Below are 922,746 nucleotides of genomic sequence, written 5' to 3'. Positions count from 1 at the left end.
TTTCCTACAGCGCGGCGATCTACCTGATGCCGGAGCTGGTGATCCGCCTGTTCCATGAGCGCTTCCAGGCTTACAATCTCGACTATTCCCGAGGCCTGCAAACCTTGATGGTCAAGCAGTTCCGCGCCGTGCCCAGTGAGCAATGGCCGGCGCTGGCGGCGCAGATGGACAAGGAATTCGCGCCGCTGCACATCGAGCTGGCGGCGACCGAGGATGCGGGTTTCACCGCCACCGAGCAGGCGCGTCTCAAGCGCGGTGACAACGTTGTGCGCATCGGCGATTGGGGCTGGCGAACCCTGGCGGCTGCGCCGCTGGATGAGCGCACGGCGGTGAAGATGATCGTGCCTCCGGACCCGGCGGATGTCAGCTGGTTGTACTGGAGCATCAACGTGCTGATCGGCGCAACGATGCTGGCCTGCCTGCTGCTCTGGCTGCGGCCCCACTGGCGCGATCTGGAACGGCTCAAGCGCACCGCCGAGCGTTTCGGCAAGGGCCACTTGAGCGAGCGTACACAGATCACACCGAGTTCCAACATCGGCAGCCTGGCCCATGTGTTCGACACCATGGCCGGCGACATCGAGGGTCTGCTCAATCAGCAACGGGACCTGCTAAACGCTGTGTCCCACGAGTTGCGAACGCCGCTGACCCGGCTGGATTTCGGCCTGGCGCTGGCCTTGTCCGAAGACCTGCCGCCCGCCAGTCGCGAGCGTTTGCAAGGGTTGGTGGCGCACATTCGCGAGTTGGATGAATTGGTGCTGGAACTGCTGTCCTACAGCCGTTTGCAGAACCCCGAGCGCCTGCCGGAGCAGGTCGAAGTGCCGCTGGACGAATTCATCGACAGCATCCTCGGCAGCCTCGACGAAGACCTGGCGGCACCGGAGGTGGTGATCGACGTGTTGCTGCACGGAGCGCTGGAGCGATTCGTGCTGGACCCACGCCTCACCGCACGGGCGTTGCAGAACCTGTTGCGCAATGCCATGCGTTATTGCGAGAAGCGTATCCAGGTCGGTGTGCTGGTCGGCGAGCAAGGCTGTGAAATCTGGGTCGACGATGATGGCATCGGCATTCCCGACAGCGAGCGCGAGCGGGTGTTCGAGCCGTTCTACCGCCTGGACCGCAGCCGCGACCGCGCCACCGGCGGCTTCGGCCTCGGCCTGGCGATCAGCCGCCGCGCCCTGCAAGCCCAGGGCGGCACACTGACCGTCGAGGCCTCGCCACTGGGCGGGGCACGATTCCGGCTGTGGCTGCCCACACCTCCTGAAGCTGTTAACTGAACCCGTGGCGAGGGAGCTTGCTCCCGCTGGGCCACGAAGTGGCCCCATACCGTCACCCAAACAACCCCGCCGCAATATTGATCGAAAACCCCAGGATCGCCGTATTGAACACAAACCCAATCAATGACTGCGCCAACACAATCTTGCGCAACTGCCGCGTCGCAACACCCACGTCCGACGTCTGCACCGCCACGCCGATGGTGAAAGAGAAATACAGGAAATCCCAATAGTTGGGCGTGGTCAGCCCTTCGGCAAAGCGCAGCGCCGGTTCCTTGCCTTCCCAGGTGTAATACAACCGCGCGTAGTGGACGCTGAAAATCACCCCGATCAGCAGCCATGAACCGATCACGGTCAACGCGGTGACACCGTAATGCAGCAGTTTTGCGGCGGTTTGCAGGTCACGGCTGCCCGCCAGTTCGAAGGTGATGGTCGCCAGGCTCGCCAGCGCCGCGATGCAGACCATCAGCAGGACCAGCCCCGCGTTCTCGTCTTCGCGTTCGGCGATGCGCTGGACGTCCGGTGCCTTGGCCCGCACGGTCAACCAGAACATCAGCACCAGGTATGTCCAGACCCCGACATTCCAGCCGATCAGTATTTGGCTGATGATCGAGTCCGCGGGAATCAGCAGGCCCGCCGTCAGGCCGATAAGCGTGGCGCAGGACAGACGCGGGTGGGTGCGGGCGAGGCGCGGCATGGGAGCTCACTGTCAGGCGGGAATGCGCGGAGTATGAATCATCACGCCAAAGCGGGATCGGCAATGTCGCTCGATTGGATCAATTTCACGCCAGCCTCTTGCATGCGGCGGATGGCCGTATCCATTGATCCGTCGATATCAATGCCTCGGCAAGCGTCCAGCAAGACGATTGCATTGAAACCGGCCATACGTGCATCCAGCGCCGAATACATCACGCAGAAATCCAGGGCCAGCCCGACCATGTACACCGTGTCGATGCCGCGTTCCTTGAGGTAACCCGTTAGCCCGGTAGGTGTCTGGCGATCGGCTTCCATGAAGGCCGAATAACTGTCGATGGCCGGGTTGCAGCCTTTGCGGATGATCAATTGCGCGTGGGGCAGGTTCAGGTCCGGGTGCAGCGCGGCGCCCGGTGTGCCTTCGACGCAATGGTCGGGCCAGAGCTTCTGTTCGCCGTAGGGCAGTTGGATGATGTCGAAAGGTTGTTTGCCTGCGTGGCTGGAGGCAAACGAGGCATGTCCGGCGGGGTGCCAGTCCTGGGCGCACACGACGTGTCGGAACGTACGGGCCAGTTGGTTGACCAGCGGTACGATTTCGTCGCCGCCCGGCACCGCTAATTGGCCGCCGGGAATGAAGTCGTTCTGGATGTCGATCACCAGTAGTGCGGTGTGTGTAGACTTGCTATCCGTGGTAGGCATGCAGACTGCTCCTTGAGATTGACCTACTGAGCTTAGGCTCGGAATGTCTTTCGTCGCAAATATCCCAACGATGATGGCTTTTTGATGTTCGGTCCGTGCACGGCCGTACCAATTGTGTACAATCGCCGACTTTCAACCGGGCATGGAGGCACTTCGGCTTTCTGTCACGAGAAAAACCCATGCTTATCGGCAGTTATTCCCCCGCCCTTGTTTCTATCTCTTTGTTTGTTGCGATCCTGGCGTCTTATACCGCGCTGGACCTGACGGGGCGTATCGCTACCGCTCAGGGCCGTGCCGTTCATTTGTGGATGGCGGGTGGTTCGCTGGCGATGGGGGTGGGCATCTGGTCCATGCACTTCATCGGCATGCTCGCGTTCACGTTGCCGGTGGAGCTTGGCTACGATGTGGCGATCACCGCGCTGTCCCTGCTGATCGCGATTCTTTCCAGCGGCTTTGCCCTGTGGCTGGTTAATCAGCCGAAACTTCGGGCCTGGCAGTTGGCGTTTGGCGCGCTGGTCATGGGCATCGGCATCAGCGCCATGCATTACACCGGCATGGCGGCGTTACGGATGCAGCCGGGCATTGATTATGCCCCGACGTTGTTTGGCGCCTCGCTGCTGATTGCCGTCGTGGCGTGCGCGGCGGCGTTATGGATTGCCGTGCGCCTGCGCCAGAATTCCCCTCATGTACGAATCGCCCGCGCTGGCGCCGCCGTGGTGATGGGCATCGCCATTGTCGGCATGCACTACACCGGCATGGCCGCGGCGCAGTTCAGCGACGGCAGTTTCTGCGGAGCCCTCGATGGCTTGAGCGGCAAGGGCCTGGACAATCTGGTGCTGATCACCACGTTGGCGGTGTTGGCGATCGCCTTGCTGACGTCGATTCTGGACGCGCGTCTGGAAGCCCGTACCGCGGAACTCGCCAAGTCGCTGACCCAGGCCAATCGGGAACTGACTCAACTGGCCCTGCACGATCCCCTGACCGGGTTGCCCAATCGCGTATTGCTGGCGGATCGCATCGGCCAGGCCATGCACCGGGTGCAAGAGCAGGGCGGCTGTTTTGCGTTGATGTTCATCGACCTCGACGGTTTCAAACCGGTCAACGACGCGTTCGGGCACCACATGGGCGATCTGTTGTTGCGGGACGTGGCCTTGCGTCTGCGCGAGGACTTGCGCAACCAGGACACCCTCGCGCGGATCGGTGGCGATGAGTTCGTCCTGCTCGTGCAACTGGCCGATCCCGACGACGCCTTGCGCCTGGCTGCGCGCCAGGTCGCGCTGATCGCGCGCACGTTCCGGGTCGCCGACCATGACCTGCAGATATCCGCCAGTGTCGGCATCGCGCTTTTTCCCGGCAACGGCGAAAGCGCCGAAGAGCTGCTGATGAATGCCGACGCCGCGATGTACCACGCCAAGGGCGCCGGCAAGAATGGCTACAGTTTTTTCGACGCGTCGATGAACAGCAACGCCCGCAAGCAGTTGCAGCTGCTGCAAGACTTGCGCATCGCCGTCGAGCAGCGGCAGTTCAGCCTGCATTACCAACCCAAGTTCGACGCGGCGAATGGCCGTCCGGTCGGCGCTGAAGCGCTGCTGCGCTGGACCCATCCGACCCAGGGCATGATGATGCCCGACACCTTTATCGACTTGGCAGAAAAGACCGGGTTGATCATTCCCATCGGCGAGTGGGTGCTGAACGAAGCCTGCCGGCAGATGCGCGAATGGTACGTGCTGGGCTACACCGATTGGCGCATCGCGGTGAACCTTTCGGCGTTGCAGTTCTGCCATACAGGCTTGGTGCAGAGTGTCGCCAAGGCGCTGGAGACCCACCATTTGCCTGCCAACAGCCTGACCCTGGAAATCACCGAAACCACGGCCATGAGCGACGCGGACGCGAGCATGACCGTGCTGCAGCAACTGTCGGACATGGGCGTGGACCTGTCCATCGACGACTTCGGCACCGGTTACTCGAGCTTGATGTACCTCAAGCGCCTGCCGGCCAACGAGCTGAAGATCGATCGTGGCTTCGTGCGTGACCTGGAGCACGACAGCGATGACGCGGCCATCGTCTCGGCCATCGTCGCCCTTGGCCAGGCCCTGGGCCTGCGGATCGTCGCCGAAGGCGTGGAAACCGACGTACAACAAGACTTCCTGACCCAGTTGGGCTGCGATTCGCTGCAAGGCTATCTGTTGGGTCATCCGCTGCCGGCCGAGCGCTTCTTGCACGACATCCGCCAGGCGCAACGCGTGGCGATGGCCTGAGGCATTCGCTCAGGGAAGGATTTCGAATGCGGCGCTGCCCAGTCGCTCGCCATTGACCAGCAAATGCACCGCATGCCGGCCCGCGTAGTGCCGGCGGGTGGTCAGTTCGCGGATGTGTTGGGAGCGCCTGAGGCTGGCAGAAGCAAGGGCGGGCAGGTCGAAGGTCTTGAGCTTGAACACCTTGGCCGACGTGCCACCTGACGCTTTCACGTAGTCGATGGCGTAATCGATCACCAGGCGTTGGTCCTGTTCAGAGGTTGATTTCACCTTGAAGGACAGGGTTACCTGTTCTCCGAGGCGAATCACCGGCGGCGTCACCTGCAAATCCGAAATCTCAACCTGCGCCTTGCCGCCTGCGCCGATCACGGCCAGCGCCCGAAGATTGCCATGCTTGATCAGGCTGCGCAGCGCGTGACGGGCGATCCAGGCTGTGTGGCGGTCCTGCAACGGCCACCCTTCGATCCGCTCCAGTACCCAGTCGGGATGCTGTTTGGTCACGTCGTTGAGATGATTGGCGACGGATTTGCGCACGTAGAGGCTGTCGTCAGCCTTGAGGGCATCGAGGATCGCGGCGGTGAGTTCCGGGTTGGCCTGGATTGGTTCCAGATGAAACGACCACGGCAAGCGCGGCCGACTGCCCTCGCTGGCGAGGCGTCGTACGTGCTCGTTGGCGTCCAGTGACCAGTCGTGCATGACCTTGAGGGTGTGCGCCAAGTCGTCGCGCAGGAAATGCCGGACGGCGAACTCCGCAGAGCCGAACCGGGTGAAATATTTGAGTGCATCCATCGACAGGTCAAAACTATGCCGACCATAAGACGCCACGTAGTGGGGCAGGAACATGCTCACGAACATGCTGTTCAGCCGAGGGGCCAAGGCCCGCAGAACGTCGAGCGAGGCTTCATAACTCAGCGGCATTACCTCATGCAGGCACTCGCTGACCCGCGCCATGCGCTGCATCACCGACAATTGGGCCAGTCCGTCGGTGGCCATGTGCAGGAACGCCTTGGCATCGAAGGCTGGGTACACCGCGCGCGTTTCGGTGGCGATGTGCTGCAGGCGCTCGGCGTTGAAGATTTCCTTCAGGGCGGGGGATGAAGAGGTCATGGCGAGGTCCGTGGTCCAGGAGCCGCCACTATGCCATGCCAGGCGCAACCCGTGGCGAGGGAGCTTGCTCCCGCTCGGCTGCGCAGCAGTCGTAAACCCGGTGAATGGGGTATCACTGAATGAACGCGTTGCCTGGATTGGGGTCGCTGCGCAACCCAGCGGGAGCAAGCTCCCTCGCCACAAGGGCATGGGCGCCTTCAGAAGCACCAGTAAAATGAATGATTCGCCGTCGATGAAGTCCCAGATTCAGTACCTTGGATAACCTGGAGTTTTTTATGCGTAAACCAACCCTGATCGCCAGCCTGGTCCTGATCGCCAGCCTTGGAGCCCTTGGCCCCGTTGCGCAAGCGGTCGAGAAAACCGGAGACGCCTTGGAGCACTCGCCGAGCAATGGCCGCAGGCTGGTGGAGAATGACCGGGTACCCGCCGACTATCAGCGTTCGGACCGGGCCATTAAAGATTGGAAGCAGAAGAAACTCGAGCAACCTACAGAAGAGCAACAATGGGTGCAGATCGATGACAAATATTTGCTGGTCGAAACCGTGTCCGGCGCGATCGTCAAGATCGTCCCGGCCACACGTTAATCAGAGCACCTCGCCCTTGTCCCACAAATGAACCAGTTCGCCAGGTGCCTGGTCCTCGGGCACCTGCAACACCATCTCATCGTCCTGGTCGTTGGCGCGGAAACGCACCTCGATCTGGAAGTAACGCTGGTCGCCCCGGCCCGGCGTAGAAGAGGTGAGCGGCAGGCACCCCTCCAACACTGAGCAGATGCGCGTGCGCTGATCGAGGTCGCACTGGGCGAACTCGATTTCCCGGGGGCGGGTCAGGGCGTGGATGGCCGCCACGCCGCCTTGGCGTGACAGCTTGACGACGGCTTTATCGTCCAGGTCTGGAAGGGTTTTCATCCGTTCTCCTCGTTCAGGTCGACGCCCACCTGGGCCCAGCCATCCTGCACCGCTTGCACTTCCCGTTCGCCGAAGCGTTGGCGGGCGTGCGCGACGGTCAGGCGGGCGAAGGCGCTGAAGGAGGCGTCATTGGCCAGTTGTCGGTCGCACAAAGTGTCATACCAGATCCGCCCGGCCTTTTCCCAGGCAAATCCGCCGAGTGCCGTCGCTACCAGATAAAAGGCCCGGTTGGGAATGCCAGAGTTGATGTGCACGCCGCCGTTGTCTTCACGGGTGATGACGAACTCGCGCATGTGCGCCGGTTGCGGGTCCTTGCCCAGCAATGGGTCATCGTAAGCGGTGCCGGGGTTGGACATGCTGCGCAGGCCGTCACCATTGATCTTGTCGGTGAGCAGGTCGGCGCCGATCAGCCAGTCGGCCTGGTCGGCGGTCTGGCCCAGGACGAACTGCTTGACCAGCACCCCAAACACATCGGAAATCGACTCGTTCAGCGCGCCGGACTGGTTGGCGTAGATCAAGCCGGCTTCGCTTTCGGTGACGCCGTGGGCCAGCTCGTGGGCCACTACATCGAGGGAGCGGGTGAAGCGTTGGAAGATTTCGCCATCGCCGTCGCCAAACACCATCTGCGCGCCATTCCAGAATGCGTTTTCATAGTCTTGGCCGTAATGCACGGTGCCGACCAGGGCAAAGCCTTTGTTGTCGATGGAGTCGCGCCCCAGCACTTTCCAGAAAAACTCATAGGTGGCGCCGAGTGCGTCGTACGCTTCGTCCACCGCCGGGTCGCCGCTGGCCGCTTGGCCTTCCAGGCGCACTGGCTGGCCCGGCAGTTCCATGTTGTTCTGGGCGTCATGAATGCTGCGCTGCGGATGGCCGGCCTGGCCAGGCTTGGGCAGTTTGGCCGCAGCGGGCGCATTGCTCGGCGGGCCGGGATTGTGACGCAGGTTCTTAACGTGGGTCAGCGTGCCGAGGGCGCTGGAGCGTTGCTGTTCCGAGCCATGGGCGATGATGCGATTGAGGATATAAGGCGGGATAAAACTATGGAGCGGGCGAGAGTCGATCATCAGAAAGTCCTTATCTGAAATGCAGGGTCGATACCCATGTGAACCGCAGTGGCCGTTGCGGTTCCCTTGCGCGGCAAAAGGTTGCCAGTCGCATCGAATTCTGCGAAAACCCCGCGGCTTACGGTGAGCGGTCCATGGGGGGGCACATCAAGCTCAACAACAATCTCATATTTGAAATCGAGCTGCTGGAAGTGCTGACGCGGCACGATTGAGGACTCGTGTCCATCATTGGTCGCTGAACAGCGGGATCCGTCCATTGACGGAAGGGCGGTAGCACCAAGCCAACTGTTCCAGTCGTGGTTGGTCCCCGAGAATCGCACCCAGCGTGGCGCGGGCAATATCCATCGCCAGGCTCTGGCCGGGACATTCATGGCGCCCGCTGCCGAAGCTGAAACTTCGCCGGTTCGGGCGGTCCAGCAGCAGGACGTCCGGTTGCGGATTGAGCTGCGGGTCGCGATTCGCCGAGGCCAGCAGCACCAGCACCGCATCCGTGGGTTGCAGCGCCGTGCCGAGGATTTCGCAGGGCAGGGCGACGAAGCGCCGGGTGTTTTGTACCGCAGGGTCGAAACGCTGGACTTCGGCCAGCAATGGGCCGACCTGTTCAGGATTATCGCGGAGCAAGACGCGCAAGGCGGGATCACGGATCAGCGCCAGCAGCGCGTTGCCGATGAGGCCAGCCGTGGCCTCATAGGTTTGCGAGAGCAGGCCGATCAGGTTGGCGACGAGGCTGTCGGTGTCTTGGAAACCCCGGCAGATGCGCGTCAACACAGGATTGTCTTGCGCCGCGATGCGCTCGTGGAAAGCGCCGGTCAGTCGCTCACTGGCCCGGTGCGCCGCCTCCCGTTGCGCTGCCTGGCTCAAGGGCGACAGGCAGGCGACGAAATCTCCCGTCCATTCGCTGATCAGGCGGCTCTGCGCCGGGTCGAAACCCAGCAACGCCGCCACCACGCTGGCCGGTCCGATAAACTGGGCCTGATGCAGGCCCTCGGCGCCATCCCTGAGAAAGCGCCTCTTGACCAACGCTTCGACTTGCCAGGGATCGATGTCCCGCAACGCGGGCGCAATCGCCGCCTTCGGGCACCGCTGCCGTTCCCCGTCGTTCATCCGCATCAGGCGCCCGAAGACCCGGCCGGCAGGCCCACCGGCAATGGCGCTCGGCACCGGCTCATCGGCCGGACGCACATGGCAATCGGCATGATGCAATACGGCGCAGACCGCTTCGGCGCTGCTGGCGATCCAGAGCTTCAATTGAGGATCGAAGGTCAACCCGCCATTGGCCCGCAGGCTCGCGTAGTAAGGGTAAGGATCGGCGTGAGTCGCGGCGATGATCGGGTCCATGAAGCGCTGCCTCGTTCGTGATGAAGAAAGTGTTGCTACTATCTCCAGTCGATGCATGGCTTGATTCGGCGGGGAGCGAAATATGGATGCAGGACAACATGACGTGGGCGTATCCCAGGTGGCGGCGGCCATTGCCGAACCGGCCCGCACCCGCATGCTCTGCGCGTTGATGGACGGTCATGCCCGCACCAGCACGGAGCTGGCGAGTATCGCCGAAGTCAGTGCCTCCACCGCCAGTGCACATCTGGCGAAGCTCAGGGAGCAGGCCCTGGTGCGCTTGCATGTCCAGGGTCGCCATCGTTACTACAGCCTCGCTGACCCACGTGTGGCCCAGGCCCTCGAAGCCTTGATGGTGATCGGCCAGAGCGCCAGCCCGACCTTCACCTCGCGCACTCCGGATCGCCTGCAATTCGCTCGCACGTGCTACGACCACATGGCCGGTACGTTGGCGGTGAGGTTGCATGACCGTCTGCTGGAAGCCGGATGGCTCGTGGGCGTGGAGGGCGAGGGCTACCAGCTGAGTGAGTCCGGCGAGGCGCTGTTCAACGGGTTGGGCGTTGACGTTCCGGCGCTGATGCTCCAGCGACGCCGATTCGCCTGCCCGTGCCTGGACTGGAGCATGCGCCGGCCGCATCTGGGAGGTGCCTTGGGCAAGGCATTGCTGCAAGTGGCGATCAAGCGCAAGTGGGTGATCCAGGACCTGGACAGCCGTGCCTTGGGGCTGACGGCTGCAGGACAGCGGGAGATGGCGGCGCGGTTTGGCATCAGCGCTGAAACTCAGACCCAACCCGCGGCCGCTATCGTGAGCAGGCGCGTCTCGCCTGCGGACCTGCGCTAATCAAGCCATATGCCTGCGTCGGTATTCATCCGGCGTGGTGCCCATCATTTTGCGGAACATGCTGATGAACGCCGAAGCGCTGCTGTAGCCCAGGTCCAGGCCGATGGTTTCCACGCTCTGGCCACGTTCGAGCAGGGCCAGGGCTTCGATGACTTTCAGGCGCTGGCGCCATTCCACCAGTGACATGCCCAGGTCCCGCTGGGCCCGACGCATCAGCGTGCGCTCGGTGGTGTTGGCGGCGCGGGCCAGTTGCGGCAAGGAACGCGGGTCGCTGGGATTCTCCTCCAAGGCCCGCAGCACGGGGCCCAACAGCGGATCATCCGAAGACGGCAAATAACTGCCGACATGGGGCGCCTGGACCAGCTTGTCCAGCAGCACCTGCAACAAGCGCTGCTGCTCGGACGTCTGTGGCTGGCTCGGCGGGTCGCTGCGCAGCTCTTCCAACAGAGCGCGGATCAGCGGGCTCAAGGTCAGCGCGCAGGGCACGGCGGGCAGCGCACCGCACAGTTCGGCCGCCAGATATAACGAACAATGGCAGGCCTCATGCCGATTGAACCCAACGTGTTCCATGTCCGGCGGTAGCCAGATGCCGTATTGCGGTGGCGCCAGGTAATGGTGCTGGGCGATCTCGATCTCCATCACGCCGCTGTAGGAGTAGACGAACTCTCCCCAGGCGTGCCGGTGCCGAGGGTAAGTGGCATGGGCCGGCATGCAGGCGCTGCGAAAGAAAATCGGCGAGGGCAGGGCCGCTTCGAACGGAGGAATCTTCAGATGCTGGGCTGGAGGCTGCATATCGATCGCAATGGCGGATTACCGGGATGGCTTGTCGGGTAATCACTATATCCAGCAAAGGTGTCAGGCAGACAATCCTTTCATCTATTTTCTGCCCAAGGAGTTTTCCCATGACTACCCGCCGCGCCCTGGATGGCCAGGTCGGCGCCCTGATGACCGGCCTCTGTGCGATCTGGGGATTCCAGCAAGTCGCGATCAAGGCCAGCGCGGTCGACATGGCGCCAATGCTGCAACTGGGGGTGCGCTCGGCCATCGCAGCGGCACTGGTCTGGCTGTTGGTATTGGCGCGCGGCGAACGTTTGTCCCTGGCCGATGGAAGTTGGCGTCCGGGCCTGTTGGTGGGGTTGTTGTTCGCCTTGGAATTCGTGCTGGTGGGCGAAGGCCTGCGCCACACGACGGCTTCGCACATGGTGATTTTTCTCTACACCGCACCGATGTTCGCCGCCCTCGGCCTGCACTGGAGACTGCCGAGCGAACGTCTCAAGCCGGCGCAATGGCTGGGCATCGCGGTGGCATTCGGTGGGATCGTGGTGGCCTTCAGTGGCGGCTCGGGCGCGGCGAGCGGCAGCTCGTTGCTGGGTGACGGGATGGGCTTGCTGGCCGGCGTGCTGTGGGGCGCAACCACGGTGACGGTGCGCTGTTCGCGACTGACCGACGTGCCGGCCAGCCAGACGCTGCTTTACCAGCTGGTCGGCGCCGGGATACTGCTGATCGGCGTGTCGGCGGCGCTCGGGGAAACGACGATCAACCCGACGCCGCAGCTCTTTGCGAGCATGGCGTTCCAGGTGTTGCTGGTGTCTTTCGCCAGTTTCCTGATCTGGTTCTCCCTGCTGCGTCGCTACCTGGCGTCGCAATTGGGGGTGCTGTCGTTCATGACGCCGTTGTTCGGCATCGGTTTTGGTGTCTGGTTGCTGGATGAGCCGCTGGAGCCGAACTTCATCGTTGGGGCGGTCTTGGTATTGAGTGGGATTGTGCTGGTCAGCGGCTACGGCTGGTTTCGCCAGCGATGGCGACGAGGGTCGGTTTTACGACGAGGGTAGAGCTGGCGCGGCTCCATGTGGCGAGGGAGCTTGCTCCCGCTGGGCTGCGCAGCAGCCCCAAAGCCAAGCAACGCGGTCATTCAGGTAGACCGCGTTTAGCGGGTTGCGACTGCTGCGCAGTCGAGCGGGAGCAAGCTCCCTCGCCACAAAAGCCCCCCAGTGCTACCGGGGGACTTAGATCAGACCTTGACGATCCAGCCCGCCGGCGCTTCCACGTCGCCGGTCTGCACGCCGGTCAGCTCTTTGTAGAGTTTCTGGGTGATCGGGCCGACTTCGGTTTCGCTGTGGAACACATGCAGCTTGTCCTTGTAGCTGATGCCGCCAATCGGCGTGATCACTGCGGCGGTACCGCAGGCCCCGGCTTCCTTGAAATCCGCCAGCTTGTCGATGAACACATCACCTTCGATCACTTCCAGGCCCAGGCGCGATTTCGCCAGTTCGATCAGCGACAGGCGGGTGATGCCTGGCAGGACCGACGGGGAGTTGGGGGTGATGAATTTGTTGTCGTGGGTGATGCCGAAGAAGTTGGCCGAGCCGACTTCCTCGATTTTCGAATGGGTCATCGGGTCCAGGTAGATGCAGTCGGCGAAACTGGCCTTCTTGGCCTGGGAGCCGGGCATCAGGCTGGCGGCGTAGTTGCCACCGACCTTGGCCGCGCCGGTGCCTTGTGGGGCAGCGCGGTCGAAGCTGGAGATCAGGAAATTGTGTGGGGTCAGGCCGCCCTTGAAGTACGCGCCGACCGGGATGCAGAAGATCGAGAAGATGAACTCGGGGGCGGTGCGCACGCCGATGTTGTCACCCACGCCGATCACGAACGGGCGCAGGTACAGCGCGCCGCCGGTGCCGTACGGCGGGATGAAGCGCTCGTTGGCACGGACCACTTGCTTGCAGGCTTCGACGAACTGCTCGGTGTCGACGTGCGGCATCAGCAGGCGGGCGCAGCTGCGTTGCATGCGGGCGGCGTTCTGGTCCGGGCGGAACAGGTTGATCGAACCGTCCCTGCAACGATAGGCCTTCAGGCCTTCGAAGCATTGCTGGCCGTAGTGCAGGGCGGTGGAACCCTCGCTGATGTGCAGCACGTTGTCTTCGGTCAGGGTGCCTGTGTCCCAGGCGCCATCGCGCCAGTGCGACAGGTAGCGCTTGTCGGTCTTGATGTAGTCAAAGCCCAGTTTGTCCCAATTGATGCTCTCGTTACCCATGACACCCTCTATTTCCTGACAACCGTCGAAACGGTTCAAGGCTTCTGACGTTTTTTAATGGGGACAACAATACTTCATTCCGGGGGTGTTTCGCAGCCCGCTCGATAAGGGGCAGGCATATTTTCCCGGCGTTTCACATCTGTGGCGAGGGAGCTTGCTCCCGCTCGACTGCGCAGCAGTCGCAAAAACGGGGCCGCTTCGCAGCCCAGCGGGAGCAAGCTCCCTCGCCACAGGTGAAACTCATGCCTACAGATGCGCTACACGTCTAGAGATGCAACGCATGCCCCAATGCCCGCAACGCCGCTTCCTGCACGGCCTCGCCCAGCGTCGGGTGGGCGTGGATGGTGCCGGCGATGTCTTCCAGGCGCGCACCCATTTCCAGGGATTGGCCGAACGCCGTGGACAACTCCGACACACCCACGCCCACCGCTTGCCAACCGACGATCAGGTGATTGTCCCGGCGCGCCACGACCCGGACGAAACCGCTTTTCGATTCCAACGTCATGGCCCGGCCGTTGGCCGCGAACGGGAAGCTCGACATAATGCAATCAAGCCCGGCGGCCTTGGCCTCGTCTGGCGTCTTGCCGACCACGACCACTTCTGGATCGGTGAAGCACACCGCCGCGATGGCCGTCGGGTTGAACTCCCGGTGCTGGCCGGCGATCAGCTCGGCAACCATTTCGCCCTGGGCCATGGCCCGGTGGGCGAGCATCGGTTCGCCGCTCAGGTCACCGATGGCCCAGACATTGCGCATGCTGGTCTGGCACCGGTTGTCGATTTTCAGCGCCGAGCCGTTCATCGCCAGGTCCAGCGCTTCGAGGTTCCAACCCTGGGTGTTGGGTTTACGTCCGACTGCTACCAGCACCCGGTCGGTGTCGAGGTTCAGCGTGTCGCCGTTGGGATCACGCACTTGCAAGGTGCTGGCCCGGGCATCGAAACCTTCGACGCTGTGCTTGAGGTACAGCTTCACGCCCAACTGCTTGAGCGCTTCGTGCACCGGTTGGGTCAGCTCGGCGTCGTAGGCCGGCAGGATCCGCTCCTGGGCCTCGACCACGCTGACCTCGGCGCCGAGCTTGCGATAGGCAATGCCCAATTCCAGACCGATATAACCGCCGCCGACCACCACCAGGTGCTTGGGCACCGCGGTGGGGGCGAGGGCTTCGGTGGACGAGATGATCGGCCCGCCAATAGGTAGCATCGGCAGCTCGACACTTTTCGAGCCGGTGGCCAGCAACAGGTGTTCGCACTGGATACGGCTGTCGCCGACTTCCACAGTCTTGCCGTCGATGACCTTGGCCCAGCCGTGAATGACTTGGACCTTGTGCTTTTTCAGCAACGCGGCGACGCCGGTGGTCAGGCGATCGACGATGCCGTCCTTCCATTCCACGCTCTTGCCGATGTCCAGGCTCGGCGCCGCCACGGTAATGCCCAAGGCCGAGCCTTGGCTGTGGTGCCGGGTCTGGTGGAACTGCTCGGCCACATGGATCAACGCCTTGGACGGAATGCAGCCGATGTTCAGGCAAGTCCCGCCCAGTGCCTGCCCTTCCACCAGGATGGTTTCGATGCCCAGTTGGCCGGCACGGATCGCCGCCACATAACCGCCAGGGCCGCCGCCGATGATCAGCAGCTTGGTGTTCAAAGTTTGCATGCCTGCTCCACTGATGATTAGTCCACGAACAACGTGGCGGGTTGTTCGAGCAGGCCACGCAGGGCCTGGATGAATTGCGCCGCGTCCATGCCATCGACCACCCGGTGATCGAAGGAGCTGGAGAGATTCATCATCTTGCGAATCACGATCTGGCCCTTGATCACCATCGGGCGTTCGACGATTTTGTTCACGCCGACAATCGCCACTTCCGGCAGGTTCAGCACCGGCGTGCTGACGATGCCACCGAGCGCGCCGAGGCTGGTCAGGGTGATGGTCGAGCCGGACAGTTCGTCGCGACTGGCCTTGCCGTTGCGGGCCGCGGTGGCCAGGCGCGAGATTTCCGTCGCGCTGTCCCACAGGCTGCGAGCTTCGGCGTGGCGCACCACCGGCACCATCAGGCCGACGTCGCTCTGGGTCGCCACGCCGACATGCACGGCGCCTGAACGGTGGATGACCTGGGCTTCGTCGTCGTAGCGCGCATTCATCTGCGGAAAGTCGCGCAGGGCCACGACCAACGCGCGGACCAGGAATGGCAACAAAGTGAGCTTGCCGCGACTGGCGCCGTGTTTTTCGTTCAGGTGAACCCGCAGTTCTTCCAGCGCCGTGACGTCGATTTCCTCGACGTAGCTGAAGTGGGCGGCGCGTTGGGTGGCTTCCTGCATGCGCTGGGCGATCTTGCGGCGCATGCCGATCACCGGGATCTGCTGCTCGTCGTGACGTTCGGCGTAGCCCGAGCCGCCCTTGGTCTGGGTCGACGGACCTTGGGCCAGGTAGGCTTCGAGGTCTTCATGAAGGACGCGTCCGGCGGGGCCGCTGCCTTGGACCAGGCGCAATTGAATGCCCAGGTCCAGCGCGTGTTTGCGCACGGCCGGCGAGGCCAGCGGACGCTCGTCGGGGTCGCGGGCCACGGGGGCCTGGGCCGCTTGTACCGGGCGAGGTGCGACGGTGGGTTTTTCCGCCACGGGTTCTGGTTTCGATGCCTGTTCAGGCTTCGCGACAGGCTCAGGCTTGGCCACCGGTGCCGCCGATTCCTTCAGGTTGCCGGCACCTTCCACTTCAATGCGGATCAGCTCGCTGCCCACCGCCATGACCTCACCGGGTTCGCCACCCAAGGCGATGACCCGGCCGTGCACCGGCGAAGGAATATCGACCATCGCCTTGTCGGTCATCACGTCGGCCAGCACTTGGTCTTCAACCACCATGTCGCCAACCTTGACGTGCCACACCGACAGTTCAACTTCCGCGATGCCTTCGCCGATGTCCGGCATCTTGATAACGTGCGTGCCCATTCAGACCTCCATGACCCGTTTCAACGCCGCGCCCACACGGGACGGCCCTGGGAAATACGCCCACTCCTGTGCGTGCGGGTAGGGGGTGTCCCAACCGGTGACGCGCTCGATGGGCGCTTCCAGGTGATGGAAGCAATGTTCTTGCACCAGCGACACCAGCTCGGCGCCGAAACCGCAGGTGCGCGTGGCCTCATGGACCACGACGCAGCGGCCGGTCTTCTTCACGGATTTGACGATGGTGTCCAGGTCCAGCGGCCAGAGGCTGCGCAGGTCGATGACTTCAGCGTCGATGCCGGTCTCTTCGGCGGCTACTTGAGAGACGTAGACCGTGGTGCCGTAAGTCAGGACGGTCACGTCCTTGCCCGGACGGGTGATGGCGGCGACGTCCAGCGGCACCGTGTAGTAGCCGTCCGGCACTTGCGCCTGCGGGTGCTTGGACCACGGCGTTACCGGACGGTCGTGGTGACCGTCGAACGGGCCGTTATACAGGCGCTTGGGTTCGAGGAAAATCACCGGGTCATCGTTTTCGATGGAAGCGATCAGCAAGCCCTTGGCGTCGTAGGGGTTGGACGGCATGACGGTGCGCAGCCCGCAGACCTGGGTGAACATCGCCTCGATGCTCTGGCTGTGGGTCTGGCCGCCATAGATACCACCGCCGCAGGGCATGCGCAGGGTCATCGGCGCGGTGAACTCGCCGGCCGAGCGATAGCGCAGGCGCGCGGCTTCGGAAATGATCTGGTCCGAGGCGGGGTAGACGTAGTCGGCGAACTGTATCTCGGCCACTGGCCGCAGCCCGTAGGCGCCCATGCCCACCGCCACGCCGACGATGCCGCTTTCGGAAATCGGCGCGTCGAACACCCGCGAGGTGCCGTACTTGTTCTGCAGGCCTTCGGTGCAGCGGAACACGCCGCCGAAGTAACCGACGTCCTGGCCGAACACCACGACGTTGTCGTCGCGCTCGAGCATCACGTCCATGGCCGAGCGCAGGGCCTGGATCATGGTCATGGTGGTAGTCGTCATGGCGGTGTCCAACGCAATAGTGTTGTTGTGATCGTTCATGTCAGATCCCCAACTGCTGACGCTGGCGCTTCAAGTGCTCCGGCATCTCTTTGTAGACGTCTTCGAACATGGTCGCGGCGCTTGGAATCTGTCCGCCGGCAAGGGTGCCGTACTGCTCGGCTTCCTTCTGCGCGGCGATTACCTGGGCTTCAAGTTCGGCGCTGACGGCGGCGTGTTCCTCTTCGGACCACTGGCCGATCTTCACCAGGTGTTGTTTGAGGCGCGCAATCGGATCGCCCAGCGGGAAGTGGCTCCAGTCATCGGCGGGGCGGTATTTCGACGGGTCGTCGGACGTGGAGTGAGGACCGGCGCGGTAGGTGACCCATTCGATCAGCGCCGGGCCGAGGTTGCGGCGGGCGCGTTCGGCGGCCCAACGCGAAGCGGCGTAGACGGCGATGAAATCGTTGCCATCGACTCGCAGCGAGGCGATGCCACAGCCGACGCCGCGTCCGGCGAACGTGGTGGCTTCACCGCCGGCAATGGCCTGGAAGGTAGAAATCGCCCATTGGTTGTTGACCACATTGAGGATCACTGGCGCCCGGTAGACGTGGGCGAAGGTGAGGGCGGTGTGGAAGTCCGATTCGGCGGTGGCGCCGTCGCCGATCCAGGCCGAGGCGATCTTGGTGTCGCCCTTGATCGCCGAGGCCATGCCCCAGCCCACGCCTTGGATGAACTGGGTGGCGAGGTTGCCGGAAATGGTGAAGAAACCGGCGTCCTTGACCGAATACATGATCGGCAATTGCCGGCCCTTGAGCGGGTCGCGCTCGTTGGACAGCAGTTGGCAGATCAAGTCCACCAGCGGCACTTCGCGGGCCATCAGGATGCTTTGCTGGCGGTAGGTGGGGAAGCACATGTCGTCGATGTTCAACGCCAGGGCCTGGGCGCTGCCGATGGCTTCCTCGCCAAGGCTTTGCATGTAGAACGACATCTTTTTCTGGCGCTGTGCGACGACCATGCGGTTGTCGTAGATGCGCGTCTTGAGCATGGCGCGCATGCCTTTGCGCAGGATCTCGACGGGGATGTCCGCGGCCCATTCGCCCATGGCATTGCCTTGGTCATCGAGCACGCGGATTAGGCTTCGCGCCAGATCGGCGGTGTCGGCGGGTTCGACATCGATTGGAGGTTTGCGCACCGTGCCGGCATCGGTCAGATGCAGGTAGGAGAAGTCAGTCTTGCAGCCGGGACGGCCCGAGGGTTCTGGGACGTGCAGGCGTAGCGGTTCGTACGCTGGGTTCATGGCTTTCTACGCTCGATCTTGTGAATTTCTTGTAGTGGGCGCGCTAGCTGACGAATTTCCCCGGGTAGGGGAAATTGTCCTACAACAATCATAGGCTCGACGTAGAAGAATATTTTTCTCTGTTGGCTTGCCGTTTAGATGATTTGCAGATAAAAAATCTGCACAACGATAAGAAACGGGAAATTTTGTCTCATGCGCAAATTGGATCGTACCGACATTGGCATCTTGAACAGCCTTCAGGAAAACGCCCGCATCACCAATGCTGATCTCGCCCGTTCGGTCAACCTGTCGCCGACGCCGTGCTTCAATCGGGTCCGGGCCATGGAGGAACTGGGGGTGATTCGCGAGCAGGTCACCTTGCTGGATGCCGACCTGCTGGGCCTGCATGTCAACGTGTTTATCCATGTCAGCCTGGAGAAACAGGTGGAGGAGGCGCTGCAGCATTTCGAAGAGGCGATCTCCGACCGGCCCGAGGTGATGGAATGCTATTTGATGGCGGGCGACCCGGACTACCTGATCCGCGTATTGGTGCCGACCATCCAATCGCTGGAGCGCTTCATGATGGATTTTTTGACCAAGGTGCCGGGTGTGGCGAATATCCGCTCAAGCTTTGCCCTCAAGCAGGTGCGCTACAAGACCGCGCTGCCGCTGCCGGCGAATGGGTTGACGTTGGGTACGTGAAAGCTGCTAAAGCTGATTGATTGGAATCTTCAGATAAGTCACGCCATTGCCCTCGGCCGGCGGCAGGTGTCCGGCCCGCACATTCACCTGGATCGCTGGCAACAGCAGTGTCGGCATGCCCAGGGTCTGGTCACGCTGGGTGCGCATCGCAACGAACGAGGCCTCGTCGATGCCATCGCGAACATGGATGTTGTGCTGGCGCTGCTCACCCACGGTACTCACGCAGTGAGGCTCGCGTTCCTCCGGTGGATAGTCATGGCACACATAAAGCCGCACGCCGGCGGGTAAGGCCAGCAGTTTGCGGATCGAAGCGTAGAGCTGATGGGCATTGCCGCCCGGGAAGTCGCAGCGGGCGGTGCCGACGTCGGGCATGAACAGCGTGTCACCCACCAGGATCACATCCCCATCGATCAGGTAGGCCATGTCCGCCGGGGTGTGGCCGGGCACGTGCAAGGCGGTGGCCTTGAGGTTGCCGATGAGAAAAGATTCGTCGGCCGCGAACAGGTGATCGAACTGTGAGCCATCCACCGCAAATTGCGCTTCGAGGTTGAACAGCGCCTTGAAGACACTCTGAACCTGATGGATCGATTCGCCGATAGCGATCTTGCCCCCCAGTTTGCCTCGCAAGTAAGGCGCGGCGGACAAGTGATCGGCATGAGCGTGGGTTTCCAGCAGCCATTGCACCGTCAGTTGATGTTCGGTCACGAAAGCGATCACCCGGTCGGCCTGTTCGGTGCCGCTGCGGCCCGAAGCCGGATCGTAGTCGAGCACCGGGTCGACCACGGCGCATTGCCCACCGTTGTGTTCATACACCACGTAGGTATAGGTCTTGGAAGAGGGGTCGAGAAAGCTCTGGATCTGCGCGGGCATGACAACGGACCTGTGCGGGAAGAAGCGGTTGCTACGCTTGAGGTTTACAACATAAGGTCCGCAGCTTAAGTGAGGGCCACCGCGTCCTGCAAATGCGATCACGCCTGACAACAGGGGTGCGCGGCTTGAGAGAACCTGAATGTTATTGGCAAGTCTTTTCGGTGTGGTCATGGGCCTGGTCCTTGGCCTGACGGGCGCGGGCGGCGGTATTCTGGCCGTGCCGGCCTTGGTGTTGGGCCTGGGTTGGAGCATGACCCAGGCCGCGCCAGTGGCGTTGTTCGCGGTGGGCAGCGCGGCGGCGGTGGGCGCCATCGATGGGTTGCGTCATGGCCTGGTGCGATACCGGGCGGCCCTGTTGATTGCGCTGCTGGGCGCGGTGTTTTCGCCGCTGGGCATCTACCTCGCCCACCAGCTTTCGGAAAAAATCCTGATGATCCTGTTCAGCCTGTTGATGGTGTTGGTGGCGGCGCGCATGTTGCGCCGGGAAACGGCACAAGCGGGGCCCAGCGATCATGGCGCGGCCAGTTGGGGCCAGAAGAATTGCCTGCTTGATCAGCAGACCGGTCGCCTGGCCTGGACCGCGCGGTGCACCGCCACATTGTCGGCATTGGGCGCCGTGACGGGCATTGTCTCGGGATTGTTGGGCGTTGGTGGCGGCTTCTTGATCGTGCCGGCGTTCAAGCAACTGACCGACGTGCAGATGCGCGGCATTGTCGCCACGTCGCTGATGGTCATCAGCTTGATTTCACTGATTGGCGTGGCGGGGGCGTTTCATGCTGGGGTCAGCATCGACCGGGTAGGCGGCGTATTCATTGCGGCGAGCATTGTCGGGATGGTGCTCGGGCGACGGTTTTCGGCGAAGGTTCCAGCGCGGGCGTTGCAGGTGGGATTTGCCGGGGTATGCCTGGCGGTGGCGGTGTTCATGTTGCTGCGGGCGTAGCTGCGACGAATCAGGATTGCACATTGCCTTTGTGGCGAGGGAGCTTGCTCCCGCTCGGCTGCGCAGCAGACGCCTTGGGTCAAGACTGTATGGGCCTGCTGCGCAGGCCAGCGGGAGCAAGCTCCCTCGCCACGGGGTGGTGTGTCTACAGCAACCGGCACTGCATCGAAAACCCCAACGCCACCGACTGCCCTTGCTCGAGCAAACGCAACCCCGGCCGTCCTGGCAGATGGTGGGCATTGACCGGATGGCTGACCGGTTCGATGCAGAAAAAGTCCAGCCCGACTGGGCAGTACAGCAGGAAGTATTTGCTGCCGCTGGCGCGGCATTCCAACTCATAGCCCAAGTCCGGTTGCTGGATCAGGCATTGACCGTCCCAGCCGCCGAAACCATTGTCGACGAGGGTATCGGGCAGGGCGCGAATCTCTTGGAAATCCCACTCGGCAGGCACTTCGCTCAGCTCGGTCGGCAACTTCGAGGCGTCGCATTTCCAGACTTCGCTCGCCCGGGTTTGCAGGCGCGTACCGGCGGTGCGCGGAAAGTACGGATGCAGACCCAGCCCATGCCACGCGGGCTGTTTGGCCGTGTGGGTGACAAGCATCGCGATCTGCAACTGCCCGCCGCTGAGGCGGATCCGCAAGCTGGCGCAGTAGGCGAACGGTTGCAGGCTGTCGAGTTGCAGTAACGCTTCCTGACCGCTTTGTTCGATGACTTGCCAGGGTTGTTGCCAGGCGCTGCCGTGGATCGGAAACGGGTCGTTGGGGCTGTTGGCTTCCAGTGCCAGCCAGCCACCGGGGCAGTCGAAACCGCCCTGGGCGATCCGGTTCGACCAGGGGATCAAGGGGAAACAACCCAGCTTGCCCGGCAGGCCATTGTCCAGCGCTTGCGGGGCGGGCGGACGCAGCAGCGGGGCGTCGGTGCTGCGCAATGTCCATTCAACGAGACTGGCGCCCAGGTGCGGGGCCAGGGTCAGGCGGGTGAGTTCGTCTTCGAGATGGAGAAGGGGCTGCGTCATGGTGGTCGCGTCTATTAGGAAGGGCAGATATAGGAAGGGCAGATAGCTTTTTTGGGAAGGGCAGATAGCTTTTGTGGCGAGGGAGCTTGCTCCCGCTCGGCTGCGCAGCAGTCGCCCGAGTTCAAACCGGGTGGGCCTGCTGCGCAGTCCAGCGGGAGCAAGCTCCCTCGCCACAAGGGGGCTTGCTCGCTTACAGGGTTACAACACCAGATTCGGCAACCACAGCGAAATGGCGGGGACGTAAGTCACCAGCAGCAGGACCAGGAACAGCATGGCGTAGAACGGCAGCAGCGCCTTGACGGTGCTTTCGATGCTGACCTTGCCGATGGCGGAACCGACGAACAACACCGCGCCCACCGGTGGCGTGATCAGCCCTATACCCAGGTTCACCAGCATGATCATGCCGAACTGCACCGGGTCCACGCCGATGCCGACGATGACTGGCATCAGAATCGGCGTCAGGATCAGGATCAGCGGCGCCATGTCCATCACGGTGCCCAACAGCAGCAACATCACGTTGATGCACATCAGGATCACGTAGCGGTTGTCTGACAGTGTCAGGAACGCGGTGGTGATTTTCGCCGGGATTTCCATCAGCGTCATGATGTAGCCGAAGCTGGCGGCGAAGCCGATCAGGATCATCACGATGGAGATGGTGCGTACCGTACGGTGCATCAGTTTAGGCAACTCGCTCCACTTGTAGTCGCGATAGATGCACATGGTCACGAAGAATGCCCACACCACGGCAATGGCGGCCGATTCGGTGGCGGTGAAAACACCAGAGAGAATGCCGCCAAGGATGATGAACAGGGTCATCATGCCCCACATGGCTTCCCGGCAGATCTTCAACGCTTGCTTGAGGGGAATCACTTCGCCCTTGGGGTAGTTGCGCTTTTTCGCGAAGACCAGGCACAGCGCCATCAGGCAGAGGTTCATCATGATGCCGGGCACGATACCGGCCATGAACAGCGAACCGATGGAGACAGTACCGCCAGCGGCGAGGGAGTACAGCACCGCGTTGTGGCTGGGCGGTGTCAGCAGCGCTTGCACCGAACCACTGACGGTGACGGCGGTGGCGTACTCACGCGGATAGCCCTGGCGTGTCATTTCCGGGATCAGCACCGAGCCGACCGAGGCGGTATCGGCCACCGAGGAGCCGGAGATCGCGCCAAAAAAACTCGAGGCCACGAGGTTGACCAAAGACAGGCCACCGCGCACGAAGCCCACCAGCACACTGGCGAACGCCACCAGTCGGCGGGACATGCCGCCCTCGGCCATGATCGCACCGGCCAGCACGAAGAACGGAATGGCCAGCAACGAGAATTTGTTCACCCCGCCCGTTACCTGGATCATCATGGCCTGGAACGGAATATCGATCCACCACGCCCCGATCAGGGCGGCAGCGCCCAGCGCATAGGCGACCGGCATGCCGATCAGGATCAACAACAAAAAACTGCCCAGCAGAATCAGCGCGTCCATTAAGCGGCACCTTCGTTTTCTTCAACCAGGTCGAACTGCACGACCCGACGCTTGCTTTGGTCACCCAGCAAGAGTTTTTCCAGGACAAAAATCAGGGTCAGGAAACCACCGATCGGGATCGGCATGTAGGTGATGCCGACGCGCAGGGTGGGGATGGCGCTCATGAACTGATTCCAGGTGGTCATGCACAGCTTGGTGCCCCAGACGGTCATGAAAATGCACACCGCCGCCATCAATAGCTGCGTGAAAACCGAAGCCAGGGTTTGCCAGTGCGGGGGCATGCGGCTGGTAACCATGTCCACGGCCATGTGCGAGCCGGAGCGGTAGCTGGCAGCAGCACCAATGAAGGTAAATACGATCATCAGCAAGATGGCGGTGGGCTCCGGCCAGCTTGAGCCGGTACCGAGTACGTAGCGGGCGAACACCCCCCACGGAATCATCAGCGCAACGGCGAGGACAGAAAGGCCGGCCACCCAGATGCAAGTCATGTAAATCGTGTCGTTGATACGCAGCAGCAAATTCTTCATCGGGTTCCACCGTAACCGGGCGCGCCTTCACCTGCGGCGCGCCCAGCCTTTTCATGAGTACAGATTCAGAGGTGTTACTTGACGGCTTCGATACGCTTGATCAGGTCGGCATACGGAGCACCGTATTTGGCCCGGATCGGCGCGGTGGCGTCATAGAAGGGTTTTTTGTCGACGGTGATGAACTCGACGCCAGCGGCCTTGAGTTTTTCTTCACTGGCGGCGGATTTCTTGTCCCACAGATCGCGCTCTTCAGCCTGGGCAGCCTTGGCGGCTTTCTTGACCATGACCTGTTGTTCTGGGGTGAGCTTGTTCCAGGTGATTTTCGACATCACGATTGGCTCAGGCAGGATCAGGTGGCCGGTCAGGCTGTAGAACTTGGCGTTCTGGTAGTGGTTGTGCTCGAGCATGGTCGGTGGGTTGTTTTCCGCGCCGTCGATCACGCCGGTCTGCAGGGCGCTGAAGATCTCGCCGGTGTCCATGGCGATACCGTTGGCGCCCATGGCGTTGAAGGTTTCGATGAACATTGGGTTGCCTTGGACACGGATCTTCATGCCCTTGAGGTCTTCAAGCTTGCGCACCGGTTTCTTGGTGTAGAGGTTGCGGGTACCGCCGTCCATCCAGGCCAGGGCCACCAGGCCGAACTCGGAGTTGGTGATCCGGTCGAGGATCGCATCGCCCACGTCACCGTCGATGACGGCGCGCATGTGCGCCTGGTCGCGGAAGATGAACGGCATGTTGAAGACGTTCACGTCCGGCACCACAGGGCCGACAATGCCCAGGCTGACGCGGGACATCTGGATCGCGCCGGCTTGCATTTGCTCGATGACTTCTTTTTCGGAACCCAGTACGCCACCCGGGAAGTACTTGAACTTCAATTCGCCGTTGCTTTCTTTTTCCAGGGTTTTACCCATGGACTCCTCAGCGACTACGGTCGGGTAGCCCTTGGGGTGGATGTCGGCGATTTTCAGGGTGAGTTCAGCGTGTGCCGCCTGCGCCAGGAAGGCCAGGGGCAGGGCCGCGATCAGAAGCGTGCGTTTAAAATTCATGGTCAATCTCCAGTGTTGTTGTTTTTATGTCTATCGATGTGAAGCGGTAAAGCAGATCAGGTCGCGGAGGGCTTCAGTCCTCCGAAAGCAGGTTCGGCGAGGCCCTTGACGCCGGGATCGAGGGCGAACACGCCACCGGCCAAGGACTGTGGATTGTTGTCGTCGCCCGGACGGATCGAGGTCACATACAGGGTGTCCAACCGGCTGCCGCCGAAGGCGCACATGGTCGGTTTCTTCACCGGCACTTCCAGCGAGCGGTCGAGGCGTCCATCCGGGGTGAAGCGGTGAATCAGCCCAGCGTCGTTGGCGCAAATCCAATAGCAACCGTCGGCATCCACCGCCGCGCCGTCCGGGCGTCCGGCCAACGGCATCATGTCGACGAACAGCCGTCGGTTGGACGGGGTGCCGCTGTCGATGTCGTAGTCGAAGGCCCAGATCTGCTGGATCAACGGGTGCGAATCGGAGAGGTACATGGTGCGCCCGTCCGGGCTGAAACCCAGGCCATTGGGCACGATGAAACCGCTCAATTGTGCCTCGACCGGGCTGCGCTGTCCGGCATCGAAGCGGTACATCCGGCCTTCGTCGGCATTGGCGCCCATGTTCAGCACCATGCTGCCGGCCCAGAAACGGCCTTGGCGATCGCAACGGCCATCGTTGAGGCGCATGTCAGTGCGACTGTGTTCGACGCTCGCGCACAGCTCGCTATCGAGGCTGCCGTCCTCATGGGGGTACAGGCGGAAGAAACCGCTTTCCATGCCCGCAACCCAGCCACCGTCCTGGTGACGGGCGATGCAAGCGAGCATCTCCGGTGCTTCCCAACCCTGGATTTTTCCGCTGCTGGCGTTCCAGCGTTGCAGGCCGCCGCTGGGAATATCTACCCAATACAGGGCGTTTTCCTCGGGGACCCATACCGGGCTTTCCCCGACGGCGTTGCGTGCATCGACAATCAATTCGGCTTGCATGGCGATTCCTTGGTTCGTTCGTATCCCATGAAAAACAGGCGAATCAGTCGTCGAACGGGCCGGTCGCTACAAAAGCGCCGCCCTGGTAGACCATGGCCGGGTCATCGGCGGCCGGCATCGGCTGCGCTTCGACTTTGGCGCGGAAGATTTCCGAGGTGTCCTTGGGCTGGTAGCCCAGGTGCGCGGCGTGGCTGTTGTCCCACCAGACGTCGCGGTTGGCGGAGACGCCGTAGACCACGGTATGGCCGACTTCAGGGGTGTAGAGCGAGCATTCGATCAGTTGGGTGAGGTCGTCGAAGCTCAGCCAGGTGCTCATCATCCGGCGGTTCTGCGGCTCCGGGAACGACGAGCCGATGCGGATGCTCACGGTCTCGATGCCGTAGCGATCGAAATAGAAACTGGCCATGTCTTCGCCGTAGGACTTGGACAGGCCGTAGTAGCCATCCGGACGGCGAAGGCAATGGGCGTCGAGGGCCTCGTCCTGCTTGTAGAAGCCGATGACATGGTTGGAGCTGGCGAAAATCACGCGCTTGACGCCGTGCTTGCGCGCCGCTTCATAAATGTGGAACACGCCACTGATGTTGGCGCCAAGGATCTCTTCGAACGGACGCTCTACCGAAACACCACCGAAATGCAGGATGGCATCAACGCCTTCCACCAGTTGGTGCACGGCCTGTTTATCCGACAGGTCGCATGGCACCACTTCCTCGCTTTCATCGATGGCAGGTGCCATGTTGGCGATGTCCGACAGGCGAATCTGGCGGGCGTAAGGCTTGAGGCGTTCGCGCAAGACTTTGCCCAGGCCGCCGGCGGCGCCGGTCAACAGCAGGCGATTGAAGGGTTGGCGAATCTGTGTCGTGGTCATGGCATTACCTGAGCAAACAATGAGAGGTACAGTTGTTATAAGTTGTCGTACGACCGAGATGGAATATCCTTATCCTTCCGCTACCTTGTCAACGTTTGATCGACGAACCGCTCTAGGTCGGCGTCCTTGCCGGGGCTTGCCATGGCGCTGGCAGGCGCACATGGCAAGGGTTCCTCGGTGTTACAGGAGCGAAAGTGGATAGTTGAAGATGATTCGGTTTTCGTCGAATTCGTTGGTGCTGAAGTCACGACGAAGCGACGAGTTACGCCATTTCACGTTGAGGCTCTTCAGTACACCGCTCTGTACGGTATAAGCCAGCTCACTTTCACGGCCCCATTCCTTGCCATCGTCGACGGTGGCGGTGTGCACGTTGTCGCCGCTGATGTAGCGGTTCATCAGGGTCAGGCCCGGCACGCCGACAGCGGCGAAGTTGTAGTCATGGCGCACTTGCCAGGATTTTTCCTTGGCGTTGTCGTAGCTGGAGTTATAGCTGTCGTTCGCCAGCGTGCCGCCGCTGGTGCCGTTGACGCGCATCCAGGCATCATCGCCGCCGACTTTCTGCAGGCCGACGTAGAAGGTGTTGCCGCCGTATTTGGCCGAGAGCATGGCGAACGCGGTTTTGTTGTCCAGGTCGCCGGCCAAGGCACTGCCGTTTTCCTTGCCGATGAAGTAGCCAAGGTTGGCGCCCAGGGTCCAGTCGCCCATCGGTTGGCTGTGGGTCAGGTTGAAATATTGCTGCTGGTAGATGTCGGACAGTTCCGCGTACCAGACGCCCACCTGGGTGCGTTTTTCGTTGAAGGCGTATTCGCCGCCACCGAAGTTGAAGCGGTCGGAGGTGAACGCGCCGCGGCCGTTCATCGACATGTCTTCCATGCTCGCGTCGTTGCGCGGGCTGTTGCCGCGGAACTGGCCGCCGTAAAGGCTCAGGCCGTTGATTTCGGTCGAAGTAACCTGGCCGCCACGGAAGGTTTGCGGCAGGGAACGACCGTCGTCGGAACGCAGGATCGGCAGCACCGGCATCCATTCGCCGACTTTCAATTCGGTCTTCGACACTTTGGCCTTGAGGGCTACACCCAGGCGACCGTAGTCATCGGCGGGGCGGCCATCGTCATGAATCGGCAACAGGGACGTGTTCGCCGTGCCACGGCCACCGTCGAGCTTGACCGCGTACATGCCCAGGATGTCCAGGCCGAAACCGACCGTGCCTTGGGTGAAACCGGACTTGGCATCGAGGATGAAACTCTGGGTCCACTCTTCGGCTTTGCCCTGGGCATTGTCCGGGTTGGTGAAGTTGCGGTTGATGTAGAAGTTGCGAAGGTTCAGCGTGGCTTTGCCATCATCGACAAAGCCTGCGGCGCTGGCGCTCATTGGCATAAACGCGGCAAGGCTGCTGCAACCGAGCAGGACCAGGGCGGGGCTGGTATTGAGAAGAGTACGGCGGTTTGGACTGCGATCGGACGAAAAACGGACACGTGTGCTCACTATGGCGCTCCCTACTTTTTTGTTGTTTTTATTTGTCATACGTCGTCGTACAACATGACGGGGATTATTTGGCGCCGCTCCGTCATTGTCAACTGGCCATTACTGCGATTTTTTCTTGCTGATAGGCCTTGGCCTGAGGCATTCAGAATGCTTGCCGCTTAGGAAAACTCGGGCCGAGAGGGCTCTGGTTTGGGCAAAACTCGCCTCAGGATAGCTTTCAACGGGCGCAGTTATGCGATGACTGGCCTAAGACATTAGTCGAATGTTGGGGGGCGGAGGGGCTTAGAAGCTCTAGTGGCGAGGGAGCAAGCTCCCTCGCCACTAGAGCGACTGCGTCAATCTGTTTGCATGCAATAGGGCCAAACGTGGAGCCATGTAGCTATGACGACGCAGGCCTATCTCACCACATAAATCTTGCGCACATAGACGCTGCTTTTCCAGGCACAGGGCGCGTCCAACGGCACGAACACCGTATCGCCGGTTTTGACCACCAGCTCGGTTCCGTCGGCTGCCTGCAAGGTGACGCTGCCTTCGAGCAGGTGCATCAGTTCATGCAGCTTGTGCGGCCGGGACTTGCGGGTGTAGGGCGTCGAGTCCCAGATGCCGATGCGCAAGTCGGTCGCTTCCTCGACAAACAGGTTGTGCGAGCGGCACTGCGGTGTTGGGCCCAGCAGGATCGCTTCATCGGGTGCCGCTGAAGGCGATAGCAAGGTAGACGGGGGCAGGGCGGTGAGTCCGGGTTGCTTGGTCGCGACAGACTGCGTGTCGGCACAGAATGCCCAGAGGGAAGCGGGCTGCGCCTCAATCTCAAGGGCCGTGCCCCGGGCGATCACCGCGCTTTCCCCCGGCTGCAGGTGCAGCGTCTGCGCCGGGCTGCGCAGCGTGACGGCCCCGGCATGCACGACGACGGTTTCGCTGAAAGGGTATGCATCGCTGCCGTACCGGCCGCTGGCCTGGACCACACCGGCCGTCATGCCGTCGGCTCCGGCATGGGCGACGAGCCGGTCGAACGGGTCGTTGGCGCCCAGCGAACCTGGACGAAAAAGCGTGGCGGTGGGGCTGCCGTCGGCGCGTGCCAACAGCATTGCAGTGGGCTCAAGCATCAATTTTTTCTCCAGAGAAGTGCTGCGGATAGGGCGTCAGCCGATGGCCTGGGTCACCGGCGCGAATTGGCGCACGCCGCCGGTGGCCTGGGGCGGGGCGCCGCGAGCCATTTGGGTGACGGTGTCCACGCGCTTGAGCCCGATGTCTTCCAGCCAGGGGGCCAGGCCGCAGTCAGCGGGAATATCAATGCGCACGAACGCCTCCGGCACCTGGGCCACCAGCACTGCGATCACATGCCGGGCCTGTGTAGCGTCTTGGGCGATGACCGGGCCGATGCAGCGCCCACGGCCGAAGGGGCGCATCAGGGCGAAGGCGCATAGGCGGCCGTCCCGCTCGATGCCGACGCCTTGTTCAACATCGGCGAACACATCGTTCAGCACCGCCGCCCTGTCCAGACCGCTGCCGGCATTGGCCAGCCTGATCAGCTCGGCGTGATCGGCCGATGCCAGTGGTCGACAGCGTTGCCCACTGGCCAGCTCCGGCGCGGCAGACGCCAATGCTTGCCCCTGGTGTTGCTGGATATACCCGAACTCAACGAAGCCCTGGCTGGCGTACAACGGTGCGCCGGCCAGCGTCGCGTTGAGAACGGCGGTCCGCGATCCGCACGCCTCGATAGCCAACTCCATCAACTTGCGGCCGATCCCCTGGCCCTGGTACTCGTCACTGACGATGACCAGGCCGATGGTGGCGTAGTCGCCTTGGCCACAGGTAAACGCGGTACCGATCAGCCGCTCCTGGTCCAGCACGACATACCCCTGGGCGACGCGCTGCAGCATCGCCCAGTCTTCCAGGCGATGGGGCCATTTCAACTGCACGGACAAGGCGTGGGCCGCCGGGACATCGGCCGCGGTCATGGCGCGATAAAGATAAGCAGGGCGTTGCGAAATGGACATGGCGGGTCCCCATGAAATTGATGTCGAGCCGGACGCAATCGTCCGTGGTGGTTGTCTGTATCTCACCTGCCACCGGGGCTGACAAGGGCCGAAAACCAATTCGGCAGGTTCGCTAAGCAGCGGTGGCGCGGGCCGAATTTCTTGCCCAAACGAGACGTCCGCCCAGCAGGAAATACCGAGCCGATTTGCCAGCGACAATGAACAGTCAGTAGCGGCGCTCGCGATCAACCCGTCCCAGCATCGATTCGCCCCGTTGATGCCGACGGATGTTTTCCAGCAAGACGCCAAAGGCTGTTTCCGGTTGGGTCATCGCCGCGATGTGGGGTGTCAGCAGGATTTGCGGGTGCTGCCAGAACGGATGCTCCGGCGCGGCCGGTTCCTGCGCCAACACGTCGAGCACCGCCGCGCTGAGCTGGCCGCTGGCGAGTGCGTCGAGCAGATCCGCCTCGACCAGATGACCGCCCCGGCCCATGTTGATCAAGGCTGCGCCCTTGGGCAGTTGTTCGAAGAGCCGACGGTTGAGAATGCCTTCGGTCTGCTCGGTCAGCGGCAGCACGCACAGCACGATATCGCACTGGCCGAGAAAGGCCGGCAGTTGCTCGGATCCGGCATGACAGGCCACGCCGTCGATCTGATGTTCGCTGCGGGCCCAGCCGGACAAGGCGAAGCCAAAGGGCTCCAACGTCGCCAGTATCTGCCGCGCCTGCAAACCCAAGCCCATGACGCCGACCCGACGCTGCCAGGCAGGCACCAGGGGATGCGCCTGCCAGCAACGTCCGGCTTGTTGCTGGCGATAGCGCAACATGTCCCGGTGCACGCTGAGCACGGCGAAACTGGCGTATTCGCACATGCCTTGGGTGATGCCCGGATCAAGTAGGCGAACCACCGGCAGCGACGGCGGCAACCGACCGAGGTCGAGCTGATCGACGCCTGCCGACAAGGCGAACAGCACTTGCAGATTCGGCAGCAGCGTTTCGATGTCGTCCGGTGCCTGCCAGGCCGCGAGGTACTGGATATCCCTTGGATCGCCGATGTCCGGCCAGGCCCGCCATTCGATGTCTGGCGCCTGTTCGGCGAACAAGCGTCGCCAGTGTTCGCCGCGTACCGGATCAGCTTTATAAAGCAGCGCCATGGGTCGGTTCTCATCTCAAGTTCGGGAGTCTCAAGCATGCCTCAACGGCGGAGCAGGATCTTTCGAAAGCAGGGCGCAGGGGCGCATGGCGCGGGTTGTAAAGCGTTCCCGGCGGCAGAATCGTTGGGGTGCGAGGCCCATGGAGGAATCTGCTGTTTGCCGGGGGGTAAACAGTCGATCCGGATTTCTCGACGACCAAGTTCGGCTTAGACAATCGTGCCGAACGCTTAACCTGTGGTGACACCGCAGCCGCTTCCTGGTTGCGCGGCTCACGATGGGAAATGCCAATGAACAGTAAAGTCGAAGAAACCCCGAGTCTGCTCCGTCAGCGTGATCAATACGTGCCCCGTGGGCTGGTGACGGCGCACCCGCTGGTGATCGATCGAGCCCAAGGTTCCGAATTATGGGACGTGGACGGCAAGCGCTACCTGGACTTCGTCGGCGGCATCGGCGTGCTGAATATCGGCCATAACCACCCCAAGGTTGTCGCGGCGGTGCAGGCCCAGTTGCAGAAGGTTTCCCATGCCTGCTTCCAGGTCGTGGCCTATAAACCCTACTTGGACCTGGCCCGGCGCCTGTGCGAGATGATCGGCGGCCAACACGCCTATAAAGCTGCGTTTTTCACCTCCGGCGCCGAAGCCGTGGAAAACGCCGTGAAGATTGCTCGCGCCCACACCAACCGCTCGGCAGTGATCGCCTTTCGCGGTGGGTTTCACGGCCGGACCCTGCTCGGCACCACCCTGACCGGGATGAGCCAGCCGTATAAGCAGAACTTCGGGCCGTTCGCGCCGGAAGTCTTCCACACGCCTTATCCGAACGCCTATCGCGGCGTCACCAGTGAAATGGCCCTGCGAGCGCTGGACGAACTGTTGGCGACCCAGGTAGCGCCAGAGCGGGTCGCGGCAATCATCATCGAACCGGTGCAAGGCGATGGCGGTTTCCTTTGCGCGCCCGTCGAGTTCCTCCAGGGCCTGCGCGCCTTGACCGAGAAACATGGCATTGTGTTGATTCTCGATGAAATCCAGACCGGTTTCGGCCGTACCGGCAAGTGGTTCGGTTTCCAGCATGCCGACATCCAGCCGGACCTGGTCACCGTCGCCAAGAGCCTCGCCGGTGGCTTGCCGTTGTCGGGTGTGGTCGGCAAGGCCGAGATCATGGACGCGCCGTTGCCCGGCGGACTCGGTGGCACGTACGGCGGCAATGCGCTTTCGTGCGCGGCGGCGCTGGCGGTGATCGATGCCTTCGAGCAAGAACAATTGCTGGCCCGTGGCGAAGCCTTGGGTGAACGGCTGCGCCAAGGCCTGCTGGGTTTGCAGGCGCGTTATCCGTTCATTGGCGACGTGCGCGGCAGTGGTTTCATGCTGGCAATCGAGCTGATCAAAACGGACGATGCGCGGACCCCGGATGCTGAGCTGAACCAACGGCTGATCGACGAAGCCCGCGCCGGCGGGCTGCTGGTGATCAAGTGCGGGGTGTACCGCAACGTCCTGCGTTTCCTCGCGCCGCTGGTGACCAGCGAAGCACAGATCGACGAAGCGTTGCAGATTCTCGAGGGCGCCTTGGCACGCGTCAGCGTCGGTTAATGGAGCGTTGATCAATGGACATCATCGGAGGCGGTACAGATGAGGCTGACTGAATATCGGGCGTTGTTGATCGACTGCGATGAAGTCCTGGTGGATCGCGACGCTGGCGTCTGGACGGCGTTGCAGCCGCTGCTGGAGAGCCATGCCGGGCCGTTGGACAAGACCGCCGTGCTCGCTGAGTTCGACCAGGTTCTGCAAGCCTTGTACCCGCGCTTTGGCGAACTGGGCTTCAGTGGCTTGCTGTGTTTTGCCCATCGTCAGCTGGCCGAGCGTTGGCAGCTCAAGGCCAGTTGGGAGGAGGGCATGAGCTTTGCCCGATCAGCCGCGGGCTGGACGCTGTTCGAGGATGCGCCGGGGGCGATGCTGTACCTGCGCAAGTTCTATCGCTTGTTGGTGCTCGGTGATCGCGACGCCGAGGACCGTGGCGTGTTGTGCGAGCGCCTGGGCATCGAACCGGAGGATTTCATTTCGTTGGCGAGCGACCCGTTGCACGATGAAGATTGGCTGGCCGCCAATGATCTCGACGCCGAGGCGATCCTCCAAGTGACCCGTCCCGGCGCCCGGCCACGAGCCGTTGGGGCTATGTGCTTGATCTGCCGTGAACTGCACAGCTCCCCAGCACCCTGCGCGGCGGACTATTGCATCAACAGCATGGCGGATCTGGTGGCTCAGCATCAGCTGTCTTTACGGCGCTGATTTTGTTAGAAGATGGTCTTACAAACACCCGGCACGAGGTAGGCGATGGAAGGTGTAGCGAAACTGGACCGGATCGACATCAGCATATTGGTCGAGCTTCAAAAAGACGGTCGCATGACCAACGTCAGCCTGGCCGACGCCGTGGGCCTGTCCGCCAGCCCCTGCCTGCAACGGGTCAAGCGGCTGGAGTCGGCGGGGTATATTTCCAGCTACAAGGCCCATCTCAATCTCGCCAAGATCACCGATTCGGTGACGGTTTTCACCGAGGTCACCTTGAGCGACCACAAGCGTGAAGACTTCGCCAAGTTCGAATCCAATATCCGCCTGGTGGACGAAGTGCTCGAATGCCACCTGATCAGCGGCGGCTACGATTACCTCGTGCGTTTCATGACCCGCAGCATCCAGGATTACCAGGAGGTAATGGAAGGCCTGCTGGACAAGAACATCGGCATCTCCAAGTATTTCAGCTATATCGTCATCAAGTCGCCGGTGCGCAAGGATGAAGTTCCATTGCGCAAGCTGTTGCGGCATTGATGAGCGTTGGCGCAAAAGCCCTTCCGAAGAAGGGCCTCAGCACCTGAGAACCTGTGTGGGAGCTTACTCGCAATAGCGGTGGCTCCAGCTTCATTTCAAACTGACCCAACACCGTAGCCCTGCATTCAAATCCTGTTACGCCATAGCCTGACTTTTTGTTATCCTCACCGCCTTCTTTCATGGACGAATACCGGGACAAGCTATGGCTAACGACACGCCGTCACGCATAGGGACGATACTGCTGGGCCTGCTTTTTGCGCTGATTGGCGTTGGCTTGTTGGGCATTGCCGTCAACCTCACCCTCGAGCGCCGCGACTTCCTTTCCCGCGCACAGACCGCCGACGGCATTGTCAGTCACTTGAATGCCGGTGGTTCGCATCCTGAAATCGCCTTCACCACCGTCAGCGGTGAAAAAATCTCCTATCCCCAGGGGGGGTTTATCTTCGGCTTCCAGAAAGACCAACCGGTGCGGGTACATTACCTGCCCGAGCAGCCGGCTGGCAGCGCCATCGTCGATGCCCCGGCCGCACTGTGGGGTACCCCCGGGGTGCTCGGGTTCATCGGTCTGGTGTTCGCCCTTGTCGGCCTGCTAAAAGCTTTCCGTCAACGCGGCCGCGGTGCGGCTCATTCACATAAAGGACTTTGAACGTATGAGCTACAGCATCCCTCTCCCGGTCAATGAAAGTCGCTGGCAGTACCAGACCGCCAGCGGCGGCGGTCTGACCGTGGTCATGGTGGCGGGCAGCGGCGGCTCGATTATCCTGCGTTCGCCCCAGGGCGAGGACGTCAGCTACCGCTATGGCGGTGTCGGCGTGGGTGTCGGGTTTGGCGCAAGGCTGCCGCGCTTCGGCAAGATCAATATCCAGATCAAGGGCAAGGGTGTGGCTGCGGCCGGTGCGGCGGAGGCATTTCCCAGCACCGGCAAGGTGTTTGTCAGCGACGCCTTGGCCAATCGCGACCTGACCAGCGACGACATCACGGGTCCTTGCATGTATACCGAAGTGGGCGTAGGCCTGGTGGTTGGCGGTTCGGCCACAGCCTTGCTGTTTGGGCTTGACCCCAAGTTGCTGGCGTTGTCGGTGGCGCTGAGTTCCAATCCGGCGACTTCGCTCATTGCTTCAACCACGGTCAACCGGCAACTGGCGCGCTCGGCCAAGGGGGCGGTGGTCATGGCGGGTGTGAACGCCGGTTTGCAGGCTGGTGGTGGTGCGGCGATCTATATGGGCTATTTATTCTAGTTCAGGGTGGGAGCGAGCTGGCTCCCTCGCCACAAAGGCATCGGCGTAGCGATCAACCTAAAGAAGGCATCGGCCCCAACGTCTTCAGGACCCAAATGATCCCTGCCACAGCGACGAGCACCGCGACCAGCAAACCGATAAGCACCCATTTCAGGATTTTTAGCCCCCTCGACGGCCCGCTCGGCGCGGGGGCTTCGGCCATAAGGCGCATTGCTTCGGAGCAACGTTTGCACGCACCGTTGTCGGCGAGGATAAGGGCCCCGCAATATTCACAGTTCTTCATGTTGTATCCGAGCTCAAGGACACTTATTCAGCGGCGTAAAATCGCCGCACCAGGGGCTTAGTATTTATAGACGATGCCCAGCCTGCCGAGGATCTCCAACGCATTGGCCAAACCCAGGCCGTTCATCGGCAGGCAGGCAAACGCCTGGTACTCATCGAAGTGCGTGCCGATGGCCAGCAGCTTCAAATCGTGGGTTTCCAATCGTGCGTTGAAATACTGGAGCAACGCGCGTTCCCAATCGTTGGCGCGGTTGATCGCGTCCACGGTTTTGCTGTCAGGCACAGGAATTTCAATGCCCAGCTCCTGCAGCGGGGCCAGGGCGTTGATGGCGTAGACGCCGGACAACGACCATTCCTTCCATTCGAACCCAGCCAATTGCCGGGACCCGGCAAGCGCCGATTGCACTTGCGTCCAGGCCCAGTCCCATTGGCCGGTAGGGGCTGGCATATTCTCGATCAGCGCCTGCGCGTGCGCCTCGTCGAACAGGCAGTCGAACAGGTCCGCCAGGGTATCAACCGGATCCGGGCCCGGTCCTTGCCCTTGAGTGTCCAGGTCGCGGCTCAAGCGTTGCCAAAGGCTGGCCAACTCCACCCAATCGTCATCGTCCATGTCATCGTCGATCACCTGGGCCTTGTGGTCTCGGTGGTAATTGTCCAGGCGCGTCTTGCGCACACGGACCACGCCCTCGGCGACATCCACTTCATAACTGCTGTGGTCCAGGTAATGGGTCTGGAACATGATGCGGTCGGGAAAAATGTCATGAACGAGGCTTTCCTCCGCATCGAAATAGCTCGCGCCCTCGGGTTTGCCGTGAGCCGTGACGATGCGTTGAAGCGACAGCGGATCGATGGGGGTCAAAGGGTCAGCTCTCAGGGGAAACGATCACATCTGGATTGCCTTCAGCCGCCAGTTTCAATCGGTCGGCTTTGCTGATGTATTTATCCTTGCTCTTGGGCGCCAACTTGGCGCTGGCCTTCTTGGCGTTGGCCTTGAGCAGCTGGTTGATTTTTTTACGGCGATTCATGTTGTCTACTCGGGCTCGCAGGCGCTGGGAATGAGGGATTTAACCCTCGGTTGCAGGCATTTTCAAGAAACGCTTTGCATGGTCGGCATTGGGTAGCAGGCACGTGTCGTATTTGCCGAAGAGCCGATAGCGGTTCAGCGCGATGCGATCGTAGACCCAATCCCGAAGCGGGCGCGGGAAAAGGCGCAGCCATTTCACCGGATGCCAGCGGGCGGGCAACTGCGAGACGATTTCGAAAAAGGCCTCCGAACGCTCCCAATATTGCCGGTCGCGGATCACCGCCATGGTGTCGAACTGATCCATTGGCAAGCCTGCCCAGGCAAGCAGGGCCTGGCCCTCGGGCGACTGCACCGCCGCCAGCCGCACCCGCCGTTGTTGATCATGGCGTATCAGAAACCTCGCCCAGCCGTTGCAGAGCTTGCACACGCCGTCGAATAGAACCACCGTTTCGCCGGGTTCGAGCAGTGGCGCGGTTGTAGGTCGCACGTGTGAGGCCGGCATAGGCGTGGTTCCTCGAAAGTCATGTATGGCGGATCATAGCGCCTGTTGCCGCCTCAACGCACCCGGCTGCGACTCTGTACCGACAGGTCCAGGGCCTTTTGCATGTCCAGCCGCGCCGAGCGGCCGACGTCCTTATCGTTAAGTTGGTGGTTGCGCTCCGACGGCAAGATGGGCGCGGTGAGGTCTTCGCCATCCATTTGCTCGAAGTCGTGATTGTCGCCGATGGTCATGGCGCTGCGGCGTAGGAGCATGCGCAGTTGCTCGGGATGAAGTTGCGGATTGATCGACAGCATCGCGGCCAACAGGCCCGTGATCATCGGCGTGGCGTAGGATGTGCCGCAATGCACCGCGCCGTCCTGGCCGGCGTTGACCGTCGAGGCGTGGGTGCACGCGGCGGCGGTGATGTCGACGCGCATGTCGGTGTTCGAAGAGTTGCGCTTGACTGCATAGCCCGGATCGTCGACCGCCACCCCGGCGCGTTCGCTGCGCTGGTGCCCGCCGACCACCAGCAGTTGCTCGGTGATGAACGAGGAGGGCAGGCGGTATTCGTCTGTGCCGGAGAATGATGAGCCGTTGCCGGCGGAATTCACTACCACGACGTCGGGATGTTCCTTGCGCAGCCACAGGAAAAATTCCTCCAACAACTCTTCGTAGCCGCCCATGGCGATGCCCGAACGCAACAGCGAATCCACGTCATCGCCCTTGACGTCCTTGGCGCCAACGCGGTGAATGCCCCAGCTCCAATTAAGCACACGCACGCCGTCCTCGACGAGGTTGACCGAGGCCGCGATGTTGGCGGTGATACCGGCGTCGGAATTTCGCTCGACGATCACTTCGAAACCACCGCTGGCCTTCTCCAGGCCACGGAGGAAACCAGTATTGCCGCCGTCGTCCCAGCGTGCGGCGAGAATGCCGGCGACGGTCGTACCATGGTTGTCCGGCTTGTCCGCGTCGCGGGCATAGACGCAGGTGCGCGGTACCGAACAGGCACCGAGGTAATCGGCGAAATCCGCCGTGTCGAAATCCACGTCGCGCTCGATCAAGCCGATGCGCACCGGCTGCGGTTGGATTGGCGCCTGCTGCCCCGGGACGCGCCGCTGGTAATAATGCACGGCGTCGAGGAAGCGGTTTGCGGACCATTCATCAGAGTCCTGATCCGGTTTTTTCGGTTCCTCAGGCTGGGCGGGCGCTTGCTCGGCCTCTTCGGCTGCGGACTCCTCGATCACCACCGCATCGACACTGGTCTCGCCACCCAGGCGCAGCACCAACGCATCACGCTGCACCAGATCTTTGGCCGGCAGGCGCAGCTGATAGACGTTCAGCGGCGCGATACTACCGACCACCGTCGCCCCGTACTTGCCCGCCAGACGCTCAGCTTCCTGGCGGCCATCGTGGCTTTCTTCGATCAGCACGCTGACCAGATCCACATACGTGGTCAGCCCGTCCATGTTCTTCGCCACTTCATTCGGCCCGGCGGCCAGCACGTGGCTGTTGCGCAGCGTCAACCAGACGGCATTGCTGGCGCGCGGACCCTCTTCTAGCCAGAGTGGGCCGCTCTGGTAATCGGCGCTGTCCAAGCGCACGCGCAGGTTCTGTCCTTCACGTTGGATACTCTCGGCGGGGATCGTTTTTTCACCCAGTTTCAGTTGCGGCGTTGCGTCACCCAGCCCGCGCGCGGTGAGGCACCATTCCTGGTGCTGGCTTTCGAGCAGGTCGCCGCAGCGCTTCAGGCTTTCCAGGCGCAACGGTTCTTGCGCCAGTGCAATCGTGCTGGCGGACAAGGTGAGCAACGTAACGAGGGCGGCGGATCGTAAGCGCATGAGTGAGGTTTCTTTGCCGGGGATTGCTGTTCCGACCGTTGTGTCGCGGGCTTCGTTCAGCCCTGGGATGCGATCCATGGCGGTCGTCATCGAAATGGAACAACCGAACCCGCGCCACAATCGGATACATAAACGTCTGAGACCTAAAAGGTCAGGGAGTCCCATGTCTCGTCCACCCATGATCGGTGTCATCGCCTGTTCAGGCAAAATCGGTCCGCACACCGTCCAGCTCAGCAACGACAAATACGCCGAGGCCGTCGCCACCGCAGCCGAAGGGCTGCCCGTCATCCTGCCGGTGTTCCCCGCGTTGCTTGACCCGGCCCAGATCATCGCCAGCCTGGATGGGCTGCTGTTCACCGGATCGCCTTCCAATATCGAGCCCCATCAATACGGCGGCCCGCCCAGCCCGCCGGGCACCGAGCACGACCCGGCCCGCGATAACCTGGCGCTGCCGCTCTGGCGCGCCGCCGTGGAAGCCGGCCTGCCGGTACTCGGCATCTGCCGGGGCTTCCAGGAAATGAACGTCGCCTTCGGCGGCACCCTCCATCAGCAACTCGACGGCCCAGGCGCTGAACACGAACCGCCGAGCAACGAACCCGTCCAAGAGCAGTACGCCCGCACACATGCCCTGACGGTGCGGCCAGGTGGCGTGCTGACGCGGCTGGGCCTCAAGGACGTAATTGAAGTCAACTCCGTCCACGGCCAAGGCATCGCGCGGGTGGGGCAGGGCTTGCGCATCGAGGCCGTGGCGGAAGACGGATTGGTCGAGGGGCTTTCGGTAGAAGGCAGTCGAGCGTTTGCCTTGGGCGTGCAATGGCATCCGGAATGGGAGGTGATGGACAACGCCGATTATCGGGCGATTTTTCGCGCGTTTGGGCAGGCGTGTCGGGCGCGGGCGGAACAGGACGCTTGACGCAGTTATCTGGTTACCACCGGCGAGCAGGTGTTTGCCGATGCGTGCGCGGTGCATCTGATTTACTCCTGGTCGTGACAACAGACGCAAAGCTTGTTCCCTTCAGGGTCTCGAAAGGGTCGTGCTCGTGAGGGGGTTCAACAGCAGGTCGTATCGCTTATAACGGAATTTTTGGCGCAGTCGCCGGGCGTAGAACAGGGCGCTCGGTAAGTGCGCTCGTCATCAAGGATTGGCTTTCGTCCGCCCCTGGATCGCCACGCGCAGGCAACCCCAGGCGATGACGCCAATAACCAGCAACTCGGCTATGCCGATCAGCACGTGGAATGAGAAGGCCATCGGTTGCTCGGTCCAATAGAAGGTCGTCGGGCGGGAGATGCCGATGCGCAGTCGCCCGGTAAACAGTGCGCGCAGCAATGCGATTATCCGGATCAGCTCGAACACTGCGAGGAAGGTGCCAAGCAAGGCGAGGAGGGCGCGTGCGGGGATGCCCAGTCGATCACTCGTATCAGCGCAAGGCATGGGTGCCTTTGCTTTGCGCTGCCTGGCGATCTTCGCGGGGGGTGGAACAGGCCTATAGGGAGCCGGCGCACCGGTCGTCGAACCCATGACCACTTCGGTGGGGACTGCCACCTTCAAATAGTCGGCCAGTTCATTCAGCCACACGTCGGTGCGTTTGCGTCCCGGCGTTACCGGAACGTTGTCGGTCGTCAGGCGATGCTCGGTGCCATCGCGCAGCACCAGCCATACCTGGGTGCGGGCTGGCTCGGCCTCGGGGCGGCGGCGAAGTTCGAGGGATTTGGCGGCGTCGATCCTGAACACCGAATGCACTCGCTCGCGGCGTCCGAAAACGTTTCGGGTGCGGCGTTTGCCTTCACCGTCCAGGCGCGATAACAGCAAGGTCTCGCGGGTGCCGGAGTAAACCAGTAGGAGCAGGCCAGCGGCAGGAATCAATAGCAGCCCGAGCACGGTCAGAAGTGAGGACAGCGGGTCCACACTCGCCAGTGGCGAATCTGCCGTGGCAATCGCCAGGACGGCCGCCACCGGAAAGATAAAGGCCATCGCGCATGCCAGCAGCACGAATCCGCTCTGCAGCCGGTTGAGCGAGTGAATGTGCAGGTCGTCCCGCGCGGTGCGCTCGAATCGATGTCCTATCAACATGCAGACCTCCCGGAGCAACCTTCAGGGCTGCTTGTAGGGCCGTGAACAGCATTTGCATGCGCAGGCCGCGATGGTGTTTTACGCAGCGCAGGATACCTCATGCCGAGCATGGGGCGTGTGGGACAGGCCGTGTTTTCTCCGGCGAGCCTTGAGCGCTGATTTCCAGCCCTACGACGCTTGATGAAAACGGAGCTAGCAGTAAAGGAAACCTCCTACATCGCCGATTTCATTGCCTGCGTTAGCGTCCGTCCTGGATTTTCAGGATGAGATTCGCGACTCGTGACCACACGCCCAAAAGATCTGCCCAGGATCCGTAACCCACGTTCCGGCGAAGGGCACACCGCCTCCTATCGAGACATGACCTCCAGCGAAGTGGCCGAGTACGAAGCGCTCCAACGCGGTCATGAAGCCATGCTCGCCCGCCAGGCCGCCTATGAAAAAGAGCGCTGGGCCAAGGTGGATAAAAAGCCCCTCGTCACCATCGGGTCCGTATTCGCCAAAAGCTGCGCGTTACCCAACGGCATCATTGATTACAGCAACCCCAACCGGCATCGTTGCCTTGCTCTGGCCGTCCAGCCTGGGCGACAGCGCCCTGTACAGCGAAGAACAACTACGCAACCTCACTCAGGCCCGCAGCCGCATGCGCCTGACCATCGAACAACAGGCCGACGGCAGCCTCAAGGGGTACGGGTTCTACACCGGGCAGAACCGCGACTGGGAAATGGTCGACGTCGTTCACATCACGCCTCGCGCCGACCAATACGTCGCTGACCTTGGCGACGGCATCGAACTGATCTGGACCCCGGCCATCGACCCCTCCGACACCCTCGGCATCCCCACCCTGGAGGCCGCGCCTCAGGCCCCGCATATCTGGATCTACCCGCCAACGCCGGTGGCAGACAGCATCATCGTCAATCCGATCTATCCGCCGGAATACAAGGATTTCATTCTGGTGTTTCCAGCGGATTCCGGGGTTCGGCCGGTTTATGTGGTTTTGAGTGTTCCGGGGGATCATAAGTATTACGAACCCCCGAAATCGCTACCGGCCTTTCCTGATGCGATCAGGGTAAAGTCAAAGTCCTCGGTACAGGGCGGCGGCCATAAAAGAAGACGCTGGGTCGATAGGAAGGGACGCATTTATGAATGGGACTACAAAAGTAATGCTGTAGAGAAATTTGACAAACTAGGAAGCCATTTAGGCGAATACGACCCTTTAACGGGTCGTCAAACCAAACCTGCCAAGCCAGGCAGAAAAACCGCAAGACAATAGGAGTGGAATGCTGTGCCGTACTTCTCAATAACAGGTTTTTATCCGGATGACCAGAATGACGACTCGTTGCAGTTTGAGGTCGACATAAAAGTAGCTGAACAAAATGAAGCGCTCGCGCAGATAGTTGAGAAAAAAACTTTCAGTGAGGTGAGTCCTGGCGAGCTGGAGATAACAGCGGAGCAGCTAAAGAGAATCGAGGAGCTTTTGGATATTGAATTTCCTGTTGGATTGGAATATTACATTGGCGTAAGTGCTGACTAGGCTCAGTCTGTCTATCGATTGTTATCTGAACGCAGTCAAGCTGCGGCTTTCAGATGAAAATAGCATTGTTAAAAGTTTTCTGAGGTTCCATGGGGGTAACTTGGATCATCTGATTGACCCGGAACGGTTTGATTGCCAAATCTCTTTCCGTCACCGAATCGCTTGGTAACCGGAAGCTACCAGACATGCTTTTGACGCATATAGTAAAGGGGGTGAATGATGGGGACGATTTCGCGTCATATGAAAAAACGCTCTGCATCAATAGTCAGGATCTGGCAAAGATATGGGCTGGGTGAAAAAGGAGGATTATCTATACGATTACGAATTGTCTGCCCTTCAAGTAGATGCGTTGCAGGAGGCTTGCTCGATAGAGCTGCCAAGAAACCTATTGCTGTATCTGACTAACCGCAGCGAACAGGCCTAGGAAAAAATTATTAGGGCATCGATGTCTTTAAATAGCCTTCGATTACCGGGACAGCTGGTAACTGTAGTATGGATAGGCCTTAATGCAGCGGAGGAATCCCCTCCATAATCCGCGGACGTGGCAATCGCCGAGTAGTAACGGCGGTCAAAGATATTGTTGGCATTGACCTGCAAATCCAGGTTCACGCTGACCCTGTACCCGGCCATCAAGTCCGCGCAGGATTTGTCTGAAGGATAAAGCTTGAAACGCTCTGGGAGTGTTGATGCAGAGGAGTGGAGCTTATCTAGATCGGTGCGGCGGGGATGACGGGGCTGTTTAGCGAATCGCAGCTGCAACAGGCGAAAGGGAGCGATTCCTAAAGTTGGATCCATTGCCGTCGATAACCCTTCTGAATCCCCCCAATCATGGACCGATGAAAATGGTACTTTCCGTCAGCTCCGCTTATATCGCACCTGCCAACACCCACCTTACAAGCTCCGAGCAACCGCTCGTGACCCAGGCGCCGACAGACGCTGCAAAACTAGCCCTGTCCAACGCCAGCCCAGCGGCCATCTTCCATCCCAGCGAAGAAGCCCAGGCGACGATGCCAATGCCTGAGGCGATCGAGACCTGGATCGGTCGGTCGCAATCACCGGACTTTCCTCGATACGCCGAGATCCTGAAAGGGGCGACCAGTACGCTGAAGTCCTCGTTCGAGGACTTTCAATCCGCGCTCTCAGCGACCCATTCGGACTTGGCCGGCAAGAAATACGGCTTCACCGTCGACGCCGACGGCAGCCTGAAAGTCCTCAACCGCGCCGGCCAGCTCAGCAGCTCCGATATCCAGCGGCTGACCGATTTGCTCAACGACTCGAAGGACCTGAAAGCCGCCGCCATCGCGGTCCGCGACGCCTCCATCGACCTGGTCGACGCCGACTCGCCTTGGTCCGGCAGCTACCTGGGCTTCTACAGCCTGACCAAGGAAAACTTCGCCAACACGATCGATCTGGCCCCATTGCTGAAAGACCGTGGATCGGTGTCCATACAGGAATATTCGGACGGGTTGTTTTTCAATCAGCTGGCGTACAAGGGCGAGCGGGCGACGCGGGAGACGGAACAGGCGATGTTTGAGAGGCGGGCAGCGGAGCGGATTTCGGTGCGGGCTTGAGTCTTAACTGCATTGGGATTATCGGGAGTGGATTTCCTATCAACGGACATTCAACTCCCTTATTTTTGTCGCAAGGCCTTGGACTTAGTACCTTGGGAACGCTATAGGTTTGCGCGTCGTATAAAAAGCCTAGTCATTATTTGAAGGATTAATGCCATGGAAGATTTCGCTGCAAGCAATCCTGACTTTGATAAGCACGTACAAGGCGCTGTACTCAGTATGCCGGCGGCAAAGCTATTGGGGTTTCATTACAATTATTTAAAGCCGGGTCATTGTGAAATCGAACAGCCAGCGCGCAAAGAACTCACTCAGCATAATGGCTATTTTCAAGGTGGCATCGTCGGAGCCTTGGCCGATTTTGCGGGGGGCTCGGCCGCTGGGACCCTGCTGCCGCCGGGCTGGATAAATATGACTACGGATTTCACCGTCAAATTAATTGCCCCGGCTGACGGCGAGAAGCTCCTGGCCAGGGGGAGGGTAATCAACGCATCGAACAGCAGCACGGTTGCGGCCGCCGATTTGTTTGCCGTAAAGCAGGGTAAGGAAACCCTTTGTGCCACTGCCTTGGTCACTATGCGCAATATTCCCTTGAAAGCTTGAAATCCCTATTCGAGAAAAGGGGACGCCCAAGGGGGGAATGCCGTTCACTTAAGGCAATCGACAAACCCGTGGCGAGGGAGCTTGCTCCCGCTGGGCCGCGAAGCGGCCCTAAAACCTGCCAAATGCGGAACATCAGACACACCGCATCCGCCGGTTTACGACTGCTTCGCAGCCGAGCGGGAGCAAGCTCCCTCGCCACGCGTCGTCATTTTTCTTAATTGAACCGCATTGCGCCCAAGAGGGACGGATTTATTTGCCAAATAGCCCCGTCCCTTTCACTTTTAGAACTCCAGCGAAGCGCCGTCTTCCGGAATGTCTACACGACCCTCGATCCCTTGCTTCTTGACGTAGGCGCGCAACTCTTCACGCGTCAGGGACATATGGTTGATCGCGTCCATGTGCACGGCGACTATCTGCGCGTTTTTCGCGGCTTTTGAGGCGCGAAGCACATCTTCTTCGCCCATGATGATCGAACCGTCGACCCCCGCCATTTTTGCCTTCCCGGCATTGAGCACGATAACTTCCGGGTGGTATTGGTTGATGGCTTGGTCGACCTCTTTGCGCCAGATCGTGTCACCTGCAAGGTAGAGAGTCTTATAGCCCGGTGCCTGGAAAACCACGCCCATGGCTTCGCCTAGCGGTTTTGCGAGCGCTGGCACGGCATACATTTCGTCAGTGCCATGCTGGCCGCCGGTCTTGGTGATCTTCACGCCGCCGAATTCGGCTTCATCCGTCAGCACGCGCACGTTCTTGAAACCCTGGGAGCGAATCAGCTGCGCATCTTCTTCATGCTGGGCGAACAACGGAATGTCTTTAGGCAGCGCTTTTTGCGCGGCATCGTCCCAGTGGTCCAAGTGCGTATGGGTGACGATGACGGCGTCGACGCCGGCGATAACTTTCTCCGGTGATTCCGTCAGATCAACCAGGGGGTTGCGCAGGTTGCTTCGATAGGTGTTTTCAAACCCCGGATAAGCGCCTTTTTTAGCAAGCATCGGGTCGATCAGGAACGTGGTGTCACCGTAGGTGATTTTCACCGTCGCGTTACGAACCTGCTGCAGACCCAACTTATGAGAGGTATCAGGCGCCTTGGGCGCGTTTGAACTGGCGAAAGACGGAGTAGCAGCGAAGGCACAAGCAACGCTGAGGGCAAGCGATAAAGTTCTGAGTTTCATAAGAATCAATCCTGTTGTTTACATCGAGGAGCCCATTCTTGTCGAATGTCTCGGGGGTCAACAGTGGCCCGAATGACATATTTCGCTATAATTGGGCCAACTGCTCGACGTTGTTCGATTTGAGCCCTGCGGGGCGAATTGAGGCCCCCTCATGCTCCCCATACGCGTTGCTGTCCTAGCGTTCGAAGGCGTCAGCCTTTTCCATCTGTCCGTGCCTGGAATGGTCTTGGGAACCGCGCAACCCGTGCCCGATGAGCCTCGGTATGAAATCAATTACTGCGCAGAAGTGCCCGGCATGGTCAGTACCGACCAAGGCATCGGCCTGTCGGTAAGCCTCGGCCTGGAACTCATGAAAACTTCCGACGTCATCATCATCCCCGCATGGGGCGATCAATCCCTCGTTGCGTCGCCCCAGCTCGTGGAAGCGCTGCAGCTCGCCAATGCGCAAGGCAAACTCATCGTGGGATTGTGTTTGGGAGCGTTCGTCCTCGGCGATGCCGGGCTGCTCGATGGGAAGGAAGCAACCACCCACTGGGCCGTCCGTGACCAGTTTGCGCAACGTTTTCCCAAGGTTCGATTCAAGCCCGAGGTGCTCTACGTCAGCGCCGATAACATCGTGACGTCCGCCGGAACGGTCGCGGCCATCGATTGTTGCCTGCACCTGATACGCGAGCGACTCGGCGCAGATGTAGCGAATCGCACCGCGAAAATGCTCGTGACGCCACCCCACAGGCCCGGAGGCCAGGCGCAGTATGTTGAGCACCCGGTGCCGCAATTATCTGGGGAAACTCACCTGTCCGACGTCCTGACGTGGGCCCGAATGAACCTGTCCAACGACCTGTCCCTCGACGTTCTGGCAGACATGGCGAAAATGAGCAGGCGCACTTTTACCCGTCGGTTCAAGGAAGCGACCGGCACAACCGTGTCGAAATGGTTGACCGCTGAACGAGTGGCTAGGGCGCAGGCGTTACTGGAAACGACAGAGCTGCCTATTGAATGTATCGCGGGGGAGGTGGGGTTTGGGACGTCATTGTCGTTGAGGCAGCATTTCGGCGCGCATCTGGGGACGTCGCCCTCCGATTATCGGAAGATGTTTTGTCTTGGGGTGGGGCGGAAGATTTGAGGGGGATTGGAAGGCGCCACTCAACTCCGGCAGCCTCGCGCTGAAGGAGCCAACCTTCGATCAATCCCGCAGAGCCTGGCCAGTCGAATTTCCAACACTCGCCAGAAAAACTCTGGTATCCCGGTTAGACCGCAGACAGACCACGCGGCAAGTTGAGGGGGCAGTCGCCACGAGTTGGATCATCTTTGCCCGGGCTGATTTTCTCGTCCGCCACATGAACTTCAGAAACTCCGGCAGATTCGCCAGCAATTCGGGGCAATTGTCCGGCAAGTCGGGACGGTGCTGACCCCGGTGGAGCAGCGTTCTGAGCAATACACGCCAGAATCATTCGGCGGCGGTTAATACTGAAAAAAAGCCGCCTGTGTTGTTTTCATGGTTGACCCGCTTTCCCAATAAAGTTTTGATTGGCTGCGGCTGCATTCGGCTGCACTGGACTTAACCGATATCTCGCTCCACTCGAGGCTATTTAAACGAGATGGTTTTCTTCACCGTCATACAGGGACTGGCATGGGCATTTTAGATCGGCTTTTTGGTGGACGCTTTACCATGCCTCCGCCCGAGGAAACCAACCTTAGCGCATCAGCAATCATGAAGGAACTGCGCTCCGAGCGAAGCGATCCCGGTCAAAAAAAAGCACTGGAGGCGTTCGCCCAGGCACTGGTTGCGTTCATTCCGGAAAAAGAAGGCGCCAGACTTGTTAGACGTGTCATGCGTAGATACGCAATGGGGGACGACGCACCCAGTGCCCTCACGGAGGGATTCCTGAATGACTCAAAGGGACAAAAGCTTGAACACCTCGTTCTCCTTAGCCTGGATTGGAAGGGTTACGACGTATTTGAGTATCAGGCGCCCTATCTGGTCAGCGCCAGTGGTTTGAAAGAACCCTACGCGTATGTGCGCGAAGGCGCTTCCTCAATGCCAGAGGTGCTCCACTACTTTGATCAGTGGCTGGCTCGGTTTGGTAAACGGTATCTTCACCTGGACTCCGGAGGTGAGAATTACGAAGGTGTCATTATTGACGCTGATCGGCTGGGAGCGATTACTGAGTTGGCTGGACGAGCTGGAATCCAGGTGAGTCTTGAGAGCTTCTAGCGATGGAGACTGGCTGAGGCAGTCGCTGCCCTTGAATCAGTGCAGCAACGACCGCTGTTGGCCGGGAGCCGGCTGTCGCCTCCGTAATCAATGAGCGACTCTTCGTCGGTCAGGGCTGAGGCCTTGAATTTAACGATAGAACCCCTTCCAGCCAGACGAGTCTGTTCCTGTATTACTTTCAGGAAAGCAGCCAATGTCAGCGCACCATAGCCTTATCATCCTTGCACGTGGAGGGTACGCCGCTCGAGGAGTGATTTACCTAATCATCGGTATCTTCGCATTGCTTGCGGCACAAGATTCGACAAAGCCGAAAGACAGCCATAAAAGCCTGGAAGCCTTATTTGGCCAGCCGTTTGGCTATTTTTTAGTGGGGGTAGTCGTGGCAGGTCTGCTCGCATTTGCGGCATGGCGTGTTCTGCAAGCCATGCGTGATGTCGACCATCACGGCAAAAATCTCAAGGGTCTGATAATTCGCACCGGTCTGTTTGCGGGAGGTTTGGTCAATGCTGCTATGGCATTTTTTGCGCTAGGCCTACTTGTAAGCGGAACTAGTAGCTCGGGCAACCCAGGAGAACACACCACAGATTGGCTGGCGCATCTATTGTCCTGGCAGCATTCCAACTTATTGGTGTATCTGATTGCTCTTATTCCGCTTGGCGTTGGAATCGCTCACCTTATCAAGGGATGGAAGGCATCGTTTGAGAAGTATTTCGAGGCGGACGAAGACGTCATGCGGTACGTCCGCCCAGTGTCTCGGTTTGGCCTGATAGCACGTGGCGTCGTCTTTATAGAGATTGCATTGCTGTTGGCGGTTAGCGGCTCTGCCTATCAAGCCGTGGATCCACCCGGTATGAAGGAAGCCCTTGAGGCGCTCCAGAATTTACCAGCTGGGTGGTTGGTTTTGATGGTAATGGCGTTCGGATTGATCGCTTTCTCGACTTACAGCTTCGCTGAAGCCTTCTGGCGGAAGATAAATATGGAAGTGCCCGGATTGTCGAGAACGTAGTGCAAAGCAGGACTGAGGGGCTACTTGCAGCCTCAACGCTCGATCGAAGCCCCTGGTTTTGAGTGGAAAGGGGACGAGTGGAAAGGACTGGAAAGGGGACAGATTTATTTGCGGTAAATAAATCTGTCCCCTATTGCTGCTATTGCTGGTCCTATTGCTGTCATCACAACTCAACCCCAACGCGTCCCCAACACAATCCCCTGCGCCTTGAACCCCTCAAGCGCCGCCACCCCCATCGGCATCAACTCCCGCACCGACACTCCAGCGACCTCAGCCAACGCCACCAGATGCTCCCGCCCACTGCGCCGATGCTCCATCAGCGAAACCAACAACGCATAAGCCATCGGAGCCAGCCGCGAAAACGTCACTCGCCCGGCGTGCCGCTGTAACAACACCAAGGTCGGAGCCGCAGGCTTTTCGGTGGGCTGGTAATCCGGCCCGATGTCGCACACCGGCCATTCATACGCCTGTATCCACGCCAGTCCGGACACCACGGGCGCGCCTTCGATCAGATCACCGTGGGGATTGTGCGACGGTTCCACCGCATCGCTCAGCAGCAGGGCGCTTTCAGTCCATTCGTGTTGGGCGAGTTCGGGCAGCCACGGAGGAAAGTCTTGCAGATCCGGGTGTTGTTCCAGGTAGGCGACGAACTCGCCGGCGAGCTGTGTGAACAGTGGCGTCTGGCAGCGGTAGTTGGCGTAGAAGTCGTGGACCAGTCGTTGCCAGTCGGCGCGCGGCAGGGTTTGGTGGATGACCGGGAAGCTGGCGGCGAGCAGTGATTGGATGTTGCCGATGAACAGTTGGCGGTAGATGGCCAGGCGTCGGGCTTCCAGCCCGGGTGGGGGCGGGTTGTGCGGGTTGCGGACGTAGTTGGCCATGCAGTCGAGTTGGTCGAGCAGTTGTTCAGGCATGGCGGGCCTCCGGTGTGGCCGGGCAGGCGAGTTGTTGCAGCTGTTTGATCTGGTCGATTTCGGCGAGCAGTTCCGATAACGGCGGGAAGTTGAAGTCGCGTTCGAGCAGTGTCGGCACGGGTCCGAATCGTTGGTAGGCCTGGTACAGAAGGTTCCAGACGTCTTGCTTGACAGCCGCGCCGTGGGTGTCGATTTTCAGGTCGTCGGCTTCGTCGTAATGGCCGGCAACGTGCAGGTAGCTGACGCGTTGCGCGGGCAGGGCGGCGAGGAATTTGTGGGCGTCGTAGCGGTGATTGATGGCGTTGACGTAGAGGTTGTTCACGTCGAGCAGCAGGTCGCAGTCGGCTTCTTCGAGGACTGCGGTGATGAAGTCGATTTCGCTCATGGCCTGGAAGGGCGCGGCGTAATAGGAGATGTTTTCCACGGCGATGCGCTGGCCCAGTAGGTCCTGGGTCAGGCGTATGCGCGCGGCGACGTGGTGGACGGCTTCTTCGGTGAAGGGGATCGGCAAGAGGTCGTAGAGGTGGCCGCTGGCGGAGCAGTAGCTCAGGTGCTCGCTGTAGATCGCCACGGCGTAGCGATCGAGAAAACGCCGGGTGCCGCGCAGCAGGTCGAGGTCGAGCGGTTGTGGGCCGCCGAGGGATAGGGACAGGCCGTGGCAGGTGATGGGGTGCTTTGCGGCCAGTTGGTCCAATTGTTCGGCGTAGACGCCGCCGACGCCGATCCAGTTGTCCGGGGCGCATTCGAGGAAGTCCACGGCCCCCGGGGCCATTTCCAGCAGATTGCCAAGCATGGCCCGGCGTAGACCGAGCCCGGCGCCGTTGGGTGGGGTGAAAGTGCTCATCGCAGTTCTCCAGGGATGACCAAAGCCTCCCGGTGTGATCCACCGGGAGGGCGGGAGCGAAGGATTTACTCCTTGGCTTTGCTCATGTGGATGAACAGCTCGGTGGGCACTTTCTTGCCGTTGGCGGTGTATTGGCCAGTCCGATATTTGTAGGTTTCCGCCTCGGACAGGTAGCCGTCATGGTTGGTGTCCATCTTCTCGAACTCGGCTTGCTGGGTCGGCGCGACGGTGAGGAATTCTTTCAGCGACACGCGCGCATCGTCGTCGGTGTCGGTACGGGCAAAGGACGCGTCGCCGCATTTGCCTTCACCGCACTTGCCTTCCGCCGCGGTGACTTTTTTGCCGGATTCGTCGGCGCCGCATTTGCCTTCGCCGCACTTGCCTTCCGCGTCGGTGACTTTTTTGCCCGATTCGGCAGCACCGCATTTACCTTCACCGCATTTGCCTTCGGAGGTTTTTTCCGCCGAAGCCAGCTGATAGCCCTGGGGCAGGGCGTCCACCGCGAAGGCGGATTGGGCCAGGCTCAAGCCGCCGGACAGGGCGAGTGCGGCGAGGGCGAAGCGAGCGGCGTTCGAGTTTTTTGTACGGGTCATGACAGTTCTCCAGATAAGAAGGGGTGTGCCCCAAGGCAACGTTGCGCGGGGCGTGCCGTGGCGGTTGTCACGCTGCTTGCGACCCGGCGATGCGTTGAGCGCGTCGGGACGAAGCAAGCGGGACAGGCCTGTTCGGACGGGGCCATTTGGCCCTTGCCGTGTATCTGGGATATGTCATTTAGCGGGGTGTTTGTATTGCTCTGTGTCGTGGATACAGAGGGTTCAAGGGGGGCCGCTGCGCAGCCCAGCGGGAGCAAGCTCCCTCGCCACGGGTTTGGTGTGTTTCCTACAGAAGATGGATGCTTATGGAGTGAATGAACGAAATCTCTGACGACTTTTTAGGGTTGGCCTTCGGAAATACTGCCCCTAGGATCTGGTGCTATCTGTTGTGCATGCAATACAGCAAGCGCAGCCCCGTTTTATCGGATGAGGATTGATTGATGCCGGGAAGCCAGGAAGCCGGGCCTGATAAATTCAATTGTTGCCCTGACGACATTTGGCGCTATGCTTACGTCAAATGTCGTAAGGAGGCTAGCATGATGGCCGTTGCAGCTAAGCAGGCAGAGGGGGGCACCGTCAGACCTACCGGGAAAACGGCGGCGATGCACCGCGAGAAGACCGTTGAAAAGCCGACCCAGGTGTTGTTGCAAGGGCGCAAAGGAGATGAACGCCTGCTGATTATTCGTTACACCCAGGAAGGTTTTTATTTGAGCGATGTCAGGGAGATGCTCTCCGGATCAAAGCTGTACATGGAGCATGGTCTCCTTGAGCGCATCACAGGCAAGTCTGTCAGGACCGTACAGCGCTTGGCGAAAGAGGCGCAACCGGTACGGCTGAACCGCCAACAAAGTACCGTTGCGTTTCAATATGCCCAAGCCTTGGAACATGCCACTGAGGTATTTGGCAGCCAAACATTGGCTGAGGACTGGCTGGAGAAGCCCTGCAGATATCTGGATGGCCATGTACCCCTGGAGTTGATCGACAACTCGCTGGGCTTTCAGGTCGTGGAGGATTACCTGAGCCGTATCGAGCATGGGGTTTATCAATGAGTCCTTTGCCCTGGGAGGGCAAGTGGCATGCATGGCGTCTTGATCGCGAGGTCTACAAGGAGACATGGGACAGTGGCGTCGGTGCGCAACGATCCGGCGGGCGTTGGAATCCTCCCGGCCGTCGGGTGATCTACGCCTCGGCCGATCCTTCCACCGCTATTTTGGAGGTCGCGGCGCATCTGGGGTTCGACGCGCTGGACAAGGTGCCCCATCTGCTGACCTGCTTTGAGGTGCTGGATCCGGCACTGATCAAGGTGGTTCATGCCGAAGACGTGCCAAACCCTAATTGGCTCGCCCCGACTCAACCTTCGCCGAACCAGCAACTGTTTGCCGACGAGTTGCTGGCGAACTTTCCCTTCGTGCTGATTCCTTCGGCGGTAACCCGTCATTCCTGGAATTTGCTGGTGAGCTGCGATTTGGCGATGGACCAATTCAAGCTGATTTCCCAAGCGCGGTTTGGCTTGGATACTCGATTGGTCAGGTAAAGACTAGGCATGTTCTGACGGGGTAACGAGCCCTGCTACGGACTACTTTTTCACCGAATAATCCTTCCCCCAAACACGCACGGCACTGATCGCCTCGTTCATGCCTTCAAACACGAACTTCTGTCGCACGGCGGTCTTCGGTGGGACGGTGACTTCGTCAGGGTTGTCCAGCCCGGTGAGTCGGTTGGCGTAACCGGCTTGGTCGATGGCCAGCAGCGCACCGGTTTGCCCGAGGTTGATCAGGCGCAGTTGGGTGTCGGTGCTGTTCTTGAAACCGAGGGTGATGGTGACGTTTTCATCGCTGGGCTCCAGCTTCAGCACTTCAACGTTGATGCGATCTTTCATCTGCTCGTCGGAGGAGATGATCGCTGCGCCGTCGGTGCCCTGGACTGATTCGCGACCATCGAGCACGCCTTCGCTGACGCCGCCCAAGAGGTTCTTGCCGGCGGTGATGAATGACGAGACCGCGGATTTGGTCGAGTCCTTGATAACGCTTTCTGCCGGCTCGCCTTCGGCCAGGCATACGGAACTGAGCAAAATACCGGAGAAGAAGAGGGTGGCGCGTGACGGCAGAAGGGTCATACCTGAGTCCTTTAGGGTGGCTTGCAACACGCCCCTCGGATGGGCGTGCGGCATGATAGCGGGGATCATGGCGTACTTGTCCATTCCTGGTTTCTCGGGTCATTGGGTTTATGCGCTGATCCGCATTTTTTGGCGGCAGGTGCATCTGTAACGGTATCAGTTCCCGCTCCACAATTCGGTCACGGCGCAATGACTCTATTGGGAGAAAGCTCATGGCGAAGATGGCGATTTTTTTGGGTGGTTTCCTGGCGTTGACGTTGCTGATCGGTGTGCTGGCGACGATTTCGCCAGTGTAGAAAGCTTTTTTGGCGAGGGAGCAAGCTCCCTCGCCACGGGTCAGGCGTCGATCAGCGATGCAATATCACCTGCGCAATCTCCTGCAACCCCATCACCCGTTGCGCGGCGTTGAGCTTGATGGCTTCCTTGGGCATGCCGAACACCACGCAGCTGGCTTCGTCCTGGGCCACGGTAGCGCTGCCGGCGTCGAGCATTTCCTTGAGGCCGCGGGCGCCGTCGTCGCCCATGCCGGTCATGATGATGCCGGTGGCGTTGCGGCCGGCGAACTTGGCCACCGAACGAAACAGCACGTCCACCGAAGGGCGATGGCGGTTGACCAGCGGGCCGTCCACCACTTGCACGTGGTAGAACGCGCCGCTGCGGGTCACCATCATGTGCTTGCCGCCGGGGGCGATGAGGGCTAGACCGGGGTGGATGCGGTCGTTGTTTTTCGCTTCGCGCACTTCGATCTGGCAGAGGCTGTTGAGCCGCGCGGCGAACGACGCGGTGAATTTTTCCGGCATGTGCTGGACAATGACGATGCCAGGGCACACACGGGGCAAGGCGGTCAGCACCGCTTCCAGCGCCTGGGTGCCGCCCGTGGAGGTGCCCATGGCGACGATGCGTTCGGTGGTCTGGGCCATGGCGTGGCCATTGGCGGCGGGCAGCATGGCGTCCGCGGTGAGTTTGGTCGCCGGTGTCAGCGGGGCCGGAGCAGGGCGCTTGCCCAGGTTACGGACGTTGACTTGGGCGGCGGCGCGGATGGCGGAGACCAATTCGGGAGCCGATTCCAGCAAGAAGTTCTTTAGGCCGCTGGTGGGCTTGGTGATGATTTCCACCGCGCCCGCAGCCATGGCTTGCAACGTGGTTTCCGCGCCCTTGGGCGTCAGTGAGGAGCAGATTACCACTGGGGTTGGGCGCTCGCTCATGATTTTCTTCAGGAAGGTGATGCCGTCCATGCGCGGCATTTCCACGTCCAGCACAATCACGTCGGGCCATTCCTTCGCCAGTTTATCCATGGCGAAGATCGGGTCGGAGGCCGCGCCGATGACGTTGATGTCCGGCGTGTCGCTGAGGATCGCCAGCAACACCTGGCGGACCACGGCGGAATCATCCACCAGCAATACATTTATCTTTTTGCCTGACATGATTAATGCAGGGTCCTTATCGGTTGGTGCCTGACCCAGACGTCGCCCGTGCAAAGGTCGAAAATGATGCTGCGATGACCGGTGCTGCCCATGTCCTGGGCGATCAGGTCGAGGCGATACAGCGCGGCCATTTCCAGCGCCGCGTTGACGTTCGACCGGGCCACGTCGCCGAATGCCACATGGCGTTGCAGCTCAGGGAACATCTCGCCGCCGCCGAACAGCTTGAGCTGATATTCCTCGGGCTTGGTGTGATGGGCCCGTGCCTGGCGAATGAACAATTCGATGGCTTCGTCGGCGTACATCCCGTTCAGCGCTGTGGAGCAACGCACCCGGCTGGGCAACATGAAATGGCACATGCCGCCAATCTTGCGCTGTGGATGCCAGAGCGTGATTGCCACGCATGAACCGAGAATCGTCCGCAGCCTTGTCGGGCAGGTCGCGAAGCGAAACTCCCCCGGTCCCAGATAGACCTCGGCCACCTCCATTGCGGCGCTCATGGCTTGCGATAAATCGAAGGGGCGACCAGCTTCAACGCATCGGACACGCCGTTGAGGCTTTCCGAATGGCTGACGATGAAATACCCGCCGGACTTGAGCCGGGGAATCAGCCGGGCGACCACTTTGCTTTTGGTCGGCTGGTCGAAGTAGATCATCACGTTGCGCAGGAAAATCACGTCGAACTCCCCCAGCTCCGGCAAGGCCTCGTTGAGGTTGACTTGGATGAAGTTGACCCGGTTGCGCAGCGCCCGGTCGATGAGCATCGTGCCTTGCTGGCGGCCGGTGCCCTTGAGGCAGTATTTGACCAGCAACTGATGGGGCAGGTTGCGGGCGCGCTCCATCGGATAGTGCCCGGAGCGCGCCTTGGCCAGCACCTGGCTGCTGATGTCCGAACCGATGACTTCCCAGGGCGTGGTGCCCAGCCCTTCGGCCAGGGTCATGGCCAGGCTGTAGGGTTCCTCGCCAGAGGAACTGGCCGCACTCCACAGGCGAAAGGTCTTGCCAGGCGTCGCATGGGGCAGCACTTGGTCGCGGAGGAAATCGAAGTGCTTGGGTTCGCGGAAAAAATAGGTTTCGTTGGTGGTGAGCAGGTCCAGCGCCACCTGCAGTTCATCGGCGCGCTGGCCGTTCATGATCAGCGTGAAGTACTCGCCGTAGCTGTCGAGCTCATAGTGCTTGAGGCGCTTGAACAGCCGCCCGGCCACTAGGGCTTTCTTGGCCGGCGACAGGTTGATACCGGCGGCCTGGTACAGCCAGGATTGGAATTGGCCGAACTCCCGGTCGCTGAGCGCCATTGAATTCACCGTGCGTTCCTTGCAAGTGGCTGTGCTCATGAGTCAGGCGCTTCCAATGCGGTGGGGCTGGCTTGGGCGAGTTCGGACATCTCGTCGATGGACAACACCCGGTCCACCTCCAGCACGATGACGAACTTGCCGTCGACCTTGGCCATGCCGCTGATGAAGTCGGCGCGGATCTTCGCGCCGAAACTCGGTGGCGGCTCGATCTGCGAAGCCGGGATCTCCAGCACCGCCGACACTGTGTCGACCAACAGGCCGATGTCCTGGGCCTGCCCGTCGGCGCTGGCGGCCTCGATGATCACCACGCAACTGCGCCGGCTGATGGCGGAATTCGGTCGGCCGAAACGAGCCGACAAGTCCACCACCGGCACGACCGCGCCGCGCAGGTTGATCACTCCGCGCACGAAGGCCGGCATCATCGGCACCACGGTGAGGTTGCCGTACTCGATGATTTCCTTGATGCACAGGATGCCGATGGCGAACATCTCAGTGCCGAGCATGAACGTCAGGTACTGCGCTTCTTCCTCGACCGCGCTGACGGTTTGACGTGTGGTCGCGATGGCGCCCATTGCCTTTTCTCCTTTAAGCAAGCCTGTGGGACCGGGCCATCAGAACCGGGTGAATTCCGATTCGTCCGGCGCGCTGGCCATGTTGTAGGCAAACGCCTTGGGCATCACCGGTGCCGGTGCCCGCGCCGGTTTACGGCTGGACGGCCCTGGGGTGTTATCGACCCTGGCGCTCTGCATGGCCGACTTGGCCGGCGTGTCCAAGGTGAAGAAGCTCATGGCCTGTTGCAGCTGCTCGGCCTGGCTGCTCATCTCTTCGGCGGTGGCGGCCAGTTCTTCGCTGCTGGAAGCGTTCTGCTGGGTGACCTGGTTGAGCTGGGTCATGGCGGTGTTGATCTGCGCCACGCCAGCGGCCTGCTCTTCGGAGGCGGCGCTGATTTCCTGCACCAGGTCCGAGGTCTTGTTGATGGATGGCACCATTTCGTTGAGCAGGTTCCCGGCCTTCTCGGCCATTTCGACGCTGCTGGACGACAGCTCGCCGATTTCCTGGGCGGCGACTTGGCTGCGTTCGGCCAGTTTGCGCACTTCGGCGGCGACCACCGCGAAACCTTTGCCATGTTCGCCGGCGCGAGCAGCTTCGATGGCGGCGTTGAGCGCCAGCAGGTTGGTCTGGTAGGCGATGTCGTCGATGATGCTGATGCGCTGGGCGATTTTCTTCATCGCCACCACGGTCTGCTGCACCGATTCGCCGCCGTCGGTGGCTTCCTTGGCGGCCTTGCTGGCCATGCCGTCGGTCACCTTGGCGTTCTCGGTGTTCTGGTTGATGCTGGCGCTCATCTGCTCGATGGACGCACTGGTTTCCTCGACGCTGGCCGCCTGTTCGCTGGTGGCCTGGCTCATCGATTGTGCGGTGGCGCTGACTTCTTCGGAGGCGCTGGCAAGGTTGTCCGCTGCGTTGCGCACTTCTCCGATGATGTGCGACAGCTTGCCGACCATGTTCTGCATCGCGCTGAGCACCATGCCGGTTTCGTCCTTGGAGCCGGCTTCGATTTTCGCGTTCAGGTTGCCTTCGGCCAGTTGTTCGGCGACGGCGGCCGCCTGCTTCAATGGGCGGGAGATGATCCGCGAGATGAACAGCGCCAAGCCTAGGCCCACCAGCAGGGCGGCAACCAGTACGGCGATGATGGACAGGCGCGCATCTTCATACAGTTCAGTGCCATGTGCACTGGCTACGTCTGCGCCGGCGGCGTTGAGCTCAACGAGCTTCTGCAGATCGGCCGTCACCAGATCGAACTGGCGCTTGGACTCGCCCTTGAGCAGGGCCATGGCTTGCTCGGTCTGGTTTTGCCGGGACAGCGCGAACAGGTCCTTGCTGACCGTCAGATAAGCGACCCAGTCATTGCGAGTGGTTTCGAACAGTTGGCGGTCTTCGGCGGTGGACAGCAGTTTTTCATACGTGCCAAGGCGGGTTTCGAAGCCCTTCTTGGCGTCTTCGGCTTCCTGTTCCAGGGTGACCCGTTCCTGCTCGGAGTCGGCCGTGATATGGCGGTTTTCCTTCAGGCGAAAGCTCGCTGCGTAGAAGCGCATCCCCGATGCGGCGCGCATGGAGGGCATCCAGTTCTCGCGGATCTCGGCGGTGGTGCCGTTCACCTGGCCCAGCTGAATGATCGAAAACACGCCCATGACGGCGGTCAGCGCCAACACCACAAGGAACGAGGTGATCAGTTTGGTGGCGATTCTAAGGTTGTAGAACCATTTCATTGGGGAATACCTCTCCATGGAGTGTTGAAGCGTCAGCGAGCGTTGGCTTGTTGTAGTTGGGTAGCGTTGTAGCGGTTTTCTATTTGTACGATTTGAGTGAGCAGGGCGGGTACGTCGAGGATCAACGCCACGGCGCCGCTGCCCAGGATGGTCGAGCCGCTGATGCCGCGCAGGGCGCCGAACAGCTTGCCCAGGGGCTTGATCACGGTCTGGAATTCGCCCAGCAGGTCATCCACCACCAGCCCGGCCTTGAGTTCGGCGTAGCGCACCACCACCACGTTCTGCCGGCGCGAGGCCGGGCCTTCATGGTGGAAGTGATCGCGCAGGTACACCAACGGCAGCACTTCGCCGCGCAGGTCGAGGTAGCCTTGTTCGCGACTGGCGACGCCATCGTCTTCGCTCAGCTCGATGCATTCCTGGACCATGTCCAGCGGAATCACATAGGTGGACTGGCCGATGCCGACCAGAAATCCATTGATGATTGCCAGGGTCAGCGGCAAGCGGATGCGCACCACGGTACCCTTGCCCGGTTGACTGTCGAGGTCGACGGTGCCGCGCAGCAGGGTGATGTTGCGCTTGACCACGTCCATGCCCACGCCGCGTCCGGACAGGTTGGTCACGGCCTGGGCGGTGGAGAAGCCGGGCTCGAAAATCAGGTTGTAGATTTCCTGGTCGGTCAGGTTCGCGCCCGGCGCAATCAGTCCGCGCTCATGGGCTTTTTCCAGGATGCGGTCGCGGTTCAGGCCAGCGCCGTCGTCGGCGATTTCCAGCACGATGCTACCGGAGTCGTGATAGGCGTTGAGGTGCAGATGCCCCTTGGCCGGTTTGCCGACCGCCCGCCGCGCCTCGGCGGTTTCGATGCCGTGGTCCATGGCGTTGCGCAGCAAGTGCATGAGCGGGTCGCCGATCTTTTCCACGACGGTCTTGTCCAGCTCGGTTTCCGCGCCGCTGATGATCAGGTCGATGTCCTTGCCCAGTTCCTGGCTGACATCGCGCACCACCCGGCGAAAGCGGTTGAAGGTTTCACCGATGGGGATCATGCGCAGGCGCAGGGCGCCGTCGAGAATTTCCTCCACCAGCCCGGACACCGACAAGGCGGCTTCCTGCAGCGGGTCGTTCTGGCAGGTGCGGGCCAGCAGGCTGGCGCCGGCGCTGGCAATGACCAGCTCGCCAACCAGATTGATCAGTTCGTCGAGTTTGTCGGCGTTGACTCTTACATAAGTCCCATCTTTGCCTTTGCTGTCGCTGGTGACGGCTTGTTTGTCAGGCGAGACCTGGGCTGGCATGCGTGGGGTCTTGCGTTGGTCGGGCATCAGCTCGCCCGTGGTGACCATCGCGGTGCTTTCGTCGACCTGCGCCTGGGCGTTGGCGACCAGGCCCGTGTTGGCTTCGCGCTCGATGTCTTGCGCGGCCACGATGTCGATCTGGCAATCTTCCCGCACGAAATCGAAGACTTCGTTGATCGCGGCATGACCGGCGGCGGAGCGAAACTCGATATCAAACCCCAGGTAGCACGACTCGGCATCCCAGGCTTCGACCGTCGGCATCGCGTCGGTCAGCGTAGTGATGTGGACGATGTCGCCGAGGGTCTGCAGATAGCGCAGGAACGACAACGGGTCCATGCCATTGCGAAACACCTCCTGGCCGAAGCGCAGGGAGATGTGCCAGAGGCTCGCTTCGCCGGGCTCGGTCGTTTCGGTTTGCGGCGTCGGCGTCGGTTCGGTGGCGAGCGTGGGCGCCTGGTATTCCTGCAGCATCTGGCACAGCTCCATTTCCCGGGCCAGGGCAGGGGGCTGCAACGTCGAGCCTTGGTTGGCGACCACGTCGATCAGCTCGAGCATATGGTCGCCGGATTTGAGCAGCACCGCGATCAGGCCCGGGTCCACTGTGACGCTGCCTTCGCGCAGGCGATCGAGTACGTCTTCGACGATGTGCGTGAAGCTGACGATCGGCTCCAGGCCGAACAGCCCTGCCGAACCCTTGATCGTATGGGCCGCCCGGAAGATCGCGCCGATGGCGTCATCGTCGCCGGGGTCGTTCTCCAGTTGCAGCAGCGACTCTTCCATCGCCTGCAATTGTTCCCGGGCCTCGACGATGAAGGTTTGTTGTGCCTGATCGAGATTGATGCTCACGCTCATATCCTTTGTCGTGTCCGACGTGTTGCGGCGGCTCTAGGCAACCAGGTTGCACAGGGCGAGTGTTTGCGTGACAGCTTTGCTTTGGCCGGTCACCGTCAGTTCGGTGCCGGCCTTGGGGGCTTCGCGCTGAACCATCAGCAGTAGCTGCAAGCCGGCACCGTCCATCTCGGTGACCTGCGACAGGTCCACCGCCATTCGTGGCGTTGCCCCCAATCGAGGCAGCCATTGCGCGGCGAGGTCGGCGGCGGTGTAGATCGTCAGTTCGCCGTCGATCTGCACCTGCGCAGTGTCATCGTCTATTTCGTACAGCAGCGGCATTGAAGCCTCCGACCATCAAGGAAGAATCAGCTTGGATACCGCCGCCAGCATCTGCGCCGGTTGGAACGGCTTGACCACCCAGGCCTTGGCGCCTGCGGCCTGACCCTCTTGCTTCTTCGATTCCTGGGATTCGGTGGTCAGCATGATGATCGGCGTGAACTTGTAGCTGGCCAGCTTCTTGACCTCCTTGACGAAGGTGATGCCGTCCATGTTCGGCATGTTCACGTCGCTGATGATCAGGTGCACTTTCTGGCCATTGAGCTTGCCCAGCGCATCCTTGCCATCGCTCGCCTCGATGACGTCGTAGCCGGCACTTTTCAACGCGATGCCGACCACCTGCCGGACGCTCGCGGAGTCGTCGACAACCAATACACTTTTAGCCATGAGGGGCTCCTAGAAGAAGGTGATTTCCTGTGAAGACTGTTGCGCAGCCGAGCCGCCGTGGTGATTACGGCGTTGCTCGTCAGTGGCGTAAGTGGTTTCCATGCGCGCCAGCCATTGCCGGGCGTCGATGGAGACGACCTGTTCGGGCGACTGGCTGGCCTGCTGAATGTGCACGTGCAGGTCCTCGATGTTGTCGCGCACGTGGCTGAGGATCTGGCTGACCCGATCCTGGAATTGCAGGTTGACCAGCACTTCGGTGAGCTCGTCACGAATGCCGAAGCTTTCGCGCTGCAGCATGTCGGCCGAATCGGCGAGGCGCCCGGTCACGCTTTTGAAGCGCTCGAGCACCCGTTGGATGCTGCCTTCGGACACGACCACGGACTGGCTGTCCTGGTCCGCGCCGCTGGAAGCGGCCTGCACCAGTTGGGTGATGGCGGTATTGATCACGTCGACCTTGGCCGACATCTGTTGGCCGGTCTCGCTGGATTTGCTCGACAGGGCGCGTACAGCATCGGCCACCACGGCAAAACCGCGCCCGGCTTCGCCTGCCCGGGCGGCTTCGATGGCGGCGTTGAGGGCCAGCAGGTTGGTCTGGGCGGCAATCGCCGCGACATCGGCGGCCATGGTCCGCAGCTCGCCGGTGTAGGCGGTCAGGTTGCGCACTTGGGCCAGGGTTTCATCGCGGCTGGCCTGGGTCGTTTTCAACGAGTCGATAACCTTGACCAGTTCGCCTTCGCTTTGCGCCAGGACTTGTACGGCACCACCGCTGCTGTTGCCGGTCAACTCGCCGGCGGCCAGTTCAGAGGCTTGTACGGTCTCTTCCAGACGCGAAGAAATCCCAATGAAGCGGCTGGTCAGCGAGACGATCGCGGTTTCGGTTTGCTGGCGCGAACTTTCAACTTGCTTGGCCCAGATCGGCATCGCGCCGAGGATCACTTCGTTGAGTTGTGCGGTGGCTTTATCGGCACCCTGGTGGGCGGCCTCCTGCTCGCGACGGGCGATGGCGGCGGCGACTGCCTCGTCAAGCTGAAGCCGTTGCGACCGCGCGGCCAAGACACCGACAGCCACGCCAAGGACCAGTAGCACGACGCTCAAACCGATGTTCTGCACACTCGTGCCGTTGACTGCCAGCACGCCGACGCTGGCGGCAACGGCCACGATAACGGCGTGCCAGACGATGCGCGGCGGGGTTTGGGCGAGGGAGTGGTCGTGGGAATACGACGTCATGGTTCGGTCCTTGAACAGTGTTGCCAAGAGGATATTTGCGAATAACTGGTTATCTGCAATGCCGACTTGGTCTTGAGTACCAGTCGTCCGGTTCCGGAAAAAATAATGGCACATTGCTATCTGAGAATAGACGAAATCGGAGAAATGTCGAGAAGGCCAGGTCTACGCAAACCTTGTGGTGAGGGAGCTTGCTCCCTCGCCACAAAAGCGGACATTCATTGAAACGAGATCCGGGGATTGAGCTAAATTACTTCGCATAGGATTCTGAACCTGCCAACGAGCCCTCATGCCCACCCAGCCTCTCTGGAAAACCTACCTGCTGTTCCTGGCCCCCATGGTCCTGTCCAATTTCCTCCAGTCGATGTCCGGCACGCTCAACAGCATCTACATCGGCCAGATGCTTGGCACGCAGGCGCTGGCCTCGGTGTCGGGCATGTTTCCCATCGTGTTTTTCTTCATCGCCCTGGTGATCGGTCTGGGCGCCGGCGCGGGGGTATTGATCGGCCAGGCCTACGGCGCTGGCGAGACCGGCACGGTGAAAGCGATTGCCGGTTCGACGCTGTTGCTGGGGGCGATCATCGGATTGGTGGCGGCAGTCCTTGGCAGTGTCTTCGCCCGTGAGGCCTTGCAAGGACTGGGGACGCCGGACGATGTGCTCGAAGATGCCATTTCCTATGCGCGCGTAATGATGTGGATCCTACCGATGTTGCTGGTATTCGTGCTCTTCACCCAGCTGCTGCGCGGTGTGAGCGACACCCTGTCGCCGCTGCTGGCGCTGCTGGTGTCCACCAGCGTCGGACTGATGCTGACGCCGGCGCTGATTCGCGGCTGGCTGGGATTGCCGCAGATGGGCATCCAGAGCGCGGCGTGGGCCGGGTTGGTGGGCACCGCGACGGCCATGGGCATGCTCGTGTGGCGCCTGAACCGCCGCAAGCATGCCTTGGCGCCGGACCGTGCGTTGTTCGCCGCGATGCGCCTGGACCGGGTAATTCTTGGCAAAGTGCTGCGCATCGGTTTGCCGACGGGGCTGCAGATGGTGGTGATTTCGCTGTCGGAGCTGGTGATCCTGGCGTTGGTCAACTCCCACGGCTCCCAGGCCACGGCCGCCTACGGCGCGGTGACGCAGATCGTCAATTACGTGCAGTTCCCGGCGCTGTCGATTGCCATCACCGCCTCGATCCTTGGCGCCCAGGCCATCGGCGCCGGGCGTCTGGAGCGGCTGGGGCCGATCCTGCGCACCGGGTTGTTGATCAATGTCTGGCTGACGGGTGGGCTGGTGCTGCTCGGGTACCTGATGTCCCATTGGCTGCTGGGGCTGTTCATCACCGATCCGGCGGCGCGGGTCCAGGCTGAACACTTGTTGCATATCATGCTCTGGAGCCTGTTGGTGTTCGGCTTCCAGGCAATCATCGGCGGCATCATGCGCGCCAGCGGCACGGTGCTGGTACCGGTGGCGATCTCGATTTTTTGCATCCTCGGCGTGCAAGTGCCAGCGGCCTACTTGCTGGACGCGCACTTCGGCCTGCAAGGGGTGTGGATGGCATTTCCAGTGGCGTACCTGAGCATGCTGTTGTTGCAGACGCTGTATTACAAACGGGTCTGGCAGCATCAGCGGATCGAGCGTTTGGTCTAGATACCTTGAGCGGGTTTAGCGGGTGTTACAGTGCCCGCCGTTGATCTTGTCATTCATGGGGATTTCGATGTCTGTAGAACTTCCATCCGCCAGCTACCGCGCCTTCCTCTTCGACATGGACGGCACGCTGCTCAATTCCATCGCCGCCACCGAGCGGATCTGGACGCGCTGGGCCCTGCGCCATGGCTTGGACGTGGCGAAATTCCTGCCGACGATCCATGGCGTGCGCGCTGTCGATACCGTGGCCCGCCAGCGTCTGCCAGGCGTGGACGCCCAGGCCGAGGCCGAGCACCTCACCCGGGAAGAAATCGAGGACGTGGATGGGGTGGTCGAAGTGCCCGGTGCACTGGCCTTCCTCAAGCGCCTGCCGCCGACGCAATGGGCGATTGTCACTTCTGCGCCCATGGCATTGGCCTTGCGCCGCATGGAAGCGGCCGGGATTGCACGGCCCGACGTGATGGTGACCGCTGAAGACGTGAGCGTCGGCAAGCCGAATCCCAGCTGTTATTTATTGGCGGCGCAGCGCTTGCAGGTGACCGCGCAGCAATGCCTGGTGTTCGAGGATGCCGAAGCCGGCATCAAGGCCGGCGAGGCGGCGGGGGCGGACGTGATGGTGGTCACCGCCACGCATACGCACCCGGTGGTGACGCTGCATTCGCAGATCGCGGATTACCAAGGCATTGGCGTCGAAGTGGATGACGACGGATCGATGCGTCTTTCAACACACCGCTAGAGCCTGTGGGAGTTTGCTCCCACAGGCTTGCTTCGTGACTCAGGTCAGGTCACCACGCGATAGCACGGCACATATTCCGCGCCACCCGGCAGTTTCATCCGGTGCTGGGCGACGAACGCCTGGAGCAGGCGATCGAGGGGCTCCATGATCGCCGGGTCGCCGTTGATCTCGTACGGACCATGCTCTTCGATCAGGCGGATACCCTTGTCCTTGACGTTGCCGGCGACGATCCCGGAAAACGCCCGGCGCAGGTTGGCGGCCAGTTCGTGGGGCGGCAGGTCGCGGCTCAGGCCCAGGCTGGCCATGTTGGCGTGAGTCGGGTCGAACGGGCGCTGGAAGCCTTCGTCGATCTTCAGCAGCCAGTTGAAGTGGAAGGCATCGTTGCGCTCGCGGCGGAACTGCTTCACTTCCTTGAGGCCTTGGGTCATCTGCCGCGCCACTTCGGCCGGGTCGTCGATGATGATCTGGTAATGCTTCTGCGCGGCCTCGCCCAAGGTTGCACCCACGAACGCATGCAGTTGGTCCAAGTACGGCGCGGCGCTTTTCGGCCCGGTGAGCACGACCGGGAAGGGCAGGTCCTGGTTGGCCGGGTGCATGAGGATGCCCAACAGGTACAGGAACTCTTCGGCGGTGCCGGCGCCGCCCGGGAAGATGATGATGCCGTGGCCGACGCGCACGAAGGCTTCGAGGCGCTTCTCGATGTCCGGCAGGATCACCAGCTCGTTGACGATCGGGTTTGGCGCTTCGGCGGCAATGATGCCCGGCTCCGTCAGGCCCAGGTAGCGGCCGCCCTGGATCCGCTGCTTGGCGTGGGCAATGGTCGCGCCTTTCATCGGGCCTTTCATCACGCCCGGGCCGCAGCCGGTGCAGATGTCCAGGCTGCGCAGGCCCAGTTCATGGCCGACCTTCTTGGTGTACTTGTATTCTTCGGTATTGATCGAGTGACCGCCCCAGCACACGACGATTTTCGGCTCGACGCCTGGGCGCAGGGTGCGGGCATTGCGCAGCAGGTGGAAGACGTAGTCGCTGATGCCCTGGGACGTACTCAGGTCGATGCGCTGGCTGTCCAGTTCGTTCTCGGTGTAGACGATGTCGCGCAGGGCGCTGAAGAGCATTTCGCGGGTGCTGGCGATCATCTCGCCGTCGACGAACGCGTCGGCCGGCGCGTTCAGCAGCTCCAGGCGCACGCCCCGGTCCTGCTGGTGAATACGGATCTCGAAGTCCTTGTAGGCTTCCAGGATGGTCTTGGCGTTATCGACATGGGCGCCGGTGTTGAGAATGGCCAGGGCGCACTGGCGGAAAAGATCATAGATGCTGCCGGAACCGGCTTCACTCAGTTGCTGGACTTCGCGCTGGGACAAGGTCTCCAGGCTGCCCTTGGGACTTACCGAGGCGTTGATTACATGTCTTTGAGTCATTCAGCTTTCCTTGAAAACGATGCCGTACACACGACGAGCGGCATCTTGAAAAAAACGTCCACGCAGAACGATCGCACGATCCTCGCGGTATCGCCATGGACTTTGATCCGGGTCCTTCGGGTTGGTTGCCTCACAAAATGAGCCCCAGCATAGCTAAATCGACCGGGCAGGCGATAATGCGCGGGTCTTTTCACGCCACACAAGGAAATTGCGACGCGATGTTCGAGATCAAACCGTGGGACGCGGCGGCTTACCGGCAGCAGACGCGGCGCAGCACCCTCATTATTGCAGTGGTGTTCCTGGCGCTGGCGATGCTTCTGTCCACTTTCGCCGTGATGCTGTTCGGAACACCTGGGGGCGATAATTTTCGCTTCAACGTGGGTGGCGTATTCGTTGCGGTGCTGGTGATGGCTGGCCTGATGCGCATGTATTTCTGGTCCCAGCCATGGATGGCGGCGGCGGTCTACGGCTGGCAGCTCAAGCGCAGCCTGATGAGCATCACCAATGTGATGCACCAGGTCAAAGCCGGCGTGCAAGCGCAAGACCCGGCGGCGATGAAGCTGTTGCGGTTCTATCATCTGGGCCTGACCCAAATGCACCTGCTGGACGCCAATTCCAGTGAACAGGCCTCCCTGAATCGCGAAGCCGACGAACATCAGCAAAACATGCAGGCGCTGGGCCTGGACCCGGAGCAATTGCGCCTGGAGCCCTCTTGGATCGAAACGGTGAAACAGGCCTATAGCGCGCGCGAATAACCGCCGCTCGTCGCTTGCCCAAAGGGAAAAATCAAACCTCGAACCTTGGCCGCTTTTCTGATGGACAATCATGGAAAGGAGAGTCGAGATGTCAGGCAAGATCGTTCATGGAACCTGGGCCATGCTGTGCGCGGCGACGGTGGGACTGGCGGGCTGCGCGGGTGGCAATAGCGATTCAGCCGTGGACGCCCCGGGCGCCGCGAAGAGTCCGACCACCGCGACGCTGGAGGCGGGGGCGGGGATCATGCAGAACAAGCCTCCGTTGCAGGCGTTGGATACCTACCTGGATGGCTTTCATTTTTACAACGGGCGGATGTCCGGGCAAATGGAAGCGCACCACTATTGCACGGCGCTGAACGAAGAGGTGTTCCAATGCGCGATCTTCGATGCCAATAGCGCCAATGCCAAGTTGATGGGCGTGGAATACATCATCAGCAAGCGGCTGTTCGAAGGCCTGCCGGCCAGCGAAAAGCAGCTGTGGCACAGCCATGTGCATGAGGTGAAGTCGGGGCAATTGGTTGCGCCGGGCATACCCGAAGTGGCAGAAACCCGCTTGATGAAAAACCTCGTCAGCACCTACGGCAAGACCTGGCACACCTGGCATACCGAACAGGGCAATGCGCTGCCTTACGGCGTCCCGCAGTTGATGATGGGCTTCACCGCCGATGGCCAGATCGACCCCCAGCTGGTCCGTGAGCGCGACCGCCGGATGGGCATCGACAGCGAAGCGAAGAAACGCGCCCGCGCGGGCATCGACGCGCCGGCGATTGATCCGGGCGCGGATGCCTGGCAAAAGGGGCAGGTGTGGCAGATCAAGGATCCGACGGGGCATGCTCACTGAAAGCGAATCTGCTGAACATTGCTTTTGTGGTGAGGGAGCAAGCTCCCTGGCCACGGGGGCAGGGAGTTAGTGTAAGGGGGAGTTAAATAAATTAAGGCTGTTTGAAGTGCCCCGGAACATCATGTTCCGTTTCGTTTGGCTTGGTTCTTTTCTGAACTTGAACGTCAGTTATATTGACGCTCTTTAGTTCAGTAAACGTAACCCTCAGAAGCGCCTCGGCTTCTTCGGGACTGAGGGTCTCGGTATCGGCCGCCAGCACCCGGTTGTCCGGTTGGCCATCGGCGATGAAACTGACGATGAATCGATCCTGGCTCATGCATGACCTCGACAGGGTTAAGCGCCAGGGCGCGGTCAGGCCGCGCCCCAACGGTTCTCCGGGTTACGATTTCCTGCCACCGCCATGGCTGCGTTCGCCACCTTTTTTGCCGGCTTCAGAGGCTTTTTCCCGGTCGTTTGCAAAGTTGCCACCAGAAGCATGTCCGCCTTTCTTGCCAGCTTCGGATGCTTTCTCGCGGTCGTTTGCGAAGTTACCTGGGTTTTTGTTTCCGCTATTAGCCATTTCGAGATTCCTCATTTTGGTTAAGCGAGTAAATCGTGCCTCGCAGTACTGTGAAAGAAAATTGCCCAGGGAAGTTTAAAAAAAACGTTTCGCTGGCGACGAACGGCATCGACTTGAACATACCGCAACGTAAACTTGGACAGCCGTTTCGCTTGAACTTGTACAGCATCGATTTTGTTAATAAGCCTGGCGGCGGCAAATGGTATTTGTTCATCGTTCGCGGGTTGTTTTAGTCCTCGCCGCCGCTGACTTTCCAATGCTTGGCCTCGGGTGGAAACACCACTTGTTCCACGCGGTGGGCTATGCCGAAGGCCAAGGAGTTTTCTGCCGGGATCACGCGTTCCTCCGCGCAGAGGCATTTGAAAATATCCAATTGCGTGGCGGCGCCGGCAGTTTCCTTCACATAGATTTCCACATAGCGCGCCACGTCGTTGTCCAGGCTGGACAGGTATTCGCGCAGGCGCGAATGGTCCACCGATTTCTGGCCGAAATACCAATTCATCGGGTGGATCAGGAAGCGTGAGTGCGGTGTGGTGGTGCGGTCGCTGGCGGCGAGGTACATGACGATGCCCATCGACTCGATGTTGCCGGCATTCACCGCGCGTACTGGCACCGGGAGGGACTTGATGAAGGTGTAGAGAGTAAACCCGAAATTGGTGCTGCCGCCGACCGTAGACAGGTTGAGCATCAGCGAGTCGGCGCCTTTTTCAATGGCTTCCAGGCAGTTGTCCCGGAAGCGTTCGGTGGTTCCCTGGTCGATCTGGCAATGGAAATGGACAATGTGTTCGGACATCTGAAACTCCTCTCGGCTTGACGCGGTGACGAGTCTGCGGATCAGCGGCTCTGTACAGTTGGGAGTTCGCCTGCTGTCGGATGTTCCAATGCGTCGCGGGCAAATCGAGAGCGGTCACTCATCCAGCGCTTCGCTCAACAGGCTTCGACCGCTTGGGTCATGCGTTGCAGGAACATCGTCAGCGCGGCTTCCTGCGCACTCAGGCCTTTACGCACCCGAGGTTTAGGCAGGTCGCGCAGAACACCGCCCATGAATCCTTCCAACACGGCGGGGTGGATGTAGCATTTTCGACAGACGGCGGGCGTGTTGCCCAACTGCCGTGCGACTTGCCTGACCATCCCGGCGACGTGGCGCTTGGCTTCGGTTTCGGTCTCCCATTGCAACGTCCGCAGCCCGTCCAGCGCCGCGGCGCTACCGGCCCAGGTGCGATAATCCTTGGCGGTGAAGTCGGCGCCAGTGAGCGTCTTGAGGTAGGCGTTGATGTCCGAAGAGGTGATGGCGTGACGCTCGCCGTCCTCATCCAGGTATTGAAAGAGGTTTTGCCCGGGAATTTCCTGGCATCGCTTGACGATTCTCGCCAGGCGCCGGTCTTTCACGGTGATCTGGTGTTCGACCCCACTCTTGCCGCGGAACTGGAACGCGATGGCGCTGCCGTTGACCTCGACGTGCTTGTTGCGCAGGGTGGTCAAGCCATAGGAGCGGTTGTCCCGGGCGTATTGCGTGTTGCCGACGCGGATCAGCGTCACGTCGAGCAAGGTAATGACCGTTGCCATGACTTTATCGCGGCTGAAACCGGGCGTGGCGAGGATTTCCTCCAGGCGTTTGCGCAAGCGGGGCAGGGTGCGTCCGAATTCCAGCATGCGTGAATACTTGTCGGCATCGCGCACTTCGCGCCAGCGCGAATGATAGCGGTACTGCTTGCGTCCCCGAGCGTCGCGCCCGGTGGCCTGGATATGGCCGCGCGGGTCGGTGCAGATCCACACATCGGTGTAGGCTGGCGGAACGGCAAGGGCATTGATGCGCTGGATTTCGGCAGGGTCGGTCAGGCGCTGGCCCGACGGGTCGAAATAGCAGAACTTGCCCCGCAGTTTCTTGCGGGTGATGCCCGGGGCGGTGTCATCGACGTAGTGGAGGTCGGCCGGGAGTGCATCGGGCAGCAGCGTGTCGGGCATGATTGATCCTTGGCAACGAATTCAGTGGCCTGTGAATTCATTGACCGCTGCCCGTTGCGGTCGTGCCGAGATTCTGCTGTCGCCCCAATCCTCAGTGCTACGCCAACACCGCCACCGCCTTGATCTGCGCCCAAAGCACCTGGCCGGGTTGAAGCTCTAACTGGTCCCGGGAGTAACGGGTGATGCGCGCCAGCAGCGGCGTGCCGGCGGCTTCCAGTCGGATCAGGACATGGGCGGCGTTGTCGCCAGCCAGTTCGCTGACCACGGTGACCGGCAAGCGATTGAGAATGCTGGTCTGCGCGTCGTTCGCCAGGCTCAGGCTGACGTCCCGGGCCTGGACCTTGAAGCGCAGCGGCTGGCCGACAGCCATTGGCTGATGGGCGACACGCACTTGGAGCTGGCTGTCGGGCAGTGTCAGGGTGAGCAATTGGTACGCGGGGTCATAGCCGCTGACGCTGCCCTGGATTACCACGCCCGCGTCATCGCCTTGAGCCAGAGGCAGGTCGAGTCGGGCCAGGGTTTCGCCAATCGGGCCGCTGGCCAAGGCACGGCCGGCGTCGAGCAGGACGATGTGATCGGCCAGGCGCGCCACTTCGTCCTGGGAATGGCTGACGTAGAGGATCGGTATGTCCAGCTCATCATGCAGCCGTTGCAGGTACGGCAGGATTTCATTCTTGCGCCGCGTATCGAGAGCCGCCAGTGGCTCATCCATCAGCAACAAGCGTGGGCTGGTGAGCAGGGCGCGGGCGATGCCCACGCGCTGGCGTTCGCCGCCGGACAGGTTGTGCGGTCGCCGGTCGAGCAAATGCCCGATGCCCAGCAGTTGCGTCGCGTGGTCCATGTCCACGCGTCGCTGCGCCGGTGCCACCCGCTTGAGACCGAATGACAGGTTGTCGCTTACCGACAGGTGCTCGAACAGGCTTGCCTCCTGGAAGACGTACCCCAGCGCGCGATGATGGGGCGGCACGAATATGCCGCGCTCGCTGTCCTGCCACACCTGGCCATTGACCTCGACGAAACCCCGCGCCGGCCGCTCCAAGCCGGCGATGCAGCGCAGGCACGTGGTCTTGCCGGAGCCGGACTCGCCATACAGCGCCGTCACGCCATTGCCAGGCAGCTGCACGTCCAGGTCCAGGGAAAAATCTCCACGGCTGAGTTGAAATCTCGCCTGGATCATCGATCAGCTCCAACCCGCGCGTGCCCGGCGGCTGGAGTACAACGCCAGCAGCACCAGGAAGGAAAACACCAACATCGCCGCTGCCAGCCAGTGGGCTTGGGCGTATTCGAGGGCTTCGACATGGTCGTAGATCTGCACCGACACCACCCGCGTCTTTTCCGGGATGTTGCCGCCGATCATCAGTACCACGCCGAATTCGCCGACGGTGTGGGCGAAACCGAGAATCGCCGCAGTGATGAAACCGGGCCGGGCCAGGGGCACGACCACGCTGAAAAACGTGTCCCAAGGGCCGGCGCGCAGGGTGGCGGCGACTTCCAGCGGACGGCTGCCGATGGCGGAAAAAGCGTTCTGCAACGGCTGCACCACAAAGGGCAAGGAGTAAATTACCGAGCCAATCACCAGTCCAGTAAAGCTGAAGGTGAGGGTGCCCAAACCGAGCGACTGGGTAAACTGGCCGATCCAGCCATTGGGCCCCAACGCCAGCAGCAGATAGAAGCCGATAACAGTGGGCGGCAGCACCAGCGGAAGGGCGACTACCGCGCCCACAGGCCCGCGCAGCCACGACTGGGTGCGCGATAGCCACAGCGCAATGGGCGTGCCGATGAGCAGCAGGATGACCGTGGTCAGCGACGCCAGTTTCAGGGTCAGCCAGATGGCGGCGTAGTCGGCACTGGTCAGCGGCATTTAGCGTTGATAACCGTAGGCTTGGATGATCGCGGCGGCTTTTGGGCCCTTGAGATATTCCAACAGTGCGAGCGCGGCGGGGTTGTCCCGGCCTTTGCCGAGAATCACCGCGTCCTGCTTGATCGGATCATGCAGTTCGGGCGGGACGATCCACGCTGAACCGCTCGCCAGCTTGCCGTCCTTGTACACCTGGGAGAGGGCCACGAAGCCCAGCTCGGCATTGCCCGTGGAGACAAATTGATAGGCCTGGGTAATGTTCTGGCCTTCGACGATTTTGTTTTTGACGTGCGCGGTCAACCCAAGTTTTTCCAGTACCTGAGTGGCGGCCAGGCCGTAGGGCGCGGCTTTCGGGTTGGCGATGGACAGATGCTGGAATGCGTTCTCCCGCAGGACTTGGCCCTCGCTGTCGACATAACCGGCCTTGGCCGACCATAACGCCAGCGTGCCAATGGCGTAGGTGAAGCGCGAGCCCTTGAGCGTATCGCCTTCGCTTTCCAGCCTGGCCGGCGTCGTGTCGTCGGCGGCGAGGAAGACCTCGAACGGCGCGCCGTTCTTGATCTGGGTGTAGAACTGCCCGGTCGCGCCAAAGGCGGCTGTCAGTTTGTGGCCGGTGTCTTGTTCAAAATCGGCGGCGATAGCTTGCATCGGCGCGGTGAAATTGGACGCAACGGCAACCTGCACTTCCTCGGCTTGGGCAGTGCCATTGGCCAGCAGCGGGATCAGCAGCAATGGCGCAAAGCGGATGAGGCGCATGAAAGAGGCTCCGGGGGACGGTTTCGCTATATAGCGGAATATATAGCGAATACACGACAAACGGAACGCTGCATTTTTGGGAGCGGCCTTGCTCGCGTAGACGTCGCTGTCCAGTCAGCCCTTGAACCGGGCCAGCGCTTCTTCGGCCAAGCGCCGGGTCAGCTCGCCGCTCGGCAGCTCGCGACCCATGGGAAAAGCCTGGCCAGCCCAGAGATTGGCGAAGTCCGCGTCATCCTTGGCACGCAGGGGCATCAGTGCGCCGCCCGCCAGGGGGAACGCCGGCGCGAGCGGGCTCATCGGGCCGACTTCACGCATCACCCGGTTGACGATGCCCCGGGCGGGGCGACCGGTGAACAGGTTGGTGACGGCGGTCTGGCTTTCCTTGGCCGTGCGCAGCGCCTGGCGATGGGAGTCGCTGATCTTGGCTTCTGGGGTGAACAGATAGGCGCTGCCCAGTTGCACCGCCGACGCGCCGAGGGCGAACGCCGCGACGATCCCCCGCGCATCGCCAATACCGCCGGTGGCGATAACCGGAACTTTCACCGCGTCCACCACCTGCGGCAGCAAGGCGAACAGGCCCACTTGGGTGTTGAGGTCGTCGCTCAGGAACATCCCGCGATGGCCGCCGGCTTCATAGCCCATGGCGATGATCGCGTCGCAGCCATGTTGTTCAAGCCAGATGGCTTCCTCGACGGTGGTGGCCGAAGAAAGGATTTTCGCGCCGGTGGCCTTGACGCGATCCAGCAACGATTTTTCCGGAAGGCCAAAATGAAAGCTCACCACCTTGGGTCGCATTTCTTCCAGCACCCGACAGGCCGCATCGTCGAACGGAGTGCGATTGGACACGGGCGTCGGCGCCTCGAAATCGGCGCCCAGCTCTTGGTAATAAGGCTTGAGGTGTTGCTTCCAAGCCGCGGCCCGCTGCTCGTCGAACGCCGGTGGCTGGTGGCAGAAAAAATTCACGTTGAAGGGGTTGTCGGTCTGTTCGCTGATCGTCGTCAGCGCCTGGCGCAGTTGCTCCACATCCAGCATTGCCGCCGGCATCGAGCCCAGCCCGCCGGCATTGCAGGTGGCGACCACCATGGCCGGACCGGTCACCCCGGCCAACGGCCCCTGGATGATGGGAAGCTCGATCCCGAGCTGGTCAAGAATGCGCGTGTCTGGCCACTGGCTCATGTACGGGTCTCCGACGGCAGAAGGAAACAACGTTTTTAGCAGGAGTGACCCGGCCGAGGCCAGTCGAGTTTTTCAATCGGTACGCGGGTTTGTTCCTGGCGATGGGATGGGTACCATGCGGCTTCAATCATCAAGGAGCCTGACCCATGGACGTGAAACTCAAGACAGTCGAACCGTTCACCGTTGCCGGCCTGCAGGTGCGCACCCGCAACTCCGAGGAGCAACAGGGCGACGCGGCGAGGATCGGCCCGATGTGGCAGCAATTCTTCACCAAAGGACTGTTCGAAAAAGTCCCGGCCAGGCAGTCGGAATCGTTCGTCTATGGGGTGTATTCCGACTATGAGTCCGACGCGACCGGCTACTTCAACGTAACTGCTGGTGTAGAGGTCGATGCCACCAGCGCAGGCTACCCCGCCGTTAACGTCGAGGGCGGGGATTACCTGGTGTTCTCGGCCAAGGGGCCGATGCCTGACTGCGTGATAGAGGCGTGGGGCTTGATCTGGGCGTATTTCGCCGACAACCCGCAGACCCTGCGTCGTTTCACCACCGATTTCGAGGTGTACAGCGCCCCCGACTCGGTCGCGATCTACATCGGCGTTCAGTCTTCGGACGAGCGTTCAAGCGCCAGCAACTGACGCTTGCGCTCCACGCCCCAGCGATAGCCCGACAGGTTGCCGTCGCTGCGCACCACCCGGTGACAGGGGATGGCTACCGCGAGGCTGTTGGCGCCGCAGGCCTGGGCCACGGCGCGCACCGCCTTGGGCAAGCCGATGCGCATGGCAATTTCGGCGTAGCTGGCGGTGCTGCCTGGCGGGATCTCCCGCAGGGCTTGCCAGACCCGCTCCTGAAATGCCGTGCCGCGTAGATCCAGTGGCAGGTCCAAGCCCAGCGCCGGCGCTTCGATGAAGCCCACCACCTGGGCTATCAACTGCTCGAATTCCCGGTCGGCACCGATCAGGTTTGCCCTGCGGAACTTGTCTTGCAGGTCGCGCACCAGGACATCCGGATCGTCCCCCAGCAAGATCGCGCACACACCACGCTCGCTTTGCGCCACCAGGATCGCCCCGAGGGAGCACTGGCCGACGGCGAAGCGAATGTCGGTGTTCTGCCCGGCGGCACGGTAGTCGGCGGGTTTCATGCCGAGGACTTTATCGGCGGCTTCATAAAACCGGCTGTTGGAATTGAACCCTGCGTCGTACAGCGCTTCGGTGACTGTCCCGGCATCGGCCAGGCGTTCGCGCACTTTGCTTGAACGGTGGGCGGCGGCATAGGCTTTGGGCGTCAGGCCGGTAACGGCCTTGAAGACCCGATGAAAATGGAACGGGCTCAGGCCCGCGGCTTCGGCCAGTTCACTGAGCCCAGGAAGGTTTTCAGCTGCCTCGATCTGCCGGCAAGCGGCCGCGACCCGCGCCGCTTGCTGCGCGGCGATCTGCGTCTGATCCCTGGCCACCCGTTTGCTGGGACGATACCCGGCTGCCTGGGCCTGTTCCGGTGTGTCGAAGAATTCGATGTTGCGCGGGTTGGGCAGGCGCGACAGGCTGCTGGGGTGGCAATAGATGCCGGTGGTTTTCACGCCATAGACGAATTGCCCATCGGCGCGCGGGTCCCGAGCGAGCACGGCGGCCCAGCGCGGGTCGAGTTCAGGGGCGAGGGTGTTTGAAGTGTTGTTCATGGTTGTTCTGTCCATTGGCCCGTTTTGCCTACGATAGCGAGCCCGCATGGCGGCAACACTCCGGGTCTTGCGGTTGAATTCTGCACCTTCACCCGGCGGTGCGAAACGTCAGGTTGATCCGCTGGGCGCCCAGTTGCGGATGCTCTCCTTGCTTGAGTGGCAGCACGCCGTGATAACGCAACCGATCCACGCCGCCCCAGACCACGATGTCGCCGTGAAACAGCGGGACCCGCAAGCTTTTGTCGCTGCGCTCGAAGCCGCCGAATTGGAACACCGCCGGCAGGCCCAGGGACATCGAGACGATAGGAGCACTGAGGGAGCGTTCGTTCTTGTCCTGGTGCAGCGACATCCGCGCGCCGGGCACGTAGCGGTTGATCAGGCAGGCATCGGGTTCAAAATGCTCGAACTGTGCCTGCCGGGCAGCGGCGCGCGCCAGCTCCCGGAACACCGCCGGCATGTCCGGCCAGGGTTGGCCTGTCTGCGGATCATGGGCCGTGTAACGGTAGCCGCTGCGGTCAGTGGTCCAGCCGAGCACGCCGCAGCTGCTCAAGGCGACCGACATGGTAAAGCCGCCGGGCGTGACCATTTGCCGGAACGGTGCGGCCTGCAAGACCGCATCCAGCGCCGGCAGCAACCGATCGAGCCAGGGCAAGGCAAACCCGCGCAGCACGAAGGACTGCTCGCCGATCTGTTCGGTCTGGCCAGGCGTGGTGGGCGCCTGGTCGGCGAACAGGTCCAGGGTGATGGGCGTATCGTCATTGCGCATCATGAAAAATGATCCCGAGTGTATGCCGGCGGCCGCTGAGCACGCGGCTGACGCCGTGGCGCAAGTTCACCCGATAATAACCGCGAACGCCTTTGACGGGTCGCTGGTGCACGGCAAACACCACGGCGTCGCCCTGTTTCAGATCGATGACCTGGGGACGCGACTGCATGCGCGGACGTTGCTCGGTCAAGACAAACTCGCCACCGGTAAATTCCTGGTCCGGTTCCGACAGCAGGATCGCCACCTGCAAAGGGAACACGTGCTCACCGTACAGATCCTGATGCAGGCAGTTGTAATCCTGCGGGCCGTATTGCAACAGCAAGGGCGTGGGCCGTTGTTGCCCGGCAGCGTGACAGCGCTGGACGAAATCGGCGTGCTGGTCGGGATATCGCACCGGTAAACCCATGCATTCATTCCAGCGGTTAGCCAGCGGCACCAGCAGCGGATACAGCGATTGACGCAGTTGTTGGACGGCCTCAGGCAGCGGGTAACGAAAATACTGGTACTCGCCACGGCCGAATCCATGACGCGCCATGATCACCCGGGAACGAAACAGCCCCGGGTCGCTGTACAAGCCGCGCAGCTCCAGGCACAGCGCTGCCGGCAGCAGCTGGCGAACGATCGCGCAGCCGTCCTGGTCGAGGCTTTGTTCCAGGGCGGGCCAGTCAAGGTCATTAATGCGTTGGATCAGCGATGACGTAGAGGACATGAGTGCAATCCTTATGGACGGACTGATCAGTCTGTGGAGCGCTGCGTTGCCGGGCACTCCGATTCTTGCGGTATTGAAAAGCTTTCTGTGGCGAGGGAGCTTGCTCCCGCTGGGTGGCGAAGCCGCCCCAATCAGGCAGCAGGAGCCATTAGATGTACCGCGTTGACGCATTTTACGACTGCTGCGCAGCCGAGCGGGAGCAAGCTCCCTCGCCACAAAGGCATCTTGTCCCGCCGGGTGCCACGCTCAGAGTGACTTGCTGACCTTGAGGTCGCTGATCACATCGCTTTCGCCATGCAGCTTCTCCAGCTCTGCCAAGGCTTCTTCCTCGGTGCCATTTTTCAGTTGCGCGAACTCGAAGCGGCGTTCGCCGTTGAGTTTGTACTTGATCACGTATTTGGTTGTCTGGGCCACGGTCTGTCCTGTCTTTGGCACGGGGCGGCTCAGCTCAGTTTCGAGCTGGAGCGCCGGATGATCTTGATTTTGTGGGTCAGGGTCGGCTTGCGTGTGACGCTGATGGCGCGATGGCTGACGGTGTCGATGGTGATGTTCCAGAAACCGGTGCTAGGCGCGGTAATCTTGGCCGGGAACGTGTCGAATGCGCCGCCATGGTAAGTGTGCCGGCCGCCGTTCTTGAAGCTACGGAAATTGGCGTCGTTCATCAAACGGATGTTGCACATTTGGGAGCATTCGATAACGACGATATCGTCCTCGTTGAGGTGCTCGCGCTGGTGGATGAATTTCATAAGCGCCTCCAGAAGGGCATTTCTTGCAAGTCAAGACGGTAAGGTGGAGCAATAATTATGGCGCGCAGTTTATCAGCACCGCGGGTTAATATCCGTCCCCCGTTCCAGGTGCCGTCCATTTACTGCGCGCGGGCGGATAAAAAACGCAGAGCGCCGGAGAAAAACGGCATTTGTATTGTCGGAGGGTCTTTACCGGAGGAATCATATGAAGCGAAGCGTGTGGGTATTGGCCTTGGCCTTGGGTGGATGTGCATCGGTATCGGACATCAACCAGTCGCCTCCCACCATGAGCGTCATCTCCGGGAAGAAACCCCATGAATACGCCAAGTGCGTGGCCGATAAGTTGCTGAAGACTCGTGGCCCGCTGCAGATGGAGCCGCACAAGAACGGTGTCCGGATGATCGTCCCAGGCAAGCTGTCGGCGTTGCCGGCCGCGGTATTCGACATTGACGAGCGTTCCAGCGGCAGCAGCATCAAGTTGCACGAAAGCCTGTCCAACGTGCCGGTGCGCCCGGGTGATGTGCAGGACGCGGCCAACGCTTGCATCTCCGGCTGAGCACGGCTCGGCCTGACTAGCAGGCGGGCATCGGTTAAGCTGCGCCCTCGACAAAAATAATGCCGCCACGGTGAACGTTGGCGGCATTGTCATTTATGGAGTTGAGTCGATGAAACGCGAGCAGGTGCGCGAGCGCCACGCAGAAGGATTGATCCACGCCACCCATGTGATCCAGAACCCTGGAAGCCCGGGCGAGTGGATCGTATTTTTCAAGAAAAGCGCCGGGCGCAGTTATTTCCTGGTGGATGACCAGGACGAAGTCGAATCTTTCAGCCGGCTCGACGACCTGATCGAGACCCTGAGGGGCTTGGGCATCAAGTTCGCCGAGATCCACATCTAGATTATTTACATACCACTAGCACGCTACGGCTGGTGAAGTTGCCGATGTCGACGCCAAGGGTTTTCTCGCTTTCCTTGGCCTGTGCCGTGCCGTCGGTGCCGACGATGCGGTAGCCCGTACCGGCACAGGACGCATCGGCTTTCTCGTAACAAGTCGCCCAGGAGTTGGCCTCGCCCGAGCAATCGATGGTCAGGCCCTGTTCGCCGTTATCCAGATAGGTCTTTTGTGCCGAGGCACAGCCTGCCAAGGCCAGGACTGCGAACAGCGCCAGGATTTTTTTCATGGGATCGTCATCGAGAAGGGGAGGAATGGCGCGAGATTATAGCGAATGGCCATTCCGGTACAGCTAAACCACGTTCCCCATCAAGACAACCTGGCCTCGATGGGGATCGATCGATTACTTCTTGCGGCGATTATTGCGCGCGGGCGCCTGTTCACGCTCCCGAGGGGCCGGGGCAGAGCGTTCGTCCTGGAAAACCGCGGCCACTTCAACCGCCATGGCCTTGCTGGGCAGGGGGCCGGCGACTTGCTCGCCATGGTAGTTGGTAATCCACCATTGGCCGTCCTTGTCCTGGGTGACCGAATAACCGTTTGCGTTCTGTGTTGCCGACATCTAGCTGCCTCGTTGGCGTGATCAAGGCCGCCATGATACGCCAAATGCTCGCAAACAGCGCTCAGGGGCGTACAGTGGGACCGCTGGAACCATCGGAACGAAAGGGGATTGAACTATCCGACGGTTTATTTCTCTATGATGGCATCGGTTGGCCAGTGCAGGCATTGTAAGGCGCCTGCTGGCTGATTAGACTGCGCCGAAACTCGTACATACCGCCTTTTCAAGGACTTATATGATCAAGAAATGCTTGTTCCCAGCAGCCGGTTACGGTACTCGCTTCCTGCCAGCGACTAAAGCCATGCCCAAAGAAATGCTGCCGGTGGTGAACAAGCCACTGATCCAGTACGGCGTCGAAGAAGCCCTTGACGCAGGCCTGACGGAAATCTCCATCGTCACCGGCCGTGGCAAGCGCGCCCTGGAAGACCATTTCGACATCAGCTACGAGTTGGAAAACCAGATCAAGGGCACCGACAAGGAGAAATACCTGGTCGGCATTCGCAAACTGCTGGACGAGTGCTCGTTCTCCTACACCCGCCAGACTGAAATGAAAGGCCTGGGCCACGCGATCCTGACCGGCCGCCCGCTGATCGGTGACGAACCGTTCGCCGTAGTGCTGGCGGATGACTTGTGCGTCAACCTGGAAGGCGACGGCGTACTCACCCAGATGGTCAAGCTGTACAAGCAGTTCCGCTGCTCCATCGTGGCGATCCAGGAAGTCGATCCGCAGGAAACCAACAAGTACGGCGTGATCGCCGGTGAAATGATCCGCGACGATATCTACCGCGTTCACAGCATGGTTGAAAAGCCGAAGCCGGAAGATGCACCGTCGAACCTGGCGATCATTGGTCGTTACATCCTGACCCCGGACATCTTCGACCTGATCGAACAGACCGAGCCAGGCAAGGGTGGTGAAATCCAGATCACCGACGCGTTGATGAAACAAGCCCAGAATGGCTGCGTGATGGCGTACAAGTTCAAGGGCAAGCGTTTCGACTGCGGTGGCGCCGAAGGCTACATCGACGCGACCAACTTCTGCTTCGAAAACTTCTACAAGACCGGCAAGGCTTACTGATAGCCTGCGCCACGCCTTGAAAAAAAACGCCCCGACTGGTTCGGGGCGTTTTTTTTTGTCTGGCTGCTCCCATGCAGGAACAGCAGGTATGCTGACGGCCTGCCGAAGGAGATAGAAGATGGTCTACGATTTTGATCTGTATGTGATTGGCGCCGGTTCCGGCGGTGTTCGAGCCGCACGGTTTGCCGCCGGTTTTGGCGCGAAGGTAGCCGTGGCGGAAAGCCGTTACCTGGGCGGTACGTGCGTGAACGTGGGCTGCGTGCCGAAAAAGCTGCTGGTCTACGGCGCGCACTACGCCGAGGACTTCGAACAAGCGTCGGCCTATGGTTGGACAGCAGGCGAGGCGAGTTTCGACTGGGCCACCCTGATCGCCAACAAGGATCGCGAGATCAATCGCCTCAACGGCATCTACCGTAACCTGCTGGTCAACAGCGGCGTCACGCTGCATGAAGGTCACGCGAAGATTACCGGCCCTCACGAGGTGGAAATCAACGGCGAGCGCCATACCGCGCAGCACATCATGATCGCCACGGGCGGCTGGCCGGTGATCCCGGACATTCCGGGGCGCGAGCACGCGATCAGCTCCAACGAGGCGTTTTTCCTCAAGTCGCTGCCCAAGCGCATGCTGGTAGTGGGTGGCGGTTATATCGCGGTGGAGTTCGCCGGGATTTTCCATGGCATGGGCGCGCAGACTTCCTTGCTGTACCGCGGCGACTTGTTCCTGCGCGGCTTCGACGGCGCGGTGCGCAAACACCTGGCCGAGGAGCTGCAACGCCGTGGCCTCGATTTGCAATTCAAGGCCGACATCCAGCGTATCGACAAGGAGACCGACGGCAGCCTGAAGGTGACGCTCAAGGACGGTCGCTCGCTGGCCACCGATTGCGTGTTCTATGCCACTGGCCGCCGCCCGATGCTCGACAACCTTGGCCTGGAGAACACCGGGGTCACGCTGGACGACAAGGGTTTCGTACAGGTCAACGAAAAATACGAGACCGCCGAGCCGTCGATCCTGGCCATTGGCGACGTGATCGGTCGCGTGCAGCTCACGCCGGTCGCGCTGGCCGAAGGCATGGCGGTGGCGCGACGCCTGTTCAAGCCCGAGCAATATCGCCTGGTGGATTACCGGATGATCCCCACGGCCGTGTTCAGCTTGCCGAATATCGGCACCGTTGGCTTGACCGAGGAGCAAGCCCGCGAAGAGGGCCACGAAGTGCAAATTTTCGAAAGCCGTTTCCGGCCGATGAAACTGACCCTCACCGAATGTCAGGAACGCACGCTGATGAAGCTGGTGGTCGATGCCAGGACCGACAAGGTGTTGGGTTGCCACATGGTCGGGCCGGATGCTGGGGAAATCGTCCAAGGACTGGCGATTGCCCTGAAGGCGGGCGCCACCAAGCGCAACTTCGACGAAACCGTCGGCGTTCATCCAACCGCCGCCGAAGAATTCGTCACCATGCGTACACCCACCGCCTGACCAACGCCCCTCAAGACACAAGGCTGCGATCCATCGGTCCAGCCTTGTGAACTGTTTGTCGGTTGCCACGATCAACAGATCGCCGCCTTCGGCAGCTTCTACAGATTTCTTCTATCTATATAGATTCCTGATAGCCAAAACCAATCATTCGCATGAGGTTTGCCAATGAGCCATCGGAGGAATGAGTGGCTAAGATTCACCTCATCAACTTTTCAACCCCTGACGGAGAGTCAACGATGCCTATCATCAACAGCCAAGTTAAACCGTTCAAAGCGACCGCTTTCAAAAACGGCGCTTTCGTCGAAGTCTCGGACGCCGACCTGAAAGGCAAGTGGTCTGTCGTATTCTTCTACCCAGCTGACTTCACCTTCGTTTGCCCAACCGAGCTGGAAGACCTGGCCGACAACTACGCCGAATTCCAGAAGCTGGGCGTCGAGATCTACAGCGTGTCGACCGACACTCACTTTGCCCACGCTGCCTGGCACAACACCTCGCCAGCCATCGGCAAGATCCAGTACACCATGATCGGCGACCCAACCCTGACCATCTCTCGCAATTTCGACGTGCTGATCGAAGAAGCCGGCCTGGCGGATCGGGGTACTTTCGTGATCAACCCTGAAGGCCAGATCAAGATCGTTGAAATCAACGACGGTGGTGTAGGCCGTGACGCTTCCGAGCTGCTGCGCAAGATCAAGGCCGCTCAGTACGTAGCTGCTCACCCAGGCGAAGTCTGCCCAGCCAAGTGGAAAGAAGGCGAGGCCACCTTGGCTCCGTCCCTGGACCTGGTCGGCAAGATCTAAGTCTGTGAGTCATCCGAGGGCGATCCGCTCTTAATCAAGTAAGCCGCTTCGCCCCAAAAAACGCCCGGGCGAGATTCGCTCGGGCGTTGTTTTTTCTGAAATTCAAACATGGAAATCGCCCGTATGTTGGACGCCAATCTTAAAGCTCAGTTGAAGTCATACCTGGAACGGGTCACCCAGCCGATCGAGATCGTCGCTTCCCTCGACGACGGTGCGAAATCCCAGGAAATGCTCGCATTACTCCAAGACGTTGCCAGTCTTTCCAACCAGATTACCTTGCTCGACAACGGCACCGATGCGCGCAAGCCATCGTTTTCGTTGAATCGCCCGGGAGCCGATATCAGCCTGCGTTTCGCCGGCATCCCCATGGGCCACGAATTCACTTCGCTGGTGTTGGCCTTGCTGCAAGTCGGCGGCCACCCTTCGAAGGCCAGTGTCGAAGTGATCGAACAGATCCGCTCGCTCAAGGGCGAGTTCAACTTCGAGACGTATTTCTCGTTGTCGTGCCAGAACTGCCCGGACGTGGTCCAGGCGCTGAACCTGATGGCGGTTCTGAACCCGAACATCCGTCACGTCGCTATCGACGGCGCGCTGTTCCAGGCCGAGGTCGACGAGCGTCAGATCATGGCCGTGCCAAGCGTTTACTTGAACGGTGTGAACTTCGGCCAGGGCCGCATGGGCCTGGAAGAGATTCTGGCCAAGATCGACACCAGCGGCATCGAGCGCCAGGCCGAGAAGATCAGCGCCAAGGATGCCTTTGATGTGCTGGTGGTCGGCGGTGGCCCGGCCGGTGCTTCGGCGGCGATCTACGCGGCCCGTAAAGGCATCCGCACCGGCGTTGCGGCCGAGCGTTTTGGCGGCCAGGTGCTCGACACCATGGCCATCGAGAACTTCATCTCGGTCCAGGAAACCGAAGGCCCGAAACTGGCCGTCGCCCTGGAAGAACACGTCAAGCAGTACGACGTCGACATCATGAACCTGCAGCGTGCCGACGGCTTGGTGCCAGGCAAGGATGGCGGGCTGCATGAAATCAAGTTCGCCAGCGGCGCGAGCCTCAAGGCCAAGACGGTGATTTTGGCGACCGGTGCCCGCTGGCGCGAAATGAACGTGCCGGGTGAGCAGCAATACCGCAACAAGGGCGTGGCTTACTGCCCGCACTGTGACGGCCCGCTGTTCAAGGGCAAGCGCGTGGCGGTGATCGGCGGCGGCAACTCCGGCGTCGAAGCGGCGATCGACCTGGCCGGTATCGTGGCTCATGTCACCTTACTGGAATTTGACACTCAACTGCGCGCCGACGCGGTGTTGCAGCGCAAGCTGCACAGCCTGCCAAACGTGACGGTGATCACCAACGCCCAGACCACCGAAGTGACCGGTGACGGGCAGAAGGTCAACGGCCTGCGCTACAAGGACCGTCCAAGCGGTGAAGTGCGCGACGTCGTGCTGGAAGGCATCTTCGTGCAAATCGGCCTGTTGCCTAACACCGATTGGCTCAAGGGTACCGTCGAGCTGTCACCGCGTGGCGAGATCATCGTCGATGCCCGGGGTGAAACCTCGATTGCGGGTGTGTTCGCCGCCGGTGACGTGACCACCGTGCCGTACAAGCAGATCGTCATCGCCGTGGGCGAGGGCGCGAAGGCTTCGCTGAGTGCTTTCGATCACCTGATCCGCACCTCCGCGCCGGCCTGACGCCAGCCGCTGGAAAAACCAAACCCCATGAGTTTCGGCCCATGGGGTTTTTTTCGGCGAGGCGTCTACAGCGGTGCGGGCTGGATGATTTCGACCCAGTAGCCGTCCGGATCCTTGATGAACGCCAGGCTTTTCATGCGGCCATCGCTCAGGCGCTTCTGGAAGTCGCAGCCCAACGCTTCGAAGCGCTCGCAGGCGGCGACGACGTCCGGCACCGAGATGCAGATGTGGCCGAAGCCGCGTGGGTCGGCGTTGCCGTTGTGGTAGGCAAATGCCGGGTCGTTCTCGGTGCCATGGTTGTGGGTCAGTTCGAGGATGCCGGGGATCGATTTCATCCACTCGGTACGCGCCGCAGCGTCCGCCGGGATCTGGTTCTTGTCGACCAGCGCAAGGAAATACAGGCTGAATTCGGCTTCTGGGAAATCGCGTTTCTCCACCAGGGAAAAACCCAGCACGCGGGTGTAGAAATCGAGGGACTTGGTGATGTCCTTGACCCGCAGCATGGTGTGGTTGAAGACGAACTTGGCCGTTGCGGCGTCGGGCTGGGCGGTGACGCCAGGGAAAGTGTTGAGTTCGTGCAGGCTCATGGGCCCTCCGGAAAATAAGTGGGGCAAACGGCGTCGCACGCTTGGCGCGACGGTCCTGGGCTTGCGTCAGACGGCTTCCTTGCAGGTGTGTCCATGATACGCAAGGGGCGCGACATCGCCAAACCTGGCTATTGCCTGGCGGTGCGGCGCGCTTCAAACTTGACGATTGGTCCGTGAGTGCAACGCAATGTTTCGACCGTTCCTTTCGCTGGTTGTCCCGCTGTTTGTCATCGCTGCGAGTCTTGGGGCCAGTGCGGCCGAACCGCAGGTTACCTGGCCCCAGGGCTGGCTCATCGAGTCGCTCCCTGCCGACGCGTCAGCTCCCGTGACACCACCGGGCACCACCCGGCAGCGTGCGACCAAGAACGACCCTTCAGGCAACGCGGTAATGGTCATGGAGCTGACCACCACTCCCGTGGAAGCAGGTCACCAAGTCAACTTGCAAGGCGTGTTGCTGGAAATGCGCAAGTCCATTCAAAAGGATTTTTTCCAAGGCGGATATCAAAGTGTATGCACTAAGATTCACGCTTCCATGTTGGGCGCCGTCAACGCTTTGGAAACCACTTGCACAATCACGCAGAACGGCCGTCATGTATTGTCGCAGACGCTGGTTGCAGCATTAAGCGAGGGGAGCGCCTACGTGTTGTCCTACGCCGGACAGGCGCAGGTATTTGTTGAAAGCCAGGATGAAATACAGTCAGTACGAAATAGCCTGAAACTATAAGACCTTCGGCGTAATGCGCTCGAAGCAAGCCAGAAGTTCAGCCCATAAAAAAGCCCTGAGTCTACGTCAGGGCTTTTGCATTGTAGTGGTTCTCAGCTGCGCAACCAGGAATCAACGGTGCTCGCACCGTACTCCTCTTTCCAGGACTTCAAGCCGCGATGGTTGCCGCCCTTGGTTTCGATCAATTCGCCAGTATGCGGGTTCTGGTACACCTTGACGACCCGAGCACGCCGGGTCTTCGGCGTCTTGGCAGACGACAGGCCTGACTTGGATGGATTCGGATCGAGAATCGCGATGATGTCGCGCAGGCCCTTGCCATAAGTCTTCATCAGCCCCTGGAGCTTCTCTTCGAATTCGATTTCCTTCTTGAGCCCGGCGTCGTTCTTCAAGGCTTCCAGCTGCGCGAGCTGCTCTTGAAGGGCCTTTTCGGCTTTGCGAAATTCAGCGAGTCTGGACAATATCATCACTCCAATCAAAATATATGGCTGATACCAACCGCAAACAAAGCTATAAGCCCAGTGCCTTGTAGCGACTCGGTGATTAATGACTCTCCTGCTGTCTGGTACAGGCAGAAAAAATTGTAGTAGTTAAATCAAAAAGTGTAAATCGTAACTTTTTCGTTATGTAACAACAGTAGCGATTCACCTCAGGCACGCCGCCCACGTCAAGACGTTGGCGGCGGAATCTGGCTATTAGATACACGCCGATAAGGTGATCGAAAGTTATGATCTTTTCGCCATCGATTTATTTATAACTCAAGCATGTCCGCCAGTGAGCAAGCTTCGCCGCGGCGGGCAAGCGCCACGCTAGACCGGGTGTTGTGTCCTGGCCAGCTCGATAAACGCCAGCGTCGCTGGCGAGGACTGACGGCGGTCGAGCACGGCCAGGCCGATCTGCCTTGGAATCGGAGGCGATAGCGGCCGAAGAACGAACCCTGGATTCTCGATCGAAGGCAACGAGCCTTCAGACACCACACTCACCGCGTCCCCGCGGCTGACAATATCCAGCGTACTGAGCAGTTGCGAGCAGCGATAGCGTACGTTCGGAGTAAGTCGGGCGGTATTGAAGAGGCGCCAGACCAGTTCCGACGAGCCCGCCTCGGTGAGTATGAAGGGGTCGTTGCACAGCTCCCTGAGCTCAAGGCTGGCTCGGGCGGCGAGGGGGTGGGTGGCGGGCAACAGGGCGACCATCTGGTCCTCCGTCAAGGCGAACGTATCGAGGCGTTCTTCGGGTAGCACCACGAAACCAACGTCGATACGCCGTTCATCCAGCCATTGCAGCACCTGGCGGTCCGGCCCTTCGTCGACATGCACCTCGATTCCCGGGTGCAAGGCGCGGTAGCGCCGCAGGATGGTCGGGAGCAATTTCATCGAGGAAGTCGGGCCGAACGAGCCTATGCGCAAGGTCCCGCGTCGCATGCCCCGGGCGTCGGCGGCTTCCTGACGCAAGGTATTGGCGAGTCCGAGCATCGCTCGGGCCCGCAACAACAGTTGCTGGCCGATATCGCTGGGCTCCACAAGGGATTGATGGCGTCGGAACAATTCGACGCCCAATTCCTGTTCCAGGGATTTGATGGCGTGCGACACCGCGGACTGACCGATCCCCAACCGTATGGCCGCCGGAGTGAAGCCGCGCAGTTCGGCGACCAGCGAAAAGATTTCCAGTTGGGTCAGGGTCATGAGTAAAAGCTCATTTTACGATGATGAAGCATGAGGCCGACCATACATCATCCCGGTGATACGGGACTCGAATAAATCTCAAATTTGGTGAAGCGATGATCTCTCGCGAACATGCCGTTCCAACACCTTCCGATCTGCCGGTCTACCTGAAACTCGCCATGGTCACCATGATTTGGGGCGGGACCTTCGTCGCCGGCAGGATCCTCTCCGATGCGTTGCCGCCCCTGTTTGCCGCCAGCCTGCGCTTTCTGCTGGCGAGTATCGCGTTGCTGATGTTTCTCGGCCTGGCCCGCATCCCCCTGGTCAAGCCCAGCCTGAAGCAGGGCCTTCGGTTGGCGATGCTGGGTTTTTTCGGCATTTTTTTCTACAACCTGTGCTTCTTTTACGGCTTGCAGCACATCAATGCGTCACGGGCTTCGCTGATTGTGGCGTTGAACCCGGCGGTGATCGGGGTGGCGTCCTGGTGCCTGTTCAAGGAGCGGCTGGGTCGCTTGAAAGTCGCTGGCATCCTGTTGTGCATCGGCGGGGCGGGGTTGGTGATCGTCAACCGTGATCCGTCCGTGCTGCTGACCACGGGAGAGGGTTGGGTGGGCGACGTGCTGATTTTCGGCTGCGTGCTGGGCTGGGGAATCTATTCGCTGTTTTCCAAGGGCCTGAGTGAAAGTCTGGGCCCTTTGCAGACTGTCACCTGGTCGATCCTGCTGGGCACCTTGATGTTGTGGGTGGCCTGCGCGGCCAGTGGTGGTATCCACTTCGATGCTTTGTCAACGCTGGATATCAGGCAATGGTTGAGCCTGCTGTATCTCGGCGTGCTGGGCTCGGCGCTGGCCTATATCGCCTGGTATGACGGTATCCGCAAAATCGGCGCGACCCGTTCCGGGGTGTTCATCGCGCTTAATCCGTTGACGGCGGTAGTGCTGGGTGCGTTGCTACTCGACGAACGGCTTACGGCGATGATGTGCGTAGGCGGGGGGCTGATCCTGACGGGAATTTTCCTGTGCAACAAACCGCTTGCGCGTTCGACCGCAAAGGCGATTTGATACCCAAGGCGGACAAACATGGTTACGCTGTGTAGAATCCGGTTACGCATATAAGAATAACGTCTTCTGGCAGCAGAAGCCTCGCCCGCAAGAGCCTTGGGTCGACAATGAAGATACTTGGGTTTCAACTGATCTACGGCGACTACCTCGCCCGCAGCGTTCGTGGTATTTCCTGCGCGCCACCGCGTGCCCTCAGCATCACTGGCAACTAACGTTTCTTGTTAATTGATTGAGCATGATGAGGCGCCGACATGGCAGATCTATACGAAAACCCGATGGGCCTGATGGGCTTTGAATTCATCGAATTCGCGTCCCCAACACCCAACACCCTGGAGCCGATCTTCGAGATCATGGGCTTCACCAAAGTCGCCACGCACCGTTCCAAGGACGTGCACCTGTATCGCCAGGGCGCGATCAACCTGATCCTCAACAACGAACCCAATAGCGTGGCGTCCTACTTCGCCGCCGAGCATGGCCCGTCGGTGTGCGGCATGGCGTTCCGTGTCAAGGACTCGCAAAAAGCCTACCAGCGCGCCCTGGAACTCGGCGCCCAGCCGATCCATATCGAAACCGGTCCGATGGAGCTGAATCTGCCGGCGATCAAAGGCATCGGCGGCGCGCCGTTGTACCTGATCGACCGTTTTGGCGAAGGCAGCTCTATCTATGACATCGACTTTGTGTTCCTCGAAGGTGTCGACCGCAATCCCGTCGGCGCGGGCCTGAAAATCATCGACCACCTGACGCACAACGTCTATCGCGGACGCATGGCCTATTGGGCGAACTTCTACGAGAAGCTGTTCAATTTCCGCGAAATCCGCTACTTCGACATCAAGGGTGAATACACCGGCCTGACGTCCAAGGCCATGACCGCCCCGGATGGCATGATCCGCATCCCGTTGAACGAAGAGTCGTCCAAGGGCGCCGGGCAGATCGAGGAGTTCCTGATGCAGTTCAACGGAGAAGGCATCCAGCACGTGGCCTTCCTGACCGACGATCTGATCAAAACCTGGGATGCGCTGAAGAAGATCGGCATGCGCTTCATGACCGCGCCGCCGGACACCTACTACGAAATGCTCGAAGGCCGCCTGCCGAACCACGGCGAACCGGTAGATGAACTGCAATCGCGCGGCATTCTGCTGGACGGCGCTTCCGAGCAGGGTGACAGGCGCTTGTTGCTGCAGATCTTCTCGGAAACCCTGATGGGCCCGGTGTTCTTCGAATTCATCCAGCGCAAGGGTGACGATGGCTTCGGCGAAGGCAACTTCAAGGCGCTGTTCGAGTCGATTGAGCGTGACCAGGTGCGTCGTGGCGTGCTTGCCACCGAGTGATGCCTGACTCATGAAAAAACCCGCCTGGCTGTGATGCCTGGCGGGTTTTTTATTTTCCGGTGGGTGCTTGGCCTTCAGGCTCTGCGCCGCTGTCGCACCAGATGCTTGAACCCTTCGAACACCAGCACCGCCACCGCCATCCAGATGGGAATGTAGGTCAGCCATTCTTGCGCCTCAATGCTTTCCCCCAACAGCAGCGCGACGCCCAGCAACAGCACCGGCTCGACATAGCTCAACAGTCCGAACAGGCTGAACGGCAGCAGCCGGCTGGCAACGATGTAGGCCACCAGCGCCGAGGCACTGATGACGCCCAGTACCGGGATGAGCAGCGACAGCCACGGGTATTGATCGAAGACGCCGAAACCCTGTTCACCGCTCTGCACGAACCACAATGCCAACGGCAGCATCAGCGTCATGTCCAACCAGAGCCCGCCCAGGTTGTCGGTGCGCAGGCGTTTGCGCAAGATGAAGTAGATCGGGTAACCCACCACCACCAGCAACGTCGCCCAGGAAAGCCCGCCGACCTGGTAGAGCTCGTTGAGCACTCCGAGGGTGGCGAAGAACACGGCGATTTTCTGAAAGCGCGAGAGGCGTTCGCCATAGGCAATACGGCCGGTCAGCACCATCGACAGCGGCAACAGGAAGTACCCCAGCGACACGTCCAGGCTGTAGCCGTTGAGCGGTGCCCACATGAACAGCCACAGCTGCGCACCCATCAATGCCGAAGAGGCCATCGCCCCGAGCAGCAGTTGCGGTGTCGCGACCAGGCGCTGGACAAGATCCGAGACCAATTTCCACTCCCGCGAGACCAGCATGAAGGCCGTCATGCACGGCATCGTCAGCAGCATGCGCCAGCCGAAGATCTCCAGGCCGGTCAGGGGTGTGAGCAGCGAGGTGTAGTAGTACATGACGGCGAACAGGGCGGAGGCCGAGACCGATAGAGCGATGCCTTTGGACACGGGTGCCTCTTGTTATTGGGACTACAAATATAGAGCCGTTTTACCTGTGGCGAGGGAGCAAGCTCCCGCTGGGCCGCGTAGCGGCCCCAAAAGAGCGACTGCTGCGCAGCCGAGCGGGAGCAAGCTCCCTCGCCACGGTGATCTCTGTGTAAGTTACGACGTACGCGGCACGCGCCCCGGCACGAAATGGCTCATGTCATTGAAGCCCGGTGTCGAAGCATGCCCCGGTGTCACCAGCGAATCGATGAAGGCTTCGTCGTCCGCCGTGATCTGCACCGCCTGTGCCTTGGTATACGCGTCCCACTGCTCCTCGGTGCGCGGCCCGACGATGGCCGACGTGACGGCGCGGTTGTTCAGCACCCAGGCGATGGCGAACTCGACGATACCCACGCCGCGCTCCTGGGTGTATTGCTGGATCTGCTGGGCAATGCGCAAGGACTCGACCCGCCATTCGGTCTCCAGGATGCGCTTGTCCTGGCGGCCGGCGCGGCTGTTGGCGTCCGGCGCCACGTCCGGCGCATATTTGCCGCTGAGCACGCCACGGGCGAGGGGGCTGTAGGGCACCACGCCGAGGCCGTAGTTCTGCGCAGCGGCGATCTGTTCGGTTTCCGCCTGGCGATTGACGATGTTGTACAACGGCTGGCTGATCACCGGCCGGTCGACGCCTAGGTCGTCGGCGATGCGAATCACCTCGGCAATGCGCCAGGCGCGGTAGTTCGACAGGCCCCAGTAACGGATCTTACCCTGGCGAATCAGATCGCCAATGGCCGACACCGTGACCTGCAACGGCGTGTTGTGGTCTTCGCGGTGCAAGTAATAAATGTCCAGGTAATCGGTGCCCAGCCGCGTCAGGCTGGCCTCGATGCCATTGAACAGATGTTTGCGGCTCAGGCCGCTGCGGTTGGGCATGCCGTCCGGCGGGCCGAAACCGACCTTGGTGGCGAGCACCCATTCATGGCGATGATTGGCGATCGCCTCGCCGACGATTTCCTCGGACCGGCCGTTGGTGTAGACGTCGGCCGTGTCGATGAAGTTGATGCCCTGGTCCCAGGCCTTGCCGATGATCCGCAGTGAATCCTCGGTGCTGGTCTGTTCGCCGAACATCATGGTGCCCAGGGTCAGCGTTGAGACTTGCAACCCGGAATGACCCAGCGTGCGGTAGCTCATGGACAAGATCCTTTTTATCGATGGGAAAGGTCCAATCAAATACCAGAACCGCCGCGTGGATCCAACCGCTTTGTGAAATTGGCTGATAATGCTTCAGGAATATTGTGCGCTGGACCAGCGTCAGCCCCTGGGTCATCGGGCAGCATGCCGTGCATCGGAACCGGAGAACAAAAAAATGAAAGACGCCTTTTGGCGTGGCCCGCATCGCCCGGCTCTGGCGCGTGGCGGCCCGTTGATCTCGCCGCGGCGCCTCGGCCGCCGGGAGATTGCCTTCCAGAGATTGACCCGCCTGCACACCCTGCGTAGCCTTGCGCCTTCGAGGTTCTTTGGCGTGCGCCGAAGCTAAGAAGGGAACGCGGTCCAAGCCGCGGCTGCCCCCGCAACTGTGAACGGTGACGTTCCTGCCAGGCCACTGTGCAAGTCCTTTGTAAAAAAGGCGCACGGGAAGGCGCAGGAAACGCCAGTGCAAGGCTTTGCAAGACAAGCCCGGACTGGCCCGCCGAAAGCCAGGAGACCTGCCTCGACAACAGATTCTCACTACAACCGGGCGGGGTGATCCGGTGGCGAAATCTTCCGCGCGTGCCTGCCTGCGGTTGTCGTCCCGTTTGCCCGCCACCTTGCCAAAGGGCATCCGATGAAAACACTGGCCAAACTCCCCGTCACCATCGTCACCGGTTTCCTCGGCTCGGGTAAGACCACCTTGCTCCGGCACATGCTCGACAATGCTCAGGGCCGGCGCATTGCAGTCATCGTCAACGAATTCGGCGAGCTGGGCATCGACGGCGAAATCCTCAAGCAGTGCTCCATCGGTTGCACCGAAGAAGAAGCCAACGGCCGCGTCTATGAACTGGCCAACGGTTGCCTGTGCTGCACGGTGCAGGAAGAATTCTTCCCGGTGATGCGCGAGCTGGTCGCCCGGCGCGGCGACCTTGATCACATCCTCATCGAAACCTCCGGCCTGGCATTGCCCAAGCCCTTGGTCCAGGCGTTCCAGTGGCCGGAAATCCGCAGCGCCTGCACCGTCGATGCGGTGATCACCGTGGTCGACAGCCCAGCCGTGGCCGCCGGCACGTTTGCCGCGTTCCCCGACCAGGTCGATGCCCAGCGCAAGCTGGACCCGAACCTGGACCACGAATCGCCACTGCACGAGCTGTTCGCCGATCAGCTGGCGAGCGCCGACTTGGTGATCCTCAATAAAGCCGACCTGATCAGCCCCGAAGACCTGGCCCGAGTCCGCCTGGAAGTCGCCGAAGAACTGCCGCCAGCGGTCAAGGTCATCGAAGCCAGCAGCGGTCGCCTGCCGCTGGACGTGCTGATCGGCCTGGGCGCCGGCTCCGAAGAACACATCGACGGGCGTCACAGTCATCACGATCACCACCATGACGGCGATGAAGACGACCACGATCACGATGCCTTCGATTCGATTTCCATCGAGTTGCCCCAGGCCGATGAAAGCCTGCTGCTGGACGCGCTGACGCAACTGGTGGTCCAGCATGGCGTACTGCGGGTCAAGGGTTTTGCGGCAATCCCGAACAAGCCGATGCGCCTGTTGATCCAGGGCGTCGGCACCCGTTTCGACAAACACTTCGACCGCCAGTGGGGCGCCGATGAAGCGCGGGTTACGCGCCTGGTACTGATCGGTCAGGCGCTGGATGCCGGCCTGCTCGAAGCGCAGTTGCGCGCTGCCCTCAGCGCCTAAGCCATGCACCTGCTCAGGACCCAGCCCGGCGGATTTGTGTCGGATGACAACATCGCCGACCTCGGGCAAACCCCCGCCGAGCTGGTGATCCTGTGCAGCGGCGACTCCAGCCTGGCGCTGCTGGCCGAAGCGGCGCGGCAGTTGCCGGATGACTACCCGCAGTTTCGCCTCGCCAACCCGATGCAGGTGCAGAACCACGCCTCCGTGGATCTGTACATCGACGACGTGCTGCGTCATGCCAAGGTCATCCTGTTGTCGCTGCATGGCGGCATCGGCTATTGGCGCTACGGCATCGAGCGGCTGATGGAACTCGCCGGGCGCGGCGTGAAGCTGATCCTGGTGCCGGGGGATGATCGCCCCGATCCGGAGCTCAGCGAACTGAGCAATGTGCCCTTCGAGGATCGCGACCGACTCTGGCAGTTTTTGCGCCAGGGTGGATTGGGGAACGCCCTGAACTTGTTTCATCACCTCGGCAGCCAATGGTTTGGTCGCGATTACCCGTGGGCCGAACCGCAGCCGCTGCCGCGCACGGCGATCTACCATCCTGGAAAAACCAACGCGACCCTGAACGATTGGCAAACCGACTGGCAGGCCGATCAACCGGTCGCGGCGGTGCTGTTCTACCGTTCTCACCTGCAAGCGGCGAACACGGCCTTCATCGACGTGTTCTGCCAGCGCCTGCAAGCGGTAGGGCTGAATCCGCTACCGATTGCCGTGGCCAGCCTCAAGGAACCCGGCTGCCTGGCACGGGTGGAAGATTGGCTGGAAGAGATAGAGGCGGGCATGATTCTCAACACCACCGGCTTCGCTCAATCGAGCCCTGAAGCACCGCACCTGCGACCGTTTCGCCGCAACATCCCGGTGATCCAGGCGATCTGCGCCCAGGACAATGAACCCGGCTGGCGCGCCAGCGAGCAGGGCCTGGGGCCGCGCGACCTGGCGATGCACATTGCCTTGCCCGAGCTGGATGGCCGGATCATCAGCCGTCCCATCAGCTTCAAAGACCTGGCCTGGCGCAGCGAGCGCAGCCAGAGCGACGTGGTCTGCTACCGGGCGGTGCCCGAGCGCATGGACTTCGTCGCCGAACTGGCCCGGCGCTGGACCCGCCTGGCGCGCCTGCCCAACGTAGAAAAGCGCGTGGCGCTGATTCTCGCCAACTACCCGACCCGGGACGGGCGCATCGGCAACGGTGTCGGCCTGGACACCCCAGCGGCGGCGCTGAATATCCTGCGCGCCATGCAGGCCGAAGGTTATCCGCTGGCGGCCGAATTGCCGGACAGCGGCACTGCGTTGATCCAGCGGTTGCTCGGCGGCGTCAGTAACGATCTGGACAGCCTAGACCTGCGGCCCTGCCATCAAAGCCTGGCGCTGGTGGCTTATCACAGCCTGTTCGACGCACTGCCCGAGGCCAATCGCCTGGCGGTGCTGGAGCGCTGGGGCGTGCCCGAGCAGGACCCGATGTTCCGCGACGGCCGACTGATGATCGCCGGCTTGCGCATGGGCCTCACATTCATCGGTATCCAGCCGGCGCGGGGTTATCAGGTCGACCCGAGCGCGGTGTACCACGACCCGGACCTGGTGCCACCCCACGGCTACCTGGCGTTTTATTTCTGGCTGCGCCACACCTACGGCGCCCACGCGGTGATTCATGTCGGCAAGCACGGCAACCTCGAATGGCTACCGGGCAAGGGCGTCGGGCTGTCGGAGAACTGCTGGCCGGATGCGTTGCTCGGGCCGCTGCCGAACATCTACCCGTTCATCGTCAACGACCCGGGCGAGGGTGCCCAAGCCAAGCGTCGGACCCAGGCAGTGATTATCGACCACCTGATGCCGCCGCTGACCCGGGCCGAAACCTATGGGCCGCTGCGTAACCTGGAGCTGCTGGCCGACGAATATTACGAGGCGCAACTGCTCGACCCGCGCCGCGCCCGAGAGCTGCAACGGGACATCTTGAACCTGGTGCGCGAGACCCACATCGACCGCGAACTGCAACTTGATGCCGCGCTCGACAGCGACGTCGACGCCGCGGTCTGGCTGCCGCGCCTGGACACTTACCTCTGCGATTTGAAGGAGTCGCAGATCCGCGATGGGCTGCACATCTTCGGCGAGTCGCCCGCCGGGCGGCTGCGCATCGACACTTTGCTGGCGTTGCTGCGCATCCCCCGAGGCGATGGCAAGGGCGCTCAATCGAGCTTGCTGCGGGCGTTGGCGAAGGCGTTCGGGTTGGGTTTCGACCCACTCGATTGTGCCCTGGCCGAACCCTGGGAAGCGGACCGCCCCGAGGTGTTGCGCGAGGTCAGCGACGAGCCATGGCGCACCGTCGGCGACACTCGGGAGCGCCTGGAGCTGTTCGCCGCCGGGTTGATCGAACAAGCCCTGGCAGGCGAACTCGCGTGGCTCGACGCGCCGGGCTGGGAAGCTGTCGCGGACATCATCGAGCACCTGCGCTCGGTCGTCGCGCCGCGCCTGGACGCTTGCGGCCCAGCGGAAATGCGCGGCTTGCTCGACGCCTTGGCCGGCCGCTTTGTCCCGGCCGGCCCCAGTGGCGCGCCGAGTCGCGGGCGCCTGGACGTGCTGCCCACCGGCCGCAACTTCTTTTCCGTCGATGTGCGCAACCTGCCCACCACCACCGCGTGGCGCATCGGCTTCCAGTCGGCGAACCTGATCCTCGAACGGCATTTGCAAGACCACGGCGACCACTTGCGCCAACTCGGCCTGTCGGTGTGGGGCACCGCCACCATGCGCACCGGCGGCGACGACATCGCCCAAGCCATGGCGTTGATGGGCGTGCGCCCGGTGTGGGCCACGGGCAGCCAGCGGGTCGACGATTTCGAGATCTTGCCGTTGAGCCTGCTGGACCGGCCGCGGGTCGATGTCACGCTGCGGGTGTCCGGGTTCTTCCGGGATGCCTTCGCCAACCTGATCCGCTTGTTCGATGCGGCGGTGCAAGCCGTTGCGGCCCTTGATGAACCTGACGACATGAACCCGTTGGCGGCGAAAGTCCGTGGCGAGCGCGAAACCTTGCTGCATTCGGGCGTGTCGTTGGAGGACGCCGCGCGCCAGGCTGGCTGGCGGATCTTCGGCGCCAAGCCCGGTGCCTATGGCGCGGGTGTGCAGGGCGCCATTGACGGTCGTCTCTGGCAGAGCCGAGAAGACTTGGCGCAGGTGTACCTCAATTGGGGCGGCTACGCTTATGGCTCAGGCGATGAAGGCACGGCGGCGCGGGATCAATTCTCCCGGCGCCTGAGCCAGGTGCAAGCGGTGTTGCAGAACCAGGACAACCGCGAGCACGACCTGCTCGATTCCAACGATTACTACCAGTTCCAAGGTGGCATGCTCGCGGCGGTCGAAACCCTGAGCGGTCAGCCGACAGCCAGTTACCACGGCGATCACAGCCAGCCTGACCTGCCCAGGATGCGCACCCTGAAGGAAGAACTGAACCGGGTCATCCGCTCCCGTGCGGTCAATCCGAAATGGATCGCCGGGGTCAAGCGCCACGGCTACAAAGGCGCGTTCGAACTGGCTGCGACCGTGGATAATCTGTTCGCCTTCGACGCCACCACGCAGTTGATCGACGACCACCAATACGCCTTGCTGGCCGACGCTTACCTGCTCGACCCGGACACCCGCGACTTCGTCCGCCAGCACAACCCCGACGCGTTGCGAGACATGACCGAACGCATGCTCGAGGCGCAGCAGCGGGGGATGTGGCAGGATCCCGGCGAATACCGCCAGGCGCTGGAGCACCTGTTGTTGGACATTGAAGAAGATGGCTGACTTATTGATGATCGACGCGGGCCTTTGTGGCCACAGGGTTTATCGAATATCCATGAGACATTCAACATGACCGACACCCCCCATTTCCCGCTCTCCGCCGTGGTCGGCGCCGATGACTTGAAGCTGGCGCTGTGCCTGGCCGCCATCGACCCGAAAATCGGCGGTGTGCTGATCGAAGGCCCGCGAGGGATGGCCAAGTCCACCCTGGCCCGGGGTCTGGCAGACCTGCTGGCCAGCGGTCAGTTCGTCACCTTGCCCCTGGGTGCCACTGAAGAGCGGCTCGTGGGCACCCTCGATTTGGACGCGGCATTGGCGCAGGGGCGCGCGCAGTTTTCCCCCGGCGTGTTGGCCAAGGCCGACGGGGGTGTGCTGTATGTCGATGAAGTGAACCTGCTGCCCGATCACTTGGTGGACTTGCTGCTCGATGTCGCGGCCAGCGGTACCAACCTGATCGAGCGCGACGGCATTTCCCATCGGCATTCGGCGCGCTTTGTATTGATCGGCACCATGAATCCTGAAGAGGGTGAATTGCGTCCGCAACTACTCGACCGCTTCGGCTTGAACGTGGTACTGGACGGCCACACCGCACCTTCCGAGCGCGGGCAGATCATTCGCCGGCGGCTGGATTTCGACAGTGACCCCGCGTCGTTTTGCACCGAGTGGGAGCCGGCCCAGCAGCAACTGCGCAAACGTTGCCAGCAGGCGCGGGCGCGGTTGGCGCAAATCCCGCTGGACGACGCGGCGCTGGGGCAGATTACTGAGCGTTGCTTTGCGGCTGGAGTCGATGGTTTGCGCGCAGACCTCGTCTGGTTGCGCGCCGCCCGCGCGCATGCGGCCTGGCGTGGCGCGGATGCCATTGCCGACGAGGACATCGATGCCGTCGCCGAATTTGCCCTGCGCCATCGCCGCCGCGGCCACACCGCGCGCGCACCGGAGCCGTCCCAGGCCCCGCAGTCGAGTCCGAACGAGGCGAGCAGGCCCAGCGAAGGCCAGGGCCAATGGGGCGACTTACCGGCCCGGGCGTTACCCACCGGCGCCCGGCGTGATGTGCCGAGCTGGCCAAAAAAGCCCTAGGCATTCGCCCCCATTCGCCGGCGGGGGCGAATGCCAGACCCCGTCCGGGACGGTTGGATCACGGCCGTCAAGGCCGAAGCAAAACGGCAACCGGCGGCGTGGTGGACTGGCCGGGCACCTTGCTCAACGGCCGTCCACGCCTGCCTGCGGACCTGCGCTTGAAATGGCGCCAGCGTTCCGCCCATGAGTTGTGGTTGGTGATCGTCGACGCCTCGGCTTCGACCCGTCGCCATCGGGCCTTGAGCGATGGCAAGGGGCTGCTGGCGCAGCTGTTCGACGATGCCTACCGACAACGCGTCCGATTGGCGCTGCTGACGGCCAGCGGTGGCGTTCCGGCCTGGCATGTGCAAGGTCTCAAGGCCGCCATTGGCCTGCGTGACTGGCTCGACACATTGGGCGCCGGTGGCGGCACGCCGTTGCTGGCGGCGGTGAACGAGGCCGGGCGCTGGCTCGCGGCCCGGCGCAAGCGCTTCCCGGCGGAGCAACAACGGGTGCTGCTGATGACCGACGGGCGCGTGAAAGCAGGCACGTCGCTGCCATTGCTCGAATGCCCCAGCCTGTTGATCGACATCGAGCGCGGGCCGATTCGCCTGGGCCGGGCGAAGCAGTTGGCGGGCCAGTTGGGGGCTGAGTATCGCCATCTTGATGAGAGCTGATGGGTTCGCGCATGACTGCTCTATGCTCAGGCAACCCTTCCAGGAGTGAACCATGCGCATACTCGTCACCAATCCCCAGGACGATTTCCGGGTCAAGGCCTACGCCGGCACCAACGGCGTGTTGCTCGCCATGGACCTGGCCGAATCCCGGCGCAAGGGCCTGTTGGGCTTTGCCATCGAGAAGCAGCAGGGCGACAAGCCCTGGCTGTTCCTGTTCAATAGCCTGACCTTCCCCGACAAGGCCCACACCTTTCCCCAGTTCCACGCCACGCCCAGCGACAAGGCGCCGCTACAGAAATTTCGCTGGGCCGACTACGCCGTGAATCCCGGCATGACGATCCACTACCGTGTCCACTTGGCCTATGGCACTCCCGAGGCGCCGCAACTGGGCGAATCCCTGGCAGTGACCGTCACCAGCGATGACGGCCAGCCGGCCAACCAGCAGGTCATCTTCAACCGGGCGGTGGCCGCCAGCCAGGCGTTCCAGCGCAAGTTTCCCGAACTGGATGCGCTGATCAGTGCCAACCGCAACCTGTCCATCGACGACTGGCCCGACGCGCCGCGTCGCTGGCTGGAAAACGGCTTGCTGGGGCGGCTGATCGGTTTCGTCGACCGCGCCCTGGATGCGAACTGGGCGCTGGACGTCGCCATCTACGAATACGAGCTGCCGGTGATCGTCGATGCGGTGAACGCCGCCCATGCGCGCGGTGCGCGGGTGAGGGTGCTCTACCATGCCGAACCGGATGACGATACTACGCTGCGCAACGAGGCCAGCCTGGAAAAGCTGCCGGCGGCGAACAAGCGGGGGCGGCTCACCCACACTATTTTCCACAACAAGTTCATCGTCCTCAGCAAGGTCGACGAGGCCGGCGTGCCGCACCCCGAAGCGGTGCTGTGCGGCAGCACCAATTTCACCGCCAACGGCGTCTATCGTCAGGCCAACGTCGTCCATGTGCTGGACGAGCCACGGATCAGCGCCACCTATCTTGAGGTGTTCGAGCAAATCTGGGCCGCGCCCGACGACGTCGGGGCCACCCGCGAGTGGCTGACCCGCAACAATCCCATGGCGAGGGACGAGAAGCTGTTCGCCGGGTTCTCGCCTCGCAGCGGGCAGGGCGACCTCGATCGCTTCGTCGAAGTCATCGATGCCGCTCGAAAGGACCTGCTGTTCGTCACCGCGTTTGCCTTGCCCGAGCGGATCCTCGATGCCTTGCTCGGCCAGCCCAACGACGACGTCCTGCGTTACGGCCTGCAGAACACCACCAGCCGAATCACCGGTTTCCACGCCGACCGCACCGCTGAATTCTCCGCCACCGCATTGCTCAATACCGGCCTGGAAGGTTGGCTCAGGGAAAACATGAAAGGCCAGAAGGGCAACCTGCTGGTCCACACCAAGGCCGTGGTCACCGATTTCACCAGCGACACGCCGACGATCATCAGCGGTAGCCATAACCTGAGCGCCGCCGCCAGCAGCAGCAACGACGAGAACTACCTCATCATCCAAGGCGACACCGACCTGGCCGACCGCTACGGTCTGGAGCTGCTGCGTTTCTACGAGCATTACCGGTTCCGCTATTTCGCCAAGAAACTCGCCCTCAAGCAGGTCAAGCCCCTGGCCCCGGACGACAGCTGGAGCGACGACTACTACCGCGAAGGGGATTTGCGGATGTTGTCCCGGGTGAGGTTCTGCGGGCGCTGAGAAGGCTGTCCCCCGACGGAGGTCGCGCGCGCACGGGCCCTCGCGCGGTGGCGCAGAATCTGCCGTAAAAGCTGCCCTGATGAGACATTTTACGCACCATAAATGCCCTCGAACCCACAGGAACACGGGTGCAACGCCCGTGTCTGGAGCATCCCGCAAAGTCTGCTGAGCGGGCCCTGCAAAACGGTGGTTTGTACCAAGCGGCCACTCTTTTTAACGGTTTTTCCACGGTCTCATGGTGTTGTAATGAAAACGTGATGCAGCGTTGCACCGATGCTTCACGAACGGCGTCAATGTTTGCCTCGTCATGCCTTCAACAACAAACCAGGACCGCACACATGAGCTTTCTTCGACCCAAGTACATCACCTTCGACTGCTACGGCACGTTGACCAATTTCCAGATGGGCAGCATGACGCGCGAGCTGTTCGCCGACCGCGTCGACGCCGGGCAGATGGACCAGTTCGTCAAGGATTTCGCCGCTTATCGCCTTGACCAGGTGATGGGTGACTGGCGGCCGTATGATGAAATCATCAAGACCTCCCTCATGCGGGTCTGCAAGCGTTGGGGCGTCGAATACCGGAGCGAAGGCCAGCTCTATTACGACGCCGTACCAACCTGGGGCCCCCACGCCGATGTGCCGGCGGGCCTGTCGAAAATCGCCGACAAGATCCCTCTGGTGATTTTTTCCAACGCGATGGACGACCAGATCATGTCCAACGTCGACAAGCTCGGCGCGCCTTTTCACAAAGTCTTCACGGCCCAGCAGGCCCAGGCCTACAAGCCGCGTCTGGCGGCGTTCGAATTCATGCTTGATAACCTCGGCTGCGGGCCGGAGGACGTCTTGCATGTGTCGTCGAGCTTTCGCTACGACCTGATGCCGGCCCACGACATGAAGATCAAGAACAAGGCCTTCGTCGCCCGTGGTCACGAGCAACCTGGCAATGCGGTCTATGGCTACCACCAGATTCCGGACATCGGCGGGTTGCCCGGTCTGGTCGGGCTCTGAGTTGAGCGCACTCTTCAAGGTAAGGGGTTAGACATGGGCAGTGAGTCCTATTGGCTCGATACCGCACCGGCCTTCACCGGTGCCCAGCTCGGCGGGTTGCCCGGGCAGGTCGATGTCGCCATCGTTGGCGGCGGTTTCACCGGCCTGGCCGCGGCCCGTGCCCTGGCCTTGAAGGGCGCCAGCGTGGCGGTGCTGGAAGCTGGAAGGGTGATCGGCGAGGCGTCGGGGCGAAACGGCGGGCAGTGCAACACCGGTGTCGCCCAGGATTACGCCTCGCTCACCGCCAGCCTCGGCGCCGAGAAAGCCCGGGCGTATTACCAGGCCTACGAAAGCGCCGTGCACAGCGTGGTCTCGCTGGTGGAGCAGGAGGGAATTGCCTGCGACCTGACGCGCAACGGCAAGCTCAAATTGGCCGCCAAGCCGATGCACTATGAAGGGTTGGCGCGCACCTGTGAATTGATCCGCAAGGAGGTGGACGCCGAGGTGCAGTTGTTGTCCGCGCAGGAGGTTCGCGTCGAGGTCAATTCGGCCCAGTTCCACGGTGGCCTGCTGCAGCGCAACGGTGTGCAGATGCACGTTGGGCGCTTTGGTGTCGGCCTGGCCGAGGCGGCGGCGCGGCACGGCGCGTTGATCTTCCAGGGCGTGGAAGTGAAGGATTGGAAAGCCAGCGGCAGCGGCTATCAGGTCAATACCAGCAAAGGCGTGCTGCACGCGTCCCAGGTGCTGCTGGCTACTGGCGCCTGCCAGCAAGGCGGGCTCGGTTGGTACCGACGGCGCATCGTACCGGTGGGCAGTTTCGTGGTCGCCACCGAGGTATTGTCCCAGTCGCTGATCGACAGCTTGCTGCCGGCACGCCGCTCCTACGTTACCAGCCGCATGATCGGCAATTACTTTCGCCTGACCCCCGACAGCCGTCTGCTGTTTGGCGGTCGTGCGCGGTTTGCCATGTCCGACAGTGTTTCCGATGCCAAGAGCGGCAAGGTGCTGCAGGCGGCGATGGTGCAGATGTTCCCGCAACTGGCCGACGTGAAGATCGACTATTGCTGGGGCGGGCTGGTGGACATGACGTCTGACCGCCTGCCCAGGGCCGGCCAGCACGGCGGGGTCTATCACTCCATGGGCTACAGCGGCCACGGCGTGCAGATGTCGGTGCACATGGGCCAGGTCATGGCGGATGTCATGGCCGGGAAAGTCGAGGCAAACCCTTGGCGAGAACTCGACTGGCCGGCGATTCCCGGGCACTTCGGCAAGCCCTGGTTCCTGCCGCTGGTAGGCGCGTATTACCGCCTGCAGGACTACCTGCACTGATTTCAAGGCAGCGCTTTACGTTTCAACAGCCGTTTCAACATTCCGTTGCGTCGACCGTGCGCAACCGAGCCCTATCACTTGCGGAAGGTAGAACTGACATGACTGACAATAAGAACAGCACCGACGGCCAGTTGATTACCGGCACAGAAAGTCTGCGTGTTTTCGAAGGGCTCAACCGCGGCATGTCACGTCGCCACGCATTGCAGATGCTGGGGTTGGCCGGGGTCGCCGCAGCAGGTGCCGGCAGCTTGTTTGGCGCGGCCGGCAAGCTGTTGGCCGATGACGCCGCGAGCCTCGGCAATGGCAAGCCCGGCGGACGTATCCGCGTAGCCGGCATCACCAGTTCCACCGCCGACACCCTGGACCCGGCCAAAGGCTCGTCGTCCACCGATTATGTGCGCCATTACATGTTCTACAACGGCCTGACCCGTTTCGACAGCCACATGGTGCCGCAACTGGAACTGGCTGAACGCATCGACACCACCGACGCCACGCTCTGGGTGATCACCCTGCGCAAGGAAGTCACGTTCCACAACGGTAAAGGGCTGACGGCAGCGGACGTAGTGTTTTCGCTGATGCGGCACAAGGATCCGATCACCGGATCCAAGGTCTTGCCACTGGCGTCGCAGTTCGAAGAGGTCAAGACCAACGGCACCCACGAAGTACAGATCCGCCTCAGCGGTCCGAATGCCGAGCTGCCGTCGATCCTCGCCGTTTCCCATATGTTGATCGTGCCCGAGGGCACCAGTGATTTCAGCCAGGGCATCGGCACCGGTCCGTTCAAGGTCAAGGAATTCAAGCCCGGTGTGCGCTCCATCGGCGCGCGCAATGCCAACTACTGGAAACCCGGCTTGCCCTACCTGGACGAGATCGAATTCATTGGTATCGCGGATGAGCCGTCACGGGTCAACGCGCTGCTGTCCGGCGACGTGCAGATCATCAACGAAGTCAACCCACGTTCGACCGCACGCATCAAGGACAGCGCCGGCCACCGGGTCGTCGATTCACCGTCGGGCAACTACACCGACCTGATCATTCGCCAGGACCAGATGCCAGGCCAGAGCCCGGAATTCACCGAGGCGATGAAGTTGCTGCTCGATCGCGAGCAGGTCAAGTCGGCGATCTTCCGGGGCTTCGCCAGGGTCGGCAATGATCACCCGATCGCCCCCGGCGCGCGCTTCTTCAATGCCGACCTGCCACAACGCACCTACGACCCCGAGAAGGCGCGCTTCCTGCTGAAAAAAGCCGGCATGGAAAGCATCAGCATGCCGGTCATGTGCTCGCCGGCCGCCACCGGTTCGGTGGACGTCGCCGTGCTGCTGCAGCAATCGGCCAAGGAAGCCGGGCTCAAGCTCAACGTCAACCGGCTGCCGAGCGACGGCTACTGGTCCAACCACTGGGCCAAGCACCCGCTGAGCTTCGGCAACATCAACCCGCGGCCGAATGCCGACATGCTGTTCTCGCAGTTTTTCCAGTCCTCGGCGCCGTGGAACGAGTCCGGCTGGAAAAACCCGCAGTTCGATCAATTGCTGGTGCAGGCGAGGGGCGAAACCGACGAGGCCAAGCGCGGCAAGATGTACGCCGACATGCAGACGCTGGTGCATGACCACAGTGGCATCGGCATCCCCGTGTTCATCAGCAACATCGACGGCGTCGACCAGCGCATCAAGGGTTATGGCACCAACCCGTTGGGCGGGTTCATGGGCTACATGTTCTCCGAGCAAGTCTGGCTGGATGCTTGATGAGCGTTATCTGGCTCCGCGACCTGGCAAGAGGATCGGATGATGAATAGCAACACATTGTGGTTGATCGGCCGGCGCCTCGGCGCCGCGATCGTAACCCTGCTGATCGTCTCGATGGTGGTGTTCGCCATCACGGCGGTATTGCCGGGAGACGCGGCGCAACAGTCCCTCGGACAGTTCGCCACGCCTGAGCAAGTGGCGGCCCTGCGGGTGAAAATGGGCCTCGATCAGCCGGGGGTGTTGCGTTACCTGCACTGGCTGACCAGCCTGCTCAGCGGTGACATGGGCGTGTCGATTTCCAACGCCGTGCCGGTCAGCGAGCTGATGGCCGGACGCGTGCCCAACACCCTGATGCTCGCCGCTGCCACGGCGCTGGTGTCGGTGCCGGTGGCGCTGATCCTGGGCATCGGCTCGGCGATGGGCCGGGGCGGGCGCATCGACAGCGTGCTGAGCTTCTTCACCCTGACGATGGTGGCGGTGCCGGAGTTTCTGGTTGCCACGCTGGCGGTGCTGATCTTCGCCGTCAACCTCGGCTGGTTGTCGGCGTTGTCCTATTCAAGCGAGGTCACGTCGCCGCTGCAATTCATGCGCACCTACGCCTTGCCGGTCATGACGCTGTGTTGCGTGATCGTCGCGCAAATGGCCCGCATGACCCGGGCGGCGGTGATCGACCAGCTCGACAGTCCCTATGTGGAAATGGCCCGCCTCAAAGGCGTCAGCCCGATGCGGGTGGTCTTGCGCCACGCCTTGCCTAACGCCATCGGTCCCATCGCCAATGCCATCGCCTTGAGCCTCTCCTACCTGCTGGGCGGGGTGGTGATCGTCGAGACGATTTTCAATTATCCCGGCATCGCCAGCCTCATGGTCGACGCGGTGACGAACCGCGACATGGCCTTGGTCCAGGCCTGCACCATGCTGTTCTGCACGGCTTACTTGATGCTGGTGCTGATTGCCGACCTGTGCGCGATCCTGTCCAATCCGAGGCTGAGAAACCAATGAACAATCTCATTGTGAAAGCCCCGCCTGCCGCGCCTGAACTGGCTTATGGCAAGGTTTCCCATAGCACCTCCTGGCTCGGCCTGCTCGGTGCCGCGATGTGTCTGATCTGGTTGTTGGTGGCGATCTTCGGCCCCTGGCTGGCGCCACATCCCGTGGGCGAAGTGGTCTCCGACAACGTCTTCGACGGCCTCAGCGCTGCTTACCCGCTGGGCACCGATTATTTGGGCCGTGACATGCTCAGCCGGATCCTGGTGGGCGCGCGGTTTACCGTCGGCCTGGCTTTGGTGGCGGCAGTGTTGGCGAGCGGTTTGGGCACCAGTTGCGCGCTGCTCTCGGTGGTGTCGCCGAAGTGGTTGGACGAACTGATCAGCCGCCTGATGGACGCCTTCATTTCGATTCCGAGCAAGATGCTCGCGCTGATCATGGTCTCGGCCTTTGGCTCCTCGGTGACGCTGTTGATTTGCACGGCGGTGCTGAGTTTCACCCCGGGCGCGTTCCGCATCGCTCGCAGCATGGCGGTGAACATCGAGGCCCTCGAGTACGTGCAAGTGGCCCGCACCCGTGGCGAGCGTCGGCTATACATCGCCTGCGTGGAGATCCTGCCGAACATGCTCAACCCGGTGCTGGCTGACCTGGGCCTGCGCTTCGGATTCATCGTGCTGTTGCTCAGCGGCATGAGTTTTCTCGGCCTCGGCGTGCAACCGCCGGACGCCGACCTGGGTTCGCTGGTGCGGGAAAATATCGGCGGCCTCAACCAGGGCGCGCCGGCGATCGTGATTCCGGCCTTGGCCATCGGCACCCTGACGATTGGCGTCAACCTGTTTATCGACCGCCTGTCCTCGCGGCGCAATCGACGTTCGGGAGGTCATTGAGATGAGCGAATTGATTCGAGTCGAAAACCTGCGAGTGGTCGCCTGCGGCGAACGCAGTGAAGTGGAGATCGTCAAGGGCGTCAGCTTCTCCCTGGAGAAAGGCGAGGTGCTGGCGTTGATTGGCGAGTCCGGCTCCGGCAAGACCACCATCGCCCTGGCGCTGCTTGGCTATGCCCGGCGTGGCTGTCGGCTGGCCGGCGGCGTGGTGCGGATCGGCGAGCATGACATGCTGGCGCTGAGCGAAGGCGAGCTGCAACGGCTGCGCGGCAATCGCGTCTCCTATATTGCCCAAAGCGCCGCGGCGGCGTTCAATCCGGCGAAAAAACTCATTGATCAAGTGGTGGAGGGCGCCTTGATCCACGGCCTGGGCAGCCGGGCGGTGCTCGAAGCCAAGGCCATCGAACTGTTCCGCGACCTGGCGCTGCCCGACCCCGAGCGCATCGGCCAGCGCTACCCCCACCAAGTCTCCGGCGGGCAACTGCAGCGGGTGATGGCGGCCATGGCGCTGATCAGCGATCCGCTGCTGGTGGTGCTCGACGAACCGACCACGGCCCTCGACGTCACGACTCAGATCGACGTATTGCGCGCCTTCAAGCGCGTGGTGCGCGAGCGTGGCGCGACGGCGGTCTACGTTTCCCATGACCTGGCGGTCGTGGCGCAGATGGCCGATCAGATCGTGGTGCTCAACGGCGGACAGATCTTCGAACAGAGCGCCACCACGCCGCTGCTCAAGGGCCCGGTCCATGCCTACACCCGCAGCCTGCTGGCGGCGGCGCGGCCGGACACGACGATCCGGCCGCCCTGCGGCGTGGCCGAGGATGCGCCGCTGCTGACCATCCAAGGCCTGACCGCCGGCTACGGCAACAAGAACGCGCAGGGCATGCCGGCGATCCGCGTCCTCGAAGGCATTGACCTGACCGTGCGTCGAGGCCAGGCCATTGGGGTGATCGGCGAATCCGGCTCGGGCAAATCGACCCTGGCCCGGGTGGTGGCGGGGCTACTGCCTCCGGCCCTCGGCGGGCTGACATTTGATGGCGCGCCGCTGGGCGGCAGCTTGTCCGAACGGACCGCCGACCAGTTCCGGCGCATCCAGATGGTGTTCCAGAACGCCGACACCGCGCTTAATCCGATGCACAGCGTCAGCGCGATCTTGAGCCGGCCATTGAAGATGTATTTTGGCCTCAAGGGCGGAGCTCTGCGTGAGCGCATCGGCGAGTTGCTGGACCTTGTCCGTTTGCCACGGGACTTGGCCGAGCGTCGCCCGAGCGAGTTGTCCGGAGGGCAGAAACAGCGGGTCAATTTGGCCCGGGCGCTGGCGGCCAAGCCGGACCTGATCCTCTGCGATGAAGTGACCTCGGCGCTCGACACCGTGGTCGGCGCCGCGATCCTCGAATTGTTGCGCGACCTGCGCCAGCAACTGGGCGTTTCGTACCTGTTCATCAGCCACGACATCTCCACCGTCCGCGCCTTGTGCGACGACATTGTGGTGATGTACAGCGGCCACAAGGTCCAGGCGGGTACCCGACAATCGTTCGCCCAGGCGCCGTTTCATCCTTACACCGATTTGCTCATTCATTCGGTCCCGGAGCTGCGCCAGGGCTGGCTGGAAACCTGCGGCGCCACCACCTGCGGCACGCTTCCACCGTTGGGGCCAAAGGCTAACGAACCAGAACTGTGCACCTTTCTCAACCGCTGCCCGGTGCGGGTCGATGGCCTGTGCAACCACACCGCGCCACCTCGACAGGTGATCGACGGCGGCAGCGAAGTGCTCTGTCATCACGACAGCGTCGAGCTGCTCAAGAGCCAACAGGATTCAAACAGCATGATCGTGGGAGCCTACGCATGAACGCGCGTTTTGTGAGGTTGGCCGAGCAGGGTCGACCCGTCGTCAACTTGCAGGTGGATGGGGTGCTCATCGAAGCGTTGCAGGGCGACACGCTGATGGTTGCCTTGCTGACCCGTGGCCCGGCGCTGCGCCAGTCGGAGTTCGATCCGGGCAGCCGTGCCGGTTTTTGCCTGATGGGCGCGTGCCAGGATTGCTGGGTCTGGACCCGCAGCGGCGAACGCTTGCGCGCCTGCTCCCAAGAAGTCCGCGAAGGGCTGGATATCATCACTCAACAACCGGAGGCAGTATGGCCACTGCGCGGATAGTCATTGTCGGCGCCGGGCCGGCCGGCATTCGTTGTGCCCAGACCTTGGTCGCGGCGGGTTTCAAACCGGTCCTGGTCGACGAGAGCCGGCGTGACGGCGGGCAGATCTACCGTCGCCAGCCTGAAGGGTTCACCCGCGACTACGCAACGCTCTACGGCACCGAAGCCGACAAGGCCCGCGACCTGCACGAGAGCTTCGATCGCCTGCGCCCACAGATCGATTACCGACCCGACACCCTGGTCTGGAACTTGACACCGGGGCAATTGTGCTGCGTCAGCCAAGGCCAGCATTCAACGCTGGAGTACGACGCGCTGATCCTCTGCACCGGCGCCACCGACCGCTTGATGCCCATCGAAGGTTGGCAATTGGGCGGCACCTACAGCCTCGGCGGCGCTCAGATCGCCTTGAAGGCCCAGGCGGTGTCCATCGGTCACCGGGTGGTGTTCATGGGCAGCGGGCCGTTGCTGTACCTGGTGGCGAGCCAGTATGTGAAAGCCGGGGCCCAGGTTGCGGCGGTGCTGGACACTTCGCCGCTGGGCAAGCGCATCCAGGCCTTGCCCAAACTCATGGCGCGTCCGGGATTGCTGTTTACCGGCATGAAACTGCTGGCGCAGTTGTATCGGGCGAAGATCGCGGTGCATCTCGGGGTTTCGCCGTTGCAGGTGCTCGGTGAGCCGGCCACAGGCGTGAGTGGCGTTCGCGTGCGCACCGCGAACGGCGAGACGCTGACGGTGGATTGCGACGCGGTGGCGCTCGGTTATCACCTGCGCCCGGAAACCCAACTGGCCGATCTGGCCGGCTGTCGACTGCGCTTCGACGAGGCGTCTGGGCAATGGCTGCTGGAAACCGATGATGAGGGCCGGACCACGGTCAGCGGCGTCTATGCGGCGGGGGATGGCTCGCGGATCCGTGGCGCGGACGCCGCCGAGCACGCCGGGCGCCTGGTCGCCATGGCCTTGCTCAGCGACCTGCAACAACCGGTGGACGCGGCACGGATGGCCGAGGCACGGCGTGCCTTGGGTGTGATGGAAGCATTTCGCCTCGGCCTGGCCCAGGCGTTCCCCTGGCCGGCGACACAGGCCAAGGCGTTGCCGGACGAAGCCATCGTCTGCCGGTGCGAAATGATCACCGCCGGCGAGCTACGCCGCACCGTCAGCGAAAAGGGCGCTTGTGAAGTCAACCGGGCCAAGGCGTTCAGCCGCGTCGGCATGGGCCGCTGCCAGGGGCGCTATTGCTCCCAGGCCGGGGCCGAAGTGATCGCCGCCGCCGCCGGGGTGCCGGTGCAAGAGGTCGGGCGTCAGCGTGGTCAGGCACCGGTCAAACCGCTTTCGATGTCGACCCGGGAGGTGACGCCATGACCGTTGATAAGGCCGATGTGATTATTGTCGGTGGTGGGGTGATGGGCTCGGCGTCGGCATTTTTCCTGCGCCAACGGGGCCAGTCGGTGATCTTGCTGGAGCGCGACCAGATCGGTCAGTACGCCAGCGGTGTGAACTTCGGCAACGTGCGGCGCCAAGGGCGATTTCTTGGCCAGCTTGAATTGGCGAACCGTTCCTTTGCGCTGTGGCAACGATTGCCGGAGTTGATCGACGACGACTTGGAGTTCATCCCCAGCGGGCATCTGCGCGTGTGTTATCGCGAGGATGAAATCGCTGAGCTGCAAGCCTACGCCGGCGCGCCCGAAGCCCGGCAGCTGGATTTGCAGATCTATCAAGGCAGCGAACTGCATACGCGTTTCCCGTTCCTCGGCAAAGACGTCAAGGGCGGTTCCTACGCGCCCCACGACGGTCACGCCAACCCACGCCTGGCGGCACCGGCGTTCGCCCGGGCGGCCCGACGACTTGGGGCGCGGATCGAGGAACGCACGGAAGTCGCCGAGGTACAAAAGGCCAACGGTGAATTCGGCGTCACCACCACCGATGGCCGCCGATTCAGCGCCGCGCAGCTGTTGATCACGGCGGGCGCCTGGGGGCAAAAACTCTCGGAACAATTCGGCGAGCCGGTGCCGCTGGCGCCGAACGGCCCGCAAATGGCCGTCACCGAACCGGTGCCTTACGCCTTGCCGACGGTGATCGGGGTGTTCACCAAGATCCCTGAAGAAGTGATCTATTTTCGCCAGATTCCACGGGGCAACATCATCATCGGCGGCGGCTATCGCCGCGTGCCGGACATGCTCAACCGCCGCGCCTACGTCGAGCCGCGCAGCATTCTCAACCAACTGGAGCAGATGCGGCGCCTGCTGCCGGGCGTCGGCAACCTCAACATCATCCGCGTGTGGAGCGGCATCGAAGGCTACCTGCCCGACAACCTGCCGATCATGGGCGCCAGCGGCAACGTCGACGGCTTGTACTACGCCTTCGGCTTCAGCGGCCATGGCTTCCAACTTGGCCCGGGCGTCGGTGACGTCATGGCCGAACTGATCAGCACCGGCAGCACCAGCACGTCAATCGAACCGTTCTCCATCCGCCGGTTCGCCCCATCCGTCGAACAACGGAGCAAGGCCTCATGAAACCCCGTGTGCAAGCCATCTTCGAACGGCTGCTGGCGTTTGAAACGGTCTCTTCGGAGTCGAACATGGCGCTGATCGAATACGTGCGCGATGTGCTGCTGGGCAAGGGCATCGAGTCGCTGATCGTCAAGGACGAAAGCGGCAAGAAGGCCAACCTGTTCGCCAGCACCGGTCCACGGGAACTACCCGGTATCCTGTTGTCCGGACACACCGACGTCGTACCGGCGGCGGGGCAGGCCTGGACCGTCCCGGCGTTCCAGGCGACGTTCCGTGATGGCCGGGTGTATGGGCGTGGCAGCTGTGACATGAAGGGCTTCATCGCCCTGGCTATCGACGCCATGCTCGACGCCGCCGACCATTCGTTGACCCGGCCGCTGCAACTGGCGCTTTCCCACGATGAAGAAATCGGCTGCGTGGGCGTCCGACGCCTGCTCGACGTGCTGCACTTGGCGCCGGTGCGGCCGTTCCTCTGCGTGATCGGCGAGCCGACCAACATGCAGTTCGTGCTGGGCCACAAGGGCAAGGGCTCCTACCGCACCTACTGCCGTGGCCTGGAGGCCCATTCATCCCTGGCACCACGCTCGGTCAATGCCATCCACGTGGCGTGCGATTTCATCGCGGCGTTGCGCCGCAGCCAGCAGCAATTACAGGAGCAAGGCGCCCAGGATGCGGATTACGACGTGCCCTACAGCACCGTGCATGTTGGGCAGATCGTCGGCGGCAAGGCACTGAACATCGTGCCGAACCTGTGCACGCTGGATTTCGAAGTGCGCAATCTGCCGGCCGATGATCTGGATCAATTTTTGGAGCACCTGCGCGAGCAGGCCGAGGTGATCGTTCGCGAGGCGAAGAAGCTTTCGAGCGTGGCGGACATCGAGATCCAGACGTTGAATGTCTATCCGGGGCTCGATACGCATCCGAGTGTTGAGGCGGTGCGTTTTCTAAGCGGCTTCGCTGCGCCGGGTACGGGGACGGCGAAGGTGTCCTTTGGGACTGAGGGTGGGTTGTTCAAGCAGCGGTTGGATGTGCCTGTGGTGGTCTGTGGGCCTGGTTCGATCGAGCAGGCGCATAAGCCTGATGAGTTTATCGAGGTGAGTCAGATGCAGGCGGGGGAGCGGTTTTTGGCGGGGTTGTTGGGTTCTTTGAGGCTTTAGGCTGTTTTTTGGCTGATGGATTTGTGTGTATATCCGTTTTTTTTGTTGTGGCTGCTGACGGTTTCGCTTTTACAGCGAGTCACTTTCGAAAGGCGCGAAAGTAACCAAAGCGCCTTTGCCCCACCACTTGGTGCCTCGCCTAGGCTCGGCATCCATGCCGAGGTGCCCCCTCCACAATACCTTCGTTCAGCCAGCGTGGTTAACGGGGCGCCGAGATCAACGTCCGCCGCGAGGCGGCCTTAGGGCCGACCTGGTTTGGTTGGGATCGAGTTTCTTCTGTGGGAGCCTGCTCGCGATGGCAGTTGGCAGTTGCAGTTGGCGGGATGACGAAAGTGCCCTGATCTTCACTGGCACAAGCAAACGCCGCTTTCGAGAGCAAACGATAAACCTGTGGCGAGGGAGCTTGCTCCCGCTGGGCTGCGCAGCAGACCCAAAACCATTCAGCAAGGTGTATCTGGATAATCGCAGGGTTGCATTTTACGGCCGCTGCGCAGCCGAGCGGGAGCAAGCTCCCTCGCCACGGGGGCATCGTTTTCTTTGAGTTCCGTAGCAAGCAGGCTCGCACAGGAAAAACGCAATCCCACCCAAACCAGGTCGGCTCTAAGGCCGCCTCGCAGCGGACGTTGATCTCGGCGCCCCGTTAACCACGCTGGCCGAACGCAGGTATTGCGCAGTGGGCATCCCGGCATGGATGCCGGGATAGCCGCGCTGGCCCATGGATGGGCCTTCGCGGCGGGCCCACGGAGCAATGCCGGAGCGAGGGCACACCGAGCCGAGGCGAGGTGCCGAGTGGTGGGGCAAAAGCGCGTTGCTTACTTTCGCGCTCTTCGAAAGTGAGTCGCTGTAAAAGCGAAACCATAATCAGCCATCACCCAAAAAACGGATATACACCCACACCCAGCCACAAAGCAAAGCAACCACAGCCCCTCGGTATAGCCTGCCGTCCCACCCCAAAACTTCAGCATCCAACACCGCCCAAACCCCACTTTCAGCATCCTGCGCCGCAGCGTCTCCCTAGACTGGAACTACCTCGGAACAGGACACGACCATGCTCACACAACACCTGAAAGACCCCAGCCTGCTGGCGGAACTGGCCTATATCGATGGACAGTGGATCGCCGCCGACGATGGCGCCACCCTCGACGTCATCAACCCTGCCACCGGCCAAGTGCTCGCCCGCGTCCCTGCGATGCAAGGCAGCGAGACCCGGCGCGCCATCGAGGCCGCCGAGCGGGCCTGGCCGGCGTGGCGGGCGCGTCCGGCGGCGGAGCGGGCGGGGCTGTTGGAGCGCTGGTATCAAGCCATGATGGACAACTTCGACGACCTCGCGCTGATCATGACCTATGAGCAGGGCAAGCCGCTGAGCGAAGCCAAGGGCGAGATTCGCTATGGTGCCGGCTTCGTCAAATGGTTCGCCGAAGAAGCCCGCCGGATCTATGGCGAAACCATACCGGCCCCCAGCGGCGACCGTCGCCTGCTCACGCTCAAGCAACCGGTGGGTGTCTGCGCCGCCATCACGCCGTGGAATTTCCCCAATGCGATGATCACCCGCAAATGCGCGCCGGCCTTGGCGGCGGGGTGCCCGGTCATCGTCAAGCCTTCAGACCTGACGCCCTTGTCGGCGCTGGCATTGGCGGTGCTGGCCGAGCGGGTCGGGATTCCGGCCGGGGTTTTCAACGTCGTGACCGGTTTGCCCGCCGGTATTGGCGAGGAGCTGACCGGCAACCCCACGGTACGGAAGATTTCCTTCACCGGCTCCACGGCGGTCGGCCGGCTGCTGATGCGCCAGAGCGCCGAGCACATCAAGCGGCTGAGCCTGGAGCTGGGGGGCAACGCGCCGTTCATTGTGTTTGACGACGCGGACCTGGAGCAGGCCGTGGCCGGCATCATGCAAAGCAAGTTTCGCAACGCCGGCCAGACCTGTGTCTGCGCCAACCGTATCCTGGTGCAGGACGGTATCTACGAATGCTTCGCCGAGCGCCTGGTGCAAGAGGTGCGCAAGCTCAAGGTCGGCAATGGCCTTGAGGCCGATGTCATGATCGGCCCGTTGATCAACCCGGCGGCGGTGAGCAAGGTCGCCCGGCATATCGATGATGCGCTGAGCCAGGGCGCGCGATTGTTGTGTGGTGCGATTCCCCGGGGCGACAGCCAGTTTGTCGAGCCGACGGTGCTGGGCGACGCCCATGCCGGGATGCTGCTGGCCAACGAAGAAACCTTCGGCCCCGTTGCCCCGCTGATGCGTTTTACCACCGAAGATGAGGCATTGGCTCTGGCCAATGCCACGCCCTATGGCCTGGGCGCTTATTACTTCACCCAGGACCTGCGCCGTTCATGGCGGTTCGGTGAGGCGCTGGAGTTCGGCATGATCGGCCTCAATACCGGGATCATTTCCATGGAAGTTGCGCCCTTCGGCGGTATCAAACAGTCGGGACTGGGCCGCGAAGGCAGCAAGTACGGCCTGGATGAATACCTTGAAGTCAAAGCCTTCCACATCGGTGGGTTGTGATGCGGCCATCGTTTGAACGGACCCTTGGGAGTCATGATTGATGAGCAAACCCTTTCGAATCGCTGCGATTGCCGGTGATGGTATTGGCAGAGAAGTGCTGCCCGAAGGCCTGCGCGTGTTGGAGCAGGCCGCGAAGAAGTGGCAGTTGGACTTGAGCATTGAAGTGCTCGATTGGGCCCACTGTGATTATTACTTGGAGCACGGGCAGATGATGCCCACCGACTGGTTCGAGCAACTCAGGGGTTTCGACGCGATCTACTTCGGCGCCGTGGGTTGGCCGGACAAGGTCCCGGACCATATTTCCCTGTGGGGCTCGCTGCTCAAGTTCCGCCGCGATTTCGACCAGTACGTGAACATTCGCCCGGTGCGCCTGTTTCCAGGTGTGCCGTGCCCGCTGGCCGGACGAGAGGCGGGGGATATCGATTTCGTGGTAATCCGTGAAAACACCGAGGGTGAATATTCATCGGTCGGCGGCAAGATGTTCGAGGGCACCGAGCATGAGTTCGTCTTGCAGGAGTCGGTGTTCACCCGCCGAGGCGTCGACCGGATCCTCAAGTTTGCTTTCGATTTGGCCCAGGCTCGACCGCGCAAGCGCCTGACGGCGGCGACCAAGTCCAACGGGATCTCCATCAGCATGCCGTACTGGGATGAACGCACTGCGTTGATGGCCGAGCACTACCCCGAGGTGACCTGGGACAAGCAACACATCGACATCCTCTGCGCGCGTTTTGTCTTGCAGCCGGACCGTTTCGACGTGGTAGTTGCCTCGAACCTGTTCGGCGATATTCTCTCCGACCTGGGCCCGGCCTGCGCCGGAACCATCGGTATTGCGCCGTCGGCCAATCTCGACCCGGAGCGACGCTTTCCATCACTGTTCGAACCGGTGCACGGCTCGGCGCCAGACATCTACGGGCAGAACATCGCGAACCCGATCGCGATGATCTGGTCCGGCGCGCTGATGCTCGATTTCCTCGGCAATGGCGATGAGCGTTATCGCGCGGCCCATGACGGGATTCTCCAGGCTATCGAGCAGGTGATTGCCCAAGGGCCGATCACCCCGGACCTGGGCGGGCAGGGCTCGACCCAGGACGTCGGCAAGGCTATCGCTTCGGCGCTTTGAGGCCCTGGCGCACGATCGCCAGCCCATGTGGTCGTAACCTTCAGCGCATCCGTGCTTGAACGTTATGACACATGGAGACCCAATGAATCAGGGCGTCCCGAACACCGATACCAATCGTCGCCAATTGCTGCAGATCATCGCCGGGCTGTCTGACGGCGTGATCCTGGTGGAGGTCGACCAGACCATCGCCTGGGCCAACGAAGCCGCCTTGACCATGCACGGCGTCAAGGCACTTGAAGAGCTGGGTCGCAATGCCAAGGCGTACGCCAAACGCTTCAACCTGCGCTACCGCAACAATCATTCGCTGTCCGAGGAAAACTACCCGATCGCCCGCGTGGCGCGCGGCGATGAATTCAGTGACGTGCTGGTGGAAGTCACACCGGCGGCGGATCCGGATCGCACCTGGGTGCACCGCATCCGCGGCATGGTGCTGACCGACCGCAACGACGAACCGGAATACCTGGTGCTTATTCTCAGCGACGCCACCGAATGGGCCAGCGCTGAACAGCGTTTCGAGAAGACCTTCGGCGCCAACCCGGCGCCAGCGGTGATCTGCCGTCTGAGCGACCTGCGCTACATCAAGGTCAACGCGGGTTTCCTGGAAATGACCGGCTACAGTCGCGAGCAGGTGATCGGGCGTTCGGTGTACGAGTTGGATGTACTCGAGGCGGCCGAGAAGCGCGCCCTGGCCATCGAGCGGCTGGGGCAGGGCGCGACCATTCCGCAGATGCAGGCCGAGCTGCGATTGCCTGACGGCACCAACAAGCAGGTGGTTGTCGCGGGTCAGCCGCTGGACCTGCACGATGAAGATTGCATGTTGTTTTCCTTCATGGACATGGAACCACGACGCAAGGCGGAAACCGCACTGCGCCAGAGCGAGGAGCGTTTTGCCAAATCGTTCCGCCTGTCGCCGGTGCCGACCTTGATCTGCAGCGGTGAGCAGCAACTGCTGGAAATCAACGAGGCTTTTCTTCAGGCCAGCGGATACGCCAGCGAGGAACTGTTGGGCAAGACCGTGGAGGAAATCGGCTTTCTCGACAAGGACGCCGGGGCGGCGCTTTTTGCCCGACTGGAAAAGGCTGCCGCGGTGTCCAGCGTCGACGTCAAGGTGCATAAGAAAGGCGGGGAGCAGATCGATTGCGAAGTAGCCGCCGATACCGTACTCATCCAGGACAAACCGTGCTACTTGCTGGTGCTGATGAACATCACCGAGCGCAAGCGCTCGGAGCTGGAATTGGTGGCCGCCATCGAGGAAGTGATGAAGGACGCGTCATGGTTCAGCCGGACCCTGATCGAAAAACTGGCCAATGTGAAAAGCATCAACGCGCAGTCGCCGGCGACGTCTTTCACCGAACTGACGGCCCGGGAGCGTGATGTGCTGGGGCTGATTTGCGAGGGACTGGCGGATAAGGAAATTGCCGCGCGTTTGAAGTTGGCCCCCAATACCGTGCGCAATCATGTGGCGACTCTCTATTCGAAACTCGACGTCCACAGCCGCAGCGAGGCGATTGTGTGGGCGCGGGAACGCGGCTTGTTCGCCAACGAATGGCGGATGAAGGCACCATGATAGCCAGTGCAAATGCACCTGGCGTACTGGTGCAAATACGGGTTTTGCTCGGGCTGTAACGTCCTTAGGCTGAAGGGTGCAGCGTTCCAGTTGATGCCGCGTCCCCACGAAACAGTCAAGGAATACGCCACGATGTGCACTGAACCCTTCAAGATCGAGAACGACAGGACGTCTGCCCGAGCCATCAGGCCGGGATCGTCCACGGGTCATTTGCGCTTTCGAAGCTGAGGTGCACGCCATGACTCATCTGGCTCCCCTGCGCGCCCAACTCGAAAAAAGCTTTGCGCCACTGGCTTGCGAATGCAGCCTCAATGGCGATGGCACGCTCACCATCCGCCTGTATCACGAAGAAAGCGGCGAGGTTGACCTGGTGGTCAGCGGCATGAGCGTGGAAAGCATCCGATCTGAAGAAAGCCTGGCCAAGCTGATCGATGAACTGCGCTATGAGCTGTACAACACGCCGTTGCATCGCAGCGATCCGGCCTGAGTTATAGAGCGCATGATCAGAGCAGCGTCGCCCGACAATCGAGCACCAGGCGCGCGCCTCCCGACTCGCTGCGATCCACCTCCAGCGTGAACCCGTGCAAGCTGGCTATTGCGGCGACGATCGACAGGCCCAGGCCGAATCCGCCGTGCTGGCTGCTGCCCTCGGCGCGATAGAAACGCCGGAACACCGCCTTGCGTTCTGTCTCGGGGATACCGGGGCCGGAGTCGAGTACTTCGATGCGCGTGCTGTCGCCCTGATCGACGCCTCGCAGGATCACCTTGCCGCCCGGCGGGGTGAACTTGATCGAGTTGCTCAACAGGTTTGACACCGCTTCGAACAGCAAGGCGCGATCGCCGTTGAGCAAGGGCAGGCTGTCGGGTAATTCCAGGATGAAGACCAGTTCGCCTTCTTCAGCCAGTGGCAGGTAGAAGTCGTGCAATTCCTGCAACAGCGGCAACGGGTCGAGGCGCACGAAGCCAGAGCGGCGCTGTTGGTCCTCCAGCTCGGAAATTCGCAGCAAGCCGCGAAATCGCGCCATGAGCGTGTCGGTCTCGGCGATCACCTGGTCCATTTGCAGCGCTTCGGCAGAGCCGTCCGCCGCCTCTTGCTGGATGCGATAAAGCTGGGCGCGCAGGCGTGTCAGCGGTGTTCGCAGGTCGTGGGCGATGTTGTCGCACACGCCTTTGACTTCATTCATCAATCGTTCGATGCGGTCGAGCATCGCATTGACGATGGCGGCCAGCATGTCCAACTCATCGCGACGACTCGACAGCGGCAGGCGATGCTTCAGGTCGCCGGCGACGATTGCTTCGGCACTCGCCTGCAAGGCGCGAATGCGCCGCAGCGGACGGCGGCGCAGCAGATGCCAGCCGGCAACGCCTGGCAGGATGGTCAGCGACACGCCCCAGAACAAGGCGTGCAGGATGATCCGCGTCACCGCGAACAGCGAGCCGTTGTCCCGTGCCAGTACCAGCCAGCGACCGTCCTGGGTCCGGGTCGCTACCGCATCGCAGCTGTCGGACGGCACGCCTGGATCGTCGGAATCGACGCAGCCACCGAGCATATGAATCTTGCCATCCAGGGGCAGGTCGGCGGGGATGCGCAGGATCGGCCCGCTCAAATGGCGCAGTTGCGGGTCGAACAGGCCGTAGGCGTCGACGCCGCGCTCATCCAGGGTCAGGCTGGCCATCAGCGCGTCTTCCAATTGATCGCCGTGGATGCGGGCAAACAGGTGCTGGCGTTGCATCAGCGAATGCTTGGCGAGGCTGTCGAGGTAGCCGAATACCTCGTAATACATCACCCCCATCAGGATCGCGCTCCAGATCACGAACAGCGCACTGTAGAGCGCCAGCAGGCGGCTGCTGGAGGAGCGCCAGCCCTTAGCGGGGTTCAGCAATGACATAACCGGAACCTCGTACCGTGCGGATCAGCGGTTCCAGGCCCGGCGGGTCGATTTTCTTGCGCAGACGACCGATGTGGACATCGATCAGGTTGGTGCCCGGGTCGAAGTGATAACCCCAGACTTCCTCGAAAATCATCATGCGCGAGAGGATCTGGCCGCTGTTGCGCATGAGAAATTCCAGCAGCTTGTACTCGGTGGGCAGCAGGCTCAGCAATTGGCTGTTACGGCTGGCTTCGCGGCTGATCAGGTTCAGCTCCAGGTCCGCCACCCGCAGCACGGTTTCCGGTTCGCGGGCGCCATTGTTGCGCCGCAGCAGCACTTCGACGCGGGCGGCCATCTCGTCAGTGGCAAACGGCTTGGTCAGGTAATCGTCGCCGCCAGCGCGCAGGCCGCGCACGCGTTCGTCGACATCGGAAAGGGCGCTGATCATCAGGATCGGCGTGGCCACGCCCATGGTCCGCAACGTGGTGACGATCACCAGACCGTCGAGCTCGGGCAGCATGCGGTCCAGGGTGATCAGGTCGTAGTCCCCGCTGACGGCCCGTTCCAGGCCTTCGCGGCCATTGTCGACCCAATCGACGTCCAGGCCGTTGCGGGTCAGTTCGGCGACGATCTCACGGGCGGTCACGGCGTCGTCTTCGATGGTCAGGATGCGGTTCATGGGCAGTTCCGGATGAGGAAATTGGAGCGACTGCGCAGCATTCTGCCAAATAATACCTGTCGGCTTTCTGAAAAAAACTTCATGGGAGACGACATAGGGATTTACTGGCCTGGATCAACACTTCGTCACAAATATTCCCTAACGTTGTTCCGGCACGCACCAGCATGCTGCGTCCGCCGCCCCGTTTTGGCGCGCAGTCGCTGGCGGGGCAATGACGCCGGGTAGTAATGGCTTTCCGCAAGGAGCCGAGGCCTACTGAACTATCAAGGAAGTGCAGCACGATGCAACCTCAAGAACTCATACACCGACACTACGATATCCAGCCGTTGAAACAGGCCGACATGACCGTGCGCCTGGACGGGCAGACGGTCAATGCCGCTCAAGGCGAAACCGTGCTGACCGTGATCCAGGCCGTGGGGCGGCGCCAGGTGGCGCGCAACGACCATGGCCAGATCAGCGGGGCCTACTGCGGCATGGGCGTCTGCCAATGCTGCCTTGTCAAGATCGACGGCCGTCACAAGCGTCGCGCTTGCCAGACCCTGGTGCGACCCGGCATGCAGATCGAAACCCGGGCCAACCGCATTGCCGAGACGGAGGCGCCATGAACCTCGATCCAGTGATCGTCGGCGGCGGGCCGGCGGGCATGGCGGCAGCCATCGAGCTGGCCTCCCACGGGGTTCGCTGCACGTTGCTCGAGGAAGCACCGCGCCTGGGGGGGGTGGTGTATCGCGGGCCGCTGCGCGATGGTGTGCGCCTGGACTACCTGGGGCCTCGTTACAGCCAAGCGCTGGAGAAACTCCATGGGCAATTCCAGCGTCACGCCGACTTGATCGACGTGCGATTGGGCAGCCGTGTCATCGGCGCCGAAGGTTTCCGGGCTCTGATGCTGCTGGACGCCGACGAGCGGCTGCGTGAGGTTGCCTATTCGCAATTGATCCTGGCGGCCGGTTGTCATGAGCGCAGCGTGCCGTTCCCGGGCTGGACGCTGCCGGGCGTGATGATGCTCGGCGGCCTGCAGTTGCAGATCAAGAGCGGGGTGGTAAAACCGCCAAGCCCGGTCGTCATTGCGGGGACCGGACCGCTGCTGCCGCTGGTGGCTTGTCAGCTGCACGCGTCGGGCGTCGCCGTGGCGGGTGTCTACGAGGCCTGTGCCTTTGGCAAGATTGCCAGGCAGAGCTTGGCTTTGTTGAACAAGCCGCAGCTGTTTCTCGATGGATTGGGCATGCTGGCCTATCTCAAGCGGCATCGCATTCCCGTGCGTTACGGTTGGGGCGTGGTGCGGGCCCAGGGCGAAGGGGAGTTGAGCAATGTAACCGTAGCGCCCTATTCCGGTGATTGGGCGCCGGACCTCGCGCGCGCCGAACAGGTGCCGGCCCAGACACTGGCGGTCGGGTATGGGTTTATCCCGCGCACCCAATTGAGCCAGCAGATGGGGCTTGAGCATGGCTTCAGCGAGGACGGCTACCTGCGAGCCGTGTCCGATGCCTGGCAGCGCGGCAGCGAGGCCCATGTTCATCTGGCGGGCGACATGGGCGGGATTCGCGGCGGTGAAGCCGCCATGCTGAGCGGGCGCATCGCGGCGCTGTCGGCTTTGGTGCAACGCGAGGTCCTGGATGCGCCCGCGGCTCTGAAGCAGCGCGAGCGTTACCAAGCGCAACTGGATCGGATTATCCGCTTTCGCGCCGCTGTCGATCGCTACACCCGACGCGGGGCCGGGCAAACGACGCTGCCGAGCGCCGATACGGTGATCTGTCGCTGCGAACATGCCACGCGCGCCGACATTGATCGCGCCTTGGAGCAGGGCGTGCAAGACATGGCCAGCCTGAAAATGCGAACCCGCGTGAGCATGGGCGATTGCCAGGGGCGCATGTGTGTCGGCTATTGCTCCGACCGGTTGCGCGAAGCCACCGGGCGCGCCGATGTGGGCTGGCTGCGGCCGCGTTTCCCCATCGATCCGATTCCTTTTTCAGCGTTCCAGAACGTCGCCATGGAGGCCGTTTCCGATGACTAGACACTATGACGTAGTGATTGCGGGTGGAGGTGTGATCGGCGCTTCCTGTGCCTATCAGCTGTCCAAACGCAGGCACCTGAAGATCGCCCTGATCGATGCCAAGCGCCCCGGCAACGCCACCCGCGCATCGGCCGGTGGCCTGTGGGCCATCGGCGAATCGGTGGGCCTGGGTTGCGGGGTGATTTTCTTTCGCATGATGTCGGCCAATCGCAAGCGCCAGGCCCAGGGCGCCGCCGTGGCGGTGGATGCCAGCACACCGCACATTTTACCCGCCTCGTTTTTCGATTTCGCCTTGCAGTCCAATGCGCTGTACCCGCAGTTGCACCGCGAGTTGATCGACCGCCATGGCATGGATTTCAAGTTCGAAGAGACCGGGCTCAAGTTTGTGATCTATGACGATGAGGACCGCTTGTACGCCGAGCACATCGTTGCTTGCATTCCTCATCTGGCCGATCAGGTGCGTTGGCTCGACCAGGCCGCCTTGCGCGAGGCCGAGCCGAATGTCAGCCATGAGGCCCGCGGCGCGCTGGAGTTCCTGTGCGACCACCAGGTCAGCCCGTTCCGCCTGGCCGATGCCTACACCGAGGGCGCACGGCAGAACGGCGTCGATATGTTCTTCAACACTAACGTGACTGAAGTCTTGCGTAGCGGGACTCGGGTGACGGGCGTGAAGACCGCCGAGGCCGGGACGTTCAGTTGCCAGACCCTGATCAACGCCGCCGGGGCCTGGGCCGCGGATCTGAGCGAGCAGGCCACGGGCGTGCGGATTCCAGTCAAGCCGGTCAAGGGCCAGATCCTGCTGACCGAGCGCATGCCAAAGATCCTCAAGGGCTGCCTGACCACCAGCGATTGTTATGTGGCGCAGAAAGACAACGGCGAAATCCTGATCGGCAGCACCACGGAGGACAAAGGCTTCGACGTGACCACCACCTACCCCGAGATCGAAGGCTTGGTGCAAGGTGCGGTGCGTTGTATCCCGCAGCTGGCCGACATCAACTTGAAACGCACCTGGGCCGGCCTGCGTCCCGGCTCACCCGATGAGCTGCCGATCCTGGGGCCGATGCGCGGCGCGCAGGGTTACCTCAACGCTTGCGGACATTTCCGCACCGGCATCCTCACCTCGGCCATTACCGGCGTGCTGTTGGATAAACTGGTGAACGACGAACCGTTGCCGCTGGACATCACACCGTTCCTGGCGGATCGGTTCGAGATGACTGCCGAGAAGAAGGCAATGGCGTTGGCCTGAAAATGCCGATGGGAGCGCAATGCGGTTCATTTAAGAAGAATGATAGGCCTGCGCAGCAGTCGTAAATCCGGCTGGCAGAGTTCACCTGTTGCACCGCGGTGCCTGGTTTTAGGGTGACTGCGTCACCCAGCGGGAGCAAGCTCCCTCGCCACGGGATTGCGTTCGGTCTTTAAGTTCGTGGCATGGCAATCCCTTGTGGCGAGGGAGTGCTATTCCGATTGGTGGGAGTGTGTCAGCGACATGTTTCCCCAGAGGGTACACAGGGTTTGGGACGCACAGGCTTCTGTGGCGAGGGAGCTTGCTCCCGCTCGGCTGCGCAGCAGTCGTAAATCCGGCTGGCAGAGTTTACCTGTTGCACCGCGGTGCCTGGTTTTAGGGTGACTGCGTCACCCAGCGGGAGCAAGCTCCCTCGCCACGGATTTGTCGATCGCCCTAAGTGAACAGCATTACGATGGGAGCGGGCTTGCTCGCTCCCATCGGTTATTCCATCGGCGTGCTGACAAACGCCTCCAGCCCTTCGGCATAGACGGTAAACGCGCTGATCTGCGGGAACGCCTTGCCTTGCACCTGATCAGCGACCAGCAGATTGGTGAAGCTCCACGCCACCGCGACGGTAATACCGGCCTGATCGAGCGAGCCATCGGTGGGCAGCGGCTGTTTCTCCAGGGCCTGTTCCAGCGCCTCGTAGGCTGCGAGCAGCTGGCCCGATACCCGCTCGACCCACGGCGCGTGCTGGATTTCCGTCGGTCGCAGCGTGCGTTCGTAATAGATCTGCACCGACTTCTCGCACGCCGCCAACGCCAAGCCGATCAGCTGAAGCGATCGCAACCGTTGCCCTGGCTCGGTCGGCATCAGGCTGTTTCCGGGGCCGGCCAAGGTCTCCAGATAGTCGATGATCAAGGTGGAATCCATCAGCACCAAGCCATCGTCGAGCAGCAGGGTCGGTGCCTTGACCACCGGATTGATGCTCTGGAAGTGCTGGAAGTGCCTGAACACCGAGACCGATTCATGTTCGAGGACAATTCCCAGGCGTTTGGCGGAAATGGCGACGCGTCGCACATAGGGCGAGTCCAGCATGCCGATCAGTTTCATGGATCCTCCTTCAGCGGTTTGTCAGGTCAGGATCAATCCTCGAACCCGACCTGTTCATGGATTTCATCGACCTTGAGTTCCAGCCGGTACGCCACGGCAATGAACAATGCCTGGCACAGGCACAACGTGGCACTCAAGGAACGGAACGCGAACGAGCTGCCTTCATTCACCAGCAAGACCGCGTTGGCCCGCTTGGCCAGGGGCGACAGGTTGCTGTCCGTGATGATCAGCGTCTTGGCCTGGTGATGCTGGGCGATGCGCAGGCAATGCTGGGTTTCCTTGCCGTAGGGCGTAAAGCTGATGGCGATGACCAGGTCGTTGGCCCGCACGCTGCGCATCTGCTCGCGATAACTGCCGCCCAGGCCGGAGACCAGATGAATGCGCTTGTTGGTGTGTTGCAGGTTGTAGACCAGGTAATCGGCCACCGCGAATGAGCGGCGTACACCGACGACGTAGATGTTATCGGCGTTGACCACCAGATCGACGGCCTTTTCGAACGCTACGTCGTCCAGCTCCAGCCCCAGGCGCTCGATGCCCGACAGCGTGGCATTGACGCATTCGCGTGCCAGGTCGCCGGCGCTGGCCTTCTGCGATTTGTTGGCGATCATGCTGCGAATACGTTGCTGGTAGTTCTGTACCGGCGTGGTCTTGTGGGTGTACGCCTCGCGAAACAGCGCCTGCATTTCGCTGAAGCCGCTGAAGCCGAAGCGTTGCGAAAACCGGACGATGGCCGACGGGTGTACTTCGCACTCCCGGGCGATGTCGCTGATGCGGTCGACCATGATCCGGTCGCTTTGCTGGCTCATGTAGCTGGCGATGCGTTTGAGCTGGCGCGGCAGGCTTTCGTATTCCTCGGTAATCAGTTGCAACAGCCGCTCGGCGTTGACCGGTGGGCTGGGGAGGGCGGCTTCGGACGCGCTCTCGGACGGCGCCGGCAGATCGGGGCGGGTCATAGAAAATCCTTCTGGCTTGTTCTTATAGGGCACCCCGGAAAACGGGTAGGCCCTCGACAATAGGTTGGCTGGTGGCAGTCTACAGCGTAGGCGCTGGGAAAATCAGCGGCAGACGAGGTTGTAACACCTGCTGAAACGATGCACTGCGTCTGGCCCGGTTGACCAATAGCGTATTGGAAAAAATATTCCACATAAAAAATTTATGGAATAAATATTGATTATTGCCGCTCGCTCGTTTTAGTCTGCTTCCAACAAAGCGTTGGCGTCGGTTCCGGCGCCAAGCGCAGGCTGATAAAAATAACAGGAGCCAGCATGGGCCAGACTCGTTTTGCCAGTGGGCGTCAATTGGATGTGATCTGCCTGGGACGTTTGGGCGTCGATCTCTACGCGCAGCAAATCGGCGCGCGCCTGGAAGATGTCAGCAGTTTTGCCAAATACCTCGGCGGCTCATCTGCCAACATCGCCTTCGGCACGGCCCGCCTGGGACTCAAGTCGGCGATGCTCAGCCGGGTAGGCGATGATCACATGGGGCGCTTCCTGGTCCAGTCCCTGGCGCGCGAAGGGTGTGATGTCAGCGGCATAAAAGTCGATCCTGAACGCCTGACGGCCATGGTCCTTTTGGGGATTAAGGACCGGGAAACCTTCCCCCTGGTGTTCTACCGGGAAAACTGCGCGGACATGGCGCTACGGGCCGCAGACATCGACGAAGCCTTCATTGCGTCCAGCAAGGCGCTGCTGATCACCGGCACGCATTTCTCCACCGAAGGCGTCTACGACGCCAGCATCCAGGCGCTGGACTTTGCCGAGAAACATCAGGTCAAGCGCGTCCTCGACATCGATTACCGCCCGGTGCTCTGGGGCTTGGCGAGCAAGGCCGATGGGGAAACCCGTTTTGTCGCCGACCGCAAAGTCAGCCAACACGTCCAAGGCATCCTGCCGCGTTTCGACCTGATCGTCGGCACCGAAGAAGAGTTTTTGATTGCCGGCGGCAGTGAAAACTTGCTGACCGCGCTGCGCACCGTACGCTCGCTGACGGCGGCCACCCTGGTGGTCAAGCTCGGCCCGCAGGGTTGCACGGTGATCCACGGCGAGGTTGCGAACCGACTGGAAGACGGCGCCCTTTACCCCGGCGTGCGGGTCGAGGTGTTGAACGTACTCGGCGCGGGTGACGCGTTCATGTCGGGCTTTTTGGCCGGTTGGCTGGAAGACGCCAGCGACGAGCGCTGCTGCCAATTGGCTAACGCCTGTGGCGGATTAGTGGTGTCGCGCCACGCCTGTGCCCCGGCCATGCCGACCCGGGCCGAACTCGAGTATCTGTTCGACAGCCCGGTGCCAATCACCCGTCCAGACCAGGACGCCGTATTGCAACGGCTGCATCAGGTCAGCGTGCCGCGTAAGACCTGGAAACAACTGTTCGTTTTTGCCTTCGACCATCGTTGGCAGTTGGTGGAATTGGCCCAGAAGAGCGGGCGCGACCTCGACAGCATCGGCCAGCTCAAGCAACTGTTCATCCAGGCCGTGGAGCGGGTCGAGGCCGACCTGCAACGCCAAGGCATCGACGCCGACGTCGGCCTGCTGGCCGACCAGCGTTTTGGCCAGGACTCGCTGAACGCCGCCACCGGACGCGGCTGGTGGGTAGCGCGTCCGGTGGAAGTCCAAGGCTCGCGGCCGCTGGCGTTCGAGCATGGACGGTCGATCGGCAGCAACCTGATCGCTTGGCCGCAGGAACAAATCATCAAGTGCCTGGTGCAATTCCACCCCGATGACGAGCCGCTGCTGCGACTGGAACAAGAGGCGCAACTGATGGGCTTGTACAAAGCCTCCCAGGTCAGCGGCCATGAATTGCTGCTGGAAGTCATTCCGCCCAAGGACCACCCCTCGGCCCATCCGGATGTGCTCTATCGCGCGCTCCAGCGCCTCTACAACCTGGGGATCTTTCCCGCGTGGTGGAAAATCGAAGGCCAGACTGCCGAAGAGTGGAAGCAACTCGACGAACTGATCCAGGCGCGTGACCCGTATTGCCGGGGTGTGGTGCTGCTGGGCCTCAATGCGCCCGCCGCCGCGCTGGCCGAAGGTTTTCGGCAAGCCAGCCAAAGCACCACGTGCCGGGGTTTTGCCGTGGGCCGGACGATTTTCCAGGAGCCGAGCCGGGCCTGGTTGGCCGGGGAAATCGATGATGAAACGCTGATTCGGGACGTGCAGGGCAGGTTTGTGGAATTGATCGAGGCCTGGCGCAGCGCCCGTGCTTGATGACTGCGCAGGTTTTTGTGGCGAGGGAGCAAGCTCCCTCGCCATAGGTGATCGGTTGAACATTAGAGAAAACAACAAAAAAGGTGCAGCCATGCCCGCTATTCGAATTGGCATCAACCCGATTTCCTGGAGCAACGACGACTTGCCGTCCCTGGGTGGCGAGACGCCGTTGAGCACGGCGCTGAGCGAAGGCAAGGAAATCGGTTACGAAGGTTTCGAGCTCAACGGCAAATTTCCCAAGGATGCCAAGGGCGTCGGTGACGTGTTGCGTCCGTATGATCTGGCGTTGGTCTCCGGCTGGTACTCCAGCCGCCTTGCGCGACGTTCGGCGGCCGAGGAAATCGACGCGATTGCCAGCCATGTCGAGCTATTGGCGCAGAACGGCGCGACGGTGCTGGTCTACGGCGAAGTGGCGGACTCCATCCAGGGCCAGCGCATCCCGTTGATCGAACGGCCGCGCTTTCATACCGATCAGGCCTGGCAAACCTACGCCGACAAGTTGACCGAACTGGCGCGCTTCACCCTGTCCCAAGGCGTGCGCCTGGCGTATCACCACCATATGGGTGCCTACGTCGAATCACCTTCGGACATCGACAAACTCATGGCCTTGACCGGCAGCGAGGTCGGTCTTTTGTTCGACTCGGGCCATTGCTACATGGGCGGCGGCGAACCGTTGCAGGTCCTGCGCAAACACATCGAACGCATCTGCCATGTGCACTTTAAGGACGTGCGCAAACCTGTCGTGCAACTGGCGCGCAATAATCTCTGGAGCTTTCCCGACTGCATCATCAACGGCACCTTCACCGTGCCGGGGGATGGCGACATCGATTTCGCCGCGCTGCTGGACGTCCTGCTGGCCGCCGATTACCAAGGCTGGCTGGTGGTGGAAGCCGAGCAGGACCCGGCGGTTGCGCCGAGTTATGTCTATGCGAAAAAGGGCTACGACACCCTGCGTGCCCTGTTGCAAGAGAGGACTGCGCCATGAGCCTGCTGATCAAGAGCAATCCCAGTGATCGAACCATGGTCGAACTGCCGCGCGATGCATTGGAATACGTCGGTTTCGCCGCCTACCGCTTAAGCCTTGGCGAGACCCTGCCGGTGGCTGCCGGTGACCAGGAACTGTGCGTGGTGTTGCTCAGCGGCCGCATGAACCTCAAGGGTGAAGCGCCGGGGCAGGGCGCCTTCGATTGGGACAACCTCGGCGATCGCCAATCGGTGTTCGAGGACAAGTCGCCCTACGCCGCTTACCTGCCGCCCGGCAGCCAAGCCCAGGTCACCGCGTTGAGCGATGTGCAGGTGGCGGTGTGCGCAGCGAAGGGTGCGGCCTCGAATGAATACGGCCCACGGTTGATCCGGCCCGAGAGCATGAAGCGCAGCGTCCGTGGCAAGGGCGCCAATACCCGTTACGTCTGCGACATCCTGCCCGACAGTGAACCGGCCCATTCGCTGCTGGTGGTGGAAGTGCGCACACCGTCGGGGCACTCGTCCAGCTATCCGCCGCACAAGCACGACACCGACGATTTGCCGCACCAGAGCTTTCTCGAAGAAACCTATTACCACCAAGTCAACCCGTCCCAGGGCTTCGTGTTCCAGCGGGTCTACACCGACGACCGCAGCATCGACCAGGCCATGGCCGTGGAGAACAGCGACCTGGTGGTGGTGCCCAAGGGCTACCACCCGGTCAGCGTGCCTTATGGATACGAGTCCTATTACCTGAACGTCATGGCCGGTCCGAAGCGGGTCTGGCAGTTCCATAACGATCCGCAGCACAGCTGGCTGCTCGACCTCTGACCCACAGAATCCGCACGGAGAACACGCACCATGAGCGACACCCCGGTAATAGGCCATTACATCAACGGCCGCGTGCAGGACAACGACGCCGCCCGGTTCAGCAATGTCTTCAACCCCGCCACCGGCGCGGTGCAGGCTCGGGTGGCGCTGGCCGAACCGGGAACCGTCGAGGCGGCGGTGGCATCGGCGCTGGCCGCGTTCCCGGGCTGGTCCGAGCAGTCGTCGTTGCGCCGCTCGCGCGTCATGTTCAAGTTCAAGGAGCTGCTGGACCGTCATCATGACGAACTGGCGCAGATCATCAGCCGCGAACACGGCAAGGTGCTGTCCGACGCCCACGGCGAAGTCACCCGCGGCATCGAGATCGTCGAGTACGCCTGCGGTGCGCCGAGCCTGCTCAAGACCGATTTCAGCGACAACATCGGCGGCGGCATCGACAACTGGAACCTGCGCCAGCCCCTGGGCGTGTGCGCCGGCGTAACGCCATTCAATTTTCCGGTGATGGTGCCGTTGTGGATGATTCCCCTGGCGCTGGTCGCCGGCAACTGTTTCATCCTCAAGCCTTCGGAGCGCGACCCGTCCGCAAGCCTGCTAATGGCCCGCTTGCTGACCGAAGCAGGCCTGCCGGACGGGGTGTTCAACGTCGTCCAGGGCGATAAGGCGGCGGTGGACGCGCTATTGCAGCACCCGGACATCGAGGCGATTTCCTTTGTCGGTTCCACGCCCATCGCCGAATACATCCACCAGCAAGGCACCGCGAACGGCAAGCGCGTACAGGCCTTGGGCGGGGCGAAAAATCACATGATTGTCATGCCCGACGCTGACCTCGACCAGGCGGCGGATGCGCTGATCGGCGCGGCCTACGGTTCGGCCGGCGAGCGCTGCATGGCGATTTCCATTGCCGTGGCGGTGGGCGAGGTCGGCGATGAACTGATCGCTCGCCTGCTGCCGCGTATCGACCAGTTGAAGGTCGGCAACGGCCAGCAACCTGGCACCGACATGGGCCCGCTGGTGACGGCCGAGCATAAGGCCAAAGTCGAAGGTTTCATCGACGCTGGCGTGGCCGAAGGCGCTCGCCTGATTGTCGATGGTCGCGGCTTCAAAGTACCGGGGGCCGAGCAGGGATTTTTTGTCGGGGCGACGCTGTTCGACCAGGTCACTGCCGAGATGAGCATCTACCAGCAAGAGATTTTCGGCCCGGTGCTGGGGATCGTTCGTGTGCCGGATTTCGCCACGGCGGTGGCGTTGATCAATGCCCATGAATTCGGCAACGGCGTGTCGTGTTTCACCCGCGACGGCGGCATCGCCCGGGCGTTTGCCCGCAGCATCAAGGTCGGCATGGTGGGCATCAACGTGCCGATTCCGGTGCCCATGGCCTGGCATTCCTTTGGCGGCTGGAAGCGTTCGTTGTTTGGCGATCACCACGCCTACGGCGAGGAAGGCCTGCGCTTCTACAGTCGCTACAAGAGCGTGATGCAACGCTGGCCCGACAGTATCGCCAGGGGGCCTGAATTCAGCATGCCCACTGCCCAATAACCCATCTAATGAATGCCGGAGGGAGAACAACAATGAACAAGCCCCTGCGTTTTGCCTTGAACCGAATGGTTGCCCCGCGCCTGTCACTCCCGGCGTTCATCGACCTGGCCCTGGCGCTGAAAACCGACGCCATCGAGATTCGCAATGACCTGAAGGGCGTCGAGATCGAAGACGGCATGCCACCGGCCCGGGTCCGTGAGTTGTGCGAGGCACGCGGCATCAAGGTGTTGTCGATCAACGCCCTGTACCCCTTCGATGTGTGGAACGAGGAGCGCCGCACCCAGGCCGTGCGATTGGCTGACTACGCCCGCGAATGCGGCGCCGAGGGACTGGTGATGTGCCCGCTCAACGACCGCACCGACCCGCGCAGCGAGTCCGAGCGCGCGGCGGGGCTACGCACCTCGCTCAGTGAGCTGGCGCCGATCCTGCGCGCCTTTGGTATCTACGGCTTCATCGAGCCGCTGGGTTTCGAAGAGTGTTCGTTGCGGCACAAGCGCACGGCGGTGGAAGCGATCAAGGCCAGCGGCGGGCTGGATGTGTTCCGCCTGGTGCATGACACCTTTCATCATCACTTGGCAGGCGAAGAGGAATTTTTCCCTGACCTGACCGGGCTGGTGCACATTTCCGGCGTCGAGGATGCCCAGGCACCGTTGGCGACCATTCGCGACGGCCATCGGGTGCTGGTCGGCGAGGCCGACATTCTCGGCAACGCTGGGCAGATCGAAGCGCTGCGGGCCGCAGGTTATGAAGGCTATTTGTCCTTCGAGCCGTTTGCCGAAAGCGTCCATGAGCTGGCCGATATCCGCCAGGCGTTAGGGGCGAGCATGAACCACCTGAAAAGCTCCCAGGCCTGACGCGACTGCCAATCTGGCCGGGCTTTGCAGCGGGAACCGAAACCGAGCGCCGCCAGTTGCATTCCAGACCTGCAATCCAGAATAAGGTGCAAGCATGACCACAACACGACTGACCATGGCCCAGGCCCTGGTGAAATTCCTCGATAACCAGTACATCGAGGTCGATGGCGTACAGAGCAAGTTCGTCGCCGGGGTGTTTACCATTTTTGGCCACGGCAATGTGCTGGGCCTGGGCCAGGCGCTTGAACAGGACAGTGGCGACCTGGTGGTCCATCAGGGCCGCAACGAACAGGGCATGGCCCATGCCGCCATCGGGTTTGCCAAGCAGCACCTGCGGCGCAAGATCTACGCCTGCAGCTCATCGGTTGGCCCCGGCGCGGCGAACATGCTGACCGCCGCCGCAACCGCGACAGCCAACCGTATTCCGTTGCTGCTATTACCCGGTGACGTCTATGCCAGCCGCCAGCCGGACCCGGTGCTACAGCAGATCGAACAATTCCACGACCTGAGCATCAGCACCAACGATGCGTTCAAGGCCGTGAGCAAATACTGGGACCGGATCAATCGCCCTGAGCAACTGATGACCGCCGCGATCCAGGCAATGCGCGTGCTCACCGATCCGGCCGAGACCGGCGCGGTGACCCTGGCGCTGCCTCAGGATGTGCAGGCCGAGGCCTACGACTATCCGGATTACTTCCTGCAAAAACGCGTGCACCGCATCGACCGCCGCCCGGCCACCGAAGCGATGCTCGGCGATGCCCTGGCGCTGCTCAAGGGCAAGCGCAAGCCGTTGATCATCTGTGGTGGCGGCGTGCGCTATTCCGGCGCCAACGCCGCGCTCCAGGCCTTCGCCGAGCGCTTCGAGATTCCGTTTGCCGAGACCCAGGCCGGTAAAAGTGCCGTGGTCTCCAGCCACCCACTGAACGTCGGCGGCGTCGGCGAAACCGGCTGCCTGGCGGCGAACCTGCTGGCTAAGGAAGCGGACCTGATCATCGGCATCGGCACCCGCTACAGCGACTTCACCACCGCGTCGAAATGGCTGTTCCAGCACCCCGACGTGCAGTTCCTCAACCTCAACATCAGCCCGTGCGATGCCTTGAAGCTCGATGGCGTGCAACTGCTGGCCGACGCCCGTTCGGGCCTGGAGGCGTTGTCGGCCGGGATGGGCGACTATCGCGCCGAATGGGGCGGGCAGATCTTCGACGCCAAGGCTCAGTTGGATGCCGAGGTGGACCGGATCTATCAGGCAGACTTCAAGACCGAGGACTTCGTCCCGGAAATCAACGACCACATGGACCCAGCGGTGTTTCGCGAGTTCATCGAACTCACCGGCTCCTGCCTGACCCAGAGCCGCGTGCTGGGCACTCTCAACGAAACGCTCGGGGACGACGCGATCATCGTTGCCGCCGCCGGCAGCTTGCCCGGCGATTTGCAGCGCAGCTGGCGCAGCCTGGGCGTGAACACCTACCACGTCGAATATGGTTATTCGTGCATGGGCTATGAGGTGAACGCTGCCCTGGGGGTGAAACTCGCCGAGCCGGACAAAGAGGTCTATGCCTTGGTGGGTGACGGTTCCTACATGATGCTGCATTCGGAACTCGCCACTTCGATCCAGGAGCGCCGCAAGATCAACGTCGTGCTGCTCGACAACATGACGTTCGGTTGCATCAACAACCTGCAAATGGAACACGGCATGGACAGCTTCGGCACCGAGTTCCGCTTCCGCAACCCGGACACCGGCAAGCTCGACGGCGGTTTTGTGCCGGTGGACTTCGCCATGAGCGCGGCGGCCTACGGCTGCAAGACCTATAAGGTCAAGACCCTCGACGAGCTGCACGCAGCCTTGGCCGATGCCCGGCGCCAGACAGTCTCGACGCTGATCGATATCAAGGTCCTGCCCAAGACCATGATCCACAAATACCTGTCCTGGTGGCGGGTCGGCGTGGCGCAGGTCTCCACCAGCGCCCGCACCGACGCGGTCGCCAAGACCCTCAATGAACGACTGGCCAAGGCCCGTCAATACTGATTGCCCCAACACCTACATTAAGGAGTTCCACATGTCTTTGAAGCTGGGCGTCATCGGCACCGGGGCCATCGGCCAGGACCATATCCGTCGTTGCAGCCAGGCCTTGCTCAACAGCCAGGTCGTGGCGGTGACCGACATCAACCTCGCCCAGGCGGCGAAGGTGGTGGCCGACTTGAAGCTGACCGCCGAGGTCTACCCCGACGGCCACGCATTGATCAAGGCGCCGGACGTCGAGGCGATCCTGGTCACCTCCTGGGGGCCGAGCCACGAAGAATTCGTCCTGGCGGCCATTGCGGCGGGCAAGCCGGTGTTCTGTGAAAAACCCTTGGCTGTCACCGCCGAAGGCTGCCGCCGGATCGTCGACGCCGAAGTGGCCCACGGCAAGCGCCTGGTGCAGGTGGGTTTCATGCGCCCCTACGATGAAGGCTATCGAGCGCTCAAAGCGGTGATCGACAGCGGCCAGATCGGCGAGCCGCTGATGCTGCACTGCGCCCACCGCAACCCGAGCGTGGGTGAGAACTACAAGACCGACATGGCAATCACCGACACCTTGATCCACGAGCTGGATGTGTTGCGCTGGCTGTTGGCCGATGACTACGTGTCGGTGCAGGTGGTGTTCCCGCGCAAGACCAGCAAGGCCTTGGCGCACTTGCGGGACCCGCAGGTCGTCTTGCTGGAAACCGCCAAGGGCACGCGCATCGACGTCGAAGTGTTCGTCAATTGCCAGTACGGCTATGACATCCAGTGCGAAGTGGTGGGGGAGACCGGCATCGCCAAGCTGCCGGAACCGTCCCAGGTTCAGCTGCGCAGCGGCGCCAAGCTGTCCAATGCGATCCTGATGGACTGGAAAGACCGCTTCATCGCGGCCTATGACGTTGAGCTGCAAGCGTTCATCGACGGCGTACGCGCCGGGCTAGTGGGCGGGCCTTCGGCCTGGGACGGCTTCGCCGCGGCAGTAGCGGCGGATGCGTGTATCCAAGCGCAGCAGAGTGGCCAGATTGTGAAGGTCGAGTTGCCGCAGCGTCCTCGTTTCTACGGCTGATACATTCCTTCAGAACTTGCATAAGGGATTTTCATGCGAATCGGATTAGTAGGCTACGGCAAGGGCGGGCGCTTTTTCCACGCGCCGCTGATCAGCAGTCTGTCCGGGGCGACGTTCGTCGGCGTGGTGACCCGGTCCGCCGAGCGGCGCCAGCAATTGGCGGCCGACCATCCACGGGTACCGGCCTTCGACAGCTTGGCACAGTTGGTAGCGGCCGGCGTCGACGCGGTGGTGGTGTCCACGCCGCTGGAGGCGCGGCCGGCCGTGGTGCTGGAAGCCATCGAGCTCGGCGTGGCGGTGGTCAGCGACAAGCCATTCGCCCCCGACGCAACCCAGGCCGAAGCGATGGTGCTGGCCGCCGAACGGCGCGGCGTGCCGTTGAGCGTGTATCAGAACCGTCGCTGGGATTCGGATTTCCTCACCGTTCGCAAGTTGCTCGCCTCCGGCGCCCTGGGACAGGTCATTCGCTTTGAATCCAGCGTGGAGCGTTATTCGCCGTCCTCTGTGGGCAAGGGCAGCGGTGGCGGGTTTCTTCGCGACCTGGGTAGTCACTTGGTGGACCAGGCGCTGCAATTGTTCGGGCCGGTGCTCCGGGTCTACGCCGAGCTGGATTATCGACAGCCCGGCCAGGCCTACGACAATGGCTTTTTCCTCTCGCTGAGCCATGCCAACGGCGTGGTCTCGCACTTGAGTGGCAGTTGCTTGCAGAACGCGCCGCGGCCACGCTTTCGCGTCAGCGGCACGCAGGGCTGCTATACCGTCGAGGGCCTCGACGGGCAGGAAGCCCAGGCTTTGGCGGGATTGAGCCCGGCCACCGAGGGCGAGCGCTGGGGCGCCGAGGAACATCGGCGTTGGGGCTGGTTCGAACACGGCACCGAGCGCGAGCGCGTGTCCTCGGAGCGCGGTTGCTGGCTGGCGTTCTACCAGGGTTTTCAAGCCGCGTTGCAAGGCGCCGGGCCGCTGCCGGTGGAAGCCCGCGATGCCTTGGCGACCACCCAGCTTTTGGACGCTGCAAGGCAGAGCGCGGAGCAGGGTGAAGTGGTGATTTTATCTATGCCTGTCGGCCATGGAACAAAAAACTAATAAAATTCTAAAATTAGTTGATATGGAAAATATTTTCCAATAAAGTCGAATCCAGGTTACCGACAACCCTGTTCGCGTTTATCCAGGCCCGCCTTGAACGAACGACGAACTAAACAAAAACAAAAAACACAGCCAGGTACCGTCGATGAAAACCTTCAACCGCTCTGCGTTTCACCTGCCACTGCCCTTGCGCCTGTCCGCAATCCTTCCTTTGTTCGAATCCCTGTGCATCCAGCGCAAGGGCGCCGTGGTGTGTTGCATGCCCGGCGCGCCGATCGTGCGTTTACCGCGTTCCTGAATCCGTCACGCCTTATCCATAAAACCAACAAGAATGTGGAGACAGACCGTTCATGAAGACCAAGACCCGTTTTGCCTCGCTGGCCCTGTCGCTGATGCTTGCCAGCGGCGCTGCCCTGGCGGACCTGAAGATCGGTGTCAGCATGTCCCAGTTCGATGACACCTGGCTGACCTACCTGCGCGAATCCATGGACAAGAAAGCCAAGGCCCTGCCGGACGGCGTCACCTTGCAGTTCGAGGACGCGCGCAGCGACGTGGTCAAGCAACTGAGCCAGGTCGAAAGCTTCATCAGCCAGAAGGTCGATGCGCTCATCGTCAACCCCGTTGACACCGCCGCGACCCAGCGCATTACCAAGGCCGCCGTGGCGGCCGGCATCCCGCTGGTGTACGTCAACCGCCGCCCGGACGATCCGAAGTTGCCGGAAGGGGTGGTCACCGTGGCCTCCGATGACCTGGAAGCCGGGCGCATGCAGATGCAATACCTGGCCGACAAGATGGGCGGCAAGGGCGATATCGTGATCCTGCTGGGCGATCTGGCGAACAACTCCACCACCAACCGCACCAAGGGCGTCAAGGAAGTGCTGGCCAAGTACCCGGGCATCAAGATCGAACAGGAACAGACCGGCACCTGGTCGCGGGACAAAGGCATGACCCTGGTCAACGATTGGCTGACCCAGGGCCGCGACTTCCAGGCCGTGGTGTCCAACAACGACGAGATGGCCATCGGCGCGGCAATGGCGCTCAAGGGCGCTGGCAAAGAGAAGGGCAGCGTCCTGATTGCCGGGGTCGATGGCACGCCGGACGGCTTGAACGCCATCAAGAAAGGCGAGATGGCGGTATCGGTGTTCCAGGACGCCAAGGGCCAGGCTGATGGCTCCATCGACACGGCGGTCAAAATGGCCAAGGGCGAGAAAACGGAATCCGTCGTGGTGCCGTATCGCCTGATCACGCCGGAGAACGTCGATCAGTTCAAGTGACGCCCCACCCGTTCCATCACAACAATAAACGGGCAAGGTCGCCGCGCCGACCTTGCCAAGGGAGTACCTGACCATGTTCGCTTCAGCGACCGCTTCGAGCGCCCCGGCAACAACGTTCCAACCGGGCGCGATACCTGACGAACCGTACCTGTTGGAAGTCATTAACGTCAGCAAGGGATTTCCCGGCGTGGTGGCTCTGTCCGACGTGCAATTGCGGGTACGCCCCGGCTCGGTGCTGGCCCTGATGGGTGAAAACGGCGCAGGCAAATCCACCTTGATGAAGATTATCGCCGGCATCTACCAGCCGGACGCCGGTGAACTGCGCCTGCGCGGCAAGCCGATCACCTTCGACACGCCCCTGGCGGCCTTGCAGGCCGGGATCGCGATGATCCATCAGGAACTGAACCTGATGCCCCACATGAGCATCGCCGAGAACATCTGGATCGGTCGCGAACAGCTCAACGGCCTGCACATGGTCGACCACGGCGAAATGCACCGCTGCACCGCGCGGTTGCTGGAGCGCCTGCGGATCAAGCTCGACCCCGAAGAGCAGGTGGGCAACCTGAGCATCGCCGAGCGGCAGATGGTCGAGATCGCCAAGGCTGTTTCCTACGATTCCGACATCCTGATCATGGACGAACCCACCTCGGCCATCACCGAGACGGAAGTCGCCCACTTGTTCTCGATCATTGCCGACCTCAAGTCCCAAGGTAAGGGCATCATCTATATCACCCACAAAATGAATGAAGTGTTCGCCATCGCCGATGAAGTAGCGGTGTTTCGCGACGGCGCCTACATCGGCCTGCAACGGGCCGACAGCATGGACGGCGACAGCTTGATTTCGATGATGGTGGGGCGTGAACTGAGCCAGCTGTTCCCGGTGCGCGACAAACCCATCGGTGATCTGGTGATGTCGGTACGCGACCTGAGCCTGGACGGCATTTTCAAAGGGGTATCGTTCGACCTGCACGCCGGGGAGATCCTCGGTATCGCCGGTCTTATGGGCTCGGGCCGGACCAACGTCGCCGAGGCGATCTTTGGCGTGACGCCGAGCACCGGTGGCGAAATCCTCCTGGACGGCCAACCGGTGCGCATCACGGACCCGCACATGGCGATCGAGAAGGGCTTCGCGCTGTTGACCGAGGACCGCAAGCTCAGCGGGCTGTTTCCGTGCCTGTCGGTGCTGGAAAACATGGAAATGGCTGTGCTGCCCCATTACGTCGGCAACGGCTTCATCCAGCAGAAGGCCCTGCGTGCGTTGTGTGAAGACATGTGCAAGAAATTGCGGGTCAAGACCCCGTCCCTTGAGCAGTGCATTGATACCTTGTCTGGCGGGAATCAGCAGAAGGCCTTGCTGGCCCGATGGCTGATGACCAACCCGCGGATCCTGATTCTCGACGAGCCGACACGCGGCATCGACGTCGGCGCCAAGGCCGAGATCTACCGGCTCATTTCCTACCTCGCCAGTGAAGGCATGGCGGTCATCATGATTTCTTCGGAACTGCCCGAAGTGCTGGGCATGAGCGACCGGGTCATGGTGATGCACGAAGGCGACCTGATGGGCACCCTCGAGCGCAGCGAAGCGACCCAGGAACGAGTGATGCAACTGGCCTCGGGTTTGTCCTGATGCCCGTCAGTCCGAATAAAAAAGGTGAGTGGCTATGAACGCAATATTGGAAAACAAACCTGCGGCCACACCGGCCCGGACGCGTCGGCGGCTGCCGACGGAACTGAGCATCTTCCTGGTGCTGATCGGCATCGGCCTGGTGTTCGAGATGTTCGGTTGGATCATGCGTGACCAGAGTTTCCTGATGAACTCCCAGCGCCTGGTACTGATGATCCTGCAAGTGTCGATCATTGGCCTGCTGGCCATCGGCGTGACCCAGGTGATCATCACCACCGGCATCGACCTGTCATCCGGCTCGGTGCTGGCGTTGTCGGCGATGATCGCCGCCAGCCTGGCCCAGACTTCGGATTTCGCCCGGGCGGTGTTTCCTTCCTTGACGGACTTGCCGGTGTGGATCCCAGTGATCGCCGGACTGGGCGTTGGCTTGCTGGCCGGGGCGATCAACGGCAGCATCATCGCCATCACCGGTATCCCGCCCTTTATTGCCACCCTCGGCATGATGGTCTCGGCCCGAGGCCTGGCGCGTTATTACACCGAAGGCCAGCCGGTGAGCATGTTGTCCGATTCCTACACCGCCATCGGCCACGGCGCCATGCCGGTGATCATCTTCCTGGTGGTGGCGGTGATCTTCCACATCGCCTTGCGCTACACCAAGTACGGCAAATATACCTACGCCATCGGCGGCAACATGCAGGCGGCGCGCACCTCGGGCATCAACGTCAAGCGTCACTTGGTGATTGTCTACAGCATCGCCGGGTTGCTGGCGGGCCTGGCCGGGGTGGTGGCATCGGCGCGGGCGGCAACCGGACAGGCCGGCATGGGCATGTCTTATGAGCTTGATGCGATTGCCGCAGCGGTGATCGGCGGCACCAGCCTGGCGGGCGGGGTGGGGCGCATCACCGGGACCGTGATCGGTGCGCTGATCCTCGGGGTGATGGCCAGCGGATTCACCTTCGTCGGCGTCGATGCCTATATCCAGGACATCATCAAAGGGCTGATCATTGTCGTCGCGGTGGTTATCGACCAGTACCGCAACAAACGCAAACTCAAGCGCTAGACTCCCGCAGATGCGACAGCGCGCCACGCCTGACCCGCGTGGCGTTGCCATTTGTCTTCTTAATACAGCCATCGCACTGAATTTCTTGTTATAAACGCACTCCGATGACCGCCTTGAGTCTGTCAGACGGCTTTTAAAGGGGTTGTCGGACATTTTCCCTATGTTTTCAGTTGCTGAGCCCACAACTCGGCCTTAGACTGCCGCCCCTCGTAAATTGAGTGCCGGGTGGCGCTTGGAATAGACGGCGCCTTCCCGATGAGCGTGGCAGCTTCGGGTTTCTACGAGAAGTCGCGCAGGCACTGTTTGTACACAGCCTCGTGCGGAACGCTTCATAATTTGCCTTAATGCACGTTTTTTTATAGAGAAATCAATGACAAAGGAAAAGTTGCTGGCCATGCCGGCGGATGACTACATGAATGCCGAGCAGCTGGCTTACTTCACCAAGCTGTTGCAGAACATGAAAGTCGAAACCCACGAGCGCATCGAACAGAACCGAATCGCCATTGAGAGCCTGGACACCCCGGCCGACCCGGCGGACGCCGCTTCCGTGGAAGAAGAGCGCACCTGGTTGGTCAACGCCATCGATCGTGACCAGCGCATGCTTCCGCAACTGGAGCAGGCCCTGGACCGCATCAACGACCAAAGCTTCGGCTGGTGCGACGACAGCGGCGAGCCGATCGGCCTCAAGCGCCTGCTGATCAGCCCGACCACCAAGTACTGCATCGAAGCCCAGGAACGTCACGAACAGATCGACAAGCACCAGCGTCAGGCCTGATCCGCGTTTCGCAAAAAGATCGCAGCCTCCCGTCAGGAGGCTGCGATCTTTTGTTTTCGCGTGTCTGACTGTTTTCGTGGAGCTGACGCAACAACACGACTAATGGACCATGGATAATGGCCCCGTAGTGGCGTTTAATGCGTGCATAACAACGAGAACTATGGGTGGCGAAAATGGCGACAGACGGATCTCTGGCGGGGACGGTGCCGGCCCCGGTATCCGCGGCGCATGGCACGGCGCGCTGGCTTGCGCCGACGTTGCAAAGCGTCGCGCTGGCCTTGCTGCTGTGCGGCATGAGCCTGGGCGGTTGGCCGTTGTACGTGGGCCTGCCCCTGGCGATGCTGGTCGTCTGGCTGCCACGCCTGCGTTCGCGGCTGGCCAGCGCGCCGGTATCGCCGGCGAGTGACAGCCTCGCCGAACTGACCCGCGATCTTTCCTACACCACCAGCCATAACGCGCTGTCTGCCGCAGGCGTTGCCTATTCCGTCAAGCAATTGGCCGGCAAGGTCCAGTCGCAACTCGGCGCTGCGGCGCAGATCGTCAGCAACGCCGAAGCGATGATCGCAACCGAGCAGGCTACCTCGCAGCTCAGCCAGCAGGCCTTGGGCGCGGCCAGCGAGGCCCATCGCAGCAGTGTCGCCGGGCGCAGCGAGCTGGTGGAGTCCATCAGCCGCATGCATCAGCTCAGCCAGCGCGCCAATGACAGCCGCGAGTTGATCGAAGCGCTGAGCGTGCGCAGCGACGAAATCCAGCGCGTGAGCCTGGTGATTCAATCGATCGCCAGCCAGACCAACTTGCTGGCCCTCAATGCCGCCATCGAAGCGGCACGGGCCGGTGAGCATGGCCGCGGTTTCGCGGTGGTGGCCGACGAGGTTCGCGGCCTGGCCGGACGCACGGCTGCGGCAACCGGCGAGGTCGGGGTCATGGTGGCGGACATCCAGCAGCGCACCGCGCAAGTGGTCGAACAGATCCGCCAACTGGCCGGCGACCTGGACAGCGGCGTGCAGCAGGTCGAGCACACTGGCCAGCACCTGGAAAACATTGCCCGGCTCGCCGCCGGTGTCGAAACCCAGGTCAGCGCCATCGCCCAAGGCACGGACACCAACCGTGGGCAACTCGACAGCCTGTTCCATGCCATTGAGCAAATGCGCAGCGACCTGGCGATCAGTGACCAACAGACCCAGCGCCTGGCCGAGGCCGCCATCCAGATGGAAGGCCAGGCCGAAACCATCAGCGAGCGCCTGGCCGAAGTGGGCCTGGACGATTATCACCAGCGGGTCTACGATCTGGCGCGCGAAGGGGCGAGCCGGATTGCTGCGCAGTTCGAAGCGGACATCGACCAGGGTCGCATCAGTCTGGACGACCTGTTCGACCGGAGCTACCAGCCCATCCCCAAGACCCATCCGGCCAAGTTCCAGACGCGTTTCGACCGCTACACCGATCAGGTACTGCCGGCCATCCAGGAACCGCTACTTGCCCGGCATGAAGGCCTGGTGTTTGCAATCGCCTGTACCCAGCAAGGCTACGTGCCGACCCACAACAACGCCTTCTGCCAGCCATTGACTGGCGATCCTCAGGTAGACACCCTGAACAACCGCACCAAGCGCAAGTTTTCCGATCGTACCGGGATTCGCTGCGGCAGCCACCAGCAGCCGGTGCTGCTGCAAACCTACACGCGCGACACCGGGGAGCTGATGCATGACCTTTCGGTGCCGATCATGCTCAAGGGTCGTCACTGGGGTGGGTTGCGGTTGGGCTACAAGCCCGAGAAGGCGCGCTGAGTCTCAACGCAACCTGTGCGCCGAGCTCTTGTGGCGAGGGAGCTTGCTCCCGCTGGCCTGCGAAGCGGGCCCAATAAGGCCGGCGACTGCTGCGCAGCCGAGTGGGAGCAAGCTCCCTCGCCACAAGAGCGGTCTGGCGATACTCTTGGGTTACTTGCCGTCGTGCAAGCGTACATTCAGTTGATCCACCAGCACCGCTTCCTCACCGTCGGCGAGCAGCCATTCCCTGAGAAGATCCTTTTGCTGATCCGACCAGAAATCGGCTTCGACCAGCTTGGTGTCCGGGTCCAACGGGTGTGCCACGATGAACTCGTCGATGTCCTTGCCTTCCGAAGGAAGGCCCAATTGATCAAACAGGGTTTTGAGATCGTGTGATGGTTGTTCCATTTTTGCAGGACTCCTTTGGACTGCCGCCGTCATGGCGCTTCGGTTGCTTCCCTTATCTGAGGGCAAGCGGTCGTCAGGAGTTCGATCGATTTCAAGCTTTCAGTGCACCTTCATCCACCGCAAGCTTCAATGCCTTTGCCGCTTCCCTGGCGGCCTCGGCGGCAATTTCCGTGGTCTTGAACCAGCGATCCTTCTCCACCTGGTGGTAAGTGACAGCGTTGGAGGGTGATTTGGCGCGCATCACAATGACGGCCTGGAACTCGCCTTCGACCTCTCTCGCTTCGCCCCGGATGAAAAAGTCGCCAATATCAAGTTCCGTCACGTCGCGTCTTCCGTTCAAGTCATATTATTGTGCGAAGACCGCCGATAGGCGGCGGTCTTCGCTGGGCCGCCAGTATGGCAGCAGTTGCAGGTTGGCGGCTCAGTTAAGTCATGGACAGGGCGCAGATGAGACAGCAGGGTTCTGTTCCAGGCTTCTGGCCAGATGGCAGGCTTCGTTATGATCGGCTCGGAAACCTCTTACACGTCCAGTCGACGTCTCTTCGATGTGAAAAAAACACTTACCGGCCAGAACGACCCTATATTGCGGCTGGATCAAGGGATTTGCACTGCCTTCGCAGCCATCAGTGGAGGCATGTGCTTGCATAATACGCGAGGTAACGGGGCGGATCAGGGTTGTGAAAGTACCCATGTGAATTCCTTTTCTATGGTTTACCGACGAATTGTAGGTTGTTTCGAGTAGTCTCCACGCCACTGGCTGCTCTAGAATCAGCAGCACCCTGTGGATGTGCTGCCTATCTAAAGCAATTTTTTTTGGTCTCGATGTCAGAAAAATGCTTTTCTAAGTGAGAAATTTCCCTAAAGTTAGTAGTCCCACCTTTTCCGATAATCAGTGTGGTGTTTTCCTTCAGCCCCTGACGATCTCTGGGAAAGACAGCGAGCGTGGCGATCCTTTAGTCTTCTCTCGCCCTGGGTCAGGGTGCGCCGTTCAATTTTGAGTTCAATGACAGGTCCCTTGCGACCGTGCGGGTTCTCTTGGTCCACGCCTGGAGCGTGGCCGTTTAAAAAGATGGGGATGTTTCCTTGGCAGTAAGTAATCTCGACATGCATGCGTTATTTGTTCTGGGTGACCTGCGGGCAAAACTGGTCAAGCAATTCCAGTCACGATTTGTCTACGTTACCGAGCAGACCGCCGAAGGTATTTACATTGCCGAAATCGATACCGAATCGGCGCTGGTGGTGGATGACAAGCCCAGGCTCGAGCTCAAGGTTGGCGACCATTTTCGCGCGGCGGTGTTGCCAAGTCGCGAGGGTGGGAAGTTTGAAATCAAGTTTCGTGAGATCAAGTTGACAGTCTATGGCCTGGGTGACTACGCGTTCGTCACGACAGCAGACGGTCATGCGATCCTGTTCAAGGAAGGCCACAGCGTGGTGACGGTGTTCGCGGCCAACGAACAGCTGCAGGAAGGCTTGACCAAGACTCTGAAAGCGGTCACTGCGAAGGCCGCCAAATGGCGCAAGGGTGAACTCGTGACATTCAAGGCCAGCGAATAGAAAGTGCACCGCAGCTAAGTAAACGGACGCATCGGTTTGAGTCGCTCTCGGACTTTGCGCGTTGATAACAGTTTTTACACGGCGCGTACTGGAACCTTGGCTACAGTCAATTGACTGAACTATTCACAGGCTTGCGCTTGGTTCGCAACGCCGTTCGGTCACTGCTGTATCTGGCATGAGGTATCAAGCATGAAACGCGTTCGACAGTGGCTGGCTGCCTGGGCCACCCTCGCTGCATTGGTTTCGCCACTCCCGTCATCAGCCGCATCGGCGCCGATCCATTTCGCCGACCTGAACTGGGAAAGCGGCAGCCTGATCACCGACATCCTTCGGGTCATCGTCGAAAAGGGCTATGGGCTGCCGACCGATACGTTACCCGGCACTACCATTACCTTGGAAACCGCCCTGGCCAATAACGACATCCAAGTGATCGGCGAGGAGTGGGCGGGACGCAGCCCGGTGTGGGTCAAGGCCGAGGCTGAGGGCAAGGTGGTCGCCCTGGGCGATACCGTCAAGGGTGCGACCGAAGGTTGGTGGGTGCCGGAATACGTCATCAAGGGTGACCCGGCCAAGGGCATCAAGGCGTTGGCGCCGGACCTGCGCAGCGTCGAGGACTTGGCGCGCTACAAGCATGTGTTCGAGGACCCGGAGAGCCCCGACAAGGGACGTTTCCTCAACAGCCCCATCGGCTGGACGTCCGAAGTGGTCAATAAACAGAAGCTCAAGGCTTACGGTCTTTCCGACAGCTATGTCAATTTTCGCAGCGGCTCCGGAGCAGCGCTCGATGCGGAAATCACTTCCTCGATCCGTCGTGGCAAGCCCGTCCTGTTTTATTACTGGTCGCCGACGCCGTTGCTCGGACGTTTCAAGCTGGTGCAACTGCAAGAGCCGCCGTTCGATGCTGAGGCCTGGAAAACCCTGACCGACGCCGACAACCCCAATCCGAAGCCAACCCGGTCCTTGGCGTCGAAACTGTCGATTGGCGTGTCCGTGCCGTTCCAGAAACAACATCCCGACATCGCCGAGTTCTTCAGCAAGGTCGACTTGCCCATCGAGCCACTGAACAAGGCCCTCGCCGACATGAGCGAGAAACGCACCCCTTCACGTGAAGCGGCCGAAGCGTTCCTCAAGGCTCACCCTCAGGTCTGGCAGGCATGGTTGCCCAAGGACGTAGCCGACAAGGTTTCCGCCGCCCTGTAGCGCGCTCGATGCCAGCCAGTAGAACAGTTGATCCTGGGCAAGGCGTCATTCGCTGGAAACTGGCAACCTGCGCCCGTCCAGCGAAATGCCGAATTCCAGCTAGGATGATTGTTCAACCTTATTCAGGAGGCTGGCGAATGACGCTTTTAGTGGCTCGGTCGCTGGTCGCAGTGTTTGCGACCATCAGCTTGATTCATATGTATTGGGCCCTCGGTGGCCGATGGGCGGCTTCGGCGGTGGTGCCGCAGGTTCCGGTGAAGCAGGGCGGCACACTGCGGCCGGCATTCAACCCATCGGGATGGCTGACGTTGTTGGTGGCCATCGCGCTGCTGATGATTGCGCTGCTGGTGTGCCTGCGGGTCGGCTTGCTCGCGCCGCCCGTCACCCACCGGGCTCTGCAGTGGCTGATCAGCGCGATTGCCTTGGTGATGTTCGCCCGCGCCATCGGCGAGTCGAACCTGATGGGCTTCTTCAAGGAGGTCAAGGGCTCGACGTTCGCCCGGCTCGACACCTGGGTCTACTCGCCGTTGTGTGTCGTGTTAGGGGCGGGGTTGTTGACGGTGGCGTGGGCTTGAACCACGAATGCCGTTGTGGCGAGGGAGCTTGCTCCCGCTGGAGGGCGCAGCCCTCCCAGAAAAATTGAACACAATCAGCCTGACACACCAAGGTGGCAGGCCTTGGGGCTGCTGCGCAGCCCAGCGGGAGCAAGCTCCCTCGCCACAAAAGCTGTACCAGCTCGAAATGTCTGTCAGTCGGTCCGGCGACTGCTTACCTCCGCCGGCACGTCGTCCCCCGCCATGCGCTTGCGGAACAAGGCCGCCCGGGCCAGCAGCAACGTGGTCACCGGCACCGTGATGGACAGCAGGATCGGGATCAACCAGGCATGCAGCACTGGCCCGGACTTGAGGGCCGAAAAATAGATGATCGAGGCCAGCGCCACGCACCAGGCACCCAGCGTCGAAGCCAGGGCAGGCGGGTGCATGCGCTGGAAGTAATCTTTCAAGCGCACCAGCCCGATTGCCCCGACCAGGGCGAACAGGCTGCTCGACACCAACAGGATCGCCACGGCGATTTCCACCCACATCGGCAATTGGCCCATCATTCGATCACCTCGCCACGCAACAGGAACTTGGCCAGGGCAAACGAGCCGACAAAGCCGAACAGGGCGATCAGTAGCGCTGCCTCGAAATAGGTGTCGCTGGCATATCGAATGCCCAGCACCAGCATCATCAGCATCGCAACGATGTACAGATAGTCGAGGGCCAGGACCCGGTCCTGTGCCGAGGGGCCCTTGAACAGGCGCACCAGAGTCAGGACCATGGTCAGCGAGAACAGGAACAGGCTCAACAGGATCGCATTGGATAGCAGCGGGCTCATTCGAAAATCTCCATCAAGGGACGCTCGTAGGTGGCCTTGAAGTGCGCAATGAATGCCGCTTCGTCCTCCAGATCAAACACGTGCATCAACAGGATGCTGCGGTCCAGCGCCAGCTCCGACCAGACCGTCCCGGGAATCACCGTGGTGATCATCGACAGCACCGCCAGGCCGTTGGCATCGTGCAGATCCAGCGGCACCTTGAGGAACCGCGAGCGAGGTGGACGGCGCCCGGCGTTCAGGACACCCCAGGCGACGGCCACGTTGGACACCAGTACGTCGCGCCCCACCAACAAGAACAGCCGCAGCATCACCCACGGTCGCCGGATGCGGATCGGGCGTGGTCGCAGCGGGCGCATCATCAACGGCGCCAGGAAGCCCAGCGCGGCGCCAAGCAGCACATGACCGGCGCTGAGGGATAGATTCAACGCCAGCCAGAGCAGCCACAGCGCGAGGGACAGCCACGGCGCGGGAAACAGACGCTTCATGGTTGCACCTCGCGCAACCCAGCGCGGGTTTCAGGGTTGGGCACGGCGCGAGTGGCAAGTACCGACATCACGTAATGTTCCGGGTGGTTCAGCACATCGGCGGCGGACTGGGTGTAGCGCAGCAACGGCTCGGCCTTGAAGGTCAAGGCGATCCCCAGGCCCAGCAACAAGATGATCGGCATACATTCGAACGGTCGCAGCAGTGGGGAGGGCCGCTCTTGCGGCGTCCAGAATCGTTGGATGCCCAGGCGTGAAAAAGCAATCAGCGAAGCCAGCCCCGACAGGACCAGCAACGCCAGCAAGCCCCACGCCGCGGGCGACACGGGCACGTCGGCACTCGCGCCGAGCCCCTGTGGATTGAGCAACGCATGGAGCAGACCCAACTTTGCGATGAAGCCTGAAAGCGGCGGCATGCCGATAATCAACAACGCACAGAAGATGAAACTCAAGCCGAGGAAGGCCATCGTCCAGGGAATCACTTGGCCGACCACGGCCTTCTGCTCGTCGTCTAGGTTGATGCCCTTGGGCGGCTGCAGGGATTCCAGTGGGCGCGGAAGGCTGTCGAGGTCATCGTCCAATGGCGTTTCATTGGCCGAGCGTGATCGTTCGATCAACTCGGCCAGCAAGAACAGCGCGCAGAGCGCCAGGGTGGAACTCACCAGATAAAACAGCGCCGCCCCCACGAGGTTGGGCTGGGCAAAGCCGATGGACGACAGCAGGATCCCCGCCGATACCAGGATACTCAGGCTGGCCATGCGCTCCAGGCGCTGGGCCGCGAGAATGGCGATGGCCGCGCAGACGATCGTCGCCATGCCGCCATAGATCAGCCAGTCGGCCCCAAAATACGCCGACGCGCCGGCCTGCCCGGAAAACAGCAAGGTCCACAAGCGCAGGATCGTATAGACGCCCACCTTGGTCATGATCGCAAACAGTGCCGCCACCGGGGCGCTGGCCGCGCTGTAGGCCGGCACCAGCCAGAAGTTCAGCGGCCACATGCCGGCCTTGGCCAGGAACGCCACCGCGAGGATCCCCGCGCCAGCGTGCAGCAGGCCGCGGTCGGCTTCCGGCACCAGGGGCACTTTCAAGGCCAGGTCGGCCATGTTCAATGTCCCGGTGACACCGTAGATCAGGGCCGCGCCAATCAGGAACAGCGACGAAGCCAACAGATTGATGGAGATGTAATGCAGCCCCGACGACACCCGCGCGCGGCCCGAGCCATGCAGCATCAAACCGTAGGAGGCCGCCAGCAAGACTTCGAAAAACACGAACAGGTTGAACAGGTCCGCCGTCAGGAACGCGCCGTAGAGGCCCATGAGCTGGATCTGGAACAAGGCATGGAAACTCGCCCCGGCACGGTCCCATCGGGCCATGGCGAACAGCAGGGCGCACACACCGATGATGCCGGTCAGTACCAGCATCAGGGCTGACAGGCGATCGACCACCAGCACAATGCCGAACGGTGCCTGCCAATTGCCCGGCAGGTACACGCCAATGGACGCGGGCAGTGCCTGGTCCTGGGTCCAGCGCAACAACAGCACGGCGATGCCCAGGCCCAGCAGGCTGGAAAACAGGTTGATCCGCGCCTTGAGCGGACGGTGCTTTTCGCCGAGCATCAGCATCAACGCGGCAGTCAGCAGCGGCAACAGGATGGGCGCGGCGATCAGGTGAGACGTCAGCATCATTCCTTGGGCTCCCGACCGTCCACATGGTCGGTGCCGGTCAGCCCCCGGGACGCGAGCAATACCACGAGGAACAAGGCGGTCATGGCGAAGCTGATCACGATGGCGGTCAGCACCAAGGCCTGGGGCAGTGGGTCGGTGTAATGCAACAGGTCCTGGGGCACGCCGTTCTTGATGATCGGCTCTTTGCCGATGAACAGGCTGCCCATGCTGAAGATGAACAGGTTGACGCCATACGACAGCAGGCACAGGCCCATGACCACTTGGAAGGTCCGCGGTCGCAGCACCAGCCAGACCCCCGAGGCGGCCAGCACGCCGATTGCAATTGCGATGACTTCTTCCATCAGGCGGCTCCTACCGGTTGTGCGACGGGTTTGGGATGCAGGCCCGGTTTGTGCGCGCGCACCGACTGGTGGGCGAGGGCGGTGAGGATCAACAGCGTCGAGCCGACTACCACGGCGTACACGCCAATGTCGAAAAACAGCGCGCTGGCCAGATGAATGTCGCCCAGCAGCGGCAATGTGAGATGCCAGGTGTGGGTGGTGAGGAACGGATAGCCCACCGCCATCGCACCCAGGCCGGTGACGGTGGCGAACAGCAGCCCGGTGCCCATCCAGCGCAGCGGCCGCAGGCTCATTTGCGCCTCGACCCACTGGGTGCCGGCGACCATGTATTGGAGGATGAACGCCACCGACATCACCAGCCCAGCGACAAAGCCGCCACCCGGTTGATTGTGTCCACGCATGAACAAATAGAAAGACACCACCAGCGCGATGGGCAACAACAGGCGCACCAGCACCGAGGGCACCATCATGAAGCCCAGAGCGGTATCGCTGGCGTGGCGCGGGTTGACCAGGTCGGTGACCACGTCCGGGGCCAGCAGGCGTTGTTGCGCCGGCAATTGCATGCTCTCCCTGGGCGGCCGGAACCGCCGCAACAGGGCGAACACCGCGAGGGCCACCGCCGCCAGCACGGTAATTTCCCCCAGGGTATCGAAGCCGCGGAAATCCACCAGCATCACATTCACAACATTGGTGCCACCGCCCTCGGGCAGGGCCCGGCTGAGGTAGAACGAAGAAATGTCATTGGGCGTCTGGCGCGTCAGCATCGCATAGGACAGCAGCGCCATGCCGGCGCCGACGGTGACGGACAGCAGCAAGTCTCGCAGGCGACGGATACGTGCGCGCCGTTCGCTGTTGGGCCGAGGTAGCGCGTCTTCGATCCGTCGGGGCAGCCAGCGCAGCCCCAGCAAGATCAGCACGGTGGTGACCACTTCAACCACCAGTTGCGTCAAGGCCAAGTCCGGAGCCGAGAACCAGACGAAGGTCACACACGTCATCAGGCCACAGACACTGACCATCGTCAGCGCCGCGAGACGGTGATACTTGGCCTGCCAGGCCGCGCCCAAGGCACAGGCGATGGCCAGCAGCCACAGGGTGACAAACACGACGGAGCCGGGGATCTTCGGCCGGTCGCCCCAGACCAGCGTGCTGTGCAGCATCGGAATCAGCCCGGCCAACACCGCCGCCAGTACCAGGAAAAACAGTTGGGCTTGCAGGCGCCGGGTGCTGATCCTGCGCTCCAAGCGTCGGCCTTGGCGCATCATCAGCACCAGGCAGCGTTCGAACAGCCGCTTGCCGCTGAGACGGCCGATCAGCGGCGGGTGCTTGATGTGGCCTCGCTTGAACTGATTGCGCAGCAGCAAGTACAAGACGATGCCCCCCGACATCGCCACCAGGCTCATGATCATCGGCGCGTTCAGGCCGTGCCAGATTGCCAGGCTGTACTCGGGCAGCGGGCCGCCCACCACCGGCAGCGCGGCGGCCGCAAGCAACGAACCGACCACCTGGGCCGGAAAGATCCCCACCAACAGGCAAGTAAATACCAGCAACTCCACCGGCGCGCGCATCCAGCGCGGTGGCTCATGAGGCGTGTGGGGCAGGTCGGTGGCGGTGGGGCCGAAGAATACATCCACAGTAAAACGCAGGGAGTAGGCGACGCTGAACGTCCCGGCGATGGTGGCGATGATGGGCAGCGCCAGCTCGACCCAGGCCGTGGCGGAGATAAACACCGTCTCGGCGAAGAACATTTCCTTGGACAGGAAGCCATTGAGCAGCGGCACCCCGGCCATGGCCGCGCTGGCGACCATGGCCAGGGTCGCGGTGAACGGAATCAGCCGCACCAGGCCGCTGAGCTTGCGAATGTCCCGGGTGCCGCTTTCGTGGTCGATGATCCCGGCGGCCATGAACAGCGACGCCTTGAACGTGGCGTGGTTGAGGATATGGAACACCGCCGCCACGGCCGCCAGCGGACTGTTCAGGCCCAGCAGCAGGGTAATCAGCCCGAGGTGGCTGATGGTGGAATAGGCGAGCAGGCCCTTGAGGTCGTTCTGGAACATCGCGCAGTAGGCGCCCAGCAGCAACGTACAGGCCCCCGCGCCGCCGACAATGTAGAACCATTCTTCGCTGCCCGACAGCGACGGCCACAACCGCGCCAGCAGGAACACCCCGGCCTTGACCATGGTCGCCGAGTGCAGGTACGCCGACACCGGCGTGGGCGCGGCCATGGCGTGGGGAAGCCAGAAGTGAAAAGGAAATTGGGCGCTTTTGCTCAAGGCGCCAATCAGGATCAGCGGCAACAGGATCGGGTAGAGGGCATGTGCACGGATCAGGTCGCCGGCGGCCAGGACCTTGTCCAGTTCATAGCTGCCCACCACATGGCCGAGCAGCATCACCCCGGCCAACAGGCAAAGCCCACCGGCACCGGTGACCATCAACGCCATATAGGCGCCGCGTCGAGCGTCGGCGCGGTGGTGCCAATAGCCGATCAGCAGGAATGAGAACAGGCTGGTCAGTTCCCAGAAAAACACTATCTGGATCAGGTTGCCGGAGATCACCAGCCCGAGCATGGCGCCCATGAACGCCAGGAAAAACGCGAAGAAACGCGGCACCGGATCGTCCGGCGACATGTAGTAGCGGGCGTACAGCGACACCAGCGTGCCGATGCCCAGCACCAGCAAGGAAAACAGCCAGGCAAAGCCGTCCAGGCGCAGCACGAAATCCAGCCCCAGGCTGGGCAACCACTCATAGTGCTCGCGGATCACGCCACCGTCGGCGATCTGCGGGTACAGCAAGGCCACCTGAACGGTGCCGGCCAGGGCCACGAGGCCGGCCAGCAGCGATTCGGCGTTACGGGCGTTATGCGGCAGCAGCGCCGCGACACAGCTGCCGAGGAAAGGCAAAAGCAATAGAACTATCAGTGACATAGGCTTCTATTCGGCGGAAGGTTGTGAGGGATCATACGTGGCGTATTGCGGATCACCAACCGCGAGGGTGTCGCAGAATCCTACAAGGTAGGTGGATTTTTCCGACTTTGCGTCGTTTGGTCAGTGGACACAGTTTGGGCTCAGCACGCGTATTGGAGCACTGGTCTCACTGCTCGCGCTCAAGCCCTTCATCCACCTCGACAACGCCTTTGCTCCGAGTCTTCAACTCACTGACAATCACCGCCGCCACGATCAGCGCCGCGCCGAACAACGCAATCGCCGGCAACCGCTCGCCCGCCAGGCGCCCGGCGATGCCGGCCCATACCGGCTCGCCGGCATAGATCAGCGTGGCGCGGGTCGGCGAGACGCTTTTCTGTGCCCAGTTCATCGCCACCTGGATCGCTGCGCTGGCGGCGCCCAGGCCGACGGCGCTGATCAACAGCAGCCAGGAAAAGTCAGGAATCACTTCCTGGGTCGGCACCACCATCAGGAACGCCAGCACGGCAGTGCTTGCCAGTTGCACCACGGTCACCCGGCGCACATCGACCTGGCCGGCATACGCGCTGATCAGGATGATCTCTGCCGCAATGGCAATGGCGCTGATCAGCGTGGCTATTTCGCCCGGACTGAAGTTCAACGACGCCCCGGCCGGACCGGACACCAGCATCAACCCGGTGAACGCCAGCATGATGCCGATGCTCGGCATCAAGCCCGGTCGACGGCCCAGAACCAGCCATTGCAGCAAGGGTACGAACGGCACGTAAAGCGCGGTGATGAACGCCGATTGGCTGCTACGGATGGTTTGCAGGCCGACGGTCTGCAAGCCATAACCGAGCATGATCGCCACGCCGATGAAACACCCAGCCTTGAGTTCGAACAGCGTCAGGTCCCGCAGATGCCGCCAGGAGAACAGCGCAACGAACGCCGCCGCGGCAGCGAAGCGCAGGCCGACGAAAAACATCGGGCCGCTGACCGTCATGGCGTGCTGCACCAGCAGGAAAGTCCCGCCCCAGATCATGGTGATCAGCACCAGGACGCATTCGGCCTTGCTGAACCTTGAGAAACGGGAGGAAGCTTGCGGGGAGTTCATAGATGCCATGACCTTGCGCGCCACTTGAGGCGGACGCACAATGCGCCCGAACGAATAAGTTGGGCAGTATAATGCGCAACCCCGGCAGATGAGCAATATAGTGCACAAAGAAAGCGGCCAGCGGGCCTCCGTCCTGCAACACGTCAGCCAGAACGTCCGTCGCCTGCGGCACGCCGCGCAGCTCAGCCAGACGGCTTTGGCGCAATTGTCTGGGGTCAGCCGGCGGATGCTGGTCGCCATCGAAGCCGGTGAGAAGAATGTCAGCCTGACCACCCTCGACCGCGTCGCAGAAGCCTTGGACGTGGCCTTCAGCGATCTGATCCAGGCCCCCGACGCCCGCGATCCGAGCCGTATCAACGAGCTGGCCTGGGCCGGCGTGATCCCTGGCAGCAAGGCTGTGTTGCTCGCCAAGGCCACCGCCAGCCGTGAGGTGGAACTCTGGGAATGGCGGCTGGAGCCGGGCGAGCATTACCCTTCAGAGCCCGACGCCGACGGTTGGAGCGAACAACTTTATGTATTCGAAGGCTGCCTGACGCTGCTGTTGGGCAGCGAAGAGCGCCGGATTGGCACCGGTGAGTTTTTCATGTTCGCCAGCAACCAGCCCCATGCCTATCGCAACGATGGTTTGGTGGCGGCGCGGTTTGTGCGCAACGTGGTGATCTGAGTCCGTCACTCGGTTACACACCTGTAAACTCTGACAGTAGACGCGTGTGGGTGGGAGTTCTATTGTCGTGTTGTGGCTGATGAAGTGGTCGGTCGACGGCAAGAAAACTCCATTACACAGAGGTCCCTGAAATGAACGCTAAAGGCGCAATAAGATTTATTCCAGAGTCGGAGTTGTTTCCAAAACCAATAATCAAACAAGCATCCAATGGGACGCTGACCTCCCAATTTCTTGATGACTGTTCGGTTGTTGCTTCCCTCCCTTCAAAAACAAAACTTGAGGGGAAAATCATATGCGCGATGTCTTATGTCGGAGGAATGATGGTTGGGTCAACGGACATCACTGATGAGATGTTGAAAGTTGGATATGCGTTTTGGGAAACGGGGACGGTTGGCCGGCCAGTGCCTTCCGGTACGGAGGTGAGGTTGATCACCAGCATAAGTCAAAAGCATGGAACGACACTCTATTCCGAAATGCAGACGTACAAGGTTACCTAGTTTGAAAGTGAGCTGGCGACTGGGCCGGGTCTCGTCGTGTGGAAGTACGTTATCCGGCCTTGCGTAGAGTCGGCCATGGTCAGTTGTTCATACACGCCAGCAATCGGCCAGATACTTTGCAATGGCGATGTGGCGGCTTAGGTGGCAGGGCAAAGCCAAAAACAGCTATCGCTCTTTTTGGGACTAAAGAAGGCTTTCGAATCATCAGGCAATGGCAGTAAGGTAGCGATTGGTCGTTCTGTTGCATTGGCGCTCCCTTCCGGATTCGTCGGGACAACGATCAACGATCGACCTGCGTTGCCCTGTTTCCATGACGGAAGTTTTCGATGACTGAAGCTCCCACCTCGAGTCCCCGTTCCACCGACGTCCTCATCATCGGCGGAGGCTTGAGCGGCGCCATGCTGGCCGTGCAGTTGCTGCGCCTGCCGGGCCGGCGCGAGGTGCTGATCGTCGAGCCGCGCAGCGAACTAGGCCGGGGCGAGGCCTACAGCGCCGTGGAACTGGGCCACACCTTGAACGGCAACGCGGCGCGCATGAGTGTCGATCCGGACAACGCCGATGATTTGACCCAGTGGCTCACGGCGTTCATCGAAGCCGGCGGTTGGCCCGAGTCAGACAAACAGCACGTGCCCATCAGCGAGTTGTTCCCACCCCGAGGGATGTTTGGTCTCTATGTGCAGCAACGCCTGGCCGAGGCTCGCGAGGTGGGCGCACAAAACGGTTCGACCGCCGAGCACGTGCGCGGGGAGGCCGCGGACCTGCAGCTTGCTGGCGACGCCGTGGTGGTCACGCTGAACGACGGCCAAGTCCTGCGTAGCCGTTTCGCGGTGTTGGCCACCGGCATGTTCCCGGCGGCGCGCACCCCGCAAACCGAATCCAGCGGCTTGAATGCCGCGGCTCTGGATCCTTGGGATGTGGCTGCGATGCGTCAGCTCGACCCGCAGTCCACGGTGCTGATCATCGGCTCGGGGCTGACCATGGTCGATGCCGTCGTTTCCCTGGAACAGGCCGGGCACCGCGGGCCAATCGAAGTGTTTTCCCGCCACGGCCTGCTGCCCCATGTGCGCCGCCAGCCGCCGGCCTGGGTGGATTTCCTTGCCGAAGATCACGACCTGCGTTCGCCCCGCCAGTTGATGCGCGCCCTGCGCGAGCAATGCCGCCAGGCCCAAGCCCAAGGGATCGATTGGCAAGCGCCGCTGGACACCGTGCGCGCGCACATCGGGCGCTTGTGGAACCAGGCCAGCGATGTGCAGCGCCGGCAGTTCGTGCGGCATGTGCGGCCGTGGTGGGAGAGTCATCACCATCGTTCGCCTCCGTTGAGCGCGGAGCTGGTGGCGCGTCTGCATGGGGAAGGGCGGCTGCGGATCCAGGCGGCGTCGTTCAAGGGCGTGGCCGCGTCCGAACCGGGCACGCTGAGTATCAGTATCCGCCGACGGGGCGAGACCGGATTGGCGGAGGTGCGGGGCGCCGCGTTGATCAATTCCAGCGGCATCGAATATGACTGGCGACGCGTTGCACGACCGTTACCGCAACAGTTGCTGGCCCGAGGGCTGATCCAGCCGGGACCGCTGGCCTTGGGCATCGCCGCGCGTGCCGACGGCGCGGTGCTGGATGCCAAAGGCGAGCCAGCCGACCGCCTGTTCGCCATGGGCCCGCCACTGCGGGGAATGTGGTGGGAAAGTACTGCCGTGACTGATGTGGCGAGCCAGGCCAAGGCGTTGGCGGGGCGGTTGGTTGAGTTGCAAACCCAACGTTGAACATTGTGGCGAGGGAGCTTGCTCCCGCTGGGCTACGAAGTAGACCCAAAACCATTCAACCCGGGTGTATCAGCTTGAATGCATTCGGCTTCTTTGGGATTGCTGCGCAACCCAGCGGGAGCAAGCTCCCTCGCCACAAGAGCGGTCTTTATTGCGCATGCACTGTCACCCAACGCTCCTCCCGCGCTGCCACGCGAATCGCCGCCGCCAGCCGCTCTACTTCCCAGGCTTCCTCGAAATCCGTGCCGTTGCCGCCTTCGCCAGCGAGGGTCATGATCAGTTCCTGCACTTCCAGCGTCTTCAGTTCGTTGTACCCCAACTGGTGCCCGGCGGCCGGGCTGAATGCGGCATAGCCGGGCAGGTCCGGCCCGGCCAGCAATCGCTGGAAGCCCGGCTGGCCAGCGTGACAGACGCGCAGTTCGTTCAGCCGTTCCTGATCAAATGCCAGGGTGCCCAGGGTGCCGCTGATCTCAAAACCCAGGTGGTTCTTGTAGCCGTGCTTGAGCCAACTGCTGCTCACTGTGCCCCGGGCGCCATTGGCGAAACGCAGCAGTGCGTGGACCTGGTCATCCACGGCGATGGCACGTTGTTCGGCATTGCCGGCGTTGGCAGGGCGTTGATGGTGCACGGTCTGGCTGTCGGCGCACACGGCCTCGACATCGCCCAACAAGTGCCGGGCCATCGCCAGCAAGTGGCTACCCAGGTCCGCCAGCGCGCCGCCGGCGTGGGTCGCTTCGCAACGCCATGACCACGGCGAGGCCGGATCGGCCATGAAGTCTTCGCTGAATTCGCCTTGGAAACTGACGATCCGCCCCAGGTCCCCGCGCTGGATCATCTCCCGCGCCAACTGGATGATCGGGTTGTGCTGATAGTTGTAGCCGACCCGCGTCACCACGCCGGCGGCCTTGGCGGCCTGTCGCATGCGGTCGGCCTGTTCCAGGGAAACTGCCAGCGGTTTTTCACAGTAGACAGGTTTGCCCGCGGCCAGCGCGGCCATGGCCATCGGATAATGCAGATGGTTGGGCGTGGTGATGGCGATCAGGTGCACGTTGGGATTGTCGATCAGTTGCTGCCAGTCGCCGTGGGACGTCTCGAAGCCCCAGCTTTGGGCGCATTGGCGCGCGCGCTGCGGATCGGCGTCAGCCAAGGCGGCCAGTTTCAGGTCCAGGGGAAGGTCGAACACCGCTTTGGCATTGTGGAACGCCAAGGCATGGGCACGGCCCATGAATCCGGTGCCAATCAGACCGATGCCGAGTTCACGCATGAGAAGAGCCCTTTGAATTTTTATTTTCAGAAGGGCTCTTTATGGAATAATTATTCCCTAATTGCAATCATTGGAATAAATATTCATTTCTCGAAAATAAATCTCAGGACAGGAAACCCCCGTCCACATTCAGCGCCACACCTGTGGTGTAGCTCGACGCATCACTGGCCAAGTACAACACTGCGCCGGCCATTTCGCTTGGATCGGCCACACGCTTGAGGGGGATCTGCGCCAGGGCGGTTTTCAGGATGGCGTCGTTCTTGACCAGCGCCGAGGCGAACTTGGTGTCGGTCAGCCCCGGCAGCAGGGCGTTGCAGCGGATGCCGAACTGCGCGCATTCCTTGGCGAAGACCTTGGTCATGTTGATCACCGCGGCCTTGGTCACCGAGTAGATGCCTTGGAAAATACCCGGCGAAATACCATTGATCGACGCGACGTTGATGATGCTGCCGCCGCCGTTCTCACGCATCAGCTTGCCGGCTTCTACCGACATGAAGAAGTAGCCGCGGATGTTCACATCGACGGTTTTCTGGAACGCGCCCAGGTCGGTGTCCAGCACGTTGCAGAATTGCGGGTTGGTGGCTGCGTTGTTAACCAGGATGTCCAGACGCCCGAACTGCTCGCGAATCCCGGCGAACACTCGGCTGATCTGTTCCATTTCACCAATGTGGCAGGCAATGGCGGTGGCCTTGCCGCCGGCGGCGATGATTGCGTCTGCCACGTGCTGGCAACCGTCGAGCTTGCGGCTCGAAACGATCACATGAGCGCCTTGCTGGGCGAGCAACTTGGCGATGGCCTCGCCAATGCCGCGGCTGGCGCCGGAAACGAAGGCGATCTTGCCGTCGAGGTCGAACAACTGAGTCTTGGACATGCTGTTTCCTTGTTATAGGTGCGCTCAGAACGTGGATTTGTGGATGACTTGCAGGCTCATCTGTTCCAGCAGCTGGTTCATCTGAACGAACTGCGCGAAGCGTTTGTCCTGGGTCTGGCCATGAAAGAAGCGGTAGTAGATCTGCTGGACAATACCCGCCAGGCGGAACAGCCCATAGGTGTAATAGAAGTCGAAGTTATCGACGCGGATGCCGGCGCGCTCGGCGTAATAATCAACGAATTCCCGACGGGTCAGCATGCCCGGCGCATGGCTGGGCTGGCGGCGCAGCAATTGCACCGGCGCCGGATCGCCGGCCTCGATCCAGTAGGCGAGGCTGTTACCCAGATCCATCAGCGGGTCGCCGAGGGTGGTCAGTTCCCAGTCCAGCACGCCGATGATCTGCATCGGGTTTTCGGGATCAAGGATCACGTTGTCGAAGCGATAGTCGTTGTGGACGATGCTTGAGGTTGGGTGATCGGCGGGCATCTTGGCGTTGAGCCAGGCCTTCACCACTTCCCATTTCGGCGCGTCGGGGGTCAGTGCTTTTTCGTAGCGGTCGCTCCAGCCACGAATCTGCCGGGCCACGTAGCCTTCAGGCTTGCCCAGGTCGGCCAGGCCGCACGCCTGGTAATCGACCCGGTGAAGTTCGACGAGACGGTCGATGAAACTTTTGCACAGCGCTTCGGTACGGGCTGCGTCGAAGCCCAGTTCCGGCGGCAACTCGGCGCGCAGGATGATGCCTTTGACCCGTTCCATCACGTAGAACTCGGCGCCCATCACCGACTCATCGGTGCAATGCACGTAGCCTTTCGGGCAATACGGGAAACCGTCGCGCAACTGATTGAGGATACGAAACTCGCGGCCCATGTCATGGGCGGATTTCGCTTTGTGGCCGAACGGCGGACGGCGCAGCACGAATTCCTGTTCGGGATATTCCAGCAGGTAGGTCAGGTTCGACGCGCCGCCAGGAAACTGGCTGATCACCGGTGTTCCGGTCAGGCCGGGAATATGGGCCTTGAGGTACGGGTCGATCAGGCTGGCATCGAGTTCTTCACCGTCGCGCACCCGGGTGGACTGATCAGTAACTGCCATGCTTATCCCTTCTGCTTATTTTGGAGGCCATCGATCATTGGCTAATCTAATGGGGTGGCGCAGGCGCCACAAGCACGCCCGGGTCTTATAGGTTAGCGTGTTGCAGAGTAATCAGCGGGCCTGATGGCCTGCGGGCTTGCCGGTCTGTCCCAAGGATGAAGGTGGAGTTGAGCCAGTGCTCGGCTCAAAACCGCCCCTCGGGCAATGGCACTGGGGTCAGCACTGGTTTACCGGAAAAGAACGCGGTCAGGTTCTGGCCCACCAGCTCCACCGTCCCGCGGGTCGCTTCCGGCGACAGGCCTGCGACGTGGGGCGTTAGCACCACGTTTGGCAGTTTTTTCAACGCATCGGGTACGTCGGGTTCGTGATCGAACACATCCAGGGCCGCTCCGGCAATTCGCCGTTGTTCAAGGGCGCTGAGCAGATCACCAGTCGCGACGACGCTGGCCCGGGCGATGTTGACCAAAAAGCCGTTGGGGCCCAAGGCATCGAGGACTTGTTTGTTGATCAGCTGGCGGGTGTCCAGGCCACCTGGCGTGGCAATGATCAGGAACTCGGAGGCGCGAGCCAGTTCCATGGGCGTGGCGCAGAAGGTATAGGAGACATCATTGCGCACCCGTCGGTTGTGGTAGCTGACGCTCATGTCGAAACCGAGGGCCGCCCGCTTGGCAATGGCCATGCCCACGGCGCCCAGGCCGAGCACACCCAGGCGTTTGCCGGCCAGGGAAGGACGCATGACTTTCGCCCATTCACCCCGGCGCACGCTGGCATCGGCGCGAGGAATGTCACGCACCAGCGCCAGCAGCAGGGCCATGGCATGGTCGGCCACCGAGGAAGCGTTGACCCCGGCGCCGTTGGTGACGACGATGCCACGGTCGCGTGCCGCTTGCAGGTCCACTTGTTCATAACCTGCGCCGATCACGCAGATGATTTTCAGGTTGGGCAGGGCGGCCATTTCCTCGGCGGTCAAGCCCAAGGGACCGCGGGTCAACACCGCGCTGAAGCGATCGCCGTGTTCGTATATCGCCGTCCTGCGTTCGGCAGGGGTTGGCGCCAATTCCAGGTGATAGCCCTGGCGTTCCAGGATCGGCAGGTATTCGTTGACAGTTTCCACCAGTACCAGAACGGTTGCGGTCATGCTGTGCTCCTGTGGGCAGTTTGTTGATCATCGGTAATGAGCTTGATTGTAGGGGGGCGAAGGGCGGGAGGCGGGGCTTTTTAGATGTTCATTTCGGATCCACTCGCGGTCATGGATTATCGACTCGCGTTTCGAACTCGGACCCTCTGCTCCGCATAACCACTCTTCAGCTAAGCCTTTGCTTCTGCTCACGAATCCAGGACAATCGCGCCCCTGTTTCGGCCAGGGCGCTGCCTGTCGGGTTTTTCCGACTCGTCCCGGCCGGGTGCATGTGACCGGAATGCGGAGATCCGACCGGATGAATGATCAGGCCAATAGCGTCCAAGAGCGCGTTGAAACGACAGCCCCTGCCACCCTCAGCCAATGGAGTCGCCACGATACGACTTGGATGCTGGGCCTGTTTGGGACCGCCATTGGTGCCGGCACGCTGTTCTTGCCGATCAATGCCGGCCTCGGCGGTTTCTGGCCGCTAGTGATCCTCGCCTTGCTGGCGTTTCCCATGACCTTTTACGCGCACCGTGGCCTGACCCGCTTCGTGTTGTCCGGCCGTGAAGGCGCGGACATCACCGAGGTGGTGGAGGAGCATTTCGGCATCAAGGCCGGTGCGCTGATCACCTTGCTCTATTTTTTTGCGATTTTTCCGATCCTGCTGATCTACAGCGTGGCGCTGACCAATACGGTGGGCAGCTTCCTGGAGCATCAACTGCACGTGCAGCCGCCACCTCGCGCCGTGCTATCGCTGATGCTGATCCTGGGCCTGCTGGCGGTGGTGCGCTGCGGCGAGCAGGCGATCGTCAAGGCCATGAGCCTGATGGTCTATCCCTTCATCGTGGCGCTGCTGTTCCTGGCGGTGTTCCTGGTTCCGCATTGGAACGGCGGCATCCTGACCACGGCCTCCACGTTGCCGCAGCCTTCGGCGCTGCTGCATACCCTGTGGCTGGCGATTCCGGTGATGGTGTTCTCATTCAACCACTCGCCCATCATCTCGGCGTTTGCGGTGGATCAGAAGCGTCGCTACGGTCCCCGCGCTGAAGAGCGCAGCGCGCAGATCCTGTCCCGTGCCCATCTGTTGATGGTGGTGATGGTGCTGTTCTTCGTGTTCAGTTGCGTGTTGACCCTGTCCCCGGCGCAGTTGGCCGAGGCCAAGGCGCAGAACCTGTCGATCCTGTCGTACCTGGCCAACCATTTTAGCAATCCGACCATTGCGTTCGCAGCGCCATTGATTGCGTTCGTGGCGATCTCCAAGTCATTCCTCGGCCATTACATCGGCGCCAGCGAAGGCCTCAAGGGCCTGATCGTCAAGAGCGGACGCCGTCCAGCCGCCAAGACCCTCGATCGCCTGACTGCGGCCTTCATGCTGCTGGTGTGCTGGATCGTCGCCACGCTCAACCCGAGCATCCTCGGCATGATCGAGACTCTGGGCGGTCCGGTCATTGCGGCGATCCTGTTCCTGATGCCGATGTACGCCATCCGCAAAGTCCCGGCCATGGCCCGCTATCGCGGCCAGGCGTCGAATGTCTTTGTGATGCTGGTGGGGTTGGTGGCGATTACTGCGCTGGTCTATTCGCTGACGGCCTGACCAGTCGCTCTGTGGACAGGCATAAAAAAACGCCGCCCCTCGCGAGAAGGGCGGCGTTTTTTGTCGGGCGTCTAAGCGTTAGGCTTGAACGACCGGGATGTTGGCATTGGCAGCCGCTTCACGGAACTCGGCGATCTGGTCGAAGCTCAGGTAGCGGTACACGTCCGCTGCCATGCTGTCGATCTTGCCGGCGTATTCCATGTACTCCTCGACGGTCGGCAGGCGACCCAGGATGGACGCCACCGATGCCAGCTCGGCCGAAGCCAGGTAGACATTCGCGCCGTCGCCCAGACGGTTCGGGAAGTTACGGGTCGACGTCGATACCACGGTGGAGTTCGGTTCAACGCGCGCCTGGTTACCCATGCACAGCGAGCAGCCTGGCATTTCCATGCGTGCGCCGGCCTTGCCGTAGATGCCGTAGTAGCCTTCTTCGGTGAGCTGGTGAGCGTCCATCTTGGTCGGCGGCGACAGCCACAGACGGGTTGGCAGCTGACCCTTGACCTGCTCCAGCAGTTTACCGGCCGCGCGGAAGTGACCGATGTTGGTCATGCACGAACCGATGAACACCTCGTCGATCTTCTCGCCAGCAACGCTGGACAGCAGACGGGCGTCGTCCGGATCGTTCGGCGCGCAGAGCACAGGCTCCTTGACGTCGGCCAGGTCGATCTCGATGATCTCGGCGTATTCGGCGTCCTTGTCGGCTTCCAGCAGCTCGGGGTTGGCCAGCCAGGCTTCCATCGCCTGGGCACGACGTTCCAGGGTGCGAGGATCGCCGTAGCCTTCGCCGATCATCCAGCGCAGCAGGGTGATGTTCGACTGCAGGTACTCGGCAATCGATTCCTTGGACAGCTTGATGGTGCAACCGGCGGCCGAACGCTCTGCCGAGGCGTCGGACAGCTCGAAGGCTTGTTCGACGGTCAGGGTCTCCAGGCCTTCGATTTCCAGGATGCGGCCGGAGAAGGCGTTTTTCTTGCCTTTCTTCTCGACGGTCAGCAGGCCTTTCTGGATGGCGTAGTAAGGGATGGCATGGACCAGGTCACGCAGGGTTACGCCCGGTTGCAGCTTGCCCTTGAAACGAACCAGGATCGACTCGGGCATGTCCAGCGGCATGACGCCGGTGGCGGCGGCGAAGGCCACCAGGCCGGAACCGGCCGGGAACGAAATGCCAATCGGGAAACGGGTGTGGGAGTCGCCACCGGTGCCGACGGTGTCCGGCAGCAGCATGCGGTTCAGCCAGCTGTGGATGATGCCGTCGCCAGGACGCAGGGACACGCCGCCGCGGGTCATGATGAAGTCAGGCAGGGTGTGGTGGGTGGTCACGTCGATCGGCTTCGGATAAGCCGCGGTGTGGCAGAAGGACTGCATCACCAGATCGGTCGAGAAGCCCAGGCACGCCAGGTCCTTGAGTTCGTCACGGGTCATCGGGCCAGTGGTGTCCTGGGAACCGACGGTGGTCATCTTCGGTTCGCAGTAGGTGCCCGGGCGAACACCGGTCACGCCGCAAGCCTTGCCGACCATCTTCTGCGCCAGGGTGAAGCCCTTGGTGCTTTCGGCCGGTGCTTCAGGCTTCTTGAACAGGTCCGACGGTGGCAGGCCCAGCTCGGTGCGTGCTTTTTCGGTCAGGCCACGGCCAATGATCAGCGGGATACGGCCGCCAGCGCGGACTTCGTCCAACAGGACCGGGGTCTTCATTTCGAAGGTGGTCAGGACTTCATCGGTACCGTGCTTGCAGACTTTGCCAGCATGCGGGTACAGGTCGATCACGTCGCCCATGTGCATGTTGGACACATCGAATTCGATCGGCAGGGCGCCGGCGTCTTCCATGGTGTTGTAGAAAATCGGCGCGATCTTGCTGCCGAAGCAGAAACCGCCGGCACGCTTGTTCGGGACGTACGGAACGTCATCGCCGAAGAACCAGAGCACCGAGTTGGTCGCCGATTTACGCGACGAACCGGTACCGACCACGTCACCGACGTAGGCAATCGGGAAGCCTTGGCCACGCATCTCTTCGATCTGCTTCATCGGGCCGGTCTTGCCTTGCTCGTCCGGGACGATGCCGTCACGGGCCATTTTCAGCATGGCCAGGGCGTGCAGCGGGATGTCCGGGCGGGACCAGGCATCCGGGGCAGGGGACAGGTCGTCGGTGTTGGTTTCGCCAGTCACCTTGAACACGCGCAGGCTGATCTTGTCGGCCAGCACCGGGCGATTCTTGAACCACTCGCCATCGGCCCAGGATTGCAGCACGGCCTTGGCGTGAACGTTGCCGTTCTTGGCTTTTTCCGCGACGTCGTGGAACGCATCGAACATCAGCAGGGTGTGCTTGAGCTCCTTGGCAGCGACCGGCGCCAGCTCGGCGTTGTCCAGCAGCTCGACCAGGGTGACGATGTTGTAGCCGCCCTGCATGGTGCCGAGCAGTTCGACCGCGCGCTTCTTGTCAATCAGAGGGGACTGGGCTTCGCCCTTGGCCAGTGCGGAGAGGAAACCGGCCTTGACGTAGGCGGCTTCGTCAACGCCAGGCGGAACGCGATTGGTGATCAGGTCAACGAGGAAAGCTTCTTCGCCAGCCGGGGGATTCTTCAGCAGCTCGACCAGGCCTGCGGTTTGTTCGGCGTTAAGCGGCTGGGGAACAATACCCAGTGCTGCGCGCTCTTCGATATGTTTGCGGTAGGCTTCAAGCACAGTTATTACCCTCATCAGTGGTCCCAAATGGGTGTCCGGGACGCTCATCCAGAAACTCACGGCACTCATGCGCGTCAGGGGGCCTTTTGGGCCTCCACGCCAGAGTTGCCGGAGTTCCTCACAGAAGCTGCTTTCAAAGTTTTACGCCTGCAGAACGGGAGCTGATGAGGGTTGGCGTTGGGCTTTCCCCGCTGGAAAGACCCTTCGCCAACACCGCTCTGAAGGAATGACTGTGCTCGTGACGCTTTGAAAACAGCTTCTAACGGACATTGGCGCCTTAAAAGGCTGGCTGATTCTACGTGAAAAAAATAGTAAAGGTAAGTTGGCCATGAAGTTTGAAGGGGTGATCAATCTTAGACAAAGGGCTAACATGCCGGCCTGTCCTGTTTTTTTGCGTGTGCGTTACCTATGCCCAACCAGCTCATCAAGACCCCCTGCGTCGGCCTCTGTTCCACTGTCTACGGTGACTTGGTCTGCCGTGGTTGCAAGCGGTTCCACCACGAAGTGATTCACTGGAACGGCTACAACGAGGAGCAAAAGCGCGCGGTGTGGATGCGGCTGGAGCAGCTGTTGGTGCAGGTGATGGTGGCCAAGCTGGAGGTGTTCGACCCGGGCCTGCTGCGCCAGCAACTGGAATCGCGCAAGATCCGCTTCGTGCCCCACCAGTCGGAATATTGCTGGGCCTATCAGTTGATCGCCCGGGGCGCGCGGGTGATCAACAACCTGGAGGCGTACGGCATGGTGCTGATGCCGGAATTTCGCGATTGGGAGCTGCCGGACCTGCGCGATGCCATTGATCGGGAATTTTTCCTGCTGTCCGAAGCCCATTACCAGCGCTATATCGCGCCGGGGTTCCTGAAGGATGCGATCGGCGGCTGACAGGCCTTCATATGTGGCAAGTTACTTTTAGTTTTTGGACCAGGTAGCTCTTGTGGCGAGGGAGCTTGCTCCCGCTGGGTTGCGAAGCGACCCTCGCTCTTGATCCTGATAATTGCTAAACCTGGAAAATCCAGGCGTCTGCTGCGCAGCCGAGCGGGAGCAAGCTCCCTCGCCACAACAGCCTTATCGTCCTCGCCTCATTCCTTGACCGCCAGCTCCACCAGGTGATCCTCGACTTCCTGCGGCTTGAGCACCAGCACATCGCTTTCCAGGGTATCGAGCACGGCTTCGGCGGTGTTGCCGATCAGCACCCCTGACAAACCCGAGCGGGCCACGGTGCCGATCACCGTGACCGCCGCCTGGAGCTTGTGGGCCATGAAGGGGATCAGCACGTCCGCCGGGCCTTCCATGATATGCAGGTGTTGGTCATCGATATCGAATTCGGCCTGGAACGCCCGGCATTGCTCACGGTAGCGGGCCGCGATGGTTTGCTTGAGCTGGAAGGTCGGGTCGGCAGACGAGAGCATCGGCGACGGGTGGGCGCTGATGACATGCAGGTGCGCCTTGGCGAGGAGGGCGACGTCATAGCCATGGTCGATGATCGTCGAGTGCAGGTGGCGATGCTCGCCATCGGCATTGCCCACGTCGACGGCGGCCAGGATGACCCTGTCCTTCCAGGAGCCCGTAGTCTTGACCAGCAGCACCGGGGTTGGGCAATGGCGCAGCAGTTTCCAGTCGGCCGGGGTCAGCAGGGCTTTTTTCAAGGGGCTGTCAGGGAAATGCTGCTTGATGACCAAGCCACAGCCTTCGGCCTGCTGCACATCGATGATGGTTTCGTAGAGACTCTCGTTCCAGGCCTGCTCGGTGGTCACGCTGTAGCCGTCCGCCACCAAGGCCGCCTTCAACACGCCGAGCATGCCGGCGTGATCGTGCCGTTTGTCGCACACCAGCAGGTGCAGGTGCGCCTGGGTCACACCGGCGATCAGTTTGGCGCGCTTAAGTGCCAGGCTTTCCGAATGTTCAGGTTCGATGACCACCAGGATGCTGCGAATGGCTTGCATGATCGGCGTCTCCAGCAATGAAAAGGCACTGCGTCGCTCAACTATAGTTGCTATGGACGGCCCGTCGACTTGATGCATATCAACAGCGGTGGCTGGTGGTCTGGGGGCAGGCCGGTATAATCGGCGCCCTTCGCTCGACTACCTTCTTGCCGTGAGCCCCATGATCCTTCCTGAAATCCACGAATTCCTCGGCTGCCGCACCCCCGATGCCTGGGTCCAGGCCGCGCTGGCCGACCAGGAAACGTTGCTGATCGACCACAAGAACTGCGAGTTCAAGGCCGCCAGCACCGCCCTGAGCCTGATTGCCAAGTACCATTCCCATGTCGACCTGATCAACATGATGTCGCGCCTGGCCCGGGAAGAACTGGTGCATCACGAGCAAGTCATGCGCCTGATGAAAAAGCGCAAGGTCGCGCTGCGCCAGCTCTCCGCCGGACGCTATGCCTCGGGTTTGCGCAAGGTGGTGCGCAGCCACGAGCCGGTGAAACTGGTGGACACGCTGGTGGTCGGCGCCTTCATCGAAGCCCGCAGTTGCGAGCGTTTCGAGGCCTTGGTGCCGCATCTGGATGAGGAACTCGGCAAGTTCTATTTCGGACTGCTGAAAAGCGAAGCCAGGCACTTCCAGGGTTACTTGAAACTGGCCTACCAATACGGTGACGCCAAGGACATTGCCCAGGTCATCGACCGAGTCCGTGCCGCCGAGCGCGAGTTGATCGAGTCGGCGGACGTGGAGTTTCGGTTCCACAGCGGCGTGCCAGCCTAACGGGTCAAACCCAGGCGCTCATGCCATTGGGCGATCGATTCCTCTGGATACACCTCCAATTGCTGGTCGCCCGGGCGCGCCTCGACTTCTACCCACGGCGCCTTGGAACCGAGCATCAGATGGGTGTGTTCCGGCGGCACAGGCAGCGGTGTATCGATGGCCGAGGCAAAAGGATGGATCAACTCCGGCCATTGCGGGCTGAATAGCCACAATCCCGAGCCGCACAGCGAGCAGAAATGCCGCTCGGCGCTGCTGCGGTGGGACCGTTTGGCGCCTTCGTCCTTGAGGCGCGCATGGTAGATCGTTATGTGCTTGCGACCTTGCACCTTCAGGCTTTTCGCGTCGCCTCCCAGGTTGATCGCATAACCGCCGCCGCCCTGGGTCTTGCGGCAAATCGAGCAGTAGCAGCGCTGGTAGGGGTAGGGGTGAACGCAGTCCAGGCTGAACGTTACGGCGCCGCAGTGGCAGGATCCTTCGAGCTGCATGGTAGCCTCCGGTACGAATTGCAAATGTCCCGGGACAGCTTAGACGGTCAGCGGGTTGGCACCCGCCACAAGTACCACGCCGCGACCGTTCGATACGGGCTCCAGGCCTGGCTAATGTCGATCATCTGCCTGCGATTCGGTTGAGCGTCCAAACCCTTGAGCCGCCGGTAACCGTCGCGAACTCCAAAGTCATCCGCCGGCAGGATATCGGGCCGCTCCAGGCTGTAGATCAGCAGCATCTCCACGGTCCAGCGGCCGACACCGCGCAAGGTGACCAGGCGTTCGATCAGCGCTTCATCGTCCATGGCCAGGGCAGTGGCGTAATCCGGCACGATCCCGTCCAGCGTCGCCTGGGCGATGCCTTGGATGGTCGCGATCTTATTGGCGGAAAAGCCGCAGCTGCGCATCTGCGTCACGTCGGTTGCCAGTATTTGTTCGGGGCGGGGAAATCTCCCTTGGGGAAATAGCGCCAAAAGCCGACCAAGGATCGCGTCCCCGGCTTTGGCGTGCAGCTGCTGATAGGCAATCGCCCGCACCAGCGCCTCATACGGGTCGCGCGCCGGCTTGGATTGCAGCAGGCAGGGGCCGGTCGCCTCGACATGGCGTCGCCAGTCTTCGTCGAGGCTTGCCAGGAATGCCGTCGCTTGGTGATAGGGCACAGTCATCAGATCTCTGTCCGGGGCATCGATCAAAACGCCAGCGGCAGCGAAACCTGCACCGCGGCTTTCTCCAGCCGCAACAAAAACGCCTTGCGCGGCTGACCTCCACCGTAGCCGGTCAACGAGCCATCCGCACCGATCACCCGGTGGCAGGGGATGATGATCGCCAGTCGGTTCTGCCCATTGGCTAAACCCACGGCGCGGCTGGCCCCAGGGCTGCCGAGGGCGGCGGCGATGGCACCGTAGCTGCGGGTTTCGCCGTAGGGGATTTTCTGCAACTCGGCCCAAACCCGCGCCGCGAAAGCGCTGCCGGGCATGTGCAGCGGGACGGTGAAGCAGGTGAGCTTCCCGGCGAAATAGTCGGCCAGTTCGCGGTCGATCTGGTGCAGATGTGCGTTGTGCCCCGGCGCGACCGTATAGCCGTAGCGATGCCGCAATTCTTCCAGCTCCTTGGTCAAGGCCGGGCGGTCGAGGAACTCCAACAACACCAGGCCACGACGCTCGGCCATGGCCAGCATGGGCCCCAGCGGCGTGGTCAGGCGGGTGAACAGCAAGGGCTCGCTGAGGCCGGCGCGGCCCGGCGTGATGTGGAAGGACTTGACGAAAGCGTCACGAAAGCCGCTCAGCGATTCGTAGCCGGAATCGAACGCCGCGTTGTCAATCGAGGCACCCTCCTTGATACCGCCCAGGGCGATGCCCAAGCGCCGGGTGCGCAGGTAGGCGTGGAAGGTCATGCCGAAATGCTGCTTGAACCAGCGGCGCAGTTTCAGCGGTTCGATGCCTCGTTCCTGTAGCAGGGCATCGGTCCAGCGCAGGTCGGGCTGGGCATCCACGGCCTGGAGCAGCGCCTGGACCCAGTCGGGGGCGATCGCGGCGGCGTCCAACGGCTTGCAGCGCAGGCAGGCGCGGTAACCGGCGGACATGGCTTCGTCGGCATGGGCGAAGAATTCCACGTTCTCCGGTTTCGGCTTGCGGGCCGTGCAACTGGGGCGGCAGAAAATACCGGTGGTCTTGACCGCCGTGAAAAACACCCCTTCGTAGGCGGTGTCTCGTTCGAGCATGGCGCGGACCATTTCGGCGTGCGGCGGGAGCAGGGGGCTATGTGCGTTCATGGGCTCAAGCATAGGATTGTGACGGCGCAGCCTCCACCGGAAAATCGACAGTGAATTTTTATTACGTCACGTTGGTCGGGCGGTAGCGAACAAAAATGGAACCTTCGAGTCTTAAAGGTTCAAGCGCTGTTTTTGTCTTTCGGAGACATCATGTCCAAACATAAGAAAACCCTCATTGCCGTTGCTGTGTGTGCCCTGGCGTTCGGTGCCTCGGCCCTGCTGCCCGCCGACCTGTCGCCCATCGGTTCGAGCTATGCCGCCGGCGGTGGCAATGGTGGGGGTGGCGGCAACGGTGGCGGTAACGGCGGTGGCAATGCCGGTGGCCACGGTGGTGGTGTCGGCGGTGGCATCGGCGGTGGACAAGCCAATGGCAAGTCCAGTGACTCCAGCGGTCACGGCAAGGGACTGGCGAGTGATCACAGCGGTACTCGCACTCGCGATCATGGCTTGAGCGGCAAGCACACCGGTACCACTCGAACGGACCGAACCAGCAAGGCTTCCGCGACCTCGTCCATTGCTAAGGATCGCGATACCCGAGGCTTGAGCAAAGCGTCGGCGATTTCCACGGCTACCCCCGGCACCCACAACACCAAGGGCCTGACCAACGCGACCCGTTCGTCGATCAAGAACGATCGCTGATCGCTAAAAAATCAGCCGCGATACCTGTTTCAAGGTCTCGCGGCTTTTTTCGCCTGCCAAACATGTCTTGTCGAAGCGTCAATATTTCCAGAACACCGGCGTGAACAATACCGACACCGTCAGGATCTCCAATCGCCCCAGCAGCATGCCGATGGTCAGCAGCCATTTTGCCGCGTCCGGCAACGTCGAAAAATTGCCCGCCGGGCCAATGATGTTGCCCAAGCCGGGGCCAACGTTGCACACAGCGGTGGCAGCGCCGGTCAAGGCTGTCGTCCAGTCCAGGCCGATCAGCGCCAGGCCCAGGGCGATGGCCCCGATCGTGATGGTAAAGAAGAACGAGAACGTCAGCAGGGAGCGAACGATTTCCTCGTCGATGGGATGATTGTTGTATTTTTTTCGGATCACCGCCCGGGGGTGGATCAGCTGTTTCAAACTGGCCATCAGCAAGGCCCCAGCGACTTGAAAGCGAAAGATCTTCAGTCCTCCGGCAGTGGAACCCGAACAGCCTCCGACGAACGTCAAGTAAAAGAACAGCAACAGGGCGAAGCTGCCCCACAGGGTGTAATCGCCCAGCGCCACGCCGGTGGTCGTGACGACGGAGGTGACGTTGACCGCCACGATGCGGACCGCGTCCCACCAGCCATGCTCACTGTTCAGGCTCAGCCACGTGCCGACCACGAGCCAGGTAATGACCAGGAATCCGACGAACCCCCTGACTTGCTGATCCTTGAGCAACGCGTTCGTGTTGCCCCGCAGCGTCGCGACATACAGCGTAAAGGGCAGCGATCCTGCCATCATCACGACGACTGATACCCAATGAATGGAGGGTTGAGGCCAATGTGCCAGGGAGGCATCGGATGTGGAGAAACCGCCGGTGGAAATCAGCGACATTGCATGGTTTATCGCCTCGAACGGGGTCATGCCGGCAAGCCACAGCGCGAGTGTCGCGAGGGCCGTCAACCCGACATAAATCCACAAGATGTAGTGGGCCGCGACGTGAGAGCGCGGCGTGACCTTTTCCGACCAGTCCGATGATTCGGTCTGGAACAGTCGCATGCCGCCGACCCGCAGCAGCGGCAGGATCGCCACCGCCATGCCGATGAAGCCGATCCCGCCGAGCCAGTGCAGCATCGAGCGCCAGATCAGCAGGCCGGGGGATGCCGTGTCCAGGCCAGTCAGGATGGTCGAGCCGGTGGTCGTGATGCCCGACATCGTTTCGAAAAACGCATCGGTGTAGCTGATGTGCTGGATGAACACCATTGGCAATGCGGCGAAGGCGCAAACCACGACCCAGCTGGCGGTGGTCAGCAGGTACATTTCCCTGGGGCGCATCTGGGCCTGTTCCGGTCTGCCTCGGGCAACCAACGCAACCCCAGAGACGAATGTAATCAGGCTCGACCAGAGGAACGCCGACAGGTCATCGTTGCGGTCGTAGTAGATCAGCGTCAACAGCGGGATCACCATGCTGACCGCCAGGGTAATCAAGAAAATACCGAGGATGAAACCGACGAGACGCAGTACCGCAATGGACATGGGAAACGCCTGATTCGAAGAGTGGCACAGTATCGATTTGGTCCCTCGTTCGCCGCGTAAAATTTGCGTAAAAAAACAGCGATGAGGTTCGAAGACAAGGCAGTTTTCTTCAATACCCGTCCGGCACCGTACTTTAGCCTGGCAGCCTTCCCACTCAAATGAAGTAGGTATGCGATGAGCCTTGTTTTTTCCATGGCCGCCTTTGCCCTGGTCGCCTCCATCACGCCCGGCCCCGTCAACATTGTCGCCCTCAGCTCCGGGGCGCGATATGGCTTTCGGGCCACGTTGCGCCATGTGGCCGGCGCTACCCTCGGGTTTGTCCTGTTGTTGGTCCTGATGGGCCTCGGGTTGCACGAGGTGTTACAGCGCTGGCCGGGCCTGACCCGGGTGGTGCAACTGGCCGGCGTAGCGTTCCTGTTGTTCATGGCCTGGAAACTGGCGATCGACAATGGTGAGCTGGGCGAGCGGGACGAGGGCCGCGCGCCGACGATGTTCTACGGCGCGCTGATGCAATGGCTCAATCCTAAGGCCTGGTTGGCCTGTGTGGCAGGAATGGGGGCGTTCGTGGCTGACGGCGAGGCGCTTCTGGTTTGGCAGTTCGCGGCTATCTACCTGGTGATCTGCTACGTCTCGGTGGGTTGCTGGGCCTATGCCGGGAGTTTCTTGCGTACCTGGTTGGGCAATCCGGCGACCATGCGCCTGTTCAACCGGGCGATGGCGGCATTGCTGGTCGCCAGTGCGGTGTATCTGCTATTGCCGTGAGCTTGCATCCACGCTCTGGTGGCGGGAATGCTGTGGTGGCGAGGGAGCTTGCTCCCGCTGGGCTACGTAGTAGCCCTCGATTCCAGGCGACTGCTGCGCAGTCGAGCGGGAGCAAGCTCCCTCGCCACGGGAATGGAGAGCATCAGCCGCGGTATTGGCCGGGCGTGGCCGCCAGGTGTTGCTTGAAGGCCCGCTGGAAATGCGCCTGGTCGGCGAACCCGCTGTCCAGCGCCACGTCGGCGATCAACTTGCCTTCGCGCAATTGACGGCGGGCGAACTGGATTCGGCGGTTGATCAGGAAGGCGTGGGGCGTCATGCCATAGTGACGCTTGAAAGCCCGGCTCAGATAGGACGGCGAAAGCTGGGCGAAGGCGCAGATGTCCTCGAGCTTGAGCGCTTCGGTGCAGTGATCATGGATAAATTGCGCTGCCCGCATCAGCGCCGGATGGCTGCCCCGGTCCGGGCGCCCGGCCGGGTTGAGACGATGCTGCAGGTCGGTGAAAAACGCTTCGGCGGCGGCTTGCTTGTCGCGGGTATCGGACTGTTCATCCACCAACCGCTCATAAAGGCTGCACAGCCCCGAGAAAAGCGCGGCATCACGGCTGTGGGTGGTGTCGAACGCCTGGAAATCCAGCGAGGGGTCGAAGCCAATGCGACGTTGCAAATCCCGCAGCCAATGGGTGTCGACATACAACATCAGGTAGGACCAAGGCTGATCGTCGATCGGATTGCAGGCGTGAACGTCGCCTGGGTTCATCAGCACCACCGTCCCGCTGCGCACCTGGAACCGCGATTGCTCGTGCAAGTAGGTGCTGCGTCCGGCCGTGATCGCGCCGATGGAGAAATGATCATGGGAGTGACGCGAATAGCAGACCTTGCGCCCATCGGCGATGGCCCGCGCCTCGATGAAGGGCAGGGCCGCGTCGCGCCAGAAACGGGGGGCGGCGTCATGTTGGGCAGGCTTCATCGTCCGTGTCCTGTGTGATGGGCTGTGCCTGATTGTATTAGCCTGCGCCGCAAAATGCTGTTCGAGTTCGCTACGGCAGTGGACTAGACTGCAGTGAGTCTCGTCAATGGAGCTCACGATGTTCGGACCACGCAAACCGGACAATGAAGCCGTCCGCCTCAAGCAGGTCACGGACAGGCCCGGTACTCTCTACTATGCCGGGCATCCATTGGGGCTGGAGGATGGGAGCAAGTGCCTGCTGGACACCAAGCCGCGAAAGCTCAACGACGACGAACGCGAAATGCTGCGCGACCTGGCAAGCATGGCCGAGCAGGAAATGATTGCCGTGCAGATGGCGAGCATGGATGAAATGACGCTGTTGTCCAACCGGCGAGGCTTCAAGACGCTGGCCCAGCATGCGCTGAGTGTGTGTGATCGGCTGTCGCGTCCGGCCACCTTGCTGTTCTTCGATCTCATTGACTTCAAGCCGATCAACGACCGCTTCGGCCATGCCGAGGGTGACAGCGCCCTGAAAACCTTTGCCGACGTGCTGCGTATCGCCTTTCGCGAAAGCGATGTCATCGGTCGCCTGGGCGGCGATGAGTTCGTCGCCTTGCTCACCGGCGCTTCCCATGTCGAGACCGCGGCGATCATGGCACGGCTCGGGGAGATCCTGGATGAGCGCAACGCGACCTTGCAGCGCGGCTATGACATTCGCTTCAGCGTCGGCCAGATCGAATACGACCCCAAGCGGCACGCATCGATCGACAGTCTGTTGGCGGATGCGGATGCGGCGATGTATGCGCAGAAGCAGGGACGGCACTGAGAAGAAATTTACGGAAGAAAAAAACGCCGCTTGACCTTTCCAGGGCAAGCGGCGTTTTTTTATGCGTTTCGAAAGCTGCTCGAATGCTACCCCTGGTGACGTTGCCGAAGGGTTATGAGGGGTTGAGTTCGAAGGCGCGGTTATGAACAGCGCGATATTTTAACCGGCGCAACGCGATACATATGTACCGCACGAGGGGTGCGGCAAGCACGCAGAATGAGTTTTACACGGCGTAATGCTGACTTGTAACCGCAGCGTTATCGATCATTCGACTTGACTGGTACCCCTATGAACAATGAATTACCCATCACATTTGTTTATCCCGATGAGTTCGGCACGTCGCGCGGAAGCGGGAGAGGACTTCCATCGCCTGCCCCAATGGCGATGATTGGAAAAATGATCGAAGAACGCAACGTGGCGTACGCACGGGGTCATTGGCCTCAAATGCTGGGGCGCCATCTTGTAGCCATGCGTAATAACTCACCTGTCCGTTATGGACTGGACGGTATCATCATTGGTGAATTGAAGGTCGCACACGGCGCTGATTTATTGATGCTGAAAAACTCCAAGCTTGACACCGCCAGTGCCTGGAGGCTCGGGACAAAGGAGGGGGCGAAGATCAAAAAAATAGAACAATTGGCTATCGAGCAGGAGTTTTCTGGAGGCGTCTTCACTCCCTTCAAAGCTATAAGCCATTGGCTACTCGGGAAAGGTAAACCTGCCAGCGTTCGACTCGACCGAACGGGAATCAGCCCAGCGCCGAATAAAATTCCCGATTTGATGGCGGTTATCAACACCGCCGGAATAGGAGTAACCACCGTAGACCTGAAGGTTCCTTACTCCACAGCTCAGGATTCGAATATCGCAAGGATATATCTTGGAAACATCACGCTTCAAATCACCGGTAAGGTGATCCGCAATACATCAGGTAGCCTTAAGTTTACCGGTACTGCCAAAGCTTTCTCGGATCGATATGACGCGAATGCAAGCAATCATCGTCCGGTATTTGATGAAAAGGTGACGACTGCGCTGCGCCAAGTGGGGCGAGTTGCCCGAGCGCAGGATTATGAAATACGAATTACTGGCGAGCTTCCCATTAATTTTTCGAGGTGACCCACGATGATGCGCGAAGAGAAAAGGCTGGGGGGCGCTATCATTTGCATAATGGCAGCGTGCGCAATGCTGTTTTTTTTTCCAGCGGACACTGTGATGGAGAACCCTGGGAAACCCAACGATACTCAAGGAATTCCCGCAGTTGCGATGTACTTGGTCATATTGATCATGCTGACTGCGACGTCTGTGACCCTGACGGGATTAGGCAGTTTCGCCCAGCAGTTTCTCAGGCATCGATCTTTCACACTGCGTATTGGCGTGTATGTATTTGCCAATGCTCCGCTATTTTTTACGTCACTCTTGGGTGGGGTAGTCTCCTTGGCCTACTCGTACGACACCGTATCCGGGGTGCTGGCGGCGTTGATGTTTCTGTTTTCCTTCGCCTCGCTGCTGCTGGCCATTCCACAAAGATCGAATTAAAAACGCCGCTTGACCTTTCCAGGGCAAGCGGCGTTTTTGTTGCAACGTGAAGATTACTCTTCGAGGTTGCCCATGGCGGTGGTGTTGAAGCCGCCGTCCACGTACATGATTTCACCGCTGATGCCCGACGCCAGGTCCGAGCACAGGAAGGCGCCGGCGTTGCCGACTTCGTCGATGGTGACGTTGCGACGCAGCGGGGTTTGCGCTTCGTTGGCGGCCAGCATCTTGCGGAAGTTCTTGATGCCGGACGCGGCGAGGGTGCGGATCGGGCCAGCCGATACGCAGTTGACGCGGGTGCCGTCCGGGCCCAGGGAACCGGCCAGGTAGCGTACGCCGGCTTCCAGGGAAGCCTTGGCCATGCCCATGACGTTGTAGTTCGGCATGGTGCGCTCGGCGCCCAGGTACGACAGGGTCAGCAGGCTGCCGTTGCGGCCTTTCATCATCTCGCGACCGGCCTTGGCCAGGGCGACGAAGCTGTAGGCGCTGATGTCGTGGGCAATACGGAAGCCTTCACGGGTGGTGGCTTCGGTGAAGTCGCCGTCGAGCTGGTCGCCCGGGGCGAAGCCCACGGAGTGCACGATGCAGTCCAGGCCGTCCCACTTCTTGCTCAGGGCTTCGAAGACCTTGGCGATTTCTTCATCGCTGGCCACGTCGCACGGGAAGCACAGCTCAGGGCTCGAACCCCAGCCTTGCGCGAACTCTTCGACACGACCCTTGAGTTTGTCGTTCTGATAAGTGAAGGCAAGCTCAGCGCCCTCGCGATGCATGGCGGCGGCGATGCCGGATGCGATGGACAGCTTGCTGGCGACACCGACGATCAGTACGCGCTTACCGGCGAGAAAACCCATGTGTTGCTCCTCTTTCAGGTTATTCGGCAGTTGTTGGGGCCAGGAAAGCGGCCTCCAGCAACTGCTGTGTATAGGGGTGCTGCGGCGCGGCGAATATGCTGCGGGCATCACCTTGTTCGACCACTTGGCCATGCTTGACCACCATCAGCTGGTGGCTCAGCGCTTTGACGACAGCCAGATCATGGCTGATAAACAGGTACGTCAGGTTGTACTTGGTTTGCAACGACCGCAACAGCTCCACCACTTGGCGTTGCACGGTGCGGTCCAGGGCCGACGTTGGTTCGTCCAGCAAAATCAACGCCGGCTTGAGCACCAGGGCCCGGGCGATGGCGATACGCTGCCGTTGCCCTCCGGAAAATTCATGGGGGTAGCGGTTCCGGGTTTCCGGGTCCAGGCCTACCTCCTTCAATGCCGCGATTATCGCTTGTTCCTGTTCGGCTTCGGTGCCGATCTTGTGGATCCGCAAGCCTTCGCCGACGATCTGGCTCACACACATCCGCGGGCTCAGGCTGCCGAACGGGTCCTGAAACACCACTTGCATCTCCCGGCGCAACGGCCGGACCTGTTGTTGCGTCAGGCTGTCGAGCTGCTTGCCTTCGAAGCGAATCCCGCCCTGGCTGCCGATCAACCGCAAGATCGCCAGCCCCAGCGTGGATTTACCCGAACCACTCTCGCCGACGATGCCCAGGGTCTGGCCCTGGGGCAGGCTGAAGCGGATCCCGTCCACGGCCTTGATGTAATCCACCGTGCGCTTGAACAGGCCTTTCTTGATCGGAAACCAGACTTTCAGGTCCTCGACCTGTAACAACGGCGGGCCGACGACGTTGGTCGCCGGTTCGCCGCTGGGCTCGGCAGCCAGCAGTTCCCGAGTGTACGGATGTTGCGGCGCGCGGAACAACTGCGCGCACGATGCCTGTTCGACGATGCAACCGCGCTGCATGACACATACGCGATGCGCAATTCTTCGCACCAGGTTCAAATCGTGGCTGATCAGCAGCAACGACATGCCCAAGCGCGCCTGCAACTCCTTGAGCAGTTCGAGGATTTTCAGCTGGACGGTGACATCCAGCGCGGTGGTCGGTTCGTCGGCGATCAGCAGCTCCGGCTCATTGGCCAAGGCCATGGCGATCATCACCCGCTGGCGCTGGCCGCCCGACAGCTCATGGGGCAGGGCCTTGAGGCGCTTGTGCGGTTCAGGGATGCCGACCAGTTCCAGCAGTTCGAGGCTACGACGGGTCGCGACCTTGCCGGTCAGGCCCTTGTGGATGCCGAGCACCTCGTTGATCTGTTTTTCAATGCAGTGCAAGGGATTGAGCGAGGTCATCGGCTCCTGGAAGATCATCGCGATCCGGTTGCCGCGGATATGGCGAATGGTTTTTTCCTTCAGGCCCAGCAGATTCTGGCCGGCGTACTGGATGGTCCCGGTCGGGTGGTGGGCCAGCGGGTAGGGCAGCAAGCGCAGGATCGAATGCGCCGTCACGGATTTGCCCGAGCCACTTTCGCCTACCAGGGCGAGGGTTTCGCCACGCTTGATGTCGAAGCTGACGCCCTCCACCACGCGCTGGCGGCGCTCACCGACGATGAACTCCACTGCGAGGTCGCGCACTTCGATCAGATTGTCCTGGTTCATTTCACTTCCTCGGATCGAAGGCATCGCGAGCGGACTCGCCGATGAACACCAACAGGCTCAGCATGATCGCCAGTACGGCGAAAGCGCTGATACCCAGCCACGGCGCCTGCAGGTTTGACTTGCCCTGGGCCACCAGCTCGCCCAGGGACGGCGCACCGGCCGGCAGACCGAAACCGAGGAAGTCCAGGGCGGTCAGGGTGCCGATAGCGCCGGTGAGGATGAACGGCATGAAGGTCATGGTCGAGACCATGGCATTGGGCAGGATGTGGCGGAACATGATCGCGCCGTTCTGCATGCCCAGCGCCCGCGCCGCGCGCACGTATTCGAGGTTGCGCCCGCGCAGGAACTCGGCGCGCACGACGTCCACCAGGCTCATCCAGGAAAACAGCAACATGATGCCCAGCAACCACCAGAAGTTCGGCTGGACGAAACTGGCGAGGATGATCAGTAGGTACAGCACCGGCAGCCCGGACCAGATTTCCAGGAAGCGCTGGCCGGCCAGGTCCACCCAGCCGCCATAGAAGCCCTGCAGGGCGCCGGCGATCACGCCGATGATCGAGCTGAGCACCGTCAGCGTCAGCGCGAACAACACCGAAATGCGAAAGCCATAGATCACCCGCGCCATGACATCGCGGCCCTGGTCATCGGTGCCGAGCCAATTCACCGAGGAGGGCGGCGCGGGGGCCGGGACCTTCAGATCGTAATTGATGCTCTGGTAGCTGAACGGAATAGGCGCCCACAGCACCCAGGCGTTTTTGGCCGCGAGCAGTTCGCGGATGTACGGGCTCTTATAGTTGGCTTCCAGGGGGAATTCGCCACCGAAGGTAGTTTCCGGGTAGCGCTTGAGGGCCGGGAAATACCAGCCGTCGTCGTAATGCACCACCAGCGGCTTGTCGTTGGCGATCAGTTCGGCGCCCAGGCTCAGCCCGAACAGGATCAGGAACAGCCACAGCGACCACCAGCCACGCTTGTTGGCCTTGAACAGTTCGAAGCGCCGGCGATTGAGAGGGGACAGGTTCATCTCAATGCCCCCGGCTTTCGAAGTCGATGCGCGGATCGACGAAGGTGTAGGTCAAGTCACCGATCAGTTTCACCACCAGACCCAGCAAGGTGAAGATGAAAAGGGTGCCGAACACCACCGGATAATCGCGGTTGATGGCGGCTTCGAAGCTCATGAGCCCGAGGCCGTCGAGGGAAAAGATCACCTCCACCAGCAACGAACCGGTGAAGAAGATCCCGATAAACGCCGACGGGAAACCGGCGATCACCAGCAGCATGGCGTTGCGAAATACATGGCCATACAGCACGCGGTTGCGCGTCAGGCCCTTGGCTTTCGCGGTGACCACGTACTGCTTGTTGATTTCATCGAGGAAGCTGTTCTTGGTCAATAAGGTCATGGTGGCGAAGTTGCCGATCACCAGCGCTGTTACGGGCAAGGCCAGGTGCCAGAAATAGTCGAGGATCTTGCCGCCCATGCTCAATTCGTCGAAGTTGTTGGAGGTCAGCCCGCGTAACGGAAACCAGTCGAAATAACTGCCGCCGGCGAACACCACGATCAACAGGATGGCGAAGAGGAACGAGGGAATCGCGTAGCCGACGATGATTGCCGAACTGGTCCATACATCGAAATGACTGCCGTGCCGCGTCGCCTTGGCGATCCCCAGCGGGATCGACACCAGGTACATGATCAGCGTGCTCCATAACCCGAGGGAGATGGACACCGGCATCTTTTCCTTGATCAGGTCGATAACCTTGGCGTCGCGGAAGAAACTGTCGCCGAAATCCAGGCGGGCGTAGTTCTTGATCATGATCCACAGGCGTTCGGGGGGCGACTTGTCGAAGCCGTACATGCGCTCGATTTCCTTGACCAGCGCGGGGTCCAGGCCTTGGGCGCCACGGTAGGCGGAGCCGGCCACCGATACTTCGGCACCGCCACCGGCGATGCGGCTGGTGGCGCCTTCGAAGCCTTCGAGCTTGGCGATCATCTGCTCCACCGGGCCCCCGGGCGCCGCCTGGATAATCACGAAATTGATCAGCAAGATGCCGAACAGGGTCGGGATGATGAGCAACAGTCGCCGAAAAATATAAGCCAGCATGTTGTTACTCCACACTCGCGGGGGCGGCGATTTGTTGCTCGATCACTTGTTTCTCCACTTCATCGGCCGGCTTGATGTCCGGTTTGACCCACCAGGTGGTGGTGCCGATGTCATAAGTTGGCGGGACTTTTGGATGGCCGATGTGGTTCCAGTAGGCGACGCGCCAGGTCTTGATGTGCCAGTTGGGTATCACGTAGTAGCCCCACTGCAACACCCGGTCGAGCGCGCGGGCATGAGTGACCAGGCTCTTGCGCGAGTCGGCGTTGATCAACTGTTCCACCAGCTGGTCGACGGCGGGATTCTTCAGGCCCATGGTGTTGCGGCTGCCAGGTTTGTCCGCAGCGGCCGACATCCAGAATTCGCGCTGTTCGTTCCCCGGTGAGCTGGACTGCGGGAAGCTGCCCACCACCAGGTCGAAATCCCGTGAACGCACGCGGTTGATGTACTGGGACACGTCGACGCGGCGGATCACCAGTTCTATGCCCAGGTCACTCAGGTTGCGCTTGAATGGCAGCAAGACCCGCTCGAACTCGGTCTGGGCCAGCAGGAATTCCAGGACCACGGGCTTGCCTTGGGTATCGACCATCTTGTCGTCGACGATGCGCCAGCCCGCTTCTTGTAGCAACTGATAGGCCTTGCGCTGCTGGTCGCGGATCATGCCGCTGCCGTCGCACATCGATGGCTGGAAAGCTTCGGTGAAGACCTGCTCGGGGATTTTGTCCCGCAGTGGTTCGAGGATCTTCAGCTCGTCTTCGCCGGGCAGGCCAGTGGCGGCCATCTCCGAATTCTCGAAATAACTGCGTGTGCGGGCGTAGGCGCCGCTGAACAGTTGCTTGTTGGTCCACTCGAAGTCCAACAACAGGCTCAAGGCCTTGCGTACTCGCACATCCTGGAACACCGGCCGGCGCAGGTTGTAGACAAATCCTTGCATGCCGGTGGGGTTGCCGTTGGGGATCTGTTCCTTCACCAGCCGGCCTTCGGTGACGGCCGGGATGTTGTAGGCGTTGGCCCAGTTCTTGGCGCTCATCTCCAGCCAGAAATCGAACTGTCCGGCTTTCAGGGCTTCCACGGCCACGGTGTTGTCGCGGTAATAGTCGGTGGTCAATACGTCGAAATTATAGAAGCCGCGATTGACCGGCAGGTCCTTGCCCCAATAATCCTTCACGCGCTCATAGCGTATCGAGCGACCGGCCTTCACTTCATTGACTTTGTAGGGGCCGCTGCCCAGGGGGAACTCCAGGTTGCCCTTGTTGAAGTCGCGGTCGGCCCACCAGTGTTTCGGCAATACCGGCAGTTGGCCGAGGATCAGTGGCAGTTCGCGGTTGTGGGTGTGCTTGAATTTGAACAGGACCTTGAGCGGGTCTTCGGCGATGACTTCGGCGACATCGTTGTAATAACCGCGAAACATCGGGGCGCCGTCCCTGGTCAAGGTTTGGAAGCTGAAGACCACGTCGTCCGCGCGCACCGGATGGCCGTCATGGAAACGGGCTTCGGGGCGCAGGTAGAACCGCACCCAGCCGTTGTCCGGGGCTTTCTCGATTTTCTCGGCGATCAGGCCGTATTCGGTAAACGGTTCATCCAGGCTTTGCTTGGCCAGGGTGTCGTAGATCAGGCCGATGTCCTCGGCCGGTACGCCTTTGTTGATGAACGGGTTGAGGCTGTCGAAGCTGCCAAACCCGCCCTGGCGAAATATCCCGCCCTTGGGCGCGTCGGGGTTTACGTAGTCGAAATGCTTGAAATTGGCCGGGTATTTCGGCGGCTCGTTGTACAAGGTCAAGGCGTGCTGCGGCGCGGCACAAGCCAGCCCGGAAAATAACAGGCAGCTGGCCTGCAGGAGCAGGGCGCGTAGAGGCTTCATTGATCTTTCTCCGAAGATTTCAGCCACCATGCGCTCAGGCCCAGGGTGTAGGGCGGCGTAGTGACAAAGGCGAACCGGTTGCGGTACGCCAGGCGATGATAATTGAGATACCAGTTGGGAATGCAGTAATGCTGCCACAGCAGCACACGATCCAGCGCCTTGCCGGCGGCCACCTGTTCATCGCGGGTCTGGGCGGCGAGCAGCTTTTCCAATAGATGGTCGACCACCGGGTTGGCGATCCCCGCATAATTCTTGCTGCCCTTGATCCCGACCTGGCTGGAGTGGAAATACTGCCATTGTTCAAGGCCGGGGCTGAGGGTCTGGCCCAGGGTCAGCAGGATCATGTCGAAGTCGAACTGGTCCAGGCGCTGCTTGTACTGGGCGCGGTCCACCGTGCGCAGGCGGGCCTGGATGCCGATGCTGGCAAGGTTCTCGACGTAGGGCTGGAGGATGCGCTCCAGGTTCGGATTCACCAACAGGATCTCGAAGCGCAAGGGTTGGCGTTCAGCGTTCAGCAGGCGCTGGCCGTTGAGGGTCCATCCGGCTTCCTTCAGCAGGGCCAGGGCCCTGCGCAAGGTTTCCCGGGGAATGCCGCGCCCGTCGGTCTTGGGCAAGCTGAAGGGTTCGGTCAGCAACTGAGCGGGCAGTTGCTCGCGGTACGGCTTGAGCAACAGCCATTCGTGGCCTACCGGAAGGCCCGTCGCCGAGAATTCGCTGTTGGGGTAGTAACTGAGGGTGCGTTTGTAGGCGCCGCTGAACAGCGTGCGGTTGGTCCATTCGAAATCGAACATCAATCCCAGGGCTTCCCGTACCTTGACCTCGGCGAAGGTGCCGCGCCGAGTGTTCATGAACAGGCCTTGGGTCTGGGTCGGAATCTGGTGGGGGATCTGCGCCTTGATCACATCGCCACGGTTGACCGCGGGGAAGTTGTAACCGTTGGCCCAGTTCTTGGCCTGGTGTTCGATGTAGATATCGAACTCGCCGGCCTTGAACCCTTCGAAGGCGACTTCGCTGTCGCGGTAGAACTCCACTTCCATCCGGTTGAAATTGTATTTGCCGCGATTGACCGGCAGGTCCTTGCCCCAGTAATCCTTGACCCGCTCGAAGATCAATTGACGGCCGGGCTGGACTTTGGTGATTCGGTAAGGGCCGCTGCCCAGGGGCGGCTCGAAGGTGGTCGCCTTGAAATCGCGGTTTTTCCAGTAATGTTGTGGCAGCACCGGTAACTCACCCAGGCGCAGGATCAGCAGCGGATTGCCCGAGCGCTTGAAGACGAAGCGGATTTTCAGCGGGCTGAGGATATCGACCCGCAGCACTTCCTGAAGGTTGGTCCGGTATAGCGGATGGCCGTCCTTGAGGAGCGTCCGATAGGAAAACGCTACGTCGTAGGCGGTGATCGGTACGCCATCGTGGAAGCGCGCTTCGGGTCGCAGGTTGAACACCACCCAACTGCGGTCCTCGCTGTATTCCACGGACTGGGCGATCAAGCCGTAACTCGACGTCGGCTCATCCCCGGACGGCGCGTACTGGCCGGTGCCGACCATCAACGGCTCGTTCAACTCGTTGATGCCGTACTGCAGGAAATTCGCCGTGGAGACCGGGCTGCTACCCTTGAATGTGTAGGGGTTGAGCGTATCGAAGGTGCCAAACGCCATGATCCGTAAGGTGCCGCCCTTGGGCGCTTGCGGATTGACCCAGTCGAAGTGGGCGAATCGGGCCGGGTACTTGAGCGTGCCAAATTGCGCATAGCCATGGCTTTCGCTGATGGTAGCGCCGGCGGAGGAGCTCAGGGCCAGGCTGATCAGGAGCAGGAGGAGGGGACGTATCAAGTCTGGGATCCGATACAGGCGGCTTGGGCTTTTATGGGCTGTACAGTAACAGCTTGTATCGGCAGGAAAAAGGCGGAGGCTTGTGGCGAGGGGATTTATCCCCGCTGGGCTGCGAAGCGGCCCCCTGGATCTGTCTGATACACCGAGTTGTCAGGTTCTAGGGCCGCTTTGCGCCCCAGCGGGGATAAATCCCCTCGCCACAACAAGCTCCTCGCCGGAGCCCCGGTGTCAGTGCGGGGAGTAAACCGTCAGCATCTGCCCAGGCTTGAGCGCCTTGCCCATTCGTGGGTTCCAGCGCTTGAGGTGTTGCATCTCGACATTGAAGCGTTTGGCGACGACATACAGCGAGTCGCCTTGCTTGACCTTGTATTGGGTCTGCTTCTTTTGTTCCTTGCCCTTGGCGGCCACGACCGTATTGATGCGCTTGCCGTTAGCCTTCGCAGCCCTAACGTCCTGCATCACCAGGGTCTGGCCGACCTTGAGCTTGTTGCCGCTGAGCTTGTTCCAGCGTTGCAGGTCTTTGGTCTGGACGTTGTTGGCCTTGGCGATCTGCGCCAGGTTATCGCCGCGCTTGACCCGGTAGGTGCGCTTTGCGCCTTCCACGTCGCTGTCTTCGGCGGTTTCGAAAACCGGTTTGAGCGAACGCGGGCTGATCAGTTCTTCCGGGCGCATCGTCGACAGGCTGGCGGTCAGCAACTGCGCCTTGGACGTCGGCACGAGCAAATGCTGCGGGCCGTCGATGGTGGTGCGCTGCTTGAAGGCCGGGTTGAGCTGGAACAGCTCGTCTTCGTCGATGTTCGCGACCGCGGCGACCTTGGACAGGTCCATGCGCTGGTTGATCTCGACAACCTGGAAGTAGGGTTCGTTGGCGATCGGGTTGAGGTTCACGCCATAGGCATCGGGGGACAGCACCACCTGGGACAATGCCAGCAGCTTTGGCACATAGGCCTGGGTCTCGCTGGGCAGCGGCAGGTTCCAGTAGTCGGTGGGCAGGCCCAGTTTTTCGTTGCGCTCGATGGCCCGGCTGACCGTGCCCTCACCCGCATTGTACGCCGCCAGCGCCAGCAGCCAGTCGCCGTTGAACATGTCGTGCAGGCGCGTCAGGTAGTCCATGGCGGCCGTGGTGGAAGCGGTGATATCGCGACGCCCGTCGTAGAAGCGGGTCTGGCGCAGGTTGAAATAACGCCCGGTGGACGGAATGAACTGCCACAGCCCCACTGCGTTGGCCCGGGAGTAGGCCATGGGGTTGTAGGCGCTCTCGATCACCGGCAGCAGCGCCAGCTCCAGCGGCATGTTGCGTTCTTCAAGTCGCTCGACAATGTAATGGATGTACAGGCTGCCACGCTCGCCGGCGTTCTCCAGAAACGACGGGTTGCTGGCAAACCACAGGCGCTGTTGTTCGATGCGCGGGTTGACGCCGGCGGTCTCCTGGAGCTGGAAACCCTGGCGCATGCGTTCCCACACGTCCTGGGGCACCTGGGGGGTGGGCTTCTCGGTGAGCCAAACCGGCTTCTGCTTGGCCCGCGCAGCGATTTTCGGCGTATGCGCGACATCGGCCTGCGGCACCTGGCCGCTGCTCTGACAGCCCGCCAGCGTGGCGGACACAGCCACCGCGATGGCTTGAGCCAAGCGGGTCAATGTGTCTGACTGGACGGACCTACGGATAGATGACGACATTGGCTGGAAGTAAGTTCCGGGCAAAAATGTCGGCCGATTCTAGGAAGCGCACCCCAACAGGTCAACCATTCAGAATTTTTGTATCAATCGATAGCAGCCTTAGAACTTATCTTTCCACGCCCTCAAGGCCGCAAAAACCTCACTCGGCGTCTGGTTACGCTGGCCGTTCCGTTCGTCTGCTTTTTGTTTAACGGATGTTTCAGCGGTGCGCAAAAAAGGATTGGTGAGTTTTTCCAGGGCCAGGGTCGAGGGCAGTGTGATGACGCCTTGGTCGCGTTGCTGGATGACTTTTTCCAGGCGGGCGGCAACGTCCGGGTTCGCTGGCTCGACCGCTGCAGCGAACTTCAGGTTGCTCAGGGTATATTCATGGGTGCAATAGACCAGGGTATCTTCAGGCAGCGCGGCAAGTCGGCCCAGGGAGTGATGCATCTGTTGCGGCGTACCCTCGAAAAGCCTGCCGCAGCCAGCGGCGAACAGCGTGTCGCCACAGAACAGCAGGCCGTGGTGGTAATAGGCAATATGCCCCAACGTGTGTCCAGGTACGGCGTAGACGTCGAAATCCAGGCCGAGCACCTTGACCTTGGCGTTGTCCTCCAGGGCCACGTCTCGCGCCGGGATTTGCTCGTTGGCCGGGCCGTACACGGTGGCGTTGGTCGCGTTTTTCAGCGCCTGGACACCGCCGACGTGGTCATGATGATGGTGGGTGACCAGGATGTCGCTCAAGACCCAGCCGGGATGCGCGTCGAGCCAGGCCTGCACGGGGGCGGCGTCGCCCGGGTCGACCACGGCGCAGTGCCGGGTCGAGTGATCCTGTAACAACCAAATGTAGTTATCGGTAAACGCGGGCAGGGCAGTGATCTGTATCATCGTGGAATTCGCCAAGCTCAAAACAAAGGCGCATCTTAGAACTTCCTGGCGCGTTGGAGAATGCAATGACCGATGAAGCGTTCGCTCAGGCCGATCCTGAATGGCTGGCACTGATCAGCTCCGCCCGTGAATGGCTATCCGGCCCGGTCGGGCAATTCTTGCTGGAAGAAGAACGACGTATGCTCGAAGACGAGCTGGGCCGGTTCTTTGGCGGTTATCTAGTGCATTACGGTCCCTCGGCGCAGACACCGCCTTCGGCGCCGCAGGTCCAGCGCAACGTTCGCCTGGGCGCGCCGTTGCCCGGCGTGGAGATTGTCTGTGAAGAGCAAGCCTGGCCGTTGAGCGAGCATGCCGCCGACGTGGTGGTGATGCAGCACGGCCTGGATTTCTGCTTGTCTCCCCATGGTTTGTTGCGAGAAGCCGCCAGCAGCGTACGTCCCGGCGGGCACTTGGTGATCATTGGCATCAATCCCTGGAGCAGTTGGGGGCTGCGGCATGTCTTTGCCAGCGACGCGTTGCGCCAGGCCCGGTGCATTTCGGCCTCGCGGGTAGGCGACTGGCTGAACCTGCTGGGCTTCGCGCTGGAGAAACGCCGCTTCGGGTGCTATCGTCCGCCGCTTGCGTCGCCCAAGTGGCAGGGCCGTCTGGCCGGCTGGGAGCGCAAGGCCGGTGACTGGCAACTGTCCGGTGGCGGCTTCTATTTATTGGTCGCGCGCAAGATCGCAGTCGGCTTGCGCCCGGTGCGCCAGGCGCGACGCGAACCGATGGGCAAGCTGATTCCCTTGCCGATGGCCAAGGTCAATCGCCGTCACATCGAGCCGTAACCCTTTTCTGATGGTTCTTGCCGGCATTCGGCTTCGGGCGTCGCTCGCTCCCGACCGGCAGGCCTTTGCAATTTTTTGGATAGATTGGCATGAGCGATAGCGTAGAACTTTTCACTGATGGCGCCTGCAAGGGCAATCCCGGCCCGGGTGGCTGGGGTGCGTTGCTGGTGTGCAAGGGCGTGGAAAAGGAGCTCTGGGGCGGCGAAGCCAACACCACCAACAACCGCATGGAGCTGATGGGCGCCATCCGCGGCCTGGAAGAACTCAAGCGCTCATGCGACGTGCTGTTGGTGACCGACTCGCAGTACGTGATGAAAGGCATCAACGAGTGGATGGCGAACTGGAAGAAGCGCGGCTGGAAGACGGCGGCGAAGGAGCCGGTCAAAAACGCTGACCTTTGGAAACTCCTGGATGAGCAAGTCAACCGTCACAACGTCACCTGGAAATGGGTGCGCGGTCATATCGGTCATCACGGCAACGAGCGGGCCGACCAGTTGGCCAACCGTGGGGTGGATGAGGTACGGGGTTACAAGCAGACTTGATAAGGCCACAAAAGCACTGCGCTTCGTCAGCGTGTTAACATCCGCGCTTTTGCAAGACTGTCCGTTGAGAGCTGAACACTAGATGGCCAACAGATCTGTAGTACTGGATACCGAAACCACTGGCATGCCGGTGACTGACGGTCACCGGATTATCGAAATCGGCTGTGTCGAGCTGATGGGTCGGCGCCTGACCGGCCGTCACTTCCACGTTTACCTGCAACCGGACCGCGAAAGCGACGAAGGCGCCATCGGCGTGCACGGCATCACCAACGAGTTCCTGGTGGGCAAGCCGCGTTTCGCCGAGGTGGCCGATGAGTTCTTCGAATTCATCCAGGGCGCGCAACTGATCATTCATAACGCGGCGTTCGACGTCGGGTTCATCAACAATGAATTCGCCCTGATGGGCCAGCATGACCGGGCGGATATCACCCGGCATTGCACCATTCTCGACACCTTGATGATGGCTCGGGAGCGGCACCCCGGACAGCGCAACAGCCTCGATGCCCTGTGCAAGCGCTACGGCGTCGACAACTCCGGTCGTGAACTGCACGGCGCCTTGCTCGACTCCGAGATTCTCGCTGACGTCTACCTGACCATGACCGGCGGCCAGACCAGCCTGTCCCTGGCCGGCAACGCTTCGGACGGCAACGGCACCGGTGAAGGTTCGGGTAACCAGGCGACCGAAATTCGTCGTCTGCCTGCGGACCGTAAGCCAGCCCGGATCATCCGTGCCAGCGAAAGCGACCTGGCTGAACATGTCGCACGTCTGGAAGCCATCGCCAAGTCGGCCGGTGCCCCGGCATTGTGGACACAATTGGCCGAGGCGCAGGCTGCGGCCAATTGATGAACCGCCTATGGGATCGTTCATATCAATCTCGCAACAATCGCCAGTCTCTTCTAACCTGAAGTGAAGGCAGGCCATGGATACCCGCGTTGATGTATGAAGTTTCGAGAGGCAAGGGCAATGGATGGCACGACGCCGTTGGTTGTCTCAAGGAATGAGGACGTTCCCCAGCATGCAACCGGTCATGAACCCCAAGTACCCCGGCCTGTCGGTGCGCGTCGTCGATGATGGCTTCGCGGCCTACATCTGGGGCAGCGACTTCAGTTTCGAGGTCAGTGTCTACGGCACGGCGCAGATCGGTCGGCCGGTGGATCAATGGCCCGTGACGCCCATCGTTCCGTATCGCAAGTGCTACGGCATCGATCCGGAAGAGTTCAGCAGCTTTCGCGACGCGCCGGACAGCGAAATCTTCATGGCTTATCTGGATGACCAGCCGGTGGGACATCTGGTCGTCAGTACCAACTGGAACGGTTACGCCCACATCGACGAATTGGCGGTGCATGCCCCGGCTCGCCGGCATGGCGTAGCCAAGGCCCTGCTCGATGTCGCTCAGTTCTGGAGTCGCAAGAAAAAACTGCCGGGCATCATGCTGGAAACCCAGAACAACAATCTGGGCGCCTGCCGGCTCTACGAGCGTTGCGGCTATGTGCTGGGAGGAATCGACCACCTGCGCTATCGCGGCATCGATCGGCACACCGCCGAAGTGGCGTTGTTCTGGTATCGGTTGTTCGACGATCCGCTGGGCATGACCGTCAGTGGTTCAGCAACGCCTCGGCTTGTTCCGTAACCCGCTCCAGCAACGATTGCACCGTCGGTGAAGGCGACGCGCCGTTCAGGCTCAGCGCATAAAGACAGATGGGAACGGCCGGCGACACCGGGCAAATGTCCAGCCCGCTGCCCTTGGCCCCGGAGGCGGTGAACGGGTCGACAATGGCCAGGCCTTCCCCAGCCTCGACCATCGCACGCATCATCTGGTGGGTCTGCACGCGAATCTGCACCAGCGGTGCCGGCCGTAGCGCCGCCAGCTTATGGTCGAATACCGGGCTCAGCGGGTCGTGGCCCTCGAGCCCGACCAGCGACTGCCCCGCCAGATCCTGAAGCGAAATGTATTTCTGCCGCGGTTGCAGCCAGCCGTGGGGCGCGAGCAATTGCAGTTTGCCTTGGGCGATCATCTGGCAGTGGATGTCGGGATGTTCGGGATCGTGCAGGCTCAGGCCCAAGTCGCTTTCACGCAGCAGCAGGCTCTTGACGATGTCGCGTGTCGGTTGGCTGAGCAGATTGCAAGGCGCATCTGGATGGCGTCGGCGCAGGGCGGCGATGCTCAGGGGCAGCAGCTGTTGGGCCAGCGGAGGGGTGCAAATGATGCGCAGGGGCGGCGCCTGATAATGTTTCAGGCTGCTGGCCAGCCGCTGTATCGGTTCGAGGGTGTCGTACAGCCGCGTGATGCCTTCGCGTAACTCCAGGGTTTCTCGAGTGGCCTGTAACCGTCCGCGTACGCTGGCGAACAGCATGAAACCGAGCTGGGCCTCCGCATCGCGCAGGATCGACTCGACTTCGGCCACCGGCAACTGCAGCCATTCGGCCGCGGTGCCCAGGTGGCCAGTCTGCAGCAGCGCCTGGATCACTTCGATGTGGCGTAAACGCATGCAAGAGGTCCGTATTAGGCAGGTAAGCCATTGAGTGGCTGAATCCTAACCCAATTACGGGTGCGACTTCTGCTCATGCAAAGAGTTATAGAGCGATCTGCGTTTCGACTTGCGCCGGACGCTGCTGCGGCGTTTCAGGTTCGCGGATCAGCTGGGTGCCGGATTGCACCAGGACAAACGTGCCCTCGTCGAGCTTGTTGACCCGATCGCCAATGGCCAGCTTATAAGTGATGACATCCTTGCCAATACCGTCTGGCGACGGGTCTGATTCTTGGAATTCATGCACTGAATAGACGCGACCTTCGGCGTCCCGTGCGTGAAATTGTCCGACAAGTACTGCTGCCATTGCTTGGAACCTCTGGGAATAAATCACTCGATTTGCGGTTCTGTAGACCTTGGTCAAGTGCGGTAAGTTTTCCTACAGTAAAAAAATAGTCCGATTGGCAGGTTTTAGCTGTTCCATTGGTCCAATTGTGGTGCCGATCATCTATAACTACAGGCTCCCTTTGAGCCGATAGTCGAGAAGCCTCTCATGAGTAATGTCTACACAGTGGCCGTTTTGGTGGGCAGCCTGCGCAAGGCATCGATCAACCGAAAGGTTGCGCTGGCCCTGGCCGACATGGCCCCGTCCAACCTGAAACTGGAAATCGTCGAAATTGGCGAGCTGCCGCTCTACAACGAAGACATCGACGTCTCGCCGCCAGCGGCCTACACCGCATTTCGCCAGAAGGTCGGCGCTGCCGATGCGCTGTTGTTCGTCACGCCCGAGTACAACCGCTCGGTGCCCGCTCCGCTGAAAAACGCCATCGACGTCGGCTCGCGCCCCTATGGCCAAAGCTGCCTGAGTGGCAAGCCTGGCGCGGTCTTCAGCGCATCGCCCGGCGCCATCGGCGGTTTCGGTGCCAACCACCATTTGCGCCAGTCCCTGGTGTTTCTCGATGTGCCTTGCATGCAGCAACCTGAAGCTTACCTGAGTGGCGCGGGTACTGCCTTCGACGAAGCCGGTAACCTGTCGGAATCTGTGCGACCGTTCCTGCAGAAATTCATCGATGCCTATGGCAAGTGGGTCGAGCAACACAAGAAAGCTTGATCTTGGCAGCACCGAACATCCTGTGGTGAGGGGGCAAGCTCCTCGCCACGGGATATATTGCAATGCCGCTTTACTGCATATTCGGAATTCCATATATTCACCGTTCGCTTATCCAGATATTCTCCCGCCATGCCCGATTCCCCTAACCCCGTCGATATCTTCAAGGCCTTGGCCGACGACACCCGCACGCGTATTGCGCTGCTGGTCACCCGTGAAGGCGAGTTGTGTGTCTGTGAACTCACCGCTGCGCTGGATCTGAGCCAGCCGAAGATCTCCCGGCACCTGGCTCAGTTGCGTCACGCCGGCTTGCTCAGCGACCGGCGCCAGGGGCAATGGGTCTACTACCGTTTACACGCCCAATTGCCATCCTGGGTCCATACGTTGCTCCAGCAAGCGCTGGCGGCTCATGCGCCTTGGTTGGCGGCGGATGTCGAGCGCTTGCGCGTCATGGCGGATCGTCCGGTGGCGCGCTGCTGCTGACGCTTTTTTTAACCGTTTCCTCCCAAGGTTGTTGCGCATGCTGCTCGCGTCGTTGATTTTCCTGCTGACCATAACGTTGGTGATCTGGCAGCCCAAAGGGCTGGGTGTCGGCTGGAGCGCCACGCTCGGCGCGCTGTTGGCGTTGCTGAGCGGGGTGGTGCAGGTCGGTGATATCACCTTGGTGTGGCACATCATCTGGAACGCCACCGGCACGTTTGTCGCGCTGATCATTATCAGCCTGTTGCTGGACGAGGCCGGTTTTTTTGCCTGGGCCGCCCTGCATGTGGCCCGATGGGGGCGAGGCAGCGGACGCAAGCTGTTCGCATTCATGGTGCTGCTCGGGGCACTGGTGTCGGCGTTGTTCGCCAACGACGGCGCAGCGCTGATCCTGACGCCCATCGTGATTTCGATGTTGCTGGCGTTGCGGTTCTCCCCGGCGGCGACCCTCGCGTTCGTCATGGGGGCCGGTTTCATCGCCGATACGGCGAGCCTGCCGTTGGTGGTGTCGAACCTGGTGAACATCGTCTCGGCGGACTTCTTCGGCGTTGGCTTCAACCGCTACGCGGCGGTCATGGTGCCGGTGAACCTGGTCAGCGTGGCGGCGAGCCTGGCGATCTTGTTGTGGTTCTTTCGCCACGACATCCCACGCGACTATGACCCTGGCCAGCTGGACGATCCAGCGACGGCGATCCACGACAAGGCCACGTTTTATGCCGGTTGGGCGGTGCTGGTGATCCTGCTGCTGGGCTGTTTCGCCCTGGAGCCGCTGGGGATTCCCATCAGCGCGATCTCGGCGGTCTGCGCTGCGTTGTTGTTGGCTGTCGCGGCTCGCGGTCACAAGATCTCCACTCGCAAGGCGATGAAAGAAGCGCCGTGGCAGATCGTGATCTTCTCCCTGGGCATGTACCTGGTGGTCTATGGCCTGCGCAACGCCGGGCTGACCGACTATCTGGCCCAGTGGCTCGACGCCTTCGCCGGCTACGGTGTGTGGGGCGCGGCCATGGGTACCGGCTTGTTGACGGCGTTGCTCTCATCGGTGATGAACAACCTGCCGACGGTCCTGATTGGTGCCTTGTCCATCGACGCCAGCCAGGCCACCGGGGTGGTGAAGGAGGCGATGATCTATGCCAACGTCATCGGCAGCGACCTGGGGCCGAAAATCACGCCGATTGGCAGCCTGGCGACGTTGCTGTGGCTGCATGTGCTGGCGCGCAAGAACATCCAGATCGGTTGGGGTTATTACTTCAAGGTCGGGATCGTTCTGACGGTGCCGGTGTTGCTGGTGACGTTGGCGGCGCTGGCGGTGCGGCTGTCCCTCTAGATCACGTCGGATACATTGCACGAGCAGGCATTCAACAGGGCGGGCGGTTAACCATTGCCCGGCACATCCGGCCAAAGATCCGCTACCAGGAATGCCCGTTCGGCTTCCTCCCACTCGCCCTGGGCATTTTCCGTCAGGCGCACCATCAGTTGCGCTGGCGCCGTGGGGTCGAGGGCCGCTCGCCAAGCGTCCAGTTGCGCGGCGGTCCAGGTCTGGTCCGCAGGGTAATGCGCCGGGGCCAGCCAGGCCGCGCGGGGCAGGGGTTGCCAGCGGCCTGGTGGGCGCTGGGCGACGAATCCGAGCCAATCTCGTTGGTGCAGCCATCGGCCGCGCAGGTGCCTGGGATGGGCACCGCTCGGTGGTTCGGCCTCGCCTGGCCAGGGGTAAAGCAAGTAACCGCCGAGCCACAGGTGCGAGCGAAATGACTCGATGCCCGAGTGTTCGATGCCCAGCGCCGCCAGGGCCTCGCGGCTCTCCGGGCGCGCCGAGATCGGCAGTTGGTGCTCGCGCAGATGCGCCAGCTTGCGGTCGAGCCGGTCATGGCAGCCCGGGCCCAGCCATTGCGCGGCGTCCAGCCCGTTACCGTGCTGCGGCCCGAGGTACAGCTTGATCGCCAGTTCCAAGTGATGAACCCCATCGCCATCGCGCAACAACAGGTCCAGCTCGCCCAGCGTATGACCTTCGCGGCGGATCGGCAGGTTCGCCGCGATCAACTCGATCCCCGGTGCGTGCTGCACGGCAAACTGCCACAGCCTTTCGTAATACAGGCCCAGGCGCCGCGTCCGCCCTTGGGACAGGCAATGAAGGAGTGGATAGCTGTCGCGGTCCAGTTGTCGCAGCCAATCTTCCAGCCGATGGGGCTGTTGTACCCAGTCACTGCCGGCCAACGGATGGCGCTGGGGCCAAGGCGGGTCGATGAGCATCGGCGGGGCGACGATCACCCACGCCAGGTCGCGCACTTCGGGATGGTGCAGGCGACGGGGCAGGTCCAGCAATTCAGGGAACAGGATCATCTTGCGAGCATAGCCGTTGCGCTGGAGGCTTAAAGAATTTTGTCTATGGAGCGCTTTCGCCCATAATCGTGTTTTTCGCCCGCCGCAGACCTTCGCAGGAGCCTCATGGAGCAATTTCGCAATATCGGCATCATCGGTCGCCTGGGCAGTTCGCAGGTGCTGGACACCGTTCGCCGTCTCAAGCGCTTCCTCCTGGAGCGGCACCTGCACGTGATCCTCGAAGATACCATCGCCGAAGTGCTGCCGGGCCACGGCCTGCAGACTTCGTCGCGCAAGATGCTCGGCGAAGTCTGTGACATGGTCATCGTGGTCGGTGGCGACGGCAGCTTGCTGGGCGCCGCCCGGGCCCTGGCCCGGCACAATATCCCGGTGCTCGGGATCAATCGCGGCAGCCTGGGTTTCTTGACCGATATCCGCCCTGACGAGCTGGAAATCAAGGTCGCCGAGGTGCTGGACGGCCACTACCTGGTGGAAAACCGCTTCCTGCTGCAAGCCGAGGTGCGCCGTCACGCCGAGGCCATCGGCCAGGGCGACGCGCTCAACGACGTGGTGCTGCACCCCGGCAAATCCACGCGCATGATCGAGTTCGAGCTGTATATCGACGGCCAGTTCGTCTGCAGCCAGAAGGCCGACGGCCTGATCGTCGCCACGCCGACCGGTTCCACTGCGTATGCACTGTCTGCCGGGGGGCCGATCATGCACCCCAAGCTCGACGCTATTGTGATTGTGCCGATGTACCCCCATACCTTGTCTGGGCGACCCATCGTGGTCGATGGCAACAGTGAGCTGAAAATCGTCGTGTCCAAGGATATGCAGATCTACCCGCAAGTGTCCTGTGACGGCCAGAACCATTTCACCTGCGCGCCAGGTGACACCATCACCGTCAGCAAGAAAGCGCAGAAGCTGCGCCTGATCCACCCGCTGGATCACAATTACTACGAAGTCTGCCGGACCAAGCTCGGCTGGGGCAGTCGGTTGGGGGGTGGAGGCGACTGATGCTCGATCCCGCGCGCAGTTACGATCTGATCGGCGACGTGCACGGATGCGCCTTGACCCTGGAACACCTGCTGGACCGACTCGGTTACCACAAGCAGGGCGGGGTCTGGCGGCATCCGTCGCGCATGGCCGTGTTCCTTGGCGACATCATCGACCGGGGGCCGCGGATTCGCGAGGCGCTGCACATCGTCCACGACATGGTCCAGGCCGGCCAGGCGCTGTGCATCATGGGCAACCATGAGTTCAACGCCCTGGGCTGGAGCACACCGGCGTTGCCGGGCAGCGGCCAGCGCTACGTGCGCGAACACACGCCGCGCCATGCGCGCCTGCTCAACGAAACCCTGAGTCAATTCGAGCAACATCCGGGCGACTGGCAGGATTTCCTCAAGTGGTTCTACGAGCTACCGCTGTTTATCGACGCCGGGCGCTTCCGGGTTGTGCACGCCTGCTGGGACGCCGGCCTGATCGAGCCGTTGCGGGGTTTGTTCCCCGATGGCTGCGTCGACGAGCATTTTCTCCAGGCGTCGGCCGAATCAGGCAGTTTCGCCTGTACCGTGTTTGACCGTTTGCTGCGCGGTACCGACATGCGCTTGCCCCATGGCCTGACCCTGACCGGCGGCGATGGCCTGACCCGCTCGTTTTTTCGCACCAAATTCTGGGAAGACAATCCGCAGACCTACGGCGACATCGTGTTCCAACCCGATGCGTTGCCCGAACCGGTGGCCCGCACACCGTTGTCCCCGGATGAAAAGAACAATCTGCTGCGCTATGGCGTCGACGAGCCGTTGCTGTTCGTCGGGCATTACTGGCGCAGAGGCAAACCCGCGCCGCTGCGTCCGAACCTCGCCTGCCTGGATTACAGCGCCGTGCTCTATGGCAAGCTGGTCGCCTATCGACTCGACCAGGAAACCCGCCTGGATCCGCACAAGTTCGTCTGGGTCAATGTCGAACGGCCGGAGGTGATGCGATGAGTGTCGTCGCGGTTTTGCGCCTGCCCCTGGCAGTCGACCTGAGCGGCTTCGTCAAGCTGCTGCAACGCATGCAAGTGCCCCATCGCGTCAGCGAAGAGGCGGGCGAGCAAGTGCTTTGGGTGCCGGATGAAATCAGCGAAGACGTGCGCTCGCTCTACGCCCGTTTTCCCGCTGGCGATCCGGACCAGCAGTTGGAGCTTCCAGCCTCCGGCCGCACCTCGACTCGCCCTGGGTTCGTCCAGCAACTTAAGGCCAGTCCGATCACCGCGCTGGTGTTGTTGTTGAGCCTGATCGTCGCGGCCGTGACCCTGCTGGGTGAAAACCTCGAGACGTTGCGCTGGCTGACCTTCCTTGAATTTCGCGTGGTCGGTGACTACATCCAGTTCACCCCGCTGGGCGACAGCCTGGCGGCGGGACAGTGGTGGCGCCTGGTAACACCGATGCTGGTTCACTTCGGTTTCCTGCACATCGCCATGAATGGCATGTGGTACTGGGAGCTGGGGCGCAGGATCGAAGCGCGCCAGGGTGGTATCAACCTGTTGGGGCTGACGCTGCTGTTCAGCCTCGTGTCGAATTTCGCCCAGTACGTGTTCAGTGGCGCGACACTGTTCGGCGGGCTGTCCGGGGTGCTATACGGCCTGCTGGGGCATTGCTGGATTTACCAACTGCTCGCACCGAACCCGGCCTATCACTTGCCCCGTGGGGTGCTGGTGATGATGCTGGTGTGGTTGCTGTTGTGCCTGTCCGGGCTGGTCTCGCTGATCGGTTTCGGTGAAATCGCCAATGCGGCCCACGTCGGCGGGCTGCTCGTCGGCTGCTTCACGGGTTTGTTGGGCGGGCTGTTCGCTCGCCGTAAAATTGCCCTTTGATCGGCGCCTGTGCCTTTTGACAATGCGCGTTTGCGCGGAGAACCCATGTCTTCCTTTAACGAAATGATCAAGAACATCACCCCCGATATCTACCGGAGCCTGAAGCTGGCCGTGGAAATCGGTAAATGGGCCGATGGCAACAAGCTCACCGCCGAGCAACGCGAACTGTCGCTGCAAGCAATGATCGCCTGGGAAATCCAGAACCTGCCCGAGGAAGAGCGCACCGGCTACATGGGCCCGCAGGAATGCCAGTCGAACGCGACCATCGTTCCGAATATCCTGTTCAAGTCGGACGCCATCCATTGATCGAGATTGGCCGCGGTGCAATCAGCAAGATGTCGGCCCGCCTTGACGGGCCGAACGTTCAATACGCCTTTCGCCTGGGCGACGTCGAGGTGCCGGTCAATCCATTGATCGGCAGCACGATCCGCCTGGAATACCTCGGTGCGATCCACTGCACCCATTGCGGACGCCGGACCAAGACCAGTTTCAGCCAGGGTTATTGCTATCCCTGCATGACCAAGCTGGCCCAGTGCGACCTGTGCATCATGAGCCCGGAGCGTTGCCATTTCGAGGCGGGCACTTGCCGGGATCCGGCCTGGGGCGAGCAGTTCTGCATGACCGATCATGTGGTCTACCTGGCCAACTCGTCGGGCGTGAAAGTCGGCATTACCCGCGCCACGCAATTGCCGACCCGCTGGTTGGATCAAGGCGCGAGCCAGGCGTTGCCGATCCTGCGTGTGGCGACCCGGCAGCAGTCGGGCTTTGTCGAAGACCTGTTTCGCAGCCAAGTGGCGGACAAGACCAATTGGCGGGCCTTGCTCAAGGGCGATGCCGTCGCGGTGGATTTACCGCAGATCCGTGATTCACTGTTTGAAAGCTGCGCCCAAGGGCTGCAGGGTTTGCAGGAACGATTCGGCCTGCAGGCGATCCAGACCATAGCGGACGTCGAACCGGTCGAGATCCGCTACCCGGTGGAGCAATACCCGGCCAAGATCGTCAGCTTCAACCTGGACAAGAACCCGATCGCCGAAGGCACGCTGCTGGGAATCAAGGGCCAGTATCTGATTTTCGACACCGGCGTGATCAACATCCGTAAATACACGGCTTACCAGCTCGCCGTGCATCAGTAGAAGGATTCGACCCATGCGCACCGAACAACCGAAGATGATTTACCTGAAGGACTATCAGGCGCCCGAATACCTGATCGACGAGACGCACCTGACCTTCGAGCTGTTCGAGGACCACAGCCTGGTCCATGCGCAACTGGTGATGCGCCGCAATCCCGAGCGCGATGCCGGGCTGCCGCCGCTGGTGCTCGACGGCCAGCAGCTGGAGCTGTTGTCGATCAAGCTCGACGACGCCGACCTGGGGCAGGGCGACTATCAACTCGACGATAGCCATCTGACGTTGCAGCCCAAGGCCCAGGCGTTCACGCTCGACACCACCGTGCGCATCCATCCGGAAACCAACACCGCCCTGGAAGGCCTGTACAAATCCGGCAGCATGTTCTGCACCCAGTGCGAGGCCGAAGGTTTCCGCAAGATCACCTATTACCTCGACCGTCCGGACGTGATGAGCAAGTTCACCACCACCGTGGTGGCTGAACAGCACAGCTATCCGGTGCTGCTGTCCAACGGCAACCCGATTGCCAGCGGCCCCGGCGAAGAGGGCCGGCATTGGGCGACCTGGGAAGATCCATTCAAGAAACCGGCCTATCTGTTCGCCCTGGTCGCCGGTGACCTGTGGTGCGTCGAAGACACCTTCACCACGATGACCGAGCGCACCGTGGCGCTGCGCATCTACGTCGAGCCGGAAAACATCGACAAGTGCCAGCACGCCATGACCAGCCTGAAGAAATCGATGCGCTGGGACGAGGAGGTGTACGGACGCGAATACGACCTGGACATCTTCATGATCGTTGCCGTCAACGACTTCAACATGGGCGCCATGGAGAACAAGGGCCTCAATATATTCAACTCCAGCGCCGTGCTGGCCCGGGCCGAAACCGCCACCGACGCCGCGCACCAGCGGGTCGAGGCGATCGTCGCCCACGAATATTTCCATAACTGGTCGGGCAACCGCGTGACCTGCCGCGACTGGTTCCAATTGTCGCTCAAGGAAGGTTTCACGGTGTTCCGCGACGCCGGCTTCTCGGCGGACATGAACTCCGCGACCGTCAAGCGCATCCAGGACGTGGCTTACCTGCGTACCCACCAGTTCGCCGAGGACGCCGGGCCCATGGCCCACCCGGTGCGCCCGGACAGCTTCATCGAGATTTCCAACTTCTACACCCTGACCGTGTACGAAAAGGGCTCGGAAGTGGTCGGCATGATCCATACCCTGTTGGGGGCCGAAGGCTTCCGCAAGGGCAGCGACCTGTACTTCGAACGCCACGACGGCCAGGCCGTGACATGCGACGACTTCATCAAGGCCATGGAAGATGCCAACGGTGTCGACCTGACGCAGTTCAAGCGCTGGTACAGCCAGGCCGGCACGCCACGGCTGGCGGTGAGCGAGTCCTACGACGCCGCGGCCAAGGCCTACAGCCTGACCTTGCGCCAGAGCTGCCCGCCGACGCCGGACAAAATGGAAAAGCTGCCGTTCGTGATTCCCGTCGAACTGGGACTGCTGGACAGCAAGGGCGCCGAGATCCCGTTGCGACTGGCCGATGAAGCGGCTGCGAACGGCACGTCCCGGGTGATCTCGGTGACCGAGGCCGAGCAGACGTTCACGTTCGTAGACGTTGCCGAGAAACCTTTGCCGTCGCTGCTGCGCGGTTTCTCGGCGCCGGTGAAGCTGAGCTTCCCGTACAACCGCGACCAGTTGATGTTCCTGATGCAACACGACAGCGATGGCTTCAACCGCTGGGACGCCGGCCAGCAGTTGTCGGTGCAGGTGTTGCAGGAATTGATTGGCCAGCATCAGAAGGGCCAGAGCCTGGTGCTGGACCCTCGGTTGATCAGCGCGTTGCGCACCGTCCTGTCGGACGAATCCCTGGACCAGGCGATGGTCGCGGAAATGCTCTCGCTGCCAAGCGAAGCCTACCTGACTGAAATCAGCGAAGTGGCGGACGTCGAGGCGATCCACGCCGCCCGCGAATTCGCCCGCCGGCAATTGGCCGAGAATCTGTTCGAAGCGTTGTGGCTGCGCTATGAAGCCAACCGCGACCTGTCCAAGCGCACGCCATACGTGGCCGAGGCCGAGCACTTCGCTCGTCGCGCGCTGCAAAACATCGCCCTGTCGTACCTGATGCTGACCGACAAGCCTGAGGTGCTGAGTGCGACCCTGGAACAGTTCGAGACAGCCGACAACATGACCGAGCGCCTGACCGCGCTGGCGGTGCTGGTGAATTCGCCATACGAAGCCGAAAAATCCAAGGCGCTGGAAGTGTTCGCGGAAAACTTCAAGGGCAACCCGCTGGTCATGGACCAGTGGTTCAGCGTCCAGGCTGGCAGCCCGCTGCCGGGTGGGCTGGCGCGGGTCAAGGCATTGATGGGGCATCCGGCCTTCAATATCAAGAATCCGAACAAGGTACGGGCGCTGGTGGGCGCGTTTGCCGGGCAGAACCTGATCAACTTCCATGCAGCCGACGGTTCGGGTTATCGCTTCCTGGCGGACCTGGTGATCGAGCTCAACGGCTTCAACCCGCAGATCGCCTCGCGGCAACTGGCGCCGCTGACTCGCTGGCGCAAATACGACAGCGCCCGCCAGGCGCTGATGAAGGCCGAGCTGGAGCGCATCCTGGCGTCCGGCGGGTTGTCCGCCGATGTGTTCGAGGTGGTGAGCAAGAGCCTGGCATAAACAGACTCTGCGTTGCCTTTTTGTGGCGAGGGAGCTTGCTCCCGCTGGAGGCCGAAGGACTCCCTTTTCTTGGTTTACGTGCCTTCACTGGCGAAACGAATCAAGATCAGGCCTGCTTCGCAGGCCAGCGGGAGCAAGCTCCCTCGCCACAGTTATCATTTTCACGAATGTCTTCTGATTCACCCTTGGCCGATATCCCCCCGGTTAACAAAAGATAACGTGGCGTCGATTGTCAGACCTTTCGAAAGCCCGATACGATAGGTCAGCTTGCGAAGTGGCTCTAGATTGCAGGTTTCAGGGCTATGCTCCAAGACTGGCAACGTACTACGCCATAACAATAATAATGGGGGAAAGGTCTATGAATGAGCCTGTCATGGCTGTGGGCCGCTGCCGGCCGCCGTTGCTGCGCCGAGTGGCGTTGCTGGCCTCGGTACTCTCGCTGCTGGGCTCTGCCGTCTTGTCGGCACCGGTGCTGGCGGTCGCGGCATCGACGTCCGATGTTATCTACTCCGTCGATTCGGCCAAGGCCAGCAAAACCCTGATGCTCGATGTGGTTCATGCCGGGCCGCGCCTGGTGGCAGTCGGCGACCGTGGGCATATCGTTTATTCCGATGACCAGGGCAAGACCTGGTCCCAGGCCAAGGTGCCGACTCGCCAACTGCTTACCGCGGTGTTTTTCGTCGACGACAAACACGGCTGGGCCGTCGGGCATGACGCGCAGATCCTCGCCAGCGAGGACGGCGGCGCCACCTGGGCCAAACAATTCGAAGACCTCACCCGCGAAGCGCCGTTGCTGGACGTCTGGTTCAAGGACGCCAGCCATGGTCTTGCGGTGGGCGCCTACGGTGCGTTGTACGAAACCACCGATGGCGGCAAGCACTGGGCCGACGCCAGCGACCGCCTCGATAACGAAGACCAATTCCACCTCAACGCCTTGACCGCCGTGAAAGACGCCGGGCTGTTCATCGTCGGCGAAGCCGGCAGCATGTTCCGATCTCCCGACTGGGGGCAGACCTGGGAAAAGCTCGAAGGCCCGTATGAGGGCTCGCTGTTTGGCGTGATTGGCACCGCCCAGCCTTCGACACTGTTGGCCTATGGCCTGCGCGGCAACCTCTACCGTTCTACCGATTTCGGCGATACCTGGGAGCAGGTCGAACTCAAGGCCGCCCGTGGCGCGTTGGAGTTCGGTTTGTCGGGAAGCACGCTTCTGGCGGACGGCTCGATCGTGATCGTCGGCAACGGCGGCAGCGTGGTGCGCAGCACCGATGACGGCGTGACCTTCAGCGTGTTCAACCGCCCTGACCGTATTTCGGTGGCGGCGGTCACGGCGGCGGGCAACGGCAACCTGATCCTGGCGGGACAGGGCGGCGTTCGCACCACCACGCCCTCGGGCGCCGAATTGAGCAAATGAGCCGGGCCTGTCAGACGGGCACAATAACAAGAAGGCGGACCCCATGAGCAGTCATCACCAAGACAAGGCGACGTTCCTCGAACGCCTTATTTTCAACAACCGCCCGGCAGTGATCATCATTTGCCTGCTGGTCAGCATTTTCCTGTTCTGGCAGGCCACGCTGATCCGGCCGTCCACCAGTTTCGAAAAAATGATCCCCCTCCAGCACCCCTTCATCGAGAAGATGCTCGAGCACCGCAATGACCTGGCGAACCTGGGCAACACGGTGCGGATTTCCGTGGAGGCCACCGACGGCGATATCTTTTCCAAGGACTACATGGAGACGCTGCGCCAGATCCACGACGAAGTGTTCTACATCTCGGGCGTCGATCGCTCCGGCCTGAAGTCACTGTGGAGCCCCAGCGTGCGCTGGACCGAAGTGACGGAAGAGGGCTTCGCCGGTGGCGAGGTGATTCCGCAGAGTTATAACGGCTCGGCCGAAAGCCTCGATCTTCTGCGCAACAACGTGCTCAAGTCCGGCCAGGTGGGGCGTCTTGTCGCCAACGATTTCAAGTCGAGCATCATCGATATCCCGCTGCTGGAGTCCTACCCGGACCCGCAGGACCAGGGCAAATTGCTCGCCTTGGACTACCGCAAGTTTTCCCACGAGCTTGAAGACAAGATCCGCAACAAGTTCGAAGCCCAGAATCCGAATGTGCAGATTCACATCGTCGGCTTCGCGAAAAAGGTCGGCGACCTGATCGACGGCCTGGTCATGGTGGTGCTGTTCTTCGGCGTCGCCTTCGTCATTACCCTGATCCTGCTGTACTGGTTCACCCACTGCATGCGCAGCACCGTCGCGGTGTTGAGCACAACGCTGGTGGCCGTGGTCTGGCAGTTGGGGTTGATGCACGCGGCCGGTTTCGGCCTGGATCCGTATTCGATGCTGGTGCCGTTCCTGATCTTCGCCATCGGCATTTCCCACGGCGTGCAGAAAATCAACGGCATCGCCTTGCAATCCAGCGAGGCGGACAACGCCCTGACCGCCGCACGGCGCACCTTCCGCCAATTGTTCCTGCCGGGGATGATCGCGATCCTGGCCGATGCCGTCGGCTTCATTACCCTGTTGATCATCGACATCGGCGTGATCCGCGAACTGGCCATCGGCGCGTCCATCGGCGTGGCGGTGATCGTGTTCACCAACCTGATCCTGCTGCCGGTGGCGATTTCCTACGTCGGCATCAGCAAGCGTGCCGTTGAGCGCAGCAAGAAAGACGCGACCCGGGAGCATCCGTTCTGGCGCCTGCTGTCGAACTTCGCCAGCGCCAAAGTTGCGCCGGTGTCGATTGCCCTGGCCGTGCTCGCCTTCGGCGGCGGCCTCTGGTACAGCCAAAACCTGAAGATCGGCGACCTTGACCAGGGCGCGCCGGAACTGCGTCCGGATTCGCGTTACAACCAGGACAACAATTTCATCATCAGCAACTATTCCACCAGTTCCGATGTGCTGGTGGTGATGGTCAAGACCAAGGCCGAGGGCTGCTCGCGCTACGAGGCCATGGCGCCTATCGACGAGCTGATGTGGAAGATGCAGAACACCGAGGGCGTGCAGTCGGCCATTTCCCTGGTCACTGTGTCCAAGCAAATGATCAAGGGCATGAACGAGGGTAGCCTGAAATGGGAAACCCTGTCGCGCAACCCGGACGTGCTGAACAACTCCATTGCCCGGGCCGATGGCTTGTACAACAACAGCTGCTCCCTGGCACCGGTGCTGGTGTTCCTTAATGACCACAAGGCCGAGACCCTGGACCGCGCCGTGAAGGCGGTGCAGGACTTTGCCAAGGACAACAACCGCGATGGGCTGGAGTTCATCCTTGCCGCCGGTAACGCCGGCATTGAGGCGGCCACCAACGAAGTGATCAAGGAGTCAGAACTGACCATCCTGATCCTGGTGTACATCTGTGTGGCGACCATGTGCATGATCACCTTCCGTTCCTGGGCGGCGACGCTGTGCATTGTGCTGCCGCTGGTGCTGACCTCGGTGCTGGGCAATGCGCTGATGGCGTTCATGGGCATTGGCGTGAAGGTCGCGACCTTGCCGGTGGTGGCGCTCGGCGTGGGGATTGGCGTGGACTACGGCATCTACATCTACAGCCGTTTGGAAAGTTTCCTGCGGGCCGGCTTGCCGTTGCAGGAGGCCTACTACCAGACGCTGAAGTCCACGGGCAAAGCCGTATTGTTCACCGGGCTGTGCCTGGCGATCGGCGTGTGCACCTGGATTTTCTCGGCCATCAAGTTCCAGGCCGACATGGGCTTGATGCTGACGTTCATGCTGCTGTGGAACATGTTCGGCGCGCTGTGGCTGTTGCCGGCGCTGGCGCGGTTCCTGATCAAGCCTGAGAAGCTGGCGGGGCAGAAGGGTAATTCGTTGTTTGCCCATTGAGTGACGGCGGGGAATGTTCGGCACATTTTTCAAGTGATCGGCACAAGCCGCAGCCCAGGGCTGCGGCTTGTTGTTTTGACCCGATCAGTCGGCTAAGGGCAAGAACTTGCTCTGCGCCAAGGGCTTGCCTAATCGTCCGCGATGCACGTCCACGACCGCATAAGGGTTGTCGGCCTTGGCCAGCAGCGAGTAATAGTGCTCCTTGCGTTGTTCCTTGGTCTTCAAGTGCGCGACGCTGTAGTCGGCTTTCGGCTTCTCGGCCGCGTCATAGTGAAAATGTGCGTACCAGATGGGAAATCCTTTGCGGTCGTTGATGGCGTACTCCTGGAGAAAGTCCTTGCGCGTACCTGTCAGCGCCTTGCGTTCGCCAAGCCGCGCGACCTGTATCAGGTTCTTGTCGAACAGGTATTGCAGGTTGCCGTCGGTGGGCGGCAGTTGCAGGCTCAGCTCGGTACGCAGCTCTATGCCCTTGGCGGTCAGGCGGGTCACGGCATCCGTCAGTTGGCTGGATAGCCTGAGTTCTGCCGCGGTTGCCGGAGTTTGAGAGGCGGCGAAGGCGCGATCGAGCTCTTCGGACAGTTGGCGAAAGCGAGCGGCCTCATTGCTCATGATCTCCTCGATTTCCTGAGGATGACGGCAACGCTTCTTGTAATCTTCGGCTTTGCGCAGGCGTTCCGGCAGTCGATCGAGCGCTGTGCGTGCCTCGCTCTTGATCGCCCGGAGCGACCTTGTCCTGGGCGCGGGGGCAGGGCGCTGTTCTTCCACGACATCCCACGCGTCTTCATGCTGCGAATAGGTGGCGAGCAATTCGTTGTCGACTTCGGAACGCAGCTCGACCACGTCTATTGGCGAGGCGGTGCCCGCCGGCTTCAGGTCGCCAATCAGGACACCACTGTGGCGCGTCTTGATTACTTTTTTTAGCGGGCGTCCCGCTGATGCCTTCGGGCGTTTCGGGGGGCGTTTTCGCGGTTTCGGCTCAGGTTTTATTTGGTCTGCCAGGCGACTGGATGCGTCCAGGTAAAGGCCTTCGACCAGCTTGAACAACCTGTCGAAATAGGCTTCGTGAACGTCAGTGGAGTTGAGGGCTTTAAGACCTTGCAAGCCATCGAGCGCTTTGCCGTACTGCTCGGTCAGGGTCTCAAGCACTTCCAGGTGCTCCGACGCGGCCAGGTCGTACAGGCGCAGGTCGGAATGCGAACGAACCTGTTTTATCAAGGGTTCGATGATGTTGGTCAGGCTTGCGGACAAGCCGTGATCGTTGAGTTTCAGAGCCAACGATGTGAGGGTTGGCAATTGCAGGGCTTTGGTCGCCAGTGCGCTCCTTTCATTGGGCAACCGGCCGTGGGTCAAGCGTCTGAATGCCTGTTCACCCGTGGCATCCAGGTTCAACAGCTTTTCCAGGTATCTGTCCGTGAGCTCCAGAGATTGGATTGCACGATCGTTGATGTCGCTCAAGGCGATGAGGTATCGCTCGTAACCTTGAATATTGGTGAGCGCGGCTTCCACCAGTTCAAACCCTGGCCGGGTAAATTCTGGATAGGTGGCAAGCAGGGCTTGCAGGTCCATTTCAATGACTACGTAAGCCTTGCGGGCATCGTTGACCACGTTTTCCATCAAGGCGGGGTAGGTTCCCGGAGGCGGCTCTATATTGAGCCGGGCATAGTCAGGGCCGTTATCCAGTATCTTTTCGCAGAGATCGATCTGCTCGTTAAGCAGGTCGTAGAGCACCTTGCGTCTTGCCGCGCGCTGCTCAGCGGTATAAGTCGCACCTTCCTGCACCCTTTCCATCACCGCTTGAGCGGTGTCCACGGCTTGTTGCCGAATGGCTTGTTGCCCGGTGAACTCTCTCAACTCACGAATCAGTCGAGCTTTTTTTTCGGCATTGAGGCGACGCTGTTCCATTACCCGATTGCCGGGCATGCCTCCTCGCAGGCGCAAGCCCAGATCCATGGCCCATTGGCCTTCACGATTCAATCTGAGCACCGGGCCACTTCGAGACTGATCCATTGGGTCGATAATCGTCGCGCTGCCGTCCGATTCCGGGCTGACTCGATACAGCCTGTTCTCGACCAGGGCATGCCACTGGTGATCAATCACATACAGGCCCGCGTGTGGCCCGCTCCTGACCGGCTCGGGTAGTAACGCCGGGTGCGGTGCCTGCAAGCGCAGCAACTCGGCGCGTTGTGCCAATGTCAGACCACGACGGGCACTGGCGAAGCTGAAGTCCAGGGTGGTGTTGTCGGCGTGGGTCAGTTCCGGCAGGGCCACGTAGCCTTCCTGAAGGCTGGGCGCGGTTGGCGCGGGCCATTGTTCAGGGATGGCGCGCGGGGCGGGAGCATCCATTGCCTGTTGCTTCAGCGCTTGAGGTACGACAGTGCGGGCCGGGGCACTGATGGACGGAAATTGACTCGCCAGCATGACCAGATTGAGCAGCAAATCAACGGCGGCGAGCTCTCGCGCCATCGGATCCTCGCCACTCAGGGCCGGGATATCCTGACTGGCGCTGGCCATCAGGTTCCACAGCCAGGCGACGGCCATGACCGGCCCACGCAGAAAGGGCACCAGCACTGCGTTGAACAACAAATTGCCGCCTTCGAGCAGTACTGCCCAGCGGCTTTCACTGTTGGACACCGACTGCCGGTCGGCCTGGGCGATCAGAGCCCGGGCGTTGCAACCGTAGAGGTATTGCGTCAGCTTGCCGTTATGCAGCAATTGCCGCAGCTCCTCGCTGCCCTCGTCTACAGCGATCGTCGCCGGGGCCGGCTTCTCGGGGACGCTGAACTCGTCGCCCTGGAAAAAACGCACGATGTGCGGTTCCTGGAAACCTCCGTTGGCGTACACCGTCCGCGCAGCGTCAGACATCCAAGTCAGCACGCTGTCTTGCAGGTCTCCAGGTTCGACGACGGCTTGCAGCAACGCCGCCCGTGTCGGGAATTGCTGTAAGGAAGGCGAGTAAAAAGGCCGATACAGCAGGTGCGGGCCAGTGTGCACGGCCTCGGCCTCGATAATGAACATGTTGGCAACGATGTCGGGTTTCGCCTGGGCCTTGCGCAAGAACGCCAAGTGGCGGACGACTACGCGCTGCCCATTGATTTGTTGATTCTGCGCGTCGAGGTGCAAGAGTGCTTCGACCAGGCCCAAGCCTGGTCGCGTCATGCCGTTCTCGCTGTTCAACACCTGCTTCAATGCTTCGAGCACCAGCTGCGCGGGGATCTGTTCGGCAAACAGCCCCTGGCGACGCTGCGCCTGGGGCAGATCGTCGAAAAGTTTTTGTTGCAGGTAACGCGGATACGTCGTGCCGATATCAACCTGCTCGACCAACCCATCCTTGCGGGTAATGAAATCCGCTGTCAGCCACGACGGCAGGGTGAGCCCCTGGCGATGGCTGAGCTTCAAGTTGCCGCTGGGCCGGGCGACGAGGTTTTTGATGGCCAACTCCGTCAGGCTCATTTGCCTCTTTTCGCTGATGCCTACGGTGCCCGGATATCCTGCCGACACGGTGAAGTCGAGCACCACATCGTCGGGGTTGTAACGGCTGGACTGGGCCTTGTCAGAATGGCTGTCGTTCATTTGCCCCATCTGGTCGAGCAGGGCGCTGGCGGTGAAACGCTTGATGTCCTGGATGTCGCTGAGATAGGTCTGGCCGTCGTTGCGTCTTTTGGCCCCAGCCAGCGCCAGGGCGTGATGCTGGAATTTCGTTTGGTCGACAACCGAGGCCTTTTTTAGCCAGTCAGGCAACAGTGGCTCAAGTCGCTCCGACGTTTCTGGCAGCAGGCGCGGAGTATCGCGCAGATCCCGGGCGGGATCGGTCAACTCGTTGTAGAGATCATTCAACGGCTGGAGACCGATCCGGGACGGCAGTCGGACCGCGCTGACGGCGGCCAGTTGCTGCTCCAGCATCAATCCGGCCTGGGTATCAAAAGCATTGCCGCCGATCTCGTAGCGCTGGAGGGTGACCGTGTCGACGACATATTGGCTAGCGATCCGTTCGCGCCAATGCTGGTTGAAGGCCTCCATCGAATCGAAGGATTGGACGGTACTCCCCGGGCTGCAAAGCAAAATGACGAGCCCATACTGAGTGTAATGAAGCAGCAGCAGGTCAGTGCTGGGCAATACCGTGTTGCGGGTGCCTTGGGTGAGGGTACTTTCCAGGCTGTAGGCATAGACGGGCGGGACGTTGTGTCGGAAACGCTGATCGCGGTCGGGCCAGCGGACGATCTGCTCCAGGGCATCGCGCGCCGGTTCAGTGAGGCGGGGCTGTTGCAGCCCGCGCAGGTGCAGAAGATTGCGCAGTGTATCGCCGAGCCACTGCCATCGGCTGGTCCCAGCGTTCAGTCCCGTTGGCGTGGTGGTTTCGATGTCGGTGTTCCAGTAATGCGTCAGGGCTTGTTCGAATCCGGCTGCGACGATCCAGGGCAGCTCGAGCACGCATTTCTCGATGACCTTGATGTCCAGGTTATGCCCAGCCTCTGGCCGAAGACGTTTGGGGAATGTATCGGAGAGATAGGCGTCGAGGCCTGCGCGCGACGAAAAATCCACGGGCGTACCGAGGGCGAGGTAATCGAGCACCAGGGCCATGAACGGCCGGGCGACCCAGCTTTTGCCAGCTTCATTCGGTGTTGCCAGCTGGGTCTTGGAGAGGTCAATGGCCAGGGTGGGGTAGTTTTCCTTGACGGCTTGCACAAGCATGCGTTGGACGACCTGTTCGAAGGTCGGGCGGCCGGCGAACTGCAGGCTGACCCTTTGCGCCAATGCGGCGGCGGTATCGGCCGTGGGGAGGGCGGTCATGAGAAGTCCTTTTCCTAAATTCCGTGGCCGTCGGAATGACGGCGGGAAAAGTATCGACTTCTCTGTTCCGTGCGGGTGGTACATACATACCACCCGGTCAAGTGCGGCGTGTGGCAGGTGGCGTTGGAGCCAGGGACGTGTCAGGCCGGGTCGTTGCCGAGCACCACATTCAGCGCGCTGCGGGCATCGTCCAGCTGCACCAGCGTGGCATGGCGAGCGCCGAGTGCGTCGCGGTTCTCGATGGCGGTGAGAATCGCCTTGTGTCGTGGCATCGCCAGCTCATGCAGGTTGGGCCGCTGGTTGGAATGCTTGAGCGCTTCGGCGATGGCCACCGACAGCATGTTGCACAAGTTGGCGAGCAGGTCGTTGTGGGTGGCGTCGGCGATGCGACTGTGGAAATCCAGGTCTGGTTGCAGCAGCGCCTCGGGAGTCGGGGCCGCGTCCATGCGCTGGTAGGCTTCGTGGATGGCAGCGATGTCTTCATCGGTGGCGAACTGGGCGGCGAGGGCGGCGGCGGCCGGCTCGATGATGCTGCGCACGCTGGTCAGCAGGTTGAAAAACTCATTTTGCGGGCTGCTTTGCATCAGCCAATGCAGCACATCGGGATCGAGCATGTGCCACTCCCGACGCGGCTTGACCACCGTGCCCACGCGCGGTCGCGAATACACCAGGCCCTTGGCGACCAGCACTCGCGTGGCTTCGCGCAGCACCGGGCGACTGACCGCATACTCTTCGCACAGCAAGGCTTCGGCCGGCAGTTTGTCGTCGGGCTTGAAGCGCCCGGAGACGATCTGCATGCCCAGTTCCTGGACGATGCGCGCATGCATGCTTTTGCGGTCGGAGGGTTTGCGGTAATCCATGGGACGCGGCGCGATCCTGTACGAGGGGGTGCCGCGCATGATAGCAGGCGCGGCGGGTATTCATCAGGCTAAACCCTTGGGCTTGAGTGACTTGTGGCGAGTGGATCAGTGAGAGTGGCGTGGCACCTCGGCCCCACGACAGCCCACCAGGAAGTCGAAGTCACAGCCCTGGTCCGCTTGCAGGACGTGGTCGATGTACAGCTGGCGATAACCGCCCAGTAACAGGTTCTGCCGCGGTGGCAGGTCGGCCAGGCGCGCGGCGAGTTCGGCGTCCGGGATGTCCAGGTGCAGGCGGCCGCTGGCGCAATCGAGTTCGATCCAGTCGCCTTCTTTCACGGCGGCCAAAGGTCCGCCGGCCGCCGCTTCCGGTGCCACATGCAGCACGACGGTGCCGTAGGCGGTGCCGCTCATGCGCGCATCGGAAATCCGCACCATGTCCGTCACGCCTTGGGCCAGCAGCTTGGCCGGCAAGCCCATGTTGCCGACTTCGGCCATGCCCGGATAACCCTTCGGCCCGCAGTTCTTCATGACCAGGATCGAGTCGGCGTCGACGTCCAGTTCCGGATCGTTGATCCGCGCCTTGTATTCGTCGAAGTTCTCGAACACCACCGCACGACCGCGATGCTGCATCAGTTCGGCGGTGGCGGCGGACGGCTTGAGCACTGCGCCCAGTGGCGCCAGGTTACCGCGCAGTACGCAAATCCCGCCGTCGGCGCGGATCGGATTGTCCAGGGTTCGGATGACTTCGTCCTGGCCGTAGATTGGCGCGTCCTTGGTGTTTTCCCCCAGGCTCTTGCCGTTGACGGTCAAGGCGTTCGGGTGCGGAATCAGGTTGGCTTCACCGAGGCGGCGCAACACGGCAGGCAAACCGCCGGCGTAGTAGAACTCTTCCATCAGGAAGCGCCCGGACGGTTGCAGGTCGACGATGGTCGGCATGCCACGACCGATGCGAGTCCAGTCGTCCAGGTCCAGCTGTACGCCGATGCGTCCGGCAATGGCCTTGAGATGGATCACCGCGTTGGTCGAACCGCCAATCGCGGCGTTGACGCGGATGGCGTTTTCGAAAGCTTCCTTGGTCAGGATCTTCGACAGCTTGAGGTCTTCACGGACCATTTCCACGGCGCGCATGCCGGACATGTGGGCGAGCACGTAACGGCGCGCGTCCACTGCTGGAATGGCGGCGTTGTGGGGCAGGGACGTGCCGAGGGCTTCGGCCATGCAGGCCATGGTCGAGGCCGTGCCCATGGTGTTGCAAGTGCCGGCCGAGCGGGACATGCCGCCCTCGGCCGCAAGAAAGTCGTCGATGGTGATGGTGCCGGCCTTGACCTGTTCGCTCAGTTGCCAGACCACGGTGCCCGAGCCGATGTCCTGGCCCTTGTGCTTGCCGTTGAGCATCGGTCCGCCGGTGACGACGATGGCAGGCACGTCGCAGCTGGCGGCGCCCATCAACAGCGCGGGGGTGGTTTTGTCGCAACCGGTGAGCAGCACCACGCCGTCAATCGGGTTGCCGCGAATGGCCTCTTCCACGTCCATGCTCGCCAGGTTGCGGGTCAGCATGGCGGTGGGGCGCAGGTTCGATTCGCCATTGGAAAACACCGGGAATTCCACCGGGAAGCCTCCGGCTTCGATCACGCCGCGCTTGACGTGTTCGGCGATCTGCCGGAAATGCGCGTTGCACGGTGTCAGCTCCGACCAGGTGTTGCAGATACCGATGATCGGCTTGCCGTGAAACTGATGGTCGGCGATGCCCTGATTTTTCATCCAGCTGCGGTACATGAAGCCGTTCTTGTCGGCGGTGCCAAACCATTGGGCCGAGCGCAGGGAGGGTTTCTTATCAGACATGATCGATTCTCTTATTGTATGACTATATTGTTCTAGCTGAAGCGTAACATAAGCGCAATTTGCGCGGTTTGGAAGTGTTGTTGCTCAAATAGTATTACTATATAGTCCGGTTCAACGGAGGGGTTGTCCTGGCGGTCATTCGCCAGAGAAATCCCCCGAGCTTCTATAACAACAACAATCGGAGACCGGTCCCATGAGCCAGGAATTGCGGCTTATTCGTCGCATCACGCTGAAACTGATTCCCTTCCTGATCCTGCTGTACCTGATTGCCTACGTGGACCGCTCCGCCGTGGGCTTCGCCAAGCTGCACATGGGCGCCGACATCGGTATTGGCGACGCCGCCTACGGCCTGGGTGCAGGGCTGTTTTTCATCGGTTACTTCCTGCTGGAGATTCCTAGCAACCTGATGCTGGAGCGCTTCGGTGCCCGGCGCTGGTTCGCCCGGATCATGCTCACCTGGGGCGCCATCACCATCGGCATGGCCTTTGTGCAGGGTCCCCACAGCTTCTATGTGATGCGCTTTTTGCTGGGTGCGGCCGAGGCCGGGTTCTTCCCGGGCGTGCTGTATTACATCACCCAATGGTTCCCAGTGCGCCATCGCGGCAAGATCCTTGGCCTGTTCATTCTTTCCCAACCCATCGCGATGATGATCACCGGCCCCGTGTCCGGTGGCTTGCTGGGCATGGACGGCATCCTCGGCCTGCATGGCTGGCAGTGGCTGTTCATTGTCATCGGCCTGCCGGCGGTGCTGTTGACCTGGCCGGTGCTGCGTTACCTGCCGGACGGACCGCACCAGGTCAAATGGATGGATCAGAGCGAGAAGGATTGGCTGACCGGTGAGCTGAAAAAGGACCTGGAGGAATACGGCCAGACCCGCCATGGCAATCCGCTGCATGCGCTCAAAGACAAGCGTGTCTTGCTGCTGGCGCTGTTCTATCTGCCGGTGACCCTGAGCATCTACGGCCTGGGCCTGTGGCTGCCGACGCTGATCAAACAGTTCGGTGGTACGGACCTGGTGACCGGATTCGTGTCCTCGGTGCCGTACATCTTCGGCATCATCGGGCTGTTGATCATTCCCCGCAGTTCCGACCGCTTGAACGACCGCTACGGCCATTTGGCGGTGCTGTATGTGCTGGGCGCCATCGGCCTGTTCCTCAGTGCCTGGCTGACGGTGCCGGTGCTGCAATTGGCGGCGTTGTGCCTGGTGGCGTTTGCGCTGTTCTCCTGCACGGCGGTGTTCTGGACTTTGCCCGGGCGTTTCTTTGCCGGCGCCAGCGCGGCGGCGGGCATTGCGCTGATCAACTCGGTGGGCAACCTGGGCGGTTACATCGGACCGTTCGTGATCGGTGCGCTGAAGGAGTACACCGGCAATCTGGCGTCTGGGCTGTATTTCCTCTCGTGTGTGATGGTCTTTGGCCTGGTGTTGACCGGCGTGGTGTACCGCCTGCTGGAGCGCAAGCACGTGTTGCCGGCCGATCAGTTCGCCGCCAGTGCCCGTGGGGCGACGCGTAGCTGAGGTCACTGCGATCAATTATGGAAGAGCTTTTGTGGCGAGGGAGCTTGCTCCCGCTCGACTGCGCAGCAGTCGCAATATGGGCGATGTGTTTCGTCTGAATGAACTCGGCGCCTGGAGGTGGGGGGCTTTGCCCCCAGCGGGAGCAAGCTCCCTCGCCACAAAAAGCCTGCAAAGTAAGTCGGCGTTCATATTCATGTTTTTGTTTACAGGGAGAAAGCCCATGCGTTTAGTTCAGTTCGAATTGAGTAACGGCGAGCGCCGCGTCGGTGTCGTCGATGGCGATCAGGTGCGTGAAGTGCAGGGCGCCGGTACTGTGCGGGAGCTGGCGCTGGCCGCCATCGAAGCGGGCGTGAAGCTTGAGCAGCAGGTCAGTGGCCTGGGCCTGGGGGCGACTCATGACTATGCGCAGTTGCTCGGTGAATTGCGCATCCTGCCACCGCTGGATCATCCAGACCCGGCGCACTTGCTGGTCAGCGGGACCGGTCTGACTCACCTGGGCAGCGCTTCGGCCCGGGACAAGATGCACCAGCAGGCCGGTGACGAAAGTGCGATGACCGACACCATGCGCATCTTCAAATGGGGCGTGGAGGGCGGCAAACCGGCGGCCGGGCAGGCCGGCGTGCAACCGGAATGGTTCTACAAGGGCGACGGCAGTATCGTCGTCCGTCCGGGCCATCCGTTCCCGTTGCCGCCGTTCGCCGAAGACGCCGGCGAAGAGCCGGAAATCAGCGGCCTGTACGTCATCGGCCACGACGGCAAGCCGTATCGCCTGGGCTTTGCCGTGGGCAACGAGTTTTCCGACCATGTGATGGAACGCAAGAATTACCTGTACCTGGCTCACTCGAAATTGCGCAGTTGCAGCTACGGCCCGGAACTTCGCGTGGGAGAACTGCCTCAACATCTGTCCGGGACCAGTCGTATCCTGCGCAACGGCGAAGTGTTGTGGCAGAACGAATTCCTCAGCGGCGAGGCGAACATGTGTCACAGCCTCGAAAACCTGGAGTTCCATCACTTCAAGTACAGTCAGTTCCTACGCCCGGGGGACGTGCACGTTCACTTCTTCGGCACCGCGACCCTGTCGTTCGCCGACGGCATCCGCACCCAGCCGGGGGATGTGTTCGAAATCAGCCAGGCCGAATTCGGCGCACCGCTGATCAACGGCATTACTCCGGTAGACGCGGTGTTCAACCCAGGTACTATCGGCACACTTTAAAAGGAGACTTGCGATGAACCAGATCCTTGGCCACAACTACATCGGCGGGACGCGCAGCGCGGCCGGCCAGACTCGCGTGCAAAGCTTCGACGCCAATACCGGCGAGGCCTTGCCCCATGAATTCTTCCAGGCCACGGCAGAAGAAGTCGACGCTGCCGCCAAGGCCGCGGCAGCGGCTTATCCTGCTTATCGCAGCCTGAGCGCGGCGCGTCGGGCCGAGTTTCTCGACGCGATTGCCGATGAGCTGGACGCCCTGGGCGATGAGTTCGTCGCCGTGGTCTGTCGTGAAACTGCCTTGCCAGCCGCACGGATCCAGGGCGAACGCGGGCGCACCAGCGGGCAGATGCGCCTGTTTGCCAAAGTTTTGCGCCGTGGCGATTTCTACGGCGCGCGCATTGACCGCGCGTTGCCTGAGCGTACGCCGCTGCCGCGTCCGGACCTGCGCCAGTACCGCATCGGCCTCGGCCCGGTGGCGGTGTTTGGCGCCAGCAACTTCCCGCTGGCATTCTCCACCGCTGGCGGTGACACCGCCGCCGCGCTGGCCGCCGGTTGCCCGGTGGTGTTCAAGGCCCACAGCGGTCACATGGCCACGGCCGAACACGTGGCCGATGCGATCATCCGCGCCGCTGAGAAAACCTCAATGCCTGCCGGTGTGTTCAACATGATCTACGGCGGTGGCGTCGGCGAATGGCTGGTCAAGCATCCGGCGATCCAGGCCGTCGGCTTCACCGGTTCCCTCAAGGGCGGGCGCGCCCTGTGCGACATGGCGGCCGCGCGGCCCCAACCGATCCCGGTGTTCGCCGAGATGTCGAGCATCAACCCGGTGATCGTCTTGCCAAAAGCGCTGGAGGCCCGCGCCGAAAGCATCGCTCGCGACCTGACCGCCTCGGTGGTGCAAGGCTGCGGCCAGTTCTGCACCAATCCTGGTCTGGTGATCGGCATTCGGTCGCCACAGTTCACCGCCTTCACCCAGCAAGTGGCTGCGCTGATCAACGACCAGGCACCGCAAACCATGCTCAATGCCGGCACGCTGCAAAGCTACGGCAAAGGCTTGCAGAAGCTGTTGGCTCATTCCGGCATCGAACATCTGGCGGGTGGCGAACAGCAAGGCAACCAGGCCCAGCCGCAGTTGTTCAAGGCTGACGCCAGCCTGCTGATCAACGGCGACGAGGCATTGCAGGAAGAAGTCTTCGGCCCGACCACGGTGTTTGTCGAGGTGGCGGACCAGGCGCAACTGACCGCTGCGCTGAACGGCCTGCACGGACAATTGACCGCCACGATAATCGGCGAGCCGGCGGACTTCGAACAGTTCGGCGAACTGACGCCGCTGCTGGAACAGAAGGTCGGTCGCATCCTGCTCAACGGTTATCCAACCGGCGTCGAGGTCTGCGACTCGATGGTTCACGGCGGGCCTTACCCGGCGACATCCGATGCCCGTGGCACGTCGGTCGGCACCTTGGCGATCGATCGTTTCCTGCGGCCGGTATGCTTCCAGAATTACCCCGACAACCTCTTGCCGGAGCCGCTGAAAAACGCCAACCCGCTGGGCATTCAGCGGCTGGTGGATGGCGTACCGGGGCGCGAGGCGCTCTGAGGATTAGGCAGTCCATTGAGCTTTGATAGGGCTGTCGCGTATCCAGGCAGGCCCGCTCCCACCATTCGGATGCTTTCGGATTGTGGGGCGGGCCTGTTTGCGTTGGCGATTGTGCCGGTGGCAGGGTTTTCGAACCTTATGGGCCCAGGCCCGGTCCGACATTGGGTTATCATGCCGCCTTTCCAATGACTGACTGATCGCTATGACTGCCCCGACCGACACCCTGCTGCACGCCCTCGAAAATTGCGACATGCTGATCATCGACGGGCTGCACGCGTTCGATTTTTCCCTCGACGAGCAAGACCAGTTGCACGTTGAGTGCATGAATGGCCGCACCCTTGAGCACTGGCGTTTTACACCTGCGCAGATGCAGGCCGCGACCTTCGACAAAGCCCTGAAGCATTGGATCATCACCAGCGACTCGGGCGACCATCACCTGGAATGCGTGGAAGCCACCAGCGGCCACGACGACGAGGACCAAGAAGATGAAAATGCGTAGTTTCTGGCCATTGTTGATGGCCGGCAGCGTGGGCGCCATGGGCGTCCAGGCAGACACCGCCGAACATTATCAATTGCTGGTCGGCTCCTACACGGCGGACCAGAGCCAGGGCATCTACCGCATGCAGTTCGACAGCCGCACCGGACAGCTCGACGCCAAGCCGCTGCAAGTGATCAAGACGGACAACCCGTCCTGGCTGACCCTTTCCAAGGACATGACCCGGTTGTTCGTGGTCAACGAAAACGGCCCGGGTCAGAAGGATCCGGTGGGCAAGGTCAGCAGCTACGCCATTGACCCCAAGACCCATGAGCTGAGCCTGCTCAATCAGGTACAAAGCCTGGGCAACGAGCCAACCCATTCCAGTCTGAGCCTCGATGGCCAGCATTTGCTGGTCAGCAATTATTCCGTGCTGGAAAACCCGGGCGGCACCTTGGTCGTGCTGCCAGTGGGGCAAGACGGCAAGCTGGCTCCGGTGGTGCAGTCGGGCAGTCATCAGCCAAGTCGGGTCAACCCTGAGCGGCAGAAGTCCGGCCATGTGCATTCGGCGGTGCCTTCGCCAGACGGCAAGTACGTGTTCGCCAATGACCTGGGGGCGGACAAGGTGTTCGTCTACCGCTACGACCCCAAGGCCAATCCCGAGCTGCCACTGACACCCGCCGACCCGGCATTCGTGCAGTTGCCGCCGGGCAGCGGGCCGCGTCACCTGTTGTTCAGCAGTGACGAGAAACATGCTTGGCTGACCATGGAGATGACCGCCCAGGTCGCCGTTTTCGACTACGCGGATGGCCGCCTGAGCCAGCGCCAGCTTGTCGACCTGGCGGCGGATAAACCCCAGCCGGGCAGGGCAGTGGCGGCGCTGCATGCCTCCAAAGATGGCAAGTTCCTGTACGTCAGCAATCGGGGCACCACCAACGAACTGCTGGTGTTCGCCATCGACCCGGCGGCTGGCACGCTGAAGGAGCTACAGCGGCGTTCAGTCGAGGGCGACCATCCTCGGGAATTCAGCCTCGACCCGACTGGAAAATTTGTCCTGGTGGCCAATCAGAAGAGCAACCAGATCGTCGTCATCGAGCGAGATCCGAACACCGGTCTGCTGGGTAGAACCGTGCAGAAGCTGGCAATGGATGCGCCAAGCGATCTGAAGTTCATGGTTCGTCAATAACCCGAAGGCCCCGTTCTATGGGGCCTTCGCCGCTGTATCAACGAGACTGATAGTCGCTAGTATTACAAAGCATTTCAAGACGAGACGCCTCGGCGCGTAAGTTTGCTTCACGGCCCCAACGGGCAAATCAGCTAACTGAATCCGAGGACTACCGCCATGAATCTGAATCTTTTCTCCGTGATCGCCGCTTCCGCTATTTCCGCCACCGTGGCCTTGCCGGCCAGTGCCAGCATTGAGATCAGCGACAAGAAAAACCGTACCCAAAGCTACACCGAAAAATACCTGCAACAGAGCGCCAATTTCTACGCGGCGCTGGACCACAAGATCCAGCACTGAATCTCGCTGCAACTGAAGCCTGCGATCTTTTCATCTCCTACGGCGTGCTAAAGAGAGAAAAGATCGCAGGCTTCGTGCGTCTGGGTAAAAACCCTATTGTGATATCACTTGGCCATGTGGTTAAATTTGACGCTAGTTAATTGACTCCTTACCAATAAGGATCGACACCATGGCGATGCGTCTTGCAGTGATGTTGCTGTTTCTCTATTCCACGCCGATTGTCTCGGCAGCCCAGCCGGTTCCAGGTGAGCTGGAAGTGGCTCGTGAGCGGTTGTTGAGTTTGCTGAGCGACTGAGCGGCCAGGCAACAAGGGCTGTGTGCAAGCAGCTACTTGGCCATGATCGCCACGAACAGCTCGGAATCCAGGAATCTCTGCAACCAGTCCTGTAGCCGCGGATAGGGCGCCTGGGCAAACCAGTCGCGATCAACATGAGCGAACTGGCGTATGAACGGCATCACGGCCACGTCGGCCAGGCTCTGATGCGCCGCCGCCAGGAACGGACGGGTTTCAAGCAGTCCTTCCAGTTTACGCAGGAAAATTTCCCCTTCGCTGCGGTAATGTTCCTTCGGGTATTCGGGATGCCGCTCCGGGTATTTGTAGCGGTTCAAGTGGAGCTTGAATACCTGGTCGTTTTCCTCGATCAACGCCGCCGTCAACGCCTGGCCCTGGGGATCGTCCCGTAGACGCCAGTCTTGCGGATCGTGCTGGACCAAGGCCCATTGCATGATTTCCAGGCTTTCATCGATTACCTGGTCGTCGACTGCCAGCACCGGCACCGTGCCTTTGCTGGACAGCGCCAGCATCTCGGGCGGCTTGGCCTTGAGGCTGACTTCGATCAGGTCCAGCGCGACATTGCTGTAGCGCAATGCGATGCGAGCTCGCATGGCATAGGGGCAACGGCGGAAGGAATACAGCGTGGCGCGGCTCATTTCACTTCCACCGTGCTCAGCCCGTTGCCCTGGCGTCGGACCTGGATCTGCACCGGGATCCGTTCATGCATTTCCTGCACGTGGGAAATGACCGCGACTTTGCGCCCTTGGGCCTGCAAGCCGTCGAGGGCGTCCATGGCCAGTTGCAGCGATTCGGGGTCGAGGCTGCCGAAACCTTCGTCGATGAACAGCGATTCGATTCTCAGGGTGCTGGACGCCATCGAGGCCAGGCCCAGTGCCAGCGCCAGGGAAACCAGGAAGGTTTCGCCACCGGACAAAGAATGCACCGAGCGCAGCTCGTCGCCCATCTCCGTGTCCATCACCAGTAGCCCGAGCATGCTGCCGCCACGCTTGAGCCGGTAGCGCCGGACCAATTGCCGCAACTGGGTATTGGCGTGATGCACCAGCAGGTCGAGGTTGTAAGCCTGGGCCAGTTTGCGGAAACGGTCGCCGGTGGCCGAACCGATCAACGCGTCCAGGCGTGCCCAGCGCTGGTACTCGGCGTAGGCCTGTTCGATCTGCTGGGCCAGGGCCTGGTTGGCGTTTTGTCGACGTTGGTCCTCGGCCTGCTCGGCCCGCAACTCGGCGCAGCGTTGCTCGCTGGCGGCGGATTGGTCCTGCAGTTCGGCCAAGGCTTGGGTCAGTTGCTCAGGCGCCAGATTGCCGTTGTGTTGGGCCTGATGATTTTGCAAGCGCTGTTCGCGTTCGGTAAGCAGCACGCGGGCTTGCTCGATGGCTTTGTCGCTGTTGAGCAGCCGTTGCCGCAGTTGACCGACCTGCTGCTCGTCGAGGCCGAGCAGGGCGTCAAGCGCTGCGTTGTCCAATTCTGGATGGGAGGCGCGCCATTGCGCGATGCGGGTATTCAACGCCTGCTGTTCGGCCTCCACCGATTGCGCCTGTTCATGCCGGGCCTGGAGCTCGGCAGCCAGCTGCACAAGGCTGTTGCGCAGATCTTGCAATTGTTGATTGGCCGTGGCCTCGGCATTGCGGGCCTGTTCCAGGGCCTGGTCGAGTTGCTGCTGCCATTGTTCGGCGCTGGTGTGTTCACCCAGCAACTGGACGAGTTTTTGTTGGCAGGCCTGTTGCTGTCCGGCCAGGGCATTGAACTGCTGTTGCGCCGATTCCACCTGCTGCAGGCGAACCTGCTGGCGGTCCTGCTCTTTTTCCAGGGACTGCTGGCGCTGAAGCTGTTCGGCGAGTTCTTCGCGTTGCTGGTCCAACTGCGCCAGGCGCTGGCTGATCTGCTGGTCGAGCTGCATAAAGGTCGCGGCGGGCTCGGTGCGCAGTGCCTGCAAGGTGTCCGCCGGCAGCAAGGCGCTGAAATGACCCAGTTCATCCTCAAGGCGCTGGCGATCCCGGGCCAGCTCCTGTTGCTGATTGTTCAGGTGCAGTGACGCCTGCTGGCTTGCCGTCTCGGCATCGCGCAACTGCTGGGCCAGGCGTGTGGCGTCCTGTTGCAGGGTGAGCAGGGCGCCCTGGCGTTGTTCGTCCTGGCTGATACGCAGGTTCAATTGACTGTTTTGCTGGTCCAGCCAGGCGTCGCGCTTATCCGCGTCCTGGGCCAGCAGTTGCGCCGACAACGGGTGGGCTTCGACGCTTGGCGCGAGGCTCTGTTGCTGGTCCGCCAGTTGCTCCTGCTGCTGCTTGAACTCCTTGAGCTGGGCGATGACGCCGCTGTACCGCGCCCGCAGGTCAATGACTTTTTCATTGAGCAGGTCGACAGCCTTCTGGGCGTTGGCCTGTTCGCTTGCGTCGAATCGCCCGAGACTTTCCAGCAGCGCTTCGGGCTGATGATAAGGGTGTTCGACGCTACCACAGACCGGGCAAGGTTGATCGTCCTGTAGTTGCTCGCGCAGTTGCTCGACGCTTTCGCTGCGGGCCAGGCGTTGGCGTTCCAGCAGGTCGCGGGTGACGGCGAGCGTCTGTGTGGCGAGGGTCAGTTCGGCCTTGGCTTCTCCACCTTCACGCACCAGCCGGTCACGCTCCTGCAACGCCTGTCGCTGGCGCTGTTCAAGGTCGGCCGTGCGCTTGTCCAGCGCCTGCTGACTGGCCCACAGACGGGTCAATTCTTCGAATGCGCGCAGTTGCTTGCGGTTGTCTTGGAGCAGGGTGCCGAGCAGTTGGATCTGTTCGGCCACGGCGTCCGGCTCGGCGTCGGCCTCCTTGTAGAGCACTTCGAGATCCTGTCGGCGGGTCGCCAGGTTCTCGGTGGCGCGAGCGGCGCTGTGTTCCAGGAGCGCAAGCTCCTCTTGACCTTTGTTCAGTCGATTTCCGATCAGCATCAGCTGTTGCAGGCGATCGCGGTAGGCGCCCCAGGCATCGCCCAGCGGTGCAAGATCGGTGCTTTGTTCGAGCTCGCCAGCGATCCGTTGCAGGCGCTCGGCAACCTGCCGTTGCTGCGCCAGCAAGGACTCAATCGTGCGCTGGCCGTCGGCGCTAGCCTGTTGGGCCTGTTGCAAGTGCTCGGCGCGTTGGCCGGCGTCCGTGGCCAGTCGTTCGAGGCTGCTTTGCTCATCGAAGGCCTGGCGCAGCAGCGGCGCGTTATCGGTGCTCTGCTGGCGGGCAGCGACCAGGGCCAATTGCGCGACGCCGAGGCGCTTCTCCAGTTCGGCCTGTTGCTCGTGCAGCTCCACTTGTTGCTGGGTCAGTTGTTGGATCCTGACGGCTAGCGGCTCAAGTTGGCGCGTGAGCTCCGCTTGACGGAGGAACTGATGCCGCTGCGGCGCCAGTTGGTCCAGGCGTGTCAATTTCAGGCGTTCGTCCGCCAGCCCATCCCAATCGACCTGGGCCTGTTGCAGTTGTTCGGCGGCGCTGGCCTGTTCGTCCTGCAGCTGGCGCAAGTCCTTGAGCCAGGTGTGCTGCTGCTCCAGTTGCTTGAGTTGCGTCTGTTGGGTCTTGAGCAGCAGCTGGGCTTCGTTGAAACGCTGGTCCAGCTCAGCCCGGGTTTCGGGGGGCAGCGGTGTGACGCCGGTCGCCTGGTCCTGGAGCTGCTTGTGGGTTTCCTTGGCCTGCTTGGCCTTGTCGAACGCGCGGCGGCCGAGGCGGGTATACAGGGCGGTGTCGGTGAGCTTTTCCAGCAGTTCGCTGCGGTCGTTGTCGTCAGCCTTGAGAAAGGCGCTGAACTCGCTCTGGGCCAGCAGCACGGCACGGGTGAACTGTTCGAAGTTCAGGCCCAGGGCGGCTTCGAGTTGGGTTTTGTATTCACCTTTCTGGCTTGCCAGCAATTGATCGTTGTCCAGGTCCCGCAGGCTCTGGCGGCTTGCCTGCAACTTGCCGCCGGCCTTTTCCCGGGCGCGATTGGCCTCCCATCGGGCCCGGTAGCGGCGGCCGTCGATGCCGCGAAAATCCACTTCGGCGTAACCGTCACCGGTGCCACGGCGCAACAGCGTGCGTGGGTCGCCCGTGGCGATTTCGCCATCGGCGTCTGGCACCTTGGCATCGCGCCCGGTGTTGCTCAGGCGCGGCACGGCGCCGAACAACGCCAGGCACAAGGCATCGAGCAGCGTGCTCTTGCCCGCGCCGGTGGGGCCGGTGATGGCAAACAGGCCGGCGCTGGCCAATGGCTCTGCGGTGAAGTCGATTTCAAAAGGCCCTGCCAGCGAGGCGAGGTTCTTCAGGCGGATCGCGAGAATTTTCATGGCTGCTCACTCTCCGTCTGCACGTCTTGCAGCAACACAGCAAAATCCTTGAGGGTCTGTTCGTCGACTTCGTTGCCGTAGGTGTCCAGCCAGGCGCGGCTGAACAATTGCTGCGGGCTGAGCTGGTCAAGGTCGACCAGCGCGGCATTGTCCCCGGCGGCGCCAGCCGCGCCGCTGCCGGCGTACTCGGCGGCGATACGCACCAACCGTACGGCTTTGCCTTGCAGGGCGGTTTCCACTTGATGGCGCAGATCCGGTTGCGGCTCGTCGAGGCGCACCCGTACTTCCAACCAGGGCTGGCGCTGGGTGTCGGCCAACAAGTCGATGTCCGGCAATTCCTTGAGCTGCACAACAATATCGGCCAGGGTTGCAGGGCCCAGGCGTTGCAGGTTGACGGCGCGGGGAATCAGCCGCGGTTCGACGTTCACCAGGGTTTCGCCATCCAGCGTGACGTCGAGGATCTGGTGCCGGTAGCCAATCTCGGAAAACGACAACGGGATTGGCGAGCCGCTGTAGCGGATGCGTTCTTCGCCGTTGACCTTCTGTGGCTTGTGCAAGTGACCGAGGGCGACGTAGCTGATGCTTGGGCCGAAAAGACTGGCGGGCAGGGCCTCGGCGTTGCCGATGATCAGGCTGCGCTCGGAGTCTTCCGAGACCGAGCCCCCCGCCATGTGCGCATGGCTGACGGCGATCAACGCCTGGCCCTTCTTGCGTTTGGCGTTGGCGGCGGCGATCAGCCACTCATGGACCTGGCCGATGCCGCGCAAGTAATCGTCGCCCAGTTGCGCGCCGGTCACTTCCGCTGGGCGCAGGAATGGCAGGGCGAGGCACCAGGCCTTGACCTTGCCCTTGGCGTCGGGCAACGGCAGCAGCAGGCGCTCGACGTCCAGCTGCCCATCGTCCAGCCACAGCACCCGGCCCAGGGCATGGGTGCGCAAGCGCCGCATCAACGGCGCCGGCAGTTCGATACGCGAGCCGGAGTCGTGGTTGCCGGCGATCATGACGATGGTCAGGCTGGGGTGTTGTTCGTGGGCACTGACGATGAAATCGTACAGCCGCTCCTGGGCTTTGACCGGCGGGTTGACGGTGTCGAAGATATCGCCGGCGATCAGCAGTACGTCAGGTTTTTCGCTGGCCAGTTGGCGCAGCAGCCAATCGAGGAAACAGGCGTGTTCGAAGTCGCGTTCCTGGCCGTGGAGGTTTTGTCCAAGGTGCCAATCGGAGGTGTGAAACAGACGCAAGGCAGACTCCAGAAAACAGAGGATGGCCGCGGGAAGAGAGGCGGCGCAAAAATGCAGAGTTTACTGGGAAATGGCATTGGGGACTTGGTCAACTTCCCTGGATCGTCTAACGCCTGCTTTTGTGGCGAGGGAGCTTGCTCCCGCTGGGCTGCGCAGCGGCCCTAACTAGCCAGTCGCAACCTTTCCGATACACCGAGGCGCCTGGCTTTGGGCGTGCTGCGCGCGCCAGCGGGAGCAAGCTCCCTCGCCACAAAAGCTCGGCGCCGTTCGCGAGGGTTATTTGGGGTACAGCGGCGGCAGGCTCGAATCGCTGGTTGAATCCTGTGCGCCCTCAAGGGGCGGGATGGTGCGAATCGCACGCCACAGGTCTTCGCCTTGCCAGTGCTGGCCGGTTTCGCTGTAGAGGGCGCCGTTCAAGCCGTCCAGGGCGTCGGACAGCGGCACGAAACGCGCCGCCATGTCGGCCAGCGTCTCCGGTTGCTGGCGGGCCCAGGCGTCCAGCGCCTGGCGGGTGGCGTGGGGATCGTTGGCCAGGCAGGCACGCTTGAGGTCGTCCAGCAGGGTGCGTGGGCTCGGTCCGGCCTGGGTCGCGCGCAGGATCGCCGGTTGCCAGCGGGCTCGCCACCACAGGCCGAAACCGAGCAGTGTGGTACAGGTAAGGATGAGCGTGCTCAGTTGCCAATACCACAGCGTCTCGCTGTCCACGGTCGTGACGATTTGAGCGGGGCCCGCCGGTGTGTCGACCATCAGGCTCGGATTGTTCGCCACTTGCAGGGTTCGCGCGGGCAGGCTGGTGCGGTCCAGGTGATCTTCCAGGGTGTTCCACCAGACCACTTCCACCGGTGGCAGCTCGATGGTGCCGCTGCGGTTGGGCACCAGCGCCTCGCGATCTTCACGACTGCCCACAAGGCCGCGTTCGCTGCTGCGACTGCTCAGCACCGGCTGGTCGGGATAACGCCGCAGGCCGTTGATCTCGGTCGCGGGCAACGGAGGCAGCTGGGCGCTGGTCAAGCCTTCGGCCTCCAGCGTCAGGCTGCGGGTCAGTGAGTCGCCGACCTGGCTGTGGGTCGGTTCCGGGCTCCAACTTTCGCTCAAGGACAGGCTGCGGGCCGGCAGCCATGGCAGGTCGGCCGGGTAGCTGGCGGGCTTGGGCATGACGGTCAATGGCAATGGCGTGGAGCTGACTCGCATCAACTGGCCAGGTTTGGCGCCCGGCGTTGCCGTGCCCTGGGCGGTTGGCTCGACCAGCGTGGCGCTGAAGGTCTGGACCGGGATCGTCAGTTCGCCGCTGCGCTGCGGATAAATGCCGTAACGCAGTTCGATCACGCCGTGGCGAACGTCGTTGATGACCTTCTCGTAGGTACGTGATTCGCCCAGTTGCTCGGTGCGTGCGTCAGGAATGTGCAACGGTGTCAGGCTGCTGTCGTCGTACAGCGACACCGAATGGTAGATGCGCAGCGTAAGGATCGCCTGGGCCTGCACATACACCTGGGCCTGGTCGAGGTTGGCCTCGATAAAGACGGGCGCGAGGGTGCCGGAGGCGTTACGGGTTTCGCTTTCGATCACCTGCAACGTGATCGGCTGGCTGGTTGTTTCGCCCAATTGCAGGGCCGGTATCACCACGGTGCCGCTCTGGCGCGGGAGCAGGGTCACGATCCAGCGGGTGGTGGCGCGATTCTCGCCGTCGAGGGTGGTCAACTGGTTGACCTGGCGCGTGCCCCGCACATCGAATAGCGCCTGCAGAGCGCTCAGGTCAGGTTTGCCGAACAGCGTGGCGTCGTTGGACTCCAGCGTCAGCTCAACGGTCTCCCCGGAATTCAGGCGGCTGCGGTCCACGCTGGCGGTGAGCTGTGCGGCTTGGGAGCCGACAGCCCAAAGCAGCAATAGAAGCAGATAGACGATGCAGCGGCTCATTGGTGTTTTTCCTGGGCCTGGTGGCTTTGCTGTTCATACCAGAATTTTCGCCTGAGCAGTTCGCCCGGGTTATCCGGGATCTGGCGCAGCCACTGTTCAAGTGCCTGGCGCTGTTCTTCTTCATTGCGCTGGCCCGCGGCCGGACGCAGTGGCGGGGTGGTGGTCTGCTCGTCGGGCAACTCGCTGCCGGGCACATCCTGGGCGCCGGGCGGCGGTGCCTGGGATGCCGGGGATTCGTCGGGCGCCGCGCTGGCGTCGGAGGACGGCTGCCCCGGCTCTGAAGACTGCGCCGAAGCATCGGTATCCGGCGGTTGCTCGGCGGGGTTAGGTTCCTCGCGTTCGGCAGGCTTGGGCGCATCCGGTGGCGGTGCCTGCTCTTTCAGCAAACTTTCCACCAGGGCTTTGTTGGTCTGCGCCGGGCGCAGGTCCGGTTGCAGCTCCAAGGCTTGTTCATAGGCATCGATGGCGGCTTCCAGCTCGCCGCTCCTGGCCAAGGCGTTGCCGCGATTGTAATGAGCCCGGGCATCGTTGCCTTCGGCAAACCGTCGGGCGGCTTCGCTGTACGCACCGGCTTCGTACAAGGCAACCCCCTGCCATTGGCTGTCCTCGAAATGGGCGGCCGCCTCGGCGGGGCGTTTTTGCTTGAGCAAGTGCTGTCCTTGTTGATCGGCGCGCAACCACAAGTCCTGGAATTCGAAAGCATGGCCGGTTTGCGGAAAGGCGAACAGCAGCGGCAGGCAGAACAGCCAACCACGCCGCCCGGCGCACGCGGCCAGCAATAACAGCGGCAGAAGCAGCCAGTAGCCTTGGTCCGCCCAGGTATCCAGGCGCAGTTTCTGACCATCGCTGCGCAGACGGCGTGGGCCGTCCAACAGCCCCAGGCCGCGCAGGTCACCGTCATCCAGGCGTGCCGGCCGGTAGCGGCCGTCCAGTTCATTGATGAAGGATTTGAGGCTCGGGCTGTCCAGGCGCGGGACCAGGATGGCGCCCTGTGGGTCCTTGAGGTAACTGCCATCCTCCTGGGCCACTGGCGCGCCTTCACGGGTACCGATGCCGAGCATCAGCAAGCGCGTCGCGGAACCGTCCAAAACCTGCCGGATGCCTAGGCGTTCCTGCTCGTTCAGCGACGACCCTATCAGCAGGATCCGGCCATGACCAAGCCCGGCCTGATCGAGCAAGGCCATGGCTTTGGTGACCGCCAAGTCGGCGCGGTGGCCGTTTTGCGGCATGATCGACGGCGCCAGGGCCTCGAGCAGGTTGGCGCTGGTGGCCAGGTCGTCGGACAGCGGCACCAGGGTGTGGGCGCTGCCGGCGTAAACGATGATCGCGGTCTGTGAATCACTGCGATTTTGCAGCACGTCCAGCACTTTGCGCCGGGCCTGTTCCAGGCGCGTGGGCGGGACGTCGGTGGCGAGCATTTCCGGGCCCAGTTCCAAGATCACAACCAGCGGATCGGCGGGTTTCTGGCTGGTCTGTTCGACGCGCGTCCAACTGGGGCCGAGCAAGGCCAGCACCATCAGCAGCCAGCCCAGGCCCAGGGCAATCCAGGGCAGTCGACTTTCACGGCCGCTGCCACCGCTGAGCAGCACCGCATGGAACGCCGGGGGCAGGATCATCTGCCAGCGGCCCACGCGTTTTTGCCGGTGCCACAGTTGCCAGAGCAGCCAACCCAACAGAGGCAGCAGCAGGATGAAACCAGGGCGCAGCCAATGCGGCCAGAGCGCGATCATCGGCGCCTCCGCAGTCGCAGGCGCTTGAGCCGTTTACGCCATTCAGAGGATTGCGATGGCTGAAACAGCGGCTGGGTAAAGAGCCGCTGCAACGGGTTGTCCGGCCAGCGTTCCCTGGCCACCAGCAACATGCTCAACAACAGCGCAACGGCCAGCGGCCACTGATAGAGCGCCAGGGACGGGCGTGCCTGGGTCGGTTGCTGCGCCACCGGTTCGAGTTGGTCGAGGGTGGTCTTGATCGCCAGCAATTGCTCTCCATCCTGGGCTCGAAAATATTGACCGCCGGTGACTTGGGCGATGTCCCTGAGTGTCGCTTCGTCGAGATCCAGGCTCGGGTTGACGCCCAGGAAGCCGGCCGTGCCCGTTTGCTCTGGATCGGCGCCCACGCCGATGGTGTAGATTTTCACGCTTTCATCGGCGGCCAGTTGGGCGGCGGTCAGCGGATCGATTTCGCCACCGTTGTTGGCGCCATCGGTGACCAGGATCAGCACGCGGCTGTGGGCCGGACGTTGGCGCAGGCGTTTGAGTGCCAGGCCAATGGCATCGCCGATGGCGGTGTTCTTGCCGGCGATGCCTACGCGCGCCTCGTCGAGCCAGAGGCGCACGGTGTGACGGTCAAAGGTCAACGGCGCTTGCAGATAAGCCTGGCTGCCGAACAGGATCAGGCCGACCCGGTCGCCTTCGCGGCTTTCGAGAAAGTCCCCGAGCGTGTGCTGGACCAGCGCCAGGCGACTGACTTCCTCGTCCTTCCACTGCATGTCGGGAAAATCCATCGACCCTGATACGTCCACCGCCACCAAGAGGTCGCGGCCGCTGGCGGCAATCGGCAGCGGTTCGCCCAGCCATTGCGGGCGGGCGGCGGCGATCAGCAGCAGGAGCCACAGCAGGATGAAGGGCGCCTGCTGGCGCCAGGTCGGCAGGTTGGCCCGGGCCCGGCGCCCAACCAAGCCTTCGAGGTCTTCCAGGAAACTGACCTTGAGGGCCGGCTCACCGCTGTCCGCCGCCGGCAGAACCAGGCGCATCAGCCAGGGCAATGGCAACAGGGCGAAGATCCACGGCCAGGCGAATTCAAACATGCTTGCGAATCCAGATCTCGACCGCCTGGGTCAGGCCGGCAATGGCTTTGTCATCGAGCTTGCATTCAGGCTTGTAGGCGCCTTCCACCAGGATCATCCAGCGGGTCAGGCCGGCGGCCGGGCAGCGGTTATCGAGGAAGGCCAGCCATTTGCGTCCATTGAGGGTGTGGCTCTGGCTGTAGGGATAGTGGTTGCGACACAGGCGCTTGAGCAGCCCGTTGAGTTGCTGCAGCCAGGCCCCGGCGGGTGCGCCGTCGTAGGGTTTGGGCAGCAGGGCGAGTTCGGCCAGCGCCGCGAGGCGTACCGGGTCCAGCGGTTGTTCGGTGCGCGAATCGGTACGCCTGGCGGGAATGAACCGGCGCAACTGCCACAGGCCCAGGCCCAGCAGTGGCATCAGCACCAGCAGCAACCACCAGCCTGGCGCGGGCGGCCAGAAGCCAATCGGGGGCGGGGCCATGAGCGGCTGCAGTTGATCAAGGCTGCTCATCGGGTTTTCCCTGGCCGCTTGGGGTTCAGGTACTCGCGCAGTTGTTCGACCATGTCGCCCTGCGTGCTCAACGGCAGCATCAGGATTCGCAGCTTCTGCGCGAGCATTTCCCAGCGCTCCAGCCGTGCCTCGGCCTGGGCGCGATAGGTCTGGCGCAGTTCGAAGTTCAGCGTATCGATCTCCAGCTGCTCGCCCCGTTGGGCAAACCGAAGCAGCCCGGCGGCGGGCAGGGCGTGGTCCAGCGGGTCGGACAACGGCAGCAGCAACAGATCGCAATGGCGCGATAGCAGGCTCAATTGCTGCTCGGCACCGTCGGACAGGGCGCGCTCGTCGCAAATCACGATGGCCAGGCTGCCGGGACGCAGCACCTCCCGGGCGCGGCGCAAGGCGACGCCGAACGAGTCGTGGTCCGACTCACCTTCGGTGTGCAGCGATTGATTGACGCGCACCAGGCGATTGAGCAATTGCAGCAGGCTCTGCTTGCTGCGCCGGGGCTTGACTTCGTAATGGGTGTTATTGCCGAACACCAGCCCGCCCACCCGGTCGTTGTGCCCCAGCGCGGCCCAGCCGATCAGGCTGGCGGCCTGGGCGGCCAGCACCGATTTGAAAACCTGCCCGGAGCCGAAGAACAGGCGATGGCTTTGCTCGATCATGATGAAGATCGGCCGCTCCCGTTCTTCGTGGAACAGCTTGGTGTGGGGCTCCTGGGTCCGCGCGGTGACGCGCCAGTCGATGGTCCGCACATCGTCGCCGGCCTGATAGACCCGCACCTGGTCGAAATCCACACCGCGTCCACGCAGCTTGGAGTGGTGCAGGCCAATCAACGGGCTACGCTGGCCGGGGGTGGAGAACAATTGCACCTCGCGCACACGGTGGCGCATCTCGATCAGCTCCGAAAGGCTGACGCGGATGCCCGGGACGGGCGCCAGTGGGTCATTCATTGCCAATGCTCAAGCGACTGCGACGACGTCGAGAATCCGCTGCACGACCCGGTCCTGGTCAATGCCGGCGGCTTCGGCTTCGAACGAAAGGATGATGCGATGGCGCAGCACGTCGAACAGCACGGCCTGGATGTCTTCCGGGCTGACGAAGTCGCGTCCGGCCAGCCAGGCATGGGCGCGGGCGCAACGGTCCAGGGCAATCGAACCCCGCGGGCTGGCGCCGTAGGCGATCCACTCGGCCATTTCCGGGTCGAACTTGGCCGGGTTGCGGGTCGCCATGATCAGCTGCACCAGGTATTCCTCCACAGCGTCGGCCATGTACAAGCCGAGGATTTCCTTGCGTGCGGAAAAAATCGCCTGTTGGCTCACGCGCCGCTCAGGCTTGGTTTCGCCATTCAGTGCTTCGCCCCGGGCCTGTTGCAGGATACGGCGCTCAACCGCGGCATCCGGAAAACCGATCTTGACGTGCATCAGGAATCGGTCGAGCTGGGCTTCGGGCAACGGATAGGTGCCTTCCTGCTCGATCGGGTTCTGCGTGGCCATCACCAGGAACAGCGGCGACAGTTCATAGGTGCTGCGCCCGACGCTGACCTGCCGCTCGGCCATTGCTTCGAGCAAGGCCGACTGGACCTTGGCCGGGGCCCGGTTGATTTCGTCGGCCAATACCAAATTGTGAAAGATCGGCCCTTGCTGGAACACGAAACTGCCGGTTTCCGGGCGATAGATCTCGGTGCCTGTGATGTCCGCAGGCAGCAGGTCGGGGGTAAATTGGATGCGATGAAACTGCGCTTCGATACCCTCGGCCAGCTCCTTGATCGCCTTGGTCTTGGCCAGACCAGGCGCACCTTCCACCAGCATATGGCCGTCGGCGAGCAGGGCGATGAGCAGGCGCTCGATGAGTTTTTCCTGGCCGAGAATCTGCGTTGAAAGAAAGGTTCGCAGCGCCAGTAGCGCTTCACGATGTTCCATCGGTGACTGTTCCTGGAAAGGGTGGCCCAGGCGTCTGGATAACGCCGGGGCTGGGGGCGTTACTTTAATGCATGGTGGGGGGTGGCGACTAACGGGATTTTGATGGATGTGCGGATTTGTGATCGGCATTGGATTCGATGCACGGCGCTGGCTCGCGACGGCGGCGGGGGCTAGTGCTGTGTCCGGATGTCATTTAGCAATGATTTGATTGCCGGTCTTTCGACCAGCGCCTGCCAGCCTCCGTCGCCAGCAATCGCGCCGTTATGCAGTACGATGACTCGATCAAAACGAAACAGATGATCGAAATCGTGCGTGACGCAGATTAATCCGCGTTCCGCGAAAGTATCGAACAGTAGGTCCCATACGGAACCGGTCATCCCAGGCTCGATTGAAGCACTCGGTTCGTCGAACAAATTGAATCGTCCAGGCCTGTTGATCAGCCGCAGCAGAGACAGGCGCTTGGCTTCTCCGCCAGAGATATTTGATGCCTGTTCAGAAAGGGTCCGTTGGGAAACGATTTCCTCAAGCTGCAATCGTCGTATTGTCTGGCTGAGACAAGGCGACATTTCTGCTCCGAACAGTACGGACTGTTCAAAGGGACCTTCCAAAAAACGGGGCTGTTGGGGGCAATACCTCAACGCACTCAAGTGGAAACGAGGGTTCATTTGCGAAACGGGGGTTGCGTTGATGCTCAACTGACTTCGCGTTTTTTGATCGAGACCGGCGAGAATTTCCAGCAACGTAGACTTTCCAGCACCGCTCTGACCGATGATCGCCACTGATTGGTTTTGAATGAATGACAGCTTTTGTGTAATCGTCAGGCGAACTTGGTTGTTTTCGGTCAGTACGCACGGATCGAGAGTCAGTGTCGATGGCCCCTTGAAAACGGTGGTCGATTGCCGATCGCCATGATCAAAATTTGGAAGCGAAAGCAGGCTTAGAAGTCGACGCTGGTCGGCAAAAAACTGGTCCAGCACGCGGTATCCCTCCGTTAACGCAGCGATATTGAGTAAGTAGCTGCCCGCGATGGAAAAAATCGCCACCAGTTGTCCGACACTGATACTGGGCTGGCTCGACAGTTGATCAAGGACTCCCCAGCCCAATAATCCGCCCGTGGAAAGGCTGACGAACAGGATCTTGGCGGCGTTCAGAAAACCACCAGAGGTCGCCGCGCACACCGCGGCATCGGCGTAGCCCTTGAAGGCATCGTTTAGCGGTTGTGTTGCGGTAGATTCGGCATTTTCCAGCTTTATCGCTTTGCCAGCCGCAAGCGTGTTGTACAGATGAGCGCTCAGTTCATCTTCCTGCTCGTTGACCGCATCAATGTGTTTCCTGCGCCATCTGATAATTTTGTGGGTGACTATCAGATAGAGAACTCCTAAAACGGTCGTGCTCACGAAAACCTCGATACCGCCCATGTAAAAGAACGCACCGCCGACGATTAAAAATTCCAGGCACAACGGCAGTCCAACAGTGACAAAAAACGTCAGCAACTGTTCGTGAGCGGTGATGCCGCGCTCAACCGATTTTATGAAGTGCCCGATTCGCCACGAGCTGAATTGGGCAAACTCTTTGCGCATTAGATTGGTCAGCCACTCAATAGACGCGGCCATCATGATCTGCTGGACCAGCTTGGATAAGAAATGGATCTGAAGTGGGCTGATGATCGCTTGGGCGCATCCGGCGACAACAAGGCCTACCGTAAGCATGAGTAACGTTCTGGCTGTTGTCTGTTTTACGCCATATAGGGTGTCGACAATGGTCCCCAAGAGCAAGGGCGGGGCCAGTGCGATAAGTTTGAGTATTATGATTGTTGCAATGGTTAACGTCAGAAGTGTCGTATGTTTTTTGCAGGCAGTTCTGATGAAGGTTTGCATAGAGTGCATACGACCGTCTGGGAGTGTTTGTGGATAAATTGTTTCAGCCGCTACGTAACATCTGCAGAGCGCAACAAATCAATGACCGCTCTATTGATTATTCTGTGTGTCGCTCGGCGTTCACCTAACTTGCGTGTTTTGGTGCAAGTGCATAATTAATAACAGCAGGCGTTTGGATGGGCTAGGGCGCAACTTCCGATGATGGCGTAGGGCGGTTCTTGGCGACCGGTAGGGCGCGCCTGTAGGAAGAAGAGTTATTGTGGGGTTCTGGCTTTTTCACTATCTATTTCAACGGTTTGAAAGGTTTGCTCATTTTGGATGGATAAGATTCGAGCATGATTCAACAAGGTTCAAGGGTTGGTTTTTTCGGTCAGCTAGCAATATCCAGTACCGGCAGCCCTTAGTGGCGAGGGATAAATCCCTCGCCACATACAACTTCTGGAGCCAGCCTCCTGGCCAAACGATTCAGCCCTTCCAAACCCCCGGATTCACCAGATCCATCGGCCGTTCACCCGCCAATGCCGCCAGCAGATTGTCCACCGCACAACGTGCCATCGCTTCCCGTGTTTCATGGGTCGCCGAGCCGATGTGTGGCGTCGCGACCACGTTGTCCATCTGCAACAGGGGCGAGTCGGCGCTCAAGGGTTCGCGGTCGAACACGTCCAGTCCGGCGCCACGGATCTGCCCGCTGCGCAGGGCTTCGATCATCGCCGTTTCGTCCACCACCTTGCCCCGGGAGATATTGATAAAAATGCTCTCGGGACGCATCTGTGCGAACGCCCGTGCGTCGATGAGCCCTTGGGTCTCAGTGGTCAGCGGCAACGTCAGGCAAATGAAATCAGCTTCTTGCAGCAGCGTATCGAGGCCGCAGTAGCGGGCGTTGAAACGTTGCTCCACCGCCGACTTGGGTGAGTGGCTGTGATAGAGCACCGGCATGCCGAAACCAAAATGGCCGCGTTGGGCCAACGCTTCGCCGATGCGTCCCATGCCGACGATGCCAAGGGTCTTGCCGTGGACATCGCTGCCGAAATGCTTGGCGCCGATGCTCTGCTGCCATTGGCCGACGCGGACCAGGTTGGCCAGCTCCACCACGCGGCGGGCGGTGGCGAGGATCAAGGCGAACCCGGTGTCGGCGGTGGTCTCGGTCAGCACATCCGGCGTATTGGTGAGCACGATGCGCCGTTCGGTCAGGTAATCGATGTCGTAGTTGTCGACCCCAACCGAAACGCTGGCGATCGCCTCCAGCTGGGGTGCCAGGTCCAGTAGCGACGCATCGAGCCTGAGGCTTGCGCCCAGCAGGCCATGGGCGCTGGGCAGGGCTTCGCGCAGTTGGGCCAGGCCCCGGTCATCGAGGCGTTCAATCAGGGTGACCTGGGCCTGTGCTTGCAGGCGTTCCATCAATTGCGTTGAAAGTGCTTTGTACACCACGACGTGTTTTTTCATGAGGATTCTCGATTCAGGGACGGGCGGGCGCCGGCTGTGGCGTCGCAGGTTTGGACACGACCCGGTCGCTGGCGCCGGGCTTGAGGGCCAGGGTCAGTACCACCGACAGCAGCAACGCGCCGCTCATCAGCAAGAAGGACATGCCGGTGGAGCCGGTGGAGCCGTTGAGGTAGCCCACCAGGTACGAGCCGCCGAACGAACCCAGTGCGCCCATGCTGTTGATCAATGCCATGGCGCCGCCGGCGACGTTGGCCGGGAGGATTTCCGGGACGATGGCGAAGAACGGACCGTAAGGCGCATACATGCAGGCGCCGGCGATCACCAGCAAGGTGTAGGACCACCAGAAATGCTCCGCCCCTAGCAGGTAGGAAGCGTAGAAGGCGATGGAGGCGACCAGCAACGGCGGCCAGACAAAGCGCTTGCGCTTCTGCACTTTATCCGACGCCCAGGAGATGATCAGCATCGCGATCACCGCCGCCAGATAAGGCAGCGATGACAGCCACCCGGCCTCGACCATGTTCATCTTCAGGCCGGCCTTGAGGATCGATGGCAACCACAGCACGAAACCATAGACACCGATGCTCCAGCAGAAAAACTGCAGGGCCAGGATGATTACCTTGGGTGAGCGGAAGGCCTCGGCATAGTTCTTCACCGCCTTGATGCCGACCTGCTCGGCGGCCAGCGCGCTTTCCAGGTCCTGTTTTTCCTGGTCGCTGAGCCACTTGGCCTGGGCCGGGCGATCATCGGCCAGGCGCCACCAGACAAAGGCCCAGAGCACTGCCGGCAGGCCTTCGATGATGAACATCCAGCGCCAATCGAATTGCTCCACCAGATAACCCGAGACCACGGACATCCACAACATGGTCACCGGGTTGCCGAGGATCAGGAAGGTGTTGGCGCGCGAGCGTTCGGCGCGGGTGAACCAGTGGCACAGGTAGACCAGCATCGCCGGCATCACCGCGGCTTCGACCACGCCTAGCATGAAGCGGATCACGATCAGCCAATACGCGTTGGAGACCACACCCGTCAGGGTCGCCAGCGAGCCCCAGAGGATCAGGCTGACGAATATCAGTTTTTTCACGCTGTGTTTTTGCGCGTAGATCGCCCCGGGTATCTGGAAGAAAAAGTAACCGAGGAAAAACAGCGCGCCCAGCAGCGACGACAACCCGGGCGTTATCATCAGGTCCTCGGCCATCCCCGAGGCGGCGGCGAAACCGTAGTTGGCCCGGTCGAGGTACGCCAGGCTGTAGGTGATGAACACAATGGGCATGATGTACCACCAGCGGCGGGCGGCGAGATTGAGCGTTTGCATGTCATGACTCCTGAGCTTGTTGTTTTTGTTCAGCAGGTGCGTTTGTGAAACTTTTTCGGTTTCTATTGGCAGCAGGCGACCTCGAATTCAGCCGATAACTCCAGGCGCGTCGGTAGACCTTCCATGTCCCCGCGACTCTGCACCGCGCGGCTGCCGATCCAATTGGCGCGTCGTACCGCTTCGGTGACGTCGCGGCCTTCAAGCAGCGCGCTGATCAGGCCCACGGCGAAGCCATCACCGGCGCCCACGGTGTCCACCACCCGGGGAACCGGCACAGCGCCAATAAAGCCCTGGTCCAGTGCGGTGCGGTAATAGGCCCCGTCGGCGCCGAGCTTGATCACCACGACTTCGGCGCCCTGGTCGAGGTAGAACGCGGCGATGTCGGCCGGATCTTCACGGCCGGTCAGCAAGCGACCTTCGCCAAGCCCCGGCAAGACCCAATGGGCCAGGGCCGCGTGACGATTGATCTCGCGGATCATCATCGCTTCGCAGGGCCACAGGCTCGGGCGCAGGTTGGGGTCGAACGACAGGCTGCGACCGGCCTCGCGCATTCGGGTCATCAATTCAAAGGACATTTCACCGGCCGTGGCCGACAGCGCCGGCACGATGCCGGTGGCATGCAGGTGACGAGCGCCCAGCAACGGCGCGGCGATGGATTCGATCGATAAATGACTGGCCGCCGAACCGCGACGGAAATACTCGACTTGCGGGTCGCTGCCATCGTCGGAGCGGGACTTCAGTTGGAATCCAGTGGGATGCGCCGGATCCACCGCCACGTGGCGACAATCCAGGCCTTCTTCCTCCAGCGTCCGCGTCACGAAGCGTCCGAGGGAGTCGGCGCCGACCCGGCTGAGCCAGGCGACATTGAAGCCCAGTCGCGACAAACCGATAGCCACGTTGCTGTCGGCCCCGGCGATGCGTTTGTGAAATTGACTGACGCCGGCCAGGTCGCCGGTCTGGTCGGCCACCAGCATCGCCATGGTTTCGCCGAACGACAACACATCGAATTCAGTCATGGGCAGGCTCCCGGCGCGATTGCCCGAGGCGCGACAAAATGGTGACATGTTCGGCGGTCAAGGCCAGCAGGTCATCGCCTTGCAGCGGGTATTCGGCGGCACGCATCACGCCGACGGGCATGTGTTTGAACAGTTGCTCCCACAGATGCAGGTCTGCCAGGGCCGGGGGCACGGCGATCAGTTTGCCGTCGGCACGCCGGGCCACCGCCTTGCAGTGCACATACGCCACATGCCGTCCGAGTTGTCGGGCCGCCCCCGTGGCCGATTGGTCCTGCCATTGCCAGTTGCCAATGTCGAAGGTCATGCCGACAGGCAACCCGCATTGTTCAATGGCGGCGAAGAAACGTTGCAAGGGTTCGATCCGCCCACCTTGCAAGGTCTGGTCGTTTTCCACCAACAGTTGCGCGGGACTTGCCGCGAGCCTGTCGGCGAGGGCCGACAGGTCGTGGGAGTCGGTGAAGTGCCCGAGGGAAACTTTAAGCCACGTCGAGCCGAACGCCTCGCAGCGTTGCAGGGCGACGGTCAATTCGGGATTGGGCTTGGACTGGCCGGGCAGCCAGAGCTCAAGGGGCGACGAATAGACACTCTTCAGTCCCTGGGCTCGCGCGTCGACGGCCAGCTCGGTGGGTTGTTCAGTGGTGAGCAATTCTTCGCGCCATTCGATTCGCGAGGCACCGGCGGCGGCCAGAAGCGCGATGAAGCTGCCTTGGCCGTGCTGGCGCACCAGGTCGGCACCGTAGCTGGAGAGGCTGATGGAAACGGGTGGGCTATGCATTGTTCTTGTACCTCTGAAACCGGTTTCAGTTTTGTTCAAAAAAAAGGCTGAGCCTTGGATTTCAGCAGCAGCCAGTGCAGTCATTGAAGGACCTCGCGCGTCGATCCACGCTCAATCAGCTGCGCCGCAAAATCCAGGGTCCGTACCGGCCCGTTGTCGCCACGCAAGCGCTTGAGCAAACACTCGAACGCGCTGGCGCCGATCTCAGCCGTCGGCTGTGCCAGGGCGGTGATACCGCTGCCCACCAAGGGATACCAATCGAGGTCGTCGAGGGCGATCAGCCCAACATCGTCGAACAAGTGGCAGCCCAATTGGCGCAATACTTGGGTGGCGGCCAGCGCGGCGATGCCGTTGGCGCAAAAGAGTGCCTTGGGGCCGAGGCCTGGCTGGGCAAGGAAGTCTTTGATGCGCCCGGCCAGTTGATCGCAGGTTTCCACCACGGCGCCAGCCAAGGCAGGGCGGCGCTCGATGCCGGCCTTGAAACTCTCGACTCGCTCGATGCGCGAGCTGGTGCCGTCGAACGGCTCGGTTACCAGTAGCAGATCGCGGTAACCCCGCTGTTCGAGGTGGTCGAGGGCCATTTCGACGGCCGCCGGGTTGTCCAGACCCACCAAGTCGCTGTCGAGCCGATCGACCTTGCGATCCACCAGCACCATGGGCATTTCGCTGCGCAGTTCGAACAGTTCATCACGGTGATGGCCCAGCGTGTTCACGATCAGCCCTTCGATGTTGTAGGCGCGCAACAGCGCCAGATGCTGGCGCTCCTGCTCATCATCGCGGTCGGTGTTGCACACCACAAGGCTGTAGCCGTGGCGACGGCAGGCGGTTTCTACGCCATGCATCACGGCAATTGAATAGGGGTTGCGGATATCGGCCACGAGCATGCCGATCAGGCGTGTGCGCCCGCGTTTCAGGCCGCGGGCCATCTGGTTCGGCCGGTAACCCAGCTCGCTGATCGCCTGCTCTATGCGCCGGGCGATGGCTTCGGAAAGCAGCGCGCGGTCCTCGCCAATGAAGCGCGAGACGCTGGCCTTGGAGACCCCGGCGCGTTCGGCGACATCTAACATGGTTACGCGGCTGCGCTGGGCGGCGGAGAAAGAATTCACGGATTGAAACCTGCTTATTGGATTTTTAGCGGCTCTGAAACCGGTTTCAGGAAACACTAGAAGCTGATCCGGCGTCAAGGGCGATGCATCACAGGTGCGACCGACGGTGGTTCACCTCGGTCCGACAGCGGCGACGGTGCGGGCAGACATTTATCAGAACCGGGCCTTTCAAGGGATTTGCAGCCCGCCAGGCCATGTGTTTAGCTGCCTGCCTTCCCAGCCCCTGGACGACCGAAGCCGCCATGAACGTTACCCAGCCTCGTTTGAGATTGCTGTCGATTTTGACGGCGACCCTGTTGGTGGTGGGCTTTGCGTCCTACACCCTTTTGCACCACAGCGGGGCGCCAACAGACGAAGGTTTCGTCGCCGAGGACTTGAACGAAGGCGGCCTGGACGACATCGGCACGTTGGCGCTGCCCGACGTGGAGAAGCGCCTCAATTACTTGATCCAGGACACCGGCGAAACCCTCAGGTCCCTGGAACGGTTCAGTGACGCGCAGTTGAGCTTGAATATCGAGACGACCGAGCCAGCCGAGGAGCAATCGTTGCAGTACGAGACGCTTTTCGTCCCGTTCACCAGCGCGCAACTGAAAGCTGAGCTGGCGTCGATCCAGGGCCTGCGTTTTGCCCAGCGGCTGTTTGCCGACGGTTCCGAAGTGAGACTGGATACCAACAGCCTTGATCCGCTCTGGAAGCGCGCGGCCATGCCGAATGAACCGACTGCCGAGCAGTACCTGCCGCAGCGCCTGCGTTTTCGCGATGGCAGCGAAAAAAGCTTTGCCGACCTGAAGGCGCCGCCGCAGGACGAGCCCGACGACATGATCTTGTCCCATGAGGCCTTCGTGCTTTCGGTCAACAAACCCTTGGCCAGTCTCGGCCTGACGGTTGCGTACCGCAGCTATCCGGCGTTCCGCAAAGTGGTGCTGGACAAGGATCACCCCAGCGTGACCCTGGACGACGGCCAGTCCTTCCAGCTCATGGCATTGGGTGACGCAAGCGCTTCAGTGCGCCTGAGTACGCCGAAGATGTCGACTTTCGTTTTGCAAGGGCTGACCGAGGAGGGCAAGGCGCTCTACAGCAACGGTAACAATTCCCGTGCCTTCCCGTCTGAGCGCGATATTGCCGCATTGGGTGCTTATTACGACGCGCTGCTGCAAACCAAGGATGATCTTGCTCAGTTCAAGACCGGCCAGGCAGTACAACAACAGCTGGAGCGCGTCACCCAAGAGTTGGTCGCTCAGGCCGGACCGTTGAAAAATACCGAGGTCGACTACCGCTTCGAGGCCACCCCGCAGCGTATCGTCATTCATGTACTCGATCCGCTGGAAGACAACACCGTCGAATTCGCCGCGGTCGACAACGTCCTGGCGGAACAAGCGCGCTACATCGCCCTGGACCGCGAGGCCGAGCGCTACGGTTTCGTCGATCCGGCCGGACAGTGGCTGATCAAGCCCCGTTGGGTGCAGGTGCAAGACAGTCTGATGGCCGATGCCTACACCTTGTTCACCGCGCAAAAATCCAGCGACCCCGAGTCGGACGGGCAGGCGCTACGCAGCCAGTTCGCCTATTTCCCCGCCGGGAGCAACAAGCTTGTCGACCTGCCGTTCGAGCACATCACCGAAAAGTTGCGTGATGGCCTGCTGCTGGTGGAGCGTGAAACCAACGGGCCTTATGGACTCTACGATGCCAAGGGGCACCGTTTCATATTGCCGATGAAATTCGTCAACCCCACCGTGACCGACAATCTGTTCATTGCCCGTCTCGGCACGCGTACCTATGCGACGGAGGGGCTTTACGGCGCTTACACCCTGGACGGCAAGGAAGTCCTGCCCGCGCGGTTTTCAAGCATCGAGCACAGCGACGGCCACCTTTACACCAGCTCCTCTGACGGCAGTCGCCAGGACGTTTTCAACCTTCAAGGCAAGCGGATCAATCTTGAGGGCTATACCGTCAAAGGTCGTTTTGTCGGGCAACAACCGCTGCTGCTGCAGGACACGAAGAACGGGACGTTCGTCTTCATCAATCGCCAGGGTGCGCGGTTGCCGATCAAACTGCCGTATGACGAGGTGGAACCGTTTTCCAACGGCATGGCGGTGGTCGGGCGTGACAGCCTCTACGGTGCCATCGACCTGACTGGCAAGTTGCAGGTTCCGCTGGATTACAGCCAGATCAACGCGTTCCAGACCCGCTACGCCGCTGCTATCCGGGCTGGCGATGGTTCAGGGTTGGTCTTGATCAGTCAAGACAACCAGTTGATCAAGGAACTCGGCTCCTACACCAGTATGAAGGTGCCGGATAACGGCAACGGCGCCCGTTATTATGTAAGGGACCCGAGTAACAGTGATGAATACCTGGTGTATGACGCCGATGGCAATCAGGTGCGGCAATCCGAGTGACACCCCGACCCCCGTGGCGAGGCAGCTTGCTCCCGCTCGGCTGCGCAGCAGTCGCAAGTCGGCCGACGCGGTTTAGCTGCCATATTCGTGGTGCCTGGTTTGGGGTTGCTGCGCAACCCAGCGGGAGCAAGCTCCCTCGCCACAGGAGCGTATTCGCCTTTGGTTTCAGAGCTGGCTGATATAGGTGCCGGTCCCCCTGAGGATGTTCTGCAACGTCAGTTCCACTTCCGCCAGGTCTGCCGCATCGCTGCTGTGAGTGATTTCCAGCACGTCATCGCCATTGAGCGCGTCGGCATCCGCCGCGGCGATTTCGATTTTCAGCAGGGTTGGGCTGAGCGTGACCTTCGCGCCATCCAGCGTCGAGGGTTCGCCGTCGAGGGTGATTTCCAGCTCGTCTTCGTCGGGGTAGCGGGTCATCAGGAACATGTCGCCCTGGCTGCTGTGGCAACACAGCATAGCCATGTTGTCCTCTTCGTCGTCGCACGGGTTGGCGATCAGCAGGGCAGTGGTCATTTTCATCGGGTGGCTCCTGGCTCGATGAGCCGTCAAACGCGAAAAACCGAATTCTGCCAGCCTGGACGATTTTCTGCTGGATTACCCGCGCAGGGTGCCGTTTGGGCGTTAGGCTGCTAGGGTTGTTCGATGCACACCGGCTGTAGCGCTAGCCGATGACCGAATATGTCGCAGCGCTGCAAGCAGGCACATTGTCGCACTCGTTAAGCTGCGCAACGGATGTGCACCTGCAAAAGGCATCGCGGAGTGCTTTTTGCAGGTGTCCATGACATGGAAATTACATGGAAAAGGATGTGACCTGCGGGTCTCGTCCAGCTTCACCCACCTGTCATCCTGTTTCCTCTGCCCGAGAATCAGGAACAGGATGGCCGACGGCCCCGGAAGGGGTTGCACGCGACGCTACCATCAATAACAAGCCCAAGCGGAGTACCACAGATGGCGTTCTTCACCGCAGCCAGCAAAGCCGACTTCCAGCACCAACTGCAAGCGGCACTGGCGCAGCACATCAGTGAACAGGCACTGCCACAAGTGGCGCTGTTCGCTGAACAATTCTTCGGCATCATTTCCCTCGATGAACTTACCCAGCGCCGGTTGTCCGACCTCGCCGGCTGCACCCTGTCTGCCTGGCGCCTGCTTGAGCGCTTCGAGCACGCGCAACCGCAGGTGCGCGTCTACAACCCCGATTACGAACGTCACGGCTGGCAGTCGACCCACACCGCCGTCGAAGTGCTGCACCATGACTTGCCGTTCCTGGTGGATTCGGTCCGCACCGAGCTGAACCGTCGCGGCTACAGCATCCACACCCTGCAAACCACCGTCCTGAGCGTGCGTCGCGGCAGCAAGGGCGAGTTGCTGGAAATCCTGCCCAAAGGCACCCAGGGCGACGACGTGCTGCAAGAGTCGTTGATGTACCTGGAAATCGACCGCTGCGCCAACGCCGCCGAACTCAATGTCCTGAGCAAGGAACTTGAGCAAGTGCTGGGCGAAGTGCGCGTGGCCGTGGCCGATTTCGAGCCGATGAAAGCCAAGGTCCGGGAAATCCTGGCGAGCCTGGACAACAGCGCCTACGCCACCGATGCCGATGAAAAAGCCGAAATCAAGAGCTTCCTGGAATGGCTGGTGGGCAACCACTTCACCTTCCTCGGCTACGAAGAGTTCGTGGTTCGCGATGAAGCCGACGGCGGCCACATCGAGTACAACCCTGACTCGTTCCTCGGCCTGACCAAATTGCTGCGCGCCGGCCTCACCGCCGAGGACCTGCGTATCGAAGACTACGCGGTCAATTACCTGCGCGAACCGACCCTGCTGTCGTTCGCCAAGGCCGCGCACCCGAGCCGGGTGCACCGTCCGGCTTATCCGGACTACGTGTCGATCCGTGAAATCGACGCCGACGGCAAGGTCATCAAGGAATGCCGCTTCATGGGCCTGTACACCTCCTCGGTGTATGGCGAGAGCGTGCGGGTCATCCCGTACATCCGCCGCAAGGTCGAGGAAATCGAGCGCCGTTCGGGCTTCCAGGCCAAGGCGCACCTGGGCAAGGAACTGGCCCAGGTGGTCGAAGTGCTGCCCCGCGACGACCTGTTCCAGACGCCGGTGGACGAGCTGTTCAGCACCGTCATGTCCATCGTGCAGATCCAGGAACGCAACAAGATCCGCGTGTTCCTGCGCAAAGACCCGTACGGGCGCTTCTGCTACTGCCTGGCCTATGTGCCGCGCGACATCTATTCCACCGAAGTGCGCCAGAAAATCCAGCAAGTGCTGATGGACCGCCTGAAAGCTTCGGACTGCGAATTCTGGACCTTCTTCTCCGAATCCGTGCTGGCCCGCGTGCAGTTGATCCTGCGGGTGGACCCGAAAAACCGTCTCGACATCGACCCGGTCCTGCTGGAAAAAGAAGTCGTGCAGGCCTGCCGCAGCTGGAAGGATGACTACGCCAGCCTGGTGATCGAGAGCTTCGGCGAAGCCCAGGGCACCAATGTGCTATCGGACTTTCCGAAAGGTTTCCCGGCCGGCTACCGCGAGCGTTTTGCCGCGCACTCCGCCGTGGTGGACATGCAACACCTGCTGAGCCTGAACGAAACCAACCCGCTGGTGATGAGCTTCTACCAGCCGTTGGGCCAGGTGTCCGGCCAGCGTGAGCTGCACTGCAAGCTGTATCACGCCGACACCCCGCTGGCGCTGTCCGACGTGCTGCCGATCCTGGAAAACCTGGGTCTGCGCGTGCTGGGCGAGTTCCCGTATCGCCTGCGCCATACCAATGGCCGCGAGTTCTGGATCCATGATTTTGCGTTCACCGCCGCCGAAGGCCTGGACCTCGATATCCAGCAGCTCAACGACACCTTGCAGGACGCCTTCGTCCACATTGTCCGTGGCGATGCCGAGAACGATGCGTTCAACCGCCTGGTGCTCACCGCCGGCCTGCCATGGCGCGACGTGGCGCTGCTGCGTGCCTACGCCCGTTACCTGAAGCAGATCCGCCTGGGCTTCGACCTTGGCTACATCGCCAGCACCCTGAACAACCACACCGACATCGCTCGTGAGCTGACCCGGTTGTTCAAGACCCGCTTCTACCTGGCGCGCAAGCTCAGCGGCGATGACCTGGAAGACAAACAGCTGCGTCTGGAACAGGCGATCCTCTCGGCCTTGGACGACGTTCAGGTGCTCAACGAAGACCGGATCCTGCGTCGCTACCTGGACCTGATCAAGGCAACCCTGCGGACCAACTTCTACCAGACCGACGCCAACGGCCAGAACAAGTCCTACTTCAGCTTCAAGTTCAACCCACACCTGATCCCGGAACTGCCCAAGCCAGTGCCGAAGTTCGAAATCTTCGTCTACTCGCCACGGGTCGAAGGCGTGCACCTGCGTTTCGGCAACGTCGCCCGTGGCGGCTTGCGCTGGTCTGACCGTGAAGAAGACTACCGCACCGAAGTGCTTGGCCTGGTAAAAGCCCAGCAAGTGAAGAACTCGGTGATCGTGCCGGTGGGCGCCAAAGGTGGTTTCCTGCCGCGTCGCCTGCCATTGGGCGGCAGCCGGGACGAGATCGCGGCCGAGGGCATCGCTTGCTACCGCATCTTCATTTCGGGGCTGCTGGACATCACCGACAACCTGAAGGACGGCGCCCTGGTGCCGCCGGCCAACGTCGTGCGGCATGACGATGATGACCCGTACCTGGTGGTGGCGGCGGACAAAGGCACCGCGACCTTCTCCGACATCGCCAACGGCATCGCCATCGACTACGGCTTCTGGCTCGGCGATGCGTTTGCCTCCGGCGGTTCGGCCGGTTACGACCACAAGAAAATGGGTATCACCGCCAAGGGCGCGTGGGTCGGCGTTCAGCGCCACTTCCGCGAGCGCGGCATCAATGTCCAGGAAGATAGCATCACCGTAGTGGGTGTCGGCGACATGGCCGGCGACGTGTTCGGCAACGGCTTGTTGATGTCCGACAAGCTGCAACTGGTCGCGGCTTTCAACCATCTGCACATCTTCATCGACCCGAACCCGGAGCCTGCCAGCAGCTTTGCCGAGCGCAAGCGTCTGTTCGAACTGCCGCGTTCGGCCTGGACCGACTACGACACCAGCATCATGTCCGAAGGCGGCGGTATCTTCTCGCGCAGTGCCAAGAGCATCGCGATCTCGCCGCAGATGAAAGAACGCTTCGACATCAAGGCCGACAAGCTGACCCCGACCGAACTGCTGAACGCCTTGCTCAAGGCGCCGGTGGACCTGTTGTGGAACGGCGGTATCGGCACCTACGTCAAGGCCAGCACCGAAAGCCACGCCGACGTCGGCGACAAGGCCAACGATGCGCTGCGCGTGAACGGCAACGAGCTGCGCTGCAAGGTGGTAGGCGAGGGCGGCAACCTGGGGATGACCCAACTGGGTCGTGTCGAGTTCGGTCTCAATGGCGGCGGTTCCAACACCGACTTCATCGACAACGCCGGTGGCGTGGACTGCTCCGACCACGAAGTGAACATCAAGATCCTGCTCAACGAAGTGGTGCAGGCCGGCGACATGACCGACAAGCAACGCAACCAGTTGCTGGCGAGCATGACCGACGAAGTCGGCGGCCTGGTGTTGGGCAATAACTACAAGCAGACCCAGGCCCTGTCCCTGGCGGCACGCCGCGCCTTCGTGCGGATTGCCGAATACAAGCGCCTGATGAACGACCTGGAAGTGCGTGGCAAGCTGGACCGCGCTATCGAGTTCCTGCCGACCGAAGAGCAACTGGCCGAACGCGTCGCGGCGGGCCATGGCCTGACCCGTGCCGAACTGTCGGTGTTGATCTCCTACAGCAAGATCGACCTCAAGGAAGCGCTGCTCAACTCCCAGGTACCGGATGACGATTACCTGACCCGTGACATGGAGACTGCGTTCCCACCGATGCTGGTGAGCAAGTTCTCCGAGGCCATGCGTCGCCATCGCCTGAAACGCGAGATCGTCAGCACCCAGATCGCCAACGACCTCGTCAACCACATGGGCATCACCTTCGTCCAACGGTTGAAAGAGTCCACCGGCATGAGCCCGGCGAACGTGGCCGGCGCCTATGTGATCGTGCGGGATATCTTCCATCTCCCACACTGGTTCCGCCAGATCGAAGCCCTGGACCACCAGGTCTCGGCCGACGTGCAACTGGAACTGATGGACGAGCTGATGCGCCTGGGCCGTCGCGCCACCCGCTGGTTCTTGCGCAGCCGCCGCAACGAGCAGAACGCTGCCCGCGACGTCGCTCACTTCGGTCCGCACCTGGCGGCGTTGGGTCTCAAGCTCGACGAGTTGCTGGAAGGCCCGACCCGTGAAGGCTGGCAGACCCGCTACCAGGCCTACGTGGCCGCCGGCGTGCCGGAGTTGCTCGCGCGCATGGTTGCCGGCACCACGCACCTGTACACCTTGCTGCCGATCATCGAGGCGTCCGACGTGACTGGCCAGAACGCCGCCGATGTAGCCAAGGCGTACTTCGCCGTGGGCAGCGCGCTGGACATCACCTGGTACCTGCAACAGATCAGCGCCTTGCCGGTGGACAACAACTGGCAGGCCCTGGCCCGCGAAGCGTTCCGCGATGACATCGACTGGCAGCAACGGGCGATTACCATCTCGGTCTTGCAAGAGGGCGACGGCACCCAGGACGTGGAAACACGCCTGGCGCTGTGGCTGGAGCAGCACCGCGAGATGGTTGAGCGCTGGCGCGCCATGCTGGTGGACATCCGCGCCGCCAGCGGCACCGACTACGCCATGTACGCGGTGGCCAACCGCGAGCTGCTCGACCTTGCGTTGAGCGGTCAGGCGGTCGTCACGGCCAACTGATACAGCGCTGAATGAACAAGCCCCGCCTCGAAAGACGCGGGGCTTTTTCTTGGCTGTTCAAACGCTTGCTCCCTCGCCACAACAGCGCCTTCAGACCGCGCTGCGTTCGCGAAGCTCCTGCAACCGATCGGCCCCGCCTTCGGCAACGCGATTCTGAATCAGGCGATCAGAACCGCCTTCAGCCACGCGATTCTGAATCAGGCGATCGGAACCACCTTCGGCCAGTTGTTGGGCAGACGGGCTGTCGGCCTGCGCACTCGCCGAGGCAACATTCGACAAGCCAACACCGCCAACCAGTGGAAGAGCGCATGTATAAAATCGCGAAAATCCAGGTTGAACAAAGTTCATTTAATCAGGGCAACTAACCGAAAATTTAAGTTGCCATTAAGGTGCCGTTTCAAGAGGCATGCGTGGCACGAAGTCGCCACCCAGCCCTAGCCGATAATCGCACGTTTTTTCAGGCGACCTCGCCTGGCGTATTGACCGAACTAACCGGTTGGTACATTTTAGTCGCAACACGTCTCGCCAGCTGGCCGTGACCATAATAAAAAAGAGGAACATCCGATGCGTACCCGTCCACCCGCGCCACGCGCGTTTCCATCAAGCCGTTGCTCGTGTCCCGAAGCAACGTCCAGCACCTCTCAAGCGACCCGCTAGCGACCCGCGCTAATAGCTGCACTGGCGAGCCGGCTGAATGTCGGCACCTAAAGTCCGAGAGGTCTCGAAGATGACAAAAGTCGTCGATTTGTATTTCAAGCTGCTGAAGCTGCTGATCGTCTTGTGCATGGTCGCGATGATCGTGCTGGTGTTCGGTAACGTCGTGTTGCGCTATGCCTTCAACTCCGGCATCAGCGTGTCGGAAGAACTGTCGCGGTGGTTCTTCGTCTGGATGATTTTCCTGGGCGCCCTGGTGGCGCTCAAGGATCGCGCCCACCTGGGCATGAACAGCCTGGTCAAGCGCTTGCCGCCAGCGGGCCAGCGTGCTTGCCTGATCATCAGCCATCTGTTGATGCTGTACATCTGCTGGCTGATAGTCAGTGGAAGTTGGCAGCAGGCGGTCATCAACCTGGACGTGGTCGCGCCGGCTTCCGGCCTGTCGATGGCGTTGTTCTACGCCGCAGGACTGGTGTTCGGTGCCAGCGCCAGCGCCATCCTGGTGTACGAGCTGTACTTGGCGCTGTCCGGCAAACTCAGGGACGAGGAGCTGGTGATGGTCGAGCAAAGCGACACCCCGGCAATCAATCCTGACACCATCGCTGAAACCATCAAGAGTACCCGCCCATGACCTTGGCCATCTTCCTGGGATCGTTGATGGGCAGCATGGCGCTGGGAATGCCGATTGCCTTTGCCTTGCTGGTGGTCAGCGTGTCGCTGATGTTTTACCTGGACCTGTTCGACGCCCAGATCATCGCGCAGAACCTGCTCAATGGTGCCGACAGCTTCCCGCTGATGGCGGTGCCGTTCTTCATGCTGGCCGGCGAAGTCATGAACGTCGGCGGGCTCTCCAAGCGCATCGTCAACATTGCCATGGCGCTGGTGGGGCACAAGCGCGGGGGCCTGGGTTACGTGGCGATTATTGCCTCCTGCCTGTTGGCGTCGCTGTCTGGCTCGGCCGTCGCCGATGCGGCGGCGCTGGCGGCGTTGCTGGTGCCGATGATGGTGCTGGCCGGGCACAACCGGGGGCGCTCGGCCGGGTTGATCGCTGCTGGTAGCACTATTGCGCCGGTCATTCCGCCGAGCATTGGTTTCATCGTCTTTGGCGTGGCGTCCGGCGTGTCGATCTCCAAGTTGTTCCTGGCCGGGATCGTGCCAGGGCTGATGCTTGGCGCCGGGCTGGCCGTCGCCTGGTGGTTCATCTCCCGTCGCGAAATCGTCGAGACGCCACCCAAGCGCTCCCGTGCCGAAGTGCTGCGCACATTGCTCGATGGCAGCTGGGCGATGGGCCTGCCGCTGATCATCATCCTCGGTCTGAAATTCGGCATTTTCACGCCCACGGAAGCGGCGGTGGTCGCGGCGGTGTACTCGTTGTTCGTGTCGTTGGTGATCTACCGGGAAATGAAGATCAGCCAGCTGTACGAAGTGATCCTGTCCTCGGCCAGGACCACCTCGGTGGTGATGCTGTTGGTGGCGGCGGCCATGGTTTCATCGTGGCTGGTGACCATCGCCGACTTGCCCGGTCAACTGGCGGAACTGCTGGCGCCGTTCATGGACAACCAGACCCTTCTGCTACTGGTGATGATGGCGTTGATCATCTTGGTCGGCACGGTGATGGACATGACCCCGACCATTCTCATCCTCACGCCGGTGCTGATGCCGGCCGTGATCCAGGCGGGCATCGATCCGGTGTACTTCGGCGTGCTGTTTCTGATCAACACGGCGATTGGCCTGATCACACCGCCAGTGGGCACGGTGCTGAACGTGGTGTGCGGCGTGGCGAAGCTCGACTTTGAAGAGATCGTGCGCGGCGTATGGCCGTTCATGCTGGCGCAGTTTGCCGTGCTGTTTTTGCTGGTGCTGTTCCCCCAGCTGGTCCTGGGACCGCTGAAATTCTTCACTGGTTGACGCCAGTGACAACCCTGACCGCTCTACGCTAACAACAATAATGATCGGAGACTCAAATGCAAAAACTGATGAAAACCTTGCTGGCCGGGGCGTGCGCGACGGGCTTGCTATTGGGCAGTGTCGCCGCCCACGCGGACGAGATCCGCGAGCGCACCTTGCGTTTCGCCTTCCAGAACGTCAAGGAGCACCCGCAAGGGCAGGGCGCGCAAAAGTTCGCCGACCTGCTCAGCGACAAGAGCGGCGGCAAGATCAAGGTTCGTCTGTTTCCTGGCGGAACCCTGGGCGGCGACGTGCAGACCGTCTCGGCGCTGCAAGGCGGCACGCTGGATATCACCGTGCTCAACTCCGGCATCCTGGCCGCCCAGGCCGCGGATTTCGCCATGCTCGACTTCCCGTTCCTGTTCAATAACGCCGAGGAAGCCCATGCAGTGATTGACGGGCCAGTCGGCCAGAAACTCGCGGCGCAACTGGACAGCAAGGGCCTGGTCGGCCTGGGCTATTGGGACCTGGGTTTCCGCAACCTGACCAATAGCAAGCATCCAGTGGCGAAACTGGAGGACATGCAAGGCCTGAAGATCCGGGTCATCCAATCGCCGATCTACCTGGAGACCTTCACGGCCCTGGGCGCGAACCCGGTGCCGATGGCATTCCCCGAGGTCTACACCGGCCTGGAACAACACACCATCGACGGGCAGGAAAACCCGTTTACGGTGATCGAAGGCAACAAGTTCTACGAGGTACAGAAATACCTTTCGGTGACCGGCCACATCTTCAATCCGCAGTCGCTGATCATCAGCCAGAAAACCTGGAATCGCCTGAACGATGATGAAAAGGCTCTGGTTCGCGCGGCGGCAGCCGAGGCGCAGACCTTCCAGCGCGAGGTCACGGCAGCGAGCATGGACAAGGCGAAAGCGACGCTGGCGGGCGCAATGACCGTCAACGAAATCACTCCGGCCGAGAAAGATCGCTTCCGCGAGCGCGTGCAACCGGTGATCGACAAATTCGCCAAGTCCCTGGACGGTGACCTGGTGAAGATGATGTATGCCGAAATCGCCAAGGTGCGTGCTGGGCAGTGAGGATGATGTCCTGATTGGATCAGACCGGTGGAGGCGGCCAAGCGCGCTTCCACCGGTTTTTTATGCCTTCAACGGATCATTGTGCACCGGGAACCGCCAGCCACTGCCCAATCACTTTCTGATAACTGCCGTTGGCCTTGCTCAGGTGCAGCCATTGGTCGACATACATTTTCCAGCTGTTGTCGTCACGAGGCAGCAGGTAGGCCTTCTCGCCGTATTGCAGGTATTGGCTCGGGTTGACCGCGCAGAGGCCCGGCTTGAGCTTCTGTTGGTAGAGCGCTTCCGAGGCATCGGTGATCATCACGTCGGCGCGTTTGTCCAGCAGCTCCTGGAAGATCGTCACGTTGTCATGAAAAGCGAGTTGGCCCTTGGGCAGGAACGCTCGCACGAACGCTTCGTTGGTGCCGCCGGCCGGTTCGACGAGACGCACCGAAGGCTGGTTCATCTGCTCGATGGTCTGGTAGCGCGACTGGTCCTCGCAACGCACCAGCGGGATCTTGCCGTCGACGTCCAGGGTGCTGCTGAAATAAGCCTTCTTCTGCCGCTCCAGGGTCACCGAAATCCCGCCCATGCCGATGTCGCATTTGCCGGCGATCATATCCGGCATCAAGGTTTTCCAAGAGGTCTGCACCCATTGCACCTTGACGCCCAGGCTCGCCGCCAGGGAGCGGGCCATGTCGATATCGATGCCTTCGTAATCGCCCGATTCAGCCTTGTAGGTGTAGGGCTTGTAGTCGCCCGTTGTGCACACCCGCAGTTCACCTTTTTGCAGCACCTGGTCCAGGTGCGAAGGGGTTGGCTCGGCCAAGGCGCTGGCGCAGAGCGCGAGCAGGCCGCAGAACGTCATCGTGCTTGTTATGGTTTTCATATTGATAGGACGTCTCGCAAGGGGAGGGACTAGGCCGTCGAGTGTAGTAAAAGTGTCGGCGGGCTGTCACTGAAGGGCGAAGCCGAGCCGTCATTCCTCTGGGGCGGTGGGTGGCTTAGCGGGAAATGAGCCCATGGTCGATTGCGTATTTCACCAAGGCGGCGGGTTTATCGATGTTGAGCTTGCGGCGGATGCTCAGGCGATGGGTTTCGACGGTGCGGACGCTGATGTCCAGTTCCCGGGCCATTTCCTTGTTGTTTAGCCCTTGGGCCATTTTCGCCAGGACCTGGCTTTCGCGCGGTGTCAGTTCGCTGTCGGTGTTCGGGTCGGTGGCGAGGCGCTGGGCGATCTCGGCGCTGTAGAAAGTGCCGCCGCTGATGATGGCTTCTATGGCGGCGACGATTTCCTTGGACGGTGAATTCTTCAGGACATAGCCGCTAGCACCGGCGCGCACCGATTCGCTGATGTATTCATGATTGTCGTACATGCTCAAGATCAGGATCTTGAGGCTGGGGTACTGCTTGCCCAGCAGCCGGGTAAGCTCCAGGCCGTTCATGTCCTTGAGACCGATGTCCATCAGCAGCAGGTCCGGCTGGCAGCGCTCCACCATTTCGATCGCCTGCACGCCATTCTCCGCTTCGCCGACCACGTCTAGTTGGGGCATGACGGACAGCAGCGCACGGATGCCGTCGCGGACCAGGGAATGATCGTCGACCAACGCGACGCGTATAACCGCAGGCAGGTTCATGGGCAGGTGCTCTTGTTGAAATGAATGCGCATCAGCTTTCCGTGGCGGGCATGGTCATGGGCAGCAAGATATCTAGCTCGCTTCGTCCCGGTACCGATGTCAGTTCCAGCCGTCCGCCGAAATGCTCGACCCGTTCGCGGATATTACGCAGGCCGATCCCCGTATGGCCACGTTCGACCTGCGGGACGTTGAAGCCCATCCCATCGTCGACCACGGTCAGGCGCAAGGATTGGCCCGAGCCGAACAGGGTGATGGCGACACGTTTCGCCCCGGCGTGTCGCTCGATGTTGGTCAGCGCTTCCTGGGCGATGCGGAACAGCGAGACGGGGGCGCCGTTTTCCAGGCGACAATCGAATTCGTTGCTCCGGTAGGCGACCTCCAGGCCGCTGCGCTGCTCGAATTCTGCCGCGAGCTGGCCGATGGCGGCGGGCAGGCCCAAGGTGTCGAGCAATGAAGAGCGCAAGTCGTGGGAGATGCTGCGGATTTCACCGATGGCTTCACCCAGGCGATCCGTGGCGTTTTTCAGGATACCCAGGCCGTTTTCCTGGCCATTTTCGAGTACATGGCTGGCCAGTTCGAACTGGAATTTGATCGACACCAATAATTGGCTGATACCGTCGTGAAGCTCGCGAGACACCCGCGAGCGTTCTTCTTCCTGCAAGCTGACGATGCGCTGGTTCAGGCGCTGGAGTTTCTTGTCGGCCAGGCGGTGTTCGCTGACATTGAGGGTGATGCCGCCGGCGAACACCAACAACACCGCCACCAGTGCGATGGCGGCGATGGCCTGCATGGTGGTGTGGATGCCTTGGGCCACTTCGTCGCGTGCCTGCTGGGTGGCGCGTTCGACGTCCTCCAGGTAGATCCCGGTGCCGAGCATCCAGCCCCAGCGATCCAACATCACGACGTAGGCGAGCTTGTCGGTCACTTGGCCGGAGGAGGGCTTGTTCCAGGCATAACGCTGGAAGCCCTCGCCTGATTCGGCGCTCTTGAGCAACGCCTGGATCACGGGCAGGCCTTGAGGGTCCTTCATGTCCCAGAGGTATTGCCCCACCAGCTCCGATTGGCGGGCGTGCATCAGGTTGCGACCCTGGCGGTCGTAGACGAAGAAATAACCGTTGATGCCAAAGCTGAGCTTGCGCAGTTCTTCCAGCACCTGCTGCTGCGCCCGCGCGTCGCCCTTGCCATCGTCGTACAGCGGGGCGATCAGGCTCTGGGCCATTTCTACGTAGTTCTTCAACTCGGCGCGTTTGCTGGCCAGGATACTGTCTTCGATCAGTTGCGCCTGTTGATCGCCCAGCTGGCGGTTGAGCGAGATGACCAAGGCACCAATAACGGCAATCGCCAGGACCAGCGGCAAAATCCCGAGGGCGACGATCTTGTGTTTGAGCAGCATCTTTACTCCTGTCCGGACTCGGCGGGGAGGCGAATGGCGGCATCATATGCCAAACCCATGGGGCAGGCATAAAACCTATGGCAGCGGGCATCTACGTAGTACTACGTAGGTACCCCGTACGTAGTACTGCGGATTTATTTATTGACGGCTTGCAGGGATATTGGGTCGGCTCCGAATAGCCGGGGCACACTATAAAAACAATCGCCGCAATCCATTGGATATCGGCAGGAGACACGCAATGACAACCCGTCTGGTTAAACACCTCGCCTGGTTTGCCGTGGCTGTTCTGGGAGCTTGTGCGCTGAGTGTCGTGGCCTTGCGCCGCGGAGAGCCGATCAACGCCCTCTGGATCGTCGTCGCGGCCGTGGCCATTTACCTGGTCGCCTACCGCTACTACAGCCTCTTCATCGCCAACAACGTGATGCAACTCGATGCGCGCCGGGCCACGCCCGCCGTGCTCAACAACGATGGCCTGGACTATGTCCCGACCAACAAACACATCCTCTTCGGCCATCACTTCGCGGCCATTGCCGGCGCGGGGCCGTTGGTCGGGCCGGTGCTGGCGGCGCAGATGGGCTACCTGCCCGGCACGCTCTGGCTGATCGCCGGCGTGGTGCTGGCCGGTGCGGTGCAGGACTTCATGGTCCTGTTCCTGTCGACCCGCCGCAACGGTCGCTCCCTGGGCGACATGGTGCGCGAGGAAATGGGCCGCATCCCCGGCACCATCGCGCTGTTCGGCTGCTTCCTGATCATGATCATCATCCTCGCGGTGCTGGCGCTGATCGTGGTCAAGGCCCTGGCCGAGAGCCCATGGGGCATCTTCACGGTGATGGCGACCATCCCGATCGCGATGTTCATGGGCATCTACATGCGCTACATCCGCCCGGGCCGCATTGGTGAAATCTCGCTCATCGGCGTGCTGTTGCTGCTGGGTTCGATCTGGCTGGGCGGGCAGATTGCCGCCGATCCGGTCTGGGCCAAGGCCTTCACCTTTACCGGGATCCAGATCACCTGGATGCTGATCGGCTACGGTTTTGTCGCCGCGGTGCTGCCGGTGTGGCTGATCCTGGCGCCACGGGACTACCTGTCGACCTTCCTCAAGATCGGCACGATCATCGCCCTGGCGATCGGCATCCTGGTCACCATGCCCGAGCTGAAAATGCCGGCGCTGACCCAGTTCACCGACGGCACGGGACCGGTGTGGAAGGGCGGTCTGTTCCCGTTCCTGTTCATCACCATCGCCTGCGGCGCGGTCTCGGGCTTCCATGCGCTGATCTCCTCGGGCACCACGCCCAAGCTGCTGGATAACGAAACCAACGCGCGCTACATCGGCTACGGCGGCATGCTGATGGAGTCCTTCGTGGCGATCATGGCGATGGTCGCCGCCTCGGTGATCGAGCCGGGCGTGTACTTCGCCATGAACAGTCCGGCGGCGATCGTCGGCGGTGACGTGGTGACCGTGGCGCAAACCATCAGCGGCTGGGGTTTTGCAATCACCCCCGAGGCGTTGCAAGCGGTGGCCAAGGACATCGGCGAGACCACCATCCTGGCTCGCGCCGGCGGTGCGCCGACCCTGGCGGTGGGTATCGCGCAGATCTTGCACTCGGTGTTGCCGGGTGAGAACACCATGGCGTTCTGGTACCACTTCGCGATCCTGTTCGAAGCGCTGTTCATTCTGACGGCAGTGGACGCCGGCACCCGTGCCGGACGGTTCATGCTGCAGGATCTGCTCGGCTCGTTCGTGCCGGCCCTCAAGCGCACCGAATCGTGGACCGCCAACCTGATCGCCACCGCCGGCTGCGTCGCGCTGTGGGGTTACTTGCTGTACCAGGGCGTGATCGATCCGCTGGGCGGCATCAACACCTTGTGGCCGCTGTTCGGCATCTCCAACCAGATGCTGGCCGGTATCGCGCTGATGCTCGCCACCGTGGTGCTGATCAAGATGAAGCGCCAGCGCTACGTCTGGGTCACGCTGTTGCCGGCGAGCTGGCTGTTGATCTGCACCACCACCGCAGGCCTGATCAAGCTGTTCGACGCCAACCCGGCGATCGGCTTCCTGGCCCTGGCGCGCAAATACAACGATGCCCTGGCCGCCGGCCAGATCCTGGCCCCGGCCAAGAGCATCGAGCAGATGCAGCACGTGGTGTTCAACGCCTACACCAACGCAACGCTGACGGTGTTGTTCCTGTTCGTGGTCTTCAGCATCCTGTTCTACGCGCTCAAGGTCGGCATCGCCGCCTGGGGCACGAAAGAACGCACGGACAAAGAAGCGCCATTCCAGGCCCTGCCGGACGCTTGATCGAGGATTGCAACGATGTTCAATGACTTGAGTCGCCTCGGTAAATACCTCGGTCAGGCCGCGCGCCTGATGGTCGGCATGCCCGACTACGACAACTACGTCGAGCACATGCAAACCAAGCACCCGGATAAACCGCTGATGGACTACGAGGCGTTCTTCCGCGAACGCCAGGAGGCCCGTTACGGTGGCAAGGGTGGGCCCAAGTGTTGTTGAGTTGAGGTAAATCCTGTGGGAGCTAGCAAGCTCCCACAGTTGTTTCTGGGGTTCTCAAGGTTTGCATACGCCACAAATCCCCTGTGGCGAGGGAGCTTGCTCCCGCTGGCGTGCGAAGCAGGCCCCAGCGTTTCTTCAGGCCGACCGCATCGGCCGGTTTTGCGACTGCTGCGCAGCCGAGCGGGAGCAAGCTCCCTCGCCACGGGGCAGTTGTCTGGCTTGATTGCTTTATGAATCAGTCCGCCAACAACACCGCCGCATCGAAGCCCACCCGCAAGTTACCCCAGTGGCGGCCGCCGAAGAAGAAGGGTACGTCGATCTCGGTCATGATTTCCCCAGTGTCGCGCAGGTAGGTCTGGAGCAGGAAGCGCTGGACGTTGCCCGCCGCGCGCAGGCCGATCGGGTCGTTGAAGATCCGCTTGTTGCGGCACACCGGCAAGTCCACCGTGCGGTCGCCGGTCGGGGGCTTGGAAACCCAGCTGTTGTTGACCGGGCAATAGCCCTTCGTATCGACAATGAACGAGACCTTGCCGCCCGGCGTGCTGCGGGTGAGCTTGTCGCATTCCTCTTGGCAGGCCCGGGCAAAGCGCTCGGTGTAGCTGGTCAGGTATTGCTTGGGATCGGTGCCCGGAACCAGTTTGTAACTCTGATCGAACAGGTTGAGGCCCTCGTCTTGCAACGCCTGCAGACGCACCTGAAGCGTGTCGCGGCATTGGCTGGCGCGGGTGATGGCGGCGTCCAGCTTGCCATGGCCGAGCACGAAGCGACCCAACAAGGTCTGGACCTTTTCAGCAACGCCGGACAGGTCGCGAGTAGCCGTCGCCGATTGCTGCATACGCTGGTCGATGGACTGGCTATCGGCGTGGATTTGGGTGACCCGTTCGTTGATGCCGGTGTTGGTGTCGGCAAACTGCTGGATGTGGTCGGCGATGTCGGCGAGCTTGCCGTTGGTGGATTCGAAGTCGACGATCATGCTTTCGAAATGACCAGACGCGCGCTCCACGACTTTCTGGGTTTCCCGGGCGCTGTGGCTGATCTGGGTGGTCTGCTGGTGGGTCGAGCTGACTTCCTGGAGCATCGCGTCGATGTTGCGCGAAATGTCGTCGGTGGCGCGGCTGACGTTCTGCGCCAAGGTGCGCACTTCATCGGCCACCACGGCGAAACCACGGCCGCTTTCCCCGGCTCGCGCCGCTTCAATGGCGGCGTTGAGGGCCAACAGGTTGGTCTGGGCGGAGATCTGCTGGATCAGGCCGACAATCGACTTGATGCTCGAGGAGCGCTGGTTCAAGGCGTCCACCAGCGTAGCGAATTCGCCGAGGCTGGTGGAAATCTCGCTGATGTTGCCGGTCACTTCCAGCAGCTCGGCGTAGGAATCACGGGCCATGCTCAGGTTCTGCGCGGTGGTCCCTGAAATACCCTGGGTCTGGCGCGAGACCTCTTCGATACGGCCCACGGCGGTGTTGCTCTGGTCCATCACTTCCTTGGCGAAGCGTGCCTGGTGGGTAGCGCTGTCGCTGGAGTCGCTGATGTTCTTAAGCGAGCGGGCCGACTCGACGGCGATGTGCACAGTCAATGCCTGGACGTTACTGATGATCTCGCGCTGCTTGGCCAGGAAGCGGTTGCAAGTCGCGGCCAGGGTGCGGATCTCGTCGTGGGTCACCAGCGGCAGGTCCTTGGACAAATCGCCCTCGCCATTGGCGATCTCTTCCAGGGCCTTGGTCATGGTGATAACCGGACGAACGATGAGGTGGCGGAAGTACCAGACCATGAAACTGATCATGCCCAGCGTCAGGAACGCGCCGAAGAGCAGGGCATGGGTGAGGCTGTCGAGCCGATCTTCGATTTGTCCCAGCAAAGCGCCATCCAGTTGAGCGGTGCGCAACTGCAGGACAATGTCGGCGCGTGCACTGAGGGCCACCCAATACAGCAGACCACTGACCAGCACCAGCAGGAAAAGGCTTGAAAGCTTTTTCGTGAGGGTATCGAAAAACTGCATTTCGATAGACTCGTACAAGGCCTTTAACGTCTGCATCACTGCTCCAGGGAAAAAAAAGATTCGATGGCATACATTCGACCGATAGCGCCAAAGCTTTAGTACATTTGGGCTATTTGATATCACTTCGGTAATTCTGCTGTTCATGGGCTTTGCAGGCGATGGGACAGGGATGTCAATACCAGTAGCAGTGGATTAGACGAAAGTCGTACTAGCGCCTTGCCCAGCGACTGCTACGGTTTGAAAGGGAAAACAATAAAAACAAAACGGGAGGCCCCTCCATGTCCACTGAAAAGCAACAGGCTGCGCGTGCCTACTGGACGGAAAACCTACGCTGGATGCTGGTGCTGCTAGCCATCTGGTTCTTGGTGTCGTTCGGCTTCGGCATTTTGCTGGTTGATGTACTCAATACCATCAGCTTCTTTGGTACGCCCTTGGGGTTCTGGTTTGCCCAGCAAGGGTCCATTTATGTCTTTGTGGTCGAGATTTTCTTCTATGTCTGGAAGATGAATCAGCTCGATCGCAAATATGACGTTCACGAAGACTGAGGCCGATGAGCATGGATACCCAAACCCTGATCTACCTGTTCGTCGGCGCCTCATTTGCCCTCTACATTGGCATTGCAATCTGGACGCGGGCCGGCTCCACCAGTGAATACTACATTGCCAGTAAAGGCGTACATCCCGTACTCAACGGCATGGCCACGGGCGCCGACTGGATGTCGGCCGCCTCGTTCATTTCCATGGCGGGGATCATCGCTTTTGCCGGCTATGACGGTTCGGTCTACCTGATGGGATGGACGGGCGGCTACGTGCTGCTTGCGATGTGCCTGGCGCCGTACCTGCGCAAATTCGGCAAGTTCACCGTGCCCGAGTTCGTCGGTGCGCGTTATTACTCGCAGACGGCGCGGGTGGTGGCGGTGATCTGCGTGATTTTCATTTCCTTTACTTACGTGGCGGGGCAGATGCGCGGTGTGGGCATTGTCTTTTCCCGTTACCTGGAAGTGGATATCAACACCGGCGTGATGATCGGCATGGCCATCGTGTTCTTTTATTCGGTGTTGGGCGGCATGAAAGGCATCACCTATACCCAGGTGGCGCAGTATTGCGTGATGATCTTTGCCTACATGGTGCCGGCCATTTATATCTCGATAATGATCACCGGTAATCCGATACCGCAGTTGGGCTTCATCAGCGAAGTGACCGGCTCGGGGCAGAGCGTGATCGAACGGCTGAATGGCCTGGGCGCCGAGTTGGGATTCACCGCCTATACCGACGGCACCAAATCGACCACCGACGTGTTTTTCATCACCATGGCGCTGATGGTCGGGACTGCGGGCTTGCCCCATGTGATCGTGCGTTTCTTTACCACGCCCACCGTACGGGATGCGCGCAAGTCGGCGGGCTACGCATTGCTGTTCATTGCCATTCTCTACACCACCGCACCGGCCGTCGCGGCCTTTGCTCGCACCAATCTGCTGACGTCCATCCCCAATATCAGTTACTCCACCGCGCCGAGCTGGTTCAAGGCCTGGGAAAATTCCGGACTGATTGCGTGGGCGGACAAGAACAACGACGGCATCATCCAATACGGCCCGGGGGCGGCTTTGGTTGGCGCGCCGAGTTTTACCGGCGAGCGCGGCGCACATGAGCAGCGATTGCTCAAGAACCAGGTCTCGCCGGTGGCCAACGAACTGTATGTCGACAACGACATCATGGTCTTGGCCAACCCTGAGATTGCCGGTCTGCCGGGGTGGGTGATCGCATTGATCGCCGCCGGTGGCCTGGCGGCGGCGCTTTCGACGGCAGCGGGGCTGTTGCTGGTGATCTCCACCTCGATTTCCCATGACCTGCTCAAAAGCAACATCATGCCCAGGATCAACGAAAAGCAAGAGTTGCTCGCGGCACGTATTGCCGCCGGCGTGGCGGTGTTGATTGCCGGATTATTCGGCATCTATCCCCCGGCATTCGTTGCACAGGTGGTTGCGTTCGCCTTCGGGTTGGCGGCGTCTTCCTTCTTCCCGGTCATTGTCATGGGGATCTTCTCCAAACGTATGAACCGCGAAGGCGCCATCGCCGGGATGATCGTCGGGCTGACCTTCACATTTACCTACATCGTCTACTTCAAGTTCATCAACCCGACGATGAACACCGCTGAGCATTGGTGGCTGGGTGTTTCCCCTGAAGGCATCGGCACCTTGGGGATGCTCCTCAACTTCCTGGCTGCGGTGGTGGTGTCACGCTTCACCGCGCCGCCACCGGAGCACATCCAGCACCTGGTCGAGGACATCCGCGTACCGAGAGGGGCCGGTGCCGCCATCGACCACTGACCGGTCGCAAGCCCGCCACTGAATGGGGGACCAACAAACAAGGGCGCCGGAGTGATCCGGCGCCCTTGTTTGTATGGGGTGACCTTGAGGCGAAAGTGTTTACTGGGAATAATTCTCAAAGTATATTCGCTCTCATTCACATTCCCTCCCTCCAGAGTGCAGCGTCTTGAATCGTTCCACCCCTCTCGCTTACCGCAATGCCCTCGTCAAATGTGTTTTACCCGCGCTGTCCTGCTGTTTCATGGCCAGCCCCTTGAGGGCGCAGGACGCTCTCGAACTGCCCACTACGGATGTGCAAGGCAGTCGGATCATTCAGGACGAAGGCTACACGGCATCGCAAGCCAGCACGGCGAGCAAGAGCGATGTACCGATCAAGGAGGAGGCGCAGTCAATCAACGTGGTGACCCAGCAAACGCTGGCCGATTACCAGGTACGCTCGCTGGATGAGGCAATGAAGTTCGTCAGCGGCGTCAGCCAGGGCAACACCCTGGGCAACTCCCGGGACTCGCTGGTCAAGCGTGGGTTCGGCACCAATGACGACGGCTCGATTTTGCGCGACGGTGTGCGCTCGAACCTGGGCCACAACTTCAGCGCCACCACCGAGCGGGTCGAAGTGCTCAAGGGCCCGGCGTCGATGCTCTACGGCGCGCTGGAGCCCGGCGGGTTGATCAACGTCATCAGCAAGAAGCCCGAATACGTTCAGAGCACAACATTGAGCGGTTCCGCCTACAGCGAAGGCGGCGGCACCATGGCCCTGGACACCACCGGGCCGCTGGGCGACACGGGCTTGGCCTATCGCCTGGTCGCCGAGCGCGGCCATGAGGATTACTGGCGCAACTACGGGGTCAACGAAAGCACCCTGGTGGCACCGTCTTTGGCCTGGACCGGCGAGCGAGCTTCGTTGAATTTGAGTTATGAGTACAACGAATATTCCAATCCGTTTGACCGCGGGACGATATTCACCGATGGGCATCCGGCCGACATCGACTATGACAAGCGCCTGGATGAGCCTTGGGCCAAGAGCGTGGGGATTCGCGAAACGGCCACGGCGCGGTTCGAATATGAGCTGAGCGATGCCTGGAAAACCCGCGTGACTTATGGCTGGAACAATGACCGATACAGTCTTTCGCTTGCGCAGCCGCGTATGTCCGGCAATGTCCTTCAGCGTGCCGCCAATGGCGCGCATTATGACGATGAAACCCGCTACGCCAGTTGGGATTTCATTGGCAAACAGGAACTGTTCGGCCAGCGTCATGACCTGTTGATCGGCGTTGATAACCAGGTCTCCGATCAGTTTCGTGGCAAGACCTATCGTGGAGCTTTCCAAGCAGGCTTTGACCCCGCGGCACCGGTGTACGGTGGATTGGGAGAGCCGAGCAGAGTCAATGCTGTGCAAAGCAACTTGAGCAACAAACTGACCTCCAGTTCGGTGTATCTGAAGGACAACTGGCACTTGGATGATCGTTGGATTTTAGTGCTTGGAGGGCGCTATCAGCATTACGATCAGTTCAGCAAACAGGGGTCGATTAAGCCTGTAACAGTTCGCGACGACAACGGCGATGCGTTTGTGCCGTTCCTGGGCCTCGTTTATAAAGCTACCGAGGAGCTATCGTTCTATGGCAACTACAGCCGCTCGTTCAAGCCGAACGATACCGTCGATAAAAACCTTGCAACCTTCAAACCGGAAGAAGGTCGCAGCTACGAGATCGGCGCAAAATACGATCCGCTGCCGGGCTTGAACATCAATCTTGCCTTGTTCGATATCGTCAAAAAGAACGTCGTGACCACCGTTGACGATGTCTCCGAGGCCGCCGGCAAAGTCGGCTCCCAGGGCCTGGAACTCGACATCACCGGTCGCCTCGCCGACCGTTGGGACCTGATCGGCACCTACGCCTATACCCACACCGAGATTCTGGATGACCCAAGGAACGAAGGTCACCGCCTGCCCGACGCCCCCAAACACACCGCCAGCCTGTACCTGTCCCATCACCTGAACGTGCCCGCCGAATTTGGCGCCTGGCATGCCGGTGCCGGCGCGCGTTACGTCGGCGAGCGGGCCGCCAATGCCGCCAACGATTTCTGGCTCAGCAGCTACACCGTTGCCGACGCCTTCCTGCGCTGGGAATCGCCGGTGTTCGGCCACAAGACCTCGTTGCAGCTGAACGTCGACAACCTGTTCGACAAGCAGTACTACCCGTCGTCCACCGGCAGCCAGTTGATGGTCAACGTCGGCGAGCCGCGTACCGCCAGGTTGAGCGCCAGCGTGACGTTTTAATCGTGACGTTCTGATCAGAAGGTACCAACGAAAATGCCCGGACTTCAAAGGCCGGGCATTTTTTTCGCGGGTCACTTTCTTTAGTTCGCTGTCACGAGCAGCGCCGGTTTATCCCACCGAAATGCCAGCACCGCCTGCTGGTTAAACAGCTCCAGGGATTTCTTCTTCTCGCCACAGATAAAACTTGCCTACAGTGAATGGGTATAAATTTCCCCTTTTCAGGGCATTTAATGTTGCCGTCCCGTCTCGTTGCACCGATTCGACCCGTTTGTCGCCAAGTCGCGGCAATTCGAAAAAAAGGTCTCAGGCCTCAAACGCGCTTGCGTCGCGAAATTGAAAAGAAATTTCGCTTTTTCATCGTCCTGCGACGTTTTTTCCAGCATTGTTTCAATCCATGGGACTTAGGCACAGCCTTTGCTTCGGCTCCGGTAGAACGAACCAACGAGGTCTTCGAGACGTAAATACAAGGGGGCGCACGTCATCCAGACGCAAAGGCCTGAATCAGAGACCCATGCCTAACGAGGTGTTCAGAGAAACAGGGCTCATAAAAACAAGGCAAGGCCAGACTTGGTGGAATGACGACGTAATAAGAAATGCCGTGTACGACACGGCTGGGAGTTGGCTATGCCCCACGCTTTTTTCAACGAAATGTATGACGCAAAGGGTGATTGCCGCCCGCATTACCAAGCTTTCTCGCGCTGGCTGGCGGACACGCCGCTGGAGCTGTTGGAGCAACGCCGGCGCGAAGCCGACCTGCTGTTCCATCGGGCGGGCATTACGTTCACGCTCTATGGCGACGAGCAGGGCACCGAGCGCCTGATCCCGTTCGACATCATTCCCCGCAGCATCAAGGCCAGCGAATGGCAAATGGTCGAGCGCGGCTGCATCCAGCGTGTCCAGGCCCTGAACATGTTCCTGGCCGATATCTACCACGGGCAACGCATTCTCAAGGAAGGCATCATTCCGGCCGAGCAAGTGCTGGCCAACGAGGGTTACCAGATCGCGATGCAAGGCCTGGACCTGCACCGTGGCATCTACGCCCATATCGCCGGCGTCGACCTGGTTCGCGATGGCGATGGCAGCTATTACGTGCTGGAGGACAACTTGCGTACGCCCAGTGGCGTGAGCTACATGCTCGAGGATCGCAAGATGATGATGCGCTTGTTCCCCGAGTTGTTCGCAGCCCAGCGCGTGGCGCCCATCGACCATTATCCGAATTTGCTGCTCGATACCCTCAAAAGCTCAAGCCCCTTGGAAAATCCGACCGCCGTGGTGCTCACCCCGGGGCGTTTCAACAGTGCCTATTTCGAACATGCCTTCCTGGCCCGGGAGATGGGCGTCGAACTGGTGGAAGGTGCGGACCTGTTCGTGCGCGATGACCACGTCTACATGCGCACCACCGCCGGTCCCCGGCAGGTCGATGTGATCTACCGTCGCCTCGACGATGCCTATCTCGATCCGCTGTCGTTCAATCCTGACTCCATGCTGGGTGTGCCCGGGCTGGTCGCAGTCTATCGCTCCGGCAACGTGGTATTGGCGAACGCGATCGGCACTGGCGTGGCGGATGACAAGTCGATCTATCCCTATGTCGACGAGATGATCCGTTTCTACCTCACCGAAGAGCCGATCCTGAAGAATGTGCCCACCTGGCAGTGCCGCAAACCGCAGGATCTGTCCCATGTGTTGGCCAACCTGCCCGATCTGGTGGTCAAGGAAACCCAGGGCTCCGGTGGCTACGGCATGCTCGTGGGGCCTGCCGCCACCGCAGCGGAAATCGAAGATTTCCGCGCCCGCCTCAAGGCCAGGCCCGAAGCCTACATCGCCCAACCGACCTTGAGCCTGTCGACGTGCCCGACCTTTGTCGAAAGCGGCATCGCCCCGCGCCACATCGATTTGCGTCCGTTCGTGCTATCGGGCAAGGAAACCCGCCTGGTACCCGGCGGCCTGACCCGTGTGGCCCTTCGCGAGGGCTCGCTGGTGGTGAATTCGTCCCAGGGCGGCGGCACCAAAGACACTTGGGTAGTGGAGGATTAAGACATGCTTTCAAGAACCGCTTCTGACCTCTATTGGATGTCCCGCTACCTGGAGCGCGCCGAGAACCTGGCGCGCATGCTCGAAGTCAGTTATTCACTGTCGCTGATGCCCCAGGCCGGGCGCAGCGACGGGCACGCCGAGCTGGCGATGTCGCTTTTGGCGGCCGGTACCCTGGACGACTACAACGCCCGTTATGACGCGCTCAACAGCGAGCGCATGCTGCATTTTTTTGCGCTGGACGAAACCAACCCCGGCAGTATCTACAGCTGCCTGCGTGCCGCGCGAACCAATGCCCATGCCGTGCGCGGGCGTATCACCGCCGACATGTGGGAGAACATCAACGCCACCTGGCTGGAGATGCGCAACATCGCCAGCAACGGCCTGGGCCGCTACGGCATCAGCCATTTCTGCGAATGGGTCAAGGAGCGTTCGCACCTGTTCCGTGGCGCGACGTCGGGCACGATCATGCGCAACGACGCCTATTGCTTCATTCGCCTGGGCACCTTCATCGAGCGGGCCGACAACACCTTGCGCCTGCTGGACGCGCGCTACGAAATGTTCGGCGAGGAGTCGGAGGAGGTCAGCGACAATTCGGCCCGTGGCTACTATCAATGGAGTGCCTTGTTGCGCGCGCTGTCTTCGTTCGAGGCGTTCAACGAGATCTATCGCAACGCGCCGAATGCCGAGCAGGTGTCCGAGATGTTGCTGCTGCGAGCCGACGTCCCGCGCTCGCTGCACGCCTGCATCGAAGAACTGGACCATATCCTCTCCAGCCTGCCGGGCAACAATGGCCGTCCGGCCCAGCGCCTGGCCGCCGAGCTGAATGCGCGGCTGCGCTATTCGGGGATCGATGAAATCCTCGCCTCGGGCCTGCATCAGTGGCTGACCGAGCTCATCGGCCAGATCCGTCATCTGGGCCAGACTGTTCACGAGTCCTATCTGGAGGTGGTATGAAACTGTCCATACGCCATGACACGACTTACAGCTACACCGATGAAGTCTGCACCAGCATCCAGTTCCTTCGCCTTACGCCCAAGGACAGCCAGCGCCAGCGAATTTTGCAATGGCACCTGGAATTGCCGCGCCTGGTGCGCAGCCAGCTCGACCCTTACGGGAATATTCTGCATGTGATGACCATGGACGAGCCCCACGGCGCCCTGGTGCTGACTGCTTACGGTGAGGTGCAAATCCACCAGGCGGTGGAAATGGAACCCGATAGCCAATCGCCGCTGCCGTTCCTGCGCACCAGCCACCTGACGCAGATTGATGACAACCTCAGCGCTTTTGCCGTTGCCCAATGCGGAGCACGGCGTGATCGTTCGGCGCTGTCCGACTTGATGAACGGCCTCGCCGAGCGCATGCCCTACAGCCCCGGTACAACCGCCGTCAGCAGCACCGCCGCCGAAGCGTTTGCCGGTGGCGCGGGCGTCTGCCAGGACCATACCCATGCATTCGTGTCCTGCGCCCGCAGCCTGGGCGTACCGGCGCGCTATGTGTCCGGCTACCTGTGCACCGAAGATGAAAACCATCTGGCCAGCCACGCCTGGGCGGAAGCCTGGCTGGGCGACGGCTGGTACAGCTTCGACGTGACCAACCGCCTGATCCGCCCCGACCGACACCTGAAACTGGCGGTCGGCCTGGACTACCTCGACGCCTGCCCGGTGCGCGGCATGCGCCGCGGCGGCGGGGCGGAGCAGATGCACGCGCGGGTGCAGGTGAGTTCGATGGTGCAGGTGCAGCATCAGTAATTCAATGGTTGAAGCCTGAGGTTTCATCGCGAGCAAACCACCTCCCATGGAGCCACGTACTGCGTAGCCCCAAACCGTGGCGAGGGAGCTTGCTCCCGCTGGGCTGCGCAGCAGCCCTGAAACCAGGCGCTTCGGTCCATCAGGCAGAACACATTCAACGGCTTGGGGTCGCTTCGCAACCCAGCGGGAGCAAGCTCCCTCGCCACAAAAGCTGCGAACCTGTCATCATCGCGCTTCGCAACACGCCCTTAATCGAGGAACAGCGCCATGGACGATGTACAGCAATTGGGCGAAATGCTCCGCCACTACGCCGACAGCGAAGCGCACAAGAAGCAACTACACCAGGCCCAGTCCGCGGTCTGGGCTGAGCAGATCGAGGCGTTGTACGGGCAAATCGAGCAGTGGTTGGCGCCGGTCATGGCGCCAAACCTTCTGGAATTGCGTCGTGAGGCGTATGTCGCTCATGGGCCGAGTGTTCCTGCCGAAACGGCCGGTTTCAAGACCCAGAAGCTGACGTTATCCATCACCGGCAAGCCGGTTGAGTTCGTGCCGGATGTGATGGGCGCGGGTGGGTTGATTTCCTTGTCGATCATTGGCCTGACCGCCACCCGCCACGGCAGCATTTCCCTGGTTTGCCAACCGCCATCGACACAGTGGCAATGGCGTCGGACCAACGGGTTGAAGGATCCGGATACGTTCGTTTTCGATGCGGGTTTTCTCGCCCAGCAGTTACAGAGCCTGATACCGCGCGAGCGAGGCTGAACACTTCTTCTGTCCGGCGCAGGCAAAAACCTGATCATTGGCTATACCTGTAGTTCCCGCCCCGTCCGGTGTGGCTTACAGGAGTGACAGCATGAAGTTTGCGTCTATGATCGGCACCGTCTGCATTGCCTCGCTCGCCTTGGCGGGTTGCTCCAGCAAGGTCACCCAGCCGGATGAATATTCCGGTTTCCTGGGTGACTACAGTCGGCTCAAGGAAGAAAAATCGCCGTCGGGAGCCGAGGTGATGCGTTGGGTCGCTTCCGATATCGATCTGGCCAAGTACTCCAGCATTTATATCGAACCGACACAGTTCTACCCCAAGCCGCAACCGACGGTGAAGATTCCGTCGGCCACATTGGCCGGTATCACCAGTTACTACGACCAGGCGCTCAAGCGTGAAGCCGGCAAGTCCCTGCCGCTGGCGACCAGCCCCGGCCCGGGTGTCCTGGTGGTGCGGGCCGCGATCACCGCGGTCAGCAGCAAGACCGAGGGGCTGAAACCTTATGAAGTGATTCCGATCGCCCTGGTGGCCGCCGCGGTCAGCACGGCCAGCGGCATTCGCGACCAGGAGACCACGCTGGGCACCGAAGCGGTGTTTCTCGACGGTGGCAATAACGCGGTGGTCGCCCAGGTGGTGCGCAAGGGCACGGGTAAACCGTTGTCGAACGAGGCCCAGGTCATGAAGCCCGATGATGTCAAAGGGGTCATCGATGGCTGGGCGGCGGATCTGCATCAGTCATATTTGCAGCTCAAGGCTAAATAGCAGGCACCGTGACTCGTGACTTTTTGTGTGCAGGCATAGGTCGGAGCACCATTTCATGGTTAACTCCGGCCTCACCATTTTCAAACCTGTCAGAAGGAATCCGTTCATGGCTCAAGTCACCCTCAAAGGCAACCCTGTCCAAGTCAACGGCCAATTGCCACAAGCCGGTTCCAAGGCGCCAGCCTTTTCCCTGGTTGCCGGCAATCTGTCGGACGTTTCCCTGAAGGATTTCGCCGGCAAGCGCAAGGTGCTGAACATTTTCCCAAGCGTTGACACCCCAACCTGCGCCACCTCCGTGCGCAAGTTCAACGCCCAGGCCAACGATCTGGAAAACACCGTGGTGCTGTGCATCTCCGCCGACCTGCCATTCGCCCAAGCGCGTTTCTGCGGTGCCGAAGGCCTGGAAAACGTGCAGAACCTGTCGACCCTGCGCGGTGCCGAGTTCATCGAGAACTACGGCGTTGCCATCGCCGACGGCCCGCTGGCCGGCCTGACTGCTCGTGCCGTGGTCGTGCTGGACGAAAACGACACCGTGCTGCACAGCGAGCTGGTCAAGGAAATCGCTGAAGAGCCGAACTACGACGCCGCGCTTGCTGCTCTGAAATAAGTCTTCAGAAATAAAGTATTTATTACAATTGTTAACGGCCTGGCCTGTCCAGGCCGTTTTCATTTGTGTTTCAAGGCTTTAGCCGACCAAGCGAAACGTAAGCCAAAGGTAAATTGCCGGTAAAGGCGCTTTGCTAAAACCTCGCCAGTGCTTATCGTTCAGCCTCCCGTAAAAGAAGCCCACGCGCCCCATGGTTGACCATTCAATGCAATCCTCTGTTTCCCGCAACTCCCGTCGCTGGTTATTCGGCCTGTTCGTCGTCTTGGTCGTCGCGCTGCTGGCCTGGAAGTTCTGGCCCGCCGGCACCGATCAGAAAGCCGGAGCCGAGCAGAAAGCAACCGCTGGTCAAACGGGACGAGCGGGCGGTATGCGGCCCGGATTTGGTGGGGCGACCGGACCGATTCCGGTACGGGTGGCGCCAGCGGCCACGGGGGATTTTCCGCTGTACTACAAGGCGCTGGGCACGGTGACGGCGCTCAACACCATCAATGTGCGCAGCCGGGTGGGCGGGGAATTGGTCAAGATCGCCTTTGAAGAAGGGCAAATGGTCAAGGCCGGGGATCTACTGGCTGAAATCGACCCCCGTCCGTACCAGAACGCCTTGCTCCAGGCCGAAGGCACGCTGCTGCAGAACCAGGCTCAATTGAAGAACGCCCAGGTCGACCTGGAGCGCTATCGCGGCCTGTACGCCGAAGACAGCATCGCCAAGCAGACCCTCGACACCGCCGCTGCGTTGGTGGGTCAGTACCAAGGCACGGTCAAGACCAACCAGGCGGCGGTCAACGACGCCAAGCTCAACCTGGAATTCACCAAGATCCGCGCGCCGATCACCGGTCGCGTAGGCTTGCGTCAGTTGGACGTCGGCAACCTGGTGGCGGCCAACGACACCACGGCGCTGGCGGTCATCACCCAGACCCAGCCGATCAGCGTGGTGTTCACCCTCCCGGAAAATAACCTCGAAACCGTGCTCGCCCGCTACCGCAGCGGGGCGAAGTTGCCGGTCGAGGCGTGGGACCGGGGCGACGTCAAGCTCCAGGCCAGCGGGGTGCTGCAAAGCCTGGACAACCAGATCGATGTGACCACCGGCACCTTGAAGTTCAAGGCCCGCTACGAAAACCGCGATCAATCGTTGTTTCCCAACCAGTTCGTCAACGTGCGCTTGCTGGCCGACACGCTCAAAGGCGTGGTCCTGGCGCCGACCGCTGCCATTCAGTTCGGCACCAATGGCACCTTCGTCTATGCCCTGGACGGCGACAAGAAGGTCACCATCAGGAAGCTCAAGGTCGGCGCCAGCGATGGCGAGCACACGGTCGTTACCGAAGGACTGGCAGCCGGCGACCGGGTGGTGCTCGAAGGCACCGACCGCTTGAAGGAAGGCAGCGAAGTGGAGGTGGTCAACGACAGCCAGGACGTGCCGACCACGCCGACCGAGCACCTGCAAGGCAAGAGCGCCGCGGCCCCGACTGAACCGGCCGCGGCCGATAAGGCGAAAAAGGGCGGCGCATGAATTTCTCGCGGCTGTTCATTCTCCGTCCGGTCGCCACGACCCTGAGTATGCTGGCCATTGTCCTGGCCGGCCTGATCGCCTATCGGCTGCTGCCGGTGTCGGCGTTGCCCCAGGTCGATTACCCGACCATCCGCGTGATGACCCTGTACCCGGGCGCCAGCCCCGATGTCATGACCAGCGCCGTGACCGCGCCCCTGGAACGGCAGTTCGGGCAGATGCCGGGGCTGACGCAAATGGCGTCCACCAGTTCCGGCGGCGCCTCGGTGATTACCCTGCGCTTCAGTCTCGACGTCAACATGGACGTCGCCGAACAGCAGGTGCAGGCCGCGATCAACGCCGCCACCAACCTGTTGCCCAACGACCTGCCGGCGCCGCCGGTGTACAACAAGGTCAACCCGGCGGACACCCCGGTGCTGACCCTGGCAATCACCTCCAAGACCATGCTGTTGCCCAAGCTCAACGACTTGGTGGATACGCGCATGGCGCAGAAGATCGCCCAGATCAGTGGCGTCGGCATGGTCACCATTGCCGGTGGCCAGCGCCAGGCCGTGCGCATCAAAGTCAATCCCGAAGCCCTGGCGGCCGCCGGCCTGAACCTGGCGGACGTGCGCACCCTGATCGGCGCTTCCAACGTCAACCAACCCAAGGGCAATTTCGATGGCCCGACCCGGGTCTCGATGCTCGACGCCAACGACCAGTTGACGTCGCCCAAGGACTACGCCGAACTGATCCTGGCCTACGCCAACGGCGCACCGTTGCGGCTCAAGGACGTGGCGCAGATCGTCGATGGCGCGGAAAACGAACGCCTTGCGGCTTGGGCCAACGAAAACCAGGCCGTGCTGCTGAACATCCAGCGCCAGCCCGGGGCCAACGTCATCGAAGTGGTCGACCGGATCAAGGCCCTGTTGCCGAGCATCACCGACAACTTGCCGGCCGGCCTCGACGTGACCGTGCTCACCGACCGCACCCAGACCATCCGTGCCTCGGTCACCGATGTGCAACACGAGCTGCTGATCGCGATCGCCCTGGTGGTGATGGTGACGTTCCTGTTCCTGCGACGAGTCAGCGCCACCATCATTCCTTCCGTGGCCGTGCCGCTGTCGCTGATCGGTACGTTCGGCGTGATGTACCTGGCCGGTTTCTCCATCAACAACCTGACGCTGATGGCGCTGACCATCGCCACCGGTTTCGTGGTGGACGACGCTATCGTCATGCTGGAGAACATCGCCCGTTACATCGAGGAGGGCGACAGCCCGATGCAGGCGGCGCTCAAGGGTGCGAAGCAGATCGGCTTCACGTTGATTTCCCTGACGCTGTCGCTGATCGCGGTGTTGATACCGCTGCTGTTCATGGCGGACGTGGTCGGGCGCTTGTTCCGTGAGTTCGCCATCACCCTGGCGGTGGCCATCCTGATCTCGCTGGTGGTATCGCTGACCCTGACGCCGATGATGTGCGCCCGATTGCTCAAGCGCGAGCCCAAGGAAGAAGAGCAGGGCCGCTTCTACCGCGCCAGCGGTGCCTGGATCGACTGGCTGATCGCAGCCTACGGGCGCAAATTGCAATGGGTGCTCAAGCACCAGCCGCTGACCCTTTTGGTGGCGGTGGGCAGCCTGGTGCTGACGGTGGTGTTGTACCTGGCCGTGCCCAAGGGCTTTTTCCCGGTGCAGGACACCGGCGTGATCCAGGGCATTTCCGAAGCGCCACAATCAATATCCTTTGCCGCCATGAGCGAGCGCCAGCAGCAATTGGCCAAGGTCATCCTCACCGACCCGGCGGTGGAAAGCCTGTCGTCGTACATCGGCGTGGATGGCGACAATGCCACGCTCAACAGCGGGCGCCTGTTGATCAACCTCAAGCCCCACAGCGAACGGGACGACAGCGCTACCGAGATCATTGCCCGCTTGCAGCCGCAGCTGGACCGTTTGGTGGGCATCCGCCTGTTCATGCAACCGGTGCAGGACCTGACCATCGAGGACCGGGTCAGCCGCACCCAGTATCAATTCAGCCTGTCGTCACCGGACGCCGAGTTGCTCAGCCTGTGGAGCGGCCGTCTGGTCGAGGCCTTGGCCCAGCAGCCGGAACTGACCGATGTCGCGAGCGACTTGCAGGACAAGGGCTTGCAGGTTTACCTGGTGATCGACCGCGACGCCGCTTCGCGCCTGGGCGTGTCGGTGTCGAACATCACCGATGCGCTGTACGACGCTTTCGGCCAGCGGCAGATCTCCACCATCTACACCCAGGCCAGCCAGTACCGGGTGGTGCTGCAAGCCCAGGCCGGCGAGAGAATCGGTCCGCAGGCGCTGGACCAGATACACGTCAAGACCACCGATGGCGGGCAAGTGCGGTTGTCGAGCCTGGCCCGGGTGGAAGAGCGCCAGGCGCAACTGGCGATTGCCCACATCGGCCAGTTCCCGGCGGTGATGATGTCCTTCAACCTGGCGCCGGGCGTTGCCCTCGGGCACGCCGTCGATGTGATCGAAAAGGTCCAGCAGGACATTGGCATGCCGGTAGGCGTGCAGACTGAGTTCCAAGGCGCTGCCGAGGCATTCCAGGCGTCGCTGTCGAGCACGTTGCTGCTGATCCTGGCAGCGGTGGTGACCATGTATATCGTGCTGGGGGTTTTGTACGAGAGCTATATCCATCCGATCACGATTCTCTCCACGTTGCCGTCGGCGGCCATCGGCGCCTTGCTGGCGTTGATCCTCAGCGGTAATGACCTGGGCATGATCGCGATCATCGGCATCATCTTGCTGATCGGCATCGTCAAGAAAAACGCGATCATGATGATCGACTTTGCCCTGGACGCCGAACGCAACCAGGGCCTGGACCCGGAGACGGCCATCTATCAGGCCGCGTTGTTGCGCTTTCGGCCGATCCTGATGACCACCCTGGCGGCACTGTTCGGCGCGGTACCGCTGATGCTCGCCACCGGCTCAGGCGCCGAACTGCGCCAGCCGTTGGGGTTGGTGATGGTGGGCGGCCTGCTGGTCAGCCAGGTGCTGACGCTGTTCACCACGCCGGTGATCTACCTGTACTTCGATCGATTAGGGCGGCGCTTTGCCCGGCCTGAGGGGAAGGAGGTGCAGGTATGACGGTGGCGAGCGTAGCTTCAAGCGGCAAGCTACAAGCTGCAAGGGAAGAGCAGGTACAGCGCGCGCCTTTAGCTTGCAGCTTGCGGCTTGTAACTCGGAGCTGTCGCCGATGAACCTCTCCGGCCCCTTCATCCGTCGCCCGGTAGCAACCATGCTCCTGAGCTTCGCGATCATGCTGCTCGGCGGCGTGTGCTTTGGCCTGCTGCCGGTTTCGCCGTTGCCGCAGATGGACTTTCCGGTGATCGTGGTCCAAGCCAATCTGCCCGGAGCCAGCCCCGAGGTGATGGCCTCCACGGTGGCGACGCCGCTGGAACGCTCCTTCGGCGCCATCGCCGGCGTCAATACCATGAGCAGCCGCTCCAGCCAGGGCTCCACGCGGGTGATCCTGCAATTTGACCTGGACCGCGACATCAACGGCGCCGCACGCGAGGTGCAGGCCGCCATCAACGCCTCGCGCAACTTGCTGCCCAGCGGTATGCGTAGCATGCCGACCTACAAGAAGGTCAACCCGTCCCAGGCGCCGATCATGGTGTTGTCGCTGACCTCGGATGTGTTGGAGAAAGGCCAGCTCTACGACCTGGCTTCGACGATCCTGTCCCAGAGCTTGTCCCAGGTCTCAGGCGTTGGTGAAGTGCAGATCGGCGGCAGTTCCCTGCCAGCGGTGCGTATCGAACTGGAGCCGCAGTTGCTCAACCAGTACGGCGTGGCACTGGACGACGTACGCACGGCCATCGCCGACAGCAATGTGCGCCGGCCCAAGGGTTCGGTCGAGGACGACAAGCGGATGTGGCAAGTCCAGGCCAATGACCAACTGGAAAAGGCCAAGGACTACGAAACACTGATCATCCGCTACCAGGACGGCTCGGTGCTGCGGCTCAAGGACGTCGCCAAGGTCACCGACAGCGTCGAGGATCGCTATAACAGCGGTTTCTTCAACAACGACGCCGCCGTGCTGCTGGTGATCAATCGCCAGGCCGGCGCCAACATCATCGAGACCGTCAACGAGATCAAGAACCAGCTGCCAGCATTGCAAGCGGTGCTGCCGGCCAGTGTCAAGTTGAACCTGGCCATGGACCGCTCGCCGGTCATCAAGGCCACCCTGCACGAAGCGGAAATGACCCTGCTGATCGCCGTGGCCCTGGTGGTGCTGGTGGTGTTCCTGTTCCTCGGCAACTTCCGCGCCTCGCTGATCCCGACGCTGGCGGTGCCGGTGTCGCTGGTGGGCACGTTCGCGGTGATGTACCTGTACGGTTTCTCCCTGAACAACCTGTCGCTGATGGCGCTGATCCTCGCCACCGGACTGGTGGTGGACGACGCCATCGTGGTGCTGGAGAACATTTCCCGGCACATCGACAAAGGCGTACCGCCGATGAAGGCCGCTTATCTCGGCGCCGAAGAGGTGGGTTTCACCCTGTTGTCGATGAACGCTTCGCTGGTGGCGGTGTTCCTTTCGATCCTGTTCATGGGCGGGATCGTCGAGAGCCTGTTTCGCGAGTTCTCCATCACCCTGGCGGCCGCCATTGTCGTCTCGCTGGTGGTGTCCCTGACACTTACGCCGATGCTCTGCGCCCGCTGGCTCAAGCCTCACGTGCCCGGACAGGAAAACCGCTTGCAGCGCTGGAGCCAGGGCCTCAACGAACGGATGGTCCGTGGCTACGCACGGACGTTGGACTGGGTGCTGCGCCATCGGCGCCTGACCTTGCTCAGCCTGTTGCTGACCATCGGCGTGAACATCGCGTTGTACGTGGTAGTGCCGAAAACGTTCATGCCGCAGCAGGACACGGGCCAGTTGATTGGCTTCGTGCGCGGCGACGACGGGCTGTCGTTCAACGTGATGCAGCCGAAGATGGAGATCTTCCGACGCGCCGTGCTCAAGGACGAAGCGGTGCAGAGCGTGGCGGGCTTTATCGGTGGCAACAACGGCACCAATAATGCCTTCATGCTGGTGCGCCTCAAGCCGATCAAGGAGCGGGGCATTTCCGCGCAGAAAGTTATCGAACGGCTGCGCAAGGAAATGCCCAAGGTACCCGGCGGTCAGTTGATGCTGATGGCCGACCAGGACTTGCAGTTCGGTGGCGGTCGCGAGCAGACCACCTCGCAATATTCCTACATCCTGCAGAGCGCCGACCTGGCGTCGCTGCGCGCGTGGTACCCCAAGGTCGTCGCCGCTTTTCGTGCCTTGCCGGAACTGACCGCCATCGATGCCCGTGACGGTGGCGGGGCGCAGCAGGTGACGCTGGTGGTGGACCGCGACCAGGCCAAGCGCCTGGGTATCGACATGGACATGGTCACGTCGGTGCTGAACAACGCCTACAGCCAGCGGCAGATTTCCACCATCTACGACAGCCTCAATCAGTATCAGGTGGTGATGGAGGTCAACCCCAAGTACGCCCAGGATCCCAAGACACTCGAGCAGGTCCAGGTCATCACTGCCGACGGGGCGCGGGTCCCGCTGTCGACGATTGCTTATTATGAAAACAGCCTGGAAGACGACCGGGTCAGCCATGAAGGGCAGTTTGCTTCCGAGGGCATTTCCTTCGATATGACAGAAGGCGTCACGGTGGAGCAGGGCACGGCCGCCATTGAGCGGGCCATTGCCAAGCTTGGGATGCCGGAGGATGTCATCGCGAAGATGGCCGGCACTGCCGACGCCTTTGCCGCCACCCAGAAAAGCCAGCCGTTCATGATCCTCGGGGCGTTGCTGGCGGTGTACCTGGTTCTGGGCGTGTTGTATGAAAGCTACATTCATCCGCTGACCATCCTGTCCACCTTGCCCTCGGCGGGGGTGGGCGCGCTGCTGTCGATCTACGCGCTGGGCAGTGAATTCAGCCTGATCTCGTTGCTGGGCCTGTTTCTGTTGATTGGCGTGGTGAAGAAGAACGCGATCCTGATGATCGATCTTGCGCTGCAGCTGGAGCGCGCCGGCCAGACGCCGCTGGAGTCGATCCGCAGTGCGTGCCTGTTGCGGCTGCGGCCGATCCTGATGACCACGCTGGCGGCCATCCTTGGCGCCTTGCCGCTGCTGCTCGGCGGTGCCGAAGGGTCGGAAATGCGCCAGCCACTGGGCCTGACGATCATCGGCGGGCTGGTGTTCAGCCAGGTCCTGACGCTTTACACCACCCCGGTGGTTTACCTTTATCTCGATAACCTGCGCCATCGCTTCAACCGCTGGCGTGGGGTGCGCACTGATGCTGCCCTGGAAACTCCGTTATGACCGACCGTTCGTTTTCCAACTTCGCCGCACCGCTGGCGACTGCCCGTGGCTCGCGGGTACTGAGCCTGGCGCTGTGCGTGGCGATGCTGAGTGCTTGCGCGATCGGCCCGGATTACCAGCGTCCGGCTGCCGCCGCACCTGTGCAATACAAAGAGGCCCAGGGCTGGCGCCAGGCCAACCCCAGCGACGCCCTGGCCCGTGGTGCCTGGTGGGAGCTGTACGCGGATACCCGACTCAATGAACTGGTGGAAAAGCTCAACGCTTCCAACCAGACCGTGGCCCAGGCCGAAGCCCAGTACCGTCAGGCCCAGGCGCTGGCGCGCAGTGCCCGTGGGGCGTTTTTCCCGACGGTGGACCTGACCGTTGGAAAGAACCGCTCCAGCCAGGGCACCGGCAGCAGCAGTTCGAGCCTGAGCAGTTCCTCCAGCGGCATCCGCGACACCTACAGCGCCCAGGCGGGCGTGAGCTGGGAGGCGGACGTCTGGGGCAAATTGCGCCGCACCTTGGAGGCCGACGAGGCTAGCGCCCAAGCCAGTTTTGCCGATCTGGCGGCGATGCGCCTGAGCCAGCAATCGGAACTGGTGCAAAACTATTTGCAGCTGCGCGTGATCGACGAGCAGAAGCGCTTGTTGCAGACCACCGTCGACAACTACCAGCGCTCGCTGAAAATGACCGAAAACCAGTACCGCGCCGGGGTGTCCGGCAAGGACGCGGTGGCCCAGGCGCAAAACCAGCTCAAGACCACCCAGGGCGACCTGATCGACCTGATCTGGCAGCGGGCCCAATTTGAAAATGCCATCGCCGTACTGATCGGCCTGCCTCCGGCCGAATTCAGCCTGGCCGAAACCCAAGACCTTCCGACACTGCCGCAGGTCCCGGTGGCGCTGCCTTCGCAGTTGCTCGAGCGCCGTCCGGACATCGCTTCGGCGGAGCGCTCGGTCATGGCCGCCAACGCCAATATCGGCGTGGCAAAGGCGGCCTATTATCCGGACCTGACCTTGAGCCTGAGCGGTGGCTACAGCAGCTCCACCTATGATAATTGGGTGAGTGTGCCGAACCGCTTCTGGTCGGTGGGACCGCAATTGGCGATGACGCTGTTCGACGGCGGCCAGCGCTCGGCCGAAGTCGACCGCAGTGTCGCGGCCTACGACCAGACCGTCGCGACCTATCGCCAGACCGTGCTCGACGGGTTCCGTGAAGTCGAGAACTATATGATCCAGCTCAAGGTGCTCGAAGACGAGGCCCGCGTACGCCAGGAAGCCCTGGACGCCGCCCGCGAGTCCCTGCGCCTGACCCAGAACCAATACCGGGCGGGGTTGATCGGCTACCTCGACGTCGTGACCGTGCAAGCCACCGCGCTGAGCAGCGAGCGTAGCGTGTTGAACCTGCAACAGAGCCGCTTGATCGCCAGCGTGCAGTTGATCGCCGCGTTGGGCGGGGGTTGGGATGGGCAGTTGCAGGCGAGCGAGAAGCCATAATCGCGCCGCTGATGAAATATGGGGCTGCTCCGCAGCCCAGCGGGAGCAAGCTCCCTCGCCACAGGCCAGCAGTCCCGCTTTTGGCCGATGCACTGCCTACGTCCTGTGGTGATGGCTTGCTATAGTTCAAGCCTCTTTTCTGCCGGTTAAGGATCACTGCCATGTCGCAATATCAAGCGTTCAACGTCGAACTTGCGGATAAAATCGCCCATGTGCAGATCAATCGCCCGGACAAGATCAACGCGATGAACGCTGCGTTCTGGACTGAGATCATCGATATCTTCCAGTGGGTCGACGATACCGACGAAGTGCGAGTGGTGGTCCTGAGCGGTGCCGGCAAGCACTTTTCGTCCGGCATCGACCTGATGATGCTGGCCGGAGTGGCGAATGAACTGGGCAAGGATGTCGGCCGCAACGCCCGTGTGCTGCGGCGCAAGATCCTGGAACTGCAAGCCTCGTTCAACGCCGTGGACAATTGCCGTAAACCGGTTCTCGCGGCGATCCAGGGTTATTGCCTGGGCGGTGCCATCGACCTGATTTCCGCCTGCGACATGCGCTACGCCGCCCAGGACGCGCAGTTCTCCATCAAGGAAATCGACATCGGCATGGCCGCCGATGTTGGCACATTGCAACGCTTGCCCCGGATCATCGGGGACGGCATGCTGCGTGAACTCGCTTATACGGGGCGCACCTTTGGTGCCGACGAAGCGCGCAGCATTGGCCTGGTCAATCGTGTCTACAGCGATGCCGCCAGCCTGCTCGACGGGGTGATGGGCATTGCCCGGGAAATTGCCGCCAAGTCGCCGATCGCTATCGCCGGCACCAAGGAAATGATCAGCTACATGCGCGATCATCGCATCGACGACGGGCTGGAATACGTCGCCACCTGGAACGCCGCCATGTTGCAATCCAACGACCTGCGCGTGGCCATGGCCGCCCATATGAGCAAACAGAAACCCGAATTTCTGGATTGATCGATCATGATTTCATGTTGGACCACCGCAGTACTCGACACCGACCTCCCCGGCGGCTGGGCCGTCGCTCGCAGCCCGGAAGGTTTTTTGTACGATGACAACGGCGCGTTGTTTCCCCGCGACTGGCTCAAGCGCCAGGACCTGTCGATCCTCGCCGAACATGGCATCGGTCACCTGGATGGCGAACCGGTGTACCTGCTGGAATTGCGCAGCTCTCTGGAGATTCCCGGCTGCAACTGGAAAGGCCTGCGGGCGTTCATGCTCGAGGACGACCACACGCTGTTCAAGGTACTGGGCTATGCGGCGCAGGTCGGCACCTGGGCCCGGGAGCATCGCTTCTGTGGCAGTTGCGGCCAGCGCATGAGCCAGGTTCCGCGGGAGCGGGCGATGTATTGTCAGGCGTGCGACCTGCGGCATTACCCGCGCATCTCACCCAGCATGATCGTATTGATCACCCGTGGCGATGAAGTCCTGCTGGCCCGTTCGCCCCGGTTCGTCAGCGGTGTCTACAGCACCTTGGCGGGGTTTGCCGAGCCGGGTGAGTCGGCGGAGGATTGCCTGGTCCGGGAGGTGCGCGAGGAAGTCAGCATCGAAGTGAAGAACATCCAGTACGTGGGCAGCCAGTGCTGGCCGTTCCCCCATTCGATGATGCTGGGTTTCCATGCCGAGTACGCCGGGGGCGACATCGTGCCCCAGGAAGATGAAATCGAGGACGCCCAGTGGTTCAACGTTCACGACCTGCCGCCGTTGCCGGCCTCGCGTTCCATCGCTCGCTACCTGATCGACCTCTATGTCGCCCGGCGTCTAGGCCACGCTGAACCAGTGCTGCCAGGCTAGCCGCACGGTCAGGCCCAGCACCACGGTGATGAACACCGGGCGGATGAACTTCGCGCCGCCGCTGATGGCGGTGCGCGCGCCAAAGAAGGCGCCGACCATCACCGACAGGCCCATGCTCAGGCCGATGATCCAATCCACCTGGCCCGAGAAGATGAACACCGACAGCGCCGCGATGTTGCTGACGAAGTTCATGCTGCGAGCCACGCCGCTGGCCTTGACCAGGTCGATAGGGTAGAGCAGCAGGCTGCTGACGGTCCAGAACGCGCCGGTTCCCGGGCCGGCCACGCCGTCATAGAAACCCAGGGTGAAGCCTTGGGGCGCCTGCCAGGCCTTCTTGATCGGCGCGTCACTGTCCAGCGGCGCCTTGGGTGTGCCGCCGAACAGCAGGTACAAGCCGCAGGCAAAGACAATCACCGGCAGCATCTTGTTTAGCCATTCGGCGGGCAGGTAATGGGCGACGATGGCGCCGGCCAGTGCACCGACCAGCGTGCCGACAATCGCGTGAGTCCACTGCCGTGGATGAAACAACTTGCGCCTGTAGAAGGTAAAGCTGGCCGTGGCCGAGCCAAAGGTCGAACTCAGCTTATTGGTGCCCAGGACCAGGTGCGGCGGCAGGCCGGCGGTCAACAGGGCAGGTGTGGTGAGCAGGCCGCCACCGCCGGCAATGGCGTCGATGAAACCGGCAATGAACGCGACAACGGCCAGGATAGCGAGGGTGGAGAGGTCTACGCTGAGTTCAAAAGGCATGGAATGGGCTTATTGGGCAGGTCGCAGAAAGGCTGCGGGAAGGCCGTTATGTTACCCATAACGGCGCCGGCCCGCGACTGCCTCAAATCGCCCGTGGCGAGGAAGCTTGCTCCTTCCTCGTCACGGTGATGCGTTGTGTTTGCCAGCGTGGATCAACTCTGGCGTACGGGTGCATGATCGCCACGAATAACCTCACTCCGGCCGAAACACCGCTCGCAAGCAATTTTCGCGCTTGTCCTTGAACATTCCATAGCCCTCCACCGACTGCTCCAGCCCCATGGGATGGGTCAGCAGATAGGAGGGGTCCAGCTCACCTTTCTGGATGTGCTCGAACAACCGCCTCACGTAGCGCTGTCCCGGTTGCTGGCCCGAACGCAGGGTCAGGGATTTGTTGACGATCGCCCCCATGGGGAATTTGTCCAGCAAGCCGCCGTACACCCCGACCACCGACACCGTTCCGCCTTTGCGACAGGCGCGGATCGACTGGCGCAGGACGGTTCCGCGCTCAGTGTGCAGGCGCAGCATCTGCTTGGTCTTGTCGTAGAAATAATCGACCTCGGTGCCGTGAGCCTCCATGCCGACGCAATCGATGCAGCGATCCGGTCCGCGGCCGCCGGTCAGCTCCAGCAAGGCGGCGTGCACATCGGTGGTCTCGTAATTAAGGGCCATGGCGCCAGCCTTTTCTTCGGCCAGGCGTAAGCGATCGGGAAAGCGGTCGATGGCGATCACTCGTTCGGCGCCCAGCAAATAGGCGCTGGAGATTGCCATCAGCCCAACGCCGCCGCAGCCCCACACCGCCACTGTATCGCCGCGCTGGATGTCGGCATTGTCGGCGGCGAAATAGCCGGTGGGCACTGCGTCAGAGACGAACACCGCCTGTTCGTCGCTGACGCCATCGGGGATGGTGAACAGGTTCACGTCGGCGAAAGGCACGCGGATGTAAGTCGCGTGGCTGCCGGCGTAACCGCCAAAGGCATGGCTGTAGCCAATGATGCCGCAAGCCGGCTGGCCGTAGGCAATGTCCGTAGCGGTGGGGTTTGGATTGGAGTTGTCGCAGCAGGAAAAGTCCGAGCGCTGGCAGTGCTCGCATTCGCCGCAGCCGACAATCGACACCGTTACGACCCGGTCGCCCTTCTTGAATTGGGTGACAGCCGAGCCGGTTTCCACTACTTCGCCCATGAATTCATGGCCAATGATATCGCCGGCCTGCATGGTCGGTACGTAACCGCCAAGCAGGTGCAAATCCGAGCCGCAGACTGATGACAGGATGACTCGCACGATGGCATCGCGAGGGTTGAGGATGGACGGGTCGTCGACGGTCTCGACTTGTAATGAGTTGGGGCCTTGCCAAGTCAGTGCGCGCATCAGACGGTACCTCCGTTGAGTCCGGATTTGTCAGTGGGAGAATCATTGGCCGGTGCTTGAGTCGCTTTGCTGGCCGGGTGCACGAAGAGAAAATCCCTGGTTTGCTCGCGCATTTTGTTGGTACTCACTTCCCCAGTCTCCAGCTGTTGCTTGATGCTGCGCAGCACGTTCAGCAAGGCTTTGTCCGAAAACCGTGAAATGGCCGCGGCCAGGGCGTAGCCAGCCGCGCCGAGGGGCGTCTGGCAGGCGACGATGACTTTGATTTGCGTACCGCGGCCGGCCGGTGCATCGCTGAAGTGCATTTGGATGTCATGCTTGAATCGTTTATCCGGCCCGGCGACCCAGTGCAGTTTGCGGCCTTCCTTGGGCTCGCACTCTTCGAGGTCCCAGTGCAGCGTCTTGTCCATCGGCCCATGGGCGACCCAGCGATAGGTGCGCTCGCCGGTCTGCTCGATGGCATCGACCCAAGGCATCAACGACCCGAGATTGGCCGGGTTGCGGCAGAACGCAAAGACCTCTTCCCTGGGCTTGCCCACCGTGATGCTGCGGGAGATCACCTTGCTGCCGTCCCAGTCTCGATCCTGTTCGAAAGTTTGCTCGAACGGGCTGTGGGTCAATGCGCGCTTGACCCTGCATGTGCCGCTGTAGCCACGCCAGGCCGCGCATGCACCCAGCAGCACTTGTGGCCAGCCTTTCAGACCCCCTTGGCGCAAGCCGTTGGCGATCAGCAGTGAACCTGCAACCAGCGACACCAAACGCTCCGGCGTGCCGAGATTAGGGTGCGAAGGCGTGGGAACCGGGGCCCGGCTCGCCACCAGTTTTGGACGTTCGGTCATGATGATTCTCCTTATTAATCCAGGGACGACATAAGGAATGAACCGAGGGCGTACGGGGTTGTTCCGTTGGCTTTGGCGGTTTCCGATGAGCCGGACGCGGGGCGGGTTTCGCCCCCTTGTCTTGCCGGGTCAAAAGAGCCGGAAGGCCGGCCAGCAGCTAAAATTTTTTTGAAATCAAGGGGTTGTCAGTCCAGGCAAATGAGTACATAATTGCGCCCATCGAACGCATTGGGTTGTTAAAAAACTTAATGTTTTCAAGGAGATAGCTCGCTAATGGCGGCTATCGTCCTGATCAGTTTGTATGCGGTTGATGTGGTTGCATTGCATCAAGCGTCTTGAGGCCGAATAGCAAAATGGTTATGCAGTGGATTGCAAATCCACCTACGCCGGTTCGATTCCGACTTCGGCCTCCACTTTTAAAAAGCTCTGTAGATCCATGATCTACAGAGCTTTTTTTATTCACCAAGCAGTGAAAGGTTTTGTCTTTAAAAGGGCAAGGGCATCCTTGCTTCACCGGGGAGGGATGTATATATTTCCCCCTCTGTTGCACCAGGCTCGATCCTGGCAGATGCATACATCTGCCAGTTTCACACGGCTTGGCCGCGCTACCGCCCGAATGGCGAAACTGGTAGACGCATGGGACTTAAAATCCCCCGCTCGTAAGGGCGTGCCGGTTCGATTCCGGCTTCGGGCACCATACAAAACAAAGGGTTGCATGATACCTCATGCAACCCTTTTTGTTTGCTCCGCTGAAAGTCTCCAGCCACCGATCACAACCTGCGCCGAAACGCCTCCAGTATCTCCCGCGTGCCCTTTTTCATCTGCAACTGGGCAATGGCATCCAGCGGATGCCAGAGGCAGTCGCAGATTTCGTTCTGTGGCCGGGCTGCCTTCGAGTCGTTGATTGAAGCTTCGAACACGTGATGCTCGGTGCCGCCTTCGTTGAGCCGCATCAAGTAGAGAAGGTTCTCGGCGCTCAGCCCGGTTTCCTCCGCCAGCTCTCTCAGGGCTGCGTCGGCATGGCTTTCGCCGCGCTCGACAGTGCCACCCGGCAGGGCCCAGCGGCTCTTGGGTTTGCGCACCAGCAGGATATGGCGGTCTTCTTCGCAGATGACGGTCGCTCGAATTTTCATAGCCTTGCCCACTCACCGACTGTCATTAAATTGCAATATAACTGCAATATTTGAGCCTTGCGCGCTCGGTGTGTTCAAAATTTATTTTGCTGATACCTGTGGGACCGCGAGCCCACGGCAAAGACTGCATCCATTTCGCCAGCGGTACGCTTGAGCGACCGGTCATCGCCAAAAATGAATCAGCTTGGAAAAAACGCATCAATGTTGGGTGGACGAACCGGTCCCGGTGAATGGGGGAACGAGCAGAATGACCACCGTTGAAGATTTCAAGATCAAATCCCACGAGCTTTTAGTTGAGCTCGATACCGCCACATCAGAAATGATGACGCTGATCTGTATCCATCAAATGTCCGGGAATGCCTGGGACGAGGCAGTCCGGCGTCAACATGAGGCCTATGAGCAATGGGTCGCCTATCTGAACGAACGCGAGTAGCTGCACGGCTGTCACGCCACCGGTTAAGCAGATTCTTTGAACGGACCCTCGGTGGCCATGCCTAATCCATAGACTGACAAGAGGATTAGGCCATGTCTGAATTAGCCAGTTATTTCTGGATCGCCGTTGCGGTGCTGCTGTTGCTCGTGGATTTGTGGGCGATTGTCAGCGTCTTCCGGAGCGATAAATCGGCCGGTACCAAGGCAGGCTGGGCGCTGCTGTTGATCATCCTGCCTGTGCTGGGCTTGATTGTCTGGGGCGTGGCGGGGCCGCGAGGCATGAAGAACCCGCCTTCATCGCCCGAGCACAGCAAGGGCTGACGCAGCCTATGCGAGCCACCCGGTCAGCGGTTTTTCCACTGGCCGCCGGTGGTTTCGCAGTCCTTTTGCGCTTGCTGAAGCTGATGCGCGCCATAGTAGTACCGGATGACTTGCGCATTGTCCGGAAGGTTGGCCGACCCACCGCTGCGATCCTTGCTGGTTGAATGGGGATTGGCCAAGGCTTCCTGGGTAAGCCTGGCCTTGCAGGTCGCCACATAGCCTTCGGCGCAGCGCTCGACCGGTTTCTTTTCGGTGCTCAGGGTTCCCTTGCTTTCGTTGCTGCAGGACCAGCCGATGGCCTCGGCGGGCACGCCTTGATATTCATAACAACTGCGGGTTTCGACTTGCGCTACCGCTTGGCTCTGGGACCGGGTAGTGACGTCACATCCTTGGGCCATGACCGTGGAGGGGACTGCGCAGGCGATCAGCAGCAGGACTTTGGCATTCATGATGATTCTCCCTTTCGACGTTTCTTTGCAGCCATACCTATCAATATCGAGGCGCAAAGAACGGTCCTTGTTCCATCGGTTTTTCAACCGGTAGACCGTAGGGGGGAATCTGTCAGGCAACAGTCATCAACGCAGCCTGGCGTTAATGAAGCCTGGCGCTACCGAAATTTGGGTAGCGGTGGCTCCGAGGGCTTCAACGATGACAATGCGCTCTGGATCGAAGGGGCGTCTTTCTCGATGTCATTGAGGCGATCGCGGATACGGACCGCGGCGGGGTGGCCACCCTGGTGGTCGACCCAGTCGGCGATTTCTTTGCAGGCTGCGGTCAGCCGAGCCTGGCGCGATTCCAGCAAAGTGAGCAGGGTGGTGATGGACTCTTTTTCGGACATGTCACACCTCCATTCAAGGTTGAGGATCAGGCAGCACAAAACCCATCGGTAGTGACGGGTAATGCTGCAATAAAGCGTAGTTGAGTTATTACTGGTCTGTGGGACATCCGGCGCGCGACTGGACAGTCGGCGCGCCAGAGTCTGTCATATCCGTTTCAGCCGGACTCCTTTATCCAAGAGGGCGCGACGGAGACACGCCAGCGCACATCGGTAATACCGTATTTTTCCGCCATGGGTTTTGATACCCGCTTGACCTTTTCCCTGCCGAATTTGGGTATGCGCCCAACACCCGCGTCGCAACTGGCCCAATGCCAAGCTTCGGAGTTATTCATCAAGTCTGCGCGAATGATGAAAGACTTGGGCTCGCCATGGAGCATGTAGTCGATGATGTAAAGCGATGGACCGCCCATAAATCCTCCCTAATTGATCCTATACGGATGGATACGGAGGCGTTCGGAAAATTCCATCGGATTTCCAGACGGTCGAATAAGCACCGCGCAGGCCTTTGGCCAGCTTACGCCGCATGGCCTGGAACGACAGTGCTCACGGTGTGGAACCAAACCCGGTTAACCTCCTCCAAGATGAGCTTAAAAACAAGGTGCCAGGGATCGAAGGCGACGCATTGCGGCACTGAATAAAGGCAAAACATGAAGAATATCGTCGGGGCGCTGGTCATGATGTTCATTGCCAGTGGTTTGTCGGGATGCATTGGATCACCGGTCGAACTGACTCCGAACACCGAGCAACGCTTGCGCGCTCAACCTCCGATCCGTTTCCTGTTGACCTTTGACGACGGTCCCAGCGCATCGTCATTCTGGAATCCTAGCCTGGATGTGTTGGAGGCCCTTGCACATAACCCGGTGCAGCCAGGGATCAAGGCTGTATTTTTTGTCCAGACGCGTGCGCCGCGAGCCGGAGGCAGCGACATCGGCCGTTCGGTCATGCATCGTGAGCAGAGGGAAGGGCACCTGCTGGGCTTACATACGGCAACCCATTGGCACACCAATCATCGATTCCTGAATCCTGACGAACTGGAGCAGTCGCTCGTCAACGGCGCAAACGATATTGCCGCAGTGACCGGCGCGCCGCCCAGCCTGGTGAGGCCACCGTTCTGGAGCTATGACAGGCGCACCTTCGCGGCCTATCAGCGGCACGGCATGCACGTATTGCTGACGGACTTGAGTGCCAACGATGGAAAAGTCTGGGGCATCACCCTGAGTCCGCGGCGACGGATGAGCCTGACACGCCAGCTCTCCGAAGTGCGTGAGCGTATCGCTGCCGGGCAACTACCGGCCGTGGACGGGGTGATACCGGTCGTGGTGACCTTCCATGACCTCAATCGCTATACCGCTCGCCACGCCCGCGAGTACCTGCAGATTCTGCTCGACAGCGCCCGCGAAACCGGCCTGAAGACGGCCGCCAAGCCTTTTTATGACGACAGCCAGGCCCTTGAGCGCGCTGCGATGGCGCGCACGGTCCAGAATACCTCCCAGCCCGTGCATCTACCCGGTTTGTGGGACTGGCTATGGGATTCGGACGCCCATTGATGGTTTTTCCTGGTTGGACACGGCGCGACGTTCGGTAGGCACCGGGCCGAAAACCGGGAGTAATGTAGACGCCGTAACCTGTTTTTCCAGGAGGTGAGGATCATGAGTACTGCGATGCTGACGAAAATGCACATCAATGGTTATGACGTACTCAGCGTAAACAGCGGCCCGTGGCGGGTTTGTACCCAGGCCGACCGGTTGGGCTCCTTCGCTTCGCGCGAGGAAGCGCTGGCCTATGCCGCCGCGTTGCCGGCCAGGAGGCGCCGTAGCGTCCAGCCAGGCAACACTCGGTAGTCGAAGCGCGGCGGGCAGTCAAACCCGCCGCGCTGCCTATCGGATCAGGAAACCGCCAGTTCCAGCGGGATTTCCAAGGTGAACACCGCGCCTTGCCCAGGCCCGTCACTGTGGACATGAAGGCGGCCGTTCATCTCGACCGCCGCTAAAGCGCAACTGTGCAAGCCGAATCCGTGGCCGTTCTTGCGGGTCGTGAACCCGTGATTGAAGATCCTGGCCAGGTGCTCAGGCGCGATGCCTTCGCCACGATCCTTGACGGTCAAACATAAGGTTGCCGGCTCGACGATACGAATGCCCAAGACCATTTCCCTAGGCGGTTCGATATGGGACATGGCGAACTTGGCATTGCTGATCAAATTGATCAGGATCAGCAGCAACCGGTGCTTGTCGCCCAGCATCACCGGTGTGTCCTGATAATCCTTGATGACGGTGACATGGTGCCTGCTCAGCGCGCCCGAATTCATGCGCAATGCATCTTCGAACAGCTCGGCGATATTCAGCGGCTCGATCAGCCTGGCGGCCCCGGCGTAGGTTTGCTGGGTCGTGACGATTTCCTTGATGTGATCAATGCTTCTGGTCAGTTGCGCCAGCTCTTCAATGAGCAGCGCCTGTTCGGCGGCAACGGAGTCGGCCAGTTCATTAAAGTAGCGGGGCAACAGCTTGCCTTTTTCGTCCTCGGTGATGAACTGGCCCAGATCCTGGGTATGTTCGTTCATCATCCTGACAGCTCGCCCCAATCCCTGCGTCTTGCTGTTCTTCAACTTGCGGGTCACCAGCTCCGCTGAAATATTCACGCTGTTGAGCACGTTGCCGACGTTGTGCAAGACGTTCGTCGCGATCTCGGCCATGCCCGCCATGCGCGCGGCATCCACCAACTCGCGCTCGGCCTCTTTCAGCTCCTGCGTACGCGCTTGCACGCGCTCTTCGAGGTTGTCGTTGGAAGCCTGCAGCTCATGGTTGATCTGATTGATCACCGAATAGCTGCGCACCAGCCGCACGGCGAGGTAAATCATCAACAGCGCCATCAGGCTGGCGCAGATGGCCAGGTACATATGGTACTGGCGGTCTGTGGCGGCCGTCCGGCGTTGCGTTTCGTTCAATAGCTCATTGATGCTGTCCAGTTCCTGGGCCACGGGTATGACGCTGATGCGATCCAGCAGGTCGTTGACCAACGGCTGCTCTTGAATGATGGTCTTGACGTGCTGTATCAGGGCGATAAAGGTCGGGCGAGAGGCGGCGGGCAACGAATCAATGTGTTGTTCGAGTTCATTTAACCGGTCTTGTACTTCCGCCGCTTTGTCCGACGTGACGTAGAGGGCGTATTCCAAAGTCGTCAACGCCAGGTCGAGGACATTGGAGGCGGCCGTCAAACGGGCAATGTCCCCGTCGGCTTTCATCTCCTGCAGCAAGGTTTGTATTTGATCCTCAACCGTCGGTAGTGCGTCCAACGACGTACGCAAGTTGGCATTGTGTTGCTCGAATTGCGCCACCAACAGGCTCTTGTTCTTGACCGCATCCACATAGCCCTGGCGCCTTGAGGCCCACAGCGTTGCCAGCGGACCGGAGTGGTTCAGTCGCTCCAATTGCTCCCATCGGCTTTGCGCTTCGGGCGGCGGGGTGAGCGAAAGGTTGTTGTTGACGCCTATTTTTTTCCGAAGGATTTTTACGTTCCAGTTCGCGTCGGCTTGTTTGAGTTGGCGAATGAAGTCGCGCGACTCGAAGTAAGTCGATGTGTCGTAGGTGTAGGACTTTATTAAAAAGAAAATCAACGCCGAGAAAACAATCAGCGCTACGGCCAACAAGGCGGGCCATTTGTATTTTCTGAAGAGAATGGTCACGCGTTTCTCCTGTTCACGATGGAGACCGAAGCACGTGGTCGATTCTGCAACGTGGAAATGATCAGGGCGAAAGGCTGCGCGGGGGTATAGGAGAGGGGTAGCGTCGATCTGCTTTTGCCTGGGTACACGTTGAATTCCCTGCCAACGACGAACATTGGGTTCCTCATTGAACGAAGTGTAGCGTCAACGAGGCGGGGCGGCGCTTTGTTCGGCAGTTGTCGTGCGGGGGAGGCGCGGCCAGGACGGACCGCGCCGATGGACCTATTTGTTGAGATCGATGAAAGGCAGGGCGGTGTTGGGCAACATGGTGGTGGGCAACTCGCCGTTCCAGCGCTCGGCCTTGGTCAGTTCCACCAGGTTCTGGTTACTGGCCAGCGCCTGGGCGCGAGCCTTGATCGCTTCGGCCTCGGCCCTGCCGCGCAATTCAGTGGCGAGGGCATCTGCCTTGGCCTGGGCAACCTGCGAATCGGCTTCCGCCTGGGCCTGGGTCACGCGGATCTGCGCCTGGACCTGCTCGGTGGCGAGCTGTTGCTCACGGGTCTTGACCTGGACTTCCGCCGCCATGCGCGCTTCGATGGCTTTTTCGTAGGCATCGCTGAAATCGATGTTCTCGACCTGGACGCTGTCGATGATCACCGGTCCGGTAATCGTCGCCTTGATTGCCGCCGAAATATCGTTGACCAACTGAACGCGGTTCTGCACTGCCGCGACAGCGTTGAACTTGCCAAACACGTTCTCGACCTGGGTCGGCACCTGTCGGCTGATCATCCGGTCCCGAATGCCTTCGAGGTCCTTGAACTGGGTATAGACCTTGGCCACATCGGAAGGCGCGATGTGCCAGGACACCGACACCTTGAGCTCGGCGGATTGCTGGTCCTTGCTGTACGCCTGCAAGTCATTGTAGGCGGTGACCTGGCTTTGCGTGCTGATCAAGCGGACCGACTCGATAAACGGCATCTTGAACGACAAACCCGGCTCAACCACGCCGACCAGGGCTCCGTTGCGCAAGAGCACGCCGCGCTCGGTCTCATCAACGGTGTACCAACTGCCATAGAACACGCATAACAGGACCACGCCGAGAATTGCAGCGGCGATCGAACCGATGGTTTTGCTGTTCACTTTACTTTCCTTGAGTGGGGTTGGAGGTGGCATGCACTGTTTCCTTTGTGAAGACCGTCACTGTTTTTTCAAACGCCAGACACGAAAAAGCCCTGAAAATTCAGGGCTCTAACGTTAGAAGATGGCGGAGGCGATGGGATTCGAACTCATGGACCTGTTACAGTCGACGGTTTTCAAGACCGTTGCCTTAAACCACTCGGCCACACCTCCGTATTGCGTTGCGGGCGCCATAATACCCGAATGAAACACACTGTCAAACTCTCTACGTAGCTTGTTACAGAGCGTCTGTTATGATCCATGCCACTGAATGTTTCAAAACCGGAGGAGTGTCGCCATGCGCGAACAGGATTACGCAGTGAACAACAGCGTGCAGGCTGAGCAGCTAGAGGTTAGCCGCGTCCTGCGCAACACTTATGGCCTGCTGGCACTCACGCTCGCTTTCAGCGGTGTGATGGCCTTCGTCGCACAACAGATGCGTGTCGGTTACCCGAACATCTTCGTCGTGCTGATCGGTTTCTACGGCCTATTCTTCCTTACCAACAAGCTCCGCGACTCGGCCTGGGGCCTGGTTTCGGCGTTTGCCCTGACCGGTTTCATGGGCTTCTTGCTCGGCCCGATCCTCAACCGTTACCTGGGCATGCAAGGCGGCGCTGAAGTAGTCAGCTCGGCTTTCGCGATGACAGCCCTGGTATTCGGCGGCCTGTCGGCCTACGTGCTGATCTCCCGCAAGGACATGAGTTTCCTGAGCGGTTTCATCACCGCCGGTTTCTTCGTGTTGCTGGGCGCGGTGGTGGCTAGCTTCTTCTTCCAGATCAGCGGCCTCCAACTGGCAATCAGCGCCGGCTTCGTGCTGTTCTCGTCGGTCTGCATCCTGTACCAGACCAGCGCCATCATCCATGGCGGCGAGCGCAACTACATCATGGCGACCGTCAGCCTGTATGTGTCGATCTACAACCTGTTTGTCAGCTTGTTGCAGCTGTTTGGCCTGATGGGTCGCGATGACTGATATTGCTGGAGCGTCTGCTTCGGTGTGAGCTGTTGACGTGAGAAACGGCGCCTCTCCTGAAAGGGAGGGCGCCGTTTTTTTCGCCTTTTTTTCGGGTTATTGCGGGACCGGCAAGAGAACCATCACAACCAGGGGTTTTGCGCCAAGTGCTGACTCTCAAAGCGGCGAATCTGTTGCGCGCGTTGAAGTGTGGCACCAATGGCATCCAACCCGAGCAGCAGCGATTGCTTGCGCAGTCCGTCGATCTCGAACGCAACGACAGTACCGTCCGCTAGTTCAATGCACTGGCCAGGCAAATTGACGTTGATGTGCGCCGTTTCGGCCTGGCTGATAACGTCCGCGACTTTCTTCCACCGGGTCTCGGGAAGCTCAATCAGCAGTACCCCGTTTCGCTGGCAATTGTCGTAGAAGATCCCCGCGAAGCTCGTACCGATCAGCGCCCGAATGCCCATCTGCTGCAACCCCCACACAGCGTGCTCCCGGCTCGAGCCGCAGCCAAAATTGTCGCCCACCACCAGGAACGTTGCCCCACGCCAGCCGGGTCTATTGAGGACGAACTCAGGATTGGGAACGCCAGGCTCCAGCCATCTCAGGTCGAAAAACAGGCCACGGTCCAGCCCTTGGCGGTCGATGCCCTTGAGAAACTGCTTGGGCATGATCACGTCAGTGTCGATGTTGGCAGGCAGCAGTGGGGCGGCGATGCCAGCGACGGTGTCAAAAGGTTGCATGCTTCAAGCCTCCGCGAGCAGTGAACGAACGTCAGTCAAATGGCCGGTTATCGCCGCGGCAGCGACCATGGCCGGGCTCATCAGGTGGGTACGCGCGCCTGCGCCCTGGCGTCCTTCGAAGTTGCGATTGGTGCTGGACGCGCAGCGATCCCCGGGGGCGAGTACGTCATCGTTCATCGCCAGGCACATCGAGCAACCCGACTGGCGCCATTCGAAACCGGCGTCGCGGAAGATCCCGGCCAGTCCCTCTTCTTCGGCCTGGTCACGCACGGCCGTGGAGCCGGGCACGATCATCGCGCGCACATGGGCCGCCACGCGCTTGCCGCGTACGACACGTGCCGCATCGCGCAAATCTTCGATACGCGCATTGGTGCAGGAGCCGATGAACGCATGGCTGATGACGACCTCATTGAGCAGCATCCCTGGTGTCAAGCCCATGTAGTCCAGCGCCCTTTGCATGCCCTGGCGCAGGATGGGGTCCGGCTGCGTCGATGGGTCCGGCACGCGCGCGCCTACCGGCAACGCCTGGTCGGGGCTGGTGCCCCAAGTCACCATGGGTTCCAGCGCATTGACATCGAGTGTTACTTCCCGATCGAACAGCGCGCCTTCATCGCTGTGCAATGCTCGCCACTTGGCCACGGCCCGTTCCCACAATTCGCCCTGGGGAGCCCGGGGCTTGGCTTGCAGGTAGGCGAAGACTTTGTCATCCGGGGCCATGAAGGCGCCTCGGGCTCCGGCTTCAACGGCCATGTTGCAAATGGTCATCCTGGCTTCGACGCTCAGGGCAGTGATGGCCGGGCCCGCGAATTCGATGGCATATCCGGTGGCACCGGAGGCGCCGATCTGTTCAATCAGGGCCATGATGATGTCCTTGGCGGTGACTCCCGCCCCGAGCTCGCCATTCACTAGGACGCGCAGGGTTTTCAAGCGCTTGTAGACCAGTGTCTGCGTTGCCAGCAAGTGTTCTATTTCAGAGGTGCCGATGCCAAAACCGAACGCGCCCAATGCGCCATAGGTGGTGGTATGGCTATCGCCGGCGGCGACGACCATGCCCGGCAGGATAAAGCCTTGCTCGGGGGCCACGACGTGCTCGATGCCTTGGCGTTTGTCGAGTACATCGAACAGCTCAATGCCGAAGTCGCGACAGTTTTCGGCGAAGTACGACACCTGCCGGGCACCGCCGGCATCCGGCATGGTCGCGATGCGCTGGGGCGTCGTCGGGTTGACGTGGTCGACCACCGCAAGGGTTGCGCTCGGCCGCCAGACGCTGCGGCGGGTTTCGCGCAGGCCGCTGAAGGCTTGCGGGCTGGTGTACTCGTTCGCGACTTGGCGGTCGATGTAGAGCAGCACATGACCCTGGTCATCCAGCGGGCAGACGGTATGGCTGTCGATGTGTTTCTGATAGAGGGTTCTCGGGCTGTTCATACGAGCGCTTCTTGTCTTGGCGGGGCTTGCCTGCGAACAGCATATTCACCATCAAGGCGGCATCAAGAGCGCTAAAGTGAAGGCGTTGCACACGAGTCGTGATCAATCATCCGGCAGGGGCGGCGGGCAGGCCGCCCCGAGGTGAAGTGATCAGCGCCTGCCGGTGCGGGTGCTGACGTCCACCCACACGGCCAAGACCAAGATGCTGCCTTTGACGATCATCTGCCAGTAGCTGTCGACGTCGAGCATCGACATGCCGTTGTCCAGGCTGGTGATGACCAATGCGCCGAGGAGTGCTCCGTAGACCGTACCGGAGCCGCCGCGCATGGAAGTGCCGCCGATGAAGCAGGCGGCGATGGCGTCCAGTTCGCCCATGTTGCCGGCCGACGGTGAGCCGGCGGCCAGGCGCGCCGTGTTGACCATGCCGGCGAGGGCGCACATCACGCCCATGATGCCGAAGATCCACAGTTTCACCGCCTGCACGTTGATGCCCGACAGGCGCGTGGCCTCCATGTTGCTGCCCACCGAATAGACGCGCCGGCCGAAGACGGTCTGGCTGGTCACGTAGCTGAACACGCCGAGCAGGATCAGCAGCAGCAACACCGGAACCGGAATCCCGTCATAGCTGTTGAGCGTGTAGACGAACCCGGCCAGCACCGCGCCAATCAACACCACCCGCACCACGTCCCGCGCCAGAGAATGCGCCGCGAGGCCGTGAAGGGCACGATTGCGCCGCTGCTTCCAGGTCAGAAACAGCGTCAGGGCGAACAACAGCACGCCAAGTCCCGTGCCGACCGCGTGGGGCAAGTAACCCTGGCCGACATAAACCAGCTCCGGCGACACCGGGGCGATGGTGGTGCCACCGGTGATGCCCAGCAGAATGCCGCGAAACGCCAGCATGCCGCCCAGACCCACGATGAAGGAGGGGATGCGCAGGTAGGCGGTCATGTAGCCGTTGGCCAGGCCAATGACCAGTCCGCACAGGGCGACCACGCTGAGGTTCGCCAGCAGCGGAATGTGGTAGACCACGTCGAGAATCGCTGCCAGCCCGCCCAACAGGCCCAGCAACGAGCCCACCGAAAGATCGATCTCGCCGCTGATGATCACCAGCACCATGCCGCAGGCCAGGATGCCGGTGATGGACATCTGCCGCAGCAGGTTCGAGAGGTTGCGCGGGGTCAGGAAACCACCGTCGGTTTGCCAACTGAAGAATAGCCAGATAATCGCCACGGCAATCACCAGGGCAAGCATTTTGTAGCGGGTGAACAGTTGTTTGACCTGGTTCATCTACGCGGACTTCCGATCATTGTTGTGAGGGTCTTCGGGATGGCTGAGCGCGGCAGCGAGCACCTGTTCCTGGGTCAATTGCTGATTGATGAAATCGCCGCGCAGCTGGCCTTCGCCGATCACCAGCACGCGATCGGAAATCCCCAGCACTTCGGCCAGCTCCGAGGACACCATGATGATTGACACACCGTCGGCCGCCAGCGCGCCCATCAGCTTGTAGATTTCGTACTTGGCACCGACATCCACGCCGCGGGTTGGCTCGTCGAGAATCAACACCCTGGGCTTGGTCAGGAGCATCTTCGCCAGCACGGCTTTCTGCTGGTTGCCCCCGGAAAGGCTGGTGATCGGTAAAAACGGGGTCGCGGTCTTCAGGTGCATGCGCGAGATTTCCCGGTCGATGCTGCCCAGCTCGGCCTCGGCGTCGATACGGGTCAGTTTCGAGTAGTTGTCCAGCACGGCCAGGGTGATGTTCTGGCCGACGCCCAGGTCCGGAATGATGCCTTGGCGCTTGCGGTCTTCGGGGACCATGCACAGGCCGGCGCGGATGGACTTGAGTGGCGTGCCGGTGTCGATGGGTTGGCCGTCCAGCCAGACTTCGCCTTCATGACGACCCGGGTAGGCGCCGAACAGCGCCGACACCAGTTCCGTGCGGCCGGCGCCTACCAGCCCGGCGATGCCGAGGATCTCCCCGCGCTTGAGCTCGAACGAAATATCGTCGACGCGTTTGCGCCTGGGATTGTCGACGTCGTAGCAGGTGATGTGGCGCGCTTCGAAAATCACCTCGCCCACCTCATGGGGTTCGGTGGGGTAGAGGTTGCTCATTTCCCGCCCGACCATTTGGGTAATGATCTTCGGGATGTCCATGTCAGCCATGGCCGTGGTTGCGATGTGTTTGCCGTCGCGAATCACTGAAATGGTGTCGCACACGGCGGCCACTTCATCGAGCTTGTGGGAAATATAGACGCAGGCAACTCCCTTGGCCTTGAGGTCGCGGATGATGTCCAGCAGCACGTCGATTTCCGAGCGGGTCAAAGCCGAGGAGGGCTCGTCGAGAATCAACAGGCGCGCCTGTTTGTTCAACGCCTTGGCGATTTCCACCAGTTGCTGGTAGCCACCGCCGTACTGCGAAACCGGCAGCGAGACATTCATGTCCGGCACTTTGAGTTCGCGCATCAGGGCTTCGGCGCGATGGATCATCGCCGGGTAATTCATGCGCCCGCCGGGCAGCGTCAACTCGTGGCCCATGAAGATGTTTTCGGCCACCGACAGGTCGGGAACCAAGGTCAGTTCCTGATGGATGATGACGATCCCGGCGGCTTCGGTGTCGCTGATCGATTGGGCTTTGAGCGGCTGGCCGTCCCAGAGGATCTCACCTTGCCAGGTGCCGTAGGGATAGACCGCCGACAGGACTTTCATCAGGGTGGATTTGCCCGCGCCGTTCTCGCCGCAGAGGCCGACGCATTCACCTGGCTTGACCTTGATGTCGATGCCATTGAGGGCTTTGACACCGTCGAAAGTCTTGACGATGCCGTTCATTTGCAACAGGTATTCGGACATGGCGAGGGCTCGTAGAAAAGGGCTCACACATCAACGACAACCCCGCGGGACGAATATGGGTCCCGCGGGGAGGGCGCTCAGGTCATTGTCCGGCGATCTGTGCCTTGGTATAGAACCCGTCCTTTTCGAGCAGGTCGATGTTGTCCTTGGTCAGCGCGGTGGGAGTGAGCAGGATGGTGTCGACTTTTTTGTTGCCATTATCGTACTGCGAGCTGTAGGTGGGTTTTTCGTTGCGCGCCAGTTGAACCGAGAGCTTGGCCGCTTCGGAGGCGATCAATTTCAGCGGTTTGTAGACAGTCATGGTCTGCGTGCCATCGATGACGCGCTTGACCGCCGCCAGGTCGGCGTCCTGGCCCGAGATCGGCACCTTGCCGGCCAATTTTTGCGCGGCCAAGGCCTGGATGGCGCCGCCGGCGGTGGCGTCATTGGAGGCGACGATGCCATCGATCTTGTTGTTGTTCCGGGTCAGGGCGTTTTCAACGATGCTCAGGGCTTCGGTGGGGTTCCATTCCTTCACCCATTGCTGGCCGACAATCTTGATGTCGCCCTTGTCGATGGCCGGCTGCAGGACCTTCATCTGGCCCTCGCGGAGAATCTTGGCATTGTTGTCCGTGGGCGCGCCGCCCAGCAGGAAATAGTTGCCCTTGGGCGCTGCCTTCAGCACACCGCTGGCCTGCATCTCGCCAACCTTTTCGTTATCGAAGGAAATGTAGGCGTCGATATCGGCGTTGAGGATCAGCCGATCATAGGACACCACTTTGATCCCGGCCTTCTTGGCTTCGGCGACGGCGTTGGTCAGCACGGTGGCGTTGAACGGCACGATGACGATCACGTCGACGCCACGGGAAATCAGGTTTTCGATCTGGGAGATCTGCTTTTGCTCGTTGGCGTCCGCCGATTGCACGAAGACTTTGGCGTCGAGTTTTTCCGCCGCCGCGACGAAGTAGTCACGGTCCCGGGACCACCGCTCCAGGCGCAGGTCGTCGATGGAGAAACCGATTTTCGGGTGGGTGGCGTCGGCCATGACCGGGAGCGATAGCAGGGCCAATGCGCCGGCGAGCAGGGTACGTTTGAAGCTTTTCATGGTGGTGCGTCCTTTTATTGTTTTTTGAAAGACACTGCCTGACGATGAACGTGATGCCGGTAGAACTGTAGAGCGTTGCTTGGCGTTGCGGGCACAGATTTGTCGCGCGAATGTAACAAGCTCGCTGCGCCCGCGAACCGGATTCACTGTCAGGGGTAGATGAACCGGTTGACGACGTTTTCGAGCATCTCTTGCCGACCGCTGACGGCTTGCGGATCCAGGTCGTTGGTAAAGGCGTGCTCGGCCAGCGATTCGAGGCTGTAATCACCCGCCAATACCGCTTTGCCGAATGACTGCTGCCAGCCGGCGTAGCGCTGGTCCTTGAAGGCTTGCAACTGATCGTTCTGCACCATGGCCGCCGCGCGCTCCAGGGAGAGAGCCAGCACATCCATCGCCGCGACATGACCGTGGAACAGGTCGATGTCGTCCAGGCTCTGGCGGCGGACCTTGGAATCGAAGTTGAATCCACCATTGCCGAAGCCCCCAGCCTTGAGGATTTCATAGGTGGCCAGGGTCATTTCCTCGACGCTGTTGGGGAACTGGTCGGTGTCCCAGCCGTTCTGCGGATCGCCACGGTTGGCGTCGATGCTGCCGAAGATCCCCAGCGAGACCGCCGTGGCGATTTCATGATGGAAACTGTGCCCGGCGAGCGTGGCGTGGTTGGCCTCGATGTTGACCTTGATCTCGTTTTCCAGGCCGAATTGTTGCAGGAAGCCGAACACCGTTGCGCTGTCGTAATCGTATTGATGCTTGGTCGGTTCCTGGGGCTTGGGCTCGATCAGCAGGTCGCCCTTGAAGCCGATCTTGTGCTTGTGGTCGACCACCATGCGCATGAAACGACCCAGCTGTTCACGCTCGCGTTTCAAATCGGTATTGAGCAGGGTTTCGTAACCTTCACGGCCGCCCCACAGCACGTAGTTCGAGCCTTTGAGGCGCTGGGTGGCGTTCATGGCGCTGAACACCTGGGCGGCGGCGCAGGCAAATACTTCCGGGTTCGGATTGCTGGCGGCGCCTGCGGCGAAGCGGGGGTTGCTGAAGCAATTGGCGGTGCCCCAGAGCAGCTTGATCCCGGTCTGTTCCTGATGGCGCTCCAAGTGGTCGACCATCTGCGCGAAGTGGTTGCGGTATTCCTTCAGCGATTGTCCTTCCGGCGCGACGTCTGTGTCGTGGAAGCAGTAGTAGTCGATGCCCAGCTTGGAGAAAAATTCGAAGGCCGCTTCGGCCTTGCCGATCGCCAGCTCCAGCGGGTCCCCGGCATGCTGCCACGGGCGCTTGAACGTCCCGGCACCGAACACGTCGGACCCTGGCCAGACAAAAGTGTGCCAGTAGCAGACGGCCATGCGCAGGTGCTCGCGCATGGGTTTGCCGAGTACCAGCTTGTTGGCGTCGTAATGGCGGAAGGCAAGCGGCGAGTCGCTGCCTGGGCCCTCATAGCGAATCGTCTCGACATCGGGGAAGTACGGCATGGGACGGTTTCCTTTTTATTCTTGGCGGTGTCCCGATACTAACGCCGCCCCTGCCGGTGCAGATTATGAAAATCACCAACAGACAGTTCGATTTTGAGTATTGAGAATCAACGCCTGCGCGCCTAGTCTGTGTCGATCGGCATAGGGAACACACCATGAAAACCGTCCCGCCCGTTCACCGCATTGCCCTGCTGTTCAATGGCAGCAAGATCTACGATCGCGGCATTATCAGCGGCATCGGCAACTACCTGAGCAGTACGCGCGCGTCCTGGGACCTGTTTCTCGAGGAAGATTTCCTGTGTCGCTTGAAAGGGATCGAACGCTGGCAGGGCGACGGGATCATTGCAGACTTCGACGACCCGCTGATTGGCGAGGCGCTGGCCGGGATCAAATTGCCGGTGGTGGCGGTGGGGGGCTCGTACCAGGACGAACGCGCCTACCCCAAGGGCATTCCGTATGTCGCCACGGATAACCACGCCTTGATCAAGCTGGCCTATGAGCACCTGATCGAGGCTGGGTTGACGCGTTTCGCCTGCTTCAGCCTGCCCGAAGCCCAAGCCAATCGCTGGGCCCAGGAGCGGGAAAAGGCGTTTCGCCAATTGGTCCAGCGTGATGGCTTGCCGGCCGAGGTCTATCGCGGCATGGGCACCAGCGCACCGCTCTGGGACAGCGCCGTCGAACAGCAGATCGCCTGGCTGCAAAGCCTGCCCAAGCCCATCGGTATTATCGCCGTCAGCGACGCCCGGGCCCGACAGTTGCTGCAAGCCTGCCTGACCGCCGGGATCGCCGTGCCGGAAGAAGTCGCCCTGATCGGCATCGACAACGACCCGTTGACCCGCAGCCTGACGCGGGTACCCCTGAGTTCGGTGGTGCAGGGCACCGAAACCATGGGCCGAACCGCCGCACGTCTGCTCCACCAAATGCTGCACGGCATGCCCTCCACCGGCACGCAGATCCTGGTCCCGCCGGATGCGATCAATGTGCAGGTATCGAGCCTGCATCAACCGCTGGGCAACCCTAATGTCATGCAGGCACTGCTGTTCATTCGCCAGTACGCCTGCCAGGGCATCAAGACCGCCCAAGTGGCGGCTTATGTAGGCATATCGCGCTCATCGCTGGAGTCGCATTTTCGCAAGGAGCGGGGCTGCAGCGTCCACGACGAAATCCTCCGTTTCAAACTGGCCGCCGCCGCCAACGGACTGGAAAACAGCGATTCGCCGATTGCCGACATTGCCCAGAACTGTGGTTTCAAATCGGCGCAGTACCTGCACACCGTGTTCCGTCGCGAATTCGGCTGCACGCCTCGGGAGTACCAGGTGCGTCAGGCTGATTGAGGAAATGACACAGGGCTGCAGACGGCTCTGGTCATCCTTATCCGGCTTACAACTATTGCTGGGAGTAATAGTGACCATTACCAAATGCAAGTTCTGCTTTGCCGGCATTCAATGGAAAATCAGCGCCATCGAACACGCCACCGCGTACTTTTATTTTCAGGATCCGACCCATGCGCCCTTTGTCTTTGCTTGCCCTGGCGTTCTCCCCGTTGTTGCTGGCGGGCTGTGCCTCGGCGCCGAACGACCCGACGCTGACCTTGCAGACGAGCAAGACGCCGGCCCAATACGCCGAGTGCGTCGTACCGAAGCTGCAAGGCAGCGCGTTGAGCCCTTTGGTCTCGCAGACCCAGCGCAGCTACCGCATCGTCGTGCCGAGCAAAGTGTTGGCGGACAACGTGCTGGAAGCCTACAAGGCCGGCAGCGGCGGCAAGGTGTTCATCTATGAGCGCCACCTGCTGGCCTCCAATCTCTTGCCGTCGAGTTTCGAGCGCGCCGCACAGGAATGCATCTGACCGGTTCGTAAACGCTTTTTACCGTGCTCCTTTGGTTGGCCGCAACCAACCAATCCCCTTGCCCCGCACCGCATTCGGTCGCGGGGCTTTTTTTGTAGACGGGAACCGTACGTGCCGGTTGTGAGAGGATGGCGAACGCAAAGTCGCCGCACCTGACAAGGACCGATATGAAAATGCTCCCAGCGCGCACCATTCCATTCGTCTTGACGCTTGCGGCCCTTTGCGCGCCGGTGCAGGCCTCGACGTGGCAGATCTGCGATCTCGAGCTGAAAGTCACCGAAGTGGTGAAACGGCCCACGCCAGAGCTCCAGGTCCAGGTATTGAAAGCGCGTCCGGCCTCGCCCGGCGTGGAATGTCCGGAGGAGGGCGCGGTGCTCGGTTTCGTCCCGGAAACCACAGACTACCAAGCCACGCTGCCGCGCCGGCAATGGCCCGCAAAAGGCCAGACGGTCCGGATCAAATACCGCTACCTGGATGGGATCTGCAAAGGCGATGGCAACGACTATCCCTGTCGTATCGAGCATTATCCGTTTGGGTCTCGATAAACTCGTCACTGGTTGACGAGCGCTTCCGCCTCCATCGCGGCTCGAACACTGGGTCGCGTCTCGATCCGGGCCATGTAAGAAGCCAGGATTGGCCAGCCCCTGATGTCGATATCGAAGAACGGCAGCCATTTGAGTACCGTGAACAGGTAAGCATCGGCGAGGCCGAAACTGCGCATCAGATAAGCTTGCTGCCCAAGCGTGTCGGTCAGATAGTCGAGACGCTTGAACAGTTTCTGCTTGAAGATCGCCTTGATCGTTTCCGGGATATCACCGTTGAACAGCGGGGCACAGCCGCTGTGGATTTCTGAGGTAATGAAATTCAGCCACTCTTGCAGGCGAACCCGTTCCCAAGTGCCACTGGCCGGCGCCAAGGGGTTGCCGGGAACCAGATCGGCCAGGTACTGGACAATGGCGGGTCCCTCGGTCAGTACCTCGCCGTTGTCCAACACCAGCGCAGCCACGTAGCCCTTGGGGTTGATGTAGAGGAAGTCCTCCCCGTCGGCGGTTCGCTTGGTCTTGTTGTCGACCCGGATCAGCTCAAACGCGAGGTTCAGTTCCCGCAACACAATGTGGGGGGACAATGAGCAGGTCATGGGAGCGAAGTACAGTTTCATGGTGGCCCTCGGCGACGCTTTATGCCGGAGAGCATCGGTGAGCGCTGGAACATTTTCAAAGGACTTTTTGAATGTTAGCGTATGACAAAATCTCATGAGCGCCGCGAAACCCCATGGTTGTCAAAGTTCCATCCCTAAACGGTCTTAAGGCCTTCGAATCGGCCGCGCGGCACATGAGCTTTACCCAGGCTGCGCAGGAACTGAACGTCACTCAGACGGCCATCAGTCATCAGGTCCGGCGGCTTGAAGATGAATTGGGCGTGCGGTTGTTCCTGCGGCTCAAGGACGGCCTGGCGTTGACGGAGGAGGGGCGCGCCTATTTCCCGGGCGTGCGCTCGGCCTTTCGGGAGTTGCGTGATAGCACGCAGGCATTGCTGGACGATGTGCGCAACAGCGCATTGACGATCAGCACCCTGGTGTCCTTCGCGTCCAAATGGTTGCTGCCTCGATTGGCGTCTTTCCAGCAAGCGCATCCCGATATTGATGTGCGCGTTACCGCGTCCACTGAATTGGTGGACTTTCGCAAAGGTGGAATCGATGCGGCCATTCGTTACGGGACCGGCGAATGGAAGGGCGTGCACGCCGACTGGTTGATGTCCGATGACATTTTTCCGGTGTGCAGCCCCCGGTTGCTTGAGGGCCCCAAGGCCTTGAAGACGCCCGCCGATCTAGCCCAACACGCTCTGTTGCAGGTCAGTGGCATGACCCGCGACGATTGGAGCCTCTGGCTGGATGCCGCAGGCCAACCGAGCACCCTCGCCGAAGGCTCACGGCTGACTTTCGACCTGGCAATGATGGCGGCCCAGGCTGCCAACGACGGCCTGGGCGTTTGCATTGGTCGCTCGACGTACGTCGATGACGATCTGAAGGCTGGACGACTGGTCGCGCCGTTTGACCTGAGGTTGAAATCCGATCTCGGTTTTTATCTGGTGGCCCCAATCGACACAGCTCATTCGAAAAAGGTCGAGGCGTTCAGGCGCTGGTTGATCGATTCGATAAGGGAGACAAACACACCGGCCACCCTGAAGCTAGATTGAAAGGCCGTACCAATCGTCAATCCCTGTCTCGTCCCGGCTGGAATGCTCCAGCAGGAAACCACAACGTTGAAGCACTTTCACCGAGCCAATATTGGCCGCGTATACGTTGGCCTGCAATCGACCGAGGCGCCAGTGCGACTGGGCCTGCTGGATCAAGTGCTTCACCGCCAGTGTCGCCAATCCCCGTCCACAGGCGTCCTGGGCGATCCGATAGCCGATTTGCGCTGACCGCCCGCCAGTGTCGATGTCTTTCAGGTTCGCTCGTCCGATAATCCTTCCGCTTGCGTCTTCAATCACAAACGGGTGCCAGGTCGCAGCGGCTAAGCGAGACAGGTGATCGGCGATGTGCTCGCTGACACCCTGGATCGAATAGAACGCCGAGTCGCGCGCATCGATGTGGCGTTCGAACCATTCGCGGTTCTGCACTTCAAACGCCAGCAATGCCTCGGTGTCGCCGAGTTGCAGGGTACGAATCCTGATGTTTTCCTTGTCCATGTATCACGTCCTGTTTTCTACCAAATACATTCATGGTGCCAGTGCCGCTACTGCCGCGTAATGCTCTTCATTTAAGACGTTCAACAATCCTGTGGCGAGGGAGCTTGCTCCCGCTGGGCTGTGAAGCAGCCCCAAATGGGCAATGCGGTATTCCAGACGGATCGCGTTGGCAGGTTTTGCGACTGCTGCGCAGCCAAGCGGGAGCAAGCTCCCTCGCCACGGTTCAACTGAACAGCATTACGCTACTGCGGCGGGCGTTGTGGCAAGGCGGAGTTGCCAAAGGTGTTTCCCATGCGAATTCGCGTAGCGGACTGGTTGTACAGGCCCAGCTTGTTCGGCGCGCGCTGGTCGATCGGCACGTTCATCGCTTCCTGGTTCTTGCGAGCTGCCGCCGTGCCCTTCGGGTTGGCCATCTGCTCGCTCAGGCATTCATAGGACAGTGCCTTGTAGCCGTTCACCTCGACATTGATGCATCCCTCATTCACTGGCTCGGCGGCTTGCACCCACAAGGGAAGGATAAGAAACAGTGGCGTGAATACGCGACAGTCCATGACGAGGTTCCTTTTCGCGGCGGCAGAAGAATCCAATCTACCTCGGAATCGCGCAGTGTATGGCGATGTTTTTTTTGCAGCGACCGTCACACAAACGACATGTACAGCTCTCATGATGCGCCAACGCAGGGCGTCGACACGCCGTTCGGGCCGGAAGCCGTCTATGTCAAGAGAAGCGCTGAGCAGGTGCTGCCTCGCGCCCACGGTACTGTTTTTTTTGCTCCATGCGCTGATGCCGCAAAGGGATGCGTGGTCAGCCACGCCTGCGCCTCGTGAGGCTGACCACCGAGCGGATCGCTTTGTCGAATTTGCAATTCCCGCTCAGGAGCTGAGTGCTGCCCTGGACCTTTACAGCAGAACCAGCGCAATGGCGATTCTGGTTGATCGCCAGCTGACGCATGGACGACGGTCGACGGCTGTGAATGGGCGCTTGCATGCGCGCCAGGCGCTGGAGCAGTTATTGGCCGGAACTGGCCTGATGGCGCTGTACACTGGCGCGGATGCATTTACCGTCAAACGGGCCGAGGTCGCCAGCCGGGCAGATACGTCGCCACGCCACGGCAACCCCAGGCTGCGCGAGAACAGTTTTGCCAACGCCTTGCAGTCTGCGCTGGAGCAGGCGCTATGTCGTTCCGTGGTGACTCGCCCGGGCCGTTATCGCGCAGCGTTGCAGGTGTGGGTGGGCGCGTTGGGCGAGGTGCAGCACAGTCGCTTGCTGGCTTCCACCGGTAATGACCAGCGTGATGCGGCGATTATCGAGGCGCTGGGCCGATTGAATATCGGCCAGATACCGCCGACGTCGTTGCCGCAGCCGGTGACTGTGCTGGTGGTGCCGGACGCCGCTGCCGCAGGCATGGAATGCAACCCATAGGAAGGAGCGGTAAAGCCATGACGGAAAAGGAGCAGAGCGCCATGCTCAAGGTGTTCCTGGCTTCCTATGATGTGTTTCGCGCGCGCCTGCGTCGGCGTCTGGGCTCCGATGACCTGGCCAACGACGTATTGCATGAAACCTATCTGCGGGTAGACCGCATGGAACAGCCGGTGGATGTGCAGAAACCCGGCGCCTACCTGTTTCGCATGGCCCTCAATATCGCCGCTGACCGTCGTGCACAGGACGCGCGACTGCTCACCGGTATCGAAATCGAAGAGCTGATGCAAACGGTCGACGAGCATCAGGACCCGGCGGTGATCGTGGGCGGTCAGATTGAAATTCGCGCGCTGATGCAGGCGCTGACCGAACTTTCCTCCAGGCGTCGGCAGATATTGATGGCATCGCGGATGGAGCAAACGCCGCATCAGGAAATCGCCCAGCGTTTCGGCATTTCCACCCGGATGGTCGAGAAGGAACTCAAGGCTGCGCTGGAATATTGTGCCGATCGCCTGGAAAGAAAAGTGATCCAGCGGTTCGGTCCCGGTGCGGGAAAACAGTCTTAGGTCATGAAGCGCGTGTCGCGCGTACTTTCTCGAGTCATTTCACGTTTGAAAAACATGTCCATTAGCGCATCTGAATCGGTCACCGCCACGGCTGGCCAGCTCCGGGAGGAAGCCTTCCACTGGCTGGTGCGCCTGACTTCCGGGCACGCCACCCAAGCTGATGCCGAGGCCTTTCGCCGCTGGAGCGCCCAGAGCGCCGAACATGCCCGGGCGTTTGTCCAGGCCCGGCAGTTGTGGCAAGCCATGGCGCCTGCCGAGCAAATGCTCCAAGGCGTACAGGCGGCGAAGGTCATCGATCATCCCCGACGTTTCGGCCGGCGAGCGTTCCTCGGCGGGGCGATTGCCGCGTCGGTGGCGGTGCTGGTCGCGCGTCCGGCGCTGTTGGATGGCGGGTCCATGGGGGCTGATTTTCATACCGGCGTGGGTGAGCAACGGCGTGTCGACCTGGTCCAGGGCATAGTGCTTGAACTCAATACCCAGACGCGTATCAGTCAGCGCATCGTGGCCGCTGGCGATGCCGCCATCGAAGTGTTGAGCGGCGAAGTGGAAGTCCAGGCCCGTACGCCTTTGCGCGTATTGGCCGGGAATGCCGAGCTGCTGGCCGATGGCGCGCGGTTCAATGTGCGGGCCATCGATGGCAGCGTGTGCGTAACGTGCCTGGAAGGCAGTGTGCAGGTCCAGCACCAGGGACGTCGCGTGAGCCTGGTGCAAGGCTTGCAGTTGACCTATACCGCGCAGCGCCAAGGCCAACCCAGCGCCTTCGACACCCAGCAAGTGATGGCTTGGCGGGAGCAGATGCTGGTGTTCAACGACGCACCGCTGGCGAGCGTGATCGACGAAATCAACCGCTACCGCCCTGGGATGATTGTGTTGATGAACGCGCAGCTGGGCCAGCGCAAGGTGCAGGCGCGCTTTAGCCTTGCGCAATTGGCGAATGTCGCCGTGCTGATTCGCGATGCCTATGGCGCCTCGATCACCGAGCTACCGGGCGGCATCGTGCTGGTCAGCTAAAACCGCCCATGGAATATCATTCAAGCGGCGCCAATACCTGGCGGTACTGCTCGGTGCCTTGCGCCGTGCGGCGGTTGAAGCTGATCTCCAGGCCGGCCGGATTTTCCTCCTTGCTGCCGGTCAGATGGCTCCAGCCGCGATCCGCGCGCCATACCCGCACATCGACGCGCTCCAGTTCACTGAGCACCGCCACACCTTCCTTGGGCGCAGGCAACGGGTAGCGCGACCGGGCGGCACCGGCGGCGCGAAACAACGTGCCGTTGTCGACCCACCACTTCACGCGCTGCACGCTGCCGTCCTGCGCCGCCGTGGCGCGTATCAGTTCCAATTGCAACGGGTCGCTGTCGCTGCTGCGAATGCTGATCGCCGCAGGCGCCGGGCGGCGGGTGACAGACGGGTCGTCAGGGGCTTTTGGCTCGGCCAACTCAGTGGTGGCGCGCAGGGCGAAGTCTCGCTGCAACTGGTTGAGCGCACGCATCAGTTGCGCGTGTTGCTCGACGCTGTCCTGCAAGTGAGCGTCGGCGCGGGTCACGCCGTCGAGCCCGCGCCAGGCGATCAGGCTGACGATCGTCATCAGCATAATGGCGACCATCACCTCAATCAGCGTGAAGCCTTTTTGCCGGTCCATCAACGCACCTCGATGCGGCCAGTCGCGGTGCGCGTCACCGATACGCTGGCCTGGTTGCTGGACAAGGTGACTTGCAGAGGGGGGCCAATCCATTCGGCATCCAACACCAGGGTTTTGCCCTGACGTATCCGCACCTCCACCGGCGCCGAATCCCAGCGTCTTGGCCGTAGTTGCGGATCGTTGATGAACTCCCGATCCCGCGCGTCGACGACATCCAGCCGCACGAAACGGTAGCCCTGGCTGTCGGCGACCCAGGCGATGCGCCGGCCATCGCTGCGTGCTTCGGCCTGGGCGGTCTCCAGCAGCAAGGCCAGGCGCTTGGCGTCTTCACGCAGGCCGCGCGCCGGGTCGGCGTGGATGTTCAAGCTGATGGCGGCGCTGGCAATGCCGATGATCACCAACACCACCATCAGTTCGATCAGCGTGAAGCCTTGTTGCCGGTGTCGCCAATTATTCATGAGGCGCTGCGCCTGTAGCTGGGGTGGATTTGCAATAAAAACGTGAGGAAGCACGGGTAGCCTGATTCACTGGAATTCACGGAGGATCCGCTCATGCGCCATTTCCATCGGCTGAACCCAGCCACCCTGGTACAAGCTGCCGCCGTGCTTGCCAGCGTGGCGGGGCTGGTCACATGGGGTTTTTTGCTCAACGATTCGGCGCCCGTGCAAGCCCAGGCCAGCAGCGAAGCCTTGCCACCGCCGGCCGCCACCGGCCAGGAGGCGGCCCAGTGGTTTGCCAGTTCGGCGCATACCCTGGAGATCAAGCTCAGCGGCCTGTTGGCCGGCCCGAATGGCGCGGTAGCGGTCCTCAGTATCGATGACGGGCCGCCCCGGGCGTTCCTGGCGGGGGAGCAACTGGGGGAGGGCGTGCGCTTGCGTGGTATCGAAGGCGACGCCGTGGTCATCGACCGCGCCGGCACTGAATCGCGTTTGCCGATAGCCCGCCTGCCGGCGCCGGTGGCGCTGCCGTCGCTGCGTTGATTCATGGTTTGGCGATGGGACGGCTGAACAACGTTTCCAAGCGCGCCAGCGGTGGCCCGTCTTGTTCGCGATCATGCACCACGACCTGCACCCTCAGCAGATCGCCGCTGCGGGTCACCCGCTGTTCACAACTGAGTTTCAAGCGTCCTTGATCACAGCGCTGCATGGCGCTGTCCTTGTTCTTCACCCCGCGCAGACGCAGTTCGGCCAGGCTGTTCTGCGCCGCCAACAGCGCCACCGAGCGCTCGCGCAGTAGCGCGTTGCTCTGGCTCATTTGTCCACTGGCGCGTACCGCCGCCGACATCGCCACCGCCACGATCAGCAGCGCCACCAACACTTCGATCAGGGTAAAACCGCGTTGCCGGGGCACCTGTCTGGTCATGGTGATGAGCGTCGTCGGGGGAAATGGACTTCAGCCTAATGCCCGCACTTGACGGATTGCTGACCAAAGCTCCTGAGGATTTTTTATACCAGTGACATATGCGACTGGAACAATCCGCAGCGAATGGAAACCTCAACCCGCGCCGAACCAGGCGCCAGCCAAGGAGTGTCGAGATGGGTGTCGCGTCGTCTAACCGTCCCACACAAGGCCCTCGCCGGCAGCGAGGTTTTACCCTGATCGAAATCATGGTCGTGGTGGTCATCCTCGGAATTCTCGCCGCCATGGTCGTGCCCAAAGTCCTCGACCGGCCGGACCAGGCCAGGGCCACCGCGGCTCGCCAGGACGTCGCCGGGCTGATGCAGGCGCTCAAGCTGTTTCGCCTTGATCAAGGGCGCTACCCGACCATGAACGAAGGCCTCGCGGCCTTGGCGCAAAAGCCCGCCAACGCCACCAGCGCCAATTGGCGCGCTTACCTGGAGCGATTGCCCAAGGACCCTTGGGGCCGTGCCTACAATTACCTCAATCCAGGCACCAACGGCGAGGTTGATGTGTTTTCCCTCGGCGCCGATGGCCAGCCCGATGGCGAAGGCGTCAACGCTGATATCGGCTCCTGGCAGCTCTAGCCGTGGGGCATTCAGCGCAGCGCGGCATGGCGGTGATCAGCGCCTTGCTGGTGGCAACCGTGGTGGCGGTGATCGCCGCCGGCATGATCGCCCGGCAGACGCAGGTGACCCGCGGCGTGGAAAGCGAAAGCCAGCGGGTGCGCGGCGCCTGGCTGTCCAACGGGGTGCTGGAGTTGACCCGGCAAGCGCTGTGGCAGCAACGGCTGCGCGAACCCATGACGCGTTTGGACCAGGACTGGGCGCAGCCCATGCGCGGCGTGCGCCTGGGCTCTGAGAGCGGCGTGTTCGATGGCCGCATCAGCGATGAGCAAAGCAAATTCAACCTGCGCAACCTGGTCCTGGACGGGCAGCTCGACACGCTGGAATCCGCTGTGTTCGAACGCCTTTGCGCCGAACTGGGCGTGCCGCTTGCACAGGCCAATCGCATCGTTCAGCGCGTGATCGAGGCCTACCCCAGGCGCTTGCAACCTGCTTCGCAAAGCACCGGCGCGGGAACGGAATTCGATAGCGGCCGCCTGACGTCACCCGACGCCGACAGCCGTCCGCTGCCCGCTACCCGGCCTATGTTGCGCCACTTCGATGACTTGGCCGGCTTGCCGGGTATCGACCCCGCCGCCCTTGAGCGCTTGCGCCCCTTTGTCACGGTGCTGCCAGCGATCACCTGGGTGAACGGCAACACCACCACCGCCCAAGTCCTGGCCGCGCGGGTGCCCGGCATGAGCGTGGCCCAGGCGCAAGCGCTGATCGCCGAGCGCGACCGTGGCCAGTGGTTCATTAACAGCGGGGATTACCTCAACCGCTTGCGTGTACCGCAGATGAGCACTGAGCAACTGCGCCTGGGCATCACCAGCGAGTGGTTTCTATTGCGCGGGCAATCCACCGTCGAGCAGCGCCAGTTCAGCGTCCAGGCGCTGTTTTATCGCGGTGAGCTGAACCGGCCCCGAGTGATCTGGTCGCGGGTGGGCGCATGATTGCCTTGCTGCGGGTGGCCCTGGCGCCGTTGGCGCAGTTGAGCGCCGACAGCCTGTTGGATTGCGCCTGGCTCGACCGCAAGGGCGCGCTGGTCAAGCAGGGTCGACAGTCTTTGCGCGAGCTGAGCAGCGCGGCCCAAGGCCAGGCGTTGGAGCTCTGTTTGCATCCCCAGGACAGCTTGCTGGCCTGCGTCGAACTGCCCCCGCTGCCACCTGCGCGCCTGGGCGATGCGGTGCGTTGCGCGGCAGATAATCTGCTGCTGGGCAGCGACGACACCGTTCACTTGGTACACGGGCCTCGCGACATGGGCGGCCAGGTGCAATTGGCTTGGTTTGACCGGGCGGCCCTGCTGGGTCTTTCGCAGTTGTTGCAAACGCTCAAGTTGCAGCCGCGCGGCCTGTACGCGGCGCCGTGCTTTTTATCGTTGGCCGAGGCCGGCGAGTGCACGGCAACTCGGATGGAAGATCATTTGCTGGTCCGCGAGGACCTTCAGCGCGCCTGGGTTCATCCCTTGATGGAAGAAGGGCTCGAGCAATTGCGCGAAAGGACGGTGCGTTGGGTCGGCGCGGGGCCAGAAAGCTTGGCAGGCGTCGATCCATTGCCGGCAGAACAGCGCTGGATCGGTCCGGTGCCCGCGTGGAGTTTGCTCAGCGGCATCGAGCAAAACCCACGGGGCAATCAGCGCTGGGGCCGCGCCGTCGCCTGTTGCGCGGTGGCGGCGTTGATTTGGAGCTTGGGCCTCAATCTGTACGCCATGCGGCTGGCCGATGAGGGCCAAGCCATCAAGAGACAGATGGTCAGTCGGGTGCAGCAGGTTTTCCCCGAGTTGCCGGTGGTTCTCAATCCCTTGCAACAGGCGCGTCAGCAACGCGATGCGCGACGCGACGGGGCGCTGGCCGAAGGACCGGTCAGCTTCGCGGTCCTGGTGCAGCAGGCGGCTGGGCAATTGCCATTCATGGCGGGCGCCGTCGACACGCTCGACTTCGATGGCACGGAGTTGCACCTGACCCCGCGCGCGCCGGCCCGCAAACCCCCTGCCGAGAGCAGTTGGCAAGCCAGCCTGGCGCAAGCCGGCATACAAGCGGACCTGGCCAACGGGCAGTGGACCCTTAAGCGTCTGCCAGCGGACGCCAAGACGACGTCCGTCGCGGAGGCCGCGGATGAATAGCCTTGCCCGCTATCGCGCTCGCTGGCAGGCGCAGCGCGCCAGCGCACAACAGTTCTGGCAACGCAGCAGCGCCCGGGATAAACGCATCTTGCGCGTCGCCGCCGTGGTGTTGCCGGTGATGGTGCTGTGGTACGGCCTGATCCAGCCACCGCTGCAACGCATCGATCATTGGCAGGCCGAACTGCCGCGCCTGCGTTCCCAGGCGGCAGCGCTGGAATCGGTGCTGGGCGAGGTGCAAGGCGCCGGCGTGCCGCCCGGCGCGATCACCCCGCAGGTTTTGCATGAGCGTTTGGATGGCATCGGCCTCGCGGGCGCCTACCGCCTGGAGAACAACGCCGAGGGTGAGGTCATGACATGGCGGCTGACACTCGATAACGCGCCGGCCGACGCCGTGTTGAACTGGTTATTGGACGACGCACCCAGGCTCGGCCTGCGGGTGCGCGACGCTCATTTGCAACGTGCAACAACGCAAAGTACTGAGACGGCCGCGCGGATTTCCGGGGTCGTCGGCATGGAACAGGCGCCAGGCGCTAAGGACTCTTCATGAAGCGGTTTGGTACGTACGCGTCAACATTTCCCTTGGCGCTGCTGCTCAGTGCCTGTAGCCAATGGGGCGGCGAGCAACCACAGCCCATTGCCGCGCAAAGCGAACTCGGCCAGCCCCTGGCGCAGACCGGCAGCGGCGATGCACTGGTGGAGCGCCAGCGAGCCCAGGCCCAGGTGCAAGAGCAGCGGCAGCGGCAGGTCAACAAGGCACCGTTGCGCTCGAGCCCACGTTCTTCCGCCGACGCTGCGGCGGTGGCCGGCAACGGCTTGGGCAAGCAGCCGGTGCAGTTGAATTTTGTCGAGGCCGACATTCCCGCCGTGGTGCGAGCTTTATCCCGGGCAACCGGTCGCCAGTTCCTGGTGGACCCGCGCGTAAAAGGCCAACTGACCCTGGTGTCCGAAGGCGAAGTGCCGGCCCATACCGCCTACGACATGCTGCTGGCGGCCCTGCGCATGCAAGGCTTTGCCGTGGTCGAAGTGGAGGGCGTCAGCCAGGTGGTGCCTGAGGCCGATGCCAAGTTGTTGGGCGGCCCGGTGGGGGACGCCGATCGGCCGGCGGGCAATGGCATGATCACGCGGACCTATCGCCTTCAATACGAAAACGCGGTCAACCTGATTCCGGTGCTGCGGCCTATCGTGTCGGCCAACAACCCCATCAATGCCTACCCTGGCAACAACACGGTGGTGGTCACCGACTACGCGGAAAACCTCAGGCGCGTGGCGCAGATCATCGCCAACATCGACATTCCCGGGGCCATCGACACCGATGTGGTGCCGGTGCAGAACGGGATTGCGGTCGACATCGCGACGATGGTCTCCGAGTTGCTGGACGTGCAGGGTGCCGATGCCACGCAAAAGGTCTCGGTGATTGGCGACCCACGGTCCAACAGCATCATCCTGCGCACCGGCAGCCCCGAGCGAACCGAATTGGCCCGCCAGCTGATCTACAAGCTCGACAACGCGCAGAACAACCCGAGCAATCTTCACGTGGTGTACCTGCGCAACGCCCAGGCCAACAAGTTGGCGCAGGCGTTGCGCGGCCTGCTCACCGGTGAAGGGGAAATGGCCGGTGCGTCCACTGACGGCGCACGAGCCCTGTTAAGTGGCGGTGGCCTGGGTGGCCAATCGGGTAACAGTAGCGCTGGCAACGGCAACAGTTCCTCGAGCAGCGGCGCCAGCTCGCAAAACAGCAACGGCCAGGGCGCCGGTCTGCAAATGCCGAGTGGTCAAAGCGGCCAGAGCGGCCATCAGTCCGGCGAAAGCGCGGTGGCGTTTTCCGCCAATGGCGTCACCGTGCAGGCCGATACCACCACCAACACTTTGCTGATTTCCGCCCCCGACCCGTTGTATCGCAACCTGCGGGAGGTCATCGACCTGCTCGACCAGCGCCGAGCCCAGGTGGTGATCGAAAGCCTGATCGTCGAAGTCAGTGAAGACGATGCCAGCGCATTCGGCATCCAATGGCAGGCCGGCGACCTTGCCGGCAATGGCTGGATCGGCGGCGCCAACCTGGGCGGCGCCGGCATCAATACATCAGCTAAGAACAGTATCGATGCGCTGCCCGGTGGCCTGAGCATCGGCAAGGTCTCGGGCACCGTGAATATTCCGGGCATCGGCCAAGTGTTGGATCTGAAAGTGCTGGCCCGCGCGCTGAAGAGCAAGGGCGGTACCAACGTGCTGTCCACCCCCAATCTGCTGACGCTGGACAACGAAGCGGCGAGCATTTTCGTCGGCCAGACCATCCCGTTCGTCACGGGCAACTATGTGACCAATGGCGGCGGCAACAGCAACAACCCGTTCCAGACCATCGAACGCGAGGAAGTAGGCCTGCGCCTGAACGTGCGTCCGCAGATCTCCGAAGGCGGCACGGTCAAGCTGGACATCTACCAGGAAGTCAGCAGCGTGGACCCGCGCGCGTCCAGCGACGCCGGCACGGTGACCAACAAGCGCGCCATCGACACCAGCATCCTGCTGGACGATGGGCAGATCATGGTACTGGGCGGCTTGCTCCAGGATGGTTTCACCGAGAGCTCCGATGCCATTCCGGGGCTGGGCAGTATCCCCGGTATCGGCGCGCTGTTTCGCAGCGACAGCCGTTCGCGGACCAAGACCAACCTGATGGTATTCCTGCGCCCGTACATCATCCGCGACAACAATGTCGGACGCAGTATTACCCTCAATCGCTATGACTTTATCCGTCGCGCCCAAGGCAATCTGCAGCCAACCCACAAATGGCCGCTTACCGATATGCAGGCGCCGCAGTTGCCGCCCGCCGAGCAGGCGATGCCGCTCAACGTGCCGTCACGCAATCCAGCGCCGCTCAATCAGGTGCCCCGCGCAGCCATCCGCGCCGTGCCGCTGGAAACAGGCAGGCAGCCATGAACCCTGCGCAACCAACCCGCCAGGGCGCGTTGCCCTACGCCTGGGCCAAGGCCCAACGGCTGTTGCTCAAGGCTGGCGAGGAGGGCGATGTGCTGCTGGTCAGCGCCGCAACGCCCGGCTGGGCCATCAACGAAGTCCGTCGCCGTTATGGCTTCACCGCCTTGCAACGCATACGCGACGATGAGTTGGAAGCGCTGCTGACCAGCGCCTACGCCGATACCGGCAGCGCCGCCGCGATCGTCGGCGCGGCGGAAAATGAAGTCGACCTGGACCGGCTGATGCAGGACATCCCGGAAGTCGCCGACCTGCTGGACAGCGAAGGTGGCGCCCCGGTGATCCGCATGATCAACGCGTTGCTGACCCAGGCGGCGCGGGATGAAGCCAGCGACATTCATATCGAGCCGTTCGAAACTCATTCCGTGGTGCGCTACCGCGTCGATGGCGCCTTGCGCGATGTAGTCGCCCCGCGCAAGGCCCTGCATGCGGCGCTGGTGTCGCGGATCAAGATCATGGCGCAGTTGGATATCGCCGAGAAACGCTTGCCCCAAGACGGCCGCATCGCCCTGCGTGTCGCCGGGCGGCCGATTGACGTGCGGGTGTCCACCGTGCCCACCGGCCACGGCGAGCGCGTGGTGATGCGTCTGCTGGACAAACAGGCCGGGCGGTTACAGCTGGAAACCTTGGGCATGGCGCCCGCCGTGCTCACTCAACTGGACCAACTGATCCGCCAACCCCACGGCATCGTGCTCGTCACCGGCCCCACCGGCAGCGGCAAGACCACCACGCTCTATGCCGCCCTGGCCCGTCTGGATGCCAGTACCAGCAACATTCTCACTGTCGAAGACCCGGTGGAATACGATTTGCCGGGCATCAGCCAGATCCAGGTCAACAGCCGGATCGACATGAGCTTCGGCCTGGCCCTGCGCGCCATCCTGCGCCAGGACCCGGACGTGATCATGATCGGCGAAATCCGCGATCAGGAAACCGCCCAGATTGCAGTCCAGGCCTCGTTGACCGGGCACTTGGTCTTGGCGACTTTGCACACCAACGACGCCGTGTCGGCGGTGACCCGGCTGACCGATATCGGCGTGGAACCCTTCCTGTTGGCGTCGTCACTGCTCGGCGTCCTCGCGCAACGCCTGGTGCGGCGCTTGTGTCCGGAATGCAAGCAGCCTGACGAGGCGATGCCGGGGCAATGGCGTCCCCACGGCTGCCCGCGCTGCAATCACACCGGCTACAGCGGTCGTACCGGCATCCACGAGTTGTTCGTGGTGGACGACGAGGTGCGCCGGCTGATCCACCAGGGTGAAGGCGAACAGGCGTTGCGCATTTGTGCGCGGCAGGCCGGCATGTCGAGCATGCGCGAGGACGGCGAGCGGTGGGTGACGAGTGGCTCCACCGCCCGCGAAGAAATCCTGCGCGTGACCCGGGACGCCTGATGAATCGCTACCGTTTCGAGGCGGCCGATGCCTCCGGGAAAATCCAACAAGGCGTGCTGGAAGCCGACAGCCAGCGCAGTGCGATGGGTGAACTGCGTGGCCGTGGGTTAACGCCGTTGCGCATCGATGAACAGCAAGCAATCAACAGCGCCAGTGCGCCCGGTATGTTCAGCCCCAAGCTGTCCGACGGCGATCTAGCCTGGGCCACCCGCCAATTGGCGAGCCTGCTGGGCGCCAGCTTGCCGTTGGAAGCGGCCCTGTCGGCAACCGTTGACCAGGCCGAGAAGCGCCACATCGCCGAGACCCTGGGCGCGGTGCGTGGCGACGTGCGCAATGGCATGCGCCTGGCCGATGCGCTCGCCGCACGACCACGGGATTTTCCCGAGATTTACCGGGCGATGATTGCCGCTGGCGAAGAATCCGGCGACCTTGCCCAGGTGATGGAACGCCTGGCCGACTACATCGAAGAACGCAATAACCTGCGAGGCAAGATCCTCACGGCGTTCATCTACCCGGCGGTGGTGGGCGTGGTCTCCATCGTCATCGTGATTTTCCTGCTGGGTTTCGTGGTGCCGCAGGTGGTCAGCGCCTTTTCCCAGGCGCGCCAGGACCTGCCAACCCTGACCCGAGTGATGCTGCAGGCCAGCGATTTCCTGCGCGCGTGGGGCTGGGCCTGCTTCGCCGGACTCGCCGGCTGCTGGTGGGGGTGGCGTCGCTATTTGCGTAACGCCGAGGCACGCCTGGCCTGGCATAGCCGGGTGTTGCGGCTTCCGCTGATTGGCCGCTTCGTGCTCGGGGTGAACACGGCGCGTTTCGCCTCGACCCTGGCGATTCTCGGCAGCGCCGGCGTGCCGCTGTTGCGCGCCCTGGACGCCGCCGGGCAGACGCTGGCCAACGATCGCCTGGGTCATTGCGTGGCCGATGCGACGCTGCGGGTACGCGAAGGCGTGGGCCTTGCCAACGCGCTGCGAGTCGGCAAGGTGTTCCCGCCCATCCTGATCCACCTGATCGCCAGCGGCGAAAAAACCGGTAACTTGCCGCCCATGCTCGAGCGCGCCGCGCAAACCCTGTCCCGCGACATCGAACGGCGGGCCATGGGCATGACGGCGCTGTTGGAGCCGCTGATGATCGTGATCATGGGTGGCGTCGTGCTGACTATCGTCATGGCTGTCCTGCTGCCGATCATCGAGATCAATCAGCTGGTGCAATGAAACCTGCGTAACCCACACCAGAGCGCCACTCGGGTTCATCCGTCCGACATGTACGGCGCGCCAAGCTACGGCCCACGGGGGAGGGCATGCCATGGCGTTTCGCTCCTGCCGCGAAAGCTGGGCGAAATGTCAGGAAGGTGTCGGTAACTCCCGAGAATATTTAGGAAAAACAGCACCGAACACCCGAGATTTTTTCCTTTCTCTGTCACCGGAAGTTGAGAGCTTCTACGCCGTGGCCACCCCTTTTAAAGAGCGCTGGAAATCTGCTCGGGGCAGCGGTCGCGATGAGAAGCACAAGCGAACTACCAACGTCCAGACACGATGAAAGGAGATTCTTCATGTTCAAGCGCAACGTTCTTGCTGTTTCCATGGCCGTCGCCGGCCTTTGCTCCGCCCAGGCCATGGCCGCTGTCGTCGGTGGCGGTGCCACTCTGCCGCAGAACCTGTACGGCGTGCCTCCAACCGGTGGCGTCGCGGCTCCCGTCGGCATCCTCAACGGCCCTGCGCCACAACCGGCCTTCGCCAACTACGTGGGCGTGGGCAGCGGCGGCGGCAAGTCCGCTTTCCTGACCAACAACTCCGACGTGCTGGTCTGGAACCTGGACGGCAACTCGGCCACCGCCCTGGAAAAGGTCTACGTTCCGGCCGTGAGCGTTGACTACGCCGGTAGCGACTCGATCCTGTCCAGCGCTGAACTGACCACCTATCGCGCCGCTCACCAGTCGCCCGCCGTGCCGACCGGCAACGCCGCCAACTGGGGTCCGATCATCCAGATTCCTGCCGAAGCCACTTCGGTCACCGTTCCATACAAACTCACGTTGGCCAACGGCACCGCCGTCAACAACCTGAACCTGACCAGCGCCCAGTTGTGCAACATTTTCTCGGGTACTGTCACCACTTGGAACCAGGTCAACAGCGCTTATCCAACCACCCCGATCAAGGTCTACTACCGCGCCGGCAGCAGCGGCACCAGCGAGATCTTCACCCGTCACTTGAACAGCCAGTGCCCGACCAGGTTCACCACCAACGGCACCTTCACCACAGCCGTCGGCACCGTTCCGGCAAACGCCACTGCCGTGTCCGGCAGCACTGCGATGGCCAGCACCGTGCTTTCCACCGAAGGCGCCATCGGCTACGTCGGTCCGGAAGACGTCAACGCCAGCAGCAACGCCGTGGTCGCTCGCGTCAACGGCAACCTGCCCACCGTCGGCAACGTGACGACCGCCCTGAGCACCATCGCTCCGCCAGCCGCTGCTGATCGCGGCCTGCCGGAAAACTGGGCCAAGGTCCTGCCTAACCCGACGACGGGCTACAGCATCGTTGGCTACACCTTCATGGTGTTCAACCAGTGCTACAAAGACAGCACCGACACCTCAGCCGTACGTGACTTCATCGGTCGCCACTACACCCTGTCCGATGCCAACAACAACGACGATGAAATCATCGCCGCCAAGCTGATTCCAATCACCGACACTTGGAAAACGGCCATTCGCAGCACCTTCTGGACCGCCACCAACTCGCTGTCGGTGGGTAACACCACTGCTTGCAACGGCATTGGTCGTCCGCAATAAGCCCTGATCAGGGTCCGCTTCATGAACCGGCAACAGCCTCGCGCTGTTGCCGGTTTTTCGTTTCAGACAACCGCCCGGCAGATGAACATTGCATGACAAAAGTTCGGTCGCGATGGCGTCAACCTGCCTTGGGATTAGTCATTTGCGCGCCTCGTCCAGAGGGCGCTACCGAATTCGCCCTGCGTAAAAAGGATCCGTAGTGATGCGTCGCCGCCCACAGAAAGCCACTCGCCGTAATGCTGAATCCACCGCTGTGCTGTGCCTCAAGCCCTTGGCCCAGGCCATTGCCTTGTTACTGCTGGCCAACCCCGCGTACGCAGCGACCAGTTTCAGTTCGGCCTGGTTCGCGGCCAAGGGCGCGGCTCCGGCGGGCCCGGCCAGCCCCAGCGCGCCGCGCCCTGGAACGCCTCCACCGCTGGCGCAGCAGCAACGGGTGCAGCAGCAGTTGGGCCGTTCGCTGGCGAACATGAACAGCACGGTGGCGGCGATTGCGGCCAGCCAGGCTGCCCAGGCGGCTGGGCGTGCGGCGACCTTTGGCGCACCGCAAACCATCCATAACGGTTTGGGTGGCAATGGCCTGAACGCGGTGATTGGTCCGGACGGCAAGCCGCTGTTCGTCAACGCCAATGGCCCGGTACAGACCGATGCCAATGGCAAGGTCGTGGTGACCGTCAAGCAGACCGCCGACAAGGCAATCCTCAACTGGGACACGTTCAATATCGGCCGTGACACCACCCTGGCGTTTCAACAGGACGCCAGTTGGGCGGCGTTGAATAAAGTCAACAACAGCACCGCGCCGAGCCAGATCCAGGGCCAGATCAAGGCCGACGGCACGGTGATGATCCTCAACAGCAACGGTGTAGTGTTCAGCGGCAGCAGCCAGGTCAACGTGCGTAACCTGGTGGCGGCCGCCACGGATTTCAGCGACGAGCAATTCAAGACCGGTGGCCTCTACAACGCCAGCGCCGCAAGTTTCACCAACGCCCAAGGCGCGATTCGGGTGGAAAAGGGCGCGCAGATTTCCACGGCCGCCCCAAGCAAATCGACCGCCGGTGGCGGCTATGTGTTGTTGCTGGGCAAGACCGTCGACAATGCCGGCACCATCAGTACCCAGCGCGGACAAACCGTGCTGGCGGCCGGTGACAGCTTCACGATCAAAAAGGGCTTCGCCAGCGACGGCAACTCGACTTCAACCACCCGCGGCAATGAGGTCATCGCCCATCAACTAGGCGGCACGGGCGCCGGGCAGGTGAGCAACACGGGGCTGCTAATGGCGGCCAGCGGCGACGTGACCCTGACCGGCAACCAGGTGCGGCAAAACGGCGTGGCCGTCGCCAGCACCTCGGCGGACACCCGTGGCACGCTGCATCTGACCGCGCGCGGTAGCGAGGCCAACGTGACCCTGGGCGAAGGCAGCACCACGGCGATCCTGTTGGATGCCAGCGCCACGGCCCTGGACAGTCAGCGCGACAGCTTGTTGAAACCAGTCGTCAGCCAGGACGGCAAGGTGATCCCCGCCGACACCTACCGCCGCGACCTGTCGCTGGTGCGGATCGACAGCGCCGGCAGCGTCGACTTCCAGAAAGGCTCGATCACCCTCGCCACCGGCGGCCAGGTCGCGGTGAATGCCGGCACCCGCAGCCTGGTGCGCGACGGCGCGGTGATCGATGTGTCCGGCGCCACCGGGGTCAAGGTGGCGATGGAAGCGAACAGCATCAAGGTCAACATCCAGGGCAACGAGCAGCGTGATGCCGCCGGCAACCGTGATGAAGGTGCGTTGAATAACAACGATGTGTGGGTGGATACCCGCGAGCTGGTGTTCGTGCCGGCCGGCACCAACGGCTACGCCACCGATCGCTGGTACACCGCCGGTGGCTTGCTGGAAGTCAGCGGCTACCTCGGCACCCAGGGCCATAGCGCCGCCGAATGGATGGCCCAGGGCGGTACCGTGAGTTTTACCGGTAATGACTTGGTCACTCAGGCTGGCTCGCAGATCAATATGTCCGGCGGCACGCTGGACGTGCAAAGCGGCACGATCAAGCAAACCTGGCTCAGAGGCGCCGATGGCCGCTTGTATGAACTCAACAGTGCGCCCGGCGACAGGCTCTATACCGGCCTCTACAAAGGCTACGAAGACCATACCCAGCGCTGGGGGCAAACGAACTATTACTACAATCCCCTGATCGCCCCGCGCTCGCGCCAAGAAGCGGGCTACACCATTGGCCGCGACGCCGGCACGCTGGTGATTGGTACACGAAATGCGGTGCTCGAAGGCACACTCGCCAGCGACACCTTCCAGGGTGATCGCCAGACCCGCGCCGCCCAGGCCGGCCTGGATGGCTACCAGCAGTCGCAAAAAGCCGTGGCCCGGGGTGGGCAACTGGTGGTCGGCGCGTACGTGCCGTTCTACGTGAAGGAAAGCGGCACCGTGGAATATGCCCTTGGCGCCACGGCCGATACGCTAAAAAACGTCGTCATCGGCAAAGGCGCCGCAGGCGTTGCCAATGGCATCGACCTCGGCAGTGCCTTGCCGACGGATCGCCAGGGGAGGTTGTACCTGGACAGCAACCAGCTCAGCGGCTTCAAGCTGGGTGCGATCAAAGTAGCCGCCAGCGAAGGCATCAATGTCGAGGGGGCGTTGCAGGTAGCCCCGGCCGGCACCATCAGTCTGTTTGGCCCGAAAGTGGCCGTGAATGCTGACATCACCGCCCACGGCGGCGTCATTCAGGTGGGCAGGGATTTCGTTCAGGTCGATGGCTCGATGCCGGTGGCCGGCGCTTCCTCGATCACCGTGGGCAAAGGGGTGCGCCTGGACGCCAGTGGACTGTGGAGCAATCTGCAACTGGACCCTGCCGACATCAGCGCCTTGCCCTACCAGAACGGTGGCAGCATTGCCCTGAAGACCGGCGGCGCCCTCGTGCTGGGCGCCGGCAGTGTGCTGGATGTTTCTTCCGGCGCGGCCTTGCTCAATTCGGGCAAGTTGCAGGGCGGCAAGGGCGGCGATGTCAGCCTGAGCACCGTCACTGGGGAATTGAGCCTGGGCGGTGAGTTGCGTGGCCAGGGTGTAAAGGGCGGCGGCACCTTGCAATTTCATGCCGGTAAAGTGCTGATCAGCGACACCGCGACCTCGGCGGCGGGCACTTTGTTGCTCGATGGCGGTTTCTTCAAGAAAGGCTTTTCCGCCTACGACATCATTGGCAACGATGGCCTGGAGGTTGCCGAGGGCACCCGAGTCGACGTCACGTTGCCGGTGTATCGCCAAGGCCCGGCCGCCGCTGGGCTCGCCACCGGTGGTGCGCCTGGCAGCGCGCTGGAAACCTGGACGCCGCCGCTGTACCTCGAAGATGCCGCCAAGGGCGTGCTGACCCAACGCCAGGGCGCCGGCCTGTCGCTGCAAGCCGGCAGCCAGAATACCCGCCCAGGGAACGTTGCCACCGCGGACCTGCTGGTGGGCAAGTCGGCCGTGCTGAACGTCGATCCCGGGCAGGCGATCCGCTTGAGTGGGATCGGCCAAATCACCGTGGACGGCACATTGAATGCCTGGGGCGGTTCGATCACGGTCGGCTCCGCGCCTGGGCCGCAAGCGGCGGTCATACCGCCCAGTGACAACTTCAAGTCGATCTGGATCGGCGAGAACGCGGTCCTGGACGTAGCCGCTCGCGCCGCCACCGCCACGGGTGCCAGGGGCAACCCATACGGTTTCGTGCGTAACGGCGGAAGTATCGTCATCGGTGGTGAGATTGACCATGCGACGGGCGACGGTGGCGGTATCGGTAAATTCATCGTGGTGCGCGAAGGCGCGTTGCTCGACGCTTCGGGTGCCCAGGCGGTGCTGGATGACGCGGGGCAACGCCTTGTGGTTGCCAGCCATGGCGGCGACATCAGTTTTGGCTCGACCAGTGGGCTTTACCTGGACGGTCAGTTCAAGGCCGCCGCCGGCGGCGCCGGCGCGGCGGGCGGAAGCTTGTCGGTCGGGCTAGGGGCGACGGTTTATTTGAACAGCTCGGAATTGCCGGACAACCAGCGCAAGACCCGCGAACTGGTGATCGAGCAACACCGTTCCGCGACGGGCATGGCCGTCGGTAGCGCTCCCGAACAGGGCGCCGCCCTGTTGGAACACGGCTATGCACGGCTTGCGGTGGATCAGGTCGAGGCCGGCGGATTTGATACGTTGTCCCTCTTCAGTACCGGTCTGCTGACCTTCGATGGCAATGTCAACCTGACGATGGCCAATGCGCTTCAGCTCTACGCGGGTGCGTACGGCATGGCGGAGACAGCGGCGGCGGACTCGGTGGTCAAACTGCGCGGCCACTATGTGCGCTTGGCCGGCGCGCAAGATAGTACGACCGCCGGGGCGGACAACAGCAGCACCGGCATAGGGCTGGCGCCTTCGGCACAACCTGCTGCGGGAAAATTGCAGCTGACAGCGACCGGGCTCCTTGATATTCGCGACGCGGTGAGAATCGGTGGCAGCGGAACCCTGACGATGTCCCAAGGTGAAATTCGACAGGTCGACCGTCGCGGCTTTGCAGATCTGCAGCTCAACAGTCAGGGTGACATTCGGATGGCAAGCAGCCAGACCGATCATAAAATGTTACTCCGAACCCCTGGCGTCCTGGGCCTCACCGCCGCGCAGATCTACCCCGGCACCGGTGTGCAAGGGACACTGACTGCCAAGCGAATAGACATAGGCCGCAATGGCTCGGCGATCCCTTCGGTGCCTTACTCCGCGTTCGGCGAGTTGCGACTCGAAGCGGATGTCATCAATCAGGGCGGCATTCTGCGGGCGCCCTTGGGCAACCTGATCATCGGCCAGACGGTGCTGGAAACGGCGTCGCGTCCCGGCAGTGACGTGAACCTTTTGCCAGGCAGCCTGACCTCCGTCAGCGGCGCGGGGCTCGTCATGCCCTATGGCGGAACAGCGGATGGCAAATCCTACGTGTTCGATGGCGTGACGCTCGACAAGAGCCTGCTGCGGCCAGCCCTGAATGGCGTGCCAGGCAAGATCGATCTGGTGGGCGAGACCATGGACGTCGCGGCGGGAGCCGTGGTTGATGTGTCCGGCGGCGGTGAATTGACCGGCGCCGGTTTCATCTCGGGGCGTGGCGGCTCCACTGACGCGCGCTTCAACCCCTTGGTGCAGTTCGGCCCGGACGGTTTCCTGTTACCGGCACTGAGCAGCAACCCGGTCTACGCCATCGTTCCTGGCGTACAGACCGGCTATGCGCCCGTGGGCGGTGAAGCCGGCGCCGTCGCCCCCTTGGCCGGCCAACAGATTACCCTCGGTGCCGGCGTCCCCGGCTTGCCGGCCGGCACCTATACCTTGCTGCCCTCGACCTACGCGCTGCTGCCGGGTGCGTTTCGCATCGAGGTCAACGGCCTGGCCGGGCAGGGCGGGGTGGTGCCGACCCAGGCCATGCGTAACGGCTCCTGGGCAACGGCCGGTACCCTCGGCATTGCCGGCACCGGCGTACGCGACAGTCTGGCGAGCCAGGTGATCGTCACCGCGGCCGATACGCTGCGCCGCTATTCGCAGTACAACGAGACCAGCTTCAGTCAGTTCGCCCTGGCGGATGCCGCGCGCCTGGGCGTGCCCGCCGTCCTGCTGCCCCGGGATGCCAAGGCGTTCAACGTCACGTTCGAGCGCAACCAGAGTGACCAACCGAGCTTCAGTTTTGCCGGCAAACTGCTGAGCAAAGCAGCCAAAGAGGGTCGCGGCAGCACCACCTCACTCACGTTGGTCAGGGCCGGGGACCTGGAAATCATCAAGGCTGGACAGGTAGCCAACGCCGGATTGAACGGTGTAACCCTGACCGACGATGCGGTGAATGCCATCGGCGCCAGCAGCCTGTTCATCGGCGGTTATGCCTTGGCCCGCTATGGCCAGGGCGGTAACTTCCTTGAGTTCGGAAATGGCAATGGCTCCGTCGCCAAGACCCAAAACATCACCTTGCGCAGCGGCGCGACCTTGCGGGCGCCTGAAGTATTCCTGGTGACGTCGAGTCCGAAGGGCGGGATCACCGTGGAGCAAGGCGCGTCGATCAATACCCTGGGCATGGGCGCCGTGGCCCGTGACTCGCACGATGGCTATATCTATAGCCCCGGTCGCAACAGCGTGCTGGCCGTGTCCAATGGCTACCTGAACATGCTGGCGCCTTCAGCGCCTAACCCGCAGGAGCCAGATAGTGCCCCCGGCAGTATCCGCATCGGTGTATGCGATGGCGTCTGCACGGGCACCACCCGCCTGTATTCCGAGGGCACCATCGCCTCAGCCACGGACAATCGCTTCGAGCTGACGGATGCCGTGCGCTTTGGCACCCGTAACCTGACACTGGCGGTCGGCGGCATCAACGTCGGCAATGCCGACACCCTGGCTGACCTGGCGTCGCGCAATCTGTTGCCCAATGGCCTGACGCTCAACCAGCAGGTGCTTGACCGCCTGTTGCTCGGCGATACCAGCGCCGGCGCGCCGGCGCTCGAAACCCTGGTGCTGGGCGCTCGCGATTCGCTGAATTTCTATGGCAACGCCAGCCTCGATACCTTTGACGCGGCGACCGGCAAATCACGGCTCAAGGAGTTGGTGCTCACCACGCCCGCCATCTACGGCAAGGGCGAGGCGGGTGAAACCGCACGAATCCGCACCCGCGAGCTGATCTGGAACGGTGCGCAAAACGAGGCCGCCAGCATCGTGCGCGACAGTGCCGGTACCGGCGCGGGCAACCTGCAAATCGACGCCGAACGCATCGGTTTTGGCTATGCCCCGACCACCGAGCCCAAGGTGGTCAAGGCCTATGACCGACTGGCACTGGGATTTGCCAACGTCGATCTCAACGCCAGCGAACGCATCACCGCCAACCATAAGGGTGGCCTGCTGGTTTATCAGCGTCAGGGTGAATACATCACGGGCAAGGGCTTCCAGTACAGCGGCGGCAACTTGAACATCCTCACGCCGTTGATGACCGGCGAGGCCGGGTCGGTCAACCGGATCACCGCGGGCGGCAATATCCGTGTCAGCGCTCCGGCGGGCAGTCGCCTGCCGGTGGCCGGCGCCGATAGCTTGGGCGCCGAGCTGGCGTTGAACGGCAAGAATGTGCGGGTCGAAGGCACCGTGGTGCTACCCAGCGGCAAGCTGACCCTCAGCGCCGAGGATGAATTGACCCTCACCGATGCCGCGCGCCTCGACCTGGCCGGACGCAAAATCACCTTCAACGATGTCAGCAAGTATAGTTGGGGCGGTGACCTGATCCTCGAAAGCCGCAACGGCAATATCCGCCAGGCCGCCGGCTCGGTGATCGATCTCTCCGCCGTGAACAACCAGGCCGGCACCCTCAAGGCCACCGCACTGGCGGCGGCCGCCGGCAAGGTCGACCTGGCGGGCAGCGTGCTGGGCAGCAGCAGCGGTTACTACGATGCGGGCGGCACCGCCGTGCCCTACAAGGCCGGCAACGTGGACATTCGCGCCCAACGCCTGGGCGATGGCAGCCTGAGCGATGAGTTTGCCGCCCTCAACCAGCGCCTGAACCAGGGCCAGGTATTCGGCGGGCGCAGCTTCCAGCTCAAGCAGGGTGACCTGGTGATCGGCGATGGCCTCAAGGCCGGCGTGGTCAACGTGTCGGTGGACGGCGGCAAACTCACCGTCAATGGCACCGTGGACGCCAGCGGCGAGCGCGTGGGTTCCATCCGCCTGGCCGGCAAGCAAGGCTTGACCCTTGGCGGCAACGCCGTGCTCGATGCCCATGGCCGCGTGCTGCGGGTCGACAGCTACGGCCAGATCATCGATTCGCCGAACCGCGCCATGGTTGAGCTCAGTTCCGGAGATGGCCTGCTGACGCTGGCCGGTGGCGCGCGCATCGATTTGCGCCATGGCACCGCCGCTACGGTCGGCCACGACGGCAAGGCCCGTGGCACCCTGGAGCTGAATGCGCCACGCCTGGGCGGCGCCACGGCCGGCGACATCGCCATCGACGCCAGCGGCAACCTGAACATCCAGGGCGCCAAGCTGATCGCGCTCAATGGCGTGCAACGCTACGACGATGCCGCCTACGGCACCGACCCGGCGGCCAGTGGCCGGCCGTACCAAGTCATCAATCAGGATTACCTCAACGGTATCCATGACGACAACCGCGACTTTATCGACAATGTCTTGAACAACAATGCCTTACGCTACGGCAAGCTGGCGGGCCTCAACAATGCCGCCTATCGCAACGCTTTCCATCTGCGCCCCGGCGTCGAAATCGTCAGTGCCACCGCCGACGGCGATCTGGTGGTGCAGGGCGACCTGGACCTCTCCGGTTACCGCTACGCCAGCCTCAACCCACTGACGCCAAAGACTGGCGTGTACGGTTCCGGCGAAGTCGGCAGCCTGGTGCTGCGCGCTGGTGGCGACCTTAGCGTATATGGCAGCATCAACGACGGTTTTGCGCCTCCGCCGGCAACGCCGGATGACGATGGCTGGGTGCTGACGCCCGGCAAGGTGATGTTCAACGGTGATTTGATCGTGCCGCGAGCGGGCATTGAATTGCAGGACGGCACCACGTTCCTGTCCGGCGCGACCCTCAACTACGACCTGCCGCTGCAAGCCGTTACCCTGGCTGCGGGTACCCGCCTGCCCGTGGACGGCGAGTTGGCCGAAGCGATTTCACTGCCTGCCGGCACGGTGTTGGCGGCAGATATCCGTTATAGCGATGGCCGTGTGGCCTATGCCGCCGGTACACGCCTGACGGCCGATCTGACCGTGGCTCAAGGGATGGTCCTTGGAGGTGGTTCGGTGTTGATCGGCGATACCACTTTGACCGGGTTGGTCTGGCCAAAAGGTGTGGCCCTGCCCAGCCGTCCGGCAAGTTCGGTGACAGTGAACAGCCCTAGCACCGTGGTTCAGGCGGGCGCACTGCTCTTGCCTTTGGGCGCGCTGATACCCGCGGGTACCGACGTGAAGCTGGCCGCAGGCGTGGAAAAAATCAATCTGCGCGGCGGCGATGGCAAGGGCCGTAACTGGGCGGTAGCCCCGATGTTGGCCGAGGGCTCGCAGTCCTGGTCGTTGCGTGCCGTGGCTGGCGCCGATTTGCAGGCCGCTGATACCCGCCTGGCCAATCCTTATGCCGAGCATGGACGCTTCACGGTGGCCGACACTCACTATGGGATGCTGGCGAAGGCGGGTGGCTTGGTGTTGACCGATCAAGCCTCGCTCGACTATTACGGTGACTTGAGCTACTCCGGGCGGCCTGTCGCCGAGTTGGCTGACCTCTACGGCATAAGCGTCGACGAGTTCTGCGGGCAGGGGGCAGGGCTCTGTGTCGCTGCGGGGCGGACGCTGACCGAGCAAGCCTCGCTCGACTATTTCGGTGACCTGACTTATGTCGGGCGGCCGGTGGCGGAACTGGCGGACCTGTATGGCATGTCCGAGGACGAATTCTGTTCGCAAGCGCCCGGGTTATGCATCGGTGGGAGCGTTTACACCTACGTGGTGGGCACCAGCAGCTTCAGTGTTCTTCGTACCGGTACCGGCGATCTGGACCTGATCAGCGCGGGTGATTTCAGCATGCAATCGCTGTTTGGCATTTATACCGCGGGCACGTCGTCCTTGAGTCTGGCTGACTCGGCGGGCTACAACCTTGCGCGAGGCGTCTCGCTGAATAAAACCGGCCTGCCGACTGACTCGATTCTGGGGAACGGTGACAGCCCTTATGAGCGCTTGGTGGATGGCGGCGCAGACAGCCGATATCGCGCATGGTATCCAGACCATGGCGGTAACCTGCTGCTGTCGGTGGGCGGCGATTTGGCCGGTGACATCGTCGGCAGAAAACAAAGTACGCTCGTGACAGAAGATGCACCGCAGATGGAGAGCTCGGGGGTTGGGAATTGGTTGTGGCGCCAGGGCGATGGTGACGGTACGCCTACCGCCTGGTGGATTAACTTCGGCACTTATGTGCCCCATGGCACCGATCCGGTATTGAACGGTTTTACCGGTATCGGCACCTTGGGTGGCGGCAACGTGGATGTGCGAGTCGCAGGCGACGCGGGTATGTTGGCCCCCCGTGGAGAGCGAGGTGAGCAGAGCGCCAGTCGCAGCCAGGGGATCGTCTTGGCGGTCGGCTCGACCGGGCGCATGGTAGACGGTCAATTGAAGTTGACCGGTGGAGGTGACCTATTGCTGGCTATCGGCGGGGCCCTCAACCCTTCATTGGAGGCAAGGGCGTTTCTCGACTATGCTGGCCAGCCGGTAGATTCGCGCCATGACCTGAATGGCAGCTTTACGAACCTGCGAGGTTCGCTAAGGGCCAGTGCCGGTTCGTTTGGCGGCATGGAACTGATCAGCGGTCCGAATAAGAGTTCGCAGGATCCCCGAGAGATACGTGCCTACAACCCGTATGACGCAACGATGGCTAGCGCGACCGGTGGAGTGCTGCTGGTACCCGGTGACGCCACCGCCAGTCTGAATACCCGAGGCAATCTCGTGCTAGGCGCCGCGGTGGACCCGGGCCGTGCGCCTACACGAGCCGCCCAATCGGTGGATCTTGGCGGTGGGATCAAAGGCCCCGGATATTCCTGGTTCAGCCTGTGGACCGACCATACCGCTATCGATCTGTTTGCCGCCGGAGGGCACCTTACGCCTTCGACCCAAGGCGCAGAGCTTTCGGCTGGCGTCAATACCGCCACGCCTCGTAGCGGCATGGACTATTCGCAAACCGACGGGCGTTTCGTCTATCCGTCGATTTTGCGGGTAGCCGCGCCCTCAGGCAGCCTGTATTACGGGCCCTCATCACGTGGGGTAGGGGGCTTTGTGACCCCCTATTCCTTGATCCTGGCGCCTGGAAACCAGGCGCAGCTGGAGTTTCTCGCTGGGGATTCGATTTATGCGGGAGGCTACGCAATATCACCCACCCGTGCTCCGGCAAGCAGCCTGACGACCCCAGACAATCCTGCGTTCTATTACAAGGACAAATCGGGCGGGCTGCATGGCGATCTGGAAGGGGCGAGTGCAAGGAGTATCGGAATGGGCTTGTTCGCGTTTGGCGGTACCGGTGCAGACGGAAATTATCGAGGAGCCAATCAGCCAGTGCGCTTCTATGCGGTCACTGGCGATATCGTGGGTTTGCGCACGGGCGAAATGATTGCCTTCAGTTCCGGCCCAAGGGCTGGCGAGACGTGGTACGAGGGCGCCAGTCCCGCATGGATTATGGCGGGGCGGGATATCGTTAACAGTGGTGACATTGCGGGCACTTCACTGACGCAGTTTGAAAGCTCGCCCACCAGCACCGGCAACCTGTTCGTCCACGACGACCCCACCGACATCTCCGTTGTCTCCGCCGGCCGGGACATTCTCTACAGCACTTTCAATGTCGCCGGCCCCGGTACGCTGGAGATCAACGCCGGACGCAATATCCTGATGGAAGACCAGGCCGCGGTGACCAGCCTCGGTCCGGTGAAGTCCGGTGACAACCGCCCCGGCGCAAGCATCGTGATGCAAGCCGGCGTGGGCGCTGCCGGGCCGGATTACTTGGGCTTCGTGCGCCAATACCTGGATCCGGCCAACCTGGCGGACACTGGTGTCGGCCTGGCTCAACAGCCGGGCAAGGTGGCGAAAACCTATGAGGTCGAGTTGGCGGCCTGGCTGGCGTCGCGGTATGGCTTCAGCGGTGAGGCCGATCAGGCGCAGGCTTATTTCGCCGCGTTGCCGGCCGAGCAGCAGCGGGTGTTTGCTCGCGAGGTGTACTTCGCCGAACTGCGTGCCGGTGGTCGCGAGTACAACAACGCCAGCAGTCCTCGTTCCGGTAGCTACCTGCGCGGTCGCAACGCCATCGCCGCGCTGTTCCCGACCCACGACGTGGCCGGCAACCCGCTGGCTTACCAGGGCGATATCACGATGTTCGGCGGCGCCGGGGTGCACACCAACTTTGGTGGCGATATCCAGATGCTGACGCCTGGCGGGCAGCAGGTTTTTGGTATCGAAGGCGAAGCGCCACCGTCCAGTGCCGGGGTCATCACCCAAGGGGTTGGCGACATCCAGTTGTTCAGCAACGGCAGCGTGTTGCTGGGACAAAGCCGGATCATGACCACCTTTGGCGGCGACATCCTCGCCTGGTCCGCGACAGGGGATATCAACGCCGGTCGCGGTTCGAAAACCACCCTGGTGTACACACCGCCCAAGCGTGTCTACGACAATTGGGGCAACGTCACCCTGTCGCCGTCGGTGCCGAGCACTGGCGCCGGTATCGCCACGCTCAACCCTATTGCGGAGGTCGCACCGGGCGATATCGACCTGCTCGCGCCGCTCGGCACCATCGACGCGGGAGAGGCGGGTATCCGGGTCTCGGGCAATATCAACATCGCCGCCTTGCACGTGGTGAACGCGGCCAACATCCAGGTGCAAGGCAAGTCCAACGGCGTGCCGGTCAGCGCAGTGGTCAACACCGGCGCGCTGACCAACGCCAGTTCCGCCGCGGCGTCGGCCAGTGACGCGGCGGAAGGCGTGGCTCGCGAGCAACAGGCCGCCTCGCGCAACCGCATGCCGTCGGTGTTCAGCGTGCAGGTCCTGGGTTTTGGCAACGAGCGCCTGGCACCGTCACAGGAAGGCGCCAGCCGGGCACCGGATCATGAACCGAACAACAGCGTGCGGGTATTGGGCGCCGGACGGTTGGACGACCAGGCGCGTAATCAGTTGACCCCGGAGGAACAACGCAACCTGACGCTCTAACAACCGTCAACAAAGCTTGAGGGCGACAGGCAACTGTCGCCCTTTTTCATGGGTGCTCGGTCGCTGTCGGTAACCGTTCATGAAGATTCGATGACAAAAGTTCGGTAGTGGCAGGTGGCCGGGGTCAAGGTTGTGTGAAACGGCAACGGCGCAGGATCGCTGTGGACGAAAAGGCCTTTTGCAGGGAAGCCGGACAACTTTTTCTGGCGCTATTTCGCGCTGGATGCCAGGTGTGACAGGGGCGTTGGGGTCTATGGAAAGTTACTCGAAAGTGGGCATGCAGGAGCTGGACCAGCGCCTGTCGAAAATTGTTGAAGCCGCACGCAAAAAACCGGTCTCGGTGTACCGCTACGGCGCGCCTTGGGTGTGGATCGTGTCCCAGGACGATTGGCAGAGTGCCTTGAAGGAACTGTCCAGCTACGTACCGCCAGGTCATTCACTGGTGATGTTGCGCCCACAAATCGAAGAGCTGCTGGAGGTTGCGTCCGAGCCCTTGCAGCAATGGGCGCGGGACCACCACATCCAGGTGCCGGTACCGGCCTTGATGCTCGCGTTGCTGTTGCAACTGCTGTACTCGCTGCCCAGTGAAAAACAGTTGTACGAGCAGCTCAATTACAACCTGTTGTTCCGCTGGTTTGTGGGCCTTGAGTTGAACCAGCGGGTCTGGGCGTTCTCGGTCTTCGTGCGCGATATCGGCGAGCTGCTGGACAGCCCGCACGCGGCGAAATTGCTCGAGCGCATCGTCAGTGAAGTGTTCTGCGGCGACCTGATGCACATGCCGGAGTTTTCGCTGAACTTCGCCTTGTTGCACACCTGGCTTTCCAGGCACGCAGGCCATACCAAACGCAAATAAACCGTCAGGCAACAACACGATGCCAAGGCAGCGCGTCATGCGGCGCGCGGCTTTGCAGCAGGCGCTGCGCGCGTGGCGCAATTGAATCGAGGGGGATGTGTGGATCATTGGGACTTCAACATCGGCAGGTGCAGGCCATACCTGCCCATGGCGCTTGCGCTGATGCTCGTCGCCGAGGCGCCAGCGTTGTGGGCCGAGGAAGCCGATACAGCGGTCGCGGCCGAGGCCGGAGCGCCAGCGCGCCTGGTGGACGTGAATGAGTACGTCGTGCGCGGCAACACCGTGCTCGATGCCCGGGAAATCGAAGAGGCGGTGTATGCGTTCCTGGGGCCGCAACGCAAGCTCACCGATATCGAAGGCGCCCGCGACGCCCTGCAACAGCGCTACCAGGCCAAGGGTTACCAGTCGGTGTTCGTCGAACTGCCGGAGCAGCAGGTGGAAGGCGGCGTGGTGTACCTGCAAGTCAGCGAAACCAAGATCGGCCGGGTACGCGTGGTCGGCACCGAGCACTATTCGCCGGTCAATGTCCGCGAAGAAGTACCGGCACTGGAAGAAGGCAAAGTGGCCGATTTCGCCGCGGTGCAAAGCCAGTTGGCCGTGGCCAACCGCAACCCTGGGCGCCAGGTGGTGCCGGTGGTGCGCGAAGGGCAGCGTCCGGGAACCATGGATGTCGACTTGCAAGTCGAAGACAAGAACCCCTGGCAAGCCAGTGTCGGGCTGAACAATGACTATAGCGCCGACACCGAAAAACTGCGTTCGGTGGTCACGCTGGGCCACAACAACCTCTGGCAACGCGGCCACTCGGCCTCGCTGACTTATTTCACCGCCCCCGAAGACCGGGACAACGCGCAAGTCTGGTCGGGTTCCTATAACGCGCCCCTGAGCGAGCGTTGGAACGTGCAGTTGTCCGGCTACCAGTCCGACAGCAACGTCGCGACCATCGGCGGCAGCAACGTATTGGGCAAGGGGCATTCCTATGGCGCGTCGCTGATCTACAACGTGCCGCCCCAGGGCGTTTGGGCCAACTCGCTGTCGGTGGGCGTGGACTTCAAGGATTTCGAGGAAGCCCTGCAGTTTGGCGGCTCCAATGACGAGGTGCCGATCAAGTACGCGCCGATCACCCTGGCCTACAACGGCTTTCGCTACACCGAAACCTCACAGTTCGGCCTGGGCCTGAGCATCGTTGCCGGCACCCGCAGCTTTTTCGGCTATGGCAGCGACGCCGATGAATTTCGCGCCAAGCGCTACGAGGCCAATCCCAGCTTCGCCGTGTTCAAGGGCGACAGCACCTTCACCCAGAATTTTTCCGGGGACTGGCAAGCGGCAAGCAAGCTGAGCTTCCAATTGGCCTCCGGGCCGCTGGTCTCCAACGAACAGTTTTCCGCCGGTGGCGCCACCAGTGTGCGCGGTTATCTCGCAGCGGAACGCACGGGCGATGACGGCGTGCTGTTTTCCCAGGAACTGCGCACACCGTCGTTGAGCAAGCACCTGGGCAAAGGCCTCGGCAGCTACGTCGACAACTGGCGTTTATACGTCTTTGCCGAAGGCGCGCAAATGGCCCTGCAAGACGCGCTGCCCGACCAGGAGGCCGACTACAGCCTGGCGAGTATCGGCTTCGGCACCCGCGCCACGTTGCGCGAATGGTTGTCGGGCAGCCTCGACTGGGGCCTGCCGCTCAAGGACGGCCCGAACACCCGCAAACACGATTCACGCGTGCACTTCAATGTGCAGGCGACCTTTTGACCGGTAGGCACAGACCTTGGAGCACCCCGTTATGCATCGCTTGATTTTGATTCTTCTCGCTTGCCTGGGCCTTGTGCTGCCGGCAACGGCCAGCGCCTGGTGGCAGGACGATTGGCACTACCGCAAACAGATCAGCATCGACACCACGCCCCAGGGCGCGGCGATCAGCCAGGCGGTGGGGCGCACCTCGCTGCTGGTGCGTTTGCACACCGGCAATTTCACCTTCGATGGCGTTAACGAAAACGGATCGGACATCCGTTTTGTCGCCACCGATGATCACACCGTACTCAACCACCAGATCGAGAGTTTCGACCCGCTGATGGGCATGGCGCTGATCTGGGTGGACGTGCCTCTGGTGGAGGGCGGCAAGCGCCAGGATGTCTGGATGTACTACGGCAACCCGAAAGCGCCGGCCACGAGCAACGCTCAGTCAGCCTTCGATGCCGACTACAGCCTGGTCTATCACTTTGATGGTGCCGTTGGCGCACCGCCACGGGATGCCAGCGCCTTTGGCAACCACGCGCAGAACGCCCCGGCAAACATCATCGACGGTGTCATCGGGCGCTCGGCACAGCTCAACGGTCAGCCGCTGTTGCTGCCGGCCAGTCCATCCCTGGGCGTGAGCGCGGGTGGTGCGTTGACCTTCAGCACCTGGTTGCGGATGGAGCAGGGCGCAGGCGAGCAACTGCTGCTGGCCCGTCGTGATGCCGGCAATGCGCTGCTGGTGGGCGTGAACCAAGGCGTGCCCTTTGTGGAAGTGAACGGCCAGCGCGCCGTGGCCAACCAGGCCGTGGCACTTGGGCAATGGCAACACCTGGCGTTGACGGCTGACGCCAGCGGCTTGCGTTTGTATGTGAACGGCAGGGCGGCGGCGAACCTGGCGCAGCCGTTGCCAGCCTTGCAAAGTGCGATTGCCATCGGCGCCGACTCACCGGTTGCCGTCGATGCCGGCGCGGTGGCACCGACCGCTACGTATCAAGCCTTCACCGGCGCCCTCGATGAACTGCGCTTGTCCCGCGTCGCCCGCTCGCCGGAGCAGATCCTGGCCGATGCCACCGCCCAGGGCGCCGAGTCGCGCCTGGTGGTCTATGGGGTGGACGAAGAACAGTCCGGCTTTGGTTTCGGCAGCCTGGGCTTCCTGCTCAATGCGGTGCCGCTGGACGCCTGGGTGATCATCGCCGTCCTGGTGCTGATGATGCTGCAGTCGTGGGTGATCATGGTGCGCAAGAGCCGCAATGTCAGCCGTGTCAGCCGTGCCAACGAAGTCTTCCGCAGTCATTTCGCCAAGGTCGGGACACGGCTGGAACTGCTCGCCGATGACCGCGACCTGGCCCAGCGCCTGGGCGATTCGTCGCTGTGGCGCCTGTATGGGGTAGCGGTTGCCGAGATCCGCACGCGCCGCGACCAGGGCGCCGACACCTCGTCGATCTCCGCCGCCACCATCGAAGCCATCCGCTGTTCCATGGACGGTGTACGGACCCGGGAAAACCAACAGCTCAGTTCCAAGTTGTCGACGTTGTCCAACGCCATCGCCGGCGGCCCTTACATCGGCCTGCTGGGGACGGTGCTGGGGATCATGGTGGTGTTCCTCGGCACCGCCATGGCCGGTGATGTAAACATCAACGCCATCGCCCCCGGCATGGCAGCCGCGTTGCTGGCCACCGCCATGGGGTTGTTCGTCGCGATCCCGGCGCTGTTTGGCTACAACCGCCTGACCACGCGCAACAAGGAAGTCAGCGCCGACATGCGGGTATTCGTCGACGAGTTCATCACCCGCCTGGCCGAAGTCCACGGCGAAAGCCAGTCCAGTGAAGCGGCGCATCGACGGGGCAACCACGTCGCCAGCCCATCGTTGACGGTGTAGGGGAGCGACCATGGCCAACCTCAATAGCGCCTCGGACGACGACGAAGATGCCGCCGTCGACACCATCAACATCACGCCGCTGGTGGACGTGCTCATGGTGGTGTTGGTGATGTTTATTCTCACCGCCACCGCCCAGGTCTCCGGGATCCAGATCAACCTGCCGAAGGCCAGTTCGACCATCTCGCTTTCGCAGCCCAAGACCAAGGCGATTTCCATCAATGATGGCGGCCAGGTGTTCCTCGATGCCTACCCGGTCACCCTCAACGAACTGGAAGATCGCTTGCGTATCGAGAAAGCCCAGAGCCCGGATTTTCCGATCATCGTGCGCGGGGACTCGGCCGTGCAGTACCAGAAAGTCATTGAAGTGCTGGACCTGCTGCGTCGCCTGGAATTGTCCCAGGTGGGCCTGGTCACCGGCAAACCGAGCCAGGGCTGAGTCATGACGTCTTTTCCTGAACAGCCGCAAAACGGTCATCTGGAGCGACAGCGGGACGCCACCGGCAGGGTGCGTCGCGTGTTGCAGTGGACCGTCGGTTTGCTGGTGGGCGCGGGCTTGGCCTGGCTGCTGTGGACATGGGCCAACGACATGAGCGGCATCCGTCGCGAGGCGCCGAAGATCCCCGCGATCATTCCGCTGCCGCCACCGCCGCCGCCCCCGGAAAAACCGCCGGAGCCGGAAAAACCGGTGGAAGAAAAAATCGTCGAGCCCGAACCCACGCCCGAACCAGAAGAAGTCAAGCCGGAGGAAGAAGCACCGCCTTCGCCCGCCGAAGACCTGGCTGACCCGATGCAAATGGACAGCGACGCCCAGGCTGGCTCCGACGCTTTCAATATCGGCGCGGGCAAGGGCGGCGGGATGGCTGGCGCCGGTGGCGGACGCCTGGGCAACGGCACCTACAGCCAGTTCCTGGCCTACAGCTTCCAGCGCTTGCTGCGCGAGTCGCCCGAGCTGCGCAACCTGGCTTTTCGCCTGGAGGCCGACGTCTGGCTGGACCAGGCCGGCCGGGTGATCCGGGTGGAACTGGGGCGCACCAGCGGCGATGCCGAACTTGACGCCAAGGTGCTGGCCACGTTGCGCGCCTCACCCAATCTGGAACGCCCACCCGCCTCGTTGCAGGTGCCGGTGCGTATCCGCCTACAAGGACGCCGGCCGGGCTAGGCCGGGTCGCCAAGAGACCATTAGGAGTTGTGTTCATGATCTGCAAAGTTAATCGATTGGCGCTGGGCGTCGGCCTGGTGATCGCCAGCCTGGCGGGTAGCGCGTTGGCGCAGACACCCTCGCAGAACGCGACGGTCAATCTGATTCGCCTGTTGGTGCAACAAGGCGTGCTCAAGCAGGACCAGGCCCAAGCGCTGATCGACCAGGCCGAAGCCGAGGCCACGCAAGCCCGGCAGACGGCCGCCAACACCGCAGCGGTGCCAGCGCCAGGCGCGCCGGGCGAGGTCCGGGTGCAGTATGTGCCGGCCATCGTTCGGGAACAGATTCGCGACCAGGTCAAAGCCGAAGTGATCGCCCAAGCCAAACAGGAAAACTGGGCGCAGCCCAACACCTTCCCCGACTGGGTCTCACGCGTCACCTTTGAAGGCGACGTGCGCCTGCGCAACGAGTCGCGTTTCTACTCGGGCAGCAACAGTAACGAGATCGTTGATTTTGCCGAGCTCAATAACAGCGGGCCCTATGACGTCAACCCCAACAGCGGCTCACAACTTCCACCGCTGCTCAATACCCGCGAAGACCGCGAGAACATGCTGCGCCTGCGCGCTCGCATGGGTATGCGGGCCGCGCTTTCCCCGCAATGGACAGCCGCTATCCGCCTGGGCACGGGCTCGGACAGCAGTCCAGTCTCCACCACCCAGACCTTGGGCGGCGGCTTTGACAAAAAGGACCTGTGGCTCGACCAGGGCTACCTCAACTATCGCCCGACCAAGGAACTGAGCTTCACCGGTGGACGCATGCCCAACCCGTTCATGTCCACCGATCTGCTGTATTCCAACGATCTTAATTTCGACGGCTTGGCCGGCTCGTTCAATCACTCGTTGAACCGCGACCTGGCGCTATTCGGCACCCTCGGTGCGTTCCCGGTGGAGTACAGCTCCGACAGCGCGTCGAGCGATGGTTTCAACAAGGAAGACAGCGAGAACAAGTGGCTCTACGGCGCCCAGCTTGGCGCGAACTGGGCATTTGCCCCGGACAACAACATCAAGGGCGCGTTGGCTTATTACCAGTTCGATGACATCGAAGGGCGGCGCTCCAACCCCTGTGCCATCTATGACGGCGCCCCCGCCTGTGACAGCGACGAAACGCGCCCGGCCTTCATGCAAAAGGGCAACACGTTGATGGAACTACGCGACCTGGTGCCGGACCCTTCCGCGCCGACCACCTCGCCGCAGCCGCAGTTCGTAGGCCTGGCCTCGGAGTTCAACCTGCTCGATCTCAACCTGGTGTGGGACACCTTGCTGTTCGACGACCTGAAGCTGCGCAGCCAGGGCAACTACCTGGTCAACCTCGGCTACGACGAAGGCAAGATGCGCAAGCGCTCGGCCGGTGCGCTGGCCAACAACCTGGATGAGAACGGCAACATCGAAAGCGGTGACAGTGCCTGGATGCTGCAGTTCACCTTGGGCAGTGCCCTGGACCTGAAAAAGCGCGGCGACTGGAACCTGTTCGCCGGCTACAAGTACATCGAGCCGGATGCCTTGCCGGATGGCTTCAACGATTCTTCGTTCCACCTCGGGGGCACCAACGCCAAGGGTTATTTCCTCGGCGGCAACTATGGAATCGAAGACAACGTATTGGCCACCGCGCGCTGGCTGAGCAGCGAAGAAGTGTATGGCGCGCCGTTCGCGATCGACGTTCTGCAACTTGAGCTCAATACGCGCTTCTAGCGCCGGGAGGGACACTATGATCAGGCCATTTCATCCCGTCATCCACGCTGTGGTGCTGTTGCTGGGCCTCGGCGCAGCCTTGGGCGCTTCGGCGCAAACCTTGGAGGAACGCCTGCGTGCCCAGTTGCGCAGCACCACACAGCAGTTGCAAGCCTTGCAGAGCGAACAGGCGCAAGGCACCGCCGCTCGCCAGGCAGCGGAGAGCCAACTGAGCGCCGCGCAAGGGCAAATCAAGCAACTGACCGCCGAACTGGCCAAGGCCCGCAGCCAGAACGAACAACTCGGCGCCCAGCAGGATGCCGTGCGCAGCAGCGCCCAGGCGCAGGTGGCGGCCAGCGGCGAGCAGGTCGGCAAATTCAAGCAAGCCTACGAAGAACTGCTGGGCCGGGCTCGCGGTATCGAAGCGGCGCGCGCCACCCTGCAAGCCAGCCTGACCAGTCGCGAGAGCGAAGTGCAGCAATGTGTGGTGAAGAACCAGCAGATGTATGGCGTCGCCAAAGAGATCCTCGGCGCCTACGAAAACATCGAGGTCAGTGATGTGCTGAAGATTCGCCAGCCCTTTGCCAGCGGCGCGCGGGTGAAGTTCGAGGAATTGGCGCAGCGCTATGGCGATGCGCTGTACCAGACCCAGTTCGACGCCACCACGACCACCGCGGGCAAATAATTACCGCCCACTTTTACCCAACAGGAACGTTCTGCCATGACCACACAAGCACTGATCCAGAGCATCACCCCCGAGCAACTCGGCGAGTTGCTGCAAGCCGCTGGCTACCGCGTCAATCGCACCGAACAAGGCGCGGTAGTGCAGTTGTTGAGCGCCAGCCAGGGCATCGGTTTTGCCGTGCGCTTCGGCAACCCGGCCGCCGCCGAGGGTAGCTTCCTCGACTTCACGTTCAGCTGCGCGTTGCGCATCGAGGGCAAGTTGCCGGAAGGCTTGGTGGAAGTCTGGAACGCCAGCCGCCGTTTTGCCCGCCTCAGCCTTCAGGGCGAATTCCTGGTGATGGAGATGGATGCCATCGTCGCCGCGGGCGTCAGTGAGGATCACTTGCGGGGCGTGCTGGAGCTCTGGGACCGCTTGCTGCAAGAGTTCGTGGTGTACCTGCGCGAATACAGCCAGCAGGCCCGCCAGCAACAGGCGGTGGACGCTGCGCCAGTACCAGAAGTCGCGGTTGAAGAGGCTTGATCGTGATGAGCAGGTTCAGCAAACGGGTGGGCGTCAGTCTTGTCATTCTGGTGGCGGGAGGCATCGCCTTGGTGGTGGCCCTCGACCCTGGCGATTCACCCCATGCCTCGGTACCGCCGACACAACCGGTAGCGGCCCGAGGCCAAGGCGAGACCGCGCCGGCCGTTGCCAGTCTGGGTGATCTGCGATTGAGCAGCGCCGAACTCAACGGTGTGCTGGGCTCGTTGGCACCGCCGGTACGCGAGCAACTGCGTGCCAATCGTGGCGCCCTGGAGGGCTGGATTCGAGCGCGCCTGGCGGAGAAAGCCTTGTTGCAGCAGGCCGACGCGCAAGGTTGGCAGGAACGCCCGGAAATTCAACAGATGACCCGAGCCGCCACCGAACAGATCCTGTTGCGAACTTATCTGCAATCCGTCAGCCAAGTGCCTGCCGATTACCCGGATGAGCAGGCGCTGCAACAAGCCTATGACGCAGCGAAGGGCCAGCTGCAAAGCCCGGCGTTGTATCGCGTCAGTCAGATTTTCATCGCGCTGGAGCCGGGAGCCAACGAAGAGTCGGTGCGCAAGAAAGCCACCGAACTGGCTCGCCGCGCCCAGGCTTCCAATGCTGATTTCGCCGCGTTGGCCCGGGAGTTCTCCGACGACCAGGCCACGGCGCAGCGGGGTGGCGACAGCGGCCTGCAACCGTTGCAGCAATATGTGCCGCAAATGCGCGAAATGCTGGCGCGGCAGCGGGTTGGAAGTGTTTCCGACGCTTTGCGCAGCGACGTGGGTTTTCACGTTCTCAAGCTCACCGATATGCAACCGGCACGTCCCGCCAGCCTGGATGAGGTGCGTGGGCAGTTGCGCGAGGCGCTGCGCAATCAGCGCCAGGAGCAGGTGGCCAGGGCATATCTGGACGGTTTGGTCAGCAAGGCGACGTTGAGCATCGATGGCGCGCAACTGAACGAGGCATTGGAGTCTGTTCGTTAAGCGGCGCAGCCGCCGTGGAGCTACCTTAGGGAGGAGGGCGTATGGCGCTGGAGGAGATTGGCAAGGTTCAGGATTACGTGCGGCTGGGTGCTTTGGTGACGACCGATGATCAGGCGTTGAAGGGCTTCAAGGATCCGCAAGCGCTGGAGTTTTTCCTGGTGGCGGCACGCTGTAGCTGTTTCATGCAGGCCGCGCGCAGCCTGAATGTCAAAGCCTCGTTGTTGCGCAAAAAACTTTCGCGGTTATCCAGCCATTACGGCCGGCCCTTGTTCGAACACCGGGGCAATGCGCTGATGCTCAGCCAGGATGGCCGTGACCTGCGCAGCCAATTACTGGCCCACCGTGCGTTGCTGGCGTTGCCTGATGTCTTCGACACCGATCAGGCCCTGGTGCGGGTGGCCGTGGCCGAGCCGTTGCTGCACGACGTCCTCAACCGCGCGCTGCTTGGCTTCTTGCGCCAACACGCCAACGTGCGCCTGGACCTGGTGCGCCTCGACGGTCAACCCGGCCAGGAGTCGATTGAGGCGGATGTCATCGTCTGGCTCACCGACCCACGGGCGACGGCGCCGCAGCTATCTTTCCCGGTGGCCGAACTCAGTTGCCTGGCCGAACTGGAATACATCCCGCACATAGCCAAGCGCTACTCCCGGGAAGCCAGTCGCCCACGCAGCCTTCCCGAGCTTCAGGACTACATGCTGGTCAGCCTGCACAGCTACGCAAAAATGCCTTCGCTGGCGCCGTGGAACCGCGCCGTCAGCGAGCGCCGCTCAGGCGTCACGCAGGTCAACTCCTATGAGTTGATGCGCCAGATGATTCAATGGAGTGCCTGTATCGGCCTCCTGCCGCACTACGTCTGCTCGCTCGACAAAACCCTGCAGCCGTTGCCCGAATTGTTCCCTGGCGACATGCAGATGCAGGTCTGGATGGCCGTGCACGGCGATGAAGCGCACAGGCAGGAAGTCGTGCGATTGGTGGCGATGGTCCGCGCGGCGTTTGAAGAGCACAAGGAGTGGTTCTAGTCTGTGCCGGTAGCTGAGCCGTTGTTTGAAGGCTCAGCTATTAGACGGCAGCCTGGACGCCATTCACAACGCAATGTCCGGGTCGGAATCGCTGTTTTTCTGCCCCACCGGATCGCTGTTGGTGGGCGCGTTCGACTCGGCGTTGCCGCGTATATCCGGTGGCGGCGCCAGTTGCAGCAGTTCGCTGGTGTATTTCCATTCCTCGTAGACTCGCGCCGGGTTATCGTTGAGCCGGGTTCCATAACTCGGCACGATCTGGTGCAGCTTTTCCTGCCAAGCCGGGGAGGCGACCTTGTCCTTGAAGACCCGCTGCATGACTTCAAGCATGATAGGCGCCGCTGTCGAGGCGCCGGGGGATGCTCCGAGCAATCCGGCGATGCTGCCATCCTGCGAGGCGACCACCTCGGTACCGAGTTTGAGCACGCCGCCTTTCTCTTCATCGCGCTTGATCACCTGGACCCGCTGGCCGGCTTGCCAGAGGCGCCAGTCTTCCTGCCTGGCCTGGGGAAAGTATTCCTGCAAGGCCTTGAACCGGTCGTCGTCGGAAAGCATCAGCTGGCCGGCCAGATATTCCACCAGCGGGTACTGCTCGACGCCGACTCTGGTCATGGGCCAGATGTTGTGCGGCGTCATGCTGGTAAACAGGTCGAAGTACGAGCCTTCCTTGAGGAATTTGGTGGAGAAGGTCGCGAAAGGACCGAACAGGATGACGCGCTTGCCGTCCAGTACTCGGGTGTCCAAGTGCGGCACGGACATCGGTGGCGCGCCGGTGGAGGCTATCCCGTATGCCTTGGCCATATGTCGCTCGGCGATGGTGGGATTCTCGGCAACCAGGAACGAGCCGCCGACCGGAAACCCTGCGTATTCCTTCGCTTCCTCGATGCCCGACTTCTGCAACAGATGCAACGCGCCACCTCCCGCGCCGATGAAAACGAACTTGGCGTCGGTGGCTGTCGTCTCACCGTCCTTGAGGTTCTTGTACTCCACGTGCCAGGAGCCATCGTCATTGCGGGTGATATCGCGGACTTCGCTGGAAAGCTTCAGGCTGAAATTGGCTTTGCTTTGCAAATATCCGACGTACTGACGAGTGATTTCGCCAAAATTCACATCGGTGCCGATCGGCGTCCAGGTCGCCGCAAGTTTCTGGTTCGGGTCGCGGCCCTCCATCATCAGCGGCACCCATTTCTTGATCTGCTCCGGATCCTCCGAATATTGCATGGGCCGGAACAGCGGACTCGCTTGCAGCGCCTCATAGCGTTTCCTGAGGAACCTGATGTTGTCGTCCCCCCACACGAAACTCATGTGCGGCGTGGAATTGATGAATGACGGAGGGTTTTTCAGGACGTTGTTCTTGACCTGCCAAGCCAGGAACTGCCGGGTGATCTGGAAGGCTTCGTTGATCTCGATGGCTTTGGAAATATTGACGTTGCCTTGCTCGTCCATCGGTGTGTAGTTGAGTTCTGCCAACGCTGAGTGGCCGGTGCCGGCGTTGTTCCAGCCGTTGGAGCTTTCTTCGGCCACCGCGTCCAGGCGCTCGACCATCTCCATCGACCAGCCTGGCTCCAGCTCGTTGAGCCAGATGCCCAGCGTGGAACTCATGATTCCTCCGCCCACCAGCAGCACATCGACCTTTTTCGTTTCTGCGGCCTGGGCACCGGTGGCGCCCGATAGGACGACGGCGCTCACCAGGGCCGCGATAATCGTAGTGTTCATAGTTCGACCCTCGGCGACCGGGTGAGTCGCTCATTTACGAAATGACGCTCTGACCTTGGGTTGACCCGCCTCGGGAAAAAACTGTTCACGACCCGGCGCGAGAGAGTGACGAAAGGCAATTCGGCCTGGTTTGACGATCCTCGGGGGACGCGGCATAGTGTGCTCGTTTGTGTTTGTTGTCGCTCGTTTATGCAGGTTGCCAATGTCATGAGTTCCTTTAACGAAGCGTTTCCCGGCGAACGCCAGCGATTGATCAGCGAACGCCTCGCCCTGTATGGCCGGGTCATTGCGGCTGACTTGGCCGTCGAGTTCAACGTTTCGGAACACTCGATACGGCGCGATTTGGGCGCGCTGGCAGCGGCGGGCTTGTGCAAGCGCGTCTATGGCGGCGCGATTCGCCTGCCAGCGGCCGAGGCGCCTATTGATGTGCGGATTCACCAGGATTCGGCACGCAAGGGCACGCTTGGCCAGACGGCAGCCTCGCTGCTCATCGCCGGGCAGCACGTGTTCCTCGATGCCGGGTCGACCAACCTGGCCATCGCCCGCGCCATCGATCCGGAGCTGCGGTTGACCCTCTCCACCAACTCACCCTTGATCGCGGTGGAGCTGATGAAGCTGCCCCGCGCCGAAGTCATTCTGCTGGGCGGTCGCCTGAATCCTGTCGCAGGCGGAGCCATCGGGCTGGCGGCCGTCCAGCAATTGCGCCAGTTCAATTTCGACCTGTGCTTTGTCGGTGCCTGCGCCATCGACCCGGACAATGGGGTCACGGCGTTTGGCCTGGATGATGCGGAATTCAAACGCGCGGCGGTGGCGGCGAGCGGTCAAGTGGTGGTAGCGGTGACCAATGAAAAACTTTCCAGCGTTGCCCACTATCAGGTGGCCTCTTGCGAGGAAGTCACTGCGTTGGTGGTCGAGCACGACGCACCGCGGGAGCGACTCGAACCCTTTCTCAGCCGGATTTCCAAGGTCGTGACCGCCCCGATGCAGCGCTGACGCCGGGCAATGGGATACGAACCCATTGTCCGCCAGGCGATTAACGTCTAGTTTGCTGCCCAATCATAAGTACAAAAGTCAGGAGTCATCAATGCAACCGATTCGTCTCGGTCTGGTGGGCTACGGCAAGATCGCCCAGGATCAACACGTCCCCGCTATTCGCGCCAACCCCGCGTTCGAACTGGTGGCGGTCGCCACGCAAGGGCAGCCTTGCCCAGGGGCGGAGAATTTCCACTCCTTGGGCGAGCTGCTGGAAAACGGCCCGCACGTCGATGCAATCGCATTCTGCACGCCGCCACAAGGTCGGTTCGGGCTGGTCCGGCAAGCCTTGGCTGCCGGCAAGCACGTGCTGGTGGAAAAGCCGCCATGCGCGACATTGGGCGAAGCGATGGCCCTTGTCGACCTGGCGCGCGAGCAAGGCGTCAGCGGCCTCTACGCCTGGCATTCGCGCTATGCGCCCGGCATCGCAGCGGCTCGCGACTGGCTGGCCAGCCGTACGCTGCAAAGCGTCCGGATCGATTGGAAGGAAGACGTGCGCAAATGGCACCCGGGCCAGGCATGGATCTGGCAACCCGGTGGCCTGGGCGTCTTTGATCCCGGCATCAATGCCCTGTCGATTGCTACCCATCTGCTGCCGCTGTCGCTGTTCGTCGAGTCGGCCGAACTGCGCGTCCCCGACAACTGCCAGTCACCGATTGCCGCGAGCATCAAGATGGCGGACGCGCGCCAGCTCGATATCCGTGCCGAGTTTGACTTCGACCATGGTCATGACGAACTTTGGAGCATTGAGATTCGCTGCGCCGAAGGCGTCCTGCGGCTCGACAATGGCGGCGCGCTGCTAAGTATCGACGGCGTCCGCCAGACGGTGTCGGAGGAGGGCGAGTACGCGGCGGTGTACCGGCATTTCCAACAGCTGATCAAGGACAAGGCCAGCGACATGGATTTGCAACCGCTACGCCTGGTCGCGGACAGCTTCTTCGTGGGCAGCCGGACCCTGGTCGAACCGTTTTACGATTGATAGAACATGTGGCGAGGAAGCTTGCTACCTCGCCACAGGGTTTCGCGTAGGCGCGCCTAGCCCAAATCCTGCGCCCGATGTCGCTCCGGCACCTGGCTCGTTTCATCGCCCCAGGTCCGGTTGACCCGCTGGCCGCGCATCACCGCAGGCCGGTTGGCGATTTCCTCGGCCCAGCGCTGCACATGGATGTATTCGTGGGCCGAGAGGAACTGCGCGGCTGAATACACGTTGTTGCGCACTAGTTGCCCGTACCAGGGCCAGACCGCGATGTCGGCGATGGTGTACTGGTCGCCCGCCAGGTATTGGTTTTCGGCCAGGCGACGGTCCAGCACATCCAGTTGGCGCTTGGCTTCCATGGTGAAGCGATTGATCGGGTACTCGAGTTTTTCCGGCGCGTAAGCGTAGAAATGCCCGAAACCGCCGCCCAGGTACGGCGCCGAACCCATCTGCCAGAACAGCCAGTTCAAGGTTTCGGTGCGGCCGGCCGGGTCGGAGGGCAGCAGCGCGCCAAATTTTTCCGCCAGGTAAAGCAGGATCGACCCGGACTCGAAGACGCGGATCGCTGGCTCGACGCTGCGATCCAGCAGGGCCGGAATCTTCGAGTTTGGATTGACCTCGACAAAACCGCTGGAAAACTGGTCGCCTTCGCCGATGCGAATCAGCCAGGCGTCGTATTCCGCGCCGGTGTGCCCGAGCGCCAGCAACTCTTCGAGCAGGATCGTGACTTTGACGCCGTTGGGCGTCGCCAGTGAATAGAGCTGCAACGGGTGCTCGCCGACCGGCAAGGTTTTTTCGTGGGTCGGCCCGGCGACCGGGCGGTTGATGCTGGCAAACTGGCCGCCCGAGGGGGCCTCGTGCTTCCAGATTTTTGGAGGAACGTAAGACGCTTTGCTCATGAGACGTACCTTATCGTTTGAATGCACTGATCCTGGGACGAAGCCTTGGCACATTTGCACAATGGCTCGCGTCGAGAAATGGACTCTAATCCAAGGGCGATTTGTCAGGCGAACAACGGCGGTTGATTGTCTGTATCTCCTTCAGTAATAGATAAGCCGGACAAGGGCTTCTTGGCGCCAAAAATTAAACGCTCTTTGATTGCGCCAGGACCCAGGCGTCGAGGTCATTCCATTTCCTGAAACAGTGGATTTCAATCCATGCGTATTCCTGCGCCGTGGCTTTGGGCAGAAGATGGCTTCACCCACCGCATGCCCTGTCCTAAGGCGTGACGGACCCTCCCTGACCACAGCGCACTGACCCAGCTGCAAAGCCGGGGCGCAAGGAGTAGCCGATGAACGAAGCCTCGAAAGCACAACCTTCGCCCTGGCACGAAGGCGAGTTGACCTTGCAGCGCTCCGTTGGCGCGGTGGACATGATGGCCGGTGTCGGCCAGCGGCAACTGGCACGCACCTGGATGCCCGATCAGCACCGTGAGTTCTACGCCCAATTGCCCTTCGTGGTGCTGGGCGCGGTGGATCGTCAAGGCGATGTCTGGGCGACGCTGCGCACCGGGCAGCCCGGCTTCATGAGTTCACCGGATCCGCAAACGCTGCACATCAATATCGAGCCGCAGCCGAGCGATCCAGCCCAGGAAGGCATGGGCGAGGGCGATGCCATCGGCATGCTGGGTATCGAGTTGCACACCCGTCGACGTAACCGCATGAACGGTGTCGTGCGCCGCGAGCTTGACCAGGGCCTGGAGATCTCGGTGAGCCAGGCCTATGGCAACTGCCCGCGCTACATCAACCTGCGCCAATACAGCTTTGTCGGTGAGCAACCTGCCGTCTCGCGTGAACTGGAGGTGGATGATGCCTTGGTTCGTCGGCTGGTCACGGCGGCCGATTCGTTCTACATCGCCACCTACGTGATCCGAGACGGCGAACGGCAGGTCGATGCTTCACACCGTGGCGGCAAGTCCGGTTTTGTGCACATGGACGAGGACGGGACGCTGACCATCCCGGATTTTTCCGGGAATCTGTTTTTCAACACGTTGGGCAATATCCTGCTGAATCCGCGTGCAGGGCTGGTGTTCGTCGACTTTGAAACCGGCGACCTGTTGCAACTGAGCGGTTGCGCCGAGGTGTTGCTGGATGACCCGCAGATCGCCGCGTTCCAGGGCGCCGAGCGGTTGTTGCGTGTTACTCCGCAACGCGTGGTCTACCGGCCCGCAGCGATACCGTTGCGCTGGAAGGACCAGGACGAAGGTGACTCGCCCAATTCGCTGATGACCGGCAGTTGGGAGCAAACCGCGGAGCGCTTGCAGGCCGAAGCCCTGCGAACCCAATGGCGTGCGCTGCAGGTCACTCGGACGGTGGATGAAAGCCCCGGCATCCGCTCCCTTTATCTGCAAACCACCGACGGGGCCGGTTTGCCACGGTTCGAAGCCGGACAGCATTTGCCAGTGCGAGTATTGCTGGATGGGCAGAAAATTCCGTCGATCCGCACCTATAGCGTGTCCAGCGCGCCGTCGGATGATTTCCTGCGCATTAGCGTCAAGCGCGATGGCGTGGTGTCTTCGCACTTGCATGAACAGGTTCAGGCGGCCCATGAAATTGAGGCGCGGGCGCCCCAAGGCCACTTCACCGTCGACCCCATCGAGCGCCGCCCGTTGGTACTACTGGCAGCGGGCGTTGGCATCACGCCGTTGCTGTCGATGTTGCGCGAGGTGGTCTACCAAGGGAAACGCATCAGCCGCATGCGTTCGGTCTGGCTGGTACAAAGCGCCCGTCACGTGGCCGATCTGGCCTTTCGCAAAGAGATCGACGAGCTGGCGGCCCGTGCCGGTGACAAGTTGCGGGTGTTGCGCGTGGTCAGCCAACCGCCCACCGACGGCAGCGCCGGGCAAGGTTACGACGTGTCCGGCAGAATCGATGTGGCGCTGCTCAAGCAATGGCTGCCGCTGGACGACTACGACTTCTATTTGTGCGGGCCGGGCGGCTTTACCCAGGCGCTGTATGACGGCCTGCGCAAGCTGCGCATTTCCGATGATCGCATCCATGCGGAAACCTTTGGCCCCTCCACGCTGGTGCGCGATATCGAGGTTCGAATGCCCGTGGCCGAGCAGGTGCCCGCGGCGAGTGAAACGGTGAAAGTGCTGTTCGCCAGCTCGGCCAAGGAAGCGCGCTGGGAGCCGGGTAGCGGGACGCTGCTGGAGTTGGCCGAGGCCCGGGGCCTGAACCCGGAATTCAGTTGCCGCGGCGGTTCCTGTGGCACCTGTAGAACCCGCATGACCCAAGGCCAGGTGCATTACCTGACCCAGCCCGCCGAGCCGGTCGCCGACGGCGAAGTGCTGATTTGTTGCGCGGTACCGGCCGAGGGCAGTGAGCCTTTGGTGCTGGAGGTTTAACGCGCGGCGGTGGCGCTGCGTCGACCGCGGGCTTCATCACGCATCACCATCCAGATGCCGACGGCAGACACCGCCATCCCCAGCGCCATGAGCCACGACAACGGCTCGTCGAACATTGCCCAGGCCCACAGCATCGTAATGGGCGGGCTCAGGTAGAGAACGCTGGCGACACGGGTGGCTGTCGCCCGGCGCAGGCACAACCAATAGAGCCCGTATCCGCCCATCGTCGACAACCCCGCCGTCCATACGACGCTCAGCACAAAGCCAGTACTGGGTATCGGCGCGAGGCTGCCCTGTACGCCCTCGATAAGCGCGAACGCCAGGCCGCTGACGCAACATTGCAGCCAGAGATTGGGCAGCAGGCCAATCGATTGCGAGGCCGGAAGCTGCTTTTGCCACAAGGTCGCAGCAGCGAGCGAGAGCATGCCGAGCAACGGCAACCCATAAGCCCACAAAGGCGCGTCGCCCCAGGCCAACGCGCCTTGGGTGCCGAGGGCAACACCGCTCAGGCCGATGGCCAAGCCCGCCCAGACTGCCGGCGCCAAACGCTGTCCCAGCACGCCGGCAGCCAACAGTGCCAGGCCTATCGGCAGCAAGTCGGCAAACAGCGCGGCCAGGCCTGCCGGAACACCCAGGGCGATGCCTTGGGTGATACCGGCCAGATAACCCGCCATCGCTAGCAGGCCGATACCGGCGTTCTTCAAGAATGCGGCGAAGGGGATTCGTCGCAGCTGGCCGACGACGAAGGGAAACAGGATCAGCGTGACCAGGACGCAGCGCCAGAACACCACGAGCAACGGCGGCGCGTAATCGATGGAGAAGCGCGCGCCGACGAAGCCTGAGCTCCAGGCCAGGACCAGCGCCGCTTCCAGCAAGGGCAACGGAATCAGCCAATACAAGCTGGGCGTGGCAGGGCAAGTGATCGATTTAGGCGAGTTCATGGTCACAGGCTACGAAAGCCGGCTAATCTAATAAATCAAAATATCTTGCAGTAGTCGTTCACGAAGGATGAATCATGGCAGCCATACTGGATATCGAGCTGATACGAACCTTTCATGCGGTCGCGCGAATAGGCAAATTCAGCGCTGCCGCGCAGCAACTTCACAAGAGCCCGGCGGCGGTCAGCGTGCACATCCAGCGACTGGAAGCGGTCGCCGGTGGCCGGCTGCTGGACCGTGACAATCAAGCGGTCTCCCTGACCGCGTTGGGCAAGCGCCTGCTCGTTTCCACGACGGAACTGCTCACGACCCATGACCGGGTGTTGGCCGACTTGCACGGCACGCGGCTGGCGGGACGGATCACCTTGGGGGTGCCCGACGAATACGCCGGCCATGTCATCCGCGACATCGTCCCAACGTTCACCGCAGCCTGGCCGAACGTCATTCTGGAGCTCAAGACCGCCCCCAGCTATGCCCTGCGTGAGCAGGTCCAGCGCGGCAAGCTCCAGGCCGCCGTGCTCACCCAGCCGAAGGACCCGCGCAACGCTGAGGTTGAGTTCCTCGTCACCACGACACCGGTCTGGGTCGCGGCGCTTCACGCGACGGCGAATTTGACCGAGCCGCTGGCGCTGGCCGTGCACGCGGCGCAATGCCCTTACCGACAGGTCATGCTGCAAGCGCTCCGGCAAAGCGGGCGCAAGGTGCGAATCGTCCTCGAAAGCCCTTCCAACCAGGCCGTCAAGGCCTGCGTGGAGGCCGGGTTGGCGATCAGCCTGATCGACCGCGGTCGGGTGACGGAAAACATGCGGATCCTTGATGAGCTGCCGGTGATCCCGGACCACGACGTGGTGTTCATGCGATCCCAGGCGTCCCGCGACGATGAAGCGGTGGACTTGCTTGGCCAGGCCATCCAGCAGCGCTTTCGGCTGTAGGGCAGCACGCTATCACGTGGCGTTGGCTTTGGATGTCGAGGTCTATCCAGACTGCGCCGACAGCGGGACATCGAACACCCGATCGAATCCCCATTGAAAAACCAGCGAGTAAAAGAAGAAAAACACAAACAATCCCAGATTGGTTACCAGCGCCAGCCACAGGCTGATGCCTAGCCACGCGGCAATCACCGGAGTAAGGATCAGCGTCAAACCGCCTTCGAACCCCAAGGAGTGCAACAACCGCCGTTGCCAGTTGCGCTGACGGTTGTGCTGGCGGCGCTCCCACCATTCGAACGCGCTGTTGAATAGCATGTTCCAGCCCAGCGCGACGGCAGATATCACCAAGGACAGCAAGGTGGAATAACCCATGCCTTGCTGGTAGATCAGCGTCAGCGCCGGTGCCACGAACAGGACACCGCCCGCTTCGTAGAGTATGGCCTGGAGGATTTTGCGAGGTGCGCCTTGCATCGGTAGTCTCCGGATCTTGGGGGCAGGAGCACAGCCTCGCGAGTTGAGCGTGCGCGCACAATTGAGCTAAATTGAGCCTCGCTCAACGTGAGTAACGCTTGCGCCCATGTTTGCCAAATTGCCCCTTACCGCCTTGCGCGGCTTCGAGTCTGCCGCACGGCTAGGCAGTTTCAAGGCTGCCGCCCAAGAGCTGAACATCAGCGCCGCGGCGATCTCCCATCAGATCAAGAATCTCGAAATTTTACTGGGCGTGCGCCTGTTCGAACGCTCCAGCCAAAGCGTTCGCCTGAGCGCCGATGGTGAGCGCCTGCACACCTACGTCCACCGGGCGTTGCTCGATATCCAGCAGGGCCTGCAAGTGTTGTCCCCGTCCTGCGTGGCGCAATCGCTGGTGGTGAGCACCACGCCGGCCTTCGCCAGCCTGTGGTTGATCCCACGGCTCGCAGGGTTTTATCGCTTGCACCCGGACATCAGCGTCCGGCTGCACAGCAGTAACGAGGTGGTGGACCTGCGGCGTGACGCGAGCATCGACCTGGCGATTCGCGCCCTGTTCAAACCTGATCCGCAACTGGTCGAGCAGCCACTGCTGGATGAGTATTTCGGCGTGTATTGTCGTCCCGACTGGCAACCGCCTGCTACGGGGGCGCCCGTTGAATTGATCGATGTGCCGTGGTTGAGCAGCTCCGCCGTCACGGTCGATTGGCCGGCCTGGTGCGCCAAGGCCGGCATTGGCGATTGGTTGGAGAGCGCCCGTCTGCGGCGTTATGACGAGGAACAGCATGCCCTGCAGGCAGCCATCGTCGGACACGGATTGGTGTTGGCCAGCCAGGTACTGGTTGCCGAAGCTGTCGCGCGCGGCCAGTTGATCGCCTATCGCCCGGAGATTCGCCTCGCGGGCGCGCGTTACACCTTGGTGTGTGTGCCCGGGCGAGAGCGGCAGCCGGCGGTGCGGGCGTTCAGTGAATGGTTGCTTGCGCAGGGCGCGCTTGGCAGCTGAATGTTCGTCGCGCCAATCGCCTTTATTCCTCGGACGGTCTCATGTGAAAAATGGTGTAGGGCAGGATCAGCGTATCGGCGACGAAACTCAAGGGCAGGTCGATGGCCGCGAACGGCGCGAATGCACTGGCGAACGTTGAGTTATCCTCTGTCACCGCCTCCTTGAGCACCTGGTAATCGAAATACACGCCGCAATAAGGGCTGACACCGCAAAGGCCGCCGGTGCCAAAGGTTTCGTTGGCGGTCGCGCATCCCGTCAGCAGTGCGATGATTAGAGCCGTTCCGATGATGCGCATGGCGTTCCCTCGTTGTTGGTGCGCGACTGTAGCATCGCCGAGGGGCGGCCCGACATATGAATCGAAATACCCCACAAAGCCAACGCCAGCGCACTGATCGACCCTCCTAGCAGACTGACCGCCGTCCAGCCCCAAAGCGCATACACCTGAGTGGCGGCGGCAGCCCCGAGCGCGCTGCCGATCGAGTAGAACCACATGTAGGCGCCGACCATGCGACTTTGTGCGTCGGGGCGGGCGGCGAAAATAAGGCTTTGGTTGGTGACGTGCACGGCTTGCACGGCGAAGTCGAGCAAGATCACCCCGCAGACCAAGGCCACCAGCGAGCTTTCGGCAAAGGCGATAGGCAGCCAGGACAGCACCAAGAGCCCCAGCGACAGGCCGGTTACACGTCGTCCGAAACCTCGGTCGGCCCAGCGACCGGCTCTCCTGGCCGCCAGGGCACCGGCGACACCGGCCAGGCCAAACAGGCCGATAGCGGTGTGGGAAAGTGACAGCGGCGGGGCGCTCAACGGTAGGACCATGGCGGTCCACAACACGGAAAAGGCGGCGAAGATCAGCAAGGCGAACAGACCCCTGATTCGCAAGGCCGGTTCGGTCAAGAACAGCTTGAACATCGACCCGATCAGCGCAGGGTAGGATTGTCGGTGGCGGGGCGACGTTGTGGCAGGAATCACTTTGCAGAACACCGCGGCGATGAGCAGCATCAGCCCCGAGGACACGAAATAAACCGCACGCCAGCCTGCCAGGTCGGCAATCAATCCTGAGGTAAACCGTGCCAGAAGAATGCCCAGCACAATCGCGCTGGTAATAGTGCCCACCGCCTGCCCGCGTTGCGATGGCGCCGACAGCGTGGCGGCGTACGCGACCAGCACCTGGACGACCACTGCCAATAGCCCCGTCACGATCATGGCGCCCAGCAGGACCCACCAATGGCGTGATGCGCCGACCGCCGCCAACGCAACCACAGACAGCGCAACGAGCGTCAAAATCAGTTTCCGGGGATTGACCTTGTCCCCCAGCGGTACGATGAACAGCAGTCCGATCGCGTATCCGATCTGAGTCGCCGTTACCACCATACCGATCAACCCGGGGGCGACGTCCAGGCTTTGCGCTATCGAGGCGAGCAAGGGTTGCGCGAAGTAGACGTTGGCGACAGCGAGGGCGCACGTGACTGAAAACAGTAAAGTGAGCGTTGCTGACAAGCCTCGGTTCACGTCGGTGTATGCGGTCATGCGCGCCTCCATGGTGTAATCTGGTTGCAATTGAATACCTGAATGGATTTTTGCTCGTTCAGGTTTTAAATTGCAACTACTTTGACCAAGTGCAGGCCAGACATGATGTTGAAAGATGCTCCATCACATAACAGCGAGTGCCCGGTCTCCCGGACCTTGGAGGTCATTGGCGATCGCTGGTCGCTGATGATCATTCGCGATGCCTTCGATGGCATCCGCCGATTCAGTGAGTTCCAGAAGAACCTTGGCGTGGCCAAGAACATCTTGGCGTCGCGCCTGAAAGCCTTGGTCGAGGTCGGCGTGTTCGCCGTGCGACCTGCCTCGGATGGAAGCGCCTACAAGGAGTATGTCCTGACGGAAAAAGGACAGGAGATCTTCCCGGTCGTGGTCAGCTTGAGGCAGTGGGGCGAGCGGTTCCTGTTCGCGCCGCAAGAGACGCGTTCGGAGCTGTTGGACAACGCATCCGGACAGCCGCTGATGCCGATCGAGGTTCGCTCCTCGAGCGGCCAGAAGGTCCAATCCTGGGATTGTCACCGGGTAAGACGGATAGGCGACGAGCCTTGAGGCCAGGCCTGTTTTCTACTGTTGGGTCGGTTGTTCATAGCGCCGCTGGATGCGCGCCAGTTCACCGGACTGGCGCAGTTGCTCCAACGCGCGGGTCCATGCGGCGATCAGTTCGTCGTCACTGCCAGTGTTGAAAGCGATGTACAGCGAGGAGCGATAAAGCTCGATGGGGATTTTGCGCAGGGTGCCGGGGGCGATGCTCAACTGCCGACTGTAGTAAGCCACTCCCGCAGCGGTGTCGCCGACAATGATGTTGGTTCGCCCGGCCAGCAGCATGCGGTAGAGCAGTTTGCTTTCGGTTGCGCTTTTGTCCAGGTTATTGAAACCCAGTGATTGCAGCATCTGGGGCACCAGGCCGGCATGCCGCGTGGTGACCTGCGGGGCCCGCAGTAACTGCTCCAGGGAGTTGATCGGCGGCGAACTGGACAGTTGATAGGCGTGGATGGATTCTTCGACGAGTGGCCCGACCCACTTGTACAACGGTTCGCGCTCCGGTGTACGGAACAACGAATACATGATGGTCTTGGGCCGGTTCTTCAATATCTGCGTGGCGCGCATGCTCGGTTGCAACGATATTTCGAAGTCGTCTCCGGTCAGCGTCATGATGGCCCGGACAATTTCCGTGGTCATGCCGGTGAGCTGATTGTTTTCCATGTAGTTGTAGGGAGCCCATTCCTCGGTCACGACTTGATAGGGCTCGGCTGCGTTCGCTGAGCCGAGCAATAGACAAAGCAGCGCTGCGGCAGGCATCGAATACTTCACATGTTCTCCCGATGGGTGGTCCGCTGTTCTTATGCGAACCCAATACAAGCATAGACCCAATCAAATGGCTGACGTCGGCTGTGGCGCCGTTATGAGAACGGTCCCTCAGTTGCCTGGGGAGAATCAGCCAGATGCATTCACTGTGGGACGTCGTAAATCAGGCTCTGGCACAATTGGCTAGCCGGGGAGTCCTCGCGTCTATTTTGCTGCCGTTGAAAAGGTTGGAAGTGTGAACGAACAAACGTTGTCCATGCGCCTGGAGCGCGTGGCGAGGCATGTGCCGGCAGGGGCACGCCTGGCCGACATCGGCTCGGACCATGGTTACCTGCCGGTAGCATTGATCAACCGTGGCGTAATCACGGCGGCGCTGGCTGGCGAGGTGGCAGTGACGCCGTTCCGCTCGGCCGAACGCGCGGTGCGCGAAAGCGGACTGGACGCGAAAATCAGCGTGCGCCTGGCCAACGGCCTGGCGGCCATCGAGCCTGGGGACGGCATCACGGCGATCAGTCTGTGCGGCATGGGCGGCGAGACGATTCGCGACATTCTCGACGCTGGTAAGGGCCGCTTGAGTGGCCGGGAACGTTTGATCCTGCAACCCAACGGCGGCGAGCAGCCACTGCGTCAATGGTTGATGGACAACGATTACCGCATCGTGAGCGAGGAAGTGCTGCGAGAGAAGCGCTTCTACTACGAAATCATCGTCGCCGAGCGCGACGGGCCGGTGGCATACACCGCCGAAGAGCTGTACTTCGGCCCGTTGCAACTACAGGCCCGAAGCCCGGTTTTCCTGGCCAAGTGGCAGCGCCTGCTACGGCTGAAGCAAAAGACCTTGGTCAGTTTTGCCCAGGCGCAGCAGGCCGTGGCCGAGGAAAAGGTTCAGGATATGGCTCTTCAGGTCCGCTGGATCAGCGAGCTGTTGGCGTGAACCGGCGACTTCCGTTCTTGCTCAACGTAGCGGCGCGCCGCGCTCCACCATGGCTCGCCACTGCTGGACACTGGGTCGTTCTTGCATCCTGGCATGCCATTCAAGCAAGGCAACGCATTCATCGGGCACCGGCAGTTTGACCAGCGAAGCGAAGATCATCCCGCCCAGTACCGCGATGTCCGCCATCGAAAAACTCTCGCCAGCGATATAGGGTCGCTGTTGCAGGAGCTCATCGAAATAACGCATCCCCCTGATTGCTTTGTCTCGCATCCGGTTGCCCCATTCGGGGTTTTGGTACAGCTCGACGTCCGGGCCCAGGCCTGGTGTCGCGTGGTGAAAGTACACGCTGACAGCATCGAGAAATTCGATTTCAGCGCGCTTGGTCATCATATGGATAAGGCCTTTCTCCAAAGGAGTTTCGCCCGTCAGGGAAGGGCTGCCCACCAAGGCGTCCACATACTGGGTAATTGCTGTGCACTCGGCGATCAACGTCCCGTCGTCCAACTCCAGGACCGGTAATGTTCCTGAATAGTTGATGGTCAGGAATTCCGGCTTCTTGTGCTCGCCGGTCCATAGATTGACCGAAACGAACTCGGTCTTGGAGAGCAGGCCTTTTTCTGCCAGGGCGATGCGCACGCGCGCTGGATAAGGGCCGTCGAACCAGTCGTGGATTTTCATCATGGGTAGCGCCTGGGTGTCGAGGTGAGGATGGGTAGCGGTCATGAGCTGAGCACCTGCCTGTCAATTGGTAGGTAAAAGATTGGCCGACGAATTCCTGCGTGTCAATCCCTACCTGTCACTTGGCAGGTAAAATTCTGACGGGTAGAATTGGCTCCATTACGCAACCAGAGCGAGGAGTCACGAGGTGAGCGAAAATGCTCGGGAAGCCATCTTGTCAGCGGCCAAAAGCGCTGCGCAGACACACGGATACAGCGGCATCAACTTTCGAAGCATTGCCGAGGCGGTGGGGATCAAGAACGCAAGTATCTACTACCACTTCCCAAGCAAGGCCGAGCTTGGCGCCGCAGTGGCTGAACGATACTGGCAGGACGCAGCGGCAGCCCTGAAGGCGATTCGTGACGCAAACCCCGACGCGAATCGTTGCCTGCAGCTGTATCCATCGATTTTTCGCACGTCGCTGGAGAATGGCAACCGGCTTTGCCTGTCGAGCTTCATGGCGGCCGAACATGAAAGCCTGCCGGAGCAGGTGAAGCGTGAGGTCAAGGCGTTCGCAGACGCTAACGCGGCATGGCTGGCCGAAGTGTTGGCAGACGCCGGAACAGGCAGCGCGGAGAAGTGTGGACGACGCGCCCTGGCCATTTATACCGCCGTCGCCGGTGCCCAGCTGATTGCCAGGACGCGTTTGGATATCCGTCTGTTCGACGACCTGATCCTGAGTTACCAAGAGGCAGGGCTGATCCCCGCCTGAGCCATTGGTTCAGCCAATCGATCACTGGCCGGCCGCGTCCTGTTTCAGTACCAGCAGCTGATAGACGCCTGACTCGTTCTCAATCCCATGGGTGTCATGGGTGAAGCCGGGGAATGAGCGGTCAAAGTTTTCCAACGCCTTGAGGTAGGTCAGTATCGGCCCGTCCGCAGGTCCTGCGTTTTCCCCTGGCATCAGCAGGGGAATTCCCGGCGGGTACGGGACGATTCCCGTTGCCGCGATCCGGCCGGCGGCTTCGTCCAAGGTCACTGTTTCGATCTCGTTCCTGACCAGTTTTTCATACGCCTCCACCGGGCTGAACTGCGCCTTGGGCAGCATGCCGAAGGCCTGGGCCATGGCGGCGGTGGTCCTGGTTTTTTTCATGGCGGCGAAGATCTCTTCAGCCAGGTCCTTGAGACCCATGCCTGCGTAGCGTTGCTGGTTGGCACTCAGCAAGTCGGGCAGGCACATCTCCAGTTCCAGGTTCTCATCGTAGTCGCGCTTGAAGTCGAGCAGGGCGTTGACCAAGGTGCCCCATTTGCCTTTGGTGATGCCGATGGAAAACAGGAACAGGATGGTGAAGTCGGTGGTTTTCTCGACCACGATACCCTGGGTGCCCAAGTAGGCGCTGAGCACACACGCCGGAATGCCGAAGTCCAGCAGGTTGCCGTCATCGCCCATTCCGGGGCTGAGGACCGAGACCTTGATCGGATCGAGCATGCAGTAGCCGTCTTCAATGTCACCGAAGCCGTGCCAGACCTCATTGGGGTGAAGGACCCAGCAACTCGGATCAGCCTTGAGCCTGGCCGGATCGACCTCGTGAAACGGTATCGCCCGTCCATCCACCTGCACCGATGGCGTTTGCCAGCAGGAGAAGAACCAGTCGTCATGGCTGAACATCTCGCTTTGCATATGCGAGATGACCTGGCGGAAGGCGACGGCTTCCTCGATCGCTTCGCTGGTCAGGATCTGCCCGCTGGGCGCCTCCATCATCGCCGAGCTGACATCGCACGAGGCCATGATCGCGTAATTGGGCGAGGTGGAAGCATGCATCATGTACGACTCGTTGAAGCGCCCATGAGGAATCGGGTTACGCCCGTTGCGCACGTGGATCATCGAGGCCTGGGACAGCGCCGCGAGCAATTTATGCGTGGACTGGGTGGCGAACACGGTCGGTTTCGACGGGTCGTGATCGTCCGGACTGCCGTGCATGGCAAAGCGGTCCTTGTACAACGGATTGAACCGCGCATAGCCGTACCAGGCTTCGTCGAAATGCAGCCTGTCGACACTTTGCCCCAGCAGTTCCTCGACGCGGGTGACGTTATAGGTCAGGCCATCGTAAGTGGAGTTGGTGATGATGGCGTGCACCGGCGTCGGGTCGATGTGGCTCTTGACCAGTGGATTGCTGGCGATGGCGGCCTTCACGCCTTCGGCGCTGAGGGTCTGTGGCAGGATCGGGCCGATGATACCGAAGCGGTTGCGGGTCGGCACCAGGTAAGTCGGAATTGCCCCGGACAGGGTCATCGCGTGCTCGGCGGATTTATGGCAGTTGCGATCACACAGCGCGATCTGGTCGCGTGTCACGCTGGCCATGAGGATGACCCGGTTGGACATCGACGAGCCATTGGTGACGTAGTAGGTGCGATGCGCGCCGAACACCTTGGCGGCGTAGCGCTCGCCCTGGCCGATAGGGCCGCTGTGGTCGAGCAGCGAACCCAGTTCGCCGACGGAAATCGACAGGTCCGAGCGCAGCAGGTTTTCACCGAAGAACTCGTAGAACGCCCGGCCCGCCGTGCTTTTCAGAAAAGCCGTACCACCGGCATGCCCCGGTGTATGCCAGGAATACTCGTAGCTGCGGGCGAATTTCAGCAGGGCGCCGAACATCGGCGGCAGTACCGCCTGGCGATAGCGCTCGATGGCGGCCAGGATCCGTCCGCTGAGGAAGCGGCTGGTGTCTTCCGGCAGCCAGATGAAGTCGTCGGCATGTTGCATGACGATCAGCGGTACGTTGGAGGCGGTGCTGCGATCGCTGATCAGGAAGACCGGCACCCGGGTGTTGCGTTCGCGCAGCGCGGTGAGCAAGTCGATGCATTCGCGGTGGTCTTCGCTGGTGTCTATTTCCCAACTGAGCAGCACACACTGGATCGCCGGGTCGGAGCTCAGGATCGACTTGGCATCGCTCAGGTTTTCGGAGGTCAGCACACTGACGGCGCGGTCTTCCACATCGCTGATCAACTGGATCAGCGCTCGACCGAACACGCTGCGCTTGTCTGGCGCGTTGGACACCAGCAAGGCCAGCATCCCCAATAGATTTCGCTGTTCCGTCATGGCAAGGCCTCCAGGTTGGCCGTCTTCAGGTGGTTGACGGGAATGGGCTCGCCAACGATGTGCTGCGCCGCGACGGTCTGGGTCGGCACGCTATTGTTCAACGCTTCAAGACGGATCAGGCGGGTATTGACGTAACCGAACAGCGTATAGCCGACGATGACCGCCACGCCGCCCAGCATCAACGCCTGTTCCCCCGAGCTGTAGAGCGCCAGGTAGCTGTAGGCCGCGGCAATGCCCGCGACAATGTTCGTGAGCAAAGCCTTGTTGGCCGGGACATTCGATATTTTCTGCAGGGTGACCAGCGTCGCCATGGAGAGGATGTAGGGCACCAGGTTGGTGACCACGGCGAGGTTCACCAGCGTATCGAATTGCTTGGCGAGGTCGGGACTGATGGTCAGCAATGCCAACGCTGTCTGCATCGCCAGCAAGATCAGCATGCTGATGATCGGCACGCCGTGCTTGTTGGCCTTGGCGAAGATCGGCAGGAAGTACCCGGTGTCCGCCGAACTCTTGAAGACCTGGGCAACGGTGAACTGCCAGCCGAGCAGCGAGCCGACACACGCCATGACCATCAGGCCCATGACGATATTCCCCACCAGCGGCGTGAACATCTTGGCGAAGACCAGGCCGAACGGCGCCGTGGAGGAGACCAGCTCGGCGTTGTCGACGATGCCGGCAATGACGTTGGTTGAAACGATGTAGATCACCGCAGCGCCCAGCGTCCCACCGAGGACCGCGATCGGCACGTTTTTCTCGGGGTTCTCCACCGCGTCGCCGTTGGCGCACGCCGACTCCAACCCCAGGAACGCCCAGAGGGTGATCGCCACGGAAGCGCCGGCCGCTTCGTACCAGCTCATGTCGTGAGGGTTCCAACCGGCTGCGTAGATGCTGCTGTCGAACCAGAACCAACCGACCGTCGAAACCAGCACCACCGGGGCTATCACGCCCCAGACTGTCACGGCGCCAATCTTGCCGGTAATGCGTGCCCCGCCGAAATTGGCAAAGGTGGTCAGCCACAATAATGCGATGGTTGCCAGGCCGACCTGCAGCGAGTCGAGCTGGATACTGAAGAGCGTCTGGATATAGCCGACGGCGGTGATGCTGATCGCCACGTTGGCAATCAGCAGCGAAAGGCCGTAGGTGTAGTTGGTGATGTAGTTGCCGGACTTGCCGAAGGTGTATTCAGCGTATCCGCCCATTCCGCCGGTCTTGCGGCTGAGCATGCCGCAGCGGGCAAAGGCGTAGGCCAATGCGAGCGAGCCCGTGGCTGTGATCAGCCAGGAAAGGATCGAAATACCGCCCACTTCGGCGAGCTTGGTCGGCAGCAGCACGATGCCGGACCCTAGCATATTGACGGCAGTCAGCATGGTCAGCTGCCCCACGCTCATTTTCTTGGCAGCTGACATTCCCTTGCCTCGCATTAGAAAGTGAAGGGTTTAAGCTATAGCAGAGGTTTTTTGTTAAGCAAGGAAAGGCCGGGCCGTTACCTTCACCCCCTCAACCGTGTTGCTGTTCAGCCGTCGAGCAAGGTCATCACCTGAGCGTCGTATCGCTCGCCCGCCACGGCTCCTTGGGCGGCGAAAATTTCGTCCAGATGAGTCAATTCATCGGTGCTCAGGGAAACCCCGATCGCGGCTACGTTGCTCTCCAAGTACTTGCGCTGTTTCGTTCCTGGGATCGGGATCACGTTGCTCCCTTGGGCCAGTACCCAGGCCAGGGCCAATTGCGAGGCGCTGATGTCTTTCTGCGCAGCCAACGCCTTGACTCGCTCGACCAGCGCGAGGTTGCGATAGAAATTGTCGGCCTCGAAGCGTGGATTGAAGCGGCGATAGTCATCGGCGGCAAAATCCTCCGGGGCCTTCAGTTCGCCCGTCAGGAAACCGCGACCCAATGGGCTATAGGCGACGAAGGCAATCCCCAGGCGCCGGCAGGTTTCCAGCACGCCGTTGTGCTCGGGCTCCCTGGACCACAGCGAGTATTCGCTTTGCACGGCCGCCAAAGGATGCACCGCATGCGCCCGCTGGATCGTCTCGGCGCTGGCTTCCGAGAGGCCGATGTGGCGCACCTTGCCGGCCTTGACCAGTTCTGCCATGGCGCCAACCGTTTCTTCGACCGGCACCTGCGGGTCAATGCGGTGTTGGTAATAGAGGTCCAGGTAATCGGTATCGAGGCGCTCGAGACTGCCGTCGACGGACTGTCGGACGTAATCGGGGTGACCGTTGACGCCCCGGGCGTGGGGGTCTTCGCTGCGCACCAGGCCGAACTTGCTCGCCAGGTAGATCCCTTCACGCTTGCCACGCAAGGCTTGCCCGAGCAGTGTCTCGTTGGTGTAAGGCCCATACATGTCGGCGGTATCGAACAGCGTCACGCCCAGCTCCACGGCGCGGTGGAGCGTAGCAATGGCTTCTTGCGGGTCGATCCCGGTGGTGTAGAAGTCCGACATGCCCATGCAGCCCAGGCCGATGGCGCTGACGTGTGGGCCGTTTTGGCCGAGTTGGCGAGTGATCATGCGGTTGACTCCGAAGAAATGAATGACAGGGCCAGTGTCCCGTACATGAATTTCTGGATAAACCCGGCAGTTCTGGTTTAACTATTCGTGATTTCTGAACAGTGAGTGTCGTTATGGACCGATTACACGCCATGCAGGTGTTCCGGCGCATTGTTGAATTGGGCGGTTTTGGCAAGGCGGCCGATGATCTTGGCTTGCCACGAGCCACGGTCAGCCTGTTGATTCAACAACTCGAAGGTCATCTGGGCGTGCAACTGCTGCAGCGCACGACGCGGCAAGTGCGCGCCACGCTCGATGGCCAAGCCTATTACCAGCGCTGCGGCCAATTGCTGGACGAATTGGACGATCTCGAAGGCTCTCTGTCTGCGCAACGCAGCCAGCCTCGCGGCACCTTGCGGGTGGACATGCCCATCGCCTTCGGCTGCACCTGGATCGTGCCGAACCTGCCGGACTTTTATCGGCGCTATCCGCAGTTGCAACTGGACATCGGTTTTCATGACCGCCAAGTACACTTGCAGCGCGAGGGCGTGGACTGCGCAATCCGCGCCGGCAACATCACTGACCAGGCATTGGTGGCGCGGCCAGTCGTGCGCTTGTCCCAGCTCACCTGCGCCAGCCCCGGTTACCTGGCTCGCGCCGGAACGCCGCTGCGACCGGAGGATTTGACTGCGCACCAGGCCATCGGCTTTGCATCCGGCGGCGGACGATTTTTTCCATTTGAATTCGAAGTCGCAGGGCAGGTGCGCGAGTTGCAACTACCGGGCGAACTGACCGTCAACAATGCCGACGCCTACGTCACGGCCTGTGAAGCCGGGTTCGGTTTGGTCCAGGTGCCGCGCTATCACGTCCAACGGCAGCTGGCCGAGGGCCGGCTGATAGAGGTGCTGAAAGACCATCCGGTGCCGTTATGGCCGATTTCAATGGTCTACCCACCGCATCGACAACTGTCGCCCCGGGTACGGGTGTTTATCGATTGGGTGATCGAGTTGCTGCATGGCGTGGCGGATGCGCAGGGGGAACTGATGGTGAAGATATAGCCGAAGATCCTGGGCCAACGAAAATATCGGAACTAACGCCTTGGCAGCGCGATCATTTTCCTAGCGTCATCAACGCAACCCTGATCGCCTTCTCACCGGATAACGATCAGGGCCGCTGAACGAAAAGGAGTTGCCAATGACCGTTACCGCTCATCCCCTCTACCGAAGCACGCCAGGACCGCTCCACGCGGTCTTGCTGGCCGGCACCGTTCCCCTGTTTCTCGGTGCGCTATTGAGCGACATCGCTTACTTCAAGACCTACCAGATCCAATGGAGCAATTTCGCCTCCTGGCTGATTGCCGGTGGGCTGGTGTTTTGTGGACTGGCGCTGGTGTTCGCCCTGGTCAATCTGCTCCGGGCCGAACGCAAGGCCGGGCGTCCGCTGGCGTACTTCCTGCTGTTGCTGGTCACTTGGGTCCTCGGGTTGGTCAACGCATTCGAACACGCCAAGGACGCCTGGGCCATCATGCCCCAAGGCCTCGTGCTGTCTGTCATCGCGACGCTGCTGGCCTGCGTGGCAGCGTGGATCGGCCTTACCAACCTGCGTTCGGGAGGTGAGCAATGAAACCGCGCATCGCATTGACTGCCTTGAGCATGGCGCTGCTGCTGAGCGCTTGCGGAGGAGAAGGGGACGCGACCCAGGCACTGGGTCCCGACCCTAAATTGCCCGAGCCCCAGCGTGGCCTGTTGCCCAGCATGAAAATCGCCGAGCCGGTGGCGTGGGGAGACCAGAAGCCGACGGTGCCCCAAGGCTACGACATCACTGCCATTGCGACCGATCTGAAGATTCCGCGTCAAACGTTGGTCTTGCCAAACGGCGACATTATTGTCGCCGAGGGCCGTGGCGGAAACGCCGCGAAGCTCAAGCCCAAGGACGTGATTGCCAGCGTCATCAAGGCCAAGGGCAACACCCAGGTCAAGGGCGGCAATCGCCTCACGTTGTTGCGCGATGCCGACGGCGACGGCACTTACGAACTCAAGACGGTCTTCGCCGAAAACCTCAATGCGCCGTATGGCCTGGCGTTTGCCAACGGCAAGCTGTACGTGGCGAACCAGGATGCGCTGGTTCGCTTTGATTACGCAGACGGCCAGACCAAGGCCAGCGGTCCGCCCGTCAAGGTCACCGACCTGCCGTCGGCGATCAACCACCACTGGACCAAGGCCTTGACCGCCAGCCCCGACGGCCGCTCGCTGTACGTCGGCATAGGCTCGAACAGCAACGTCACCGAGCGCGGCATGGAAGTTGAGATCGACCGGGCCATGGTCTGGCAGATCGACGCCGAGACGGGCGCCCACAAACCCTACGCGACCGGTCTGCGTAATCCGACGGCGCTCAAGGTCGAGCCTGGCTCCGGGCAGTTGTGGACGGTGGTCAACGAACGCGACGAGTTGGGCCCCGACCTGGTGCCGGATTACCTGACCTCGGTGCGCGAAGGCGCGTTCTATGGCTGGCCCTATAGCTATTGGGGGCAGAACGTCGACCCGCGCGCGCAACCGCAGGATCCGCAAAAAGTCGCCGCTGCGGTCAAGCCCGACTACAGCCTCGGGTCCCACGTCGCCGCGCTCGGTGTCGATTTCTCGATTCCCGCCATGGGCGAACAGTTCGCCGAAGGCGCATTCGTCGGCGAGCACGGCAGCTGGAACCGTGATCAGCCGGTGGGCTACAAAGTGATCTTCGTGCCGTTCCGCGACGGTCGCCCTGCGGGTGAGGCGGTGGACTTCGCCACGGGCTTCCGCGGTTCCGATGGCAAGACCCGTGGGCGTCCCGTCGGTGTGACGGTCGATCCTCGAGGTGCGTTGATCATTGCTGATGACCTGGCGAACACCGTGTGGAGGGTCACGCGCAAGCCATAGTGCATGAGGCCCGGGGCGCACCGTCGCCCCGGCCTATCCCGCTGGTTTTGCAAGTTCGCGCAAAACCCCGACAGTCCCCGCAACATCACCAAAGCCCGTTAACCCTCGTTGCGCGACAGTGAAGCCGTCAATCACGACAGCGCGCCGGCGAATACCTCGTCGGCTGTAAACGAGGAGAACGACCATGAGCGATTTCAAACACAACATCCCTAACGAAGTGGAAGGCAAAGCCGCGCTGGTGACCGGCGCCGCCAGCGGTATTGGCAAGGCTATCGCCCTGATGCTGCATACCCGTGGCGCCAAGGTGATTGCCGAGGACATCAACCCCGCCGTCAACGAGCTGGCCCGTCCGGGGCTGGTGCCGCTGGTGGCCGACATCGCCGAGGACGGCGCCGCCGAGCGCGCGGTGGGCCTGGCGGTCGAGCAGTTCGGCCGGCTGGACATCCTGGTCAATAACGCCGGGATCATTATCAACAAGTTGGTCGTCGACATGACGCGCCAGGACTGGGAACGCATCCAGGCCGTCAACGCCACCGCGGCGTTCCTGCATTCACGCGAGGCGGTCAAGGTGATGATGCCCAACAAGTCGGGGGCCATCGTCAACATTGCCTCCTACGCCTCCTATTTTGCTTTCCCGACCATTGCCGCCTACACCGCGTCCAAGGGAGCACTGGCGCAGCTGACTCGCACGTTGGCGCTGGAAGTCATCGAGCATGGCATTCGCGTCAATGCGGTCGGTGTCGGCGATGTGGTCACCAATATTCTCAATGACGTGGTGGAAGATGGCGCGGCGTTCCTCGCCCAGCACGGTGAAGCAGCCCCTATCGGCCGCGCCGCGCAGCCGGAAGAAATCGCCGAGGTGGTCGCCTTCCTGGCGTCCGACCGCGCCAGTTTCATGGTCGGTTCGGTGGTCATGGCCGATGGCGGCATGACCGTCACCGCTGGCTGATCTTGCGTAGCCCGACCGACCGCCCACGATGCGGGGCGCCGGTCGGCCCGCTCAAAGCAGGATATCCTCAGGCCCCCGAATCGCCGCTTCAATCCGTGTTCCCGTCAGGCGTTCCTCGTTGGAAAAACCATCGTAGTCAGCCAGGCCACCGAAGCGAATACCCGTGAGTGATTCAATCTGGTCGACGCTGTGCCGGTAGGTTTTAAGCGCGCCGAATGCGAGTTGAAGTTTCCCGAGCTCCCGCTGCTGGTCAATCATGTAGGCGCTGGCGGATGGCTTGCCGTCGTCGCTGAGAAATGCCACGACTTTCCAGAATGCGGTGGGAATTTGTACGTCTCTGTAGGTGGGATCATCCTCACGGAACAGCGGCCCGGTGAACACCGTCGCTCTGCCTTTCCACCGGCGGGTGTTGTCGAGAATGTAGTCCTCAAGCTCCAACCAGGTTTTCTGATTGAAGGCCGCCATTTGCGGCGAGCAGTTGGTGAAGTGGAACGTGTCGCCATTGGCCGTGTGTGCCTCTTGTCCCCAGTTCGGATCCTGGCGCCTGACGAGGTGGCCGCGATCCAACAGGTTGTCGGCGTAGAGTGCTTCGCCGATCTGTGCGTCGCTGGGCAGCCGACCGTCATAGGCCCAGGCATCGCGCTTGCGGTCGATTTCGACACTGCTGGCGCCGTCGATGTTGACCCCCGCAACGAGCGCCAACCGTCGATGCCGCGACATCGTGATAGAGAAATGGGTGTAATCCAGGCGGTTACCGGTGTTGCCTGTTGAATAGGCGTCCTTTGCCTGCTCGGCATCAAGGGCAGGCCAGGGCACCATGAACTCGCCGAGGAAATCGCTGCGGTATCCCTCTCGGTTTTCCAACTGCGTTGCCGGGGTGACCCTGGGGTCCGTCGGCGGGCGCAGCTCATTGGCGACGGGTTGCACGGGCTGAACGAGCGGCTTGAGGTCCGCCAGTCGTGGTCGATGGGACACATTTATCGGTGATGCTGATGACGGCACGGGCGCTTCCTCGCTGGGCTGATAAACGTTGCTACGAGCGGGCTCGGTAGCGACCATCATGCCGTAGGCACCGTGAAGCTTTGATGATGTGTTCCTTCCAAATGGCCCTAGCATTGCCAGCTTGAGCGGTTATTGGATAACGATGTAGAGCCTGTCGATGTCGTCGCCCGCCTGGGCGTCTTTGGCACGGTGGGTGACATGGGACAGCTGCAGCGACAGGTCCTTGGCCGGGCCCGACAGAACTTCAGAAAGCGGGGCCCGTGCCGACTCAAGGGTATCGCCTATAGTTTGTGCAACAACAGCGACCCCGTTTTCCGCGACCGGAACACTGATCATGAGCCAATCTTCCTCTCATCCAACGTTCAAATCCCTTGGTTGCGCCGAATGTCGCAACCATGAGGCGCTGGGGTTTGATTTCACCATGGCCTTCCAGCCCATCTTCAATGTCCGCACGCGCACGGCGTTTGCCTATGAGGCGCTGGTCAGGGGGCTGAATGGCGAATCGGCAGCCCATATCCTCGGGCTTGTAAATGACAGCAACCGCTATCGGTTCGACCAGGCCTGCCGAGTGAAGGCGATCGAAGAATCTGCGAGGCTGGGGATCCTCGACATCCCCGATTGCTTGCTCAGCATCAACTTCCTACCCAACGCCGTGTACCGGGCCGAGACCTGTATACGGGCGACATTGGAGGCCGCGCGCCAATCGGATTTTCCATCGAACAGGCTCATGTTCGAAGTGACCGAAGGCGAGCGGGTGGACGATCCTGACCATCTGAAGTCGATTTTCCTGGAATACGAACGCCAGGGTTTCACCACCGCCATTGACGATTTCGGTTCAGGCTATTCGGGCCTCAACCTGTTGGCGCTTTTCCAGCCCCAGGTATTGAAAATCGACATGGCGTTGACCCGTGACATCGACCAGGACCCCGTCAAGCGCGCCATCGTCGAGGGCATTATCCTGGTCGCCAGTCGCCTGGGCATCATCGTCATCGCCGAGGGCATCGAGACGCGGGAAGAAAGCGCAACGTTGCTGGCAATGGGAATCGAGCTGATGCAGGGGTATCTCTATGCCCGGCCCGAGATAGGTCGGCTGGCGGTTGGCTGCTTCGATTAGTCGGTAGTCCTGGTATTGGCGGCGCAGGCATCACCGCAACGCAGCGGTGGGCCTGCTTTCGCCAGATAGGCTTGAATCGCCGTCAGGCCTGTTGGTCATCACTCGACAATGGCGGCGTGCGCGGCGGGATCATTCGTTTCGAGCCCATCGACTCGAACGCCGAGGCCAGCTGCAACAGCTTTGAATCGTCATAGGCTCGGCCGGCGAATGTCAGCCCTACAGGCATGCCGATGTCCGCCATCACGCCCATCGGCACGGTGACGGTGGGCACACCCAGGTGGCGGATGGCGAGGTTGCCGTTGGCGACCCAAACCCCGTTGCTCCAGGCGATGTCGGCAGATACCGGATTGACGTCCGCGTCCGCTGGGCCGACGTCGGCCACGGTGGGGAAGATCACCGCATCCAGGCCGAGCCGCTGCATCCAGTCTTCGAGATCGATCCGGCGTGTCTCTTCGAGTCCACGCAAACCGTCAGGCAAGGTGGGAATCTGGTCCCACGGCGTGATGCCGCGCTGGGCCATCTTCACGTATTCGTCCATGCCGGCGGCCAGGTCATCCTCGCGGTTGGGCAGGGTGCCGGGATCGTGAGGAAAAATCAGCGGTCCGTCGACGTCAGCCAGGCGATTGAGTTTCGGATCGCCATTGGCCCGCAGGAAATCATCGAATGCCCAGGCCGACAGATCCCATAATTCATGGTGGAGGAATTCCTTTGACACCAGGCCGCGAGTGAAGACGGTCGGTGCGCCAGGGCGATCGCCCTCGCAGTTGGACACCAACGGGAAATCCACTTCGATCACTTCCGCGCCTTGGGCCTCCAACGCCTTGCGGGCCTCTTCCCAGAGGGCAATCACCGACGCACGAGTGATGATTCGTTGACCGGTCGGGCCGCCGATTCCCGGCTTTTGCGCGGTGCCCGCTTGCGGGTCGGCGTTGATGTACATGCGCGGGACGCCGAAACGGATGCCGGCCAGCGTATCCGGTTGGGCGGCGAGGCTTTGGTACGAGGCGGGACGAATCGAGTCCACGGGCGGAATCGGTACCCAAGGCTGCAGGCGCCAAAGGTCTCCGCGAGTATCGGGATCATTCGCCACCACCACGTCCAATACTTCGAGCAGGTCGGCCATGGTCCTGGCGTAGGGCACGACGACGTCCATGGTTGGCGTCAACGGCCAGTTGCCCCGCACCGATATCACCCCGCGCGAAGGGGTGTAGGCACACAAGCCATTGTTCGAGGCCGGGCCGCGTCCGCTCGACCAGGTTTCTTCAGCCAGGCCGAAAGCGGCGAAACTGGCGGCAGTGGCGGTGCCCGCACCGTTTGAAGAGCCCGAGGCGAACGGCGCGGTGAGGTAATTGCCGTTGTACGGGCTTTCAGCGCGGCCATACACGCCGCGCTGCATCCCGCCGTTCGCCATCGGCGGCATGTTGGTCTTGCCTAGGCAGATGGCCCCGGCGCCACGCAGTCGTTCAATGGTAAAGGCGTCGCGATAGGCAACCAGATCCTTGAACGCCGGGCTTCCGGAGGCGGCGGTCAGCCCCTTTACCAGGTAGCTGTCCTTGGCGGTGTAGGGAATGCCGTCGAGCGGGCCCAACGTCTGGCCCTTGGCCCGACGGGCATCGGACGCCCGCGCTTCGTCCAGCGCATCGGGGTTGCGAACCACCACCGCATTCAGGGCGGTGGAGGTGTCCGGGCCGTCGTAGGCGGCGATCCGGGCAAGGTACGCCTGGACCAGCTCAACCGCCGTGGCCTGGCCGGATTCGAGCGCAGCCCGGAGCTGGGCAATCGAGATTTCGGTGATTTCAATCATGTTGTTATCGCTGCGGCTGGGCGAATGACGTGATGCGAGTCGTTCGAACGATAGGTCCGGTGCTCACGTCTTTCGAAATGGGTTCTGACATCGGGTGGAGACTCTACTACGAGAGCGCGATTGGAGGGCACTAGCGTTCACCAGAATAATGATGACCTGTGGCAAGGGCGCCTGTGGGATATCAGCATTGACTGGCAGTGACTGGCCGCACACACAACATGAAAGCCGCGTCGGTTTCGATACCGTGATGCAACAGTTGCATGCACTGGAGGCTTCGGCGCACCTTATGCGTGCGCTCATGGTGGAAACACCGCGCCATTTGTTCAGGTTCTGACCTTAATTCACGCGGTGTCGAGTTTCCCTGAACTCGCAGGATGAACAGAGGGTCTAGTGTCCATTGCGAAGTTGCAGGACCGCAGCGATGGCAAGGCCAGGCGGATTGAGGATGAACCATGTCGAATATTGAAGCGTTTCCCACAGAGGCGCATACGCCGCCGAGCGAGTACGAAAGTCTCGTGGCGATTGGAACGAACGCGCTCGATGCCATTCCTGGCGCGGTGTACGTCTGCGACCACGCAGGCTGGCTGGTCCGGTACAACAGCGAGGCGGCGGCAATGTGGGGACGAGTGCCGAAGCTGGGGGAGGGTGGGGACCGCTTCTGCGGTTCTTATCGCCTTTTCCTGCCCGACGGTACCCCGCTTGCGTTGGAAGACTGCCCAATGGCGACGTCCCTGGAAACGGGTCTGCCGACGCGCAACCAGGAAGTAATCATCGAACGTCCGGATGGGGCGCGGTTCGTGGCACTGGTGAATATCCGGGCCCTGAAGGATTCGCAAGGAGTCATCCAGGGCGCTATCAACTGCTTCCAGGATGTCTCGGCCCACCATGCCGTGGCCGAAGAGCTTCGGTGCAAGAACGCCGACCTCGAAGATTTTTTCGAAAACAGCGCGGTGGGCCTGCACATCGTCAGTGGCGAGGGCATCATCCTGCGCGCCAACAAGGCCGAGCTGACCCTGCTGGGCTATCCGACGAAGGAATATATCGGCCGCAACATCACCGAGTTTCATGTCGACGAGCCCGTCATCTGCGACATTCTGAGCAAGTTGAGCAGCGGCGAATGCCTGGAAAACTATCCGGCGCGCTTGAGGGCCAAGGACGGCTCGATCAAGCATGTCTCGATCACTTCCAACGGGCGGTTCGAACAGGGCAAGCTCTTCAATACGCGCTGCTTCACGGTGGACATGACCTGTGTCCATACGGCCGAAGCCGCACGCAAGGAGAGCGACGACAGGCTGGCGGCGACGTACGAAGCGGCGACGATCGGCATCGCCGAGGCCGGCGCGGACGGACGCCTGCTGCGGGTGAACGACGCCCTCTGCAACATGCTCGGTCGGTCGCGCGAAGAACTGTTGCAAATGACTTTCCTGGACTACACCCACCCCGACAGCACCGACGAGGATGCTGCCTTATATGCGCGTCAAGTGGCCGGCGAGCTGGACAACTACGAGCTGCGCAAGCGCGCTTTCAAGCCTGACGGCGAGACCGTGTACCTGGACATCCACAGCTCATCGGTCAGGAACGCCGACGGGGTGTTTTGCTATGGCGTGCGGGTGCTCCAGGATGTCACCTTGGCGCGACGGATGGAGAATCAGATTCGCGAAAGCGAGCGGCACATGCGCAATCTGCTCGAAGCGCTGCCCGCAGCGGTCTACACCACCGACGCCGACGGCCGTATCAACTTCTTCAACCGGGCGGCGGTCGAACTATCAGGTCGCACGCCTCGGTTGGGCGAGCTCTGGTGCGTGACCTGGAAACTGTTCACCACCGACGGAAACCCGCTGCCCCACGACCAGTGTCCGATGGCGATCGCCTTGAAGGAAAACCGACCGATACGCGGTGTCGAAGCGATAGCAGAACGGCCGGATGGCTCGCGCGTACCGTTCGCCCCCTATCCCACGCCCCTGCACGATGCCGAAGGCAACTTGGTGGGCGCCATCAACATGCTCGTGGATATTACCGAGCGCAAGCAGGCGGAAGACCGGCAGAAGACACTGATCGACGAACTCAATCACCGGGTCAAGAACACCCTCGCCACCGTGCAATCGCTGGCAGCCCAAACGGCGCGCAACGCCCAGGACGCCAAGGACGGCTACACCCGGTTCGAGGCTCGTCTTCTCGCCTTGTCCCGAGCCCACGACCTGCTGACGAGGCGGCATTGGGGCCATACACCCCTCGCTTCCCTGGCGCAGGAAGTGCTCACCCCGATATTCGGAGCCGAGCCCGGTCGAATCACCATCGAGGGCGATGCCATCGATGTCGATACGCGAATCGCCCTCGGCCTGACAATGACCCTCAATGAGCTGGCGATCAACGCCCTCAAGTACGGCGCAATGTCCGTCGAGACCGGCAGGCTTTCGGTGAATTGGAACGTCCAGCCACAACCGAACGGAACCTTGCTGACGGTGGATTGGCGCGAGCAGGGCGGACCGCCGGTGCTCCAACCGGAGCGCGAGGGGCTAGGTTCACGTTTGATGAAGCGTTGCATCGAGCGTGACCTTGGCGGAATATTCGTGCTCACCTTCGCTCCTGAGGGCGTTCTCTGTCGCTTCTCGTTTATGGTCGCTGAGAACCACGCATGACCCTGTTTGTGGGTATCAGAGTGCTCCTTGTCGAAGACGAAGGCACTGTCGCCATGTTGATCGAGGAAATGCTCGAAGAGCTGGGGTGCACCGTGGTGGCGTCCGTTCCCCGGCTCGCCGTGGCCCGGGAAATGGCAGGCGCGGCGCAGATTGACTTGGCGATCCTGGACGTCAACCTGGCCGGTGAACGCGTTTTTCCCGTTGCAGAAATACTGCGTAGTCGCGATATTCCTTTCCTGTTCAGTACCGGCTACGGTGCTAGCGGTGTGCCTGGCGAATTTGCCGGATACCCGGTTTTGCATAAACCATTTTCAGAAAGCGAATTGCAGCAGAAGATAGCGCTGACGCTGAAAAGTTAAAGTACCTTCCAAGGAGCAACCATGAGCTTGCACGGCCAATACGATCCGCAGAATATTTTTGCGCTTATCCTTCGCGGCGAAGCCCCTTGCTACAAGATCTACGAAGACGCGGATGTGTTGGCTTTCCTCGACCTCTTCCCGCAGTCGCGCGGTCACGTACTGGTCATTCCCAAGGCGGCCCAGGCGCGCAATATCCTGGAGGTCGACCCAGCGGTGCTGGGTAAGCTGATGACGGCAGTGCAGCGCCTCACCCGCGTCATCGTCGACGAGTTGCAGCCGGACGGCGTGCAGATCGCCCAATTCAATGGCGCGCCAGCGGGGCAGACGGTCTACCACCTCCATGTGCACATCGTTCCACGCTGGGAGGGCCAAGCGCCTGGCGCCCATGGGCAGGGGAAGGCTGATCCACAGGAGCTTGAGCAATTGCAGGCGCGGTTGGTGGCGCGTATTCGTTCTGAGGGGTGACTGGCTCCTGATCGGCGCCGGACGCTCCCATGCGCCGGGCTGCGGGCATGCCGAAGGGCAGAGGGGCTTGTACCGCTACCGCAGCGGCACATACACATCAGTCTGCCATTGATCCTGCGGTGTCTCGGGATAGACGCTCAGGTAGTGGAAAACCAATGGCTGGTCCCGTAGTTCTTCGCCGCTCCCGGGAAGCCAGTCGCGGTAGATCGGATAGATCGTTTCGCCGATGTGATCGGGAGACCCCGTGTGGCGCACCACGGCATAGCGACCGCCGGGAATGACCAGCGGGTGTACGTCGAACTCATTCGGCTTCACGTCTTCGAAAATCTCACCGCAGATCGCGAATCGGAAGGCGTGTGGAGGTGTCGTGTCGGGGTTGCCGTAGGGAATGCCGAACGTGCGGCTCGACGCCACCGGCGACTGCCCGCTACCTATGCGCCATGCGATGAACTGGCTCACGCTCTCGTTGACGAGCCCAGGCGGTCCGCGGTGCTCAAGCGCCGCTACCTTGATTTCGGGGAGTTCGATGATTCGTACGTGCATGAGTACTTTCCTGGAAAAATGAGGGACGGCGAATACCGTGTTCCAGACCTGCCAATGCGCGTTCTTCCTGAACACGCTTGGCGCACTGCCGAACGCTCGGCCGAACGCCCGGCAAAATGCCTCGGGGCTTTTGAAGCCTGCATCCAGCGCGGCCTCCAGTACCGTATAGGCACCCTGGGCGACCAGGCGATGTGCCGCGCGTCGTAGCCGCATAAGCTGCACATAACGCGAAACCGGCACGCCCACGAATGCCGTAAATTGGCGATGGAAGTGAAACACCGAGAAGTTCGCCACGTGACTCAACGTCTGCACCGAAAGATCACCTTCAAGATTGGCCTCGATATAGGCCAGTACGGCGTCGAAGCGTTTGGTGTAAGCGCAGTCGTTAGGTAGCTCAGGCACGGATACGGCTCTTGGAGGTGTGGTCGACATAAGCATCGACTATACGCGGCGAGCTTGCCTAGCCGCGTTTGCTCAAACAGCGTTAGGTCTTCGATTCCAGGGAATGCGCATCCGCGCCGGCAATGAACAGCATTGGATGAGGCGAAATGGTCTCGATGTCATTGAGCGGATAGAAGTTCATGAACTTGATGTTGCTGGTCAGCGTCGGGTGCGTGGTCAGGTCTCTGGAGGAGCTGGCGGGTGTGAATTCGCCGCGGGGCGTGCGGTAGAAATCAAAGAACTCACGTTGGATAGGATGGGTGTTTTTATCCAGTTGATGCACGGTGCCGCTGGTGTAGAGCGTTTCGCCGCCGGCGAACTCGACATTACGCTGCTGGGTGGCTTGGGCGATGATGGCCCGGCGTTGATCAAGCGTTTGTGAATGCTTCAATCCGTTGCGATTGACGCCCCCCATGTCGTACATGCATTGCGTAACATCAACTGACACTGGCGGTTGCTCGGGACCGTCAGAGAGTCGTTGCATCGTCTATCTTGTCAGGGAAGGTTTTTCGAAAAGCAAGCTAACCAATCGTCGCTTTCAGAACACGTTTCGTCGTCCACGTGCAATTGCCAACCCCCGGGAGTGGCAAGCTGTGAAGATGCCCCGGACCAAGTGCGCCAAAAGACACCTGGCCGGAGAGCAAGAATGGCGATCGGATTTGCCACGCTACCGTGACGTGGGCCGAACGCCGCAGCCAAGACTCCGAACAGCTACCGCCACGCGGCGGTGCGGTTCGAGATGCCGAGGTACGTTTATGCTTGATGAGACGCTTCACCTGCCTCTGATTCACAGCGTGCTGGCACGCAAGAAGGACACCCCCGGTGCCTTGTTGCCCATCCTCCATGCCATCCAGGAAGGTTGCGGGTACGTGCCCGACGCCGCCGTCCCGGAAATCGCCCATGCCCTCAACCTCAGCCTGGCTGAAGTGCGCGGCGTCATCAGCTTCTACCATGACTTTCGCACCACGCCGCCGGCGCGTCACACGCTGCGCCTGTGCCGGGCCGAGTCGTGCCAGAGCATGGGGGCCGAGGGCCTGGCGGCGCAGTTGCGCGAGCAACTGTCGCTGGACGATCACGGCACCAGCGCCGACGGAGCCATCAGCCTGCGGCCGGTCTACTGCCTCGGTGCTTGCGTCTGCTCCCCGGCCCTGGAGCTGGACGGGGAGCTGCACGCAAGGCTGACCCCGGAACGCCTGCGCCAACTGGTGAATGGCTGCCTGGAGGATGGTCCATGCTGACCCTCTGCGTTCCCCGTGATTCAGTGGCCCGTGCCGTCGGCGCGGACAAAGTGGCTGATGCGTTGGTCCGCGAGGCCGAACGTCGGCGATTGCCGCTGGAGGTGCGGCGTACCAGCTCCCGTGGCCTCTACTGGCTCGAGCCATTGGTGGAGCTTGAAACGCCCGAAGGGCGCTTGGGCTTTGGCCCGATCACGGCGCAAGACGTGCCGGGCCTGCTCGATGCGCTGGCGCGCGACCCTGGTAGCCATCCTTGCGCCCTGGGCCTGGTAGAAAATATCCCGTATCTCCAGAGCCAGCAGCGCTTGCTCTTCGCCCGTGCCGGCATCACCCAGCCTTTGTCGCTCGACGACTACCGCGCCCAAGGCGGATTCCTCGGCCTGGCCCGAGCGATCCAGATGGACGGCACCGAAGTTGTCGCCAACGTGCTGGATTCCGGCCTGCGTGGCCGGGGCGGCGCGGCGTTCCCTGCGGGCATCAAGTGGCGCACCGTGCGCGACGCCCAGGGCCCACAGAAATACGTGGTGTGCAACGCCGATGAGGGGGACTCCGGCACCTTCGCCGACCGCATGCTGATGGAAGGCGATCCGTTCCTGCTGATCGAAGGCATGGTCATCGCCGGGATCGCCGTCGGCGCGACGATGGGCTACATCTACGTACGCTCCGAATATCCGGACGCCATCAGCACATTGAATCAAGCCCTGCACATCGCCCGCGAGGCCGGTTACCTGGGCGCGGACGTGGGCGGCAGCGGTTGCGCCTTCGACATTGACGTCCGGGTGGGCGCCGGCGCCTACATCTGCGGCGAGGAAACGGCGCTGCTGGAATCCCTCGAAGGCAAGCGCGGCATGGTGCGCGCCAAGCCGCCGCTGCCAGCGTTACAGGGCCTGTTCGGCTTGCCGACCCTGGTCCATAACGTCGTGACCCTGGCCTCGGTGCCGGTGATCCTGGAGAAGGGCGCGCAGTTCTATCGTGACTTCGGCATGGGCCGCTCGCTGGGCACCATGCCGTTCCAGCTGGCCGGCAATGTTCGTCGCGGCGGCCTGGTGGAGCGCGCGTTCGGCCTGAGCCTGCGCGAGTTGGTGGAAGAGTATGGCGGCGGCACCGCCAGCGGTCGTCCGCTGAAGGCCGCGCAAGTCGGCGGCCCGCTGGGCGCCTGGGTGCCTCCGGCGCAGTTCGATACACCGCTGGACTACGAAGCGTTCGCCGCCATGGGCGCGATGCTCGGCCACGGCGGCGTAGTGGTCGCCGATGACAGCCTCGACATGGCCCGGATGGCCCGGTTCGCCTTACAGTTCTGCGCCGAGGAATCCTGCGGCAAATGCACGCCGTGCCGCATTGGTTCCACCCGTGGCGTCGAGGTGGTGGATCGCTTGATCGCCAGCACCGATGCCAACGCCCGCCAGGAACAGGCGGCGTTGCTCCAAGACCTTTGCGACACCCTGCAATACGGCTCGCTCTGTGCCCTCGGTGGGATGACGTCCTACCCCGTCGCCAGCGCCCTCAAGTACTTCCCCGCCGACTTCGGTCTGGCGACCACGGAGGCCGACCAATGATTACCCTCTTCGACCCAGCCAGCGACATCGACCTGGGCACCCCGGCGCGCGAAAGCGACGTGCAGGTCACCCTGACCATCGACGGCCGCGAAATCAATGTGCCTTCCGGCACCTCGGTGATGCGCGCGGCGGCCATGCTCGGCACCACCATCCCCAAACTGTGCGCCACCGACAGCATGGAAGCCTTCGGCTCCTGCCGCATGTGCCTGGTGGAGATCGACGGCATGCGCGGTTACCCGGCCTCGTGCACCACGCCGGTCACCGACGGCATGGTGGTCCGCACCCAGACCTCCAAGCTCGCCACGCTGCGCCGCAACGTGATGGAGCTGTACATTTCCGATCACCCGCTGGACTGCCTGACGTGCCCGGCCAACGGCAACTGCGAATTGCAGACGGTGGCGGGGCAGGTGGGCCTGCGGGAAGTGCGCTATGGCTACGAGGGCGCCAATCACCTGGCTGAAGCCAAGGACGTGTCCAACCCCTATTTTGATTACGACCCGAGCAAGTGCATCGTTTGCAGCCGTTGCGTGCGCGCCTGCGAGGAAATCCAGGGCACCTTCGCCCTGACCATCACCGGACGCGGTTTCGATTCCCGTGTCGAAGCGGCCGGCGGTGAGAACTTCCTCGACTCCGAATGCGTCTCTTGCGGTGCCTGCGTCCAGGCCTGTCCGACGGCCACGCTGATTGACAAGAGCGTCGTGCAGATCGGCCAGCCGGAGCGCAGCGTCGTCACGACCTGCGCCTATTGCGGGGTGGGCTGCTCGTTCCGCGCCGAGATGAAGGGCGAGCAACTGGTGCGCATGGTCCCGGACAAGAACGGCCAGGCCAACCACGGCCACTCGTGCGTCAAGGGCCGCTTTGCCTGGGGCTACGCGACGCACCCGGACCGCATCACCAAGCCGATGATCCGCAAGCACATCAGCGATCCGTGGCAGGAGGTCAGCTGGGAAGAGGCGGTCACCTATGCCGCCAGCGAACTGCGACGGATCCAGCTCAAGTACGGCCGCGATTCCATCGGCGGCATCACCTCCAGCCGCTGCACCAACGAAGAAACCTACCTGGTGCAGAAACTGGTGCGCACGGCGTTCGGCAACAACAACGTCGACACCTGCGCCCGGGTCTGCCATTCGCCGACCGGTTACGGCCTCAAGCAAACGCTGGGCGAATCCGCCGGTACCCAGAACTTCGACTCGGTGATGAAAGCCGACGTGATCATGGTGATGGGTGCCAACCCCACCGACGCTCACCCGGTATTCGGCTCCCAGCTCAAGCGGCGCTTGCGCCAGGGCGCGCGGCTGATTGTCATCGACCCGCGGCGCATCGACCTGGTGGATTCACCCCACGCCCGTGCCGAACTGCATCTGCAGCTGCGTCCGGGCACCAATGTGGCGATGCTTAATGCGCTGGCCCACGTGATCGTCACTGAAGGGCTGGTTGACGAGCCTTTCGTCAAGGAGCGTTGCGAGGCGACAGATTTTGCCCGCTGGCGCGATTTCGTCAGCCTGCCGGAAAATGCCCCCGAGATCCTCGGCCCGGTCTGCGGCGTGCCCGCCGAGCAGATCCGCGCCGCCGCGCGGCTCTACGCCACGGGCGGCAACGCGGCCATCTACTATGGCCTCGGCGTCACCGAGCACAGCCAGGGCAGTACCTCGGTGATGGGCATCGCCAACCTGGCCATGGTCACCGGCAACATTGGCCGTGAAGGCGTCGGAGTGAACCCACTGCGTGGGCAGAACAACGTCCAGGGTTCCTGCGACATGGGCTCGTTCCCCCACGAATTGCCCGGCTACCGGCACATCTCCAACGAAGCGGTGCGCGCCCAGTTCGAACAAGCCTGGAACGTCACCCTGCAACCCGACCCGGGCCTGCGTATCCCGAACATGTTCGAGGCGGCGCTGGACGGCACCTTCAAGGCGCTTTACTGCCAGGGCGAGGACATCGCCCAGAGCGATCCCAATACCCAGCATGTGACTGCGGCGCTGACCGCTTTGGAATGCGTGATCGTGCAGGACATCTTCCTCAACGAAACGGCCAAGTTTGCCCATGTGTTCCTGCCGGGCAGCTCGTTCCTCGAGAAGGACGGGACCTTCACCAACGCCGAACGCCGTATCTCCCGCGTTCGCAAGGTCATGGACCCGCTGGCCGGCAAGGCCGATTGGGAAGCCACCATCGCCTTGGCCGATGCCCTGGGCTACAAGATGCACTACAACCACCCTTCGGAAATCATGGATGAAATCGCCCGCCTGACGCCGACCTTCAGCCGCGTCAGCTACGCCGAGCTGGAGCGTCACGGCAGCCTGCAATGGCCGTGCAACGATGCCGCGCCGGACGGCACGCCGACCATGCACATCGACCAATTCGTGCGTGGCAAAGGGCGCTTCATGCTCACCGGCTATGTGCCCACCGAGGAGAAGGTTAATGGCCGTTATCCGCTGCTGCTGACCACCGGACGGATCCTCAGCCAGTACAACGTCGGCGCGCAGACCCGGCGCACCGACAACGTGGCGTGGCACGAGGAGGATCGCCTGGAAATCCACCCGACCGACGCCGAGAATCGCGGCATCGCCGAGGACGATTGGGTCGGTATCAGCAGTCGCGCCGGGCAGACGGTGCTGCGCTCCAGGGTCACCGAGCGGGTGGCGCCGGGGGTGGTCTACACCACCTTCCACTTTCCCGAGTCCGGGGCCAACGTGATCACCACCGACAACTCGGACTGGGCCACCAACTGCCCGGAATACAAAGTCACGGCGGTGGAAATCGTGCGGGTCAGCCAGCCTTCGGAATGGCAGAAGCGTTATCAGGCCTTCAGCGACGAACAGCGGCGCCTGCTGAAGGAACGTCGTCACGCCGAGAAAGCCGAGGTGCGCCGATGAGCTCGCAGAACCTGATCAAGATGGCCAACGAGATTGCCCGCTACTTCGCCACGGAGCCTGATCAGGCACTAGCGGTGAATGGTGTTCGACAGCACATCAAGAACTTCTGGACGCCGGGGATGCGCCGGGATCTCGGGGCGTGGCAGGAAAAACATCCGGATGCGGTGTTGCATCCGTTGGTGTTGGCGGCGTTGACTGAACCGGAGGGTACTATCTGACAGCCGGCCTATCTCTTACAGACCGAGTACATATCCATTGCTGCGGTGACGGCTGCTAATGGTTTCGCTTTTACAGCGAGTCACTTTCGAAAGGCACGAAAGTAACCAAAGTGCCTTTGCCCCACCACTCGGTGCCTCGCCTGGGCTCGGCATGCCTGAACGAAGGCATTGCTCCGTGGGCCCGCCGCGAAGGGCCGTCCCTGGCCCAGCGCGGCTAACCCGGCATCCATGCCGGGTTGCCCACTGCGCAATACCTTCGTTCAGCCAGCGTGGCTAATGGGGCGCCCGAGATCAACGTCCACCGCGAGGCGGCCTTATAGCCGACCTGTCTGTAGGTGATCGCGTTCCTCCTGTGGGAGGTCTTGGTCTTCGAAAGACATGCTGAACTCAAGAAAAACGATACCCCGTGGCGAGGGAGCTTGCTCCCGCTCGGCTGCGCAGCGGCCGTAAAATGCAACCCTGCGATTATCCAGATACACCTTGCTGAATGGTTTTGGGTCTGCTGCGCAGCCCAGCGGGAGCAAGCTCCCTCGCCACAGGTTTATCGTTTGCTCTAAAAGCGGCGTTTGCTTGTGGGAGTGGAGACCAAGGTACTTTCGTCATCCTGCCAAGTGCCAACTACCATCGCGAGCAAACCCGCACTCACAGGAAAAACGCGGTCCTACCAAGAACCAGGTCGGCTCCGAGGCCGCCTCGCGGCGGACGTTGATCTCGGCGCCCCGTTAACCACGATGGCCGAACGCAGGCATTGTGGAGTGGGTATCCCGGCATGGATGCCGGGATAGCCGCGCTGGCCCATGGATGGGCCTTCGCGGCGGGCCCACGGAGCAATGCCGGAGTGCGGGCATGCCGAGCCTTAGCGAGGCACCAAGTGGTGGGGCAAAAGCGTTTTGCTTACTTTTACGCTTCATAAAAGTGAGTCGCTGTAAAAGCGAAACCATTAGCAGCCATCACCGCAGCAATGGATATGTACTCAGTGCCAAGCCTATACCGCGAGCAAGCTCGCTTCCGCAGTGGGTCAGCCTTCGAGGCCGCGTCGCTCGATGACGCCGAACACGTCGGCCACGTCCTGCACGAGGATCCGGGCAACGTTGGTCAGAGTGTTGATGTCACTGGTGGATGAGTCGCGCAGGCTGGAGCAGGCCACCAGCGTCAGGTAATCGAGCGTGGCGTGCAGCCGCTCGCTGACACAGGCGTGGAGTTCGGGCAGTGGCGCGTGAGTGTCGATCAGCAGGACAGGGTAGGTGGTGGCAATCGGGGTAAGCGGGGTGTAGCGGGCAGATGCATGATTAGCGGTCATAAGGTTACTTCCTTCAAGAAAAAAGAAATGCCACCTTTTCGCTGCGAAACAAACGGGTGGCAGTTGCGCGCGGGTTCGCAGACCGAGGAAGGAAAACCCGGCAGACCCGAAGATCTCCCGCGCGCAACCGCCATAAAATGAACGCGGGCAAGTTTGCCTGAATTTCATTCGACGGTGCATTTCCTTTGCAGTCGGGCTGCGAAACCCAGCCACCAGCCAAAGCCAGCGACGCCCCAACTATAGAAGTCGATCCCAACCCCCACAACCGACCTGTAGGACGCACACCGAACCCGTGGCGAGGGAGCTTGCTCCCGCTCGGGGGCGCAGCCGCCGCAAAACCGGGCGCTGCGGTACGTCTGACGAAACGGAGCCGCCGATCCTAGGCCGCTTCTCAGCCCAGCGGGAGCAAGCTCCCTCGCCACGGGTAGTCATTTCCTACAAGATTTGCAGACCGCCTTGGCTCATCGCAAATCCCGAAAGAACGCCCGAATCTCCTCCGCCAACAACTCCGGCTGCTCCAGCGCAGCAAAATGACCACCGCGCGGCATCTGCGTCCAGCGCTTGACGTTGTAGCCGCGCTCCACCCAACTGCGTGGCGGTAGCGGCAATTCCTTGGGAAACAGCGCGACCCCAAGCGGCGGCTTCACCCGCTCACCGCTGGCGAACAGCAAGGGCCGCCGGCTGCCTTCCACATACGGACGAAACGACGAACCAATGCAGTTCGTCACCCAGTAGAGCGTCACATTGGTCAGCAGCCATTCGCGATCAATAGCGGCGCTCGGATCGCACCACGACAGAATCTTTTCCCCCATCCAGGCCAGCAATCCCGCCGGAGAATCGTTGAGACCCACGGCCAGGGTTTGCGGTTTGGTCCGTTGGATGTGCGCATAGGCGCCTTCGGCTTCGCTGAAGGCCGCGGCGCGTTGCAGGTAAGCGGTTTCTTCTTCGCTCAAAGGCGGGTCGGTTTCGCCAAGCGGCGGGCGGTACGCGCCGGGAATGTAATTGAGGTGGAGGCCGGTCAGGCGTTCGGGAAAGCGCACGCCCAGCCAGGACGTTACAGCCGCGCCCACATCGCCGCCTTGCGCACCGAACCGCCCGTAACCGAGCCCGGTCATCAGCTCGCCCCACAAACCCGCCACCTCGAAGGGCCCGCAACCCGCCTGCTTGAACGGCGCGGAAAAGGTGTAGCCGGGCAAGGACGGCACCACCACATCGAACGCATCGGCTGGATCGCCGCCATGGCTGGCCGGATCCGTCAGCAACGCGATGATGCGCTGCATCTCGATGAACGAGCCGGGCCAGCCGTGGGTCAGTACCAGCGGCATCGGATTGGGCCCGACGCCGCGCTGATGGACGAAGTGCACCTGCTGCCCGCCCAGCGTGGCGACAAACTGCGGCAGACGGTTGAGCGCTGCTTCCTGGGTTCGCCAGTCGAAGGTGTTCGACCAATAGGCAATCAGTGCATGGAGCACATCAATGTCCATCCCTTCGCTCCAACCTTGCCCGGCCAGTGGCACCGGAAGCCGGGTGTTTCGCAGGCGATGGCGCAGGTCATCAAGGGCGCTTTCAGGAATGTCGATGGAGAAAGGTCGGGCGAACATGCTTGTTCCCTGTTGGCTTTTGCGGGCGTCGCGAACGCTTATTGAATTTATGCGCGGGCCAGCGAGTCTTTGGACAATGGACACTGCATTGGATCGTAACCCACCGCTGCCTGCCATGCTCCCTACCACGACAGCTGAACCCAGCTAAGGACGGACAATGACCTTCTTTATTTTTCTCCTCGCCTGCTGCGCTGCGGCAAGCACCGGTGTCATTTTCAAACCGGGCCAGTGGTACGAATCCCTCGTCAAACCCCGCTTCACACCCCCCAACTGGTTGTTTCCCGTGGCCTGGACAGTCATTTATCTACTGCTGGCGTGGGCCGGATATCGCTTGAGCCTGATCCCGGGGAGCCAATTCGTATTGGCTTTATGGGCGGCGCAGATTGCGCTCAACACCCTGTGGACTCCGGTGTTTTTCGGTGCCCATCAGGTCCTGGCCGGTATGGTGGTGATTACGCTGCTTTGGCTGGTCGTGGCGGTGATGGTGGTGTTGGCGTTGCGCCTGGACGTGATCACCGGGTTGATCCTGTTCCCTTACCTGGCATGGCTGTGCGTGGCTGCTGCGCTGAATTTCTCCATCCTGCGCAATAACCGCTGATGAGCAGCCGCCCATTGAATACCGCAAAGCTATGGCCAGCGGATGAAAATGAGCTGGCGCAGGTGCGCAGTTTCAACAAGAAACTGGCTTGGCTGCCACGCTTTCGCATCCGCAATCATGTCACTCCGCGCATCATTCAAGCGTTGTTGCGCGCCAGCCAAATCAACGGCGCCGGCAAGTTAGGCAAGCATGGGCTGCTGGCTGCAAACCGCCGGATAGGCACGGGCAATGTCCCGGTGCCAGTGCGGATAATCCGGCCGAAAGGAAAAGCCAAAGGCGTCGTGCTGGATTTTCACGGTGGCGGCTGGGTCATCGGCAACGCCCAGATGAATGACCCGTTCAACATCGCCATGGCGCAAGAGTGCGAGGTCGCGGTGGTCTCGGTGGATTATCGGCTCGCGGTCAGCACACCGGTGGAAGGCCTGATGGAGGACTGCCTCTCAGCAGCACGATGGCTGTTGGGCGAGGAGGAATTCGCCGATCTGCCGGTGATCGTTGTGGGTGAATCAGCTGGAGGCCACTTGGCCGTGGCAACGCTGCTGGCGCTCAGGCAATGGCCGGATTTGCTTGGGCGCATAAGCGGTGCGGTGCTGTACTACGGCGTCTACGATCTGGCCGGGACCGCGAGCGTCCATGCCGCCGGTCCTGAGACGCTGGTGCTGGACGGGCCCGGTATGGTCGATGCCCTGCGCCTGCTGACGCCGGGCCTGAGCGATGAGGAGCGACGCCAGGCACCGCTGTCGCCGCTCTATGGTGACTTCACGGGGATGCCACCGGCGTTGCTGTTCACTGGCGAGTTGGACCCGCTCCGGGACGACACGCTTTGCTTGGCTGAGTTGTGGGGCACGGCCGCTACGGTTGAAGCGCATCTTTTACCGTCCTGTCCCCACGGGTTCATTCATTTTCCGACGGCGATCGCCGAGCGGGTGCTCAAGCACAGTCGAGACTGGATCACGGCCCGGCTCAGCGCTGCTTCGACCCCCCACCAATCTGCCAGACATACGGCGGCTCCGTCCCGTTGATCTCCCAGTCGCCAATGATCCGCTCCTTGTAGATCAGCGGATTATGCGACGCCGCCGTCCGGGGGCGACCACCCTTCGGTGGCGAAATCAGATAAAAAAGCGGCGCTCACAGGTAACTAACTCGGGAGTGTAGGCAGGTAACGTGGCTGAACATTCAACTGCAAAGCCCAATTCGCGAGGGACGGATCAGACATCCAGGGTGTGCCGCTTTCAGGAGGGAGCGAAAACCAAAAACACCGACGGTCCCTCGGCACGCCTCAATGTCGATAAGAGAACAAAAACATGACCAGCCCGAGCTTCAAGGATTCGAACGGCCACCTTGCACAGGGCTTCAAGCCTCGTCACGTCACCATGCTTTCAATTGCCGGGATCATCGGCGCCGGTCTGTTTGTCGGATCGGGCCATGCCATCGCTGCCGCGGGACCGGCCGTGATGCTGGCGTATCTTTTCTCTGGCCTGCTGGTGGTGTTCGTCATGCGAATGCTCGGCGAGATGGCTGTCGCCCGCCCGGACACCGGTTCATTTTCCACTTACGCCGACCAGGCCATCGGACGCTGGGCGGGCTTCACCATCGGCTGGCTCTATTGGTGGTTCTGGGTGCTGGTGATCCCCATCGAGGCGCTTGCCGCCGGTCATGTCCTCAATCAATGGTTTCCCTCCGTCGATGCCTGGCTGTTCGCTTCGGTGTCGATCGTCGCCCTGGCCGTGACCAATCTGTTCAGCGTTTCGAAGTACGGCGAGTTCGAGTTCTGGTTCGCGATGGCCAAGGTCGTGGCCATCATCGGTTTCATCTCGCTGGGGTTCGCCGTGTTGATGGGTTGGATTCCCGAGCGTGAAGCCAGTGGCTTGAGCCGATTGATGGAAGAGCACGGCGGTTTTGCGCCCAACGGATTGTCCGCCGTCGTCGGCGCCTTTATTACCATCATGTTCAGTTTCATTGGTACCGAGGCGGTGACGATCGCCGCTGCCGAGTCCAGCAATCCCGCTCAAAACATCGCCAAGGCTACACGCTCGGTGATCTGGCGCATCGGCGTGTTCTACCTGTTGTCGATCTTCGTGGTCATTTCCGTAGTGCCTTGGAACGATCCACTCCTGGCTTCCGTGGGCTCCTACCAGCGGGCGCTGGAGTTGATGAACATTCCCCACGCCAAATTCATGGTGGATGTGGTGGTGTTGATCGCCGTGGCCAGTTGCATGAATTCATCGATCTACATCGCCTCGCGCATGTTGTATTCCCTCGGCCGTCGTGGCGATGCGCCGAGGGCGGTGGAAGCGACTTCGTCCGCTGGCGTACCCCGGGCGGCAGTGATTGCCAGTACGATTCTGGGATTGGGCATCACCTTGTTCAGCTTCTTCATGCCGGCAGGCTTGTTCCAGTACCTGCTCGCCAGTTCTGGCGCCATCGCTCTGCTGGTTTATCTGGTCATTGCCATTTCCCAGCTGCGCATGCGCCGGCTGTTGCTTCGCCAAGGCGCCGAGCCGGCCTTTCGCATGTGGTTGTTCCCGTGGCTGACCTGGGCGGTGATCTTGTTCATCGGTGGCGCCCTGGCGGTCATGATGGTGACGCCCGAGCATCGCAGCGAGGTCAGCACCACCCTCGGCCTGGCCTTGGTCATTTCGTTCATCGGCCTGGTGACGTCGCGACATTCTCCGCAGCCTGAAGAGGCGGTTTCCCTGAGCTAGCCTCCCTGCGGGTCCGTTTCCGGGTCCGCCCCTCATTGTGGCGAGAGAGCTTGCTCCCGCTGGGCTGCGCGGCAGCCCTTTTTTACCCGCCCGTCTTGCATCAACAAGGCTAAAAAAACAGCGATCCCATGCTGGCACTAACCCTAGGTTGCGTTGTCAGTACTTGGCGCCCGTAGCGGCGACGTTCGGCTCATATAGCGACAATGTCAGCTACCTGGCGCTTTTTTATTGGCGCCTAGATTCGCATGGATTGCGCCGGGACCGTTTATTCCTTTTGCGGGTTGATATCTATGGGTTTGCTCCTCGATCCTCGGCACGACATCGACGCCGCTTTGCTCAGTTATCGCCGGGTGTTCGGGTCGCTGGCGCTGTTCAGTGGGGTGATCAACCTGCTGGTGCTGGTGCCGTCGCTCTACATGATGCAGGTCTACGACCGAGTCCTCACCAGCCGCAACGAAACCACCTTGTTCATGCTCACGCTGATTGCCCTCGGCCTGTTCATGTTCAGTGCCTTGATCGAGTGGGTGCGCGGCGAGGTGATGATCCGAATGAGCGCCGGGCTGGACGATGCCCTGGGCGAGCGGATTTTCGACGCAGCCTTCGCCCGTAGCCTGCGCGAGCACAACGCCAACCCGGCACAGGTCCTGAGCGACCTGGCCACCTTGCGACAGTTGATTACCGGCCAGGGCCTGATCGCCTTGCTCGATGCGCCGTGGTTGCCGATCTTCCTGCTGGTCGCGTTCATCATTCACCCCTGGTTCGGCGTGCTGACCCTGGTGCTTGCACTGGCGTTGGTCGGGCTGGCGCTGTGGGGCGAGCTGGCGACCCGCGTCCGGCTGGGAGAGGCCAATCGGTTGGGCGTGCAGTCATCGATCTACGTCAACAGCACGCTGCAGAACGCCGAAGTCATCCAGGCCTTGGGTATGCTCGGGCCGCTGCGCCAGCGCTGGAGCCTGCTGCAACAACGGATTATCGCGGCGCAGGCACATGCCAGTGATCGTGGCGCGCGTATCACCTCGGCGACGCGTTTCGTGCGCATTTCCGGTCAGTCCCTGGCCTTGGGGCTGGGCGCGCTGCTGGTGCTGGAAGGCCAGTTGTCGGCGGGCATGATGATCGCCATGTCGCTGTTGTTGGGGCGTGCCCTGGCGCCGGTGGAAATCGCCATCGGCTCGTGGAAGCAATTTAACGCCGGTCGCCAGAGTTACCAGCGGCTGAGCCAACTGCTGGCGCAACACCCCCGCGAGCGCTTGCGCATGCCATTGCCTGCGCCCACCGGCGCGGTGCGCCTGGAACAACTCTACGTGGGGCCGCCCGGTGCTTCGCAGCCGATCCTGCGGGGCATCAATTTCAGCCTGGGCAAAGGCGAGGTGCTTGCGGTGGTCGGTCCCAGCGCCAGCGGTAAATCGACGCTGGCCCGGGCGCTGGTCGGGGTATGGCCGGCCATGGGCGGCTCGGTGCGGCTGGACGATGCCGAGATCAGCCAATGGTCCCACGACGCCTTGGGCCCGTACCTGGGTTATCTGCCGCAGGACATCGAGCTATTCGACGGCAGCGTTGCCGACAACATTGCCCGCTTCGGCGAGCAGGACGCCGACAAGATTATTGCCGCCGGACGTCACGCGGGCATCCACGAAATGATCCTGAGATTTCCCAAGGGTTATGACACGCCGCTGGGCCCCGGCGGACTTGGCTTGTCCGGCGGCCAGAAGCAACGCCTCGGCCTGGCTCGCGCGCTGTATGGCAGCCCATCGCTGATCGTGCTCGACGAGCCCAATTCCAACCTGGATGAGGCCGGCGAGCTGGCGCTGGTACAAGCGATCGGCGTGCTCAAGGCGGCTGGCAGCACGGTGGTTTTGATCACCCATCGGCCCAATGTATTGGCGGTGGTCGATCACATCCTGGTGCTCAAGGACGGTACTCAACAAGCGTTTGGGCCACGGGACCGCGTGCTCAAGGCGCTGATGCCGGGGCCAAGGCCGGCCGCCGTGCGGGAGGCTGGCAAAGATGCCTGATTTGAAACCGTCTACACCGGCCCACGGCGATCACGGCTTGAGCGTACTCAGCAGTAACACCCTGCCCAGCGCCAGCACCGATGCCGGTGGCGCGGCGCGCTACGGCGTGATCTTCCTGGCCCTGACGCTGGGCGGATTCCTGCTCTGGGCCTTCCTTGCGCCACTCGACCAGGGCGTGGTGGGCAGCGGAACCGTGGTGGTGGCGGGCGAGCGCAAGGCGGTGCAATCGCTGGTGGGCGGTGTAGTGGAGAAGTTGCTGGTCAACGACGGTGACCGCGTCAGCCAGGGCCAGTTGCTGGTACAGCTCAACACCGTGCAAGCGCAATCGCAGTTGGACGTCACCCTGGGCAAGCTGCTTAACGACCGCAGTATCGAGGCGCGATTGATCGCCGAACGCCTGGGCGCCGCTGAAATCCAGTGGCCGGCGCAATTGCTGGAGCGGGCCGAAGAGCCGCGCGTCAAGGCGGCCATGGCGCTGCAGAGTCAGTTGTTCCTGACGCGGCGTGCCGAGTTGGGTAGCCGCCTGCAGATCATCGAGCATGAAATTGGCGCCTTGCAGCAGCAGTTGCAGGGGTACGAAGGGGTCAAGCGCAACTACGACGCGCAAATGCGTTTCCAGCAGCAGGAACTCGAAGGCCTGCGCGAGCTGGCCCGGGAAGGCTACGTGCCGCGCAACAAGCTCTTCGAGGCCGAGCGTAATGCGGCGCAACTGGCCGGACAGATTGCTTCCGGCATCGGTGACGTCGGCAGGACACGCCAAGCTATCAACGAGAGCCGGCTCAAGGCTTTGCAGGCGCAGCAGGAATTTCGCCGCGATGCCGAAACCCAGCTCAGTGAAGTGTCCGCCGAGGCGGCGGGCTATGCCGATCAGATCCGTGCCTTGCAATTCGAAGTGGACAACGGCGCGATCCGAGCGCCGGTGGCCGGGCAGGTGATGGATAGGTCGATCCACACGGTCGGCGGCGTCGCCCAGGCCGGGCAAACCCTGATGCAGGTTGTGCCGCTGGACGCGCCGATGGCGATCACCGCGCGCTTTGAGCCGCTGATGGCCAACAAGCTGCGCCCGGGATTGCCGGTGCACGTGCATTTCACGGCCCTGCAACGGGTGGATACGCCAACGGTGACGGGCACGGTCACCACCGTGTCGGCGGACCAGTTGATCGACCAGCAAACCCACCAGCCGTACTTCTCCGCCAAGGTCGAGATTCCCGCCGACACGGTGGCTGCGCTGCAAGAGGCCGGGCTGCTGGTGCGCCCGGGCATGCTCGCCGATGTCACCGTGGTGACCGGTGAGCGGACCTTGATGAACTATCTGATGAAACCTTTGCGCGAACGCTTGTTGGCTGCCTTTAAAGAGGAATGAGCATGACCGACCGTTGCCGTTACGGCGTCCGTGTGCTGTTGAGTTTGTGTACCAGTTGGGCAGTGATCGGCCCGGTGTGGGCAGCGGAGAGCGGGTTGAGCCTGATCGCCGCTTACGATGCCTCGCGTCTCAACGACCCGACCTTGCAAGCGGCGACCCACGCCTTTGATGCGTCGCGCCAGGAAGAGGCGATCGGTCGGGGCGGGCTGTACCCGCAAGTGTCGTTGTCCTCACGTTATGGGTATGGCGGGCGTACCGATGGCGGTGATGACAGCGGCTACGTCAACAGCAACGATTACCAGGCCAATAACGTGACCTTGGCCGCGCAGCAGGCGCTCTATGACAAGGGCCGTTGGGCGGCGTATCAGGAAGGCAAGGCCCGGGGAGCGCTCGGTAGCCAGCAGTTCGATGTGGCCGGCCAGGCGCTGTTCGATCGGGTTGCCAAGGGCTATTTCGACGTCGCCCGGGCCGAGAACGAGCTCAAGTTGATCGCCCAGCAGAAAGCCGCCATCAATGGGTTGGTGATCCAGAGCAAAAAACTTTATCAGGGGGGCCAGGGCGCAATCACCGACATCGACGAGGCCCAGGCCCGGCTCGATCTGGTGGAGGCCCAGGAAGCCGAAGCCAACGCCCGGCGCGTGGCGGCGCTGCGGGCGCTGTCGGGCCGTTCCAATGTGCCGATTGATGACATCCAACCGATGCGCGAAGAACTTCCCGCCGGAACCCCGATTCCGCCGGAGCAGGATTTACCGTACTGGACGGCAATTGCCCGCGAGGCCAGCCCGGAACTGGCGGCCCGGCTGGCGGCGGTAAAAGTGGCCGAGGCGCAGGCCGACAGCCAGCGCTCCGGGCACTATCCAACGGTGTCGCTGACCACTCAACTGACCCGCCGGGAAACCCGTCAGTACCAGGAGCTGGACCCGCGCCAGGACACTTATTACGTTGGCGTGCAGTTGGACATTCCGTTGTATCGCGGCGGCGCGGTGCGCGCGTCGGTAGCCAAGGCCGAAGCACAGCTTGCAGGCGCCCAGTCCGATTACGACGTGCAGCGTCAGCAACTGGCCGAAGACATCGAAACCGATTACCTGGGCGTGGTGGCAGGTTTTGCCAAGAGCAAGGCGATGCAACGGGCAGTGGAATCCAACCAACGGGCGCTGACGTCGACGGAGAAGGGGTTTCAAGGCGGGGTACGTTCGACCGTCGACATCCTCGATGCCCAGCAACGGCTATTCCAAGCGCGCCGGGACCTGCTCGACACCAAACTGGACATGCTGCAAAGCTATGTGAGCCTGCACATCCACACCGGCCAGATGAACCGCGCGGTGCTGGAACAGGTGCAAAGTTTGTTCTAAGAGCAACTGCGGGAACAGCGCTTTTGTGGCGAGGGGACTGCGCTGGGCTGCAGAGCAGCCCCCTCGATCACTCAGGCAGTGAAGTCGCTGGCGTGCAGCTCCTTGACGCCAACCAGTTCAAACTCGAACTCGGCGGTGGCGTCGGCATTGACGCTGCCGTAGAGAATGCCGTCGACAAAACGCAACTGGCCGGTGGCGTTGCTGGCGTCGAAGGCGTTGCTGCCGATGAAGGTGAAGGCATCGATGTTGGCGGTCAGCGGGTTGGCGTCCAGGCCGGTGAAGTCCAGTTTATCCAGCTCCGTCGTCTTGAAACCGTTGATCACATCGCGCGCCGCACCGACGCCCATGTCCGACAGTGCACCAAACGCGTAGGTATCCGCGCCGGTACCGCCGGTGAGATTGTCAGTGCCGGCGCCGCCGATCAGGCGGTCGTCGCCCGAACCGCCCACCAGGATGTCGTTGCCCGCGCCGCCGTTGAGGATGTTCCCGGCACTGTTGCCCGACAAGGTGTCCGCGTAGGCGCTGCCCGTCAGGTTCTCGATGAACTTCAGCGTGTCGAGCCCTGAGCCCACGGTGTTCTGCTGCGCGGACGTCGACAGGTTCACGGTCACCCCGGCCGAGGCGCGCTCGAACGATGCCGTGTCATTGCCATCGCGCCCGTCGAGGATGTTGTCGCCCGCACCGGCGAACAGCGTATTGCCCAGCGCATTACCGATCCCGCTGGCGGCACCGGCGCTGTCGATGTACAGATTCTCCACGTTGTTGCCCAAGGTGTAGGTAGCGAGGCTGCTGTGGACGCTGTCGATGCCGCCGGACACCGGATTGCTGCTGGTCTCGATCACCGCATCGCTGGCGTTGTCGACATAGTAGGTGTCGTTACCGTCGCCACCGCTCATGCTGTCAGCCCCCGCAGCGCCATTGAGCACGTTGTTGGCGGCGTTGCCTGTGATGAAGTTGCGACGCTCGTTGCCGGTCCCGTCGATGTCCGACACGCCGGTCAATACCAGGTTTTCCAGGTTGGCGCCGAGCGTCCAGCTGACCGAGGCCTGGACCGTATCGATCTGCGAGGTCGAGGTGTTGGTTTCCACCACGCTGTCGAATGCGTTGTCGACGACGTAGATGTCGTTGCCATCGCCACCGGTCAACGAGTCGGCACCCAAGTCACCGTCCAGTATGTCGTTGCCGGAACTGCCCACCAGCGTGTCCGCCTGGTCGGTGCCGGAGATCTTTCCGCCTTCATTCTGCGCGCCGTCGAAAATATCCTGGACGCTGTTGTTGTCGTTAGGGTTGCCCTGGAATCCGAGGTCACCTGCGATGTAGTCCGCCAGACGCTGGCCGACGATTTCCGCCGACTCCTCATGCAGATGCCAGACGTCGTCGGGATACACCAGCGGGTCGACTTCGTAGCGCAGCGGCAGGTCGGTGTAATCCACCGCCAGTTTCACATCGGCGCGCTCGGCCGCGATGGCTTCCTGGGTGGCGCGGACATAACCGACGCCCGCGACGATGGCAGCAATTTTTTCTTCCGAGTAGCCACGGGCACGCGCCGCGTCCTGCTCGTAGTGACCGGTCTCCATCATGTACACATTGAAATTGCCAAACTGGGCGTGCAGGTAATCGAAGACCTTCAGCGTCGCCGCCTTGTAGGCCGCCGCTGCCGCTTCCTTGTCCGTGGCGCGGGCGATTTCCTGGGCGGCTTCCTCGCCCTGGCCCCAGACAATGCCCATCGTGACGTTGTCGATGGATTTCAGCTCCGTGAGCTGGTCGCGCAGCAAAGTCACCGCACGCAACAGCGCCGGCCCGGGTTGGTTGGTGTCGGTCAACCACCAGCACAATTTCAACTCTTCGGCGCCGAGGGTCGACAAGCCGTTGACCGTGCTGCCGCCCACCGCAATGTCGATTCCGTTGCCGTCGGCATCGCTGAACTGGCTGCGCACGTCGTAGGTGGTGTATCTGTCCAGGTCATTGACCAGCATCGAGGTGCCGGACTGATCGTCGTCTTCGCTCATGCGCAGCAGGCGCGCGTTGGATTGGCCGAGCGTCGGCAGGTAGAGGATGTCCTGCTGGGCGCGTTCGCCGAAGACGAAATCATCGGCGGTGAGGGTGTTGAGGTAGTTGCCGTTCAGGGCGATCTCGAAGCGATTGCCATCGGCGTCGGCCTGGCTGGACTTGACGTAGGTTTTGTCGCCGGCCGCGTTCAGGGTCATGTAGAGCGTGTGGTTGCTGCCATCGCCGAGGCCGAGGAAACCCAGCCCAGACACGTCGATCTTGTCGACGCCGACGGTGAAGTCGTAGAGCGTGTCCGTGGCCGTGACGCCTCCGGTGTCGTAGTCGCGGTAGCTGTCGGACAGGTTGTTGTAGCGGAACGTGTCGGCACCGTCGCCGCCATACAGCGAGTCGCGCCCGGCACCGCCATCGACAATGTCGGCACCGGCGCCGGCCTTGATGGTGTCGTTGCCGCCCAGGCCGAGGATCAGGTCGGCGCCGGCCGTACCGTTTAGGCTTTCGGCGTTGGCCGTGCCGGTGATGGTGTTGGCGGGGGCATCGGCCACCACCAGGGCAAAGCTGTCGCTGACCGATGCGCCGGAGGGGTCGGTGGCCTTGACCAGTACGTCGTAGTTGCCCGCCGCAGTGCCGGTGGGCGTGCCGGTGAAGGTCAGGTTGGTGGCATTGAAGCTCAGCCATGAGGGCAGGGCGCTGCCATTGGCGAGGGTCGCGGTGTAGGTCAGCACATCCTGGTTGGCGTCGGTGAAGCTATTGCTCGCCACGGTGTAGCTGAACGGTGTGCTTTCGCTGGCGTTCTGGTCCAGGAGCGGGATGCCCACCACCGGCGCCACGTTGGTCGGGGTGTTCTGGTCGGCGAAGACAAAATGACTGGCCGTCAGGCTGTTGACGAAATTGCCCGCCAGGGAGATTTCAAAGCGGTTGCCGTTGGCGTCGACCGTGAGGTCCTTCAGGTAGGTGCGATTGGTCGACGAGCTGTAACTGACTTGCAGCGTGCCATTGAGTCCGTTGCCCAAGCCGGTGTAGCCCAGCGCCGCGACATCGATCTTGTCAGCGGCCACGTCGAAATCAAGGACCTGGTCACTGGCGCTGGTGGAACCGGTGCGGTAGCTGTCGAGCGTGGAGGTGTAGCGGAACACATCGGCGCCGGTGCCGCCGGTGAGTTTGTCCGCCCCCGTGCCGCCCACCAGGATGTCGTTGCCCGCTGCGCCGTTGAGGGTGTCGTTGCCCGCGCCGCCGAAAATCTGTTCGTTGGCGACGGTGCCGGTCAGCGTGTCGTTGTTCGGCGTGCCGTTGATCACCACGGAACTGGGCACGTCTTGCACGGCCAGGGTGAAGCTGTCGCTGACGGTGGCGTTGCTGCCGTCGGTTGCGGTGACTTGGATCGAGTAGGTGCCCGACGCCGTGTCAGGCGGCGTGCCACTGAAGGTGCGCGTGGCGGCATCGAATGTCAGCCAACTGGGCAAGGCGTTGCCATCGGCCAGCTTGGCGGTGTAGCTGAGTGTGTCATTGTCCGGGTCGGTGAAACTGGTGGCCGGTATCACGTAGTTGAACGGTGTTTTTTCATTCGCGTTCTGGTCTAGCAAGGGCGTGGCCAGCACCGGCGCCTGGTTGGTCGGCGACGAGGTCGCGAAGACGAAGTTGGCGCTGGTCAGTTTGTCCAGGTAATTGCCATCAAGCGCCACCTCGAACCGGTTGCCATTGGCATCGGCGTCCAGCGACTTGATATAGGTCTTGGTGCCGGCACTGTTGAGAACCAGGTAGACGGTGTTGTTCTTGCCGTCGCCCAGGCCAGTGAAACCCATGGCGGAGAGGTCGATCTTGTCGGCGCCGATGTCGAAATCGGTGATCAGGTCTCCGAGGTTGGCGCCACCGGTGTTGTAGTTGCGATAGCTGTCCATGCGGTTGGCGAATACGAAGGTGTCCGCCCCGGCGCCGCCGGTGAGGGTATCCATGCCGGCGCCGCCGTTGAGCGTGTCGCCGCCCGCGCCGCCGCTGAGGCTGTCATTGCCGGCCAGGCCGAGCAGGGTGTCGGCCGCATCGGTGCCCAGCAACGAGTCGCTGCCGGCGGTGCCGGTGATCACCCGATTGAAGATGAAATTGTTCGCCGTCAGGGTGCTTGCCAGGTTGCCCGAGAGAATCAGCTCGAAGCGATTGCCGCTGCCGTCGGCGTCGTAATCCTTGATGTAGGTGCGGTCGCTGCTGGCGTTGTAGCTGACTTGCAAGGTGCCGCCACGGCCATTGCCCAGGCCGGTAAAGCCGAGGTCGGCGAGGTCGATCTTGTCCTGGGTGACGTCGAAATCGGTGATGGTGTCATCGAAGCTTGCGGTTGCATTGCGGTAGCTGTCCGACTGGCTGGCGAAGCGGAACACATCGGCGCCTGTGCCGCCGGTGAGTTTGTCGACGCCCGCGCCGCCCACCAGGATGTCGCTTCCAGCCGCGCCGTTGATGGTGTCGTTGCCGGCTGCGCCGTAGAAAATCTCGCTGGCGCTGGTGCCCGTCAGGATGTCATTGCCTGCCGTGCCTTGAACCGTGGTCATCGGCACCGTGGCGCTGACGTAGCTGCCGTCGCCGTAGACCAGCGTGGCGCCCTTGCTGGTGTGGCTGATGGTGTTGGCGATGATTGCGTTGCGATCGGTGCCGTCTTCGTTGCGCTCGGCGACGCCATAGGTGGAAAGGTTGCTGCCACTGATGAGGTTGCCCTGGATGAGGTTGTCGCTGCCGTTGAAGTACTTGCCCGACACCCCAAGCGTGTCGTCATAGGACTGGATGATGATTTCCGGAACCGCACTGCCCAACGCATTGTTGTTGAGTGTGTTGTCGATCACTTCGACGTGGTTGCTGCCGTAGATGCGAATCCCGGCGCTGGCGTTGTCATGGATGTCGACGCCGGTGACCGTCACGTCGCTGGACAGTTTGACCAGCACGCCTTCGGCGCCGTTGCCGTACACCTCGCCGCCGGTGATGGTGATGTTGCTGGGGGAGGGAATGTCCTCGCTGCCACGTTGCACCACGATGCCGTTGCCGCCGTTGTCGTAGGCGATGTTATTGGTCATGGTGAAATCGTGGGTGCTGGTGACGACGTTGAAACCGTGTCGGTCATTGTTGTAGGCGATGTTGTTTTCGAAGGTGCTGTCGCTGAGGAAGTCGGCGACGAAGCCGTCCAGGCCATTGCCGTGGGACACGCTGTTCTTGATGACCATGTTGACGGTCTGCTCATGCGGGTCGAAGCCGTACCCGGAGCAGTCCTTGATCTCAACGCTGTCGAGGGTGACGTTGGAGTCGTAGCCTTCTTCGCCGGGGATATAACCGTTGAACCAGCCGTCCACCTTGCCGGTGGTGGCGTCGCGGTTACCGTCGATGGTGAGGTTGCTGACGCCGAAATCGTGGGTTTCCTCGCCATAGGCCGAACGGATAATGCCGGTGATCTTGGCGTCGGAGCCGTCGGCCAGCTTGACCGTGGTGTCGCCCATGCCGTCGCCGTACAGGTAGACGTTGCTCTTGAGCATCAGGCAGCCATCGGAGGGTTCCTCCCCACCCGAAACGATATAGGTCCCGGTCGGCATATAAACCTGACCGCCGCCTGCGGCCGCTGCCGCATCGATCGCACTTTGAATGGCCGCCGTGTCGTCAGTAACGCCATCTCCTTTGGCGCCAAAATTTTGTACATTGAAAATCATGGACTTATCTCCGTATCAGGCTAAGAACCTCGATAGCTGCCAATATTCCATCGGCGACCTCGGTGATAAGACCCACCGGAGCGAAAAAGTTGTGACCGCACATCGGCGAAGTGTCAAAAAACTGGATGATCTGATCGGCGGTTGTCTCGATCCTGCCAGCGTGTAACGTTTTGTTGACGCTTTTTGACGATCAACGGTGAAATGGATGAGCGCGTGCTTTCCTTGATTGGCATCAACCTCCCCATGCTCAACCGGCGTTAGCCTTGGATAAAGGCAGCGCCCCAAGTGCCGCCGGGGAGCCCCATGACGTATCCGCTGTTTCTGACCTTGCACCTGTTGCTTGGGTTGAAGATCCTCCTGGCGGCCAGTGTGCTGGGGCATTTCCTCTGGGCGATCTGGCTGTTTCGAAGCGGGCGCATGAAGGCCGGTTATGTGCGATTCATCCATGCCAGCGTCTTCTTGCATCTGGTCGCGATCGTGCTGTTGGCCAAGGGTATGTTCTATCTCCATTGGTAGAGCGAGCAGGGCGCTTGATACAGATCAAGGTGGCCGCATGGGATAAGCCCGACACTGTTGTCGCGCAGCACTCGGAGATTGTCATGTTCGACCTGTTTCATACCCTCGATGACCTGGCGGTCACCCAGGAACATGGACGCCTGCATCGCAACTGCCAGGGTTTCACCCGTCACGGTTGCTGCGATCATGTGGGTTTCGGCTTGTCGGCCATCACCCAGATCGAGCACCTGTACGTGCAGAACACCGACAACCTGCTCCAGTACTGCCAGCAACTCGATGCCGGGCAATTGCCAGTGCGCCGTGGCTGGCGTTGCGAGGCGCAGAACTTGATCGGGGCCACGGTCACCGAGCAGTTGTCGTGTGACCTGGAGCTGGATATCCCAGCGGTCGAAAGGCGTTTCGGCCTGGTGTTTCGCGAGTATTTCGCAGGCGTCTGGCCTGTGTTGGAACAGTTGCGCGTTCAGGGATTGATCGAGCTGTCGAGCCGTTTCATCGGCATCCTGCCCGCCGGGCGCCTGAGCGTAGACGCGATCTGCAACCTGTTCGACCCGGAACCTGCGGGCGCGGGCCCACACTATTTTGAAAAGTTGAACCCTTCATGAACGCAGCCACCGGTTTCAATCGCGCCCTGGTCGAAAAATACGATCGACCGGGGCCACGCTATACGTCCTATCCCACCGCGCCGCAGTTTCACCAAGCGTTCGCCATGGATGAATACCGCCAGGCGGCCCGGCGCAGCCACCAGGCGCAGGTGCCCAAGCCGCTCTCGGTGTACATCCATATCCCGTTCTGCCAGAGCCTTTGCTACTACTGCGCCTGCAACAAGATCATCACGCGCAAGACCCATCGCGCCGTCGAGTATCTGACGTACCTCAAGCGCGAGATTGCCTTGCAAGCCACCTTGTTCGAACGCTCGCGCAAGTTGACCCAACTGCACTTGGGCGGAGGCACGCCGACTTACCTGACCCATGGACAACTGGCTGAACTGATGGACTGCCTGCACCAGTCATTCGACATGGACGACAGTGACGACCATGAGTTTTCCATCGAGGTCGATCCCCGCACGATCGATGCCGAACAGATCCAAGGCTTGCGTCGCCTTGGCTTCAACCGTCTGAGCTTCGGCATCCAGGATTTCGATGCGCAAGTGCAGGCCGCCGTCAACCGGGTGCAAAGCGAAGCCCAGGTCACCGAGCTGGTAGAGGCGGCCCGGCGGGCTCGATTCAAGTCGATCAGCGTCGATCTGATCTACGGCCTGCCGCTGCAAACCTTGGCCAGTTTCGATGTCACCTTGAGCAAGATCATCGCCTTGCGCCCCGACCGGATCGCCGCGTACAGCTACGCGCACCTGCCGCAACGGGTGAGGGCGCAACGGATGATCCGGCCCGAAGACATGCCGCCACCCGAACGCAAGCTGGAGCTGCTGGAACTGACCATCAACCGCCTGACCGCGGCCGGTTACGTCTACATCGGCATGGATCACTTCGCCTTGCCGGACGACGAACTGGTGCGTGCCCGTTCCCGGGGGACCTTGCAGCGTAATTTCCAGGGCTATTCCACCCATGCCGACTGCGACCTGATCGGCCTGGGCGTGTCTTCAATCGGCAAGGTCGGTGACAGCTACAACCAGAACGTCAAGGAGCTTTCCCAATACTACGCGTGGCTGGACCAGGGCTTGTTGCCCGTCCAACGGGGCTACCACCTGAGCGATGACGACCGCTTGCGGCGCGAAGTGATCAGCGAATTGATGTGCCACGGGCGGATTGATTTCGGTCGGATCGAAGCGGATCACGGCATCCACTTTGTCGAGTACTTCGCTGACGCGCTGGAGCGGCTCGATGAGTTGGTGGGCGATGGATTATTGGAGAAGCGTGGGGACTCGCTGGTGTTATTGCCCCAGGGGCAACTGATGATGCGCAACGTGGCCATGGCGTTCGATGCGTACCTGGCGGGGGAGCAGACGGTGCAGTATTCGCGAACGGTTTGAGAAGCTACCGAGTAGCACTTGTGGCGAGGGGATTTAGCGAAACGTCGCACCGCCCCGCTCGGCTGCGTAGCAGTCGCAAACCGGCTGGCAGGGTGCAGCTGTTGCACCGCGGTGCCTGGTTTGGGGCGGCTGCGCCACCCAGCGGGAGCAAGCTCCCTCGCCACGGGATTGCGTTCGGTCTTTAAATTCGCGGCACCGTGGTGCTTGGTTTTGGGGCGGCTGCGCCACCCAGCGGGAGCAAGCTCCCTCGCCACGGGATTGCGTTCGGTCTTTAAATTCGCGGCACCGTGGTGCTTGGTTTTGGGGCGGCTGCGCCACCCAGCGGGAGCAAGCTCCCTCGCCACGGGATTGCGTTCGGTCTTTAAATTCGCGGCACCGTGGTGCTTGGTTTTGGGGCGGCTGCGCCACCCAGCGGGAGCAAGCTCCCTCGCCACGGGATTGCGTTCGGTCTTTAAATTCGCGGCACCGCGGTGCCTGGTTTTGGGGCGGCTTCGCCACCCAGCGGGGATAAATCCCCTCGCCACAAGGGAGTGCTATGCCGATTGGTGGGAGTGTGCCAGCGACAAGGTTTCCCGACACAGGGTTGCGGGCGCACAGGCCTCTGTGGCGAGGGAGCTTGCTCCCGCTCGGCTGCGTAGCAGTCGCAAACCGGCTGGCAGAGTGCAGCTGTTGCACCGCGGTGCCTGGTTTGGGGCGGCTGCGCCACCCAGCGGGAGCAAGCTCCCTCGCCACGGGATTGCGTTCGGTCTTTAAATTCGCGGCACCGCGGTGCCTGGTTTGGGGCGGCTTCGCCACCCAGCGGGGATAAATCCCCTCACCACAAGGGAGTGCTATGGCCGATTGGTGGGAGTGTGCCAGAGGCAAGTTTTCCCCGAGGATACAAAGGGTTGCGGGCGCACAGGCTTCTGTGGCGAGGGAGCTTGCTCCCGCTCGGCTGCGCAGCAGTCGCAAATCCGGCTGGCAGGGTTCACCTGTTGCACCGCGGTGCCTGGTTTGGGGCGGCTGCGCCACCTAGCGGAAGCAAGCTCCCTCGCCACGGTTCAGTGGTTCGGCTGCAAAGCCCTCGCCAGAAATGGCGCCGTGCGGCTTTCCCGACACGCCGCGACCAGCTCCGGCGCGCCGCACACCACGACTTTGCCACCCTGCGTCCCCGCGCCCGGGCCAATGTCGATGACCCAGTCGCTCTGGGCCACGACGCGCATGTCATGTTCGACCACTACCACGGTGTGGCCCTCGTCCACCAGACGGTTCAATTGCACCAGCAAGCGATCGACGTCCTGGGGATGCAAGCCGTTGGTAGGCTCGTCCAGCACGTATAACGTCGCCCCCCGGGCCTTGCGTTGCAGTTCCGTTGCCAGTTTGATCCGCTGGGCCTCGCCACCGGACAGCTCGGTGGCCGGCTGGCCGAGGCGCAGATAGCCCAGGCCAATGTCATGCAGCACTTGCAACGAGCGCCGCGCCGATGCTTGTTCGGCGAAGACCTCAAGCGCCTGGTCCACGGTCAGTTGCAGCACTTGGGCGATGTTCAAGCCCTGCCAAATCACCTCCAGGGTCTGCGGGTTGTAGCGGGCGCCATGGCACGTAGGGCAGGGGGCGTACACGCTCGGCATGAACAACAACTCCACGCTGACGAAACCTTCGCCTTCACAGGTCTCGCAGCGGCCTTTGGCGACGTTGAAGGAAAACCGTCCGGCATCGAATCCCAGCGCTGTTGCCTGTTCGGTAGCGGCGAAGAGTTTGCGCACGTGGTCGAACAGTCCGGTGTAGGTGGCGAGGTTGGAGCGAGGTGTGCGGCCGATGGGTTTCTGGTCGACCTGCACCAGTCGCTTGATCCCATCGAGCCCGGCGGTGACATGGCCGCCGCTGGTTTGCACGGGTTCGTCTTCCAGGCTTTGTTCATCGGCTTCTGCGGTGGGGCCGGCCTGGCCCAGGTGGGCGCCTATCAGGTCAAGCAAGGCCTGGCTGACGAGGCTGGATTTACCTGAGCCCGAAATGCCGGTCACCGCCGTGAAACAGCCGAGGGGAAAGGCCGCGCTCAGATTCTCGAGGTTGTTGCGAGTGATGCCTTCCAGGCGCAACCAGCCCTTGGGTTCACGCCGGGTGCTCGCGGCGGCGCGACTTGGCGAGAAGAGATAGGCGCGGGTCCGGGACCCAGGCACTTGGCCAAGGCCTTCAGGTGGCCCGCTGTAGAGGATTTTTCCGCCTTGCTCACCCGCATCGGGGCCGACGTCGATGAGCCAGTCGGCGCGGCGCATGGTGTCCAGGTCGTGCTCGACCACGAACACCGAATTGCCCGCCGCCTTCAGGCGCTGCAAGGCGCCGAACAACGCTTCGCTGTCGGCGGGGTGCAAGCCGGCGGAGGGTTCATCCAGCACGTAGATCACCCCGAACAACTGGGAGTTGAGCTGGGTGGCCAGGCGCAGGCGCTGCAGTTCACCGGAGGACAGCGTCGGCGTGCTGCGCTCCAAGGCCAGGTAGCCGAGGCCGAGGTCGATCAGCGTGGTGATCCGCTCCAACAGCTCGGCGGCGATGCGCTGGGCGGCCAGGCGTTTTTCCAGGGACAGGTTGGGCGTGTGGCGCGCGTCCGGCCCGCCCGCGTGGGGATTTTCGCCCCGGGCGGCACGTTGCTCGCGGGCTTCGCGGGTCTGGCGGTGGCTGAGGACATCGCCCGGTTCTTCAGGCTGATGCAGATAGTCGGGCGCGGCGACACCCTTGAGCACGTCGGCCAACTCCAGCAATGGCAGGTGCGACAGTTCGGCGATGTCCAGGCCGGCGAACGTCACCGTCAGCGCCTGGCGCTTGAGGCGTTTGCCCTCGCACGCCGGGCAGGGGCTGGCGCGCATGTATTGCGCCACGCGCTTGCGCATCTGGGCGCTTTGCGAATGCATGAACGTGTGCAGCAGGTAGCGCCGGGCGCCGCTGAACGTGCCCTGGTAGCTGGGTTCGAGCTTGCGCTTGAGGGCTTCGCGGGTTTGGGCCGGGGTGAGCCCGGCGTACACCGGGACGGTCGGCGTTTCTTCGGTGAACAGGATCCAGTTGCGTTGTTTCTTTGGCAGGTCGCGCCAGGGAATGTCGACGTCATAACCCAGGGTCACCAGGATGTCCCGCAGGTTCTGCCCTTGCCACGCCATTGGCCAGGCCGCCACGGCGCGTTCGCGGATGGTCAACGAAGGATCGGGCACCATGGACGCTTCGGTCACCTCATAGACCCGTCCCAAGCCGTGGCACTGCGCGCAGGCACCCTGCGGCGTGTTGGGCGAGAAGTCTTCGGCATACAGCATCGGCTGGTCGGCCGGGTAGCTGCCGGCGCGAGAATAGAGCATGCGGATCAGGCTCGACAAGGTGGTGACACTGCCCACCGAGGAGCGCGCGCTGGGCGTGCCGCGTTGCTGCTGCAAGGCCACCGCTGGCGGCAGGCCTTCGATGCTGTCTACGTCCGGCACGCCCACCTGGTCGATCAGGCGCCGCGCGTAGGGCGCGACGGATTCGAAATAGCGCCGCTGGGCTTCGGCATAAAGCGTGGAGAAAGCCAGTGACGACTTGCCGGAACCCGACACGCCGGTGAACACCACGAGTGCATCGCGAGGGATATCGACGTCGACATTCTTGAGGTTGTGTTCGCGGGCGCCTCGCACCCGGACGAACCCGGTGCTTGCAGGCAATGAAGCGGTTGATTCGGGGCCGATGCGAGCGGGCATTGAGCGTTCCTTGTGTGCGTCGGTGCAATGCGCTGGGGCGTTCAGGTTGGGCGAGTTGAACTGGATCACAGCGCTGACAATTATGCGACCGGGTTCAGGCTTTGCCGTGCGATAAAAATTTACTCCAGGCGAAAGAGATGAGAAAAGCTCTGCAGATTTTTTCCCGCGGATACGGACCCCTCATGCCTCGATCCAAAGTGTTCTCCACGCTGTTTATCGCGCTGCTGGCCGGTGCGGCGCTCTGGTACATCTGGATGATTGTCAGCGCCAAGCTGGAACTGGGCGGCGACAGTCCCGACCAGCAGCAGGTGGGCGCGGTGAAGGACACCCGGTTGCGAGCGATGGGGCAGTATTGCACGGGCGTGACGGTGACCCCGCAGGGAACCTGGCTGGTGGCGCGCTTGGAGAGGGAGGCGAGAGAGCTTGAACCGTCCGCGGACGTCGTGGACCTGGATGCGGTGGTCCATGGCAAGTCAGATGAGCCTGAAGCACCGGAGCAGCCTGGGATTTTTGCCAGTTTGCTCTCTCACGCTGACAGGGAAACCACCTTCATTTCCCGCCTCGACGCCCAAGGGCAATTCCAACTCGTGGCGCATGTCAGCGGCAGCGCCTGTCTGGTGGCCAACCCCGACGGGAGCAGTGTGTTTCTGCTCACGGGCCTTCGTCGTCCTGAAACCGCGAACGCCCACCAGACCCGCCAGACCGTGGTGCTTCGCAGTGATGATCAAGGCCAGCGCTGGACCTGGCTGACCAAGGGCTGGTTTCCCGAGGCCGAGTCGCTGGCCTGGAGCCTGGCCCCGTATTTCCACGGTTTGAATGAAGTCTGGGCGGTGGGGACGCCGGACGCCGTGGATGAATACGGTGATGAAGAGAAGCCGAGTGCCGTCTCCACCGGCGTCTTTTACTCGGCCGATCGCGGTGCGAACAGCTCGCCAATAATGGCCCGCGAGTCGCTGCTGGTGTCCGCCGAATATGCCCACGGCAAACGCCCTGACATCACCGATTGGGGCACGAACGCAGGCACACATGGCGAAACCCGGACCCATGTCCTGCAGCTTGATGCACAGACGGCATTTATCTGGGTATCCCAGCGTTTCTGGGGAGGCCATCCGGACGGCGCGAGCCACAATATCGCGGTGAACGTCACGACACGGGCCCGGTTGCAAGCCAAGGCAGGGCAGTGGCAGGTGATCGACGTGCAGCGTGACGACAATCTTTTTGTCAGCAAACTGCTGCAGAACGACGCCGGGCGGGTGGTTGGCCTGATTGACCAGGGGGACCGTGGGCAAGATGTTGTTGCCGAACTGGACACCGCCGCACTCAGTTGGAAGCCCTTGAGCGACCTGCCCAGCGTGTTTGCACCGCTGGCATCGGATACACAGGTTCGTGGTGGCAATTTCTGGATGGGGCAAAACACCCTGCTGATCAACACCACCAGCAACCACCAGCCGCCGCGCTGGCTCTACTTTGGGTCGAACGCGAACATCTCCGCCGACGCAGTGTTCTATTCCAACGATTGGGGCCGCTCCTGGCAACGCCTCTCCATCACAGGTTACTTGGGCATCCTCGGCTTCCAACCGGCGCAGGACCGCGTGATCTGGGCGCACGGCAATTGGTACGACAATAATGACGGACGCATCCATTCCTATGGGTTGCGCTAGGGATGGGTAGTGTTTGACCAATGCTTTAGCAAACACTCGCCACGGGTCAGTGCGAGGTTCCTTCGGCGAACTCGATCTTGTTGCCCTCGTTGTACTTGCCGGACGGCTTGTTCATCGGCAGGCGCTTGATCTCGTTGCCCACCAGCACCCAGCGACCATCCTTGCTCACCGTCAGGTTCCGAGTATTGAGTCCGGCCCGGACCTCGGCGATCAGTTCGAGGTTACGCAGGTCGTACAGGCTGATCCAGCCGTCCCGGGAGGCGAAATAGACGAAGCGTCCGTCCGGCGAAAACTTCGGCCCGCCATGCACGGCAAAATGCGAGGCGAAACGCGCCAGGACTTCGAAACGGTCGCCGTCAACGATGTCGACATGATGATTTCCAGCCTCCACTACCACGAACAGGTTCAGCGGGTCGGCGCTGTGTTGCGGTGTATCGGGCAGGCTAGCGAAATCCGCCAGCAGGCGATGACTATGGTCCGGCGAGGCAAAGGAGCGGTGTATGCAAGTGCTTGACGTCAGGCGGCCGTTCGTGAGTTTCTATTTTTTAACGGGCAATTCCACAACCCTGATGTTATCGATGTCTATCTTACGGGAGGACGCATGGTTCTCAAGCGAGCCATGCGCGCCGATCAAGACAGGGGTCATCCTGTTGCGGGCGTAGTGAAGGCTAGCTAAAGGAAATTGGAGCCACTCGTCCACTGGAGTTCTCTCATCTATTAAAGTACGGGAATAGCCCAGCGGTACTTCTCCTGAAGCCATGAGATATATCCGTATTGCTTCTCCCTGCTCCGGCCAATGAACGCGGTAGTCGAAAGATATATTAAATATCCCGTCCTGCTGCCCTTCGCTAGAAAAGAAAAACATCTTGGCGAGAGAAGCAGAAATCTCAAATTCTTCTTGGGTGTGTTTCGCTTTCAGCCTGCCGGACCAGAAAGTATTCTTGCCTGTTGGGGTGTCTTCCTCTTCGAGTGTTCCATCCAGAGATCCAAGATCATTTTCCCAGCCGTGCCTTCCATCTTCGAAATCGACAAAATCATCCAGATTTTTCATCTTTGGTTTCTCCGGTCACAAGCGCTTTTGACCCTGCCCGTGGAGCCGGACATTGGAGATCGCAGCGCCACCTGATTGGGCGCGACAAATGGAGGGTGGTCTACTGTCAGGACTGACAGGTCGACGTCAATATCCGACAAAAGGTGCTGATGTTTTCGCAACACGCAATCCCCTCTGGCCTCGATCCGTTCGTCAAGTTTGATCGCCAATTGAGTGTTATCGCTGTGCCGGTTGAGAAAGCGGCGGTGCGGGTCGGCGGGTGGTCAATCCAAGCGTTTGCGCAATGGCTTCTGGCCTCTTCATGGGCAAGCCCGGCTCCCACAATGATCCCGTTCGGCAAGCCCCTTGCAAGTGCCTGTTCGAGACGGGAGGTCGCCGACGCGCTGGCTTGATCTGAGACAAGGCCTGCCGGCGTCGATAGCCGATCATTCGAACCCTGGTTTGTCGTACCTCGCTGACGGTTCAGCGAGGCAAAGGAGTGGTGTATGCAATTGCTTGACCGTCGCAAGGCCATGGCCATCGCGCCGCTGTGGCGCCTGGCGTTTCGGCCGTTCTTTCTGGCCGGTTGCGTGCTAGCGCTGCTGGCCATTCCCTTTTGGCTCGCCGCGTTTACCGGGCGCTTGTCGGCCTGGCAACCGGCCGGCGGCTGGCTGGCCTGGCACCGTCATGAATTGTTGTTCGGTTTCGGCCCGGCAATCATCGCCGGGTTCCTGCTGACGGCGGTGCAGACCTGGACCGGCACCCCGGGGCTCAGCGGCAAGCGCTTGGCCACGCTGGCGTTGTTGTGGCTGGGCGCTCGGCTGGCCTGGCTGGTCGATGCGCCCTGGCCGCTGTTGACACTGCTGGAGCTGGGTTTTGCCTTGGCGGTGGCAGCACTGATGGGCCTGGCGTTGTGGCGTGTGCGGCAGAAGCGAAATTACCCGATCGTGCTGGTATTGCTGCTGTTGGCCGCCGCCGATGGCTTGTCGGTGTACGGCCTGGTACAACACGACGAAGGCCTGCAGCGTCAAGGCGTGCTCGCCGGCCTGTGGCTGGTAGCGGCGATGATGGGGTTGATTGGCGGGCGGGTGATTCCGTTCTTTACCCAGCGTGGCCTCGGTCGGGTGGAAGGCGTGGCCCCTTGGCCGTGGCTCGACCGCCTGTTGCTGGCGGGTTCGGCGCTGGTGGCGTTGCTGTATGCCTTCGGTCCGGCATTGTCGGCCAGCGTCTGGGTCGGCCTGTTGTTCACCGCGTTGGCGGTGGGGCACGGGATTCGACTGGTGCGCTGGCATGATCGGGATCTGTGGCGGGTGCCGCTGCTGTGGTCGTTACACCTGGCCTACGCCTGGCTGGCATTGGCCTGCCTGGGCATGGCGCTGTGGCATTTCGGGGTGCCGGTGAACCCGAGCCTGGCGGTGCACAGCCTGACCATCGGCGCCATGGCCGGACTGATCCTGGCGATGATCGCCCGCGTCAGCCTGGGCCACACTGGGCGCGCTCTCGAACCGCCGGCGGGCATGACCCTGGCGTTCATTCTGTTGAACCTCGCGTGTTTCAGCCGGGTGTTGTTGGTGCTGATCTTGCCGTTTGCCGCGCTGTGGATCGCGGGGCTGTGCTGGACATTGGCGTTCGGCCTCTACGCCTGGCGCTATGGACCGATGCTGCTCAAGGCTCGCGTGGACGGGCATCCGGGATGAGTCGAGCGGGCAGGGGGAATCGATAATGTACGGGGTCTTGCTGGTTACGCACCTGTTGGCGGCCATCGCCTTCATCGGCACGCTGTTTTTCGAGGTGGTTATCTGGCACGCCGCCCGACAGCCGCTGACGCAAGGTATCCGCGACGCCGCCGACCAAGCCATCGCCAAGCGTTCTCGGCACGTACTGCATGGCGTCGTACTGGTGCTGTACGGCGCCGGCATTGCCCTGGCATGGCAGCATCGCGGCGCCTTGGGCCAGCCGTTGAGCAACAGCTTCGGCCTGCTGCTGAGTCTGAAGATTCTGTTGGCCCTGAGCATCGTCGGTCATTACGTCTGGCTCGCATACTGGCTCAAAAGCGGCCGGCTGACGCCTGACCGCGCCTGCTGGCTGCGGCGCAGTATCCTCGGGCACATGCTGGTGATCGTGGTGCTGGCGAAGGGAATGTTCTACTGGCAGTTCTGAAAACACCGCTACCGTTAGCGGCGACACCGTTCCCCGTGGCGAGGGAGCTTGCTCCCGCTGGCCTGCGCAGTAGGCCCCTGGCGTTCTTGCAGGCGGACCTCATCAGTCGGTTTTGCGACTGCTGCGCAGCCGAGCGGGAGCAAGCTCCCTCGCCACGGGGACTAAGTGTCTGGAGTTGTTAATGTGCCGCCTTCATCGCGCCTGCTGGCTGCGGCGCAGTATCCTCGGGCACATGCTTTCTTGGCAGGGCGATTGTCACCCTGGCTGTGAAGGGTCAAACGAACCCTGGAGGGTCATCACTACCATGCTGCGTGAAAGCCTGGCCGCCAACCTGATTGTCGAGTTGCCCAATGCCCAACAGCAACCCAACCTGCGTGCGCTTGGGCAACTTGCTGACCACCAGTTGATGGGAGCGTTGCAGCAAACCACGCAACTCGTCGGCGCCCAGCGGGTAGGGGGCCTGCATGATGATCCATTGCGCGCGCGCCAGATAAGGCGCCGGGTGAATGCCCGGGCGGTCGCAATGACCGAGGAACAGGTCCTTGTCGACCTTGAACGCCAATGAGTCGCCCCGCAGGTTTTGCAGGGCGAACATTTTGTTTGCGGCGATGGAAAACACCCGCACGCCGCCCCACTTGTAGTCTTCCCGGGCGCCTGGCAGAGCCAGGCAAAACCGTGCGACGTCCTCTTCGCTCAAACTCATATCGTTGTGTCCCCGCATTGTTCGAAAGCCGCCACCAGATGATCGATCCACGCGCGCACCGCCGGCAGCATGCCGCGCCGGTGAGGATAGACTGCCAACAGCCAACCATCGGGCGATGACCATCCAGGCAACAATTCCACCAACCTGCCGTCAAGCAACTCCTGTTCGCAATACATGCTGGGCAGCAAGGTAATGCCCAGGCCGGCGAGGGCGCAGGCGCGGCGCACGATGAAATCATCGATGCCCAGGCGTGCCTCCAGGGCCAGTTCGGTACTTTGCCCATTGCGGTCGAGCAGGCGCAGATGAACCAGCCGATCGGCGTCCAGTGCCCCCAGCACCGGCAGTTGCTTGAGGTCGTCCGGGGTTTCGATTCGCCGTCCTTCGACGAATGCCGGGCTGGCAACCAGTGTCAGTCGGGCCTGGCGCAGGCGGCGGGTCATCAGCAACGGGTCTTCGTCGCCCACGTCGCGCACGCGCAACGCCACGTCGATGCCTTCGCCAATCAGGTCCACGCGCCGATTGAGCAGGGTCATTTCCAGCTGGACCAAGGGAAATTTCGCCAGAAAGGTTTCGATGATCACGGGCAGGAATTGATGAGCCAGCCCCACCGGGCTCGACACTCGCAACCGCCCGCGGGGTTCGCTGGACATGCTCGCCACCGCCTCGTCAGCCATCTCCGCTTCGAGCAACATGGCCTGGCAATGGCTCAGGTAGCGTTCGCCCACTGCCGTCAGCTTCAACTGGCGAGTGGTGCGTTGCAGCAGGCGGGCGCCGAGGCGCTCTTCCAACTCGGCGATACGCCGTGACAGGCGCGACTTGGGGATGCCCAGCAAGCGTCCGGCGGCCGCGAAGCCACCGGCTTCGACCACCTTGGCGAAGTAGTACAGATCGTTGAGGTCTTGCATAGTGGCTTCGATTGTCCTGTGTGTGGGACGAACTATCGCATTCTTGCGGTCTTATCGGCTATTGGTTTCATCGATAGGATTGTTCGCACTTGATCGCCTGGTTGCGATCCTCACTCAGGAGAGCATTCACATGAAACTGTTGCATATCGATTCGAGCATCCTTGGCGACAACTCGGCTTCGCGCCAATTGAGCCGTGAACTGGTGCAGGCCTGGAAAGCCGCCGAGCCGGCTATTACCGTCACTTATCGTGATTTGGCCGCCGACGCCATCAGCCACTTTTCCGCCCAGACGCTCGTTGCCGCTGGCACCAGCGCCGAACTGCGCGATGCCGCCCTCAAGTACGAAGCTGATCTCAGCGCAGAAACAATGGCCGAGTTCCAGGCAGCAGACGCGCTGGTCATCGCCGCACCCATGTACAACTTCACCATCCCGACGCAGCTCAAGGCCTGGATTGACCGTATCGCCGTGGCCGGCCAAACGTTCCGCTACGGCGATGCAGGCTTTGAAGGTCTGTGCGGCGGCAAGAAACTGGTGATCGTTTCCACCGCCGGCGGCCTGCATGCCGGACAGCCGAGTAGCGTGGGCCATGAAGATTATCTCAAGCACATGTTCGGCTTTCTTGGCATTACCGACATCGAGTTCGTCCGTGCTGAAGGCCTGGCCAAAGGAGACGACATGCGTGCCAAGGGCATGAGCCAAGCCAAGCTGCAGATCAGCCAGCAATTCGCCGCCGCGTAAGGCTTGCGTAAAGGCGCCAAGCCCTGCGGGCAACCTTCGCAAAACCCTGTATTCTCGTCGTCAATGGATGGCTGGGATGCGGGGTTTTCCCGCATTCGGCGTCGGAATTCATGGCGCAGATCATGCACGACCGGAACCGTGAGCCAATGGGCTCCCGATCGGCGGTTGAAGGTGGATTATCCAATGACACGACTTGGTGCAGCGCTGTTGCTTTGTTGCTTGAGCGGGTTCGGTTCGGTGCAAGCCGCACCGGGGCCACATCCGCATTGGAGCGCCGGATTTCACGAGCTGAGCTTCCTTGATCCGCTGGACCACCAGCCAATGCATGCCATCGCGTTCTATCCGTCAACCGCCGGGGAGCAATCCAGCGCGTTGGGCGGCTACCAGATCGACGCGGCGCCCAACGCGCAGATCGCCATCGGCCGTTTCCCGCTGCTGATGCTGTCCCACGGCAATACCGGCACGCCGCTGGCGCTGCATGACCTGGCCACGTCGCTGGCGCGCAAGGGGTTTGTCGTGGTGGCGGTGATTCATCCCGGCGACAATGCCCAGGACCACAGCCGGCTCGGCACCTTGAGCAACTTGTATGGGCGGCCGATCCAGATCTCCGAAGCGATCACCGCGACATTGAACGATCCGATGCTCTCGCCTTACGTCAACGCGCGGCAGGTGGGTGTCATCGGCTATTCCGCCGGTGGCGAAACCGCCTTGATCCTTTCCGGTGCCACTCCAGATCTCAATCGCTTGCGCCGCTACTGCCAGGAACGCCCGGATGACCGTGACGCCTGCAACACCCAGGGCGAACTGATTGCCGACCGCGACGACCTGTTGCCGGTGGCCGACCCCAGGGTCCGCGCGTTATTGCTGATGGCACCGTTGAGTTTGAAGTTCGGTCGGCACACGCTGGCCGACGTCCATGTGCCGGTGCTGCTTTATAGCGGTGACGGCGACAAGCTGGTGGCCTTCGACAAGAATGCTGCAGCCTTGGCCCGCAAGCTGCCCACCGCGCCGGATTTCAAGACGTTGGCCGGGGCAGGGCACTTCGTCTTCATGGCGCCTTGCACGGAGGAGCAGATCGCGGCGATGCCGGCGCTGTGCACCGATGCCGATGGCGTCGACCGCAAGGACATCCACCGCACGATGATCTCCGAGGCCAGCCGTTTTTTCAGCCAGGCACTGGGTAAGCCGACCCGGGCCGGCCTAAGGACCGCAGATCAGTGATCGACTCTTTCCGCACGCCGTCGCAGCAGCAACGCCAGCCCCAGCCCGATGATTGACAACAAGGCAGCAAAGAAGAAGATCGACGAGTAGCCGAGGTTCGACGCCACCGCGCCCATCAACGGACCGGCAATCGCCAGCGCCAAGTCAAAGAACACCGCGTAGGCGCTCAGTCCGGCGCCCCGGCTGCTGTTGGGCACTTGCTTGATCGCCTCCACGCCCAGCGCCGGGTACACCAGCGACAGCCCGAAGCCGGCCAGTCCCGCGCCGACCAGGGCAAACGCGGTCGACGGCGCCAGCCACAGCAACACCAGCCCCAGGGTTTCGATGCTCATGCAGACAATGGCCGAACTGAAGCCACCGAAGCGGGCGATGCTGGAAATGAACAACAGCCGTGCCAGGATGAAGCACACGCCAAACACCGTCAGGCACCACGCCGCGCCGGTCCAGCCGCGGCTGAGATAGAAGAGGGTGATGAAGGTGGTGAGCGTGCCGTAGCCGATCGACGCCAGGCACAGGCTGGCGCCAAACGGTGAAATGCGCCCAAACACCGCCCAGAAAGGCAGGCGCTCGCCACGAACGACCGGTACCGACGGCTTGTTGCGAATCAGCAACAACGCCATGCCAGCGAGCAGTGACAAGGCGATGCCCAGGCTGGCGAAACCCAACCCATCGACCATCACCACCCCCAGCGGGGCGCCGATAGCGATTGCGCCGTAGGAAGCGATGCCGTTCCAGGAAATCGAACGGGCCGTGTGTTCCACTCCGACTTGGCCCATGCACCAACTGATCGTACCGACGCCGATCAGCCCCTGGGCGACACCGAGCAATAACCGGCCGGCAATCAGGATCAGCAGGCTCGGCAGAGGGAAGTCCTGCAGCACCGTTGAGATCAGCGTCAGCACGCCGCTGAGCAGAATCCCCAGCAACCCGTAGACGATTGCCCGCTTCGTGCCAATGCTGTCCGACAGCCGTCCAGCCATGGGGCGACTGAGCAGCGTCGCCAGGTATTGGGAACCGATGGTCAGCCCGGCCACCACCGCGCTGAAGCCCAGTTGGTCATGGACATAGCCAGGCAACACAGCGATTGGCAGGCCGATGCAGAGAAACGCGATGAAGGTATAGAAAACAATGGAGACGATCTGCAAAGTGATCGACAGGGAACTGGAGGCTGATGTGGGCGTGGGCGTGGGCATGGGCTCGTTCGCGGGCAGCGGCAGGAGAGCTTCATCATGGCGCGAGGAGGGGAGAAAAGGAAGCAGGCTAACTAATAGGCTCGCCAAGCCATGGAGCACGCAACACTTTCTTACCCCGGAAATACAAAAAGCCCGGTCACATGGACCGGGCCTTTCACTTGCCGCTTGAAGCTTACCGCTCGAAGCTGCCCTTAGAACAGCACACCCTGGCTGCGCAGGTAATCGTCATAGGTGCCGCTGAAGTCGACCACGCCGTCGGCGCTCAGCTCGATGATCCGCGTGGCCAGGGACGAGACGAACTCACGGTCGTGGCTGACGAAGATCAGCGTGCCCGGATAGTTTTCCAGCGCCAGGTTCAGTGCTTCGATGGATTCCATGTCCAAGTGGTTGGTCGGTTCGTCCATGATGAGCACGTTCGGCTTCTGCAGGATCAGCTTGCCGAACAGCATGCGGCCTTGTTCACCACCGGAGATGACCTTGACCGACTTGAGGATCTCGTCGTTGGAGAACAACATCCGGCCCAAGGTGCCGCGAACCAGCTGTTCGCCGCCCTGAGTCCATTGGCCCATCCAGTCGAACAGGTTGACGTCATCTTCGAAGTCGTGGGCATGGTCCTGGGCGTAGTAGCCCAGTTCGGCGGCGTCGGTCCACTTCACGGTACCGGCATCGGGTTTCAGTTCATTGACCAGGGTGCGCAGCAACGTGGTCTTGCCGATGCCGTTCGGGCCGATGATCGCCACGCGCTCGCCGGCTTCGACGGTGAAGCTGAAGTCCTTGAACAGCGGCTTGCCGTCAAAGCCCTTGGCCATGCGCTCGACGATGACCGCCTGGCGGTGCAGTTTCTTGGTCTGCTCGAAGCGGATGAACGGGCTGACACGGCTCGAAGGCTTGACCTCGGCCAGTTGGATCTTGTCGATCTGCTTGGCGCGAGAGGTGGCCTGCTTGGCTTTCGAGGCGTTGGCCGAGAAGCGGCTGACGAACGACTGGAGTTCGGAAATCTGCGCTTTCTTCTTGGCGTTGTCCGACAGCAATTGCTCGCGGGACTGGGTCGCCACGGTCATGTACTCGTCGTAGTTGCCCGGGAACAGGCGCAGCTCGCCGTAGTCCAGGTCCGCCATGTGGGTGCAGACACTGTTCAGGAAGTGACGGTCGTGGGAGATGATGATCATCAGGCTCGAACGCTGGGTCAGCACGTTTTCCAGCCAGCGGATGGTGTTGATATCCAGGTGGTTGGTCGGTTCGTCCAGCAACAGCACTTCCGGATCGGAGAACAGCGCCTGGGCCAGCAGCACGCGCAGCTTCCAGCCTGGCGAGACTTCGCTCATCGGGCCGAAATGCTGTTCGATGCCGATACCCAGGCCCAGCAGCAATTCGCCGGCGCGGGATTCGGCGGTGTAGCCGTCCATTTCGGCGAACTCGGTTTCCAGCTCGGCCACGGCCATGCCGTCTTCTTCGGTCATTTCCGGCAGCGAGTAGATGCGGTCGCGCTCGGCCTTGACCTTCCACAGTTCCTCGTGGCCCATGATCACGGTATCGATCACGGTGAATTCTTCGTAGGCGAACTGATCCTGGCGAAGTTTACCCAGGCGCACATTCGGCTCAAGCATGACCTGGCCGCCGGACGGCTCGAGGTCGCCGCCGAGGATTTTCATGAAAGTCGACTTGCCGCAACCGTTGGCGCCGATCAGGCCGTAGCGGTTGCCCGCGCCGAATTTGACAGAGACGTTTTCGAACAGCGGCTTGGCGCCGAACTGCATCGTGATGTTAGCTGTAGAGATCAAAGGTTTATCCTGCGGAACATTCAGAGTAGCTAAGGGTGCGGCAGTACCTGTTCAGTACCTGTTTGCGCCGATCCGCACCGCGCTAGAGGCTTCGCGGTCGCAAGCGCAAGGGTCCATCCGGCATAAGAGGACAGCTGCATACGGAGCGCCTGGACCGAGTGGAGTTGCGCCGAAGCCGGGTTTTCCGGCATCGGCCAAGGGGGCGCGTGATATTTGGCGGCGATTGTACTGATCTGGCCGCATTAACGATAGGGTGTTACCCAGGCAAGACAGTTTTTCACCACTGAGGGATAACCTTCAGTTACAAATTGTGGCTAAATCGCCATCTCACTTGACGCTCCGTTGCCGCTTGGCTGGCCAGGAGCAGCAGCCTGTTCACTCCTGGACCAGACCGATCCCGTGAAGCTCATCATTGTCGCGATCTACCTTCTTTCAATTGGCTATGTGCACATGCGTGGGCGCGTACGGCACAAGCTCGGGCGCCAGCTGAGCGATCACTCGTCCTTTCTCGCGCCGATCAATTGCCTGCTGTACCTGTGCTCGAAGCTGCCCAACAAGCCATTCCTGAGCCCCGAGCAGTTCCCCGACCTGAGTCCTTTGCAAGCGCATTGGGAGGAAATCCGCGCCGAAGGCCAGAACCTGCTGCGGGCGGGGGAGATCAAGCGTTCCAATCAGTATGACGATGTGGGCTTCAACTCTTTCTTCAAGACCGGCTGGAAGCGCTTCTACCTGAAATGGTACGGCGACAGCCATCCCTCGGCGATGAAGCTTTGCCCACGTACCACAGAACTGGTGCAGAGCATCGGCTCGATCAAGGCGGCGATGTTCGCCGAACTGCCGCCAGGCTCGAAGCTGGTGCGTCACCGCGATCCGTACGCCGGGTCTTATCGTTATCACCTGGGCCTGGAAACGCCCAACGAGGCCGGCTGCTATATCAACGTCGACGGCGAGCATTACCATTGGCGCGACGGCGAGGCGGTGATGTTCGACGAGACGTTCATTCATTACGCCGAGAACACCACGCCAGACAACCGCATCATCTTGTTCTGCGACGTGGAGCGGCCGATGAAATTTCGTTGGGCCACCGCCTTCAACCGCTGGTTCAGCCGTACCGTGATGGCGGCTGCCGGCGCGCCCAACGATGCGGCCAGCGACAAGACCGGTGCACTGAATCGAGCGTTTTCCAGACTCTACAAGATTCGCCTGCAAGGCAAAGCCCTGAAGAAGCGCAACCGCACGCTCTATTACCTGCAGAAATGGGCGTTCTTCGGCGGCTTGCTGGCGCTGTTCATCTGGATCTGAAGGTTCAGTCCCCAGGTTTCTTCGCGTCCAGCTGCTCCCACATCCTGGCGGTGATTCGTTGGCGATGGCTGTAGCCTTCCCACGGATCCGCGCCCAAGCCCTTGGCCCGTTCCAGGGCGGTGTAGATGTCCCATTGCTGGGCGTTGCGCAAGCCGTCCAGCTCCGCCCGCGCGATGGGCACCGACACTGGCAGCCCTGGCCGCGCGCGCACTGAGTAAGCGACCACCGTACTGGCGCCGCGCGAGTTGCGCAGGTAATCGAGGAAGATCTTGCCGACCCTGTTCTTTGGTCCCATGGTTGCGGTGATTTGCTTGGGCATCTGCCGGGTCATGAATTGCGAGATGGCCTTGGCGAACGCCTTGGTCGCGTCCCAGCCTTCACTGCGCGCCAACGGCACGATGATGTGCATGCCCTTGCCGCCGCTGGTCTTGAGGAACGCCTGCAAACCCAGTTCGTCGAGCAATGACAGGGTCATGCGGGTGGCTTCGATCATGGCGCTCCAGGGCAGCGACGGATCGGGGTCAAGGTCGAGGACGAACATGTCCGGCGACTCGATCCGGTCATGGGTCGCGGTCCAGGTGTGCAACTCTACCGTGCCCATCTGCGCCGCGCTGACCAGTGATGCGACGCCGTCTATTTCCATCAGCGCGGCGTGGCCGGGATCCAGCGCCGGATTGAGCTGTTTGATGTGAGGAATCTCCAGGCGATCTGCGTGCTTCTGGAAGAATTGCTCTTCGCCAATCCCGTCCGGCGCGCGCAGCAGAGCTACTGGCCGCTGCTTGAGGTGCGGCAGGATCCACGGAGCGATGTCCGCGTAATATCGGGCCAGCTCGTCTTTGTGGACACCGCTGACGCTGTCGATGACGCGTTCGGGATGGGTGATCTTCACCCCGGCGACTTCCACAGTGCGCGTTTTACCGCGGTACTTGGGTTTGGTCGGCTCGGCTTTTATCGGCATCGGTTGCTCACGGGTGATCGTGCCGGAGGGCCTGTCGTGGGGCAATCCGAGGAAGACGGCCTGGTTGACCAAGCCGTCCCGAGTCCATTCGGTGAACTCGACGTCACAGACCTGGGTCGGCTCGACCCATTTCACGCTGCGGCTACGCGTGCCGTTGAGCGGTTCCGCCAGCGGCGAAGCGTCGCGCTCCAACGTGCACAGCTGCTCATGCAACTGCTTGATGTGCGATTGGCTGAACCCGCTGCTGACCCGACCGGCGTAAACCAAGCCCGATGGCCCATTGACCGCCAGCAACAGCGCGCCAAAGCCGTGGCGCTTGCCTTGGGGGCGGGTGAAACCGACGATGACGAAGGCCTGGCGCAATCGGCACTTGAGTTTCACCCAGTCGGGGCTGCGTCGCGATTCATACGGGCTGCCCAGGCGCTTGCCGACCACGCCGTCGAGTGCGAGCGCGTTGGCACTTTCAAATATATCGCCCTGGCTGGCGGAGAACGCCTCGGAGAAGCGCAGGCGCTTGCTCGCGTTGTTACTGAGGGCCTTTTTCAAGGCGGCGCGGCGTTGTTCGACAGGCGTCTGGCGCAGGTCCACGCCGTTGAGAAAAGGCGTGTCGAAGAGGAAATAGATCAGGTCTACCGTGCGGCCGATCTCGAAGGCTTGACGCAGCGCTGCGAAATCGGAGTGACCGGTGTCATCAAGCAGCACCAGCTCGCCGTCGAGCCAGCTGTTATCCAGATTCAATTCGGCCAGCGCATCGGCATGCAGTTTCAGCCGGTCGGTCCAGTCCAGCTGATTGCGGTTGAACAAGCGAATTTGGCCACCTTCGATGCGGGCCAGCAGGCGATAACCGTCGAACTTGACTTCGTAGCGCCATTCGCCGGCCGGCGGTTGCTCGACCGGTGTCGCCAGCTGCGGCAACAGTCGATCGGGCAGCGCGGTTTTCCCGGGGGGCTGGGGAGCTGACGCTGGGTCCAGCGCGGCATCGGACAGACGGGCATATTCACTCTCGGCCTTGGCCATGACAGATTCCCTTGTGTTGCTGGCGCCTGGGGGTTAGCCCCGGGAGGCCTTGGTGGCTTTTTTAGCGGGAGCGGGCTTGCGGGTCTTGGCGGATTTGGCCGCGGGCTTCTCGGCGGGTTTGTCCGGCGCCTTGCCCTTGCCGCCCAGGCTGCGCTTGAGCAGTTCGGTAAGGTCGATGACATCGGCGGTCTTGCGCTGTTCTTCGCCAGGGTCGGTTTCCACCGCTTCGAGCCGGCCCTCGTTGGCCTTCTTCTCCACCAGTTCCATGATCTTGTCCTCGAAACTGTCGCGATACTGCTCGGGTTCCCAGTCGCCACTCATGTCTTCCACGAGGCGCTTGGCCATATCCAGCTCGCCCTTGGCCAGCGTCGGGCTGGTCACTTCGTCACCCAACTCCAGCACGTCGAGCTCGCGCACCTCGGCGGGCCAGCGCAGCATCACCAGCACCAGGGCCGACTCCAAAGGCATGAGCGCCGCCAAGTGCTGGCGGGTATGCAACACCACATGGGCCAGCGCCACTTTGTTGGTCTTGATCAGGGTTTCGCGCAACAAGGCATAGACCTTGCCACCGCGTTTGTCAGGCGCGAGGAAATAGGGTTTGTCGATGTTCTGCAGGGGGATCTTTTCGCTGTCGACGAAGGAAAAAATATCGATGGTCTGGGTGGATTTGGGATGGGCGGCGCGGATTTCGTCTTCGCTGATCAGCACGTATTGGCCTTTCTGGTATTGCACGCCTTTGACGATGTCGTCCTTGGTCACCTCCTTGCCGGTGACCTTATTGACGCGCTTGTAGCCCACCGGGTCCATGCTGCGCTTGTCCAACCAGTCGAAATCCACGCCTTGGGACGCGGTGGCCGATACCAGCGCCACGGGAATGTGGACCAGCCCGAAACTGATTGCGCCTTTCCAGATTGCCCGTGCCATGGTGGATTTTCCTTGCCGGTAAATGAGTCTCTCTGGTGACCTCCGAGCCCCGGCAAAAGTTTCCACCGCGCGCCGGCTGGCTGCGGCCATCGCGCCAGCGGAACGGGCGTCCCAGAGATGCCTGGTTACATCTTCGCGCGGACATTTCGCTTAACAACCGCGAACCTGCGGCGTAGCGTGTTTTCGATATGCCTGAATCCAAGAGGTATTCCAATGAACAGGCTGATGATTGCCACCATTGCGCTATTGCTGACGGCTACTGCCCAGGCCACGTCCTTCGACCAGGGCTCGGTGATCGTGGCGCAGAATCTACCGGGCAATAACAATCCCTATAACAGTCCGATACGCCGGGCCAATCCCAACAGCATGCAGGGCACCCAGCCCAACGTACCGAACATCCGGAACAACCCGACCGTGCCCGTTCCCCGGCCGCCTACCTTGGAAAACGGCGGCATCGGTAACGGCTACCCGCGCTCCGGGCAACCATCGGGTTCCGCGCGGCCGACGATCGAGGCACCCACGCCGCCCAGAAACAGCAACAACGGCAATCGCTAGGCCGGTCTTTTTTCCCACCACAGAAGGAAGTGTGCATGATCCGTAAAACACTCCTGGCGGCCTTTTGCGCCAGCGCTGTCCTAACCCTTGCCACGCCGGTCTCTGCCGCGCAGACCGAGCAAATGAAAAGCGAGGAGGGCACGGTAGAAGTAACGACAGTGACCCGGGGACTTGAGCACCCTTGGTCAGTGGCGTTCCTGCCGGATCAACAGGGAATGCTGGTGACGGAGCGGTCGGGCAACCTGCGGCGGGTCAGCCCGGACGGCAAGCTTTCAGCACCGCTGAGCGGCGTGCCGGATGTTTGGGCTCGGAGCCAGGGCGGCTTGCTAGACGTTGTGCTGTCGCCGAACTTCAAGCAGGACCGCACGGTTTACCTTTCCTATGCCGAGGCGGGCAAGGACGGCAAGGCCGGCACCGCCGTCGGGCGCGGGCAATTGTCCGAAGACTTCAAGAGTCTGAAAGACTTCAATGTGATCTTCCGCCAGCAACCCAAGCTTTCCACCGGCAACCATTTCGGCTCGCGCCTGGTGTTTGACCGGGACGGCTACCTGTTCATCACCCTGGGGGAAAACAACGATCGCCCGACCGCCCAGGACTTGGACAAACTGCAAGGCAAGATCGTGCGCATCTACCCCGACGGCAAGGTGCCGGACGACAATCCCTTTGTTGGTCAGAAAAACGTCCGGCCCGAAATCTGGTCCTACGGCATTCGCAATCCCCAGGGCGCGGCGTTGAACCCTTGGAACGGTACGCTGTGGGAGAACGAGCACGGGCCCAAGGGCGGCGATGAGTTGAATATCATCGAACGCGGCAAGAACTATGGCTGGCCCCTGGCGACCCATGGCGACAATTATTCCGGCGCGCCAATCCCCGAAGCCCAGGGCAAGACCGCCGAAGGCACCGAGGGCCCGCACCACGTCTGGCAGGTATCACCGGGCCTGAGCGGGATGGCGTTCTACGACAGCGACCGATTCAAGGCGTGGCAGCGTAATGTCTTTATCGGTGCGCTGGTTTCCAAGGATTTGATCCGGCTGGAGTTCGAAGGCGACAAGGTCGTCCATGAGGAACGCTTGCTCGGTGAACTTGGCGAACGCATCCGTGACGTTCGCCAGGGCCCGGATGGTTTCCTGTATGTGCTGACGGATGAAGGCGACGGTGCGTTGTACAAGGTCGGGCTTAAATGACCTTGAATGCAATGAGGTTCGGGTAGCAGGGCCGGGATTTCCGTTGACTTGGCCACCGCGCGCGGCTAACGTCCAGCCATGACTTGCACCGTACTGCGCAGCCAGCCAAGCATTATTACCGCCATTCCTTATTTGGCGGGCTAGCTGACGGCTGCACCCAACCCGCCCTAGAGGCGGGTTTTTTCTTTCTGTCTCCAGGGCTTCATTCGAACCAGGAGACCGCCATGACCCCGACCCGCGCCGAGCAAGCCCTGCTGGAGCACTACGTCAAGATGATTCTGGCCGCGCCGGTGTATGAACTGGCGGTGGCCACGCCGTTGCAAGCGGCCCCAGCGCTGTCGCAGGCCCTGGGAAACCGGATCCTGCTCAAGCGCGAAGACTTGCAGCCGACCTTTTCCTTCAAGATTCGCGGCGCCTACAACAAACTGGTGCAACTGACCCAGGAGCAACGCAGCCGTGGCGTGATCACGGCTTCGGCGGGTAATCATGCCCAAGGCGTAGCGCTGGCTGCCCGGGAGCTGGGAATTTCCGCTTGCATTGTCATGCCCAGCACCACGCCGCAGCTCAAGGTACTGGGCGTGCGCAGCCGGGGCGCCGAGGCGTTGCTGCACGGTGGCAGCTTTCCGTTCGCTCTGGAATTCGCCTTGAAGCTGGCCCAGCAGACCGGACGGGAATTCGTCTCGCCGTTTGACGACCCGCAAGTCATCGCTGGGCAGGGGACGGTCGCGATGGAGATCCTGCGCGAGCATCCAGGTCCGCTGGACGCCATTTCGATATCTGCCGATTCTGTGTCGATGAAGTGATAACCGTCACCAACGACCAGCTCTGCGCGGCGATCCGGGACATCTACGACGACACGCGCTCGATCACCGAGCCATCGGGCGCCTTGGCGGTGGCGGGTATCAAGCAGTACGTGGCTGACAGCGGAGCGCAAGGCCAGACGCTGGTGGCCATCGACTCGGGGGCCAACATCAACTTTGACAGCTTGCGCCACGTCGCGGAACGCGCAGCCGTGGCCGTCTAAAGAGAATCGCCCGGCGCGTCACGGTTTTTTTTGAGCAACCGACGGATGCCCGCCCATGAAGTCGAAATAGTGGCTACTCTGAGCCTGGCAAGCCTAACGGGCAATTGCAGTTTGCATGAAAAAAACACCGCTTCCTTGCATTCTGCACGACCGTTTCGCTTGATTTTATCGCTAAGTGATTGATTTGTAACAGGCTAGATGTACCCAGGTACAGGCATGTTTTTTGCGGGTTGATACCCGAGTCCGATTGAACGGGCTCCAACACCAGAAAACGCCAAAATGAACGAACGGTAAGGCATTCGTAGTCCAGTCCGAAGGGAACTATCGGACGAAAATACTGCCGTCGTGAACATAAGTTGGCTGCCTCAACAGGAGAGAGTTGCCATGTTTTTATCTGCCCTCGAAATGCGAAACATCATTGAAAGCAGCCTGCTACCCAAGCGCTCGCAATGCACCTTGTCACCGGACTTGTCGATGACAGTGAAGATTTACGACGACCACGAGACCGACCGCGTAGCGTTGGTCAAGACTGACATCGATGCCACCAAGCTTACCGGCTGCCGCGCCATCAATGACTTGATCGCCGAACTGCGCACAGAGCTGGACCATGGGCGCGCTTCTGCAAATCACGGTTCAGGAAACTATTTCCACCAGCAACACCGGATGAGCGGACGCTAACCGTCCCTCGACCTTGCAAGCCTGACGACCGGGTCCGAATTCGTTCGAACCCGGCGTACAGCGTTTTAACTATTGGCTAGCCGAGCTGCTGCCGATAAGGCAGGTCCGGTCCGATTTTGCTGCAAGTCAGTGCAGCAGCGCGCATGGCGAAATCAAGCATCTGGCTGATCTGTTGCGCTGTCAGCGAATTCAAACCCTCCACACAGTCCAACTGGTGCTCAGTCAGCCAGGCGATCAGTGCTGCCTGGAACGTATCGCCCGCGCCTACGGTATCGGCGATCTTGACCGGACAGGCGGCAAGCGACCAGACGCCATGATGACGGCTGAACACCGTCGCGCCGTCACCGCCACGGGTCAGAAATGCCAGTTGGCAACGATGTTCCAGCCAGCCGCTGATCACTTCATGCGGGTCTCGGTCGGGGTAGAGCAGGCCCAGGTCTTCATCGCTGACTTTGATCAGGTCGGCATATTGCACTAACGTGGCAATTCGTGAACGCCACAGTTCAATGTCTGGTTGCGGGTTAAGCCGCACGTTCGGGTCGAAACTGATTAGGCGCCGGCTGCTTTCTCGTTGCACCAGGGCCAGGAGCGTGTCGGCAATGGGTTGCACCACCAGCGAAAACGAGCCGACATGCAAACCACGCACTTCAGGGCCCAGATCCGGTAGATGGGCCAGGTTCAGTTGCCGGTCGGCACACCCTTCGCCACGAAAGCTATAGTGGGGCGAGCCGTTGGTCCCTACGGCGACCATCGCCAGGGTGGTGGGGGCGTCGAAGTCATGGGTGAATTGTGCGCTGACGCCTTCTTCGGTCAATACCTGTCGCAAGCGTTGCCCAAGGTAGTCCGTGGACAGCCCGCCAAACAATGCCGATTCGATCCCCAGCCGGCGTAACCCTACCGCCACGTTGAACGGCGAGCCGCCGGCGATTGCCTTGAAATTCACTTGGGAAGCCGGAGCTGCCGCTTCGTTTGCGCTGAATAGATCAAACAGCGCTTCACCACACACCAGATACATAAGTTGCCTGCTCTCAAAGGGTTGCGACGTGTCGCCGATAAAGTGCATAAGCTTGTTGGGACGCCGCGACCTGTTCGGCGATGGGCCGGGTTTCGCTGGCCGGGTCGAGCTTGACGCAACGCTGGCACAGTTCAGCCAACTGTTCTTGCGCGCCGCCATGGCACCAGGCCGCCTGGATCGCCCCGCCCAGGGCAGCCGCTTCGCTCTGTTCGGTGCAGATGACCGTGGTGTCCATGATATCGGCGACGATCTGCCTCCAGACCGGGCTCTTCGAGCCGCCGCCGATCAGGCGAATGCTCTGCGCCTCGAGCCCATTGGCTCTCAGTAGGTCAAGGCCGTAACGCAGGCCGAAGGTCGTGCCTTCGACCACAGCGCGGCATAGATTGGGCCGGGTCAGGTTGGTGGACGTCAGGCCCAGCAGGCTGCCGGTGGCGTTCGGCAGGGCGGGGACTCGCTCGCCGTTGAGGAACGGCAGCATGCAGACGCCTTCGGCACCGATCGGCGCTTGGGTGACCAAGCTATTGAACGCGTCGAGGTCCAAGTCCAACAACTCACGCAGCGCCCCGGTGGCGTTGGTCAGGTTCATGGTGCAGATCAGTGGCAACCAGCCGCCGCTGGAAGAACAGAACGTTGCCACCGACGCCTGCGGGCTGACCACGGGCTCCGCCGCATAGGCATACACCGTGCCGGAGGAGCCGAGGCTCATGGTGATCACGCCGGGCTGGATATTGCCCGTGCCGATCGCGCCCATCATATTGTCGCCGCCACCGCTGGCCACCACGGCCTCGGGGTTCAAGCCAAGGTGCGCGGCAATCTCCGGCAGAATCCTGCCGACCGGCTGATGGGCCTCGATCAATTCCGGCAAGGCCGATTGCAGGCGTCCGCTGGGGTCGATATGTCGCAGCAGATCCGTGTCCCATTGGCGGGTGCGCACGTTGAAATAGCCGGTGCCCGAGGCATCGCCATATTCGCTGCAATGGCGGCCGGTCAGCCAGTAATTGAGGAAGTCGTGAGGCAGCAGGGCGCTGGCGATGCGTTCGAATACTTGCGGATGCTGTTCCTGGGTCCAGAGCAATTTGGAAACCGTATATCCCGGAGCGATCACCACGCCGAGACGCTCCAGGGAGCCACTTTCACCGCCGAGGTGCGCCAGGAGTCGATCGTTTTGCGCGGTCGTCTCGGTGTCGCACCACAGCTTGGCCGGGCGCAGGACCTGGCCCTGGTCATCGAGCAGCACCAGGCCATGCTGCTGGCCGGATACGCCGATGCCGAGGATCGCCTGGCCATCGACTCCGGCGGCCGACAACGCCTGCCGAGTAGCCTGGGTGAACGCGTCGAGCCATTGCTGGGTGTCTTGTTCGCGACGGCCGTTGGCGCCGCTGATCATGCTGTGTGCTGCGGAACCATGGCCAAGTACCTGGCCGCTGATCGCATCCAGGATCAGCGCCTTGGTGCCTTGGGTGCCGCAGTCGATGCCCAGGAACAGTTGTTGGTTTGCCATGGAAATCCTCGGAACAAAGAACAAAACACAAAACCTGCGTGGCGAGGGAGCAAGCTCCCTCGCCACAAGAGCGGAGCGTGCCCGCTCAGTCCGTGTCAGCGAGGATTCGTTCCAGCGTTCGCGTCACCCCATGCTCGCGCAAACTGTTGCAGCACCATTCGAATGCTGCCACGAACTCGGGCGAACGGGGGATCGCCGTGCCAAAAATTTCTTCCACCTCCAGCACCCGCTGGGTCACCAGCACGTCGTCGGCGACCAGCGCCTGGCAGAACGCCGCTCGTGGGTCGGGAATCGAATAGCTCACGCCATTCTCGTCCACGCCCTTCAGGTACACCGCCCAGGCCGCCACCACCAGCGCGGCGCGGCGGGTTTCGGCGCCGTCGGCGATCAAGCGGTTAATGGTCGGCACGGTGAATTTCGGAAACTTCGAGGAGCCGTCCGAACAGACCCGCTCCAACTGGTCGGCGATGGCTTGGTTGGAGAAGCGCTCCACCAGGGTATTCTTGTATTCGCTCAGGTCGATGCCCGGTACCGGCGCCAGTTGCGGTGTCACATCCAGGTCCATGTAGGCGCGCATATAGCGCACGAACAGCGGGTCGTTCATGGTTTCATGGACGAAGCGATAGCCCTTGAGAAATCCCAGATAGGTCAAGGCGAGATGGCTACCGTTGAGCAGCTTGATCTTCATCTCCTCATAGGGCGAAACGTCATCGGTGAACTGCACCCCGACCTTCTCCCAGGCCGGGCGACCGCTGACGAATTTGTCTTCCAGCACCCACTGCACAAAGGGTTCGCAGACCACCGGCCAGGCGTCATCGATGCCATGTTCGTCATGCAGCTGCAAGCGATGGGCGCTGCTGGTCATCGGCGTGATCCGGTCGACCATGGCGTTGGGAAAGCTTACGTTCTGGTCGATCCACCGTCCCAGCTCAGGGTCACGCAGCGCGGCGAAGGCCAGCAGCGCCTTGCGCGTGACCGCGCCGTTGTGGGGCAGGTTGTCGCAGGACATCAGGGTGAACGCCGGCGTCCCCAAGGCGCGGCGCTTGGCCAGGGCTGCGCAGAGGAAACCGAACACCGTGGTCGGCTGGTCCGGATGGGCCAGGTCGTGCTCGATCTGCGGCAGGTGGGCCATGAACTCGCCGTTGCTGTCGTCGATGCAGTAACCGCCCTCGGTGATGGTCAACGAGACAATGCGGATTTGCGGGTCGGCCAGTTTGTCGATCAGCGCACGGGCGCCGTCTTCGGCCAGCAGCATGTCGGCGATGGCGCCGATCACCCGCACTTCGGTGTCATCGGTGTCGCCCAGTTCGTAGAGGGTGAACAGGTAGTCCTGGCCGGCCAGGTCGTCCCGGGCGCGGCGGTCTTCGGCGCGCAGGCCCACGCCACAAATAGCCCAGTCAAGGCCTTCGCCGGTGTTCATCAGTGCATCGGTGTAATACGCCTGGTGCGCACGGTGGAAACCGCCGACGCCGATGTGGACGATGCCCTGGCGACGGTCGCTCAGGTTATAGGCGGGCAGGGCGACCTCGGCGTTAAGGTTGTGCAGGTTCTGTCGGTTGAGTTTCATCGCAAAATCTCGGCAATCAGGCGGCAGCGCGCAGGGCACGGGTGACCGCTACGCCTTCGGCATCGAATAAATGGCAGTGTTCGGCGTCCAGGTGCAGCTCCAATTGCTCGCCGAAACGGCTCGCCAGGTCGCCGCGCACGCGCATCGTCAAGGCTTCGCCGGAGGCGGTGACGACGTGGCAGAAGGTGTCGCTGCCCAGCCGCTCGCTGACGTCGGCGGTGACTCGCAGCGTGCAATCGCCCGGTTGCGCCAGGTTCAGGTGTTCCGGGCGAATGCCCAAGGTTACTGCGCCGCCAACGCTCAGGCTTGTACCACTCAACGGCAGGTTGATCCGCGTCCCGGCGTCCAGCAGGACTTCGCAACCCTGGCCGTCCAGTGCGGTGACCTTGCCCTTGAGGAAACCCATTTTTGGCGTGCCGAGGAACCCGGCCACGAAGAGGTTGGCGGGCTGGTGATACAGGTCCAGCGGCGAGCCGACCTGCTCGATGCGCCCGCCGTTGAGCACCACCACTTTGTCGGCCAGGGTCATGGCTTCAACTTGGTCGTGGGTCACGTAGATCATGGTGGCCTGCAGCTCTTTATGCAGGCGCGCCAGCTCCAGGCGCATCTGCACGCGCAGGGCGGCGTCGAGGTTGGACAGCGGTTCGTCGAACAGAAAAATTTTCGGGTTACGCACGATGGCTCGGCCAATGGCCACGCGTTGGCGCTGGCCGCCGGACAATTGCTTGGGCTTGCGCTCCAGCATCGGCCCCAGCTCGAGGATGCGCGCCGCTTCGTTGACTTTCTTCTCGACCTCGGCCTTGGGCACGCCGGCCAGGTCCAGCGCGAAGGACATGTTCTTGCGCACGCTCATGTGCGGGTACAGGGCATAGGTCTGGAACACCATCGCCAGGTCGCGCTTGGCCGGGCTGACTTCGGTGATGTCCCGGCCGTCCAGTTCGATGGTGCCGTCGCTGACTTCTTCGAGGCCGGCAATCAGGCGCAGCAAGGTGGACTTGCCACAGCCGGACGGGCCGACAAAGACCACGAATTCCCGGTCGTTCACTTCAAGGTCGATGCCCTTGATGATGGAGAAGCCTTCGAAGCCTTTTTGCAGATTCTTGATTTTCAGGTTGGCCATGATGATGGGCCTCCGCTTCTGATAACTGGGTGGGCGCGTTACTTCACAGCGCCGAAGGACAAACCGCGCACCAGCTGTTTCTGGCTGATCCAGCCAAAAATCAGGATCGGCGCGCAGGCCAGGGTCGAGACGGCCGACAATTTGGCCCAGAACAAACCTTCAGGACTGGAGTAAGAGGCGATCAGCGCCGTCAGTGGCGCAGCTTTGGATGAGGTGAGGTTCAGCGACCAGAACGCCTCGTTCCAGCACAGGATCAACGACAACAACACGGTCGACGCCAAGCCGCCCTTGGCGATCGGCAGCAGCACGCGGATCATCTCCTGCCAGAGCGTGGCGCCATCCAGGCGTGCGGCTTCGAGGATGTCGCGGGGAATGTCCTTGAAGTAGGTGTAAATCATCCAGACCACGATCGGCAGGTTGATCAGCGTGTAGATGATGATCAGCGCAATGCGCGTGTCCAACAGGCCAAAACTCTTGGCCAGCAGATAGATCGGCATCAGCACGCCCACCGGCGGCAGCATCTTGGTGGAGAGCATCCACAGCAAGGTGCCCTTGGTGCGCTGGGTTTCGTAGAACGCCATGGAGTAGGCTGCCGGCACCGCGATCAACAGGCAAAGGGCCGTGGCGCTGAAAGAAATCACCACCGAGTTCCAGGCGAAGCTGAAGTAGTTGCTGCGCTCGTTGATGTGCAGGTAGTTCTCCAGTGTCGGCATGAAGACGAACTGCGGCGGGGTGGCGAACGCATCGATTTCGGTCTTGAAGCTGGTCAGCACCATCCAGAAGATCGGAAAGAAGATCAGGATCGCGATGGCCCAGGCCAGCGTGCCCAGCAGCAGGCTTTGCAGGCGACGGGATTGTTGAAGAGTCATGGCGACGGCCTCAGTTCTTGTCGGTGAGGTTTTTGCCGATCATCCGCACGAGGATGATGGCGGCGATGTTGGCGATCACCACGGCGATCAAACCACCGGCCGACGCCATGCCGACGTCGAACTGCACCAGCGCCTGGTTGTAGATCAGGTAGGCGAGGTTGGTCGAGGCGTAGCCGGGACCACCGTTGGTGGTGGTGAAGATTTCGGCGAACACCGACAGCAGGAAAATCGTCTCGATCATCAGCACGACGGCAATCGGTCGCGCCAGGTGCGGCAGGGTCAGGTGCCAGAAGATCGCGATCGGGCCGGCACCGTCCAGGCGGGCGGCTTCTTTCTGTTCCTGGTCGAGGGATTGCATGGCGGTCATCAGGATCAGGATCGCGAAGGGCAGCCATTGCCACGACACGATGATAATGATCGACAGCAGCGGGTAATGCGCCAGCCAGTCCACCGGCTGCGCGCCGAACAGTTTCCAGACCGAGGCGAGGATTCCGGAGACCGGGTGGAAAATCAGGTTTTTCCAGATCAGCGCGCCCACGGTTGGCATGATGAAGAACGGCGAGATCAGCAACACCCGCACGATCCCACGACCGAAAAACTCACTGGCCTCCAGCAGGGCGCTGATCAACACCCCGAGGACAATACTGATCAGCAGCACGCTGCCCACCAGCACCAGGGTGTTGGTGGCGCCGGGCATGAAGCCCGAGTCGGTCAGGAAGTAAGTGAAGTTCTCCAGCCCGACGAATTGGTTTTCGCCGGGGTAGAGCAGGTTGTAGCGGATCATCGAGAAGTAGACGGTCATGCCCAGCGGCACGATCATCCACAGCAGCAGCAAGGCGACCGAAGGGCTGACCAGGAACCAGCCGGGGTTTGCCACACGGACCTTGCGTGCCGGCGGCGGGGCTATTTCGATGGGGGCTTTGACTGTCGTTGTCGAGGTATTCATGTCGATCACTCGTTATGCACGCATTCCCTGTGGCGAGGGAGCAAAGTCCCTCGCCACAAATGGATGTTTACAAGCCTTTACTTGGGATACCCGGCGCGCTTCATTTCCCGTTCGGTGGTGGACTGCGCTGCGGTCAATGCCTGGTCCACGGTCTGCTGGCCGGTCAGCGCGCCCGAGAAGAATTTGCCCACTTGGGTGCCGATGGCCTGGAATTCGGGAATGGTCACCAACTGAATGCCGATGTAGGGCACGGGCTTGAGCGTTGGAGCCTTCGGGTCGGCGACCTTCAACGATTCCAGCGTCACCTTGGCAAACGGCGCGGCCTTCATGTACTCCTCGCTGTAGGTTGAGGCGCGGGTTCCTGGCGGTACGTTGGCAATGCCGTCGGTCTTGGCGACCAATTGGCCGTACTCCTTGGACGTTGCCCAAGTAGTGAAGACCTTGGCCGCTTCCTTGGCTTTGGAGCTGGTCGGAATGGCCAGCGACCAGGAGTACATCCACGAGCTGCCCTTGTCGGTTTTCTCGTGGGGGGCGAAGGTGAAACCAACGTTGTCGGCGACCTTGCTCTGGGTCTTGTCGGTGACGAACGAACCGGCGACGCTGGCATCGACCCAGATCGCGCATTTGCCGCTGTTGAACAGCGCCAGGTTTTCATTGAAACCGTTGCTGGAAGCGCCCGGCGGGCCGGATTTCTTCATGTTGTCAACGTAGAAGTTCAGTGCATCTTTCCACTCGGGCCCATTGAATTCGGGCTGCCACTTCTCATCGAACCAGCGCGCCCCAAAACCGTTGGCCAGGGTGGTAATGAGCGCCATGTTCTCGCCCCAGCCGGCTTTGCCCCGCAGGCACAAGCCATATTGTTCCTTGGATTTGTCGGTGAGCTTTCCTGCGAACTCACCGATCTGGGTCCAGGTTGGGTGTTCGGGCATGGTCAGCCCGGCGTTCTTGAACAGGTCGGTGCGGTAATAGGTGATCGAGCTCTCAGCGTAGAACGGCAGGGCGTACAGCGAACCCTTGACCGACAAGCCATCGCGCACGGAAGGGAAGACGTCGTCCAGGTCGTAGGAGGCCGGTAAATCCTTCATCGGTTCCAGCCAGCCCTTGGCGCCCCAAAGTGCAGCTTCGTACATGCCAATGGTCAGCACGTCGAACTGTCCGCCCTGGGTGGCGATGTCGGTGGTCAGGCGTTGACGCAGTACGTTTTCTTCAAGCACCACCCAGTTCAGCGTGATGTCCGGGTGCTCGGCCTCGAAGGTTTTCGAGAGCTTTTGCATGCGGATCATGTCGCTGTTGTTGACGGTGGCAATGGTCAGAGTCTGTGCGCCGAAGCTGACGCTACTGAGGGTCATGCAGGTGGAGACAAGCAGAGCTTTTACCGAAGGTTTCATCGCGCACTCCTTTTCCGCGCCCACGGGCTGCAGAAGGACAGTTATTGTTTTTGTGTCTTCCGGATGAGGGGAAGAATGTGCGCTGATTACAGCCTTCAATGGGCGGCGTGACAAATCATTCGTCGCACTTTTACTGATACTATTTTGCACTGGATCTCGAAAAGATCTCAGCCCTGGTTCTGCTCGGTCAACCGCTGCACCGCCAGCCGCCGGTAATGGGAGGGGGTCATGCCCTTGAGTTGCTGGAAGCGTCGGTTGAAGTTGGAAATATTATTGAAGCCCGACTCGAAACACACATCGGTCACCGGTTTGTCGCCGTCGGCCAGCAGTTCGCAGGATTTGCTGATGCGCAGTCGATTGACGAATTCGATGAAGCAGCGGCCGGTGGCTTGCTTGAAGACGCGGCTGAAATAGGTGGGTTTCATGCCCAGGTGCTCGGCGACTTCTTCCAGGGACAGTTCCCGGGCGTAGTGGGCGAAGATGTAATCCACCGCCCGGTTGGTACGGTCAATGCTGTGTTCGTCCGCCGCCTGTGGACTGGTGGCGCCGGACAGCAATTGGTAATCATCGCAGGCCGCCAGCAACTCCATCAGGATGAAGAAATAGCCCAGCCGGCTCATGCCGTGGGCATCGGCGATGCGTTGCATCAAGGTCATGGCCTGGCGGATGGTGCGCTTGCAGCGAAACTCGATGCCGTGCTGGGCACGTTCGAGCAGCGGGGCGAGGGTCTTGAGCTCGGCAAACACCTGGTTACCGCTTTCGAACAGCTCATCGGTGAAGTTCACCAGCATGTCGCGCTTGGGCACTACTTCGTCCTCGGCCACCTGGCTGATCCAGTTATGGGGCAGGTTGGGGCCGGTGAGGAACAGCGACTGCGGGGAAAAATTGCCGATGTAGTCGCCGATGAAGACCTTGCCCGAACTGGCGACGATCAGGTGCAGCTCGTATTCCTTATGGAAATGCCAGCGCACCAACGGGCAGGGAAAACCGTGCTGGCGGTAGATGATGGACAGCCCGTTGTGGTCGTCCATCAACTCGTAGGAGGGGTCGGTGACTCTCGCTGTTCGGGTCATGTGCCTGGCGCTTTTGTTGTTATCGCCGCTGATAATGCCCCCTAAGCCCGGCAGGTTCCAGCCCCGTCACAGGTTGCTTGAAGCAGCTCGTCATCAACTGTTGCGGTTTTTTTCCTCGATCCACTGGGCCATGTACTGGGTGCTCTTGTGTTGATGATGGCGGAGCATGCTGCCGGTGAAGTTGTCCCGGCGTCGTCGCGCAAGATCGGCGCGGCAGGCCTTGATGCTGTCAATCAACGCCGGGCCGTGGACCTCCCTGCGAAAACGCTCCGCGAGCAAGGCCAGTCCCGCCTCCTGGGCAGCGGCCCAACGCGTCGGGTCGCCGTACAACTGCACGGCTGCGTTGGCGATGTCTTCGGCAGTTTGCGCGATTGCCCCGGGCCAGGGCATGCCACCGTGCATGGCCTCGGCGCCGATGGGGGTGGTGACGCTGGGCGTGCCGCACAGCATGGCTTCGATCAGTTTGCCCTTGATGCCTGCGCCGAAACGCAATGGCGCCAGGCAGATGCGTGCCGCCGACATGACCTGCAAGGCATCTTCGGCCCAGTTCATGATGTGGAATCCCTGCGCCGGATTGTGCAGCGCCGCCGCCTTGGGCGGAGTGTAGGCGCCATAGAGGTGCAGCTGCGCGCCGGGCAATCGCTGGCGAATCAGCGGCCAGACGGCGTTTTTCATCCAGAGCACGGCGTCCCAGTTCGGTGCATGGCGGAAGTTGCCAATACTGAGAAAATGCGCCCGTTCTTCGAACGGCGCACAGGTTTTATCGGGCAGATCCAGCATCAATGGGCACCAGAGCAACAATTCACGGGGTACCTTGAAGTGTTCCACCAACAGTTCGATCTCGACCTCAGACACCATCAGGTTCAGGTCGCAACGATACAGGGCGGCGATTTCCCGCTTGGCCAGGTCGGTGTCGGCCATCAGCTCGAATTCCTCGCGCAGCGCCGGGGCGAAGAGGTCGCTGAAATCCTGGGACGACTCGTCGGCCTTCAAGCGATCTTTCAAGCGTTGATGCCGGGCGTGACGCAGGCTTTGCAGGTCGGACGTTTCCAAGACACGCAGGGCGCCGGGGCAGCATTTCTCGACCCTCCAGCCGAACTGTTCTTCCATCATGAACTGGTCGAACAGGACGATGTCCGGCGCCAGCTCCTGAATGAAAGCGTCGAAGCTGCTGTTATTGAGCTCGATCGGTACTTCGCGAATGCCCAAGGCCAGCAGATCGGCGCGGTTTTCGCCAGGCTTGGCCGGGCTGCTGAAGGTCATCTCCCAGCCTTCGCCGAGAAACGCTTCCAGTAGCTGCATGACATGCCCGCCGGCCGCCGATGAGCGTGGCTCGGGCCAGACATAGCCGATCACCAGGACCTTGGTGGCGATGGGGTGGAACATGACGGGCATTCCTTGTTGCGGATCAGGCGCAGTCGGCGCGCGGGGCGCCGATAGTGACCAAGAATGCGCCCGGGCTCAAGAAAGAATCTTTTTGACCTTGTCGCGCAACTGGTCGATGGAGAAGGGCTTGCCGATTACGTTCATGCCTTCGGGCACGTCAATGCTTTCGGCATAACCGCTGGCGAACAGGATCGGCAACCCCGGCCGTACACCGCGAGCCTGTTTCGCCAACTCGCGACCGTCCATGATCGGCAGGCCGACGTCGGTCATCATAAGGGCGATGGGCTGCGTGTCGTTGCGCAGAAAAGCCAACGCCTGTTCGCAGCCATCCGCCTCCAGCACCTTGTATTCCAGTTCTTCCAGCACATCGACAATCAGCATGCGCACGATGCTGTCGTCTTCGACTACCAGGATGGTGGAGGGGGTGTCAGAAGTGGGGACGGACATAATAGACTTCTCGGAGGATGGGATCAGGAGGGGCCAGCAACGAACCGGCCGTATGCATGAGTAAGTTTCGAGGCGGCACAAGTTCCCGAACCTGTACAAGAAAGGATCTATAGTACAAGAGCTGACAAGGATAGTCGCATCCTTACAACCCCCGGTGTATCGCCATGGGATTTGCGTCCTTGAATTGTCAGAAATGTGGATCCAGCCCAGCTTTTTGGGCACACTCCATGACTTTCAACTGTCCACCAAGGCCTTTTTTCCATGACCCCTTCGTCTTCGGTTGACGAGCAAAGTTTTCGCAAGCTCCTGGCCCGCAATATCAGCCTGCCTTTAGGCATGGGCGCCCTCAGCGCGGTGTTTTTCATTGTGCTGATCACTTACCTGCTGTCGGTAATCCAGTGGGTCGGCCACACCGATCGGGTGATCAATAACGCCAATGAAGCGCTGAAGTTGAGCGTTGACCTGGAAACGGGCATGCGCGGCTACCTGTTGAGCGGCGACGAGCATTTTCTCGACCCTTATGAAGTTGCCAAGCCACGGATCGCGGTGGCGCTGGATACATTGTTGGAACTGACAGCCGATAACCCGGTGCAAACTGATCGTTTGCACCGGATCCAGGCGCTGCAAGTAGAGTGGGCCAATTACGCGCAGAGCATGATCGATCTGCAGCGCAGCAGTGGCGATTACCGGGGTGCGCTCAAGGCTGGGCGTGGCAAGCGGTTGACCGACGAGATACGCAAGACGTTCGAGGACGTCGTCGAAACCGAGCAGCAACTGCGCGCCGAGCGCAACGACGAGGTGCGCACCACCACGGTCTGGAGCATTGCCCTGTATCTGCTGTTTGTCGCCGCTGTCAGCGGGCTGCTGGCCTATGTCGGTCGCCGCGACCTGCTGACGTTGTCCGGCAACTACAGCGCCAGCCTGAAAGTCCAGCAGCAAAGTGCCTTGCGCCTGGAGAAGCAGGCCTGGTTGCGCAATGGGCAGACGCAGTTGGCCGAGCAGGTCCTGGGACAACTGACCTTGAGTCTGTTGGGGCGCAATATCCTGCAGTTCTGTGCCCAGTACCTGGGAACCGTAGTCGCCGCGCTTTATGCGCGGGAAGAAAATGGCGTCCTCAAGCGCATTGCCACTTATGGCATGTCCCGGGAGGACGACGAGCAGGAGCAAATGATCCTCCACGGCGAAGGCATCGTCGGGCAGGCCGTGCAGCAAGGACGCTTGATCCGCCTGGACGACGTGCCACGCGATTATCTCAAGATCAGCTCGGGGCTTGGCCAAGGTTTGCCCAACTGCGTATTGGTGGTGCCAACCCGTGACGACGACCGGATCAACGGGGTCATTGAGCTGGGTTTCCTGCGGCCACTGACCGAGCGCGATCTTGAACTGCTGGAATTGATTGCCGGCAACATTGGCACGTCCATCGAGGCAGCCCGTTATCGCCAGCGCCTGCAGGAAGTACTGGCTGAGACGCAGCAACTGAACGAAGAGCTGCAAGTGCAGCAGGAAGAGCTCAAGACCGCCAACGAGGAGCTGGAAGAACAGTCACGGATCCTCAAGGAATCCCAGGCTCACCTGGAAGCCCAGCAACAGGAACTGGAGCAGACCAATGAGCAACTGGCCGAACAGCGCGACGCCATGGACCAGAAAAACAGCGAGCTGAACCTGGCGCAGATCCAGTTGCAGGAGCGTGCCGAAGAGCTGCAGCGTTCGAGCAAATACAAATCCGAGTTCCTGGCCAATATGTCCCATGAGCTGCGCACGCCGCTCAACAGTTCGCTGATCCTCTCCAAACTGCTGGCGGAGAACCCGCACAACAACCTCAGCGAGGAACAGGTCAAGTTCGCCGAATCGATCTATTCCGCGGGCAATGATTTGCTGAACCTGATCAACGACATCCTCGACATTTCCAAGGTCGAGGCCGGAAAACTCGAAGTGCGCCCGGAAAATACCAGCGTGCCGCGCCTGGTGGAAGGGCTCCAGGCTATGTTCAAGCCGCTGACGGCTGAAAAAGGCCTGGCGTTTGAAGTGCAGATAATGCCGGACGCGCCGGCGATGCTGTACACCGATCGCCAGCGTCTTGAGCAAGTGCTCAAGAACCTGCTGTCCAACGCGGTGAAGTTCACCGAGCAGGGCTCTGTCATGCTTTCGGTGACCGGCCAGCCGGGTTCGGGTATCGCGTTCATGGTGCGTGATTCGGGAATAGGCATTGCGCCCGATCAGCAGCAGAGTATTTTCGAGGCGTTCCGCCAGGCTGATGGCACCACCAATCGCCGCTATGGCGGCACCGGGTTGGGCCTGTCGATTTCCCGGGACCTGGCTGCCTTGCTTGGCGGTTCGATCTCGGTTGTCAGCGAGCCGGGGAAGGGCAGCGTATTCACTCTGGTATTGCCCGAGCGTTATATCGAGCCCGGCGAGGAGCCCGTGGAGCCAAGGATGTTCGCCCCGGCAACAACCGCGCCAGCGCCAGCCCATGTGCCGACACCGCTGTCCTTGGTCGCTGAAGTGGACCCGCCAGTCCCGCAATTCGCGGACGACCGCGACAAGGCGCCTTTCGCGACCCGCTGCATCCTGGTCATTGAAGACGAACCCAAGTTCGCCCGGATCCTGTTCGACCTCGCCCACGAGCTCGGTTACCAATGCCTGGTGGCCCATGGCGCCGACGAGGGATTTGACCTGGCCCTGCAACTGAGTCCCGACGCGATCCTGTTGGACATGCGCCTGCCGGATCACTCCGGGTTGACCGTGTTGCAGCGCCTCAAGGAACAAGCCCAGACCCGGCACATTCCGGTGCACATCATCTCCGTCGAAGACCGCGTCGAAGCGGCGATGCACATGGGCGCCATCGGTTACGCCGTCAAGCCGACGACCCGGGAGGAACTCAAGGATGTTTTCGCCCGCCTGGAAGCCAAGCTGACCCAGAAGGTCAAGCGGGTGCTGCTGGTGGAAGACGATGATCTGCAGCGCGACAGCATTACCCGCCTGATCGGCGACGATGACATCGAAATCACCGCCGTCGGCCTGGCGCAGCAAGCCCTGGAACTGCTGCGCACCAATGTCTACGACTGCATGATCATCGACCTCAAGTTGCCGGACATGCTCGGCAACGACCTGCTCAAGCGCATGTCCAGCGAGGAGATCTGTTCGTTCCCGCCGGTGATTGTCTACACCGGGCGCAACTTGACCCGCGATGAAGAAGCCGAGCTGCGCAAATATTCGCGCTCGATCATCATCAAGGGCGCGCGCTCGCCGGAGCGCCTGCTGGACGAGGTCACACTCTTTCTGCACAAAGTCGAATCCCGGTTGTCCCATGAAAGACAGCGCATGCTCCAGACTGCCCGCAGCCGCGACAAGGTGTTCGAAGGCCGCAAAGTGTTGTTGGTGGATGACGACGTGCGCAACATTTTCGCCCTGACCAGCGCCCTGGAGGCCAAAGGAGCGGTCGTGGTCATTGGCCGTAACGGATACGAGGCGATCGAGCGCCTGAACGAGGTCGAAGACATCGACTTGGTACTGATGGACGTGATGATGCCCGAGATGGATGGCTTTGAAGCTACCGCGCTGATCCGCAAGGATCCACGCTGGCGCAAACTGCCGATCATCGCCGTGACAGCCAAGGCCATGAAAGATGACCAGGAACGCTGCCTGGCGGCGGGCTCCAACGACTACCTGGCCAAGCCGATCGACCTGGATCGCCTGTTTTCACTGATTCGCGTGTGGTTGCCGAATATGGAAAGAATTTAGTGGAACGTAATACAGACATTGAACTTCGTTTGTTGATTGAAGCGATCTACCTGAAGTACAGCTACGATTTTCGCGACTATTCTGGCGCCTCTATCAAGCGCCGGGTCCTGCACGCGTTGAGCCAGTTCGACTGCAAGACTATTTCAGCCTTGCAGGAGCGGGTGCTGCACGATCCGGGCGCGTTCATGCAGTTGCTGCAACTGCTGACGATTCCTGTCAGCGAGATGTTTCGCGATCCCGCGCATTTCCTGGCGATACGCGAAGAAGTCGTTCCGCTGCTCAGGACCTACCCGTCGATCAAGATCTGGATCGCCGGTTGCAGCACCGGCGAAGAGGTCTATTCGATGGCGATCCTGCTGCGCGAAGAGGGCCTGCTGGACCGCACGCTCATTTACGCAACCGACATCAATCCGCGTTCTTTGGAAAAAGCCAAGCAGGGCATTTTTTCCCTGGAAAACGTCAGGGCCTACACCCAGAATTACCAGCTTGCCGGAGGACGGCTCTCGTTTGCCGATTACTACACGGCGGCCTACGATTACGCCATGTTCGATAAAACCCTGCGCCAGAACGTGACCTTCGCCGATCACAGCCTTGCGACGGACAGTGTGTTTTCCGAAACGCAGTTGATTTCATGTCGTAACGTATTGATTTATTTCAATAAAAAGCTTCAAGATCGCGCCTTTGGACTTTTTCACGAGTCCCTCTGCCATCGTGGCTTCCTGGTACTGGGGAGCAAGGAAACACTCGACTTTTCGGCGTTCGGCAAGCAGTTCGAACCATTGGTCAAACAGGAACGGATCTATCGCAAGTTATGAATCCAGTGACGGACAGATCCAGGCCCATGATCGAGGCCATCGTCGTCGGCGCATCCGCCGGAGGCGTCGAAGCGCTGCTCAAAATCTTCAGCCCGCTGCGCAGGGGCTTTCGCGTGCCCATTCTGGTGGTGTTGCATTTGCCCGACGAGCGCAATAGCCAGCTGGCCCAGGTATTCCGCCACCGCCTTGCGGTACCGGTGGAGGAAGCCCAGGACAAGCAGGACATCAGCCCGGGAACCTTGTATGTCGCGACGCCTGGTTACCATTTGTCGGTCGAAGCTGACCGCAGCCTGTCGTTGAGCCTGGAGGCCCCGGTGCACCATTCGCGACCGTCAATCGATGTGTTGTTCGAGTCGGCGGCCGATGTCTACGGTCCCGACCTGCTGGCGGTGGTGCTGACCGGCGCGAACAGCGACGGGGCCCGCGGCCTGGCCAAGGTCAAGGCGCAGGGCGGCCTTACGATTGTTCAGGACCCGGAGGAGGCGCAGGTTTGCACCATGCCCGAAGCGGCGCTCAGCTTGCATGAGCCCGACCACATCCTAACTTTGCAAGGCATCGGCCAGTTACTGGCCGGGCTGGAATGAACCACATGCCAAGAGATATTCAAGCCAAACTGCTGATCGTCGACGATCTGCCTGAGAATCTGTTGGCCCTGGAAGCGCTGATCAAGCGCGACGACCGCCAAGTCTTCAAGGCGTTGTCGGCCGATGAAGCGCTGTCCCTGCTTTTGCAGCATGACTTTGCCTTGGCAATCATCGATGTGCAGATGCCGGGCATGAACGGGTTCGAACTGGCCGAACTGATGCGCGGCACGGAAAAGACCCGCAGCATTCCCATTATTTTCGTCAGCGCCGCCGGCCGCGAGCGCAACTACGCGTTCACCGGTTATGAAAGTGGCGCGGTGGATTTCTTGCACAAGCCGCTGGACACCCACGCGGTCAAAAGCAAGGTCAACGTGTTCGTCGAGCTCTATCGCCAGCGCAAGGCAATGAAGGAGCAAGTGATTGCCCTCGAGCAGAGCCGTCGGGAGCAGGAGCAGTTGCTCGAGGAGTTGCAAGCCACCCGCAGCGAGCTTGAGCAGGCGGTGCGCATGCGTGACGACTTCATGTCGATCGTCGCTCATGAGGTGCGTACGCCGCTCAATGGCCTGATCCTCGAAACGCAGCTGCGCAAGATGCACCTGGCGCGGGACAACGCCGCGGCCTTCACCTTGGATAAGGTGAAGGCGATGGTGGAGCGCGATGAACGCCAGATCAAAAGCCTGATCCGCTTGATCGAGGACATGCTGGACGTCTCTCGCATTCGAACCGGCAAGCTGTCCATTCGTCCGACCCGCTTCAACTTGACGGCACTGGTGCAAAACCTGGTCCGCAACTTCCAGCCGCAGATCGCCGCTGCCGAATGCACACTGAGCTGCACGGCCGAACCCTCGGTAGAAGGGCAGTGGGATGAGTTCCGCATCGAGCAGGTGGTGTCGAATCTGCTGACGAATGCCCTGCGCTATGGCAGCAAGAGTCCGATTGACGTGCGTGTCTATAAGACGCCCGACCATGCTTGCGTCGAGGTCCAGGACCAGGGCATCGGCATCAGCGAAGAGAATCAGAAGCGCATCTTCCAGCAGTTCGAACGGGTTTCCTCCAAGGCCGCTACGGCGGGCCTTGGGTTGGGCTTGTTCATCTCCGAACAGATTGTTACCGCCCATGGCGGCAGCATCACGGTCGATAGCCGCCTCAACGAAGGGGCGTTGTTTCGCGTTTGTCTGCCTTTTCAGAAAACTGGCGAACGGACGCAACCTCTGAGTGACCCCAGGGTCGTATCAGCAGCTATTGATCCAACAAAGGCTTCTCATGAGTGAAGATGCGCAAGACGTTGTTCTGATCGTCGAGGATGACCCCTCGATCCTGATGGTGCTGTCGGCTTACCTGTCCGGCGAAGGCTATCGCGTGCTGCAGGCTGAAAATGGTGAGCAGGCGTTCGAGATCCTCGCGAGCAAGCCCCATCTGGACATGATGATTACTGACTTCCGCCTGCCCGGCGGCATTTCCGGCGTGCAGATCGCCGAGCCCGCGGTGAGGTTGCGTCCGGACTTGAAGGTCATCTTCATCAGCGGTTACGCCCAGGAAGTGCGCGAGACGGACAGCCCCATTACCCGCAAGGCGCCGATCCTGGACAAGCCGTTTGACTTGGATGTGTTGCAGAAAATCATGCAGCGGATGTTGTCGTAGCTTTTGTATGACTGGGGAGCTGGCTTGTGTCAGCCGAGGCGTCCCAGTCAAACCTTGATCATCTCCCGCACCTTCGCCGTCAACAGATCAAACGTGAACGGCTTGGTGATCATCTGCATGCCAGGGTCCAGGAAACCGCCGCGCACTGCGGCGTGTTCGGCGTAGCCGGTGATGAACAGTACCTTGAGATCCGGGCGGATCTGCCGGCCGATTTCCGCCAGTTGCCGCCCGTTCATGCCGGGAAGGCCTACGTCGCTGATCAGCAGGTCGATGCGCTGGATCGATTGTAGGATCGGCATCGCGCTATTGGCATCGGCGGCCTCGACGAAGGCGTAGCCCAACTCGCCCAGCACCGCACAGACCAATACCCGCACCGCTGGATCATCTTCAACGATCAGCACAGTCTCGCCATCCTGTGCATAAGGCGCCTGTTGGGCGACGGCTGACGGTTCGTGTATTTCTTCGCCCGCGAAACGCGGCAGGTAAAGGTTCACCGTGGTGCCTTTGCCGACCTCGCTGTCGATGGTCACATGGCCCCGCGACTGCTTACTGAATCCATAAATCATCGAGAGACCCAGGCCCGTGCCCTGGCCGATGGGTTTGGTGGTGAAGAACGGGTCGAACGCTCGGTTGATCACCGCTTCCGGCATCCCGCAACCACTGTCTTGCACGCTCAGCACCACGTAGTCGCCGGGCTCCAGGTTGGTGTAGGCGCCGGTGAAGCCGGTGTCCAGGTATTGATTGAAGGTCTGCACCACCAGTTTGCCGCCACCCGGCATTGCATCGCGGGCGTTGAGCACCAGGTTGAGCAGGGCGCTCTCCAGTTGGTTGGGGTCGGCTTCGGCGATCCAGAGCTGCTCGTCCAGTTGCATCTCCAGGCGGATGCTCTCGTTGAGGCTGCGTTGCAGCAACTCGCCCATGGACAATACCAGGGTGTTCATTTGCACGGCCTTGGAGTCCAGCGATTGCCGGCGCGAGAAGGCCAGCAACCGATGCGTCAGGCCTGCCGCCCGATTAGCCGACGTCACTCCCAGGTCGATCAGACTGTCGAGGTCTTCGGTACGGCCGCGGGCCAGGCGTCGGCGCAGCAGTTCGAGACTGCCGATAATGCCGGTAAGCATGTTGTTGAAGTCATGGGCGATGCCGCCGGTCAACTGGCCGACCGCTTCCATTTTCTGCGATTGGCGCAGGGCTTCTTCGTTATGGCGCAGCTGGGCGGTGCGCTCCTCGACCTGTTGCTCAAGGGTTTCGAGGGTGGTTTGCAGGCGCAACTCGCTATCGCTGAGATCAATCAGGCGGTCCCGTGCGTCATATTGCCTTCGGCGTCCACGCAGTGCGGTGGTCACCAGGCTGACGAGCGTCACCGGGTGGAACGGACGCTCCAGGAACGTCACGTTGCCCAGTTGTGCGCCGATGCGAGCAACCGGGTTGTGCTCGGGGCCACCGTGATGAGTCAGCAGGACGATGGGCAGGTCGGACCAGGCCGGTTGCTGTTCGATGTGCTGGAACAGGGTTTCCAGATCCGGCCCGACCAAGGCTTCCGATGAAATCACCAAAAGGCCCGCGCCTTTCCCCAATTCTTCGCACAAATGACCCAGGTGACTGCAAACGAGGCCGTTGAAACCGGCTTCCTTGAGAATCATGAGGGCGATCTGGCTGTCCCGTCCCAGCGGCGCAAGAATCAGCGCCCGCTCGGACAGTGGCTCTGCCGACATCACGGGGCTTCATCCCCGAGAAGCGGGTTATCCGCGCCCATATAGGTCGGTACGCCGCGCAATACCCCCTGGAATGCCTCCAGCGGCTGACCGATGGTCATGCCCTGCGTGCTGATGCGATATTCACGGATGGTCGACTCGTGGGCGCCAGTGCGTTTCTTGATAACGGAAACCGCCCGGCGAACCTTGCCCAGCGCTTCGAAGTAACGCAGCAGGATTACGGTATCGGCCAGGTAGGTGATGTCCACCGGTGCCTGCATGTCGCCGACCAGACCGTGTTGCGCGACGGTCATGAAGGTCGCCGCGCCTTTGCGATTGAGGTAGAGCAACAGCTCATGCATATGGAGGACCAGGGCGTTTTCTTCCGGCATGGCGGCCTGGTAGCCGTTGATGCTGTCGATGACTACGGTCTTGATATTTGCGTCACTGACGCAACGGCGCACGCGATGGGAAAACTCGCCCGGAGACAGCTCTGCGGCATCGACCTGTTCGATCAGCAGATTGCCGGTTTTTTGCAGTTCGTGCAGATCGATGCCGATATTTTTCATGCGCTCGAACAGCAAGCCCAGTTCTTCGTCGAAGATGAACAGCGCGGCTTTTTCTCCGCGCAGCACGGCAGCAGCAGCAAAGATCAACGAGATCAGCGACTTGCCGGTACCGGCCGGACCGAGGATCAGGGTGCTTGAGCCGGTCTCGATGCCACCGCCCAACAGGGCATCCATTTCGCTGATGCCGCTCGACAGCTGCTGGCGCTGGTACTGGCCGCGATGCTCGGCGGCCACCAGACGAGGGAAGACGTGCAAGCCGTCGCTCATGATGGTGAAGTCGTGGTAGCCGCCACGGTATTTCTGCCCGCGATACTTGACCACCCGCAGCCGCCGCCGTTCGGCACCGTAGTTGGGGGTCAATTCCTCGAGGCGGATGACGCCGTGCGCCACGCTGTGCACGGTCTTGTCCAGGGACTCGGTGGTGAGGTCATCAAGGAGCAGGACGGTAGCGTCATAACGCACGAAATAGTGTTTAATCGCGAGAATCTGGCGACGATAACGCAGGGAGCTTTGCGCCAGCAGGCGGATCTCCGAAAGGCTGTCCAGCACGACCCGGGTCGGCTTGATGCGCTCCACCACTTCGAAGATTTGTCGGGTCGCTTCGCCCAACTCCAGATCTGACGAATACAGCAGGCTCTGCTGCTGATCGGCGTTGAGCAGGCTCTCGGGCGGGGTCAGTTCGAAAATATGAATGTTTTTATCCAGCGTCCACCCGTGGGAGGCTGCGCCCTGGCGCAGTTCATGCTCGGTCTCCGATAGGGTGATGTACAACGAGCGTTCGCCGGCCTGGGCGCCGGCCATCAGGAAATGCAAGGCAACCGTAGTTTTACCGGTGCCCGGCTCTCCCTCCAGGAGGAACACGTGTCCTCGGGACAAACCACCGGAAAGAATATCGTCCAGTCCCTCGATACCGATGGCGGCTTTGGTGCTGATCGACTCGTTTGATGTAATCAAAAATAACCCTCTCATGACTAGGGGAGTGGGCAGTTGACGGGGTATCGCCTGAGATGAACTGCCTGAACACTTGACCTCTGGCAGTGGTAGCGGTTCCGCTTCCTTTGACAAAACGCGCATTGCTGCACAACTTTCGGCTCGCGTCGATTGGCCTAGAGACCTTGTTGCAGCGCCGGGTCATCGGGGTTCAGTTGTTCCAGTTGGGCCAGCAGGATCTGGACATTCTGCAACTGTCCGGTCTCCTTCCAATAGTTGATCAGCAGCACACGTGCCTTGCGGTCGGCGGGGTAGCGCTGAACGATTTCCTGCAACTGTTTCTGCGCGGCTTCCACTTCCTGCTCGGCGTGCAACGTGGTTGCCAAGTCATAACGGTAATGCCTGTTCTCAGGCTCCAGCTCCACGGCTTTTGCCAGGCCGAGCACCGCGTATTCGCTCTGGCCGTGTTGCAGCAGCCACATGCCCAGTGCATGTTGCAGATAAGCTGATGCCGGCTGGGTTTGCAACTGGCGGGCGAGCAATTTTCGTGCGGCTTCCCCCTGGCCTTGTTTGTCCAGCACGTCGACCTGCATGACCAGCGCCGGCAGGTTGTCCGGTTGCAGGCGCAGCGCCTGTTCAAGTGCCTGCTGGGCTTTTTTCAGCTCGGCGCTGTGCAAATACAGGCGGGCGAGTTGATAGAGCGATTCGGTAGTCGGTGGCCCGTCGTTCAACACTTGCTTCCAGGTATCGACAGCGATCTGCATCGCTGCGAAATACAGGCCCAGTTCATCCGGTGAAGACCCCAGCAGCGCATCCACGGCGGCGAATCGAACGTCTGGCTCGTTGTCATCCAGCAGCGGGCCGAGCAACAGGCTGCGATGGGCGTTCGGCACCAGTCCGACGATACTGCCGATGGCGGCTCGCCGCACATCTGGCGCTTCGCTTTGCAGGTCCGCCTGTGCCAGTTTCAGGGCTTGCGGGCTGGGGTAATTGGGCAGTTCGGCGTGCAGCCATACCCGACGCTTGGGCGACAGGTCCGGACGTCCCAATTGCTGATACAACATCCGCGCGGCGCCGGGCTGGCCATTGCGCGCTTGTTCCAGGGCTTCGCTGTAACCGCGCTTGATAGCCTCGGGAATCTTCGGCGTCGTACTGCGCTGCCACATCGCGACAAGACCGATCGCCAACACAACGGCAAGACTGAGAAGCAGGTAGCGGCGAGACGAGGGCATGCAGGTAATCCATAACCAGGAGCGTGAAATGTCGCAAGCTTCGGTCAGGCCGCGACCTGAGTCAAACCTTGTGGCTATCCGCGTACGAAACGTATGGGCGATCGACCAAAAAAAGCCCCGCGTCCAAATGAGACGCGGGGCAAAAATTTGGCTGGTTGCGGCCAACCAAAGGAGCTCGGTGGGGAAGGGGTCAGTTGCTGGCGACGGTTTCCGGTTGCCAACCGCCGCCGAGGGCCTTGTAGATCGCGACGATGCCGCGGTACAGGTCGACTTCGGCCTGGGCCTGGCTATCTTCGGCGGCCAGGCGTTCACGCTGGGCGTCGAGGAGCACGAGGAAGTCCTCTGTGCCTTCGCGGTAGCGGATTTCGGCGAGGTTGGCGGCCGCGCGGCTCGATTCGCTCTGGCGGATCAGCGAGATCAGCCGTTGCTGGCGCTTGCCGTAGTCGCTGAAAGCATTTTCCGACTCTTCCAGGGCCAGCAGCACTTGTTGCTCGTAGTTCGCCAGGGCGCCATCCGCCTCGGCGCTGGCACCGCGCAAGCGCGCCCGCACGCTGCCCAAGTCGAAGGCTGCCCAGGTAATGCTCGGACCCAGCGCCCAGGCATTGGCCGCCGAGGAGCCGATCTGCGAACCGCGTCCAGCGGTAAAGCCGAGGAAGCCGCTGAGGCTGACCCGTGGGAACAGGTCGGCCTTGGCCACGCCGATGCGTGCCGTTGCGGCTGCCAGCTGACGCTCGGCGCTGAGCACGTCTGGGCGGCGTTGCAGCAGTTGACCGGGATCGCCAATCGGCAGGGCCTTGGCAATGGCCGGCAACTGCTTGGGGCTAAGGTCCACGCTCAGCTTGTCCGGGCGCTCGCCCAGCAACGTCGCAATGCGGTTGCGCTGGCGGGCCTGTTCGGCTTGCAGTTGTGGCACGCTGGCTTCCACTGCGGCCAGCCGAGCATCGGCACGGACCACGTCGAGCTGATCGCCGACGCCGGCATCGCGCAGGCTTTCGGTGATCTTGCGTGACGCCTGTTGGTTGTCCAGGTTCGCCAGGGCAATCTTCTCCCGAAGCTGGGCGCCGCGCAGTTGGCCGTAGGCATCCACCAGTTCGGCGATCATCGTCACCTGCAACTGGTAGAGGTCGGCTTCGGTGGCCTGCTGGTCGGCGTCGGTGGCCTCCAGGTTACGCCGGATGCGACCGAACAGGTCCAGCTCCCAGGCCATATCCAGGCCCAGGTCGTAGCGCTCGCTATTGACCCGATCATCGGTCTGGCCCATCGGGTTCTGCCCCTTGCCCAACTCGCTGCTGGCACGGCTGGTGATGGTCGGCATGGCGTCATTGCTGGCGTCATCGCGAATCGCACGGGCGGCCCGCAGACGGGCGAAGGCCACGCGCAACTCACGGTTGCCTTCCAGGGAGCGGGTCACCAACGCGTTAAGGGTCGGGTCGTCGAACTGCTGCCACCAGATGCCTTCGAAGCGCGCGCGATCGAAGTTCTTCTGGCCGGCGGCGCCGTCGGTGGCGGTGGTGATATTTGCCGCCTCCGTTTGCGGTGTCTGGTAGTCCGGGCCCACGGCGCAGGCACTCAGTGCCAGAACCAGCAAGCTCGGCATGAACACTTTCAAACTCATTGTTGCGCCTCCAGTTTCAAGGCCCGGGCCGCTTTGCGGGCCTCGCTGCGCTCGACGAAGTTACGGATCAATACGTAGAACACCGGGGTCAGCAGCAGGCCAAAGAAGGTCACGCCGAGCATGCCCGAGAACACCGCGACACCCATGGCGTGGCGCATTTCCGCACCCGCGCCGCTGGAGAACACCAGGGGCACCACGCCCATGATGAAGGCGAACGAGGTCATCAGGATCGGCCGCAGACGCAGGCGGCAGGCTTCGAGCACGGCGGCCAGCGGGGTCATGCCTTCGAGCTGTTTATCCTTGGCGAACTCGACGATCAGGATCGCGTTCTTACAGGCAAGCCCCACCAGTACGATCAAGCCGATCTGGGTGAAGATGTTGTTGTCACCGCCCGACAGAATCACACCGGTGATGGCCGACAGCAGGGTCATCGGTACGATCAGGATGACCGCCAACGGCAGGCTCCAGCTTTCGTACTGTGCCGCGAGTACCAGGAACGCCAGCAGGACGCAGAGCGGGAACACGAACAGCGCGGTGTTGCCCGAGAGGATCTGCTGGTACGTCAGGTCGGTCCACTCGTAGGTCATGCCGTTGGGCAGTTCGTCCTTGAGCAGTTTCTCGATGGCTTTTTCAGCCTGGCCGGAGCTGTAACCCGGTGCGGCGGCACCGTTGATTTCAGCGGTGATAAAGCCGTTGTAGTGCATTACGCGGTCCGGTCCCGAGGTGTCGCTGACCTTGATAAAGGTCGCCAGCGGGATCATCTCGCCACGGTTGTTGCGCACCTTGAGCTGGCCGATCTGGTCCGACTCGAGGCGGAACTGCTGCTCGGCCTGGACGTTGACCTGGTAGGTACGACCGAAGCGGTTGAAGTCGTTGGCATACAGCGAACCCAGGTAGATCTGCAGGGTGTCGAAGATGTCGCTGACGGCCACGCCATGGGTCTTGGCTTTTTCACGGTCGATGGCGGCATCGACCTGGGGCACGTTCACGGTGTAGCTGGTGAATAGCCCGGCCAGTTCCGGCACGTTGTGGCTCTTGGTGATGATGTTCATGGTTTCCTTGTACAGCTCGTCGTAGCCCAGGTTGCCCCGGTCTTCGATTTGCAGGCGGAAACCACCGATGGTGCCCAGGCCCTGTACCGGCGGCGGCGGGAAGATCGCCATGTAGGCTTCCTGGATTTCCGAGTACTGGCCGTTCAACGCACCGGCGATCGCACCGGCCGACATGCTCGGGTCCTTGCGCTCGTTAAAAGGCTTGAGGGTGACGAACACGATGCCGGAGTTCGGGCTGTTGGTGAAACCGTTGATCGACAGGCCCGGGAAGGCCACCGCGCTTTCAACGCCTGGCTGTTTGAGGGCCATGTCGGACATGCGTTTGATCACGTCTTCGGTGCGGTCCAGGCTCGCAGCGTCCGGCAACTGGGCGAACGCCACCAGGTATTGCTTGTCCTGGCCAGGCACGAAACCGGTCGGCGTGCTCGAGAAGCCGAAGAAGGTCAGCACCATCAGGCCCGCATAAAGGACCAGGGCGATGCCGCTGCTGCGGATCACGCGGCCGACAGTCCCCACGTAGCTGTGGCTGGCGCGGTCGAAGAAACGGTTGAACGGACGGAACAGCCAGCCACCGAAGATTTTGTCCAGCGCTCGCGAAAAACGGTCCTTGGGCGCGTCATGACTCTTGAGCAATACCGCTGCCAGGGCTGGCGACAGGGTCAGCGAGTTGAAGGCCGAGATCACCGTCGAAATGGCGATGGTCAAGGCGAACTGCTTATAGAACTGTCCGGTCAAGCCACTGATGAAGGCCGCTGGCACGAACACCGCGCACAGCACCAGTGCCGTGGCGATGATCGGCCCGGTCACTTCACCCATGGCGCGCTTGGTGGCTTCCACCGGCGTAAGCCCGAGGCCGATGTTCCGTTCGACGTTTTCCACCACCACGATGGCGTCGTCCACGACGATACCGATAGCCAGTACCAATCCGAACAGCGAAAGCGCATTGAGCGAGAAACCGAACAGGTGCATGACGGCGAACGTACCGATCAGCGATACCGGTACCGCCACTAATGGAATGATCGACGCACGCCAGGTCTGTAGGAACAGGATGACGACCAGCACCACGAGAATCAGCGCTTCGAACAGGGTGTGGACCACCGCTTCGATGGAGCCGCGCACGAAGATCGTCGGGTCATAGACGATGCTGTAGTCCATGCCGGCCGGGAAGCCTTTCTTCAACTCGTCCATTTTCTCGCGCACATCGTTGGAGATCTGGATGGCGTTGGAACCTGGGCGCTGGAAGATCGGGATTGCTACCGCTGGCTGATTGTCCAGCAGTGAACGCAGGGCGTATTGACTGGAGCCCAGTTCGACCCGGGCGATGTCTTTCAAGCGAGTGATTTCACCGTTGGCGCCGGAACGAATGATGATGTTCTCGAACTCTTCTTCGTTCACCAGGCGACCCTGGGTGTTGACCGACAGTTGGAACGCCGTGGCGTTAGGCGCTGGTGGCGCCCCCAGGGCACCGGCAGCGACCTGGCGGTTCTGTTCACGGATCGCCGTGACCACGTCAGTGGCGGTCAGGTTGCGCGAAGCGGTCTTGTTCGGATCGAGCCAGACCCGCAGGGAGTAATCACCCATGCCGAACAGTTGCACATCACCCACGCCGCCCAGGCGCGCCAGCTCATCCTTGATGTTGAGCAAGGCGTAGTTGGACAGGTAGAGCATGTCGTAGCGTTGGTCCGGCGAGGTCAAGTGCACGACCATCGTCAGGTCGGGCGAGGCCTTGTCCACGGTGATACCGATGCGGGTCACTTCCTCCGGCAACTTGGGCTCGGTACGGGTGACGCGGTTCTGCACCTGCACCTGGGCGTTGTCCAGGTCGGTGCCCAAGGCAAAGGTGATGGTCAGCGTGATCTTGCCGTCGGCGGTGGACTGCGAGGACATGTACAGCATGTTCTCGACACCGGTGATGGCTTGCTCCAAGGGCGCGGCAACGGTTTCGCCGATCACCTTGGGGTTGGCGCCCGGGAAGTTGGCGCGCACGACCACGGTCGGTGGCACGACTTCCGGGTATTCGCTGATCGGTAGCTGGAACAGCGAGATGGCGCCCGCGATCAGGATCAGCAGCGAGAGCACCGCTGCAAAGATTGGCCGTGAAATGAAGAACTGGGAAAATTTCATCTTGAGTTCAGTCCCTTAACCGCGTGGGGACGCAGAGGCCAGTTTGCCTGCCGATCCGGACGGCGCCTTGGCGGGCGCGACCTGAGGCAAGTTGCTGGCTTCGAGCGCTTTGCGTTGTTGTGCCAGGGCGGCGAGGGTGGCTTCGCTGGCCATCGGCACCGTTTCAGGCGTAACCGGCGAACCCGGACGGGCGCGTTGCAGGCCCTTGACGATGATGGTGTCGTCCTTGCTCAAGCCGTTGCGCACGATGCGCAGGCCTTCGATCTTCGGACCCAGCTCGACGGCGCGGTACGCAGGCTTGTTCTCGGCGTCCATCACCAGTACGAATTTTTTGCCCAGGTCGGTGCCCACGGCTTCGTCGTTGATCAGCACGGCGGAGTAGGTGCCGCTGCCCACCAGTTTCAGGCGGGTGTAGAGGCCCGGGGTGAAGGCGCCGTCTTTGTTGTCGAATACCGCGCGACCACGGATGGTGCCGGTCTGCGGGTTGACCTGGTTATCGACGAAGTTCATCTGGCCTTGGTGCGGGTTGCCGTCTTCGTTGGACAGGCCCATGTAGACCGGCGTGGCCTGGCCGCGCTGGCCCTGGCGGGCAAGTTGGGTGTACTTGAGGAAGACGCGCTCGTCGGCATCGAAATAGGCGTAGACCTTGTCGGTGGAAACGACGCTGGTCAGCGGCGTGACGTCGGCGGTCACCAGGTTGCCAGCGGTGATCTCCGCACGGCTGACGCGGCCACTAATGGGCGAGGTGACGCGGGTGAAGCTCAGGTTCAGTTTCGCCAGGTCCAACTGCGCCTGGATGGCTGCTGCGGCGGCACGGGCTTCCTGGGCGGCGCTGGTGCGCGAATCCGCGAGCTCGGCGGAGATGGCATTGCTCAAGCGCAGGCGTTCGCCACGCTGGGCTTCATTCTCGCTGCGGGTGGCGGTGGCGCGGGCCTGAGCCAGTTGGGCTTCGAGGCGACGTACTTCAGATTGGAAAGGGCGCGGGTCGATCTGGAACAGCAGGTCGCCTTTCTTGACCAGCGCGCCTTCGGTGAAGGCCACTTCATCGATCTGCCCCGAGACACGTGGACGAATCTCGACGGTTTCCGGCGCTTCGAGGCGTCCGGTGAATTCATCCCATTCGTTGACGGGCTGCTCCAGCACCTTGGCCACGCTGACTTTGGCCGCCGGCATGGAAGCTGCCGTATCGGGAGTCTTGCCGCAAGCGCTGATCACCAGCACTGCCAACAGTGCGAGGGGAAAACGCAGTTTAGAAAGTGAATGTTCCATGGATAGCATCCGCCAAGTGTATTGAGATGGGCGGATGATGCGTGGCGAGGCGCAGAGGAACGAATCGAATGAAGCAAAGGTAACTATCATTCGGAATGATATAAGCCATCGATGAGCCCTCTGGAACAGGGCTTTCGTTAGTTGGCTATCAATTGTATCGATGTTTACCGATCCGGCGCGTCACGGCAGATAAAGCTCATGAATACGCTTGATCTCACCCTCCTTGCGCAACGCCTCCACCGCCCCACGCAAGTCCTCGACAATCTTGGCCGAGCATCGTCGGGAGCATGCCAGGTAAAGGTCGGCGCTGCTGCCGACCGAACTCATCAGCAGTTTGCGCTTGGACATTTTCGGCCAGATGTAGCGACTCTCCGGCACCCCATTGAACCAGGCATCGATACGACCCATCAGCAGCATCTGGGCGGGGTTGTCGCCGATGGCCAGGGGATAGATCTGGTCGTCCCGGAAGCCCTCTGTGCGCAGGATCTCCTCCTGCGCGCTGCCCAGGCCGACGCCTATCTTGCGGAAGGTTGCTTTCGCTTGGGCGAAGCTGTTCACCTGCCGGTCGAGGCTGAAGAAGGCTCGCTCCATGGGCATGATCCGGGCAATCCAGGTGAAGCGATCTTCTCGGCCCGGGATACGTGACAGAGGTGTTATCAAGTAATCGCGTTCTTCGCTGACGTGTTTCTGTGCCCTGGCCCAGGGAAGCAGATGGATCTTCGCGGTGTACCCGGCACGGGTCATGGCTTGCACCGCGACGTCGCCGACAATCCCGTACCCCCTGGGGTCGTCGACGAAGGTCAGTGGGGGCGCGTCGAGGATGTGCAGTTCAATCACTTGGGACTCGCTGCGGGCGTGATCGACTGCCAGCAGCAACAGGCAGAGCAGGCACAATGCTTGGGTACGGCCATTCAATACGCGGTTGATCCGGCTCATGATCGATACTTCAGGCATTGAAAGGGCGGGGCGCCATTCTACGCATGCCGGGCGCCAGTCACACATCGTCTTGCAGGCCGCTGTGTCATGGGGACGCGCTTGCATACACGGCGCGTTCTTGTCTGGACATGTCAGCGTTTGTCATCCGGCCTGATTGCGTGCTCCTGAAGGTATAGATCATCCCGACGATAAAAACCCGGGTGCCTGGGATTTGATGTCTGGTTGCTTGATCAATCGCTCAGCCTGCCTTTGACGAGGGGAGGCTGAGTCGCGATTTGCAGGCTTTGCCTTGGGCGGATATCAGGTTCCCGCAGCGGCAGCGGCCTCACGCCCGGCGTGTGCCGCAAAGCCATGTCGCGACGACCACGCCACCGCCAGTGCCAAGAACAGCAGAACCGTCAGCGCAGGCGCAAACGCAACGACCCCCAGATGATTCAACAAGGCGCCTCCGATGATCCCACCGCCGGCAATCGCAACGTTCCATGCGGTGACCAGCATGGACTGGGCGAGATCCGCCGCTTGTGCCGCCGTCTTGACAATGGCTGTCTGGAACAGCGTCCCGGCCCCACCGAAAGCGATCCCCCACGCGGCCATCGCGACGGAGATAGCGACCGGCATGTCTCTCATCATCCCTAGCACCAACGCGGCGATTGCAAACAGGACTGTGCTGGCGAGCGTCAGGGCCCGAAGGTGTCGATCAATCCATGCGCCGACGATCCAGATGCCGAGTAGCGAGGCGACGCCAAACACCAGCAATACAAGATCCGTTCGCTCGGCCAACCCGGACGCTGCCAGGAAGGGAGCGATGTAGGTGTATAGGATGTTGTGCGCCAACACGAAGGTCAGCACCACGAACAACACGCTGCGGACACCGGGCAGGGCAAACACCCGACCTAATTCAAGCCGCTTCGCCCGGGGTTGCCCAGTGAAGTCAGGCACCTTCAGGCGTACCCAGACCATCAACGCAATCGCAAACACGCTCATGACGGCGAAGCTCATCCGCCAGCCAATCAAATTGCCAAGCAGAGTGCCAGCCGGCACGCCCAGGGACAGCGCCAACGGCGCGCCAACCATCGCAATGGCTATCGCCCGACCTCTTTGGCGTTCTGGCACCAGGCGGGCGGCATAACCGGCCAGCAATGCCCAAAGCAGCCCTGCTGAAACACCTCCGAGCAACCGAGCGATGATCGTCAGACCATAGCTGGTGGACAGTGTCGTGACGGTATTGGCGATGGCGAAGCCGGCGATGGCCAATAACAACAAGGGTCTTCTGCGCATGCCTTGGGTGGCCGCCGTCAACGGGATGGCGGCGAGCAACGAACCGAGGGCATAGACAGTAACGAGTTGGCCTGCGAAAGCTTGCGAGACCGCCAGCCCTTCGCTGATCAGCGGCAGCAGGCCAGCGGGAAGTGCTTCTGTGAGGATAGTGACGAACGCTGCCAGTGCCAGGGCAAACAGCGATCCGAGGGGGAGTGGTGCGGCATCTTCGCCGTCGTTTCGATCTGCGCCGATCCGGGTACTGGCAATCGTCATGTTTCACCTTCCTGTAAGCCGCTGATGGACTGGATGATTCCGTCCCACAAGGAATATCTGGCGACTACGGTAGATGCGCTTCAGAGTGGAGACAATAATGCTAAGGTTCGGAACACAGCGGACAAATTGTCTCAGGTGGATCTGCGATGGAATCGTTAAGCGGGATAGATTTTTTTGTTCGGGCCGCCGAGGCTCGAAGCTTTTCAGAGGCGGGCCGGGTACTCGGGGTCTCCTCGTCGGCGGTGGGCAAAAGCGTGGCTCGGCTGGAACAACGATTGGGCGTGCGTCTGTTCCATCGCAGCACGCGAAGTATCACGCTGACGGCGGAGGGCGCGCTTTTCCTGGAGCGCTGCCGGCGCATCTTGTGCGAAATCGAAGCGGCGGAACTCGAGTTGTCCGAAACCCGAAAAGCGCCGCGCGGCCGATTGCGAGTGAGCCTGCCTTTGGTGGCGGGGCTGGTCATGCCGACGCTGATTGCTTTTATGCGCCGCTATCCGAGTATTGAGCTGGACCTGGATTTTTCTGATCGATTGGTAGACATCGTCGAGGAAGGTTTTGACGCGGTTATTCGTACCGGCGAACCGAACGATTCCCGGCTGATGTCCAGGCCGTTGGGCACGTTTAAACTGCTGGTGGTCGGTTCACCCCGGTACTTCGCGGAACATGGCAGGCCGCAGGTCCCGGCAGATTTGTTGCAGCATGTCTGCCTGCTGTACAGATTTCCGAGCTCCGGCAGATTGCAGGTTTGGCCAGTCGCCGGGGAAGGGGAGGCGGATCTCACTCTCCCGGCAGCTCTGATCTGCAACACCACCGAAGCGTTGCTACACGTTGTACGCGATGCATTGGGGATTGCCTGCGTGCCGGACTTCACGGTACGCGATGCGCTCGCCGCTGGGGAATTGGTCACCGTTCTGGATGACTTCAATCAGCACCAGAACACGTTCCGCATGCTTTGGCCTTCCAGCAAGCATCTGGCGCCAAAGTTGCGGGTGTTCATCGATTTCATGTGCACCGAGTTATTCAAGCGGTAAGCGCAGCGGATCACAGCCGGAAGAACCAGTAAAAGCTGCCTGACAACGGGGTGGCGGCAAGGTAGCGCGAGTACTTGAGCTGTCAGTTAGATGTCGATCGAAATCAAAGTCATTGACGGCGAAGATTATGATCATCATCATAGCCTCGCCCGACACGCTCCGATGCCGGGACCGACCCAGCCCGAGGATTTCCTATGACAACCCCTAAACCCGTAGCGTTGGTGACTGGCGCTTCGTCTGGCATCGGAGAAGCCGTTGCCAACAGACTCGTGGCCGCCGGCTACCGTGTGTATGGCACCAGTCGACGAGGAACTCGGGCGCAAGGTCAGGCGTTTGCGATGCTGGCCCTGGACGTGACTGACGATGCCAGCGTCGAAGCCGCCGTCGCAGAGCTGTTGCGGTTGGAGGGGCGCATCGATTTGTTGATCAACAACGCGGGCTTCGGACTCGCCCCGGCCGCAGCGGAAGAGAGCTCGATCGAGCAAGCCAAGGCACTCTTCGATACCAATTTCCTCGGTGTCGTGCGAATGACCCGCGCCGTCGTGCCTCATATGCGGGGCCAAGGTGTCGGTCGAATCATCAACATCGGTTCGATACTCGGCGTCGTCCCCGTGCCTTACGTGGCGCTCTATGTGGCCAGTAAACATGCGGTGGATGGCTACTCCCAGGCGCTGGATCACGAACTGCGTACACATGGCATCCGGGTTGTGGTCATCGAGCCCGGGTATACGAAAACGGCATTCGAGAGCAACAGCTTCCAGGCCGACGCCAAGCTGGACCTGTATGAGGATATTCGGGTAAAGGTAACCAAAGTCGTCAATCAGGCAATGGCGTCTGCCGAGGGGCCCGAAGTGGTCGCCGACGTGGTGCTCAAGGCTGCTCGTGCCGATCGGCCGAAATTGCGCTATACCGCTGGCAAGGCCGCCGCCCAGCTGCAATTCATGCGCCGCTTCGCTCCGGCAGGCCTGCTGGACTCGGGCATTCGCAAAGCCATGCAACTGGCCTGAATCGCCTACGCTGTCCAGCGCTCTGGACCCTACGCGCTGGCCCGAATTCGCACAAATGGACAGGAAAACAACAATGACCTTCAAAGCGCTGCTTTCCATTAAAACTGGCGATGTGATCTCCACCAGCCTTGTCGACTTCAACGACCAGGACTTGATGCCCGGAGACGTCACTGTCGCGATCGAATATTCCACCGTGAACTACAAGGACGCCATGGCCCTCAGTGGCCGCACGCCGGTGATCCGCCAGTTTCCATTGATTCCAGGCATCGACTTCGCCGGCATCGTCGAAAGCTCCAGCCACGCCGGTTTCCAGGCTGGCGACCGGGTGCTGGCCAACGGTTGGGGGCTGAGCCAGACCCATCACGGCGGTTTTGCCCAGAAGGCACGGGTGAGTGGCGATTGGCTGGTCAAAGTCCCCGAGGTATTTTCGACCCGGGAAGCGATGGCGATCGGCACGGCAGGTTATACCGCGATGCTCAGCGTCTTGGCGCTGGAGCATGGCGGATTGACCCCGGAGCGCGGCGATATCCTGGTCACGGGCGCCAGCGGCGGCGCCGGCTCGGTGGCCATCGCGCTGCTCTCGGGCCTTGGCTATCGCGTGGTGGCCTCGACCGGACGTCAAGAGGAAGCCGCGTACCTGAGCGACCTGGGGGCGACACACGTCATCGATCGCCACACCTTGTCAGAGCCGGGCGCACCCATTGCCAAGGAGCGTTGGGCGGGCGTCATCGACTCGGTCGGCAGCCATACCTTGGCCAACGCCTTGGCGCAGACTCAATACCGTGGCGTTGTCGCTGCTTTCGGCCTGGCCCAGGGGGCGGACCTGCCCGGATCGGTATTGCCCTTCATCTTGCGTAACGTGACCCTGGCCGGTATCGATTCCGTCAATGCGCCGCAAGACGTCCGGTTGCAGGCATGGGCACGACTGGCGCGGGACCTCGACTTGAGCAAGCTGGCCCGAACCACTCAGGTGGTGGGTTTGGCACAGGTTCCAGCGGTCGCCGGTCAGGTGCTGGAAGGAAAGGTCCGGGGGCGCACTGTGGTCAATGTGAACGCGTGACCTACGCTTCTCGTGGCCATTTGGCAAGTAAGCTAGGCTGTTCGCACGACAGGCCGTCGGTATTCGACGGCCTGAAAACAAAGGCGCTATCAATGTCGAAGCATTTGCTGTTGGGCTGGCCCCGTTCCTTGTGCGTGCTTGCTGCCTTGAGCGGCGCGGCCACCATGGCAATTGCTGCCGCGCCTGAAAAAACCGCTACGGAGGTATCGGACACGCAATCGGTGTCCCTGGCAGGCGGCAAGCTGAAGTTCGAGCTGAAAGGCGTCGAGGCCCGTACCTTAAACAGCGAGAACGGCGGTACGATGTACTTCGATCCGGAAAGCGAGCGGGCCATCATCGTTACCGAAGGTCCGGCGCCGACTGCGGGCACCACTCCGGACGCTGCGTTTCGCCTTGCCGTGGATACCTTGAAGGAAAAGCAGCAGGCCGCGTCAGCCAACTTTCGCATGACTAACGAGAAGACCATTCAGGTGAACGGCTTGAAGATGTACCGCCTGGACGGCACCGACGATTTCAACGGCCTGAAGCTACTGATGGCCTCGTTGATGACGATGAACGATCAGAAGGTCACCATCATCGAAGTGATGTCCAGCGTAAACGACCCGGCCGGCCACACCGCTGCGTTGAAGAACATTCTGGGCAAGTAAACCGCAGGTTTCCGGATAGTAGGCTGTCGGCTCCCGACGGTCATTCGGATCAAGGCATCGCTGAGTTTGCCATAACCTACCGTTATAAAATTTCCTTATGGAGTTCAGTGGAATTCCATTACAGGCTATCGGGGTCCCCGAAAAACATCTGAATCCGCGATCTCAACCAGCGTTCACCCGGGTCGTTGTCCTGGGATCCGCGCCAGGCCATGTGCAATTCAAAGCTGCGCACCGGGATCGGCGGGTCTTCGGCGCGCACGCCGCCAGCGGCGGTCAGCGCCTCGGCGGTGTAGTCGGGCACCGTAGCCACGATGTCGGTGCCCGCCAGCAACGTGCTCAAGCCGTTGAACTGCGGCACGGCCAGCACTACATGGCGCTTGCGGTCGAGTTTTTCCAGCTCTTCGTCGATGAAGCCGCTCAAGTCGCCGGCAAAGGAAACCAGTGCGTGGGGGCGGGCGCAGAACTCGTCCAGGGTCAATCGTCCCGGCGCGGTGTCGGCGCGCAGCACTTTGGGTAAGCTGCGGCGCAATACCTTGCGCTTGGCGTTCGCCGGGAGGTCGTCGGTGTAGCTGACACCAATGGAGATTTCACCTGAGGCGAGCAGACCTGGCATCAAGATGTAGTTGACTCGCCGCACCACCAGCACAATGCCCGGTGCTTCGGCCCGCAGGCGCTTGAGCAGCATGGGCAGCAGGGCGAACTCGGCGTCGTCCGACAGGCCAATGCGAAACACCGACGTGCTGGTGGCGGGGTCGAACTCCGCTGCCCGGCTGACGGCCGTGGAAATCGAATCCAGGGCCGGGGAGAGCAGGGCGAAGATCTCGATCGCCCGCGCCGTGGGCTCCATGCTGCGTCCGGTGCGCACGAACAGCGGGTCATCGAACAGGCTGCGCAGGCGCGACAGCGCAGCACTGATGGCCGGCTGGCCGAGAAACAGCTTCTCGGCGGCGCGGGTCACACTGCGTTCATGCATCAGTGTTTCAAACACGATCAACAGGTTCAGGTCGACACGACGCAGGTCATTACGATTCATCTGGGGTCCTGGCAGATTCGGCAAGCTTGACGTGGGCGGCCATATGAGAACAATGACCGGCGTGAATCTTACGGGGAAAGGCTGGTACTCTGCATCGGCTAATTTCAGTTTTTAAGGATAGGTCTTATGGGACTGGTTCGGTTTTCATACGGCGGAATCAATGACAGGCATGTCGACTATTAATGGCCACTGATGGTCTTGGGTCCAAAGCCCGGATAGAGTTCATGGCATTAGAGGTAACTTTGACGAGGTTTGCGATGTCCCGCACGATCCGTTTTCACAAGTTTGGTGGTGCCGAGGTGCTCAAATGCGAAGAGCATGCGGCGGCCCTTCCTGCGCCAGGAGAAGTGCAGGTCCGCGTTGAAGCGATCGGCATCAGTTGGTATGACACCCTGTGGCGCCAGAACCTGGCGTCGTCCCAGGCCCGCCTGCCTTCCGGGCTGGGTCATGAGATGGCCGGGGTGGTGACTGCGGTCGGCGAGGGTGTCGATGATCTGGCGGTGGGCGACAAGGTCGCCAGCTTCCCCGCCGAGAGCCCGAACGATTACCCGGTGTACGGTGAAATCATCGTCCTACCCCGTACGGCGTTGACCCGTTATCCCGACGTGCTCAGCCCGATCGAAGCCGCGGTGCATTACACGCCGCTGCTGATCGCCTACTTTGCCTATATGGATCTGGCGCGGGTGAAACCCGGGCAATTTGCCTTGGTGACCGACGCCAGCCATTGCGCCGGCCCATCCTTTGTGCAACTGGGCAAGGCCTTGGGCGTACGGGTGATTGCGGCGACCAAGACTTGCGACGAACGTGAGTATCTGCTGTCGCTTGGCGCTGAAAAGGTCATCGTCACCGAAGAACAGGACTTGCTGATGCAAATCAACAAGCTCACTGATAGTCGTGGCGTCGATGTCGTATTCGATGGTCTTGGCGGGCCGCAGATGTCGCTTCTCGGCGACGTGCTGGCACCCCGCGGCAGCCTGGTGCTGTATGGCCTGCAGGGCGGTAACCAGACACCCTTTCCAGCCTGCGCGGCGTTCCAGAAGAACATTCAGTTCTTTGTGCACTGCATCGGCAATTTCACCGGTAAGCCGGAGCTGGGCATTGTCCAGGACCAGGTGGCGTTGCAGCGGGCGTTGCGCGATATCAATCAGCTGACTGCTGATCGCGTGTTGCTGCCGCTCAAGACTCGGGTGTTTCCGTTCTCCGAGTTCGTCGAGGCTCACCGTTACATGGGCGAATGCCCTTGCCGTGAACGTGTTGCCCTTCAGGTAGTCGACCCCGCCTGATTATCCCCCTTGCGCAAGAGTCATGGCTTCGACTCTTGCGCTGTCTCTGGTCGTACCGACCATTGTCTTCCTTGCTCGCAATCCATCGTGTCCGCCGGAAAGTGCGCACCTGCGCCTGGCACGCGCGACATATAGCCGTTTCACTACGGCGCGTTGAAGGCTCACGTCGCCAGAACGGCAACTGAACTGGTTTTTACCGTTAATCTGTATCTTCTAATCATTATTTAAGTCCTGATAATTGAGCGCTTGTTTCCAACTCAAGGAAGAAGTCGTGGCGCGATATAGACTTTGCACTGATTTCCAATCTTCTGCGCATCCTCAAAGTGACTTTCTTGTTATTTCCTTCATGCCTGTGCGTCGGCAAAGGGGGAGAGTGGCTGGAGCAGGAGGCAGGTCACCGCTCGGCATGTTCCTTATTTGTTGTATCCCTTGTCTGTGGGAAGTTGTAAGAAATCTCCTAGGACACTTTGGAAGTTTGGCGATGCCCCATGTTTTCGGGGGTTCTGCCGGTGCCGGCGGCGGAGAAGGGGTGGCGCTGCTCGTATGTATCAAATAATTACGCAGGACAGCATTCAAGCCTATCGCCAATACTCTTGGCAATAGCAAAACAATCCTCCAGACCAACACGTCGTGTAAATCAAGCGGGCGCGACGCCGATAATCGAATTTCCAGGTAAATGGTTATGAGTGCAATTCATGAGCAGGCGATGACTTACGTATATCAGCAAGTATTGCAGCGCTTGCTGGATTTTTATTCTCGTGCGGAACGGACTGCATTGCAGCTTTTGATTCAGCGCCTGATCGTCGCAGCCGGAGGCATCGACCGCATAGGCGAATACCGAGTGTTGACCGTCCAGAACGGAAGCCGGGAAGGATTCTACGTTCTCACGGCCTTGCGAGCCGCGCAGTTGAGCATTGCTGGCCGGCATCCGACGACGTTCGATCTGCGCGTCGCCACGCCTCGCCTGGGCGAGACCACGCAGGCCAGCCTGGAAAATATCCATCGCTGCTATAGCGCCCTGTTTGTCTACGATGATCCGCGTGTGGAGCTGCTGATGTCGGACAATCGTGAAGTGGTGCCGTTCAACCACAACAAAGCGTTATCGGCGGCGGGGCACGAGGCCAATCGCTTGGATATGCTGGTCCTGGGGCACCTGCGTTCGAATGACAGCCTCTTGGGCATGGGCGACGACGGCTACCTGGCGATGGCGGAGTTCTACAGGCACATGGCGCGCTGGGGGGCGGGTGTGGACTCATGGGTCACCTGTGACACGCCACGCCAGCAAAAGCACTTCATGACGGGCCTCCAACGCTCAATGCACAAGATCGGCCGGGCCATTGACGCCGGTTGTGGCTATGACGGCCTCTTCACTCAGCTCGATACTCTGGACGGCGAGATGTTCCGGGGTTTCTACGGGCAGGAATGCCTGGGGCCGTGGCAGCCCGAGGGGCAGTTCGAGGCCCGTCGGCGGATAGGACATATCAGCATCGAGGACCTGATTGTCGACCGGTCGGAAGAAAACAACTGGCCGTTGTTCAGCGAGTTCCTGGGGGTGCGCTCCGAGGGACTGATCGTGCCAACGCTTGAGCATGAGTACCTCAGTCCGTATCTATCCGCCCACTTGTATGGCTTGCAGGCTTGCTATCTGCAAGGGCGCAGTTATGAAACGGGCTACAGCGACTATGTGCAGCGAACCATCATGATCATGCATCGCAAGCGACTGCCCATGCACGTCTGCCAGCAGGTCCAGGAATTGTTCGGCACGCCGGCGGCCATTCCTGAGCGCCGCGCCCAGGCGGCTGTCGAAGCACAAAACTCGCTGGGCCTCAACGAGGCGCAACTGGTTTGCATGCTGTTCGCGCCCTTCGTGGAAAATGGCGCCGGCCTGGAGCATTTCCTGCGTTGTTGCCATCCCGGCATGCTGGTGGCGATGCCAGATTTGCACAAGGCCATGCGGGGCGGGGCCGTAGCCGATCAGGTAGCGCAATGGATGGTCGATGTCAGCGGCCTGCCCATTCTCATGCTAGGCAAGTTGTACCGGACGCGTATTAGTCCAGCGGAACCGGAAAGCGTCTTGACGACCGACCTGCAAGCGGCTGACGCAAGCGTTGATACGGAGGACGACGAGCTGGAGGGCGACGGCCTGTGTGGACGATCGGCATCGCGTTGAGGAGCACCGCTTGAACGATTTCTGCTCCATCATCCGGTCATGTCCGGTCATGGCTCATTCTGTTGGCCCGACTTCATGAAGGGTGGCCGTGAAACCGATTTTGCTTACCAGGCGGTCTATCGATACCTGACGAGCCTGATCAATGAGCTGGGTACCGACGCCCCGGTGCGCCTGCCGTCGTTGCGGCAATTATCCGAGCGCTTGAACGTATCCATTTCAACCATCCAGTACGCTTATTCCTTGCTGGAGAAGGAAGGGCGTGTGTACCCGATCGCCAAGTCCGGTTATTACGCGTTGCCGGTGCCCTGTGTTGCCACCCTGGGCGGTGGCGACGATTTGCTTGAAACCTTGTATGTCAATGCACGCCGGCCAGGCATGTTAGCGCTGAGCGACGATGAGCCGGCGTCCTTGCAGTCGCTGGACAGTCCGCTCCTGTTGCTTGAGCGCGAGTTGCTACGCCAGTATCCACGCGCTTCGCAGCTGCCTTCGCAGCCTTGGGGCGAGCAGGAGCTGCGCATGGCGCTGGCGGCGCGCTACACCTCGTCGCCGGCAAGATGCTGGAACGCCGACGACGTGTATATCGGGGCCGACCTGAGAGGTGTCCTGGAAATCCTGATTGCCGTGCTGGCCCTCAGGGGCGCAACGGTGTTGATCGAATCGCCCTGCGACTGGACGATCCTGCGCTTGTTGCAAGCGACCGATGTCCAGGTCATCGAGCTGTCGTTGCTGGAGGGGGGCGAAATCGATGTCGATCAGCTGGCCCGATTACTGGCGAGCGAAACGGTCAGGCTAGTGGTGCTGTCCTCGGTCCTGAGCATGCCCATGGGTAAACAGGCAAGTGAAGGCAATCGCCACGCGGTGGCGCGGCTGCTGGAGTTGTACGGCACATGGGTGCTGGAAAACGACAGCTATACCGACCTGATATTCGAGCCAGGCCGGACGCCTTATCGAGATTTGCTTGACCCGGACCGGCTGATTGTCTACTCCACTTTCGAAAAAACCATCGGTGCCGAAGCGCCCTACGGTTATCTGCTGTCGCGGCAACTGACGCTGTCGCTGCAGCGGCACTTTCTGTTACGCGCGTTTCGTCTGTCGCCGATTCGCCAGAAGGCGATTGCTCGCCTGTATAGCAATGGTCGGATCGACCAGCACTTACAGGTGCTGCGGCGCTTGCTGCGTGAAAGTGCCGTTTCGACAACGCAGTGGATGGGCGAACGGCTAGGGGATTGCCTGCAATGGGTGGAGCCTGAAGGTGGCGCGACGATCTGGGTGCGCTCATCGCGCCAAGCTGATCTGCGGCGAGTTTTCCAGCGCCTGCTTGCCCAGCGAATCGTTATCGCGCCGGGGGAATTGTTCAGCATGCAGGGACTTTATGACCAACATCTGCGTTTGGCCCACGTCGTCAGCGGGACCGAGGATCCAGACGCAGCGTTCCACGCGCTGGCCGATGCGTTGAGGGCCGAACAATCATGATGGCAGGGCGATGGATCGAACCCATCGCCTGATGGTCGAACTGTCAGTAAACTGCTTTCATTTTTCGAGCCACTCCATTCCGAGGTTTTGCATGACAGTCAGTCCATTTGCGGGCAAGCCGGCACCGGCAGAGTTGTTGGTCGATATCCCGCGACTGGTGACGGCCTATTACACTGGCCGGCCCGATGCTTCGGTTTCGACCCAGCGCGTGGCTTTTGGCACTTCGGGCCACCGCGGAAGCTCTTTCGATCTGGGCTTCAATGAATGGCACGTATTGGCCATCAGCCAGGCGATCTGCCTGTACCGTGAAGCCCAGGGCATCAACGGGCCGTTGTTCGTCGGTATCGACACCCATGCGCTGTCGACCCCGGCGGGCGCCAGCGCGTTGGAAGTGCTGGCCGCCAACGGCGTGACCGTCATGATCGCCGAAGGCGACGAATACACGCCCACGCCGGCGATTTCCCACGCCATCCTTTGCTACAACCGTGGCCGTACCACCGGCCTGGCTGACGGGATCGTCATCACGCCGTCCCACAACCCGCCGCAAAGCGGCGGCTATAAATACAACCCCACCAATGGCGGTCCGGCAGATACCCACATCACCAAATGGATCGAAGCCAAGGCCAATGAGCTGCTGGCTAATCAGTTGGCTGGCGTCAAGCGCATCAGCTATGAGCAGGCGCTCAAGGCAGAGACCACCCACCGCCACGATTTCCTCAATACCTACGTGGCGGACCTGGTCAACGTCATCGATTTCGATGCCATCCGTGGTGCCGGGTTGCGCCTGGGCGTCGACCCGCTGGGTGGCGCGGGCGTGCGCTACTGGCCGGCCATTGCCGAGCACTATCGGCTGGATCTTGATGTGGTCAATACTCACGTGGATTCGACCTTTCGCTTCATGACGGTCGACTGGGATGGCCAAATCCGCATGGACCCTTCTTCGAGCCATGCCATGCAAGGCCTGATTGGCCTTAAAGAACGCTTCGACGTCGCTTTTGCCTGCGACCCGGATCACGACCGCCACGGTATCGTGACGCCGAGTGGCGGCCTGCTCGCGCCGAACAACTACCTGGCGGTGTCCATCGATTACCTGTTCCAGAATCGTCCGCAGTGGCGGGCCGATGCCGCCATCGGCAAGACCGTGGTCAGCAGCGGCCTGATCGATCGCGTGGCCAAGCGCCTGGGGCGACGTCTCTATGAGGTGCCGGTGGGCTTCAAGTGGTTTGCCGATGGCCTGTTCGATGGTTCCCTGGGTTTTGGTGGCGAGGAGAGCGCAGGTGCTTCGTTCCTGCGCAAGGACGGCGGCGTCTGGAGTACCGACAAGGATGGCCTGATCCCGGCGCTGTTGGCGGCTGAAATGACCGCTCGCACCGGTCGTGACCCAAGCCAGGCCTACCGTGCCCTGACAGATGAGCTCGGCGAGCCGTTCTCGGTGCGTGTCGACGCCAAGGCCAGCCCGCAACAGAAAGCACTCCTGAGTAAGCTGTCGCCGGACCAGGTCCAATCCACCGAGCTGGCCGGGGAGGCGATCCAGAGCATCCTCAGCCATGCGCCAGGCAACGACCAGGCTATCGGCGGCTTGAAGGTGATGACCGAAAACGGCTGGTTCGCGGCACGTCCATCCGGTACCGAAGACATCTACAAGATCTACGCCGAAAGCTTCATCGGCGACGCGCACCTGAAACAGCTGGTGGTCGAGGCCCAGGCATTGGTGGACGGGGCCATTTCGGGACGGTAATAAACAGTTCTCCAACAGCAAGCAGGCTCGTCACGATCGATGAAAATCCTTTGATCGGGGCGAGACTGCTTGCAATCGTGCGGCCGAAAATCCTGATACCACACTTTCATTTCATCGCCTAAATCCCTGAGTTAAAAGCTTTTGGCTGGAATCCGCTGGCAAATCCAGACACCATAGTCGCTATGGTTCTGAAACACCGGAGTTTCCAGCGTGTCGCAACACAGCCCCGATCTTCCCCCCGAACTTTTGTCCCTGGCTCAGATGCCTTGGTTAAAACGCCTGGCCGCGCGATTTTTCGGCCACGGCCTGACCCGTCTGCGCGCCCAGCATCGCGCATCCTGGCTGCACGGCCAGGCTGATGGTTTTCGCAGCGGCCATGCCGCCGGATTCGACTACGGTTTCGGCGAAGGCAAAGCCGAAGGGCTGGAGCAGGGCCGTCAGGTCCTGTTGATCCGTGACTCACGAAGTACCGAGCACCCGTCCCCCAAGGTCGATGACCTGTTATTCGACGATTGGCGCCTGCCCGTCACCGCCGAGCTGAAGAAGCGCGTCAAAACCGACGTTGCGCGACGTTTGCCGGCGGATGAGCAGCCCAGCAGTGCGCAATGGAAAATGATTTTCAGCGACACACCTACGACTTCGGTCATGGCCGGCGCAGGTGCGGGCAAGTCCACGACATTGGTACTGCGGGTTGTGCTGCTCGCCCAGTACTTAGGTTTTGAGCTGGATTCGATGACCGTGGTGACGTTCACCCGGGAATCGCGCAAGGACTTCATCGAAAAGCTGATCGCGGTGTTTGCGCTATGGGGACGCACCATCAGCCTCAAGGAAGCGCGCGACCTGGTGCGCACCTTCCATTCCCGTCTCCTGCCCATGGTCCGTAGCCTGCCGGGGTTTGAGCGGCTACAGGCCTTCGAGACGCTGAGCCACCGCACCGGGGCGGATGACGACGACACCCAGGGCAATCCGTTCGATTTACGCATCAACGATGCCCAGCGCCAGCAACTCAATGCCTGCTATCACAGCCTCTACCAACGCGACGAGCGTTTCCGCGAGCTGATCAAGCCGCTTTCCCTCCACGCGCTGCAACTCAAGTCGCTGGAACGTGACCACCCGGATGTGCAAAAGCGCGTGGCGGTGACTGAGCTGGCGGCCCAGCGCGATGAAGCGCTGTGCGATGCGATTGAAGACTTATGGTTTCGCGCGGGTGCCTGGCCGATCAAAGGCATTGAGTCCAAGCGCCAGGTGTTCGAGATCAACGGATCACGGTTCTTTTGTCATGGCTATAGTCAGTCGCTCGATGCATGGGTGATGTTGGGGTTCGATTCCCGGGAAAACTCCCAACTGAGCCGTCCCGGTGCCAAGCTGAGCCTGCGTGCCGAATGGGCTGTAAAGCGAACCTTGTTTCAAGCTTTTTCGCGTAAGCCTTTGATTTGGCTAGATAGCTATGAAGACTCCAGGCGCGTCATGACGTCGCTGGCGGGCAACGCCAGCTCGGGCCCCGGGTTCGATTACCGGGTCAAGGGCGAACTGAGTTCAGCACCGTTGCTGGATTGTTTCGTCTCGGCGGCAGGCTTTATCGAAAACCTCGGCCTGGACGTTTCGGATGCGGTTGGCAAAATGTGTTTCGCCCAAGACGATCCGGATCGGTATTTTTTTGAAGCCTTGAGTCGTTTCTGGCGGGCGTTTGAAGACCATTTGCTCGACCAGTCGCCGCCAGTGATGACCTACAACCGGATGTTTGCGCTGTTCAGCGAGCATTCGCCAGAAAATTTCAAGCTGCTCGACGACGCGCTACTGAGGCCGCTTTCGCATCTGATGATCGACGAGTTCCAGGACGTTTCTCCACAAATCGTCTCCTGGATACGGGCGAGTCTGGGCGAGGTGCGCAGGCGCGGGCCCGCCATGCACGTGCGGCGCGGCGCGCAACGTTCATCCTTGCTGTGCGTGGGCGATGATTGGCAGTCAATCTATGGTTGGCGCGGCAGTTCGCCGAGTTTCTTCATAGGCTTCGACAAGCAGTTCCGGTCACCGGCGACAACTCGGGTAATGCTCACTGAAAACTACCGTAGCCACCAATACATCATTGATGCGGCCGAGCACATCGTTCGCTCGGCGCAATCCATCCCCGGTAAAAAAGCCAAGGCAAGCGGCAAGCCCCGAGCACCAAGTCCGGTCACGGTGCTGGACCGGGACGATGAAGGGTTGGCGCGGCGACTCGAAGAACATTACCGCAACGGTGATTCGATCTTGATGCTTTATCGAAAAAGCTCCGATAAGTCATTGATAGAAAAAAATATTAATCAAATAGTTAATGTGGATTCTAGCTTGCCGTACCCGCAGCGGCGGCTCAGGCTGATGACCTATCACAGCGCCAAAGGTCTTCAAGCTGATGCGGTGTTCCTGTTAGGGGATTGCCAGCACCTCACCCGTTCGCCCTACAAGAATCAGGTTTACCGGATGGCCGGGTTGGGCCAGGAAGGTGACGTCGAACCGTACGACACGGCGCAGAAAGACGAGATCCTGCGCCTGGCCTACGTGGGCATCACCCGAGCGGTCCAGCATTGCTACTGGTATGTCGACTCCCAGGACGGCCAGGCGGCCAATGCCCCGAAGGCTTCGGACCGGATCGGCGCGGGCAAGCCGTTCTTCCTCGACCATCGCCGTGCCCGAGGTTGAGATCAGTGAATTGAAATCCATAAAAAAAGCCCACATCAATTTGTGGGCTTTGTTTTGCCAGGACGCGTCAGGAGGCGAATCGTTGCAAGCCAACTGGCGGTACGAAGGCTTCAAGCTCGGCTTCCACCGCTTCGATGATTCGCTCGACGTCGGGGGCGTTCATTACGGTTGCGCAGGGAATGCCTGCAATCGCGATCATGGTTTCGCCGCTGGCGCGGTCGAACAACCGGGCAACCATGCTGCCTGGCGCGTCCATGCTGGCTTCGAAGCCCATAGGATGGAAATGCCAGCGCATCAATTGGCAGGCGTTGGGGAACGTCACCTTGCTGAAAGATCCTTTATTCATTTGCGGCCCGCCTTCTTCATCAAGCGCTTCCTTTTGCTCACGTCAGGAAGGAAGAGCCATCATGGCTCTACCAATGAGAATTAAAAATAGCACCTGAAAATGAACGTCACGTGGATTTTTTCAGTCCGTTTGGCGATTGGTTCAGTTTTTTTGACCTGCGTCATGACCTAACGACAAATGTCCAGCGTGCAATCATCGTTCGCCTGCGCTTTCCTGATATCCCCTCGATGGCTCTGGGACGCGGTGTTTAAACGCAATGAGCCACCCCAGGGCCGTCAATGCCAGCGCTACGCCGAAGGTGACGTGCAAGCCGTTTGCAACGTCGTCGGGGCTGGCCGTGGAGATACCGTTGGTCGGAAGCGTGGCCGCGAAAACCGCGCCGAGCACTGAGGCACCGGTTAAAAAACCCAAGTTGCGGGACAAGTTCAGCAGCCCCGAGACGACGCCGCGCCGGTTATCGGCGACTGGCGCCATCACAGCCGTGTTGTTGGCCGTCTGGAACATCGCATAGCCAAGGGTTGTCACCACGATCGCAGCGACATAGCCGCCGATGCCAAGCGCCGGGCAGAGCAATGACAACAGCGAGGTGCCAAGGACCATTGTCGCCAACCCGGCCAGCCGTATGGAGCGCGCACCGAACCGGTCAGCCAAGCGTCCGGCGGGAACCCCGGAAAGGGCGGCGAGGCACGGTCCCGCTGCCAATACCAGCCCGACGATGGTCGAAGGCAGACCGAGCGTGATAGACAGATAGAACGGCCCGACGAGCAAGGTCGCCATCATCACCGTTGCGACCAGCGCATTCGTCGCCAGGCCCGACACCAGCAAACGGTCGCCAAGCATCGCCAAGGGGATCAGTGGCGACGCGAGCCGACGCTGCACCCGGACGAATAGCCCACCGCTGAGGATGGCTGCCAGTAGCAGCCCGGCATTCAACCCGCCAAAGCTCCCGTGCCCAAGGGTCATCGCCAAGGCATAGGCGCCCAGCGTCGTGGCCAGGAGCAATGTGCCCAGGCTATCGAAGCGCACTTGCCCGGCATTTGTCGCCCTGGGGCCGGCCGGCAGCGATTGCCAAGCCAGCAGCAGCGTCAGCAGCCCGAGTGGCACGTTGATCAGGAACACCGCATGCCAACCGAACCCGCTGGTCAACAGGCCACCTACCGACGGGCCCAGGGCGGTGCCCACCGCCGACAGCGTGGCCAGCAGTCCCATCGCGGCGCCGGTCTTGGACTTTGGGATCGTTTCGCCGACCAGCGCCATCGTCAGGGTCATCATGATGGCCGCCCCTAGACCTTGCAGCGCCCGGGCGGCAATCAGCAACCACAACGAGGACGCCAAGCCACACAGGGCTGACGCTAGCGTAAATAACGCAATACCCATCAATAGAAGCGTGCGGCGGCCCATCAGGTCTCCCAGGCGTCCCATGCTGACGATCAACGTGGTGATCGCCAGCAGATAAGCCAGCACCACCCATTGCACCTGCGCGAAGGATGCCTCGAATGCCTGGGCCAGCACTGGCAAGGCCACGGTGGCTACGCTGGCGCCCAAGGAGGCGAGCAGCGTGGAAAGTGCAAGGCTGGCCAGGGCCCAGCGTGCAGAAACGCCCTGATGTCGAAATGCGCCCGATGGCAAGCGTTGCTCTGTATCGGCTGGCTTCATCATGTTCCCTCTGTTTGCTGCTCTCGCATTGGAGCTGTCGGAACAGTACGCCGAGGCATAACATGGCGGAAGACGCACCAGTTGCATGTTATAGCTGCGTCAAACGCCATCTATCAGAACCGGGGCCGACCATGTCCACACCTGACCTCAACCTGCTCGTTACCCTTGAGGCCTTGCTGTCCGAAGGCAGCGTGGCCGGTGCGGCCCGACGCCTGCGATTGAGCCCCTCGGCCATGAGCCGAGCGCTGGCGCGTCTACGCCAGGCCACCGGTGATCCTTTATTGGTACGGGCGGGGCGTGGGCTGGTTCCGACGCCACGGGCGCAGGAGTTGCGCGAACAGGTGGGTCAACTGCTACAGGACGTCCAGGCGGCGCTGCGCCCGGTGCAGGCCCCGGATCTGCGACGAATCAACCGCACCTTCACGCTGCGCACCCGCCAAGGGTTCGTGGAAAACTTCGCGGTCGAGCTGCTTGCCCACATTGGCGGCCAAGCACCTGGAATAAGGCTGCGTTTTGTCGACAAGGCGGACCGCGACAGCACGGCGCTACGCGAAGGCAGCGTGGATCTGGAGACCGCCGTGGTGGGTGAGGACACCCGCCCGGAGTTGCGCACGCAAGCGCTGTTCAGCGATCGCCTGATGGGTGTGGTGCGGGCGGGGCATCCCTTGAGTCGGGGCGAGGTGAACGTTGCCGACTATGCGGCGGGCCAGCACATCGGCGTTTCCATGCGTGGCCTCGAGCATGGCCTGATCGACCAGGCCCTGGGCTCGATGGATTTGACCCGCGAAATCATTACCACCGTACCGGGCTTCTCCACTGCGCTGGGCCTCGCCCGTTCAAGCGACCTGATCGCCAGCGTGCCGGAACGCTACACCGCCCGTTTGCGCACCGACATGCACAGTTTCGCGCTGCCGTTCGCGGTGCCTGAATTTACCGTCGCCATGCTTTGGCACCCAAGGATGGATGCTGATCCTGTGCACCGCTGGCTAAGGAGCTGTCTGCGGGAGGTGTGTTCGGGGACTGGAAGTTGAAGCGTTGGCCAAGGTGAACGACCTGATGCTGACAGGCTCGGGCCGGTTTGCTGGAACACAAGAGGCCAGCCCTCACGGAGAGGGCTCGATTACAATCAATCTTCCTTGCGTATCGTCGCCACCTCATCAGCGCGCACCCGCACTTTTCTGCCCGAAATGTCTTCGAACTCGTAGAAGCCGTCGGCGGTACGGGTATTGGGGGTGTCCTCGGTCAAATACTGCGTACCGTTCTGCAAGGTCACTACGGTCGGTGTCGAACAGCCGGCCAGCGCCAGGAACGTCACGGCGACCAAGGGCAGCCCGAGAAACCTGATGTTCATAGTCCATAACCTCTAGTCAAAAAGACGCGAGCCCGGCTGATTCGACCGGGCCATCACTGAGTTAACCGCCATTGGTCTCGCTTGCCGTAGGAAAGTTCATCGCCGATCGAAGGATTTCACCTTTAAATATAGGAGACCGCTCATCTTTTGCAGTTGCTTGGGCCGCGAGTAGCTGATATCTGTACGCATAACCAGTACTTCCTGCATGCGTGGCGCTTTTCCGTGACAGCCAACCCCCTCGACGATCCCTTTTACTATCTGAACAACTTCCAGCGAGTACTCGCATGGCTGACGCAACGTTACGCCGATGTGCTCGGCAGCGAAGAATTGCGCTTCATCGAGGATTTCTCGGCATTGCCGCGCTCGTCCCAGGGGTTGTTGGTACGGTTGGTGATGCGCAAGGGGCTGCACTTTCGCCGCAACAAACTGCACTACGGCGAAATCGGCGAAATCGACCTCGCCGTGGCGCCGTTGTTGGCGCTGGGCTGGGTCGAGGAGCACGCCAGTCTTACCCTGGTCGAGCTGTTTGACGTGTTGCTCAAGCAGGAAGTCCTCCTCTGCCTGGGTCATTTGATCGAGCACCCCAAGGCGAAAAAGACCCAATGGCTGCAGGCCTTGAGCGATCATTGCAGCCAACCCCAGCCGTTTCGCGATTGGTGCCCTCAGCTCGAGGATCGACTGTTCAGCGTCACGGTCATGGCGCTGTGCGACCGCTTGCGACTGATGTTTTTCGGTAATCTTTACCAGGACTGGTCGGAGTTCGTGTTGGCGGACTTGGGCATCTTCACTTATGAAGCGGTCGAGTTCAGCGTCGAATCCCGGGGATTGCGCAGCCGACAGGACATCAATGCGTGTTTTTTCCTGCATCAATGCCAGCAAGCTTTCGAGGCTGGCGAGCCGCTCGAATCGATCCTCACCCAAGTCGACAGCCTGGTTCTGGACAACCCTTGGCTGGAGCGGCGCCGAGGCAAATTGTTGTTCCAGATCGGCCAGCACGGCGAGCGCACCGGCGATTTTGCCTTGGCCCTGCGCATTTATCGCGATTGCACGTACCCCGGCGCCCGGCTGCGGATGATCCGGGTACTGGAGCGGATCGGCGAATATGCCTTGGCCCTTGAGCTGGGCGAAGCAGCGGCCCAGTCGCCGCAAAGTGCCGCCGAACATCAGGCCTTGCTGAGGATTGTGCCTCGACTGCGGCGCAAACTGGGTGGGCCACCGGTGCCACGGGCGATGGCTCGGGCGGTGGAGCGGCTGGACCTGCATTTGCCCCGCGTCGACCCGGCGCTGTCGGTGGAGTATTGCGTCCAGGCGCATCTGCATGATGAGGCCGCGCCGGTACATTACGTCGAGAACAGTCTGGTTAACTCGCTGTTCGGCCTGTTGTGCTGGCCGGCGATCTTCGCGCCGCTGCCGGGCGCCTTTTTCCACCCGTTCCAACGCGGCCCGGTGGACCTGCTCCATGAAGATTTCCATGACCGCCGCGCCGAGCTGTTCGCGGCATGTTTCGCCGAGTTGGAGGACGGTCGCTATCGGCACACCATCCGCCGCCGCTACGCGCAAAAGTCGGGCGTGCAATCGCCTTTCGTATTCTGGGGCGCGCTGTCCGAGGAGTTGCTGGACCAAGCGCTCGACTGCTTGCCGGCTGAACACCTCAGGCACTGGTTCAACCGCCTGCTGTTGGATATCAAGGCCAACCGTGCCGGAATGCCCGACCTGATCCAGTTCTGGCCGCAGCACAAGACCTACCGCATGATCGAAGTCAAAGGCCCGGGTGATCGCCTGCAGGACAACCAATTGCGCTGGCTGGACTTCTGCCATGAGCACCAGATGCCTGTCGCGGTCTGTTATGTGCAATGGGCGGAGCAGGGCGCATGACCGAGGCGCCGAGCTACTGCATCGCGGTCCGGGCGTTGTGTGAATTCACTGCCAAGGTCGGCGATCTGGACCTGCGTTTCACCCCGTCGCCCACGGCGCTGGAAGGCATTGTCGGCCACCGGACCGTGGCATCGCGGCGCAGTGAGGGCTATCAGGCCGAAGTGAGCCTGGAGGGCGTCTATCACGCGCTGAAGGTCAAGGGTAGGGCGGACGGCTACGATCCGGTCCGCAACTGCCTTGAAGAGGTGAAGACGTATCGGGGCGACCTGGGCAAACAACCCGACAACCATCGCCAGTTGCATTGGGCCCAGGCGAAGATCTACGGCTGGCTGATGTGCCAGAAGCTGCAATTGCCGCGCATCGACGTGGCCTTGGTGTATTTCGACATTGTCAGTGAAAAGGAGACTTGCCTGGCGCAAAGCTTCGATGCGCCGCAACTCCAGGCGTTTTTCGAGCAGCAATGCGCACTATTCCTGGCTTGGGCCGAACAGGAGATGCGCCATCGCCTGGCACGTAACCTGGGGGCCCAGGCCCTGGCATTTCCCCACGCCGGTTTCAGGCCCGGCCAACGGCACCTGGCTGAGTCGGTGTTCAAAGCGGTAAGCACCGGTCGTTGCCTGATGGCCCAGGCGCCCACGGGGATCGGCAAGACCGTGGGCACCTTGTTCCCCATGCTCAAGGCTCTCGCGCCGCAGCGCCTGGACAAGGTGTTTTTTCTCACGGCGAAAACCCCGGGGCGCAAGCTGGCGCTGGACGCGGCTCGGCTGATCACCCAACGCGACTCCACGATGCCGCTGCGGGTATTGGAAATAATCGCTCGGGACAAGGCCTGCGAACACCCGGACAAAGCCTGCCATGGCGAATCGTGCCCCCTGGCCCGCGGGTTTTACGATCGGCTGCCGCAGGCCCGGGAGGCGGCAAGCCAGGTCACGCTGCTCGATCAGGCTGCGTTGCGTGACATCGCGCTGGCCCATGAGGTTTGTCCGTATTATTTGAGCCAGGAAATGGCCCGATGGGCGGATGTGGTGGTGGCCGACTACAACTATTACTTCGACTTCAGCGCCTTGCTCTTCGGCCTCGCCCAGGCCAATGCCTGGACGGTCGCGACCCTGGTGGACGAAGCGCACAACCTGGTCGAGCGCGGCCGGCAGATGTACAGCGCGACCCTTGATCAGTCCGCACTCGCGGCGGTGCTGAAAACCGCGCCCGCTCCGTTGAAGAAGGCGCTGCAGAAGGTCAATCGGCAGTGGAGCGCCTTGCATGAACCACAAGTCGCCGCTTACCAGGCCTATGGCAAACCCCCGGACAAGTTGCTCCAGGCGCTGGGGTCCTGCGTCACGGCCATCGGTGACTACCTGAACGATCATCCCCAGGGACTCGACAGCGGGCTGCAAGCGTTCTATTTCGACGCCCTGCAATTCGGTCGCGTGGCGGAGTCGTTCGACGAGCATTTCCTGTTCGACATCCACAAGCGCGAGTCCGGTCGCCAGCGCAGCCTCTCTACGTTGTGCCTGCGCAACGTCGTCCCGGCCGGGTTCCTGCGGCCCAGGTTCACGGCGTCGCGCAGCAGCGTGCTGTTTTCCGCGACCCTGAGTCCTCGCCCGTATTACGCGGACCTGCTGGGAACACCGGCCGACACTGTATGGATCGACGTCGAGTCGCCGTTCCAGGCGCAACAGCTGGATGTCCAGGTGATCAGCCGGATTTCTACCCGGTTTGCCCATCGCCAGGCATCCCTGGAGCCTATCGTCGCGCTGATGGCGCGCCAGTTCGAAGGACGTCCTGGCAACTACCTCGCGTTCTTCAGCAGTTTCGATTATTTGCAGCAAGTGGCCGAACTGTTCGCCGAGCGGCACCCGCACATTGTCACCTGGACGCAATCGCGCGGCATGGGCGAGGCGCCTCGCCAGGCGTTCCTCGAACGATTCATGGAGCACAGCCAGGGCGTCGGCTTCGCGGTGCTGGGCGGTGCGTTCGGGGAGGGGATCGACCTGCCGGGTTCGCGACTGATCGGCGCCTTCATTGCCACCTTGGGCTTGGCTCAGTTCAACCCGGTCAACGAGCAGATCAAGCAACGCATGGCGGTCATTTTTGGCGATGGCTACGATTACACCTATTTGTACCCCGGCCTGCAAAAGGTCGTGCAAGCGGCGGGTCGCGTCATCCGCACCCAGCAGGATCAAGGCGTCGTCATGCTCATCGACGACCGGTTTGGCGAGGCCAAGGTGCAGCGGCTGCTACCGCAATGGTGGTCGGTCAGGCCGGAACAGGTCCAATCCCCCCACTAGCAACGCCCATAACCCCACATAAATCAGGTTTTTCCTCCGGCGACACTTGTTTCATACTCCACGAAATCCCCAAGGATTCCTCGGCCAACATGCTTGAGAACAACCCAAAGACCAGCCCCGTCATCAATGAAGACCAGCGCTTTCGATTGCTCATCGACGCCGTGGTCGACTATGCCATCTACATGACTGATCCGTCGGGCATCATCACCAGTTGGAACTCCGGCGCCCGACGTTTCAAGGGCTATGAAGAATCCGAAATCCTCGGTGAGCATTTTTCCCGTTTCTATACCGACCAGGACCGTGCCGCCGGCCTGCCGCAGCGGGCGCTGGATACGGCCGTGAGCGAGGGGCGCTTCGAAGGCGAGGGCTGGCGGGTGCGCAAGGACGGCACGCTGTTCTGGTCCCATGTGGTCATTGATCCGATCATCGACAGCCAGAGCGGAGAACTGCTCGGCTTCGCCAAGATCACCCGCGACCTGACCGATCGCAAGATGGCCGAAGAAACCCTCAAGCAAAGCGAGCAGCAGTTTCGTCTGTTGGTGCAGAGCGTCACCGACTACGCCATTTACATGCTCGGTCCGGATGGCCAGGTGACCAACTGGAACCAGGGCGCGCAGCGGATCAAGGGGTACTTGCCGGCGCAAGCCATCGGCCAGCATTTTTCGATGTTCTATACACCCGAAGACCGCGAAGCCGGTGAGCCACAGCGCGCCCTGAGCATCGCTGCCAGTGAGGGCCGTTTTGAAAAGAAGGGTTGGCGCGTGCGCAGGGATGGCACGCGATTCATGGCGCATGTGGTCATCGATGCGATTCGCAGCGATACCGGGACGTTGTTGGGCTTTGCCAAGATCACCCGCGACATCACCGATGCCACGCAGGCTCAGCAAGCCCTTGAACAGGCCCGTGAAGCACTGTTCCAGTCACAGAAATTGCAAGCCATCGGCCAGCTTACCGGCGGCATCGCCCATGATTTCAACAACCTGTTGACGGTGATCCTCGGCAACCTGGAAATCGTGCGCAAGCGCATGCCCAGCGATCCGAAGCTCAGCCAGCTGTTGGATAACGCGACCCAGGGCGCACTTCGCGGCGTGTCGCTGACCCAGCGGATGCTCGCGTTTGCCCGCCGGCAGAAGCTCACTTCCGAATCGGTGGAGCTGGCGGCGTTGGTGCAGGGCATCAGCGGTCTGCTGCAAAGCTCCATGGGCCCTTCGATTCACATCCAGACCCAGTTCGCCGAGGCGTTGGCGCCGGTGTGGGCCGATGTCAACCAACTCGAACTGGCGATCCTCAACCTGGCGACCAACGCCCGGGACGCCATGCCACAAGGCGGCAGGATACTCATCCAGGCGCAGGAACGGTTGGCGACCGAGGTCACGGGACTGGACAAGTCCTTGGCCCCCGGGCGGTACATTTGCCTGGCGATCACGGACGAGGGCGAGGGCATGGACGAGGTGACGCTGGCCTCGGCGGTGGATCCGTTTTTCACCACCAAGGGCGTGGGCAAGGGCACCGGCCTGGGTCTGTCCATGGTGCACGGCCTCGCCGAGCAGTTGGGCGGCAGGCTGATACTCAGGAGCGAAAAAAGTATCGGCACCACCGCCGAGCTTTGGCTGCCGGTGGCAGATGATTCGGTAGCGGAGACGCCGCCTGTGACGCAGATGCCGGCGCCACCGGTCCAGGAGCTGCGCGTGCTGGTGGTGGACGATGACAGCCTGGTGCTGACCAGCACCCGCCTGATGATCGAAGACCTGGGACATCGGGTTCACTGCGCACCATCGGGCGCCCAGGCGCTGGAGTTGTATGAGCGCAACCAGGGCATCGATCTGGTGATCACCGACATGGCCATGCCACAAATGGATGGCGCGCAGCTGGCAAAGTTGCTGCGTATGCGCCAGCCGAACCTGCCGATCATCCTCGCGACCGGTTATGCCGAACGCCTGGAAGGCTTCGCCATTGAGCTGCCGCGGCTGACCAAGCCGTTCAAGCAGATCGACCTGGTGCAGATCATTGGGCAGACGATGAAATAAATCCCCTCGCCACAGGAAAGGTATTGCTCACTGTGTATTTTTCTTGAACCCCCGCAGATTCATCGCACACAGGCAGAACTGCAAGACGATCAGTGCGTAAGCGCTGGTATGCAGGCCCCACACCACCCACAAAATATTGCTGACGATAAAACAGCTGAATCCCGCCACCCGCCGGCGCGGCTGGCGTGAGCCGATCAGCCATGCGGCCAGCACCGTTACCCCCATCGCGGGCCATTGGACCCATCCCAGATAATCCACGCAGTTTTCCTCTTGCCCTCGTTGCCTTTAAAGACCCCAACGGTGCCATAGCGTTTCCTTGGACCTTTGGTCCATCCGCTTGAACTTGCCTCGCGACGCTCCCTTCTAATGGCGCTCTATCACGCCGAGGGACAACTTGCGCAATGCCCAGAATCCTTACCCGCCAGACCCCGGAAGAAGAACTCACCGAGCACAACGCCAAGCTGTTCGGCTCGCCCAAGGAACGGCTGGACTTTTACCGTCGGGAAATCCAATACGAAACCAGCATCCTGGCTAATCGAACCGATGCCTACCTGACCGCCCAGTCGTTTTTGGTGATCGCCTTCGCCTCCTGCATGGCCAACCTGAATCCGGAGTGGGGCAAGCTGTTTACGCTGATCGTGCCGCCATTCCTCGCGCTGCTGGGTTTCCTGAGTTCGCTCAATGCCTGGCCGGGCATCCGCGCCGCCTACGAGATCATCGATCATTGGCATTTCAAGCAAAGTGAATTGCTGCGCAGTGAACCGCTGATGGGCCTGGCCTACGATGAATCGCCGCTGTTCAGCGAGCGCGAGTCGACCCATAAGGGTTATCGCAAGTCGCTGCTGTTCTCGTTGCGCACGCCGTGGATCTTTGCGGCGTTCTGGGTGCTGCTGGGGGTCTACTCAGTGTTCATCCAAGTCACCGATCCGGGCGGCTAATCGTCGGGCTTCGCTTTATGGCGCTCGTACCAGGCCAGCGCGGGCTGGGTGCTTAACCCGTGCACCAGGATGCTCAGCGCTACCACCGACAACGTGAGGTTGATGCACAGCGCTGCCACGTCCGGCGGCAAATCATGATTCAGGGCATAGAACAGGTAAAACAGGCTGCCGATGCCACGGATGCCGAACCAGCCGATCAATAGCCGTTGCGGTCCTTTCAACAACCGCCCCCAAGGCATTGCCAGCACGCTCAAGGGGCGTATCACCACAAACAGCAGTCCGCCGACGATCAAGGCGCGCCAATCCCAGTGGTTGGCGAGCACGACCCCCAGGAGCGTTACCAGGAAGACCTCCATGGACCGCTCCACCAAACTGCCGAACGCCAGCATGTCGCTCATCATCACACCGGCCGCCACCTGGCCGTCGTCCAGCCCCTGCGCGTCGCCCAGCACCGCCTGCTCGGGATTGACCGTTTCGTGTCCGACCACCGCTTGCACCAGGTGCTCGGCCGGTGGCGCGTCTTCATCGCCGGAGTCGACCTCGGCCTGACGCAGCCCCAGGCCAGCGGCGAAAACGGAAAGAAAGCCATAGCCCTGGACGGCTTCCGCCGCGACGTAGGCGAGGGCAATCAAGGCCAGGGCCAGGTAGTCATTGGGCGATAAGGTGCTGTCGGCGTTCTTGATACGCATCGACAAGGTGAGTCGACCGATGCCGCGCCCCAGCCAATAGCCAATCAGCAGGCCCGCCGGCACGGCCCATAAGACGTCGCCCAAAGCCCATTCACCGAGGAAACCGCCGTCGGGTTCGCGCAGCATCAACAAGCCAAGGATGACAAACGGAAATGCGGTGCCGTCGTTCAGTCCGGCCTCCCCGGACAGGCCGAAACGCACGCGGTCATTGTCGCGGGCATCGTTCACCTGTACCAGGGCCGCCAGCACCGGGTCGGTGGGCGCCAGTATTGCGCCGATCAATAGCGAGAGACCCCAGCCCAGGCCAAACAGATAATGCAGGACCAGGCACAAGCCGGCGATGGTCAGGATCATCACCGGACCGGCGAGACCATAGGCAACGCGCCAGCTGCGGTCCTTCAGCGGCAGGCGAAGCTTGAGACCGCTGACAAACAGCGAGAACACCACGGCGACTTCGGTCAGATGCTCCATCCATACCGAGGAATCGCCGACTTCGAGTCTCAGCAACCCGAGCCCCGCTGGCCCGATGGCGACGCCCAGGGCCAGGCACACCGCCGAGGTGGTCACCGGCATCCAGCGAAGGTAGGACGATGTCAGGGCCAGGGTCAGCAACACCGCTCCGAGCACGGCCACCCACACGGTAAAGATCATGGTTGCTCCTTGGATAGCGCCTGCGTTGGGTGGCGATGACCACGGGTCCCTGTAGCTCGCCACATAGGCTACCTCGCTACATGGACGGGTTGTTGCTGCCTAAGGTTTGAGAGCCGGAGCGAAGCGAGGGTTCAACCGTATTGCACGCGGTTCCGTTTATCCGGCGGCCTATCGATCCTGGGGAATTTTTTCCCCCGCGCAAGGCTCTGCAAAGGAAGAGACGTACTGATCCAGCGTCCTGCCGAGAACCCAAGAGGCCCTTATGACTGCGCTGACACCCCTTCAATCCCGGCCTGCCACCGCGCAGCCATTTTCCACGGCCGGTAACGTGCGCCAATCGTACGAGCGGCTGCTGCAAGGCCCCGACGATGCAGACAAGCAAGCGGTTGCCCAAGCGTTCCTGCAACCCTGCCTTGAACAAGCCAGCGCACTGCCGCAGGAAATGCCTGACGATCCGGCGGCATTGCTGGCCTGGGTCGAGCAGCACAGCGCCGACGTGGCCCGGCAATATGCCGATTACCTGGAACGTCGGAAAAACGGCGGCCGTCGGGAGTTCTTCACCAGCAAGGCCCACGCCTTGTATTTCCTCCAGGCCGTGGCGCCGACCAAACTGGTGGACGGCGCCTGGTTGTACGGCGTGCTCAAGCACTGGCATGACCACCGTTTCGAAGGGTTGCTGTGCACCTACCTGGAAGAGCTTGGCGACGGCGTCCCCGCACAGAACCATGTGGTGCTCTACCGCAAATTGCTTGCCGAACACGGCCTGCCGGACATGCCCGACATTGATGACGATCGCTACCTGCAAGGCGCCGTGCAACTGGCCCTCGGCTATGCTGGCGACGAGTATCTGCCCGAAGTCATCGGCTATAACCTGGGCTACGAACAGCTGCCACTGCACTTGCTGATCAGCGCCTACGAGCTGAGCGAACTCGACATTGACCCGTATTATTTCACCCTGCACGTGACCATCGATAACGCCAGCACCGGCCACGCCCACAAAGCCGTGCAGTCGCTGATGCAGTTGATGCCGATGGAGGCGGACCGCGAATCGTTCTGGCGCCGGGTCACCCGGGGCTACCGCCTCAACGATCTGGGGCAGGGCAGTCGGGCGGTCATCGAGTCGTTTGACCTGGAGCGCGAGCTGCTCGACATGCTCGAGCGCAAGCGCCCGTTCGGCCAGCACATGCATTCCGACTACTGCAAATTCGAAGGCAAGACCGTCAATCAATGGCTGGCGGAACCCGGGCAACTGCAGGGCTTCTTGAATGCCATGCAGGGCAAAGGCTGGATCCGGCGTCACGAAGACCCGCAAAACAGTCGGTTCTGGACCCTCATCGAAGGCGCCGGGGCCGCGATGTTCGGGGTGTTCAGCCCCTATGAGAAACAACTGCTGCACGATTGGATCGCCGGCGACTGGCTGGACGAGCGCGGTCGACCCGGAGCCCGTCGCAGTCATGGCGCGGCCCATGAGCCACCGACGCCAGCGCAGGACCCGGATGTGCAGAACTTGCAGCAAACGCTGCGGGGCAAGGCGCCCGACGAGCAGATGCAGATCCTGATGCCCTGGCTTTCGGCCCGCTGCCACAGCCATCCGGCCGGGTTGCTGGCGACCCGCCGCTTCATCGAACTCAAATCCGCCCTTCGTTAGGAGCCTTGCATGAATCAGGAAGATCGCCTGTCCGAACCTGACCTGGCGCTGTTGCAACTGGGCCGCCGCCTGCACGCCGACGGCTACCGTTTTATCACTCCGACACCGTTGACCCACGAACGGGTCAACCAACGGCCCGGTAACGAGCGCTCGAAGACCCTGCGGGACGTGTTCGGTTGGTCGCGGCCGTTTGCACCGGGGCTGATCTCCGCCGACGAACAGCGCCAGTTACAGGACGCCCAAGTACTCGAAGCGCGCGATGGCCTGCTTTACAGCCGCGTGCGCTGGTCAAGCCTGGACGGCATGCTGTTCGCCCATTCGCCGTTTCCCACACAGGCCACCGACGCGGTTTTTTTTGGCCCGGACAGCTACCGTTTTGCCCAACTGATCCACACTCATCTGCAACAGAACTTCAGCGCGGTGCATCGGGCCGTGGACATCGGCTGCGGTGCCGGCGTCGGAGCGCTGGTGATTGCCCGTGCCCGGCGCGAGGCTCAGGTGTTGGCCGTGGACATCAATCCAATGGCCTTGCGCCTCTGCGCGGTCAACGCGGCGCTGGCTGAGGTCGCCAACGTCGAGATTGGCCACAGTGACGTGCTGCAAGACGTGGAAGGCAGCTTCGACCTGATCGTCGCCAATCCGCCTTACATGGCCGACCCGGCCGAGCGCGCCTACCGCCATGGCGGCGGCGCGCTGGGCGCCGGGTTGTCGCTGCGCATCGTCGAGCAGGCGTTGCCCCGGCTGACGCCTGGCGGTTCGCTGGTGCTCTATACCGGTGTGGCGATGGTCGATGGCCGCGATCCGTTCCTCGAAGCCTTGGGCGCCTGGCGCGACTCGGCCGAGTTCGGCTGGACCTACAGGGAATTGGACCCGGACGTCTTCGGCGAGGAGTTGCTGACCCCGGGTTATCAGGACGTGGAAAGGATCGCCGTGGTGGCGTTGGTTGTCACCCGCACGGGTGCGGGTATCGGAGGGAACAGCGATGAACAGGCGTCTGAAGTTCGGCATTGAAGAAGAATATTTCATCACCGACCTGCAAACCCGGCGCATGCCCGACCAGCCGCCCGCGGCGGCGGTTGCGGCATGCCGGGAGGAGCTGGGCGAACATTTTGCCCACGAGATGTTCCTGAGCCAGGTGGAGATGGCTTCGCCGATCTTCCAGAGCCTGGCCGAGGCGGCCGATTACCTGGCCCAGGTGCGTAGCGGCCTGACGCGACGCCTCGCACCCCATGGCCTGGGATTATTGAGCGCCGGCTCACATCCGATGACCACCGTTGGCTTGCAGCCCACCGACGAGTTGCATTTCCAGCAACTGTTCGACGATTACCAGCGAGTGGCGCGACGCAGTGTGTTGTCGGGCCTGCACGTGCACGTAGAGGTGCCGACCGGCCAAGACCGGGTCCGCATCATGAACGAAGTGCTGCCCTGGCTGCCGATGCTGTTGGCGTTGAGCGCGTCTTCACCGTTCTGGAACGGCGCCCACAGCGGGTTCAGCAGTTATCGCCAAGTGGCCTGCGATGAATGGCCGCGAATGGGTATACCGGAGTTTTTCGAGGACGAGCCGGCATTCAACGGCTACGTCGAAATGCTCACGCGCACCGGTTCCATTCGCCAGCCCAGTGACTGCTGGTGGGTGCTCAGGCCTTCGTCGCGGTATCCGACGCTTGAGCTGCGTATCTGCGATGCCTGTCCGCGAATCGACGATGTCCTGTGTCTCGTATCGCTGTTTCGCCTGATGGTGGCCCATGCCGTTGCTCAGCCAAAACCGGGGGCCGACTACAGCCTGATGTCCCACTGGATCCTCAAGGAAAACCGCTACCGGGCCAAGCGCCACGGCATCCTCGCGGAGTTCATCGTTGAAGGGCAGGATCAACCCATGCTCATCGGCGAATGGCTGAACCTGGCCGAACAGACCTTTGCCGACACCGCGACAGCGCTAGGCGTGCAGGACGTTTTCAAGCAAGCCCGCCGGATCATCCAGGAAGGCACCAGTGCCGATCGCCAGGTTGTGCTCTATGAACAAGGCTTGCTGCTGGGGGACTCGATTGAACAGGCCCTGAGCCGGGTCGTTGATCAGCTGCTGTCGGAAACCGCGGGCATGCCCGTGGCCGATCCCACCCTTGCGCAAGTTGCGGGTGGCCCATGACCAGCAAAACCCTTGATGATTACAACCGCATGCGCGATTTCGCCGCCACCCCGGAGCCGGCGGCGAAGCGCTCGCGCAAGTCGGCGAAAACCGCCCACTCCCTGCAGTACTGCATCCAGAAGCACGACGCCACGCGGCTGCATTACGACTTCCGCCTGGAACTGGACGGCGCGCTCAAGAGCTGGGCGGTGCCCAAGGGCCCGTCCCTGGACCCGAAGGTCAAGCGCCTGGCCGTGCACGTCGAAGACCATCCGCTCGATTACGCGACCTTCGAGGGCAGCATTCCGGAGGGACACTACGGCGCCGGTGAGGTCATCGTCTGGGACCGTGGCGTGTGGATCCCACAGGGCGATGTGCACGAATCCTACGAAAAGGGCCGGCTCAAGTTCGAACTGCGCGGGGAAAAACTCGCCGGCCTGTGGAACCTGGTGCGCACTCACATGCCGGGCAAGCAGGAGCAATGGTTCCTGATCAAGCACCAGGACGACGCAGCTCGTCCGGAAAGCGAGTACAACGTGGTCGAGGCCGAGCCGGACAGCGTGCTCAGCGACCGCACCATCGTGCCCAAGCGCCGGGGCAAGGCTGCCGCGGCCAACGCCGTGAAGCAGCCGGAAAAAACCGCCAAGGCCAAGCCGTCGAAAAAGAACGCCAAGACCACCCTCAGCGGCGCGGTGGCCGGCCCGATCCCCGAAACCCTCAAGCCGGAACTGGCGACCTTGGTGGAAAGCGCGCCCGATGGCGACTGGCTCTACGAGATCAAGTTCGACGGCTACCGGGTCATGGCGCGTATCGACAACGGCGATGTCCGCTTGATCACGCGCAACGGCCACGACTGGACCCACAAACTGCCGAAACAGGCCGAGGCCCTGGCCGGGCTGGGACTGGAATCGGCCTGGCTCGACGGTGAAATGGTCGTCGCCAATGAGCAAGGCGTGCCGGACTTCCAGGCCCTGCAAAACGCCTTCGACGCCGGCAGCAGTGGCAAGATCGCTTATTACCTGTTCGACTTGCCGTACCTCAATGGCATGGATTTGCGCAAAGTCCCGGTGCAAGAGCGCCGGGCCGCGCTGGCCGCCGTGCTTGAGCCCAACGAAGATCCGCTGCTGCGCTTCTCCGATGCCTTCGAGGAAACTCCCGAGGCGCTGCTCAACAGCGCCTGCCAGATGCAGATGGAAGGGTTGATCGGCAAGCGTCAGGGCAGTGCGTATGTGTCGCGCCGCAGCAACGACTGGATCAAGCTCAAGTGCAAGAATCGCCAGGAGTTCGTGGTGGTCGGTTTCAGCGACCCAAAGGGCGCTCGCAGCGCATTCGGTGCTCTGTTGCTGGGCCTGCACGACGTCGATAGCGGTGAGCTGCGCTACGCCGGCAAGGTCGGCACCGGCTTCAACGAAACCACGCTAAAAAGCATCTACCAGCAGTTATTGCCCCTGGAGACGAAAAAAGCCGCCGTGGTCAACCCGCCGACCGGCTACGACGCCAAGGGCGTGCACTGGCTTAAGCCCGAGTTGCTGGCCGAAGTGGCGTTTGCCGAGATGACCAAGGAGGGTTCGGTGCGCCATGCGGTGTTCCACGGTTTGCGCAACGACAAGCCGGCGAAGGCGATTACCCAGGAACTGCCGAAACCGGTCGAAAAAACCGCGAAGAAAAAAACCGCAGCCAAGGACGAACCGGAACCGGCATCCGCCAAGCCCAAGGCAAAAGCCAAGGCCAAGACCACCCAGGCGCCGGCCTTGGAGGGCAAGGTCCGCATCACCCACCCGGAGCGGGTTATCGATGCGAGCAGTGGCACGACAAAAATGCAACTGGCCGAATATTACGCCAGCGTCGCCGACTTCATCCTGCCGGAACTGGCCGACCGTCCGGTGGCGTTGGTACGGGCACCGGACGGCATCGCCGGCGAGCTGTTTTTCCAGAAGAACCCCGAGCGGTTGGGCATTCCCGGCATCACCAGCCTGGACAAGGACCTGACCGGGCAACCGGTGATGATCATCAATAACGCCGAAGCACTGATTGGCGCGGTACAGATGAGCACCGTGGAATTGCACACCTGGAACGCAACGTCCGTCGATCTGGACAAGCCAGATCGCTTTGTCCTCGACCTCGACCCGGACCCGGCATTGCCCTGGAAAAGCATGGTGGAAGCCACACAGCTGACCTTGTCGGTGCTCGATGAGCTGGGCTTGAAGGCGTTTCTCAAGACCAGCGGCGGCAAGGGCATCCACGTGGTGGTGCCTCTCACGCGTAAACTTGGCTGGGACGAGGTCAAGGGCTTCAGTCACGCCATCGTCAGCCACATGGCCAAGCTGTTGCCTGATCGCTTCTCGGCGGTGTCAGGGCCGAAAAACCGGGTAGGGCGGATCTTCATCGATTACCTGCGCAACGGCCTCGGTGCCACCACCATCTGCGCTTACGCGGCTCGGACCCGCGAGGGGCTACCGGTGTCGGTGCCGATTTATCGCGAAGAAATCGCCGAACTCAAGGGCGCCAACTTATGGAACGTGCACAACGTCCACGAGCGTCTGGCAGAGGTCGGGCATGAGCCGTGGGCGGATCTGAAGAAAACCCGCCAGAGCATCACCGCCGAGATGCGCCGGCGGATCGGCATGAAGAAAACCGCTAAATAGCCCTATATGTTCGCGGCCGGTTTGCTTTTGTGGCGAGGGAGCTTGCTCCCGCTCGGTTGCGCAGCGACCGTAAAGAACTTGGGGCTGCTACGCAGCCCAGCGGGAGCAAGCTCCCTCGCCACAGCCGCAAAGCACCTTTAGCCTCCAGCGACCCTCTAATAAACCTGTGAGCGCCGCAATTGCTCAATCGCGTCGATCAGCTCGTCATAGGACACCGGCTTGCCGATGTGCTGGTCGAAGCCCGATTGCTTGGATTTTTTCAGATCGATGGACGCGCCGTAGCCGGTCAGGGCAATGGCGGGGATATGTTTGACGTGGGGCAACTGCCGCAACGCCTCCATCAATTCATGGCCGTTCATCACTGGCATGCCCAAGTCCGAAATAACAACGTCGAAACGGGCGTCCCTGGCTGCTTTCAAGGCTTCCTGCGGCTGGTCGAAAGCGAGGACGTGGGCGTCTTCCATCTCCAACAGGAGCTTGAGGGTATCGAGCACCTCGGGTGAGTCATCCACCAGCAGCACCGTCATGCCGCTCAAGCGTCCGGATTGGTCATCGCAGGCTTGCGGTTCGGGGACCATCACGGCGTTGCTCAACGGCAGGCGAATGGTGAACGTGCAGCCTTTGCCCAGCCCTTCGGATTTGACTTCGACACTGCCACCATGGGCTTCGGTCAACTGCCGTACCAGGGACAGGCCGATACCGAGCCCTTCGCGTTGATGCGTGGCGTGCTGGGTCTCGGCCTGGCCAAACAGGTCGAACACTTCGCTCAGATGCTCCGCCGCAATGCCCACGCCCGAGTCCTTCACATCCAGGCGTCCCATGTGGCCGTCGTGGCTGGCGACGAGTTGCACGCGACCACCGCTGGGGGTGAATTTCAGCGCGTTGTTCACCAGGTTCCAGATGATCTGCTCCAACCGGGTCGGGTCGGCGTTGATGATCAGCTCGGTGCCGGGGCCTTCGGGTAATTCCAGGGTGACCTTGTTCGGGTGGTTGTCGTTGATCACTACGGTGTAGATGTCTTGCAGCACGCGGGCAAGGTTGACTGCCTGGCGCTTGAGCTTGAGCTTGCCGGTGCGCACCCGCGCCACGTCCAGCAGGTCGTCGATGATCCGCGCCTGGCTGGTGACCGCGTCGCAGATGGTGTTGACCGCCTTGGCCGCCGCGCTGACGGTCTTGGTCACCGGCAGGCGCCGGAGCAATTCGGCGTTGAGCTGGATCAGGTTCAGCGGATGCTTGAGCTCGTGGGACATCACCGCGAAAAATTCATCTTTCAGGTGGCTGGTGTTCTGGGTTTCCATCAGCCGCTGGGTCTGTTCTTCGTGCATGCGCTTATGGCCGGTGAGGTCACGGGCGATTTTCACGTAGCCCTGCAAGTGGTCGCCTTGGAGCAGCGTGACTTCGCCGCTGCAATAAAAACGGCTGCCGTCCTTGCGTTGGTGCCAGCGCTCATCTTCGCAGCGGCCGTTGACGCGGGCGGTGCTCAGTTCGGTTTCCGGAGCGCCAAGCGCACGGTCATCAGGGGTGAAGAGAAAATCGTAATAGGCCCCTTCGGCTTCAGCCTTGGTGTGGCCGAAGATCAACTCGGCCCCGGTGTTCCAACTGGTGATCACACCATGCTCATCCAGGAGAATGATGGCGTAGTCGCGGGTGCTTTCGGCCACCAGTCGCATGCGTTCCTCCCCCAGGCGCAGCTCTTCCTCGGCTGCCCGGCGCTTGGTGATGTCGATGAAGGTCAGCACGGTGCCGTCGATATGGTCCTCGCTGGAGCGGTACGGCAACAGTCGAGCGATGTACCAGCGGCTGTCGTTGCTGCTGACCTCGCGCTCGATCATGTTCAGCGACTCGAATACTTGGGTGGCGTCTTCGGCCATGCCGGGGTAGTCCAGGCGATGGGTGATGTCCAGCAGCGAGCGGCCGGTGTCCACCGGCAGCATGCTGAAAATCTCCGTGGCCCTCGGTGTAAACCATTTGATACGCATGCTGCGGTCGACGAACACCGTGGCAATGTCCGTGGAGGCGATCAGGTTGGTGAGGTAATCGTTGATCTTGTCGGTTTCTTCGACCTTGGTCTTGAGCTCGTAGTTGACCGTTAGCAGTTCTTCATTGATCGACTGCAGCTCTTCCTTGCTGGTTTCCAGCTCTTCGGTGGCCGAGCGCAATTCCTCGTTGATGGCCTGCATTTCCTCGTTGGAGGCCTTCAGTTCCTCGCTGGAGACCTCGGCCTGCTCGATCGTGTCCTGCAGGTGCACTTTGGTCCGCTGCAGCTCGCGTTCAAGGTTGGATAGAAGCTGGTTTTCGGTCTGGTTGGAGATGGCTTCAGCCTGCTGGCTGGGGTCGACTTCTTCTTCCTCGAACACAACCAATACGAATTCGCCGTCGGACTGGTCATCGCGATAGGGCTGCACCAGCAAATCCACCAGGAAGCGCCGTCCGTCTCTCTCCAGATTGACCTGCCGGGACTTGACCGGCTGGCCGTTCTGTTGGACCTGGAACAGCGCAGTGCGGATCTCCAGGCGCAGCTGGGGGGTGATCAATGTCAGCAGGTTGCGCGACAGCTCGCCGCCCACATGACGCAGGAAACGACCGGCGCTTTCGGTCATGTGCAGGATGTCGGCGTTGACATCGACAATTATGCTGGGAGGCGCAGCCTGCTCGATGGCGCGCAGATGAATGTCGGCGAATGACACCTTGCGCGTCACCGGAGCCAGCGGCGCGGCCTTGGACACCGTGCTGCGCACGTATCCGCCACGGGGCATGGTCGGCGTGCGGCGGCTGCTGGCGGTGCCGTACTTGGCGCGGAAAATCCGGTTGCGCTTGTCCACGGGGCTGAACAGTTCGTGGCAGGCATCGGCCGATTCCGAAGAGCCAAGAAACAGGAACCCACCCGGTCGCAAGGCGAAGTGGAACATCTGCAGGATTTCGCGTTGCACCTCGCGGTCGAGATAGATCAGCAGGTTCCGGCAGACGATCAGGTCGATCTGGGAGAAGGGCGGGTCCGACAGGAGGCTGTGCTTGGCGAACAGCACACGCTCGCGGATTTCCTTGCGCACCCGATAAGACGCGCCGTCCTTCATGAAGTACTGGCGCAAGCGCGTCGGCGGCACGTCGGTAATGATCGCTTCCGGATAGGCGCCGTTGCGCCCGACGGCAATGGCGCGTTCGTCGATATCGGTGGCGAAGATTTGCAGTTTGGCCGAGCTGTTCTCGTGTTGTAGCTGATCGCTGATCAGCATCGCCAGCGTATAGGCTTCTTCACCGGTGGAGCAGCCGGCCGACCAGACGCGTATTTCCTCGGGCGGCACGCTGGCGGGCTCGACGGGTTGGAGAAGCTGGGGCAAGACATCCCGCTCCAGAGCCTCGAATGCGTCGCGGTCGCGGAAAAAATTGGTCACCCCTATCAGCAAGTCGCCCAGCAGTGCCTTGGTTTCTTCCGGATGACTCTGCAAGTAGCCGTAATAGGCGCTGAGGTCCGGCTGGGCCGTGACCTGCATGCGTCGTTCTATGCGGCGTAGCACGGTGGCCCGCTTGTAGTGTTTGAAGTCATGCCCGGTGCCGGACCGCAGCTGCACCAGGATGTCATGCAACAACTGCTCGGCGACGGCGGCCTCATGGTCCGACGCAGGAGGCTGGGTATGGATTTCCGGGTCGTTGGCGGTCGGCAGGCGGATCGCCTGGGAGTTGCGCCAGATCTCCAGGAGTTTTTGCGGCATCTCCGCAACGGGCAGCACCAGGTCGACCATCTGAGTATCGATAGCCGCTTGCGGCATGCCATCGAATTCCGCGTCTTCCGGGGATTGCGCGAGGGTCACGCCACCTTGTTCCTTGATCCGCGACAACCCCACCGCGCCGTCCGAGCCGGTACCCGACAGTACCAGGCAGAACGACCGCTCCTTGTGCACATCGGCCAGGTCACGAAAGAACAGATCGATGGCAACGTGTCCGCCCTGGCGTGGTTCGGCCGGGGAAACCTTCAAGTAACCGTCATTCATCAACAGCTGATGGGCCGGGGAAATCACGTAGACGTGATTTTTCTCGATAGGCACCGTCTCGGTGACTTGCAGCACGGTCATCTTGGTTGATTCCTGGATGATTTTGTCCGCGATGCTTTGATGATCCGGCGCCAGGTGCAAGACGACGACAAAAGCCATGCCATTGTCCTTGGGCATGTGTTCGAAAAACTGCTTGATGGCCTGCAAACCGCCTGCGGAGGCGCCGATTCCTACTACGGGGAAGTCCAATTCGCTGGGGCTCAGCTCTCGTCGTTGTGGCACGTTGGGAGACCGTTTGCTAGGAGATGACATATAAGTTTGGCCTTAAAGGGCGGCGGGGCGGTCCGGCACTGCCGACTCGATTTCATTGATACAAAAACTCGCAGGATAGTCGGGTTGCGCGAAGATTGCGAAAACAGACGCCTGCAAAGCCGCCCCTTCAGGCATTGTGCGCCTTCAAGGCGGATTCAGCCTACCGGCACGCGAAGGTACTCCGGCTGCAAGTAGTTGAACCACAGCAGGATCATTTCCACCATGATCGTCACCAGCACCAGCAGGCCGACGCCCCAGACGCTGGCCGAGTACAAAAGGCCCTGTTCCTTCTTCAGGTTCATGAATTTCGGCAGCCCGACGAACAGCAGGAACGTCGAATAGGCCGATGCCGCCAGCAGCACCGCCACGGCCAGCCAACGGCTGGGATAGAGCCCGCAGATCCCAGCGAGGAAATACGGTGTAGCGGTGTAGGCCGCAAATCCGATGCATTGGTTGATCGAGGGGCGGGCTTCGAACGTGCGCGACATCCAGCGGATGAACAGCCCCATCAACGTGACGCCAATGACGATGGTCAGATACAGCAGCGCGCACAACTGCAATGCGCTGGCGCGACTCAGCCTCACCGTTTCGTTCTCGGCCAGGCTCCAACCGGTCCAGGTGGTGCCGATGAACAGGCACACCGCCGGAATCAGTGCGAGCAACAGCAGATGGGCCAGGTAGTGGTGTGGATGAGCCTGTTCCTGCTCGCGAATGTCCACCCAAGCGAACTCGGGATGGGTGAACAGTTTGACGAAAAGTACAGACATGACGACCTCCTGATCAGGGACAGCCTCTGCGTGAGGCTCATACCGTTATGAGGTACAGGATTGGGCAGGGGTTTCATTTATTTGCCCGGTCGGGGAGACGGCGCGATAAAGGGAATGATTCAAAACGGCAGGGGTCAACCCATCAGCATCCATGAAGGACTGTATGCCATGACTGTTGCCCAATCCCTGGTTGATTACATGCGCGAGCATGAGCTGCGCCTGACCACCGCCGAGTCCTGCACCGCCGGGCTGATCGTCACGCTCCTGGCCGAAGTGCCGGGCAGCGGTTCGCTGATCGAAAGCGGCTATGTGGTGTATTCCCCCGAAGCCAAGCAACGTTTGCTGGGCGTCAAGGCGCGCACCATCGACACCTTCAATCTGACCAGTCGCGAGGTCGCCGAGGAAATGGCCCTTGGCGCGCTTCACGACGCCAACGCCAACGTCGCCGTCGCCACCACGGGCCTGCTCGGACCGGACGACAAGGACGGCATACCCGCCGGCACGATCTGCTTTGCCTGGGCGTTCCAGGTGAACGGCCAGCGCGCGCTGTTCAGTCGCCAGGAACGCTTCTTTGGCGACCGTCGCCAGGTGCAACTGCAGGCCAGCGAGTACGTCTTGCAGCAGTTGCCCGGTTACCACCAACGTGCCGTGGCGGGTGAACGCCGCTAGGAGAGTGCGCCCATGACCGATCAATGGGAGCAGGACGACCATCGCAGCCGCGAGTTTCCCGTGCGCGAAGACATGGTGTTCCAGCACAAGGTCTGGCGGTTCGAGCGGGTGGGCTGGTACGTGTTGGTACTGTTGGTGATCCTGACCCTGCTCGGGCTGTTTTCCCGCGGACCGTTGAGCAGTCGCGAACTGCAAAGCGCTGACGGCAATATTAGCGTCGAATACGAGGCGTTCCATCGCAACGGCTCGACCAATCCGATGGTCCTGCGTCTCAAAGGCGCATCCAACGCGGTGCTGGAAGTCGAGCTTGGGGGCGATTGGCTGGAGGCGTTCGAGGTGCAGAGCGTGCAACCGCAGCCCATACGCTCAGCCGCCGCCGGGCAGGGTGTAAAGCTCTGGATCCAGGCGGATGGCCAGGGACAAGCCAACCTGCACCTGTCATTGCTCAGCGAAGGCCTCGGGACTTATCACAGCCGCATCGTTATTCCTGGCGGGGCGACGGTGAGCTTCAATCAATTCATCTTCCCTTAGGTGACGTATGGATTCGGTACTGCGAGCCGCCGCTATGTATGCGGTGTTGATGGTGTTGTTCAAGATCGCCGGCCGACGTTCGCTGGCGGAGATCACCACCTTCGATTTCGTACTGTTGATGATCATTGGCGAGGCTACCCAGCAGGCGCTGCTGGGGGACGATTTCTCGCTGACCAACGCGTTCATGGTCATCGTCACACTGATCGCCATCGATGTCGGATTTTCGTTGCTCAAGCTGCGTTCCAATTGGGTGTCGCGGCTGATCGACGGCGGGCCGACGATCATCGTCGAGGACGGCCGCATCCTTCAGGGCCGCATGCGCCACGCCCGGCTGGTGGAGGCGGACATCATGGAGGCGGCACGTTCGAGCCAGGGCATCGAGACCCTGGAGCAGATCAAGTTTGCGATTATCGAGCGCAACGGCAAGATTTCGGTGATTGCCAAGGAGGAGTGAGCCTGAGCGCTTTAGTGGCGAGGGAGCAAGCTCCCTCGCCACAGGAGGCAGCCGGGCTTTAGAGGATCGGCTTGCCGCCCGTCACCGCATACCGCGAGCCGGAGATGTAGCTGGACTCATCCGACGCCAGCAGCACGAAAATCGGCGCCACTTCCACCGGCTGGCCAGGACGACCCAGCGGTGTCTGGGAACCGAAATTCTGCACCTCTTCTTCGGGCATGGTGGCGACAATCAGTGGCGTCCAGATCGGTCCTGGCGCGACGCTGTTGACCCTGATGCCCTTGGACCCGAGCATTTGCGCCAGGCCACCGGTGAAGTTGGCGATGGCGCCCTTGGTGGTGGCGTAGGCCAGCAGCGTCGGCTTGGGCATGTCGGAGTTGACCGAGGTGGTATTGATGATCGAACCCCCGGCCTTCATGTGCGGCACGGCGGCCTGGCAGATCCTGAACATCGCCGTGATGTTGATATCGAACGTGCGCACCCATTCTTCGTCCGGGATCTCTTCCAGGGTCTCGTGGGTCATCTGAAACGCGGCATTGTTGACGAGGACGTCGATGCGCCCGAAACGCGCCACGGTCTCATCGACGACCTTGCGGCATTGCCCCTTGTCTGCCAGGTCACCGGGCAGCAACAGGCACTGGCGGCCGGCTTCTTCGACCCAGCGTGCGGTCTCCTTGGCGTCCTCATGTTCATTGAGGTAGGAAATCGCTACGTCCGCGCCTTCTCGGGCGAAGGCAATCGCCACGGCGCGCCCGATGCCGCTGTCGGCGCCGGTGATCAGGGCGATCTTGTTCGCCAGGCGCCCGGAGCCTTTGTAGCTCTGTTCGCCACAGTCCGGGTACGGGTCCATCTTCTGTTGGCTGCCGGGCACGGGTTGGCTTTGTTTTGGAAAAGGCGGGGTTGGGTAGTTGGCCATTTTCGTTCTCCATCCTAGTGGTTGCGATGGAGGGTGGACTGCGGGTTTTTGACCAGAGTTCGGTCGGATTTTTCCGCCGGTCGATGAGCGTGCCCGCCAAGCGTTTCGTCGATCGTGCTCATGTTCCGCTGAACGCGGGCACGGTCATGCTCTCCAATGGCAACAATGCTTCATAAGGAGAAGGGCATGTTCAGTCACATTCAGATTGGTGCGCGTGATCTACCAAAAATGGTCGCGTTCTACGATGCCGTCCTGGGGGGCCTGGGGTTGGTGCGCATGGACAGCGAAGACGACTCGGGCCCACCCGGGGAAGGCTGGCATCAGCCCGGCAAGCATTGGCCGCAGGTGTTCGTCCAGGTGCCCATCAATGGCCTGCCGGCCACGTGGGGCAACGGCATGCAAGTCAGCTTCGCCGCCGACTCGCAGCAGGCCGTACGCAACGCCTGGGAGACGGCGATTGACATGGGCGGCTTCGACGAAGGCGCCCCGGGCCTAAGGCCGCAATATTCAAAGGATTACTACGGCGCCTATTGCCGGGATCCGGAGGGAAACAAACTGTGCTTCGTGCATACGCCGGATATGCATGACTGACCCCTGGGTCTGAACTGATCCGCTCTTGTGGCGAGGGAGCTTGCTCCCGCTGGGGTGCGAAGCAGCCCCACAATCTTGCGGTCGCTACGCAACCGAGCGTGAGCAAGCTCCCTCGCCACGGGACGATCTGATCAGCCCCTGGCTTTGAGGCTGCGTTCCATCCGCGCGATTCCTTCCTCCAGCAACGCCCGCGGGCAACCGAAGTTCAGGCGCACGAATTGTCCCGCGTCGTCAGCAAAATCCAGCCCGGCGCTCAGTCCAACCTTGGCATCCTTCAGGAAAAACCCTTGCGGATCGTCCAGCCCCAGCGCCGAGCAGTCCAGCCACGCCAGGTAAGTACCCTGGGGCACGGTCATGGTGATACCGGGAAGGCGAGTCTTGACCGCCTCGACCAGATAATCGCGGTTGGCCTGCAAGTAGCCTTTCAATTCGTCGAGCCATGGGCCCGCTTCGCTGTAGGCGGCACGGGTCGCTTCCAGGCCCAGGGCGTTGACGCTGTCGACCATGCCGGCCCTGGCGCCGTTGACGCGCTCGCGCAGCTTGGCATTCTGGATGATCGCGAACGACGTCTTCAGCCCTGCGATGTTGTAGGCCTTGCTGGCCGACATCAGCGTGATGGTCCGCTCGGCAATCTCCGGGCTGAGGGACGCGGTGGGGATGTGCACGCGGCCATCGAAGCACAGCTCGGCATGGATCTCGTCCGAAATGATCCAAGCATCCTGCTCGACACAAATGTCCGCCACGGCCTTGAGCTCGTCGCGCCCGAACACCTTGCCCAGCGGGTTGTGCGGGTTGCTAAGCAGCAGCGCACCGCCGCCGCGCAAGGCGTCGCGCAGTTCGGCCAGGGGCGTATGGAACTCGCCATCGACCGGTGTGAACGCCAGCTCCACCTTGTTCAGGTGCCAATGGCCCGGCGCATGCCGCAGTGGCGGGTAGTTCGGAACCTGCACCACCACGTTTTGCTGCGGCTCGACCAAGGCATGCAACGCCATGTTGAACCCCGGCTCGACCCCCGGCAGGAACAGGACCTGCTGCGGCTCGACGCGCCAGGCGTACTTGCTCCAGAGATCGGCAACGATGGCGGCGCGCAGGCTGTCCTGGGCCACGCTGTAGCCGAGCATCGGGTGTTCCAGGCGCTTGCGCAGCGCATCGATGACCACTGGCGGCGCGGCGAAATCCATATCGGCCACCCACATCGGCAATACCTCGGCTGGGTAGCGGCTCCATTTGGTGCTGCCGGTGCCGTGGCGTTCGAACACCCGGTCGAAATCGAAAGTCATGGTCGTTCCATCAGGTCAGGGAATGGGATGGCGGCCATGATAAAGCAAAGATCCCGCGGGGGCAGCCAATGCCCAGGACACCGTCAAGCCGACACCCTACATGTACGGCGACCACCTCGACATCGGCAAGGTATTGCAGGCCTATCAAGCCAGCTTGAACGGCAACTGCCGCAGCGGTTTCCCGGTCAGACTCGCAATGGCGTTGGCAAATGCCGGGGCCAAGGCGGGCAGGCCGGGCTCGCCCATTCCGGTCGGCGGCTCTGCGCTGGGAACGATGTGGACGGCGACCTGCGGCATGTCGGTAATGCGCGGCACGCTGAAGTCAGCGAAATTGCTCTGTTGCACGACGCCATCCTTGAGCGTGATCGCGCCACCGGGCAAGCACATCGACAGGCCCATCAGGGCTGCGCCTTGCACCTGGGCCTCGACACTGCGGGGGTTGATCACCAGGTTGCAGTGCACGCCCGCCGTCACGTTGTGCAGCATGGGACGACCCTCCTGCACCGAGGCTTGCACCACGTAGGCCACCACCGAACTGAACGACTCGTGCACCGCCACGCCCCAGGCCTGGCCGGCCGGTAGCTGCCGTTTGCCGTACTCGCTCTTGTCCACCGCCAATTGCAGCGCGGCGCGATGGCGGGGGTTCTGGTCGCCGAACAATTTCATCCGGTATGCCACCGGGTCCTGCTTTGTCGTACGGGCGATTTCGTCGATCAGCGTCTCCATCACGAACGCGGTATGAGTAGAACCCACGCTGCGCCACCACAGCACCGGCACGTTGAGCTTGGGGTGATGCACGGTCAGTCGCATCGGCAAGGGATACGGATCACGCAGGCCTTCTGTCGCGGTGGGGTCGATGCCATTCTTTATCTGCCCTGCGAATGGGGTGCCGACGAGGATGGACTGCCCGACCAGGGCGTGGTCCCACGCCAACACCTTGCCACTGTCATCGAAACCGATGCGCGCGCGGTGCAGATGCATCGGACGGTAGTAGCCGCCCTTGATGTCGTCCTCGCGGCTCCACAGGGTGCGGATTGGCGCATCAAGCCCCGCAGCGCGCGCGGCCTTGGCCACTTCGCAAGCCTGCACGACAAAATCATTGGTCGGCACGCCACGACGCCCGAAACCGCCGCCCGCCGTCTGTACATTTACCTGGACTTGCTCGGGCTTGAGGCTCAGCACCTTCGCCGCTGCCGCAGCGTCGCCGCCCGGGAACTGAGTACCGACCCACAACTGGGCGCGGCCTTCGGATAGCTGAACGGTGCAGTTCAACGGCTCCATCGGGGCGTGGGCCAGGTAGGGAAACACAAACTCAGCCTCCAACCGATGCGGCGCCGAGGCGAGAGGTGTCATGTCGGCATCGAAATGGAGCGCGCCGGGTTGGCCGGCCAGCTCCCGGTACTGGGCCAGTTGTTTTTCCGTGTCGACCTTTTCGACTTTAGCCACGTCCCATTCGACCTTCAGCGCATCACGTGCAAGTTTTGCCTGCCAGTAACCGTCGGCGACCACCGCAACGCCTTCGGCACCGCCGTCCAGCGGCACGCGCAGCACGGCTTTCACGCCTTTGGTTGCGCGCGCGGCGCTGTCGTCCAGCGACGCGATCCTGGCACCGAACACCGGTGGGCGAGCGACCACCGCAGTCAGTTGTCCCGGCAGATGCATGTCGATGCCGAAATCCTGCTGGCCGCTGCTCTTGACCTTGGCATCGAGGCGGGTCGTGGCCTGGCCGATGATGCGGAAATCCTTGGGATCCTTGAGCGTGACTTTCTCCGGCACGGGCATCGCCATGGCGGCTTCGGCCAGCTCGCCGTAAGTCGCCTTGCGGCCACCTGGGCCCAGCACCGTGCCGTTTTGCGTGGTCAGGCTCGCGGCGTCGACATTCCAGCGCGCGGCCGCGGCGGCGAGCAACATGGCGCGAGCGCGAGCGCCCAGTTCGCGGTATTGGGTGTAGCTGTTCTTGATCGAATTGGAGCCGCCGGTGAGGTGGATGCCAAACGCCGGGTCCATGTAGGCCGCGTCGTTGCTGCCGTTGCGCGTGCGCACCAGGCTCCAGTCGGCGTCGAGTTCTTCGGCGAGGATCATTGGCAAGCCAGTCTGCACACCCTGGCCGAACTCCAGGCGATTGATCGTCACGGTGACTTCGCCGTTGGGCGCGATCTGTACGAAGGCCGAGGGTTGCTGAGTCGGTTTCAGCGCTGCGTCGCCAACTCCGCCGGCCTGTTGCGCCAGGGCAAGGTGCGGGAACGCGCCCAAGGCCAGGCCGCCGATGCCGACGATCTTGAGAAAGCTGCGCCGGGGCAGGGTGGCTGGGCCTTCAGTCACGTCGCGATCAAGCAGGTGTTGCAGGGCGCGCGGCAGCTCATTTGGAAAAATCTCGTTCAGCATGGACCAGCTCCTGTCAGGCAAGTGTTTTTGCGGCATCGGCCACTGCGGCGCGGATGCGGGCGTAAGTGCCGCAACGGCAGATATTGCCGGCCATGGCCGAATCGATCTCGGCCGGCGTCGGCTGCTTGCCCTTGGGCTGGGCCTTGAGGAACGCGGTGGCGCTCATGATCTGGCCGCTCTGGCAGTAGCCGCATTGCGCCACGTCGTGCTTGACCCAAGCCTCATGCACGGCGCTGCCCACCGGGTCGCTGCCATCGGTCGCCGCTTCAATGGTGGTGATCTTCTTGCCAACCGCCGCGGCGATCGGCGTCACGCAGGACCGAATGGCCTGGCCATCCAGGTGAACGGTGCAGGCGCCACACAAGGCCGCACCGCAGCCGAATTTGGTACCGGTCATGCCCAGCGTGTCGCGCAAGGCCCAAAGAATCGGGGTGCCGGGGTCTACGTCTACCGTGTGCTCACGGCCATTGATATTGAGGGCGCTCATCGGACCAGCTCCAGAAGGTTTGGCACCGATTACTATAGAAAGCATCGGCTGGGATAGCTTGCACGATCCGGTCCGATGATTGCCCAATCTTGCAAAAACACCCCTGTAGGTTCGGTTGGCAGTGAGCAAGCCTGGGCGCATGCGCTCAGGCGGGCCGCTCAGGGGCGGGCCGGGACAAACAAAACAACAACCCAGGCTCGGCCCTGCGCGCGACGAGCGTCCATCCGTGGGCCTGGGCGATCTCCTGGCAGATCGTCAGGCCCAGTCCCGCGCCGTGGTCGCGTCGATGAGCGCCGCGCCAGAAACGGGTGAATATCTGCGCCAGTTGGTCTTGTTCAACCCCGGGGCCCCAATCGCGCAGGGTCAACGTATCTGCGCTCAGTTCAACGCGTATTTCGGTATCGGCAGGGGCGTGCTGGATGGCGTTTTCCAGAAGGTTTTTGAGCAGGGTGAAAAGGGCGCTGCGGTCGGCCTGCCAGGACGCCTGCGTCTCAACCGGAGCCGCCAGCACGACGCGCACGTGCGCCGCGTCGGCCATGCGTTGCAGATAATGGGCGGCTTCCCGGGCAACATCCATGACATCCACGGCGGCAAGGCTGTAGTTGTGCGCTTCGCTCGTTTCGGCCAGCAGCAATAGTTGCTGGACCTGGCGGGTCATGTGCTGGGCATCGTTGAGCAGCGAGTCGCGGCCCTTGCTGGGCTCCATCAGTTCGATCTGGGCGCGGATCAACGCCAGGGGGGTCTTGAGCTCGTGTGCCGCGGTCGCCAGGAATTCCTGCTGGACGCGGTAGCCGTGCGCCAGGCGTTCAAGGGCGCTGTTGAAGCTGGTCACCAGCGGCGCCACCTCGGACGGCACGGTCCTGACCTCCAGCCGCGAGTGCAAGGAGCGCGGGGAGATGGCCGCCGCTGATTCCGAGACCTCCCGCAAGGGCTTGAGCGCATAGCCCAATGTGAAATAGGCGCAGGCGCCGAAGACAAAAAGCAGCACCAGGCTGAACAGGACGATACCGGCGCCCATGAACGGCCAGGCAAACCCCTCGTGGAGCAGTTCCATCAGCCGTTCGCTGGCGGCAAATTGCAAATACCAAGTCTTGCCGTCGTGCTCCAGCGGGGCGGTGGCGGCGTACATCAGGATGCCTTTTCGCTCGAACTTGAATTGCGATTGCTCCGTTGGATGAACGGTCGCCGCAGGCGACCAGAACGCCGCGTCAGTGGATGCATGGACGGCGCTCCCATCCGAATCCAGTACTCGGTAGCCGATTTCCTCCCCCAGGCTCTGGAAGGTCCAGATCCGGTCACCCTCGCTGTTGTCGAATCCGATGGGCCGGCCCGTGGCGTCGAACAGCAGCTTATCGGCCAGTTCATGGGTACGCTCGGCGACGTCCGTGCTCAGCAGGATATCGCTCCTGGAGGTGACAAGAGCGAACACGCCGAGTGCAATCAGCAGGATGCTCAATCCCACGCCTGCGATATAGGCAAGCAGCACCTTGAAGCTGATGCTATTGCGCCAAGTCGTCCTGACGAAGGGCATAACCCAGGCCTCTCAAATTGACTATCCGTTGATGGGAACCGATCGCCAGCAGCTTTCGGCGGATACGATGCAGGGCCACGTCCAGGGCATTCGGCGTCACGGCTTCGCTCAGGCCCCACGCGGCCGCCTCGATGGCGCTGCGGCGGACGATTTCACCGGGTTTGCGCAGCAGCAACAGCATGATCTGCATTTCCGCAGGCGCCAGCGGCACGCTGCCTTCGGTGCTGCACATGATGCCCATGTCGGGTTGCACGCTGAGGTCGCCGTGGGCAGGCGCCAATGGCCGGTGTTCCGCCGGGCGACGCAGCAATGCCCGTACACGGGCAACCATTTCGTCCATGGCGAACGGCTTGGGCAAATAATCATCCGCCCCGGCGTCGAGGCCTTCGACCCGATCATGCAGCGCGTCCCGCGCTGTCAGGACCAGGCACGGCAGGCCCAGCCTGGCAGTGCGCAAACGCTGCAGCAGGACCAGCCCATCGCCGTCCGGCAAGCCCCGATCGAGGATCAGCGCCTGGTAAGGCACCTGCTGGATGGCCGCCCAGGCGGCATCGATGCGGCTGATGACGTCGACGGCGATCCCGGCGCTCGACAAGCCTTTGCTCACCAGGTGCGCCAGGCGTTCATGGTCCTCGACCAGCAGAATGCGGCTCATCAGAAACGGTACAGGTAGCCGAACAGCACGCTGTTCTCGGTTGATCGGTCCACCAGCGGGCTGTCCTTGATTTCATCGGACAGGCGCGTCGCCTTGAGGTCCAGGAACACGGAGTGATGATCATCGAACATATAGTTTCCACGAACCCCGAATTCAGTATTGATACCGGACTTCGCATCATAGGCCGCCCGGTCGGCGCGAGCTTCACTTTCGCGAACGCCGAAGTAGTAGTCGACGTATTTATCGTCCTGCCATAGGGCCGCCAGGCGTGGCGTGAGCATGATGTGCTCGCCTAATTTCCAGGACCTTTCCAATCCCAGGGCAAAGCGCTGGCCCTTGCTGTTGCCTGATACGTCGGCCAGCCACTCGGCACTGACATCGGCCACGTCGTTGCGCCATTTCACCTTGGCTCCTGCCCAGAAACCACCGTCGCGGTCACGCATGCCATCGAGAATCCGCGCGTCATCGTCGTCGTAACCGCTGAAGTCGTACTCGCCGACGATGCTGAATTCGAGCTGTTGGGTGTCGCTGAGGTCCAGGCCCGGCAACTTGATCTCGGCGGTAGGGCCGAATACCCGCACATATTCATTCTCAAAGTAGATCAGCGGCAGGACTTCACTGTCCCGGTCGATGCCCTTGTACGGCTGCTGGCTGCTGACCGCACCCACGCCAAGCCCCCATTGGGAACCTTCCAGCTCGTCGGCGCTGGCCGCCATTGACGCGCACAAGCCCAGCACAAACACAGAGGTGGCCGTAGTCAGCCGTGTCGCAATTGAATTTTTCGAGGTGGGCAAGGGCATGGAACGCATGACGGTCTCCAGATCAATAGGATGAAAGCGTCCCTATCGTTGAAAACTTCTTCTTACTGGACACTTACCGTTGGGTCTGGATAACAACCTTTTCGCTGGTAAGAGTTCCGAAAGGTTCCCTGTCGGATAGTGGCCGCCTCAAGCAATCACGCGGCCTCTTGCGCAGGAATACGATCCCCATGAAAAAAAAGACACGGCATGTCGTTCTGTTTGTCGTGACCTTGGCCTGCGCCATCGTCGTCGTGATGATGACCGTTTCGCCTGACGCGGGCCCCAATAGCGCCGAAGTTCCGGCCAGGCCTGCTCTGACGGTGGCCGTCACCCAACTCCAATCGGCCATGCAGCCGACTCGTGTCCTGGCGTATGGCAACGTCATGGCGTGGCAGGAAGCGAGCGTCGGCACCGAAGCCGATGGCTTGCGGTTGGCCGAGGTCAAGGTGAACGTCGGCGATGAGGTCCGGCGCGGCCAGGTGCTCGCCACATTTGCTCCGGAAACGATCGCCGCCGAACTCGCGCAGCGTCGCGCCGCCACCGCCGAAGCGCAGGCGACGCTCGCCGAAGCACGGGGCAATGCCGAGCGCGCCCGGGAACTGCAATCGAGCGGGGCGTTATCCAAGCAGCAGGTTCACCTGCACGTGACGGCCGAACACACGGCGCAGGCGAGGCTGGACGCAGCCAGGGCGCTGGAGCGGCTGCAACATCTGCGCCTGGCCCAGACTCAGGTCATGGCGCCCGACGATGGAGTGATTTCGGCGCGCAATGCCACGGTGGGCGCGGTGCTGCCCGCCGGCCAGGAACTGTTCCGGCTGATTCGGGACGGTCGCCTCGAATGGCGCGCTGAAGTCGCCGCATCGGACCTGGGTAAATTCACTCCCGGCCAGGTGGTGCGGGTGATTGCGGCCAACGGCGAACCTATCGAGGGCCGGGTGCGCAGGGTTGCGCCCACGGTGGACATGCAGGTCCGCAACGGCTTGGTCTATGTCGACCTCCCGGCGGGCACCGCGGCGCGTGCCGGGATGTTCGTACGTGGCGAGTTCGCGGTCGGCGCCGAGCGGATGCTGACGCTGCCCCAGAGCGCGGTGCTGCAGCATGACGGTTTCAGTTACGTCCTTCAGGTCGGACCGCAGTTCAAGGTGACCCGGGTCAAAGTGACGGTGGGACGCCGCGTCGGCGATCGTGTCGAGATCATCGGCGGTATTGACGGCACGGCGGCCGTGGTCGAGGCCGGCGCCGGCTTTCTCGCCGAGGGAGACCTCGTCCGGGTGGTCCAGTCGCGCACCGATCCGACCGGCACCCCGACCAGCCAGCCGACAAGCAGCCTGACACGCGGGAGCGCGCAATGAGCCTTAACGTATCGTCCTGGTCGATCCGCAATCCGACGCCTTCCGTCCTGTTGTTCCTCTTGCTGACCTTCGCTGGCTTGATGGGCTTCTGGAAAATGAAGGTCCAGAACTTCCCCGATGTTGACCTGCCCATGGTCTCCGTATCGGTGGAGCTGCCCGGCGCTTCACCCGAACAACTGGAAAACGATGTGGTGCGCAAGATCGAGGATTCGCTGGCGACGCTGCAAGGCATCAAGCATATCCAGAGCACCTTGACCGACGGCAACGCCGATATCACGGTGGAGTTCCGCCTCGAGAAGCCCACTCAGGAAGCGCTGGATGATGTGCGCGACGCCGTCTCCCGGGTACGGGCGGACCTGCCCGCCGACCTGCGCGACCCAGTGATCCAGAAGATCGAGCTCGCCGGATCGCCAATCCTGACCTACACGGTGGCGGCGACGCGCATGGACGATGAAGCGCTGTCATGGTTCGTCGACAACACCCTCAGCAAGACCTTGCTGGCGGTGCCTGGCGTGGGGGCGGTCAATCGTGTCGGCGGGGTGACCCGGGAAATTCGCATCGACCTCGACCCGGCGCGCCTGTTGGCGCTGAACACCACGGCCCTGGACATCTCCCGTCAACTGCGCCAGATCCAACAGGAAGCCTCGGGCGGTCGTGTCGACCTGGGTGGGATCGAGCAAACGGTACGCACCCTCGCCACGGTGCAGTCGGCCGAGGAAATCGCCTTACTGGATGTGACCTTGAGCGACGGTCGACGCATCCGGCTCGACCAGGTTGCCACGGTATCCGACACCGTCGGCGAGCGCCGTTCGGCGGCATTCCTGGACGGCGAGCCGGTGGTCGGCTTCGAGATCCTGCGGGCAAAAGGCGCCGGAGAAATAGAGGTCGACGAAGGGGTGCGCGCCGCCCTCGACACACTCAAGGCGCGACACCCTGAAATCACCATCGCCCAAGCCTTCAACCTGGTCGATCCGGTGATCGAGAATTACCAGGGCTCCATGCACCTGCTTTACGAGGGGGCAGCGCTGGCGGTGCTGGTGGTGTTCCTGTTCCTGCCGGATTGGCGAGCAACCTTCGTCACGGCGGTCGCGTTGCCATTGTCGGCGATACCGACTTTTGCGGTGATGCATTGGATGGGCTTCACCCTCAACATCGTCACGCTGCTGTCGCTGTCGCTGGTGATTGGCGTGCTGGTGGACGACGCCATCGTCGAGGTCGAGAACATCGGGCGACATTTGCAGATGGGCAAGAAACCCTATCAAGCGGCCATGGACGCCGCCGATGAGATCGGGCTGGCGGTAATTGCCACGGCGTTTACGCTGATCGCGGTGTTCCTGCCCACGGCATTCATGAGCGGCACGGTCGGCAGGTTCTTCGTCCAGTTCGGCTGGACGGCGGCAACAGCGGTTTTTTTCTCCCTCGTCGTTGCCCGCCTGCTGACGCCGATGATGGCGGCCTACCTGCTGCAGGCGCCGCAGAAGCCGGAGCGCAGACCGGCCTGGTGGCTGGATACGTATTTGTCCTGGGCAGGCTGGTGCTTGCGCCATCGTGCCGTGACCAGCCTCGGCGCTGTGGTTTTTTTCGCTGCGGGGCTGATGCTCGCGGCGGTGTTGCCGGGCACCTTCATTCCGCCGGAGGACGACTGGCAGACCCAAGTGACCCTCACGCTGGCGCCCGGCAGCAAGCTGGGCGACACGTTGGTGCTGGCCGAACAGGCGCGGGAGCTTGTCGGGCAGAACCCGCACGTCAAGAAGGTCTACACCGCCGTGGGCGATGGCCGCGCCGGCGCTGACCCGATGGCGCCAGCCGGCAGCGGTCTCGCCAATGTCCGCACGGCGGTGCTGACGCTGAACCTGACGCACCGCGACGACCGACCGGGCCTGACCAAACAGCAGATCGAAAACCATCTGCGCGAAGCACTCACGGTTTTGCCTGGCGTACGCGTCAAGGTCGGCATGGGTGAGTCGGAAAACTACATGCTGGTGCTCGCCGGCGAGGACGGCGCCTTGCTCACCCGGCATGCGCAGAAGGTCGAAGGTGAACTGCGTGGGCTGCCTGGCGTCGGCGGCGTTATTTCGAGCGCCAGCCTGATGCGCCCCGAGCTGGTGGTTCGGCCCGATTTCGCCAGGGCCGCCGACCTGGGCGTCACCTCGAACGCAATCGCCGATACGCTGCGTGTTGCAACCTTGGGCGACTACGATCAGGAGCTGGCCAAGCTCAATTTCAGCGAACGGCAGGTGCCAGTCGTCGTGCGGCTGACCGATGCCGCTCGCCAGGACTTCGAGACGCTGAAGCGCCTGCCGGTACCCGGTGCCCGTGGTCCGGTCGCGCTGGAGAATGTCGCAACGCTGGAAATCGCCAGCGGCCCCGCGCAAATCGACCGATTCGACCGCATGCGCAACGTCAACATCGAGATCGAGACGAATGGCCAGGCGCTGGGCGACATCGAGCAGGCCGTGCTTGGCCTGCCGAGTTTGCGCGAGCTGCCGCCCGGTCTGGTGCAGACGTCCGTCGGCGATGCCGAGGCGATGGGCGAACTTGCCTCGGGGTTTGGCGTGGCGATGCTGACCGGGGTGCTGTGCATCTACATGGTGCTGGTCCTGCTGCTCAAAGACTTCATGCAACCGGTGACTATCCTCGTCGCCCTGGTGCTCTCGGTGCCCGGCGCGTTCCTGGCGCTGTTCATCACCGGCTCGACCTTATCGATGCCGTCGATGATCGGCTTGATCATGCTGATGGGCATTGCGACGAAGAACTCGATCCTGCTGATCGACTACATCATCCTCGCCCGTCGGGACCACGGCCTGGGCCGCCACGAAGCGATCCTGGATGCCTGCGCCAAGCGCGCACGACCGATCATCATGACGACAATTGCGATGGGCGCAGGCATGATGCCCATCGCACTGGGCTGGGGAACCGACCCGAGCTTTCGCGCGCCGATGGCGATCGTAGTGATCGGTGGGTTGGTCACCTCGACCGTGCTGAGCCTGCTGGTCATTCCCGTAGTGTTTTCCTACGTGGACGACGGCGCGCAGTGGTTGTACAAGCGCATCCATGGCGTGCTCTGGCAAGGGGAGCTACGTAACGAGGCGAACGGTTTGGGCAGCGAAGCGGGGAGTGAGCGTTGAAGATTCCAGCAAAGATCAGCACGGTTTTTCCATCGTGGCGTCCGCTCATGCTGGGCATCGCCGCCATCGTGGCGAGCCTGGCGCTGATGGCCGGGTGTGCCCGGCAACCCAGCGCGGCCGACGCCCGGACGGAGCCTGCGACCTTTGAGGATTACACGCAGGCGTCACGGGCATGGATCGAGGAACGGCGGGTGTTCCAGACCGCCAACCGCAGCGCTGAACTGGCCTGGAACGCGCCTTACGAAGTGCGCCCCGATGCGCCGTCCAGCAAAGCTATCCTCTTGTTGCATGGCCTGGGGGATTCACCCTGGTCTTTCGTCGACATCGCCCAGGATCTCACGGCGCAAGGCTTCGTTGTGCGCGTTGCGTTGTTGCCGGGGCACGGCACCCAGCCGGCTGACTTGATCGACGTGCAGCTGGAGCAGTGGCAGCAGTTGGTCGAGGAACAAGTCGCGCTGCTGCGCAAGGAGTTTGCGGACGTCTACCTGGGCGGTTTCTCAACCGGCGCCAATCTTGCGCTGGCATACGCCATCAACGACCCGGATATCAAGGGCCTCGTGCTGTTTTCACCGGCCTTTCGATCGAGCGAATCCTACGACTGGGCCACGCCCTGGCTGGCGCATTTCAAGACCTGGATATTGGCCCCCGACAATACCCGGCCACAACAATCGGCGGTGCGCTACCACAACGTCCCCACCAACGGCTTCGCCCAGTTCTACCGCAGCAGCGTCGCGGTTCGTCGGCTCATCGAGCACCAGGACTTCGACCGTCCCGTGGCCATTGTCCTGACTGAGCAGGATTCAGTGGTCGACGTGCGCTACGTGCGGGAGCTTTTCAAACACCGATTTACCCATTCCGCCAGCCGGTTGATCTGGTATGGGCAGGCGGCGCCGGCCGGCAACAGCGGCGCGGCCCATGATTCACGCGTCCTGACGCGTACCGACCGCATCGCCGACGAACGAATCAGCCAGTTCTCCCACATGGGCATCCTGTTCTCACCAACGAACCCGCTCTACGGTCGTTCCGGCACCCTGCGGTTCTGCCGCAACAGCCGCAACGCCGACGAAGTGGCCCGGTGCGAAGCGGGGGAAGAAGTCTGGTATTCGGATTGGGGTTACAGCGAGCCGGGTAAAATCCATGCGCGGCTGACCTACAACCCTTACTTCCAGTGGCAATCGGGGGTGATTCGTCAGGTGTTGGCGGTAGCTGAGTAGGGCGCCTTGTTCTCCACCAGGCAATTGCCGCCATCCACCACCATGGTTTCACCGGTGATGTAGCTGGCCTCCGCAGAGGCCAGGAAGGCCACCAGCGCGGCGACTTCCTCGGGGCGTCCGGCCCGGCCCATCGGCGTGTAGCGTGCGGCGTTGGCTTCTTCGGCAGAGCTCGACCCTGTCGCGATCCAGCCGGGCGCGACGCTGTTCACGGTGATGCCCTGTTGGGCCACTTCAAGCGCGAGGCCCATGCTCATGCCGACCATCGCCGCCTTCGCGGCGCTGTAGGCTGCTTCACCGGGATTGCTGCAGCGAGTGCCGGTGGTGGAGCTGATATTGACGATGCGTCCATAACGGCGGGCCTGCATGCCGGGCAGGACCGCTCGGGTGAGCAGGAACGCGGTCGTCAGGTTGCGAGCCAGCGACAGGTTCCACGCGGCCAGGTCCATGGACGCCACGTCGGCAAAAGACTCCGGGCTTCCTTGCATGGCCATGCCGGCGTTGTTCACCAGGATATCGACCCGGCCCCAGACCGACTCAGCCCACAGTCCGAACTCGCGCACCTGGGTTTCATCCGTGAGGTCCAGGGCTCGCCCCTCGACCTCAAACCCTTGCGCCCGCAACTCATCGACCCGTTGAGCAATGCGGGCGCTGCTCGCAGTGACGATCAGCCTGGCGCCGACTGCACCGAGCCTGCGCGCGATCGCCATGCCGATGCCCATCTCGCTGCCGGCGCCGCTGATGAGTGCCACAGGGTTCTGTCCGGTTGCGTTTGACATGGAAATCGCTCCAGGTATCGAGTTGATGAGCAGGCAGCGGTGTCAGGCACCGCAGACGAGTATGGCAGCGAAAAGGAGCGGCATCAGGCGGCCGCTACTGCGGCCACTGCTCCAGCAAAATCGAGACGAATTTCTCGGCGGCGGGGGAAAGCGATGCACCTCGTCGATAGACCAGGCCCAGTGACCGGTTCACCACAGGTTCGATCAGGGGCACACTGACCAAGGTTGGATGATCGCCGGCAGGCATTGCCAGGCTTGGCATCGCCGACACTCCAAGGCCCGCCTCGACCAGGCCCAGCGAGGTGGACAGGTGCTGCACCTCATAGAACCACTGCGGGCGCCAGCTCAGGCCAGACAAGGCGTGGTCGAGCAGCATGCGATTGCCGCTCAGGCGACCGACGCCGATCAGTCGATAGTCACTGAGTTCCGACCAAGTCACGGCGCTGCGTCCCGCCAATTCATGGTCGCGCCGGCAGGCCAATACAAAGGGTTCGTTGACCAGCGGCACGAATTCAATATCCGGGTGTTGGCCGCTCATCATATTGATGCCGAAATCGGCTTCGCCGCGAAGGACCGCCTCCAGTCCTTCGTTGGCGCTGAGATCCAGCAGGCGGATGCGGATCTTGGGGTAGCGCTCGTTATAGAGACGGATCACCGAAGGCAGGAAATAGAACGCTGCCGTCGGGATGCAGGCCAAAGTCACCCGGCCGATCTGCCGCTCAGCCAGCTCGCGGATGTTGAGGATCGAATCGTCGAAATCGTCCAGCAAACGCCGGGCCTTGGGCAGGAAGTCACGGCCGACGCTCGTCAGGCTGACCTTGCGGGTGGTGCGATCGAGCAGTGCGGTGCCTAGGCCTTCCTCGAGTTTTTTCATCCGTCGGCTCAGGGCCGGTTGCGACAGATGCAGCGCATCGGCAGCCTCGTGGAAACTGCCGAGTTCGGCGATTTTCACGAAAGATCGTATGTCCTGAAGCTCGTATTCCATGTTTTACCTCGGCGGGGAGGGGGGCTGCGCGATGCCAATCATCGTAAGGGAATTCATTTGTGAAACGCAATAATCGCTCCGATCTTTGCATTGGAATCACTTTTTAAACCCTGCCACTCTTGTGTCCAGAACATCAATTATCCAGATTGATCAACAAGAGTTAATGTTCATGAAACGAATTCCTTGTGTGCTGATGCGCGGCGGTACGTCAAAAGGCCCGGTGTTTCTCGCCTGGGACCTGCCGGTCGCCATCGCCGAACGTGACGAGCTGCTGATCAACCTGATGGGGTCCGGCCACGAACTGGAAATCGACGGCATCGGCGGCGGCAGCCCACAGACCAGCAAGGTCGCGATTGTCAGCCCATCGCTGCACCCCGAAGCCGATGTCGATTATCTGTTCGTCCAGGTCATGGTTTCTCAGCGCCGGGTCGACACCGCGCCCAACTGCGGCAACATGCTCTGCGCCGTCGGCCCGTTCGCCATCGAGCAGGGGCTGGTCAAGGCTACCGGCGACCTGACTCGGGTGCGTATTCGCAACCTCAATACCGGGACGTTCGTGAATTCCGACGTGCACACTCCTCGGGGCAAGGTCAGCTATGAAGGCGACACCGCCATCGACGGCGTGCCCGGCACTGCCGCTCCGGTGCAACTGACCTTTCTCGATGCCGCGGGCAGCAAGACGGGGAAACTCTTCCCGACCGGGCAACCCCTGGACATGATCGACGGCATTGCGGTGACCTGCATCGACATGGCGATGCCGATGCTGATCGTCGAGGCCAGCCAACTGGGCAAGCGCGGTGATGAAAGCCCCGCTGAACTTGACGCTGACAAGGCATTCATGCAGCGCCTGGAGTCCTTGCGGCTCAAAGCCGGCCTGGCGATGGGCCTGGGTGATGTCAGCGACAAGGTGATTCCCAAGCCGGTCCTGGTGTCGCCGCCCACATCTGGCGGAACCCTCCAGGTGCGCTACTTCATGCCCCACAACTGTCATCGCGCCTTGGCGATCACCGGCTCCATCGGTATCGCGACAGCTTGCGTGACCGACGGCAGCGTCGCGGCCAACCTGATCGGTGGCGTCAGCGAGCCGCGTTTGCAGCAGGTTCGCATCGAGCACCCCAGCGGTGGTATCGATGTGGTGTTGTCCTACACCGGTGAAAAGGGTGAGACCATTCGAGCCTCGGTGGTACGCACCGCCCGCCGACTTTTCTCAGGTTTCGTCTACGCCAAGGTTTCCCGGCGCATGGCCGGATAGCCAGGCAGACCTCGTCATTGCATCAGCGACTCAATAACAACAAGAGATCTGACATATGCTCGCTTTACTTGGCTTGGCCATGGTGGTGGTCTTCACCTTCCTGATAATGACCAAACGGCTGTCGCCCATCGTCGCCCTGACGGTGGTGCCGATCATCTTTGCGGTGCTTGGCGGCTTTGGCGGGACCACCGGCAAGATGATGCTGGATGGCTTGAAGATGGTCGCACCGTCGGCGGCACTGCTGTTGTTCGCGATCCTGTTCTTCGGCCTGATGATCGACGCCGGTCTGTTCGATCCGCTGATCCGCAAGATTCTCAAGCGGGTCAATGGCGACCCGATGAAGATCGCCGTGGGCACGGCATTGTTATCGCTGTTGGTGGCGCTGGACGGCGACGGCACGACAACCTACATGATCACCTGTGCCGCGATGCTGCCGCTGTATAAACGCATCGGCATGAACCCGATGATCCTGGCGACCGTTTCCATGCTCTCGTTGAGCATCATGAGCGGCATGACCCCTTGGGGCGGCCCGGCGACTCGTGCCATCGCAGCGCTGGGCCTGGATGCCGGTGAGTACTTCGTGCCGTTGCTGCCGACCATGATCGGTGGGGCCGCATGGGTGGTGTTCACGGCATTCCTGTTGGGCCGTGCCGAGCGCAAGCGCATTGGCAACGTTCAGCTGCAAAGCGGCGGCGGCAACTGCTACATCAATGCGATCATGGAAGACACGCCACACAAGCGCCCGAAACTGGCCTACGTCAATCTGCTGTTGGTGATCGCCGTGATGGTCGCGCTGGTAATGGGGATCATGCACTCGGCGATCCTGTTCCTGATCGGTTTCGTCCTGGCGCTGATGATCAACTATCCGCAACTGGATATTCAGAAGGAGCGCATCCTCGCTCATTCGGGCAACGCCATGACCGTGGTCTTGCTGGTGTTCGCAGCAGGGATCTTCGCCGGGATCTTCTCCGGGACAAAAATGGTCGATGCGCTGGCGCAGACCCTGGTCGACTGGATTCCCCCGTCCTGGGGGCATCTGTTCCCGCTGGTGGTGGCGATTACCAGCATGCCGCTGACTTTCGTATTGTCCAACGATGCCTATTACTTCGGCGTCGTGCCGATCCTTGCCAATGCTGCCGCGGCGTATGGCATTCACCCGGTGGAAATCGCCCGGGCTTCCATTCTCGGCCAGCCGGTGCACCTGATGAGTCCGTTGGTGGCTTCGACGCTCCTTCTGGTGGGCATGGTCGACCGTGATCTCGGCGATTTTCAGAAAGCCACGATCAAATGGGCGGTGCTCACCTCCCTGGTGATTACCGCACTGGCCCTGCTGACCGGGGCGCTGACGCTGTTTTCCTGATTCACCCCAGACAACCCTCTATTCCTTGCCTGACGCTCCCGCCCGCGGGAGTGCGCTGGCGTGCGTGCCTGATAACAACAATGAGAAAGTCGACATGAGTATTTACCTGACCCACAGGGCTTTGTTTCCATTCTTTGGGCTGTTGCCACTGGCCACGGCCAACGCCGAAGGATTCATCGCCGACAGCAAGCTGAAGTTGCAACTGCGCAACGTTTACTTCAACGAAAACTTTCGCGATGAGCACGGCATGAGCGCACGGTCGGCGAGGACCGCTAAGAGTGAACGGACCGAATGGGCCCAGGGTTTTCTGTTGGATTACCAGTCCGGCTACACGCCAGGTACCCTCGGTTTCGGCATCGATGCCCTCGGCCTGCTCGGGGTCAAGCTCGACTCCGGGCGTGGCCGCAGCGGCACCGGGCTGCTACCGGTGCATGACGACGGTCGCGCCGCCGATCAGTTTGCCAGCGCGGGCATGACCGCCAAGGCCCGCGTCGCCAAGACCACGATTAAATACGGCACCTTGTTGCCGAAGAATCCGGTGCTGATCTACAACGATGCGCGCCTGTTGCCCCAGACCTACCAGGGGACCCAGGCCAGCAGCAACGACATTGACAACCTCACCCTCACCGGCGGGCACCTGGAGCGTTTCAAACTGCGGGACTCGAGCGACAGCATGCCGATCGTGCCCGACGGCTATGGCGGCGACCAGTCAGGCGACTTCAGTTATGCCGGCGCTGACTACAAGCTCGGGAAGACGGTGCGCTTGAGCTACTTCTTTGGCGAGCTCGAGAACTTCTATCGGCAGAATTTTGCCGGTATCCAACATGACCTGCCGCTGGGCGCCGGTGTGCTGACCAGCGACCTGCGCTACTTCAACAGTGCCGATTCGGGCTCGGCCTACGGCGGAAAAGTCGATAACGACATGCTCAGCGGTCTGCTCTCGTACGCCGTCTCCGGCCACACACTCAGCGCCGGCTATCAAAGGCTCAGCGGGGAAGGGGGCTTGCCTTACATCAGCGGCGCCACCGTCTATTCCTTCAGCAACGCCGGGATCGGCAAGTTTATCGAAGAAGACGAAAGGACCTGGATGCTCGGTTACGGCTACGACTTCGCTCGCCTCGGCGTGCCCGGCCTGACGTTTTCCAGTCGTTACCTCAGCGGCAACGATGGCAAGTCCAACACCGCCGTGAAGGAATGGGAGCGTGACGCAGAAATTGCCTATGTGGTGCAGCAAGGCAACTTCAAGGGGCTGGGCGTGAAACTGCGCAACTATGTCTATCGCTCGGATTTTTCACGGGGACGCGATAGCAACCGTCTCTACCTCACTTATGATGTGGCGCTTTGGTAGGTTCATGATCGCCACCGCGCCATTTCTGACAAGAATGTCAGGAAGCGGTCAGCCTCCAGACACCTTTGCTGTCTAGACTCTGTAGGTTGCCCCCGTTTCCGGAGAGGAATTACTTGATGCGTCTGCTCATTGTCGAGGACGAAGAAAAGACGTCCTCCTACGTCCATCGCGGCTTGAGCGAGCTCGGCTACATTGTCGATGTCGCCACCAATGGCATCGATGGCCTGCACTATGCACTGGAGATGGATTACGACGTGGTGATCCTCGACGTGATGCTGCCGGGCAAGGATGGCTACGGCGTGCTGCAGGGCCTGCGCTTGCACAAGAAAACCCCGGTGATCATGTTGTCGGCCAGGGGCACGGTGGACGATCGTGTCCGCGGGCTGCGAGAGGGCGCCGATGACTACCTGGCCAAACCTTTTTCCTTTGCCGAGTTGGTAGCGCGCGTCCAGGCCTTGATCCGACGTCGCGCCGATGACAGCGCCGACCCGACGCACTTGCGCATCGACGATCTGGAAGTCGACCTGCAAGCACGCAAGGTGACGCGTGGCGGCGTGCGGCTGGACCTGACGGCCAAGGAGTTCTGCCTGTTGAGCCTGCTGGCACGGCACCAGGGCGAAATTCTTTCCAAGTTGATGATTGCCGAACAGGTCTGGGACATGAACTTCGACAGCGACGCCAATGTGGTCGAGGTCGCGATCAAGCGCGTGCGGGCCAAGGTTGACGCGCCGTATCCGCGCAAGCTGCTGCACACCGTCCGGGGCATGGGCTATGTGTTGGAGAGTCGTGAGGCCAGCGACCGGCAAGTCGGTGCGCAGTGATGAAAGGATCGATAGCCAAGCGGCTTGCCCTGATGTTTGCCCTCGCGGTCACGCTCATCACCGCCGTGAGCGCGACGCTGTTGCGCTGTTCCTTGAAGCAATCGCTTGAAGACCAGATGCAAAACGAACTGACCCTGCGCCACTCCGTACTCGACCCCGTGCTCGCGAAATATGATTCGCCGGAATTCTGGGTAGGCTTGCGCCAGAAGCTCGATGGCCTGACGCCTGCGGACGAGCGGGTGCGTTATTGGGTCCTGGCCGACAACCCGGCCTACAGTTATGGCGGCGCGATGCCGGACGGCCAGGATTGGTCCAAGCGCCCGGATGGTTTTTCCTCCGTCGAGGTGCCTGGCCGGAATCGGCCGATGATGCTGATGGTCGAGACCATCGCAGCGATGGGTAGCCGACCGGAGGTGCGCTTTATCGTCGGGCTCGATTCAACGCCGTTCATGAAGACCCTGGACAATTTCACCAAGACCTTGGTCCTGACGTCGGCGCTCGGCGTCGTGCTAGTGGCGCTGCTGGGCTACTGGATCGCGCGTTTCGGCCTGGGGCCGGTCAGGCGCCTGAGTCGTCAGGCCAACAGCCTGCCGCCCGGGGACTCGAAGCAGCGGCTGGACACCGAGGCGCTGCCAGGGGAATTGCAGGAATTGGCCGTGTCATTCAATGGCGCCCTGGCGCGCCAGGAAGCAGCCTGGTGCCAGCTCGAAGGGTTCAACGCCAATGTCGCCCATGAACTGCGCACGCCGCTGACCAACCTTATCGGCCAGACCCAGGTTGCGTTGGCCCATGGGCGGGACGTGAACGAGCTTCAGGATCTGTTGCAGTCAAACCTCGAAGAGCTGGAACGGATGGGCACCATCGTCAACGACATGCTGTTCCTGGCAGGTGCCGAAAGTGGGCAGCGGGCAACCGAGCTGAGTCATGTCTCGCTGAATGAAGAGGCGTCGAAGACGGTGGAGTATCTGGAGCCGGTCCTGCACGACAAGCAGCTGAGCGTGGTGATCCAGGGCGACATGCAGGTGTGCATCGACCGACGCCTGTTCCATCGCTCCCTGGCCAATCTGATTCAGAACGCGGCGCGCTACGCGGTGCCGACCAGCACCATCACCGTGAGTCTGGTCAGCCATGGCATGCAGGCTGAAGTGAGCGTTTCCAACGCCGGCGAGCCGATTGACAATGTGCACCTGGAGCGCTTGTTCGAGCGCTTCTATCGAGCCGACGCCGCCCGGGCGCGAAGTGATGCGCACCACGGCCTGGGACTTTCCATCGTGCGGGCGGTGGCCTCCATGCACGGAGGCCGTGTGTTCGCCCATAGCAAGAACGGCCTCAATACCTTCGGTTTTTCCCTGACAAGCCAGGCAGCGCGCTAGCCGCCGCCACACCCTCTGCGGGCGCTTTTGTATCCCGCGCAAGCCGGCGCTTTCCCCGCGCCGGCGTTTGACATGTTCCTGTCAGTCGCCAGTCACCTTGACGTCAGCGTCCCCCTCCTAGAGTGCTAACACCATCCCGGTAAAGGCAGTCGTGGAGTCAACCATGAACATCCAGAATTTTTCGATCGTCAGCCTGCTGGCGGTCATTTCCTTGAGCGGTTCACCTCTGTTTGCCAAAGAACAAGCGCAACCACCGGCCTACGAGTACGGCATGCCCCTGGACGTCGCCCAGGCCATTCGTATCGAGGCGCCGCAATCGCCTGTGTGCGAAGTGGTGCCGGCAAAGATGACCTATGTGGATACGCACGGCGAAATCCGCCAGGTCAGTTTTCTGCAACTGGCTGATGCGTGCGCCATCCAGTGAGCGCCGGCCGTGTCGTTTAATTCTTTAAATAGAGAGCATTCAACCATGTGGAATAGAACAACAAGCTTCGGCGCAATCAACTTCAAGAACCGCACCAGTGCGCTGATGAGACTGGCCCGGACGCTGGCCGCCGGCGTCGCGCTGCTCAGCGCCATAAGCATTGAGGCTTCGGCTCGAGTTGCCCCGAAACCCGACTGGTCGACCGACGACATGCCATCCCAGAAGGGCCGGATCGTGCTGATCACCGGCGGCACCAGCGGCATGGGTTATGAGGATGCGCTGGCGCTGGCGCGCGCCGGTGCCGAAGTGATTATCGCGGCGCGCAATCCAGAACGCGGCGCCGAGGCCATTGCCCGGATCCAGCAGTCGGTGCCCGGCGCCAAGGTGCAATTCGAGGCCGTGGACCTGGCCAATCTCTCATCCGTGCGCGGCCTAGCCCAACGCCTTAATCAGAAGCTGCCGCGCCTCGACGTGCTGATCAACAATGCCGCCATCATGTCGCCGCCCGAACGCGGCACTTCGGCGGACGGTTACGAACTGCAGCTGGCGACCAATTACCTGGGACATTTTGCCCTGACCGGCCTGCTGGTGCCGCTCTTGCGTCAAAGCGAGGACGCCCGGGTGGTAAGCCTTTCAAGCATTGCAGCGGCGCGCGGCACGGTGAATTTTGATGACCTTCAGGCCGAGCAGAAGTACGACCCGTATGTGACCTACGCGCAGTCGAAACTGGCGATCCTGCATTGGTCCTTTGCGTTACAACAGCGCAGTGACGCCCAAAAGTGGGGGATTCGCAGCATTGCCGCGCACCCAGGCGTTGCGGTCACCGAGTTGATTGCGCGCGGTCCGGGCCTCAACAGCGAGTTCGGTCAGCGCTGGGCTAAGGACCGCGACGTGTACCACTCAGCGGCGCAAGGCGCACTGCCCACGCTGTATGCCGCCACGGCGCCGCAGGCCGTGGGCGGTGCTTATTACGGCCCGACGGGGGACGAGGAGAAACGCGGTCCGCTGGGCTTCGCCAAGACGCCCGTCGCGGCGACCGACGTAGCGGATGCCGAGCGGCTATGGGCGGTCTCCGAACGGTTGACCGGCGTTATCTATCCCTGATGCCGCCTCGGGCACGGTCTCGTTCCGTGCCCATCCCTCTGGTCCGTAGCTGTTTTTTGGAGTTCCCATGCGTACGCCTTCCTATCTGCATCGGCTGAGCCTCGCCCTGAATGCCCGCGACGGTGAACTGCGCCCGGCGCTGTGCGGCTTTTTGCTGTTCCTGTGTCTGTTCACCGGTTATTTCATGCTGCGTCCGATCCGCGAATCGATGGGTATCGCGGCGGGGGTGGAGAACCTGCAATGGCTGTTCACCGCGACTTTCCTGGCCATGCTGGTGGCGGTTCCGCTATTCGCTTGGCTCAGTGCCCGAGTGCCGCGCCTGCGCCTCATCGACTGGGTGTACGGCTTCTTCGGCTTCAACCTGCTGATGTTCGTCGAGGTCTTCCAGTTCCAGCCGGACAGCATCTGGCTGGCGAGGGTCTTTTACGTCTGGATTTCGGTCTACAACCTGTTCGTGGTGTCGGTGGCCTGGAGCTTGATGGCGGATGTCTTCGACAGCGAGCAGGCCAAGCGTTTATTCGCCTTCATCGCGGCGGGCGCCAGCATCGGCGGTCTGCTGGGGCCGGCCCTGAGTGCGTTGTTCATCGAGGCGATCGGTGCGTCAGGCTTGATGCTGCTGGCGGCCTTGCTGCTCGGTGTCACGCTGGTATTGAAGCGGGCCCTGATGAGTTGGCGAGAAACGGGCGGGGCCGGCCGACCTGGCGCGGCGCCGACGCAAAGCCCCCGACAGCCATTGCAGGGCAACCCGTTCAGTGGTTTGACGGCGGTGTTCCAGTCACCTTACCTGCTGGGGATCGCCGGCTTCGTGGTGCTGTTGGCGACGGTCAGCACCTTTCTCTACTTCGAGCAGGCGCGCCTGGTGGCCGAGCTCTACCCGGACCGCGCCTCGCAAGTTCGCATCTTCGGCACCATCGACATCATCGTCCAGGCGGGCGCGTTACTGTCCCAACTGTTCATCACCGGTCGTATCGCGCCGAAGCTGGGGATCCGCGCACTGTTGGCCATCGTGCCGTTGCTCATGTGCATCGGCTTCGTCGGTCTTGCATTGGCGCCTGGATTTGCGCTGCTTGCGACATTGATGATCATTCGACGCATCGGCGAGTACGCGTTCGTGCGGCCGGGCAGGGAAATGCTCTTCGCGCCGCTGGATGCCGAGAGTAAATACAAGGCCAAGAACTTCATCGACACCGTGGTTTATCGCGCCGGTGACGCCATGAGTGGCTGGGCCAAGAGTCTTCTCGACATGCTGGGGCAGGGCGCCGGTATGGCCGCAATGGTGGGGGCGTGTTGCGCGTTGCTGTGGGGCTACCTGGGCTGGCAACTGGGCCGTAAGGCCGACTATGCCGCTTCACGGGAGCTGCGTTTGGCGGCGATTTCGGCCAGGGCTTGAAGAACGTTTTTGAACGTCCATCCCCACACAGCCTCTGACAGTAATGCAGGGCGAACGCACTTCGCCCATTCACACTCGGAGGATAGGCTCACATGAAGATTCTAATGGTCCTTACATCTCACGATCAGTTGGGCGACACCGGCAAGAAGACCGGTTTCTGGCTGGAAGAATTTGCCGCGCCCTATTACGTGTTCGTCGACGCCGGGGCCACGGTCACGCTGGCTTCTCCAAAGGGCGGCCAACCGCCGCTGGACCCCAAGAGCGATGAAGCGGATGCCCAGACCGATGCGACTCGCCGCTTCGGTGCCGATACCAAGGCCCAAGCGGCATTGGCCAACACGCTGCCACTGGGCGAGGTCGACCCCTATGATTTCGATGCCGTGTTCTATCCAGGAGGCCACGGGCCCCTTTGGGATCTCGCCGAGGACACCGATTCCAAAACGCTCATCGAAGCCTTCTATGCCTCGAACAAACCCATCGCGGCGGTTTGTCATGCCCCTGGCGTGTTGAAGAACGTCAACGCACCGGACGGGCAACCCGTGGTGAAAGGCAAGAAAGTCACCGGGTTCACCAACTCCGAGGAAGAGGCGGTGGGGCTGACGCACGTGGTGCCGTTCCTGGTGGAGGACATGCTCAAGGCCAAGGGCGGCGAGTATTCCAAAGGCGCGGACTGGGCGAGCTATGTAGTCGAGGACGGGCACCTGATCACCGGCCAGAATCCTGCATCTTCCGAAGCCGCTGCCGAGGCGCTGCTCAAGCGGCTGGAGCGGGAACAGACGGCCTGAGCCATGCAGGATACTTTCAATCTGTCCCGTTTCGTCGAGGCCCAGCGCCCGGTGTTCAGTCGAGTCATGGAGGAGCTGCGCGCGGGCCGCAAGACCAGTCACTGGATGTGGTTCGTCTTTGCGCAATTGCAGGGACTCGGACGTTCCGAAATGGCCGGACGCTTCGCGATTTCCGGCCCTGCCGAGGCTCGCGCCTATCTACAGCACGCGTTGCTCGGCCCCCGACTGGAGGCGTGCGTTGAAGCCGTTTTGCAGCACCGAAGGCTGAGTGCCGGGCAGATATTCGGCTCGCCCGATGATATGAAATTCCGCTCGTGCCTGACGCTTTTCACGAGTGTCCCGTCCGGATCCCCGGTGTATCAACAAGCGCTCGACCTGTTTTATTCGGGTGAACCGGACCGCAAGACGCTGCTCTTGCTTGGGCAGTCGGTGTGAAGTGGCGCCTTCGCAAACCACCACAGCGCGGCGCCCCCCAGAAGCGTGGTCAGCACGGCGAGGATCAGGATCACCTGCTGCGTGCCCAAAGGCGAGGCTAGCAACGCTACCAGCAAACCGGCTAGAGGCTGCGACAGGTTATTGAGCAACGTGATCACGCCTACGGTCTTGCCGAAATCCTGAGGCGGTATGACCTGTTGCCGGATCGTGCGCATGTAGACGTTGAACATCTTGTCGAAACCGACAATCAACAGGAACCCTAAGACGTAGCCGAACAGGTTCGGACTCAGGGCACTGATGAAGGCGCCAGCGGCGATCATTGAGTAGCCGACGCCACCCAGGACCCGCAGTGGCAGGGCCACTCGGGCGAGAAAGAACAGGATCACGATCGTGGTCACGGCGCCCGCCGCCTGTAAGCCTGCATAGTTGTCCTTGCCGGCGCTGTACTCGCCGATCACCATGGCCGCCGAGGTGGCCATGGTGACGCCAACGATCAGGTTGACGCCTACCGCCAGGGTGATGATTTTCTTCAACTGCGCCAGATTGCCAATGTGCCCGAAGGCGATCCGCAGCGGTTGCAGCCAAATGTCCTCATGCTGCTCGAACGTCTCCAGGGTAATGCGGCTGAGGCGTTGCCACACCCGCATGCTCAGGTCCGCCAGGAGGAACAGCCCGGCGATCCACAGCACCACCCAATGCCAGGCCCACACGTCCAGCATCAATGCTGCGACCAGGGGGCCAAGGACCAGTCCGGTCTGGTCGGCGATCTGGGAGTAAGACAAGGTCTTGGTGTAGCTATAGTGCTGGAAGATATGCGGCATCAGTACTTCGCGAGCCATGATGCCTTGGGTAGTCAGCACGCCGCACACGGCTGATAGCACCACAAGCCAAGCGATGCCACCGAAGACTCCATAGAGCGCCATCGCCAGTACGCAAAGCAGCGCTCGATAGACCTGGCTGATGTGCAGGATCCTGATCGGCGAGTACTTGTCGCACAAGGCGCCACATAACGGAAACGCGAGGAACCGCGGCAGTGACTCGACGAAAAACGCCAATCCGGCCCAGGAAGCGCTGTTGGTGGTCTGGAACACCACCAGCGGCACGATGAACAGCAAGATCTGATCCGCCAGCCTCGACAGAAACAGGGAAATGAAGAAAGCCAGGTAATCCTTACGCATGGAGACGTCCTTGAGGTATTGATCAAGCCTGTTGCTACGAAAGGGGCCTTGCTCGGTTCGAACCCAAGACGCCCCGGATCAGCGAAGCGAACGCTTCAATGACTTCGTCCTCGCCATGGCGCCCCCTGACCAAGGCAGCGGAAAGCGCTTCTCCCGCACCAACCAGCCCAATGCAGCAGCGCTCAAGCTCGACGGCGGGCAACGTTGCGTGAGGCGCGAGCACGCTGACGAACATCTGCACGCAATTATCCAGCAGTTCCTGAAAAACCGCTGCCTTCTCTTCGCTGCCGGCCAGGGCAGCGCCTACCGCATGAAATTCGTCGGTATTGTCCGCAGCGCACTGGATGTAGGCACCGGCCAGGACTTGAGCTGTCTCCTGCGGGCTATGCGCAGTGTTGGCCATCGCCTCACGAAAAGCGCTGACCCGCTCGGTATCGATCCACTTGTAGAGTTCGATCAGCAGGCCCGAACGAGTGCCGAAATGATCGTACACGACCGGCTTGGACACGCCAGCGCGAACGGCAAGATGTCCCAGGGTCAAGCGGTCTGCGTTTTCCTCGCGCACGATCAGCAAGGCGGTGTCGAGCAACTGCTTGCGCCGTTCGGCTTTCGAAAGCCGACGGGGCGATGAATCGGTGGAGGAAGGCTCGATTTTTTTCTGCACGTTGTCGTTCCAAATCAATAAACCTACCAATGGTAGGTGGAAGTCCGTGATGTTGTGCTAGTTTACCTACTAACAGTAGGTTTTGATCCGGAAACGAGGAGAATTCGCAATGTCACTTGATCCTATCTTGTTCATGGGCGGCTCTGGCGCCATTGGCCATCATACTGCCCGCGCCTTGCGCGCGATCCATCCTGACGTGCCGCTGTTGATTGGCGGTCGCGATCTTGCCAAGGCCCAGCGGGTCGCCGAGCAAATGGGTGGGGCACAGGGCGTGGTCATTGACTCCGCCGCCGACGACTTGGGCCTAGGCGACCGCCCGATCAGCGCCGTCGTGGTTTTTTATATGGACCACGCGCTTGCTGGATTGCGTTATGCGCAGAAACGGCGGGTGCCGCACCTCAGCATTTCCTCCGGAGTCTTCGAGATCGCGCCGGAAATCGCAATGTATATGCACACGCCTGGCGCCTCGCCGATTGTCCTTGGTTACGAGTGGATGGCAGGCGCGACGACCGTATCGGCGCTGAGCATTGCGCGAGCATTCAGCCGGGTCGACGCTATCAGTATAAACGCGCTGGTCGACGAGCAGGACACCGGCGGCCCGACCGTCGCCAGCGATTTTGAGCACCTTAATAAAATGCTGCCAGCGGCACTGACACGGCGCGACGGTGTGTTCGTCTGGCGCGAAGGCGAGGATGCCAAGGGCAGGTTCCAGGCGGTAGACGGCACGGAAATCGAAGCGGCCGGTTTCTCGTCCATCGACGTCGCCGGGCTGGCCGTCGCGACGGGCGCCGCCAACGTCCAGTTCAACATTGGCATCGGCGTCAGTTCAACCCGACGCCAGGGTAGGCCGATGTCGACCGAGATCATTATCGAACTCGCGGGCGAAGGCCTGAAGGGCGAGCCGCTGCGCACACGTCATGCCGTGATCCACCCTGCGGGTACGGCGCCACTGACCGGCCTCAGCGTCGCCATGCTCCTGGAGCGCCTGACTGGGGTGGACGGCCAGCCACCGACTTCACCGGGGCTCCATTTTCCTTATCAATTGCTGAACGCTGAGGTGTATCTGGAGCGCCTCAAGGAAGAGGGCGGGGAGTTGCGCCAGTTGCAGGTGTACTGACTTGTAAAACAACCGCCAAAAGGCGAGGGCGGCTACTGCTGTTCTACGAAACGTTTATTACCACCTTGCCAAACGCCCCACGAGCCAAGTGCTGGAAGGCCTGCTGCGCTTCTTCGAACGCATAGGTCTGCTCGATCACCGGGCGGATCGCGTGCTGGTTGAGGAATTCGTTCATGCGGTCGAACGATGAGCGAGGCGCGACCGCAATGCCGCGAATGGTGGTCTGGCGGAAGATCAGCGGCATCAGGCTCAGCGTGGTGATTTGCCCGGTCAGAAAGCCGATCTGCGCGATCTTGCCGGCGGCCTTGGTCGCCAGGATGGATTGATTCAGGCCTTCACCGCCGGCAACATCAAGCAGAAGGTCCACGCCCTTGCCGTCGGTCAGTTTCAGCACTTGTTCTTCCCAGCGTGGGAAGGTCCGATAGTTCACGCCGGCGACGGCGCCGAGCTGCTTCACCGCTTGCAGATTTTCGTCACTGCTTGAGGTGACGATAACCTTGGCGCCAAGCGCGGTTGCCAGCTGCACCGCGAAAATCGAGACGCCCCCGGTCCCCTGTACGAGGACTGTCTGACCTGGCTGAATCTGGCCATAATCCACCAACGAATACCAAGCCGTCAGCGCTGCAATCGGCAAGGTCGACGCTTCTTCGTCCGACATGTTATCTGGCGCCCGAACGGCACTTTCTTCGTGAATGATCATGTACTCGGCCAAGCCGCCTGGGAGCGGCATGCCGAAGCAATAGGCAGGCTCGTTCGGGCCAGGCTCGCCATCGATCCAGCGCGAATACAGATGCGAGTTAACGCGGTCGCCCACCTTGAAGCGGCTGACGCCTTCGCCGACCGCGACCACGGTCCCTGCTGCGTCACTCACCGGGATCAACGGCTTGGGCACCAGATGGGGTTCGTAAATACCATCGATGATCGCTTTGTCACGAAAATTCAGGGAGACCGAGCCAATTTTCACCAACAACTCGCCGACCTTGGGTTCTGGGGTGGGTGTTTCATCCAGTACAAGATTGTCGAGACCAAAATCTTTCAGAAGCCACGCTTTCATTTGTCTTTCTCCAGAGGGACATGAAACCAACTGGCGACAGTGTTGCGCAGGGGATGGGCGCAATAAATGCGCGGAAAGGCACAAGATTGTTATGCTTTATGGCAATAGTTTTGTTAAAACTTGTCGTTCTGGCGCTAACAATAAACAACAGAGAGAGGTCCCATGGAGTTGCTTCAGTCAATGCAGGTGTTCGCCAGGCTGGCCGAACTCGGCAGCTTCACCCGAACGGCAGACGCCTTGCAGCTAGGCCGCCCCCAAGTCAGTCGTGCGATTCAAGAGCTGGAGACTTCGTTAGGCGTGCGGCTATTCCAGCGAACCACGCGAAAGGTGCGGCTCACTTCTGAAGGTGAGCGCTTTTACGAGCGAGTGAAAGGCATTCTTGGCGACGTTGCGCAGGCCACTTCGATGTTTGGGCTGCCAGGCTCGGCGATGCGCGGACGGCTACGTGTCGACATCCCGACAGCCTTTTCCCAGCCGGCGCTCATCGAGAGCTTCAGGGATTTCACCACGCGATACCCTGCCATCGAGCTGGCACTTGGCGTGACGGATAGGACGGTGGACTTGGTGGCGGAGGGCGTGGACTGCGCGCTGCGTATCGGCGATCTGCCCGATTCGAGTCTCGTCGCCCGTAGCATCGGCCACGCCACGATGATCACTTGCGCTGCGCCCAGGTACCTTCAGGAGCATGGAGAACCCAAGACGCTTGATGACCTGAGCGCGCACCGTGGCGTCACGTTTCTCTCCGGCCAGAACCAGCGCCCGTTGCCTTGGCAGTTTATCGATGGGGCTAGCGAGCGAGCCTACGTCAGTCGCCATGGCATCACGGTCAACGAGTCCAACGCCTATGTGGAATGCGGCGTCGCCGGCTTCGGCATTCTGCAAGCGCCTGGCATTACCCTTGACCGTTACCTTGCTGACGGTTCATTGGTCGAGGTGCTTCGGCGCTGTCGACCTCGTGCTAGACCTGTATCGGTCTTGTATCCGAGCAGGTCTCACCTGGCCCCGCAAGTTCAAGCGTTCATCGAGTGGATGCGCGTGCAATTACCTCAGCTCTTCGGGCAGTGGTTGGAGAGATAGCAGGCTGGCCAGAAACTGAATTAACGTTGCGCATTGACATATCGAAAAATCTCGATATGCTCGGAGCATGGAACTGATCGAAATATTCAAAGCCCTCTCGAATCCTACACGCCTTGAAATCTTGAAAGGCTTGAAGGATCCCGCAAAGAACTTCCCTCCGCAGGATGAGGGTGACGTTCTCACGGTGGGAGTCTGCGTCAGCAGTATTCAAGAAGGCATCGGACTCTCTCAGTCAACGGTGTCGGGTTACCTGGCCACGTTGCAACGAGTGGGCCTGGTAGAGGTCAGGCGCATCGGTCAGTGGACTTACTACAAACGGAATGAAGCAACCATCAGTGCGCTGGCCGAGATCATTGGAAAAGAGCTGTAATTTTTTACCGCGATATATCGAGATATCTCGATATCCCTTTTTATAGATATGAGGAGATACCCATGAAAGCGATGATCCTGAAATCATTTGGCGGCCCTGAATCGTTCGAGCTCAGCGACGTGCCCAAGCCCGTGCCCCAGTCGGGACAAGTCCTGGTCCGAGTCCACGCAACCTCCATCAACCCATTGGATTTCCAGGTTCGACGGGGTGATTACGCCGACCTGGTGCCACTGCCGGCGATTACCGGCCACGACGTATCTGGCGTTGTCGAAGCCGTTGGGTCGGGTGTGACGGCCTTCGTTCCAGGAGACGAAGTCTGGTACACCCCGCAAATATTTGAAGGGCCAGGAAGTTATGCCGAGTACCACGTCGCTGCCGAAAGCATCGTCGGGAAGAAGCCCGCCTCGCTGAGCCATCTTGAGGCGGCTAGCCTGACTTTGGTTGGCGGCACGGCGTGGGAAGCATTGGTCGTGCGCGCAGCGCTCAAAGTGGGCGAGAGCATTCTGATACACGGTGGAGCGGGGGGTGTCGGTCATGTAGCGATCCAGTTGGCGAAGGCCATCGGAGCGCGGGTCTTCACCACCGTGCGAGAAGCGAACTTTGAATTCGCCCGAAGCATGGGTGCCGATGTGCTCATCGATTACGAAAAAGAGGATTACGTCGACGCGATCAATCGAGAAACCAATGGCCACGGCGTCGATGTGGTGTTTGACACCATCGGCGGCAACACATTATCGCGCAGCCCCGACGCCCTCGCTCAACTTGGCCGGGTTGTCAGCATCGTGGACATTGCCCAGCCACAAAACGTCATCCAGGCCTGGGGCAAGAACGCGAGTTATCACTTCGTTTTCACTCGACAAAACCGCGGCAAGCTGGACGAGTTGAGCACCCTGATAGAGCGCGGTCAGCTGCGCCCGCACGTCGGCGCCGTTTATTCACTTGCCGACCTCGCGCTCGCCCATGCGCGGCTGGAGAGCCCCAACAATGGTCTTCAGGGAAAAATCGCGATTGCAGTCGAGCCGTCGCTCATTCGGTGAGTGCGCAGTCATCAAATCAATCTGGAGAAACGCCATGATCTACGAGATCGCTAAGTTGCCCGTTCACAAAGAACGCATTGAATCGTTCAAAGGTGCATTTGCCGAGGTCGCTCCCTTGCTTACCGGCGCAAAGGGATACTGCGGGCACTTGCTGGCGCAAGGGATTGAAACGCCCGAGCAATTCAATCTGATCGTGCGATGGCAATCGCTTGAGGACCACACGCCTGGTTTTGAAGAAAGTGAAGACCATCGGGTGTTCATGCTGGGCTTGGAGGAATATTTTTCCGAAGAACCGACGGTCTACCATATTGAGGGGGCGGCGTTTTCAGATCGTGCGCCTTTCCCCTGATCGCCCTGTCGGGGCAAGTGGAGGAGGGCACTCGCGAAAGGGTATTGCGCCGTGGCCTTGAATGAAATACTCAAGGCCAACGGCGGCGTCTATTCAAAGGCGCTGAGCACGCAGGTATTGAAAAAAACATTGGATCCTAAAGGCAGGGGGCAGAACCTCTGCGGGCCTGGAAGCGTTGATTTGTCTAGCGTCACGCGGCGCTTGTTATGCGGCACGGGTTTCCCAGAGCGTTGGCGGTATCTGGCGGATACAGCTTGGTTACCTTATTGTGCAAAGCAATAAACCGTTTGTCGGTTCTGTCTCTTGGCGCCTGTCTCCATTAGGCCGACCTCGCTGGATTTCCAAGAGCGTAATCTTCAATGCCTGATCGTAAAGCAAGCCTTCTTTTCGCCGCGGGTGCCGCGACGCTTGTCATGGCCGTCACAGCGGCCGTTGGTCCCATCACCTTATTCTGGACAAACGAGACTCGCCTGGAGCGAAACGTTGTCGAGGTACAGATAGATCGTATCCGCAACGTCCAAGGGCTGTTGGTTGATGCCGAAACCGGTGAGCGCGGTTACGCGTTGACGGAAAAGGACGTCTTTCTACAACCTTACTATGTCGCCGTATCCCAACTGCCTCCGGCCCTCAAAAGCCTGCGAGCAGCCTATCAAGGCGATCCAGCCGAAGAGGTTGGGCGTGTTGAAGAGTTCATCCGTCATGCCGAGCTTAAAATGGTGCACCTGGATCGGGTGGTGAAGCTGGTAAGTCTCCACGGAAATGATGCTGCCGAGGAGGAAATTGCTGCTGGCGGTGGTAAAGACCTGATGGACGTCGTTCGTACCATCAGCGCTGAACTGATCAGTGACGAAACAAAGGAACTGGCGGCGCTCGAACGTCAGCTTCTAAGCAACATTCGCTGGGCCGTTGCGATTTCGATCGCTAGTTTCATCGTTACCCTGGGTTTAGGTCGCTTCATTTACGTATCCATGCGCCGCAGCGTCCGTCGTCAGTCGGAGTCCGCCGCAGCGGCGATCCTGGCCAGCGATCAACTGAGCCAGAGCCTGGAGCGCTTGAAACGCCGTAACGGCGAGATCGGCCTGCTCGCTGACATGGCGAGGTTGCTGCAGACAGAGCTGTCCCAGATGGAAATACTCCAGCTGGCCAGCACTTACTGCCAGCGATTGATACCTGCCAGCGAAGGGGAGTTTTTTCTCTATCGCAACTCTGCTGATGTCCTGCAGCACGCTGCGTCCTGGGGGCAGGTTGAGGAAAAGGGCACCGATGTCATGCTCAATCCCAAGGATTGCTGGGCAATCAGGCGAGGGCGATCGCATTTGACCGAGCATCACCGCGATCTCTGCTGCCCCCATTACCCCGCGGCGTCGGAGACCGAGCAAGTGACCGATTGTTGTCTGCCGTTAATGGCGTATGGCGAGATTCTGGGGCTGTTGCATATCCGTCAAGTTGGGCTGCGTGACTTGGCCGAGGAGGGGCACCAGGTCGCTGAAGCCGTGGCGGAACAAACGGCATTGGCCTTGGCGAATGGCAGGATGCGCCAGGTCCTGGAAACCCAGTCCATCAAGGATCCGCTGACGGGGCTGTACAACCGGCGCTTCATGGATGAGACGCTCAAGCGCGAACTCGCTCGCTCCGAGCGCAACGGCTCTTGCCTGAGCGTCATCATGCTGGACCTCGATAACTTCAAGCAGTTGAATGACTCTTACGGCCATGCAGCCGGCGACGCCGTGCTGCGCGCGGTCTCCGCATTGATCGTGCAATCTCTCAGGTCATCCGATATTGCCTGTCGCTTTGGCGGCGAGGAGCTGATTGTGATCCTGCCGGAATGTTCAGCCGAGGTCGCGGCTTCACGAGCAGAAGCCATACGAGCATCGTTGGAAGAGACGAGCCTTACAGACCACGGGCAGACATTCACGGTGACGGCTTCGTTTGGGGTCGCTTCCACAGAAACCAGCGGGGCCGATCAAGGTACTCTTTTGAAAGCGGCTGACTCGGCGCTCTACGCGGCCAAGCGACTTGGGAAAAACCGGATTGAATCCTGGCCTGTGCGCAAAGTGGGAGCCGTTTGAGCGAAGGGTTTCGAATAGCTGCCTGATAAGCCCGGCGGAACTGCGAATTAATTTGCGCTCGATCTTTGGAGTGACTGGATCCGGACCGACCCGTTACCCGTAGCCCTCAAAATAGCATTGCACAGGGCCCGGGCAACAGGTGCGTAACTGGTCTGGCTGGGCTGGCCGGCTTCGCGAGCCCCGGTGGGATTGATCAGGTGCACCGCGATCTGTCCTGGCAGCCAAGAGACCAGTGGCCAGCGGGTACGATAGGCAGGTTTAGCCCGGGCGTCTCCGGTGGTCGGATCAAAATCGCAGGACGTCACAAACGCTATCCCCATCAGGCAAGCGCCTTCGAGCTGCGAGCGCACGCGACCAGAATTTGCCAAGCAACCCAAGTCCGCAACCACGACCGCGTCATGAATGATCAAGCGGCCTTCGTCGCTCACCTCGATATCGAGTACGACCGCCATGCAGGTCTGCGCGTCATAGTGGGCGGCGATGCCTTGCGCCCGACCATGTCTTGGGAGCGTGCCCCAATGGGCTTTCTTTGCCGCTTCGCTGATGACGCTCCGCATTCGATGGCTATCGACGCTTGATGAGTGCCGAGTGTCGTCGTTCGTCGTCGACGCCGGATCAATCAGCGAAAGCAGGTAATCCTTGTGATCAAGCTTGCAGGCGCGCACCTGCGCGGCCATGAATCGCTGTTCGGCGAACAGCCGGAGCAACAGGCCTTTTCTGTCCAGATTGCTGTCGAGTGTCGATTGCCAGGTAAATTGCTCGAGGGCACTGACGTGCGCATCAGGATGGCTCATTGCGTTTCTCCTTCCGGCTGATGGCAACCGTTCCAGCTAAAGCGATGGGTCCTGTATCGGTCCGCTGGTCACAGCGGCACCGCAGGGCAGTCAGGGAGTACTTTAGGGAAGAGGATCTGACGTCAGGGTGACGCTTGGCTGACAGGAACATGTCAAACGCTGGCTGACTGGGTGGCGGGCGTGGTGCCCATAAAAATGGTGCTCGGCGACGGTGCGGAGTGCGGTGGGCATGCAGTCGCCTACACTGGCATTTCAACAACCGAACGCAAGGAACAGCGCTCAATGGACTGCGTTATTCGAAAGGCAACCAGCGTGGATGCCGCGGCGTTGAATGGTTGCGAGTCCCTTCCTCGATCACGGCAGAAGCGTTTTATTGCTCCCTGGGTTTTCGCAAAGTTCGAGACGCGTTTCACGGCGCAGAGCGCACAATCGTCATGGAAAAATCTTTGAACGGATAATCTTGCCCTCCATCCAAACCCTTCAAAGCAATCTTTAGATGCCAATCTCCTTATTGGATCGTCATGGAGACACCATGCTTCACGCATTTGAACAACGGCTCGACCCTTTTCCGCCCGACGAGGTGCCGCCACCACCGGACGGTCTGGCGCGGTTCCTGTGGGCCTGTACGCGGGGCGCCCGCGGTTACATCCTGGCGCTGGCGCTGCTTAGCGCCGGGGTGTCGATCTACGAAGCCTGGCTGTTTTCTTTTCTCGGCCAGGTCGTCGACCTGCTCTCGACCTGGCAGGCCGGTGGTGATGCGACCCGGCAGGAAAGCCGGGTCCTGTGGGGCATCGGTATCATGCTGGTGACCAGCATCGGGCTGGTGGCGTTGCGCACGATGGTGCAGCACCAGATATTGGCGATCAATCTGCCGTTGCGACTGCGCTGGGATTTTCATCGGCTGATGCTGCGGCAAAGCCTTTCGTTCTTCTCGGATGAGTTCTCCGGCCGGGTCACTACCAAAGTGATGCAAACGGCGCTGTCCGTGCGCGAGGTGCTGTTCACCATCATCGAGATCGCGCCGGGGATTGGCGTGTATTTCATTGCGATCATTGCTCTGGCTGGCGGCTTTGATTTGAAGCTGATGCTGCCTTTCATTGCCTGGGTGGCGTTGTTCGGCCTGGCCATGCGGTACTTCGTGCCGCGCCTGGAGAAAGTCGGCCAGGAGCAGGCCAATGCGCGGTCGTCGATGACCGGGCGTATCTCGGACGCCTACACCAACATCACCACGGTGAAGCTGTTCTCCCACTCAAAACGCGAAGCACACTTCGCCCGCGCTGCCATGGAAGATTTCAAGCAAACCGGTTTTCGCCAGATGCGCTTGGTCAGCCAGTTCGAGATTGTCAATCAGGCTTTGGTCGTCGCATTGATCATGGGGTCGGGCGGTTATGCGCTGTGGCTATGGCATCAAGGCGAAGTCGGCACCGGTGCCGTGGCGGCGATTACGGCCATGGCGTTGCGCATCAATGGCATGTCGCACTGGATCATGTGGCAAATGACTTCGCTGTTCGAGAACATCGGCACCGTGCAGGACGGCATGGCGACCTTGACCCGCGGCCCCAAGGTAAAAGATGCGCCCGATGCCGGCGCGCTGGTCACCACCGGTGGCGCGGTCACCTTCGACAATGTGAACTTCAATTACAACGGCGAGCGCCAGGTGCTCGATGGCCTGAGCCTGAGCATTCGCCCAGGCGAGAAGATCGGGCTGGTGGGCCGCTCCGGCGCCGGGAAATCCACGTTGATCAATCTGCTCCTGCGCTTCTACGACGTCGACAGCGGTGAGATTCGAATCGACGGGCAGAACATCGCGCATGTCACGCAGGACAGCCTGCGCAGCGCCATCGGCATGGTCACCCAGGACACGTCGCTGTTGCACCGGTCCATCCGCGACAACATCGCCTACGGTCGCCCCGACGCCACCGATGAGGAAATACGCAGTGCCGCCGCCAGCGCCCAAGCGGATGGGTTCATCAATCGACTGAGCGACAAGCAAGGCCATAGCGGCTACGACACACTGGTGGGCGAGCGGGGGATCAAGCTTTCGGGCGGCCAGCGTCAGCGCATCGCCATTGCCCGAGTGATGCTCAAAAATGCCCCGATCCTGCTGCTTGACGAGGCCACCAGCGCGCTGGATTCGGAAGTCGAGGTAGCCATCCAGGAAAGCCTCGACGAAATGATGAAGGGCAAGACCGTGATCGCCATCGCTCATCGACTGTCCACGATCGCGGCCATGGACAGGCTCATCGTCATGGATGATGGGCGCATCATCGAGCAAGGCACCCACGCCCAATTGCTCGGCAAGAACGGTACCTATGCGCGATTGTGGCACCACCAGAGCGGCGGGTTCCTGGGGGAGGACCGGGGCGTGGTCGAGTGCTTGGATTAGCCCAGCCTGGGGCGACCTGCAGCGCGCGTTCCAGGTGTTGTGCAGAGAGGAGAGCAGGGGGGACTTCACACCGCCTCAGCCGCAACCACCCTGGAACGCCAGGCAAAAGCCAACACCATCAGCAATCCCAGAGCCGCCATTGCCGCTCCGGCCAGGGAAATCGCTGGATAACCCAACCCCGCGTTGATCACCGCGCCGCCGAGCGCCGCACCCATCGCGTTGCCGAAGTTGAAGGCACCGATATTCACTGCCGAGGCCAGGTTGGGTGCGTCCTTGGCGGCGTCCATCACGCGCATCTGCAATGGAGGCACCAAGGCAAAACTGGCGATACCCCAGATCAAGATGGCAATTGCGGCCGGCAGCGGCCAGCGCATCAGCACGGTGAACGCCAGCAGCACGAGGATCAGCACGCTCAGCGAAACGATCAAGGTGCGGTCTATCGAGCGATCCGCGGCCTTGCCGCCCCACATATTGCCCAGCGTCAGCCCCACACCGAACAGCACGAGCATGGCAGTGATAAAGGGCGTGGAGGCATGAGTCTCGCTGGTCAGGATCGGGGCGATATAAGTGAAAACGGTGAACATCGCACCTGAACCGACCACGGTCAGGGCCAACGCTCCCAGCACCGGGCCACGGCCCAGCACCCGAATTTCGGCCAGCACACCTTTGCCTTGCGGTGCCGGCAGGTTGGGCAGCGCGAACCACAACGCGGCCATAGTCACTACGCCCAGGCCGGTAATTCCCCAGAATGCGCTGCGCCAGCCAAACAATTCGCCAAACCAGGCGGCAAGCGGCACACCGCCGATGGTCGCCAGGGTCAGGCCCATGAACATGGCCGCGACCGCCCCGGCACGTTTTTCCGGGGCGACCACGCTGGCGGCGACAATGGAGCCAACGCCAAAGAACGCACCGTGGTTCAGTGAGGTCACCACCCTGGCGAACATCAGGCTGTAGTAATCGGTCGCCAGGGCTGACATCAGATTTCCCAGGGTGAAAATCGCCATGAGTCCGATCAGCAGGTAGCGCCGGGGAATCCTCCCGGTGGTCAGGGTCATCAGCGGCGCGCCGAGCAGAACGCCCAAGGCGTAAGCACTGACCAACAGACCCGCGGCGGGAATGGAAACGCCGAGATCCGCAGCGATGCCCGGCAACATGCCCATGGGGGCGAACTCAGTAACGCCGATGCCAAAGGCACCGATGGCGAGCGCGACAAGTGGTGGATTGATACGCATGGAAGTCTCCTCATCTGTGCAGCAAATGCTACGATGCTACCTTTTCAGGCGGTAGATAGCATTTCTGGCAAAGACCTTTGCCTTCGGAGCACAAATGGACTTCAACGGTAGATCAGGTGAAATGGCGATTTTCGCCATGGTGGCGCAGGAGGGCAGCTTGTCGGCCGCCGCCCGAGCATTGGGCCTGACACCTTCGGCGGTCAGTCGGATCATTGCGCGTACCGAACATCGTCTTGGCACCCGCTTGCTGTTGCGTACCACGCGAGCGATCACTTTCACCGCCGAGGGCGAAGCTTACCTACGCGGCGCCCGGCGTATCCTGGCCGACATGGCCGAGGTCGAAGACGCCATCGCCGACCAAGGCGTGCCAAGGGGCCGTCTGCGGGTCAGTGCAGCCCTCGGCCATGGGCGACAGGCAATCGTTCCCTTGGTGGCCGCATTCAGCGCGCGCTACCCGAACATCGTCGTCGACCTTACCCTCGGCGACGAAGTGGTCGACATTCTTGGCGGCCAGGCCGACGTGGCGGTGCGGTTCGGCTATCTGCCCGACAGCCCGCTGACCGCGCGCAGGATCGGCGACATCGGCCAGGTGGTGGTAGCGTCGCCCGAGTATCTAGAGCGCCATGGCACCCCCTTGGAACCGGAAGACCTGCTGCGGCACAACTGTTTGCGCTTCAATTTTCGTCGCGCCGAACCGAACTGGCCGTTCACCCGCGACGGCAAAGAATTCTCCCTGAAGGTCAGCGGCAACATCGAATGCAGCAGTGGAGAGGCGCTGGCGCAATTCGCACGGGTAGGCGCCGGCATCGCGCGTATCGGCGAATTCAGCGTGGCCGAGGATCTGCGGCGCGGCGATTTGGTGCAGCTACTCGATGGCTGGAATCCCGGAGATCGTGAGCCGATCCATGCCGTCTTTGTAGGAGGCGCAGCAATGCCTGCGCGGGTGCGGGTGTTTGTAGATTTTCTGCTGGAGCATCATCGGATGTGAGCGGTAGCCCAGTGTTGTAAGTAGAGGCACATGGAAGGGGTAGTCTGGATGAGGCAGGATGATAGGGGCCGGACGCCAGTAACGCTGTAAACAGGATTACACATCTTGTTTAACATAATATACATTATGCGAACCATTGAATCAGCTCCTGTAGATCCATGCCCTCATCGAGAACTGACCGCTTCTTCAAGGAAAGCTTGTGCTCGTTGATAGACCGGCTCTTCATGCCTGCGCATTTGCTGCCAAACGAGTTGCGCCTGGACAATCGTGACCGCATCTAGGACTTTCTGTGTCCAGCGGTCATCCTCTGGATGTACTACGACAACCCGAAACCCATGGTCGTTACCTTCAATTTGCACGCCTTCGGAATCATCGACATGCAAGTCGATATCAAACGCCGGCGGATACTTTGAAGGCGAATTCGCCAGCCCGTGCACCGTCAATGCGCGATTGTGCAGCACGCTGTTGACCACTCCATCGACGCGGATTCCGTATAGCAGCAACCAGCGCCTGATGTAGGACGGCGTGCGACCGGACGACGTGTAGACCCAGATGCTGCAATCCTGGCGGCGCAACTCTCGGATCAGGGAACGTGTGCCCTCGCGCAACGGCTCACCCAACCAGCGATGAACACAGGCTGGCAGCCTGCTTTGTTCGACTGCGCAGTGGTGGAGTTGGCAGGCAAGTGTGTCATCGATATCAAACGAGATTCGTATGCGCTGACGCTTGAACAGCTGCGTCGGCAGAGCGCAGCGGATGGCCTGCCCTACCCGGCTGCTGAAGGTTTTGCACTTGACGAGCGTTGCAGACCCGCTCATCGATGACCACCTTGATAAAGGGGTAAAGACTTGCCTTTGAGAAAAAACTTCATCGGATCAGGTGCCTGTTCTTCTAGGAAAGCTGCGTATTTTTTCTTGATCTTGGGCAATTCGTACAAGGCCTTGACGCCGTGCTTGGCGGAATTGCGTATGACCGAGGACGGGTTGAAATAGCCCTCGGCGTTCTCCAGCGTCAGCACGAAAGGAGGCAATCCGGCGCGCATGAGCAAATAGCTGACGATCAGCGACCCACTGCGGTTGTTACCTTCGATGAACAACTGGGGCTTGCTGAGGATGCGGACATAGACGCCAGCCGCACGTTTCCAGACTGATTCGCTGCGATACGCGCAGTACCAATTGAACAAATCCTTGATGCCGCCTTCAACGTTGTTAAAGAAATGCTCCTCGGTCGCTGCCAGGTGCTGGGCATATTCCAAGCGGCGTGCCGGGTCTCGGCCACAGAGTACCGTGGCATTGATCTCCAGCATCAGGTTCAGTTGCTGAAGATCGAACAGGTCAACGCCGCGGGCAACATACTCGTCAACCAATGCGTAACCTTCAAGCACATTGTGCAGCACTTCGTCGGTCAGGGGATCGCGGGGCTCCGTGAAATGCCGGCTAAGTTCGGCGAAGCGGCTCTGCACTTCACGCAGTGCGCGTTCAATTGCTGGCAAATCAAGCCGATGTGTTGCGGGCATTGGTGCTCCTTGGAAACGCGGGTAAATGTCTACCGGATGCCCGCCAAATCCATTTGGCTTCTGCAGGTATACGGCCTTGACCGGGGGTGTTGCTCAGCTGAACTTACCGCTGATGTAATCCCCGGTCATCTGTTCACGCGGGTTATCGAAAATCTGCGTCGTCGGGCCCATCTCCACCAGATAGCCGGTGCGCGTGCCCTGGGAAATATCCACGGAGAAGAACGCCGTGGTGTCCGCGACACGGATGGCTTGCTGCATGTTGTGGGTGACCAGCGCGATGGTGTAGTCCTTCTTCAACTCGACCATCAATTCCTCGACCCGCCGGGTAGCGATCGGGTCGAGTGCCGAACACGGCTCATCCAGCAGCAGGACTTCCGGCTCGGTCGCGATGGCGCGAGCAATGCACAGACGTTGTTGCTGGCCACCGGAGAGCGACAGGCCGCTGACCTTGAGCTTGTCCTTGACCTCGTCCCACAGCGCGGCGCCTTGCAGCGCGTGCTTGACCCGATCACCGATATCGCCCTTGTAGCGATTGAGGCGCAGGCCAAACGCGACGTTGTCGAAGATGCTCATCGAAAACGGGTTCGGCTGTTGGAACACCATGCCGATGTAGCGGCGCACAACCACCGGATCAACGCCCTTGCCGTAGACGTCTTGTCCAAGGAAGTGCACGTGCCCTTCGAAACGGAACCCCTTCACCAGATCATTCATCCGGTTGAGGCTGCGCAGCACGGTACTCTTGCCACAGCCCGAAGGCCCGATGAATCCGGTGATCTTGTTCTTCTCGATCGGCACATGGCTGTCACGTACCGCCATGAAGTTTCCGTAGAAAATCTTGTCCAGTTTGCAGTCCATGACTACAGGCGCCTGGGTGACAAACGGAGCGGCTATTTGCGCAGTGGATACGTTCAAAATCAGATGCTCCCGTTCTTAATACTTAGGCTTGCCGAAAATACGGCTGATGATGTTGACGAACAGCACGATCATCACCAGCACCAACGAGGCCGCCCATGCGAGCTCGAGCTGGTTATCGAAAGGCATGCCGGAGAAGTTGTAGATCAACACTGCAAGCGATGCAGTCGGGTTCATCACCTCAAGACTGCCTTGGTGATAGATCCAGTAGTTGCTGAACAACGCGGTGAACAACAACGGTGCCGTCTCGCCCGCGGCACGTGCCACGGCCAGCATGACGCCGGTCAGGATTGCCGGCATGCCGGTAGGCAAGACGATTTTCCAGATCACCTGTGAGCGGGTGCAGCCCATGCCGTAGGCGGCATCCTTCATGATCTTGGGCACCATGCGCATCGACTCTTCCGCCGTCAGCACGACGATCGGCAGCATCAGTACCGCCAGCGCTACGCCACCCGCCGGTGCCGAATAAGTGCCGGTGGTCATCACCACCAGGGCATAAGCGAATACCCCGGCCAGAATCGAAGGCAGACCCGTGAGCATCTTGGCGGCAAAACGCGAGGCGTTCGCCAGTTTGCTGTCCGGCCCCAGTTCAGCCAGGAAGATCGCCGCCATGATGCCGACCGGCACCGCGATTGCCGCCGCGATACCGACCATCACGAAGGTGCCTGCCATTGCGTTGCCGAAGCCCCCGCCCATCTCGAAGCCTGTCGGCGGCAGTTCGGTGAAGACTTCCAGGTTCAGGCGAGCGCCACCGCGGGTAATCAGCATGTAGAGCACGGAAATCAGCGGCACGCTGGCCAGTAGCGCACCCGTCCAGACCAGGGTGGTCAGGATCAGGCTGCGCAGGGCGCGGCCCTCGAACTTGCGCTGCAGGCTGGGCATCGCGCCTGCAGGGGCGGTCAAGTCTGTTGCAGCAGAGAGATCAGTCATCACCTATTTCCCCGTTGGGCATACATCATGATCAAGGAGCCGAAAATGTTCACGATCAAGGTAATCAACATCAGCACCAGTGCGGCATACATCAACACCTCGATCTCGTTCGGCCCGGCTTCCGGGAAGTTCAGCGCGAGCAAGGCCGCCAGCGTGTTGGCCGGCGCGAACAGCGAGAGGGAAATGTTGTTCGCATTGCCTACCAGCATGGCCAGCGCCATGGTCTCACCCAACGCGCGCCCCAAGCCGAGAACCAGGGAGCCGAAAATGCCGGTGGCGGCGGACGGCACCATCACCTTGAGAATCGCTTCCCAATGGGTAGTCCCCATGCCATAGGCGGCCTGCTTGGTTTTCATCGGTACGGCCGTGAGAGCATCCTGGGAAACGGCGGCAATGGTCGGCAGAATCATGATGGCAAGTACCAGTGCCGCAGGGAGCAGCCCCGGTCCGCTCAGGGAGGTACCGAAAAAAGGCACCCAGCCGAGCTCGCTGTTCAGCCAGGTCGTCAGTGGCCGAATCGCCGGGATCACCACGTAGATCCCCCACAGGCCATAGACAACGCTTGGAATGGCCGCGAGCAATTCGACAATGGTGCGAAAGATGGCGGCAAGCTTGGGCGGCAGGAAGTCCTGGGTCAGGAAGATCGCCATGCTGACGCCGAAGAAGCCTGCGATCAACAACGCGATCAGGGCGCTGTAGAGCGTGCCCCAGATAGCCGGCAGAATGCCGTATTTGCCCTGGTTAACGTCCCAGACGCTGCCTAAAAGCACGTCGAAACCGTGTTTCTCCATGCCGGGAAGCGCCTTGCGGCCCACTTCGAACACGAGCGCAAATACCAATGCCAGAATCAGGATCACCCCGATGCGCGCAAGCGCACGAAAGGTGCGATCAACCAGGAAGTCCTTCGTCGAGGGTGGTTGGCAGGCGGAGTCCGGATTAACCGGTACGACAAAAGGTTTGTTCATTGGCTAAGTCCGGAACAAGGGGGAAAACTCCCCCGGCATGCTGGGAGCACACACCGGGAGAGACCTCACGGCATTACTGGATGTTGGCGGAGGCTTTGCGAACCTGCTCGACGACCGATTGCGGCAATGGGATGTAACCCATCGAATCGGCAATCTTCTGGCCTTCGGTCAGGCTGTATTCGACCATTTCACGCATGGCCTTGGCCTTGGCCGGATTGCCGTTATCCTTGCGGAAGATCATCCAGGTGTAGGACGTGATCGGGTAGGACTTGGCACCGTCCGGATCCGGCAGCCAGGCCACCAGGTTTTCCGGCATCTTCACCGCAGCCAGGGCCTCGGCACCGCTTTCGGCGTTCGGCACGACATATTTGCCGGCCTTGTTCTGCAGTTGGGCGAAGTCGACCTTGGCCAACTTGGCGAAGCCGTATTCGATGTAGCCAATCGCGCCCGGGGTTTGACGCACAGTAGCGGTGACGCCATCGTTTTTCGGCGACTTGATGAACTTGTCACTGGCCGGCCAGTTGACGGTGTTGCCCTCGCCCAGCGCCTGCTTGAAGTCAGGGTTGATGGTTGCCAGGTGCTTGGTGAACACCGCGGTCGTACCGCTGGAGTCCGCACGCACGACTACCGTGATCGGCGTATCGGCCAGTTTCAGGTCCGGGTTGGCGGCAGCGATCTGCGGATCGTTCCAGCGCGTGATCTTGCCCAGGAAAATGTTTGAGTATACGTCGCGTGGCAGCTTGAGACCCTTGGGATTGCCCGGCAGGTTATAGGCCAGCACGATTTCCCCAGCGGTCATCGGCAGCAACTGCACGCCTTCGGCGACCTTGGCGATATCTTCATCTTTCATTGCCGAGTCGCTGGCGGCGAAATCGACGGTTTTGTTCAGGAAGTCCTGTACGCCCGCGCCGCTGCCCTTGGATTGGTAATCAACGGTGACACCGTCGGATTTCTTGCTGAAATCCTTGAACCAGGTGAGATAGATCGGCGCAGGGAAACTCGCCCCGGAACCCGTCAGACGGACATTCTCTGCTGCGAAGGACGCCGAGGTGGCACACAGAGAAACCGCAATGGCGAGCGCAGCAGACTTCATCAAACTTTTCATTAAGGGACACCTTGTGATTACGGGCTCCCGAACTTTGCAGCAGTTTTGTTACGTTTTCATGAAAGCTCAATGGCAAGCAGCATGCTTTTCCTCCTGTAACCGCAGCAAAGCATTTCGATGTAATGGGTTCGTAACAAATTTCGCCTAACACTTTGCCATCCTCAATCCGCGAGCCCCCTTCTATGTCCTCTGCACCAGACACCTTGATACAGCGCATCCACCGTGAGCTGCTTGATCACAGTGACGAAGAGCTGGAACTGGAATTGTCCGAAGACGGGCACGACCTGAATGCGCTGTTCGATGAGCACGTAACGGAAGGCACTGAGAAGGATGCTCGGCGGCTGTATTTCAGCGAGCTGTTCCGCCTGCAAGGCGAACTGGTCAAACTGCAAAGCTGGGTGGTCAAGACGGGCCACAAAGTCGTGATCCTGTTCGAAGGACGGGATGCCGCCGGCAAAGGCGGCGTCATCAAGCGCATCACCCAACGCCTGAACCCCCGGGTCTGCCGGGTCGCCGCCCTGCCCGCCCCCAATGACCGCGAACGTACCCAATGGTACTTCCAGCGCTACGTCTCGCATCTGCCGGCGGCGGGCGAAATCGTACTGTTCGACCGTAGCTGGTACAACCGTGCGGGTGTGGAACAAGTGATGGGGTTTTGCAACGAAGATCAGTACGAAGAGTTTTTCCGTACCGTGCCGGAGTTCGAACGCATGCTCGCTCGCTCCGGCATCCAGTTGATCAAATACTGGTTCTCCATTTCCGACCAGGAACAGCACCTGCGCTTTCTGAGTCGCATCCATGATCCGCTCAAGCAGTGGAAACTCAGCCCCATGGACCTGGAGTCGCGCCGGCGGTGGGAAGCCTATACCAAGGCCAAGGAAATCATGCTTGAACGCACCCACATTGCCGAAGCACCTTGGTGGGTGGTACAGGCCGATGACAAAAAGAAAGCCAGGCTCAACTGCATCAATCATCTTCTTGGGCAGATGGCCTATGAAGAGGTAGAGCTGCCGGTAATCGAACTGCCACAGCGCGTCAGGCAAGAAGACTATTCCCGCAGCCCCACGCCACCTGAACTGATCGTGCCCCAGGTGTATTGAAGTCAGCCACGTTGGGGGCCGCTGCACGGCCCCCCTTGTAGCGCATTTGAGATCACGCCGCCGAACTGTGCGGGCGAGCTTCCCCCAGCAAGGCCGCAACGGTGCGCTCGCCAAGCGCAAGGCCCACGCTCATCCCCAACCCGGTGTGCATCAGCACAGCGGTAACCCCCGGCGCGGCTGCGAGCACGCTGAACGGCCCAGGTCCGCGCGCGCCATACACGCCTTGCCATCGTTCCAGTACTTCGATTTGGCCGCCCAGGGTATCTTGCGCAAGATCGATCAGAATCCGATCCACCTGCTCGGCGTTGAACGGCGAGATGTCGCTGCCGTAGACATGGGAGTCGCCGATGATCAGATCGCCGTGCGGTGTGGGACTGATGAGCAAATGGATGCCATGCGTCTCCAACTCCGGATGGTTCGTGCGGATCTGCGCGCGGATGGCCTGCGCTTCAGGCAGATCGGCGAAGGCGCCGTAGTGCACGCAGCTCAGTCCTGTGAGCAATGCATGTCGCAACGCCAAGGGCCGATGTGGGCGGACGCGCAGCATTTGAAGTCCGCACACCTGCGGTTTTAGCGCGGCGATTTGCTCGGCCAGCAGCGTCTGGTAGTCATGGCCTGAGCACACGACAATGTGCCGCGCGGTAAAGCGTCCGGTACTGGTTAACGCACAGTTGCTCTGGACATCGCGCACCAGCGTCGAAAAGTGGAATTCGACACCCAAGGCGCCCAGGTAATCGACAATCTGCGCAAGCGCCTCGCGGGAATACAACTGCTGATCATCCAGGCCGAGCAGCGCCGCGCGATGGTGGGCAAAACGGCCGCCATAGAGTGCCGCCAGCGCCTCGCCACGCAGCAGTTCGGTGCGATAGCCCAACGTCGCGCCCCGCCCGTTCACGAAGGCCTCGAGCAATGCTTCTTCGACCTCAGTGCGGGCGAACAACAGTGAGCCTTGTTGGTGCATATGCAGCCCGGCCCCCTGCCCCAGGGTCTTCCATAAACCGTTCGCCTCCCGTGCCAGGTCCAGCATGATGCCCGGCGCCTGGCCGCCGACCAACGCCTGGCCGAAGTTGCGAATCGAGGCGCCCAGCGGCGTATGGCTGCGCTCGAACACCTTGACCTTGAGGCCGCGCTTGGCACCCGCCCAAGCATGGGCCAACCCGAGAATGCCAGCGCCGACGATCAGCAGATCGCAGTCGTGCTCAGACATGAAAACTCCTTGGAAACGATCGATATTATGAGGCCCGCTCGACACCGCCGGGCCTGCGACAGGCATTACAGAACGCTATTTGGCGACGGGTTCTGACTTGCCGTCGTAACGCTTGCGCCACTCGGCAAGCACCCTGTCGCGGTTCCCCGATGCCCAGGCGAAATCGTTGCGGATCAGCCGTTGTTCGTAGTCCGCCGGCAGCTCCGGCAAACGTTCGGCGATGCCCGGTTGTGCCAGGACGGCGAAGTTGGCTTTGTACAGTTCCATGGCCTCGCGGCTGGCCGAGAAATCAGCGAGTTTCCTGGCGGCGTCCAAGTGTTGGGTGCCTTTGATGATGGCGGTGGCTTCGATTTCCCAGCCCAGGCCTTCAGCGGGCAGCACGATGTCCAGGGGCGCGCCTTTGCGCTTGAGCTGGATGGCCGGGTACTCAAACGAAATGCCGATGGGGAACTCGCCGGCGGCCGCCAGCTTGCAGGGCTTGGAGCCGGAATGCGTGTACTGGCCGATATTGGCGTGCAACTTGTCCATGTAGGCCCAGCCCTTGGCCTCGCCGAAGGTTTGCAACCAGGCGCTGACATCCAGGTAACCGGTGCCCGACGAGGCCGGGTTGGGCATGACGATTTTGCCTTGGTACACCGGGTTGGCCAGGTCTTCCCAGCGTGTGGGCTTGGGCAGGCCCTGCTTCTGTGCTTCCACCGTATTGAAACAGATCGCGGCGGCCCAGACGTCCATGCCGACCCAAGTTGGCGGTGTATCGGCATCCCGATAGTTGGCGGCGATCTGGTTGAGATTCGCCGGGCTGTAGGTATCGAGCAAACCCTGTTGCTTGAGAATCGCCAGGCTGGAGCCGGCGAGTCCCCAGACCACATCGGCTTGCGGGCGATCCTTCTCTGCCAGCAGCTTGGCGGTGACGATGCCGGTGGAGTCGCGCACCCATTTGATCTCGATGTCCGGGTTCTGCTGCTCGAAGGCTTGCTTGTAGGCCTTGAGCTGCTCGACTTCGAGGGCCGTATAGACAGTCAGTTCAGTATCGGCCCGGGCCTGGAAGGTACAGGCGGCCAGCAAGCCAGCGGCCAAGGTGATGCGTTTGGACATGGTACTGCTCCGTGTCAGTCAGTGGGCTTTCAGGTATGGGACGGCAATACGCCGCGGGCCAGCTTCGCGTTGATCTGGTCAATCACGGCGGGCAATTGGGCAATGGTGTCGATGAGATAATGCGGGCGGCAGGCAGCAAACAAACCGTCGATGCGGCTACGCTCGGTCGCCAACTGTTGCGCCGAGAGGGCTTGGAACTGCTCCCAGTCGAGGCCGAGGAAATTGCCGGAAAAACGCAGCGCCACGGTCCACATCCCTGCCCTGCGCCCTTCGAGAATGCCGGGTTCGGTGTCGTCGACCTTCACACAGCCCGCGACGTCGTCCAGGCCCAGGGCAATCACATTGGCCAGCGCCTGCGCCGGGCTTGGCCGCCCCTTGGGAACGTCATCGGTGGCGACCACGTGATCGGGTCGATAACCCTTGGCCGCGGCCAGTTCGACAACCTTGTCCATCACCTGCCTGGGATACCCGGAACAACTGCCGATCTTGAGACCGCGCTGGCGCAGCGCAGCAATGCTGTCCAATGCGCCGGGGATCAGGTCTGAATGGTTGGCGACTTTCGCAATCTGCAGCGGCATGAAGCGTTGGTAGATCGCGGTCACGTCCTCGTCGCTCGGCGCACGTGCGAAGCGGCGATGGAAACGTTCAGCCACCACCGGCTGATTGCACAAGGCACGAATGTGATCCCATTTGCCCATGCCCATCGGGCCACGCGCCTCTTGCAGGCTGATCTCGATGTCGAAGCTGGCGAAGGCTTCGACGAAGATCCGCGTCGGCGCGAACGAACCGAAGTCCACCACAGTGCCCGCCCAATCGAGAATGGCCGCCTGCAGGTGTGTAGGGGTTTGGTAATGCATGACTATCTCCAGGATTTTCAAAGACCCGGTGCCAGCTGGCGCCAGGCTTGGGAACGGCGCACCAGCCGGCGCGAGAGTGCCGCGAGCAGCAGCGACACACCGGCCGAGGTCAGCAGGATCAGCGTGGACATCGCGGCGGCCCCGCCGACATTGCCGGCGTCGTCCATGTTCAGCACGGCCACTGCGGCCAGGACGCTGTCAGGGCTGTAGAGAAAGATCGCCGCCGAGACGGTGGTCATCGCTGACACGAACAGATAACGGATGATGTCGAGCAGCGCTGGCAGGCACATGGGCAACGTCACCCGCAGAAAGTGGCGAGCCAGCGGCACTTTGAGCGCCAGCGCCGCGGCTTCGAATTCGTCGTCGAGCTGCCGCAGGGCCGTGCTTGCGCTCATGTGCGCGGTCGTCAAGAAGTGGGCGACGGTGCAAACCACCAGCAGGGCGAGGCTGCCGTATAAACTGTTCAGCGGATTGCCCGGCACGTTGAAGAAAAATACGTAGCCCAGGCCCAGGACCAGGCCGGGCACGGCCATTGGCACGAAGCTGAGCAAGCGCAGGATCCGGGTCAGCGGACTCTGCCGGGTTTTCTCGATCAGGTAAGTGCCGGTGAAGATCAGCAGGCTGCCGAACAAGGCGCTGCACAGCGCCAGCAACAGGCTGTTGCGATAAGCCAGCCAGCCGCCGGGCAGCTCGGAAAAGGCATAGTTTTCCAGCGACAACGACAGGTCGTACGGCCAGAACTGCACGAGTGAGGCGTACACCGCCATGCCGAACACGCCGATCAGCGCGCAGCAGATCAGGGCCGTTACGCTCAGGAAGGCAGCGTCCCTGCCCCATGACGGCGACGGGTGATAAACCTGTGCTCGACCGCTCAGGGTGTCGCGCTGACGACGACGCAGCCACGCGTCCACCGCAAAGCTGAGTAACGCCGGCAGCAGCAGAATCACGCCGATCAGCGCCCCTCGGCCAAATTGCTGTTGGCCAACGACAGCCTTGTAGGCTTCCAACGCAAGCACTTGGTAATCACCGCCGACCGTGACGGGCACGCCGAAATCGGTGATGCACAGGGTGAACACCAGGCAGAAGGCCGCGAACACACCTTGGCGGCTGCCGGGCCAGGTGATGCTGCGAAAGGCTCGCGATGGCGAGGCGCCCATGCTCGCAGCGGCATCGAACAAGCGCGCGTCCGCCAACGCCAAAGCCGACATCAGCACCATCAACGCATGGGGAAAGGTGTAGATCACTTGCCCGAGGACGATGCCCCAGAACCCGTAGATATTGTCGGTCACCAAACCGCGCAACAGCCCTTGGTTGCCGAACAGATAGATCAGCGCAATGCCCGGCAACATCGATGGTGCCAGCAACGGCAGCAGCGAAATGCCTCGCCACAACGGCTTGGCCACGATGCAGGTGCGCTGCAAGGCATAGGCGAAGGCGTAGGCCAGCGGCACAACGATTGCCGCGACGGTCAGCGAAGCCGTCAGGCTGTTGCCTATCAGCCAACGGAAATGGGCGCTGGTGAACAACCTCAGCGCCGACTGCAGGCCGCCGCCCTGGCTGGCGTCCCCGCTGAAAGCACGCCACAGCATGGCGAGCAAAGGCAGCAGTACCGCGAGTACCAGCAATAGCAGAAGCAGCCATTGCCCGCCGCGAATGAACACCCGGTCTGCCAGATCACCGGGTACTTGGCGTGGCTGCAACACGGCCGGCTTGATGGTCATCGTGCCTTCCATATCAGCTGAACACCTGGAGGCTGTGGGACGGCAGCGCGACTTTTAGCGGCGCATGGGTCAGCTGCGCCATGGCGTGTGGCTCCAGCTCCGCCAGCAGCGTGTGGCCCGGCAACGCGTCCAGCTCAAAGCTCAAGCGGCAGCGATTGCCGAGGAAGGTCAGCTCACACAATTGTGCATCGAACAGATTGTCTTCCGGCGTCGACGGGTTGATCCGTACCGCTTCCGGGCGGCAGAAGAGTCGTCCGCTGCGGCGTGCGTCAGCCCCATGCAGGTTGAGGCGGTGCCCGCCGACGCGCACCTGGCCATCCTGCCCGCGCTCGAAGGGCAGCCAGTTGCCCTGCCCGACAAAGTCGGCGACGAAGGCAGTCGCCGGTGCGCGGTAGATCTGTTGAGCGCTGGCAAATTGTTCAACGCGCCCCTGATTGATCACCGCGATGCGGTCAGCCATCAACATCGCTTCGTCCTGGTTGTGAGTGACCATCAACGTGGTGACGCCCAGGCGTTTCTGCAGCTGGCGCAACTCGCTGCACAGATGTTCGCGTACCCGGGCATCCAGGGCCGACATCGGTTCGTCGAGCAGCAGCAACGACGGCGCCGGGGCCAAGGCACGGGCCAAGGCGACTCGCTGCTGCTGTCCGCCCGAGAGCTGGCCCGGGTATTTTTTCTCGCTGCCGCACAGCCCGACGAGGTCGAGCATTTCGTTGACCCGCCGGCGAATCGTCTCGTGGCTATTACCGGCCAAGCCGTAGCCAATGTTCTGTTCCACCGTCAGGTTGGGAAACAGCGCATAAGATTGAAAAAGGATGCCGTAGTCACGCGCCTGGGGCGCCAGGGTCGAGACATCCCGGGCGCCAATCATGATCGTCCCACGGTCCTGCCGCTCCAGGCCGGCGATGCAGCGCAGCAGCGTGGTCTTGCCGCAGCCGGACGGCCCGAGCAAGCACACCAGTTCACCCGCGGCGATATCCAGCGATACCCCATCCAGCGCCTGGAAGGCTCCGAAACCCTTATGGATGTCGCGAATCTGCATGTCTACGGAGCGTGTTCTTGTCATGACGTAACCTCGATGAGCTGTCAGCTCGACGAGAGTCATGGTAGGCAGGCAGTACGAAGGCTTGATGGCAGTTGGCTAAAAGCTGCCGATAGTGCCATCGGCAAATTTGCGTAGCGGGTTCAGGCGCCGGTTGTCGCTCGTGCCAACTCCAGGAATGCCGAGGGCAGTCGGGCCTGGCGGCGCTCTTTCAAACAGTAAAGGTATTCCGCAATCAAAGGCGCGCCCTCCAGTTCAACGACTTTGAGCTGCGGGTTCTCCGGCACTTCATGACGCGCGATGATGCTGACGCCGATGTTGCGCAGGACTGCTTCGCGAATCGACTCGCGACTGCCGATCTCCAACAACGGGCCTGTCGCCACGCCCGCCTCCAGCAGCAGCGCCGTGGTGAGTGAGCGGGTGGTCGAGCCTTTCTCACGCATCAGCAGGCAGTGCCCGGCCAGGGCGCTCGGCGGCACACGATCATGGCTGGCAAGTGGGTGGCTGCGGTGTACGGCGAGCACCAACGGGTCATGCCCCAACACCAACCGCGTCAGACGCGCGTCCTCGACCAGTTGCGAGGACGCAGCCAGGTCCACGCGGTACTCTTCCAGCGCCTCGATGACCTGCAGCGAATTGCCGATCTCCAGGGTCACTTCGCAAAGCGCAAACTGCTCGCGAAAGCCCTTGATGATATCGAGCACGTAATAAGGGGCGGTGGCGCCAATGCGCAGCGTGCCTTGCACCTGGCCACTGTTGCGCAGGAAAAAATCGATGTCGGCCTCCTGCTGCAACAGCTTCTGCACCATCGGCAACAACTGCGCGCCTTCATCGCTCAGCGTCAGGCGCCGGCCTCCCCGGAAGAACAGCTCCACGCCGTACTGGGCTTCCAGGTTGCGTATCTGCGTGGTGACCGTCGGCTGGCTGAGCCCGAGCTTCTTCGCCGCCTGGGTGACGCTGGCCAGGCGAGCGACCATGTGGAAAGACTTCAGCTCGGCGCTGAGCATGTTGTTGACGCTCCAGAAAGGTGATGGGGCAAGCGACTATAAATAATGAATGGGTAACCTGCAGCCGTGGTGAAAAATTGTGTATTCGGGTGGTAACGAATTCCTTCAAAGAACCGCTTGCATCACGGGTTTGACCTTGTACGATCCCGGCACTTCGATTCAGCAAGATTTACCTGGTCGGTAGAAACGATCAAAATCGCCTCTATTCGTCTACCCTCACACTGCGCCCGGTCGATGCCTGGCGCTTGAATATTCCTGCCTTCATGCACCGGAGATTTTCATGCTCAAGCGTACCCTGGCACTGGCCGTCGGTTTGACCCTGTCCTTTAGCTCCATTTTGGCCCAGGCCGCCGACACCTTGAAGGTCAGCGCGATCCCCGATGAAGCGCCGACCGAACTGCTGCGCAAATTCAAGCCACTGGGTGCCTATCTGGAGCAACAGACTGGCATGAAAGTGGAATTCATACCGGTAGGTGATTACCCCGCCGTGGTCGAGGCGCTGGCCACCGACCGGATCGACCTGGCCTGGCTGGGTGGTTTCACCTTCGTGCAGGCACGCCTGAAGACCGGCAACGCCATTCCCTTGGTGCAACGTGAGCAGGATGCTCAGTTCACCAGCAAATTCATCACCGCCGATCCCGCCGTCAAGTCCCTGGCCGACCTCAAGGGCAAGAGCTTTGCCTTCGGCTCGATCTCGTCCACCTCGGGCAGCCTCATGCCGCGTTATTTCATGCTCAAGGACGGGATCAAGCCGGAAAGCTATTTCAGCCGTGTAGGTTACTCGGGCGCCCATGACGCGACCGCTGCCTGGGTCCAGGCGGGCAAGGTCGATGCCGGTGTGCTCAACGCCAGTGTTTGGGACAAACTGGTGGCTGCCGGCAAGGTCGACACCAACAAGGTCAAGGTCTTTGCCACCACCCCGGCGTACTTCGACTACAACTGGACCGTGCGCGGCACCCTCGACCCGGCGCTGGCAGCCAAGATCAAGGCAGCGTTCCTGGCGCTCGACCCGGCGAACCCGAAGGACAAGGAAATCCTCGACCTGCAAGCCGCCAGCCGCTTCATCGAAACCAAGCCGGAAAACTACAAGGGCATCGAAGAAGCCGCACGCGCCGCCGACCTGCTCAAATGACATTGCGTCTGACCCAGGCCAGCGTGATTCACGCCAACGGCGCCCAGGCGCTGCGTGGCGTGGACCTGCACATCGGCGCGGGCGAACAGGTCGCTATCATCGGCCCGTCGGGCGCTGGCAAATCCAGCTTGCTCAATGTGCTGGCCACTGCCCTGCGCCCGGCTCAGGGTGAGGTTCAGGTGTTGGGCGAGTCAGCCTGGGAACTCTCGGCGCGTCAGCGTCAGCGCTTGCGCGCGCGCATCGGTCTTATCCATCAGGCGCCGCCCCTGCCCCCGCGCCAGCGCGTGGTCACGGCGGTGCTGGCCGGCAAACTGGGCCAGTGGGGCATGGGCAAGAGCCTGCTGAACCTGCTGCATCCGCTGGATATTCCAGGTGCGCGGGCGGCCTTGGCCCGATTGGACCTGGACGATAAGCTGTTCGCGCAATGCCAGCAGTTGTCCGGCGGACAGCTGCAACGGGTCGGCATCGCCCGCGTGCTGTACCAGGCGCCCGAGGTGCTGTTGGCGGACGAGCCGGTATCGGCGATGGACCCGGTGCTGGCCGAACACACCCTGTCGGTGCTTTGCCAACATGCCCGGGAACATCGCGTGACCCTGGTTACCAGCTTGCATGCGGTGGAGCTGGCCCTCGGACATTTCTCCCGGATCATTGGCTTGCGAGACGGCCAGATTCTCTTCGATTTGCCGGCCGAAGCGGTCGACCGCAAGCAGCTCGACACGCTGTATGCCAATGACCAACTGGCGTCCTTGTCGAGTCCACCGCCATCCTCGAGCGTGCAGATCCCCCGATGCTGAAGCGTGACTCCCGGGATCCGGCCGCCCGCCCTCGCCTGCTTATGGGCCTTTTGGCTCTAATCCTGTTGTGGCCGAGCCTGCGATTCAGCGAATTGAACCTTGGCGTGCTGCTGGCCAGCGACAGCCAGAGCGAAATGGGCCGGTTCGTCGCCGCGTTCTGGCCGCCGGCCCATGACGAGGCGTTCGTCGAGATGTTGCTGCAAGCCACGTTGCAGACCTTGGCGATCGCCACCGCCGGTATGGCCCTGGCGCTTTTGTTTGCGGTTCCGGCCAGCCTGCTGGCCAGCCGCGCCTTGTCATTGTCGGCTGCGTACCGTGCCGGTAGGCCCAGTCAATGGGGCCAGTGGCTGCGTTGGCCGATACGCGGCCTGCTGATTTTCCTGCGCAGCGTGCCGGAAATCGTCTGGGCCTTGCTCTTTGTCCGGGCCGTCGGCCTGGGCCCGACCGCCGGTGTGTTGGCCATCGCCATTACCTACAGCGGCATGCTCGGCAAGGTCTACGCGGAAATCTACGAGTCGGTCGACCAGCGGCCGGCCCACGCGTTGATGCAGGCCGGTAGCGGCCGGCTCGCGGCATTCTGCTACGGGATCCTGCCTAACGTCGCCGCCGAGCTGCTGTCGTACACCGTGTATCGCTGGGAATGCGCCGTTCGCGCCTCGGTGGTGATGGGTTTCGTTGGTGCGGGTGGCCTGGGGCAGCAAATGGACCTGTCGTTGCGCATGTTCGCCGGCGGAGAAGTCGCCAGCCTGCTCCTGATGTTCCTGGCACTGGTGCTGCTTGCCGATCAGCTCAGTCGCCTGCTGCGCTGGAGGCTGGCATGAATCGCTTGCTCAACACGTTGATGATGCTGGGCATTGGCGCGGCAGTCGTTGCCTCGTTTGCGTACCTGGGCATCGACCTGGCGGCGTTGGCTGACAACACCAATCTCAAGCAGATGGCCGCTTATGCGCAACGCTTCCTCAGCCCCGACCTGAGCCCGGCCTATCTGAAGGCGGTCGGCCACGGCGCGCTGGAAACCATCGCCATGTCTGCTGTTGGCACGCTGCTCGCGGCGGTGTTGGGGTTGGCCTTGGCGCTGCCTGCCGCCGGGCGACTTGGCTGGCCCCTGCAAAGCGCGTCGCGCCTGTTGCTCAACGCGTTGCGCGCGGTGCCGGAACTGGTGTGGGCGGCGTTGATGGTGTTCGCCGCGGGACTCGGCCCCAATGCCGGCACGCTGGCACTGGCCTTGCACACGGTCGGCGTGCTCGGCCGGCTGTTTGCCGAGGCGCTGGAAAACACCCCGCCACAAGCCGCCGACGCCATTCGCCTGCAAGGCGGCAGCGCGCTCTGGGCTTTTTGCTACGGCACCCTGCCCAACCTGATGCCGCAGCTATTGGCCTACACGCTGTACCGCTGGGAAAACAATATCCGCATGGCCAGCGTATTGGGTTTCGTCGGTGCCGGGGGCCTGGGCCAGATGCTCTATGTCAGCCTCAGCCTGTTCCAGGAAGCCCAAGGCAGCACGGTGATCCTGGCCATGTTGGTGCTAGTCTTCACCGTCGACACATTGAGCAGTTGGAGCCGCCAGCGCTGGGTCAAGGCGTGACGGTGGCCCAGCGGGGCGTTACCACAGCGCCATCGTGTAACTGACAATCAGCCGGTTCTCATCCAGGTCATTGCCGAAGTTCGAGCGCACCGTTGCATTGCGCCATTTCAAACCCAGCCCTTTCAGCGTGCCGTCCTGGATGACATAGGCGATGTCGGTGTTGCGTTCCCATTCCTTGCCGTCGCCGGCGGCGCTGCGCTGGACGTTGTCGCCGCTGATGTAGCGGGTCATGAAGGTCAGCCCAGGCCAAACCCAAGGTGCCGGCGGTGTACCCCGACTCGATGCGCAACAAGAAGCCTTGCGCCCACTCTTCGGCCTTGTCCCGCGCGCCCTCTTGCCGGAAATCACGGTTGAAGTAGAAGTTGCGGGCCTCCAGGCTGGCTTTGCTGTCGCCTGAGAAGTCGGCGTGGGCTATCGGCGCGCCGAGCAGGCCGAGGCCGAGCAAGGTGCCGGGCGGTGTGACGCGCCAGCAAATCGCGATGAAACGGGACATGGGGGTGCTCCTTTTTCTGAGCACGAGCGGTCCCTTTGGGGACGGCGTACGCACCTCGTTTATTGTGTGGGGCAGTGTCGTGGAGACGACGCGCCTGGCGGGGCGTCGTGGGGCGGATTCTTCCCAGCGGCGCATCAGCGCGTCAAACGGGAAAAAGGCACGCTTGGGCATAAGAAAATTTGATGCCCGCCCAGGCCTGAGCTGGAGTAACAACTGCAATCATAAGAACGATCAATCCAAGAGAAGCCCATGAGCCTCAAGTTCCTCGAAACCTTCGTCTGGCGTAGCGGCGCCCGGTCTGTCGAGCGTCGAATAACTTTTACTTGTCGGGGGGTACTGATTTTCCTTGTTGGACGCCGCCGCGCTGATTTTCTAAAAGGGTTCATTAGAAAAAGAACCATGGAGATCCCCAGATGAGTCCATCCGCCCTGTCATTCGAGCAATTGCAGCCCTGTACGCCCCAAGCCCTGCGCCAGAACATCGCAGCCGGTCGATACCACGGTCATACCAGCGGCCTGGGTCAGGGTCGGGTGCAAGCCAATATCGTGATCCTGCCGGGTGACTGGGCCAACGAATTCTTGCGGTTCTGCACACTCAATCGCCAGGCCTGCCCAGTGCTGGACGTGAGCGAACCCGGCGACCCGTTCCTGCGCAACTTGGGCGTTCCCATCGATATCCGCCATGAGGTGCCCCGCTATCGGCTGTTCCGTCACGGCGAACTGAGCGAAGAACCGCTGGACATCGAACACCTGTGGCAGGATGACCTGGTGGCCTTCGCCCTCGGCTGCTCGTTCTCCTTCGAGCAACCGCTGCTTGAGGCCGGTATCCGTCTGAGGCACATCGACTTGGGGCGTAATGTCGCCATGTTCCGCACCAACATTGATACCCGCCCGACCGCGCGGCTATCGGGCAAAATGGTCGTGAGCATGCGACCGATGAAAGCCGCCGCGGCGATCCAGGCGATCCAGATCACCGGGCGCATGCCCAACGTCCACGGCGCTCCAATACACATCGGCGACCCTGCGCTGATCGGCATTCACTCGCTGGACGCGCCGGACTACGGTGATGCAGTGCCGGTGGAAGCAGATGAAATACCGGTGTTCTGGGCCTGCGGTGTAACGCCCCAATCGGTGGTCCAGGCGTCTCGTCCGCCGTTGTGCATCACCCACGCGCCGGGTTGCATGCTGGTGACGGACCTGTGGAACAGTGAGTTGTAAAATCGAACGAGGCAGATTTTCAACCTGAAGGACACGCGATGAACACCGCTCAGTTATCGATCCAACACCTGATCAATCCCCTCGGCTCCGTTCGGGGCCCGGCTTGAATGCCCATGACCGCCGCGAGGTAGCGCCCCAGTGAATATCAAGTTTCTCGAAACCTTCGTCTGGGTCGCCCGCCTCAAGAGCTTTCGCCTCACGGCGGAAAAGCTGTTCACCACCCAGGCGTCCATTTCCAGCCGGATCGCGGCCCTGGAAGATGAAATGGGCGTGCGCCTGTTCGTGCGCGATTCAAAGGGCGTGTCGCTGACCTCCGAAGGCCAGCGGGTGCTGGAATACGCCGAACGCATCATGGACACCATGCAGAGCATGAAAGCGGTGATCAAGGATCCGCGCCAAGTGCGCGGGCGGATCCGCATTGGCGCGATGGACACGGTGATCCACACCTGGCTAAGCCCCTTGGTGACGCGGCTGATGGAGCGCTACCCGGCGCTGGAAATCGAGCTGACCGCCGACACCGCGAGTAACCTCTGCTCGCAGCTGGAAAAAGGCTACCAGGACATCATTTTCCAGACCGACATCCTGCGCCTGGACAGCGTGCGCAACACCCTATTGACGCGCTATCCCATGCATTGGGTGGCGCGTACCGGCTCCGTGTATGACCGGCACTACGCTTCCCTGGAGGATCTGTCCCAAGAACGCGTGGTGACGTTTTCGCGCAACTCACGGCCGCACCAGGACCTCCTGAACATGCTGCACTCGGCCAACGTCGTCTCGCCGCGCATCAACTGCGTGAATTCGGCTTCGGCCATCACCCGCCTGGTGCGGGACGGCTTTGGTATCGGCGCCATGCCGGCGGCGTTGGTGGTGGGCGAACTGAGCCAAGGAACCTTGACCCTGGTGGACGGCGTGCCGCTGCCGTCGGTGATGGACATCATTGCCAGTTGGCGGACCGGCGCCGGCATGGAACGGGTTGAAGACATCGTCAGCCTGACGCGGGAGGTGGTCGACGAATTCATCGCGCAACTGCCGGCTCAATACCGTCTGCACGAAGGTTAGCCGCCGTACCTGTCAGTGAACTGCAACATCCCCGCCCTATCCTGAAACCTGCGCACTGCGGCGAGCCGCGGGTTGCGCCTGCTCGGGATGGTCCAGGGAGTCCGCCATGAAAATCAGTGTGTTCGGCAGTGGTTACGTTGGATTGGTGCAAGCCGTCGTGTTGGCCGAAGTGGGCCATGACGTGGTGTGCATGGACATTGATGCGCAGAAGATCGAAACCCTGCGCCAGGGCCAGGTCAGCATTTATGAGCCAGGGTTGGCGGCGCTGGTGCGCGAGGGGCTTGAAGCCGGGCGCTTGCATTTCAGCTGTGACGAACAGGTCGCGGTGGAACATGGCCAGGTGCTTTTCATCGCCGTCGGCACCCCATCCCGGGACGACGGTTCGGCGGATCTGCGCCAAGTCCTGGCCGTCGGCGAAGCGGTCGCCCGTTATCGCGAACGGCCCGTCGTGGTGGTGGAGAAATCCACCGTGCCGGTGGGCACCGGCGATGTCCTGAGGGCCCACATCGACAAATGCCTGCTCAAGGCCGGGCGTTTGCTGCAGTTCGATATCGTCTCCAACCCCGAGTTTCTCAAGGAAGGCTCGGCCGTCGCCGATTGCCGCCGCCCGGATCGCATCGTCATCGGTTGCGAGCGCGCGGAAGTACGCGAAACCATGCGCGAGCTGTACGCGCCGTTCAACCGCAACCACGACAGGATCCTGTTCATGGACGTCCGCAGCGCCGAGCTGACCAAATATGCGGCCAACGGCATGCTGGCGACCAAGATCAGCTTCATCAACCAGATCGCCGAACTGGCCGAACACTTGGGCGCAGACATCGAGTCGGTGCGCCAGGGCATCGGCGCCGACTCACGCATCGGCTACCACTTCATTTATCCAGGGTGCGGCTACGGCGGGTCCTGCTTTCCCAAGGACATGCGTGCCCTGATCCACACCGCCGAGCAAGCGCATTGCTCCAGCGACCTGCTGCAAGCGGTGGAAACCGTCAACCTGCGCCAGAAACACAAGCTGTTCGAACGCATCAACGCGTTCTATAACGGCGATCTGCGGGGCAAGACTTTTGCGCTGTGGGGCCTGGCCTTCAAACCCAACACCGATGACATGCGCGACGCCCCCAGCCGCACGCTCCTGGAGTCGTTGTGGGCCGCCGGGGCCAGCGTCCGTGCCTTTGACCCGGAAGCCATGCAACAGACCCAACGGCTTTATCCCCATGAATCGAAACTGATGCTCATGGGCACGCCGGAATCGGTCTTGGCGGGGGCCGACGCGCTGATCATCTGCACCGAATGGCAGTCGTTCAAGGCGCCGGATTTCCAACTGATCCAGCAACGACTCAAGGCGCCGGTAATTTTCGATGGTCGAAACCTCTACGACCCGGATCGCATGGCAGACAAAGGCTTTACCTATTTCCCGATGGGCCGAGGACAATCGCGGGACTTGCCCATCGCCCAGCAGGCATGGTTTGAAGCGTCCAAGCGCGCGTGAGCTTCCTTACCTCAAAATAACTGCACTCAAACAGCATTTATATGAATTTGTAAGCGAAGGTGGCGAGGGGCACACTGTGCACTGTTCCTCCCCCAACTGTTGGAACACTTAAAGGGCTTTCAGGGATTCTCCCGTAAGCCCCTTTTTTTGTTCGTTTTTTGGATCGTCGCTTAATGTTTTCTCGTTGGTTCCCCGCTGCTATCAATACCCGTCCCACCGAATGGAGCCGCGCCGCCATCGGCATGGCCTTGGGAACAATGTTCAGTGTCTGGCTCTGTGGCCAAGTGTTCGGCCTGGAAGTGGCGCAACACCTGATCGGCCCACTCGGGGCCTCAGCGGTGCTGCTGTTTGCGGTCTCGTCAGGTGCCCTCGCCCAGCCCTGGTCGATTTTCGGCGGTTATCTGTGCGCGTCGGTCCTGGCCTTGCTGGTGGCCCATGTGCTCGGCCGCACGCTGGGCAGCGCTTGCCTGGCCGCCGGCATGGCGCTGGTGTTGATGTGCTGGCTGCGTTGCCTGCACCCTCCGGCGGGAGCCCTGGCGGCGACGTTGGTGCTGGCCGACCACTCCATCGTTGCGCTGGACTGGCAGGCGCTCGGCGCTGCAATGCTGGCCGGCTCCGGCCTGCTCGCCTTTGCGTTGGCTTACAACAACCTCACGCGCGTGCGTTATCCCAAGCGCGCCAGCGAACCTGTAGCGGTCATACCGGCCGACCATCCTCCCGTCGATCGCCAGGCCATTACCGCGCAAGACCTGCAAATGGCACTTGAGGAAATGGAAGCGTTTTTCGACGTAACCCCCGAAGATCTCGAACAATTGATCCACGCCAGCGAGCGTTACGCCAAGCGTCGCAGCATCACGGAGGTGCTGTCGGGTCGCGGCTGAGCCTGTGGCTGCTATAAATATGCAGGAAGGACCTGCATGTATCCCGGTTGTGCAATGCAAATTTGCGCTGTTACGATCCCGATACGCGCGACTAAATTTACAAAGAAAAGCAGGGAGTTAGCGATGACAGTTCAGGTTTCATCCCAAGCTGCGGACGGTATCGAAACCGCACCTTACGAAGTGCTGGTCGAGGTCCGTAATCACATCGGCCATTTGACCCTGAACCGCCCCGCCGGCCTCAATGCCCTCACCCTGGGCATGGTGCGCAGCTTGCAGGAACAACTCGATAGCTGGGCCAGCGATCCGCAGATCCGCGCCGTGGTGCTGCGTGGTGCCGGCGACAAGGCGTTTTGCGCGGGCGGCGATATCCGCTCGCTGTACGACAGCCACAAGCAGGGCGACACCCTGCATGAAGATTTCTTCGTCGAGGAATACGCCCTCGACCTGACGATCCATCACTACCGCAAGCCGATCCTCGCACTGATGGACGGTTTTGTGCTGGGCGGCGGCATGGGACTGGTGCAAGGCGCTGACCTGCGAGTGGTGACCGAACGCAGCCGGCTGGGCATGCCCGAGGTCGGCATTGGTTACTTCCCGGACGTGGGCGGCAGTTATTTCCTCCCGCGCATCCCGGGTGAGCTAGGCATCTACCTGGGCGTCAGCGGCGTGCAGATCCGTGCCGCCGACGCGTTGTACTGTGGGCTGGCCGACTGGTATCTCGACAGCCGCAAACTCGAACAGCTCGACGAGCGTCTCGATCGGCTGGAATGGCACGACGCACCGCTCAAGGATTTGCAGAGCCTGCTGGCCAAGCTGGCGGTGCAGCAGCTCCCTGCCCCGCCCCTGGCCGACTTGCGGCCGGCCATCGATCATTTCTTCGCGCTGCCCGATGTGCCCAGCATGGTCGAGCAGTTGCGCCAGGTCACGGTCGCCAACAGCCATGAATGGGCCTTGAAGACCGCCGAACTGCTGCAAACCCGCTCTCCCTTGGCCATGGCGGTGACGCTGGAGATGTTGCGTCGCGGCCGTCGCCTGAGCCTGGAAGACTGTTTTGCCCTGGAACTGCACCTGGACCGCCAATGGTTCGAGCGCGGTGACCTGATCGAAGGCGTGCGCGCCTTGCTGATCGATAAAGACAAGAATCCGCGCTGGAATCCGCCGACCCTGGAGGCGCTGGACGCCGATCATGTGGCGAGTTTCTTCGACGGCTTCGACTACCACGGGAACTGAATCATGCATGACCTTGAGCTGACCGAAGAACAAGTGATGATCCGCGACATGGCTCGTGATTTTGCCCGTGGCGAAATCGCGCCGCACGCCCAGGCCTGGGAAAGAGCCGGCTGGATCGACGATGGGCTGGTGGCGAAGATGGGTGAACTGGGCCTGCTGGGCATGGTGGTGCCCGAAGAATGGGGCGGCACCTATGTCGATTACGTGGCCTATGCCTTGGCCGTGGAAGAGATCTCCGCAGGCGACGGTGCGACTGGCGCACTGATGAGCATCCACAATTCGGTGGGCTGCGGCCCGGTCCTGAATTTCGGCACCGACGAACAGAAACAGACCTGGTTGGCCGACCTTGCTAGCGGCCAGGCGATTGGCTGCTTCTGCCTGACCGAACCCCAGGCCGGCTCCGAGGCGCACAATCTGCGCACGCGGGCCGAATTGCGCGACGGCCAATGGGTGATCAATGGCGCCAAGCAGTTCGTCAGCAACGGCAAGCGGGCGAAACTGGCGATAGTCTTTGCCGTGACGGACCCGGATCTGGGCAAGAAAGGCATCTCGGCGTTCCTGGTGCCGACCGACACCCCGGGGTTCACCGTTGATCGCACCGAACACAAGATGGGTATTCGCGCGTCAGACACCTGCGCGGTCACCTTGAGTAACTGCAGCGTCCCCGAGGCCAACCTGTTGGGCGCACGGGGTAAGGGCTTGGCCATCGCCCTCTCCAATCTCGAAGGCGGTCGCATCGGCATCGCCGCCCAAGCCCTGGGCATCGCCCGAGCTGCCTTCGAGGCGGCCCTGGCCTACTCGCGCGACCGGGTGCAGTTCGACAAGCCGATCATCGAGCACCAGAGCATCGCCAACCTGCTGGCCGACATGCACACCCGCCTGAATGCCGCCCGACTGCTGATTCTGCACGCCGCGCGACTGCGCAGCGCCGGCAAATCCTGTCTGTCGGAAGCCTCCCAGGCCAAGCTGTTCGCCTCGGAGATGGCCGAAAAGGTCTGCTCCTCGGCGATACAAATCCACGGTGGGTATGGCTACCTCGAGGATTATCCGGTGGAGCGTTACTACCGCGACGCACGGATTACCCAGATCTACGAGGGTTCGAGCGAGATCCAGCGGATGGTCATTGCCCGAGAGCTCAAGCACTACCTGGTGTAAAGCTTTCGCGAGTTCAATCGCGCAGGCAATCAAATTCCCGTGGCGAGGGAGCTTGCTCCCGCTCGGCTGCGCAGCAGTCGCAAATAGGTCAATGCGGTGCACCTGAAGAACCGCAGGGGCCTGCTGCGCAGTCCAGCGGGAGCAAGCTCCCTCGCCACGGGGGCAACCCCGCCCCACCGTAGACCTGATTTTACTTGTCCTGGAACTCCGCGGCACGCTTGGCCACGAACGCGGCCATGCCTTCCTTCTGATCCTGCGTGGCAAATGCGGCGTGAAATACCCGGCGTTCGAAACGCACGCCTTCCGACAGGCTGACTTCAAAGGCGCGGTTGACGCTCTCCTTGACCATCATGCTGATGGGCACGGATTTGGACGCAATCAACGCCGCGGTTTTCAGTGCATCGTCGAGCAGCTCATCGGCCGGTACGATGCGTGCGACGATGCCGCAGCGCTCCGCTTCGACCGCATCGATAAAGCGCCCGGTCAGGCACATTTCCATGGCCTTGGCCTTGCCCACCGCACGGGTCAGGCGCTGGGTGCCGCCCATGCCTGGCAACACGCCAAGGTTGATTTCCGGCTGGCCGAACTTGGCGTTATCGCCGGCCAGGATGAAATCGCACATCAATGCCAGCTCACAGCCGCCGCCCAGGGCAAAACCATTCACGGCCGCAATGATCGGCTTGCGGCGGTTGGCGACGCGGTCGCTGTCGCTGAACAGGTCGTCCAGGTAGATCTGCGGGTAGGTCAGGTCGGCCATTTCCTTGATGTCGGCACCGGCGGCGAAGGCTTTTTTCGAGCCGGTCAGGACGATGCAGCCGATCTTCGGGTCGGCTTCCAGACTGTCCAACGCCTGGTTCAGCTCGCTGACGATCTGTGCATTCAGGGCGTTCAGCGCCTGGGGACGGTTGAGGGTGATCAGGCCGACGCGGTCCTTGATCTCCAATAGAATCGTTTCGTAATTCATGCGTGACTCCTGTTCAAAGATTGCGCGAAATGACCATGCGCTGGATGTCGCTGGTGCCTTCATAGATCTGGCAGACCCGCACGTCGCGGTAGATGCGCTCCAGCGGGAAGTCGTTGAGGTAACCGTAACCGCCGAGGGTCTGCAACGCCATGGAGCAGACCTTCTCGGCCATTTCCGAAGCGAAGAGCTTGGCCATGGACGCTTCCACCAGCGCCGGCTGACCGTCGTCGCGCAGCGCGGCGGCATAGTGGACCATCTGCCGCGCCACGGCGATCTGGGTCGCCATGTCGGCCAGGCGGAACGCCACGGCCTGGTGCTCGATGATCGGCTTGCCGAAGCTTTGCCGTTCGCGCGCATAGTCGCGAGCGGCTTCGAACGCGGCCCGGGCCATGCCCACCGACTGCGCGGCGATGCCGACCCGCCCGCCTTCCAGGTTCGCCAGGGCGATCTTGTAGCCCTCACCCTCCTCCCCGAGCCGATTGCCCACTGGCACCTTCACGTCCTCGAACAGGATCTGGCAGGTGTCGGAGGCGTGCTGGCCGAGTTTGTCCTCGACCCGCGCCACGCTGTAGCCCGGTGAATTGGTGGGCACGATGAAGGCGCTGATGCCGCGCTTGCCGGCGCTCGGGTCGGTCACCGCAAATACCATCACCACCCCGGCGTTCTGCCCGGAGGTGATGAATTGTTTGCAACCGTTGAGCACGTAATGGTCCCCCTCCAACCGCGCCCGAGTCTTCAGGCTGCTGGCATCCGAGCCAGCCTGGGGCTCGGTCAGGGCGAAGGCGCCGAGCATCGCGCCGCTGGCCAGGGGCGTGAGGAATCTTTGCTTTTGCTCATCGGTGCCGAACTTGAGAATCGGCACGCAACCCACCGAGTTATGCACGCTCATGATGGTCGAGCAGGCACCGTCGCCGGCGGCGATTTCTTCCAGGGTCATCGCATAGGCCAGGTAACCAGTGTCACAGCCGCCCCACTGTTCCGGCACCAACATGCCGAAAAAGCCCAGCTCGGCCATTTCAGCAATGGCTTCCCGGGGGAAACGGTGTTCGCGGTCCCATTCGGCCGAGAACGGTTTCAGCCGCTCCTGGGCGAACTGCCGAGCCATGTCGCGGATTTGGATTTGTTCTTCAGTCGCAAGCATGGTGGTTCCTTAGTACAGGCATTCGACGGCCATGGCCGTGGCTTCGCCGCCGCCGATGCAGATGGCCGCGACGCCGCGCTTGAAGCCTTTCTGGCGCAGGGCCGACAACAGGGTCACGAGGATTCGCGCGCCGGACGCGCCGATCGGGTGGCCCAACGCGCAGGCGCCGCCGTGGATGTTGACCTTGTCATGGGGAATTTCCAGCTTGTCCATGGTCACCAGCCCCACCACGGCGAAAGCTTCGTTGACCTCGAACAGGTCGACCTCGTCCAGCGACCAGCCAGTCTTGCCCATCAATTTCTTCACCGCACCAATCGGCGCGGTCGGAAACAAGCCTGGGGCATCGGCAAACGCCGCATGCCCATGAATGACCGCCAGCGGCGTCAAGCCGCGCTGTTGCGCCTGGCTCTGGCGCATCAGCACCAGCGCGGCGGCGCCGTCGGAAATCGAGCTGGCGTTGGCTGCCGTCACGCTGCCGCCTTCGCGAAAGGCCGGCTTGAGCGTGGCGATCTTGTCGATCCGCGCCTTGGGCGGCTGCTCGTCGTGGCGCACGGTGACCTGCTCCTTGCCGACCATGACTTGCACCGGCACGATTTCGGCGTCGAAGCTGCCGTCCTTGATCGCCTGCTGGGCGCGGGTGGTGGACGCGATGGCAAAGGCATCCTGGGCTTCGCGGCTGTAGCCATTGGTTTCGGCGCAGTCTTCGGCGAAGGTGCCCATCAGACGGCCCTTGTCATAGGCGTCTTCGAGGCCGTCGAGGAACATATGGTCGAGCACCTTGCCGTGGCCCATGCGCAGGCCGCTGCGGGCGCGGTCCAGCAGGTACGGGGCGTTGGACATGCTCTCCATGCCGCCGGCGATCACGACGTCGGCGCTGCCGGCGACGAGCATGTCATGGGCGAGAATCGCCGCTTCCATGCCCGAACCGCACATCTTGTTGAGCGTGGTGCAACGGGTCGATTTGTCGAGCCCAGCGCCCAGTGCCGCCTGGCGTGCCGGTGCCTGGCCCTGCCCCGCGGCGAGCACGCAACCGAACAGCACTTCTTCAACCGCCTCCGGCGAAATGCCGGCTCGCTCCACGGCGGCCTTGATCGCGGCGGAACCCAGTTGTGGCGCGGTGAGGCTTTTCAGCTCGCCCTGGAAACCGCCCATGGGGGTGCGGACGGCGCTGACAATGACAATCGGATCGTTGGACATGACTAATCCTCCTACTTGGCGGCCATGCGCAAGGCGCCGTCGAGACGGATCACCTCGCCGTTGAGCATGCTGTTTTCAATGATATGCCGGACCAGCGCCGCGTACTCGGCGGGTTTGCCCAGGCGCGGCGGGAACGGCACGCCGGCGGCCAGGGAATCGCGCACCTGCGGGGTCATGCCGGCCATCATCGGGGTCTCGAAAATGCCGGGGGCAATGGTCATCACGCGGATGCCGAAGCGTGCCAGTTCGCGAGCGGCGGGCAAGGTCAGGCTGGCAATCGCGCCCTTGGATGCCGCGTAGGCGGCTTGGCCAATCTGACCGTCAAAAGCGGCCACCGACGCGGTATTGATGATCACTCCGCGCTCGCCGTCGGCGCTGGCCTCGGTCTCGGCAATGACCGCCGCCGCCAGGCGCAGCAGGTTGAAGCTGCCGATCAGGTTGACGTTGATCACCTGGCTGAAGCTGGCCAGGGCATGCGGGCCATTCTTGCCGAGGATCTTCTCGCCGCGCACGATACCGGCGCAGTTCACCAGGCCATTCAGTCCACCGTACGCATCGACCGTGGCCTTGACCGCCGCTTCAGCCGCGGCTTCGTTGCTGATGTCCGCGACCACGCTGCGGCAACCGAGCTTTCGCGCCTGGGCGGCCACGGCCTCGGCGTTGAGGTCTACCAGCATGACCTTGGCGCCGGCGTTGACCAGCATTTCACCGGTGGCCGCGCCGAGGCCGGATGCACCGCCGCTAACGAGGAAAATCTTCTTGTCGATCTGCATCATGGTTTCCTTGGATTCAAGCTGAAACGTTCTTCGCCGAAGCCCCTAGAGCTTTGGCGATCTCCTGGTTGCGCAAGATAAAGCGCTGTAATTTGCCGCTGGGGGTCTTCGGCAAATCGCTGACAAATTCAATTTCACGGGGATAGGCATGGGCCGCCAGGCGCTTGCGCACGTGCTGGCGCAACTCCTCGGCCAGCTCCGGCGCGGCGCGGTATTGGGCGCTGAGCACCACGAAAGCTTTAACCAGTTCGGTGCGTTCAGGGTCGGGCTTGCCGATGACTGCGGCTTCCACTACTGCCGGGTGTTCGATCAGGGCGCTTTCGACGTCGAACGGACCGACGCGGTAACCGGAGGTGGTAATCACATCATCGCTGCGCCCCACGAAGCTGATGCTGCCGTCGGGATTGAGTTCTACGGTATCGCCACTCAGGTAGTAATCGCCGACGAAGGCCTTGGTCGGTCCGCCTTCATACCCGGCGAACCAGCACATGGGCGACTGGCTGCGGTCGACCGCGAGAATGCCTGGCTGGGCAACGCCCAATTCCCGGTGGTTTTCGTCCAGCACCACGATCCGATGGCCCGGCGAGGCAAAACCGGCAGCGCCGAGGTGCACCGGATGCTCCAGGCCATGGTGATTGCACAGGACCATGCCCAATTCGGTCTGGCCGTAATGATCGTGAATGACCACGTTCAGGTTGGCGGCGAACCATCGGATCACCTCCGGATTCAGCGGCTCACCGGCGCTGCTGACGATGCGCAGCTTGCCCTTGATCGACCGGGCGAACTGCTCGCCGCTGGCGATCAGCAGGCGATAAGCCGTAGGCGAGCCGGCCAGATTGGTGATGCCGTACTTGTTGATGATTCGGCAGGTGCTTTCCAGGGTGAACGGACCGTCGTAGAACGTAATCGGATGTCCCATCGCCAGTGGCCCGGTCACCCCGAAATAAATGCCATAGGCCCAGCCCGGGTCGGCGACGTTCCAGAACGCGTCTTCGGGCCGCAGATCCACGGCGTCACGCATGTAGTTCTGAAACGCGACGATGGCCTTGAGCGGCACCGACAGCGCCTTGGCCGGCCCCGTGGTGCCGGAGGTGAACATCAGCAGGAACGGATCCTCGCCGGTCAGCATCAACGGTTCGCACTGGTTTGAGTGGTTGGCCAGTTCGGCCCAGAAACTAAAGTCGCCGCGAACAATGCCCTGGCCCTTGTCGCCGCCGACCGTGACGAGGGTCGGGCAGTCGGCAACCTCATTGAGCTTGGGCCGATTGCTGGCGTCGGTCACCACCACCCGCGCGCCCGAGCTGGTCAGTCGGTGCTCGATGGCCTTGGGGCCGAAGGCGGTGAACAGCGGCTGGTACACCGCGCCGATACGCCAGGTGGCGAGCACCACGATCAACAGTTCCGCATTGCGCGGCAACAAGCCGGCGACCTTGTCGCCCTTGCCCACACCTTGGGCTCGAAGGAAGTTGGCGAAACGCGCGGCGTTGTCCTGCAGGTCGCGGTAAGTCCAGGTCGCGTCGCTGCCGTCACGGCCCTCCCAGAACAAGGCGATGCGCCCCGGCAACGCGTGGCGATCGCAACATTCGACGCAGGCATTGAGCGCTTCGAGCGAGCCGTGCAAGGCGGCATTGACGGTGTGCAGGTAATCGAACTGCGAGGTGGCGGACGAGTAATCGCGCATGACCAGAATCCCTCTGTACTTTTTATTGGTTGGGGGAGCCGTGAATAGCAGGGAAATACTCGCGCCGAAGGGCCTGGGCGGCAATGGTCAAAGCCATCAAATTGCTTGACTGGTTTGGCCATGGTGTCGGGGAACGGTTGGCAGCAGGGCTGTCAACACAGGACTGGGTCAGCTGAGGTCGTTGAGAATCAACGTGCGATAGTGCCCTGGATTGGACCCGGACCATTTGCGAAACGCCTTGTAGAACGAACTGGCATCGGCAAACCCCAGGCGCGAGGCGATTTCGACGAAGCTGATAGCAGGCTCGGCCAGCCAGGCGATTGCCAACTCCTTGCGTACGCTGTCCTTGATGCCTTGGTACGTTTGCCCCTCCTCCGCCAGGCGTCGGCGCAGGGTTGAGGCGGAAACGCACAACTGCTGGGCCAAAGCCTCGGTTTCCGGCCACTGTTCGGCAGGCAACTGGCGCAGGTCATGGCGGATGCGGCTGGAGAGGCTTTGCGGGTCGCGGTATTTGACCAGGATGTTCGCCGGCGCTCGAGCCAGGAAGCGCTTGAGTTCCTCGGGGCTGCGGCGAATGGGCAGGTCCAGGCAGTCGGCGGCGAAGATCATCCGAGTGCGGGGCCGGTCGAAGCGCAGGTTCTGGGAGAACATGACACGGTAGTCGTCGCAGAAATCCGGCGCCGGGCAGCGCAACTCGACGGACAGGATCGGAATGCGTCGCCCGGCCAGCCAGCAGGCCACGCCATGGACAATCATCCAATAAGTGAAGTAGGTAAACGCCCGGCGCGGGTCCTGCTCGTCTTCCAGCAGGACGATTTCCGCCAGGCTTTGCTGGCGGACCCACTGGGCCGGCAGGTGTTCGAGCATCAGCGACAGAAAACCCAGCCCCGCGGTCAGCCCGGCCGCCAGCGTTGGCTGGGCCATGGTGCACTGGCACAGGAAGGCCAGGCTGCCGGACTTGAGCTTGCGCGGGTCCATGCCGAAGAATTCGTCGTCCAGACGCCTGGCCAGCAAACGCCAGAGCTGCGCATAGGCGTGGGCCGGGACTCGCGCCTGGGCATCGTTGAGCAATGCCGGGTCGATGCCCACCTTACGCAGCACCTCGTCGGTCGCCACGCCGGGGGCACAGCTTTGCAGCAGCGCCTCGCGCACCAAGTGGATGGAAATGGTGTCTTTTTCCAGCATGGCGCGGACGGTCACAGAATCCGGTAAAGCAGACGCTCTATTCGCACCCGGCTGACGCGCTTGAGGAACTTGCCCACCGCCGCCGGATAGTCCGGCAGGGTTTCCAGGTCCAGGTAGCTTTCGATCCGGCGGGTGTGCCGATAGATCTGTTCCAGCTCAGTCTGTCGCGGCCCGAGCAATTCGCCCTTGGGGTCGTCAAGCAACAGGGCATTTTCCAGGTCCAGGCGAAAGGCCCGCGGGTTGAGATTGTTGCCGGTGAGCAAGGTGTAGCGCTCGTCGACCCACATGCCCTTGAGGTGGTAGGTATTGTCGCCGTCACGCCACAGATGCAGGTTCAACTGGCCGCTGTCGATGTAGCGCTGGTGGCGCTTGGCGAAGCGGCGCAGGCTGATTTCGTACAAATAAGGCAACGCCGCGATGATCTTGAACGGCTCGCTGGGCGGAATATAGAAATCGTTGGCGCTCTTGTCGCCGACGATGATATCGATCCGCACTCCGCGAGCCAGCGCACGATTGATTTCCCGAGTCACGGCCAACGGCAGATTGAAGTAAGGCGTGCAAATCGTCAGTTGCCGACGGCTGCTGTCGATCAGCTCGCCAATCACCCGACTCAGCGGGTTGTTCTTGCCGACGCCCAGCAGCGGGCTGACCGACAGGCCATTCTTATCGAGGCTGCCGGCCGTGGTGTCGTACGTCGCGTATTTGAGGCGACTGCGCAGGTCGCCGATGTCGTTGCGCAAGCTGCGGGTGCTGGGCAGGTTCGGCAGGTCGAGGCGATGCACGGCCTTGGAGGTGATCAGGCCGTGTTGCACCAGGTGATGCATCGAATCGGCCAGCGCAGTGTTGTGCAGCAGGTGGTAGCGGTCGTAGCGGTATTTGTCGAATTTGTGCAGGTAGACGTTGTTCAGGCTCGCGCCGCTATAGAGCACGCAATCGTCGATCACGAAGCCTTTCAAGTGCAACACGCCAAACAATTCGCGGGTCTGCACCGGTACGCCGTAGATCGGCACTTCACTGGCGTGGCTACGGGTCTGTTGCTGATACCACGCCGAATTGCCCGGCTGTTTCTTGGCGCCGATCAGGCCGCGCTGGGCACGCAGCCAGTCCACCACCACGACCACCTCCAGCCCGGGACGCGCGGCTTTGGCGGCATGCAAGGCATCGAGGATTTCCTGGCCGGCCTCATCCTGTTGCAGATACAGCGCCACGATGTAGATGCGCTGGGTGGCCTGGGCGATTTTTTCCAGCAGGCAACGGCGGAATTCGGCGGCACCATCAAGGATGGTCACGGCCTCGGCGGTGAGTGCAAAGCTGCGCAGCTTGGGCAGCAGGGAGCGTTTGAAAAGCGACGGCATAGGGCTCGCAAAAGGTCGAATCCGAAGAACCGATGAGCTTACACCATGATGCGAGGGTTTGGGCCTCCCCGTGCCGACGAAAAAATATTTGACCATGAAGAACGATCGTTCTACTGTTGGCCGCATGAACAAAATCACTGGCAATGAAACCCGAGACATCATCCTCGACGTCACCGAAAAGCTGATCTACAGAAGTGGCATCGCGGCCACTGGCATGGATCTGCTGGTGAAAACCGCCGGCGTCTCCAGGAAAAGCATCTACCGCTACTTCGCCAACAAGGAGGACCTGGTGGTCGCGGCCCTCAAGCGCCGTGACGAACGCTGGATGCATTGGTTCAGCAGCGAGGTGGACAAGGCGCCGACGCCGGCTGCACGGTTGCTCAATCTGTTTGCGGTACTCAAGGGTTGGTTCGCCAGCGAAGGCTTTCGCGGCTGCGCATTCATCAACACCAGCGGCGAAACCGGCGATCCGCAGGACCCGGTCCGCCAAGTGGCGAAGCTGCATAAGCAGAAGCTGCTCGACTACGTCACCCGCCTGTGCGTTGACCACGGCGTCGAACAGCCGCAGGTACTGGCCCGGCAGGTGCTGATCCTGATCGACGGCGCCATCACCCTAGCCTTGGTCATGGGCGATCACGACGCCGCCGATCAAGCGCAGGACGTCCTGAGAACCTTGCTGGCTGGACAATAAGCGACACGCGTATCCGCAGGATTCGTTCGTAGGACCGCCGTAAAAACTACGCTGTAAAAACACGCTTTATAAACAGTAGTGCAACTCATCATTCCTTATTGGAGATAAGCCATGTCGTCCTCTGCTGAAGCTCGCCCGCCCCTGCCGCCCTTCACCCGCGAAACGGCCGCTGAAAAAGTTCGCCTGGCCGAGGACGGCTGGAACTCTCGCGATCCGCAAAAGGTTTCGCTGGCCTACACCCTCGACACGCAATGGCGTAACCGCGCCGAGTTCGTCCACAGCCGCGAAGAAGCCAAGGCTTTCCTGAACCGAAAATGGGCCAAGGAATTGGATTACCGACTCATCAAGGAACTCTGGGCGTTCACGGACAACCGCATCGCCGTGCGTTATGCCTATGAATGGCACGACGACTCGGGCAACTGGTTCCGCTCCTATGGCAATGAAAACTGGGAATTCGACGAGAACGGCTTGATGGCCAACCGCTACGCCTGCATCAACGACTTGCCGATCGAGGAAAGCGAGCGCAAGTTCCGCTGGCCGCTGGGACGTCGCCCGGACGATCATCCAGGGTTGTCCGAGCTGGGGTTATAAGGCCTGAAACGTGGGAGCAAACCGTGCTCCCACGCTCAGCTCGGTGGCGTGTCAGCCACCTGCGCGATTGAGCAGAAACTCCAGCAACGTCGCCGCGCAGGCCTCGATACTGCCGTCCACGATCAGTTCATAACCGTGGGTGTTCTCGGTCGGAATCGCAATACAACCGCCCTGGGCTGAAATCCCGCTGCTCATGATTGCACTGGCGTCGCTGGCAAAATCCACCAGCAGCGCGAACTGCGGCGTGAGTCCGCAGCGTTTGCCGGCCTGGTACAACTGATCGACGACATCGCGGTTGTAACAGCCGTTCTGATCGCCTGTGTTGATGATCGGATCGACGCTCAGGCGAGTCGCGTACTCCGCGACCACCGGCCCAACCTCAACCGCCACCGTGACATCCCCAGGCAAATGGCTGGCAGCGTAGAGCGCGCCGGCATTGGACTCTTCTTCCTGCGTCGTGAAGACGAAATACACGTCGCCCGCCAGCTCTTCACGACGCGCGGCCAATAACGTGGCTGCCTGGATGGAGGCAACCATGGGCGCGCGGTCATCGAGGAAATGCGCGGCCAGGGCATCGCCAACCCGAAATGGCCGGCGCCAATGCTGGCTCAACACCACCCGCGTCCCGGGACGCACCCCGTGCGCCTGCAATTGCTCACTGGAACAACGGGTGATGACATGGACGTCGCCCCAATTGACGTTGCCCGACAGCACATCCGCGCCCTGGTGGGTTTCGCCCGTGCTGTGCATCGACCCGAACGACAGCACGCCAGGAATGAAATCCCGGTCGCCAAGAATGTCCACCGGGCACACCCCGAAATTGATCGGATTGGCACCGCCCAGCGCCACCACCCGCAAGGTGCCGTCGGGCTCGATGCGTTTGACCAGCATGGCGATCTCATCCAGATGCGCCATGATCCTGATTGGCGAATTGGACCTGGCAGTCGGACGGGCTCCCTTGATCAGGCCGACGACATTGCCGGCCGGATCGACCCAGGTTTCGTCGCAGTGCGGCTTGAGCTCGCGCAGACAGATATCACGCACTTCCTGCTCTTGCCCGCCAGGCCCGCGGGCCATCAGCAGTTCTTCCAGCAGCGCTAAGGTGGTCGGATTGGGTTGCATCGAATGAGGTCTCCTTTTTATCGGGCGCGGCCGCCTGACGAAGCGGGCCGCGACGTGTCTGTCTTCTTGAGCCCGCCTGGCGCTGAAAAATTTGATCGGATCCTGACGAAACTGACGAGCGGGGCCTGCCGAGGTGCGGACAAGTGGCCTCGCGGGAGGGTTGACCGGCGCGGCGCCAAGCATCACATTGCGTGGAACACCCCTATGCCAAAGACGATTTTGTTGTGTTGCAGATCTTGTGGAGCCCATGACCGCGTCGATACCCATCCGTCCCCCCTGCCCGCCTGGCGTCTGTGATTGTGGGCGTGATGCGTTGCTGCAAACGCCGGGCAGCGATTTGCGCATCCTTTGCCTGAATCGCCAGGAAGAGAAACGGCTGCTTGAGCGGTTGGAGAATATCGAGAGCCTGGATGAGCTGGAGCGGTTGCAGCAGCGGTTGTTTGAGAATCTGGGGGTGCGTTTGACCATTGAGCCTGGTTTTAACGAGGTGCGGACCATGCGGGGTATTGCGATCGAGTTTGATGAGCAGCCTGGGCTGTGCCGCAAGATTCGCCAGTCGATTCCGGCGGCGATTCGTCGAGGGCTGGAGAAGCGGCCTGAGATTGCCTGGCGGTTGTTGGATTCGCGTGATTTGTTTGGTGGTGGTTGAGGTTGGGCTTTTTTTTGCGTGAATATCCATTTTTTCGGTAACGGCTGCTAATGGTTTCGCTTTTACAGCGAGTCACTTTTGAGAAGCGCAAAAGTAACCCAAACGCTTTTGCCCCACCACTTGGTGCCTCGCCTAGGCTCGGCATGCCTGAACGAAGGCATTGCTCCGTGGGCCCGCCGCGAAGGACCATCCATGGTCCAGCGCGGCTACCTCGGCATCCATGCCGAGGTACCCACTCCACAACACCTTCGTTCAGCCAGCGTGGTTAACGGGGCGCCCAAGATCAACGTCCACCGCGAGGCGGCCTTAGAGCCGGCCTGTTTCCTTGATGACCGCATTCATCCTGATGGAATGAGGTTGCTCGGGCGATGACGGAGCATATCTGATTGAACCACCGTGATCGCAAGCCCGATCTTTACATGAATTTGGAAGAGGCAAACCCGCGTGCATGTCTTCCATTGAACACCGCCTTCGCCAACAAGACTAGTTGCCACAGAAGAAACGCGTACCCCATGAAACAGGTCGGCCCTAAGGCCGCCTCGCGGCGGACGTTGATCTCGGCGCCCCGTTAACCACGCTGGCTGAACGAAGGTATGGCGCAGTGGGCAACCCGGCATGGATGCCGGGTTAGCCGCGCTGGGCCATGGATGGCCCTTCGCGGCGGCCCACGGAGCCATGCCTTCGTTCAGGCATGCCGAGCCTAAGCGAGGCACCAAGTGGTGGGGCATGGGCGCTTTGGTTACTTTCGCGCCTTTCGAAAGTGACTCGCTGTAAAAGCGAAACCATTACCAGCCGTTACTGAAGAAATGGATATACACGCGAAGCGAAACTATAATCAGCCATCACCGCAGCAACGGATATACACACCAAAAAACCTAAAAATCCACAGTAGCCGAAACCAGATAAGTCCGCGGCGTAGCCAACGTCAACCCAGGCTCACTGTCATCCGAAGCCCCCGCCGAACTCCAATATCGCTTATCCGCCACATTCTCGACATTGGCCCGCAAGGTAATGCGCTTGTCATCCACCTTGAAGGCATAACGCGCCCCCACGTCAAAACGCTCCCAGGAATCAATCTCCTTGGTATTGGAAGGATCCAGATACTGCGAGCTGGAATAAATACCCCGACTGGTCAAGGTCAAACCCTGCACCGTCGGCACGTCCCACTCAGCCCCGAGATTGACGTTGTATTGCGGCGTGGCCGGTGCCCGGTTGCCATCGAAAGCGGGGTTGGTGGTATCGGTCAACTTGCTGTCGATGTACATCACCCCACCCAGCAGTCGCACGCCTTTGATGGGCTCACCGAACACACTCAATTCAGCACCGGTGTTTTCGCGCTTGCCGTTCGGGCCGAAGTCGTTCGTCGTGGCGTCGGTCGCGTAGGCCGGCTGCTTGATTCGAAACACCGCGGCGGTGATCGCCAGCGCTCCGGCGTCGTACTTGGCGCCAATCTCGACCTGGCGGCTGATGAACGGCGGGAATATTTCATCGCTGTTGTCGGCAGACGTCGGCGCGATCTTGCCTTGGCTCAGGCCTTCCATGTAGTTGGCATAGAGCGACAGCTTGTCGGTGGCCTTGAACAGAATCCCGCCTGACGGCGAGACTTTTTCTTCATCGTAGGCCGTACGGCCTTTGACGCCGTCGGACCAGTCGTCGACCTCCACGCGTTGCCAGCGTGCGCCGAGGGTCAGCAGCAGCCGGTCCTCGAAGAAACCCAAGGTGTCGGACAGCGCCACGCCGCTGAAATGGTTCTCGGTGTAGGCCTTGGCATCCGGGCGCGTAGGGATGTTCGGCGTTGGTGTCGGTACCGGGTCGTAGAGGTTGCTGCGGCCATTGGCGTAGCGGGCGCCGCCGTTTTCAAAGTCCATGTAGAAGTAGCTGGCGGCCAGGTTGAGTTCATGGCTCACCGGGCCGGTCTGGAACCAGTTGCGCACCCCGGCGTTGGCCGTGCGGACGTTTTCGTCCCGGGTGAAATCACGGGGCGATACGGTGAAATCGCCAGCGGCATTGCTGACCACCACGTTGTGCCGCAGGAAGTCATGGTTGCTCTTGCGCGCCCCGGCACCGCCGTAGAGCATGACCGAATCGTTGACATCGTATTCGGCGTTCACCGCGCCGAAGGTGTCCTCGGTGAGCGCCTTGGTCCAGTGCTGCGCATAGTTGCGACTGACATCACTGGCACGGGGAACCGGCGCGGTGGCGGCCACCTGGACGCGTTCCTGTGGCGCGTCGGTATCTCGTTCGGTGTGCCCGATGTCCGTCGAGAGTCGCAGGCGTTCGCCGCGAAAGTCCAGGCCCAGCACGGCCATCTGGCGGTCGACGCTCTGGTGGTCCCAATCCGTGTCGCCGGACTGTTTCACACCGTTGAAACGTACACCGAACTGGTTGTCCTCGCCAAACCGTCGGCCGACGTCCACGGCCGCGCCGGGTTGGCTGTCGGAGGCGTAGCTGCCCGTGACGGAGGTGATGGGCTTGTCGGTGGCGCGCTTGGGCACCACGTTGATCCCGCCGCCGATGCTGCCGCGCGGCGAGATGCCGTTGATCAATTGGGTCGGGCCTTTGAGGATGTCGACGCGATCGGCCATTTCCATGTCGATCGTGTAGGTCGGCAGCACGCCGTAGAGACCGTTATAGGCAACGTCACTGTTGAACAGGCTCAACCCGCGGATGGTGAATTGCTCATAGCGGCCACCCGCCGGGTTGGTGGCGCGCACCGAGGGATCGCTGGCGACCAGATCGCCCAAGGTCCGCGCTTGCAGGTTCTTGACCGTCTCGCCGGTGTAGGTGGTCATGCTGAACGGCGTTTCCATGAAGTCTCGCGAACCGAGCAAACCCTGGGAACCGCGACGCGCCACTTGCCCGCCTGCGTACGGCTCGCCTCGCGCCGCATCGGTGGCGCCAAGAATCGAAGTCGGCGCCAATTGCAGGCTACTGCCCTCCGGCGCCGGCGTGAGCGTATACGCTTGCTCACCGACCGGTTGCAGTTGCAGCCCGGAACCTTGCAGCAAGCGGGCAAAGCCCTCCTCCACGCCATACTCGCCAGCCAACCCGGTGCTGTCGCGACCGCTCACCAAGGCCGGGTCCACAGAGAGATTGACCCCGGCCAGCCCGGCGAAGCGGGTCAGCGCGGCGCTGAGGCTGCCGGCCGGCACCTGATAGCTGCGCCGGGCGTTGTCTTCGGCCAGACTGGAAGAGCTGAAAAATGGACTGGCGCTCAGGCTCAGCATGAGGCCCAGGTTCAACAACGGACGCCGGCCAGCCATGGCCAGGCGCAACTGCGGAGTGAGTACTGCGGACATTGAAGAGCGCTCTCGTTTTTGTTCAGTTGCCATGGATGACAAGCGAGACAAAAAAAGGGGACAGGCATCAGGCGATATTTTTGCGCCGGGTCACGGTGACCCAGTAGCGAGTGCGCATGTGCACTTCCAAGGGCAAGCTGGCCGAAAGCAGCGCGAGGATTCGATCGGTGTTTTCCAGACGGAAACTGCCGGTGACCCGAAGCGCTTCCAGGTCCTGGTCCCAGCGCAACACGCCCGGGCGATAACGGTCCAGCTCTCGAAGGAAGTCGCCCAGCGGCTGGTTCTGTGCCGTCAGTACCCCGTCACGCCAGCCCATTTGCACGACGTCGAAACCGCTGATCGGGCCCACGCCGGCGGCTTGGACATGGACCCGCTGGCCTTGCTCCAGCCCCAGCGTTGGCCCGTGCGATGGCTGCACTTGGACTGAACCGCTGAGGACCGACACTTGGCAGGTCGACTCATCCAGACGGATACAGGCTTCGCCTCGGTTGACTGTGATGACACCGTACGGAGCTAGTACCGCCATTGGCTGGGCGCCGGAAACCTTGAGGGCGATTTCGCCGCGTACCAGCACCAGGCGACGTGCACGAAGGTCGAGGTCCACGGCGCTGTCGGTGTTCAGTTGCAAGGCGCTGCCATCGGCCAACGTCCAGCGACGCTGCTCGCCGGTGGCGGTGTGCAGGTCGGCACGCCAGGCGTCCAATGGCAATTGGCGTCCCAGCAACCAGGCGGCGGGCATCACCGCGGCGACGCCCAAGGCGCGCTTGAGCACGGCGCGGCGTGCCAACGCGGGACGATCAAGCGTTGCCATGCCCAGCGAAGGCGGAACCTCGGTGAATCGTTGGCGCAAGCGCTGGGCTTTTTGCCAGGCGGCTTCGTGCTCGGCGTCGCTTTCGCGCCAGCGTTGCAGCGCAGCGTGATCGACCCCCTCCTCGCCCGATTCGATCTTCGCCAACCAGCGGGCCGCCGCCCGGGCGATTTCACGGGCTTGGGGCGACGGTGCCTGGCGAATCAAAACTCCACCAACAAGCAATGCTCATAGGCCAGGGCCATGTAGCGCTTGATGGTGCGCTCGGACACCTGCAAGCGCTCGGCGATTTCCCGATAGCCAAGCCCTTCGAGCTGGCTCCATAAAAAAGCCCGCCGCACCAAGGGCGGCAGGCCGTCGAGCAGTTCATCGAGTGCATGAAGGGTTTCCAGCAGCAACCAGCGTTGCTCCGGGGACGGGACGCAGGCTTCAGGCAAGCTCGCCAAGGCGTCGAGATACGCCTGTTCCAGGTTGCGACGGGTGTAGAAGTTACTCAGGAGTCGCTTGCCCACCGTCAGCAGATAAGCACGTGGTTCGTGCAAGTCGGCCAGGGGTTGGGCGCTGGACAATACCCGCAAAAACGTATCCTGGCGCAGGTCGGCCGCATCCCAGGCGTTGCCCAGACGCCGCCTCAGCCAACCTTCGAGCCAACCGCCGTGGTCACGGTATAACGCATGAAGGGCGTGCTCCGCCGGCTTAGCTGCATCAAGCATGTGAAGAGGCCCTGGGCAAGAATGTCTTAAATGAGACTGATTCTAATTAATATCCGCAGGCTAATCCAAGGGTTTAATGGCTCGATGTCGAACACGTCGGGTGGAACCAGCCACTTTAGTGACTGGCATGCAGCGTCTTGGGCACTTCGGGCATGGCCGAGGAATGATGGTTGATGATCTTCCACTGGCCATCGAGACGCTCATAGAGGAAGGTATAGCGCGCCTGGACTTCTCGCTGGGTGCCATCGGCCTGGGTCAGCGTGAACGTGTAGACGCCGCTGTCCATCGCCGCGTCTGGCCCCAGGTGACGGATCTCCCGGTAATTGATCACGCCGACAGGCTTGGCCGCCAGGAAGTGGTCGAAGTAGTCCTGGATCTGCGCCGGCGTGCTGCGCACCTTGTTCGACACGGTCGGTTGCAAAATCGCATCCGGGGCGTAAAGGCCGGTCACCGCGGTGGCGCTGCCGGTTTGTAACGCGGCGTTCCAACGGTCGAACAGCCCAGCGATTTCGCGGTCATTCACGTTCTGCGGCTGCTCGGCCACGGTGCGATAGACGAAGGGCGCAGTCTCCGCGGCATGGACAAATGGCGCAGCCAGCAGGAAAAAAGCAGTCAGGGCACAGGTTTTCATTTTCATCGTTGCGTTCCTTTGGGTTTCAATGAGCCCACTTTGCCGGCGTTCGCTGTGCTCGCCATCGGCCAACCGGTGCCAATCGCCTATGCCGTTCGGCGGATAGGCCCGGTGTCGATCACAAGGTCTAATGAGCCCATCACGAACCGGGCCGGTTCCTTTCCACGCTGGAGTTTCCCCATGCAAAGCCCACCCCATGACCCTGGCAGTGCCCTGGCGATCCGCAGCCAGTACCGCCAATCGCAAAGCCGGGCGGCACGCCTGGGCCTGTTGCTGGGCACCGGGCATGAACTGACCCGGCTGCCACTGGCGCAAATGCGCCAGCGTGCGGTGCAACGCGCGTGCGCGTTCGTCGCCATGGACCACGGCCTGCTGCTGGAGTGGACGCCGGATACGCCGTTGCAGACAGTCGCCAGCCATGGCGGCAGCGATGGCCTGGACGTACTCGCCAACCTGGCTCATCCGCCCTCGCCCAGCCCGCAATGGCTCGATTGCCCGGGCAGCGCGTTGCCGCAAGTCTTGCGAATCCCGCTGCGCGGTGCCGATGGCGCGGTGTTCGGCGCGCTGCTGCTGGGCAACAGCGTGCCGCTGGGCGCGCCCGACGCCGAAGACATCGAATCACTGCAATTGCTCGCAACGCTCTTGGCGGCGCACTTGGAGAACAGCCGGCTGCTCCAGACCCTCCAGGCCCGGGAGCGGACCATGTCCGAGCTGGTCCATCGGTTGTTCAGCGCCCAGGAAGACGAACGCAAACGTGTCGCATATGACCTGCACGATGGCTTGGCGCAGAACCTGGCCGGACTGCACCAGCGCCTGCAAGGGTTTGCCGGCCGCTGTCCGCCTCTGCCGCCGGCGCTGGACGAAGCGCTGCAAGCCATCCTGGCTTTGGCGCAAGGCTGCGTCGGAGAAAGTCGACAGCTGATCGGTGGCCTGCGTCCCCATGTGCTGGATGATTTCGGCTTGTTTACCGCCGTCGACAAGGAGGCCGATCGCCTGCGCGATGCTGGCCTGGAGGTGGAGTGGGCCGAGCACAGTGCGGCACGCCTGTCGCCGAACGCCGAGATCGCGCTGTTCCGCATTGCCCAGGAAGGCATCAACAATATTCTCAAGCATGCCCAGGCGAGCCATGTTGTCCTGGGATTGGCGGTGCGCGACGATCACGTCTCGCTGCGGGTCGAGGACGATGGTCGGGGGTTTGCCCTGGAAACACCTGTCGAGACCCAGGGCACCTCTCACCTCGGGCTGGCGGCCATGCAGGAACGCGCCAGTCTGCTCGGCGGCCAACTGAGCTGTTGCAGCGAACCCGGCGGCGGCACTCGATTGTTGGCCAGCGTGCCGCTGCCAGCCCAAGGAGCCCAATCATGAACCGTCCCTTGCGCCTGCTGTTGGCCGACGATCACGAAGTCACCCGCACTGGATTCGTCTCGATGCTGGCCGGCATCGAAGGGTTCGAAGTCGTCGGCCAGGCCAGCGACGGTCAGGAGGCGCTGGATTTGTGCGAACGGCTGCAACCGGACATTGCCATTCTCGACATCCGCATGCCGGTGCTCAATGGTCTTGGTGCGGCGCGGATCCTGCGGCAACGTCAGCCGCAGATCAAAGTGATCATCTTCACGATGGACGACAGCCCCGATCACCTCGAAGCGGCCATCAGCGCCGGTGCCGTTGGCTATCTGCTCAAGGATGCCAGCCGTGCCGAAATGCTCGATGCCTTGAAACGGGTCGCCCAGGGCGAGGAAGCGCTCAACAGCTCAGTCAGCGCCCGGCTCTTGCGGCGCATGGCCGAGCGCGGCGCCAACGGCACCACCCACGTCCAGGCCCTGACGCCCCGTGAACGCCAGGTGCTGGGGCTGGTCGCCAGTGGTTTCAGCAATCGCGAGATCGGCGAGAAGCTCGGCATCGCACCCGGTACGGCGAAAGCCCACGTCGAGCGAGTCATCGGCAAGCTCGGCGCCGCCGACCGCACCCAGGCAGCGGTGCGCGGTGTCGCCCTGGGGCTGGTCGCCCAACCCTGCGGACAATGGCCATGAGGTTTCTCACTGCCCGCCGTTGGGCCGACCTGCCGTTGCGTGGCAAGGCACTGGTGGTGATCTCGCTGCCGCTGGTGGTCCTGCTGCTGTCGCTGGTGCTGATCTACATCACCGAACGCCAGACCGCCCGCGCCGAGGAAGACGTTCGCCGGGTCCTGCTGGTCCAGGGTGATATCCAGGCCGTGCATACCTTGCTGGCCGAAGCCGCGGCCAGCGTGCGCGGTTACCTGTTGACCCGGCGCGAAGACTTCCTGCCCGGCTATGAACAGGCCACGCCGAAGATCCAGGCCGCGTTGCAGCGGCTGGATCACAACATCCGCGACGCCAGGATGCGCGAGCACCTCGAGACCATCACGCCGCTGATCGGCGAGAAACTCCAGGGGCTGCTTGCCCTGCGCACCGGCAAGTCCGACGACACCGCCGCCATTACGGCGATCCTGATAGAGAACAAACAGGTACTGGATGTATTGCGCGAACAGATCAGCGCCATGCGCATTCGCGAAGATGCCCTGCTCGCCGACCGCAGCGCCGCCGCCTCGGCCACGCGCATGCGGCTGTTGTTCGCCACGCTGCTGGCGGCGGTGTGTGGATTGTTCGGTGCGGTTGTGGCCGTGTTGTTCCTGTCCAAGGGCATCGTTGCCCGGGTCCAGCAAGTACAGGGCAACGCCCAGCGCCTGGCGTTGGGTCAACCCTTGTTGCCACAACCGCCGGAGCGGGACGAAATCGGCCAGCTTGGCACCCGCCTGGTGGAAGCCGGGCAGTTGCTGGCCGAGCGCGAGCGCGCCTTGCGCGACAACGAGGAACGCCTGCGGCTGATCATCGATGGCGTGAAGGACTATGGGATTTTCGCCCTGGACGCAAAGGGCCACGTGATCACCTGGAACGCTGGCGCCGAGCGGATCAAGGGCTACACCGAACAGGAAGTGCTCGGCCGGCACTTTTCACTGTTCTACCTGGCAGAAGAGTGTCCCGAGCACCCGGACATGGCCCTGCGCAAGGCCACACGCGACGGCCATTACATGGAAGAAGGCTGGCGTTGTCGCAAGGATGGCAGCCGCTTCTGGGCCAGCGTGGTCATCACCGCGCAGTATGACGGCACTGGCGCCTTGCGCGGCTTTTCCAAGATTACCCGGGACATCACCGACCGGCGTACCGCCGAGATCGCCCTGCGCACCGCCCGTGAAGAAGCGGAAAGCGCCAGTCGCGCCAAGAGCGAGTTTCTATCGCGCATGAGCCATGAATTGCGCACCCCGCTGAATTCCATCCTTGGCTTCGCGCAATTGCTGGACATGGACTCCATCGCCGGCCAGCGGCCGCAGGTCAGCCACATCCTGCGCGCCGGCCAGCACTTGTTGGCGTTGATCAACGAGGTCCTCGACATCGCCCGGATCGAGGCCGGCCGGCTGCCGCTGAACATCGAACCGATCGCGCTACCGGCTGTGCTCCATGAAGCCTTGACGCTGGTTTCGCCCATGGCCGCCGACGCGGGTATCCACTTGGCCGGACTTGCGCCATTGCCGGAGGGCAGCGGCGTGCTTGCCGACCGCCAGCGCCTGGTCCAAGTGCTGCTCAACTTGCTGTCCAATGCCATCAAGTACAATAAGCCGGGCGGCGAGGTGCGCATTGAAGTCGTCGTCGAGGGCACAGCGGTGAACGTTGCCATCAGCGACACCGGGCATGGTATTGCCCCGGAACTGTTGGGCAAACTGTTCAAGCCCTTCGAACGCCTGGGCGCGGATCCCCAGGTCGAGGGCACCGGCCTCGGCCTGTCCCTGAGCAAGAGCCTGCTGGAAATGATGCAGGGCAGCCTCCAAGTGCGCAGCGAACCGGGACACGGCTGCTGTTTCACGCTGCGGTTGCCCAGTGCCCATGTCAGCGGTTCCAACCTGCCGCCCAGGGTGGCGCTGGAAGTGACGCGCCCGCGCACCGAGTTCGACGGCAAAGTCCTGTGCATCGAAGACAACCTGTCGAGCCTCGCCTTGATCGAGACCCTGATGCAGCGCCGCCCGGGCATCCAATTGTTGTCGAGCATGCAAGGCCAGATGGGCCTGGACCTGGCTCGCCAGCATGCGCCGCAACTGATCCTGCTGGACGTGACCTTACCCGACCTCGAAGGCCTGGAAGTCTTGCGCCGCCTGCGCCAGTCCCCAGCCACCGCGTCCACGCCAGTGTTGATGATCACCGCCGACACCAGCGCCCTGGCCCACCGTGCGTTGGAAGATGCCGGAGCCACGGCGATCCTGACCAAGCCTATTCATATCCAGGCCTTCCTGGGCCATCTCGAACGTTATTTACCGGAGCCTGCATGAACCACGATTTGCGCATCCTGATCATCGACGATCAGCGCCCCAACCTGGAGCTGATGGAGCAATTGCTGGCCCGTGAAGGGCTGCACAACGTACTGAGCAGCACCGAACCCCTGCGCACGCTGGACCTGTTCAACAGTTTCGAGCCGGACCTGGTCATCCTCGACCTGCACATGCCGGCCTTTGACGGCTTTGCCGTGCTGGAGCAGCTCAACCGGCGCATTCCGGCCAACGATTACCTGCCGATCCTGGTCCTGACCGCCGACGCCACCCGCGACACGCGGTTACGGGCCTTGGCACTCGGCGCGCGGGATTTCATCAGCAAGCCCCTCGACGCGCTGGAAACCATGTTGCGCGTCTGGAACCTGTTGGAAACCCGAGCGCTCTACAAGGCGTTGCGAACCCTGGTCCCTTCCCAGCAAATCGAACTGTTGCGCCAGCATCGACCCACCGCTGACGCCAATCCTTCCGGAAACACCCCTGATGGGGATCCAGGTACACGCCCCAGGTGAGTGTGGTTATTTGATCCGGAAGTGAAAGGTGTTGCGCACCGCTGGCACCGTGACGGCCTTGCCATCGACGATTCGCGGCTGGTAGCGAAAGGTCTGGGCGGCGGCCAATGACGGCCGGATGAACAGCGGGTGGCAGCCGTCGAGCACCTTCGGGTTATCGATGCGCCCGTCCGGGGTCACGCTGTATTCCACGGTGCAATCGCCCTCGAGGCCTTTGTCCAGGGCCCGTTGCGGGTAGTCCGGCGCTTCCTTGCTCAAGGGCAGATAGCTGCGACTGTCGGCCGCCGCCGCGCGGGCCTGCTCGGCGCGACGTTGCTGGGCCAGCGCCTGCGCCGCTTGCGCCTGGCGTTGGTGTTCGGCAGCTTGTTGCTCGGCTTCCTGCTGGCGCTGCTCGCTTTGCTGGCGTTCGCGTTGCTGTTGAGCCTGTTGCTCATGCTTTTGCGCCTCTAGCCGTTTGCGCGCAAGGGCGGCCTGCTCCAACTTCTGAGCCTGGATCCGTGGGTCAACCGTCGGCTTGGCCGGCGCGGGGCCCGGTGTTTCAAGCGGTGCCGGCGTCGGCTCTGGCGCCACGCGTGTTTCCTGGACGAGCGCTGGCGCGGGCGCTTCCGGCACGGGTGCCGGGGGCAGCATGACCAGTTGCGTGCGCAATACCCGAGGCGTCTCGACCTGCGGTTTTTCCAGCGTCCATCCCAATATCAGCAAGGCCGCCACCGCCGCGTGCAGCGCCACGGCGAACCCCGCCGCCAGCGTGTTCCGCCAGAGCCCGGGGCCGGGCATCAGTGCAAGACCCAGGGAAGCCCGGTCAAATGTCATGGCCGTCATCGCGGTGCCTCGGTCACCAACCCCAGGTTGCTCACCCCGCCCTGCTGCAAAGCCGCCATCGCTGCCACAACCCGGCCGTAATCAGCGTGGTCATCGGCGCGGATATACACCTGGGTGTCGCTGCGCTGTGCAATCACCTGAGCCACCTTGGCGCGCATCTGGTCCAGGTCGACGGCGCTGTCGGTCTGGTGATGGGTGTCCAGCTCGCCGCCCAGGTTCCAGTAATAGCCACCTTCGGCCTTCACCGACAAGGTCAGGATCTGCTGGCGACTGTCATTGGCCAAGGCTTCGCTGGCGATCTTGGGCAATTCGATTTTCACGCCTTGGGTCAGCATCGGGGCGGTGACCATGAAAATCACCAGCAGCACCAGCATCACGTCGATGTAGGGCACCACATTCATTTCGGCCTTCGGCCCGTGCTTGCGTTGCGGCTTGATCAGCATCTGCCCTCTCCTCTCAAGCGGCCGTGGCCAGGTTCAGCGGGGCACCGTGGAGCTTGCGGTGCAGACGCGCTTGCAGCTCGTTGCCAAAGGCGTAGTAGCGGGTCAGCAAGGTTTGCCCACGAGCCGCGAAGCGGTTATAGGCAACCACCGCCGGGATCGCCGCGAACAGGCCGATGGCGGTGGCAATCAGCGCTTCGGCGATACCCGGCGCGACGGTGGACAGGCTGGCCTGCTGAACCTGGGACAAGCCGAGGAAAGCGTTCATGATCCCCCAGACGGTGCCGAACAAGCCGATGTAGGGACTGACGGAGCCGACGGTGGCGAGAAACTGCAGGCCTTTTTCCAACTGCACCTCTTGCTCGCTGATCGCCACGTGCAGCGAACGCTCGACCCCTTCGAGCACCACCGCCGGGTTACCGGAAGGCAGGTTCAGCTGGGTGAACGCTTGGTAACCGGCATGGAAAATCGGCGCGACGCCGCCGTCCTCTTCGCGCGCCTGGGCAGTCTCGCGGTACAACGGCAGCAAATCGGCGCTGCTGCGAAAACGCTGGATGAAGCCGTTGAACTGACGCTCACTGCGTTGCAGCACAGCGCTGCGCTGGATGATCAGATACCAGCTCAGCAGCGAGGCCAGCAGCAGCGTGAGCATGACGGCCTTGACCAGCAGGCTCGCGTCGCTGATCAGGCCCCAGAGGGTCATGTGTTCCAGTGTCGCTTGCATGATTGAACTCCTGTCTGGCGGCTATTGCATGAGATGTTCGTGACCGGTTGATGACAGCGCCGCTCAAGGCAGGCCAAGGGCTTTCGCCACGTCGGCCCACGGCACGAACTTGAAATTCTGGGCTTGCTCGGGCATGCGTTTGCGCCCGTCCTGGACCACCAGCATCCCTTGGCTCCAAGGCCCACCGAGGTTCACCGAGGTGACTTCCAGGCCATCGGTTTCAGAAGCCCCATCGATTCCGGCGGTCGCGTTCAAGCCGACCCACAAAGCACCGCGCACGGCGTAAGGCGGCTCGGCATCGAGCAGCACATAGCTGTCGTTGCCCTGGCTGGACACCACGAGGTAGTCATGCCCGGCGTTGCGGTACAGGGCGATGCCCTCGACATCGGCATGCAACTGCGGGCCGACCTTGATCACTCGGGTCAAGGTGCTCGGCTGATCGGCACGGGCGTCCATGGCCCAGACACCGACGTCTTCCTCACCGAGAAACAGGCGCTGGCGCTGATCGTCGGCAACGCAGCCCTCGGGCTGGCTGTCGACGTTGAACTGGCGCACCAGCTCACCCTTGACCCCGGCGCCCGTAGCACTCAGGCGGTATTGCAGATAACGACCGTCCTTGCCATTGGCGAAGGCGTACAGCTCTCCTTCGGCGGGCTGGAACAGGCAGATGCCGTAGATTTCCTTGAGCGGCGTGGGTATCTCGCCGGCTTCGCGCAGTTCTCCGCTGGCGCGGTCGATGCTGAACAGGCTGAGGCTGTTGCGATCACGGTTGCTGGCGACGGCGAGGTCGACGGTCTGCGTGCCCAGTTTGAAACCCGAGCGGACATCGACGTTATTGAGGCGCCCCACCGGCAATTCCTGCAACAGCTTGCCCTGCAGGTCATAGGCCAGCAGGCCTTGCTTCTTGTTGGTGCCCAGGACCCGGCTCAACGCCGGCGTGGTCGGGTGAACCCAGATCGCCGGGTCATCGGCGGCGTCGCCCTGGCGCGCCACGGGTTCGCTCTGGGCGACGGCGGGCACGCTGGGCAACTTCGGCGACACGGCCAGCGGTTTCGGTTGCCAGTCGATCAGGCCTTGGTACAGCTGGCCGTTGTCATCATCGCGCAATAGCAATTCAACGCCGTTTGCAGTCTTACGCAGCGCCAGGCTTTCCGGCGCCTTCAGGCCCGGCAGCGGTAGCTTGGCCTGCGAGATCCAGGCCTCGCCTTCTTGCTGGAACAGGTGAAGTTGCGCAGCGTCGGGATCGAGTCCGAGCATGCCGCCCGGCAGTGTCGCCATCGCGCCGGCGGCGTGCTCGATGTCACCGAACGGCTTGCGCATCGCCACTGGGATACGCACCGCATCGGCTTCCGCCGCCGCCGGATAGGCCCACCAGCCGACGCGTTCTTCGTTGACGAATAGCTGGCTCGCGCCGTCCTCGACCTGGCACGTCGTGGCATCCGGTGGCAGCGGCAGGCCGCGCACGCGCTGGGCAGTTTCGCTCAGCCGCTCGCCGGCGCCGACCAGCCATTGTTCGCCCTTGCCCTCTTCCCCCACGAGAAACGCGAACAGGTTGCTCGCTTCGTCGCGGTACAGGCACAACCCGTTCACCGGAAAGTCCCGCGTCGGCAGATACAGCGGCGTGCCCCATTGACGTTTTTGTGGATCGAGGCTGACCAGAAGCGCTTGTTGGCGCTGACTGTCGAGGCTGGCGACCAGCACGTTGCGCCCCAGGGCGCGGGTGTCGAGGCCTTCGAAGCCGCCCTTCAGGCGCGTCAGTTCGCGGCCGTTGGCATCGAGCAACAGCAAGCCATCATGGCCGGCCACCAGACGTTCGGTCGCCCCGTTGCCGGGCAGGAATGCCATCGCATTCACCGGGAAAGCCTGCGCCCAGGGTTGCAGTTTCAGGCTCGGGGCCGCCCAGGCTTGGCCGGCCAGCAGGCCGAGCCACATCGTTAGCAGATAATGTTTGGGAAAAGACAACTTTGTATTCAACGGAAGAATCCTTGTCATAGAGCCGTGTTCACCGTTCCCGTGGCGAGGGAGCTTGCTCCCGTTGGGCTGCGCAGCAGCCCCTCCTTCCAGGCGCTGCGCACTGGCGCGCCAACCCGCCAAGCGGAGCAAGCTTGCTCACCACAGGGTCGGTGGTGTATTCAAAAATGGGTAAACGTCAGCCCCAGCTTGTACGTCGGCCCGTACTCTTCGTACTGGCCGTTATACGAGCGATGGCCGGTGTAGACGAAATACGACTCGTCAGTGAGGTTCTGCGCCTCAAGACTGACTTGCAGGTTCTTGGTCAACGAATAACGGGCGCTGAAGTCGACGAAGGTCTGGGCGTCGACGTGCAGGTCGTGGTCTCGGTCGCTGATGGACGCCAGTTCATAGAGATAGGCCGACTTGTAGTTGGCCGACAGGCGCAGGCTCAGCTTGTCGTTTTCCCAACCGAGCATCAGGTTGCCGACGGTGTCCGACTGGTTCGGCAGGTCGATGCTGCGCTTGCGCTGGGTGCCGCTGGCCTGGTCGAAACCTTCGATCTCGGCATCGGATCGGCTGAAGGTGGTGTTGGCGCCCAGCAACAGCCCGTTCCAGGGTGCCGGCAGCCAATCGAACTTCTGCGAATAGGCCAGTTCCAGGCCGTACAGCTTGGCGCTGTCGCCGTTGGCGAAACTGTGCGCTTCGGCGAAGTCGGTCCAGGCCCCGGTGCCGGCCAGGTCGGTGTTGTAGACGAAGTTCTTGATGTCCTTGTAGAACACAAAGGCCGAAACGGTGCCGGCGTGGCCCATGAAATGCTCGATGCCCAAGTCCAGGTTGCTCGACTCCAGCGGCTTGAGGTCCGGGTTGCCGAACGTCGCTTCGTCATCATCGATGACAAATCCCGGCGCCAGCTGGCCGAACGTCGGGCGCACCACGGACTTGGTCCAGGCCGCGCGCACCTGGGTATTCTTGTCCAACTGGTAGCGGGCGTGCAGGCCCGGCAGCCAATGGTGGTACTTGCGACGGGTTTGTGTGTCGGTGAACACCCCATCGGTGGCACCGGTGCCCTTGGCCTCGAACTCGGTGCCTTCGTAACGCATGCCGGCAATGAAGCGCCAGTCGTCAATATCAACGGTGTTCATCAGATAGGCAGCGTTGATGTCTTCGCTCATGGTGAAGTCATTGACCCGCGATTCCTGCGCGTCGTAGAACTGATCGCGGTCAAGGCCACCGAGTAGTTGCTTGATGGCGTCGGCGCTGATGCCCGGGCCAAACCGGCCGAGGCGGTAATCCACATTGCCCTTCTGGAATTGACCGAGATTGAGCTGCCCATCAGTGAAGCCCAGGTCGCCAAAGTCCTCGTAGACCCACGCGTCGAGGTCGTTGTCCTTGTCGCGGCGGCTGGCCTTGCCGCCGAATTTGACCTGGGAGGCGTAGCCATTCAGGTCGTAGTCCCGGGCCAAATCGAGGCGCAGGTTCTTTTCGGTGTCGGTGGTTTTCTGTTGTTCCCAATCGACCTTGTCGAGGCTGAAATTGGCCGGGTCGTAGAAGCCTGGTCCAATGATCGGGCGCGGCTTATCGCTGTCGTAGAAGCCACCGTCGAATCCATCGATGCCTTTGAACGTGGCGCCGGCGATGTGCCCGGGGCTGTCTTCGCTGGACTTGCTGTAGCCGCCCTGGCCGCTCAAAGTCCAGAGGCCAAACAGGCGTTCGCCGCCGAGCACGTAGGATTGGATTTCCTGGGTCTCCTCACGCTGCTTGAGTTTGCGTTCGCCCTCGGCAGCACCCAGCTCCCCCGCCGCCTGCGGGTCGTCGAAGGCGATGCTGGCGGCGTTGCGGGTTTCGCTGTCCTTGTAGCGGCTGTAGAGCGTGCGCAGGTAATAGCTGCTGAAGTCGTCGGGTTTGTAGTCGAAGTTCAGCCCGCCACCGGCGCGTTCCCGGCGAATGTCATAGTCACGCATTTCCAGTTCTTCGAGTCGTGGGCCCTGCTCGAAGTCCCAGGCGCCGCCCGTTTCGACGTTGTCCGAACCGAAGTCACGCTTCTGCCAGCTCAGCGCCGCGGCCACGCCAAAGTTGTCGATGCCGTCGCCGAGGCTGAAGCGGTCGCTGATGGCGCCGGAAAATTTCGGGCTGGTCTGGCCGGTATTCTTGTCGTAGCTGGCTTCGCTGCTGCCGGTGTAGAACAGGCTCTTGTGGTCGAAAGCCGAGAGGCTTTTGACGTCCACCGTGCCGCCGAGGGAATTGGCGTCCATGTCCGGCGTGAGGGTCTTGATCACCGAGAGCGACTGCACCAGTTCCGAGGGCAACACATCCAGGGCGACGGCGCGGCGCTCGCTTTCGGGGGCCGGCACGAGGGTGCCGTTGATGGTCACGCTGTTGAGGTCCGGGCCTAAGCCGCGCACGCTGACAAATCGGCCTTCGCCCTGGTCGCGCTCGACGCTTACACCAGGCAGGCGCTGCACCGCTTCGGCGACGTTCTCGTCCGGCAATTGAGCCACGCCGTCAGCATGCACCACACTCTTGATGCTGTCGGAACTGCGCTGTTCCTTCAGCGCCTGGTCGATGCTGGCCGCCTGGCCAACCACTTCGACGTGCTCCGTGGCCGCTTGCTCGGCGGCGCTCAGCCGTTCACTGGCAATGGCCAATGCCAACGCGGTGAAGGTGAAGCCGACGAATCCGGCAGTGCTGGTGCGGTGATGCATGGTGGTCCTCCCCAGGAATCGGAAAATCCGCCAGGCAACCGCCCGGCAATTGGAAGGGCACGCTAGGGGTGGGCAATGACGGTTCTGTGACAGGTTCGGGTCGTAGGGCCTGTAACGGGCTGATTTGCAGGGGTGGGGGGATGGAATGAGCTGAAATGACCTGTCCTGGCAATCGCAAGCAACGCCCATGAGCTGAAGATACAGGGCTCTTCGTGGCGAGGGAGCTTGCTCCCGCTGGGTTGCGAAGCAGCCCCAAACCAGTCACTGCATTTCGCCAGGCACACCGCAGGCACCGGTTTTACGACTGCTGCGCAGCCGAGCGGGAGCAAGCTCCCTCGCCACGGACATGGGGTTGCCTGAGAAAAAATCCGCATGACCGATGAGCTGATTCGACCCCTCGACTTCATTCACCCACCGTCACCGCGCTGTCACATCCATCTGCTGTGCTGGGCCGCATTCCGCTTCTGGCAAAGGATTCCGGCCATGTTCTCCGTGCTCCGCCCTCATCGCTTGAAACTGGCCTTGCTCCTGCTGGCCGCCAACCTTGGATTGCTCCTGCACCTGGCCAGTGGAACGCTCAAGCCGCTGGAGGAATGGATCTGGCTGGACATCCTCGGTGAAGGCGGATCGGCGCTGCTGGCGTTGGTCTGGCTGGGCCTGGTGCTCAAAAGCCGCCCGGCCGGTCGCGTGACCAACTACCTGGTGCTGGGCCTGGGCTGTATCTTTTTTTCATGGTGGATCGACAGCCTGGATGAATTCATTCGCCTGCCGGAAAGCATCACTTGGGATCACTGGCTGGAGTCGGGACCGATGCCGGTGGGCATGATCTTGCTGACGCTGGGGATTTATCATTGGCACCGCGAGCAACTGGCGATCAACGGGCAGATGGAAAAGCGCGAGCGACTGTTTCGCGAGCACCGTCTGTTCGACAAACTCACTCCCTTGGGCGGCGCGGATTTCCTCAAGCACGAATTGACCGCCAGCCTGGAGGACAGCCGACGTCGCCAGCAACCGTTGTCATTGCTTGCGCTGGACCTGGACGACTTCAGTGCCATCAACCAGCGCTTCGGCCATGGCGAAGGCGATGCGGTGTTGCAGGCCGTCAGCCAGCTGCTGGTGCTCAACTTGCGGCGCCAGGACCTGCTCTGCCGCCTGGCCGGCGATCGTTTTGTGGTGCTGTTGCCCGATACCGGCGAAAGCCAGGCGCAACGGCTGGCCGCAGAGCTTGAACAGGCAGTTCGCAGTTTGGCCCACAAGACCCGGCAACACGGTGAACGCTTGCAACTGAGTGCGGGCACGGCGGTGGTCATGGCGTTCGACGAAAGCCCCCAAGCCCTGCTCAAGCGCCTGAACCTGAGGTTAGCCCAGTCCCGGCAAACCCTGGCGAAAAGCGCCTGAGGCCGCCCATGACCGTCAAGACCTGCTCGTACGAAACCGACAGCCGCTTCATTCCGGGCCACTATCAACCAGCCGCGTTGATCGACCTGGCGCTGTCGCGGGGCATCGACAGCCACCGTTTGCTGCGCGGCACCGGGCTGTTTCACGAGGACATCCTGGCGGGCCAGAGCCGCATCAGCCCCCAGCAGTTCCTCGGTTTGATCGACAACAGCCGGCGCCTGCTGGACGCCAGCGACAGCAGTTTTCTCTTCGGCCAGCGGCTGCTGCCCGGGCATTACGGGCCGGCCAGCCATGCCTTGCGCCACGCGCAGAATCTGCACCAGGCACTGGAAACCTTGATCGAGCAACAAGCCCTGCTCTGCCCCTTGGCTGCGCCGCGCCTGTTGCTGGATGAGCATTACGCCTACGTTCACTGGCTGGACAGCTGCGGGGCCGATGAGCAATGGCGCTTCGTGCTGGAGGCGAGCATGACATCGATGGTGGCGATGAGCGCCTGGCTCAGCGGCGAGCGCCTGCCTTGGCAGTGCAGCTTTCGTCATGACGAGCCGCGTTACGTCGAGCAATATTGGGTTCACCTGGGCGAGCACAGCCAATTCAATCGACCGCTGGACTTGATGCGCCTGCCCCGCCATTGCCTGGCGCAACCCTGGCCCAACGTCTCGGCCACCGCCGGCCAGGTCGCACGGACCGAAGCCCGGGATCGACTCGATGAACTGGGGTTTACCGCCAGTTTTCTCGATTGCCTGTACGACTACCTGCGCTCAAACGTGCAACAGACGCCCAGCCTGGAGCAGACCGCCCAGGCCTTCGCCATGAGCCCGGCAACCCTCAAGCGCAAGTTGCGCAAACATCACACCGGTTTCCAGCAGCAAGTGGACCGGGTGCATACCCACGTGGCGCTGTACCTGTATCAGGTCAAGGGCTTTAGCAACGAGGAAGTGGCCCAATACCTGAGCTTCAACGACACGGCCAATTTCCGCCGCTCGTTCAAGCGCTGGACGGGTAGTACGCCGAAGCTGATCCGGCAGTTGCTGATGTTGGGTTGAGGCTGTCGCGGTGAACCGCTGTTGTGGCGAGGGAGCTTGCTCCCGCTCAGTTGCGCAGCGACTGTAAGATCGTGGGGCCGCTGCGCAGCCCAGCGGGAGCAAGCTCCCTCGCCACAAGAGCCGCTCCTGGGAGAATAGCGGGCTCAATGCCCGCGAATGTAATGCTCCAACTGCCGGATCAGATCCGCCTGTTCGACGATCGCCTCCTTGACCAGGTCGCCGATCGACAGCAGGCCGATCAGCTGCCCGTTGTCCAACACTGGCAGATGTCGCAAATGGCTGTCGGTCATGACTTCCATGCAGCGGTCGATGCTCTGCTGGCTGTCGGCGGTGATGACCGGTGCGCTCATGATGGTGCGCACCGGCGTGCCCACTGACGAGCGGCCCTTGAGAACCATCTTGCGTGCATAGTCGCGCTCGCTGAACACGCCGATGACCTGGCCGTTCTCGATCACCGGCAATGCGCCGACGTTTTTTTCGGCCATGATTTGCAGCGCTTCGAGCACCGTCTGCTCAGGCGCGATGCTGTGGACCTGCTGGTTTTGTACGCTCTTGAGCCTTACCAGTTGAGCAGCGGTTTTCATTGTTCATCCCCAGCTTTAAAAAAAGCGGCAATCAGTCTTCGCCAATTTCAACCACATCGCCATTCAAGCGCACCGGCCAAACTCGCAGGCGCTGTTCCGGGTATTCCAGGCAATGCCCGTCTTCCAGGCGGAAATGCTGTTTGTACATCGGCGAAGCAATCACCAGTTCACCCTTGATGCTGCCCAGCAAGCCGCGACCGATCACGTTCGCGCCGGACTTGGGATCGCGATTGTCGATGGCGTACAGCGGCTTCTCCTCATCTGGCAGGTAGAGCAGCGCCACCTGGCGCCCGTCATGCCAGGCGACCACGCCGGAGTTGGGCACCAGGTCCTCGCGGCTGCACAGGGCGCGCCATTGCAACGGTTCCAGGGCGAGATCGCGAGCGGGAATACGAACGACGTTTGACTGGCTCATCAGAGCACCTCCTCGGTGATGGGAATCAGGTGAAGTTCGCCGGCATGCACCGGCCGACGCTGGCCGCGCTCGCGGACGAAATGGACGTCCGGATCGCCGCGCTTGTCGTTGACGAATGTGCGGAAGCGCTTGAGCTTCTCGGGGTCTTTCAAGGCGTTGGCCCACTCGCATTCGTAGCGGTCGACCACCAGTTGCATCTGCGCTTCAAGCTCGGCGCCCAGGCCCAGGCTGTCGTGGATGATCACGTCCTTGAGGTAACCCAGGCCGCCCTCCAGGCTTTCACGCCACACCGAGGTGCGTTGCAGCTTGTCGGCGGTGCGGATGTAGAACATCAGGAAACGATCGATATAGCGGATCAGCGTGGCGTCATCCAGGTCGGTGGCAAACAGCTCGGCGTGACGCGGGCGCATGCCACCGTTGCCTGCGATATAGAGGTTCCATCCCTTCTCGGTGGCGATCACACCCACGTCCTTGCTCTGAGCTTCGGCGCACTCGCGGGTGCAGCCGGACACCGCGAACTTGAGTTTGTGTGGCGAGCGCAGGCCTTTGTAGCGATCCTCGATGGTCAGGGCCATTTGCACACTGTCCTGCACGCCGTAGCGGCACCAGGTGCTGCCCACGCAGGATTTCACCGTGCGCGTCGATTTGCCGTAGGCGTGACCGGTTTCGAAACCGGCTTCGATCAGCTCGGCCCAAATGTCCGGCAACTGGTGCAACTGGGCACCGAACAGGTCGATGCGCTGGCCGCCGGTGATCTTGGTGTAGAGGTCGTATTTCTTCGCCACCACGCCGATGGCGATCAGTTTGTCAGCGCTGATTTCACCCCCGGCGATGCGCGGCACCACCGAATAGGTGCCGTTTTTCTGCATGTTCGCCATGAAGGTGTCGTTGGTGTCCTGCAACGGCACCAGGTGCGCGTCCATGATCGGCTGGTTCCAGCACGACGCCAGGATCGAGCCCACGGCCGGCTTGCACAGGTCGCAGCCGGTGTGGCCACGGCCGTGCTTGGCCAACAACTCCTCAAAACTGATGATCCCTTCCACTCGCACCAGGGCGTAAAGCTCTTGTCGGGTGTAGGCGAAGTGTTCGCACAGGCTCTTGTCGACGCTGACGCCACGGGCAATCAGCTCGTGTTCGAATACTTGCTTGACCAGGGCTGCGCAACCACCGCAACCGGTGCCGGCCTTGGTGTCGCACTTCAATTGGCCGAGGTCGGTGCAACCCGCGTCGATGGCCGAGCAGATCGAACCCTTGGTGACGTTGTGGCACGAGCAGATCGTCGCCGCTTCGGGCAACGCCGCCGGGCCCAGTGTCGGAGCGCCTTCGGACGATGGCAGAATCAGTGCGGCGGCGTCCTTGGGCAAGGCGATTGCGTTCTGCATGTACTGCAACAAGGTGTCGTAGTAACTGTTGTCACCGACCAGCACCGCGCCGATCACCCGTTTGCCGTCGGCATCCACCACCAAACGCCGGTAGCTGGCGCTGGTCTGATCGATGAACTGGAAGCTGCGCGAACCCGGGGTGCTGCCATGGGCGTCGCCAATGGAGCCCACATCAACGCCGAGCAGCTTGAGCTTGGTGGACATGTCGGCGCCGGTGAACGCTTCGCCGGCCTGGCCACACAGGCGCGCCGCAACGTTACGGGCCATTTGGTAGCCCGGCGCGACCAGGCCGAAGATGCTGCCATTCCAGGCGGCGCATTCACCGATGGCGTAGATGTCCGGGTCGCTGCTTTGGCAAAGGTCGTCAATCACCACGCCACCGCGCGGGCCGATCTGCAATTCACATTGACGAGCCAAGGCATCCTGGGCGCGGATGCCGGCGGAGAACACGATCAGGTCGGTTTCCAGGAAGTCGTCGTCACCGAAGTTCATCCGATAACGGTACTGCTCACCGGCGCTGATGGATTGAGTGCCTTTGGACAAATGCACGCCGACACCCAGCTTCTCGATGCGCGCCTTGAGGGCCAGGCCGCCCTGCTCGTCCAGTTGCACCGGCATCAAGCGCGGGGCGAATTCCACTACGTGGGCTTCCAGGCCAAGAGTCTTGAGGGCGTTGGCGGCTTCCAGGCCCAGCAGGCCGCCACCGACCACCACGCCACGACGGGCATTGCTCGCGGCGGCACGGATCGCGTCGAGGTCTTGCAGGGTGCGATAGACCAGGCAGGAATCGCCTTCGGCGCCCTGGATCGGCGGCACGAATGGGTAGGAGCCGGTGGCGAGCACCAATTTGTCGTAGCTGATGCGTTCCCCGGCAGTGACTACCTGGCGCGCCTGGCGGTCGATTTCCAGTACCGGAACGCCCAGGTGCAGCGTGACACCCGGAGTCTGGTACAACGACGCTTCGCCAAGCGCCAGGGACTCGGCGTCGCGGCCCGAGAAATACTCGGACAGGTGCACGCGGTCATAGGCACGCATCGGCTCTTCACTGAAGACACGCACGTGATAATGGTCGAGCGCACCGCGCTCGACCAGTTGCTCGACGCAGTGATGGCCGACCATGCCATTGCCGATCACGATCAGCGTTTGCAGCTTGTTCAGAGAAGCAACGTTGGAATTCATAAAAGCACCCGACAAAAGCCCATCACGGTTCTGGAAGCAAAAAAAGACGCCTGAAACCTTGCGGTTCCAGGCGTCTTTGCCTGTTCTGTGCGGTATCGGCCCGGCGGCTGCGCCTGGACCTACCGTTATTCCCCGGCCTGCTGGCTCTCGATCATCGTTGACCGACGGGGGTGCCCACTCGATTGTGTTCGCGGTGGGCCTGTAGAGGTTCTTGCAGCGAGCGTGCCAAGCTTGGGCCGCCACCGTTCCCACGGGCCCTTCCCCAAGGAAAAGCCCTTGCGGGCGCGGACTTGGCCGCTGGCGCAGGCACTTCGCCAACGGTGCTGCCAGGGCTGTCGCGCCCTCCGCTGATTGCCTTGCGATGGTGCGATCTCCCGTCCGCGGCTTCATAAAAGTGCAGCCGTTGCGACCCGCGTGCAAAAATCCTGAACCATCGCCAGCACCCATTTTCACAGGTAAAGGGCTATTGATCAGAGGTGAATGCAATGGATGAGCGAACCCCACCTGTCGTCGTGATCTGTGGCGCCACCGCTGGCGTCGGCCGTGCAACCGCGCACCGTTTTGCCGTCGCCGGCTATCGAGTCGGGTTGCTGGCCCGAGGCGAGCAAGGCCTGGCGGCCACGCAAGAGGAATTGCAACAGTTGGGTGCGATGAGCTTGGGAATCAGCGTCGATGTCGCCGATGCCGAGGCGGTGTTCGAAGCGGCACAGCGTATGGAGCGCGAGTTGGGGCCGGTCGGCGTATGGGTCAATTGCGCGATGGTCACTGTGTTTTCACCTATCCGCCAACTGGGTGCCGAAGAGGTCCAGAGGGTCACGGCGGTCACTTACCTGGGCACCGTTCACGGCACGCTTGCGGCCTTGGACCTGATGGGGCGGCGCAATCGTGGGGTAATCATCCAGGTCGGCTCGGCGCTGGCCTATCGCGCCATTCCGCTGCAAGCGGCCTATTGCGGCGCCAAGTTCGCGGTGCGCGGCTTCACCGATTCGTTGCGCTGCGAATTGCTCCACGAGCACAGCGACATCCGGGTCTGCATGGTGCAGTTGCCGGCGATCAATACCCCGCAGTTCGATTGGGCGCGCAACAAATTGGGCAAGCGGCCGCAACCGGTGCCGCCGATTCATGATCCGGACGTGGCGGCACGGGCCATTTTCAGCGTGGTGAAGCGCACGCCCAGGGAATTGTGGCTGGGCACCGCCTCCCTGAAGGCGATCGTCGGTACGTGCCTGATGCCGGGCCTGCTCGATCGCTTGTTGGCCCGCAACGCCTACACCGGGCAAATGACCAACGAGGATGATGACAACCAACGAGCCGACAATCTGTTCGAGTCGCAGCCATCCTTGCACCGTACCCGCGGGCGGTTCGCTGGCCGCTCGCGGGACTCTGCATTGGCCTTCAGCTCGACCCAGGTGTCGGCACTATTATTTGCCGTCGCAGGATTGCTCGCCGTGGTGTTGCTGCTGTTTTGAACCGGTGCGGCGGAACCAGCGATACCCGTAGCCACGCAGCGTCAGGCTCGACTTTGTCGAGTGCGGGTACGGACCGTCCGCGAGCACTTCCTCAAAGCCTTGCATATCCATTTCCTTGAGTTGCACGTCGACCGTTTCGTCACTCAGGTTCGCCAACATGACTGAAGTGTTGTCGCACACGTGAGCGATGGCGAACACCGCCGGATGGCTGACCGACAACAGTTGCGCCTTGCCGTCGCCGACTTCGGTCAATCGCGACCGCGCCGATAGCAGCGTGCGAGTCCGAGCCAGCAAGGAATCGGGATCGTCCTGCTGGTGCGCGACATTCAAGTTCGTGTAGGCGAACGGGCCTTCATCGATCACCGGAGCAGCCAGGGATTGGCTCGAAGAGAAGCCCGCATTGACCTGGTCGCTCCACTGCATCGGCGTGCGCACGGACAGGCGCTCGGGGCGGGAAAGGTCGTCGCCCATGCCTATCTCTTCGCCATACCGCACGATTGGCGTGCCCGGCAACGACAACAGCAATGCCTGGGCCAGCGCCTGACGATGCACATTCCCATCCAGCATCGGCGCCAGGCGGCGGCGAATACCCCGGCCATACAAGCGCATGTTTTCCTGCGGGGCAAACGCCCGCATGACTTCCTCGCGTTCCTCCTCGCTCAAGCGTTCCAGGTCCAGTTCGTCATGGTTGCGCAGCCACACGGCGTAATTGGCACCGTCCGGCGGTGCGGGGCGCCGGCTGATCGCGCGCTGCAAGGGTTCGGCTTCGCCTCGGGCCAAGGCCAGGAACAGATGATTATTGACCCAGAAATCCAGTACCAGGCCCAGGCGCTCGCCGGTGCCGAAGTAATGGCTGTAGCGTTCCGGCTCGACGTCCACTTCGCCCATCAGCACGCCTTGCGGATTGATTCGGGTCATATACTTGAACAACCGGTCCAGCACCCAGACACCCTGCTCTTCATCCCCGCGACCTGCCTGCTCGACCAGGTGCGAAGCGGCATCGAGGCGAAAGCCGGCGATCCCCAGTTCAAGCCAATGGACCATGATCCGCTCGATTTCCTCGACGACTTTCGGGTTCGCCAGGTTGAGGTCCGGTTCATGACGATAGAACAGATGCCGATAGTATTGCCCGGCCTGTTCGTCCCAACGCCAGATGCTGTTTTCCACCGACGGAAAAATCGGTTGGTTGCCGTCGTCCACCGGTTCGTCGGACCACAGGTAGTAGTCGCGGTAGACGCTGTTCTTGTCACGTCGCGCCCTCTGGAACCACGGATGCTGGTCGGAGGTATGTTGCACCACCAGTTCGAGAATGACCCGGATTCCCCGCTCCCCTGCCTGGACGATCAACTGACGCAGGTCTTCTTCACTGCCGAAGCGCGGGTCCAGGGCCATGAAATCGCTGACGTCATAGCCGGCATCCTTGAACGGCGAGCGGTACAAGGGCATCAACCACAGCGCGCCGACGCCCAGCGCCTGGAGATAGTCGAGCTGGCGAATGATGCCTTTCAGGTCGCCACGGCCGTCGCCGTTGCTGTCGTAGAACAAGGAAGGGTCGATCTGGTAGATCAAGGTATTTCGATGCCAGTTGGCTTTCATCGGTCACTCCTTATCGACACAGGATCAGGGCCTGCTCGACGGCCAGGCGGCCGGTGAAGGGCTGGCCTTCGCCGGCCCCGTCGCTGGCGATCTGCACGCGCCAGGAATCGGCCAGGGGAAACGCGTGCTCGCTGTCGGCGAAGTTGATGCAGACCAGCCGTTCGTCGCCGGCGCAATGACGCCGATAAGCCAGCACCTGCGGGTGCGAGGGCAGCTCTTGCCAGTCGCCGACGCGCAGCGCGCGGCTGTTGCGCCGACACGTCAGCAAACGCCGGTACAGCGCCAAAACGGAATCGCTGGTTCGCTCCTGCGCTTGCACCGACAGCAAGCCGGCATCCGGTGCAAAAGGCAGCCACGGCGCCTGCCCCGACCAACCGTGAGGCGCCTGGACAGTCCATGGCAGCGGCGCCCGGCTGCCATCGCGCCCGCCAGGATCAACGCGGGTCTGGGCGGTCACCTGCGTATCCTCCAGGCCCAGCTCTTCACCCTGGTAGATAAAAGGCGTCCCGCGTAATGTCAGCAACATCACCGCCGCTGCCCGGGTCCGCCGCAATGAGCCGCCGTACCGGCTGCGGTGGCGGCTGTTGTCGTGGTTGGAAAGCACCCAGGTCGGCCACGCCTGCAGCGGGCCCAAGTCGTTTTCCACTTCGCGCACGCACATTCGAAACACCACCGGATCCCAAGGAGCGTCCAACGGTGGAAAGTTGAACGACATGTGCAGCTCGTCACTGGCGCCGTAATAGGCCGCGACCTGGGCCGTGGAGCGAATATTCACTTCGCCGATCAGCACGCGCTCGCCGGGGTAGCTGTCCACCAGCCGGCGCAGTCCGCGCAGCACCTCGTGGCTGTAAGGCTGGTCGTTGATCTTGACCATGGTTTCGCCCGCCGTGCAGCGCGGATCGTCGGCAAAGCTCTGGTCCTTGCCGACGCAATGCACCACATCGACGCGAAAGCCATCCACGCCGCGCTGCAGCCAGAAATGCAGCACCTGCTGCATGGCAGCAACGACTTCAGGGTTGTGCCAGTTGAGATCGGGCTGCTGCGGCAAGAAGAAATGCAGATAATACTGCTGGCTGGTTTCGTCCCAGGTCCAGGCACTGCCGCCGTCGATCGAGGCACGCCAGTTGTTCGGCTGGTCGCGCCAGATGTACCAGTCGCGCTTGGGGTTGTCGCGGCTGGAACGCGATTCGATGAACCACGGATGTTGGTCGGAAGTGTGGTTCGGCACGAAGTCGAGCAACACTTTTAACCCCCGCCGGTGGGCCTGCTCGATCAAGTTATCCAGGTCCGCCAGGCTGCCGAACAGCGGGTCAACGTCGGTGTAGTCGCAGATGTCATAGCCGGCATCGCACATCGGCGAACGGTACACCGGGGACAGCCACAACGCATCGATACCCAGGCGCTGCAAGTGGTCCAGGCGTGCCGTCAGTCCGGGGAGGTCGCCGATGCCGTCGCCGTTGGAATCGGCAAAAGAGCGAGGATAGACCTGGTAGATCACGGCGTTCTTCCACCAGGGCGAAGGGAAGGAGTTGGGCATGTCGCCTCCTTTGATCGCAGTGTTTGGTGGGCAAGACCGCAGCCCCGCCTGATGTCCCTGGTAAACCGGGACATCAGTTAAGAACCGGAAAAGGCGCTTGGGGTTCGTTTTTTCTTGATCGAACGTGAATCATCCAGGCGTAATTTCGGCCCTCTCGACCATCGAAACGATGCTGTCGAACAGCTCCTGCTTGGCCTCGTCCGCGCTGATTTCCCCGTTGGCCGCCGCATCGGACAACGCCTCCGCCGCCCCCAGCATCCCCCGCAGGCTCGCTTGGGAAAGACGCCCGGTTCCGGCGAACGGCGACAGCACCACCCGGCATTTGTCCAGGAAAATCCCTTCGTACTCCCTCTTGATGCGTTCGAGTTCTGGCGTGCTGCTCAAGGCCGCGCTGACCCCAGGAATCTCCCGCCCCTGAAGCAGGACGCATTCGACGAAGGAAGCAGCTATGACCTGCGCCCGGCTTTTCAGCGTCGGTTCACTGGCTTGGAGTGCAGCATCCATCAACGCGGTCTGGCGGGCGTCGAAATCCTGGTAGAGCGCCGCCAGGAGGCCTGACCGGGTGATGAAGTGGTCGTAGACAATTGGCTTGGTAACCCCTGCCTGCTCCGCAAGCCTGGCCAAGGTCAACGCTTCGCTACCCTCCTCCCGCACCAGGCGCCAGGCGACGTCGAGCAGTTGCCGTTGTCGATCCACACGCGACAGGCGTCGACGGGGTACGGCAGAAGACTGTGAATTTTCATCTGTGCTTGACATGCTAACTTTACCAACCGTAACTTACTGTTCGTAACTTAACCAAGCATACTCGCTTGACGTTGTGTGATGCCAGAAGGAGATTCGACATGCATGCCTTGATCGTTGTTGCCCATCATGATCCCCGTTCCCTGACCCATGCGCTGGCCCAAGCCGTCGGCAACGGAATAATCTTGGCCAATCCGACCGATACGTTCGAGATAGCCGACCTGGCGACCGAGGGGTTCGACCCACGCTTCAGCTTCGCCGACCACGCGGTCCACCACCGCGAGGCTTCGCCGCCTGCCGATGTGCTGGCCGAGCAAGCCAGGATCGAGCGTGCCGATGCGCTGGTGCTGGTCTATCCGATTTACTGGTGGTCAATGCCGGCGTTGCTCAAGGGCTGGATCGACCGGGTATTTTCCAACGGCTGGGCGTTCGATTTCCGGCTCGGCGAGTCATTCTCCCAGCAGCTGCGACATCTGCGGGTCCATCTGGTGGCCGTGGGTGGCGCGGACGCGGACAGCTTTCAACGTCACGGCTATGACCAGGCGATGGTGACCCAGATTGACCATGGCATTTTCGATTACTGCGGCGCCCGCGTGGTGAGTTCCGAACGCTTGCTCGAGTCGGAAACGGTCAATCCGAAGACTCACCTGGACACTGCGCAGGCAATCGGGCAGCGGCTGTTCTCGACGTCCGACGAGACGGCACGCGTCGGCGCCGAGGCCGACTGCGCCTGAACATGATCGCCGTCAGAGCGCACGGCTGCCGGCCACAGAGAGGGCTGCATCGCGTTGGTAGATATCCGGCACGTACACCGCCCGCCCCTGGCTGTCCGCTTGCGCGGTCCAGTAGCTCAGCAGGATCGGCACGGGCTTGGCCAGCCTGAACTCATGAGTCAGTTCGCTGGCCAGCAAAGTGTCGGTGCGCGTGCGTTCGGCCGCAGTCACCAACAAGTCCCGCAGGTGCATGACTTGCTCGATACGCACGCAGCCTGAGCTGAACGCCCGCGGGCCTTTGCTGAACAACGCCTGGCTAGGCGTGTCATGCAGGTAGACGGAAAACGGATTGGGGAAACGGATCGCCATTTTGCCCAGCGGGTTTTTCGCACCGGGATCCTGGCGCAGCATCAGTGTGCCGGGGTGGTCCCAGTCGACGTTCTCCACCGCCACCGGCATGCCGTCCCGGTCGAGCACCCTGAGGTTATGTCGGCTGAGGAACTCCGGATCGCGACGAATCTCGGGCAGCTTGTCTTCGCGCATGATCGTTGGCGGGATGGTCCACGTGGGGTTGAGCGTCAAGCGGGTGATCCGCGATTTGATCAATGGCGTCTGCCGTTCGGCACGGCCGACCTGGGTACGGGTTTGCCAGATCGGCGCGCCGCCCTGGTAAACCGTCAATTGCGCCGCCGCGACGTTGACCACCACGCTGTCCGGCTCGAGGTCCTGGGCCAGCCAGCGCATGCGCTCCAGGTTGATGCGCAGCTGTTCGCGGCGCATCGCCGGGCTGATGTTCAGTTCGGTGACAGTCCACGGCCCCACGACGCCATCGGCTTGCAGCGAATGATGAAGTTGGAAACTTTTCATCGCATCCACAAGGCTCGGCCCGTAATGCTCATCGGTCTCGGGGGGCGGCACGCTCAGGTAACCCTCGTTGAACAGTCGACGGGCCAGCGCCGGAACTCGTGCATCGCGTTTGTCCGGCTGCAACAGCGAGCCACTGGGCACCGATTGCCAGTCAGCCAAAGGCAGCTGCCGCTGACGGGCGTAGAGTTCGCGCAGGTTGCGATAAAGATCGAGGCTCGGCCGGGCCTGCTCAAAAGCTTCGGCAGGGTTGTGCAGGCCCGTCACGGCGAATTGCAACACCATGGCTTGACGGTCCGGCAACTGCGGATTGGTTTTCCAGACAGGCTCCAGGCGCTTTTGAGGCAGATAACCGAAACGCAGGTCGTGCAGCGCCTGCAGATAATGCTGGCTGATGGCGATGTCGGTACAGGCGGCATTCGGGTAGACGCCTGCGTCCGGCAAGCTGTAGCGGGCCGGATCCAGTCCATCGTCGGCCAATTGTTGCAATTGGACCTGCAGCGCCTGTAACCGCTCATCGTTCGACCATAGTGCCTGGCCTGCGTTTTGCTGGTACAGCGCCTGCAAGCTCATCACTGTCGGAAAGTCGACACGTGCAGCCAAATCGGGGCAGTTGACCGACAGCTGCGCCAATGCGGTCTGCGCCAGCGCTGGATCGCCGTCCTCGGCTGCAGCGACCAATGGCGCAACGAGCAAGAAAAGGCTCAGGTAACATGCGGTCTTTTTGAACAACTGCTTTACTCCAATCCATGGCCGTCTCGTTGACGGTGAATTTTGCGACAGGTACGACCCATCATCATGCAAACAAACAAAATCGGATGGGATGCCGCAAACGAACGCTGCCCCCAGCTGTTTTCGCCTGTATCGGGCCTGCTGCGCCAACTGTGCCTGCTCATCACCGGCCTTGCCCTGATGTGCAGCCCGGCGCTGGCCGCAAAGCTCAACGCCCAACCGCTTTACAACAGCCTCGCCCACGCGGCGCCGGAACTCAATCCCCAAGCGCTGAAAAGTGCCTTGAGTGCGATGCAGTGCGCAGTCGCGAACGGTGCCCGACAGGCTCGCCATCTTGCCGTGATCGATTATTCGCAACCTTCGACGGCGCGGCGCCTATGGATCTTCGACCTGCGCCAGAAAAAGCTGGTCTTGCGCGACCTGGTGGCCCACGGACAGAAATCCGGGGAAAACTTCGCCACGCAGTTCTCCAACCGCCTGGGCAGTTACCAGTCCAGCCTGGGACTGTTCCGTACCCAGGAAAGTTACCAGGGCGCCCATGGCTATTCGCTGCGCATGGATGGCCTTGAACCGGGTTTCAACGACTTGGCCCGCGACCGCGCGATCGTCATCCATGCCGCCGATTACGTGAATCCGCTGTGGAGCGCTCGCCAGGGCCGCATCGGTCGCAGCCTGGGCTGCCCCGCCGTGCGTCCGCAAGTGGCGCGCCAGGTGATCGACAAGCTCAAGGGTGGGCAATTCATGTTTTCCTGGTATCCCGACCCGGCGTGGCTCAAGCGCTCGGCTTATCTGAATTGCCAACCGCAACAAGTGGCGAGCATTTTGGCGACCAGCGAGGGTTGATGAGCGGGAGCAAGCTCCCTCGCCACAGGGATTGCGCCCGGTCCGCCTACGGTTAAAATGCCGGCCTTTCGAATCGCTGGCGTTGTCCGATGAACCCTGAAGCACTGCAAACCCTGCATACCCATCTGCTGACCGCCCTGGAATCGGTGCCCGAAGAAACCCGGCGCCTGTTCCATGGCCGCGGTCGCTGCTGGCCGGGGCTGGAGCAGCTTACGATCGATTGGCTGCAAGGGGTGGTACTGGTTTCGCTGTTCAAGGAACCCGAGGCGGCGCAGCTGGAGAATTTGCTGTCAATGCTGTGCGCCCTCCCCACCTCGCCCGCCTGGCAGCACAGCGCCGCCCATACGCTCGCCGTCCAGCACCGCTACTTGCCCGATAGCCTCACCCAATGGCTAGTAGGCGAACCGATCGATGAATGGACCCTGACCGAAGGCGGCCTGCGCTACCGAATCGACTTGGGCAAGAAGCAGAACAACGGCCTGTTCCTCGATATGCGCTACGGTCGCGACTGGGTGCGGGCCAACGCCCAGGGCAAGCGCGTGCTCAATCTGTTCGCCTACACCTGCGGTTTTTCAGTGGCGGCCATTGCCGGCGGGGCTCGGCATGTGGTCAACCTGGATATGTCCCGTGCGGCCCTGAGCCGCGGTCGCGACAACCATCGGCTCAATGGCCACGACCTTGGGCAGGTGAGCTTCCTTGGCCACGACTTGTTCAAGTCTTGGGGCAAGGTGATCAACAGTGGCCCGTACGACCTGGTGATCATCGATCCACCCACCTTCCAGAAAGGCAGCTTCCTGTTGACCAAGGATTACCAGCGCGTGCTGCGCCGCCTGCCCGAACTGCTGACCGTCCATGGCACGGTATTGGCCTGCAGTAACGACCCGGCCACCGGCCCGGACTTTCTCATCGACGGCGTCATGCGTGAAGCACCGGGCCTGATTTTTGGACAGCGTCTGGAAAACCCTCCGGAGTTTCCGGACGCTGACCCGGCCTGTGGCCTGAAGGCCCTGGTCTTCAATCGAGAGGGTCAGGCCATCGGCTGACTCGCGATGGAGGTCGGGTCTCTGCCCAGGCCTTGATTGAATTATCTGGGTCGTAACGGCCACCACCGGTCGACCATGCCCGTGGTAATCCGGCGCACCGTCGCCTCCAAGTCCCAACTTCTGACTGATCGGTAGATCGCCATGGTTCGCCGCAGTTGGTCCTCGTTGAGCCTCACCGGACGACCCGCCGTCCAATCCACATCCGCCACGGCCTCCAGCCCTGCACGGCGCCAGACCCACTGACCGTTTTCCTCGACGCGCGCCAACGCGCTGGGTAGATCTGTGTGAGGCTGCGCCAGGTTATCCAAGAGTACCTGCGGCCAGCGGGCAGGATTCACCGGATCGCTGAAGGCATCTACGAGGTCGCTCTCGACCGTATCCCAGGCTGACAAGTGTTGCGGCCATTCGTCCGACATCAATCCCAAGTAGGGCCGCCAAGTCATTTCACCTATGCGGGGCGCATGATCATTGTTGTTGAAGGTGTCCTGGGCATCGCTGAGCCAGCCGATGAACGCCTCTCGGGTAGAATACATCTGGCGTTGCGCGGGATCGGGATAGCGCTGCGCCAGCGTGTGGTTCCAATAGGCGTAATGATCAACCAGAAAACTTGCGAACGGTGCGCGTTGTCGTTGCAGACGAGCGCGCAGAACCGATTCGAACATCATGAAATGGACTTCCAGCTCGGTGAGATCGGGCGTCTGTCGGTCCTGGCTGCGCGCTTGCAACCGAGTGCGTAGCTGGGCCAACTGCTGGTCGAAATCAGGCACATGCGTTGAAAGAGGATCGTGAGCATTCTGATACCCGACGTAGTGTTCCAGAATGGCGGCGGCTCTGGTGCGGTCCTCGAAAGACAGCCCGCCAGGTTGGGCGTCGGCATCGCGAACGGCCCCGCAGAACCAGTCGATGAACCGCCGTCCACCGGCATCGTCGCGGGCGACTTCCAAGGCCGCACGCAACCCCGTATTGATATACAACCAGTCGTCGACCGAGTACCTGAACGCGCGCGGATCCCGGCTGCGCAGGGCGTCGATCTGGGCGCTGGGCAGCGGATTATCCTCAAACAAAAGCCCGAAGGTGCCTTGCTCAAGGCGATCGAGGACGGGAAGCAGATCATCCTGGATGTTCGTGATGTGGTTGTTGCTGAGGTCGACCTCGATATCCTCGCCGGAGGGCCGGGACAGTACCTCCAATGCCAGCGGTGGCACTTGGGTCAGTCCTGTGTTGGAAAGTTCGAGATCGTACAGCGTCGCAAGTTCGGGCAATGCGGGCAGTTGGCTGCAGTTGTTGCCGTTCAGGATAAGCTCCTCCAGTCCTGTAGCGGTGCGCAGGAAGGCGCTGCTCTGTTGATCCAGCCGCAATCCACAGTTCGATAAATCCAATTCTCGCAGCCCGAGTAAATGCGTGATGGCCTGCAGCTGCTCGGGGGTGAAATCCAGATTGTCGGTCCATATCAGCTCACGCAACGAGGGTAACTCGGCCAGACGATCAATAGCGCTGACAAGATCCGGGCCGGCCGCGCCGGTGCGCACGCCCGATAGGTCCAAGGTCTCCAGGTTTGGCGCCGCATCAACTCCGGTCAGGGGCGCGAAGAGATCGGGCGCAACATTGAGCGGGTTACCGCCCAATGACAGCTCGAGCAATTCAGGTAAGGTCCCTACAGCCGAAGGTATCGAGGTGAGGCTGTTATGTTGCAAGTCGAGCGATTCGATATTGGGAAACAACCGCACGAAATCCGAAGGATCCTCGCTAAGGCCCATGTCCGTTAGAATCAGTCGCTCGATGTGTTCGAATTGTGCATTGATCGGCGGCAAATGGCCGACTCGCAGTCCCGCAAGCCGCAATGTGAATTCGTTACTGTCGCCATTGGGATCCGGCGCACGCCACCAGGCGCGGCGGATCCGTCCCGTGATGTCCCTGCGCAGTGAAAGCCTTCCCTCGAGTTCATAGTTGTCTTCAGCGGGATGGTGGGAACCCTGGAAGATTTCCCATTGGCTCAGCACCTCGTCCAACGTCGCCCATTCGCTTTCCAATTGGGTGATCAGAACCTCAACACTGATGTTCCGGCGCCGGGCCTGATCGGTCAGGTTGTCCTGAAGCCGCGCCAGTTCCTCTCCCGCATGATTGGGGTATAGCCGCTCAAGACGCTCGTTCAGGCTGTTACGCCAGACATGCATCGGCAACCTTCCACGTCCACTGAGAGGATACCCCAGTTGCCCGTTCAGCCATTGTGGACGGGACCCGCCGATGCCGAGCCCCTGGATCATCAGAAAGCGGCGCAAGCCTTGCCGGTCATCCAGTGCTTGCGAAAGAAGCCGGGCGCGTAATTTGGCGCCTTCCCAGATGTTCACCCCCAGTGCCCGACGCGCATCGTCCGGCATTGCCCTGAGTAATGCATCCTCCAGGCTCAGCGTATCCGTCAGCTCGTTCCCTTGTTCGTCAAAAGCACGGTACTCATCGCCCTCTTGACGAATGGTTTTCAGCGGCCCTGTTTCGCCCACCTCAAGCGGGCTGGAAACATCGCGCAGAAACAGCCGCAGACGCAGATGTCCCTTCAGTTCAGACATGCCGTCAATCAAACCGACAATGATGCGGTCTCGATCAGCGCTGCTTTCGCCACGCTCCAGGGCCCGCAAGGCACGGCTCACGCGTAACTCTCGCAGTGTCTCGACGCTCCGGCTGCCCAGCCTCTCACTCACCCGCCCTTGCAGCAGGCGCAACCGGTCGTGGCCGATGGCCTGGCGGGCAAGTTCATTGGCCATGGACACCGACAGGCCCGGAAAATCCCGTATCAGGGGGGCCGCCAGTGGATCGAGCCCTGGAGAGTCTGCCATGCCGGCCGTCACTCGCTGAGTATTGTCCAGCAGTTGCCGGGCCCAACGTTCGGCCAAAAGCCGGCTGCGTTCGACCGGGCGCAGGCCGAAGCTGTTTTGCCCCAACAGCGCGGTCTGCTCGTCCATGCTGAGACGGGCCAGGATACGGCCTGCCCACGCGTCGTCCGCCAAATCCAACGTGCTCAATAGAATCACACGTGTAGCGGCGGCATCGCCCATGGGATAAAACCGCACGCCATCGTGGTAGCGCAGCGCAACGCCTTTCGGCCAGCCTGGCAATTCAAGGAGCATTTGCACACTGCGAAAATGTACGCCCCCAGGCGCTTGATTCTGGCTCAGGCGTCCTATGGCCTGGCGCAGCCGATTCCAATTGCGTGTTTCAGCCAACGCATCGCTGAACAGCGCCGGCAGCGGATGGCCCTCGACCTGCAAGTAGCGCAGATGCGCCTCACTGATGCCGACCCGCCGCTGCACCGCCAAAATGGAAGGGTCGTCCAATTCAGCCGGTGTCTCGGTAAAGTTGCGCAGCAATTGCAGGTTATCCCGTTGCAGAGGGTTGCGGTGTGCCCATTGCCAGCCACGAGCCTCGCTCCACTCCAGCGGCGGGGTGACCCCTCGATGCCTGGGAGGGAGACGCAATTTCAAGGCGTTGCCCTGGCCCTGGACCTCAAAATACCGACCGTCTATACGGACCCATGCCTCGTTTGGTGTGCGCCAGACGCCCCAGCCGTCCTGTTCGGCTTCCATGCCAGGCAAGCGTCGCGCTTCGAAAGGCGTGACGTCACCATTCCACAAGCGCAGAGTGCCATCCTTGACCGGCATGGGTTCGATCGCCGCCCCGGTGAATCCGAGATAGGCACCCTGGGCGATGCCGAACAACACATTGAAAATATGATCGATACCCTCCTGCGCGTGCCCTTCGTTGAACGCCTGGATGCCTTCGAAAATTTCGTACACCAGCCGCACGCCCCCTACCGCCGCCGCTGCCATGCCAATTGGGGCGCAGAACGGAATGAAGCTGGCGGCGAGCATCAGCGTCTGTTCGGCGATACGTTCCCAGTATTCGAGCCGAGCCATGAGCGCCTGCCAGTCTTTGTCCCGGGTCGAAACCATCAACGCCGATGCATTGGACAGGACGTGCACGCGCCATTCGTGGTAGCGACCGTTCCAGTGTTCCTCGCGTATATAGCCCAGGCCCCAGGCGACCCGCGGCGCAGGGATGCGAATATGATGGTCGTCTTCGCCCCGCTCGCCTTCGCGCCAGTGGGTTATGCGAGCATTGATTTCCTGGAAAAGATTCAGGTTGCCCTTTAATTCCCATTCCACCTGCTCATGCAAGGCCGTATCCAACTCGGCCTGCAAGCGCAGCGGGAAGTAATTCATCAGGCTTTTGCGATAGCTGCGTTTGCGCACCCGCTCGGTGAGTTCAGCCGACATTGCCTGCAAGCTCGAAAACTGCATGATCGGTGCAACGAGGTCATTGGGCATGTGGAGCACAACCGGGCGAACCCCCTTGGCGTCACCTTTCACCCCCCAGAAGACCCGCACGCCGAACAGCGGCACCGACAGCAACTCCAAGGACTTGACCTCACACGCCAAGGCGGCCGTCGGCCTTGCCTCCAGTTGGACCCCTACCGATGCCAGCAACTGTTCGCCGGTTTTATCGAGGCGCCCATCCAGCTTCGCCTCGTAGGCGTCATACACAAGCTGACTACGGGCAAAGGCCTTATAAACGGAGGCAGCCTCAGGGTCCCGGCCTGCGATGCGCGGCAACTTGCTTTCCAGCAACTTACGGTAGGTTCCCCCGACATCCACCCGCCGGCAGACCCGGGCGAATTGGGCCGGGGACATGGGCATGCTGGCCGTATCCGACAGCTGTCCCCATCGATAATACTCGTCAGGCTTGCCTTGGACGTACAGCTGCCCTCTCCTATCGAAGTCACTGTCGGCAACCGCATCGTCTGGCGCAAAATTCCCCATGGCCGCTTCGACTACGCTCAATGAAGGCTCGTAAGGACCGCGCTTGACCTTTGCCCGACGCACCGCATCCTTGGTGCTCGCGCCAATCACCGGCCCCCAGCCCTGCATCTCGGGCTGGCTCTGGAGCTGATCGAGTGTGTAGTCGTTAGGGTCGGGCCACTCTTTGACCAGCACATCGAGCGCATCGCTGTCGCTTTGCAACTGTTGGGTGAGCGTCTGAAAACGCTCTTGGCTCGCTCGCTCGGCTTTGGTTAACCAATCAGGCAGTCGGGCCTGGATGAACTCTACATGAGTCTCGAGGGTGGACATGATTTCACCTCCTTCCTTGGGGGCTGTTGAATTGTCAACGCCAGGCCAAGCCTGGCGCTGATGCCGACTGACGACGTCCCAACAGGACGAACGCAAGCCGGCGCGGTTTTTTTCAGGTAGTTGACCTAGGCGCCCGCACCGGCCACCAGGGGACAACCAGATCGGTCGTGATGCGACGAACCAATGCATCCACTTCACGGCTCTTGACCGAGCGGTAGATGGCCATGGTCCGTCGGAACTGGTCGTCGTTGAGGTTGACCGGCTGGCCTGCGGCCCAATCCACATCGGCCATGGGCTCGAGGCTGGACCTGCGCCAGACCGTCTGCCCATTCACCGAGACATGTTCCAAGGCACTCGGCAAATCGGCGTCCGGGTGCACCAGGTTATCCAGCAGCACCTGTGGCCACCCGGACGGGTCTACCGGCTCGCTGAAAGCGTCCACCAGATCGTTTTCAACCGTGTCCCAGATCGCCAGCCCATCGGTCCAGTCCAGGGACATCAGCCCGAGGTAGGGGCGCCAGGTCATTTCCCCGACGCGAGACGCTTGATCGTTGTTGTTGAAGCTGTCCTGGGCATCGCAAAGCCAATCGATGAAGCGCTCTTGCGTCATCAGCCCATTGCGCTGGACGGCATCGGGATACAGGGCTGTCAGAATGAGATTCCAATAGTCGTAATGCTCGTTCAGAAAACCTGCAAAAGGCACGCTTTGAGGTTCAAGCCGGGCACGCTGGACCGCAGTGAACATCATGAAGTGCACTTCCAACTCCGCGATGTCCGGCTGCTCCCTGTCCAGGATGCGTGCTTGCAAGCGACCGCGCAGAGCCCCCAATTGTTGGTCGAAGTCTGCAAGCCGGGGCGAGAGCTCGGCATAGACGGTGCGAAAGCCCGTGTAGTGCTGGAGCACCGCGCCGGCCCTCACCCGGTCGTTGTAGGCAAGTCCAATATCGGCGCGGCTATTGGCTTCGGTCATCGCGGTGGAGAACCAATCGATGAAACGCCGGTTGCCGGCATCGTCGCGAGCCGCCTCCAGAGAACGTTGGAAGGAAGGAAAGCTGTCCAGCCAGGCATCGACCGTGTAGCGAAAAGCTTCCGGCTTGAATACCCGAAGCCCTTGGATCTGCGCACTGGGCAGCGGATTATCATGAAGCAGCAGTACCAGGTCGTCAGGTTTTGGCCGGGCGCCAAGCGCGGGAAGTAGCTCGTCCTGAATGTCGTTGATGCGGTTACCCTTGAGGTCAAGAAAAGCATGCTCGGAAGGATTGGCAAGCACGGCCAATGCCAGGACCGGCACCTTGTCGAGTCCGGCATTGGCCAGTTCCAATTCCCGAAGTTGCGTCAGTTCCGGCAGGTTGGGGAGATAGGTGCAGTTATTGCCGCTCAAGCGCAACCCTTTCAACGACGTGGCCGTGCGCAGGAAGGCGCTGCCCGCCTCATCCAGGCGCAGGCCACAATTCACCAGATCCAATGAGTGCAATCCGGGCAAGGCAGTAAGGGCCGCCAATTCCTGAGGGGTGAAATGCAGGTTGTCGTTCCAAACCACCTCGCGCAGGGAAGGCAGCTCGGCCAGGCGATTGATGGCGGCGATCATCGCGGCGCTGGTCGACGGTGCTGCGTCACTGCTGATGCCGGACAGGTTCATGGCGCGTAAATGAGTCGCCGAATCGGCGCCCAGCAAAGGGGCAAACACGTCGGCGGTGATGGCAAGGGGATTGTGGCCCAATGACAGCTCCATCAACCCGCGCAGCTCGCCCACTGCCACGGGAATCGCCTTGAGGTGGTTATCGTGCAGACGCAGCGTATCGAGGTTGGGGAACAGCCGGAGGAAATCCGAAGGATCTTCGTCCAGGCTCAAGTCCACCAGCGTCAGCTCTTCAATGTGATCGAAATTCGCGTTGATGGGAGGAAGCCGGCCGATGTCATGCCCCACCAATTGCAAGCTTATCTCGCCGCCCTCCCGGTGTGGGTCGGTTGCGCGCCGCCAGGCACGGCGAATTTCCTCTGCCACGGCGTTGCGCTGGCGGGCTCGCGCCTCGGTGTCATAGAGATTTTCAACAGAATGATGGGCTTCATCATGAACCGCCCATTGATGCAATCCTTCGTCAAGCGCTGTCCACTGGGCCTCCAGCCCGCCGAGCAAGTCTTCCAGGCTGATCCCCTCGCGCCGCGCCTGCTCGGCCAAAGTCAGCCGAAGCCGCGCCAAGGCAATACCTGCATGATTGGGATACAGCTGCTCGAGTCGATGATCCAAGCCCCCGCGCCATTCCTGTAGCGCAAGCCGTCCGCGTCCGCTAAGCGGGTAACCCAAGCGTCCGTTCAGCCACTGGGGACGCGCACCGTCATTGCCGATGCCTTTCATCGACAGAAAGGATCGCAGTCCCTGCCGGTCACCCATGGCCTGGGCAAATAGCTGAGCCCGAAGCGTGTCCGCTTCCCAGATATTCAAGCCCAGGGCCTGGCGCGCGTCGTCCGGCATGGCTCTCAGCAAGGCCTCCTCCAGCGCCAGGGGGCCAGCCAGCTCTTCACCATATTCGTCAAACGGGCGGTATTTATCGTCCTCCTGGCGAATGACCTTGATGGGGCCTTCTGCTTCCACTTCGATTGGCCCTCTCAGCTCCCGTGACCATAGGCGCAAATGCAGCCGACCTTGGGCCTGCGGCGAGCGGCCGAGCAGCCCCATGACAATGCGATCACGATCACCGCTGCTTTCACCGCGTTCCAAGGCATGCAACGCACGGCTCAGGCGCAGCTCACGCAAGGCTTCAGCACAGCGTTGACCCAGCCCTTGCGTCACTCGTCCGTCGAGCAAGCGCAGGCGATCCTGGCCGGTGGTCTCTCGAGCAAGCTCATTGGCGATGGATTCCGGTAAGCCCGGAAAGGCTCGGCGCACCGGCGCGGCCAAAGGATCGAGCACGGTGGGCCGGCGCATGCCCTTGGTCACCCGCGCGGCGTTGCGCTCCAGTAGCTCGGCCCAGCGTTGGGCCAGCAGACGACTGCGTTCAGCCGGACGCAAGCCGAAGCTGCTTTGCCCGAGGATCGCGGTCTGCTCGTCCGTGCCCAGGTTGGCGAGGACGTAAGACGCCCAGGCATCGTGCTCCAGATCAGCCTTGCTCAGCCGAATAAAACGTGTATTGGCCTTATTCCCCACGGGATAAAGCGTCACTTCGTCGTGATAGCGCAGCGACAATTTCTTCGGCCAGCCTGGCAGGTCAACCAGTGTCTGGACGATCCGAAAATGCTTGCCACCCGGCGCCTCATCACGACGCAGACGCTCGATGGTATGCCGCAGCCACTGCCAGTTGCGTGCCTCATCCAGGGCGTCGGCGAATATCGCCGGCAACGGCTGTCCCTCGACTTGCAGATAGCGCAGATGTGCCTCGCTGATTCCGACCTGACGCTGCAGCGCAAGAATCGTCACGTCATCGAGTTCGCCAGGCGTCTCGGCGAAGGACCGCAACAGCTCCAGGTTTCCCCACTGCATCGGGTCACGATGCGCCCATTGCCAACCGCGGGCACGGCTCCATGCCAGCGGTGGCCTGACGCCGCGATGCCCGACGGGCAAGCTCAGGTCCAAAGCATCGCCAGTGCCTTGGACTTCGAAGTATCGATCGTCGATTCGCACCCAGGCCTTGTCGGTTGTTCGCCAGACACCCCAGGCATCCTGCTGGGCCTCCACGGGCGGCAATCGTCGCGCCTGGAAAGGCGTGACATCGCCATTCCACAAGCGCGTGCTGCCGTCGTGAACTTGCATGGGCTCAATGGCGCCGCCGATAAACCCCAGGTAGGCACCTTGAGCGATTCCGAACAATACGTTGAAGATATGCTCGATGCCTTCCTGGGCTTGCCCTTGATTGAAGGCCTGGATGCCCTCGAAGATTTCGTACACGAGGCGCACGCCGCCTACCGCCGCTGCCGTCATGCCAATGGGCGCACAGAATGGAAAGATGGTGGCGGCGACCATTAACGCTTGCTCGACCAGGTTCTCCCAATAGGCAAGGCGAGCCAACTGCGCCCGCCAGTCCAGATACCGGGTCGGGACCATCAGCGCAGCAGCGTTGTCCAGGGCTTGGCCGCGCCATTCGTTGTAGCAAGCAGTCCAGGGTTCTATACGAAGATCACCCATTCCCCAGGCAACCTTGGGCATCGGTATCCGGATGCGGTGACGGTTGCCATCCTCGCCCCGCTCCCCGTCGCGCCAGCCGGTGATCCTGGCGTAGAGCTCCTGGATCACGTTAGGGTTGTCGTCCACCCGCCACTCCACCTGATCATGGAGAGCTGTTCCGAGCAAGGCCTGTAGACGCAACGGAAAATACTCCATCAGGCGCTCGCGATAGCGGCGTCTGCGTACCCGCTCAGTAAGTTCGGCGGACATGGCTTGCAGGCTGGCAAACTGCTTGAGGGGCGCCACTTCATCGTTGGGAATGTGCAGGACAATCGGCCGCACGCCGCTGGCGTCCCCTTGCACGCCCCAAAACACCCGCGCGCCAAACAGCGGCACCGACAGCAGCTCCAGGGACTTGACCTCGCAGGCCAGGGGGACGACGGGCCGCTCTTCAAGTTGGATGCCAACGTGAGCCAGCAATCGCGCGCCGGTTTCATCAAGGCGCCCGTCCAGTTTCGCCTCGTAGGCATCATGAGTCAGCTGGCTGCGTGCATACGCCATGTAGGCGTTCGCAATAGCGGGAATTTCGCTCCCGATGCGCGGCAGCGTCCCTTCCAACAATTGGCGGTAAGCCCCGCCTACGTCCACTCGGCGACACAGCCGCGCGAATTCGGCAGGGCTCATGGGTAAAGGCGCAGTGTCCGACGGCGCGCCCCATTGGGTGAATTCCTGCGGCCGTCCCTGAATGAAAAGCTCGCCCTTGGTATCGAACTCACCGCCGATGACCGCATCGACGGGGGGATAATTGCCCATGGCCGCCTTGATCACCGACAACGTGGGATCAATAACGTAGGGCCCGCGCCTGACCCTCGCACGGCGTATCGCATCCGCGTTGTCGCCGACGCCGTTTATAGGACGCCAAGCCTGTATTTGTGGCTCGGCCTGCAGCCGTTCACTGGCGAAGGTTTCCGGTGCAGGCAGGTCGACCAGCAGCGCATTGAGCGCATCGCTGTCGCGCTGCAATTGCTGGACAAGGACCTTGAAACGCTTCTGCTCCGCACGGGAGGCTCGCTTCAACCAGGCTGGCAGCCTGGCCTGGATAAACTCGATATGGGTAGTTTGAATGGACATGACAGACCTCCTTCCTTGGGGTCGATTTAGCGTTCGAAATTTTGAGCACGCTCAGCTCAGGTGCGTGGGATGCTCTCGAAAACGATCACTTTTTGAAACCGTCGAACCGTTGCAAGGGGTTACACCACCAACGTCAACCACGCCGACACCAGCAACAACAACGCCATGATCCGGTTGAAGCGCCCCATCGCCACGGCGGAGCGGCAGAACCTTGCGGCGCCCCGCCCCAAGTAAGCCCAGGCGGTCATGCACGGAATGGAAATCGCGAAGAACGCCAGGGACAGCCAGAGCACCCGCACGGTACGGTCCGCCTCGGCACCGGCGAATACGCTGACCACCGCCAGCGCCATCATCCAGGTCTTCGGGTTTACCAATTGCAAACCGGCCGCTCCCGCCAGCCCAAGCCGTGGACCTTCCGCCGGTCGGTCCGGATCGATGGCCTCGGCCGGCGCGCTGAAGATCTGCCAGGCCATCCAGCTCAGCCAGGCGATGCCGGCCCAGGACAGGACCGTTTGAATCGTCGCGTGCCGTGCCAGCACATCGCCAAGTCCGGTGCCCACCAATAACACCAGCAGCGCCGCCGCTGCGCAGGCGCCGAGGATGATCGGCCATGTGGTCGCCAGGCCGTAGCGCGAGCTGTGGCTCAGCACCAGGATGTTGGTCGGGCCCGGAGTGATGGAAGCGACAAAGGCAAACAAGGCAAACGGCAGCAACTGGTCCATGAAGCAACTTCCCGGTAGATGATCGTGAAGCTGATCATCCCGACACGGCCGGGCTCAGTCTGGAACAATTGAGCAGCGCTTTCGATAATCCGCCGGGCTCAAGCGATAGGCGCGCTGGAACCAGCGGCCCAGGTGACTCTGATCGGCAAAGCCGAGCATGGCCGCCACGGTCGCGGCGCTTTCACCGCTGGCGAGCAAGCGTCGCGCCCGGGCCAGGCGCAGCTGGATCAGATACGCATGGGGCGCCAGGCCGAAGGCCGCCTTGAACGCACGGCTCAAGCGAAAACGATCCACGCCTGCGACCCGCGCCAAATCGTCCAGGCCGATGTCATCGCTCAAGTGACTGTGTAAGTAATCGCGGGCTTGCTGCGCAACCAATGGCAGGCGTGGATCGGGATTGATGCGAGCCCGCCAGTGCAGGTGTTGGGTCAGGTTCGACAGCAGCGTGTCGAGGGCAGTCTGGCGGACGATAAGAATCTCTTGCCCATGCAGGCTCTGGAAGGCCGTGGCCGTGGCCCGTGCCAATCGTGCGTCATCGTTGAGGGTGGCGGCAAAGCCCAACTGGGCATTGTCCGGCGCTTCTTCGAAGAGGGAACGCAGCTCGCGCTCCAGCCAATGCGGCTCCAGGTACAGTGTGCGGTAGGTAAAACCGTTTTCATGAGGCGCATTGCCGTCATGCAATTCCCCGGGTTCCAGCAGGAACACCTTGCCCGGCGTGCTGTTGTGTTGCTGTTGACGGCAGTGAAACTGTTGCACGCCCTGCTCCGTCACGCCCACCAGGTAGGCATCGTGCCAGTGCGGATCGTACGCGTGGCCCTCGAAATGCGCGCGCACCGTCTCGATGCCGGACGTGGCGTCCTGCTTGAGATCGATCCAGTTGCGCGCTGTCATGGGCTGCCTCGTTCACTTATCCGCTTGGGGAGATTAAACGCTGCAGACGAATCAGTCTGGAAGATTTGTGCAGCGTTTATTGGAGCTCCTTGCGTCAGGCATCTGGGGTTATCATCGGCAATACGGTCTCCACCGCCAACCGCGCCAGTTCCGCATCCTCCTCGGCCTTCACGCCGGACACCCCGATGGCACCGATGCACTGGCCGTCGTGGCGGATCGTCACGCCGCCTTCGAGCATACCCTGCAGGTGCGGAGCGCTCAGGAAGGCGATACGCCCCCCGTTGATCATGTCCTCGAAGACCTTGCTGTCACGCCGGCCCATGGCGGCGGTGCGAGCTTTTTCGGTGGCGATGTAGCTCGACAATGGCGAGGCGCCGTCCAGGCGCAACAGCCCCAGGGGATGCCCGCCGTCGTCCACCACGCAGACCGAAACGGCCCATTGGCGCTGATGCGCCAGTTCCTTGGCCGCTACCAGAAGCTGAGCGACGTCCTGTTCCGTGAGTACCGCTTTGGTTTTCATGAATCACTCCGTATTTATGGGACAAGGGCTCGCCAGCAGAGCTTCTTGCGCACCGCGAAGGCGATAGCCGTGCCGAAGTATTGTTCTTCGACGAAGTTTGGGCCAACAAATTCGAAATCCTTGACCTGAGGACGCATGAGCAGGCTTGCGCCGACCCTGATCACTGCGCCTGCCTTGCAGGCGCGAATGACGAAAGCCTATGCATTTCTTATTTATGGATCCATTAATAAAGCCAATCGTCCGCAAGACCACCAAAAACGTTGACAAGTAAATTGATTAAGAGAGTTAATGGATCCACAGATAAAAATAAAACCAGCCTGGAGATCCCTCCCATGTACCCCAAAAACACCTGGTACGTTGCCTGCACCCCCGATGAGATTGCCGATAAGCCGTTGGGTCGGCAGATCTGTGGCGAGAAAATCGTCTTCTACCGCGGACATGCAGGCAAAGTCGCCGCCGTCGAGGATTTTTGCCCCCACCGTGGCGCCCCGCTCTCGCTGGGTTATGTCGAAAACGGCAATCTGGTGTGTGGCTACCATGGATTGGTCATGGGAGGTGACGGCAAAACCGTCGAGATGCCCGGCCAGCGGGTACGTGGATTTCCTTGCAACAAGACCTTTGCCGTTGAGGAACGCCATGGGTTTATCTGGGTCTGGCCCGGTGAACAGGCGCTGGCGGACCCGTCGCTGATTCCTCATCTGGAGTGGGCCCAGAGCGCTGAGTGGGCGTATGGCGGCGGCCTGTTCCATATCCACTGCGATTATCGCCTGATGATCGACAACCTGATGGACCTGACCCACGAGACCTATGTACATGCCTCGAGCATCGGCCAGAAGGAAATCGACGAGGCGCCGCCCGTGACCACAGTCGAGGGTGATGAAGTGGTCACCGCCCGCCACATGGAAAACATCATGGCCCCGCCGTTCTGGCGCATGGCGCTGCGTGGCAACAACCTGGCCGACGATGTGCCGGTGGACCGCTGGCAGATCTGTCGCTTCACCCCTCCCAGCCATGTACTGATCGAAGTCGGCGTGGCCCACGCGGGCCATGGCGGTTATCACGCCGCGCCACAGTTCAAGGCATCAAGCATTGTGGTGGACTTCATCACGCCGGAAACCGAGACCTCCATCTGGTATTTCTGGGGCATGGCCCGGCACTTCCAGCCCCAGGACGACGCATTGACCGCGAGCATTCGCGAAGGCCAGGGCAAGATTTTCAGCGAAGACCTGGAGATGCTCGAACGCCAGCAACGCAACCTGCTGGACCATCCGCAACGCAACTTGCTCAAGCTCAACATTGACGCCGGCGGCGTGCAGTCGCGTCGGGTCCTGGAACGCTGGATCGCCCGGGAGCGTGAGCAGCAGGCGGCGTTGATCGCCACGACCCAGCAACCGCAACACGCGGAGCAACGGCCATGATCGAAGTCCAGGTCGCCGCACGGCACGATGAAGCCCTCGACATTTGCAGTTATGAGCTGACGCGTGTCGACGGCCAGCCACTCCCACCGTTCACTGCCGGCGCTCACATCGACGTGCATCTGCCCGATGGGCTGATCCGCCAATATTCGCTGTGCAACCACCCGGAGGAACGGCATCGCTACCTCATCGGCGTGCTCAAGGATCCCTCGTCACGTGGAGGCTCACGCCGTTTGCATGAACAGATCCAGCCGGGAACCCGATTGCTGATCAGCGAACCGCGCAACCTGTTCGCCCTCGCCCCGCAGGCCCGGCGCAGCCTGCTGTTTGCTGGAGGCATCGGCATCACGCCGATCCTGTGCATGGCCGAGCACCTGGCCCAGGGCGGCGCAGTGTTCGAATTGCATTACTGCGCGCGGTCCAAGCAGCGTGCGGCTTTCGTTGAGCGCTTGCAGCAGTCGCCTTATGCCGACCGGGTTTTCCTGCACTTCGACGAAGAGCCCGCCACGGCATTGGACGCCGCGCGGGTATTGGCCTCGCCCAGTGCCGACCTGCACCTCTATGTGTGTGGTCCCGGTGGTTTCATGCAGCACGTCCTCGACACCGCCAAGGCCCAAGGCTGGCAAGAGCCCAACCTGCACCGGGAGTACTTCGCCGCCGCGCCGACGGACACCACGGCCGATGGCAGCTTCTCGGTGAAACTGGCTCGCAGCGGCCTCGTGTTCGAGGTGCCGGCGGACCGCAGCGTGGTGCAGGTGTTGGAAAGCCATGGCGTCGAGGTTCCGATCTCGTGCGAGCAAGGCGTCTGCGGTACTTGCCTGACCCGCGTGCTGGAAGGCGTGCCGGAACACCGTGACATGTTCCTGACCGAGGCCGAGCAGGCACTCAATGATCAATTCACGCCGTGCTGTTCAAGGTCGCGGACGCCGTTGTTGGTGCTGGATCTCTAACCACCACGATGGGCACATCATTCTGAGCGAAGGATCACCTTCATCCGCTCATCCGCCAACGCCGAGCCGAATACCTCGGCGTAACGCAAAGTCGCGTTGGCATGCTCGCGCATGATCGCTTCGGCGCGGGCACCCTGGCGGCTGACGAGCGCGTCGAACACCGAGTGATGCTGCATGTGGGCGTAATTGAAGCGGCGGAACTCGCCGGCCATGTTCTGGCGATCCACCGCCAGGGCGGTCACTGACGCGAATGGCAGGTGGTCATTGCGCGCCAGGGCATCGGCGATGGCCGGGTTGTGGCTGCCTTCAACGATGACTTGATGAAAACGCATGTTGAGGTCGTGGTAGACCTCCAGGTCTTCTTCGGTCACGTAGCCTTTGTCGAACAGCTCGTCGCCCTGTACCAGGCACCGTTCAAGCGTGCGACGGGCGTCGTCGGACAGCCCCCGCTCGGCCGTTTGCCGGGCGGCGAGGCCTTCGAGCACGCCACGCACTTCCACTGCCCCGGCGATTTCCTCGGCACTGACCGAACGCACCTGGAAACCGCGCCCGCCAAAACGCACCAGCAACCCTTCCTGCTCCAGGGTGCGAAACGCCATGCGCACCGGCATCCGTGAGACGCCGAACAATTGCGCGGTGGGAATTTCCATCAGTCGCTCGCCCGCCGCCAGCTCGCCAGAGGCGATCATGCGACGCAATGCGACCAGGACCGTTTGGCCGGGCTTGCTCATCCAGGTGATTCCAGAGAAGAGAGAGCCGCCATAGTAATTGCAATCAATTGTGGGAGCGAGCGTACTCGCGCCCACAAGGTGGCAGTGTCAGCCGACCGGTCCGGCGCGCAGGATCGTCGGGTCCTCGCCCCGGTACAGCGCCTCGACCTTCGCCGCGCGCCATTGCAACACCGCCCGCTGATTGATTGAGCCCTTGTCGGTGATTTCCCCTCGGTCGATGGACGCGGGTTCATCCAGCAGCGCGATCCATTCGACGCGACTGGCGTTGCCGTTGGCTTCGCGGTTCAGGCGGCGCAGCCAATCGGCGAACCACTGGCGCACCGGCGCGCTGGCCAGCACTTCAGCGTCACTGGCGTCCAGCCCAAGGCCCGACAGGCGCCGGCATTCATGCAGGCGTGGCAGTACCAATGCGCCCAGGCACGGACGATCCGGTGCCGTCACCACCAGGTCTTGCACATATGGCGTGCCTTCCAGCACCGCCCTGTTGCGCAACGGCCCGACACTGACGAACACCCCGGAGGACAATTTGAAATCCTCGGCAATCCGCCCATCGAACATCAGCCCCAGCTGTGGGTTGGAGGGGTCGGCGAGTTTAATGGCATCACCCGAGCAGTAGAAGCCATCCTGATCGAACACTTCGGCGGTCTGCTCTGGCGCTCGCCAGTAGCCGGGCATGATGTGCGGCCCGCGAAAGCGTCCTTCGAACTTGCCGTCCACCGGCACCATCCGCACTTCGCAACCCGGCGCCGGCAAGCCGATGTAGCCGGCCATCGACAGTGGTCCGGTGGTGAAGGTGCAGGACGGCGATGCTTCGGTCATCCCCAGCCCGGCCATCATGCGGATTCGTTCGCCACAATGCTGTTCGGCCACTTTGTCGAGTCGATCCCAGGTGCTTTGCGAAAGGCCCGCCGCGGCGAAGAAAAACAGGCTGATGCGCTTGAAGAAGCGCTCGCGTAACTCGGCATCCTGTTCCAGGGCGCTGACCAACTCTTCCCAGCCCTTGGGCACGGTCAGGTAGGCCGTCGGGGAAATTTCCTTGAGGTTGCGCAAGGTTTCAGCGAAGCCCTGCACGGTGGGTTTGCCATCGTCGAGGTAGAACGTGCCACCGTTGTACAGCACGATACCGACGTTATGGCTGCCGCCGAACGTGTGATTCCACGGCAGCCAGTCCACCAGCACCGGCGGCTCTTCGCCGAATACCGGGAAGGTCTGCAACAACATCTGCTGGTTGGCGCAAAGCATGCGCTGAGTGGTGATGACCGCTTTGGGCAGTTTGGTGGAACCAGACGTGAACAGGAACTTGGCGATACTGTCCGGGCCGGTGGCGGCGAAGGCACGCTCGGCTTCGATGCCGCCCGGCGCTGCCAGCAGGCTGGCGAAGCTTGTCCGCCCGCGCCCCGCCATCTCGCCGCGTACCGTGATCAATGGGATGTCCCTCGGCAACACGGCATTGACCGCCCGCTCAAACGGCGCCGCGTCGCTGACGAACACCAGCCCCGGTTGCAGCACGTCGCAGACATGCCGCAGCTTGGCGAAATCCTGGGACAACAGCGAGTAGGCCGGCGACACCGGGCAGTAAGGAATACCGGCGTACATGGCCCCCAACGCCATCTGCAGGTGCTCGATGTCGTTGCCCGACAGCAACGCCAAGGGTTTTTCCGCCGACAACCCGTACGCCAGCAGGCCTTGGGCGATGGCTCGCACGCTGTCGAGCATTTGTGCATAGCTGACGTGACGCCACTCACCCTTGTCTTCGCGGGCGGCAATGAACGTCTGGTCTGGCCGTACCTGCGCCCAGTGCACCAGGCGATCGAGCAAACGCGCCGGCAACGGAGCCAGCGGTTCCAGGGAGCGCATGTGCACAATGCCCTGCTCTTCGCGCACTTCAACAGCTGGATGGCCAATCGACACCTGGCGATAACGCACAGGCTCGGGCCGGGAGGATGATCTGAACTCGGAACTCACGGTGCATCTCCTCCATCAAGGCACGCTCGGGTCGCGCAAAACGAGCGGAGCGTGGCAGCGTGTGGCTGCGGCCTTGGAATTGTTGTTATGTCTGGCCTGCGGCGGGCGGCGGCGCTTAGCGCTTGCCGCCCGTGTTGCACTGGCTTTCAGATCGGGTAGTGTCGGGGGCCGTTCTGCATCGTCACCCAGCGCAACTGAGTGAAATGCTCGATGGACGCCTTGCCGCCGAAGCTGCCATAACCGCTGGACTTGACCCCGCCGAAAGGCATTTGCGCCTCGTCGTGCACGGTCGGGCCATTGATGTGGCAGATGCCCGACTCGATCCGCTGGGCCAGGGCCAGGGCGCGGCTGGTGTCGCGGCTAAAGATCGCCGCCGACAAGCCGAACTCGGAATCGTTGGCCAGGCGCAGCAGTTGTTCATCACCCTCGCCGCGCAGCAACACCGCCACCGGTCCGAAGGACTCTTCGCGGTACAGGCGCATCTGGGCGGTGACGCCATCGAGCAAGGTCGGTTGCAAAATGCTGCCATCCAACTGACCGCCCGCCAGCAGCTTCGCGCCTTTCGCCAGGGCATCGTCGATCAGTCCCTTGATGCGCTGCCCCGCGCTGGCGTCCACCAGCGAACCCAGCACCGAATCGCTCGCCGAAGGGCCGCCGGCGCGCAAGGTGGCGATCTTCGCGGTCAGTCGGCTGATAAAGGCATCGGCCACGCGGGCGTCGACGATCAGCCGCTCGGTGGACATGCAGATCTGGCCTTGGTTGAAGTAGGCGCCGAAGGCGGCCGCGTCCACCGCTGCGTCCAGATCGGCGTCGTCCAGCACCAGCAACGGCGCCTTGCCGCCCAGCTCCAGCAGTGCCGGCTTGAGGTGGCGCGCCGACAGTTCCCCAACGATGCGCCCGACATGGGTCGAGCCGGTGAAGTTGACCCGGCGCACCGCCGGGTTGGCGATCAGGCGCTCGACGATGGCCGGCGCATCCGCCGGCGCGTTGCAGATGACATTGACCACACCGTCACCCAAACCTGCGTCTTGCAGCACCTGGCCGATCAGCCGATGCACCGCCGGGCTGATTTCCGAAGCCTTGAGCACCACCGTGTTGCCGCAAGCCAAGGGCATGGCGATGGCGCGGGTGGCGAGAATCACCGGGGCGTTCCATGGCGCGATGCCCAGCACCACGCCGCAGGGCTGACGCAAGGCCATGGCGAAACTGCCGGGCACGTCCGAAGGAATAACTTCGCCATTGATCTGGGTGGTCATGGAGGCTGCTTCGCGCAGCATGTTTGCCGCCAGGTGCACGTTGAAGCCGTACCAATTGGCCATGGCACCGGTCTCGCCGGCGGCGGCAATGAATTCGCCGCTGCGGGCCTGCAACTGCTCGGCCGCGCGGAGCAAGCGAGTGCGACGTTCGTTGGGCGCCAGCGCCGCCCAGGCGGGAAACGCCGCTTGCGCAGCCGCCACGGCGGCGTCGGCGTCTTCCAACGTGGCGGCGGCCACGCGAGACACCACTTCACCGGTCACCGGGTTGCAGCGCTCGAAGGTCCGGCCATCACGGGCGGGACACGACTGGCCGCCGATCAACAGGGGCACGTCCAGCATGTAGATGACTCCTCGTTATGATTGTTATGAGACGGAGTTTTAAGCTGCAAGCAGCAAGCCGCAAGCACAACTCGAACTGCTTCTGCTTGAAGCTTGAAGCTGCCGCTATCGCTTATAGGCTTGCAGGCCGGGCTTGATGCTCTTGTCGTCGAGGAACTGTTTCATGCCCTGCTCGCGACCACCTTCGGTGTCGAGCAAACGCGACTGGTCCAGCTTGGCGTAGAGGTAATCCTCGTTTTGCTCCCAGGTCAGTTCGCGGCAGCGCTTGAAGCCATGCTTGGCCGCGCGCAGCACCACGGGGTTTTTCTCCAGGAGGTTGCGCGCCAGCTCAATGGTGACTTCGCGCAGCTGCGCCAACGGCACGCTTTCATTGACCAGGCCCATTTCGGCGGCTTTCTGCCCACCAAAAGTCTTGCCGGTCATGATGTAGTACAACGACTGGCGATGCCCCACGGTGTCGGCCATCGCCTTGCTGACCAGGTTTCCAGGCGGAATGCCCCAATTGATTTCCGACAGGCCGAACGTCGCCTCGTCGGCGCAGATCGCCAGGTCGCACGCCACCAGCGGACTGAAGCCGCCGCCGAAGCACCAGCCGTTGACCATCGCGATGGTAGGCTTGGCGTACATGCGCAGGAGTTTCCACTGCCATTGCGAGGCTTCGCGACGGATCTTCTCCTGAAGGATTTCCGGCCCGGCGTCCACTTCGCGAAAATATTCCTTGAGGTCCATGCCGGCGGTCCACGCTTCACCCGCGCCAGTCAGCACCAGTACGCCAGCGGCCGGGTCCTGTTCCAAGGTCTCCAGCACATCGATCATCTCGCGGTTGAGGGTCGGGCTCATGGCATTGCGTTTTTCCGGGCGATTGAGGATGACCCAGGCAATGCCTTCCTCGATCTCGACCTTGACCGTTGTCCAGCGTCCTTCGTAATTGCTCATGGCGCGTGCTCTCTTGTTCTTGGCTGAAGATGGACAAAAACTAACCTTGAATATTAGTTATGTCAATTAACTATTAATCGATTTACCTGTGATTTTTCGACCGTTTGAGTGAGCACGCGAATCAGAAAAAATCCATACGACCGTAGCCACCGCGCGGCAACCTCGGCAAACTGGATAGCCTTGTTAATCACTGACCTTGAGGATGCACCTTTCGATGGCCAAGTCTTCCAAGCTTGCCGAACCCGCCTCCGAGGCCCTGGCCGACGGTAGCGACACGCAGGCGCCGATGGACTCCGCGCTGGATGACCTGATTGGTTATGCCCTGCGCCGCGCCCAGTTGAAATTGTTCCAGAACCTGATCGGCCGGCTCGCCGTCCACGACCTGCGGCCCGCGCAGTTCTCCGCCCTGGCGGTCATCGACCAGAACCCGGGCTTGATGCAGGCGGACCTGGCCAAGGCATTGGCCATCGAGCCGCCGCAAGTGGTGCCGCTGTTGAATAAACTCGAAAGCCGCGCCTTGGCCGTGCGGGTGCGCTGCAAGCCGGACAAGCGCTCCTACGGGATTTTCCTGAGCAAGACCGGCGAAACGCTGCTCAAGGAGCTCAAGCAGATCGCCGCCCAGAGTGACCTCGATTCCACCGCTGCGCTCAACGGTACCGAGCGGGAAGAGCTGCTGCGGTTGTTGAAGAAGGTTTACCAGTAGAAGAACACCGCTCCCCCTGTGGCGAGGGAGCTTGCTCCCGCTGGGTTGCGCAGCGACCCCAATGCAGTCCACTCGGTCAGCCTGCTGCCCTGCGTTCAATAGCTTGGGACTGCTCCGCAGTCCAGCGGGAGCAAGCTCCCTCGCCACAAAAGCTCTTTCACAGGAAGTCTTCGCCAAGTCACCAGATCGGCACGCTGTACGTCACCAGGAAACGGGTCTGGTTCTCGTCGCGAAACGCCGCCGTGCCCGGAAAGTCGTTGCGATAGATCGATTTGCGCGCCAGCAAGCCAACATTTTTCAGCGGACCACTCTGGATCACATAGCCCAGTTCCATCTGGAATTCGCGTTCCTTGCGATCCTCAGCATTGAGGGCGGCGAGCTCGATATTATCGCCGCGCACATAACGCAATCGGGTCCGCAGCCCGGGCACGCCAACGGCGGCGAAGTCATAGTCATGGATCGCCTGCCAAGTGCGTTCCTTGGCATTGAGAAAGTCCGAACTCATGGTCATTTCGCTCAAGCCCATCAACTCGGTGCCAGACACGTAAGGCGTCGCCGTGTCGCCGCTGGAGTGCATGTAACCCAGGCTGACTCGGTGCCCGCCGAGGCGATAGCCGACCAAGGCCGAGACGTTGCGGTTATCCACCTTGCCGGCCTTGGCGGCGCCCTCTTCGTCGCTGAAGAAACTGCGCAAGTCAGTGGTCAGCACGCCATCGCCGAGGGGCAGGTTGTGCAGCAACGCGAGGGTGTTCTGCTGGTATAAATCCGCCACTTCGGCGTGGTAGGCGCGCAGGCTGAGGTCTTTGTTGACCTGATAATCGCCGCCGACGTAAGCCAGGTGAGACGAGGTTGCCGAGCCATTGAAACGGCGATTGGGCGAGGCGATGGTCATCGGCTGGTAATCGGTGGAATCGCGCCGGGCGATGCGATCGATGTAGCCGGTATTGAGCGTCAAACCGTCGATGTCCTTGGAGCTGAGTGTCGTCCCACGAAACGTCTGGGGCAGCAGACGCGACGGGCTGGCGAAGGCAAACGGCAGGAAAATCGACACGTCGCCGGTCTTCACGGTCGTTTGCCCGAAACGCAGCTTGCCGGTCAGGCCCAAGCGGGAATATTCATCCGCCGCGCGCTTGTCGCTGCTGGACACGGGCAACAGTTCGGTGCCGCTGCGATCCGGTGACGAGTCGAGCTTGATCCCCAGCAATCCTCTCACGTCCAGGCCAAACCCGACCGTCCCCGGAGTGAACCCCGACTCCACGTTCATGAAGACACCCTGGGCCCATTCCCGCGCGGCAGTCTTGGCGCCGTCGTCCTTGTAGTCGCGATCCATGTAGTAATTGCGCAGGGTCAGCGTGCCGTGGCTATCGTCGATGAAGCCTTCGGCCAGCGATACGCTGCAAAAAAGGCCCAGCCCGGCGCCGGCCAACCAATGAATGACGGGGAAAACTGAGCCCGCCGCGTGGGCGTCCCTTATGAGCTCTGGCATGTTCGATGTCCGCTTCTTGTTGTTGTTTTCGATCGAGGCAGCCCCGGATGATGGGGCGGTGCGGACAGAGAATGGAAACGGCGCGGGTCGTTCGTCAATCCAGAGTGACCGATAATCGAACGTTAATATCATTAACTAAAATTGCCGCAGGCCGCGTCACCTGCGTCAATTTATTGATTTGAAATAGAAAACAGGCGTTTTTGCCTGTTCGTTTCGTGCGATTCATTTTTTAGTTAGCTTTGTTAATCTAATCCTGCGCTGACGGTTTCCTGTCATACCGCAGCCCCGACAACAACAATAAGAGGATTTGCCATGAACCGTCCGCCGCGTCGTGCGACGTTGACCATCGCTTTGTGTTTCATCGTCGCGTTGATCGAAGGGTTTGATCTTCAGTCCGCCGGCACCGCCGCTGCCGGATTGCGCCAGACGTTTAGCCTGGGCCCAAAGATGATGGGCTGGGTCTTTAGCGCCGGCATCATCGGCCTGCTACCGGGTGCGTTCTTCGGCGGCTGGATCGCCGATCGCATCGGACGCAAGAAAATCCTCGTCGCCGCCGTCCTGCTGTTCGGTGTGTTCTCCCTTGGCACCGCTTATGTCGAACAGTATTCCACTTTGCTGTTAGTGCGCTTCATGACCGGCCTCGGCCTCGGAGCCGCCCTGCCCAACCTCATCGCCTTGTGCGCCGAGGCGGTGGGCGAACAACGACGCGGCACGGCCATCAGCGTGATGTACGCCGGCGTTCCGCTGGGCGGCGCACTGGCGGCAGTGGTTGCGATGACGTTCGGCGAGCACTGGCAGATGACCTTCTTCATCGGCGGCCTGGCGCCCTTGCTGGTGGTGCCGTTGATGGTGCTGTGGCTACCGGAGTCCAGCGCGTTCAAGCAGGTCCGCGACGCTGGCGGCGAAGTCCGCGGTTCTGTTGGCCAGGCGCTGTTCGGCGAAGGGCGAGGCCTCACTACCCTGGGCCTCTGGCTGAGCTATTTCTTCACTCTGACGGTCATGTACATGTTGCTCAACTGGCTGCCGTCCCTGCTGTTGGAACAGGGCTTCAGCAAACCCCAGGCCGGCCTGGTGCAGATGTTGTTCAACATCGGCGGAGCCCTCGGCTCGTTGCTGGGGGGCGTGTTGCTGGACCGTTGCAATGGCAGCAAGGTGGTGCTGTTCGTTTACGCCGGCCTGCTGAGCGCCCTGGCCGGAGTCGGGGTGTCAGTCGGCATCGTGCCGATGGCTATTGCCGGGTTTGCCGCCGGGTTGTTCGTCATGGCGGCGCAGCTGGTCCTTTACGCCTTGGCACCGCCCTCCTACCCGACAGTCGTCCGCGCGACAGGTGTCGGTGCCGCAGTGGCCATCGGACGCCTGGGCTCGGTAGCCGGGCCTTTGGCGGCAGGGCAGATCCTTGCGGCCGGGGGTGGTACTACCGCCGTGTTGCTCGCGACTTCACCTGGGTTGGTGGTTGCGACGTTGGCTATTCTTGGCGTGATTCGGCGTTCGGCTGGGCCGCGGTTAAGAGCTACGAATCCTGTTGTGGAGAACTCCTGACCTCATGTGAATATCCGTTATTTCGGTAACGGATATTCACCCCCCACGAAAAATGCCCTGTCCCCTATCACCCCCTAACCCACTGTACGGAACAACCACATGGGTTACAAAAAAGTGCATTCACATAGGTGACACTTTGATTGAAACATAGCCGTTTTTTGCGTCCCGGGCATTGACGTGACCTAGGATCACCGGACCGAAGATAACATTCCATACCCCGTCTTTGATCATCTCCATTCCAATGGTTTGATGCCTGAGCAGGTTCCCCACATATATCCGCAGACCATCTCGATTAATGATTCCGCTACCATCGGCCAGGTAACACTCAACATGGCTCGCATACCCCATTTCCGGTAGTTTCTCCGGGTAAGCTCGGGTTGAGGGGGTATAGCAGGACGCCGGGGTTTTCTGGCCGAGTGCCTCGTGTCCCCGCTCGTGATTGTAGTGCTGCATAAATCGATCAAAGTGTTTTTGCTGAGCCTCCCAGGCAATGGCCGGCGGTTTGGGAAACGTACTCTTCAATGTCCGGTGCATACGCTCATGACGTCCATTTTGATCTGGTCGACCGGGCTCAATTCGCTCAGGAATAATTCCAAGGCGTAGCCACCAGATCGATAACTGCGACAACCCCGCACGCCCCGTGCTCGCAAACGGCACGCCATTATCGGTTCGGATGCGCTCAGGCATCCCATACTCCCGAAAGACGCGCTCGAAGGTTTGCTGGGTCTCCTTGAGATTGGTGTTAGCCATGCTCTCGCAGGCAAGCAAGAAGCGACTGGCATGGTCCATGATCGTCAGCGGATAACACCAGACACCCGCTCCGGTGAGGAATTGGCCTTTGTAATCTGCGCTGAAGAGTTGATTAGGCGATTCTGCCTTACGCAAAGGCTTGGGATAGACAGCGACACGCTGGCGCAACGGTCGAGACGTGATCAGGTCCGCTGCCTTAAGGATGTTGTAGATGGTCGTTTTCGAAGGCGGATCCTGCCCGGGAAAGCGTTTCATCAGATCGTTCTGAATCTTTTTAGGACCCGGAACCGTTTCGCCAGCAGAGCGAAACTCAATGATTGCTTGCCTTACAATCAGCGGCACCACATAGGTCTGGTTGTGCCGGCGCCGACTACGCTCATCGAGCCCACTGGGCCCCTCTAGCTGATAGCGTTCGACCCACTTATAGCCAGTCTTTCGGCTGATCTGATAGTCCTGACACAGCTGGCTAAAGCTGTGCTTTTCAGACAGATACGCCGCGATGAACATCACTTTGAGGTCCATAGGTTTCAGCTCTTTCCAGGGCATGGTCAGATCCTCGCGAAATCGACCATGCCAGTTAATAACTGTTACCTATGTGCTTGAACTGATTTGTAACCCATGTGGGTGAGTCATACCCCCACCGCTCCTGTGGACTCAACGCAGGCTTTTTTAAAAACACCTTCTGCGGCAGCAACCACCAAGCCAATGCCGGCAGCAAAATCAGAGCCCCAAGCATGTTCACCAAAAACATGAAGGCCAGCAAAATCCCCATATCAGCCTGAAACTTGATCGGCGAAAAAGCCCAGGTCGACACCGCCACAGCCAACGTCATCCCCGTCAGCAACACCACTTTCCCAGTGAACAAAAGCGCCTGGTAATACGCCTGGGCCAAGGTATCGCCGGCACGCATCCGAGCCAGGATCACACTCAGTACATAGAGCGCATAATCCACGCCGATCCCCACGCCCAATGCAATGACCGGCAGTGTCGCGACTTTCACGCCCATGCCCAACCCCACCATCAGCGCCTCGCACAGGATCGAAGTAAGCATCAGCGGCAGTATCGCGCACAGGGTGGCGCGCCAGCTACGAAACGTCAGCAAACACAGCAGGCTGACCGCACCGTAGACCCAGAACAGCATCTCGCGCATGGATTTTTTCACCACGATGTTCGTCGCTGCTTCGATCCCCGCGCTGCCGGCCGCCAGCATGAACTTGACCTCTGGCAACGAGTGCCCAGCGATGAACTGCTCACTGGCCTCCACCACGCGGTTCAAGGTGTCAGCCTTGTGATCCGCCAGGTACACGTACAGCGACAGCATCGAGCAGCCCTGGTTGAACAGTTCTCGTGGTGCACGGGTTTGCACGGCGCCCAGCGCGCCGTCGTTGGGGATCAGTTCGTACCATTTGAAGTTGCCTTCGTTGTAACCGGCCGTGGCGATTTTGCTCAGCGCCGCCATCGACGTGGTCGATTCCACGCCGGGCAATTGCTCCAGCTGCCAGGCCAGGGCATCCACCGCGGACAGGCTGGCGTAACGGGTGCATTGATCCTCCGGGGTCTTGATCATGACCACGAAAATATCCGAGCTGGCCGCATAGTTCTGGGTCATGAACAGCGCATCGCGGTTGTAGCGCGAGTCGGCACGCAGCTCCGGAGCGCCGGGGTCCAGGTCGCCGATTTTCAGATGAAGGCTGACGGCAAAACCGAACGCGGCCAACACTAAGCCAACCAGCATGGCGCCAATGGCCCAGCGCCGTTGGGTAAACAGGTCGAGGGCACGCCACAGCGGATGCTTGATCTGCGCCTGTTGCTCGCTGGTTTCCGCACTCAGGCTGCGTTGCGCCGCTGCCGGGCTGACGCCGATGTAGCTGAGCAGGATTGGCAGCAGGATCAAGTTGGTGAAAATCAGCACCGCGACACCCAGGCTCGCGGTGATTGCCAGGTCCTGGATCACTCGGATATTGATCAGCAGCAACACGGCGAAGCCCACCGCATCGCAAAGCAACGCGGTGATGCCAGCGGCGAACAGCCGGCGGAAGGTATAGCGTGCGGCGACCACCCGGTGAGTGCCGCGGCCGATGTCCTGCATGATGCCGTTCATCTTCTGCGCGCCGTGGCTCATGCCGATGGCGAACACCAGGAACGGCACCAAGGCCGAGTACGGGTCGAGCTCGTAACCGAGGACGGCGAGCAGCCCCAGTTGCCAGAGCACCGCAGCCAGTGAGCACGTTACCACCACCAGGGTGCTGCGCACGCAACGGGTGTAGCCAAACAGCACCAGGACCGTCACCAGTACCGCTACCACGAAGAACAGCAGGACCTGGGTCATCCCCTCGATCAGGTCGCCGACGATCTTGGTGAAACCGGTGATGTGAATCCGCAGGTCGTCGGTCTGGTACTTGTCCCGCAACGCCTCCAACTGCCGGGAGAAATCGCCATAGTCCAGCGCCTTGCCCGTCTGCGGATTGATTTCCAACAAAGGAACGAAGATCACGCTGGACTTGAAATTGCCGGCCACCAACTGACCGACTTCACCGGAACGGGCCACATTGGTCCGCACTTGTTCGACGCTGGTGGCCGAGCCATCGTAGTCGTCAGGAATGACGGTGCCGCCATCGAGCCCTTCCTCAGTCACGGCGGTCCAGCGCGTAGTCGGGGTCCACAACGACTTCATGTAGGGTCGATCGACCCCCGGCAGTAGGTAAAGCTCATCGTTGAGCTTGGCCAGGGTGCCGAGATAATCCTTAGTGAAAATGCTCCCGTGCTTGACCTCCACGGCGACGCGCAGCGAGTTGCCCAGGCCGCTCAACTCACTGCGGTTCTCGAGAAAATTGGCGACGTAGGGATGCCCGGTGGGAATGGTCTTCTCGTAGCTGGCATTGATGCCGATGCGCGTGGCTTGCCAGCCGAGCACCAGCGTCACCAGCAGGCACAGCAGGACCACCAGCGGTCGATGGTTGAAGATCGCCCGTTCGGCGAAGTTGCCCGACGCCCGGTCGAAGTCTTCCTGGCGGCCGATCACGGTTTGGATTCTGTCGTCTTTCAAGTTTGACTCCTGTTGCACGAGCCGTGGCCCGATAGCGCTACACCGTGAAGTTTCAAGGTTTACCGGAGGCCCGCGGATCCTGGTCAGCGGCCACGCCGCTCAAACCGACACTCGCCAGGCTGCCGTCGACCGCCTGTTGCACGGCAGCGACCGTCGCGCCGCTGCGGCTTTGTCGCCTGTCAAAGCTGCGACCCTGGTCTTGACTGAATAAAAGCTCTCCGCTCTGGCTGGCCAACAGCAGGCTGCCGTCGCGCAGTTCAAGCGCCGTCGACAGCGTCGATTCGATAGTGGTTTCCAGGCGTCGCCAACTGTCGCCACGGTCGTCGGACCACCAGGCATTGCCCCGTAGACCGTAGGCAACCAAGCCCCCATCGCGGGTGCCGAGCAGGCCAAAAAAGCTGCCCTCGTAAGGTGACTTCAACGCCTGGAAAGACTGCCCGGCATCGGTCGAACGCAACAGCAGGCCGCGCTCGCCCACCAGCAACAGGTCCTTGCCCACGGCGCGGATGCCATAAAAGTTCAAGCCCTGCGGATTGTCCACGTGCCGCATCCACGGCAGCCAGCTTCGGCCGCCGTCGTCGGTGCGGAAGATCTGGTTGTAGGCGCCTACGACGTAGCCGTTCAGGCGGTCACTGAAATACAGGTCGAGAAACGGCTTGTCCGGTCCGTCATCGAGCATCTGCTGTGCCTGCGCCACGTTGGCGGCGCCGCCCGGCCTGCCGGCATCGCGCCCGGCGACCTGCGCCGCAAGGGCGATGGCACGTTCACCGTCGAGTTGCTTCTGCCAGGTCTCGCCGCCGTCGGTGGTATGCAGGACCACGCCAAGATGGCCGACCGCCCAGCCCTGCTCGGCATCGACGAATTGCACCGCGGTCAGGCTGACGCTGACCGGCACCTTGGCCTGGCGCCAAGTCACGCCAGCATCATCGGAGAGCAGCACGATCCCGCGCTCACCGACCGCCACCAAGCGCTCGCCGGCCCGGGCCAGCCCAAGCAATACCGCGCGCTGGGCCTTGGTGGTTGGCAGTGCCGGCTGCTGCAGCACTGCGAATGTCGTCGGCTGCGCGGCCACGGACACGTTTGCCCAAAGGCACAACGCCAAGGCGCAAGCCCCCCAAAGCGGACCGCGACTCACAAAGATTCTTTCAGCTCTCATGTCTTCATCCCGCCTGGAAAATCGTAAGGGCCCGCAGCGAGCCTCACCTCGCCACGGTCGCCACAGGTTCAGCGCATGTTTTCGTTGGCCATCGCATCCGGCGTGAAAAAAGACGCCGAAGGTTTTGCGACTTTCTGGTACTGGACCGCCAGGTCGTTGCTCGATGAGTTGAGGAAGTAAGCACCGGTGTCGAGGTTGTAGCTGCCCCACATGACCTGCGCGGTGAGGGCTCGCAAGTCCGGCGCCAAGAGTGTCAGCGAATACATTTGCCGGCCGAGTTTGCCTTGGGCGTCGTAGCCGTCGACCATCAGGATCTGCCAGGAGTCTTCGTCGACGTAGTAGGTCCGACGCGGCACCACATGGCGCTTGCCAGCTTTGAGCGTGGCCTCGACCACCCAGACCCGATGTTTTTCCCAACGAACCAGATCAGGATTGAGGAAGTTCACCTTGACCAGGTCGTCGCTCTTGGCCAACGCAGCGCGATTGTTGTTGTAGGGGACCATCAGCTCTTTTTTGCCGGTCAGCTTCAGGTCATAGCGGTCGGTAGGCCCGAACAGCATGAACGCTTCGTCGAACAGGCCGACGCCGGAGGTCACGAAGTCCGGCGTGTCATAGGCAATGTTCGGCGCCCGGCGAACCCGGCGCTGGCCGACCAGATACTGCCAGGCGGCACGGTTGGCCGGGTCCAGGTCCCAGTGGGTCATCAGTCCTTCACCGGCCTTGGACGACGGCAACTCAGTGAACAGCTTGCCCAGCAGGTACTTGCCGGAATAGTTTTCCAGGCTGCCGCCTTCGACGTAGTACGGAAATTGATAGGTGTACAGGGCCCGGGTCGCTTGGACTTTCTTGCCACCGGCGGTCATCAGCCAGGTGTCGAAAGGCGAGCTGATGGTGTCGCCGCCCTGCCAGGACAACCGATAGTTCCACAGCACTTGCGCACCGTTTTCCGGAATCGGGAACGGGATGCCACCATAAGCGTTGGCGACCTTTTCGCTGTCGACGTCCAGCGTGGCGCGGCTGGCATTCTTGCTGGTGTTGTCATAGACCCATTGCGGGGCGGCGGCAGAGCGATGGGTCGGGTACACGTCCAGGCGATAGTCCGGGTATTTCTTCAGCAGCAGCTGCGTCCCTTCGGCCAGTGCGCCGGCGTACTGCTGCATGTTCGAAGCCTTGATCGAATACAGCGGCTTCTCGCCGGCGAATGGATCGGGGCGCTTGTCACCGGGTTTATAGCCGGGCGCGACCTGGGTGTAACCGCCCTGCCACGCCGGGATACTGCCATCGGCATTGGCGGCGCGCTCGCCGCCCAGGGGTGTGAGATCGGTTTTCAGGCGTGCGGCCTGTTCAGGCGACACGGCGGCCTGCGCCAGGCCCATGCCGGCCAGGGCGAGGGTCAGGACGCAGGTGTTGAGGAATGCTGGGTTCTGCATGGCGAATCCACCTTATTAGAATGAGGTTTTCACGTAGAGCGAGACGAAGTCGCGGTCGGCCAACGACTGTCCGTAACTGAAATTGCCGTCCTCGCGCAGCCCGGCTTTCGGGGCGCCGAAGAAGTTCACGTAATTGAGGCCGACGTCCCAGCGCTGCAGGTAGGTGGCTTTGAGCCCGACGCTCCAATCGCCGGAATGGGTATTGCCGAAGCCGGATTTGTTGACCGCCGATGAACGCCCGTCCAGCACGATGCCCATGCCGATCGGCACGGTCAGGTCGACGCCGTCGACGATCTGGAAGTACGCCGGCTCCATCAATACCCGCAGCGCCGTGGCGTCGCGAGTGGTGTTAGAGTCCAGCGCCGCGGCGTTCTCGGTCACGCTCAGGGTGCGGTTCCAGGCCAGTTCGGCAAGGGCCGATCCGCCATCCCAGAAAGCAGTTGGCGATAACAGGTAAATCGCCGACAAGTTGGCGTGGGCCGTCTTGCCCCGGGCAAACAACGCGTCGTCGCCGCCATCGGCCTGTATGCCCGGCGTCACCACCTGCAGGTTGCTCACCAGCGGCGCGTTCCAGCGCACCGACGTTTCACCGGCAAAGTTGAACGGACCGTAGGCGGTGGAGAAGCTGACGCCAGCGGTCTTGATGTCTTCGGCGTAGACCTGACGATAGGAACCCAGGATCGGCAACCCCGTGGCAGCAGCCGCCGCGCCGTCCAGATACGCGTACAACCCGATCGGCGCTTTGTCGTGATATTGGGCCGCGTAGAAACCCAACTCCAGTTCGGTGCCGGTCGGCTTGAAGCGGATCTGCATGCCGCCCTGCCCCGAATTGCGCGGCTTCAGGTCCCCGCCATTCACCGTGTCGTTGCCAAACACCTGGCGCAGTGGACCGCTGCCGTAACCGATGGCATCGGCATCGCTCAGGTAGCTGCCGGCGCCGGGCAGGTTGGAACGTTCCCACTCGAACTGATAATAAGCGCCCACCGAAAGCTGCGGGTTGATCTGCAACTGGCCGGAGATCTGATTGACCGGACGCAGGATCTCCTTGAACTGAGTCCCCGGTACGCTAAGCAACTTGACCACGTCGGTCGGGCCTTGGGCATTGGCAATGCCGTTGCCGCCGTAGAACAGGCTTTCCCCGTAGATCAGGCTGTGTCGACCCAACCGCGCCACGCCCTGGGAGTCTTCACCGAGATCACCGCGCACGAACACGAAGGCGTCGAGAATCTCCGCGTCACGGCCGTGAAGCTTGCGGGTTTCACTGAGGAAATGGGTTTGTTCGCTGCTGTCAGTGTCCTGGTTGTAGATATCGTCATACCACGCTGCACCGCTCACCCGCAGTCCGTAATTCTGCCGGCTGAGGTCCATTTCGGAAAACAGGTCCAGGCGGTTGGAGACCAGGCCGCTGCTGAAATTCTTGTCGCCCTGGCTCTGGATCGACGGGTACAACCCGTTGGCGGTTGGCGCGTTGACCAAGCGGCTGTCCTGCCCTTGCAGGCGCCACGCCTGGCTGTACTTGATGGTGTTGTCCCAGCGCAGTTTCCAGTCCGAATCACCCAGGTCCATTTGCATGGCCTCGGTCCTTTCGACCATCACACCGGTGCTGCATAACGCCAGGAACAGGGCGCAGTGCTTGAAACGAAAGCAATCTTTGAGGTTATCCATGGGGCGCTCTCATTATTGTTATTTTTTGGCATGGCGTTGCTGCCAACACGCTCAGGTAGCAGCTCGCGCTGGGGCTCATTTCAGATGTAGGTGGAGGCCAACCCACCATCGACCGGCAAGTTGACGCCGTTGATCCAGCGCGACTCGTCGGCACACAGGAAAGCGATCACCGCCGCCACCTCATCGGCATACGCCGGACGCTTCATGCGATGGGCATCGGCCTGGGTCCGCGCCTCCCCGAGCATGCTCACGAAGTCGTCGAGGATGGGTGTGAACACCGGACCTGGCGCGACACTGTTCATGCGCACCGAATGTTCCAGGAACCAGGGTTGGGCCTGCAGGAAGTTCCAGACGATCAAGGCTTCCTTGAAGTACTGGTAGCAGGTCGAGTCCGGCACCGAATGCTCGGCCAACCAGGTTTGGCCGGCGGCGAAACCGTCGGTGCGCGCCAGCGCCTTGTGCTGCTCAAGACGTAACGGCCACTCGGCGCCAAGGATCGAGGTGACGTTGACGATGCTGCCGCCAGCGTTGATCCGTGGCAGCAATGCATGGCTCAAGTGGCGCAACCCAAGGTAATTGACCCGCGCCAGCAGTTGCGGATTGGCGGTGCCCGGCACTCCAGCAATATTGCATAGGCTGTCAAACCGTGCGGGTAGCTGCGGCAGCAGCCGTTCGATGTTCTCGGCGCTGCTCAAATCGCCCAGCACAAAACCGTCGAGGGTCATGTGCGGGGCCTTGAGGTCCACGCCAATCACCTGGGCGCCATGGGCGCGCAGAAGGCTCGCCGTGGCAGCGCCAATACCCGACGAGACCCCGGTCACCAGCACAATCTTGTTGTCGAGTTTCATGTTGAGTCCTCTTATTGTTTTTGTCTGCTCGCAGGGGCCTCAGCTTATTGGCCCCGTAGAAAACCAGCCCGTCAGAACGGGTAAAGCGGCGCCTTGTCCTTGACGGTCACCCACTGCCATTGGGTGTATTCGTCCCAGTCCGCCGGGCCGCCGACGCTACCGCCATTGCCCGACGCGCCTCGGCCGCCGAACGGATTGACGCACTCGTCGGCGACGGTCTGGTCATTGATGTGCAACATGCCGCACTGCAACCGCTCACCGATGGCCATGGCCCGGCCCACCGAGGGCGAGATGACCGCAGCCGACAGGCCGTACTCGCTGCGGTTGGCCATTTCGATGGCTTCCTCGTCGCTGGAAAAACTGACTACCGTCGCCACCGGGCCGAAGACTTCTTCCTCGAAGGCGCGCATGCCCGGCTTCACGCCGCTGAGCACGGTCGGTTGATAGAACAACCGCTTGTATTCACCGCCTGTTTCCAGCGTTGCCCCGGCGCGCACGCTGTCGCTGACGATGTCGTGCACGCGCAACAACTGCCGCCCATTGATCAACGGCCCGAGCGCCGCTTGCTCAAGGGCAGCGTTGCCCACGGTCAAGGCGCGAGCCTTGTCCACCAGTTTGCGGATCAGGGCCTGGGCGATCGACTCATGGACGAGGATCAAGCCGGTCGCCATGCAGATTTGCCCCTGGTGCAGCCAAGCGCCCCAGGCGGCATTGTTGGCGGCGAGGTCCAGGTCCGCGTCCTCGAGAATAATCAGCGGGTTCTTGCCACCCAACTCCAGCGCGACCTTCTTCAGGTTGCGCCCGGCCACTTCGGCCACTTTGCGACCGGCACCGGTGGACCCGGTGAAAGCGATCATCTTCACGTTGGGGTCGCGGCACAGCGCTTCACCGGCGTCCGCCGCGCCGGGCAATACTTGCAACAAGCCCTTGGGCAACCCCGCTGCTTCGAACAGACGCGCGATGAGAAAGCCGCCACTGACCGGCGTTTGCGGATCGGGCTTGAGCACCACGGCGTTGCCCGCCGCCAGCGCCGGTGCCACGGAGCGCATCGACAACACCAAGGGGAAATTGAAGGGCGAGATCACCCCGACCACACCGTGGGGCAGGCGCCGCGCATAAGACAAGCGCCCCGCTTCGCTGGGCAGCACCACCCCGTGGGCCTGGGACAGCATGCCCGCGGCCTGATGGAGCAGCACGATAGCTTCACGCACCTCGTGCTGCCCCTTGAACAGCGCCGCGCCGGTTTCCCGGGCGACGTAAAGCGCCAGCTCGGCAAAAGATTGTTCAGCCACATCGGCGGCTTTGCGCAAGATCGCCGCGCGGTCCCGCGGGCCAAGGGCCGCCCAGGCCGGTTGTGCCAGCGCTGCGTCGCGGCAGGCTTTGGCGATATCGGCCGCGTCGGCCGTGGCGCTGCGCATCAGCACCTCGCCGGTCGCGGGCTCGATGATCGACAGCAGCGGGCCAGAGGCAGGCACCCAATCACCGTTGAATACACACTGGGACGCGATCACCTGGGACAGCAGGTGGTTTTCGGATGCAGACATTTAAAGCTCCCGGCTCTTTGTTGTTGTCATCGTTTGCCGCGCCTTGCCGACGCTGGCGCAAACGCCGTAGGAGTGCTTGAGCAAGCCGTGTGCCGGTTTCGCCCGCCGGCCTGCAGAAACATCGCGCAGGGCCCTGGATCAACGCTCTGCCCCTGACACAGTGGCTACGCCGCGTCCGGCGAACCCACCACTGGCCGTTCGCCACTTGTTCATTTGATAAAGTTATGCTTAATAACTATCTCGTCAGGTGCTCATTTCGACTACCGCCACCAGGGGCATAACAATGAATAATCCCCACTGTCCGCTGCCGGACCGCATTGCTACCGAGCCTTTTCGTCCGCGGGGCGACAGCAAGGAACTGACCGACAGCAGCTCACCCACCCCGGCAGAACTGACGGACTGCCTGTTTTTTTCGCCTGACGATGGGCGAATCTGGCTCAACGACCAACGCATGTTGCTGCTGCACAGCTCATCCTTCGGCGCATTGCGCCGGGAAATCATCGAGCGCCAAGGACTCGAACAGGCCCGAGGCATGCTCACCCGCACCGGCTATTCCTCCGGCGCCCGGGACGCGCGGCTGATTCGCGAGCGCTGGCCCCGCGCCGATGCCGCGGCGGTGTTTCGCGCAGGCACGCACCTGCATACCCTCGAAGGCATGACCAAGGTCGAGCCACTGCACTTCAAGTTCGACGCGGATTCGGGTTTCTACGAAGGGGAATTCCTCTGGCATCACTCCTGCGAAGCCGACGAGCATGTCGCCGCCTATGGCACCGGGCAGGATCCGGTGTGCTGGACCGAGCTGGGCTATGCCATCGGCTTCGTCAGCGGCTTGTTCGGGCAATTGGTGGTGTTTCGCGAAGTGGAGTGTCGGGGCATGGGACACGAGCGCTGCCGTGTCGTCGGCAAGACCGCCGAGCAATGGGGCGACATCGAGCGCGACCTGAGCTACCTCAATGCATTACCACCAGCGGCGGCCGCGCCGTCCGGCGCCAGGCCAAACCCGATTGCCGCCAGTGACCCGCTGCCGGGCAGCGAGCAACCCTTGATCGGCGCCAGTGCGGCGTTCAACGCGGCGACACTGGCGTTGCAACGGGTCGCCCTGACGCCCGCCACCGTGTTGGTCACCGGCGAGTCTGGCGTAGGCAAGGAGTTGTTTGCTCGGCAGTTGCACCAATTGAGCCGTCGCTGCGAAGGGCCTTTCATCGCGCTCAACTGCGCGGCCATACCGGATAACCTGATCGAGGCCGAGTTGTTCGGCGTCGAGCGCGGCGCCTACACCGGCGCGACCCATTCACGCCCTGGCCGTTTCGAGCGAGCCCATGGCGGCACGTTGTTCCTCGACGAAATCACCTGCCTCAGCCTGGCCGGCCAAGGCAAGCTGTTGCGCGCCTTGCAGGAACGGGAAATCGAACGGATCGGTGGCGGCCATGGCATCAAGGTCGATGTGCGGGTGGTGGCGGCGACGAACATCGATCTGCGCAAAGCCGTCGAGCAAGGCGAGTTCCGTGAAGACTTGTTCTACCGGCTCAACGTCTACCCCATCGCCCTTCCGCCCTTGCGCGAGCGCCGCGATGACATACCGCTGTTGATCAATGCGTTTCTCAAACGCTTTTGCCTGGAATACGGCCGCACGCCGATGGGCCTGACCATGCGGGCCTTGAAGGTTCTGCTGCGCTATGACTTTCCCGGCAATGTGCGGGAATTGCAGAACCTCATCGAACGCGGCCTGATTGCCAGCGAAGAAGGCCAGGCCATCGACCTGGTGCATCTGTTTCGCGATGAACGACTGCCTGTGGACGCGTACTCGGTCGACGACCACGGCGGCTTGTCACCCTTGGGCGCCACGACGAGCGAGGGCACGGCAAAGACGCCGTTGCTCAAGTCCCTTAGTCAGTTGGACGCAGATTTTTCCATTGACGGCCTGGAGTCACGCTTGATCAACGAAGCCTTGCACATGAACAGCGGCAACCTGGCGGCTGCATCCAGGGCGCTGGGGCTGAGCCGGGCGCAATTCGCTTACCGGTTGAAGAAGCATCAACGCGTCGGCGAATGAAAAAAGGTCTGTGGTCCCTCGCCACGGGTTTTGCGGAGCGTGTTTCAATCCGTCGTGCTGACGGCCATGACGAGCTCCGTCAACCTTTGACGCACACCACTTGGCGCAGGGTATGCAGCACTTCGACAAGTTCACGTTGTGCATGCATTACCTTGTCTATGTCTTTGTACGCCATGGGAATCTCATCAACCACGGCAGCATCTTTCCGGCATTCGACATGCGAGGTGGCGCGGACCTGATCCTCGACGGTGAAGCGTCTTTTTGCCTCGGTCCGACTCATGACCCGACCGGCACCGTGGCTGCAAGAGCAAAACGATTGCTCGTTACCCAAGCCACGCACGATGAAGCTCCTGGCGCCCATCGAGCCGGGAATGATGCCCAACTCACCTTTTCTCGCCGACACCGCGCCTTTGCGCGTCACCAGCACGTCTTGCCCGAAGTGTCGCTCTTTCTGCACGTAGTTGTGATGGCAATTCACGGCTTCCAGGGCGACCTCGAACGGTTTGCTGATGACCTGCCGAGCGGCGCGTATCACCGCCTCCATCATCAATGTCCGATTCTGCCGGGCAAAATCCTGGGCCCAGCCCACCGCTTCGACATAGTCGCCGAAATGCTTGCTGCCTTCTTCAAAATAGGCCAAGTCACGGTCCGGCAGATTGGCCAGGTGCTGGCGCATGTCAGCCTGGGCGAGCTGGATGAACAGATTGCCGATGGCATTGCCCACGCCTCGGGAACCACTGTGCAGCATGAACCAGACCCGATTGGCCTCATCCAGGCACACTTCGATGAAGTGATTGCCGCTGCCCAGGGTGCCGAGGTGCTGGCGGTTATTGGTCCGGGTGAGCTTGGGGTATTTGTCGGTAATCGCCTTGAACCGTACGGCCAGCGCGGCCCACGCCTGGTCAGCCTCCGTTGGGACGCTGTTCCAGGCACCCTTGTCGCGCCCGCCGTGGCTGAGGCTGCGGCCATGGGGGACGGCTTTTTCAATGGCGCTGCGCAGGCCCCGGAGATTGTCCGGCAAGTCGGCGGCGTCAAGCGAGGTACGGGCAGCGATCATGCCGCAACCGATGTCCACGCCCACCGCCGCAGGAATGATCGCCCCGACGGTCGGGATCACGCTGCCGATGGTCGAGCCCTTGCCCAGATGCACGTCGGGCATCACCGCCAAGTGTTTGAAGATAAACGGCAACTTCGCCGTGTTCATCAACTGCTGCCGGGCTTCGGCTTCCACCGGCACGCCCTGGGTCCAGAGCTTGATGGGCTTGCCATTGGCGACTTCCAGAAGTTCGTAGCTTTTCTCTTGCATGACCGGGGTTCTGTTCTGTTGGTGCGCCGGCTTCATTGCCGGCTCACAGTTTCGACACTGGGCATGAACGCAGATTCAGCGGCAATCTGGCGAACGCACTTGCGTGACAGGATGTGGCGAGCCTGGGCCTTCGAACGGGCCCAAGACCCCGCCGAAGAACTGGGCGACAGTGCTTATGCGGTCAAAAAATGGACCTATTCGCTTGAAAATTGATCCCACTATTGAGGATTGTCCCGAACGGTACCAAACGGCGCCGTTCCATGGGATTTCAAGAGAGCGTGAATACCGTTGCCCCAGCGGGGCAAAAATTGCGCATCATAGGCGCCGTCCGCTCAAGGGAGATTTACATGCGTGCCATTTTTTCCATCGTGCGTCTTGCCGTGCTGTCGCTGGGCGTGGCGTTTGCCAGCACCGCGCTGGCCACCGAAGAGACGCAACTGGTCGAGTCCATCAACCTTTACCGCAGCCAATCCCAAAGCTGCGCGGGCCAGGCGTCCCTGGAACTGCCGCCGCTGGCGATGGATTCGCGACTGATTCTATCGGCCAACGGGATCGGTGACCTGCAGCAGGCCTTGGCGCGGGCGGCGTATCCAATGGTCAACGTGCAGGCCATCAGCCTGTCCGGGCCTCGGGACGCGCAAGGGGCAATGAAGGCTGTGCAGGAGAGTTTCTGCCAGGTCGTGCTGGACCCACAATTCGTCGACATCGGCGTCAGCCGCCTCGACCGTGAATGGCGCATCGTACTGGCCCGGCCGCTATTGTCGGCGCGCCTCGGCGATTGGCAGGCCGAAGGCCAGAAGCTGCTCAAGCTCATCAACAGCGCCCGCGCGCAACCTCGCCGTTGTGGCACCGCGGCTTTCGCGGCCACCACCCCTTTGGCCTGGAACGGCACCCTGGCCCTGGCCGCCGTGACCCACACCCGCGCGATGGCGAACAACAACTTCTTCGACCACAAGGATCGTGACGGACGCATGCCTGGCGATCGCGCCGAATTAGCCGGCTACCTGGGACAGGCTATCGGCGAAAACATTGCCGCCGGGCAGGACACAGCGCTGAAGGTGGTGGACGGCTGGCTGGCGAGTCCGGGGCATTGCGCCAACTTGATGAACCCGCAATTTCGCGAATTGGGCGCCGGTTATGCGGTGGACCCTAAAAGTGACGCGGGCATCTACTGGACGGCCATGTTCGGTACTCAATAACCTTTCAGGTCCTGTCGCAAGGTCTGCCGGACATGGCTCATGAACTGGGTCAGCGAAGGTGATTGAGCCACGGGCTTGCGTTGCAGCAGGCCGATTGAGCGTCTTGCAGGCTGGTCGATGGCCGTGACCGCACACTGCTCACCAATGTTGAAGACCGCGGTGCAACTGGCCGGCAACAGGGAAAATCCCAGCCCTTCGCGCACCAGGGCGGTGGCCGTGCTCATGTGCGCCACCTCCCAGGCCGGTATCGGATCAACGTTCAGATAGCGCAACGCAGCATCAGCCAGGGGCCGGATGCTGGTGTCCGCAGTCAGGGCAATGTAGGACCGGCGCTTCCAGGCGTCCTCGCCGTCACGCAAATGGTCGGCGTGGCTCAGCAATACCAGGTTGTCATCCAACAGGCGCACGAAGCTCAGCCCGGACAGATCGTCAGGCAGCGAAGTGATGCCCGCCTCCACCTCGCCTCGTTGCACCCAGCCCATGATTTCCCCGGCGCGACCGTCGAGCAGACTCACGGTCACGCCAGGGTGCTCACGCTGGAAAGCGGCGATGACGGTGGGCAGGAATGACGCGGCCGCCGTGGGCAGCGCCGCCAAACGGAGCGTGCCGCGGCTGAGATTGAGGGTGTCGCGGGCGTCGCGCACGGCATCGTCCATATCCCGCAGCATGCGCCTGGCCTGGGGCAGGAAATGTTCACCGGCCGGCGTCAGTTCGACGCTGCGGGTGTTACGTGCCAGCAACTGCAATCCCATGCTCTCTTCCAACTTGCGAATGTTGTAGCTCAGCGCCGGCTGGGACAGGTGCAGTTGTTCTGCCGTGCGGGTGAAGCTTGAAGTCTCGGCGATCAGGATGAAGGCACGCAGCTGTCGAAAAGAAACGTTCATGGCCACTCATAGAATTAATGGATCAATTGATTCTACCTTTAAAATTCACAGAACAATCCAGCCTGTCCACTATGGGTCACCCTTCAGTGGAAAACGGACATGACAAAAACAATTCTCGTCGGGTGCGGGGCCGGTTTCGCTAATGACCGGCCTGACGCCGCCCTGCGCCTGGCTCAAGACTTGGCACAACGCAGCGGTCAGCGCTACATCATGCTTGAGCTGTTGGCAGAGCGGACGTTGGCCGAAGCGCAGTTGCGCAAGCGCCTGGATCCCCAGGCTGGATACTCCCCTCGCCTGTTCGATTTCCTCGAGCCCATGCTGGACCTGTGCGTCGAGGCCGGCATTGCGATTATCACCAATGGCGGCGCAGCGAACCCCAGGGCGGCGGCGCAACGACTGCGTGACGGGCTGGCGGGACGCTTCCCTGACCTGAAGATCGCTTGTGTGTTGGGTGACGACTTGCTTGAAGAAACGCCCCCTCGTTATTCGCAATGGCTGCCATCGTGCGCGGGTGAGCAACCGGTTTCGGTAAACGTCTACACCGGTGCCGACGGTATCGTTCAGGCGCTCACCGACGGCGCCGGCATCGTGCTCTGTGGCCGCGTCGCCGATCCGTCACTGGCCGTGGGGGCGATCCGCCACGGATTGGGCTGGGCCGCCGATGATTGGCAGAAGATGGCTGTCGCCACCACGGCGGGACACTTGCTGGAGTGCTGCACCCAGGTCACCGGTGGTTATTTTGCCCACCCCGGCGTGAAAGAGATTCCCGACCCGGCCAACCTGGGATGTCCGATTGCCGAAATCCACGCGGATGGACGCTTGGTTATTGGAAAGACGCGCGACTGCGGCGGCAGAGTCAGCGAACAGACCGTCAAGGAACAGCTGCTGTACGAAGTGCACGACCCGCGACGCTATCTGACGCCCGACGTAGTGCTGGACCTGGGCCAGGCTCGCGTCCATGACTTGGGTGAGGACCGTGTCGAGGTCAGCGGCCTGCTCGGCCATCCCCGTCCCGACACGCTCAAAGGGCTGGCTGGCGAACGTGGGCTCTGGTTCGGCGAGGCAGAAATTTCCTATGCAGGCCCCGGCGCCATGGCCCGCGCCGCACTGGCTCGAGAGATTCTGCTGCAACGTTTCGACCGGTTGGCGCCTGGGGTGCAACCCTGGATTGACCTGTCGGGCGTGGCCAGTCTGTTCAACGACCAGGGCGGCCGTTACCTGCAAAAACAACTGGCCCAGGCGCCCGCGCTGGAAGATGTGCGCGTGCGCATCGGCCTGACCCACACCGACCGTTCGCTGCTCGACGCCCTGCTGGCCGAAGTGGAATCGCTCTACACCAACGGACCGGCGGGTGGCGGTGGCGTCCGGCGACATCTGGTCGAGGCCGTCACAACCCGCAGCTTCCTGTTGCCGCGCGATGAAATCCACACAACCCTGGAGTGGTACTGATGAACCTGGTGACCCTCGCCGATTTCGCCCACGCCCGTGCCGGCGACAAAGGCAACATCCTCAGCATCGCGGTTTTCCCCCACGACCCGGCCCACTATTCATGGTTGCTACGCGAACTGACCTGCGAGCGCGTGGCCGAGCAATTCGCGACGCGCCAGCCGTCGAAGGTGCATCGCTACGAGCTGCCGAACCTGGAGGCCCTGAATTTCGTGCTCGAAGACGCCTTGGAAGGTGGTGTGAATCGCAGTTGCGGTCTTGATCGCCACGGCAAAAGCCTGAGCTATCTACTGCTCGCCTTGCGCTTGCCGGGACCGCAGGACTGATCGACGCGCTGCCCGATCCATCGACAACAATAAAAAAGAGAGGCTGCAACATGATTACAACCCTGGGTTTCCTGATGATGCTGGTCATTATCGGATTGATACTGTTGCGCAGGATCAGTCCGGTGGTGGCGTTCACCACCCTCCCCGTGGTCGCTTGCCTGCTGGCCGGTTTCAACCTCGGGCAGATCGGCGAATTCATCAAGGCCGGCTTGCTCACCGTGGCTCCGACCGCCGCGCTGTTTCTGTTTGCGATCCTGTTCTTCGGCATCATGCGTGATCGGGGATTGTTCGATCCGTTGGTCAACCTGCTGATCCGCAGCACCGGCGGCAAGCCGCTGGCGGTGGCCTTGGTGACGGTGTTGGTGACCTCGGTGGTGCACCTCGATGGCGTTGGCGCCGCGACGTTCCTGCTGACCATCCCGGCACTGCTGCCCTTGTACAAACGCTTGAACATGAGTTCGACGATGCTGTTGTGCCTGGTCGGCACTACTGCTGGGGTCGTCAATATGGTTCCCTGGGGCGGAACGACCGCCCGCGCCGCCGCGGTGTCGGGGCTCGACGCCACCGAGCTATGGCTGGGCTTGCTGCCGGTACAGATGGTGGGCCTGGCGTGCATGCTCGGGGTGGCGACCATCCTCGGAACGCGCGCCCAGCGTCGCCAACCGATGTCCCTAGGCGCGGCGGCGACGTGTGACATCGACAACCTGCAGACTCAACAACGCGATTTCAGCCTGTCGCCCCGCGAGCTGCGCTACTGGCTGAACGTCGCCCTGACTGGCGTGATCCTCGCGTGCCTGTTCACCGGTATTTTTCCCTTGTATGCCTGTTTCATGGTCGGGCTGGGCATCGCCCTGCCCTTGAACTTCCCGTCCCTGGACGCCCAGGCCGAACGCCTCAAGGCCCACGCCTCCGATGCACTGCAAATGGTCTTGGTGATGATGGCCGCCGCCGTGCTGTTGGGCGTGCTCTCCGGCGCGAAAATGTCCGACGGCATGGCCCTGGCACTGATCGACATCCTGCCCGCCGGATCCGCCCAGTACCTGCACGTGATTGTCGGGTTCTTCGGCGTCCCGCTGGGCATGATTTTTTCGCCGGACGCTTACTATTTCGCCTTGCTACCGGTGATCAAGGACGTAGCGGCTGCCGCCGGTGTTCCTCTCGAAGCGGTGGCCCGAGCCATGCTGATCGGCGAGAACACCGGTTTTTCCATCAGTCCGGTCGTGCCCAGCGTCTACCTGGCCCTGGCCCTCAGCGGTGTCGAACTGCGCAAGCACATGGCCTATACCTTTTTCTGGGCTTGGGGCGTCAGCCTGGTGATGCTCGCCTTCGCCGTGCTGACCGGGGCTGTACAGGTATGAGTCTCAAGGGTGGGTTTGGAAAATCAGCGACCGATGCACCCCCGAACCCGCCCTCACCCCATCGCCCACGGCCAGCGCGACCGAGCCGAACGGCATCGCCGCATCCCCACAGGCAAACACCCCCGGCAGGCTGGTTTCACGCGTCATCGGGTCGCACTGGATGAAAGCCCCGAGTGGGCCGTCCTCAAACGTACAGCCCAACGTTTGCGCGATCGAGCTGGCGACCCGGGTGCGCGGCAGGACAAACAGACCGGCGATGGCGATCACACGACCGCTGGCCAACACAACGTTGGCCTGTTCGCCTTCGATGCGCTCGACAGGCTCCGCCACCACGGTAACACCGCGCTGCCCAAGACTCGCCAGTTGCTCAGGATCCGGCTCGAACACGCCGTTGGTGAAAAAAGTCGTCGGCCCCCAGTCTGGCAGCATCAAGGCATGGTGAAGCGACATCGGCGAGGTCGCCAGGGAGCCAATCGGCCCCTGGTCCAGCTCATAGCCATGGCAGTACGGGCAATGAAAGACACTTTGCCCCCAACGTTCCGCCAGTCCCCGCACCGCTGGCAGTTCGTCAATTACCCCGGTGGCGAGCAACAGACGACGGGCGCTGTAGCGTTGCCCGTGGGTGGTTTCGACGATGAAGCCCTCCTCCTGCCTGGCAGCGTGCGTTGCGGTGTCTGAAACCCATTTCACCGTCGGGTACGCCAGGAGCTGCGTTCGGGCGTCATCGGCAATGTCATCGGGCGCCCGGCCGTCCTGTCCGAGAAAACCGTGGGATGTCGCGGCAAACCGGTTACGTCGCTCGCCTGCGTCGATGACAAGCACTTTGCGGCGGCCACGGGCCAATTGAAGACCTGCAGACATTCCGGCATAGCTGCCGCCAGCAATGATGACGTCGTATTCCATGAGCGTTCTCCAAGATGTTTACGAGGGCGTGGGAAAGTCTCGACACATCGTATGTTTCTTGAAAAACAACTGTCAATAGTCTCGTAACTTTTGCGATTACAGGCGATACTCCACACGGTTTTACCTTCGGATATTTTCATGAGAAACGACACGCGTCTTTCCCGCATGCTGCACGTACTGATCCATATGGACCGGCATCAGCAATCCGCCACCTCCGATACCCTCGCGCAAATGCTTGGCACCAATCCCGTGGTGGTGCGCCGGACCATGGCCCTGCTCAAGGAACAGGGTTACGTCACGTCGGAAAAAGGCCATCGCGGCGGTTGGAGCCTGGCCAAGCCCTTGTCGGACATGACCTTGCTCGACATCCACCAAGCGCTGGGCAGCACCTCCATCTTCGCCATCGGCCTGTCCACCGATCACCCGCAATGCCTGGTGGAACAGGCGGTGAACGCGGCGCTGACGGACGCGTTCGAAGAGGCGCAGGCGTTGCTGCTAAAGCGCCTGGGCAGCATTACGTTGGCGCAGTTGGCGGAGGATTTTGATCAGCGTTATCAGCAGTTCTTCGCCGGTGAGGCGGGCACAGGGACAGAACACAGCCATCATTGAAGCGAGTACGCAGACCGCCATGGCGCGGGTTTTGTTGGCGGGCGTTCAGGCGAGATAGCGCTTGAACCAGTCAATTGTTCGCGACCACGCCAGATCAGCTGCCGCTTCGTCATAACGCGGTGTCGAGTCGTTGTGAAAGCCATGATTGACGCCTGGATAAATGTAGGCCTGATAGTCCTTCTTTCCGGCCTTGAGCGCCGCTTCATAGGCCGGCCAGCCTTCGTTGATCCGCGTGTCGAGTTCAGCGTAGTGGATCAATAGCGGCGCCTTGATCCGCGACACGTCCTCGGGTTTGGGTTGGCGTCCGTAGAACGGCACCGCCGCGCCCAGTTCCGGGTACGCCACCGCGGCCGCGTTGGCCACCCCACCGCCGTAGCAGAAACCGGTGATGCCGACTTTTTTCCCGCCCACGGCCTCATGCTTGCCGAGAAACTCGATCGCGGCGAAAAAATCGTTCATCAGTTTCTCCGGGTCGACTTGCTGTTGCAGCTCGCGCCCCCTGTCGTCATTGCCCGGATAGCCGCCCACCGATGTCAGGCCATCGGGTGCCAGCGCGACGAACCCGGCCTTGGCGACGCGCCGGGCGACGTCTTCGATGTATGGGTTCAACCCCCGGTTTTCGTGAGCCACCACCACGCCGGGCGTAGCTCCGCTGGCCTTGGCTGGCCGCACCAAGTAGGCACGCACCTGGCCGTGGCCGTTTGGCGAGGGATAGGTGATGTACTGCGCCAGGATATCCGGGTCGGTGAAGTTCACCTGCATCGCCTGGGCATAATCGGGGCTCAACGATGCCAACAGCGCACCCGCCGTGAGCCCGCCCACCGCGAATTGGCTGGCCCGTTCGAGGAAGACCCGCCGGGAAATCTGGCCATGGGCGTAGAAGTCGTAGAGTTCAAGCAGTTCGGGAGCAAAGTCCCTGGCGGTGAGACGTGTCATGGGTAGGATCCTCGGCTGGGATCGAAAAATCATAGCCGAAAAAAACGCCGCTCCAGGAGCGGCGTTTCTTTTTACCAGACGGCGTCCGGTTTACAGCGCCATGTCAGCCGCTGGATTGGCCTCACGGTCAGCAGCCGGTTTGGCCGGTGCTGCCGCGGCGTTTGCCTTGCCGACAGCCGGTGGCGGGGTCAGTTGCAGGACTTCGCTGGTGTAGGCCCATTCCTGGGCTACGCGCTCTGGGCTCTCGTTGAGCTTGGTGCCGTAGCTCGGGACGATCTGGCGCAGTTTTTCCTGCCAGGCCGGGGTCGCAACCTTGTCCTTGAAGACCTTCTCAAGCACGGTCAGCATGATCGGCGCAGCGGTCGAGGCGCCTGGCGAAGCACCCAGCAGGCCGGCGATGCTGCCGTCCTGGGATGTAACGACTTCGGTGCCGAGTTTCAGCACGCCGCCCTTCTCTTCGTCACGCTTGATGATCTGCACACGCTGGCCGGCTTGCCACAGGCGCCAGTCTTCCTGCTTGGCTTCCGGGAAGTATTCCTTCAGCGCGTTGAAACGGTCCTCGTCCGACAGCATCAGCTGTCCGGCCAGGTATTCCACCAGCGGGTACTGTTCGATACCGACCTTGGTCATCGGCCACACGTTGTGGGTCGTGGTGCTGGTCAGCAAGTCGAAGTACGAGCCGTTCTTCAGGAACTTGGTGGAGAACGTGGCGAACGGGCCAAACAGAATGACGCGCTTGCCATCGAGCACGCGGGTGTCCAGATGCGGAACCGACATCGGTGGCGCGCCAACTGAAGCCTTGCCGTAGGCCTTCGCCAAGTGCAGCTGGGCGATGGTCGGGTTCTCGGTCACCAGGAACGAACCACCCACCGGGAAACCAGCGTATTCACGGGCTTCGGGGATGTCGGACATCTGCAGCAGGTGCAACGCACCGCCGCCAGCACCGATGAACACGAACTTGGCGTCGGTCTCGGTTTCGGTACCGTCCTTCAGGTTCTTGTACGAAACGCGCCAGGTGCCGTCTTCGTTGCGGGTGATGTCTTCCACTTCGCTGGACAGCTTGAGCGAGAAGTTCGGCTTGGTTTGCAGGTAGGTGGCGAACTGGCGCGTGATTTCACCGAAGTTCACGTCCGTGCCCAGCGGGCTCCAGGTGGCCGCGACTTTCTGGCTCGGGTCACGTCCTTGCATCATCAGCGGAACCCACTTGCTGATCTGCGCAGGATCTTCGGAATACTGCATGCCGGCGAACAACGGGCTGGCCTGGAGAGCTTCGTAGCGCTTCTTCAGGAACGCGATGTTCTCGTCGCCCCACAAAAAGCTCATGTGCGGCGTGGAATTGATGAACGAGCGCGGATCCTTCAGCACGCCATTCTTGACCTGCCACGACCAGAACTGGCGGGAAATCTGGAAGGCTTCGTTGATTTCGATAGCCTTGGAGATGTCGACCTTGCCGTTCTTGTCTTCCGGCGTGTAGTTCAGCTCGGCCAGCGCGGAGTGACCGGTACCGGCATTGTTCCAACCGTTGGAACTCTCTTCGGCAACACCGTCCAGGCGCTCGACCATTTCCATGGTCCAGCCCGGCTCCAGCTCGTTGAGCCAGACACCGAGGGTCGAACTCATGATGCCGCCACCAATGAGCAAGACATCCACTTTTTTCGGCTCGGCGGCGTGCGTGGTCGCAAGACCCATCGCCATCGCCAGGCCCAGCAGCGCCGTATGTGTTTTCTTCAACATGTGTGTATCCCTAGGATAAAACGCCATTCCGCCCTCCAATCCTGTTCGAGGGATGACCACGCCCATGCCGGCACAGCCAGCGGGCGGGTATCGAATGGACTGGAGGATGGACCTACAGGGCCGAGCAATATCGGCCTCACATTTATGTCTCTCCGGCGCTGTCTTCTTGTAGGTCTTGGCTTCAGCTGGGTGAGGGACACTGCAAAACGGTCTGGATCGGGCCCGGCGTGGCCGTGCCCGATTGTCGCAGCGGGGGGAGTTTACAGAAGGAAATAAGCAGACCGAAGCGCATTTTTGCATTCGAGGTAAAAACGCCGACCAAATGACGGCGTTTTAATGGCTCCGTTCGGCCCCGTACCTGCGCCCCCTCCTTTAACTCAAAGGTACTTGAGGATGGCGATGTCGCGACGACGTTGCTTCAAGGCTGCAAACCAACGGGTCGGAAAAAACAGCGCGACGCCCAGCAACACGCTCCACAACCAGACCATCGGCAACTGATCGAAGCCGAAGTAGGCGCCCTGGTTGGTGCCCCAGATCATCACGGCGACCAGGTACATGGCCTTGAGCACGTACAGGTGCAGCAGATAGAAAAACATCGGCGCGCCCCCATAGACCGCCAGCACCGCGATGCTGCCCTTCTCCTGGGCCTTCTCGAAGACTGCCAGCAGGATCAAGCCCACGCCGAGCGTCGGCAGGAGGAACATCAGCGATGGCGGGTACTTGGTGGCGCTCAGAAAACTCATGGACGTGCGCAGCGCGTCACCGGTGTGCACCCAGGGTTTGTCGCCATACACATTGAGGTAGCGAATCAGCACGAAGGCGACCAGCAGGCCGATGCCGACCGTGAACAACCGCCGCAACCTGACAGCGGGTTCCATGTCCTTGCCGAACCAAGGCCCGATGGCCCAGCCCAGAACAATCACGCCGATCCAAGGCAGCACCGGATACGTGGTACGAGCCCGGGTGAACTCAGTGATGTCGATGAATGCCCGCTGGTGAAGGATCGACCATGGCACGAAAAACGGCGAATCCGGCCCCAACACCACGCCGTCCAGCAGGTTGTGCCCGGCAACGATGGCCAAGCCCAGCACGATCAGCCAGCTGCGCTTGAGATGCAGCAGCGCCGCCAGGACAATCATGCAGATACCGATGCACCAGATCACCTGCAACCAGAGGGTCTTGGGCGGGAACTCGGCATTCCAGGCGAAACACACGAAGGTCAGTTCCAGGAACACCAGGAACAGGCCGCGCTTGAGCAAGAACACCGACGTCTCACTGGCCGTGTGTTTCTGGCTGTAGAGCCAGGCCGACAAGCCGGTGAGGAAGATGAACACCGGCGCACAGAGCGTGCTGAGCAAACGCGTGAAAAACAGGTCCGGGGTCACGCTCAAGGCATCGATGGGATCGGTGACTTGACGGTGCAGCAGGAAAGTCTCGCGTACGTGATCAACCAGCATCAGCAACATGACGAAACCCCGCAGGGCATCGATCGCAAGCAAACGGGTAGCGGTTTTAGCGGTGCTGGACGCGAGGGACGGAGCGATGACAGCGCACGGTGTTGTCGCGCTTGGGGATAGGCTCATGGCGATACTCAGGAAAGTCGGTGGTCCGTGTCGGGCCAGGAATGAGAATTCCTGCCGAACGAAATCGGATAACATAACACGGCTTTTCTGATCGTCCCCGAATGTGTGGACTGGCGGGGGCTTTGGCAGCGCTGGCCTGCGCAGCAGGATCAACTCAATGAGCAGTGACACCGAGTTGTCTGGTTCCGGGGCTGCTGCGCAACCCAGCGGGAGCAAGCTCCCTCGCCACGGGGGGTGTATCCGTACTTGGGAATGAAGTCGGACCCGCTCTTGTGGCGAGGGAGCTTGCTCCCGCTGGCCTGCGCAGCAGGCCCCCTCGCCTTCAGCTCAGAACCGCGGCTTGACGGTTTTCCAATCCGGCCGGTAGCGACGCATCTGCCGGACATCGTCACGCTGGCGGATACCGCAGCTGAGGAATTGCTCATGCAGCTTGCCCAGTTGATCGCGGTCCAGCTCCAGTCCGAGACCCGGCGCCCGGGTGATTTTCACGCAGCCATCGACAAACGGCAGCTTGCCGCCCTTGATGACTTCTTCATCCGGTTCCTGCCAGGGGTAATGGGTGTCGCAGGCATAATCCAGATTTGGCACCGACGCCGCCACGTGAGCCATCGCCATCAGGCTGATGCCCAGGTGCGAGTTGGAATGCATCGACACCCCGAGGCCAAAGGTGTCGCACATCTTCGCCAGCACTTGGGTGTCCCGCAGCCCTCCCCAATAATGGTGGTCGGCGAGGACGATCTGCACGCTGTCCTGGGCCACGCTACGGCGAAACTCGTCGAAATCGGTCACCACCATATTCGTCGCCAGCGGCAAGCCCGTACGTTTGTGCAGTTCGGCCATGCCCTCCAGCCCAGGCGTCGGGTCCTCGTAATACTGCAAGTCATCCCCGAGCAGCTCGGCCATGCGGATGGACGTTTCCAACGACCAGTTGCCATTTGGGTCGATGCGCAACGGGTGGTCGGGAAACGCCTGCTTCAACGCCTTGATGCAGGCGACTTCATGTTCCGGCTCCAAGGCGCCGGCCTTGAGCTTGATACTCTTGAAGCCGTATTGCTCGATCATGCGCCGGGCCTGGGCGACGATCTGTTGCTCGTTGAGTGCCTCTCCCCAGCTGTCCGGCGGGTACGGTGAATCGACGTGCTCGGCGTACTTGAAAAACAGGTAGGCGCTGAACGGTATTTCGTCACGGATTGCGCCGCCCAGCAGATCCACCAGCGGCACGTTCAGGTAATGCGCCTGCAAATCCAGGCAGGCAACCTCGAATGCCGAATAAGCATTGCTCACCGCCTTGCTCGCGTGAGAGCCCGGCGCCAGCTCCGCACCGGCGACGCTCGCGGGTTTATGGGCCGCGACTGTTGCCTGGACGATGGCCCGCAACTGGTTGAGGTTGAACGGATCCAGGCCGATCAGTTGGCTCTGGACCTGTTGCTGAATCGCCAGGGCCGGCGCATCGCCGTAGCTCTCGCCGAGGCCGATGTAGCCGTTGTCGCTTTCGATCTCGATGATCGAACGCAGCGCGAACGGCTCGTGGATGCCACTGGCGTTCAACAGCGGTGGGTCGCGAAAGGCAATGGGTGTCACGGTGACGCGTTTGATCTTCATACAGCGGCTCCCGATGGGCCAGGGTTCAGGGCTAGGGGGTTTTCCGGTGATTGGGCGTCGGCAACGCTTTCACGCCGGCCGGACAATGAATTGGGGGTGTCGCGCTTGGGTGTGGTACGAGCGAAGAAGATCACCACGGCGGCGACCAACGAAGTGATGGCCAGGGTTGAATCTGGAATGTGATTCAAGGGGGCCTCTCAATATTGTTTTTGTGGGGCTTTCTTTATGAAGAGCGGTGCGATGATGGACGCCGGGGATTGTTCCCGTCTAATCTAACTTGGCACTTGATTGATACCCGGATTGAATCAATGTTTGAACTGGCCCAACTGCGCTGCTTTACCACCGTGGCGACCGAACTCAACTTCCGCCGCGCTGCCGAACGGCTGAACATGACCCAGCCACCCTTGAGTCGGCAGATCCAGTTGCTGGAACATCACCTAGGCGTCGAGCTGTTCACTCGCAGTACTCGCAGCGTCGCCCTCACCGCCGCCGGCCGGGCGTTTTTCATCGAAGCGCAGAACCTGTTGCAGCAAGCGCAGCAAGCCGCCGTGGCCGCCAAACGTTTCGCCCAAGGCGACATCGGCTCGGTCACCATCAGCTTCGTTGGCAGCGCGGTGTATGAGTTCCTGCCCAAAGTCATCGCCGAGGCGCGGCTGAAACAACCGCAGGTGAAAATCGTCCTGTCGGAGATGAACACCTACCAGCAACACGAAGCCCTGCGGGCCCGACGCACCGACTTGGGCATCGTCCGCTCACCGCTGTTGGAAACCGGCTACGCCACTGAATGCCTGGTGCGCGAGCCGTTCGTTTTGGCCGTGCCCGCCGAACATCCGCTGGCGAGCGCCGAGTCTGTCAGCGTGCAAGATCTGGATGGGCAACCCTTCCTCATGTACTCCCACTCCGCCTACCCGCCCTTCAACGAACTGCTCACCGGCATGCTGCGCTCGGCCAGGGTCGCGCCGCAGTTCGTGCAATGGCTGGGGTCGTCGCTGACCATCCTGGCGCTGGTCAACGCCGGCATGGGCCTGGCGCTGGTGCCGCGTTGTGCGACCAGCGTGGTGTTCAAGCACGTGGTGTTTCGCGAGATCGACCTGGGCCAAGGCGTGCAGAGCGAGCTGCACTTGGTGTGGCGCGAGGACAATGACAATCCGGCGTTCACCATGCTGCTGGAAGGAATTCGCGGGGCGGTTCGGGACGGGGTTTGATTACCGGGGTCACACCCGTGGCCTATTCCAGTCTTCCCTGACAAGTTGTACGATGACCGACGAGCGCGCAACGCTCGTATTCCTGATACCTACAACAACAAGGAAAGACCCATGAGAAAAGCAACCCTGCTTGTCGGTTTCGTTTGCCTCTTCAGCGGGTATGTCGCCGCTGCGCCCGCCTCGGACGAGAAAGAAGTCGCCCAAGCGGTCGATCACCTGACCCAGGCCATGCTGCACAAGGACATCTCTCAGCTTCAGGCCCTGGCCGCCGAAAACCTGACCTACGGCCACTCCAGCGGCAACATCCAGGACAAGAAAGCCTTCATCGCCGACATCGAAACCGGCAAGAGTGCGTTCAAGACCCTGGAAATGAAAAACCAGAAAATCACCCTGTCAGGCGACGTAGCGCTGGTGCGCAACCATTTCTCCGCGCAGGCGCTCAAGGGCACCGAAGTGGTCCCGACCGAAATCGAGAACTTCCAGATCTGGCAGAAACAGAACGGAAAATGGCTGTTGATCGGGCGTCAGGCGTTCCGGTTCTGATCGCGGGTTAAGCCGGGAAATCTCCGTGGCGCATCATTTGAGCTTGGGGTGATCCATTGTGGCGAGGGGATAAATCCCCTCGCCACAGGTCAGAGTTACTTCAATCCGTCGCCCACTGCGTGCGGTACTCCAGCAGAAAGTCCACAAACGCCCGCACCCGCTGCGGCACATACCGGCCATGGGGATACAGCAAGGTGAACGGCCGCGAGCGCCCGGAGAAAGGCGCAAGCACTTCCACCAGTTGCCCGTCCGCCAGTTCCTGTTCAACGATGAACCGATAGGTTTGGAACAATCCTGCGCCATGCTTGGCCAGCGTCACCCCACCCAGCACATCGTCAGAGCAGCAATAACTCCCTTGAGCAACCACTTCCCTTTCCTTGCCCTCGACGTTGAACAGCCAGGAGATACGGCGCCCGTTGCTGGGCAATTCAAACTGGATGCAGTCATATACGTCGAGGTCTTCCAGCGTCTGCGGCGTGCCTGCCTTGCGCAAGTAATCCGGCGCGGCGACCACCACCAGCCTGGCATCCTCCAACAACCGGGCGATCATCGAGGAATCCTGCTGGGCCCGGACCCGTATCGCCAAGTCGTAACCCTCGGCGACGAAGTCGATGTTGCGGTTGCTCAGATGGATATCCACGCTGACTTGCGGGTACAACGCGCGAAACACCGGCAGCAGCGGCAGGATACGATGATGACCGTAGGTCGTGGGCACGCTGATGCGCAGCTGTCCGGACGGCACCGACTGCGCGCCCATCATTTCCTGTTGCGCCTCGACCAGTTGCGTCAATGCCTGGCGGCATTGCTCGAAATAGGTCCGGCCGGCGTCGGTCAGCCGGATGCTGCGGGTGGTGCGCACGAACAGCCGCGACCCCAGGCGCTCCTCCAGACGAAAGATCGAACGGCTCACCGCCGCCGGGGTAACGCCCGCGACTTGGGCCGCCGCGGTAAAACTGCCCGCCTCCGCCGCCAGGCAGAACAATTCGATGCTGCCCAACTGCAAGTCTTCGAAATGACGCTTCATGATTCATTACACCGCGTATCAACTGAAGTTTCGAAAAGCCTGTTTATCAGTGCGTGGCATATAAATACAGTGGCCTTGCAACACGCGGGCGTTGTCCTGCGTCCATTTCCCATCAGCTGGAGTGCATCATGCCTTTCGTCAATGTGCGAATCACCCGAGACGGCGTCACCCGTGAACAGAAAGCCCAGGTGATCTCCGAAATCACCGAAACCCTCCAGCGCGTGCTGGGCAAGGACCCGCATTTGACCCATATCGTGATCGAGGAAGTCGACACCGATAACTGGGGCTATGCAGGGATAACGACGACGGAGTTTCGAAGCCGACCCAAGGAGTAATATTCAGCCCATCCCGAGCCCGGCCCGAATGACCGGGCTTTTTTCTGCCTGCAGACCTGGTCCCACCAATGTTTTGCGGCGAAGCTGGGCATTAGTTACACCACGTATCAACTCAAGTACCAGAAGCCGTATTTATCAAACCCAAGCGCACCAATACCCTGATCATCACCCGCGGCCAAACCGCCGCAGCGGTTCCCAACTCAACGTGATCAGGAGTCAATATCATGAGCAATCAAAAAACCGTCATCATCACCGGCGCATCCAGCGGCATTGGCCTTGGCTTGGTCAAGGCGTTCCTGGCACGCGGCTATAACGTAGTGGGCAACGCCCGTTCCCAGGCTGGCCTGGACGACGCGGCGGGGCAACTGGGTCATCCAGCCAATTTCATCGGCGTGGCCGGCGACATTGCCGAACCTGCGACTTCAACCGCCCTCATCGGCAAAGCCATCGAAGCCTTCGGTGCCGTGGATGGTCTGGTCAATAACGCCGGTTTCTTCCTGCCAAAACCCTTCGTTGAATACAGCCCCCAGGATCTCGAGTCGCTGCTGGACACCAACCTCAAAGGGCTGGTTTACGCCAGTCAGGCCGCGGCCGCCCACATGATCAGCCGCCGGCAGGGTTTCATCATCAACATCTCCGCCTCGGTGGCCTTGCAACCGAACATCCAGGTGCCGGCCGCGTTGCCGGTACTGATCAAGGGCGGCGTGAACCAGATGACCCGCGCCCTGGCCCTGGAATTGTCGCGCCACAACATCAAGGTCAACGCGGTGGCACCCGGCATCATCGACACGCCCATGCATGACCCGGCGCACCGCGATTTCCTCAACAACCTGGCCCCGGCCGGTCGGGTGGGCACCATCGACGAGATCGCCGACGCCGTGCTGTACCTCGCCAGCGCGGATTTCACGACCGGCGCGATCCTGCCGGTGGACGGCGGAATGAGCACCGGCAAGTGGTAAAAACAAAAAAACCCGAAGGCAGGACCTTCGGGTTTTTTCATGGGACTTGGCAGTTACAGCGTGTAGGAAATCCCAGCCTGCACGGTGCGCGGCGCGCCCGGATAGGCGTAGACACCACCAAACGCGCCCTCTTCGTAATCGGCGTCGAACAGGTTCTTCAGGTCCAGGTTGAGACGAATGCGTTCGTTGACCTTGTAGTAGCCAAGCAGGTCGACCACGGTGTAATTGTCCATGGTGAAGGTGGTAGCCGCCGTGTTACCGGCCCGCTCATCGACGTATTTGGTGCCCACGCCCAGGCCTAGGCCCTTGAGGCCGCCGTCCTGGAACTCGTACATGTTCAACAGGCTGAAGGTGTTCTTGGGCACGTTGAGCAAACGAGTGCCGGTGGGGATGTTCGCGTCCTTGGTCACTTCGGCATCGACGTAGGCATAGCCGCCAATGACGCGCCACTCTGGGGTCAGGTTGCCCGCCACGTTCAGGTCGAAACCACGACTGCGCACTTCGCCAGCGGCCACATTGAAGGTTGAATCCAGCGGATCCGGGGTCAAGACGTTGCGTTTTTCGATCTGGTACACCGCCGCATCGATGCTCAACTGGCGATCCAGGGCTTCCCATTTGACGCCCATTTCGTAGGACTTGCCTTCTTCCGGCTTGAACCCACCGCCTTCGCGGCTGGCGCCGTTGTTGGGTTTGAACGAACGGGCGGTGTTGGCGTAGACGGCCACCGTGTCGGTCAGGTCGTAGATCACGCCCAGGCGCGGCGTGACCGCGCTTTCGGTGACGTCCCAGTTGCGGCTGCCTGGCCGTTGGTTAGCCGGGACAGGCACAAACGTCTCATATTGATGCTCGAACCGCTCGAAACGCGCACCAGCCAACACCTTCAAACGCTCGGTCAGCGCCACTTGATCCTGGACGAACACACCAAACGTCTTGAGGTTTTCCTGGTCGTCGGTGGGCGTGCGGGTCAATGCCGGACGCGGCTGACCAGACACCGGATCGAAGATGTCGATCGGATAGGCACCGACGGCGCCGGACGAGCGGCGAATGATCGACTGGTAGTCATAATCTTCATACTCCACGCCGGTCAACAGCGTGTGCTCGAACCCGCCGGTAGAGAAACGCCCGGTGAGGTTGAGCTGGGTGTCGCGGTCGGTCCATTCGAGCTTGCGGTAGTTGAAATTGCGCCCCAGGGTACGTCCGTCGGCGGCGATGCCGTTGCCTTCGACCGCGTTGCCCTGCAGCGTCCCGTCGAGCCACTGGGTGCCGCCGGCCAAGGTCCAGTCGTCGTTGAGCATGTGTTCGAAACGCACCTGCAGCATATTGTTGTCGTTGTGCAGTTTGCCGACGTCTTTTTCACCGAAAAAGGTGTCACGGGACGCTGTGCCACGCTGCCCGGCATAGTGGGTCAAGCCACGGTCCAGCGGATGATTGTTGCGCATGAAATCGCCTTCGAAGGTCAGGCGCGTGGTGTCGTTGACCTGCCAGGAAATCACGGGCGCAACGCCATAGCGCTCGGTCTCGACATCGTCGCGGAACGTGTCGCCGCCCTCGCCGATCACATTCAGGCGATACGCCAGCCGCCCTTCTTCGTCCAGCGGGCCGGACGCGTCCAGCGTGCCCCGGCGCATCCCCTGGTCGCTGACCTGGCTGCCCAGGGTCACCGTGCGCTCGGCCAATGGTTGCTTGGAGACCACGTTGAAAGTGCCGCCGGGATCGCCACGGCCATAAAGCATCGTCGCCGGGCCGCGCAAGACTTCCAGTCGTTCGATGGTGTTGGCATCGGGCATGTTCGGGTAGCCACGATTGATCGGAAAACCGTTGCGGTAGAACTCACCCGTGGTGAAGCCGCGCACGGTGAACGTGGTCAAGCCTTGGCCACCAAAGTTGTTGGCCCGGCCTACGCCGCCGGCGTAATCGAGCGCGTCTTGCAGGCGAGTGGCGCTGAGGTCTTCAACGACGTCGCGGGACACGACTGAGATGGACTGCGGGGTTTCATGGATCGCGGTGTCGGTGCGCGTGGCACTGGCCGAACGGGTGGCGCGATAACCCTTCACTGGCCCCTGGGCGGTTTCGAAATCCGCGGTGCCTACGATATCAGTGGCTTGCAGCTCCAGAGGTGCCCTGCCTGCAAGGCTGGGCTCGTCTGCCCACGTGGGAATTGAATAAGCCTGGAGCACACACAGTGAAACGAGTATCCGACGCATCGACCACAATCCTAACCAAAAGAACGTCGGCCCTCTGGGGGACCGACAAGAATGTGTCGCGAAAGATACAGTAAATCATTGCTATTTGACATCCATTCCCATTAGTACCGTTGTGCCAATTGTCGATTCATTCTCGATCTGTCTGAAAAAAGCCTGCGCGCGGGCATCCTGGGTGTACGCCACATTCAACCGCAACCAGTCACACGCTTCACCTTGGGGCAAGAACGTCGAACCCCGGGAAAGCTGCACTTGCAGTTGCGCGGCGATCTGCTGCACCCGCTCGGCCGGCACGTGCCGCGGCCTGGCCCACACGAACAGGCCTCCGCTCGGTTCGGCGAACACCTGCCAATAAGCCGGATCGAGCTGACGCAGCGTGCTCGCCATCTGCTTGTTCAAGCGCAGGCGCAGGCGTTGGATCAACTTGCGATACGCGCCGTTAGCCAACAAGGTTGCCACGACGTTTTCCGCCAGCAACGAGCAACCGATGCCGGTGACCATTTTGATCTCGGCCAGGCGGTTGATGATCTCAGGTTGGGCGACCACGTAACCGATGCGCAACGAACTGGACAATGTCTTGGAAAAACTCGCCAGGTATATCACCCGGTCCAAGGCGTCGAGGGAGGCCAGGCGAGACGTCGGGCCGTTCTGGAAGTCGGCATAGATGTCGTCCTCGATAAGGCGAAAGTCGTGCAGTGTCGCCAGTTGCAACAGGCGATACGCCACGCTGGGCGCCAGGCTCGTGCCGGTGGGGTTCTGGTACATGCTGTTGATGAAGAAATACGAAGGTCGATGCTCTTCGAGCAGCCGCTCCAGGCTGGCGATGTCCGGCCCTTGAGCGGTTCTCGGGACCGACAGGGTCTTGACCCCGTGCAACTTCAGCAGGTTGAACAGGTTGTAATAACCCGGGCTTTCCACCAGCACCAGGTCACCCGGTTTGAGTAGCGTGCGCACCAACAGGTCGAGGCCGTGGCTGGCGCCTTGGGTGGTGAGGATCTGACGAGGATCGACATGAATGTCGATCAGGCCCAGGCGCTTTTGGATATGCAGGCGCAGATGAGCGGAGCCCAACGGTGTGCTGTAGTTGAACAGCGCCTGATTGTCGCTGCGCACCACCTGGCGGATCGCCTGGCCCAGATCAGTGTCGTCACGCCACGCGTCCGGCAGCCAGCCGCACCCCAGCTTGAGTTGCGTCGATTGCTGATCGAACAACGGCCATGCGACCGTGTCCTCGGCTTGCGGCGCCAACGCCTCGGGCAACTGTTGCGCCACGAAAAAACCCGAGCCATGCCTGGATTCCAGCACCCCGCTGGCCACCAACTGGTCATAGGCCTTGATCACGCTCGACAGGCTCAGGTCATTTTCCGTTGCCAGTTGGCGGATCGAAGGCATTCGGGCGCCAGCACGAACGCCATGGGTGTTGATCCAGCCTGTGATTTGAGCGACGAGGTGCCGCAGCAGCGGCCCCGTAGCGTTGCGATCGATTTTCAGGTCCATGGTGCGAGTTCTCGATCAAGTGTTCTCTCATTTTGGACGAACAGTTAAGCATAAAAGGCGACTGTCTGTTCCTTGTTTGCGCGGTGCCCTGACGTGATAGTCCCAAGGACTCTCTACCTCGCTTCAAGGAGCACTTTTGAACGCACAGCAACGACACTCATGGGGATTGGCTTTCGGCCTTTGCCTGATCACCCTGGCGGTCAATCTGCAGGCGCCGCTGTACACCACTTATGCGCAGTTGTCCGGCTATGGCGCCGCTGCCACGGCGGTGGCGTTTTCCGGTTATGTGCTGGGCGTGTTGCCGGTGCTGCTGGCCTTCGGCGGATTGGCCGACCGGGTGGGCCGCAAGCCGCTGATTCTTGCGGCGCTTGGCCTGTCGATGCTGGCGACGGTGGTCACCGTGCTCTGGCCAAACCTGATCGCCCTTGGGGTGGCGCGCCTGATGATGGGCGTCGGGACCGGACTGGCCTCGGCAACCTCGACTGCGTACATGATGGAGCTGATGCCGACGTGCGACGCCCGTTCGCCGGCTAATCGAGTCACGGCCAGTACGTCGCTGGGCTTTGGCCTGGGCGCGGCGTTGACCAGCCTGTTCTTGCTCGCCCTTCCCAGCGTCACGCCTGGCAGCTTCTGGTTGCAGTTGGTGCTCGCTGCCTTGGCCCTGGCCGTGGTCTGGCGCCTGCCGGACCCCGCCGAGAGAATCAAGCATGCGCCGTTGCTGCGCCTGCCTGTGTTTCCCTGTGGCAGCCTACCCTACAGCTTTTCCATGCTGCTGGCCTGGGCGACGTCGGGCCTGGTGATCGCCATCCTGCCCTCGGTGCTCGCCGCTCATGACTTGCAGCAATGGTCCGGCCTGTCGACCTTCACGGTCATCAGTTGTGGGTTGATCTTTCAACCGTGGGTACGCCGCATGCACCCGGCCAGGGCCACCGGATTGGGATTGTTGATTTTGCCTTTGAGCTACGCCCTGCTGGCCTGGGGCGCGAGCCAGGGTTCGCTGCCCGCCGTGTTGCTGGGCGCACTGGGCGCCAGCAGCGCGTGCTACGGTTTTCTGTACCTGGGTGGATTGTCGGCCATCACCGCCATGGCCGGTGCGCAGAAGGCCCGGGTCACGGCCGGATTCTTCCTGTTTGCCTATATCGGGTTCAGTATTCCGGTCGTGGTGACGGGGTTGCTGGCCGATCATTTCGGCGCTGATGTCGCGTTGATCGTGTTCGGCCTGGCGCTGCTGGCAGGTGCCTCTATCACCGGGCTGCTGATCGTGCGGACAGTTGCCTTCACCGCCCAACCGTCTCACGGCTGAACGTACGTGTACTTAAATGGCAAGGGAATTTATCGGCGACGGATTCGTATACCATATCCCCAAATCAGCCGAACGACCTGCCGCCGTGACTTTATCCAAGTTCAACCTGCCTGATCTGGGCAACACCCCCTCCACTTCGGAAATCATCACCCGGCATCTGCGCGATGCCATCGTGGCCGGACATTTTGCCGAGGACGAGCCGATTCGCCAGGACGACATCGCCCGGCAGTTCAACGTCAGCAAGATCCCCGTGCGCGAAGCCCTCAAGCGCCTGGAGGCCGAAGGGTTGGTGATGTTCCAGCGCAACCGCGGGGCCATGGTCACGCGCATGTCCGAGGCTGAGCTGGCGCAGATGTTCGAGGTGCGGATGTTGCTGGAAGACAAAGTCCTGCGCCTGGCGATTCCCAACATGACCGAAGCGACCTTCGCCCGGGCTGAAAGCATCTGCCGGGAATTCATCGGCGAAGACGACGTCGGCCGCTGGGCAGAGCTGAACTGGCATCTGCACGCCTGCCTCTACGAGCCGGCGCAACGACCCTTTATGGTGGGGTTGATCCGCTCGGTCCACGACAAGCTGGAGCGTTACCTGCGCATGCAGATGAGCTTGTCCGCCGGCAAGGAACGCGCCGACCATGAGCACCGCGACATCGTCGATGCCTGCCGCGCCGGTGATGTGGAGCGCGCGGTAAAACTGCTGGACGAGCACATCGCCGGCGTCTGCAAGACGCTGTTCGAGTTCCTGCCTTCGAGCCGGTAAGGCATCGACGCTGTGCCGATTTCGTCACGCACGGCAGATAAAACCCTCAAGCCGCCAACCCCCGACGCGGGCCACGCTTGCGTTCACTCACCTGAACGGACGTGGCGCCATGAAACGCATCACCGTGATCGATTCCCACACCGGCGGCGAACCGACCCGATTGGTCACCGGCGGTTTCCCCGACTTGGGCCAAGGCAGCATGGCCGAGCGCCGGCAACGGCTGGCCGGCCAGCATGACGCCTGGCGCACCGCGTGCGTGCTGGAACCACGCGGCAGCGATGTGCTGGTGGGCGCCTTGCTCTGCGAACCGGTGGATCCGTCGGCCTGTGCCGGGGTGATCTTCTTTAACAACAGCGGTTACCTGGGCATGTGCGGCCATGGCACCATCGGCCTGGTTGCATCACTCGCGCACCTGGGCCGGATCGGCCCAGGCGTGCACAGCATCGAAACCCCAGTGGGCACCGTGCAGGCGACCCTGCATGACGATCGCAGCGTCAGCGTGCGCAACGTACCGGCCTACCGTTATCGTCAGGCGCTGCGCCTGGAGGTGCCTGGCATCGGCCCGGTGGTGGGCGATGTGGCGTGGGGCGGCAACTGGTTTTTCCTGGTCGCCGACCACGGCCAGCGCGTGGCCGGTGACAACCTCGACGCGCTGACCGCCTACACCTTTGCGGTCCAGCAGGCGTTGGAGCAGCAAGGCTTTCGTGGCGAGGACGGCGGGCTGATCGATCACATCGAACTGTTCGCCGAGGATCCCCATGCCGACAGCCGAAACTTCGTGCTCTGCCCGGGCAAGGCCTATGACCGGTCTCCGTGCGGCACCGGTACCAGCGCCAAGCTGGCGTGCCTGGCGGCGGACGGCAAACTGCAGCCTGGGCAGATCTGGCGTCAGGCCAGTGTCATCGGCAGCCAATTCGAAGGTTCTTATGAGCGCTCGGGCGAGCGCATCGTGCCGACCATTCGCGGCCGAGCCTATATCAGCGCGGAAACCACGCTGGTCATCGACCCGGACGACCCGTTCGCCTGGGGCATTCGCTCGTGAGCGAAGGCCACGCCGCCGATGTGATCATCATCGGCGCCGGGATCATCGGCGCCGCCTGCGCCCGGACCTTGGCCCGGCGTGGCTTGCGGGTCTTGGTGCTGGACGCCGGTTGGCACGGCGCCACGGCCGCCGGCATGGGCCACCTGCTGGTGCTCGATGACAACCCGGCGGAACTGGCCCTGAGCCAATATTCCCTGCAGCGATGGCGCGAACTGGCGCCCGCCCTGCCCCACAGCTGCGCCTGGCGCAATAACGGTACGCTGTGGCTGGCGGCCAACGCCGAAGAAATGGCCGTGGCCCACAGCAAATACCTGAACCTGTTGGCCCACGGCGAGGCCTGCGAACTGATCGGTTGCGCCGCGCTGCACCAGCGCGAACCGGAGCTGCGGGCCGGCCTGGAAGGTGGGTTGCTGATCAAGGGCGACGGCATTCTCTATGCGCCCGCCGCTGCCCAGTGGATGCTCGATCACGACAACATTCGCCAACAGCGCGCCGAAGTCAGCGAAGTCGACGGCCACCGCGTACGCCTCGCCGATGGTCGCTGGCTGAGCGCCGAGGCAGTGGTGCTGGCCAACGGCATCCAGGCCACCGGGCTGTGCCCGGAGCTGCCGATCGAACCCAAGAAAGGGCATCTGTTGATCACCGATCGCTATCCCGCCAGCGTCACCCACACACTGGTCGAGCTGGGCTATGTCACCAGCGCCCACAACGCCAGCGGGCCATCGGTGGCGTGCAATATCCAGCCGCGACCCACCGGGCAATTATTCATCGGCGCCTCGCGGCAATTTGGCAACGTCGATCCACAAGTTGAAGGCTGGATGTTGGCCAAGATGCTCAAGCGCGCCGTGGACTACATGCCAGGACTGGCGCAGCTCAACGGCATTCGGGCTTGGACCGGTTTTCGCGCGGCGAGCCCCGACGGCCTGCCGCTGGTGGGTCAACATCCACAGCGCAAGGGCCTGTGGCTGGCGGTGGGTCATGAAGGACTGGGCGTGACCACTGCCCCCGCGACCGCCGATCTGCTGGCCGCGCAGCTGTTCAATGAAGCTTCGCCGCTTGTCCCGCAGCCTTACCTGCCACAGCGCTTCCTGGGAGAACCGGCCCATGCCTGAATTATTTCTTGATGGCCGTCCATTGTCGGTCGCCGATGGCACTAGCGTCGCGGCGGCATTGGCCCTGGGCGCGGACGGCTGCAGCCGCACCTCGGTGACCGGCCAGCGTCGCGCGCCCTTGTGCGGCATGGGCGTCTGCCAGGAATGCCGGGTGATGATCGACGGTCGTCGGCGGCTGGCCTGCCAGACGCTGTGCCACGAAGGCATGCAGGTGCGAACCCGACCATGAACGAATCCACTGACATCCTGATCGTCGGTGCCGGCCCGGCCGGCATGGCGGCAGCCCTCGCGGCGGCAAGCAGCGGCGCACGCATCCTCCTGCTGGACGATAACCCGATCCCGGGCGGACAGATCTGGCGCGACGGTCCCCAGGCCCACCTTCCCACCGAAGCACAGCGGCTACGCGACCGCTTGCAAGGTTGCAGCACCATACAGTGCCGCACCGGCACCCGGGTGATCGCCAGTGCCGCTGAGAAAACCCTGCTGGTGGAAGATGCCGAGCGGGGTTGGCTGATCAGCTACGACCGCTTGATCCTCTGCACCGGCGCCCGCGAGCTGCTGCTGCCCTTCCCCGGCTGGACGCTGCCCGGCGTCACCGGCGCCGGCGGTCTGCAAGCGCTGATCAAGGGCGGCTTGCCGGTGCGTGGCGAACGTCTGGTGGTGGCCGGCAGCGGCCCGCTGTTGCTGGCCAGCGCGGCCACGGCCAGACATCACGGGGCGCAGGTGCTACGAATCGCCGAACAGGCCAGCCGCTCGGCCGTGGCCGGTTTCGCCATGCAGCTGCCGCGCTGGCCGGGTAAATTCTTGCAATCGTTCAGCCTGTTCGACGGGCACTACCGCACCGCCACCCACGTGCTGGAAGCCTTCGGAACAGATAAGCTCGAAGGCGTGCGCCTGCAGCAACACGGCAAAACCGTTGAACTGGCCTGCGACCGGTTGGCCTGCGGCTTCGGCCTTATTCCCAACACCCAGCTGGGCCAGGCATTGGGCTGCGCCCTTGAAGGACAGGCCCTCGCGGTCGATGCCTGGCAAGCCACCACTCGCCCCGGACTTTACGCCGCAGGTGAATGCACCGGTTTTGGCGGCAGCGAACTGGCCTTGGTCGAAGGCGCCATCGCCGGCCATGCTGCCGTTGGGGATGCCCTGGCAGCGGAACGCCTGTGGTCTCGTCGTACACGCTGGCAGGGTTTTGCCCGGTCGCTGAATACTGCCTTTGTGCTGGATTTGCGCTTGAAGCAGTTGGTTCGGGATGACACGTTGGTTTGTCGCTGTGAGGACGTGTCTTTTGGCGAGCTGAGCAGTCATGGGAACTGGCGTGAGGCGAAACTGGCGAGTCGTTGTGGCATGGGGGCTTGTCAGGGGCGGATTTGTGGTGCGGCGCTGGAGCATTTGCTGGGCTGGACGCCGCCCCTTCCCCGTCCGCCCTTCAGCCCGGCGCGGATTGAGACGTTGCTTAGGTTGGAAGAGACTCCACCTGCTTGAGTGCGCTTCTGGTGGTGTTTTTCGGATTTTTGCGTGTATATCCGGTTTTTTAGTGAAGGCTACTGGCGGTTTCGCTTTTACAGCGACTCACTTTTATGAAGCGTAAAAGTAAGCAAAACGCTTTTGCCCCACCACTTGGCACCTCGCCTAGGCTCGGTGTGCCTGAACGAAGGCATTGCTCCGTGGGCCGCCGCGAAGGGCCATCCATGGCCCAGCGCGGCTAACCCGGCATCCATGCCGGGTTGCCCACTGCGCAATACCTTCGTTCAGCCAGCGTGGTTAACGGGGCGCCGAGATCAACGTCCACCACGAGGCGGCCTGATAGCCGACCTGTCTGTAGGTGATCGCGTTCCTCCTGTGCGAGCCTGCTTGCTGCGGCACTCAAGAAAAACGATACCCCCGTGGCGAGGGAGCTTGCTCCCGCTCGGCTGCGCAGCAGTCGTAAAATGCAACTCTGATTATCCAGATACACCTTGCTGAGTGGTTTTGGGTCTGCTGCGCAGCCCAGCGGGAGCAAGCTCCCTCGCCACAGGTTTATCGTTTGCTTTCGAAAGCGGCGTTTGCTTGTGCCAGTCAAAACCAAGGCACTTTCGTCGCCATGCCTGCTCACCCACCGTCATTGCGAGCAAACCCTTGCTCACAGAAGAAACGCGATCCCACCCAAACCAGGTCGGCTTTCAGGCCGCCTCGCGGCGGACGTTGATCTCGGCGCCCCGTTAACCACGATGGCCGAACGCAGGCATTGCTCCGTGGGTATCCCGGCATGGATGCCGGGATAGCCGCGCTGGCCCATGGATGGGCCTTCGCGGCGGGCCCACGGAGCAATGCCGGAGTGAGGGCATGCCGAGCCTTAGCGAGGCACCAAGTGGTGGGGCAAAAGCGTTTTGCTTACTTTTACGCTTCATAAAAGTGAGTCGCTGTAAAAGCGAAACCATTAGCACCCACAACCACAAAAACGGATATGTACGCAAAAAACGCCCCACGACAAACATCATTCCCCAGACGAACACGTGACAAACACATCCCCCTCAATCAACACTCACCCCCTCACCAAAAAAAGACGAAGCAGGCCATGTACCCCTCGCTCTCATCCTTCGCACCGTGCAACCTCGACACCTTGCTGGGAAGCCTGAAATCCATAGCACCCTTGCTCGACACCCTCACGGACACCGTGTTCTTCATCAAGGACCAGCAAGCCCGCTACGCATTCGTCAACCGAACCCTCGCCCGGCGCTGCGGTTTCAAGCACAGCGACGACCTGATCGGGCTCACCGCCGAGCAAGTATTCCCGGAGCGCTTCGGCCCGTTGTACACCGAGCAGGATCGACGAGTGCTCGCCAGCGGCCGAGAACTGGCCGACCAGCTCGAACTGCACCTTTATTACGGCAATCAGCCAGTGTGGTGCCTGACCCACAAACTCGCCCTGCAGCAACCCGACGGCCAGATCGTTGGCTTGGCCGGCATCTCGCGCGACCTGCAACGACCGCAATCGAACCACCCGGCTTTTCAGAAGCTGGCTGCGGTGGACGCGCACATCAAGCAGCACTTCGCTCGCCCCATCAGCCTCGCCGAGCTGACCGCCATTGCCGGGTTTTCAGTGGCGCAACTGGAGCGACACTGCAAACGCATCTTCCAACTCACGCCGCGCCAGATGATCCAAAAAGCGCGGCTTGACGAGGCTTCGCGGCTGCTGTTGGAAAAGGACCTGCCCATCACCGAGATCGCACTGCGCTGTGGATACACCGACCACAGTGCGTTCAGCCGCCAGTTCCGCGCGCTGACCAGCCTTTCGCCCAGTCAATACCGCGAAAACCTGCCCTGAAGCTGTTCCTTAACGGGGCGCTTATGGGCGCGACTGCTCCCATCTGTAACACCGCACCTGCGTGTCCCCACCCGTTGCTGATGGGCTCAAAGTCCGGCAAAGCAATGTTTTTCAACGGCTTATCGACAAGCTCGGACTAAAGGCTAAAGAGGCATGCCAATTGCTTATCCAATATCGTATACGAAATCCTCAATACGATATCTCACCGCATTTATTCGACAGCGAGGCATTTATGAAAAACCCTGCATTGGCCGTAGCCCTCAGCGTTGTGCTTTTCCCTCTGCTCTCCCTTCCCGCCCAGGCCGACAAGCTCGACGACATCATCGGTTCGGGCAAACTGCGTTGCGCCGTGACCCTGGATTTCCCGCCCATGGGCTTTCGCGATGAAAGTAACAAGCCGGCGGGCTTCGACGTCGACTATTGTCACGACCTGGCGAAGGTCCTCGGCGTCGATGCCGAAGTGGTTGAAACGCCGTTCTCCGACCGAATCCCCGCACTGCTTTCGAGCCGTGCCGATGTGATCGTCGCCTCCACCTCCGACACCTTGGAGCGGGCCAAGACCGTCGGGCTGACCGTGCCCTACTTCGCCTTCCAGATGGTCGTGCTGACCCGAGACGACACCGGGATCAACAGCTACGCCGACCTCAAGGGCAAGAAACTCGGTAACACCAGCAGCACCTATGAAGCCATTGCTCTCGAGAAAGACCAGAAAAGCTGGGGCAGCGGCAGCTTCCGTGCCTATCAGTCGCAGAACGACACCCTGTTGGCCGTTGCCCAAGGGCACATCGATGCGACCGTGGTGACCAACACCGTGGCCGCCGCGACGATCAAGTCGGGCAAGTACAAGGGCTTGAAAATCGCCGGTGATGCGCCTTATGTCATCGACTACGTGTCCCTCGGCGCCAAGCGCAGCGAGTATGGCCTGATCAATTACCTCAACCTGTTTGTCAACCAGCAGGTGCGCACCGGCCGGTACAAGGAGCTGTTCGTCAAATGGGTCGGCACCGAAATTCCGCCGGCCAACCTGACCGTGCCCCAGGTCTACTACTGAGGATCGGGGCATGCCAAGCACGCCTAACTGCTTGCAGGGCCGCAGCCTGGTCGAGGGTGCCGCCGAGGGTACCCTGCTGTTCGCCGACGTCGGCCTGAGTTTCTGGGGCGGGGTCGACCCGGCCACGGGCGAAGTCATTGACCGGCACCACCCCCTCAGTGGCGAACACCTGGCCGGTCGGGTGCTGGCGATTCCCAGCGGACGCGGTTCCTGCACCGGCAGCAGCGTATTGATGGAACTCATCAGCAACGGCCACGCACCGGCCGCCCTGGTACTGGCCGAGGCCGATGAAATCCTCGCCTTGGGCGTGCTGGTGGCCGAGGTTATTTTCCAGCTTTCACTGCCGGTTTTATGCATCGGACACGAGGCGTTCAACCGACTGCGCGGGCAAGGATTCGCTCGCCTGGAGGGTAACCGCCTGACCTTGTCCGGGCGCAGGCCCAACGATCAATGGCACGAGACAGACGGCCGTCCGCCCTCGTCTTTGCCTCCCGCTGTGCGCTTGAACGAGCGGGATCAGGCGCTGCTCGACGGTGCCCACGGCAAGGCTGCCCAAGTGGCGATGCACATCGTCCTGCGCATGGCCGACATCCAGGGCGCCACTGAGCTGCTGGACATCACCCAGGCGCACATCGACGGCTGTATCTACACCGGTCCGGCCAGCCTGCGCTTCGCCGAACAGCTGGTGCAGTGGGGCGCGAAAGTCTGCGTGCCCACCACCCTCAATTCGATTTCCGTGGACCAGCGCCGCTGGCGCGAGCTGGGCGTCGACCCGGCCTTGGGCGAGCCGGCCAGTGCGTTAGGCGATGCCTACATGGCGATGGGCGCGCAGCTGAGTTTCACCTGCGCGCCCTACCTGCTGGACACCGCGCCGAAGGCCGGCGAGCAGATCGTCTGGGCCGAGTCCAATGCGGTGGTCTACGCCAACAGCGTGCTCGGTGCCCGTACGCAGAAGTACCCGGACTTCCTCGATATCTGCATCGCCCTGTGCGGTCGTGCACCGTTGGCCGGCTGCCATCTCGATGATCAGCGCAAGGCCGGCCTGATCGTCGAGGTGCCCAGCCTTGGCCCGGTGGACGATAGCTTCTACCCGCTGCTCGGTTATCACATTGGCAGTTTGGCAGGCCGGCGCATTCCGCTGATACGCGGGTTGGAGAACGCCGCCCCCACCCTGGACGACCTGAAAGCGTTTGGCGCAGCATTCGCCACCACCAGCGCCGCGCCGTTGTTCCACATCGCCGGCGTCACGCCGGAAGCCATCGACCCGGAGGATGTCCTGGACCGCGACGCCGTGCTGGCGCTGGAGATTATCAACGCCGCGGGTTTGCTTGCCAGTTGGCGCGAACTCAACAGCGCCCGCCACGGCCACGTCGACGTGGTTTCCCTGGGCAACCCGCATTTTTCCCTCAGCGAATTCGCCGCCCTGGCGCAGCTGTGCGCAGGCCGGGGCAAACACCCCGCCGTGGTGCTGGCAATCACCTGTGGCCGTGCCGTGCTCGAGCAAGCTCGCCTGGCAGGTCACCTGGACGCCATCGTGGCGTTCGGCGCAACGCTGGTCACCGACACCTGTTGGTGCATGTTGGGCGAACCGGTGATCCCGCCAGCCGCCACGACCTTGATGACCAACTCGGGCAAATACGCCCATTACGCGCCGGGCCTGGTGGGTCGCGGCGTGCACTTCGCCAGTCTCGGCGATTGTATCGAGGCCGCCTGTACCGCCACAGCCAGCGGCCAGCCGCCGCCGTGGCTGCAACCCACCGCACGCCAGGGGACCGCACGCCATGTTTGACTACAGCTTCCAATGGCGCCCGGCCCTGCGCGCCTTGCCCGACATGCTCGCCGGGGCTTGGGTGACCTTCGAGACCGCTGCGCTGTCGATGATCTTCGGCGTGCTGATCGCCTTGGTGCTGACGGTGATGCGCCAGGCCCGTCACCCGTTGCTGCGCGCCGTCGGCAATGGCTGGGTGTCGATCGCCCGCAACACGCCCTCGCTGTTCCAGATCTACATTCTCTATTTCGGCCTCGGCTCACTCGGGTTGCACGTCAGTTCGTGGCTGGCCTTGCTGGCCGGGATCACTTTCAACAACGCCGGCTACCTGGCGGAAAACTTTCGCGGCGGACTCAAGGCTGTGCCGAGTACGCAGATGCGCGCCGCCCGCTCCCTGGGTATGAGCGCGTTCCAGGCCTACCGGATGATCATAGTCCCGCAGCTGCTGCGCATCGTCTTCTACCCGTTGACGAACCAAATGGTCTGGGCGGTCCTGATGACGTCCCTGGGCGTCGTGGTCGGCCTCAATGACGACCTCACCGGCGTCACCCAGGAATACAACGTCAAGACGTTCCGCACCTTCGAATATTTCGCCCTCGCGGCGGTGCTGTATTACCTGATCGCCAAGCTGATTGTTGGGTTGGCCCGGCTGTTGTCCTGGCGCTTGTTTCGTTATTGAGAGGGCTTGTCATGTTTTCTACCAGCCTCACCGTTAACGACGTTTTGTACCTGCTCGACGGCGCCTGGGTCACGGTGCAACTCACCGCGTGGTCGATCCTGCTGGGCACCGTCGCCGGTTTGCTGTTCGGCTTGCTACGGGCGTTGTTGCCTCGGGCCAGCTTGCCGTTGGCCTGGGTGCTTGATGTGTTTCGCAGTGTGCCGCTGCTGATCCAGTTCGTGCTGTTCAATTCCCTCAAGAGCATCGTCGGCCTGAACCTCAGCGCCTTCGCGGTCGGCTGCATCGTCCTTGGGGTCTACGCCGCCGCGTATTTCACCGAGATCGTGCGCGGCGGCGTGCTGGCGGTGCCGTTGAGCACTCGGCGGGCCAGTCGATCCCTGGGCATGACCTACTTGCAGGACCTGCGTTTCATCGTCCTGCCAATCGCTACACGCGTGGCTTTTCCCGGTTGGTTGAACCTGGTACTCGGCGTGATGAAGGACAGCGCCCTGGTGATGTGGATCGGCATCGTCGAACTGCTGCGCGCTTCGCAAACCATCGTGACGCGCATCCAGGAACCCCTGCTGGTGCTGTGCATCGCGGGCCTCATTTACTACGTCATGAGCCTGGTGGTCGCCCGCCTGGGCGCGCGCCTGGAAAGAAGGTGGCAAGAAAATGATTGAGATCGAAAACGTGCACAAATCCTTTGGCAACCTCGAAGTGGTCAAGGGCGTCAGCCTGACGGTGAACAAGGGCGAGGTCGTCTCGATCATCGGCGGCTCCGGCTCCGGCAAGTCGACCCTGTTGATGTGTATCAACGGCTTGGAGCCAATCCAGAAAGGCAGCATCCGCGTGGACGGCGTGGAGGTCCATGACAGCGCTACCGACCTCAACCGGTTGCGCCAGAAGATCGGCATCGTCTTCCAGCAATGGAACGCCTTTCCCCACCTGACCGTGCTGGAAAACGTGATGCTCGCGCCGCGCAAGGTGCTGGGCAAGAGCAAGCAGGACGCCGAGGCGCTGGCGGTGAAACAGCTTGAGCACGTGGGCCTGGGCGACAAGCTCAAGGCGTTCCCCGGCAAGCTGTCCGGCGGCCAGCAACAGCGCATGGCGATTGCCCGGGCGCTGGCGATGTCGCCGGACTACATGTTGTTCGACGAAGCCACCTCGGCCCTCGATCCGCAGCTGGTGGGCGAAGTGCTGGACACCATGCGCATGCTTGCCGAAGACGGCATGACCATGGTGCTGGTCACCCACGAGATCCGCTTCGCCCGGGACGTCTCCGACCGCGTGGCGTTCTTCTGCAACGGGCGGGTCCATGAAATCGGGCCGCCGGACCAGGTGCTGGGCAATCCTGTGCAGCCGGAGACGGCAGCGTTCCTCAAGTCGGTGAAATAGGAGCAACCCATGCGCTCATCCAAAGTCATTCATGTCGTGAGCTGCCACGCCGAAGGCGAAGTCGGTGATGTGATCGTCGGCGGCGTTGCCCCTCCTCCCGGCGATACCGTGTGGGAACAATCGCGCTGGATCGCCCGAGACCAGACCCTGCGCAATTTCGTCTTGAACGAACCCCGTGGCGGCGTGTTTCGCCACGTCAACCTGCTGGTGCCGGCCAAGGACCCGCGGGCGCAAATGGCCTGGATCATCATGGAGCCGGCCGACACGCCGCCGATGTCCGGCTCCAACTCGTTGTGCGTCGCCACCGTGTTGCTGGACAGCGGCATCCTGCCGATGAGCGAACCCCAGACGCGGTTGGTGCTTGAAGCCCCGGGCGGCCTGATCGAAGCCGTGGCCGACTGCCGCGACGGCAAGGTGCAGCGGGTCGAGATCAAGAACGTGCCCTCCTTCGCCGACCGCCTCGACGCCTGGATCGAAGTCGAAGGCCTGGGTTCGCTGCAAGTGGACACGGCCTACGGCGGCGATAGCTTCGTCATCGTCGACGCCCACCGCCTGGGCTTCGCCATCCGGCCTGACGAGGCCGCCGAGCTGGTGGCCGTGGGGCTGAAGATCACTCGCGCGGCGAACGAGCAGTTGGGCTTCGTGCACCCATTGAATGCCGACTGGTCGCACATTTCGTTCTGCCAGATCGCGGCGCCCATCGTGATGGAAAACGGCGTTGCCACCGGCGCCAACGCGGTGGTCATCCAGCCCGGCAAGATCGACCGCTCGCCCACCGGCACCGGCTGCTCGGCGCGCATGGCGGTGCTGCACGCCAAGGGCCTGATGCAAGTGGGCGAGCGGTTTATCGGCCGCTCGATCATCGGCTCCGAGTTCCATTGCCGCATCGATTCACTGGCCGAGCTGGCCGGACGCACGGCGATTTACCCGTGCATTGCCGGACGGGCGTGGATCACCGGGACCCACCAGCTGTTGCTCGACCCGGCGGATCCGTGGCCCGAGGGCTATCGGCTTTCGGATACCTGGCCGGGCGCGTGATTTCCAGCCTCACCCAAAACCCTCGCCACAAAAGCACTATCACAAACGGAGACAACCATGAGCAAACGCATCAACTGGAGCGGCGTATTCCCCGCTGTCACCACCCAATTCAACGATGACTTTTCCATCAATCTGGAGAAAACCCATCAGGTCATTTCCAACGTTATCCGCGATGGCGTTTCCGGGCTGGTGGTCTGCGGCTCCGTGGGTGAAAACACCTCCCTGAGCGCCGAGGAAAAAATCGCCGTGACCGAAGTCGCGGTGGACGCTTCCCGTGGCCGGGTGCCGGTGATCTGCGGCGTGGCCGAGTTCACCAGCGTGCAGGCCGCCAAGGTTGCCAATGCCGTGCGCAAGGTCGGCGTCGACGGAGTGATGCTGATGCCGGCGCTGGTCTACGGCTCCAAACCGTTCGAGACCGCCGAGCATTTCCGCTACGTGGCCCGGCATGCCGACGTGCCGTTGATGGTCTACAACAACCCGCCGATCTACAAGAACGACGTCACCCCCGACATCCTGATTTCCCTGGCCGACTGCGACAACGTGGTGTGCTTCAAGGATTCTTCTGGCGACACTCGGCGCTTCATCGACGTGCGCAATGAAGTCGGCGATCGCTTCGTGCTGTTCGCCGGTCTCGATGATGTGGTGCTGGAAAGCCTCGCGGTGGGGGCCGAAGGCTGGGTCTCGGGCATGTCCAACGTATTCCCGAAAGAAGGCGAAACCATCTTCCGCCTGGCCCGCGCCGGACGCTTTGCCGAAGCCATGCCGATCTATGAATGGCTGATGCCGATCCTGCACCTGGACGCCCGCGCCGACCTGGTGCAGTGCATCAAGCTGTGCGAAGCCATCGCCGGTCGCGGCAGCGCCCTGACCCGCCCTCCGCGGCTGGCCTTGCCGGAAGCAGATCGGCTGTATGTGGAGCAGATCATGGCCAAGGCCCTGGCCAATCGGCCGGTGTTGCCGGAAGTGGGGCTTTAAAGCCCTCGCGCGAAAAAGTGCCTGCAGGAACCGTTGTGGCGAGTCGTTAGCGAGACTCGCCACAACGGTTGCAGTTCTGGAACGGACCGACCAATAACACGCCATGGCCCCGGGGGCTTGCTACGCTTGTTCAGCTAAGCCATAGACCGGAAGGCAGGCTCCCATGAACTATTTCCTCGCCCAGGCCCTGAACAACCAGTGGGCAAACCACAGGCTTCTCTGCGCGTGTACGCAGCTGAACGCTGCCGAGTATGAGGCCTACCGCACGAGCTTCTTTCCTTCCATCCAAGCCACGCTCTGCCACATCCTGGAAGTGGATTGCTATTACCTGACCGCCTTGGAAGGCGACGTCGAGGGACAGGAACGGGATTTCTTCCAGACCTTGGCTTTCGCTGAGCTCAAGGAAAACCAGGGCCAGGCCGACCACAGGCTGGTGACTTTCTGCCAAACCCTGCGCAAAAAAGACCTCGCCCGCGCCATTGATCTAGTACGAGCCGACGGCCGGGTTCGCGAACGGATCGATCGGTTGCTGCTGCACTTGTTCGAACACCAGATCCATCATCGCGGCCAGGTCCACACCATGCTCAGCGCCACCCACGTCGATCCGCCGCAACTCGATGAATTTTTTCTCGACTGCGACCGCCAGTTCCGAGCGGACGAGGAGCAGCGGCTTGAACTTGATGAACAGCGGGTCTGGCGCGATTACCTGCCCGACTGAATCGAATCGCTCAAGGAGACCTTGCCATGAACATGACCCTTCGTTGCATCGGTTTATCATCGATGCTGATTGCCACGGCGGCGCTTGCCCACCATGGCTGGAGCGAATACGACGCGAGTAATCCGCTGACGCTCGAAGGCACGATAAAGGAAGCCGGCTATTCCCATCCCCATGGCACCGTGCGCCTGCAAACCTCCGACAAGACCTGGACCGTGGTGCTCGCACCGCCCTCACGCATGAAGAACCGCGGGCTGAGCAAAGACATGCTCAAGGCGGGTAACTCCGCCACCGTGGTCGGCTACGCCAACCGCAACAAGCCCGACGAGCTGCGCGCCGAACGCATCACCATCGGCGACAAGACCACCGAGTTGCGCTGATGCAGGACACCGCTTCAGCCGCCGCCCCGCGAGGCTGGATGGACCAACTGGGCGACTCGTCCCTGGCGTTGGCCATGCGCAGCGAGCTATGGCTCTATCCGCTGGTGGAAGTGGTGCACATCATTGGCTTTTCGCTGCTGGTGGGTGCGGTGGTGATGTTCGACCTGCGCCTGCTCGGGTTGTCAAAGGATATTGCCGTGTCCGCATTGGCCCGGCACCTGCTGACCTGGGCCGTTGCGGCCCTGGTATTGATCGTGCCTGCGGGGCTGATGATGTTCAGCGCGCACCCTCATGACTTCGCCGGCAACAGCGTCTTCTTGCTCAAGCTGTGTTTGATTGCGGCGGCGGGCATCAATGCCCTGCTGTTTCATATCGGCGCCTACCGTTCGGTCGAGCAATGGAACACCGGCCGCACAACACCCAGCCTGGCCAAAGCCCAGGCATTGCTGTCCATCGTCCTGTGGATCGCGGTGATTTTCTGCGGCCGCCTGCTGGCCTACACCTGAAAAAAACCGGCTTGAAGATTATCGTCGCGCCAATTCGTGACGCACGCATTGTTCGAAATAGGTTTGCTTGACGGCGGCCGGCTTGAGGCGCGAAGCGCTGTTGTAGGTCTGCTCGGTAATGCCCAGGGCGGTCATGCGCATCCAGGGCCGAGGGAACTTGCGCACTTGCAGCTTCTTGCGCGCGCCGTACAGGCTGACGCCAGACAGCTTCGAGGCTTGGGCGCCCGCCGCGATGTCCGCCCCCCAGCGACACACCGACTGCTGGTTGGCGGTGAGGGCCTTGGCCTGGGCTTCAAGCGAGACGGCGGCCAATAGCATGACCGCCGCGATCCAGATAGAAACACGCATAGGTTTGTCGTCCAACTTTCTGAAATAGAAGAAGTTTGACTTCACCTTGATGAGCAAGGGGCCAGCACTGTCGAAAAACTAGAAACGCTTGCAGCGTAATCATTCAAGCGATTGAAATGTAAGTCACTTTTAACTAATCATCGCCACGGTTACTGGGTTGCCTTGGCTTCTTGCAGCAGTTGCTGGATCACTTGCTCCTGCTCGCCGTACCGTCCTTCGCCAAAGTGGCTGTAGCGTACCTGCCCCTTGGCGTCGATGAAGTAATGGGCGGGCCAGTACTGGTTGTTGAAGGCGCGCCAGATTGCATATTGGTTGTCGATCGCGACCGGGTATTGGATGTCCAGCTTGCGGACTTGGTCGCGCACGTTGGCGATGATCTTCTCGTAGCCGTACTCGGGGGTGTGCACACCGATCACCACCAGCCCGTCCTTCTCGTATTTCTTCGCCCAACCGTTCACGTATGGCAGCGTGTGCTGGCAGTTGATGCAGTCGTAGGTCCAGAAATCCACCAGCACCACCTTGCCCCGCAGCGCCTCGCGGTCCAGCGGCGGCGAGTTCAGCCATTGCACGGCGCCGTCCAGTGAAGGCATGGGGCCCTGGGATTCGAGGTTCGGCATCGAGTTCGCACCGGCCTTGCTGACCACGTAGTCGATGGCCTTGGGCACGTTTTCCAACAGGCTTTTTTCCAGGCTGGTCGATTGCTGGGACGAGGTGTTGGCGAGCAGGCGATCATCCACCCCGGTGCCAATCGCCACGGCGGCCAACAATACCAACGCCCCGGTGGCGCGGCGCAGCCAGGCCGTGATTGGCAGCGAGGGTTTCAGTCGGCCGATCAAGCCGCGGCCAGCCAGGATCAGCGTGCCCAGCGACAAGGCACTGCCCAGGCCGTAGGCAAGCAGAAGCAGACTGGTCTCGGCGCTGGCGCCTTGCAACATGGCCCCGGTCAGGATCACCCCAAGGATCGGCCCGGCGCAGGGCGCCCAGAGCAGCCCGGTGGCGACCCCGATCAACAGCGACCCCGCAGGACCGGCCATTCGTCCGGCACCGGCGTCAAGTCGATTGCCCAGGCTGACCAGCGGACCCGAGAGCCAGATACCGACCCGGCTGAACATCAACGACAGGGCGAACAGCACCATCACCACCAGGGCGACTTGCCGGCCGACGCTGCTGGCGTGGATCACCCACTCGCTGCTGACCACCGCCAGGCTGGAAACCAGGGCGAACGTCAGCATCATGCCAGCCAGCGTCAACAGTACCGAGCTGCGCGATTGATTGGCCCGGGCGAACAGGAACGGCACCACGGGCAGGATGCAGGGGCTGAGGATCGTGAGGATCCCGCCGAGAAAAGCGATCAGAAGCATGGGAACACCTCACTATAAATGGCTGACGCAAACCCCGTGGCGAGGGAGCAAGCTCCCCCGCCACAGAAGATCAGTTTTCGTTGCTGCAGTTATCGGAGAACTTGCGATAGTCCAGCGCCTGCTTGTGACCCATCGAGTCGAGGTAGGTCATGTGGGCATTCACCACGCCACACGCCGGCTGCGGATCTTCGGTCAGGGACAGCACTCTCTGGATATCCAGGTGCGAGCCGTAGGTGTAGACCTGTGCTTGGCCAGTGCTTTCGGCCCGGGCCGACAGGGTGCAGATGTTCAGCGCGGCGAACAGGCAGGCGGCGTAGATGGCTTTGGTGTTCATGAAGGAGTCCTCGATGCGTTCAATGGATGACTTTGCTGCGAGGCCAGTTGTATTGCCTCGATGGAAGCCATTGAACGCTGCCCAGGTATCGCGCCTGTATCGGGCCGGGCGGCTTTTTGCATCGCTGTGTATCCGCCGCCCGCCAGATACACTGCAATACAAACCGGCGCGGGCCATGCCGGCCGGCGGCTGTAGACTGGCCAGCAACAACAGGCAAAGGGGCAGAACACCATGGATCATGTCGATCATGTGTTGATCGTGGATGACGATCGCGAGATCAGGGAACTGGTAGGCAATTACCTGAAAAAGAATGGCCTGCGCACCACCGTGGTCGCGGATGGCCGGCAGATGCGCACGTTCCTGGAAACCACCCCGGTGGACCTGATCGTGCTGGACCTCATGATGCCCGGCGACGACGGCCTGGTGCTGTGCCGGGAACTGCGGGCCGGCAAGCACAAGGCCACACCGGTTTTGATGCTCACCGCCCGCAACGACGAAACCGACCGCATCATCGGTCTGGAAATGGGTGCCGACGACTACTTGGTCAAGCCCTTCGCCGCCCGTGAATTGCTCGCCCGGATCAACGCTGTGCTGCGCCGCACCCGCATGCTGCCGCCGAACCTGGTGGTCACCGAGAGCGGGCGTCTGTTGGCGTTTGGTCGCTGGCGCCTGGACACCACTGCCCGCCACTTGCTCGACGGCGACGGCACCATGGTTGCCCTGAGCGGTGCGGAATATCGCCTGCTGCGAGTGTTTCTCGACCATCCGCAACGGGTGCTCAACCGCGACCAGTTGCTGAACCTGACCCAGGGCCGCGATGCCGACCTGTTCGACCGTTCCATCGATCTGCTGGTCAGCCGGCTGCGCCAACGCCTGTTGGATGACGCCCGTGAACCGGCCTACATCAAGACCGTGCGCAGCGAAGGTTATGTGTTCTCGTTGCCGGTGGAGATCCTCGAGGCCTCGGCATGAGTCTGCCGCTACGCTGGCCGCGCACCCTCGCCTCGCGCCTGTCGCTGATCTTCCTGATCGGTTTGGTCCTGGCCCAGGGCCTGTCGTTCGGCGTGCAGTACTACGAACGCTACGAGAGCGCCAAGAACACCATGCTCGGCAACCTGGAAACCGACGTTTCGACATCAGTCGCCATTCTCGACCGCCTGCCGGCCGCCGAACGGCAGTCCTGGCTGCCGAAACTCGCCCGGCGCAACTATGACTACGTGCTCGACGAAGGCGAGCCAGGCATGCCGATGCTCCCCGACAATGCACCGGTATCGGTCAGCTCGATCCAGGAAGCCCTGGGTGAATCCTATGCGCTGACCTACAACCAAATCCCAGGGCCAAAGATGCATTACCAGGCGCACTTGCGCCTCAAGGATGGCAAACCTTTGACGATCGACGTACGCCCGGCAATGGCGCCTCTTTCGCCCTGGCTCCCGGCGGTGTTGCTCGGGCAACTGGCGCTTTTGATCGGCTGCACCTGGCTGGCCGTGCGCATCGCCGTCAGCCCCCTCACCCGGTTGGCCCGGGCGGTGGAGACCCTCGACCCGAATGCCCACGGCGTGCGCCTGGACGAAAAAGGCCCAACCGAAGTGGTGCATGCGGCCAAGGCGTTCAATGCCATGCAAGACCGCATCGCCGCTTACCTCAAGGAGCGCATGCACCTGCTGGCGGCCATTTCCCATGATTTGCAGACGCCCATCACCCGCATGAAGCTGCGCGCCGAATTCATGGACGACGGCATTGAAAAGGACAAGTTGTCCAGCGACCTGAGCGAAATGGAGCATCTGGTGCGCGAAGGCGTGGCCTACGCCCGCAGCATCCATGGCGCCACCGAGGCCAGTTGCCGGATCAGCCTGGATGCGTTCCTCGACAGCCTGGTATTCGACTATCAGGACACCGGACAGGATGTGCAGTTGTCCGGCAAGAACGCCGCCGTCATCGATACCCGCCCTCATGCGCTGCGCCGGGTGCTGGTCAACCTGGTGGACAACGCCCTGAAATTTGGCGGTGCAGCAGAAATCCAGGTCCAGCCTGCCGACGACGGCCAACTGGCGATCCAGGTACTGGACCGTGGCCCCGGAATCAGCGAGGAAGAACTGGCAGAAGTGCTCAAGCCGTTCTATCGGGTGGAAAGCTCGCGCAACCGGGAAACCGGCGGTACGGGCCTGGGGTTGGCCATCGCCCTGCAACTGGCGAACGCCATGGGCGGATCGCTGAGATTGAGCAATCGCGACGGCGGCGGCTTATGTGCCGAATTGCGCTTGGGCCGCGATACCGCCCGCGCAGGTTAGCCGGATTGATCCGCGGGTTTGTATACCAGTGTGTCAACGGGCACACGGCATACACAAACTTGCACAGGGCCCCTTCTCCAGACACACCCCGCTTACACCCACTTGAAAGACTCCTTGTGTCCCCGGCCAGCGTGATGGCCGGGCCCCGACTTCCAAGGAGCTTCCCATGCCTGCCACCACCGCAACGCCGCCTGCTTTCCGTTTCCAGGGTTGGTCGCTGTTCAGCCTGATCGCCGTCCTGGTGCTGCTAATGAGCGCACTGACCGTGATGCTCAACCCAGACCTCACCGAAGGCGTGCGCAGTGCGATTCGCGCCACCGCCCGCTCCTCCTTCGTCCTGTTCCTGCTGGCCTTCACCGCCTCGGCGTTTGCCGTGTTGGTGCCCTCGCCGCTGAGCAAGTCCCTAGTGCGTGAGCGGCGCTTCATCGGGTTGGCCTTTGCCTTCTCCCATCTGGTTCACGCAGTCTTGATCTACGCCTATGGCCAGCTCAACACCGAGTTCTGGCCCGGCCGGACCACCCTTGGCAACGTGCCTGGCAGCGTCGGTTATGTGTTCGTCCTCCTGCTGGCCCTGACCTCGTTCAAAAGCACCACGCGGCTGATCGGCGCCAAAGCCTGGAAACGCCTGCACACCACCGGCATGTGGGTACTGGCGGCGATTTTTGCCTACTCCAACTTCAAGCGCATTCCGATGAGCGACTGGTACGTACTGCCCTTTGGCCTGATCTGCGCCGCCACCGCCATCCGCCTGGTGGGCAAACTGGCCCAGACCAACAAGCGCCAACCCCTGCCACGCGCTGCTTGAGCAAAGGAGATCGACAATGTATTGCACCGTATCGAAAGCCGTGAAAGGCCTGCATCTGAATCTCGATCAAGCCGGTTCATGGCTCGCACCGCTGGGGCTGCGCCTGTTCCTGGCCTGGGAGTTTTTCGAATCCGGCCTGGAAAAATGGAACGGCCAGAACTGGTTCGCCGAGATCCAATCGACCTTCCCTTTCCCTTTCAACCAGGTGCCGGCCAGTTGGAATTGGGAACTGTCGATGTGGGCGGAGCTGGTCTGCGCCATCGCTTTGCTGGTTGGCCTGGGCACACGTTTCTCGGCGCTGGTCCTGATGATCGTCACCGTGGTCGCCACCGCCGCCGTGCACTGGCCGGCGGATTGGTCGAGCCTGAGTGAACTAGCACAGGGGTATGCCATTACCAACAAGGGTTATGGCAACTTCAAACTGCCGTTGATTTACCTGGTAGCGCTGCTACCGCTGCTCTTGCAAGGCCCCGGGAAGCTGAGTGCAGATGCGTTGCTCAAGACGTTGCGCCGTCGGTAGCGGCGAGAAAAAATCGAAACCTTGGGCGGCTTGCGTCGGTCCAGTCCTGTATGAGCCAAAGCGCTGCGTACCGCTGCCACAGTGGTCGCAGCCCATCGAGACAGCCCATCAAGACGAGGAACAGACATGAGCATGACTGTCGGCGACTTTCTGGTTGAACGCCTTTATGAATGGGGGGTTCGTCGCATCTACGGCTACCCCGGCGATGGTATCAACGGCGTGTTTGGCGCCTTGAACCGAGCCAAGGGCAAGATCCAGTTCATCCAGGCACGTCACGAGGAAATGGCCGCATTCATGGCCTGCGCCCACGCCAAGTTCACTGGCGAGCTGGGGGTGTGTATCGCCACGTCGGGGCCGGGGGCTTCGCATTTGGTCACCGGCCTGTATGACGCACGCATGGACCATATGCCGGTCCTGGCTATCTGCGGTCAACAAGCGCGCAACGCCCTCGGCGGGCATTATCAGCAGGAACTTGACCTGGTCAGTCTGTTCAAGGACGTGGCCGGCGCGTTCGTCCAGCAAGCCAGCGCACCGGCCCAGGTGCGCCATCTGCTCGACCGCGCCGTGCGCACGGCGGTGGGCGAGCGCCGGGTTACGGCGTTGATCCTGCCTAACGACCTGCAAGATCTGGAATACACCGCGCCGCTGCACAAGCACGGCACGCTCCATTCCGGGGTCGGCTATCGCAAACCCAAGGTGGTGCCCTACGAGGAAGACTTGCGCCGGGCCGCCGACGTCCTCAACGCCGGCAAGAAAGTCGCCATCCTGGTGGGTGCCGGCGCGTTGCACGCCACTGATGAAGTGATCGCCATTGCCGATAAACTCGGCGCTGGCGTCGCCAAGGCCCTGCTCGGCAAAGCGGTGGTGCCCGACGACTTGCCGTGGGTCACAGGGTCCATCGGCCTGCTGGGCACCGAGCCCAGCGACAACCTTATGGCCGGCTGCGACACGCTGCTGATGATCGGATCCGGTTTCCCCTACGCCGAGTTCCTGCCCGCCGAAGGCCAGGCACGCGGCGTGCAGATCGACCTCAAGCCGGACATGTTGAGCCTGCGCTACCCGATGGAAGTCAATCTGCAAGGCGACAGCGCCGATACCCTGCGGGCCTTGCTGCCGCTGATCGAAGAAAAGCCCGACCGCGCCTGGCGCAAGAAAATCGAACAGTGGCGAGCGGACTGGGACAAGACCCTGGAAAATCGCGCCCTGGTCACGGCCAAGCCGATCAATCCGCAACGGGTCACGTTCGAGCTATCGCCGCGGCTGCCGGACCGCGCCATCATCACCTGCGATTCGGGTTCCTGCGCCAACTGGTTTGCCCGGGACATCCAGATCCGTCGCGGCATGATGTGCTCGCTCTCCGGTGGCCTGGCCTCCATGGGTGCCGCCGTGCCCTACGCCATTGCTGCCAAGTTCTGCCATCCGGATCGGCCGGTCATCGCGCTGGTGGGCGATGGCGCGATGCAAATGAACAACATGGCCGAGCTGATCACCGTCGCCAAATACTGGCGCACCTGGACGAACAACACCTGGATCTGCGCGGTGTTCAACAACCAGGACTTGAATCAGGTGACCTGGGAGCAGCGCGTCATGGAAGGCGACCCGAAATTCGAGGCGTCCCAGGACATTCCCGACGTGCCTTATCACTTGTTCGCCGAGTCCATCGGCCTCAAAGGCATCCTCGTCGACCAGGAAACAGACGTCGCCACCGCGTGGGAACAGGCGCTCGCCGCCGAACGGCCGGTGCTCATCGAGTTCCGGACCGACCCCGACGTGCCGCCATTGCCGCCGCATATCAAGCTGGAACAGGCGAAGAAATTCGCGTCCACCCTGCTCCAGGGCGACCCAAACGAGCGCGGCATTGTCGTGGCGACCGCCAAACAGGTGTTGGGCGCGCTGCTGCCCGGTCACCGCAAGGACAAAGAGTGAGGTTTGTTGATGCGCAACAGTCTTCCTGGGGCGCGCAAAAGGACATGGCGGTGGCGGCGGGAGAAATATTCGGGCAGTTGGTCAGCATTTCCGGACTTTTATTAAGTTAATCAGGCAGTCAGCCGATACAAAGCTAGTGCGAGGTATCTCGCGTTTCGCTGATGGCCTGTTTTTATGATCGAAGATGCTGGCAATGGCTCCCCCGTGATAACCGGCGAGCGGCCGACCCGAAGTTTCACCCGCCGCACCTTCCCGGCCATCATGCTGTTGCTGTTCGTCATGTCCGCACTGGCCATCGCGGTGCTGCTCAATATCACCCAGACCCAGGACCAACAGGCCCGTGAGCAAAGCCTGTTCTTCGCCCAACGGGCCATTGACGGTATCCGCACCGGTATCGGACGCGACCTGAGCGACTACTCCAAATGGAGCGACGCCTACCGGCATCTCCATGTGGAAGTCGACAAGGACTGGGCCTATGACCAGGAAAATGTCGGCAGCAGTGTGTTTTCGCTCTACGGCTATCAAGCCGTGTTTGTCATTTCCCCCACCGGCAAGACGGTCTATTCGGTCATCGATGGCGAGATGAGCGAGGTGGCGGCTGACACTTGGCTGAGCGGCGACCTGCGTGCTCTCGCCAGCAAAGCCAGCGCCGAAGAGAACCGCGATGAGGTGATCGTCGAGTTGCTGCATCACGAAGACGCGCCGGCCTTCGTCGCCGTCTCGGCAATTACCATCGGCACGGACAACAGCGTGCCCGAGATTCCAGGCCCGCCCAGCCTGCTGTTATTCGTGAAGGTGCTGGACAGCGCCGCGTTGCAAGGCCTGTCGCGGGATTTTGCTCTGCCCGATGCGCATATCGCCTATACGCCGGGCCCCGAAGAGACTGCCCAGGTCTTGCTCAACGACCTGACCCGCGAAGCGCTGGCCTGGCGCCCGGCGACGCCCGGCAAGGACCTGCGCAAAGTGCTGCTGCCGTTGCTGGCCTTGGCATTGCTGTTTCTCGGGATCATGGCCTTGGCGGTATTGCGCCATGCGCTGCTGATGCTCCGCGCCCAGGAACGCCAGTACACCAGCCTCCTCGCGCACCGCAAAGCGTTGGAGCGCAGCGAAGAGCGCTTCCGGGACATTGCCGAGGTATCGTCGGACTGGCTGTGGGAAGTTGATTCGGCCGGGACATTGACCTATCTGTCCGAACGCTTCGAACAAGTGACGGGCTTGAGTCCCCTCGAGTGGCTGGGAAAGCCGCTGCACCGGTTGCTTCATCCGCACAGCGGGTCGATCTCGATCGCGCATTGGCTGCTCGGTGGTGCCAACAGTGCCTCATCCGCCCCGCTGCTATGCGAATACACAGCGCATAATCAACGCATCCGTACCTGCAAACTCTCGGTCCGGGCCATTGATGCCGGCAGCTTGGGCTTTCGCGGCACGGCCACCGACATCACCGATGAGTTGCGCGCGCTCGCGCAGATCAAACACCTCTCCCTGCACGACCCGCTGACCGGGCTGGCCAACCGCAACCGCTTGTTCGATTGCCTCAGCGAGCACCTGGACCAGGCGCAAGGGACGCCACTGGCGATACTGAACCTGGACATGGATCGATTCAAACCGGTGAATGACTCCTTGGGTCATGCAGTGGGCGACAAAGTGCTCAAGGAAGTGGCCCATATCCTTCAGCAAAACGTCCGCAGCACCGATTTGGTGGCCCGTCTCGGGGGCGACGAGTTTGTCATCGTCATGCCCAACCCCGGCGATGCGAACGATCTCGATCAACTGTGCGAGCGCCTGATCGATTGCATGCAACGGCCCATGCACCTGGACGGCAACACCTTGTACCTGGGGGTGAGTATTGGGGTTGCCTGGTCGCAGTCTGGCGATCAGCGCGCCGAAGAGTTGTTGCGCCAGGCCGACATCGCCCTGTATGCGGCCAAGGCCGCCGGCCGTAATACCTGGCGTGTCTATGAAGAGGCCATGGGCAATGTCGCCCGCGACCGCCGCCGCTACGAGCAGCAGTTGCGCGATGCGATGCACCAGGACCAGCTTGAATTGCGTTACCTGCCGCGTTTCGACGTGAATGCCGAACAGCTGCACGGTTTTGAAGCCCAGGTCTTCTGGCACCATCCCGAGCGAGGCGAATTGGGTGGAACCGACTTCATCCCCGTGGCCGAAGCATCTGGCCAACTGGAGGAGCTGGGCACCTGGATGTTGATCAACGCCTGCGAAGAGGCGATGACCTGGCCCAACGCGCTGGCCCTGTCCCTCGCCGTTTCGCCGAGGTGGTTCAGCAGCAGTTTTCTGTTCAATCAAGTGCACAAGGCCCTGGAAACCAGCGCTTTGCCGGCGCAGCGCCTGACCCTTGAGGTGGCGGAAGGGGTTTTGCTGACCGATCACAAGACACTCGCCAATACTTTGCACGCCCTCAAGGCCTTGGGCGTGCGGATCAATATCGATAAGTTCGGCACCAATATCGCTTCCCTGCGCGAGGTGCTCGACCAGCCGTTCGACGGTATCCGTTTCGATCGCAATATCCTCGCGCAGCTGGGGCTGGAGCACGACAAGGAAGGTGTGTTGGCGATGATTCGGTTGAGCCGCAGTGTCGGGTTGATGGTGACGGCCGAGGGCATTGAGAATGCCCGGCAGTATGATCAGTTGCGCAGTGTTGCTTGCGATCATGTGCAGGGGCCGTACTTTGGCGCGGCGCTGGCTCGTTCGCAGATGGCTTCGTTTTTTACTACGCCTCGGTGGCTTTAGTCATCCTTGCAGTCGGCGGGACTTTTTTTGACTGAGTACATATCCGTTTCTTTGGTAACGGCTGATTATGGTTTCGCTTTTACAGCGACTCACTTTTGTGAAGCCCGGAAGCCGGCCCAGTCAAAAGTAAGCAAAACGCTTTTGCCCCACCACTCGGTGCCTCGCCTAGGCTCGGCATGCCCTCTCTCCGGCATTGCTCCGTGGGCCCGCCGCGAAGGCCCATCCATGGGCCAGCGCGGCTATCCCGGCATCCATGCCGGGATGCCCACTGCGCAATACCTGCGTTCGGCCAGCGTGGTTAACGGGGCGCCGAAATCAACGTCCACCGCGAGGCGGCCTTATAGCCGACCTGGTTTTGGCTGGGACCGCGTTTTTCCTGTGAAGCCTGCTTGCTAGGACGGTCACTGGTAAATATCCACCTAGCCACCCGGACTCTGGCGAAAGCTCACGGCCAGCCGGTTCCAACTGTTGATGGTGCTGATCGCCAGGGTCAGGTCGACCAGTTCTTCTTCGCTGAAACTGGCGCGGGCCAGGTTGTAAACGTCTTCGGGCACTTGGCTTTCGGCCAATAGCGTGACGGCTTCGGTCCAGGCCAGTGCTGCCTGTTCGCGCGGGTTGAAGAATCCGCTGTCGCGCCACACCGTCACCGCGTAGAGACGCCGCTCGGTCTCGCCCTGGCGGCGGGCGTCCACTGAGTGCATGTCGGTACAGAAGGCGCAGCCATTGAGTTGCGAGGCGCGGATTTTGATCAGGTGCAGCAACGGCGGCTCTATGCTCAGGCGGCTGGTCAGCGCTTCCAGGCCGATCATGGCCTTCATCGCGCCGGGGGACGCACTGTAGTAATCCAGACGCGGGCTCATGACGGTTTTCCTCTTGGTCGATACGTCCACGGTAAAACCCCGTGGCCGCTCGCGACAGGTCCAATCCGCCGAAAAATGCCGGGACCAGGACGGTAGGCCAATGGCCGCAATGCGATTCATTTAAGAGAAATGACAAACCCGTGGCGAGGGAGCTTGCTCCCGCTCGGCTGCGAAGCAGTCGTAAACCGGCGGATGCGGTGTGTCTGGTGTTGCGCATTTGGCAGGTTTTAGGGCCGCTTCGCGGCCCAGCGGGAGCAAGCCCCCTCGCCACGGGCTTGTCGATTGCCTTAAGTGAACAGCATTAGGCCAATGGCCGGGATTTTCGCCACGCAACTTCACTGCGATCGCTGGATGCGGGTAACCTTGGCTGCTTGACTCTTGCTGCAATCGATCATCCGGGAGCCCGCGGGTATGGAACTTCATGTTGTCATCAACGGCCGCAAGGACCTGCTGGGCCAGTTGTATCGACAATTGCGCAGCGCCATCGAGAGCGGTCGGCTGGCGGCCGGCACCCAGCTGCCGCCCAGCCGCCTGTTGGCCGAGCAACTGGGTGTTTCGCGCAAGACCGTGTCCGATACCTATGCGCAACTGACCTACGAGAATTTTCTCACCGGCGTGATCGGCAAAGGCACCTATGTCAACGCCCGTCCGGCCATGATCGTGCGCAAGCAAAGCCACCGCGAGCTTGCCGGTGCCGACGTCGTCGAGGCCTGGCGCAACATGCCGGATCTGATGCGCCATCCGCTCCCCGAGAGCGCGCTGCGTTATGACTTCATCGGCGGCGCCACCGGCAAGGGCCAGTTTCCGCTGGACGACTGGCGTCGCTGCACCGCCCATGCCTTGCGCCAGATTGCCAACGCCAAGGGTTTCTACAGCCAGCCCGAAGGCCTGCCGGCGCTGCGCAACGCCATCGCCCGGCACATCGCGTTTTCCCGCGGGGTCAACTGCCAGGACGCTGACGTGGTGGTGTGCAACGGCGCGCAGCAGGCGCTGGATCTGATTTCACGGGTGCTGACTCGCCCCGGCAGCCTGGTGGCGATGGAAGATCCAGGCTATCCACCGGCACGCCTTTTGTTTGGCTCCCACGGCGCGACGGTGGCCGGGGTGCCGGTGGATGAGCAAGGCATGCGCGTGGATTTGATTCCCGACGGCACGCGGCTGATCTATGTAACACCGTCCCACCAGTTTCCCCTGGGCATGCCCATGAGCCAGCCCCGACGCGAGGCTCTGCTGGCGCGGGCCTATGAGCTGGGAGCGATCATTATCGAGGACGATTACGACAGCGAGTTTCGCTATGAAGGCCGGCCCACCGACTCGCTGCAGAGCATGGACGAGCGCGGCATCGTGGCGTACGTCGGGACGTTCTCCAAAACCCTGCTGCCGGAGCTGCGGCTTGGCTACGCGATCCTGCCGCCAGCGATTCTCGAAGCTGTGATCCTGGCCAAGCGCCTCACCGACCAACACACCTCCACCCTGCCCCAATGGGCGCTGGCCAAATTCATCGCCGAGGGCTGCCTGCTCAAGCACATCCGGCGCTGCCACGCGCTGTATGCCGGTCGGCGTGAGCGAATCCTGGCGCGCATGGGCGGCGACTTGTCGCCCTGGTTCGAAGCGGTGCCCACCACTGCGGGGTTTCATATGGCGGTGCTGTGCAAGGTGCCGATGGATCTCGCCCTGGTCATCGAACTGGCAAAAAAAGCCGAAGTCGGGATCTACAGCCTCGACGGCTTTTTCCATGTGGAAACTGTGCGACCCGGCTTGATACTGGGCTTTGGCGGCATCGAGCTGCTCGATATCGATATTGCCCTCGACCGTTTGCGCGATATTTTGCGGCAGGTGGCCTGACCGATTGGACTGGGTGTTTATCCGCTCATTGGCTGTTTCAGCCTCGCCCCGGCGGGCCTATTCTGCCCAGGTGTCATGATTATCAGGGTAGATCCCGTTCAACTTGATTCAGGAGCCAGGACAATGTCTCGCCAAGTGATCAATACCGTTCAGGTGCAAGCCGCCGCCGGGCGCTCGGAAGAACTCGGCCGGCAGTTGCAGCAAATCGTCGAAACCTTGCGCGCCCTGCCAGGCTGCGATGCCTACATGGTCGATCGCTGCCCCGAGAATTCGGATCGATGGAACGTCAGCGCCCGCTGGCAATCGGACGCAGCGATGCAGGCCCACTTCAATTGCCCCGAGGTCCAAGGCTTCATCAGCCTGATCGAAACCCGCCTGGCCCGCAGCGTGGATTTCAATAGTTTTCCGCTGGTGTGAAATGTCCGATCGCTGCCCCATTGGTCTACCGGTCTTTTGCAGAATTGGAGGTTTTTCCACGCTGTCCAGGGGCTTAGGGTGAAGCCATCGCCACCGCGCGAATTCACTCACCACCAAGGTCCCGCCACGATGAAAACACTCTGCCTGATCGCCGCCCTGAGCCTGCTCCCCGCTGCACCGCTCTTCGCCCACGAAGCCGGATCCTACGAGAAGGTCCAGGTGCTGCAGGAAAAGCAGCTGAAGAACCTGCCTGGCAAGAAAGCCATGATGCTCACTGTCGACTATGCACCCGGTCAGTCGTCAACCGCCCACAAACACCAAGGCACGGCCATGGCCTATGTCCTTGAAGGCGCGATCACCTCCCAGGTCAAGGGCGAGCCGGCGATCACCTATAAGGCGGGCGAGTACTGGTATGAACCCGCCGGCTCCGAGCATCTGGTGTCGAAGAATGCCAGCGCCACCCAACCGGCGAAGCTGCTGGTGTTCATGGTGATGGGCGAGAACGAGGCCGTGCTGATCCCGTTGGAAAACTGAACCCTGACGCGAAAACGGCCAGTCAACTGCCCGCGTCACCGTGGGCTTCTTCAAAGAAATAGTCCTTCCAACTGCCGGCCTTGTTTTTCAACACGCCCAACTCATGCAGCTTTTCGGCATAGATATAAGTGCGCTGCGGCACGACCGTGAAGTCGATTTCCGGATCGGTGACGATTTTCTTGACCAGGGGCAGCGGCAGCTTCGATTGCTCTACTCGGATGTAGGTCTGAGCGGCGGCGGGTTTGTCGGCCTTGATAATCCCCTGCGCCTCGACGAGCGCGTCGTAGAACGCCCGGTAAGTCTTCGGGTTTTCGTCGTGGAATTTTTCCGTTGTGTAGAGCACGTTGAACGTCGCCGGTCCACCCAGCACGTCATAGGAGCTGAGGACCTTGTGGACGTTGCCGCTTTGCAGCGCCTGGTACTGGAACGGCGGGCTGGAAAAGTGCGAGTTGATCTCCGACTTGCCGGCAATGAGCGCGGCCGTAGCATCCGGGTGTGCAAGGCTGACCGAGATGTCGTCGAACTTCTTGTACTGATCATCGCCGAACACCTTTGCCGTCTCGATCTGCAGCGTGCGCGACTGGAACCCGACGCCGGCCGCAGGCACGGCGATCCGATCCTTGTCGGTAAAGTCCTTGAGCGTCTTGATATCCGGGTTGTTGGTCAGCAGATAGTTGGGCATCGAGCCCAGCGACGCGATGGCCTTGACGTTCTGCTTGCCCCGGGTCCGATCCCAGATCGTCAGCATCGGCGGCACCCCTGCCGACACCACGTCGAGGGCACCGGTCAGCAAGGCTTCGTTCATGGCAGTCGCACCGGAGATGCTGTTCCAGTCCACCTTGATGTCCAGGCCTTGGGCCTTGCCATGTTTTTCGATGAGCTGCTGGTCGCGCACAACGTCCAGGATTAGATAGCCGATGCCCAATTGCTGGGCGATGCTGATCTTGCCTTCGGCGTGGGCCAAGGGTGTTATCAGCAGGCTTGCCGCCAGAGAAATAAGGAATGCAGGACGCTTTGATGCCATGGCCAGGATCTCTTGATTGTTAGGTCAGGGGGCGACTTTAAAGCTATAAAAATAAAAATTTAAATACCTGTATGGAATAACCATAGCACCGACCCGGCAGGTTTTTTTCTGCCCCAAGGCAAGCCAGCCTGGATATCGCCACTGCCCAGCAAAATCCGTTGCAACGTTCGTCCCCCTCACAAGCGGCACGCGGTAAGGTAGCCAAAACCATCCGGATCGAGGTGTGTCTTGGCGTCCTATTCCTTGCGGCAGTTGAAGTACTTTGTCACCACGGTCGAATGTGGCAGTGTCGCTGAAGCTTCGCGCAAGCTCTACATTGCCCAGCCGTCGATTGCCACGGCAGTCAAGGGGCTCGAGGACAGTTTCGGTGTGCAACTGCTGATCCGGCATCATGCCCAAGGTGTGTCGCTCACCCCCGCCGGGGCGCGCTTCTATCGCAAGGCCCAGGAGCTGCTGCGCATGGCTCGGGAGTTCGAGCAAAACGCGCTGGCGGACAATGATGTGGTCAGCGGACAGATCGACATCGGCTGCTTCGAGACCGTCGCCCCGCTCTATCTGCCACGGCTGATCGCCGGTTTTCGCGAGCGCTTTCCCGGAGTGGAAATCCGCGTTCAGGACGGCGAGCAACAGGAACTGGTGCAAGGCTTGACGGGAGGGCGTTTCGACCTGGCGATTTTTTATGAGCACGACCTCGACAGTACCATCGAGACCGAGGCATTGACGGCGCCGCAACGGCCCTACGCCTTGTTGCCAGCCGGGCATCGCTTCGCCAGCCAGGCCCAGGTGTCGCTGCGCGACCTGGCGCTTGAGCCGATGATCCTGTTGGACGTGCAGCCCAGCCGAACGTATTTCGTGAGCATCTTTGAAGAGCTTGGCCTGACGCCGAACATCGTCTTCAGCTCGCCCTCCATCGAGATGGTGCGCGGCATGGTCGGCCAGGGGTTCGGTTTTGCCGTGCTGGTGACTCGCCCACAATCGACCTGTACCTATGACGGCCAGCAGGTGGTCTGCATCGACATCGCCGAAGACGTGACAGGCTCGGCGCTGGTAGCCGGCTGGCTCAAGCGCGCCCACCTCACCAAGCCGGCCCAGTTATTCGTGAACTACTGCAAGGAACAGTTCGGGGAGTGGCTGGCGTAGGCCAGCCACCTGGAGCTGGTTTCCCTGTGGCGAGGGGATTTATCCCCTCGCCACAATAGTTGTCATACTTGCTCTTCGATACCTAGCGAGCTGCCCAGGCGTTGAAGCGTTGCTCCAGCTCTTCACCATGGTCGACCCAGAACTCGGCATCCACCGCTTGCGCCTGCGCCAGGTTGGCCTCGGCGGTAGGTAGTTGCTCGCGCACCTCGGCGGGCAGCAAGGCCAGGGTCTGGCGATGCACCGGTCCGTAAGGGATGTTTTGGGAGAAGACTTTCTGCGTCTGCGGCTGGCTGGCAAAGGCGATGAATTTCTCGGCCAGGGCCTTGTTCGGCGTGCCTTTGACCACTGCCCAGTATTCTGGGTCATACAGGCTTTGCGGCCAGACAATGCTCAGCTTCATCCCCTCCTTCTGCGCCGAGGCGATGCGACCGTTGTAGGCAGCGCTCATTGCCACGTCTCCAGCCACCAGCCACTGCGCCGGTTGTGCGCCCGCCTCCCACCACTGGATGTTCGGCTTGATCTGGTCCAACTTGGCGAATGCCCGTGAAACGCCTTCCGGCGTGTTCAGCACCTTGTACACCTCCTCGGTCTTGACGCCGTCCGCCAGCAAGGCGATCTCCAGGGTGTACTTGGCGCCCTTGCGCAAGCCGCGCTTGCCCGGGTACTCGGTCACGTTCCAGAAATCCGCCCAGGACTTGGGCGCCTTGGCGAGTTTGGTCTGGTCATAGGCCAAGACCATCGACCAGACGTACGTGGCCACGCCACATTCGGTGAGCGCGCCAGGGACATAATTCGCCGGATCGCCGAGGGCCGCCTGGTCAAGTTTTTCGAACAGCCCCTCCTCACAACCGCGCAGCAACTCAGGACTTTCCACCTCGACCACATCCCAGCTGGTGTACCCGGCCGCGACCATGGCCTTGATCTTCGATAACTCGCCGTTGTACTCGCCGGCGACGATGTTCCCTGCACCGCTGGCATTGAAGGGTTGGAAGTAGGCCTTGTCCTGGGCCAACTTGGTGGCGCCGCCGAATGAAATCACGGTCAGGCTTTGTGGCGCGGCCAGGACGCTGCTGCTCAGTAACGCCAGGGCACACGCAATGTTGCATCGCAAGGATCTGGACATGAAGCGGTTCCTCGAAAATGCCGGCTCGCCCGCACGAGCCGGCGACGGGACTCAAAGGCGACCGTAAGCGCGGGCGGTGCGGTCTACAGCTTTACGGGTCTTGTCGACCAGTTCGTTGATGTCGGCATGACTGGCCACCAGCGCCGGGGCCATGATCATCCGGCCCAGCGTCGAGCGGATGATCAGGCCCTCCTCGAAACCGAAGGTGCGGCATTGCCAGGCCATTTCGTTTTCGTTGGCGAAGCGCTTGCGGCTGTTCTTGTCCTCGGCCAGTTGCAGGGCCGCGACCATGCCGGCTCCCTGGATCTCGCCAATCAGCGGATGCCCGTCGAACGTTTCGCGCAGGCAACGTTGCAGGTACGGGCCGGTGTCTTCCTTGACCTGGCTGACGATGCCCTCGTCGCGCAGGGCCTTGAGGTTGGCAATCGCCACCGCCGCCGCCACCGGGTGCCCGGAGTAGGTCAGGCCATGGGCAAATACGCCGCCCTGTTCCACCAGCACCTCGGCCATGCGTTTGGACAGGATCAGCCCGCCCATGGGGATGTAGCCGCTGGTCAGGCCCTTAGCGATCGACAAGGTGTCGGGCTCGAAACCGAAATACTCATGGGCAAACCACTCACCCGTGCGACCAAAGCCACCGATCACTTCATCGGCGCACAACAGCACGTCGTATTGCCGGCAGATGCGCTGGATTTCGGGCCAGTAGCTTTCGGGCGGGAAGATCATGCCGCCGGCGCCCTGGAAGGGTTCGGCGACGAACGCGGCGACATTGTCGGCGCCCAGTTCGAGGATTTTCTCTTCCAGTTGGCGGGCAGCGCGCAGGCCGAATTCGGCGGGCGTCAGGTTGCCTTCGTGGGCGAACCAGTACGGCTCGTCGATGTGCGCCACATCCGGAATCACCCCGCCCATTTCGTGCATGAACTTCATGCCGCCGAGGGCCGAAGCGCCAAGCGTTGAACCGTGGTAGCCGTTCCAGCGGCCGATCATGATTTTCTTCTGCGGCTGGCCGAGGATCTGCCAGTAGCGGCGCACGGTGCGAATCAGCACCTCGTTGGCCTCGGAGCCGGAGTTGGTGTAGATCGCGTGGCTGTAGTGATCCGGCAGCAGGCTGAACAACAACTCGGACAGTTCCACCACCGCCGGGTGGGTGGTATGGAAGAACATGTTGTAGTACGGCAATTGCTCCAACTGCCGGCTGGCCGCCGCCGCGAGGTCCTGGCGGCCGTAACCCAGGTTGGTGCACCACAGGCCGGACATGCCGTCCAGGTAACGCTTGCCGTCGTTGTCCCAAAGCGCCAGGCCTTCGCCACGAACGATGACTCGCGGCCCCTCCGCGTTGAGGGCCTTCTGGTCGAGGAACGCATGAATATGGTGCGCGGCATCCAGCGCCTGATACTCACGAGTGCTGCGTGTTGGCTTGGGTGATGCGCTCATCAGAGATCTCCTTGCTTATTGAAATTGTCGGAATCGGTAGGCGCCAGCGGCTCGGGCTTGAACAGCGGCTTGCCCATCACGCACTTGACCCACACCAGCGCGATCAACGAAACGATGGCCAGCACCGCACCGGCGCTGGCGAAGATCGGCACCGTCATTTCCGGGCTGGGGGATACGTGCCAGATGGCAAAGAGCATGCCGGCGATGCCGAACAGCTGGGGCAGCGGGTAGAACGGCGTACGGAAAGGCCGATGCACATCGGGATAACGACGACGCAGGGCAATCACGTTAATGTGGGTGATGATGTAGGCCAGCAACCAGGCCAGCGCGGCCGCCAGCAGCAAGAGGTTGATAGCGTCGGGGCTGTCGTGCATCAGCAACAACGGCAGGCCGGTGACCAGCGCGACGAACAGCACCGCGACCCACGGCGCGCCGCTGCGCTGGCCCTGGCGCTTGAAGATGCCGAACGCTTGGCCGCTGCGGGCCATGCCCAGCAACATGCGCGGGATGGCCGCAAGCGAACTGTTAAGCGTGCTGCACGTCGCGGTTATCGCGGCGGTCACCAGGAACACCTGCCCGGCTTCACCGAACACCGTGGTCGCGAACAGATAATGCGGCAGGCCGTTGCTGGCCAGTTCAGCTTGGGGAATGGTCAGCAACGCACCGAGGCAATAGAGGCAGATGATGACGAAGATCACCGTCAAGCCAATCATCATCGAGGCCGGTATGTTGCGCTCCGGGCGCCGCGTCTCCTCCACCAACGGGCAGACGAACTCGGCCCCGACGAAGCCCCACACCGCCATCGCGGTCAAGGCGATGACACCGAGGCCCATGGGGTTCCAGCCGGAAGTCGCCACCAGCGTCGAGACGCTGCTGGCCCCCTCGCTTGCCAAGGCACCGAGGCCCATGACCAGCAGCATGACCGTCATGACCAAGGCCAGCACGGTTTGCAGGCGCGAGAAAATGTCGATGTTGAACAGGTTGAGCACGGTGAACAGGCACAACACCCCCAGCGCCACGCTCAGCGGCGGCATCGAGTGCGGGTAAACCTTGTCGATGATGAATTCCATCAGCAGCAGTTCTGCCGACAAGGCAAACATCGCCACCACGACATAGCCGGAGAAGGTCGCCAGGATCGCCGGGAACTGGCCGATAGCGACTTCGGTGTAGCTGCTCAGGCTGCCGGCGCGAGGAATCATCAGCGCCAGTTCGGAGAACGAACAGGCGTAACTCAGGGCCAGCAGCCAGGCCAGGATCAACGGGATGACAAAACCCATGCCGGCGATCCCGGCGCCTTGCAACATCAGCACCATGACCCCCTGGGAAACCACCAGGCCCACGGCGACCGCCAACAGGGCGCTCAGGCCCAGGCGTCGACGTGGGCCTGCCAGGGATGGGGTGACGGTTTGTAGCGGCACGCTTGAGGAACTGTCCATCGGTTGCTCCGTTTTCTTGTTTTAGGAAGAACAAAACGATTGCGGGTAAAACCCTGGGCCGCGGTCAGTTGCGCAGCTGGATCCAGGTGGTCTTGAGTTGCGTGTATTTGTCGAAGGCGTGCAGCGACAGATCGCGACCGAAGCCCGATTGCTTGCCGCCGCCAAACGGCACGGTGACGTCCAGGGCGTCCACGGTGTTGACCGACACCGTGCCGGCGTTCAACCGCCGCGCCACCCGGTGGGCGCGGTTCAGGTCGTCGGTCCACAGCGAGGCCGCCAGCCCATAGATGTGCTCGTTGGCCATGGCGATGGCCTGTTCTTCGTCGTCGAAAACGCTGACCGCCAACACCGGCCCGAACACCTCTTCACGGGCCAGCTGCATGGTTGGGAGTACGCCGCTAAAAATCGTCGGCTCAATGAAATGGTTCGATCCGTCGATGCTCAGCTGGCGACCACCGCAGACCAGGCTTGCACCTTCGGCCTGGGCCTGCTGGATGTACCGCATGATCCTTGCGGTCTGGCGCGCATCGACAATGGCCCCGGCGCGGCTCGACGGGTCCAGCGGATTGCCGGGCTGCCACAGCCGCGCTTGATCGATCAGGCGTTCGACGAATTCGTCATGGATCGAACGCTGTACCAGCAGCCGCGAGTTGGCCGAGCAGACTTCGCCCTGGTTGAAGAAGATCCCGAACGCGGCCTTCTGCGCCGCCAGGTCCAGGTCCTGGCAGTCGGCGAACACCAGGTTCGGACTCTTGCCACCGCACTCCAGCCAGACCTGCTTGAGGTTCGATTGGGCCGAGTACTGCATGAAGTACTTGCCGACCTCGGTCGAGCCGGTGAACACCAGCGAATCGACGTCCGGGTGCAAGCCGAGCGCCCTTCCCGCCTGTTCGCCCAGGCCCGGCACGACGTTGAGCACGCCCGGTGGCACGCCCGCTTCCAGGGCGAGCTCGGCCAGGCGCAGCGCCGAGAACGGCGATTGCTCGGCGGGTTTGAGCACCACGCTATTGCCCGCCGCCAAGGCCGGTGCGAGCTTCCAGGCCGCCATGTCCAAGGGAAAATTCCACGGCACCACCGCCGCGATCACCCCGAGCGGAACACGGGTAATGGTGGCAAGGACGTTGGCTGCCGATGGCGCGACCTGGTCGTAGAGTTTGTCGAGGCTTTCGCCATACCAGGCAAACACATGGGCGGCGCCCGGCACGTCAATGTTCCAGGCATCCATGACCGGCTTGCCCATGCTCAGGGAGTCGAGCAGCGCCAGTTCTTCGCGATGGGCCAGCATCAATTGCGACAGGCGCAACAACACGGCCTTGCGTTCGGTCGGCGCCATCCGCGCCCACGGGCCGTGCTCGAAAGCCTTGCGAGCGCTGAGTACGGCGAGGTCGACTTCCGGTCCAGCGCAGGCCACCACATTGGCCAGCAACTCGCCATTGGCTGGGTTGATCACTTCAAGTCGAGCGCCGTCGAGGGCCTCGCACGGTTCGCCGTCAATCAGGGCGCTGTCGCGCAGGCGCAATTGAGCGGCAAGAGCCTTCCAATCATTCAATTCGTTCACAGGCAGTTCCTTGAATCAGACGTCATTGGCTTCGCTGAGGTATATCGCCAAGCGATCCATCAACCGGTCGCAAGCGGTCATCTGTTCAACGCTCACGTATTCGTCGGGTTTGTGTCCCTGGTCCATGCTGCCGGGGCCGCAGACCACCGAAGGGATGCCGGCCTGGTGAAACAGCCCGCCCTCGGTGCCGAACGCCACGGTGCCGAAGGCGTCGCTGCCACACAGCCGGGCGATCAGGCGCGCGGCTTCACTGTCCGGCGACGTTGCCAGGCCGGGGTAGGCAGACACGTGTTCAAAACGGATCGCGGTGTCGGCGTTGACCGCACGCATCCTGGGCAGCAGCGCCTGCTCGGCGTAGTCCTGCAACTGGTCCACGACTCGCTGCGGGACAAAATCCGGCAGAGCGCGCACTTCAAAGTCAAAACGACAATCGGCCGGGACGATGTTCAATGCCGTGCCGCCCTGGATCACCCCGACCTGCACCGTCGAATACGCCGGGTCGAAGCGCTCGTCGTGGCGTGACGGCTCGGCCAGCGCCGCGCCGATTTCCCCCAACCGGCCGATCAGGCGCGCCGCCTGTTCGATGGCGTTCACCCCGTAAGGCGCGTAGGCGGAATGGCAAGCCGCGCCTTTGACGTGGCAACGCATCGCCAACTTGCCTTTGTGGCCCAGCACCGGCTGCAGCTCGGTGGGTTCGCCGATCAGGCACAAGGCCGGTTGAGGAATGCGTTGCGGCAACGCTTCCAGCAAACTGCGCACGCCCAGGCAACCGACCTCTTCGTCATAGGAGAACGCCAAGTGCACCGGACGACGCAGCGGGCTGGACAGCAACATCGGCACCGCCGCCAGCACGCAAGCGAGGTAGCCCTTCATGTCCGCCGTGCCACGTCCGAACAGCTTGCCGTCCGCTTCGGTGAGTCGGAACGGATCGACCGTCCAGGCCTGGCCGTCCACCGGCACCACGTCGGTGTGCCCGGACAGCACCACACCGCCGGGCACCGCCGGGCCGATGCTCGCCAGCAGGTTGGCCTTGGTGTGCTCGGCGTTGTAGATCAGCTCACTCTCGACGCCTAGCCCATGGAGGTAGTCGCGCACGAACTCGATCAATGCCAGGTTCGAGTCGCGGCTGACCGTGGCAAAGCCCACCAATTCGGCCAGCAGTGCGCGACTGCGCAACTCACTCATCGCCCGGCACTCCGTAACTCGGCGCCTGGGTCGGATCGAGGGCACGGGTCAGGTAATCGCGCAGTTGCGGCTGATACGCGAGCCAGAGCTTTTCCAGTTCGCCGATGGGGTTTTCATCCGCCCAGTCGACCCGCAGATCGACGATGGGCCAGGTCAGGTCATCCACCACCGACAGCGCCGCCGAGTGCACGGCCCCGGCTTCGCCGCCCGCCGTCTGCCCAGCCTGCAGGGCATTCAGCAGGCGGGACGCGAGGCTGCCTTCGCCCTGCTCGAAAGCCGTCACCATGGCTTCGATGACGCCCTCACCCGCCAACAGATTGCCGGCCGCCACGCATTGCTCACCTGCTTGAGCGCCGTGGATGCCCAAGGCATGGCGGCCGCTGAAAACTGCCGTGCGTCCTTGGGCGTCGATCACCGCCACCTGGCGATACTCGCCATAGCCGTTACGCGCCAAGGCCTTGTCCAACGCTGCCTGGGCGTTCGAACCGAACGACAAATCATCGAGAATCTGCGGCCCGAGGGCCGGCAGCGTAATGTTCTGGCTGGAAACTGCGCCGACACCGGCTCGCAGCCACGGGCAACGGGCGCCGACGGCGATGCTGGAAGAACTGATGGCAATGCCCAACTGGCCGGTTTCGGCGCAGCGTCCGACGATGGAAAACGTCATGTCGTGCTCCTTATTCGGGAATGACCGCGATCACGTCGATTTCCATCAGCCACTGCGGCTGGCCCAGGGCGCTGACCACCAGCCCAGTGGAAATCGGAAAAACACCCTTGAGCCATTTGCCGACTTCCTGATACACCGGCTCGCGGTAACGCGGATCGATCAGGTAGGTGGTGGTCTTGACGATGTGGCTCAGGTCGCTGCCGGCTTCTTCCAGCAATTGCTTGACGTTGCGCATGGCTTGCTCGGCCTGGGCACGCGGATCGCCGAGACCTACCAACTGGCCGTTGAAATCGGTGCCAACCTGGCCGCGCACATAGACGGTATTGCCGGCGCGGACGGCTTGGCACAGATCGTTGTCCAGCGTCTGGTTCGGGTAGGTGTCTTTGGTGTTGAACATGCGGATGCGAGTGTGGGTAGGCATCAGCGGACTCCCATGAGGCTGGTTTTCGAAGGTTGCGTGCTGCCCGGCGCTGGTGATTGGGCAGTGCGCTGCGAGGCGTCCCGGTAGTCGAGGTAGGTGCGCTGTTTGACGATGTGCTCGGTGATATGCCGGGCGTCGTGCCACACACCCCAGATGAACGCCGAGCCACGGCGCGACAGCCAAGGCAGGCCGACGAAATACAGGCCCGGCTCGCTGGACACGCCGCGTTGGTGCCGGGGTTTACCGTTGGCATTGAGGGCATCGACTTTCAGCCAGCTGTAATCCACCGAATACCCCGTTGCCCAGATAATGGTGCTGACGCCCGCCTCGGCCAGGTCCAGTTCCAGGATCGGCCGGGTCAGGCACGCCGGGTCCGGCAACAAGCGACGCGCCTCGGGTTCGAGCGGCAGGTCCAAGCCGTTGCGCTCGATATAGGCATCGGCGGCATCGAGCAACGCCAGGTAGTTTTCATCGCCGCGGGCAATGTTTTCGGCCAGGTTCGATTCAAAACTCACCACGCTGCCGTTGAACGACCGGGTCAGGCCCACCAGCGTGATGCCTTCATGGGCCAGCCGGCGAAAGTCCACGGTGTGCCCGCCGCGCGCGCCGCTGACGGCGATGGTGACGTGCTCCTTGCCCGGCTTGACCGCTTCGGCATCCCACTCGCCCAGCACCCCCAGCCACCAGCAGAAATCCCGGTTGCGATAGGCTCGCGGTGGACGGTCATGGGCGCCCACCGAGAGGTAGACCTGCTTGCCGGCGCGCTGCAATTCGTCGGCGATCTGCACCCCCGACGACCCGGCGCCCACCACCAGCACGGCGCCGTCGGCCAGCTGCGCGGGATTTCGATATTGCGCCGAATGAATCTGGGTCACCGTGGCCATGTCTGGCGCAATCGGCGGGATCACCGGGCGCTGAAACGGCCCGGTGGCGACCACCACGTTGATGGCCTCGATCAGGCCCTCGGACGTTTCGATGGTGAAGCCGGGGCGGCCGGTATTGCGCTCGACGCGGCGCACGTCCACGCCGGTACGGATCGGCGCCTTGAACTTGTTGGCATAGGCTTCGAAGTAATCGGCCACCTGGTCCTTGGAAGCGAACGCATCGGGGTCCAGCCCCTTGAATTCCAGCCCTGGAAAACGGTCGTGCCAGGCCGGGCCGTTGGCAACCAGCGAATCCCAGCGCGCCGTGCGCCAGGCCTCGGCAATGCGGTTGCGCTCCACCACAAGGTGCGGCACGCCTTGGCGGCTCAAATGTTCACTCATCGCCACGCCGGCCTGGCCGGCACCTATAACGAGCGTATCTATGCGTATTGTTTCAACGGGCATATCGGGCACTTCCGGCAGTGGGTTTGGTTCAGGTCGGCGCGGTGCCGCCTCAGGTTCTGATTTCTTGTTGTTCTGCGGTTGCGACTATCGAGAGGAGGTGTCGAGGCGATTGTGTTGGCAGGCGGGAATTTGCGAAACGAGGCTTTATGTTGTGGCTAGGAAGGAAAAAACTGGGTGACTGCCCGGGCGACGATCGCTGGGCCAATGCAGGTATTGTTTGCACGCGAAGCATCCTGAACCCGTGGCGAGGGAGCTTGCTCCCGCTGGGCTGCGCAGCAGCCCCAAAGCCCTCACCTCGCTCAGTCAGGCCGATTGCGTTCCAGCTTTCTTGGGCTGCTGCGCAGCCAACGGGAGCAAGCTCCCTCGCCACAAGAGCGGTTCGTCACGGGTTGGATGGCTCCATAGTTTGCGTAGAGGATGTTTTGCGAGAAGACTTTTGGGCTAGACGCTCTCCGGGACATCGATCTGAAGCGCCACCACCCGCCGCGCCACAGGTCCCGGCGGCGAGGCAATCGCAGCCTCGACCAAGGCATCGACGGCCTGCTCGGCCAGGTTCACCACCGGATGGGACAGCACCGCCTGGACCAATCCGCTCTTCAACGCGTCACGCGTCAATGAAGTCAGGTCGTGGCACACCACGACGGGCAAGCGCAGCTGTCTTTCCTTGAGGCTACTCAAGGCCTTCAGCACCCCGGCGATGCCACCGCCCGCCACGTACAGCCCCGCCAGATCGGGCTCTGCCGTGAGCAAGTCCAAGGTGTTGCCATAGGCGAATTCATCATCTTCCAGGGTCAGTCGCGAGGCGAGCAGTTCCCACTCGCTCGAATGCTCCGCCAGGTAGCTGCGAAAGCTCAGTTCACAGAGTTCCTGGCACTGGAAGCGCTGGCTGCTGAGCATGACCACCGCGGGCCCGGGCTGCTCGGCGAGGCGACTGATGAACCAACCAGCGGTGCGTCCCGTGAGGCGATTGTCGAGGCCGGCGTAACCGGTGCCGGCAGCGCTGGACAATTCCGACAGCAGCGCCACCACCAAAACACCGGTCGCGCGCAACTGCGCGACTGCCTCGCGGACCCGGGGGTGATCGACTGCCACCACGCCCAGGCCATCGACCTGATCCCGTAGGGCAAGGATGCGTTGCGCCACGTTGGCGGGATCGAGGTCGTCCAAATAACCGATGGCCACGCGAATTCGTGCTCGCGTGCAGGTGGCGGTGGCGTTTGCCAAAGCGTGGGCGAGGCCCTGGTAGAACGGCACGCCACTTTTCTGCAACAGGAAGCCCAGCCGCAAAGTGGGACGGTCGTTGAGCACTCGCTGCTCGATCACGCCCTTGGCATGGAAACCCAACCGCCCCGCCGCTGCGGCGATCCGCTGAGCCGTGTCGGCTCGCACATCCGCGCGCAGGTTGAGCACGCGATCGACCGTCGACAGGCTGACGCCCGCTTCCCGGGCGACGTCGGCCATGGTGGGACGGAGTTTTCGGCGTAGCTGTTCTGACATGTCTTGACACCTCCTTCGGGCATCATGAGGGGTTTTGACACATTAAGCCACCGGCCCATGGCCCGCTTCGCGCCGACGCAATAGCATCGAGCCAGGCCATAACAACAACACAGCCGGAGTGCTTGCATGACGATCCACATTTGTACGGCGCCCTGCTGCTGGGGCGTCGATGACGTCGAGAACCCTTTCCTGCCACCCTGGCAACGCGTGCTCGCCGAAGCCGCCGAAGCCGGCTATCGCGGCATCGAACTGGGGCCTTACGGGTACTTGCCGCTGGACGCCGGGGTCCTCAATCCGGCCTTGTCGGACAACGCCTTGCAGGTCGTCGCCGGGACGATTTTCGACGACCTGGTGAGCCCGGCCAACCTGGCCGAGCTGCTGCGCCAGACCCATGCGATCTGCGGCTTGCTCACACAATTGCCGCCCATGGAACAGCAAGCCGGCCAGCGCTTTGCCGGGCCCTATCTGGTGATCATCGACTGGGGCCACGAGGAGCGCGACTACGTCGCTGGCCACTCGGACCGCGCGCCACGCCTGGACGATGCCCGCTGGAACGCAATGATGGCGCACATCCGCACCATCGCCGACATCGCCTGGCACGCCTACGGCATCCGCGCCGTCATCCATCCGCATGCCGGCGGCTATATCGAATTCGCCGATGAGCTGGCACGCCTGGTCGACGACATCTCATACGAAGTCGCCGGGTTGTGCCTCGACACCGGGCATCTCTATTACGCGGGCATGGACCCGGTCGCGTCGCTGCGCACCTACGCCCATCGCCTGGACTACCTGCATTTCAAGGACATCGACCCGGTGGTTTTCGACCAGGTGTTGAACGAGCACATCCGTTTCTTCGCGGCGTGCGGCCGGGGCGTGATGTGTCCCATCGGGCACGGCGTCATCGACTACCTGGCGCTGCACCGTCTCGTGCACGAACTTGGTTACCAAGGCTGCATCACCGTCGAACAGGAACGTGACCCGCGCGACGCCGGGACCAGCCTGGACGACGTGGCGGCCAGTCACGCCTACCTCGCCCGCATCGGTTTCTGACCCGTACAAGGACCTTCCCCATGATCAACGGCAGTAAAACGCTCCCACACCCTATCCGCTGGGCCATGGTCGGCGGCGGCGAGCACAGCCAGATCGGCTACATCCACCGCTCGGCCGCCCTGCGCGACCGCAACTTCGAGCTGGTCGCCGCCGCGCTGGACATCGACCCCGACCGGGGCCGGACGTTTGGCGAACAACTGGGCATCGAGCCGTCGCGCTGCTACGCGGACTACCTCAGCCTGTTCGAGCTCGAAGCGCAACGGCCCGACGGCATTCAGGCGGTGTCGATCGCCACGCCCAACGGCACGCACTACGCCATCACCCGCGCCGCTCTGGAGGCCGGCTTGCATGTGGTTTGCGAGAAACCGCTGTGCTTCACCCTGAAGGAAGCCAAAACCTTGCGTGCGTTGGCCAAATCCAGGGGACGCGTCGTTGGCCTCACCTACGGCTACGCTGGGCATCAATTGATCGAACAAGCCCGGGCGATGATTGCCGCGCGGGCGCTGGGGGAGATTCGCATGGTGCACATGCAGTTCGCCCATGGGTTCCATAGCGCACCGGTCGAGTCGCAGAACCCGGCGACCCAGTGGCGCGTCGACCCGCGCCAGGCCGGGCCGAGCTACGTGCTCGGGGACGTCGGCACCCACCCGTTGTACCTGTGCGAAGTGATGCTGCCCGACCTCAAGATCAAGCGCTTGATGTGCAGCCGCCAAAGCTTCGTCGCCAGCCGCGCCCCGCTCGAGGACAACGCCTACACCCTGATGGAATACGAAGGCGGCGCCATGGGCATGGTCTGGTCGAGCGCGGTGAATGCCGGCTCCATGCACGGCCAGAAAATCCGCGTGATCGGCTCGCGGGCCAGCCTGGAATGGTGGGACGAACGGCCCAACCAACTCACTTTCGAGGTCCAGGGCCAACCGGCGCAAATCCTGGAACGCGGCATGGGTTACCTGCACGCCGGGGCCCTGGTGGACGACCGCATCGGTGGCGGTCATCCCGAAGGGTTGTTCGAAGCCTGGTCCAACCTTTATCGCCGCTTCGCCCTGGCCATGGACGCCGCCGACCGTGGCGACAGCGAAGCCCTGGCCGCCCTGCGCTACCCCGACATCGATGCAGGCGTGGAAGGCGTGCGCTGGGTCGAGCGCTGCGTTGAATCGGCCAACCAGGATTCCGCCTGGGTCGCCTACTGACCCCCACAGTAATGAGTGTTGCCCCATGGAGAACAACAATGAAAATCGCCCTTGATCCCTACATGCACCGTCACCTGAGCCTGCCGGACCTGTGCCGCAAGACCGCCGAGCTCGGCTACGAATACCTGGAGTTGTCGCCACGGGAAGACTTCCTGCCGTGGTGGGTTCGCCCGCGCGCCCATAAGGAACGCATCGCCGAATTCAAGAAAGCCCTGCGTGACCACAACCTGCAACTGGCTTCGCTGCTGCCGATGTACCGCTGGGCCAGCCCCCACGAGGACGAGCGTCGGGCGGCGGTGAATTATTGGAAGGAAGCGATCCAGGTCGCCGTGGAGATGGGCTGCACGACCATGAACTCGGAGTTCGGTCGCGGGCCGTCGCCTGATCGCGGGCACAAGGTCAGTTGCTGCGCGGGCCTGCACAGCCATGAGTCCAGCGAAGCCGCCTGGTGGCAGAGCATGGAAGAACTGGTGCCGATCCTCGAATCCGAAGGCGTCACGTTGAACGTCGAGCCTCATCCGGAAGACTGGTGCGAGACGCTGCACCCGGCCCTGGACATGCTCAAGACCCTCGGATCGGACAACGTCAAGTTCCTCTATTGCACGCCCCACACCTTCTACTTCGGCGACGACATGAAAGCCATGATCGCCGACGCAGGGTCGATGATCGCCCATGTGCACATTGCCGACACCTACAACCACAAGGCCTCGTCCGGCCTGCGTTACATCGTCAATCCACCCGGGGCGAAAGTGACCGTGCACCAGCACATGGACATGCACCAGGGCGAAATCGACTGGGACCTGTTCTTCGGCGAGCTGGCCAAGACCGGGTTCGACGGCATCGTCACCGCCTGCGTGTTCGGCTGGGAAGAACGGGCGGATGAGTCGGGCCGCTTCATGCGCCAGGAAATCCAGGCGTACGTCGACAAATACTTCCGGTAACCGCGATCGTCATGGCAGCAGTGGGACAATCCGCGGCTCGAGCCCCCGCTCGCTGACCTCAAGCAGCGCCAGCGTCACCGGCAGTTTGAAGCGTCGCCGGCCGGCGCTGCCGGGGTTGAGGTAAAGCCGTTCCCCGCGCCAGTCGATCAGCGGTTTGTGGGAATGGCCGGTGATCACCAGTTTTACTTGCGGGTCGAGGGCGCTGGGCACATCGGCGATGTCATGGACCAGCAGCACTTGCCATCCCGCAAGGTCGAACTGAAGGCAATCGGCAATGCCCGCCGCCCAATCGACTTCCAGGTCGTTGTTTCCCCGCACCACGTGCAGTTCGCCGATAGACGCCAGTGCTTCCAGGATCCCAGGGCTGCCAATATCACCGGCATGAATAATTCTCTCGCAACCTTGCAACGTCGCCAGCGCTTCGGGGCGCAGCAAGCCGTGGGTGTCGGAAATAACCCCAACTTTCATGAAACCTTCCTCCCCAACCGTGTGTCGTCGGTTGTACCTGCCTCGTCGCAGTTAGCTAACGTGCTGAAATCGAATAGGATAGGCTGCGCGCTGAAACGCGCAGACCGTCGCGCAAAGGATATGTCAATGCTCGGACGCAAACAGCCAGAGCCCAAGATCGAAAGCCCCGATGAAGCGTTCTCCCAGCAAACTGTGCGGGCCGGCGCTGCATTTCGGCTGACCGTGAGTTTCATGCTCGTGGTTGTCATCGCCTTCCTGGCCGTCGAAGGCTGGCGCACCTGGCGAGATTACCGCGCAGCCTTTGCGTCTGCCCGGGATTCGGTGACGAACCTGGCCAGGGCAACGGCGCAACACGCCGAGGACGCCATCCGCCAGGTCGACGTGGTCACCGCGGCCCTCGCCGAACGCGTGGAAGGCGACGGCCTGCAGAACATGGACATCCCGCGCATCCATAAGCTGCTGGTGCAACAGGCCGCGATCATGCCGCAACTGCACGGCTTGTTCATCTATGGCCCGGACGGCCAGTGGCTGGCGACCGACAAAAAAGTCATTCCGGAAATGGCGAACAACGCCGACCGCGACTATTTCCAGTATCACCGCAGCCACGAGGACCGACGCGTACGCATCGGTGAAGTGATCAAGAGTCGGTCCACCGAAGACTTGATCATTCCTGTCTCTCGACGCTTGAACAATCCCGACGGCTCCTTTGCCGGGGTGATGCTCGGGACGGTCAAGGTCAGCTATTTTGTTGACTATTACGGTGATTTCAAGATCGACGATAAAGGCGCGCTGGTCCTGGCCATGCGCAGCGGAACGATCCTGGTGCGCCGACCCTTCGTTGCATCGGTGATCGGCAAGAGCCTGGTCAACAGCGTGATCTTCCGGGAGCACTTGCCCACGTCCAACCAGGGCGTTGCCGAAGCCAGGGCCGTCGTCGACGACACCGAACGCCTGTATGGTTTTCGAGCCCTGACCACTTATCCGCTGGTGGTGGAGGCCGGGCTGTCCCGTGAATCAATCATCGCGCCCTGGCGTCGGGACCTGCTCAAGACCGGCCTGGTGCTGGTTTTCCTCATCGCGATACTCGTGGGTTTCGGCCTTATCGTGCTGAGCCAGTTGCGCTATCGCATGACCATGGAAAAGCAGATCCGCGGCGCCCACCAGGCCATGCGGGACATGGCGCTGACCGACAGCCTGACCGGACTGGGCAATCGTCGGCGGCTGGACATCGCGCTGGCCGATGAGCTGCGCCTGGCCAAGCGCCAGGGTTCTTCCCTGGCGCTGATCATGCTCGACGTCGACTATTTCAAACGCTTCAACGACCGCAACGGCCATGCGGCTGGCGACGACTGCCTGAGGGCGATCGCTGGCGCAATCGGGGAGACGATCAAGCGGCCGGGCGATCTGGCGGTGCGCTACGGCGGCGAAGAGTTCACCGTGTTGCTTCCCAATACCGACAACACCGGTGCGGCCAAGGTCGCGCAGCAGATCCTCGAAGCCGTCAGGGCCCTGGACATCGAACACGGCGACCATCCCCTGGGAATCGTGACCATCAGCGCCGGCATCACCACCTGTCAGCCCAATAGCGAGGACGCGACGCCCGCCATGTTGATCAAGGCCGCGGACGCGTTTTTGTACCTGGCGAAGAACACCGGGCGCAATCGTTGGTGCAGTGCCGACGCATCGCAAGGCTGATGCGGTCGGATTGACCGCATATCGGTTCATTACGCCCTGCGTAGGCTTGCGCAGGTGCCGACCGGCCGCCACGCGGCTACAATGCGCGCTTCGACCGTGACCAGCCTGACTAAAAAACATGTCCTTGCCTAAACATCATCTGGAATTGCTCAGCCCCGCCCGCGACGTGACCATCGCCCGCGAGGCCATCCTGCATGGCGCCGATGCCGTGTACATCGGTGGCCCGAGTTTTGGCGCGCGTCACAACGCCTGCAACGAGGTGAGCGATATCGCCGGGCTGGTGGAGTTCGCCCATCGCTACCACGCCCGGGTGTTCACCACGATCAACACCATCCTGCACGACAACGAGCTGGAGCCGGCCCGCCAGCTGATCCACCAGTTGTACGATGCGGGCGTCGATGCGTTGATCGTCCAGGACCTGGGGGTGATGGAGCTGGACATTCCGCCGATCGAGCTGCACGCCAGTACCCAGACCGACATTCGCACCCTCGCCCGGGCGAAATTCCTCGACCAGGCCGGTTTCTCCCAGTTGGTCTTGGCTCGCGAGCTGAACCTGCAGGAAATCCGCGCCATCGCCGACGAGACCGACGCGGCCATCGAGTTCTTTATCCACGGTGCGCTGTGCGTGGCGTTCTCCGGCCAGTGCAACATCTCCCACGCGCAAAACGGGCGCAGCGCCAACCGTGGCGATTGCTCCCAAGCCTGTCGCCTGCCCTACACCTTGAAGGATGACCAGGGCCGGGTGGTCGCCTACGAAAAACACCTGCTGTCGATGAAAGACAACAACCAGAGCGCCAACATCCGCGCCCTGGTCGAGGCCGGCGTGCGTTCTTTCAAGATCGAAGGACGCTACAAGGACATGGGCTATGTGAAGAACATCACCGCCTACTATCGCCAGCGCCTGGACGACGTGCTCGAAGACCGCCCGGACCTGGCCCGCGCCTCCAGCGGCCGCACCGCGCATTTCTTCGTGCCGGACCCGGACAAGACCTTCCACCGTGGCAGCACCGACTATTTCGTCAGCGAACGCAAGATCGACATCGGCGCCTTCGATTCGCCGACCTTCACCGGCGTGCCGGTGGGCGTGGTGGAAAAAGTCGGCAAGCGCGACCTGCAAGCGGTGACTTTCGATCCGTTGTCCAACGGCGACGGGCTCAACGTACTGGTCAAGCGTGAAGTCGTCGGTTTCCGCGCCAACATCGCTGAGCCCAAGGGCGAGTTTCTCGATGAGGACGGCAAGCAGCGCTACCGCTACCGCGTCGAGCCCAACGAGATGCCGACTGGCATGCATCAGTTGCGCCCCAACCATCCGCTCAATCGCAACCTCGACCACAACTGGCAGCAGGCGCTGCTCAAGACGTCCGCCGAGCGCCGCGTGGGCCTGGCCTGGGTCGCTCGGCTGGGCGAAGAGCGTCTGGAGCTGACCGCCACCAGCGAAGAAGGTATCCGCACCAGCGTTGCCCTCGACGGTCCCTTCGGCCTGGCGAACAAACCAGAGCAGGCCCTGGAGCAACTGCAAGACCTGCTTGGCCAACTAGGCACCACCGAATACCACGCCACGTCGATCAAGCTGGATGCGCCCCAGGCGTACTTCATCCCCAACTCCCAGCTCAAGGCGTTGCGTCGCGAGGTCATCGAAGCCCTGACCGCGGCGCGCGTCGCCGCCCATCCACGGGGCGGGCGCAAGGCAGAAACCACCCCGCCGCCGGTGTACCCGGAGTCGCACCTGTCGTTCCTGGCCAACGTCTACAACCAGAAGGCCCGCGACTTCTACCACCGCCACGGCGTCAAGCTGATCGACGCGGCGTTCGAGGCCCACGAGGAAACCGGCGAAGTGCCGGTGATGATCACCAAGCATTGCCTGCGCTTCTCGTTCAACCTCTGCCCCAAACAGGCCAAGGGCGTCACCGGCGTGCGCACCAAGGTCGCGCCGATGCAGCTGATCCACGGTGATGAAGTGCTGACGCTGAAATTCGACTGCAAGCCCTGCGAGATGCACGTGGTCGGCAAGATCAAGGGGCATATCCTTGACCTGCCGTTGCCCGGCAGTACGGCGCAGCCGGTGGTTGGCTACATCAGCGCGGAAGATCTGCTCAAGACGATTCCTCGCGGAACGCATTGAGCCCGGGCGCACGCTGGACGTCATTCCCCAGGGGGAATGGCGTCTACATTCATTTGTGGCGAGGGGATTTATCCCCGCTGGGCTGCGCAGCAGCCCCAGTATCTTACGGTCGCTGCGCAACCGAACGGGGATAAATCCCCTCGCCACAGGTTTTACCCTTACTCCTTCACATGAGTGGCGCTTGGATCGATGACCTTGGCGGTAACGTCGACTAGCTCCACCCCCCAATCCCCATGCAGGTACCAGTCGTCGCCGATCATCTCGGCCGGGTGCATGGTGCGGTCGGCGCCGTTGCCACAGGCCAACGCGGTCGCTGCGCAATAGCGGTCGCAGCCCCAACAGATGCGCTCGGGATGCTTCGGACTGATGGGAAAGGGCTTTGCCATGACGACCCCGCCTGTCGATGAATGTACCCCACCCTAGCGCGTCGGTGCGCAACGTCCCTTGATCGTGGTCAAGAGTGGTCAAGAACTGCGGCGCGGGCAAAATTCGCGGTGAAAATTGACAAGAATCATTATTATTCGCAGCGAAGCTTCCTAGACTCGGCGCCATCAAAGAGCCAACCAGGGAGTCATCATGCGCGCGCTTTTCCCCCTGCCTCTCGCCCTGCTCTTTCTCGCTCCGCTGGCCCAGGCCAAGGAATACCCGATCGGCGAACCGCAACTGTGCGCTGGGCTTGAAGTCGGCGCGTGTATCTGCAACCGATCGAAATGGCGCCCGCCGGCATGATGCGCGCCACCGCCGATTCCGACGTGCACCTGGAAGCTGACATCCGCGCCACGGCGGATAACCGGCAGGGCTTCCAGGAAGGCAGTTTCGTGCCTTACCTGAACGTATCGTTCCAGCTGAAAAAACAAGGCAACGACACCCAGCTCAAGGGCGATTTCCATGCCATGGTCGCCAATGACGGGCCGCACTACGGCGACAACGTCAAGCTGCTTGGCCCGGGCAAACACCCATTTACTTTCACTGTTCTGCCGCCGGGTGGCCACGCGTCTCTCGGTCGCCGTACCGACAAGGAAACCGGCATGGCGCCGTGGTTCGACTTCACCCCGCCACTGCTGGAAGTCCCGGCCGGGCAGCGTTTCAAGATCGTGCTGAGAATATCGGCCAAGGCCCGGCGGAGTTCGAGAGCACGCCACCGCGAGTCGAGAAAGTGTAGTCCCCCGGCGTTGCTCAAGACCATCGCCGGCGGCTACAGCAACAAGGTCATCGGCCACAAACTCGGCATCACCGAAGGCACGGTCAAGGTCCACGTCAAGAACCTGCTGCACAAGCTCGGCCTGCGCTCACGGGTCGAAGCGGCGGTGTGGGCGATGGAGCATTTGCGTGGCGCGTGATGAACCGAGGTGGAGGGATAGGCACCTACCCCGTGGCGAGGGAGCTTGCTCCCGCTGGGCTGCGCAGCGGCCCCATTTTTGCGATTGCTGCGCAATCGAGCGGGAGCAAGCTCCCTCGCCACGCGGATTGCGTCGGCAGTGACAATTCATCCCTCTTCCGAGGTAAGCCTGCCGAGGCATAGGCCGACGAGGCCCAGGGCCCCTACCATGACGGCACGCGGAGGTACGCCATGCTGACCCACCCTTCCATCGTTCTACTGTTGCGGCGTCATCATCTGTTCAGCCAATTGCCGGAACGGGTTTTCGAAGACGTGTGCAACCTGGCCGTACTCAAGCGGCTGCCTTGCAACAGCACGCTCATGCATCAGGGCGACCCGGCCAAGCGGTTTTTCCTGCTGGAGCGACGTAACATTCGCATCCTGGCTGAGGATGAACTGGTGGATTACCAGCAATAACGGGGCAGCCCGCCCTTAGAGGTCCAGACCCATGCCAACAGATGACCACCCAAGAACAATTGGTCGATCCAGAATCCCTGGTGCAGCAACACAATGAACCAGAACACCACTTGGAACGACACCTTGCGGGTCTTGTGGCGGAACATCTGCTGGGCGAGCAGCGCGCCGGGCCAGCCGCCTGCCAGTTCCACGGCATGCAGCACGTTCTCCGGCGTGCGCCAGGCGTCGAAGCGAGCCTTGCGCTTGTCGTTCCAGTACAACGAAAATGCCACCGCACTGACGATGCCATAAGCGACCATCGGCACCCACGATTCGCCTTGCAGCCCAAGCAAGAGCGAGCCGGACAATGGCAAGGCGCAGAGCAACGCAAACACAGCCAGTTTCAATCGCAGGTTGTGCACGGGCCCGCCGGCTTGACGCGCGGCGCGCCTGCTTGAATCGTTCATGGTTTGACCGATGTCCAGTCCACCCAGCCAAATTGCCAGGTCGCCAGGATCAACAGGCCGAACGCGATCCGATACCAAGCGAACACCGCGTAGCTGTGGCTGGCGATGAAGCGCAGCAACCCCTTGACCGCGATCATGGCAAAGATAAACGCCGTGACGAAGCCAATGGCGAACACCGGGAAGTCCGCCGGGACGAACAGTTCGCGGTATTTGTAGCCCGAATAAACCGCGGCACCGACCATGGTCGGCATCGCCAGGAAGAACGAAAACTCGGTGGCCGTCTTGCGCGACAGGCCGAACAGCAGGCCGCCGATGATGGTCGCTCCGGAGCGGGAGGTGCCGGGAACCATCGCGATACACTGGGCCAGGCCGACCTTCAGGGCATCCTTCCACGTCATGTCGTCCACGGTTTCGGCGTGCACGCGGTGTTGGCGTTTCTCGGCCCAGAGCATCACGAAACCACCCAGCACCAGCGCCGCGGCGACGGTGATCGGATTGAACAGGTAATGGTGGATCCAGTCGGCAAGCAGTACGCCGAGTATCACGGCGGGGAAAAACGCGATCAGCAGGTTGACGGTAAACCGGCGGGCGCTGGGCTGGGTCGGCAAGCCCAGCACCACCTCGAAGATCTTGCGCCGGAATTCCCAGACCACCGCGAGGATCGCCCCGAGCTGAATGATGATATTGAACGCCATCGAACGCTCGCCACCGAACTCCAGCAAGTCAGCGACCACGATCTGGTGCCCCGTGCTGGAAATCGGCAAGAACTCCGTCAGGCCCTCGACCACGCCAAGAATCAGTGCCGAAAAGGCAGTCCACAAATCCATTCATCCCCCAAAAAAGACCCGTTCGTTCAGGCCTTATCAATATTCAAGCGGTACGCAGGTGCACGCAGCGGCTGCACGATAACCGCGACCTTTCAAAAAAAACCAATGAAAAATCAGAACGGGCTCAGGTTTTGCGCTGCGGGGCCGAAATCCTATCAGACAAGCCCTGATAACGCTGCCGCGTCATGACCCAGGTCAACCACGGGCAGGTACCGAGCGTTAAAGTGCCATCGTCGTTTATGACAAAAATAAGAAAACCGGAGTGACAGCGTATGAATAGCTTGCGCAATGTATCGATCAGCCGACGCTTGTGGCTCATCCTGATCGTGTCCATCGTGATGTTGTTCACGCTGGGCGCGTTCATGCTCAAGCAGATCCACACGGATCTGTATCAGGCCAAGTATGAGAAAACCGAGCATGTGGTCCAGACCGCCAGTGGCGTGCTGAGCTATTACCATGGGCTGGAAACCGCCGGCACCCTGACCCGCGAGGCGGCGCAGAAGCAAGCCCTGAGCACGGTGCGCGGCCTGCGTTATGACCAGACTGACTATTTTTGGATCAACGATCTGACGCCGGTCATGGTCATGCACCCGACCAACCCGAAACTCGAAGGCCAGAACCTCTCGGCGATCCGTGACCCGAACGGTTATGCGCTGTTTAACGAGATGGTAGCCATCGCCAAGGCCAAGGGCGCCGGCATGATCAACTACCTCTGGCCGAAACCGGGAGCCGAAGCACCCGTCGGCAAGACCTCCTACGTCAAGCTGTTCGAGCCCTGGGGCTGGATCATCGGCTCGGGTGTGTACGTGGATGACGTGCAGGCCGAGTTCCAATCCCAGATGATCAAGGCCTCCTTGATCGGCTTGGCGATCACGCTGATCATGAGCCTGTTCTTGACCTTGATCGTGCGCAGCATCGTCCGTCCGCTACAGGAAACCGTAAACGCCATGGCCAACATCGCCAGCGGCGAGAGCGACCTGACCCGCACCCTCGATACAAATGGCCAGGATGAGGTCACCCAACTGGCGCGGCACTTCAACGCCTTTACCGCCAAGTTGCGCCAAGTGGTGAGCCAGTTGCAGGTCTCGGCCAGTGAATTGGGCCAGTCGTCCAGCGAATTGGGCAACGACGCCGCGCAAGCCCAGCAGCGCAGCCAACAACAGTCGCAACAAATGGAACTGGTGGCGACCGCCATCAACGAAGTGACCTACGGCGTGCAGGACGTGGCGAAAAACGCCGAACACGCCGCCAGCGAAATGCGCGACGCCGAATCCCAGGCCCAGCAAGGCCAGATCAATATCGATGGCAGCTTGCAGCAGATCGACCGCCTCTCCCAGACCATCGACCAGGCCGTGGAAGTGATCCGCACCCTGGCCAGCGAAAGTACCCAGATCGGCAGCGTGCTGGAAGTGATCCGCTCGATTGCCGAGCAGACCAACCTGTTGGCGCTCAACGCGGCCATCGAAGCCGCTCGCGCCGGTGAACAGGGCCGCGGGTTTGCCGTGGTGGCCGATGAAGTGCGCCTGCTGGCCCAGCGCACACAAAAATCCACCGCCGAAATCCAGGCCATGATCGAGCGTCTGCAAAATCACTCCGAAGCTGCCGTGAAAGTCATCAGTGACAGCAGCCGCGCCTCGCAACTGACCATCGAGCAGGCCGGCCTGGCAGGCGCGAGCCTTAACGCCATCGGCCAGGCCCTGCGCAACCTCAACAGCCTGAACGCCTCTATCGCCAGTGCCACCCTGCAACAGGCCCACGTCGTGGAAGACATCAACCAGAACGTCACCCAGGCCGCTGGCCTGTCCCACAGCACCGCGGTGGCGGCGGAACAGTCGAGCCTGGCCAGCGCGCGCCTCAAAGGGCTGAGCGAACAGCTCAACGGGCTGCTCAAGCAGTTTCGGGTCTAAGAGTAGTCAGCGCGCCTATAGGGGCTGATGCTCACTGGACACTGTTGTGATTCACCGTGGCGAGGGAGCAAGCTCCCTCGCCACGCCAACCCACATTGGTATTGGAGCTGCCCGCGTCATTACGTTTACAATCCCCGCCCTTTCCGACTTCCCCAAGGAACAACCATGTCCGGGCTTGAACTGTTTGCCGCAGCCCTCGGCGTGATCGCTGTCTGGTTGACCGTCAAGCAGAATCCCTGGTGCTGGCCGATCGGCTTGGTCATGGTGCTGCTGTACAGCTGGATTTTCTTCGAGGTGAAGTTGTACTCCGACATGCTGCTGCAAGGGGTCTACGCCGTGCTGCAACTGTACGGCTGGTGGCAGTGGACCCGCGCTGGCGGCCACCATCACGGGCGGCAGGTGACGCGCCTCGGCGGGCCCTCGGTGTTGCTCGGCCTGGCCATCGGGGCGGCGGGCAGCTTGCTGCTGGGAGGCGCCATGGCGCACTGGACCGATGCCGCCCAACCCTGGCTCGACGCGGCGCTCACCGGTTTCAGCCTGGTCGCCCAATGGTGGATGGCGCACAAACGCGTGCAGTGCTGGCCGCTGTGGATCGTCCTGGATGTGATTTTTGTTGGCCTGTTCCTCTACAAAGGCCTGCACCTTACCGCCGCGCTCTATGCCCTGTTCACCCTGCTGGCCGTGCAAGGCTGGCGGGAGTGGCGCGCCGACCCGGCACTGCGCACATGAAAGTGGTGGTGCTGACCGGCCCGGAATCCAGCGGCAAGAGTTGGTTGGCGGGGCAGCTGGAGGCGCACTTCGGTGGCGTGCGGGTGGATGAGTACGTGCGCCATTTCATGCAACGAACCCAGCGTGATACCTGCCTGGCCGACATCACCGACATTGCTACCGGACAACTGGCCTGGGAAGACGCGGCCCGCGCCAGGCAGCCCGCGTTGCTGATCCTCGACACCCACCTGCTGAGCAATATTCTCTGGAGCCGGACCCTCTTCGGCGATTGCCCGGACTGGCTCGAACCGGCCTTGCTGGCGCGCCATTACGATCTGCACCTGCTGCTCAGCCCCGAGCAGGTCGAATGGGTCGGCGATGGCCTGCGCTGCCAGCCAGCGCTGGACGAACGTGTGATGTTCTTCGAGACGATGGAGGATTGGCTGGTTCGCCATCGGCAACCGTTCCTGAAGATCGGTGGCGGTTGGGCAGAACGTCGTGAGCACGTGCTCACGGCCGTGTCCCGGTTGCTCCAGGCCTGATCGTGTTTCATCCTTGAAACATCACGACCGCCTCAAACCCCACCCCCGCCGCGCCTGCGATCATTGCGCCCATGACTGTCAAGTCACTGAAACACTCCGCGTAAAGGCCTAAGCATAGCCATTTGATGGCAGCTGGCCCCTCGCCACGCGCGAGGGTTGTCTCAGCGATGAGACAGATTTCGCCACGAGCGCCCTCCACATCTTTCAAGCCATTGAATTCATGTACTTTTCCTGAAGCGGCACAACACCTGCTCTTCCCCATGCCGGGTCTCTAAATCGCAGATAAAGCCTTCCCCCGCAACCAATGGGTCATCCAGATGAGCCAGAGCGCCAGGCTGGGGAACCCGCCTGGCTGACACCGCATCCGGGGGCGCCGACTCACCCGGCGCAGCACATAAGAAAACACCCACACTTAACCATCGACATGCAAGGAGACACACCATGGAACCTACAATGGCGCTAAAACCATTGGCTTTCGCTCTCACCGCTGTCATGGCAATGGCTGCACAGGCAGGTGGTAACAGCAACGGCAACGGCCATTGCAACCATCAAGGGGCGTCGCAGGATCAATTGCCCCCCAGCACCGCCGGCGCCGGGGCCACAGTGCTGGATGAACAGGACAACGACGGTCGTGTAATGATCGACCAGGAGGACGGCGGTTGGGACCATCGGGGCGGCTACGGCGGCGGCCATTACGCCGGCAGGATTTCCGACACAGGCACGTTCGAACTTGTCGGCAACAACACCCCGCAAGTGTTGACTCTCGATGGCTGGAAGAACGCGATCTTGAACAGGGCCGCCGTGAACAACGTCTCTGGCAATGGCGAAGCCAACGTGTCGACCGGCGTGGACGACCAGCCGAGTCACTCGATGGCCATTGCTGCCAGCTGCAAAGCCTGCATGTAATCACGTGGAACGAAGCCCCGATAACGGGGCTTTGTTTCAAGGATTTCACCGGCGTATCGATCACGGGTTCGATATCCGTTCCTAAGGGGAACGGGCAAGGTGGATTCAGCGGATCTGATGCTTGTGCAACAACCGATAAAAAGTCGGTCGCGACACGCCCAGCACCCTGGCCGCCACACTCAAGTTATCACTGTGGCGGTTGAGCACATCGCTCAGCGCCTGGCGCTCGGCGCGGGTCTTGTAGTCTTCCAGGGTGCCCATCGGCGCAGTCACGCCTTGACGGCTGGCCAGGCCCAGGTCTCGGGCTTCAATCTGCCGCCCCTCCGCCAGCACCAGGCCGCGTCGAACCCGGTTGGCCAGCTCTCGCACATTGCCGGGCCAGTCGTGCATGCCCATCGCCACCAGCGCATCTTCGCTGAAGCTGCGAGAACGGCGACCGGTTTCATGGCTGTAGAAATGCGAAAAATGGCTGGCAAGCATCGCCAGGTCGCCATGGCGTTCACGCAATGGCGCCATGACCACTTGCAGGACGTTCAAGCGATAGTACAAATCCTCGCGAAAACGCCTGTGCACGATCGCCGCTTCCAGATCCACATGAGTCGCGGCCAGTATGCGCACATCGACCGGGATTGGCTGGCTGCCGCCCACTCGCTCAATGTGTTTTTCCTGGAGGAAACGCAGCAGGTTGGCTTGCAGCTCCAGCGGCAGATCGCCGACTTCGTCGAGAAACAGCGTGCCGCCATGCGCCGCTTCGATTCGCCCGATCTTGCGCTGGTGGGCGCCGGTGAAAGCGCCCTTTTCATGGCCAAACAATTCAGACTGGATCAGGTGTTCGGGGATCGCTCCGCAATTGATCGCAATGAACGGTTTGTTACGCCGATGAGACTGGCGATGCAACGTGTGGGCGACCAGTTCCTTGCCGGTGCCGCTTTCACCACGAATCAATACCGGTGATTCGGCGGGCGCCAGCTTGGCCAATAATTTTCGCAGTTCGCGGATGGGTTTGCTGTCGCCCAGCAGTTCGTGTTCAGGCTCATCAACGTGAATCGAGCCCTGCCCCCGCAGGCGTGCCATGCCGAATGCGCGGCCCAGCGTCACTTGGACCCGGGACACGTCGAACGGCAAGGTATGGAAATCGAAAAACCACTCGCAGACAAAATCGCCGACATTCTTCAGGCGCAGCAATTCTTGGTTGAGCACGGCGATCCATTCGGTGCCGCTGCGGCTGATCAGTTCCTTGACCGCTTCGGGGCGCTCCAGATGTGCCGGTTGCAAGCGCAACAGACCGACGTCGCATGTCCGGTCCCCGGCATGCTCAAGGGCGCAACTCTCGACGTCCCAGCCCACCGTCCGCAGACCGGGCAACAAGCGATGACAATCATCGCAGGGATCAACCACGAGCAGACGACGTGACGTACTGGCTTCGATCATGACTGATCCTTGGCGCCAAAAATAAGAAATATGAGTAGAAACAGTCGTTTGGCGAACCTGCATGTAACAGTAGCAAGAAGTTGACGGCTGCTTGTATCAATTGATTATCGAAGAACGCTGAAAGTGGTTATAAGGCGGCGTTTCGTTAGTTGCCGCTTACTTGAATCTTTCAGCAAGCTTTCAAACAAAAGCGAAAAACCCTGGTCTGAAAGAAAATCGAAATTTATTTGGAGATTGTGTGACCTGTGCCCCGGTTCGGGACATCAGTACAAGTAACCAGCCGCACGGTACGCCCAACCGACGGTACATCATTTGAATGGGCACCTTTGAGAGATAACGCCATGAACGCCCCGCTCCGTATCAACGAAGCTCTTTTGATTGCCGACCGCGCATTCCGTCCTTTTCAATGCGTGGCCTGGGCTCCACAAGACGGTAACGGCGAACTGAGCCTGACCGTCATCGACCGCACCAATACGCACATTGGTCGCACTCAGATTCCAAGCAGCGCCTACACCGACCCGGCCCAACTGGCCGACCTGTTGAAACAGGCGCGCGCTGAATTGAGCCAGGAAGGTTACAAACTGCAATCCTGGTCCATGCCTGAATAAACACTTCCTGCGAGCCGGTAATGATTTGCCGGCTTGGTACTGGATTGAAAAGCCACTGTTTCGGCACGAATTGTCCTCACAACTGTAAGACCTGACAGTTGTGCATTATCAGATTCGCGGATTGAATGTCTGGCGTCATGCAATCACTTCCCTCTTCGGGACGGTCGATGCGCAAGGAGAGGCCTGCATGTTCGATCAATCCGCACTCGTGCTTGCGACACCCGCGACCTATCCCGGTCAACTCGATTCAGGCTTTGCCGGTGCCGGCAAAGCCTGGGTTCGTTTTGCCGACGACACTTCAAGCCTCACCACCGGGCTGGCCATTGACCAGGCTGGCCGGATCTTGTTGGCAGCCCGGGTCGATACGCCCCAGGGTTGCCGCTTCGGCCTGACGCGACTCAATGCGGATGGCTCGATAGACAAGAGCTTCGCGGCCCAAGGCTACGTGGTCGGGTCGTTTGAAAAGGGTTGCGAAGCCACAGCGGGCAAAGTCATTGAACTGCCCGATGGAAATATCCTGTTGTCAGGCCTGCACTACGAAGGGGCCGACCATACCCTTCCCGCCCTGGCGTTGTTCGACCCGCATGGCCGTGCCGTCCCAGGCTTCGGCGAGGCCGGGCGACAGGTCGTCCGGCTGTGCGGCAATCTTTCCCAAGGGTTGCGTGATCCCTGGCTGCCGCCCGGCGTGCCTGGGATGGAGGCTTGCGACATCCAAGTGCAGGCCGATGGCGGGATACTCTTGCTGGCCAACCATCATTTCCAGATGTCCGATCATGTCGGCGTGCTGATCCGCCTGTTGCCCGACGGCTCACTGGACCGCTCGTTCAACAGTCGCGGTTTCGTGATGGTCCGGCGGCTGCTGAAAAATACCTGGTTGGGCTGCCTGAGCCTGCAGACAGACGGCAGCGTCATCGCAGGCGGTGCCATCGACTTGCCCCAGCGCGGATTGGTGGTGCGCTACGATTCCACCGGCAAGCTCGATGACAGCTTTGGTGAGGATGGCTTCCTGTCCGTCGCAGCCCAAGGCCGCAGCGTAATGATCAGCCAAGTGGTCCAGCACGGGAACGGTGACTTGCAGGCGTTCGGCAGCAGCCGAGACCCGATGCATTGCCTGTCGCTGAAAATTCGCCAGGATGGACAACCGGCCCCGGGGTCCAGCGAGGGCCAGTGCCGCCTCCTGGCGTTTGGCAGCAATGCCAGTCAATGGATGGCAGCGCAGATCCAACCGGACGGAAAGGTGCTGACCGCCGGTGCAACCATCGGTAGTATCGAGGCCGATTTCGTCCTGGCCCGACACCTGTCGGACGGCCATCTCGACCCGAATTTTGGCCGGGGCCAGGGCTGGGTCCGCACTCGGCTCGGCTACAGTCTCGATACCGCTACGTCCGTGGCCGCACAAGCCGATGGGAAAATACTGGTAGGCGGTTACTCGTTGCACGGCAGCCCAAAGGCCGTCGTGATGCGATATTGGGCCTAAGCACTGCCCCGGTTTCCCCTTGTCCTCGATCAAGTCCATGAAAGCCGGAAGGCCCGCCATCAGGCGGGCATTACTCATGCCTTCGAAGAAGCGCAGAAACGCAGCACCAGGATGCCTGCGAGTGCAGCCAGGGTAGAACCGGCCAATACGCCAACCTTGACCTCATCAATGAGTAGCTGGGAACCGGGGAACGCCAGGTTTCCTATAAACAAGCTCATCGTGAACCCGATCCCGCACAACAACGCCACCCCATACACTTGCCGCCACGAACTGTGGGTCGGCATTTGCGCCAGGCCGGTCTTGATCGCCACCAGCGCGAAGGTGAAGACGCCTATCTGCTTACCCAGCAACAGTCCTGCAGCGACGCCCAGTGGCACGGGATCAAGCAGGCTGCTCAAAGACACGCCGGCCAGGGATACGCCAGCATTGGCAAAGCCAAAAATGGGCATCACGACGAAAGCAACCCATGGCGATAACCGCCGCTCAAGCCGGAGCGACGGAGACTTCGCTTCATCAGCGTCTTTGTTGAGTGGGATGCAAAAAGCAAGTGCGACACCCGCCAGCGTGGCGTGTACGCCAGATTTGAGCACCAGCACCCACAGCACCGCCCCTAGCACCAGATAGGGCAACAGCCGGATGACCCCGGCCTTGTTCATGACCAGCAGCACAGCGATCACCGCGGCGGATGCCACAAGCATCGTTACATCCAGGCCACCGCTATAGAAGACGGCAATGATCGCGACCGCACCCAAGTCATCCAGAATGGCGAGCGCGGAGAGAAAGACCTTCAGGGACATCGGCACTCGGTTGCCCAGCAACGAGAGCACGCCCAGCGCAAACGCGATATCGGTGGCAGCCGGGATGGCCCAACCCGCCAACGTTTCAGCAGAACTCCTGTTGACCCAGGCATAGATAAGGGCGGGCACAATCATGCCCCCCAGCGCTGCGAAACCCGGCAGCGCTCTCTGGCTCCATTTGGCCAGCTCCCCTATCTGCATCTCGCGCTTGATTTCGAGCCCTACCAACAGAAAGAACACGGCCATCAACGCATCATTGACCCAATGCTCGACGGACATGCCCAGAAAAGATGCATGCAGTGCGTTGGTATAACTTGCGAACAGCGGGCTGTTAGCCACGATCAGCGCAGCGAGCGCCGAAAGCATGAGCACGATGCCGCCTGATGATTCCGATTGCATGAAGCGTTCGAGTGGCGTGGCCGCCCGCGAATCGCCTCCCTGAGTTGAGCTATTCCCCATTGTTTCCTCCCGTAGTCCGATCAGCACCGGATTCTACCCAATACTCAGGCGTGCGGGCAGTTGTCTTACAACTTCATGGAAACAAAGTGACGTTATTCCGGCAGGATGTACCGCTCGATCGCCAATGCCGCGCCATCCTCGGTGTTGGCTGCGGTAACCACGTCCGCCTGGCGCTTGATCGCCTCCTCCGCCTGACCCATCGCAATCGAGAAGCCCGCCCGGTGGAACATCGCCGGGTCGTTGCCGCCGTCCCCCATCGCAGCCGTCTGTTCCAGCGGCACGCCCAAGAAGTCAGCCAGGGTCGACAAGGCTTGCCCTTTGTTGGCCTTCATGGCAGTCACGTCGAGATAGATCGGTTGTGAGCGCGACACCTGGGCCTGGCCCTTGAGCAGCGGATGCAACCGAGCCTCGAGCTCCACCAGCAGATCGGTGTTGGCGCTGGTCGCGACGATCTTGTCGATACGCTCCAGGTAAGGCTCGAAGCTCTGCACTTGAACGGGCGGATAACCTAGACCACGCGTTTCAACTGGCACCATGGGGCCGTTGACATCGCGTACCAACCAATCGCCATCGGCAAATACCCAGACCTCAATACCCGGCTGATCGGCGTACAGGGCCAGCGTGCTCAGTGCCGCTTCGGGTGGCAGGTAGTGCACGGCAAGGAAACTGCCGTCCGGGTGCACCAGCGTGCCACCGTTGAAGGCCGCGGTCGGCAAATCGACGCCCAGGGCTTCGATCTGCTGCAACATGGCCCGGGGCGGACGCCCGGTGGCCAGGCTGAACAGCACACCGGCCTCGCGTAACGAGCGGACCGCTTCGATGGTGCGCTGGTTCAGGCTGTGGTCGGGCAGCAGCAGCGTGCCATCCATGTCGCTGAGCAAAAAACGGATGGGGTGTTTCGGCTGGCCACTCATCCGAGGCCGTGCCAGACGCGACCGTCGCGAGTCAGCAAATCGTGGGCAGCGCTCGGACCGTCTTCCCCGGCCTGGTACGGCTGGATAGCGGCGTCCTCACGCCATGCATCGAGGAACGGCTGCACCGCACGCCAGCCGTTTTCAATATTGTCGGCGCGCTGGAACAGCGTCTGGTCGCCCGTCAGGCAATCGTAGATCAGGGTTTCGTAACCCGTTGACGGCTGCATTTCAAAGAAGTCCTTATAGGCAAAGCCCAACTCGATATTGGCCATGTCGAGGGCCGGCCCTGGCCGTTTGGCCAGCAAATCGAACCACATGCCTTCGTTGGGCTGAATCTGGATTCTCAAGTACGTGGGTTGCAATTCGTCGACTTCGGTGTCGCGAAACTGCGCATAAGGCGCCGGTTTGAAGCAGATGACGATTTCGGTGTCGCGCACGCTCATGCGCTTGCCGGTGCGCAGGTAGAAGGGCACGCCTACCCAGCGCCAGTTGTCGATCATGACCTTAAGGGCGACGTAGGTTTCGGTATTGCTATCGGGCGCTACGTTGGTTTCCTCGCGGTAACCACTGACAGACTGGCCATTTACCTGGCCTGCGGTGTACTGGCCGCGCACCGAGTTGGCCCGGGCCTGCTCCACCGACCAGGGCCGGATCGCCCCCACCACCTTGGCCTTCTCGCCACGCACGGCATCGGCGCCGAACGCGGCTGGCGGCTCCATGGCTACCATTGCCAGCAACTGGAACAAGTGGTTGGGAACCATGTCTCGCAACGCGCCAGTGTGCTCGTAGAAACTGCCCCGGGTCTCCACGCCGACCGTTTCGGCAGCGGTGATCTGTACGTGGTCGATGTAGTGGTTGTTCCAGAACGCCTCGAACAGGCTGTTGGAGAAGCGGCTGACGAGAATGTTCTGCACCGTCTCCTTGCCCAGGTAATGGTCGATCCGATAGATCTGTTTCTCGCTCATGACCTTGAGCAGGCAGGTATTGAGCGCCTCGGCGGTTTGCAGGTCGGAGCCGAACGGCTTCTCGATCACCACGCGCCGGAAGGCGTCATCCTTCTCTTGAAGCAGCCCGGCCGCGCCGAGGCGACGAACCACTTCACTGAAAAAACGTGGCGCGGTCGCCAGGTAGAAGACCGCATTGCCGGTGCCGCTGGTGGCGATTTTCGCCGCCAGCGCTTGGTAGGTACTGTCATCGAGAAAGTCACCCTGGACATAACTGATGCCCCGGGCCAGCTTGGCCCACAGCGCCGGATCGAGTGCGCGGTCGGCATCGCCGCCCTTGCTCGCCGCTTCGTTACGGATGAAATCCTCGAGTTTTTTTGCAAAGTCCACATCGCTGATAGCGTTGTGGTCGACACCGACGATCTGCAGGCCATCACCCAACAGCCCGTCACGACTGAGATGGTAAAGCGCCGGCATCAGCAGACGCTTGACCAAGTCACCATGGGCACCGAACAGGAACAGCGTGGTCGGTGGCGCGGGTTCTGCCTTGGATTTCCTGCCGATCGAGGTCATTTTTTCGGCGTCTCCACATGGCCGCCGAAGCCGAAACGCATGGCTGAGAGCATCTTGTCACCATAGGTGGCTTGCTGGCGGGAGCGGAAACGTGCGAACAGCGAACTGGACAGTACCGGTACCGGCACCGCTTGCTCGATGGCGGCTTCGATGGTCCAACGCCCTTCACCGCTGTCGGCGACTTCACCGGAAAATCCATCCAGCTTCGGATCGCTGGCCAATGCGTCGGCGGTCAGGTCCAGCAGCCAGGACGAAACCACGCTGCCACGGCGCCAGACTTCGGCGATATCGGCCAGGTTCAGGTCGAAACGCTGCTCTGGCGGCAGGCTCTCGCTGGATTTGGTCTTGAGGATATCGAAGCCTTCGGCAAAGGCCTGCATCATTCCGTATTCGATACCGTTGTGGATCATCTTGACGAAATGACCGGAACCGGCCGGGCCCGCATGGATGTAGCCTCGTTCGGCGCGGTCGTCGTCGGACTTGCGGTCGCGAGTGCGTGGGATATCGCCCATGCCCGGCGCCAGGCTGGCGAACAACGGGTCCAGGCGCTTCACGACTTCGACGTCACCGCCGATCATCATGCAATAGCCGCGCTCAAGGCCCCAGACGCCGCCGGATGTGCCGACGTCGATGTAGCCCAAGCCTTGTTCCGAGAGCGCCTGGGCGCGGCGAATGTCGTCCTTGTAGTACGTGTTGCCGCCATCGATGATGACGTCGCCCGGCTCCAGCAACTCGCTCAGCACGGTGATGGTGTCTTCGGTGGGTGCGCCGGCGGGCAGCATGACCCAGACCGCTCGCGGTTTTTCCAGGCCGGCGACCAGTGCCGGCAAATCCGCGACGCCCGTTGCGCCTTCCTGGCTCAGGTTTTCGACAAAAGCGGCATTGCGGTCATACACGACGGTGGTGTGCCCATTGAGCATCAGGCGCCGCGCAATATTGCCGCCCATGCGGCCCAGTCCAATGATCCCGAGTTGCATGTGCTGGTGCTCCCTACTACAAATAAAGGTGTGTCAAAGATGAAACGCAATCGACTAGTGGAGGTTAGTCCAGAGCATGGCCGCATAGTTTCCGGGTAAATCGCCCGATCACAAAGGATAACGTTCAAAAACCGGCCGAAGACACGTCGACCATGAAAAATAAAAAAGTTCCATCAACGGGCAAAAGTATTCAGAATTGGTGCCGATAAAGAATTGTCGCCAAGAAACTGACGACATCTCTCTAGTTGATGTAGCCATTTGCGAGGTGAGCAATGGGCCCTGTCGTTACCGCACGTCCTCCCCAAACACTTTACGTGACCATTCGTCGCGACGAATTACGCCTGCTGAAAGAAGAGCGTGATCTGCTGCTCGACGAAGTGACGCAGTTGCGCATGCAGTTGCACCAGGCACAACTCTCCTACCAGGGCCAGGCGTTGGCTCGCTGATCCAACGCCAGAGAGTCTTGGTACTTGAAGTGACGCCGGGCAAGCTGGCGTCACTGAACCACTGGAGCTCGCTCAACGTCATTTCTGCAACCTGAAGCGCCAGTTGCATACCATTCTGTGACCAAAAACTCACAAAGTTTTCACCCCCTTTCCTAATAATCCAGCCTTCACAAATAGTTACGGCCAAGATCTGTGGGCACCGATCCGGTGCAGGCAGTCTCGCCGGCGAAAGGCTGGAGCGCTTGATGAGTGTGTTCAAACACAGCAAAACGACTGCTAGAGGTTTCGACTGGGCCGGGCTCGGCTGGCTGTTTTTATTTTTCTGGTATTTTTCAGGCATCACCCAACTGCTCATTCTGGCGAGTGGTACCTCTGGCTTCACCGGGTTCCGCCAAGCCTTCGTAATGAGCGCGTTATGGTTGGCGCCCCTTCTTCTGTTCCCTGCTCGTACCCGTCTTATCGCCGCGATCATCGGCATCTTGCTCTGGGCTTGCTCCATGGCCAGCCTTGGCTACTTCTTCATTTACCATCAGGAATTTTCACAAAGCGTCATCTTCATCATGTTCGAGTCGAACGTAGCTGAAGCTAGCGAATACATGACCCAGTACTATGCATGGTGGATGGTGCCCGCGTTCCTGGCCCATACCTTGGCAGGCTATTTCCTTTGGACGCGCCTTCGGCCGCTACACCTTCCCCGCAGTCAGGCCTGGATGGCGGCGATGGTGATCGTAGTCGCCGTTGTCGGCTATCCGTTGACCAAGCAGACCCTGCGTACCGGAAGCCTGGCACTAGGCGTGGGGGAATTTGAAAGTCGCATCGAGCCTGCGGTGCCATGGCAAATGCTCGTGGCGTACCATCGCTACAGTCAACAGCTGGAAAACATGCAAGGATTGCTTCACAGCACCAGAAAAATCCCTCCCCTGGGCAACCTCCAGGACACCATGGCCCATCAGCCCGCAACCCTAGTGCTGGTGATTGGCGAATCGACCAACCGTCAGCGAATGAGCCTCTACGGCTACCCGAGAGAAACCACGCCGGAGCTGGACAAGCTCAAGGACCAGTTATCGGTCTTCGACAACGTCATCACCCCACGCCCCTACACCATTGAAGCGCTGCAGCAGGTGCTGACCTTCGCCGACGAGGAAAATCCGGACCTCTACCTGAGCACGCCGTCGCTGGTGAGCATGATGAAGCAGGCCGGCTACAAGACGTTCTGGATCACCAACCAGCAGACCATGACCAAGCGCAACACCATGCTCACGACGTTTTCTCAACAAGCCGATGAGCAGGTCTACCTGAACAACAATCGCAACCAGAACGCCGCGCAATACGATGGCGACGTGATCGAACCGTTCACCAAGGCCCTGGCTGACACCGCGCCGCGCAAGTTGATCGTGGTGCACCTGCTCGGCACGCACATGAGCTATCAGTACCGATACCCGCCGACGTTCAACAAGTTCACCGACCGCCAGGGCGTTCCCGCCGGCGTGCGCGACGATCAGCTCCCGACCTACAACAGCTACGATAACGCGGTGCTGTACAACGACTTCGTGGTGTCCAGCCTGATCAAGGACTACGCCAAGACCGACCCCAACGGCTTCCTGCTGTACCTGTCGGATCACGGCGAGGACGTTTTCGATTCGCCGGGCCATAGCACACTGGGGCGCAACGAAGGTAAGCCGACGGCGCCGATGTACACCATTCCGTTCATGGCCTGGGCCTCGCCCAAGTGGCGCGAAACCCATGACTGGAATTTCGCCGGTGATCTGTCACGCCCCTACAGCAGCTCGCACCTGATTCACACCTGGGCGGACATGGCCGGCTTGGACTTCGATGAGCTCGACCGACGCAAAAGCCTGGTCAGCGATGCCTTTAAGCCCCGGCCATTGCTGATCGGCAACCCTTACCAGAGCCAGCACAAGGCGCTGATCGATTTCAGCCTCATGCAGCCCAAGGGGCCGGGGGGCCAGGTCGTGCAGAAATGATCGAAAGAGGCTGCGCCAGCGGCTATAGAGGCTTTATCCAGAACAGCATGCGACCGTGGGCCGGGTCGAACATGCCCGCGGCGAAGCCGAACTTGGCGTAACTGGCCTGAGCCACGGCGTTGCCTTCCAGTACTTCCAGGGTGATCTTGCAGCACCCGCGCTGGCGGGCAATGTCCTCGACTTTCTGCAACATCTTCTGACTCAAACCCAGCCCGCGAAACGCAGGCATCACGGCAACGTCGTGGACGTTCACCAACGGGCGGCAGGCAAAGGTCGAGAACCCCTCGAAGCAATTGATCAACCCCGCCGGTTCGCCATTGACGAAAGCCAGCACGCTGAAGGCGTGAGGCCGCTTGGCCAGTTCTTCAGGCAGGTGCGACAACACCTCAGCGGATAGCGAATGACCGCCCCCCATTGGATCCTCGGCATAGCCGTTGAGCACCAGGCAGATCGCTTCGGCGTGGATCGGGTTGGTGTAGCTGGCTTGCAATACAAGGATGTCCTTGGCTTCTTCCATGATCTTGATCTCGCTCGATAAGGCCGACGGTTTGCCGCCGGCAGGATTCAGGTCAGGCGGGCTGGCCGAAGCGCTGCAATTGCATTTCCTGGAGGCGACTGAGAGTACGGCGAAACGGGAATTGCAGATAGCCCTCGGTGTACAACTGGTCCATCGGCACCCGTGCCGACAGGTATAACGGCACCTTGCGGTCGTAACACTCATCGACCAGGGCAATGAAACGCCGAACGCCATCGTCGTGAATCGACAGCTGCGGCAGTTCACGATCACCGGCCTCGACCCGCTCGACCCCGTCTTCGGTGCCGCGGGCAATACGTCCTTCACGCTGTTCGGCGCTCAGGGCAGGCACATCACTGAGGAGGATGGCCCTGAAACGGTCGCACAATGCCATGAAATCCACGGCTGAAAACGGCTGGTCGCAAAGGTCCAGGTAACGACTCCAGAGCACCGTGTCGCTGGCCTGGACTGGAACGACCTGTCGATGACCGACCTCGATCGCTTGGTTGCCGGATGCCTGCCCCGCGCTCAACTGGCCGAAGACATCGGCCAGCGGGTCAGGCTGGCCCGGCTCGCGCATCCAATAGCGCTGCTGCGCGGTGCCGGGGTGCTGACGGTGATCTTGCCAGCCGTTCACCGGCACCACCTGCATGTGCTGCTTGATGGCCGTGATGGTCGGCAGGAATCGCTCACGATTGTGCCCGCTGGCATAGAGCTCGTCCGGCGGCAGGTTGGACGTGCTGACCACCACCATGCCCAGCTCGAACATCACTTGGAAAAGACGGCCAAGGATAATCGCATCGCCGATGTCCGTGACGAACAGTTCGTCAAAGCACAGTACCCGAACTTCCTGGCTCAATTCACGGGCCAAGGCTTGCAGCGGGTCCGGGGTGCCGGTGAGCTGGAACGAGCGTTGATGCACCCAGGCCATGAAGTGATGGAAGTGCTGTCTGCGAGCCGGAACCTCGAGGCTCTCGTAGAAACGATCCATGAGCCACGTCTTGCCCCGCCCGACCGGCCCCCACAGATAAACGCCTTTGACCGACTTGCGGCCCTCATGCAATGCCTTGTGGCATTGCTCCAGCGCCATGATTGCCAGTTCCTGGGCTTCGTCCTGGACGAAACCGTGATGTTCGATGGCATGCTGCCAAGCGCTCAAGGGGGAATTGAAAGTCATGCAGGCCAGGTCCGGAAAGCGAAGGTGGGGAGTATGCCATGGCCAGGATCCAGGAATATTCCCCAAAGACAGTGCTTGCTCGCTACACAGAGATATCCAACCGACTGATTTTCCCCTGCTCATCGAGCCGGAAGGTATAGCGCAGCTCCAGTGGACTGCCGGGAAAGGTACCGGAGATCAGGTTTTGTACCAGCACCTTCCCGGTCCGCTGCTGCACGTTGAGGACTTCGACCCGTGGCTGGAAACGTTGCGCAGTGTCTTCGATCCATTGGGCGATGGCCTGGGTGCCGAGCTGATGGTTGCCTTCATCGAACACGCTGGCATTCTCCGCGAAAAAACGCGTCGCCGCCGAGCTGTCGCGGGCATTCGCGGCGGCAAGGTAACCGGCGATGGCCGGGGCCAGGGAAGAGACGGGATTGGACATGTCATGGCTCCTTGTTGTATCGATCCGCAGCCATGCTAAAACAGTGTTGTGTCAGTTTTTGTCAGGAGTGAAGCGCCCGGCTTCATCAAGGTTCATCAGCGCAAGCCAGGCGCGCAACAAATCGCTGCGCCTGCCGGGATAGCGCTCGCCCTGGGCAGTGGCGCAGGCAATCCGGTCAGTCCGAAAGGTCCGGTAGGCACCGCGCAATTCACACCAGGCCACCACGACCCGAGCCTCGTTGAAAAAACCCAGCGCCAGGGGCCAGATCAATCGGTGGCTCGGGATCTTGTTGACGTCGGCGTAATCAATATGCAGCTTGGCTTGAGAGCGAATGGCCTGGCGAAAGACGTTCAGCTCTACCGTGTTGCTCGGGTAGCCATAGCCCGGCGGACCGGGCAACACGGTGGGGTTGTGCAAGGCGTCGCGCAAGCCTGGAGCCAGCACCGCCTCGACTTTCGCCAAGGCATCGGCGGCGGCCTTGCCGAGCACTTCATCGCCGCGTTGGTCGACGTAGCGCAAGCCCAGCACGATGGCCTCGATTTCGTCGGCGGTGAACATCAAGGGTGGCAGGAACAGGCCGCTGCGCAACACATAACCGATGCCCGCCTCGCCCTGGATCGGTGCGCCCAAGGCGGTGAGTTCGGCGATGTCGCGATAGAGCGTGCGTTCGGACACCTTCAGCTCGGCCGCCAATGTCGCGGCGGTAACCGGGCATCGCTTGCCCCGCAAGACTTGCAGCAAAGTGAGCAGCCGAGTGGTTCGCGACACAATGAAAGAGTCCGCAGGGGAAAGTTGCAGCAGATTAGCAGAGGCTGGTGTCAGAAACTGTCAGTAGAAAAAGCAAACACCTCGCCACAGAATTTGCAGGTTTCCAGGGATATGCCTTGAGTTATGGTGCCAACACGTTTCTTACACGAGAGAGCATATTCATGCGCAAATTCCTCGGCTTTTCCCTCATCCTGATGCTGCTCGGCCTCAGCGCCTGCGCGCTCGTCCCGCACCGTGACCCGCTGAATATCAACGTGGTCGGGATAGAGCCGCTGCCCAGCCAGGGCTTGGAAATGCGCTTTGCCGTGAAGCTGCGGCTGCAGAACCCCAACGAAACCCCCATCGACTATAACGGCGTGGCATTGGACCTGGAGGTCAACGGCCATACGCTGGCGACAGGAGTCAGCGACCAGGCCGGCTCGATACCTCGTTTCTCCGAAGGCCTGTTGAGCGTACCCGTGAGCATCTCGGCCTTTTCCGTCCTGCGTCAGACGCTGGGCCTGGGCCAGACTCAGAGCCTGGACAACCTGCCCTACGTGCTGAAGGGCAAACTCGCCGGCGGATTGTTCGGCACGATGCGTTTCGTCGACCGCGGCACCCTTGATTTACCGGGGTCCGCGGCCAATTGGTGAATCACCTGAAACGCACGCCCCGGCGAAGCTATCGTCGCAACCTTTAAGTGAAGTTTATTTATTGGCGGCCATCAGGCGATTGACTTCACTGCGCACCATGTTGGCGTATTCCGGTGGCGACATGCCGTCCAGCTCGGCGCGCACCCACTCTGACCACTTGCCCTTGCGCTTGGAACGTTCACCGAACAGCCGGGCAGCGTCGCCCTTGGCCTTGCCCAGATTGTTCTGCCACAGCTCGAACAGTCGGGATTTTTCATCTTCCAGCGCCGCGCGCTCGGCCAAGGGCTTATCAGCGAGATTGAAGCTCATGGGGGAATTTCCTGTCGCGTAAATAGGCGCCATCTTACACCTTGCGCTGAAACGTCTTAACCATGATTTTAGATGCGCTGCCCGGACCTACCGCAGATGCTGCAACTTTTAAGCAAGCGAAGCACTCCACTGATCATTGCCATCATCTTCAAGGAGCACCTCAATGGCCCGTAAAAGCGCCGCACAATCCAACGGAGAGCAAATCAAGGATCAAGCCTTCAGCGAACTGAAAGCGCTGATCGAAGAGTCGGAGAAGCTACTCAAGAGCGGTGCATCCCTGGTTGGCGAAGATGCCGAAAACCTTCGGGGCCAAATCGCGCAGAAGCTGCAACAGGCATTGGATGCGGTCGCCAACGCCCGGGAGCGCACCCGTCCGATGGTCGATGCCACCGAGGTCTATATCGGCGGGCATCCGTGGCAGACCGTGGCGATTTCCGCGGGTTTCGGGCTGGTGGTGGGGTTACTGCTCGGACGGCGCTGAGCTCGGGTCCATGGCGAGGAAGCGCACTTCCTCGCCATACGTTCTCGTAATCCTTGAGCACTCACTGTCCCGCCAACTCCCGCAGCTGCGCCAGCGTCTGCTCATCCAGCGTAATCCCGCGCTCATTGGACTTGCTCCGCTCACGGTGGCGTCGATCCCCCGGCAATCGCCGCAATCCAACGCCATGCATCTGCCTGACCAGCTCCTGGCTGCGCTCGGCAAAACTTTGCCCGGCGGCCTTGCTCGGATCGATCACGATCAGCAACTGCCCGGTCCACGGCGTCTTCGCACCTGGATGATTGCTCCAGTCGAACTCAAACGAAAAGTTACCGCCCGTCAGGGCAGCGGCCAGCAACTCGACCATCATCGACAACGCCGAGCCCTTGTGCCCGCCAAATGGCAGGAGCGCTCCACCTTCGAGAATGGCTTTTGGATCACGGGTCGCCTGGCCGAGGCTGTCCACGCCCATGCCTGGCGGCAGCAGCTCGCCTTTGCCCGCGGCGATCTGGACATCGCCATGGGCGATGGCGCTGGTGGCCAGGTCGAAGACAATCGGCTCGCCATCGGCCCGGGGCGCGGCGAAGGCAATCGGGTTGGTGCCAAACAGAGGCCGGTCCGCGCCGTGGGGCACTACGCAGGTCATGCTGTTCACCACGCTCAGGGCTACCAGACCTTCATAGGCAAACGGTTCGACATCCGGCCACAGGGCCGCAAAGTGATGGGAATTGCGTATCGCCAGCACCGCAATCCCGGCGCTGCGGGCCTTCTCTATCAGTAGTGGACGAGCGGCAGCCAACGCCGGCTGGGCGAACCCGTTGCAGGCGTCCACCCGTAGAAACCCGGAGGCAACGTCCTCGACCACCGGTACCGCCTGACCATCGGCCCAGCCGCTCTTTAGCGTCGAGACGTAGCCGGGAATACGGAACACCCCATGACTGTGGGCTCCATCGCGCTCAGCGGCGGCGCAATTTTCGGCCAATGTGCGAGCGACCTCGGACGAGGTGCCATGACGCAGGAAAATCTGCTCCAGCAAACTCACCAGAGCATCGAAAGATAAGGTGCAAGAAGCGGCATGATCGGATGGCGCAGACATCTGAAGCTCCGGAATGATTGTTGGAGGTAGCAACAGCGTAAAGGACCCGCCGGGTGATTAAACACTGTTTCAGGCGCGCACTGCCAATCCTTCCCTGCCGCAGACCAAAGAAGCCCGGCGTGCAATAACTATGTACCACCCTCACCCATCCATCGTTGCCTAGTCTCGGCCCTTGTGTCCTATTCGCGCCGTCTTTCGGCGCCTTGATCGAGAAGCAACGATGACCACAGAAACCACGCCACTGCTATTTCCGGAGGTATTGAACGCCACTCGCCTGGACGAATTAACCGCTCCCCACGGGCTGACCCAGGCCGACCTCGACTGGCTGCACCATGTTTCCTTGCCCAGCCATACGCAACGTACGGCGCAGACGCCGCCGATGTTCGCCGAAACGATTCTGTTGCAAGCCGAGGAAAAACCGCCCATTGCACTGGCCGGCTGCTTCACCCTCAGCGCCTCGTCAAACAACAGCCTTACAATCACCTCCCCGGCTTTCCTCTATACGCCCAGTCGTGGAATCGAAAAGTTCGACAACCTGGCATCCCTCGAAGAAAAGATTGAGCAGATGCGCCAGGACACGGCGCAACACGACGATCTCTTTCGCCTCCTGCCGATCTCCCAGCGTAGCGAATTGAACAGCACCACCGACATCAGTCAAACCAGGCAAATCATCGTCGGGGATGTTTTCAACGCCCAGCTCGAATCCATCGAGAACGCGCAGAGCCTCAATGCCCGGGCCCTGGTGAACGAACTGATCCAGCTGCCCTCGCTAAGATCGATGCTTGACCAAGTATTGAACGAGGCGGCGCCAGGCCTGGACCATCGACAGATTCGAGTGGCATTCATCAAGGGGACTCACTTGGGAGATCCGAAGGCAATCCCGGTGACTGAAAGCATCCCACTGAGCGATGCAGTCCTGGACTACTTTCATAATCAGGGCTGGCCTGCCGGCCATCACATCGATCTGACTCATCCCGGGACGCCTGAATCCTCCTACACCGCGCAGCAATGGGAAGACCTCATAAGGGACACGGCCAAAACACTGATTGCGACGCTGATCAGCTCTATCGATGCATTTTGGGAGGGAACGACATCCTCTTTCTATATGTCACGACGCAAACTTCTATCTCATGTCATTCACGATGGATTATGGGCCTCCATCCTGATCGAGCGGGAGAAAAAACAACTGACGGATGAGCAGAGTCAGGAGCTGCTTCGGTTATTCCGCCCCTCCCGCCGAGACGAGCCTCTGCTGTTCATCGAAACCATTCGGCTCTGGGAATATGAACCGCACTACGTGGAGCTTGCCGGTTCCATGATGATCAGCGCCAAGGGACATTATCTTTATACGCCCCTCGAAGGCTTTCAAAAAATAAGCAACTATTCAGGTTTCAAGGACAGGCTGTACGGCCAATCCGCGAGCAGCGTAGAAAAGGAAAAAATCTATAGCCTCCTGGGCCTGGAAGAGCGTAACCGCTTCCTGCGCTTTGATGAACCGCAGCTCTCGGGAAAAGCACTGGACTTGCCGATAGCCGAAACCCTGGCAAGCGCGATAATCGAAAAGCAGAAGAATAACTTCCATTACGCATTGGAAATGTCTCGCCAGGCCGATGTCGACATCCATTCGTTGATCGACAAGGCGCTGGATATACGTGCGTTCATTAACAAAAGCCTTTTGAGCCAGCCAACCGCCGGACATTGGGGGACGCATCCGGCATTTCATGGCGACCTGCGCCCATCCAACTTCATGGCCGATCAACTGGAAAGAAAAATCAAGAGCTATACCGATGTGGAAGACGCTTTCGACGGCCTCTTTGGTCAGTTACCGACCTCCCCCGGCGTTTCGCTGCACAACCAACTCAGGCCGCTGCTGGCTGAACTGACCAATGTTTTTTCGTTGGGTATCCGCGCCGAGGCCGAACTCAGGGAACTTGATTCGAGCCTGCCGTCGATTGCGAATGAGCTGATCCAAACGGTTTTTGCCTACGACTCAGACTACCCGGACCGCTCACAACGTAAAACCGTCAGGGGTTTTCGGCCGGACGTCTATTCGTTGACGCTCGCTTGCAGTGAAGAAGGCCAAACGATTCAGTTGCCTCTCGCCAATTGTTTTTTATTAACCGAGCGTGGAGGACTCGATACTCCCTACTCAGGCATGGCAATCCTTTGGAACCCCGCCGAGGGCTTGCAGGGTTTTTCGTCCATTGAGATTGCCACCCAGAAATTGAATCAACATCTGCTCGACTCTCAAAGACGCTTTGGCTTACTCGAAAATCTCACCGCCCCTCAACGCCCGCCCCATAGACGCTACCAGCTCCATGCGTATGAATTGATCGAAGACAACGTGCTGGTAAATCGGATGAGTTCGTTTATCAAGCACTTTGAGGCCGAATATGGCTATCTGAGCACGTTGAAAGCCGGCGATTGGAGACTGACCGGGCCGGCACTGGTCAAAAGTCTTCAGGCGCTCGTGAACAAAGGAGCGCCCACCAATCTGGAACGCGCCAAATCCATTGCCCAGGCAAATAAACGCCAGCAGAAACTACCCGCCTGGCTTGGCACGGCCCCCCTTGAAGAAAAACGCGTGCACGTAGAAGTGGTCGAGCAATATAAAAACAGCGTGTCCGATGGCAAGGATTACCTGGATGGCATCGAGCCCCTGCGAACTTATGTGCAGAAAAAAATGCAAACGCTATTGGACGCGCGCTTTCCCCGGAAAAACCTGGACCCGGAAACTATCCAGATCACGCCCAACCTGGCGATCGTGGGGCCAGCCAGTTCGTTGACCGACTTCGCCTTGCATCACGTCGATGTGACCGAGAAGGGTTTCAAGGTTTCGTCAACGTCCACGCAGCCGTTGCCCGGTGGTTTGAACGAGACGGCGGTGCGGCAAATGTTATCGTCGCTAGAGATCCCGAGCACCTATAAAAACCATGTAACCCAAGCACTTTCCGGCAGCGCTGCGGACGCTCAGTCGAGGAAACGGCGCTTTCGCCAACAGCTCCCTTGGCAATTGTTGCAGTACGCTCACGCACGGTATCTACAGCAACACCTTTCCCCGACGGCATACGACCTGTTTCGGCAAATAATGGACATGCCGGACGCCATCGCCCGCCAAGCAGTCGATGGTTTCAGCGCATACTTCCGCCCTCTGGAGCTGATCAAAACCGAAGGCGGTGCCGCGATCAAAGCGTTGGGGCTTTACCTGTTCAGTTCGACTAACGATGCAACCAGCCCTCATGTTCTGTATTCGCCCTACCATGACGGAGATCAGCTACAAGAGTTCGAGAATGAAGAGAGCATCGTCGCTGCATTCAATACGCCCGGCGCGCTCCAGGATTTGCTGATTCGCCGGCTTCCCAAGGAGCAACAAGCCACGTTTAAAAATCTCTTCGCCTCCACCCGTGGGAAACAATCGGAGATAACCCTGGGCTTCAGTCCCATCAATACAAATGTTCTGCATACGCTGTATGACGACAATGCGGCGTTACTGGCAGATATGTTGACCGCGCAAACCCAGAACCACCGTCAGTCTGATTGGGCCACAGTCCTCCAGCTGTTCAGCACCGGCGTCAGGATGCTGGGCAAACAGTTACCGGCCAAACTGTCCTTTTTGGAAACACTCTGGGAGAGCTACCAGGACTTCAAGGATTCCGCCGAAGACTTGCAGCGGCATGATTGGAAGAGCGGGCTGCACAACTTTATCGCGGGCGCCGCGGAAATGGTTTCCCTTGGTTTTTTGAATCGCAACGATACATTCGGCCTTCTTGACCCCATCGAACCCATTTCGGCGAGCACCCCGCCACCGTTGAACTGGAAGGACATCGCATGCACGGCGTCGGCCCGCACCGACCTGCAAGTCTTCGAAGCCTTGGATGTCAGTCTCTCGGATCTTCAACGAAACTTGATGCACGGAATGTACAGGGCAGTGGAAACCGGCAAGCTTTACATTCCCCTCGCCGGCAAGGTGTATCAAGTGGCAAAAGCCGGCCTGGCATGGCGAATCATTCATGACGACGGCGAAGGACCGATATTGAAGTATTCGCCTGCTGACTCGAAATGGGCGATTGATCCACAGCGCCAGACGATTCGCTTTGGTAAGGCCGGGTCGAAAATGGCCGTCACCTACAGCGACTTCAAGGCCAAGGGATCATTGAATATCGAAGCACGGGGCATGGCGGAAATACGCGGGAAATACCCTTATCGCGCAAATATGATCGTGCAAGCACTGGAGACGGCACGGTTCTATTGCTCCAACGCCCTTTATAATGTGGAACGACTGAAACGACAGGTGCTTCCAGGCTCGCGACTCGATACCTACCTGAAGGCATTTTTTGGCGTAAGCGTCGTCGACGCCAGTCTTATCCGCAAAATAGACGCAGCGATATCACCGATATGCCAGGCATTAGCCAACCCCTTATGGGCGCAGCAGAATGGAGAAAACATCGTTGTCGGCAGTCTTAAACATCTAGGGGATAGGGCAACAGCCTTTGTCCTGGAACCCGCTAGAGTCGAAAGAATTTATCTCACGCAATATTTCTTCGACATGGGACTGGATTGGTATAAGTCCGCCGTACCCAACTACTTCAATGTCGACGCGCATGGCCAGGCAGCCACCTTCATCCACGAAGTTTCCCATCAACTGCTCAATACACTCGATATCGTTTACCTGGATGCGGCGTATCCATTTCTGGACTTGATTCCGACAATGACCCATACGGGACGAAAGGAATACGAAACGCTAAAGGCCAAGCAAGAGGAAGGACTTTCATTGGCCACGCCTAAATCGAAATTGTTTACGCAATGGAATGAATCAGACAACAGGCTTACGAACATCGAGCAATTGCCTATGTATAAGGACACCGTCCGAGAAATCCTGAAGATAACCGGCGCTGAAAACATGAATGGCGCACGTGACGCGTTCCTCGACCCGACTCTGCCCGACAAGCGCATCGACGTCATGCTGCGTAACGCCGACTCGCTCACGCTTTTGATTTGTGAATTGGGACGGCGACTCCATGTGAGTCCCACCCGCAAAGTTGTGGCGTCGTGATCTGGGTTGGGATGTTGATCATTTTTTCACGCAGGGTATGCGACGGTAGGCTATGACACGAGAAAAAACGGCTCATTGTTGCTCAAACACCCTAACGGCTGTTCTCGACAGCTCATGCCGAAGGTTAGAATGCAGCGAACCAGGAAGAGCCAATGACCGAACGAACACTCTCGGAAGCCGAATACGACGCCATTACCGATGCGGCCGCCCATTGGTGTATGCGTTTGCACGCTGAAGATTGCACAGAGGCCGAGCGGCTGGCGTTCAAGCAATGGCACGACGCTGATTCCCTGCACGCTTTTGAATACGAAGCCATGTTGGAAATCTGGGGTGTCGCCGAGCATTTGCCGCGTGTCGAGGCAGCACCGGGCGCTTGCATCGGACGTCCTCGGTCGGGCTGGGTCCGGTTGGCCATCGCTGCCACGGTGCTCGCCCTGGGCCTGCCCCTGGCCGCGTTCACCGGTTGGAATCTGGGATGGCTACCCAACGCCTATCAGCGATTCGAGGCTGGCACGAGCGTGCGTCAGATCATCCTGGACGACGGCAGCCAGGTAGAACTCAACCTGGGCAGCGAGTTGGTGTTCGCCAACTACAGGGACGAGCGTCGGGTCACGCTGAAAAAAGGCGAGGCTTTTTTCGACGTAAGCCATGATACCCGGCATCCGTTCGTCGTCCGGGCAGGCCAGGGCCAGGTACGCGTGACGGGTACTCGTTTCAACGTCTGGCTGTATCAGGATCAGGTACGGGTCACGCTGCTGGAAGGTTCCGTTTGGGTGACCAGCCACAAGGCGTCCAATGCTGGCGGTTCACAGCTGTCACCCGGCATGCAGGCGAGCTACAAGGCTGGCGATTTCCAACCGCGGGTTCGCGAGGTCGGGGTCGATGACAGTTCATTGGCGTGGCGTAACGGCAAGCTGGTGCTGGATAACCTCGCCCTCTCGGACGCACTGCCTTTGATCAATCGCTATCTCGACCACCCCGTCATGCTGGCCGACAACAGCACGGGCACCTTGCGTATCGGCGGTATCTACAACCTCAACGAGGTGAAGAACCTCGTGCCTACGTTGCCTAAGGTCTTGCCGGTCTACCTGACACAGAACAAGGACGGCAACCTGGTGCTCAATGCCATCGGCCGCCCACCCCGAAACTGAAAAAGCCGCCACCCATACGGGTCGCGGCTTTCTGTTCGGCTCGGCCTGACTATTGCGTCGCCACCTTTGCTGCTCGATCAGCCTCTCGAATAATCAGCGCTTGATAATGCGGGTCGGCCTTGATCTGCTGCTCGGTGAAGGGCAGCACACTCCATTGCTGGTTCGAGAACGCCTGGGTCTGATCCGCGGAATAAGGCGATGAGGGATCACTGGAGAGGGAGAAGGCCAACACCCCCTGAGCATTGGGACCGTTGCCGTCAAACGTCACCACTTGCAGATAGCTGGTGCCGCTGACCACTTCGCGTTTACCGTTCGCGCCCGGCACGCTCTGGATCGCGTTATAGATACCCAATTCCCCAGGTCCGCCGTGAATAGGCGTGCGATGGGCACCGCTGCTGGCGACCTGTATGTCCTGCCATCGACTGTCCGCAGACAGCCCGGCCGCCTTCACCGCGCCCTCCGATGCCCGCATGGCCTGACGCAATGCCTCGGCCACCGCAGGCCGCTCGACCGCCAGGCCGCGAGGGGTATGTTGCGGATCCTTCGGGTCAAACGCGACGCGCCAGATACCAGGCACAGCCTGCAACGCCTGCATGATGTGCTGAAAATGGACGAAGCCCACGCCGCTGTCCAGGCTCGCGGTGCGATCCCAGTTCTTCAGACGAGTGCACGCCTCGGCCAACGCCGATGCATCGGCTCCTAGGTCGCCGGCGCAAAACGCCAACAGGTCGGGCATGACCTGATCGGCCAGATAGACCTGATCGTCCATGACCATGCGTTGCAGGTCATCCGCGGTCACTGGCCCGTTCATGGCCAACTGGCCCAGTCGATCCAGGGCAAATCGCGCCCGCAGGCCCAGCGGCAGGTCTTGCTGGCTGATCACCGGCGAATAGCCGGACAAGGGCTGCGAGGGGTTGGCCATCCAGGCGGAATCATTGGAGTTCTGCACGTAATCACGGCGCAACAACTGCGGGAGCTTGTTGGCCGCGTAAATGCCCTTTTGCACGGCTTCGGGGTCGATGTTCCAATCACATTCACTGCGCGAGCCATCCAGCACGATCAGCTTCTGGCCAGCCCTGGGATCGCTGCAGCGGGCAAGCTTTTGGGCGTCGACGTTGGGCACCACCGAGACGTTCATGTACAGGCTGTGACCTTGGTCGTCCACCGCCAGCGTATTGACCCACGGAATCCCTTGGATGCGCTGGACGCTGTCCTGCAGATCCTTGAGCGTGACGGCGCGATTCATCGCGTACCACTGCGCCAGTACCCGATCATTTTCCAGGTTGGCATCGCGCAAGCTGTAGGCGAACCGGTTATCCCAGTCCAGCTTGCCCGGCCATTGCACGATCGGCCCGAACCTGGAGCCATAGACCACCCGCGAAACGGGCTTGACCTGCCCATCGGCTTGCTTGATATCCACCGTGACCGTTTGCTGATTCATAGGCTCTGACTTGCCATCGAACAGGTAGCGCGTCGGGTCTTTGGGGTCCAGTTGCAGGCGGTACAGTGTGAAGTGTTTTGACGTGTCGACGGTGTGGGTCCAGGCCAGGTGCTGGCTGAAGCCGATATTGATCATCGGCAAGCCTGGGAGGGCCGCGCCCATTACGTCGAGTTTGCCAGGTATGGTCAGGTGCATCTGATAAAAACGCATGCCACCCAACCAGGGGAAGTGCGGGTTTGCCAGCAACATGCCGCGCCCGTTGAAGGAACGTTCGCTGCCGATGGCCAGGGCATTGCTGCCGCGTTCAAGGGCAAAACGCTGCTGGCGGGCCGCCGCGACGGCGAAGCCGGACGTCGATAGGTCGGCTTGTGCGGTCGCCTTGGGTGGCTGCGCACCGGCCAAGGCCTCGGCGAACTGGCCGACGCCCCCCTCCACCAACAAGCGCCGGGTCAGCTTCACCAGATCCAGGGCAGTGATCGGGCGCACCCACTCGCCGTCGCATTGTTCAGGCAGGCCTTGGCCCTTGCGCTCAGCCAACGCGCGGTTGTAGCCGGCCACGTAGCCTTCCACCAACTGCTGGACCTCGGGCGTCTGGGCCTGCCAGAAACCGGAGACAGCCTGCGGTGTATTGAGCCAGCTGAAAAATAGGTCGCTGGCCCGGTTCTCCCGTTGCTCGACCGTGACTTGTTGCGGGCCAAAATAACGCGAGCGTTGGCCATTGACCGTCACGATTTCATTGGCCAGCAAACATAAATTGTCCTGCCCATACGCGTACCCGATGCCGTACCCCAACCCCCGCTCATCCTGGGCCCGGATATGCGGCACGCCAAAACTGGTGCGACGAATGTCGGCAGTGGCCGGCTCTGGCGCGCCTCGCGCGCTGACAACGGTGCTCAACCCCAGGGTCATCCCCAGCAAAGCACCGGCAAAGCAAACCCTCGATAACTGCCCGGACATTCCCACGTTCACTCCCGCTCGATCGCTTTCAAGAACCAGGACGGTGACCGGTACGCCCACGGCATACAAGCGGACCGCCCTGAAAATCCACACCGCATGCTTGAACGCGGATGTGCCTACCTTGAGAACGAACCGGATGAAAAAAAATTAATGGCGTGGCGACCCGATTTTACGGGGACTCGGCCCCATCCAGGCAATTTTTTCAGATCAAGGCTCTCATGATTGGTCGCTCTCGTTCGTCCTATACAGGAGAGCATTCGTGATCTTTTCTGTCAGGCTGGTAAGGAGTCTTTACATGCATAACGCGCAAGTGCCCATGGAGGGCAAGCCAGGATCGGCCCGTGTCACGATGACCGCCACCCACCGTGAGTTCCCGGGGTCGGTGGACCGAAGCGGGAACGAACAGATCAAGCGTCTGCTCAAGAGCTATGGGCTCAGGACCAGCCTGATCCGCCTCAAGGTCATCGATGCGCTGCTCAAGGCCGCCGATGACGATCGTCGCCTGGGCGTGCGAGGCATTCACAGCCACCTGCTGGGCTTGGACATTCCATTGTCCTTCCTGAGCGTGCGCGAGGTATTGAAGCGCCTGTGCAGCGAGGGCGTGGTGACACTCAATCCCGATAAAAGCTACAGCTTGCACCACAGCGCCGTGGCCTTGCTCAACCCTGGGAGGTGACCGGCGCTCAAGGCTTGACCTTGCGGCGCATCACGCCGTTGATCACGACGACAATGACCGCCACGGCGATGGCGATGTATTGAAACAGCTGCTCGCTGATCATGCCTTTGCCCTGCATCCAGGACAGCCCCAGCATGATCGCCAGGACGACGAGCACCACCAGAATCGAGTATTTCAATCGTTGCGAATGAGTCATTTGCCAGCTTCCTGAAGTATTCCGTTCTGCACCCAACCTGCTTGGCTGGCGTTTGCCTTGCCTTGCCTGTTGCATGGCGGGATGCGCGCAGGGCCATATGGTACAGCCGACCGCCGTTTTCGCGCGACTGGATTGACTTGTCCAGCACCGGCAACCCCCGCCAGCGAAGGAAACGTCCTACAGCAATAGGGCCGTTTTCTTAGAGAAATACCAGGCAAAACGCCTTCCGACGATGGTGATCACCAACGTAGTCTCGAAAAAGAAGAAAGCCTCTTCTGCCGAAACCGACGTTGGGAATCCATGCAAAATAAGTCGACTATTTCCTCCCCCATCCGCCTGGCAGGCTTCTGCCTGGCAATCGCCCTTTTCGAGTGCCTCACCTACATGGCCAGCGACCTGGTCATGCCCGCCATGCTCGAGGTGACCCAGGACCTGGACGCGCCTGCCGACCAAATCCCTTATGCGTTTAACTTGTACCTTTTGGGCGGCATCCTGCTGCCGTGGCTGATCGGCCCGTTGTCGGACCGCCATGGCCGACGCCCATTCATGCTCGCCGGTTGTGGCGGGTTTGTGGTCGCCTGCGTGGCAATCACCCAGGTCACCGACATACACGGGTTCAATGGGCTCCGTCTGATCCAAGGCATGGGGCTGGGCTTTGTGATTGCGGTCAGCTATCCGGCCATACAAGAAGTATTTTGCGAAGCTGACGCCGTGAAAGTCATGGCGTTGCTGGGCAACCTCGCCCTTCTCTCGCCGTTGCTGGGGCCGTTGGTGGGCGGACTGCTGCTGCAATGGCTGTCCTGGCGCGAGCTGTTCATGCTGCTGGCCGGCCTCGGCATGGTGAGCTGGCTCGCCTTGTGGTGGTTCATGCCGCGAAACATCCACGCTGCGGCAAAAACGCCGGACGTCGAGGCGTTAGACCTGCGTTCGCTGGTCAGGCGATATGGCGCGTTGCTGGGCCATGTCGGGTTCATGTCGGCCAGCGTCGCGCTGGGCTTGATGAGCTTGCCGCTGATTGCCTGGATCGGCCTGTCGCCGTTGCTGTTGATCCAAGGTTTGGGCCTGTCGCCGTTGTGGTACGGGGTTTGGCAGATCCCGGTTTTCTCGGCGGTAATCGTCGGCAATTTCCTGCTGAACGCCCTGGTAGAGCGGGTCGGCGTCCGCCGAGTGGTCCGCTACAGCCTCTGGCCCTTCTGTGCTGGCCTGGTCGCCTTGGTCATGGCCAGCCGATTCGATCTTTCTCTCACCGTGTTGGTTAGCGCCCTGTCGCTGTACGCCGTCGGGCTCGGTATGGGCAATGCCGCGCTGTATCGACTGGCCTTGTTCGCCAGCGACGACAGCAAGGGGCTGGTCTCGGCCATGGTCGGGATGATTTCCATCGCGGTGATGAGCGCGGCGGGCTCGCTGTTGGCCCTGCTGGGTGCCGGGGCGAGCCTGCAATCCTTTGCGTTGATGGCCGGCATCGCCGGGCTCAGCTGTCTTCTTGCGTTGCGTCTGTTCATGACGCAACCGTCCGCTCACGTTTGAACTCCCACCTCTCTGAGGAAAACCTGATGATTCATTTTCCCTACGCCGATGCGCTTTGCGCACTGCCGCAACCGTATGGCTGCGATTTGGTGCCTCCCGGGTTGTTCGATAAGGCGATGGCTGAAATCAGCCTGTTCCACTGCCATCACTCGCCCGGCTACGAAGACTGGCTCAACGCCAACGGCCTTACGGTGGGCGACTTGGAGCACCTGACCGACTGGTCGCGCCTGCCGCCTATCTATGCGAATTACTTCAAACAGCGATTGTTGCTCAGCCCCACCGCCGAAGATGCGTTGGAGCTCACGTCTTCGGGCACCAGCGGTCAGAAAAGCCGCATGCGCTACGACGAGCGCAGCATGGCGGCGGCCCAAGGGATGGTGGCAAACATCTTCAACCATTACGGCTGGGCCACGCCGAACTTACCTTGCAATTACTTGCTGTTAAGCCACGAGCCCGAAGCGACCAATCGGCTCGGTACGGCATATACCGATCAGTTCCTCTGCCGCTTCGCACCGGCCAATCGGGTCGCCTATGCCCTGAGGCGTACCGGAAAGGGCCACGAGTTCGATGTATTCGGGGTGATCGCCGCCTTGCAGTCGTTCGCCGAAGAAGGGCTGCCCGTGCGCATATTCGGTTTTCCGGCGCTGCTGTGGCATGTGCTTGAGCGCATGGATGAAACCGCCCAGCCCGACCTGAAGCTCGACCCCGCCTCGCTGGTTTTCCTGGGCGGGGGCTGGAAGAAACAGGCAGCCCAGGAAATCCCCCGCCAGCAAGTCTACGAACGCATCACCCGGCAATTGGGCATCGAGCCCCATCGCTGCCGTGATGGTTATGGCGCGGTCGAGCACGCGGTGCCCTACATCGAATGTGAACGCCATCGGTTCCACGTACCGGTCTATTCGAAAGTCTTCGTGCGCCACCCCGCGAACTTCAGCGTGCAGCCGTTCGGCGAGGCAGGGTTGCTGTCGTTCGTATCACCTTACATCTCATCCAGTCCGGCCCATGCCGTGGTGATGAGCGACCTGGCGACCCTGCATCCGGCCAACTGCGAATGCGGCCTGCCATCCCAGTGGTTCGAGCTGCACGGTCGAGCCGGCACCAGTGCCAGCCGAAGCTGCGCCATGGCCGCCGCCGAACTGATCAAGGAAAACTGATATGTACCTCGTCAATGGCCAACTGAACGCCGAGCTGCCGCTCGAAGCGATACTTGAACAACTGCAAGCGCAACTGCCCGTCCTCCTGGACAGCCCGCCCCGCAGCGAAGAGGTGCTCGATTGCGCAGAAGCGTTCGTGCGGACGCTGCAATCGAGCGACCAAAGCCCGATGCTCGACGAGGAACAGCGCCAGGCGCTGATCGCCTTCTGTGACCGCAAGCACCTGCGCCTCAAGCTTGAGCGCGAACTGGGCCTGACCCCACGCTCGCTACGGCGGATCGATTACTGCGACGGCCCCTTCGAAAGCTGGCAGCCCCTGGGACTTGTGGTGCATGTGACGCCGGGCAATTCACCCTTGCTGGGCTTCTGCGCGGTGCTGGAAGGTTTGTTGGCGGGCAACGTGAACTGGCTGCGACCCAGCACCCGTGATGGCGACCTGACGGCGCGGCTGCTGGCGGCGTACCTGAAATGTGATTCGAGTGGCCGATTGCGCGACTACGTGGCGGTATTGCCCGTGCCCTCCCAGGAAACCGGCCGCCTCTTTGCTCTGGCGCAGGGCGTCAGCGCCTGGGGCGGCGAAACGGCCCTCACAGCCTTGCGCGAGCAGCTTCCCAGTGGCTGCCGCTGGATCGATTGGGGCCATCGGATCAGCTTCGCCTATATCACGCCTCTAGCGGCAAGCCCACAGGCGCTGGATAACCTGGTGGACGAAATCTGCCGCCTCGATCAACAAGCATGCTCCAGCCCGCAATGGCTGCTGGTGGACAGTGACGATCCAGTGCAATTGCAGGCATTGGGCAACGGCCTGGCCGCCGCTTTCGAGCGACGGACCGGACGCTGGCCTGCCCTGGAAACCACCGCAGCCGAAGCGTGTGAAATTACCACCCGGACGGCGCTGGCGCGTTTGGATTACAGTTTCGCCGGCCAAACCGGCCAGGTCTGGGCGGGTAACGGTTGGCGTGTTCTTTGGGAGCATCACCGTGAACTGCAGCCATCGCCGCTGTTTCGAACTTTGTTGTTGCGACCCGTGTCTGAAGGAACGCTCGCGCAAACCCTTCTGCCATGGCGCAATGTGCTGCAGAGCTGCGCGCTCATCTGCGAACCGGAACGAGCACCTGCACTGGCGCGCCGCCTGGTGACCGCCGGTGTTACTCGGGTGACCTCCACCGCGCAGGTCCAACAGGGTTATGACGGCGAGCCTCACGATGGCGTCTATGCATTGCAGAGATTGAGTCGCCGGGTATCGGTCGGCCTTGAAGCCGACGTCGCCAGTCACCGCGTCACGCTGGATGCTCCCCCAGCCGCGTTGTCGCTTTGTCCCTTGACACCGATCCTGGACAAGAGCGCATTCATGGCGCTGCCTGCGGCCACTCAAGCGCAACTATTCTTCCGCTCCGGCGGCAGCAGCGGTGCACCTGTGCTCTCCCCTTACAGTCACCGGGATTTCGACCGCCACATGCGCGCCGCCGCCGACGGACTGCGCGCGGCGGGCCTGGATCCTGCGCAGGATCGGGTCATCAATCTTTTCTACGGCGGCAGCCTGTACGGCGGTTTTCTCAGTTTCTCGAAAATTCTCGAACAGATGAATGTGGTGCACTACCCCATGAGCGCGCCAGCGGATGACAACTTCGACGAGATTGCAAAGCTGATTGTTGACCACGGTATCAACACGGCGGTTGGCATGCCGAGTACCTTGCATCGTCTGTTCTCCAGCCAGCAGCCGACGCTGCAAGGCTACGGTGGTCTGCGCAAAGTCATGTTGGGCGGCGAACACCTTGGGCAAGAAAGCCGACAGTTATTCCAGGCGTGTGGCGTCACGCGCATTTGCTCGGCTATCTACGGCACCGTCGACGCCGGGCCCCTCGGTCACGCCTGCATCGCCGGCGACTACGGGGTGTTCCATCTCATGGACGATATTCAATCCTTGGAAATCGTCCACCCGGACGATGACGTGCCGGTAGGCTTCGGGGAAACCGGACGCCTGCTGTTCACCTCCCGCGAACGCCAGGCGCGCGCCCTCCAGCGGTATGAAGTCGGCGACCTCGGACGCTGGCTAACCGGCCCGTGCGCGTGTGGCCTGGAGTCGCCGAGATTCGAGCTGCGCGAGCGCCACGGGCGCCTGGTGCGCATCGCTACGGAGTTCGTCAATACCCAGGAACTGGCCGAACGGGCGCAAGCGGCCATTCAAGTCATCCTCGACCATGAGAGCGACGGTTGTGAACGCTTGCTGATTCGCACCAACGGCGACGCCGAAACGGTTCGACGCAAAGTGCTGGAGCTTGCACCGCTGCGCATACCTGTAGACGCCGCGCTGCTGGTCCTGAACGTCCAGAGTTGTCCGATAGAGCACTTCGAACGCAATAAACACAGCGGCAAAGTCCCGCTGGTAATTGACCGCAGGATCTGCGGCCAGTGAGCCCATCCGTTATCGATAAGCAGACCTTCAAGCCTTGAGAGAATCCTGATGAGCGCTTCATTATCTTACGAGCAGTGGCTCAACCACATCCGCACGCATTCAGCCTTCTTCAACACGCAGTTAAGCCATTTGCCCTCCCAGGGATGCGCCTTCGAACAACTGCCAGTTGTTGATGTAAATGAATACTGGAAAGGCAGCCATGACCTGGATAACTGGCGAGTACTGACCGACAAAGTCAGCGATGCGCTGGTCTTCAAAACCGGCGGCACGACCAGCCAAGGCAAGTTTTCGGTATACACCCACGCTGAATGGCAATTAATGCTCGACTGCTTCGGTCGCAGCCTGTCCGCCCAATTGGACGCTGGAGATCGAATCGCCAACCTGTTTTTTTCTGGCGACCTGTACGCCAGTTTCCTGTTCATTCATGGCGCGCTCTGCAGCGTGGACGTACCCATCACCGAGTTCCCCTTCACCGGATCGGTGGAACTCGACGTGTTGGCCGAGGCCATCGCCGGGCACCGCATCAATGTGCTGGTGGGCGTGCCTGCGCACTTGTTGGCATTTGCCAGCCATGTCAACGGACAAGGCCGATCGCTGCCAGAAATCACCACCATCCTGTTTGGCGGCGAGAACCTGTTCGAAAGCCAGATGCCAACCTTGAAGCGGGCGTTTCCCCGCGCTCGCTTTGCGTCGATCGGATACGCCAGTGTGGATGCCGGCCTGGTCGGTGCCAGCACAGCCGATTGCGGTTTGGGGGAGCATCGCGTGTTCGACGAACAGACACGGGTAGAGATCATCGACGACCTGAGCGGTGAGGTCATCGAGGCCTGCGGTCAAACCGGTAACCTGGTGGTGACCAACCTTGCCCGGACCCTGATGCCTATTGTCAGATACCCGGTAGGAGATCGGGCCAGTTGGTGCGAGCCTGCCGGCACGCCACGGCGCAAGTTCGCCCTTCAAGGGCGCAGCGCACAGAGCCGTCGTGTCCGGGTGGGTGTGTTGTCGCTGTTCCCCGAAGAAATCAACGACATCGTCCGACGCATGGGCGGCGATCTTCAATGGCAATTGATTATCGAGCACGTCCAGGATAATGATCGCGTGCTCCTCAAGTGGCTGCCCGATGCACAGGCGAACGCTGGCCAAACGCGCTCGCGAGAACTGAAAGACGCCTTGATCGAGCAATATCCTGGCCTCGATAAAATCCGCGTGGATATCCAGACCTGCAGTGCGCAGGAGCTCGAACGCCATCCCCGTTCCGGCAAGCACCTGTCGATCATCGATCGTCGGGTCTACGGTACGCCGACAGAAAGGAACGGCGGATGAGCCGGGTGGTCATCAGGCCTTTCAGCGCTACGGACAGTGCCGGTACCTGCGAGCTGTTCCGTCGAGTGTACGGCGATCACTACGTCTCGCCGGACGTCTACATGCCGCAGATGATCAGCCAGCACAATCTCCAGGGCCGGTGGCAATCCTTGGTCGCGGTGATTGGCGATCACGTGGTCGGTCATGCCGCACTGTGTCGCCAGCAGCCTGCGAGCCAGGACGCCGAGCTGGCGTTGGTGGCGGTCGATCCTAATTTGCAGGGCGCGCAGATTGCCACGCGGCTGGGAGAGCAACTCCTGAACCGTCGTCAGGCGCTCGGGCTCGCCAGGTTATCGATCAAACAAGTCACCAGCCATCGTTACAGCCAACGGCTGGCACAACGGCTCGGCTTTCATGACACCGGCTTGTTGCCCGATTTCGTGCCCTCTCCGTTCGCCACGGGCCGGGCCGAAACCATCGTCATTGGCTGTCAGGTCAGCGGCGGCAACGATCGGCCATTGCCGCATCTTCAATGGCCTGCTCAATACCAATGGCTGATGGATCCACTGGCGTCGCAATTCGGAACCACCCTCGACGAGACTCCGACGGCGATACAACCGCTGCGGGTAAGCCATTTGCCTGGACGAATCGACATCGTGGCCGAGCGCATGGACGCCTGCCTCGTCGGGCAACTGCGACATTTGCCAGCCCATTGGCCGCTTTCGGTACGGCTCGGCCTCGGTCGGCACTTTTGCACTGACTACCGCCTGCTGATGGCCGCCGGGTTCTTCTTCACCGGAATAATGCCCAACGAAAGCACGCAACGCTGGCAGGCGCTGTTTCACCGTATCGCCCAGGTGCGCAGGCTCACGCTGGACTCAGCGCCGATGCAACGGCTACACGATGAATTGCAGGCGCATGCTCAAGCCTGGAAAAACACCCAGGCCAGCTCGGCCGCCTGATATCCCCCTGACATGCGCTCAAGCTATTGGCAAGGACGCCGATAGAATCGGTACGCCTATCCCAAACTGTTTCCGAAAGATGCCTTCGTGCAAGGAACGCCGCTATGCCCTCATTGCGCACCATTCAGGCCCGCTACACGCTGTTCCTGGTTCTGTTCATCCTGGTGTTATCCACCCTGACCGTTGTCGGCATCAGCTACCTCGTCGCGCCCAAGCTGCGTCACACCGAGGAGCAAGTGGCACTGAACCGCATTGCCGAGGTCGCCGAACAGATCCAAGGCGAACTGAACAAGGTACAGGCACAGCAACGCAGCATTACCCAGACCATCCCGCTGCTCGACAGCGATGCCATCGACAAGGTATTGCCGGGCCTGGTGGACCAGTACGGCGAGCTGAAAGTCTTCGGCGGCGGGATCTGGCCATTGCCCAATCAGCGCGCAGAGGGCCGCGGAAAATTCAGCACTTTCTGGCACCGTGACGCCTCCGGCAAGCTGGCAGTCAATACGTTCTGGAACAGCGACGCCGCGCCGAACTATTACGAACAACCGTGGCACAAGGGCGGCATGGCCACTCCTCCCGGAAAATGCGCCTGGGCGGCCGCTTACAAGGACGACGCCAGCGCCGAGCCTCGCACCAATTGCGCCATGTCCATCCAGAAAAATGGCGCGCCTTACGGCGTTTCCACCATCGACGTGACCCTGGGCTTCTTCAACGACTTGATCGCGCGCAAGGAAGCCGACTTGAGCGCCGAAATGCTGATCGTCGAAGGCGACGGCAAGATCATCAGCAACAGTTCCCGCATCAACGGCCAGATCGTGCTGAAAAACATCAGCGAACTGGCGGCGGACTCGCCCTTCGCCGCCCAGGTCAAGGCTGGCCTGGCCCACCGCGACCAACCGTTGCAACGCGTCGAATTCGATAACAAAGGCGAAGCCAGCACGTTCTTCATGCGCCCCATCGAGGGCTCGCCATGGTTCCTCGCCACCGCGCTGCCGACCCGCCTGATCACCGCCCAGCGTGATGACGTATTGAGCACGCTGAGCCTGTTGCAGATTCCGCTGGTGGTCCTGCTGGTGCTGATGCAGCTGTATGCGATCCGCCAATTGACCCACCGCATGAAGGTCCTCAAGGGCAACATCGATGCGCTGTCCAATGGCGATGCCGACCTGACGCGACGCATCACCATCCGCGCCGAGGACGAACTGGGCGCCATCGGTCACTCGGTCAACCGCTTCATCGCCTATCTGCAAGACATGATCGGTGAAGTCACCCAGGCCACCGGTGCCATGGCGTCGAGCCTGGATAACCTGCAACGGACCTCGACCCATACCAGCGAAATCCTCATGCGCCATGCCTCGGAAACCGACCAGACCGTGACCGCCATCACCGAGATGAGCTCCACGGCTGAAAGCGTCGCGCAGAACGCCGCCGAGACGGCAGCGTTTACCCAGCGTGCCAACGAGCATGCCGATCGCTCCCGGGTTGTGGTCGGAGAGGCATCTAACAGCGTCGTGGCGCTGATCGAGGAAGTGGCCAGTGCCACCCGCAAGGTCGAGAGCATGCAACAGGACGCACAACGCATCACCGAGATCCTCGGCGTGATCGGCGCCATCGCAGGGCAAACCAACCTGTTGGCTCTTAACGCCGCCATCGAAGCCGCCCGGGCCGGTGAACAAGGCCGTGGCTTCGCGGTGGTGGCCGACGAAGTTCGCGCCCTTGCCGCCCGGACCCAGGCCAGCACCTCGGAAATCAACGAGATGCTCACCCGCCTGACCCAAGGTGTCAGTTCGTCGGTCGCGGCCATGGAAAACACCCAAGCCAGTTGCCAATCGGCCGCCGACGCCACCTCAAGGGTCAACTCGGGGCTGGACGAAATGGCCGGCTCCGTCAGCCAGATCAACAGCCTGAGCACCCAGATCGCCACCGCCGCCGAACAACAGAGCGCGGTGACCGAGGAAATCAACCGCAGCATGGTGCAGATCCGGCACATGGTCGAAGAACTGGTGGAAAGCGGCCTCGCCAGCGAGAACAACACCCGCCAGCTGCTGGATGCCAATAGCCGGGTGAATGCAATCATGGGGCGGTTCAAGGTTCGCTAGTCCCCTTCAAAAGCAGATTTGTGGCGAGGAAGCTTGCTCCCTCGCCACAAAGGGCGTCACTGCGCCCAACCTGACAATTGTGTAATCCCCGCCTCAGCCCGCTGTCAGCTCGCCCTCGCTACTCTGTTATCCTCCCTCCAAACCGTTCGCTACGAGACCACTCCCATGGCCAATCCCCTGCATCTGCTCGCCTTGAGCGCCCTGTTCCTGACCTCCCTGGCCCAGGCCGCCGAACCGGTCACCATCGACGTCCATCGCGACGCCAATTGCGGCTGCTGCAAGAAGTGGATCTCCCATTTGCAAGATAACGGCTTGAAGGTCAACGACCACGTCGAGGCCGACATGAGTCCGGTCAAGCAGCGCCTGGGCGTAGCACCGAACCTGCGTTCGTGCCACACCGCCGTTATCAACGGCAAATTCGTCGAGGGCCACGTTCCGGCCGAGCAAGTACTGGCATTGAGCAAACGCGACGACCTGCTTGGCGTGGCCGCGCCGGGCATGCCGATGGGCTCGCCGGGCATGGAGATGGACGGCATGAGCGATGCCTACCGAGTGATCGGCCTGAAAAAAGACGGGACCCAAACCGTGGTGGCGGACTATCCGGCCCATTGATGGGCGAAGCGTACATCGGGCTGTTCCTCGCGGCGTTTGGCGCGGCGACCCTGTTGCCGTTGCAATCCGAGGCGCTGCTGGTGGGCTTGCTACTCAGCGAACGTTATGCGATCTGGCTGCTGCTGGCCGTTGCAACCCTCGGCAACGTCCTCGGTTCCCTGGTGAACTGGTGGCTGGGCACACGCCTGGAACAATTCAAGGACCGCCGCTGGTTCCCGGTCAGCCCGTCCCATCTGGACAAGGCCCGCCGCCATTACCAACGCTATGGGTACTGGACGCTGCTGCTCAGTTGGTTGCCCATCATCGGCGATCCGCTGACGTTGGTCGCAGGCGTGATGGGTGAGCCCTGGCGGCGCTTCCTGGTGATCGTGACCCTGGCCAAGGGCCTGCGTTACGGCGTGCTCACCTGGGCGACCCTCGGCTGGATGGGTTGAACGTTCCTGCGCTTGGGTTGCCTGTGGTTAATGTCGCCATAATCGAGCCGTTCCAGGATCGGCCGGTTGCCAAAAAGGAGATCGACCATGCCGCGTTCCACCGTCCGCTGGCTGCCCAGCCTGTTCCTGACCGCTGCCCTGCCGCTGCTCGCCCAGGCCGCGAACCCACCTGAAGGCCCGGCCTACGGACCGCAGCTTGAGGGTTTTGAGTATCCCTATACGCTCAAGCATTTCCCCATCCAGTCCCAAGGCAAGTCATTGCAGATGGGCTATATGGACGTACCCGCCCAAGGCAAGGCCAACGGCCGCACGGTGGTGTTGATGCATGGCAAGAATTTCTGCGCCGCCACCTGGGGCGATTCGATCAAGGCGCTCAGTGACGCCGGTTACCGGGTCATCGCCCCGGACCAGATCGGCTTCTGCACCTCCAGCAAGCCGGACCACTACCAATACAGTTTCCAGCAACTGGCGACCAATACTCAGGCGCTGCTCAAGGCCCTCGGCGTGCAAAAATCCATCGTGATGGGTCACTCCACCGGCGGCATGCTTGCCACCCGCTACGCGTTGCAATTTCCTGACCAGGTCGAGCGCCTGGCAATGGCCAACCCTATCGGCCTGGAAGACTGGAAAGCCCTCGGCGTGCCCTACCGCACGGTCGACCAGTGGTACGAACGCGAGCTGAAACTCAGCGCCGAGGGCATTCGCACCTACGAACGCAATACCTATTACGGCGGACGCTGGAAACCGGAGTTCGACCGCTGGGTCGACATGCTCGCCGGAATGAACAAGGGCCCGGGGCATACCCAAGTGGCATGGAACTCAGCGCTGATCTACGACATGATCTTCACCCAGCCGGTCTACTACGAGTTCAAGGACCTGAAAGTCCCCACGCTGCTGCTGATCGGCACGTCCGACACCACCGCTATCGGCAGCGACATCGCGCCGCCGGCCGTGAAAGCCAAGCTGGGCCGCTACGACGTATTGGGCAAGCAGGTCGCCGAACTGATTCCACAGTCGACACTGGTAGAGTTCCCCAACCTGGGCCATGCGCCGCAGATGGAAGAGCCAGCTCGATTCCACAAGGCCCTGCTGGGCTGGCTGGACAAACCCATTCCCTGAAGAGGTGTTCCATGGCGGTGCACATTGCAGTCATCGATGATTGGCAGGACGTCGCAAGGGACGTGGTGGACTGGTCAGCGCTCGACGGCATCGGCGAGGTAACCTTTCTGCACGATTACCCCGCCGACCGCGATACCCTCGCCGAGCGTCTGCAGCGCTTCGACGTCATCTGCGTAATGCGCGAGCGCACCCGTTTCGATGAAGGACTGCTGTGCCGCCTGCCCAACCTGAAACTGCTGCTGACCGGCGGCATGCGCAATGCCGCCCTTGACCTCAAGGCCGCCGCGACACTGGGTATCCAGGTGTGCGGCACCGAAAGCTACAAGCACGCTGCGCCGGAGTTGACCTGGGCACTGGTCATGGCCCTGAGCCGCAATCTCGTGGCGCAAGCCAACGCCCTGCGCGCCGGGCTGTGGCAACAGGGCCTAGGCGGCGATTTGCACGGCAAGACCCTGGCGATCCTGGGCCTGGGCAGCATTGGCACGCGAGTGGCGCAGTTCGGCCAGGTATTCGGCATGCGCGTGATCGCCTGGAGCGAAAACCTGACCGCCGAGCGAGCCGCCGCAGCCGGTGTGGCCTACGTGAGCAAGCAAGCGCTGTTCGAGCAGGCCGATGTCCTCTCGATCCACCTGGTGCTCAGCGAACGCAGCCAGGGCCTGGTGGATGCCCAGGCCCTGGGCTGGATGAAGCCCGAGGCGCTGCTGGTCAATACCGCGCGCGGGCCGATTGTCGACGAGGCGGCCCTGATCGACGCGCTCCGGCACAAACGCCTGGCTGGCGCCGCCCTGGACGTATTCGCCGAGGAACCGTTGCCGCCCGACCACCCGTTCCGAACCCTCGGCAACGTGTTGGCCACGCCTCACGTGGGGTACGTCAGCCGGCAGAATTACCAGCAGTTCTACGGCCAGATGATCGAGGACTTGCAGGCCTGGGCGGCTGGCACGCCAATCAGGATGCTGGCCCCGGGCGGTTGAACATCCCCTTCACTGGGCTGACACCACCGCTATCGCCAGCAAGCACGCTCCACATGAAGCCTGTGGACGCTCTCTTATAGGCCATCAAAACGCCTCCATCCAGCCCGCCCTCTTATAGTGCGCAGTGCTGTTGAACCGCGCACGCGATTGAACCACCGCCCCCTCCCTACACCCCGAATATTTCAAACAACCTGCACTTCGTCGGTTCGTATTCCCCCACGTCGTGTAAGAGATCGCCGACAACCGACGTGATTGTCGGACAATTCGACGAAGCGAACCGCACCGCTCTAGCTTCTGACCTAGACTGCCTGTCCGGGCGGAAAACCGACCGGTCATCAGAAGGCAAAAAAGTCGAAACTTTTCGCAACGGCGACGGGTCAGGTTAGAGGTAGGGCTACAACGGCTGGAGCATTCCTTGCAACGGTCCCCTCACCTGATTCGCTTTGCCGCATTGGGCAGCGCTTTGCTCTCCTTGCGTAGCGCTCGTGCGCCTGGCCGCAGGATTCGGCCAATGAAACAACAGCTCTGGCGCTTGCCGGAAACAGATCGAGAAAATAGGAGTTATTTATGATCAGTGCTGCCTTGGAACCACAGCAAGTCCGCTCTCAACTACCGCCGGCGGCTGGGTCGCCGACGGCACCGGTGCTGGCCACCGGAGGCAAGGCACTGCTCCCTGTAGCCCGACAGAATCCCAATCGCAAGAAGATTTTGTTCGTCACCTCGGAAATTGCCGACCTGGTAAAGACCGGCGGCCTGGGCGACGTTTCTTCCGCCCTGCCGCGGGCGATGGCCGGCTTGCATGACGTTCGGGTACTGATTCCCGGCTACCCGCAAGTCATGAACAGCGGCAACCCGATCCACATCATTGGCGAACTGGGCGGCCATGCCGCGCTGCCGCCGTGCAAGATCGGTCGCATGGATATGGCCGACGGCTTGGTGATCTACGTACTGATCTGTCCCGAACTGTATGCCCGCGAAGGGTCTCCCTACGGCGCCAACAATGGGCGCGACTGGCCCGACAACCATATACGCTTCGCTCGCCTGGGCCTGGCCGCGGCGGACATCGCTGCCAATCTTGCGCAGATCCACTGGTGTCCCGACCTGGTCCACGCCCATGACTGGCCAGCCGGACTTGCGCCCGCTTATATGCACTGGCGCGGCCAACGAACGCCTACCCTGTTTACCATCCATAACCTGGCGTACCAAGGCGTGGTCAGCTTGGCGTCCTGCCCTGAGTTGGGCATCCCGGAGCATGCGCTGCAACAGGAAGGCATGGAATTCTACGGCAAGCTGTCGTTCCTGAAAGCCGGCATGGCCTATTCCAGCCACATCACTACGGTCAGCGCCACCTACGCCCAGGAAATAACCACGCCGGAATTCGGTTGCGGGCTCGATGGGTTCCTTGCCGCCAAGACCCAGCAAGGCCTGCTCAGCGGCATTCCCAACGGCATCGATGAGAGCTGGGACGCCGCTACCGACACTCACCTGCAGCGCCAGTTCTCCATCGGCGACTGGGACGGCAAGGCTGCCAACGCCGTCCATGTACGCGACCTGTTCGGCCTGGACGAATCCAGCGGCCCGCTGTTCGCCGTGGTGTCGCGCCTGGTTTTCCAGAAAGGCCTGGACCTCACCGAAGCCGTTGCCGAATTCATCGTCGAGTCCGGGGGGCAGATTGCAATCATCGGCCGTGGCGAACCGGAAGAAGAACAGGCCATGCGCGAACTGGCGCTGCGCTTCCCTGGACGGATCGGCGTGCGCATCGGCTTCAACGAAACCGACGCTCGGCGGATGTTCGCTGGGAGTGATTTCCTGCTGATGCCGTCGCGCTACGAGCCCTGCGGCTTGAGCCAGATGTATGCCCAGCGCTTTGGCTCGCTCCCAGTGGCGCGCAATACCGGCGGGCTCGCGGACACTATCGAAGACGGCATCACCGGCTTTCTGTTCGACGAATCCACCGTGGAAAGCTACAAGCAGGCCTTGAGCCGGGCTTTCAAGGTGTTCGAGTTCCCCGAACTGCTCAATGCCATGCGTTGCCGGGCGATGTCGGCCCCCTTCAACTGGTGCAAGGCCGTGGAACCCTACGCCGAACTCTATGAACAACTGGTAGCTAAATCGCTAGGAAAATCGGCCAGACAATGAGGTAACCGATGCCGTCAAGGACGCCTGAAACCTGGACCCACGGTGCGGTCTTGCTTGATCCCGAGCACACCCGTTTTGCCCTGTGGGCCCCTGATGCCTTTTATGTCAGTGTCGAAATCGACACTGGCGAATCCATACCGATGCTGCCCCAGGCCAATGGCTGGTTCATGATCCAGGCCCGTTGCCCCGCCGGCACTCGTTACCGCTTTAATATCGATGGAGAGATGGAGGTGCCCGATCCGGCCTCCCGAGCCCAGGACGGTGATATTGACCGCCACAGCGTGGTGGTCGACCCCCATGCTTATCAATGGCGCCACACCAGTTGGTCCGGTCGCCCTTGGTACGACGCGGTCATCTATGAGCTGCACGTCGGCGCCCTCGGCGGTTTTGAAGGCGTCGAACAACAGCTGGCACGCCTCGCCGGGCTTGGCGTCACCGCTATCGAACTGATGCCGCTGTCGCAGTTTCCCGGCGATCGCAACTGGGGTTACGACGGCGTACTGCCCTACGCCCCCCAGGCTTCCTACGGCACACCGGACCAGCTCAAGCACCTGATCGACAGCGCCCACGGCCATGGCTTGGCGGTCATCGTCGATGTGGTCTACAACCACTTCGGTCCTGACGGCAATTACCTGCACCGCTACGCCAAGGGATTTTTTCGCGAAGACAAGCACACGCCCTGGGGCGCGGCGATTGATTTCCGCCGGCGCGAGGTGCGCGACTTTTTCATCGAAAACGCGCTGATGTGGTTGCTGGAATACCGTTTCGACGGCCTGCGCCTGGACGCCGTGCACGCGATCGAAGACCCGGACTTCCTTCAGGAATTGGCCGCCGAGGTACGCCAGCAGGTGGACCCGACGCGGTACGTCTGGTTGACCGTCGAGAACGAACACAACCAGGCCCGCCTGTTGGAAGAAGGCTACGACGCCCAGTGGAACGACGACGGCCATAACGCGTTGCACGTGCTGCTGACTGGCGAAACCGATGCCTATTACGCCGACTATGCCGAGCAAACGACGGAAAAACTCGCACGCTGCCTGAGCCAGGGTTTCGTTTTCCAAGGCCACACCAACCGCCATGGCGAAACCCGCGGCGAACCCAGCGGACATTTGCCGCCCAGCGCCTTTGTTCTGTTCCTTCAGAATCACGACCAGATCGGCAATCGGGCTCTGGGCGAACGCCTGCACCAACTTGCCCCGCCGCAGGCGCTGCAAGCCGCAACAGCCTTGTTACTGCTATCACCCATGATCCCGTTGATGTTCATGGGCGACGAAGTGATCGCCGAACAACCGTTCCTGTTTTTCACCAGCCACCATGGCGAACTGGCAGAGCTGGTGCGTGAAGGCCGGCGCAACGAATTCAAGGCCTTCAGTGCCTTTGCCGATCCCGAGAAACGCGAGCGGATCCCCGACCCGAACGCCGCCAGCACCTTCGACGCTTCACGGCCCAGCCTGGAAGCCCATCAACCGGAGCAACTGGCCAGCGAAGCGCTCTATCGCCACTTGTTGAAAGTCCGCCGCGAGGAAATCGTCCCGCGGTTGCCCGCCGCCCATGCCCTGGGCACCGATGTACTGGGGCATGGCGCCGTGAGCGCGCGCTGGCAAATGGGCGACGGGAGTGTGTTGCGCATCGACCTGAACCTCAGCGCCCAGCCGGTCAAACACAGCGCACCGCAAGAGGCGCACATTCTTTTCGAACATCCACCGCAGGCCATGGGTCTGTTGCAGCAAGGGGTACTCAGGCCCTACAGCGCGCTGGTCAGTCTGACGCAAGCGACAACCTTGCCCAACATCACTGGAGAGCGCCTATGAGCGATGCGCAACTTGAAATTCTCGCGGGTCGAGCGGGCCTGGCAGTCGATTGGATCGACGCCAACGGCCGTGCGCAAAAAGTCTCACCGGCGGTATTGCGCTCGGTCCTCACTGGCCTGGGCCATCCCGCCGGCAGTGCCCAGGAAATCGACGCCAGCCTGCTGCAATTGCAAGAAGATCAACAGAATCATCGCCTGCCCCCGCTGATCACGGCGGACGCAGGCGTGAACGTCGACCTGCGTCGTTATTTCGAGCCCGCCACGCCTTGCGAGATCCAGCTCGAGGATGGCGCGACATTGAATCTGAAGCTCGATGCCGATGCCGCTTTGCCGGGGATCGTTCCGGTGGGCTATCAGCACGTCAGTATTCAAGGCCAGCATTTCACTCTGGCCGTGGCACCCGCTCGCTGCTATAGCGTCGCCGATGCCGTGGACGATCCGGCACCCAGGGCCTGGGGCTTGAGCGCGCAGCTGTATTCGCTACGCCGCCCCGGTGACGGCGGCTTCGGCGACACCCAGGCCTTGGAAGAACTGGCGCGGGTGGCCGGCGAACGTGGTGCCGATGCCTTGGCCATCAGCCCGATGCACGCCATGTTCAGCAGCGACACCGGACGCTACAGCCCCTATTCACCGTCCAGCCGGTTGTTCCTCAACAGCTTGTACGCCGCGCCCGGTACCATCCTGGGCGAGCGTGCGCTGCGCACCGCCATCGACGCCACGGGCTTGACCAACCAACTGCGCAGCCTTGAAGACCAACCGCTCATCGATTGGCCAGTCGCCGCCGAGGCCAAGCAAAGGGTGCTTCGCGCCTTGTACGACGGTTTCAGTCAGGGCGAACATCCGTTGCATGAGGATTTCAGCAGCTTTCGCCACAGCAGCGGTGAAGCCCTGGAAAATCACTGTCGTTTCGAAGCGCTCCAGGCCGAACGCGCAGCACGGGGCGAAAGCCTCGACTGGCGGCAATGGCCCGAAGAATGGCGCGACCCGCGCAGTGCGGCGATAGCCCGTTTCGCCGAAGAGAACGCCGACGAAATCGGCTTCTACGCCTTTTGCCAATGGTTGATCGCCCGCTGCCTGGAACGCGCCCAGAGCGCCGCCAGATCCAGCGGGATGAGCATCGGTCTGATCGCCGACCTCGCGGTGGGCGCTGATGGTGGCGGCAGCCAGGCCTGGAGCCGGCAGGACGAACTGCTCGCCTCGCTGACGGTTGGCGCACCGCCGGACATTCTCAACCGTTCCGGACAAGGCTGGGGGATCTCGGCGTTCTCCCCCGAGGGGCTGGTACGCAACGGGTTCCGCGCCTTCATTGAAATGCTCCGGGCCAATTTCGCCCATGCCGGCGGCTTGCGCATCGATCACATCATGGGCCTGCAACGCTTATGGGTGATCCCCAACGATGCCCCGCCCACCGACGGCGCTTATCTTTACTACCCGATCGATGACCTACTGCGGCTGCTGGCCCTCGAATCCCATCGTCACCGGGCCATCGTGCTCGGCGAGGACCTTGGCACCGTGCCCGATGGCCTGCGGGAAAAACTCGCGGCGCGTTCCATCCTCGGCATGCGCGTGCTGCTGTTCGAACAGGACAACACCCACTTCAAGCCTATCCTCGATTGGCCGGACGATGCCTTGGCCACGACCAGTACCCATGATCTGCCGACCCTCAACGGTTGGTGGCATGGCCATGACATCGACTGGAACGCGCGGCTGGAGCTGATCGACTCTCATACAGAGATGGACTGGCGAAAACACCGCCAGCGCGAACGCGACGGACTGCGCAACGCGCTGGACCAGGACCCGCAGAACTTTCGCGAAGAACACCGTGAAACGGACCAGGTGCTGGACGCCAGCGTGCGCTTCCTCGGCCACACCCGTGCGCCGCTGGTGTTGCTGCCCTTGGAGGATGCCCTGGGCATCGACGAGCAGGCTAACCTGCCCGGCACCACCGACACCCACCCCAATTGGCGGCGTCGCCTGGCTTTGGAGAGCCGCGTGCTGTTGGACGACCCGGACGCCGCTCGGCGTCTGGAAATACTCGCCTGCGCGAGACTTCAGGCGAACGAGCGTGACCGATGAACCAGACATTAACTCCACCACTGCGGGCCACCTTGCGCCTGCAGTTTCACAAAGGCTTCACCCTGGACGATGCCATACCGCAGGTGCCCTACTTCGCATCATTGGGCATCAGCCACATCTACGCTTCACCGTTGCTGAAGGCGCGAGCCGGATCGATGCACGGCTACGACGTGGTCGATCCAACCCAGGTCAACCCGGAGCTGGGCGGCGAGGCGGCGCTCAAACGCTTGGTCGCGACGTTACGCGAACATCGGATGGGCCTGATCCTCGACATCGTCTCCAACCATATGGCCGTCGGCGGTAACGACAATCCCTGGTGGCTGGACCTGCTGGAATGGGGGCGCCTGAGTCCTTATGGTGAATTCTTCGACATCCAGTGGCATTCCCCCGACCCGCTGATGTCAGGCCAGTTGCTTCTCCCCTTCCTCGGCAGCGACTACGGCGTGGCGTTGCAAGAAGGCACCTTGAAGTTGCACTTCGATGCCACGCAAGGCAGCTTCCAGGTCGAACATTACGAGCATCGCTTCCCCATCTGCCCGATGCAGTACGGTGAGCTGCTCAAGCCCTCGGACAACTTGCCCGCCGAACAGGTCGATGCACTCAAGGCCCTGGGCGAGCGTTTCACCACACTGAACTACCAGAACGACGCCCACTCTCTCGCCCGTCCCTTGCAATTGGAACTGCGAGACCTGGCCGTGCAACCGGCGATCCTGAACGCCATTGAGAACAACCTGAGCGGCTACGATTCCACTGGACCGGAAGGTTTCGAACGCCTGCATCGGCTGCTGGAGCGCCAGAGCTACCGGCTCGCGAGTTGGCGCACGGCAGCAGACGACATCAATTGGCGGCGTTTTTTCGACGTCAACGAGCTGGGCGGCCTGCGCGTCGAGCGGCCTGCGGTGTTCGAAGCGACCCACGCGAAAATCTTCGAGCTGATCGCCGCAGGGTGGGTGGACGGCCTGCGCATCGATCACATTGACGGCTTGGCCGACCCTCGTGGTTATTGCCGCAAACTGCGCCGCCGCGTCGACTCGCTTGCGCCCTCGCGGCACCTGCCGATTTTCGTCGAGAAAATCCTCGGCGATGGCGAAACCCTGCGCCGGGACTGGGACATTGATGGCAGCACCGGTTATGAATTCATGAACCAGATTTCCCTGCTGCAACATGCCCCCGCAGGGGCCGAGCCCCTCGCGGAGTTCTGGAGCCGGCACACCGAACGCCCGGCGCATTTCATTGAAGAAGCGCGCCTGGCCCGCCAGCAGATTCTCAACGGCTCCCTGGCCGGGGATTTCGAAAGCGTCGCCCAAGCCCTGTTGCAGGTCGCGCGGGACGACGTGATGACCCGGGACCTGACCCTGGGCGCGATACGTCGGGCATTGCAGGAACTGATCGTGCATTTCCCGGTGTATCGCACCTACATCAGTCCCCTCGGCCGCTCGGCCGAAGACGAAGTGTTTTTCCAGAAAGCCTTGGAAGGCGCTCGACAAACCCTCAGCGAAGCCGACTGGCCGGTCCTCGATTGCCTGGCCAATTGGCTCGGTGGCATGCCTTGGCGCCGGCGGCCTCGCGGCAGTGAACGCAAACGGCTGCGCCACGCCTGCGTGCGCTTCCAGCAACTGACCTCTCCAGCCGCCGCCAAGGCGGTAGAAGACACCGCGCTCTATCGCTCGGCGGTGCTGCTGTCGCGCAATGACGTAGGCTACAACACCGAACGGTTCAGCGCCCCGGCCGATGAATTCCACAACGCTTGTGTCGAGCGCCTGGAGCATTTCCCCGACAACCTGATAACCACGGCCACCCATGACCACAAGCGTGGCGAAGACACCAGGGCCCGACTGGCAGTCATCAGCGAACGCACCGATTGGTACACCACGTGCGTGGAGCAATGGCGCATCCTCTCGCCGTCCCTGCACAGCGATCCCGCGGCTCCTTCGGCCGGTGACGAGCTGATTCTTTACCAGGCGCTGCTCGGCAGTTGGCCGCTGAACCTCGACCTGCAAGATCACAAGGCGCTGGCCGACTACACCGAACGCCTGTGGCAATGGCAACGCAAGGCCTTGCGCGAGGCCAAGTTGCAAAGCAGTTGGGCGGCCGTCAACGACGGCTATGAGCAAGCCACCCAGATGTTCCTGGAACGATTGCTGCTGTGCGACGAGGGCTTGCCTTTGCGCTCGGCCATCGCCGAGGCGGTGCAGACCATCGCTGCGGCCGGCGCGCTGAATAGCTTGGCGCAAACCTTGCTGCGCATGACCGTGCCCGGCGTACCGGATCTGTACCAAGGCAACGAGTTCTGGGACTTCAGCCTGGTTGACCCGGACAACCGTCGCCCGGTGGATTTCCAGGCTCGTCGCCAGGGCATCCACGCAGACAACGCACCCGACGAGCTGATACACAACTGGCGCGACGGGCGAGTCAAGCAGGCGCTGATCGCCCGGACGCTGGCTCTGCGGTCCGAATACCCGCAACTGTTTGGCCAAGGCAGCTACCAGCCACTGCCGGTGCACGGCAAACACGCCTCCCAGGTACTGGCCTTCATGCGTGAATACCAGCAGCAACGGGCAGTCGTCGTGGTGCCGATTCACGCGGCCAGCCTGCTGGAAAACGGTGCCCGGCCCCACGTGGTTGCATCGGACTGGGGCGACACACGCGTGTCGTTACCGTTTGCCGCCAAGGATGAAAAACTGAAGGGACTTTTTGCAAGCGCAGCAGTCACACCCCAAAGGGAGCTGATGGTCAGCGCCGCGCTGGGGGATTTCCCGGTCAATGTCTTTATTGAATCTTGAGTCAAAGTCAGGAGCACTGCGATGAGTACCGACGATAAACGCATTCGTGAATTCGCCTACCAGATCTGGGAGTCGGAAGGTAAGCCCGCCGGGCAGGAAAAACGTCATTGGGAAATGGCCCGCAAGCTGGCCGAAGCCGAAGCCCTGGCGCCAAGCAAACCAGCGAAGGCTGCCAGTAAGACCGCCGCCAGCAAGACTGACGGCACCAAGCCGGCAGCGGCCAAGAGCGTCACCGCCAAGGCTGCCACCAAGAACACCACGCCCAAGGCCAAGCCAGCGGCAAAACCTTCGGCGGCACCGGCGGCAGTGGTTCCGCCTGCCGACAAGGCCGCCGCGAAAAAGCCCCGAGCGACGCGCAAGCCACCGGCGGTCTGACCTACCGAACTCGTCGTTCTCAAGCCAGTGTTCCTTTTAGCGAAGGGGCCTGCTTGTGGCGCGGGGATGTATCTCCTCGCCACAAGCGCAAGGCACGCAGTCCTGCGTGCACCGCATCACCGTATTCGTCTTCTGCAGGAGCAACTATGACCCGTCCAAACAAAACCACGCCGCCGCCCGTTATCGAGGCTTCGCGGATTCGTGAGGGGCTGCCGTTTCCGCTCGGCGCGACCTGGGATGGCCTCGGGGTCAATTTCGCGTTGTTCTCAGCCAACGCCACCAAGGTCGAACTGTGCATCTTCGATGACACCGGCGAGGTCGAACTCGAGCGTATCGAGCTGCCGGAATACACCGATGAGATTTATCACGGCTATCTGCCCGATGCCCATCCGGGCCTGATCTATGGCTATCGGGTCCATGGTCCGTACGATCCTGAGAATGGCCATCGATTCAACCCCAACAAATTGCTGATCGACCCGTACGCCAAACAACTGGTCGGGGAGCTTAAGTGGTCCGAGGCGTTGTTTGGCTACACCATTGGCCACCCCGACGGCGACCTCAGTTTCGATGAACGAGACAGCGCGCCCTTCGTGCCAAAGTGCAAAGTCATCGACCCGGCGCATACCTGGGGACACGACCATCGGGTCAGCGTGCCGTGGGACAAGACCATCCTCTACGAAACCCATGTGCGCGGCATCACCATGCGCCATCCCTCGGTGCCTGAGCACCTGCGTGGCACGTTCGGCGGCCTGATGGTCGATGATGTGCTTGAACACATTCGCAAGCTGGGCGTTTCCTCGGTGGAGTTGATGCCAATCCATGCCTTCGTCAACGACCAGCATCTGCTGCACAAGGGCATGACCAACTATTGGGGCTACAACAGCATCGCCTTCTTCGCCCCGGACCCACGCTACTTGGCCAGCGGCAAGATCGCCGAATTCAAGGAAATGGTCGCGCACATGCACGAGGCCAACCTGGAAGTCATTCTGGACGTGGTCTACAACCACACCGCCGAAGGCAACGAACAGGGCCCAACCCTGTCCATGCGCGGCATCGACAACGCTTCGTACTACCGCCTGATGCCCGACGACAAACGCTACTACATCAACGACTCCGGCACCGGCAACACCCTGGACCTGAGCCATCCCTGCGTCCTGCAGATGGTCACCGACTCCCTGCGCTATTGGGCCACGGAAATGCACGTGGACGGGTTCCGCTTCGACCTGGCGACTATCTTGGGCCGATACCATGACGGCTTCGACGAACGCCACAGCTTCCTCGTCGCCTGTCGGCAGGACCCGGTATTGCGCCAGGTAAAAATGATCGCCGAACCGTGGGACTGTGGCCCCGGCGGCTATCAGGTGGGAGGTTTCCCGCCTGGCTGGGCCGAGTGGAACGACAAGTTCCGCGACACCGTGCGCGCCTTCTGGAAAGGCGATGATGGCCAGCTCGCCGACTTCGCCAGCCGCATGACCGCTTCGGGCGAGATGTTCAACCAGCGCGGTCGTCGTCCCTATGCCTCAGTGAATTTCGTGACTGCCCACGACGGGTTCACCCTGCATGACTTGGTGTCGTACAACGACAAGCACAACGAAGCCAACGATGAAAACAACCAGGACGGCAGCAACAACAACCTGTCCTGGAACCACGGCGTGGAAGGTCCGACGGACGATCCGGAGATCAATGCACTGCGCCATCGGCAGATGCGCAACTTCTTCGCGACTCTGTTGTTGGCCCAAGGCACGCCGATGATCGTCGCCGGCGACGAATTCGCTCGTACCCAACACGGCAACAACAACGCCTACTGCCAGGACAGCGAGATCGGCTGGGTCAATTGGGACCTGAGCGAGGATGGCGAGGCGCTGCTCAAGTTTGTCAAGCGCATGATCAAATTGCGCCTGTCTTACCCGATCCTGCGGCGCGGGCGTTTCCTGGTGGGCAATTACAACGAGGACATCGGCGTCAAGGATGTCACCTGGCTGGCCCCGGACGGCAGCGAGATGACCGTTGAACAATGGCAGGACGGCCAAGGGCGCTGCCTGGGCATGTTGATGGACGGACGCGCCCAGGAAACCGGCATCCGTCGAAAAGGCGCTGACGCAACGTTGCTGCTGGTGGTCAATGCCCATCACGACATCGTCAATTTCTGCCTGCCGGAAGTGCCCGAAGGCAGTTTCTGGACGTGCATGGTGGACACCAACCAGCCGGCTGTAAGCGGGCAGGAGCGTTTCGATTTCGAATCGGAATATTCTGTGACCGGGCGCTCGTTGCTGTTGTTCGAACTTCAACGTGAAGAAGAGGGTTGAGGCCGGCTCAACCACTTGCAGAGGGAGAGGACCGCAAGGACGCGTTCCTCTACCGCGCATAATGCAGCTGGAAAAAAATAACTGTTCAGATACACATTCCGACGCGACGAAACCGCCAGCATGGTCAATACTTCGCGTGCGGTAGATTCCAGGACTGGAAGCATCGCGAATCACAGCCAGGCCCTTACGGGCCACACCGGGCGGCAGGCCCGATGCATGGCTGCAAGATTGGACATGACAAGGACGTACCTCATGAAACCCGCCTCTCGCTTGCAAGGCCGGCATCACCCCCAGATATGGAACAGCGCGCCGCAACTGGCCGACATTCCCATCATCAGTACCCAGACCCTCATTCCCCAAGGCGCCCGCGCGGTCATCCTTGCCCCGCACCCTGGCGATGAAGTGGGTGCCTGTGGCGGGCTGCTCCAGTTGTTGAGCAACCTGGGCCAACCCATGTTGTTGATTTCAGTCACCGACGGCGATCTCAGCCACCCCGGCTCGCCATTGTGGTCCGATGAACGACTGCGCACGTTCCGTCCGCATCCCCAGGAAAGCGTGGACGCCCTGCATCGCCTGGGCGTGCCTGCCCATGGCCTGCAATGGGTACGTGCCGGCTTCCCGGAAAAAAGCCTGGACGAGCATGAAGCGCAGCTCGCCGCGTTCATCGGCCATCACCTGCGGCCAGGCGACGTGGTCTTCGGCACTTGGCGCATGGATGGCGACAGCGATCACGACACAGTCGGCCGCGCCGGAGCCTTGGCCGCAGAAAAGATCGGCGCGGTGTTCAACGAAGTGCCCGTGTGGGCCTGGCATTGGCCGGTTCGTGAACAAAACAAGATACCCTGGCATCGGGCTCGCAAGTTACGCCTGGACGTCTGGACCACCGCGCGCAAGCGCCACGCCATGCACGCCTATGCCAGTCAGCTCAGCGGGGAACCCGCCAGCGGCATTGCACCGCTGGTACCGCGGGTTATCCTGGAGCGCATGGGCATGCCGTATGAGATTGTTTTCATCTGATCGTTGAAATCATCTGCAGGACCTGACTCCTGAGTTGATTCCGCAGTTCCAGTCGCCCGTGATGCCATGCCACCAACAATTCCGGAACTGCCGCAGCCGCCATCAGTCGCATGAACAGATACGTCTGACGCAGGAGTGAACGTGACTCGCGATCCCGACTGGCGGGCCCAGGAATCAGTGTCGTTGGAGACGCCAGCGGCGGTTCATCGGTTGCGCGTGCTGACAGTCAATACCCACAAGGGGTTTACCGCCCTCAACCGTCGTTTCATCTTGCCCGAACTGCGTGAGGCGGTGCGCAGTACGGGGGCCGACCTGGTTTTCCTGCAGGAAGTCCTTGGCGAACATGATCGACATGCCTCGCGCTATGACAATTGGCCGCAGACCTCACAATACGAATTCCTGGCCGACAGCATGTGGAGCGATTTTGCCTACGGGCGGAACGCGGTTTACCCCGACGGCCACCATGGCAACGCATTGCTTTCCAAATACCCTATCCGCCAGTTCCGCAATCTCGACGTATCGATCACAGGTCCGGAGCGGCGTGGATTGCTGCATTGTGTGCTGGACGTGCCAGGCCACGCCGAAGTCCATGGGATCTGCGTGCACCTGAGCCTGCTGGAAAGTCATCGCCAGCTGCAACTCACGCTGCTCTGCAAGCTACTCGATTCGTTGCCTGAGGACGCCCCGGTGATCATCGCTGGCGATTTCAACGATTGGCAATTGCGCGGTAACGTCACGCTCGCTCGTCGTCAGTATCTGCACGAAGCCTTCGAACACCATCATGGCCGCCCCGCTCGGACCTATCCCGCCCGTTTCCCGCTGCTACGCCTGGACCGCATTTATCTACGCAACGCCACCAGCCACGCGCCACAAATCCTCGGCAACAAGCCCTGGACACACCTGAGCGACCATCTGCCGCTGTCGGTGGAAGTGCATCTGTAATCGCGGATACCGGCAAAGCGACCTGTAAGATCTGACAGTAGCGGCGCTTTTCATTCGTTGCTAGCGTGCCTTGCATACAGCGAGCGTTGCCGGGTCCTGCGCGCCATTTGTCGTGCAACCACTGCTGATACCGGCATGCCAGGGATGCTGATGCAGAGGGATAGCAGATGATTCGGCGCAATCACGGTTTCAATCGCTTGTTCAACGCAATGTGGGTAGCGGCTCCGCTCCTGCTACCTGCCTCTTCCGCCATGGCCGCTTGCACGCTGACACCCACGGCAGGTGATGACACCTACGTGTGCGACAGCAGCACCAGTGCCGTCGGGCTCACGGACCTGTCGGGCGATAACACGCTGACAGTCGAAGGCACCGGCGTCATTCAAGGAGACGTCATCTTCGACGCTGGAAACGACACCATCAGGATCAATGCCAACGGCGTGATCGACGGAAACGTCGAGCAAGGTTCGGAAGCCGACGTGTTTGTGATGACGGGTGGCGAAATCGAGTCCCTCTCACAAGGCGACGGCCTTGATCGCTTCACAATGACCGGAGGCAACATCGTCGGAGCGTTCGAGGACGGCGACATCGCTCAAATGAGCGGCGGCACCATTGGCCGGGTCGACATGAAGCTCGACGATAATGTTTTCACAATGACGGGCGGGACGATCCAGGGCAATCTGGTCACTGGTTTCGGCAAGGACACAATCACGCTATCTGCCGGCAACATCGGCGGGAACGTCAGTGTCAGCGGTGGTGATGACAGCGTGACCGTCAGCGGCGGAAGCATCGGCGGCGAAGTGCGTACCAGTACCGGCAACGACACGTTTGTATGGAGCGGCGGTGAAATTCGCTCAGCTGTCTTGATGGGCGACGGCAATGACACCGCACAGTTGAGCACACTCACCGAAGCGGGGCTTGCCCCTACACCCCGTGTCGACGGCGGCTTGGGCCAAGACGTACTGGCATTTCAGGGCAGCACGTCCGGCACCGGTGCCCGTTACACGTTATGGGAAACGATCAAGCTTGCCCAAGGCTCACGCCTGGACTTGGCCGGTACACTGGTGCTAGGCGACAGCACCACCGGAACGGGGGTGCTTGAGATTGACGGCAGCAGCGTACTGACCTCGACTCAGGGCGTCATTGCACCGTTTACCGCTGGCCAGATGACCACACTCAACAACTCCGGGGTGATTGACCTCGCCGATGGCAACACCCGCACCGATGACACCCTCACGGTGCAAGGTAATTATGTGGGTAATGGCGGGCAATTGCGCCTGCAAACCGCCGTGGGGGCAGATGGCGCCGCCAGCGACAAGCTGGTGGTCAGTGGCGGCACGCTCACGGGCACCACCGCTATCAGCGTCACCAACCTGGGAGGCGCAGGCGGCCTGACCACCCAGGACGGCATCGAGCTGGTCCAGGCCCAAGGGGGAGCCGTCAGCGACAGCAATGCCTTTTCATTGGCGCAATCGGTCTCGGCCGGTGCGTTCGATTACCGTCTGTTCAAGGGCGGCGTGTCCGGCAATGCCGACACCTGGTATCTGCGCTCGACTGTCGTGGCAGGTCCGATCGCAGCGCCCAGCCCAACGTTACCGGCCCTGCCAGTCGCCGTGCCGGGCGCCGCGCCGATTCCACTGTATCGCCCGGAAGTCCCCACCTGGTCAGTGTTGCCCCCCGCCGCGGCACAACTGACCCTGATGGCCCTGGGCACGTTTCATGATCGCCAGGGCGACCAACGCCTGTTGACCGAAACCGGGGCGTTCGGCGCGGGCTGGGGCCGAGCCTACGGCAAGGACCTCGACCAGACCTGGGCCGGGACGGTTGCGCCGCGGTTCGACGGTTCAATCAAAGGTTTCCAGGTAGGCCACGACCTATACGCTGCGCCGACCTCTGGCGGCCAGACCCAGCGTATCGGGTTCTTTGTCGGCCATACCGAATTGAACGGCAACGTCGACGGTTTCAATCTGGGTTTCGAAGGTCGGCGCGCCGGCAAGATCGAACTCGACGGCGACAGCTATGGGCTGTATTGGACCCTGATCGATCCTTCCGGCGGGTATGTCGATGCGGTAGTCATGGGCACGCGATTGAATGGCGACAGCCGCTCCGATCGCGGCGTCAAGATCGACAATCGTGGGCACGCCCTGACCCTGTCGGCGGAGGCCGGCTATCCGTTTGCCGTGGGGCGCGATTGGGTGCTCGAACCCCAGGCGCAGATCATTCATCAGAAAATATCCCTGGACACCCAGGACGACGGTATCTCGAAGGTCGAATTCGATTCCGACAGTGCTTGGACCGGTCGCCTGGGCGCGCGGCTCAAGGGTCGCTACCAAGTCAGCGGTATGCCGGTGGAGCCTTATCTGCGGGCCAATCTCTGGCACACCTTCTCCGGCACCGATACGGTGACATTCGACGACACGCAACGGATCGAGACCGAACAACGCGCTTCCACCGCCGATCTGGGCGCGGGCGTTATCGTCAGCCTGGCGCCTACGGTCAGTGCCTACGCCGGCGTGGACTACAGCAATAACCTCGACAGCAACCAGCAACGCGGCATGGCCGGCAATATTGGCCTGCGAATCAGTTGGTGAATCCTGGCGATCTTTCGATAGAGGGGCCCACGTCCAAACGAATGGCAGGACCATCGGCCCCTACCACTTAAAAAACACCTCCATTAAGGCGTATAACGCTAAAAGCGATATACGCCTGAAGCTGCAGCCCCTGGCTCATTTCATTGATGGAGTAACGACATGACCACAGCCAACCTCCTCGCCACCCTATTCCCAAGCGCCGCTGAAATTCCGCCGGCCTACCGTCTCGATGGGCAGGTCGAGCAACGTGAATACCTGGTCGATGGTGTCCTGAGAGCCTGGCAAGGTCCGCTGGCCACAGTGCGCAGCCCGGTGTACCTGGCAGGTCCGCATGGCGATGAACAAGTGATTCTCGGCAGCACGCCATTACTCGATGCCGAAACCGCGCTGACCGCCCTCGACGCGGCTGTCCGGGCCTATAATCGCGGCCAGGGCCAGTGGCCGACGATGCGTGTCGCCGAACGCATCCGCCATGTCGAAACCTTCCTGGCGCGCATGCGCGAACAGCGCGAGGCGGTGGTCAAGCTGCTGATGTGGGAGATCGGCAAGAACCTCAAGGATTCCCAGAAAGAATTCGACCGCACCTGCGACTACATCGTCGACACCATCAATGCCCTCAAGGAGCTTGACCGGCGCTCCAGCCGTTTCGAATTGGAACAGGATACGCTCGGGCAGATTCGCCGCGTCCCCTTGGGCGTGGCCCTGTGCATGGGCCCCTACAATTATCCGCTGAATGAAACCTTCACCACGCTGATTCCCGCGCTGATCATGGGCAATACCGTGGTGTTCAAGCCGGCCAAGCTTGGCGTGCTGCTGATACGCCCACTGTTGGAAGCCTTTCGCGACAGCTTTCCGGCGGGCGTGATCAACGTCATCTACGGCAGCGGCCGGGAGACGGTCAGCGCGCTGATGGCCAGCGGTAAAATCGACATCTTCGCCTTCATTGGCACCAACAAGGCCGCCAGCGACCTGAAGAAACTCCATCCGCGCCCGCACCGCCTGCGTGCCGCACTGGGGCTGGACGCGAAGAACCCCGGCCTGGTGCTGCGCGACGTCGATCTCGACAACGCCGTCAGCGAAGCCCTGACCGGTTCGTTGTCATTCAACGGCCAGCGCTGCACGGCACTGAAGATTTTGTTTGTCCATGAGGACGTCGCCCCGGCGTTCATCGAGAAATTCAACGCCAAGCTCGCCGCGTTGAAACCTGGTATGCCTTGGGAAGACGGCGTGGCGCTGACGCCTTTGCCCGAGGCCGGCAAGGTCGATTACCTGCATTCGCTGGTGGCCGACGCAATCGCCAAGGGTGCGGGCATCATGAACGCACACGGTGCTGAATCCAGGGCTTCGTTTTTCTATCCGGCCGTGCTCTATCCCGTGAATACCGCAATGCGCGTCTACCATGAAGAGCAGTTCGGCCCGGTCGTGCCCATCGTGCCGTACCGCGACCTCAACACCGTGGTCGATTACGTACTCGAGTCCGACTTCGGCCAGCAACTGAGCATTTTCGGCACCAATCCGGCCGAAATCGGCAAGCTGGTGGACACGTTCGCCAACCAGGTCGGGCGCATCAACATCAACGCCCAGTGCCAACGCGGCCCGGACACCTTCCCGTTCAATGGCCGGAAAAACTCGGCCGAGGGCACGCTGTCGGTGCACGATGCATTGCGCACCTTCTCGATCCGCACGCTGGTGGCAACCAAATTCCAAGAGAGTAACAAGGCTCTGATCAGCGACATCATCCGGGAACGCGATTCAAATTTCCTGACCACCGACTACATCTTCTGACACCTTTGGCCGGTTACGGCAGGGCTGGACGGCGCCACTTGATGCTCCAGCCCTGCTGCATGCCGGCAGCCGCCAGCAGAATCGCCGCCACACCCAGCCATTGCAGCGGTTCGAGGCGATGGCCGAAGGCAAACCAGTCGACGAAGATCGCTGCGATCGGGTAGATGAAGGACAGTGCGCCCGTCACCGCCGTCGGCAAGCGCTGGATCGCGCTGTACAACAGCACATACATCACGCCAGTGTGAATCATGCCAAGGGTCAACAGGCTGGCCCAAGCCTCGGGTTGCCGTGGCAAGGCCGAGAAATTCGCCCATGGCGCCAGCAGCAATATCCCGGTGCTGACCTGGATCAACGCGATCAGATGGGGCGGCGTGCCGGTCAGGCGCTTGATAATCAACGCCGCAACGGCATACAGAAAGGCCGCGCCCAATGCCAGGGCGATACCCACCAGATAGTTTCCGCCCCCCTGCCCTTGCTCACCGTGGGCACTGACGATGGCCAACATTCCGAGAAACGAAACCGCCAGCCAGAACATTTTTTGCGCGGTGATCTTCTCGCCCAGAAACAGCGCCGCCAACCCCACCAACATGAACGGCTGGACGTTATACACGGCCGTACCGATGGCAATCGAAGCATGGGAATACGAAGCGAATAACAACACCCAGTTCCCCACGATCGCTGCGCCGCTGAGCACCGCGAGCAGGAAAGTCGTACGTGTCAGCAGATCCCGGCGCAAGAAACCAAAACCGGCGCAAATCAGCAGCAACGTGCCGGCGCCAAATACGCAGCGCCAGAACACCACGTCCAGCACGGGCACGCCGGAGACCAGCACGAACCAGCCTATGGTTCCGGAAATCAGCATGGCGGCGGTCATTTCGAGCGAACCGCGGCGTAAGGTCTTGTCCATCTTCAGGCTCCTCCAGTCAGTGCGCACAGTATGCCGAGCCGCCGGGCTGCTTCTCCATGGCTTGATAAAGGCTAAACTGCGTTTCGACCTTTTTTATCAAGGCCACTTGCGACTTTTGCCTAACGGAGCAGAAATGACTGACGATATCGACCAGATCCTCATCAGCGCCCTGATGGAAGACTCCCGGCGCTCGCTCAAGGCCTTGGCAAACCTCAGCGGCCTGTCCTCACCCAGCGTCGCCGAGCGCCTGCGCCGACTCGAAGAGCGCGGCGTGCTCAAGGGTTATACGGTTGAGGTCGACCCGAAAAGCTTTGGCTATCAGCTCCAGGCTATCGTGCGCATCCGCCCGTTACCGGGGCAATTGCAGGCAGTGGAACGACAAATACAGGCCATCGGCGAATTTACCGAATGCGATAAGGTGACAGGTGAGGATTGTTTCATTGCTCGTCTGCATGTGCGTTCGATGGAGCACTTGGATGTGTTGTTGGACCAGCTCAATGTTCATGCCGAGACCAATACGGCCATTGTCAAGAAGACGCCGGTGAAACGGCGTTTGCCGCCCATGGAACCGACAAATCCCGAAAACAATCCTCGAGAAATTCGACACACACCCGCAGCTTGGCAGACTGACTAAGTCGGGTCGGATACACCGCCCAGACATCCGCGCTTTGCGAATACTCGGGCAGCACCTGGACCAGACGCCCCTGGTCCAGCATGGCTCTGACGTCCCACATCGAGCGCAACAGGATGCCGCCGCCGCTCAAGGCCCACTCCAAAACGATTTCACCGCTGTTGGACGACAACGGGCCGCCGACGCGCACCGTTTCCTCTTGGCCACTTTTAGTCAGTGTCCACATGCCGAAGGCGTTGTTGCGCTCCTTGAGCACCAGGCAATCATGCGCGTTGAGGTCGTCCAGCGAACGCGGCTCGCCCCGTCGTTCCAGGTAATCGGGGCTTGCGCAAAGCACCCGCCGATTACTCGCCAACTTGCGGCCAAGGTGTTGACCCGGCAGGTCATCGCCCACGCGGATTTCCAGGTCGAACCCCTCGCCGACGAGATCGACGACACGGTCGAACACGTCCAGGCGGATATCGAGCCTGGGATAGGTCCGCGACAGTTTGCCAATGGCCGGGGCCACGTGATTGCGGCCAAAACCAAAGCTGCTGCAAATGTGCAGCGACCCGGTGGGTTGATGACGTGCCTGGGCGATATCGCCAACAAACTCATCGAAATCACCCAGGAGCTTTTCGGCCCATACCCGTACACGTTCACCGTCGTCGGTCAATGCGATACGCCGTGTCGTGCGGTGCAGCAACTTGGTAGACAGGGTCGCTTCAAGGACAGAGATGCGCTTGCTGATATAAGCCGGTGAAAAACCCAACGCTTGCGCCGCGCTTGCAAAGCCGTTCTTACGAATGACCGTCAGAAAGACTTTCAAATCCTCCGGCAGCGGAAATTGATCACGATGCGTGTTCATATACCCATGGCAACGCTATTCTTCCCAGATTTCGCGAAGAATAGCATTGAACCCATCTGGATCAACCGCCGTATTTTTGCAACAACTTCAAGGTCACTCCGTTGGTCCAGCCGAAGCCGTCCTGCAATTCATACTCACCGCCTCCGCCACCGTCGCCTTGCCCGGATAGGTCGTACTTCTCGACCAGCTTGTCCTCTTTGCCATAAAGCGCTTGGACCTGCTGCAAGAAGCGATTGCCAATCTGCCTGGCCAGCTCGGTTTGTCCATATCGTTCAAGCCCTTCGACTGCCACCCACTGCAACGGCGCCCAGCCATTGGGTTCGTCCCACTGCTGGCCGTTGTTGACCTGGGTGGTGGCAATGCCGCCCGGACGCAACAAGCCATCACGCACCGCATCGGCCGTACGGTTGGCACGCTCGGCGGAGGCCAGGCCGGTGTAGAGCGGGAAAAGCGTCGCAGCGGTGAGCGCCGGACGCTGCCGGTTCCGCTGCCAATCGTAGTCCACGTAGTAACCGCCTTCGGCGTTCCATAGATGCGTTTCGATTGCCCGTTGACGCTGGGCAGCGCGCTGGCCATAGGCTTGGGTACACGGCGAGTTGTGGAGGGTTTCACAGGCCTTGGCGATGGTGCGTTCCAAGTGATACATCAGGCTGTTCAAGTCCACCGGGGCAATAGAGGTAGTTCGGATTGTGGCCAGGTTCTTGTCGTCGTCCAGCCAGCGGGAACTGAAATCCCAGCCGCTCTCCGCGCCGGCGCGCAGGTCGCGCCAGACTTCCTGCCGGGGCCTGTCCGGCACCTGTTCGGCGGTCTTGAGGTCCTGCAACCAGGACTCCTGCCGAGGCGTCGCGCTGGCGTCCCAATACCGATTGAGCACGCTGCCATCGGCGAGCTTGACCACGTGTTTCCCGGCCTCACCGGCCTTGAGCGTTTGCGCGCCGGCCATCCAATAGGCGTATTCCCTCTGCAATTGAGGAAGGTAGCGCCCGTAGGCCTGATCGCCTTCGATATGCGCTTGCAGTTCCACCATGTAGGCGAAGAACGGCGGCTGTGACCGGCTCAGGTAGTAGGTGCGGTTACCATTGGGGATGTGGCCATAGGTGTCGATCATGTAGGCGAAATTGTCAGTCATCTGGCGAATCTGCGCCTTCTCACCGCTTTGCTCCAGCCCCAGCATGGTGAAATACGAGTCCCAGTAATACATTTCCCGGAAACGTCCACCCGGGACCACATAGGGCTGCGGCAACGGCAGCAGGCTGCTGTATCGGGGGACTTGGGGATAGGTTCGGCTGAGCACGGGCCAGAGGTTGTCGATATGCTCTTTGATCGGCGCCCCGGGTTGCGGCGCCGGGCTTTGCGCTTGGCCGGATTCGATGAAGTTGTCTTTCACGAAGTCGTTGAGATCGAAGTCGGCGCCGTCACGACGGGCCAGGTAATCGGCGCGGATCTGCGAAGGGTCGCGTTTGGGCAGTGCATCGACAAAATGCTTCTGGTCCGTAAACAACTGTTTACCTTGCACCGCTTCGAACAACTCGGGATACGCCTGGTCAGGCGGCACGTTGGCGCGACTTCGAGCATCCTCATAGCTCCATGTCGCAGGCGATTGGCTTGAACACGCTACGCATAGCAGCGCGGTGAAGGACAGGCTGGCGAGATAAACAGGACGCATCTGAAGCTCCATGATGTTGTCAGTTCCTTCAGAAATAACTGACAGAAAAGGATGAGCCTCAGTTCACTTAAAACGCCTTTCCTCACTTCAATGGAACCCCGGTTTGCCCGTCCTCTCTATCGCAGAACCAACAGAGCGGAGGTGTTGATCATGATTTCCCCGGCAACCGGCATGCGGACTGGCGAGCGCTATACCATCGAAAGCGTCGAGCGAGCGCCGCATTTCCCTGGCTTTTTTCTCGATGGAAAGTACTACCTGGGCCCTGAACTGAACATGGCGGTGGGCTGGCTGGAGGGTCAGAATTTTCTCTATGACCAACTCGATCCCGAGGGTGAACCGGTGTACCCCGACAGGGTCGCCGGCACCATTGAAGACCTGACGTTAATCATGGCCGACGGTGTGCGTCTGAAACTGGCGCCCATCCACGCCGAGACCGATCGGCCCTCCCAACGATTCATGGATCGCGCCGATTCCGCTCAGGGATCCAAGACATCCCCCCTCGCGGAAAAACTGGTGGTCATCACCGGAGCGTCCAGCGGGATCGGCCGCGCAGCCGCCCAGGCGTTTGCCCGGCAAGGTGCGCGCCTGGTCCTGGCGGCACGCGACCGTGCCGCACTCGGCGAGGTGGTCGATGAATGCCAGGCACAAGGCGCCGCTGCGTTGGCGGTGTGCACCGACGTCACCCGCAGCGAGCAGATGCAGGCCTTGGCGGCCGAGGCCGCCACGTTCGGTGACGGTCGCATCGACATCTGGATCAACAACGCCGGCGTAGGCGCGGTAGGCAGTTTCGAGCAGACGCCGCTCGATGTGCATGAACAGGTGCTGCAGACCGACTTGCTCGGCTACCTGCGTGGCGCCTACGTTGCCTGGCCCTATTTCAAGGCGCAAAAGCGCGGCATCCTGATCAATACACTGTCGTTGGGCAGTTGGGTCGCACAGCCGTATGCCGCTGCCTACTCAGCCAGCAAGTACGGGTTGCGGGGTTTGTCCGAAGCTTTGCGCGGTGAATTGGGCGAACACCCCGATATCCACGTTTGCGATATCTATCCTGCTGTCATCGATACACCTGGCTTTCGCGACGGCGCCAACTTCACCGGCCATGCTCTCAAGCCACCGCCTCCGGTCTATGATCCGCAGCGGGTCGCCGACGCGATGGTCAACTGCGCGCTCAATCCCAAGCCCAGCACCACCGTCGGCAGCGCGGCGATACTCGCCAGAGCGGCGCATTTCCTGCTGCCCGGCTTCCCGCAGCTCTCCGGCTGGCTGACGCGCCGGAGCCTGGACCGCAGCCCGCCGTTAGCTTCGTCTACGGGCAACCTGTTCGCCCCACCCAGCGGCCAGCGGCGTATCGAGGGCGGCTGGCGCCAACCCGCACGACGGCCGACCCCCTTGCTGGTGGCGGGAGCGGCGCTGTTGATTGGCGGTTGTCTGGTGGCGTTGGGCCGGGAGCGTGGTCGGGGGTAACGGACCGTTTCGCCTGCTGTCAGTTGAAGCGCTGGAAACGGGCCATGGCGAGGGTTCATTCCCTCGCCACGATCTTGCAGAAAGACCTGGGCGAACTGCAACTCAGGCGATGTGCAACGCCCTTCCCTTGGTCTCTGCCAGGGCATTGTTCAAAGCCGCCTGGAACAGCTCGACCAGCATATCGATTTCAGCGGCCTGGATGATCAACGGTGGCAGGAACCGCACGACGGCCCCATGCCGCCCGCCAAGTTCGAGGATGACACCCAGGCGCAGGCATTGACGCTGGATGGCCTGGGCCAGTGCCGAATCCGCCGGGGGCACACGACTCTCGCTCGGCGTGTCACCGACGATTTCCACGCCCACCATGAGCCCACGGCCGCGTACTTGGCCCAGACAAGGGTAACCGCCCTGCAGCTGTCGCAGCTGTTCCATCAGGCGTTGGCCCATGAGCTCGGCATGCCCTGGCAGGTCTTCGCTGATGATATGGCGCAACGTCGCGGCTCCCGCGGCCATCGCCATCTGATTGCCACGGAACGTGCCGGCATGGGCACCGGGTTTCCAGGTGTCCAGCTCTTCGCGATACACCATCACCGCCAGTGGCAGCCCGCCGCCGATGGCTTTGGAAAGTACAAGAATGTCCGGCTCAATGTCGGCATGCTGGAAGGCAAACAGTTTGCCGGTACGCCCCAGGCCGGTCTGCACTTCATCGATGATCAGTGCGACGCCATGCTTGCGGGTCAATTGACGCAAGCCCTGGAGCCAGCGTACCGGTGCCGGAATCACCCCGCCCTCGCCTTGCACGACTTCCACGACTACCGCCGCGGGCGGCAACACACCGGACTCCGGGTCACTCAACAGCTGTTCGATAAAATGCAGGCCAGCATCGACACCTGCTTCACCGCCGATACCGAATGGACAGCGGTAGTCATAGGGATACGGCAGGAACTGCACGTCGGCCATCAGCGAGCCCAGCGCCTGTTTCGGCCCCAGGTTGCCCATCAGGCTCAATGTGCCCAAGGTCATGCCATGGTAGCCGCCGGAGAACGTCAGGATCGGCTTGCGGCCGGTGGCGATTCTCGCCAGCTTCAAGGCCGCCTCGATGCCGTCGGCACCGGTCGGTCCGCAAAACTGGATGCGCGCGTGACGAGCAAAATTTTCCGGCAATGCGTTGAACAGGTCCTCGACGAAACGATCCTTGACCGGTGTCGTCAAGTCCAGGGTGTGCAAGGGCAAGCCGGAATCAAGTGTCTGACGCATGGCCGCGATGGCCACCGGATGGTTATGACCCAGCGCCAATGTCCCCGCGCCAGCGAGGCAGTCCATGAACAATTGGCCTTGGGTATCACGCACATATAGACCATGGGCTTCTTGCAAGGCCAACGGAATGCGCCGCGGGTAGGAACGAGCATTCGACTCCCGGGCCGCTTGGCGTTGCAGATACGGGTTGGTGTTCAGTTCACGCGGCGCTTGTTGGCGGAACTGCTCCAGCGTGAAGGTTGCGCTGGAGGATGAACGGGGCTGGACACTTTCCATTTTGACTCCCTGAGTAACCACTCGGTTGTGGGCGATCAGCCCTGTCCTTGTACCTGCATGGCCTGACGCAGGCTTAGCGGGCGCATGTCAGTCCAGACTTTCTCGATATAAGCCAGGCACTCTTCCTTGCTGCCCTGCATGTCCACGGTGCGCCAGCCGTCGGGGACGCTGCGGTAGTCCGGCCATATCGAGTACTGCTCTTCTTCATTGACTACAACCAGAAACCGCGTATCCGGGCTATCCAAACTCATTGCTTGCTCCTTGATTGGCATGGCGGGGAAAGGTCGCTACGATACAATACTAATGGTAGCGATTCTCATTAATATTTTAAAAATCTTACGTTGCTCGCATATTTCAATGTCGACGAGCAGTCGCAAGACGGTTGTGCGCTGTTTATACTTCGCCCCTCTGAACGATAACCTCTCTCAATTCGCGGTCACGGATGAGTCAATGATTCCCAGCCTTGCTCCGCTGTTCACCGGGCCGCTCGCTGCCTTTGAAGGGAAACTGCAACTGCGCAGCCATCCACGCGCCGATCTGCAGGCCGCCGTGTTCTTCCAGCACGAGACGTTCAGTGCATTCGTCGACGATCTGCTGGCACGCTACAAGACCGATGAGCGTCTGGCCTTGGTGTCGCTGTGGTCCAAGTGGTATTTCAGTACTTTCCTGGCGCCAGTGATGGCCGCCAACCTGCTCCAGCAACGGGACCTGCCGCTCGCCCTGGCTGATGTCGGCCTGAAACTCGGCGATGACGCCAGGCCGCAAGCCCTGCATTTGCGCGACGATGGTCAGATACTCCTCCAGTGCACGGCCTTCGAGCGGTTCCATACGCTCGTCGAATGCCATCTGGAACCCGTCATCGAGATCCTTGCCAGTGTCAGCCGGGCATCGCCCCGGTTGTTCTGGAGCAACGCCGCCAACACCTTTGAATTCGTCACCACGCGGATCGAACTGCACCCCCTGGCTGATGCCTTCAGCACCCTGCCGGCCAGGGAAATCCTCACTGCCCGGCTACGTCCCGACGGCCGGCGCAACCCTCTGTTCGCGCCCGTGCGGTACCAAGACATCGGCGAGGACGAACCGCAGCGCCTGAGGCGCATCTGCTGCATTCGCTACCGTCTTCCCGGTGTCGGCTATTGCAGCAGTTGCCCGCTCGATGAATCCAAGCGGCAGGACCAGCACGGCTGAGTGCCGCCCATCATTTGACCAACTGAAAAGGGTTCTCCGTGGCCCGGTCGTAATCGACGAGGTGGCCGTAATCGAGCCGATAGACCCGGTCCGCCACGTCGAAATAGCGATCGTCGTGGGTGATGGCGATCACGGTCTTGCCGGCCGCTTTCAGCTCGGGCAACAGCTCGTTGTAGAACACATGGCGAAAGACCGGATCCTGGTCCGCCGCCCATTCGTCGAGCAGGAACACTTCACGACCTTCCATCATCAGCAACAGCAAGGCCAGGCGTTTGCGTTGGCCCTGGGACAAGGCCGTGGTCGACAACCTTCCGGCGGCAAATTCGACCTTGTGGGCCAATCCGAGGCGCTCAAGATAATGATCCACTCGAGCCTCAAGCCCTTCATGGTCACCCGCCTCGCCCAGCACGTCAGCGAACAAGTAGAAGTCGGCAAAGATGGCGGCGAAATGTTCCCGGTGCCATTCACTGGTGCTGGCATCAAGCGCTACACCATTGAGTGAAACCTCTCCGGATGCTGGCACGTAGAGCCCGGTCAGCAGCTTGGCCAGGGTCGATTTGCCGCTGCCGTTGCCCCCCACGATGAAAATCAGTTCGCCGCGGCGAATCGTCAGGTCGATCGGGCCCAGCTCAAACGCAAACTCGTCGTTCTTGCCGGCATAGCGGTAGCGCACGTCCGAAAGGCGCAGTTCGCGGAAAGGTTGCGCCGCTTGTGCGGGGGTCTTGAACTCCACCGTCTCGCCCAATGCCAGGGCGTCGATGGCCTGCAAGGCGACATGACCACGGATGACCGCGGGAATGGCGTCGAGGATCATCGAGATCGGCGTGCGCAGGAACATGATCGCCAACACGTAGCCGACCACCACCTGCTGGTTGAGCAACCCCAACCCCTGGCCGAGGAAAAACAGTGTGCCGATCAACATGAACACCAGCAGTGTCGTCCAGTTGAGGTTCACCGCCCACAGGGTATCGGCGCGTACCGATGCGTCCAGCGAAGCGCGCGCGATGGGTTCGAGCTTGTGTTGATAGAGCAAGTGCCGGCGCTCCCGGCTCAGGCCCAATTCGCAGCGCCCCTGGATCGTGGCTTCGAACTGCTCGGCCAACTGGTCGTCCTGCTGCCGGACGGCCTGCATCAAGGTCTTGACCTTGCGCCCCAACAACACATCGAGACCTACGCCTGCGGCGATCACTGCCAGCGTCAGGAAAAAGAATGGCAGGCTCAACCAGGCCATGTAGACCAACCCCGCCAATAGCAGCAAGCCGTTGTACAAGGAAATCGGCAACTGCTTGAACGCCGTGGCGACAGTGGTCACGTCCTTGGTCAGGGCGTTGTAGATACGCGGACTGCCGAGCCGCTCGATGCGTTCCAGCGCGGTGCCCAGCACCTTGCCCACCAGCCGCAGGCGCAGTTGATACACCAGGCGATGGCCGATCTGCACCAGCAACCACTGGGAGGTGACACCGCTGATGAACAACAGGACCAGCAGGCCACCGAACAGCAGCACGCCGCGACCGAGGTCGTCCAGGCCTTGCTCCAGGCAGCGGTTGATGTAGCCGATCAGGCCAATACTGGTGGCCGCGCTCAAGGCACTGCTCAGCACCGCGAGGAAAATGCGCCATCGCGCGTTATGCAGCAGTTCTTTCAATAACATCATGGGACCGGCACCACCTTGGCAGAGGTTTGCAACAGTAAAGGCAGCAGGTGTTCGACCAATCGCGGGTCGCCGAGCATCTCATGATGCCCCACGTCCAATGTCCACTGGCTGACAGGTTGGCGAGCATGGCGTTGCCACTGCGCTCGTAAATCCCCATGGGCATTACCGCGCCAGAGCCAGACCGGCACATCGACGGTCGGCAAGGCCTGCTCGTACAAGCGGGTCTTGATCGCGCGATATTGCGCCATCAACGCCAGTAATTCTGCGTCGGCTGCCTCCCACTGCAAGTGAGCGCGCACCTGCTCATCATCGAGCAACCGGGCGACACCCTCGGCATAGTCAAGGCCGGCCAACAGGCCCGTCAACCGCTCCCTTAGCGACTCGCCGAGCGGCTGCGCGTGGCTGCGGCAATAAAAAGCGAAATCGGCGATCAACTGCCCGGCTTCATCGCCCTCGCCGGCCAGGCTACGCTGAGCATCGTGATCGAGCACCACCAGCCCTTCGACGCTAAAGCCACTGGCTTGCAGATGCGGCACCAGCAGCAAGGCCAGGCGTGCGGCCAGGCTCCAACCCAACAACACTAACGGGCGCTGCTTGAGCTGCGCCGGGATACTCGCCACGTATTGCCGCAACAGCGCGTCCATATTCCCGTGGGTCCAGCCGTCTTCAACGGCGGCTAGGCCAAACACCGCGACTTCGCCGCGCAGGTTATCGACCAGCGGTTGGTACGCCTGCAGATGCCCTTGCGCGCCATGCACCAGCAACAAGGCCGGCGCATGCGGATCGGCATCGTTCAGGACTTTCCACGGACCGCCACCGACCTCGCCCAGGCCTCGGACAAGATCGCGCACCGTATGCCGTTCGAACAGCAGGTTGGTCGGCAGGTTGAGGCCCAGTTGTTCGCGGATCAGCGACACCACTTTGATCGCCGCCAGCGAATGTCCGCCGACGTTGAAGAAGTTGTCGGTCACGCCGAGGTCGTCAACGCCCAGCACATCGCACCAGATGCCGAGGACGGCTGTCTCCAGCTCGCCAACTGGCGCCACGCGGGTATGCTGCAAGCGTTGCCGGGCGCGTTCGAGCAGGCTCTTGCGGTCGAGCTTGCCGTTGCTGTTCAGCGGCATGGCCTTCAAGGCAAAGATACCGCTGGGCAGCATGTAGTCCGGCAACTGGCGAGCCAGGCAGGCGCGCAGTTGATCCGTTCCTTGCCAGTGGGCGTCATCGCTAACCACAAAGGCCAGCAACCGCCCGTGATCACCTTCACCGTCCAACAGCACAGCGGCCTGCAAGACGCCAGGCTGAGCCAGCATCGCTTGCTCGACCTCCGCCAACTCAAGGCGGAACCCGCGGATTTTCACCTGCTGATCGTTGCGCCCCAAAATGCGCAAAGCCCCGTCGGCCTGGCGCAAGGCCAGGTCGCCGGTACGGTACAGGCGTTTGCCGCTGGCAGGATCGACACCGAAGGCACCGCCGCCGACATCGCCTACATAACCCCTGCCGACGCTGGCGCCACTGATGCATAGCTCACCAGCCTGACCGGATGGCACCGGCCGTTGCTGCTCGTCGAGCAAATGAACGCGGTTATCACCCAGCACCTGGCTCAACGCGCAACCGCTCACGCCTTGCTCCAGATCGATTGCCCGCCACAACACACCGACGGTGGTCTCCGTCGGACCGTAGTGGTTGTAAAGACGGCAGGTCGATTCGGCCTGTGCCACACGTGTCAGCAGCGCCTCGCCAATCGGCTCGCCGCCCAACACCAGGACTTGACGTGGAAGCACATCGGCAGCCTGCTCGCCCATCAAGGCTTCGAGGTGCGACGGGACGATTTTCAGCACGTCCAACGGGTAACGCCGAAGCTCTTCGGCAAAGGCCTGTGCGTCGGTCACCGTCGACTGTGCGAGTACATGCACGCAACCGCCCTGCAGCCAGGCCGGGAACAGCACGGTATTGCCCAGGTCCGCTAGCAACGAAGACACCAACCCGTAATGCCCGCCCTCGGGCAACTGCAGGGCGCGGGTTACTTGGGTGGCGTAGTGACGCAATTGCCCCTGTTCGATCTGCACACCTTTGGGTTTGCCGCTGGTTCCCGAGGTATAGAGCACGTAGGCCAAGTCTTGCGCCGTGCCGGAGACCGGCGCATCGAACGCCGATCCGTTGCTCGCCTGCGACCAGCACAGGGTCTGCACCGACGTTTGCGGTGGCAAGTCATCCAGGTGCAACAACAACGCCGGTTGGGCATCGTCGAGTATGCCGGCCAGACGCAGCGGTGGTTGTTGAGGATCCAACGGCAGATAGGCGGCACCTGCCTTGAAACAGGCGAGCATCGCAATCAGCATCTGCGCACCACGCGGCAGGTAGAGCCCAACCACCTGCTCGCGGCCCACGCCTGCCTGACCCAGGCTGCCGGCGACACGATCACTCAGGGCATCCAGTTCAGCGTAGGAAAATATCTGCTCGGCATAACGCAGCGCCGGTCGATCCGGGTGTGCCCGGGCGTGCTGGCGCAAGGTCGCAACGATGTCGAGATCCGGTTCAAGGGCCGAACGCGCCGACGACGCCAGCAACTCTTCAGGCAGGCGTGCGTCAAGGCTGTCAATGAGCCCGTTGGGATGCTGCATCAGTTGGCCGAGCCAATGGATAAGACGCTGGAGCAGCGCCTGCACCTGCCCTTCGCGATACAGACCCTGATCGTAGGCCAGCGCCAACGCGCCGTTGCCATGGACATCAAGGGTCAATTGCAGTTGCAATTCGACCGGTGTGTCGAAAGACAACCACTGCAACGCATCCAGTCGTGGCACCTGCAAGACACGCAGCCCGGTCTGGAAACTGGCACGCCACTCCGGCAACAGCTGCGCCTGGCCGACGTATTCCTGCCAGTCGACGGCGCTCTCCAGTTGCCGGGCCAATTGCCGGGCCAGATTGATCAGGGTGCTGTGCTCGGACATCTGCACCACCATCGGCAAGGTCTGCTCGAACACCCCATAGGCACCGGACAACTCCTCATAGTTGTCCCGGGGATCGTGCTGCAGACCGAGTTGGCCCTGCTGCTGTCCGTTGAGCCTGCCGAGCAAGGATCCCCAGGCAGCCAAGACCAGTTGCTCCACCGCCACGCCTTCACGATCAGCCAATTCCATCAGCAGTGCGGGCAGGGTCTGCGGCAGTTCCCCGCGGACAACCGCGTGACTGCCGCTGGCGACGCCGTAGCGTTCGACCAGGCGCATGCCAGGGACATCCTGCAAGGCCAGGTTGCGCCAGAACTGCGCGCCCTGCTCAGCGTCTTCATCCAATTGCAGGCCATTGATCCACTCGGCGTAGTCAGCGTACTGCATGGGCTCGTCGTCAAGCGCTGCGGCGCAACCCAGCAAGTGCTGCTGCAAGCCGATTAGGCTGCGCTCGTCCAACGAGTAGACCGGGACCGCCAACAGCAGGTGATCATCGAGCAGCCAGGCCAGGATGTCGGGTTTTTCCGCGTGGCAACGACGCTGCGCCTCCTCAAGCCACCCTTGCGCAGCATGGCCGTCGCATACCCGTCCATGGCGCCAGTCCAGCTGCAGCGAATGAGGCTCGATAACCCGTTGGCGCAACCCCGTGGCACCCAGCGGACGCTCGTAGCGCAGGCGCAATGCCTGATGCTGCGCCAAGCCGTCGCGCAGCCGTTGCTCGACGATGCCTTCGGGTACCCCTGCCAATCGCATGCGCACCCAGCGCCAGGCTTGCGGATTGGCCTGGGCCAGTTGCTTCTGTTGAGGTGAAAGCGTAAGTCCAAGATCCATCATGGGGTCAACTCTGCGGAATTCTCTTCGGTCTGCGCCGGGGCAGCCATTACCTGGTGGCGAGCGTAGATCTCGCCCATGGCCACGACAATCCTGCGCTCGCCCTCGAACGGATCACGGGCGTGCGCCGCCAGCATGTTATCGAGCATGACCACATCGCCCTGCTGCCAGTCGAAACGCACGGCACAGCGGTCATAGGCAGCATTGATGGCTTCGATGGCCGCCGGCTCGAGTTCCGAGCCGTCACCGTAGAACACCTGCCTGGGCATAGCCGCCTCGCCATCACGCAGGAACTGCTCGCGGATATCGGCATCGAGAAACGCCGGGTGGTACAGCTGGATCTGGTTGAAGAAGCTCTGTTCGCCCGTCAATGGATGCAAGATCACCGCCGGGCAAACCTGGCGGGTGTGCAGGTCGTTGGCGCCGCGCCACTGGAATTCAATGTTGCTCTCACGGCAGATCCGCTCGACCTCGTCCCGATTTTCGGTCTGGAAGAAATGCTGCCAACTGACGTCAAGGCTGGTGCTGAAATTGCGCACGTACATCAGCTGTTTGCGCCGCAGGTTTGCTTGCAACCACGCCGGCAGTTCGCGGTAGACCTGGCGGCTGTCGACGATCGGCGTCGCGCCACCGGACGTCGCGGGTGTCTCGCAGTAGAACCACTGGCGGCGGGGCCAGCGGTGCTGATGCGCGCTTTCGTTATGAAACAGGATCATCCGGTCCTTGGGGTACGGCGTGGACTTGTAGATGTTCTTGCCGCCCTCTTTCTTCGGCAGGTCGCCGTACTGTCCATACAGCTGCGGACACAGCGCCTGGCAGAATGCCTCGAAATCGGCCGGTGTTGGCAGATCGAAGCCACGGAACAGGATCCCGCCATGCTCGCGCAGCCAGTGTTCGACCTTGTCGCGGTTGGCTTCGGCCCAGATGGCCGGGTCCAACTCACGGTCACGCAGCGAGACCAGCAAAGGAAACGTCGAGTCCTCTCGCAGCGGCCGGGCCTCGATAGGCTCACGGGTCGCCGCCGATCCGCCCTGGCGCATCTTGCCCAATTTGCTCATTTTGCGTTGCAGCGGGTTGTCCATGGACATTGCGGCAGCTCCCTTTACAGTCGGAATCAAGGTATCGATGGGGTTGTCCGGCGCGCCGAGGGCCATCTCCAGCAGCGACTCGAAGGCCTCGCGCAAACGCTCGACGGTGGACTGGCGGAACAGGCTGGTGCGGTAGACCCAACGCAAGCTGATCGACTCGCCGTCTTCGCTGGCAAACAAGGCCATGTCGAACTTGGAATGGTGCTGCTCGCCGGCCAGCGGTTCGACCTGCAGATCGCCCAGCTGGCGCCGCTGACGTGGTGTGTTGTCGAGCACGAACAAGGTCTGCAACAGCGGATGGACATTGGCGACACGCGGCAGCTCCAGGCACTCCACGACCTGTTCGAACGGCGTGTCCTGCCAGGCGAACGCTTGCAGGCAGACTTCCCGGACTTGCAGCGCCTGCTCACGGAAGCTCAACTCCGGTTGCAGGCGAATACGCAAGGCTAGCAAATTGACAAAGAAGCCGATCAGCGACTCGGTGGCCGGATGGTCGCGGTTCGCCACGTCCGTGCCGATGACGAGGTCGCGGCCTTGCGTCTCGCGTTGCAGCACGGCGGCATAGCACGTCAGCAGCAACATGAACGGCGAAGTCCCGCTGTCCTTGGCGAAGGTCTTCAACCGGCCAACCGTGGCGGCGGACAGTTGAAAATCCACGGCTGCCCCGGCACCACTGTCACGCTCCGGACGAGGGAAATCGAATGGCAATGGGACCTGCGCGGGAACGCCCGCCAGGGTCCGACGCCAGAAATCCAGGCCTTCGCGCTGACGCAACTGGACCGCGGCCGAACCTTGCCAGACGGCATAGTCGACATACTGGATCGGCAACGCTTGCTGGGTCGGTAGCACGCCCCTGCTGTAAGTCTCGTAGCCTTCGATCAGCTCATCGACCAACACCGCGCCGGACCAGCCATCGGAAGCAATGTGATGCATGACCATCTGCAGCACATGATCCTGTTCGCCAATCCGGTACAGGACCACTCGCAGCGGCGCCTCACTGCCGAGATCGAATGGTCGCAGCGCCATGTTCCGGGCATCGCCTGGCCACTGGGGCTCACTCGATGCCAGGCTTTGCAAGGCCACCGCCAATTTCGGGTGGATCCGCTGGCGTAGCTCGCCGCCGCGCTGATGATAGGTGGTGCGCAGGATCGCATGGCGATTCACCAACCGCTGCAGCGAACGTTCCAGGGCCTGGGCGTCGAGTTGCCCACGCAAACGAACATTGCTGCTCATGTTGAAACTGCTGTCGGCCAGATCCAGCTGCTGCATCAACCAGACCCGTTGTTGCGCCGAAGACAATGGCTGGTCGAGTCGCTGATCAACCGCTGGAATCGTCAGCGACTCCAGATCCCGCTGACCCGCAACCCCCTCGATTCGCTCCGCCAGTTGCGCCAGCACCGGCGTTTCGAACAGCCAGCGCAGTGGCACGTCAAAGCCCTGCTCACGCAAGCGCCCACGCACCTGCGCGGCCATCAGCGAATGCCCGCCCAGCTGGAAGAAATGGCCATCGACCGGCACGTGTCGTACGTCCAGCACCGAAATCCAGATCTGCGTCAGCAGGGCCTCGCTGGCCGACAATGCGCGCTCGGTCGCTGGTGCACTGTCAGTCACCGCTTGCAGGCGTGGCAATTGCTTGCGATCGACCTTGCCATTAGTGTTGAGCGGCAGCCGCTCCAGCGCTTGCAGGTGCGTCGGCAACATGTAGATCGGCAGACGTGTCTGCAAATAGTCGCGCACAGCCGCCTCGCCAGGTGCGTTTTCAGCCTCCGCAACCCAGAAAGCCGTCAGATGCTCGCCTTGCACGGCCACGACCGCTTGCAGAACGTTGGGATGGCTAAGCAGGACGGCCTCGATTTCTCCCAGTTCGATGCGATACCCACGCAACTTGATCTGGTCATCGGTACGCCCGAGGTAATACAGCTGCCCGTCGGGTTGCCAGCGCGCCAGATCGCCGGTGCGGTACAAACGACTGCCATGGCCACCGAATGGATCGGCAATGAAGCGCTCGGCGGTCAGCCCCGGCTGCCCGGCGTAACCCCGGGCCAGACCGTCGCCGGCGATATAGAGTTCACCCACGCAGCCTGGAGGCACTTCGCACAGGTGTTCGTCGAGGACATGGCAGCGCGTGTTGAGCAGCGGTCGGCCAATCGGCGCCACCGGCAATTGCAGCGCATCGATCGGCGCCAGGGTCGACCATACCGTGGTCTCGGTCGGGCCATAGACGTTGATCAGTTGCGCCACGCACTGCTTCAGCTCGTTCGCCAATTCGGCCGACAGCGCCTCGCCACCGGCCAGGGCAACGCGCCCCTTGAGCACCTGGCGATTGCCTTGCAGCAACATCGCCCAGGTAGCCGGCGTGGCCTGGATCAGGTCGACGTTGCTTTGCTCGATCAAGCGCGCGAGCAGCAGCGGATCCTGGCGTTCTTCATCGTCGGCGAGGACGACCGCGCCGCCACGCACCAGCGGCAGGCACAGTTCCAGGCCACAAATGTCGAAGGTAACCGTGGTCAAGGCCAGGTAACGCTGCACGTTTGCCAATGGCAGCGCCTGCTCCATGGCCAGGAGGAAGTTGGCGAAGTTGCCGCGACTGATCTGCACGCCCTTCGGTTGGCCGGTCGAGCCCGAGGTGTAGAGGGTGTAGGCCAACTGCCCAAGGTTTCTCGGCAACCCCGGAGCCTGTGCCGCGAATTGCGCCAGCGGCAGGTCCGCCCACACGCACCCGCGCACCTGGGCAGGCCAATCGGTCGCGAGCGAATCGCAGAGCAGCAAGTGCGGCTGCGCTCGGTTGAGAATCTGCGCCTGGCGAGCAGGCGGATGGGCCGTGTCGAGGGGCAGGTAAGCGGCGCCGGCCTTCTGGATACCCAGCATGCACACTAGTAGTCGTTCATCCCGGGGCAAGCAAAAAGCGACCAGTGATTCAGGCCCGACACCCTGGGCTAGCAGCCAGCGAGCCAGGCGGTTGGCTTGGGCATCCAGCGCGGCGTAAGTCAATTGGCGACTGGCGCAATACACGGCGATGCGCTCGGGATGCACAGCGGCCTGCCCTTCAAAACGCGTTACGAAATCCGCTTCGTCGTGCAGGCCCATGACCTTGCCCGCGGTCGCCACGGTCGCAACGCAACGCAACGGGATTTCCAGCAAACGAGCGTGAAGATCGAGACCCGTCAGGCTGGCAAGTAACGCCTCGTAATCCTCCACCAACCGCTGGACGGTGTCCAAAGGCAACAACGCCGTCGCGTATTCGACGATCAAGTGGGCACTGGCCTCGGCGCCGCGCCCCCGGGTGAACAGGTTGAAGGTCAAGTCAAATTTGGCGCTCACTACCCCGCCCGGCAATGCCAACGCCTGCGCATTGATGCCAGGCAGCTTCAGGCTGCGGGAATCCTGATGATCGACCTGATAGTTGAACATCGTCTGGAACACAGGCGTGCGATCCAGACTGCGCTCGACATCCAGGACGTCCAGCAACCGCTCGAACGGCAGCGCTTGATGGGCCAGGTCCTCGCTCAGTCTGCCGTTCAAGGCCTGGACGAACGATTGCAGGCTCTGGCGAGCATCGATCTGTACCCGGTGCGCCAGCGTGTTGACGAACAGGCCGACCAGCGCCTGGCTCTCTGCCGACTCGCGTCCGGCCACTGGAACGCCGACGGCGAAGTCACTGCGTCCGCCATGACGCCAGAGCAGCAATTGATACGCAGCGAAATACACCACGAACGGTGTGACGCCCAACGCCCTCGCCCGCGCCTCCACAGCAGCACTCAGCGTACCGGGCAAAACGAACTCGTCCCGCGCTCCGGTGTATGCCTGCACCTCCGGCCGAGTGGGTTGTCCGGGCAGTTCCAGAGGCTCGTTGCCCAAGCCTTCCAGGCGTTTCCGCCAATAAGCCAACAGCGTCTTGCCGTGGTCCCCTCCCAGCTGTTGCCGCTGCGCGTTGATCAACGGCAGCAGAGCGCTTGTCGAAGGCAGCGTCCGGTCCTGATAGAGCGACGTCAGATCCTCGACCAGCAGTCCCATGGACCAACCGTCCACGGCAATGTGATGCACATTGAACAGCAGGCGGTAGTCACCGGGTGCGACACAAAACACATCGATGGCCAGCAAGGGCCCCTGCGTGAGGTCGAACACCCGCCTGGCCGCGTTGGCGATAGCCGCCTCCTGCTCCGCCCCGGTCAGACCGCCGATGTCGTGGACATTGAAGATCGCCGCGGGCGTATCGTCCAGGCGCTGCCAGACTTGCCCTTGCTCTTCGAAGAAGCGGCAACGCAACGCATCATGCCGGGCGACCAGTGCCTGACAGGCACGTTGCAGACGCGGCACATCCAGATCGCCGCGCAAGGCCAGCAACTGGGTGACGTTGTAGGCGGTTTCAGCCGGATCGAGCTGCTGCATGAACCACACCCGTTGCTGGGCGTGGGACAGCGGCTGTGGTTGCTTCGCCACCTCACTCGGCTCGACCGCTGCGACGACAGGCGCCACGACCGGCGTCAGCGCCTTGGCCAACTGCCGAGGGGTGGGGTTCTCCAACAATTGTCGAGGCATCAGACGCAGATTGGCCTGACGCAAGCGCGCGATCAATTGCAGGCTGAGAATCGAATCGCCGCCCATGGCAAAAAAATCCGCATCCGCTCCCAGCGCGGGTTGGCCGAGCAGCTCGCGGAAGGCCGTCAGAACCACGAGCAAGGTGGGCTCGGCGCGGCAGTCGATGCACAGCGCCATGGCCGCCAGCGTCGGGTGCTGCAAGACATCGCGCGGTTGCAGCTTGAGCCCTTCCCTGGAAGCCAGGCCGATCAATTGCAAGCTGAGAATCGAGTCTGCGCCGAGGGCGAAAAAATCGTCCCCGCGTCCGACTTGAGTGCAACCAAGAATCTGGCACCACAGTTGCGCCAGACGCTGTTCGGTCGCGCCGCTCGGCTGTTCGGCGGCTTCACCGGTCGGCTCATCCGTCGCCGGCTCGGGCAATGCACGCCGGTCGAGCTTGCCATTGGCGGTCAGCGGCAAGGTGTCCAGCACCACCCAATGGGCAGGCACCATGTGTTCCGGCAGTTGGCGCTTGGCCTCGGCTTGCAGCATCGCCAAGGCTTCGCTGGTCATCGAAGGGCTGATCCCGGGGGTGAAATACGCCACCAATTGCGTGCGCCCTTTCACCTCGCAGGCGAGCACCGCACTTTCACGCACCTGAGGCTGGGCGTTGAGCCAGGCGCTGACCTCGCCCGGCTCGACACGGAACCCCCGAATCTTCACCTGATCGTCCTGGCGTCCCAGAAATACCAACTGCCCGCTACGATCCAGGCGAACCCGGTCACCGCTGCGATAAAAGCGCTGTCCCTGGGCAGTGCAACCGAACACACGCGCGGTCAACTCAGGCTGACCCAGGTAGCCTTGTGCGACCTGGGGACCACCGATCAACAGCTCACCGACGACACCGACCGGTACGGACTTGTCATTGCCATCGACAATGCGCAACTCACAGTCGGACAGCGGCTGACCCAACGGCAAATACTGACTCGGTTCGAGCGCATCGCACGCGTCGATTTCCCCGCAGATCACGCCGACGGTGGTTTCCGACGGGCCATAGTGATTGAAGATGCGCAACTGCGGCGCCAACTCGCGCAACTTGGCGAACAAGGCCTGATCGAAACCCTCGCCACCGAGGATCAATATTTCCCTGGGCAATACGCGTCGGGCATCATCCAAGGCCAGCAAGCCGCGCAAATGCGAAGGCGCGATCTTCAGGCAATCCACCGGATACTGATCGAGAAAGTCAGCCCAGCCGGGCGGATCGAAGGTCAACGACGCTGGCGGCAGGACCAGCGGGTCGCCAGCCGCGAGCGCGGCGAAAACGGACGTCAATCCCAGATCCGCGGCGACCGTCGCCAACGTCGCCCAACGGCTGCCCGGCCTGGCCTGCAAGCGCTGGCCGATTGCACTGGCGTAATGCGCGAGGTTGGCATGGGTGACCAGCACACCCTTGGGTTGGCCGGTCGAGCCCGAGGTGTAGATCAGGTAGGCAGGCAACTGCGGCTGGCTGAGGCTTTCGGCCTCGCCCACACCCGCGTCGACCGACCATTCGGCCGCGCTTACCACCAAGCGCGGGATGCCGACACCCGTCTCAGGCGCTTGCACCAACGTCACCCACAGGCTCGCGCCGCTGTCTTGCAATAGCTGCGCGAGTCGCTGGGCCGGTTGCGCCGGGTCCAGGAACAGGCAAATCGCGCCGCGCTGCCAACAGGCCAGCGTTGCCAGCAACTGTTCAGCGCAGCGCGGCATGCACAGCCCGACCACTTGCCCAGGGCCAATACCCTGCCCGGCCAGGCGCTTGGCCAATGATCGAGTGGCCACGCCGAGCGTAGCGTAATCGATGGTCTGCTCCACGCCGCATAAAGCTTTGGCGGCCGGCGTATGCGTAGCCCAGTGCAGCACTTGCTGGTCCAACGGCAACGGGGCCCCATCCAGGGCTGGACCTCGCAATTCGCTGGGTCGAGAAGCCAGTTGCAGCTCCGACAGACGCCGCTGCGGGTGCTGCGAAGCGTCCTGGAGAATCGCCAGCAGATCGTCCTGCATCTGATCAATTGTGGACGCGTCGAATAACTCGTCGCTGTACTCCAGCTCACAGCGCAGCCGCGCGTCTGCAGTACGTACGATGCGCAGCGTCAAGTCGAAGCGCGCATGACGTTGCGGCGGGTCAAGCACCTCGACCGCGACACCGGGCAAGGCCAGGGTGCGACTTTCGGGTAGATCAACCTGAACGAACATGACCTGGAACAGCGGGCTTGAACGCGGACGCTCAAGGCTTTCCAGGATATTTTCGAAGGGTAGCTGTTGATGGTCGAACGCGGCCGCGACCGTATCGCGGGTGCGCAGCAAGGCGCTGCCGAAGTCCGGGTTGTCTTGCAGGCGCTGGCGGATCACCAGGGTATTGAGCAGCGGGCCGATCAGCGGCGCCAGCTCCGGACGGTCACGTTGGGCTGCCGAGGTGCCCAGGCACAGGTCGGTCTCGCCGCTGTAGCGCGACAGCAGGCAGGCGAACGCCGTCAGGCCGTAAATATACAGCGTCACCCCCTGGTTGCGAATGGCTGCCTCCACCGCTGCGGTCAGTTGCGGCGAAAGCTCCCGGGCCAGGACCGCGCCACTGTGGCGACGTTGCGGGGCCGCAGGGCGCGGCCGGTCCAGTGGCAATGCCAGCGGCGCCGGTGCATCCACCAATTGGTCGCGCCAGAAATCGATCTGCTCCCGGCAGCTGTCGCTGTCCAGCCACTCGTGTTCCCACGCGGCGTAATCGGCGTACTGAATGCTCAGCTCCGGCAGCACGGCCGGCTCATTCGAGGCGAGCGCCCGATAGACCTCGGCCAGTTCAAGGGTGAGTTGTTGGGCGGACCAGGCGTCATAAGCGACGTGGTGGATAGTGAAAAACAGCCAGGTGGATTGCTCCTGGGCATCGCTGAACGCTTGCCAGCGCCAAGGGGTCGACTGCGCCAGGTCAAAGGGTTCGGCGAGTTGGCGGGCGTACTCATCGGCGCACCATCGCTCATGCTCGGACGCTGCCATTGTCAACCGCTCGACAGAAGGCAAAGGCACGTGCTGTGGCACGCAATGAGGCTGCAACTGTCCATCCGCATCCGTGGTGTAGCGAGTGCGCAGCGTCTGGTGGCGGTCGACAACTTGCTGCATCGCCTGTTGCAAACGCTCGCCGTCCAGGCGTCCGTCAAAACGCAGCACCGAGCACAGATTGTAAAGGGCTCGGCTACTCAGGGCTTCAGCCGACAGGAAGCGCCGCTGTGCCTGCGCCAGCGGCGTATGCTCGCCCTCGCCGAGTACGGTGGGGACGATCGGCAGGCGCCAGCTGTCGATGCCCTTCTCCGCCAGGCGCTGGCGAAAGAGCTTTTTTTTGTCTGCGGGCAAGGATGCCAGCCGCTGCGCAATCTCCAGGAAAGCTTGTTGCGTCATCGTACTCATCCTTACTCTTCCATCTCTGATAACAGGCGCTGCATTTCGTCCAGGGCTTCGTCGGTCGAGGGCCCCTGGGGTTTTTCGATCTGCTCGGCAAGCGCGGCGATCGTCGGATTCTGGAACAGGCTGCGCAGTTCGAGCTTGATGCCGAAGCGACTCTCGACCTGGGTCATCAAACGCATGGCCAACAGCGAATGCCCGCCCAACTCGAAGAAGCTGTTGAACACGCCGACTTGCGGCAGCGCCAGCAAGTCCTGCCAGATCTCAGCCAGTTGGCGCTCCAGGTCGTTGCGCGGTGCCACGCCTTCGATCGCCACCGGTTGCGGCGCTGGCAGCGCCTTGCGGTCGATCTTGCCGTTGGCGTTGAGGGCAAAGCGTGGTTGCTCGATGAAGCCGGCCGGGATCATGTAGCCCGGCAGCACGCCTTCCAGATACCGACGCAGCGCCGGCTGATCTATCGGGCTCGGCACTTGCAGCCAGGCGAACAGACTCTGGCTGCGCGAATCGATCATCACCACCGCTTCTTCCACACCCGGGTAACGGCGCAGCAGCGACTCGATTTCACCCGGTTCGATGCGGAACCCGCGCACCTTGACCTGGAAGTCGCCCCGGCCGACGTAGGCCAGTCGCCCATCGTTGCGTCGGCGTACCAGGTCGCCGGTGCGGTACATGCGGCTGCCGGGCTCGCCAGCGTAAGGGTCTGGCAAGTAAGCCGCTGCCGTGGTGGCGGGCGCGCACTGATAGCCACGGGTAACCCCGGAACCAGCGATGTACAGTTCACCGGTGGCACCCAACGGGACCGGACGGAGCATGTCGTCAAGTACGTAGCAGCAGGTATTGAGCAACGGCGCGCCGATGTCGGCGACACCGGACGGCACCTCCTGCAACGCCTGGGTGGTCGACCAGACGGTGGTTTCCGTCGGGCCATAGGCGTTGATCAGCGCCACACCCCGGCCACGCAATTCGTTCACCAATTCACCGGGAACCGCTTCGCCACCGATCAGGCCTCGCAGCGGCGGCCAATCAGCCTGGCCGGTTTCCAAGAGGATCTGCCACCCGGCCGGTGTCGCCTGGAACACCGTGGCCCGGCGCAGCAGCGCGAACAGTTGATGCCCATCGACCACCTGCTCGCGGCGCGCCAGCAGTATGGCCGCGCCATTGACCAATGGCAGGAACAGCTCCGGCTTGCACATATCGAAGGCATACGTGGTGCTGGCAAGCCAGACATCCTCTGCGCCGAGCGGCAGCAAGCGATCGAGACCGGCCAGCAAGTTGCCCAGGTTTCCTCGGGTGACCTGCACGCCTTTCGGTGTGCCGGTCGAGCCCGAGGTGTAGATCACATACGCGCGCTGTTGCGGGTCGACCGCCACCGCCAGGTTGGCGTCACTGCAAGTGTCCAACTGCAACCGGTCGAGCAGGACGTGATCGACGCCGCCCAGGGCATCGGCGCACAGGCTTTCGCTGAGCACCAGGGCCGGACGCGCATGATCGATGATGAACCGCAGGCGCTCGCCCGGGTGTTGCGGATCCAGCGGCAGGTACGCCGCGCCGGCCTTTTGGATCGCCAGCAAGGTGGGCAGCAACCAAGGACCGCGACTCAGGCAAACGGCAACCAGATCGTCGGTGCGGACGCCTTGCGCCCGTAGCCAGTGGGCCAGGCGATTGCTGATGGCGTGCAGTTGCGCATAGTTCAGTTGCTGGTCCTGGCAATCGACCGCCAGCGCCTGCGGCGTCAGGACGGCTTGCCGTTCGAAGCGGGCAATCACGTCCACTGCCGGAGCCAAGGACTGCGCAGGCCGATTCCATGGCCGCTCTTCGAGCGCGTGATCGGCATTGGCCAGGTCGATGTCCCAGAGGCGCGCCTCGGGTTGTTCCAGCATGCCTTCGAGCAGGTAGAGGAACTCATCGGCGTAACGCTGGGCGGTGCGTGCCAGGAACAGGTCGGTGTTGTATTCCAACACGCATGGCCAGTCCTCGCCCATCTGCTCGATGTGCAGGCCGATGTCCACCAGGGCGCTGTCGCTTTCGACGTTCAAGCGCTGTGCCGGCAACCCGGCGAAACGCTGTTCGGACAAGGCGTTGGCATCCCGCTGGATCAGGTTGAACAACGCCTGGAAGAGCGGCGTGTGGCTGAGGTCACGACGCACTTGCAACGCTTCCACCAAGCGCTCGAACGGCACGTCGGCATGCTGTTGCGCCGACAGGTGAGTGGCTTGCAATTGCTGCCAGAAGTGCTGGACTGACTGTTGTGGGTCGATCTGGCTGCGCAGGACCTGGGTGGTGGCGAAGTAACCGATCAGGTTATCCGTGTGGGCCTGATGACGATGGGCGACCGGCAAGCCGATCCAGATTTCACGCTGCCCCGAATGCCGGGCCAGCAAGGTTTTCCAGGCGGCCAGCAGCGGTGCGAAAGCGGTCAAGCCATGACGTTGCGCCGTATCGCGCAGGCGCTTGACCAGCGTTGCCGGCAGGTTGAAACGCAGGCGCTGCCCGCTGTAGCCCTGCTCGGCGGGCCGAGGCATGTCGGTCGGCAGGTTCAGTACCGGAGCCTCGCCCGCCAGGGTCCGGCGCCAATAGTCAAGCTGCGACTCGATCCGTGTATGCCCCTGCGGACTTTGCCAGCTGGCCGCGATGTCGGAAAATTGCAGCGGCAACGCTGGCAGGCACGCATCGCGTCCTTCCAGCAAAGCCTGGTAGATCAGTTGCAGTTCGTTGAAGAGGATCTCCAGCGAGCGTGCATCGGCGATGATGTGGTGCAAGGTCACTTGCAGGACGCTTTGCCCCTCGCCCAGGTATACCCGCACCCGCCACAGCGGCGGCGCGGTGAGGCCGAATGGGCGTTGCGCCTCCTCGCTCAGTTTCTGCGTGAAAGCGGTCGAGCGTTCGTCGACTTCCAGCGGCTCGAAGCTCAGCGGCATCGTGCCGGGATCCTCGACACGCTGGCGCGCGCCCTCGGCTGTTTCGCTGAAGACCGTGCGCAGGCTGTGTTGGCGGGCAACCAGTTGCGCCAGTGCCTGCTCCAGCACTGCCGGTTGCAGGTTGCCAGCCAGGCGCAGTGCCAGCGACAAGTGATAGGCCTGGGTATCGCCCTGCAGGCGATCAAGGAACCACAAGCGTTGCTGGGTGAAATGCAACGGTGCCAAAGGTTCTTCGAAAGGACGCAAAATGCCGTCGGTCTCGGTATTTGCCTGGGCCAGCGCAGCGGCCAGATCGCGCAGGACCGGTAGCTCGAACACAGTGCGCAATGGCAGTCGCCGGCCATGCTGTTCGGCGATCCGTGCGACCAGTCGCGCCGCCAGGAGCGAGTGTCCGCCCAAGGCAAAAAAGTTATCCTCGGCGCCAACCTCGGTGCATCCCAACAATTCCTTCCAGAGCTCGGCCAGGGTCAGCTCCCACTCACCCGACAGCGCGCCATGCTGGCCGTCACGCTGTTGCGGTGCCGGCAGGGCCTTGCGGTCAACCTTGCCGCTCGGGCTCAACGGCAGCGTGTCGAGACGCACAAACTGACTGGGCAGCATGTAGTCCGGCAACTGGGCGCCAAGGGTGTCACGCAGCAGCGCATCATCCAGCGCATCGCCTGCGTAATAACCCACCAGGCGCGCCGACTCACCGCTGCCCAACAGCACGACAGCGGCCTCGCGAACCCCGGAAATACGGGACAACAGCGCCTCGATCTCGCCCAACTCGATACGGAAACCGCGCAGCTTGACCTGGAAATCCAGGCGTCCCAGGTAATCGAGGCTGCCATTGCTGTTACGCCTGACCCGGTCGCCGGTACGGTACATGCGCGCACCAGCCACAAAAGGATCCGGCAAGAACGCGGCGGCGGTCAGGCGCGCAGCGGCGAAATAACCTCGGCCCAGGTTGGCCCCGGCCAGGTACAGCTCACCGGGAACGCCAGCGGCCACCGGTTGCAGATCGGCATCGAGAACGTACGCGGCGGTATTGGCCACCGGTTGCCCGATCGGCACCTCGACGCCGGCTTCGTTACCGCTGCGTACTTCGAAGGTGCTGTAAACAGTTGCTTCCGTCGGCCCATAACCATTGATGACATAGGCTCCCCTGCCCTCGATAGCTTCGGCCAATGCGCACGGCAGGGCCTCGCCACCGGAGATGGCGCGCACGCCTTGCCAACTGCGCGAAGCGTGCGCCACCAGCATCCGCCAGGTGGCCGGCGTGGCCTGCATGACGGTGGGTTGCCCGGACAGCAACAGTTGATCGATGGCCTGCGGGTCTCGCGCCTGTTCGTGATCGGCCAGCAGGATACTGGCGCCATGGGCCAGGGGCAGGAGTAACTCGACGATGGCAATGTCGAAGGTCGCGGTGGTCAAGGCCAGGACCCGGTCCCGTGCCGTCATCGGCAAGACCTGCTCGACGGCCAACATCAGGTTCATCAGGTTGCCACGGCTGATCGCCACGCCTTTGGGCTGGCCGGTGGAACCAGAGGTGTACAGCACGTAGGCGAGCTGACCGGCGACGCAGGTCACTGCATTGAAGGTGTCGGTTGCAGCGCTGGCATCAATGTCGAGCAACGGCAGGTCGCTGTTCCACTGCGCCAAGTCCGCGAGACTCGCCGCCGTGCCCAGGCACAAGGTGGGCCGGGCCGCTTGAAGAATGTAGCGGCCACGCTCCGGTGGCGTGTCTTCGGCCAACGGCACATACGCAGCGCCGGCCTTGAGCACCGCCAACATGGCCATGGGCAGGCGCGCGTCGCGAGGCAAGCTCAAGGCGATGCGGTCTTCAACGCCCACACCTTGGGCTTGCAATGTCGCGGCCAGCCGTTCGGCGGCCTGATCCAGTTCGGCATACGTCAGTTGCTGATCGCCTGCCACAACGGCTATCGCCTCAGGCTGGCGAGCGACCTGAAGCGCAAAGGCCTCGAGGATGTCTTGATGGCCGCCCACCGTGGGACCTTCGATTCGGCCAAGAGCCCGTTCCGCAGGCTGCCAGGCGAGTTCACCCAGCGGCTGGGCGGACTGCTCGATCAACGCGTCGAGCAATGCCAGGTATTGCTCGACCATCGCTTGCACGGTCTGCTCGCGGAACAGATCACTGCTGTATTGCAGGCTCACGCTGATGCCGTGTTCGCTGTCGCGCACGTCCAGGTGCAGGTCGCACAAGGCGCTGTCCGGGCGGTTGTCCAGCGGTTCGGCGATGAGGTCGGTGAGGTCGAAACGCTCCAGGGCATTACCCGGGAAGTAGTTGAACATGACTTGGAACAGCGGGTTGTAGCTCACCTGCCGAACCACGCCGAGTTGTTCGATCAGGTAATCGAACGGCAAATCCTGATGGGACTGGACCGACACGGACAGCGCCTGCAACTCGCTCATCAGTTGCAGCAGGCTGCGCTCGCCGGAAAGTTTCTTGCGGTACACCAACGTGTTGACGAAGCAACCCACCAGAGGCTGCAACGTCGCATGGTGCCGATTGGCCGCGGGAACACCGACCAGAATGTCGTCTTCGCCGCTGCGACTGCGCAACAGCAACTGGAACGCGGTGAGCATCGGGATGAAGTTGCTCCAACCGTGGCGAGCGCTGAAGGCTTTCAGCCGTGCCGCCAGCGCTTCGGGCAAGCGTCGCTCGACGCGCCCTCCTGCCTGGCTGGCCTGGGCAGGCCGGGCGAAGTCGGCCGCCAGGTCGAGCACCGGCAGTTCGCCGGCCAGTTGCTCGCGCCAGTAGGCCAGCTCCTGCGCGCACGCCTTGCTGCCCATCCATTGACGCTGCCAGACGGCGTAGTCGGCGTATTGCATCGCCGGGGCGAGCCGTTGAGTCGACAGGCCTTGGCGGCGGTTGCGATACTGCTCGCACAAACCGTCGATGATCAATTGCAGGGACCAGCCATCGGCAACGATGTGATGGCAGTTCAACGACAGGACAAACACCTGCGGCGCCAGGCGATACAGCCGAGCACGCAGCAACGGCGCCGCATCCAGAGCAAACGGTGTCATTGCATCCTGACGCAGCCGATCGTGCAGCACCTCTTCGCTCGCCACATCGATCACCGGCAAATCAAGTTCGGTCTGCGCCAAGATCACTTGGCTAGGCCCTTGGGCCTCGCTGATAAACCCGCTGCGCAGTACCTCGTGCTGGTCGACTACCGCTTGCAACGCCGCACGCAGATCAGCGACATGCAGCTCGCCGGTCAGGCGTACCGCGCCCGCCAGGTTGTACGCCGGGCTCTGCGGATCGAGTTGCTGCAAGAACCAGAGCCGTTGCTGGGCATACGAAAGCGGTAGCTTTTGCGGACGCGGCAGCAGGGTTGGCGAAGGTTTTAGCGCACCGGTCTGGTTTTCCAGCCAATCGGCCATGGCGGCGATGGTCGGACGCTCGAAGACCACGCGCAACGGCAAATCCTTGCCACTGAGTTTGCCGATCAGGCCGATCAACTGGGTCGCCAACAAGGAATGGCCGCCCAGCTCGAAGAAGTTGTCCTCGACGCCCACCTGTTCGAGCCCGAGCACGCTTTGCCAGGCTTCCACCAACTGGCCTTGCAATTCGCTGCTGGGCGCAACATAACGAGCCTGGCTTTGCGCGGCGAAATCCGGTGCGGGCAAGGATTTGCGGTCGATCTTGCCGTTGCCGTTGAGCGGAAAACGCTCCAGGAACACGAATGCGCTCGGGATCATGTACGCCGGGAGATTGCCGAGCACATGCTCGCGCAACACCTCGACGCTGCAAGCGGTATCTGCCACCGCATAAGCGACCAGCACCTTGGCGCGTTGCTGGTCGTCACGGGCCACCACCACGGCTTCCCGCACGCCAGGATAACGGGTCAGGCAGGCTTCGATCTCGTCCAGTTCAATACGATGGCCACGGATCTTGACTTGATGGTCGGTGCGCCCAACGTATTCCAGGTCGCCGTTGGGCAGGAAGCGCGCCAGGTCGCCGGTGCGATACAGGCGCGAACCGTCGTTGGCGATCGGATCCGGCAGGAAGACCGCCGCCGTGCGCGCAGGGTCGGCCATGTAGCCACGCCCGACGCCAACACCGGCGACGAAGATCTCGCCGACGGCACCGACGGGTATCGGTTGCAAATCGGCATTGAGCAGGTACAAGCGGTTGTTCAGCGTGGCGCGCCCGATCGGTACGTTGATGCGCTCATCCGGCAGGCGTTCCAGCAATGGGTGGAAGGCGACGTCATCCGAGCACTCGGCGGGCCCATACGCGTTCATCAACGGAATCGCCGGGTAGCGCTCGAACCAGCGCCGCGCCAAGGCCGGCGGCAAGGCCTCGCCCGTGGCGAGCACCCAGCGCAGGGGCGATGCTTCCAGCCCGGCGTCGAGCAGGCTCTGCATCAATGACGGCACCGCCTCGAGGATGCTGATGCCGTGCCGTCCGATAGCCGAGGCCAGCGCCTCGGGGTCTTGCACGACGCAGTCGCCGAGGATCACGGTACGCGCGCCCAGCACCAGTCCGGCAAGGGTTTGCCAGACTGAAATATCGAAGCATTGCGGCGCGGTCTGGGCAATCACGTCATCCGCATCGAGCCCCAGCCCCGGTAGCTTGCCGAGGATGTTATTGAGCATGCCCGCCTGGGCCACCATGGCGCCCTTTGGCGTACCGGTGGAACCGGAGGTGAAGATGCAATAGGCCAACGAGTTGTCGTGCACCGCGATGTTCAGATCGTCGTCGCTGTAGCCGGCCAGTACCGATGGGTCATAGCGCACGGACTGGGGTCGCTGCTCGAGCAGATCCAATGCCTGCAACGCCAGTTCGCCTTGTTCCGCACTGTGCACCAGCATCGGCGTACGGCTCTGGCGCAGCACCTGGGCCAGGCGCTGGGCCGGGTTACGCGGATCGAGTGGCAGCCACCCGGTACCGGCCTTGAGCGTGGCGACGATCATGACTACCAGGTCCAGCCCACGTTCGTCGAACACCGCGATCAAGTCGTCGTGGCCGACACCTTGAGCGCGCAGGTGCCGGGCCAGCCGGTTGGCGGCGCGGTTCAACTGATCGAAAGTCAGGCTTTGCTCGCCGTGGACAATGGCGACGCGCCCTGGACTCTGGCGGACCTGCTGTTGGAAACGCTCGATGAACAACGGTTGCAGCAGTTGCTCATCGGCTACCAGCCCGCCACCGGCCCAGACCTCGTGCTGGTGAGCGACTTCACGTTCATCCAGCATTGCCAGTTGATGCAACGGCGTCCCGGCGTTCGCGTCCAGGGCATCGCCCATGTTCAACAGCAGCGTGCGGAAATGCCGCAGCATCTGCTCGACTTCTTCACGCAGGAACCAGTCGGTCTGGTAAGTCAACTGCAAGTGCAGGCGCTCACCAGGCACGATCACGACCGTGATCGGGTAATTGGTGTGGGTGCGGTTGGCCATGTCGCTGATCAGGTAGTCCAACTGCCCTTGGCGCAGGTCGGCGGCGATGGGCGCGTTCTCGAACACAAACAGGCTCTGGAACAGGTCCTGGCGCTGCACATCGCTCCAACGCTGGATGTCGGCCAGGGAAACACTTTCGTGTTCGCGCAGGCTCAGGTTCTCGGTCTGCAAGGCTTTGAGCCACGGCCCCAGTGCGTCATCCGGGCGCCAGCTCCAGCGCAGCGGCAGGCTGTTGATGAACAGGCCGACAATGCTTTCCATGCCTTGCAGATGAACCGGGCGGCCAGCAACCGTAATGCCGAACACCAGGTCGCGATCACCACTATAACGCGCCAGCAACAGCGCCCAGGCACCCTGCACCAGGGTGTTGAGGGTGATGCCATGCCGGGCCGCAACGCTTTGCAGTGATTGGGTCTGCCCTGGCTCCAGAAACTCGACGCAGTCCTCGACCGGCTCGGTGGCATCCTGGATGCGGCCGAGATGACCGAAGCCAAACTCGTTGGGTGTATCGAACCCCGCCAGGCGTTGTTGCCAGAAAGCCTGATGATCTTCCGGCTTCTGGGTTTCGAGCCACCGGATGAAATCGCGATAAGGACGCGGGGCCGGCAGGTTCAATCGACGCCCTTCCTGGGCGGCACGGTAACCGTTGAGGAAGTCCATCATGATGATCGAGAAGCACCAGGCATCCATCAGGATGTGATGGTAGCTGCGCACGAACTGATAGGTGTCCGGGGCCAGTTTGTACAGCCTGACCCGCATCAGTGGCGCCTTGGTGAAGTCCAGCCCTTCGGCACGTTCCTCGCTGAGCAACTGGTCCAGGCGACCCTGCTGCTCACCTTCGCTCAGGTGCGACCAATCCTCATAGGTGATCGGCAATTCGACCTGCTTGTGCACCACTTGCATCGGGCGCTTCTGCTGCTTCCAGACGAAAGAAGTGCGCAACAGTTCATGGCGTTCCACCACTTGTGCCCAAGCCTGGCGAAATGCAGCGAGGTCCAGGTTCGGCATGACCATTACATGCCGATATTGCAGCAGATACATGCCTTTGCCGGGGTGCATCAGGCTATGGAACAGCAGTCCTTGCTGCATGGGAGCCAGCGGGTAAATAGCTTCGATATTGCGCGAAAGAGCCTTGACCTTGTCGTTCATGCTGACGGTATCCGAACCTGTAATGTTTGGGGACGCAGGGGTTCACTGCTCAAGTTGTTCGAGCAGCCCGAGGAATTCATCGTCGGACAAGCCGGAGTCGGCGAAATCCGAAGCCGTGGCTCGGCCCACCGAGGGCGCTTGGCAATGCTCCAGCAGGGCTATGAGTCGCTGCTGGAATTGCCGCGCCAATTCACCCACTAATGCCTGATCATGGACCTGCGGCGCATAACGCCACTCCACATGCAACTGGCCTTCGTTTACCAACGCCGTTACATCCAGCCAATGCGTGCGGCGGGTGCTGTCGGCGCGCATGCCAGGGCACACCGGTCGCGACAGACGCCAAAGCCGCGAAGCGCCGATCCATTGGTCGACCCGTCCCAGGTAATTGAACGTCAAAAGTGAAGCCGTACCCAGGCCGTGCGCCGGGTCCTGGCGCAGCAAACCATAGCCAATGCCTTGTTCGGGAACACGGCGCAGCGCTTCCTTGGCCGCGATGATCGAGGGTTCGAGATCCCAGGAAGTATCGACCGCCAGCGGATAGCGGCTGGTGTGCCAACCGATGGAACGGGACAACTCGGGGCCCTGCTCCCAGCCGCTGCGGCCATGGCTTTCCAGCTCAAGGGTGACGCGTTCGCGTCCCTGCCACTGACCGATGACACCGGCCAATGCCGCCACCAGCAGGTCCTGGACCTGGGTGCCGTAGGCCGCGTGACAATCGCCCAGTAGTAACTGGGTCTGCTCCAACGACAATTGAGTGGCTAGCGTGCGACTTTCGCCGTACACATTGGCTTGTTCGGGAACCGAGCCTTCGGCGGCCAACTGCTCGTGCCAGTAGTCAACCTGGGCCTGTACGGCGGGTTCGCGGCGATGTTGCTGCAAGGCCTCGCTCCACACATGGAAACCCGCCGAGACGGTAGGCAATGCCACGTTCGATTGCAGGTAGAGGCTTTCCAGTTCTTCCAACAGAACCTGCCAGGACACCGCATCCACCAGCAAATGATGCGCCGTGCACAGCAGCTCGCGGCTCTGGGAGAAATACACCCAGCGAATCAGTGGTGCCTTGGCCAGATCGAAGCCGTGCTGCCAGCGCTGCAACAGCGCTTCGCTCAACGGTTGCTCCTCGACGTGGAACAACACGTCGACCTGGGATTGGGAAAACGCCTGGTAGCGTTGTTGCCAACCCTGCGGCGACGCTTCAAATGTCAGGCGCAAGCTGGCATGACGCTGCAACAGCGTGCCCACCGCGCGGGCAAACCGGTCCAACTCCAACGGTTCGTCCAGCGCCAACAGCAGCGACTGGTTCCAGTATCCGGGCTGGCTTTGCTCTTGAGCGAAGAACCATTGCTGGATCGGCGTCAGGGCAAATGCCGTGGTGGGTTCGATGGCGGAGGGCTTGGCACCCTCCTTCGCCGCGCCTGAATCAACCACTTGCCCGGCCCAGCCACGCACCGTGGGGAACTCGAAAATCTGCTTGGGCTTGAGTTGCAGCCCCTGCTGCTTGGCCCGGGCGATGATCTGCAGGCTCAGGATGGAGTCGCCCCCGACGCTGAAGAAATTGTCATCGACACGCAGTCCAGGGTTATTGAGGATCTCGCGAGCGATATCGAGCAAACGTTGTTCGAGGCTGCGCTGCGGCGTCTGCACCACTCGGGCCAAGGCCCGCACGGTCTGTTCGGCGAACAGCTGCTTGGGCGTCATCAGGATATTTTGCTGGCGCGCCAAAGCAATGATCTGCAGGCCGAGGATCGAGTCGCCGCCCTGGGCAAAAAAATTGTCATCGGGCCCCAGGTCGGGATTGCCGAGCAGCCCGCGCCAGATGTCGAGCAACGCGCTTTCGACCGCGTCCAAGAGCTCCTCGGTTGGAACCGTCGCCTGCGCGGTGGCCGGCGCTTGCTCGGCCAACTGCAGCAATGCCTTGCGATCAACCTTGCCGTTGGGCAACAGGGCAAAGCCATCGAGGCAATGCCACTGGGCAGGCTGCATATAGTCCGGCAGTTGTGCTTGCAGGGTGGCTTGGATATCAGGCAACGCGCTCGACGGCGCGACCAGGAACGCCACCAGGCGGTTGCCCGTCAGCCGCGACGGGCTGTTCAGCACCTGTACGTCGCTCACATGCGGCATTGTCCGCAGCCGTGCCGCGACTTCCGCCGGCTCGACCCGGTAGCCGCGGATCTTGACCTGCTCATCGAGCCGGCCGAGGAACTCCACGCACCCTTGATGATTGAGCCGTACCCGGTCGCCGGTGCGATAGCCATGCTCACCGAAGCGGGCGCGGTCTGCATCGCTGGCGCTGAGATAACCCAGCGCAACCGTCTTGCCCTGCACGCAGAGCTCGCCACTCACGCCGATCGGCAACAAGCGGCCATCGGGCGAACGCACGCTGACCTGGACATTGGGCAGCGGTCGACCCAGCGGGGCCGCGCCATCCATATCGACCTCATGGGTCAACACCCCGACAGTGGTTTCACTGGGACCGTAGTGGTTGACGATACGCAAGTGCGGCCTCAATGCGCGCAAGCGCGAAACCAGCTCATGCCCCAGGGCCTCGCCGCCGGTTACCAGGCATTGGCGTGGCAACAAGCGTTGCGGATCGTTGGCGACCAGCAAGGCGTTGAGGTGTGACGGTACGATTTTCAGCAGATCCACGGGCTCGCGTTCAAGCACAGCCGCCAGCCCCTCGGCGTCGAACGCCAGTTCCTCGGCCAGGAGCCGCAAGCGGCGGCCGCTGAGCAAAGCACCGAACAAGGCCGTATGCCCAAGGTCGGTGGCACAACTGGCAAGGCTTGCCAGGCTGGCATCGGCGGGCAGGTGCAGGCGCTCAAGACACCCCGTCACGTAATGAATCAGATTGCCCTGGCTGACCGCCACGCCCTTCGGCCGGCCCGTGGAACCGGAGGTGTAGACGACGTAGGCCGGCAGGTCAGCAGCCACCGACGCGCGCATCGGCGATTCGCTCGACAGCTCGGCATCTGGCAACGACAGCCAGCGCACCGCATCCGGCAGCCAGTCGGGACGCAGGCCCTCGCCGATCCAGATCTGGGGCGCGGCATCCTCGCAGATATCCTGCAAACGCGACTGCGGCCACTGCGGATCGAGGGCCAGGTAGGTGGCGCCGCACTGCCAGACCGCGAGCATATGCATTACCAATTCGCGGCTGCGGGGCAGGCACAAGGCGATGCGTGCATTCTCCAGGTCTGCGCCCGCTTGCAAGCGCTCGCCACGGGCCACAACTGCCCGGCCCAGTTCGGCATAGCTGAGAGTGCCTTGCTCATCTTGCAGGGCAATCGACGCGGACTTGCACTGTTGGACGAACGCCTGCCAGGCGTTGCTGAACGGAACCGGCATGTCCGCGCCGTGAAGGATTGATTGTTGCACGGGCGGCAGCCAGTCGAGCTGGGCAAACGGCACAGCCGGCTGTTCGATGACCGCGTGGACCAACGCAACGAACTGATCGCAATAACGCAGGACTGTTTCGTGGCGGTACAAGGCTTTGCTGTAGCGCCATCGACAGAGGAAACCCTCCTCCTCATCCACCACGACCATGTTCAGTTCATGGGCCGCTCCGCGCTGTTCCGACAGCAGGCGATCGAGGTATTGATGAAAAGGCGCGGCGCGTTCCCTGTTGAGCGTGAACATGTGCTGGAACAGCGGCGCCTTGCCCGCCTGACGCTCGAAGTTCAACTGCTTGACCAGGCGCGAGAACGGGTAGTGTCGGTGCGCGAGGGCCTGCTTGACGGTGGCGTCCACCTCTCGGGCCCAGTCACGACTTGAAAGATCTGGCTGCAAGCGACAGCGAACCGGCAGCGAGTTGACCAGATATCCCGGCAAACTGAGGTGTTCGCGTCGCAAGCGCAGACCGCCGGCCGTACCGAGAACAAAATCGTCTTGCCCGGACAACACCCCGAGAAACTGCTGAAACAGCGAGAACCACCAGACGTACGGCGTTACGCCCCACTCTCGGGCGAGGGCCCGGATTCTCGCCGTAGTGGCGAGATCGAAGCGAACCGGCAGCTCCATTCCTTCGAATGACCGGTCACCGCCAAAGGCGAAATCCGTCGGCAAATCCAGCGTCGGGGCTTCGCTCAGTTGCGCCTGCCACCAAGCCAGCTCCGCAGCTTCAGTCGCCTCGCTGCGCACATGCAGCTCACTGTTGTAGTCGCGATAGGCATCAGGGTTGATCGCCGGCAACGGCTGATCATCGACCTGTGCGAACAGCTCATTGAGCACGATATAGAACGTGGCCGGATCGGCGGCGATGTGATGGATCACCAGCACCAGCGTGAGCTCGGTATGACCATCCCGGGCGTTGCTCAGCACCACACCTCGGCAGACTTCCCCGGCCTGGAGATTGAAAGGCCGGTCGGCCAGTTCGGCAATGCGTTGCTGCAAGGTGTCGGTGTCCGCCGCCTGCAAGGCAACCCACTCCAACGGCTGGATATTTTCACCACGACTCCACTGCACCAGGTCGCCGCTGCGTTCGCCGTAGGCCATGCTCAACACAGGGTAACGCCGCTGAATCGTGGCCCAGGCGTCTTGTAGGCGCCGGGGCAAGTCCTCCGTTACGAACTGCGCCTTGATTCGTCCTGCGTAAGCAAGGTTATAGGCACAACTGTCGGGCTCCAGTCGCTGTAGAAACCAGAGCGCCTGCTCATTGTCGGTCAGTGGCCGCGCATCAAAATAATCGGGATGCCGGGCGAGCCATTGCAACACCTCGTGCTCTCGCGAACGGAGCTCGATTTCAAGTTCATCCGTCAGAGCGCCCTGCGGCCCCGGCGTGATGATCAGTTGACCTTCAGCTTCCGACAGGCGAATTCCACGCAGCCAGCAGCGATGCATCAGGCGATCGAGCATGTGTTGTCCTTCATTTTGCTTGTTCGAAATCAGCCGTCTGTTGCAACGGCTCTGAAAGAGAGGGGATCAACCCGCCGAAGCAGGTTCCGCCATGGCGACGACAACCTTGCGCGCGCCTTGGAATGTCGAGCGACCGTGGGCAACGAGCATGTTGTCGAGCATCAGCACGTCGCCCGCCTGCCAGGGGAAACTCACCTGGCAGCGCTGCAATACTTCGCGGACATGGTCAAGGGCCTCCAGCTCGATCGCTGAACCGTCCCCGTAGAAAACGTTACGCGGGACGCCCTCTTCGCCCACGATGGAAATCAGGGTCTCGCGTACAGGTGCCGCGAGGTTGGAGATATGGAACAGATGCGCCTGGTTGAACCAGACCCACTCTCCCGTGATCGGGTGCTGGGCCACGGCCTGGCAGACCTGGCGCGTGGACAGCTCGCCATCGTCCTTCCATTGGAACTGGATCTGGTTGGCACGACAGAAATGTTCGACCTGCGAGCGGTCTTCGGTGCTGAACGCCTGCTGCCAGGGCAAGTCAAGGCCGTTGCCGTAGTTGCGCACGTACATCAGGCGCTTCTCGGCGAAACGCTGGCGGATAGCCGGGTCGAGTTGCTGGTAGACCATGCGGCTATCGGCTATTGGGGTTTCACCGCCCACAGGAGAAGCCTGTACGCAGTGGAACCAGATTTTCATCGGCCAATTGAGGGAATAGGACTGTTCGTTATGCAGCGGGATAATCTGGTGGGCCGGATATTCAGTGGAGGTGTATACCCGGTTGTTGAGCTTGGTGCGCGGCGTGGAGGCGTAGTCATAGGTCAGGAGTTCATGACCGAAGCTGCGGGCGAACGCTTCGAAATCGGCCTCCCCATCGAATGCAAAACCGCGAAACAGAATACCGCCCACGCGTGGCAACTGGGCCTCGACTGCCTGCAGGATCTGCGCTCGGCTGTCCTGCCAGGCCGCACCGGCGGCGGGTGCTTCAAGGATGAACGGCAAGGTCTGTTCGTTGCCCGGTACGCCTTCCATGGATTGAACCTGTGCACGCGCCAAACCAGTTTCCATTAGTAATCCCTCGCCATTCCGATAAGCGTGTTTTTTCGAGAGCACAAACTAATACAAACGAGTAACAACCGCAATAGAGAATCATTGTCATTCATGACATTTGTATGACGGCTGATATATATCACTTGCCCTGCAGCACACTCTCCCGCTCAGCGATATGAGACATCAACAAATAGGCGGAGCCCAATAATCCCTGCATCGTATCGGCATAGCGACTGCGGTTCAGGTACAGGAACTGGCGGTTCTTCACTGCGAACAGGTTGCGCCATTGGGGGGACTGACGAAAGGCTGCCGTACTGGTTTCCGAATCGAGCATTTCCTCATAAGTGTCGATAATGAAATCACTGTCGAAGTCACCGATTCGCTCCAGGCTGTAGGGCACATTCTGGCGCGCCTCGCGATACGCGGCGACACGACCCAGGCCGAAATCAGCGATGACATCATCCATCCCGCCACGGCCGATCAGCTGGAAACCATCGGTATAGACTTCAAGCGTCGTGACCGTGATACGCGAGGGGTCCTTGACGCGTTTCTTGAACTCGCTGACCACCCATTGGTATTCGCGCAGCATCTCCTCATAGCGCTGTTGCTTGCCGACCAGTTCCGCGAGTTCCTTGGCATACGTCTTGATATCGCTTTCCCGGGAGGGCAACAGCACCACCGGGGCGATTTTGCTGAGCTTTTCCTTGAGGTCGGCGTGATACGAAAGGCCCACGATCAGGTCAGGTTTCAAGGCGGCAATGGCTTCCAGGTCGGGGGACTGGTGTGAGCCGATGTATTGGATGCCCGTCACATCGAAGCGCTCCTGCGCGCCGCGAAACAGCACGTCTGAAAAAAGCTTCTTGCGCCCTGTCGAGCCGCAAGGCTTGATGCCCAGCTCCAACAATTGGGTGGTCAGGCTGAAATCGTGCAAGGACACGATGCAGTGAGGTTCAACAGGCACCTCGACCCGACCGAAACTGTTTTCGAACACTTTGGTTTCAGCCGCGCCAGCGTCCATGGACAGCAATGCCAGCGGCACGCATAGCATGCCGAGCAACCTTGGGAACATTCCTTTCAACCGCACGCACTTGCCTCCAGATAACTTTAATATGAACATCGCTGTGTTTCAGCGACTGCGTTGTCGCGCCAGCAGCACGATCAAATAAGGCGCGCCGATGATTGCGACCACCAGCCCCGCCGGTAATTGCAAGGGTGGAAAAACGCCCCTGCCCAGCGTATCGCCCGCCAACACCAGCAGCGCCCCCGTCAAGGCCGACAAAGGCATCAGGGCGCCGTGGCGATCACCCGCCAGTTGGCGTGCCAGATGGGGCGCAACCAATCCGACGAAAGTCATGGTGCCGACATTCGCCACGGCCGCCGCCGTCAGCATGACACTGCACAGCAACAGGAAAATCATCACGCTCGTGACATTCAGGCCTCGGCTGAGCGCGACTTTTTCACCCAACTGCAACAGGTTCAGCTGACGGTGAAAGAACAGCAATGGAGCGCCCGCCAGCAACAGCCAGATACCGAGGCTATGGACCTGCGTCCAGCCGGCCCGGTGCAAACTGCCGCCCAACCACATCAGGGCGGACTCGACCTGATCGATGTTGCCGTAGGTGATCAGCAGGTCGGCGACCGCGCTGAGCATGGCGGTCAACCCGACGCCGACAAGAATCAAGCGCAACGGTGAGATGCCCTGGCGCCACGACAGCAGCGCGACGAAGAACGCCACGGCCAACCCGCCTGCCAGTGCCGCCAATGGATAAAGCTCCAGCGGCAGCAGCGTGGGCCAGAGCACGATGATCAGCAACATCGTGACGCTGGCGCCCGACTCCACGCCCACCAGGCCCGGTGCCGCCAGGGGATTGCGCGTCAACGACTGCATCAACAGGCCGGCAAGCGACATGGCCATGCCCGCGAGGATTGCCAGCGCAACACGGGGCAACCTCAGCTCCCACAGCAGGTTGCGTGTCGTCGAGTTGACTTCATCGGGCGACACAAGCGCTTGCCAAGCCTGGGCAACATCCAAGGAATAACTGCCGACCGTCAACGCATACAACGACAAGACCACCAAGCCAACCAGCAACGCCAGCAGCGAGATCAAGTCGATCGGCCTCGCAACCCAAGGCAGCAGCGGTAGCGACCTGGGCAAGGTCAGTGCCAAGCGCATCATCGGACTTTCCTCAATACCAGCAAGACGAAAATGGGCCCACCGATCAGCGCCGTGACGATGCCAGTATTGAGCTCGAAGGGGCGCACCACGGTTCTGGCGGCGATGTCCGCCAGAACCAGCAGGAGCGCGCCAAGCAAGGGCGCGGCCAGCAACAAGCGACGATAGTCATCGCCAAACAACAGGCGCGCAGCGTGAGGCACCACCAATCCGACAAAGCCGATGGGCCCCGCCAGGGCCACGGCGGATCCCGACAGCAACACCACGGAGGCCAGGCCGAACAGGCGCATTTTCAGCAAGTTGACGCCCATTCCGGCCGCGGCTTGCGGCCCCAGCCGATGGGCGTTCAGCGCACGGACGTTGACCAGGCACAAAAACATGCCCAACACGGCGTAAGGCCAGACCCACGCCTGCATCGAGCCTCCGGTTACACCGATGGAGCCGGTGAGCCAACGACGCAGGCTGTCGAGCCCCTGTTGGTCGAGCAACAACAAGATAGACGTGATGGCGCTGAACAACGCCGCAATCATTGCGCCGGACAGGGTCAGTCGAATCGGATTGTGCCCCCTTCCCGCCAGCAACAGAACGCCAATGGCTGCCACCAGGGCGCCACTGAAAGCAAACAGCGGGATCATCGACAGGTCGTGGCCCGGCAAAACCAGCAAGCCGAACACCACGAACAATGCCGCACCGCTGTTGATGCCAAGAATTCCAGGGTCAGCCAACGGGTTGTCACCCACCGCCTGCATGATTACGCCGGCCAATCCAAGGCTGGCACCTACCAGCATGGCGACCAGCAAACGCGGCAGGCGGCTGCCGCGAATGACACTCTGGTCGGCGTTGCCCGGTGCATAGGCCACCAAGGCCTGCCAGGTGTCACTCCAGGGAATGCTCTTGGCGCCCACGGCCAGATGCAGCAGCGCGGCCAGCGCAATGGCGATCAACAGGCCCAGCCACACCGGCAAACGCAGACCGTGTCTCACATGGCCTCCCGCACGGCCAATGGACGACTGCGGTTGGTTTGCGGCACACATAACGGATCGCCGGAATAAGGGTCGGTAATGATGTGCGCATCCAGGTCGAAGACCGCCTTGAGATTCTCCTGGGTGAAAACCTCGGCGGGCGACCCTTGGGCCAGTAACCGCCCTTCACGCATCATCACCAGGTGATCGGCGTAACGTGCAGCCTGGTTCAGATCATGCAGCACAGCCACGATGGTCTTGCCTTGCTCACGCAGGTCCTCCAGCAATTCAAGCAGTGTGATCTGGTGGGCGATATCGAGAAAGGTCGTGGGCTCATCCAGCAGGATGACTGGGGTGTCCTGGGCCAAGGTCATGGCAATCCAGCAGCGTTGCAATTGCCCGCCCGACAGGGTTGCCAAGGAACGGTCAAGCAAAGGGCCGATGCCCGCCAGGTCGATGGCGCGGTCAATCGCCAGTTGATCCTGCTCGGACCATTGGCGCCACCAGCTCTGCCAGGGAAAGCGCCCCTGCATCACCAGTTCTCGTGCGGTCATGCCGGCGGGTGATGTGGTGCGCTGCGGTAACAGCGCCATTCGTTGCGCCAGTGCCCGGCGCGAATACTGCCCCAGGGTTTTCCCGGACAGATGCACGTCACCGGCGCTCGGTCGCAGCATATGCGCCAGTACATTCAACAGCGTGGTCTTGCCGCATCCGTTGGCCCCGATCAACGCGGTGAAGCAGCCTTCGGGAATTTCCAGGCTGACACCGTTGAGAATCTGTTGCTCGCCATAGCTCAGCCGCACGTCTGTGGCCTTCAGCATGATCGTCCCTCCATGCCCAAGAGGGCCTAATCGAATCGTCCAGCGCGCATTGCCCCTGGGTCATTTTTTGCAATGACACCACGTTGGAAACCGGCCGGGGCAAAAAAGTGGGGCACAGAATATGTCGAAACGAAAATAATTTCCCTACAAGCCTGACAATATTAATGCAAACCCTTATCATTCACAGTCAGATTATGGCCAGTAGACACTAACCTTGCTCGTCTGCCTGATGCCGCTGGACCAGGACAACAGGCTTGCGAAGCTGAAAAACAACCCCAAGGACTTCCTCGATGCTCGAAAGAAAAACAACAGTTGGCACCGAAAAACGCTACGCCTCGCGTCATCCAGCGTTTCACCTGAGCACTTTGGCATTGGCTTTGGGGAGTATTTTTTCAGCGCAGGCGATCGCTGCTCAAGAAGAGGCGTCCGGCAAAGGTCCTCTTCAACTCGGCGAAATCAATATCAATGCCGCCGCCGTTGAAAACCCGACGGCGCCTCTCGCCGGCAAGGTCGCCCTGCGCAATGGCAGCGCCACCAAGACCAACGCGGCCATCACTGAAACGCCGCAATCGCTGTCCGTGGTCACTGCCGATGAAATGCGCGATCGCAAATCGGACACCATGGCTGACGTCTTGAGCTATACGCCGGGTTTCACCAGCCAGCCAAGCAGCTTCAACCGCACGTCGGACCGGTTCCGCATTCGCGGCTTCGACGTCGAGTCCGCCACCGGTGGCTCGCTGCGCGACGGCATGCGCCTGCAGAACAACTCCTACGATGGCGTCCAGGAACCCTATGGCCTGGAACGCGTGGAAGTCATCCGTGGCGCGGCCTCGGTGCTGTATGGCCAACTCTCGCCCGGCGGCTTCGTCAACGGCGTCAGCAAGCGTCCAACCGAAACCCCGCTGCATGAACTGGGGCTGCAATACGGCAACCATGATCGCAAACAACTGACCGCAGACTTCAGTGGCCCGCTCGGCGACAGCGACGTCCTCAGCTACCGCTTGACCATGCTCAAGCGCGACAGCGACACCCAGCAGGACTACATCAACGACGACAAGCTCTACATCGCCCCGGCCCTGACCTGGCGTCCCAACGATGACACGTCGCTGACACTGCTCTCGTTCTACCAGAAAAGCGACACGCGTTTCTCCGCCCCGCTGCCCTATCAATTGGTCAAGGGTGTGGGCGACGGCCCGTTCACCATCGGTCGGCACGACTTCATCGGCGAGCCCGACTACGACGACATGAATGGCGAGATGTCCGCCGTCGGCTACGAGTTCGAACACCGGTTTGATGAACACACCCGCATCAGTAACAAAATGCGTTACTACGAGGCTGATGTGAAGTGGAAATACATGCAGGCCCAGACCAGCCCGGCTGCTATCAACGGAGCGGTTAATACCGGCGTTCTGCGCCGCCAGTACAGTGACCGGCGTGAGCGCTCCCGTGCGTTAGCCAGCGACACTAATATCGAGACGCGTTGGAACATCGGAGGTATTGAAAACACTTTCCTGGTGGGCGCTGATACCTACGACGCGTCGTACGACTCGCACAACTTCCGTGACAGTCGCCCCTTTCCAGGGTCACCACCTATCAACATCGGCGATTATAACTACGGACAGCCGGTTATCGTGGACAAGAGCCGGAACCGCGACCGTGGCTCGCAAATCGACACCTTCCAGACAGGCATCTACTTGCAGGACCAGATCAAGTTCGACGATCACTGGCTGTTGCTGCTCGGTGGCCGCCACGACTGGGCCGATCAGGACCAGGAAGGCTTCGCGACTGGCCAGAAGCTGAGCCAGAACGACGAATCCACCACCTGGCGTGCCGGTCTTGTGTACCAGGCAGATAACGGCCTGGCCCCTTATATCAGCTACAGCGAATCGTTCTTCCCGGTCGCTGTTTCCGACGCGCCAGGCCAGACGTTTGATCCTACCGAAGGCAAGCAATACGAGATCGGTATTCGCTACCAGCCCCCTGGCAGCAACGTCCTGCTGAGTGCGGCGGTTTATGAACTGACGCAGGAAAACGTGCTGAAGATCGACCTCGCGGGCAACGCTTCGCAGATCGGCGAACAGCGCTCCCGTGGCCTGGAACTGGAAGCCAAGGCCGACGTCACGCCTGAACTGACAGTCATCGCGACCTACGCCTACACCGATGCGCGCATCACCAAAAGCAACATCCCGAGCGAAGTGGACCAGCGCAGCGAAGATACGCCGTACCACCAAGCCGCTCTGTGGGCCGACTACAACTTCGCCCTGTTCGGCTTGCCGAAACTGAAAGTCGGCGGCGGCGCGCGCTATAAGGGAACCACCCAGGCCTCGGGTATCGATTCGCAAATGCCGGCCTACACCCTGTTCGACGCCATGGCCAGCTACCAGATCGACAAGAACTGGGACGTCGCGCTCAACGCGAACAACGTGACAAACAAAAAATACACCTATTGTGAGTTTGCTATCTGCCGCTACGGCGACGAGCGCGAGCTGGTGACCTCCGTCAATTTCAGGTGGTAAAAACGATGACTCGGTCGACGCTGACAAGCGTCGACCGAGTCATTTCATGCGGTACGAACTCCCCTCTGCGACCCTCGAATTCCCATTATCGCAACGATCGCTCTTAATGCTCTTTTGACTTGACTCATGAGATTACGGTCGTCATATTACGATCATCATAAGCCTGACAAGAACCGGCCAAGAGGGATGTCCCATGGAAACTGGAAGTGCTTCAGCAATCGCAGGGGCGCCGGCACATGCACCAAGCCAACCCCTGACCGGCCGAATCGTGGCGCTGCTCGCGGGCCTCGCGGCGATCGGCATGCTCTCCACGAATATCATCCTCCCGGCCTTCCCGGTCATCGGCGAAGAACTCGGCGTGACCGCCCGCGAACTCGGCCTGACCCTCTCCAGCTTCTTCGTGACCTTTGCGTTCGCCCAATTGCTGGTCGGTCCGTTGGCCGACCGCTATGGGCGCAAGAGACTGGTGCTGGGTGGACTTTCCGTGTTCGTGGCCGGCACCGTCATTGCAGGCTTCGCCACGTCCCTCGATCTGCTGATCGCTGGACGCGTCGTCCAGGCATTGGGCGTTTGCGCAGCCTCGGTGTTGTCGCGCGCTATTGCACGCGACCTGTTCGAAGGCGAAACATTGGCGCGCGCCCTGTCGCTGACGATGGTCGCCACCGCCGCAGCGCCAGGTTTTTCGCCATTGGCCGGCAGCGTACTGTCGGTCACACTCGGATGGCGCGCCATCTTCATTCTCGTCGGATTGGCCGCCGTGGTACTGGCTTTTTTCTATGTGCGTGACCTTGGAGAAACCCATCCCGCCGACCGCCGGGCGCCGCATTCCACCGGCAGCGTGCTGCGTGCCTATGCCAGGTTGATGATGGACACGCGCTTCATTCTGCCGGCCCTGTCGATGAGCCTGCTGCTGAGCGGCTTGTTCGCCTCCTTCGCCGCTGCTCCCGCGATCCTGATGAAAGGCATCGGCCTGACGTCGGTGCAGGCTGGCTTGTATTTCGCTTCAACGGTGTTCGTCGTATTCGCCGCCGGCATGGCGGCACCACGCCTGGCGCACCGCCACGGTCCGCGAACCATCGCCTTGCTGGGCATTGCCTGCGCCATGGTCGGCGGCGGCTTGCTACTGGTCGGCTCCGCCGATCCTGGCCTTGGCTGGTATGCGGTGGCGATGGTCACGTTTCTTTGGGGTATGGGGCTGGCTAATCCGCTGGGCACGGCCCTCACCATGGGGCCGTTTGGCAAGGAGGCCGGGATGGCCTCCGCGCTGCTGGGGTTTCTCTCCATGGGCGCGGCTGCGCTGACAACCTGGCTGGCCTCTGTGCTGAGCTTTTCACCCGTCACGACGCTGGGCGCGATCCAGGCGCTGACGTGCCTGGTCGCGCTGCTCCTGTTCGTCCTGCGGCGCTGATCGGTATCAGTCTTCCCAGCGCCGAAACAGCACGCTGGCGTTGACGCCACCAAAGCCGAACCCGTTCGACAGCGCATGGGTGATCGGCATTTTCCGAGCTTTCAAACCGACCAGATCGAGCCCGCCGGCCGCCTCATCGGGATGAATCAGGTTCAGCGTCGGCGGCACGACCTGATCGCGCAGCGCGAGGACGGTGAAGATCGCTTCGATGCCTCCCGCTGCTCCGAGGAGATGTCCAGTGGCGGACTTGGTGGACGTGATCGCCACGCCCGAGCCGGTGCCAAATACCGCGCGAATCGCCGCCAGTTCACCGGCATCGCCGACCTGGGTCGACGTCGCGTGGGCGTTGATGTGCTGCACTTCGGCGGGGCTGACCCCAGCCTGGCGCAGCGCCTGCTCCATGGCGCGCCGTGCACCGTTGCCATCCTCCGGCCCGGCCGTCAAATGATAGGCATCGGCGCTGGTGCCATAACCCACCAGCTCCGCCAGCGGCTTGGCGCCACGGGCCAGGGCGTGTTCCAGCGATTCGATCACCAGCAGCCCGGCGCCTTCGGCCATGACGAAGCCGTCACGCTCGCGGTCGAAGGGCCGCGAAGCTTCTTGCGGGCGCTCGGCGAACCCCGTCGACAGCGCGCGGGCCGCTGCGAAACAACCCAAGGTCACACGGTCTATCGCCGCTTCGGTGCCGCCGCAGATGGCGATGTCCGCCTCGCCACTTCGAATGAGCCTGGCGGCGTCACCAACGGCCTGCACACCAGCAGCGCAAGCCGTGACAGGCGCGCCAAGCGGCCCCTTGAAACCATGCCGGATCGACACCTGCCCGGCCGCCATATTGGCCAGGAAAGCCGGCGCGGTGAACGGCGACAACCGGCGCGGGCCACGACTGTCCGTGGTGCGCACGGCCTCGGCAATCGTGGCGAACCCACCCACGCCCGAGGAAATGATCGTCGCGGTCCGCTCTTGATCGATGGCATCGACGGGATGCCAGTCCGCTTGTTCGAGGGCTTCGTGAGCGGCCACCAGGGCGAACTCGATGAAGCGATCCATCTTCTTGCGGTCCTTGGGCGCGATGAGGCGTTCCGGGTCGTAGCCGGCAATCCCATCCTCTTCGAGGGAAGGCACCTGCCCGCCAACGGCAACGCCGGTTCCTTCGACGACGTCATCGGACAGGTTGCGAATCCCGGAATATCCGGCCAACAAGCGCTTCCACACCTCTTCCACGGCACAACCCAGGGGGCCGACCATACCGACGCCAGTGACGACGATGCGTGTTTGATCTTGGCGATTTTTCATGAAGCCCTCTTCGTCTCAGGACGGATCTTGAACCAGATGGAATACATCGCCGGCAGGAACACCAGCGTCATGATGGTGCCGACGAACGTGCCGCCGATCAGTGTGTAGGCCAGCGTCCCCCAGAACACCGAATGGGTCAGCGGAATGAACGCGAGGATTGCCGCCAGCGCCGTGAGCAGCACCGGACGGGCCCGTTGCACCGTGGCCTCGATCACCGCGTGGAACGGATCGAGGCCTTCCTTGGCGTTTTGATGGATCTGCCCTATCAGGATCAACGTATTGCGCATCAGAATGCCCGACAGGGCGATCAGGCCGACCAGCGCGTTGATACCAAACGGCTGGTTGAAAATCAGCAGCGTCGGCACCACGCCGATCAAACCCAGCGGTGCGGTGAGGAACACCATGATCATCGCCGAGACCGAACGGACTTGCAGGATGATGATCAGCAGCGTCATCGCGACCATGATTGGAACCAACGGGACGATGGCTTTGCCGGCCTTGCCCGATTCTTCGATGGCCCCCGCTTGCTCGATCCGGTAGCCGCTGGGCAGCCTGTCGATGACCGGTTGCAGTTGCTTGAAAATAGCACTGGAAACGTCCGGCGGTTGCAGGCCTTCGTCGATATCGCCGCGCACGGTCATGGTGGGTGTGCGATCACGACGGCGCAGGATCGGGTCCTCCATGCGCACATCCACCTCGCCGACCTGGGACAGCGGAATCCGCTGTCCCGTCGCGCCCACCAGGGTGAAGCCTTCTATTTTGGCGGGATCCAGACGAATATCACCGGCGGCGCGACCGACCACCTGCACCGATCGAATGCCTTCGCGGACCGCCGTGATCGGCACCCCTGCGAGGAGGAATTGCAGCTGCTGCGCGACCGCGTTGGAGGTCAGCCCCACGGCCTGCAAGCGGTCCTGATCCAGGTTGAAATGCAAGGTGGGCACCCGCGCCCCCCAGTCGGTGTTGACGGTCCGCATCAGCGGGCTCGCCTGCATGACGTCCTGGACCTGGCTGGCGATTTCGCGCAATTTCGTCGGGTCAGGCCCCATCACGCGATAGGCCACCGGGAACGGCGAATACGGGCCGAACACCAGTTGGGTCACCCTCACGCGCGCTTCCGGTGCAAGCCCTTCGGCGACCGCTTCACGGAGACGGAACTTGAGGGCTTCGCGCGATTGCTGGCTGTCCGTCAGCACGACAATCTTGGCGAAAGACGGATCGGGCAGTTCCGGCGCCATCGCCAGGTAGAAGCGCGGTGCGCCTTGGCCGATGTAGGCGGTAACGATCTTGGCCTCGTCCTGCTTTTGTAGCCAGGCTTCGACCTTGGCGACGGTGGCGCTGGTCTGCTCGATGGACGTGCCATAGGGCATCTGCACTTCCACCAGCACCTCTGGCCGATCCGAGGTGGGGAAGAACTGCTTCTTCACCAGGCTCATGCCGAGGATCGCCACCACGAATGTCGCGATCACGGTACCGGCCACCCACCATTTGCGCGCAATGACCCGCGTCAGTACCCGACGAAAGCGGTTGTAATGGCGGGTGTTGTAAATGGCCGCATGGCCACCTTCGACCTGTTTGATGTCCGGCAACAGTTTCACGCCCAGGTACGGCGTGAACGCCACCGCGACTACCCAGGAAGCGATCAGTGCAATGCCGACGATCCAGAACATGTTGCTGGTGTATTCGCCAGCGGTCGATTGCGCGAAGCCGTTGGGCATAAAGCCGATGGCGGTCACCAGCGTGCCGGACAGCATCGGCGCAGCCGTATGACTCCAGGCGTAGGCCGAGGCTTTGATCCGGTCGTAGCCCTCCTCCATTTTCACCACCATCATTTCGATAGCGATGATCGCATCGTCCACCAGCAGCCCGAGCGCGAGGATCAGCGAACCGAGGGTAATGCGGTCGAAGTTCTTGCCGGTGGCGGCCATGACCACGAACACCACGGCCAGCGTCAGCGGTACCGCCGCCGCGACCACCACACCGACGCGCCAGCCCATGCTGACAAAACACACGATCATCACCACCAACAGCGCGACGAAAAACTTGACCATGAACTCACCGACGGCCGAGTCGATGTTCACCGACTGGTCGGTGACCTTGCTCAGCGTCATGCCCAGCGGCATGCCCTCGTTGATCGAGCTCGTTTCAGCGTCCAGCGCTTTTCCCAGATCCAGGCCATTCCAGCCCTCGCGCATGATCACACCCAACAACAGCGCCTCTTCGCCGCCGTTGCGCACCAGGAACGTGGCCGGGTCTTCATAGCCGCGCTCGACGGTCGCCACGTCCGAAAGCTTCAGCGAGCGTCCCAGGACTGAAATGGGCGTATCACGAATTTTCTGCAGCTTGTCAAAGGCACCCTCCAGGCGCAGGAAGACCTGTGGCCCGGCGGTTTCGATCGAGCCGGCGGGCGTGAGCATGTTCTGGCTGTTCAGGGCGGCGAAAATCTCTTGGGGGGATACGCCCAGCGTCGCCAGCCGATCATGGGAAAAAGACACGAAGATCCGTTCGGGTTGTTCGCCGATGATGTTGACCTTCTTCACGCCCGGAACATGCAGCAGCCGTTGGCGCAACGCCTCGGCGTCGCGGACCAGCAGTCGCTGCGGTTCGCCCTTGGCTTTGAGGGCGAACAAGGCAAAGGTCACATCGGAGAACTCATCGTTGACCATCGGCCCGATGACACCGGCCGGTAGTTTGATAGCTTCGTCGGCGAGCTTCTTGCGCGCCTGATAAAACTCTTCCTGCACCTGCGACGGTGGCGTGCGATCGACCAGAGATACCATGGTGAACGCCAGCCCTGGGCGGGTATAGGTTTCCGTGCGGTCGTACCACTTCAGTTCTTGCAGGCGTTTTTCCAACGGCTCGGCGACCTGATCCTGCATCTCCTGGGCCGTCGCGCCCGGCCATGCGGTAATCACCGTCAGTTGCTTGACCGTGAACGGTGGATCTTCGGCGCGCCCAAGCTGGAAGAAGGCCAGGACGCCCGCGACAGCGATCAGCAACAGCAAGAACACGGTAATGGAGCGCTCGCGGACGGCGAGCGCCGAAAGGTTGAAGCTCATGGGCGATTCCCCGCGACGTTCACATCGCCCGGCCCAGCCAGCCTTACCGCTTCTCCTTCACGCAACAGATGGGCGCCCAGCGCGACGATCCGCTCGCCCGTTTTCAAGTCGCCCGAGACTTGCGCGGCATCGTCGCTCAAGGCGAGGACCTGGACGGGACGCCAGGCAACTTTCGCCGGCTCTGCGGTAATGACCCACACACCGGTGCCTTTGCCCGAGTCGAAAATGGCGGCAATCGGCACTTGCAGTGCTTGCCCTGCTTGAGCGCCCTCGGCGATCCGAAGCGTCACCGTCGAACCCAGCGGCGCGTTAGCCAGCGCGCCCTCCAGCACATACCGCGCCTCGAAGGTACGCGTCACCCGATCGGCCGAATCCGACAGCAGCCTCAGCTTGGCGCTCACCACCTGCTTGGCGTTGCCATAAAGCGTCGCCTGGGCGGTGGAGCCTGCGGCCGGCCGCAGGGTCTCGGGCAACTGCACGACGGCTTCGCGCTGTCCGGCCCGCGCGAGTCGGACCACAATTTGCCCAGGACTGACGACTTGCCCAGGCTCGGCGAGCGTTTCCATCACGACGCCGTCCGCGTCAGCAAGCAGCACGGCGTAGCCGGAGGCATTGCGGGCCACGTCGGACTGCGCTTGCGCGGCGCTGAGCTGCGCCTTGGCGGTATCGGCGGCGGCCTTGATCTGGTCGTAGCCCGAAGCGGAAATAGCGCCTGCGGCGACCAGATCGCGGTAGCGCGCCTCGTCATCAGCGGTCTGCTTGGCCCTGGCCCGAGCGGCGGCGACAGCCTCCTGTTGCGCCCGCGCCTGCAACCCCAAGTCGATCGGGTCCAGGCGCATGAGCGGCTGTCCCTTTTTAACCCTCTGGCCGGTATCGACCAGACGCTCGAGCACCTTGCCCGACACCCGGAAACCCAAGTCGCTCTGAACCCTTGCCGTGACGACACCGGAAAATGTACGAGATGTCGCGGACGAGCCCTGGACTTCGGCAACCCGCACCAACGGCGCAAGCGTGCGCGGATCATTCGCGGTGGATGACTCGCCACACGCCGTCAGGACGAGTGGCAACAAGCAAGCGGCAAGGGTGACGGATCGGTGCCGGAACATAGGGTCCCTTACTTGAATGGATAGGATGGGAATCGCATTCTCAATCTAGTGACCATATCTGTAAATCGTCACCATCTCCCGTACCGAATCCTTTCGCTCACCCATCGCCCGGTGGCATCAGACAATCAAACTGCACTTTCTGCAAGCTAAGAGAAGCCGGATTGACAGACTGTGACCACAACGTAATATGGTCACATCCATCCCAGCCCAAGGAACCTCAATGCCACCCTTGCGTCCCATTGCCCTTTTGATGAGCGCCAGCTTGATGGCGGGCTGCGCGGTCGGCCCGGACTACCAGCGTCCCGAGGTCCCACTTTCGAGTCGGTACCTGGGTCAGTCTTCGGTCGAACATTCTTCGGTCGAACAGAGCTCCGCGAGCACACCGGCCAACTGGGCCGCCTGGTGGGAAGGCTTTGATGATCCCACGCTCAACGGATTGATCGTCCAGGCTCTTGGACAGAACCTGGACCTGGCACAGGCCTCGGCGCGACTCACGCAGGCACGGGCGGGCCTCGGCGCCGCCAACGCCGCTTTGCTACCGTCGGGAAACATCAGCGGCCAAGCCGCGCGCGCTTATCAGTCGGTGGAAACGCCGCTCGGCCAGGTGTTGGACTCAACGCCCGGTTTTGACCGGTACGGAAGTTCCTACGAACTCAACCTCGGCGCCAGTTGGGAGATTGACGCCTTCGGCGGCCTGCGACGCGGACGCGAAGCGGCATTGGCCGATTACCAGGCGTCCGAGGCGGGCGTCGCCGCCACGCGACTCGCCGTCGCCGCGCAAATTGCCGACACCTACATCACCTTGCGCGGATTGCAGAGCCGATTGGACATCGCGAACCGTCAAGTCAGAACGCAGCAAGACCTGCTGGAAAAAGTCCAGCTGCTCTACAGCAAGGGCCTTGCCGCCAGCTATCAGGTCCGACAGACCGAAGGGCAATTGGCACAAGTGCAGGCTACGGTTCCGATATTGCAGACTGGGCTCGATGCGGCCATGAACGCAGTCGATGTCCTGCTCGGCACGCCGCCAGGCACCCATCGCCCGCAATTGGCTGCACCACGGGATATTCCTCTTGCCCCACAGCTAACGGCAACGGGAACACCGGCCGACCTGCTGCGGCGCAGGCCTGACCTGATGGTCGCGGAGCGGCGCCTCGCGGCTTCCAATGCGCGCATCGGCGAGGCCGTCGCCGAGTACTATCCGAAGTTCTCCCTCAGCGCCTTGCTCGGCAGCGCCACGGCGGTGTCCGCTGGCAATCTTTTCAGCAGCGGCGCCAGCCAGTCGGCGGGTGTGTTGGGCCTGCGCTGGAGGCTTTTCGATTTCGGCCGAATCAACGCTCAGATCGATCAGGCAAAAGGCCAGGAGGCCGAAGCGCTGGCCGCTTATCGCCAGTCCGTATTGCGCGCCACCGAAGAAGTCGAAAATGCATTCAGCGCCTTGGTCAATCGGGAAACCCAGGCGACTACCCTCGCCCAGGGCGAAACGGCATTGACCCAGGCCCGGCAGTCATCCTTCGTTGCCTATCAGAAAGGCACCGCCAGCCTGATCGATGTGCTCAACGCCGACGACACGCTGCTGCGCACCTCCGATGCCCATGCCCAGGCGCGAACGGAGTCGGCACGGGCGGCGGTCGCGGCATTTCGGGCGCTGGGTGGTGGCTGGCAACCGACTGAAGAGCGACCCGTAGCGACAAGGTGATCGTTTTCCAGAACGGTCACTTTTTCACGACGTGAGCGGCCTTCAGCCAACGCTCAGGGCATCAGGCTGCGCAGGATGAGATTGGAGGTGAGTGTGGGGGCTTGCTCGACGAAATCGAGGTTGTATTGCAGCAGCAACGGATTGACGAATGGCCGCAGGGCCAGGTGAATGGCGTCTACGGTTTCGTCCAGCGGCGTCTTGCGCTCGAACTCGCCGAGCTCGCGCCCTTCGCGGACAATCTGCAGCACGAAGCTTTTGATCTGCGCGTTGTAGACCTGCGAACTGGGCCAGTGCTCCGAGGCCGAAAACGCCGCGATGTCATAGAGTTTGCGGTCGTTGAAAAACAGGTCCACCCCAGTGGCAACCACGGTCTTGACCAGCCGACGAAAACGCTCCGTTGCTGAAAGGCCCTCTTCATTGATGGCCTGTTCGACGGCCGCAACGATAGTCGACAGGCAGTTGGCGCAGATGGCTTCGCCGATCGCCTGTTTGGAATCGAAGAATTTATAGATGTACGCCTTGGAAAAGCCGATGGCCTTGGCCAGGTCGGAAACCGTAGTCTTTGCGTAGCCGTACTGGCTGAAATGTTCATTGGCTGCCGCGACGATCTGATCTCGAATGTCGTGATCGACTGGGCCGCGAGCGCCGGGCGAGGTAACTGATGGCTGGTTCATGGGGGCAGCTTACGCATCCGAAAGCGGGTTGACAACGCATGACCCGATCGTAATACAGTCACCCATTATCCAATCACTTCGGCATACACCGACCTGTCGACATTGCCGCCCGACAGGATTACCCCGACGTTTTTCCCCTTCATCAACCCACGCTCCTGGATAAGTGCCGCCAAAGCCGCAGCGCCGGCCCCCTCGGCCAGGTTATGGGTATCGGTGTAATAGACCCGCATCGCCTCGGCAATCTCCTGATCGCTGACCGCTACGATCCGTGCCGCCCCGGCGTGATAGATGGCGAAAGCCTCGGGAATCGGTTTGCGCACGGCGAGGCCGTCTGCGAAGGTGTCGGCAGAGGCGGTTTCGTAGATCGTGCCCGCCTCGAACGATCGTTTCGCCGCCGTAGCCTCGGTGGACACCACGCCCACCACCTGGGTGTTCAGGCCCAAGGCGTCACGTGCGGCGATCACCGCGCAGATGCCCGAGCCGCAGCCAATGGGCACGTAGACGGTGTCCAGGTCTGCCACTGCCTCGAACAGTTCAAGGGCATAGGTGGCGACGCCTTTGACCAACTCGGTGTGAAATGGCGGCACGAGATACAAGCCCTGTGCCTGCGCAAGGCGTGCTGCTTCTTCACGGGCCTCATCGAAATCGCGACCATATTCGATCACCTCGCCACCGAAGCCGCGCATGGCGTTGTTTTTCTCCTCCGAGTTGCCTTGCGGCACCACGATCAACGCCTTCAGCCCTGCCGCGCTGGCTGCCAGCGCCAGGCTCTGGCCATGATTGCCCCGAGTGGCGGTGACGATACCGTTCACCTCCGGGCGCTCACGCTTGAGCCAATGCATGAAGGTGATACCGCCGCGCACCTTGAAAGCGCCCGTGGGGGTATGGTTTTCATGCTTGACCCAGACCGTGCAACCCAGCCGTTGCGCCAGCAAGGGCCAGGCGTACTGGGCCGTGGCGGGCATGACTTGGTAGACCTGGCGGGCGGCTTGTTCAATGTCGTCATGAGTCAGTGCGTACATGGTGGACCTCCTGAGGTTTCGCCGAGTCTAGCCAGCGACACCGAATCCGGGCTTTCAAAAAACTGACCTGACTTTTGCGGCGCTGCTTCACTACTATGAACACCATGAGCCATCGAAACCGCACGCCGTTGCCGCGCCCGACTGAATCGACCCGTCGTATCGAGGTCGGCCCTTGGGCAATCGAATTGCTTCCCGGCTGCGCCTATGCCACCCGCTACGTCGCGACCCAGGCGGCGATTGGCTTCGCCTTCGACAGCCAGCGAGGCGTGCACGCCATCGGCAGCGACCGGATACAGCCTTTCATCGCCATGCCCAATGGCTTGGCGTTCGTCCCGGCCCAGTGTGACGTCTATTCGGAGTCATCCCAGGGCGGCGAGTACCTGCGCGTGATGCGTACCGACGGGCAGGCGTTGGCGGGAGATCGCGCCTTCAACAATCGCCTCGACCCACGCGCCATCGCCCTCGCCCAACGCATGCGGCGCGCGCTGCTGCACGGCTCGATCGACGACGATTGGGAGGCTTGGGCCCTGGCGTTGGCGCAATGCTCGGCACCGGACAAACACTCGCCAGCAATGCGCCAAGGTTCGATGACCGACAGCCGGATGCGCCTGCTGGACGAGTTCATCGATGCGGGCCTCGACCAACCGCTGGGCGTGCCGGCCATGGCGCAATTGCTGGGACTGTCCGAAGGCTACTTCATGCGGGCCTTCAAGCACGCCACGGGCCAAAGCCCCCATGGCTACCTGATCGATCGACGCCTGGCCAAGGCCCGGGCGTTGATAAGCGACACATCGACTACACTGACGCAAATCGCCCTCGCCTGCGGCTTCAGCTCACAGGCGCACATGACGACGACGTTCAAGCAACGCCTTGGTGTGAGTCCGGCGCAGCTGCGCCAAATGACGAAGTGCATTTGACGCCCTTGACTTAATGGTCCAGTTTTTAAAAGACAGGGCGTTATGCCTGATACCCCGTTCGTAACTCCCCGTTCGACAATCAGAGGGCCGTTGCTGCCTATGAACGATGTACGAAACACCTCCCCCGCCATTGAACCGCCTTGGACTTTCCAGTGCCGCTGATTCCCTTGGTCGTGTGTGACGACTCCACCATGGCGCGCAAGCAAGTATTGCGTGCGCTGCCGTCAGATTGGCCGGTGTCGATCACCGAGGCCGCCAACGGTCGCCAAGCGATGGAAGCCATCCGCCAAGGCCTGGGGCAGGTCGTGTTGCTCGACCTGACCATGCCGGAGATGGACGGCTACCAAGTCTTGAGCGCCTTGCGGGCCGAAGGGTTGAACGCGCAGGTGATCGTGATTTCCGGTGACGTGCAGGATGAGGCGGTGCGCCGCGTGCTTGAATTGGGTGCGCTGGCGTTCCTGAAAAAACCGTTCGATGAAAACGAGCTGCGCCAGACGCTTACCCGAGTGGGGCTACTGACCCAGCCCGGCAAGGCGCCGCCGCAGAGTCGAGCGGCACCGGACGCGGCCATCAGTTTTCAGGATGCATTTCGCGAGACCGTCAACGTCGCCATCGGTCAGGCCGCGGCCCTGATCGCCCAGGTGTTGGGCGTCTTCGTGCAACTGCCGGTGCCGAACGTGAACATCCTCGAAGTCGGCGAGTTGCACATGGCGTTGAATGACGTCGGCAGCTCCCAGCAGCTCACTGCCATCTGCCAGGGGTTTATCGGCGGCGGCATCGCCGGCGAAGCCCTGCTGATCTTCCACGACTCCGAGATTGCCGACATTGGGCAATTGATGCACCGCGAGAGCGCCGACTATTCAGACCTTGAAATGCTGGTGGACCTTTCCAGCATCCTGATCGGCGCTTGCCTGAGCAGCATCGCCGAGCAGATAGACGTGGTGTTCTCCCAAGGCCATCCGCAGATCCTCGGGCAACACGCGGCCATCGAGGAACTGATCCGCGCCAACCGCACACACTGGAAGAAGACCCTGGCGGTGGAAATCAGCTACAGCCTGGAAGGGCAGAATATTCGCTTCGACCTGTTGCTGCTGTTCACGGAAGACTCCATCGAACGGTTGAACCACAAACTCGCCTACCTGATGAACTGAGCCCATGACCGAATCCATTGATCTGAACGAATTCCACTGGTTGCTGGCCATCGTTCAGAGTATCGACGTCGGGGTGGTGGTGCTCGACCGCGAGTATCGCGTGCAAGTCTGGAACACCTTCATGGAAAACCGTTCCGGGGTTCAGCCCAAGGACGCTCAGAATCAAAACTTCTTCGATCTGTTCCCTGAGATCGATCGCCAATGGTTCACCCGTAAAGTGGAGAGCGTCGCGACCCTCGGTACGCCCGCGTTCACGGTCTGGGAGCAGCGCCCTTACCTGATGCGGTTCAAGAGCTACCAGCCGATCACCGGCCAGGAAGAGTTCATGTACCAGAACACCACGTTATTGCCACTGCGCTCGCCCGACAACCGCATCAACCATATCTGCCTTGTGATCTATGACGTCACTGACGTCGCCACCAACCGGCACCAGATCCAGGCCGCCAACGCACAACTGCAACTGCTCTCCAGCACCGATCGCCTGACGGGCCTGTACAACCGCGGTCATTGGGAAGGCAGCCTGAAATCCGCCTATGCCCGGCATCAGCGCTACGGCAATGCGTTGAGCCTGGTGATGCTCGATATCGACCACTTCAAGCGGGTTAACGACACCTATGGCCACCAGGCGGGCGACAAGGTCATCGAGAACGTCGCAAGGCTGCTACATGAGCATGTGCGTGAGTCCGACGTGGCCGGGCGTTATGGCGGTGAAGAGTTCGGCGTCGTGCTTTCAGACACCGACAAGGAGGGCGCGCGGGTTTTCGCCGAGCGCCTGCGCAAAGCCGTCGAGGAGCTGCTGGTGCAATACAACGGCCAGGACATCCGTTTCACCATCAGCCTGGGGGTCGCCGACCTGAGCGAACCCTCGAATGACCACGCCGAGCTGATCGCCCGGGCCGACCAGGCGCTGTATACGTCGAAGAAGACCGGACGCAATCGCGTGACGGTCTTCGGCTAGACAACGCCCACTTCTCGACACTGGTCAGTCCAATCTGGCAGACACTCGGAAAACAAGAACCGAGGGGCTTTTGTGGCGAGTGAGCTTGCTCCCGCTGGGTTGCGCAGCGACCCCTATCAGTTTGAATGCAATCTGCCTGATGCACCGAGGCGTCTGGTTGGGGGCTGCTGCGCAACCCAGCGGGAGCAAGCTCCCTCGCCACGGGTGTTAGCCCTGTCCCCGACTAATTATTCCTGGCTAACCCAACTGTCGGCGCACGGCCAGTTCTACCCCGCGGATTTCCGCCAGGCCTTTGAGGCGGCCGATCAATGAATAGCCGGGGTTGCTTTTGCGTTGTTGGTCGTCGAGCAGTTGATGGCCGTGGTCCGGGCGCAGCGGCAAGCGTGGACCGCCTTCGCGCTCGCGGCGGCGCTCTTCAGCCACCAAGGCACTGATGACTCCCACCATGTCGACGTCGCCATCCAGGTGATGGGCTTCGTGGAAGCTGCGCGGGTCGGCTTCCCGGCGGGTCGAGCGCAGGTGGGTGAAGTAGATGTATGGCGCAAACTGCTTGGCCATCGCCACCAGGTCATTGTCTTCGCGCACGCCATAGGAACCGGTGCAGAACGTCAGGCCGTTGGCCGGGCTTGGCGCGGCGTCCAGCAGCCACTGGGCGTCTGCGGCAGTGGAGAGGATGCGCGGCAAGCCGAGCAATGACCGGGGTGGATCGTCCGGGTGGATCGCCATGCGCACGCCCACCTCCTGCGCGACCGGGATCACCGCCCGCAGGAAATACTCAAGGTGTTCACGCAACTTGGCCTCGTCGATGTCGGCATAGGTGCGCAGCAAGTCCCGGAAGTTATCCAGGCTGTAATGTTCCTCGGCGCCGGGCAAACCCGCGATCAGGGTATTGATCAAGGTTTCGCGCTCAGTTGGCGTCAGTTGCTCGGAGTACGCCTTGGCCTGCTGGATATCCTCGGTGCTGTACTCGGCCTGCGCACCCGGGCGCTGGAGGATGAACAGATCGAAGGCGGCGAACGCGGTCTGATCGAAACGCAATGCCCAGCCGCCATCCGCCAGCTCATGGAAAAGGTCGGTACGGGTCCAGTCCAACACCGGCATGAAGTTGTAGCAGACGATATCGATGCCGCAGCTCGCCAGGTTGCGCACGCTTTGCTGGTAGTTGGCGATGTACTCGTCGCGCCGCCCACAGCCACGCTTGATGTCTTCGTGCACCGGAATGCTTTCTACCACTGACCAGCTCAAGCCGGCCGCTTCGATCATCTGCTTGCGCGCCGCGATAGCCTCCACCGGCCACACTTGACCGTTAGGAATTTCGTGCAATGCGGTGACGATGCCGGTCGCACCGGTCTGGCGAACGTCCGCCAGGGAAATCGGGTCTTTGGGGCCAAACCAACGCCATGTCTGTTCCATGTTGTTTTCCTTTTTGTCAGTTGGGTGTGGCAAAGCTGTGTAACAGGCTGTCGACGCCGTCTCGGGCCAAGGCGCTGTAGGCGCGGTGTACGGCCTCGCGAAACGCCGGGCGATCCACCAACGTTGGCGGGAAGACTTCGTCCAGGGCAAGAAAAGCGTCCACCCGCGCTGCGCCGGCGAATCGTCCGGCAAGATCGGCAAAGGTCGCGCTCAAGGGATCGTCGACCACGTGCGCCGCACGACCGGGCAACGGCTGCGTGCAGTAGTGAATCCACGCCGCGAGGCCCAGCGCAGTGCAGTCGATGCCGCGCCCCTGGTCGAGCAACTGCTGCGCGCCGAGCAACCAGCGTTGCGGCAGTTTCTGCGAACCGTCCATGGCGATCTGGCGCAGGCGATGTTGCAGGCTGTCGTTGGCAAAACGCGCCAGCAAGTCGTTGGCATACACCGACAAATCGATGCCTGCGGGCATCTCCAGGGTCGGCGCGGCTTCCTCGGCCATGTAGCGTCCGATCAAGCGCGCCAACCGCCTATCGCTGACAGCGTCGAAGACCGATTCATGGCCCGCCAGCAGCCCCACGTAGGCCAACAACGAATGGCTGCCATTGAGCATGCGCAGCTTCATCGTTTCGAACGGACGCACGTCGGCGACCATTTGCACGCCTTCGACTTCCCAGTCCGGACGGCCGAGGGGGAAATTGTCTTCGATCACCCACTGGCTGAAACTTTCGCAGACCACCGCCGCACGATCGTCGCAGTCCAGTTGTTGCTCCAGCCGACCGAAAGATTCGTCGTCCATCGCCGGCACGATGCGGTCGACCATGCAGCTGGGGAACGCGACTTCTTGCTCCACCCATTGCGCCAACGCTTGATCTTGCAGCGCCGCCAACGCGCTGACCGCCTGGCGGGTACGCTGGCCGTTGTCGGGCATGTTGTCGCAGCACAACACGGTGAAGGCTGGAACGCCGGCGGCGCGACGGCGACGCAACGCCTCCAGGACAATGCCGGGAGCCGAACGCGGCGCGAGTGGGTGCTCGATGTCATTGGCAATCAATGGATCTTCGCTGCGCAATTGCCCGGTGGACGGACTCAAGCAGTAGCCTTTTTCGGTGACCGTAAGCGTGACGATCCGCGTTTGCGGCGCGGCCATGCGCTGCAGCAACTGCTCCAGCTCATTGGCGCCCGCACCGGCATACAAGGCTTCGCGCAGTACGTTGATTTCCCGCAGCACCACCTGCTCGCTGTCAGGGTACTCGGCCACGTGGTAGCGGCCTTGCTGGTCGCGCAACTGCTCGACCAAGGTGCGGTTGGAGCGAATATTGGCACTGCACAGCCCCCATTCGCTCGTGCCGTGGCGATTGAGATGGCGCTGCAGGTACACCGCCTGATGAGCCCGGTGAAAGGCTCCCAGGCCCAGGTGCACGATCCCGATTTCACTGGGCTGGCCCGTGGCGGAGATCCGTTGGATGAGCGACATGGGCGTCCTCCTTTCAGGGATGATTCAGCGCTGGGCGTGGCTGGCCGGCATCGGCCTGCGGTGCGACACCCGCCACTGCCAGCGGCTTGACGTAACGCGCCACGCACAGCGCACCGATGATCGTCAGCAAGCCCGCCAGCAGGAAAGCACTGGTAAACGAGCCGGTAAATTGCACGATGAACCCGGTCAGGGTCGGCCCGATGATGCCCGAAGTATTGGCCAGGAAATGCATGAAGCCGCTGACCCCGCCTACCCGCGCCGCAGGCACGGTGTCTTGGATGATCGCCCAGTAGATCGCCCCGGTGAGATAGAGGAAAAATACCGCCAAGGCCACCAGGATAACGGCCGGGTACAAGGTCTTCACCATCCCGGCGACGCCGATGCACCCGGCGCAGGCCAGCAGACAGGTCACCAACACTACCTTGCGCGAGAACATGATCCGCCCGGTCTTCTTGAACACGAAGTCGGAAATGAACCCACCCAGGGCCAGCCCCAGGAAACCCAGCAGCCAAGGGATGACCGTGGCGATGCTCATGTCCTTCACGTTCAGGCCATGGGCCATGGTCAGGTAGCTGGGGAACCAGGTCAGGAAGAAGAACAGCGTGTAGTTATAGGAAAAGAATGCCAGGGAGGTGAACAGCACCGTCGGCTGCTTGAGGTAGAACCGCAGCGGGAACACCGGTTGCGACGCCAGCTCGCTCTGACCCTCGGCCCGCAGGATGTCCTCCGCACCCTCGCCTTCAGGCTTCTCCTTGACGAACTTGTACCAGATCGCCGCCCAGATCAGGCCGACCAACATAATGATGATGAACGACACCTTCCAGCCGTAGGTGACAGCGATAAAACCCACCACCGGGCCGGAGATCGCCCCGCCCAGCGGCGTGCCGGACATCGAGGCACCCAGGGCTCGAGCCCTACGCTTGGGGGTGTACCAGTTGTTGACCATTTTGCTGGTGGTGACGCTCAGCGGGCCTTCGCCCATGCCGAACAGGATCCGGATGAGCACCAGCGAAGCGAAGCCCACCGTCAGCACCGTGAGACCGCTGAACAACGACCACAAGACCATGGCCAGCAACAACGTGGTCTTGGCGCCGTAACGGTCGGCGGCCCAGCCACCAATGAAGTTGAAGGCGGCATAACCGACGAAGAAGCTGCTGAAGATCATGCCCATCTCACCCGTGCTCAGACCGTAGTCCTTCTGGATGAAAGGCGCCGCCACAGACAATGCCGACCGGTCGAGGTAATTGATCACCCCGGCCAGGAACAGCATGATGATGATTAAGCTACGTCCTTGACCAAACATGGTGGAACCTCCCGCTTGTTGTGTTTATTCGGTGAGGATGCCTATGACAGGCACGATGAAACGGCGGTACAGACGGCTCACTGATGGGCGTTCGTCAGTTCCACCAGCACTTTTCGGGTTTGCTCGGGGTGTTTCTCGATCAGATCGATGGCGCCGGGCATCTCGTCGAAGCTGACGCGATGACTGATCAGGTCCTGGACCTGCAACTTGCCGCTGGCGATCAGTTCGATCACCTGGGGAAACTTGCGGTTGTTGAGGCGCGAGCCGACCAAGGTCAGTTCCTTCTTGATCATTTCCAGCTGCACAAGATCGCTGGGCGTGGCATTGAAGCCCAGCAATCCGATGCGTCCGGCCGGCGAGGCCAGGCGCACCATCTGCGGCATCAGCGCCGGAATGCAGGCGGCATCGACAATCAACGGCACGCCTTCACCCTGGGTCAATTCACGCATCGTGGCCTCGACGTCGACTTCTTGGCCGTTGAGGGTCCGGCTGGCGCCCAATGCCCGCGCGGTTTCCAGGCGGCTGTCGATCACGTCGGTGACGGTGATGTCGGTCAATCCCAGCGCCCGCGCCATTTGCACCAGGGTCAGGCCAATCACCCCAGCGCCGTAGATCAACACGCTGTCGCCCGGATGGGGCTGCATGCGGTCGAGTACGTTCAACGCAATGGAGTAAGGCTCGACCAGGGCGCCGTGGCTCAGGGACATCGAATCGGGCAAGCGGTGGGCGTTCTCGGCTGGCACGCAGACCTGCTCGCTGAAGCCGCCGTCACGGTGTACGCCGATCACTTGCAGCCGAGTGCAGACATTGGGCCGGCCAATGCGGCAGGGATAGCAGGTACCGCAACTGATCACCGGATCGATGCACACCCGATCGCCGACTTGAAGGTGCTCGACACCTTCACCGACCTGCCGGATCACTCCGGAGAATTCATGGCCGGTGACGCGGGGGAAACGCACGAACGCGTTCTGCCCATGAATAATGTGCATGTCCGAACCACAGATGCCGGCATAAGCGACATCGACCTGGACCTCGCCACGGGCGACCTCGGGTCGGTCGACCTGGGCCAGCCCGAACTCGAAGGGTGCTCTTACCTGGAACGCTTTCATCGGTCACTCCTGACGGGGCCTTCGCCCCGTGTCCTCAAATGGTTGGAACCGTTTCACCAATGCCAGAGCGTGCCGTCTTCAAGACGATTGACCGGCAGGCTGGCGCGCTTGTAGGGGTATTGGCGGGCAAGGTCTTCATCGATGTCGACGCCATGCCCAGGTGTTTCGCCCGGCGTGAAATGGCCGTCCTCGAAGCGATAGGCGTGGGGGAAGACTTCATCGATGCGTTCTTCGTGAGGCATGTGTTCCTGGATGCCGAAATTCGGCACCCACGTATCGAAATGCAACGCCGCGCCCATGCACACCGGCGACAGGTCAGTGGCGCCATGAAAGCCTGTGCGCACCTGGAACAACGCGGCGAAATCGGCAATGCGCCGCACGTGGGTAATGCCGCCGGCATGCACCAGCGTCGTGCGGATGTAGTCGATCAACTGTTCCTGGATCAACTCTCGGCAGTCATGAATGGAGTTGAACACCTCGCCGACGGCCAGCGGCGTGGTGGTGTGTTGGCGGATCAGGCGGAAACTCTGCTGGTTTTCCGCCGGCGTGCAGTCTTCTAGCCAGAACAGGTTGTACGGTTCCACCGCCTTGCCCAGGCGCCCGGCTTCGATGGGCGTCAGGCGATGGTGGACGTCGTGGAGAATGTGCAGGTCGTCGCCAAAGCGTTCGCGCACCGCGGCGAACAGCTTGGGCACGTAGTTAAGGTATTTGGCGGTGTCCCAGACGTGTTCGGCGGGCAAGTCACTGTCAGCCGGCTCATAGCGCTCGCCGCTGCGCTTGGCGACGCCGTAGGTGGTGGCGATGCCGGGCACGCCGCATTGCACCCGCACGGCTTTATAGCCGAGCTCGACGTGACGGGCGACTTCGCCCAGGCACCCTTCGATGTCCTTGCCGGTGGCGTGCCCGTAGACCATCACCCGCTCACGGCTCTTGCCACCGAGCAATTGGTACAGGGGCATGTTCGCCGCCTTGGCCTTGATGTCCCAGAGTGCGACGTCGACAGCGGCGATGGCGGTCATGGTCACTGGCCCGCGGCGCCAATACGCGCCGCGATACAGGTACTGCCAGATGTCCTCGATGCGGTGGGCGTCGCGGCCGATCAGCGCAGGCAGGACGTGCTCCTCCAGGTAAGCGACCACCGCCAGTTCGCGGCCATTCAACGTGGCGTCGCCAATGCCGTAGATACCTTCATCCGTAACGATTTTCAGGGTGACCAGGTTGCGGCCCGGGCAGGTAACGATGACGCGCGCTTCAACGATTTTCATAAAGTCAGACCTGTGCAACAGAAGGAAGTGAGGACGCGCCCATGGTCGGCATGGCCGCCTGGGGAATCAGCGCACCTCGGTATTGGACGACTTGGGCCGCCAGGCGATGGCCCCAACGGGCAGCCTGCTCGGGATCGCCGCCACGCAGGCGGCAGGCCAGGTAAGCAGCACTGAACGAATCACCGGCCGCCGTGGTGTCGACGACACGGGCGACGGTTTGCGCGGGCACTTCGAAGCGCCCGGCGGGGCATTGGATCAGGCAGCTGGCGGCGCCACGCTTGAGGACAACTTCGCCGACACCCGCTTGGGCGTAATCCATGAACAAGGCATCCACGTCGCGATAACCGAATAGAAGGACATCGTCTTCCCAAGTGATCAGGGCCAGGTCGGTCAGGCGCAACAGGTCGCGGTGGGCCTGCCGAGCCGTTTCTGGATCGGGCCATAGATGGGGGCGGTAGTTGTTGTCGAAGACGACGCGCGTGCCGGCTCGGCGAGCCGCCTGCAAGGCCTGGATCAGGCGTGCGCGCCCTTCTGGCATGAGGATCGCCAGGCTGATGCCACTCAGGTAGAAGTAGTCGTAATCGGCCAGCGCATCGAGCATGGCCTGGGCCTCGGGGCCGTCGAACATGCGCCGCGCCGCCGCTTCCCCACGCCAATAGAGAAAACGCCGCTCGCCCTGTGGATCGGTCTGGATGAAATACAGCCCTGGCAGCGCGTCTTCGATCACCCGGACATGGCCGTCACCGACACCTTCGTCCAGCCAGGACTGGCGCATGGCGTCGCTGAACGCGTCACTGCCGACCGCCGTCAGGTAATCCACGCTGATGGTGGTCCGTGGGCTCAACCGTGCCAAATAGACTGCGGTGTTGAGCGTATCGCCACCGAACGTTTGCGTGATTGCCGCACCCGGCTCACCGCGCATCTCGATCATGCACTCACCCAGCAGCGCCACTTTCAACGGACGGGCGAAACGGGTTTGCGGGTCGTGGTTAAGCGTTACATCCATCATTACGCGCCTTTGTTGTTTTTAAAACGGCGTTTCATTTTTATCTCAAGGCCCGAGTCTAGTCAGTTTTATCGCCTCGTCAAGCAAAAATGAAACAGCGTTTTGTTCTTCTTGCGTATATCCTTGGGTTTTACTTTCACGTTGGAGCCTTCATGGACAACAGCGTCATCCCAAACAACGATCTGGTGTCGGCGGTCGGCCGGACCATGGCCGTGCTCGAAGCGCTGGCCGAACATCCGGAAGAAAGCGGCGTCTCGGAAATCGCCACCAAACTGGACATGTCCAAGGCCACGGTCTACCGCTTCCTGCAGTCGCTGAAGGCGCGTGGGTATGTGGTGCAGGATGCCGAAGATCGCTATCGTCTCAGCGTCCGGCTATTTGAACTGGGTGCCCAAGCCCTGCCCCACCTGGACATCGTCCGGGAAGCGGAGCCCGGGATGCGCAGGATCAACGAGTTGACGGGCGAGACCGTCCACCTGGGGATTCTTGACGAAGGCAGCATCGTCTACGTCCACAAGATCGACTCCAAGTACAACCTGCGCATGTACTCGCGCATCGGCCGCCGGGCGCCGTTGTACTGCACGGGCATTGGTAAAGTGCTGATGGCCTGGCTCGAAGAGGACGAGTTGCTGGCGCACCTTGAACAGGAAAGTTTCGAGCGGCGCACAGCCAATACCTTGACCACCGTCGAGGCGTACCTGCAGGAACTGGACACCGTTCGCCAGCAAGGCTATGCCGAGGATCACGAAGAGTTCGAAGACAACATGCGTTGCCTGGCGGCACCGATCCGCGACCGTTTTGGCCACGTGATCGGCGGGATGAGCGTTTCATTCCCGTGTTTTCGCTTCAGGGAAGAATTGAAGCAGGATTACGTCAAGCAGCTGATGCATGCCAGCCAACAGATTTCCAGTCAGTTGGGCTGGCATGCGCAGCAATAGCAAAGGCCGTCGCCACGGGATGGGTGGCTGCTAACCACAGGTCGACGTTCAAGGACAGCCATTACACAAATTCACAGCCCCTTACAAAGCTTCACCCCTGCCATTGCCCCGGCCCCCTACCATGCCGGGTTCAATATTGGGGAAGCACCATGTCCAAGATTCCTGTCGTCACACTGGGCCTGTTGGTCGGGGCGTTGCTGAGCGGCTGTGACAGCGCCTCGACTCCGGAAGAATCCGCGCCACTGGCCAGCGTGCGCATCGAAACCGTCCAGCCCCGGCCGCTGTCGATCAGCAACGAACTGAGCGGCCGGATCACCGCGCCACGGGTCGCCGAAGTCCGGGCGCGGGTGGCTGGCGTGATCTTGCAGCGAGTGTTTCGCGAAGGCAGCGATGTCAAACAAGGCCAGGTGCTGTTTCGCATCGATCCGGCGCCGTTCAAGGCCGACCTCGACAGTGCCGAGGCGGCGTTGCGCAAGGCCGAGGCCAATGCGTTCCAGGCCCGTCTACAAGAGCAGCGCTACGCCCAGTTGGTCGACGACAAAGCCATCAGCGGCCAGGACTACGATAACGCCCGGGCCAACGTACGCCAGACCGCAGCCGACGTCGCCGCCAACAAGGCGGCCGTTGAACGGGCGAAGCTGAACCTGGGCTACGCCACCGTGACCGCGCCGATTTCCGGGCGCATCGGCCGGGCCCTGGTCACCGAAGGCGCGCTGGTGGGACAGAACGAAAGCACGCCGTTGGCGTTGATCCAGCAACTGGACCCGATCCACGTCGACCTCACCCAATCGACCCGCGAACTCAACGTCCTGCGCCGGGCCTTTCGCGCCGGGCACCTGCAAGCAGTCGGCCAGGGCGAAGCCAAGGCCACCTTGATCGAGGACGACGGCAGCCTCTATCCGCTGCCGGGCAAGCTGCTGTTCACCGACCTCAGCGTCGACCCAAGCACCGGCCAGATTACCCTGCGCAGCGAGTTTCCCAACCCGGACCTGGACCTGCTGCCCGGCAGTTTCATTCGCGTGCGCCTGGAACAGGCGGTCGATAGCCAGGGCATCACCGTGCCGCAACGGGCGATCCTGCGCGACAGCGCCGGCGTCGCCCAGGTGTTGCTGCTCGACGCCGAACAAAAAGTCAGCCAGCAACCGGTGCAATTGGGTGCTTCGCAGAAGGATCGCTGGATCGTCACCCACGGTTTGAAACCGGGCGATCGCATCGTCGTCGAAGGCGTCCAGCACGCCCGCCCCGGTGAACAGGTCCAAGTCGACGACTCCCCTCTCCCCCTCGCCCAGGTTCCCGGGCCACAGGCAGGACACTAAGCCATGCCGCAGTTTTTTATCGACCGTCCGGTGTTCGCCTGGGTCGTCGCGTTGTTTATCCTGCTGGCCGGGGTCTTGGCCATTCCGCAATTGCCGGTGGCGCAGTACCCGGTCGTGGCTCCGCCGCAAATCGAGATCTACGCGGTGTACCCGGGCGCTTCGGCGCAAACGGTGGATGAAAGCGTGGTCAGCCTGATCGAGGAGGAACTCAACGGCGCCGATAACCTGTTGTATTTCGAGTCCCAGAGCAGCCTCGGCAGCGCGACGATTACCGCGACCTTTCAACCGGGGACGAACCCGGAACTGGCCCAGGTCGACGTGCAGAACCGCCTCAAGGCGGTGGAGTCGCGCCTGCCGCAGGCGGTCACCCAGCAGGGCTTGCAGGTGGACAAGGTGTCCGCCGGTTTCCTGCTGCTGATCACCCTCACCTCCAGCGACGGCAAGCTCGACGACGTGGCGCTCAGCGACTACCTGGCGCGCAACGTGATGAACGAGATCAAACGCCTCGACGGTGTCGGCAAGGCCCAGCTGTACGGCGCCGAACGGGCCATGCGCATCTGGATCGATCCGCAGAAACTGCTGGGTTTCAACCTGACCCCGGCCGACGTCAACGCCGCCATCGTGGCGCAGAACGCCCAGGTCTCGGCCGGCAGCCTCGGCGATCTGCCGAGCCGCAGCACTCAGGAAATCACCGCGACCATCATGGTCAAGGGCCAGCTTTCTACCCCGCAGGAGTTTGCCGACATTGTGCTCAAGGCCAACCCCGACGGCTCGACGGTGCGCATCGCCGATGTCGCGCGGGTGGAAATCGGCAGCCAGGAATACCAGTTTTCCACGCGCCTGAACGGCAAGCCGTCCACCGCCGTGGCCGTGCAGCTGTCGCCGGGCGCCAACGCGCTGAACACCGCCACCCTGGTGCGGGCGAAGATGGACGAGCTGTCGCGCTACTTCCCGGCCGGCGTCGAATACAAGATTCCCTACGACACCTCACCGTTCGTCAAAGTCTCGATCACCAAAGTGATCTATACGCTCGGCGAGGCGATGCTGCTGGTGTTCGCGGTGATGTTCCTGTTCCTGCAGAACATCCGCTACACCTTGATTCCGACATTGGTGGTGCCGGTGGCGCTGATGGGCACCTTTGCGACAATGCTTGCGCTGGGGTTCTCGATCAACGTGCTGACGATGTTCGGCATGGTACTGGCCATCGGCATCCTGGTGGACGATGCCATCGTGGTGGTGGAAAACGTCGAGCGGATCATGGCCCAGGAAGGTCTGTCGCCCAAGGAAGCGACGCGCAAGGCCATGGGCCAGATCACCGGGGCGATAATCGGCATCACCCTGGTGCTGGTGGCGGTGTTCATTCCAATGGCGTTCATGCAGGGCTCGGTGGGGGTGATCTACCAGCAGTTCTCGCTGTCGATGGCGACGTCGATCCTGTTCTCGGCCTTCCTCGCCCTGACCTTGACCCCGGCGCTTTGCGCGACCTTGCTCAAGCCCGTCGCCCTAGGCGAGCAGCACGCCAAGGGCGGTTTCTTCGGTTGGTTCAACCGTGGCTTCGACCGCTTCGGCGATCGCTATCAAGGTTGGGTGGCCTATGCACTGAAACGCAGCGGCCGCTATCTGCTGATCTACGGTGTGTTGCTGGTGGGCATGGGCCTGCTGTTCAGTCGCCTGCCCTCCTCGTTCCTGCCGGTGGAAGACCAGGGCTACACCATCACCGACATCCAACTGCCGCCGGGCGCCAGCAAGAATCGGACGGTGCAGGTGGTGGAGCAGATCGAGGCGCATAATGCCGGCGAGCCTGGGGTTGGCGACAGCACCGTCATCCTCGGCTTCAGCTTCTCCGGCAGTGGACAGAACGCGGCCCTGGCGTTCACCACGCTGAAGGATTGGTCGCAGCGCAGCACCGAGGATTCGGCGGCGTCCATCGCCGACCGCGCCAACCAGGCTTTCGGCCAGATCAAGGACGCCATGGCTTTTTCGGTGTTGCCACCGCCGGTGGACGGCCTGGGCACTTCGAGCGGTTTCGAGTTCCGTCTGCAGGACCGCGGCGGCCTCGGCCATGCCACCTTGATGCAGGCCCGCAGCGAGTTGCTCGCCGCCGCCGAAAAAAGCCCGATACTGATGAACGTGCGTGAAAGCGCCCTGGCGGAGGCGCCGCAGGTGCAGTTGGAAGTCGACCGCAAACAGGCGAATGCCTTGGGCATTTCCTTCGCGGATGTCGGCGCCGTGTTGTCCACGGCGGTGGGTTCGGCCTACATCAACGACTTTCCGAACCAGGGACGCATGCAGCGCGTGGTGGTCCAGGCCGAGGGCGACCAGCGCAGCCAGGTGGAGGATTTGCTGAAGATCCACGTGCGCAACAACAGCGGGAAAATGGTCCCGTTGTCGGCATTCGTCCAGGCCCGCTGGACCCAGGGACCGGCGCAATTAACCCGCTACAACGGCTATCCGGCGGTGAGCATTTCCGGCGAACCGGCCCCCGGCCACAGCACCGGCCAAGCGATGACCGAAATCGAACGGCTGGTGGCGCAGGGGCCGACGGGCCTGGGCCAGGAATGGACCGGCTTGTCCTTGCAGGAACGCTTGTCCGGCAGCCAGGCGCCAATCCTGCTGGGCCTGTCGCTGCTGGTGGTGTTCCTGTGCCTGGCGGCGCTGTACGAGAGTTGGTCGATTCCGACCTCGGTGCTGCTGGTGGTACCGCTAGGTGTGCTCGGTGCGGTCCTGGCCGTGTCGTTGCGCGGTATGCCCAACGATGTGTTCTTCAAGATCGGCCTGATCACCATCATCGGCCTGTCCGCAAAAAACGCGATCCTGATCATCGAGTTCGCCAAGAGCCTGTACGACGATGGGCATGACCTGATCGACGCCACGCTCCAGGCCGCACGCCTGCGCCTGCGGCCGATCATCATGACCTCGCTGGCGTTCATCCTCGGCGTGGTCCCACTGGCAATCGCCACGGGCGCCAGTTCGGCGAGCCAGCAGGCGATTGGCACCGGTGTGATCGGCGGGATGATCAGCGCCACGTTGGCGATCGTATTCGTCCCGGTGTTTTTCGTGGTGGTGATGAAGCGGGTCAGGTGTCGCAAAGGCGATTGAGGCGCTGCTGGCCTACTTGCCCTTGAAGGCTTCCCGGCGGGCGGTACGCTCGCGCCCCGAGATCACCGCGTCACGTTGGTGGACGCTCAGCCATGACGGCGGGTCGCCCAGGCTGTGGCCCGATACCGCCTAGTGCCGTGGCCACCAGTCGCTGTACCCAATCGGCGTCCCGGTCATTGACCACGGCGTAACGGTCCGGCGGCAGACAAGTCCAGCGATGGGATGCCTCGGCGAGGCGCGAGAACTCATCGGCGGACATCCAGTACGAAGAGTCCGTCAGCGGCAAAGGCGCACCGTCAAAGCGCTCGCCCAGCGTCACCTGGGTCCCGGGGACAAAGGTGATCGCCAATTGTTGCCGGGGTTTCATCCGCTCGTCGGGCGCAGGCATTCGCCCTACCGGTCCATGGCGGAAGGCGCCGGGAAACTCCTCCCTGAGAACCAGCCAGTGGCCGGCCGTGGTCATGGCCAGGATCCACTGCGACACGCCAGAGGCTTGCTCGCGCACCAGCGTGTCGTTCTTCCATTGCATGACGCTGCTGCAATCAGGGTCAACGTCGTTGGCCCACAGGCTGATACCCGAAATCAGCGTATGGCGCTCAAGCTCGACCACCCCTCGATCCTGCATCGATTGCCAGTAGCGCTTGATCGGGTCGCGTGAGTCGCGCCGGTAATTGGACAATGCCCAGCCCGCCACGAAAAGCACAGTTGCCAACACCTGCCAGCCCCAGGATCCGACGATGATCCGGTCGATGTCCAGGCCCGGGACGAACCATTTCTCGACAAGACCCAGGACAATCACGAACGCCAAGCTCGGCAGCATGAGGCCAATGCTCACCGGCGCCGCCAGCACCATGACCCAGCTGAAGCGGTGCATGAATGCACGCTCGCGCGCCCAGGCCGCCTCCTGTGGGAGCATCGGAGATTGCTCGCGAGGGCCGAAGCCTGGATCAGGCGTCTGGAAACGGAGCTTTTGCTTGTAGAGTTCGTCACTCATGAAGGGCCCTGTCCACTAGTCGCTGCACCCAACCGGCGTCGCGGGCGTTGACCACGGCGTAACGGTCCGGCGGGAAAAAGACCCAGTGATGGGCGACCTCCGCGAGGCGCTTGATCTCATCGGCAGACATCCAATAAGACGTCTGCGTCATTGGCAAAGGCGCGCCCTCGAAACGCTGACCAAGCGCTAACTGGGTACCGGGCGCGAAGGCGATCGCCAGTTGCTGCCGGGGTTGCATCTGCTTGTCCGGCGTGGCCATCTGCCCCACTCGTCCATAGCAGAAGTCACCGGGAAACTCGTCCTTGAGCACCAGCCAGTGGCCGGCCTCGGTCATGGCCAGGACCCACTGCGACACGCCCGAGCTTTGCACGCGCACCAGTTTGTCGTTCTTCCAGAGCATGAGGCTGTTGCAATCCGGGTCAAAGTCGTTGGCCCAGAGACTGAGGCCCGATACCAACGTATGGCGTTCGAGCTCGACCAGCCCGTGATCGGGCATCGATTGCCAATAATGGTGGGTCGGGTCGCGCGAGTCGCGCAGGTAATTGGACAGTGCCCAGCCCGCCACGAAGAGCAGTGTCGCCAGCGCCAGCCAGCCCAAGGAGTCACCGACGATCCGGTCGATATCCATGTCCGGGGCGAATAACTTTTGGACAAGGGCCAGGGTAGATAAGAACACCAAGCCCGGCAGCACCAGGCCCATGCTCAACGGCGGCACCAGCACCACAAACCAGCTGAAGCGGTGCATCAAAGCACGTTCACGCGCCCAGGCCAGTTCCTGCGCAAGCATCGGCGCCTGCTCCCGTGGGGCGAGGCCTGGATCAGGGGTATGGAAGCGGGTGAACCGCGCGACGGCGTCTTCGCTCATGGATGGCGTCATTCCGTGGAAATCAGTCGCGCATCTTCGAGGATTTTTCGGGGCGTGGACAGTCCCCCAAGACATAACGCACTTCCTGAATCCCGGTCACTGAACCACCGCTGTCGCGAGCACGCCCGCGATAGCGGCTGCGAATCCCTGTATCAGTCCGCCTGCACCGTGACCTGACGCTGTTCGCCCAGGCCTTCAATGCCCAAGCGCATGGTCTGCCCCGGACGCAGGAACACCGGGTTGGGCTTAATGCCCAGGCCCACGCCCGGCGGCGTCCCGGTCGAAATGACGTCGCCGGGTTGCAGGCTCATGCACCGGCTCAGGTAGGCGATCAGTTGCGGCACGCTGAAGATCAGCGTTCGGGTGTTGCCGTTCTGATAGCGATGGCCGTCGACTTCCAGCCACAGGTCCAGCGCATGCGGATCGGCGATTTCGTCGCGGGTCACCAGCCACGGACCCAAGGGGCCGAAGGTGTCGAAGCCTTTGCCTTTGTCCCAGGTGCCGCCGCGCTCCAACTGCCACTCGCGCTCCGACACGTCGTTGATGACGCAGTAGCCGGCGACATGCTCCATGGCGTTCGCCTCGTCGATGTAGCGCCCGCCCTTGCCGATGACCACGCCAAGCTCGACTTCCCAGTCGGTCTTGAGCGAGCCACGGGGAATCTGGACGTCGTCGTTCGGCCCGCAAATGGCACTGGTCCACTTGTTGAAGATGATCGGCTCTTTCGGCACCTCCATGTTCGATTCGGCGGCATGGTCGGCGTAGTTCAGGCCGATGCAGATGAACTTGCCAACCTGCCCGACGCAGGCGCCTATCCGCGGTTGACCGCCTACGACCGGCAGGCTGCGCGGGTCGATGGCGGCGAGTCTTGCCAGGCTTTCAGGAGCCAGGGCCTGGCCGGCGATGTCCGGCACGTGGCCCGACAGGTCACGGATCTGATTGTCATCATCCAGCAGCCCGGGTTTTTCCGAGCCTTTTTCGCCGTAACGCAACAGTTTCATGGAGTGCTCCTGTTCAAGTGAAAGCCGGGGTTCAGAGGCTCATGCCGCCGTCGATGATGTGCACGGCCCCCGTAGTGTAGGCGGACGCATCGCTGCCCAGGTACACGGCCAGTTGCGCGATCTCCTGGGTAGCGCCGATACGGCCCATGGGCTGGCGGTCGAGAAACTGCCGATAGACCTGTGCTTCATCGACCCCCTGCCGGGCGGCCTGGTCGGCGATACGCTGGCGCAGCGAAGGCGAGTCCACCGTGCCGGGGCAGATCGCGTTACAGCGGATGCCCTGGCTGACGAAGTCGATGGCGACGGACTTGGTCAGTCCCACCACCGCTGCCTTGCTGGTGCCATAGGCGAAACGATTGGGCACGCCCTTGATGCTGGAGGCCACCGACGACATGTTGATGATCGATCCGCCGCCTCGCGCCAGCATGCCTGGCAGGAACGCGCGGATCATGCGGTACATGGCCGTGACATTGAGGTCCATCGAGCGCGCCCAGGCCGCTTCGTCGCAGTCGAGAATGTTGCCGCTGTGCACGTAGCCGGCGCAGTTGAACAGCACGTCCAGGCCACCGATCTGGTCGCGGGCGGCGTCGATGGCGCTGGCCGACGTAACGTCCAGCGTGAGCGCCGTGACCCCTTCGATGCCTGCGAGTGCGCGGATGTCGATGTCACTGGCAAACACCTCGGCACCGGCCTGGGCGAAGGCTATAGCGCTGGCCAGGCCGATGCCTTGCCCCGCCGCCGTCACTAGCACACGCTTGTTTTGCAGGCTCATGCTGTCTCCAGTTGCGCGGCGGTGGGCGCGGTCTTGGGTGTCCTGCCAAGCATCGAGGCTGGGATCGCCAGGATCAGCCCGCCGCTGACCAAAAGACACAAGGCTAGTACATAAGTGCCGTTGTTGATGTTGCCGGTGAGGGTTTCCGCCACGGCGGTGATCATCGATCCGGTGAAGCCCGAGAGGTTGCCGATGGCGTTGATCATGCCGATCCCGGCGGCCGCCGCGACGCCCGACAGCACGGTGCCCGGCAGGGTCCAGAAAATCGGCATCAGGCTGAGGATCCCCGAGGCGGAGACGCTGAGAAAGAGGATCGACAACACCAGGTTATCGGCGAAGAAAGCACTGAGGATCAGCCCAACGCCGCCGATGAAGGCCGGAATGGCCGCGTGCAGGCGCCGCTCGCCGGTGCGGTTGGAATGCCGGGCATTGAGCAGCATCGCCACCACTGCCACCGAGTACGGAATGGCGGTTAGAAAACCGATGTGCAGGCTGTTGGTGATGCCGGTGCTCTTGATGATCGACGGCATCCAGAAGGCCAGGCCGTAGAAACCGGTGTTGAAGGTCAGCAGGATCAGCACCAGCAACCACACCCGGGGGTTGAAGAAGACTTCGCCCAGGCGCGTGGCCTTGCCTTGGTTATCGGTTTGCAGATTGGCCTTGAGCAAGGTCTTTTCCGCCGCCGAAAGCCACTTGGCTTTGTCGATGTTGTCGGCCAGGCAGACGATCACCACGAAGGCCATGATGATCGAAGGAATACCCTCGATTATCAGCATCCACTGCCAGCCGGACATGCCGTGCACGCCTTGCATGCTGTTCATCAGCCAGCCTGACAGTATCCCGCCCAGCGTCAGGCTGACCGGCAACGCCAGCAGGAATCCGGACATCACGCGGCTCTGGCGATGGGTCGGGAACCAGTAGTTGAGGTAGAGAATCACGCCAGGAAAGAAGCCCGCCTCGCAGATCCCCAGGAGGAAGCGCAGCACATAGAACATCGTGCTCGATTCAACGTGGAAAAAACCCGCCAGTGGCACGGTGTAGGCCACGGCCATGGAAATCACTGCCCAACTGAGCATGATCCGGGCAATCCAGAACCGCGCGCCAAAGCGATGCAACAGCAGGTTGCTGGGGACTTCGAAGAGAAAATAACCCCAGAAGAACATACTGGCGCCCAAGGCGTACACAGTGTTGCTGAATTGCAACTCGGCGAGCATGTCGAGCTTGGCGAAGCCGATGTTCACCCGATCGAGGTATGCCGCCATGTAGCACAACAGCAACACGGGCAGGATCCGCCAGATCACCTTGCGGTAGGTCCGGTCTTCGAAGTCCAGGCCGCCGGCGGGAGCCTGTGCGGGCAAATGCTCGGAGATGGTTTGCATGAGTAACCCCTGATTGTTTTTATTGGGTCACGTCGAATGAGCGAATCATCCGGCGATTGAGCGAGGACTCTACTGTCGGGAAGCGATTCATTCCCAATGGCATTTTTGGATTAGTTGATAACCCGTTGTTATCGGAATCCAAGGGTCTACTTCGTAGCCAAGCGGGAGCAAGCTCCCTCGCCACAGGGATTCAACCGCCCAGGCGGGCGTTGTCCTTGAGGATCTCGGCGAACTCCAGCGCGGCGCCTATCAGCGGCTCGTTCTTTCGCGTGAGGATGCCGTAGTCCTGCGGCACCAGGTGCAGCGGCGTGTCGAGGGTCTTGAGTTGGCCGCTTTCGAGCAGCGGATCGACCATGGCATTGGGCAACATGCCGATCATCGGTCCACGTTTGAGGACCTGGAGAAAGGTCTGCATGGAGATGGTGTCGATGGTGTTGCGCGGCATCCCCACCCCGGCTTCGGCGAACGCCAGCTCCATGCGCGCGCGGATCGGCGTACCGACCGGATAGAGAATCCATGGCTGGTCCACCAGTTGCTGCAAGGACGTCGGCCCGGCGTCCGCCAGCGGGTGGCGGTTGTTCACCACGATGCAAAACGGTTCCGGGGCCAGGGGCTGGAAGTCGTAGCGCTGCTGCTGGCTTTGATCGGTAAAGCGCGCCACTGCCAGATCGAGCTTTTTCTCTTCGAGCATTTCCATCAGATGGTTGCTGGTCTGCTCCACCACTTCGATGGACAGCAAAGGCCAGCGCTGCTTGATCTGCAGGATCGCCTCGGGCAACGCCACCGCTGTCGCGGCAAAGATGCCGCCAACCTTGAGGTAGCCATGCCCACCTTCGCGCAGGCTGCTGATCTGCTCGACAAACGAACGCGCGTCGTTCAATGCGATTTGCGCATAACGCAGTACATGCTCGCCGAGGGCGGTGGGCGGCATGCTTCGAGGGCGGCGTTCGAACAGGGCGAAGCCGAGCAGGCTTTCGATTTCCTTGAGCATCTTGCTCACCGCCGGCTGGCTGAGATTCATTTGCTGGGCGGCGAGATGCATGTTGCAGGTACGCCCCAAGGTGTCGATCAGCAGCAGATGGCGGAATTTAAGCCAGCCGCAGAAGCTGGAGAAGGACAAGTCGGACATGGGTGCTCCTCAACGAGTAATAACCGGACGTTATCAGATATTGAATATATCTCATTGGAGTTCATCGGCAGCGCGCCCTAGCGTGAATGCTTTATGAACCAGGAAGCTTGCCCATGTCGCTCATGCTTACTCCCGAGAACACCCTGCCGGTCGACGGCGTCGCCGGCACCCTGATTGGTCGTGCCTGGGTGCCTGGCGCCGTTGCCGGGCCTTCGCCCATCGTGCTGCGCAGCGACGGGGTGTTCGACTTGTCGGAGCGTTTCGCGACCTTGAGCGACTTGTTGGAAAGCTCCTCGCCATTGGCAGCGGTGAGAGAAACGCCGGGCAGCTTCATCGCCAGCGTCGAAGCGCTGCTGGCCAACACCGGCCTGCATGCCGATCTGTCCAAACCCTTCTTGCTGCCGCCGCTGGACCTACAGGTGATCAAGGCCGCCGGCGTGACCTTCGCCGCGAGCATGATCGAGCGGGTGATCGAGGAACAGGCCGGCGGTGACGCGGCCCGGGCCGAAGCCGTGCGCGCCACGGTGCACAGCGTGATCGGCGATAACTTGCGCTCGATCGTGCCGGGCTCCGAACAAGCCATGCGTCTGAAGGCGTACCTCATCGAACAGGGCATGTGGTCGCAGTACCTGGAGGTCGGCATCGGGCCGGACGCGGAAATCTTCACCAAGGCGCCGGTCCTGGCCGCCGTCGGCAGTGGCAGCCAGATCGGCATTCACCCGGCCTCGCAATGGAACAATCCTGAGCCCGAGGTCGTGCTGGCGATGAACAGCCGTGGCCAGATCCACGGCGCCACACTCGGCAACGACGTTAATCTGCGCGACATTGAAGGCCGCAGTGCGCTGTTGCTGAGCAAGGCCAAGGACAACAACGCATCATGCGCCATCGGGCCGTTCATTCGGCTGTTCGACGAACGCTTCAGCCTCGACGATGTGCGCGCCTGCGAAGTCGATCTGCGGGTACAAGGCGAAGACGGCTACCGCCTGCAGGGTTCCAGTTCGATGAATCAAATCAGCCGTGACCCGCAGGACCTTGCAGGCCAGACACTCAACGCCAACCACCATTATCCGGATGGCTTCCTGCTGTTTCTGGGTACTCTGTTTGCCCCCACCGAGGACCGGGATCAGCCCGGCAGCGGCTTTACCCACAAACTGGGTGACCGGGTCAGCATCAGCAGCCCCTTGCTCGGCAGCCTGCATAACCAAGTGACCCACAGCTGTGACGCCACACCCTGGACCTTCGGCATCGGCGCCTTGCTGCGCAATCTCGCCGCGCGAGGGCTGCTGGGTCGCTGAGCAACGACAGATCGTCGATTCAACCAATTACAAGAGAGAAATGAATCATGAGTGACACGCCAAAACGCCGCCTGCGCAGCGAGCAATGGTTCAATGACCCGGCCCACGCCGACATGACCGCCCTGTACGTCGAGCGCTACATGAACTACGGCATGACCCGCGAAGAGCTGCAATCGGGACGGCCGATCATTGGCATCGCCCAGACCGGCAGCGACTTGACACCCTGCAACCGCCATCACCTGGAACTGGCGCAACGGGTCAAGGCCGGCATTCGTGACGCCGGCGGCATCCCCATGGAATTCCCGGTGCACCCGATCGCTGAACAGTCGCGCCGGCCTACCGCAGCGCTGGACCGTAACCTGGCCTATTTGGGACTGGTGGAAATCCTCCACGGTTATCCGTTGGATGGCGTGGTGCTGACCACCGGTTGCGACAAGACCACCCCGGCGTGCCTGATGGCGGCGGCGACCACCGACCTGCCAGCGATTGTCCTGTCCGGTGGGCCGATGCTCGACGGCCACCACAAGGGCGAACTGATCGGCTCCGGCACGGTGCTGTGGCATGCGCGCAACCTGATGGCCGCCGGCGAGATCGACTACGAAGGTTTCATGGAAATGACCACCGCGGCATCGCCGTCGGTGGGTCACTGCAACACCATGGGCACCGCGCTGTCGATGAACGCCCTGGCCGAGGCGCTGGGCATGTCACTGCCCGGCTGTGCGAGCATTCCGGCGCCCTATCGCGAGCGCGGTCAAATGGCCTATGCCACCGGCAAGCGCATCTGCGAACTGGTCCGCCAGGACGTGCGCCCTTCGCAAATCATGACCCGCGAGGCCTTCGAGAACGCCATCGCCGTCGCCTCGGCATTGGGGGCGTCGAGCAACTGCCCGCCACACCTGATCGCCATCGCCCGGCACATGGGCGTCGAGCTGAGCCTGGATGACTGGCAACGGATCGGCGAAGACGTGCCGCTGCTGGTCAACTGCATGCCCGCCGGCAAGTACCTGGGCGAAGGCTTCCACCGCGCCGGCGGTGTGCCGGCGGTCATGCATGAGCTGAAAAAAGCCGGGCGCCTGCACGAAGACTGCGCCACGGTCAGCGGCAGGACCATCGGCGAAATCGTCGGCAGCAGCCTGACCAGCAACACCGACGTCATCTACCCCTTCGACACACCGCTCAAGCACCGTGCCGGTTTCATCGTGCTCAGCGGCAATTTTTTCGACAGTGCGATCATGAAGATGTCGGTGGTGGGCGAAGCCTTTCGCAAGACCTACCTGTCCGAACCCGGCGCCGAGAACAGCTTCGAAGCCCGGGCCATCGTCTTCGAAGGACCGGAGGACTACCACGCGCGCATCGACGACCCGGCGCTGGACATCGATGAGCGCTGCATCCTGGTGATTCGCGGTGTCGGCACCGTCGGCTATCCCGGCAGCGCCGAGGTGGTCAACATGGCCCCGCCGGCGGCACTGATCAAACAAGGCATCGACTCCCTGCCCTGCCTCGGCGATGGTCGTCAGAGCGGCACATCAGCGAGCCCGTCGATCCTCAACATGTCCCCGGAAGCTGCCGTGGGCGGTGGCCTGGCGCTGCTGCAGACCAACGACCGGCTGCAAGTGAACCTGAACACCCGCACCGTGAACCTGCTGGTCGACGACGCCGAGATGGAACGGCGCCGAAGCGAGTGGACCCCGAGTATCCCGCCGTCGCAAACGCCTTGGCAGGAACTGTACCGGCAGCTGGTCGGGCAGCTTTCCACGGGCGGGTGCCTGGAGCCGGCCACGTTGCACCTTAGGGTGATTGCCCGCAGCGGTGAGCCGCGGCACTCTCATTGACTCGCTGCACCACCAAACCTTTTCGTGGCGAGGGAGCAAGCTCCCTCGCCACGGGGTCCTTCACAGGTTCCCAACCATCTCCCACAACGAAGCGCCAACCCCGGTAATGCTTTCCCCGGCAATCAACCCCGCCGCCGCGGTGATGGCGAAGCGTTCGGTGAGGCTCGGCCAGCCGCGGCTCACCAACCAAGTGAGCACGGCGCCGAGGGCCATCATCAGCGACACCGAGGCTGGCAGGACAAATGCCAGGCCCAATGCCGCCGTACTGGGCAGGTAGCGGGCGCGATGCGCCGGCAACAAGCTGTCGAGGATGCCCAGCAGCAGACCGACGACACCGCCGATGAAGATCGCCCAGCGGATGCTGACTGACAATGAGTCCAGGCCAAGGGTCAGGGTTTGCGCCACGGCTTTCCAAGTGGCGACCGCCGGGGCCGGCCACTCTTCGGTGAGCAGCATGGTCTGCGGGTCAGGAATCAACGCGAGGTAGGCCAGCACGCCGACGATGCTGCCGATGAAGATTCCCAGGGTCTGGGCCATCAATTGCTTGCGTGGCGTGGCACCAATCGCCCGGCCGACCTTGAAATCGTTCATCAAGTCCGTGCATTGCCCCGCCGAACCGCCGGCGGTATTGGCGCTCATCAGGTTGATCGGCACCTGCCCTGGCGCAACGATGCCGAAGCTCAACTGGGACAATTGACCGATGGCGCCGATCGGCGGAATACCCGTGGCGCCGACCACACGGGCGGCCACCGCTGCCAGGCAGATCGCCAAGGGAATGGTCAGCAGCGCCATCCACGGATTGATACCGAACAGCAGCGCTTGCAGGCTCACCACCAAGATGATCGCCGACAGGAAACCGACCGCCGGCCCGGCCTTGGGAATCACCCAGGTCGCGCCGCCGTTGGCCTTGGTGCAAGTGTGCAACGCCCACAAGCGAATCGCCAGGGACGCCAGCGTCGCGCAAACCATCAGGCTCACGCCCGGCCACAGCAACCATTCCACCAGCACGGCGAACTGCGGGCCGCTGCTGCCGGACGGCAACTGCACCAAGCCATTGTCCAGCAACCAGGGCGCCAGCCCGCCCCATGCCAGCAACGCGCCGAGCAGCAGCGTCAAGCCGACGCGAATGCCGATGATGCCGCCGAACCCCACCAGCAACAGCGAAGGATCGGCGGTAAACGTCAGGCGCTCCAATTGGGCGCTCGGCGACCAACGCGCGATGGCCCACATAAAGGTGTCGACCCACTTGGCGACGCCGGACAGCAGCGCCGCCCCCAGCAGCACCTTCAAGCGCGTTGCCGCTTCATGACCATGGTTATAGATGTGCAGGAGGGTTTCCAGGGTCGCCATGCCTTCGGGAAACCTCAGCGCCTTGTCGTTTAGCAGCGAGGGCCGCAGGTACCAGGCGATCCAGATGCCCAGGAAGCTCACCGAGAAGACCCAGGCAATCATCGGCACCGCGTCCAGTTGCTGGCCGGTCAGCAAGGTATACGCCGGAATGGGCGCCACCAGCCCACCGGAAATGATCGACGCCGCAGCCGACGCTACGGTCTGGTTGATGTTGCTTTCATGCAGCGTCCAGGGCAGCCCCGACGCCGAGTGCTTGGCCAAACCCTGCCAGATGCCATAGCCGACCAGCAGAGCGATGATCGACATGTTGAACGACCAGCCAATCTTCAATCCCGCGTAGACATTGGAAGGCGTCAGGAGGATGCCAAGCACGATTCCCGTGATGACCGCGCGCGGACTGAATTCGCGCTCTACGGGACGGACGTGCGAGGTCGAGGTGTGATCCATGCGAATTCCTTATCGGCAAAAGACAGTTGGCTGAGCCAAGGCAGCCACCTGACAAGTGAGTGCTGTATCGACGTAAGGTTCACCGGCGATACGTTCTGGCGGCCACGTGATAGAGCGGTCCGCCCCCTGCGTTTGAAGGCCCGCTCAAGCAGTCTCCCGCCTGGCCGATAACCCTTGTGACGGCGGCCCTCCGGCCTCGCCAGGCTCTGCTGGTTGCATAGGGTAATGATCAATGGTTCTGCAGCTTAACCGTTTATTGATGATGGTTGCCCTGGTGCTCCTGGTTGCAGGTGGATCGGCATCGGCCATCGCAGCTGAGCCGCCGTTGCGCATTGTGACGGAGGAGTTGCCGCCCTATAACATGACCCAGAACGGTCGAGTGACGGGCATGAGCACCGAGGTGGTCGAGGCCGTGCTCAAGGAAGTCGGCGTCGAGGCTTCGATCCAGCCCATGCCCTGGGCGCGTGCCTACGAACTGGCGCTCAATGAAAGCAACGTGTTGATCTATTCGATCGTCCGCACCCCCGCGCGCGAGTCGCTTTTCCAATGGATCGGCGCCATCGCGCCGACCCAGTGGTATATCTACTCACTGGCTGAGCGACCAGTGAAACTCAATACCCTGGCCGATGCCCATGGTCACCAGATCGCGACCGTCAACCAAGACGTGGGAGAGCAGTATCTCGTCTCGAAGGGTTTTCGCATCGGCGAGGAATTGCAGTCCAGCAGCAAATACGAACATAACTACCGCAAGCTCAAGGTCGATCATGTGGCGTTGTGGATTTCAAACGAACTCAACGCCTTGTACCTGACTCGCCAGAATGGCGAAGATCCGGAAAAAGTACTGATCAAATCGCTGCCGCTGCCCGAGCTCAGCGCCGGCGGCTTGAGCATGGCGTTCAGCCGCAACACGCCCAAGCAGACTGTCGAGAAATTCCGCGTCGGCCTGGAGACCATTCGTCGCAACGGCGTCTACGACGCCATTGCGCGCAAGTGGTTATGAGATGGACAGCAACTTCGGACCGGGCTCCTCTCACCGATCACCGACCAAGGTACTCAGCTCCCTGGGACGGCGCCTGGTGCTGGCGACCTTGTTGTTCTGCCTGTTTTTTACCCTGGCGATGGTGACGTGGCGCACCTGGCTGGCCTGGGAAAGCAACCTGGCGGAAATGAATTCCGAGCTTGGCCTGATCGACCAGGTGTTCCAGGACACCTTGGCCCATGCCATTTGGGAAATGGACAGCGAATCCCTGGACAAGCAACTCAACAGTGTCGCGAATGCCGCGCCGGTCGGACGCGTGGTGCTCAATGTCCTGCGGCCCGGCCGTTCGCCAGAAACCATCGAACGCAATCGCTACACCACCGGCAATGCGGGCGCGGCCCCGGTGCTGCACCGCCAGCTTATCGCTCAACCCTATCTCGGAGCGCATGAAAAAGTCGGCGAGCTGACCATTGAAGGCGATAACCAATTGCTCTGGAAGCGCCTGTGGGGTGAAGCACGCAGCATCGTCATCACTCAGATCATCCAATCGATGCTGCTCGCCGGACTAGTCATGACCATGTTCAACCGCTTGGTGACGATCCACGTGGTGCATATTGCCCGGCATTTGGGCGAGCTCGCGCCGCAAACGCTCAAGCATCACCTCAAGTTGCAACGCTCAGTGGACCGCCAGGACGAACTGAGCCTGCTCGAATCCCAGGTCAACGAGTTGCAGGACAATCTCCACGCCCACCTGGAGCGCCAGCGTTCGGACGAACTGGCAATCGCCGCCAGCCGCGATCAGTTGGTTGAACTGGTCGAGGCGCGCACGGCGGAACTGCGGGCGGCCAACCAGGCCCTCGAAGCCCTGTCGCGTCACGATGCCCTGACGGGGCTGGCCAATCGTCGCCATTTCGACGAACTGAAGGAAATCGAATTTCGCCGCGCGGTCCGCCACCACACGCCGTTGGCCGTGCTCATGTGCGACGTCGATTTTTTCAAGATCTACAACGACACCTACGGCCACATGAACGGCGACCAGTGCTTGCAGCAGATTGCCGAAACCCTGCGTGATGTGTTCGGGCGCTCCGGCGAATTGGTCGCGCGCGTCGGTGGCGAGGAATTCGTCGTCTTACTGCCCAACATCAATGCACAACAGGCCTGCGACGCGGCCCAACGGCTGCGCATCGCCCTGGCCGAGCGGGAACTGCCCCACAGCGGCTCGTCGGTCTCGCCGTTTGTCACGCTGAGCATCGGCGTCGCCGAACTGGACCCCGAGGCCATGGATCATTTCGACCAACTGATGCAGCGCGCAGACCAGGCGTTGTATCGAGCCAAGCACCAGGGACGCAATCGCGTTTCCCTCTGAATCATCGTCAACGTCGAGGTCTGTATGCGCCACTCTCTGATGCTCTGCTCCTGCGTACTCCTGGCCTTGATCAGCCTCAACGGCCAGGCCGAAACCATCGAAGTCGTGACCGAGGACTCGCTGTACGCTTATCTGCGCGATGACAAACTGGTCGGCCCCGGTATCCATATCGCGTCCGACACGCTGAAACAGGCCAACCTCAGCGACTTTCGCATGGCGCTGTATCCCTGGGCGCGGGCCTACGAGATGGCGTTGCGAGAACCCAACGTGCTGATTTTCCCACTGGATCGCACCCCTGCCCGTGAACAGCTGTTCAAGTGGGTCGGTGAAATCCATCGTTCCACCAGCCGCCTCTACAAACTGCGCGACGCCGACCCCATCACTGTCCGCAACCTTGAAGAGGCCAAGCAGTACAGCATCGGCGTGATACGCAATGACGCCAAGCAGATCTATCTGCAAGAACGTGGGTTCAGCCGGCTGGTCGTGTCGGCGAACAACCACGACAACTTTCAGAAATTGTTGAACCGCCAGGTTCAATTGGTGCCGATGCCGGAGAACACCGCACGCCTGATGAGCCAGGATGCCCAGATGGATTTCAATCTGCTGGAGGAAGTCTATGCCCTTGAGGAACAGCCCCACAGGGTCTATCTGGCTTTCAGCCTGAGCACGCCGGACGAGACTGTCGCCAGGGCCCAGCGCGCGTTCGAAGCGCTCAAGGCGTCGGGCGAAGTGGCGCGGATCATGAAGGAAGAGCGCTGATGGGCGGTAGCCGTCAGCAGGGTTGAACTCCCCCCTCGAAACATCGTCCAGCGTATACGTGCACAGACCTGGAGATTTTTCGATGAGCACACTGAACGCCGTGTCGGACTCCATCCAGACCCGGATGTTGGAGCGCAATGACTGGGTGCCCAATAACCCGCGCCTGCCGGTGTTGGTTTACCGTGACGCGGTCTCAGTCAAGACCCCGGACCTGGCCGCACGCCTGGAAGAGATTTTCCGAAGCAACGGCTGGCCACCGCAATGGCGCTACGGAATCTACGATTTCCACCATTACCACACCGAAGGCCACGAGGTCCTGGGCGTTGCCAGCGGCCAGGCGCGACTGATGATCGGTGGTCCAGGTGGGCCAGTCCTCGACGTCAGGGCCGGCGATGTGTTGCTGCTACCCGCCGGTACCGGGCATTGCAACCTGGGCTCCAGCGAAGACTTCCTGGTGGTGGGCGCCTATCCACCCGGCCAGCAGGCCGACATCTGCCGCGAAGCGCCGAGCGAGGCTCAGCTGGCAAATATCGACACGCTGTCGTTTCCTCAGCGCGATCCGGTGTGCGGTGCGCGAGGTGGGGTCAACCGATATTGGCTGGACCAACGCTGACACTTGGCGGCCCAAGGCAACGATTCACGGTCAACGACCGTAGACCTTCTTCAATTGCTCTTGGGTCAGCGCGTCTTCGAACGGCACCGGCACCGATTTCACCGCGCCGTAGAGGTTGCGATAGCGCCAGTAATTGCCGTTGTTGGCCAGCTGATAACCGCGCTCGACCACACGCTGCCCATCCAGCACATAACGCAGGGTTTCCTGGGCCGCTTCCGGCGGCGCCGGTAACATCAGGTCGGCTGCCAGCACCCGCATCGACTCGTCAATGCATTCGTCGAGCACGGTCGTCACTTGCGCCAGGTCCAACCCACCATCATCCATGCAACGCTTGCCGCAGCGCCTGATCGGCTGGCTGGAGACTTCGATGCGCATGCGATACAGCGCCGAACCGGCGATATCCTGGACCTGCACCTGATTGATCAGCACGAAGCTGCCACGATCAGGGGTGAGCATCAGTTTAGGCTCGACGACCAGCCGGGCGTTGATGTCCCCCGTCCCCTGCTTGAGGCCGGCCGCCAGCGACGCCTGCTGGAAGCGCTGTTGCAGGCGCTCCTGCAACGGCACGCCAGCCAGCAGATCCGCCAGCGGGCGCGATTCCTTGGCGGCGGTATTTTCCGCATCGCGCTGCAAGCTGCCGCTGCCCATCTGGGTATTGATCAGGCTGGCAACCAGCAAACCGGCGAGCCCGGCGCTGTTGCCGGAACTGGCGACCAGGGTATGGCTCGACGACGCGGCCTTCTGCGCGGCCTCGGCGTCGACCACCGTGCTGGCACCGACAAATGCCTGCGGCAGCTGCAGATCCACCTTGACGCCATGGGCCTGGACGTAGGACACCACATCCGCCGATTTGAAACCGGCCTGCGGCGCCGGCTTCTGCGCGCATCCCCCCGCCATCAGCAGGACGAGCAAGCCGACCGCCATCAATGCACGGTTCATTGTTCGAACGGCGTGATCATTTGCTGGCGGCTCGAGTCCATGGCCTGATAGAAGGCGTTGGTCAGATTAGGAAATTCAGGCTCGTCCCATTCGCCCTGGGCGGCCTGCACGACGGCAAAGGGCTTGAACCACAGAAGCTTGTTATCGGCCAGATCGACCACCATACCCTGCCCAAACACCTGCGCCATGGGGACGCTGGTTGGTACGACGCTGTAATAACTACGGGTGGCGCCGGTCCCGATCACGTTGACCAAAAGCAGGCGATCGACACCGTAGGTGGCCTTGATCGGTGTCAGGTCGCGGGCGGTGTAGCCTTCGCGGAAACTCACTTCCTTGTATTTGCTCAGATCCACCGGCTCGTTGATGCGCTTGGCCTTGTAACCCTTGGTCTGCAACTTGGCGACAATGGCATCCGGTAACGTGTTGAGGTCACGTACCTGCCATTTCTCGACATTATCGCTGAGCTTGCTGTTGACGCCCTTGTTGATGGCCAGGTCCAGCAGTCCCTGGTTGCCGGTCAGCGCCAGCACGGGCTCGGGTACCACGTTGATGGCCACGCCAATGGTCGTTTCCTTGGCGTCCCAGAACTGTTTGTCCAGCGGTACCGGGGGTTGGACGTGGGCGCAGCCGGTGAGCGTCAGGCAGGCAAGCACAGTCAATGCAGCCAGGGTACGAAGCGTATAAGAAAACATGTATCAAGTCCTTATGATTAAAAACGATGCTGCTTGTGTCGGCAGCTACGCTAATAACATTAGTGGCACATTGATACTTTTTTTGAATTCCTTTTATCTCTCATACACTTCCTCGCTTCCCTGCGCCCTAGATCATCGGCGAACTGCTCACCACCCGCAGCGCCAACCCTTCGAACGCATCCAGCGTAATAGTGAATTCACCCTCGGGCGTAAGGTCCCCTTCGACCCGCTCGTTAATGATGTCCACCACCGGCCCCGGTGCGATACCGGGCAGGTGCAGGGTTTCGGTGATGGCCGTCGAGCCGAAGTTGAGCGCGGTGATTTGCGTGCCTTTGCCGGCGGGCAGTTCATGGACCATGATCAACAGCCCCGGATGCTCGACGTCCGGTATGAGTATCTGGCGGCTGGCGGCGATGTCGTAGGCGCGGCGCGCGGCGAGGATCCGGCGCAGTTGCGAAGCGAAAGAATCTGGATCCTTCAATTGGCTCGGCAGGCTGCCGTACAAGGTTCTCGGGCGGGGCATCTCACCGGCCGACAACGGTGCTTGCGGGTTGAGGTCCACCAGGTCGTAGGCACCGCGATGAATCCAGCGCGTGTCGCCGTCGCGCATCAGGTGCTCGACCTGTTCCGCCGGCAACGGCAATGCGCCCACCAGATCCCAGCCCGACAAGGCGAACACGCCCGGCTGCATGGCGTTGAACATCACCAGCAGGATGTGGACCTGGCGAATCTGCTGGATATCGGCCGCCGTGATCGCATCGAGATCACGAATGCCCAAGGCGGCGGTGATGATGCTGGCAGTCGTACAGGAGACGCCATTGGTAACGAATTTGAGGTTGTACGGCGCATGCTCGCCGGACAGGCGTTCGTACATCTGTTCGCGGATGTGCTCGCGCAAGATGCTGCCGGGAAAGGTCTGGCCTTGATAGAGGTAGGTGTCGTGGGCGTGCAGCGTCCAGAAATGCACCAGCTCCAGGGTCAGTTCGTCATGATTCTGCAACGCATGGATCAGCGATCCCGGGTCGATGCCGAAGGCCTGCATCTGGCGCAGCATCAAGCGCAGGAATTCCGTGTCGCCCATCAGCAACGCATGCTGGTAGGCCGGACGGGTGATGAAGTCGTAGGACAGGTCTGCCCCGCCGTGGGACATGGCAGCGATGTCGTCCAAGGTCAGGTTCAGCTCCTGGAAACTGAAACCACCTGCCTTGCGAATCGCACCGCCGAGCAATTGGTTGCCAGTAATCGACAGCGGATGGCTTTCAGACCAGGCAGTACCATCGAGCTTGCGCTCCACGCCGAGGAACCCATTGGCATCCAGACGGAGGATCTTCGCCCCCATGACATCTACGGCGTGCAGCGCGTCGCCGATGATCATCTGCTGCGCGGCGAATGTCGGGTCAAGCCAGTTCAACGACGGCTGCCCTTCCTTGAAGTAATGCAGATAGACCCAGCGCCGCGGCTTGCCATCGACACCCATGACGACCGGTGTCGCGCTCCAATCGGTTTCCTTGACGCCGGGTTCGAAGAAGATCACCCGTTGCAACTGGCCGACGATGTAGTGCTTGTCCCGAAGGGCGTCCACTTGCTGCGCGGTGAGGTTCTGCGCATCGCGCCCCTCCCCGACTTCGGGCAGCAGCGGCCAGTCCTCCTCACGGATCTCGACCATGTGGTAGAGCCCTGGATAGTCTTCATAGGCCATCTCCGCCAGGCGGAAATCCGCGCCCTTGCCGGTATGGGACGGGATGACGTCATCGATGACCACCGCGTTATGCGCGGCGGCCATGCGGGTCAACGCTTGGAGCTGCGCATCGGTACCCAGGGCAGGGTCGATGTCGAAGCTGATGCGGTCAAAGTTGCCATCGATGGTTGGCGTGAACTCGGTGCCCTGAAGCCCGCCAGACCTTTTCAACGGCCCGTTGTGAATGCCCTGGATACCGATTTTCGACAACGCGTGCCACAAGGTTTCGTCTCCCAGCGCCTCGAGCACCGTGCCATTTTCACGGGTGACGATGGAGGCCGGATACGCGGTAAACCACACCGACGAAAGTGCAGACGCATCGCGAGGACGGGTATGGGCGAAGGGTTGCTGCCACAAGCGACCTTGCCCCGAGTAAAGCTTGGCTCGCTGTCTCGCAGCGTGAAGCATCGATTGTTCGACCAGCCAGTCGACATGATTTTTCTCAGCCATCGTCATAAAAAAATCGCCTGTCGTGATGAAAAAGTCGCACCGCCCCTGGGCTCAGGGGCGGCGCTTATTAGTCATATGAGGCTTTGGACCGACATTCGTTGCACTCATGTGTCCATCTACCAAACGCCTTGCTCGCTCAATCACCGTTGAACGGCGCGTCCGGATTTCTCGCACCCGGCGGACCGGGCCTTTGCAGGGTGGAGCAATTGGAGCCATGGCCTGCCCCGTCGAGCCAGGCCTCGACAAAGGCAAAGGCATCCTTCAACGAGCCATGAAGCACGCCGTCATGGCCCAGGCCTTCATAGGTGCGCCAGGTGACGTCGTTATCGGCGGCGCACAAGGCCGCCGCGACTGCGTACTGCCGTTCCGGCGTGATGGTTCGATCTGCTTGGCCCGAGGCAATGAACAATGGGAAAGCAACCGACGCCTGGGGCATATCAGTCATCGGGGTGCGCAACGCAGTCAACGCTTCGGGAGCGATGGTCAGAAGCTCGGCAAATGAACCGATCTGCAATTCCTTGGATTTGGCGGCGATGTCCCGGGTACAACCCTGCCGGGCGACCCTTAGCAGTTCCAGGCCATCGTCCGTCAGGATGTCCTCTATCCGTGGGCCGTCGTCGCCCAGGGCGCCGGACGCCAACGCGAGGAACAGCGTATTGGACTGGCGTGGCGCCAGCGTAATCGGCCCTTGGGGGAACGTACTGTTCGCGGCGGTAAGCACCGCACCGAAGATGGAGAGTTCCGGTGCATAGCTGCCAGCGAGGATCGCCGCGCCCAGCGCCGCCCCTGCGCCCTGGGATTGTCCGGCGACGATCACGCGCTTGGCGATGAGCCCTGGCCTGATTGCCCGGGCGGCGCGGATCGAGTCCAGCACCGAGCGCCCCTCGGCTTGCCAGAACGTATAGGGATGCGGCCCCGGCCCTCCCAGGCCTTGGTAGTCGGTGGCGACAACAGCGAACCCGTGGGCCAGCCAGCGGTTGATGTAGGCCGAATCACGCTCGCGCCATCCCGCCCAGGACGGTGCGCAAACATCGGCGATCCCCAGCGTACCGTGGGCCCAGGCCAGTAGCGGCCAGCCGTCGGCGGGAGGCTTGCCCGCCGGCAGGTACAACGCCCCGCTGACCGGAACGAGGCCGGAGTGCCAGCGTGAGTCGGTGGAGCTGTAGAGCAGGCGCAACGCCTGAGCGGCGGCGGGCATCTGCGGCTGCACCGGCAGGGTCTCGCTGCGCAGCACCGCACCGGGCAATCCGGGCATCGGCCCCGCCCAGCGATAGAACGGCGACAGCGTCATATCGCCTGCCGCAGGGCCGACCGGCAGCGTACCGGCCGCCATGACATTGGCCGTCACGCCAACGAACGCACCGATGCAGAGGCGTGTGAGGAACGCGATTCGGAAAATATTCATGAAACGTTCGCCTGACCGGAAAGAGCCTTGCGCAAGGCGCTGCCCTGCGCAGCAATGACGTTGCGCGCAACGGGGGCCACCTCGTTGAACCGGACAAACCCGTGGGTCATGTTTGCGAGCACCCGCAGGCTCGTCGCCACGCCCGCGCTTTTCAGTCGGCTCGCGAGTTCGCGATTTTCATCCAGCAACGGGTCCAGTTCGCCAACCACCAACCGCACCGGCGGAAGGCCCGCCAAGTCGGCGATGATCGGCTGCACGCGCCAGTCATCTTCATCACTGGCCAGGTAGCTCGCCCAATAGGCACTCATTGTCTCGACCGAGAGGTTCTGGCCAGCGTATCCGCCTAGCCGCAGCCAGGAATCGGAGGTCATGTCCCGCGAGTAGCTGCCGTAGAACAGCAACAACTGCCGCAGCGCATCAACTCCCGCATCACGCAGCGCGATGGCAGCGCCCAGGGCGAGGTTGGCGCCTGCCGAATCTCCGCCCAAGGCATAACCGCGTACCGGGCAATCGGTGATCGTCCCCAGCTTGATGACCCGGCTGACGATCGCCAGCACTTCGTTGAATGCGACCGGAAAGCGATACTCCGGCGACAACGCGTAGTCGATGGACAGCACCGCCAGGCCGCTGTCGCGCACCAACTGGCGCAGCGGCGCGTCCCAGCCGGCGAGCGACCCGTGGCGGAATCCACCGCCATGGCAGTAGAACATCAAGCAAGGCGTCTCATCGCCTTCCGGCCAATAGAGCTTGCAGGGCACCGTCCGGCCATCGACGGCGAACCCCAAGGTGCGTTCGTAGGACAGCGGCACGCTGCGGCGTGCCGCCCAGGCATTGATCCGTTCCAGTTGAGCACGGACGCTTTGCACATCCCCCTGAACGACCGGCAGCAACCCTTGTTCATGCAGCGCCGTGGCCACCGCGAGCAAATCCGGATGAACCGGCGGCCGTGCGTCCACCGGCGGGTTTCCAGCGCGACTCATGCCTGACCTTCGCAGCGACGTCCGTCAGCGATGACGCAATGGCTGGGCGGGCTGCGGCCTTCCAGGACGGCTGCAACGCATTGGGCGGCAATCAGGTTGGTCCGGTTGAGCCCCTCGACCGTGGACGCCCCGGCGTGGGGTGTGACGATGACGTTCGGGAGCTGGATCAGTTGTTCAGTGACCGAGGAAAGCCTGGGGTCCGACTCGCTTTCGAAAACATCGAGTCCCGCCCCTGCCAGGCGCTTTTCCCGCAGGGCATCGAGTAGATCCGCATCGCGCACCAATCCGCCGCGCGCGGTGTTGATCAGCACTGCGACGCGCTTCATCAGTGCCAACGCACGGCCATCGATCAGCCCCTGGGTTTGTGGATTGAGCGGTGCATGCAGGGTAATGAAGTCGCTTTCCTTGAGCAGTGTTTCCAAGTCGACAAAGCAACCGCCGGCTTGGGCGCTACCCGGGCGAGGGGAATAAATCAGCGGCTTGACCTCAAAGCCGGACAAGCGCTGCAGCACGCCCCGGCCAATCCGGCCCAACCCGATGACGCCCACGGTTTTACGGAACAAATCGCCCCCAAGGGGAATCGACCAGTCGTTGGCGGCCAACCCCAGTTGGCACTGCTTGAGTTGACGACACACGGCGAGCATCAGCGCGACGGTGTGGTCGGCGACGCTCGCGTCGTTGCCGCCGATAGCGATGGTCGCCACCTTCCCCGCCGCTGCCACCGCTGCCGTATCGACCCGTTCGTAGCCCACGCCGCGACGGGCGATGACCTGCAAGCGCGGGAGCGAAGCCAACAGGCTGGACGTGATGTTCGCGTGCCCGACGATCCAGCCATCGGCGTCCGACAGAAGGTCCGTCAGCTGGCGTTCACTCAAGTCACCATCGGCTTGCCCCGGAGCCAGTTCCGCGACGACCACCTCACAGCCATGGTTCTTGAGGAAGTCGCCGGCCATGGCGTCGAAGAATCGTTGTGTCACCACTACTTTATGGCGAGGTTCAAACATCTCGGGCCTCCCGATACAGGTATCCAATGATCAAAACGCGTAATCCAGATACACGCGAGCCTCGGAGCCGCTGACGACGTTGTCGGCCTGCGCGGAGATAAGGGCGACGAAGTCCTGGTCAATTCGATAGTCGATATAAATCAAGCCCACCGAAAGTCCCGCGTATTCTTTTTCATCGAAGCGGTAATAGAGACGGTATTCATTCTGCCGCTCGGTCACGTCCGTGCGTCGGCCGCTAAAGGGATCGGTGGCGTCAAACTCACCTTGCTTGTAGATAGCCATGACTTTGAAACCGTCCAATGGAGCACCCCATAACGAATGTCCGCCCAAGTCATATTCAGCGCCCAGTTGCCAGGTTCGTTCGCCATCGTTATTAAAATCGTTACCCGAGCGTGTCCACGCGTCCATCCTGCCGTCGACGTTGTCGCCGTGGTCGAAGTAGGCGTAACCCAGTTGCCCGTTGCTCAACTGCGCGTGCGTCTCGGAAAATGAAACACCCAGGCGAAGTTTGTCGAGTAACAAACCGACATTGATGTTCAACCACGTCGCGTCATCGTCATAGGCGGCCTGGCCAGATTGCCAATCACGCTCCCAGATCGGCCCGGCTTTTTCGAATTCATAATATTGAGTGTCGAACACGATGCCGGCTTTATCGCCAAGCGGCGCTTTGAGCGTCAGCCCATAACGCGTGTTCTTATTGAAGTCTCGCGACACACCTTGGTCGAAACCCAGTTCGATGGCCTTCAAGTCGTACTTGACGCCATAGGTGTAGAGATCTTTTATTTCTTCGCCTGTCTGGCTCAGCAGGTGTTCGAATTCCTCTCTGTCCCGAGGGGATGTACGGTTGATGTAGGCGGTTTCAAACCCAAGCGTACCGGGCAGCGGACCGATCCCCATCTCGGTAAGATTCAAATGGGCGCGGCCACCTTGATAGGAACCGGGAACGATTCGGGTATCGAGCGTGACCAATGTCCCCGCATCGAACCGACCCCGGCCGATTTGACTGTCGGCATCCCAACCGTTGCCTTCATAACGCAACTTGAAGTAACTCTGGCCTACTTTGGCGAAACCGCCGTTGGTGCCGTCGGTATCGTCAAACAAGTTTCGGCCATTGTCTTTCGAATCAATCATCGCCACGCCATACAACGAGGCATCAAACCCTACGACCCCGGCCCAATAACCGGAGTTATAGTCCAGGATCGCACCGACCCCTGTCCCGCCCAACTCGGAGCCCTCCGGAAAACCTCCGAAACGGTCCTCGATCAAGTCATTGGATATCCGCGTATTGATATACATCGAGCGAAGATAGGCATTCAACTTTCCTTCATGCTGAAACCTGTCCGGATGACTGATCGTTGCCGACAGACAAAGATCAGACATACACAATGTTGACAGGAACGTCATCGCGACGGCGTTAATCGATTTCATCGACCACCTTATCTATTATTTTTATTTTGACGTGAGCAGACGCAAACCGGGCGTCCGTTAAACTTTGGCGTAGCGAATCAATGAATCAGATAATTGCCCGGGTCAAAATCGCCGCCACAATCAACACAAGACTGCTGCCTATGGCCCAGAGCAGGCAGTAGCGTTGCATGTCACCCATGTCGCGCTTGATGATTGCGCTGATCAAATAAACCGCCGCGACCAATGGGCTCAATGCATGCACCGGCTGACCCAGTACCGATGCGCGAGCGATGTGCATGGGGTCGATGCCGTATTCGGCGCCGGCGGCCCCGAGCACGGGCAAGATCCCGAAGAAAAACGCGTCGTTGGATAACAGGAAATTAAGCGGCAGGGCGACAAGCGCGGTGATGATGCTGAAATATTGGCCGCCGCTTTCCGGAATCAAGTGCACGATCTTCTCGGACATGCCATCGACCATGCCGGTGCCTGACAAGATCCCGGTGAATGCACCTGAGGCGAATATCAGGGCGATGACCATCAGGACACTTTCCGAGTGAGCCGCGACTCTGGCCTTCTGCTCCGCCAAGCGCGGATAGTTGATCAGCAGCGCCAGGGAAAAACCGACCATCATCAACATGGGCAAAGGCGCCAGTCCTGTCGCCATGGCGTACATGAGCCCTGCGGTCAACGCGAGGTTGATCCAGAAAAGCTTGGGTTTGTGCGTTTCCGATTGCAGGATGGGTAAGGCGGGGTCTTGCTCTGTGGCGACATTAGACGCGGGCGTCCAACCCAAACGCCGCCGCTCCTTGCGGCCGATCCAGAAGGCGACGATGAACGCATAGGCCAGTCCCGCAAACATGGCTGGCACCAAGCCCAGGAACAGCTCCGCGACATCAAGATGAAGCGCGCTGGCGGCGCGCGCCACCGGCCCTCCCCAGGGAATAAGGTTGACCACGGTATTGGTCAACAAAAGCATCAGCGCGAGAATCAGCGGGTTCATGCCGAGGCGAAGGTAAAGCGGCAGAAACGCCGTCGTTACGATCAATACCGTCGTTGCGCCATCCCCGTCGAAAGAAATGACCGTGGCCAGCAGCGCGGTGCCCAGCACCACGCGAAGCGGATCATTGCCTACGTAGCGGAGGATTTTTCGCACGGCGGGTTCAAACAGGCCGGCGTCGAACATGATCGCGAAGTACAAGATTGCAAACATCAACATCAGTGCGGTGGGCGCGACCTGCTTCACGCCGTTCATCACCATCCCACCCAATTCCGGCCCTGCCCCACTGGCCAGTCCAAAAGCAACTGGAACGAGGATCAGTGCCGTCACGGCAGAAAGTCGCTTGCTTATGATCAATGCCATAAACGTGACGACCATTGCGAAACCTAACCAAGCCATGCGTGTCACCTTCTCGTTTTTATTGTTATCGATGTCATCGAAAATCAACGTGAACAGCTCTTGCGCAGCCGAAATCTACATAGGGGTGGAATGGCTGTAAATCTTGATTTTTTTCGTCAACATCCAGCTCTTTGGCGCCTGATCCATCGTGAACCCTGCGCACAATTTTTGCCCTGATCGGAAAAAATTGACGCGCCGATAGACATTGATGAAATCTCGTTATATTTAATAAACATGTATAAAACCTAATCAACCTGATCGGATTCGTCATGCCAGATCAAGAAAACCTTTACCTCTCGGCAGAGGAAGCCGCGGCCCTGCTTGGGGTCAGCCTTCCAACGCTCTACGCCTATGTCAGCCGCAAGAACATCCGCTCGATCAAGATTGCCGGTTCGCCCAAACGCCGTTACTGGGCCGAGGACATTCAGCGTTTGGTAAAAGTCCCGGCGGGCGAGAAACAGGCTGCGAAACGCTCGTCGCCGTCGGACAGTGCGATTACGCTGATCACCGATGACGGGCTGTTCTATCGGGGACACGACGTCCTCGAACTGGCTGATCACGCAACGGTTGAAGACGTCGCCGAATTGATCTGGCAAGTGCCTTCGGCGTTCGGCACGTCATTGCCTCGTGCGCCTAAGGATGCTGCCAAGCTGTTGAAGATCTATGAGCAGATGTCCGCACAAGAGAAAGCCATCGCGCTGTTCCCCCTGGTGCAGCGAGAAAACCCGAAGGCGTTCGACCTTTCCACTGACAGTTACGCCCGCACGGGCGCCGACGTCGTGAGATGGTTTGCCGCATTGGTCGTGGGTGCGACCGAACCGAGCACGCAACCCTTGCATGAATTCATCACCGAGGCCTGCGGCGCCCCGCCTGCCTATGCCGAGCTGATCCGGCGCCTGCTGATTCTCAGCATCGATCATGAACTGGACCACGCCACCCACAGCGTCCGCGTCGCCGCCACGAGCGGCGCTACGCCTTACTACGCGGTGATCGCCGGGCTTGCAGCGGCCAGGGGTCATAAGGTCGCCTACGGAAGAAATGAAGCCGCCAGCAGGATGATCGAGGAAATCTGCACGGCCCCAGACCCTGCCCAACCCATTCTGCAGCGCTACAGCCAGGAGGGGCATATCGTCGGGTTCGGCGCCAATGTCCATTCAATCAACGACCCACGCGCCAGCAATCTACTGGCAGCGCTGACCGCGGTGTTTGATGGCGACAGCGAGTTTGCCAAGCTGCAGAAAGCCTTTTCAGTGGCCTCGGAACTCGTTGCCTATCCGCCGGAGTTCATTCTCATGGTGAGCTTCATTGGCCGGAAACTGGGATTGCGTGGACAGGAAATCTCCCTGGCGGGCGTCGGGCGTTCGATCGGTTGGATAGCCCACGCCAGCGAGCAATACAACCAACACCACGACGCTCGACCTCGCGCGCGGTATACGGGGACCTTGCCGACGGCGACCAAAATCGGGCGCCGTTGAGCCCCCTTGGGAGCGCCAATCCCGTTACGAGACCGCCATCGCCGCGAACAGCGATTCGAACTCGTCTTGTTCTTCCAGCCGGGTAACGAACCCCAGTACCCGGGCCTGGGCCGTTGCGTCGATATGTGGCGCTGCCATGCGTACGAATTTTCGCTCGAAATCACGATCGCTCATCGGGGTTTCGACGGATCCGGGCCCGGTGATCATCTCACTCACCACTTGCTCGCCTGACACCAGGGTCACGCTGATACGATTGGCCAGGTGCCGTGGGAACAGTGCAGTCAGCGCCGGATCCTCAGCGACGACAATTTTGTCCATCAAGGCAATCGCCGCCGGGTCGGCAATTTTTTCAGCAGAATACGAGCCTATCGTGATGTCGCCATCGAGCAATGCCCGGGCGACGTTGTAAGGCAAGCTGTGGTCCGCCGTTTCCCTGGTTTTGGGCAACCATTTCTCCGGCGTATCGGCCAGCACCCGGCGGTTGAATTCCGAGGTTTCGATGGTAATGGCGGCAATCTCGTCCACCCCGTCGATCCGTTTGCGTAGATCAAGCGCAGCCCAGACCGCCGTATGCAGCTCGCCATTGGTGGGAAATGTCTTGGTGAGGGAGCGGCAAATGGCGTAATCGCCATTGTCAGGCGTACCAAAATGGTCGGTATCCAGCTCGAATGGCCCCGAAACCTGCTTGAAGAAGCCCATCTCACCTTCAAAGACCGGCGACGGCCCCGTCATGCCATGGCGCGCCAGTTGGGCAGCAAAAATGGCGTTGCGTGCGGCATTGGCTGCAGAGCAACCCTTCCAGTCTGACAACGACCCACTGCGCACCTGGCGCATCGCCAGATGCCCGCTCAGGGCAATATTGATCGCTTGCTCAGTCTGGACCATGTCGAGTTTCATCAGGTTCGAAGCCGCCACCGCCATCGCGACGTTGATGTAATTGACGTGATCCCAGCCACGCTTGTTCAAGCTGGCCGCATCCTGCAACCGCATCTGGATCTCGTAGGCCAGGACAATCGCCGAAACCAGTTCGGCACCCGTTGCCCCCTCGGCCTGGGCCACGGCGAGGCAGGCGGGAATGTTGTCACTGGGGTGGCCCGGTTCCTTGCCCATGTAGCCGTCGTTATAGTCAAGGAAGCGGACCATCAGGCCGTTGGCGAAGGCGGCGATTTCCGGCGTGGTTTTTAGATCCGTGCCGAAGACGCTCGAGGATTTCGCGGTGTTGGCGGCGGCGTAACACACGGCAGCCGTTACCGGGTCAGCCCCGTAGGCGCCCAGCACGCAGGCCAGGCTATCGATAAAGCGCTGGCGTACCAGGTGGATGATTTTTGCGGGCAGCCTTTGCTTCCTGTATTCGTGGGCGTATCGCGCCAGCCGCGTAGCAACGGTCGAGTCCGTCATGGTTACCTCAGGTATGGGTGGGTCAGGCCTCGTCCGTGAGGCGAACAAATCAAGGCGCCACTTGGCGTAGGAAGTTTTAATCGACCATCACGTCGAGCAGGCGGACGTATTGCTGGCCGGCATGCATGTCGCGCTCGACCATGCCCCCCTGCGGCGTTGCCCGCGGATAAGAGATCTTGACCATTTCCAGGTCGGGCACGGCAATGCGCTTGACCCGTTCGGGGTCGGTGCCGTAGAGCCTTGCAAATTGCGCGGGGGAAAGTGCGGCGCAATCGGAATAACGCTCAAAGTTCTCGCGCCCATTGAAAAAGATATCGAACGTAATCCAGAACGGCCCCGCTTGTTTGGATCGGACATGCCGACAGACATCACGCAACTTGATCACTGTGCAAGCTCCTGTATAGCCGTCGACTTATCTGATAGATCAATCCATTTCAGACGAACCAATTCCAATGGATCTTCAAGTTGCACGACGTGATTCAACTTGAACTCGAATATCTGCCCGCGAGGTATATCGGCCGGTGTAAAGGCGAACCCATAGGAAGGCAGTTCCTTGCCCATGACACTGGGGTAATGGAAAAAATACGGATTACAGGCTTGAGCAATTGTATTGGCCATTTCCTGGGTCGCGGCAGTGGCGACAAACAACATACCCACTTCAGGCGGGGGCAATGTCCCAACCGCAGGCGCTGCACCCGTGACGCCATTCCATCCGTACATCCGCAGGGAAATATGAAACTCGCCCAATTCCTCGGCCGGTATGGACTGGCGCGTTCTTTTATAGAGGGCTTCGAGCAAACGATCGTGGAAACCATCGATATCATTGAGCATATCGGGATCCTGGATGCCCACCAGCATGATCGTTTGATATAAACCAGCCGAGGCACCTTCCAACTTCATGGTGTAGGGCATTTCTTCCCAGCGCGAGCCCTCCACTCGAACGGCGCGGCCATTCAGCCCGGTATAACGCGCCTGGGCAACATTCAAGATGCCGCCTGGCTCGATCAACCGGAACGGATCGCTGTTCTCGTAGAGCATGTGGGCCGATACGCTATGGGGGGTGCACTGATTGTCTTCGCTCAAGGGTTCGACTTCGAAGCCGTTCGCATCGACACTTAGCAGGATGCCCGACCCAAGCGTCGGGTTGACGGCGCATTGCACGCCGCATTCACCGATTTTGCCGGCGTGCCAAGAAGGCCCCCAAGGTGCGCCCTTCCAGATGGGATAGCAGCCGATGACCGCAGTATCGGTGGAACGACCCGCCAGGATTATGTCCGCGCCAGCATCGAGGGCCGCGAGAAAGGGTTCCACCCCAAGCGCCGCGACAATGTGTTCACAACTGTCTACCGTCGCGTCTTCCAGACTTCCATGAGGCGGCAGCGGCTTGATACGGCCTTCAGCGTTCAGTTTTTTAACGGTCTGTTTGTCTTGCTCGCAATAGATGAGCGCAATTTTTGGCGAAACGCCCAACTCTGCAGCAATTTCAAGGGCAATATCTCGCGTCCAATCCAAGTTGAGATCACCGCCTGCCTGCCCTGCGGTGCCGACAATTATCGGCACGCCGGAGTGCGCCTGGGCTTTCATCAAGATTGTCAGGTCGCGCTTGACCGCGCCTCGGTTGTTCTTGGATTTACCAAGTGCAAGATAAGCCGCACCGCTATCGGTTGAGCCGGCGTCCGTAGCGATGACTTGCGCCCCCGCCGCGAGCCCATAAGCAATTTCTTCTTCGCGAACGCCCGCCCCCAAAGAACCACAGGGAACGATGACTTTTATGCAACCTTCAAATAACTGCCCCATAACACCCTCTTCTTGGCGACTCAGTGCGCCAATAATAGGGGCTGAAACTACGTTGACAAGTGGACAGATTTTGTCCATATAGCCCCGTCCGCAAACACCCTTTCGCTGCAACTTTGCGAGGTTCATTGATAACTTCCGACGTTCTCCATCTGCAACTATGGACGTCTAAACATATGCGCCAAGGCCCGTTCCTTCGCGTTAGGAACGCTGAGTTACTTTAAATAAAACCTCCGTTTCACCGACTGAATATGCCAACTGAACACCGCCTCGCAGGGGTATAGAAAACGCTTCATGGCAGCCTTCGTGGCGCCAACAAACCGTCACAAAAATGGCACCCATAAAAACTTTTAAATAATGCGCCATTTTTCCGACAGGTGGCACTGGCGTCCCATTGCTCCAGATTCGGGGAGAAGCTCATCATCCGCCGGGTATCACTGTGCGTTCAGGCGCTCATCGGCGCTGACACAGGACGTAACTAACCGCATCGCTCGATGGAGCAACATTAGGATGATGACTGTCTATTTTCTTGTCATGACGATCTGTAGTGGCATGGAAGGATGTGTGGAAGAGCGAAAAACCGGAGCCACCTACTCCTCCAGGGAAATGTGCGTCGACACAGCCAGGGAAATGGTGCCGCGCAAAGGCGTTAAGTATAAATGCCGCAGTGAGCGGTTGTGGGTCACAAACGAAGTATCGCCCGCAGGAAGTTACGAAGCGGTCGTCTCTACCAAGGAACAGCCGTTACCCTAAGTTGGCGTGCGGTCTTTTATCCTTCCAGCACCAATGACATGTCCAGATACCTGGCGCACATGAAATCGACGAATGCGCGAACTTTCGGTGCCGCCAGGCGCCTGGACGTGTGCAATACCCAGAGCTGCGCTTCAACCCCCGATACCGTCCCCCATTGAACCAACTCGCCACGTGCAAGTTGACGTCCGGCGATGGATTGCGGAATGAGTGCCGCCCCGCCCCCGGCGATAGCCGCGTCGCGAATCATCAGGAACGAGGAAAACCATAGCTTGGGGACAGGCTCCAGGATCAAGCGCCCATCATCGAGATTCCAGTGGGTCGGTTGGAAGTTCGAGAACACGATACTGGGAACCGGCCTGACCGCACCGGGTGTCGGCTTGGCGATTCCTGGCGCGGCCACGACCACCAACCGGTCCTTGGCGAAACATCTTCCGACCAGACTGCTGTCCGGGCTCGGGTTGATCCGGATGGCCACATCGTACTGTTCCTCGACCAGGTCGACCAACCGATCCTCCGCCACGACATCAAGCGAAACCTGCGGGTAGGCCGCACAGAACTCAGCCCCAATACGCCCCATCGCCAGTTGCGAAAACAACACCGGGGCAGCCACTCGCAAGCGTCCGCGCGGCGTGGACAGCCCTTCCTGCGCCGCCGCCATGGCCTCGATCACCTCGCCCAACGGGCCTTCGGTTCGGGCAATCAGCATCTGCCCAGCCTCGGTGAGCTTCAGGCCACGGGCGCTGCGCTCGATCAGCCGGACACCCAGCTGCTCCTCCAAGTCGGCAATGCGCCGCGACAAGGTAGCTTTCGACCTGCCGCTCGCTCGGCTGGCCTTTCCAAGCCCTTCATTGGTAGCCACCAAGGCGAAATCGATCAGCGCGTTCAGGTTCATGGTGTTCCATTTTTGAGACGATGTGTCTACATATTGGCGTCTTCGTTTTACACCTGCAACAGCCTATCGTCTTGTCATCGGGAAACGCATTCCCTTTATCCCACGACAGGAGATACATATGAGCATCTTGATCACCGGCGCCACGGGCACCATCGGTTCACTCATCACTGCGCGGCTCGCCGAAGCGGGCGCCGAGGTAAAAGCCCTGGTGCGCCAGGCCGGCAAGCGCGACTTCCCGGCAGGCGTCACCGAAGTCATCGCAGACCTGACCGACGTACCTTCGATGCGTGCCGCGCTTTCATCGGTGCGTACGTTGTTCCTGCTGAACGCCGTCACGCCCGATGAAGTGACACAGGCGCTGATCACGCTGAACCTGGCACGCGAAGCCGGTATCGAGCGCATCGTCTACCTGTCGGTGATCCATGCCGACAAGTTCACCAACGTACCGCACTTCACCGGCAAGCATACGGTCGAGCGGATGATCGAAAGTCACGGCGTTCCGGCAACTATCCTGCGCCCGGCGTACTTCATGCAGAACGAGCTCATGGTCCAGCAGACCATCCGTGACTACGGCGTCTACCCGATGCCGATCGGCTCGAAGGGCGTCTCGATGATCGATGCGCGGGACATCGCCGATATCGCCGTCGCCGAGTTGCTGCGACGCGACCGGGCCCCCACTGCCCTGGACCGTGTCACGCTGGAACTGGTCGGCCCGCAAGCATTGACCGGTGCAGCCGTGGCACAAGCCTGGAGCTTGGCACTGAGTCGCGAAGTCGCTTATGGCGGTGACGACGTAGCCGCCTTCGAAGGACAGATGGCATCGTTCGGCCCCGGCTGGCTGGCGTACGACATGCGCCTGATGATGGCCGGCATCCAGACATTCGGCATGCAGGCCGAAGACGGGACGGTCGAACGGTTGCAAGCCATTCTGGGACGCCCTCTGCGCACCTACGATGATTTCGTCCGCGAGGCCGTTGGCCAAGCTTGAATGCTCGGCAATGCGTCGTAAAAGGGGAAGGCTATTGTCTTCCCCCAGTGACGGAGGACGCCCTGGACGAGCGCTTGAGGCTGTCGTTCCGTCAGATCCTGTAATAAATCGTCTCGTATGAAGTGTTGGAAACCGTTGTAGGATTTCTTCCCCAAATTATTTCCAGGTCTGTATGAACACGCTTCAGGAACCTCCCAGTCGCATTTCCCATGACACTGTTTTCCGCCCCCCAGCGCCGGGCACCTTCCGGTCGCAGCCTTCTCCCCTTGTACTGATCGTCCGAGGGAACGCATAACCCATGGAATGGATCGTTGACCCCACGGCATGGCTCGGCCTGCTGACCTTGATTGTGCTGGAGCTGGTGCTCGGCATCGATAACCTCGTATTCATCGCCATCCTGGCTGACAAACTCCCGCCCGAGCAGCGTGACCGTGCCCGCGTCATCGGCCTGTCCCTCGCGCTGCTGATGCGTCTCGGCCTGCTGGCCAGCATCTCCTGGATGGTGACCCTGACCAACCCGCTGTTCGAACTGTTCGACAAAACGTTCTCGGGACGGGACTTGATCATGCTGTTCGGCGGTGTGTTCCTGTTGTTCAAGGCGACCATGGAATTGCACGAGCGGCTTGAGGGCCACGTGACGCAACGCGCCGGTAATGCCGCCTATGCGATGTTCTGGCCCATCGTTGCGCAGATCGTGGTGTTGGACGCGGTCTTCTCCCTGGATGCGGTGATTACCGCCGTGGGCATGGTGGAGCACCTGTCGGTCATGATGATCGCGGTGATTTTCTCCATCGGCTTGATGATCGTCGCGAGCAAGCCGCTGACGAAATTCGTCAACGGCCACCCCACCGTCATCATGCTCTGCCTGGGCTTCCTGATGATGATCGGCTTCAGCCTCACCGCCGAGGGCCTGGGCTTTCACATTCCCAAAGGCTATTTGTATGCGGCGATTGGCTTCTCGATCCTGATCGAACTGTTCAACCAATTGGCGCGCTCGCGTCGCAAGAAAAGCCTGCAAGGCCTGCGGCCGATGCGTGAGCGTACCGCCCATGCGGTACTGCGCCTGCTGGGCGGAAAACAGTTGGGTGCCGATGAAGTGGGCGAAGAGATCGCCGACATGCTGGCCGACGGTGAACACGAACAGGTTTTCCATCGACGCGAACGGGTCATGATCAGTGGCGTGCTGCAATTGGCAGAGCGCCCGATACGCCAGGTGATGACGCCTCGTGCGCAAATCGACCATCTTGACCTGACGGACACCTCGGAACAGATCCGTACGGCGCTGATGCACTCTTCGTATTCGCGCTTGCCGTTGATTCGGGAAGGACGCGTGGATGAGCCCCTGGGCTTCGTCCACAAGAAAGAACTTCTCAAGGAAATACTGGCGGGCAACCCGCCGAACCTGGAAGCCATGGCGCGTAAAGCCATCAACCTGCTCGACAGCTTCACGATCCTCAACGCGTTGGAGCAAATGCGCAAGGAGTCGACCCACATCGCGTTCGTGGTGAACGAGTTCGGCGACTTCGTGGGCCTGCTCACCATGACCGACATCCTCGAGTCCATTGCCGGCGAATTACCGGACGCCAGCGAAATCGAAGGGCCGAACATCGTCCCTCAGGAAGGCGGCTTTCTCGTCAGCGGTGCCCTGAATCTCAGTCAGGTTCGCGAGCATATCGGCTTCCAGGTCGAGGCGACGGAGGATTACCAGACGCTCGCCGGGTTGGTGATGAGCCTGCTGGATCGCCTGCCGATCATTGGCGACACCCTCAGCTGGCAAGGCTGGCGCATGACCGTCGTGGAAGTTGAAGAGCGCCGGGTGACCCGGGTGTTGTTACGTGTCGAGGAGCCCGCTGGATTCGCGCATGATTGATTGTCGGGGCTGCCCCACAAGTGCGGGGCCTCGCGTCCCGCTCATCCGCTGATATAACGCTCCAGGCGCGCGGCCAGGAAAGACCTCAACACCTGGAGCGCAGGCGTTAACGAGGTTCGATGAGCGCAGACCAGTTGGAGCGGCGCAGGCTGGCCGTAGTCCGTCGGGAAAACTTCCACCAGGCGGCCGCTGCGGATATCGTCCACGACATCGAGCTTGGACTTGTAGACGATCCCCAGCCCCGACACCGCCCAACGCCTGACGATATCGGCATCGTCGCTGATGCGATCGCCCATGACCTGGACCGTTTCCATCCCTTCGGGCGTCTGGAAACTCCAGCGCTCGAAAGTCTGTTCCCCCATCACGTAACGAAGACAATTGTGCCGGCTTAACTCCGCAGGGGTCTTCGGCAGGCCATGGCGTGCAATGTAGCCGGGGGATGCGCACACCGTCCTGCGGTTGGAAGGCGCCAGCGCCAGGGACACGAGGCTTGAGTCAGCCAATTGGCCATAGCGAATGCTCGCGTCCAGGTGCTCGGTGAACAGATCGGCCACCTGGTCGCTGACACGCAATTGCAAGAGCACGTTGGGATGCAATTGTTGGAATTCATCCAGCCACGGCAGCAGCAGGTTGCGCCCGATATCCGAAGGCATGGAAAGCCGTAGCGTCCCGGCAATTTCGTCGCGCCCCTGTGCCAGGGCCAACTCGCCATTCCCCAGCGCCTCCAGCGCTTGCCGGGCATGGGTCAGGTAACGCACACCGTCGTCCGACAAACGCAGCCGCCGAGTAGAGCGCACGAACAGCCTCACCCCCAGGCTCGCCTCCAGCCGCTGCACCGCGACGCTGGCCAATGCCGGAGAGATGTCCAACAACCGCGCCGCCGCCGAAAAGCTCCCGGCGTCCGTGGTGGTCACGAACACCTGGAGGTCATCGACTCGAATGATTTTCTTCACGCTGCTGGGTGCTTTTCCGGGTACGGGGTTTTCAGCGTAATGGGAAACATGGCTATTGCACAGCCCGATGCAGGATTCTTGTTTATTGCTTCCCCTCGTAATTGACCATCCAGGCAATCCCGAAACGGTCTTCGAACATGGCAAAGCGCTCCGCCCAGAACGTCTTCGCCAAGGGCATCTGCACACTGCCACCGGCACTCAAGCCGTTGAAGAGCCGCTCGGCCTCGTCAGCGCTGTCGACATTGAGGGAAACCGACACGCCTTGCGGTTTGCCATACGGCTGGCCCGGCGGACAGTCGGAGGCCATCAGGCTGAAATGGCCCACGGTCAGGCAAGTGTGCATGATCAGGTCCGGGTCCTTGGGCATGCCGACGTCTTCCGGCGCCTCGGCAAAGGACATGGAAAACAGCTCGCCGCCAAGCACATCCTCGTACAACGCAAAGGCTTCCTTGCATTGGCCGTTGAAGGTCAGGTAAGGGATGATTCTCATGGTGGGATCTCCTGAGAATGGATGAACCAAGCCGCCCGTGTGGCGGCTCTACGGACTAATCGAATGGCAACGGCTGGAATCGACAGGCGGGTGAAGTTATTTTCGCCCCGTCGTTGGCGGCCAAGGAAACGACAAGCCCTCTCTTGCGTGAGCAACGTCCAGGCCTCAGCGATTCCACTGGAAGCGATAGATGTCCCGATAGCCATTGCCAGGGTCGTACAGGAGCTTCGTCCCGCCGTCGAGCGCGATATTGTCGGCATTGACCAAGTGAACCGGTGCAACGAAGCCGCTCACGGGCTGAGCTGCCAGCAGTCGATTCAATTCATCGATCACCTGCCAACCATGCAGGTTGAGCGGTTCGGCCACAGTGACCGTCTGGTAGTTTTTTTCCTGGATGCGCAAGAACGCCGAAGCGCTACCGTCACCGGCGGACAAAAGGCTGATGCCGTCCCGGGATATCGCGGCGCTGTTCAAGGCAGCAACCGCGTAGTCGAAATAGATATCGTTGATGGCCAGCGCATGAGTCCAACGCTTGCCATGGCGCTGAAGCAGTTGCGTGGTGATTGCCGGCATCTTCTCGCGGCTCTCGGAGATCGCGACATCGCGCACCTCCAACAACGTGCATTCCCGACAGGCCCGGATAATATTTTCCATAGCTTTCGCTTTCGCCATGGCGATGCTGTACCGGGAGTCGGTCAGGATGACCACGCCGGCCTTGCCGCTTGACTGCGCCACCGCCGCCATGGCCGTGATGCGAGCCACTTCGAGCGGGTCGGTCGTGACGTTCATGGCCATCGGCGTGCCGTCAATCGGCCCGGGACGCTCCCCGGCGTGCCAGCCCACCACCGGCACGCCCTTTTCTGCGAAGACGGCTAGCGCCGCCTTGTTTTCGAGGGCATCGGCACCGCACAGGATGAGGCCGTCGGGGTTCGCTGCCATGGCATCGGAAAAGGCCTTGGCGCGCCCGGCCGCTGTTCCGGCGCCATCGAAAACCCTCAGGGTCCAGCCCATTGCCTTGGCTGCCTCGCGAGCCCCCTGGGCGACGCCGACGATACCGCCGTTGCGCATATCTTCCGCGACTAAGGCGATGCTCTTGCCGCGCTGGGCACGCGGGCCGGTTTCAGGACCGCTCCAGGGAACGGCGCCGAGGGTGGCCTTGGCCACCATGTCCTGCGCTTGAGCCACGGTAACCGCAGAATTTTCCTCACCCGTCGAGGTTGGCAGGTTCTGGCCGTAGCCGGGCGTTGTCGTAAAAACACAGAGAAGTGTCACTGAAACTAGCCGGAGCAACCGGGACCTGGTCAAACAGGTTCGATCACCGCGTGTGATGCCGGGGCTGGAGCCGCTGGTGCGATCATGATCTGACATGGCGTCTCTTTTTTTATGGATGCAACGTTTACCTTCAGTGTCCGCAAGAATAGTCGCTTATCCTGTGATCAACCCGAAAGGGAATAGTAAGTTTGTAACATCCTTCCTGCCCCGGTTCTCACGAGAGATGAGATGGCACTTCCTCCATTGCGCAGTTTCAAGGTATTCGAAAGCGTGGCCCGCTTGGGCAGCCTGGCGGCGGCCGCGGTGGAGCTGCACGTCACCGTCGGCGCGGTGAGCCAGCAAGTCAAAGCCCTGCAGGCCAGCCTCGGCGTGGAGCTGTTCGAAAAGCGCGGCCGGCAGCTGGTATTGACCAGCAACGGCCGCCAGCTACAGAAGCGCGTTGCCAACGCCATGGACGAGATCAGCGATGCGGTGGATGCCCTGCGCAGCGGAAGCACAGATGAACCGGTACAGGTCGAAATCACCCTGTCCATTCCCCCGGCCGAAGGTGTGGACTGGCTCACCACCCCGCTGCTGCGCTTCATGGAAGCCTCCCGCTCGGTGCGGGTGAGCGTGATCACCGCAGCGGGCATGCCGCAAGTGGACTGGCGTCGCGCCGATGTCGCTGTGGTGTATGGCACGCCGCCCTGGTCAGGCTTATGGTGGCGCCTGCTACACGGCATTCGCATGACACCGGTTTGCAGCCCGCAATACTTGCGCGGCCTACGTGGCCTGCTCCGAGGCGACCCGCGAACGCAGGGCCTGGTTCGTCCCCACCAGCAGGTAGGAAAAATTTTTCTGGTAATAGTGGGGTTCGCCGATGGCGTAGAGAAAGTCCGTCAGCTTGTGCACCACAAATGCCGGGCTGGCCGCCTCGGGCACTTCCTGCGCCTGAGTGGCGAAAGGCCCACGGAGAGCAGCGTGAAGCATGCAAGGGCGAGGTTCTTTACGAGCGTGCGCATGGGGTGCAGACCTTTTTATTCGAGTGGAAGGGCGACAAGACAATGCTGTCGTGCCTATCTCATCGCCTGCGGCTGCGCCCATCAATGGACGATTTTTAAAGCGGGACACTTCAAGGCAACTAAAGCATCCGGCATAGACATCGGGAAAAAAATGCCGAGGGGCGCGCTCAGTGAACCTGCCGACGCATGACTATGCTCTTGGAACAGACACGTAGCGGAGAATCAGTCCCCATGACCTCGAATCTTGTCGGTATTTATAACGACTACATCGCCTGCCTGAATGCACAGGATTGGGCAAACCTGGGCCTTTTTGTGCACCCGGAGGTGGTTCACAACGCAAGACGATTACGGCTGCATGGCTATCAAAGCATGCTGGAAGCGAACTATCGGGACATTCCCGACTTGCGCTTTGAAGTCGAATTCCTGGTAATCGACCCACCCACGCTGGCGGCTCGCCTGGCATTCAATTGCACGCCGGCTGGGGAGTTCCTGGGCCTTGCGGTTAATGGCGCACGGATCTCGTTCGCGGAAAACGTCTTCTACGGGTTCGAGGGCGGCAGGATCCGCGAGGTCTGGTCGATTGTCGACAAACAAGCGATCGAAGCTCAGCTCCAATCAACGTAGCGGATGCTCCAGGCTGCGAGTTATTGGAGGACTGCAGGCTGCTTTTGCGGGCATCGGATCGGTCCGCTAGCCAGTGCTCAGCTAGAAACCAACTTTGAGACAGAAGCAGCAGCGTCTCTCACCGCTCCTGGTGTGAGACCGCACCACTTGCGAAAAGCACGGTTGAATGCGGCTTCCGAGCTGTAGTTGGATCGCTCAGCGATTGACGCAATGCTTAGTGTGGTCTCCGTCAACATCTCGCTGGCTCGAGCCAAGCGCACATGGGATACGAAGTGCCGCGGCGACATACCGACCGAGGCCATGAAGCGGCTGTTCAATGCCGAGCGGCAAACATGGGCGATTTCGACCAGATCCTGTAGATCCCAGTCCTTTTGAGGTTCCTTGAGCACTGCCGAAATCACCCGAGCGACAGCGGGATCAGCCAGTCCCTTGTAGATAGGCCCCGTATCCGGTTTCGAAGTGGCCTCCTTGAGAGCGATGGTCAGCAACGCCTCGGCTAGCCGGATTGCCGCGGGTTGCGTGACGGACCGACTCCCTCGCTGTACATCAAGCTCGTCATGGATAGCGTTGAGAAATGAACGATGCTTGTCGGCAAACCCCTCGAGCAGCATCGGCCCCGGCAAGCCATTGATCAGAGCGCCTGAGGTCTGTTTGTCGACGAACATGATGACCATGCGCAGCTCGAACAACTCACCGCCGCCGCCATAGTTGACCTGTTGATTAAGCAGGAGGCCAAGTGAAGGTTGGCCTTGGGAGTCTGTTAGATGAGGCTCCACCTGCTTGGCCATCAGGTCACGAATGTCAATGCAAGGCGTATGCTCCGGCGCCATGATCCGATGATGTGTATGAAAGGGCAGCACCAGCATGTCGCCCTGGCAGAAATTCATAGGCTTCACCGGCGCGTCGAACGAAACGACGCACTGCCCTCGGTGGGCCTCGTAGATCACAAAGGTGTCCGCCCCGTAACGGACATCCACACCAAAGGGAGCGGTCAGATTGGCATGGGCCGGCACCGCAGCGGAAAGTCGTATGGAGCGCAGGAGATGATCGAATGCTTCCGAAGGCAGGTAACGCGCCGGATTGGAAAGCGACCACATGACCTCGTCGCGGTACTTGAAGAGTCCTTGATCAAGCGTTAACGGGTCCTGAGCAATAGCATTGGCTAGCTGAGACATACGCTTTCTCCAGCTGCGACAGCAGCGAGGCATCAAGTGCCTGTTTATTGTTGTTACGTCAAACTAACGCACCGTCGCAAGGGCGTCCATCAGCTTTATCAACGATACGCCCCGTCGATTTCCATGGAAAAAGTCGCCAGGCACGCGCACGGCAAAGCCGGCAACTTGGCACCGGCTTAGTCGAAAAAGGTGGCGCAAATGGCCTCAGAAGACTTTCCACCCCATGATCATCACCAGGCTGTACCCCGAGAAGGTGTTTTCTGCATCGTAATTGGCGGCCGCTTTTACCTTGAGTTGGCTACCGAGGCTAGGCAGAAACACGCTGACCACCGGACCGACCGAGCCTGACGAGAACTTGCTGTCGTTGGTTCGCAGACCATCGGGCAGCTTGTCACCGTCGATCTGCTTGGCTTGCTGTCCGGCAAGACCGACCTGCCAATTTCCATAACGTTCGGTAATCGCCCAATCCAGGTTGACCACTGTCCCGGCGTCGAAATCGGTGTCATGGTTTTTTTGCGGCATAGAGTAGAACAGCCGAGCACTGAATTCGGTGCCATCGCCCCCCAACGAGTACTTCGGACCGGTCAGGTAGCTCACGGCCAGGTTCGGCGAAACGATCCAGGTGTTGCCACCGGTATTGACCGGCTCGTGCTTGTCATAGCGTCCCGTGGGCATGGTAACGCCAAGCCCACCACCGACGGTCAAGCCGTAGGGCAACGGCGCCAGTCCGGCGTTTCCCGCCTCGCCCCCGCCCAAGTATTTGCTCCAGAAAAACAGGTCGCTATAGATGTCGGCGGAGCCCGAGCTGCAATGGCGTTCGCCAAAACGAATGCAGCGACGACCATAGCCGTACTGCGCCGAGCTAGCGATGTTGCCGCCGAAGATCTTGGTGTCGTAGACATAGTTGAACCCGACCACGCCGGCCGACGCATCGAAACCGGTGTCGAGCGGCACCTTGTCACCCTTGACGTCCCGGAAGTCATCGGAGGTAACGCCGATGTAACCGGCGCCCATGTAGAGCCCTGGCTGCGGGGGCAGATAAGCCGCGCCGATGTCGGTCCCCCCGATCGGACCACCATAGATGGGTGACTCACCGGCCAGCGCGGTGCTCATCATGAAGGCGGCCGTCAGCCCAGCCAGAGAAGGAACAAAGCGTAGTGTGGGTTGTACGCGCATGGAAGTTACCTCGATTATTATTGTTGTTTTGTTGCATCGGTCACCGGCGTTGGCGACCAGCAGCGAAGCGTCGTGGAACACCTCGCAGCAGCCGCCCGGTACCGTTAACCGCTGTTCACTGACAGGGGAGTTATTGCGCGTCTTGAATCCTCCGTGCGGCCTTCGGGAACAACGCCAGGGCATTGCGGCCGATCTGCTCGATCTGCTCGCGCCGTAGCCCGCTGAACGCCAGCAACTGTTCAACGTTGGCGATGGCCGTGTGCTCGGTCGTGCAAGGCGCCCCGCAATCCGAGCCGTACACCAAGTGTTCGGCGCATGTCATCGCAAGCCCCGCCGACAGGCTCTGCTGCGATCCGGTCATCGCGGTGTCCAGGTACATCGCCGCCAGTTGCTCACGCATCTCCTGTTGGGATATTCGCTGCGGGTTGGGCACCCAGGACTCATTGCCGAGCAGGATCAAGCGTCCCGACAACGCCGGCAGCGCACCGCCACAATGGGCGAGAATGAAGCGGATCGACGGGTAGCGCCTGAACACCCCGGCATAGAGCATGTCGGTGATTACACTGGCGGTCTGATAAGCCACCTCCAGCAATACGCCGGGTCGGGAGAACTGCCCCGGTACGGCGTGGTCAGGGTGTACGAACACCACCGCTGCGCGATCATCGAGCGCGGCCCAAAGCGATTCCAGGCGCGGATCGGAGAGGAATACGCCGTTGTACTGGCAATACACCGCAAACCCATCGGCATCCAATGCTTCGGCTCGAGCCAGTTCACGCAAGGCTGCTTCGGCATCGTCGGTGGGCAGCCCAGCCAGCAGGCCGAAACGAGCCGGGTGTCGGGCTACCCATTCGGCGCCGTGGCGGTTGCTCGCTTCCAGCGCTGCGTGGCTGGTCGGCACCATGCTGAGCATCTGCATGCTGATGCCAACCTTGTCCATGTAGGCGAGACGGTCATCCAGCGACCAGTCCGGTGGCTGCTCACCCGACCAGTGATCCTGTTGCAGGGCCTGCCACATCGCCGAACGTTGTTCGACCGAACGTGGCGGGCTGAAGTGCGCGTGGACATCGATCCACGCGTCGACCAGGTTTTTACTGCTCATCATCAGGATCCCCCAGGATTCAGCCGTGCGCTGCGAGCGCAAGGCCAGGCCGCTGCGGCACCTGCTCGCTATCCGAGGCATGCCCCGTATCGAGCAATTGCGCCATGACCGACGGTAATTCAGCGGTGCCGGCCAAGCTCTGCGCACGCCAGGCAACATGGCCGTCCGGCCTGACCAGCACGGCGCCATCGCTGTCCGTACCGCGCACACGCGTCCAGTAGCCCAGGGGGTCACGCACGCCGCCGAAACGGCTATCGATCTGTATGACGCTCACCTGCACACCTGTGCCGAGCAGGGCTGCTTGCGCTGCCTCGAACCAGGCGCCGCCGCCACGACCGGTAAGCAGTACGAACTGGCCGCGTCCAACCAGATCCAGCGTGGAGATACGCCGCCGCCCCTTCTCGATCCATGCGTGCGGCAGACGCGCGCCTGGCCAGGTCGTTGGCATGTAGGCGACGTCCGGATGACCCTCCAGTTGTGGCTCTTGCGAACCGTCGTCCACCCGCGCGCCAGCCCGATAGCGATACCCCAGCTCGATCCCCAGCGCGTTGAAGGCAGGATCCAGCACCTCCTCTTTGAGCCGTTCGAAACCAGCGCGTCGGGCATCACCTTCCGGACTGTCCTCATGCAGCTGAAGCAGCGAATGCTTGACCTCGTCCGGCGTGGCGCCAGGGCTGACACCCAGGAACTCGGAATAGAAGCGGCCCCAGAAGCCCATCGCCGAATTCCAGGCGCGGTTGACGATACGTTCGCCCACCGGCTGGCGCTCCAGTTCATAGCTCTGAAGCAGTTCGGGCCCGGCTTTGCCCTCCAACAGGAGTTTGAGTTTCCAAGCCAGGTTGTAGCCGTCAGCCACCGACGTATTGGATCCGAGGCCATTCATCGGAGGATGACGATGTACCGCATCGCCCATGCACCACACCCGCCCTTCGCCGTAGCGGGTGGCCCACATTTTATTCATGGTCCAGCGCGACACGCCCTTGATCACGATATCCACGGTGCTGTCGCCGATAGCGGATTGCACCCGATTGCGGAGGGCCTCGGCATCGCCATCGAAGGCCATGCCAGGCGGCAGGGTCCAGCCGGCGATCCACTCGTCCCAGGGGGCGACATTGACAAAGGTGGCCCCGTTATACATGTCGGTAGACCAGAACATGGTGCCCGGACGATGCGCGCAATAACGGGCCAGATCGCCCTTGAACCAGACGTAGATGATTTCACCGATCCCCGCATCGCCGCCTACGCCCATTTGCCCTTCGAACGGCAGGGCCAGCTCTTGGGCTACCTTGCTGCGGGCACCGTCCGCCCCGAGCAGGTAATCAGCACGTACCGTGTAGCTCACGCCACTGTCTACTTCGACAACCGTTGCAGTTACGCCTTGCGCATCCTGCACGAAGGACTCGAGCTTGTGACTGAAGCGAAGATCGGCGACACCTGCGTCCTCGATGGCCTCGATCAACACCGGCTCCATGATGTTCTGCGGGATATTGCACATGCCGCAGGGGCTCGCTTGAGCGTAACGTGTAGCGTGTTCTTCCCCGGCGCCCCACGCTTCGGAGCGATACACTTCCGGGCCTGCCATGGTGGTGATCCAGGCATTGCTCCACATACCCTCGGCGGGTGTCGCCTTGGCCTTTATTGCTTCCTCGATGCCAAGGTCGCGGAAGATCTCCATGGTGCGCTGATTGGTGATGTGCGCACGCGGTGTATGGGCGGCCCCAGGAAACATCTCCAGGAGCATATGCGGAACACCATAACGACTGAGCGCCAGGGAGAGGGTCAGCCCCGCCGGGCCGGCCCCCGCGATCAGCACAGGCGTACGCAAGTCGTACGAAGCCTTCACGGTAGAATTGTTCATTACCGAGTTCCTATTCATTTTGTTGTTTTTTCCCGTAGCGGGATTTGTAGAAAAAGTGCGACCTGAAAATCAGCCCGGCCGGCCATGCGAGGTGAGCCCGCTGTCTTTCAGCAGATCCAGTGCTACGTCGACAATCATGTCCTCCTGCCCCCCCACCATCCGCCGTTTGCCCAGTTCGATGAGAATGTCGAGGGTCTTGACGCCGTACTTCTCGGCAGCCACTTCGGCATGGCGCAGGAAACTGGAGTAGACGCCGGCGTAACCCAGGCCGAGGGTTTCGCGGTCAACACGCACCGGGCGATCCTGCAGCGGGCGCACCAAGTCATCTGCGGCGTCCATCAGCTGATACAGGTCGGTTCCGTGGTTCCAACCCATCCGCTGCGCTGCGGCAATGAAGACCTCCAGAGGCGCGTTACCAGCACCGGCGCCCATACCGGCCAAGCTGGCGTCGACGCGGTCGCAGCCCTCCTCCACCGCCACGATGGAGTTGGCCACGCCCAGGCTGAGGTTGTGGTGGGCGTGCATGCCGGTCTGGGTTTCGGGGTTCAGCGTCGCCTTGAACGCTCGCATGCGGTCGCGGATGTCGTTCATGTTCATGGCGCCCCCGGAGTCGGCCATGTAGATGCACTGCGCGCCGTAGCTTTCCATCAGCTTGCCCTGGCGGGCCAGCTCCTCGGGCGCAATCATGTGGCTCATCATGAGGAAACCGACGGTGTCCATGCCAAGCGAACGGGCGTACTCGATGTGCTGCTTCGAGACGTCCGCCTCGGTGCAGTGAGTAGCCACGCGCACGGTGCGGGCGCCGGCCTCGTAAGCGGCCTTGAGGTCGTGCACGGTGCCGATGCCCGGTAGCAGCAGCACCGCAATACGCGCATGATCGATGACGTCGGCAGCCGCTTCGATCCATTCCAGGTCGCTGTGCGCGCCGAAGCCGTAATTGAAGCTGGAACCTTGCAGGCCATCGCCGTGGGTCACCTCGATGGAATCGACCCGGGCCTTGTCCAACGCGCGGGCGATATCCTGCACGTTCTGGATCGAGTACTGGTGACGGATCGCGTGGCAGCCATCGCGCAAGGTCACGTCGGAAATATAGAGTTTCTTGCTCATGCCGGGACTCCCATCGACTGCGCCATGCGCTCGGCGGTCGCCAGCGCGGCGGAGGTCATGATGTCGAGGTTACCGGCGTAGGCCGGCAGATAATGAGCGGCGCCTTCCACTTCGAGGAAGATCGACGTTTTCAGGCCGCTGAATCGGCCGTGGCCGGGGATGCACAGGGGCGACGAGTCGGGAATCACGTCGAACTGCACCTTCTGCTTGAGACGATAGCCCGGTACGTAGGCCTGCACGGCGGCAGCCATTTCCTCGATGCTGGCGCAGATACTGGACTGATCCGCTGCTTCGCTGAGCACAAACACCGTGTCTCGCATCATCAGCGGTGGCTCGGCCGGATTCATGATGATGATCGCCTTGCCCTTGGCCGCGCCGCCGATAACCTCGATGGCCTTACTGGTCGTCTCGGTGAACTCGTCGATGTTGGCCCGCGTGCCAGGGCCGGCGGATTTGCTGGCGATCGAGGCGATAATCTCGGCGTAATGCACCTTGGCCACGCGAGACACCGCCGCCACCATCGGGATGGTGGCCTGGCCGCCGCAGGTCACCATGTTGACGTTGAGCTGGCCCAGGTTCTGCTCAAGGTTCACCACCGGCACGCAGTACGGGCCGATGGCGGCTGGCGTCAGGTCAATGAGACGGATACCCGGCTTGATGCGGCGCAGAAAGGCATCGTTCTTGACGTGGGCACTGGCCGAGGTGGCATCGAAAACGAAATCTATATCCTCAAAGACCGGCAGGCGGGTCAAACCTTCCACGCCCTCATGGGTGGTGGCGATACCCAGTCGAGCCGCCCGAGCCAGGCCGTCGGAATTCGGGTCGATGCCGACCATGGCGGCCATTTCAAGATACTTGGCGTTGCGCATGATCTTGATCATCAGGTCCGTGCCGATATTGCCCGAGCCGATGATCGCTACTTTGGCGGTTTTCATCAGACAGGCTCCCCATAGGTGAACGACACCGCACCCAAGCCACCGATCTTCGCCACGATGTGGTCGCCGGAGGCCAGGGTGATCATCGGTCCGAGCGCCCCCGTCAGCACCACGTCGCCAGAACGCAACGGCTCACCAGCCGCGGCCAGGGTCCTTGCCAGCCAGGCAGCGGCGTTCAATGGATGTCCCAGGCACGCCGCACCAGCCCCTACCGAGGCGACCGCTCCGTTGACTTCCAACACCATGCCGCAGGTGTAGAGATCCAGTTCGTCGAGCGAACAGGCCTGCTTGCCCAGGACGAAACGTGCGCTTGAACCGTTGTCGGCGACGGTATCCGCGAAGGTGATCTTCCAATCGGCGATACGGCTGTCGACGATCTCGATCGCGGCAAACACGTGTTGCGTCGCGGCGGCGATGTCGTCCGGCGTCGCGGTGAGGCTGGTCACGTCTGCCCCTAGCACCAACGCCACTTCGGCTTCAGCCCGAGGCTGCAACATGGCGTCGCGGTCCAGCACCCCGCCATCGATCAATTGCATGTCTTCGAACAGAACGCCGAAATCCGGCTGGTTCACACCGAACTGTTTCTGCACCGCCAGGGACGTCAGGCCCACCTTGCGACCCACGATGCGGCGCCCCTGCTCTACCCAATAGCGAGTGTTGATGGCCTGCACCGCATACGCGCCTGTCGCGTCATCGGGCGCGAGGCCGTCGCGCAACGGCGCGATAGGGCCTTGTTGATAGGCGGCACGCAGACGCTGGGCCAAAGAGGAATGGTCAGTCATCGCTCTGCTCCAGAAAACCATGCACCAGCGTGTTGAACTCGTTGGCTTTTTCCAGCTGCGCCCAGTGGCCGCATTGCGGGAACACGTGCAGGCTCGCGTTGGGCAACAAACGCATCAGCAGCAAACTGGTGTCCCACGGAATGACACGGTCTTCCTTGCCATAAATCAGCAGCGTGGGGTTCTGCAGTGGCGAGCCGACCAGGCGCTCCCACAGATTGAGCATCGGATGGCCCTTCCACTCGCGCGGTTTGAGAAGATCCGGATGAGTAGCCGCCTGATAACGCGCTTCGATCAGTTCAGGCGTCACCATCGACTGGTCGTACACCATGATGCGCACCGCTGCTTCGAGCTTCTCGCGGCTCGGACCTTCGCCTTGATAGAAGGCGCCCAGAATCTTGATGCCTTCGGTCATCATCGGCGTGAACATGGTCGGCGAACCGCCAGGCCCCATCAGTACCAGCTTTGCGACCAGATCGGGGCGCTTCATCGCCATGGTCATGGAGATGGTGCCGCCCATGGAATTGCCGATGAAGTGGGCCTGTTTCACGCCTAGCTTGTCGAGCGCCTGGGCAAACACTTCCGTATAGAAGTCAGTGTCCTGGTAAGCGCTGAGGGGCTTGTCCGATTCGCCATAGTGCGGCGCGTCGAAGGCGATGACCCGGTAAGTGGCAGCGAAGGCCGGCAAATTGGTCCGGTAGTTGCTCCACGCCGACGCCCCCGGCCCTCCCCCGTGCAGCATCACCAGCACGCGGTCACCTACCTCGGTGTCGTGGTAATGAATATTGAGGCCATTAACTTCAATGAAGCGTGAAGTGGTTTCAGCAGTGTGAACAGTCATTGTGATTACCTTCGTTACTTGGGCGCTTGAAACTGAGCCGGCATGTGGAATTCGTGCCCCCAGCTACTGTTGGTGGGGTAATGGGTCACGTGCCAGGTTTCGTCGTCGATCTGGATGCCGCCCCAACCGATTTCCACTGACCAACCAGACGGCGTCAGGACGTAGAACGAGAACATGTTGTCGTTAACGTGCCGTCCAAGGTCGATAAGGATGTGGGCGCCGGCTGCACGCGCGCGGCTATAGGCGAAACCCACTTCGTCGAGCGAGTTCATTTCGAGAAGAATGTGATGCAGGCGCGGGCCATGGGTTGGCGGCATGTCGACGATGGCGAGGGAGTGATGACGTTCGTTCACCCGCATGAACATCGCTTCGCAGTTGACGCCTGGAATGATCAATGAGTCGGTGCGCTTGAAGCCCAGCACCTTTTCGTAGAAGTCGATCTGAGCGCAGTACTGAGTGGTCGAGAGCACCAGATGCCCCAGACCTTGTTCCTGAGTCAGGAATGGGCGCGCACCGACCGGCGACACGAATGGCTGATTGGCAAGTATCGTCGGTCCGTAATGGGCTTCGATCAGCACACCATCGACATCCCGGAAGCGAATCATTTCCCGCACGGCTAGCGCTTGTGCAATCTCGCTGGGCACTTCTTCGAAGGGAATCCGCGCAGCGCGCAGCGCGTTACGCACGTTGTGTAGATCTTCGCTGCCGCGACATTCCCAACCGACGTAAGCGACATCATCATGATCGCCGGGGTGGATGACAATTCGACGCTGGTGGAGGTCGGCGCGCAATACCAACGTGCCATCTTCCAGTTCCTGACCAATTTGCAAACCCAACACCTCGGGCGCAAATTTCTTCCACGCACCGATATCACGTGTGGTGAATCCGATGTAGCCAAGGGTATCGATGCCCGACATGGTGGCTCCTCTACGCATCATTATTCTTGTACTGCGAGCCGCCTCGCTTGACGGCGTCTGGAGAAGAGTCTGCTGTATGGGTCAGCACCGGTCATTACCCGATTTACCGTTGTTCTTGATCATCTGTACGCGGGACGTGGTGCTACCAGAAAACCAAACCCGAGACGCAATCGCGCTCGGGAACAACTGGGTGCGCTCATTCCGCGGGTTGTCGAAGAAGTCGTTCGGCATTGGCAGAGCGGCGGTTGTTGGCGTATCAGCGTTAAGCGGGTAAAACCTGGGAGGCTGAAAATTCACGCTTCAGCGTCTATGGTAGATAGCTAATAACAAGATCCCAGTGAAGCCTCTTGGGCTTCACCGCTGATGGAGCCTTTCATGACCCTGCATGACACGCAGACGATCCCCAGCGAACTCGCGGCGTTCGTCAACGACCATTTTTCCGGGCGCGGCCTCAGGCCCGATGGGGTCATCGCACAGTCCTGGTACCGCAGCGTCGTGCAGCACCGGCTCGATCCGGGCGCGGCGAGCCGCAAGAATATCCTTGGCGCCGAGGACATCCGTCGTCACCAGGAACAGCATCAGCAATATCTTTCCATCGCCAGCCAGGGTGTGAACGGCCTGGCCCGGCGCGTGGTGCCCGCCGGCTTTGCCGTGCTGCTGAGCGACGAACACGGCATCACCCTCGATTCCCGGCTGCCCAGCCAGCACGACGCCTACACCCGCTCCGGGCTGGTGGTGGGCGCGCGGTGGGACGAGTCGGAGGTCGGCACCAACGGCATCGGCACGACCCTGGCGGCGGCGCAACCGCTGATCATTCACCGGGAAGAGCACTTCCTGGCGTCCAACTTCCGCCTGAGCTGCTCGGTGGCGCCGATCTTCGACGCTCAAGGCTTGTTGCGCGGTTGCCTGAATGCGACCTGCATGAACAACGAAGGTCCTCGGGAAAGCCAGTACCTCACGCTGCAACTGGTGATCATGTACGCACGCCTGATCGAGAACGCGCATTTTCGCCAGAGCTACCGCGACCGCCTGACCCTGTCCCTCAAACCCATCGATGAAATCGCCGACCTGGCCAACGAGCAACTGCTCGCCCTGGATGAAAGCGGTCGCATCATCGGGGCCAACCGTGCCGCGTTTGTCGCCTGGGATTTGGCCGACAATCCCAGATTGCTCGGCGCTCGCATCGACAGCCTGCTCCCAACCACGGTGGACGAACTGCTCCAGCTGACCAAGGGTGGCGCCCAGGGGGTGCGCTTGCGTGGCCTGCGTGATGAGGCCTTGCTGGACGTCGGCCTGCGCATCCCCTGCGAACAGCACCGCCCGCTGCCTGTCGCTCGCCCCGCCCTCCAGGCTCACCCGGACCTGCAGCAACTCGCAGGTAGCGATGCCCGGTTGCAACAGAACGTGCGGCGCCTGCGCAAGGTGATCGACAAGGGCATTGCGATCCTGATCACCGGCGAGACCGGCACCGGCAAGGAGGCCTTTGCCCGTGCAATTCACCATGCCAGCATTCGTCGCGCCGGGCCTTTCGTTGCGTTGAACTGCGCGGCTATCCCGGAGACGTTGATCGAGAGCGAACTGTTCGGCTATCGCGCCGGCAGCTTCACGGGCGCCAACCGGAAAGGCATGAAAGGCAAGCTGGAACTGGCAAACGGCGGCACCCTTTTTCTCGATGAGATCGGCGACATGCCTGCCCACCTGCAAACCCGCTTGCTACGCGTGCTGGCGGAGCGCGAGATCTCACCACTGGGGGCCGAGGCGCCGGTGACGCTGGATGTCCAGGTGATCTCGGCCACCCATCAGGATCTGCACAACATGATCGGCGAGAAGCGCTTTCGCGAAGACTTGTTTTATCGTCTCGCCGGCATGAACCTCGCGCTACCGGCCTTGCGCGAGCGCAGCGACCGAGCCGAGCTGATCGACACCCTGCTCGCAGCCCAGACCGGCGCCCGCGGCTTGCGACTGGACGCCGATGCCCGCCGATGCCTGTTCGATTACCCATGGCCCGGCAACATCCGCCAGTTGCTCAACAGCCTGCGTTACGCGGTGGCCCTGGCCGAAGACGGCGTGATCGATCTGGACTGCCTGCCTTGCGAATTGCTGGCACCACAGAGGCTGCCACTGCCCGGCAGCGCCCGACCATTGACCAGCAACCTGGGTGAACAACTCGGGGGCGAAGAGGCCCGTCACCTGCTGAGCACCTTGCGCCGACAACGCTGGAACATCAGCGCCACCGCCACCGAGCTCGGCGTTTCGCGTTCGACGCTGTACCGCAAGATGAAAAAGCACGGCGTCATCGCGCCTAACGATCAGCCCTGATGCTACTCGAAGGCTTTCGACAGCCCCGTGGCGAGGGAGCTTGCTCCCGCTCGGCTGCGAAGCAGTCGTAAACCAGCGGCTGCGGTGCATCTGATGCTCCGCGTTTCGCCAGGTTTGGGGTCGCTTCGCAACCCAGCGGGAGCAAGCTCCCTCGCCACGGGATGGCCGTTTTCCCTCGGACAGCATCAGGCGGGGCGCCGGCATTTTTTTAGGCCCAGGCCATGGATCAGATTTGTATGTAGACCACGTGGGTGTGGGTGTATTCATACAAACCGTGCTTGCCGTCCGCGCCACCAATGCCGGACTTGCGCGTCCCCGCATGGAAGCCCTGCATCGCTTCGAAGTTCTCGCGATTGATGTAGGTTTCGCCAAAATCCAGTTCATGACTGGCGCGCATGGCCGCGCCCAGGCTGCGGGTGTAGATCGATGAAGTCAGGCCGTATTCGCTGTCGTTGGCCAGGGCGATGGCTTCGTCCAGGTCATCGACGATCTGGATTGGCAACACCGGCCCGAAGATTTCCTGGCGCATGATCGCCATGTCGCTGCCACAGCCGGCCAGAACGGTTGGCTGGTAATGGAAACCCTGGCCCTTGTCGGCCACGGCGCCGCCAGTCACCACTTCGGCGCCCTGCCCCGTGGCGGTCTTGACCATCTGCGCGACCTTGTCCAGCGCGGCCTGATTGATCAGCGGCCCCATGTCCAGATCGTCTTCGGCCAGCGGGTCGCCGTACCGGGTCGCGGCCATCGACGCGGCAATCTGCTCGATGAACTGATCGGCGACCTTGCGTTCGACGTACACCCGCTCGGCACAGTTGCAGACTTGCCCGGTGTTGATCACCCGCGACGCGGTGACGGCCTTGACCGCCAGTTCCAGGTCGGCGTCCGCGAGCACGATAGCCGGCGCCTTGCCCCCCAGTTCCAGATTGAGCTTGGTGATGTTCGGCGCCGCCGCGGCCATTATCCGCGAACCGGTGCCGACGCTGCCGGTAAAGCTGATCAGATCGATGCCGGCATGGCTGGTCAGCTGATGCCCCACCGTCGCGCCCGTACCGCTGATCACGTTGAACACCCCGGCCGGCAGGTCGGTCTCGGCCACCAGGCGGGCAAACTCGAAGCAATTGATCGGGGTTTCTTCACTGGGTTTGATCACGATGGTGTTGCCGGTCACCAAGGCCGGCGCCATTTTGCGAGCGATCAGGAAGAACGGGAAGTTCCATGGCAGGATGCCAGCCACCACACCCAGGGGTTTGCGCAGCAGGAAGATGCTTTCGCCGACGCGGTCGCTGGTCAGCACCTCGCCTTCGAGACGCCGCGCCCATTCGGCCATGTAATCCAGGTAATCGGCGGTGAAATTGACCTCCACCCGCGCCAGCCCCAGCACTTTGCCCTGCTCGGCGGTGATGATGTGGGCGAGTCGTTCGGCGTTGTCGCGCACTTTGCTGGCAATCTTGCGCAGATAGGCGGCGCGTTCGATGGCCGGCCGCGCTGCCCAGCCTCTCTGCGCCTTGCGCGCCGCGGCGATAGCCGCTTCAACGTGCTCGCCGCTGGCTTCGGGCGCCCGCGCCAACAGTCGGTCGTTGGCCGGGTTGCGCACTTCGATGCTGGGGTCGCCGGGGACGAAGGCGTTGGCGATGAAGTGCTGGTAATCGATGATCTCGGTCATGTGCTTGCTCTCGCGGACAGTGTCAAAAACGATGCAGAGGCGGCCCCCCTGCGTCGCGGGCGTTCATTTGGCGCTGAAGGTTTTCCAGACGCCGCCTTCCTGCTGCAGGTCGTGGGCGCGCTTGATCAGGTATTGATGGATCTGCTCCACCTGTTCCGGCGTGAAGGCGTCGGCAAAGGACGGCATGCCGTCGGGCACTCGGCCACCGAAGAGAATGCCGAGGAACATCTGGTGTTTTTCCGGCGTCAGCTTGCGCAGGTCGGGCAACACGCCGCCGCTGACCGCATGGATGCCGTGGCACTGCGAGCAATAGCCGTCATAAAGTTTGCCGCCGGCGTCCACCGCGGCGGTGTCACCGGTCAATGGCGGCGGTTGCGGGGTGTCGGCAAGCGGTGCCGGCTCGTTGAGCTTGGCGGTGCCGCCTAGTTTGTAGGTCAACACCTGGGAAAACGGCCGGACCCCGGCGCGCAAGGACAAGGCACCGGCGAACGTCGAGAAGGCACCGCCCCAACCGGCCATGAAGGTGACGTATTGCTCACCGTCCACGCTGTAGGTCATCGGCGCGGCCATGACGCCACTGGCCGCTGGCTGCTCCCAGAGTTTCTTGCCGGTATCGGCGGCATAGGCGATCACCCGGCCATCGGCGCTGCCCTCGAACACCAGGTTGCCGGCGGTGCTCAAGGTGCCGCCGTTGAAAATCGTCACGTAGGGCACTTCCCAGGCCGGTTGCTGCTTGACCGGGTCCCAGGCGATGAGTTTGCCCGACCAGCCCTTGGCCATTTCCAGCAACCCATCGGCGTCCTCGGGCATCATCCCGGTGCGCAGGCCCAGTTGGTACATGCTCTTGAACGGGTTGCGCTTGGGCGCTTCGGGGATGTGTTCGTAATAGGCGGACATGATGTGCGCCGGGATGTACACCAGGCCGGTGTTCGGGTTGTAGGACATCGGCTGCCAGTCGTGGGCGCCCCAGAACGCGGGCGTGACCAACTTGCGCTTGCCGTCCTTCCAGTACGCGGCGTTCTCGTCATCGACGATCGGCCGCCCGGTCTTCATGTCCATGCCCTTGGTCCAGCTTTGCGGCACGATGCCCTTGGCCGACAGCAGCTCGCCCGTGGCGCGGTCGATCACGTAGAAGAACCCATTCTTCGGCGCCTGCATCAGGACCTTACGCGGTTTGCCGTTGATCGGCAGTTCCGCCAGGATCATGTGCTGGGTGGCGGTGTAGTCCCAGGCGTCTCCCGGCGTGGTCTGGTAATGCCAGGCGTACTCGCCCGTGTCGGCGTTGACGGCGACGATCGAGGACAGGAACAGGTTGTCGCCCTTGGCCTGGCTGCGCCATTTCGGGTCCCACAACGAGCCATTGCCCACGCCGATGTAAAGCAGATTCAGATCCGGATCGAACGCGAAGGAGTCCCAGGCCGTGCCGCCACCGCCTTGGGCAACGTAGGCATCGCCATGCCAGGTCTTGGCGGCGATGGCCATCGCCTTGTCTTCCGGCGGCAGCTTGGGGTCACCCGGCACCGTGAAGAAACGCCAGGCCTGCTTGCCGGTTTCGGCGTCGTAGGCGGTGACATAACCGCGTACGCCAAACTCGGCACCACCGTTGCCGATCACCACTTTGCCGTTGACCACGCGAGGGGCACCGGTGATGGTGTAGCTGCGCGTGTGATCGGCCCGGGTGTCCACCGACCAGGCGCGCTGGCCGGTCTTGGCATCAATGGCCTCCAGGCGACCATCGAGCACACCCACGTAGACCTTGCCCTTCCAGACCGCGACGCCACGGTTGACCGCATCGCAGCACGCCTCGCCGGCGCGGTTGCGGTCGGACTTGGGGTCGTACTTCCAGATCAGTTTGCCGTCGCGCGCATCCAGTGCGTAGACCACGGAGAACGGACCGGTGGTGTACATCACACCATCGACCACGATGGGCGTGGCCTCGACGCCCCGATCCAGATCGAGCTTGTAGCTCCAGGCGAGCCCCAGCTGGCCGACGTTCTGGTCGCTGATTTTCTTCAGGGGGCTGTAGCGCTGTTCGTCGTAGGTGCGACCGGTGCTCATCCAGTTACCGGGCTCCTGATCGGCGGCGATGATGCGCTTGCCGTCGACATTCGCTGGCATGTCCTGGGCCCAGCCCGGCGCGGCATTGAGGGTAAGGGCCAGCACGACAAATAGCGTCTTGAGCGGAACACGAAGGGGCGCGCTCCGAGAAGCAACAGGCACGGCGAGGCCAATCTGTGTCATGGGGGAACTCCTGATTCTTATTAGTAGCGAAGCCATTGCGCTGCGCACCAGGAGAGGAGCAACCCCCATGCCACCGTTTGAAGAATCGGTGCAGACCCCGTTTTACCGGGCTTTCAAGCCGGGTTACGGGTTGCGTCGACATGCGACAGTTGTCGCATTTGCCGCGACAGCTGTGCCACGCCTGCCACACCACCGCGCGGTTATGCCGAGGCCATGGAGGTTGCACACGATTCGTGAAGAAAGCGCTCACACGCTGCGCCCTGGCAGGAAGGATCGCTCGCTCTAAAATAGGCGCAACAATCAGAAGGAGCGCCAAGCGATGTTTGCCTCATTTGAATCGGGCCGATGCCAAGTCAACGGTATAACCGTCAACTACCGCACAGGTGGAAGCGGCCATGGCTTGCTACTGCTTCACGGGCACCCGCAGACTCACGTCATGTGGCACAAGGTCGCCGAGCCCCTGGCGAAATATTTCACCGTGGTCGCGGCGGATCTTCGTGGTTATGGCGATAGCGACAAACCGGCAAGCGACGCCGAGCACTTCACCTACTCCAAACGGCAGATGGCCCTGGACGGGTTGGGTCTCATGCGCGAACTGGGATTCGTAAAGTTTGACGTAATGGCTCACGACAGAGGTGCACGGGTGGCCTTTCGCATGGCGATGGACCATCCCGATGCAGTGAAGCGGTTGATCACCCTGGATATCGCTCCGACGCTGGCGATGTACGAACAGACCAATGAAGCTTTCGCCCGAGCCTATTGGCACTGGTTCTTCCTGATTCGCCCCGCGCCATTTCCCGAGACCCTCATCGAGACTGATCCAGAGCTGTACCTGCGTAGCGTCATGGGCGCTCGCAGCGCTGGCATGGCGCCTTTTACCGACTCAGCGTTCGCTGAATATCGGCGATGCCTGGCACTTCCTGGCGCCGCCCATGGTGTGTGTGAAGATTACCGAGCCAGTGCCAGTATCGATTTGGAGCATGACAAGAGCGATCTGCAAGCCGGGAAGAAACTTTCAACGCCATTGCTTGCGTTATGGGGGGCTGACGGCGCCGTGGGCCATTGCTTCGATCCGCTCGGCGAATGGCGAAAAGTAGCGACTGACGTGCGAGGAAAAGCGTTGCCGTCAGGGCATTACATTGCAGAGCAGGTGCCAGGGCTGTTGGTTGACGAGGCGCTTGAATTCCTGCTCCCATCGGTCCCCGGCGTCAGGTAAGTTCCTGCGGTCAAACGGGTTGCGGGCAGGCGCTCAAGGACCCGATTAACATCAACAGGACATAGCGGATCCAGCGATTAGCTTTTTTTCTCAACCAGGTGCATCCAATCCGCTTTCCAGAGGGTAGTACATGTAGCAGCCATTGAAGCCGCTGCGCTGATCAAATCCTCTGGAGAAGCTTGTATGAACGCTAAACGATTGTTCTGCATTGTCAGCACCGCACTGACTGCCGGCTGCTTGTTCGTCGCGATGCCTGCGGCTTACGCGCAAGCGGGCTTGCCCGAAAATATCAAGGTTCCGGCCGGGCATAAGATCGCGCTCGAAACCGCGGGAGTCGGCGAAATCACTTACGAATGCCGTGACAAGGCCAATGCCGCAGGGCAGACAGAATGGTTTTTTATCGGCCCTAAAGCACTACTGAACGATCGAAGCGGCAAGGCGATCGGTACTTATTTCGGCCCCCCCGCCACCTGGCAAGCCAACGACGGTTCCAAAATCACCGGCACACAATTGGCAGTAGCATCGGCCGGCCCCAAAGACCTCCCCTTGCAGCTGGTCAAGGCCAACCCCGCCGAAGGCGAAGGCGCAATGAGCGGGGTCAGTTACATCCAACGGCTGGCCGTCAAGGGTGGCGTAGCGCCGATGACTGAATGCTCCAGCGCCAACAAAGGCAAGCGCGAAGTGGTGAAGTATCAGGCTGACTATATATTCTGGGCTGCCCAATAGACCACGATCGACGGCCACTGCTCAGGGCAAAGTCGGCTACTCTACTCCCATGAAACCCCCTGGCCTGCGGGCTTGGGGTCATGTCGCTGCCAATGGCTGGAAACGTGTCCTTGCCCGAACCCTACTTTGACTATGAAGCCTGCCTTGCGGCATGCGCCCAAGGCGACCAGAAGGCGCTGCGCGTCCTGTACGACCAGGAAAGCGCACGCGTGATGGGCGTTGCCCAGCGAATCGTGCGCCATAACGCGTTGGCGGAAGACATCGTCCATGACGTCTTTATCAAGATATGGACCCGCGCCGCCAGTTTCGATCCGCGCAGAGGCTCGGCCCGTGGCTGGATATTCAGCATCACCCGGCATCTGGCGCTCAATGTGGTGCGCGATAACGCCAAGGAAATCCAGATCGACGAGCACAGCGAAATGGCCTTGGACGCTCTGGCGTCCGTCGAAGGGCCGGACAACGACACCTTCGATTACCAGGCCCGATCAGGTCGTATTTATACCTGCCTCGAACAACTGGAGCCGGCCCGGCGCAACTGCATCCTTCATGCGTACGTGGACGGTTATTCTCATTCCGAAATATCGCAGAAAGTGGGCGCACCGCTGGGAACCGTCAAGGCGTGGATCAAACGTAGCCTGGTGGCATTGCGGGAGTGCATGGGATGACGACGAGTGCCGAGGGTGATACCCCCGAAAACATCGAAGAACTGGCGAGCGAATATGTCCTGGGAACGTTGCCGGCCGAACAGCGCGAGCAGGTTCGACAGCGCCTGGCGCACGAACCCGCCTTGCGCACGGCCGTCGATGCCTGGGAGCAGCGTCTGGTTGCCTTGACCGAGCAGGCGGAACCGCAAACACCTGAGCCGCGTGTCTGGAGGCGCATCCAGAACAGCCTGAACAATCATGACCAGCGCGCGCCGGCTGCCGCACGGTCCACGTCCTGGTGGAATTTTCTGCCGTTATGGCGCGGGCTCGCCGGGGCCGGCATCGTTGCGACACTGCTGCTCGGAACGCTGTTGCTGACACGCACGACTGCAGTGAACCCAACCAGTTACCTCGTGGTGCTGGTAGCGCCGCAAGACCAGGCGCCAGGCTGGGTCATCCAGGCGACCGACTCCAGGAAAATCCAGCTGATACCGCTGGCAGTGGCCCACGTCCCCAGCGATAAGGCGCTGCAATTCTGGACGAAAGCGGACGACTGGCAGGCACCGGTATCCCTGGGCCTGGTCCAGCCTGGACAAACGCTGTCGGTCCCGCTCGATAAGCTACCGCCGTTGGAACCCCATCAACTGTTCGAACTGACGCTGGAAAGTGCCAATGGCTCGCCCACGGGGAAACCTACAGGACCGGTGCAATACATCGGCCGCGCCGTGAAGGTGCTTTGATGGTCTGTTGGGTGCCGGCATCGACGGCTTGCCTGACGGCCTGGCGGCGATCAAGCGTGGGATGCTTCGGCTGACTCACCTTGCAAGCCTCCTGACAACAAAAAAACAGATGTATTTGCCACGACAACATCATTAATCTTTGAGCATGATCAAAGAACTGAAAACATTCATTGCGGTGGCGAGAGAGGGAACCTTCGCCGCGGCCGGCAGCAAGATAGGGCTTACCCAGGCCGCTGTCAGTGCGCAAATGCAACGCCTTGAGGCGGAGCTCGGCGTCGAGCTGTTTGACCGCACAGGACGGTCAGCCCAGCTCAACCGAATGGGGCAACAGGTGTTGCTGCAAGGGCAGGACCTGGTCCGGCAGTTCCAGAATCTGGGCACGACAAACGTCGGCCTGCCCACCAGCGTCCTGGTAACGATTGGGGCGATTGCCTCCGTGCAACGCTCATTCCTACCGCAAGCGCTTGCTCACTTTCATCAGCAATTTGCGCAATGCAGGACACGTGTCATTCCGGGTCTTTCCATGGACCTGGTCAATCAGGTGGATGCCGGCGAAATCGACATGGCAGCGATCATCCGCCCGCCCTTCTCGCTTCAAAGTGACTTGCGCTGGACAACGTTGACACGTGAGCCCTATCGCCTCATTGTCCCGGCCGATATGCCGGGCGATGACTGGTCGGAGCTGGTTTCCACCCAGCCATTCATTCGTTACGACCGATCTTCTTTCGGCGGCCGGCAGGTAGACCGTTTCCTGCGACAAACCCATGTCGTATTGCATGAAGTGTGCGAGCTTGACGAGCTGGATGCGATCGTCAAGCTGGTGGCCAACGGCGTCGGCGTGGCCCTGGTGCCCGAAACCGCCACCCTTCAGGAATGGCCGGCAGAGGTCCGCGCCGTAGACCTGAAACAGCGCACGTTCCACCGCGATATCGGCCTCGTACACCGTGCCCGCCGCAGCCTCACCGAACCGGTAAAAGCGCTGGTCCAACTGATTACCGAGCTGGGTCTGAAGAAGCCTTGACGTCTCCCACGGCAACCAGACGATAAGCGCAGCCCGCTATCGGCAGTATTATTTCGCGAAGAGCTGACTCATGTCCTTGAACGCCTTGAACTCAAGCGCGTTACCGCAGGGGTCGAACAAGAACATGGTCGCTTGTTCACCGACCTGCCCCTTGAATCGAATGTAGGGCTCAATCACAAACTCGGTACCAAAGGACCTGAGACGCTCAGCCAGGGCCTCCCATTGCGCCCACTCAAGGACAATCCCGAAATGCGGAACCGGTACGTCGTGACCATCCACCGGGTTACTGTGGACGCTCTCTTGAGAAGCGGTCTTCGGGTGTTCGTGGATCACCAATTGATGACCGTAGAAGTCGAAATCGACCCATTGGCTGCTGGAACGCCCCTCGCAAAGGCCAAAGACCTCTGCGTAGAAGGTGCGAGCTGCAGCGAGGTCATAAACCGGGATTGCGAGATGGAAAGGAGAAAGACTCATCAGGACTCCGATACAGCTATTCATGGGTTCGTGAGATTGGGCATCGCACGCGTTGCCCAAGGTTTTGTGTAGGTGATTTATGCTAAAGCCGCACCAATCTGAAAAAAATCAATATAAATTTCTCAAAAACACAATTTTTATTTGTGCTCAAGTGCGTAAGCATTCAAAGGAGCTGTGACGTGAGTGTCGACATCGATTGCGTGGTGGTGGGTGCGGGCGTGGTAGGGCTTGCTGTCGCGCGCGAAATGGCCCGGGCCGGCAACGAAGTGCTGGTGATCGAAGCCGCAGGAGCCATCGGTATGGGCACAAGCTCGCGTAACTCGGAGGTCATCCATGCGGGGATCTATTACCCCCCCGGGAGTTTGAAAGCCCGACTCTGCGTCGAGGGCAGGCATGCGCTCTACGCCTATTGCGACGGCCACGGAGTCATTACGCGTCGAACGGGAAAACTGATCGTCGCCAACACTGACGCGCAAGTAGGCCAGCTCCAGGTATTGCTCCAGCGAGGGCGTGAGAACGGTGTGGATGATCTGCGCCTGCTTGATCGTCATCAGGCCACCGCTTTGGAACCGGCCCTTCAATGCATTGCTGCGTTGTATTCACCCTCGACTGGCATCGTTGATTCCCATGCGCTGATGTTGGCGTTGCAAGGGGATTGCGAGGCAGCCGGCACCTGCATCGCGTTCCATGCCCCATTACTCGCCGCGAAAGTGACCGCCGATGGTTTTCTCCTTGACGTCGGTGGGGAGGCCCCCATGGCGCTCGCCTGTCGCCGACTGATCAATGCGGCGGGCCTGCAGGCCCCGGCATTAGCCCGGCGCATCGCTGGATTGGCGCCCGACGCGGTGCCACGTGACTACTTGTGCAAGGGCAGTTACTTCAGCGTGTCAAAGCCTGTGCCCTTCACGCACCTGATCTACCCGGCACCGGAAGCCGATGGCCTCGGGGTGCACATGACTATCGATCTGGGCGGGCAGGCACGCTTCGGCCCGGACACCGAATGGATCGAAACCGAGGATTATCAGGTCGATCCGGCTCGCGCAGACGGCTTCTATCCAGCCATTCGCGATTACTGGCCGGGCTTGCCGGACGGCAGCCTGCAACCTGGCTATAGCGGGATTCGCCCGAAGATCTCGGCGCCTGGCGAGCCTGCCTGCGATTTCCTGATCAGCAGTCCGCGCGAGCATGGCGTTGCGGGGCTGATCAACTTATTCGGCATCGAGTCCCCCGGGCTGACGTCGTGCCTGGCCATTGCCAAGCATGTACGTGAGCTGATTGAGCGTTGAAGCGGCGCTACGTGACTACCATCAAGGGCATTAAGAACACAGCAGAATCAGGCGGCGGACAGCGTTCCTGCGCTGGCTTATCAGCGGAACGCGGATAATATGCGTCGAAACGTTGAAGAGATGAGTGATGATTTCGGACCCGGGCACCCCTACCCTCGATCAGCTACGAGTGTTTCTCACCGTGGTCGATGTCGGCAGTTTCGCCGGCGCGGCGCGTAAACTGCATCGCGCCACATCGGTGGTGAGTTACTCGATCGCCAACCTGGAAATGCAGCTGGGCGTCACCCTGTTCGATCGCAAGACCACCCGCAAACCGCAGTTGACCGACGCCGGACGCACCGTCCTGGCTGAAGCGCGCACTATCTACAATGGAATAGACGGTTTGCGGGCCAAGGTCCGCGGGCTACTGCACGGCCTGGAAGCCGAGGTGCATCTGGTGCTCGATGTCATGTTGCCCGGCGAACGTGTGGTCGACGCGCTCAAGGCCTTTCGCGAGCAATTCCCGACCGTATCGTTGCACCTGCACATGGAAGCCCTCGGCGCCGTGGCGCAACGGGTGCTCGATCGCGGAGCGACGCTGGGTGTGAGCGGCCCACTGACCAACAGCATTGACGGGATCGAGCGCATCGGCGCGGGCAGCGTGGCGCTGATCCCGGTCGCGGCTCCCGACCATCCGCTGGCGGCATCGGCGCCCAATTCGCCGGGTGCCGGTCGCGCCCACGTGCAGTTGGTCCTCACTGATCGCTCCAGCCTGACCCAGGACCAGGAGTTCGCAGTCGTCGGCACGCGCACGTGGCGCCTGGCGGATCTGGGGGCCAAGCACATGTTGCTGCGCGAAGGGATTGGCTGGGGCAACATGCCAATCGATCGAGTGCGTGAAGACCTGGCCAGTGGACGACTGGTGCAGCTCCAATTGCCAGACTGCACCGGCGGCGACTACACCTTCGATATCATCTACCGCACCGACACCCCGCCAGGACCCGCGGCCAATTGGCTGATCGAGCGATTCAAGGCACAGGCGGCGCAGGGCGCTGCCGACGGAGCATGGGATGCGCAAGACTGAACCGGATACACCGCCCCTTCACGACCATCACCGCGTCACGGCCGAATCGATGCTGCACTACATGCCCGGCCAGCCGCAGATAATGCCGCCGCATCCGCAGGTTCAGGACGTGCTGGTGCAGTTGTTCAGTCACCACTCGATTACCGAGCCAATACTGGTACCCGCCGTGGCCGAACCTCTGCTGGTATTGGTTCTGGCGGGCGCCGCCCGGGTCGAGGAACGGCACTTGGGGGGTGAATGGGAAGCCGTCGACGTCCGCGCCGGTGATTTTTATCTCACCAATACCGACGAACCTTACGAAATGCGCTGGCAAACACAAGGCTGCGACACCTTCACGGTCATGCACCTGTACCTCGGTTTGTCATTGATCGATCAGGCCGCGCGCGAAGTCCTGGGTGAGCAGGCTGGCCCCGTCACTTTCCTCGATATTTCCGGCGACCGGGATGAGCGGGTGAGCTTCATGATGGATCAACTGCGCGGCGAGCTCATCGACGAGCGCCAGCCCAGTCCATTGTTTGCCCACGGCTTGGCCCAGGCGCTGGCTGTTCACCTGGTACGCCGCTATCTCCATGGGCACAATGGAAACCGGCGCAGCAACGCGCTCCAGGCGTACAAGCTGCGCCGGGTCGACGACGCGATGAATCACCACTTGGATAACGACTTCAGCCTTGCATATCTGGCCGAGATTGCAGACCTGAGCGAGTACCACTTCAGCCGGATGTTCAAGCGTGCCACGGGCCTTTCGCCTTCGCAGTACTTTATCCGCCTGCGCATGAGCCGCGCTCGGCACCTGCTGCTCGAGACGGACCGCAGCATCATCGATATAGGCCTTGAAGTCGGTTATTCGAGCCCAAGCCATTTTTCCCAGGTGTTCCGCCGTGAAGTGGGCGTCACGCCCAGCGCCTATCGCCAGGCATGACCAGCCACCTCGACACCCGGCGTGACGTCTGATTTAGAAGCTCATGTTCGATAAAATCGAATAGCTGTGCAAAGTCTCATATCTGGATCTGACGAGGTGAAAAGACTTGGGACCGCCTATGGCCGAAAGCTCAAGACAGCTTTGAACAACGGATCATTCAGATACGCAACATTCAATCTCGTCCATGGATTGATACGCGATTGCTCCGGTGAAAAAATGTGTCCAGGGGCGATCATGAAACCCTTTGGAAGCAGCTGTCGCGTCAGCTCCCTGGCATCGTCGATGTGAGCAAACCTGACCCACAGATACAGACTTTGCTCAGGACGAACAAATACCTCGGCGCCTATTTCGTCCAGAATCTGCAACCCTTGCGTGGTAGCGGTCTTCAGCCGTTCTTGCAGACGGATCAGATGTCGCAGGAAATGCCCCTCCATCAGAATCGCGTCCACGGTTCGCTCACAAAGCTCCGATGTGCTGGTATGCAGCAGCATTTTCAGGTCGCCCAGTTCATCGATGACATCTTTATTGCCGGCGATAAACCCAACCCTTAAAGCCGCAGAGACCGATTTGGAAAAGCTGCCCACGTACAGCGAGCGGCTCAACTGGTCCAGCGCAGACACCTTGATGGCCGATGCCGGTTTGAAATCCGCCAACGCGTCGTCGTCCACCAGGATGAAGTTGTGCGCTTGCGCTAACTGAACCAACCGATGGGCTTTGCCGGGTGAGATATCGGAGCCCGTCGGGTTGTGCCCGACCGACTGCATGAAAAACAATTTTGGCTTATGCACAAGCAGATGCTGTTCCAGCACCTCCATGTCCGGCCCATCCGCCAATCTTGGGACGGACAGCATCAGCGCTCCTTGCAATTGCAACTTGCCGAACAGCGGGTAATAGCCGGGATCCTCGACCAACACGTAATCCCCCGGGGCGACAAAACGGCGAATGATCAGATCCAATGCGTGGTTCGCCCCATGGGTGGTGACGATCTGGCGTGGGCTGGCAGCAATTGAATAGGTCGCGAGTTTTTGCACCAGGTGTTGGCGAAGAGCGGCATTCCCTAGCCGATTCCCGTAGCGAAAAAGTGTCGTGACCCCGATGCGCATGATCTGCCGGGTGAACTTGTCCAGCCGCAAATCCATCAGCCACTCGACGGGCGGAAAACCCTCGCCGAGTGGCGATTGGCTGGGCTCACGGACAAATTGCTGGCGCATGAGCCAGATGGTGTCCATCGCCCGGGTGAACGGCAGTGGCTCTTCGGGTTCGTTGTTGCTCGGTGCGCCTTGTTTGACGAAGAAGCCCTGCCCATGGCGCGCTTCGACAAGCCCTTGCGAGGCCAGCGATTCATAAGCGTTGATCACGGTATTTTTCGAATGGCCAAACAAGCGCATGCATTCGCGCAGTGATGGCAAGCGGTCACCGACTCGGTAGGTGCCATTGCCGATTTGCTCGACCAATGACGCCGCCAGTTGCTGGGCAAGTGTCAGCCGTGACATCGAAAGGAATCCTGAGTGAATGAATCGCAGAGGGTACAGCTTAGGTACTGTCTGTCCAAACTGTACCTTTTTCGCCAAGACACATGCGCATAGGGTGACAACCATTCAACAACAATAACTGCATCAGGACTCGCCAAATGAGTATCGACTCCCGCCTCCCCATGTTCCGCAGCATGTCGCCCGCCGAACGCCTGGGTCACTTGCAAGAGCTGCTCGAGCTGCCAGAAGCCGATATTGCCCTGCTACGCGATGCCGGCGCCCTGCCCCTGGAAATAGCCGACGGCATGATCGAGAACGTCATCGGCAAATTCGAATTACCCTACGCCGTCGCGAGCAACTTCCAGATCAATGGTCGCGACGTCATCGTGCCGCTGGTGGTCGAGGAGCCTTCGGTCGTCGCGGCTGCCTCATTCATGGCCAAGCTGGCGCGCGAGGCCGGTGGTTTCCAGACGTCCAGCTCCCTGCCGCTGATGCGCGCCCAGGTACAGATTGTCGACATCGAAGATCCGTTCAATGCCCGCCTGAGTCTCTTGCGCCGCAAAGACGAAATCATCGAACTGGCGAACCGCAAGGACCAACTGCTGAACACGCTGGGCGGTGGTTGCCGCGACATCGAAGTGCACACCTTCGCCCAGAGCCCTCGTGGGCCGATGCTGGTTGCCCACCTCATCGTCGACGTGCGCGACGCCATGGGTGCCAATACCGTGAACACAATGGCTGAAGCGGTGGCGCCGCTGATGGAAGCAATAACCGGCGGCACGGTTCGACTGCGGATTTTGTCCAACCTGGCCGACCTGCGTCTTGCCCGAGCCCAGATCCGCATTGCGCCTGGGCTGCTTGCAACTTCAGCCTTCAAAGGCGAGGACGTTATCGAAGGGATTCTCGATGCCTACAACTTCGCCGTCGTCGATCCTTATCGGGCAGCCACTCACAACAAGGGGATCATGAACGGCATCGACCCGCTGATCGTCGCCACGGGCAACGACTGGCGCGCGGTCGAAGCGGGTGCACACGCCTATGCCTGCCGCAACGGCCATTACGGTTCGCTGACCACCTGGGAAAAAGATGCCAAAGGGCATCTCGTCGGCACCCTGGAAATGCCCATGCCTGTCGGCCTGGTCGGCGGTGCCACCAAGACTCACCCACTGGCACAATTGTCGCTGCGCATCCTCGGTGTGAAGACCGCGCAGGAACTCGCCGAAATCGCTGTGGCCGTCGGCCTGGCACAAAACCTGGGCGCGCTGCGCGCACTGTCGACTGAAGGAATCCAACGCGGTCACATGGCGTTGCACGCGCGCAACATTGCCCTTTCCGCTGGCGCCAGAGGTGAAGAGATCAACTGGCTAGTCAAGCAAATGGTCGAGGCTGGTGACGTGCGCTCAGACAAAGCGGCTGAACTGCTCAAGCAAATGCGTGCACAGTCATGATCAGGACCGTCTCGTAGAAACGAACCAAGTCACATCTCTCTTCACGTTCATAACAATAAAAGCCCGCAGGGGCGATGGGAGAACCTTTATGAAAGCCGAATTGTTTGAAGTATGGGGCGACACGGTAGACGGTCGCCACCTGCTGTACTCCATGGGCATCGGCGCAGTCGTCAGCCTGGGCGCTTTCTTCTTGGCGCAGCACCTGCTTGTCGGCTGGGTAGCGTCCGCGCAGATGGCCCGCGCGTACGCGATGCTGGTGGGGATTGTCGGTTGTCTGGCAGGCGGAGCCATCAGTGCCGCGCTGTTCAAACCCAAGCGTCATGTCGTAGAGCTTGTGGCAGATCCGGCATGGCGTTCAAAGATCCTGCTCGAGTTGCAGAATGAATACGGCCCCCTTGGCCGCCTGAGCGACCTGCCACCCGCCACGCTGGCGGAGCTACGTGAGTTGGATCTTTATGATCTGTTCGCTGACTACGAGAAAGGTCTTCAGGCCTCTTCGGAAAGCTTCGATGCCCCCGCAGCCACTGTCAGCACGGTGAGCATCAATGGGGGTCGGTCATGATCGAACCGTTGCTGGATCAGGTCCTGATAGCGTTGGGCATGGGTATCCTGGGCGCCATTGTGTTCGCCGGGATCGGGCTCATTTCAGGTAGCGATGAAACCACTACGCTCGCCCCGCTGACTTTACTTGTCGTTCTGCTGGGCGTGCCTGCCGCAGGGGTGCTGACATTCTTCCTGGCAGGCGCCGTGGCCAAACACATGACCCACGCCGTACCGACGGCCCTGTTGGGTATTCCGGGCGACACCATGGCAACGCCACTGATGCGCGAAGCCAACTTCCTGCGCAACCTGGGCGTGCCCCACATTGCGCTGCGCAAGATGATCTCGGGAGCGGTCATTGCTGCGTTGATCGCTGTGCCGATGGCCGTGCTGTTCGCCGTGATGCTCGCGCCGTTCGGTGACATGATCAAGCGCGCGGCACCTTGGGTGTTCCTGGCGGCGGCGATTGCCATTGCATGGTTCTCCAAAGGCCGCCTGGCGGCTGTGTTGACGCTGATCCCCTTCGTCATGGTGATCGTCGGCCTGCAAAGCGTCACCGGGCAGTATGGGGTCAAGCTCAGTGTCAGTTACTTCCTCGGCATTGCCATCGGTCCGCTGATCGCCGCGCTGTTCTGCATGCTCGCACCTGCCGAGCGAGCGACCATGCGACGCCAAGAGGTGCGCACTTTTTCCCTATCGCCCGACGTAAAAAGCTGGGGCGGTTTTTTTCCAAATCCGCTCAGGGTGTTGGACCGCAAACAAAGCCTGTGGACCGCCGTCACAGCCGTGGTCTCCAGCGCCACCTTCGTGTTCAGCCCGGTTGCCATGACCGTCATCATGGGCGAAGTGGTCGGTTCCAGGGTCAAGCACGTCTACCACCGCATGACCACCGTCATAACCGCGCGAAACGGGGTCACCGAATCGACCTACATCGCTGAAGCATTGATCCCGCTGATCGCTTTTGGTCTGCCTCTGAGCCCTGTTGCAGCGGGCCCGGCAGCGCCACTCTTCAATGCGCCCCCGCGCTTTAGCGTCGACACAGCGACCGGTCAGGTGCACAACTTGCACTCACTGCTGAGCACTTGGGAGTTCCTGGGATACGGCATGTTGGCAGTCGTCGTTGCCATCCTGATTGCTTACCCCTTCACCATGAATTACGCGCACAGAGCGGCCTCCTACGTGTCGCGCAAAATCAGCCACGAAGCGGTGATCTCGACGTTCGTTGGCCTGATCCTGGTGATTGGTATCTGGGAAGGCGGCCTCTTGGGGTTGCTGGTCATCATTACCATCGGGCTGCTGGGCGGATTTCTTTCACGCTTCCTGGGGTTCAACATCGGCGTGCAGTTCATGGGCTATTACACCGCCGTACTCACTGTCCCTGCACTCGTTGCCCTGATGCGCGCCTGACTCCCGGCAAACATGGCTCAAATGGGGCGTAGCTTCGCCAGCAATGCTCGAAGCGTCGCCTTATGGCTCTCGAGACCTTCGTTGCTCAGTTCATACTCCTGCACGGCGGCGCTTCGTCCGGAATCCTTACTGTTTTGAATCAGTCGGCCCAACAGCAACTGCTTTTCATGCAACGCTCGAATCGCGACCCAGAGCGCTTCTTCCACCGTTTCATTCTGGGCTTTGGACAATACGGTATAGGTATAGCTGTGGCCGGTGTGGCAACGGAAACGCAGCGGTGTGGACCCCAGCTCCCACAGCGCGCCTCCGCATTCAGGGCACGATATCCCAGCCTTCTCACCTACCGCCTCCAAGGCATAGGCGCCGCCTGAACTCAGATCCTCAGTGAGGTCGTTTTCCGTGGCAAAAGGCTCGATACGCCTCGGCTCCCAAGGCGAGTCAGCTTCGGTTACCCACTGCTGGATGGTCTGCCCCAGGGTCTTTCCCAGTTCATCGAGCGGCAAGCATCCGTCCACCTCAACATGCCGAAGCGCATTCATCGGCATGGAGGGGGCTTCGGCTGTCTGCGGATCTTGAACGAATGCCATGCCGCCGTAGGCCTTGATCGCCTGAAGGCCGACGACACCGTCATCGAGCTCACCGGTCAGCACGACACCGATTGTCCTATGCCCGTAGCTGATGGCAGCGGAGCGAAACATCGGATCAATCGCCGGGCGGGAATGGTTTTCCTTGGCGCTGAGGGCCAACTGCAACGTTCCCCGTTTGATCAGCAGATGCCTGTCCGGCGGCGCGACGTAGATACGACCGCTCTCTATCGGTTCTTCGGACATCGCAAAATCGATGCCCATGGAACTTGCCCCCGCCAGAAGGTGTGGCAGCAGACTTTGTCGATCGCCTATGTGCATCGTAATGAAGATCGCAGCGCGCAAGTCGCTCGGAAGATGGGCAAGCAGTTCGCGTAACGCCGCGAGTCCACCGCTGGAAGCGCCAATTACGATGATGTTGTCATTACGGCTTTGTTGCGCCATGGAGACTTCCTGACGAGCGACCTGGTCGCATGTTCACGCTTCAACACCGAGGCTTATCCTGAGATTTTCCTGGGGGAGATTTTCCTCGGCCTCAGGTGTCCAGGGATTACATTCAGCGCCTGTCCTGCTTCTTCTGATACGTTTGAGCAACCGAAGGTTCGGAAAATCTCACCCTCAATTTCCAAGGTATTGAGATCCGGGATTTCGGCAACGCCCACAACTGCCGATGTTTCAGCCGATACCAAAACAGTCATGATTCTCCCGGATGCTGCCAGTGACCTACTGAACATGGAAAGGCGCACTCACCCTGCGCTGTTAAGACGTCAGTCTGATAGGTATACGATGAATCTCGACCGTCCCGGCCCGGAAAAAACCCTTTGCGACATCAGCCAGAACATTCCTGTACCTGACAACGCGATCTGTTTCGGCGCATACGTCCTGATCCCACAGCATCATTTGCTGTTGAGAAACGGCGAGCCCGTCCCGCTTGGCAGCCGCGCACTGCTCCTGTTGATCACCATGGCCACGCGTGCCGGTGAGTTGATGGAGAAAGCCCAATTGCTCACCCTCGTCTGGCCCAGGGTGGTGGTCGAGGAATGTAATCTGCGGGCGCAGATCCTGACTTTACGTCGCACCTTCGCCGCCAATGGCGACCTCGGCTACATCGCCACCGTGCCGGGTCGCGGCTATCGTTTCGCCGCGCCGATAACCACGCTATCGAACTCCGCCAGGCAGCCCGACAAGCCTGCAAACGCTGAACTACAAGACCCAATAAAGCGGATATTCGGCCGGGAAGAACTGCTGGACACGCTGGAAAAACAGCTCGAGCAGCGCCGCTTCGTGACCATCACCGGCCATGCAGGCATTGGCAAGACCACGGTTGCCCTGGCCTTGGCGAACCGGATGCGGCAGCGATATCCGCAAGGCGTCAGTTTTATCGATCTCGCCCCGGTCAGTCGCGGTCAGTTGGTGCACGTCGTCATCGCCGCAGCCTTGGGGATCGACTGCACGGCCGCCGACCCGTCAACCGTGATCGCCAGTAGCCTCGCCACCAGCCAGGCATTGCTCATTCTGGACAACTGCGAGCACGTCCTCGAAGAAATCGCCAAGTCCATCGAAACGATCCAGCGCGGTGCCCGGCAATGCTCGGTGCTGGCCACGAGCCGCGAGCCGCTGCGCGCCGAAGGTGAGTTCGTGCATGACCTGGCCGCCCTGCCGTTTCCAACGCCGGATGCCCGCCTGGACACGGTGCAAGCGCTGGGCTACCCCGCCATCGCGCTGCTGGTGGAGCGCATCGCAGCGCACGATCTGGGTTACGTCTTCACGCAGCAGGACGTCCCTGCCGCTGCCGCTATCTGCCGCAAACTCGACGGCAATGCACTGGCTATCGAGATCGCCGCCGCACGGGTACGAGCATTCGGTATCGAGCCTCTGGTGAAGATGCTTGACGGCAGCTTTCGCTTGCAAATGACCGGTCAGCGTACCGCGCTCCCCAGGCATCGCACCCTGGGGGCCGCGCTGGACTGGACCCACGCGATGCTCTGCGGCGCCGAACAAGCCATGCTTCGCCGACTGTCGGTGTTCACCGGCGTGTTCACCTTGCGCGCGGTAGAGGCCGTGATTGCCGTCGATAACCAGGACCCGGCGCAACTGATGGAAAACCTGGTGGACAAGTCGCTGGTGATCTCCTGCGGGCAAGGCTCGGCCAGACGCTACCGGCTGCTGGAAACCACCCGCCTCTATGCCGCAGAGAAACTTGCGGCGCAGGATGAAACCGACACCATTGCACGGTGTCACGCTAACTGGACGCTGGATGAGTTGAATGCGTCTGTACAAGACCTCGTCACCACCACCCCACAGGCCTGGCTCGCTCGGTATGGGACACAAGTCGACAGCGTTCGCGCTGCGCTTAACTGGGCGTATTCATCGCGAGGCGACTACGGATTGGCGGTGGAGCTGACGCTGGCCAGCCTGCCGCTCTGGTTGCGCCTTTCACTCAGCGCTGAATACTACGACTGGGTCAACCGCGGCCTGCAGCCCATCTACGACGGTGCGCCAATCCAGCAACGCCAACGCATGCTGCTATTGACCGCCTCGGCCAGCGTCATGATGCTTACCTTTGGTGGCGGTGCCGAAATCCGCAAGGCATGGCAGCAAGTCAGCGAAGACGCGCGGATGCTCAATGACACCGAGCATCAACTGCGTGCGCTGTGGGGCCTGTGGCACGATAGAAGCTGCGCGAATCAATACATTGCCGCACTTGAGCTGGCCGATCGGTATGTGGCGTCAAGCCAAGGCGCGGCCCACAGCGAGCGTCAGTTGCTCGGCCTGCGCATGCGCGCCAATGCGCAGTTCCACATGGGTCGGCTTGAAGATGCACGGCGCTCGGTGGTCGAAGCCCTGAGCGCCCCACTCTCGACGAACACCCACTTGATCGACCTGCATTTCGACCAACGTATCGCCGCGCGGTCGCTGAAGGCGAAGATCCATTTGCTGCAAGGGGATGTCGCGGCGGCGCTGTCGACCCTGGAAAAAAGCGTCAGCCAGGCCATCAGCCTCAATCATCCAGCCACGCTGTGGTACACGTTGTGTGTCGGCGCGATTCCGACTGTTTTATTAGTGGGGAATGAGCGAAAGGCGCGCGATTACCTGTCGGTGCTGCAAGACAGCCTGGAAGCTCATGATCTTTATTTGTGGCGCCAGTTCAGCCGGTGTTTCGAGCACATATTGCTAATCCGCCAGGGCTCTGCGGAAGAAGGCGTGCCGCGCCTGGGCGAAGTCCTGGCACAGTTGCAGGACCAGGGAGGCAGCCCACTTTATAGCCTGCTTCGCAGCGAATACGCCTTGGGGTTGGCCATGCTCGGGTTGGAGCACCGCAGCCTGGCGATTATCGATGAAACCCTGCAAACCGCGCGAAGCCGCGAGGAGCGCTGGTTTATTCCGGAACTGCTGCGCATCAAGGCGCAGCTTCTGCTCAAGCAAGGCCACCCGCTGTCACATCGCGTGCTGCAGGATGCGTGGAACGAGGCTGACAACCAGGGTGCGCATTTCTGGTCGACGCGCATTGCCGCGGACCTTGACCGTTTGAAGACGCGCGTCTGCAACGCCGGTTGAACTTTCAAATCAACCGCGCCGCCACCAGCAGGTCGGCCACGGCCTGGAAGGTAGAGTCAGGCACCGGTTCACCGGGCACCGCACGCTTGGCAATATCAGCGGCCAGCTTGGCGTTCAAGCCGTGGGCGATACCCAAGGTCGCCGCTTCCGCCAGCATGGCCGACGAGTCCTGCGGCTCGGCGCGGCACACCACAACGGGAACGGGCGTCTCGCCACGGACATAACGCACACCGACAACCCAGCCGCCGCTGGTGCCGATCATCAGCGAGGCACGACCCAGCCCCAATTTGGTCGCCAATGCCTGCATTTCCCGACGCTGGCGCTGACGTTCGCTCTTGATCAGCGGGTCGCCGTCGACATCCTTGCGCTCGCGTTTCTGCTCGCTGCGGGTCATTTTCATGTCGCGGCCAAACAACCAGCGCTGCATCAGCACGTCGACGCAACCGACCAGCAGAAACGCGGCCAGCACGGTCAGCATCAAGGGCTTGAGCACCAGGTAAAACGTCGATTCGATACATCCGGCACCGCAACGCGATGATTCCATCAGCGCCTGCAAGGCATGCCGGCCGACCACGTAAAATGCCAAGGCGAGCATGACCAGCTTCACCAGCCCCTTGAGGAATTCCACGAAACTGCGCATCGAAAAAATACGCTTGAAGCCTTCAGCCGGGTTGATGCGCTTGAAATCCGGCTTGATCGGCTCCACCGAAAATACAACGCCGCGCATTGAAACGATGTTAGTGACGATGACCACGCCTACCGTCACCGAAACCACCGGCAAGGTGATCGTCAGCACCAGCTGCTCGGCGCTGTCCAGCACCCGAGGCCAGACGGCGTGAAACGGCTCGATGTACAGCAGCGCAACCATGTCCAGCAACGCCGCCACTTGAGCCTGCGCTCGCGGCAACAGGATCGATATGCAGAGTGTGCAGAACAGGATGACCATCCCGGACACCAGGTCCTGGCTTTTGGCGACCTGCCCCTTCTGCCTTGCATCACGCAGTTTCTTGTCCGTGGCCGGCTGGGATTTTTCTTCGCTGCTATCGCCCATGCAAGGCCCGCGATGAACAACGGCTCATAACGAACCTGCGAGGGTTTTGAGGAACTCCACGGTACCGCGAAATTCGCCCAACTGGTCGAGCATCACCGGAATCAGGAAGCCGATGTAGATCACCATCAACACTGTGAAAAACAGGTTCTTTACCGGCAGCGACATGTCGAAAATATGCAGGCTTGGCGCCATCCGCGACAGATACGCGAGCATCAGGTCGGTTACCAGCAAGCAGATGATCAGCGGCGAAACCATCAGCACACCGACGCGCATCACCTGGTCGAGAATCGACAGCACGGCCATCAGCGCCGAGCTGGCGAACAACGGGGTAAACGCCGTTACCGGCCACAACTGGTAACTGTGGTAATAGCCGTCGACCAACATGATGAAGCCGCCGGACATGAAGAACAGCGTAATCAGCATCACCGTCAAAAGCGTCGCCATGACGCTGGACTCGCCGGACGACAACGGGTCGACCAGTTGCGCCATGGTCGAGCCGCGCTGCAGGTCGACCAGCTCCCCCGCCACCTCGGCCGCCCAGAACGGAATGCCGAATAACAGCCCGATAAGCACGCCGATCAGCATCTCCTTGACCATCAAGCCCGCGAGAAAAAAACTGCCGTGCTCGGGTAACGCCGTGAAAGCGCCGAATACCGGCACGAACATCGGAATGGCGATCGCCACCGCGACGCAGCCGCGGATCATGCCGGTCAGGCCGAGGCGATTGAACGCCGGGGTAATGAGCACCACGCCCATGGCACGGCTGGCCGCCAGTGCCGCCGAGCTGATGACCGGGTACGCAACCTCGAGGAAGGCGTTGGCGACGTTGGCATCCATTTAGGCTCAGCGCGTCCACAACGGGAAGTTATCCAACACTTCACTGCCAAGCTCGGCGACCTGGCTGGCCAACAGCGGCCCGACGAACACGATCACCAGCAGCACGGCAACCAGCTTCACCACTTGCGGCAAGGTCTGGTCCTGGATTTGCGTCAGCGCTTGCAGCAACCCCACGCCGAGGCCGACAACGATGGCGATACCAAGCGCGGGTGCTGACAGCAACAGCACGGTCATCAACGCCTTGTTCATCAACGAAAGAAAAACATCCTGCCCCATGATTTCACCCGTAACTAAGAATCAGGCCATGCATCAAGCGCGACCAGCCGCTCAAGGCAACAAAGAGAAAAATCTTCAGCGGTATCGATATGAGCGTCGGTGAAACCATCGACATGCCCATCGCCATCAAGACGTTGGCGACCAGCAGATCCACCACCAGGAACGGGATGTACAGCAGGAAGCCGATCTCGAACGCGCGCGTCAGCTCAGAGCTGACGAAGGCTGGCACCAATACCACCAGATCATCGTCGCGCAGGTCTGCGCGGGCTTCAGGCGACCAGATCGTTTCGGTGGCCTGCACGAAAAAACCGCGCTCGCTTTCGTTGGCGAACCGCGACAGATGTGCCTGCAACGGCGGCCTGAGTGCATCACCGAGCTCGCGCAGTTGCTCGACGTTTTCCATATTCAAGTTTCGCCCTTCCACTTGGCGATACATGTCACCAATCAACGGCGTCGTCACATACACCGAAAGGATCAGGGCGATGCCATACAGCACCAGGTTCGGCGGCGTCTGCTGCACACCCAGGGCGTTGCGAATCAGAAACAGCACCACGGATATCTTCATGAAACCCGTCAGGGTCACCACGGCCAGCGGAATAAGGCCGATGGTGGCAACGACCAGAATGATTTCGATCAGGTTGGGCTGGTAGCCATTCATGGCGTGCAGAAGCTCAGAAGACGCACGCCCAGACCGTCGCCAATCTTCACGAGTTGGCCCTGGCCGACGCGTCGGCCGTTGACCATAAGGTCGACGCCGGCATGCATCTGCGGCGCCAGCTGCACCAGGCTTCCCGCGCCCAACTCACGCAATTGCGCCAGCGACAGGTCCACGCTGCCGACCTGACACACCAGTTTGAGCGGCAGGTCGTCCAGCGTGGTGTCAAGCGCAGTGTCCAAATCGGACCCGACGGTTGTTACAGACATGGGATGTTCCTTCAAGAAGTTAACGGCAGTCAGTTTTTCAAGCAGCTTCAAGGTCTCGCCATCGCGTTCAGCGCGAGCTTGCCGATGAGCGCCGAGCACCAGCCGAACCTGCGCCTCGGGCCAGTCCTCCAGCATCAGCACATCACCCGGCCGCAGGCTGCGCAGCTCGGCCACGCTCAGCCAGGCCTCGCCCCCCTCCACCGCCAGCGGCAAATACAGCGCAGCCAATGGTTGGGTGGCGGGGGCGGCGTACTGATCCAACAGTTCGGCGATCAGGCGGGCGGCGTGAGCGCTCATATGCAGCGGCACCGCCCACGGTGAATGCTGGGCAACCTCCACCTGCAGCATCAGGCTCAGCACAGGCGGCGAGTCAGCCACGTCCTCTGGATCCATAACCCGCAATGACTGGCCGGTCAGTTGCTCCAGCGGTTCGATCAGGCTGAGCAAAGCCAATTCCAGCAGCAGCGCGCCGGGCAACCGCTGCAAATGCTCCAGCGGGTAATCCGCCAACCCGAGCAGCTCCAACGCCGGAGTCGGCAGTTGCAACACAAGCGGGTGATCACCCAGCGATAAATGGATGTCGAGCAATGGCTCGACCGGCGCGGTGACACCGGCCAACAGCACGCTGACCGGCTGGTCGGCGCAGTGCCCTTGCCAGGGTGCGCGGGGGCGATGCAGGCGATTGTGCAACGTCAGCCATTGCGGATCGTAGATGGGCAATCCGCTCAGCGCTGTATCGGTGCCGGGCTCCGGCGCCCAGCACTCGCGCTCGCGGCAGGTCATGCCGGCCCCCCAGGCGCCGCAGCAGGAATATCCTCGGCATCGTCCCGAGACTCCCCGGCGCGACGCTCGCTTTGCAGACGCCCCTCAAGCAGCGAGTCGCAGGCATCGGCCTGACGCTGCCGCGCCATGCGGGCAGCGCGAAACATTTCGCGCTCCTGCTCCTGTACCTCGAGCAACTGCGCAGTCCGCTCAACCGATTCTTCCAACTGATGCCGACTATCCGCCAGCTCGTTCAGATGTTCCTGGGCCGCGTGCCAGGCATTGATCGACAGCCCGTCACTGAAAGACCCGTAGATGCGCTCAGCCTCGCGAGCAAGCGATTCGCGATGCAAGTGCAATTTGTCCCTGGCGTCATCGAGGGCATGATGCGTGTCGCTGCACCGTTGCTGCTGAGCGGCCAACTGGCTGGCGGCACGCTGCTCGCGCAGCTGACGCAAGGCCTGCAAGCTGCGTAAATCATTGGTCTTCATAAAGCCTCCGGATTCATGCCAAAACCTTGCGCATGTGGCTGAGCGTCTGTTCGGCACTGCTCGGTTCAGCCGCGCCCTGGCGCATGAACGCTTCGATGGCGGCATGCCGTGCGATGGCCTCGTCGGCCAGCGGGTCGCTGCCGGTGGCGTATTCACCGACGCGGATAAGCATTTCGATTTCATTGCGTCGCGCCATCAGTTCGCGGATGCGCATGGCCAGGTGACGCTGCTCATCGCTGCAAACCTGGTCCATCAAGCGGCTGCGGCTGCGCAACACGTCCACCGCGGGGAAGTGATTGCGCTGGGCCAGTTCAGCGCTGAGCACAATGTGCCCGTCGAGAATCGAGCGCGCCTCTTCCGCGACGGGGTCCATCGATACGTCGCCTTCGGTGAGCACGGTGTACAGCGCGGTGATGCTGCCGACCGGGCCAGGCCCTGCACGCTCCAACAGACGTGGTAACGCGGAGAAAAATGACGGCGGATACCCGCGCCGGGTCGGCGGTTCGCCCACAGCCAAGCCGATTTCCCGTTGCGCACGGGCAAACCGGGTCAGGCTGTCCATCAGCAGCAACACATCGCGGCCCTGATCGCGGTGATATTCCGCCAGCGCCGTGGCGACGTATGCCGCGCGCACCCGCTCAGCGGCGGGCCGGTCAGAGGTCGCGACCACCGCCACGGTGCGTGCGCGTGCCTGGGCATCCAGTTGCACATCCAACAGCTCGCGCACCTCCCGGCCCCGCTCGCCGATCAGGCCGATGACGATCACGTCCGCGTCGGTGTGGCGCACAATGCTCGCCAGGAGCGAAGACTTGCCTACGCCCGGCTCGCCGAAGATGCCCATGCGCTGCCCTTGGGCCAGGGTCAGCAAACCATCGATTGAGCGCACGCCGAGGGACATGGGTTTGACAATCAGTTGTCGGGAAAACGGCGGCGGCGGTTCGGCATGCAGTGGGTAATGCCGCATGATTCCCAGGGGCAGGACCCCGTCGCCGTCCAGATAATCACCCATCGGGCTGATCACCCGGCCCAACTGCGCGTCGCCGACGCTGACCCCCAGCGTCTCGCCGGTGGCAATGATTTCGGTGCGGGTCGACAGGCCTTCCATCGAACCGATGGGCGACAGAATGGCTTCGTCCTGCTCAAACCCGATGACTTCCGCCGCCAGGCGGCGACCGCTGCTCGGATCGCACAATTGGCACAGCTCGCCGATGCGCACGCCGGCGACACTGGCCCGCAAGAGCACGCCGCGAATGCTGCGCACTGTGCCTTTCATGGGTCGCGGCCGCGCTTCGCCGAGGCGTTCGGCCAGGCGTGGAATAATCGCCGCCACTTCAACGCTCACGACTGCTGACCTTCTGCAAACGGCAGCAGGTAGCGGCGCAGGTTATTCAGTTGCGCCTCCAGCCCCAGTTCCACAGAACCGACAGGACTGCTCAGCCGCGCCTGGCCGGGCGCCAATTGATCGTCGGCTTCGACCGTGATCAGTGGCAGGCTATCCAGCTCCGAGTTCAGACGATGACGTACCGCCTCGACGTCCCGACGAGGTACCAACAGGCTCAAGGATTGATCCTGGCGAAACGCGTTCAGTGCCTTGCGGGCGCAACGCACAATTCGCTCAGCATCGTCCATGTCGTCGAGCACTTCACGCACGATGCCCAGGGCCAGGTCGGCCATGGACGCTTCCAGCCCAGACAACCAGGTATCGACCTTCAACGACGTCTCGACCAGCAACGCACCAATTTCCTCGGCGCCCTGTTGGCGAGCGCTTTCGAAGCCTGCCTCGCGAGCCTGTTCCAGCCAACGCGCGCTGTCGTTGCGCAGGTTCTGCGCCTCTTCCTTCGCGGCCTGGACAAAGGCATAGCCGTCGACCCACAGGTCGGCCTGCTCGGCACGAAGAATTCGCGCTGCTGGACGGGTAGGTAGTTCGCTCATCCGGCCACCTCTCCGTCTGGCGGACCAAATGCTGCGGCGGCGCGGCGCACGATGTTTGCGTCGCCTGTAGCAGGCGAGTCGTCGACCTGCGTCAACTCCAGACGCAACCGGAGCCAGTCACGCAACCCGGCCGGCTGGCGCTGCAGCCAGGCCGTCACACAACGGGCGCCATCGTGGTCAATGGCGTCGAGCAACTCGGCAGGTTCGCGCAACAGGTCCGCAGCGCCCGCCAGCGAGCGATGGGCGAGGGCCAGCGCAAACACCTCGCTGCCCAGCGCATCGCGCAATAAGTTGACCCGTTCGCTGCGAATTTCGCGGCTCAACGTCTGCGCGTGCCAGATCGCGCCGCACAGACGCGGCAAGCGCTTGAACGCTTCGGGAGAGAGCAACAGCACCGCAAGATCCTGTTCGTCCGGCGGCGGCACAAGCGCCAGCGCCGGCAGGCGGAAATGGCCCATCAACTGCTGGAGCAGCCGCGCCTGGAAACGCGGCATGGTGTACAGCGCCG

The 922,746-nt window shown here is 61.6% G+C and carries 761 protein-coding genes, 3 tRNA genes, 20 pseudogenes and 1 riboswitch (2 of these 785 only partly in view); of the genes and pseudogenes, 398 read left to right on the top strand and 386 right to left on the bottom strand.

Going from position 1 to position 922,746, the window contains the following annotated elements; genetic code table 11:
- On the top strand, positions 1–1,274 hold the 3' portion of the coding sequence (locus tag J3P95_RS15300) for an ATP-binding protein (RefSeq protein ID WP_434580682.1). 40 nt of this gene lie to the left of the window's left edge; the window shows 1,274 of its 1,314 coding nt (coding positions 41–1,314); its start codon lies off the left edge, out of view; its stop codon occupies positions 1,272–1,274.
- A 52-nt stretch (positions 1,275–1,326) separates the two neighbouring features.
- Here the strand turns inward: J3P95_RS15300 and J3P95_RS15295 are convergent, their stop codons facing one another.
- Both J3P95_RS15295 and pncA read right to left on the bottom strand, forming a co-directional pair.
- Complete coding sequence (locus tag J3P95_RS15295; RefSeq protein ID WP_434557639.1) at positions 1,327–1,968, bottom strand: DUF1345 domain-containing protein; 642 nt, start codon at positions 1,966–1,968, stop codon at positions 1,327–1,329.
- A 41-nt stretch (positions 1,969–2,009) separates the two neighbouring features.
- Positions 2,010–2,663: a bifunctional nicotinamidase/pyrazinamidase gene (gene pncA / locus J3P95_RS15290; RefSeq protein ID WP_434580683.1), complete on the bottom strand. Its 654-nt coding sequence runs from the start codon at positions 2,661–2,663 to the stop codon at positions 2,010–2,012.
- Between the two features lie 179 nt (positions 2,664–2,842).
- On the opposite strand from pncA, the gene J3P95_RS15285 reads away from it, so the two are divergent.
- A complete protein-coding gene (locus J3P95_RS15285; protein ID WP_434580685.1) occupies positions 2,843–4,921 on the top strand; it encodes a putative bifunctional diguanylate cyclase/phosphodiesterase in 2,079 nt (692 codons plus the stop codon).
- A 9-nt stretch (positions 4,922–4,930) separates the two neighbouring features.
- Here the strand turns inward: J3P95_RS15285 and J3P95_RS15280 are convergent, their stop codons facing one another.
- Complete coding sequence (locus J3P95_RS15280; RefSeq protein ID WP_434580687.1) at positions 4,931–6,025, bottom strand: DNA alkylation repair protein; 1,095 nt, start codon at positions 6,023–6,025, stop codon at positions 4,931–4,933.
- 275 nt (positions 6,026–6,300) lie between these two features.
- Between J3P95_RS15280 and J3P95_RS15275 the strand changes: the two genes are divergently transcribed.
- Positions 6,301–6,609 carry an RcnB family protein gene (locus J3P95_RS15275; protein ID WP_434557635.1) on the top strand — a complete coding sequence of 103 codons (309 nt, stop codon included), beginning with the start codon at positions 6,301–6,303 and terminating at the stop codon, positions 6,607–6,609.
- Here the strand turns inward: J3P95_RS15275 and J3P95_RS15270 are convergent, their stop codons facing one another.
- Both J3P95_RS15270 and J3P95_RS15265 read right to left on the bottom strand, forming a co-directional pair.
- Positions 6,610–6,933, bottom strand: coding sequence for a protealysin inhibitor emfourin (locus J3P95_RS15270; RefSeq protein WP_186640418.1), 324 nt, complete (start codon positions 6,931–6,933; stop codon positions 6,610–6,612).
- Positions 6,930–7,994: a M4 family metallopeptidase gene (locus tag J3P95_RS15265; protein ID WP_434557633.1), complete on the bottom strand. Its 1,065-nt coding sequence runs from the start codon at positions 7,992–7,994 to the stop codon at positions 6,930–6,932. Before J3P95_RS15265 ends, J3P95_RS15270 begins: the two co-directional genes overlap by 4 nt.
- Before the next feature lie 113 nt (positions 7,995–8,107).
- Here J3P95_RS15265 and J3P95_RS15260 point away from each other — a divergent pair.
- A pseudogene (locus J3P95_RS15260) lies at positions 8,108–8,206 on the top strand (FKBP-type peptidyl-prolyl cis-trans isomerase); the annotation flags it as partial.
- A gap of 13 nt (positions 8,207–8,219) precedes the next feature.
- On the opposite strand, the gene J3P95_RS15255 reads toward J3P95_RS15260, so the two are convergent.
- The gene (locus tag J3P95_RS15255; protein ID WP_434580689.1) at positions 8,220–9,332 is read right to left on the bottom strand and encodes a cytochrome P450; all 1,113 of its coding nucleotides are present in this window, start codon (positions 9,330–9,332) and stop codon (positions 8,220–8,222) included.
- An 82-nt stretch (positions 9,333–9,414) separates the two neighbouring features.
- Here J3P95_RS15255 and J3P95_RS15250 point away from each other — a divergent pair, with 82 nt between their 5' ends.
- Positions 9,415–10,170 carry an ArsR/SmtB family transcription factor gene (locus tag J3P95_RS15250; RefSeq protein WP_434557631.1) on the top strand — a complete coding sequence of 252 codons (756 nt, stop codon included), beginning with the start codon at positions 9,415–9,417 and terminating at the stop codon, positions 10,168–10,170.
- Here the strand turns inward: J3P95_RS15250 and J3P95_RS15245 are convergent, their stop codons facing one another.
- Positions 10,171–10,962: a helix-turn-helix domain-containing protein gene (locus tag J3P95_RS15245; RefSeq protein WP_434557630.1), complete on the bottom strand. Its 792-nt coding sequence runs from the start codon at positions 10,960–10,962 to the stop codon at positions 10,171–10,173.
- A gap of 110 nt (positions 10,963–11,072) precedes the next feature.
- Here J3P95_RS15245 and J3P95_RS15240 point away from each other — a divergent pair, with 110 nt between their 5' ends.
- On the top strand, positions 11,073–12,002 hold the full coding sequence (locus tag J3P95_RS15240; protein ID WP_434580692.1) for a DMT family transporter: 930 nt from the start codon (positions 11,073–11,075) through the stop codon (positions 12,000–12,002).
- A gap of 179 nt (positions 12,003–12,181) precedes the next feature.
- Here the strand turns inward: J3P95_RS15240 and J3P95_RS15235 are convergent, their stop codons facing one another.
- The 5 genes from J3P95_RS15235 to J3P95_RS15215 form a co-directional block, all read right to left on the bottom strand.
- A complete protein-coding gene (locus tag J3P95_RS15235; protein ID WP_434557628.1) occupies positions 12,182–13,201 on the bottom strand; it encodes a branched-chain amino acid aminotransferase in 1,020 nt (339 codons plus the stop codon).
- Positions 13,202–13,466: 265 nt separating this feature from the next.
- The gene (lpdA, locus tag J3P95_RS15230) at positions 13,467–14,849 is read right to left on the bottom strand and encodes a dihydrolipoyl dehydrogenase (protein ID WP_434580695.1); all 1,383 of its coding nucleotides are present in this window, start codon (positions 14,847–14,849) and stop codon (positions 13,467–13,469) included.
- A 17-nt stretch (positions 14,850–14,866) separates the two neighbouring features.
- Complete coding sequence (locus J3P95_RS15225) at positions 14,867–16,138, bottom strand: dihydrolipoamide acetyltransferase family protein (RefSeq protein WP_434580696.1); 1,272 nt, start codon at positions 16,136–16,138, stop codon at positions 14,867–14,869.
- Positions 16,139–17,197 carry an alpha-ketoacid dehydrogenase subunit beta gene (locus J3P95_RS15220; protein WP_434557625.1) on the bottom strand — a complete coding sequence of 353 codons (1,059 nt, stop codon included), beginning with the start codon at positions 17,195–17,197 and terminating at the stop codon, positions 16,139–16,141. It lies immediately after the preceding gene.
- A 1-nt stretch (position 17,198) separates the two neighbouring features.
- Positions 17,199–18,434 carry a 3-methyl-2-oxobutanoate dehydrogenase (2-methylpropanoyl-transferring) subunit alpha gene (locus J3P95_RS15215; RefSeq protein ID WP_434580700.1) on the bottom strand — a complete coding sequence of 412 codons (1,236 nt, stop codon included), beginning with the start codon at positions 18,432–18,434 and terminating at the stop codon, positions 17,199–17,201.
- A gap of 192 nt (positions 18,435–18,626) precedes the next feature.
- On the opposite strand from J3P95_RS15215, the gene bkdR reads away from it, so the two are divergent.
- Positions 18,627–19,115: a Bkd operon transcriptional regulator BkdR gene (bkdR, locus tag J3P95_RS15210; protein WP_003202929.1), complete on the top strand. Its 489-nt coding sequence runs from the start codon at positions 18,627–18,629 to the stop codon at positions 19,113–19,115.
- 6 nt (positions 19,116–19,121) lie between these two features.
- Here bkdR and J3P95_RS15205 read toward each other — a convergent pair whose 3' ends face one another.
- On the bottom strand, positions 19,122–19,985 hold the full coding sequence (locus tag J3P95_RS15205; protein ID WP_434580702.1) for an MBL fold metallo-hydrolase: 864 nt from the start codon (positions 19,983–19,985) through the stop codon (positions 19,122–19,124).
- Positions 19,986–20,124: 139 nt separating this feature from the next.
- Here J3P95_RS15205 and J3P95_RS15200 point away from each other — a divergent pair, with 139 nt between their 5' ends.
- Positions 20,125–20,925, top strand: coding sequence for a sulfite exporter TauE/SafE family protein (locus J3P95_RS15200; protein WP_434580704.1), 801 nt, complete (start codon positions 20,125–20,127; stop codon positions 20,923–20,925).
- A gap of 145 nt (positions 20,926–21,070) precedes the next feature.
- Here J3P95_RS15200 and J3P95_RS15195 read toward each other — a convergent pair whose 3' ends face one another.
- From J3P95_RS15195 to J3P95_RS15150, 10 genes are all read right to left on the bottom strand, one after another.
- Positions 21,071–21,940, bottom strand: coding sequence for an aldose 1-epimerase (locus J3P95_RS15195; RefSeq protein ID WP_434580706.1), 870 nt, complete (start codon positions 21,938–21,940; stop codon positions 21,071–21,073).
- Between the two features lie 198 nt (positions 21,941–22,138).
- Positions 22,139–23,419 (bottom strand): TRAP transporter large permease, encoded by a 1,281-nt coding sequence (locus tag J3P95_RS15190; protein WP_434557620.1) that lies wholly within the window; start codon positions 23,417–23,419, stop codon positions 22,139–22,141.
- On the bottom strand, positions 23,419–23,946 hold the full coding sequence (locus tag J3P95_RS15185; RefSeq protein WP_186640446.1) for a TRAP transporter small permease: 528 nt from the start codon (positions 23,944–23,946) through the stop codon (positions 23,419–23,421). The genes J3P95_RS15190 and J3P95_RS15185 overlap by 1 nt, the downstream gene beginning before the upstream one ends.
- Before the next feature lie 74 nt (positions 23,947–24,020).
- The gene (locus J3P95_RS15180; protein WP_434557619.1) at positions 24,021–24,992 is read right to left on the bottom strand and encodes a TRAP transporter substrate-binding protein; all 972 of its coding nucleotides are present in this window, start codon (positions 24,990–24,992) and stop codon (positions 24,021–24,023) included.
- Positions 24,993–25,048: 56 nt separating this feature from the next.
- The gene (locus J3P95_RS15175; protein ID WP_434557618.1) at positions 25,049–25,954 is read right to left on the bottom strand and encodes an SMP-30/gluconolactonase/LRE family protein; all 906 of its coding nucleotides are present in this window, start codon (positions 25,952–25,954) and stop codon (positions 25,049–25,051) included.
- A gap of 43 nt (positions 25,955–25,997) precedes the next feature.
- Positions 25,998–26,819: an NAD-dependent epimerase/dehydratase family protein gene (locus J3P95_RS15170; protein ID WP_434557617.1), complete on the bottom strand. Its 822-nt coding sequence runs from the start codon at positions 26,817–26,819 to the stop codon at positions 25,998–26,000.
- A 180-nt stretch (positions 26,820–26,999) separates the two neighbouring features.
- On the bottom strand, positions 27,000–28,193 hold the full coding sequence (locus J3P95_RS15165; RefSeq protein ID WP_434563851.1) for an OprD family porin: 1,194 nt from the start codon (positions 28,191–28,193) through the stop codon (positions 27,000–27,002).
- A gap of 503 nt (positions 28,194–28,696) precedes the next feature.
- Positions 28,697–29,404: a cupin domain-containing protein gene (locus J3P95_RS15160; RefSeq protein ID WP_434580709.1), complete on the bottom strand. Its 708-nt coding sequence runs from the start codon at positions 29,402–29,404 to the stop codon at positions 28,697–28,699.
- A 36-nt stretch (positions 29,405–29,440) separates the two neighbouring features.
- On the bottom strand, positions 29,441–30,298 hold the full coding sequence (locus tag J3P95_RS15155; protein WP_434557615.1) for a GNAT family N-acetyltransferase: 858 nt from the start codon (positions 30,296–30,298) through the stop codon (positions 29,441–29,443).
- Between the two features lie 205 nt (positions 30,299–30,503).
- A complete protein-coding gene (locus J3P95_RS15150) occupies positions 30,504–31,430 on the bottom strand; it encodes a 2-hydroxyacid dehydrogenase (protein ID WP_434580711.1) in 927 nt (308 codons plus the stop codon).
- Positions 31,431–31,717: 287 nt separating this feature from the next.
- Between J3P95_RS15150 and gabT the strand changes: the two genes are divergently transcribed.
- From gabT to J3P95_RS15125, 5 genes are all read left to right on the top strand, one after another.
- Complete coding sequence (gene gabT / locus J3P95_RS15145) at positions 31,718–33,013, top strand: 4-aminobutyrate--2-oxoglutarate transaminase (RefSeq protein WP_434580713.1); 1,296 nt, start codon at positions 31,718–31,720, stop codon at positions 33,011–33,013.
- Positions 33,014–33,052: 39 nt separating this feature from the next.
- A complete protein-coding gene (locus J3P95_RS15140) occupies positions 33,053–33,709 on the top strand; it encodes a 2-haloalkanoic acid dehalogenase (RefSeq protein ID WP_434557612.1) in 657 nt (218 codons plus the stop codon).
- Between the two features lie 45 nt (positions 33,710–33,754).
- Positions 33,755–34,243, top strand: a complete 489-nt coding sequence (locus J3P95_RS15135; RefSeq protein ID WP_434557611.1) for an Lrp/AsnC family transcriptional regulator — start codon at positions 33,755–33,757, stop codon at positions 34,241–34,243.
- A 202-nt stretch (positions 34,244–34,445) separates the two neighbouring features.
- Positions 34,446–34,889, top strand: a complete 444-nt coding sequence (locus J3P95_RS15130) for a DUF3592 domain-containing protein (RefSeq protein ID WP_434580716.1) — start codon at positions 34,446–34,448, stop codon at positions 34,887–34,889.
- Between the two features lie 4 nt (positions 34,890–34,893).
- Positions 34,894–35,481, top strand: a complete 588-nt coding sequence (locus tag J3P95_RS15125; protein ID WP_434557609.1) for a hypothetical protein — start codon at positions 34,894–34,896, stop codon at positions 35,479–35,481.
- A gap of 52 nt (positions 35,482–35,533) precedes the next feature.
- Here J3P95_RS15125 and J3P95_RS15120 read toward each other — a convergent pair whose 3' ends face one another.
- From J3P95_RS15120 to J3P95_RS15100, 5 genes are read right to left on the bottom strand one after another with little or no spacing between them, the layout of a single operon-like run.
- Positions 35,534–35,764 (bottom strand): hypothetical protein, encoded by a 231-nt coding sequence (locus tag J3P95_RS15120; RefSeq protein ID WP_434580718.1) that lies wholly within the window; start codon positions 35,762–35,764, stop codon positions 35,534–35,536.
- A 57-nt stretch (positions 35,765–35,821) separates the two neighbouring features.
- Positions 35,822–36,622 carry a DUF6630 family protein gene (locus J3P95_RS15115; RefSeq protein WP_434580720.1) on the bottom strand — a complete coding sequence of 267 codons (801 nt, stop codon included), beginning with the start codon at positions 36,620–36,622 and terminating at the stop codon, positions 35,822–35,824.
- Between the two features lie 4 nt (positions 36,623–36,626).
- Positions 36,627–36,788 (bottom strand): DUF2986 domain-containing protein, encoded by a 162-nt coding sequence (locus tag J3P95_RS15110; protein ID WP_434557606.1) that lies wholly within the window; start codon positions 36,786–36,788, stop codon positions 36,627–36,629.
- A 39-nt stretch (positions 36,789–36,827) separates the two neighbouring features.
- On the bottom strand, positions 36,828–37,289 hold the full coding sequence (locus tag J3P95_RS15105; RefSeq protein ID WP_434557605.1) for a thiol-disulfide oxidoreductase DCC family protein: 462 nt from the start codon (positions 37,287–37,289) through the stop codon (positions 36,828–36,830).
- Between the two features lie 53 nt (positions 37,290–37,342).
- Positions 37,343–39,109: a S8/S53 family peptidase gene (locus J3P95_RS15100; protein ID WP_434580722.1), complete on the bottom strand. Its 1,767-nt coding sequence runs from the start codon at positions 39,107–39,109 to the stop codon at positions 37,343–37,345.
- A 163-nt stretch (positions 39,110–39,272) separates the two neighbouring features.
- On the opposite strand from J3P95_RS15100, the gene J3P95_RS15095 reads away from it, so the two are divergent.
- Entirely contained in the window at positions 39,273–40,022 is a 750-nt protein-coding gene (locus J3P95_RS15095) for a gamma-glutamyl-gamma-aminobutyrate hydrolase family protein (RefSeq protein WP_434580724.1), read from the top strand.
- 222 nt (positions 40,023–40,244) lie between these two features.
- Here J3P95_RS15095 and J3P95_RS15090 read toward each other — a convergent pair whose 3' ends face one another.
- Entirely contained in the window at positions 40,245–41,180 is a 936-nt protein-coding gene (locus J3P95_RS15090) for a hypothetical protein (RefSeq protein WP_434580725.1), read from the bottom strand.
- A 279-nt stretch (positions 41,181–41,459) separates the two neighbouring features.
- Between J3P95_RS15090 and J3P95_RS15085 the strand changes: the two are divergent.
- Positions 41,460–42,450, top strand: a pseudogene (locus J3P95_RS15085) (S-type pyocin domain-containing protein).
- Positions 42,451–42,462: 12 nt separating this feature from the next.
- Positions 42,463–42,711 carry a pyocin S6 family toxin immunity protein gene (locus J3P95_RS15080; protein WP_434580727.1) on the top strand — a complete coding sequence of 83 codons (249 nt, stop codon included), beginning with the start codon at positions 42,463–42,465 and terminating at the stop codon, positions 42,709–42,711.
- Between the two features lie 420 nt (positions 42,712–43,131).
- Here J3P95_RS15080 and J3P95_RS15075 read toward each other — a convergent pair.
- Positions 43,132–43,350, bottom strand: a pseudogene (locus J3P95_RS15075) (hypothetical protein); the annotation flags it as partial.
- Positions 43,351–43,553: 203 nt separating this feature from the next.
- Here J3P95_RS15075 and J3P95_RS15070 point away from each other — a divergent pair.
- Both J3P95_RS15070 and J3P95_RS15065 read left to right on the top strand, forming a co-directional pair.
- Positions 43,554–44,282: a hypothetical protein gene (locus tag J3P95_RS15070; RefSeq protein WP_434581195.1), complete on the top strand. Its 729-nt coding sequence runs from the start codon at positions 43,554–43,556 to the stop codon at positions 44,280–44,282.
- Positions 44,283–44,438: 156 nt separating this feature from the next.
- Positions 44,439–44,882, top strand: coding sequence for a PaaI family thioesterase (locus tag J3P95_RS15065; RefSeq protein ID WP_434557597.1), 444 nt, complete (start codon positions 44,439–44,441; stop codon positions 44,880–44,882).
- Between the two features lie 281 nt (positions 44,883–45,163).
- On the opposite strand, the gene J3P95_RS15060 is transcribed toward J3P95_RS15065, so the two are convergent.
- Positions 45,164–46,054 (bottom strand): MBL fold metallo-hydrolase, encoded by an 891-nt coding sequence (locus J3P95_RS15060; protein WP_434580729.1) that lies wholly within the window; start codon positions 46,052–46,054, stop codon positions 45,164–45,166.
- 151 nt (positions 46,055–46,205) lie between these two features.
- On the opposite strand from J3P95_RS15060, the gene J3P95_RS15055 reads away from it, so the two are divergent.
- On the top strand, positions 46,206–47,177 hold the full coding sequence (locus J3P95_RS15055) for a GlxA family transcriptional regulator (RefSeq protein WP_434557595.1): 972 nt from the start codon (positions 46,206–46,208) through the stop codon (positions 47,175–47,177).
- Between the two features lie 60 nt (positions 47,178–47,237).
- On the opposite strand, the pseudogene J3P95_RS15050 reads toward J3P95_RS15055, so the two are convergent.
- Positions 47,238–47,501, bottom strand: a pseudogene (locus tag J3P95_RS15050) (AAA family ATPase); the annotation flags it as partial.
- Positions 47,502–47,684: 183 nt separating this feature from the next.
- Here J3P95_RS15050 and J3P95_RS15045 point away from each other — a divergent pair.
- Together J3P95_RS15045 and J3P95_RS15040 are read left to right on the top strand one after the other, a co-directional pair.
- The gene (locus J3P95_RS15045; RefSeq protein ID WP_434580731.1) at positions 47,685–48,269 is read left to right on the top strand and encodes a DUF6630 family protein; all 585 of its coding nucleotides are present in this window, start codon (positions 47,685–47,687) and stop codon (positions 48,267–48,269) included.
- A 193-nt stretch (positions 48,270–48,462) separates the two neighbouring features.
- On the top strand, positions 48,463–49,275 hold the full coding sequence (locus tag J3P95_RS15040) for a DUF1206 domain-containing protein (RefSeq protein ID WP_434557593.1): 813 nt from the start codon (positions 48,463–48,465) through the stop codon (positions 49,273–49,275).
- A gap of 170 nt (positions 49,276–49,445) precedes the next feature.
- On the opposite strand, the gene J3P95_RS15035 is transcribed toward J3P95_RS15040, so the two are convergent.
- The 3 genes from J3P95_RS15035 to J3P95_RS15025 all read right to left on the bottom strand — a co-directional run bounded on the left by J3P95_RS15035 (position 49,446) and on the right by J3P95_RS15025 (position 51,623).
- Entirely contained in the window at positions 49,446–50,186 is a 741-nt protein-coding gene (locus J3P95_RS15035; RefSeq protein WP_434580733.1) for an HvfC family RiPP maturation protein, read from the bottom strand.
- A complete protein-coding gene (locus J3P95_RS15030; protein WP_434557591.1) occupies positions 50,179–51,030 on the bottom strand; it encodes an HvfB family MNIO-type RiPP peptide maturase in 852 nt (283 codons plus the stop codon). Before J3P95_RS15030 ends, J3P95_RS15035 begins: the two co-directional genes overlap by 8 nt.
- 65 nt (positions 51,031–51,095) lie before the next feature.
- Positions 51,096–51,623 (bottom strand): HvfA family oxazolone/thioamide-modified RiPP metallophore, encoded by a 528-nt coding sequence (locus tag J3P95_RS15025; protein WP_186614704.1) that lies wholly within the window; start codon positions 51,621–51,623, stop codon positions 51,096–51,098.
- Positions 51,624–52,225: 602 nt separating this feature from the next.
- Between J3P95_RS15025 and J3P95_RS15020 the strand changes: the two genes are divergently transcribed.
- Together J3P95_RS15020 and J3P95_RS15015 are read left to right on the top strand one after the other, a co-directional pair.
- Positions 52,226–52,672 (top strand): antitoxin Xre/MbcA/ParS toxin-binding domain-containing protein, encoded by a 447-nt coding sequence (locus J3P95_RS15020; RefSeq protein WP_186614756.1) that lies wholly within the window; start codon positions 52,226–52,228, stop codon positions 52,670–52,672.
- A complete protein-coding gene (locus tag J3P95_RS15015) occupies positions 52,669–53,157 on the top strand; it encodes an RES family NAD+ phosphorylase (RefSeq protein WP_434557589.1) in 489 nt (162 codons plus the stop codon). The genes J3P95_RS15020 and J3P95_RS15015 overlap by 4 nt, the downstream gene beginning before the upstream one ends.
- A 42-nt stretch (positions 53,158–53,199) precedes the next feature.
- Here J3P95_RS15015 and J3P95_RS15010 read toward each other — a convergent pair whose 3' ends face one another.
- From J3P95_RS15010 to J3P95_RS14965, 10 genes are all read right to left on the bottom strand, one after another.
- Positions 53,200–53,739, bottom strand: coding sequence for a hypothetical protein (locus tag J3P95_RS15010; RefSeq protein WP_434557588.1), 540 nt, complete (start codon positions 53,737–53,739; stop codon positions 53,200–53,202).
- A gap of 347 nt (positions 53,740–54,086) precedes the next feature.
- Positions 54,087–55,163: a protein-glutamate methylesterase/protein-glutamine glutaminase gene (locus J3P95_RS15005; protein WP_434557587.1), complete on the bottom strand. Its 1,077-nt coding sequence runs from the start codon at positions 55,161–55,163 to the stop codon at positions 54,087–54,089.
- Between the two features lie 2 nt (positions 55,164–55,165).
- Positions 55,166–55,660, bottom strand: coding sequence for a chemoreceptor glutamine deamidase CheD (gene cheD / locus J3P95_RS15000; RefSeq protein WP_434557586.1), 495 nt, complete (start codon positions 55,658–55,660; stop codon positions 55,166–55,168).
- Positions 55,657–56,493, bottom strand: a complete 837-nt coding sequence (locus tag J3P95_RS14995; protein WP_434557585.1) for a CheR family methyltransferase — start codon at positions 56,491–56,493, stop codon at positions 55,657–55,659. Before J3P95_RS14995 ends, cheD begins: the two co-directional genes overlap by 4 nt.
- Positions 56,490–57,026, bottom strand: a complete 537-nt coding sequence (locus J3P95_RS14990) for a chemotaxis protein CheW (RefSeq protein ID WP_434557584.1) — start codon at positions 57,024–57,026, stop codon at positions 56,490–56,492. Before J3P95_RS14990 ends, J3P95_RS14995 begins: the two co-directional genes overlap by 4 nt.
- 39 nt (positions 57,027–57,065) lie before the next feature.
- On the bottom strand, positions 57,066–58,724 hold the full coding sequence (locus J3P95_RS14985; protein WP_434580736.1) for a methyl-accepting chemotaxis protein: 1,659 nt from the start codon (positions 58,722–58,724) through the stop codon (positions 57,066–57,068).
- A 32-nt stretch (positions 58,725–58,756) separates the two neighbouring features.
- Positions 58,757–60,856 (bottom strand): chemotaxis protein CheA, encoded by a 2,100-nt coding sequence (locus J3P95_RS14980; RefSeq protein ID WP_434580738.1) that lies wholly within the window; start codon positions 60,854–60,856, stop codon positions 58,757–58,759.
- A gap of 39 nt (positions 60,857–60,895) precedes the next feature.
- Positions 60,896–61,180: an STAS domain-containing protein gene (locus tag J3P95_RS14975; protein ID WP_434557581.1), complete on the bottom strand. Its 285-nt coding sequence runs from the start codon at positions 61,178–61,180 to the stop codon at positions 60,896–60,898.
- Positions 61,181–61,195: 15 nt separating this feature from the next.
- The gene (locus J3P95_RS14970; protein ID WP_003203044.1) at positions 61,196–61,564 is read right to left on the bottom strand and encodes a response regulator; all 369 of its coding nucleotides are present in this window, start codon (positions 61,562–61,564) and stop codon (positions 61,196–61,198) included.
- Between the two features lie 9 nt (positions 61,565–61,573).
- Positions 61,574–62,485 carry a methyl-accepting chemotaxis protein gene (locus tag J3P95_RS14965; RefSeq protein ID WP_434626686.1) on the bottom strand — a complete coding sequence of 304 codons (912 nt, stop codon included), beginning with the start codon at positions 62,483–62,485 and terminating at the stop codon, positions 61,574–61,576.
- A 592-nt stretch (positions 62,486–63,077) separates the two neighbouring features.
- Here J3P95_RS14965 and J3P95_RS14960 point away from each other — a divergent pair.
- Positions 63,078–64,424: an MATE family efflux transporter gene (locus tag J3P95_RS14960; protein ID WP_434557580.1), complete on the top strand. Its 1,347-nt coding sequence runs from the start codon at positions 63,078–63,080 to the stop codon at positions 64,422–64,424.
- Between the two features lie 67 nt (positions 64,425–64,491).
- Complete coding sequence (locus tag J3P95_RS14955) at positions 64,492–65,157, top strand: HAD family hydrolase (RefSeq protein WP_434580743.1); 666 nt, start codon at positions 64,492–64,494, stop codon at positions 65,155–65,157.
- A gap of 44 nt (positions 65,158–65,201) precedes the next feature.
- Here the strand turns inward: J3P95_RS14955 and ppnN are convergent, their stop codons facing one another.
- A complete protein-coding gene (gene ppnN, locus J3P95_RS14950) occupies positions 65,202–66,575 on the bottom strand; it encodes a nucleotide 5'-monophosphate nucleosidase PpnN (RefSeq protein WP_434557578.1) in 1,374 nt (457 codons plus the stop codon).
- A gap of 218 nt (positions 66,576–66,793) precedes the next feature.
- Between ppnN and J3P95_RS14945 the strand changes: the two genes are divergently transcribed.
- Together J3P95_RS14945 and J3P95_RS14940 are read left to right on the top strand one after the other, a co-directional pair.
- Positions 66,794–67,330: a DUF3087 family protein gene (locus J3P95_RS14945; RefSeq protein ID WP_434557577.1), complete on the top strand. Its 537-nt coding sequence runs from the start codon at positions 66,794–66,796 to the stop codon at positions 67,328–67,330.
- Positions 67,331–67,418: 88 nt separating this feature from the next.
- A complete protein-coding gene (locus J3P95_RS14940) occupies positions 67,419–68,171 on the top strand; it encodes an OBAP family protein (RefSeq protein WP_434580745.1) in 753 nt (250 codons plus the stop codon).
- A gap of 91 nt (positions 68,172–68,262) precedes the next feature.
- Here the strand turns inward: J3P95_RS14940 and J3P95_RS14935 are convergent, their stop codons facing one another.
- The 8 genes from J3P95_RS14935 to J3P95_RS14900 form a co-directional block, all read right to left on the bottom strand.
- On the bottom strand, positions 68,263–68,487 hold the full coding sequence (locus J3P95_RS14935; protein WP_434580746.1) for a hypothetical protein: 225 nt from the start codon (positions 68,485–68,487) through the stop codon (positions 68,263–68,265).
- Positions 68,488–68,550: 63 nt separating this feature from the next.
- Positions 68,551–68,730, bottom strand: coding sequence for a general stress protein (locus tag J3P95_RS14930; RefSeq protein ID WP_186614672.1), 180 nt, complete (start codon positions 68,728–68,730; stop codon positions 68,551–68,553).
- A gap of 229 nt (positions 68,731–68,959) precedes the next feature.
- The gene (locus tag J3P95_RS14925) at positions 68,960–69,523 is read right to left on the bottom strand and encodes an ATP-dependent Clp protease proteolytic subunit (protein WP_030142235.1); all 564 of its coding nucleotides are present in this window, start codon (positions 69,521–69,523) and stop codon (positions 68,960–68,962) included.
- A gap of 134 nt (positions 69,524–69,657) precedes the next feature.
- Positions 69,658–70,695 (bottom strand): DNA topoisomerase IB, encoded by a 1,038-nt coding sequence (locus tag J3P95_RS14920; RefSeq protein WP_434557574.1) that lies wholly within the window; start codon positions 70,693–70,695, stop codon positions 69,658–69,660.
- Positions 70,696–70,792: 97 nt separating this feature from the next.
- The gene (gene modC / locus J3P95_RS14915) at positions 70,793–71,872 is read right to left on the bottom strand and encodes a molybdenum ABC transporter ATP-binding protein (protein WP_434557573.1); all 1,080 of its coding nucleotides are present in this window, start codon (positions 71,870–71,872) and stop codon (positions 70,793–70,795) included.
- Between the two features lie 3 nt (positions 71,873–71,875).
- Complete coding sequence (gene modB, locus J3P95_RS14910; protein WP_434557572.1) at positions 71,876–72,556, bottom strand: molybdate ABC transporter permease subunit; 681 nt, start codon at positions 72,554–72,556, stop codon at positions 71,876–71,878.
- The gene (gene modA, locus J3P95_RS14905; RefSeq protein ID WP_434580748.1) at positions 72,557–73,309 is read right to left on the bottom strand and encodes a molybdate ABC transporter substrate-binding protein; all 753 of its coding nucleotides are present in this window, start codon (positions 73,307–73,309) and stop codon (positions 72,557–72,559) included.
- Positions 73,310–73,423: 114 nt separating this feature from the next.
- On the bottom strand, positions 73,424–74,485 hold the full coding sequence (locus tag J3P95_RS14900; RefSeq protein WP_434580749.1) for an NAD(P)H-dependent flavin oxidoreductase: 1,062 nt from the start codon (positions 74,483–74,485) through the stop codon (positions 73,424–73,426).
- Positions 74,486–74,631: 146 nt separating this feature from the next.
- Between J3P95_RS14900 and J3P95_RS14895 the strand changes: the two genes are divergently transcribed.
- A complete protein-coding gene (locus J3P95_RS14895; protein WP_434580750.1) occupies positions 74,632–75,120 on the top strand; it encodes a GyrI-like domain-containing protein in 489 nt (162 codons plus the stop codon).
- Here J3P95_RS14895 and ada read toward each other — a convergent pair.
- The 5 genes from ada to J3P95_RS14870 all read right to left on the bottom strand — a co-directional run bounded on the left by ada (position 75,084) and on the right by J3P95_RS14870 (position 78,378).
- The gene (gene ada / locus J3P95_RS14890) at positions 75,084–76,157 is read right to left on the bottom strand and encodes a bifunctional DNA-binding transcriptional regulator/O6-methylguanine-DNA methyltransferase Ada (protein WP_434557568.1); all 1,074 of its coding nucleotides are present in this window, start codon (positions 76,155–76,157) and stop codon (positions 75,084–75,086) included. The genes J3P95_RS14895 and ada overlap by 37 nt on opposite strands.
- 88 nt (positions 76,158–76,245) lie before the next feature.
- The gene (gene alkB, locus J3P95_RS14885; protein WP_434580752.1) at positions 76,246–76,926 is read right to left on the bottom strand and encodes a DNA oxidative demethylase AlkB; all 681 of its coding nucleotides are present in this window, start codon (positions 76,924–76,926) and stop codon (positions 76,246–76,248) included.
- Positions 76,913–77,632, bottom strand: a complete 720-nt coding sequence (locus J3P95_RS14880) for a 2OG-Fe(II) oxygenase (RefSeq protein ID WP_434557566.1) — start codon at positions 77,630–77,632, stop codon at positions 76,913–76,915. Before J3P95_RS14880 ends, alkB begins: the two co-directional genes overlap by 14 nt.
- 246 nt (positions 77,633–77,878) lie before the next feature.
- Positions 77,879–78,046 (bottom strand): hypothetical protein, encoded by a 168-nt coding sequence (locus J3P95_RS14875; RefSeq protein WP_434557565.1) that lies wholly within the window; start codon positions 78,044–78,046, stop codon positions 77,879–77,881.
- A 29-nt stretch (positions 78,047–78,075) separates the two neighbouring features.
- The gene (locus J3P95_RS14870; RefSeq protein WP_186614646.1) at positions 78,076–78,378 is read right to left on the bottom strand and encodes a DUF1883 domain-containing protein; all 303 of its coding nucleotides are present in this window, start codon (positions 78,376–78,378) and stop codon (positions 78,076–78,078) included.
- Positions 78,379–78,583: 205 nt separating this feature from the next.
- Here J3P95_RS14870 and J3P95_RS14865 point away from each other — a divergent pair, with 205 nt between their 5' ends.
- Together J3P95_RS14865 and J3P95_RS14860 are read left to right on the top strand one after the other, a co-directional pair.
- Complete coding sequence (locus J3P95_RS14865) at positions 78,584–78,934, top strand: hypothetical protein (RefSeq protein ID WP_434557563.1); 351 nt, start codon at positions 78,584–78,586, stop codon at positions 78,932–78,934.
- A 109-nt stretch (positions 78,935–79,043) separates the two neighbouring features.
- Positions 79,044–79,274 carry a hypothetical protein gene (locus tag J3P95_RS14860; RefSeq protein ID WP_186614642.1) on the top strand — a complete coding sequence of 77 codons (231 nt, stop codon included), beginning with the start codon at positions 79,044–79,046 and terminating at the stop codon, positions 79,272–79,274.
- A 1-nt stretch (position 79,275) separates the two neighbouring features.
- Here the strand turns inward: J3P95_RS14860 and J3P95_RS14855 are convergent, their stop codons facing one another.
- Both J3P95_RS14855 and J3P95_RS14850 read right to left on the bottom strand, forming a co-directional pair.
- Complete coding sequence (locus J3P95_RS14855) at positions 79,276–79,557, bottom strand: hypothetical protein (RefSeq protein ID WP_434580754.1); 282 nt, start codon at positions 79,555–79,557, stop codon at positions 79,276–79,278.
- A gap of 114 nt (positions 79,558–79,671) precedes the next feature.
- Entirely contained in the window at positions 79,672–79,887 is a 216-nt protein-coding gene (locus J3P95_RS14850; protein WP_186643313.1) for a hypothetical protein, read from the bottom strand.
- 232 nt (positions 79,888–80,119) lie between these two features.
- Between J3P95_RS14850 and galU the strand changes: the two genes are divergently transcribed.
- From galU to ahpF, 4 genes are all read left to right on the top strand, one after another.
- The gene (gene galU / locus J3P95_RS14845) at positions 80,120–80,959 is read left to right on the top strand and encodes a UTP--glucose-1-phosphate uridylyltransferase GalU (protein ID WP_003182953.1); all 840 of its coding nucleotides are present in this window, start codon (positions 80,120–80,122) and stop codon (positions 80,957–80,959) included.
- 118 nt (positions 80,960–81,077) lie between these two features.
- Positions 81,078–82,433, top strand: a complete 1,356-nt coding sequence (gene gorA, locus J3P95_RS14840) for a glutathione-disulfide reductase (protein WP_434580756.1) — start codon at positions 81,078–81,080, stop codon at positions 82,431–82,433.
- Positions 82,434–82,669: 236 nt separating this feature from the next.
- A complete protein-coding gene (gene ahpC / locus J3P95_RS14835; protein ID WP_020294651.1) occupies positions 82,670–83,233 on the top strand; it encodes an alkyl hydroperoxide reductase subunit C in 564 nt (187 codons plus the stop codon).
- Positions 83,234–83,356: 123 nt separating this feature from the next.
- Positions 83,357–84,919 carry an alkyl hydroperoxide reductase subunit F gene (gene ahpF, locus J3P95_RS14830; RefSeq protein WP_434581198.1) on the top strand — a complete coding sequence of 521 codons (1,563 nt, stop codon included), beginning with the start codon at positions 83,357–83,359 and terminating at the stop codon, positions 84,917–84,919.
- Between the two features lie 65 nt (positions 84,920–84,984).
- Here ahpF and gloA read toward each other — a convergent pair whose 3' ends face one another.
- Positions 84,985–85,506, bottom strand: a complete 522-nt coding sequence (gloA, locus tag J3P95_RS14825; RefSeq protein ID WP_434557560.1) for a lactoylglutathione lyase — start codon at positions 85,504–85,506, stop codon at positions 84,985–84,987.
- A 187-nt stretch (positions 85,507–85,693) separates the two neighbouring features.
- On the opposite strand from gloA, the gene J3P95_RS14820 reads away from it, so the two are divergent.
- Positions 85,694–86,230, top strand: coding sequence for a DUF4946 domain-containing protein (locus J3P95_RS14820; protein ID WP_434580759.1), 537 nt, complete (start codon positions 85,694–85,696; stop codon positions 86,228–86,230).
- A gap of 92 nt (positions 86,231–86,322) precedes the next feature.
- Here J3P95_RS14820 and J3P95_RS14815 read toward each other — a convergent pair whose 3' ends face one another.
- Both J3P95_RS14815 and J3P95_RS14810 read right to left on the bottom strand, forming a co-directional pair.
- On the bottom strand, positions 86,323–86,688 hold the full coding sequence (locus tag J3P95_RS14815; protein WP_186614628.1) for a histone-like nucleoid-structuring protein, MvaT/MvaU family: 366 nt from the start codon (positions 86,686–86,688) through the stop codon (positions 86,323–86,325).
- A 348-nt stretch (positions 86,689–87,036) separates the two neighbouring features.
- Positions 87,037–87,909 carry a LysR family transcriptional regulator gene (locus tag J3P95_RS14810; protein ID WP_434580761.1) on the bottom strand — a complete coding sequence of 291 codons (873 nt, stop codon included), beginning with the start codon at positions 87,907–87,909 and terminating at the stop codon, positions 87,037–87,039.
- 95 nt (positions 87,910–88,004) lie between these two features.
- Here J3P95_RS14810 and J3P95_RS14805 point away from each other — a divergent pair, with 95 nt between their 5' ends.
- Both J3P95_RS14805 and hppD read left to right on the top strand, forming a co-directional pair.
- Positions 88,005–88,949 carry a DMT family transporter gene (locus J3P95_RS14805; protein WP_434580763.1) on the top strand — a complete coding sequence of 315 codons (945 nt, stop codon included), beginning with the start codon at positions 88,005–88,007 and terminating at the stop codon, positions 88,947–88,949.
- Between the two features lie 251 nt (positions 88,950–89,200).
- Entirely contained in the window at positions 89,201–90,277 is a 1,077-nt protein-coding gene (hppD, locus tag J3P95_RS14800) for a 4-hydroxyphenylpyruvate dioxygenase (protein ID WP_434557556.1), read from the top strand.
- Between the two features lie 74 nt (positions 90,278–90,351).
- Here the strand turns inward: hppD and rarD are convergent, their stop codons facing one another.
- A complete protein-coding gene (gene rarD / locus J3P95_RS14795; protein ID WP_434557555.1) occupies positions 90,352–91,236 on the bottom strand; it encodes an EamA family transporter RarD in 885 nt (294 codons plus the stop codon).
- A gap of 153 nt (positions 91,237–91,389) precedes the next feature.
- Complete coding sequence (locus J3P95_RS14790; RefSeq protein ID WP_434557554.1) at positions 91,390–92,403, bottom strand: aldo/keto reductase; 1,014 nt, start codon at positions 92,401–92,403, stop codon at positions 91,390–91,392.
- A gap of 302 nt (positions 92,404–92,705) precedes the next feature.
- A riboswitch (cobalamin riboswitch) is annotated at positions 92,706–92,940 on the top strand.
- A gap of 97 nt (positions 92,941–93,037) precedes the next feature.
- On the opposite strand from J3P95_RS14790, the gene cobW reads away from it, so the two are divergent.
- From cobW to J3P95_RS14695, 19 genes are all read left to right on the top strand, one after another.
- On the top strand, positions 93,038–94,102 hold the full coding sequence (cobW, locus tag J3P95_RS14785) for a cobalamin biosynthesis protein CobW (protein WP_434557552.1): 1,065 nt from the start codon (positions 93,038–93,040) through the stop codon (positions 94,100–94,102).
- A gap of 3 nt (positions 94,103–94,105) precedes the next feature.
- A complete protein-coding gene (cobN, locus tag J3P95_RS14780) occupies positions 94,106–97,879 on the top strand; it encodes a cobaltochelatase subunit CobN (protein ID WP_434580766.1) in 3,774 nt (1,257 codons plus the stop codon).
- Positions 97,880–97,945: 66 nt separating this feature from the next.
- Positions 97,946–98,953, top strand: coding sequence for an ATP-binding protein (locus tag J3P95_RS14775; RefSeq protein WP_434580768.1), 1,008 nt, complete (start codon positions 97,946–97,948; stop codon positions 98,951–98,953).
- Between the two features lie 101 nt (positions 98,954–99,054).
- Entirely contained in the window at positions 99,055–99,609 is a 555-nt protein-coding gene (locus J3P95_RS14770; protein ID WP_434563845.1) for a vWA domain-containing protein, read from the top strand.
- Positions 99,610–99,661: 52 nt separating this feature from the next.
- The gene (locus J3P95_RS14765; RefSeq protein ID WP_434580770.1) at positions 99,662–101,308 is read left to right on the top strand and encodes a phospholipase D-like domain-containing protein; all 1,647 of its coding nucleotides are present in this window, start codon (positions 99,662–99,664) and stop codon (positions 101,306–101,308) included.
- Positions 101,309–101,646: 338 nt separating this feature from the next.
- The gene (locus tag J3P95_RS14760) at positions 101,647–102,315 is read left to right on the top strand and encodes a haloacid dehalogenase type II (RefSeq protein ID WP_434557548.1); all 669 of its coding nucleotides are present in this window, start codon (positions 101,647–101,649) and stop codon (positions 102,313–102,315) included.
- A 33-nt stretch (positions 102,316–102,348) separates the two neighbouring features.
- The gene (locus J3P95_RS14755; protein ID WP_434557547.1) at positions 102,349–103,623 is read left to right on the top strand and encodes an NAD(P)/FAD-dependent oxidoreductase; all 1,275 of its coding nucleotides are present in this window, start codon (positions 102,349–102,351) and stop codon (positions 103,621–103,623) included.
- Between the two features lie 98 nt (positions 103,624–103,721).
- A complete protein-coding gene (locus J3P95_RS14750; RefSeq protein ID WP_434557546.1) occupies positions 103,722–105,365 on the top strand; it encodes an ABC transporter substrate-binding protein in 1,644 nt (547 codons plus the stop codon).
- A gap of 42 nt (positions 105,366–105,407) precedes the next feature.
- Positions 105,408–106,364 (top strand): ABC transporter permease, encoded by a 957-nt coding sequence (locus tag J3P95_RS14745; RefSeq protein WP_186615531.1) that lies wholly within the window; start codon positions 105,408–105,410, stop codon positions 106,362–106,364.
- On the top strand, positions 106,361–107,236 hold the full coding sequence (locus tag J3P95_RS14740; protein WP_434580773.1) for an ABC transporter permease: 876 nt from the start codon (positions 106,361–106,363) through the stop codon (positions 107,234–107,236). Before J3P95_RS14745 ends, J3P95_RS14740 begins: the two co-directional genes overlap by 4 nt.
- A 1-nt stretch (position 107,237) precedes the next feature.
- Entirely contained in the window at positions 107,238–109,082 is a 1,845-nt protein-coding gene (locus tag J3P95_RS14735) for an ABC transporter ATP-binding protein (protein ID WP_434580775.1), read from the top strand.
- Complete coding sequence (locus J3P95_RS14730) at positions 109,079–109,387, top strand: (2Fe-2S)-binding protein (RefSeq protein WP_434580777.1); 309 nt, start codon at positions 109,079–109,081, stop codon at positions 109,385–109,387. The genes J3P95_RS14735 and J3P95_RS14730 overlap by 4 nt, the downstream gene beginning before the upstream one ends.
- Complete coding sequence (locus J3P95_RS14725) at positions 109,369–110,745, top strand: FAD-dependent oxidoreductase (protein ID WP_434557542.1); 1,377 nt, start codon at positions 109,369–109,371, stop codon at positions 110,743–110,745. The genes J3P95_RS14730 and J3P95_RS14725 overlap by 19 nt, the downstream gene beginning before the upstream one ends.
- On the top strand, positions 110,742–111,896 hold the full coding sequence (locus J3P95_RS14720; protein WP_434580779.1) for an NAD(P)/FAD-dependent oxidoreductase: 1,155 nt from the start codon (positions 110,742–110,744) through the stop codon (positions 111,894–111,896). Before J3P95_RS14725 ends, J3P95_RS14720 begins: the two co-directional genes overlap by 4 nt.
- Entirely contained in the window at positions 111,893–113,050 is a 1,158-nt protein-coding gene (gene argE, locus J3P95_RS14715; RefSeq protein ID WP_434580781.1) for an acetylornithine deacetylase, read from the top strand. The genes J3P95_RS14720 and argE (J3P95_RS14715) overlap by 4 nt, the downstream gene beginning before the upstream one ends.
- A 1,048-nt stretch (positions 113,051–114,098) precedes the next feature.
- The gene (locus tag J3P95_RS14710; RefSeq protein ID WP_434580783.1) at positions 114,099–115,556 is read left to right on the top strand and encodes an NAD-dependent succinate-semialdehyde dehydrogenase; all 1,458 of its coding nucleotides are present in this window, start codon (positions 114,099–114,101) and stop codon (positions 115,554–115,556) included.
- Between the two features lie 40 nt (positions 115,557–115,596).
- Positions 115,597–116,676 (top strand): tartrate dehydrogenase, encoded by a 1,080-nt coding sequence (locus J3P95_RS14705; RefSeq protein ID WP_434557538.1) that lies wholly within the window; start codon positions 115,597–115,599, stop codon positions 116,674–116,676.
- Positions 116,677–116,758: 82 nt separating this feature from the next.
- The gene (locus tag J3P95_RS14700) at positions 116,759–118,243 is read left to right on the top strand and encodes a PAS domain S-box protein (RefSeq protein ID WP_434580785.1); all 1,485 of its coding nucleotides are present in this window, start codon (positions 116,759–116,761) and stop codon (positions 118,241–118,243) included.
- Positions 118,244–118,481: 238 nt separating this feature from the next.
- Positions 118,482–118,730, top strand: coding sequence for a DUF1652 domain-containing protein (locus tag J3P95_RS14695; RefSeq protein ID WP_434557536.1), 249 nt, complete (start codon positions 118,482–118,484; stop codon positions 118,728–118,730).
- Positions 118,731–118,746: 16 nt separating this feature from the next.
- Here J3P95_RS14695 and J3P95_RS14690 read toward each other — a convergent pair whose 3' ends face one another.
- Together J3P95_RS14690 and J3P95_RS14685 are read right to left on the bottom strand one after the other, a co-directional pair.
- Positions 118,747–120,132 (bottom strand): sensor histidine kinase, encoded by a 1,386-nt coding sequence (locus tag J3P95_RS14690; RefSeq protein WP_434580788.1) that lies wholly within the window; start codon positions 120,130–120,132, stop codon positions 118,747–118,749.
- A complete protein-coding gene (locus J3P95_RS14685) occupies positions 120,110–120,793 on the bottom strand; it encodes a response regulator transcription factor (protein ID WP_186640034.1) in 684 nt (227 codons plus the stop codon). The genes J3P95_RS14690 and J3P95_RS14685 overlap by 23 nt, the downstream gene beginning before the upstream one ends.
- 281 nt (positions 120,794–121,074) lie before the next feature.
- On the opposite strand from J3P95_RS14685, the gene hcnA reads away from it, so the two are divergent.
- Genes hcnA through hcnC form a run of 3 tightly spaced genes read left to right on the top strand, consistent with a single transcriptional unit; the run spans position 121,075 to position 124,050 of the window.
- Positions 121,075–121,398, top strand: a complete 324-nt coding sequence (gene hcnA, locus J3P95_RS14680; RefSeq protein WP_434557534.1) for a cyanide-forming glycine dehydrogenase subunit HcnA — start codon at positions 121,075–121,077, stop codon at positions 121,396–121,398.
- Positions 121,395–122,804: a cyanide-forming glycine dehydrogenase subunit HcnB gene (gene hcnB / locus J3P95_RS14675; protein WP_434557533.1), complete on the top strand. Its 1,410-nt coding sequence runs from the start codon at positions 121,395–121,397 to the stop codon at positions 122,802–122,804. The genes hcnA and hcnB overlap by 4 nt, the downstream gene beginning before the upstream one ends.
- Entirely contained in the window at positions 122,797–124,050 is a 1,254-nt protein-coding gene (gene hcnC / locus J3P95_RS14670; protein ID WP_434557532.1) for a cyanide-forming glycine dehydrogenase subunit HcnC, read from the top strand. The genes hcnB and hcnC overlap by 8 nt, the downstream gene beginning before the upstream one ends.
- A gap of 480 nt (positions 124,051–124,530) precedes the next feature.
- Here the strand turns inward: hcnC and J3P95_RS14665 are convergent, their stop codons facing one another.
- Together J3P95_RS14665 and J3P95_RS14660 are read right to left on the bottom strand one after the other, a co-directional pair.
- The gene (locus J3P95_RS14665; protein WP_434557531.1) at positions 124,531–125,142 is read right to left on the bottom strand and encodes a glutathione S-transferase N-terminal domain-containing protein; all 612 of its coding nucleotides are present in this window, start codon (positions 125,140–125,142) and stop codon (positions 124,531–124,533) included.
- Positions 125,143–125,174: 32 nt separating this feature from the next.
- Positions 125,175–126,095, bottom strand: coding sequence for a MurR/RpiR family transcriptional regulator (locus tag J3P95_RS14660; protein ID WP_434557530.1), 921 nt, complete (start codon positions 126,093–126,095; stop codon positions 125,175–125,177).
- Positions 126,096–126,407: 312 nt separating this feature from the next.
- Here J3P95_RS14660 and J3P95_RS14655 point away from each other — a divergent pair, with 312 nt between their 5' ends.
- The 14 genes from J3P95_RS14655 to J3P95_RS14590 all read left to right on the top strand — a co-directional run bounded on the left by J3P95_RS14655 (position 126,408) and on the right by J3P95_RS14590 (position 143,188).
- A complete protein-coding gene (locus J3P95_RS14655; protein ID WP_434580791.1) occupies positions 126,408–128,345 on the top strand; it encodes a bifunctional 5-dehydro-2-deoxygluconokinase/5-dehydro-2-deoxyphosphogluconate aldolase in 1,938 nt (645 codons plus the stop codon).
- A 91-nt stretch (positions 128,346–128,436) separates the two neighbouring features.
- Positions 128,437–129,330 carry a myo-inosose-2 dehydratase gene (gene iolE / locus J3P95_RS14650; protein WP_434557528.1) on the top strand — a complete coding sequence of 298 codons (894 nt, stop codon included), beginning with the start codon at positions 128,437–128,439 and terminating at the stop codon, positions 129,328–129,330.
- Positions 129,327–130,136: a 5-deoxy-glucuronate isomerase gene (iolB, locus tag J3P95_RS14645; protein ID WP_434580793.1), complete on the top strand. Its 810-nt coding sequence runs from the start codon at positions 129,327–129,329 to the stop codon at positions 130,134–130,136. The genes iolE and iolB overlap by 4 nt, the downstream gene beginning before the upstream one ends.
- Before the next feature lie 30 nt (positions 130,137–130,166).
- Complete coding sequence (locus J3P95_RS14640; RefSeq protein ID WP_434580795.1) at positions 130,167–131,669, top strand: CoA-acylating methylmalonate-semialdehyde dehydrogenase; 1,503 nt, start codon at positions 130,167–130,169, stop codon at positions 131,667–131,669.
- Positions 131,670–131,701: 32 nt separating this feature from the next.
- Positions 131,702–132,523, top strand: a complete 822-nt coding sequence (locus J3P95_RS14635; RefSeq protein WP_434557525.1) for a TIM barrel protein — start codon at positions 131,702–131,704, stop codon at positions 132,521–132,523.
- A 94-nt stretch (positions 132,524–132,617) separates the two neighbouring features.
- A complete protein-coding gene (gene iolD, locus J3P95_RS14630) occupies positions 132,618–134,549 on the top strand; it encodes a 3D-(3,5/4)-trihydroxycyclohexane-1,2-dione acylhydrolase (decyclizing) (protein ID WP_434580797.1) in 1,932 nt (643 codons plus the stop codon).
- Between the two features lie 31 nt (positions 134,550–134,580).
- Positions 134,581–135,591 carry a Gfo/Idh/MocA family protein gene (locus J3P95_RS14625; protein ID WP_434580798.1) on the top strand — a complete coding sequence of 337 codons (1,011 nt, stop codon included), beginning with the start codon at positions 134,581–134,583 and terminating at the stop codon, positions 135,589–135,591.
- A 33-nt stretch (positions 135,592–135,624) separates the two neighbouring features.
- Complete coding sequence (locus J3P95_RS14620; RefSeq protein ID WP_434557522.1) at positions 135,625–136,674, top strand: Gfo/Idh/MocA family protein; 1,050 nt, start codon at positions 135,625–135,627, stop codon at positions 136,672–136,674.
- A gap of 145 nt (positions 136,675–136,819) precedes the next feature.
- Entirely contained in the window at positions 136,820–136,972 is a 153-nt protein-coding gene (locus J3P95_RS14615) for a hypothetical protein (protein ID WP_434557521.1), read from the top strand.
- A 52-nt stretch (positions 136,973–137,024) separates the two neighbouring features.
- A complete protein-coding gene (locus J3P95_RS14610) occupies positions 137,025–137,948 on the top strand; it encodes a sugar ABC transporter substrate-binding protein (protein ID WP_434557520.1) in 924 nt (307 codons plus the stop codon).
- 73 nt (positions 137,949–138,021) lie between these two features.
- Positions 138,022–139,575, top strand: coding sequence for a sugar ABC transporter ATP-binding protein (locus tag J3P95_RS14605; protein WP_434557519.1), 1,554 nt, complete (start codon positions 138,022–138,024; stop codon positions 139,573–139,575).
- 34 nt (positions 139,576–139,609) lie between these two features.
- On the top strand, positions 139,610–140,632 hold the full coding sequence (locus J3P95_RS14600) for an ABC transporter permease (protein WP_186615370.1): 1,023 nt from the start codon (positions 139,610–139,612) through the stop codon (positions 140,630–140,632).
- Positions 140,633–141,002: 370 nt separating this feature from the next.
- Complete coding sequence (locus J3P95_RS14595; RefSeq protein WP_434557518.1) at positions 141,003–141,407, top strand: TraR/DksA family transcriptional regulator; 405 nt, start codon at positions 141,003–141,005, stop codon at positions 141,405–141,407.
- Between the two features lie 173 nt (positions 141,408–141,580).
- Positions 141,581–143,188, top strand: a complete 1,608-nt coding sequence (locus J3P95_RS14590; RefSeq protein ID WP_434557517.1) for a methyl-accepting chemotaxis protein — start codon at positions 141,581–141,583, stop codon at positions 143,186–143,188.
- A gap of 150 nt (positions 143,189–143,338) precedes the next feature.
- Here the strand turns inward: J3P95_RS14590 and J3P95_RS14585 are convergent, their stop codons facing one another.
- The 3 genes from J3P95_RS14585 to J3P95_RS14575 form a co-directional block, all read right to left on the bottom strand.
- Entirely contained in the window at positions 143,339–143,575 is a 237-nt protein-coding gene (locus J3P95_RS14585) for a DUF2789 family protein (RefSeq protein WP_434580801.1), read from the bottom strand.
- Between the two features lie 91 nt (positions 143,576–143,666).
- The gene (locus J3P95_RS14580) at positions 143,667–143,897 is read right to left on the bottom strand and encodes a hypothetical protein (RefSeq protein ID WP_434557515.1); all 231 of its coding nucleotides are present in this window, start codon (positions 143,895–143,897) and stop codon (positions 143,667–143,669) included.
- Between the two features lie 108 nt (positions 143,898–144,005).
- Entirely contained in the window at positions 144,006–144,221 is a 216-nt protein-coding gene (locus J3P95_RS14575; RefSeq protein ID WP_434563843.1) for a hypothetical protein, read from the bottom strand.
- A 458-nt stretch (positions 144,222–144,679) separates the two neighbouring features.
- On the opposite strand from J3P95_RS14575, the gene J3P95_RS14570 reads away from it, so the two are divergent.
- The 3 genes from J3P95_RS14570 to J3P95_RS14560 all read left to right on the top strand — a co-directional run bounded on the left by J3P95_RS14570 (position 144,680) and on the right by J3P95_RS14560 (position 146,904).
- Positions 144,680–145,129 carry a hypothetical protein gene (locus J3P95_RS14570; protein ID WP_186615410.1) on the top strand — a complete coding sequence of 150 codons (450 nt, stop codon included), beginning with the start codon at positions 144,680–144,682 and terminating at the stop codon, positions 145,127–145,129.
- Positions 145,130–145,318: 189 nt separating this feature from the next.
- A complete protein-coding gene (locus J3P95_RS14565; protein ID WP_434580804.1) occupies positions 145,319–146,329 on the top strand; it encodes an ABC transporter substrate-binding protein in 1,011 nt (336 codons plus the stop codon).
- A gap of 137 nt (positions 146,330–146,466) precedes the next feature.
- Positions 146,467–146,904 carry a DUF3995 domain-containing protein gene (locus J3P95_RS14560; RefSeq protein WP_434557513.1) on the top strand — a complete coding sequence of 146 codons (438 nt, stop codon included), beginning with the start codon at positions 146,467–146,469 and terminating at the stop codon, positions 146,902–146,904.
- A 173-nt stretch (positions 146,905–147,077) separates the two neighbouring features.
- Here J3P95_RS14560 and J3P95_RS14555 read toward each other — a convergent pair whose 3' ends face one another.
- The 7 genes from J3P95_RS14555 to J3P95_RS14525 all read right to left on the bottom strand — a co-directional run bounded on the left by J3P95_RS14555 (position 147,078) and on the right by J3P95_RS14525 (position 154,225).
- The gene (locus J3P95_RS14555) at positions 147,078–147,431 is read right to left on the bottom strand and encodes a Na+/H+ antiporter subunit G (protein WP_434557512.1); all 354 of its coding nucleotides are present in this window, start codon (positions 147,429–147,431) and stop codon (positions 147,078–147,080) included.
- Complete coding sequence (locus tag J3P95_RS14550) at positions 147,428–147,706, bottom strand: K+/H+ antiporter subunit F (protein ID WP_186615355.1); 279 nt, start codon at positions 147,704–147,706, stop codon at positions 147,428–147,430. Before J3P95_RS14550 ends, J3P95_RS14555 begins: the two co-directional genes overlap by 4 nt.
- Positions 147,703–148,191 carry a Na+/H+ antiporter subunit E gene (locus J3P95_RS14545; RefSeq protein WP_186640076.1) on the bottom strand — a complete coding sequence of 163 codons (489 nt, stop codon included), beginning with the start codon at positions 148,189–148,191 and terminating at the stop codon, positions 147,703–147,705. The genes J3P95_RS14550 and J3P95_RS14545 overlap by 4 nt, the downstream gene beginning before the upstream one ends.
- A complete protein-coding gene (locus J3P95_RS14540; RefSeq protein WP_434580806.1) occupies positions 148,188–149,873 on the bottom strand; it encodes a monovalent cation/H+ antiporter subunit D in 1,686 nt (561 codons plus the stop codon). The genes J3P95_RS14545 and J3P95_RS14540 overlap by 4 nt, the downstream gene beginning before the upstream one ends.
- On the bottom strand, positions 149,870–150,214 hold the full coding sequence (locus J3P95_RS14535) for a Na+/H+ antiporter subunit C (RefSeq protein ID WP_038579788.1): 345 nt from the start codon (positions 150,212–150,214) through the stop codon (positions 149,870–149,872). Before J3P95_RS14535 ends, J3P95_RS14540 begins: the two co-directional genes overlap by 4 nt.
- Positions 150,214–153,135 (bottom strand): monovalent cation/H+ antiporter subunit A, encoded by a 2,922-nt coding sequence (locus J3P95_RS14530; RefSeq protein ID WP_434580808.1) that lies wholly within the window; start codon positions 153,133–153,135, stop codon positions 150,214–150,216. The genes J3P95_RS14535 and J3P95_RS14530 overlap by 1 nt, the downstream gene beginning before the upstream one ends.
- A gap of 166 nt (positions 153,136–153,301) precedes the next feature.
- A complete protein-coding gene (locus J3P95_RS14525) occupies positions 153,302–154,225 on the bottom strand; it encodes a DMT family transporter (RefSeq protein WP_434580810.1) in 924 nt (307 codons plus the stop codon).
- A 100-nt stretch (positions 154,226–154,325) separates the two neighbouring features.
- Between J3P95_RS14525 and J3P95_RS14520 the strand changes: the two genes are divergently transcribed.
- From J3P95_RS14520 to J3P95_RS14510, 3 genes are all read left to right on the top strand, one after another.
- Positions 154,326–154,889 (top strand): helix-turn-helix domain-containing protein, encoded by a 564-nt coding sequence (locus J3P95_RS14520; protein ID WP_434580812.1) that lies wholly within the window; start codon positions 154,326–154,328, stop codon positions 154,887–154,889.
- 131 nt (positions 154,890–155,020) lie between these two features.
- Positions 155,021–155,386: a hypothetical protein gene (locus tag J3P95_RS14515; RefSeq protein WP_434557506.1), complete on the top strand. Its 366-nt coding sequence runs from the start codon at positions 155,021–155,023 to the stop codon at positions 155,384–155,386.
- A 326-nt stretch (positions 155,387–155,712) separates the two neighbouring features.
- Entirely contained in the window at positions 155,713–157,143 is a 1,431-nt protein-coding gene (locus J3P95_RS14510; protein WP_434580814.1) for an FAD/NAD(P)-binding protein, read from the top strand.
- Between the two features lie 148 nt (positions 157,144–157,291).
- Here the strand turns inward: J3P95_RS14510 and J3P95_RS14505 are convergent, their stop codons facing one another.
- The 4 genes from J3P95_RS14505 to J3P95_RS14490 form a co-directional block, all read right to left on the bottom strand.
- Positions 157,292–158,407 (bottom strand): Gfo/Idh/MocA family protein, encoded by a 1,116-nt coding sequence (locus J3P95_RS14505; protein WP_434557505.1) that lies wholly within the window; start codon positions 158,405–158,407, stop codon positions 157,292–157,294.
- A 103-nt stretch (positions 158,408–158,510) separates the two neighbouring features.
- Positions 158,511–159,278, bottom strand: coding sequence for an SDR family oxidoreductase (locus J3P95_RS14500; RefSeq protein ID WP_434557504.1), 768 nt, complete (start codon positions 159,276–159,278; stop codon positions 158,511–158,513).
- A gap of 24 nt (positions 159,279–159,302) precedes the next feature.
- On the bottom strand, positions 159,303–160,370 hold the full coding sequence (locus tag J3P95_RS14495) for a phosphotransferase family protein (RefSeq protein WP_434580817.1): 1,068 nt from the start codon (positions 160,368–160,370) through the stop codon (positions 159,303–159,305).
- A gap of 184 nt (positions 160,371–160,554) precedes the next feature.
- A complete protein-coding gene (locus J3P95_RS14490; protein WP_434580819.1) occupies positions 160,555–161,508 on the bottom strand; it encodes a 2-hydroxyacid dehydrogenase in 954 nt (317 codons plus the stop codon).
- 298 nt (positions 161,509–161,806) lie between these two features.
- On the opposite strand from J3P95_RS14490, the gene J3P95_RS14485 reads away from it, so the two are divergent.
- Entirely contained in the window at positions 161,807–163,087 is a 1,281-nt protein-coding gene (locus tag J3P95_RS14485) for a serine/threonine transporter (protein WP_434580821.1), read from the top strand.
- 78 nt (positions 163,088–163,165) lie between these two features.
- Here the strand turns inward: J3P95_RS14485 and acnB are convergent, their stop codons facing one another.
- Positions 163,166–165,766, bottom strand: a complete 2,601-nt coding sequence (gene acnB / locus J3P95_RS14480; RefSeq protein ID WP_434563839.1) for a bifunctional aconitate hydratase 2/2-methylisocitrate dehydratase — start codon at positions 165,764–165,766, stop codon at positions 163,166–163,168.
- Between the two features lie 408 nt (positions 165,767–166,174).
- Between acnB and J3P95_RS14475 the strand changes: the two genes are divergently transcribed.
- Positions 166,175–166,645, top strand: a complete 471-nt coding sequence (locus J3P95_RS14475; protein ID WP_434557500.1) for a DUF1289 domain-containing protein — start codon at positions 166,175–166,177, stop codon at positions 166,643–166,645.
- A gap of 197 nt (positions 166,646–166,842) precedes the next feature.
- Here the strand turns inward: J3P95_RS14475 and J3P95_RS14470 are convergent, their stop codons facing one another.
- Positions 166,843–167,706, bottom strand: coding sequence for a universal stress protein (locus J3P95_RS14470; protein ID WP_434580823.1), 864 nt, complete (start codon positions 167,704–167,706; stop codon positions 166,843–166,845).
- 160 nt (positions 167,707–167,866) lie between these two features.
- Between J3P95_RS14470 and J3P95_RS14465 the strand changes: the two genes are divergently transcribed.
- Positions 167,867–168,469, top strand: coding sequence for a tRNA-(ms[2]io[6]A)-hydroxylase (locus tag J3P95_RS14465; RefSeq protein WP_434557498.1), 603 nt, complete (start codon positions 167,867–167,869; stop codon positions 168,467–168,469).
- On the opposite strand, the gene J3P95_RS14460 is transcribed toward J3P95_RS14465, so the two are convergent.
- From J3P95_RS14460 to J3P95_RS14450, 3 genes are read right to left on the bottom strand one after another with little or no spacing between them, the layout of a single operon-like run.
- Entirely contained in the window at positions 168,466–168,954 is a 489-nt protein-coding gene (locus tag J3P95_RS14460) for a GFA family protein (protein ID WP_434557497.1), read from the bottom strand. The two genes, J3P95_RS14465 and J3P95_RS14460, sit on opposite strands and share 4 nt — an antisense overlap.
- A 47-nt stretch (positions 168,955–169,001) precedes the next feature.
- Positions 169,002–169,619, bottom strand: coding sequence for a DNA-3-methyladenine glycosylase family protein (locus J3P95_RS14455; RefSeq protein WP_434557496.1), 618 nt, complete (start codon positions 169,617–169,619; stop codon positions 169,002–169,004).
- Between the two features lie 23 nt (positions 169,620–169,642).
- Positions 169,643–170,725 carry a bifunctional transcriptional activator/DNA repair enzyme AdaA gene (locus J3P95_RS14450; RefSeq protein ID WP_434557495.1) on the bottom strand — a complete coding sequence of 361 codons (1,083 nt, stop codon included), beginning with the start codon at positions 170,723–170,725 and terminating at the stop codon, positions 169,643–169,645.
- A gap of 150 nt (positions 170,726–170,875) precedes the next feature.
- Here J3P95_RS14450 and J3P95_RS14445 point away from each other — a divergent pair, with 150 nt between their 5' ends.
- Entirely contained in the window at positions 170,876–171,364 is a 489-nt protein-coding gene (locus J3P95_RS14445; RefSeq protein WP_434557494.1) for a hypothetical protein, read from the top strand.
- A 78-nt stretch (positions 171,365–171,442) separates the two neighbouring features.
- Here the strand turns inward: J3P95_RS14445 and J3P95_RS14440 are convergent, their stop codons facing one another.
- Positions 171,443–172,897 carry a TrkH family potassium uptake protein gene (locus tag J3P95_RS14440; protein WP_434557493.1) on the bottom strand — a complete coding sequence of 485 codons (1,455 nt, stop codon included), beginning with the start codon at positions 172,895–172,897 and terminating at the stop codon, positions 171,443–171,445.
- Between the two features lie 174 nt (positions 172,898–173,071).
- On the opposite strand from J3P95_RS14440, the gene J3P95_RS14435 reads away from it, so the two are divergent.
- Positions 173,072–173,659 (top strand): LysE family translocator, encoded by a 588-nt coding sequence (locus tag J3P95_RS14435; protein ID WP_186614937.1) that lies wholly within the window; start codon positions 173,072–173,074, stop codon positions 173,657–173,659.
- 142 nt (positions 173,660–173,801) lie between these two features.
- Here the strand turns inward: J3P95_RS14435 and J3P95_RS14430 are convergent, their stop codons facing one another.
- Complete coding sequence (locus tag J3P95_RS14430) at positions 173,802–174,626, bottom strand: AraC family transcriptional regulator (RefSeq protein WP_434580827.1); 825 nt, start codon at positions 174,624–174,626, stop codon at positions 173,802–173,804.
- Positions 174,627–174,813: 187 nt separating this feature from the next.
- On the opposite strand from J3P95_RS14430, the pseudogene J3P95_RS14425 reads away from it, so the two are divergent.
- From J3P95_RS14425 to J3P95_RS14415, 3 genes and pseudogenes are all read left to right on the top strand, one after another.
- Positions 174,814–175,431, top strand: a pseudogene (locus tag J3P95_RS14425) (GGDEF domain-containing protein); the annotation flags it as partial.
- 288 nt (positions 175,432–175,719) lie between these two features.
- Positions 175,720–176,544: a lipid II-degrading bacteriocin gene (locus tag J3P95_RS14420; RefSeq protein WP_434580829.1), complete on the top strand. Its 825-nt coding sequence runs from the start codon at positions 175,720–175,722 to the stop codon at positions 176,542–176,544.
- Positions 176,545–176,550: 6 nt separating this feature from the next.
- Positions 176,551–176,964, top strand: coding sequence for a hypothetical protein (locus J3P95_RS14415; protein ID WP_434580831.1), 414 nt, complete (start codon positions 176,551–176,553; stop codon positions 176,962–176,964).
- 53 nt (positions 176,965–177,017) lie between these two features.
- On the opposite strand, the gene fabI is transcribed toward J3P95_RS14415, so the two are convergent.
- The 8 genes from fabI to gloB form a co-directional block, all read right to left on the bottom strand.
- On the bottom strand, positions 177,018–177,812 hold the full coding sequence (gene fabI / locus J3P95_RS14410) for an enoyl-ACP reductase FabI (RefSeq protein WP_150802880.1): 795 nt from the start codon (positions 177,810–177,812) through the stop codon (positions 177,018–177,020).
- Positions 177,813–177,831: 19 nt separating this feature from the next.
- Positions 177,832–179,442 (bottom strand): ABC transporter ATP-binding protein, encoded by a 1,611-nt coding sequence (locus tag J3P95_RS14405; protein ID WP_434557490.1) that lies wholly within the window; start codon positions 179,440–179,442, stop codon positions 177,832–177,834.
- Between the two features lies 1 nt (position 179,443).
- Positions 179,444–180,463: an ABC transporter permease gene (locus J3P95_RS14400; RefSeq protein WP_186614950.1), complete on the bottom strand. Its 1,020-nt coding sequence runs from the start codon at positions 180,461–180,463 to the stop codon at positions 179,444–179,446.
- A 1-nt stretch (position 180,464) separates the two neighbouring features.
- The gene (locus J3P95_RS14395; protein ID WP_434580834.1) at positions 180,465–181,538 is read right to left on the bottom strand and encodes a microcin C ABC transporter permease YejB; all 1,074 of its coding nucleotides are present in this window, start codon (positions 181,536–181,538) and stop codon (positions 180,465–180,467) included.
- A gap of 4 nt (positions 181,539–181,542) precedes the next feature.
- Entirely contained in the window at positions 181,543–183,396 is a 1,854-nt protein-coding gene (locus J3P95_RS14390) for an extracellular solute-binding protein (protein ID WP_434580836.1), read from the bottom strand.
- Positions 183,393–185,222, bottom strand: a complete 1,830-nt coding sequence (locus tag J3P95_RS14385) for an extracellular solute-binding protein (RefSeq protein WP_434563837.1) — start codon at positions 185,220–185,222, stop codon at positions 183,393–183,395. Before J3P95_RS14385 ends, J3P95_RS14390 begins: the two co-directional genes overlap by 4 nt.
- Positions 185,223–185,453: 231 nt before the next feature.
- A complete protein-coding gene (locus J3P95_RS14380; protein ID WP_434557487.1) occupies positions 185,454–186,902 on the bottom strand; it encodes a transglycosylase SLT domain-containing protein in 1,449 nt (482 codons plus the stop codon).
- 99 nt (positions 186,903–187,001) lie between these two features.
- Entirely contained in the window at positions 187,002–187,769 is a 768-nt protein-coding gene (gene gloB, locus J3P95_RS14375; RefSeq protein WP_434557486.1) for a hydroxyacylglutathione hydrolase, read from the bottom strand.
- A 65-nt stretch (positions 187,770–187,834) separates the two neighbouring features.
- Here gloB and J3P95_RS14370 point away from each other — a divergent pair, with 65 nt between their 5' ends.
- The 4 genes from J3P95_RS14370 (at position 187,835) to J3P95_RS14355 (ending at position 190,766) form a co-directional block, all read left to right on the top strand.
- A complete protein-coding gene (locus J3P95_RS14370) occupies positions 187,835–188,593 on the top strand; it encodes a class I SAM-dependent methyltransferase (protein WP_434557485.1) in 759 nt (252 codons plus the stop codon).
- Positions 188,594–188,682: 89 nt separating this feature from the next.
- Complete coding sequence (gene rnhA, locus J3P95_RS14365) at positions 188,683–189,135, top strand: ribonuclease HI (RefSeq protein ID WP_434557484.1); 453 nt, start codon at positions 188,683–188,685, stop codon at positions 189,133–189,135.
- Between the two features lie 82 nt (positions 189,136–189,217).
- Entirely contained in the window at positions 189,218–189,979 is a 762-nt protein-coding gene (gene dnaQ / locus J3P95_RS14360; protein WP_434557483.1) for a DNA polymerase III subunit epsilon, read from the top strand.
- Positions 189,980–190,151: 172 nt separating this feature from the next.
- Positions 190,152–190,766 (top strand): GNAT family N-acetyltransferase, encoded by a 615-nt coding sequence (locus J3P95_RS14355; RefSeq protein WP_434557482.1) that lies wholly within the window; start codon positions 190,152–190,154, stop codon positions 190,764–190,766.
- Here J3P95_RS14355 and J3P95_RS14350 read toward each other — a convergent pair.
- On the bottom strand, positions 190,732–191,625 hold the full coding sequence (locus J3P95_RS14350) for a LysR family transcriptional regulator (protein WP_434580840.1): 894 nt from the start codon (positions 191,623–191,625) through the stop codon (positions 190,732–190,734). The two genes, J3P95_RS14355 and J3P95_RS14350, sit on opposite strands and share 35 nt — an antisense overlap.
- An 85-nt stretch (positions 191,626–191,710) precedes the next feature.
- Positions 191,711–191,971, bottom strand: a complete 261-nt coding sequence (locus J3P95_RS14345; protein ID WP_434557480.1) for a hypothetical protein — start codon at positions 191,969–191,971, stop codon at positions 191,711–191,713.
- 186 nt (positions 191,972–192,157) lie between these two features.
- Between J3P95_RS14345 and J3P95_RS14340 the strand changes: the two genes are divergently transcribed.
- From J3P95_RS14340 to J3P95_RS14330, 3 genes are all read left to right on the top strand, one after another.
- Positions 192,158–192,715, top strand: coding sequence for an NADPH-dependent FMN reductase (locus tag J3P95_RS14340; protein WP_434557479.1), 558 nt, complete (start codon positions 192,158–192,160; stop codon positions 192,713–192,715).
- Positions 192,716–192,844: 129 nt separating this feature from the next.
- Positions 192,845–193,195 carry a metalloregulator ArsR/SmtB family transcription factor gene (locus J3P95_RS14335; protein WP_434557478.1) on the top strand — a complete coding sequence of 117 codons (351 nt, stop codon included), beginning with the start codon at positions 192,845–192,847 and terminating at the stop codon, positions 193,193–193,195.
- 37 nt (positions 193,196–193,232) lie between these two features.
- Positions 193,233–194,516 (top strand): arsenic transporter, encoded by a 1,284-nt coding sequence (locus J3P95_RS14330; RefSeq protein ID WP_434580842.1) that lies wholly within the window; start codon positions 193,233–193,235, stop codon positions 194,514–194,516.
- A gap of 47 nt (positions 194,517–194,563) precedes the next feature.
- On the opposite strand, the gene J3P95_RS14325 is transcribed toward J3P95_RS14330, so the two are convergent.
- Positions 194,564–195,529, bottom strand: a complete 966-nt coding sequence (locus J3P95_RS14325; protein ID WP_434580844.1) for a DUF1853 family protein — start codon at positions 195,527–195,529, stop codon at positions 194,564–194,566.
- A gap of 105 nt (positions 195,530–195,634) precedes the next feature.
- On the opposite strand from J3P95_RS14325, the gene J3P95_RS14320 reads away from it, so the two are divergent.
- The 8 genes from J3P95_RS14320 to J3P95_RS14285 all read left to right on the top strand — a co-directional run bounded on the left by J3P95_RS14320 (position 195,635) and on the right by J3P95_RS14285 (position 205,999).
- Complete coding sequence (locus J3P95_RS14320; protein ID WP_003180647.1) at positions 195,635–196,525, top strand: NAD(+) kinase; 891 nt, start codon at positions 195,635–195,637, stop codon at positions 196,523–196,525.
- On the top strand, positions 196,522–197,496 hold the full coding sequence (locus J3P95_RS14315; RefSeq protein WP_434581201.1) for a metallophosphoesterase: 975 nt from the start codon (positions 196,522–196,524) through the stop codon (positions 197,494–197,496). Before J3P95_RS14320 ends, J3P95_RS14315 begins: the two co-directional genes overlap by 4 nt.
- The gene (locus tag J3P95_RS14310) at positions 197,493–198,365 is read left to right on the top strand and encodes a rhomboid family intramembrane serine protease (RefSeq protein ID WP_434580846.1); all 873 of its coding nucleotides are present in this window, start codon (positions 197,493–197,495) and stop codon (positions 198,363–198,365) included. The genes J3P95_RS14315 and J3P95_RS14310 overlap by 4 nt, the downstream gene beginning before the upstream one ends.
- A 45-nt stretch (positions 198,366–198,410) precedes the next feature.
- The gene (locus J3P95_RS14305; protein WP_434557474.1) at positions 198,411–198,671 is read left to right on the top strand and encodes a YeaC family protein; all 261 of its coding nucleotides are present in this window, start codon (positions 198,411–198,413) and stop codon (positions 198,669–198,671) included.
- Positions 198,668–199,498 carry a DUF2797 domain-containing protein gene (locus tag J3P95_RS14300; protein ID WP_434557473.1) on the top strand — a complete coding sequence of 277 codons (831 nt, stop codon included), beginning with the start codon at positions 198,668–198,670 and terminating at the stop codon, positions 199,496–199,498. Before J3P95_RS14305 ends, J3P95_RS14300 begins: the two co-directional genes overlap by 4 nt.
- A gap of 13 nt (positions 199,499–199,511) precedes the next feature.
- A complete protein-coding gene (pepN, locus tag J3P95_RS14295) occupies positions 199,512–202,169 on the top strand; it encodes an aminopeptidase N (protein WP_434580848.1) in 2,658 nt (885 codons plus the stop codon).
- 358 nt (positions 202,170–202,527) lie between these two features.
- On the top strand, positions 202,528–203,580 hold the full coding sequence (locus J3P95_RS14290) for a WD40/YVTN/BNR-like repeat-containing protein (protein WP_434580849.1): 1,053 nt from the start codon (positions 202,528–202,530) through the stop codon (positions 203,578–203,580).
- Between the two features lie 43 nt (positions 203,581–203,623).
- Complete coding sequence (locus J3P95_RS14285) at positions 203,624–205,999, top strand: efflux RND transporter permease subunit (protein WP_434580851.1); 2,376 nt, start codon at positions 203,624–203,626, stop codon at positions 205,997–205,999.
- 84 nt (positions 206,000–206,083) lie between these two features.
- Here the strand turns inward: J3P95_RS14285 and J3P95_RS14280 are convergent, their stop codons facing one another.
- The 3 genes from J3P95_RS14280 to J3P95_RS14270 form a co-directional block, all read right to left on the bottom strand.
- On the bottom strand, positions 206,084–210,787 hold the full coding sequence (locus J3P95_RS14280) for a dermonecrotic toxin domain-containing protein (protein ID WP_434580853.1): 4,704 nt from the start codon (positions 210,785–210,787) through the stop codon (positions 206,084–206,086).
- Between the two features lie 140 nt (positions 210,788–210,927).
- On the bottom strand, positions 210,928–211,647 hold the full coding sequence (locus tag J3P95_RS14275) for a FadR/GntR family transcriptional regulator (protein WP_434557468.1): 720 nt from the start codon (positions 211,645–211,647) through the stop codon (positions 210,928–210,930).
- Positions 211,648–211,752: 105 nt separating this feature from the next.
- Positions 211,753–213,489, bottom strand: a complete 1,737-nt coding sequence (locus J3P95_RS14270; RefSeq protein ID WP_434580855.1) for an IlvD/Edd family dehydratase — start codon at positions 213,487–213,489, stop codon at positions 211,753–211,755.
- Positions 213,490–213,682: 193 nt separating this feature from the next.
- Between J3P95_RS14270 and J3P95_RS14265 the strand changes: the two genes are divergently transcribed.
- From J3P95_RS14265 to J3P95_RS14235, 7 genes are all read left to right on the top strand, one after another.
- Positions 213,683–215,005, top strand: coding sequence for an MFS transporter (locus tag J3P95_RS14265; protein ID WP_434580857.1), 1,323 nt, complete (start codon positions 213,683–213,685; stop codon positions 215,003–215,005).
- 220 nt (positions 215,006–215,225) lie between these two features.
- On the top strand, positions 215,226–216,218 hold the full coding sequence (araD1, locus tag J3P95_RS14260) for an AraD1 family protein (protein WP_434580859.1): 993 nt from the start codon (positions 215,226–215,228) through the stop codon (positions 216,216–216,218).
- Positions 216,219–216,231: 13 nt separating this feature from the next.
- Positions 216,232–217,812, top strand: coding sequence for an aldehyde dehydrogenase (NADP(+)) (locus J3P95_RS14255; protein ID WP_434580861.1), 1,581 nt, complete (start codon positions 216,232–216,234; stop codon positions 217,810–217,812).
- A gap of 202 nt (positions 217,813–218,014) precedes the next feature.
- Entirely contained in the window at positions 218,015–218,311 is a 297-nt protein-coding gene (locus J3P95_RS14250; RefSeq protein ID WP_434557463.1) for a DUF5629 family protein, read from the top strand.
- A complete protein-coding gene (locus J3P95_RS14245) occupies positions 218,298–219,473 on the top strand; it encodes a lactonase family protein (RefSeq protein WP_434557462.1) in 1,176 nt (391 codons plus the stop codon). The genes J3P95_RS14250 and J3P95_RS14245 overlap by 14 nt, the downstream gene beginning before the upstream one ends.
- A 156-nt stretch (positions 219,474–219,629) precedes the next feature.
- Positions 219,630–219,809: a hypothetical protein gene (locus tag J3P95_RS14240; RefSeq protein WP_434557461.1), complete on the top strand. Its 180-nt coding sequence runs from the start codon at positions 219,630–219,632 to the stop codon at positions 219,807–219,809.
- A gap of 169 nt (positions 219,810–219,978) precedes the next feature.
- A complete protein-coding gene (locus J3P95_RS14235) occupies positions 219,979–220,104 on the top strand; it encodes a hypothetical protein (protein ID WP_256207078.1) in 126 nt (41 codons plus the stop codon).
- Positions 220,105–220,136: 32 nt separating this feature from the next.
- Here the strand turns inward: J3P95_RS14235 and J3P95_RS14230 are convergent, their stop codons facing one another.
- The 15 genes from J3P95_RS14230 to J3P95_RS14160 all read right to left on the bottom strand — a co-directional run bounded on the left by J3P95_RS14230 (position 220,137) and on the right by J3P95_RS14160 (position 240,264).
- Positions 220,137–220,739 carry a glutathione S-transferase gene (locus J3P95_RS14230; protein WP_434580863.1) on the bottom strand — a complete coding sequence of 201 codons (603 nt, stop codon included), beginning with the start codon at positions 220,737–220,739 and terminating at the stop codon, positions 220,137–220,139.
- Positions 220,736–224,377: an AAA family ATPase gene (locus J3P95_RS14225; RefSeq protein WP_434580864.1), complete on the bottom strand. Its 3,642-nt coding sequence runs from the start codon at positions 224,375–224,377 to the stop codon at positions 220,736–220,738. Before J3P95_RS14225 ends, J3P95_RS14230 begins: the two co-directional genes overlap by 4 nt.
- Positions 224,374–225,618, bottom strand: coding sequence for an exonuclease SbcCD subunit D C-terminal domain-containing protein (locus J3P95_RS14220; RefSeq protein WP_434557458.1), 1,245 nt, complete (start codon positions 225,616–225,618; stop codon positions 224,374–224,376). Before J3P95_RS14220 ends, J3P95_RS14225 begins: the two co-directional genes overlap by 4 nt.
- A 276-nt stretch (positions 225,619–225,894) precedes the next feature.
- Complete coding sequence (locus J3P95_RS14215) at positions 225,895–227,532, bottom strand: BatD family protein (RefSeq protein WP_434557457.1); 1,638 nt, start codon at positions 227,530–227,532, stop codon at positions 225,895–225,897.
- Positions 227,529–229,262, bottom strand: coding sequence for a tetratricopeptide repeat protein (locus J3P95_RS14210; protein ID WP_434580866.1), 1,734 nt, complete (start codon positions 229,260–229,262; stop codon positions 227,529–227,531). Before J3P95_RS14210 ends, J3P95_RS14215 begins: the two co-directional genes overlap by 4 nt.
- A complete protein-coding gene (locus tag J3P95_RS14205) occupies positions 229,259–230,338 on the bottom strand; it encodes a vWA domain-containing protein (RefSeq protein WP_434557455.1) in 1,080 nt (359 codons plus the stop codon). The genes J3P95_RS14210 and J3P95_RS14205 overlap by 4 nt, the downstream gene beginning before the upstream one ends.
- Positions 230,331–230,825: a DUF4381 domain-containing protein gene (locus J3P95_RS14200; RefSeq protein ID WP_434557454.1), complete on the bottom strand. Its 495-nt coding sequence runs from the start codon at positions 230,823–230,825 to the stop codon at positions 230,331–230,333. Before J3P95_RS14200 ends, J3P95_RS14205 begins: the two co-directional genes overlap by 8 nt.
- The gene (locus J3P95_RS14195) at positions 230,822–231,766 is read right to left on the bottom strand and encodes a DUF58 domain-containing protein (RefSeq protein WP_434557453.1); all 945 of its coding nucleotides are present in this window, start codon (positions 231,764–231,766) and stop codon (positions 230,822–230,824) included. Before J3P95_RS14195 ends, J3P95_RS14200 begins: the two co-directional genes overlap by 4 nt.
- 9 nt (positions 231,767–231,775) lie before the next feature.
- Complete coding sequence (locus tag J3P95_RS14190; protein ID WP_039589986.1) at positions 231,776–232,735, bottom strand: AAA family ATPase; 960 nt, start codon at positions 232,733–232,735, stop codon at positions 231,776–231,778.
- Positions 232,736–232,905: 170 nt separating this feature from the next.
- Complete coding sequence (locus J3P95_RS14185; protein WP_434557452.1) at positions 232,906–234,612, bottom strand: ATP-binding cassette domain-containing protein; 1,707 nt, start codon at positions 234,610–234,612, stop codon at positions 232,906–232,908.
- 465 nt (positions 234,613–235,077) lie between these two features.
- Complete coding sequence (locus J3P95_RS14180; protein WP_434580869.1) at positions 235,078–236,055, bottom strand: 2-hydroxyacid dehydrogenase; 978 nt, start codon at positions 236,053–236,055, stop codon at positions 235,078–235,080.
- 13 nt (positions 236,056–236,068) lie between these two features.
- A complete protein-coding gene (locus J3P95_RS14175; protein ID WP_434557450.1) occupies positions 236,069–237,367 on the bottom strand; it encodes an MFS transporter in 1,299 nt (432 codons plus the stop codon).
- Between the two features lie 62 nt (positions 237,368–237,429).
- Positions 237,430–238,383, bottom strand: coding sequence for a sugar kinase (locus J3P95_RS14170; protein ID WP_434580870.1), 954 nt, complete (start codon positions 238,381–238,383; stop codon positions 237,430–237,432).
- Entirely contained in the window at positions 238,376–239,158 is a 783-nt protein-coding gene (locus J3P95_RS14165; protein WP_434580871.1) for a sugar phosphate isomerase/epimerase family protein, read from the bottom strand. Before J3P95_RS14165 ends, J3P95_RS14170 begins: the two co-directional genes overlap by 8 nt.
- An 80-nt stretch (positions 239,159–239,238) precedes the next feature.
- Positions 239,239–240,264, bottom strand: a complete 1,026-nt coding sequence (locus J3P95_RS14160) for a LacI family DNA-binding transcriptional regulator (RefSeq protein ID WP_434580872.1) — start codon at positions 240,262–240,264, stop codon at positions 239,239–239,241.
- A gap of 242 nt (positions 240,265–240,506) precedes the next feature.
- On the opposite strand from J3P95_RS14160, the gene J3P95_RS14155 reads away from it, so the two are divergent.
- Entirely contained in the window at positions 240,507–242,660 is a 2,154-nt protein-coding gene (locus J3P95_RS14155; RefSeq protein ID WP_434580873.1) for a WG repeat-containing protein, read from the top strand.
- A 165-nt stretch (positions 242,661–242,825) separates the two neighbouring features.
- On the opposite strand, the gene J3P95_RS14150 is transcribed toward J3P95_RS14155, so the two are convergent.
- Positions 242,826–243,179, bottom strand: a complete 354-nt coding sequence (locus J3P95_RS14150; protein WP_434580874.1) for a hypothetical protein — start codon at positions 243,177–243,179, stop codon at positions 242,826–242,828.
- A 429-nt stretch (positions 243,180–243,608) separates the two neighbouring features.
- Here J3P95_RS14150 and J3P95_RS14145 point away from each other — a divergent pair, with 429 nt between their 5' ends.
- The gene (locus tag J3P95_RS14145) at positions 243,609–248,477 is read left to right on the top strand and encodes an NAD-glutamate dehydrogenase (RefSeq protein ID WP_434557445.1); all 4,869 of its coding nucleotides are present in this window, start codon (positions 243,609–243,611) and stop codon (positions 248,475–248,477) included.
- 90 nt (positions 248,478–248,567) lie between these two features.
- Here J3P95_RS14145 and J3P95_RS14140 read toward each other — a convergent pair whose 3' ends face one another.
- Complete coding sequence (locus J3P95_RS14140; RefSeq protein WP_434580875.1) at positions 248,568–248,825, bottom strand: phage infection protein; 258 nt, start codon at positions 248,823–248,825, stop codon at positions 248,568–248,570.
- Between the two features lie 379 nt (positions 248,826–249,204).
- On the opposite strand from J3P95_RS14140, the gene J3P95_RS14135 reads away from it, so the two are divergent.
- The 3 genes from J3P95_RS14135 to J3P95_RS14125 are packed head-to-tail and all read left to right on the top strand — an operon-like array spanning position 249,205 to position 252,115.
- A complete protein-coding gene (locus J3P95_RS14135) occupies positions 249,205–249,762 on the top strand; it encodes a TRAP transporter small permease (RefSeq protein ID WP_434580876.1) in 558 nt (185 codons plus the stop codon).
- Positions 249,759–251,039, top strand: a complete 1,281-nt coding sequence (locus tag J3P95_RS14130; RefSeq protein WP_434557442.1) for a TRAP transporter large permease subunit — start codon at positions 249,759–249,761, stop codon at positions 251,037–251,039. Before J3P95_RS14135 ends, J3P95_RS14130 begins: the two co-directional genes overlap by 4 nt.
- 56 nt (positions 251,040–251,095) lie before the next feature.
- Positions 251,096–252,115 carry a TRAP transporter substrate-binding protein gene (locus tag J3P95_RS14125; RefSeq protein WP_434557441.1) on the top strand — a complete coding sequence of 340 codons (1,020 nt, stop codon included), beginning with the start codon at positions 251,096–251,098 and terminating at the stop codon, positions 252,113–252,115.
- A gap of 76 nt (positions 252,116–252,191) precedes the next feature.
- Here the strand turns inward: J3P95_RS14125 and J3P95_RS14120 are convergent, their stop codons facing one another.
- From J3P95_RS14120 to J3P95_RS14110, 3 genes are all read right to left on the bottom strand, one after another.
- Complete coding sequence (locus tag J3P95_RS14120) at positions 252,192–252,983, bottom strand: transporter substrate-binding domain-containing protein (protein WP_434557440.1); 792 nt, start codon at positions 252,981–252,983, stop codon at positions 252,192–252,194.
- Positions 252,984–253,098: 115 nt separating this feature from the next.
- Positions 253,099–253,731 (bottom strand): response regulator, encoded by a 633-nt coding sequence (locus J3P95_RS14115; protein ID WP_434557439.1) that lies wholly within the window; start codon positions 253,729–253,731, stop codon positions 253,099–253,101.
- Between the two features lie 31 nt (positions 253,732–253,762).
- Positions 253,763–255,124: a cache domain-containing protein gene (locus tag J3P95_RS14110; RefSeq protein ID WP_434557438.1), complete on the bottom strand. Its 1,362-nt coding sequence runs from the start codon at positions 255,122–255,124 to the stop codon at positions 253,763–253,765.
- A 238-nt stretch (positions 255,125–255,362) separates the two neighbouring features.
- Here J3P95_RS14110 and J3P95_RS14105 point away from each other — a divergent pair, with 238 nt between their 5' ends.
- Entirely contained in the window at positions 255,363–257,423 is a 2,061-nt protein-coding gene (locus J3P95_RS14105; protein ID WP_434557437.1) for a carbon starvation CstA family protein, read from the top strand.
- Between the two features lie 15 nt (positions 257,424–257,438).
- Entirely contained in the window at positions 257,439–257,636 is a 198-nt protein-coding gene (locus tag J3P95_RS14100) for a YbdD/YjiX family protein (protein ID WP_003201656.1), read from the top strand.
- 235 nt (positions 257,637–257,871) lie between these two features.
- Here the strand turns inward: J3P95_RS14100 and J3P95_RS14095 are convergent, their stop codons facing one another.
- Entirely contained in the window at positions 257,872–259,668 is a 1,797-nt protein-coding gene (locus tag J3P95_RS14095) for a methyl-accepting chemotaxis protein (protein WP_434557436.1), read from the bottom strand.
- A 242-nt stretch (positions 259,669–259,910) separates the two neighbouring features.
- Between J3P95_RS14095 and J3P95_RS14090 the strand changes: the two genes are divergently transcribed.
- The 15 genes from J3P95_RS14090 to nudC all read left to right on the top strand — a co-directional run bounded on the left by J3P95_RS14090 (position 259,911) and on the right by nudC (position 281,249).
- A complete protein-coding gene (locus tag J3P95_RS14090) occupies positions 259,911–260,177 on the top strand; it encodes a DUF4212 domain-containing protein (RefSeq protein WP_434557435.1) in 267 nt (88 codons plus the stop codon).
- Positions 260,178–260,188: 11 nt separating this feature from the next.
- Positions 260,189–261,958, top strand: a complete 1,770-nt coding sequence (locus J3P95_RS14085) for a sodium:solute symporter family protein (RefSeq protein WP_434557434.1) — start codon at positions 260,189–260,191, stop codon at positions 261,956–261,958.
- 241 nt (positions 261,959–262,199) lie between these two features.
- A complete protein-coding gene (locus J3P95_RS14080; protein WP_434580882.1) occupies positions 262,200–264,233 on the top strand; it encodes a TonB-dependent siderophore receptor in 2,034 nt (677 codons plus the stop codon).
- A 624-nt stretch (positions 264,234–264,857) separates the two neighbouring features.
- Positions 264,858–266,267, top strand: coding sequence for a circularly permuted type 2 ATP-grasp protein (locus tag J3P95_RS14075; RefSeq protein ID WP_434580884.1), 1,410 nt, complete (start codon positions 264,858–264,860; stop codon positions 266,265–266,267).
- Positions 266,268–266,270: 3 nt separating this feature from the next.
- Positions 266,271–267,221, top strand: coding sequence for an alpha-E domain-containing protein (locus tag J3P95_RS14070; protein WP_434557431.1), 951 nt, complete (start codon positions 266,271–266,273; stop codon positions 267,219–267,221).
- On the top strand, positions 267,218–268,015 hold the full coding sequence (locus tag J3P95_RS14065; RefSeq protein ID WP_434557430.1) for a transglutaminase family protein: 798 nt from the start codon (positions 267,218–267,220) through the stop codon (positions 268,013–268,015). Before J3P95_RS14070 ends, J3P95_RS14065 begins: the two co-directional genes overlap by 4 nt.
- Before the next feature lie 267 nt (positions 268,016–268,282).
- Positions 268,283–268,777, top strand: coding sequence for a hypothetical protein (locus tag J3P95_RS14060; RefSeq protein ID WP_434580886.1), 495 nt, complete (start codon positions 268,283–268,285; stop codon positions 268,775–268,777).
- A 91-nt stretch (positions 268,778–268,868) separates the two neighbouring features.
- Entirely contained in the window at positions 268,869–269,540 is a 672-nt protein-coding gene (locus tag J3P95_RS14055) for a DUF3313 domain-containing protein (RefSeq protein WP_434580888.1), read from the top strand.
- A 106-nt stretch (positions 269,541–269,646) separates the two neighbouring features.
- Entirely contained in the window at positions 269,647–270,147 is a 501-nt protein-coding gene (gene tpx / locus J3P95_RS14050) for a thiol peroxidase (RefSeq protein ID WP_434557427.1), read from the top strand.
- Positions 270,148–270,337: 190 nt separating this feature from the next.
- Positions 270,338–271,654 (top strand): MdtA/MuxA family multidrug efflux RND transporter periplasmic adaptor subunit, encoded by a 1,317-nt coding sequence (locus J3P95_RS14045; protein WP_434580890.1) that lies wholly within the window; start codon positions 270,338–270,340, stop codon positions 271,652–271,654.
- Positions 271,651–274,746, top strand: coding sequence for an MdtB/MuxB family multidrug efflux RND transporter permease subunit (locus J3P95_RS14040; protein ID WP_434580892.1), 3,096 nt, complete (start codon positions 271,651–271,653; stop codon positions 274,744–274,746). Before J3P95_RS14045 ends, J3P95_RS14040 begins: the two co-directional genes overlap by 4 nt.
- A 109-nt stretch (positions 274,747–274,855) precedes the next feature.
- On the top strand, positions 274,856–277,960 hold the full coding sequence (locus J3P95_RS14035) for an efflux RND transporter permease subunit (RefSeq protein WP_434580894.1): 3,105 nt from the start codon (positions 274,856–274,858) through the stop codon (positions 277,958–277,960).
- The gene (locus J3P95_RS14030; RefSeq protein WP_434557423.1) at positions 277,957–279,438 is read left to right on the top strand and encodes an efflux transporter outer membrane subunit; all 1,482 of its coding nucleotides are present in this window, start codon (positions 277,957–277,959) and stop codon (positions 279,436–279,438) included. The genes J3P95_RS14035 and J3P95_RS14030 overlap by 4 nt, the downstream gene beginning before the upstream one ends.
- Positions 279,439–279,599: 161 nt before the next feature.
- Positions 279,600–280,412 (top strand): crotonase/enoyl-CoA hydratase family protein, encoded by an 813-nt coding sequence (locus J3P95_RS14025; RefSeq protein WP_434557422.1) that lies wholly within the window; start codon positions 279,600–279,602, stop codon positions 280,410–280,412.
- Between the two features lie 6 nt (positions 280,413–280,418).
- Entirely contained in the window at positions 280,419–281,249 is an 831-nt protein-coding gene (gene nudC / locus J3P95_RS14020; protein ID WP_434580896.1) for an NAD(+) diphosphatase, read from the top strand.
- On the opposite strand, the gene J3P95_RS14015 is transcribed toward nudC, so the two are convergent.
- From J3P95_RS14015 to J3P95_RS14005, 3 genes are all read right to left on the bottom strand, one after another.
- Positions 281,217–281,996, bottom strand: coding sequence for a TSUP family transporter (locus J3P95_RS14015; protein ID WP_434580898.1), 780 nt, complete (start codon positions 281,994–281,996; stop codon positions 281,217–281,219). The two genes, nudC and J3P95_RS14015, sit on opposite strands and share 33 nt — an antisense overlap.
- A 192-nt stretch (positions 281,997–282,188) precedes the next feature.
- Positions 282,189–283,361, bottom strand: coding sequence for a zinc-dependent alcohol dehydrogenase (locus tag J3P95_RS14010; protein ID WP_434580900.1), 1,173 nt, complete (start codon positions 283,359–283,361; stop codon positions 282,189–282,191).
- On the bottom strand, positions 283,361–284,197 hold the full coding sequence (locus J3P95_RS14005) for an SRPBCC family protein (protein WP_434580902.1): 837 nt from the start codon (positions 284,195–284,197) through the stop codon (positions 283,361–283,363). The genes J3P95_RS14010 and J3P95_RS14005 overlap by 1 nt, the downstream gene beginning before the upstream one ends.
- A gap of 339 nt (positions 284,198–284,536) precedes the next feature.
- Between J3P95_RS14005 and J3P95_RS14000 the strand changes: the two genes are divergently transcribed.
- Positions 284,537–284,610: transfer RNA gene (locus J3P95_RS14000), tRNA-Cys, on the top strand.
- 197 nt (positions 284,611–284,807) lie between these two features.
- Positions 284,808–284,894, top strand: a tRNA-Leu gene (locus tag J3P95_RS13995).
- A 73-nt stretch (positions 284,895–284,967) separates the two neighbouring features.
- On the opposite strand, the gene J3P95_RS13990 is transcribed toward J3P95_RS13995, so the two are convergent.
- The gene (locus J3P95_RS13990; protein WP_434557417.1) at positions 284,968–285,330 is read right to left on the bottom strand and encodes an NUDIX hydrolase; all 363 of its coding nucleotides are present in this window, start codon (positions 285,328–285,330) and stop codon (positions 284,968–284,970) included.
- Between the two features lie 247 nt (positions 285,331–285,577).
- Between J3P95_RS13990 and J3P95_RS13985 the strand changes: the two genes are divergently transcribed.
- Positions 285,578–285,763, top strand: a complete 186-nt coding sequence (locus J3P95_RS13985) for a hypothetical protein (protein ID WP_434557416.1) — start codon at positions 285,578–285,580, stop codon at positions 285,761–285,763.
- Positions 285,764–285,855: 92 nt separating this feature from the next.
- Positions 285,856–286,083: a PLD nuclease N-terminal domain-containing protein gene (locus J3P95_RS13980; protein WP_186609988.1), complete on the top strand. Its 228-nt coding sequence runs from the start codon at positions 285,856–285,858 to the stop codon at positions 286,081–286,083.
- 23 nt (positions 286,084–286,106) lie between these two features.
- On the opposite strand, the gene J3P95_RS13975 is transcribed toward J3P95_RS13980, so the two are convergent.
- The 3 genes from J3P95_RS13975 to J3P95_RS13965 all read right to left on the bottom strand — a co-directional run bounded on the left by J3P95_RS13975 (position 286,107) and on the right by J3P95_RS13965 (position 287,331).
- Positions 286,107–286,532, bottom strand: coding sequence for a hypothetical protein (locus tag J3P95_RS13975; RefSeq protein WP_434557414.1), 426 nt, complete (start codon positions 286,530–286,532; stop codon positions 286,107–286,109).
- 158 nt (positions 286,533–286,690) lie between these two features.
- On the bottom strand, positions 286,691–286,921 hold the full coding sequence (locus J3P95_RS13970; RefSeq protein WP_186609990.1) for a hypothetical protein: 231 nt from the start codon (positions 286,919–286,921) through the stop codon (positions 286,691–286,693).
- Positions 286,922–287,076: 155 nt separating this feature from the next.
- Positions 287,077–287,331 (bottom strand): DUF6555 family protein, encoded by a 255-nt coding sequence (locus J3P95_RS13965; RefSeq protein WP_434557413.1) that lies wholly within the window; start codon positions 287,329–287,331, stop codon positions 287,077–287,079.
- A 237-nt stretch (positions 287,332–287,568) separates the two neighbouring features.
- Between J3P95_RS13965 and J3P95_RS13960 the strand changes: the two genes are divergently transcribed.
- A complete protein-coding gene (locus J3P95_RS13960; protein ID WP_434557412.1) occupies positions 287,569–288,468 on the top strand; it encodes a polysaccharide deacetylase family protein in 900 nt (299 codons plus the stop codon).
- A gap of 102 nt (positions 288,469–288,570) precedes the next feature.
- A complete protein-coding gene (locus J3P95_RS13955) occupies positions 288,571–288,762 on the top strand; it encodes a DUF2188 domain-containing protein (RefSeq protein WP_186609993.1) in 192 nt (63 codons plus the stop codon).
- A 44-nt stretch (positions 288,763–288,806) separates the two neighbouring features.
- Here the strand turns inward: J3P95_RS13955 and J3P95_RS13950 are convergent, their stop codons facing one another.
- The 3 genes from J3P95_RS13950 to J3P95_RS13940 all read right to left on the bottom strand — a co-directional run bounded on the left by J3P95_RS13950 (position 288,807) and on the right by J3P95_RS13940 (position 291,929).
- Entirely contained in the window at positions 288,807–290,600 is a 1,794-nt protein-coding gene (locus tag J3P95_RS13950) for a DAHL domain-containing protein (RefSeq protein ID WP_434580906.1), read from the bottom strand.
- Between the two features lie 261 nt (positions 290,601–290,861).
- Positions 290,862–291,719 (bottom strand): SPFH domain-containing protein, encoded by an 858-nt coding sequence (locus J3P95_RS13945; protein ID WP_434557409.1) that lies wholly within the window; start codon positions 291,717–291,719, stop codon positions 290,862–290,864.
- Between the two features lie 122 nt (positions 291,720–291,841).
- Positions 291,842–291,929, bottom strand: a tRNA-Ser gene (locus J3P95_RS13940).
- A gap of 124 nt (positions 291,930–292,053) precedes the next feature.
- On the opposite strand from J3P95_RS13940, the gene J3P95_RS13935 reads away from it, so the two are divergent.
- Positions 292,054–292,725 carry a Bax inhibitor-1/YccA family protein gene (locus J3P95_RS13935; RefSeq protein WP_186609995.1) on the top strand — a complete coding sequence of 224 codons (672 nt, stop codon included), beginning with the start codon at positions 292,054–292,056 and terminating at the stop codon, positions 292,723–292,725.
- A 122-nt stretch (positions 292,726–292,847) separates the two neighbouring features.
- Here J3P95_RS13935 and leuD read toward each other — a convergent pair whose 3' ends face one another.
- The 6 genes from leuD to xylA all read right to left on the bottom strand — a co-directional run bounded on the left by leuD (position 292,848) and on the right by xylA (position 300,272).
- Positions 292,848–293,453 carry a 3-isopropylmalate dehydratase small subunit gene (gene leuD, locus J3P95_RS13930; RefSeq protein ID WP_434580907.1) on the bottom strand — a complete coding sequence of 202 codons (606 nt, stop codon included), beginning with the start codon at positions 293,451–293,453 and terminating at the stop codon, positions 292,848–292,850.
- A gap of 3 nt (positions 293,454–293,456) precedes the next feature.
- Complete coding sequence (gene leuC, locus J3P95_RS13925) at positions 293,457–294,878, bottom strand: 3-isopropylmalate dehydratase large subunit (protein ID WP_434580909.1); 1,422 nt, start codon at positions 294,876–294,878, stop codon at positions 293,457–293,459.
- Between the two features lie 150 nt (positions 294,879–295,028).
- Positions 295,029–296,165, bottom strand: a complete 1,137-nt coding sequence (locus tag J3P95_RS13920) for a sugar ABC transporter permease (protein WP_434557406.1) — start codon at positions 296,163–296,165, stop codon at positions 295,029–295,031.
- Entirely contained in the window at positions 296,166–297,722 is a 1,557-nt protein-coding gene (xylG, locus tag J3P95_RS13915; RefSeq protein ID WP_434557405.1) for a D-xylose ABC transporter ATP-binding protein, read from the bottom strand. It abuts the gene before it with no gap.
- Between the two features lie 82 nt (positions 297,723–297,804).
- Positions 297,805–298,806, bottom strand: a complete 1,002-nt coding sequence (xylF, locus tag J3P95_RS13910) for a D-xylose ABC transporter substrate-binding protein (RefSeq protein ID WP_434557404.1) — start codon at positions 298,804–298,806, stop codon at positions 297,805–297,807.
- 149 nt (positions 298,807–298,955) lie between these two features.
- Entirely contained in the window at positions 298,956–300,272 is a 1,317-nt protein-coding gene (gene xylA / locus J3P95_RS13905) for a xylose isomerase (protein WP_434580911.1), read from the bottom strand.
- 155 nt (positions 300,273–300,427) lie between these two features.
- Here xylA and J3P95_RS13900 point away from each other — a divergent pair, with 155 nt between their 5' ends.
- From J3P95_RS13900 to J3P95_RS13890, 3 genes are all read left to right on the top strand, one after another.
- Positions 300,428–301,606: a XylR family transcriptional regulator gene (locus J3P95_RS13900; protein ID WP_434557402.1), complete on the top strand. Its 1,179-nt coding sequence runs from the start codon at positions 300,428–300,430 to the stop codon at positions 301,604–301,606.
- 170 nt (positions 301,607–301,776) lie between these two features.
- The gene (locus J3P95_RS13895) at positions 301,777–302,118 is read left to right on the top strand and encodes a hypothetical protein (protein ID WP_434557401.1); all 342 of its coding nucleotides are present in this window, start codon (positions 301,777–301,779) and stop codon (positions 302,116–302,118) included.
- 167 nt (positions 302,119–302,285) lie between these two features.
- Positions 302,286–302,663: a hypothetical protein gene (locus tag J3P95_RS13890; protein WP_434580913.1), complete on the top strand. Its 378-nt coding sequence runs from the start codon at positions 302,286–302,288 to the stop codon at positions 302,661–302,663.
- Between the two features lie 5 nt (positions 302,664–302,668).
- Here the strand turns inward: J3P95_RS13890 and gstA are convergent, their stop codons facing one another.
- Positions 302,669–303,277, bottom strand: a complete 609-nt coding sequence (gstA, locus tag J3P95_RS13885) for a glutathione transferase GstA (protein WP_434580915.1) — start codon at positions 303,275–303,277, stop codon at positions 302,669–302,671.
- 113 nt (positions 303,278–303,390) lie between these two features.
- Between gstA and J3P95_RS13880 the strand changes: the two genes are divergently transcribed.
- Positions 303,391–304,314, top strand: a complete 924-nt coding sequence (locus J3P95_RS13880; RefSeq protein ID WP_434580917.1) for a transcriptional regulator GcvA — start codon at positions 303,391–303,393, stop codon at positions 304,312–304,314.
- Here the strand turns inward: J3P95_RS13880 and J3P95_RS13875 are convergent.
- Together J3P95_RS13875 and J3P95_RS13870 are read right to left on the bottom strand one after the other, a co-directional pair.
- Positions 304,306–304,809 (bottom strand): GNAT family N-acetyltransferase, encoded by a 504-nt coding sequence (locus J3P95_RS13875; RefSeq protein WP_434580919.1) that lies wholly within the window; start codon positions 304,807–304,809, stop codon positions 304,306–304,308. The two genes, J3P95_RS13880 and J3P95_RS13875, sit on opposite strands and share 9 nt — an antisense overlap.
- Positions 304,810–305,051: 242 nt before the next feature.
- On the bottom strand, positions 305,052–305,360 hold the full coding sequence (locus tag J3P95_RS13870; RefSeq protein ID WP_186639264.1) for a hypothetical protein: 309 nt from the start codon (positions 305,358–305,360) through the stop codon (positions 305,052–305,054).
- Between the two features lie 367 nt (positions 305,361–305,727).
- Here J3P95_RS13870 and J3P95_RS13865 point away from each other — a divergent pair, with 367 nt between their 5' ends.
- From J3P95_RS13865 to J3P95_RS13855, 3 genes are read left to right on the top strand one after another with little or no spacing between them, the layout of a single operon-like run.
- Complete coding sequence (locus J3P95_RS13865) at positions 305,728–306,231, top strand: secretin and TonB N-terminal domain-containing protein (RefSeq protein ID WP_434557399.1); 504 nt, start codon at positions 305,728–305,730, stop codon at positions 306,229–306,231.
- 17 nt (positions 306,232–306,248) lie between these two features.
- Entirely contained in the window at positions 306,249–306,794 is a 546-nt protein-coding gene (locus J3P95_RS13860) for an RNA polymerase sigma factor (RefSeq protein WP_434580921.1), read from the top strand.
- A 54-nt stretch (positions 306,795–306,848) separates the two neighbouring features.
- Entirely contained in the window at positions 306,849–307,805 is a 957-nt protein-coding gene (locus tag J3P95_RS13855) for a FecR family protein (protein WP_434580923.1), read from the top strand.
- A 16-nt stretch (positions 307,806–307,821) separates the two neighbouring features.
- On the opposite strand, the gene J3P95_RS13850 is transcribed toward J3P95_RS13855, so the two are convergent.
- Complete coding sequence (locus J3P95_RS13850) at positions 307,822–308,433, bottom strand: PulJ/GspJ family protein (protein ID WP_434557396.1); 612 nt, start codon at positions 308,431–308,433, stop codon at positions 307,822–307,824.
- Entirely contained in the window at positions 308,433–308,891 is a 459-nt protein-coding gene (gene gspH, locus J3P95_RS13845) for a type II secretion system minor pseudopilin GspH (RefSeq protein WP_434557395.1), read from the bottom strand. The genes J3P95_RS13850 and gspH overlap by 1 nt, the downstream gene beginning before the upstream one ends.
- A 93-nt stretch (positions 308,892–308,984) precedes the next feature.
- Between gspH and J3P95_RS13840 the strand changes: the two genes are divergently transcribed.
- Positions 308,985–309,413 carry a type II secretion system protein N gene (locus J3P95_RS13840; protein WP_434580926.1) on the top strand — a complete coding sequence of 143 codons (429 nt, stop codon included), beginning with the start codon at positions 308,985–308,987 and terminating at the stop codon, positions 309,411–309,413.
- Between the two features lies 1 nt (position 309,414).
- Here the strand turns inward: J3P95_RS13840 and gspI are convergent, their stop codons facing one another.
- Positions 309,415–309,795 (bottom strand): type II secretion system minor pseudopilin GspI, encoded by a 381-nt coding sequence (gene gspI / locus J3P95_RS13835; RefSeq protein WP_434580928.1) that lies wholly within the window; start codon positions 309,793–309,795, stop codon positions 309,415–309,417.
- A gap of 173 nt (positions 309,796–309,968) precedes the next feature.
- Between gspI and gspG the strand changes: the two genes are divergently transcribed.
- The 20 genes from gspG (at position 309,969) to J3P95_RS13735 (ending at position 342,920) form a co-directional block, all read left to right on the top strand.
- Positions 309,969–310,418, top strand: coding sequence for a type II secretion system major pseudopilin GspG (gspG, locus tag J3P95_RS13830; RefSeq protein ID WP_186610013.1), 450 nt, complete (start codon positions 309,969–309,971; stop codon positions 310,416–310,418).
- The gene (gene gspK / locus J3P95_RS13825; protein ID WP_434581203.1) at positions 310,406–311,389 is read left to right on the top strand and encodes a type II secretion system minor pseudopilin GspK; all 984 of its coding nucleotides are present in this window, start codon (positions 310,406–310,408) and stop codon (positions 311,387–311,389) included. Before gspG ends, gspK begins: the two co-directional genes overlap by 13 nt.
- Positions 311,386–312,558 (top strand): type II secretion system protein GspL, encoded by a 1,173-nt coding sequence (gene gspL / locus J3P95_RS13820; RefSeq protein WP_434580930.1) that lies wholly within the window; start codon positions 311,386–311,388, stop codon positions 312,556–312,558. The genes gspK and gspL overlap by 4 nt, the downstream gene beginning before the upstream one ends.
- A complete protein-coding gene (gspM, locus tag J3P95_RS13815) occupies positions 312,551–313,105 on the top strand; it encodes a type II secretion system protein GspM (protein ID WP_434557391.1) in 555 nt (184 codons plus the stop codon). Before gspL ends, gspM begins: the two co-directional genes overlap by 8 nt.
- Positions 313,102–315,486 carry a type II secretion system secretin GspD gene (gene gspD, locus J3P95_RS13810; protein WP_434557390.1) on the top strand — a complete coding sequence of 795 codons (2,385 nt, stop codon included), beginning with the start codon at positions 313,102–313,104 and terminating at the stop codon, positions 315,484–315,486. The genes gspM and gspD overlap by 4 nt, the downstream gene beginning before the upstream one ends.
- A complete protein-coding gene (gene gspE, locus J3P95_RS13805) occupies positions 315,483–316,925 on the top strand; it encodes a type II secretion system ATPase GspE (RefSeq protein WP_434557389.1) in 1,443 nt (480 codons plus the stop codon). The genes gspD and gspE overlap by 4 nt, the downstream gene beginning before the upstream one ends.
- Positions 316,925–318,136 carry a type II secretion system inner membrane protein GspF gene (gspF, locus tag J3P95_RS13800; RefSeq protein WP_434557388.1) on the top strand — a complete coding sequence of 404 codons (1,212 nt, stop codon included), beginning with the start codon at positions 316,925–316,927 and terminating at the stop codon, positions 318,134–318,136. Before gspE ends, gspF begins: the two co-directional genes overlap by 1 nt.
- A 91-nt stretch (positions 318,137–318,227) precedes the next feature.
- On the top strand, positions 318,228–318,461 hold the full coding sequence (locus tag J3P95_RS13795) for a hypothetical protein (protein WP_434580933.1): 234 nt from the start codon (positions 318,228–318,230) through the stop codon (positions 318,459–318,461).
- 13 nt (positions 318,462–318,474) lie between these two features.
- A complete protein-coding gene (locus J3P95_RS13790) occupies positions 318,475–319,707 on the top strand; it encodes a substrate-binding domain-containing protein (protein ID WP_434557386.1) in 1,233 nt (410 codons plus the stop codon).
- Positions 319,708–319,909: 202 nt separating this feature from the next.
- Complete coding sequence (locus J3P95_RS13785) at positions 319,910–332,401, top strand: filamentous haemagglutinin family protein (protein WP_434557385.1); 12,492 nt, start codon at positions 319,910–319,912, stop codon at positions 332,399–332,401.
- 253 nt (positions 332,402–332,654) lie between these two features.
- On the top strand, positions 332,655–333,254 hold the full coding sequence (locus J3P95_RS13780) for a transposase (protein ID WP_434557384.1): 600 nt from the start codon (positions 332,655–332,657) through the stop codon (positions 333,252–333,254).
- 147 nt (positions 333,255–333,401) lie between these two features.
- A complete protein-coding gene (locus tag J3P95_RS13775) occupies positions 333,402–334,997 on the top strand; it encodes a ShlB/FhaC/HecB family hemolysin secretion/activation protein (protein ID WP_434580937.1) in 1,596 nt (531 codons plus the stop codon).
- Positions 334,998–335,028: 31 nt separating this feature from the next.
- Positions 335,029–336,861 (top strand): DUF2341 domain-containing protein, encoded by a 1,833-nt coding sequence (locus tag J3P95_RS13770; RefSeq protein WP_434580939.1) that lies wholly within the window; start codon positions 335,029–335,031, stop codon positions 336,859–336,861.
- Between the two features lie 10 nt (positions 336,862–336,871).
- The gene (locus J3P95_RS13765) at positions 336,872–337,297 is read left to right on the top strand and encodes an ExbD/TolR family protein (RefSeq protein ID WP_434557381.1); all 426 of its coding nucleotides are present in this window, start codon (positions 336,872–336,874) and stop codon (positions 337,295–337,297) included.
- 3 nt (positions 337,298–337,300) lie between these two features.
- Entirely contained in the window at positions 337,301–338,020 is a 720-nt protein-coding gene (locus J3P95_RS13760; protein ID WP_434580942.1) for an energy transducer TonB family protein, read from the top strand.
- A gap of 35 nt (positions 338,021–338,055) precedes the next feature.
- A complete protein-coding gene (locus J3P95_RS13755) occupies positions 338,056–339,747 on the top strand; it encodes a putative porin (protein WP_434580944.1) in 1,692 nt (563 codons plus the stop codon).
- A gap of 16 nt (positions 339,748–339,763) precedes the next feature.
- Complete coding sequence (locus J3P95_RS13750; RefSeq protein ID WP_434580945.1) at positions 339,764–340,411, top strand: DNA repair protein; 648 nt, start codon at positions 339,764–339,766, stop codon at positions 340,409–340,411.
- A gap of 36 nt (positions 340,412–340,447) precedes the next feature.
- Complete coding sequence (locus J3P95_RS13745) at positions 340,448–340,930, top strand: YbjN domain-containing protein (RefSeq protein WP_434580947.1); 483 nt, start codon at positions 340,448–340,450, stop codon at positions 340,928–340,930.
- A gap of 5 nt (positions 340,931–340,935) precedes the next feature.
- Positions 340,936–341,901, top strand: a complete 966-nt coding sequence (locus tag J3P95_RS13740) for a peptidylprolyl isomerase (RefSeq protein ID WP_434580949.1) — start codon at positions 340,936–340,938, stop codon at positions 341,899–341,901.
- A 41-nt stretch (positions 341,902–341,942) separates the two neighbouring features.
- Positions 341,943–342,920, top strand: coding sequence for a LysR substrate-binding domain-containing protein (locus J3P95_RS13735; RefSeq protein ID WP_434580951.1), 978 nt, complete (start codon positions 341,943–341,945; stop codon positions 342,918–342,920).
- Between the two features lie 63 nt (positions 342,921–342,983).
- On the opposite strand, the gene mqo (J3P95_RS13730) is transcribed toward J3P95_RS13735, so the two are convergent.
- A complete protein-coding gene (mqo, locus tag J3P95_RS13730; RefSeq protein ID WP_434580953.1) occupies positions 342,984–344,633 on the bottom strand; it encodes a malate dehydrogenase (quinone) in 1,650 nt (549 codons plus the stop codon).
- A 207-nt stretch (positions 344,634–344,840) separates the two neighbouring features.
- On the opposite strand from mqo (J3P95_RS13730), the gene J3P95_RS13725 reads away from it, so the two are divergent.
- Positions 344,841–345,626 carry a DeoR/GlpR family DNA-binding transcription regulator gene (locus J3P95_RS13725; protein ID WP_434557373.1) on the top strand — a complete coding sequence of 262 codons (786 nt, stop codon included), beginning with the start codon at positions 344,841–344,843 and terminating at the stop codon, positions 345,624–345,626.
- A gap of 91 nt (positions 345,627–345,717) precedes the next feature.
- Positions 345,718–346,644: a Gfo/Idh/MocA family protein gene (locus tag J3P95_RS13720; RefSeq protein WP_434557372.1), complete on the top strand. Its 927-nt coding sequence runs from the start codon at positions 345,718–345,720 to the stop codon at positions 346,642–346,644.
- Between the two features lie 56 nt (positions 346,645–346,700).
- Here the strand turns inward: J3P95_RS13720 and yghU are convergent, their stop codons facing one another.
- Positions 346,701–347,540, bottom strand: coding sequence for a glutathione-dependent disulfide-bond oxidoreductase (gene yghU / locus J3P95_RS13715; RefSeq protein ID WP_434557371.1), 840 nt, complete (start codon positions 347,538–347,540; stop codon positions 346,701–346,703).
- A gap of 392 nt (positions 347,541–347,932) precedes the next feature.
- Here yghU and J3P95_RS13710 point away from each other — a divergent pair, with 392 nt between their 5' ends.
- The gene (locus J3P95_RS13710) at positions 347,933–349,987 is read left to right on the top strand and encodes a 2Fe-2S iron-sulfur cluster-binding protein (RefSeq protein ID WP_434580956.1); all 2,055 of its coding nucleotides are present in this window, start codon (positions 347,933–347,935) and stop codon (positions 349,985–349,987) included.
- Here the strand turns inward: J3P95_RS13710 and J3P95_RS13705 are convergent.
- On the bottom strand, positions 349,984–350,928 hold the full coding sequence (locus J3P95_RS13705) for a DMT family transporter (RefSeq protein WP_434557369.1): 945 nt from the start codon (positions 350,926–350,928) through the stop codon (positions 349,984–349,986). The two genes, J3P95_RS13710 and J3P95_RS13705, sit on opposite strands and share 4 nt — an antisense overlap.
- A gap of 74 nt (positions 350,929–351,002) precedes the next feature.
- On the opposite strand from J3P95_RS13705, the gene J3P95_RS13700 reads away from it, so the two are divergent.
- Entirely contained in the window at positions 351,003–351,857 is an 855-nt protein-coding gene (locus J3P95_RS13700) for a LysR family transcriptional regulator (RefSeq protein ID WP_434557368.1), read from the top strand.
- A 42-nt stretch (positions 351,858–351,899) separates the two neighbouring features.
- Here J3P95_RS13700 and J3P95_RS13695 read toward each other — a convergent pair whose 3' ends face one another.
- Complete coding sequence (locus J3P95_RS13695; protein WP_434580960.1) at positions 351,900–352,325, bottom strand: PACE efflux transporter; 426 nt, start codon at positions 352,323–352,325, stop codon at positions 351,900–351,902.
- Positions 352,326–352,431: 106 nt separating this feature from the next.
- On the opposite strand from J3P95_RS13695, the gene J3P95_RS13690 reads away from it, so the two are divergent.
- Positions 352,432–353,322, top strand: a complete 891-nt coding sequence (locus tag J3P95_RS13690; protein WP_434580962.1) for a LysR substrate-binding domain-containing protein — start codon at positions 352,432–352,434, stop codon at positions 353,320–353,322.
- 22 nt (positions 353,323–353,344) lie between these two features.
- On the opposite strand, the gene J3P95_RS13685 is transcribed toward J3P95_RS13690, so the two are convergent.
- Together J3P95_RS13685 and J3P95_RS13680 are read right to left on the bottom strand one after the other, a co-directional pair.
- Positions 353,345–353,617 carry a YceK/YidQ family lipoprotein gene (locus J3P95_RS13685; protein ID WP_186642823.1) on the bottom strand — a complete coding sequence of 91 codons (273 nt, stop codon included), beginning with the start codon at positions 353,615–353,617 and terminating at the stop codon, positions 353,345–353,347.
- Entirely contained in the window at positions 353,593–354,849 is a 1,257-nt protein-coding gene (locus J3P95_RS13680; protein ID WP_434580965.1) for an MFS transporter, read from the bottom strand. Before J3P95_RS13680 ends, J3P95_RS13685 begins: the two co-directional genes overlap by 25 nt.
- A gap of 105 nt (positions 354,850–354,954) precedes the next feature.
- Here J3P95_RS13680 and J3P95_RS13675 point away from each other — a divergent pair, with 105 nt between their 5' ends.
- Positions 354,955–355,413: a winged helix-turn-helix transcriptional regulator gene (locus tag J3P95_RS13675; protein WP_434581204.1), complete on the top strand. Its 459-nt coding sequence runs from the start codon at positions 354,955–354,957 to the stop codon at positions 355,411–355,413.
- A 15-nt stretch (positions 355,414–355,428) separates the two neighbouring features.
- Here the strand turns inward: J3P95_RS13675 and J3P95_RS13670 are convergent, their stop codons facing one another.
- On the bottom strand, positions 355,429–356,163 hold the full coding sequence (locus tag J3P95_RS13670) for a substrate-binding periplasmic protein (protein ID WP_434581206.1): 735 nt from the start codon (positions 356,161–356,163) through the stop codon (positions 355,429–355,431).
- Between the two features lie 241 nt (positions 356,164–356,404).
- Between J3P95_RS13670 and J3P95_RS13665 the strand changes: the two genes are divergently transcribed.
- Positions 356,405–357,100 carry a tRNA (adenine(22)-N(1))-methyltransferase gene (locus J3P95_RS13665; protein WP_434557364.1) on the top strand — a complete coding sequence of 232 codons (696 nt, stop codon included), beginning with the start codon at positions 356,405–356,407 and terminating at the stop codon, positions 357,098–357,100.
- Between the two features lie 21 nt (positions 357,101–357,121).
- Here the strand turns inward: J3P95_RS13665 and J3P95_RS13660 are convergent, their stop codons facing one another.
- Entirely contained in the window at positions 357,122–357,778 is a 657-nt protein-coding gene (locus J3P95_RS13660) for a glutathione S-transferase (protein WP_434581208.1), read from the bottom strand.
- Positions 357,779–357,965: 187 nt separating this feature from the next.
- Between J3P95_RS13660 and J3P95_RS13655 the strand changes: the two genes are divergently transcribed.
- Positions 357,966–358,529, top strand: coding sequence for a TetR/AcrR family transcriptional regulator (locus tag J3P95_RS13655; protein WP_434625734.1), 564 nt, complete (start codon positions 357,966–357,968; stop codon positions 358,527–358,529).
- A 21-nt stretch (positions 358,530–358,550) separates the two neighbouring features.
- Here J3P95_RS13655 and J3P95_RS13650 read toward each other — a convergent pair whose 3' ends face one another.
- The 3 genes from J3P95_RS13650 to J3P95_RS13640 form a co-directional block, all read right to left on the bottom strand.
- Positions 358,551–360,854, bottom strand: a complete 2,304-nt coding sequence (locus J3P95_RS13650; protein WP_434580967.1) for an Orn/Lys/Arg decarboxylase N-terminal domain-containing protein — start codon at positions 360,852–360,854, stop codon at positions 358,551–358,553.
- Positions 360,851–362,260, bottom strand: a complete 1,410-nt coding sequence (gene potE / locus J3P95_RS13645; protein WP_434580969.1) for a putrescine-ornithine antiporter — start codon at positions 362,258–362,260, stop codon at positions 360,851–360,853. The genes J3P95_RS13650 and potE overlap by 4 nt, the downstream gene beginning before the upstream one ends.
- A gap of 107 nt (positions 362,261–362,367) precedes the next feature.
- Complete coding sequence (locus J3P95_RS13640; protein WP_434580971.1) at positions 362,368–363,363, bottom strand: aldo/keto reductase; 996 nt, start codon at positions 363,361–363,363, stop codon at positions 362,368–362,370.
- 113 nt (positions 363,364–363,476) lie between these two features.
- Between J3P95_RS13640 and J3P95_RS13635 the strand changes: the two genes are divergently transcribed.
- The 4 genes from J3P95_RS13635 to J3P95_RS13620 all read left to right on the top strand — a co-directional run bounded on the left by J3P95_RS13635 (position 363,477) and on the right by J3P95_RS13620 (position 367,203).
- Positions 363,477–364,400 carry a LysR family transcriptional regulator gene (locus J3P95_RS13635; protein WP_434557360.1) on the top strand — a complete coding sequence of 308 codons (924 nt, stop codon included), beginning with the start codon at positions 363,477–363,479 and terminating at the stop codon, positions 364,398–364,400.
- Positions 364,401–364,536: 136 nt separating this feature from the next.
- Positions 364,537–364,965 carry a DUF2231 domain-containing protein gene (locus tag J3P95_RS13630; RefSeq protein WP_434557359.1) on the top strand — a complete coding sequence of 143 codons (429 nt, stop codon included), beginning with the start codon at positions 364,537–364,539 and terminating at the stop codon, positions 364,963–364,965.
- Positions 364,962–366,254 (top strand): PQQ-dependent sugar dehydrogenase, encoded by a 1,293-nt coding sequence (locus tag J3P95_RS13625; protein WP_434557358.1) that lies wholly within the window; start codon positions 364,962–364,964, stop codon positions 366,252–366,254. The genes J3P95_RS13630 and J3P95_RS13625 overlap by 4 nt, the downstream gene beginning before the upstream one ends.
- A 184-nt stretch (positions 366,255–366,438) precedes the next feature.
- A complete protein-coding gene (locus J3P95_RS13620) occupies positions 366,439–367,203 on the top strand; it encodes an SDR family NAD(P)-dependent oxidoreductase (RefSeq protein ID WP_434580974.1) in 765 nt (254 codons plus the stop codon).
- Between the two features lie 51 nt (positions 367,204–367,254).
- On the opposite strand, the gene J3P95_RS13615 is transcribed toward J3P95_RS13620, so the two are convergent.
- Together J3P95_RS13615 and J3P95_RS13610 are read right to left on the bottom strand one after the other, a co-directional pair.
- A complete protein-coding gene (locus J3P95_RS13615; RefSeq protein WP_434580976.1) occupies positions 367,255–368,265 on the bottom strand; it encodes a DNA/RNA non-specific endonuclease in 1,011 nt (336 codons plus the stop codon).
- A gap of 69 nt (positions 368,266–368,334) precedes the next feature.
- Positions 368,335–368,448, bottom strand: a pseudogene (locus J3P95_RS13610) (hypothetical protein); the annotation flags it as partial.
- Positions 368,449–368,539: 91 nt separating this feature from the next.
- Here J3P95_RS13610 and J3P95_RS13605 point away from each other — a divergent pair.
- Positions 368,540–369,319 (top strand): EAL domain-containing protein, encoded by a 780-nt coding sequence (locus J3P95_RS13605; protein WP_434580978.1) that lies wholly within the window; start codon positions 368,540–368,542, stop codon positions 369,317–369,319.
- 82 nt (positions 369,320–369,401) lie between these two features.
- Here the strand turns inward: J3P95_RS13605 and J3P95_RS13600 are convergent, their stop codons facing one another.
- Complete coding sequence (locus J3P95_RS13600; RefSeq protein WP_434557354.1) at positions 369,402–371,123, bottom strand: amidase; 1,722 nt, start codon at positions 371,121–371,123, stop codon at positions 369,402–369,404.
- A gap of 452 nt (positions 371,124–371,575) precedes the next feature.
- Here J3P95_RS13600 and J3P95_RS13595 point away from each other — a divergent pair, with 452 nt between their 5' ends.
- Genes J3P95_RS13595 through J3P95_RS13585 form a run of 3 tightly spaced genes read left to right on the top strand, consistent with a single transcriptional unit; the run spans position 371,576 to position 374,586 of the window.
- Positions 371,576–373,762 (top strand): PAS domain-containing sensor histidine kinase, encoded by a 2,187-nt coding sequence (locus tag J3P95_RS13595; RefSeq protein WP_434580980.1) that lies wholly within the window; start codon positions 371,576–371,578, stop codon positions 373,760–373,762.
- Positions 373,759–374,121: a response regulator gene (locus tag J3P95_RS13590; protein ID WP_434557352.1), complete on the top strand. Its 363-nt coding sequence runs from the start codon at positions 373,759–373,761 to the stop codon at positions 374,119–374,121. The genes J3P95_RS13595 and J3P95_RS13590 overlap by 4 nt, the downstream gene beginning before the upstream one ends.
- A gap of 21 nt (positions 374,122–374,142) precedes the next feature.
- Positions 374,143–374,586, top strand: a complete 444-nt coding sequence (locus tag J3P95_RS13585; protein WP_434557351.1) for an HIT family protein — start codon at positions 374,143–374,145, stop codon at positions 374,584–374,586.
- A 75-nt stretch (positions 374,587–374,661) separates the two neighbouring features.
- On the opposite strand, the gene J3P95_RS13580 is transcribed toward J3P95_RS13585, so the two are convergent.
- Together J3P95_RS13580 and J3P95_RS13575 are read right to left on the bottom strand one after the other, a co-directional pair.
- Entirely contained in the window at positions 374,662–375,531 is an 870-nt protein-coding gene (locus tag J3P95_RS13580) for an AraC family transcriptional regulator (RefSeq protein ID WP_434580981.1), read from the bottom strand.
- Between the two features lie 94 nt (positions 375,532–375,625).
- Positions 375,626–376,003: pseudogene (locus J3P95_RS13575) on the bottom strand (hypothetical protein); the annotation flags it as partial.
- A 322-nt stretch (positions 376,004–376,325) separates the two neighbouring features.
- Here J3P95_RS13575 and J3P95_RS13570 point away from each other — a divergent pair.
- The 4 genes from J3P95_RS13570 to J3P95_RS13555 are packed head-to-tail and all read left to right on the top strand — an operon-like array spanning position 376,326 to position 381,452.
- Positions 376,326–376,808, top strand: coding sequence for a formate dehydrogenase subunit gamma (locus J3P95_RS13570; protein WP_186610097.1), 483 nt, complete (start codon positions 376,326–376,328; stop codon positions 376,806–376,808).
- Positions 376,802–378,361, top strand: coding sequence for a formate dehydrogenase beta subunit (locus J3P95_RS13565; RefSeq protein WP_434580983.1), 1,560 nt, complete (start codon positions 376,802–376,804; stop codon positions 378,359–378,361). The genes J3P95_RS13570 and J3P95_RS13565 overlap by 7 nt, the downstream gene beginning before the upstream one ends.
- Positions 378,358–381,234 (top strand): formate dehydrogenase subunit alpha, encoded by a 2,877-nt coding sequence (gene fdhF / locus J3P95_RS13560; RefSeq protein ID WP_434580985.1) that lies wholly within the window; start codon positions 378,358–378,360, stop codon positions 381,232–381,234. Before J3P95_RS13565 ends, fdhF begins: the two co-directional genes overlap by 4 nt.
- Positions 381,231–381,452 carry a formate dehydrogenase subunit delta gene (locus J3P95_RS13555; protein ID WP_434580986.1) on the top strand — a complete coding sequence of 74 codons (222 nt, stop codon included), beginning with the start codon at positions 381,231–381,233 and terminating at the stop codon, positions 381,450–381,452. Before fdhF ends, J3P95_RS13555 begins: the two co-directional genes overlap by 4 nt.
- Before the next feature lie 1,018 nt (positions 381,453–382,470).
- On the opposite strand, the gene J3P95_RS13550 is transcribed toward J3P95_RS13555, so the two are convergent.
- Both J3P95_RS13550 and J3P95_RS13545 read right to left on the bottom strand, forming a co-directional pair.
- Positions 382,471–382,752, bottom strand: coding sequence for a fructose-bisphosphate aldolase (locus J3P95_RS13550; RefSeq protein WP_434580987.1), 282 nt, complete (start codon positions 382,750–382,752; stop codon positions 382,471–382,473).
- Positions 382,753–383,213: 461 nt separating this feature from the next.
- Positions 383,214–384,353: an epoxide hydrolase family protein gene (locus tag J3P95_RS13545; RefSeq protein WP_434580989.1), complete on the bottom strand. Its 1,140-nt coding sequence runs from the start codon at positions 384,351–384,353 to the stop codon at positions 383,214–383,216.
- A 157-nt stretch (positions 384,354–384,510) separates the two neighbouring features.
- On the opposite strand from J3P95_RS13545, the gene tspO reads away from it, so the two are divergent.
- Complete coding sequence (tspO, locus tag J3P95_RS13540) at positions 384,511–384,951, top strand: tryptophan-rich sensory protein TspO (RefSeq protein ID WP_305494863.1); 441 nt, start codon at positions 384,511–384,513, stop codon at positions 384,949–384,951.
- Positions 384,952–384,965: 14 nt separating this feature from the next.
- The gene (locus J3P95_RS13535; RefSeq protein ID WP_434557343.1) at positions 384,966–385,973 is read left to right on the top strand and encodes an alpha/beta hydrolase; all 1,008 of its coding nucleotides are present in this window, start codon (positions 384,966–384,968) and stop codon (positions 385,971–385,973) included.
- Here the strand turns inward: J3P95_RS13535 and J3P95_RS13530 are convergent.
- Positions 385,930–386,034, bottom strand: a pseudogene (locus J3P95_RS13530) (hypothetical protein); the annotation flags it as partial. The gene J3P95_RS13535 and the pseudogene J3P95_RS13530 sit on opposite strands and share 44 nt — an antisense overlap.
- Positions 386,035–386,255: 221 nt before the next feature.
- Between J3P95_RS13530 and J3P95_RS13525 the strand changes: the two are divergent.
- From J3P95_RS13525 to J3P95_RS13510, 4 genes are all read left to right on the top strand, one after another.
- Positions 386,256–387,656, top strand: a complete 1,401-nt coding sequence (locus tag J3P95_RS13525; RefSeq protein ID WP_434557342.1) for an amino acid permease — start codon at positions 386,256–386,258, stop codon at positions 387,654–387,656.
- Positions 387,657–387,946: 290 nt separating this feature from the next.
- Positions 387,947–389,668, top strand: coding sequence for a type I secretion system permease/ATPase (locus J3P95_RS13520; RefSeq protein WP_434557341.1), 1,722 nt, complete (start codon positions 387,947–387,949; stop codon positions 389,666–389,668).
- Positions 389,661–391,031 carry an HlyD family type I secretion periplasmic adaptor subunit gene (locus J3P95_RS13515; RefSeq protein WP_434557340.1) on the top strand — a complete coding sequence of 457 codons (1,371 nt, stop codon included), beginning with the start codon at positions 389,661–389,663 and terminating at the stop codon, positions 391,029–391,031. The genes J3P95_RS13520 and J3P95_RS13515 overlap by 8 nt, the downstream gene beginning before the upstream one ends.
- A gap of 2 nt (positions 391,032–391,033) precedes the next feature.
- Entirely contained in the window at positions 391,034–392,383 is a 1,350-nt protein-coding gene (locus J3P95_RS13510) for a TolC family outer membrane protein (protein ID WP_434557339.1), read from the top strand.
- 71 nt (positions 392,384–392,454) lie between these two features.
- Here J3P95_RS13510 and J3P95_RS13505 read toward each other — a convergent pair whose 3' ends face one another.
- A complete protein-coding gene (locus tag J3P95_RS13505) occupies positions 392,455–398,067 on the bottom strand; it encodes a putative Ig domain-containing protein (protein WP_434580991.1) in 5,613 nt (1,870 codons plus the stop codon).
- 336 nt (positions 398,068–398,403) lie between these two features.
- Between J3P95_RS13505 and J3P95_RS13500 the strand changes: the two are divergent.
- The 3 genes and pseudogenes from J3P95_RS13500 to hemN form a co-directional block, all read left to right on the top strand.
- Positions 398,404–398,583: pseudogene (locus tag J3P95_RS13500) on the top strand (hypothetical protein); the annotation flags it as partial.
- 107 nt (positions 398,584–398,690) lie between these two features.
- Positions 398,691–399,185, top strand: a pseudogene (locus J3P95_RS13495) (coproporphyrinogen III oxidase); the annotation flags it as partial.
- Complete coding sequence (hemN, locus tag J3P95_RS13490) at positions 399,182–400,570, top strand: oxygen-independent coproporphyrinogen III oxidase (RefSeq protein WP_434580993.1); 1,389 nt, start codon at positions 399,182–399,184, stop codon at positions 400,568–400,570. The pseudogene J3P95_RS13495 and the gene hemN, both read left to right, overlap by 4 nt.
- A 1,040-nt stretch (positions 400,571–401,610) precedes the next feature.
- Here hemN and J3P95_RS13485 read toward each other — a convergent pair.
- The gene (locus J3P95_RS13485) at positions 401,611–404,268 is read right to left on the bottom strand and encodes an excinuclease ABC subunit A (RefSeq protein WP_434580995.1); all 2,658 of its coding nucleotides are present in this window, start codon (positions 404,266–404,268) and stop codon (positions 401,611–401,613) included.
- Positions 404,269–404,450: 182 nt separating this feature from the next.
- On the opposite strand from J3P95_RS13485, the gene J3P95_RS13480 reads away from it, so the two are divergent.
- Positions 404,451–405,929: a hypothetical protein gene (locus J3P95_RS13480; RefSeq protein WP_434580997.1), complete on the top strand. Its 1,479-nt coding sequence runs from the start codon at positions 404,451–404,453 to the stop codon at positions 405,927–405,929.
- A gap of 133 nt (positions 405,930–406,062) precedes the next feature.
- On the opposite strand, the pseudogene J3P95_RS13475 reads toward J3P95_RS13480, so the two are convergent.
- Both J3P95_RS13475 and J3P95_RS13470 read right to left on the bottom strand, forming a co-directional pair.
- A pseudogene (locus J3P95_RS13475) lies at positions 406,063–406,377 on the bottom strand (cytochrome D1 domain-containing protein); the annotation flags it as partial.
- A 90-nt stretch (positions 406,378–406,467) separates the two neighbouring features.
- Complete coding sequence (locus J3P95_RS13470) at positions 406,468–406,980, bottom strand: hypothetical protein (protein ID WP_434557334.1); 513 nt, start codon at positions 406,978–406,980, stop codon at positions 406,468–406,470.
- Between the two features lie 485 nt (positions 406,981–407,465).
- On the opposite strand from J3P95_RS13470, the gene J3P95_RS13465 reads away from it, so the two are divergent.
- A complete protein-coding gene (locus tag J3P95_RS13465; protein ID WP_434557333.1) occupies positions 407,466–408,656 on the top strand; it encodes an NnrS family protein in 1,191 nt (396 codons plus the stop codon).
- Positions 408,657–408,681: 25 nt separating this feature from the next.
- A complete protein-coding gene (locus tag J3P95_RS13460) occupies positions 408,682–409,119 on the top strand; it encodes a hypothetical protein (protein ID WP_434580998.1) in 438 nt (145 codons plus the stop codon).
- Between the two features lie 355 nt (positions 409,120–409,474).
- Here the strand turns inward: J3P95_RS13460 and J3P95_RS13455 are convergent.
- Both J3P95_RS13455 and J3P95_RS13450 read right to left on the bottom strand, forming a co-directional pair.
- Positions 409,475–409,822: pseudogene (locus J3P95_RS13455) on the bottom strand (MmcQ/YjbR family DNA-binding protein); the annotation flags it as partial.
- Entirely contained in the window at positions 409,819–410,727 is a 909-nt protein-coding gene (locus J3P95_RS13450) for a LysR substrate-binding domain-containing protein (RefSeq protein WP_434557331.1), read from the bottom strand. The gene J3P95_RS13450 and the pseudogene J3P95_RS13455, both read right to left, overlap by 4 nt.
- A 130-nt stretch (positions 410,728–410,857) precedes the next feature.
- On the opposite strand from J3P95_RS13450, the gene J3P95_RS13445 reads away from it, so the two are divergent.
- A complete protein-coding gene (locus J3P95_RS13445; protein WP_434557330.1) occupies positions 410,858–411,466 on the top strand; it encodes an FMN-dependent NADH-azoreductase in 609 nt (202 codons plus the stop codon).
- Between the two features lie 183 nt (positions 411,467–411,649).
- A complete protein-coding gene (locus tag J3P95_RS13440; RefSeq protein ID WP_434581000.1) occupies positions 411,650–412,687 on the top strand; it encodes an alpha/beta hydrolase family protein in 1,038 nt (345 codons plus the stop codon).
- On the opposite strand, the gene J3P95_RS13435 is transcribed toward J3P95_RS13440, so the two are convergent.
- Together J3P95_RS13435 and J3P95_RS13430 are read right to left on the bottom strand one after the other, a co-directional pair.
- On the bottom strand, positions 412,681–413,880 hold the full coding sequence (locus J3P95_RS13435; RefSeq protein WP_434581002.1) for an MFS transporter: 1,200 nt from the start codon (positions 413,878–413,880) through the stop codon (positions 412,681–412,683). The genes J3P95_RS13440 and J3P95_RS13435 overlap by 7 nt on opposite strands.
- Before the next feature lie 191 nt (positions 413,881–414,071).
- A complete protein-coding gene (locus J3P95_RS13430; protein ID WP_186610222.1) occupies positions 414,072–415,661 on the bottom strand; it encodes an ABC-F family ATPase in 1,590 nt (529 codons plus the stop codon).
- A 399-nt stretch (positions 415,662–416,060) separates the two neighbouring features.
- Here J3P95_RS13430 and lpxO point away from each other — a divergent pair, with 399 nt between their 5' ends.
- Positions 416,061–416,963, top strand: a complete 903-nt coding sequence (lpxO, locus tag J3P95_RS13425; RefSeq protein WP_434581004.1) for a lipid A hydroxylase LpxO — start codon at positions 416,061–416,063, stop codon at positions 416,961–416,963.
- Positions 416,964–416,967: 4 nt separating this feature from the next.
- On the opposite strand, the gene ligD (J3P95_RS13420) is transcribed toward lpxO, so the two are convergent.
- Both ligD (J3P95_RS13420) and J3P95_RS13415 read right to left on the bottom strand, forming a co-directional pair.
- Complete coding sequence (gene ligD / locus J3P95_RS13420) at positions 416,968–418,938, bottom strand: DNA ligase D (protein ID WP_434581006.1); 1,971 nt, start codon at positions 418,936–418,938, stop codon at positions 416,968–416,970.
- A gap of 33 nt (positions 418,939–418,971) precedes the next feature.
- The gene (locus J3P95_RS13415; RefSeq protein ID WP_434557325.1) at positions 418,972–419,862 is read right to left on the bottom strand and encodes a Ku protein; all 891 of its coding nucleotides are present in this window, start codon (positions 419,860–419,862) and stop codon (positions 418,972–418,974) included.
- Positions 419,863–420,075: 213 nt separating this feature from the next.
- Between J3P95_RS13415 and J3P95_RS13410 the strand changes: the two genes are divergently transcribed.
- The 4 genes and pseudogenes from J3P95_RS13410 to J3P95_RS13395 all read left to right on the top strand — a co-directional run bounded on the left by J3P95_RS13410 (position 420,076) and on the right by J3P95_RS13395 (position 423,303).
- Positions 420,076–420,417, top strand: a complete 342-nt coding sequence (locus J3P95_RS13410; RefSeq protein WP_434581009.1) for a hypothetical protein — start codon at positions 420,076–420,078, stop codon at positions 420,415–420,417.
- 35 nt (positions 420,418–420,452) lie between these two features.
- Positions 420,453–421,601: a PQQ-dependent sugar dehydrogenase gene (locus tag J3P95_RS13405; protein ID WP_434581011.1), complete on the top strand. Its 1,149-nt coding sequence runs from the start codon at positions 420,453–420,455 to the stop codon at positions 421,599–421,601.
- 224 nt (positions 421,602–421,825) lie between these two features.
- Positions 421,826–422,625 (top strand): annotated as a pseudogene (locus tag J3P95_RS13400) (pyridoxal-phosphate dependent enzyme).
- A 384-nt stretch (positions 422,626–423,009) separates the two neighbouring features.
- The gene (locus J3P95_RS13395; protein WP_434557322.1) at positions 423,010–423,303 is read left to right on the top strand and encodes a DUF1652 domain-containing protein; all 294 of its coding nucleotides are present in this window, start codon (positions 423,010–423,012) and stop codon (positions 423,301–423,303) included.
- A gap of 76 nt (positions 423,304–423,379) precedes the next feature.
- On the opposite strand, the gene J3P95_RS13390 is transcribed toward J3P95_RS13395, so the two are convergent.
- The 10 genes from J3P95_RS13390 to J3P95_RS13345 form a co-directional block, all read right to left on the bottom strand.
- Positions 423,380–424,318: a carbohydrate kinase family protein gene (locus J3P95_RS13390; protein WP_434581013.1), complete on the bottom strand. Its 939-nt coding sequence runs from the start codon at positions 424,316–424,318 to the stop codon at positions 423,380–423,382.
- Between the two features lie 13 nt (positions 424,319–424,331).
- A complete protein-coding gene (gene xylB, locus J3P95_RS13385; protein WP_434581015.1) occupies positions 424,332–425,819 on the bottom strand; it encodes a xylulokinase in 1,488 nt (495 codons plus the stop codon).
- Positions 425,820–425,904: 85 nt separating this feature from the next.
- Entirely contained in the window at positions 425,905–427,386 is a 1,482-nt protein-coding gene (locus J3P95_RS13380; protein WP_434581017.1) for a mannitol dehydrogenase family protein, read from the bottom strand.
- A 16-nt stretch (positions 427,387–427,402) separates the two neighbouring features.
- Entirely contained in the window at positions 427,403–428,506 is a 1,104-nt protein-coding gene (locus tag J3P95_RS13375; protein WP_434557318.1) for an ABC transporter ATP-binding protein, read from the bottom strand.
- 38 nt (positions 428,507–428,544) lie between these two features.
- Positions 428,545–429,375 (bottom strand): carbohydrate ABC transporter permease, encoded by an 831-nt coding sequence (locus J3P95_RS13370; protein ID WP_434557317.1) that lies wholly within the window; start codon positions 429,373–429,375, stop codon positions 428,545–428,547.
- Between the two features lie 10 nt (positions 429,376–429,385).
- Complete coding sequence (locus J3P95_RS13365) at positions 429,386–430,321, bottom strand: carbohydrate ABC transporter permease (protein ID WP_434557316.1); 936 nt, start codon at positions 430,319–430,321, stop codon at positions 429,386–429,388.
- A 77-nt stretch (positions 430,322–430,398) separates the two neighbouring features.
- The gene (locus tag J3P95_RS13360) at positions 430,399–431,709 is read right to left on the bottom strand and encodes an ABC transporter substrate-binding protein (protein ID WP_434557315.1); all 1,311 of its coding nucleotides are present in this window, start codon (positions 431,707–431,709) and stop codon (positions 430,399–430,401) included.
- 167 nt (positions 431,710–431,876) lie between these two features.
- Complete coding sequence (locus J3P95_RS13355; protein WP_434557314.1) at positions 431,877–432,782, bottom strand: AraC family transcriptional regulator; 906 nt, start codon at positions 432,780–432,782, stop codon at positions 431,877–431,879.
- A 93-nt stretch (positions 432,783–432,875) separates the two neighbouring features.
- Entirely contained in the window at positions 432,876–434,168 is a 1,293-nt protein-coding gene (locus J3P95_RS13350; RefSeq protein ID WP_434581019.1) for a glycosyltransferase, read from the bottom strand.
- A 75-nt stretch (positions 434,169–434,243) separates the two neighbouring features.
- Positions 434,244–434,549, bottom strand: coding sequence for a response regulator (locus J3P95_RS13345; protein ID WP_434581210.1), 306 nt, complete (start codon positions 434,547–434,549; stop codon positions 434,244–434,246).
- Positions 434,550–434,876: 327 nt separating this feature from the next.
- Here J3P95_RS13345 and J3P95_RS13340 point away from each other — a divergent pair, with 327 nt between their 5' ends.
- From J3P95_RS13340 to J3P95_RS13320, 5 genes are read left to right on the top strand one after another with little or no spacing between them, the layout of a single operon-like run.
- Positions 434,877–438,356, top strand: a complete 3,480-nt coding sequence (locus J3P95_RS13340) for a response regulator (protein WP_434581021.1) — start codon at positions 434,877–434,879, stop codon at positions 438,354–438,356.
- Positions 438,356–439,171 carry a CheR family methyltransferase gene (locus tag J3P95_RS13335; RefSeq protein WP_434557310.1) on the top strand — a complete coding sequence of 272 codons (816 nt, stop codon included), beginning with the start codon at positions 438,356–438,358 and terminating at the stop codon, positions 439,169–439,171. The genes J3P95_RS13340 and J3P95_RS13335 overlap by 1 nt, the downstream gene beginning before the upstream one ends.
- Positions 439,168–439,755, top strand: coding sequence for a chemotaxis protein CheB (locus tag J3P95_RS13330; RefSeq protein WP_434581022.1), 588 nt, complete (start codon positions 439,168–439,170; stop codon positions 439,753–439,755). The genes J3P95_RS13335 and J3P95_RS13330 overlap by 4 nt, the downstream gene beginning before the upstream one ends.
- Before the next feature lie 5 nt (positions 439,756–439,760).
- Positions 439,761–441,026, top strand: coding sequence for a hybrid sensor histidine kinase/response regulator (locus J3P95_RS13325; RefSeq protein ID WP_434557308.1), 1,266 nt, complete (start codon positions 439,761–439,763; stop codon positions 441,024–441,026).
- Complete coding sequence (locus J3P95_RS13320) at positions 441,019–441,396, top strand: response regulator (RefSeq protein WP_186610250.1); 378 nt, start codon at positions 441,019–441,021, stop codon at positions 441,394–441,396. The genes J3P95_RS13325 and J3P95_RS13320 overlap by 8 nt, the downstream gene beginning before the upstream one ends.
- Before the next feature lie 47 nt (positions 441,397–441,443).
- On the opposite strand, the gene J3P95_RS13315 is transcribed toward J3P95_RS13320, so the two are convergent.
- The 8 genes from J3P95_RS13315 to J3P95_RS13280 all read right to left on the bottom strand — a co-directional run bounded on the left by J3P95_RS13315 (position 441,444) and on the right by J3P95_RS13280 (position 454,350).
- Positions 441,444–443,111 (bottom strand): response regulator, encoded by a 1,668-nt coding sequence (locus tag J3P95_RS13315; protein ID WP_434581024.1) that lies wholly within the window; start codon positions 443,109–443,111, stop codon positions 441,444–441,446.
- Positions 443,111–444,628 (bottom strand): ATPase domain-containing protein, encoded by a 1,518-nt coding sequence (locus J3P95_RS13310; protein ID WP_434557306.1) that lies wholly within the window; start codon positions 444,626–444,628, stop codon positions 443,111–443,113. Before J3P95_RS13310 ends, J3P95_RS13315 begins: the two co-directional genes overlap by 1 nt.
- A 137-nt stretch (positions 444,629–444,765) precedes the next feature.
- A complete protein-coding gene (locus J3P95_RS13305; protein WP_434581025.1) occupies positions 444,766–445,821 on the bottom strand; it encodes a tetratricopeptide repeat protein in 1,056 nt (351 codons plus the stop codon).
- Positions 445,822–446,011: 190 nt separating this feature from the next.
- Positions 446,012–447,436: an efflux transporter outer membrane subunit gene (locus J3P95_RS13300; protein WP_434557304.1), complete on the bottom strand. Its 1,425-nt coding sequence runs from the start codon at positions 447,434–447,436 to the stop codon at positions 446,012–446,014.
- On the bottom strand, positions 447,433–450,612 hold the full coding sequence (locus tag J3P95_RS13295) for an efflux RND transporter permease subunit (protein WP_434557303.1): 3,180 nt from the start codon (positions 450,610–450,612) through the stop codon (positions 447,433–447,435). The genes J3P95_RS13300 and J3P95_RS13295 overlap by 4 nt, the downstream gene beginning before the upstream one ends.
- Positions 450,613–450,627: 15 nt before the next feature.
- The gene (gene mexE / locus J3P95_RS13290) at positions 450,628–451,881 is read right to left on the bottom strand and encodes a multidrug efflux RND transporter periplasmic adaptor subunit MexE (protein ID WP_434557302.1); all 1,254 of its coding nucleotides are present in this window, start codon (positions 451,879–451,881) and stop codon (positions 450,628–450,630) included.
- Between the two features lie 180 nt (positions 451,882–452,061).
- The gene (locus J3P95_RS13285; protein ID WP_434581027.1) at positions 452,062–452,817 is read right to left on the bottom strand and encodes a substrate-binding periplasmic protein; all 756 of its coding nucleotides are present in this window, start codon (positions 452,815–452,817) and stop codon (positions 452,062–452,064) included.
- 300 nt (positions 452,818–453,117) lie between these two features.
- The gene (locus J3P95_RS13280; RefSeq protein WP_434581028.1) at positions 453,118–454,350 is read right to left on the bottom strand and encodes an MFS transporter; all 1,233 of its coding nucleotides are present in this window, start codon (positions 454,348–454,350) and stop codon (positions 453,118–453,120) included.
- Between the two features lie 146 nt (positions 454,351–454,496).
- Here J3P95_RS13280 and J3P95_RS13275 point away from each other — a divergent pair, with 146 nt between their 5' ends.
- The 4 genes from J3P95_RS13275 to J3P95_RS13260 all read left to right on the top strand — a co-directional run bounded on the left by J3P95_RS13275 (position 454,497) and on the right by J3P95_RS13260 (position 458,095).
- Positions 454,497–455,381, top strand: coding sequence for a LysR family transcriptional regulator (locus tag J3P95_RS13275; protein ID WP_434581030.1), 885 nt, complete (start codon positions 454,497–454,499; stop codon positions 455,379–455,381).
- Between the two features lie 194 nt (positions 455,382–455,575).
- Positions 455,576–456,388 (top strand): oxidoreductase, encoded by an 813-nt coding sequence (locus J3P95_RS13270; RefSeq protein WP_434557298.1) that lies wholly within the window; start codon positions 455,576–455,578, stop codon positions 456,386–456,388.
- Positions 456,389–456,461: 73 nt separating this feature from the next.
- A complete protein-coding gene (gene acuI, locus J3P95_RS13265) occupies positions 456,462–457,448 on the top strand; it encodes an acrylyl-CoA reductase (NADPH) (RefSeq protein WP_434581032.1) in 987 nt (328 codons plus the stop codon).
- A 92-nt stretch (positions 457,449–457,540) separates the two neighbouring features.
- Positions 457,541–458,095 (top strand): hypothetical protein, encoded by a 555-nt coding sequence (locus J3P95_RS13260; protein WP_434581034.1) that lies wholly within the window; start codon positions 457,541–457,543, stop codon positions 458,093–458,095.
- Between the two features lie 118 nt (positions 458,096–458,213).
- On the opposite strand, the gene J3P95_RS13255 is transcribed toward J3P95_RS13260, so the two are convergent.
- Positions 458,214–459,128, bottom strand: a complete 915-nt coding sequence (locus tag J3P95_RS13255; protein ID WP_434557295.1) for a LysR family transcriptional regulator — start codon at positions 459,126–459,128, stop codon at positions 458,214–458,216.
- 257 nt (positions 459,129–459,385) lie between these two features.
- Between J3P95_RS13255 and J3P95_RS13250 the strand changes: the two genes are divergently transcribed.
- The 5 genes from J3P95_RS13250 (at position 459,386) to J3P95_RS13230 (ending at position 468,471) form a co-directional block, all read left to right on the top strand.
- Complete coding sequence (locus J3P95_RS13250) at positions 459,386–460,411, top strand: zinc-dependent alcohol dehydrogenase family protein (protein ID WP_434557294.1); 1,026 nt, start codon at positions 459,386–459,388, stop codon at positions 460,409–460,411.
- A 682-nt stretch (positions 460,412–461,093) separates the two neighbouring features.
- Positions 461,094–462,581, top strand: coding sequence for a hypothetical protein (locus tag J3P95_RS13245; protein WP_434581037.1), 1,488 nt, complete (start codon positions 461,094–461,096; stop codon positions 462,579–462,581).
- Positions 462,582–462,656: 75 nt separating this feature from the next.
- A complete protein-coding gene (locus tag J3P95_RS13240) occupies positions 462,657–464,054 on the top strand; it encodes a PLP-dependent aminotransferase family protein (RefSeq protein ID WP_434557292.1) in 1,398 nt (465 codons plus the stop codon).
- Positions 464,055–464,145: 91 nt separating this feature from the next.
- Entirely contained in the window at positions 464,146–465,792 is a 1,647-nt protein-coding gene (gene pgm / locus J3P95_RS13235; RefSeq protein WP_434581039.1) for a phosphoglucomutase (alpha-D-glucose-1,6-bisphosphate-dependent), read from the top strand.
- Positions 465,793–466,002: 210 nt separating this feature from the next.
- Positions 466,003–468,471 (top strand): UvrD-helicase domain-containing protein, encoded by a 2,469-nt coding sequence (locus tag J3P95_RS13230; protein WP_434581040.1) that lies wholly within the window; start codon positions 466,003–466,005, stop codon positions 468,469–468,471.
- A 67-nt stretch (positions 468,472–468,538) separates the two neighbouring features.
- Here the strand turns inward: J3P95_RS13230 and J3P95_RS13225 are convergent, their stop codons facing one another.
- On the bottom strand, positions 468,539–468,817 hold the full coding sequence (locus J3P95_RS13225; RefSeq protein ID WP_186610273.1) for a DUF1652 domain-containing protein: 279 nt from the start codon (positions 468,815–468,817) through the stop codon (positions 468,539–468,541).
- Positions 468,818–469,009: 192 nt separating this feature from the next.
- On the bottom strand, positions 469,010–470,473 hold the full coding sequence (locus tag J3P95_RS13220) for an MFS transporter (RefSeq protein WP_434581212.1): 1,464 nt from the start codon (positions 470,471–470,473) through the stop codon (positions 469,010–469,012).
- Positions 470,474–470,604: 131 nt separating this feature from the next.
- On the opposite strand from J3P95_RS13220, the gene J3P95_RS13215 reads away from it, so the two are divergent.
- Positions 470,605–471,504, top strand: a complete 900-nt coding sequence (locus J3P95_RS13215; protein ID WP_434557289.1) for a LysR family transcriptional regulator — start codon at positions 470,605–470,607, stop codon at positions 471,502–471,504.
- Between the two features lie 95 nt (positions 471,505–471,599).
- Here the strand turns inward: J3P95_RS13215 and J3P95_RS13210 are convergent, their stop codons facing one another.
- Positions 471,600–471,824, bottom strand: coding sequence for a YgdI/YgdR family lipoprotein (locus J3P95_RS13210; protein WP_434557288.1), 225 nt, complete (start codon positions 471,822–471,824; stop codon positions 471,600–471,602).
- Between the two features lie 222 nt (positions 471,825–472,046).
- Here J3P95_RS13210 and J3P95_RS13205 point away from each other — a divergent pair, with 222 nt between their 5' ends.
- From J3P95_RS13205 to J3P95_RS13195, 3 genes are all read left to right on the top strand, one after another.
- The gene (locus tag J3P95_RS13205; protein ID WP_434557287.1) at positions 472,047–473,699 is read left to right on the top strand and encodes a VRR-NUC domain-containing protein; all 1,653 of its coding nucleotides are present in this window, start codon (positions 472,047–472,049) and stop codon (positions 473,697–473,699) included.
- Positions 473,696–475,987, top strand: a complete 2,292-nt coding sequence (locus J3P95_RS13200; RefSeq protein ID WP_434557286.1) for an ATP-dependent DNA helicase — start codon at positions 473,696–473,698, stop codon at positions 475,985–475,987. The genes J3P95_RS13205 and J3P95_RS13200 overlap by 4 nt, the downstream gene beginning before the upstream one ends.
- Before the next feature lie 89 nt (positions 475,988–476,076).
- Positions 476,077–478,014, top strand: a complete 1,938-nt coding sequence (locus tag J3P95_RS13195; protein ID WP_434581043.1) for a PAS domain S-box protein — start codon at positions 476,077–476,079, stop codon at positions 478,012–478,014.
- Positions 478,015–478,041: 27 nt separating this feature from the next.
- Here the strand turns inward: J3P95_RS13195 and J3P95_RS13190 are convergent, their stop codons facing one another.
- A complete protein-coding gene (locus tag J3P95_RS13190; RefSeq protein ID WP_186632590.1) occupies positions 478,042–478,272 on the bottom strand; it encodes a hypothetical protein in 231 nt (76 codons plus the stop codon).
- Between the two features lie 143 nt (positions 478,273–478,415).
- Between J3P95_RS13190 and J3P95_RS13185 the strand changes: the two genes are divergently transcribed.
- Positions 478,416–478,952 (top strand): hypothetical protein, encoded by a 537-nt coding sequence (locus tag J3P95_RS13185; protein ID WP_186632587.1) that lies wholly within the window; start codon positions 478,416–478,418, stop codon positions 478,950–478,952.
- Here the strand turns inward: J3P95_RS13185 and J3P95_RS13180 are convergent.
- Positions 478,949–480,292 carry a cation:proton antiporter gene (locus J3P95_RS13180; RefSeq protein WP_434581046.1) on the bottom strand — a complete coding sequence of 448 codons (1,344 nt, stop codon included), beginning with the start codon at positions 480,290–480,292 and terminating at the stop codon, positions 478,949–478,951. The two genes, J3P95_RS13185 and J3P95_RS13180, sit on opposite strands and share 4 nt — an antisense overlap.
- A gap of 262 nt (positions 480,293–480,554) precedes the next feature.
- Here J3P95_RS13180 and J3P95_RS13175 point away from each other — a divergent pair, with 262 nt between their 5' ends.
- Genes J3P95_RS13175 through ligD (J3P95_RS13160) form a run of 4 tightly spaced genes read left to right on the top strand, consistent with a single transcriptional unit; the run spans position 480,555 to position 486,710 of the window.
- Positions 480,555–481,940 (top strand): iron-containing redox enzyme family protein, encoded by a 1,386-nt coding sequence (locus tag J3P95_RS13175; RefSeq protein WP_434557283.1) that lies wholly within the window; start codon positions 480,555–480,557, stop codon positions 481,938–481,940.
- A 9-nt stretch (positions 481,941–481,949) separates the two neighbouring features.
- Positions 481,950–482,951, top strand: a complete 1,002-nt coding sequence (locus tag J3P95_RS13170) for a methyltransferase (RefSeq protein WP_434581048.1) — start codon at positions 481,950–481,952, stop codon at positions 482,949–482,951.
- Complete coding sequence (locus J3P95_RS13165; RefSeq protein ID WP_434557281.1) at positions 482,923–484,086, top strand: carboxylate-amine ligase; 1,164 nt, start codon at positions 482,923–482,925, stop codon at positions 484,084–484,086. Before J3P95_RS13170 ends, J3P95_RS13165 begins: the two co-directional genes overlap by 29 nt.
- Positions 484,083–486,710, top strand: coding sequence for a DNA ligase D (gene ligD, locus J3P95_RS13160; RefSeq protein ID WP_434581050.1), 2,628 nt, complete (start codon positions 484,083–484,085; stop codon positions 486,708–486,710). The genes J3P95_RS13165 and ligD (J3P95_RS13160) overlap by 4 nt, the downstream gene beginning before the upstream one ends.
- Positions 486,711–486,865: 155 nt before the next feature.
- Here ligD (J3P95_RS13160) and J3P95_RS13155 read toward each other — a convergent pair whose 3' ends face one another.
- Both J3P95_RS13155 and J3P95_RS13150 read right to left on the bottom strand, forming a co-directional pair.
- Entirely contained in the window at positions 486,866–491,011 is a 4,146-nt protein-coding gene (locus tag J3P95_RS13155; RefSeq protein ID WP_434581052.1) for a CheR family methyltransferase, read from the bottom strand.
- Positions 491,012–491,166: 155 nt separating this feature from the next.
- A complete protein-coding gene (locus tag J3P95_RS13150) occupies positions 491,167–491,778 on the bottom strand; it encodes a Yip1 family protein (protein WP_186632567.1) in 612 nt (203 codons plus the stop codon).
- A 168-nt stretch (positions 491,779–491,946) separates the two neighbouring features.
- Here J3P95_RS13150 and J3P95_RS13145 point away from each other — a divergent pair, with 168 nt between their 5' ends.
- Genes J3P95_RS13145 through J3P95_RS13135 form a run of 3 tightly spaced genes read left to right on the top strand, consistent with a single transcriptional unit; the run spans position 491,947 to position 493,432 of the window.
- The gene (locus J3P95_RS13145; protein WP_434581055.1) at positions 491,947–492,447 is read left to right on the top strand and encodes a CinA family protein; all 501 of its coding nucleotides are present in this window, start codon (positions 491,947–491,949) and stop codon (positions 492,445–492,447) included.
- 12 nt (positions 492,448–492,459) lie between these two features.
- The gene (locus J3P95_RS13140) at positions 492,460–492,978 is read left to right on the top strand and encodes a hypothetical protein (protein WP_434557277.1); all 519 of its coding nucleotides are present in this window, start codon (positions 492,460–492,462) and stop codon (positions 492,976–492,978) included.
- A 7-nt stretch (positions 492,979–492,985) separates the two neighbouring features.
- Positions 492,986–493,432 (top strand): DUF421 domain-containing protein, encoded by a 447-nt coding sequence (locus tag J3P95_RS13135; RefSeq protein ID WP_186610290.1) that lies wholly within the window; start codon positions 492,986–492,988, stop codon positions 493,430–493,432.
- Positions 493,433–493,490: 58 nt separating this feature from the next.
- On the opposite strand, the gene J3P95_RS13130 is transcribed toward J3P95_RS13135, so the two are convergent.
- Positions 493,491–494,348 (bottom strand): SDR family oxidoreductase, encoded by an 858-nt coding sequence (locus J3P95_RS13130; protein WP_186632555.1) that lies wholly within the window; start codon positions 494,346–494,348, stop codon positions 493,491–493,493.
- Between the two features lie 186 nt (positions 494,349–494,534).
- On the opposite strand from J3P95_RS13130, the gene J3P95_RS13125 reads away from it, so the two are divergent.
- Positions 494,535–494,939 (top strand): VOC family protein, encoded by a 405-nt coding sequence (locus J3P95_RS13125; protein ID WP_434581057.1) that lies wholly within the window; start codon positions 494,535–494,537, stop codon positions 494,937–494,939.
- A 131-nt stretch (positions 494,940–495,070) separates the two neighbouring features.
- Here the strand turns inward: J3P95_RS13125 and J3P95_RS13120 are convergent, their stop codons facing one another.
- The 6 genes from J3P95_RS13120 to J3P95_RS13095 form a co-directional block, all read right to left on the bottom strand.
- Positions 495,071–496,219 carry a MalY/PatB family protein gene (locus tag J3P95_RS13120; RefSeq protein ID WP_434581059.1) on the bottom strand — a complete coding sequence of 383 codons (1,149 nt, stop codon included), beginning with the start codon at positions 496,217–496,219 and terminating at the stop codon, positions 495,071–495,073.
- A 144-nt stretch (positions 496,220–496,363) separates the two neighbouring features.
- Positions 496,364–498,604: a molybdopterin cofactor-binding domain-containing protein gene (locus J3P95_RS13115; protein ID WP_434581061.1), complete on the bottom strand. Its 2,241-nt coding sequence runs from the start codon at positions 498,602–498,604 to the stop codon at positions 496,364–496,366.
- Positions 498,605–498,617: 13 nt separating this feature from the next.
- Positions 498,618–499,091 carry a (2Fe-2S)-binding protein gene (locus J3P95_RS13110; protein WP_434557272.1) on the bottom strand — a complete coding sequence of 158 codons (474 nt, stop codon included), beginning with the start codon at positions 499,089–499,091 and terminating at the stop codon, positions 498,618–498,620.
- Between the two features lie 145 nt (positions 499,092–499,236).
- On the bottom strand, positions 499,237–500,622 hold the full coding sequence (locus J3P95_RS13105; protein ID WP_434557271.1) for a sensor histidine kinase: 1,386 nt from the start codon (positions 500,620–500,622) through the stop codon (positions 499,237–499,239).
- Entirely contained in the window at positions 500,591–501,277 is a 687-nt protein-coding gene (locus J3P95_RS13100; protein ID WP_434625704.1) for a response regulator transcription factor, read from the bottom strand. The genes J3P95_RS13105 and J3P95_RS13100 overlap by 32 nt, the downstream gene beginning before the upstream one ends.
- Positions 501,277–502,086, bottom strand: a complete 810-nt coding sequence (locus tag J3P95_RS13095; protein ID WP_434581065.1) for a MipA/OmpV family protein — start codon at positions 502,084–502,086, stop codon at positions 501,277–501,279. Before J3P95_RS13095 ends, J3P95_RS13100 begins: the two co-directional genes overlap by 1 nt.
- A gap of 179 nt (positions 502,087–502,265) precedes the next feature.
- On the opposite strand from J3P95_RS13095, the gene J3P95_RS13090 reads away from it, so the two are divergent.
- The 3 genes from J3P95_RS13090 to J3P95_RS13080 are packed head-to-tail and all read left to right on the top strand — an operon-like array spanning position 502,266 to position 507,771.
- On the top strand, positions 502,266–503,429 hold the full coding sequence (locus J3P95_RS13090; protein WP_434581067.1) for an efflux RND transporter periplasmic adaptor subunit: 1,164 nt from the start codon (positions 502,266–502,268) through the stop codon (positions 503,427–503,429).
- Positions 503,426–506,557, top strand: a complete 3,132-nt coding sequence (locus J3P95_RS13085; RefSeq protein ID WP_434581069.1) for an efflux RND transporter permease subunit — start codon at positions 503,426–503,428, stop codon at positions 506,555–506,557. The genes J3P95_RS13090 and J3P95_RS13085 overlap by 4 nt, the downstream gene beginning before the upstream one ends.
- 47 nt (positions 506,558–506,604) lie before the next feature.
- Positions 506,605–507,771, top strand: coding sequence for an alpha/beta hydrolase (locus tag J3P95_RS13080; RefSeq protein WP_434581071.1), 1,167 nt, complete (start codon positions 506,605–506,607; stop codon positions 507,769–507,771).
- On the opposite strand, the gene J3P95_RS13075 is transcribed toward J3P95_RS13080, so the two are convergent.
- Positions 507,747–508,547 (bottom strand): SDR family NAD(P)-dependent oxidoreductase, encoded by an 801-nt coding sequence (locus J3P95_RS13075; RefSeq protein WP_434581073.1) that lies wholly within the window; start codon positions 508,545–508,547, stop codon positions 507,747–507,749. The genes J3P95_RS13080 and J3P95_RS13075 overlap by 25 nt on opposite strands.
- Positions 508,548–508,641: 94 nt before the next feature.
- A complete protein-coding gene (locus tag J3P95_RS13070; protein ID WP_024777250.1) occupies positions 508,642–509,532 on the bottom strand; it encodes a LysR family transcriptional regulator in 891 nt (296 codons plus the stop codon).
- Between the two features lie 169 nt (positions 509,533–509,701).
- Here J3P95_RS13070 and J3P95_RS13065 point away from each other — a divergent pair, with 169 nt between their 5' ends.
- The 10 genes from J3P95_RS13065 (at position 509,702) to J3P95_RS13020 (ending at position 519,824) form a co-directional block, all read left to right on the top strand.
- Positions 509,702–510,784, top strand: a complete 1,083-nt coding sequence (locus J3P95_RS13065) for a 4-oxalomesaconate tautomerase (protein WP_434581075.1) — start codon at positions 509,702–509,704, stop codon at positions 510,782–510,784.
- A gap of 55 nt (positions 510,785–510,839) precedes the next feature.
- The gene (locus tag J3P95_RS13060) at positions 510,840–512,144 is read left to right on the top strand and encodes a CitMHS family transporter (protein ID WP_434581076.1); all 1,305 of its coding nucleotides are present in this window, start codon (positions 510,840–510,842) and stop codon (positions 512,142–512,144) included.
- Positions 512,145–512,238: 94 nt separating this feature from the next.
- Positions 512,239–513,492 (top strand): OprD family porin, encoded by a 1,254-nt coding sequence (locus J3P95_RS13055; RefSeq protein WP_434581078.1) that lies wholly within the window; start codon positions 512,239–512,241, stop codon positions 513,490–513,492.
- 116 nt (positions 513,493–513,608) lie between these two features.
- Positions 513,609–514,313: a heavy metal response regulator transcription factor gene (locus tag J3P95_RS13050; RefSeq protein WP_434557265.1), complete on the top strand. Its 705-nt coding sequence runs from the start codon at positions 513,609–513,611 to the stop codon at positions 514,311–514,313.
- Positions 514,313–515,686 carry a heavy metal sensor histidine kinase gene (locus J3P95_RS13045; protein ID WP_434581080.1) on the top strand — a complete coding sequence of 458 codons (1,374 nt, stop codon included), beginning with the start codon at positions 514,313–514,315 and terminating at the stop codon, positions 515,684–515,686. Before J3P95_RS13050 ends, J3P95_RS13045 begins: the two co-directional genes overlap by 1 nt.
- A gap of 163 nt (positions 515,687–515,849) precedes the next feature.
- Positions 515,850–516,110: a DUF2790 domain-containing protein gene (locus tag J3P95_RS13040; RefSeq protein ID WP_434557263.1), complete on the top strand. Its 261-nt coding sequence runs from the start codon at positions 515,850–515,852 to the stop codon at positions 516,108–516,110.
- Between the two features lie 45 nt (positions 516,111–516,155).
- Positions 516,156–517,214 (top strand): oxidoreductase, encoded by a 1,059-nt coding sequence (locus tag J3P95_RS13035; protein ID WP_434581081.1) that lies wholly within the window; start codon positions 516,156–516,158, stop codon positions 517,212–517,214.
- Positions 517,215–517,281: 67 nt separating this feature from the next.
- The gene (locus J3P95_RS13030; RefSeq protein WP_434557261.1) at positions 517,282–518,604 is read left to right on the top strand and encodes an NTP/NDP exchange transporter; all 1,323 of its coding nucleotides are present in this window, start codon (positions 517,282–517,284) and stop codon (positions 518,602–518,604) included.
- Positions 518,605–518,696: 92 nt separating this feature from the next.
- Positions 518,697–519,389: a type 1 glutamine amidotransferase domain-containing protein gene (locus J3P95_RS13025; RefSeq protein ID WP_434557260.1), complete on the top strand. Its 693-nt coding sequence runs from the start codon at positions 518,697–518,699 to the stop codon at positions 519,387–519,389.
- A 3-nt stretch (positions 519,390–519,392) separates the two neighbouring features.
- A complete protein-coding gene (locus tag J3P95_RS13020; protein ID WP_434557259.1) occupies positions 519,393–519,824 on the top strand; it encodes a DUF1810 domain-containing protein in 432 nt (143 codons plus the stop codon).
- On the opposite strand, the gene J3P95_RS13015 is transcribed toward J3P95_RS13020, so the two are convergent.
- Positions 519,770–521,002, bottom strand: coding sequence for an MFS transporter (locus J3P95_RS13015; RefSeq protein WP_434581082.1), 1,233 nt, complete (start codon positions 521,000–521,002; stop codon positions 519,770–519,772). The genes J3P95_RS13020 and J3P95_RS13015 overlap by 55 nt on opposite strands.
- Positions 521,003–521,036: 34 nt before the next feature.
- Positions 521,037–521,666, bottom strand: a complete 630-nt coding sequence (locus tag J3P95_RS13010) for a TetR/AcrR family transcriptional regulator (protein WP_434581084.1) — start codon at positions 521,664–521,666, stop codon at positions 521,037–521,039.
- 109 nt (positions 521,667–521,775) lie between these two features.
- Between J3P95_RS13010 and J3P95_RS13005 the strand changes: the two genes are divergently transcribed.
- Positions 521,776–522,783, top strand: coding sequence for an NAD(P)-dependent oxidoreductase (locus J3P95_RS13005; protein ID WP_434581086.1), 1,008 nt, complete (start codon positions 521,776–521,778; stop codon positions 522,781–522,783).
- A gap of 43 nt (positions 522,784–522,826) precedes the next feature.
- On the opposite strand, the gene J3P95_RS13000 is transcribed toward J3P95_RS13005, so the two are convergent.
- Positions 522,827–523,837, bottom strand: a complete 1,011-nt coding sequence (locus tag J3P95_RS13000) for a zinc-dependent alcohol dehydrogenase family protein (protein ID WP_434581088.1) — start codon at positions 523,835–523,837, stop codon at positions 522,827–522,829.
- A 162-nt stretch (positions 523,838–523,999) separates the two neighbouring features.
- Between J3P95_RS13000 and J3P95_RS12995 the strand changes: the two genes are divergently transcribed.
- The 6 genes from J3P95_RS12995 to J3P95_RS12970 all read left to right on the top strand — a co-directional run bounded on the left by J3P95_RS12995 (position 524,000) and on the right by J3P95_RS12970 (position 528,739).
- Complete coding sequence (locus J3P95_RS12995) at positions 524,000–524,914, top strand: LysR substrate-binding domain-containing protein (RefSeq protein WP_434557254.1); 915 nt, start codon at positions 524,000–524,002, stop codon at positions 524,912–524,914.
- Positions 524,915–524,981: 67 nt separating this feature from the next.
- A complete protein-coding gene (locus J3P95_RS12990) occupies positions 524,982–525,284 on the top strand; it encodes an ArsR/SmtB family transcription factor (protein WP_186610312.1) in 303 nt (100 codons plus the stop codon).
- A gap of 62 nt (positions 525,285–525,346) precedes the next feature.
- The gene (locus tag J3P95_RS12985) at positions 525,347–526,321 is read left to right on the top strand and encodes a zinc-dependent alcohol dehydrogenase family protein (RefSeq protein WP_434581090.1); all 975 of its coding nucleotides are present in this window, start codon (positions 525,347–525,349) and stop codon (positions 526,319–526,321) included.
- A 34-nt stretch (positions 526,322–526,355) separates the two neighbouring features.
- Positions 526,356–526,670, top strand: coding sequence for an antibiotic biosynthesis monooxygenase family protein (locus J3P95_RS12980; protein ID WP_434557252.1), 315 nt, complete (start codon positions 526,356–526,358; stop codon positions 526,668–526,670).
- 51 nt (positions 526,671–526,721) lie between these two features.
- The gene (locus J3P95_RS12975; protein ID WP_434581092.1) at positions 526,722–526,952 is read left to right on the top strand and encodes a hypothetical protein; all 231 of its coding nucleotides are present in this window, start codon (positions 526,722–526,724) and stop codon (positions 526,950–526,952) included.
- A 77-nt stretch (positions 526,953–527,029) separates the two neighbouring features.
- Positions 527,030–528,739, top strand: coding sequence for a diguanylate cyclase (locus tag J3P95_RS12970; RefSeq protein ID WP_434557251.1), 1,710 nt, complete (start codon positions 527,030–527,032; stop codon positions 528,737–528,739).
- 47 nt (positions 528,740–528,786) lie between these two features.
- On the opposite strand, the gene J3P95_RS12965 is transcribed toward J3P95_RS12970, so the two are convergent.
- Positions 528,787–529,533 carry a hypothetical protein gene (locus tag J3P95_RS12965; RefSeq protein WP_434557250.1) on the bottom strand — a complete coding sequence of 249 codons (747 nt, stop codon included), beginning with the start codon at positions 529,531–529,533 and terminating at the stop codon, positions 528,787–528,789.
- A gap of 323 nt (positions 529,534–529,856) precedes the next feature.
- Between J3P95_RS12965 and J3P95_RS12960 the strand changes: the two are divergent.
- Together J3P95_RS12960 and J3P95_RS12955 are read left to right on the top strand one after the other, a co-directional pair.
- Positions 529,857–529,991, top strand: a pseudogene (locus J3P95_RS12960) (GNAT family N-acetyltransferase); the annotation flags it as partial.
- A gap of 74 nt (positions 529,992–530,065) precedes the next feature.
- Entirely contained in the window at positions 530,066–531,919 is a 1,854-nt protein-coding gene (locus tag J3P95_RS12955; RefSeq protein WP_434557249.1) for an ABC transporter ATP-binding protein, read from the top strand.
- Between the two features lie 65 nt (positions 531,920–531,984).
- On the opposite strand, the gene J3P95_RS12950 is transcribed toward J3P95_RS12955, so the two are convergent.
- A complete protein-coding gene (locus J3P95_RS12950) occupies positions 531,985–533,151 on the bottom strand; it encodes an MFS transporter (protein WP_434557248.1) in 1,167 nt (388 codons plus the stop codon).
- 94 nt (positions 533,152–533,245) lie between these two features.
- Here J3P95_RS12950 and J3P95_RS12945 point away from each other — a divergent pair, with 94 nt between their 5' ends.
- Positions 533,246–534,139: a LysR family transcriptional regulator gene (locus J3P95_RS12945; protein ID WP_434557247.1), complete on the top strand. Its 894-nt coding sequence runs from the start codon at positions 533,246–533,248 to the stop codon at positions 534,137–534,139.
- 164 nt (positions 534,140–534,303) lie between these two features.
- Here the strand turns inward: J3P95_RS12945 and J3P95_RS12940 are convergent, their stop codons facing one another.
- The 6 genes from J3P95_RS12940 to pstS form a co-directional block, all read right to left on the bottom strand.
- Complete coding sequence (locus J3P95_RS12940; protein WP_434557205.1) at positions 534,304–534,957, bottom strand: hypothetical protein; 654 nt, start codon at positions 534,955–534,957, stop codon at positions 534,304–534,306.
- Complete coding sequence (locus tag J3P95_RS12935; RefSeq protein WP_434557204.1) at positions 534,954–535,655, bottom strand: hypothetical protein; 702 nt, start codon at positions 535,653–535,655, stop codon at positions 534,954–534,956. Before J3P95_RS12935 ends, J3P95_RS12940 begins: the two co-directional genes overlap by 4 nt.
- A gap of 93 nt (positions 535,656–535,748) precedes the next feature.
- A complete protein-coding gene (gene pstB / locus J3P95_RS12930) occupies positions 535,749–536,510 on the bottom strand; it encodes a phosphate ABC transporter ATP-binding protein PstB (RefSeq protein ID WP_025214260.1) in 762 nt (253 codons plus the stop codon).
- A 75-nt stretch (positions 536,511–536,585) separates the two neighbouring features.
- Positions 536,586–537,497: a phosphate ABC transporter permease PstA gene (gene pstA / locus J3P95_RS12925; RefSeq protein ID WP_186611880.1), complete on the bottom strand. Its 912-nt coding sequence runs from the start codon at positions 537,495–537,497 to the stop codon at positions 536,586–536,588.
- Entirely contained in the window at positions 537,497–538,462 is a 966-nt protein-coding gene (gene pstC, locus J3P95_RS12920; RefSeq protein ID WP_434557203.1) for a phosphate ABC transporter permease subunit PstC, read from the bottom strand. The genes pstA and pstC overlap by 1 nt, the downstream gene beginning before the upstream one ends.
- A 73-nt stretch (positions 538,463–538,535) precedes the next feature.
- Positions 538,536–539,567, bottom strand: a complete 1,032-nt coding sequence (gene pstS / locus J3P95_RS12915; protein WP_434557202.1) for a phosphate ABC transporter substrate-binding protein PstS — start codon at positions 539,565–539,567, stop codon at positions 538,536–538,538.
- A gap of 182 nt (positions 539,568–539,749) precedes the next feature.
- Here pstS and ppk2 point away from each other — a divergent pair, with 182 nt between their 5' ends.
- Positions 539,750–540,667, top strand: coding sequence for a polyphosphate kinase 2 (gene ppk2 / locus J3P95_RS12910; RefSeq protein WP_434557201.1), 918 nt, complete (start codon positions 539,750–539,752; stop codon positions 540,665–540,667).
- 52 nt (positions 540,668–540,719) lie between these two features.
- On the opposite strand, the gene J3P95_RS12905 is transcribed toward ppk2, so the two are convergent.
- The 6 genes from J3P95_RS12905 to J3P95_RS12880 all read right to left on the bottom strand — a co-directional run bounded on the left by J3P95_RS12905 (position 540,720) and on the right by J3P95_RS12880 (position 547,596).
- Positions 540,720–541,874 (bottom strand): TIGR03364 family FAD-dependent oxidoreductase, encoded by a 1,155-nt coding sequence (locus J3P95_RS12905; protein WP_434557200.1) that lies wholly within the window; start codon positions 541,872–541,874, stop codon positions 540,720–540,722.
- 75 nt (positions 541,875–541,949) lie between these two features.
- Positions 541,950–542,969 carry a putative 2-aminoethylphosphonate ABC transporter substrate-binding protein gene (locus J3P95_RS12900; RefSeq protein ID WP_434563660.1) on the bottom strand — a complete coding sequence of 340 codons (1,020 nt, stop codon included), beginning with the start codon at positions 542,967–542,969 and terminating at the stop codon, positions 541,950–541,952.
- 29 nt (positions 542,970–542,998) lie between these two features.
- On the bottom strand, positions 542,999–543,826 hold the full coding sequence (gene phnX, locus J3P95_RS12895) for a phosphonoacetaldehyde hydrolase (RefSeq protein WP_434563658.1): 828 nt from the start codon (positions 543,824–543,826) through the stop codon (positions 542,999–543,001).
- 17 nt (positions 543,827–543,843) lie between these two features.
- Positions 543,844–545,547: a putative 2-aminoethylphosphonate ABC transporter permease subunit gene (locus tag J3P95_RS12890; protein WP_434581098.1), complete on the bottom strand. Its 1,704-nt coding sequence runs from the start codon at positions 545,545–545,547 to the stop codon at positions 543,844–543,846.
- 13 nt (positions 545,548–545,560) lie between these two features.
- On the bottom strand, positions 545,561–546,613 hold the full coding sequence (locus J3P95_RS12885) for a putative 2-aminoethylphosphonate ABC transporter ATP-binding protein (protein ID WP_434581100.1): 1,053 nt from the start codon (positions 546,611–546,613) through the stop codon (positions 545,561–545,563).
- Positions 546,614–546,732: 119 nt separating this feature from the next.
- Positions 546,733–547,596, bottom strand: a complete 864-nt coding sequence (locus J3P95_RS12880; RefSeq protein ID WP_434581101.1) for a LysR family transcriptional regulator — start codon at positions 547,594–547,596, stop codon at positions 546,733–546,735.
- A 280-nt stretch (positions 547,597–547,876) separates the two neighbouring features.
- On the opposite strand from J3P95_RS12880, the gene J3P95_RS12875 reads away from it, so the two are divergent.
- The 4 genes from J3P95_RS12875 to phnE are packed head-to-tail and all read left to right on the top strand — an operon-like array spanning position 547,877 to position 551,107.
- The gene (locus J3P95_RS12875) at positions 547,877–548,728 is read left to right on the top strand and encodes a putative selenate ABC transporter substrate-binding protein (RefSeq protein WP_434581103.1); all 852 of its coding nucleotides are present in this window, start codon (positions 547,877–547,879) and stop codon (positions 548,726–548,728) included.
- Positions 548,725–549,522 carry a phosphonate ABC transporter ATP-binding protein gene (locus tag J3P95_RS12870; RefSeq protein ID WP_434581105.1) on the top strand — a complete coding sequence of 266 codons (798 nt, stop codon included), beginning with the start codon at positions 548,725–548,727 and terminating at the stop codon, positions 549,520–549,522. Before J3P95_RS12875 ends, J3P95_RS12870 begins: the two co-directional genes overlap by 4 nt.
- Entirely contained in the window at positions 549,516–550,343 is an 828-nt protein-coding gene (locus J3P95_RS12865; protein WP_434581107.1) for a PhnE/PtxC family ABC transporter permease, read from the top strand. Before J3P95_RS12870 ends, J3P95_RS12865 begins: the two co-directional genes overlap by 7 nt.
- Positions 550,340–551,107, top strand: a complete 768-nt coding sequence (gene phnE / locus J3P95_RS12860; RefSeq protein ID WP_434563644.1) for a phosphonate ABC transporter, permease protein PhnE — start codon at positions 550,340–550,342, stop codon at positions 551,105–551,107. Before J3P95_RS12865 ends, phnE begins: the two co-directional genes overlap by 4 nt.
- An 18-nt stretch (positions 551,108–551,125) precedes the next feature.
- Here phnE and J3P95_RS12855 read toward each other — a convergent pair.
- Positions 551,126–551,378: pseudogene (locus tag J3P95_RS12855) on the bottom strand (OprD family outer membrane porin); the annotation flags it as partial.
- Positions 551,379–551,419: 41 nt separating this feature from the next.
- Positions 551,420–551,600, bottom strand: a pseudogene (locus J3P95_RS12850) (OprD family outer membrane porin); the annotation flags it as partial.
- Between the two features lie 413 nt (positions 551,601–552,013).
- On the opposite strand from J3P95_RS12850, the gene J3P95_RS12845 reads away from it, so the two are divergent.
- The 6 genes from J3P95_RS12845 (at position 552,014) to J3P95_RS12820 (ending at position 558,628) form a co-directional block, all read left to right on the top strand.
- Positions 552,014–552,817, top strand: a complete 804-nt coding sequence (locus J3P95_RS12845) for a putative hydro-lyase (RefSeq protein ID WP_434563642.1) — start codon at positions 552,014–552,016, stop codon at positions 552,815–552,817.
- Between the two features lie 138 nt (positions 552,818–552,955).
- The gene (locus J3P95_RS12840; protein ID WP_434563640.1) at positions 552,956–553,876 is read left to right on the top strand and encodes a LysR family transcriptional regulator; all 921 of its coding nucleotides are present in this window, start codon (positions 552,956–552,958) and stop codon (positions 553,874–553,876) included.
- Between the two features lie 106 nt (positions 553,877–553,982).
- On the top strand, positions 553,983–555,362 hold the full coding sequence (locus J3P95_RS12835) for a UDP-glucose dehydrogenase family protein (RefSeq protein ID WP_434581109.1): 1,380 nt from the start codon (positions 553,983–553,985) through the stop codon (positions 555,360–555,362).
- Positions 555,363–555,535: 173 nt separating this feature from the next.
- Positions 555,536–556,243 (top strand): HPP family protein, encoded by a 708-nt coding sequence (locus J3P95_RS12830; RefSeq protein WP_434563636.1) that lies wholly within the window; start codon positions 555,536–555,538, stop codon positions 556,241–556,243.
- A 123-nt stretch (positions 556,244–556,366) separates the two neighbouring features.
- Positions 556,367–557,473 (top strand): enoyl-CoA hydratase/isomerase family protein, encoded by a 1,107-nt coding sequence (locus J3P95_RS12825; RefSeq protein ID WP_434581110.1) that lies wholly within the window; start codon positions 556,367–556,369, stop codon positions 557,471–557,473.
- 3 nt (positions 557,474–557,476) lie between these two features.
- Positions 557,477–558,628: an acyl-CoA dehydrogenase family protein gene (locus J3P95_RS12820; protein WP_434581112.1), complete on the top strand. Its 1,152-nt coding sequence runs from the start codon at positions 557,477–557,479 to the stop codon at positions 558,626–558,628.
- Between the two features lie 190 nt (positions 558,629–558,818).
- Here J3P95_RS12820 and J3P95_RS12815 read toward each other — a convergent pair whose 3' ends face one another.
- From J3P95_RS12815 to pssA, 7 genes are all read right to left on the bottom strand, one after another.
- The gene (locus J3P95_RS12815; RefSeq protein WP_434581114.1) at positions 558,819–559,592 is read right to left on the bottom strand and encodes an enoyl-CoA hydratase; all 774 of its coding nucleotides are present in this window, start codon (positions 559,590–559,592) and stop codon (positions 558,819–558,821) included.
- A 13-nt stretch (positions 559,593–559,605) separates the two neighbouring features.
- Entirely contained in the window at positions 559,606–560,733 is a 1,128-nt protein-coding gene (locus J3P95_RS12810) for an acyl-CoA dehydrogenase (RefSeq protein ID WP_434581115.1), read from the bottom strand.
- 9 nt (positions 560,734–560,742) lie between these two features.
- Complete coding sequence (locus J3P95_RS12805) at positions 560,743–561,930, bottom strand: acetyl-CoA C-acyltransferase (protein WP_434581117.1); 1,188 nt, start codon at positions 561,928–561,930, stop codon at positions 560,743–560,745.
- A gap of 11 nt (positions 561,931–561,941) precedes the next feature.
- Positions 561,942–562,703 carry an SDR family NAD(P)-dependent oxidoreductase gene (locus tag J3P95_RS12800; RefSeq protein ID WP_434581119.1) on the bottom strand — a complete coding sequence of 254 codons (762 nt, stop codon included), beginning with the start codon at positions 562,701–562,703 and terminating at the stop codon, positions 561,942–561,944.
- Between the two features lie 16 nt (positions 562,704–562,719).
- A complete protein-coding gene (locus J3P95_RS12795; RefSeq protein ID WP_434581121.1) occupies positions 562,720–564,384 on the bottom strand; it encodes an AMP-binding protein in 1,665 nt (554 codons plus the stop codon).
- Between the two features lie 168 nt (positions 564,385–564,552).
- Complete coding sequence (locus tag J3P95_RS12790; RefSeq protein ID WP_434581214.1) at positions 564,553–565,569, bottom strand: AraC family transcriptional regulator; 1,017 nt, start codon at positions 565,567–565,569, stop codon at positions 564,553–564,555.
- Positions 565,570–565,580: 11 nt separating this feature from the next.
- On the bottom strand, positions 565,581–566,924 hold the full coding sequence (gene pssA / locus J3P95_RS12785) for a CDP-diacylglycerol--serine O-phosphatidyltransferase (protein ID WP_434563620.1): 1,344 nt from the start codon (positions 566,922–566,924) through the stop codon (positions 565,581–565,583).
- Positions 566,925–567,048: 124 nt separating this feature from the next.
- On the opposite strand from pssA, the gene J3P95_RS12780 reads away from it, so the two are divergent.
- Positions 567,049–567,615, top strand: a complete 567-nt coding sequence (locus tag J3P95_RS12780) for a TetR/AcrR family transcriptional regulator (protein ID WP_434581124.1) — start codon at positions 567,049–567,051, stop codon at positions 567,613–567,615.
- A 111-nt stretch (positions 567,616–567,726) separates the two neighbouring features.
- Complete coding sequence (locus tag J3P95_RS12775) at positions 567,727–568,206, top strand: DUF1348 family protein (protein WP_434563616.1); 480 nt, start codon at positions 567,727–567,729, stop codon at positions 568,204–568,206.
- 51 nt (positions 568,207–568,257) lie between these two features.
- Here the strand turns inward: J3P95_RS12775 and J3P95_RS12770 are convergent, their stop codons facing one another.
- Positions 568,258–569,328, bottom strand: coding sequence for a M42 family peptidase (locus J3P95_RS12770; RefSeq protein WP_434581126.1), 1,071 nt, complete (start codon positions 569,326–569,328; stop codon positions 568,258–568,260).
- 247 nt (positions 569,329–569,575) lie between these two features.
- On the opposite strand from J3P95_RS12770, the gene J3P95_RS12765 reads away from it, so the two are divergent.
- On the top strand, positions 569,576–569,977 hold the full coding sequence (locus J3P95_RS12765; RefSeq protein WP_434563612.1) for a hypothetical protein: 402 nt from the start codon (positions 569,576–569,578) through the stop codon (positions 569,975–569,977).
- 875 nt (positions 569,978–570,852) lie between these two features.
- On the opposite strand, the gene J3P95_RS12760 is transcribed toward J3P95_RS12765, so the two are convergent.
- The 4 genes from J3P95_RS12760 to J3P95_RS12745 form a co-directional block, all read right to left on the bottom strand.
- A complete protein-coding gene (locus J3P95_RS12760; RefSeq protein ID WP_434581128.1) occupies positions 570,853–573,276 on the bottom strand; it encodes a TonB-dependent siderophore receptor in 2,424 nt (807 codons plus the stop codon).
- Between the two features lie 67 nt (positions 573,277–573,343).
- On the bottom strand, positions 573,344–574,288 hold the full coding sequence (locus tag J3P95_RS12755) for a FecR domain-containing protein (protein ID WP_434581216.1): 945 nt from the start codon (positions 574,286–574,288) through the stop codon (positions 573,344–573,346).
- Positions 574,288–574,797, bottom strand: a complete 510-nt coding sequence (locus tag J3P95_RS12750; protein WP_434581130.1) for a sigma-70 family RNA polymerase sigma factor — start codon at positions 574,795–574,797, stop codon at positions 574,288–574,290. The genes J3P95_RS12755 and J3P95_RS12750 overlap by 1 nt, the downstream gene beginning before the upstream one ends.
- A gap of 115 nt (positions 574,798–574,912) precedes the next feature.
- Positions 574,913–575,434, bottom strand: a complete 522-nt coding sequence (locus J3P95_RS12745) for an SgcJ/EcaC family oxidoreductase (protein ID WP_434563606.1) — start codon at positions 575,432–575,434, stop codon at positions 574,913–574,915.
- A 174-nt stretch (positions 575,435–575,608) separates the two neighbouring features.
- Between J3P95_RS12745 and J3P95_RS12740 the strand changes: the two genes are divergently transcribed.
- From J3P95_RS12740 to J3P95_RS12725, 4 genes are read left to right on the top strand one after another with little or no spacing between them, the layout of a single operon-like run.
- The gene (locus tag J3P95_RS12740; protein WP_434563604.1) at positions 575,609–576,793 is read left to right on the top strand and encodes a sensor histidine kinase; all 1,185 of its coding nucleotides are present in this window, start codon (positions 575,609–575,611) and stop codon (positions 576,791–576,793) included.
- Positions 576,790–577,458: a response regulator gene (locus tag J3P95_RS12735; protein ID WP_434581133.1), complete on the top strand. Its 669-nt coding sequence runs from the start codon at positions 576,790–576,792 to the stop codon at positions 577,456–577,458. The genes J3P95_RS12740 and J3P95_RS12735 overlap by 4 nt, the downstream gene beginning before the upstream one ends.
- Positions 577,455–579,767 (top strand): ATP-binding protein, encoded by a 2,313-nt coding sequence (locus J3P95_RS12730; RefSeq protein WP_434581135.1) that lies wholly within the window; start codon positions 577,455–577,457, stop codon positions 579,765–579,767. Before J3P95_RS12735 ends, J3P95_RS12730 begins: the two co-directional genes overlap by 4 nt.
- Positions 579,764–580,276 carry a response regulator gene (locus J3P95_RS12725; RefSeq protein WP_434576897.1) on the top strand — a complete coding sequence of 171 codons (513 nt, stop codon included), beginning with the start codon at positions 579,764–579,766 and terminating at the stop codon, positions 580,274–580,276. Before J3P95_RS12730 ends, J3P95_RS12725 begins: the two co-directional genes overlap by 4 nt.
- Before the next feature lie 6 nt (positions 580,277–580,282).
- Here the strand turns inward: J3P95_RS12725 and J3P95_RS12720 are convergent, their stop codons facing one another.
- The 5 genes from J3P95_RS12720 to J3P95_RS12700 all read right to left on the bottom strand — a co-directional run bounded on the left by J3P95_RS12720 (position 580,283) and on the right by J3P95_RS12700 (position 586,917).
- Positions 580,283–581,098 carry an energy transducer TonB gene (locus tag J3P95_RS12720; protein ID WP_434576899.1) on the bottom strand — a complete coding sequence of 272 codons (816 nt, stop codon included), beginning with the start codon at positions 581,096–581,098 and terminating at the stop codon, positions 580,283–580,285.
- Complete coding sequence (gene tolR / locus J3P95_RS12715) at positions 581,095–581,541, bottom strand: protein TolR (RefSeq protein WP_434563594.1); 447 nt, start codon at positions 581,539–581,541, stop codon at positions 581,095–581,097. The genes J3P95_RS12720 and tolR overlap by 4 nt, the downstream gene beginning before the upstream one ends.
- 13 nt (positions 581,542–581,554) lie before the next feature.
- Positions 581,555–582,262 (bottom strand): protein TolQ, encoded by a 708-nt coding sequence (tolQ, locus tag J3P95_RS12710; protein WP_434576901.1) that lies wholly within the window; start codon positions 582,260–582,262, stop codon positions 581,555–581,557.
- Positions 582,263–582,325: 63 nt separating this feature from the next.
- Positions 582,326–584,194, bottom strand: coding sequence for a phytase (locus tag J3P95_RS12705; RefSeq protein WP_434581218.1), 1,869 nt, complete (start codon positions 584,192–584,194; stop codon positions 582,326–582,328).
- A gap of 200 nt (positions 584,195–584,394) precedes the next feature.
- On the bottom strand, positions 584,395–586,917 hold the full coding sequence (locus J3P95_RS12700) for a TonB-dependent receptor (RefSeq protein ID WP_434576903.1): 2,523 nt from the start codon (positions 586,915–586,917) through the stop codon (positions 584,395–584,397).
- A 483-nt stretch (positions 586,918–587,400) separates the two neighbouring features.
- Between J3P95_RS12700 and J3P95_RS12695 the strand changes: the two genes are divergently transcribed.
- Positions 587,401–588,315, top strand: coding sequence for a GGDEF domain-containing protein (locus tag J3P95_RS12695; protein WP_434563588.1), 915 nt, complete (start codon positions 587,401–587,403; stop codon positions 588,313–588,315).
- Between the two features lie 8 nt (positions 588,316–588,323).
- The gene (locus J3P95_RS12690; RefSeq protein WP_434563586.1) at positions 588,324–589,361 is read left to right on the top strand and encodes an AraC family transcriptional regulator ligand-binding domain-containing protein; all 1,038 of its coding nucleotides are present in this window, start codon (positions 588,324–588,326) and stop codon (positions 589,359–589,361) included.
- A 143-nt stretch (positions 589,362–589,504) separates the two neighbouring features.
- On the opposite strand, the gene J3P95_RS12685 is transcribed toward J3P95_RS12690, so the two are convergent.
- From J3P95_RS12685 to nirB, 3 genes are read right to left on the bottom strand one after another with little or no spacing between them, the layout of a single operon-like run.
- Positions 589,505–589,945, bottom strand: a complete 441-nt coding sequence (locus J3P95_RS12685; RefSeq protein ID WP_186611924.1) for a CBS domain-containing protein — start codon at positions 589,943–589,945, stop codon at positions 589,505–589,507.
- 31 nt (positions 589,946–589,976) lie between these two features.
- Positions 589,977–590,360: a nitrite reductase small subunit NirD gene (gene nirD, locus J3P95_RS12680; RefSeq protein WP_434563584.1), complete on the bottom strand. Its 384-nt coding sequence runs from the start codon at positions 590,358–590,360 to the stop codon at positions 589,977–589,979.
- Positions 590,360–592,921: a nitrite reductase large subunit NirB gene (nirB, locus tag J3P95_RS12675; protein ID WP_434563582.1), complete on the bottom strand. Its 2,562-nt coding sequence runs from the start codon at positions 592,919–592,921 to the stop codon at positions 590,360–590,362. The genes nirD and nirB overlap by 1 nt, the downstream gene beginning before the upstream one ends.
- 485 nt (positions 592,922–593,406) lie before the next feature.
- Here nirB and J3P95_RS12670 point away from each other — a divergent pair, with 485 nt between their 5' ends.
- Positions 593,407–594,390 carry an SDR family oxidoreductase gene (locus J3P95_RS12670; protein WP_434563580.1) on the top strand — a complete coding sequence of 328 codons (984 nt, stop codon included), beginning with the start codon at positions 593,407–593,409 and terminating at the stop codon, positions 594,388–594,390.
- On the opposite strand, the gene J3P95_RS12665 is transcribed toward J3P95_RS12670, so the two are convergent.
- The 3 genes from J3P95_RS12665 to J3P95_RS12655 all read right to left on the bottom strand — a co-directional run bounded on the left by J3P95_RS12665 (position 594,343) and on the right by J3P95_RS12655 (position 598,279).
- On the bottom strand, positions 594,343–595,986 hold the full coding sequence (locus tag J3P95_RS12665; protein WP_434576908.1) for an alpha-amylase family protein: 1,644 nt from the start codon (positions 595,984–595,986) through the stop codon (positions 594,343–594,345). The two genes, J3P95_RS12670 and J3P95_RS12665, sit on opposite strands and share 48 nt — an antisense overlap.
- A 10-nt stretch (positions 595,987–595,996) precedes the next feature.
- Positions 595,997–597,523 carry an alpha-amylase family glycosyl hydrolase gene (locus J3P95_RS12660; RefSeq protein ID WP_434576910.1) on the bottom strand — a complete coding sequence of 509 codons (1,527 nt, stop codon included), beginning with the start codon at positions 597,521–597,523 and terminating at the stop codon, positions 595,997–595,999.
- A gap of 129 nt (positions 597,524–597,652) precedes the next feature.
- Complete coding sequence (locus J3P95_RS12655) at positions 597,653–598,279, bottom strand: TetR/AcrR family transcriptional regulator (RefSeq protein WP_434563574.1); 627 nt, start codon at positions 598,277–598,279, stop codon at positions 597,653–597,655.
- Positions 598,280–598,365: 86 nt separating this feature from the next.
- On the opposite strand from J3P95_RS12655, the gene J3P95_RS12650 reads away from it, so the two are divergent.
- A complete protein-coding gene (locus J3P95_RS12650) occupies positions 598,366–598,998 on the top strand; it encodes an NAD(P)H-dependent oxidoreductase (RefSeq protein ID WP_434576913.1) in 633 nt (210 codons plus the stop codon).
- 12 nt (positions 598,999–599,010) lie between these two features.
- Here J3P95_RS12650 and J3P95_RS12645 read toward each other — a convergent pair whose 3' ends face one another.
- Positions 599,011–600,573: a L,D-transpeptidase family protein gene (locus J3P95_RS12645; RefSeq protein WP_434563570.1), complete on the bottom strand. Its 1,563-nt coding sequence runs from the start codon at positions 600,571–600,573 to the stop codon at positions 599,011–599,013.
- Positions 600,574–600,753: 180 nt separating this feature from the next.
- Between J3P95_RS12645 and J3P95_RS12640 the strand changes: the two genes are divergently transcribed.
- Both J3P95_RS12640 and J3P95_RS12635 read left to right on the top strand, forming a co-directional pair.
- Positions 600,754–601,416 carry a murein L,D-transpeptidase catalytic domain family protein gene (locus J3P95_RS12640; protein ID WP_434581219.1) on the top strand — a complete coding sequence of 221 codons (663 nt, stop codon included), beginning with the start codon at positions 600,754–600,756 and terminating at the stop codon, positions 601,414–601,416.
- A gap of 89 nt (positions 601,417–601,505) precedes the next feature.
- Positions 601,506–602,459, top strand: a complete 954-nt coding sequence (locus tag J3P95_RS12635) for a class I SAM-dependent methyltransferase (protein ID WP_434576915.1) — start codon at positions 601,506–601,508, stop codon at positions 602,457–602,459.
- A 41-nt stretch (positions 602,460–602,500) separates the two neighbouring features.
- Here J3P95_RS12635 and J3P95_RS12630 read toward each other — a convergent pair whose 3' ends face one another.
- The 5 genes from J3P95_RS12630 to J3P95_RS12610 all read right to left on the bottom strand — a co-directional run bounded on the left by J3P95_RS12630 (position 602,501) and on the right by J3P95_RS12610 (position 614,942).
- Positions 602,501–607,579, bottom strand: a complete 5,079-nt coding sequence (locus J3P95_RS12630; protein WP_434576917.1) for a dermonecrotic toxin domain-containing protein — start codon at positions 607,577–607,579, stop codon at positions 602,501–602,503.
- 112 nt (positions 607,580–607,691) lie between these two features.
- Positions 607,692–612,809: a dermonecrotic toxin domain-containing protein gene (locus tag J3P95_RS12625; RefSeq protein ID WP_434576919.1), complete on the bottom strand. Its 5,118-nt coding sequence runs from the start codon at positions 612,807–612,809 to the stop codon at positions 607,692–607,694.
- A gap of 119 nt (positions 612,810–612,928) precedes the next feature.
- On the bottom strand, positions 612,929–613,531 hold the full coding sequence (locus J3P95_RS12620) for a LysE family translocator (RefSeq protein ID WP_434576921.1): 603 nt from the start codon (positions 613,529–613,531) through the stop codon (positions 612,929–612,931).
- A 54-nt stretch (positions 613,532–613,585) separates the two neighbouring features.
- Positions 613,586–614,422: an AraC family transcriptional regulator gene (locus tag J3P95_RS12615; protein ID WP_434563560.1), complete on the bottom strand. Its 837-nt coding sequence runs from the start codon at positions 614,420–614,422 to the stop codon at positions 613,586–613,588.
- 94 nt (positions 614,423–614,516) lie between these two features.
- Positions 614,517–614,942 carry a GlcG/HbpS family heme-binding protein gene (locus tag J3P95_RS12610; protein WP_434563558.1) on the bottom strand — a complete coding sequence of 142 codons (426 nt, stop codon included), beginning with the start codon at positions 614,940–614,942 and terminating at the stop codon, positions 614,517–614,519.
- A gap of 332 nt (positions 614,943–615,274) precedes the next feature.
- Between J3P95_RS12610 and J3P95_RS12605 the strand changes: the two genes are divergently transcribed.
- Both J3P95_RS12605 and J3P95_RS12600 read left to right on the top strand, forming a co-directional pair.
- Positions 615,275–616,360: a Rieske 2Fe-2S domain-containing protein gene (locus tag J3P95_RS12605; protein ID WP_434563554.1), complete on the top strand. Its 1,086-nt coding sequence runs from the start codon at positions 615,275–615,277 to the stop codon at positions 616,358–616,360.
- Positions 616,357–617,307, top strand: a complete 951-nt coding sequence (locus J3P95_RS12600; protein WP_434576924.1) for a PDR/VanB family oxidoreductase — start codon at positions 616,357–616,359, stop codon at positions 617,305–617,307. The genes J3P95_RS12605 and J3P95_RS12600 overlap by 4 nt, the downstream gene beginning before the upstream one ends.
- A gap of 17 nt (positions 617,308–617,324) precedes the next feature.
- On the opposite strand, the gene J3P95_RS12595 is transcribed toward J3P95_RS12600, so the two are convergent.
- From J3P95_RS12595 to J3P95_RS12580, 4 genes are all read right to left on the bottom strand, one after another.
- Positions 617,325–618,038: a GntR family transcriptional regulator gene (locus J3P95_RS12595; RefSeq protein WP_434576926.1), complete on the bottom strand. Its 714-nt coding sequence runs from the start codon at positions 618,036–618,038 to the stop codon at positions 617,325–617,327.
- 87 nt (positions 618,039–618,125) lie between these two features.
- Positions 618,126–620,003 (bottom strand): feruloyl-CoA synthase, encoded by a 1,878-nt coding sequence (locus tag J3P95_RS12590; RefSeq protein WP_434576928.1) that lies wholly within the window; start codon positions 620,001–620,003, stop codon positions 618,126–618,128.
- 146 nt (positions 620,004–620,149) lie between these two features.
- Positions 620,150–621,598 (bottom strand): aldehyde dehydrogenase, encoded by a 1,449-nt coding sequence (locus J3P95_RS12585; protein WP_434576930.1) that lies wholly within the window; start codon positions 621,596–621,598, stop codon positions 620,150–620,152.
- Between the two features lie 105 nt (positions 621,599–621,703).
- Positions 621,704–622,534 (bottom strand): p-hydroxycinnamoyl CoA hydratase/lyase, encoded by an 831-nt coding sequence (locus J3P95_RS12580; RefSeq protein ID WP_010567568.1) that lies wholly within the window; start codon positions 622,532–622,534, stop codon positions 621,704–621,706.
- Positions 622,535–622,748: 214 nt separating this feature from the next.
- Here J3P95_RS12580 and J3P95_RS12575 point away from each other — a divergent pair, with 214 nt between their 5' ends.
- Positions 622,749–623,237: a MarR family winged helix-turn-helix transcriptional regulator gene (locus tag J3P95_RS12575; RefSeq protein WP_434563544.1), complete on the top strand. Its 489-nt coding sequence runs from the start codon at positions 622,749–622,751 to the stop codon at positions 623,235–623,237.
- A gap of 178 nt (positions 623,238–623,415) precedes the next feature.
- Here J3P95_RS12575 and J3P95_RS12570 read toward each other — a convergent pair whose 3' ends face one another.
- Positions 623,416–624,723 (bottom strand): OprD family porin, encoded by a 1,308-nt coding sequence (locus J3P95_RS12570; protein ID WP_434576934.1) that lies wholly within the window; start codon positions 624,721–624,723, stop codon positions 623,416–623,418.
- A 312-nt stretch (positions 624,724–625,035) separates the two neighbouring features.
- On the opposite strand from J3P95_RS12570, the gene mhpT reads away from it, so the two are divergent.
- Positions 625,036–626,262 carry a 3-(3-hydroxy-phenyl)propionate transporter MhpT gene (gene mhpT, locus J3P95_RS12565; RefSeq protein WP_434576936.1) on the top strand — a complete coding sequence of 409 codons (1,227 nt, stop codon included), beginning with the start codon at positions 625,036–625,038 and terminating at the stop codon, positions 626,260–626,262.
- 120 nt (positions 626,263–626,382) lie between these two features.
- Here mhpT and J3P95_RS12560 read toward each other — a convergent pair whose 3' ends face one another.
- The 7 genes from J3P95_RS12560 to J3P95_RS12530 all read right to left on the bottom strand — a co-directional run bounded on the left by J3P95_RS12560 (position 626,383) and on the right by J3P95_RS12530 (position 636,701).
- Positions 626,383–627,558, bottom strand: coding sequence for an integrase core domain-containing protein (locus J3P95_RS12560; protein ID WP_434576938.1), 1,176 nt, complete (start codon positions 627,556–627,558; stop codon positions 626,383–626,385).
- Positions 627,559–627,589: 31 nt separating this feature from the next.
- Positions 627,590–630,058, bottom strand: a complete 2,469-nt coding sequence (locus tag J3P95_RS12555; protein WP_434576940.1) for an efflux RND transporter permease subunit — start codon at positions 630,056–630,058, stop codon at positions 627,590–627,592.
- Between the two features lie 52 nt (positions 630,059–630,110).
- The gene (locus J3P95_RS12550) at positions 630,111–631,214 is read right to left on the bottom strand and encodes a WD40/YVTN/BNR-like repeat-containing protein (RefSeq protein ID WP_434576942.1); all 1,104 of its coding nucleotides are present in this window, start codon (positions 631,212–631,214) and stop codon (positions 630,111–630,113) included.
- Positions 631,215–631,282: 68 nt separating this feature from the next.
- Positions 631,283–632,644 carry a DUF1329 domain-containing protein gene (locus J3P95_RS12545; protein WP_434576944.1) on the bottom strand — a complete coding sequence of 454 codons (1,362 nt, stop codon included), beginning with the start codon at positions 632,642–632,644 and terminating at the stop codon, positions 631,283–631,285.
- Between the two features lie 15 nt (positions 632,645–632,659).
- Positions 632,660–634,309 carry a DUF1302 domain-containing protein gene (locus tag J3P95_RS12540; RefSeq protein WP_434576946.1) on the bottom strand — a complete coding sequence of 550 codons (1,650 nt, stop codon included), beginning with the start codon at positions 634,307–634,309 and terminating at the stop codon, positions 632,660–632,662.
- 80 nt (positions 634,310–634,389) lie between these two features.
- Complete coding sequence (locus J3P95_RS12535) at positions 634,390–635,157, bottom strand: coniferyl-alcohol dehydrogenase (protein WP_434576948.1); 768 nt, start codon at positions 635,155–635,157, stop codon at positions 634,390–634,392.
- Positions 635,158–635,228: 71 nt separating this feature from the next.
- Positions 635,229–636,701, bottom strand: coding sequence for a benzaldehyde dehydrogenase (locus J3P95_RS12530; RefSeq protein WP_434576950.1), 1,473 nt, complete (start codon positions 636,699–636,701; stop codon positions 635,229–635,231).
- Between the two features lie 283 nt (positions 636,702–636,984).
- Here J3P95_RS12530 and J3P95_RS12525 point away from each other — a divergent pair, with 283 nt between their 5' ends.
- Complete coding sequence (locus tag J3P95_RS12525; RefSeq protein WP_434563526.1) at positions 636,985–638,754, top strand: sigma 54-interacting transcriptional regulator; 1,770 nt, start codon at positions 636,985–636,987, stop codon at positions 638,752–638,754.
- Between the two features lie 79 nt (positions 638,755–638,833).
- On the opposite strand, the gene J3P95_RS12520 is transcribed toward J3P95_RS12525, so the two are convergent.
- A complete protein-coding gene (locus tag J3P95_RS12520) occupies positions 638,834–640,060 on the bottom strand; it encodes an RtcB family protein (protein WP_434576952.1) in 1,227 nt (408 codons plus the stop codon).
- A gap of 347 nt (positions 640,061–640,407) precedes the next feature.
- Between J3P95_RS12520 and J3P95_RS12515 the strand changes: the two genes are divergently transcribed.
- Positions 640,408–641,259: a CAP domain-containing protein gene (locus J3P95_RS12515; protein WP_434563522.1), complete on the top strand. Its 852-nt coding sequence runs from the start codon at positions 640,408–640,410 to the stop codon at positions 641,257–641,259.
- Here J3P95_RS12515 and J3P95_RS12510 read toward each other — a convergent pair.
- Positions 641,253–642,143: a LysR family transcriptional regulator gene (locus tag J3P95_RS12510; RefSeq protein WP_434576954.1), complete on the bottom strand. Its 891-nt coding sequence runs from the start codon at positions 642,141–642,143 to the stop codon at positions 641,253–641,255. The genes J3P95_RS12515 and J3P95_RS12510 overlap by 7 nt on opposite strands.
- A 99-nt stretch (positions 642,144–642,242) precedes the next feature.
- Here J3P95_RS12510 and J3P95_RS12505 point away from each other — a divergent pair, with 99 nt between their 5' ends.
- The 3 genes from J3P95_RS12505 to J3P95_RS12495 are packed head-to-tail and all read left to right on the top strand — an operon-like array spanning position 642,243 to position 645,273.
- Positions 642,243–643,592, top strand: coding sequence for an acyclic terpene utilization AtuA family protein (locus tag J3P95_RS12505; RefSeq protein WP_434576956.1), 1,350 nt, complete (start codon positions 642,243–642,245; stop codon positions 643,590–643,592).
- Positions 643,592–643,915, top strand: a complete 324-nt coding sequence (locus J3P95_RS12500) for an AtuA-related protein (protein ID WP_434563516.1) — start codon at positions 643,592–643,594, stop codon at positions 643,913–643,915. Before J3P95_RS12505 ends, J3P95_RS12500 begins: the two co-directional genes overlap by 1 nt.
- A 50-nt stretch (positions 643,916–643,965) precedes the next feature.
- On the top strand, positions 643,966–645,273 hold the full coding sequence (locus J3P95_RS12495) for a CitMHS family transporter (protein ID WP_434563514.1): 1,308 nt from the start codon (positions 643,966–643,968) through the stop codon (positions 645,271–645,273).
- 3 nt (positions 645,274–645,276) lie between these two features.
- Here the strand turns inward: J3P95_RS12495 and J3P95_RS12490 are convergent, their stop codons facing one another.
- Positions 645,277–646,176, bottom strand: coding sequence for an NAD(P)/FAD-dependent oxidoreductase (locus J3P95_RS12490; protein WP_434576959.1), 900 nt, complete (start codon positions 646,174–646,176; stop codon positions 645,277–645,279).
- Positions 646,177–646,314: 138 nt separating this feature from the next.
- On the opposite strand from J3P95_RS12490, the gene J3P95_RS12485 reads away from it, so the two are divergent.
- Entirely contained in the window at positions 646,315–646,785 is a 471-nt protein-coding gene (locus J3P95_RS12485; protein WP_434563510.1) for an Rrf2 family transcriptional regulator, read from the top strand.
- A 45-nt stretch (positions 646,786–646,830) separates the two neighbouring features.
- Here J3P95_RS12485 and yghX read toward each other — a convergent pair whose 3' ends face one another.
- The 5 genes from yghX to J3P95_RS12460 all read right to left on the bottom strand — a co-directional run bounded on the left by yghX (position 646,831) and on the right by J3P95_RS12460 (position 652,828).
- Positions 646,831–647,721 (bottom strand): YghX family hydrolase, encoded by an 891-nt coding sequence (gene yghX / locus J3P95_RS12480; RefSeq protein ID WP_434576962.1) that lies wholly within the window; start codon positions 647,719–647,721, stop codon positions 646,831–646,833.
- A 90-nt stretch (positions 647,722–647,811) separates the two neighbouring features.
- Positions 647,812–649,455 (bottom strand): malate dehydrogenase (quinone), encoded by a 1,644-nt coding sequence (mqo, locus tag J3P95_RS12475; RefSeq protein ID WP_434576964.1) that lies wholly within the window; start codon positions 649,453–649,455, stop codon positions 647,812–647,814.
- Between the two features lie 377 nt (positions 649,456–649,832).
- Entirely contained in the window at positions 649,833–651,038 is a 1,206-nt protein-coding gene (locus tag J3P95_RS12470) for a DUF1624 domain-containing protein (protein ID WP_434576966.1), read from the bottom strand.
- Positions 651,039–651,365: 327 nt separating this feature from the next.
- The gene (locus J3P95_RS12465; protein ID WP_434563502.1) at positions 651,366–652,640 is read right to left on the bottom strand and encodes a glucarate dehydratase family protein; all 1,275 of its coding nucleotides are present in this window, start codon (positions 652,638–652,640) and stop codon (positions 651,366–651,368) included.
- Entirely contained in the window at positions 652,637–652,828 is a 192-nt protein-coding gene (locus J3P95_RS12460) for a hypothetical protein (RefSeq protein ID WP_434576968.1), read from the bottom strand. Before J3P95_RS12460 ends, J3P95_RS12465 begins: the two co-directional genes overlap by 4 nt.
- 120 nt (positions 652,829–652,948) lie before the next feature.
- Between J3P95_RS12460 and J3P95_RS12455 the strand changes: the two genes are divergently transcribed.
- Positions 652,949–653,845: a LysR substrate-binding domain-containing protein gene (locus tag J3P95_RS12455; RefSeq protein ID WP_434563499.1), complete on the top strand. Its 897-nt coding sequence runs from the start codon at positions 652,949–652,951 to the stop codon at positions 653,843–653,845.
- Between the two features lie 111 nt (positions 653,846–653,956).
- A complete protein-coding gene (locus J3P95_RS12450; RefSeq protein ID WP_434576970.1) occupies positions 653,957–654,388 on the top strand; it encodes a nuclear transport factor 2 family protein in 432 nt (143 codons plus the stop codon).
- A 100-nt stretch (positions 654,389–654,488) separates the two neighbouring features.
- Here the strand turns inward: J3P95_RS12450 and J3P95_RS12445 are convergent, their stop codons facing one another.
- Positions 654,489–655,412: a LysR substrate-binding domain-containing protein gene (locus tag J3P95_RS12445; RefSeq protein WP_434576972.1), complete on the bottom strand. Its 924-nt coding sequence runs from the start codon at positions 655,410–655,412 to the stop codon at positions 654,489–654,491.
- A gap of 128 nt (positions 655,413–655,540) precedes the next feature.
- On the opposite strand from J3P95_RS12445, the gene J3P95_RS12440 reads away from it, so the two are divergent.
- Positions 655,541–655,747 (top strand): tautomerase family protein, encoded by a 207-nt coding sequence (locus J3P95_RS12440; protein WP_434576974.1) that lies wholly within the window; start codon positions 655,541–655,543, stop codon positions 655,745–655,747.
- A gap of 224 nt (positions 655,748–655,971) precedes the next feature.
- Positions 655,972–656,706, top strand: a complete 735-nt coding sequence (locus tag J3P95_RS12435; RefSeq protein WP_434576976.1) for an SDR family NAD(P)-dependent oxidoreductase — start codon at positions 655,972–655,974, stop codon at positions 656,704–656,706.
- 53 nt (positions 656,707–656,759) lie between these two features.
- On the opposite strand, the gene J3P95_RS12430 is transcribed toward J3P95_RS12435, so the two are convergent.
- Positions 656,760–658,910 (bottom strand): TonB-dependent siderophore receptor, encoded by a 2,151-nt coding sequence (locus tag J3P95_RS12430; RefSeq protein WP_434576978.1) that lies wholly within the window; start codon positions 658,908–658,910, stop codon positions 656,760–656,762.
- Between the two features lie 81 nt (positions 658,911–658,991).
- Positions 658,992–660,404 carry a PLP-dependent aminotransferase family protein gene (locus tag J3P95_RS12425; protein ID WP_434576980.1) on the bottom strand — a complete coding sequence of 471 codons (1,413 nt, stop codon included), beginning with the start codon at positions 660,402–660,404 and terminating at the stop codon, positions 658,992–658,994.
- Positions 660,405–660,540: 136 nt separating this feature from the next.
- Here J3P95_RS12425 and J3P95_RS12420 point away from each other — a divergent pair, with 136 nt between their 5' ends.
- The 17 genes from J3P95_RS12420 (at position 660,541) to J3P95_RS12340 (ending at position 676,411) form a co-directional block, all read left to right on the top strand.
- Positions 660,541–661,707, top strand: a complete 1,167-nt coding sequence (locus J3P95_RS12420; RefSeq protein ID WP_434576982.1) for an MFS transporter — start codon at positions 660,541–660,543, stop codon at positions 661,705–661,707.
- Between the two features lie 85 nt (positions 661,708–661,792).
- Positions 661,793–662,464, top strand: coding sequence for a GntR family transcriptional regulator (locus J3P95_RS12415; RefSeq protein WP_434576984.1), 672 nt, complete (start codon positions 661,793–661,795; stop codon positions 662,462–662,464).
- Positions 662,465–662,573: 109 nt separating this feature from the next.
- Positions 662,574–663,506, top strand: coding sequence for a 4-hydroxyproline epimerase (locus J3P95_RS12410; protein ID WP_434576986.1), 933 nt, complete (start codon positions 662,574–662,576; stop codon positions 663,504–663,506).
- Positions 663,503–664,618 carry an NAD(P)/FAD-dependent oxidoreductase gene (locus J3P95_RS12405; protein ID WP_434563481.1) on the top strand — a complete coding sequence of 372 codons (1,116 nt, stop codon included), beginning with the start codon at positions 663,503–663,505 and terminating at the stop codon, positions 664,616–664,618. The genes J3P95_RS12410 and J3P95_RS12405 overlap by 4 nt, the downstream gene beginning before the upstream one ends.
- Positions 664,611–664,847 (top strand): 2Fe-2S iron-sulfur cluster-binding protein, encoded by a 237-nt coding sequence (locus J3P95_RS12400; RefSeq protein WP_186632092.1) that lies wholly within the window; start codon positions 664,611–664,613, stop codon positions 664,845–664,847. The genes J3P95_RS12405 and J3P95_RS12400 overlap by 8 nt, the downstream gene beginning before the upstream one ends.
- A complete protein-coding gene (locus tag J3P95_RS12395) occupies positions 664,844–666,100 on the top strand; it encodes an FAD-dependent oxidoreductase (protein WP_434576989.1) in 1,257 nt (418 codons plus the stop codon). The genes J3P95_RS12400 and J3P95_RS12395 overlap by 4 nt, the downstream gene beginning before the upstream one ends.
- A 1,072-nt stretch (positions 666,101–667,172) precedes the next feature.
- Entirely contained in the window at positions 667,173–667,922 is a 750-nt protein-coding gene (locus tag J3P95_RS12390) for a helix-turn-helix domain-containing protein (protein WP_434576991.1), read from the top strand.
- A 232-nt stretch (positions 667,923–668,154) separates the two neighbouring features.
- Positions 668,155–668,973: an ABC transporter substrate-binding protein gene (locus tag J3P95_RS12385; RefSeq protein ID WP_434576993.1), complete on the top strand. Its 819-nt coding sequence runs from the start codon at positions 668,155–668,157 to the stop codon at positions 668,971–668,973.
- Between the two features lie 10 nt (positions 668,974–668,983).
- Entirely contained in the window at positions 668,984–670,762 is a 1,779-nt protein-coding gene (lhpI, locus tag J3P95_RS12380; RefSeq protein ID WP_434626603.1) for a cis-3-hydroxy-L-proline dehydratase, read from the top strand.
- Complete coding sequence (locus J3P95_RS12375) at positions 670,755–671,420, top strand: amino acid ABC transporter permease (protein ID WP_434563469.1); 666 nt, start codon at positions 670,755–670,757, stop codon at positions 671,418–671,420. The genes lhpI and J3P95_RS12375 overlap by 8 nt, the downstream gene beginning before the upstream one ends.
- Before the next feature lie 11 nt (positions 671,421–671,431).
- On the top strand, positions 671,432–672,082 hold the full coding sequence (locus tag J3P95_RS12370) for an amino acid ABC transporter permease (RefSeq protein WP_186642636.1): 651 nt from the start codon (positions 671,432–671,434) through the stop codon (positions 672,080–672,082).
- The gene (locus J3P95_RS12365) at positions 672,075–672,797 is read left to right on the top strand and encodes an amino acid ABC transporter ATP-binding protein (RefSeq protein ID WP_434563467.1); all 723 of its coding nucleotides are present in this window, start codon (positions 672,075–672,077) and stop codon (positions 672,795–672,797) included. The genes J3P95_RS12370 and J3P95_RS12365 overlap by 8 nt, the downstream gene beginning before the upstream one ends.
- Positions 672,798–672,806: 9 nt before the next feature.
- A complete protein-coding gene (locus tag J3P95_RS12360) occupies positions 672,807–673,835 on the top strand; it encodes a trans-3-hydroxy-L-proline dehydratase (protein WP_434563465.1) in 1,029 nt (342 codons plus the stop codon).
- A 57-nt stretch (positions 673,836–673,892) separates the two neighbouring features.
- Positions 673,893–674,810 carry a dihydrodipicolinate synthase family protein gene (locus J3P95_RS12355; protein WP_434576998.1) on the top strand — a complete coding sequence of 306 codons (918 nt, stop codon included), beginning with the start codon at positions 673,893–673,895 and terminating at the stop codon, positions 674,808–674,810.
- A 163-nt stretch (positions 674,811–674,973) separates the two neighbouring features.
- Positions 674,974–675,528 (top strand): DinB family protein, encoded by a 555-nt coding sequence (locus J3P95_RS12350; protein ID WP_434577000.1) that lies wholly within the window; start codon positions 674,974–674,976, stop codon positions 675,526–675,528.
- Positions 675,529–675,554: 26 nt separating this feature from the next.
- Positions 675,555–675,905 (top strand): DUF6152 family protein, encoded by a 351-nt coding sequence (locus J3P95_RS12345; RefSeq protein ID WP_434563459.1) that lies wholly within the window; start codon positions 675,555–675,557, stop codon positions 675,903–675,905.
- A complete protein-coding gene (locus J3P95_RS12340) occupies positions 675,905–676,411 on the top strand; it encodes a DUF6644 family protein (protein WP_434563457.1) in 507 nt (168 codons plus the stop codon). The genes J3P95_RS12345 and J3P95_RS12340 overlap by 1 nt, the downstream gene beginning before the upstream one ends.
- 18 nt (positions 676,412–676,429) lie before the next feature.
- On the opposite strand, the gene J3P95_RS12335 is transcribed toward J3P95_RS12340, so the two are convergent.
- The 3 genes from J3P95_RS12335 to J3P95_RS12325 form a co-directional block, all read right to left on the bottom strand.
- Entirely contained in the window at positions 676,430–676,759 is a 330-nt protein-coding gene (locus J3P95_RS12335) for a hypothetical protein (protein WP_434563455.1), read from the bottom strand.
- 149 nt (positions 676,760–676,908) lie between these two features.
- Positions 676,909–678,120 (bottom strand): cytochrome c biogenesis protein DipZ, encoded by a 1,212-nt coding sequence (locus J3P95_RS12330; protein ID WP_434577003.1) that lies wholly within the window; start codon positions 678,118–678,120, stop codon positions 676,909–676,911.
- 70 nt (positions 678,121–678,190) lie between these two features.
- Positions 678,191–678,454 carry a DUF2790 domain-containing protein gene (locus J3P95_RS12325; protein WP_434563451.1) on the bottom strand — a complete coding sequence of 88 codons (264 nt, stop codon included), beginning with the start codon at positions 678,452–678,454 and terminating at the stop codon, positions 678,191–678,193.
- Between the two features lie 231 nt (positions 678,455–678,685).
- Here J3P95_RS12325 and J3P95_RS12320 point away from each other — a divergent pair, with 231 nt between their 5' ends.
- The 6 genes from J3P95_RS12320 to J3P95_RS12295 all read left to right on the top strand — a co-directional run bounded on the left by J3P95_RS12320 (position 678,686) and on the right by J3P95_RS12295 (position 686,744).
- Complete coding sequence (locus tag J3P95_RS12320) at positions 678,686–679,426, top strand: response regulator (RefSeq protein ID WP_186610708.1); 741 nt, start codon at positions 678,686–678,688, stop codon at positions 679,424–679,426.
- Positions 679,423–680,745: an ATP-binding protein gene (locus J3P95_RS12315; protein ID WP_434563449.1), complete on the top strand. Its 1,323-nt coding sequence runs from the start codon at positions 679,423–679,425 to the stop codon at positions 680,743–680,745. The genes J3P95_RS12320 and J3P95_RS12315 overlap by 4 nt, the downstream gene beginning before the upstream one ends.
- A gap of 166 nt (positions 680,746–680,911) precedes the next feature.
- Positions 680,912–681,550 carry a ferric reductase-like transmembrane domain-containing protein gene (locus tag J3P95_RS12310; protein ID WP_434577006.1) on the top strand — a complete coding sequence of 213 codons (639 nt, stop codon included), beginning with the start codon at positions 680,912–680,914 and terminating at the stop codon, positions 681,548–681,550.
- 16 nt (positions 681,551–681,566) lie between these two features.
- Positions 681,567–682,070 (top strand): HvfX family Cu-binding RiPP maturation protein, encoded by a 504-nt coding sequence (locus tag J3P95_RS12305; RefSeq protein ID WP_434577008.1) that lies wholly within the window; start codon positions 681,567–681,569, stop codon positions 682,068–682,070.
- 126 nt (positions 682,071–682,196) lie between these two features.
- Positions 682,197–683,996 (top strand): thiamine pyrophosphate-requiring protein, encoded by a 1,800-nt coding sequence (locus J3P95_RS12300; RefSeq protein WP_434577010.1) that lies wholly within the window; start codon positions 682,197–682,199, stop codon positions 683,994–683,996.
- A gap of 174 nt (positions 683,997–684,170) precedes the next feature.
- On the top strand, positions 684,171–686,744 hold the full coding sequence (locus J3P95_RS12295) for a bifunctional diguanylate cyclase/phosphodiesterase (protein ID WP_434577012.1): 2,574 nt from the start codon (positions 684,171–684,173) through the stop codon (positions 686,742–686,744).
- A gap of 419 nt (positions 686,745–687,163) precedes the next feature.
- Here J3P95_RS12295 and J3P95_RS12290 read toward each other — a convergent pair whose 3' ends face one another.
- Positions 687,164–687,604, bottom strand: coding sequence for a carboxymuconolactone decarboxylase family protein (locus J3P95_RS12290; RefSeq protein WP_434577014.1), 441 nt, complete (start codon positions 687,602–687,604; stop codon positions 687,164–687,166).
- 411 nt (positions 687,605–688,015) lie between these two features.
- Between J3P95_RS12290 and J3P95_RS12285 the strand changes: the two genes are divergently transcribed.
- The 3 genes from J3P95_RS12285 (at position 688,016) to J3P95_RS12275 (ending at position 690,400) form a co-directional block, all read left to right on the top strand.
- The gene (locus J3P95_RS12285; protein WP_434577016.1) at positions 688,016–689,449 is read left to right on the top strand and encodes a PLP-dependent aminotransferase family protein; all 1,434 of its coding nucleotides are present in this window, start codon (positions 688,016–688,018) and stop codon (positions 689,447–689,449) included.
- Positions 689,450–689,572: 123 nt separating this feature from the next.
- Positions 689,573–689,866: a putative quinol monooxygenase gene (locus J3P95_RS12280; RefSeq protein ID WP_434563434.1), complete on the top strand. Its 294-nt coding sequence runs from the start codon at positions 689,573–689,575 to the stop codon at positions 689,864–689,866.
- Positions 689,867–689,995: 129 nt separating this feature from the next.
- Complete coding sequence (locus J3P95_RS12275; protein ID WP_434626598.1) at positions 689,996–690,400, top strand: cupin domain-containing protein; 405 nt, start codon at positions 689,996–689,998, stop codon at positions 690,398–690,400.
- Positions 690,401–690,422: 22 nt separating this feature from the next.
- On the opposite strand, the gene J3P95_RS12270 is transcribed toward J3P95_RS12275, so the two are convergent.
- The gene (locus J3P95_RS12270; RefSeq protein ID WP_434563807.1) at positions 690,423–691,430 is read right to left on the bottom strand and encodes an ABC transporter substrate-binding protein; all 1,008 of its coding nucleotides are present in this window, start codon (positions 691,428–691,430) and stop codon (positions 690,423–690,425) included.
- Between the two features lie 222 nt (positions 691,431–691,652).
- On the opposite strand from J3P95_RS12270, the gene J3P95_RS12265 reads away from it, so the two are divergent.
- On the top strand, positions 691,653–692,564 hold the full coding sequence (locus J3P95_RS12265; RefSeq protein WP_434563432.1) for a LysR family transcriptional regulator: 912 nt from the start codon (positions 691,653–691,655) through the stop codon (positions 692,562–692,564).
- Between the two features lie 82 nt (positions 692,565–692,646).
- Here J3P95_RS12265 and J3P95_RS12260 read toward each other — a convergent pair whose 3' ends face one another.
- The 9 genes and pseudogenes from J3P95_RS12260 to J3P95_RS12220 form a co-directional block, all read right to left on the bottom strand.
- The gene (locus J3P95_RS12260) at positions 692,647–693,687 is read right to left on the bottom strand and encodes an ABC transporter substrate-binding protein (protein ID WP_434577021.1); all 1,041 of its coding nucleotides are present in this window, start codon (positions 693,685–693,687) and stop codon (positions 692,647–692,649) included.
- Between the two features lie 51 nt (positions 693,688–693,738).
- Positions 693,739–695,121, bottom strand: a complete 1,383-nt coding sequence (locus tag J3P95_RS12255) for an aspartate aminotransferase family protein (RefSeq protein WP_434577023.1) — start codon at positions 695,119–695,121, stop codon at positions 693,739–693,741.
- Positions 695,121–696,557: an APC family permease gene (locus J3P95_RS12250; protein ID WP_434577025.1), complete on the bottom strand. Its 1,437-nt coding sequence runs from the start codon at positions 696,555–696,557 to the stop codon at positions 695,121–695,123. Before J3P95_RS12250 ends, J3P95_RS12255 begins: the two co-directional genes overlap by 1 nt.
- Positions 696,558–696,621: 64 nt before the next feature.
- Positions 696,622–698,115 (bottom strand): aldehyde dehydrogenase, encoded by a 1,494-nt coding sequence (locus J3P95_RS12245; protein ID WP_434577027.1) that lies wholly within the window; start codon positions 698,113–698,115, stop codon positions 696,622–696,624.
- A gap of 15 nt (positions 698,116–698,130) precedes the next feature.
- Positions 698,131–699,300 (bottom strand): acetylornithine deacetylase, encoded by a 1,170-nt coding sequence (gene argE / locus J3P95_RS12240; RefSeq protein ID WP_434577029.1) that lies wholly within the window; start codon positions 699,298–699,300, stop codon positions 698,131–698,133.
- On the bottom strand, positions 699,293–699,967 hold the full coding sequence (locus tag J3P95_RS12235; protein ID WP_186631991.1) for a DUF1028 domain-containing protein: 675 nt from the start codon (positions 699,965–699,967) through the stop codon (positions 699,293–699,295). The genes argE (J3P95_RS12240) and J3P95_RS12235 overlap by 8 nt, the downstream gene beginning before the upstream one ends.
- Before the next feature lie 10 nt (positions 699,968–699,977).
- On the bottom strand, positions 699,978–700,388 hold the full coding sequence (locus J3P95_RS12230) for a RidA family protein (RefSeq protein WP_003201555.1): 411 nt from the start codon (positions 700,386–700,388) through the stop codon (positions 699,978–699,980).
- Positions 700,388–701,769: pseudogene (locus J3P95_RS12225) on the bottom strand (flavin-containing monooxygenase). Before J3P95_RS12225 ends, J3P95_RS12230 begins: the two are co-directional and overlap by 1 nt.
- Before the next feature lie 388 nt (positions 701,770–702,157).
- Positions 702,158–703,213 (bottom strand): LacI family DNA-binding transcriptional regulator, encoded by a 1,056-nt coding sequence (locus tag J3P95_RS12220; RefSeq protein ID WP_434577032.1) that lies wholly within the window; start codon positions 703,211–703,213, stop codon positions 702,158–702,160.
- A gap of 126 nt (positions 703,214–703,339) precedes the next feature.
- On the opposite strand from J3P95_RS12220, the gene J3P95_RS12215 reads away from it, so the two are divergent.
- The 3 genes from J3P95_RS12215 to J3P95_RS12205 are packed head-to-tail and all read left to right on the top strand — an operon-like array spanning position 703,340 to position 706,394.
- Positions 703,340–704,263, top strand: coding sequence for a TIM barrel protein (locus tag J3P95_RS12215; protein WP_434577034.1), 924 nt, complete (start codon positions 703,340–703,342; stop codon positions 704,261–704,263).
- 20 nt (positions 704,264–704,283) lie between these two features.
- Positions 704,284–705,453, top strand: coding sequence for a Gfo/Idh/MocA family protein (locus J3P95_RS12210; RefSeq protein WP_434563416.1), 1,170 nt, complete (start codon positions 704,284–704,286; stop codon positions 705,451–705,453).
- 38 nt (positions 705,454–705,491) lie between these two features.
- Positions 705,492–706,394 (top strand): sugar phosphate isomerase/epimerase family protein, encoded by a 903-nt coding sequence (locus J3P95_RS12205; protein WP_434577036.1) that lies wholly within the window; start codon positions 705,492–705,494, stop codon positions 706,392–706,394.
- 9 nt (positions 706,395–706,403) lie between these two features.
- Here the strand turns inward: J3P95_RS12205 and J3P95_RS12200 are convergent, their stop codons facing one another.
- Complete coding sequence (locus tag J3P95_RS12200) at positions 706,404–706,862, bottom strand: metallophosphoesterase family protein (protein WP_434577038.1); 459 nt, start codon at positions 706,860–706,862, stop codon at positions 706,404–706,406.
- A gap of 126 nt (positions 706,863–706,988) precedes the next feature.
- On the opposite strand from J3P95_RS12200, the gene J3P95_RS12195 reads away from it, so the two are divergent.
- Both J3P95_RS12195 and J3P95_RS12190 read left to right on the top strand, forming a co-directional pair.
- Entirely contained in the window at positions 706,989–708,557 is a 1,569-nt protein-coding gene (locus J3P95_RS12195) for a sensor domain-containing diguanylate cyclase (RefSeq protein WP_434563410.1), read from the top strand.
- A 118-nt stretch (positions 708,558–708,675) separates the two neighbouring features.
- Positions 708,676–710,679: a peptidase U32 family protein gene (locus J3P95_RS12190; RefSeq protein ID WP_434577040.1), complete on the top strand. Its 2,004-nt coding sequence runs from the start codon at positions 708,676–708,678 to the stop codon at positions 710,677–710,679.
- 158 nt (positions 710,680–710,837) lie between these two features.
- Here J3P95_RS12190 and J3P95_RS12185 read toward each other — a convergent pair whose 3' ends face one another.
- Positions 710,838–711,065: a DUF3079 domain-containing protein gene (locus tag J3P95_RS12185; protein WP_434577042.1), complete on the bottom strand. Its 228-nt coding sequence runs from the start codon at positions 711,063–711,065 to the stop codon at positions 710,838–710,840.
- A 190-nt stretch (positions 711,066–711,255) separates the two neighbouring features.
- On the opposite strand from J3P95_RS12185, the gene J3P95_RS12180 reads away from it, so the two are divergent.
- The 3 genes and pseudogenes from J3P95_RS12180 to J3P95_RS12170 form a co-directional block, all read left to right on the top strand.
- On the top strand, positions 711,256–711,408 hold the full coding sequence (locus J3P95_RS12180; RefSeq protein ID WP_434577044.1) for a hypothetical protein: 153 nt from the start codon (positions 711,256–711,258) through the stop codon (positions 711,406–711,408).
- The gene (locus J3P95_RS12175) at positions 711,405–712,019 is read left to right on the top strand and encodes an iron transporter (protein WP_434626593.1); all 615 of its coding nucleotides are present in this window, start codon (positions 711,405–711,407) and stop codon (positions 712,017–712,019) included. Before J3P95_RS12180 ends, J3P95_RS12175 begins: the two co-directional genes overlap by 4 nt.
- Positions 712,020–712,249: 230 nt before the next feature.
- Positions 712,250–712,438 (top strand): annotated as a pseudogene (locus tag J3P95_RS12170) (Crp/Fnr family transcriptional regulator); the annotation flags it as partial.
- A gap of 23 nt (positions 712,439–712,461) precedes the next feature.
- Here the strand turns inward: J3P95_RS12170 and J3P95_RS12165 are convergent.
- Together J3P95_RS12165 and J3P95_RS12160 are read right to left on the bottom strand one after the other, a co-directional pair.
- Entirely contained in the window at positions 712,462–712,920 is a 459-nt protein-coding gene (locus tag J3P95_RS12165) for a DUF1294 domain-containing protein (RefSeq protein WP_434577048.1), read from the bottom strand.
- Positions 712,917–713,747 (bottom strand): undecaprenyl-diphosphate phosphatase, encoded by an 831-nt coding sequence (locus tag J3P95_RS12160; RefSeq protein ID WP_434563402.1) that lies wholly within the window; start codon positions 713,745–713,747, stop codon positions 712,917–712,919. Before J3P95_RS12160 ends, J3P95_RS12165 begins: the two co-directional genes overlap by 4 nt.
- Before the next feature lie 272 nt (positions 713,748–714,019).
- On the opposite strand from J3P95_RS12160, the gene J3P95_RS12155 reads away from it, so the two are divergent.
- The 4 genes from J3P95_RS12155 to J3P95_RS12140 all read left to right on the top strand — a co-directional run bounded on the left by J3P95_RS12155 (position 714,020) and on the right by J3P95_RS12140 (position 717,810).
- A complete protein-coding gene (locus tag J3P95_RS12155; RefSeq protein ID WP_434563400.1) occupies positions 714,020–715,654 on the top strand; it encodes a methyl-accepting chemotaxis protein in 1,635 nt (544 codons plus the stop codon).
- Positions 715,655–715,819: 165 nt separating this feature from the next.
- Positions 715,820–716,383, top strand: a complete 564-nt coding sequence (pnuC, locus tag J3P95_RS12150; protein WP_434577051.1) for a nicotinamide riboside transporter PnuC — start codon at positions 715,820–715,822, stop codon at positions 716,381–716,383.
- The gene (locus J3P95_RS12145; protein ID WP_434563805.1) at positions 716,380–716,904 is read left to right on the top strand and encodes an AAA family ATPase; all 525 of its coding nucleotides are present in this window, start codon (positions 716,380–716,382) and stop codon (positions 716,902–716,904) included. The genes pnuC and J3P95_RS12145 overlap by 4 nt, the downstream gene beginning before the upstream one ends.
- A gap of 441 nt (positions 716,905–717,345) precedes the next feature.
- The gene (locus J3P95_RS12140; protein WP_434577053.1) at positions 717,346–717,810 is read left to right on the top strand and encodes a hypothetical protein; all 465 of its coding nucleotides are present in this window, start codon (positions 717,346–717,348) and stop codon (positions 717,808–717,810) included.
- 105 nt (positions 717,811–717,915) lie between these two features.
- On the opposite strand, the gene J3P95_RS12135 is transcribed toward J3P95_RS12140, so the two are convergent.
- Positions 717,916–719,241, bottom strand: coding sequence for a sigma 54-interacting transcriptional regulator (locus tag J3P95_RS12135; RefSeq protein ID WP_434577055.1), 1,326 nt, complete (start codon positions 719,239–719,241; stop codon positions 717,916–717,918).
- Positions 719,242–719,582: 341 nt separating this feature from the next.
- Between J3P95_RS12135 and J3P95_RS12130 the strand changes: the two genes are divergently transcribed.
- Positions 719,583–719,849, top strand: a complete 267-nt coding sequence (locus tag J3P95_RS12130) for a hypothetical protein (RefSeq protein WP_030142711.1) — start codon at positions 719,583–719,585, stop codon at positions 719,847–719,849.
- A gap of 187 nt (positions 719,850–720,036) precedes the next feature.
- Complete coding sequence (locus J3P95_RS12125) at positions 720,037–721,326, top strand: hypothetical protein (RefSeq protein WP_434577057.1); 1,290 nt, start codon at positions 720,037–720,039, stop codon at positions 721,324–721,326.
- Between the two features lie 74 nt (positions 721,327–721,400).
- On the opposite strand, the gene nhaA is transcribed toward J3P95_RS12125, so the two are convergent.
- The 4 genes from nhaA to gnd all read right to left on the bottom strand — a co-directional run bounded on the left by nhaA (position 721,401) and on the right by gnd (position 725,990).
- Positions 721,401–722,582 (bottom strand): Na+/H+ antiporter NhaA, encoded by a 1,182-nt coding sequence (gene nhaA, locus J3P95_RS12120; protein ID WP_434626590.1) that lies wholly within the window; start codon positions 722,580–722,582, stop codon positions 721,401–721,403.
- A 92-nt stretch (positions 722,583–722,674) separates the two neighbouring features.
- Positions 722,675–723,496 (bottom strand): HAD family hydrolase, encoded by an 822-nt coding sequence (locus tag J3P95_RS12115; RefSeq protein WP_434577061.1) that lies wholly within the window; start codon positions 723,494–723,496, stop codon positions 722,675–722,677.
- Entirely contained in the window at positions 723,493–725,013 is a 1,521-nt protein-coding gene (gene zwf / locus J3P95_RS12110) for a glucose-6-phosphate dehydrogenase (protein ID WP_434577063.1), read from the bottom strand. The genes J3P95_RS12115 and zwf overlap by 4 nt, the downstream gene beginning before the upstream one ends.
- Positions 725,010–725,990, bottom strand: coding sequence for a phosphogluconate dehydrogenase (NAD(+)-dependent, decarboxylating) (gene gnd / locus J3P95_RS12105; protein WP_434563386.1), 981 nt, complete (start codon positions 725,988–725,990; stop codon positions 725,010–725,012). The genes zwf and gnd overlap by 4 nt, the downstream gene beginning before the upstream one ends.
- Positions 725,991–726,262: 272 nt before the next feature.
- On the opposite strand from gnd, the gene J3P95_RS12100 reads away from it, so the two are divergent.
- Positions 726,263–726,436: a DUF6026 family protein gene (locus J3P95_RS12100; protein ID WP_434563384.1), complete on the top strand. Its 174-nt coding sequence runs from the start codon at positions 726,263–726,265 to the stop codon at positions 726,434–726,436.
- A 245-nt stretch (positions 726,437–726,681) separates the two neighbouring features.
- Positions 726,682–728,421 (top strand): phosphoethanolamine transferase CptA, encoded by a 1,740-nt coding sequence (locus tag J3P95_RS12095; protein WP_434577065.1) that lies wholly within the window; start codon positions 726,682–726,684, stop codon positions 728,419–728,421.
- 22 nt (positions 728,422–728,443) lie between these two features.
- Here the strand turns inward: J3P95_RS12095 and J3P95_RS12090 are convergent, their stop codons facing one another.
- From J3P95_RS12090 to J3P95_RS12075, 4 genes are all read right to left on the bottom strand, one after another.
- Positions 728,444–728,938 (bottom strand): GNAT family N-acetyltransferase, encoded by a 495-nt coding sequence (locus J3P95_RS12090; protein ID WP_434563380.1) that lies wholly within the window; start codon positions 728,936–728,938, stop codon positions 728,444–728,446.
- A gap of 52 nt (positions 728,939–728,990) precedes the next feature.
- Entirely contained in the window at positions 728,991–730,112 is a 1,122-nt protein-coding gene (gene zapE, locus J3P95_RS12085; RefSeq protein WP_434563378.1) for a cell division protein ZapE, read from the bottom strand.
- An 82-nt stretch (positions 730,113–730,194) separates the two neighbouring features.
- On the bottom strand, positions 730,195–730,536 hold the full coding sequence (locus tag J3P95_RS12080; RefSeq protein WP_434577068.1) for a nuclear transport factor 2 family protein: 342 nt from the start codon (positions 730,534–730,536) through the stop codon (positions 730,195–730,197).
- Positions 730,537–730,587: 51 nt separating this feature from the next.
- Positions 730,588–731,304 (bottom strand): helix-turn-helix transcriptional regulator, encoded by a 717-nt coding sequence (locus J3P95_RS12075; protein ID WP_434563374.1) that lies wholly within the window; start codon positions 731,302–731,304, stop codon positions 730,588–730,590.
- A gap of 161 nt (positions 731,305–731,465) precedes the next feature.
- Between J3P95_RS12075 and J3P95_RS12070 the strand changes: the two genes are divergently transcribed.
- Positions 731,466–731,936 (top strand): LEA type 2 family protein, encoded by a 471-nt coding sequence (locus J3P95_RS12070; RefSeq protein WP_434563372.1) that lies wholly within the window; start codon positions 731,466–731,468, stop codon positions 731,934–731,936.
- Between the two features lie 54 nt (positions 731,937–731,990).
- Here the strand turns inward: J3P95_RS12070 and J3P95_RS12065 are convergent, their stop codons facing one another.
- Positions 731,991–732,245 carry a hypothetical protein gene (locus tag J3P95_RS12065; RefSeq protein ID WP_076384979.1) on the bottom strand — a complete coding sequence of 85 codons (255 nt, stop codon included), beginning with the start codon at positions 732,243–732,245 and terminating at the stop codon, positions 731,991–731,993.
- 163 nt (positions 732,246–732,408) lie between these two features.
- Between J3P95_RS12065 and J3P95_RS12060 the strand changes: the two genes are divergently transcribed.
- A complete protein-coding gene (locus J3P95_RS12060) occupies positions 732,409–732,726 on the top strand; it encodes a DUF883 family protein (protein WP_186610626.1) in 318 nt (105 codons plus the stop codon).
- A 61-nt stretch (positions 732,727–732,787) separates the two neighbouring features.
- On the opposite strand, the gene J3P95_RS12055 is transcribed toward J3P95_RS12060, so the two are convergent.
- Positions 732,788–733,819, bottom strand: coding sequence for an Ldh family oxidoreductase (locus J3P95_RS12055; protein ID WP_434563370.1), 1,032 nt, complete (start codon positions 733,817–733,819; stop codon positions 732,788–732,790).
- 220 nt (positions 733,820–734,039) lie between these two features.
- Between J3P95_RS12055 and J3P95_RS12050 the strand changes: the two genes are divergently transcribed.
- Positions 734,040–738,872 carry a dermonecrotic toxin domain-containing protein gene (locus J3P95_RS12050; protein WP_434577072.1) on the top strand — a complete coding sequence of 1,611 codons (4,833 nt, stop codon included), beginning with the start codon at positions 734,040–734,042 and terminating at the stop codon, positions 738,870–738,872.
- Positions 738,873–739,024: 152 nt separating this feature from the next.
- Entirely contained in the window at positions 739,025–740,023 is a 999-nt protein-coding gene (locus J3P95_RS12045; protein ID WP_434577074.1) for a FecR family protein, read from the top strand.
- Positions 740,024–740,072: 49 nt separating this feature from the next.
- Here J3P95_RS12045 and pvdQ read toward each other — a convergent pair whose 3' ends face one another.
- A complete protein-coding gene (pvdQ, locus tag J3P95_RS12040) occupies positions 740,073–742,421 on the bottom strand; it encodes a bifunctional acylase PvdQ (protein ID WP_434563364.1) in 2,349 nt (782 codons plus the stop codon).
- A gap of 349 nt (positions 742,422–742,770) precedes the next feature.
- On the opposite strand from pvdQ, the gene J3P95_RS12035 reads away from it, so the two are divergent.
- Entirely contained in the window at positions 742,771–743,097 is a 327-nt protein-coding gene (locus tag J3P95_RS12035) for a fe2+ zn2+ uptake regulation protein (RefSeq protein ID WP_434563801.1), read from the top strand.
- Between the two features lie 7 nt (positions 743,098–743,104).
- Here J3P95_RS12035 and J3P95_RS12030 read toward each other — a convergent pair whose 3' ends face one another.
- Positions 743,105–743,293, bottom strand: a complete 189-nt coding sequence (locus J3P95_RS12030) for a hypothetical protein (RefSeq protein WP_186631798.1) — start codon at positions 743,291–743,293, stop codon at positions 743,105–743,107.
- Positions 743,294–743,593: 300 nt separating this feature from the next.
- On the opposite strand from J3P95_RS12030, the gene J3P95_RS12025 reads away from it, so the two are divergent.
- From J3P95_RS12025 to J3P95_RS11925, 21 genes and pseudogenes are all read left to right on the top strand, one after another.
- Positions 743,594–744,820: an MFS transporter gene (locus J3P95_RS12025; protein ID WP_434563362.1), complete on the top strand. Its 1,227-nt coding sequence runs from the start codon at positions 743,594–743,596 to the stop codon at positions 744,818–744,820.
- Positions 744,821–744,846: 26 nt separating this feature from the next.
- The gene (locus tag J3P95_RS12020) at positions 744,847–745,974 is read left to right on the top strand and encodes an acyl-protein synthase (protein ID WP_434563360.1); all 1,128 of its coding nucleotides are present in this window, start codon (positions 744,847–744,849) and stop codon (positions 745,972–745,974) included.
- A 1-nt stretch (position 745,975) separates the two neighbouring features.
- Complete coding sequence (locus tag J3P95_RS12015) at positions 745,976–748,390, top strand: acyl-CoA reductase (RefSeq protein ID WP_434563358.1); 2,415 nt, start codon at positions 745,976–745,978, stop codon at positions 748,388–748,390.
- Positions 748,391–748,438: 48 nt separating this feature from the next.
- Complete coding sequence (locus J3P95_RS12010; protein WP_434563356.1) at positions 748,439–749,713, top strand: phenylacetate--CoA ligase family protein; 1,275 nt, start codon at positions 748,439–748,441, stop codon at positions 749,711–749,713.
- Complete coding sequence (locus J3P95_RS12005; protein ID WP_434577077.1) at positions 749,710–750,654, top strand: GNAT family N-acetyltransferase; 945 nt, start codon at positions 749,710–749,712, stop codon at positions 750,652–750,654. Before J3P95_RS12010 ends, J3P95_RS12005 begins: the two co-directional genes overlap by 4 nt.
- Positions 750,655–750,758: 104 nt before the next feature.
- Positions 750,759–751,895 (top strand): annotated as a pseudogene (locus J3P95_RS12000) (HAMP domain-containing protein); the annotation flags it as partial.
- Between the two features lie 330 nt (positions 751,896–752,225).
- Positions 752,226–752,753, top strand: a pseudogene (locus J3P95_RS11995) (methyl-accepting chemotaxis protein); the annotation flags it as partial.
- Positions 752,754–752,918: 165 nt separating this feature from the next.
- Entirely contained in the window at positions 752,919–753,365 is a 447-nt protein-coding gene (locus J3P95_RS11990; RefSeq protein ID WP_434563352.1) for a DUF411 domain-containing protein, read from the top strand.
- Entirely contained in the window at positions 753,365–753,799 is a 435-nt protein-coding gene (locus J3P95_RS11985) for a YqaA family protein (protein WP_434563350.1), read from the top strand. The genes J3P95_RS11990 and J3P95_RS11985 overlap by 1 nt, the downstream gene beginning before the upstream one ends.
- Before the next feature lie 87 nt (positions 753,800–753,886).
- Positions 753,887–754,918: an alpha/beta fold hydrolase gene (locus J3P95_RS11980; protein ID WP_434563348.1), complete on the top strand. Its 1,032-nt coding sequence runs from the start codon at positions 753,887–753,889 to the stop codon at positions 754,916–754,918.
- A gap of 11 nt (positions 754,919–754,929) precedes the next feature.
- A complete protein-coding gene (locus J3P95_RS11975; protein WP_434577080.1) occupies positions 754,930–755,892 on the top strand; it encodes a D-2-hydroxyacid dehydrogenase family protein in 963 nt (320 codons plus the stop codon).
- Between the two features lie 567 nt (positions 755,893–756,459).
- The gene (glgA, locus tag J3P95_RS11970; protein WP_434563344.1) at positions 756,460–758,031 is read left to right on the top strand and encodes a glycogen synthase GlgA; all 1,572 of its coding nucleotides are present in this window, start codon (positions 756,460–756,462) and stop codon (positions 758,029–758,031) included.
- 8 nt (positions 758,032–758,039) lie between these two features.
- A complete protein-coding gene (treZ, locus tag J3P95_RS11965) occupies positions 758,040–759,842 on the top strand; it encodes a malto-oligosyltrehalose trehalohydrolase (protein WP_434577083.1) in 1,803 nt (600 codons plus the stop codon).
- Complete coding sequence (gene malQ, locus J3P95_RS11960; protein WP_434563340.1) at positions 759,839–761,917, top strand: 4-alpha-glucanotransferase; 2,079 nt, start codon at positions 759,839–759,841, stop codon at positions 761,915–761,917. Before treZ ends, malQ begins: the two co-directional genes overlap by 4 nt.
- Positions 761,914–764,700: a malto-oligosyltrehalose synthase gene (locus tag J3P95_RS11955; protein WP_434577085.1), complete on the top strand. Its 2,787-nt coding sequence runs from the start codon at positions 761,914–761,916 to the stop codon at positions 764,698–764,700. Before malQ ends, J3P95_RS11955 begins: the two co-directional genes overlap by 4 nt.
- Positions 764,701–764,721: 21 nt before the next feature.
- A complete protein-coding gene (locus J3P95_RS11950; protein ID WP_434563336.1) occupies positions 764,722–765,075 on the top strand; it encodes a DUF2934 domain-containing protein in 354 nt (117 codons plus the stop codon).
- 146 nt (positions 765,076–765,221) lie between these two features.
- Entirely contained in the window at positions 765,222–767,381 is a 2,160-nt protein-coding gene (gene glgX / locus J3P95_RS11945) for a glycogen debranching protein GlgX (protein ID WP_434563334.1), read from the top strand.
- A gap of 252 nt (positions 767,382–767,633) precedes the next feature.
- On the top strand, positions 767,634–768,398 hold the full coding sequence (locus J3P95_RS11940) for a PIG-L deacetylase family protein (RefSeq protein WP_434577087.1): 765 nt from the start codon (positions 767,634–767,636) through the stop codon (positions 768,396–768,398).
- Between the two features lie 141 nt (positions 768,399–768,539).
- On the top strand, positions 768,540–769,340 hold the full coding sequence (locus J3P95_RS11935; RefSeq protein ID WP_434563330.1) for an endonuclease/exonuclease/phosphatase family protein: 801 nt from the start codon (positions 768,540–768,542) through the stop codon (positions 769,338–769,340).
- Between the two features lie 167 nt (positions 769,341–769,507).
- Positions 769,508–771,928: an autotransporter outer membrane beta-barrel domain-containing protein gene (locus J3P95_RS11930; protein WP_434563328.1), complete on the top strand. Its 2,421-nt coding sequence runs from the start codon at positions 769,508–769,510 to the stop codon at positions 771,926–771,928.
- A 159-nt stretch (positions 771,929–772,087) separates the two neighbouring features.
- Positions 772,088–773,713 (top strand): NADP-dependent glyceraldehyde-3-phosphate dehydrogenase, encoded by a 1,626-nt coding sequence (locus J3P95_RS11925; RefSeq protein ID WP_434563326.1) that lies wholly within the window; start codon positions 772,088–772,090, stop codon positions 773,711–773,713.
- A 13-nt stretch (positions 773,714–773,726) separates the two neighbouring features.
- Here the strand turns inward: J3P95_RS11925 and J3P95_RS11920 are convergent, their stop codons facing one another.
- On the bottom strand, positions 773,727–774,620 hold the full coding sequence (locus J3P95_RS11920) for a DMT family transporter (protein ID WP_434563324.1): 894 nt from the start codon (positions 774,618–774,620) through the stop codon (positions 773,727–773,729).
- Positions 774,621–774,753: 133 nt separating this feature from the next.
- Between J3P95_RS11920 and J3P95_RS11915 the strand changes: the two genes are divergently transcribed.
- On the top strand, positions 774,754–775,254 hold the full coding sequence (locus J3P95_RS11915; RefSeq protein ID WP_434577093.1) for an Lrp/AsnC family transcriptional regulator: 501 nt from the start codon (positions 774,754–774,756) through the stop codon (positions 775,252–775,254).
- Here J3P95_RS11915 and J3P95_RS11910 read toward each other — a convergent pair.
- Together J3P95_RS11910 and treA are read right to left on the bottom strand one after the other, a co-directional pair.
- Positions 775,148–776,098, bottom strand: a complete 951-nt coding sequence (locus tag J3P95_RS11910) for a LysR substrate-binding domain-containing protein (RefSeq protein ID WP_434577095.1) — start codon at positions 776,096–776,098, stop codon at positions 775,148–775,150. The two genes, J3P95_RS11915 and J3P95_RS11910, sit on opposite strands and share 107 nt — an antisense overlap.
- 61 nt (positions 776,099–776,159) lie before the next feature.
- Entirely contained in the window at positions 776,160–777,764 is a 1,605-nt protein-coding gene (treA, locus tag J3P95_RS11905) for an alpha,alpha-trehalase TreA (RefSeq protein ID WP_434626585.1), read from the bottom strand.
- A 150-nt stretch (positions 777,765–777,914) separates the two neighbouring features.
- Here treA and J3P95_RS11900 point away from each other — a divergent pair, with 150 nt between their 5' ends.
- On the top strand, positions 777,915–779,228 hold the full coding sequence (locus J3P95_RS11900; protein WP_434577099.1) for an SDR family oxidoreductase: 1,314 nt from the start codon (positions 777,915–777,917) through the stop codon (positions 779,226–779,228).
- Positions 779,229–779,330: 102 nt separating this feature from the next.
- On the opposite strand, the gene J3P95_RS11895 is transcribed toward J3P95_RS11900, so the two are convergent.
- On the bottom strand, positions 779,331–780,761 hold the full coding sequence (locus tag J3P95_RS11895) for a diaminobutyrate--2-oxoglutarate transaminase (protein WP_434563315.1): 1,431 nt from the start codon (positions 780,759–780,761) through the stop codon (positions 779,331–779,333).
- 35 nt (positions 780,762–780,796) lie between these two features.
- On the bottom strand, positions 780,797–781,012 hold the full coding sequence (locus tag J3P95_RS11890) for an MbtH family protein (RefSeq protein ID WP_186610593.1): 216 nt from the start codon (positions 781,010–781,012) through the stop codon (positions 780,797–780,799).
- A 199-nt stretch (positions 781,013–781,211) separates the two neighbouring features.
- Between J3P95_RS11890 and fhuF the strand changes: the two genes are divergently transcribed.
- The gene (gene fhuF, locus J3P95_RS11885; RefSeq protein ID WP_434563313.1) at positions 781,212–781,949 is read left to right on the top strand and encodes a siderophore-iron reductase FhuF; all 738 of its coding nucleotides are present in this window, start codon (positions 781,212–781,214) and stop codon (positions 781,947–781,949) included.
- 10 nt (positions 781,950–781,959) lie between these two features.
- Here the strand turns inward: fhuF and J3P95_RS11880 are convergent, their stop codons facing one another.
- From J3P95_RS11880 to J3P95_RS11835, 10 genes are all read right to left on the bottom strand, one after another.
- Complete coding sequence (locus J3P95_RS11880) at positions 781,960–783,603, bottom strand: cyclic peptide export ABC transporter (RefSeq protein ID WP_434563311.1); 1,644 nt, start codon at positions 783,601–783,603, stop codon at positions 781,960–781,962.
- Positions 783,600–787,382, bottom strand: a complete 3,783-nt coding sequence (locus J3P95_RS11875; RefSeq protein ID WP_434563309.1) for a non-ribosomal peptide synthetase — start codon at positions 787,380–787,382, stop codon at positions 783,600–783,602. The genes J3P95_RS11880 and J3P95_RS11875 overlap by 4 nt, the downstream gene beginning before the upstream one ends.
- On the bottom strand, positions 787,379–796,411 hold the full coding sequence (locus J3P95_RS11870; protein WP_434577103.1) for an amino acid adenylation domain-containing protein: 9,033 nt from the start codon (positions 796,409–796,411) through the stop codon (positions 787,379–787,381). Before J3P95_RS11870 ends, J3P95_RS11875 begins: the two co-directional genes overlap by 4 nt.
- Before the next feature lie 11 nt (positions 796,412–796,422).
- On the bottom strand, positions 796,423–805,887 hold the full coding sequence (locus tag J3P95_RS11865) for an amino acid adenylation domain-containing protein (RefSeq protein WP_434577105.1): 9,465 nt from the start codon (positions 805,885–805,887) through the stop codon (positions 796,423–796,425).
- Between the two features lie 42 nt (positions 805,888–805,929).
- On the bottom strand, positions 805,930–810,738 hold the full coding sequence (locus tag J3P95_RS11860; RefSeq protein WP_434577107.1) for a condensation domain-containing protein: 4,809 nt from the start codon (positions 810,736–810,738) through the stop codon (positions 805,930–805,932).
- A gap of 66 nt (positions 810,739–810,804) precedes the next feature.
- Positions 810,805–811,758, bottom strand: a complete 954-nt coding sequence (locus J3P95_RS11855) for a TauD/TfdA family dioxygenase (RefSeq protein ID WP_434581220.1) — start codon at positions 811,756–811,758, stop codon at positions 810,805–810,807.
- Positions 811,759–811,915: 157 nt separating this feature from the next.
- Positions 811,916–812,860: an ABC transporter substrate-binding protein gene (locus J3P95_RS11850; protein WP_434577109.1), complete on the bottom strand. Its 945-nt coding sequence runs from the start codon at positions 812,858–812,860 to the stop codon at positions 811,916–811,918.
- Positions 812,861–812,902: 42 nt separating this feature from the next.
- On the bottom strand, positions 812,903–813,952 hold the full coding sequence (locus tag J3P95_RS11845) for a FecCD family ABC transporter permease (protein ID WP_434577111.1): 1,050 nt from the start codon (positions 813,950–813,952) through the stop codon (positions 812,903–812,905).
- On the bottom strand, positions 813,949–814,932 hold the full coding sequence (locus tag J3P95_RS11840; protein WP_434577113.1) for a FecCD family ABC transporter permease: 984 nt from the start codon (positions 814,930–814,932) through the stop codon (positions 813,949–813,951). Before J3P95_RS11840 ends, J3P95_RS11845 begins: the two co-directional genes overlap by 4 nt.
- Positions 814,929–815,732 carry an ABC transporter ATP-binding protein gene (locus tag J3P95_RS11835; RefSeq protein WP_434563297.1) on the bottom strand — a complete coding sequence of 268 codons (804 nt, stop codon included), beginning with the start codon at positions 815,730–815,732 and terminating at the stop codon, positions 814,929–814,931. Before J3P95_RS11835 ends, J3P95_RS11840 begins: the two co-directional genes overlap by 4 nt.
- Before the next feature lie 290 nt (positions 815,733–816,022).
- Between J3P95_RS11835 and J3P95_RS11830 the strand changes: the two genes are divergently transcribed.
- Positions 816,023–818,248 carry a TonB-dependent siderophore receptor gene (locus J3P95_RS11830; protein WP_434577115.1) on the top strand — a complete coding sequence of 742 codons (2,226 nt, stop codon included), beginning with the start codon at positions 816,023–816,025 and terminating at the stop codon, positions 818,246–818,248.
- A 193-nt stretch (positions 818,249–818,441) separates the two neighbouring features.
- A complete protein-coding gene (locus tag J3P95_RS11825) occupies positions 818,442–819,656 on the top strand; it encodes a multidrug effflux MFS transporter (RefSeq protein ID WP_434577117.1) in 1,215 nt (404 codons plus the stop codon).
- Positions 819,657–819,662: 6 nt separating this feature from the next.
- On the opposite strand, the gene fabF is transcribed toward J3P95_RS11825, so the two are convergent.
- The 3 genes from fabF to J3P95_RS11810 are packed head-to-tail and all read right to left on the bottom strand — an operon-like array spanning position 819,663 to position 825,114.
- A complete protein-coding gene (fabF, locus tag J3P95_RS11820; RefSeq protein ID WP_434563291.1) occupies positions 819,663–820,949 on the bottom strand; it encodes a beta-ketoacyl-ACP synthase II in 1,287 nt (428 codons plus the stop codon).
- Positions 820,946–824,008: an efflux RND transporter permease subunit gene (locus J3P95_RS11815; protein ID WP_434577119.1), complete on the bottom strand. Its 3,063-nt coding sequence runs from the start codon at positions 824,006–824,008 to the stop codon at positions 820,946–820,948. The genes fabF and J3P95_RS11815 overlap by 4 nt, the downstream gene beginning before the upstream one ends.
- Positions 824,005–825,114: an efflux RND transporter periplasmic adaptor subunit gene (locus tag J3P95_RS11810; protein ID WP_434577121.1), complete on the bottom strand. Its 1,110-nt coding sequence runs from the start codon at positions 825,112–825,114 to the stop codon at positions 824,005–824,007. Before J3P95_RS11810 ends, J3P95_RS11815 begins: the two co-directional genes overlap by 4 nt.
- A 220-nt stretch (positions 825,115–825,334) precedes the next feature.
- On the opposite strand from J3P95_RS11810, the gene J3P95_RS11805 reads away from it, so the two are divergent.
- Complete coding sequence (locus J3P95_RS11805) at positions 825,335–826,810, top strand: efflux transporter outer membrane subunit (protein ID WP_434577123.1); 1,476 nt, start codon at positions 825,335–825,337, stop codon at positions 826,808–826,810.
- Between the two features lie 53 nt (positions 826,811–826,863).
- Here J3P95_RS11805 and J3P95_RS11800 read toward each other — a convergent pair whose 3' ends face one another.
- Both J3P95_RS11800 and J3P95_RS11795 read right to left on the bottom strand, forming a co-directional pair.
- On the bottom strand, positions 826,864–827,484 hold the full coding sequence (locus tag J3P95_RS11800; protein ID WP_434563283.1) for a TetR/AcrR family transcriptional regulator: 621 nt from the start codon (positions 827,482–827,484) through the stop codon (positions 826,864–826,866).
- A 65-nt stretch (positions 827,485–827,549) separates the two neighbouring features.
- Complete coding sequence (locus J3P95_RS11795; protein WP_434577125.1) at positions 827,550–828,506, bottom strand: threonine dehydratase; 957 nt, start codon at positions 828,504–828,506, stop codon at positions 827,550–827,552.
- A 104-nt stretch (positions 828,507–828,610) separates the two neighbouring features.
- Here J3P95_RS11795 and J3P95_RS11790 point away from each other — a divergent pair, with 104 nt between their 5' ends.
- From J3P95_RS11790 to J3P95_RS11780, 3 genes are all read left to right on the top strand, one after another.
- A complete protein-coding gene (locus tag J3P95_RS11790) occupies positions 828,611–829,423 on the top strand; it encodes a helix-turn-helix transcriptional regulator (RefSeq protein WP_434577127.1) in 813 nt (270 codons plus the stop codon).
- Positions 829,424–829,575: 152 nt separating this feature from the next.
- Positions 829,576–830,574: a response regulator gene (locus tag J3P95_RS11785; RefSeq protein WP_434626580.1), complete on the top strand. Its 999-nt coding sequence runs from the start codon at positions 829,576–829,578 to the stop codon at positions 830,572–830,574.
- A 4-nt stretch (positions 830,575–830,578) separates the two neighbouring features.
- Positions 830,579–831,532 (top strand): sensor domain-containing diguanylate cyclase, encoded by a 954-nt coding sequence (locus J3P95_RS11780; RefSeq protein ID WP_434563277.1) that lies wholly within the window; start codon positions 830,579–830,581, stop codon positions 831,530–831,532.
- 237 nt (positions 831,533–831,769) lie between these two features.
- On the opposite strand, the gene uxuA is transcribed toward J3P95_RS11780, so the two are convergent.
- The 6 genes from uxuA to J3P95_RS11750 form a co-directional block, all read right to left on the bottom strand.
- Positions 831,770–832,945 (bottom strand): mannonate dehydratase, encoded by a 1,176-nt coding sequence (gene uxuA, locus J3P95_RS11775; protein WP_434577130.1) that lies wholly within the window; start codon positions 832,943–832,945, stop codon positions 831,770–831,772.
- A 16-nt stretch (positions 832,946–832,961) separates the two neighbouring features.
- The gene (locus tag J3P95_RS11770; protein WP_434577132.1) at positions 832,962–834,419 is read right to left on the bottom strand and encodes a mannitol dehydrogenase family protein; all 1,458 of its coding nucleotides are present in this window, start codon (positions 834,417–834,419) and stop codon (positions 832,962–832,964) included.
- Between the two features lie 13 nt (positions 834,420–834,432).
- Positions 834,433–835,722: an MFS transporter gene (locus J3P95_RS11765; RefSeq protein ID WP_434577134.1), complete on the bottom strand. Its 1,290-nt coding sequence runs from the start codon at positions 835,720–835,722 to the stop codon at positions 834,433–834,435.
- Positions 835,723–835,799: 77 nt separating this feature from the next.
- Positions 835,800–836,831 (bottom strand): Zn-dependent oxidoreductase, encoded by a 1,032-nt coding sequence (locus J3P95_RS11760; protein ID WP_434563269.1) that lies wholly within the window; start codon positions 836,829–836,831, stop codon positions 835,800–835,802.
- 53 nt (positions 836,832–836,884) lie between these two features.
- On the bottom strand, positions 836,885–838,096 hold the full coding sequence (gene manD / locus J3P95_RS11755) for a D-mannonate dehydratase ManD (protein WP_434577136.1): 1,212 nt from the start codon (positions 838,094–838,096) through the stop codon (positions 836,885–836,887).
- 4 nt (positions 838,097–838,100) lie between these two features.
- Positions 838,101–839,102: a sugar kinase gene (locus J3P95_RS11750; RefSeq protein WP_434626578.1), complete on the bottom strand. Its 1,002-nt coding sequence runs from the start codon at positions 839,100–839,102 to the stop codon at positions 838,101–838,103.
- A gap of 152 nt (positions 839,103–839,254) precedes the next feature.
- On the opposite strand from J3P95_RS11750, the gene kdgR reads away from it, so the two are divergent.
- Genes kdgR through J3P95_RS11735 form a run of 3 tightly spaced genes read left to right on the top strand, consistent with a single transcriptional unit; the run spans position 839,255 to position 844,455 of the window.
- Positions 839,255–840,040 carry a DNA-binding transcriptional regulator KdgR gene (gene kdgR / locus J3P95_RS11745; protein WP_434563263.1) on the top strand — a complete coding sequence of 262 codons (786 nt, stop codon included), beginning with the start codon at positions 839,255–839,257 and terminating at the stop codon, positions 840,038–840,040.
- The gene (locus tag J3P95_RS11740) at positions 839,938–841,356 is read left to right on the top strand and encodes an efflux RND transporter periplasmic adaptor subunit (protein WP_434626576.1); all 1,419 of its coding nucleotides are present in this window, start codon (positions 839,938–839,940) and stop codon (positions 841,354–841,356) included. Before kdgR ends, J3P95_RS11740 begins: the two co-directional genes overlap by 103 nt.
- Before the next feature lie 3 nt (positions 841,357–841,359).
- On the top strand, positions 841,360–844,455 hold the full coding sequence (locus J3P95_RS11735) for a multidrug efflux RND transporter permease subunit (protein WP_434577142.1): 3,096 nt from the start codon (positions 841,360–841,362) through the stop codon (positions 844,453–844,455).
- 70 nt (positions 844,456–844,525) lie between these two features.
- Here the strand turns inward: J3P95_RS11735 and J3P95_RS11730 are convergent, their stop codons facing one another.
- From J3P95_RS11730 to J3P95_RS11705, 6 genes are all read right to left on the bottom strand, one after another.
- Positions 844,526–845,449 carry a hypothetical protein gene (locus J3P95_RS11730; RefSeq protein WP_434563257.1) on the bottom strand — a complete coding sequence of 308 codons (924 nt, stop codon included), beginning with the start codon at positions 845,447–845,449 and terminating at the stop codon, positions 844,526–844,528.
- Entirely contained in the window at positions 845,442–846,314 is an 873-nt protein-coding gene (locus J3P95_RS11725) for a hypothetical protein (RefSeq protein ID WP_434577144.1), read from the bottom strand. The genes J3P95_RS11730 and J3P95_RS11725 overlap by 8 nt, the downstream gene beginning before the upstream one ends.
- 152 nt (positions 846,315–846,466) lie before the next feature.
- Positions 846,467–847,315, bottom strand: coding sequence for an ureidoglycolate lyase (locus J3P95_RS11720; RefSeq protein WP_434563253.1), 849 nt, complete (start codon positions 847,313–847,315; stop codon positions 846,467–846,469).
- 31 nt (positions 847,316–847,346) lie between these two features.
- Positions 847,347–848,087, bottom strand: coding sequence for an SDR family oxidoreductase (locus J3P95_RS11715; RefSeq protein ID WP_434563251.1), 741 nt, complete (start codon positions 848,085–848,087; stop codon positions 847,347–847,349).
- Positions 848,084–849,466 (bottom strand): MFS transporter, encoded by a 1,383-nt coding sequence (locus J3P95_RS11710; protein WP_434577146.1) that lies wholly within the window; start codon positions 849,464–849,466, stop codon positions 848,084–848,086. Before J3P95_RS11710 ends, J3P95_RS11715 begins: the two co-directional genes overlap by 4 nt.
- A gap of 190 nt (positions 849,467–849,656) precedes the next feature.
- Complete coding sequence (locus tag J3P95_RS11705) at positions 849,657–850,595, bottom strand: LysR family transcriptional regulator (RefSeq protein ID WP_434577148.1); 939 nt, start codon at positions 850,593–850,595, stop codon at positions 849,657–849,659.
- A 113-nt stretch (positions 850,596–850,708) separates the two neighbouring features.
- On the opposite strand from J3P95_RS11705, the gene J3P95_RS11700 reads away from it, so the two are divergent.
- Positions 850,709–851,890: a fumarylacetoacetate hydrolase family protein gene (locus J3P95_RS11700; protein ID WP_434577150.1), complete on the top strand. Its 1,182-nt coding sequence runs from the start codon at positions 850,709–850,711 to the stop codon at positions 851,888–851,890.
- Between the two features lie 47 nt (positions 851,891–851,937).
- Complete coding sequence (locus J3P95_RS11695) at positions 851,938–853,722, top strand: IlvD/Edd family dehydratase (RefSeq protein ID WP_434563243.1); 1,785 nt, start codon at positions 851,938–851,940, stop codon at positions 853,720–853,722.
- 60 nt (positions 853,723–853,782) lie between these two features.
- Here J3P95_RS11695 and J3P95_RS11690 read toward each other — a convergent pair whose 3' ends face one another.
- Entirely contained in the window at positions 853,783–855,519 is a 1,737-nt protein-coding gene (locus J3P95_RS11690) for an OPT family oligopeptide transporter (RefSeq protein ID WP_434563241.1), read from the bottom strand.
- A 232-nt stretch (positions 855,520–855,751) separates the two neighbouring features.
- Here J3P95_RS11690 and J3P95_RS11685 point away from each other — a divergent pair, with 232 nt between their 5' ends.
- From J3P95_RS11685 to J3P95_RS11670, 4 genes are all read left to right on the top strand, one after another.
- Positions 855,752–856,519 (top strand): substrate-binding periplasmic protein, encoded by a 768-nt coding sequence (locus tag J3P95_RS11685; protein WP_434563239.1) that lies wholly within the window; start codon positions 855,752–855,754, stop codon positions 856,517–856,519.
- 1 nt (position 856,520) lies between these two features.
- Positions 856,521–857,864 carry a GGDEF domain-containing protein gene (locus J3P95_RS11680; protein WP_434563237.1) on the top strand — a complete coding sequence of 448 codons (1,344 nt, stop codon included), beginning with the start codon at positions 856,521–856,523 and terminating at the stop codon, positions 857,862–857,864.
- Between the two features lie 24 nt (positions 857,865–857,888).
- Positions 857,889–858,623, top strand: a complete 735-nt coding sequence (locus J3P95_RS11675; RefSeq protein ID WP_434577154.1) for a substrate-binding periplasmic protein — start codon at positions 857,889–857,891, stop codon at positions 858,621–858,623.
- Positions 858,624–858,705: 82 nt separating this feature from the next.
- Complete coding sequence (locus tag J3P95_RS11670; RefSeq protein ID WP_434577156.1) at positions 858,706–859,236, top strand: cupin; 531 nt, start codon at positions 858,706–858,708, stop codon at positions 859,234–859,236.
- 30 nt (positions 859,237–859,266) lie between these two features.
- Here J3P95_RS11670 and J3P95_RS11665 read toward each other — a convergent pair whose 3' ends face one another.
- The 8 genes from J3P95_RS11665 to J3P95_RS11630 form a co-directional block, all read right to left on the bottom strand.
- Positions 859,267–860,175, bottom strand: a complete 909-nt coding sequence (locus J3P95_RS11665; RefSeq protein ID WP_434577158.1) for a hypothetical protein — start codon at positions 860,173–860,175, stop codon at positions 859,267–859,269.
- Positions 860,172–860,867, bottom strand: coding sequence for a hypothetical protein (locus J3P95_RS11660; protein WP_434577160.1), 696 nt, complete (start codon positions 860,865–860,867; stop codon positions 860,172–860,174). The genes J3P95_RS11665 and J3P95_RS11660 overlap by 4 nt, the downstream gene beginning before the upstream one ends.
- Positions 860,868–860,994: 127 nt before the next feature.
- Positions 860,995–863,061: a maltose alpha-D-glucosyltransferase gene (gene treS / locus J3P95_RS11655; protein WP_434577162.1), complete on the bottom strand. Its 2,067-nt coding sequence runs from the start codon at positions 863,059–863,061 to the stop codon at positions 860,995–860,997.
- A gap of 130 nt (positions 863,062–863,191) precedes the next feature.
- Complete coding sequence (locus J3P95_RS11650) at positions 863,192–864,460, bottom strand: alpha/beta fold hydrolase (RefSeq protein WP_434577164.1); 1,269 nt, start codon at positions 864,458–864,460, stop codon at positions 863,192–863,194.
- Positions 864,457–865,440: an alpha/beta hydrolase fold domain-containing protein gene (locus J3P95_RS11645; protein WP_434577166.1), complete on the bottom strand. Its 984-nt coding sequence runs from the start codon at positions 865,438–865,440 to the stop codon at positions 864,457–864,459. The genes J3P95_RS11650 and J3P95_RS11645 overlap by 4 nt, the downstream gene beginning before the upstream one ends.
- On the bottom strand, positions 865,437–866,444 hold the full coding sequence (locus J3P95_RS11640; RefSeq protein WP_434577168.1) for a phosphoglycerate dehydrogenase: 1,008 nt from the start codon (positions 866,442–866,444) through the stop codon (positions 865,437–865,439). The genes J3P95_RS11645 and J3P95_RS11640 overlap by 4 nt, the downstream gene beginning before the upstream one ends.
- Positions 866,445–866,474: 30 nt before the next feature.
- Positions 866,475–867,872, bottom strand: coding sequence for an OprD family outer membrane porin (locus tag J3P95_RS11635; RefSeq protein WP_434577170.1), 1,398 nt, complete (start codon positions 867,870–867,872; stop codon positions 866,475–866,477).
- A gap of 85 nt (positions 867,873–867,957) precedes the next feature.
- Positions 867,958–869,247, bottom strand: coding sequence for a CitMHS family transporter (locus J3P95_RS11630; RefSeq protein WP_434581223.1), 1,290 nt, complete (start codon positions 869,245–869,247; stop codon positions 867,958–867,960).
- Positions 869,248–869,516: 269 nt separating this feature from the next.
- Between J3P95_RS11630 and J3P95_RS11625 the strand changes: the two genes are divergently transcribed.
- Positions 869,517–870,722 (top strand): citrate synthase, encoded by a 1,206-nt coding sequence (locus J3P95_RS11625; protein ID WP_434577172.1) that lies wholly within the window; start codon positions 869,517–869,519, stop codon positions 870,720–870,722.
- A 24-nt stretch (positions 870,723–870,746) separates the two neighbouring features.
- Here the strand turns inward: J3P95_RS11625 and J3P95_RS11620 are convergent, their stop codons facing one another.
- The 4 genes from J3P95_RS11620 to J3P95_RS11605 all read right to left on the bottom strand — a co-directional run bounded on the left by J3P95_RS11620 (position 870,747) and on the right by J3P95_RS11605 (position 875,559).
- The gene (locus J3P95_RS11620) at positions 870,747–872,120 is read right to left on the bottom strand and encodes an MmgE/PrpD family protein (protein WP_434577174.1); all 1,374 of its coding nucleotides are present in this window, start codon (positions 872,118–872,120) and stop codon (positions 870,747–870,749) included.
- A 76-nt stretch (positions 872,121–872,196) separates the two neighbouring features.
- Positions 872,197–872,505, bottom strand: coding sequence for a DUF4387 domain-containing protein (locus J3P95_RS11615; RefSeq protein WP_434563215.1), 309 nt, complete (start codon positions 872,503–872,505; stop codon positions 872,197–872,199).
- The gene (locus tag J3P95_RS11610; RefSeq protein WP_434577176.1) at positions 872,502–874,043 is read right to left on the bottom strand and encodes an acyclic terpene utilization AtuA family protein; all 1,542 of its coding nucleotides are present in this window, start codon (positions 874,041–874,043) and stop codon (positions 872,502–872,504) included. The genes J3P95_RS11615 and J3P95_RS11610 overlap by 4 nt, the downstream gene beginning before the upstream one ends.
- Before the next feature lie 640 nt (positions 874,044–874,683).
- Positions 874,684–875,559, bottom strand: coding sequence for a LysR family transcriptional regulator (locus J3P95_RS11605; RefSeq protein ID WP_434563212.1), 876 nt, complete (start codon positions 875,557–875,559; stop codon positions 874,684–874,686).
- A 118-nt stretch (positions 875,560–875,677) separates the two neighbouring features.
- On the opposite strand from J3P95_RS11605, the gene J3P95_RS11600 reads away from it, so the two are divergent.
- A complete protein-coding gene (locus J3P95_RS11600) occupies positions 875,678–876,547 on the top strand; it encodes an SDR family oxidoreductase (protein WP_434577178.1) in 870 nt (289 codons plus the stop codon).
- Between the two features lie 298 nt (positions 876,548–876,845).
- Entirely contained in the window at positions 876,846–878,417 is a 1,572-nt protein-coding gene (locus J3P95_RS11595; RefSeq protein WP_434563208.1) for a TerC family protein, read from the top strand.
- Positions 878,418–878,458: 41 nt separating this feature from the next.
- On the opposite strand, the gene J3P95_RS11590 is transcribed toward J3P95_RS11595, so the two are convergent.
- From J3P95_RS11590 to J3P95_RS11580, 3 genes are all read right to left on the bottom strand, one after another.
- Positions 878,459–879,361, bottom strand: a complete 903-nt coding sequence (locus tag J3P95_RS11590; RefSeq protein WP_434563793.1) for a LysR substrate-binding domain-containing protein — start codon at positions 879,359–879,361, stop codon at positions 878,459–878,461.
- Between the two features lie 91 nt (positions 879,362–879,452).
- Positions 879,453–879,860, bottom strand: coding sequence for a VOC family protein (locus J3P95_RS11585; protein ID WP_434563206.1), 408 nt, complete (start codon positions 879,858–879,860; stop codon positions 879,453–879,455).
- A gap of 165 nt (positions 879,861–880,025) precedes the next feature.
- On the bottom strand, positions 880,026–881,027 hold the full coding sequence (locus J3P95_RS11580; RefSeq protein ID WP_434581225.1) for a substrate-binding domain-containing protein: 1,002 nt from the start codon (positions 881,025–881,027) through the stop codon (positions 880,026–880,028).
- 348 nt (positions 881,028–881,375) lie between these two features.
- Between J3P95_RS11580 and J3P95_RS11575 the strand changes: the two genes are divergently transcribed.
- Together J3P95_RS11575 and J3P95_RS11570 are read left to right on the top strand one after the other, a co-directional pair.
- The gene (locus J3P95_RS11575; protein WP_434577180.1) at positions 881,376–882,323 is read left to right on the top strand and encodes a LysR family transcriptional regulator; all 948 of its coding nucleotides are present in this window, start codon (positions 881,376–881,378) and stop codon (positions 882,321–882,323) included.
- Between the two features lie 41 nt (positions 882,324–882,364).
- Complete coding sequence (locus J3P95_RS11570; protein WP_434577182.1) at positions 882,365–882,757, top strand: ester cyclase; 393 nt, start codon at positions 882,365–882,367, stop codon at positions 882,755–882,757.
- Between the two features lie 77 nt (positions 882,758–882,834).
- On the opposite strand, the gene J3P95_RS11565 is transcribed toward J3P95_RS11570, so the two are convergent.
- From J3P95_RS11565 to J3P95_RS11525, 9 genes are all read right to left on the bottom strand, one after another.
- Positions 882,835–883,932 (bottom strand): AraC family transcriptional regulator, encoded by a 1,098-nt coding sequence (locus J3P95_RS11565; RefSeq protein WP_434577184.1) that lies wholly within the window; start codon positions 883,930–883,932, stop codon positions 882,835–882,837.
- Between the two features lie 204 nt (positions 883,933–884,136).
- Positions 884,137–885,108, bottom strand: a complete 972-nt coding sequence (locus tag J3P95_RS11560; protein ID WP_434577186.1) for a SphA family protein — start codon at positions 885,106–885,108, stop codon at positions 884,137–884,139.
- 130 nt (positions 885,109–885,238) lie between these two features.
- A complete protein-coding gene (locus J3P95_RS11555; protein WP_434577188.1) occupies positions 885,239–886,207 on the bottom strand; it encodes an amidohydrolase family protein in 969 nt (322 codons plus the stop codon).
- Positions 886,208–886,226: 19 nt separating this feature from the next.
- Positions 886,227–888,065 carry an FAD-dependent monooxygenase gene (locus J3P95_RS11550; RefSeq protein ID WP_434577189.1) on the bottom strand — a complete coding sequence of 613 codons (1,839 nt, stop codon included), beginning with the start codon at positions 888,063–888,065 and terminating at the stop codon, positions 886,227–886,229.
- A 69-nt stretch (positions 888,066–888,134) separates the two neighbouring features.
- Entirely contained in the window at positions 888,135–889,172 is a 1,038-nt protein-coding gene (gene dmpG / locus J3P95_RS11545; RefSeq protein ID WP_434577191.1) for a 4-hydroxy-2-oxovalerate aldolase, read from the bottom strand.
- Complete coding sequence (locus tag J3P95_RS11540; RefSeq protein ID WP_434577192.1) at positions 889,169–890,107, bottom strand: acetaldehyde dehydrogenase (acetylating); 939 nt, start codon at positions 890,105–890,107, stop codon at positions 889,169–889,171. The genes dmpG and J3P95_RS11540 overlap by 4 nt, the downstream gene beginning before the upstream one ends.
- Positions 890,107–890,889, bottom strand: coding sequence for a 2-keto-4-pentenoate hydratase (locus tag J3P95_RS11535; protein WP_434577194.1), 783 nt, complete (start codon positions 890,887–890,889; stop codon positions 890,107–890,109). The genes J3P95_RS11540 and J3P95_RS11535 overlap by 1 nt, the downstream gene beginning before the upstream one ends.
- Positions 890,882–891,727, bottom strand: coding sequence for an alpha/beta fold hydrolase (locus J3P95_RS11530; protein WP_434577196.1), 846 nt, complete (start codon positions 891,725–891,727; stop codon positions 890,882–890,884). Before J3P95_RS11530 ends, J3P95_RS11535 begins: the two co-directional genes overlap by 8 nt.
- A gap of 14 nt (positions 891,728–891,741) precedes the next feature.
- The gene (locus tag J3P95_RS11525; protein ID WP_434577197.1) at positions 891,742–892,644 is read right to left on the bottom strand and encodes a VOC family protein; all 903 of its coding nucleotides are present in this window, start codon (positions 892,642–892,644) and stop codon (positions 891,742–891,744) included.
- Positions 892,645–893,019: 375 nt separating this feature from the next.
- Here J3P95_RS11525 and J3P95_RS11520 point away from each other — a divergent pair, with 375 nt between their 5' ends.
- Positions 893,020–894,963 (top strand): sigma-54-dependent Fis family transcriptional regulator, encoded by a 1,944-nt coding sequence (locus tag J3P95_RS11520; RefSeq protein ID WP_434563185.1) that lies wholly within the window; start codon positions 893,020–893,022, stop codon positions 894,961–894,963.
- A gap of 226 nt (positions 894,964–895,189) precedes the next feature.
- Here J3P95_RS11520 and aldA read toward each other — a convergent pair whose 3' ends face one another.
- Both aldA and J3P95_RS11510 read right to left on the bottom strand, forming a co-directional pair.
- Positions 895,190–896,626, bottom strand: a complete 1,437-nt coding sequence (gene aldA / locus J3P95_RS11515) for an aldehyde dehydrogenase (protein WP_434577199.1) — start codon at positions 896,624–896,626, stop codon at positions 895,190–895,192.
- 63 nt (positions 896,627–896,689) lie between these two features.
- Positions 896,690–898,867, bottom strand: coding sequence for a PQQ-dependent dehydrogenase, methanol/ethanol family (locus J3P95_RS11510; RefSeq protein ID WP_434577201.1), 2,178 nt, complete (start codon positions 898,865–898,867; stop codon positions 896,690–896,692).
- A 319-nt stretch (positions 898,868–899,186) separates the two neighbouring features.
- Here J3P95_RS11510 and J3P95_RS11505 point away from each other — a divergent pair, with 319 nt between their 5' ends.
- The 5 genes from J3P95_RS11505 to J3P95_RS11485 all read left to right on the top strand — a co-directional run bounded on the left by J3P95_RS11505 (position 899,187) and on the right by J3P95_RS11485 (position 903,214).
- Positions 899,187–900,083 (top strand): alpha/beta fold hydrolase, encoded by an 897-nt coding sequence (locus J3P95_RS11505; RefSeq protein WP_434577203.1) that lies wholly within the window; start codon positions 899,187–899,189, stop codon positions 900,081–900,083.
- A 183-nt stretch (positions 900,084–900,266) separates the two neighbouring features.
- Positions 900,267–900,809: a DUF3455 domain-containing protein gene (locus J3P95_RS11500; RefSeq protein ID WP_434563177.1), complete on the top strand. Its 543-nt coding sequence runs from the start codon at positions 900,267–900,269 to the stop codon at positions 900,807–900,809.
- 110 nt (positions 900,810–900,919) lie between these two features.
- Entirely contained in the window at positions 900,920–901,474 is a 555-nt protein-coding gene (locus J3P95_RS11495; protein ID WP_434577205.1) for a sigma-70 family RNA polymerase sigma factor, read from the top strand.
- Complete coding sequence (locus tag J3P95_RS11490; RefSeq protein WP_434563173.1) at positions 901,471–902,193, top strand: anti-sigma factor; 723 nt, start codon at positions 901,471–901,473, stop codon at positions 902,191–902,193. The genes J3P95_RS11495 and J3P95_RS11490 overlap by 4 nt, the downstream gene beginning before the upstream one ends.
- 145 nt (positions 902,194–902,338) lie before the next feature.
- Positions 902,339–903,214 carry a LysR family transcriptional regulator gene (locus J3P95_RS11485; protein ID WP_434577208.1) on the top strand — a complete coding sequence of 292 codons (876 nt, stop codon included), beginning with the start codon at positions 902,339–902,341 and terminating at the stop codon, positions 903,212–903,214.
- A 48-nt stretch (positions 903,215–903,262) separates the two neighbouring features.
- Here the strand turns inward: J3P95_RS11485 and J3P95_RS11480 are convergent, their stop codons facing one another.
- Positions 903,263–903,688 carry a VOC family protein gene (locus J3P95_RS11480; RefSeq protein WP_434577209.1) on the bottom strand — a complete coding sequence of 142 codons (426 nt, stop codon included), beginning with the start codon at positions 903,686–903,688 and terminating at the stop codon, positions 903,263–903,265.
- 179 nt (positions 903,689–903,867) lie between these two features.
- On the opposite strand from J3P95_RS11480, the gene J3P95_RS11475 reads away from it, so the two are divergent.
- The 3 genes from J3P95_RS11475 to J3P95_RS11465 all read left to right on the top strand — a co-directional run bounded on the left by J3P95_RS11475 (position 903,868) and on the right by J3P95_RS11465 (position 906,956).
- Positions 903,868–904,974 carry an NAD(P)/FAD-dependent oxidoreductase gene (locus J3P95_RS11475; RefSeq protein ID WP_434577211.1) on the top strand — a complete coding sequence of 369 codons (1,107 nt, stop codon included), beginning with the start codon at positions 903,868–903,870 and terminating at the stop codon, positions 904,972–904,974.
- 127 nt (positions 904,975–905,101) lie between these two features.
- A complete protein-coding gene (locus tag J3P95_RS11470; protein ID WP_434577213.1) occupies positions 905,102–906,037 on the top strand; it encodes a LysR family transcriptional regulator in 936 nt (311 codons plus the stop codon).
- Positions 906,024–906,956: a helix-turn-helix domain-containing protein gene (locus tag J3P95_RS11465; RefSeq protein WP_434577215.1), complete on the top strand. Its 933-nt coding sequence runs from the start codon at positions 906,024–906,026 to the stop codon at positions 906,954–906,956. The genes J3P95_RS11470 and J3P95_RS11465 overlap by 14 nt, the downstream gene beginning before the upstream one ends.
- Positions 906,957–907,072: 116 nt before the next feature.
- On the opposite strand, the gene J3P95_RS11460 is transcribed toward J3P95_RS11465, so the two are convergent.
- A complete protein-coding gene (locus tag J3P95_RS11460) occupies positions 907,073–908,449 on the bottom strand; it encodes a PLP-dependent aminotransferase family protein (RefSeq protein WP_434577217.1) in 1,377 nt (458 codons plus the stop codon).
- 137 nt (positions 908,450–908,586) lie between these two features.
- Between J3P95_RS11460 and J3P95_RS11455 the strand changes: the two genes are divergently transcribed.
- The 3 genes from J3P95_RS11455 to J3P95_RS11445 all read left to right on the top strand — a co-directional run bounded on the left by J3P95_RS11455 (position 908,587) and on the right by J3P95_RS11445 (position 911,823).
- Positions 908,587–909,876 (top strand): hydroxymethylglutaryl-CoA reductase, degradative, encoded by a 1,290-nt coding sequence (locus J3P95_RS11455; RefSeq protein WP_434577219.1) that lies wholly within the window; start codon positions 908,587–908,589, stop codon positions 909,874–909,876.
- Between the two features lie 88 nt (positions 909,877–909,964).
- Positions 909,965–910,438, top strand: a complete 474-nt coding sequence (locus tag J3P95_RS11450; protein WP_434577221.1) for a hypothetical protein — start codon at positions 909,965–909,967, stop codon at positions 910,436–910,438.
- Complete coding sequence (locus J3P95_RS11445) at positions 910,435–911,823, top strand: tripartite tricarboxylate transporter permease (protein ID WP_434563151.1); 1,389 nt, start codon at positions 910,435–910,437, stop codon at positions 911,821–911,823. The genes J3P95_RS11450 and J3P95_RS11445 overlap by 4 nt, the downstream gene beginning before the upstream one ends.
- Positions 911,824–911,840: 17 nt before the next feature.
- Here J3P95_RS11445 and J3P95_RS11440 read toward each other — a convergent pair whose 3' ends face one another.
- Together J3P95_RS11440 and J3P95_RS11435 are read right to left on the bottom strand one after the other, a co-directional pair.
- Positions 911,841–912,851, bottom strand: coding sequence for a chemotaxis protein CheB (locus J3P95_RS11440; protein ID WP_434563149.1), 1,011 nt, complete (start codon positions 912,849–912,851; stop codon positions 911,841–911,843).
- A 53-nt stretch (positions 912,852–912,904) separates the two neighbouring features.
- Positions 912,905–913,105, bottom strand: coding sequence for a hypothetical protein (locus J3P95_RS11435; RefSeq protein ID WP_434577223.1), 201 nt, complete (start codon positions 913,103–913,105; stop codon positions 912,905–912,907).
- Positions 913,106–913,193: 88 nt separating this feature from the next.
- On the opposite strand from J3P95_RS11435, the gene J3P95_RS11430 reads away from it, so the two are divergent.
- On the top strand, positions 913,194–915,965 hold the full coding sequence (locus J3P95_RS11430; protein WP_434577225.1) for an ATP-binding protein: 2,772 nt from the start codon (positions 913,194–913,196) through the stop codon (positions 915,963–915,965).
- Positions 915,966–915,969: 4 nt separating this feature from the next.
- Here J3P95_RS11430 and J3P95_RS11425 read toward each other — a convergent pair whose 3' ends face one another.
- The 9 genes in view from J3P95_RS11425 to J3P95_RS11385 are tightly spaced (at most 24 nt apart) and all read right to left on the bottom strand, a layout consistent with a single transcriptional unit that may run on beyond the window.
- Complete coding sequence (locus J3P95_RS11425; RefSeq protein WP_434577227.1) at positions 915,970–917,016, bottom strand: EscU/YscU/HrcU family type III secretion system export apparatus switch protein; 1,047 nt, start codon at positions 917,014–917,016, stop codon at positions 915,970–915,972.
- Positions 917,017–917,040: 24 nt separating this feature from the next.
- Positions 917,041–917,853 carry a type III secretion system export apparatus subunit SctT gene (sctT, locus tag J3P95_RS11420; RefSeq protein ID WP_434563143.1) on the bottom strand — a complete coding sequence of 271 codons (813 nt, stop codon included), beginning with the start codon at positions 917,851–917,853 and terminating at the stop codon, positions 917,041–917,043.
- 6 nt (positions 917,854–917,859) lie between these two features.
- On the bottom strand, positions 917,860–918,129 hold the full coding sequence (locus tag J3P95_RS11415) for an EscS/YscS/HrcS family type III secretion system export apparatus protein (protein WP_048726514.1): 270 nt from the start codon (positions 918,127–918,129) through the stop codon (positions 917,860–917,862).
- Between the two features lie 4 nt (positions 918,130–918,133).
- On the bottom strand, positions 918,134–918,787 hold the full coding sequence (sctR, locus tag J3P95_RS11410; protein ID WP_186642427.1) for a type III secretion system export apparatus subunit SctR: 654 nt from the start codon (positions 918,785–918,787) through the stop codon (positions 918,134–918,136).
- Complete coding sequence (sctQ, locus tag J3P95_RS11405; protein ID WP_434563141.1) at positions 918,784–919,836, bottom strand: type III secretion system cytoplasmic ring protein SctQ; 1,053 nt, start codon at positions 919,834–919,836, stop codon at positions 918,784–918,786. The genes sctR and sctQ overlap by 4 nt, the downstream gene beginning before the upstream one ends.
- A complete protein-coding gene (locus J3P95_RS11400; RefSeq protein WP_434563139.1) occupies positions 919,833–920,306 on the bottom strand; it encodes a hypothetical protein in 474 nt (157 codons plus the stop codon). Before J3P95_RS11400 ends, sctQ begins: the two co-directional genes overlap by 4 nt.
- A 13-nt stretch (positions 920,307–920,319) precedes the next feature.
- Positions 920,320–921,648, bottom strand: coding sequence for a FliI/YscN family ATPase (locus J3P95_RS11395; protein ID WP_434563137.1), 1,329 nt, complete (start codon positions 921,646–921,648; stop codon positions 920,320–920,322).
- Positions 921,645–922,238 carry a type III secretion system stator protein SctL gene (sctL, locus tag J3P95_RS11390; protein WP_434563135.1) on the bottom strand — a complete coding sequence of 198 codons (594 nt, stop codon included), beginning with the start codon at positions 922,236–922,238 and terminating at the stop codon, positions 921,645–921,647. The genes J3P95_RS11395 and sctL overlap by 4 nt, the downstream gene beginning before the upstream one ends.
- Positions 922,235–922,746, bottom strand: the 3' portion of a protein-coding gene (locus J3P95_RS11385; RefSeq protein ID WP_434577231.1) for a type III secretion protein. Its footprint extends 124 nt past the window's final position; only the last 512 of its 636 coding nucleotides appear in the window; the start codon falls outside the window, past its right edge — the gene reads right to left on this strand; its stop codon occupies positions 922,235–922,237. The genes sctL and J3P95_RS11385 overlap by 4 nt, the downstream gene beginning before the upstream one ends.

Origin of the sequence: Pseudomonas sp. Z5-35 (genome assembly GCF_051131945.1) — a bacterium.
GTDB lineage: Bacteria > Pseudomonadota > Gammaproteobacteria > Pseudomonadales > Pseudomonadaceae > Aquipseudomonas > Aquipseudomonas marvdashtae.
This window is presented reverse-complemented; position numbering and strand designations above follow the sequence as displayed.

Bases quoted from the DNA above. Each gene is read 5' to 3' on its own strand.
- J3P95_RS12190 (WP_434577040.1), top strand. From the start codon at position 708,676: ATGTCCTTGCCTAAACATCATCTGGAATTGCTCAGCCCCGCCCGCGAC.
- J3P95_RS12395 (WP_434576989.1), top strand. From the start codon at position 664,844: ATGAACGAATCCACTGACATCCTGATCGTCGGTGCCGGCCCGGCCGGC.
- J3P95_RS14920 (WP_434557574.1), bottom strand. From the start codon at position 70,695: ATGCCCGACACGCTGCTGCCCGATGCACTCCCGGCCGACCTCCACTAC.
- J3P95_RS12815 (WP_434581114.1), bottom strand. From the start codon at position 559,592: ATGAATTACGAAACGATTCTATTGGAGATCAAGGACCGCGTCGGCCTG.
- J3P95_RS15200 (WP_434580704.1), top strand. From the start codon at position 20,125: ATGTTATTGGCAAGTCTTTTCGGTGTGGTCATGGGCCTGGTCCTTGGC.
- J3P95_RS13020 (WP_434557259.1), top strand. From the start codon at position 519,393: ATGCAGGATACTTTCAATCTGTCCCGTTTCGTCGAGGCCCAGCGCCCG.
- J3P95_RS12470 (WP_434576966.1), bottom strand. From the start codon at position 651,038: ATGAGCCTATCCCCAAGCGCGACAACACCGTGCGCTGTCATCGCTCCG.
- J3P95_RS13760 (WP_434580942.1), top strand. From the start codon at position 337,301: ATGACGTCTTTTCCTGAACAGCCGCAAAACGGTCATCTGGAGCGACAG.
- J3P95_RS12870 (WP_434581105.1), top strand. From the start codon at position 548,725: ATGACATTGCGTCTGACCCAGGCCAGCGTGATTCACGCCAACGGCGCC.
- J3P95_RS14270 (WP_434580855.1), bottom strand. From the start codon at position 213,489: ATGTCTGATAAGAAACCCTCCCTGCGCTCGGCCCAATGGTTTGGCACC.
- J3P95_RS14515 (WP_434557506.1), top strand. From the start codon at position 155,021: ATGAACGCTAAAGGCGCAATAAGATTTATTCCAGAGTCGGAGTTGTTT.
- ligD (WP_434581006.1), bottom strand. From the start codon at position 418,938: ATGGCCAAGGCCGAGAGTGAATATGCCCGTCTGTCCGATGCCGCGCTG.
- J3P95_RS11770 (WP_434577132.1), bottom strand. From the start codon at position 834,419: ATGTCGCTCATCCAACGGATCTCCGCCACGGGCCAGCCCAGTGAAATC.
- J3P95_RS11700 (WP_434577150.1), top strand. From the start codon at position 850,709: ATGTCGCTCATGCTTACTCCCGAGAACACCCTGCCGGTCGACGGCGTC.
- J3P95_RS13090 (WP_434581067.1), top strand. From the start codon at position 502,266: ATGAAAAAAAAGACACGGCATGTCGTTCTGTTTGTCGTGACCTTGGCC.
- J3P95_RS14615 (WP_434557521.1), top strand. From the start codon at position 136,820: ATGAAAACCTTCAACCGCTCTGCGTTTCACCTGCCACTGCCCTTGCGC.
- J3P95_RS14740 (WP_434580773.1), top strand. From the start codon at position 106,361: ATGAACAATCTCATTGTGAAAGCCCCGCCTGCCGCGCCTGAACTGGCT.
- J3P95_RS14125 (WP_434557441.1), top strand. From the start codon at position 251,096: ATGCAAAAACTGATGAAAACCTTGCTGGCCGGGGCGTGCGCGACGGGC.
- J3P95_RS14575 (WP_434563843.1), bottom strand. From the start codon at position 144,221: ATGCAAGCACATGCCTCCACTGATGGCTGCGAAGGCAGTGCAAATCCC.
- J3P95_RS12410 (WP_434576986.1), top strand. From the start codon at position 662,574: ATGAAACGCATCACCGTGATCGATTCCCACACCGGCGGCGAACCGACC.
- J3P95_RS15175 (WP_434557618.1), bottom strand. From the start codon at position 25,954: ATGCAAGCCGAATTGATTGTCGATGCACGCAACGCCGTCGGGGAAAGC.
- ada (WP_434557568.1), bottom strand. From the start codon at position 76,157: ATGAACAACACTTCAAACACCCTCGCCCCTGAACTCGACCCGCGCTGG.
- J3P95_RS14665 (WP_434557531.1), bottom strand. From the start codon at position 125,142: ATGAAACTGATCGGCATGCTGGACTCGCCCTATGTGCGACGCGTCGCC.
- J3P95_RS14200 (WP_434557454.1), bottom strand. From the start codon at position 230,825: ATGAGCAGCCTTGATCAACTGCAGCCGCTCATGGCCCCGCCCCCGATT.
- J3P95_RS13785 (WP_434557385.1), top strand. From the start codon at position 319,910: ATGCGTCGCCGCCCACAGAAAGCCACTCGCCGTAATGCTGAATCCACC.
- J3P95_RS13080 (WP_434581071.1), top strand. From the start codon at position 506,605: ATGCTGGGCATCGCCGCCATCGTGGCGAGCCTGGCGCTGATGGCCGGG.
- J3P95_RS13635 (WP_434557360.1), top strand. From the start codon at position 363,477: ATGGACCGATTACACGCCATGCAGGTGTTCCGGCGCATTGTTGAATTG.
- J3P95_RS12295 (WP_434577012.1), top strand. From the start codon at position 684,171: ATGATCGAAGATGCTGGCAATGGCTCCCCCGTGATAACCGGCGAGCGG.
- J3P95_RS12780 (WP_434581124.1), top strand. From the start codon at position 567,049: ATGAACAAAATCACTGGCAATGAAACCCGAGACATCATCCTCGACGTC.
- J3P95_RS14440 (WP_434557493.1), bottom strand. From the start codon at position 172,897: ATGTCCATTGCGGTACTGCGTCTCGTCGGTTTCATCCTCGGTATTTTC.
- J3P95_RS15155 (WP_434557615.1), bottom strand. From the start codon at position 30,298: ATGTCCATTTCGCAACGCCCTGCTTATCTTTATCGCGCCATGACCGCG.
- J3P95_RS11500 (WP_434563177.1), top strand. From the start codon at position 900,267: ATGAACGCTAAACGATTGTTCTGCATTGTCAGCACCGCACTGACTGCC.
- J3P95_RS12580 (WP_010567568.1), bottom strand. From the start codon at position 622,534: ATGAGCAATTACGAAGGACGCTGGACAACGGTCAAGGTCGAGATCGAG.
- araD1 (WP_434580859.1), top strand. From the start codon at position 215,226: ATGCGTTTAGTTCAGTTCGAATTGAGTAACGGCGAGCGCCGCGTCGGT.
- gstA (WP_434580915.1), bottom strand. From the start codon at position 303,277: ATGAAACTGTACTTCGCTCCCATGACCTGCTCATTGTCCCCCCACATT.
- J3P95_RS13445 (WP_434557330.1), top strand. From the start codon at position 410,858: ATGAAACTGTTGCATATCGATTCGAGCATCCTTGGCGACAACTCGGCT.
- J3P95_RS13120 (WP_434581059.1), bottom strand. From the start codon at position 496,219: ATGACTTTCGATTTCGACCGGGTGTTCGAACGCCACGGCACCGGCAGC.
- J3P95_RS11950 (WP_434563336.1), top strand. From the start codon at position 764,722: ATGAGTACCGACGATAAACGCATTCGTGAATTCGCCTACCAGATCTGG.
- J3P95_RS14105 (WP_434557437.1), top strand. From the start codon at position 255,363: ATGACAACCCGTCTGGTTAAACACCTCGCCTGGTTTGCCGTGGCTGTT.
- J3P95_RS12730 (WP_434581135.1), top strand. From the start codon at position 577,455: ATGAGGTTTCTCACTGCCCGCCGTTGGGCCGACCTGCCGTTGCGTGGC.
- J3P95_RS12175 (WP_434626593.1), top strand. From the start codon at position 711,405: ATGATGCGCGCCACCGCCGATTCCGACGTGCACCTGGAAGCTGACATC.
- J3P95_RS13955 (WP_186609993.1), top strand. From the start codon at position 288,571: ATGAGTACTGCGATGCTGACGAAAATGCACATCAATGGTTATGACGTA.
- J3P95_RS14810 (WP_434580761.1), bottom strand. From the start codon at position 87,909: ATGACCCTGACCCAACTGGAAATCTTTTCGCTGGTCGCCGAACTGCGC.
- J3P95_RS11640 (WP_434577168.1), bottom strand. From the start codon at position 866,444: ATGTTTGAACCTCGCCATAAAGTAGTGGTGACACAACGATTCTTCGAC.
- J3P95_RS11440 (WP_434563149.1), bottom strand. From the start codon at position 912,851: ATGGCGCAACAAAGCCGTAATGACAACATCATCGTAATTGGCGCTTCC.
- J3P95_RS14185 (WP_434557452.1), bottom strand. From the start codon at position 234,612: ATGCAAACCTTCATCAGAACTGCCTGCAAAAAACATACGACACTTCTG.
- J3P95_RS11915 (WP_434577093.1), top strand. From the start codon at position 774,754: ATGACTGACGATATCGACCAGATCCTCATCAGCGCCCTGATGGAAGAC.
- J3P95_RS12515 (WP_434563522.1), top strand. From the start codon at position 640,408: ATGCGTGCCATTTTTTCCATCGTGCGTCTTGCCGTGCTGTCGCTGGGC.
- J3P95_RS14325 (WP_434580844.1), bottom strand. From the start codon at position 195,529: ATGATCCTGTTCCCTGAATTGCTGGACCTGCCCCGTCGCCTGCACCAT.
- J3P95_RS13040 (WP_434557263.1), top strand. From the start codon at position 515,850: ATGAACATCCAGAATTTTTCGATCGTCAGCCTGCTGGCGGTCATTTCC.
- J3P95_RS13305 (WP_434581025.1), bottom strand. From the start codon at position 445,821: ATGCCCTCGTCTCGCCGCTACCTGCTTCTCAGTCTTGCCGTTGTGTTG.
- hemN (WP_434580993.1), top strand. From the start codon at position 399,182: ATGAACGCAGCCACCGGTTTCAATCGCGCCCTGGTCGAAAAATACGAT.
- J3P95_RS14150 (WP_434580874.1), bottom strand. From the start codon at position 243,179: ATGAAAATGACCACTGCCCTGCTGATCGCCAACCCGTGCGACGACGAA.
- cobN (WP_434580766.1), top strand. From the start codon at position 94,106: ATGCACCTGCTCAGGACCCAGCCCGGCGGATTTGTGTCGGATGACAAC.
- J3P95_RS14500 (WP_434557504.1), bottom strand. From the start codon at position 159,278: ATGTCCAAGACTCAGTTGTTCGACCTCGACGGCAAGATCGCCTTCGTT.
- J3P95_RS13355 (WP_434557314.1), bottom strand. From the start codon at position 432,782: ATGACCCGAACAGCGAGAGTCACCGACCCCTCCTACGAGTTGATGGAC.
- J3P95_RS11595 (WP_434563208.1), top strand. From the start codon at position 876,846: ATGGAATGGATCGTTGACCCCACGGCATGGCTCGGCCTGCTGACCTTG.
- J3P95_RS12070 (WP_434563372.1), top strand. From the start codon at position 731,466: ATGCGCAAATTCCTCGGCTTTTCCCTCATCCTGATGCTGCTCGGCCTC.
- J3P95_RS12750 (WP_434581130.1), bottom strand. From the start codon at position 574,797: ATGCTTGATGCAGCTAAGCCGGCGGAGCACGCCCTTCATGCGTTATAC.
- pstS (WP_434557202.1), bottom strand. From the start codon at position 539,567: ATGAAAAGTTTGATGAAGTCTGCTGCGCTCGCCATTGCGGTTTCTCTG.
- J3P95_RS12080 (WP_434577068.1), bottom strand. From the start codon at position 730,536: ATGTCCAATCCCGTCTCTTCCCTGGCCCCGGCCATCGCCGGTTACCTT.
- J3P95_RS11690 (WP_434563241.1), bottom strand. From the start codon at position 855,519: ATGGATCACACCTCGACCTCGCACGTCCGTCCCGTAGAGCGCGAATTC.
- xylF (WP_434557404.1), bottom strand. From the start codon at position 298,806: ATGAAAAGCTTCAAACGTACCCTGCTCGCCGGCGCATTGGCCCTGCTA.
- J3P95_RS14760 (WP_434557548.1), top strand. From the start codon at position 101,647: ATGAGCTTTCTTCGACCCAAGTACATCACCTTCGACTGCTACGGCACG.
- J3P95_RS13280 (WP_434581028.1), bottom strand. From the start codon at position 454,350: ATGACGATTGCCAGTACCCGGATCGGCGCAGATCGAAACGACGGCGAA.
- J3P95_RS14655 (WP_434580791.1), top strand. From the start codon at position 126,408: ATGGGCCAGACTCGTTTTGCCAGTGGGCGTCAATTGGATGTGATCTGC.
- J3P95_RS15015 (WP_434557589.1), top strand. From the start codon at position 52,669: ATGAGTCCTTTGCCCTGGGAGGGCAAGTGGCATGCATGGCGTCTTGAT.
- pvdQ (WP_434563364.1), bottom strand. From the start codon at position 742,421: ATGTCCGGGCAGTTATCGAGGGTTTGCTTTGCCGGTGCTTTGCTGGGG.
- J3P95_RS14900 (WP_434580749.1), bottom strand. From the start codon at position 74,485: ATGAGCCAGTGGCCAGACACGCGCATTCTTGACCAGCTCGGGATCGAG.
- J3P95_RS15240 (WP_434580692.1), top strand. From the start codon at position 11,073: ATGACTACCCGCCGCGCCCTGGATGGCCAGGTCGGCGCCCTGATGACC.
- J3P95_RS11510 (WP_434577201.1), bottom strand. From the start codon at position 898,867: ATGACACAGATTGGCCTCGCCGTGCCTGTTGCTTCTCGGAGCGCGCCC.
- J3P95_RS13670 (WP_434581206.1), bottom strand. From the start codon at position 356,163: ATGCCTGCCGCAGCGCTGCTTTGTCTATTGCTCGGCTCAGCGAACGCA.
- J3P95_RS13600 (WP_434557354.1), bottom strand. From the start codon at position 371,123: ATGATTGAAATCACCGAAATCTCGATTGCCCAGCTCCGGGCTGCGCTC.
- J3P95_RS14215 (WP_434557457.1), bottom strand. From the start codon at position 227,532: ATGAGCCGCTGCATCGTCTATCTGCTTCTATTGCTGCTTTGGGCTGTC.
- J3P95_RS12315 (WP_434563449.1), top strand. From the start codon at position 679,423: ATGAGTCTGCCGCTACGCTGGCCGCGCACCCTCGCCTCGCGCCTGTCG.
- J3P95_RS13630 (WP_434557359.1), top strand. From the start codon at position 364,537: ATGACCGTTACCGCTCATCCCCTCTACCGAAGCACGCCAGGACCGCTC.
- J3P95_RS15180 (WP_434557619.1), bottom strand. From the start codon at position 24,992: ATGAATTTTAAACGCACGCTTCTGATCGCGGCCCTGCCCCTGGCCTTC.
- J3P95_RS12630 (WP_434576917.1), bottom strand. From the start codon at position 607,579: ATGTCCACCCTCGAGACTCATGTAGAGTTCATCCAGGCCCGACTGCCT.
- fabI (WP_150802880.1), bottom strand. From the start codon at position 177,812: ATGGGTTTTCTCGCCGGTAAGCGCGTACTGATCGTCGGTGTCGCCAGC.
- J3P95_RS12185 (WP_434577042.1), bottom strand. From the start codon at position 711,065: ATGGCAAAGCCCTTTCCCATCAGTCCGAAGCATCCCGAGCGCATCTGT.
- J3P95_RS13240 (WP_434557292.1), top strand. From the start codon at position 462,657: ATGAAGGGTGGCCGTGAAACCGATTTTGCTTACCAGGCGGTCTATCGA.
- J3P95_RS12045 (WP_434577074.1), top strand. From the start codon at position 739,025: ATGACCGAACGAACACTCTCGGAAGCCGAATACGACGCCATTACCGAT.
- J3P95_RS13650 (WP_434580967.1), bottom strand. From the start codon at position 360,854: ATGACGGAACAGCGAAATCTATTGGGGATGCTGGCCTTGCTGGTGTCC.
- J3P95_RS15235 (WP_434557628.1), bottom strand. From the start codon at position 13,201: ATGGGTAACGAGAGCATCAATTGGGACAAACTGGGCTTTGACTACATC.
- J3P95_RS13975 (WP_434557414.1), bottom strand. From the start codon at position 286,532: ATGAATGCCAAAGTCCTGCTGCTGATCGCCTGCGCAGTCCCCTCCACG.
- J3P95_RS14660 (WP_434557530.1), bottom strand. From the start codon at position 126,095: ATGACCCGCCCCGATCTGCCGGCGCCGTCCGAGAGCGCGTCCGAAGCC.
- J3P95_RS14145 (WP_434557445.1), top strand. From the start codon at position 243,609: ATGGCGTTCTTCACCGCAGCCAGCAAAGCCGACTTCCAGCACCAACTG.
- cobW (WP_434557552.1), top strand. From the start codon at position 93,038: ATGAAAACACTGGCCAAACTCCCCGTCACCATCGTCACCGGTTTCCTC.
- J3P95_RS15185 (WP_186640446.1), bottom strand. From the start codon at position 23,946: ATGAAGAATTTGCTGCTGCGTATCAACGACACGATTTACATGACTTGC.
- J3P95_RS12340 (WP_434563457.1), top strand. From the start codon at position 675,905: ATGCAGGACACCGCTTCAGCCGCCGCCCCGCGAGGCTGGATGGACCAA.
- J3P95_RS14245 (WP_434557462.1), top strand. From the start codon at position 218,298: ATGAAAATGCGTAGTTTCTGGCCATTGTTGATGGCCGGCAGCGTGGGC.
- J3P95_RS12775 (WP_434563616.1), top strand. From the start codon at position 567,727: ATGTCGTCCTCTGCTGAAGCTCGCCCGCCCCTGCCGCCCTTCACCCGC.
- J3P95_RS15250 (WP_434557631.1), top strand. From the start codon at position 9,415: ATGGATGCAGGACAACATGACGTGGGCGTATCCCAGGTGGCGGCGGCC.
- J3P95_RS13110 (WP_434557272.1), bottom strand. From the start codon at position 499,091: ATGAGCGCCCTCAATATCAATGGCCGTGAGCACACGGTAGACGTAGAC.
- J3P95_RS12620 (WP_434576921.1), bottom strand. From the start codon at position 613,531: ATGGACCAGTTGCTGCCGTTTGCCTTGTTTGCCTTTGTCGCTTCCATC.
- gorA (WP_434580756.1), top strand. From the start codon at position 81,078: ATGGTCTACGATTTTGATCTGTATGTGATTGGCGCCGGTTCCGGCGGT.
- pstB (WP_025214260.1), bottom strand. From the start codon at position 536,510: ATGGACTGCAAACTGGACAAGATTTTCTACGGAAACTTCATGGCGGTA.
- J3P95_RS14115 (WP_434557439.1), bottom strand. From the start codon at position 253,731: ATGAACCTGCCTGCGGTTATACGCGTCGCGTTGGTCGACGATCATTCC.
- J3P95_RS11505 (WP_434577203.1), top strand. From the start codon at position 899,187: ATGTTTGCCTCATTTGAATCGGGCCGATGCCAAGTCAACGGTATAACC.
- J3P95_RS15270 (WP_186640418.1), bottom strand. From the start codon at position 6,933: ATGAAAACCCTTCCAGACCTGGACGATAAAGCCGTCGTCAAGCTGTCA.
- J3P95_RS11780 (WP_434563277.1), top strand. From the start codon at position 830,579: ATGACCGAATCCATTGATCTGAACGAATTCCACTGGTTGCTGGCCATC.
- gspG (WP_186610013.1), top strand. From the start codon at position 309,969: ATGGGTGTCGCGTCGTCTAACCGTCCCACACAAGGCCCTCGCCGGCAG.
- gloB (WP_434557486.1), bottom strand. From the start codon at position 187,769: ATGATACAGATCACTGCCCTGCCCGCGTTTACCGATAACTACATTTGG.
- J3P95_RS12330 (WP_434577003.1), bottom strand. From the start codon at position 678,120: ATGCTTCTGATCGCTTTTCTCGGCGGGATCCTCACGATCCTCAGCCCC.
- J3P95_RS12485 (WP_434563510.1), top strand. From the start codon at position 646,315: ATGAGAAACGACACGCGTCTTTCCCGCATGCTGCACGTACTGATCCAT.
- J3P95_RS12875 (WP_434581103.1), top strand. From the start codon at position 547,877: ATGCTCAAGCGTACCCTGGCACTGGCCGTCGGTTTGACCCTGTCCTTT.
- J3P95_RS12635 (WP_434576915.1), top strand. From the start codon at position 601,506: ATGAACCCTGAAGCACTGCAAACCCTGCATACCCATCTGCTGACCGCC.
- J3P95_RS11450 (WP_434577221.1), top strand. From the start codon at position 909,965: ATGAAAGCCGAATTGTTTGAAGTATGGGGCGACACGGTAGACGGTCGC.
- J3P95_RS14180 (WP_434580869.1), bottom strand. From the start codon at position 236,055: ATGAAAAAACACGTCGTGGTGTACAAAGCACTTTCAACGCAATTGATG.
- acuI (WP_434581032.1), top strand. From the start codon at position 456,462: ATGACCTTCAAAGCGCTGCTTTCCATTAAAACTGGCGATGTGATCTCC.
- J3P95_RS12155 (WP_434563400.1), top strand. From the start codon at position 714,020: ATGAATAGCTTGCGCAATGTATCGATCAGCCGACGCTTGTGGCTCATC.
- J3P95_RS12935 (WP_434557204.1), bottom strand. From the start codon at position 535,655: ATGCCCGCAACACATCGGCTTGATTTGCCAGCAATTGAACGCGCACTG.
- J3P95_RS12605 (WP_434563554.1), top strand. From the start codon at position 615,275: ATGTACCCCAAAAACACCTGGTACGTTGCCTGCACCCCCGATGAGATT.
- J3P95_RS14085 (WP_434557434.1), top strand. From the start codon at position 260,189: ATGGATACCCAAACCCTGATCTACCTGTTCGTCGGCGCCTCATTTGCC.
- J3P95_RS12940 (WP_434557205.1), bottom strand. From the start codon at position 534,957: ATGAGCGGGTCTGCAACGCTCGTCAAGTGCAAAACCTTCAGCAGCCGG.
- J3P95_RS13585 (WP_434557351.1), top strand. From the start codon at position 374,143: ATGAGCTTGCACGGCCAATACGATCCGCAGAATATTTTTGCGCTTATC.
- J3P95_RS13165 (WP_434557281.1), top strand. From the start codon at position 482,923: ATGAACAGGCGTCTGAAGTTCGGCATTGAAGAAGAATATTTCATCACC.
- J3P95_RS13450 (WP_434557331.1), bottom strand. From the start codon at position 410,727: ATGCAAGACCTCAACGATCTGTACTACTTCGCCAAGGTGGTCGAAGCC.
- J3P95_RS13260 (WP_434581034.1), top strand. From the start codon at position 457,541: ATGTCGAAGCATTTGCTGTTGGGCTGGCCCCGTTCCTTGTGCGTGCTT.
- J3P95_RS13060 (WP_434581076.1), top strand. From the start codon at position 510,840: ATGCTCGCTTTACTTGGCTTGGCCATGGTGGTGGTCTTCACCTTCCTG.
- J3P95_RS13015 (WP_434581082.1), bottom strand. From the start codon at position 521,002: ATGCGTAAGGATTACCTGGCTTTCTTCATTTCCCTGTTTCTGTCGAGG.
- J3P95_RS12250 (WP_434577025.1), bottom strand. From the start codon at position 696,557: ATGGACAGTTCCTCAAGCGTGCCGCTACAAACCGTCACCCCATCCCTG.
- J3P95_RS13705 (WP_434557369.1), bottom strand. From the start codon at position 350,928: ATGAACTCGCCTAAATCGATCACTTGCCCTGCCACGCCCAGCTTGTAT.
- yghU (WP_434557371.1), bottom strand. From the start codon at position 347,540: ATGAGCAAAGCGTCTTACGTTCCTCCAAAAATCTGGAAGCACGAGGCC.
- J3P95_RS13435 (WP_434581002.1), bottom strand. From the start codon at position 413,880: ATGCCCACGCCCACGCCCACATCAGCCTCCAGTTCCCTGTCGATCACT.
- J3P95_RS12375 (WP_434563469.1), top strand. From the start codon at position 670,755: ATGTTTGACTACAGCTTCCAATGGCGCCCGGCCCTGCGCGCCTTGCCC.
- J3P95_RS13295 (WP_434557303.1), bottom strand. From the start codon at position 450,612: ATGAAATTTTCCCAGTTCTTCATTTCACGGCCAATCTTTGCAGCGGTG.
- tolR (WP_434563594.1), bottom strand. From the start codon at position 581,541: ATGCTGATCAAGCCGCAACGCAAGCACGGGCCGAAGGCCGAAATGAAT.
- J3P95_RS12990 (WP_186610312.1), top strand. From the start codon at position 524,982: ATGGAACTGATCGAAATATTCAAAGCCCTCTCGAATCCTACACGCCTT.
- J3P95_RS14435 (WP_186614937.1), top strand. From the start codon at position 173,072: ATGAGCCTTGTTTTTTCCATGGCCGCCTTTGCCCTGGTCGCCTCCATC.
- J3P95_RS13485 (WP_434580995.1), bottom strand. From the start codon at position 404,268: ATGCCCGCTCGCATCGGCCCCGAATCAACCGCTTCATTGCCTGCAAGC.
- J3P95_RS13075 (WP_434581073.1), bottom strand. From the start codon at position 508,547: ATGTCAAACGCAACCGGACAGAACCCTGTGGCACTCATCAGCGGCGCC.
- gabT (WP_434580713.1), top strand. From the start codon at position 31,718: ATGAACAGTAAAGTCGAAGAAACCCCGAGTCTGCTCCGTCAGCGTGAT.
- J3P95_RS14205 (WP_434557455.1), bottom strand. From the start codon at position 230,338: ATGTTTGAATTCGCCTGGCCGTGGATCTTCGCCCTGTTGCCATTGCCC.
- J3P95_RS14455 (WP_434557496.1), bottom strand. From the start codon at position 169,619: ATGACTGTGCCCTATCACCAAGCGACGGCATTCCTGGCAAGCCTCGAC.
- J3P95_RS11990 (WP_434563352.1), top strand. From the start codon at position 752,919: ATGGCCAATCCCCTGCATCTGCTCGCCTTGAGCGCCCTGTTCCTGACC.
- J3P95_RS12325 (WP_434563451.1), bottom strand. From the start codon at position 678,454: ATGAACACCAAAGCCATCTACGCCGCCTGCCTGTTCGCCGCGCTGAAC.
- J3P95_RS14960 (WP_434557580.1), top strand. From the start codon at position 63,078: ATGCCCACCCAGCCTCTCTGGAAAACCTACCTGCTGTTCCTGGCCCCC.
- J3P95_RS12770 (WP_434581126.1), bottom strand. From the start codon at position 569,328: ATGCAACCCAATCCGACCACCTTAGCGCTGCTGGAAGAACTGCTGATG.
- modB (WP_434557572.1), bottom strand. From the start codon at position 72,556: ATGCCGCTGACCAGTGCCGACTACGCCGCCATCTGGCTGACCCTGAAA.
- J3P95_RS14305 (WP_434557474.1), top strand. From the start codon at position 198,411: ATGTCTTCCTTTAACGAAATGATCAAGAACATCACCCCCGATATCTAC.
- J3P95_RS15205 (WP_434580702.1), bottom strand. From the start codon at position 19,985: ATGCCCGCGCAGATCCAGAGCTTTCTCGACCCCTCTTCCAAGACCTAT.
- J3P95_RS11880 (WP_434563311.1), bottom strand. From the start codon at position 783,603: ATGATGTTATTGAAAGAACTGCTGCATAACGCGCGATGGCGCATTTTC.
- J3P95_RS13210 (WP_434557288.1), bottom strand. From the start codon at position 471,824: ATGAACATCAGGTTTCTCGGGCTGCCCTTGGTCGCCGTGACGTTCCTG.
- J3P95_RS12060 (WP_186610626.1), top strand. From the start codon at position 732,409: ATGGCCCGTAAAAGCGCCGCACAATCCAACGGAGAGCAAATCAAGGAT.
- J3P95_RS11760 (WP_434563269.1), bottom strand. From the start codon at position 836,831: ATGAAAGCGTTCCAGGTAAGAGCACCCTTCGAGTTCGGGCTGGCCCAG.
- J3P95_RS12320 (WP_186610708.1), top strand. From the start codon at position 678,686: ATGGATCATGTCGATCATGTGTTGATCGTGGATGACGATCGCGAGATC.
- zwf (WP_434577063.1), bottom strand. From the start codon at position 725,013: ATGACCTCGATCGGCAGGAAATCCAAGGCAGAACCCGCGCCACCGACC.
- J3P95_RS15090 (WP_434580725.1), bottom strand. From the start codon at position 41,180: ATGTTGATAGGACATCGATTCGAGCGCACCGCGCGGGACGACCTGCAC.
- J3P95_RS14700 (WP_434580785.1), top strand. From the start codon at position 116,759: ATGAATCAGGGCGTCCCGAACACCGATACCAATCGTCGCCAATTGCTG.
- J3P95_RS13155 (WP_434581052.1), bottom strand. From the start codon at position 491,011: ATGTCATCTCCTAGCAAACGGTCTCCCAACGTGCCACAACGACGAGAG.
- J3P95_RS14640 (WP_434580795.1), top strand. From the start codon at position 130,167: ATGAGCGACACCCCGGTAATAGGCCATTACATCAACGGCCGCGTGCAG.
- J3P95_RS14965 (WP_434626686.1), bottom strand. From the start codon at position 62,485: ATGCCGATCTGGGCCAAGCAAGTTGAAAGTTCGCGCCAGCAAACCGAA.
- J3P95_RS15065 (WP_434557597.1), top strand. From the start codon at position 44,439: ATGGAAGATTTCGCTGCAAGCAATCCTGACTTTGATAAGCACGTACAA.
- J3P95_RS14355 (WP_434557482.1), top strand. From the start codon at position 190,152: ATGCAACCGGTCATGAACCCCAAGTACCCCGGCCTGTCGGTGCGCGTC.
- J3P95_RS14550 (WP_186615355.1), bottom strand. From the start codon at position 147,706: ATGAGCCCGCTGCTATCCAATGCGATCCTGTTGAGCCTGTTCCTGTTC.
- J3P95_RS13780 (WP_434557384.1), top strand. From the start codon at position 332,655: ATGGAAAGTTACTCGAAAGTGGGCATGCAGGAGCTGGACCAGCGCCTG.
- J3P95_RS11560 (WP_434577186.1), bottom strand. From the start codon at position 885,108: ATGCGCGTACAACCCACACTACGCTTTGTTCCTTCTCTGGCTGGGCTG.
- J3P95_RS13935 (WP_186609995.1), top strand. From the start codon at position 292,054: ATGCGCGAACAGGATTACGCAGTGAACAACAGCGTGCAGGCTGAGCAG.
- dnaQ (WP_434557483.1), top strand. From the start codon at position 189,218: ATGGCCAACAGATCTGTAGTACTGGATACCGAAACCACTGGCATGCCG.
- J3P95_RS13510 (WP_434557339.1), top strand. From the start codon at position 391,034: ATGACCGACCGTTGCCGTTACGGCGTCCGTGTGCTGTTGAGTTTGTGT.
- J3P95_RS15285 (WP_434580685.1), top strand. From the start codon at position 2,843: ATGCTTATCGGCAGTTATTCCCCCGCCCTTGTTTCTATCTCTTTGTTT.
- J3P95_RS12690 (WP_434563586.1), top strand. From the start codon at position 588,324: ATGACCGTCAAGACCTGCTCGTACGAAACCGACAGCCGCTTCATTCCG.
- J3P95_RS13085 (WP_434581069.1), top strand. From the start codon at position 503,426: ATGAGCCTTAACGTATCGTCCTGGTCGATCCGCAATCCGACGCCTTCC.
- J3P95_RS14620 (WP_434557522.1), top strand. From the start codon at position 135,625: ATGCGAATCGGATTAGTAGGCTACGGCAAGGGCGGGCGCTTTTTCCAC.
- J3P95_RS15195 (WP_434580706.1), bottom strand. From the start codon at position 21,940: ATGACGCAGCCCCTTCTCCATCTCGAAGACGAACTCACCCGCCTGACC.
- J3P95_RS11910 (WP_434577095.1), bottom strand. From the start codon at position 776,098: ATGAACACGCATCGTGATCAATTTCCGCTGCCGGAGGATTTGAAAGTC.
- J3P95_RS14985 (WP_434580736.1), bottom strand. From the start codon at position 58,724: ATGAAATGGTTCTACAACCTTAGAATCGCCACCAAACTGATCACCTCG.
- J3P95_RS14025 (WP_434557422.1), top strand. From the start codon at position 279,600: ATGTCGCAATATCAAGCGTTCAACGTCGAACTTGCGGATAAAATCGCC.
- J3P95_RS12650 (WP_434576913.1), top strand. From the start codon at position 598,366: ATGCATGCCTTGATCGTTGTTGCCCATCATGATCCCCGTTCCCTGACC.
- J3P95_RS13520 (WP_434557341.1), top strand. From the start codon at position 387,947: ATGGGTTTGCTCCTCGATCCTCGGCACGACATCGACGCCGCTTTGCTC.
- J3P95_RS12290 (WP_434577014.1), bottom strand. From the start codon at position 687,604: ATGAGCCCGCGTCTGGATTACTACAGTGCGTCCCCCGGCGCGATGAAG.
- J3P95_RS15045 (WP_434580731.1), top strand. From the start codon at position 47,685: ATGGGCATTTTAGATCGGCTTTTTGGTGGACGCTTTACCATGCCTCCG.
- J3P95_RS13145 (WP_434581055.1), top strand. From the start codon at position 491,947: ATGACTGTTGCCCAATCCCTGGTTGATTACATGCGCGAGCATGAGCTG.
- J3P95_RS11620 (WP_434577174.1), bottom strand. From the start codon at position 872,120: ATGACGGACTCGACCGTTGCTACGCGGCTGGCGCGATACGCCCACGAA.
- tspO (WP_305494863.1), top strand. From the start codon at position 384,511: ATGACCTTCTTTATTTTTCTCCTCGCCTGCTGCGCTGCGGCAAGCACC.
- J3P95_RS13310 (WP_434557306.1), bottom strand. From the start codon at position 444,628: ATGAGAGGGTTATTTTTGATTACATCAAACGAGTCGATCAGCACCAAA.
- pnuC (WP_434577051.1), top strand. From the start codon at position 715,820: ATGTCCGGGCTTGAACTGTTTGCCGCAGCCCTCGGCGTGATCGCTGTC.
- J3P95_RS12435 (WP_434576976.1), top strand. From the start codon at position 655,972: ATGAGCAATCAAAAAACCGTCATCATCACCGGCGCATCCAGCGGCATT.
- J3P95_RS11790 (WP_434577127.1), top strand. From the start codon at position 828,611: ATGAGCCATCGAAACCGCACGCCGTTGCCGCGCCCGACTGAATCGACC.
- J3P95_RS11940 (WP_434577087.1), top strand. From the start codon at position 767,634: ATGAAACCCGCCTCTCGCTTGCAAGGCCGGCATCACCCCCAGATATGG.
- J3P95_RS11445 (WP_434563151.1), top strand. From the start codon at position 910,435: ATGATCGAACCGTTGCTGGATCAGGTCCTGATAGCGTTGGGCATGGGT.
- J3P95_RS11975 (WP_434577080.1), top strand. From the start codon at position 754,930: ATGGCGGTGCACATTGCAGTCATCGATGATTGGCAGGACGTCGCAAGG.
- J3P95_RS14060 (WP_434580886.1), top strand. From the start codon at position 268,283: ATGGACGATGTACAGCAATTGGGCGAAATGCTCCGCCACTACGCCGAC.
- J3P95_RS13055 (WP_434581078.1), top strand. From the start codon at position 512,239: ATGAGTATTTACCTGACCCACAGGGCTTTGTTTCCATTCTTTGGGCTG.
- J3P95_RS11825 (WP_434577117.1), top strand. From the start codon at position 818,442: ATGGAAACTGGAAGTGCTTCAGCAATCGCAGGGGCGCCGGCACATGCA.
- J3P95_RS12430 (WP_434576978.1), bottom strand. From the start codon at position 658,910: ATGCGTCGGATACTCGTTTCACTGTGTGTGCTCCAGGCTTATTCAATT.
- J3P95_RS13465 (WP_434557333.1), top strand. From the start codon at position 407,466: ATGCAATTGCTTGACCGTCGCAAGGCCATGGCCATCGCGCCGCTGTGG.
- J3P95_RS12305 (WP_434577008.1), top strand. From the start codon at position 681,567: ATGTATTGCACCGTATCGAAAGCCGTGAAAGGCCTGCATCTGAATCTC.
- J3P95_RS11795 (WP_434577125.1), bottom strand. From the start codon at position 828,506: ATGTACGCACTGACTCATGACGACATTGAACAAGCCGCCCGCCAGGTC.
- J3P95_RS12195 (WP_434563410.1), top strand. From the start codon at position 706,989: ATGCTCGGACGCAAACAGCCAGAGCCCAAGATCGAAAGCCCCGATGAA.
- J3P95_RS15095 (WP_434580724.1), top strand. From the start codon at position 39,273: ATGTCTCGTCCACCCATGATCGGTGTCATCGCCTGTTCAGGCAAAATC.
- J3P95_RS13180 (WP_434581046.1), bottom strand. From the start codon at position 480,292: ATGATCTTTACCGTGTGGGTGGCCGTGCTCGGAGCGGTGTTGCTGACC.
- J3P95_RS15010 (WP_434557588.1), bottom strand. From the start codon at position 53,739: ATGACCCTTCTGCCGTCACGCGCCACCCTCTTCTTCTCCGGTATTTTG.
- J3P95_RS14345 (WP_434557480.1), bottom strand. From the start codon at position 191,971: ATGGCAGCAGTACTTGTCGGACAATTTCACGCACGGGACGCCGAAGGT.
- J3P95_RS14010 (WP_434580900.1), bottom strand. From the start codon at position 283,361: ATGCGCGCACTGACTTGGCAAGGCCCCAACTCATTACAAGTCGAGACC.
- J3P95_RS12835 (WP_434581109.1), top strand. From the start codon at position 553,983: ATGAAAATCAGTGTGTTCGGCAGTGGTTACGTTGGATTGGTGCAAGCC.
- J3P95_RS14380 (WP_434557487.1), bottom strand. From the start codon at position 186,902: ATGTCGTCATCTATCCGTAGGTCCGTCCAGTCAGACACATTGACCCGC.
- J3P95_RS12400 (WP_186632092.1), top strand. From the start codon at position 664,611: ATGCCTGAATTATTTCTTGATGGCCGTCCATTGTCGGTCGCCGATGGC.
- J3P95_RS12575 (WP_434563544.1), top strand. From the start codon at position 622,749: ATGGCCAAGTCTTCCAAGCTTGCCGAACCCGCCTCCGAGGCCCTGGCC.
- J3P95_RS12800 (WP_434581119.1), bottom strand. From the start codon at position 562,703: ATGCAGATCGACAAGAAGATTTTCCTCGTTAGCGGCGGTGCATCCGGC.
- bkdR (WP_003202929.1), top strand. From the start codon at position 18,627: ATGCGCAAATTGGATCGTACCGACATTGGCATCTTGAACAGCCTTCAG.
- J3P95_RS11925 (WP_434563326.1), top strand. From the start codon at position 772,088: ATGACCACAGCCAACCTCCTCGCCACCCTATTCCCAAGCGCCGCTGAA.
- J3P95_RS12765 (WP_434563612.1), top strand. From the start codon at position 569,576: ATGACCGCGTCGATACCCATCCGTCCCCCCTGCCCGCCTGGCGTCTGT.
- J3P95_RS12510 (WP_434576954.1), bottom strand. From the start codon at position 642,143: ATGAACGTTTCTTTTCGACAGCTGCGTGCCTTCATCCTGATCGCCGAG.
- J3P95_RS15020 (WP_186614756.1), top strand. From the start codon at position 52,226: ATGCACCGCGAGAAGACCGTTGAAAAGCCGACCCAGGTGTTGTTGCAA.
- J3P95_RS14495 (WP_434580817.1), bottom strand. From the start codon at position 160,370: ATGGCAGTTACTGATCAGTCCACCCGGGTGCGCGACGGTGAAGAACTC.
- J3P95_RS14930 (WP_186614672.1), bottom strand. From the start codon at position 68,730: ATGGCTAATAGCGGAAACAAAAACCCAGGTAACTTCGCAAACGACCGC.
- J3P95_RS13745 (WP_434580947.1), top strand. From the start codon at position 340,448: ATGACCACACAAGCACTGATCCAGAGCATCACCCCCGAGCAACTCGGC.
- J3P95_RS12280 (WP_434563434.1), top strand. From the start codon at position 689,573: ATGTCTCGCCAAGTGATCAATACCGTTCAGGTGCAAGCCGCCGCCGGG.
- iolB (WP_434580793.1), top strand. From the start codon at position 129,327: ATGAGCCTGCTGATCAAGAGCAATCCCAGTGATCGAACCATGGTCGAA.
- J3P95_RS14805 (WP_434580763.1), top strand. From the start codon at position 88,005: ATGATCTCTCGCGAACATGCCGTTCCAACACCTTCCGATCTGCCGGTC.
- J3P95_RS11750 (WP_434626578.1), bottom strand. From the start codon at position 839,102: ATGGATGTAACGCTTAACCACGACCCGCAAACCCGTTTCGCCCGTCCG.
- J3P95_RS14045 (WP_434580890.1), top strand. From the start codon at position 270,338: ATGGTTGACCATTCAATGCAATCCTCTGTTTCCCGCAACTCCCGTCGC.
- J3P95_RS13140 (WP_434557277.1), top strand. From the start codon at position 492,460: ATGACCGATCAATGGGAGCAGGACGACCATCGCAGCCGCGAGTTTCCC.
- gspM (WP_434557391.1), top strand. From the start codon at position 312,551: ATGAATAGCCTTGCCCGCTATCGCGCTCGCTGGCAGGCGCAGCGCGCC.
- J3P95_RS12985 (WP_434581090.1), top strand. From the start codon at position 525,347: ATGAAAGCGATGATCCTGAAATCATTTGGCGGCCCTGAATCGTTCGAG.
- J3P95_RS12160 (WP_434563402.1), bottom strand. From the start codon at position 713,747: ATGGATTTGTGGACTGCCTTTTCGGCACTGATTCTTGGCGTGGTCGAG.
- J3P95_RS12125 (WP_434577057.1), top strand. From the start codon at position 720,037: ATGTTCGATCAATCCGCACTCGTGCTTGCGACACCCGCGACCTATCCC.
- J3P95_RS11735 (WP_434577142.1), top strand. From the start codon at position 841,360: ATGCCGCAGTTTTTTATCGACCGTCCGGTGTTCGCCTGGGTCGTCGCG.
- J3P95_RS15110 (WP_434557606.1), bottom strand. From the start codon at position 36,788: ATGAATCGCCGTAAAAAAATCAACCAGCTGCTCAAGGCCAACGCCAAG.
- J3P95_RS11490 (WP_434563173.1), top strand. From the start codon at position 901,471: ATGACGACGAGTGCCGAGGGTGATACCCCCGAAAACATCGAAGAACTG.
- J3P95_RS13700 (WP_434557368.1), top strand. From the start codon at position 351,003: ATGGCAGCCATACTGGATATCGAGCTGATACGAACCTTTCATGCGGTC.
- J3P95_RS12825 (WP_434581110.1), top strand. From the start codon at position 556,367: ATGACAGTTCAGGTTTCATCCCAAGCTGCGGACGGTATCGAAACCGCA.
- J3P95_RS12345 (WP_434563459.1), top strand. From the start codon at position 675,555: ATGAACATGACCCTTCGTTGCATCGGTTTATCATCGATGCTGATTGCC.
- J3P95_RS12685 (WP_186611924.1), bottom strand. From the start codon at position 589,945: ATGAAAACCGCTGCTCAACTGGTAAGGCTCAAGAGCGTACAAAACCAG.
- J3P95_RS12260 (WP_434577021.1), bottom strand. From the start codon at position 693,687: ATGTCCAGATCCTTGCGATGCAACATTGCGTGTGCCCTGGCGTTACTG.
- J3P95_RS11670 (WP_434577156.1), top strand. From the start codon at position 858,706: ATGAGCACACTGAACGCCGTGTCGGACTCCATCCAGACCCGGATGTTG.
- J3P95_RS13050 (WP_434557265.1), top strand. From the start codon at position 513,609: ATGCGTCTGCTCATTGTCGAGGACGAAGAAAAGACGTCCTCCTACGTC.
- J3P95_RS14475 (WP_434557500.1), top strand. From the start codon at position 166,175: ATGCCCAACCAGCTCATCAAGACCCCCTGCGTCGGCCTCTGTTCCACT.
- J3P95_RS13215 (WP_434557289.1), top strand. From the start codon at position 470,605: ATGTCCACACCTGACCTCAACCTGCTCGTTACCCTTGAGGCCTTGCTG.
- J3P95_RS11715 (WP_434563251.1), bottom strand. From the start codon at position 848,087: ATGAGCCTGCAAAACAAGCGTGTGCTAGTGACGGCGGCGGGGCAAGGC.
- J3P95_RS11540 (WP_434577192.1), bottom strand. From the start codon at position 890,107: ATGAAAACCGCCAAAGTAGCGATCATCGGCTCGGGCAATATCGGCACG.
- J3P95_RS11645 (WP_434577166.1), bottom strand. From the start codon at position 865,440: ATGAGTCGCGCTGGAAACCCGCCGGTGGACGCACGGCCGCCGGTTCAT.
- J3P95_RS13130 (WP_186632555.1), bottom strand. From the start codon at position 494,348: ATGGCCAACTACCCAACCCCGCCTTTTCCAAAACAAAGCCAACCCGTG.
- J3P95_RS14130 (WP_434557442.1), top strand. From the start codon at position 249,759: ATGACCTTGGCCATCTTCCTGGGATCGTTGATGGGCAGCATGGCGCTG.
- J3P95_RS14510 (WP_434580814.1), top strand. From the start codon at position 155,713: ATGACTGAAGCTCCCACCTCGAGTCCCCGTTCCACCGACGTCCTCATC.
- J3P95_RS14710 (WP_434580783.1), top strand. From the start codon at position 114,099: ATGCTCACACAACACCTGAAAGACCCCAGCCTGCTGGCGGAACTGGCC.
- J3P95_RS11535 (WP_434577194.1), bottom strand. From the start codon at position 890,889: ATGACTGACCATTCCTCTTTGGCCCAGCGTCTGCGTGCCGCCTATCAA.
- J3P95_RS12445 (WP_434576972.1), bottom strand. From the start codon at position 655,412: ATGAAGCGTCATTTCGAAGACTTGCAGTTGGGCAGCATCGAATTGTTC.
- gloA (WP_434557560.1), bottom strand. From the start codon at position 85,506: ATGAGCCTGCACGAACTCAACACTTTCCCTGGCGTCACCGCCCAGCCC.
- J3P95_RS14745 (WP_186615531.1), top strand. From the start codon at position 105,408: ATGAATAGCAACACATTGTGGTTGATCGGCCGGCGCCTCGGCGCCGCG.
- J3P95_RS13625 (WP_434557358.1), top strand. From the start codon at position 364,962: ATGAAACCGCGCATCGCATTGACTGCCTTGAGCATGGCGCTGCTGCTG.
- J3P95_RS13195 (WP_434581043.1), top strand. From the start codon at position 476,077: ATGCTTGAGAACAACCCAAAGACCAGCCCCGTCATCAATGAAGACCAG.
- J3P95_RS14690 (WP_434580788.1), bottom strand. From the start codon at position 120,132: ATGTCATTGCTGAACCCCGCTAAGGGCTGGCGCTCCTCCAGCAGCCGC.
- pstC (WP_434557203.1), bottom strand. From the start codon at position 538,462: ATGAACAAACCTTTTGTCGTACCGGTTAATCCGGACTCCGCCTGCCAA.
- treS (WP_434577162.1), bottom strand. From the start codon at position 863,061: ATGACGATGGCTGAGAAAAATCATGTCGACTGGCTGGTCGAACAATCG.
- J3P95_RS13370 (WP_434557317.1), bottom strand. From the start codon at position 429,375: ATGACTCTTCAACAATCCCGTCGCCTGCAAAGCCTGCTGCTGGGCACG.
- J3P95_RS11955 (WP_434577085.1), top strand. From the start codon at position 761,914: ATGAACCAGACATTAACTCCACCACTGCGGGCCACCTTGCGCCTGCAG.
- J3P95_RS13045 (WP_434581080.1), top strand. From the start codon at position 514,313: ATGAAAGGATCGATAGCCAAGCGGCTTGCCCTGATGTTTGCCCTCGCG.
- J3P95_RS13270 (WP_434557298.1), top strand. From the start codon at position 455,576: ATGACAACCCCTAAACCCGTAGCGTTGGTGACTGGCGCTTCGTCTGGC.
- J3P95_RS13300 (WP_434557304.1), bottom strand. From the start codon at position 447,436: ATGAGTTTGAAAGTGTTCATGCCGAGCTTGCTGGTTCTGGCACTGAGT.
- J3P95_RS14235 (WP_256207078.1), top strand. From the start codon at position 219,979: ATGGCGATGCGTCTTGCAGTGATGTTGCTGTTTCTCTATTCCACGCCG.
- J3P95_RS15130 (WP_434580716.1), top strand. From the start codon at position 34,446: ATGGCTAACGACACGCCGTCACGCATAGGGACGATACTGCTGGGCCTG.
- ahpC (WP_020294651.1), top strand. From the start codon at position 82,670: ATGCCTATCATCAACAGCCAAGTTAAACCGTTCAAAGCGACCGCTTTC.
- J3P95_RS13200 (WP_434557286.1), top strand. From the start codon at position 473,696: ATGACCGAGGCGCCGAGCTACTGCATCGCGGTCCGGGCGTTGTGTGAA.
- J3P95_RS14110 (WP_434557438.1), bottom strand. From the start codon at position 255,124: ATGCTGCTCAAACACAAGATCGTCGCCCTCGGGATTTTGCCGCTGGTC.
- J3P95_RS13850 (WP_434557396.1), bottom strand. From the start codon at position 308,433: ATGGACCGGCAAAAAGGCTTCACGCTGATTGAGGTGATGGTCGCCATT.
- J3P95_RS13285 (WP_434581027.1), bottom strand. From the start codon at position 452,817: ATGAGCCGGATCAACCGCGTATTGAATGGCCGTACCCAAGCATTGTGC.
- J3P95_RS14040 (WP_434580892.1), top strand. From the start codon at position 271,651: ATGAATTTCTCGCGGCTGTTCATTCTCCGTCCGGTCGCCACGACCCTG.
- J3P95_RS12350 (WP_434577000.1), top strand. From the start codon at position 674,974: ATGAACTATTTCCTCGCCCAGGCCCTGAACAACCAGTGGGCAAACCAC.
- J3P95_RS14995 (WP_434557585.1), bottom strand. From the start codon at position 56,493: ATGAGCACAGCCACTTGCAAGGAACGCACGGTGAATTCAATGGCGCTC.
- J3P95_RS14585 (WP_434580801.1), bottom strand. From the start codon at position 143,575: ATGGAACAACCATCACACGATCTCAAAACCCTGTTTGATCAATTGGGC.
- J3P95_RS12540 (WP_434576946.1), bottom strand. From the start codon at position 634,309: ATGGATAACCTCAAAGATTGCTTTCGTTTCAAGCACTGCGCCCTGTTC.
- argE (WP_434577029.1), bottom strand. From the start codon at position 699,300: ATGAGTGAGTTGCGCAGTCGCGCACTGCTGGCCGAATTGGTGGGCTTT.
- J3P95_RS12905 (WP_434557200.1), bottom strand. From the start codon at position 541,874: ATGTCTGAGCACGACTGCGATCTGCTGATCGTCGGCGCTGGCATTCTC.
- J3P95_RS13515 (WP_434557340.1), top strand. From the start codon at position 389,661: ATGCCTGATTTGAAACCGTCTACACCGGCCCACGGCGATCACGGCTTG.
- J3P95_RS12530 (WP_434576950.1), bottom strand. From the start codon at position 636,701: ATGTCTGCATCCGAAAACCACCTGCTGTCCCAGGTGATCGCGTCCCAG.
- J3P95_RS14450 (WP_434557495.1), bottom strand. From the start codon at position 170,725: ATGAACGCACATAGCCCCCTGCTCCCGCCGCACGCCGAAATGGTCCGC.
- J3P95_RS11900 (WP_434577099.1), top strand. From the start codon at position 777,915: ATGATTTCCCCGGCAACCGGCATGCGGACTGGCGAGCGCTATACCATC.
- J3P95_RS14195 (WP_434557453.1), bottom strand. From the start codon at position 231,766: ATGAATGACCCACTGGCGCCCGTCCCGGGCATCCGCGTCAGCCTTTCG.
- ligD (WP_434581050.1), top strand. From the start codon at position 484,083: ATGACCAGCAAAACCCTTGATGATTACAACCGCATGCGCGATTTCGCC.
- J3P95_RS14990 (WP_434557584.1), bottom strand. From the start codon at position 57,026: ATGGGCGCCATCGCGACCACACGTCAAACCGTCAGCGCGGTCGAGGAA.
- J3P95_RS14230 (WP_434580863.1), bottom strand. From the start codon at position 220,739: ATGAGCCGCGCCACGCTGTATTCCTTCCGCCGTTGCCCCTATGCCATG.
- J3P95_RS14395 (WP_434580834.1), bottom strand. From the start codon at position 181,538: ATGCTGGCTTATATTTTTCGGCGACTGTTGCTCATCATCCCGACCCTG.
- J3P95_RS13320 (WP_186610250.1), top strand. From the start codon at position 441,019: ATGAGTGAAGATGCGCAAGACGTTGTTCTGATCGTCGAGGATGACCCC.
- J3P95_RS12370 (WP_186642636.1), top strand. From the start codon at position 671,432: ATGTTTTCTACCAGCCTCACCGTTAACGACGTTTTGTACCTGCTCGAC.
- J3P95_RS14595 (WP_434557518.1), top strand. From the start codon at position 141,003: ATGACAAAGGAAAAGTTGCTGGCCATGCCGGCGGATGACTACATGAAT.
- J3P95_RS12050 (WP_434577072.1), top strand. From the start codon at position 734,040: ATGACCACAGAAACCACGCCACTGCTATTTCCGGAGGTATTGAACGCC.
- J3P95_RS13660 (WP_434581208.1), bottom strand. From the start codon at position 357,778: ATGAAAATCCACGACTGGTTCGACGGCCCTTATCCAGCGCGCGTGCGC.
- J3P95_RS12790 (WP_434581214.1), bottom strand. From the start codon at position 565,569: ATGCTGGAAAAAGACACCATTTCCATCCACTTGGTGCGCGAGGCGCTG.
- J3P95_RS13855 (WP_434580923.1), top strand. From the start codon at position 306,849: ATGTCCATTAGCGCATCTGAATCGGTCACCGCCACGGCTGGCCAGCTC.
- J3P95_RS15135 (WP_434557611.1), top strand. From the start codon at position 33,755: ATGGAAGGTGTAGCGAAACTGGACCGGATCGACATCAGCATATTGGTC.
- J3P95_RS13380 (WP_434581017.1), bottom strand. From the start codon at position 427,386: ATGAAACTCAACCGACAGAACCTGCACAACCTTAACGCCGAGGTCGCC.
- J3P95_RS13005 (WP_434581086.1), top strand. From the start codon at position 521,776: ATGTCACTTGATCCTATCTTGTTCATGGGCGGCTCTGGCGCCATTGGC.
- J3P95_RS11675 (WP_434577154.1), top strand. From the start codon at position 857,889: ATGCGCCACTCTCTGATGCTCTGCTCCTGCGTACTCCTGGCCTTGATC.
- J3P95_RS11400 (WP_434563139.1), bottom strand. From the start codon at position 920,306: ATGAAGACCAATGATTTACGCAGCTTGCAGGCCTTGCGTCAGCTGCGC.
- J3P95_RS11685 (WP_434563239.1), top strand. From the start codon at position 855,752: ATGGTTCTGCAGCTTAACCGTTTATTGATGATGGTTGCCCTGGTGCTC.
- J3P95_RS14685 (WP_186640034.1), bottom strand. From the start codon at position 120,793: ATGAACCGCATCCTGACCATCGAAGACGACGCCGTGACCGCCCGTGAG.
- J3P95_RS11635 (WP_434577170.1), bottom strand. From the start codon at position 867,872: ATGAAATCGATTAACGCCGTCGCGATGACGTTCCTGTCAACATTGTGT.
- phnE (WP_434563644.1), top strand. From the start codon at position 550,340: ATGAATCGCTTGCTCAACACGTTGATGATGCTGGGCATTGGCGCGGCA.
- J3P95_RS14610 (WP_434557520.1), top strand. From the start codon at position 137,025: ATGAAGACCAAGACCCGTTTTGCCTCGCTGGCCCTGTCGCTGATGCTT.
- J3P95_RS15295 (WP_434557639.1), bottom strand. From the start codon at position 1,968: ATGCCGCGCCTCGCCCGCACCCACCCGCGTCTGTCCTGCGCCACGCTT.
- J3P95_RS13860 (WP_434580921.1), top strand. From the start codon at position 306,249: ATGACGGAAAAGGAGCAGAGCGCCATGCTCAAGGTGTTCCTGGCTTCC.
- J3P95_RS15120 (WP_434580718.1), bottom strand. From the start codon at position 35,764: ATGAAGAACTGTGAATATTGCGGGGCCCTTATCCTCGCCGACAACGGT.
- J3P95_RS14330 (WP_434580842.1), top strand. From the start codon at position 193,233: ATGCTGCTCGCGTCGTTGATTTTCCTGCTGACCATAACGTTGGTGATC.
- J3P95_RS12355 (WP_434576998.1), top strand. From the start codon at position 673,893: ATGAGCAAACGCATCAACTGGAGCGGCGTATTCCCCGCTGTCACCACC.
- J3P95_RS13340 (WP_434581021.1), top strand. From the start codon at position 434,877: ATGACCCCTTCGTCTTCGGTTGACGAGCAAAGTTTTCGCAAGCTCCTG.
- J3P95_RS11765 (WP_434577134.1), bottom strand. From the start codon at position 835,722: ATGTTTGGTCAAGGACGTAGCTTAATCATCATCATGCTGTTCCTGGCC.
- J3P95_RS14290 (WP_434580849.1), top strand. From the start codon at position 202,528: ATGAATGAGCCTGTCATGGCTGTGGGCCGCTGCCGGCCGCCGTTGCTG.
- J3P95_RS12205 (WP_434577036.1), top strand. From the start codon at position 705,492: ATGAAAATCGCCCTTGATCCCTACATGCACCGTCACCTGAGCCTGCCG.
- J3P95_RS11895 (WP_434563315.1), bottom strand. From the start codon at position 780,761: ATGGAAAGTGTCCAGCCCCGTTCATCCTCCAGCGCAACCTTCACGCTG.
- xylG (WP_434557405.1), bottom strand. From the start codon at position 297,722: ATGTCCGAATACCTGTTGCAAATGAACGGCATCGTCAAGACTTTCGAC.
- J3P95_RS14850 (WP_186643313.1), bottom strand. From the start codon at position 79,887: ATGTCGGCAACACAGAACGCAAACGGTTATTCGGTCACCCAGGACAAG.
- J3P95_RS14755 (WP_434557547.1), top strand. From the start codon at position 102,349: ATGGGCAGTGAGTCCTATTGGCTCGATACCGCACCGGCCTTCACCGGT.
- mhpT (WP_434576936.1), top strand. From the start codon at position 625,036: ATGAACCGTCCGCCGCGTCGTGCGACGTTGACCATCGCTTTGTGTTTC.
- J3P95_RS14880 (WP_434557566.1), bottom strand. From the start codon at position 77,632: ATGTCCTCTACGTCATCGCTGATCCAACGCATTAATGACCTTGACTGG.
- J3P95_RS11810 (WP_434577121.1), bottom strand. From the start codon at position 825,114: ATGTTCCGGCACCGATCCGTCACCCTTGCCGCTTGCTTGTTGCCACTC.
- J3P95_RS14165 (WP_434580871.1), bottom strand. From the start codon at position 239,158: ATGCATAGCCCACCCGTTTCCATCAGCCTCTCCAGCTACGGTGCCGAC.
- J3P95_RS12610 (WP_434563558.1), bottom strand. From the start codon at position 614,942: ATGAAAACCAAAGCGGTACTCACGGAACAGGACGTCGCTCAGCTTCTG.
- J3P95_RS13415 (WP_434557325.1), bottom strand. From the start codon at position 419,862: ATGGCACGGGCAATCTGGAAAGGCGCAATCAGTTTCGGGCTGGTCCAC.
- J3P95_RS14310 (WP_434580846.1), top strand. From the start codon at position 197,493: ATGAGTGTCGTCGCGGTTTTGCGCCTGCCCCTGGCAGTCGACCTGAGC.
- J3P95_RS12945 (WP_434557247.1), top strand. From the start codon at position 533,246: ATGGACTTCAACGGTAGATCAGGTGAAATGGCGATTTTCGCCATGGTG.
- J3P95_RS11665 (WP_434577158.1), bottom strand. From the start codon at position 860,175: ATGAACCGTGCATTGATGGCGGTCGGCTTGCTCGTCCTGCTGATGGCG.
- J3P95_RS14240 (WP_434557461.1), top strand. From the start codon at position 219,630: ATGAATCTGAATCTTTTCTCCGTGATCGCCGCTTCCGCTATTTCCGCC.
- uxuA (WP_434577130.1), bottom strand. From the start codon at position 832,945: ATGGAACAGACATGGCGTTGGTTTGGCCCCAAAGACCCGATTTCCCTG.
- J3P95_RS13375 (WP_434557318.1), bottom strand. From the start codon at position 428,506: ATGGCCAACCTGAAAATCAAGAATCTGCAAAAAGGCTTCGAAGGCTTC.
- J3P95_RS14505 (WP_434557505.1), bottom strand. From the start codon at position 158,407: ATGCGTGAACTCGGCATCGGTCTGATTGGCACCGGATTCATGGGCCGT.
- J3P95_RS12385 (WP_434576993.1), top strand. From the start codon at position 668,155: ATGAAAAACCCTGCATTGGCCGTAGCCCTCAGCGTTGTGCTTTTCCCT.
- modC (WP_434557573.1), bottom strand. From the start codon at position 71,872: ATGATCCAGGCGAGATTTCAACTCAGCCGTGGAGATTTTTCCCTGGAC.
- modA (WP_434580748.1), bottom strand. From the start codon at position 73,309: ATGCGCCTCATCCGCTTTGCGCCATTGCTGCTGATCCCGCTGCTGGCC.
- dmpG (WP_434577191.1), bottom strand. From the start codon at position 889,172: ATGAGCAAGAAACTCTATATTTCCGACGTGACCTTGCGCGATGGCTGC.
- J3P95_RS13360 (WP_434557315.1), bottom strand. From the start codon at position 431,709: ATGAAACCTTCGGTAAAAGCTCTGCTTGTCTCCACCTGCATGACCCTC.
- sctL (WP_434563135.1), bottom strand. From the start codon at position 922,238: ATGAGCGAACTACCTACCCGTCCAGCAGCGCGAATTCTTCGTGCCGAG.
- J3P95_RS15150 (WP_434580711.1), bottom strand. From the start codon at position 31,430: ATGGCGCTGCTTTATAAAGCTGATCCGGTACGCGGCGAACACTGGCGA.
- J3P95_RS13620 (WP_434580974.1), top strand. From the start codon at position 366,439: ATGAGCGATTTCAAACACAACATCCCTAACGAAGTGGAAGGCAAAGCC.
- J3P95_RS12140 (WP_434577053.1), top strand. From the start codon at position 717,346: ATGGAACCTACAATGGCGCTAAAACCATTGGCTTTCGCTCTCACCGCT.
- J3P95_RS15100 (WP_434580722.1), bottom strand. From the start codon at position 39,109: ATGCGCTTACGATCCGCCGCCCTCGTTACGTTGCTCACCTTGTCCGCC.
- J3P95_RS12010 (WP_434563356.1), top strand. From the start codon at position 748,439: ATGAGCGCTTCATTATCTTACGAGCAGTGGCTCAACCACATCCGCACG.
- J3P95_RS14255 (WP_434580861.1), top strand. From the start codon at position 216,232: ATGAACCAGATCCTTGGCCACAACTACATCGGCGGGACGCGCAGCGCG.
- ppk2 (WP_434557201.1), top strand. From the start codon at position 539,750: ATGTCCTCTGCACCAGACACCTTGATACAGCGCATCCACCGTGAGCTG.
- J3P95_RS13035 (WP_434581081.1), top strand. From the start codon at position 516,156: ATGTGGAATAGAACAACAAGCTTCGGCGCAATCAACTTCAAGAACCGC.
- J3P95_RS13840 (WP_434580926.1), top strand. From the start codon at position 308,985: ATGCGCCATTTCCATCGGCTGAACCCAGCCACCCTGGTACAAGCTGCC.
- nirD (WP_434563584.1), bottom strand. From the start codon at position 590,360: ATGAGCCAGTCAAACGTCGTTCGTATTCCCGCTCGCGATCTCGCCCTG.
- J3P95_RS13440 (WP_434581000.1), top strand. From the start codon at position 411,650: ATGACACGACTTGGTGCAGCGCTGTTGCTTTGTTGCTTGAGCGGGTTC.
- J3P95_RS15125 (WP_434557609.1), top strand. From the start codon at position 34,894: ATGAGCTACAGCATCCCTCTCCCGGTCAATGAAAGTCGCTGGCAGTAC.
- J3P95_RS12130 (WP_030142711.1), top strand. From the start codon at position 719,583: ATGAACGCCCCGCTCCGTATCAACGAAGCTCTTTTGATTGCCGACCGC.
- J3P95_RS13410 (WP_434581009.1), top strand. From the start codon at position 420,076: ATGAACAGGCTGATGATTGCCACCATTGCGCTATTGCTGACGGCTACT.
- J3P95_RS14970 (WP_003203044.1), bottom strand. From the start codon at position 61,564: ATGGCTAAAAGTGTATTGGTTGTCGACGACTCCGCGAGCGTCCGGCAG.
- tolQ (WP_434576901.1), bottom strand. From the start codon at position 582,262: ATGCAAGCGACACTGGAACACATGACCCTCTGGGGCCTGATCAGCGAC.
- J3P95_RS13680 (WP_434580965.1), bottom strand. From the start codon at position 354,849: ATGACCGCATACACCGACGTGAACCGAGGCTTGTCAGCAACGCTCACT.
- J3P95_RS12535 (WP_434576948.1), bottom strand. From the start codon at position 635,157: ATGAAACTCGACAACAAGATTGTGCTGGTGACCGGGGTCTCGTCGGGT.
- J3P95_RS12100 (WP_434563384.1), top strand. From the start codon at position 726,263: ATGGGCCCTGTCGTTACCGCACGTCCTCCCCAAACACTTTACGTGACC.
- J3P95_RS13350 (WP_434581019.1), bottom strand. From the start codon at position 434,168: ATGTTCCACCCCATCGCCACCAAGGTCCTGGTGATCGGCTATGTCTGG.
- J3P95_RS12700 (WP_434576903.1), bottom strand. From the start codon at position 586,917: ATGCATCACCGCACCAGCACTGCCGGATTCGTCGGCTTCACCTTCACC.
- J3P95_RS11705 (WP_434577148.1), bottom strand. From the start codon at position 850,595: ATGTCCGACTTGTCCTTCTCCAGCTTCTGCGGCTGGCTTAAATTCCGC.
- J3P95_RS14750 (WP_434557546.1), top strand. From the start codon at position 103,722: ATGACTGACAATAAGAACAGCACCGACGGCCAGTTGATTACCGGCACA.
- J3P95_RS15245 (WP_434557630.1), bottom strand. From the start codon at position 10,962: ATGCAGCCTCCAGCCCAGCATCTGAAGATTCCTCCGTTCGAAGCGGCC.
- J3P95_RS14935 (WP_434580746.1), bottom strand. From the start codon at position 68,487: ATGAGCCAGGATCGATTCATCGTCAGTTTCATCGCCGATGGCCAACCG.
- xylA (WP_434580911.1), bottom strand. From the start codon at position 300,272: ATGCCGTACTTCCCCGATGTCGAGACGATTCGCTATGAGGGCCCAGGC.
- J3P95_RS13100 (WP_434625704.1), bottom strand. From the start codon at position 501,277: ATGAGCCGCATTCTGCTGGTCGAGGACCATGAACGCCTGGCGCACCTG.
- J3P95_RS14635 (WP_434557525.1), top strand. From the start codon at position 131,702: ATGAACAAGCCCCTGCGTTTTGCCTTGAACCGAATGGTTGCCCCGCGC.
- J3P95_RS13555 (WP_434580986.1), top strand. From the start codon at position 381,231: ATGAGCTCGCAGAACCTGATCAAGATGGCCAACGAGATTGCCCGCTAC.
- J3P95_RS12335 (WP_434563455.1), bottom strand. From the start codon at position 676,759: ATGCGTGTTTCTATCTGGATCGCGGCGGTCATGCTATTGGCCGCCGTC.
- J3P95_RS13720 (WP_434557372.1), top strand. From the start codon at position 345,718: ATGCAACCGATTCGTCTCGGTCTGGTGGGCTACGGCAAGATCGCCCAG.
- J3P95_RS11725 (WP_434577144.1), bottom strand. From the start codon at position 846,314: ATGAGCGAAGACGCCGTCGCGCGGTTCACCCGCTTCCATACCCCTGAT.
- J3P95_RS13365 (WP_434557316.1), bottom strand. From the start codon at position 430,321: ATGAATACCTCGACAACGACAGTCAAAGCCCCCATCGAAATAGCCCCG.
- aldA (WP_434577199.1), bottom strand. From the start codon at position 896,626: ATGACCGAGATCATCGATTACCAGCACTTCATCGCCAACGCCTTCGTC.
- J3P95_RS13565 (WP_434580983.1), top strand. From the start codon at position 376,802: ATGCTGACCCTCTGCGTTCCCCGTGATTCAGTGGCCCGTGCCGTCGGC.
- J3P95_RS11830 (WP_434577115.1), top strand. From the start codon at position 816,023: ATGCTCGAAAGAAAAACAACAGTTGGCACCGAAAAACGCTACGCCTCG.
- J3P95_RS15030 (WP_434557591.1), bottom strand. From the start codon at position 51,030: ATGAGCACTTTCACCCCACCCAACGGCGCCGGGCTCGGTCTACGCCGG.
- J3P95_RS12845 (WP_434563642.1), top strand. From the start codon at position 552,014: ATGAGTCCATCCGCCCTGTCATTCGAGCAATTGCAGCCCTGTACGCCC.
- J3P95_RS11845 (WP_434577111.1), bottom strand. From the start codon at position 813,952: ATGATGCGCTTGGCACTGACCTTGCCCAGGTCGCTACCGCTGCTGCCT.
- J3P95_RS11695 (WP_434563243.1), top strand. From the start codon at position 851,938: ATGAGTGACACGCCAAAACGCCGCCTGCGCAGCGAGCAATGGTTCAAT.
- J3P95_RS14530 (WP_434580808.1), bottom strand. From the start codon at position 153,135: ATGTCACTGATAGTTCTATTGCTTTTGCCTTTCCTCGGCAGCTGTGTC.
- J3P95_RS15215 (WP_434580700.1), bottom strand. From the start codon at position 18,434: ATGAACCCAGCGTACGAACCGCTACGCCTGCACGTCCCAGAACCCTCG.
- J3P95_RS14855 (WP_434580754.1), bottom strand. From the start codon at position 79,557: ATGAAAAAAATCCTGGCGCTGTTCGCAGTCCTGGCCTTGGCAGGCTGT.
- J3P95_RS12525 (WP_434563526.1), top strand. From the start codon at position 636,985: ATGAATAATCCCCACTGTCCGCTGCCGGACCGCATTGCTACCGAGCCT.
- J3P95_RS13920 (WP_434557406.1), bottom strand. From the start codon at position 296,165: ATGAACCAGGTCAAACAACTGTTCACCCGCTACAAAATGCTTGCCCTG.
- J3P95_RS14265 (WP_434580857.1), top strand. From the start codon at position 213,683: ATGAGCCAGGAATTGCGGCTTATTCGTCGCATCACGCTGAAACTGATT.
- J3P95_RS14485 (WP_434580821.1), top strand. From the start codon at position 161,807: ATGAATGATCAGGCCAATAGCGTCCAAGAGCGCGTTGAAACGACAGCC.
- J3P95_RS13640 (WP_434580971.1), bottom strand. From the start codon at position 363,363: ATGATCACTCGCCAACTCGGCCAAAACGGCCCACACGTCAGCGCCATC.
- J3P95_RS15055 (WP_434557595.1), top strand. From the start codon at position 46,206: ATGCTCCCCATACGCGTTGCTGTCCTAGCGTTCGAAGGCGTCAGCCTT.
- J3P95_RS15255 (WP_434580689.1), bottom strand. From the start codon at position 9,332: ATGGACCCGATCATCGCCGCGACTCACGCCGATCCTTACCCTTACTAC.
- J3P95_RS13245 (WP_434581037.1), top strand. From the start codon at position 461,094: ATGAGTGCAATTCATGAGCAGGCGATGACTTACGTATATCAGCAAGTA.
- J3P95_RS14860 (WP_186614642.1), top strand. From the start codon at position 79,044: ATGAAACGCGAGCAGGTGCGCGAGCGCCACGCAGAAGGATTGATCCAC.
- J3P95_RS14090 (WP_434557435.1), top strand. From the start codon at position 259,911: ATGTCCACTGAAAAGCAACAGGCTGCGCGTGCCTACTGGACGGAAAAC.
- J3P95_RS14695 (WP_434557536.1), top strand. From the start codon at position 118,482: ATGACTCATCTGGCTCCCCTGCGCGCCCAACTCGAAAAAAGCTTTGCG.
- J3P95_RS14370 (WP_434557485.1), top strand. From the start codon at position 187,835: ATGACCGATGAAGCGTTCGCTCAGGCCGATCCTGAATGGCTGGCACTG.
- J3P95_RS11605 (WP_434563212.1), bottom strand. From the start codon at position 875,559: ATGAACCTGAACGCGCTGATCGATTTCGCCTTGGTGGCTACCAATGAA.
- J3P95_RS12805 (WP_434581117.1), bottom strand. From the start codon at position 561,930: ATGTCCAACGATCCGATTGTCATTGTCAGCGCCGTCCGCACCCCCATG.
- J3P95_RS11525 (WP_434577197.1), bottom strand. From the start codon at position 892,644: ATGTCGGGCATCGATACCCTTGGCTACATCGGATTCACCACACGTGAT.
- J3P95_RS11630 (WP_434581223.1), bottom strand. From the start codon at position 869,247: ATGGCTTGGTTAGGTTTCGCAATGGTCGTCACGTTTATGGCATTGATC.
- treA (WP_434626585.1), bottom strand. From the start codon at position 777,764: ATGCGTCCTGTTTATCTCGCCAGCCTGTCCTTCACCGCGCTGCTATGC.
- J3P95_RS12670 (WP_434563580.1), top strand. From the start codon at position 593,407: ATGGATGAGCGAACCCCACCTGTCGTCGTGATCTGTGGCGCCACCGCT.
- J3P95_RS13345 (WP_434581210.1), bottom strand. From the start codon at position 434,549: ATGCTGATTGTCGATGTGCTGGAAGAACTGGAATACAAGGTGCTGGAG.
- J3P95_RS11520 (WP_434563185.1), top strand. From the start codon at position 893,020: ATGACCCTGCATGACACGCAGACGATCCCCAGCGAACTCGCGGCGTTC.
- J3P95_RS11580 (WP_434581225.1), bottom strand. From the start codon at position 881,027: ATGGTGGCCAAGGCCACCCTCGGCGCCGTTCCCTGGAGCGGTCCTGAA.
- J3P95_RS12585 (WP_434576930.1), bottom strand. From the start codon at position 621,598: ATGCTGGACGTGCCCCTGTTGATCGGCGGCCAGTCGTGTCCCGCCCGT.
- J3P95_RS12660 (WP_434576910.1), bottom strand. From the start codon at position 597,523: ATGCCCAACTCCTTCCCTTCGCCCTGGTGGAAGAACGCCGTGATCTAC.
- nudC (WP_434580896.1), top strand. From the start codon at position 280,419: ATGATTTCATGTTGGACCACCGCAGTACTCGACACCGACCTCCCCGGC.
- J3P95_RS11800 (WP_434563283.1), bottom strand. From the start codon at position 827,484: ATGAACCAGCCATCAGTTACCTCGCCCGGCGCTCGCGGCCCAGTCGAT.
- mqo (WP_434580953.1), bottom strand. From the start codon at position 344,633: ATGAACACTACGATTATCGCGGCCCTGGTGAGCGCCGTCGTCCTATCG.
- J3P95_RS12740 (WP_434563604.1), top strand. From the start codon at position 575,609: ATGCAAAGCCCACCCCATGACCCTGGCAGTGCCCTGGCGATCCGCAGC.
- hppD (WP_434557556.1), top strand. From the start codon at position 89,201: ATGGCAGATCTATACGAAAACCCGATGGGCCTGATGGGCTTTGAATTC.
- J3P95_RS14445 (WP_434557494.1), top strand. From the start codon at position 170,876: ATGTCCAAACATAAGAAAACCCTCATTGCCGTTGCTGTGTGTGCCCTG.
- J3P95_RS13675 (WP_434581204.1), top strand. From the start codon at position 354,955: ATGTTGAAAGATGCTCCATCACATAACAGCGAGTGCCCGGTCTCCCGG.
- J3P95_RS13765 (WP_434557381.1), top strand. From the start codon at position 336,872: ATGGCCAACCTCAATAGCGCCTCGGACGACGACGAAGATGCCGCCGTC.
- J3P95_RS13105 (WP_434557271.1), bottom strand. From the start codon at position 500,622: ATGCCCTTCGTCAGGACGACTTGGCGCAATAGCATCAGCTTCAAGGTG.
- J3P95_RS12865 (WP_434581107.1), top strand. From the start codon at position 549,516: ATGCTGAAGCGTGACTCCCGGGATCCGGCCGCCCGCCCTCGCCTGCTT.
- J3P95_RS14590 (WP_434557517.1), top strand. From the start codon at position 141,581: ATGGCGACAGACGGATCTCTGGCGGGGACGGTGCCGGCCCCGGTATCC.
- J3P95_RS12365 (WP_434563467.1), top strand. From the start codon at position 672,075: ATGATTGAGATCGAAAACGTGCACAAATCCTTTGGCAACCTCGAAGTG.
- J3P95_RS13550 (WP_434580987.1), bottom strand. From the start codon at position 382,752: ATGACCGCTAATCATGCATCTGCCCGCTACACCCCGCTTACCCCGATT.
- J3P95_RS14035 (WP_434580894.1), top strand. From the start codon at position 274,856: ATGAACCTCTCCGGCCCCTTCATCCGTCGCCCGGTAGCAACCATGCTC.
- J3P95_RS13750 (WP_434580945.1), top strand. From the start codon at position 339,764: ATGATCAGGCCATTTCATCCCGTCATCCACGCTGTGGTGCTGTTGCTG.
- J3P95_RS13405 (WP_434581011.1), top strand. From the start codon at position 420,453: ATGATCCGTAAAACACTCCTGGCGGCCTTTTGCGCCAGCGCTGTCCTA.
- J3P95_RS13710 (WP_434580956.1), top strand. From the start codon at position 347,933: ATGAACGAAGCCTCGAAAGCACAACCTTCGCCCTGGCACGAAGGCGAG.
- J3P95_RS14285 (WP_434580851.1), top strand. From the start codon at position 203,624: ATGAGCAGTCATCACCAAGACAAGGCGACGTTCCTCGAACGCCTTATT.
- J3P95_RS13880 (WP_434580917.1), top strand. From the start codon at position 303,391: ATGGTTGTCAAAGTTCCATCCCTAAACGGTCTTAAGGCCTTCGAATCG.
- J3P95_RS14430 (WP_434580827.1), bottom strand. From the start codon at position 174,626: ATGAAGCCTGCCCAACATGACGCCGCCCCCCGTTTCTGGCGCGACGCG.
- J3P95_RS11555 (WP_434577188.1), bottom strand. From the start codon at position 886,207: ATGAGCAGTAAAAACCTGGTCGACGCGTGGATCGATGTCCACGCGCAC.
- J3P95_RS14340 (WP_434557479.1), top strand. From the start codon at position 192,158: ATGAGTAATGTCTACACAGTGGCCGTTTTGGTGGGCAGCCTGCGCAAG.
- J3P95_RS14210 (WP_434580866.1), bottom strand. From the start codon at position 229,262: ATGATCGCGCTCTGGCCGCATTGGCTGCGCCCTGGTTTCATCCTGCTG.
- J3P95_RS13725 (WP_434557373.1), top strand. From the start codon at position 344,841: ATGAGTTCCTTTAACGAAGCGTTTCCCGGCGAACGCCAGCGATTGATC.
- J3P95_RS14625 (WP_434580798.1), top strand. From the start codon at position 134,581: ATGTCTTTGAAGCTGGGCGTCATCGGCACCGGGGCCATCGGCCAGGAC.
- J3P95_RS13960 (WP_434557412.1), top strand. From the start codon at position 287,569: ATGAAGAATATCGTCGGGGCGCTGGTCATGATGTTCATTGCCAGTGGT.
- J3P95_RS11815 (WP_434577119.1), bottom strand. From the start codon at position 824,008: ATGAGCTTCAACCTTTCGGCGCTCGCCGTCCGCGAGCGCTCCATTACC.
- J3P95_RS13890 (WP_434580913.1), top strand. From the start codon at position 302,286: ATGAAAATGCTCCCAGCGCGCACCATTCCATTCGTCTTGACGCTTGCG.
- J3P95_RS13895 (WP_434557401.1), top strand. From the start codon at position 301,777: ATGCGCCCTTTGTCTTTGCTTGCCCTGGCGTTCTCCCCGTTGTTGCTG.
- J3P95_RS11565 (WP_434577184.1), bottom strand. From the start codon at position 883,932: ATGTCTCAGCTAGCCAATGCTATTGCTCAGGACCCGTTAACGCTTGAT.
- J3P95_RS14320 (WP_003180647.1), top strand. From the start codon at position 195,635: ATGGAGCAATTTCGCAATATCGGCATCATCGGTCGCCTGGGCAGTTCG.
- hcnA (WP_434557534.1), top strand. From the start codon at position 121,075: ATGCAACCTCAAGAACTCATACACCGACACTACGATATCCAGCCGTTG.
- hcnC (WP_434557532.1), top strand. From the start codon at position 122,797: ATGACTAGACACTATGACGTAGTGATTGCGGGTGGAGGTGTGATCGGC.
- J3P95_RS13275 (WP_434581030.1), top strand. From the start codon at position 454,497: ATGGAATCGTTAAGCGGGATAGATTTTTTTGTTCGGGCCGCCGAGGCT.
- J3P95_RS13795 (WP_434580933.1), top strand. From the start codon at position 318,228: ATGGCGTTTCGCTCCTGCCGCGAAAGCTGGGCGAAATGTCAGGAAGGT.
- J3P95_RS12025 (WP_434563362.1), top strand. From the start codon at position 743,594: ATGCAAAATAAGTCGACTATTTCCTCCCCCATCCGCCTGGCAGGCTTC.
- J3P95_RS12955 (WP_434557249.1), top strand. From the start codon at position 530,066: ATGCTTCACGCATTTGAACAACGGCTCGACCCTTTTCCGCCCGACGAG.
- lhpI (WP_434626603.1), top strand. From the start codon at position 668,984: ATGCCAAGCACGCCTAACTGCTTGCAGGGCCGCAGCCTGGTCGAGGGT.
- J3P95_RS12235 (WP_186631991.1), bottom strand. From the start codon at position 699,967: ATGACGTTTTCCATCGTCGGACGCTGCGCCGAAACCGGCCAGTTGGGC.
- J3P95_RS13025 (WP_434557260.1), top strand. From the start codon at position 518,697: ATGAAGATTCTAATGGTCCTTACATCTCACGATCAGTTGGGCGACACC.
- J3P95_RS14100 (WP_003201656.1), top strand. From the start codon at position 257,439: ATGTTCAATGACTTGAGTCGCCTCGGTAAATACCTCGGTCAGGCCGCG.
- J3P95_RS14415 (WP_434580831.1), top strand. From the start codon at position 176,551: ATGATGCGCGAAGAGAAAAGGCTGGGGGGCGCTATCATTTGCATAATG.
- J3P95_RS11865 (WP_434577105.1), bottom strand. From the start codon at position 805,887: ATGAACGACAAGGTCAAGGCTCTTTCGCGCAATATCGAAGCTATTTAC.
- J3P95_RS14765 (WP_434580770.1), top strand. From the start codon at position 99,662: ATGCGCATACTCGTCACCAATCCCCAGGACGATTTCCGGGTCAAGGCC.
- gspE (WP_434557389.1), top strand. From the start codon at position 315,483: ATGAACCCTGCGCAACCAACCCGCCAGGGCGCGTTGCCCTACGCCTGG.
- J3P95_RS11660 (WP_434577160.1), bottom strand. From the start codon at position 860,867: ATGTTTTCTTATACGCTTCGTACCCTGGCTGCATTGACTGTGCTTGCC.
- J3P95_RS12995 (WP_434557254.1), top strand. From the start codon at position 524,000: ATGGAGTTGCTTCAGTCAATGCAGGTGTTCGCCAGGCTGGCCGAACTC.
- ppnN (WP_434557578.1), bottom strand. From the start codon at position 66,575: ATGACTCAAAGACATGTAATCAACGCCTCGGTAAGTCCCAAGGGCAGC.
- J3P95_RS13970 (WP_186609990.1), bottom strand. From the start codon at position 286,921: ATGTCCGAAAAAGAGTCCATCACCACCCTGCTCACTTTGCTGGAATCG.
- J3P95_RS14170 (WP_434580870.1), bottom strand. From the start codon at position 238,383: ATGACTGAATTCGATGTGTTGTCGTTCGGCGAAACCATGGCGATGCTG.
- J3P95_RS14735 (WP_434580775.1), top strand. From the start codon at position 107,238: ATGAGCGAATTGATTCGAGTCGAAAACCTGCGAGTGGTCGCCTGCGGC.
- J3P95_RS11485 (WP_434577208.1), top strand. From the start codon at position 902,339: ATGATCAAAGAACTGAAAACATTCATTGCGGTGGCGAGAGAGGGAACC.
- J3P95_RS13225 (WP_186610273.1), bottom strand. From the start codon at position 468,817: ATGAATAAAGGATCTTTCAGCAAGGTGACGTTCCCCAACGCCTGCCAA.
- J3P95_RS14225 (WP_434580864.1), bottom strand. From the start codon at position 224,377: ATGAAAATTCTCGCGATCCGCCTGAAGAACCTCGCCTCGCTGGCAGGG.
- J3P95_RS12220 (WP_434577032.1), bottom strand. From the start codon at position 703,213: ATGTCAGAACAGCTACGCCGAAAACTCCGTCCCACCATGGCCGACGTC.
- J3P95_RS12440 (WP_434576974.1), top strand. From the start codon at position 655,541: ATGCCTTTCGTCAATGTGCGAATCACCCGAGACGGCGTCACCCGTGAA.
- J3P95_RS12065 (WP_076384979.1), bottom strand. From the start codon at position 732,245: ATGAGCTTCAATCTCGCTGATAAGCCCTTGGCCGAGCGCGCGGCGCTG.
- J3P95_RS12885 (WP_434581100.1), bottom strand. From the start codon at position 546,613: ATGACAAGAACACGCTCCGTAGACATGCAGATTCGCGACATCCATAAG.
- J3P95_RS12980 (WP_434557252.1), top strand. From the start codon at position 526,356: ATGATCTACGAGATCGCTAAGTTGCCCGTTCACAAAGAACGCATTGAA.
- J3P95_RS14925 (WP_030142235.1), bottom strand. From the start codon at position 69,523: ATGTCCGAACACATTGTCCATTTCCATTGCCAGATCGACCAGGGAACC.
- J3P95_RS12035 (WP_434563801.1), top strand. From the start codon at position 742,771: ATGACCGCCACCCACCGTGAGTTCCCGGGGTCGGTGGACCGAAGCGGG.
- J3P95_RS11680 (WP_434563237.1), top strand. From the start codon at position 856,521: ATGGACAGCAACTTCGGACCGGGCTCCTCTCACCGATCACCGACCAAG.
- J3P95_RS11625 (WP_434577172.1), top strand. From the start codon at position 869,517: ATGCCAGATCAAGAAAACCTTTACCTCTCGGCAGAGGAAGCCGCGGCC.
- J3P95_RS15005 (WP_434557587.1), bottom strand. From the start codon at position 55,163: ATGTCAGGCAAAAAGATAAATGTATTGCTGGTGGATGATTCCGCCGTG.
- rnhA (WP_434557484.1), top strand. From the start codon at position 188,683: ATGAGCGATAGCGTAGAACTTTTCACTGATGGCGCCTGCAAGGGCAAT.
- J3P95_RS11730 (WP_434563257.1), bottom strand. From the start codon at position 845,449: ATGAGTGACGAACTCTACAAGCAAAAGCTCCGTTTCCAGACGCCTGAT.
- J3P95_RS14470 (WP_434580823.1), bottom strand. From the start codon at position 167,706: ATGCAAGCCATTCGCAGCATCCTGGTGGTCATCGAACCTGAACATTCG.
- J3P95_RS15190 (WP_434557620.1), bottom strand. From the start codon at position 23,419: ATGGACGCGCTGATTCTGCTGGGCAGTTTTTTGTTGTTGATCCTGATC.
- J3P95_RS14600 (WP_186615370.1), top strand. From the start codon at position 139,610: ATGAACGCAATATTGGAAAACAAACCTGCGGCCACACCGGCCCGGACG.
- J3P95_RS14405 (WP_434557490.1), bottom strand. From the start codon at position 179,442: ATGAACCAGGACAATCTGATCGAAGTGCGCGACCTCGCAGTGGAGTTC.
- sctQ (WP_434563141.1), bottom strand. From the start codon at position 919,836: ATGACCTGCCGCGAGCGCGAGTGCTGGGCGCCGGAGCCCGGCACCGAT.
- J3P95_RS14095 (WP_434557436.1), bottom strand. From the start codon at position 259,668: ATGCAGACGTTAAAGGCCTTGTACGAGTCTATCGAAATGCAGTTTTTC.
- J3P95_RS14135 (WP_434580876.1), top strand. From the start codon at position 249,205: ATGACAAAAGTCGTCGATTTGTATTTCAAGCTGCTGAAGCTGCTGATC.
- J3P95_RS11430 (WP_434577225.1), top strand. From the start codon at position 913,194: ATGAATCTCGACCGTCCCGGCCCGGAAAAAACCCTTTGCGACATCAGC.
- J3P95_RS12760 (WP_434581128.1), bottom strand. From the start codon at position 573,276: ATGTCCGCAGTACTCACTCCGCAGTTGCGCCTGGCCATGGCTGGCCGG.
- J3P95_RS11930 (WP_434563328.1), top strand. From the start codon at position 769,508: ATGATTCGGCGCAATCACGGTTTCAATCGCTTGTTCAACGCAATGTGG.
- J3P95_RS11570 (WP_434577182.1), top strand. From the start codon at position 882,365: ATGACCTCGAATCTTGTCGGTATTTATAACGACTACATCGCCTGCCTG.
- ahpF (WP_434581198.1), top strand. From the start codon at position 83,357: ATGTTGGACGCCAATCTTAAAGCTCAGTTGAAGTCATACCTGGAACGG.
- J3P95_RS11860 (WP_434577107.1), bottom strand. From the start codon at position 810,738: ATGCTCGATCGCCTGATGCATCGCTGCTGGCTGCGTGGAATTCGCCTG.
- J3P95_RS11980 (WP_434563348.1), top strand. From the start codon at position 753,887: ATGCCGCGTTCCACCGTCCGCTGGCTGCCCAGCCTGTTCCTGACCGCT.
- J3P95_RS13735 (WP_434580951.1), top strand. From the start codon at position 341,943: ATGGCGCTGGAGGAGATTGGCAAGGTTCAGGATTACGTGCGGCTGGGT.
- J3P95_RS13030 (WP_434557261.1), top strand. From the start codon at position 517,282: ATGCGTACGCCTTCCTATCTGCATCGGCTGAGCCTCGCCCTGAATGCC.
- J3P95_RS13185 (WP_186632587.1), top strand. From the start codon at position 478,416: ATGCCCAGAATCCTTACCCGCCAGACCCCGGAAGAAGAACTCACCGAG.
- J3P95_RS14945 (WP_434557577.1), top strand. From the start codon at position 66,794: ATGTTCGAGATCAAACCGTGGGACGCGGCGGCTTACCGGCAGCAGACG.
- J3P95_RS14460 (WP_434557497.1), bottom strand. From the start codon at position 168,954: ATGCAGCTCGAAGGATCCTGCCACTGCGGCGCCGTAACGTTCAGCCTG.
- J3P95_RS12275 (WP_434626598.1), top strand. From the start codon at position 689,996: ATGAAAACACTCTGCCTGATCGCCGCCCTGAGCCTGCTCCCCGCTGCA.
- J3P95_RS13990 (WP_434557417.1), bottom strand. From the start codon at position 285,330: ATGAAAATTCGAGCGACCGTCATCTGCGAAGAAGACCGCCATATCCTG.
- J3P95_RS15160 (WP_434580709.1), bottom strand. From the start codon at position 29,404: ATGCTTGAGCCCACTGCAATGCTGTTGGCACGCGCCGACGGCAGCCCC.
- xylB (WP_434581015.1), bottom strand. From the start codon at position 425,819: ATGGCAAACCAACAACTGTTCCTGGGCATCGACTGCGGCACCCAAGGC.
- J3P95_RS14560 (WP_434557513.1), top strand. From the start codon at position 146,467: ATGACGCTTTTAGTGGCTCGGTCGCTGGTCGCAGTGTTTGCGACCATC.
- sctT (WP_434563143.1), bottom strand. From the start codon at position 917,853: ATGGATGCCAACGTCGCCAACGCCTTCCTCGAGGTTGCGTACCCGGTC.
- J3P95_RS14940 (WP_434580745.1), top strand. From the start codon at position 67,419: ATGTCAGGCAAGATCGTTCATGGAACCTGGGCCATGCTGTGCGCGGCG.
- J3P95_RS15280 (WP_434580687.1), bottom strand. From the start codon at position 6,025: ATGACCTCTTCATCCCCCGCCCTGAAGGAAATCTTCAACGCCGAGCGC.
- J3P95_RS12360 (WP_434563465.1), top strand. From the start codon at position 672,807: ATGCGCTCATCCAAAGTCATTCATGTCGTGAGCTGCCACGCCGAAGGC.
- lpdA (WP_434580695.1), bottom strand. From the start codon at position 14,849: ATGCAAACTTTGAACACCAAGCTGCTGATCATCGGCGGCGGCCCTGGC.
- J3P95_RS13980 (WP_186609988.1), top strand. From the start codon at position 285,856: ATGTCTGAATTAGCCAGTTATTTCTGGATCGCCGTTGCGGTGCTGCTG.
- J3P95_RS12490 (WP_434576959.1), bottom strand. From the start codon at position 646,176: ATGGAATACGACGTCATCATTGCTGGCGGCAGCTATGCCGGAATGTCT.
- J3P95_RS12615 (WP_434563560.1), bottom strand. From the start codon at position 614,422: ATGACAGCGCGCAACTGGATCGATCTCAAGCAGGACGCCACGTCCGGC.
- J3P95_RS12695 (WP_434563588.1), top strand. From the start codon at position 587,401: ATGTTCTCCGTGCTCCGCCCTCATCGCTTGAAACTGGCCTTGCTCCTG.
- J3P95_RS13330 (WP_434581022.1), top strand. From the start codon at position 439,168: ATGAATCCAGTGACGGACAGATCCAGGCCCATGATCGAGGCCATCGTC.
- J3P95_RS12705 (WP_434581218.1), bottom strand. From the start codon at position 584,194: ATGTGGCTCGGCCTGCTGGCCGGCCAAGCCTGGGCGGCCCCGAGCCTG.
- J3P95_RS13135 (WP_186610290.1), top strand. From the start codon at position 492,986: ATGGATTCGGTACTGCGAGCCGCCGCTATGTATGCGGTGTTGATGGTG.
- J3P95_RS13325 (WP_434557308.1), top strand. From the start codon at position 439,761: ATGCCAAGAGATATTCAAGCCAAACTGCTGATCGTCGACGATCTGCCT.
- J3P95_RS13315 (WP_434581024.1), bottom strand. From the start codon at position 443,111: ATGTCGGCAGAGCCACTGTCCGAGCGGGCGCTGATTCTTGCGCCGCTG.
- J3P95_RS13775 (WP_434580937.1), top strand. From the start codon at position 333,402: ATGGCGCTTGCGCTGATGCTCGTCGCCGAGGCGCCAGCGTTGTGGGCC.
- gnd (WP_434563386.1), bottom strand. From the start codon at position 725,990: ATGCAACTCGGGATCATTGGACTGGGCCGCATGGGCGGCAATATTGCG.
- J3P95_RS12425 (WP_434576980.1), bottom strand. From the start codon at position 660,404: ATGGACCTGAAAATCGATCGCAACGCTACGGGGCCGCTGCTGCGGCAC.
- J3P95_RS12310 (WP_434577006.1), top strand. From the start codon at position 680,912: ATGCCTGCCACCACCGCAACGCCGCCTGCTTTCCGTTTCCAGGGTTGG.
- J3P95_RS14605 (WP_434557519.1), top strand. From the start codon at position 138,022: ATGTTCGCTTCAGCGACCGCTTCGAGCGCCCCGGCAACAACGTTCCAA.
- J3P95_RS12965 (WP_434557250.1), bottom strand. From the start codon at position 529,533: ATGAGCCATCCTGATGCGCACGTCAGTGCCCTCGAGCAATTTACCTGG.
- J3P95_RS13170 (WP_434581048.1), top strand. From the start codon at position 481,950: ATGAATCAGGAAGATCGCCTGTCCGAACCTGACCTGGCGCTGTTGCAA.
- mqo (WP_434576964.1), bottom strand. From the start codon at position 649,455: ATGTTGAAGAAAACACATACGGCGCTGCTGGGCCTGGCGATGGCGATG.
- J3P95_RS14065 (WP_434557430.1), top strand. From the start codon at position 267,218: ATGAAACTGTCCATACGCCATGACACGACTTACAGCTACACCGATGAA.
- fdhF (WP_434580985.1), top strand. From the start codon at position 378,358: ATGATTACCCTCTTCGACCCAGCCAGCGACATCGACCTGGGCACCCCG.
- J3P95_RS11805 (WP_434577123.1), top strand. From the start codon at position 825,335: ATGCCACCCTTGCGTCCCATTGCCCTTTTGATGAGCGCCAGCTTGATG.
- J3P95_RS11835 (WP_434563297.1), bottom strand. From the start codon at position 815,732: ATGCTGAAGGCCACAGACGTGCGGCTGAGCTATGGCGAGCAACAGATT.
- J3P95_RS15140 (WP_434557612.1), top strand. From the start codon at position 33,053: ATGAGGCTGACTGAATATCGGGCGTTGTTGATCGACTGCGATGAAGTC.
- J3P95_RS12465 (WP_434563502.1), bottom strand. From the start codon at position 652,640: ATGAAGATCAAACGCGTCACCGTGACACCCATTGCCTTTCGCGACCCA.
- J3P95_RS11465 (WP_434577215.1), top strand. From the start codon at position 906,024: ATGCGCAAGACTGAACCGGATACACCGCCCCTTCACGACCATCACCGC.
- J3P95_RS11455 (WP_434577219.1), top strand. From the start codon at position 908,587: ATGAGTATCGACTCCCGCCTCCCCATGTTCCGCAGCATGTCGCCCGCC.
- J3P95_RS13695 (WP_434580960.1), bottom strand. From the start codon at position 352,325: ATGCAAGGCGCACCTCGCAAAATCCTCCAGGCCATACTCTACGAAGCG.
- J3P95_RS11650 (WP_434577164.1), bottom strand. From the start codon at position 864,460: ATGAATATTTTCCGAATCGCGTTCCTCACACGCCTCTGCATCGGTGCG.
- J3P95_RS11480 (WP_434577209.1), bottom strand. From the start codon at position 903,688: ATGAGTCTTTCTCCTTTCCATCTCGCAATCCCGGTTTATGACCTCGCT.
- J3P95_RS12450 (WP_434576970.1), top strand. From the start codon at position 653,957: ATGAGAAAAGCAACCCTGCTTGTCGGTTTCGTTTGCCTCTTCAGCGGG.
- J3P95_RS12215 (WP_434577034.1), top strand. From the start codon at position 703,340: ATGACGATCCACATTTGTACGGCGCCCTGCTGCTGGGGCGTCGATGAC.
- J3P95_RS11600 (WP_434577178.1), top strand. From the start codon at position 875,678: ATGAGCATCTTGATCACCGGCGCCACGGGCACCATCGGTTCACTCATC.
- J3P95_RS14335 (WP_434557478.1), top strand. From the start codon at position 192,845: ATGCCCGATTCCCCTAACCCCGTCGATATCTTCAAGGCCTTGGCCGAC.
- J3P95_RS15225 (WP_434580696.1), bottom strand. From the start codon at position 16,138: ATGGGCACGCACGTTATCAAGATGCCGGACATCGGCGAAGGCATCGCG.
- J3P95_RS13125 (WP_434581057.1), top strand. From the start codon at position 494,535: ATGTTCAGTCACATTCAGATTGGTGCGCGTGATCTACCAAAAATGGTC.
- J3P95_RS12030 (WP_186631798.1), bottom strand. From the start codon at position 743,293: ATGACTCATTCGCAACGATTGAAATACTCGATTCTGGTGGTGCTCGTC.
- J3P95_RS14570 (WP_186615410.1), top strand. From the start codon at position 144,680: ATGCATGCGTTATTTGTTCTGGGTGACCTGCGGGCAAAACTGGTCAAG.
- J3P95_RS12115 (WP_434577061.1), bottom strand. From the start codon at position 723,496: ATGAGTGGCCAGCCGAAACACCCCATCCGTTTTTTGCTCAGCGACATG.
- potE (WP_434580969.1), bottom strand. From the start codon at position 362,260: ATGTCAGCTGCCAAGAAAATGAGCGTGGGGCAGCTGACCATGCTGACT.
- gspD (WP_434557390.1), top strand. From the start codon at position 313,102: ATGAAGCGGTTTGGTACGTACGCGTCAACATTTCCCTTGGCGCTGCTG.
- J3P95_RS14055 (WP_434580888.1), top strand. From the start codon at position 268,869: ATGAAGTTTGCGTCTATGATCGGCACCGTCTGCATTGCCTCGCTCGCC.
- galU (WP_003182953.1), top strand. From the start codon at position 80,120: ATGATCAAGAAATGCTTGTTCCCAGCAGCCGGTTACGGTACTCGCTTC.
- J3P95_RS12455 (WP_434563499.1), top strand. From the start codon at position 652,949: ATGTTTGAACTGGCCCAACTGCGCTGCTTTACCACCGTGGCGACCGAA.
- J3P95_RS12165 (WP_434577048.1), bottom strand. From the start codon at position 712,920: ATGAACGATTCAAGCAGGCGCGCCGCGCGTCAAGCCGGCGGGCCCGTG.
- J3P95_RS12285 (WP_434577016.1), top strand. From the start codon at position 688,016: ATGGAACTTCATGTTGTCATCAACGGCCGCAAGGACCTGCTGGGCCAG.
- J3P95_RS11985 (WP_434563350.1), top strand. From the start codon at position 753,365: ATGGGCGAAGCGTACATCGGGCTGTTCCTCGCGGCGTTTGGCGCGGCG.
- J3P95_RS15105 (WP_434557605.1), bottom strand. From the start codon at position 37,289: ATGCCGGCCTCACACGTGCGACCTACAACCGCGCCACTGCTCGAACCC.
- J3P95_RS12300 (WP_434577010.1), top strand. From the start codon at position 682,197: ATGAGCATGACTGTCGGCGACTTTCTGGTTGAACGCCTTTATGAATGG.
- gspL (WP_434580930.1), top strand. From the start codon at position 311,386: ATGATTGCCTTGCTGCGGGTGGCCCTGGCGCCGTTGGCGCAGTTGAGC.
- J3P95_RS12655 (WP_434563574.1), bottom strand. From the start codon at position 598,279: ATGTCAAGCACAGATGAAAATTCACAGTCTTCTGCCGTACCCCGTCGA.
- J3P95_RS13220 (WP_434581212.1), bottom strand. From the start codon at position 470,473: ATGAAGCCAGCCGATACAGAGCAACGCTTGCCATCGGGCGCATTTCGA.
- J3P95_RS13605 (WP_434580978.1), top strand. From the start codon at position 368,540: ATGAGCCAATCTTCCTCTCATCCAACGTTCAAATCCCTTGGTTGCGCC.
- J3P95_RS13570 (WP_186610097.1), top strand. From the start codon at position 376,326: ATGCTTGATGAGACGCTTCACCTGCCTCTGATTCACAGCGTGCTGGCA.
- J3P95_RS13790 (WP_434557386.1), top strand. From the start codon at position 318,475: ATGTTCAAGCGCAACGTTCTTGCTGTTTCCATGGCCGTCGCCGGCCTT.
- J3P95_RS12055 (WP_434563370.1), bottom strand. From the start codon at position 733,819: ATGTCTGCGCCATCCGATCATGCCGCTTCTTGCACCTTATCTTTCGAT.
- J3P95_RS14730 (WP_434580777.1), top strand. From the start codon at position 109,079: ATGAACGCGCGTTTTGTGAGGTTGGCCGAGCAGGGTCGACCCGTCGTC.
- J3P95_RS12180 (WP_434577044.1), top strand. From the start codon at position 711,256: ATGCGCGCGCTTTTCCCCCTGCCTCTCGCCCTGCTCTTTCTCGCTCCG.
- J3P95_RS14080 (WP_434580882.1), top strand. From the start codon at position 262,200: ATGGCCAGCCCCTTGAGGGCGCAGGACGCTCTCGAACTGCCCACTACG.
- J3P95_RS14555 (WP_434557512.1), bottom strand. From the start codon at position 147,431: ATGATGGGCCAATTGCCGATGTGGGTGGAAATCGCCGTGGCGATCCTG.
- J3P95_RS13690 (WP_434580962.1), top strand. From the start codon at position 352,432: ATGTTTGCCAAATTGCCCCTTACCGCCTTGCGCGGCTTCGAGTCTGCC.
- J3P95_RS12095 (WP_434577065.1), top strand. From the start codon at position 726,682: ATGAGTGTGTTCAAACACAGCAAAACGACTGCTAGAGGTTTCGACTGG.
- J3P95_RS15025 (WP_186614704.1), bottom strand. From the start codon at position 51,623: ATGACCCGTACAAAAAACTCGAACGCCGCTCGCTTCGCCCTCGCCGCA.
- iolD (WP_434580797.1), top strand. From the start codon at position 132,618: ATGACCACAACACGACTGACCATGGCCCAGGCCCTGGTGAAATTCCTC.
- J3P95_RS12890 (WP_434581098.1), bottom strand. From the start codon at position 545,547: ATGACCATCAAGCCGGCCGTGTTGCAGCCACGCCAAGTACCCGGTGAT.
- J3P95_RS13000 (WP_434581088.1), bottom strand. From the start codon at position 523,837: ATGAAAGCGTGGCTTCTGAAAGATTTTGGTCTCGACAATCTTGTACTG.
- J3P95_RS12625 (WP_434576919.1), bottom strand. From the start codon at position 612,809: ATGTCCATTCAAACTACCCATATCGAGTTTATCCAGGCCAGGCTGCCA.
- J3P95_RS14070 (WP_434557431.1), top strand. From the start codon at position 266,271: ATGCTTTCAAGAACCGCTTCTGACCTCTATTGGATGTCCCGCTACCTG.
- J3P95_RS13545 (WP_434580989.1), bottom strand. From the start codon at position 384,353: ATGTTCGCCCGACCTTTCTCCATCGACATTCCTGAAAGCGCCCTTGAT.
- J3P95_RS12880 (WP_434581101.1), bottom strand. From the start codon at position 547,596: ATGCTCAGCGCCGAGCTGAAGTCTTTCCACATGGTCGCTCGCCTGGCC.
- J3P95_RS14545 (WP_186640076.1), bottom strand. From the start codon at position 148,191: ATGAAGCGTCTGTTTCCCGCGCCGTGGCTGTCCCTCGCGCTGTGGCTG.
- J3P95_RS11550 (WP_434577189.1), bottom strand. From the start codon at position 888,065: ATGAACAATTCTACCGTGAAGGCTTCGTACGACTTGCGTACGCCTGTG.
- J3P95_RS14350 (WP_434580840.1), bottom strand. From the start codon at position 191,625: ATGCGTTTACGCCACATCGAAGTGATCCAGGCGCTGCTGCAGACTGGC.
- J3P95_RS13250 (WP_434557294.1), top strand. From the start codon at position 459,386: ATGTCCCGCACGATCCGTTTTCACAAGTTTGGTGGTGCCGAGGTGCTC.
- pepN (WP_434580848.1), top strand. From the start codon at position 199,512: ATGCGCACCGAACAACCGAAGATGATTTACCTGAAGGACTATCAGGCG.
- J3P95_RS12500 (WP_434563516.1), top strand. From the start codon at position 643,592: ATGAACCTGGTGACCCTCGCCGATTTCGCCCACGCCCGTGCCGGCGAC.
- manD (WP_434577136.1), bottom strand. From the start codon at position 838,096: ATGAAAATCGTTGAAGCGCGCGTCATCGTTACCTGCCCGGGCCGCAAC.
- J3P95_RS13965 (WP_434557413.1), bottom strand. From the start codon at position 287,331: ATGGGCGGTCCATCGCTTTACATCATCGACTACATGCTCCATGGCGAG.
- J3P95_RS12810 (WP_434581115.1), bottom strand. From the start codon at position 560,733: ATGCTTGCGACTGAAGAACAAATCCAAATCCGCGACATGGCTCGGCAG.
- mexE (WP_434557302.1), bottom strand. From the start codon at position 451,881: ATGGAACATTCACTTTCTAAACTGCGTTTTCCCCTCGCACTGTTGGCA.
- hcnB (WP_434557533.1), top strand. From the start codon at position 121,395: ATGAACCTCGATCCAGTGATCGTCGGCGGCGGGCCGGCGGGCATGGCG.
- J3P95_RS13985 (WP_434557416.1), top strand. From the start codon at position 285,578: ATGACCACCGTTGAAGATTTCAAGATCAAATCCCACGAGCTTTTAGTT.
- J3P95_RS14400 (WP_186614950.1), bottom strand. From the start codon at position 180,463: ATGAACCTGTCCCCTCTCAATCGCCGGCGCTTCGAACTGTTCAAGGCC.
- J3P95_RS11415 (WP_048726514.1), bottom strand. From the start codon at position 918,129: ATGGGGCAGGATGTTTTTCTTTCGTTGATGAACAAGGCGTTGATGACC.
- J3P95_RS12505 (WP_434576956.1), top strand. From the start codon at position 642,243: ATGACAAAAACAATTCTCGTCGGGTGCGGGGCCGGTTTCGCTAATGAC.
- J3P95_RS12600 (WP_434576924.1), top strand. From the start codon at position 616,357: ATGATCGAAGTCCAGGTCGCCGCACGGCACGATGAAGCCCTCGACATT.
- J3P95_RS13470 (WP_434557334.1), bottom strand. From the start codon at position 406,980: ATGAAAAATCTGGATGATTTTGTCGATTTCGAAGATGGAAGGCACGGC.
- phnX (WP_434563658.1), bottom strand. From the start codon at position 543,826: ATGCATTACCAAACCCCTACACACCTGCAGGCGGCCATTCTCGATTGG.
- J3P95_RS14705 (WP_434557538.1), top strand. From the start codon at position 115,597: ATGAGCAAACCCTTTCGAATCGCTGCGATTGCCGGTGATGGTATTGGC.
- zapE (WP_434563378.1), bottom strand. From the start codon at position 730,112: ATGACTTTCAATTCCCCCTTGAGCGCTTGGCAGCATGCCATCGAACAT.
- J3P95_RS15220 (WP_434557625.1), bottom strand. From the start codon at position 17,197: ATGAACGATCACAACAACACTATTGCGTTGGACACCGCCATGACGACT.
- J3P95_RS12210 (WP_434563416.1), top strand. From the start codon at position 704,284: ATGATCAACGGCAGTAAAACGCTCCCACACCCTATCCGCTGGGCCATG.
- cheD (WP_434557586.1), bottom strand. From the start codon at position 55,660: ATGAGCGCCGCAATGGAGGTGGCCGAGGTCTATCTGGGACCGGGGGAG.
- J3P95_RS11425 (WP_434577227.1), bottom strand. From the start codon at position 917,016: ATGGGCGATAGCAGCGAAGAAAAATCCCAGCCGGCCACGGACAAGAAA.
- J3P95_RS13900 (WP_434557402.1), top strand. From the start codon at position 300,428: ATGAAAACCGTCCCGCCCGTTCACCGCATTGCCCTGCTGTTCAATGGC.
- J3P95_RS13755 (WP_434580944.1), top strand. From the start codon at position 338,056: ATGATCTGCAAAGTTAATCGATTGGCGCTGGGCGTCGGCCTGGTGATC.
- J3P95_RS13875 (WP_434580919.1), bottom strand. From the start codon at position 304,809: ATGGACAAGGAAAACATCAGGATTCGTACCCTGCAACTCGGCGACACC.
- J3P95_RS13070 (WP_024777250.1), bottom strand. From the start codon at position 509,532: ATGGAATACGAGCTTCAGGACATACGATCTTTCGTGAAAATCGCCGAA.
- nirB (WP_434563582.1), bottom strand. From the start codon at position 592,921: ATGAATTCCAACGTTGCTTCTCTGAACAAGCTGCAAACGCTGATCGTG.
- J3P95_RS12745 (WP_434563606.1), bottom strand. From the start codon at position 575,434: ATGAAAATGAAAACCTGTGCCCTGACTGCTTTTTTCCTGCTGGCTGCG.
- glgA (WP_434563344.1), top strand. From the start codon at position 756,460: ATGATCAGTGCTGCCTTGGAACCACAGCAAGTCCGCTCTCAACTACCG.
- J3P95_RS14175 (WP_434557450.1), bottom strand. From the start codon at position 237,367: ATGCAAACGCTCAATCTCGCCGCCCGCCGCTGGTGGTACATCATGCCC.
- J3P95_RS13770 (WP_434580939.1), top strand. From the start codon at position 335,029: ATGCATCGCTTGATTTTGATTCTTCTCGCTTGCCTGGGCCTTGTGCTG.
- J3P95_RS11585 (WP_434563206.1), bottom strand. From the start codon at position 879,860: ATGAGAATCATCCCTTACCTGACCTTCAACGGCCAATGCAAGGAAGCC.
- J3P95_RS11470 (WP_434577213.1), top strand. From the start codon at position 905,102: ATGATTTCGGACCCGGGCACCCCTACCCTCGATCAGCTACGAGTGTTT.
- J3P95_RS14775 (WP_434580768.1), top strand. From the start codon at position 97,946: ATGACCGACACCCCCCATTTCCCGCTCTCCGCCGTGGTCGGCGCCGAT.
- J3P95_RS14820 (WP_434580759.1), top strand. From the start codon at position 85,694: ATGTTTCGACCGTTCCTTTCGCTGGTTGTCCCGCTGTTTGTCATCGCT.
- J3P95_RS12665 (WP_434576908.1), bottom strand. From the start codon at position 595,986: ATGAAAGCCAACTGGCATCGAAATACCTTGATCTACCAGATCGACCCT.
- J3P95_RS15060 (WP_434580729.1), bottom strand. From the start codon at position 46,054: ATGAAACTCAGAACTTTATCGCTTGCCCTCAGCGTTGCTTGTGCCTTC.
- malQ (WP_434563340.1), top strand. From the start codon at position 759,839: ATGAGCGATGCGCAACTTGAAATTCTCGCGGGTCGAGCGGGCCTGGCA.
- J3P95_RS14870 (WP_186614646.1), bottom strand. From the start codon at position 78,378: ATGAAATTCATCCACCAGCGCGAGCACCTCAACGAGGACGATATCGTC.
- J3P95_RS14465 (WP_434557498.1), top strand. From the start codon at position 167,867: ATGATCCTTCCTGAAATCCACGAATTCCTCGGCTGCCGCACCCCCGAT.
- J3P95_RS14250 (WP_434557463.1), top strand. From the start codon at position 218,015: ATGACTGCCCCGACCGACACCCTGCTGCACGCCCTCGAAAATTGCGAC.
- J3P95_RS14190 (WP_039589986.1), bottom strand. From the start codon at position 232,735: ATGGAACATCGTGAAGCGCTACTGGCGCTGCGAACCTTTCTTTCAACG.
- J3P95_RS12015 (WP_434563358.1), top strand. From the start codon at position 745,976: ATGTACCTCGTCAATGGCCAACTGAACGCCGAGCTGCCGCTCGAAGCG.
- J3P95_RS12570 (WP_434576934.1), bottom strand. From the start codon at position 624,723: ATGCCAGAGCTCATAAGGGACGCCCACGCGGCGGGCTCAGTTTTCCCC.
- iolE (WP_434557528.1), top strand. From the start codon at position 128,437: ATGCCCGCTATTCGAATTGGCATCAACCCGATTTCCTGGAGCAACGAC.
- J3P95_RS14280 (WP_434580853.1), bottom strand. From the start codon at position 210,787: ATGACCGCCCTCCCCACGGCCGATACCGCCGCCGCATTGGCGCAAAGG.
- J3P95_RS12950 (WP_434557248.1), bottom strand. From the start codon at position 533,151: ATGCGTATCAATCCACCACTTGTCGCGCTCGCCATCGGTGCCTTTGGC.
- J3P95_RS15035 (WP_434580733.1), bottom strand. From the start codon at position 50,186: ATGCCTGAACAACTGCTCGACCAACTCGACTGCATGGCCAACTACGTC.
- J3P95_RS14120 (WP_434557440.1), bottom strand. From the start codon at position 252,983: ATGAAAACCATAACAAGCACGATGACGTTCTGCGGCCTGCTCGCGCTC.
- gspH (WP_434557395.1), bottom strand. From the start codon at position 308,891: ATGAATAATTGGCGACACCGGCAACAAGGCTTCACGCTGATCGAACTG.
- J3P95_RS12020 (WP_434563360.1), top strand. From the start codon at position 744,847: ATGATTCATTTTCCCTACGCCGATGCGCTTTGCGCACTGCCGCAACCG.
- yghX (WP_434576962.1), bottom strand. From the start codon at position 647,721: ATGACACGTCTCACCGCCAGGGACTTTGCTCCCGAACTGCTTGAACTC.
- J3P95_RS13615 (WP_434580976.1), bottom strand. From the start codon at position 368,265: ATGATGGTCGCTACCGAGCCCGCTCGTAGCAACGTTTATCAGCCCAGC.
- J3P95_RS15070 (WP_434581195.1), top strand. From the start codon at position 43,554: ATGGTACTTTCCGTCAGCTCCGCTTATATCGCACCTGCCAACACCCAC.
- J3P95_RS13685 (WP_186642823.1), bottom strand. From the start codon at position 353,617: ATGCGCATCATCGGAACGGCTCTAATCATCGCACTGCTGACGGGATGC.
- J3P95_RS12970 (WP_434557251.1), top strand. From the start codon at position 527,030: ATGCCTGATCGTAAAGCAAGCCTTCTTTTCGCCGCGGGTGCCGCGACG.
- alkB (WP_434580752.1), bottom strand. From the start codon at position 76,926: ATGATGCGCAATGACGATACGCCCATCACCCTGGACCTGTTCGCCGAC.
- J3P95_RS14075 (WP_434580884.1), top strand. From the start codon at position 264,858: ATGCCCCACGCTTTTTTCAACGAAATGTATGACGCAAAGGGTGATTGC.
- gspI (WP_434580928.1), bottom strand. From the start codon at position 309,795: ATGACCAGACAGGTGCCCCGGCAACGCGGTTTTACCCTGATCGAAGTG.
- J3P95_RS14535 (WP_038579788.1), bottom strand. From the start codon at position 150,214: ATGGAAGAAGTCATCGCAATTGCAATCGGCGTGCTGGCCGCCTCGGGG.
- nhaA (WP_434626590.1), bottom strand. From the start codon at position 722,582: ATGGGGAATAGCTCAACTCAGGGAGGCGATTCGCGGGCGGCCACGCCA.
- J3P95_RS12820 (WP_434581112.1), top strand. From the start codon at position 557,477: ATGCATGACCTTGAGCTGACCGAAGAACAAGTGATGATCCGCGACATG.
- J3P95_RS13255 (WP_434557295.1), bottom strand. From the start codon at position 459,128: ATGAATCGTAATGACCTGCGTCGTGTCGACCTGAACCTGTTGATCGTG.
- fabF (WP_434563291.1), bottom strand. From the start codon at position 820,949: ATGAAAAATCGCCAAGATCAAACACGCATCGTCGTCACTGGCGTCGGT.
- J3P95_RS11890 (WP_186610593.1), bottom strand. From the start codon at position 781,012: ATGAGTTTGGATAGCCCGGATACGCGGTTTCTGGTTGTAGTCAATGAA.
- J3P95_RS15265 (WP_434557633.1), bottom strand. From the start codon at position 7,994: ATGATCGACTCTCGCCCGCTCCATAGTTTTATCCCGCCTTATATCCTC.
- J3P95_RS14030 (WP_434557423.1), top strand. From the start codon at position 277,957: ATGACCGACCGTTCGTTTTCCAACTTCGCCGCACCGCTGGCGACTGCC.
- J3P95_RS11870 (WP_434577103.1), bottom strand. From the start codon at position 796,411: ATGACGCAACAAGCTTTCCTGGAGATTGCGCAGCGGCTGGCATCCTTG.
- J3P95_RS14865 (WP_434557563.1), top strand. From the start codon at position 78,584: ATGAAGCGAAGCGTGTGGGTATTGGCCTTGGCCTTGGGTGGATGTGCA.
- glgX (WP_434563334.1), top strand. From the start codon at position 765,222: ATGACCCGTCCAAACAAAACCACGCCGCCGCCCGTTATCGAGGCTTCG.
- J3P95_RS15170 (WP_434557617.1), bottom strand. From the start codon at position 26,819: ATGACCACGACACAGATTCGCCAACCCTTCAATCGCCTGCTGTTGACC.
- J3P95_RS12255 (WP_434577023.1), bottom strand. From the start codon at position 695,121: ATGAGCGCATCACCCAAGCCAACACGCAGCACTCGTGAGTATCAGGCG.
- J3P95_RS12005 (WP_434577077.1), top strand. From the start codon at position 749,710: ATGAGCCGGGTGGTCATCAGGCCTTTCAGCGCTACGGACAGTGCCGGT.
- J3P95_RS13480 (WP_434580997.1), top strand. From the start codon at position 404,451: ATGCCTCGATCCAAAGTGTTCTCCACGCTGTTTATCGCGCTGCTGGCC.
- J3P95_RS13590 (WP_434557352.1), top strand. From the start codon at position 373,759: ATGACCCTGTTTGTGGGTATCAGAGTGCTCCTTGTCGAAGACGAAGGC.
- J3P95_RS13505 (WP_434580991.1), bottom strand. From the start codon at position 398,067: ATGATTTTCAATGTACAAAATTTTGGCGCCAAAGGAGATGGCGTTACT.
- treZ (WP_434577083.1), top strand. From the start codon at position 758,040: ATGCCGTCAAGGACGCCTGAAACCTGGACCCACGGTGCGGTCTTGCTT.
- J3P95_RS12735 (WP_434581133.1), top strand. From the start codon at position 576,790: ATGAACCGTCCCTTGCGCCTGCTGTTGGCCGACGATCACGAAGTCACC.
- J3P95_RS13390 (WP_434581013.1), bottom strand. From the start codon at position 424,318: ATGTATCTGGTGTGTGGTGAAGCGCTGTTTGATCTATTCAGCGCAAAC.
- leuC (WP_434580909.1), bottom strand. From the start codon at position 294,878: ATGAACAGCCCGAGAACCCTCTATCAGAAACACATCGACAGCCATACC.
- J3P95_RS14565 (WP_434580804.1), top strand. From the start codon at position 145,319: ATGAAACGCGTTCGACAGTGGCTGGCTGCCTGGGCCACCCTCGCTGCA.
- J3P95_RS14895 (WP_434580750.1), top strand. From the start codon at position 74,632: ATGGACGTGAAACTCAAGACAGTCGAACCGTTCACCGTTGCCGGCCTG.
- J3P95_RS11610 (WP_434577176.1), bottom strand. From the start codon at position 874,043: ATGAACCTCGCAAAGTTGCAGCGAAAGGGTGTTTGCGGACGGGGCTAT.
- J3P95_RS13460 (WP_434580998.1), top strand. From the start codon at position 408,682: ATGTACGGGGTCTTGCTGGTTACGCACCTGTTGGCGGCCATCGCCTTC.
- J3P95_RS13095 (WP_434581065.1), bottom strand. From the start codon at position 502,086: ATGCGTTCCATGCCCTTGCCCACCTCGAAAAATTCAATTGCGACACGG.
- J3P95_RS14790 (WP_434557554.1), bottom strand. From the start codon at position 92,403: ATGAGCTACCGCACGCTGGGTCATTCCGGGTTGCAAGTCTCAACGCTG.
- J3P95_RS15040 (WP_434557593.1), top strand. From the start codon at position 48,463: ATGTCAGCGCACCATAGCCTTATCATCCTTGCACGTGGAGGGTACGCC.
- J3P95_RS13175 (WP_434557283.1), top strand. From the start codon at position 480,555: ATGACTGCGCTGACACCCCTTCAATCCCGGCCTGCCACCGCGCAGCCA.
- J3P95_RS14725 (WP_434557542.1), top strand. From the start codon at position 109,369: ATGGCCACTGCGCGGATAGTCATTGTCGGCGCCGGGCCGGCCGGCATT.
- J3P95_RS15165 (WP_434563851.1), bottom strand. From the start codon at position 28,193: ATGCCAATGAGCGCCAGCGCCGCAGGCTTTGTCGATGATGGCAAAGCC.
- pgm (WP_434581039.1), top strand. From the start codon at position 464,146: ATGACAGTCAGTCCATTTGCGGGCAAGCCGGCACCGGCAGAGTTGTTG.
- J3P95_RS14420 (WP_434580829.1), top strand. From the start codon at position 175,720: ATGAACAATGAATTACCCATCACATTTGTTTATCCCGATGAGTTCGGC.
- tpx (WP_434557427.1), top strand. From the start codon at position 269,647: ATGGCTCAAGTCACCCTCAAAGGCAACCCTGTCCAAGTCAACGGCCAA.
- J3P95_RS13595 (WP_434580980.1), top strand. From the start codon at position 371,576: ATGTCGAATATTGAAGCGTTTCCCACAGAGGCGCATACGCCGCCGAGC.
- J3P95_RS12230 (WP_003201555.1), bottom strand. From the start codon at position 700,388: ATGCCTACCCACACTCGCATCCGCATGTTCAACACCAAAGACACCTAC.
- J3P95_RS12830 (WP_434563636.1), top strand. From the start codon at position 555,536: ATGTTTTCTCGTTGGTTCCCCGCTGCTATCAATACCCGTCCCACCGAA.
- pssA (WP_434563620.1), bottom strand. From the start codon at position 566,924: ATGCCGTCGCTTTTCAAACGCTCCCTGCTGCCCAAGCTGCGCAGCTTT.
- J3P95_RS11855 (WP_434581220.1), bottom strand. From the start codon at position 811,758: ATGGAAGGCGTACCGGGCAACGAACAGACCTTGCCGTTCATCCTTGAA.
- J3P95_RS13065 (WP_434581075.1), top strand. From the start codon at position 509,702: ATGAAACGAATTCCTTGTGTGCTGATGCGCGGCGGTACGTCAAAAGGC.
- J3P95_RS12145 (WP_434563805.1), top strand. From the start codon at position 716,380: ATGAAAGTGGTGGTGCTGACCGGCCCGGAATCCAGCGGCAAGAGTTGG.
- J3P95_RS14490 (WP_434580819.1), bottom strand. From the start codon at position 161,508: ATGACCGCAACCGTTCTGGTACTGGTGGAAACTGTCAACGAATACCTG.
- J3P95_RS11710 (WP_434577146.1), bottom strand. From the start codon at position 849,466: ATGCAAACCATCTCCGAGCATTTGCCCGCACAGGCTCCCGCCGGCGGC.
- sctR (WP_186642427.1), bottom strand. From the start codon at position 918,787: ATGAATGGCTACCAGCCCAACCTGATCGAAATCATTCTGGTCGTTGCC.
- J3P95_RS12560 (WP_434576938.1), bottom strand. From the start codon at position 627,558: ATGCCCTGGAAAGAGCTGAAACCTATGGACCTCAAAGTGATGTTCATC.
- J3P95_RS13865 (WP_434557399.1), top strand. From the start codon at position 305,728: ATGGCGATTCTGGTTGATCGCCAGCTGACGCATGGACGACGGTCGACG.
- J3P95_RS12795 (WP_434581121.1), bottom strand. From the start codon at position 564,384: ATGCGCGATTACTCGTCCGCCACCTCGCAGTTCGATTACCTGCACACC.
- J3P95_RS11530 (WP_434577196.1), bottom strand. From the start codon at position 891,727: ATGACTGTTCACACTGCTGAAACCACTTCACGCTTCATTGAAGTTAAT.
- J3P95_RS14540 (WP_434580806.1), bottom strand. From the start codon at position 149,873: ATGATGCTGACGTCTCACCTGATCGCCGCGCCCATCCTGTTGCCGCTG.
- J3P95_RS12900 (WP_434563660.1), bottom strand. From the start codon at position 542,969: ATGTCCAAACGCATCACCTTGGCCGCTGGCTTGCTGGCCGCCTGTACC.
- pncA (WP_434580683.1), bottom strand. From the start codon at position 2,663: ATGCCTACCACGGATAGCAAGTCTACACACACCGCACTACTGGTGATC.
- J3P95_RS14015 (WP_434580898.1), bottom strand. From the start codon at position 281,996: ATGCCTTTTGAACTCAGCGTAGACCTCTCCACCCTCGCTATCCTGGCC.
- J3P95_RS14525 (WP_434580810.1), bottom strand. From the start codon at position 154,225: ATGAACTCCCCGCAAGCTTCCTCCCGTTTCTCAAGGTTCAGCAAGGCC.
- argE (WP_434580781.1), top strand. From the start codon at position 111,893: ATGAAACCCCGTGTGCAAGCCATCTTCGAACGGCTGCTGGCGTTTGAA.
- fhuF (WP_434563313.1), top strand. From the start codon at position 781,212: ATGATTCCCAGCCTTGCTCCGCTGTTCACCGGGCCGCTCGCTGCCTTT.
- kdgR (WP_434563263.1), top strand. From the start codon at position 839,255: ATGGACAACAGCGTCATCCCAAACAACGATCTGGTGTCGGCGGTCGGC.
- J3P95_RS14955 (WP_434580743.1), top strand. From the start codon at position 64,492: ATGTCTGTAGAACTTCCATCCGCCAGCTACCGCGCCTTCCTCTTCGAC.
- J3P95_RS13525 (WP_434557342.1), top strand. From the start codon at position 386,256: ATGACCAGCCCGAGCTTCAAGGATTCGAACGGCCACCTTGCACAGGGC.
- J3P95_RS11435 (WP_434577223.1), bottom strand. From the start codon at position 913,105: ATGACTGTTTTGGTATCGGCTGAAACATCGGCAGTTGTGGGCGTTGCC.
- J3P95_RS13740 (WP_434580949.1), top strand. From the start codon at position 340,936: ATGAGCAGGTTCAGCAAACGGGTGGGCGTCAGTCTTGTCATTCTGGTG.
- J3P95_RS15275 (WP_434557635.1), top strand. From the start codon at position 6,301: ATGCGTAAACCAACCCTGATCGCCAGCCTGGTCCTGATCGCCAGCCTT.
- J3P95_RS14975 (WP_434557581.1), bottom strand. From the start codon at position 61,180: ATGCCGCTGCTGTACGAAATAGACGATGACACTGCGCAGGTGCAGATC.
- J3P95_RS13870 (WP_186639264.1), bottom strand. From the start codon at position 305,360: ATGGACTGTCGCGTATTCACGCCACTGTTTCTTATCCTTCCCTTGTGG.
- J3P95_RS12720 (WP_434576899.1), bottom strand. From the start codon at position 581,098: ATGACGGCCATGACATTTGACCGGGCTTCCCTGGGTCTTGCACTGATG.
- J3P95_RS12495 (WP_434563514.1), top strand. From the start codon at position 643,966: ATGATTACAACCCTGGGTTTCCTGATGATGCTGGTCATTATCGGATTG.
- J3P95_RS13395 (WP_434557322.1), top strand. From the start codon at position 423,010: ATGTTTTTATCTGCCCTCGAAATGCGAAACATCATTGAAAGCAGCCTG.
- J3P95_RS12550 (WP_434576942.1), bottom strand. From the start codon at position 631,214: ATGAGAGCTGAAAGAATCTTTGTGAGTCGCGGTCCGCTTTGGGGGGCT.
- pstA (WP_186611880.1), bottom strand. From the start codon at position 537,497: ATGACTGATCTCTCTGCTGCAACAGACTTGACCGCCCCTGCAGGCGCG.
- J3P95_RS12520 (WP_434576952.1), bottom strand. From the start codon at position 640,060: ATGCAAGAGAAAAGCTACGAACTTCTGGAAGTCGCCAATGGCAAGCCC.
- J3P95_RS12545 (WP_434576944.1), bottom strand. From the start codon at position 632,644: ATGCAGAACCCAGCATTCCTCAACACCTGCGTCCTGACCCTCGCCCTG.
- J3P95_RS11720 (WP_434563253.1), bottom strand. From the start codon at position 847,315: ATGAAACTGTTGCGTTACGGCGAAAAAGGCTCGGAAAAACCCGGGCTG.
- J3P95_RS13150 (WP_186632567.1), bottom strand. From the start codon at position 491,778: ATGTCTGTACTTTTCGTCAAACTGTTCACCCATCCCGAGTTCGCTTGG.
- J3P95_RS12135 (WP_434577055.1), bottom strand. From the start codon at position 719,241: ATGATCGAAGCCAGTACGTCACGTCGTCTGCTCGTGGTTGATCCCTGC.
- J3P95_RS14275 (WP_434557468.1), bottom strand. From the start codon at position 211,647: ATGGATTACCGCAAACCCTCCGACCGCAAAAGCATGCATGCGCGCATC.
- J3P95_RS14005 (WP_434580902.1), bottom strand. From the start codon at position 284,197: ATGACCGAACGTCCAAAACTGGTGGCGAGCCGGGCCCCGGTTCCCACG.
- J3P95_RS11460 (WP_434577217.1), bottom strand. From the start codon at position 908,449: ATGTCACGGCTGACACTTGCCCAGCAACTGGCGGCGTCATTGGTCGAG.
- gspF (WP_434557388.1), top strand. From the start codon at position 316,925: ATGAATCGCTACCGTTTCGAGGCGGCCGATGCCTCCGGGAAAATCCAA.
- J3P95_RS14390 (WP_434580836.1), bottom strand. From the start codon at position 183,396: ATGAAGCCTCTACGCGCCCTGCTCCTGCAGGCCAGCTGCCTGTTATTT.
- J3P95_RS12595 (WP_434576926.1), bottom strand. From the start codon at position 618,038: ATGAGCAAGCCCGGCCAAACGGTCCTGGTCGCATTGCGTCGCATGATC.
- J3P95_RS12390 (WP_434576991.1), top strand. From the start codon at position 667,173: ATGTACCCCTCGCTCTCATCCTTCGCACCGTGCAACCTCGACACCTTG.
- leuD (WP_434580907.1), bottom strand. From the start codon at position 293,453: ATGCAACCTTTTGACACCGTCGCTGGCATCGCCGCCCCACTGCTGCCT.
- J3P95_RS11875 (WP_434563309.1), bottom strand. From the start codon at position 787,382: ATGATGGATCTTGGACTTACGCTTTCACCTCAACAGAAGCAACTGGCC.
- J3P95_RS11920 (WP_434563324.1), bottom strand. From the start codon at position 774,620: ATGGACAAGACCTTACGCCGCGGTTCGCTCGAAATGACCGCCGCCATG.
- J3P95_RS13115 (WP_434581061.1), bottom strand. From the start codon at position 498,604: ATGCTGAACGAGATTTTTCCAAATGAGCTGCCGCGCGCCCTGCAACAC.
- J3P95_RS12725 (WP_434576897.1), top strand. From the start codon at position 579,764: ATGAACCACGATTTGCGCATCCTGATCATCGACGATCAGCGCCCCAAC.
- J3P95_RS12640 (WP_434581219.1), top strand. From the start codon at position 600,754: ATGTGCAGCCCGGCGCTGGCCGCAAAGCTCAACGCCCAACCGCTTTAC.
- J3P95_RS14720 (WP_434580779.1), top strand. From the start codon at position 110,742: ATGACCGTTGATAAGGCCGATGTGATTATTGTCGGTGGTGGGGTGATG.
- J3P95_RS12090 (WP_434563380.1), bottom strand. From the start codon at position 728,938: ATGGAAGAAGCCAAGGACATCCTTGTATTGCAAGCCAGCTACACCAAC.
- J3P95_RS12200 (WP_434577038.1), bottom strand. From the start codon at position 706,862: ATGAAAGTTGGGGTTATTTCCGACACCCACGGCTTGCTGCGCCCCGAA.
- J3P95_RS14155 (WP_434580873.1), top strand. From the start codon at position 240,507: ATGAACGTTACCCAGCCTCGTTTGAGATTGCTGTCGATTTTGACGGCG.
- J3P95_RS14140 (WP_434580875.1), bottom strand. From the start codon at position 248,825: ATGAACTTTGTTCAACCTGGATTTTCGCGATTTTATACATGCGCTCTT.